This window comes from Aliiroseovarius sp. YM-037 (genome assembly GCF_048060095.1).
Taxonomy (GTDB): domain Bacteria; phylum Pseudomonadota; class Alphaproteobacteria; order Rhodobacterales; family Rhodobacteraceae; genus JBLUOA01.
The window spans coordinates 674,345-1,413,844 of the sequence record NZ_JBLUOA010000001.1 but is presented as its reverse complement, the minus strand read 5'-3'; the positions used below and the strand labels follow the sequence as shown (position 1 = coordinate 1,413,844).

At 59.8% G+C, this 739,500-nt stretch carries 746 protein-coding genes, 7 tRNA genes, 1 other RNA gene, 2 pseudogenes and 1 riboswitch (1 of these 757 running past the window's edge); of the genes and pseudogenes, 313 read left to right on the top strand and 443 right to left on the bottom strand.

The annotated features are described in order from the left end of the window. Positions 1 to 2: 2 nt before the first annotated feature. From ACEWPJ_RS07000 to ACEWPJ_RS06990, 3 genes are all read right to left on the bottom strand, one after another. Positions 3 to 79 (bottom strand) — tRNA-Asp (locus tag ACEWPJ_RS07000). Positions 80 to 113: 34 nt separating this feature from the next. Next, positions 114 to 190, bottom strand: a tRNA-Asp gene (locus tag ACEWPJ_RS06995). A gap of 282 nt (positions 191 to 472) precedes the next feature. Then, positions 473 to 548 (bottom strand) — tRNA-Val (locus ACEWPJ_RS06990). 163 nt (positions 549 to 711) lie between these two features. Between ACEWPJ_RS06990 and ACEWPJ_RS06985 the strand changes: the two genes are divergently transcribed. Then, complete coding sequence (locus tag ACEWPJ_RS06985; protein WP_416511970.1) at positions 712 to 1,974, top strand: DUF2254 domain-containing protein; 1,263 nt, start codon at positions 712 to 714, stop codon at positions 1,972 to 1,974. Here ACEWPJ_RS06985 and ACEWPJ_RS06980 read toward each other — a convergent pair. The 4 genes from ACEWPJ_RS06980 to ACEWPJ_RS06965 all read right to left on the bottom strand — a co-directional run bounded on the left by ACEWPJ_RS06980 (position 1,971) and on the right by ACEWPJ_RS06965 (position 7,153). Then, complete coding sequence (locus tag ACEWPJ_RS06980; RefSeq protein WP_416511968.1) at positions 1,971 to 2,552, bottom strand: histidine phosphatase family protein; 582 nt, start codon at positions 2,550 to 2,552, stop codon at positions 1,971 to 1,973. The genes ACEWPJ_RS06985 and ACEWPJ_RS06980 overlap by 4 nt on opposite strands. A gap of 6 nt (positions 2,553 to 2,558) precedes the next feature. Then, positions 2,559 to 2,921 (bottom strand): HU family DNA-binding protein, encoded by a 363-nt coding sequence (locus ACEWPJ_RS06975; protein ID WP_416511967.1) that lies wholly within the window; start codon positions 2,919 to 2,921, stop codon positions 2,559 to 2,561. Between the two features lie 1,038 nt (positions 2,922 to 3,959). Further along, a complete protein-coding gene (gene lon / locus ACEWPJ_RS06970; protein WP_416511965.1) occupies positions 3,960 to 6,371 on the bottom strand; it encodes an endopeptidase La in 2,412 nt (803 codons plus the stop codon). 197 nt (positions 6,372 to 6,568) lie between these two features. Next, positions 6,569 to 7,153 carry a hypothetical protein gene (locus tag ACEWPJ_RS06965; protein WP_416511963.1) on the bottom strand — a complete coding sequence of 195 codons (585 nt, stop codon included), beginning with the start codon at positions 7,151 to 7,153 and terminating at the stop codon, positions 6,569 to 6,571. 216 nt (positions 7,154 to 7,369) lie between these two features. Between ACEWPJ_RS06965 and ACEWPJ_RS06960 the strand changes: the two genes are divergently transcribed. Further along, the gene (locus ACEWPJ_RS06960; protein ID WP_416511962.1) at positions 7,370 to 7,645 is read left to right on the top strand and encodes a hypothetical protein; all 276 of its coding nucleotides are present in this window, start codon (positions 7,370 to 7,372) and stop codon (positions 7,643 to 7,645) included. 2 nt (positions 7,646 to 7,647) lie between these two features. Here ACEWPJ_RS06960 and tgt read toward each other — a convergent pair whose 3' ends face one another. Then, the gene (tgt, locus tag ACEWPJ_RS06955) at positions 7,648 to 8,775 is read right to left on the bottom strand and encodes a tRNA guanosine(34) transglycosylase Tgt (protein ID WP_416511960.1); all 1,128 of its coding nucleotides are present in this window, start codon (positions 8,773 to 8,775) and stop codon (positions 7,648 to 7,650) included. A gap of 305 nt (positions 8,776 to 9,080) precedes the next feature. Between tgt and ACEWPJ_RS06950 the strand changes: the two genes are divergently transcribed. From ACEWPJ_RS06950 to tpiA, 4 genes are all read left to right on the top strand, one after another. Next, complete coding sequence (locus tag ACEWPJ_RS06950) at positions 9,081 to 9,446, top strand: SUF system Fe-S cluster assembly protein (RefSeq protein ID WP_416511959.1); 366 nt, start codon at positions 9,081 to 9,083, stop codon at positions 9,444 to 9,446. Between the two features lie 113 nt (positions 9,447 to 9,559). Beyond that, positions 9,560 to 9,925: a HesB/IscA family protein gene (locus ACEWPJ_RS06945; RefSeq protein WP_416511957.1), complete on the top strand. Its 366-nt coding sequence runs from the start codon at positions 9,560 to 9,562 to the stop codon at positions 9,923 to 9,925. Next, a complete protein-coding gene (locus ACEWPJ_RS06940) occupies positions 9,922 to 10,251 on the top strand; it encodes a TfoX/Sxy family protein (RefSeq protein ID WP_416511956.1) in 330 nt (109 codons plus the stop codon). The genes ACEWPJ_RS06945 and ACEWPJ_RS06940 overlap by 4 nt, the downstream gene beginning before the upstream one ends. A gap of 14 nt (positions 10,252 to 10,265) precedes the next feature. Further along, positions 10,266 to 11,024, top strand: coding sequence for a triose-phosphate isomerase (tpiA, locus tag ACEWPJ_RS06935; protein WP_416511955.1), 759 nt, complete (start codon positions 10,266 to 10,268; stop codon positions 11,022 to 11,024). A gap of 17 nt (positions 11,025 to 11,041) precedes the next feature. Here tpiA and ACEWPJ_RS06930 read toward each other — a convergent pair whose 3' ends face one another. The 5 genes from ACEWPJ_RS06930 to ACEWPJ_RS06910 form a co-directional block, all read right to left on the bottom strand. Then, positions 11,042 to 12,436, bottom strand: coding sequence for a TRAP transporter large permease (locus ACEWPJ_RS06930; protein WP_416511953.1), 1,395 nt, complete (start codon positions 12,434 to 12,436; stop codon positions 11,042 to 11,044). Beyond that, positions 12,436 to 13,113: a TRAP transporter small permease gene (locus ACEWPJ_RS06925; RefSeq protein ID WP_416511951.1), complete on the bottom strand. Its 678-nt coding sequence runs from the start codon at positions 13,111 to 13,113 to the stop codon at positions 12,436 to 12,438. Before ACEWPJ_RS06925 ends, ACEWPJ_RS06930 begins: the two co-directional genes overlap by 1 nt. A 74-nt stretch (positions 13,114 to 13,187) precedes the next feature. Beyond that, positions 13,188 to 14,189, bottom strand: coding sequence for a DctP family TRAP transporter solute-binding subunit (locus tag ACEWPJ_RS06920; protein ID WP_416511949.1), 1,002 nt, complete (start codon positions 14,187 to 14,189; stop codon positions 13,188 to 13,190). A gap of 239 nt (positions 14,190 to 14,428) precedes the next feature. Then, positions 14,429 to 15,658 (bottom strand): sigma-54-dependent transcriptional regulator, encoded by a 1,230-nt coding sequence (locus ACEWPJ_RS06915; protein WP_416511948.1) that lies wholly within the window; start codon positions 15,656 to 15,658, stop codon positions 14,429 to 14,431. Beyond that, the gene (locus ACEWPJ_RS06910; RefSeq protein ID WP_416511947.1) at positions 15,655 to 17,394 is read right to left on the bottom strand and encodes an ATP-binding protein; all 1,740 of its coding nucleotides are present in this window, start codon (positions 17,392 to 17,394) and stop codon (positions 15,655 to 15,657) included. The genes ACEWPJ_RS06915 and ACEWPJ_RS06910 overlap by 4 nt, the downstream gene beginning before the upstream one ends. Before the next feature lie 102 nt (positions 17,395 to 17,496). Here ACEWPJ_RS06910 and ACEWPJ_RS06905 point away from each other — a divergent pair, with 102 nt between their 5' ends. Both ACEWPJ_RS06905 and ACEWPJ_RS06900 read left to right on the top strand, forming a co-directional pair. Beyond that, on the top strand, positions 17,497 to 18,678 hold the full coding sequence (locus ACEWPJ_RS06905; RefSeq protein WP_416511945.1) for a cytochrome P450: 1,182 nt from the start codon (positions 17,497 to 17,499) through the stop codon (positions 18,676 to 18,678). A 90-nt stretch (positions 18,679 to 18,768) separates the two neighbouring features. Continuing rightward, the gene (locus ACEWPJ_RS06900) at positions 18,769 to 19,128 is read left to right on the top strand and encodes a VOC family protein (protein ID WP_416511944.1); all 360 of its coding nucleotides are present in this window, start codon (positions 18,769 to 18,771) and stop codon (positions 19,126 to 19,128) included. Positions 19,129 to 19,159: 31 nt separating this feature from the next. Here the strand turns inward: ACEWPJ_RS06900 and ACEWPJ_RS06895 are convergent, their stop codons facing one another. Next, on the bottom strand, positions 19,160 to 19,621 hold the full coding sequence (locus tag ACEWPJ_RS06895) for an Lrp/AsnC family transcriptional regulator (protein WP_416511942.1): 462 nt from the start codon (positions 19,619 to 19,621) through the stop codon (positions 19,160 to 19,162). A 144-nt stretch (positions 19,622 to 19,765) separates the two neighbouring features. Between ACEWPJ_RS06895 and cysG the strand changes: the two genes are divergently transcribed. From cysG to ACEWPJ_RS06865, 6 genes are all read left to right on the top strand, one after another. Further along, positions 19,766 to 21,184, top strand: coding sequence for a siroheme synthase CysG (gene cysG / locus ACEWPJ_RS06890; RefSeq protein WP_416511940.1), 1,419 nt, complete (start codon positions 19,766 to 19,768; stop codon positions 21,182 to 21,184). After that, the gene (locus ACEWPJ_RS06885) at positions 21,184 to 21,492 is read left to right on the top strand and encodes a DUF2849 domain-containing protein (RefSeq protein ID WP_416511938.1); all 309 of its coding nucleotides are present in this window, start codon (positions 21,184 to 21,186) and stop codon (positions 21,490 to 21,492) included. Before cysG ends, ACEWPJ_RS06885 begins: the two co-directional genes overlap by 1 nt. Next, on the top strand, positions 21,485 to 23,155 hold the full coding sequence (locus ACEWPJ_RS06880; protein WP_416511937.1) for a nitrite/sulfite reductase: 1,671 nt from the start codon (positions 21,485 to 21,487) through the stop codon (positions 23,153 to 23,155). The genes ACEWPJ_RS06885 and ACEWPJ_RS06880 overlap by 8 nt, the downstream gene beginning before the upstream one ends. Continuing rightward, positions 23,145 to 23,900 carry a phosphoadenylyl-sulfate reductase gene (locus ACEWPJ_RS06875; protein WP_416511936.1) on the top strand — a complete coding sequence of 252 codons (756 nt, stop codon included), beginning with the start codon at positions 23,145 to 23,147 and terminating at the stop codon, positions 23,898 to 23,900. The genes ACEWPJ_RS06880 and ACEWPJ_RS06875 overlap by 11 nt, the downstream gene beginning before the upstream one ends. After that, positions 23,897 to 24,313: a DUF934 domain-containing protein gene (locus tag ACEWPJ_RS06870; RefSeq protein WP_416511935.1), complete on the top strand. Its 417-nt coding sequence runs from the start codon at positions 23,897 to 23,899 to the stop codon at positions 24,311 to 24,313. The genes ACEWPJ_RS06875 and ACEWPJ_RS06870 overlap by 4 nt, the downstream gene beginning before the upstream one ends. A 65-nt stretch (positions 24,314 to 24,378) precedes the next feature. Then, on the top strand, positions 24,379 to 25,212 hold the full coding sequence (locus ACEWPJ_RS06865) for a ferredoxin--NADP reductase (protein ID WP_416511934.1): 834 nt from the start codon (positions 24,379 to 24,381) through the stop codon (positions 25,210 to 25,212). 63 nt (positions 25,213 to 25,275) lie between these two features. Here the strand turns inward: ACEWPJ_RS06865 and petA are convergent, their stop codons facing one another. Both petA and ACEWPJ_RS06855 read right to left on the bottom strand, forming a co-directional pair. After that, on the bottom strand, positions 25,276 to 25,899 hold the full coding sequence (petA, locus tag ACEWPJ_RS06860) for a ubiquinol-cytochrome c reductase iron-sulfur subunit (RefSeq protein ID WP_416511932.1): 624 nt from the start codon (positions 25,897 to 25,899) through the stop codon (positions 25,276 to 25,278). Between the two features lie 153 nt (positions 25,900 to 26,052). Then, on the bottom strand, positions 26,053 to 26,781 hold the full coding sequence (locus tag ACEWPJ_RS06855; protein WP_416511931.1) for a hypothetical protein: 729 nt from the start codon (positions 26,779 to 26,781) through the stop codon (positions 26,053 to 26,055). A gap of 230 nt (positions 26,782 to 27,011) precedes the next feature. Between ACEWPJ_RS06855 and infC the strand changes: the two genes are divergently transcribed. Next, positions 27,012 to 27,557: a translation initiation factor IF-3 gene (infC, locus tag ACEWPJ_RS06850; RefSeq protein ID WP_416513016.1), complete on the top strand. Its 546-nt coding sequence runs from the start codon at positions 27,012 to 27,014 to the stop codon at positions 27,555 to 27,557. Between the two features lie 68 nt (positions 27,558 to 27,625). On the opposite strand, the gene ACEWPJ_RS06845 is transcribed toward infC, so the two are convergent. Further along, positions 27,626 to 28,213 carry a DUF1203 domain-containing protein gene (locus ACEWPJ_RS06845; RefSeq protein WP_416511928.1) on the bottom strand — a complete coding sequence of 196 codons (588 nt, stop codon included), beginning with the start codon at positions 28,211 to 28,213 and terminating at the stop codon, positions 27,626 to 27,628. Here ACEWPJ_RS06845 and ACEWPJ_RS06840 point away from each other — a divergent pair. From ACEWPJ_RS06840 to ACEWPJ_RS06830, 3 genes are all read left to right on the top strand, one after another. Next, complete coding sequence (locus ACEWPJ_RS06840; RefSeq protein ID WP_416511926.1) at positions 28,212 to 28,835, top strand: LysE family translocator; 624 nt, start codon at positions 28,212 to 28,214, stop codon at positions 28,833 to 28,835. The genes ACEWPJ_RS06845 and ACEWPJ_RS06840 overlap by 2 nt on opposite strands. 3 nt (positions 28,836 to 28,838) lie before the next feature. Next, the gene (locus tag ACEWPJ_RS06835) at positions 28,839 to 29,525 is read left to right on the top strand and encodes an FkbM family methyltransferase (protein WP_416511924.1); all 687 of its coding nucleotides are present in this window, start codon (positions 28,839 to 28,841) and stop codon (positions 29,523 to 29,525) included. A 151-nt stretch (positions 29,526 to 29,676) separates the two neighbouring features. Then, complete coding sequence (locus tag ACEWPJ_RS06830; RefSeq protein ID WP_416511923.1) at positions 29,677 to 30,639, top strand: phosphoadenosine phosphosulfate reductase; 963 nt, start codon at positions 29,677 to 29,679, stop codon at positions 30,637 to 30,639. A gap of 7 nt (positions 30,640 to 30,646) precedes the next feature. Here the strand turns inward: ACEWPJ_RS06830 and ACEWPJ_RS06825 are convergent, their stop codons facing one another. Next, positions 30,647 to 30,868, bottom strand: a complete 222-nt coding sequence (locus tag ACEWPJ_RS06825; RefSeq protein WP_416511921.1) for a DUF1127 domain-containing protein — start codon at positions 30,866 to 30,868, stop codon at positions 30,647 to 30,649. Between the two features lie 160 nt (positions 30,869 to 31,028). On the opposite strand from ACEWPJ_RS06825, the gene pyrC reads away from it, so the two are divergent. The 16 genes from pyrC to ACEWPJ_RS06745 all read left to right on the top strand — a co-directional run bounded on the left by pyrC (position 31,029) and on the right by ACEWPJ_RS06745 (position 47,068). Continuing rightward, entirely contained in the window at positions 31,029 to 32,066 is a 1,038-nt protein-coding gene (pyrC, locus tag ACEWPJ_RS06820; protein ID WP_416511919.1) for a dihydroorotase, read from the top strand. Positions 32,067 to 32,137: 71 nt separating this feature from the next. Beyond that, positions 32,138 to 32,812: an orotate phosphoribosyltransferase gene (locus tag ACEWPJ_RS06815; protein WP_416511918.1), complete on the top strand. Its 675-nt coding sequence runs from the start codon at positions 32,138 to 32,140 to the stop codon at positions 32,810 to 32,812. Positions 32,813 to 33,002: 190 nt separating this feature from the next. Beyond that, positions 33,003 to 34,496 (top strand): replicative DNA helicase, encoded by a 1,494-nt coding sequence (locus ACEWPJ_RS06810; RefSeq protein ID WP_416511916.1) that lies wholly within the window; start codon positions 33,003 to 33,005, stop codon positions 34,494 to 34,496. 101 nt (positions 34,497 to 34,597) lie between these two features. After that, positions 34,598 to 35,647: an alanine racemase gene (gene alr / locus ACEWPJ_RS06805; protein WP_416511915.1), complete on the top strand. Its 1,050-nt coding sequence runs from the start codon at positions 34,598 to 34,600 to the stop codon at positions 35,645 to 35,647. 38 nt (positions 35,648 to 35,685) lie between these two features. Next, positions 35,686 to 36,426, top strand: a complete 741-nt coding sequence (locus tag ACEWPJ_RS06800; RefSeq protein WP_416513015.1) for an MlaE family ABC transporter permease — start codon at positions 35,686 to 35,688, stop codon at positions 36,424 to 36,426. Further along, on the top strand, positions 36,423 to 37,169 hold the full coding sequence (locus ACEWPJ_RS06795) for an ABC transporter ATP-binding protein (RefSeq protein ID WP_416511914.1): 747 nt from the start codon (positions 36,423 to 36,425) through the stop codon (positions 37,167 to 37,169). The genes ACEWPJ_RS06800 and ACEWPJ_RS06795 overlap by 4 nt, the downstream gene beginning before the upstream one ends. Positions 37,170 to 37,739: 570 nt before the next feature. Further along, positions 37,740 to 38,168, top strand: a complete 429-nt coding sequence (locus ACEWPJ_RS06790) for a paraquat-inducible protein A (RefSeq protein ID WP_416511912.1) — start codon at positions 37,740 to 37,742, stop codon at positions 38,166 to 38,168. Between the two features lie 16 nt (positions 38,169 to 38,184). Further along, a complete protein-coding gene (gene radA / locus ACEWPJ_RS06785; RefSeq protein ID WP_416511910.1) occupies positions 38,185 to 39,549 on the top strand; it encodes a DNA repair protein RadA in 1,365 nt (454 codons plus the stop codon). Between the two features lie 22 nt (positions 39,550 to 39,571). After that, a complete protein-coding gene (locus ACEWPJ_RS06780) occupies positions 39,572 to 40,159 on the top strand; it encodes a CvpA family protein (protein WP_416511909.1) in 588 nt (195 codons plus the stop codon). Positions 40,160 to 40,259: 100 nt separating this feature from the next. Beyond that, a complete protein-coding gene (gene purF / locus ACEWPJ_RS06775) occupies positions 40,260 to 41,711 on the top strand; it encodes an amidophosphoribosyltransferase (protein ID WP_416511907.1) in 1,452 nt (483 codons plus the stop codon). 54 nt (positions 41,712 to 41,765) lie between these two features. Beyond that, the gene (locus ACEWPJ_RS06770) at positions 41,766 to 42,419 is read left to right on the top strand and encodes an SDR family NAD(P)-dependent oxidoreductase (protein ID WP_416511905.1); all 654 of its coding nucleotides are present in this window, start codon (positions 41,766 to 41,768) and stop codon (positions 42,417 to 42,419) included. Between the two features lie 66 nt (positions 42,420 to 42,485). Beyond that, positions 42,486 to 43,133 (top strand): class I SAM-dependent DNA methyltransferase, encoded by a 648-nt coding sequence (locus ACEWPJ_RS06765; RefSeq protein WP_416511904.1) that lies wholly within the window; start codon positions 42,486 to 42,488, stop codon positions 43,131 to 43,133. Positions 43,134 to 43,216: 83 nt separating this feature from the next. Continuing rightward, the gene (gene surE / locus ACEWPJ_RS06760; RefSeq protein ID WP_416511903.1) at positions 43,217 to 44,005 is read left to right on the top strand and encodes a 5'/3'-nucleotidase SurE; all 789 of its coding nucleotides are present in this window, start codon (positions 43,217 to 43,219) and stop codon (positions 44,003 to 44,005) included. Further along, entirely contained in the window at positions 44,002 to 44,640 is a 639-nt protein-coding gene (locus ACEWPJ_RS06755; protein ID WP_416511902.1) for a protein-L-isoaspartate(D-aspartate) O-methyltransferase, read from the top strand. The genes surE and ACEWPJ_RS06755 overlap by 4 nt, the downstream gene beginning before the upstream one ends. A gap of 50 nt (positions 44,641 to 44,690) precedes the next feature. Then, entirely contained in the window at positions 44,691 to 45,902 is a 1,212-nt protein-coding gene (locus ACEWPJ_RS06750) for a LysM peptidoglycan-binding domain-containing protein (protein WP_416511900.1), read from the top strand. Positions 45,903 to 46,012: 110 nt separating this feature from the next. Beyond that, a complete protein-coding gene (locus ACEWPJ_RS06745) occupies positions 46,013 to 47,068 on the top strand; it encodes a Hint domain-containing protein (RefSeq protein WP_416511898.1) in 1,056 nt (351 codons plus the stop codon). 12 nt (positions 47,069 to 47,080) lie between these two features. On the opposite strand, the gene ACEWPJ_RS06740 is transcribed toward ACEWPJ_RS06745, so the two are convergent. The 6 genes from ACEWPJ_RS06740 to ACEWPJ_RS06715 form a co-directional block, all read right to left on the bottom strand. After that, positions 47,081 to 47,920 (bottom strand): ATP-binding protein, encoded by an 840-nt coding sequence (locus ACEWPJ_RS06740; RefSeq protein ID WP_416511896.1) that lies wholly within the window; start codon positions 47,918 to 47,920, stop codon positions 47,081 to 47,083. After that, entirely contained in the window at positions 47,917 to 48,753 is an 837-nt protein-coding gene (gene tatC / locus ACEWPJ_RS06735) for a twin-arginine translocase subunit TatC (protein ID WP_416511895.1), read from the bottom strand. The genes ACEWPJ_RS06740 and tatC overlap by 4 nt, the downstream gene beginning before the upstream one ends. After that, positions 48,750 to 49,397: a Sec-independent protein translocase protein TatB gene (gene tatB, locus ACEWPJ_RS06730; RefSeq protein WP_416511893.1), complete on the bottom strand. Its 648-nt coding sequence runs from the start codon at positions 49,395 to 49,397 to the stop codon at positions 48,750 to 48,752. The genes tatC and tatB overlap by 4 nt, the downstream gene beginning before the upstream one ends. A 29-nt stretch (positions 49,398 to 49,426) precedes the next feature. Beyond that, positions 49,427 to 49,642 (bottom strand): twin-arginine translocase TatA/TatE family subunit, encoded by a 216-nt coding sequence (locus ACEWPJ_RS06725; RefSeq protein ID WP_416511891.1) that lies wholly within the window; start codon positions 49,640 to 49,642, stop codon positions 49,427 to 49,429. Positions 49,643 to 49,784: 142 nt separating this feature from the next. Further along, complete coding sequence (locus ACEWPJ_RS06720) at positions 49,785 to 50,840, bottom strand: ABC transporter ATP-binding protein (RefSeq protein ID WP_416511889.1); 1,056 nt, start codon at positions 50,838 to 50,840, stop codon at positions 49,785 to 49,787. Between the two features lie 149 nt (positions 50,841 to 50,989). Further along, positions 50,990 to 51,769 (bottom strand): SDR family oxidoreductase, encoded by a 780-nt coding sequence (locus tag ACEWPJ_RS06715; RefSeq protein WP_416511888.1) that lies wholly within the window; start codon positions 51,767 to 51,769, stop codon positions 50,990 to 50,992. Positions 51,770 to 51,911: 142 nt separating this feature from the next. Between ACEWPJ_RS06715 and ACEWPJ_RS06710 the strand changes: the two genes are divergently transcribed. Continuing rightward, positions 51,912 to 53,519: a peptide chain release factor 3 gene (locus tag ACEWPJ_RS06710; RefSeq protein WP_416511886.1), complete on the top strand. Its 1,608-nt coding sequence runs from the start codon at positions 51,912 to 51,914 to the stop codon at positions 53,517 to 53,519. A 155-nt stretch (positions 53,520 to 53,674) separates the two neighbouring features. Continuing rightward, complete coding sequence (locus ACEWPJ_RS06705; protein WP_416511884.1) at positions 53,675 to 55,150, top strand: DEAD/DEAH box helicase; 1,476 nt, start codon at positions 53,675 to 53,677, stop codon at positions 55,148 to 55,150. Here the strand turns inward: ACEWPJ_RS06705 and ACEWPJ_RS06700 are convergent. The 40 genes from ACEWPJ_RS06700 to ACEWPJ_RS06505 all read right to left on the bottom strand — a co-directional run bounded on the left by ACEWPJ_RS06700 (position 55,147) and on the right by ACEWPJ_RS06505 (position 90,202). Further along, the gene (locus tag ACEWPJ_RS06700; RefSeq protein WP_416511882.1) at positions 55,147 to 55,677 is read right to left on the bottom strand and encodes a DUF4166 domain-containing protein; all 531 of its coding nucleotides are present in this window, start codon (positions 55,675 to 55,677) and stop codon (positions 55,147 to 55,149) included. The genes ACEWPJ_RS06705 and ACEWPJ_RS06700 overlap by 4 nt on opposite strands. 27 nt (positions 55,678 to 55,704) lie before the next feature. Further along, positions 55,705 to 57,372 (bottom strand): ribonuclease J, encoded by a 1,668-nt coding sequence (locus ACEWPJ_RS06695; protein ID WP_416511881.1) that lies wholly within the window; start codon positions 57,370 to 57,372, stop codon positions 55,705 to 55,707. Continuing rightward, complete coding sequence (locus tag ACEWPJ_RS06690) at positions 57,369 to 58,148, bottom strand: type III pantothenate kinase (RefSeq protein WP_416511880.1); 780 nt, start codon at positions 58,146 to 58,148, stop codon at positions 57,369 to 57,371. The genes ACEWPJ_RS06695 and ACEWPJ_RS06690 overlap by 4 nt, the downstream gene beginning before the upstream one ends. A 15-nt stretch (positions 58,149 to 58,163) precedes the next feature. After that, entirely contained in the window at positions 58,164 to 58,916 is a 753-nt protein-coding gene (locus tag ACEWPJ_RS06685) for a biotin--[acetyl-CoA-carboxylase] ligase (protein WP_416511879.1), read from the bottom strand. Next, positions 58,906 to 60,345 (bottom strand): NADH-quinone oxidoreductase subunit NuoN, encoded by a 1,440-nt coding sequence (gene nuoN, locus ACEWPJ_RS06680; RefSeq protein ID WP_416511878.1) that lies wholly within the window; start codon positions 60,343 to 60,345, stop codon positions 58,906 to 58,908. Before nuoN ends, ACEWPJ_RS06685 begins: the two co-directional genes overlap by 11 nt. Before the next feature lie 10 nt (positions 60,346 to 60,355). After that, positions 60,356 to 61,897: an NADH-quinone oxidoreductase subunit M gene (locus ACEWPJ_RS06675; protein WP_416511876.1), complete on the bottom strand. Its 1,542-nt coding sequence runs from the start codon at positions 61,895 to 61,897 to the stop codon at positions 60,356 to 60,358. Between the two features lie 2 nt (positions 61,898 to 61,899). Next, entirely contained in the window at positions 61,900 to 64,131 is a 2,232-nt protein-coding gene (nuoL, locus tag ACEWPJ_RS06670; protein WP_416511874.1) for an NADH-quinone oxidoreductase subunit L, read from the bottom strand. Positions 64,132 to 64,137: 6 nt separating this feature from the next. Then, a complete protein-coding gene (gene nuoK, locus ACEWPJ_RS06665; protein WP_416511873.1) occupies positions 64,138 to 64,443 on the bottom strand; it encodes an NADH-quinone oxidoreductase subunit NuoK in 306 nt (101 codons plus the stop codon). 124 nt (positions 64,444 to 64,567) lie between these two features. Further along, entirely contained in the window at positions 64,568 to 65,182 is a 615-nt protein-coding gene (locus ACEWPJ_RS06660; RefSeq protein ID WP_416511872.1) for an NADH-quinone oxidoreductase subunit J, read from the bottom strand. Next, positions 65,179 to 65,586, bottom strand: a complete 408-nt coding sequence (locus tag ACEWPJ_RS06655; protein ID WP_416511871.1) for a carboxymuconolactone decarboxylase family protein — start codon at positions 65,584 to 65,586, stop codon at positions 65,179 to 65,181. Before ACEWPJ_RS06655 ends, ACEWPJ_RS06660 begins: the two co-directional genes overlap by 4 nt. Then, positions 65,583 to 66,095: an NADH-quinone oxidoreductase subunit NuoI gene (gene nuoI / locus ACEWPJ_RS06650; protein WP_416511870.1), complete on the bottom strand. Its 513-nt coding sequence runs from the start codon at positions 66,093 to 66,095 to the stop codon at positions 65,583 to 65,585. Before nuoI ends, ACEWPJ_RS06655 begins: the two co-directional genes overlap by 4 nt. Then, on the bottom strand, positions 66,070 to 67,107 hold the full coding sequence (nuoH, locus tag ACEWPJ_RS06645; RefSeq protein WP_416511868.1) for an NADH-quinone oxidoreductase subunit NuoH: 1,038 nt from the start codon (positions 67,105 to 67,107) through the stop codon (positions 66,070 to 66,072). Before nuoH ends, nuoI begins: the two co-directional genes overlap by 26 nt. After that, the gene (locus ACEWPJ_RS06640) at positions 67,100 to 67,324 is read right to left on the bottom strand and encodes a hypothetical protein (protein WP_416511867.1); all 225 of its coding nucleotides are present in this window, start codon (positions 67,322 to 67,324) and stop codon (positions 67,100 to 67,102) included. Before ACEWPJ_RS06640 ends, nuoH begins: the two co-directional genes overlap by 8 nt. Positions 67,325 to 67,330: 6 nt before the next feature. Beyond that, positions 67,331 to 69,349: an NADH-quinone oxidoreductase subunit NuoG gene (gene nuoG, locus ACEWPJ_RS06635; protein WP_416511866.1), complete on the bottom strand. Its 2,019-nt coding sequence runs from the start codon at positions 69,347 to 69,349 to the stop codon at positions 67,331 to 67,333. A 3-nt stretch (positions 69,350 to 69,352) separates the two neighbouring features. Further along, positions 69,353 to 69,760: a DUF5333 domain-containing protein gene (locus ACEWPJ_RS06630; RefSeq protein ID WP_416511865.1), complete on the bottom strand. Its 408-nt coding sequence runs from the start codon at positions 69,758 to 69,760 to the stop codon at positions 69,353 to 69,355. A gap of 135 nt (positions 69,761 to 69,895) precedes the next feature. After that, positions 69,896 to 70,417, bottom strand: coding sequence for a DUF3291 domain-containing protein (locus tag ACEWPJ_RS06625; protein WP_416511863.1), 522 nt, complete (start codon positions 70,415 to 70,417; stop codon positions 69,896 to 69,898). Continuing rightward, a complete protein-coding gene (locus ACEWPJ_RS06620; RefSeq protein WP_416511861.1) occupies positions 70,402 to 70,734 on the bottom strand; it encodes a hypothetical protein in 333 nt (110 codons plus the stop codon). Before ACEWPJ_RS06620 ends, ACEWPJ_RS06625 begins: the two co-directional genes overlap by 16 nt. Then, positions 70,731 to 70,943 carry a hypothetical protein gene (locus ACEWPJ_RS06615; RefSeq protein WP_416511860.1) on the bottom strand — a complete coding sequence of 71 codons (213 nt, stop codon included), beginning with the start codon at positions 70,941 to 70,943 and terminating at the stop codon, positions 70,731 to 70,733. The genes ACEWPJ_RS06620 and ACEWPJ_RS06615 overlap by 4 nt, the downstream gene beginning before the upstream one ends. Before the next feature lie 24 nt (positions 70,944 to 70,967). Further along, entirely contained in the window at positions 70,968 to 72,263 is a 1,296-nt protein-coding gene (nuoF, locus tag ACEWPJ_RS06610) for an NADH-quinone oxidoreductase subunit NuoF (protein WP_416511859.1), read from the bottom strand. 64 nt (positions 72,264 to 72,327) lie between these two features. Continuing rightward, complete coding sequence (locus ACEWPJ_RS06605; RefSeq protein ID WP_416511857.1) at positions 72,328 to 72,558, bottom strand: DUF5337 domain-containing protein; 231 nt, start codon at positions 72,556 to 72,558, stop codon at positions 72,328 to 72,330. A gap of 2 nt (positions 72,559 to 72,560) precedes the next feature. Next, a complete protein-coding gene (locus tag ACEWPJ_RS06600; RefSeq protein WP_416511855.1) occupies positions 72,561 to 73,202 on the bottom strand; it encodes a hypothetical protein in 642 nt (213 codons plus the stop codon). A 119-nt stretch (positions 73,203 to 73,321) separates the two neighbouring features. Further along, positions 73,322 to 74,467, bottom strand: a complete 1,146-nt coding sequence (locus tag ACEWPJ_RS06595; RefSeq protein ID WP_416511854.1) for an NADH-quinone oxidoreductase subunit E — start codon at positions 74,465 to 74,467, stop codon at positions 73,322 to 73,324. Then, the gene (locus ACEWPJ_RS06590; protein WP_416511853.1) at positions 74,467 to 74,808 is read right to left on the bottom strand and encodes a hypothetical protein; all 342 of its coding nucleotides are present in this window, start codon (positions 74,806 to 74,808) and stop codon (positions 74,467 to 74,469) included. Before ACEWPJ_RS06590 ends, ACEWPJ_RS06595 begins: the two co-directional genes overlap by 1 nt. A 61-nt stretch (positions 74,809 to 74,869) precedes the next feature. Next, positions 74,870 to 75,175: a hypothetical protein gene (locus ACEWPJ_RS06585; protein WP_416511851.1), complete on the bottom strand. Its 306-nt coding sequence runs from the start codon at positions 75,173 to 75,175 to the stop codon at positions 74,870 to 74,872. Beyond that, a complete protein-coding gene (locus tag ACEWPJ_RS06580; protein WP_416511849.1) occupies positions 75,172 to 76,383 on the bottom strand; it encodes an NADH-quinone oxidoreductase subunit D in 1,212 nt (403 codons plus the stop codon). The genes ACEWPJ_RS06585 and ACEWPJ_RS06580 overlap by 4 nt, the downstream gene beginning before the upstream one ends. A gap of 4 nt (positions 76,384 to 76,387) precedes the next feature. Further along, on the bottom strand, positions 76,388 to 77,266 hold the full coding sequence (locus ACEWPJ_RS06575) for a sulfotransferase (RefSeq protein WP_416511848.1): 879 nt from the start codon (positions 77,264 to 77,266) through the stop codon (positions 76,388 to 76,390). Between the two features lie 3 nt (positions 77,267 to 77,269). Then, positions 77,270 to 77,896 (bottom strand): NADH-quinone oxidoreductase subunit C, encoded by a 627-nt coding sequence (locus ACEWPJ_RS06570; RefSeq protein WP_416511846.1) that lies wholly within the window; start codon positions 77,894 to 77,896, stop codon positions 77,270 to 77,272. A gap of 3 nt (positions 77,897 to 77,899) precedes the next feature. After that, the gene (locus tag ACEWPJ_RS06565; protein ID WP_416511844.1) at positions 77,900 to 78,433 is read right to left on the bottom strand and encodes a NuoB/complex I 20 kDa subunit family protein; all 534 of its coding nucleotides are present in this window, start codon (positions 78,431 to 78,433) and stop codon (positions 77,900 to 77,902) included. After that, positions 78,424 to 78,789, bottom strand: coding sequence for an NADH-quinone oxidoreductase subunit A (locus ACEWPJ_RS06560; protein WP_416511843.1), 366 nt, complete (start codon positions 78,787 to 78,789; stop codon positions 78,424 to 78,426). The genes ACEWPJ_RS06565 and ACEWPJ_RS06560 overlap by 10 nt, the downstream gene beginning before the upstream one ends. A gap of 160 nt (positions 78,790 to 78,949) precedes the next feature. After that, complete coding sequence (locus tag ACEWPJ_RS06555; RefSeq protein ID WP_416511842.1) at positions 78,950 to 80,158, bottom strand: MFS transporter; 1,209 nt, start codon at positions 80,156 to 80,158, stop codon at positions 78,950 to 78,952. A 106-nt stretch (positions 80,159 to 80,264) separates the two neighbouring features. Further along, on the bottom strand, positions 80,265 to 80,525 hold the full coding sequence (locus ACEWPJ_RS06550) for a glycine zipper 2TM domain-containing protein (RefSeq protein WP_416511840.1): 261 nt from the start codon (positions 80,523 to 80,525) through the stop codon (positions 80,265 to 80,267). 71 nt (positions 80,526 to 80,596) lie between these two features. Next, a complete protein-coding gene (locus ACEWPJ_RS06545; protein ID WP_416511839.1) occupies positions 80,597 to 81,379 on the bottom strand; it encodes a crotonase/enoyl-CoA hydratase family protein in 783 nt (260 codons plus the stop codon). A gap of 16 nt (positions 81,380 to 81,395) precedes the next feature. Beyond that, positions 81,396 to 82,247 (bottom strand): hydroxymethylglutaryl-CoA lyase, encoded by an 852-nt coding sequence (locus tag ACEWPJ_RS06540; protein WP_416511838.1) that lies wholly within the window; start codon positions 82,245 to 82,247, stop codon positions 81,396 to 81,398. Further along, positions 82,240 to 82,902 (bottom strand): glutathione S-transferase family protein, encoded by a 663-nt coding sequence (locus tag ACEWPJ_RS06535; protein ID WP_416511837.1) that lies wholly within the window; start codon positions 82,900 to 82,902, stop codon positions 82,240 to 82,242. The genes ACEWPJ_RS06540 and ACEWPJ_RS06535 overlap by 8 nt, the downstream gene beginning before the upstream one ends. Beyond that, on the bottom strand, positions 82,899 to 84,851 hold the full coding sequence (locus tag ACEWPJ_RS06530; protein WP_416511835.1) for a biotin carboxylase N-terminal domain-containing protein: 1,953 nt from the start codon (positions 84,849 to 84,851) through the stop codon (positions 82,899 to 82,901). The genes ACEWPJ_RS06535 and ACEWPJ_RS06530 overlap by 4 nt, the downstream gene beginning before the upstream one ends. A 138-nt stretch (positions 84,852 to 84,989) precedes the next feature. Next, positions 84,990 to 86,594: a carboxyl transferase domain-containing protein gene (locus ACEWPJ_RS06525; protein ID WP_416511834.1), complete on the bottom strand. Its 1,605-nt coding sequence runs from the start codon at positions 86,592 to 86,594 to the stop codon at positions 84,990 to 84,992. Positions 86,595 to 86,605: 11 nt separating this feature from the next. Next, the gene (locus ACEWPJ_RS06520; protein ID WP_416511833.1) at positions 86,606 to 87,046 is read right to left on the bottom strand and encodes a hypothetical protein; all 441 of its coding nucleotides are present in this window, start codon (positions 87,044 to 87,046) and stop codon (positions 86,606 to 86,608) included. Further along, entirely contained in the window at positions 87,043 to 88,206 is a 1,164-nt protein-coding gene (locus ACEWPJ_RS06515; protein WP_416511832.1) for an isovaleryl-CoA dehydrogenase, read from the bottom strand. The genes ACEWPJ_RS06520 and ACEWPJ_RS06515 overlap by 4 nt, the downstream gene beginning before the upstream one ends. Before the next feature lie 94 nt (positions 88,207 to 88,300). Then, positions 88,301 to 89,500, bottom strand: a complete 1,200-nt coding sequence (locus ACEWPJ_RS06510; protein ID WP_416511831.1) for a DegT/DnrJ/EryC1/StrS family aminotransferase — start codon at positions 89,498 to 89,500, stop codon at positions 88,301 to 88,303. A gap of 36 nt (positions 89,501 to 89,536) precedes the next feature. Next, complete coding sequence (locus ACEWPJ_RS06505) at positions 89,537 to 90,202, bottom strand: HAD-IA family hydrolase (RefSeq protein ID WP_416511830.1); 666 nt, start codon at positions 90,200 to 90,202, stop codon at positions 89,537 to 89,539. Positions 90,203 to 90,327: 125 nt separating this feature from the next. Between ACEWPJ_RS06505 and glmU the strand changes: the two genes are divergently transcribed. Genes glmU through ACEWPJ_RS06490 form a run of 3 tightly spaced genes read left to right on the top strand, consistent with a single transcriptional unit; the run spans position 90,328 to position 94,180 of the window. After that, positions 90,328 to 91,683, top strand: coding sequence for a bifunctional UDP-N-acetylglucosamine diphosphorylase/glucosamine-1-phosphate N-acetyltransferase GlmU (gene glmU / locus ACEWPJ_RS06500; protein WP_416511829.1), 1,356 nt, complete (start codon positions 90,328 to 90,330; stop codon positions 91,681 to 91,683). Next, positions 91,683 to 93,506, top strand: a complete 1,824-nt coding sequence (gene glmS / locus ACEWPJ_RS06495) for a glutamine--fructose-6-phosphate transaminase (isomerizing) (RefSeq protein ID WP_416511828.1) — start codon at positions 91,683 to 91,685, stop codon at positions 93,504 to 93,506. Before glmU ends, glmS begins: the two co-directional genes overlap by 1 nt. Then, positions 93,503 to 94,180 (top strand): DNA alkylation repair protein, encoded by a 678-nt coding sequence (locus ACEWPJ_RS06490; RefSeq protein WP_416511826.1) that lies wholly within the window; start codon positions 93,503 to 93,505, stop codon positions 94,178 to 94,180. Before glmS ends, ACEWPJ_RS06490 begins: the two co-directional genes overlap by 4 nt. A 50-nt stretch (positions 94,181 to 94,230) precedes the next feature. Here ACEWPJ_RS06490 and ACEWPJ_RS06485 read toward each other — a convergent pair whose 3' ends face one another. After that, on the bottom strand, positions 94,231 to 95,847 hold the full coding sequence (locus ACEWPJ_RS06485; RefSeq protein WP_416511825.1) for an AMP-binding protein: 1,617 nt from the start codon (positions 95,845 to 95,847) through the stop codon (positions 94,231 to 94,233). A 9-nt stretch (positions 95,848 to 95,856) separates the two neighbouring features. Then, a complete protein-coding gene (locus ACEWPJ_RS06480) occupies positions 95,857 to 96,276 on the bottom strand; it encodes a hypothetical protein (RefSeq protein WP_416511823.1) in 420 nt (139 codons plus the stop codon). Positions 96,277 to 96,418: 142 nt separating this feature from the next. On the opposite strand from ACEWPJ_RS06480, the gene moaA reads away from it, so the two are divergent. Then, a complete protein-coding gene (moaA, locus tag ACEWPJ_RS06475) occupies positions 96,419 to 97,426 on the top strand; it encodes a GTP 3',8-cyclase MoaA (protein ID WP_416511821.1) in 1,008 nt (335 codons plus the stop codon). On the opposite strand, the gene ACEWPJ_RS06470 is transcribed toward moaA, so the two are convergent. After that, positions 97,423 to 98,112, bottom strand: coding sequence for an anti-sigma factor domain-containing protein (locus tag ACEWPJ_RS06470; RefSeq protein WP_416511820.1), 690 nt, complete (start codon positions 98,110 to 98,112; stop codon positions 97,423 to 97,425). The two genes, moaA and ACEWPJ_RS06470, sit on opposite strands and share 4 nt — an antisense overlap. Further along, complete coding sequence (locus ACEWPJ_RS06465) at positions 98,109 to 98,651, bottom strand: sigma-70 family RNA polymerase sigma factor (protein WP_416513014.1); 543 nt, start codon at positions 98,649 to 98,651, stop codon at positions 98,109 to 98,111. Before ACEWPJ_RS06465 ends, ACEWPJ_RS06470 begins: the two co-directional genes overlap by 4 nt. Positions 98,652 to 98,813: 162 nt before the next feature. Between ACEWPJ_RS06465 and cobS the strand changes: the two genes are divergently transcribed. From cobS to ACEWPJ_RS06440, 5 genes are all read left to right on the top strand, one after another. Then, entirely contained in the window at positions 98,814 to 99,800 is a 987-nt protein-coding gene (gene cobS, locus ACEWPJ_RS06460) for a cobaltochelatase subunit CobS (protein WP_416511819.1), read from the top strand. After that, a complete protein-coding gene (locus tag ACEWPJ_RS06455) occupies positions 99,800 to 100,201 on the top strand; it encodes a hypothetical protein (protein WP_416511817.1) in 402 nt (133 codons plus the stop codon). Before cobS ends, ACEWPJ_RS06455 begins: the two co-directional genes overlap by 1 nt. Next, positions 100,198 to 102,072, top strand: a complete 1,875-nt coding sequence (gene cobT, locus ACEWPJ_RS06450; RefSeq protein ID WP_416511815.1) for a cobaltochelatase subunit CobT — start codon at positions 100,198 to 100,200, stop codon at positions 102,070 to 102,072. Before ACEWPJ_RS06455 ends, cobT begins: the two co-directional genes overlap by 4 nt. A 64-nt stretch (positions 102,073 to 102,136) precedes the next feature. After that, a complete protein-coding gene (locus ACEWPJ_RS06445) occupies positions 102,137 to 103,942 on the top strand; it encodes an aminopeptidase P family protein (RefSeq protein ID WP_416511813.1) in 1,806 nt (601 codons plus the stop codon). A gap of 63 nt (positions 103,943 to 104,005) precedes the next feature. Further along, positions 104,006 to 104,347: a DUF427 domain-containing protein gene (locus tag ACEWPJ_RS06440; protein ID WP_416511811.1), complete on the top strand. Its 342-nt coding sequence runs from the start codon at positions 104,006 to 104,008 to the stop codon at positions 104,345 to 104,347. A 10-nt stretch (positions 104,348 to 104,357) separates the two neighbouring features. On the opposite strand, the gene ACEWPJ_RS06435 is transcribed toward ACEWPJ_RS06440, so the two are convergent. The 3 genes from ACEWPJ_RS06435 to dusA form a co-directional block, all read right to left on the bottom strand. Beyond that, positions 104,358 to 105,089 (bottom strand): hypothetical protein, encoded by a 732-nt coding sequence (locus ACEWPJ_RS06435; protein ID WP_416511809.1) that lies wholly within the window; start codon positions 105,087 to 105,089, stop codon positions 104,358 to 104,360. 47 nt (positions 105,090 to 105,136) lie between these two features. Then, positions 105,137 to 105,955, bottom strand: coding sequence for a sulfite exporter TauE/SafE family protein (locus ACEWPJ_RS06430; protein ID WP_416511808.1), 819 nt, complete (start codon positions 105,953 to 105,955; stop codon positions 105,137 to 105,139). A gap of 69 nt (positions 105,956 to 106,024) precedes the next feature. Beyond that, entirely contained in the window at positions 106,025 to 107,029 is a 1,005-nt protein-coding gene (dusA, locus tag ACEWPJ_RS06425; protein WP_416511807.1) for a tRNA dihydrouridine(20/20a) synthase DusA, read from the bottom strand. Between the two features lie 696 nt (positions 107,030 to 107,725). Between dusA and ACEWPJ_RS06420 the strand changes: the two genes are divergently transcribed. Genes ACEWPJ_RS06420 through ACEWPJ_RS06395 form a run of 6 tightly spaced genes read left to right on the top strand, consistent with a single transcriptional unit; the run spans position 107,726 to position 115,593 of the window. Continuing rightward, on the top strand, positions 107,726 to 109,828 hold the full coding sequence (locus ACEWPJ_RS06420; protein ID WP_416511806.1) for a hydantoinase/oxoprolinase family protein: 2,103 nt from the start codon (positions 107,726 to 107,728) through the stop codon (positions 109,826 to 109,828). Then, positions 109,821 to 111,470: a hydantoinase B/oxoprolinase family protein gene (locus ACEWPJ_RS06415; RefSeq protein ID WP_416511804.1), complete on the top strand. Its 1,650-nt coding sequence runs from the start codon at positions 109,821 to 109,823 to the stop codon at positions 111,468 to 111,470. Before ACEWPJ_RS06420 ends, ACEWPJ_RS06415 begins: the two co-directional genes overlap by 8 nt. After that, positions 111,467 to 112,549, top strand: coding sequence for a pyridoxal phosphate-dependent aminotransferase (locus ACEWPJ_RS06410; RefSeq protein WP_416511802.1), 1,083 nt, complete (start codon positions 111,467 to 111,469; stop codon positions 112,547 to 112,549). The genes ACEWPJ_RS06415 and ACEWPJ_RS06410 overlap by 4 nt, the downstream gene beginning before the upstream one ends. Next, positions 112,546 to 113,289, top strand: coding sequence for an Asp/Glu racemase (locus tag ACEWPJ_RS06405; RefSeq protein ID WP_416511800.1), 744 nt, complete (start codon positions 112,546 to 112,548; stop codon positions 113,287 to 113,289). The genes ACEWPJ_RS06410 and ACEWPJ_RS06405 overlap by 4 nt, the downstream gene beginning before the upstream one ends. After that, positions 113,286 to 114,632: an MmgE/PrpD family protein gene (locus tag ACEWPJ_RS06400; RefSeq protein ID WP_416511799.1), complete on the top strand. Its 1,347-nt coding sequence runs from the start codon at positions 113,286 to 113,288 to the stop codon at positions 114,630 to 114,632. Before ACEWPJ_RS06405 ends, ACEWPJ_RS06400 begins: the two co-directional genes overlap by 4 nt. After that, entirely contained in the window at positions 114,625 to 115,593 is a 969-nt protein-coding gene (locus tag ACEWPJ_RS06395; RefSeq protein WP_416511797.1) for a D-2-hydroxyacid dehydrogenase, read from the top strand. The genes ACEWPJ_RS06400 and ACEWPJ_RS06395 overlap by 8 nt, the downstream gene beginning before the upstream one ends. A 224-nt stretch (positions 115,594 to 115,817) precedes the next feature. Here ACEWPJ_RS06395 and ACEWPJ_RS06390 read toward each other — a convergent pair whose 3' ends face one another. The 3 genes from ACEWPJ_RS06390 to ACEWPJ_RS06380 all read right to left on the bottom strand — a co-directional run bounded on the left by ACEWPJ_RS06390 (position 115,818) and on the right by ACEWPJ_RS06380 (position 120,490). Further along, complete coding sequence (locus ACEWPJ_RS06390; RefSeq protein ID WP_416511795.1) at positions 115,818 to 116,801, bottom strand: alpha/beta hydrolase family protein; 984 nt, start codon at positions 116,799 to 116,801, stop codon at positions 115,818 to 115,820. Positions 116,802 to 117,288: 487 nt separating this feature from the next. Further along, the gene (locus ACEWPJ_RS06385; RefSeq protein WP_416511793.1) at positions 117,289 to 118,542 is read right to left on the bottom strand and encodes an alpha/beta hydrolase family protein; all 1,254 of its coding nucleotides are present in this window, start codon (positions 118,540 to 118,542) and stop codon (positions 117,289 to 117,291) included. Between the two features lie 877 nt (positions 118,543 to 119,419). Next, positions 119,420 to 120,490 carry an agmatine deiminase family protein gene (locus tag ACEWPJ_RS06380; protein WP_416513013.1) on the bottom strand — a complete coding sequence of 357 codons (1,071 nt, stop codon included), beginning with the start codon at positions 120,488 to 120,490 and terminating at the stop codon, positions 119,420 to 119,422. Between the two features lie 260 nt (positions 120,491 to 120,750). Here ACEWPJ_RS06380 and ACEWPJ_RS06375 point away from each other — a divergent pair, with 260 nt between their 5' ends. The 6 genes from ACEWPJ_RS06375 (at position 120,751) to ACEWPJ_RS06350 (ending at position 126,058) form a co-directional block, all read left to right on the top strand. Then, positions 120,751 to 121,209: a DUF2267 domain-containing protein gene (locus ACEWPJ_RS06375; RefSeq protein ID WP_416511791.1), complete on the top strand. Its 459-nt coding sequence runs from the start codon at positions 120,751 to 120,753 to the stop codon at positions 121,207 to 121,209. Positions 121,210 to 121,600: 391 nt separating this feature from the next. Further along, entirely contained in the window at positions 121,601 to 122,701 is a 1,101-nt protein-coding gene (locus tag ACEWPJ_RS06370; protein ID WP_416511789.1) for an Acg family FMN-binding oxidoreductase, read from the top strand. Next, positions 122,698 to 123,180, top strand: coding sequence for a MarR family winged helix-turn-helix transcriptional regulator (locus ACEWPJ_RS06365; protein WP_416511788.1), 483 nt, complete (start codon positions 122,698 to 122,700; stop codon positions 123,178 to 123,180). The genes ACEWPJ_RS06370 and ACEWPJ_RS06365 overlap by 4 nt, the downstream gene beginning before the upstream one ends. A 706-nt stretch (positions 123,181 to 123,886) precedes the next feature. Further along, complete coding sequence (yghX, locus tag ACEWPJ_RS06360; RefSeq protein WP_416511786.1) at positions 123,887 to 124,801, top strand: YghX family hydrolase; 915 nt, start codon at positions 123,887 to 123,889, stop codon at positions 124,799 to 124,801. A gap of 175 nt (positions 124,802 to 124,976) precedes the next feature. Continuing rightward, on the top strand, positions 124,977 to 125,477 hold the full coding sequence (locus ACEWPJ_RS06355) for a twin-arginine translocation pathway signal (RefSeq protein WP_416511785.1): 501 nt from the start codon (positions 124,977 to 124,979) through the stop codon (positions 125,475 to 125,477). Between the two features lie 38 nt (positions 125,478 to 125,515). Continuing rightward, a complete protein-coding gene (locus ACEWPJ_RS06350) occupies positions 125,516 to 126,058 on the top strand; it encodes a ferric reductase-like transmembrane domain-containing protein (RefSeq protein ID WP_416511784.1) in 543 nt (180 codons plus the stop codon). Positions 126,059 to 126,707: 649 nt separating this feature from the next. On the opposite strand, the gene ACEWPJ_RS06345 is transcribed toward ACEWPJ_RS06350, so the two are convergent. Continuing rightward, positions 126,708 to 127,586, bottom strand: coding sequence for a LysR substrate-binding domain-containing protein (locus tag ACEWPJ_RS06345; RefSeq protein ID WP_416511782.1), 879 nt, complete (start codon positions 127,584 to 127,586; stop codon positions 126,708 to 126,710). A gap of 97 nt (positions 127,587 to 127,683) precedes the next feature. Between ACEWPJ_RS06345 and ACEWPJ_RS06340 the strand changes: the two genes are divergently transcribed. From ACEWPJ_RS06340 to ACEWPJ_RS06320, 5 genes are all read left to right on the top strand, one after another. Beyond that, positions 127,684 to 128,388: an SDR family oxidoreductase gene (locus ACEWPJ_RS06340; RefSeq protein WP_416511781.1), complete on the top strand. Its 705-nt coding sequence runs from the start codon at positions 127,684 to 127,686 to the stop codon at positions 128,386 to 128,388. A 469-nt stretch (positions 128,389 to 128,857) separates the two neighbouring features. Continuing rightward, positions 128,858 to 129,400, top strand: coding sequence for a tetratricopeptide repeat protein (locus ACEWPJ_RS06335; protein ID WP_416511779.1), 543 nt, complete (start codon positions 128,858 to 128,860; stop codon positions 129,398 to 129,400). A gap of 109 nt (positions 129,401 to 129,509) precedes the next feature. Next, entirely contained in the window at positions 129,510 to 130,046 is a 537-nt protein-coding gene (locus ACEWPJ_RS06330) for an RNA polymerase sigma factor (RefSeq protein ID WP_416511777.1), read from the top strand. After that, complete coding sequence (locus ACEWPJ_RS06325; protein ID WP_416511776.1) at positions 130,043 to 130,852, top strand: zf-HC2 domain-containing protein; 810 nt, start codon at positions 130,043 to 130,045, stop codon at positions 130,850 to 130,852. Before ACEWPJ_RS06330 ends, ACEWPJ_RS06325 begins: the two co-directional genes overlap by 4 nt. Beyond that, positions 130,849 to 131,139, top strand: coding sequence for a hypothetical protein (locus tag ACEWPJ_RS06320; protein WP_416511774.1), 291 nt, complete (start codon positions 130,849 to 130,851; stop codon positions 131,137 to 131,139). Before ACEWPJ_RS06325 ends, ACEWPJ_RS06320 begins: the two co-directional genes overlap by 4 nt. A gap of 258 nt (positions 131,140 to 131,397) precedes the next feature. Here ACEWPJ_RS06320 and ACEWPJ_RS06315 read toward each other — a convergent pair whose 3' ends face one another. Next, positions 131,398 to 132,018 (bottom strand): HD domain-containing protein, encoded by a 621-nt coding sequence (locus ACEWPJ_RS06315; protein ID WP_416511773.1) that lies wholly within the window; start codon positions 132,016 to 132,018, stop codon positions 131,398 to 131,400. Between the two features lie 119 nt (positions 132,019 to 132,137). Here ACEWPJ_RS06315 and ACEWPJ_RS06310 point away from each other — a divergent pair, with 119 nt between their 5' ends. After that, positions 132,138 to 132,275, top strand: coding sequence for a hypothetical protein (locus ACEWPJ_RS06310; protein WP_416511772.1), 138 nt, complete (start codon positions 132,138 to 132,140; stop codon positions 132,273 to 132,275). Between the two features lie 195 nt (positions 132,276 to 132,470). On the opposite strand, the gene ACEWPJ_RS06305 is transcribed toward ACEWPJ_RS06310, so the two are convergent. The 3 genes and pseudogenes from ACEWPJ_RS06305 to ACEWPJ_RS06295 all read right to left on the bottom strand — a co-directional run. Next, positions 132,471 to 132,833, bottom strand: coding sequence for a DUF6768 family protein (locus tag ACEWPJ_RS06305; protein ID WP_416511771.1), 363 nt, complete (start codon positions 132,831 to 132,833; stop codon positions 132,471 to 132,473). Further along, positions 132,820 to 133,377: an RNA polymerase sigma factor gene (locus tag ACEWPJ_RS06300; RefSeq protein WP_416511769.1), complete on the bottom strand. Its 558-nt coding sequence runs from the start codon at positions 133,375 to 133,377 to the stop codon at positions 132,820 to 132,822. Before ACEWPJ_RS06300 ends, ACEWPJ_RS06305 begins: the two co-directional genes overlap by 14 nt. Positions 133,378 to 133,750: 373 nt before the next feature. Beyond that, positions 133,751 to 133,945: pseudogene (locus ACEWPJ_RS06295) on the bottom strand (thioredoxin family protein); the annotation flags it as partial. Positions 133,946 to 134,291: 346 nt separating this feature from the next. On the opposite strand from ACEWPJ_RS06295, the gene ACEWPJ_RS06290 reads away from it, so the two are divergent. The 3 genes from ACEWPJ_RS06290 to ACEWPJ_RS06280 all read left to right on the top strand — a co-directional run bounded on the left by ACEWPJ_RS06290 (position 134,292) and on the right by ACEWPJ_RS06280 (position 139,758). Continuing rightward, positions 134,292 to 137,540 carry a hypothetical protein gene (locus ACEWPJ_RS06290; RefSeq protein WP_416511767.1) on the top strand — a complete coding sequence of 1,083 codons (3,249 nt, stop codon included), beginning with the start codon at positions 134,292 to 134,294 and terminating at the stop codon, positions 137,538 to 137,540. Between the two features lie 86 nt (positions 137,541 to 137,626). Continuing rightward, positions 137,627 to 138,775: a hypothetical protein gene (locus ACEWPJ_RS06285; protein WP_416511766.1), complete on the top strand. Its 1,149-nt coding sequence runs from the start codon at positions 137,627 to 137,629 to the stop codon at positions 138,773 to 138,775. After that, positions 138,772 to 139,758, top strand: a complete 987-nt coding sequence (locus tag ACEWPJ_RS06280) for a hypothetical protein (protein ID WP_416511765.1) — start codon at positions 138,772 to 138,774, stop codon at positions 139,756 to 139,758. Before ACEWPJ_RS06285 ends, ACEWPJ_RS06280 begins: the two co-directional genes overlap by 4 nt. Before the next feature lie 162 nt (positions 139,759 to 139,920). On the opposite strand, the gene ACEWPJ_RS06275 is transcribed toward ACEWPJ_RS06280, so the two are convergent. The 13 genes from ACEWPJ_RS06275 to xdhA form a co-directional block, all read right to left on the bottom strand. Continuing rightward, the gene (locus ACEWPJ_RS06275; protein ID WP_416511763.1) at positions 139,921 to 141,069 is read right to left on the bottom strand and encodes an ester cyclase; all 1,149 of its coding nucleotides are present in this window, start codon (positions 141,067 to 141,069) and stop codon (positions 139,921 to 139,923) included. A 267-nt stretch (positions 141,070 to 141,336) separates the two neighbouring features. Next, positions 141,337 to 141,891 carry an IS6 family transposase gene (locus ACEWPJ_RS06270; protein WP_416511761.1) on the bottom strand — a complete coding sequence of 185 codons (555 nt, stop codon included), beginning with the start codon at positions 141,889 to 141,891 and terminating at the stop codon, positions 141,337 to 141,339. Beyond that, the gene (locus ACEWPJ_RS06265; protein WP_416513012.1) at positions 141,851 to 141,949 is read right to left on the bottom strand and encodes a hypothetical protein; all 99 of its coding nucleotides are present in this window, start codon (positions 141,947 to 141,949) and stop codon (positions 141,851 to 141,853) included. The genes ACEWPJ_RS06270 and ACEWPJ_RS06265 overlap by 41 nt, the downstream gene beginning before the upstream one ends. A gap of 86 nt (positions 141,950 to 142,035) precedes the next feature. Further along, complete coding sequence (locus ACEWPJ_RS06260) at positions 142,036 to 142,329, bottom strand: GNAT family N-acetyltransferase (RefSeq protein WP_416513011.1); 294 nt, start codon at positions 142,327 to 142,329, stop codon at positions 142,036 to 142,038. A gap of 346 nt (positions 142,330 to 142,675) precedes the next feature. Then, positions 142,676 to 143,509, bottom strand: coding sequence for a class I SAM-dependent methyltransferase (locus tag ACEWPJ_RS06255; protein WP_416511759.1), 834 nt, complete (start codon positions 143,507 to 143,509; stop codon positions 142,676 to 142,678). Positions 143,510 to 143,828: 319 nt separating this feature from the next. Then, positions 143,829 to 144,881, bottom strand: coding sequence for a permease (locus ACEWPJ_RS06250; RefSeq protein ID WP_416511758.1), 1,053 nt, complete (start codon positions 144,879 to 144,881; stop codon positions 143,829 to 143,831). A gap of 56 nt (positions 144,882 to 144,937) precedes the next feature. After that, positions 144,938 to 145,252: an ArsR/SmtB family transcription factor gene (locus ACEWPJ_RS06245; protein WP_416511756.1), complete on the bottom strand. Its 315-nt coding sequence runs from the start codon at positions 145,250 to 145,252 to the stop codon at positions 144,938 to 144,940. Between the two features lie 246 nt (positions 145,253 to 145,498). Beyond that, positions 145,499 to 145,921, bottom strand: a complete 423-nt coding sequence (locus ACEWPJ_RS06240; protein WP_416511754.1) for a GlcG/HbpS family heme-binding protein — start codon at positions 145,919 to 145,921, stop codon at positions 145,499 to 145,501. Then, positions 145,918 to 147,219, bottom strand: a complete 1,302-nt coding sequence (gene guaD, locus ACEWPJ_RS06235) for a guanine deaminase (protein ID WP_416511753.1) — start codon at positions 147,217 to 147,219, stop codon at positions 145,918 to 145,920. Before guaD (ACEWPJ_RS06235) ends, ACEWPJ_RS06240 begins: the two co-directional genes overlap by 4 nt. A gap of 59 nt (positions 147,220 to 147,278) precedes the next feature. Continuing rightward, positions 147,279 to 148,880, bottom strand: a complete 1,602-nt coding sequence (locus ACEWPJ_RS06230; protein ID WP_416511751.1) for a xanthine/uracil/vitamin C permease — start codon at positions 148,878 to 148,880, stop codon at positions 147,279 to 147,281. A 70-nt stretch (positions 148,881 to 148,950) separates the two neighbouring features. Then, positions 148,951 to 149,775, bottom strand: coding sequence for a xanthine dehydrogenase accessory protein XdhC (gene xdhC, locus ACEWPJ_RS06225; protein ID WP_416511750.1), 825 nt, complete (start codon positions 149,773 to 149,775; stop codon positions 148,951 to 148,953). A gap of 2 nt (positions 149,776 to 149,777) precedes the next feature. Next, complete coding sequence (gene xdhB / locus ACEWPJ_RS06220) at positions 149,778 to 152,108, bottom strand: xanthine dehydrogenase molybdopterin binding subunit (RefSeq protein ID WP_416511748.1); 2,331 nt, start codon at positions 152,106 to 152,108, stop codon at positions 149,778 to 149,780. A gap of 15 nt (positions 152,109 to 152,123) precedes the next feature. Then, entirely contained in the window at positions 152,124 to 153,578 is a 1,455-nt protein-coding gene (gene xdhA / locus ACEWPJ_RS06215) for a xanthine dehydrogenase small subunit (RefSeq protein ID WP_416511746.1), read from the bottom strand. A 124-nt stretch (positions 153,579 to 153,702) separates the two neighbouring features. Between xdhA and ACEWPJ_RS06210 the strand changes: the two genes are divergently transcribed. Then, entirely contained in the window at positions 153,703 to 154,650 is a 948-nt protein-coding gene (locus ACEWPJ_RS06210; protein ID WP_416511744.1) for a LysR family transcriptional regulator, read from the top strand. Positions 154,651 to 155,151: 501 nt separating this feature from the next. On the opposite strand, the gene ACEWPJ_RS06205 is transcribed toward ACEWPJ_RS06210, so the two are convergent. Genes ACEWPJ_RS06205 through ACEWPJ_RS06195 form a run of 3 tightly spaced genes read right to left on the bottom strand, consistent with a single transcriptional unit; the run spans position 155,152 to position 157,766 of the window. Further along, complete coding sequence (locus tag ACEWPJ_RS06205) at positions 155,152 to 156,507, bottom strand: ATP-binding protein (protein WP_416511742.1); 1,356 nt, start codon at positions 156,505 to 156,507, stop codon at positions 155,152 to 155,154. Beyond that, the gene (locus tag ACEWPJ_RS06200; protein ID WP_416511741.1) at positions 156,504 to 157,163 is read right to left on the bottom strand and encodes a response regulator; all 660 of its coding nucleotides are present in this window, start codon (positions 157,161 to 157,163) and stop codon (positions 156,504 to 156,506) included. Before ACEWPJ_RS06200 ends, ACEWPJ_RS06205 begins: the two co-directional genes overlap by 4 nt. Positions 157,164 to 157,205: 42 nt before the next feature. After that, positions 157,206 to 157,766: a PepSY domain-containing protein gene (locus ACEWPJ_RS06195; protein ID WP_416511739.1), complete on the bottom strand. Its 561-nt coding sequence runs from the start codon at positions 157,764 to 157,766 to the stop codon at positions 157,206 to 157,208. Between the two features lie 172 nt (positions 157,767 to 157,938). Here ACEWPJ_RS06195 and ACEWPJ_RS06190 point away from each other — a divergent pair, with 172 nt between their 5' ends. From ACEWPJ_RS06190 to ACEWPJ_RS06180, 3 genes are all read left to right on the top strand, one after another. Next, on the top strand, positions 157,939 to 158,955 hold the full coding sequence (locus tag ACEWPJ_RS06190) for a hypothetical protein (protein WP_416511737.1): 1,017 nt from the start codon (positions 157,939 to 157,941) through the stop codon (positions 158,953 to 158,955). A gap of 76 nt (positions 158,956 to 159,031) precedes the next feature. Then, positions 159,032 to 159,196, top strand: coding sequence for a hypothetical protein (locus ACEWPJ_RS06185; protein ID WP_416511735.1), 165 nt, complete (start codon positions 159,032 to 159,034; stop codon positions 159,194 to 159,196). 378 nt (positions 159,197 to 159,574) lie between these two features. After that, the gene (locus ACEWPJ_RS06180; protein ID WP_416511734.1) at positions 159,575 to 160,486 is read left to right on the top strand and encodes a homocysteine S-methyltransferase family protein; all 912 of its coding nucleotides are present in this window, start codon (positions 159,575 to 159,577) and stop codon (positions 160,484 to 160,486) included. A gap of 233 nt (positions 160,487 to 160,719) precedes the next feature. On the opposite strand, the gene ACEWPJ_RS06175 is transcribed toward ACEWPJ_RS06180, so the two are convergent. Beyond that, a complete protein-coding gene (locus ACEWPJ_RS06175) occupies positions 160,720 to 161,250 on the bottom strand; it encodes a hypothetical protein (protein WP_416511732.1) in 531 nt (176 codons plus the stop codon). 65 nt (positions 161,251 to 161,315) lie between these two features. Here ACEWPJ_RS06175 and ACEWPJ_RS06170 point away from each other — a divergent pair, with 65 nt between their 5' ends. After that, entirely contained in the window at positions 161,316 to 161,900 is a 585-nt protein-coding gene (locus tag ACEWPJ_RS06170; RefSeq protein ID WP_416511729.1) for a Crp/Fnr family transcriptional regulator, read from the top strand. Here the strand turns inward: ACEWPJ_RS06170 and ACEWPJ_RS06165 are convergent. From ACEWPJ_RS06165 to ACEWPJ_RS06140, 6 genes are all read right to left on the bottom strand, one after another. Continuing rightward, positions 161,874 to 162,290 (bottom strand): hypothetical protein, encoded by a 417-nt coding sequence (locus tag ACEWPJ_RS06165; RefSeq protein ID WP_416511728.1) that lies wholly within the window; start codon positions 162,288 to 162,290, stop codon positions 161,874 to 161,876. The genes ACEWPJ_RS06170 and ACEWPJ_RS06165 overlap by 27 nt on opposite strands. Then, positions 162,283 to 162,711: a c-type cytochrome gene (locus ACEWPJ_RS06160; protein WP_416511726.1), complete on the bottom strand. Its 429-nt coding sequence runs from the start codon at positions 162,709 to 162,711 to the stop codon at positions 162,283 to 162,285. Before ACEWPJ_RS06160 ends, ACEWPJ_RS06165 begins: the two co-directional genes overlap by 8 nt. A 118-nt stretch (positions 162,712 to 162,829) precedes the next feature. Next, entirely contained in the window at positions 162,830 to 163,678 is an 849-nt protein-coding gene (locus ACEWPJ_RS06155; RefSeq protein ID WP_416511724.1) for a copper resistance D family protein, read from the bottom strand. A 2-nt stretch (positions 163,679 to 163,680) separates the two neighbouring features. Further along, positions 163,681 to 164,022 (bottom strand): copper resistance CopC family protein, encoded by a 342-nt coding sequence (locus tag ACEWPJ_RS06150; protein WP_416511723.1) that lies wholly within the window; start codon positions 164,020 to 164,022, stop codon positions 163,681 to 163,683. A gap of 20 nt (positions 164,023 to 164,042) precedes the next feature. Next, positions 164,043 to 164,477: a c-type cytochrome gene (locus ACEWPJ_RS06145; RefSeq protein WP_416511722.1), complete on the bottom strand. Its 435-nt coding sequence runs from the start codon at positions 164,475 to 164,477 to the stop codon at positions 164,043 to 164,045. A 72-nt stretch (positions 164,478 to 164,549) separates the two neighbouring features. Further along, positions 164,550 to 165,011 (bottom strand): MauE/DoxX family redox-associated membrane protein, encoded by a 462-nt coding sequence (locus ACEWPJ_RS06140; RefSeq protein WP_416511720.1) that lies wholly within the window; start codon positions 165,009 to 165,011, stop codon positions 164,550 to 164,552. Positions 165,012 to 165,516: 505 nt separating this feature from the next. Here ACEWPJ_RS06140 and ACEWPJ_RS06135 point away from each other — a divergent pair. Beyond that, entirely contained in the window at positions 165,517 to 165,933 is a 417-nt protein-coding gene (locus tag ACEWPJ_RS06135) for a hypothetical protein (protein ID WP_416511719.1), read from the top strand. Positions 165,934 to 166,017: 84 nt separating this feature from the next. Further along, a complete protein-coding gene (locus ACEWPJ_RS06130; RefSeq protein WP_416511718.1) occupies positions 166,018 to 166,647 on the top strand; it encodes a TIGR02466 family protein in 630 nt (209 codons plus the stop codon). A 57-nt stretch (positions 166,648 to 166,704) separates the two neighbouring features. Here ACEWPJ_RS06130 and ACEWPJ_RS06125 read toward each other — a convergent pair whose 3' ends face one another. From ACEWPJ_RS06125 to ACEWPJ_RS06115, 3 genes are all read right to left on the bottom strand, one after another. Next, the gene (locus tag ACEWPJ_RS06125; protein ID WP_416511716.1) at positions 166,705 to 167,349 is read right to left on the bottom strand and encodes a response regulator; all 645 of its coding nucleotides are present in this window, start codon (positions 167,347 to 167,349) and stop codon (positions 166,705 to 166,707) included. Beyond that, positions 167,346 to 168,659, bottom strand: coding sequence for a sensor histidine kinase (locus ACEWPJ_RS06120; protein WP_416511714.1), 1,314 nt, complete (start codon positions 168,657 to 168,659; stop codon positions 167,346 to 167,348). Before ACEWPJ_RS06120 ends, ACEWPJ_RS06125 begins: the two co-directional genes overlap by 4 nt. Positions 168,660 to 169,067: 408 nt before the next feature. Next, positions 169,068 to 169,583, bottom strand: a complete 516-nt coding sequence (locus ACEWPJ_RS06115) for a MarR family winged helix-turn-helix transcriptional regulator (protein ID WP_416511712.1) — start codon at positions 169,581 to 169,583, stop codon at positions 169,068 to 169,070. A gap of 58 nt (positions 169,584 to 169,641) precedes the next feature. Between ACEWPJ_RS06115 and ACEWPJ_RS06110 the strand changes: the two genes are divergently transcribed. The 4 genes from ACEWPJ_RS06110 to ACEWPJ_RS06095 all read left to right on the top strand — a co-directional run bounded on the left by ACEWPJ_RS06110 (position 169,642) and on the right by ACEWPJ_RS06095 (position 171,906). Continuing rightward, entirely contained in the window at positions 169,642 to 169,857 is a 216-nt protein-coding gene (locus ACEWPJ_RS06110) for a DUF1127 domain-containing protein (protein ID WP_416511711.1), read from the top strand. Positions 169,858 to 169,877: 20 nt separating this feature from the next. Continuing rightward, positions 169,878 to 170,768 (top strand): EamA family transporter, encoded by an 891-nt coding sequence (locus tag ACEWPJ_RS06105; protein ID WP_416511709.1) that lies wholly within the window; start codon positions 169,878 to 169,880, stop codon positions 170,766 to 170,768. A gap of 25 nt (positions 170,769 to 170,793) precedes the next feature. Continuing rightward, the gene (locus tag ACEWPJ_RS06100) at positions 170,794 to 171,351 is read left to right on the top strand and encodes an NADPH-dependent FMN reductase (RefSeq protein WP_416511708.1); all 558 of its coding nucleotides are present in this window, start codon (positions 170,794 to 170,796) and stop codon (positions 171,349 to 171,351) included. Between the two features lie 183 nt (positions 171,352 to 171,534). Beyond that, positions 171,535 to 171,906: a hypothetical protein gene (locus tag ACEWPJ_RS06095; RefSeq protein ID WP_416511706.1), complete on the top strand. Its 372-nt coding sequence runs from the start codon at positions 171,535 to 171,537 to the stop codon at positions 171,904 to 171,906. Positions 171,907 to 172,241: 335 nt separating this feature from the next. Here ACEWPJ_RS06095 and ACEWPJ_RS06090 read toward each other — a convergent pair whose 3' ends face one another. Beyond that, positions 172,242 to 173,147 carry a DUF4261 domain-containing protein gene (locus ACEWPJ_RS06090; RefSeq protein ID WP_416511704.1) on the bottom strand — a complete coding sequence of 302 codons (906 nt, stop codon included), beginning with the start codon at positions 173,145 to 173,147 and terminating at the stop codon, positions 172,242 to 172,244. Further along, the gene (locus tag ACEWPJ_RS06085) at positions 173,144 to 173,602 is read right to left on the bottom strand and encodes a tellurite resistance TerB family protein (RefSeq protein ID WP_416511702.1); all 459 of its coding nucleotides are present in this window, start codon (positions 173,600 to 173,602) and stop codon (positions 173,144 to 173,146) included. The genes ACEWPJ_RS06090 and ACEWPJ_RS06085 overlap by 4 nt, the downstream gene beginning before the upstream one ends. A 316-nt stretch (positions 173,603 to 173,918) precedes the next feature. Here ACEWPJ_RS06085 and ACEWPJ_RS06080 point away from each other — a divergent pair, with 316 nt between their 5' ends. Continuing rightward, the gene (locus ACEWPJ_RS06080; RefSeq protein WP_416511701.1) at positions 173,919 to 174,575 is read left to right on the top strand and encodes a ClpP family protease; all 657 of its coding nucleotides are present in this window, start codon (positions 173,919 to 173,921) and stop codon (positions 174,573 to 174,575) included. Positions 174,576 to 174,717: 142 nt separating this feature from the next. Here the strand turns inward: ACEWPJ_RS06080 and ACEWPJ_RS06075 are convergent, their stop codons facing one another. Together ACEWPJ_RS06075 and ACEWPJ_RS06070 are read right to left on the bottom strand one after the other, a co-directional pair. Continuing rightward, positions 174,718 to 175,407: an MOSC domain-containing protein gene (locus ACEWPJ_RS06075; RefSeq protein ID WP_416511699.1), complete on the bottom strand. Its 690-nt coding sequence runs from the start codon at positions 175,405 to 175,407 to the stop codon at positions 174,718 to 174,720. Next, positions 175,404 to 175,946: a MarR family winged helix-turn-helix transcriptional regulator gene (locus tag ACEWPJ_RS06070; RefSeq protein WP_416511698.1), complete on the bottom strand. Its 543-nt coding sequence runs from the start codon at positions 175,944 to 175,946 to the stop codon at positions 175,404 to 175,406. Before ACEWPJ_RS06070 ends, ACEWPJ_RS06075 begins: the two co-directional genes overlap by 4 nt. A gap of 91 nt (positions 175,947 to 176,037) precedes the next feature. On the opposite strand from ACEWPJ_RS06070, the gene ACEWPJ_RS06065 reads away from it, so the two are divergent. Both ACEWPJ_RS06065 and ACEWPJ_RS06060 read left to right on the top strand, forming a co-directional pair. Next, the gene (locus tag ACEWPJ_RS06065; protein WP_416511697.1) at positions 176,038 to 176,796 is read left to right on the top strand and encodes a hypothetical protein; all 759 of its coding nucleotides are present in this window, start codon (positions 176,038 to 176,040) and stop codon (positions 176,794 to 176,796) included. A gap of 235 nt (positions 176,797 to 177,031) precedes the next feature. Continuing rightward, positions 177,032 to 178,027, top strand: coding sequence for a GlxA family transcriptional regulator (locus ACEWPJ_RS06060; protein ID WP_416511696.1), 996 nt, complete (start codon positions 177,032 to 177,034; stop codon positions 178,025 to 178,027). Between the two features lie 97 nt (positions 178,028 to 178,124). Here ACEWPJ_RS06060 and ACEWPJ_RS06055 read toward each other — a convergent pair whose 3' ends face one another. Then, on the bottom strand, positions 178,125 to 178,697 hold the full coding sequence (locus ACEWPJ_RS06055; RefSeq protein WP_416511695.1) for a YceI family protein: 573 nt from the start codon (positions 178,695 to 178,697) through the stop codon (positions 178,125 to 178,127). Between the two features lie 165 nt (positions 178,698 to 178,862). Continuing rightward, complete coding sequence (locus ACEWPJ_RS06050) at positions 178,863 to 179,501, bottom strand: hypothetical protein (protein WP_416511694.1); 639 nt, start codon at positions 179,499 to 179,501, stop codon at positions 178,863 to 178,865. Between the two features lie 246 nt (positions 179,502 to 179,747). On the opposite strand from ACEWPJ_RS06050, the gene rpsF reads away from it, so the two are divergent. The 3 genes from rpsF to rplI are packed head-to-tail and all read left to right on the top strand — an operon-like array spanning position 179,748 to position 181,024. Next, a complete protein-coding gene (gene rpsF / locus ACEWPJ_RS06045) occupies positions 179,748 to 180,101 on the top strand; it encodes a 30S ribosomal protein S6 (protein ID WP_416511692.1) in 354 nt (117 codons plus the stop codon). Positions 180,102 to 180,127: 26 nt separating this feature from the next. Beyond that, positions 180,128 to 180,355 (top strand): 30S ribosomal protein S18, encoded by a 228-nt coding sequence (gene rpsR, locus ACEWPJ_RS06040; RefSeq protein WP_039018159.1) that lies wholly within the window; start codon positions 180,128 to 180,130, stop codon positions 180,353 to 180,355. Positions 180,356 to 180,367: 12 nt separating this feature from the next. Continuing rightward, positions 180,368 to 181,024, top strand: coding sequence for a 50S ribosomal protein L9 (gene rplI, locus ACEWPJ_RS06035; RefSeq protein ID WP_416511690.1), 657 nt, complete (start codon positions 180,368 to 180,370; stop codon positions 181,022 to 181,024). 77 nt (positions 181,025 to 181,101) lie between these two features. On the opposite strand, the gene ACEWPJ_RS06030 is transcribed toward rplI, so the two are convergent. The 3 genes from ACEWPJ_RS06030 to ACEWPJ_RS06020 all read right to left on the bottom strand — a co-directional run bounded on the left by ACEWPJ_RS06030 (position 181,102) and on the right by ACEWPJ_RS06020 (position 183,213). After that, a complete protein-coding gene (locus ACEWPJ_RS06030; RefSeq protein ID WP_416511689.1) occupies positions 181,102 to 181,476 on the bottom strand; it encodes a GFA family protein in 375 nt (124 codons plus the stop codon). 142 nt (positions 181,477 to 181,618) lie between these two features. After that, positions 181,619 to 182,950: a trigger factor gene (gene tig, locus ACEWPJ_RS06025; RefSeq protein WP_416511687.1), complete on the bottom strand. Its 1,332-nt coding sequence runs from the start codon at positions 182,948 to 182,950 to the stop codon at positions 181,619 to 181,621. A 178-nt stretch (positions 182,951 to 183,128) separates the two neighbouring features. Beyond that, positions 183,129 to 183,213: transfer RNA gene (locus ACEWPJ_RS06020), tRNA-Leu, on the bottom strand. Positions 183,214 to 183,365: 152 nt separating this feature from the next. On the opposite strand from ACEWPJ_RS06020, the gene ACEWPJ_RS06015 reads away from it, so the two are divergent. Next, a complete protein-coding gene (locus tag ACEWPJ_RS06015; protein ID WP_416511685.1) occupies positions 183,366 to 183,854 on the top strand; it encodes a Hint domain-containing protein in 489 nt (162 codons plus the stop codon). Positions 183,855 to 183,862: 8 nt separating this feature from the next. Here the strand turns inward: ACEWPJ_RS06015 and ACEWPJ_RS06010 are convergent, their stop codons facing one another. Then, complete coding sequence (locus tag ACEWPJ_RS06010; protein WP_416511683.1) at positions 183,863 to 185,566, bottom strand: NAD(P)H-hydrate dehydratase; 1,704 nt, start codon at positions 185,564 to 185,566, stop codon at positions 183,863 to 183,865. Between the two features lie 170 nt (positions 185,567 to 185,736). Between ACEWPJ_RS06010 and ACEWPJ_RS06005 the strand changes: the two genes are divergently transcribed. From ACEWPJ_RS06005 to ACEWPJ_RS05995, 3 genes are all read left to right on the top strand, one after another. Next, on the top strand, positions 185,737 to 186,075 hold the full coding sequence (locus tag ACEWPJ_RS06005) for a P-II family nitrogen regulator (RefSeq protein ID WP_416511681.1): 339 nt from the start codon (positions 185,737 to 185,739) through the stop codon (positions 186,073 to 186,075). A 57-nt stretch (positions 186,076 to 186,132) separates the two neighbouring features. Continuing rightward, the gene (glnA, locus tag ACEWPJ_RS06000) at positions 186,133 to 187,539 is read left to right on the top strand and encodes a type I glutamate--ammonia ligase (protein ID WP_416511680.1); all 1,407 of its coding nucleotides are present in this window, start codon (positions 186,133 to 186,135) and stop codon (positions 187,537 to 187,539) included. A 118-nt stretch (positions 187,540 to 187,657) separates the two neighbouring features. After that, complete coding sequence (locus ACEWPJ_RS05995; RefSeq protein WP_416511679.1) at positions 187,658 to 188,701, top strand: hypothetical protein; 1,044 nt, start codon at positions 187,658 to 187,660, stop codon at positions 188,699 to 188,701. Positions 188,702 to 188,704: 3 nt separating this feature from the next. Here ACEWPJ_RS05995 and ACEWPJ_RS05990 read toward each other — a convergent pair whose 3' ends face one another. Next, positions 188,705 to 189,925, bottom strand: a complete 1,221-nt coding sequence (locus ACEWPJ_RS05990; RefSeq protein WP_416511677.1) for a class I SAM-dependent methyltransferase — start codon at positions 189,923 to 189,925, stop codon at positions 188,705 to 188,707. A gap of 149 nt (positions 189,926 to 190,074) precedes the next feature. Between ACEWPJ_RS05990 and dddP the strand changes: the two genes are divergently transcribed. The 6 genes from dddP (at position 190,075) to ACEWPJ_RS05960 (ending at position 196,601) form a co-directional block, all read left to right on the top strand. Further along, entirely contained in the window at positions 190,075 to 191,403 is a 1,329-nt protein-coding gene (gene dddP, locus ACEWPJ_RS05985; protein ID WP_416511676.1) for a dimethylsulfonioproprionate lyase DddP, read from the top strand. 190 nt (positions 191,404 to 191,593) lie between these two features. Continuing rightward, positions 191,594 to 192,823 (top strand): alpha/beta fold hydrolase, encoded by a 1,230-nt coding sequence (locus ACEWPJ_RS05980; RefSeq protein WP_416511674.1) that lies wholly within the window; start codon positions 191,594 to 191,596, stop codon positions 192,821 to 192,823. Between the two features lie 88 nt (positions 192,824 to 192,911). Further along, on the top strand, positions 192,912 to 194,219 hold the full coding sequence (purB, locus tag ACEWPJ_RS05975) for an adenylosuccinate lyase (protein WP_416511672.1): 1,308 nt from the start codon (positions 192,912 to 192,914) through the stop codon (positions 194,217 to 194,219). 71 nt (positions 194,220 to 194,290) lie between these two features. Next, the gene (locus ACEWPJ_RS05970) at positions 194,291 to 194,452 is read left to right on the top strand and encodes a hypothetical protein (RefSeq protein WP_416511670.1); all 162 of its coding nucleotides are present in this window, start codon (positions 194,291 to 194,293) and stop codon (positions 194,450 to 194,452) included. A gap of 77 nt (positions 194,453 to 194,529) precedes the next feature. Beyond that, the gene (locus ACEWPJ_RS05965; RefSeq protein WP_416511668.1) at positions 194,530 to 195,585 is read left to right on the top strand and encodes a flagellar motor switch protein FliG; all 1,056 of its coding nucleotides are present in this window, start codon (positions 194,530 to 194,532) and stop codon (positions 195,583 to 195,585) included. Positions 195,586 to 195,692: 107 nt separating this feature from the next. Continuing rightward, positions 195,693 to 196,601 carry a lysophospholipid acyltransferase family protein gene (locus tag ACEWPJ_RS05960; RefSeq protein ID WP_416511666.1) on the top strand — a complete coding sequence of 303 codons (909 nt, stop codon included), beginning with the start codon at positions 195,693 to 195,695 and terminating at the stop codon, positions 196,599 to 196,601. Here the strand turns inward: ACEWPJ_RS05960 and ACEWPJ_RS05955 are convergent. Continuing rightward, on the bottom strand, positions 196,565 to 197,266 hold the full coding sequence (locus tag ACEWPJ_RS05955; protein ID WP_416511664.1) for a DUF1223 domain-containing protein: 702 nt from the start codon (positions 197,264 to 197,266) through the stop codon (positions 196,565 to 196,567). The genes ACEWPJ_RS05960 and ACEWPJ_RS05955 overlap by 37 nt on opposite strands. Before the next feature lie 224 nt (positions 197,267 to 197,490). Here ACEWPJ_RS05955 and acnA point away from each other — a divergent pair, with 224 nt between their 5' ends. Then, positions 197,491 to 200,238 (top strand): aconitate hydratase AcnA, encoded by a 2,748-nt coding sequence (gene acnA / locus ACEWPJ_RS05950; RefSeq protein WP_416511662.1) that lies wholly within the window; start codon positions 197,491 to 197,493, stop codon positions 200,236 to 200,238. A 259-nt stretch (positions 200,239 to 200,497) separates the two neighbouring features. Here acnA and ACEWPJ_RS05945 read toward each other — a convergent pair whose 3' ends face one another. From ACEWPJ_RS05945 to yajC, 10 genes are read right to left on the bottom strand one after another with little or no spacing between them, the layout of a single operon-like run. Beyond that, positions 200,498 to 201,031 carry a DsbE family thiol:disulfide interchange protein gene (locus tag ACEWPJ_RS05945; RefSeq protein ID WP_416511660.1) on the bottom strand — a complete coding sequence of 178 codons (534 nt, stop codon included), beginning with the start codon at positions 201,029 to 201,031 and terminating at the stop codon, positions 200,498 to 200,500. Further along, positions 201,018 to 201,173, bottom strand: coding sequence for a heme exporter protein CcmD (gene ccmD, locus ACEWPJ_RS05940; protein WP_416511658.1), 156 nt, complete (start codon positions 201,171 to 201,173; stop codon positions 201,018 to 201,020). Before ccmD ends, ACEWPJ_RS05945 begins: the two co-directional genes overlap by 14 nt. Further along, positions 201,173 to 201,901 (bottom strand): heme ABC transporter permease, encoded by a 729-nt coding sequence (locus tag ACEWPJ_RS05935; protein ID WP_416511656.1) that lies wholly within the window; start codon positions 201,899 to 201,901, stop codon positions 201,173 to 201,175. Before ACEWPJ_RS05935 ends, ccmD begins: the two co-directional genes overlap by 1 nt. A 41-nt stretch (positions 201,902 to 201,942) precedes the next feature. Then, positions 201,943 to 202,599, bottom strand: coding sequence for a heme exporter protein CcmB (ccmB, locus tag ACEWPJ_RS05930; RefSeq protein ID WP_416511654.1), 657 nt, complete (start codon positions 202,597 to 202,599; stop codon positions 201,943 to 201,945). Continuing rightward, complete coding sequence (ccmA, locus tag ACEWPJ_RS05925) at positions 202,596 to 203,210, bottom strand: heme ABC exporter ATP-binding protein CcmA (RefSeq protein WP_416511652.1); 615 nt, start codon at positions 203,208 to 203,210, stop codon at positions 202,596 to 202,598. The genes ccmB and ccmA overlap by 4 nt, the downstream gene beginning before the upstream one ends. 48 nt (positions 203,211 to 203,258) lie before the next feature. Further along, positions 203,259 to 203,612: an Mth938-like domain-containing protein gene (locus ACEWPJ_RS05920; protein WP_416511651.1), complete on the bottom strand. Its 354-nt coding sequence runs from the start codon at positions 203,610 to 203,612 to the stop codon at positions 203,259 to 203,261. Between the two features lie 8 nt (positions 203,613 to 203,620). Beyond that, on the bottom strand, positions 203,621 to 204,373 hold the full coding sequence (locus ACEWPJ_RS05915; RefSeq protein WP_416511650.1) for a TSUP family transporter: 753 nt from the start codon (positions 204,371 to 204,373) through the stop codon (positions 203,621 to 203,623). Then, positions 204,366 to 205,334, bottom strand: coding sequence for a protein translocase subunit SecF (gene secF / locus ACEWPJ_RS05910; RefSeq protein WP_416511648.1), 969 nt, complete (start codon positions 205,332 to 205,334; stop codon positions 204,366 to 204,368). Before secF ends, ACEWPJ_RS05915 begins: the two co-directional genes overlap by 8 nt. Positions 205,335 to 205,337: 3 nt before the next feature. Then, positions 205,338 to 207,002: a protein translocase subunit SecD gene (gene secD / locus ACEWPJ_RS05905; protein WP_416511646.1), complete on the bottom strand. Its 1,665-nt coding sequence runs from the start codon at positions 207,000 to 207,002 to the stop codon at positions 205,338 to 205,340. A 26-nt stretch (positions 207,003 to 207,028) separates the two neighbouring features. Continuing rightward, entirely contained in the window at positions 207,029 to 207,310 is a 282-nt protein-coding gene (gene yajC, locus ACEWPJ_RS05900; RefSeq protein WP_416513010.1) for a preprotein translocase subunit YajC, read from the bottom strand. A 179-nt stretch (positions 207,311 to 207,489) separates the two neighbouring features. Here yajC and serS point away from each other — a divergent pair, with 179 nt between their 5' ends. Both serS and ACEWPJ_RS05890 read left to right on the top strand, forming a co-directional pair. Further along, positions 207,490 to 208,782: a serine--tRNA ligase gene (gene serS / locus ACEWPJ_RS05895; protein ID WP_416511645.1), complete on the top strand. Its 1,293-nt coding sequence runs from the start codon at positions 207,490 to 207,492 to the stop codon at positions 208,780 to 208,782. A 54-nt stretch (positions 208,783 to 208,836) separates the two neighbouring features. Further along, positions 208,837 to 209,559, top strand: a complete 723-nt coding sequence (locus ACEWPJ_RS05890; RefSeq protein WP_416511644.1) for a hypothetical protein — start codon at positions 208,837 to 208,839, stop codon at positions 209,557 to 209,559. Between the two features lie 7 nt (positions 209,560 to 209,566). Here the strand turns inward: ACEWPJ_RS05890 and der are convergent, their stop codons facing one another. From der to ACEWPJ_RS05875, 3 genes are all read right to left on the bottom strand, one after another. After that, a complete protein-coding gene (gene der, locus ACEWPJ_RS05885) occupies positions 209,567 to 211,033 on the bottom strand; it encodes a ribosome biogenesis GTPase Der (protein ID WP_416511643.1) in 1,467 nt (488 codons plus the stop codon). Between the two features lie 48 nt (positions 211,034 to 211,081). Further along, a complete protein-coding gene (locus ACEWPJ_RS05880; RefSeq protein WP_416511641.1) occupies positions 211,082 to 212,428 on the bottom strand; it encodes a PQQ-binding-like beta-propeller repeat protein in 1,347 nt (448 codons plus the stop codon). A gap of 73 nt (positions 212,429 to 212,501) precedes the next feature. Continuing rightward, on the bottom strand, positions 212,502 to 213,155 hold the full coding sequence (locus tag ACEWPJ_RS05875) for a hypothetical protein (protein WP_416511639.1): 654 nt from the start codon (positions 213,153 to 213,155) through the stop codon (positions 212,502 to 212,504). 222 nt (positions 213,156 to 213,377) lie between these two features. Between ACEWPJ_RS05875 and ACEWPJ_RS05870 the strand changes: the two genes are divergently transcribed. Together ACEWPJ_RS05870 and ACEWPJ_RS05865 are read left to right on the top strand one after the other, a co-directional pair. Next, positions 213,378 to 214,475 (top strand): efflux RND transporter periplasmic adaptor subunit, encoded by a 1,098-nt coding sequence (locus tag ACEWPJ_RS05870; RefSeq protein ID WP_416511637.1) that lies wholly within the window; start codon positions 213,378 to 213,380, stop codon positions 214,473 to 214,475. After that, positions 214,472 to 218,341 carry an efflux RND transporter permease subunit gene (locus ACEWPJ_RS05865; protein ID WP_416511635.1) on the top strand — a complete coding sequence of 1,290 codons (3,870 nt, stop codon included), beginning with the start codon at positions 214,472 to 214,474 and terminating at the stop codon, positions 218,339 to 218,341. The genes ACEWPJ_RS05870 and ACEWPJ_RS05865 overlap by 4 nt, the downstream gene beginning before the upstream one ends. Positions 218,342 to 218,344: 3 nt before the next feature. Here the strand turns inward: ACEWPJ_RS05865 and ACEWPJ_RS05860 are convergent, their stop codons facing one another. From ACEWPJ_RS05860 to ACEWPJ_RS05850, 3 genes are all read right to left on the bottom strand, one after another. After that, the gene (locus tag ACEWPJ_RS05860; RefSeq protein WP_416511633.1) at positions 218,345 to 220,183 is read right to left on the bottom strand and encodes an ABCB family ABC transporter ATP-binding protein/permease; all 1,839 of its coding nucleotides are present in this window, start codon (positions 220,181 to 220,183) and stop codon (positions 218,345 to 218,347) included. Positions 220,184 to 220,352: 169 nt separating this feature from the next. After that, a complete protein-coding gene (locus ACEWPJ_RS05855) occupies positions 220,353 to 220,556 on the bottom strand; it encodes a dodecin family protein (RefSeq protein WP_416511631.1) in 204 nt (67 codons plus the stop codon). Positions 220,557 to 220,649: 93 nt separating this feature from the next. Continuing rightward, positions 220,650 to 220,934, bottom strand: a complete 285-nt coding sequence (locus ACEWPJ_RS05850; protein WP_416511629.1) for a hypothetical protein — start codon at positions 220,932 to 220,934, stop codon at positions 220,650 to 220,652. Between the two features lie 171 nt (positions 220,935 to 221,105). Between ACEWPJ_RS05850 and ACEWPJ_RS05845 the strand changes: the two genes are divergently transcribed. Continuing rightward, positions 221,106 to 221,672, top strand: a complete 567-nt coding sequence (locus ACEWPJ_RS05845) for a gamma-glutamylcyclotransferase family protein (RefSeq protein ID WP_416511628.1) — start codon at positions 221,106 to 221,108, stop codon at positions 221,670 to 221,672. Position 221,673: 1 nt separating this feature from the next. Here ACEWPJ_RS05845 and gltX read toward each other — a convergent pair whose 3' ends face one another. The 3 genes from gltX to ACEWPJ_RS05830 form a co-directional block, all read right to left on the bottom strand. After that, positions 221,674 to 222,999, bottom strand: coding sequence for a glutamate--tRNA ligase (gene gltX / locus ACEWPJ_RS05840; protein ID WP_416511626.1), 1,326 nt, complete (start codon positions 222,997 to 222,999; stop codon positions 221,674 to 221,676). A 64-nt stretch (positions 223,000 to 223,063) separates the two neighbouring features. After that, entirely contained in the window at positions 223,064 to 223,492 is a 429-nt protein-coding gene (locus ACEWPJ_RS05835) for a DUF1801 domain-containing protein (RefSeq protein WP_416511624.1), read from the bottom strand. A gap of 59 nt (positions 223,493 to 223,551) precedes the next feature. Next, positions 223,552 to 223,935, bottom strand: coding sequence for a VOC family protein (locus ACEWPJ_RS05830; protein ID WP_416511623.1), 384 nt, complete (start codon positions 223,933 to 223,935; stop codon positions 223,552 to 223,554). Between the two features lie 89 nt (positions 223,936 to 224,024). Here ACEWPJ_RS05830 and soxR point away from each other — a divergent pair, with 89 nt between their 5' ends. After that, a complete protein-coding gene (gene soxR, locus ACEWPJ_RS05825; protein WP_416511621.1) occupies positions 224,025 to 224,492 on the top strand; it encodes a redox-sensitive transcriptional activator SoxR in 468 nt (155 codons plus the stop codon). Here the strand turns inward: soxR and ACEWPJ_RS05820 are convergent. After that, positions 224,489 to 226,150, bottom strand: coding sequence for an NAD+ synthase (locus tag ACEWPJ_RS05820; protein WP_416511619.1), 1,662 nt, complete (start codon positions 226,148 to 226,150; stop codon positions 224,489 to 224,491). The genes soxR and ACEWPJ_RS05820 overlap by 4 nt on opposite strands. A gap of 207 nt (positions 226,151 to 226,357) precedes the next feature. Between ACEWPJ_RS05820 and ACEWPJ_RS05815 the strand changes: the two genes are divergently transcribed. Then, positions 226,358 to 227,812 carry a 2-isopropylmalate synthase gene (locus tag ACEWPJ_RS05815; RefSeq protein WP_416513009.1) on the top strand — a complete coding sequence of 485 codons (1,455 nt, stop codon included), beginning with the start codon at positions 226,358 to 226,360 and terminating at the stop codon, positions 227,810 to 227,812. A 21-nt stretch (positions 227,813 to 227,833) separates the two neighbouring features. On the opposite strand, the gene ACEWPJ_RS05810 is transcribed toward ACEWPJ_RS05815, so the two are convergent. Continuing rightward, positions 227,834 to 228,499, bottom strand: a complete 666-nt coding sequence (locus ACEWPJ_RS05810) for an SDR family NAD(P)-dependent oxidoreductase (protein WP_416511618.1) — start codon at positions 228,497 to 228,499, stop codon at positions 227,834 to 227,836. Positions 228,500 to 228,793: 294 nt separating this feature from the next. Here ACEWPJ_RS05810 and ACEWPJ_RS05805 point away from each other — a divergent pair, with 294 nt between their 5' ends. From ACEWPJ_RS05805 to ACEWPJ_RS05775, 7 genes are all read left to right on the top strand, one after another. Then, positions 228,794 to 230,344, top strand: coding sequence for a 2-isopropylmalate synthase (locus tag ACEWPJ_RS05805; RefSeq protein WP_416511616.1), 1,551 nt, complete (start codon positions 228,794 to 228,796; stop codon positions 230,342 to 230,344). Between the two features lie 342 nt (positions 230,345 to 230,686). Then, positions 230,687 to 231,727 carry a rod shape-determining protein gene (locus tag ACEWPJ_RS05800; RefSeq protein WP_416511614.1) on the top strand — a complete coding sequence of 347 codons (1,041 nt, stop codon included), beginning with the start codon at positions 230,687 to 230,689 and terminating at the stop codon, positions 231,725 to 231,727. A 38-nt stretch (positions 231,728 to 231,765) separates the two neighbouring features. Further along, positions 231,766 to 232,701: a rod shape-determining protein MreC gene (gene mreC / locus ACEWPJ_RS05795; protein WP_416511612.1), complete on the top strand. Its 936-nt coding sequence runs from the start codon at positions 231,766 to 231,768 to the stop codon at positions 232,699 to 232,701. Then, positions 232,694 to 233,233: a rod shape-determining protein MreD gene (locus ACEWPJ_RS05790; RefSeq protein WP_416511610.1), complete on the top strand. Its 540-nt coding sequence runs from the start codon at positions 232,694 to 232,696 to the stop codon at positions 233,231 to 233,233. Before mreC ends, ACEWPJ_RS05790 begins: the two co-directional genes overlap by 8 nt. Then, the gene (mrdA, locus tag ACEWPJ_RS05785) at positions 233,230 to 235,149 is read left to right on the top strand and encodes a penicillin-binding protein 2 (protein ID WP_416511608.1); all 1,920 of its coding nucleotides are present in this window, start codon (positions 233,230 to 233,232) and stop codon (positions 235,147 to 235,149) included. Before ACEWPJ_RS05790 ends, mrdA begins: the two co-directional genes overlap by 4 nt. Then, positions 235,146 to 236,285, top strand: coding sequence for a rod shape-determining protein RodA (gene rodA, locus ACEWPJ_RS05780; protein ID WP_416511607.1), 1,140 nt, complete (start codon positions 235,146 to 235,148; stop codon positions 236,283 to 236,285). The genes mrdA and rodA overlap by 4 nt, the downstream gene beginning before the upstream one ends. Before the next feature lie 3 nt (positions 236,286 to 236,288). Further along, entirely contained in the window at positions 236,289 to 237,224 is a 936-nt protein-coding gene (locus ACEWPJ_RS05775; protein WP_416511605.1) for a 2-hydroxyacid dehydrogenase, read from the top strand. Between the two features lie 10 nt (positions 237,225 to 237,234). Here ACEWPJ_RS05775 and ACEWPJ_RS05770 read toward each other — a convergent pair whose 3' ends face one another. Together ACEWPJ_RS05770 and ACEWPJ_RS05765 are read right to left on the bottom strand one after the other, a co-directional pair. Beyond that, the gene (locus tag ACEWPJ_RS05770; protein WP_416511603.1) at positions 237,235 to 238,023 is read right to left on the bottom strand and encodes an SseB family protein; all 789 of its coding nucleotides are present in this window, start codon (positions 238,021 to 238,023) and stop codon (positions 237,235 to 237,237) included. Next, positions 238,016 to 238,621, bottom strand: coding sequence for a uracil-DNA glycosylase family protein (locus tag ACEWPJ_RS05765; protein WP_416511600.1), 606 nt, complete (start codon positions 238,619 to 238,621; stop codon positions 238,016 to 238,018). Before ACEWPJ_RS05765 ends, ACEWPJ_RS05770 begins: the two co-directional genes overlap by 8 nt. A 151-nt stretch (positions 238,622 to 238,772) precedes the next feature. Between ACEWPJ_RS05765 and ACEWPJ_RS05760 the strand changes: the two genes are divergently transcribed. The 7 genes from ACEWPJ_RS05760 to ACEWPJ_RS05730 all read left to right on the top strand — a co-directional run bounded on the left by ACEWPJ_RS05760 (position 238,773) and on the right by ACEWPJ_RS05730 (position 246,339). Further along, positions 238,773 to 240,053 (top strand): Na+/H+ antiporter NhaA, encoded by a 1,281-nt coding sequence (locus tag ACEWPJ_RS05760; RefSeq protein WP_416513008.1) that lies wholly within the window; start codon positions 238,773 to 238,775, stop codon positions 240,051 to 240,053. A gap of 196 nt (positions 240,054 to 240,249) precedes the next feature. Continuing rightward, positions 240,250 to 240,903, top strand: a complete 654-nt coding sequence (locus tag ACEWPJ_RS05755) for an ABC transporter ATP-binding protein (RefSeq protein ID WP_416511598.1) — start codon at positions 240,250 to 240,252, stop codon at positions 240,901 to 240,903. Continuing rightward, positions 240,893 to 242,476, top strand: coding sequence for a capsule biosynthesis protein (locus tag ACEWPJ_RS05750; protein ID WP_416511596.1), 1,584 nt, complete (start codon positions 240,893 to 240,895; stop codon positions 242,474 to 242,476). Before ACEWPJ_RS05755 ends, ACEWPJ_RS05750 begins: the two co-directional genes overlap by 11 nt. Next, positions 242,473 to 243,309 carry a 3-deoxy-8-phosphooctulonate synthase gene (gene kdsA, locus ACEWPJ_RS05745; RefSeq protein ID WP_416511594.1) on the top strand — a complete coding sequence of 279 codons (837 nt, stop codon included), beginning with the start codon at positions 242,473 to 242,475 and terminating at the stop codon, positions 243,307 to 243,309. The genes ACEWPJ_RS05750 and kdsA overlap by 4 nt, the downstream gene beginning before the upstream one ends. Positions 243,310 to 243,318: 9 nt before the next feature. Then, positions 243,319 to 244,818 (top strand): phosphomannomutase/phosphoglucomutase, encoded by a 1,500-nt coding sequence (locus tag ACEWPJ_RS05740; RefSeq protein WP_416511592.1) that lies wholly within the window; start codon positions 243,319 to 243,321, stop codon positions 244,816 to 244,818. A gap of 62 nt (positions 244,819 to 244,880) precedes the next feature. Further along, positions 244,881 to 246,200 (top strand): mechanosensitive ion channel domain-containing protein, encoded by a 1,320-nt coding sequence (locus ACEWPJ_RS05735; protein ID WP_416511591.1) that lies wholly within the window; start codon positions 244,881 to 244,883, stop codon positions 246,198 to 246,200. Between the two features lie 64 nt (positions 246,201 to 246,264). Further along, positions 246,265 to 246,339 (top strand) — tRNA-Gln (locus ACEWPJ_RS05730). A gap of 172 nt (positions 246,340 to 246,511) precedes the next feature. Here the strand turns inward: ACEWPJ_RS05730 and ACEWPJ_RS05725 are convergent. The 6 genes from ACEWPJ_RS05725 to ACEWPJ_RS05700 all read right to left on the bottom strand — a co-directional run bounded on the left by ACEWPJ_RS05725 (position 246,512) and on the right by ACEWPJ_RS05700 (position 251,587). Then, positions 246,512 to 248,152 (bottom strand): recombinase family protein, encoded by a 1,641-nt coding sequence (locus ACEWPJ_RS05725; protein WP_416511589.1) that lies wholly within the window; start codon positions 248,150 to 248,152, stop codon positions 246,512 to 246,514. Beyond that, positions 248,149 to 248,550, bottom strand: coding sequence for a DUF2924 domain-containing protein (locus ACEWPJ_RS05720; protein ID WP_416511587.1), 402 nt, complete (start codon positions 248,548 to 248,550; stop codon positions 248,149 to 248,151). Before ACEWPJ_RS05720 ends, ACEWPJ_RS05725 begins: the two co-directional genes overlap by 4 nt. Beyond that, a complete protein-coding gene (locus tag ACEWPJ_RS05715; RefSeq protein WP_416511586.1) occupies positions 248,540 to 248,827 on the bottom strand; it encodes a DUF3489 domain-containing protein in 288 nt (95 codons plus the stop codon). The genes ACEWPJ_RS05720 and ACEWPJ_RS05715 overlap by 11 nt, the downstream gene beginning before the upstream one ends. 266 nt (positions 248,828 to 249,093) lie before the next feature. Beyond that, the gene (locus tag ACEWPJ_RS05710) at positions 249,094 to 249,603 is read right to left on the bottom strand and encodes a DUF4411 family protein (RefSeq protein WP_416511584.1); all 510 of its coding nucleotides are present in this window, start codon (positions 249,601 to 249,603) and stop codon (positions 249,094 to 249,096) included. Positions 249,604 to 249,608: 5 nt separating this feature from the next. Continuing rightward, on the bottom strand, positions 249,609 to 250,811 hold the full coding sequence (locus ACEWPJ_RS05705; RefSeq protein ID WP_416511582.1) for an ImmA/IrrE family metallo-endopeptidase: 1,203 nt from the start codon (positions 250,809 to 250,811) through the stop codon (positions 249,609 to 249,611). Between the two features lie 143 nt (positions 250,812 to 250,954). Then, positions 250,955 to 251,587, bottom strand: coding sequence for a tyrosine-type recombinase/integrase (locus ACEWPJ_RS05700; protein ID WP_416511580.1), 633 nt, complete (start codon positions 251,585 to 251,587; stop codon positions 250,955 to 250,957). 226 nt (positions 251,588 to 251,813) lie between these two features. On the opposite strand from ACEWPJ_RS05700, the gene ACEWPJ_RS05695 reads away from it, so the two are divergent. Further along, complete coding sequence (locus ACEWPJ_RS05695; RefSeq protein ID WP_416511578.1) at positions 251,814 to 253,502, top strand: adenylate/guanylate cyclase domain-containing protein; 1,689 nt, start codon at positions 251,814 to 251,816, stop codon at positions 253,500 to 253,502. Positions 253,503 to 253,718: 216 nt separating this feature from the next. On the opposite strand, the gene ACEWPJ_RS05690 is transcribed toward ACEWPJ_RS05695, so the two are convergent. After that, the gene (locus ACEWPJ_RS05690) at positions 253,719 to 254,291 is read right to left on the bottom strand and encodes a tyrosine-type recombinase/integrase (protein ID WP_416513007.1); all 573 of its coding nucleotides are present in this window, start codon (positions 254,289 to 254,291) and stop codon (positions 253,719 to 253,721) included. 942 nt (positions 254,292 to 255,233) lie between these two features. Here ACEWPJ_RS05690 and ACEWPJ_RS05685 point away from each other — a divergent pair. Further along, a complete protein-coding gene (locus tag ACEWPJ_RS05685; protein ID WP_416511576.1) occupies positions 255,234 to 256,217 on the top strand; it encodes a response regulator in 984 nt (327 codons plus the stop codon). A gap of 12 nt (positions 256,218 to 256,229) precedes the next feature. Then, a complete protein-coding gene (locus ACEWPJ_RS05680; protein ID WP_416511574.1) occupies positions 256,230 to 256,610 on the top strand; it encodes a hypothetical protein in 381 nt (126 codons plus the stop codon). On the opposite strand, the gene ACEWPJ_RS05675 is transcribed toward ACEWPJ_RS05680, so the two are convergent. After that, positions 256,607 to 256,969, bottom strand: a complete 363-nt coding sequence (locus tag ACEWPJ_RS05675) for a response regulator (RefSeq protein ID WP_416511573.1) — start codon at positions 256,967 to 256,969, stop codon at positions 256,607 to 256,609. The genes ACEWPJ_RS05680 and ACEWPJ_RS05675 overlap by 4 nt on opposite strands. Positions 256,970 to 257,347: 378 nt before the next feature. Here ACEWPJ_RS05675 and ACEWPJ_RS05670 point away from each other — a divergent pair, with 378 nt between their 5' ends. From ACEWPJ_RS05670 to ACEWPJ_RS05640, 7 genes are all read left to right on the top strand, one after another. Then, positions 257,348 to 258,259 carry a response regulator gene (locus tag ACEWPJ_RS05670; RefSeq protein WP_416511571.1) on the top strand — a complete coding sequence of 304 codons (912 nt, stop codon included), beginning with the start codon at positions 257,348 to 257,350 and terminating at the stop codon, positions 258,257 to 258,259. 300 nt (positions 258,260 to 258,559) lie between these two features. Beyond that, complete coding sequence (locus tag ACEWPJ_RS05665; protein ID WP_416511570.1) at positions 258,560 to 259,855, top strand: sensor histidine kinase; 1,296 nt, start codon at positions 258,560 to 258,562, stop codon at positions 259,853 to 259,855. A 360-nt stretch (positions 259,856 to 260,215) separates the two neighbouring features. Continuing rightward, complete coding sequence (locus ACEWPJ_RS05660) at positions 260,216 to 261,532, top strand: tyrosine-type recombinase/integrase (RefSeq protein ID WP_416511568.1); 1,317 nt, start codon at positions 260,216 to 260,218, stop codon at positions 261,530 to 261,532. A 223-nt stretch (positions 261,533 to 261,755) separates the two neighbouring features. Further along, entirely contained in the window at positions 261,756 to 262,151 is a 396-nt protein-coding gene (locus ACEWPJ_RS05655) for a hypothetical protein (RefSeq protein ID WP_416511566.1), read from the top strand. Between the two features lie 37 nt (positions 262,152 to 262,188). After that, positions 262,189 to 262,851, top strand: a complete 663-nt coding sequence (locus ACEWPJ_RS05650) for a thermonuclease family protein (protein ID WP_416511565.1) — start codon at positions 262,189 to 262,191, stop codon at positions 262,849 to 262,851. Between the two features lie 126 nt (positions 262,852 to 262,977). Continuing rightward, complete coding sequence (locus ACEWPJ_RS05645) at positions 262,978 to 264,417, top strand: tyrosine-type recombinase/integrase (protein ID WP_416511564.1); 1,440 nt, start codon at positions 262,978 to 262,980, stop codon at positions 264,415 to 264,417. A 301-nt stretch (positions 264,418 to 264,718) separates the two neighbouring features. Next, complete coding sequence (locus ACEWPJ_RS05640; RefSeq protein ID WP_416511562.1) at positions 264,719 to 265,075, top strand: hypothetical protein; 357 nt, start codon at positions 264,719 to 264,721, stop codon at positions 265,073 to 265,075. Positions 265,076 to 265,317: 242 nt separating this feature from the next. On the opposite strand, the gene ACEWPJ_RS05635 is transcribed toward ACEWPJ_RS05640, so the two are convergent. The 7 genes from ACEWPJ_RS05635 to ACEWPJ_RS05605 all read right to left on the bottom strand — a co-directional run bounded on the left by ACEWPJ_RS05635 (position 265,318) and on the right by ACEWPJ_RS05605 (position 270,763). Continuing rightward, positions 265,318 to 265,800 carry a VOC family protein gene (locus ACEWPJ_RS05635; RefSeq protein WP_416511561.1) on the bottom strand — a complete coding sequence of 161 codons (483 nt, stop codon included), beginning with the start codon at positions 265,798 to 265,800 and terminating at the stop codon, positions 265,318 to 265,320. A gap of 65 nt (positions 265,801 to 265,865) precedes the next feature. Then, positions 265,866 to 266,516 (bottom strand): DUF4386 domain-containing protein, encoded by a 651-nt coding sequence (locus ACEWPJ_RS05630; RefSeq protein ID WP_416511560.1) that lies wholly within the window; start codon positions 266,514 to 266,516, stop codon positions 265,866 to 265,868. A gap of 77 nt (positions 266,517 to 266,593) precedes the next feature. Continuing rightward, positions 266,594 to 267,445 (bottom strand): alpha/beta fold hydrolase, encoded by an 852-nt coding sequence (locus ACEWPJ_RS05625; protein ID WP_416511558.1) that lies wholly within the window; start codon positions 267,443 to 267,445, stop codon positions 266,594 to 266,596. After that, complete coding sequence (locus ACEWPJ_RS05620; protein ID WP_416511556.1) at positions 267,442 to 268,320, bottom strand: EamA family transporter; 879 nt, start codon at positions 268,318 to 268,320, stop codon at positions 267,442 to 267,444. The genes ACEWPJ_RS05625 and ACEWPJ_RS05620 overlap by 4 nt, the downstream gene beginning before the upstream one ends. Positions 268,321 to 268,514: 194 nt before the next feature. Beyond that, a complete protein-coding gene (locus tag ACEWPJ_RS05615) occupies positions 268,515 to 269,165 on the bottom strand; it encodes a DsbA family oxidoreductase (protein ID WP_416511554.1) in 651 nt (216 codons plus the stop codon). After that, complete coding sequence (gene wrbA / locus ACEWPJ_RS05610) at positions 269,165 to 269,788, bottom strand: NAD(P)H:quinone oxidoreductase (RefSeq protein ID WP_090217304.1); 624 nt, start codon at positions 269,786 to 269,788, stop codon at positions 269,165 to 269,167. Before wrbA ends, ACEWPJ_RS05615 begins: the two co-directional genes overlap by 1 nt. Before the next feature lie 105 nt (positions 269,789 to 269,893). After that, complete coding sequence (locus ACEWPJ_RS05605; protein ID WP_416511553.1) at positions 269,894 to 270,763, bottom strand: LysR family transcriptional regulator; 870 nt, start codon at positions 270,761 to 270,763, stop codon at positions 269,894 to 269,896. A 570-nt stretch (positions 270,764 to 271,333) separates the two neighbouring features. Here ACEWPJ_RS05605 and ACEWPJ_RS05600 point away from each other — a divergent pair. Beyond that, positions 271,334 to 271,819, top strand: a complete 486-nt coding sequence (locus ACEWPJ_RS05600; protein WP_416511552.1) for a GNAT family N-acetyltransferase — start codon at positions 271,334 to 271,336, stop codon at positions 271,817 to 271,819. A 245-nt stretch (positions 271,820 to 272,064) separates the two neighbouring features. Here ACEWPJ_RS05600 and ACEWPJ_RS05595 read toward each other — a convergent pair whose 3' ends face one another. The 3 genes from ACEWPJ_RS05595 to ACEWPJ_RS05585 all read right to left on the bottom strand — a co-directional run bounded on the left by ACEWPJ_RS05595 (position 272,065) and on the right by ACEWPJ_RS05585 (position 274,431). Then, positions 272,065 to 272,895: a class I SAM-dependent methyltransferase gene (locus ACEWPJ_RS05595; protein WP_416511550.1), complete on the bottom strand. Its 831-nt coding sequence runs from the start codon at positions 272,893 to 272,895 to the stop codon at positions 272,065 to 272,067. Positions 272,896 to 273,045: 150 nt separating this feature from the next. After that, positions 273,046 to 273,312: a hypothetical protein gene (locus ACEWPJ_RS05590; RefSeq protein ID WP_416511548.1), complete on the bottom strand. Its 267-nt coding sequence runs from the start codon at positions 273,310 to 273,312 to the stop codon at positions 273,046 to 273,048. A gap of 234 nt (positions 273,313 to 273,546) precedes the next feature. Further along, the gene (locus ACEWPJ_RS05585; protein ID WP_416511546.1) at positions 273,547 to 274,431 is read right to left on the bottom strand and encodes an NAD-dependent epimerase/dehydratase family protein; all 885 of its coding nucleotides are present in this window, start codon (positions 274,429 to 274,431) and stop codon (positions 273,547 to 273,549) included. 458 nt (positions 274,432 to 274,889) lie between these two features. Between ACEWPJ_RS05585 and ACEWPJ_RS05580 the strand changes: the two genes are divergently transcribed. The 4 genes from ACEWPJ_RS05580 (at position 274,890) to ACEWPJ_RS05565 (ending at position 277,066) form a co-directional block, all read left to right on the top strand. Continuing rightward, positions 274,890 to 275,183: an antibiotic biosynthesis monooxygenase family protein gene (locus tag ACEWPJ_RS05580; protein ID WP_416511544.1), complete on the top strand. Its 294-nt coding sequence runs from the start codon at positions 274,890 to 274,892 to the stop codon at positions 275,181 to 275,183. 3 nt (positions 275,184 to 275,186) lie between these two features. Next, entirely contained in the window at positions 275,187 to 275,666 is a 480-nt protein-coding gene (locus ACEWPJ_RS05575; RefSeq protein WP_416511543.1) for a GFA family protein, read from the top strand. 279 nt (positions 275,667 to 275,945) lie between these two features. Beyond that, positions 275,946 to 276,437 (top strand): hypothetical protein, encoded by a 492-nt coding sequence (locus tag ACEWPJ_RS05570; RefSeq protein WP_416511541.1) that lies wholly within the window; start codon positions 275,946 to 275,948, stop codon positions 276,435 to 276,437. Next, complete coding sequence (locus tag ACEWPJ_RS05565) at positions 276,434 to 277,066, top strand: hypothetical protein (RefSeq protein ID WP_416511539.1); 633 nt, start codon at positions 276,434 to 276,436, stop codon at positions 277,064 to 277,066. The genes ACEWPJ_RS05570 and ACEWPJ_RS05565 overlap by 4 nt, the downstream gene beginning before the upstream one ends. A 277-nt stretch (positions 277,067 to 277,343) precedes the next feature. On the opposite strand, the gene ACEWPJ_RS05560 is transcribed toward ACEWPJ_RS05565, so the two are convergent. The 3 genes from ACEWPJ_RS05560 to ACEWPJ_RS05550 form a co-directional block, all read right to left on the bottom strand. Next, positions 277,344 to 278,447, bottom strand: coding sequence for a mandelate racemase/muconate lactonizing enzyme family protein (locus ACEWPJ_RS05560; protein WP_416511538.1), 1,104 nt, complete (start codon positions 278,445 to 278,447; stop codon positions 277,344 to 277,346). A gap of 298 nt (positions 278,448 to 278,745) precedes the next feature. After that, positions 278,746 to 279,453, bottom strand: a complete 708-nt coding sequence (locus ACEWPJ_RS05555) for a DUF5681 domain-containing protein (protein WP_416511536.1) — start codon at positions 279,451 to 279,453, stop codon at positions 278,746 to 278,748. Then, positions 279,450 to 280,517, bottom strand: a complete 1,068-nt coding sequence (locus ACEWPJ_RS05550) for a DNA modification methylase (protein WP_416511534.1) — start codon at positions 280,515 to 280,517, stop codon at positions 279,450 to 279,452. Before ACEWPJ_RS05550 ends, ACEWPJ_RS05555 begins: the two co-directional genes overlap by 4 nt. 420 nt (positions 280,518 to 280,937) lie before the next feature. Between ACEWPJ_RS05550 and ACEWPJ_RS05545 the strand changes: the two genes are divergently transcribed. Then, positions 280,938 to 281,795 (top strand): formate/nitrite transporter family protein, encoded by an 858-nt coding sequence (locus ACEWPJ_RS05545; protein ID WP_416511533.1) that lies wholly within the window; start codon positions 280,938 to 280,940, stop codon positions 281,793 to 281,795. Positions 281,796 to 281,868: 73 nt separating this feature from the next. Here ACEWPJ_RS05545 and ACEWPJ_RS05540 read toward each other — a convergent pair. The 3 genes and pseudogenes from ACEWPJ_RS05540 to ACEWPJ_RS05530 form a co-directional block, all read right to left on the bottom strand. Further along, a pseudogene (locus tag ACEWPJ_RS05540) lies at positions 281,869 to 282,057 on the bottom strand (mechanosensitive ion channel family protein); the annotation flags it as partial. Between the two features lie 163 nt (positions 282,058 to 282,220). Next, entirely contained in the window at positions 282,221 to 283,012 is a 792-nt protein-coding gene (locus ACEWPJ_RS05535; RefSeq protein ID WP_416511532.1) for an endonuclease/exonuclease/phosphatase family protein, read from the bottom strand. A 413-nt stretch (positions 283,013 to 283,425) separates the two neighbouring features. After that, the gene (locus ACEWPJ_RS05530; protein WP_416513006.1) at positions 283,426 to 284,622 is read right to left on the bottom strand and encodes an MFS transporter; all 1,197 of its coding nucleotides are present in this window, start codon (positions 284,620 to 284,622) and stop codon (positions 283,426 to 283,428) included. 191 nt (positions 284,623 to 284,813) lie between these two features. On the opposite strand from ACEWPJ_RS05530, the gene ACEWPJ_RS05525 reads away from it, so the two are divergent. Further along, on the top strand, positions 284,814 to 285,674 hold the full coding sequence (locus tag ACEWPJ_RS05525; protein ID WP_416511531.1) for a Rossmann-like and DUF2520 domain-containing protein: 861 nt from the start codon (positions 284,814 to 284,816) through the stop codon (positions 285,672 to 285,674). A gap of 14 nt (positions 285,675 to 285,688) precedes the next feature. On the opposite strand, the gene ACEWPJ_RS05520 is transcribed toward ACEWPJ_RS05525, so the two are convergent. Continuing rightward, entirely contained in the window at positions 285,689 to 286,027 is a 339-nt protein-coding gene (locus ACEWPJ_RS05520; RefSeq protein ID WP_416511529.1) for an EamA family transporter, read from the bottom strand. Continuing rightward, positions 286,024 to 286,197: a hypothetical protein gene (locus ACEWPJ_RS05515; RefSeq protein ID WP_416511527.1), complete on the bottom strand. Its 174-nt coding sequence runs from the start codon at positions 286,195 to 286,197 to the stop codon at positions 286,024 to 286,026. Before ACEWPJ_RS05515 ends, ACEWPJ_RS05520 begins: the two co-directional genes overlap by 4 nt. Positions 286,198 to 286,427: 230 nt before the next feature. On the opposite strand from ACEWPJ_RS05515, the gene ACEWPJ_RS05510 reads away from it, so the two are divergent. After that, complete coding sequence (locus ACEWPJ_RS05510; RefSeq protein ID WP_416511526.1) at positions 286,428 to 288,527, top strand: tetratricopeptide repeat protein; 2,100 nt, start codon at positions 286,428 to 286,430, stop codon at positions 288,525 to 288,527. Between the two features lie 42 nt (positions 288,528 to 288,569). On the opposite strand, the gene ACEWPJ_RS05505 is transcribed toward ACEWPJ_RS05510, so the two are convergent. Further along, positions 288,570 to 289,610, bottom strand: a complete 1,041-nt coding sequence (locus tag ACEWPJ_RS05505; protein WP_416511525.1) for a zinc-dependent alcohol dehydrogenase family protein — start codon at positions 289,608 to 289,610, stop codon at positions 288,570 to 288,572. 260 nt (positions 289,611 to 289,870) lie between these two features. Here ACEWPJ_RS05505 and ACEWPJ_RS05500 point away from each other — a divergent pair, with 260 nt between their 5' ends. Continuing rightward, complete coding sequence (locus ACEWPJ_RS05500; RefSeq protein ID WP_416511524.1) at positions 289,871 to 290,365, top strand: flavin reductase family protein; 495 nt, start codon at positions 289,871 to 289,873, stop codon at positions 290,363 to 290,365. 18 nt (positions 290,366 to 290,383) lie between these two features. On the opposite strand, the gene ACEWPJ_RS05495 is transcribed toward ACEWPJ_RS05500, so the two are convergent. The 3 genes from ACEWPJ_RS05495 to ACEWPJ_RS05485 all read right to left on the bottom strand — a co-directional run bounded on the left by ACEWPJ_RS05495 (position 290,384) and on the right by ACEWPJ_RS05485 (position 291,113). Next, on the bottom strand, positions 290,384 to 290,530 hold the full coding sequence (locus ACEWPJ_RS05495) for a hypothetical protein (protein WP_416511523.1): 147 nt from the start codon (positions 290,528 to 290,530) through the stop codon (positions 290,384 to 290,386). 149 nt (positions 290,531 to 290,679) lie between these two features. Then, positions 290,680 to 290,756: transfer RNA gene (locus ACEWPJ_RS05490), tRNA-Arg, on the bottom strand. Positions 290,757 to 290,801: 45 nt separating this feature from the next. Continuing rightward, on the bottom strand, positions 290,802 to 291,113 hold the full coding sequence (locus ACEWPJ_RS05485) for an ETC complex I subunit (RefSeq protein WP_416511522.1): 312 nt from the start codon (positions 291,111 to 291,113) through the stop codon (positions 290,802 to 290,804). Positions 291,114 to 291,461: 348 nt separating this feature from the next. On the opposite strand from ACEWPJ_RS05485, the gene uvrB reads away from it, so the two are divergent. The 3 genes from uvrB (at position 291,462) to ACEWPJ_RS05470 (ending at position 294,788) form a co-directional block, all read left to right on the top strand. After that, positions 291,462 to 293,639 (top strand): excinuclease ABC subunit UvrB, encoded by a 2,178-nt coding sequence (gene uvrB / locus ACEWPJ_RS05480; protein ID WP_416511521.1) that lies wholly within the window; start codon positions 291,462 to 291,464, stop codon positions 293,637 to 293,639. Positions 293,640 to 293,644: 5 nt separating this feature from the next. Further along, the gene (locus ACEWPJ_RS05475; protein WP_416511520.1) at positions 293,645 to 294,199 is read left to right on the top strand and encodes a hypothetical protein; all 555 of its coding nucleotides are present in this window, start codon (positions 293,645 to 293,647) and stop codon (positions 294,197 to 294,199) included. A 361-nt stretch (positions 294,200 to 294,560) separates the two neighbouring features. Further along, positions 294,561 to 294,788, top strand: a complete 228-nt coding sequence (locus ACEWPJ_RS05470) for a hypothetical protein (RefSeq protein ID WP_416511519.1) — start codon at positions 294,561 to 294,563, stop codon at positions 294,786 to 294,788. A 30-nt stretch (positions 294,789 to 294,818) separates the two neighbouring features. Here the strand turns inward: ACEWPJ_RS05470 and ACEWPJ_RS05465 are convergent, their stop codons facing one another. Then, complete coding sequence (locus ACEWPJ_RS05465) at positions 294,819 to 295,076, bottom strand: zf-TFIIB domain-containing protein (protein WP_416511518.1); 258 nt, start codon at positions 295,074 to 295,076, stop codon at positions 294,819 to 294,821. A 153-nt stretch (positions 295,077 to 295,229) separates the two neighbouring features. Next, positions 295,230 to 295,502 carry a hypothetical protein gene (locus ACEWPJ_RS05460; protein WP_416511516.1) on the bottom strand — a complete coding sequence of 91 codons (273 nt, stop codon included), beginning with the start codon at positions 295,500 to 295,502 and terminating at the stop codon, positions 295,230 to 295,232. 145 nt (positions 295,503 to 295,647) lie between these two features. On the opposite strand from ACEWPJ_RS05460, the gene ACEWPJ_RS05455 reads away from it, so the two are divergent. Further along, entirely contained in the window at positions 295,648 to 296,043 is a 396-nt protein-coding gene (locus tag ACEWPJ_RS05455; RefSeq protein ID WP_416511514.1) for a hypothetical protein, read from the top strand. Here the strand turns inward: ACEWPJ_RS05455 and ACEWPJ_RS05450 are convergent. From ACEWPJ_RS05450 to ACEWPJ_RS05420, 7 genes are all read right to left on the bottom strand, one after another. Continuing rightward, positions 296,040 to 296,447 carry a universal stress protein gene (locus ACEWPJ_RS05450; RefSeq protein ID WP_416511513.1) on the bottom strand — a complete coding sequence of 136 codons (408 nt, stop codon included), beginning with the start codon at positions 296,445 to 296,447 and terminating at the stop codon, positions 296,040 to 296,042. The two genes, ACEWPJ_RS05455 and ACEWPJ_RS05450, sit on opposite strands and share 4 nt — an antisense overlap. 78 nt (positions 296,448 to 296,525) lie before the next feature. Continuing rightward, a complete protein-coding gene (locus tag ACEWPJ_RS05445) occupies positions 296,526 to 296,846 on the bottom strand; it encodes an antibiotic biosynthesis monooxygenase family protein (RefSeq protein WP_416511511.1) in 321 nt (106 codons plus the stop codon). Positions 296,847 to 296,946: 100 nt separating this feature from the next. After that, a complete protein-coding gene (locus ACEWPJ_RS05440) occupies positions 296,947 to 297,534 on the bottom strand; it encodes an outer membrane protein (protein ID WP_416511510.1) in 588 nt (195 codons plus the stop codon). Positions 297,535 to 298,162: 628 nt separating this feature from the next. Then, positions 298,163 to 300,454 carry a glycosyl hydrolase family 28-related protein gene (locus ACEWPJ_RS05435; RefSeq protein WP_416511508.1) on the bottom strand — a complete coding sequence of 764 codons (2,292 nt, stop codon included), beginning with the start codon at positions 300,452 to 300,454 and terminating at the stop codon, positions 298,163 to 298,165. A gap of 180 nt (positions 300,455 to 300,634) precedes the next feature. Then, a complete protein-coding gene (locus ACEWPJ_RS05430) occupies positions 300,635 to 300,784 on the bottom strand; it encodes a hypothetical protein (RefSeq protein WP_416511506.1) in 150 nt (49 codons plus the stop codon). Positions 300,785 to 300,989: 205 nt separating this feature from the next. Continuing rightward, positions 300,990 to 301,403, bottom strand: a complete 414-nt coding sequence (locus ACEWPJ_RS05425) for a DUF4864 domain-containing protein (RefSeq protein WP_416511505.1) — start codon at positions 301,401 to 301,403, stop codon at positions 300,990 to 300,992. 54 nt (positions 301,404 to 301,457) lie between these two features. Then, a complete protein-coding gene (locus ACEWPJ_RS05420; protein WP_416511503.1) occupies positions 301,458 to 303,044 on the bottom strand; it encodes a lysine--tRNA ligase in 1,587 nt (528 codons plus the stop codon). A gap of 114 nt (positions 303,045 to 303,158) precedes the next feature. On the opposite strand from ACEWPJ_RS05420, the gene ACEWPJ_RS05415 reads away from it, so the two are divergent. Then, positions 303,159 to 303,590 carry a tellurite resistance TerB family protein gene (locus tag ACEWPJ_RS05415; protein WP_416511501.1) on the top strand — a complete coding sequence of 144 codons (432 nt, stop codon included), beginning with the start codon at positions 303,159 to 303,161 and terminating at the stop codon, positions 303,588 to 303,590. A 1-nt stretch (position 303,591) separates the two neighbouring features. On the opposite strand, the gene dacB is transcribed toward ACEWPJ_RS05415, so the two are convergent. From dacB to ACEWPJ_RS05395, 4 genes are all read right to left on the bottom strand, one after another. Further along, positions 303,592 to 305,085: a D-alanyl-D-alanine carboxypeptidase/D-alanyl-D-alanine-endopeptidase gene (gene dacB, locus ACEWPJ_RS05410; RefSeq protein ID WP_416511499.1), complete on the bottom strand. Its 1,494-nt coding sequence runs from the start codon at positions 305,083 to 305,085 to the stop codon at positions 303,592 to 303,594. 37 nt (positions 305,086 to 305,122) lie between these two features. Then, positions 305,123 to 305,725, bottom strand: coding sequence for a nicotinate-nucleotide adenylyltransferase (locus ACEWPJ_RS05405; RefSeq protein ID WP_416511498.1), 603 nt, complete (start codon positions 305,723 to 305,725; stop codon positions 305,123 to 305,125). A 108-nt stretch (positions 305,726 to 305,833) separates the two neighbouring features. Further along, complete coding sequence (locus ACEWPJ_RS05400) at positions 305,834 to 307,390, bottom strand: alanine/glycine:cation symporter family protein (RefSeq protein WP_416511497.1); 1,557 nt, start codon at positions 307,388 to 307,390, stop codon at positions 305,834 to 305,836. Between the two features lie 14 nt (positions 307,391 to 307,404). Continuing rightward, positions 307,405 to 307,845 (bottom strand): universal stress protein, encoded by a 441-nt coding sequence (locus ACEWPJ_RS05395; RefSeq protein ID WP_416511496.1) that lies wholly within the window; start codon positions 307,843 to 307,845, stop codon positions 307,405 to 307,407. A 293-nt stretch (positions 307,846 to 308,138) separates the two neighbouring features. Between ACEWPJ_RS05395 and ettA the strand changes: the two genes are divergently transcribed. From ettA to ACEWPJ_RS05380, 3 genes are all read left to right on the top strand, one after another. Next, positions 308,139 to 309,794, top strand: coding sequence for an energy-dependent translational throttle protein EttA (gene ettA, locus ACEWPJ_RS05390; protein WP_416511495.1), 1,656 nt, complete (start codon positions 308,139 to 308,141; stop codon positions 309,792 to 309,794). Between the two features lie 40 nt (positions 309,795 to 309,834). Further along, positions 309,835 to 310,779: a hypothetical protein gene (locus tag ACEWPJ_RS05385; RefSeq protein WP_416511493.1), complete on the top strand. Its 945-nt coding sequence runs from the start codon at positions 309,835 to 309,837 to the stop codon at positions 310,777 to 310,779. 268 nt (positions 310,780 to 311,047) lie between these two features. After that, the gene (locus tag ACEWPJ_RS05380) at positions 311,048 to 311,611 is read left to right on the top strand and encodes a hypothetical protein (protein WP_416511491.1); all 564 of its coding nucleotides are present in this window, start codon (positions 311,048 to 311,050) and stop codon (positions 311,609 to 311,611) included. Positions 311,612 to 311,616: 5 nt separating this feature from the next. Here the strand turns inward: ACEWPJ_RS05380 and ACEWPJ_RS05375 are convergent, their stop codons facing one another. Next, entirely contained in the window at positions 311,617 to 312,825 is a 1,209-nt protein-coding gene (locus ACEWPJ_RS05375; RefSeq protein ID WP_416511490.1) for a LysM peptidoglycan-binding domain-containing protein, read from the bottom strand. Between the two features lie 102 nt (positions 312,826 to 312,927). On the opposite strand from ACEWPJ_RS05375, the gene ACEWPJ_RS05370 reads away from it, so the two are divergent. Then, positions 312,928 to 313,479 (top strand): TIGR00730 family Rossman fold protein, encoded by a 552-nt coding sequence (locus tag ACEWPJ_RS05370; RefSeq protein WP_416511489.1) that lies wholly within the window; start codon positions 312,928 to 312,930, stop codon positions 313,477 to 313,479. On the opposite strand, the gene rarD is transcribed toward ACEWPJ_RS05370, so the two are convergent. The 6 genes from rarD to ACEWPJ_RS05340 form a co-directional block, all read right to left on the bottom strand. Continuing rightward, a complete protein-coding gene (gene rarD / locus ACEWPJ_RS05365) occupies positions 313,476 to 314,381 on the bottom strand; it encodes an EamA family transporter RarD (RefSeq protein ID WP_416511488.1) in 906 nt (301 codons plus the stop codon). The two genes, ACEWPJ_RS05370 and rarD, sit on opposite strands and share 4 nt — an antisense overlap. 141 nt (positions 314,382 to 314,522) lie before the next feature. Next, entirely contained in the window at positions 314,523 to 315,122 is a 600-nt protein-coding gene (locus ACEWPJ_RS05360) for a superoxide dismutase (protein ID WP_416511487.1), read from the bottom strand. Between the two features lie 177 nt (positions 315,123 to 315,299). Beyond that, positions 315,300 to 315,704, bottom strand: a complete 405-nt coding sequence (locus ACEWPJ_RS05355) for a hypothetical protein (protein WP_416511486.1) — start codon at positions 315,702 to 315,704, stop codon at positions 315,300 to 315,302. A 110-nt stretch (positions 315,705 to 315,814) separates the two neighbouring features. Beyond that, entirely contained in the window at positions 315,815 to 316,381 is a 567-nt protein-coding gene (locus tag ACEWPJ_RS05350) for a sarcosine oxidase subunit gamma (RefSeq protein WP_416511485.1), read from the bottom strand. Continuing rightward, entirely contained in the window at positions 316,374 to 319,385 is a 3,012-nt protein-coding gene (locus tag ACEWPJ_RS05345; protein WP_416511483.1) for a sarcosine oxidase subunit alpha family protein, read from the bottom strand. The genes ACEWPJ_RS05350 and ACEWPJ_RS05345 overlap by 8 nt, the downstream gene beginning before the upstream one ends. Further along, the gene (locus ACEWPJ_RS05340) at positions 319,382 to 319,705 is read right to left on the bottom strand and encodes a sarcosine oxidase subunit delta (protein ID WP_416511482.1); all 324 of its coding nucleotides are present in this window, start codon (positions 319,703 to 319,705) and stop codon (positions 319,382 to 319,384) included. Before ACEWPJ_RS05340 ends, ACEWPJ_RS05345 begins: the two co-directional genes overlap by 4 nt. A gap of 50 nt (positions 319,706 to 319,755) precedes the next feature. Between ACEWPJ_RS05340 and ACEWPJ_RS05335 the strand changes: the two genes are divergently transcribed. Continuing rightward, positions 319,756 to 319,926, top strand: a complete 171-nt coding sequence (locus tag ACEWPJ_RS05335) for a hypothetical protein (protein WP_416511480.1) — start codon at positions 319,756 to 319,758, stop codon at positions 319,924 to 319,926. A 2-nt stretch (positions 319,927 to 319,928) separates the two neighbouring features. Here ACEWPJ_RS05335 and ACEWPJ_RS05330 read toward each other — a convergent pair whose 3' ends face one another. Further along, entirely contained in the window at positions 319,929 to 321,173 is a 1,245-nt protein-coding gene (locus ACEWPJ_RS05330) for a sarcosine oxidase subunit beta family protein (RefSeq protein WP_416513005.1), read from the bottom strand. Between the two features lie 209 nt (positions 321,174 to 321,382). Between ACEWPJ_RS05330 and ccmI the strand changes: the two genes are divergently transcribed. From ccmI to ACEWPJ_RS05315, 3 genes are read left to right on the top strand one after another with little or no spacing between them, the layout of a single operon-like run. Next, a complete protein-coding gene (gene ccmI, locus ACEWPJ_RS05325) occupies positions 321,383 to 322,591 on the top strand; it encodes a c-type cytochrome biogenesis protein CcmI (RefSeq protein WP_416511479.1) in 1,209 nt (402 codons plus the stop codon). Further along, the gene (ruvX, locus tag ACEWPJ_RS05320) at positions 322,588 to 323,064 is read left to right on the top strand and encodes a Holliday junction resolvase RuvX (RefSeq protein WP_416511478.1); all 477 of its coding nucleotides are present in this window, start codon (positions 322,588 to 322,590) and stop codon (positions 323,062 to 323,064) included. The genes ccmI and ruvX overlap by 4 nt, the downstream gene beginning before the upstream one ends. Position 323,065: 1 nt before the next feature. Beyond that, entirely contained in the window at positions 323,066 to 323,296 is a 231-nt protein-coding gene (locus ACEWPJ_RS05315; RefSeq protein ID WP_416511477.1) for a DUF1289 domain-containing protein, read from the top strand. Positions 323,297 to 323,299: 3 nt separating this feature from the next. Here the strand turns inward: ACEWPJ_RS05315 and ACEWPJ_RS05310 are convergent, their stop codons facing one another. The 24 genes from ACEWPJ_RS05310 to ftsW form a co-directional block, all read right to left on the bottom strand. Beyond that, positions 323,300 to 324,994 carry a chloride channel protein gene (locus ACEWPJ_RS05310; RefSeq protein WP_416511475.1) on the bottom strand — a complete coding sequence of 565 codons (1,695 nt, stop codon included), beginning with the start codon at positions 324,992 to 324,994 and terminating at the stop codon, positions 323,300 to 323,302. Between the two features lie 157 nt (positions 324,995 to 325,151). After that, entirely contained in the window at positions 325,152 to 325,988 is an 837-nt protein-coding gene (locus ACEWPJ_RS05305; protein WP_416511474.1) for a TonB family protein, read from the bottom strand. Next, on the bottom strand, positions 325,985 to 326,365 hold the full coding sequence (locus ACEWPJ_RS05300; RefSeq protein WP_416511473.1) for an ExbD/TolR family protein: 381 nt from the start codon (positions 326,363 to 326,365) through the stop codon (positions 325,985 to 325,987). The genes ACEWPJ_RS05305 and ACEWPJ_RS05300 overlap by 4 nt, the downstream gene beginning before the upstream one ends. 4 nt (positions 326,366 to 326,369) lie before the next feature. Beyond that, the gene (locus tag ACEWPJ_RS05295) at positions 326,370 to 326,747 is read right to left on the bottom strand and encodes an ExbD/TolR family protein (protein WP_416511472.1); all 378 of its coding nucleotides are present in this window, start codon (positions 326,745 to 326,747) and stop codon (positions 326,370 to 326,372) included. Next, entirely contained in the window at positions 326,747 to 327,403 is a 657-nt protein-coding gene (locus tag ACEWPJ_RS05290; protein ID WP_416511471.1) for a MotA/TolQ/ExbB proton channel family protein, read from the bottom strand. The genes ACEWPJ_RS05295 and ACEWPJ_RS05290 overlap by 1 nt, the downstream gene beginning before the upstream one ends. A gap of 4 nt (positions 327,404 to 327,407) precedes the next feature. Further along, a complete protein-coding gene (locus ACEWPJ_RS05285) occupies positions 327,408 to 328,067 on the bottom strand; it encodes an adenosylcobinamide amidohydrolase (protein WP_416511469.1) in 660 nt (219 codons plus the stop codon). Further along, a complete protein-coding gene (locus ACEWPJ_RS05280; protein ID WP_416511467.1) occupies positions 328,064 to 328,822 on the bottom strand; it encodes an ABC transporter ATP-binding protein in 759 nt (252 codons plus the stop codon). The genes ACEWPJ_RS05285 and ACEWPJ_RS05280 overlap by 4 nt, the downstream gene beginning before the upstream one ends. Further along, positions 328,819 to 329,802: a FecCD family ABC transporter permease gene (locus tag ACEWPJ_RS05275; RefSeq protein ID WP_416511465.1), complete on the bottom strand. Its 984-nt coding sequence runs from the start codon at positions 329,800 to 329,802 to the stop codon at positions 328,819 to 328,821. The genes ACEWPJ_RS05280 and ACEWPJ_RS05275 overlap by 4 nt, the downstream gene beginning before the upstream one ends. Beyond that, complete coding sequence (locus ACEWPJ_RS05270; RefSeq protein WP_416511464.1) at positions 329,802 to 330,638, bottom strand: ABC transporter substrate-binding protein; 837 nt, start codon at positions 330,636 to 330,638, stop codon at positions 329,802 to 329,804. Before ACEWPJ_RS05270 ends, ACEWPJ_RS05275 begins: the two co-directional genes overlap by 1 nt. Beyond that, positions 330,625 to 332,421 (bottom strand): TonB-dependent receptor plug domain-containing protein, encoded by a 1,797-nt coding sequence (locus tag ACEWPJ_RS05265; RefSeq protein ID WP_416511462.1) that lies wholly within the window; start codon positions 332,419 to 332,421, stop codon positions 330,625 to 330,627. Before ACEWPJ_RS05265 ends, ACEWPJ_RS05270 begins: the two co-directional genes overlap by 14 nt. Before the next feature lie 132 nt (positions 332,422 to 332,553). Beyond that, a riboswitch (cobalamin riboswitch) is annotated at positions 332,554 to 332,759 on the bottom strand. A gap of 65 nt (positions 332,760 to 332,824) precedes the next feature. Continuing rightward, a complete protein-coding gene (recN, locus tag ACEWPJ_RS05260) occupies positions 332,825 to 334,477 on the bottom strand; it encodes a DNA repair protein RecN (RefSeq protein WP_416511461.1) in 1,653 nt (550 codons plus the stop codon). A 16-nt stretch (positions 334,478 to 334,493) separates the two neighbouring features. Next, complete coding sequence (locus ACEWPJ_RS05255; protein ID WP_416511459.1) at positions 334,494 to 335,333, bottom strand: outer membrane protein assembly factor BamD; 840 nt, start codon at positions 335,331 to 335,333, stop codon at positions 334,494 to 334,496. Between the two features lie 112 nt (positions 335,334 to 335,445). After that, the gene (lpxC, locus tag ACEWPJ_RS05250) at positions 335,446 to 336,366 is read right to left on the bottom strand and encodes a UDP-3-O-acyl-N-acetylglucosamine deacetylase (protein ID WP_416513004.1); all 921 of its coding nucleotides are present in this window, start codon (positions 336,364 to 336,366) and stop codon (positions 335,446 to 335,448) included. Between the two features lie 224 nt (positions 336,367 to 336,590). Further along, a complete protein-coding gene (gene ftsZ, locus ACEWPJ_RS05245; protein WP_416511457.1) occupies positions 336,591 to 338,234 on the bottom strand; it encodes a cell division protein FtsZ in 1,644 nt (547 codons plus the stop codon). Positions 338,235 to 338,414: 180 nt separating this feature from the next. Beyond that, entirely contained in the window at positions 338,415 to 339,749 is a 1,335-nt protein-coding gene (gene ftsA / locus ACEWPJ_RS05240) for a cell division protein FtsA (RefSeq protein ID WP_416511455.1), read from the bottom strand. Beyond that, positions 339,749 to 340,663 carry a cell division protein FtsQ/DivIB gene (locus ACEWPJ_RS05235; protein WP_416511453.1) on the bottom strand — a complete coding sequence of 305 codons (915 nt, stop codon included), beginning with the start codon at positions 340,661 to 340,663 and terminating at the stop codon, positions 339,749 to 339,751. Before ACEWPJ_RS05235 ends, ftsA begins: the two co-directional genes overlap by 1 nt. Beyond that, positions 340,651 to 341,592 (bottom strand): D-alanine--D-alanine ligase, encoded by a 942-nt coding sequence (locus ACEWPJ_RS05230; protein WP_416511452.1) that lies wholly within the window; start codon positions 341,590 to 341,592, stop codon positions 340,651 to 340,653. The genes ACEWPJ_RS05235 and ACEWPJ_RS05230 overlap by 13 nt, the downstream gene beginning before the upstream one ends. Positions 341,593 to 341,644: 52 nt before the next feature. Further along, entirely contained in the window at positions 341,645 to 342,577 is a 933-nt protein-coding gene (gene murB / locus ACEWPJ_RS05225) for a UDP-N-acetylmuramate dehydrogenase (protein ID WP_416511451.1), read from the bottom strand. Continuing rightward, positions 342,570 to 342,872, bottom strand: coding sequence for a hypothetical protein (locus ACEWPJ_RS05220; protein WP_416511449.1), 303 nt, complete (start codon positions 342,870 to 342,872; stop codon positions 342,570 to 342,572). The genes murB and ACEWPJ_RS05220 overlap by 8 nt, the downstream gene beginning before the upstream one ends. 31 nt (positions 342,873 to 342,903) lie before the next feature. Beyond that, a complete protein-coding gene (locus tag ACEWPJ_RS05215) occupies positions 342,904 to 343,164 on the bottom strand; it encodes a DUF2484 family protein (protein WP_416511448.1) in 261 nt (86 codons plus the stop codon). Next, complete coding sequence (locus tag ACEWPJ_RS05210; RefSeq protein ID WP_416511446.1) at positions 343,161 to 343,415, bottom strand: DUF2484 family protein; 255 nt, start codon at positions 343,413 to 343,415, stop codon at positions 343,161 to 343,163. The genes ACEWPJ_RS05215 and ACEWPJ_RS05210 overlap by 4 nt, the downstream gene beginning before the upstream one ends. Further along, positions 343,412 to 344,809 carry a UDP-N-acetylmuramate--L-alanine ligase gene (murC, locus tag ACEWPJ_RS05205; protein WP_416511444.1) on the bottom strand — a complete coding sequence of 466 codons (1,398 nt, stop codon included), beginning with the start codon at positions 344,807 to 344,809 and terminating at the stop codon, positions 343,412 to 343,414. Before murC ends, ACEWPJ_RS05210 begins: the two co-directional genes overlap by 4 nt. Next, complete coding sequence (gene murG / locus ACEWPJ_RS05200; RefSeq protein ID WP_416511442.1) at positions 344,806 to 345,906, bottom strand: undecaprenyldiphospho-muramoylpentapeptide beta-N-acetylglucosaminyltransferase; 1,101 nt, start codon at positions 345,904 to 345,906, stop codon at positions 344,806 to 344,808. The genes murC and murG overlap by 4 nt, the downstream gene beginning before the upstream one ends. Then, positions 345,906 to 347,072, bottom strand: coding sequence for a putative lipid II flippase FtsW (ftsW, locus tag ACEWPJ_RS05195; protein ID WP_416511440.1), 1,167 nt, complete (start codon positions 347,070 to 347,072; stop codon positions 345,906 to 345,908). Before ftsW ends, murG begins: the two co-directional genes overlap by 1 nt. A gap of 209 nt (positions 347,073 to 347,281) precedes the next feature. Here ftsW and ACEWPJ_RS05190 point away from each other — a divergent pair, with 209 nt between their 5' ends. Continuing rightward, complete coding sequence (locus tag ACEWPJ_RS05190; RefSeq protein WP_416511438.1) at positions 347,282 to 348,457, top strand: NAD(P)/FAD-dependent oxidoreductase; 1,176 nt, start codon at positions 347,282 to 347,284, stop codon at positions 348,455 to 348,457. A 3-nt stretch (positions 348,458 to 348,460) separates the two neighbouring features. On the opposite strand, the gene murD is transcribed toward ACEWPJ_RS05190, so the two are convergent. The 8 genes from murD to mraZ are packed head-to-tail and all read right to left on the bottom strand — an operon-like array spanning position 348,461 to position 357,559. Further along, a complete protein-coding gene (gene murD / locus ACEWPJ_RS05185) occupies positions 348,461 to 349,864 on the bottom strand; it encodes a UDP-N-acetylmuramoyl-L-alanine--D-glutamate ligase (protein ID WP_416511436.1) in 1,404 nt (467 codons plus the stop codon). Positions 349,865 to 349,877: 13 nt separating this feature from the next. Beyond that, complete coding sequence (mraY, locus tag ACEWPJ_RS05180; protein ID WP_416511435.1) at positions 349,878 to 350,963, bottom strand: phospho-N-acetylmuramoyl-pentapeptide-transferase; 1,086 nt, start codon at positions 350,961 to 350,963, stop codon at positions 349,878 to 349,880. Positions 350,964 to 350,967: 4 nt separating this feature from the next. Continuing rightward, positions 350,968 to 352,413 (bottom strand): UDP-N-acetylmuramoyl-tripeptide--D-alanyl-D-alanine ligase, encoded by a 1,446-nt coding sequence (locus ACEWPJ_RS05175; RefSeq protein WP_416511433.1) that lies wholly within the window; start codon positions 352,411 to 352,413, stop codon positions 350,968 to 350,970. Further along, positions 352,410 to 353,900, bottom strand: coding sequence for a UDP-N-acetylmuramoyl-L-alanyl-D-glutamate--2,6-diaminopimelate ligase (locus ACEWPJ_RS05170; RefSeq protein ID WP_416511431.1), 1,491 nt, complete (start codon positions 353,898 to 353,900; stop codon positions 352,410 to 352,412). The genes ACEWPJ_RS05175 and ACEWPJ_RS05170 overlap by 4 nt, the downstream gene beginning before the upstream one ends. 14 nt (positions 353,901 to 353,914) lie before the next feature. Then, positions 353,915 to 355,699 (bottom strand): peptidoglycan D,D-transpeptidase FtsI family protein, encoded by a 1,785-nt coding sequence (locus ACEWPJ_RS05165; RefSeq protein ID WP_416511429.1) that lies wholly within the window; start codon positions 355,697 to 355,699, stop codon positions 353,915 to 353,917. Continuing rightward, the gene (ftsL, locus tag ACEWPJ_RS05160) at positions 355,696 to 356,049 is read right to left on the bottom strand and encodes a cell division protein FtsL (protein ID WP_416511427.1); all 354 of its coding nucleotides are present in this window, start codon (positions 356,047 to 356,049) and stop codon (positions 355,696 to 355,698) included. The genes ACEWPJ_RS05165 and ftsL overlap by 4 nt, the downstream gene beginning before the upstream one ends. A gap of 1 nt (position 356,050) precedes the next feature. After that, positions 356,051 to 357,055, bottom strand: a complete 1,005-nt coding sequence (rsmH, locus tag ACEWPJ_RS05155; RefSeq protein ID WP_416511425.1) for a 16S rRNA (cytosine(1402)-N(4))-methyltransferase RsmH — start codon at positions 357,053 to 357,055, stop codon at positions 356,051 to 356,053. Positions 357,056 to 357,058: 3 nt separating this feature from the next. Beyond that, a complete protein-coding gene (gene mraZ, locus ACEWPJ_RS05150; RefSeq protein WP_416511424.1) occupies positions 357,059 to 357,559 on the bottom strand; it encodes a division/cell wall cluster transcriptional repressor MraZ in 501 nt (166 codons plus the stop codon). Positions 357,560 to 358,260: 701 nt separating this feature from the next. Between mraZ and ACEWPJ_RS05145 the strand changes: the two genes are divergently transcribed. Together ACEWPJ_RS05145 and ACEWPJ_RS05140 are read left to right on the top strand one after the other, a co-directional pair. Then, positions 358,261 to 359,532 carry a class I adenylate-forming enzyme family protein gene (locus tag ACEWPJ_RS05145; RefSeq protein WP_416511422.1) on the top strand — a complete coding sequence of 424 codons (1,272 nt, stop codon included), beginning with the start codon at positions 358,261 to 358,263 and terminating at the stop codon, positions 359,530 to 359,532. Then, on the top strand, positions 359,529 to 360,641 hold the full coding sequence (locus ACEWPJ_RS05140) for a thiolase family protein (protein WP_416511421.1): 1,113 nt from the start codon (positions 359,529 to 359,531) through the stop codon (positions 360,639 to 360,641). Before ACEWPJ_RS05145 ends, ACEWPJ_RS05140 begins: the two co-directional genes overlap by 4 nt. Before the next feature lies 1 nt (position 360,642). On the opposite strand, the gene ACEWPJ_RS05135 is transcribed toward ACEWPJ_RS05140, so the two are convergent. From ACEWPJ_RS05135 to ACEWPJ_RS05120, 4 genes are all read right to left on the bottom strand, one after another. Next, a complete protein-coding gene (locus ACEWPJ_RS05135) occupies positions 360,643 to 361,188 on the bottom strand; it encodes a biotin transporter BioY (protein WP_416511420.1) in 546 nt (181 codons plus the stop codon). 25 nt (positions 361,189 to 361,213) lie between these two features. Then, on the bottom strand, positions 361,214 to 361,813 hold the full coding sequence (locus tag ACEWPJ_RS05130) for an energy-coupling factor transporter transmembrane component T family protein (RefSeq protein ID WP_416511419.1): 600 nt from the start codon (positions 361,811 to 361,813) through the stop codon (positions 361,214 to 361,216). Continuing rightward, positions 361,788 to 362,474, bottom strand: coding sequence for an energy-coupling factor ABC transporter ATP-binding protein (locus ACEWPJ_RS05125; RefSeq protein WP_416513003.1), 687 nt, complete (start codon positions 362,472 to 362,474; stop codon positions 361,788 to 361,790). The genes ACEWPJ_RS05130 and ACEWPJ_RS05125 overlap by 26 nt, the downstream gene beginning before the upstream one ends. Before the next feature lie 135 nt (positions 362,475 to 362,609). Beyond that, positions 362,610 to 362,849 (bottom strand): Lrp/AsnC ligand binding domain-containing protein, encoded by a 240-nt coding sequence (locus ACEWPJ_RS05120; protein ID WP_416511418.1) that lies wholly within the window; start codon positions 362,847 to 362,849, stop codon positions 362,610 to 362,612. A gap of 127 nt (positions 362,850 to 362,976) precedes the next feature. On the opposite strand from ACEWPJ_RS05120, the gene hisB reads away from it, so the two are divergent. Continuing rightward, positions 362,977 to 363,564 (top strand): imidazoleglycerol-phosphate dehydratase HisB, encoded by a 588-nt coding sequence (gene hisB / locus ACEWPJ_RS05115; RefSeq protein WP_416511416.1) that lies wholly within the window; start codon positions 362,977 to 362,979, stop codon positions 363,562 to 363,564. 4 nt (positions 363,565 to 363,568) lie between these two features. Further along, positions 363,569 to 364,207 (top strand): imidazole glycerol phosphate synthase subunit HisH, encoded by a 639-nt coding sequence (gene hisH / locus ACEWPJ_RS05110; protein ID WP_416511414.1) that lies wholly within the window; start codon positions 363,569 to 363,571, stop codon positions 364,205 to 364,207. A gap of 1 nt (position 364,208) precedes the next feature. Here hisH and ACEWPJ_RS05105 read toward each other — a convergent pair whose 3' ends face one another. Beyond that, positions 364,209 to 364,598, bottom strand: coding sequence for a DUF2147 domain-containing protein (locus tag ACEWPJ_RS05105; protein WP_416511412.1), 390 nt, complete (start codon positions 364,596 to 364,598; stop codon positions 364,209 to 364,211). A gap of 153 nt (positions 364,599 to 364,751) precedes the next feature. Here ACEWPJ_RS05105 and hisA point away from each other — a divergent pair, with 153 nt between their 5' ends. Further along, entirely contained in the window at positions 364,752 to 365,483 is a 732-nt protein-coding gene (gene hisA / locus ACEWPJ_RS05100; RefSeq protein WP_416511411.1) for a 1-(5-phosphoribosyl)-5-[(5-phosphoribosylamino)methylideneamino]imidazole-4-carboxamide isomerase, read from the top strand. After that, a complete protein-coding gene (locus tag ACEWPJ_RS05095) occupies positions 365,480 to 365,752 on the top strand; it encodes a hypothetical protein (RefSeq protein ID WP_416511410.1) in 273 nt (90 codons plus the stop codon). Before hisA ends, ACEWPJ_RS05095 begins: the two co-directional genes overlap by 4 nt. Before the next feature lie 3 nt (positions 365,753 to 365,755). On the opposite strand, the gene ACEWPJ_RS05090 is transcribed toward ACEWPJ_RS05095, so the two are convergent. Further along, a complete protein-coding gene (locus ACEWPJ_RS05090; RefSeq protein ID WP_416511408.1) occupies positions 365,756 to 366,199 on the bottom strand; it encodes a DUF302 domain-containing protein in 444 nt (147 codons plus the stop codon). 114 nt (positions 366,200 to 366,313) lie between these two features. On the opposite strand from ACEWPJ_RS05090, the gene hisF reads away from it, so the two are divergent. The 5 genes from hisF to ACEWPJ_RS05065 all read left to right on the top strand — a co-directional run bounded on the left by hisF (position 366,314) and on the right by ACEWPJ_RS05065 (position 370,115). Further along, positions 366,314 to 367,075, top strand: coding sequence for an imidazole glycerol phosphate synthase subunit HisF (gene hisF / locus ACEWPJ_RS05085; protein WP_416511406.1), 762 nt, complete (start codon positions 366,314 to 366,316; stop codon positions 367,073 to 367,075). Continuing rightward, positions 367,072 to 367,383 (top strand): phosphoribosyl-ATP diphosphatase, encoded by a 312-nt coding sequence (locus tag ACEWPJ_RS05080; RefSeq protein WP_416511405.1) that lies wholly within the window; start codon positions 367,072 to 367,074, stop codon positions 367,381 to 367,383. The genes hisF and ACEWPJ_RS05080 overlap by 4 nt, the downstream gene beginning before the upstream one ends. Before the next feature lie 192 nt (positions 367,384 to 367,575). After that, entirely contained in the window at positions 367,576 to 368,031 is a 456-nt protein-coding gene (gene msrB, locus ACEWPJ_RS05075) for a peptide-methionine (R)-S-oxide reductase MsrB (protein ID WP_416511403.1), read from the top strand. Then, positions 368,028 to 368,531 (top strand): peptide-methionine (S)-S-oxide reductase MsrA, encoded by a 504-nt coding sequence (gene msrA, locus ACEWPJ_RS05070; RefSeq protein ID WP_416511401.1) that lies wholly within the window; start codon positions 368,028 to 368,030, stop codon positions 368,529 to 368,531. The genes msrB and msrA overlap by 4 nt, the downstream gene beginning before the upstream one ends. A gap of 60 nt (positions 368,532 to 368,591) precedes the next feature. Then, positions 368,592 to 370,115 carry a malonate--CoA ligase gene (locus ACEWPJ_RS05065; protein WP_416511400.1) on the top strand — a complete coding sequence of 508 codons (1,524 nt, stop codon included), beginning with the start codon at positions 368,592 to 368,594 and terminating at the stop codon, positions 370,113 to 370,115. A 4-nt stretch (positions 370,116 to 370,119) separates the two neighbouring features. On the opposite strand, the gene ACEWPJ_RS05060 is transcribed toward ACEWPJ_RS05065, so the two are convergent. The 15 genes from ACEWPJ_RS05060 to ACEWPJ_RS04990 form a co-directional block, all read right to left on the bottom strand. Beyond that, a complete protein-coding gene (locus tag ACEWPJ_RS05060; RefSeq protein WP_416511398.1) occupies positions 370,120 to 370,815 on the bottom strand; it encodes an RraA family protein in 696 nt (231 codons plus the stop codon). Continuing rightward, positions 370,815 to 371,507 (bottom strand): alpha/beta fold hydrolase, encoded by a 693-nt coding sequence (locus ACEWPJ_RS05055; RefSeq protein WP_416511396.1) that lies wholly within the window; start codon positions 371,505 to 371,507, stop codon positions 370,815 to 370,817. Before ACEWPJ_RS05055 ends, ACEWPJ_RS05060 begins: the two co-directional genes overlap by 1 nt. Then, positions 371,504 to 372,625, bottom strand: coding sequence for a cobalamin-independent methionine synthase II family protein (locus ACEWPJ_RS05050; RefSeq protein WP_416511395.1), 1,122 nt, complete (start codon positions 372,623 to 372,625; stop codon positions 371,504 to 371,506). The genes ACEWPJ_RS05055 and ACEWPJ_RS05050 overlap by 4 nt, the downstream gene beginning before the upstream one ends. A 100-nt stretch (positions 372,626 to 372,725) precedes the next feature. Beyond that, the gene (locus tag ACEWPJ_RS05045) at positions 372,726 to 373,376 is read right to left on the bottom strand and encodes a class I SAM-dependent DNA methyltransferase (RefSeq protein ID WP_416511393.1); all 651 of its coding nucleotides are present in this window, start codon (positions 373,374 to 373,376) and stop codon (positions 372,726 to 372,728) included. Further along, positions 373,364 to 374,329: a cupin domain-containing protein gene (locus tag ACEWPJ_RS05040; protein ID WP_416511391.1), complete on the bottom strand. Its 966-nt coding sequence runs from the start codon at positions 374,327 to 374,329 to the stop codon at positions 373,364 to 373,366. Before ACEWPJ_RS05040 ends, ACEWPJ_RS05045 begins: the two co-directional genes overlap by 13 nt. A gap of 102 nt (positions 374,330 to 374,431) precedes the next feature. Beyond that, positions 374,432 to 375,400: a nuclear transport factor 2 family protein gene (locus tag ACEWPJ_RS05035; protein ID WP_416511389.1), complete on the bottom strand. Its 969-nt coding sequence runs from the start codon at positions 375,398 to 375,400 to the stop codon at positions 374,432 to 374,434. Next, positions 375,397 to 376,416 carry a LacI family DNA-binding transcriptional regulator gene (locus tag ACEWPJ_RS05030; RefSeq protein ID WP_416511388.1) on the bottom strand — a complete coding sequence of 340 codons (1,020 nt, stop codon included), beginning with the start codon at positions 376,414 to 376,416 and terminating at the stop codon, positions 375,397 to 375,399. The genes ACEWPJ_RS05035 and ACEWPJ_RS05030 overlap by 4 nt, the downstream gene beginning before the upstream one ends. After that, the gene (locus ACEWPJ_RS05025; RefSeq protein WP_416511386.1) at positions 376,416 to 377,177 is read right to left on the bottom strand and encodes an SDR family NAD(P)-dependent oxidoreductase; all 762 of its coding nucleotides are present in this window, start codon (positions 377,175 to 377,177) and stop codon (positions 376,416 to 376,418) included. Before ACEWPJ_RS05025 ends, ACEWPJ_RS05030 begins: the two co-directional genes overlap by 1 nt. Then, complete coding sequence (locus ACEWPJ_RS05020) at positions 377,174 to 378,226, bottom strand: ester cyclase (protein WP_416511384.1); 1,053 nt, start codon at positions 378,224 to 378,226, stop codon at positions 377,174 to 377,176. The genes ACEWPJ_RS05025 and ACEWPJ_RS05020 overlap by 4 nt, the downstream gene beginning before the upstream one ends. A 68-nt stretch (positions 378,227 to 378,294) precedes the next feature. Next, the gene (gene hisD / locus ACEWPJ_RS05015; protein ID WP_416511382.1) at positions 378,295 to 379,623 is read right to left on the bottom strand and encodes a histidinol dehydrogenase; all 1,329 of its coding nucleotides are present in this window, start codon (positions 379,621 to 379,623) and stop codon (positions 378,295 to 378,297) included. Then, positions 379,620 to 380,162 (bottom strand): ester cyclase, encoded by a 543-nt coding sequence (locus ACEWPJ_RS05010; RefSeq protein ID WP_416511381.1) that lies wholly within the window; start codon positions 380,160 to 380,162, stop codon positions 379,620 to 379,622. The genes hisD and ACEWPJ_RS05010 overlap by 4 nt, the downstream gene beginning before the upstream one ends. Before the next feature lie 79 nt (positions 380,163 to 380,241). Next, a complete protein-coding gene (locus ACEWPJ_RS05005; RefSeq protein ID WP_416511380.1) occupies positions 380,242 to 381,399 on the bottom strand; it encodes a carbohydrate ABC transporter permease in 1,158 nt (385 codons plus the stop codon). Between the two features lies 1 nt (position 381,400). Next, complete coding sequence (locus ACEWPJ_RS05000) at positions 381,401 to 382,423, bottom strand: carbohydrate ABC transporter permease (protein ID WP_416511379.1); 1,023 nt, start codon at positions 382,421 to 382,423, stop codon at positions 381,401 to 381,403. A gap of 131 nt (positions 382,424 to 382,554) precedes the next feature. Beyond that, entirely contained in the window at positions 382,555 to 383,778 is a 1,224-nt protein-coding gene (locus ACEWPJ_RS04995) for an ABC transporter substrate-binding protein (protein WP_416511377.1), read from the bottom strand. A gap of 85 nt (positions 383,779 to 383,863) precedes the next feature. Further along, positions 383,864 to 384,916 carry an ABC transporter ATP-binding protein gene (locus ACEWPJ_RS04990; protein WP_416511376.1) on the bottom strand — a complete coding sequence of 351 codons (1,053 nt, stop codon included), beginning with the start codon at positions 384,914 to 384,916 and terminating at the stop codon, positions 383,864 to 383,866. Between the two features lie 175 nt (positions 384,917 to 385,091). Here ACEWPJ_RS04990 and ACEWPJ_RS04985 point away from each other — a divergent pair, with 175 nt between their 5' ends. Further along, a complete protein-coding gene (locus ACEWPJ_RS04985; RefSeq protein WP_416511375.1) occupies positions 385,092 to 386,102 on the top strand; it encodes an ester cyclase in 1,011 nt (336 codons plus the stop codon). Here ACEWPJ_RS04985 and ACEWPJ_RS04980 read toward each other — a convergent pair. The 6 genes from ACEWPJ_RS04980 to ACEWPJ_RS04955 form a co-directional block, all read right to left on the bottom strand. Then, positions 386,099 to 387,013, bottom strand: a complete 915-nt coding sequence (locus ACEWPJ_RS04980) for a hypothetical protein (protein ID WP_416511374.1) — start codon at positions 387,011 to 387,013, stop codon at positions 386,099 to 386,101. The genes ACEWPJ_RS04985 and ACEWPJ_RS04980 overlap by 4 nt on opposite strands. Next, entirely contained in the window at positions 387,010 to 388,326 is a 1,317-nt protein-coding gene (locus ACEWPJ_RS04975; RefSeq protein WP_416511373.1) for a TRAP transporter large permease, read from the bottom strand. Before ACEWPJ_RS04975 ends, ACEWPJ_RS04980 begins: the two co-directional genes overlap by 4 nt. A 5-nt stretch (positions 388,327 to 388,331) precedes the next feature. Further along, on the bottom strand, positions 388,332 to 388,850 hold the full coding sequence (locus tag ACEWPJ_RS04970; RefSeq protein ID WP_416511371.1) for a TRAP transporter small permease: 519 nt from the start codon (positions 388,848 to 388,850) through the stop codon (positions 388,332 to 388,334). Between the two features lie 63 nt (positions 388,851 to 388,913). Next, positions 388,914 to 389,888, bottom strand: coding sequence for a TRAP transporter substrate-binding protein (locus ACEWPJ_RS04965; protein WP_416511370.1), 975 nt, complete (start codon positions 389,886 to 389,888; stop codon positions 388,914 to 388,916). Positions 389,889 to 389,923: 35 nt separating this feature from the next. Then, complete coding sequence (locus tag ACEWPJ_RS04960) at positions 389,924 to 391,168, bottom strand: NAD(P)/FAD-dependent oxidoreductase (protein ID WP_416511369.1); 1,245 nt, start codon at positions 391,166 to 391,168, stop codon at positions 389,924 to 389,926. Positions 391,169 to 391,171: 3 nt separating this feature from the next. Continuing rightward, positions 391,172 to 392,866, bottom strand: coding sequence for a thiamine pyrophosphate-binding protein (locus ACEWPJ_RS04955; protein WP_416511368.1), 1,695 nt, complete (start codon positions 392,864 to 392,866; stop codon positions 391,172 to 391,174). 112 nt (positions 392,867 to 392,978) lie between these two features. Here ACEWPJ_RS04955 and ACEWPJ_RS04950 point away from each other — a divergent pair, with 112 nt between their 5' ends. Next, on the top strand, positions 392,979 to 393,698 hold the full coding sequence (locus ACEWPJ_RS04950) for a GntR family transcriptional regulator (RefSeq protein ID WP_416511366.1): 720 nt from the start codon (positions 392,979 to 392,981) through the stop codon (positions 393,696 to 393,698). A gap of 12 nt (positions 393,699 to 393,710) precedes the next feature. Further along, on the top strand, positions 393,711 to 394,460 hold the full coding sequence (locus tag ACEWPJ_RS04945) for an aspartate/glutamate racemase family protein (RefSeq protein WP_416511365.1): 750 nt from the start codon (positions 393,711 to 393,713) through the stop codon (positions 394,458 to 394,460). 3 nt (positions 394,461 to 394,463) lie between these two features. Here the strand turns inward: ACEWPJ_RS04945 and ACEWPJ_RS04940 are convergent, their stop codons facing one another. Further along, the gene (locus ACEWPJ_RS04940; RefSeq protein WP_416511363.1) at positions 394,464 to 395,096 is read right to left on the bottom strand and encodes a TetR/AcrR family transcriptional regulator; all 633 of its coding nucleotides are present in this window, start codon (positions 395,094 to 395,096) and stop codon (positions 394,464 to 394,466) included. A 117-nt stretch (positions 395,097 to 395,213) separates the two neighbouring features. Here ACEWPJ_RS04940 and ACEWPJ_RS04935 point away from each other — a divergent pair, with 117 nt between their 5' ends. From ACEWPJ_RS04935 to ACEWPJ_RS04915, 5 genes are all read left to right on the top strand, one after another. Beyond that, positions 395,214 to 397,250 carry an FAD-dependent oxidoreductase gene (locus ACEWPJ_RS04935; protein ID WP_416511361.1) on the top strand — a complete coding sequence of 679 codons (2,037 nt, stop codon included), beginning with the start codon at positions 395,214 to 395,216 and terminating at the stop codon, positions 397,248 to 397,250. Positions 397,251 to 397,431: 181 nt separating this feature from the next. After that, the gene (locus tag ACEWPJ_RS04930) at positions 397,432 to 399,021 is read left to right on the top strand and encodes a peptide ABC transporter substrate-binding protein (protein WP_416511359.1); all 1,590 of its coding nucleotides are present in this window, start codon (positions 397,432 to 397,434) and stop codon (positions 399,019 to 399,021) included. A 102-nt stretch (positions 399,022 to 399,123) separates the two neighbouring features. After that, a complete protein-coding gene (locus ACEWPJ_RS04925) occupies positions 399,124 to 400,041 on the top strand; it encodes an ABC transporter permease subunit (RefSeq protein ID WP_416511358.1) in 918 nt (305 codons plus the stop codon). After that, entirely contained in the window at positions 400,034 to 401,161 is a 1,128-nt protein-coding gene (locus ACEWPJ_RS04920; RefSeq protein WP_416511357.1) for an ABC transporter permease, read from the top strand. The genes ACEWPJ_RS04925 and ACEWPJ_RS04920 overlap by 8 nt, the downstream gene beginning before the upstream one ends. 1 nt (position 401,162) lies before the next feature. Continuing rightward, a complete protein-coding gene (locus ACEWPJ_RS04915) occupies positions 401,163 to 402,827 on the top strand; it encodes an ABC transporter ATP-binding protein (protein ID WP_416511356.1) in 1,665 nt (554 codons plus the stop codon). Positions 402,828 to 402,895: 68 nt separating this feature from the next. Here ACEWPJ_RS04915 and ACEWPJ_RS04910 read toward each other — a convergent pair whose 3' ends face one another. From ACEWPJ_RS04910 to ACEWPJ_RS04885, 6 genes are all read right to left on the bottom strand, one after another. After that, positions 402,896 to 403,885, bottom strand: a complete 990-nt coding sequence (locus ACEWPJ_RS04910) for an ABC transporter substrate-binding protein (protein WP_416511354.1) — start codon at positions 403,883 to 403,885, stop codon at positions 402,896 to 402,898. A 32-nt stretch (positions 403,886 to 403,917) separates the two neighbouring features. Then, a complete protein-coding gene (locus ACEWPJ_RS04905) occupies positions 403,918 to 404,763 on the bottom strand; it encodes an ABC transporter permease (protein ID WP_416511353.1) in 846 nt (281 codons plus the stop codon). A 94-nt stretch (positions 404,764 to 404,857) separates the two neighbouring features. Beyond that, positions 404,858 to 405,721, bottom strand: a complete 864-nt coding sequence (locus ACEWPJ_RS04900) for an ABC transporter permease (protein WP_416511352.1) — start codon at positions 405,719 to 405,721, stop codon at positions 404,858 to 404,860. Between the two features lie 101 nt (positions 405,722 to 405,822). Next, on the bottom strand, positions 405,823 to 406,608 hold the full coding sequence (locus ACEWPJ_RS04895) for an ABC transporter ATP-binding protein (RefSeq protein ID WP_416511350.1): 786 nt from the start codon (positions 406,606 to 406,608) through the stop codon (positions 405,823 to 405,825). Between the two features lie 74 nt (positions 406,609 to 406,682). Further along, entirely contained in the window at positions 406,683 to 408,146 is a 1,464-nt protein-coding gene (hydA, locus tag ACEWPJ_RS04890) for a dihydropyrimidinase (protein WP_416511348.1), read from the bottom strand. Positions 408,147 to 408,360: 214 nt separating this feature from the next. Next, positions 408,361 to 409,611, bottom strand: a complete 1,251-nt coding sequence (locus tag ACEWPJ_RS04885; RefSeq protein ID WP_416511347.1) for a Zn-dependent hydrolase — start codon at positions 409,609 to 409,611, stop codon at positions 408,361 to 408,363. Positions 409,612 to 409,759: 148 nt separating this feature from the next. Here ACEWPJ_RS04885 and ACEWPJ_RS04880 point away from each other — a divergent pair, with 148 nt between their 5' ends. Next, on the top strand, positions 409,760 to 410,374 hold the full coding sequence (locus ACEWPJ_RS04880) for a TetR family transcriptional regulator C-terminal domain-containing protein (RefSeq protein ID WP_416511345.1): 615 nt from the start codon (positions 409,760 to 409,762) through the stop codon (positions 410,372 to 410,374). Positions 410,375 to 410,426: 52 nt separating this feature from the next. Here ACEWPJ_RS04880 and preA read toward each other — a convergent pair whose 3' ends face one another. The 3 genes from preA to ACEWPJ_RS04865 are packed head-to-tail and all read right to left on the bottom strand — an operon-like array spanning position 410,427 to position 413,467. Continuing rightward, complete coding sequence (gene preA, locus ACEWPJ_RS04875; RefSeq protein WP_416511343.1) at positions 410,427 to 411,731, bottom strand: NAD-dependent dihydropyrimidine dehydrogenase subunit PreA; 1,305 nt, start codon at positions 411,729 to 411,731, stop codon at positions 410,427 to 410,429. Between the two features lie 13 nt (positions 411,732 to 411,744). Next, positions 411,745 to 412,122 carry a VOC family protein gene (locus ACEWPJ_RS04870; RefSeq protein WP_416511342.1) on the bottom strand — a complete coding sequence of 126 codons (378 nt, stop codon included), beginning with the start codon at positions 412,120 to 412,122 and terminating at the stop codon, positions 411,745 to 411,747. Positions 412,123 to 412,132: 10 nt separating this feature from the next. Beyond that, on the bottom strand, positions 412,133 to 413,467 hold the full coding sequence (locus ACEWPJ_RS04865; protein ID WP_416511340.1) for an NAD(P)-dependent oxidoreductase: 1,335 nt from the start codon (positions 413,465 to 413,467) through the stop codon (positions 412,133 to 412,135). A 226-nt stretch (positions 413,468 to 413,693) separates the two neighbouring features. Between ACEWPJ_RS04865 and accB the strand changes: the two genes are divergently transcribed. Genes accB through aat form a run of 3 tightly spaced genes read left to right on the top strand, consistent with a single transcriptional unit; the run spans position 413,694 to position 416,216 of the window. Next, positions 413,694 to 414,188 carry an acetyl-CoA carboxylase biotin carboxyl carrier protein gene (accB, locus tag ACEWPJ_RS04860; protein ID WP_416511338.1) on the top strand — a complete coding sequence of 165 codons (495 nt, stop codon included), beginning with the start codon at positions 413,694 to 413,696 and terminating at the stop codon, positions 414,186 to 414,188. Positions 414,189 to 414,200: 12 nt separating this feature from the next. Further along, positions 414,201 to 415,550, top strand: coding sequence for an acetyl-CoA carboxylase biotin carboxylase subunit (accC, locus tag ACEWPJ_RS04855; protein WP_416511335.1), 1,350 nt, complete (start codon positions 414,201 to 414,203; stop codon positions 415,548 to 415,550). A gap of 24 nt (positions 415,551 to 415,574) precedes the next feature. Continuing rightward, complete coding sequence (gene aat, locus ACEWPJ_RS04850; RefSeq protein WP_416511334.1) at positions 415,575 to 416,216, top strand: leucyl/phenylalanyl-tRNA--protein transferase; 642 nt, start codon at positions 415,575 to 415,577, stop codon at positions 416,214 to 416,216. Here the strand turns inward: aat and ACEWPJ_RS04845 are convergent. The 10 genes from ACEWPJ_RS04845 to ACEWPJ_RS04800 form a co-directional block, all read right to left on the bottom strand. Further along, the gene (locus ACEWPJ_RS04845; RefSeq protein WP_416511332.1) at positions 416,180 to 416,545 is read right to left on the bottom strand and encodes a DUF2155 domain-containing protein; all 366 of its coding nucleotides are present in this window, start codon (positions 416,543 to 416,545) and stop codon (positions 416,180 to 416,182) included. The genes aat and ACEWPJ_RS04845 overlap by 37 nt on opposite strands. Then, a complete protein-coding gene (gene mlaD, locus ACEWPJ_RS04840; protein ID WP_416511331.1) occupies positions 416,542 to 416,991 on the bottom strand; it encodes an outer membrane lipid asymmetry maintenance protein MlaD in 450 nt (149 codons plus the stop codon). The genes ACEWPJ_RS04845 and mlaD overlap by 4 nt, the downstream gene beginning before the upstream one ends. Positions 416,992 to 417,003: 12 nt before the next feature. Beyond that, positions 417,004 to 417,378: an NADH:ubiquinone oxidoreductase subunit NDUFA12 gene (locus ACEWPJ_RS04835; RefSeq protein WP_416511329.1), complete on the bottom strand. Its 375-nt coding sequence runs from the start codon at positions 417,376 to 417,378 to the stop codon at positions 417,004 to 417,006. Positions 417,379 to 417,564: 186 nt separating this feature from the next. Continuing rightward, positions 417,565 to 418,839 (bottom strand): ATP-dependent Clp protease ATP-binding subunit ClpX, encoded by a 1,275-nt coding sequence (gene clpX / locus ACEWPJ_RS04830; protein ID WP_416511327.1) that lies wholly within the window; start codon positions 418,837 to 418,839, stop codon positions 417,565 to 417,567. Positions 418,840 to 418,984: 145 nt separating this feature from the next. Then, positions 418,985 to 419,608 carry an ATP-dependent Clp protease proteolytic subunit gene (locus ACEWPJ_RS04825; protein ID WP_416511326.1) on the bottom strand — a complete coding sequence of 208 codons (624 nt, stop codon included), beginning with the start codon at positions 419,606 to 419,608 and terminating at the stop codon, positions 418,985 to 418,987. A 144-nt stretch (positions 419,609 to 419,752) separates the two neighbouring features. Beyond that, positions 419,753 to 420,766 (bottom strand): diguanylate cyclase domain-containing protein, encoded by a 1,014-nt coding sequence (locus tag ACEWPJ_RS04820; RefSeq protein ID WP_416511324.1) that lies wholly within the window; start codon positions 420,764 to 420,766, stop codon positions 419,753 to 419,755. Further along, positions 420,763 to 421,350: a heme NO-binding domain-containing protein gene (locus ACEWPJ_RS04815; RefSeq protein ID WP_416511322.1), complete on the bottom strand. Its 588-nt coding sequence runs from the start codon at positions 421,348 to 421,350 to the stop codon at positions 420,763 to 420,765. Before ACEWPJ_RS04815 ends, ACEWPJ_RS04820 begins: the two co-directional genes overlap by 4 nt. A gap of 61 nt (positions 421,351 to 421,411) precedes the next feature. Further along, positions 421,412 to 423,190 carry a DUF4153 domain-containing protein gene (locus tag ACEWPJ_RS04810; protein WP_416511320.1) on the bottom strand — a complete coding sequence of 593 codons (1,779 nt, stop codon included), beginning with the start codon at positions 423,188 to 423,190 and terminating at the stop codon, positions 421,412 to 421,414. A gap of 121 nt (positions 423,191 to 423,311) precedes the next feature. After that, a complete protein-coding gene (locus tag ACEWPJ_RS04805; protein ID WP_416511319.1) occupies positions 423,312 to 424,865 on the bottom strand; it encodes a trimethylamine methyltransferase family protein in 1,554 nt (517 codons plus the stop codon). Between the two features lie 124 nt (positions 424,866 to 424,989). Continuing rightward, positions 424,990 to 425,694 (bottom strand): HAD family hydrolase, encoded by a 705-nt coding sequence (locus ACEWPJ_RS04800; RefSeq protein ID WP_416511317.1) that lies wholly within the window; start codon positions 425,692 to 425,694, stop codon positions 424,990 to 424,992. A gap of 102 nt (positions 425,695 to 425,796) precedes the next feature. Here ACEWPJ_RS04800 and ACEWPJ_RS04795 point away from each other — a divergent pair, with 102 nt between their 5' ends. Together ACEWPJ_RS04795 and ACEWPJ_RS04790 are read left to right on the top strand one after the other, a co-directional pair. Continuing rightward, the gene (locus ACEWPJ_RS04795) at positions 425,797 to 426,252 is read left to right on the top strand and encodes a MarR family winged helix-turn-helix transcriptional regulator (protein WP_416511316.1); all 456 of its coding nucleotides are present in this window, start codon (positions 425,797 to 425,799) and stop codon (positions 426,250 to 426,252) included. A 25-nt stretch (positions 426,253 to 426,277) separates the two neighbouring features. Next, positions 426,278 to 429,469, top strand: a complete 3,192-nt coding sequence (locus tag ACEWPJ_RS04790) for a 2Fe-2S iron-sulfur cluster-binding protein (RefSeq protein WP_416511314.1) — start codon at positions 426,278 to 426,280, stop codon at positions 429,467 to 429,469. A 41-nt stretch (positions 429,470 to 429,510) separates the two neighbouring features. On the opposite strand, the gene ACEWPJ_RS04785 is transcribed toward ACEWPJ_RS04790, so the two are convergent. Beyond that, complete coding sequence (locus ACEWPJ_RS04785) at positions 429,511 to 429,789, bottom strand: DUF3572 domain-containing protein (protein WP_416513002.1); 279 nt, start codon at positions 429,787 to 429,789, stop codon at positions 429,511 to 429,513. A 95-nt stretch (positions 429,790 to 429,884) separates the two neighbouring features. Here ACEWPJ_RS04785 and ACEWPJ_RS04780 point away from each other — a divergent pair, with 95 nt between their 5' ends. Then, positions 429,885 to 431,267, top strand: coding sequence for a diguanylate cyclase (locus tag ACEWPJ_RS04780; protein WP_416511312.1), 1,383 nt, complete (start codon positions 429,885 to 429,887; stop codon positions 431,265 to 431,267). On the opposite strand, the gene ACEWPJ_RS04775 is transcribed toward ACEWPJ_RS04780, so the two are convergent. The 4 genes from ACEWPJ_RS04775 to ACEWPJ_RS04760 form a co-directional block, all read right to left on the bottom strand. Further along, positions 431,264 to 431,749 (bottom strand): hypothetical protein, encoded by a 486-nt coding sequence (locus tag ACEWPJ_RS04775; RefSeq protein ID WP_416511310.1) that lies wholly within the window; start codon positions 431,747 to 431,749, stop codon positions 431,264 to 431,266. The two genes, ACEWPJ_RS04780 and ACEWPJ_RS04775, sit on opposite strands and share 4 nt — an antisense overlap. 2 nt (positions 431,750 to 431,751) lie before the next feature. After that, positions 431,752 to 432,117, bottom strand: coding sequence for a hypothetical protein (locus ACEWPJ_RS04770; RefSeq protein WP_416511309.1), 366 nt, complete (start codon positions 432,115 to 432,117; stop codon positions 431,752 to 431,754). Beyond that, positions 432,110 to 432,694, bottom strand: a complete 585-nt coding sequence (locus ACEWPJ_RS04765; protein WP_416511307.1) for an RNA polymerase sigma factor — start codon at positions 432,692 to 432,694, stop codon at positions 432,110 to 432,112. Before ACEWPJ_RS04765 ends, ACEWPJ_RS04770 begins: the two co-directional genes overlap by 8 nt. Before the next feature lie 75 nt (positions 432,695 to 432,769). Next, the gene (locus ACEWPJ_RS04760; RefSeq protein ID WP_416511305.1) at positions 432,770 to 433,255 is read right to left on the bottom strand and encodes an EF-hand domain-containing protein; all 486 of its coding nucleotides are present in this window, start codon (positions 433,253 to 433,255) and stop codon (positions 432,770 to 432,772) included. Between the two features lie 217 nt (positions 433,256 to 433,472). Here ACEWPJ_RS04760 and ACEWPJ_RS04755 point away from each other — a divergent pair, with 217 nt between their 5' ends. Both ACEWPJ_RS04755 and ACEWPJ_RS04750 read left to right on the top strand, forming a co-directional pair. Then, complete coding sequence (locus ACEWPJ_RS04755) at positions 433,473 to 433,880, top strand: DUF983 domain-containing protein (RefSeq protein WP_416511303.1); 408 nt, start codon at positions 433,473 to 433,475, stop codon at positions 433,878 to 433,880. Between the two features lies 1 nt (position 433,881). After that, complete coding sequence (locus tag ACEWPJ_RS04750) at positions 433,882 to 434,610, top strand: NUDIX hydrolase (protein WP_416511302.1); 729 nt, start codon at positions 433,882 to 433,884, stop codon at positions 434,608 to 434,610. Here ACEWPJ_RS04750 and ACEWPJ_RS04745 read toward each other — a convergent pair. Together ACEWPJ_RS04745 and ACEWPJ_RS04740 are read right to left on the bottom strand one after the other, a co-directional pair. Then, positions 434,587 to 435,492, bottom strand: a complete 906-nt coding sequence (locus tag ACEWPJ_RS04745; protein WP_416511301.1) for an EamA/RhaT family transporter — start codon at positions 435,490 to 435,492, stop codon at positions 434,587 to 434,589. The genes ACEWPJ_RS04750 and ACEWPJ_RS04745 overlap by 24 nt on opposite strands. A 42-nt stretch (positions 435,493 to 435,534) precedes the next feature. Next, a complete protein-coding gene (locus tag ACEWPJ_RS04740) occupies positions 435,535 to 436,407 on the bottom strand; it encodes a fatty acid desaturase (protein ID WP_416511299.1) in 873 nt (290 codons plus the stop codon). Positions 436,408 to 436,599: 192 nt separating this feature from the next. Here ACEWPJ_RS04740 and ACEWPJ_RS04735 point away from each other — a divergent pair, with 192 nt between their 5' ends. Continuing rightward, positions 436,600 to 437,460: a helix-turn-helix domain-containing protein gene (locus tag ACEWPJ_RS04735; protein ID WP_416511297.1), complete on the top strand. Its 861-nt coding sequence runs from the start codon at positions 436,600 to 436,602 to the stop codon at positions 437,458 to 437,460. Here ACEWPJ_RS04735 and ACEWPJ_RS04730 read toward each other — a convergent pair. The 6 genes from ACEWPJ_RS04730 to ACEWPJ_RS04705 form a co-directional block, all read right to left on the bottom strand. Then, a complete protein-coding gene (locus tag ACEWPJ_RS04730) occupies positions 437,457 to 438,218 on the bottom strand; it encodes an SDR family oxidoreductase (RefSeq protein WP_416511296.1) in 762 nt (253 codons plus the stop codon). The two genes, ACEWPJ_RS04735 and ACEWPJ_RS04730, sit on opposite strands and share 4 nt — an antisense overlap. Further along, entirely contained in the window at positions 438,215 to 439,687 is a 1,473-nt protein-coding gene (locus tag ACEWPJ_RS04725) for a carnitine 3-dehydrogenase (protein ID WP_416511294.1), read from the bottom strand. The genes ACEWPJ_RS04730 and ACEWPJ_RS04725 overlap by 4 nt, the downstream gene beginning before the upstream one ends. Positions 439,688 to 439,699: 12 nt before the next feature. Further along, positions 439,700 to 440,035 (bottom strand): hypothetical protein, encoded by a 336-nt coding sequence (locus tag ACEWPJ_RS04720; RefSeq protein ID WP_416511292.1) that lies wholly within the window; start codon positions 440,033 to 440,035, stop codon positions 439,700 to 439,702. Next, positions 440,032 to 440,532, bottom strand: coding sequence for a lipocalin family protein (locus ACEWPJ_RS04715; protein ID WP_416511291.1), 501 nt, complete (start codon positions 440,530 to 440,532; stop codon positions 440,032 to 440,034). The genes ACEWPJ_RS04720 and ACEWPJ_RS04715 overlap by 4 nt, the downstream gene beginning before the upstream one ends. Further along, positions 440,529 to 441,440 carry a 3-keto-5-aminohexanoate cleavage protein gene (locus tag ACEWPJ_RS04710; RefSeq protein WP_416511289.1) on the bottom strand — a complete coding sequence of 304 codons (912 nt, stop codon included), beginning with the start codon at positions 441,438 to 441,440 and terminating at the stop codon, positions 440,529 to 440,531. The genes ACEWPJ_RS04715 and ACEWPJ_RS04710 overlap by 4 nt, the downstream gene beginning before the upstream one ends. A 114-nt stretch (positions 441,441 to 441,554) precedes the next feature. After that, complete coding sequence (locus ACEWPJ_RS04705; RefSeq protein ID WP_416511287.1) at positions 441,555 to 442,601, bottom strand: aldo/keto reductase; 1,047 nt, start codon at positions 442,599 to 442,601, stop codon at positions 441,555 to 441,557. Between the two features lie 164 nt (positions 442,602 to 442,765). Between ACEWPJ_RS04705 and ACEWPJ_RS04700 the strand changes: the two genes are divergently transcribed. The 5 genes from ACEWPJ_RS04700 (at position 442,766) to ACEWPJ_RS04680 (ending at position 447,771) form a co-directional block, all read left to right on the top strand. Next, a complete protein-coding gene (locus tag ACEWPJ_RS04700; protein WP_416511285.1) occupies positions 442,766 to 443,332 on the top strand; it encodes a YceI family protein in 567 nt (188 codons plus the stop codon). Positions 443,333 to 443,432: 100 nt separating this feature from the next. After that, the gene (locus tag ACEWPJ_RS04695) at positions 443,433 to 444,656 is read left to right on the top strand and encodes an MFS transporter (protein ID WP_416511284.1); all 1,224 of its coding nucleotides are present in this window, start codon (positions 443,433 to 443,435) and stop codon (positions 444,654 to 444,656) included. A 54-nt stretch (positions 444,657 to 444,710) separates the two neighbouring features. Beyond that, entirely contained in the window at positions 444,711 to 446,429 is a 1,719-nt protein-coding gene (gene metG / locus ACEWPJ_RS04690; RefSeq protein ID WP_416511283.1) for a methionine--tRNA ligase, read from the top strand. A 63-nt stretch (positions 446,430 to 446,492) separates the two neighbouring features. After that, positions 446,493 to 447,281, top strand: a complete 789-nt coding sequence (locus tag ACEWPJ_RS04685) for a lytic murein transglycosylase (protein WP_416511282.1) — start codon at positions 446,493 to 446,495, stop codon at positions 447,279 to 447,281. 37 nt (positions 447,282 to 447,318) lie between these two features. Further along, positions 447,319 to 447,771, top strand: coding sequence for a hypothetical protein (locus tag ACEWPJ_RS04680; protein ID WP_416511280.1), 453 nt, complete (start codon positions 447,319 to 447,321; stop codon positions 447,769 to 447,771). A gap of 14 nt (positions 447,772 to 447,785) precedes the next feature. On the opposite strand, the gene ACEWPJ_RS04675 is transcribed toward ACEWPJ_RS04680, so the two are convergent. From ACEWPJ_RS04675 to ACEWPJ_RS04665, 3 genes are all read right to left on the bottom strand, one after another. Further along, positions 447,786 to 447,873: transfer RNA gene (locus ACEWPJ_RS04675), tRNA-Leu, on the bottom strand. A gap of 74 nt (positions 447,874 to 447,947) precedes the next feature. Next, complete coding sequence (locus tag ACEWPJ_RS04670) at positions 447,948 to 448,493, bottom strand: tetratricopeptide repeat protein (protein ID WP_416511278.1); 546 nt, start codon at positions 448,491 to 448,493, stop codon at positions 447,948 to 447,950. A gap of 32 nt (positions 448,494 to 448,525) precedes the next feature. Beyond that, positions 448,526 to 448,996: an Lrp/AsnC family transcriptional regulator gene (locus tag ACEWPJ_RS04665; protein ID WP_416511276.1), complete on the bottom strand. Its 471-nt coding sequence runs from the start codon at positions 448,994 to 448,996 to the stop codon at positions 448,526 to 448,528. A gap of 110 nt (positions 448,997 to 449,106) precedes the next feature. Here ACEWPJ_RS04665 and putA point away from each other — a divergent pair, with 110 nt between their 5' ends. From putA to ACEWPJ_RS04650, 3 genes are read left to right on the top strand one after another with little or no spacing between them, the layout of a single operon-like run. Beyond that, positions 449,107 to 452,553 (top strand): bifunctional proline dehydrogenase/L-glutamate gamma-semialdehyde dehydrogenase PutA, encoded by a 3,447-nt coding sequence (gene putA / locus ACEWPJ_RS04660; RefSeq protein WP_416511274.1) that lies wholly within the window; start codon positions 449,107 to 449,109, stop codon positions 452,551 to 452,553. A gap of 35 nt (positions 452,554 to 452,588) precedes the next feature. Then, positions 452,589 to 453,335 (top strand): rhomboid family intramembrane serine protease, encoded by a 747-nt coding sequence (locus ACEWPJ_RS04655; RefSeq protein ID WP_416511273.1) that lies wholly within the window; start codon positions 452,589 to 452,591, stop codon positions 453,333 to 453,335. Continuing rightward, a complete protein-coding gene (locus ACEWPJ_RS04650; protein ID WP_416511271.1) occupies positions 453,332 to 453,694 on the top strand; it encodes a GFA family protein in 363 nt (120 codons plus the stop codon). The genes ACEWPJ_RS04655 and ACEWPJ_RS04650 overlap by 4 nt, the downstream gene beginning before the upstream one ends. Here ACEWPJ_RS04650 and ACEWPJ_RS04645 read toward each other — a convergent pair. Then, positions 453,691 to 454,479: an inositol monophosphatase family protein gene (locus ACEWPJ_RS04645; RefSeq protein WP_416511270.1), complete on the bottom strand. Its 789-nt coding sequence runs from the start codon at positions 454,477 to 454,479 to the stop codon at positions 453,691 to 453,693. The genes ACEWPJ_RS04650 and ACEWPJ_RS04645 overlap by 4 nt on opposite strands. Positions 454,480 to 454,806: 327 nt before the next feature. After that, entirely contained in the window at positions 454,807 to 455,727 is a 921-nt protein-coding gene (locus ACEWPJ_RS04640; protein WP_416511269.1) for a LysR family transcriptional regulator, read from the bottom strand. 98 nt (positions 455,728 to 455,825) lie between these two features. Here ACEWPJ_RS04640 and metF point away from each other — a divergent pair, with 98 nt between their 5' ends. After that, a complete protein-coding gene (gene metF / locus ACEWPJ_RS04635) occupies positions 455,826 to 456,692 on the top strand; it encodes a methylenetetrahydrofolate reductase [NAD(P)H] (RefSeq protein WP_416511267.1) in 867 nt (288 codons plus the stop codon). Here metF and ACEWPJ_RS04630 read toward each other — a convergent pair. Further along, entirely contained in the window at positions 456,689 to 457,774 is a 1,086-nt protein-coding gene (locus ACEWPJ_RS04630; protein ID WP_416511266.1) for a DUF2235 domain-containing protein, read from the bottom strand. The genes metF and ACEWPJ_RS04630 overlap by 4 nt on opposite strands. Before the next feature lie 278 nt (positions 457,775 to 458,052). Here ACEWPJ_RS04630 and ACEWPJ_RS04625 point away from each other — a divergent pair, with 278 nt between their 5' ends. After that, a complete protein-coding gene (locus tag ACEWPJ_RS04625; RefSeq protein WP_416511265.1) occupies positions 458,053 to 461,250 on the top strand; it encodes a valine--tRNA ligase in 3,198 nt (1,065 codons plus the stop codon). Between the two features lie 63 nt (positions 461,251 to 461,313). Here ACEWPJ_RS04625 and ACEWPJ_RS04620 read toward each other — a convergent pair whose 3' ends face one another. Beyond that, complete coding sequence (locus tag ACEWPJ_RS04620) at positions 461,314 to 462,891, bottom strand: bifunctional metallophosphatase/5'-nucleotidase (protein ID WP_416511263.1); 1,578 nt, start codon at positions 462,889 to 462,891, stop codon at positions 461,314 to 461,316. A 151-nt stretch (positions 462,892 to 463,042) separates the two neighbouring features. On the opposite strand from ACEWPJ_RS04620, the gene ACEWPJ_RS04615 reads away from it, so the two are divergent. From ACEWPJ_RS04615 to arsC, 3 genes are read left to right on the top strand one after another with little or no spacing between them, the layout of a single operon-like run. After that, positions 463,043 to 463,381 carry a DUF952 domain-containing protein gene (locus ACEWPJ_RS04615; protein WP_416511261.1) on the top strand — a complete coding sequence of 113 codons (339 nt, stop codon included), beginning with the start codon at positions 463,043 to 463,045 and terminating at the stop codon, positions 463,379 to 463,381. Further along, positions 463,378 to 464,436: a quinone-dependent dihydroorotate dehydrogenase gene (locus ACEWPJ_RS04610; RefSeq protein WP_416511259.1), complete on the top strand. Its 1,059-nt coding sequence runs from the start codon at positions 463,378 to 463,380 to the stop codon at positions 464,434 to 464,436. The genes ACEWPJ_RS04615 and ACEWPJ_RS04610 overlap by 4 nt, the downstream gene beginning before the upstream one ends. Continuing rightward, positions 464,433 to 464,774: an arsenate reductase (glutaredoxin) gene (arsC, locus tag ACEWPJ_RS04605; RefSeq protein WP_416511257.1), complete on the top strand. Its 342-nt coding sequence runs from the start codon at positions 464,433 to 464,435 to the stop codon at positions 464,772 to 464,774. Before ACEWPJ_RS04610 ends, arsC begins: the two co-directional genes overlap by 4 nt. Here the strand turns inward: arsC and ACEWPJ_RS04600 are convergent. From ACEWPJ_RS04600 to ACEWPJ_RS04590, 3 genes are read right to left on the bottom strand one after another with little or no spacing between them, the layout of a single operon-like run. Beyond that, on the bottom strand, positions 464,771 to 466,105 hold the full coding sequence (locus ACEWPJ_RS04600) for an MATE family efflux transporter (RefSeq protein WP_416511256.1): 1,335 nt from the start codon (positions 466,103 to 466,105) through the stop codon (positions 464,771 to 464,773). The genes arsC and ACEWPJ_RS04600 overlap by 4 nt on opposite strands. Continuing rightward, positions 466,098 to 466,604 carry a PaaI family thioesterase gene (locus tag ACEWPJ_RS04595; RefSeq protein WP_416511255.1) on the bottom strand — a complete coding sequence of 169 codons (507 nt, stop codon included), beginning with the start codon at positions 466,602 to 466,604 and terminating at the stop codon, positions 466,098 to 466,100. Before ACEWPJ_RS04595 ends, ACEWPJ_RS04600 begins: the two co-directional genes overlap by 8 nt. Then, a complete protein-coding gene (locus ACEWPJ_RS04590) occupies positions 466,601 to 467,047 on the bottom strand; it encodes a PaaI family thioesterase (protein WP_416511254.1) in 447 nt (148 codons plus the stop codon). The genes ACEWPJ_RS04595 and ACEWPJ_RS04590 overlap by 4 nt, the downstream gene beginning before the upstream one ends. Positions 467,048 to 467,180: 133 nt before the next feature. Here ACEWPJ_RS04590 and ACEWPJ_RS04585 point away from each other — a divergent pair, with 133 nt between their 5' ends. The 7 genes from ACEWPJ_RS04585 to ACEWPJ_RS04555 all read left to right on the top strand — a co-directional run bounded on the left by ACEWPJ_RS04585 (position 467,181) and on the right by ACEWPJ_RS04555 (position 474,892). Then, positions 467,181 to 467,585: a MerR family transcriptional regulator gene (locus ACEWPJ_RS04585; protein ID WP_416511252.1), complete on the top strand. Its 405-nt coding sequence runs from the start codon at positions 467,181 to 467,183 to the stop codon at positions 467,583 to 467,585. A 234-nt stretch (positions 467,586 to 467,819) separates the two neighbouring features. Next, entirely contained in the window at positions 467,820 to 468,224 is a 405-nt protein-coding gene (locus tag ACEWPJ_RS04580) for a MerR family transcriptional regulator (protein ID WP_416511251.1), read from the top strand. 13 nt (positions 468,225 to 468,237) lie between these two features. Continuing rightward, positions 468,238 to 470,280, top strand: a complete 2,043-nt coding sequence (locus tag ACEWPJ_RS04575) for an acyl-CoA dehydrogenase C-terminal domain-containing protein (RefSeq protein WP_416511249.1) — start codon at positions 468,238 to 468,240, stop codon at positions 470,278 to 470,280. Between the two features lie 76 nt (positions 470,281 to 470,356). Continuing rightward, positions 470,357 to 470,992: a glutathione S-transferase family protein gene (locus ACEWPJ_RS04570; protein ID WP_416511248.1), complete on the top strand. Its 636-nt coding sequence runs from the start codon at positions 470,357 to 470,359 to the stop codon at positions 470,990 to 470,992. Between the two features lie 14 nt (positions 470,993 to 471,006). After that, on the top strand, positions 471,007 to 472,221 hold the full coding sequence (locus ACEWPJ_RS04565) for an acetyl-CoA C-acetyltransferase (RefSeq protein WP_416511246.1): 1,215 nt from the start codon (positions 471,007 to 471,009) through the stop codon (positions 472,219 to 472,221). After that, a complete protein-coding gene (locus ACEWPJ_RS04560) occupies positions 472,221 to 472,694 on the top strand; it encodes a cupin domain-containing protein (protein ID WP_416511245.1) in 474 nt (157 codons plus the stop codon). Before ACEWPJ_RS04565 ends, ACEWPJ_RS04560 begins: the two co-directional genes overlap by 1 nt. Then, positions 472,691 to 474,892, top strand: coding sequence for a 3-hydroxyacyl-CoA dehydrogenase NAD-binding domain-containing protein (locus tag ACEWPJ_RS04555; RefSeq protein WP_416511243.1), 2,202 nt, complete (start codon positions 472,691 to 472,693; stop codon positions 474,890 to 474,892). The genes ACEWPJ_RS04560 and ACEWPJ_RS04555 overlap by 4 nt, the downstream gene beginning before the upstream one ends. A 34-nt stretch (positions 474,893 to 474,926) precedes the next feature. Here the strand turns inward: ACEWPJ_RS04555 and ACEWPJ_RS04550 are convergent, their stop codons facing one another. Both ACEWPJ_RS04550 and ACEWPJ_RS04545 read right to left on the bottom strand, forming a co-directional pair. Beyond that, entirely contained in the window at positions 474,927 to 475,574 is a 648-nt protein-coding gene (locus tag ACEWPJ_RS04550; RefSeq protein ID WP_416511242.1) for a sulfotransferase family 2 domain-containing protein, read from the bottom strand. Continuing rightward, positions 475,571 to 476,482, bottom strand: a complete 912-nt coding sequence (locus ACEWPJ_RS04545; protein WP_416511241.1) for a DMT family transporter — start codon at positions 476,480 to 476,482, stop codon at positions 475,571 to 475,573. Before ACEWPJ_RS04545 ends, ACEWPJ_RS04550 begins: the two co-directional genes overlap by 4 nt. Positions 476,483 to 476,628: 146 nt before the next feature. Here ACEWPJ_RS04545 and ACEWPJ_RS04540 point away from each other — a divergent pair, with 146 nt between their 5' ends. Together ACEWPJ_RS04540 and ACEWPJ_RS04535 are read left to right on the top strand one after the other, a co-directional pair. Then, positions 476,629 to 478,260, top strand: coding sequence for an AMP-binding protein (locus ACEWPJ_RS04540; protein ID WP_416511239.1), 1,632 nt, complete (start codon positions 476,629 to 476,631; stop codon positions 478,258 to 478,260). Between the two features lie 76 nt (positions 478,261 to 478,336). Further along, on the top strand, positions 478,337 to 479,353 hold the full coding sequence (locus ACEWPJ_RS04535; RefSeq protein ID WP_416511238.1) for a hypothetical protein: 1,017 nt from the start codon (positions 478,337 to 478,339) through the stop codon (positions 479,351 to 479,353). Here the strand turns inward: ACEWPJ_RS04535 and upp are convergent, their stop codons facing one another. From upp to ACEWPJ_RS04510, 5 genes are read right to left on the bottom strand one after another with little or no spacing between them, the layout of a single operon-like run. Beyond that, the gene (upp, locus tag ACEWPJ_RS04530) at positions 479,354 to 479,986 is read right to left on the bottom strand and encodes a uracil phosphoribosyltransferase (RefSeq protein ID WP_416511236.1); all 633 of its coding nucleotides are present in this window, start codon (positions 479,984 to 479,986) and stop codon (positions 479,354 to 479,356) included. Continuing rightward, the gene (locus ACEWPJ_RS04525) at positions 479,983 to 481,002 is read right to left on the bottom strand and encodes an adenosine deaminase (protein WP_416511234.1); all 1,020 of its coding nucleotides are present in this window, start codon (positions 481,000 to 481,002) and stop codon (positions 479,983 to 479,985) included. The genes upp and ACEWPJ_RS04525 overlap by 4 nt, the downstream gene beginning before the upstream one ends. After that, the gene (locus ACEWPJ_RS04520) at positions 480,999 to 482,210 is read right to left on the bottom strand and encodes a phosphopentomutase (RefSeq protein ID WP_416511233.1); all 1,212 of its coding nucleotides are present in this window, start codon (positions 482,208 to 482,210) and stop codon (positions 480,999 to 481,001) included. Before ACEWPJ_RS04520 ends, ACEWPJ_RS04525 begins: the two co-directional genes overlap by 4 nt. Beyond that, complete coding sequence (locus tag ACEWPJ_RS04515) at positions 482,207 to 483,511, bottom strand: thymidine phosphorylase (protein WP_416511232.1); 1,305 nt, start codon at positions 483,509 to 483,511, stop codon at positions 482,207 to 482,209. Before ACEWPJ_RS04515 ends, ACEWPJ_RS04520 begins: the two co-directional genes overlap by 4 nt. A 2-nt stretch (positions 483,512 to 483,513) precedes the next feature. Continuing rightward, on the bottom strand, positions 483,514 to 483,906 hold the full coding sequence (locus ACEWPJ_RS04510) for a cytidine deaminase (RefSeq protein ID WP_416511230.1): 393 nt from the start codon (positions 483,904 to 483,906) through the stop codon (positions 483,514 to 483,516). 200 nt (positions 483,907 to 484,106) lie between these two features. Here ACEWPJ_RS04510 and ACEWPJ_RS04505 point away from each other — a divergent pair, with 200 nt between their 5' ends. The 4 genes from ACEWPJ_RS04505 to ACEWPJ_RS04490 all read left to right on the top strand — a co-directional run bounded on the left by ACEWPJ_RS04505 (position 484,107) and on the right by ACEWPJ_RS04490 (position 491,460). Beyond that, positions 484,107 to 486,386: an NADP-dependent malic enzyme gene (locus ACEWPJ_RS04505; protein WP_416511229.1), complete on the top strand. Its 2,280-nt coding sequence runs from the start codon at positions 484,107 to 484,109 to the stop codon at positions 486,384 to 486,386. Positions 486,387 to 486,493: 107 nt separating this feature from the next. Continuing rightward, positions 486,494 to 488,389 (top strand): propionate-CoA ligase PrpE, encoded by a 1,896-nt coding sequence (prpE, locus tag ACEWPJ_RS04500; RefSeq protein ID WP_416511228.1) that lies wholly within the window; start codon positions 486,494 to 486,496, stop codon positions 488,387 to 488,389. Between the two features lie 163 nt (positions 488,390 to 488,552). Next, positions 488,553 to 490,067, top strand: coding sequence for an ATP-binding protein (locus ACEWPJ_RS04495; protein WP_416511226.1), 1,515 nt, complete (start codon positions 488,553 to 488,555; stop codon positions 490,065 to 490,067). After that, complete coding sequence (locus tag ACEWPJ_RS04490; RefSeq protein ID WP_416511224.1) at positions 490,057 to 491,460, top strand: sigma-54-dependent transcriptional regulator; 1,404 nt, start codon at positions 490,057 to 490,059, stop codon at positions 491,458 to 491,460. Before ACEWPJ_RS04495 ends, ACEWPJ_RS04490 begins: the two co-directional genes overlap by 11 nt. A 3-nt stretch (positions 491,461 to 491,463) precedes the next feature. Here the strand turns inward: ACEWPJ_RS04490 and ACEWPJ_RS04485 are convergent, their stop codons facing one another. After that, on the bottom strand, positions 491,464 to 492,219 hold the full coding sequence (locus ACEWPJ_RS04485) for an NAD kinase (protein WP_416511223.1): 756 nt from the start codon (positions 492,217 to 492,219) through the stop codon (positions 491,464 to 491,466). A 191-nt stretch (positions 492,220 to 492,410) separates the two neighbouring features. Between ACEWPJ_RS04485 and glyA the strand changes: the two genes are divergently transcribed. After that, a complete protein-coding gene (glyA, locus tag ACEWPJ_RS04480; RefSeq protein ID WP_416511221.1) occupies positions 492,411 to 493,694 on the top strand; it encodes a serine hydroxymethyltransferase in 1,284 nt (427 codons plus the stop codon). A 27-nt stretch (positions 493,695 to 493,721) separates the two neighbouring features. On the opposite strand, the gene ACEWPJ_RS04475 is transcribed toward glyA, so the two are convergent. Continuing rightward, positions 493,722 to 494,093: a hypothetical protein gene (locus ACEWPJ_RS04475; protein ID WP_416511220.1), complete on the bottom strand. Its 372-nt coding sequence runs from the start codon at positions 494,091 to 494,093 to the stop codon at positions 493,722 to 493,724. A 90-nt stretch (positions 494,094 to 494,183) separates the two neighbouring features. Between ACEWPJ_RS04475 and ACEWPJ_RS04470 the strand changes: the two genes are divergently transcribed. Beyond that, positions 494,184 to 494,948 carry an alpha/beta fold hydrolase gene (locus ACEWPJ_RS04470; protein WP_416511219.1) on the top strand — a complete coding sequence of 255 codons (765 nt, stop codon included), beginning with the start codon at positions 494,184 to 494,186 and terminating at the stop codon, positions 494,946 to 494,948. 20 nt (positions 494,949 to 494,968) lie between these two features. On the opposite strand, the gene ACEWPJ_RS04465 is transcribed toward ACEWPJ_RS04470, so the two are convergent. Further along, positions 494,969 to 495,154: a CTP synthetase gene (locus tag ACEWPJ_RS04465; RefSeq protein ID WP_416511217.1), complete on the bottom strand. Its 186-nt coding sequence runs from the start codon at positions 495,152 to 495,154 to the stop codon at positions 494,969 to 494,971. 148 nt (positions 495,155 to 495,302) lie between these two features. On the opposite strand from ACEWPJ_RS04465, the gene ACEWPJ_RS04460 reads away from it, so the two are divergent. Together ACEWPJ_RS04460 and ACEWPJ_RS04455 are read left to right on the top strand one after the other, a co-directional pair. Then, a complete protein-coding gene (locus ACEWPJ_RS04460; RefSeq protein WP_416511216.1) occupies positions 495,303 to 495,449 on the top strand; it encodes an entericidin A/B family lipoprotein in 147 nt (48 codons plus the stop codon). Positions 495,450 to 495,587: 138 nt separating this feature from the next. Further along, positions 495,588 to 495,731, top strand: coding sequence for a hypothetical protein (locus ACEWPJ_RS04455; RefSeq protein WP_416511214.1), 144 nt, complete (start codon positions 495,588 to 495,590; stop codon positions 495,729 to 495,731). A gap of 43 nt (positions 495,732 to 495,774) precedes the next feature. On the opposite strand, the gene ACEWPJ_RS04450 is transcribed toward ACEWPJ_RS04455, so the two are convergent. From ACEWPJ_RS04450 to ACEWPJ_RS04440, 3 genes are all read right to left on the bottom strand, one after another. Further along, the gene (locus ACEWPJ_RS04450; RefSeq protein WP_416511213.1) at positions 495,775 to 496,320 is read right to left on the bottom strand and encodes a hypothetical protein; all 546 of its coding nucleotides are present in this window, start codon (positions 496,318 to 496,320) and stop codon (positions 495,775 to 495,777) included. 82 nt (positions 496,321 to 496,402) lie between these two features. Next, the gene (lepA, locus tag ACEWPJ_RS04445; RefSeq protein WP_416511211.1) at positions 496,403 to 498,202 is read right to left on the bottom strand and encodes a translation elongation factor 4; all 1,800 of its coding nucleotides are present in this window, start codon (positions 498,200 to 498,202) and stop codon (positions 496,403 to 496,405) included. Positions 498,203 to 498,258: 56 nt separating this feature from the next. Beyond that, a complete protein-coding gene (locus ACEWPJ_RS04440) occupies positions 498,259 to 498,714 on the bottom strand; it encodes an Lrp/AsnC family transcriptional regulator (RefSeq protein WP_416511209.1) in 456 nt (151 codons plus the stop codon). Positions 498,715 to 498,840: 126 nt separating this feature from the next. Between ACEWPJ_RS04440 and ACEWPJ_RS04435 the strand changes: the two genes are divergently transcribed. Both ACEWPJ_RS04435 and ACEWPJ_RS04430 read left to right on the top strand, forming a co-directional pair. Beyond that, complete coding sequence (locus tag ACEWPJ_RS04435) at positions 498,841 to 499,890, top strand: Glu/Leu/Phe/Val family dehydrogenase (RefSeq protein WP_416511208.1); 1,050 nt, start codon at positions 498,841 to 498,843, stop codon at positions 499,888 to 499,890. Between the two features lie 116 nt (positions 499,891 to 500,006). Continuing rightward, complete coding sequence (locus ACEWPJ_RS04430; RefSeq protein ID WP_416511206.1) at positions 500,007 to 500,318, top strand: hypothetical protein; 312 nt, start codon at positions 500,007 to 500,009, stop codon at positions 500,316 to 500,318. Here the strand turns inward: ACEWPJ_RS04430 and ACEWPJ_RS04425 are convergent. After that, positions 500,303 to 500,758, bottom strand: a complete 456-nt coding sequence (locus ACEWPJ_RS04425; protein WP_416511205.1) for a low molecular weight protein-tyrosine-phosphatase — start codon at positions 500,756 to 500,758, stop codon at positions 500,303 to 500,305. The two genes, ACEWPJ_RS04430 and ACEWPJ_RS04425, sit on opposite strands and share 16 nt — an antisense overlap. A 47-nt stretch (positions 500,759 to 500,805) precedes the next feature. On the opposite strand from ACEWPJ_RS04425, the gene ACEWPJ_RS04420 reads away from it, so the two are divergent. Continuing rightward, positions 500,806 to 501,510: an NAD-dependent deacylase gene (locus tag ACEWPJ_RS04420; protein ID WP_416511203.1), complete on the top strand. Its 705-nt coding sequence runs from the start codon at positions 500,806 to 500,808 to the stop codon at positions 501,508 to 501,510. A gap of 46 nt (positions 501,511 to 501,556) precedes the next feature. Further along, on the top strand, positions 501,557 to 502,285 hold the full coding sequence (locus tag ACEWPJ_RS04415; RefSeq protein ID WP_416511201.1) for a PRC-barrel domain-containing protein: 729 nt from the start codon (positions 501,557 to 501,559) through the stop codon (positions 502,283 to 502,285). Positions 502,286 to 502,296: 11 nt separating this feature from the next. Here ACEWPJ_RS04415 and ACEWPJ_RS04410 read toward each other — a convergent pair whose 3' ends face one another. The 3 genes from ACEWPJ_RS04410 to ACEWPJ_RS04400 are packed head-to-tail and all read right to left on the bottom strand — an operon-like array spanning position 502,297 to position 503,844. After that, positions 502,297 to 503,196, bottom strand: a complete 900-nt coding sequence (locus tag ACEWPJ_RS04410; RefSeq protein ID WP_416511200.1) for a PhzF family phenazine biosynthesis protein — start codon at positions 503,194 to 503,196, stop codon at positions 502,297 to 502,299. Continuing rightward, positions 503,193 to 503,420: a DUF1150 family protein gene (locus ACEWPJ_RS04405; RefSeq protein WP_416511199.1), complete on the bottom strand. Its 228-nt coding sequence runs from the start codon at positions 503,418 to 503,420 to the stop codon at positions 503,193 to 503,195. Before ACEWPJ_RS04405 ends, ACEWPJ_RS04410 begins: the two co-directional genes overlap by 4 nt. A gap of 10 nt (positions 503,421 to 503,430) precedes the next feature. Continuing rightward, positions 503,431 to 503,844, bottom strand: a complete 414-nt coding sequence (locus ACEWPJ_RS04400; RefSeq protein ID WP_416511198.1) for an Hsp20 family protein — start codon at positions 503,842 to 503,844, stop codon at positions 503,431 to 503,433. 175 nt (positions 503,845 to 504,019) lie between these two features. On the opposite strand from ACEWPJ_RS04400, the gene ACEWPJ_RS04395 reads away from it, so the two are divergent. The 3 genes from ACEWPJ_RS04395 to ACEWPJ_RS04385 are packed head-to-tail and all read left to right on the top strand — an operon-like array spanning position 504,020 to position 505,835. After that, positions 504,020 to 504,238, top strand: a complete 219-nt coding sequence (locus ACEWPJ_RS04395; RefSeq protein ID WP_416511197.1) for a YdcH family protein — start codon at positions 504,020 to 504,022, stop codon at positions 504,236 to 504,238. 48 nt (positions 504,239 to 504,286) lie between these two features. After that, on the top strand, positions 504,287 to 504,775 hold the full coding sequence (purE, locus tag ACEWPJ_RS04390; RefSeq protein WP_416511195.1) for a 5-(carboxyamino)imidazole ribonucleotide mutase: 489 nt from the start codon (positions 504,287 to 504,289) through the stop codon (positions 504,773 to 504,775). Next, positions 504,768 to 505,835 carry a 5-(carboxyamino)imidazole ribonucleotide synthase gene (locus tag ACEWPJ_RS04385; RefSeq protein WP_416511193.1) on the top strand — a complete coding sequence of 356 codons (1,068 nt, stop codon included), beginning with the start codon at positions 504,768 to 504,770 and terminating at the stop codon, positions 505,833 to 505,835. Before purE ends, ACEWPJ_RS04385 begins: the two co-directional genes overlap by 8 nt. 81 nt (positions 505,836 to 505,916) lie before the next feature. Here the strand turns inward: ACEWPJ_RS04385 and ACEWPJ_RS04380 are convergent, their stop codons facing one another. Further along, positions 505,917 to 506,645: an esterase/lipase family protein gene (locus ACEWPJ_RS04380; protein ID WP_416511192.1), complete on the bottom strand. Its 729-nt coding sequence runs from the start codon at positions 506,643 to 506,645 to the stop codon at positions 505,917 to 505,919. Positions 506,646 to 506,724: 79 nt separating this feature from the next. Between ACEWPJ_RS04380 and ACEWPJ_RS04375 the strand changes: the two genes are divergently transcribed. Beyond that, on the top strand, positions 506,725 to 507,174 hold the full coding sequence (locus ACEWPJ_RS04375) for an NUDIX domain-containing protein (RefSeq protein ID WP_416511190.1): 450 nt from the start codon (positions 506,725 to 506,727) through the stop codon (positions 507,172 to 507,174). Positions 507,175 to 507,183: 9 nt separating this feature from the next. Further along, positions 507,184 to 507,684, top strand: a complete 501-nt coding sequence (locus tag ACEWPJ_RS04370; protein ID WP_416511188.1) for a GreA/GreB family elongation factor — start codon at positions 507,184 to 507,186, stop codon at positions 507,682 to 507,684. A 135-nt stretch (positions 507,685 to 507,819) separates the two neighbouring features. On the opposite strand, the gene groL is transcribed toward ACEWPJ_RS04370, so the two are convergent. Together groL and ACEWPJ_RS04360 are read right to left on the bottom strand one after the other, a co-directional pair. Further along, positions 507,820 to 509,460, bottom strand: coding sequence for a chaperonin GroEL (gene groL, locus ACEWPJ_RS04365; protein ID WP_416511186.1), 1,641 nt, complete (start codon positions 509,458 to 509,460; stop codon positions 507,820 to 507,822). 49 nt (positions 509,461 to 509,509) lie between these two features. Beyond that, positions 509,510 to 509,797: a co-chaperone GroES gene (locus ACEWPJ_RS04360; protein WP_416511184.1), complete on the bottom strand. Its 288-nt coding sequence runs from the start codon at positions 509,795 to 509,797 to the stop codon at positions 509,510 to 509,512. Positions 509,798 to 509,972: 175 nt separating this feature from the next. Here ACEWPJ_RS04360 and ACEWPJ_RS04355 point away from each other — a divergent pair, with 175 nt between their 5' ends. From ACEWPJ_RS04355 to ACEWPJ_RS04325, 7 genes are all read left to right on the top strand, one after another. Next, on the top strand, positions 509,973 to 510,956 hold the full coding sequence (locus tag ACEWPJ_RS04355; RefSeq protein WP_416511182.1) for a TraB/GumN family protein: 984 nt from the start codon (positions 509,973 to 509,975) through the stop codon (positions 510,954 to 510,956). A 91-nt stretch (positions 510,957 to 511,047) separates the two neighbouring features. Continuing rightward, entirely contained in the window at positions 511,048 to 511,968 is a 921-nt protein-coding gene (locus ACEWPJ_RS04350; protein ID WP_416511180.1) for a manganese-dependent inorganic pyrophosphatase, read from the top strand. A 53-nt stretch (positions 511,969 to 512,021) separates the two neighbouring features. Continuing rightward, positions 512,022 to 512,897 (top strand): TIGR01459 family HAD-type hydrolase, encoded by an 876-nt coding sequence (locus tag ACEWPJ_RS04345; protein WP_416511178.1) that lies wholly within the window; start codon positions 512,022 to 512,024, stop codon positions 512,895 to 512,897. 135 nt (positions 512,898 to 513,032) lie between these two features. Continuing rightward, the gene (locus ACEWPJ_RS04340; RefSeq protein WP_416511176.1) at positions 513,033 to 513,476 is read left to right on the top strand and encodes a MaoC family dehydratase; all 444 of its coding nucleotides are present in this window, start codon (positions 513,033 to 513,035) and stop codon (positions 513,474 to 513,476) included. Between the two features lie 39 nt (positions 513,477 to 513,515). Further along, positions 513,516 to 514,454: a bifunctional riboflavin kinase/FAD synthetase gene (locus ACEWPJ_RS04335; RefSeq protein WP_416511174.1), complete on the top strand. Its 939-nt coding sequence runs from the start codon at positions 513,516 to 513,518 to the stop codon at positions 514,452 to 514,454. Continuing rightward, the gene (locus ACEWPJ_RS04330) at positions 514,447 to 514,920 is read left to right on the top strand and encodes a YcgN family cysteine cluster protein (RefSeq protein ID WP_416511173.1); all 474 of its coding nucleotides are present in this window, start codon (positions 514,447 to 514,449) and stop codon (positions 514,918 to 514,920) included. Before ACEWPJ_RS04335 ends, ACEWPJ_RS04330 begins: the two co-directional genes overlap by 8 nt. Then, positions 514,920 to 515,972 carry a threonine aldolase family protein gene (locus ACEWPJ_RS04325; RefSeq protein WP_416511172.1) on the top strand — a complete coding sequence of 351 codons (1,053 nt, stop codon included), beginning with the start codon at positions 514,920 to 514,922 and terminating at the stop codon, positions 515,970 to 515,972. The genes ACEWPJ_RS04330 and ACEWPJ_RS04325 overlap by 1 nt, the downstream gene beginning before the upstream one ends. 4 nt (positions 515,973 to 515,976) lie before the next feature. On the opposite strand, the gene ACEWPJ_RS04320 is transcribed toward ACEWPJ_RS04325, so the two are convergent. Beyond that, the gene (locus tag ACEWPJ_RS04320; protein WP_416511170.1) at positions 515,977 to 516,576 is read right to left on the bottom strand and encodes a 2-hydroxychromene-2-carboxylate isomerase; all 600 of its coding nucleotides are present in this window, start codon (positions 516,574 to 516,576) and stop codon (positions 515,977 to 515,979) included. Positions 516,577 to 516,683: 107 nt separating this feature from the next. On the opposite strand from ACEWPJ_RS04320, the gene ACEWPJ_RS04315 reads away from it, so the two are divergent. From ACEWPJ_RS04315 to ACEWPJ_RS04305, 3 genes are all read left to right on the top strand, one after another. Further along, positions 516,684 to 517,700: a ribose-phosphate pyrophosphokinase gene (locus tag ACEWPJ_RS04315; RefSeq protein WP_416511168.1), complete on the top strand. Its 1,017-nt coding sequence runs from the start codon at positions 516,684 to 516,686 to the stop codon at positions 517,698 to 517,700. 72 nt (positions 517,701 to 517,772) lie between these two features. Beyond that, entirely contained in the window at positions 517,773 to 518,915 is a 1,143-nt protein-coding gene (locus ACEWPJ_RS04310) for a gamma-butyrobetaine dioxygenase (protein ID WP_416511166.1), read from the top strand. After that, positions 518,912 to 519,508, top strand: coding sequence for an HD domain-containing protein (locus tag ACEWPJ_RS04305; RefSeq protein ID WP_416511164.1), 597 nt, complete (start codon positions 518,912 to 518,914; stop codon positions 519,506 to 519,508). The genes ACEWPJ_RS04310 and ACEWPJ_RS04305 overlap by 4 nt, the downstream gene beginning before the upstream one ends. On the opposite strand, the gene ACEWPJ_RS04300 is transcribed toward ACEWPJ_RS04305, so the two are convergent. From ACEWPJ_RS04300 to ACEWPJ_RS04265, 8 genes are all read right to left on the bottom strand, one after another. Beyond that, entirely contained in the window at positions 519,509 to 519,862 is a 354-nt protein-coding gene (locus ACEWPJ_RS04300; RefSeq protein ID WP_416511163.1) for an H-type lectin domain-containing protein, read from the bottom strand. It abuts the gene before it with no gap. A 93-nt stretch (positions 519,863 to 519,955) separates the two neighbouring features. Beyond that, positions 519,956 to 520,393 (bottom strand): F0F1 ATP synthase subunit epsilon, encoded by a 438-nt coding sequence (locus ACEWPJ_RS04295; RefSeq protein WP_416511161.1) that lies wholly within the window; start codon positions 520,391 to 520,393, stop codon positions 519,956 to 519,958. A gap of 60 nt (positions 520,394 to 520,453) precedes the next feature. Then, positions 520,454 to 521,878 (bottom strand): F0F1 ATP synthase subunit beta, encoded by a 1,425-nt coding sequence (atpD, locus tag ACEWPJ_RS04290; protein ID WP_416511159.1) that lies wholly within the window; start codon positions 521,876 to 521,878, stop codon positions 520,454 to 520,456. A 21-nt stretch (positions 521,879 to 521,899) separates the two neighbouring features. Then, the gene (locus tag ACEWPJ_RS04285; protein ID WP_416511158.1) at positions 521,900 to 522,778 is read right to left on the bottom strand and encodes a F0F1 ATP synthase subunit gamma; all 879 of its coding nucleotides are present in this window, start codon (positions 522,776 to 522,778) and stop codon (positions 521,900 to 521,902) included. 12 nt (positions 522,779 to 522,790) lie between these two features. Continuing rightward, positions 522,791 to 524,329 carry a F0F1 ATP synthase subunit alpha gene (atpA, locus tag ACEWPJ_RS04280; protein ID WP_416511156.1) on the bottom strand — a complete coding sequence of 513 codons (1,539 nt, stop codon included), beginning with the start codon at positions 524,327 to 524,329 and terminating at the stop codon, positions 522,791 to 522,793. Next, complete coding sequence (locus tag ACEWPJ_RS04275; RefSeq protein WP_416513001.1) at positions 524,329 to 524,889, bottom strand: F0F1 ATP synthase subunit delta; 561 nt, start codon at positions 524,887 to 524,889, stop codon at positions 524,329 to 524,331. The genes atpA and ACEWPJ_RS04275 overlap by 1 nt, the downstream gene beginning before the upstream one ends. Before the next feature lie 291 nt (positions 524,890 to 525,180). Next, positions 525,181 to 525,927: a hypothetical protein gene (locus tag ACEWPJ_RS04270; protein ID WP_416511154.1), complete on the bottom strand. Its 747-nt coding sequence runs from the start codon at positions 525,925 to 525,927 to the stop codon at positions 525,181 to 525,183. 47 nt (positions 525,928 to 525,974) lie between these two features. Further along, positions 525,975 to 526,640: a DUF938 domain-containing protein gene (locus ACEWPJ_RS04265; RefSeq protein WP_416511152.1), complete on the bottom strand. Its 666-nt coding sequence runs from the start codon at positions 526,638 to 526,640 to the stop codon at positions 525,975 to 525,977. A 79-nt stretch (positions 526,641 to 526,719) separates the two neighbouring features. Between ACEWPJ_RS04265 and gloB the strand changes: the two genes are divergently transcribed. Both gloB and clpA read left to right on the top strand, forming a co-directional pair. Then, positions 526,720 to 527,487 (top strand): hydroxyacylglutathione hydrolase, encoded by a 768-nt coding sequence (gene gloB / locus ACEWPJ_RS04260; RefSeq protein WP_416511151.1) that lies wholly within the window; start codon positions 526,720 to 526,722, stop codon positions 527,485 to 527,487. Between the two features lie 175 nt (positions 527,488 to 527,662). Further along, positions 527,663 to 529,984: an ATP-dependent Clp protease ATP-binding subunit ClpA gene (gene clpA, locus ACEWPJ_RS04255; RefSeq protein WP_416511149.1), complete on the top strand. Its 2,322-nt coding sequence runs from the start codon at positions 527,663 to 527,665 to the stop codon at positions 529,982 to 529,984. A 74-nt stretch (positions 529,985 to 530,058) separates the two neighbouring features. Here clpA and ACEWPJ_RS04250 read toward each other — a convergent pair whose 3' ends face one another. The 3 genes from ACEWPJ_RS04250 to ACEWPJ_RS04240 all read right to left on the bottom strand — a co-directional run bounded on the left by ACEWPJ_RS04250 (position 530,059) and on the right by ACEWPJ_RS04240 (position 533,750). Then, a complete protein-coding gene (locus ACEWPJ_RS04250) occupies positions 530,059 to 531,900 on the bottom strand; it encodes a peptidoglycan -binding protein (protein ID WP_416511148.1) in 1,842 nt (613 codons plus the stop codon). 2 nt (positions 531,901 to 531,902) lie between these two features. After that, complete coding sequence (locus tag ACEWPJ_RS04245; RefSeq protein ID WP_416513000.1) at positions 531,903 to 533,087, bottom strand: biopolymer transporter ExbB; 1,185 nt, start codon at positions 533,085 to 533,087, stop codon at positions 531,903 to 531,905. 123 nt (positions 533,088 to 533,210) lie between these two features. After that, positions 533,211 to 533,750 (bottom strand): gamma-glutamylcyclotransferase, encoded by a 540-nt coding sequence (locus tag ACEWPJ_RS04240; protein ID WP_416511146.1) that lies wholly within the window; start codon positions 533,748 to 533,750, stop codon positions 533,211 to 533,213. 64 nt (positions 533,751 to 533,814) lie between these two features. Here ACEWPJ_RS04240 and ACEWPJ_RS04235 point away from each other — a divergent pair, with 64 nt between their 5' ends. Beyond that, positions 533,815 to 534,789 carry a DUF2125 domain-containing protein gene (locus ACEWPJ_RS04235; protein ID WP_416511144.1) on the top strand — a complete coding sequence of 325 codons (975 nt, stop codon included), beginning with the start codon at positions 533,815 to 533,817 and terminating at the stop codon, positions 534,787 to 534,789. Here the strand turns inward: ACEWPJ_RS04235 and ACEWPJ_RS04230 are convergent, their stop codons facing one another. The 6 genes from ACEWPJ_RS04230 to ACEWPJ_RS04205 form a co-directional block, all read right to left on the bottom strand. Beyond that, complete coding sequence (locus ACEWPJ_RS04230) at positions 534,790 to 535,620, bottom strand: extensin family protein (RefSeq protein WP_416511142.1); 831 nt, start codon at positions 535,618 to 535,620, stop codon at positions 534,790 to 534,792. It abuts the gene before it with no gap. 5 nt (positions 535,621 to 535,625) lie between these two features. Further along, a complete protein-coding gene (locus tag ACEWPJ_RS04225; RefSeq protein WP_416511141.1) occupies positions 535,626 to 536,546 on the bottom strand; it encodes a prephenate/arogenate dehydrogenase family protein in 921 nt (306 codons plus the stop codon). After that, positions 536,543 to 537,631, bottom strand: coding sequence for a histidinol-phosphate transaminase (hisC, locus tag ACEWPJ_RS04220; protein WP_416511140.1), 1,089 nt, complete (start codon positions 537,629 to 537,631; stop codon positions 536,543 to 536,545). The genes ACEWPJ_RS04225 and hisC overlap by 4 nt, the downstream gene beginning before the upstream one ends. 135 nt (positions 537,632 to 537,766) lie before the next feature. Next, positions 537,767 to 538,387 carry a 30S ribosomal protein S4 gene (rpsD, locus tag ACEWPJ_RS04215; protein ID WP_416511139.1) on the bottom strand — a complete coding sequence of 207 codons (621 nt, stop codon included), beginning with the start codon at positions 538,385 to 538,387 and terminating at the stop codon, positions 537,767 to 537,769. Positions 538,388 to 538,552: 165 nt separating this feature from the next. After that, entirely contained in the window at positions 538,553 to 539,635 is a 1,083-nt protein-coding gene (locus ACEWPJ_RS04210) for a Hint domain-containing protein (protein WP_416511137.1), read from the bottom strand. A gap of 180 nt (positions 539,636 to 539,815) precedes the next feature. Continuing rightward, positions 539,816 to 542,080: an adenosylcobalamin-dependent ribonucleoside-diphosphate reductase gene (locus ACEWPJ_RS04205; protein WP_416512999.1), complete on the bottom strand. Its 2,265-nt coding sequence runs from the start codon at positions 542,078 to 542,080 to the stop codon at positions 539,816 to 539,818. Between the two features lie 163 nt (positions 542,081 to 542,243). Here ACEWPJ_RS04205 and ACEWPJ_RS04200 point away from each other — a divergent pair, with 163 nt between their 5' ends. Beyond that, positions 542,244 to 542,684 (top strand): DUF1489 family protein, encoded by a 441-nt coding sequence (locus tag ACEWPJ_RS04200; RefSeq protein WP_416511135.1) that lies wholly within the window; start codon positions 542,244 to 542,246, stop codon positions 542,682 to 542,684. A gap of 3 nt (positions 542,685 to 542,687) precedes the next feature. Here ACEWPJ_RS04200 and hisG read toward each other — a convergent pair whose 3' ends face one another. Genes hisG through hisS form a run of 3 tightly spaced genes read right to left on the bottom strand, consistent with a single transcriptional unit; the run spans position 542,688 to position 546,145 of the window. Beyond that, positions 542,688 to 543,386, bottom strand: a complete 699-nt coding sequence (gene hisG, locus ACEWPJ_RS04195) for an ATP phosphoribosyltransferase (protein WP_416511133.1) — start codon at positions 543,384 to 543,386, stop codon at positions 542,688 to 542,690. Beyond that, the gene (locus ACEWPJ_RS04190; protein WP_416511132.1) at positions 543,383 to 544,489 is read right to left on the bottom strand and encodes an ATP phosphoribosyltransferase regulatory subunit; all 1,107 of its coding nucleotides are present in this window, start codon (positions 544,487 to 544,489) and stop codon (positions 543,383 to 543,385) included. Before ACEWPJ_RS04190 ends, hisG begins: the two co-directional genes overlap by 4 nt. Before the next feature lie 3 nt (positions 544,490 to 544,492). Continuing rightward, a complete protein-coding gene (gene hisS, locus ACEWPJ_RS04185) occupies positions 544,493 to 546,145 on the bottom strand; it encodes a histidine--tRNA ligase (RefSeq protein ID WP_416511131.1) in 1,653 nt (550 codons plus the stop codon). Between the two features lie 153 nt (positions 546,146 to 546,298). Between hisS and ACEWPJ_RS04180 the strand changes: the two genes are divergently transcribed. After that, positions 546,299 to 546,505: a SlyX family protein gene (locus ACEWPJ_RS04180; protein ID WP_416511129.1), complete on the top strand. Its 207-nt coding sequence runs from the start codon at positions 546,299 to 546,301 to the stop codon at positions 546,503 to 546,505. 12 nt (positions 546,506 to 546,517) lie between these two features. Here ACEWPJ_RS04180 and dnaE read toward each other — a convergent pair whose 3' ends face one another. Beyond that, a complete protein-coding gene (gene dnaE / locus ACEWPJ_RS04175) occupies positions 546,518 to 550,015 on the bottom strand; it encodes a DNA polymerase III subunit alpha (protein WP_416511128.1) in 3,498 nt (1,165 codons plus the stop codon). Positions 550,016 to 550,291: 276 nt separating this feature from the next. Between dnaE and ACEWPJ_RS04170 the strand changes: the two genes are divergently transcribed. The 11 genes from ACEWPJ_RS04170 (at position 550,292) to ACEWPJ_RS04120 (ending at position 565,564) form a co-directional block, all read left to right on the top strand. After that, entirely contained in the window at positions 550,292 to 551,656 is a 1,365-nt protein-coding gene (locus ACEWPJ_RS04170; protein ID WP_416511127.1) for a xanthine dehydrogenase small subunit, read from the top strand. Next, positions 551,653 to 553,962 carry a xanthine dehydrogenase molybdopterin binding subunit gene (gene xdhB / locus ACEWPJ_RS04165; RefSeq protein ID WP_416511125.1) on the top strand — a complete coding sequence of 770 codons (2,310 nt, stop codon included), beginning with the start codon at positions 551,653 to 551,655 and terminating at the stop codon, positions 553,960 to 553,962. The genes ACEWPJ_RS04170 and xdhB (ACEWPJ_RS04165) overlap by 4 nt, the downstream gene beginning before the upstream one ends. After that, entirely contained in the window at positions 553,959 to 554,903 is a 945-nt protein-coding gene (gene xdhC, locus ACEWPJ_RS04160; RefSeq protein ID WP_416511123.1) for a xanthine dehydrogenase accessory protein XdhC, read from the top strand. The genes xdhB (ACEWPJ_RS04165) and xdhC (ACEWPJ_RS04160) overlap by 4 nt, the downstream gene beginning before the upstream one ends. Continuing rightward, a complete protein-coding gene (locus ACEWPJ_RS04155; protein WP_416511121.1) occupies positions 554,900 to 556,423 on the top strand; it encodes an ABC transporter ATP-binding protein in 1,524 nt (507 codons plus the stop codon). Before xdhC (ACEWPJ_RS04160) ends, ACEWPJ_RS04155 begins: the two co-directional genes overlap by 4 nt. Beyond that, complete coding sequence (locus ACEWPJ_RS04150; RefSeq protein ID WP_416511120.1) at positions 556,420 to 557,502, top strand: ABC transporter permease; 1,083 nt, start codon at positions 556,420 to 556,422, stop codon at positions 557,500 to 557,502. The genes ACEWPJ_RS04155 and ACEWPJ_RS04150 overlap by 4 nt, the downstream gene beginning before the upstream one ends. Next, complete coding sequence (locus ACEWPJ_RS04145; RefSeq protein ID WP_416511119.1) at positions 557,502 to 558,434, top strand: ABC transporter permease; 933 nt, start codon at positions 557,502 to 557,504, stop codon at positions 558,432 to 558,434. The genes ACEWPJ_RS04150 and ACEWPJ_RS04145 overlap by 1 nt, the downstream gene beginning before the upstream one ends. 173 nt (positions 558,435 to 558,607) lie before the next feature. Further along, a complete protein-coding gene (locus tag ACEWPJ_RS04140) occupies positions 558,608 to 559,681 on the top strand; it encodes a BMP family ABC transporter substrate-binding protein (protein WP_416511118.1) in 1,074 nt (357 codons plus the stop codon). A 290-nt stretch (positions 559,682 to 559,971) separates the two neighbouring features. Continuing rightward, the gene (locus tag ACEWPJ_RS04135; protein WP_416511117.1) at positions 559,972 to 561,051 is read left to right on the top strand and encodes an AI-2E family transporter; all 1,080 of its coding nucleotides are present in this window, start codon (positions 559,972 to 559,974) and stop codon (positions 561,049 to 561,051) included. Positions 561,052 to 561,054: 3 nt separating this feature from the next. Further along, positions 561,055 to 561,738, top strand: coding sequence for an HdaA/DnaA family protein (locus ACEWPJ_RS04130; protein ID WP_416511115.1), 684 nt, complete (start codon positions 561,055 to 561,057; stop codon positions 561,736 to 561,738). A gap of 40 nt (positions 561,739 to 561,778) precedes the next feature. Next, positions 561,779 to 563,956, top strand: a complete 2,178-nt coding sequence (locus ACEWPJ_RS04125; RefSeq protein ID WP_416511113.1) for an RNA degradosome polyphosphate kinase — start codon at positions 561,779 to 561,781, stop codon at positions 563,954 to 563,956. 54 nt (positions 563,957 to 564,010) lie between these two features. Beyond that, positions 564,011 to 565,564 (top strand): Ppx/GppA family phosphatase, encoded by a 1,554-nt coding sequence (locus ACEWPJ_RS04120; RefSeq protein ID WP_416511112.1) that lies wholly within the window; start codon positions 564,011 to 564,013, stop codon positions 565,562 to 565,564. On the opposite strand, the gene ACEWPJ_RS04115 is transcribed toward ACEWPJ_RS04120, so the two are convergent. The 7 genes from ACEWPJ_RS04115 to scpA all read right to left on the bottom strand — a co-directional run bounded on the left by ACEWPJ_RS04115 (position 565,561) and on the right by scpA (position 571,468). Next, complete coding sequence (locus ACEWPJ_RS04115) at positions 565,561 to 565,905, bottom strand: hypothetical protein (RefSeq protein ID WP_416511111.1); 345 nt, start codon at positions 565,903 to 565,905, stop codon at positions 565,561 to 565,563. The genes ACEWPJ_RS04120 and ACEWPJ_RS04115 overlap by 4 nt on opposite strands. A 37-nt stretch (positions 565,906 to 565,942) precedes the next feature. After that, positions 565,943 to 566,968 carry an endonuclease/exonuclease/phosphatase family protein gene (locus tag ACEWPJ_RS04110; protein ID WP_416511109.1) on the bottom strand — a complete coding sequence of 342 codons (1,026 nt, stop codon included), beginning with the start codon at positions 566,966 to 566,968 and terminating at the stop codon, positions 565,943 to 565,945. Next, positions 566,949 to 567,638 (bottom strand): TerB family tellurite resistance protein, encoded by a 690-nt coding sequence (locus tag ACEWPJ_RS04105; RefSeq protein ID WP_416511107.1) that lies wholly within the window; start codon positions 567,636 to 567,638, stop codon positions 566,949 to 566,951. Before ACEWPJ_RS04105 ends, ACEWPJ_RS04110 begins: the two co-directional genes overlap by 20 nt. 40 nt (positions 567,639 to 567,678) lie before the next feature. After that, positions 567,679 to 568,167, bottom strand: coding sequence for a GNAT family N-acetyltransferase (locus tag ACEWPJ_RS04100; protein ID WP_416511104.1), 489 nt, complete (start codon positions 568,165 to 568,167; stop codon positions 567,679 to 567,681). Beyond that, a complete protein-coding gene (locus ACEWPJ_RS04095) occupies positions 568,164 to 568,778 on the bottom strand; it encodes a VOC family protein (RefSeq protein WP_416511103.1) in 615 nt (204 codons plus the stop codon). Before ACEWPJ_RS04095 ends, ACEWPJ_RS04100 begins: the two co-directional genes overlap by 4 nt. Positions 568,779 to 568,841: 63 nt before the next feature. After that, positions 568,842 to 569,342 (bottom strand): MAPEG family protein, encoded by a 501-nt coding sequence (locus tag ACEWPJ_RS04090; protein WP_416511102.1) that lies wholly within the window; start codon positions 569,340 to 569,342, stop codon positions 568,842 to 568,844. After that, positions 569,339 to 571,468: a methylmalonyl-CoA mutase gene (scpA, locus tag ACEWPJ_RS04085; protein WP_416511100.1), complete on the bottom strand. Its 2,130-nt coding sequence runs from the start codon at positions 571,466 to 571,468 to the stop codon at positions 569,339 to 569,341. Before scpA ends, ACEWPJ_RS04090 begins: the two co-directional genes overlap by 4 nt. 146 nt (positions 571,469 to 571,614) lie before the next feature. Between scpA and ACEWPJ_RS04080 the strand changes: the two genes are divergently transcribed. Continuing rightward, positions 571,615 to 572,052 carry a DUF4174 domain-containing protein gene (locus ACEWPJ_RS04080; RefSeq protein WP_416511099.1) on the top strand — a complete coding sequence of 146 codons (438 nt, stop codon included), beginning with the start codon at positions 571,615 to 571,617 and terminating at the stop codon, positions 572,050 to 572,052. A gap of 106 nt (positions 572,053 to 572,158) precedes the next feature. Here the strand turns inward: ACEWPJ_RS04080 and ACEWPJ_RS04075 are convergent, their stop codons facing one another. The 8 genes from ACEWPJ_RS04075 to ACEWPJ_RS04040 all read right to left on the bottom strand — a co-directional run bounded on the left by ACEWPJ_RS04075 (position 572,159) and on the right by ACEWPJ_RS04040 (position 580,008). After that, positions 572,159 to 572,791: a hypothetical protein gene (locus tag ACEWPJ_RS04075; protein ID WP_416511097.1), complete on the bottom strand. Its 633-nt coding sequence runs from the start codon at positions 572,789 to 572,791 to the stop codon at positions 572,159 to 572,161. A gap of 19 nt (positions 572,792 to 572,810) precedes the next feature. After that, positions 572,811 to 574,412, bottom strand: coding sequence for a hypothetical protein (locus ACEWPJ_RS04070; protein WP_416511095.1), 1,602 nt, complete (start codon positions 574,410 to 574,412; stop codon positions 572,811 to 572,813). A 6-nt stretch (positions 574,413 to 574,418) separates the two neighbouring features. Continuing rightward, positions 574,419 to 576,419, bottom strand: coding sequence for an acetyl-CoA carboxylase biotin carboxylase subunit (locus ACEWPJ_RS04065; protein WP_416511094.1), 2,001 nt, complete (start codon positions 576,417 to 576,419; stop codon positions 574,419 to 574,421). Positions 576,420 to 576,704: 285 nt separating this feature from the next. Further along, positions 576,705 to 576,905, bottom strand: coding sequence for a hypothetical protein (locus ACEWPJ_RS04060; RefSeq protein WP_416511092.1), 201 nt, complete (start codon positions 576,903 to 576,905; stop codon positions 576,705 to 576,707). A gap of 319 nt (positions 576,906 to 577,224) precedes the next feature. Next, the gene (locus ACEWPJ_RS04055) at positions 577,225 to 577,584 is read right to left on the bottom strand and encodes a hypothetical protein (protein WP_416511090.1); all 360 of its coding nucleotides are present in this window, start codon (positions 577,582 to 577,584) and stop codon (positions 577,225 to 577,227) included. A 123-nt stretch (positions 577,585 to 577,707) separates the two neighbouring features. After that, entirely contained in the window at positions 577,708 to 577,839 is a 132-nt protein-coding gene (locus ACEWPJ_RS04050) for a hypothetical protein (protein WP_416511088.1), read from the bottom strand. A gap of 196 nt (positions 577,840 to 578,035) precedes the next feature. Beyond that, positions 578,036 to 578,476, bottom strand: a complete 441-nt coding sequence (locus ACEWPJ_RS04045) for a DUF6497 family protein (RefSeq protein ID WP_416511086.1) — start codon at positions 578,474 to 578,476, stop codon at positions 578,036 to 578,038. Next, positions 578,476 to 580,008, bottom strand: coding sequence for an acyl-CoA carboxylase subunit beta (locus ACEWPJ_RS04040; RefSeq protein ID WP_416511084.1), 1,533 nt, complete (start codon positions 580,006 to 580,008; stop codon positions 578,476 to 578,478). Before ACEWPJ_RS04040 ends, ACEWPJ_RS04045 begins: the two co-directional genes overlap by 1 nt. Positions 580,009 to 580,215: 207 nt before the next feature. Between ACEWPJ_RS04040 and ACEWPJ_RS04035 the strand changes: the two genes are divergently transcribed. The 3 genes from ACEWPJ_RS04035 to ACEWPJ_RS04025 all read left to right on the top strand — a co-directional run bounded on the left by ACEWPJ_RS04035 (position 580,216) and on the right by ACEWPJ_RS04025 (position 583,727). After that, on the top strand, positions 580,216 to 581,448 hold the full coding sequence (locus tag ACEWPJ_RS04035) for a multidrug effflux MFS transporter (protein WP_416511082.1): 1,233 nt from the start codon (positions 580,216 to 580,218) through the stop codon (positions 581,446 to 581,448). 72 nt (positions 581,449 to 581,520) lie between these two features. Next, a complete protein-coding gene (locus tag ACEWPJ_RS04030) occupies positions 581,521 to 582,921 on the top strand; it encodes a helix-turn-helix domain-containing protein (protein ID WP_416511080.1) in 1,401 nt (466 codons plus the stop codon). A 2-nt stretch (positions 582,922 to 582,923) separates the two neighbouring features. After that, entirely contained in the window at positions 582,924 to 583,727 is an 804-nt protein-coding gene (locus tag ACEWPJ_RS04025) for an alpha/beta hydrolase (protein WP_416511078.1), read from the top strand. Here the strand turns inward: ACEWPJ_RS04025 and ACEWPJ_RS04020 are convergent. The 5 genes from ACEWPJ_RS04020 to betI form a co-directional block, all read right to left on the bottom strand. Further along, positions 583,724 to 583,966, bottom strand: a complete 243-nt coding sequence (locus tag ACEWPJ_RS04020) for a YdcH family protein (RefSeq protein ID WP_416511076.1) — start codon at positions 583,964 to 583,966, stop codon at positions 583,724 to 583,726. The two genes, ACEWPJ_RS04025 and ACEWPJ_RS04020, sit on opposite strands and share 4 nt — an antisense overlap. Positions 583,967 to 584,131: 165 nt before the next feature. Next, entirely contained in the window at positions 584,132 to 585,790 is a 1,659-nt protein-coding gene (betA, locus tag ACEWPJ_RS04015) for a choline dehydrogenase (RefSeq protein WP_416511074.1), read from the bottom strand. 31 nt (positions 585,791 to 585,821) lie between these two features. Then, positions 585,822 to 587,279 carry a betaine-aldehyde dehydrogenase gene (gene betB / locus ACEWPJ_RS04010; protein WP_416511072.1) on the bottom strand — a complete coding sequence of 486 codons (1,458 nt, stop codon included), beginning with the start codon at positions 587,277 to 587,279 and terminating at the stop codon, positions 585,822 to 585,824. A gap of 46 nt (positions 587,280 to 587,325) precedes the next feature. Beyond that, positions 587,326 to 588,834 carry a choline-sulfatase gene (gene betC / locus ACEWPJ_RS04005; protein ID WP_416511070.1) on the bottom strand — a complete coding sequence of 503 codons (1,509 nt, stop codon included), beginning with the start codon at positions 588,832 to 588,834 and terminating at the stop codon, positions 587,326 to 587,328. Next, positions 588,831 to 589,412 carry a choline-responsive transcriptional repressor BetI gene (gene betI, locus ACEWPJ_RS04000; protein WP_416511068.1) on the bottom strand — a complete coding sequence of 194 codons (582 nt, stop codon included), beginning with the start codon at positions 589,410 to 589,412 and terminating at the stop codon, positions 588,831 to 588,833. The genes betC and betI overlap by 4 nt, the downstream gene beginning before the upstream one ends. An 80-nt stretch (positions 589,413 to 589,492) precedes the next feature. On the opposite strand from betI, the gene ACEWPJ_RS03995 reads away from it, so the two are divergent. From ACEWPJ_RS03995 to choV, 4 genes are all read left to right on the top strand, one after another. Next, entirely contained in the window at positions 589,493 to 590,431 is a 939-nt protein-coding gene (locus ACEWPJ_RS03995; protein ID WP_416511066.1) for a choline ABC transporter substrate-binding protein, read from the top strand. Positions 590,432 to 590,509: 78 nt separating this feature from the next. After that, positions 590,510 to 591,574, top strand: a complete 1,065-nt coding sequence (locus ACEWPJ_RS03990) for a putative sugar O-methyltransferase (RefSeq protein ID WP_416511065.1) — start codon at positions 590,510 to 590,512, stop codon at positions 591,572 to 591,574. 13 nt (positions 591,575 to 591,587) lie between these two features. Further along, positions 591,588 to 592,424 carry a choline ABC transporter permease subunit gene (choW, locus tag ACEWPJ_RS03985; RefSeq protein WP_416511064.1) on the top strand — a complete coding sequence of 279 codons (837 nt, stop codon included), beginning with the start codon at positions 591,588 to 591,590 and terminating at the stop codon, positions 592,422 to 592,424. Then, positions 592,421 to 593,446 carry a choline ABC transporter ATP-binding protein gene (choV, locus tag ACEWPJ_RS03980; protein ID WP_416511062.1) on the top strand — a complete coding sequence of 342 codons (1,026 nt, stop codon included), beginning with the start codon at positions 592,421 to 592,423 and terminating at the stop codon, positions 593,444 to 593,446. Before choW ends, choV begins: the two co-directional genes overlap by 4 nt. 52 nt (positions 593,447 to 593,498) lie before the next feature. On the opposite strand, the gene ACEWPJ_RS03975 is transcribed toward choV, so the two are convergent. The 4 genes from ACEWPJ_RS03975 to ACEWPJ_RS03960 form a co-directional block, all read right to left on the bottom strand. Continuing rightward, positions 593,499 to 594,416: a DMT family transporter gene (locus tag ACEWPJ_RS03975; RefSeq protein ID WP_416511060.1), complete on the bottom strand. Its 918-nt coding sequence runs from the start codon at positions 594,414 to 594,416 to the stop codon at positions 593,499 to 593,501. 50 nt (positions 594,417 to 594,466) lie between these two features. Next, a complete protein-coding gene (locus ACEWPJ_RS03970) occupies positions 594,467 to 595,063 on the bottom strand; it encodes a LysE/ArgO family amino acid transporter (protein ID WP_416511058.1) in 597 nt (198 codons plus the stop codon). Positions 595,064 to 595,148: 85 nt separating this feature from the next. Beyond that, positions 595,149 to 595,889, bottom strand: coding sequence for a YebC/PmpR family DNA-binding transcriptional regulator (locus ACEWPJ_RS03965; RefSeq protein ID WP_416511057.1), 741 nt, complete (start codon positions 595,887 to 595,889; stop codon positions 595,149 to 595,151). A gap of 71 nt (positions 595,890 to 595,960) precedes the next feature. Then, positions 595,961 to 596,413 carry an Lrp/AsnC family transcriptional regulator gene (locus ACEWPJ_RS03960; RefSeq protein WP_416511056.1) on the bottom strand — a complete coding sequence of 151 codons (453 nt, stop codon included), beginning with the start codon at positions 596,411 to 596,413 and terminating at the stop codon, positions 595,961 to 595,963. A 72-nt stretch (positions 596,414 to 596,485) separates the two neighbouring features. Between ACEWPJ_RS03960 and ACEWPJ_RS03955 the strand changes: the two genes are divergently transcribed. Both ACEWPJ_RS03955 and ACEWPJ_RS03950 read left to right on the top strand, forming a co-directional pair. Next, on the top strand, positions 596,486 to 597,079 hold the full coding sequence (locus tag ACEWPJ_RS03955; RefSeq protein WP_416511054.1) for a LysE family translocator: 594 nt from the start codon (positions 596,486 to 596,488) through the stop codon (positions 597,077 to 597,079). A 33-nt stretch (positions 597,080 to 597,112) separates the two neighbouring features. Continuing rightward, positions 597,113 to 598,882 (top strand): SLC13 family permease, encoded by a 1,770-nt coding sequence (locus ACEWPJ_RS03950; RefSeq protein WP_416511052.1) that lies wholly within the window; start codon positions 597,113 to 597,115, stop codon positions 598,880 to 598,882. A gap of 6 nt (positions 598,883 to 598,888) precedes the next feature. Here the strand turns inward: ACEWPJ_RS03950 and ACEWPJ_RS03945 are convergent, their stop codons facing one another. The 6 genes from ACEWPJ_RS03945 to mgtE all read right to left on the bottom strand — a co-directional run bounded on the left by ACEWPJ_RS03945 (position 598,889) and on the right by mgtE (position 604,779). Further along, on the bottom strand, positions 598,889 to 599,218 hold the full coding sequence (locus ACEWPJ_RS03945) for a hypothetical protein (protein ID WP_416511050.1): 330 nt from the start codon (positions 599,216 to 599,218) through the stop codon (positions 598,889 to 598,891). Position 599,219: 1 nt separating this feature from the next. Beyond that, positions 599,220 to 601,001, bottom strand: coding sequence for an SLC13 family permease (locus ACEWPJ_RS03940; RefSeq protein ID WP_416511049.1), 1,782 nt, complete (start codon positions 600,999 to 601,001; stop codon positions 599,220 to 599,222). A gap of 9 nt (positions 601,002 to 601,010) precedes the next feature. Beyond that, the gene (locus tag ACEWPJ_RS03935; RefSeq protein ID WP_416511048.1) at positions 601,011 to 601,946 is read right to left on the bottom strand and encodes a DMT family transporter; all 936 of its coding nucleotides are present in this window, start codon (positions 601,944 to 601,946) and stop codon (positions 601,011 to 601,013) included. Then, positions 601,943 to 602,755: a TIGR00282 family metallophosphoesterase gene (locus tag ACEWPJ_RS03930; RefSeq protein ID WP_416511047.1), complete on the bottom strand. Its 813-nt coding sequence runs from the start codon at positions 602,753 to 602,755 to the stop codon at positions 601,943 to 601,945. The genes ACEWPJ_RS03935 and ACEWPJ_RS03930 overlap by 4 nt, the downstream gene beginning before the upstream one ends. Before the next feature lie 81 nt (positions 602,756 to 602,836). Further along, a complete protein-coding gene (locus ACEWPJ_RS03925; protein WP_416511046.1) occupies positions 602,837 to 603,397 on the bottom strand; it encodes a 5-formyltetrahydrofolate cyclo-ligase in 561 nt (186 codons plus the stop codon). Then, entirely contained in the window at positions 603,394 to 604,779 is a 1,386-nt protein-coding gene (mgtE, locus tag ACEWPJ_RS03920; RefSeq protein WP_416511044.1) for a magnesium transporter, read from the bottom strand. The genes ACEWPJ_RS03925 and mgtE overlap by 4 nt, the downstream gene beginning before the upstream one ends. A gap of 123 nt (positions 604,780 to 604,902) precedes the next feature. On the opposite strand from mgtE, the gene guaD (ACEWPJ_RS03915) reads away from it, so the two are divergent. Further along, entirely contained in the window at positions 604,903 to 606,192 is a 1,290-nt protein-coding gene (gene guaD / locus ACEWPJ_RS03915; RefSeq protein WP_416511043.1) for a guanine deaminase, read from the top strand. 35 nt (positions 606,193 to 606,227) lie between these two features. On the opposite strand, the gene ACEWPJ_RS03910 is transcribed toward guaD (ACEWPJ_RS03915), so the two are convergent. From ACEWPJ_RS03910 to ACEWPJ_RS03895, 4 genes are all read right to left on the bottom strand, one after another. Beyond that, the gene (locus tag ACEWPJ_RS03910) at positions 606,228 to 606,719 is read right to left on the bottom strand and encodes a CAP domain-containing protein (RefSeq protein WP_416511041.1); all 492 of its coding nucleotides are present in this window, start codon (positions 606,717 to 606,719) and stop codon (positions 606,228 to 606,230) included. A gap of 50 nt (positions 606,720 to 606,769) precedes the next feature. Further along, positions 606,770 to 608,104 carry an 8-oxoguanine deaminase gene (locus ACEWPJ_RS03905; RefSeq protein ID WP_416511039.1) on the bottom strand — a complete coding sequence of 445 codons (1,335 nt, stop codon included), beginning with the start codon at positions 608,102 to 608,104 and terminating at the stop codon, positions 606,770 to 606,772. A gap of 126 nt (positions 608,105 to 608,230) precedes the next feature. Next, complete coding sequence (locus tag ACEWPJ_RS03900; RefSeq protein WP_416511038.1) at positions 608,231 to 609,034, bottom strand: inositol monophosphatase family protein; 804 nt, start codon at positions 609,032 to 609,034, stop codon at positions 608,231 to 608,233. Between the two features lie 78 nt (positions 609,035 to 609,112). Next, complete coding sequence (locus tag ACEWPJ_RS03895) at positions 609,113 to 609,487, bottom strand: helix-turn-helix domain-containing protein (protein WP_416511037.1); 375 nt, start codon at positions 609,485 to 609,487, stop codon at positions 609,113 to 609,115. Positions 609,488 to 609,805: 318 nt separating this feature from the next. On the opposite strand from ACEWPJ_RS03895, the gene ACEWPJ_RS03890 reads away from it, so the two are divergent. Continuing rightward, positions 609,806 to 610,777 (top strand): NADPH:quinone oxidoreductase family protein, encoded by a 972-nt coding sequence (locus ACEWPJ_RS03890; protein ID WP_416511035.1) that lies wholly within the window; start codon positions 609,806 to 609,808, stop codon positions 610,775 to 610,777. Here the strand turns inward: ACEWPJ_RS03890 and ACEWPJ_RS03885 are convergent. Continuing rightward, positions 610,696 to 611,616: a LysR family transcriptional regulator gene (locus tag ACEWPJ_RS03885; protein WP_416511034.1), complete on the bottom strand. Its 921-nt coding sequence runs from the start codon at positions 611,614 to 611,616 to the stop codon at positions 610,696 to 610,698. The two genes, ACEWPJ_RS03890 and ACEWPJ_RS03885, sit on opposite strands and share 82 nt — an antisense overlap. Positions 611,617 to 611,736: 120 nt before the next feature. On the opposite strand from ACEWPJ_RS03885, the gene ACEWPJ_RS03880 reads away from it, so the two are divergent. The 3 genes from ACEWPJ_RS03880 to ACEWPJ_RS03870 all read left to right on the top strand — a co-directional run bounded on the left by ACEWPJ_RS03880 (position 611,737) and on the right by ACEWPJ_RS03870 (position 613,304). Further along, positions 611,737 to 611,964 (top strand): DUF1127 domain-containing protein, encoded by a 228-nt coding sequence (locus ACEWPJ_RS03880; RefSeq protein ID WP_416511032.1) that lies wholly within the window; start codon positions 611,737 to 611,739, stop codon positions 611,962 to 611,964. Between the two features lie 130 nt (positions 611,965 to 612,094). Beyond that, complete coding sequence (locus ACEWPJ_RS03875) at positions 612,095 to 612,832, top strand: Bax inhibitor-1 family protein (protein WP_416511030.1); 738 nt, start codon at positions 612,095 to 612,097, stop codon at positions 612,830 to 612,832. A 70-nt stretch (positions 612,833 to 612,902) separates the two neighbouring features. Beyond that, the gene (locus ACEWPJ_RS03870) at positions 612,903 to 613,304 is read left to right on the top strand and encodes an MAPEG family protein (RefSeq protein ID WP_416511028.1); all 402 of its coding nucleotides are present in this window, start codon (positions 612,903 to 612,905) and stop codon (positions 613,302 to 613,304) included. On the opposite strand, the gene ACEWPJ_RS03865 is transcribed toward ACEWPJ_RS03870, so the two are convergent. From ACEWPJ_RS03865 to gatC, 9 genes are all read right to left on the bottom strand, one after another. Further along, the gene (locus tag ACEWPJ_RS03865; protein WP_416511026.1) at positions 613,301 to 613,816 is read right to left on the bottom strand and encodes a GNAT family N-acetyltransferase; all 516 of its coding nucleotides are present in this window, start codon (positions 613,814 to 613,816) and stop codon (positions 613,301 to 613,303) included. The two genes, ACEWPJ_RS03870 and ACEWPJ_RS03865, sit on opposite strands and share 4 nt — an antisense overlap. 95 nt (positions 613,817 to 613,911) lie before the next feature. Next, on the bottom strand, positions 613,912 to 614,079 hold the full coding sequence (gene rpmG / locus ACEWPJ_RS03860) for a 50S ribosomal protein L33 (RefSeq protein WP_055082637.1): 168 nt from the start codon (positions 614,077 to 614,079) through the stop codon (positions 613,912 to 613,914). Between the two features lie 132 nt (positions 614,080 to 614,211). Beyond that, complete coding sequence (locus tag ACEWPJ_RS03855) at positions 614,212 to 615,057, bottom strand: EamA family transporter (RefSeq protein WP_416511024.1); 846 nt, start codon at positions 615,055 to 615,057, stop codon at positions 614,212 to 614,214. Between the two features lie 83 nt (positions 615,058 to 615,140). Next, positions 615,141 to 615,692 (bottom strand): GNAT family N-acetyltransferase, encoded by a 552-nt coding sequence (locus ACEWPJ_RS03850; protein ID WP_416511022.1) that lies wholly within the window; start codon positions 615,690 to 615,692, stop codon positions 615,141 to 615,143. Positions 615,693 to 615,787: 95 nt separating this feature from the next. Further along, positions 615,788 to 616,186, bottom strand: an RNA gene (rnpB, locus tag ACEWPJ_RS03845) — RNase P RNA component class A. Positions 616,187 to 616,198: 12 nt separating this feature from the next. Further along, complete coding sequence (locus tag ACEWPJ_RS03840) at positions 616,199 to 616,876, bottom strand: N-acetylmuramoyl-L-alanine amidase (RefSeq protein WP_416511021.1); 678 nt, start codon at positions 616,874 to 616,876, stop codon at positions 616,199 to 616,201. A 6-nt stretch (positions 616,877 to 616,882) separates the two neighbouring features. Further along, positions 616,883 to 617,557: a hypothetical protein gene (locus ACEWPJ_RS03835; protein WP_416511019.1), complete on the bottom strand. Its 675-nt coding sequence runs from the start codon at positions 617,555 to 617,557 to the stop codon at positions 616,883 to 616,885. A gap of 36 nt (positions 617,558 to 617,593) precedes the next feature. Continuing rightward, complete coding sequence (gene gatA / locus ACEWPJ_RS03830) at positions 617,594 to 619,081, bottom strand: Asp-tRNA(Asn)/Glu-tRNA(Gln) amidotransferase subunit GatA (protein WP_416511018.1); 1,488 nt, start codon at positions 619,079 to 619,081, stop codon at positions 617,594 to 617,596. Next, positions 619,081 to 619,368, bottom strand: a complete 288-nt coding sequence (gatC, locus tag ACEWPJ_RS03825) for an Asp-tRNA(Asn)/Glu-tRNA(Gln) amidotransferase subunit GatC (protein WP_416511016.1) — start codon at positions 619,366 to 619,368, stop codon at positions 619,081 to 619,083. Before gatC ends, gatA begins: the two co-directional genes overlap by 1 nt. A 126-nt stretch (positions 619,369 to 619,494) precedes the next feature. Between gatC and ACEWPJ_RS03820 the strand changes: the two genes are divergently transcribed. Further along, positions 619,495 to 620,187 (top strand): metal-dependent hydrolase, encoded by a 693-nt coding sequence (locus ACEWPJ_RS03820; protein ID WP_416511015.1) that lies wholly within the window; start codon positions 619,495 to 619,497, stop codon positions 620,185 to 620,187. Positions 620,188 to 620,256: 69 nt separating this feature from the next. Here ACEWPJ_RS03820 and ACEWPJ_RS03815 read toward each other — a convergent pair whose 3' ends face one another. Further along, positions 620,257 to 620,709: a nucleoside deaminase gene (locus ACEWPJ_RS03815; RefSeq protein ID WP_416511013.1), complete on the bottom strand. Its 453-nt coding sequence runs from the start codon at positions 620,707 to 620,709 to the stop codon at positions 620,257 to 620,259. A 76-nt stretch (positions 620,710 to 620,785) separates the two neighbouring features. Between ACEWPJ_RS03815 and ACEWPJ_RS03810 the strand changes: the two genes are divergently transcribed. The 11 genes from ACEWPJ_RS03810 to ACEWPJ_RS03760 all read left to right on the top strand — a co-directional run bounded on the left by ACEWPJ_RS03810 (position 620,786) and on the right by ACEWPJ_RS03760 (position 630,950). Beyond that, on the top strand, positions 620,786 to 621,592 hold the full coding sequence (locus tag ACEWPJ_RS03810; protein ID WP_416511012.1) for a pseudouridine synthase: 807 nt from the start codon (positions 620,786 to 620,788) through the stop codon (positions 621,590 to 621,592). Between the two features lie 67 nt (positions 621,593 to 621,659). Further along, positions 621,660 to 622,478 (top strand): TerC family protein, encoded by an 819-nt coding sequence (locus ACEWPJ_RS03805; RefSeq protein ID WP_416511011.1) that lies wholly within the window; start codon positions 621,660 to 621,662, stop codon positions 622,476 to 622,478. Between the two features lie 171 nt (positions 622,479 to 622,649). Continuing rightward, positions 622,650 to 623,537, top strand: coding sequence for a 5-bromo-4-chloroindolyl phosphate hydrolysis family protein (locus ACEWPJ_RS03800; RefSeq protein WP_416511009.1), 888 nt, complete (start codon positions 622,650 to 622,652; stop codon positions 623,535 to 623,537). Between the two features lie 14 nt (positions 623,538 to 623,551). Continuing rightward, positions 623,552 to 624,742, top strand: a complete 1,191-nt coding sequence (locus tag ACEWPJ_RS03795; protein ID WP_416511008.1) for a toxic anion resistance protein — start codon at positions 623,552 to 623,554, stop codon at positions 624,740 to 624,742. Between the two features lie 9 nt (positions 624,743 to 624,751). Next, entirely contained in the window at positions 624,752 to 625,699 is a 948-nt protein-coding gene (locus ACEWPJ_RS03790; protein ID WP_416511006.1) for a DUF2927 domain-containing protein, read from the top strand. 24 nt (positions 625,700 to 625,723) lie between these two features. Continuing rightward, the gene (locus ACEWPJ_RS03785; RefSeq protein WP_416511004.1) at positions 625,724 to 626,830 is read left to right on the top strand and encodes an SPFH domain-containing protein; all 1,107 of its coding nucleotides are present in this window, start codon (positions 625,724 to 625,726) and stop codon (positions 626,828 to 626,830) included. 48 nt (positions 626,831 to 626,878) lie between these two features. Beyond that, the gene (locus ACEWPJ_RS03780; protein WP_416511003.1) at positions 626,879 to 627,988 is read left to right on the top strand and encodes a primosomal protein N' (replication factor Y) - superfamily II helicase; all 1,110 of its coding nucleotides are present in this window, start codon (positions 626,879 to 626,881) and stop codon (positions 627,986 to 627,988) included. Positions 627,989 to 628,055: 67 nt separating this feature from the next. Then, entirely contained in the window at positions 628,056 to 628,973 is a 918-nt protein-coding gene (locus ACEWPJ_RS03775) for a carbohydrate kinase family protein (protein ID WP_416511001.1), read from the top strand. After that, positions 628,973 to 629,410, top strand: coding sequence for a D-aminoacyl-tRNA deacylase (gene dtd, locus ACEWPJ_RS03770; protein ID WP_416511000.1), 438 nt, complete (start codon positions 628,973 to 628,975; stop codon positions 629,408 to 629,410). Before ACEWPJ_RS03775 ends, dtd begins: the two co-directional genes overlap by 1 nt. A 73-nt stretch (positions 629,411 to 629,483) precedes the next feature. After that, positions 629,484 to 630,350, top strand: a complete 867-nt coding sequence (locus tag ACEWPJ_RS03765; RefSeq protein WP_416510999.1) for a DMT family transporter — start codon at positions 629,484 to 629,486, stop codon at positions 630,348 to 630,350. Between the two features lie 372 nt (positions 630,351 to 630,722). After that, entirely contained in the window at positions 630,723 to 630,950 is a 228-nt protein-coding gene (locus ACEWPJ_RS03760) for a hypothetical protein (protein WP_416510998.1), read from the top strand. Between the two features lie 44 nt (positions 630,951 to 630,994). On the opposite strand, the gene gcvP is transcribed toward ACEWPJ_RS03760, so the two are convergent. From gcvP to gcvT, 3 genes are all read right to left on the bottom strand, one after another. Continuing rightward, positions 630,995 to 633,847 carry an aminomethyl-transferring glycine dehydrogenase gene (gene gcvP, locus ACEWPJ_RS03755; RefSeq protein WP_416510996.1) on the bottom strand — a complete coding sequence of 951 codons (2,853 nt, stop codon included), beginning with the start codon at positions 633,845 to 633,847 and terminating at the stop codon, positions 630,995 to 630,997. 73 nt (positions 633,848 to 633,920) lie between these two features. Beyond that, positions 633,921 to 634,286 carry a glycine cleavage system protein GcvH gene (gene gcvH / locus ACEWPJ_RS03750; protein ID WP_416510995.1) on the bottom strand — a complete coding sequence of 122 codons (366 nt, stop codon included), beginning with the start codon at positions 634,284 to 634,286 and terminating at the stop codon, positions 633,921 to 633,923. 17 nt (positions 634,287 to 634,303) lie between these two features. Then, positions 634,304 to 635,401 carry a glycine cleavage system aminomethyltransferase GcvT gene (gene gcvT, locus ACEWPJ_RS03745; RefSeq protein WP_416510994.1) on the bottom strand — a complete coding sequence of 366 codons (1,098 nt, stop codon included), beginning with the start codon at positions 635,399 to 635,401 and terminating at the stop codon, positions 634,304 to 634,306. Positions 635,402 to 635,555: 154 nt separating this feature from the next. On the opposite strand from gcvT, the gene ACEWPJ_RS03740 reads away from it, so the two are divergent. After that, positions 635,556 to 636,164 (top strand): helix-turn-helix domain-containing protein, encoded by a 609-nt coding sequence (locus tag ACEWPJ_RS03740; RefSeq protein ID WP_416512998.1) that lies wholly within the window; start codon positions 635,556 to 635,558, stop codon positions 636,162 to 636,164. Positions 636,165 to 636,230: 66 nt separating this feature from the next. Then, a complete protein-coding gene (locus ACEWPJ_RS03735) occupies positions 636,231 to 637,556 on the top strand; it encodes a UDP-glucose dehydrogenase family protein (protein ID WP_416510992.1) in 1,326 nt (441 codons plus the stop codon). Between the two features lie 38 nt (positions 637,557 to 637,594). Here ACEWPJ_RS03735 and tal read toward each other — a convergent pair whose 3' ends face one another. From tal to ACEWPJ_RS03700, 7 genes are all read right to left on the bottom strand, one after another. Then, complete coding sequence (gene tal / locus ACEWPJ_RS03730; protein ID WP_416510991.1) at positions 637,595 to 638,551, bottom strand: transaldolase; 957 nt, start codon at positions 638,549 to 638,551, stop codon at positions 637,595 to 637,597. Positions 638,552 to 638,624: 73 nt separating this feature from the next. Then, positions 638,625 to 639,623 carry an ABC transporter ATP-binding protein gene (locus ACEWPJ_RS03725; protein ID WP_416510989.1) on the bottom strand — a complete coding sequence of 333 codons (999 nt, stop codon included), beginning with the start codon at positions 639,621 to 639,623 and terminating at the stop codon, positions 638,625 to 638,627. Then, positions 639,620 to 640,651 (bottom strand): Gfo/Idh/MocA family protein, encoded by a 1,032-nt coding sequence (locus ACEWPJ_RS03720; RefSeq protein WP_416510987.1) that lies wholly within the window; start codon positions 640,649 to 640,651, stop codon positions 639,620 to 639,622. The genes ACEWPJ_RS03725 and ACEWPJ_RS03720 overlap by 4 nt, the downstream gene beginning before the upstream one ends. After that, positions 640,648 to 641,487, bottom strand: a complete 840-nt coding sequence (locus ACEWPJ_RS03715) for a carbohydrate ABC transporter permease (RefSeq protein ID WP_416510985.1) — start codon at positions 641,485 to 641,487, stop codon at positions 640,648 to 640,650. Before ACEWPJ_RS03715 ends, ACEWPJ_RS03720 begins: the two co-directional genes overlap by 4 nt. A 10-nt stretch (positions 641,488 to 641,497) precedes the next feature. Continuing rightward, on the bottom strand, positions 641,498 to 642,424 hold the full coding sequence (locus tag ACEWPJ_RS03710) for a carbohydrate ABC transporter permease (protein WP_416510983.1): 927 nt from the start codon (positions 642,422 to 642,424) through the stop codon (positions 641,498 to 641,500). 75 nt (positions 642,425 to 642,499) lie between these two features. Further along, the gene (locus ACEWPJ_RS03705) at positions 642,500 to 643,756 is read right to left on the bottom strand and encodes an ABC transporter substrate-binding protein (protein WP_416510982.1); all 1,257 of its coding nucleotides are present in this window, start codon (positions 643,754 to 643,756) and stop codon (positions 642,500 to 642,502) included. A 33-nt stretch (positions 643,757 to 643,789) separates the two neighbouring features. Continuing rightward, on the bottom strand, positions 643,790 to 644,686 hold the full coding sequence (locus ACEWPJ_RS03700; RefSeq protein WP_416510980.1) for an N-acetylmuramic acid 6-phosphate etherase: 897 nt from the start codon (positions 644,684 to 644,686) through the stop codon (positions 643,790 to 643,792). Positions 644,687 to 644,823: 137 nt separating this feature from the next. On the opposite strand from ACEWPJ_RS03700, the gene ACEWPJ_RS03695 reads away from it, so the two are divergent. From ACEWPJ_RS03695 to ACEWPJ_RS03675, 5 genes are read left to right on the top strand one after another with little or no spacing between them, the layout of a single operon-like run. Further along, positions 644,824 to 645,705, top strand: coding sequence for a BadF/BadG/BcrA/BcrD ATPase family protein (locus tag ACEWPJ_RS03695; protein WP_416510979.1), 882 nt, complete (start codon positions 644,824 to 644,826; stop codon positions 645,703 to 645,705). Next, positions 645,705 to 646,463: a GntR family transcriptional regulator gene (locus tag ACEWPJ_RS03690; protein WP_416510977.1), complete on the top strand. Its 759-nt coding sequence runs from the start codon at positions 645,705 to 645,707 to the stop codon at positions 646,461 to 646,463. The genes ACEWPJ_RS03695 and ACEWPJ_RS03690 overlap by 1 nt, the downstream gene beginning before the upstream one ends. A gap of 8 nt (positions 646,464 to 646,471) precedes the next feature. Then, on the top strand, positions 646,472 to 647,503 hold the full coding sequence (locus tag ACEWPJ_RS03685) for an SIS domain-containing protein (protein ID WP_416510975.1): 1,032 nt from the start codon (positions 646,472 to 646,474) through the stop codon (positions 647,501 to 647,503). Beyond that, entirely contained in the window at positions 647,500 to 648,654 is a 1,155-nt protein-coding gene (gene nagA / locus ACEWPJ_RS03680) for an N-acetylglucosamine-6-phosphate deacetylase (protein WP_416510973.1), read from the top strand. Before ACEWPJ_RS03685 ends, nagA begins: the two co-directional genes overlap by 4 nt. Positions 648,655 to 648,675: 21 nt before the next feature. After that, on the top strand, positions 648,676 to 649,062 hold the full coding sequence (locus ACEWPJ_RS03675; protein WP_416510971.1) for a carboxymuconolactone decarboxylase family protein: 387 nt from the start codon (positions 648,676 to 648,678) through the stop codon (positions 649,060 to 649,062). On the opposite strand, the gene rpe is transcribed toward ACEWPJ_RS03675, so the two are convergent. Then, positions 649,059 to 649,739 (bottom strand): ribulose-phosphate 3-epimerase, encoded by a 681-nt coding sequence (gene rpe / locus ACEWPJ_RS03670; RefSeq protein ID WP_416510970.1) that lies wholly within the window; start codon positions 649,737 to 649,739, stop codon positions 649,059 to 649,061. The genes ACEWPJ_RS03675 and rpe overlap by 4 nt on opposite strands. A 151-nt stretch (positions 649,740 to 649,890) precedes the next feature. Here rpe and deoC point away from each other — a divergent pair, with 151 nt between their 5' ends. Both deoC and ACEWPJ_RS03660 read left to right on the top strand, forming a co-directional pair. Beyond that, positions 649,891 to 650,895 carry a deoxyribose-phosphate aldolase gene (gene deoC / locus ACEWPJ_RS03665; RefSeq protein WP_416510968.1) on the top strand — a complete coding sequence of 335 codons (1,005 nt, stop codon included), beginning with the start codon at positions 649,891 to 649,893 and terminating at the stop codon, positions 650,893 to 650,895. A 34-nt stretch (positions 650,896 to 650,929) separates the two neighbouring features. Then, positions 650,930 to 653,281: an aldehyde dehydrogenase family protein gene (locus ACEWPJ_RS03660; protein WP_416510967.1), complete on the top strand. Its 2,352-nt coding sequence runs from the start codon at positions 650,930 to 650,932 to the stop codon at positions 653,279 to 653,281. 210 nt (positions 653,282 to 653,491) lie between these two features. Here ACEWPJ_RS03660 and ACEWPJ_RS03655 read toward each other — a convergent pair whose 3' ends face one another. The 7 genes from ACEWPJ_RS03655 to ACEWPJ_RS03625 form a co-directional block, all read right to left on the bottom strand. After that, a complete protein-coding gene (locus ACEWPJ_RS03655) occupies positions 653,492 to 654,145 on the bottom strand; it encodes a DUF1523 family protein (protein ID WP_416510965.1) in 654 nt (217 codons plus the stop codon). 17 nt (positions 654,146 to 654,162) lie between these two features. After that, complete coding sequence (locus ACEWPJ_RS03650) at positions 654,163 to 654,441, bottom strand: hypothetical protein (protein ID WP_416510964.1); 279 nt, start codon at positions 654,439 to 654,441, stop codon at positions 654,163 to 654,165. Next, entirely contained in the window at positions 654,438 to 655,787 is a 1,350-nt protein-coding gene (locus ACEWPJ_RS03645; protein ID WP_416510963.1) for a DUF6638 family protein, read from the bottom strand. Before ACEWPJ_RS03645 ends, ACEWPJ_RS03650 begins: the two co-directional genes overlap by 4 nt. Before the next feature lie 133 nt (positions 655,788 to 655,920). Beyond that, entirely contained in the window at positions 655,921 to 656,706 is a 786-nt protein-coding gene (locus tag ACEWPJ_RS03640) for a hypothetical protein (RefSeq protein ID WP_416510961.1), read from the bottom strand. Further along, positions 656,703 to 658,637, bottom strand: a complete 1,935-nt coding sequence (locus ACEWPJ_RS03635) for an ATP-binding protein (RefSeq protein WP_416510960.1) — start codon at positions 658,635 to 658,637, stop codon at positions 656,703 to 656,705. Before ACEWPJ_RS03635 ends, ACEWPJ_RS03640 begins: the two co-directional genes overlap by 4 nt. A gap of 68 nt (positions 658,638 to 658,705) precedes the next feature. Further along, entirely contained in the window at positions 658,706 to 659,845 is a 1,140-nt protein-coding gene (locus ACEWPJ_RS03630) for a hypothetical protein (protein WP_416510958.1), read from the bottom strand. 228 nt (positions 659,846 to 660,073) lie between these two features. After that, a complete protein-coding gene (locus tag ACEWPJ_RS03625) occupies positions 660,074 to 661,150 on the bottom strand; it encodes a hypothetical protein (protein ID WP_416510956.1) in 1,077 nt (358 codons plus the stop codon). A gap of 176 nt (positions 661,151 to 661,326) precedes the next feature. Here ACEWPJ_RS03625 and ACEWPJ_RS03620 point away from each other — a divergent pair, with 176 nt between their 5' ends. Next, entirely contained in the window at positions 661,327 to 662,322 is a 996-nt protein-coding gene (locus ACEWPJ_RS03620) for a P1 family peptidase (protein ID WP_416510954.1), read from the top strand. On the opposite strand, the gene ACEWPJ_RS03615 is transcribed toward ACEWPJ_RS03620, so the two are convergent. After that, entirely contained in the window at positions 662,311 to 663,111 is an 801-nt protein-coding gene (locus ACEWPJ_RS03615; RefSeq protein ID WP_416510953.1) for an alpha/beta hydrolase, read from the bottom strand. The two genes, ACEWPJ_RS03620 and ACEWPJ_RS03615, sit on opposite strands and share 12 nt — an antisense overlap. An 86-nt stretch (positions 663,112 to 663,197) precedes the next feature. On the opposite strand from ACEWPJ_RS03615, the gene ACEWPJ_RS03610 reads away from it, so the two are divergent. From ACEWPJ_RS03610 to ACEWPJ_RS03600, 3 genes are all read left to right on the top strand, one after another. Further along, positions 663,198 to 664,676 carry an NAD-dependent succinate-semialdehyde dehydrogenase gene (locus ACEWPJ_RS03610; RefSeq protein ID WP_416510952.1) on the top strand — a complete coding sequence of 493 codons (1,479 nt, stop codon included), beginning with the start codon at positions 663,198 to 663,200 and terminating at the stop codon, positions 664,674 to 664,676. 142 nt (positions 664,677 to 664,818) lie between these two features. Next, positions 664,819 to 665,358 carry an RNA polymerase sigma factor gene (locus ACEWPJ_RS03605; RefSeq protein WP_416510951.1) on the top strand — a complete coding sequence of 180 codons (540 nt, stop codon included), beginning with the start codon at positions 664,819 to 664,821 and terminating at the stop codon, positions 665,356 to 665,358. A 188-nt stretch (positions 665,359 to 665,546) separates the two neighbouring features. Beyond that, positions 665,547 to 667,430 (top strand): vWA domain-containing protein, encoded by a 1,884-nt coding sequence (locus ACEWPJ_RS03600; RefSeq protein ID WP_416512997.1) that lies wholly within the window; start codon positions 665,547 to 665,549, stop codon positions 667,428 to 667,430. Positions 667,431 to 667,487: 57 nt separating this feature from the next. Here ACEWPJ_RS03600 and ACEWPJ_RS03595 read toward each other — a convergent pair whose 3' ends face one another. The 6 genes from ACEWPJ_RS03595 to ACEWPJ_RS03570 form a co-directional block, all read right to left on the bottom strand. After that, the gene (locus ACEWPJ_RS03595) at positions 667,488 to 668,243 is read right to left on the bottom strand and encodes a glutamine amidotransferase (protein WP_416510950.1); all 756 of its coding nucleotides are present in this window, start codon (positions 668,241 to 668,243) and stop codon (positions 667,488 to 667,490) included. A gap of 110 nt (positions 668,244 to 668,353) precedes the next feature. Next, complete coding sequence (locus ACEWPJ_RS03590; RefSeq protein WP_416510949.1) at positions 668,354 to 668,818, bottom strand: Hsp20 family protein; 465 nt, start codon at positions 668,816 to 668,818, stop codon at positions 668,354 to 668,356. A 140-nt stretch (positions 668,819 to 668,958) separates the two neighbouring features. Further along, on the bottom strand, positions 668,959 to 669,774 hold the full coding sequence (locus ACEWPJ_RS03585) for a trypsin-like serine peptidase (protein WP_416510947.1): 816 nt from the start codon (positions 669,772 to 669,774) through the stop codon (positions 668,959 to 668,961). A gap of 58 nt (positions 669,775 to 669,832) precedes the next feature. Continuing rightward, a complete protein-coding gene (glcF, locus tag ACEWPJ_RS03580; RefSeq protein ID WP_416510946.1) occupies positions 669,833 to 671,158 on the bottom strand; it encodes a glycolate oxidase subunit GlcF in 1,326 nt (441 codons plus the stop codon). A 54-nt stretch (positions 671,159 to 671,212) separates the two neighbouring features. Then, positions 671,213 to 672,361 carry an FAD-binding protein gene (locus ACEWPJ_RS03575; RefSeq protein WP_416510944.1) on the bottom strand — a complete coding sequence of 383 codons (1,149 nt, stop codon included), beginning with the start codon at positions 672,359 to 672,361 and terminating at the stop codon, positions 671,213 to 671,215. A gap of 93 nt (positions 672,362 to 672,454) precedes the next feature. Then, positions 672,455 to 673,888 carry an FAD-linked oxidase C-terminal domain-containing protein gene (locus ACEWPJ_RS03570; RefSeq protein ID WP_416510942.1) on the bottom strand — a complete coding sequence of 478 codons (1,434 nt, stop codon included), beginning with the start codon at positions 673,886 to 673,888 and terminating at the stop codon, positions 672,455 to 672,457. Between the two features lie 85 nt (positions 673,889 to 673,973). Between ACEWPJ_RS03570 and ACEWPJ_RS03565 the strand changes: the two genes are divergently transcribed. Further along, positions 673,974 to 674,684 (top strand): DUF599 domain-containing protein, encoded by a 711-nt coding sequence (locus tag ACEWPJ_RS03565; RefSeq protein WP_416510941.1) that lies wholly within the window; start codon positions 673,974 to 673,976, stop codon positions 674,682 to 674,684. Further along, positions 674,681 to 675,037 (top strand): hypothetical protein, encoded by a 357-nt coding sequence (locus ACEWPJ_RS03560; protein WP_416510939.1) that lies wholly within the window; start codon positions 674,681 to 674,683, stop codon positions 675,035 to 675,037. Before ACEWPJ_RS03565 ends, ACEWPJ_RS03560 begins: the two co-directional genes overlap by 4 nt. 3 nt (positions 675,038 to 675,040) lie before the next feature. Here the strand turns inward: ACEWPJ_RS03560 and ACEWPJ_RS03555 are convergent, their stop codons facing one another. Genes ACEWPJ_RS03555 through ACEWPJ_RS03540 form a run of 4 tightly spaced genes read right to left on the bottom strand, consistent with a single transcriptional unit; the run spans position 675,041 to position 681,780 of the window. Next, complete coding sequence (locus ACEWPJ_RS03555) at positions 675,041 to 677,116, bottom strand: hypothetical protein (protein WP_416510938.1); 2,076 nt, start codon at positions 677,114 to 677,116, stop codon at positions 675,041 to 675,043. A 1-nt stretch (position 677,117) separates the two neighbouring features. Continuing rightward, on the bottom strand, positions 677,118 to 679,889 hold the full coding sequence (locus ACEWPJ_RS03550) for a DUF4159 domain-containing protein (protein WP_416510937.1): 2,772 nt from the start codon (positions 679,887 to 679,889) through the stop codon (positions 677,118 to 677,120). Beyond that, the gene (locus ACEWPJ_RS03545; RefSeq protein WP_416510935.1) at positions 679,889 to 680,764 is read right to left on the bottom strand and encodes a DUF58 domain-containing protein; all 876 of its coding nucleotides are present in this window, start codon (positions 680,762 to 680,764) and stop codon (positions 679,889 to 679,891) included. Before ACEWPJ_RS03545 ends, ACEWPJ_RS03550 begins: the two co-directional genes overlap by 1 nt. Next, a complete protein-coding gene (locus ACEWPJ_RS03540; RefSeq protein WP_416510933.1) occupies positions 680,761 to 681,780 on the bottom strand; it encodes an AAA family ATPase in 1,020 nt (339 codons plus the stop codon). Before ACEWPJ_RS03540 ends, ACEWPJ_RS03545 begins: the two co-directional genes overlap by 4 nt. A gap of 71 nt (positions 681,781 to 681,851) precedes the next feature. Between ACEWPJ_RS03540 and ACEWPJ_RS03535 the strand changes: the two genes are divergently transcribed. Genes ACEWPJ_RS03535 through ACEWPJ_RS03520 form a run of 4 tightly spaced genes read left to right on the top strand, consistent with a single transcriptional unit; the run spans position 681,852 to position 684,318 of the window. Continuing rightward, the gene (locus ACEWPJ_RS03535; RefSeq protein ID WP_416510931.1) at positions 681,852 to 682,439 is read left to right on the top strand and encodes a DUF1285 domain-containing protein; all 588 of its coding nucleotides are present in this window, start codon (positions 681,852 to 681,854) and stop codon (positions 682,437 to 682,439) included. 2 nt (positions 682,440 to 682,441) lie between these two features. Then, positions 682,442 to 683,191 carry a hydroxypyruvate isomerase family protein gene (locus tag ACEWPJ_RS03530; RefSeq protein WP_416510929.1) on the top strand — a complete coding sequence of 250 codons (750 nt, stop codon included), beginning with the start codon at positions 682,442 to 682,444 and terminating at the stop codon, positions 683,189 to 683,191. Between the two features lie 60 nt (positions 683,192 to 683,251). Continuing rightward, entirely contained in the window at positions 683,252 to 683,632 is a 381-nt protein-coding gene (locus tag ACEWPJ_RS03525; RefSeq protein ID WP_416510928.1) for a VOC family protein, read from the top strand. A 2-nt stretch (positions 683,633 to 683,634) separates the two neighbouring features. Then, a complete protein-coding gene (locus ACEWPJ_RS03520) occupies positions 683,635 to 684,318 on the top strand; it encodes a helix-turn-helix transcriptional regulator (protein ID WP_416510927.1) in 684 nt (227 codons plus the stop codon). Between the two features lie 43 nt (positions 684,319 to 684,361). Here ACEWPJ_RS03520 and polA read toward each other — a convergent pair whose 3' ends face one another. Both polA and ACEWPJ_RS03510 read right to left on the bottom strand, forming a co-directional pair. Further along, complete coding sequence (gene polA / locus ACEWPJ_RS03515; protein ID WP_416510925.1) at positions 684,362 to 687,154, bottom strand: DNA polymerase I; 2,793 nt, start codon at positions 687,152 to 687,154, stop codon at positions 684,362 to 684,364. Positions 687,155 to 687,220: 66 nt separating this feature from the next. Then, positions 687,221 to 687,403 (bottom strand): zinc-finger domain-containing protein, encoded by a 183-nt coding sequence (locus ACEWPJ_RS03510; RefSeq protein ID WP_416510924.1) that lies wholly within the window; start codon positions 687,401 to 687,403, stop codon positions 687,221 to 687,223. 97 nt (positions 687,404 to 687,500) lie between these two features. Here ACEWPJ_RS03510 and ACEWPJ_RS03505 point away from each other — a divergent pair, with 97 nt between their 5' ends. Beyond that, positions 687,501 to 688,436 carry an ABC transporter ATP-binding protein gene (locus ACEWPJ_RS03505; RefSeq protein ID WP_416510923.1) on the top strand — a complete coding sequence of 312 codons (936 nt, stop codon included), beginning with the start codon at positions 687,501 to 687,503 and terminating at the stop codon, positions 688,434 to 688,436. 2 nt (positions 688,437 to 688,438) lie between these two features. On the opposite strand, the gene ACEWPJ_RS03500 is transcribed toward ACEWPJ_RS03505, so the two are convergent. After that, entirely contained in the window at positions 688,439 to 688,819 is a 381-nt protein-coding gene (locus ACEWPJ_RS03500; RefSeq protein WP_416510922.1) for an HIT domain-containing protein, read from the bottom strand. An 11-nt stretch (positions 688,820 to 688,830) separates the two neighbouring features. After that, positions 688,831 to 690,408: a DUF5928 domain-containing protein gene (locus tag ACEWPJ_RS03495; protein WP_416510921.1), complete on the bottom strand. Its 1,578-nt coding sequence runs from the start codon at positions 690,406 to 690,408 to the stop codon at positions 688,831 to 688,833. A 148-nt stretch (positions 690,409 to 690,556) separates the two neighbouring features. Here ACEWPJ_RS03495 and ACEWPJ_RS03490 point away from each other — a divergent pair, with 148 nt between their 5' ends. Next, positions 690,557 to 691,375, top strand: coding sequence for a sulfotransferase family protein (locus ACEWPJ_RS03490; RefSeq protein WP_416510919.1), 819 nt, complete (start codon positions 690,557 to 690,559; stop codon positions 691,373 to 691,375). A 7-nt stretch (positions 691,376 to 691,382) separates the two neighbouring features. Here the strand turns inward: ACEWPJ_RS03490 and ACEWPJ_RS03485 are convergent, their stop codons facing one another. Both ACEWPJ_RS03485 and nth read right to left on the bottom strand, forming a co-directional pair. Then, positions 691,383 to 692,375: an adenosine kinase gene (locus tag ACEWPJ_RS03485; RefSeq protein WP_416510918.1), complete on the bottom strand. Its 993-nt coding sequence runs from the start codon at positions 692,373 to 692,375 to the stop codon at positions 691,383 to 691,385. Beyond that, entirely contained in the window at positions 692,372 to 693,016 is a 645-nt protein-coding gene (nth, locus tag ACEWPJ_RS03480; protein WP_416510916.1) for an endonuclease III, read from the bottom strand. The genes ACEWPJ_RS03485 and nth overlap by 4 nt, the downstream gene beginning before the upstream one ends. Before the next feature lie 169 nt (positions 693,017 to 693,185). On the opposite strand from nth, the gene ACEWPJ_RS03475 reads away from it, so the two are divergent. The 3 genes from ACEWPJ_RS03475 (at position 693,186) to ACEWPJ_RS03465 (ending at position 695,670) form a co-directional block, all read left to right on the top strand. Then, positions 693,186 to 694,022, top strand: coding sequence for a methylated-DNA--[protein]-cysteine S-methyltransferase (locus ACEWPJ_RS03475; RefSeq protein ID WP_416510915.1), 837 nt, complete (start codon positions 693,186 to 693,188; stop codon positions 694,020 to 694,022). A 116-nt stretch (positions 694,023 to 694,138) separates the two neighbouring features. Further along, positions 694,139 to 694,795 carry an OmpA family protein gene (locus tag ACEWPJ_RS03470; protein ID WP_416510913.1) on the top strand — a complete coding sequence of 219 codons (657 nt, stop codon included), beginning with the start codon at positions 694,139 to 694,141 and terminating at the stop codon, positions 694,793 to 694,795. A 107-nt stretch (positions 694,796 to 694,902) separates the two neighbouring features. Further along, positions 694,903 to 695,670, top strand: coding sequence for a FadR/GntR family transcriptional regulator (locus tag ACEWPJ_RS03465; protein ID WP_416510911.1), 768 nt, complete (start codon positions 694,903 to 694,905; stop codon positions 695,668 to 695,670). A gap of 201 nt (positions 695,671 to 695,871) precedes the next feature. On the opposite strand, the gene ACEWPJ_RS03460 is transcribed toward ACEWPJ_RS03465, so the two are convergent. The 6 genes from ACEWPJ_RS03460 to ACEWPJ_RS03435 form a co-directional block, all read right to left on the bottom strand. Then, positions 695,872 to 696,426 (bottom strand): F0F1 ATP synthase subunit B, encoded by a 555-nt coding sequence (locus tag ACEWPJ_RS03460; protein WP_416510910.1) that lies wholly within the window; start codon positions 696,424 to 696,426, stop codon positions 695,872 to 695,874. A 4-nt stretch (positions 696,427 to 696,430) separates the two neighbouring features. Then, positions 696,431 to 696,979, bottom strand: coding sequence for a F0F1 ATP synthase subunit B' (locus ACEWPJ_RS03455; protein ID WP_416510909.1), 549 nt, complete (start codon positions 696,977 to 696,979; stop codon positions 696,431 to 696,433). A gap of 78 nt (positions 696,980 to 697,057) precedes the next feature. Continuing rightward, positions 697,058 to 697,294, bottom strand: a complete 237-nt coding sequence (locus ACEWPJ_RS03450; RefSeq protein WP_416510908.1) for a F0F1 ATP synthase subunit C — start codon at positions 697,292 to 697,294, stop codon at positions 697,058 to 697,060. Positions 697,295 to 697,350: 56 nt separating this feature from the next. Next, positions 697,351 to 698,061, bottom strand: coding sequence for a F0F1 ATP synthase subunit A (locus ACEWPJ_RS03445; RefSeq protein ID WP_416512996.1), 711 nt, complete (start codon positions 698,059 to 698,061; stop codon positions 697,351 to 697,353). Positions 698,062 to 698,105: 44 nt separating this feature from the next. Then, entirely contained in the window at positions 698,106 to 698,432 is a 327-nt protein-coding gene (locus ACEWPJ_RS03440; RefSeq protein WP_416510906.1) for an AtpZ/AtpI family protein, read from the bottom strand. A gap of 147 nt (positions 698,433 to 698,579) precedes the next feature. After that, the gene (locus tag ACEWPJ_RS03435; RefSeq protein WP_416510904.1) at positions 698,580 to 699,494 is read right to left on the bottom strand and encodes a LysR substrate-binding domain-containing protein; all 915 of its coding nucleotides are present in this window, start codon (positions 699,492 to 699,494) and stop codon (positions 698,580 to 698,582) included. Positions 699,495 to 699,601: 107 nt separating this feature from the next. Between ACEWPJ_RS03435 and ACEWPJ_RS03430 the strand changes: the two genes are divergently transcribed. Both ACEWPJ_RS03430 and ACEWPJ_RS03425 read left to right on the top strand, forming a co-directional pair. Beyond that, a complete protein-coding gene (locus ACEWPJ_RS03430) occupies positions 699,602 to 699,826 on the top strand; it encodes a hypothetical protein (RefSeq protein WP_416510903.1) in 225 nt (74 codons plus the stop codon). Positions 699,827 to 699,868: 42 nt separating this feature from the next. Further along, the gene (locus ACEWPJ_RS03425; RefSeq protein WP_416510901.1) at positions 699,869 to 700,216 is read left to right on the top strand and encodes an ArsR/SmtB family transcription factor; all 348 of its coding nucleotides are present in this window, start codon (positions 699,869 to 699,871) and stop codon (positions 700,214 to 700,216) included. Between the two features lie 196 nt (positions 700,217 to 700,412). On the opposite strand, the gene ACEWPJ_RS03420 is transcribed toward ACEWPJ_RS03425, so the two are convergent. The 3 genes from ACEWPJ_RS03420 to ACEWPJ_RS03410 form a co-directional block, all read right to left on the bottom strand. Further along, complete coding sequence (locus ACEWPJ_RS03420) at positions 700,413 to 700,826, bottom strand: universal stress protein (protein ID WP_416510899.1); 414 nt, start codon at positions 700,824 to 700,826, stop codon at positions 700,413 to 700,415. Between the two features lie 148 nt (positions 700,827 to 700,974). Beyond that, positions 700,975 to 701,856, bottom strand: a complete 882-nt coding sequence (locus tag ACEWPJ_RS03415) for a DMT family transporter (RefSeq protein ID WP_416510898.1) — start codon at positions 701,854 to 701,856, stop codon at positions 700,975 to 700,977. After that, positions 701,853 to 702,734, bottom strand: coding sequence for a LysR family transcriptional regulator (locus ACEWPJ_RS03410; RefSeq protein WP_416510896.1), 882 nt, complete (start codon positions 702,732 to 702,734; stop codon positions 701,853 to 701,855). Before ACEWPJ_RS03410 ends, ACEWPJ_RS03415 begins: the two co-directional genes overlap by 4 nt. Positions 702,735 to 702,890: 156 nt before the next feature. Between ACEWPJ_RS03410 and ACEWPJ_RS03405 the strand changes: the two genes are divergently transcribed. The 11 genes from ACEWPJ_RS03405 to ACEWPJ_RS03355 all read left to right on the top strand — a co-directional run bounded on the left by ACEWPJ_RS03405 (position 702,891) and on the right by ACEWPJ_RS03355 (position 709,784). Continuing rightward, positions 702,891 to 703,388 (top strand): hypothetical protein, encoded by a 498-nt coding sequence (locus ACEWPJ_RS03405; protein ID WP_416510894.1) that lies wholly within the window; start codon positions 702,891 to 702,893, stop codon positions 703,386 to 703,388. Positions 703,389 to 703,546: 158 nt separating this feature from the next. After that, a complete protein-coding gene (ffh, locus tag ACEWPJ_RS03400) occupies positions 703,547 to 705,055 on the top strand; it encodes a signal recognition particle protein (protein WP_416510892.1) in 1,509 nt (502 codons plus the stop codon). A 5-nt stretch (positions 705,056 to 705,060) separates the two neighbouring features. Next, positions 705,061 to 705,579, top strand: coding sequence for a GNAT family N-acetyltransferase (locus ACEWPJ_RS03395; protein ID WP_416510890.1), 519 nt, complete (start codon positions 705,061 to 705,063; stop codon positions 705,577 to 705,579). Positions 705,580 to 705,652: 73 nt separating this feature from the next. Beyond that, complete coding sequence (locus ACEWPJ_RS03390) at positions 705,653 to 705,949, top strand: chorismate mutase (protein ID WP_416510889.1); 297 nt, start codon at positions 705,653 to 705,655, stop codon at positions 705,947 to 705,949. Positions 705,950 to 705,996: 47 nt separating this feature from the next. Further along, the gene (rpsP, locus tag ACEWPJ_RS03385; protein ID WP_416510887.1) at positions 705,997 to 706,455 is read left to right on the top strand and encodes a 30S ribosomal protein S16; all 459 of its coding nucleotides are present in this window, start codon (positions 705,997 to 705,999) and stop codon (positions 706,453 to 706,455) included. Between the two features lie 153 nt (positions 706,456 to 706,608). Beyond that, complete coding sequence (locus ACEWPJ_RS03380; protein WP_416510886.1) at positions 706,609 to 706,758, top strand: hypothetical protein; 150 nt, start codon at positions 706,609 to 706,611, stop codon at positions 706,756 to 706,758. Further along, positions 706,755 to 707,267: a ribosome maturation factor RimM gene (rimM, locus tag ACEWPJ_RS03375; RefSeq protein ID WP_416510884.1), complete on the top strand. Its 513-nt coding sequence runs from the start codon at positions 706,755 to 706,757 to the stop codon at positions 707,265 to 707,267. Before ACEWPJ_RS03380 ends, rimM begins: the two co-directional genes overlap by 4 nt. After that, positions 707,260 to 708,090 carry a tRNA (guanosine(37)-N1)-methyltransferase TrmD gene (trmD, locus tag ACEWPJ_RS03370; protein WP_416510883.1) on the top strand — a complete coding sequence of 277 codons (831 nt, stop codon included), beginning with the start codon at positions 707,260 to 707,262 and terminating at the stop codon, positions 708,088 to 708,090. Before rimM ends, trmD begins: the two co-directional genes overlap by 8 nt. Before the next feature lie 51 nt (positions 708,091 to 708,141). Further along, positions 708,142 to 708,522, top strand: coding sequence for a 50S ribosomal protein L19 (gene rplS, locus ACEWPJ_RS03365; protein WP_416510881.1), 381 nt, complete (start codon positions 708,142 to 708,144; stop codon positions 708,520 to 708,522). 11 nt (positions 708,523 to 708,533) lie between these two features. Further along, positions 708,534 to 708,755 (top strand): 50S ribosomal protein L31, encoded by a 222-nt coding sequence (gene rpmE / locus ACEWPJ_RS03360; RefSeq protein WP_416510880.1) that lies wholly within the window; start codon positions 708,534 to 708,536, stop codon positions 708,753 to 708,755. Between the two features lie 219 nt (positions 708,756 to 708,974). After that, on the top strand, positions 708,975 to 709,784 hold the full coding sequence (locus tag ACEWPJ_RS03355; protein ID WP_416510878.1) for a division plane positioning ATPase MipZ: 810 nt from the start codon (positions 708,975 to 708,977) through the stop codon (positions 709,782 to 709,784). 71 nt (positions 709,785 to 709,855) lie between these two features. On the opposite strand, the gene ACEWPJ_RS03350 is transcribed toward ACEWPJ_RS03355, so the two are convergent. The 5 genes from ACEWPJ_RS03350 to ACEWPJ_RS03330 form a co-directional block, all read right to left on the bottom strand. Next, entirely contained in the window at positions 709,856 to 711,478 is a 1,623-nt protein-coding gene (locus ACEWPJ_RS03350; protein ID WP_416510877.1) for a DVUA0089 family protein, read from the bottom strand. Between the two features lie 117 nt (positions 711,479 to 711,595). Then, positions 711,596 to 712,429: a metal ABC transporter permease gene (locus ACEWPJ_RS03345; RefSeq protein WP_416510876.1), complete on the bottom strand. Its 834-nt coding sequence runs from the start codon at positions 712,427 to 712,429 to the stop codon at positions 711,596 to 711,598. Continuing rightward, positions 712,426 to 713,286 (bottom strand): metal ABC transporter permease, encoded by an 861-nt coding sequence (locus ACEWPJ_RS03340; protein ID WP_416510875.1) that lies wholly within the window; start codon positions 713,284 to 713,286, stop codon positions 712,426 to 712,428. The genes ACEWPJ_RS03345 and ACEWPJ_RS03340 overlap by 4 nt, the downstream gene beginning before the upstream one ends. Then, positions 713,283 to 714,140 (bottom strand): manganese/iron ABC transporter ATP-binding protein, encoded by an 858-nt coding sequence (locus ACEWPJ_RS03335; RefSeq protein ID WP_416510874.1) that lies wholly within the window; start codon positions 714,138 to 714,140, stop codon positions 713,283 to 713,285. The genes ACEWPJ_RS03340 and ACEWPJ_RS03335 overlap by 4 nt, the downstream gene beginning before the upstream one ends. A 4-nt stretch (positions 714,141 to 714,144) precedes the next feature. Then, a complete protein-coding gene (locus tag ACEWPJ_RS03330; RefSeq protein ID WP_416510872.1) occupies positions 714,145 to 715,041 on the bottom strand; it encodes a metal ABC transporter substrate-binding protein in 897 nt (298 codons plus the stop codon). A 159-nt stretch (positions 715,042 to 715,200) separates the two neighbouring features. On the opposite strand from ACEWPJ_RS03330, the gene ACEWPJ_RS03325 reads away from it, so the two are divergent. Further along, the gene (locus tag ACEWPJ_RS03325; RefSeq protein ID WP_416510870.1) at positions 715,201 to 716,739 is read left to right on the top strand and encodes an alkaline phosphatase family protein; all 1,539 of its coding nucleotides are present in this window, start codon (positions 715,201 to 715,203) and stop codon (positions 716,737 to 716,739) included. A gap of 15 nt (positions 716,740 to 716,754) precedes the next feature. On the opposite strand, the gene ACEWPJ_RS03320 is transcribed toward ACEWPJ_RS03325, so the two are convergent. The 11 genes from ACEWPJ_RS03320 to ACEWPJ_RS03270 form a co-directional block, all read right to left on the bottom strand. Then, positions 716,755 to 717,999: an ABC transporter permease gene (locus ACEWPJ_RS03320; RefSeq protein WP_416510869.1), complete on the bottom strand. Its 1,245-nt coding sequence runs from the start codon at positions 717,997 to 717,999 to the stop codon at positions 716,755 to 716,757. Next, on the bottom strand, positions 717,996 to 718,913 hold the full coding sequence (locus tag ACEWPJ_RS03315) for an ABC transporter permease (RefSeq protein ID WP_416510868.1): 918 nt from the start codon (positions 718,911 to 718,913) through the stop codon (positions 717,996 to 717,998). Before ACEWPJ_RS03315 ends, ACEWPJ_RS03320 begins: the two co-directional genes overlap by 4 nt. A gap of 9 nt (positions 718,914 to 718,922) precedes the next feature. Next, positions 718,923 to 720,035 (bottom strand): ABC transporter ATP-binding protein, encoded by a 1,113-nt coding sequence (locus ACEWPJ_RS03310; protein ID WP_416510867.1) that lies wholly within the window; start codon positions 720,033 to 720,035, stop codon positions 718,923 to 718,925. A gap of 128 nt (positions 720,036 to 720,163) precedes the next feature. Next, positions 720,164 to 721,291: an extracellular solute-binding protein gene (locus tag ACEWPJ_RS03305; RefSeq protein ID WP_416512995.1), complete on the bottom strand. Its 1,128-nt coding sequence runs from the start codon at positions 721,289 to 721,291 to the stop codon at positions 720,164 to 720,166. 302 nt (positions 721,292 to 721,593) lie between these two features. Further along, the gene (locus ACEWPJ_RS03300) at positions 721,594 to 722,739 is read right to left on the bottom strand and encodes an iron-containing alcohol dehydrogenase (RefSeq protein ID WP_416510865.1); all 1,146 of its coding nucleotides are present in this window, start codon (positions 722,737 to 722,739) and stop codon (positions 721,594 to 721,596) included. Then, positions 722,736 to 724,118 carry an aldehyde dehydrogenase family protein gene (locus ACEWPJ_RS03295; protein WP_416510863.1) on the bottom strand — a complete coding sequence of 461 codons (1,383 nt, stop codon included), beginning with the start codon at positions 724,116 to 724,118 and terminating at the stop codon, positions 722,736 to 722,738. Before ACEWPJ_RS03295 ends, ACEWPJ_RS03300 begins: the two co-directional genes overlap by 4 nt. A 12-nt stretch (positions 724,119 to 724,130) precedes the next feature. Next, positions 724,131 to 725,492, bottom strand: a complete 1,362-nt coding sequence (locus ACEWPJ_RS03290; RefSeq protein WP_416510861.1) for a glutamine synthetase family protein — start codon at positions 725,490 to 725,492, stop codon at positions 724,131 to 724,133. Between the two features lie 64 nt (positions 725,493 to 725,556). Continuing rightward, positions 725,557 to 726,591 (bottom strand): TRAP transporter substrate-binding protein DctP, encoded by a 1,035-nt coding sequence (gene dctP / locus ACEWPJ_RS03285; protein WP_416510859.1) that lies wholly within the window; start codon positions 726,589 to 726,591, stop codon positions 725,557 to 725,559. 50 nt (positions 726,592 to 726,641) lie between these two features. After that, positions 726,642 to 727,964: a TRAP transporter large permease gene (locus tag ACEWPJ_RS03280; protein ID WP_416510858.1), complete on the bottom strand. Its 1,323-nt coding sequence runs from the start codon at positions 727,962 to 727,964 to the stop codon at positions 726,642 to 726,644. After that, positions 727,964 to 728,560 carry a TRAP transporter small permease subunit gene (locus ACEWPJ_RS03275; protein WP_416510856.1) on the bottom strand — a complete coding sequence of 199 codons (597 nt, stop codon included), beginning with the start codon at positions 728,558 to 728,560 and terminating at the stop codon, positions 727,964 to 727,966. Before ACEWPJ_RS03275 ends, ACEWPJ_RS03280 begins: the two co-directional genes overlap by 1 nt. Next, positions 728,553 to 729,347 (bottom strand): N-formylglutamate amidohydrolase, encoded by a 795-nt coding sequence (locus ACEWPJ_RS03270; protein ID WP_416510855.1) that lies wholly within the window; start codon positions 729,345 to 729,347, stop codon positions 728,553 to 728,555. The genes ACEWPJ_RS03275 and ACEWPJ_RS03270 overlap by 8 nt, the downstream gene beginning before the upstream one ends. Positions 729,348 to 729,441: 94 nt before the next feature. Between ACEWPJ_RS03270 and ACEWPJ_RS03265 the strand changes: the two genes are divergently transcribed. From ACEWPJ_RS03265 to ACEWPJ_RS03250, 4 genes are all read left to right on the top strand, one after another. After that, positions 729,442 to 730,314: a MurR/RpiR family transcriptional regulator gene (locus ACEWPJ_RS03265; protein WP_416510853.1), complete on the top strand. Its 873-nt coding sequence runs from the start codon at positions 729,442 to 729,444 to the stop codon at positions 730,312 to 730,314. A 516-nt stretch (positions 730,315 to 730,830) separates the two neighbouring features. Next, a complete protein-coding gene (locus ACEWPJ_RS03260) occupies positions 730,831 to 731,832 on the top strand; it encodes an ABC transporter substrate-binding protein (RefSeq protein ID WP_416510851.1) in 1,002 nt (333 codons plus the stop codon). Between the two features lie 96 nt (positions 731,833 to 731,928). Continuing rightward, complete coding sequence (locus ACEWPJ_RS03255; RefSeq protein ID WP_416512994.1) at positions 731,929 to 732,705, top strand: ATP-binding cassette domain-containing protein; 777 nt, start codon at positions 731,929 to 731,931, stop codon at positions 732,703 to 732,705. Further along, positions 732,702 to 733,967, top strand: coding sequence for an ABC transporter permease (locus tag ACEWPJ_RS03250; protein ID WP_416510849.1), 1,266 nt, complete (start codon positions 732,702 to 732,704; stop codon positions 733,965 to 733,967). The genes ACEWPJ_RS03255 and ACEWPJ_RS03250 overlap by 4 nt, the downstream gene beginning before the upstream one ends. Before the next feature lie 276 nt (positions 733,968 to 734,243). On the opposite strand, the gene ACEWPJ_RS03245 is transcribed toward ACEWPJ_RS03250, so the two are convergent. The 3 genes from ACEWPJ_RS03245 to xylF all read right to left on the bottom strand — a co-directional run bounded on the left by ACEWPJ_RS03245 (position 734,244) and on the right by xylF (position 737,404). Further along, positions 734,244 to 734,993 carry an ATP-binding cassette domain-containing protein gene (locus ACEWPJ_RS03245; protein WP_416510848.1) on the bottom strand — a complete coding sequence of 250 codons (750 nt, stop codon included), beginning with the start codon at positions 734,991 to 734,993 and terminating at the stop codon, positions 734,244 to 734,246. Beyond that, positions 734,993 to 736,291 (bottom strand): sugar ABC transporter permease, encoded by a 1,299-nt coding sequence (locus tag ACEWPJ_RS03240; RefSeq protein ID WP_416510846.1) that lies wholly within the window; start codon positions 736,289 to 736,291, stop codon positions 734,993 to 734,995. Before ACEWPJ_RS03240 ends, ACEWPJ_RS03245 begins: the two co-directional genes overlap by 1 nt. Before the next feature lie 84 nt (positions 736,292 to 736,375). Further along, positions 736,376 to 737,404 (bottom strand): D-xylose ABC transporter substrate-binding protein, encoded by a 1,029-nt coding sequence (xylF, locus tag ACEWPJ_RS03235; protein WP_416510844.1) that lies wholly within the window; start codon positions 737,402 to 737,404, stop codon positions 736,376 to 736,378. A gap of 204 nt (positions 737,405 to 737,608) precedes the next feature. Between xylF and ACEWPJ_RS03230 the strand changes: the two genes are divergently transcribed. Continuing rightward, the gene (locus tag ACEWPJ_RS03230; RefSeq protein WP_416510842.1) at positions 737,609 to 738,814 is read left to right on the top strand and encodes an ROK family transcriptional regulator; all 1,206 of its coding nucleotides are present in this window, start codon (positions 737,609 to 737,611) and stop codon (positions 738,812 to 738,814) included. Continuing rightward, on the top strand, positions 738,804 to 739,500 hold the beginning of the coding sequence (locus ACEWPJ_RS03225) for a CRTAC1 family protein (RefSeq protein WP_416510841.1). 827 nt of this gene lie beyond the right edge of the window; 697 of the gene's 1,524 nt are visible here — the first part of the coding sequence; it begins with the start codon at positions 738,804 to 738,806; its stop codon lies beyond the right edge, outside the window. The genes ACEWPJ_RS03230 and ACEWPJ_RS03225 overlap by 11 nt, the downstream gene beginning before the upstream one ends.

Below are 739,500 nucleotides of genomic sequence, written 5' to 3'. Positions count from 1 at the left end.
ACTGGCGCGGTTGACGGGGCTCGAACCCGCGACCCCCGGCGTGACAGGCCGGTACTCTAACCAACTGAGCTACAACCGCGCATCGCGCTTCGGGTGTTCGGATCGGGCAGCGGTGGCGCGGTTGACGGGGCTCGAACCCGCGACCCCCGGCGTGACAGGCCGGTACTCTAACCAACTGAGCTACAACCGCTCACTGCCCGCCCGGAGCAAGCCCCAAGCGTGAGGTGCCTTCTAAGCCCGCCAGCCAGCCCCGTCAAGCGGCCTTCGCCGCAAATTACGCTAAAAGCTCCGACCGCTCAGAACGCTGCCGGCCACCGGCCACAGCGACCAGACAAAAGTGCCCTTCAGCCCCGCGTAACTACCATCCCTGATCGCCATCGTGCTAACGATCGCAACCCATTCCACAGAACCGCACGGCCAGCGGTCAAAACGCGCGTGGCGCAGGTTTGATCTTTGGTAACATTAAGGGGGGTGGTGGGTCGTGAGAGGCTCGAACTCCCGACATCTTCGGTGTAAACGAAGCGCTCTACCAACTGAGCTAACGACCCGTCGCGCGGACCAATAGCGCAGGTCGGCAGAGCGGTGCAAGCCCCTTTTGCGACGTTTTTGCGACCGTAATGAAACTCGGCCAAAATGACAGGTTTCCGGTGGTCAGGACCCATATGCTCCGTGCATAGTTGATCCATAGAACCAGCACGGGGATCAAGCGCGGTGAACATAAGACGGATCGACTTCTACCTAAGACGGTTGCGCGAACGGCTATGGGCCAAACCGGCATTGTTCTGTGCCGCTGCGGTTGTCTCGGTCTTTGCCGCGCGAACGGTCGATAGTTGGTGGGATTGGGATTTGCTGCCCGACATCTCTTTCGACATGATCGAAAAGCTGCTGACGATCATCTCAAGCTCCATGCTCGCAGTCGCGACCTTTGCGGTGGCAAGTATGCTGTCCGCCTACTCCGCCGCCGCGTCCTCTGCCACGCCCCGCGCCTTCAAGCTGGTCGTGGCTGACGACATGTCCCAGAACGCGCTGTCGAGCTTCATCGGCGCGTTCATCTTTTCGATCATCGCGATTATCGCCTTGAAATCAGGATATTACGGCGAAAACGGCCTGTTTTTCCTGTTTATCCTGACACTCTCCATCTTCGGTTGGGTCGTTCTGACCTTCGTGCGCTGGGTCGATAGCGTCGCGCGGCTGGGCGAACTCGGCTCGACCGTCGAAAAGGTCGAAAGCGCGACGAAAGACGCGCTCAGCCAGCGCCAGAAGATGACAACAACCGTGTCAGACGAAGTTCACGCCGAAATGATAAAAGACGCCGACGTCATCTACAGCCCCGATATCGGCTATGTGCAGCACATCGAAATCTCAGCCTTGCAAGAGGTCGCCAAAAAAGTCGATGGCAAGATCGTCGTCGAGGCGATGCCCGGCACTTTCGTCACTGGCAATGATCCGATCGCCTACCTCAACGCGCCCACTGCCATTGACGGCGATGCGCGAGAAGCGATTGCCGATGCCTACCTGATCGACCGCGACCGGACCTTTGACAATGATCCGCGGTTCGGCTTCACCACCCTCGCCGAAATCGCCGCCCGCGCGCTATCGCCCGGTGTGAACGACCCCGGCACCGCCGTGTCGATCCTCGGCCATTTCGTGCGGCTGTTCTATAACTGGGCCGCGCGGGTCGATGCCCCCAAGGCCAAGAACAAATATGACCGGGTGCTGACCCCTGGTCTGTCCGTCGATGGGCTGTTTGATGACGCGTTCGGCCCCGTCGCCCGTCACGGCGCCGGCGATTTCGCCGTCGCGCTCGCCTTTATGGACGCGATGCAGGAACTCGCGCGGACGGGGGATGAACGGTTGCGCAAGGCCGCGCGCAAGCAGGCGTCACTGATGATGAAACGCGCCGAAATCGCTCATACTTTGCCGGAAGATCTGGAACGCCTCCGCGCCCTCGCGAAAAAGGTGACGTTGGGCTAGATCAGCACTTCCTGCCCGCCGGATACCGCATAGATGCGCCCCTGCTCTCGGGGCAGATGCTCCATCTCATCAACGCTCAGGCGCAGCAAGATGCCCCGCAGAACCGACCCGGTGATGCCATGCGTCACAACAGCCGTCGGGCCGGAGAGTTCGGCAAGGAACACCGCGCAGCGATCGTAAAGGGCGTTGAAACTCTCCCCCTCCGGCGCGTTGGTGAACATCTCGAACTCACCCAGATCGGCGTTATTCAAACGGAGGCGCACCTCGTCGCGCGTCAGCCCTTCCCACGCCCCGGCAGAGACTTCCTGCAACCGCGCGTCAACCTCAAACGCCAGCCCCAGCCCGGCGGTCGCAATCTCTGCCGTTTGCCGCGCCCGGCCAAGCGGGCTGCAATAGATCTTTAGGTTTGGATGATCCGCCGCCACCTGCCTCAGCAACCCTCGCTGCTGTTCGGCCTGCGCGCGCCCCAACGCGGTCAGCGGAGAATCCCGCCGCCCTTGCAGGCGTCCGTCAAGGTTCCACTCCGTCTGCCCATGCCGCAGGACAAACAGCGGATGCGTCACGCGCACGTCCATCATGGGGGCTTAGTCTTCGGTCTTCGGGCCAGCGCCGCCGCCCGGTACACCCGTCGGCTGGCGCACCTTGCACACCATCACATCGGCGTTCGGCGCTTCCTTTCGGCGCGTCACCTTGACCTTGCCGAGCGGACGCAGATTCAACTCGTCCCCGCGATTGATCGCTTCGCCGAGCACCGCCAGCATCGCCTCAATCACCGGCTTCGCATCCTTCTTCTTGATGCCGGAACGTTCGACCACCTGATCGATCAGGTCTTTCTTCTTGATGACCGGAGCCGCCACAACAGGGGCCGCCCCCGCAATCGCCGTCGCGCCCGCCGCCTTCGCCGGAGCCTCCGTCGCCGTCGTCACTGTCTTGGTGGTCTTAGCCATTCTCTGCCTCACTCTGTCTACTCTTGCGCACCGTAGCGGGGATTGGGGAGCAAGGCTATCCACGCATTTGAGACTTTCGAGGTGAAGCAACCGCACCTCAAACCATGCCAATCGTCATTAGCGCGCAAACAAGTCGAGAAAATGAGAATTTGAGGATCAAATATTTCACAGGACAATCATTTTTTGATATTTTATTGCGCCGTCAAAATCTTGTCACATTTCGCCTCTACCTTCAGTTGTGGCTTGGGGGCATATTGCAATTCGAGAGGTAACGAGAAATGTTAGTGCGACCATGTTACAAACAAGCGTTGGCCATCTCCTTCTTGTGCGCGCTTGCGTTCAGTCAACCCGCTGAAGCGCTAGACTTAAACGTAGACGTTGGCGGAGCTTCCGCCGGGGCCAGTGTGGGCGGCGGCGGCGTTTCCGCCGGAGCGTCCGTAGGCGGCTCGCAAGTCGGCAGCGTATCGACTTCAGCAAACATCGGTTCAACACGCTCCACGACGACGCAAGGCGTCGGTGTAGGAGCCTGCGTGGGTATCAATAGAAACTGCACCGGAGCGGCAGCATCGCAAAATGCAGCGACGACCACCCGAAGCCGTCAGCGGACGGGAGGAGGCGGCAATACCCCGACGATGACAGCGGACGACTTGATCGGTCTGGTTGTCAGATCGTCGGACAACCGCGTTCTCGGCATTATTGAAAATGCCCGCGTCCGGCCGGATGGAACCTTTGCGGTTCAACTACAGGTCAGCAATACGCTTACGCCTACAGTTGATCGGATCAACTTTCGGATAAGACCGTCGAGGATCAGTGGCGGTCAGCTAAGCCTTGGAATGACAGCCAGGCAGTTTGTCGCCCAATTTACATAGGGCTTCGTCGCAAACTCGGTCGAGCGTTAATAGGACACTCATTTAACGCAAAAATTGCGCCTTCGGGAAACCGAGGGCGCATTTCTACGACTGTAAGTGTCGCGGGACTTCCCAAAAAAACGGCGCACCCTCCGGCGCGCCGCTCTCAATCTCACCTGACCCACAAACCCTAATGCGCGGTTGCGCCCGGGCCTTCGCCTTCTTTCTTCAACGCGGCTTTCGCGGCGGCGGCTTCTTCGGCGGCCTCGTCCCATTCGATGGGTTCAGGCACCCGCACCAGCGCGTGTTTCAGAACGTCGGACACGTGGGCGACGGGAATGATCTCAAGCCCGTTTTTCACGTTGTCGGGAATCTCAGGCAGATCCTTTGCGTTTTCGGCGGGGATCAGCACGGTTTTGATCCCGCCGCGCAGGGCCGCCAGCAGTTTTTCCTTCAAACCGCCGATCGGCAGCACGTTGCCGCGCAGGGTGACTTCGCCGGTCATCGCGATGTCTTTCTTGACCGGGATCTGCGTCAGGACCGACACGATTGATGTCACCATGCCGACACCGGCACTTGGCCCGTCCTTCGGGGTCGCACCTTCCGGCACGTGTACGTGGATATCGAGTTTATCGAACTGCGGCGGCTTCACCCCGATTTTCGGGCTGATCGACCGCACGAACGAACTTGCCGCGTCGATGCTTTCCTTCATCACATCGCCCAGCTTGCCGGTCGTCTTCATCCGGCCCTTGCCAGGCAGGCGCAGTGCTTCGATCGACAGCAACTCGCCGCCGACGCTGGTCCAGGCAAGGCCCGTGACGACGCCGATCTGATCCTCCTGTTCGGCCAGACCGTAGCGGAACTTTTTCACCCCAAGGAAATCGCCAAGGTTGTCAGGTGTGATGACAACTTTCTCGTCTTCCTTCTTGATGATCTTCGTCACCGCTTTCCGGGCCAGCTTTGCGATCTCACGTTCAAGGTTCCTGACGCCCGCCTCGCGGGTGTAGGTGCGGATCATTTCGATCAGCGCCTCGTCGGTGATCTCAAACTCACCCTTGCGCAGGCCGTGGTTCTTGATCTGCTTGGCGATCAGGTGCTGCTTGGCGATCTCGGATTTTTCGTCTTCGGTGTAGCCGGCCAGCGGAATGATCTCCATCCGGTCCAGAAGCGGCCCCGGCATGTTGTAGCTGTTCGCCGTGGTCAGGAACATCACGTTCGAAAGGTCATATTCGACCTCAAGGTAGTGATCGACGAAGGTTGAGTTCTGCTCCGGGTCCAGCACCTCAAGCATCGCGCTTGCGGGATCGCCGCGGAAATCCTGCCCCATCTTGTCGATCTCATCGAGCAGGATCAGCGGGTTCGTCGTCTTGGCCTTCTTCAGCGCCTGGATGATCTTGCCCGGCATCGAGCCGATATAGGTCCGACGGTGGCCACGGATCTCGGATTCGTCCCGCACGCCGCCAAGGCTGATACGGATGAACTCACGCCCGGTGGCCCGCGCTACGGATTTACCAAGCGAGGTCTTACCAACACCCGGAGGCCCGACGAGGCACATGATCGGCCCCTTCAGTTTCTTGCTGCGCTGCTGCACGGCAAGGTATTCGACGATGCGTTCCTTGACCTTCTCAAGCCCGTAATGGTCGTCGTCCAGAACCTTCTGCGCATTGGCAAGGTTCTTTTTGACGCGCGATTTCACGCCCCACGGGATCGACAGCATCCAGTCGAGGTAGTTGCGAACCACCGTCGCCTCTGCCGACATGGGCGACATGTTCTTCAGCTTCTTGATCTCGGCCTCGGCCTTTTCGCGGGCTTCCTTGGACAGCTTGGTTTCCGCAACCTTCGCTTCCAGTTCCGCAACCTCGTTGGCACCCTCTTCGCCGTCGCCCAGCTCTTTCTGAATGGCCTTCATCTGCTCATTCAGATAATATTCGCGCTGGGTCCGCTCCATCTGAGATTTCACGCGCGTCTTGATCTTTTTCTCGACCTTCAGAACGCTCATCTCGCCCTGCATGTGGCCAAAAACCTTTTCCAGCCGTTCCGCCACGTCCAGCGTTTCCAGAAGCTCCTGCTTCTGGTCGACCTCGATCCCCAGATGCCCGGCGACGAGGTCGGCCAGCTTGTCAGCCTCGCGGCTTTCGGCCACCGCAGACAGCGCCTCTTCGGGGATGTTCTTCTTGATCTTGGCGTAACGCTCAAACTCCTCGCCCACCGACCGGATCAGCGCCTCAACCGCGTCCGCATCACCCGGCGTTTCATGAAGCTGCACCGCACGCGCTTCAAAGAAATTGTCGTTTTCCAGATATTCCGTGATCTTCACCCGCGAACGGCCCTCGACCAGCACCTTCACGGTGCCATCGGGCAGTTTCAGCAGTTGAAGTACATTGGCCAGAACCCCAGCCTCGTAAATCCCGTCCGAGGTCGGCTCGTCAATCGACGGGTCGATCTGGCTCGACAGCAGGATTTGCTTGTCATCCGCCATCACTTCTTCAAGCGCGCGGACGGATTTTTCCCGGCCCACGAAAAGCGGCACGATCATGTGGGGGAACACCACAATATCGCGCAGCGGCAGGACGGGGTAAGATGAATTGAGTTGCTCGTGCATCATATTTCCTTGGCTAGCAAGAAGGCACCAGTCCCGCTGTGCGGCAACGCTCGGCCCTCTCCGGTCTCGGCTCATTGACGTGGGGCTTTTCTACCCTTCTTTCAAGCCGGGACTCGATTTGGTTCGGCGCAGTTTGCCCTCTCGTCCCAGTGGGGGCAAGGACCGCCCGCACCATTTTCTGGCATTCGCGCCGAAATTCAGAGTTTCGTCGCCTGCATGACCCGACGCGCCATCATATTCTGGCCTGGCACAGTGCCTTCAACCACGCCGTAGATGGTGAAATCGTTGACGACAAACATGCGGACCTTGAAATTCACCGGCCCGGCCTCGCTCATGTTCGTGCCTTCGACATATAACCGGACAAAGTCCTGATCGGACTCACACCCCTGTGCCAGCGCCATGTCTCCGCTCGACAGCGCGACCTCGTTTTCCGTGGGGTCGTCAGGGTCCGGGTCAATCGTCCAACCTTCTTCACCGGGATCAATAAACCGGATTGCAAACGGCCCCTGCCCGTCATCCATCGTGAAACTCAGTTCCCCGCCGATGATCGACATTGTTTCAGTCGTTTCGACAAGGGGCGGCAGCGCCACCCGTTGCCCGTTGCGCACCAGATACCCTTGAAGGTTACGCACCTGCCACGCGCCGACCAGACGTTCTGCCAACACGGTCGAATATATCTCAGGATCGACATTGCAAAAATCGATCTCCTCCTCGGTATCTTGCGCGGCGGCGGTCGCGGCGATGACGGCTGAGGTTGCAAAACCAATAACAATGGCGCGCATGGGGGCTCCTCCTACTCGGACACTTCCAGTTTACCACACCGCGCCACTCGGCCCAAAACACCGTCCTAAACCGTTGATCCCGCGTCATGTTAACGCCACCACAGCACCTTGGGACGACCACAGTTTTGCCCAAAACCGAAAATAGCCTGTTTCCGTTACACGCTGCTTGGGAAAGGGAAACAAATGGGTTTTGTGGTTGCCGCATTAGTCGTTTTGATGGCTCTGATCTTCGTCGCCCGACCAATCGTAAGGTTCGCGCAAGCACATCCGCGCATCCGCGCGCTGATGCTTGATTTGCTGGGCCTGATGCTGTTGCCCGTGCTGGCCGCCGCCGCGATCTTCCCACTCACCCCATACGGCAGCGGCGCAAGCGCCCAAGACTGGCAACTGCTGTTCTCGGTGCTGTATCTCGGGGTCAAGCCGCTGATGTGGGTCGCCGCAGGACTTCTGCCGCTGCTGCTATGCTACAAGCTGGTTTACCGCCGCGCCTAAGCCTAAATCGGCTCAATATCTCCATCTGCACGCAAGGCGTGAAAGTCTGCCTGAAACGCCTCAAACCGCCCGTCGGCAATTACGGCGCGCATTCCAGCCATAAGTTCCTGATAATAATGCAGGTTGTGCCAGGTCAACAGCATCCCTGAAATCATCTCCTGCGCCCGGAAAACGTGGTGCAAATAGGCGCGGGAGTAGTTCGAACAAGCCGGACAGCTACACTCCGCGTCCAGCGGCCTCGGATCGTCCTGATGCCTTGCATTCTTGATATTGACCGTGCCGCGCCGCGTAAACGCCTGCCCCGTCCGGCCCGAACGGCTGGGCAGCACGCAATCGAACATGTCAATGCCCCGCGCCACGCCGCCAACCAGATCGTCGGGCTTGCCCACCCCCATCAGATAGCGTGGCTTGTCCTCGGGCAGCATGTCCGGCGCATAGTCCAGCACGCCGAACATCGCCTCCTGCCCCTCACCCACGGCCAAACCGCCGACCGCATAACCATCAAACCCAATGGCGATCAGCGCCTCAGCCGACTCCGCGCGCAAATCCTGCTCCAACCCGCCCTGCTGGATGCCGAACAGCGCATGGCCCGGCCGGTCGCCAAAGGCGTCGCGCGACCGCTTTGCCCACCGCATCGACAGGCGCATCGACTCCGCGATCCGATCCCGACTTGCTGGCAGCGCCGGGCATTCATCAAAACACATCACGATGTCTGATCCCAGCAGCCGCTGAATCTCCATCGACCGTTCCGGCGTGATCTCATGCTTGGACCCGTCGATATGCGATTTGAAGGTCACGCCTTCTTCGGTCAGCTTTCGCAAATCCGCGAGACTCATCACCTGAAACCCGCCGCTGTCGGTCAGGATCGGCTTGTCCCAGTTCATGAACCGATGCAGCCCGCCCAGCCGATCAATCCGCTCCGCCGTCGGGCGCAGCATCAGATGGTAGGTGTTGCCCAGCAGAATATCCGCCCCGGTCGCCGCGACACTCTCAGGCATCATGGCCTTGACGGTCGCGGCAGTGCCGACCGGCATGAAGGCCGGCGTGCGGATGTCACCGCGCGGCGTATTGATCACTCCGGTCCGGGCCTTGCCATCGGTGGCGTTCAGGGAAAATGAAAAACGGCTCATGGCAGCCCCTTACGCCAGCTACGCGAAAATGCAAAGCCCCGCGCCCCCGTTTCATCTTGCCCAAAATACTCTCGCCGAAGGCACCCGCGACCCGCACCGCGTGCAACGGTCGCCTTTGTGCACGACCGCACCAAACACCGCCAACACGGCCCCTGACGTGCAGTTTTCGTGTATGCACAACCGGTGCACAGACTGTGCACGCCGGTCATACGCAGATCACACAGCGAATTTTCACACCCCCGCCCCTCTGGACGTTGACCGGCCCATTCCTTATATCTTTGGTCAACTATAGAAGTGAGGCCCCAATGACCGCTGAGTCACAGACACAACTGGAAGGCACCCCTCTGATCAAGCCCTCCAGCACCGATCACGACCTTTACGACGCGATTGTTGAGGCGTGCCGCTCCGTCTATGACCCGGAAATCCCGGTCAATATCTATGACCTCGGGCTGGTCTATACGATTGATATTTCTGACGAAAACGATGTCGATATCATCATGACCCTCACCGCACCCGGCTGCCCCGTCGCGGGCGAAATGCCCGGCTGGATTGCCGATGCGGTCGAACCCTTGGCCGGCGTCAAAACCGTCAACGTCCAACTGACGTGGGAACCACCCTGGGGCATGGACATGATGTCGGACGAAGCGCGGTTAGAACTTGGCTTCATGTAAAATTCGCGCTTTTACAGAAGGTTACACCCTTTTTGTGAAACGACGACTCGCGGCTTGAGATCGCACCCCTGAACCCCTAGATTGGAGTTGAACTACTCGGAAACGGACCCACCATGTTTGGAATTCCCGGCAAACAGGCGGTCACAATGACCCCCGCCGCCGCAAAGCAAATCACCAAGCTGATGACCAAGGACGGCCATCAGGGCTTGCGCATTGGCGTCAAGAAAGGCGGCTGTGCGGGCATGGAATACACCATGGATTACGTCTCCGAAATCGACCCCCATGATGAGGTCGTGGAACAGGACGGTGCCCGCGTGATGATCGCGCCAATGGCGCAAATGTTCTTGTTTGGCACAGAAATCGACTACGAAGTGTCGCTGCTTGAATCCGGCTTCAAGTTCCGCAATCCCAACGTGACCGAAGCCTGTGGCTGTGGTGAGTCGATCAAATTCGACGACACCCTCCCCGCCAAAGCGTGAGCGTTTCTGACGCCGACATCGCCTTTGCCCGCGACCTGTTCGCCCCCCTCGGTACGATCACCCATCGCAAGATGATGGGCGGCGCGACCTACTATTGCGACGGCAATATCTTCGCCATTACCAGCGCCGACGGTACGATTTACCTGAAGGCCGACGGCGCATTTGCCGAGGCGCTCGCCGCCGAAGGGTCGCAAAAATTCACGTTTACCCGCAAGAAAGACGGCGCCGAAGGATCGATGGGATACTGGACCCTGCCCGACGCCGCGCTTGACGACGCGGACGCCGCTTGCGATTGGGCTAGACAGGCATTGGAACACCAACAGTAAACCGGGGGACGGGTATGCGTCGGAAATTGGCTGCAGGAAACTGGAAGATGAATGGCCTCGCGCCCGCAATGAACGAAGCGGACGCCTTGCAGGCCGCCCATCGGAACACCGATATCGACATCCTGCTGTGCCCGCCCGCAACCCTACTGCATCGTTTGTCGGGGCGGCTTGCAGGCTCTCCCATCGCGACCGGCGGTCAGGATTGCCACCCGGCGGAGTCCGGCGCGCATACCGGCGATATCTCTGCCGCGATGCTTGTCGATGCGGGGGCAACCCACGTCATCCTCGGCCATTCGGAACGGCGCGAGGACCACGGCGAAAGCAGCGAAGACGTTCGCGCCAAGGCCCGCATCGCGATTGAAGCCGGGCTGACCGCCGTGATCTGCGTCGGTGAATCCGAAACCCAGCGCGACGCGGCCAATACGCTCGACATCATCGCGGGTCAGCTTGCCGGATCGATCCCCGATATCGCCAACGCCTCAAACCTCGTGATCGCGTATGAACCGATCTGGGCCATTGGCACCGGGAAAGTCCCGACGCTCGACCAGATTGGCGAAGTGCATGATTTCATCCGCGCCCGTCTGGAACGCCGCTTTGGCGAAGGCGTCGGCCTTTCGACGCGCATTCTTTATGGCGGATCAGTGAAGCCCGACAACGCCACCGACATCTTCGAAGTGTCCAATGTCGACGGCGCATTGGTCGGTGGTGCGTCGCTGAAGGCGGTGGATTTTTCGCTTATTATCAAGGCGTTGGAAGCGGCCGGGAAGCACTAGCCCCCCGGCCAACTGCCCTATTGTATGATCAGTTCCGGCCCCATCATCAGGGTCGGCAGGAACGTCGATATCCACGGGATATACGTTACCATAATCAGGAAGATAAACAGCACGCCAAGGAACGGCAGCGCTGCCTTTACAACACTCATCATCGGCATACCCGCGACGCCCGAGGTGACGAACAGGTTCAACCCAACAGGCGGTGTTATCATCCCGATTTCCATGTTCACGACCATGATGATCCCCAGATGGATCGGGTCGATCCCAAGCTGAATCGCAATCGGGAACACCAGCGGTGCCACGATGACCAGAAGGCCCGACGGCTCCATGAACTGACCACCGATCAGCAGGATCACGTTCACGACGACAAGGAACATGACCGGCCCGAACCCGGCGGACAGCATGGCGTTCGCCACTTGCTGCGGCACCTGTTCTTCGGTCAGCACATGCTTCAGGATCAGCGCGTTGGCGATCACGAACATCAGCGTGACGGTCAGTTTCCCCGCCTCAAACAACGTGCGCTGCGTGTCCTTGTGGAAGAACGCGGTCAGCACGGCGTAGGGCTTTCTGAGAAGGCTGATTTTTCCGCCATCTTCGCCCCGCGCCAGCGGCCCCATGTCGCGATAAATGAAGGTCGCGACAAAGAACGCGTAGACCGAAGCCACGGCGGCAGCCTCCGTCGGTGTGAAGATCGCGCCGGTGATGCCGGGGATTCCGTAGATCCCGACCATGATGATGACGATCAGCAACAGCCCCCAGCCCGCATCGCGGAACGAGGCCCAGACTTCGCCCCATCCGGCCCAGTTGCCCTTCGGCATGTTCCTGATCCGCGCCATGACATAGATCGCGATCATCAACATGACACCGGCCATGATGCCGGGAATGACACCGGCAAGGAACATCCGCCCGACGGACACCTCGACGGCGGCGGCATAGACGACCATCACGATGGACGGCGGGATCAGAATGCCAAGCGTGCCCGCGTTACAGATCACGCCCGCGGCGAATTCCTTGGTATAGCCCGCCTGCGTCATCGCCGCGATCACGATCGACCCGATTGCAACAACCGTGGCCGGGGACGATCCGGACAGCGCCGCGAACATCATGCAGGCGAACACGCCCGCGATGGCGAGGCCGCCCTGAAAATGTCCAACACAGGCGATGGAAAACCGAATGATCCGCTGCGCCACCCCACCCGTCGACATGAAGGTCGAGGCGAGGATGAAGAACGGGATCGCAAGCAAGGTAAAGTGCCCCTCGAACGCGCTGAACAAGGTTTGCGCGACCGATGCGAGTGAGCTGTCCGAGAACCACAGAAGGAACAGAACGGACGACATGCCAAGGCTGACCGAAATCGGAACCCCGATCAGCATCAGGCTGATCACCATCAGAAAAAGAAGTGCGACTTCCATTACGAATTCCCCCCGGCGCGTTCGCGCGCTTCTTCGATTTCGTCTTCAACCTCATGGCTCGCGACAATGCGGTCGATCTTGCCAGTCACAAGCGCCCAGCCCGCCTGAATAAAGCGGAACAACAAAAGCGCCATCGACAACGGCAACACGAGATACGGGATCAGGCGCGGCATCTTGTTGTAGGATTCGCCTTCGTTAAAGACGCCTTCCATCCAGCCAAGGATGCCGGGATGCGGAATATCCGTCACTTCGTACCAGCCGCGATACGAGGTCGGGCGCATCTCTTCAAACCCTGTCGGGAACCAGCGCCCCGTCGTTGCCGGCAGGTTCGCGAAGTTCGCCCAATAATCCCAAGCGCCCTTCAACAGCAGGAACGAAAAGATAATGCAGACCGAAATGGCCACCATGCCAAGCAGCCGCTGAACCGGCGGGGAGACGATGTTGATGATCGCATCCACCCCAAGGTGCGCGCCCTTTTTTACGGCATAGGACGTGCCAAGAAGAACAAGCCAACCAAACATGAACACAGTCGATTCCAGCGCCCACAGGATGTTCTTATTAAACCCGTATCGCGCGATCACGTTGGCGAAAGTAATCAGCGTCATCGCCCCAAGCAGGAACGCGATTATCGTTTCCTCGATCTTGTCGATGAAAGTCTCACCCGGCTTCGGATGCATGGCGATGCCCCCTTCTTCTGCCGTTCAGTTAGAAAAAGGGCGCGGACCCGCATTGGGCCCGCGCCGATTTCAGCTTACATGCTGGCGTTGATCGCCTGTGCTGCGTCGATATTGTCCTGTCCGACATCTTCTGAGAACTGCTCCCAGACCGGCTTCATCGCATCGACCCACGCCTGACGCTGTTCCGGCGTCAGTTCACGGATCTCGCCGCCTGCGTCGACGATCGACTGACGCGCCTGAAGGTCAACGGCTGTTGATTCAGCGTTCCGCGTCTCGGTCACTTCGCCGAGGATCGTCAGGAACTGGTCGCGCACGTCCGGTTCAAGCGTGTCGAGCCATTCGGTCGAGGTCACGACGAGGTAATCGAGAATGCCGTGGTTGGTTTCGGTCGTGCCGTCCTGAACTTCATAGAATTTCTGGCCGTAGATGTTGGACCAGGTGTTTTCCTGTCCATCCACAACGCCCTGTTGCAGTGCGCCGTAGACTTCGGAGAACGCCATTTTCTGCGGGTTTGCACCCATGGCTTCCATCTGCGCAACCAGCACGTCAGAGGGCTGAACCCGGAATTTCAGGCCATTTGCATCGGACGGCTCAAGCAGCGGCACGTTGGCCGACATCTGCTTCATCCCGTTGTGCCAGTAGGCCAGCCCCTGAAGGCCGCGGCGCTGCATACTGTCAAGCATCGCCTGCCCTGCCTCGGACTGCTGAAACGCGTTCACGGCTTCGATGTTTTCAAACATGAACGGTAGGTCATAGATCTGGAAAACGCCGGTGAAGGCTTCGAATTTCGACAAGGACGGCGCGGCAAGCTGCACGTCACCTTGCAGCATCGCTTCAAGCACCTTGTTGTCATCATAAAGCGTGGAGTTCGGGAAGACCTCCATGCACATGGAACCGTTCATCTCTTCGTTCACGCGCTCTTCAAGCAGCGACGCGGCGATCCCCTTGGGGTGGCGGTCGGTGTTGGTCACGTGCGCGAATTTGACGACGACTTCGCCCTCTTCACAGGACGCGCTGGCGGCTTGTGCGGTAAAGCTAAGGGCCACGGCGGCCGCGGCGGCGGTCAGGAATTTCATCTTGTCTCCTCCCAGAGCATTGAAGTTTGGGTCAGAGCACCCTTCCGGTGCACTACCGCGATAAAAACCCGCGCTGGGTCGTCATTCAAGAAATAGATTGGAATAAAAGTACCCGATCGTTTTCTGAAGCTTTATCAGAGTGATGCGGACACTATTTCATGTCAAACTTGAACGAGGCTTCCGCGCTGTGGCGAAATCTCGCACAGATCGGAATCGGGTGTGTGCGGTTTTTCGCACACTCAGTCACGGTAGCGATCCGCTCGAATCCCGTGGCGCATCAGCTTGTCGTAAAAGGTCTTTCGTGGCAGCTTTAGTGCCTTCGCCGCGTCCGTGGCATTGCCCGCCTGCCGCCGCAACGCTTCGATCAGAAGGGAGCGTTCGACCTTCGCAAGTTGCTCTGCCAACCCCAGTTCTGCGGCATCGTCCGCCTCTGACAACCCCATGGCAAAGCGCATCGCTGCGTTCATCAGCGACCGCGCGTTCCCCGGCCAGTCCTGCGCCATCAGGCGGTACAGCACATCGGGCGTGATTTCGGGCATGGGCAGGTCCGCCTGTTCGCAGGCGATGGTCACATAATGGCGAAACAGAACGGGAATGTCCTCCGCCCTCTCCCGTATTGCGGGGATACGAACGCTCATCACGTCGAGTCGGTAGTAAAGATCGGGATTGAACCGCCCGGCAAGCGCCTCGTCCTGCAAGTCGCGATAGGTGCCCGCGATCAGGCGCACCGGGGTCGGGTTTTCCAAGGCACCCAGCAGCGCGAACTGCGACGTGGCGGACAGGTCGGCGATTTCGTCGATGAACAGCGTGCCGCCATCCGCCGCGTTTTCAACCGCTTGCGCTATCGTGTCAGCCGTGAAGGACGCCGCCGCCACCTTGCGAAACGGGCGCATCGCCTCGGGCGACAGCAGGTGAATGACCTCTGCGACCTTCGCGACGCCTGTTCCCGGCTCTCCATGCACCAACACCTCTGCCCCTGCTTTCGCGACGCTGCGCACACGGGCGCGGAGTTGTTCGACAAGACGCGATTGCCCGAAAATCATGCGCGAGGCGGCATCTCCAGTCTCCAGCTGATACTTCAGGCGGCGGTTCTCCATCACCAGCCGCCGGGCTTTCTGCGCACGCTCAATAACGGCCAACAAATCATTGGGGTTGCATGGTTTTTCCAAGAACTCAAACGCTCCAGCAGAGATCCCTTTGACCGCCATCGGAATATCGCCTTCGCCGGTCAACAAGATCACCGGAAGGTCCGGGTCGACCCCGCGCGCATAATCCAGCAGCGCGAACCCATCCTTCCCCGGCATTCGAATGTCTGTCACGACGACACCGTCAAAATCGGGCTGGATGTGGTCTTTCGCCTCGATATAGCTGCCTGCGAGCGTCGCGTCGTAGTCGGCAAGTTCCAACGTCTGCCCAAGCGCATCGCGCACCGACCGATCATCGTCCACCAGAAGAACCCGCGCGGTCATGCGGCCACGTCCTTCTCCGCACCCTCAACCGCTGTCAATTCGACCGAGAACACGGCCCCGCCCTCCGGGTGGTCGCGCCCACGGATCGCGCCGCCAAAGCTTTGCACAAGCCCGTAGGAGATCGACAGGCCCAGCCCCATCCCATCGGGGTGACCGACCGATTTCGTGGTGTAGAACGGGTCGAATATCTTCTCGGGGTCATCAAGCCCCGGCCCGGTATCGCGCACCCGCAAACAGACCTTTCCATCCGCCGAAGACAGCGACAGTTCCAAGCGTTTCTCTGCCGCGCCTTCCATAGCGTCAATCGCATTTGACATGAGGTTCGTCACAACCTGCTGCAAGCGCACCTCCCCTCCGCGAACAAGGATTGGGTCGGCGGGCGGTTGCCACGCGACCGCAACCTCGGCGTTGCGAATGCGCGCCTCGGCCAGTTCCAGTGATGCTTCAATCACCGCAACGATATCGACATCCGAGAGTGGTTCGCTTTCCTGCCGCGCAAAGGCGCGCAGGTTCTTGATGATCCGTCCCATCCGGCGGGCGAGCTCCGAGATGCGCGACAGGTTCTGCGCGGCGACATCGGGTTTGCCGCGTTTCATGAACTCCTCGGCATTCTCGGAAAACGACTGGATCGCCATAAGCGGCTGGTTCAACTCGTGGCTGATCCCTGCGGACATCTGGCCAAGCGCCGACAGTTTGCCGGCCTGCACAAGATCCGCCTGCGCCTTCTTCAACTGCGCTTCGGCCTCTTCCCGCTCCGCGATCTCGTGACGCAGCGATTGGTTGACCGCAACCAATTCCGCCGTGCGGTCGGACACGCGGTGTTCAAGGTCCGCGTTGGCAATCGCCAGCGCCCGGCGTCGTTCGGTTGCAAGAAACAGAAACGCACCGAAGGCAAGACACAACGCCGCCGCCACCGCCGCTTGCAGAAAGGCGAGCCGTTCAGCCGGAGCCGTATCAATCAACGCCTCGCCCGTCATTCCGATCACCGGCAAGGGGCGTTCCAGATGGATCGCGCGTTTCGGCAGATAGCGCCCGGCGTCCAGCGACCAGATCGCAAGGCCATCAAGACGCCGCTCGCGATGCGACATGAATGGCCCCTGATCCGTGTCGCCCCGCGCACGCAGCAACAGTTCTGACCGGTTTGTGACAAAGATGATCCCATCCTGATCGGTAAAGAACACAACTTGCGGTGCGCTGCGCCAGTCGCTTTCCTCGATCGTTTCCATATCGACACGGACGAGCACCGCCCCGGCGGGGTCATCCCCCACAAAAACGGGCGCAGCAAAGGAAAACGCGCGGGTCTGGCCGCGGTTCAGGGTGGCATGATCGACACCAAGCGCCCCGTGCATCGCCCGTTCAAAATAGGGGGTTGAGGCCAGCGACACCCCCGCCGCCCCGCGCCGGGACGACGCAAGCACGACCCCACGCTGCGATAGGAATGTAATCTCCAACGATCCGCTTTGATCCGCCGTCCGCAGCATCAGCGCCTCAGCCGCGCGGATATTGCCCTCGCCCCGCGCTACGGCCACCATCACCGGATGATCGGCGAGTTGCACCGCCACCTGCCGGAACCGCTGTAGCTGGCCAACCAGCCGATCGCTGGCGGAGTTGAGGTTCGCCCGCCCCCGTTCGGCCACCTGTTCCAGCGCCGAAGTATAGCTGAACCACCAGACGCCGCCCGCAAACAGCGCGACGGCCAGCAGAAACCCGACAATGGCAAAGACCCGACGCGGCATGTTCCCCTTCCGGCGTGACGTCGGGAAAGCCTAATCAGGCGGGGTTGCAATGACCAGACTCTTTCAGGACAAGGATGGTGCAGCAAGAAAGGCCCGCATCCCGTGCAAACCCTGTCGCAATCCCCGACCGATCCGGCATTCGTTCAGAACCCCTATCCGTTCTACGCCCGCTGTCGCGACGCCGGTGACGTGATCTGGTGGAAAGACTACGGCATGGCCTGCGCCACAAGCTACGCCGCGGTGAACGCCCTGCTGCGGGATCGCCGCTTCGGCCGCGAAATCCCGGCGAACAAGCGCAGCCCGATCCCCGACCACCTCGCGCCCTTTTACGCTGTGGAAGCCCATTCGATGCTGGAACTCGAAACGCCCCGGCATCCCCGCCTGCGCGGGCTGGTGATGCGCGCCTTCACCTCCCGCCGAATCGCGGGGCTTGGGCCGGAAATCGAAACGCTCTGCCACGAGTTGATCGACGCGTTCCCGGCGGGCGACGTCGACCTTCTGCCCGCTTTCGCGCAGAAACTGCCGGTCATCGTCATCTGCCGTCTGCTTGGCGTGCCGGAGGATATGGCGGATACGCTCCTTCGTTGGTCAAACGCGATGGTCACGATGTATCAGGCCCGCCGCACCCGCGCGGATGAGGACGCCGCCGCTGCGGCAAGCGCCGCCTTCGCCGATTTCATGCGCAGTTACGTCGACGAACGCCGCGCGCGCCCGGCAGATGATCTTATCACCAGCCTGATCGCGGCCGAGGAAGACGGAGAGAAGCTGTCGACCGACGAGTTGATCTCGACCTGCATCCTGCTGCTGAACGCAGGGCATGAGGCGACAGTGCACACGCTTGGAAACGGTGTGAAGGCGTTGCTGGAGCGCGACCTTATCGATGCCGTTCAATCCGCTGACACAATTGAACAAATCACCGAAGAGGTTCTGCGCTACGACCCGCCACTTCATATGTTCACCCGCTGGGCCTATGAAGACGCGGAGGTCGCCGGTCACACTTTCCGCAAGGGCGACGAAGTCGGCCTCCTCCTCGGCTCCGCCAACCGCGACGCCGCGATCTGGCCCGATGCCGATAGGTTCGACATCACCCGCCCGATCCGCCCCAACACCGCCTTCGGCGCAGGCGTCCATTTCTGCGTCGGCGCCCCCCTCGCCCGGCTTGAACTGAACATCGCCCTGCCGATCCTGTTTCAACGCTGTCCGGGGATGAGGCTGGTGGAGCCGCCGACCTATGCGAACCTCTATCATTTTCACGGGCTGGAGGGGTTGCGGGTTACGTATTAGATGGCGGCAGTGCGGACAAACCTGCTGTTGGCGTTTTCAGCAGACTAACGCTAACTTTGTGCCGAGCTAAACTTGGAGGTCGCAAAGTCGATGCAGCTTGGCCGTATCATTATCTATACCAAGAAACTCGAAGAAGTCGCGGACTTCTATCGCACGCATTTCGGCTTTGAAGTTCTGCGTGTTGAGGATGATAGGATTGTTGAACTTGTCGCTCAAGGGTCTGGTAGCAATATACTTTTGCACCCAATGTCGGCCGGCAGACGAGAAGGTCAAACGCTTGTCAAGCTCGTGTTCGATGTAAAGGATGTCGAAAGGTTTTGCCGTGCCTCAGAGAAGCGCGGATTGAAATTTGGCTCTATCCATCGTGCCGATGGTTACTGCTTCGCCAATGCAAAGGACCCTGCCAAGAATTCTATTTCGGTCTCAAGCCGCGCGTTCGCTAGGCGGTAGGTTAGGCCTCCAACCGAACCCCCACCCCCCTTCACAACGGCAGCATCGTCGTTGATTTCAACTCTTCCATCGAAAGCAACGCGGTGACGTTGTAAATCCGAACCTCGGCGATCAGCGCTTGGTAGAACTCGTCATAGGCCCGCGCGTTCTTGACCCGCACTTTCAGGATATAGTCGATATCGCCCGCCAGCCGGTGCGCCTCCAGCACTTCGGAGCGATCCTGCAGGGCTTTCAGGAATTTCTGCTGCCAGTCGGCCTCATGCTCCGACGTGCGGATCAGGACGAAGAAACACGCCTCGAACCCCAGTGCTTCGGCGTCCAGCATCACGGTTTGCTGACCAACGATCCCGGCCTCTTTCAGCTTGCGAATCCGGTTCCAGACGGGCGTCTTGCTCGACCCGACTTTCTTCGCGATATCGTCGAGCGATTGGCTCGCGTCTTGCTGCAGTTCTTTCAGGATCTTTCGATCAATCTCATCCAGGCGAACGGGCATTCTGTTTCCTTCTCTCAAACGGAACGCGTGTTCCGATGTCGTCGCCAGTTGGAACAATTTTCCTTATTCGCCCCGGCTACTGGTGTCTAATCGGGAAAATATCCTAATATCAACCCCTGAAACCGCAGTATTTGGACGTATCCGATGAAACACTTCCCGATCTTCATGGCTGTTGAGGGCCGCGCAATCGTCGTTTCCGGCGGTGGAGAGGCCGCGCTGGCAAAGCTGCGGCTTTTGATGAAGACCGAGGCCCGGATCACCGTATTCGCGCCCAACCCCGCCCCCGAGATTCTGCAATGGGCTGCCGAGGGGCGCCTGACCATAACAGCCCGCGACTTTGCGGCGGGCGATGCGAAGGGCGCAGTCCTGTTCTACGCCGCGAATGAGGATGACGCTGAGGACGCTCGCGTTGCCGCGCTGGCCGAAGCAGACGGCGCGTTGGTCAACATCGTCGATAACCTTGGTGACAGCCAGTTCATTACCCCCGCAATCGTGGATCGCGACCCCGTCACGGTTGCAATCGGCACGGAAGGCGCTGCCCCGGTGCTTGCCCGTGCCATCAAGGCCGATCTGGAAGAGAGGCTGCCGTCCTCCCTCGGCCTTCTCTCCCGGATCGGCAAAGCATTTCGTGCGAAGGTCGAAAAACTGCCAATGGGCCGCAAACGTCGCGATTTCTGGGCGGATTACTATTTCAAATCCGGCCCTGCCGCGCTTGAGGCGCATGGCGAAACCGGAGTGCGCCCGGCGCTGGATGCTTTGCTTGACCACCATGCGAACGCAGAAACCCGCATTGGTCACGTTGACCTTGTCGGTGCTGGCCCCGGCGATCCTGAGCTTTTGACGCTGAAGGCGCGCAAACTGCTCGATGCTGCCGATGTCGTGATCTACGACCGGCTTGTATCGCCCGAAATCCTCGAACTCGCCCGGCGCGAGGCGGTGATGATCGACGTTGGGAAAGAGGGCTTCGGCCGCTCCACGACGCAGGACGACATCAACGCGTTGATGATCGAACACGCGCGCGAAGGTGCGCAGATCGTGCGACTCAAATCCGGTGATCCGACGGTGTTCGGGCGGCTTGACGAGGAAATCGACGCGCTTGACGAGGCCGGAGTAAGCTGGCGCATCGCGCCGGGGATCACTGCCGCCTCTGCCGCTGTGGCCGGGATCGGGCAAAGCCTGACGAAACGCAATCGCAACTCCTCCGTCCGGTTCATCACCGGGCATGACACCAAGGGATACGCCGAACACGATTGGCGTGCACTGGCGCGTGAAGGCGAGGTTGCCGCGATCTACATGGGCAAGAAAACCGCGCGGTTCATCCAAGGTCGCCTGCTGATGCACGGCGCGAACCCGGACACCCCGGTGACGGTGATCGAAAACGCCTCTCGCCCCGCGCAGCGCACGCTTGCGACGACGCTGGCCGAGCTTCCGGGCGCATTGGCCGAGGATGATATGTCCGGCCCTGCGCTGACCTTCTATGGCCTCGCACCACGCGCGGCGCTTGCCCGGCTTGAAACCGACGCGACCCCAACGGCACCCCGACAGCAGAAGGAGGCTCTCTAATGCCCCGCGCTTTCACACCGAAGATCGTCACCGCCAACGCACTTGTCGAAGGCGACGTGATCTACCTGACTTCCAAAGATGAGTGGTCGCGCCGCCACGGCGATGCCGAATTCATCACCGATGAGGTCCGCGCCAACACCCGCCTTGCCTTTGCCGAAGCGCAGCAGGGCTATGTGGTGGGTGCCTACCTCGCTGAGGCCGCGATGGGCGACAACGGCCCCGTGCCAACCCATTTCCGCGACGGGTTCCGCGCACGCGGCCCTTCAAACTATGACCACGGCAAGCAGACGGAGCTGTCAGATGTATAAATATACCGAGTTCGACGAAGCCTTCGTCCGCGAACGCAACGCGCAATTCCGCAGCCAGGTCGAACGCCGTGTCGATGGATCGCTGACCGAGGATGAATTCAAACCGCTGCGCCTGATGAACGGCCTCTACCTGCAACTGCACGCCTATATGCTGCGGGTGGCGATCCCTTACGGCACGCTCGACAGCACCAAGATGCGCCAGTTGGCGATGATCGCAGACCGCTGGGACAAGGGCTACGGCCACTTCACCACGCGTCAGAACATCCAGTTCAACTGGCCAAAGTTGTCGGACGTGCCGGATATGCTTGATGCGTTGGCTGATGTCGGGATGCACGCGATCCAGACATCCGGCAACACGATCCGCAACGTCACCGCCGATCACTTCGCCGGTGCCGCAGGGGACGAGGTCGAAGATCCCCGCCCCATCGCGGAACTTCTGCGCCAGTGGTCCACCGATCATCCGGAATTTCAGTTCCTGCCTCGCAAGTTCAAGATCGGCGTCACCGGCAGCCCGAATGACCGTGCGGTCATCAAATCGCATGACATCGGCCTTCAGGTCGTCCGCAACGACGCGGGCGAGGTCGGCTTCCGCGTCTTTGTCGGTGGCGGTCTGGGCCGCACGCCGATGGTCGCAAAGGAAATCAACAGCTTCCTGCCGAAGCACGACCTGTTGCCCTATGTCGAGGCGATCGTCCGCGTCTACAACACGCTTGGCCGCCGCGACAATAAATTCAAGGCCCGGATCAAGATCACCGTTCACGAAAACGGGCTCGATAAAATCCGAGAATTGGTCGAGGCACGCTTTGCCGAAATTCGCCCGCAATTCTCTGGCGTGGATCAGGAGCATCTTGCAGCGATTGAGGAATACTTTGCGCCGCCCGCCTTCCGCACCGCCCCGGTCGACGCCTACCTTGGTTCCCGCAACAGCGATCCGGTTTTCCGGTCGTGGAGCGATACGAACGTCACCGCCCACCGCAACCCGGATTACGCGATTGTTTCGATCTCTCTCAAAGCGCATGGCGCGACACCGGGTGATGCGACGGGCGACCAGATGCGCGTCATGGCCGACCTTGCCGAACGCTATGCCCATGATGAGCTACGGATTAGTCACGAACAGAACGTGATCCTGCCGCATGTCCACAAATCGGACCTGCCTGCGATCCATGCGGAGTTGAAAGCGGCAGGCCTTGCCACCGCGAATATCGGCCTGATCTCTGACATCATCGCCTGCCCCGGTATGGATTATTGCGCGCTAGCCACGGCGCGCTCGATCCCCGTCGCGCAGCAGATTGCGACCCGGTTTGATGAATTGAAGATGGAACACGACATCGGCCCGCTCAAGATCAAAATCTCCGGCTGCATCAACGCCTGCGGGCATCACCATGTCGGTCATATCGGGATACTCGGCCTCGACCGCGCGGGTGTGGAAAACTACCAGATCACTCTTGGCGGCGACGGCACGGAATCCACCACCGTCGGCGAACGGGCTGGCCCCGGTTTTGCCTACGATGAAATCGTGCCCGCCATCGAACGACTGGTGTTCGGCTACCTCGACCTGCGCGAAAGCCCGGAGGAAACCTTCCTTCAAGCCTACCGCCGCCTTGGCGCGGAACCGTTCAAGGCTATTCTCTACCCCGAGGCGCAGAAGAAGAATGCCGCTTGAAACCCCCATCCCTTCCGTCGCGGATCGTGCCGCGGAACTGAACCGACGCTACCGTCACCACGGCGCGACCTCGGTTCTGGAGCGTGCGCTGTCCGACCCCTTGGTCGGGCGGATCGCGCTGGTGTCGTCCTTTGGGGCGGAGTCGGTCGTGCTGTTGCACCTCGTGTCTGTCATGGATCGCACGACGCCGGTGATCTTCATCGACACGCAGATGCTGTTTGCCGAAACGCTGGTCTATCAGATGGAGCTTGCCGAACGCCTGGGCCTGACCGACGTGCGCCGGATCACGCCCGCGCCGCGCGACATCGCGATGACGGACCCGGACGGCACGCTGAACCAACGCAACAAGGACGCCTGCTGCGACCTGCGCAAAACCGTGCCGCTGCAACACGCGCTGCATGGCTTCGACGCGTGGATCACCGGGCGCAAGCGGTTCCAAAGCGGAACCCGCGCCGCGCTAGAATTTTTCGAACCCGAGGGCGACGCGCGGATCAAGATCAACCCGCTCGCCCATTGGGCACCGGAAGACGTGCGCGAATATATGACTGAAAACCGCCTGCCCCGGCACCCGCTGGTCGCCAAGGGCTATCCGTCGATTGGCTGTGCGCCCTGCACCTCGCCCGTCAAAGACGGCGAAGACCCCCGCGCCGGGCGTTGGCGCGGCGAAGAAAAAACCGAATGTGGCATCCACTTTGTCGATGGCAAAATGGTTCGCCAACCCGTGAGTGAAGGACAAACCCAATGACAACGATCGTGACCGACACAGGTTTTCAGCCCGAAGACTGGGCGCACGGCTTTTTCACCGCGGACGAACTGCCCGCAAACACCCCGCCCGCGCTGGCCATTGACCTGCCGTCAGATGCGCAGCCCGAAACGCTGACCGACCACCTTGAGCAGATCGACATGATCCGCGTCGATTTCCCCAGTTTTGCCGATGGCCGCGGCTTTACCATCGCCCGCCGCCTGCGCCTGATGGGTTTTCAGGGGCGGCTGCGCGCCAAGGGGCACGTGATTGCCGACCAATACACCATGGCCCGCCGTGCTGGTTTTGATGAGGTTGAGATCGCCGAAGACCTCGCCGCCCGCCAGCCCGAGGAACAGTGGCAGTTCCGCGCAAACTGGCGCGACCATGACTATCAGTCGCGGCTGCGCGCCTAGACCCCGGCCACCAAACCCAATATATCGACCAGGACAGAGGACGGGGCCCGCCCCCGGCAAACCCTATGAATGAGCAAGTAAAAGTGACCGATACCGCAACCGCGAAAGCCGTCCCCACCCTGCCCGACGCGCAGACCGTGACCGAGGTCAAACATTGGACCGACCGGCTGTTTTCCTTCCGCGTGACACGCCCGCAATCGCTGCGCTTCCGCTCTGGCGAATTCGTGATGATCGGTCTGATGGGCGACAATGGCCGCCCGCTGCTGCGCGCCTACTCCATCGCGTCGCCCAGTTGGGATGAGGAGCTTGAGTTTTACTCGATCAAGGTGCAGGACGGCCCTCTGACCTCTCGCCTTCAGCACATCCAGCCGGGGGATGAGATCATTCTGCGCCCGAAACCCGTCGGCACGCTGGTCCATGACGCCCTGCTGCCCGGCAAGCGCATCTGGTTCTTCGCGACAGGCACGGGCTTTGCGCCCTTCGCCTCGCTCCTACGCGATCCGCAAACTTATGAAGATTACGACGAAGTGATCGTCACCCACACCTGCCGCGACGTAGCGGAGCTGGAATATAGCCGCCAGTTGATTGAGAATATTCGTTCCGACGAATTGCTCGGCGAACTGATTGGCGAGGACAACCTGAAAAAGCTGCGCTATTACCCGACGACCACACGCGAGCAGAGCGCCAAGATGGGCCGCATCACCACACTGCTTAGCGACGGGACGTTATTCAAAGACCTTGGCATCGAGCGCATGGCGCCCGAAACGGATCGGGCCATGGTCTGCGGCTCGCTCGGGTTGAACAACGACCTGAAAGAAATCCTCGAAGGATTCGGGTTGCGTGAAGGAGCGAATTCGGACCCGGCAGAGTATGTCGTCGAGAAGGCGTTTGTGGGGTGAGGTTGGGGTTGGCTTGATCTAGTGCCTGGCGGCGCAACCGTGGTCCGGCATCTGCCAACCGCTTCACGCACCACCGCTTCCAAACAGTAAATCTAGATAGTGCTCTCGGCTTAGCTGACCCGGGACGGGCAAAATCGTAAGCGTGTTCTGTGAAACGGCGAATCTTGGAATATCCAAATTTCTGGGCGCGATACCTTTGCGACGTCGGCCAATGACATCGTAGTGCGTGCTACAGCACGCGCAAAACCAGCCACCGAAATCACCAAAATCGAACATCGTAACACAACTATTCCGCGTGCAAGTCCCAACGACTACAACGAACGTGCCGTCCGAAGTTGATATCGTCCGATTCACTACCGTTGCTTCAGCAAAGTCGTCCAGGTTCCGATTTTGCGCAAACCGGTCGTGTAAAGACGTGATATCCGTATCGGCGACCGCCGCCACTTGCTCCGCGGTCAATCGGCGAACAAAAACTGGTTTATTCACATGTAAATACACGTGCTGCTCGCCGGCTGGAACGATATCCAAATCGATCGTAAGAGTTTTTGTCGTCAAGACGGACGCATCGGGTGCGAGCGCTCGGCCTAGCCCCCAAATTCCAGCTCCAACCGCAGTCGCAACGAAGCCCGTAGTGGCATAACTCAGAAAATTTCTACGAGATGAAGAATGCGGCTCAGGATCAGGCATTCCAATCACGCTAGTGGGACGGAGTCTGCAATTCAACCCGCGCGCGGGCGATAAGGTGAACGGCCACCCCACCTCGATAAAAAAGCCCCGGAGAAAACTCCGGGGCTTCTTCATTTCTTCCAACCGACCTTTGGCCGATTGGCTTAACTCAGCTTACTGGCCCAGCGCGCCGCGCACCTGGGTCAGCACGTCGTCGATCAGCTCCGGGTTTTCGGCGGCTTGTTCAACCGCCGCGGTCAGAGCCGATTTCTGCAGATCGCCAAGATCCGAGTTCTGGATCATTTCGACGACTTGATCGGCGTTGAAGCCTTCTTCGGTCAGCGCCTCTTCGGCCATTGCGTCGCCAGCACCTTCTGCGGCTTCAGTCGCACCTTCGGCAGCTTCGGTGGCTTCCTCGGTTGCGCCTTCAACAGCTTCGGTTGCTTCGTCGGTTGCTCCTTCGGCAGCTTCCGTCGCCTCTTCTACAGCGCCTTCAGCGGCGTCGGCAGCCTCATCAGCGGCGCCTTCAACGGCTTCCGCTGCGCCTTCGGCTGCTTCGGTGGCTTCTTCAACAGCACCCTCAGCGGCTTCGGTCGTCGCATCGGCTGCGCCCTCGGCTGCCTCGGTTGCGTCGTCGGCCGCGCCTTCAACGGCGTCGGCGGCACCTTCTGCAGCTTCTGTCGCGTCGTCCGCAGCACCTTCAACGGCATCTGCAACACCTTCGGCAGACTCGCTTGCAGCGTCGCCGGCGGCTTCGGTCGCTTCTTCAAGCGCTTCCGGGGATTCCACAGACTCCGCAGCTTCTTCCATTGCCCCGTCCGCAGCCTCTTGGTTGCTGAAGTAGGCATACCCACCGACCGCAACAGCAGCGAGCAGGATGATGATGATCCAGGTTTTGTTCATTAGCTTTAGTCCTCTTCAGGTTCCGCAAATCATTAAACGCATTACGGCCCGCTCGGGTTCCGAACGGGCGGCTTGGCGGTTAAATGGCAGATGTGGACGAAAATGAAAAGCAGACAGCAATTAAGTGGCGACCTATTGCTCATTGAAGGGTAATAACCGGTTGAAACACCGGGGTGCGCCGTCTATTTTCCCGTAATCGCAGACGTTTTAACAATCGAAGGATCAATATCATAGCCCGTAGACCACACAACGCCCCGCCGGTGCGTGAAACAGGCCCCCGCGTCAACGACCGTATTCGGGCCTCCGAAATCCGGCTTATTGGCGCAGACGGCGAAAATGCCGGTGTCGTAACACCAGAACGCGCCATGGAAATGGCTGATGAAGCCGGGCTTGATCTTGTCGAGATTTCGCCGAACGCGAATCCACCGGTCTGCAAGATCATGGATTTCGGCAAGTACAAATACGAACAGCAAAAGCGCGAATCCGAAGCGCGCAAAAAGCAGAAGATCATCGAAGTCAAAGAGGTGAAGTTCAGACCGAACACCGATACCCATGACTACGATGTGAAAATGCGCAACGTGTTCAAGTTTCTTGAAAACGGCGACAAGGTTAAAATCTCGCTCCGGTTCCGGGGGCGTGAGATGGCGCACCAGGATCTGGGTCGTAATCTGTTGGAGCGTGTGGCCGAAGACACCAAAGAGGTCGGCAAGGTCGAAAACATGCCCAAGATGGAAGGCCGCCAGATGATCATGATGATCGGCCCACTCAGCAAATAAGATTGCGCCATCCCGTTGTATGAGTTTTCAGCACCCTCGCCCAGCGCGAGGGTGCTTTCGTTTCCGCCCTACCCGCGGGTGATCCGGGTCAGGAAGCAGTTGTTACTGGCCGACCGCAGGTCGATGAACGCAACCTCGGGCCGGGCGAATAGCGCTTCAAACGCGTCCGTGAGGTCTTCGGTCTTGGTGATCCGCCCGGTGCCTTCGACGATCCGTTCGTTGGCCGAGTAGGCCTTCAGCAGAAACTCGGCCCGCGCGGCGATAATCGGCGGTAGTCCCTCGCCCGCCCAAGCGTTGCAATCCTTGGCATGCAGGAACACGGGGCCGGTTTCGGCATAGGGATGCACACCCTCAAACGGGCGGGCGGAGCAGACCAGCATCGGCGCGCCCTTTTCCACATCGCTCAGGCAACACCGGCACGGATGGCCACCGCCATCGGACACGGCTTTTTCAGCCGGGCGGTCGTAGGCGTCCGGCCCGCCCGCACGGATCGCGGCGACCCAATCGGAGTCGTAGGGGTGAAATGTCGGTGTCATGTCGTATCCTTTCCTTTTGCCCGATCTTTCACCAAGGCCCGCCCCACCGCGACCCGGATGCTGCGCATTGACATGGCTGACCCCCTCAGGCTTTGTCGGATCAATTGCGGAGGGTTTCATGGCATTTGATATCTGGCTGGCGTTTGTCCTTGCCTCTTTCGTTCTGGTCATCATTCCGGGTCCGACCGTCATGCTGACCGTCAGCTATGCGCTAAGCCAGGGGCGGCGCATTGCGATTGCAACCGCAGCCGGGGTCGCGCTTGGCGATCTTCTGGCGATGAGCGCATCGCTCGCCGGCCTTGGCGCGTTGGTCCAGACCTCTGCCACCCTGTTCACTGTTCTAAAATGGGTTGGTGCGATCTATCTGATCTACCTCGGCATCCGTCTGCTGCGCAGTCCCGTCCGCCCCCTGACGCCAGAGGCGGAGACGCCGCCCACCGACGCCCGCGCGGTGTTCTGGCACGCGACTGCCGTGACCGCGCTCAACCCCAAAAGCATTGGCTTTTTCATCGCCTTTGTTCCGCAATTCCTGCGCCCCGACGCGCCACTGCTGCCGCAATTCGCTATCCTGATCGCGAGTTTCGTCGCTCTCGGCTTTGTGAATGCCCTGACCTACGCGCTGCTGGCCGACCGGATGCGGCGGCAGATCCGCCGCCCGTCGGTCTTGCATTGGATCAACCGGATCGGGGGCGGAGCGTTGATTGCCCTCGGCGCGTTTACAGTAACGCTGAAACGCGCGTGATCCGTGGCTGAGGATAGCGGCACATCAATGATCTGGTCGCGGGGCATGAAGTTCCCGAACGACAAGTCTATCCTGACCGCAAAGCGCCGCCAACTGCTGCGAGAGGGGCGGTATGAGAATAAGGAACACGACGCGCTGCTCCGCCTTGCCCGGCCAGAGGACCGCGTGTTGGAGCTTGGCGCGGGGATCGGTTTCATCTCGACCGCGCTGTCGCGCAAGGTGGGCGTTGCCGCGATAACCGTCTATGAGGCGAACCCGACGCTCATCCCCTATATCAAAACGGTCCACGAATTGAACGGCGTCACGGATGCGCGCGTTGAAAACGCGGTGCTGACCGACGGCCCAGAAACCACCGCCGATTTTTACGTTCGGCGCGATTTCGTGGCGTCATCGCTTGACTATACCTCAGGCGGGCGGATCGTTGAAACCGTCGCCGTACCCGCGCACAACGTCAACGATGTCTTGCAGACACTGAAACCTACGCTTCTGATCTGCGACATCGAAGGAGGCGAAGCATCGCTGCTCCCCGCGGCTGACCTCGGCAGTTTACGTGTCGCGATCATTGAACTTCACCCCAAGACCATCGGCCCAGCAGGAATCGGCGCGATCTTTGACGCGATGTCGCGCGCGGGCCTTATCTATGATCCCGACACATCGCGCGGTAAGGTCGTCGCTTTCGTGCGCCCCTAAATCCATCCCCAAATCCGGTTCGTTTTTCAGGCGAGTTCCGCGCCCCGAAAACAGCTTGCCCGACGGCCTGAAATTCCGCATTTAGGAATGAGGGCGAGCGCCAAAATGACTCGCCGAACGGAAGACTTCACCACGCCGACAAGGACCAAGAATGACCGAAACGCCCAGCGCCCCGCTGCCCGATCTGAAAAGCCTGACGACCGTTGAAGATTGGCTGGCCGCGCTTGAGGATTTCGGCGAGGAACAAGGCTATTTCGAACCCCTCGGCCCGAAACACTCCGCCGTTTTTCTGGATCGCGATCCGATCCTGCTGGTGACGTTTGAAACCGCCGACCAGATTCGCAGATCGTCGGAGCGAGCCCTGCCGCTCGGCCATGAGATCGTGCAGAATCACGGCTGGTCGCATCTATGCATTATTGCCCACGATCAAACGTGGTTCCGTGACCCGGCCATCTATGGATATTTCGACCGCTTGGTCGATGACGGGTTCTTTGAGGATTTCGATCAGGTCGTCTTTTACGGCGCCGATATGTGCGGCTATGCCGCCGCCGCGTTCTCTGTCGTCGCGCCCGGTTCGACCGTGCTGGCACTGTCGCCGCAAGCCTCTCTCGACCCGCGTGTGGCGGAGTGGGACACCCGCTTTGCCCGGATGCGGCGGGCGTCGTTCACCGACCGCTACGGCTTTGCCCCGGATATGATCGAAGCCGCGGACGCAGCTTATATTCTCTACGACCCGGATGAGGTGGAGGATGCGATGCACGCCGCCCTCTTCACCCGTCGCAACACCCGCAAGCTGCGGCTGCGCGGCACGGGCCGGGCTGTCGAAGCGGACCTGAAAGCGATGGGCCTGCTGCGCCCGCTGCTGGAAATGGCCTGCGAGGGCACGCTGACCCCGCTGGGCTTTCACACGCTTTACCGCAAACGGCGCAGCCATCTTCCCTATCTGGAAAAGCTGGTGCGCCGTCTGGATGATGATGGGCGTGAGGAATTCGCGTTCGCAGTTTGCAACAACGTCATCAACCGAATGCGCGCCCCGCGCCTTCAGGCGCGGATGGAACGGCTAAGTATGCAGGGCGTGTGCAACCCGGAACCGGAAACCGAACCGGCGGAATAGCCGCCGATCAGCAGTAAAACAGGTCGCCAAATACGTGACGCACGATGTCGTCACGCTTGATGCCGCGTTTCGCAAGTTCTTCATCCGACATATTTTGGTAGCGTTCAACCATCCGAACCCGCGAAGAATATTCACCGGAACGCACAAGCGCCGCGCCAACTGATTTGAAGAACGTGCGCAGGCGAGAGAATGCGGGGCGGGATGTGTCAGCGTGGGCAAGCGTTGCCATTGGTCTGGTTCCTTGAATGTCTGTATCCGTGTTGGCCTTGATGTGCGCCCCTCACTGGCGAAGGACAACCGACAACCCTGCAACCCCGCTTTTCGCCTGACGCATGACTACCCCAAGAAAGCAGTGGTCGCGCACAGACGGATTGTGTAATCGGGTCGGGATGACACAGACTGTAACGCTCAGACGTCCCGACGATTGGCACCTGCACCTGCGCGATGGCGCAATGCTGCGCGCTGTGCTGCCCGAAACCACCCGCCATTTCGCGCGGGCGATCATCATGCCGAACCTCGTGCCGCCGGTCGTGACCGGGGCGGATGCCGCCGCATACCGCGACCGCATTACTGCCGCCGTGCCGGAAGGTGCTGCGTTTGAACCGCTGATGACGCTTTACCTGACCGAAGCGACCGATGCGGATGATGTCGCCCGCGCCCATGCCGATGGATTGATCCACGCGGTCAAACTTTACCCTGCCGGGGCGACGACGAACTCCGCCTCTGGGGTGCGCGACTTTGACATAGTGCGCCCGGTGCTTGAGCGCATGGCCGAGATCGGCCTGCCCCTTTGCGTGCATGGCGAAGTCACCGATTCCGACATCGACATTTTCGATCGGGAGGCTGTGTTCATCGACCGCGTGCTCGACCCCCTGCGCCGCGACACGCCCGGTCTGAAGGTGGTGATGGAGCACATCACGACATCAAACGGCGTCGACTACGCGAAAAGCGCCGAGAATATAGGCGCGACGATCACGACGCATCATCTGGTTATCAACCGCAACCACATCCTCGTTGGGGGAATCAAGCCGCATTATTACTGCCTGCCTGTCGCCAAGCGCGAAGAACACCGCCGCGCCCTGCGCGCCGCCGCGACCTCGGGCGATGCAACGTTCTTTCTTGGGACGGACAGCGCGCCGCATACGGACGCCAACAAGGAAACCGCCTGCGGCTGCGCCGGGTGTTTCACCGCGACGAACACGATGCAGATATTGGCGCAGGTGTTTGATGAGGACGGCGCGCTTGATCGGCTAGAGGCGTTTACGTCGCTGAATGGTCCCGCTTTCTACGGGCTGCCCCTGAATGAAGACCGCATCACCCTGACCAAAGGCAACGCCGCGACGTGGCCCGACAAGATCGACACTGAAGACGGCCCCGTGACCGTTTTTGATCCCGGCCGCCCGATCCATTGGCACGTCAGCGACTGACACGAACCGTCGGGCGATAACTTTGATGCCTCCGGCGGGAGTATTTACGGCAAGATGAAGAGAGCAGAGACATGATCCCGACCTCCTACCCCGACGCGAAAACCATCGCAGAGCTGACCGCGAAGATGCTGCTGGATATCGAAGCTGTGCACTTCAATGCGGAGGAGCCCTTCACGCTCGCCTCTGGTCTGCCATCGCCGACCTATATCGACTGTCGTAAGCTGATCAGCTTTCCCCGCATCCGCGCGACCCTGATGGATTTCCTGACCTGCACCGTCATGCGCGACGCGGGACTTGAGGCGTATGACAACATCGCCGGCGGTGAAACCGCTGGTATCCCGTTCGCGGCGCTGGTGGCGGAACGCATGGCGCTGCCGATGACCTATGTGCGCAAGAAGCCGAAAGGCTACGGCCGCAACGCCCGAATCGAAGGCGCTATGAGTGAGGGGCAGCGCGTTCTGCTGGTCGAAGACCTGACGACCGACGGTGGATCGAAACTTTCCTTCGTTGACGCGATCCGCGACACCGGAGCGAGCTGTGATCGGACCGCCGTGATCTTCTACTACGGTATCTTCCCCGAAACTGAGAAAACCCTTTCAGATCACGGCGTCAGCCTGTCTTACCTCTGCACATGGTGGGACGTTCTTGCCGCCGCGCGCGCCTCTGACAGCTTTGACAAAGCGACTTTGGATGAGGTTGAGTCCTTTCTGAAAGCGCCCCGCGCGTGGCAAGAGGCCCGGCAATAACTCGCCACCTGACGTGGGGTCAAAGTAAAACACGTATAGCGATAGCAAACCGCAGTATGTTGACGCAGCGCCCAGTTGTGGGTCAATATGTGGTGGGCGCCAAGTTCTAAACACCCTATCCACAGACTTATACAATTTGCACAGTTCCGGGCCGATATGGCATGAGATGCGGCAGGGACAGAGGGGCAAGATGAACGAGATTGCAAGGATCGGCACAGGTCCGCAGAGCGACAATCTGCAAGAGACGATGCCGCACAATATCGAGGCCGAGCAGCAGCTGTTGGGCGCGATACTCACGAACAACGAAATCTATGATCGCGTTGCGTCGATCATTGGGGCGCAGCATTTCTTTGACCCGGTGCATGGCCGGATTTTTGAAACCGCCGAGGCGCGGATTCGCAAGAATGCCATCGCCTCTCCGGTGACGCTGAAGGCGTTTCTTGAGGACGATCCGGGCCTCGCGGAACTGGGCGGTCCGACTTACCTCGTGAACCTCGCCGGCGCGTCGATTTCATCCTTTGCCGCACGCGATTACGCGCAGTTGATCTATGACCTCGCCATCCGGCGCGAATTGATGGGCATTGGCCGCAACATCGCTGACAAAGCCGCCAGCATCGACGTGGCGAGCGAGCCGAAAGAGCAGATCGTCGAGGCCGAACAACAGCTTTATGCGCTTGGCGAACAGGGGCAATCCGACAGCGGGTTTCAATCCTTCCTGAAGGCCGTCACGGATGCCGTGAATGTCGCAAACGCGGCATACCAACGGGATGGCGGACTTGCCGGGGTTTCGACCGGCCTGAGTGACCTTGATAAGAAGCTCGGCGGCTTGCACCGATCGGACCTTCTGATCCTCGCGGGTCGTCCGTCGATGGGGAAAACATCGCTCGCCACCAACGTCGCGTTCAACATCGCGAAAGCCTACAAGAAGGGCAAAACCCCGGATGGGATCGAAGGGGCCGTCAATGGCGGTGTCGTCGGGTTCTACAGCCTTGAGATGAGCGCGGAGCAGCTTGCCGCGCGTATCCTGTCTGAGGCGTCCGAGGTTCCATCCGAACGCATCCGTCGCGGCGACATGACCGAGGAAGAGTTCCGCCGTTTCGTCAACGCCGCCAAGGAGTTGGAGGCCTGCCCGCTTTACATCGACGACACACCCGCCCTGCCGATCAGCCAACTTGCCGCCCGTGCACGGCGCCTGAAACGGACCCACGGGCTGGATGCGCTGTTCGTTGACTACCTGCAACTTGTCCGCCCCGCGACCGCCAAGGACAGCCGGGTGAATGAGGTGAGCGAGATCACCCAAGGCCTGAAAGCCATCGCGAAGGAACTCGACATCCCCGTCGTCGCCCTGTCGCAGCTTTCCCGTCAGGTCGAGAACCGCGAAGACAAGCGCCCGCAATTGTCCGACCTGCGTGAATCCGGCTCGATCGAGCAGGACGCCGACGTCGTGATGTTCGTGTTCCGCGAAGAATACTACAAGGAACGCGAAAAACCCGGCGATCACGAACTCGACAAGATGGCGACCTGGCAGCAGGAAATGGAAAACCTGCACGGCAAGGCCGAAGTCATCATCGGCAAGCAGCGTCACGGGCCAATCGGCTCTGTCGATCTCAGCTTCGAAGGGCAGTTCACCCGCTTCGGTAACCTTGCGAAAACCTGGCAAAGCTCTGGGGACACTGACTTTTAGGCAGCGCGGCGCAGAATAATTAGGCACCACTTTCCGACGACCATCGGTGCGCCGGGTATTTGGGCTTGCCTCTTTCACAAGCGAATTGCAAAACGCCACTCATGGGTACAGCGACTCTCACCATTGATCTGGACGCCGTGGCCGCCAACTGGCGGACGCTCGACAGTGAATCCGCCGCCGGCGTCGAAACTGGCGCGGTGGTGAAGGCCGATGGCTATGGCCTTGGTGCCGACCGGGTGGCGCGCGCGCTCGCCCGCGCCGGCGCGCGGCTGTTCTTCGTCGCGGTTGCGGAGGAAGGCGCGAAGGTGCGCCAGGCGCTTGGCCCCGCCGTCGATATCTGCGTGTTCAGCGGACATATGCGCGGCGACACGGACATGATCGCCGACCTTGGCCTGACGCCGATGCTGAATTCGCTGGAACAGGTCACGCGCCACCTAGAGGCCCTGCCCGGCCATCCGTTCGGCATCCAGCTTGATACCGGCATGAACCGTCTGGGGATGGAGCCGCCGGAATGGGCCGCGCTGCGCGACATCGTGCTAAGCCAATCCCCGCGGTTGGTGATGAGCCACCTCGCCTGCGCGGATGAGTCGGACAACCCGATGAACACGCGCCAACTCGCTGCGTTTCAAGAAATGGCCGAAGGGTTTGACGCGCCGCGGTCGCTCGCTGCGACGGGTGGTATCCTGCTGGGGCCGGAGTATCACTTTGAGGTGACGCGCCCCGGCGTTGGGCTATACGGCGGCCTGCCCCTGACCGACGCCCAGCCTGCCGCCTTTCTGGACCTGCCCGTCGTTCAAATCCGCGAGCTCGACCCCGGTGAAACGGTCGGCTACGGCACCACATGGACAGCCGAACAGCCCACGCGGATTGCGACCGTGTCGGGCGGTTATGGCGATGGCATCCATCGTGCGCTCAGCAATAGAGCGACTCTTTTCGCGGGCGATACCGCCTGCCCTGTTGTCGGGCGCGTGTCGATGGATCTGATTACCGTCGATGTGACGCATCTTGATGACACGCCGGATGCGCTGACCCTTCTCGGCACTCAGCAATCGGTTGATGATCTCGCCGACGCAGCCGACACGATCGGGTACGAGATTCTAACGAGCCTCGGCGCACGCTACGAACGCCGCTATATTCGGGGCCACAGGTGAACGTCCTCGCCCCCATCGCGGCGCTTGGGCGCTCTACCATGATGTTTTTGGCGGCCATCGGGCGGGTTGCGATCTTTGCCGGGCAAACAATCGGCCATATGTTTCGACCGCCGTTCTACTTCAAAGAATTCGGCCATGCCCTTTTAACAATTGGATATTTCAGCCTTCCGGTCGTTGGCCTCACGGCGTTTTTCACCGGGGGAGCGCTGGCTCTGCAAATCTACGCCGGCGGTGCCCGTTTCAACGCCGAAGCTGTCGTGCCCCAGATCGTCGCCATCGGCATGGTGCGCGAACTTGGTCCCGTGCTGGTCGGCCTGATGATTGCCGCCCGCGTCACATCCTCCATCGCCGCCGAAATCGCGACGATGAAGGTGACGGAACAGATCGACGCGCTCGTGACCCTCTCCACCCACCCGATGAAATACCTGACTGTGCCGCGTGTGCTTGCCGCGCTGGTCGCTGTCCCTATTCTGGTCGGGGTCGGGGACATCATCGGCGTCATGGGCGGCTTCATCGTCGGAACCGGGCGGCTGGGGTTCAACGCTGCCGTCTACTTGCAAAACACCGTGGATTTCATCGAAGCGCTCGATATCGTCTCAAGCCTCGCCAAGGGGGCGGCGTTCGGGTTCATCGCCGCGCTCATGGGCTGCTTTTACGGCATGAATTCCGGGCGGGGTGCGATGGGCGTGGGTCGGGCGACCAAGGCGTCGGTCGTCGCTGCGGCCGTCATGATCCTCGCCGCGAACTACCTACTGACGGAGCTGTTTTTCTCGGCATGATAGAGCTTTCGGACGTTCACAAGGCCTTCGGGTCGAACAGGGTTCTGAGGGGCGTCAACCTGACGATCCCCAAGGGCGAAAGCATGGTCATCATCGGCGGATCGGGCACCGGGAAATCCGTGCTGCTGAAAAGCGTTCTGGGCCTTGTCGTCCACGACAGCGGCACCATCACCCTTGACGGAGAGGACGTGACCACCGCCGAGCGTGACGCCTTCCTCGCCCGGTTCGGGATGCTGTTCCAGGGGGGCGCGCTGTTTGACTCCCTTCCGGTCTGGCAAAACGTCGCCTTCCGCCTGCTGCGCGGCTCGCTCGCCCGCCCGAAGGTCGAAGCCCGCGATATCGCCATCGAAAAACTCCGCCGGGTCGGACTGAAAGCCGAAACCGCGGACCTGTTCCCCGCCGAACTGTCCGGAGGGATGCAAAAACGCGTCGGCCTTGCCCGCGCCATCGCGGCAGAGCCCGAGATTATCTTTTTCGACGAGCCGACAACCGGGCTTGATCCGATAATGTCAGGCGTTATCAACGAATTGATCCGCGAAATTGTCGTGGAAATGGGCGCAACCGCCATGACCATCACGCACGACATGAGCAGCGTCCGCGCCATCGCCGACAAGGTCGCGATGCTGCACGACGGCGTGATCCAATGGACCGGACCCGTGGCGGATATGGATACGTCGGGTGATCCGTATCTGGAACAGTTTATTCAGGGGCGCGCCGAGGGGCCCATTGAGGCGGTGAGGTGATGCCGCGGTCCAAACAATGCGATCCACGCGAAAGTGACAGCCCGATATTGTTCGCAGAGATTAGCGAAAGCTATTATCGCGCATTCTCCGTCATTTGGAACAACGAGTTTGCAGACCAAAACGAATTTTACTGGGATAAGTTCTTGGTTTTTCATCCTCTGGCGCATCTACTTGGTGTCTCTCTTGAGACGGCGCTGAAGGGACTACACGTATGCAGAAGCGGCGAAGTTAAAAAACTCATGATCTTCGAGAGTTATTCGAAACGCTGAATGACGACCTTCTATGCGAGAAGGTGAATGCGTCACTAGCAGATCTGTCGCCGCCGACGCCTTTGTTCGAGCTAAATGATAAGCAACCAAGAGCTGACGTCGAGGCAATGTATAGGGGGTATCACATCCATTTCGATTTACTTAATCGGCTGTATGATCGTCCTTTTGCAACGCGCTATCCAGTTCTAGGCGGCCATTCGCTCCCTGACCCTGTTGCTATCTCCCGTATTATTGACGTTCTGCAATCTGTTCTGGATGATGAGAAACGGTCTTGGCGACCCGAAAAATCGGCAGCAAACCAATGACCCTCCGCCTCCTCAACCTCGCCCTCCTCATCGCCTTCCCGATCTCGTGGTTCGCGCCTCTGCTCCGCGCTGGCCTCCTCCCCCTCTTCGGTCTCTCAGAAATCTCCGTCATCACCGGCCTGCAAAGCCTGTGGGATTCCGACGTGATCCTCGCGCTTCTCGTCACGTTCCTCGCGATTTTCGCGCCGTATATGAAGACCATCGGCCTCGCGCTGATCCATTTCGGCTATCTCCGCCGCAAGGTGCTCCCGGTGCTGGAAATCCTTGGCAAGCTGGCGATGGCGGATGTGTTCCTGATCGCACTTTACATCGTCGTGGTGAAGGGTGTCGGCCTTGCGACGGTCGAAACCGCCTGGGGGCTTTACCTGTTCACCGGATGTATCCTTCTGTCGATCGCGATTAGCCATTTGACGGCCAAGCGGTAACGGGTCACAACACCTCATGGCGAAAGCGAAAATCTACTCCTGCAATGCCTGCGGGGCCGAGCACAAGAAATGGTCCGGGCGGTGCGATGCCTGCGGCGAATGGAACACGATTGTCGAGGACAAACCGCTCAGCACCGGCCCCGCGTCGAATTCGCTCGGCAGCGCGCGCGGCTCGGCCATGCCGCTGAGCGATCTTGCCACTGCCGAAGACCCGCCCCCGCGCACGACCTCCGGCATTGCAGAGCTTGACCGCGTGCTGGGCGGTGGGCTCGTCCCGTCGTCTGCCATCCTCGTCGGCGGCGATCCGGGGATCGGGAAATCGACGCTGCTGCTGCAAGCTGCTGCAAGTTTTGCCCGCAATGGACTGAAATCCATATATATTTCGGGTGAAGAGGCGAGCGCACAAGTCCGAATGCGTGCCCAACGCCTTGGCCTTGCGGACGCGCCCGTCAAACTCGGCACCGAAACCAACCTGCGCGACATTCTGACGACGCTAGAGGCCGAAAAGCCCGACATCGCGATCATCGATTCCATCCAGACGATGTGGGCGGACAATGTCGGCTCCGCCCCCGGTTCGGTCAGCCAGGTCCGCGCGGCGGCGCATGAATTGACCAGTTTCGCCAAACGGCGCGGCGTCGCGGTTGTTCTGGTCGGCCACGTGACGAAGGACGGCCAGATCGCCGGCCCCCGCGTGGTCGAACACATGGTCGACACGGTGCTTTATTTTGAAGGCGAACGCGGCCATCAGTTCCGTATCTTGCGGGCCGTGAAGAACCGCTTCGGCCCCGCCGACGAAATCGGCGTGTTTGAGATGACCGGCGCGGGTCTGTCCGAAGTCACCAACCCCTCCGCCCTGTTCCTGTCGGAACGTGGCCAAGCCAGCCCCGGATCGGTGGTTTTCGCCGGAATCGAAGGCACGCGCCCGGTTCTGGTGGAGTTGCAGGCACTCGTCGCGCCCTCCCCCCTCAGCCAGCCCCGTCGAACGGTCGTTGGCTGGGACGGCGGGCGGCTTGCGATGATTCTCGCCGTGCTCGAAGCGCGTTGTGGCATCCCCTTCGCGGGGCTTGATGTGTATCTAAATGTCGCCGGTGGCATGAAAATCTCGGAACCCGCCGCCGATCTGGCTGTGGCCGCTGCGCTACTCTCCGCCCGCGAAGATACCGCCGTGCCTCCGGATACTGTGGTTTTTGGCGAAATTAGCTTATCAGGAGCGTTGCGGCCCGTCGGACAGACCGAAAGCAGGTTGAAAGAAGCAAAAAAACTTGGTTTTTCAGGCGCTATTGCGCCGACGCGCAGCAAAATGGGAACGCAGACGGGGATGAAGGTCATACAAATGCCCGACTTGACTGCGTTTGTGGGGGATATCTTCGGGGCCGGATAGCCCCCTGAGCAGGAGTAAAGGCATGGAAGGCTTTACCATTATTGATGGCGTTGTTGCCGTCGTGATCATTCTATCGGCCCTTCTGGCCTATTCCCGCGGTTTCGTGCGCGAGGCGCTGTCGATCGGTGGCTGGATCGCTGCTGCGATCCTCGGCTACCTTTTTGCGGACCAGATTCGCCCGATCCTGAACACGGTTCCGATCCTTGGTGATTTCATCGGCGATCAGTGTGAACTATCGCTGCTGGCGTCTTTTGCTGTGGTGATGGTGATCGGGTTGATCGTCATGTCGATCTTTACGCCTTTGTTCGCGAGCCTTGTGCAACGCTCCGTCCTTGGCGGGATCGATCAGGGTATCGGCTTCTTGTTTGGCGTCGTGCGCGGCGTGCTGTTGGTTGTCGTAGCGCTGGTTGCTTATGATTTTGTCGTGACCGACGATACGATCCCGATGGTTGACGACAGCCGCACCGCAAAGGTCTTCGCAAGCTTCCAAAGCGACCTGGAAGAACAAGTGCCCGAAGATGTGCCCGGCTGGCTGCGCCAACGCTTCGACAGTTTTGTCAGCACATGCGACGCGCCGCAAATCCAGCAAGCGCCAAGCACAACCGAATAACACACCACCGTGAAACTCTGATGACATCCCCGGCCCCGTCCTCTATGACGGGGCCACACTCTGCGCTATGGGATTCGGAGCCGCTGCCAAGATGCGAGACATGCCCCCAAGTCACCCCTTCGACGACGACAAACTGAAGGAGGAGTGTGGCGTATTCGGCGTGATCGGGGTCACCGACGCTGCCAATTTCGTAGCCCTTGGCCTGCACGCCCTCCAGCATCGCGGACAGGAGGCAGGCGGCATCGTTTCTCACCACCCGGAACACGGTTTCAACTCTGCCCGTCGGTTCGGCTATGTCCGCGACAACTTCACCAAGCAAAGCCTGATGGACACCCTGCCCGGCCCGCTCGCCATCGGGCATGTGCGCTATTCGACCGCCGGGTCCAAAGGTGCTGTGATCCGCGACGTGCAGCCGTTCTTCGGTGAATTCTCGATGGGCGGCGCGGCGATTGCCCATAATGGCAACATCACCAATGCTGACTCCCTCAAACGCGAACTGATTGATCGCGGGTCGATCTTCCAAAGCTCGTCAGACAGCGAGTGCATCATTCACCTGATGGCACGCTCCCTGCAACGCAACATCCCCGAACGGATGAAAGACGCGCTCCGCCGCGTCGAGGGCGCGTTTTCCGTCGTCGCAATGACCCGCACCAAGCTGATCGGCGTGCGCGATGCACTTGGCGTGCGGCCGCTGGTGCTTGGTAAAATCGGTGACGGCTACGCGCTCAGCTCGGAAACTTGCGCGCTCGACATCATTGGGGCAGAGTATGTGCGCGAAATCGCACCCGGCGAAATGGTCGTCATCACCGAAGACGGCATCGAAAGCTATCAACCTTTCGACCCGAAAACCCCGCGGTTCTGCATCTTTGAACACGTCTATTTCTCGCGGCCCGACTCGATCATCGGCGGTCAATCCGTCTATGAAACCCGCCGCCAGATCGGTGTGGAACTCGCCCGCGAAACCCCGGTTGACGCCGATATCGTCTGCCCGGTGCCGGACAGCGGCACCCCCGCCGCGATTGGCTACAGCCAGGAAAGCGGTATCCCTTATGCGATGGGCATCATCCGCAACCAATACATGGGCCGGACATTCATTGAGCCGACCGAGCAAATCCGCAACATGGGCGTGCGCCTGAAACTGAACGTCAATCGCGCGCTCATCAAGGGCAAGCGGGTGATCCTCGTCGATGACAGCGTTGTGCGCGGCACCACCAGCCGCAAGATCAAGGAAATGATCCTCGACGCGGGCGCTGCCGAAGTCCACTTCCGCATCGCCTCCCCCCCAACCGCGTGGCCCTGCTTTTACGGGGTCGATACGCCCCAACGCGAAAAACTGCTCGCCGCCACGATGAGCGAGGAAGAAATGCGCACCCACCTCGGCGTCGACAGCCTGAAATTCATCTCGCTCGACGGCCTCTACCGCGCCGTGGGTGAGGCTGAGGGCCGCAAATCCGACTGCCCGCAATATTGCGATGCCTGTTTCTCCGGTGAATATCCGGTGCGCCCCGCCGACATGATCGAAAAGGGCTTTGAACTGAAGGCCGCAGAATAGCGCGACACCCCGTTTCATCTTGCCCGAAATACTCCCGCCGGAGGCACTAATCTTATGCCAGACCCATCCACGCAAACCGTCGCCCTGATCACTGGCGCTTCGCGCGGGCTTGGCGCGGCCTTGGCCGAGGCGCTTGCCCCGACGCACCACATCATCGCCGTGGCCCGCACCACTGGCGCGCTTGAGGAGCTTGACGACCGGATCAAAGCGCAGGGCGGTAGCGCGACGCTCGCCCCGCTCGACATCACCGATGACGGGGCGATGCAGCATCTTTGCAAGTCGACCCATGATCGCTGGGGCGGGGTCAGCCTTTGGCTTCACACCGCAATCCACGGGGCACCGCTTTCGCCGACCAGCCATTTGGACACCAAGGATTTCGACAAGAGCCTTGCGACGAACACCATCGCCGCACAGCGCTTGATTGCCTACGTCGAACCGCTGCTTGGGCGCGAGGGTCAGGCAGTGTTCTTCGACGATACCCGCGCGGGCGAAAAATTCTTCGGCAGCTACGGCGCAACCAAGACAGCGCAGATGGCGCTGGCCCGCAGTTGGCAAGCCGAAACCGTGAAGACGGGTCCGCGTGTCACGATCCTTGAACCGAAACCGATGCCGACCAGCCTACGTGCCCGCTTCTTCCCCGGCGAAGATCGCGCCCCCCTCGCCGATCCCCATGCAGAGGCCGCGCGCCTGCTATCTGCCCTTGCCTGAACCGCGCTTTCCTTGACGGTCCGCACCCCACGCCCTAGCGTCGGGTATCCCAAAGGACAGCAGGCCATGCGGCGTATCCTCCCCTCTTCCCGCGCGACGGGCAATGGCGCGATTGCAGCGCTCTATAACCGTGCGGCGAAGGGATGGCAGGCCGGCATCGACCGTCTTGGCTACGCAGAATCCTACCAGGCGTTGGCGGATCGGGCGCTTCAACACCACCCAATCACGACGACAGAACACGTGTTAGACGCCGGGACCGGCACCGGCGCCTTGGCACGTGCGTTCGCGGAACAGGCGGATGTGCCGCCGCGGTTCGATCTGCTGGACCTGTCCCCCGATATGCTGACCGAGGCCGCCCGGACCGTGCCCAACACCGAGCGCTGCCTCGAAGGCCCGCTCGGCACGCCAAAGGTCACGGCCCAATATGACCGGGTGCTTTGCGGCCACGTCATCGAACACACAGATGATCCCGTCGCCTCGCTTAGCTGGTTGTTCGACCGGCTGCGGCCCGGCGGCGGCCTGATCCTCGCGGTCAGCCAGCCGCATTGGTGCACTGCGCTGGTCCGTTGGCGCTGGGGCAACGCGGCCTATCGCCCGGACGAGGTCACTGCGATGCTGACCGACGCGGGGTTTGATCGGACCACCGTCTGCCCCCACGCAAGCGGCCCGCCGTCCCGCATTAGCTGCGGCTATCTTGCGACGCGCCCAGCATAGGTTTTCCGCCTTTGGACGCTCAATACTTGCCCCCGTCCCATCGCTCTACTATTGAACGATGAAGAGCGGTAAAAAGGCGAAACATGCGCATCCTCATCACCAATGACGACGGCATCAATGCAGCCGGTCTTGCCGTGCTTCAAACCATCGCGGAAGAGATCGCCGGCCCGGACGGCGAGGTGTGGACCGTCGCGCCCGCATTTGAACAATCCGGTGTCGGGCATTGCATCAGCTACACCCACCCGATGATGATCGCGAAGCTCGGCGAACGTCGCTTTGCCGCCGAAGGCTCCCCCGCCGATTGCGTGTTGGCAGGGCTTTACGATGTGATGACCGACGCAAAGCCCGACCTTGTTTTGTCGGGCGTCAATCGCGGCAATAACTCAGCCGAGAATACGCTTTATTCCGGCACGATCGGCGGCGCGATGGAGGCGGCGCTGCAGGGTCTTCCCGCCATCGCCCTGTCGCAATTCTACGGCCCCGGCAACGCCAAGCTAGACAACCCGTATGAGGCCGCTGCGCAGCATGGCGCTGGGGTCGTGCGCAAAATCCTCGCCTCGGGCCTTGAAAGCGACGAAGACTACCGCCTTTTTTACAACGTGAACTTCCCCCCGGTCGCCGGGGCAAACGTCAAGGGCAGCGCGATCGTGACGCAAGGCTACCGCCGTGATTGCTTTTTCACGGTTGAGCCGCATCATTCCCCTTCGGGCCGCAAGTTTTTGTGGATCAAAGGCGGCCCTCAGCACACGCCCACCGCTGAAGGTACCGACGCAGCAGCAAACCTTGACGGCTATATCTCCGTCACGCCGATGCGGGCAGACCTTACGGCGCATGACCAAATCCAGCCCCTCAAGGACGCCTTCGCGAAATGAGCGACGCTGAGCGGAAAATGCAGTTTCTATACCAGCTTCGCTCAAAAGGCGTGACCGATAAGCGGGTGCTGACCGCAATGGAAAAGATCGACCGCGGCGCCTTCGTGCGCGGCCTTTTCGCCGACCGCGCGTATGAGGACATGCCCCTGCCGATCAATTGCGGCCAGACGATCAGTCAGCCTTCGGTTGTTGGCCTAATGACGCAGGCGCTGAACGTGCAGCCCCGCGATAAGGTGCTGGAGGTCGGCACAGGCTCCGGCTATCAGGCCGCGATCCTCAGCGTTCTGGCCCGGCGTGTTTACACCGTCGAACGCCACCGCCGCCTTGTAAACGAGGTGCGCGAGGTTTTTGAATGCCAGAACCTGCCCAATATCACGGTCATCACCGGCGATGGCAGCCACGGCCTGCCCGATCAGGCGCCGTTTGACCGTATCCTTGTGACCGCCGCTGCCGAAGACCCGCCGGGGCCGCTGCTGGCTCAACTCAGGGTTGGCGGAATCATGGTGCTGCCGGTCGGTCAATCCGACGCCGTGCAAAGCCTGATAAAAGTGACCCGAACCGACGATGGTTTCGATTATGACGAACTTCGCCCCGTGCGCTTTGTCCCTTTACTAGAAGGATTGGGAAAAGAGTAGTATAGTAACACCCAAAGGGGCGCCAAAAGCCCTGGTATGAGGATCGAGCAATGGTAAAAACATCCCCAAAACTGGCCCGCGCACTCTTTGTTGGCACGGCTCTCGGCGGTCTCGCGGCGTGTGACGGCGGCTTTGACCTGGACATGCGCGACAATTTCAACGGCTTCGATACCAGCGGAGCTGTCAGACAGGTGACGGCCCCGCGCCCGACCCCAGACAACCGGGGCGTCATCTCCTACCCGAATTATCAGGTCGTCGTCGCCCAGCGGGATGAAACGATCCGCGGCGTCGCCAGCCGGATTGGCGTCAACGCCGAAGAGCTTGGCCGCTACAACGGGATTTCCCCGGATACGCCGCTGCGCTCTGGCGAGATCGTCGCGCTGCCAACCCGCGTGGCGGAGCCATCCCCGGCGACCGGAGCAATCGCCACCGGACCGATCCGCCCTGCCGATCAGATCGATGTCCAGACTCTTGCCGGGAATGCTATCGATCGCGGCCCCGATCCGTCGCAACCGCGCGTGATCGGCCAGACCCCACCGCAGACGAGAACTGCCGCGGCCTCTCCGAGCGTGCAAACGGGTGAAGAGCCGACACGCCACAAGGTCAAACGGGGCGAAACCGCTTATTCGATCTCTCGCCGTTACGGAGTTTCCGTGCAGTCGCTTGCCGAATGGAACGGCCTCGGCGCCGATCTGATGGTGCGCGAAGGGCAGTTCCTGCTGATTCCGGTCGCCTCGCAATCGGCCCCTGCCCCCACGCGCGAAACCACGTCCGCGCCGGGCCAAGGCAGCCCGACCCCGACACCACCAAGCGCGTCAGAACCGTTACCCGAGGATGACACAACCCCGGTGGCCGAGATCGAAGCGCCCGAAAGCCCGGATCTTGGCACCGAACGGACCGAAGCCTCTGGCGGCGGGGCGCTTCTATTCCCGGTCAGCGGCAACATCATCCGCCCCTACGCCGCCGGTCAAAACAGCGGCATCGACATCGCAGCGAGCGCGGGTAGCGCCGTGAAGGCCGCCGAGGCGGGCACTGTCGCCGCGATCACCCAAAACACCGACGAAGTGCCGGTTCTGGTGATCCGCCACGCCGACAACCTGCTGACTGTTTATGCGAATATTTCGGACATCACTGTGTCCAAAGGGGATTCTGTCAGTCGCGGTCAGCAGTTCGCAAAAGTGCGATCCGGCGATCCATCTTTCATGCGATTTGAGGTCAGACGCGGTCTTGACGCAGTTGACCCTATGCCACTCTTGAACTGACGTTCCAGACCAGTTAGGTCTTTCAAAACGGGTAGACGCGCCGCAGCTTTACGGCGCGTTTATCTTTTGAGAACAGTGCGTTAACGATTATGAACTACTAAGATTTCAAGATGCCTATATTTTTCGGTTACGACAACGCGATCTTTGGATCGCAAAGCACGGTGAACGGCAGCAGTGTAAATTACGCGTTCGGTCCGGCGACTGGTTCAACATGGCGTTGGACGGGCACGACGACCAATTTCGCGGTCAAGGAAGCGGACCACAACGCGGTCAACTTCAACGGCGACGCGAGCGACTCCAACGAACAGATAAGCCCCCAGTTGCAGATCGGCGCCGCTGGCGCGCAGACGGTCGAAATCGACGGCACCGATCGGCAGGTCATCTACGACTACGCCTTCGAGGTCTCGGGTGGCGGCAACACCTACGAAATTGCGGTGATTGACGTCGACCTCGACAACAGTGACGCCATCGGCGGAACAACGGAAAACGGATACTATCTTGTCTTCCTTGGAACTCCCCCGCCGCCCAACACCAACCTCACCGTTGACGGGATCGTCAAGAACTGGAGCTCCCGCTCGCACAACGACCTTGGTGGCACGGCCGTTTGTTTTGCCTCCGGCACATTGATCGAAACCGAACGTGGCCCGCAGCCGATCGAAAATCTTGCCGTCGGCGACAGGGTTCTGACCGCTGATGCGGGGCTGCAAGCAATCCGTTGGATCGGCAGCACAACGGTTCCGGCAATCGACAAGCTTGCGCCGGTCGTGATCTCAAAAGGCACGCTCGGCAACACCCGCGATCTTGTGGTGTCGCCACAGCATGGCGTTGTGATTTCTGATTGGCGGGCCGAACTGTTTTTTGCGCGGGAAGAGGTGCTTGTCCGCGCCATTGACCTCGTCGATGGCGACAGGATCTACCGCCGCCCGGGCGGGTATATCCAGTATTTCCACCTGCTGCTCGACCAGCATCGGATCATCTATTCCGAGGGAATTCCGACCGAGAGCTTGTTCCTCGGCGAAGTTACGTTAGGCGCCGTCGGCGACGCCGCCCGCGAAGAACTACTGACGCTATTCCCGGAAATCGCGGATGACCCCAGCCGGTTTGGCGCGAAAGCGATCCGCAGCCTGCGCGCGTTTGAGGCGCGATGCCTTCCGCCCCTTTCCTGAGGGGCGGTGCCGCTAAATCTGAACGCCGTTCCGTCCGGCAAGATCGGTGAAATACTGCCACGCGACCCGGCCTGACCGACTGCCGCGCGTCGCCTGCCACTCAATCGCTTCCTGCACCAGCGTGGCGTCGTCGATCTTGACGCCATAGGCCGCGCAGTAGCCGCGGATCATCGCAAGATATTCGTCCTGATCGCAGGGATGAAACCCGAGCCACAGGCCAAAGCGATCGGACAGCGATACTTTCTCCTCCGTCGCCTCGGACGGGCTGATCGCGGTGGAGCGTTCGTTTTCGATCATATCGCGCGGCATCAGGTGGCGGCGGTTGGAGGTCGCGTAGAACACGACGTTCTCGGGCCGCCCCTCGATCCCGCCATCCAGAACCGCCTTCAGCGATTTGTAATGCTGGTCGTCATGGCTGAACGACAGATCGTCGCAAAAAAGCAGGAACCGCGCGTCCGAAGCCCGCAACAGCGACAATAGCCGTCCGATGGACGGCAAATCCTCGCGCTGGACCTCAACGATTTTCAGGGCGTGGCCTTGCGCCAGAACCTCTGCATGGATCGCCTTCACCAGCGACGATTTTCCCATGCCACGCGCGCCCCAAAGCAGCGCGTTGTTGGCAGGCAGCCCTGATGCAAACCGTAGCGTGTTTTCCAGCAAAGTGTCACGGGCGCGGTTGATGCCGAGCAGCAGGTCGAGCGCGACGCGGTTAACCTCTTGAACCGGGGCAAGATGATCCGGCGCGACGTGCCAGATAAAGGCATCTGCGGCGTCAAAATCGGGGGCGGCGGCGGCGGGCGGGTTCATCCGCTCAAGCGCGTCGGCGATCCGTTTCAGCGCCGCATCGCTCATGCTTCGGCCTCGTCATCCTCTTCGTCAAGCAGACCTTCTTCACGCAGGCGATCGTTGCGCTGCTTTTCAACACGGCGCACGAGGAAAATCGACACTTCGTAAAGGCCATAGACCACCACAAATAGGATCACCTGCGTGATGACATCCGGGGGCGTCACCAATGCCGCGAGGACCAGAATACAGACGACCGCGTATTTGCGCATGTTGCCGAGGCCTTCAGAACTGACCAGCCCCGCCTTGCCCATCAGGGTCAGCAAGACCGGCAGTTGGAAACAGAGGCCGAAGGCGACGATGAACTTGATCGTCAGGCCCAGATATTCCTGCGCCGAGCCCATGAAGGAAATGGCGGAGCTTTCGGCCTGCCCCTCTCCGGTCAGGGAGCCGGGCTGCTGGAAGCCAAGGAAAAAGTCGAAGGCCAGCGGGGTGACCACATAAAACGCGAAAGCCGCGCCGAGGAAGAACATAAACGGCGATGCGATCAGGAACGGTAGGAACGCGCCCTGCTCTGACCGATAAAGGCCCGGCGCCACGAATCGCCAAAGCTGAAACGCGACATAGGGGAACGACAGCACCAAACCGCCCAGAAGCGAGATTGAGATCGCGACGAAGAACCCCTCTTGCAATTTGATCAGAACAAGTCCGCAGCTGTCCTGCCCCCGCTCTGCCAGTGCGCTGCATAGCGGTTGGGTCAGAAAATTAAACGCTGGATTCCAGAACGCGAAACAGATGATCATCCCGACGACGAACGCCAAAAGCGATCGGATCAGCCGCGTCCGAAGCTCTGCCAAATGCTCGATCAGAGGGGCGGAGCTGTCTTCAATCTCGTCGGTCATGCGGCGCCATCTTTAGGTTTTGCTTTGCTCGCCGGCTTTTTTGCCGCTGGCTTTTTTGCGGTGGTCGGCTTCTTGGCGGCCGCTTTGGCTGCGGGTTTCTTGGCCGCGGGCTTTTTCGCGGCGGGTTTCTTCGCCGCGGACTTCGCCGCTGTCTTGGTCGCTGTCTTTGCAGGTGCCTTCTTCGCCGCTGGCTTTTTTGCCGGTTTGGCCTTGGCCCCACCGTCGGATTTCGCCGCATCCTCTGCCGCTTTCCGCTCTGTCGCCTTCTTAGCCGTCGCTTCGCGAATCTTCGCGGCTGCTTCGGAGCGTTCGGCGGCCAACTTCGCAGTTTCCGGCCCAAGTTTCTTTTCCGCCGACTTTTCACCGGTCGGATCTTTGACCCAATCACCGGTCGTTGCGTCTTTCAACGCATCAAGCCCCATCGCTTTTGGATTGGTCGCACTGCGCAGCGTATCCTGCACGTCTTTGACGCCCGCCTCATCCGCGGCCTCATTCATCGCACGCTGGAAATCGCGCGCCATCGCCTTGGCCTTACCGGTAAACTGGCCCAGCGTGCGGAACATGCCGGGCAAATCCTTCGGGCCGACCACAATCAGCGCGACAATGCCGATGACCAATAATTCGGTCCAGCCGATGTCAAACATGAGGGCTTACCTGCAGCTTAGACAGGCAATCACGCCTTGTCTTTTTCCGACTCTGGCGTCACGTCGCGCGCGTCGTCGGAAGCCGCCTCTTCGATTTCCTTCTTGCTGTCGTCAACACCGCGTTTGAAGGCGGTGATACCCTTGCCTACTTCGCCCATCAGCGAAGAGATCTTGCCGCGCCCAAAAAGCACGAGCACAACAATGGCGATCAGCAGAAGGCCCGGAAGGCCAATATTGTTCAGCATAGTCTTAACTCCCTAAGCGGGCGGCTTGGCTGACGCCGCCCCGCGGTATTCCGCCAACATATGTATGAAGTTCGGTAACGGAATCATAGTGCCAATCCATCACAAATGCTGCCCTGCGGCGATCTTTCTTGAAATTTATCCGCTATTCCGCCGCGTCGCGCGCCGGATAGACAAAGCAGCGATCCCGTCGCACCGTCAGCCAAAGCGTTGTGCCGGGTTGCGGCAGAAACACAGATGGAACCGTGGCTTTCAGGATGGATCCGTCAAAGTCCATCCGAAACTCAACAAGGCTTTCATGCCCCATGAAACGGGCGCGCATAACCTCGGCCTTTGCGGGCACGCCATCGGTCGGCGTCGGGTTCGGGCCATGCCCGCCACGGTCAAAGTCGATCTTTACGTGCTGGGGCCGGAATACGATGTCGACCTCGGTGCCATCCGGCACGCCGGGGGCGAGGAACTGACCAAACGGCGTTTCCGTCAACGCGCCTTCGACCCGCCCGCGGATCACGTTCACATCGGAAAAGAACGCCGCCGCGCTGCGGTCGACGGGGGTGTTATAAAGGTTATAGGGCGCCCCCTGCTGCACAATCCGCCCGTCGCGCATCAGGGCAATTTCATCGGCCATGCGCATCGCCTCAGCCGGTTCGTGGGTGACAAGCAGCACCGCCGTCCCCTCTTCTTTCAACACGGCGAGCGTTTCGTCGCGGATGTCGTCACGCAATCGATCGTCAAGGCCTGAGAACGGTTCATCCATCAGCATAATCGACGGGCGCGGGGCCAGAGCGCGAACCAACGCAACGCGCTGTTGTTCGCCCCCCGAAAGCTGGTGCGGATGGCTGTCCGCGAAATGCGCCATCCCGACACGGCCCAAAAGGTCGCGCACTCGTTTATCCTTGTCACCGCCCTTTCCCTTCAGCCCAAACGCCACGTTCTGCGCAACTGTCAGGTGCGGAAACAGCGCGAAATCCTGAAACATCAGCCCGATGGATCGGTTTTCCGGTGCGACGCGATAGATGGTGTCGCAGATCAGCTTGCCGTCGACGTAAATCTCGCCGCTGTCTTGCATATCGACGCCCGCGATCAGGCGCAGAGTCGTTGATTTGCCGCAGCCCGACGGCCCAAGCAGGCACGTCACCTGCCCCGGCATCACCGAAAGCGAGACGTCGTTGACCACCGCGCGGCCATCATACACACGCATCAAATTGCGGGTTTCCAAGCGGGGCGTGACGGCGTTCACGGGGTTTTGGTCCTGCCTGAGTGAATTGCTCAACTATTAAGGGCCATATCAGCCCGCAGAAGCCCCCGCAACCCTTCGGGCCGCGTCGATCGGGCCGAGTTTGGCACCCCTCAAAGTGTCGTGTTCACCCCGCCGCCATCAAGCAGGATGTTCTGGCCAACGATGAATCCGGCGTGTTGGGAACACAGGAATGCGCAGGCTGCACCGAATTCCTCGGGCGTTCCATAGCGGCGCGCCGGGATCGTCGCTTCGCGCCGCGCTTTCGCCTCCTCCACCGAAATACCGTCGGCATCCGCTGCCCCGTTGTCGAGCGATACGGCCCGGTCCGTCGCATGAATCCCCGGCAGCAGGTTGTTGATGATGACCCCGTGTTCCGCCACTTGGCGTGAGGTTCCGGCGACGTAGCCCGTCAGCCCCGCACGGGCGGAATTCGACAGGCCCAGCACCGCGATCGGTGACTTGACCGAAACGCTGGTGATGTTCACGACCCGGCCCCAGCCCTGGTCGATCATTCCTGGCAACAGCGCCTTCATCAGCGCGATCGGCGTCAGCATGTTCGCATCCAGCGCCTTGACGAAATCGTCGCGATCCCAGTCGGTCCACATCCCCGGCGGCGGTCCACCCGCGTTGGTGACCAGGATATCGACATCCCCAGCGACCGATAGAACCTCTGCCCGCCCCTCCTCGGACGTGATGTCCGCCGCGACCGGCGTGACCGTGACCGCGTGTGCGTATCCGATTTCCTTCGCCGCCTCCTCCAGCGGGCCTTTAGTGCGGGCGTTCATCACCAGATCGACGCCTTCGGCGGCCAATGCCTCCGCGCATCCGCGGCCAAGCCCTTTGGACGACGCGCAAACCAGCGCCTTTTTCCCTCTGATGCCCATGTCCATAGTCGCGCCCTCCTGATCCGATCATCCGATATTCGGCGCCACTAAACGCGGCGACACGCGATTTGTCACCCCATAGATCGGCCATCCGGCTAAAATCGCTTGCATCTTGCCCTTCACGCCCCCCTCGCCTATACGCCCGCACATGCTGGACCGCGCCACGAATAAACCCGACCTGCCCGCCGAAATTGCCCGGCGGCGCACCTTTGCCATCATCTCTCACCCGGATGCGGGCAAGACGACGCTGACGGAGAAGTTCCTACTTTACGGCGGCGCGATTCAGATGGCCGGACAGGTGCGTGCCAAGGGCGAAGCGCGACGCACGCGGTCGGACTTCATGCAGATGGAAAAGGACCGGGGGATTTCCGTCTCCGCCTCTGCAATGTCGTTTGATTACAAGAACTTCCGGTTCAATCTTGTCGACACGCCGGGCCACTCCGACTTCTCCGAAGACACCTACCGCACGCTGACGGCAGTGGATGCCGCGGTCATGGTGATCGACGGCGCGAAGGGCGTTGAAAGCCAGACGCAAAAGCTGTTCGAGGTCTGCCGCCTGCGCGACCTGCCGATCCTGACCTTCTGTAACAAGATGGACCGGGAAAGCCGCGATACCTTCGACATCATTGACGAGATTCAGGAAAACCTTGCGATCGACGTGACGCCTGCAAGCTGGCCCATCGGCATGGGGGCGGAGTTTGTCGGCTGCTATGATCTGCTGCGCGACCGGTTGGAGATCATGGACCGCGCCGACAGAAACAAAATCGCGGAAAGCATTGAAATCAAAGGGCTTGATGACCCGAAACTTGCCGAGCACGTCCCCGACCATCTGCTTGAAAAGCTGAAGGAAGAGGTCGAAATGGCCCGCGAATTGCTGCCGCCGCTCGATGCGCAAGCGTTACTGGATGGCACGCTGACGCCGATCTGGTTCGGCTCTGCGATCAATTCGTTCGGTGTGAAGGAACTGATGGAAGGCATCGGCGCCTACGGGCCTGAGCCGCAGCCACAGCCCGCCTCGCCCAGACAGATTTCACCAGAGGAAACAAAGGTTTGCGGCTTTGTCTTCAAGGTTCAGGCAAACATGGACCCAAAGCACCGCGACCGCGTGGCCTTCGTTCGCATGGCATCCGGGCATTTCAAACGCGGCATGAAGCTGACCCATGTGCGCAGCAAGAAACCGATGGCGATCACCAATCCCGTCCTGTTCCTCGCCTCAGACCGCGAACTGGCCGAGGAGGCCTGGGCCGGCGACATCATCGGCATCCCCAACCATGGGCAGCTTCGCATCGGCGACACGCTGACCGAGGGCGAGGCGATCCGCGCAACAGGCATCCCCTCTTTCGCGCCGGAACTGCTGCAGTCGGTCCGCGCAGGCGATCCGATGAAGGCAAAGCATCTGGAAAAGGCCCTGATGCAATTCGCTGAGGAAGGCGCCGCCAAGGTCTTCAAACCCAATATCGGGTCCGGCTTTATCGTCGGCGTTGTCGGCGCCCTGCAGTTTGAGGTTCTGGGCAGCCGCATCGAACTTGAATACGGCCTGCCCGTCCGGTTCGAGGCGTCGCAATTCACGTCCGCCCGCTGGGTCCACGGCCCCAAATCGGCGGTCGAAAAATTCGTCGACGCCAACAAGCAGCACATCGCCCATGACCACGACGGCGACGTCGTTTACATGACCCGATTGCAGTGGGATATTGATCGGGTTGAGCGTGATTATCCCGACCTCACCCTATCCGCGACGAAGGAAATGATGGTCTAGGCGTTCACCCGCCACGATCTGCCGCCAAATTACTGAGAAACTTGACCTTCATCGACATCAGGCGTATGCCAGCCGGATAGTCGAATGCCCGATAATTTGGTCGGGCAGGCCGCGTCAATACAGCGGCCATTTAAGCCGCGTGTTGAAAGGGCTAAATGACGAAGTTTTCCGACCTGAAACTGGACCCGAAGGTCCTGAAGGCTGTTGAGGCAGCCGGATACGAAACCCCTACCCCGATCCAAGCCGGTGCGATTCCGCCCGCTCTGGAAGGCCGCGATGTTCTGGGAATCGCCCAGACCGGCACCGGGAAAACGGCGAGCTTCACGCTCCCCATGATTTCGATGCTGGCCCGAGGTCGCGCCCGCGCGCGCATGCCGCGGTCGCTGGTTCTGTGCCCGACGCGCGAACTCGCTGCGCAAGTAGCTGAAAACTTCGACATCTACGCGCAGAACGTGAAGCTGACCAAAGCGCTGCTGATCGGCGGCGTTAGTTTCAAGGAACAAGACGCGCTGATTGACAAGGGTGTTGACGTTCTGATCGCCACCCCCGGACGCCTGCTTGACCACTTTGAACGCGGCAAGCTACTGCTGACCGGCGTTCAAATCATGGTGGTGGACGAGGCCGACCGGATGCTCGACATGGGGTTCATCCCCGATATCGAACGCATCTTCTCGCTTACCCCGTTCACCCGCCAGACGCTGTTCTTCAGCGCCACGATGGCACCTGAGATTGAGCGGATCACGAATACATTCCTGTCCGGCCCCGCCAAGGTCGAGGTCGCGCGCGCGGCGACGGCGGGCGAGAACATTGAGCAGGGCGTAGTGATGTTCAAACCCGGTCGTCGTGACCGTGCGTCGTCCGAAAAACGCAATCTTTTGCGCGCACTGATCGAACAGGAAGGCGAAGGTTGCAAGAACGCAATCATCTTCTGCAACCGCAAGACCGAAGTCGACGTTGTCGCCAAGTCGCTGAAAAAGCACGGCTATAATGCCGAACCGATCCACGGCGATCTGGACCAATCCAAACGGATGCAGGTCCTGGCCGGATTCCGCGATGGCTCGATCCGGTTTCTTTGCGCGTCAGACGTGGCAGCCCGTGGGCTGGATATTCCGGACGTTTCGCATGTGATCAACTACGACGTGCCGGGCCATGCTGAGGATTACGTCCACCGGATTGGCCGGACAGGTCGCGCCGGGCGGACAGGTAAAACCCTGATGATCTGCGCGCCGTCTGACGAAAAGAACCTCGACGCGATCGAACGGCTGGTTCAGCAGCCCGTTCCGCGCATCGACAACCCGCTTGGATCCGGGAAAGCCGCAGAGACTCCGAAGCCCGAAGTGACGGCAGAGGAAGACGCTAAGCCAAAGCGTAGCCGGTCCCGGTCAAAGTCCAAACCGAAGGACGAGGCACCGACGCAAGAAGCGAAGGCAGACGTCGCGAAAGCTGACAACGCCGAAAAGCCTGCGGAAACCAAACCAGCCGCCGAAGAAAACCCCCGCGAAGAAAACAATCGCAATGAAAAGCGCGGCGGTCGGGGTCGTGGCGGTAACAATGGCAAGAAGGTTGTCGGCATGGGCGATCACATGCCCAGCTTTATCGCCAAGAGCTTTGAAGATCGGCGGACGGGCTAAGCAGCCCCCGCCCCTTCAGCGCTCACCGGTCGGATTGTGCCTTCGTAGTTGATCAGCGTGCCAATCAACGGAAAATCGGCGTGTGAGTAAAACGCATAAGCGCCGTCTTCGCTTTCGCTTTCATGCGTGACGATCTTGGGGCCAAGTGCCTTTGGCAGCGGGATTACCCACAGCGACCAGCCCGCAAAATCCCAATACAACCGCCGATCCGCGACCCTTAACCGGAAGGCGAAGCGAAATGGGCCAAAGCGTTCGTGAAGGCATCCGTCGGCGGTCCGTGCAAAGCTTGATTGAAAGCCCCGCCCGCCGAAGTTGCGTTTCCAATGTTCAGACATCCCACGCTGGCTAAGCCAGACATCGACCGTCAGTCGATCGCTAAGTGGCGGAAAGCCGAACAGGCGTCGCAACAGCCGCGCCGAAAGATGCGCGGCGCCGCCCGATGACGCAACGCCGTGATAGTGGGTCGCGGCGTGATCGTGAAATTGCTGCACGGCCGTCGGCAGGTCGTCATAGGCTGCGCCCAGCACAGACCGAAAGACGTTTTCGCGCAACGCTTAGGCCAGCCTGCTGATAACGACGGTCACTTCGGGCTTGCGACCGATTTCTTCACTGGCGGAGCGCCGAACCTCACGCCGCAGTGCTTCCTCGATCTTGTCGTCGTCGCCCAGCGTCTTGTCATTCATCCGGTTCAACAACTGGCCAAGATCCGCTTCCAGAACATCAACAAGCGGCGCGTTTGAGGTTCCGGTTTCCGGCAACCCCATCAGTTCCACCCACGGATCGCCGAGCGGTTCATCCTCTTCGTCGATAATGACCGTCGCTGTGACATGGCCGTTCAGCGCCATGCGGATGCGGTCGCGGACCACACCGTCAAACGCGCCAATCTTGACAGATCCGTCAAGGTAAAGCCGCCCGGTTTCGATGCAATCAACAACATCCGGCGCATCGCCAGTCAGGTCCAACATCGTGCCGTTCACCGCAACGACCGAGCGGCGCCCAGCAGCCATCGCAAGCTTTGCGTGTTCGCGCAGGTGCCGATGTTCGCCGTGCATCGGAATAACCATCTGCGGCTGCATAATCTCATGCACGCGCAGCAAGTCGGGCCGATTCGCGTGGCCGGAGACGTGGTATTTTCCGCTGCTGTCATCGACCACATCGACGCCCATTTCGGAATAGGCATTGATGATGCGGATCACGCCGCGTTCATTGCCCGGAATGGTTTTGGAACTGAAAAGGAACAGGTCGCCTTCGGCCATCGTAAGCCCCTGATACTTGCCGCGGGCCAGCTGCGCCGATGCGGCACGCCGTTCACCCTGGCTGCCAGTCACGATCAGCATCAGATCCTCACGAGACAGCTCTCGCGCGTCCTCGGGGCTGATCGTCGTCGGGAAGTCGGCCAGCACGCCAGTTGTGATCCCGGCCTCGATCATCCGGCGCATCGCGCGGCCCAGCAAACAGACAGAGCGACCGGCGGCCTTGCCCGCCTCTGCCAGCGTCTTAACCCGCGCGACGTTTGAGGCGAAGGTCGTAGCCACAACCATGCCCTTCGCAGATTTTACAAGCTCGGTGATTTCCGGGCCGACGGATGACTCTGATCGACCTTCATGCGGCGAAAACACGTTGGTTGAATCGCAGACGAGCGCCTTGACCCCTGGTTTTGCAACCTCTGCCCAAAGCTCGGGGTCAAACGGCTCACCGACCAGCGGCGTTTCATCCAGCTTGAAGTCGCCCGTATGCACAACGCGCCCCGCAGGTGTGTCGATCACAAGGGCAGAGCTTTCGGGGATCGAGTGGCTGAGCGGCATGAACGACACGGTGAAGGGGCCAGCCTTGATGACTTCGGGATAGGCGGAGGCTGTGATCACCTCTTCCTCCGGTGCGCCGTGTTCCTCCATCTTGCGTCGGGCGTGATGCGCGGTGAAGGCGCGGGCGTAGACGGGCGCTTTCAACCGGTTCCACAGATGCCCGACTGCGCCCACGTGATCCTCATGCGCGTGGGTTACGAAAATCGCATCAAGCCGATCCGCGTTTTCTTCCAGCCACGTGATATCGGGAAAGATCAGATCGACCCCCGGCGTCGTGTCCATATCGGGAAAGGTGACGCCCAGATCGACGAGGATCAGGCGTTCGCGCCCCTTCGGGCCATAGCCGTAGACATAGGCGTTCATGCCGATCTCCCCCGCGCCGCCGAGGGGGAGGTAGATCAATCTGTCCTTGCTCATATGTTGCCTTGGTCCTTGTTGTATTTGTGGATGACGGTCAGGCCGTGCATCGTAAGATCGTCTTCAAAGTGGTCGAACAGCGCGTATCCCTGCTGGAACAGCGGCGCAAGACCGCCGGTTGAAATCACCTTCATCTCGCGCCCGCGTTCTTCCTTGATCCGGGTCGTGATGCCGTTGATCAGGCCGACATAACCCCAGAACACACCGGATTGCATACAGGCGACCGTATTGGTGCCGATCACATGCTCCGGCTTCGTCACGTCGACATGCGGCAGCGCCGCCGCCGCTTCGTGAAGCGCTTGCAGGCTAAGGTTCACGCCCGGCGATATCACTCCGCCGATATACGCGCCGTCCTCCGCCACCACGTCAAATGTCGTCGCGGTGCCGAAATCGACGAGGATCAGATCACCGCCATAAAGATCGTGGCCCGCAACCGTGTTGACCAGACGATCAGGGCCAACCTGCGTTCCGGCATCGACGCGCACGTCAACAGGCAGCAGGCAGTCCGGCTTGCCCACCACAAGCGGGCGACAGCCGAAATAGCGATCCGCGAAGACGCGCAGGTTCCAGACTACGCGCGGCACGGTAGACGATACGATCACCTCATCAATATCGAATTCGATCTTGTGGTGGCGCAGCAGCGTCGACAGCCAGACGAAATATTGATCCGCCGTGCGCTGATGTTCGGTCGAGGTGCGTAGCGTGCACAAGAAACGCTCCCCGTCCCAGATCGAGAAGACCGTATTGGTATTGCCGCAGTCAATCGCCAGAAGCATAGCGTGCCCCTCTCGTCAGAAAAAAACCTCGGCGGCGGTGATGACACGCCGGCCGCTGGAGGTGTTGAGGATAAGGTTGCCGTTTTCGTCGACGGTTTCAAATGTCCCGACCGTCGCGTCGCGACCCGTGCGGGCGGTGATAACCTCGCCCAGCTTGGCGGCGCGGCTAAGCCATGCCTCACGGATCGGAGCAAAACCATAGGTCGCGAACTGCGCCTCCCATTTCGCGTAAGCGGGGGCGAGCAGGTCGAGAAACTCTTCCGGGCTGACCCGTGCGCCCGTTTCGGAGAGCAGGTTGACGGGTCGCAGGGCACCCTCCTCCACTTGATCCACGCTTGGAGAGGTGATGAGGTTCACCCCGATACCGATGCAGAAATGCGTGATCTGTCCGCCAGACCCGGCGCTTTCCAGCAGGATACCGGCAAGCTTGCCGCCATTCAGCAGAACGTCGTTCGGCCATTTCAGCGTAAACGGTTCTGCCCGGCCAGTGGCGGCGACGCACGCCTCCCACAAGGCGAGCGATGCAACGAAGGATCGTAACGCAACCCTGTCCGGGCTTTCCGCCGGGCGCATCACGAGCGTTGCGCTGAAATTACCTGCAGGATCGGCCCAGGGCTTGCCCCGCCGCCCCCTTCCATGCGTCTGGCGCAGGGCGAGTATCCATTCCGGTCCAGCAAGGTCCGGGGCAAGGCGCTGCGCCTCAAGGTTAGTGCTGTCGACTTCGTTCAGAATACGCCGACCGACACCATCGGGCCAATCAGTTGACAAGGGTCGCCGCCGCGGCCGCCGCAAAGTCTTCGATGCCGAACAGGTTGACGACGCCAAACACCATCATCGCCGCTGACGCCATCAGCGCGACCCACAATACGGGCGAGGTCGGCGTGTCTAGCGCCTCGCGTTCCTCGCCGAAATACATGTAGTAAACGATCCTGAGGTAGTAGAACGCGCCAATCACCGACGCGATAACGCCAGCGACCGCAAGCAAATACATCTCAGCCTGAACTGCGGCTTGCAGCACGTAGAACTTGCCGAAGAAGCCGACCATTGGTGGCACACCCGCAAGGCTGAACAGCAGAACCAACATCGCGAGCGCGCGGAGCGGTTCGCGTTTCGAATACTGGTTGAGTGCCGCGATATCGGTGACGGGCTTGCCGTCCTTCTCCATCGACAGGATGAACGCGAAGGTGCCGATATTCATCGTGACGTAGATCGCCATGTAGATCAGCATCGCCTGCACGCCGAACGCGGTGCCCGACGCAAGGCCGATCAGCGCGAAGCCCATATGGGCAATCGACGAATAGGCCATCAGCCGCTTGATATTGCGCTGCCCGATCCCGGCAACTGCGCCAAGGAACATCGACAGCACCGCCAGCAGCGCGATTATCTGGGTCCAGTCGGCGGTCGCCTGACCGAAGGCGTCATGCAGCACCCGTGCGAACAGGCCCATCGCGGCAACCTTCGGGGCTGTTGCAAAGAACGCCGTGACCGGCGTGGGGGAGCCTTCGTAGACATCCGGCGTCCACATATGGAACGGCACAGCCGACACCTTGAACGCAAGGCCGGTTGCGATGAACACGAGGCCGAACAGCAACCCGATGGACATATGCCCGTCTTCGACGGTCGTGATGATCCCGCCGAACAGTGTGGTCCCAGCAAAGCCGTAGGTCAGCGAAGCGCCGTAAAGCAGCAAGCCTGACGACAGTGCGCCAAGGACGAAATACTTCAACCCCGCCTCGGTCGAGATCGCGCTGTCGCGCCGCAGGGACGCAACGACATAAAGCGCAAGGGATTGAAGCTCTAACCCCATGTAAAGCGCCATCAGATCGCCCGCGCTGACCATCATCATCATGCCAACGACGGCGAGCGCTAGAAGGATCGGGTATTCAAACCGCAGCAAGTCACGCTTCGCCATGTAGTCTTGGCCGATTAGCAGAATGGCCGCCGCAGACAGCAGGATCGTGACCTTGGCGAACCGCGCAAACGCATCGTCGATGAACGCGCCGCCAAAAGCCATATGTGCCGCGTCGCCCGAAATCGCGATCCAGATGCCGAGCCCCGCGAACACGATCGCCGTTAGCCATATCAGCGTCGGGGCCAGCTTATCCTTGCCGGTATAAACCGCAAATATCAGCGCCGCCATCGCATAGACGGCAAGCACAATCTCGGGCAGGACAGTGGAAATATCAGCAGAGATCATCGAACCCACCTTAATGTTGTGCGACTTGCACGGCGCCGTCCGTTGCGGGCAGCGCAGCGTGATATTCAGTAATAAGCGCTTCGACCGACGGACCGATCAGGTCTGTGACCAGCGCCGGGTAAACGCCCAGCAGCAGCGTCATGAAGACGAGCGGGGCGAAGATCGCCCGTTCGCGCTTGGTCATGTCGGTGATTGACCGCAGGCTTTCCTTGATGAGATCGCCCATAACGACCCGACGATACAGCCACAGCGCATAACCGGCCGACAGGATCACGCCGGATGTTGCGACCAGCGCAACCCATGTGTTGACCTGGAAAATGCCCATGAGGGTCAAGAACTCTCCGACAAAGCCCGAGGTGCCGGGCAAGCCGACATTGGCCATCGTGAAGAACATGAAGATCAGCGCATAAGCCGGCATCCGGTTTACAAGGCCACCGTAAGCATCAATGTCGCGGGTATGCATCCGATCATAGATCACGCCGACGCAGAGGAAGAGAGCGCCCGAAATGAACCCATGGCTGAGCATCTGGAAGATCGCGCCGTCGATCCCTTGCTGGTTCGCGGCGAAAATCCCCATCGTGACGTAACCCATATGCGCAACCGAAGAATAGGCGATCAGCTTTTTCATATCCTCCTGCACCAGCGCCACCAGCGAGGTGTAGACAATCGCAATCGCCGACATCCAGAAGATCAGCGGCGCGAGCACATCAGACGCGACCGGGAACATCGGCAGGCTGAAGCGCAGGAAGCCGTAGCCACCCATCTTCAGCAGAATCGCCGCCAGCACGACCGACCCGGCGGTCGGTGCCTGAACGTGCGCGTCCGGCAGCCACGTATGGAACGGCCACATCGGCATTTTGACCGCGAAGGATGAGAAGAACGCGAACCATAGCAGCGTCTGCACCCCACCCGGCACGGTAATCCCGAGGACGGAGATCGTTTCTGAGTCAAATGAATGCGCCATCAGCGACGGAATGTCCGTGGTGCCGCCATAAGTATACATCGCGATCATCGCGACCAGCATCAGAACTGAGCCGATGAAAGTATAGAGGAAGAACTTGAACGCCGCGTAAATCCGGTTCTGCCCGCCCCAGATCCCGATAATCAGGAACATGGGGATCAGGCCCGCTTCGAAGAACAGGTAGAACAGCACAAGGTCCAGCGCGACGAACACGCCGATCATCAGCGTTTCAAGGACGAGGAAGGCGATCATGTAGTCCTTCACCCGGTCCGTCACATCCCAACAGGCGAGGATCACCAGCGGCATCAGGAAGGTCGTCAGCATCACGAACAGGACCGAAATTCCGTCGACACCCATCTTGTAGGTGAAGCCAAGGATCCACTCCCGTTCTTCAACGAACTGAAAGCCTGTGTCCGCCGCATCAAAGCCCGACAGGATAAACAGCGACACGATGAATGTCACCGAGCTCGCGATCAGGGCGAGCCATTTTGCGTTGCGCTGCGCGGCTGCATCGTCCCCGCGCAGGAAAAACGCAAGGATCGCCGCCGCGAGGAGCGGTATAAACGTGACGATGGAAAGCAGGTTTTCCATGGTTATTCAGCCCCTCCGCTGATCGTCATCCATGTGATCAGGACAACGATCCCGATAACCATGGCAAAGGCATAGGTGAAGATGTAGCCGGACTGCGCACGCCCCGCCAAACGCGTGAAGAACGGGATGATTCCCATGGCGAGGCCGTTCAGGAACCCGTCAATGGTTGACCCATCCCCGCGTCGCCACAGGAAGCGGCCAATCGCACGCGCCGGACGCACAAAGATCGCGTCGTAGATCTCATCGAAATACCACTTGTTCAGCAGGAACTGATACGCGTGCGGCTGGCTGTCGGCCAGACGGCGCGGCAGCGCCGGGTTCACGATGTAGAACAAGTAAGCCAGCGCGAGGCCAAGCACCATCGCGATGAACGGCGAAACCTTGACCCATTTGGGCGCGTGGTGGGCTTCATCCATCACGTGATTGTCGGGATGGGTAAAGACTGCGCCCTGCCCCGGTGCCCAACCAGCAGCGGCGTGGGTTTCGCCCGCGTCCTCTCCGTGGCCTGCATCGGCGGTTTCGGTCGCGCCATGATCACCCTCACCCGCAGGTTCGGTGACCGCTTCGGCAGCGCCTTCGGTGTCACCCTCGGCCAGTTCTTCGGTCGCGGCGACAACACCTTCGCCGTCGGCGGTGCTTTGGCCATGTCCGGCATCAGCGGTTTCAGTGCCATGGTCGCCTTCTGCCGCCTCGGCATGGGCCGGAACGCCGTAGAATTCGTTGACCTCATCATGATCGCCAAAGAATGACCCGAACCAGACCATACCGGCAAAGATCGCGCCAAGCGCCAGAACACCAAGCGGGATGATCATCGTCATCGGGCTTTCATGCGCGTGTTCATGCGTGTGCTTGTCGCCGCGCGCTTCGCCAAAGAACGTCAGGAACATCAGCCGCCAGCTGTAGAAGCTGGTCATGAACGCCGCCACAACCAGCAGCCAGAAGGCATAGTTGCCAACGGCGGTATGCGCGCCGAACGCGCTTTCAATGATCGCGTCTTTCGACAGGAATCCGGCGAACCCGATATGGGTCAGCGGAATGCCAACACCCGTAATTGCCAACGTGCCGATCAGCATCGCCCAATAGGTGTAGGGGATTTTCTTACGCAGCGCGCCGTAATTCCGCATGTCCTGTTCGTGATGCATCGCGTGGATCACCGATCCCGCGCCAAGGAACAACATCGCTTTGAAGAACGCGTGCGTGAACAGGTGAAACATCGCCGCAGAGTAAACACCGACACCGGCTGCTACGAACATATAACCAAGCTGCGAACAGGTGGAATACGCGATCACCCGCTTGATGTCGTTCTGCACAAGCCCCACGGTCGCAGCAAAGAACGCCGTGCTCGCGCCAATGATAACGACGAACATCTTGGCTTCGGGCGCGAATTCCATCAGCGGCGACATGCGGCAGACAAGGAATACGCCCGCCGTGACCATCGTCGCCGCGTGGATCAGGGCCGACACGGGCGTCGGGCCTTCCATCGCGTCCGGCAACCAGGTGTGCAGGAACAGCTGCGCCGACTTGCCCATTGCGCCGACGAAAAGAAGGAACGCCAACAGGTTGGCCGCGTTCCAGTCGGTCCACAGGAAGGTGATCGTCGTTTCCGCCAGCGTCGGCGCGGCGGTAAAGATGTCATCCAATGCAATGCTGTCGACCAGCAGGAACAGCCCGAAAATCCCGAGGAGGAAGCCGAAATCGCCGACACGGTTCACCACGAACGCCTTGATCGCGGCCGCGTTTGCCGACGGTTTGCGATAGTAGAATCCGATCAGCAAGTAGGACGCGACCCCCACACCTTCCCAGCCAAAGAACAGTTGAAGCAGGTTGTTCGCCGTCACCAGCATCAACATCGCGAAGGTGAAGAAAGACAGGTAAGCAAAAAAGCGTGGCTTGTAGCTTTCGCCCTCTTTCCACTGGGGGTCGTGATCCATGTAGCCCATGCTATAAAGGTGGACGAGGCTTGATACCGTCGTCACCACGATCAGCATGATCGCCGTCAGGCGGTCCAGCCGGATCGACCAGCTTGTGTCAAGGCTGCCGGACTGAATCCAGCGGAAAATCTCAATGTATCGGGTTTCACCTTCGAACCCGAAAAACACGATCCATGACAGCAGGGCGGCAAGAAACAGCAGCCCCGTCGTGACATACATCGCACCCTTTTCGCCGATGATCTTCCAGCCGAAGCCGGCGATGATCGCGCCCACAAGCGGGGCAAAGAGGATGATGGTTTCCATGTCCCTCTACCCTTTCATCACATTAACATCTTCAACCGCGATGGTGCCGCGGTTGCGGAAGAAACAGACAAGGATGGCAAGGCCGATTGCGGCCTCGGCCGCCGCAACCGTCAGCACGAACATGGTGAAGACCTGCCCGACGAGATCACCCAAGAAACTTGAGAAAGCGACGAGGTTGATGTTCACCGCAAGCAGCATCAGTTCGATCGACATCAGCAGGATGATGACGTTCTTCCGGTTGAGGAAAAGCCCGAAGATGCCAATGACGAACAAAGCCGCCGCGACGCCCAAGTAATGTTCAAGTCCGATCATCTGTCCCTCCGGGCCTTGCCCGTATTATCTTTCCGTCTTGCGCCCCGGACTTGATCCGGGGCCTCTTTCCTATCGTCCGCCCGGCTGGGCGAGGCCCCGGAGCGCGTCCGGGGCGGGTCAGCGGCTATAGTCCCTGCCCCGGCTTCACGTCTTTCAGTTCCATCGCTTTCGCGGGATCGCGGTGCATCTGGGCGATGACGTTCTGGCGTTTAACGTCCGGGCGGTGGCGCAGGGTCAGGACGATGGCCCCAATCATTGCAACCAGCAGGATCAGACCCGCCGCTTGGAACAGATAGATGTAATCGTCATAGATCAACCGACCCAGCGCTGCCGTGTTGTGCGTTTCGTTCAGGTCGGGGGTGATCGCACCGCGCAGCCCTTCGGCCTGATCCGCAAAGCTCCAGTTGCCGAGCACGATGCCAAGCTGCATCAGCAGAACGACCCCGATCAGCAGCGCGAGCGGCACATAGCGGGCCATTTCGGCCTTCAGCTCCGCAAAATCGACGTCGAGCATCATGACCACGAACAGGAACAACACCGCGACCGCGCCGACATAGACGATAACCAACAGCATCGCCACGAACTCCGCCCCCAGAAGCACGAACAACCCGGCAGAACTTAGGAACGCGAGGATCAGCCACAGCACCGAATGGACCGGGTTGCGCGACACGACGACGAACAGCCCGGCGGCCACCGTCGTGATCGCGAAAACGTAGAACGAAAAGACAGCTACAGTCATGCCTCGTCACCTTCTTTGTCTTTCATGACTTCCTGCGCCAGTTCCAGCGCGCGGGTCATTGCGGGGATACCGGCAAAAACCGACATCGTGCCGATCGTCTCGGCGATTTCCTGCGGTTTTGCGCCCGCTTCAAGCGCGTGGCGCACCGTAACGCGGATCGGGGAATCCGCCTGCGCGCCCTGCATCGTCAAACCAGCCAGCGTCAACAACAGCCGGGTTTTCGCATCCAGCCCGTCCTTGTTCACCGCATTGCCGAACACCATCTCCATGAAGTCTTTCGGCATGGTGGGCCACAGATTTTCAAACCCTCTCGGCGAAAACGACTCCATCGCAGGGTTGAAGGCTTTCGCCAACTCCTGCGCCTGTTTCATCATGTCATCGAAGGGGTTTTTCGGATCGGTCATCGGTACGGTGCATCCAGTTCAAGGTTGCGGGCGATTTCGGCTTCCCAACGCTCTCCGTTTTCAAGCAGCTTTTCTTTGTCGTAGAAAAGTTCCTCGCGGGTTTCGGTCGAGAACTCGAAATTCGGGCCTTCGACGATGGCATCGACCGGGCAGGCTTCCTGACAAAAGCCGCAGTAGATGCATTTTGTCATGTCGATGTCGTAACGCGTCGTGCGGCGGCTGCCATCATCGCGCGGCTCCGCATCAATGGTGATCGCTTGGGCGGGGCATACGGCCTCACACAATTTGCAGGCGATGCAGCGTTCTTCGCCGTTCGGATAGCGGCGCAGCGCGTGTTCACCCCGGAACCGCGGCGACAACGGGCCCTTTTCATGCGGATAGTTCAGCGTCGCCTTGGGCGAGAAGAAATACTTCAGCCCCAGCCCGAACCCCTTGATAAAGTCGGTCAGCAGGAAATATTTCGCAGCGCGGGTGTAGTCCATATTAGCCCCCCACGGCCCAGCGGGCATACGCTCCGCCAAAGGCCCCGAATTGTGCAAAGAACGCGACGATCACCACCCAGGCGAGCGATAGCGGCAGGAACACTTTCCAGCCGATCCGCATCAGCTGGTCGTAGCGATAGCGCGGTGTGATCGCCTTGACCATCGCGAAGATGAAGAAGAAGAACGCCATCTTGCCGACCATCCACAGCGCGCCATCCGGCAGGCCCGGAATGGGCGACAGCCAGCCGCCGAAGAACAACAGCGACGTCAGCGCGCACATCAGGAAGATCGCGATGTATTCGCCGGCCATGAACAGCAGGAACATCGTCGACGAATATTCCACCTGATACCCCGCGACCAGTTCGCTTTCCGCTTCCGGCAAGTCAAACGGCGGGCGGTTGGTTTCCGCAAGCGCCGAGATAAAGAACAGCGCGACCATCGGCAGGTGCGGCAACCAATACCAGCTAAAGAAGCCGTAGTCTCCGTCCTGCGCCCGCACGATGTCACCGAAGGACAGCGACCCGGTCGAGATCACGACGCCGATGATAATCAGGCCAATCGACACTTCGTATGAGATCATCTGCGCCGCCGACCGCAGGCTGCCAAGGAACGGGTATTTGGAGTTTGACGCCCAGCCCCCCATGATGACGCCGTAAACCTCAAGCGATGACACCGCGAAGACATAAAGGATCGCGACGTTCAGATCGGCGAGAACCCAGCCGTCGGCGAAGGGAATAACTGCCCACGCGATCATCGCCAGAACGAAGGACGCCATCGGCGCGAGGAAGAAAACGGGCTTGTCCGCACCGGCGGGAACGACGACCTCTTTCACCACGTATTTCAGCGCATCCGCCACCGATTGCAGCAGGCCAAAGGCACCAACGACGTTCGGCCCTTTGCGCATCTGGACGGCGGCCCAGATCTTCCGGTCGCCATAGACGAGGAACAAGAGCGAGATCATGACAAAACCGATCACCGCAAGGCATTGCGCGACGATAATCAGCAGTATTCCGAAAGGGGTGGAAAGAAATTCAGCCATTGGTCCTCACACCGTCGGTATTCCAGTTTCCACGCGATGCGCCATGCCCGACTTTGGCGTCGCTGATCGGCAAATCACGTGGCAGCGTCGGCGAGTTGGTGTAAACAGCATCCCCGCCCCGATTGCCACCCTGAATCAATAGGTTTCTGCGCAGATGTCGCGCAAATTCACCGCCGCGCATCGTCGCAGCGGTGGTGTTGATATGCGGGCGTGCCATCACGCCCTACTCCGCCGCCAGCTTGTCGCTGCCGCGCGCTTTGGCATTCGCCGAAAGCTCCGCCATCAGGGTCGAGGCGCGGGCGATGGGGTTGGTCAGGTAGAAATCCGCAACCGCATTGCGGAGATCGGCCTTACCCGGCGCGCGTTCGGCGATCGGTGTCCAGTCGTTTTCAGGCACATCGTCAATCGCGGCAAGGTGCGGAACCTCAGCCACCAAGGCCTGCCGCAACTGCGCAAGGCTGTCATAGGGCAAGGTCGTGCCAAGCTCCCCGGACAACGCCCGCAGGATCGCCCAGTTTTCCTTGGCCTCGCCCGGTGCGAACCCGGCCCGAAGCGCGAGTTGCGGGCGGCCTTCGGTGTTGACGAACAGCCCCTGTTCTTCGGTATAGGCGGCCCCCGGCAGGATCACATCCGCCCGGTGCGCACCCCGGTCGCCATGGCTGCCCTGATAGATCACGAACGGCCCTGCCGCGATGTCGACTTCATCCGCGCCAAGGTTATAGACCACATCCGCGCCATCCAGCGCCGTAGTCACGCCGCCATCGGTCACTGCACCAATATCCATCGCCCCAACGCGGGAGGCCGCGGTATGCAGCACCAGCAGTTTTGATTTAGTCGCCTCGGCCAGCTTCATCGCCTGGCTCAACACCGCTTCGCCATCCGCTTCTTGCAGCGCGCCTTGGCCAACGATAATCAGCGACGGAACGTCGAGCACTTTCTCGAACTTATGCTCAAGCAGCCCGGTCAGCGCAGCGCGATCCGTGCCGACGTGGTGGTAATCATAGGTCAGATCGACCGCCTCACCCACCAGACCAACCTCCGCCCCGGAGAGCCAAGCCTTACGGATGCGAGCGTTCAGCACAGGCGCCTCGGTCCGGGGGTTTGTGCCGATCAGTTGGATCATCTTGGCGCTATCGATGTCTTCGATGGTCGCCGTGCCGACATAGGCCGACCTATTGCCCGCGGGCAGCTTCGCACCATCCGTCCGGCATTCGACGCGGCCACCCTGCCCTTCGACAAGCTGTTTCAGCGCGAACGCGGCCTCGACCGGGGCCAGATCACCAACCAGCCCCGCGACGGTTTTGCCTTTCATCGCCTCTGCCGCCTTGCCAAGCGCCTCGCCCCACGTCGCGGGGCGTAGCTTGCCGCCGTCGCGGACATAGGGCTTGTCCAGCCGCTGCCGCCGCAGCCCGTCCCAGACAAAGCGCGTCTTGTCGGAGATCCACTCCTCATTCACGCCGTCATGGTTGCGGGGCAGGATGCGCATGACCTCACGCCCCTTGGTATCCACGCGGATGTTCGACCCGAGCGCATCCATCACGTCGATGGTTTCCGTCTTGGTCAACTCCCACGGACGAGCAGTGAAGGCATACGGCTTCGACGTCAGCGCGCCGACCGGACACAGGTCGATGATGTTGCCCTGCAGGTTGCTGTCGAGCGTTTCGTTCAAATAGCTGGTGATCTCGGCATCCTCACCGCGCCCCGTCTGGCCCATCTGGCTGATCCCGGCGACCTCGGTGGTGAAGCGCACGCAGCGGGTGCAGGAAATGCACCGGGTCATCGCCGTCCCGACAAGCGGGCCGAGGTTCAGTTCATCCACCGCCCGTTTCGGTTCGCGATAGCGGCTGAAGTCCACGCCGTAAGCCATTGCCTGATCTTGCAAATCACACTCACCTCCCTGATCGCAGATCGGGCAATCAAGCGGGTGGTTGATCAGCAGAAACTCCATCACGCCCTCGCGGGCCTTCTTCACCATGGGCGAATTCGTCTTGACCACCGGCGGCTGGCCTTCCGGCCCGGGGCGCAAGTCTTTCACCTGCATCGCGCAGGACGCGGCGGGTTTGGGCGGGCCGCCCACGACTTCGACCAAACACATCCGGCAGTTCCCGGCGATCGACAGGCGTTCATGGTAGCAAAAGCGGGGGATTTCGATCCCCGCCTGCTCGCACGCCTGAATGAGCGTCATCGCCGGGTCGACCTCAACCTCGGTGTCGTCGATGATGATTTTGCGTAGGTCACTCATGGTTCAGTCTGCCCTTAACAAAACGCCAATCTGGTTGCCGGCCGCGATCTGGGCCCGCCCAACGGCGCAATAGGTTTCTGGATTGCCCTCGACCGCACCCTTGTCGGCCAGCCAGGCATTGACCCGCGCACGCAGGCGGGCCTCTTCCTCTTCGTTATCGACATAGGCCTCGATCTCCTCTTCCGAGAAGCCCGCGTTCTTGGCCATCGTGTATAGCGACCTGAGATAGAAGATCCCGCGCAACTTACGCACGCTGATCGTCGGACAGGTCTCATAAATCGTTTCGGTGATCCCGGCGAGGATCAGACCGTTGTTCACCTCTGCATTGTCGCGCAGGCTGGCCGCGTGGGCCGTCGTTGCCGTGGCAAGGACTACCGCAGAAGTCGCTAGAGCTTTGAATGTATGTGTCATGTTTGGTTTCCTTTCATAAGAAAGGAAAGGAACCGCATGGGTGATATACAATATCGCCCCGCCCCAGCGGACCATTCGCAAGCGTTAACACCTTGCAAAAACGGGAATATTTGGGTTTGCCCACCAAACATGCCGCTACTCCGCCGCCAGTTCATTGCAGTTGCGGGTTTTCCACAAATGCGCATCTTTCAGGTAGGACCAGCCGAACGCATAATCGCTGTCACCCTCAGCTTTCAAGTGGTCGAGCCGTTCCAGCGCCTCTTCCAATGTCGGCTGATAGCCTTCGGGCACCCACCACATGACAAAATGCATTTCCCCCAGAACCTCGAACCACTCTTTCCGGCGGTCGTAGAACTGACGGTGGACGGTGTTCCAGACAAAGCTTTCAAGCGTTTCGACAGTTTCCCAGACGGTCAGGTTCGCGACATGCCGCGGATCGGTCCCGATGTTGTTTTCGGTGTTGCCGCGACCCGGTTCCCCCGATCCTTCCATCATCCAGACGAAACCGGGCATCCGCTTGCCCATGCCGTTGATCCGGTCGAGCGCTTCCATGAACTCAGCCACGCGCGGATCATCCGTCGGGGCGATCAGACGCCCGACGTTCAACTCCGCAAGGTGATGGTTCTTTGGTTGCACCTGCCCTACCTCTTCGTACACCGACCGTTAAAGATCAGCTTGTCGCCATTCTGAGCAAACGCCCAATCGCCCGTCGCAGAGTCCATTGCCCAATCAACCTCTGACCCGCCGAACGTCAGCAGGCAATATCGCGTCGCCGGGAAGCGCACGCTTTCGCGCACCTCATCCACGCCGCTGCCGTTGTGAACGACCGCGACCGAAAAGTCCCGCTCCTCCCCCTTGTCGAGCTTCGCGCGAAACGGCATCGACCGCGCCGCCTGTGCATCGACCGTCCGAAAAATCCCGCAGGAACTGACCGATCCGATCAGAGTAAGGGCAATGAGGGAACGGATAATCATTCGGCTGCCACCCTGCTTGCTGTTCTTTCATTCGGCCAAGTGGCGAACGCCAAGAAAACAAGAAGGACCATCGCAGCCCCCGGCACGAGAGACAGCAGCCCCCAAGCGCCGTTATATCCGGCCTTGTCGAATATCCGCCAGAAAACCAGCGGAACCAGAAGCATGCAGGCCACAAGAAGAAGACCCGGAAGACCGATATTGTTCAACATCTGCCTGTTACTCCCTACCAACAATCATTCAGCCGCCACCGCCGACACGCGGCCGGTTCGCTTGTGCTTGATGCGATCTTCAATTTCGTCCCGGAAATGGCGGATCAGACCCTGGATCGGCCAAGCCGCCGCGTCACCGAGGGCGCAGATCGTGTGGCCTTCGACCTGTTTCGTGACGTCGAGCAGCATGTCGATCTCTTCGACTTCCGCATCGCCCTTCACCAAACGATCCATGACGCGCATCATCCATCCGGTGCCTTCGCGGCAGGGCGTGCACTGGCCGCAGCTTTCGTGCTTGTAGAACTTCGCCAACCGCCAGATCGCCTTGATGACGTCCGTGCTCTGATCCATCACGATCACCGCCGCCGTGCCAAGGCCCGAGCGTTGTTCGCGCAGCCAATCGAAATCCATGATCGCCTCATCCGCGATGTCTTTCGGCAGCAGCGGCACGGACGATCCACCGGGGATCACCGCCTTGAGGTTGTCCCAGCCGCCCCGCACGCCGCCACAGTGACGGTCGAGCAGTTCTTTCAGCGGAATCGACATTTCTTCTTCGACGACACAGGGGTTGTTCACGTGGCCCGAGATGCCGAACAGCTTGGTTCCCGCGTTGTTGGGCCGCCCGAAAGACGAGAACCAATCCGGCCCGCGCCGCAGGATCGTCGGCACAACCGCAATGGATTCGACGTTGTTCACCGTCGTCGGGCAGCCATAAAGCCCTGCTCCCGCGGGGAAAGGCGGCTTCATACGCGGCATGCCCTTCTTGCCCTCAAGGCTTTCCAGCAGCGCTGTTTCCTCACCACAGATATAGGCGCCGGCGCCGTGATGCAGGTAAAGGTCAAAGTCCCAACCGGACTTCGCCGCGTTCTTGCCGAGCAGACCGTCTTCGTAGCACTCGTCGATCGCGGCTTGCAGGGCTTCGCGTTCGCGGATGAATTCGCCGCGGATGTAGATGTAGCAGGCATGCGCGCCCATCGCGAAACTCGCGATCAGCGCCCCTTCGATCAGCGTGTGGGGATCGTGGCGCATGATCTCCCGGTCCTTGCAGGTGCCGGGTTCGGATTCATCGGCGTTGATGACCAGATAGGCCGGGCGACCATCGCTTTCCTTCGGCATGAAGGACCATTTCAGCCCCGTCGGAAAGCCGGCGCCGCCGCGCCCGCGCAGACCAGACGCCTTGGCCTGATCGACAATCCAGTCGCGGCCATTCTTAATCAGCCCTGCGGTTCCGTCCCAATGGCCACGCGCCTTTGCACCCGCAAGGCTGCGGTCGTGCATACCGTAGAGATTGGTAAAGATCCGGTCCTGGTCCTTCAGCATCTCGTCATCCTTCATTCACCGGGCCGTGGCCCGCATCCTGCGCCGAGCATCCGCCCGGCTGTCATTATCCGTCCCGGCGTTTCCGCCAGATTTGCACCGCCACAACCAGCGCCCATACGAACGCTGCAATCGCGGCCAGGTCGAACAGGATGCGCGTCGATTGCGCCCATTCCAGTTTCGACCCCAGCCAATTCACCCCGATCCAGCACATCATCGCCGCCGCAATGACAAGGGAAACCACCCTCGCCTGCCGCGCCAGCGCTTTGTCCTGTTCCGGGGTCAATGCCATCGTCATTCCTAGCCCTTGGCCAAATCCAGATCACGCGCCTGCGCGATCCAGTTGTCCCGTTCGATCCGCCCCTTGAACGTCAACCGAGAATCAACCCAAGCCACCTGCGCAGGCGTCCACGCAGCGATCTGGTCGAAATGGTAGAAGCCCATCTCGTTCAAGGTCTTTTCAAGCTTCGGCCCAACGCCCGATATTTTCTTGAGGTCGTCCGCAGCACCGCCACGCGGACCCGCCAGGATTTCCGGCGCGTCCTCAGCCACATCGGCGCTGTCTGCGGCTGGCACCTCGGCCTCAGCCTTCAGCGGGGCTTCGGTCGCGGCCGCATTCTCAGGCCGCGGCGCGGGTTCGGCTACCATTGGCGGCGCAGTCTCGACCGGCTCAACCGCAGCGGCCTGCCCGGCAGAGGATTCTTCCTCCTCCAGAACCTTCTGGACTATCGGCGATCCTGTCTCTGCCTCAATCGTCTGGCAGAACATCTTTTGCAGCCACATCGCCAACCCGACCAGCACGACAATCGCGATCACAAGCGCGATCAGCCAGTGCATCCCGAACCGCCCCGAAAGCAGCATGAACACGGCGAGGCCGACAAGCGCCCCGATGATCCAACAAATGTTGGTGCAATTAAAAAAGCCGTCATTCTTGGCAGTCATCTTTAAATCCCCCCTGGGTTACATACGACGACCGCAATGGTGGCTGTCATGCAGCCCGTTTTGAATTTATGCGTTGCCGTCATCATTCTCATACGATGCCCCTGACCGGAGTTCCGGTATCAGTAGACGCCTCCTTTATCGACTTTCTTTGAAAACGCGGTGTCGCCGCCCTCGGCAAGCACGCGGGCCTGATCGACCCAGTTATCCCGGCTGACCCGGCCCTTGAACCCTTCAAGGTTCTGATCGACCCATTCCACTTCGTCAGCGCCCCATTCAGCGATCTGGTCAAAGTGGTAAAAGCCGAGCGCGTTCAGCATTTTTTCAAGTTTCGGCCCGACACCCTTGATCTTTTTCAAGTCATCCGCGCCCGCATCGCGCGGCGCGGCCATCGTCGCGGGCTTGGTGCCAGAGCCACCAGCGTTATCTGACTGCACCGGCTTCGCCTTGGTCTTCGCATCCGCCTCTTGCTTCGTCACACCGGTTTCGCTGACCGGTTTCGACTTCGCGGGTTTCGGCTCTTCGATCTTCTTTTCGGTGCGCTTGGGCGAAGCTTTGCCCTTGCCAAGCCAAGGTGTCACCAAGGGCACCTCGGTCCCGTCGATCCGCTTGATCGTATCGCCAAGATCAACCGCCAACTGCGCCGACGCGTTATACTGCGTGCGGCCGCTTTCGTGGTGGGTCAGTGAGGTCAGGCCCGACAGCGGCTCGGCAGCGTAGCGTCCGTTTTGCGGCCCCGGCACAGGCACTTTGCCAGCGGCGAGTTCGTCGATGATTTCCCCAAACCGTTCGGCGGTCAGGTCTTCGTAGTAGTCCTTGCCGATCTGCACCATCGGGGCGTTCGTGCAGGCCCCAAGGCACTCGACCTCTTCCCAGCTGAACTTGCCATCTTCGGACAGCTGATGCGGCTTCGGCGCGATCTTGTCCTGACAGACCGCCATCAAATCCTCAGCCCCGCAGATCATGCAGGATGTCGTGCCACAAATCTGGAAATGCGCAACCGAACCAACGGGTTGCAGTTGGAACATAAAGTAGAAAGACGCAACTTCCAGCGCCCGCATATAGGCCATACCGAGCATTTCCGCGACGTGTTCGATTGCGGGCCGGGTCAGCCATCCCTCCTGCTCCTGCGCGCGCCACAGCAGCGGGATGATGGCAGAGGCTTGCCGCCCCTCGGGGAACTTGGTCATCTGGGCCTCGGCCCACGCCTTGTTCTCAGGGGTGAAAGCAAATGTTTCGGGTTGGGTCTGGTGAAGACGGCGCAGCATCAGGCGCATCCTCCAAATTTGGAAATTGCGATTGTTTCGTCAGCTTCATCGGCGCACAGCCCGCCCGAAGCAAAGAGGGTTTCCATCACTGCAAAAACGCGGCGCTGGCCGATGAATTTCGTCACACCCGTATGCGGGTCCAGCTTTTCAGCCTCCGTTGGGATGATCCCGTCCGCGTGCATCCGGTCGACAAATGCGGAATACCGCATGGTGCAGTCGTTTTCGGCAAACACGCTGTCCACATAGGCACGCGCCACGGCGGGCGAGTCGATCCGAACCGACGCGAGCGCGAGCGTCGCGCTCGCAAGCAACAGCAGCACAGAGAGTGACAGCACGCTCATGCCGGCACCGGTGAGTTGGCCGGAATCCGATCAACTTGTTTTTTGCAGAAACCGCCCAACATCAGTTCGGCTCCACTCGTTGCAGCTTCCACGTCCGCGTCGAACCGGGAACTCCCACAGCGTTGACAGACTGCGAGCCGGTGTTGCCTGTTTGACCGTTCCGGCCTTCCGACGACAGCACGTAGTCAGTCCCCTCGCTACGCAAAATCAGTTGAATTTGGTCGTCATATCTTACAAATTCTTTCGTTCGATCGCTCCATATATAAATCAGCGCACTCGGAATCAGTGCTGCTAACCCGATTACCCAAGCAACATTCTTGAGTAGAGAGAAGAAATCATTATATTTTCGAATGATCTCGGTGTTCACCTGTCGATCTCCCCAAACACCACGTCCATCGTCCCGATGATCGCCGCGACGTCGGCCAGTTGGTGGCCAGTCGCAATATGGTCCATCGCCTGCAAATGCAGGAAGCCCGGCGCACGGATTTTGCTGCGGTAGGGTTTGTTGGTGCCGTCGGCCACTAGGTAAACGCCGAATTCGCCCTTCGGCGCTTCGACGGCGGCGTAAACCTCCCCCGCCGGAACGTGGAAGCCTTCGGTATAAAGTTTGAAGTGATGGATCAGCGCTTCCATCGAGGTTTTCATATCGCCCCGGCTTGGCGGCGTAATCTTGCCCCGCGCGAGGATCTCGCCCGGCTCGGCCCGCAGCTTTTCAATCGCCTGACGGATGATGCTGGTCGATTCCCGCATTTCCTGCATCCGGCACAGGTAACGGTCATAGCAGTCACCGTTCTTGCCGATGGGAATCTGGAACTCAAACTCATCGTAGCATTCGTAAGGCTGCGATCGCCGCAAATCCCACGCGAGGCCCGATCCGCGCACCATGACGCCGGAGAATCCCCAATCGAGGATTTCCTCTTCGGTCACGACGCCGATATCAGCATTACGCTGCTTGAAGATACGGTTTTCGGTCAGCAACCCGTCGATATCGTCCAGCACTTTGGGGAAATGGTCGGCCCATTCCTCAATATCGTCCAGAAGCTCCGGCGGCAGATCCTGATGCACCCCACCGGGGCGGAAATACGCGGCGTGAAGGCGGGCTCCGCAGGCGCGTTCGTAGAACACCATCAACTTTTCGCGTTCTTCAAAGCCCCAAAGCGGCGGGGTCAGCGCGCCAACGTCCATCGCCTGCGTCGTGACGTTCAACAGGTGGTTCAGCACCCGCCCGATTTCCGAATAAAGCACCCGGATCAGCGACGCGCGGCGCGGCACCTCTACCCCGGTCAGCTTTTCAATCGCCAGACACCAAGCATGTTCCTGGTTCATCGGCGCAACGTAATCCAGCCGATCGAAATAGGGCAGGTTTTGCAGATAGGTGCGCGACTCCATCAGCTTTTCGGTGCCACGGTGCAGCAGACCGATATGCGGGTCGCACCGTTCGACGATCTCGCCGTCAAGCTCCAGCACCAACCGCAACACCCCGTGCGCCGCAGGGTGCTGCGGGCCAAAGTTGATGTTGAAGTTGCGGATCTTCTGTTCGCCCGTTTGGGCATCGTCAAACTTGGTGCCGTCCATCATCTCACACCTTCATCATGTTCTGTTGCCATGCATCGGGAAGCGTGCCGAAGCGCGCCTCCATCGCGGCATATTGCGGGGCCAGCAGGCGCGAAAGCGCGCCACGCGCCTCATCCTCCAGCGTGACGGGCACGCCGCCATGCACCCTGTCTCCGTAGTCGCCGGGCCGTGGCGCGATGCCAAGGAAGCGGCACAGTTTTTCAATGCTCGCGTCGGAAAACAGCGTTTCGTAAAAGCCGACGAACAGCGACGCCGCCGGCACCGCGCGATCCAGCCGCGACAGCGCCCCGGCATAGTCTGACCGCGCCATCGCGTTCTTTTCCTCGCCCGCCAGCACCTTCTGCACCATTCGCGCGGCGATCCCGGCAACGTCGCCGGCGGCCTTGGCCTGCCGTTTCGCCACCATCCGAATGTTCGACCACAACCGCGCCACCGGGTCGCGCAGCAGGTAAACGAACCGCGTCACGGGGGCGAGCGTTGCCATCTGGCGCAACCGCGCCTCAGGCAGCATCGCATAGGCCGGGGTGATATCACCGACGAGTTTCGCATCCGCCGCATCGCGGTAAAGATAACCAAGGTAGCGTTCGGTATCGTCCTCACCCGAGGCAAGCACATCGCGCCATTCGGTCAGTGCGGCGATCTTCGCATCCAGCTTGTCGCCGTACGCGCCCTGAAACCGCGCGCGCTTTTCTTCTACCTTCGCGATCCGCTCCTCAATGGCGGCCACCTGCGACTTACTGCGCCCGGTTTCCAGCGTATCGAAGAAATGCAGCTCTTTCGGATCGGACATCGCACAGTCCGGATGCGCGTCCAGATAGCGGTAGAGCCAGCTTGTCCCCGCCTTCGTCGCGCCGATCCCGTACATGAGCGTTGCCTGGGCCATGGATTACGCCTTGGCCTCCTCATCCTTCTCGTCACCGGGAAGGATGTATTCCGCGCCCTCCCACGGGGACATGAAATCAAACTGGCGGTATTCCTGGACCAGCTTCACCGGCTCGTAGACCACGCGTTTCTGCGCCTCGTCATAGCGGACCTCGGTATAACCCGTCGTGGGGAAATCCTTGCGCAGCGGATGGCCACGGAACCCGTAATCCGTCAGGATACGGCGCAGGTCGGGATGCCCGGTGAAAAGGATGCCGAACATGTCGAACACTTCCCGTTCGAACCAATTGGCCGAGGGGTGAACATCTGTGATCGACGCGACCATGTCCTGTTCGCGGATCGACAGGCGCAGGCGGATGCGATGGTTCTGATACATCGACAGGAAGTGGTAGACGACGTCGTAACGCTTGTCCCGCGCCGGGTAGTCCACTGCCGTAATGTCAATCAGCGTCGAGAAGCGGCAGTTCCGGTCGGCTTTCAGGAATTCGACAAGCCCCACGATCGCGGACGGAACCACGTCGACGGTCAGTTCATCATGGGCAATCGAATAGCCCAGAACAGCGTCCGGTTGCTTCAACTCGATCTTGGCGCCAAGTTCGTTCAGCGCCTCTGTCTGCATGTCATCGGCCATGGCCTACCTCACGATGGTGCCGGTGCGGCGGATTTTGCGTTGCAGTTGCAGGATGCCGTATAGCAGCGCCTCGGCGGTCGGCGGACAGCCCGGCACGTAGATATCGACCGGCACGATCCGGTCACAGCCGCGCACCACGGAATAGCTGTAGTGGTAATAGCCGCCCCCGTTGGCGCAGGATCCCATTGAGATCACGTAGCGCGGCTCTGGCATCTGGTCGTAAACCTTGCGCAGCGCCGGGGCCATCTTGTTGGTCAACGTGCCCGCAACGATCATCAGGTCCGACTGGCGCGGGCTGGCGCGGGGCGCGGTGCCGTAGCGTTCAAGGTCATAGCGCGGCATCGACGTATGCATCATCTCAACCGCACAGCAGGCCAGCCCGAACGTCATCCAGTGCAAGCTGCCCGTGCGCGCCCAGTTAATGATGTCCTCGGTCGAGGTCAGCAGGAATCCCTTGTCCTGCAGTTCGCGGTTCAACTCCTGCGTGGCCACTTCACGGTCGGCACCCGCGGTGTTTGCAGATGTGCTCACTCCCATTCCAGTGCCCCTTTCTTCCATTCGTAGGCAAAGCCGATTGTCAGCACTGCAAGGAACACCATCATCGACCAGAACCCCACAAGGCCCACATCCTTGAAGGCCACCGCCCACGGGAACAGAAACGCGATTTCAAGGTCAAAGATGATGAACAGGATCGACACGAGGTAGAACCGCACGTCGAACTTCATCCGGGCATCGTCAAACGCGTTGAACCCGCATTCATAGGCCGACACCTTTTCCGGGTCCGGATTGCGGACCGCAAGGATCACCGCGGCGAGGATCAGAACAGCCCCGAGGGCAACTGCAAGCCCAAGGAAAATAAGGATGGGGAGGTACTCTCTCAGCAGGTCTTCCACTGTTGGCTCCTTCAGGTGGCGTCTTGGCGCGTGCCTTGGCTCATCCGGGTTTATCCCTGCACATGGGCGGGGTCAACCAAGGCCGGGGGCGAAAGGTGGTGTATTTACTGCAAAAGTTTCGGTGGAATTGTCGCTGTATACGACCAGCTGGCAACGCCGATCAGCCGTTTTCGCGGGACAGGGCGTAGGCGCGTGCGGCAATCAGTATCAGCAGGCCCCCACCGATCACAAAGGCGACTCCGACCGATGAGAAACTCGCGATCAAGGCACCAATGAACGGCGCGACCAGCAACGCGGTCGTGTTCGCAGCCTCGCTAAGCGCAGTGACGCTCGCGATCCGTTCCGGCAAGCATTCAGTCTGGATGATAGTGCGAACCGGCACGACAACCATCGCGGTGGAAAACCCGACGACGCCGAAAATGCCGATGAATACGCCAAGGGAAATATTCGCGCCGACGGCCTCAGCCGCCCCGCCAAACGCCACCGCGACACCTGAAATGAACGACCCCACCGCAATCCACAGAAACGGCCGGGCGCTTTCCTTGCCAAGACCCAGCCAGACAGAGCCCAAAACACCCCCTGCCCCGACTGCTGCTAGCGCAAGACCAAGCGCGGTTTCGTCAAACCCAAGGTCGCGGGTCAGCGGCGCGATCAGCGTGTCGTAAAAGAACATGGCGAAATACCCCGCCGCCATCAGTGACAGCGCCCCAGCCAGCACGCGATTGGACGACACCTGCCGCCACCCGGCTTTCAGCCCGCCGAACAGCGATTCCCTTCCGTTGGACTCGAGCGCGTCGCGCAGGATTGCGGGCAGCCCGACCAATAGCATCGCGGCGATCAATGATACGCAGGCGTTCAGCAGGAATACGGTGCCCGGCTCTATCACGATCAACAGTGCACCCCCGACGCCGGGCGCGACGATCTTTGACGCCTGATTGATCGCGTGGCTGATACCGTTCGCCGACATCCGACCCTCGGGCACTGTAAGCGCCTGAATTGCCGCCTGCTTTGCCGGGGTAAAGAACGCATCCACCGAACTGCGCAGCAGTATCAGCGGCAGCAACACCTGCCAACTTGGCGCAAAGGCAAGCGAAGCGGTCATCACCGCCCGGCCCAGATTGCTCGTTATCAGGACGGCCTTGATGCTGGTGCGGTCGACCAGAACTCCGGCGACCGGCCCGATCAGCACATAGGGCAGCCCCAGACACACGGCGAGCAGCGCAAAGACAATCGGCTCGGCACCCCACGTGAACGCGAGCAACGCGCCAATGGCGACGAAATCCAGCCAATCGGCAAAATCCGCAGGCAGTTGCGCCAGTAGAAGACGCCGCAGAGGTTGATTTTGAAAGGTGGAACGTAGCCCGGTCATCTGCCGCAGCTTAGCTCAGGAATAATCGGACAACCACGACCAAAACCGACCGTGACGCCAGACGAAAACCCCGGCCAGACCTTCGCCCAGCCGGGAAATCAATGTCTTATGGGCACTTCGCGACGTAGCGCTGGCCGCGAGAGTTTTCGTAGATACAGTCGCCGGGGCGGTTCGCCTGGTCGATCAGCGTGCCTGCGGCAACACCGGCCGCAGCACCGATCAGGGCGCCGCGGGTGCGGTCTTCACCGCTTGAGACTGCCGCGCCGAGTGCCGCGCCGCCTAGTCCGCTGGCGATTGCACTTTGTTCGGTGGTTTCACAACCGGCGGCAATCAGTACCAGCGGGAGTGCCAGAATCGTCTTTTTCATATGATCCTCCGTTCATTGAGATCACGAAGCAACGCACGGTCTGATGAAAGGTTCCAGAGGCGCGGCGGAACCTACGCTACCCAAGCAGGTTTTCGCTTATCAAAGAACGCGCTGATCCCTTCGGCAGACTCAGGGCTGCTCCACCGTCCGGCGAGCGCCCCGATGGTGTCATCTATAACCGCTTCCGAGATTTCGGGGCTAAGCGCGCGGACCAGCGCCTTGGCGTCACCCACCGCCCCCGGTGCGCAGTTCAGGTAAGGTGCGACTTCGGCCTCGACCGCTGCGTCCAGATCCTCCGGCGCGACGGCTTTCGCCAGCAATCCGAGCGTCACCGCCTCGACGCTGTCAAAAATCCGGGCGGACATAAAGACCCGCCGCGCCATCGCCTCCCCCATCCGGGCCACGACATAGGGGCCGATCGTCGCCGGGATCAGACCCAGCCGCGTTTCGGTCAGCCCGAACTTCGCGCCGGTCACGCCGATGGCTACATCACAAACAGACATCATCCCAATGCCACCGCCGAACGCCTGCCCCTGCACCCGCCCGATCAACGGCTTCCGCATGGTGTTCATCGCCTGCAACATCTCGGCCAGTTTGCGGGCCTTCAGCATCCGGGTCGTCGGGTCTGCCTCAACCTGTTCCTGCATCCAGCGCAGATCGCCGCCAGCGCAAAAGCTTTTGCCCGCTCCGGTCAGGATCACCACGCGAACGCTTGCGTCCGCCCCAAGCTTTCCCGCCGCGTCGGTCAATTCAACCAGCATCTCCTCAGACAGCGCGTTGTGCTTGTCTTCGCGCGATAGGGTCAGCGTCGCAACGCCCCGCGCGTCGGTGTCGATCTTCAGCGTGTTATACATCGGTCTGCCCTATCCATCAGGCCCGCAAGGCCCGCGCCATATCAGCCGCTTTGGCCAGCACATCGGCATCAAGCCGCGTTTCATATCCGAGAGTGTCCAGATGCGCGGCCACAGCCTCCGTCGCGACGTTCCCCGCCGCGCCGGGCGCGTAAGGACAGCCGCCAAGCCCCCCCACGGCCGCATCGAACACCCGCACCCCCAGCGACAGCGACGCGTCGATATTGTCGAGCGCCCTCCCCCCGGTGTCGTGGTAATGCCCCGAAATCCGGTGGATCGGCACGACCTCCCGCACCGCAAGCAGCATCCGCGCGATGCTGTCCGGGGTCGCCTTCCCGATCGTGTCGCCCAGCGATACCTCGTAGCAGCCCATCGCGAACAGGGCGCTGGCGACCTCTGCGACCTTCTCAGGCGGCGTCGGGCCGTCATAGGGGCAATCCGTCACGCACGACACGTAACCCCGCACCGGCAGGTCGATATGGCGCGCGGCTTCAACCACCGGGCGGAACCGTTCAAGGCTCTCCTCAATCGTCGCGTTGATGTTGGCCTTTGAAAATCCTTCCGAGGCGGAGCCGAATATCGCGATCTCGTCGACCTTGGCCGCCACGGCCGCCTCGTACCCCTTCATGTTGGGGGTAAGGGCCGCATAGTTCACGCCGCCTTCGCGCTTGATCCCGGCCAGCACCTCGGCGCTATCGGCCATCTGCGGCACCCATTTCGGCGACACGAACGACGCGACCTCGATCCGCTGGAACCCCGCGCGGCTCAGGCAGTCGATCAGCGCGATCTTGTCCTCTGTTTCAATCTCGCCCTCTTCGTTCTGCAACCCGTCGCGCGGGCCGACCTCGAAGATTTCGACATATTCAGCCATTCGGCACCTCATAAAATTCCTGGGCATAAAGCAATCGCGCACCGTCCGGCGGAAGCGCCTTGGCAAATGACGGACGGGCCGAGAAACTCTGCCAATAGGCGCGTGTCTTGGGCAGATCGTCAAGGCGAACAAAGTGCTGCCCAACATAAAGACCATAAGCGACCGCACAATCGACCGCCGAAAACCCGCCCGCCAGCAGCCAATCGCGCCCATCGGCAAGCTGCGCCTCGATCCGTTCGATCACCTTGGCCAACCGCTTCGCCTCTAGTTTCATCACGGTGGGCGAACGCATCCAGTCTTCGTAAAGCATGATGTGGGATTGGGTCAGGTTCGCGCAGTGCTGCCCCATCGTTTCGGCATAGTGCAACCAGTCGAGCCACTCTGCCCGCTCCGCATGGTCCGCCGCGCGGCCAAGCCCGGCCTCGGGAAACCGTTCGGCCAGCAGTTCCAGCATCGCGCCGCTTTCCAGCATCACCTGCCCGTCAATCTCAAGCGCGGGCACACGCCCCGCTGGGCTGACGGCTAAGAACGCCTCGGATCGCATTGATTTATCGAAGAAATCATGCACGACAAGATCATATTCGACGCCCAACTCCTCCAGCATCCAGATCACCCGCATCGACCGGGTCTGGTGCGCATGGTGCAGGCGGATCATGCTGCGGCGTCCTCGGCATCTTCCAGACGGATCAGCGCCGCGCCCGCCTCGACCTGCGATCCGGCCTCGGCCAGCACTTCGGCCACCGTGCCGTCCCGCGCGGCCAGCAGCGCGTGCTCCATCTTCATCGCTTCCAGCACAGCAAGCCTGTCACCCTTCGAAACCGTCGCCCCGGCCTTCACATAGACCGCCTTGACCAGCCCCGGCATCGGCGCTTCGATCAGGTTGCCATCACCGGACGCATGAGCATCGCGATCCAGCGGATCAATCCGTTCAAAATGATAGCCATTGCTCCAGAACACGCTGACCGCATCGCCCAGCTGCACGACGCGGGCCGGAACCTTGGCGTCATCGACACGCCAGCCGTCGCCGACCCGTTCGACCTGGTGTTCGGCCTCGTCGATCTCCACGCGGAACCTGGTCGGTGACAGCGTCGTCACCCGTGCCGCGATCTCATCTTCCCGGAACCGGAACTGGATCGTCTGCGCCACCGGCGACCACAGCGCGAACCCCGCAAGGTCGCCCTGCGCCCGGTCAAGCCCGGCAAACCCCAACGCCGCCACCGACCGCGCGCGGGAACACGGGACCGGATCAACCGCCAGCGTTTCTAGATTGCGGTCAATCAGGCCGGTATCAACCTCGCCCGCTTTGAACCCCTCGTGCCGCGTCAACGCCCTGAGAAAGCCAAGGTTCGTGACCGACCCCGCGACCTCCGTCGTGGCCAGCGCCTGCTCCATCTGCGCAAGCGCGATGGCGCGGGTCGGGCCGTGGGTGACGAGCTTCGCAATCATTGGATCGTAAAACGGCGAAATCGTATCCCCAGCCCGCACGCCACTATCGGCCCGCGCCCCTTCGGGAAACTTCAGATGAGTCAGCGTCCCCGTCGCGGGCAAAAACCCCTTTGGCACGTCCTCAGCATATAGTCGCGCCTCAAACGAATGGCCCTTGATCGTCAGATCGTCCTGCGCTTTCGGCAAAGCCTCCCCGCTCGCCACACGCAATTGCCATTCGACCAAATCGACGCCCGTGATCGCCTCCGTCACCGGATGTTCGACCTGAAGACGCGTGTTCATCTCCATGAACCAGAACCCGTCGGGGCGCAGCCCGTCCGAGCCATCGACGATGAACTCCACCGTCCCCGCGCCGGAATAGCCAATCGCTTCCGCCGCGCGAACGCCAGCGGCCCCCATCGCCTCGCGCATTTCGGCGGTCATACCGGGCGCGGGCGCCTCTTCGATCACCTTCTGGTGGCGGCGTTGCAGCGAACAATCCCGTTCAAACAAATGTACGGCTTTGGAGCCGTCGCCAAACACCTGAACCTCAATATGTCGGGGCGAGGTGATGTATTTCTCGATCAACACATCCGCATTGCCAAACGCGGTTTTCGCCTCGCCTTGCGCACTTTCCAGCGCGTCCAGAAAATCCCCGGCCTTTTCGACCAACCGCATCCCCTTGCCGCCGCCCCCGGCAACCGCCTTGATCAGAACCGGATAGCCGATCTTCTCCGCCTCGGCCTTCAGGTGATCGCTGCCCTGCTCCGCCCCGTGATAGCCGGGAACGACGGGCACGCCGGCCTCCTCCATCAGCTTTTTCGCGGCATCCTTCAGCCCCATCGCCCGGATCGCCTTCGCCGACGGTCCGATAAACACCAACCCGGCCTTCTCAACCGCATCGACGAAATCAGGGTTCTCCGACAAAAAGCCATAGCCCGGATGGATTGCCTGCGCTCCGGTCGCCTTGGCTGCCTCAATGATCCGGTCGCCCAAAAGGTAACTCTCCGCCGGGGCGGGCGGGCCGATATGCACGGCTTCGTCCGCCATCTCGACATGCTTCGCCGCCCGATCCGCGTCCGAATACACCGCGGCCGTTTTCACACCCAGCCGATGCGCCGTTTCCATCACCCGGCACGCAATCTCGCCCCGGTTCGCGATCAGGATTTTAGTGAACATTCCGCAGCCCCACCATTTTCCAAAAATATCCCCGCCGAAGGCGGAAAACTCTGTTCTTCATCGGCCAAAGCAAAGTGTATGCACATCATGTGCACACGTTGTGCATAGATTGCCGACATCGTCTGCACGCCGATTTCATCACATCCGAAACACGCCAAAGCGCGTCTCTTCAATCGGGGCGTTCAGCGCCGCAGACAGGCTCAGCGCCAGCACATCACGGCTTTTGCGCGGGTCGATCACCCCGTCATCCCACAACCTCGCAGAGGCATAGAGCGGGTGCGATTGCTCCTCGAACATTTCAATCGTCGGGCGCTTGAATTCGGCCTCGTCCTCAGCACTCCAGCTGCCTCCAGCCCGCTCAATCGCGTCGCGTTTTACGGTCGCGAGGACCCCTGCAGCCTGCTCTCCGCCCATCACCGAAATCCGGCTGTTCGGCCAAGACCACATGAAGCGTGGCTGGTAAGCCCTTCCCGCCATTCCATAATTCCCGGCCCCGAAACTGCCGCCGACAACCATCGTGATCTTCGGCACGCTGGTTGTGGCCACCGCAGTCACCATCTTCGCCCCATGCCGTGCTATACCTTCGTTCTCATACTTCCGGCCGACCATGAAGCCCGTGATGTTCTGCAGGAAGACAAGCGGGATCTTCCGTTGCGAACACAGTTCGATGAAATGCGCGCCCTTCTGCGCCGCTTCGGAAAACAGCACGCCGTTGTTGGCGATGATGCCCACCGGGCAACCCTTCAGATGCGCGAAGCCGGTAACCAAAGTCTCCCCGAACCGGGGTTTGAACTCATCGAACCGCGACCCGTCCACAAGCCGCGCGATCACCTCGCGAATGTCATAAGGCGTGCGCAGATCCACAGGCACGACGCCGAGGATTTCTTCGGGATCATAAGCCGGTTCCTCAGGGTTTCGCCAATCGACCGTCGTGGGTTTCGCGCGGTTCAGGCTCTCCACCGCCCGGCGGGCCAGCGCCAGCGCGTGGGTGTCATCCTCCGCCAGATAATCCGCAACGCCAGAGAGGCGCGTGTGCACATCTCCGCCGCCGAGGTCTTCGCTGGTCACAACCTCCCCCGTCGCGGCCTTGACCAACGGGGGGCCGGCAAGGAAGATAGTGCCTTGTTCTTTCACAATAATCGTCACATCCGACATCGCCGGAACATACGCCCCACCTGCCGTGCAAGACCCCATCACGACAGCGATCTGTGGGATACCCTTCGCGCTCATCCGCGCCTGGTTGTAGAAGATGCGGCCGAAATGGTCGCGGTCTGGAAACACCTCGTCCTGATTGGGCAGGTTCGCCCCGCCACTATCGACGAGGTAAATGCACGGCAGGTGGTTTTCCTCGGCAATCTCCTGCGCCCTTAGGTGTTTCTTAACGGTCATGGGGTAATAAGTGCCACCTTTCACCGTGGCGTCGTTGCAGACGACCATGACTTCTTGACCATGCACACGCCCGATCCCGGCGATCACACCAGCACAGGGGGCAGCGCCGCCATACATGCCATGCGCCGCCGTCGCGCCGACTTCCAGAAAGGGAGAGCCGGGGTCGAGCAGGTTCGCCACCCGTTCCCGCGGCAGCATCTTGCCCCGAGAAATATGGCGGTCTCGCGACTTCTCCCCGCCACCAGCGGCCGCGAGGGCCGCAGCTTCGGAGATGGCTTCAAGCGCCTCTAGATGCGTTTCACGACGGCGCTGGAAATCTGCGGAGTTGGTGAGGGTTTGGGATTGGAGTTTCATGCTGTTCTCTCTCATTCAACGCCGGTCTGTACCGCGAGGCCGCGGGCAAATTGATACTTCCAAGCAGCGGTGGCTGCATCGCATCCCGGATAGGAACCGTCCTCCTGCGCGCAAAGCGGCAGGCCTTCTCCGGTCATTGCGCTTTTGTAGCGCTCCGCGAACAAATCGCGCTCGATCTCGTTCGTCCCAAACTCACTCGGTATCGACGCAAGAAGGCGCGTCGTTTCGTCGTTCATCACCTGCACAACCGCCTCTGCGCAAGCTTGGGGAGAGTTCGCGTGTTCGCAGACATTATAGACGTTCTGGCTACAGTACGACGCCGCAAGCCTTGGACGCGCATCAGAATTGGCAGCTTCCATGCAATTCTCCAGCCAAGCTATTGCAAAAGGTTCAGCCACGCCGTGGCTGGGCATCGTTACACACAAAAGGCCAATCAGAACGAACTTCTTCACCCCATCGCCCCCATCATCTCCCGACCGATCAGCATCCGCCGGATCTCGCTCGTGCCCGCGCCGATCTCCATCAGTTTCGCGTCGCGGAAGATGCGGCTGACGGCGCTGTCGTTCATGAACCCGGCCCCGCCCATCGCCTGCACTGCCTGATGCGCCTGCACCATCGCCTGCTCAGACGCGTAGAGCACGCAGGCCGCCGCGTCCTGCCGCGTCACCTGCCCGCGGTCGCATGCCTTGGCGACCTCGTAAACATAGGCGCGGGCGGAGTTCATGGCGGTATACATATCCGCGATCTTGCCCTGCATCAGTTGGAAGTTCCCGATCGGCTGGCCGAACTGCTTGCGTTCGTTGAGGTAGGGCATGATTTCGTCGAGGCACGCCGCCATGATGCCCGTGCCGATGCCCGACAGCACCACCCGTTCAAAGTCGAGGCCCGACATCAGGACGCGCACGCCCTTGCCTTCCTCGCCCAGCACGTTTTCGAAGGGCACTTCGACGTCTTCAAACACCAATTCCGCCGTGTTCGATCCGCGCATCCCCAACTTGTCGAAATGCGGCGAGGTCGAAAATCCCTTCATCGATTTCTCGATCAGGAAGGCCGTCATACCCTTACTGCCAGCGTCGGGGTCGGTCTTGGCGTAAACCACCAGCGTTTCCGCGTCGGGGCCGTTGGTGATCCAGTATTTCGTGCCGTTAAGGGTGTAGTAGCCGTTCTTTTTCTCGGCCTTCAACTTCATCCCGACCACGTCGGAGCCGGCCCCCGCTTCGGACATGGCAAGCGCCCCGACATGTTCACCGGATACGAGCCCCGGCAGGTATTTCTGCTTCTGCTCCGCAGTGCCGTTCAACTTGATTTGGTTGACGCAAAGGTTCGAATGCGCCCCATAGGACAGAGAGACAGAGGCCGAGGCCCGCGCAATCTCCTCCACCGCGATGACATGCGCGAGGTAGCCCATATCGGCGCCGCCAAACTCCTCGGGCACGGTGATGCCAAGCAGGCCGAGTTCACCCATTTCCTGCCACAGTTCGGGGGGGAATTCGTTCTTCTCGTCAATTTCCGCCGCTATCGGTTTGACCCGTTCCTGCGCCCAACGGTGCACCATGTCGCGCAGTGCATTCACTTCTTCCCCAAGGTCGAACGTCATTGTGGCGTTGAACATCGCAGTTTCTCCGGTGGCAGGTTTATTGAACAGTTGTTCAGTTAATCGCAGAAGAAGTGAGTCGGGTCAAGAACCACAGGCAAAGTGGCGCGGCCTAGGCGGCCTGATAAACGGCGCTGACCTCTTCGCGGACGATCCGCGCGATCTGGGCGCAGTCGTCGAGCGAAAACGTCAAAGGCAGGCGCATGTCCACGATGCCCTTCAGGACGCGGTCGGTTGCGGGCATCCGTTCGGTCGGGGCATAGCGCCAACTGTCGTAGCGCGAGGTGAAGCCCGTCGGCTCCGCCCCGCCGAACCATTTGAGTTCGACGCCACGCGCCGCGCAGCGGTCGATCACGTCGCCGACAGCCGTGTCGGTCCAGTCTAGCAGCAGGAACTGGTAGGACGAGGCGACGAAAGCCTCGGCCTTTGGTCGCACGACAAGGGTCAGGCCGGGGGTGTTCCGCAAGCCGTCTTCGACCATCCTGTAGCGGTCGTTCCACGCGGCGCATTGGCTGTCGAGGCTGCGCAATTGCGGGCGCAGGATCGCGGCGCGCAGGTTGTCCATCCGCCCCGACACGTTCGGAGTGACATAGCGGATATCTTCGAATGCCTCGGGCGGCGGCGCGGCGCGGTGGCGGGCGTAGAGCATGTAGCTGCCCGACAGCACCACCGCCCGCGCCATGAGGTCCGCATCGTCGGAGATCAGCAATCCCCCCTCGCCCGAATTCATGTGCTTGTAGGTCTGGGTCGAATAACAGGCCATCACGCCGTGCCGCCCCGACAGCACCCCGTTCCAGCGCGCGCCCATCGTGTGGGCGCAATCCTCGACTACCTGAACGCCGGCTTCGTTACACAGCGCCATCAATGCGTCCATGTCGCAAAGGTGGCCGCGCATATGGCTCAGCATCAGGATACGCGCGCCCGTCACCGCGATTTTCGCCGCGAGGTCGTCAAGGTCGATCACCAACCCTTCGTTGACGCCAACAAAGACCGGCACCGCCCCAACGCTCGCGATCGCACCGGGCACGGGGGCGAGTGTGAAGGCGTTGGTCAGCACCTTTTCCCCCGGCGCGACGCCCAGCGCACGGAGCGACGTCGCCAACGCATAGCCGCCCGACGCGACCGCAAGGCAGTATTTCGCGCCCATATAGGCGGCGAATTCTTCTTCCAGCAGCGCGGTTTCCGCGACCTCGCCATCGGCCACGTTGTAGCGGTGCAACCGCCCATGACGCAGGACGTTCAACGCCGCTTCGATTCCATCGTCAGGGATCGGTTCCTGCTGGGTGAATGACCCTTGGAATACGTCAGACATGAACGCTCCTCTGCGGTTGGCGGTATCGGGCGCGCCTCATCCGATTAACCGGGCAACGACCTCTGGTAAGTCGTCATAGTGGGCAAGCAGCGCCTCGGGCTCAAGCGCAGATACGGCGTCGCCATCCGGGCCGAAGGTCACGAGCACTGACGCAACACCCGCCGCCCGAGCGGTTTCCCGGTCCGTGACAGTGTCGCCCACCAGCAGCGATTGTTCCGCGACGCCCCGCGCGCGGGTTACAGCCTCAAAATACGGGGCGGGGTCGGGTTTTCGCACCGGCAGCGTGTCGGCACCGACCAGAGATCCGAACAAACCACGCACCCCAAGGCGGGTCATCAGCAGTTCTGCCAGACGTTCCGGCTTGTTCGTGCAGATCGCGGTGCGATAGCCGTCTTCCAAAAGCTGTTCGATGGCCGACACCATTCCGGGGTAAAGCGTCGTGTGCGTGTCAATCGCGCCTGCGTAAGCCTCAAGTAAAATTGGGTATTGTGTGTCAATATCGCCCGTTTGCGCCGCGCCGTTCAGCCGTTCGAATCCCAGTTTCAGCATCGCCCGCCCGCCCTGAAAGGCGGTCGAACGATCCGTTACCGGATCAAGCACGTCGCCATGCCCCAGCCCTTGAAAACAGGCGTTTGCCGCCGCGATCAGGTCCGCGCCCGTATCCGCGAGCGTTCCGTCCAGATCGAAAACCACCGTTCGCATCGTGTCCCTTTCAGCAAATTCTCGCCGCGTGCCTGAAATGTTGCGTAAAGACATGTGAAGGTTCAGCACTTGCCAAGCCCCCAAGGACGGATAAAACGGGCGCGAACAGAATAAAAGGGGCTTCGATGCCAGTCAGCGTGATCATTCTCGCCGCCGGACAGGGAACGCGGATGAATTCCGACCTTCCCAAAGTGCTGCACCCGCTTGCGGGCGCACCACTATTGGCCCACGCAATGCAATCCGCACAGGCGCTGTCGCCTGAACGTATGGTCGTGGTCGCAGGACACGGGGCCGAGGCGGTCGAAAAAGCGGCACAGGCCCATGATCCGGCGGCTGTCATGGTCCGTCAGGACAAGCAACTCGGCACCGGACACGCGGTTTTGCAGGCGAAAGACGCCTTGGCCGATGTGGACGGTAACGCCATCGTGCTGTTTGGCGATACACCGTTTATCCAATCTGAAACTCTACAGGCGATGATGGACGCGCGCGCCAAGCACGATGTTGTCGTGTTGGGGTTCGAGCCTGCTGACGCAAAACGCTATGGTCGTCTGGTCATGTCCGGCGACACGCTGGAACGCATTGTCGAATTCAAAGACGCCTCCGACGAAGAACGCGCCATCACGCTCTGCAACGGCGGTGTCGTCGCAGCCGACAGCGCCACCCTGTTTGATCTGCTGTCCGCCGTGACCAATGACAACGCCTCGGGCGAATACTACCTGACCGACATCATCGGCATAGCCCGCGGTCATGGCCTCTCCGCCACCGCCGTGATCTGCGATGAGGCTGAAACCCAAGGCATCAACACCCGCGCCGAACTCGCGCAGGCTGAGGCGACCTTGCAAAGCCGCCTGCGCGCCGAAGCGCTCGATAACGGTGTCACCCTGACTGCGCCGGATACCGTGTTCTTTGCCCATGACACCGCGATTGGCCGGGACTCGGTAATTGAACCCAACGTCGTCTTCGGCCCCGGTGTGACCGTTGAATCCGGCGCGACGATCCGGGCGTTCAGCCATCTTGAAGGGTGCCATGTATCGCAAGGCGCAATCGTCGGCCCCTATGCCCGCCTGCGCCCCGGTGCGGAACTGTCCGAGGGATCACGGGTCGGCAACTTTGTCGAGATGAAAAACGCCACGCTTGGCGAAGGCGCAAAGGTCAATCACCTGTCCTATATCGGCGATGCGTCGGTAGGGACGGGCACGAATATTGGTGCGGGAACGATCACCTGCAACTACGATGGCGTGATGAAACATCAGACCACCATCGGCGAACGCGTCTTTATCGGGTCGAACACCATGCTTGTCGCGCCCGTCACGGTCGCGGACGAAGCGATGACGGCCAGCGGCTCCGTCATTACAAAGGATGTTGAGGAAGGCGCACTGGCCGTTGCCCGTGCCCGGCAAGAGGTCAAGCCCGGTCTTGCCCGCAAGCTTTTCAAAACGCTCAGGGCCGCCAAAGAAAAACGTCAGAAAGAGGTGAAGTAATGTGCGGCATCGTAGGGGTTCTCGGCCATCATGAGGCCGCGCCGATTATTGTTGAGGCGCTAAAACGGCTCGAATATCGCGGCTATGACAGCGCGGGGATCGCGACCGTATCCGACGGCACGCTTGATCGTCGCCGCGCGGTGGGCAAGCTGGTCAATCTGTCGGACCTTCTGGTCCACGATCCTCTGCCCGGCAAGGCCGGCATCGGCCACACCCGCTGGGCCACCCATGGCGCACCGTCCGTCGGCAATGCGCATCCACATCAGGCGGGCCCGGTTGCTGTGGTTCATAACGGCATCATCGAAAACTTCCGCACCCTGCGCGAAGAACTCGCCGGCCACGGCATCAACTTCGAAACCGAAACGGATACCGAAACCGTCGCCCTGCTGACGCAGCACCACATGGCGCAAGGTATGGCTCCGCGCGAGGCTGCAACAGCTACCATCGCCAAACTCGAAGGCGCGTTCGCCCTTTGCTTCCTGTTTCACGGCGAAGAAGATCTGCTGATTGCCGCGCGCAAAGGCTCTCCCCTTGCCATCGGGCACGGGGATGGCGAAATGTTCGTCGGCTCTGACGCCATCGCGCTTGCGCCGATGACCGACAGCATCACCTACCTCGAAGAAGGCGACCGCGCCGTCATCACCCGCGACTCGGTTGAGATTTTCGACGCCAAGGGCAATCGCGCGAACCGTCCGATGAAAACCATCCAGATAGACGCAACCCGCGTCGAAAAGGGCGGGCACAAACACTTCATGGCAAAGGAAATCGCGGAACAACCCACGGTTCTGGGCGATGCGATCTCGCGTTTCCTGTCGGAGGACGGGCGGGACATCACGTTGCCTATGGGCGACCTCGACCTGTCGAAATATGACCGCATCCTGATGGTCGCTTGCGGCACGGCCTATTACGCCTGCCTGACGGCGAAATACTGGTTCGAACAGCTTGCCCGCCTTCCCGTCGAAATCGACATCGCATCGGAATTCCGCTACCGCGAACCGCCGATCCCGGCCCGCACGCTCGCGATCTTTGTCAGCCAGTCGGGCGAAACCGCCGATACGCTCGCCGCCCTGCGCTACTGCACAGACAGGGCGGAAACCGTGCTATCCGTCGTAAACGTCCCCGAAAGCTCCATCGCGCGGGAAAGCGATCTGCATTTGCCAATCCTCGCTGGCGTCGAAATCGGCGTCGCCTCAACCAAGGCGTTCACCTGTCAGCTTAATGTCCTCGCCCTGCTTGCCCTCAAAGCGGCCAGCGATCGCGGAGAGATCGACGCAGATACCCGCGCGGGCCATTTGTCGGCCCTGCGCAACCTGCCCGGCCTGATGAACCACGCGCTCAGCCAAGCGGATGAGATGAAGGCAGCGGCCCGCAAGCTCGCCCAAGCGCAGGATGTGCTGTTCCTTGGCCGCGGCACGATGTTCCCGATGGCACTGGAAGGCGCATTGAAACTGAAAGAAATCAGCTACATACACGCCGAAGGTTACGCATCAGGCGAACTGAAACACGGCCCCATCGCCTTAATCGACAAAAAGGTGCCCGTCGTCGTCCTCGCGCCGTCCGACTCCCTGTTCGACAAGACCGTGTCGAACATGCAAGAGGTTCTGGCTCGCGGTGGCAAGGTCATCCTCGTGACAGACCGCAAAGGGGCGGAGGAAGCAGGCGGCGAAGCGTGGCAGACGATCATCCTGCCCGAAGTACCTGAATTGCTGGCCCCCATCCTCTACGCCATTCCGGCGCAACTGCTGGCCTACTACACCGCCGTCGCCAAGGGCACCGATGTTGACCAACCCCGGAACCTCGCCAAATCCGTCACCGTCGAATGACGCCGGAGGAGGCGATTGCCGAACTCACCGCCCATGCGCGGCCCGGAAAGGCGGCGGATGTGGCAGCCTATCACAAGGTCGACCGCCCCTATCTGGGCGTTGCCGTCCCCGACATCGACGCGGCGCAGAAGCGATGGCGCAAGGTCCTCGACGTGCCGCAGCGGGTCGAACTGGCCGACGCGCTGTGGAAAACAAATATCCATGAGGCCCGCGTCGCCGCCTCAAAACTGCTCACCCAAGCGCGGCTTCGCCCGGACGACGCAGCATGGGCGCTGATCCAAAGCTGGGTGCCAGACTTTGACGCCTGGGCCATTGCCGATCACGCCGTCAGTGCCGGACAGCGACGCGTCCAAGCCGATCTCTCACGGATCGACACTGTCGAAGGCTGGACGACGTCCGATCACCTCTGGACCCGCCGTGCCGCACTGGTCATCACCCTACCGTGGACGAAGCAGAACCACCCGAAACCCGAAGACCTCATGATCCGCGACCGGGTGCTCGGCTGGGCTGCGTCCTATGTCGATGATCGCCAGTGGTTCATCCAGAAAGCCATCGCATGGTGGCTGCGCGAACTTTCGAAACACGATCCCGACCGCACCCGCGCCTTTCTGGAACGCTACGGTGACCGCATGAAACCCTTTGCCCGGAAAGAGGCAGGCAAATACCTGCCCTAGCGCCCCGCGCTTCATCTTGCCCCAAATACTCCCGCCGGAGGCGCGTCCCATCAGGGACGCTCCCGCAGTTTCCGCCGCATGATTTTGCCGGTAGCGGTCATCGGCAGGTCCGCGACCCGTTCGATCACCTTCGGCGCGACATGCGGGCTGATCCGATCTTTCACGCGCTCAATCAAAGCTTCTTCAAGCCCCACCCAGTCGGCGCCCTCCTTCAAAACGACAAAGGCCTTCACGACCTCACCCCTGACCGCATCCGGCACGCCAATCGCCGCGGCCATAACGACGTCAGGATGGTTTGTCAGGCAATGCTCAATCTCGCTCGGCCCGATCCGGTATCCGGCAGAGCTAATCACATCGTCATCCCGGCTTGAAAACGTGAGATAGCCGTCCTTATCCATCGTCCCCAGATCTCCGGTCATCAACCAGTCACCCTTGAACTTCGCCGCCGTTTCTTCAGGCTTGTTCCAATACTCCAAAAACATCACCGGGTCGGGCGCCTGCACGGCGATTTCACCCAATTCCCCAGCCGCCGCGGGTGCTCCGCCCGCATCCAAAACCGCCACCCGATGCCCCGGCACCGCCCGCCCCATCGTGCCAGCGCTGTAAACACCCGCGCTTTGGCTGCTGGAGACCACGAGGTTGCACTCCGTCTGCCCGTAAAGCTCGTTGATCTCGGCCCCCAGCGCCTCTTTCCCCCAACGCAGCAGATCGTCGCCCAGACTTTCACCGCCCGAGGCGATTGTCCGCACATCGGCAGTGGCAGGCACAGGCGCGGCTTTTAGTAGCTTCAACGCGGTCGGCGGCAGAAACAACGTCCGCACCCCCTGCTCGCGGATCAGGCGATAGGCGGCTTCGGGATCGAACTTCCGCATCCGGTGGCTGACCAGTGGCACGCCGTAGTAAAGACAGGGCATGGCGAGGTCCATCAGCCCGCCGATCCAAGCCCAGTCCGCCGGCGTCCAGCCGCAATCGCCCGGTTGCGGAAAGAACGCATGGTGCATCTCGATCGACGGCAAATGCCCAAGCAGAAAGCGATGCGCGTGCAGCGCGCCCTTCGGCGCGCCCGTGGTTCCGGATGTATAGATCAAAACCGCGGGATCTTCGGCGCTCGTATCCGCAGTGGCGAAGTCCGGCGATGCGGACTCGATCTCGGCCCACAGATGGCGCGCAGGCGCGGGTGCAGGATCAGTGCAGTAGACATCCGAAAGCGCCGGAAGGTCGGGCCGGACCGCGATCAGCTTTTCCAGGTTGGCCCCGTCCGTCACCGCAACCTTCGCGCCGCTATCCGCAAGCCGATAGGACAGGGCATCCGGCCCGAACAAAGTGAACAACGGCAACGCAATCGCGCCGAGCTTGTAGGCCGCGAAATGGCCGATCAGCACCTCCGGCCCTTGCGACAACAATAACCCGACCCGGTCGCCCGCTCGCACGCCTCGGCTGCGAAACGCATTGGCAAGGCGGCTCGACGCCTCATCAAGCGCCGCATAGGTCCACTCCGTCACCCGCCAGTCTGAATCGAGATGGCGCAGCGCGACGCGGTCCGGTTCTGCCCGCGCCCAGCTGCTGCAACAGGCCTCGGCCATGTTGAACCGGTCAGGGATGCGCCATTGGAACGCCGCTTCGGTCGCTGCCCAATCGCCAAAATCAGTGAGCAGTCGACGCGTCATCCCGGCGGATCAGTTCGTGTAGACTGTAAGCTCTGGCAAGCCGGTCAGCGGCGCACCGATCAGGCGCATCGCTGCCAGCGAAAGGCGACTGCCAGCTGTGGCGGGGCCGTCGATAGGGCGAAGCTCTACCGTTGCGGATGCGCCAGTCGCCTCATAGACCACGCGGCCTTGCGTGACGACATCGACCAGCGGCGTTTCCAGCCAGAACCCCGGCTCTGCTGGCGCGCCGAGGCTGGCAATCGTTGTGCCAAGCGCCTCTCCGCCCGCCGAAACTGCCTGCGCGGCGGCACGCTCCCCGGCTGAGGTTGTATCGAAATCCTCGACCGTTCGGGCGTTTGCGGGCGCAGCAATTCCGCCGGGTCGCGGCGCGGGCCTTGCCGCATCGCTGCCGTTCTGCACGGCGACGGGTGGTTGTTTTGGGGCGAACAAACCCTCACATCCTGTTAAGAAGACGAGGGCACAAAGCGGGAGGGCATACCATTTCATACCTCAAAGCTATGCGCTCAGCCCCTGCCCTTCAATCGAAAGATCGCGCTTGCCGCCAACTCAGCAGAAGCTTACCGTCGCGCCCATGACCGCACCACTGATTGATCCCTTTGCCCGCGCCATCACATACCTTCGGGTATCCGTGACGGATCGGTGCGATTTCCGCTGTGTGTATTGCATGTCGGAAAACATGACCTTCCTGCCGAAGAAAGAACTTCTGACGCTGGAGGAGCTTGATCGTCTTTGCTCGACCTTCATCGGCCTCGGCGTTGAAAAGCTGCGTATCACAGGGGGGGAGCCCTTGGTCCGGCGCGGCATCATGACGTTCTTTGACGCGATGTCCCGCCATCTTGGCACGGGTGCGTTGAAAGAACTGACGCTGACGACGAACGGATCGCAACTATCCCGGTTCGCGCAGGATTTGGCCAATGCAGGCGTTCGGCGGGTCAACATATCGCTCGACACGCTGGACGAACAGAAATTCGCGGATATCACGCGCTGGGGCCGGCTGAAGCAGGTGATCGACGGCATTGATGCCGCACAAAAGGCGGGGCTTCGGGTCAAGATAAACACGGTTGCCCTGAAGGGCATTAATGATGCTGAGCTGTTCGATCTGACCGATTGGTGCGCCAGCCGCGACATGGACCTGACCTTTATCGAGGTTATGCCGATGGGCGATATCGGTAATGAGGATCGGCTTGACCAATACTGGTCGCTGAAAGACCTGCGCGGGCAACTTGAAACCCGATATACCGTCACCGATTTGGCGGAACGCAGCGGCGGCCCGGCCCGATATGTGCGGCTTGAAGAGACAGGCCAGAAGGTCGGCCTTATCACCCCGCTCAGCCATAATTTCTGCGAAAGCTGCAATCGTGTTCGGATCACCTGCACGGGCGAGATTTTTACCTGCCTTGGCCAAGAGGGTAAGGCGGACCTACGCAGTCCACTGCGGGATCATCCGGCAGACGATGCGCCGCTGACCAACGCCATCCGCGCGGCGATTGGGACAAAGCCCAAGGGCCACGATTTCGACTATTCCCGACAGGATGTTGCCGGGCAAATGTCCCGTCACATGAGTCACACCGGCGGCTAGATTGCTGCCACGACCCCCGACCCGAGGATATCGCCTGTCGGTGTCCCATCTGGTGCCCCGCCGGGCGGTTCCTCCGACACGGCCAAGACGGCGCCGTTCAGTTTTCCCCGTAATGCAGCGGGGATCACGATGTCGGACGGCGCGTCGTCGGCCAGCAATCCGAGCGATAGTGGCGCGTCCTCACCCGCGATCAGCCAGAGTTCCAGCACGCGACCCTCTGGCGCAACCCCAACGACCGGCGTGACGCGGAGGGTGTCTTCGCCCGGCACGAACGCCGCGGTCATGCGGAAACTTTGATCTTCTGCCGCAACCTCGGTCATCAGGATCGGCGCCTGCGGCGAGCCGACTGGGCCGCCGAAGAACAGCATGATCGCCAGCGCCGCGACCGCCGCCGTCGCCGCGCCCATCAGAACCTGCCAGACCCCCCAACCGGATTTGCGGGTCACTTCAGCCCCAAATAATCGCTGATCGACAGCCGTTTTCACGCTTGCGGGGGGCGCGAGGCCTTCGACCTCCTCCGCCAGCGGAACCAACCCCTCGCGCCATTCGGCCACCACGCGGGCCAAAGCCGGCTCCGCCCGCAGGCGCGCTTCGAACGCCTCCCGCTCGGCGCCTGACAGAAGGTCCATCGCATACTCTCCTGCGAGCGCGATGTCCTCCTCGTCGTATGTGGGGCCGTCTGTCATCGGCTCAGACATTCCTTCAGTTTAATCAGACTCCGGCGCAGCCACGTTCGCATTGTATTGACCGGAACGCCAAATTTCTCGGCAAGGTCGGCATAGGTTTCCCCTTCCAGATAAGCGCCGCGCACCGCTTGCGCGCGGTCCGCTTCTAGTTCGTCAAAGCAGGCGGTGATCCGGGCAAGCTCCCCGCCAGCTATCGCCGCCGCCTCTGGCCCCGGTGCGGGGTCGCGCATCTCTGCGACCACATCGGGCGTTTCAACCGGCACCCGGCGCGCCCGCAGCCGGTCGATCGCGCGGTTGCGGGCGATCGTGATCAGCCATGTCATCGGGCTTAACCCGTTCGCGGCATAGCGATCCGCCTTTTGCCATATGGTAACAAATATGTCCTGCAACACGTCTTCCGCTTCTGCCCTGTCCTTCAAGACACGCAGGCAGACGCCAAAAAGTTTCGCGCTGGTCAGTTCATACAGCCGATCAAAGGACGACCGATCCGCCAAAGCGACACGGGCGATCAGGTCTTCGATGTCATCCGTGGTTGCCATATTACCCCGTTCGCTCGGCCTCATCTAAACAACTCCGCTGCCTGTTGGCCAGATCGGATTTCACATCTGGCCTTGGCCTTCCCCTTGCACCGCCAGCGGATTTGTTGCACCACAGCCAAGTTGCGGGTTTCGCCCGGAACATCAGTTTTGTTGGACATACGAATGGCGGACGGCGCGATGGACATGACAGCCAAACCGACCGAGGAGATCTCGGTCCGGGATACCTTTGGGATCGACAGCGATATGGTCGTGAAAGGCTTTGCCGAGCGGAGCGACCGTGTCCCCGTGCTGGATTCGACCTACAAGTTCGACCCGGACACGACGCTCGCGATCCTCGCCGGGTTTTCGCACAACCGCCGCGTCATGATCCAGGGCTACCACGGGACGGGGAAATCGACCCATATCGAACAGGTCGCCAGCCGCCTGAACTGGCCCTGCGTGCGCGTGAACCTCGACAGCCACATCAGCCGGATCGACCTGATCGGCAAGGATGCGATCAAGCTGGTCGATGGCAAGCAAGTCACCCAGTTTCAGGAAGGCATCCTGCCGTGGGCGCTGCGCAATCCGACCGCGATTGTGTTTGACGAATACGACGCAGGCCGCGCTGACGTGATGTTCGTGATCCAACGGGTGCTTGAGGTTGACGGCAAGTTGACCCTTCTCGACCAGAACGAAGTGATTGAGCCGCACCCGTCCTTCCGCCTGTTCGCCACGGCGAACACCGTCGGCCTCGGCGATACAACGGGCCTTTATCATGGCACCCAGCAGATCAACCAGGGCCAGATGGATCGCTGGTCGCTGGTCGCGACGCTGAACTACCTTTCCCACGACGCCGAGACCAACATCGTGCTGTCGAAGAACCCGACCTACAACAACGAAAAGGGCCGCAAGACGATCAGCCAGATGGTGACCGTCGCGGACCTGACCCGCACCGCATTCATGGCGGGCGACCTTTCCACGGTGATGAGCCCCCGGACCGTGATCGCATGGGCGCAGAACACGCAGATCTTCCGCAACGTCGGCTACGCCTTCCGCCTGTCCTTCCTCAACAAATGCGATGAGCTTGAGCGCCAGACGGTCGCCGAGTTCTACCAGCGCTGTTTCGACGAGGAACTGCCGGAGAGCGCCGCGAGCATGAGTTTGGGGTGATGACGCCAATCGCAACAAAAATGGTGTTTGCCGCATTTGTTGCGACCGCCTCGGCGGCACAGTCCGAGGTTGAGTTTTTCTGTAGTCACCCCACCCCGAACGGAAATTTGGCTTCCGCAAAGTGGGACGCTTTGGACGGTGCGGTCGCGTCATGCTCCATATCTCCGGGACAGTCGGCTACGTTCCTCGCTTCCCCTGAGCCGGGAGCCTACGAACTCACATTTCTCGGCAGTTATGAAAGTGCATTCTATTTCTTGGCCGATGAAATTCGCATTGAAGAAGATGGATCGGTCTATTTCGGAACTCAGCTCGCGCGGGGCTCTGGCTGCGAACAGGTTGCGCGCGTATATATTCCAGCTGACGGAATTCATTGCGCTTTTCGGCAAAGAACGACCCCATGAACAAACCAAACGACAACCCGGCTGATCCGTTCAAGAAAGCACTCGCCGAAGCGACGAAGGTGCTGGCGGATGATGCTGAGCTGTCGGTGACCTATTCCGTCGATCCGCCGGGACAGACGAGCGACTCGGTCCGCCTTCCGCAAGTCACGCGGCGGATGACGCGGGAGGAGGTGCTGCTTGCCCGTGGCACGGCGGATGCGCTTGCGTTGCGCCACAAGCATCACGACGCGACGACCCATAATCGCTATCTGCCGCAGGGTCAGATGGCGCGCGATCTGTATGAGGCGATGGAAACCGCCCGGTGCGAGGCCGTTGGTGCCCGCGAAATGCCCGGTGCGTTGTCGAATATCGACGTGAAGATTCAGGAAGACGCCAGCCGCCGCGGTTATGACCAGATCACTGACCGGGCGGATGCCCCGCTTGCCACGGCTGCCGGCTATCTGGTGCGCCAGCTTGCGACGGGGCGGGAACTTCCGGCGGCGGCGAAAAATATCGCGGACCTCTGGGAAGGCTTCGTCGAAGAACAGGCCGGTGGAACGCTTGAAGGCTTGCAGGATACGCTCGCCGATCAGACCGCCTTCGCCAGATTCGCCCGCCAGATCATCGACGACCTCGGCTATGGCGATCAGCTTGGCGATGACCCCGACATGGAAGACGAGGACGCCGCCGACGATGCGGAAGACTCGCAGGAAGAGGAAGAGAACCCCGACAGCGAAGGGCAGGACGACGACGGCGATGAGGCCGAAGCCGCCCCCGAGCAATCGCAGGAAGATCAACAGGACAGCGCACAAGCGCAGGTGTCGGTCGATGAAATGGCCGATCAGGAACAGGGCGATGAGGCCGAAATGCCCGAGGGCGACGCCCCGATGGAGCCGCCACCCCCGCCCCCGATTTCCGACGCGGACCCGAACTATGCAGTGTTCGTAACCGAATTTGATGAGGAGATCCGCGCCGAAGACCTAGCCGAACCGGCAGAGCTTGAACGCCTGCGCGCCTATCTCGACCAGCAGCTTGAACCGCTGAAGGGGGCCGTCAGCCGACTTGCGAACAAGCTGCAACGCCGCCTTCAGGCGCAACAGAACCGCAGTTGGGAATTCGATCTTGAGGAAGGAATGCTCGACGCCGGGCGGCTGGCGCGGGTCGTGGCGAACCCGACGACCCCGCTCAGCTTCAAGATGGAGCGGGATACGGAGTTCAAGGATACGGTCGTAACGCTCCTGCTCGATAATTCGGGGTCAATGCGTGGGCGACCCATTTCGATTGCCGCGATCTGTGCCGATGTTCTGGCGCGCACGCTGGAACGCTGCCAGGTGAAGGTCGAAATCCTCGGCTTTACCACCCGCGCGTGGAAAGGCGGGCAAAGCCGCGAAAAATGGCTCGCTGAAGGGCGTGCGCAACAACCGGGGCGTTTGAACGATCTACGCCACATCATCTACAAATCCGCCGATGCGCCGTGGCGGCGGGCAAGGCCGAACCTTGGCCTGATGATGAAGGAAGGTTTGCTGAAGGAAAACATCGATGGGGAGGCGCTGGAATGGGCGCATCGCCGCATGGCGTTCCGGTCCGAGGCGCGGAAGATCCTGATGGTGATCTCTGACGGTGCGCCGGTTGATGATTCAACGCTGTCGGTTAACCCGGCGAACTACCTCGAAAAGCATCTGCGCGATGTGATTGAGATGGTGGAGCGGAAGAAGATCGTCGAACTGCTTGCCATCGGCATCGGCCATGACGTGACCCGCTACTATGACCGCGCGGTGACGATCACCGACGTCGAACAGCTTGCCGGGGCTATGACCGAACAGCTTGCCGCGCTGTTTGATAACGATCCCCGCGCCCGTGCCCGGATCATGGGCATCAAGAACGCAATTTAACATGTTGACGTTGAATGTAATTTCGACGACCTGACGGCCAACAAACCCGACATTCGGAGGAATCATGTTTCAAGATTTCGAAGTTCGCTCCCGCCCCGCTGATGGCCCGCCACGCCTTGCCGAGTTGCGCAAAGAACTCAGCAAAGATGGCTTCGCCGGGTTCATCATTCCGCGCGCAGACGTGCATCAAGGCGAAAACGTCGCCGCACGGGATGAAAGGCTAAGCTGGCTGACCGGGTTCACAGGCTCGGCCGGGTTTTGCATTGCCCTCGCGGATCGTGCGGGTGTGTTCATCGACGGGCGCTACCGCGTTCAGGTGAAATCGCAGATCGATCTGGAGCATTTCACGCCGGTCCCGTGGCCCGAAACAAAGCCCGGTGACTGGCTGATCGACACGCTGCCCGAGGGCGGCAAAATCGGCTTTGATCCGTGGCTGCACGGCTGGCAGGACATTGAAACCCTGAACAAGCGGCTCGACGGTAGCGGCGTGGCGCTTCAACCCATGCAGAACCTCATTGACCGTATCTGGGCCGACCAGCCCGCCCCGCCGATGGGCATGGTCGATATCTACCCGGAGGAGCTTGCGGGTGACTCCCACGCCACCAAGCGTGAACGGATCGCCAAGGACCTTTCTGACGCTGGCCAAACCGCTGCGGTCCTTACCCTGCCCGACAGCATCGCGTGGCTGCTGAACATCCGCGGCGCCGATATCGCCCGCACCCCCGTCGCCCACGCCTTTGCCATCCTGCATCAGGACGCGACGGTTGACCTGTTCATATCGCCACAGAAACTAACGGACGCAGTGAAAGATCACCTTGGTGCCGATGTCCGGCTGCATGATGTGAAGGGTTTTTCGGCGGAGCTTCAGGCGCTTACCGGAGATGTCCTGCTCGACAAACAGACGGTGCCGGTTGCGGTCGCAACGCTCATCAAGGACGCCGGGGCGAACTGCGTGTTTGACAGCGATCCCTGCATCCTGCCCAAGGCCCGCAAATCACCGGCAGAGATTGCGGCCACCAAGGTCGCCCAAAAACGCGACGGTGCGGCGATGGTCGAATTTCTCTGTTGGCTTGATGCCGAAGCGCCGAAGGGTAACCTGACCGAAATCGACGTCGTGAAAAAACTGGAAGAGTTCCGCCGCGCGACCAATGCCTTGCGCGATATCAGCTTTGAGACAATCTCCGCAACTGGGCCGCATGGCGCGATCTGCCACTACCGCGTCAGCGACGAAAGCAACCTTCGTGTTGAACCCGGTCAATTGCTGCTAGTCGATAGCGGCGCGCAATATCTCGACGGCACGACCGATATTACCCGCACCGTACCCGTCGGCGAAGTAGGAGAAGAAGAAAAAGCCTGCTTCACCCGCGTTCTGCAAGGCATGATCGCAATGTCCCGCGCGCGCTGGCCCGTTGGTCTTGCCGGGCGCGACCTTGACGCGATTGCGCGCTATCCCCTTTGGCTCGCCGGACAGGATTATGATCACGGCACAGGCCACGGCGTCGGCGCTTATCTTGGCGTGCATGAAGGCCCGGCACGGCTGTCTCGCGTATCCGACGTGGCGCTCGACCCCGGAATGATCCTGTCAAACGAACCGGGATACTACCGCGAGGATGCGTTCGGCATCCGTATCGAAAACCTGCTTGTCGTGGTGGAGGCCCCCGCCCTGCCCGGCGCGGACGCCCGCGAAATGCTGAGCTTTGAGACGCTTACATACGTGCCCATCGACCGGCGCTTGATCGTGCGCGACGATCTTAGCCGGGCGGAGCGGGATTGGCTTAACGCCTACCACGCAACGACCTTTGAGATGTTGGCCGACACGGTATCAGACACCGCCCGGACGTGGCTGAAGGACGCAACCGCACCGCTCTGACATTCCCATGTCATCATTCCCCTGTTATGGTCGCCCGACACGCGGACAGGAGGACGAAAACGCATGGCGGATCACATCCAGATCAAAAAGGCCGAAGGCACATGGGTTGTCCGCGCGGGCGGCGCGGTACTGGGCGAGTCGAGCAACGCGCTTGAGCTGTCCGAAGGCACTTACAAGCCGGTGATCTATATCCCGCGTGAAGATATGGCGATGGCCTTTCTGGATGACTCCGATACCGCGACGCATTGCCCGCACAAGGGCGACGCCAGCTATTATTCGATCCAAACGAAAAGCACTGTGATCCCCGATGCGGGCTGGTCCTACGAAGACCCGAAGGAGGGCGTTGCCGAGATCAAGGGCCACCTCGCCTTCTACCCCGATAAGGTGACGGTGGAGCGGGTCTAGCCCCCGACCATCAGGGCTTGCGCAGCCAATCGGCGCTGCCTTGCGGAAATTGCGGCCTGAAATACGCCACCAATCGCCCGTGGGGTGACGCGGTTTTGCCCGTCCACGGTGCGATGCCGTGTAACAGGTGGCGGTGAAGCAGAATTGCCTCTCCCCGCCCGGCCAAAATCTGAACACGCGCACAGGTTTCAAACACCTCGCGCCGGGCGGCTTTGTATATGTCGGTCAGATCAACCTCCGCCCAGTGATCCGGCGAACAATCCGCCAACGCGCGCTCAAACGCCGCGCGCATGATGTGATGGCTGCCCTCCCAGACGACCAGCGGCGACGTCTCTGCCGTGCAGGCGTCGATCGGCAGCCCCAGGACAAACGCGTGCGGCTCCTTCAACATGCGCCGCCGATCCTCCCCAACCGCCAGCAACCCATCCACATGCGCCGCATCGCGGCGCTGGCGATACCCGAACGCCGCTTCGCTTTCGCCTGCTCGCGGGCGTGGATACCCCGGATAAATCGCCGATAGCTGCGCTGGATGCAGCGGCGGCATCTTTGCCCCCAGAAGATCACGCAAAAACGCCATCGCGGCGCCCTCCAACGGGCCGGAGCCATTCACTGCGCCTGCCGCATCGTTCGCCAAGGCGTCAACACCGACGAACCACGTCCCGTCACACTCCCGATCCGTGACAGGCGCTGTATCCACAACAGCCCGCGCCGCAGGCTCCGCCGCTTCAAGCCAGCGCAACACATCCGGGTCGCGTGGAAAAGCGGCCCAACCCCTTTGCCAAAACGCCTCTACCACCCGACCGCCTTGCGCAGCATGTTCAGCGCCACGATCAGCAGGAACACCGCAAACACCCGCTTCAACGGCTTGGCATCCATACTATGGGCGAGCTTCACCCCGTAAGGCGCTGTTATCATTGTCATACAAACAACCAATACGAAGGCGGGAAGGTTCACCGAACCAATGGTAAGCGGAGGCCGCACCGCTGGCACGTTGAACAGAAATCCGATCACCGACGGCACCGCGATCAAAACGCCAAAACCCGCCGCCGTCGCCACCGCCCGATGTATCGGCCGCCCGTAGAGCGTCATAACAGGCACACCAAACGATCCGCCGCCAATCCCCATCAAAACCGATAAGAACCCCAACACCGGAGACAAGATCGCCCGTGTCACGCCCTTGGGCATATCCGGCGCAATCTGCCAACTCGCCCGCCCGAACCCGAGGTATAGTCCGACCACAATTCCCAGAACGCCAAATATCCCCTGCAAGACCGTTGACCGTAAGCTCGCCGCGACGAGCACGCCGACGATGGCGCCGATAACGATCCCCGGCGCCCAACTGCGCAGGATATCCCAATCAACCGCGCCTTTGCGATTGTGGCTCATCACCGACCGAAGCGACGTAACGATGATGGTGGCCAGCGACGTCGCCAGACAAATCTGCATAAGCTCGGAACTTGCATATCCAAGCGCCGAAAACGCGTAAAAGAACGCGGGCACCAGTATGATCCCGCCGCCGACACCCAGCAATCCTGCGATCACACCGGCAAACGCGCCGATTGCCAGCAAAAGCGCCGCCATCGGCAGCAGAATAGCGATGTCTGGCATGTGGTTAGACCCCTCTGACGCGATGCGTCCTCCCTACACCGTCCGAAAGGAAGCGTCCACGGGCCGGACTCAGGTGCTCTTGGCTTCTTCCACCGCGATCTCAGACAGCGCAGCCTCGACCACCTCAAACCCGGCATCGGGCCGATGCGCGCCCTCTGACAACGTGCGACGCCAGTGCCGCGCCCCCGGCTGCCCCGAAAACATCCCGAGCATATGCCGCGTCACCTGATGCAACCGCCCGCCTTCATCCAGATGCGCCTCGATATACGGGCGCATTTCCTCGACGACTTGAAGCGCCGTCTTGCCACCGCTTTCTTCAAATATCCATTGATCCGCCCGCAGCAGCACATCCGACGGCGTGTGATACGCGGCCCGACCGATCATCACACCATCAAGCCCCGCGTCCAGAAACCGCTTGGCCTGCTCCAGGCTCTCGATCCCGCCATTGACCGAGATATGAAGGGTCGGAAACCGATCCTTCATCCGCATCACAAGATCATAGTCAAGCGGCGGAACATCACGGTTTTCCTTAGGGCTCAGCCCCTGAAGCCACGCTTTGCGTGCGTGAATTTGCACCCGCTGCACCCCGGCATCCTGCATCCGAGACAGAAAATCTGGCAGCACATCCTCCGGATCTTGGTCATCCACCCCGATGCGAGATTTCACCGTCACCTCAACACTGGACGCATCAATCATCGCCCGGACGCATTTCGCGACCAGCGCGGGCTGTTCCATCAGGACCGCCCCGAAACACCCGGACTGGACCCGATCGGACGGGCAACCGATGTTCAGGTTGACCTCATCATACCCCGCATCACAACAAATCGCCGTTGCCTCTGCCAGCTCCGCCGGGTCAGAGCCGCCAAGCTGCACCGCCACAGGACGCTCCGCCGGATCAAAGCGAAGCAAATGCAACGCCCCCCCCCGCACCAACGCCGGAGCGGTCACCATCTCGGTATAAAGCAAGGTCCGACGGGTCATCAGTCGGTGAAGATACCGGCAATGGCGGTCAGTCCAATCCATCATGGGCGCAGTAGACAATCTCGCTGCCGCAGTGGCTGCGTTGTTGGGCATTCCTAGCTCTCCTATGGTCCGCGATCCGGTTTTCGCGTCCATGTTGCACACATAATGCACACGAATTGGGGCAGTCTAGCCCCTCAAGAGCAAAGACAGGCAGACGACGGCGATTGGGTGGGGCTGAGATCGTGAACCCTTACTCTACCGCTAGACCCAGACGGCAATGGATCTTCAAAAATCCCAGAAAAGACGCTGACTCTCGGGGGTAGTTTAAGTGCACACCAATCGCTGACTTTTTCATGCAATGTCCGTTTCGCTGCACTTCTCCATCACCAGACCTTCGTGGGCTGAGCTGGGAATGCCGACTCTGAGCACTTAGCGACAAATGCTGCGATTTGCATGAATGTCTAAGCCCTTTTTGAATCCAAACACCGGAAAGTGGCGGGTTACGTCGATTTCTGGCCATAGAGCAAAAGTCTTCCTCGACATATGATTGCCCGCCCAGCAGCACCGCGTTTGAGCAGAGCATCATTCATTTTTATTGACACCCATGCCTGCGCTCGTGCAGCGTTTCATATAGCGGAGTGATGGAGTGCAGCACATGCTGGGACGGTGCATCAGGATGGTTTTGGGGCGGCGCTCGACCGGCTGTGATCTCGTCGTCTGACGTGACCTGAGCATTTTGGCGCCTCGCCAGTTGGTGTTCGCGTATCACGGATGCCAACAGATTCCCCTCTCTTCCGGTAGCTTCTCATGCCTAAAACCAAAGGACTTCGCCTTGCCGTCGATATTGGCGGCACTTTCACAGATACCGTTTTGGTGAATGGTCAGGGTAATATTCTTGCCACCACCAAAACGTCGACGACGCCGGCGAACCCGACGCTTGGGGCGCTTGAAGGGGCGCAGCGGGTGCTTGCGCAAGCAGGTGGTGATTGGTCACAGATCCAAGGTTTCATTCACGGCACGACCCTGGCCACCAACGCTTTGATCGAAAGACGCGGGGCCGTTGTTGCGACGATTACGACTTGGGGGTTTCGCGATATCCTCGAGATAGCCTATGAGCGGCGTTACAGCCAATATGACATCAATCTGGTCAAACCTGACCTGCTCGTTCCGCGATCGCGCGCGTTCACCATTGCAGGGCGGATGACGGCGAGCGGACATGAGGTTCAGGCGTTCGACGACGAGGCCGTTGCAACGCTTGCAAGAGATTTGACAGGTAGCGGGGCCGACGCGGTGGCGATCTGCCTGATGCACGCCTATGCAAACCCTGCACATGAAATCCTGCTCCGCGAGATGTTGCACGATGTCGTGCCCGATCTGGTGATCTCTTTGTCCCATGAAGTCAGCCCGGAGGCGCGCGAGTTCGACCGGCTTTCTACGACCATTGCCAATGCCTATATCCAACCTCTGATAGCGCGCTATCTGGCCGACTTTCAGACCCGGTTTTCTCAGATCGGGCTCAGATGTCCGATCCTGATGATGACCGCTGGTGGCGGTATGACGACGATTGAAACAGCGGCGCGACTGCCAATTCGACTGGTTGAAAGTGGTCCGGCCGGGGGGGCAATTCTGGCGGCACGCATCGCTGCTGAAACCGCTGAAAGCGAAGTCTTGAGTTTTGACATGGGGGGAACGACGGCCAAACTTTGCCTGATCGATCAGTTTCGTCCCCAGAGCACACGCAGGTTCGAGATTGCCCGAGCTGAGAGGTTCGTCAAAGGGTCTGGCATGCCAGTTCGTATCCCTGTGATCGAGATGATCGAGATTGGCGCGGGGGGCGGTTCGATCGCGCGTGTGGATCGGCTTGGCCGAATACAGATCGGGCCTGAAAGCGCAGGCTCGGACCCCGGGCCGGCGGCCTTTGCCAAGGGTGGCACCGCCCCGACGGTGACAGATGCAGATGTGATGCAGGGGTTCATCGACCCTGATCTGTTTGCCGAGGGGGAGCTAAAGATTGATGTTCAGGCGGCAGAGACTGCGCTTGCTCAGAATATCGGTGGCCCAAAGGGTATCGATGCTACTGAAGCGGCTCATGGCATCAGCGAGATCGTTGATGAAAACATGGCTGCCGCAGGGCGAATGCACGCCGTTGAATCGGGTAAAGATCTGGCTGCGCGTTTGATGATCGCCTTTGGTGGCAACGGCCCATTGCACGCAACCCGAGTTGCCAGACGTGCGCAGGTCGAGCGCATCCTTGTACCGCGCGATCCGGGTGTCGGCTCCGCCGTCGGATTCCTTTACGCGCCAGTGTCTTTTGAGATTGTCCGATCCAGGTACGATACGCTGGACGCGCTAGATCTGGCCGGGCTCAACGCATTTTTCGAAGATATGCTTGCGGAAGCGCTGAGTGTGGTGCGGACCGGGGCTCCAAAGGGAAAGCTTATCGAGCGCCGCGTGGCTTTCATGCGATATCACGGGCAGGGTCACGAAATTGAGATACCACTGCCCAACCATACATTGGTGGCCAAAGATGTCCCGGGCCTGAAACGCGCTTTTGAAGCGGAATACAGCCGCCAGTTCAGCCGCTCCGTCCCCGGTATGACGATCGAAATACTAAACTGGGCGGTTGAGGTATCTTCTGAACCGCGTGCATTGCAATCCGCTCATGATGCCCCCGGCATGCAATGCGCAAAGTCCATGGGACGTCGAAGGATTCTCTGTGATGTCACCGGCGACTGGCGCGACGCAGAGATTTACGAGCGTGCCGCGCTTGACCCCGGTGACCATCTCATCGGGCCCGCTTTGATCGTCGAGCCGCAGACCACCACATTTGTTAGCGCCGACTTTTCGGCGCGCTTGGATGGTGTCGGCAACATTTGGCTTCATCGCCGAGAGGAGAGCGCTGATGAGTAAGACTGACACCCGTCTGCAAGTCATGTGGAACCGGCTTTTGGCCGTGGTCGAGGAACAAGGGCAAGCCCTGATCCGGGCAGCATTCAGCCCAATCGTTCGGGAATGCGGCGATATCTCAGCGGGTATTTTTGATATTCAGGGCCGGATGCTGGCACAGGCCGTCACCGGCACTCCGGGGCATATCAACACCATGGCCGAGGCCGTAAAGACCCTGCGCGGCCGTTTTGAACTTCAGAACATGAAGCCGGGTGACATCTACTTGACCAATGATCCCTGGATTGCCTCTGGCCATTTGAACGATTTTCTTCTGATGATGCCGGTATTCTACAATGCTCGCGTGGTTGGCTTTACCTCCTGCACCTCGCATCTTGTCGATCTGGGTGGCCTGGGCATGGGGCCTGAAGGGACAGACATCTATGACGAGGGCCTGTGCATCCCGCCGTGCAAGCTGATGGATCAGGGGGTGCTTAATGCGCTGTTGATGGAGATCGTGAAAGCCAACTCGCGTGAGCCCATCGCCAATGAAGGCGACGTTTACGCGCTGATCGCCTGCTGCGAAACCGGCGCCGCGCGCCTTGCCGGTATGATGGACGAATTTGGCATCGACCATCTGGATGATCTGGCCGACTACATCATCAATACGTCCTATCGCGGCACTGTCGATGCCATTGCCGAACTCCCAAAAGGCAGGTGGCGAAGTGTTCTCAAGGTCGATGGTTATGAAAAAGAGATAGACCTGCATGCGGCACTGACAATCGCAGACGACCATGTCTTGCTTGATTTCTCCGGCACATCAGGGTTGTCAAACAAAGGTATCAACGTACCGCTCAACTATGCCACCGCCTATTCCGTGTTTGCGCTGCGCTGCATTATCGGGCCGGACATACCCAACAACGCAGGCTCGCTCGCGCCGTTTCGGGTTACGGCTCCGAGCGATTGTATCCTCAACGCTCAGCCCCCTGCGCCGGTGGCCATGCGCCATACCCTGGGGCAAATGACGCCTGACCTTGTTTATGGCTGCCTGTCGCAGGCTGTGCCTGACAAGGTTCCAGCCGAGGGCGCATCCTGCATGTATGATCTGCCGCTGCGCCATGTGGCCGAGGCGGCGCTGAACGGGGGTGAGCAGTTTGCATTAGAGCTTGTCTTCAATGGTGGCACAGGCGCGCGGCCTGAATTGGATGGGCTGTCGGCGACGGCATTTCCTTCGGGCGTCTGGGGCTCTCAGATCGAAACCACAGAAGCCGTAGCGCCCGTTCTATTCACGCGACGCGAGTTAAGACAGGACAGCGGCGGCCCCGGTCGGTATCGCGGCGGGCTGGGTCAGCACATCGAATTGCGATCCGCCAACGATGAAGATCTCATGGTCTTCTTATCGGTCGAACGGGTGTTGAACCCGGCCAAAGGCCGTCACGGCGGCATGGCTGGCGCCGCCGGGCGCATCCGTATCGGCCATGACGGGGCCGACCTTCCAAGCAAGGGCGAAGTGCGGGTGAAAGCAGGCAAGACGCTGATTTTTGAGACGCCGGGGGGCGGTGGGTTCGGTCCCCCGCAAGAGCGCAACGATGAGGATATTCAGCGCGACCTTGACGAGGGTTTGATCAGCCAGACAGCCGCGCGTCGCATTTATGGAGCCAAGCCATGATCAAACCGGTCCGCCATATTGCCGCCATGTCCCCCTATGCGCTGGCCAATTTGAATGCGCCCAAAGGCAAACGCCTCATTTCGCTCTCGCAAAACGAAAGTCTGTTGCCGCCAAGCCCGCTTGCCGTCCGGGCTGCGACAGATGCCGTAGCGAACGCGCAGCTCTATCCTGATCCAGAGTGGCGTGAACTGCGCGACGCCTTGGCCAAACGTCATCGCATCCCTTCCGACGGGATTCTATGCGGCAATGGTTCGATGGAACTGATTGCCTGTCTGACGCAGGCATTCGCGGACCCGAAAAGTGCGGTTCTAGCGCCTGCCCATGCCTATCCGTTTTTCCGAACTGCGGCGCAGCTGGCGCAAGCCCGTTTCGATACCGCGCAGGAAGACAATGCGAGGGTGTCCGTTGACGCTCTCATCGCGGCCGTCCAGCCCGATACGCGCGTTGTGTTCATCGCCAATCCGGGCAATCCAACCGGCACCCGAATATCGCGCACCGAGCTTCTCCGGCTCCGCGATGGGTTGCGCCGCGGCATCCTGCTGGTGATTGACGAAGCTTATGGCGAATTTGCCGACCATCTGGGAGAGCCTATGTTCGATCTGGTCGGGCGTGGCGATACCGTGGTTCTGCGCAGCTTTTCCAAAGCCTATGGGCTTGCCGGGATGCGTGTCGGTTGGGGCCTGTTTCCTGAACAAATTGCCGAGGTGGTGCGCAAGGTGATGAACCCCAACAACATCTCGGTGGCCGGGCAAGCCGCGGCCTGCGCTGCGCTCAAGGATCACACCTATATGCAGGCGACTTGTCAGACCACAGCCAGACGGCGGGATCGGTTTATCGACCGGTTGCGCGACACCGGCTTCAATGTCGCAGAAAGCTTCACCAATTTTGCTCTCATCCACTTTGCCAGCGCTGTGGCCGCAGCCCGGGCGAATGCAGCCCTGCGCGCCGAGGGTGTTTTTCTGCGGGCGCAGGGCGGCGCGGGGCTGCCAACTTGCCTTCGGGTAACGATCGGCCCTGAAGAGGAAATGAACATCGCGGTGTCGCATCTGGAGCGTTGGGTAAGGGAGGAAAAGACATGAAAAGCTCACGCGGGCGTGCACGCTTTGGGATTTTGGTGCCCTTTACAAATACAAACCTTGAACCAGACATGGCGCTGTTGCGACCCGAAGGAGTTTCGTTCCATTTTGCGCGAATGGGTGGGTATGATCAGGACGAGATTCCAGATGCTGATCAGATGCACGGGCTGGGCGCGGTTGACCTGAGCGAACCGCTTCGCCTGTTGCAAGGCGTGAAACCTGATGTGATTTTTTATGGCTGCACCTCTGCCACGCTTACCCACGGCCCGTCGTTTGACCGCGCCCTTGCTAGGCAAATCAAACAGGACAGCGGCGCGGAAACGGTGACCGCCGCTGGCGCTTTGGTGCACGCGCTCCAGACTTTAGGCATCAAACGCATCGGTTTTGCGTCACCCTATGTGCCGACAATCAACGACATGGCCATCGCCTTTCTGTCCGAGGTTGGCGTGGACACGATAAAGCGCTCAGAAGTTGGCACGGCGCTCGACAATTACGGACAGGGAGAACTTGAGCCACAATCCGTCCATGATCTGGGGCTTGCCGCTGATCACACTGATGCCGAGGCCGTCGTTCTGTCGTGTACCGATATGCGCAGTGTCGAGATTGTTGACAGGCTCGAAGCCAAATTGGGCAAGCCGGTGATCACCTCAAATCAGGCCATGGTGTTTCAGGCCATGCAGCTTGCCGGTGTCGGCGAGCCTATACCAAGTTTTGGCCAGTTACTGAAAAGAGACCGCCTATGACCTTCGATCACATTGCAAACTTCATCCTTGCCCGCAGCGAAATGCCGCAAAGCGCGCTTGAAATGGCCGCCACACTGCTGATCGACACCGTCGGTGTGGCCGCTGGCGCAGCGGGCCTGGAGGCCGGGCAAATCGCGCGCGATCATGCTTTCGCCTTCCACGGTGCCGGATCGCCGGAACATTCGGCCCATTTGTTGTTTGATGGTCGACAAGCCTCGATCCCGGGCATGGCCTTTGCCGCCGCCACCCAGATTGACAATTTAGACGGCCATGACGGCCTGAACGCAACTAAGGGACATATCGGCTGCGCCGTCGTGCCTGCGCTTCTCGCCTTTGCCGAAAACCGGCCAGACCTCACGGGCCGTGAAGCCCTTGAAGCGCTCGTCATGTCCTATGAAGTGGCGGCAAGAGCCGCCTTCGCCCTGCACGGTTCGGTCAGTGATTATCACACGTCTGGGGCGTGGAACGCGTTGGGTGTTGCCGCGCTTGGGTGCCGGTTGCGGGACGCCAGCTCCGAGCATTTGCGCCAGGCTCTCGGGATTGCAGAATACCATGGGCCGCGCAGCCAGATGATGCGTGAAATTGCCAACCCGACCATGCTGCACGATGGATCGGGCATGGGGGCACTGGTGGGTTCCATGGCGGCGCTGATGGCGATTGACGGGTTTACAGGTGCCCCAGCGATTACTGTGGAGAGCAAAGAGGCATCGACCCATTGGGCTGATCTGGGAAAGGTCTGGACCATAGAGCAGAATTATATCAAACCATATCCGGTCTGCCGTTGGGCCCACGCAGCGATTGACGCCCTTTCTGCGCTGATGCGAGAATATGGATTTGCGCAGCGCGACGTTGCATCAATAGAAGTGAACACGTTTGCGGAAGCGGCAGCACTCTATCGACGAATGCCATCAACCACCTCTCAGGCGCAATATTCTCTGCCGTTTGCCCTATCGGTTATGCTGACACATGGAAGGATCGGCCCTGAGCATATTTCCGGCAAAGGGCTGAGCGACCCTGATGTCGCGAAGATCCTACCAATGATTTCCGTGCGGGAGGGCGCGCGGCATTCAAGGCGTTTCCCTGCAGCGCGGTGTTCTGACATCACCATCACACTGAGGGATGGCAGGCAACTTGCGTCCGGAGATGTGGATGCGCGCGGCGGGCCGGAAGACCCGATGGAAATGCAGGAGATTGAGCGGAAATTTCAATCGATGACGGCGACACTCGGCACCGAACGCGCTGCGGCGCTCTGGGGGATTCGAGAGCGTTTGCCGCAACCCGGCGTGAGTTTCAAAGAATTGGCAAGGCTAACGCGGGCACCCGCGGAGGGACACGATGTCTGAAACGCCACGTATCATTTTGCACAACGACGACACGACCGAACTGGCGAAACAATTACTTGCCGCCTTTCCCGAAGCCGAATTTCGCGAGTGCAACAGCTATGAGGCCCTGCCTTCGCTGATCGACAGCTACCACCCGGATATCGTCTATTCCGTGCGTTTTGCCGGCACTCCCGGCTTCCCGCGCGACGCGCTGTTCGGGCCGGGTGGGCCGACATGGATCGCCAACGGCGGGGCGGGGACTGACCACTACGGACAATGGGACGCGACCAAAACAACCGTGACCAACACCGCAGGTGTGGCCGCTGATATGATGGCCGAATATGTTTTTGGGGCGTTCCTGCATTTCACATTGGATGTGACCGGCCTGCAAAACGACAAGGTTGCGAAGGTATGGAACAGCCGATTTGTTGCACCACTTTCAGGCAAGACGCTTCTCATCGTCGGGCTGGGCCATACTGGTCGGGCAGTTGCATGTCGCGCCAAAGCTTTTGGCATGCGCGTTTTGGGAATCCGCGCAAATCCAAAGGCGATGGAACATGTCGACGAGGTCCATCCGGCGGGCGAATTAATAAACCTTTTGGCACGCGCAGACTTCATTGCAATCTCGACACCGCTCACCCCTGCTACACGCGGCCTCATCGGGACAGATGAGATCGCGGCGATGTGGCCTGGCGTGGTCCTTGCTGACGTCTCACGCGGCGGCGTCGTGGATCAATCCGCGCTTTGTGCCGCTCTCAAGGCCAAGCACGTGGCCGGCGCTGCATTGGATGTATTTGAAACGGAACCCCTGCCTGCGGACAGCCCGCTATGGGAATTGGACAACCTGATCATCTCTCCCCACTGCTCATCCGTTTTTGCCGGTTGGGAGGAAGCATCGTTCGATCTGTTTTTACGTAATCTTGTACGTTGGACGAAAGGTGAAGAACTGACCAATATCGTAGACCCGTCCCGCGGATACTAAACAAGTCGCCTGTGTCGTGGTCTGCATTGTCAACCTTTTCTGCCGCTTAGTCATGAAGGTGAACGGCAGGAACGTCCCGCGTCTTACCAGTTTAAGCGCCACGCAGCGAACGGCACACATTCAGACCAGACGTTTGTAGATCGTGCGGCAAAGGTGCCGGAAGGAGCCTAGAATCACTAATGCGCCGCATGGTGCTCCAACGGCCGCTATCATGTGCTGTTGCCCTAGCGGCTCAGACCCTCGATCCAGTCCACTATCGTGTCCAGCGCACCCGGAGAGAAGGCATGGCGGCCCTCCAGGACGAACCGCAGCCTGGCGACCTGCGACCAATCTTCCGTCAGTTGCCAATTGTAGGCGTTCGATTTCAACAGGCCATGTGTTGCGTCCGGCCAAATGATAATCCGGGTGCGGTCGCCCTGCCCGGCCAGCATCTCCCTGTAGATTACCGCATCACCCGCGGAGTCCACATTCAGGTCGTCTCCCCCCCAAATGGCCAGCAGCGGCATATCGAGTTGACCGAGCGCCTCACTCGCATCCGCACCGCGATTTTGCCGAATGAAACGCCAACGATCAGGCGACATACCTTCTGGGGCATCACTGGCCTGCGCATCTGATCCGAATGCGCGTTCGTCGAACCGGTCTTGGTCCGCAACGACATGCTCGATTGCATCCTGATCCATGCCGTCCCTGGCCAGCCTGACGCGCGTGTAGTAATCACTCTGATCCTGCCAGGAAACGGCGGCCCCGATGAGCACGAGGAAATCCGCGTCGTCCGGGGAGAGTCCCGGCAGAACCCATCCAGCTTGGGAAAATCCGACCGCGCCCAGGGCGATCCCGTCGAAGCGCTTTTCCAAGTGTTCGAGCGCCGCGCGGGTTTCACGGGTGCGGTCGGCCATGGATTGATGCAGCCAGTTCCCCTCGGACGATCCAACACCGGGTTTGTCCCACGCAGCGACGGCGATGCCGCGATCGAGAAATACATGAATGAGTGGCGCATACCCCCCCGCAGAGATTCGATCCTGTGCCCCGTCGCCGTGGACTAAGACGACGGCCGCCTGCGGCGCGCCATCGGGCAGCCAGAGGGTTCCGGTTATGGCATCGCCGTCGGAGGAAAAATCGAAGCGCTCGCTGTTGCGCCAACTGAGATCGTGGTCCGCCAGACGCCAGACCACGATGACCACCGCGAGCATTAGGGTGGCGACAACCAATAAGCGAAACTTTATTGAAACCACCTTGTAGCCTATCCATCTCCAATCCGAGATAGGGAGATGTCGCAATGAATACAAACCGATGATCGTTGTTTTTCGAATTGAACCCGACCTGCGGCCAGAACATCGTGAACGCGAAGCGCAGGTGCGTTGGTGCCCCATCTTGCGAACGCTTCGCTACCCGCTCGGCTTCGAGATATAGGCGGTTGCCTTCATTGAACGGGCCCTTGACCCAACCCATGCAATCAGCGCGGTGTCAGAGGATGGAGGGTTTTTGAGCGTTGCCGGCTGTAAGTCACCCCCGGAACCCTTCGGCGGTGGCGGGCTCAAAGACCTTGTCGCGATTTATGGATGGGTTAAAGCAGCGATACGTGGCTTTTCGTCGGGGTTCTGGCGCGGGACTGCTCTCCCGCACATTGCTTGTGAACGGATCTTTGTCGAACTCGATGCCCGCGGGCAAGATCACGACCCTGTGCGTGTACGCGGCTCAATCTTCCAAAGCCTTGAGAAACTCACCGACGACTTCTTCCCAGAGGTTGGGCATGGTTAATACCCAATGCCCGTTCCCGTAGCCGGGCAGTTTGATCACGTGGAGCTGGCTCTTCGTGCCGAGCGCCTCCATCTCCATCACGTTCGATCTGGAATGCTCGACGCTGTAGAACGGATCTTCTTCGCCGTAGATCGACAGGACCGGACCACGAAACGAGCCAATTCGCCTGAACAATGTCGGATTGATAGAAGCATCACCCCATCCTTCGCTCACCCATCCCCCAACGAAGTTGATCACACCTGCGAATTCCTCTGGGTTATGTCCTGCCTGCATGATGGCGACGACGCCCCCACGCGACATACCACTCAAAAGGACGCCGTCGGGTCCGACGTCTGGACGCTCCCGGAGGGCTGCCAATGCTGCGTTTGCATCCACCAGGGCACGGTGTGCGCCGGGGAGCGATAGATCGGCCTCCGGCGAATAACCCTGCGATCGATCTTCGGCAAACCCTTCGTCATACAAACCGCCCGAGCCACCCCGTCCCCGTCTCTGAGGAAAGGCGACGATCCAGCCGTGCTCGTTCAAGACGTCGGCGAGCCAATCGTTTTTCCAGACCTCATCGAAGGCGTACGGTCTCGTCCCGGTGCCGGTCGATCCATGATGGACAAGCGCGAGTGGAAACGGACCCTGTCCGCGAGGGCGATACATTACGACGACGAGATCGACCCGCTCGCCGTCTTCGATCAAACCGGTTTGCAGGGTCTCAAGATCGCCGATCAAGAACAAGTCGTCGGGTGAAGAAGACGACATCAGGGCCGAAATCTCCTGACGTTCCAAGATCGCGAAGCGCTCGTTCTCATTGAGAACGCCGCGCATGCGACCGGTGTCCGAAATCGAGTAGCGCACCCCGAAAACGTCATCGCCGAAAACGAGCGCGTCATCTTCAATGCGCGCCTTACCTCTGAACCAGTTGCCGCCACCGTTTTGGTCTCTGCCGACCGCATATACGACATCTGCGAACCCATCTTCGCCAATACCTTCCACGACGAGAATATGGTTCCGCCCATTGCTCCACCGGCCAACCCAAGCCCCTGCGAACGCCCACTCCTCGGGGGCCGAGATCATGATGTCTTCGGGCAGCGGAACGTCGCCGATGATGACGGCGTCCTGAGCGCGGGACCCTCCGGCAAAGAGGAGGACGACGATAATTACACTGAGCAAGGGAACCAACACCACCCGAGCATGCACCATATAATTTCTCCTATCTGGGGGCAGTTACCGCAATGAACAAACTAACCCGCCGAAGTCAGGTTTGAACCCGATGCTGTTACCGATCCAGTCGCGAGTCCGATAGCACCGTGCCACATCTCGTGGGAATAATCCCGCTTGAAAGGTATTCATTCTGCATAGCTGACGTTTGCCAATCCAGTCATTCGTTCGCCATGCGGCATCCGGTAAGATGGCCTCACAGCAAGTCTCGGAGGGGGCGCAGAATCTCGGCGCTTGATGGCTACCTTTGGCGCCGCACGCGACCCAAAGCCGCCGTTCGTCTCACAGTCGAAATTTTGCTTTGCAACCCGATAAACCCGCCGTTCGCTGCGGTTGCGCAACAACTGGACCGAAGAAATCACTGTCGCGGAGTTCGCCCGGCCGCAGCACGATTCACAGAAGATCCGAGACACGATAGCTTCCGTCTTATCTTTGACGGCCAGGGGCGCGCATTGAAACGGCACGACGGCTCCCGCACGACAGTAAGAGGAAGTACCTGGTTTATGCTGGAACCGGCAATGACTTCATGTTGGATGTATTCTTGATGATCCCACATGGATGGCGAATGCCGGCCGTGCTGCGCCGCTGGGCTATGATGCGGGACGGCTCGTTGATGTAAGCAAAGATGCTGTTAGTCTGATGGAGGAGGTGCGTCAGACAACCGGTCGCGATGATATTCTGGTCTCAGCTTGTATCGGCCCGCGCTATGACCCTTATCCAGACATTCCGCCAGTGTCTATCGAAGATGCGCTTCGATATCACAGCGCTCAATTGGTCCCCAATCAAGGCCGCGACCGCAACCGGGGCTGTTAAATTGGCCGCGCAGGCCTCCAAGTCGGGGGCGTTCCGAGAAACCAGCTCATAGGTCGGGCATTTGTTGCGTAGCACAATGAATCCCACCACCCATCTCGCCCAATGGATCCACATTCAGCGTGATGATCTCGCGCCCCGGATAGTGCCGCACCAGCGCCTCTCGCGCGATCTCATCGGTTTCCGTATCACCAAATTCCGCCGCAATAACCGCGCCATTACAAACGTAGTAGTTTGCGTAGGAGGCGACGAAATCAAAGCCCTTGACCCGTCTGACATGAGGCTCGGGAATAACCTCCACGTCCAGCCCCGCGTCCACCAGCTTTTCATGGGTTTCAATCGCGGCCGCGTGAAACGGGTCGCTCAGGTCAGGAGCATCGGGCAAGTTGATCAAGACACGCCCCGGCCCGGTGAAACGCGCAAGGCTGTCGATGTGATAGTCGGTGATGTCCTCACCCCAAACGCCATCGGTCCAGATCATGCGATTAGCACCATAGGCCTTGAGCAGCCGCCTTTCTATCTGCACACGCGTCATGCCGGGGTTGCGGTTGTCGTTTACCCAACTGCTTTCATGGGCAAGCAACAGCCCGTGCCCGTCCTGCTCAACGCCGCCCGCTTCGCCGTGCAAACCGGTTGGCAAAAGATCTAATTCCAAACGCGCCGCGACACGTTTCGCAATCTGGCTGTCGCGCCGGTTGACCTGCTTTTCACCCCAACCGTTGAACTGTATATGACTGACCGCAATTTTGCCCGCACCATCGACCACGAAGATCGGGCCTGCATCGCGGCACCACAAGTCTTCGGTCGGAATGTCCCAAAGCTCGACATTTGCTGACAGCTTGGCGCGCGCGTCACCGTGATCCTGCGCTGCTGCGAGCATTGTGACAGGTTCGAAATCCGCGATTGTATTGGCGATGTCTGCTATCGTCTGCTGCGCCATGTCTAAGAAAATGGGGTCAGGATGCACCTTCCGATTGACCGGCCACTGCATAAATGTGCGCTGATGCGGTCCTTCTTCTGGTGGAACGAATAACCCTGCTCCAGCAATCGCTTGTGATTTTCCCATAAGGCCTGCCCAGCAAAAAACCCCACCACCCAGCACGAGATCACGCCGCTTCATAACCGCTATTGTCGCCAAACTTGTTTCTTCCGAAGATGACTCTAGCGGAACCATTGAGTACATTGAAGCAGGCATTCGCAACACCGCAGCATCTTGGCTTCTATGGGTTCTCCTGTCACCTTCGTCGCGCTAGTCACTTGCGGCCGGTTCGGGAAACAGCGTCTTCCCTGCGCGGCACACCAGCAGGGAGGATGCGGAACTTTGCTGCCGTTCGAGAACTCGATAAGTTGGTGTAGAAACCACTGCGGAGACCTTCCACAATGCCGATGCCCTGGACATATAGACATGCCTCCAAGGAATGGCGGGCATTTCTTGATGATGTGAAAGAGCGCATGTCATTGGAATCTGACAACATGGCGTACACCGCTGTAGACGCGGTGCTTCAGGTTTTCCGACGCCGCTTGACTGCTCAGCAAGGATTGAATTTTGCAAGTGTGCTTCCAAGCGTTCTACGCGCAATTTTTGTTAATGGTTGGGATGTTACGGCTCCGCCGGTTCCATTTTCTGAACGCTCCGCCTTAATCGCTGAGGCGAAGCAAATTCGGGTGAACCATAATTTGACGCCCGACAATGCGATTGAAGCGACGGCTTGGGCGATACGTCGCTGTACAAACAAGACGGACTTTGAGCGCGCGTTGACGCAACTTCCCGATGAAGCAGTCGCCTTCTGGCACGTTGAAGTCGATGATCCCACAGAGCTTGAGCAACGGATCATTTAGCTGCTGCGCAGTATCCCCGAGGAAACGCAGAACCGTCACCGTGAAGGACGTTTCAATGCCGACATTCGTTGGTAGTTCAGAGTTCCAAGCAACCAATTTGATTTAATGCCGACGTCAAAATGACGGAGCAAGACACTTGTCGCCCTACTGTAGCTTGTCTCTAGAATTTCGACTGACGGAATGGTTTTTTGCGTATTCGGTTCGAGTCACGCTGAAAGTGCTTCAGAAGCAATCCAGTCATCCGAGACTCGTTGTCCGGCTGCAAAACGCAAACTATGCAGGAGCGTCGCCTAACCACTGCCCGAGGCTTTGATGTAGTGATTTCAGCTGTGTTGACAGTAATACGATATCGCACTATATAGTTCGATATCGTATTACAAGGAATGCCGACATGACCCTTTCGCGACGCAAAACTCTAGCCCTCATTGGCGGCGGAACCATTCTTGCCGCCGGAGCTGCTGCAGGCGGGTTTCTGGGAACACGCACTCCTCAGACTGCCCTCGCACCATGGGACGCTGCCGGGAACTACGACGATCCGCGCGAATGGGCGCTATCTTACGCAATCCTCGCCCCCAACGCTCACAACAGGCAGCCGTGGTTGGTCGGGTTGGAAGGCAACGATACTGTCACGCTCTGGCGCGACAAAACGAGGGAGCTACCCGAAACGGACCCGTTTCAAAGACAATTGGTCATCAGTCTAGGGTGCTTTATCGAACAGATGCGCATCGCGGCCACGCATAGGCAAATCGACGTCCGCCTCGACATCTACCCAGAGGGCGAAGATGGTCCGGCCGCCATTGCCACATTTGGCGGAACCGCGACGCCGGACCCATTGTTCGCTGCTGTACCGCACCGCCGGTCATGCAAACAACCGTTCGAGGACCGACCCGTTGATGCGAAGGCCGCGCAGGACCTCGGAGCATACGCAAACATCCTGACCGATCCGGATATGGTCGGCAAGCTGAAGCAGTTGACCTGGAACGCATGGCTGACCGAGGCGCATTACCCCCCGACCTGGACGGAAAGCGTCGATCTGATGCGGTTTGGCAAGGCCGAGATCAACGCCAATCCGGACGGCATCGACCTTGGGGGGGCGTTTCTAGAAAGCCTGATGCTTCTGGGTCTGCTTTCGCGCGACGATCAGGCGAAGATTGGCAGCGCGGGTTTCAAGCAAGGCGTCGCCATCTATCATGAGATGATGGACGCCACGCCCGCCTACGCTGTCGTCACGACCAGGGGTAACAGCCGGCAGGATCAGATTGAAGCGGGTCGCCGATGGCTCCGCCTGAATCTGGCAGCGACGGCACTCGGCGTGTCCCTTCATCCAGTTTCGCAGGCGCTTCAGGAGTATCCGCAGATGGCTGAACACTACGACGCGGCGCACCAGCTTATGGCCGAGCCGGGCGAAACGGTTCAAATGCTGGGGCGATTGGGCTACGGTCCGGCAATCGCGCCGACGCCACGTTGGCCCTTGGAGACCAGATTCATTTGACAGAGAATTCAGATCTCATAGAGTACTTTGCCCTCTTCACCGAAGTCGGCATTATCGAACAACTCAGCCGCAACCTTCTTGAGGCTGAACTACCGGATGGAATTATCGCGCCACATTTTGCGGTACTCAATCACCTGATCCGGGTCGCAGACGGTCAGACGCCTTTGAAGCTGGCGACAGCTTTTCAGGTGCCGAAGACTTCAATGACTCATACTCTGGCGGGTTTGCAAAGGCACCGGCTGGTTGAAATGCGCCCGAACCCGAACGATGCGCGCTCCAAGCAGGTGTGGCTGACAGATGAAGGGCGCCAGTTGCGAGACCGAACGATTGCCGACCTTGGTCCGATCCTAAGTCGTGTGGCGCAGACCACTACACCGCAGGAGGTCAGAACCGTGCTGCCGATCCTTCAGAAGCTCCGCGAGCATCTTGATGATGCCAGAGATCAGCACGACAACAGCAGCCCACTGACCAGCAGCTAGTTTCAGCTGCAGCAACCCACGAACGGCAACCATCTATTCAAACGCTGGCATTCTCTGTACGCAAAAAAACCCGATGACCTGCTCCCCTAAGAGTCTCTGTTCAGGTTTTGGTCCAATTGTGACCGGTTCTCATATTCCCTTGGGGTCATGCTGGCGGGGCTGGAATGCGGGAGGATGTGGTTATAGTCTTCGCGTCATCCCGCAATCAAGTGGCGGGTAACGGACGTACATCCGTCGCAGTCCACGGTGGATGACAGAGCAACAGTCTTGAAGAGCGGTTCAGACTCCGCTCGAATTGCCGGCTTGATTGATACCCGGCACACACGAGTCAGTTCGTCCGTCTTCACCTCCCGTTCTCGATCTTACAGCTACAGAACCGTCGTGGTGGTCCCTGAAGCGGGACTATAGTCTGTTGGAAGAAGCGAACATGCACGAAGTCGCAGCGAATGCCCGCTTCGCCCCGTCCATCTTGGATCATGCACCCGATTTCTTGGCTTGCGATGCTACATCCAAGTTAGGCTGAGAGTCTAAAGGGACGAATGTTGCGATAGTCACGAATGGCGCGTTTGCGCCGACCTTACTCGATTCGATAAAATACGGTATGGTTCCAGTCTCAACTGCAAGCGTTTCGATAATACCCGAACGCCCCATCTTGAAGAATGTGGGCGTCCAACATTTGGGCCTCAATCAATAGGGAGAACCTCCAATGAACCACCATACGTCCCAGCCCCGCCTAACAGCAGCCGATTTCGACCAAGAACTCCTAGACCTCTATGACTATTATGCTCATGGCAAGATTTCGAAACGTGAGTTTCTCGACCGCGCGGCGAAATGGGCTGTGGGCGGCCTAACGGCGGCAGCTATCCTTGGCACGCTTGCGCCCAACTACGCGCTGGCGCAGCAGGTGGCCGAGGATGATCCAGGCATTCAAGGCGAAGACATAACCTACCCCAGTCCGAACGGAACGGGCGAGATCACGGCTTACGTCGTGCGCCCCACGGAAATCGACGCGGACCGCCCGCCTGCGGCTGTTCTTGTCGTTCACGAAAACCGTGGGCTGAACCCCTACATCCGCGATGTCGTGCGGCGTCTTGCCAAGGCGGGTTTCGTCGCCATGGGCCCCGATGGCCTGTCGTCGCTCGGCGGTTATCCAGGCAATGATGATGAAGGGCGCGAGATGCAGCGCAGCCTTGATCGCGACGCGCTCCTAAATGATTTTTTCGCCGGATTCGAGTATCTTCAGGCGCTCGACGGCACAAACGGAAAAGTGGGCGCAACGGGCTTCTGCTATGGCGGAGGCGTCGTGAACAAGCTGGCGGTCGCCTATCCAGAGATGGCGGCTGGCGTTCCCTTTTACGGCGCAGCGCCAGACAGCGATCAAGTCGCCCGGATCGAGGCACCGCTGATGATCCAGCTCGCCGCACTTGATCAGCGTATCAACGCCATGTGGCCCGACTACCAGAAAGCGCTGGAAGAAAACGACAAGCGGTACGAGGCGCATATCTACCCCGGCGTGAACCACGGCTTTCACAACGATACTACGCCACGCTACGACGAGGAGGCCGCCCGCCTCGCCGAAGAGCGGATGGTGGCCTGGTTCCGCACGTATCTCGCCGGTTGAACCGTGGCTGCGCCCGGAAACGCTTAGGGCCCGGCGGTACTTCATGCCGCGTCGAGAACTTGTGATGTGACATGCGTTGCCGCCGCTTTGTATCATGGCGCTGTCGAAGCCGTGCGAGCGTAACCCGAAACGCGCGCGGCAGGCTTGTTTGAAACTGCCGACAGGAGAGACCGACATGGCGATATCGATCACGAACCGCCGAACCGTGATTTCCAACGCTGGCGCTGCGCTCCTCCTCGGCGCCGCGGGCCTGACCGTCCCCGCCCGCGCCCAGTCCCTTGCCCCTACACCGACAATGCGTGGCGGCGCGAACAATTACCGTCCCGGCGCGCCGGTCGTGGAGCGGATCGGCGGCGGCGGATTCTGGACCAGCGGGACCGTTCGACGCGCGGGCGACGGTGCCCCGCTCGCCGGGCGGCGCATCCAGGTCTGGGCCCACACGACCGAGGGTCACGAACGGGACGAGCGCTCTCATGGCGCAACGCTAACGGATGCGGACGGCGTGTTCCGCATTGAGATGCCACAGATCGTCCCGGCATTCGGTCAGCCGCACGGCCATCTGGCCTACGATGCCGACTACGATGATGGCGGCTTCGAAACGGTATTCCTGCGGCCCGTCATGGCGCGTGCATCGGACACGAACCTTCATGTCGAGTTCGTTCTGCGCCCCGTTTGATGAATCTGCGCGGCGCGCTTATTTGGACTGCGTTGGCCGTGGCCATCGTGGTCCCCTTGATCGCGGCAGCGCGTAGTCCGCTTCTGGAGTGGCGGGAGCCGATCTACATCGTTGCAGGATATACCGGTATCGTCGGTCTGGCGTTATTGCTGGTCCAGCCACTTTTGATTACCGGTATCCTTCCGGGCATCCCCGCGCGGCGGGTGCATGTGTGGACGGGCGCGGGACTGGTTCTCGCGGTGGTTGTTCATGTTGCGGGGCTGTGGATCACGAGCCCGCCTGACGTGGTGGACGTCTTGCTGTTCCGCTCGCCGACACCGTTTTCAGTTTGGGGCGCAATGGCGATGTGGGCCGTATTTGCTGCGGCTCTGCTTGCCGTTCTGAGAAAGAGGCTTCGCCTGCGCATCTGGCGCTTGGGACATAGCTTGGCGGTGGTCGTCATCGTCACGGGGACCGTCATTCACGCATGGCTGATCCAAGGGACGATGGAGAACCTGACGAAAGGCACCCTCTGCCTGATGGTTCTGGGAGCAGGGGTATGGGCCTTGCGACGACGTCGCGTATGGCGAATGCTGCGCTAACCACAGGGGTGTTCAATCTGGTGTAGCTTGCCAGTCGTCGAGGCGTCCCGGGAAAACGGATACAACCACCATCAAGACCAAAGATCGGCTTCCGCAGACCACGCCGCGGCAGCACAATTGGTCGCTGGAGGCTGCCAACGAGACTTAACCGGCTGCTTCACCCAGCATGTGGGGCTGATCAGCACACATGTCTGCGCGTGTAGTATTATGGCGACAGCGTTACTTCCATTGTCCACTAACCGCGCTGACAATCTGCCCCTGTGCAGAACTGATGGATATTGCTGTTCACCGCATCGAAATAGACCTGAGGCGCGATGATCTCGTCTGTGCCCCCCGGAGGCCGGATTGCGTCAGTAGTGGCTGTTCGATGGTTTCATAGGGACCGAAAGGACGGTCTGCGCAACCCGCAAAGATAGCTTTCCGACAGTTCGGAACCTCCGCCGTTCTGACGGCGACGTAGCCGCCATCTCGGGCCGTCGTGATGCCCAAAGCGGTCACCCGTCCACTTTGGTAGGTTTGGTGCGGTTGCAGCCCGTATTGCCGCCATTCGCCACGTTTGCGCGGTCTGGAGCTGGCTGCACTAGCAGTCTGCGGGACCTTGCCGTCATTCGTCTCGATGAACTGAATGACTGCTCTGATTTCAAGGCAGTCAGAGCGCAGCGGCGGAATGCGCCTTAATCCATGTCACGACCTCCACCACGGACTTATTAGTTTTTGCGGCGCGCGGCATGAGGATGTAGAAGTCTTTTCCACCAGCCTCCCAAACCTCACCAACCTCAGCCAAACGACCGGCTTCGAGATCATGAGCCACCAGAAAACGGCTTACCAAGGCGACACCTTGCCCGGCGATGGCTGCATCTACTGCAAGTGACGTCTGGCTCAGGCTTAGGCCACGAGGCGATTGGTCTTGCACGCCCAAATACGCAAGATAACTCGGCCAAAGGTCGTGAGAGTCATGGATCTTCGGCAGTTTGGACAGCGTTTTTGGTTCAAGCGGATAGGGTTCGTCGCTCGCAAGCGATGGTGTTGCGACAGCGATCAGCGTCTGCCTGAACAGCAGCGTTACTTCCAGTGATGCACCGAATGGCGGCGATCCTTGGCGCACTGCAAGGTCTATCCCGTCGCTATGGAAGCTGGAAACTTTCTCGGTGGCCATGATCCGTAAATCGATATTCGGATGTGCTGCAGTGAAGTCCGGTAGATTGGGGATCAGCCATTTCGCAGCAAAGGTCGGAGTGACACTGATAAGGACTTTATTCGGCTCTGGCTTCAGCTCGGCAGTTGCGGATCGAAGGTCCGCGAACACCTCAGCGATCCGGTTATGAAAGCTGCGCCCAACCGATGTGAACGTCAGACCCTTCGGCACCCGTTCAAACAAGGCCACACCAAGATGCGCTTCGAGCTGGCGCACCTGCTGCGCAACGGCCCCTTGCGTGACTCCCAATTCATCAGCGGCTGCGCGGAAACTGAGGCGGCGGCCTGCTGCATCAAAAGCACGCAAACTGTTGAGCGGGGGAAGCTCGATCATTCGGAAATAGTATATCTACTGCCAAGTAACATCAATTCTCAATCGAATTTCCTCATTGGAGTCGCGATATATGACTCAACATGAAAGGACACTAGAAATGACAGTAGAAAAAGTAGCTCTGATTACGGCAGGCGGCAGCGGCATGGGTGCGGATGCGGCCCGCAAGTTGGCGAAAGACGGGTTCAAAGTCGGCATCTTGTCCTCGTCCGGCAAGGGTGAGACGCTTGGCGGCGAACTCGGCGGCTTTGGTGTGACTGGCTCTAATCTTGATGGAGAAGCGCTGAACGCTTTGGTCGAGGGTGCGAAGGATCGTTGGGGCCGTGTTGATGTCTTGGTGAACTCTGCTGGTCACGGGCCAAAGGGACCGGTTCTCGAAATCAGCGACGACGACTGGCATCAAGGGATGGAAGTCTACCTGATGAACGTGATCCGTCCGACAAGGCTGATCACACCTGTGATGCAAGCCCAGGGCGGCGGGGCGATCATCAACATCTCGACCTTTGCGGCATTCGAACCCGACCCCCTTTTTCCAACGTCTGGCGTCTTCCGGGCCGGACTTGCCGCATTCACAAAGCTCTACTCGGATAAGTATGCGCCCGAGAACATCCGCATGAACAACGTCCTTCCAGGCTTCATAGACAGCCTGCCCGAGACCGAAGACCGCAAAGCGCGTATTCCCATGGGGCGCTACGGCGCCGCCTCAGAGGTTTCTTCTCTGATTTCATGGCTCGCCTCCGACGATGGTGGCTACATGACCGGCCAAAATCTACGCATTGATGGGGGCCTGACCCGTGCCGTCTGACACCATTGCCATTGGACCACCGTGTGAGCGCCTTGTCTTTGCGGTCAATGGGTCGCGCAATGCCGCTCTGTTGAATTTGTGTATTCGTTCGCAGAATTGATTGATCTCCCCTCAAGAACTGGCGACACACGTTGGGCTAATCACAGGCGCTTGAAGCCTTTGGCGCACCCCTATTGATGCTGGCCGGGATCGGCGTCGTCTTGGTCGTGATCGGAATTGCCGTTTACAAGCCTTCCCCGCCGCCAATGCCAGCATCGAATGACGTAGCCTGAGTTGAGGCGAGTTCGAATTGGTCTGACACCGCCGGCTGTTAACCCAAAGAAAAGAATGAATCGACAGCCCTCGAAGAAAATTTCGCTTCAGAGTGAATAATACCCGTGGCCCGTGCGTTTCCCCCATGACTGGCGATTGACGCATCTACCGCATTGAGCCGGTTTCGAACAATTGAATAGAATTAAGGAGACGATCAATGATCCCGACCAAAACCATTTTTTCAACGCTCGCGGCCGCAACGATTGCAACGATGAGCTTCGCCGCCGGCTCGGATTCGACAAGCCCGCCCGTCAGGACCCAGACGACCCAGGAATGCGAGAATGGCCAGATCTGGGATGAGAGAAAGGGCGCATGCGTCAACCCGCAAAGCGGCGCGCTGTCGGATGACGACCTCTACGATGCCGCACGCGAACTGGCCTATGACGGGCAGTATGACAATGCGTTGACGGTGCTCGACCTGGCCGAAAACCAGAACGATCCGCGCATCCTGAACTACCGGGGTTTCGCCAATCGCAAGGCGGGCCGGATCGAGGAAGGCATGACCTATTATCAGGCAGCGCTGAACATCGACCCCGATTACATCCTCGCGCGGTCCTATATGGGTCAGGCATTGATTTCGGATGGTGATATCGAGGGCGCCAAAGCCCAGCTTCGGGAGATTGAGATGCGCGGTGGCGAAGAAACATGGGCCTATGCCGCACTTGAGCAGGCGCTTGGCGGCGAATCGACCGACTGGTGATCTAGTGCCGACCTGTGTGCAATACGCGTTTCCGCCGACCCCTCTGGTCGGCGGTTGCGCATTGCCCGCTGATCGTGTTCAGTTTCGTCACCCTGACAAACTGATAATCATGCGCAACTGGGGATACGCCGCCGTGACGGATCATCCCGAATTCAGGACCGAGCTTGTAGCGTTGCTGCCCCGCCTGCGCCGCTTTTCCCTTACCCTTGCGCGTGATGCGGCCGATGGCGACGATCTGGTGCAAATGACCTGCGAACGCGCGATCCGTCACGCCGCACAATGGCGTCAAGGCAGCCGGCTCGACAGCTGGCTCTACACAATGATGCGCAATCTCTGGATTTCAGAAATCCGCAGCCGCCGGGTTAGAACCGGAAAGGGTCAAGTGGACGCGACCGTCGCACAAGAACTGTCGACCCCTGTCGGTCCGGCGGACCACGTCTATGGCAATCAGTTGATCGACATGGTGATGTCGCTGCCCGAAGGATTAAGCGCCACGTTGCTTCTGGTCTCCGTCGAGGGTCATTCTTATCAGGAAGCGGCGGATATCCTCGGCATTCCGATCGGAACCGTAATGAGCCGGATGTCCCGCGCGCGGCAAATCGTGAAGGAAGGGCTCGCCGAGGCGGGCGGGATGGCAATGACATGAGTGGCAATGTGACCTCCGACCTGGCAGACCAGTTGAGCGCTTATCTCGACGGCACGCTCTCAGATGCTGAGCGCGCCAAGATCGAAGCGCTGGTGGCCAGCGATGCCGACGCTGCCGATGAGCTTGCTGCGCTGCAACAGGCCGATGCGGCCATCGGATCAGCCTTCGCATCGATGCTTGAGACGCCTGTGCCCCGCGCCCTCATCAGCGCAATCGAGGAAACACCGGTGATCCCTTCCGCTGCAAACCTGCCCCGCCCTCCCCGCTGGGGTTTTGGCACGGTCGCCGCAGCGCTCGCCTTGCTCATGATAGGCGCCGGAGGCGGATCGGTTCTGACACGCCTCTATACGCCGTCGGTGGAAATTGCCGCCGCGCCCGGCTGGCTCGATCAGGTGGCGGAGTATCATCGGGTTTATGCCCGCGAAGGCCGGCACCTGGTAGAGGTTCCGGCAGCCGATGCTGCGCATCTTCAGACCTGGCTTTCCAATCGCACCGGCGTGGCATTCAGTATCCCCGACCTCACCGGACGGGGCCTTACCTTCGCGGGTGGACGATTGCTTGTGGCAGCAGGCAAGCCGGTTGGCCAGCTGATGTATACCGATGCGGACGGGCAGGTCGTGGCCCTGTGCTTCATTGCCAACGACGGTATGGCACCGATGGGCGGACAGCCTGACTTCACCAATCGAAGCTTTGCGGATGTCGACATGGTTGTCTGGATGGACCGCAATGCCTCTTATGTCGCGATCGGCCCGGCCATTGGCATTGACCTGGACCAGATCGCCAGAGACGCGGCGGTGGCACTTTGATCGACCGGCGCATCTCGCAAATCGAATATTCCCAGGATCAAACGATGAAGGCCTATTTGTCCGCCCACCTGCTCCTTGCGCCGTACTTGGTTTTTACGATTTTGGCTCCGATTGGATACCCGCTGATCGGGGCAGCACGGGTCGTCGCTGTTGGAATAATATTGGTTGTGTTGCTCTTGGTGCCTTCCTTCAAGGAAACGAACGCCTTGGCTATTGTTTTCGCGTTCCTAACCGGCGGTGCCGTAATTCGTATGATGCAAACAATCCGTGGACAGCCGAGCTTCTAGCGGCAGATGTTGGAGACTCTGTGAGCAATCCTGCGTTCATCAAGGCCGACGTGTCGTTCCTTGCCATGTGAGCAGTAATTTTTGCTTGGTTCGCTTCTGCCAATTGGCAAGAACTTGCGCCCATTTATCGCTGGATTCCAATGATTGCTGGCGGCGCCGTCTCGCACTGGCTACTGGTCGAAGCACCCGATCGAACGTGCCAGACGTCTGCATAGTGGAGCTTGTGGGTACTGGACTATCACAGCTACCCTCTGGATATCATGTCGCTCTTTGCCGAGCCAATTCAGCATTCTGAAGAGGTTCCCGTTCTCCCGCCCTAACCACCGCCGGATCATACGGCACGCGCGAGAAGACATCGCGCACCATGGGCGCGAAAAAATCGATGGGCAACGTGTCGTAGGCAGGATCAAAGCTCGCTTGATCCCACAGTTCACAGAAGTTTGCGCAGTCGTCGAAATACACGTGGCCCTTGTAGGCATCGCGCTTATGTTGGTTGCCGCCGACATGATGGCCATAATAGATCATTTGAAAATCACCGTGTTTTTCGACCACCCAGGTGCATTGTTCGCGCAGGAACGGTCGAAGAATAGTGGCGGCATATTCATCGTGGTTATAGGGCGCGTAGATGTCACCGATATCGTGCAAGAGCGCCGCGACGATCCAGTCGATATCCGCTCCGTCACGATAGGCCCGAGTGGCGGATTGAACGGAATGGCCGAGGCGGGTGATTTGATATCCTGAAAGGCCTTTGTCGAGATCAACCAACGCGGCCAACAGACGGTCAGCAGTGCCTTTGGTATATTCAACTTCATGGTCGGTCAGGAATTTATATTCCTCCCGTGTTCCGTCTTTCATCTGGGTGAATTTTACGCGATCCATGAGATCAATCCCTTGCCGTTGGCTGAGCCAGCCTGTTTGGCGTCGTGTATCACAAATTTGGGCTGAACGTAGCGTAGGGTAAAGAGTACTTTTCTTGCGGCTATCATATTGGCGATGCGGTGAAAGAACGCGCCGAAGTGCTGGACGGCCCGACCGCGCAGGCCATCGCGGATCTGGCGCGGGCCAACGGCCTTGCGATCCAATACGGGCTCGCCGAGCGCGCCCATTTTACACCTGGTCGCGGTTGCCCTATTTGATCGATCGTTCATCGATTGATTTGCACGGATAGTCGGCGGGCTATTAGCGTCCGGCCGCCGTCTCGACCGAGCCGATGCGCCGAACGCCAATAGCCACTTTGGGGAAGCTGCACCCCGGCATAGATGACTTAGGCCAAAGGCGGAAATAGGCCGCGCACATGAACCAAGATAGCGTCATACGCAATCGCCAGTGGTTTAGGTCCGCAGCCGGGACACGATCAACTCCAGTCTCTTCAGCTCGCGCAAGACCCGGTCTGCCTGCATCTGTGGCATAAGGCTCATTTTTAACGCGGTCGCCATCAGTATCAGCACGGCGCCCGACAACCCCCATTTGAGTGCAGGTAGCAGTTCACTGGCGTTGAAGAAGCGGATCGCGCACCAGAGGCCGATCAGGAACATTGTCGCCTGAACGATCATCACGACCCATGTCACCCAACCCAGCCGCCCGCGAAACTGGTTCAGCCCAAGGGCGAACCAGCCCTGTTCCGCTGTTGCCTCAAGAATGTCGCGGTCCTCGGCGCTCAGTGCTTCCTCAATCAACTCGTCAAGCTTGGTCATCTGCGTTTCCTTTCAATGCAAACTTCAGTTTTTCTCGTGCATGCATCAGCCGTGTCTTGACTGTGCCCACAGGAATATCCAACGCGACCGAAACCTCAGCCACGCTCATTTCTTCCAAGTAGAACAGCGCGATGGTAGCGCCCTGATCCGCGGGTAGGGCTGCAATGGCCCCGCGTATCGTCGCTGCGTCAACCGCGCGGCCTTCCTCGGGCGCTGAGGTCCGTTCCGCTGTCGCCCCGAAATCCCTTGCAAGAGCGCGGGTCCGAACCTTGACGCGGATCGCCCGCGCGCAACGTCGCGTTACGATCCGGGTCGCCCAAGCTGGAAAGGCGCGCGGATCGGTTAGCCGAGGCAGGCCGCGCACAATGTCGAGCCACGCCTCCTGTACCGCATCCCGCGCCTCTTCCCGGTCGCCCATGAGCCGCGTCGCATGGGCCAATAACCTCGGCCCCCGATGCGCGACAAGGCGCCCAAGCGCCCGGCGGTCTCCCAGCCGGGCCGATATCACGAGGTACTCCTCGACAATCCTGTCGCTTCTTCGCATCACTCGATTCCTACCTCGTTATTATAGAGGTGTCCCGCTGAGGCGATCCGGTTCAATGGAACGCGGTAATTCGGTCGGATATCGATGGTTTCTGGGTAATGCTGAAATGCATCCGACGGCGGCGAAGAGCGTACAAGCGGGTATATGACCGCTTGGACTTATGAAAGCTACGCTGCGGTGCGGCGCTGACTTTCGCCGCGATGCCTTCCCTAGCCATCACGTAGAGTGGAATACGCCCAGACCACGTCTTAACCACGACCTAGTTGCATCGGAAGCACTTGTGATAGCGCGGAACAGCGTTCAAATCGCCCTTACTACGCCCGTGATCTGAGCTGAGCGTCGTTATGCCGTCAGAGCCACTAAAAACCGTGGATTATGCCGCTTTCCACTTTATGGAACATCGCATCGACGCGACTTGCTCGGACGACCCGGAACCTGTTCGCGCCACTTCTTTCATCGCTTCGAACAAATCCCGGCGCATGTCTGACGACCCTGGTTTTATGCCAGACGCGTCAAGGCGGCCACGATATTGCAAACCGAGATCCCGATTGAAGCCGAAGAAATCCGGCGCGATCCAGTCGAAGTCGCATACAGGCGGCGCTGCGGCCATGTGGAATGTCCTTCCTCGCTTCAGGTTTCAGATCAAATCAAGCGTATCTCTGCGTATCCAAGTCTGTGATTGGATCCCAGCACCGGGCTTAATTCAAGTCTCGCCGTTGATTGGTCACTAGTTGCTCAAGTCCGACACCGATGCGCAGGTCCGACGAGAGGACCATTTTCGCCCGCTCAACAATGTCATCAATCTCGCACGCCTCCACACGTGCGAATATTTGATCACCCACTGCTGCCGTTGGGCCTGCGGACGAATGTGTTAGAGTTGTCTTGAAACACTCAATTGCAGTGATTGGATCGTCATGAAGACCAAGTATGGATTGCTGTTCTCCCTCACTTTAGTGGCGTCCGCAGCGACGGCTTCGGCGGATTCCGAAGCGGTAGACCTACTGCCGCTTGCGACCTTTGAAAGTGATCTCGCGACGACCGAGACCGAGAGCCAAAGCACGCTTCTTCGTGATGGCGACACGAAAACCATCGCTGAATTCGTCGTGTCAGAGAATACGCCAGTTGATCTAGTTTACGATTTTGCGGATGGCATCGTCGCCCCGCAGGAACTGATCGTAACATTGCCGGTCTCGGGCGAAGGGATTCCGCCCGCCCGAATTGATGTGCTTGTCTCGACGGTTTCGCCGACATCGGGATTCCGCTCACTCAGGACGGAGGTCTTGGATGGTTTGGCACAAAGCGCCGAGATCGAGTTCCGCGCGACCACTGCCCGCTGGGTGATGGTGCGGCTGTTCCCCGCGCAGAACGCCACAGAAGTCGCGCTTGCAGAACTGGCCTTGATAGGCGTGGAGGGTCCGCCTGAAACCGTCTATAGTTTTGGTACGGCACCAACGGATGCACTCACAGTTATCGAGAGCCTGTCTGGGTTGGCGATGGGGTCATTCGGCTTGGAAGATGACGAACGCAGACTTTTCGAAATCGCCGCTAGCGGTTCTTTTTCCACCGACGACTTTGAACATGCGGCTTTGCTTGCATCAGGCGTAAAAGACCCCGCCAAACGCGCAGCCTACCAGCGCCAGATTTCGGACCTTGAGGCGGCGGCACGGGCAACAATCAACTTCAACGCTTCGACGTCTGAAAGTGGGGCGGATCTTTTGGAGTGGTTACATGGTACCCTCTTGACCGGAGGATACGAGGAACGTCAGACAGAGCTCGACGTTGTTCTGGACGACGGGGTATTCAATTGCGTTTCATCAGCGGTCATCTACGTGGCGTTGGGGCAGCGCCTCGGTCTCGACATTCGTGCGATTGAAGTGCCGGACCATGCGTTCGCGATTGCCTACGATGGCACCAATCATATGGATGTTGAAACGACAACACCGCAAGGATTCAATCCTCACCGTGATCGGGTTGATGCGTTTGAGGCGCTGACTGGGTTCAACTACATTCCCCAATCCAACAAGGGCCAGCGCCGAGAGATCGGGATGGCCAGTTTGGCTGCGCTGATTTACTACAACCACGGCGTGACCGCGATCAGAGAAGAGCGGTACTATGATGCGCTTCTGGCCAATTTTCGCGCGATGAGCCTTGATCCGGAATTCGACTCTGCTGTGACAAATGCGTTGGCGGCGCTTGGGCGTTGGAGCGAAGACCTCGCCGACAAGGGAAAGTGGGAAGATGCGGTCAGAGTCGCTGCCGTAGGCGCCGATCTTGCACCCGATGATGCGGGACTGGCCGCCCGCGAAGTCGCAGTTTGGCAGCGGCGCGCTATCGGCGAAATTGATGCCCACCGCGCAGAACAAGCGCTTGAAGTTCTGCAACAAGCTTCGGTCGCGGTCCCGGATGGAGGCTTCGGTGCCATGCAGGCGCTGGTGTTGATCCGTCCAGCCGAACGTTTCATCGAAGCGGGCGAGTGGGAAGCCGCCTTCGCGGCGTCTGATCCTGACGCTCTGACGTTAGACCCCAATGCGCTGACTGAACTAGATGATTGGCGACGGGGATTTTTCCTTCGCTGGACCAACAGTGAGATTTCGGCAGCGCAATATATGCGGGCAGCAGACGTTCTGGAACGAGGATTGGCAATCTATCCCGACGATTCTCGGCTTTCGCAAACGGCGGCCTATCTGGGGCAAGAAGGGGCGCGTGCGGCAGCCACCTATAGTGATGGTCTGGCTTTTATGTCGTCGATGATGACCCGGTTTCCTACGATCGACCGGATTTCGGACATGGCCGAAAACTATGTTGAACGGACGGTCACTGACCGGACAATCGCGCCGACCTTAGAGGCTGGCATCGCTGTGGTTTCCGAAGCTAACCCGCTGTTTAAGGATGGCGAGATACGAAATCGTCTTGGTGCATTGGTTTATGAGGTACACGGCCACCCCCTGATTGACCAAGCCGATTGGGAGGGGGCGGCAATCATCTATTCGGCCGGACGCAAGGCGTTTCCCGACGATCGTCTTCTGACGACGAACGCGCGCTATCTTGCACAGAACTGGCAGAGGGCGGCGCTATCCGACGGCGGACCCGACGCGCTTGCCGTCGTCAACAATCGTCTCCGTGAGCTTTTCCCCGACTTCGCGGCGCAGGACGGTTTCGGCGAAGAGGAGATCAAGCGTCAAGTTGCCGAGCTTGCTACGGCTGAAAAATTCGATGAGGCGAATGCCGTTCTCGATCGTGCCCAACTTATTCTATCGACAGACAGCTATCTTGAGATGGCGACCTACGTGATTGGTCGCCGCGCTACTATTGCGATGAATGAAGAGAATTGGTCAGCGGCGGCTGAGATCTATGCCGCAGGTCTAGCCCGATTTCCCGGTAACAGGGACTTAACTCGCAATATCGCCTTTATCGCGCAGGAATGGACCCGTGCGGCCGAGACGGAAGGCAGCGTCGAGGGTGTGATCATGGCCATGCAATCGCTGAAAACGCTGTTCCCCGAAGATGAGGACGTTGCCGGTATGGGGCTTGCCACACTTCGCCGTGCAGTTGTGCGTGAAGTTGACGCTGATCAAGCTGCTGAGGCTCGCAGGCTCGTCGCGGCTGCAAAATCGCTTCTGCACAACGAGGACAGCCGGGCGCTGACGATCTCGTTTTTCGATGTCGTGGCGCAAAAGGATATGGAGGCAGGCAACTGGTCAAGCGCCTTGGAAACTTACTCCGAAGGACTTGCCATTCACCCTGACGCGAGAGAATTGTCGCGTAATATCGGATACATCGTTCAGGAATGGACGGCTGGGGCACTTACCAAGGACGGACCTCAAGGTTTTGTTGCCGCGGCAACCAAAGCGCAGTCGTTGCTTTCCGACGACACAGTAACTCACAACGTTCTCGAAAGCGTTATGGGCCATGCGGCGGAGGCGCGATTGGCTGACAATGATGCCGAAGGCGCGATCGACCTGATTGACGAAGTTTCACCTGTTCTGAGCTTGGATGCGTCCCAGAGCCTTAAGGTATTCGCATATGACCGTTGGGCCAAGTCCGTCGGCGAAGGTGGCGGTTGGGCGGATGCTGTCGCCATCTACGAACGCGGGATCGCTGACGTTGGCGATGATCGGCTTCTTACAAACAACAGAGATTGGGCGCGCAGCCAGATCCAGTGATGGTCGGGCAGTTTGTCCCCCCGCTTCCCTCGAATGTAAAAACTTGTTACATTGTGCCGATGGGCGACTTCCGGCGAGGGTCGATAATGGACAGGCGTAGCTTCAATCTCGGACTAGGAACGGCAATAGCAACTGCGGGTGCGCCGCTGTCGGCACGCGCGCGGCCTTACGACGGGCCGAACGTCATCCTCGTCCGGTTTGGCGGCGGCGTGCGTCGGGCGGAGACGATCGGTGAAGCCACGACCTACGCCCCGTATCTGCGGCATGTATTGGCGGGGCGAGGCGTCTTTATTCCGGATATGCGTATCGCCCAGTTGGACGGAGTGAACACGAGCCACGCCGAAGGCACGTTGAACCTGCTGACCGGACGGTATCTGGCCTATCGTGATGCCGGGTCAAAGTTCCTTCAGGACCGGCTGGAGCCGACAGAACCGACGCTGTTCGAATACTTGCGCGAAGCTTTCGACCTGCCTTCGCATCAAGCGCTGTTGATCAACGGTGAGGATCGACCGCAGGAGGAATTCTTCACCTATGGCGTCGCCGATCACTACGGCATCGCCTACCGTTCAGAAATGCTGAGCCTGCATCGCTTCAAGCTTTACAAGTTCGCCCAGATCATTGCGGACGGTACAGCTGAGGAGGCTGTGCTGGAAAACGCCCGCACGCAATATGCCGATCTGATGGCCACCGACCCACGCGCGATTACGCCGGATCAGTCGCCAGAAGTTACCGCGTTCTGGCAACGCTGGCGCGCGCATTACGGCGACGACGGATTTCGCAACCCGCGCGGCGACCGTTTGCTGACCGCACTTGCAACACGCGCCTTGCGAGAACTGAAACCGCGGCTGATGATGGTGAACTACCAAGACCCCGACTATGTGCATTGGGGGAACCCCAGCCACTACACCCGTGCAATACAGGTCATTGATGACGGCCTGCAACGGCTTGTAGAAACGGTCGAGGCCGATCCTTTTTATCGGGACAACACTGTGTTCGTGATCTCACCCGATTGCGGACGGGACGACAACCCGCTGATGGGCGTGCCGTTTCAGCATCATTTCAATTCCCGCATGGCGCATGAGACGTGGGCCATAATATTTGGCGCAGGTATCGAACGGGGCCGTGTGTTGGATAAGGTGGTCGACCAGTCCGCCGTCGCACCCACGATTGCGGCGCTGATGGGGTTTCGCGCGGGACAGGCTGAGGGTGACGCGCTCTCGGAAATCTTCATATGACTACGGCTGCTGCCCTTCCTGCGATTATCCGGCTGCCGATGTGGCTTATCGGCGTGCTGCGCGACTTGCTGGTCGGAACGGTTCTGTGCCTCTCACCGCTTACAGCGCTGCTGGCGCTGGGTTGGATGACCCGCCGGATGGGCGCGACCGTACGACGACGCTGGGGCAAGCCCAACGCCCGCCCCGGTTGGCTGATTGGGCCGCGTGACCGGGGGTGGATCGCTTATCTGTTTGGAGGGTTTGCGGCAAACATTCGCAACGGAGTGATCGCAGCGGCAGGTCTGGCGCTGCTTTGCCTGCCGTTCACCGTGCTATGGCTGGGCGCATGGTGGGCGGGCTGGGAAAACTCGTTCAACAAGGGTTATGAACAAGCCACTATCGGTCCGGCGGTCTGGTTCCTAGGGGCGCTGATCTCGGTGCCTCTTCTGACGCACTTGCCGCTCGCCTTGGCCCATGCGGCAGTCGAGGGCCGTTTCGCTGCTTTTTTCGAATGGAGGCGCATCCGCAGTCTTGCCGCGTCGTCCGGCTGGCGCATCGCTTGGATTGCTTTACTGTCTGTCGCCCTTAGTGTCCCGTTCTTCGGATTGCGCGCGATCCCCGTGTTTATCGAAGGCATTGTCCCGGAATTTGCAGACATGACCGCCGCAGAGCAGGCGCAGATCGCACAGTTGTTTGACCTTGCAGGCGCGGCGCTTGCCTTTGTGCTGATTGGTTTTTTGCGCCAACGAGCAGCGAACATCTATGCGATTGCTGTTCCCCGCGCGGCCAATGGCCGGTCCGCGCATCTTTGGACTGACCACCCGGCGCTAGGAGTCCCGATTATCGGTCGCGCCCCATCACGCGCAGCCGCCATCCTCTGGCTGGTCATCGCAGGCATGATCTGGTTTGGACTGCCGGTATTGATGGTGATCGGACAATTCATGAACTACGATCCCGTGCTTTGGCTAACCCATCCGGTATTCCTGCTGCCTTGGAGCGGGTGATTGAATACAACACGTCGATCCTGAGCGAAGCGTTTGGCGCCCGCATCATGATATGCGCAGGTCAACATCACCAAGGATCGCCCTATGCTGTTGAACTATCTCTATGCAAAGTTCTTTTGAGGAACGCGCGTTTGCGGACGTGTTGGAACCAATACCGAGGAGCTAAATACGCGCAGCGGCGATTTGCATCATCAGGTCAAGCTCGTTGAACAACTGCCATTCCTTTGTGACTTTGCCATCCCTGACTTCGCATTGGGTGATGCCCCAAAGTTGGCATGCTTTCCCGGTCGGATCGCGGTAAAGCGTTCCTGCGGTATGGGTGCCCTCCGCGCTCCAGCGCGTCGAGATAAGCCAGCCATCATCATCGTTTCCCATCCAATAGACCTCATCCACTTGCAGGCGGAGATCGGGAAAGGCATCACGCAATTCGCTGACATAGGCGTCATAGGCTGCATGCCCTTTGAAGGCTCTGTTAGTCGTTCCCTCAAACGCGACGTCGGGGGCATAGTTTTTGGCAAGGGCGGTGCGATCCCCGTTCCAGATGCTGTGATGCAGGTCGCGTGCCAGACGGTCGGGGTCCAAGCCGTCAACGGGCTCGGCCTCGGACAATGGGGCATGCGGAGATGCTGCCTTGCGCAGATCGTTCCATATCTGCTGATTGCGAGGCCACCCGGCGGGCGGGTCCTTGACAAGACGCTCGGCCTCTTGCCACAGATCAATTCCAAGCTGCTCTAGCATAGCCGAGGTGTTATAGAGCACGTGTTCCAAAAATATGTCGTTGCCCAAGGCGACGCAGTTGGCGATTACCAGCACACTGATCTCGGCATCTGTTGCGGGCCCGTAGCGGCTTTGGCCTGCGTTCTTGCCGATGATCCGGGTCAGGTGCGAGGTATGAAACCCGACCTTGTCGTCACCTGCCCAGATCACCTCTTCCGCGTCGAGAATAATACCTGGAAAGGCGCCAGTCGTGTGGTGCGTGTCGGTGGCGATTTTGGCGGCCCCGGTTTGCAAGCCGTAGTCGTCAAAAACCAGGCTGTCAGGGGCGTAGCATTCTGTGATGTAGTCAACGCCGTTGGCATCGGTTTCCCAGATGCGATGGGTGATGCGCACAATGTAGTCCACAATGTTGCGATAATCCGGGTCGAAATCGGCAAGCTTCTGCGCTGGCCCGAAATCATCCGGAATGCGCACCTTGCGGCCATTGGTATAATTCGCGAGCGAGATATCATACCCCGTCGGCATGTGACCGCGTGTCAAGGCAACCGCAGGATGGTGAGATTTACGCGTGCGTGTCTTTGCAAAATCGGTCACGTAAGGAGCCTTTCCGAGCGTTAACCAAAAGGTCGACTCTCGGCCACTTTGGAACGCAAGACCTGATCGACAGTTCAGATTGAAGGCGGCCATACTGCATTGTCAAGTGAATGGCAGGTCGATCCGCGATCTTGCCATCGCTGCGGAAAAACGCTGCGCCGACGATGTGAACTGCTTCCCAATAACCGGACCGTTCAAAGCTGGAGCGTTCAGTTTACAAGCCCGCTGCGGGAGGCGCTAAAAACCACAGGTGAAGGGACTGCTGCGTTAGTTTTGGTTGACCAGAGCGAGGCGGTTTGAGCCTTCTTCTTTATGTCGCGTCATTGAAGAGCACCTTGATGAATTCGATCTCCCCCCTACTCCCGGTTGCTTTTGATGGACATGGCCTTGTTTGATGGTTCGGATCGTCTCTATCCCGTTTAGTGTGACTTTCGCTGAGCGAAGGGATCGGAAGCTCTGACGATATCCGAGGAGCCGTTTCATGGCGGCGTGGTCGCTCTCGATCAGGTTATTTCGCCACTTGCGATCGATATGTCGGATACTGTCAAAATGCGGATCGTATCGGTGATCGATTTGACGAATGACGCGTTGATAAGACTGTGCTTTGTCCGTGCAGATCGTGACAGGCCGATGCAGTCGCACGTGTTCAATGGCTTTGTTAATCAACGCCTTTGCAGCTTTTGCATCTCGCCCCGCGGTTAAGCGGAAGTCCACCATTTGACCATTCGCGCCGATCGCGCGCCAAAGGTAGCGCCACGTGCCACCGACGCGGATGTAGGTTTCATCTATTACCCGGCATCCGTGCGCTGGCCTTACCTGCACCAATGACCAAAAGCCGCCCTTTCGGGCGATCAGGAAGATGTGACCTGACAACCCGCATAGGATCAGCGGTTTCAACTGCGATCTTGAACAGATCAGTGAGAAACTGGCGCGGATCGAACTTATAGGGCGGCAAAGCGGTAGATGTCATGGAATGAGACATTTCAAAAACCAGCGTTGATGGCCGGGCGGAGCCTGATCAGCTTGATTTCGCAAAGAGCCGAAAACCTCGAACCCCAGCGCTACGTAGAACTGCTTGGCATCCTTGTCGGATGTGTCAAGCCACGCGCTGTGACATCCCAGTTCCCTGGCGCGTCGGAAGGCATCGGCGACAAGGGCGCGGCCAAGACCCTGCCGTCGCATTTGGGGTGCGACCCACAGCACTTTGATCAGGAGCCATCCATACGCGGTTGAACCGCTGACCCATGCTGCGACCTGCACGAATGGCCGTTTCTTCACCTGCGCGGGCAGTACTGAATCGTTCGCTCATGCCGCATTTTTCGTGCTGCGAGCGCACGCAGCGAAAATGCACCACTTCAGCTATGGGCTCGCTGCCGCCATCGGATGCGCCGCGGCATTTCAGCGACGGCTACTTCGCCCGGCGCCCTGGACGGCCGTTGGCCGACATTCGGCGACGATGGAAATCACACAGTCATTTCCCTAAAGCGGACCTACAGGCACAGAGCAACACTGTCGAAAAAATATCGGTTGTGCCAACCAACATTTCCCTTCGCCCCAAAGATCTCAACGCCTGCGTTGAAGAAATCTCCACATCGTTCAGAAATATCTAGACCGCCACTGCTGCAGTTACCATCGCGGGGATCGGCACGGTCCATTCGGGCCCTGCCCCGTGCTTTTCCAATACCTTGGACACAACTGCCGCTCTGATCGCTGAGGCATTTTCGGAAGGCTGCGGGCGCAACAACGCGCCGCCTCTGGCCGTTCCCTCCAAAAAGAAATCATAAGGTGCTCCGGGGTCATTGACCTGCCACTCCGACGCGACCACGAATTGATGAAATTCAGCGAACCCAGCCTCGTCAAGCACAGGAAAGGCCAACGCGGGATCGGCATAATCATTCGCCCCCGGGCCCGGTGGCAAGGCGATGTCCGGCGCGCCGTATTGACCGATTGCACCAAAAACATATCCAAGTGCGGTATCTACCCCAGGACCACACCAAACCGAAAACGCAAGTCGACCGCCGGGACGCAGAACACGACGGGCTTCAGCGATTACTTTCGGGGGGTCGGGGACATGCGGGATGCCAAATCCGATTGTCACGGCGTCAAATGACTGGTCATCAAAGTCCAATGCCATCGCGTCGCCTTCAACGAACTGAGCTTCTGGCAAGGCTGCCCGCGCCATCTCCAGCATGGCTGGCGAGAAATCAAGCCCTGTCACTCTCGCACCGGCTTTGACAAGACCCGCTGCTACGTTGCCGTGACCGCAGCATAGATCGAGCGCTTCGGTTTCCGGGCCAGCGCCAACAGCCTCAACCAAGGACGGCACAACCATGTCCGCCGCCTTCGCAAAAACCTGCGCATAGGATTTTGCTAAACTGGCTTTGACCCATTCACGTTTTTCCAGCGCGGCAAAGGTGTCGGCTTCTCGAACATCTGGCATCTAAATCCCGTGCGATAATAGGCTTTCAGTGAACAGCCAGAGTCGGCGGCATGTCAATGGATCAGGGATCGGGTCCACAACGGTCGACTTTGCCGATGGCACACATGTTCGATTTTTAGTTCTGTCAGCGGACAAGACAAACTTTAATGCGCAGGCTGTCATTGTTGTTAGCGGTGCCGTCCCCTATGGCGATGAAACAACCCTTTTTGCTGCAGACGCTTTAGCAGCATTGCCGCTGACTTGGCACGGCATGACATGTTTCGGGAGGCATCTTCCCAGCACAGGATGTGCTGGGAGGGGCCGGTTTCAAGCACGACGCTCATGCCCCGATCCACACCTGAAACGCCAAACCCGACACGAACGACCCTGTCAGCGCGAACCCGACATAGAGGGCGAATACCGACCGTTTGGCGAGCGCCCAGACCGCGATAGCAGCCGGAAGCGAGGTCACGCCCCCTGCAACCAGAAAGGCCAGCCCGGCTCCGGGGGCCATACCCTGCTCCACGAGACCCGAAACGAGAGGCAGTGCGGCGTAGCCGTTGAGATAGGCAGGCACGCCTACGAGGGTCGCAACAAACACGGAGCCAATACCCTCGCCGCCCACTGCCGAGACCACCCATTCGGCGGGAACAAAAGCGACCATCAGCGATTCCAGCACGAATGCTAGGGTCAGCCACTTGGCAAGAAACAGGGTCGTCTTGATCGCTTCGCGCCTGAATTTTTCGCGACGAACATCATCGCGCCAAAAGGTCCAGACCGGTGGCTTGGGGTCGCACAGACTCGACGCGCTGCAACCGCCAGACCCCACACCCTCACGCAATGGCTCGGCAAATGCCCCCGCTCGCGCGAGCATCAGAGTGATGTAGCCACCCATCAGTCCGAGGCCTACGGCGGCGATTGTCTTTGCAACGGCGAACTCCAACCCCAATACGCCGACGGTGAGCGCGAACATCGACGGGTCGATAACTGGTGACGCCAGCCAGAATGCCATAACCGCCGAGAGCGGCACCCCCATGGCCAGAAGTGCTGCGATTAGCGGGATCACCCCGCAGGAGCAAAAAGGCGACAACCCACCGAACGCAGCTGCGACCGCGATCATCATGAACGGCGCTCCAGTGAACGCCCGCGCGATCAATCCGTCCGCACCGGTGGCCCCCGCATATGCCGCAAGACCGATGGACAGCAGAAGGTAGGGCGCGGTTTCGACAAGTGCGCTCGCGGCGAAGCCAATACTACCCACCGCTTGCGCAGGATCGAAGATAGTGACGATGACTAGGATCGCAGCAGTAGCGAACCATACGCGATGATCCAACCAGATGCGTCGGGCAAACGCGACAATGCGACCAGGAGGAGTATGGGCAGTGTCTGTCATAATGTTATATCCAGTTTTGTAGTTATTTTAGGGCGCAAAAAATGCTATGATGACCATCATGCTGCACCTTCCCGAACAAGAGCGACCCCTTGGCAGCATTCATCGGTCAGGAAGGATAGTGCAGCGTGCATCGCTGCAAAATCAGCCCGATTCACGACCTCACGCCCCCTACGCTCTTGTATGACCAGTCCGGCCGAGACGAGTATGCGGAGGTGATGCGCCAACGTTGAAAGCGGCAACTTCGTATGACTTGCGATATCGCCGACAATCAGCCCCTCTTCGCCAGCGCGCACTAGAAGGCGGTACACGTCGAGGCGGGCCTCGTGACCTAAAGCGGCAAGCGCGCGGGCCGTGATAATCGTATCGTTCATAGAAACTATATAACCGCATATATAGTTATTTGCAATAACGTTTATTGTCAAACAATACGGTCGGGATCGCCGGTTCGCCCTGCCCCATGCAAGGTCAATCACTCCCTAGGGACACATACCTCTGGCAAATCCTCTGCAGTTCCGGCAGATTTTTTGTTACTCATTAAGGAGTTGGCCAACCAAGCTGATCAAGCTTGCTTCTTACCAGGTGCCCGGCGGTCAAGCCTCGACTTCATGTGACGAAACTCAGACGCGACAGAGCAGCGCATCCATCCCTGCCTGTGCAACTGCGCGATCCTGATCAGGGGTGCCGGAACTGACGCCAATGCCGCCGACGACCTCACCGTCGACAATGACGGGCAGACCGCCACCTACCACCATCAGCCGCCCACCAATCGCCGAGGCTATGCCGTAGGCCGGTGCGCCCGGCTGGCTGGCGGTGCCGTAGTCGTGGGTCGCCTTCTTTGCGCCTGCCGCGGTAAACGCCTTGTCGATCGCGATGGTGGTCGACGTGACCTTGCCTCCATCCATGCGCCGAAACGCGATCAATTGGCCGCTTTCGTCAGTGATAGCGATGCACATCGGCACACCGATCTGATCTGCGTGGGTCTCTGCCCCCGCGATCAAGATGTCTGCGTCGGTGGCGTCAAGCCGGGTCAGGGTCATCATGTCGGTTGTCCTTTCTGGGGCACGCCCGCGATGTAGGTTTGTACGATGGCGCGATCGTCGCCCATAATCTGCAGGGCGAACAGTTCTTCCGCGAGGGTTTCGGCACGATCCATCCGAAGGGCCATCGCTGGCGTAGCTTTGGGGTCGAGTACAACGATATCCGCTTCGGTTCCCACATCCAGCGTTCCGATCTTATCGACGAGCCCCAACACCTCGGCGTTGCCACGGGTGATCCAGTGAAACGCGCGCATCGCGTGTAGGGATTGGCCCTGTAATTGCAGCACCTTGTAGCCCTCGTTCAACGTCTGAAGCATGGAATAGCTGGTACCCGCGCCAATATCCGTTGCGATGGCGTTCTGAACGCCTGCCGCCCGCATCCGCGCGTCGTCAAAACAACCGGAGCCGAGAAACAGATTCGATGTCGGGCAGAACACCGGATGCGCTCCGGTTTCAGCGAAGGACGCAACCTCTCGGTCGCTAAGGTGGATACAGTGGCCTAGCAGCATCTTGTCGGTCAAAAGGCCATAGCCTTCGTAGATATGAAGGTAATCCTTCGCGTCAGGATAAAGCGATGTTGCGAAAGCGATTTCGTCCAGGTTCTCGGACAGGTGGGTCTGGATGTGGCAGTCTGGATGCTCAGCAGCCAAAGCGCCCGCCATCTCCATCTGCGTGGGGGTCGAGGTGATGGCAAAACGGGGCGAGATGGCATATCCCGCGCGCCCAGCGCCGTGCCATTTTTCGATCAGTGCCTTGCTGTCGTCATAACCCGACTGCGGCGTATCGAGCACGTCATCCGGCGCGTTGCGATCCATCATCACCTTGCCGCCGATCATCCGCATGTTGCGTTGAGCAGCCTCAGCAAAATACGCCTCAGCAGAGGCGGAATGGACCGAACAATAGGCGACGGCAGTCGTCGTGCCGTGATCCGTCAGCACATCAAAAAAACGCGAGGCGATGGTCTTGGCATGAGAAAGATCGGCGAACCGCGCTTCTTCCGGGAAGACATAGTCGTTCAGCCAATCAAGAAGCTGTGCGCCCCAGCTTGCCACAACCTGCGCTTGGGGAAAGTGGATATGCGTGTCGATGAACCCCGCCATCATCAGGTGCGGGCGATGGTCGGTGACGGGCGCCTCAGGCGCTGTCGGCGCCACATCGCTAAAGGCACCGCTGGCCACGATCATCCCGTCGCGCAGCAGCAGCGCACCATCTTCGAGATAGGTATAGGCGTCGGTGTCTTCGCCATCTGCTGGTTCTCGGTGGAACGTCAAAAGACGCCCGCGCAACAACGTGTCGGTCATGATATGCCTCTTGGGTGGAAAGGGCTGGGGCGGCTTCTGGTGCCGCCCCAGCCGATAAATCAAGCCTGCTGTGCAGGTGTATCGTCGTCGATGAGGTCAGGCTCATCCGGAACGATAATCCGGTGCTTCAGATCCTCTTTCGGTGCGACCATCGGATAGAAATAGAGGAACGCGCCGATGATCAGATAGCCAATCGTAATCCCATCAAACTGCGGTGTTTGCAGAGTGAAGGAGTGGATGATCCCGAGTGAGGACATGATAGCCGCCGCAACGGAAAAGCCTGCTGCGGTGCGGAAACGGCCGTCAATGACGTCTGCCACAATTGCACCCCAGATCAGACCCGTGATGATGGCGCCTTGGCTTAGCGCCAGATGGCCTTCATAATGCGCACCTTCCTGCAACAAAGCTTGCGTCAGCGCGGGATCACCGAGCGATGGCAACCCCTCGACCCCGGCGCTGCGCAGCGCGTTCATCATGGACCCCCATTTGACCATCAGGAATTCCGAGATATGCGGTAAGATCGCAAACGCGACGGCGGCCATGTGCATTGGTTTCACGGCAAATGCGGTATTCGTGATTAGACTGACTGAGACGAACACAAGAACCGGTGCGGCGGCCGCAATCGGGATTAGTCCTGCAAGAAACGACAGAAATCCAAGAAAGGCCGCCGCCGCAATAACAACGGCAACGCCTACGATATACCCAGCATGGGCGTCGAGGCGTTTGTAGGCCGGGTGGCCGATGTAAACGGTTGTCGGAAATGGCGAGCCGAACAGCGCACCGATGATCGTGCCCGCTCCGTCCGTCACCTGACACAGACCGACCGGATAGTGGTCGCCCGCAGCCTCGGCAGACTCAACGTTATTCATGGTCTCAATGAAGTTGTAGATCTGCACTGGGATCAGAACCAAAAACAGCTCGGGATTGGCGAAGAGGTATTGGACCCCCGCGATCATGTCCCCGAAGTAAGGCACTGGCGGATAGAACCCAACGCCGGACATGTCGAACGTCGCTTCACCCAGTACGATGGCGATGATGGTACCAGCACCGATCGCAACCAGACCAGCGGGGATATTGCCTGGCAAGCGGAAGCGCCCGATCAGACCCCAAAGGATGAACAGCAGCGAGGTAAAGCCGATGATCGGATGTTCAAAAATCTCGGCCAACGGAACAGAACCGATGAAGACCAGCGCGATACCGCAGAGCGTGCCGAGCATCCCAGCCCGCGGTGTGATCCGCTTTAGGAAGGGCCCCACGATCGCACCGAGCGCCGCAACTATACCCCCCATAAAGCCCGCGCCGATGCCGACCTGCCACGCGAGCAACGCGTCTTGCGTTGACCAATAGATCGGCCCAATCACGCCGAACAGATAGACGAACATAACGGGCGTCGAGATACCGTATGGCAGAGCAGTCACATCCTTGCCCTGCTTATTGGCAGCCCACTTGGCCATCAACGTGTAAACCAGAACCCCGGCAAGGATTGCGATGGCCGCCCCCGGAACGATGCGACCAAAGACGATCTCGGCGGGCATCTGGAATACGAACTGGCAAACGCCCGACAGGATTAGAAGATTAACGAGGTTGTCGGTGAACAGAGCCCAGAAAGCGTTGAAATCGCTTCTGGTAAATAACTTATAGTTATAAGTCGTATCTGACATGGCGGGGTCCCTCCCATTTTTTGTCATATCCTGCGCTGCTCTCCTCAGGCTAGGCGCAGGGTTCTTGCCGCTAGTCTGCGGATTCAGTCGGTTGTGTTTCTTTTTCGGTTAGAACTTTCATCAACTCCGCAGCAACAAAGGCCGCGATCACGGCTGGTCGTTTGTCCTGACTTTCGGTCGCCCCGATTGGGCAGATCAGCCTGTCGATCGTCAGCCTGCCGCAGTGGTCGCGGCACCAGTTTCGGAATTTCGCCCGCTTGGTGGCCGATCCGATCATCCCGACATAGGCAGCATCGGCGCGCGCCAATGCCTCTGACGTCAGCAAGAAATCCAGCGCGTGATCGTGGGTAAGCACTACGAACGCGCTGTTCGGTGGGGCGGCGGTAATCTCGGCCTCTGGCAACGCGCTCAGGCGAAGTTCGACCTGGGCGGTGCAAAGCGCAAGTTCCTCAGCCCTGGGGTCCACAACCACACAACGCACCGGCAACTGCTCAAGAAATCCTGCCAGCGCCCGTCCAACGTGACCCGCACCAAAAATATACACATGCGGCAACGTAGCATTTTCCCGTTTTGCCAGATCGAGCGCGGCCTCGCGGTCACTCCAGCCCATGCGTTTGATTGCGACCTCGACCCGACCGCCGCAGCATTGCCCGATCTCGGGGCCAAGCGGCACATCCTTCACCGCGCGGTCCTCGCCTCGCGCCAGCATCATGCGGGCTTCGTCGATCATCATGTATTCAAGCTGTCCGCCGCCGATGGTGCCGAAGCATTCTCGCGCTGTCACAAACATCTCGACGCCCGCGTCGCGCGGTGATGAGCCGCGAACTCTGACTAGACGCACCGCTGCCACCGCATCGTTTCGGGCAAGGAAAGCGGCCAGTGTTCCGGGTGTCATCATCATTCCGACCCGCACTTAAGTCGCTCAACGGCCATCAAAACGCATTCCGGCGTCGCGGGCGCATCAAGGCGCGGACAGACCGAATAATCGGCGACGCTTGCGACTGCATGCGACAGCGCCTCGAACACTGAAATTCCTAGCATGAACGGCGGCTCACCCACGGCTTTCGACCGCTTGATCGTATTTTCGCGGTTTTCGGACCAATCGGCGAGATTGACGTTAAAGACGCGCGGACGATCGGAGGCGAGCGGGATTTTATAGGTCGACGGCGCGTGGGTGCGTAGTTGTCCGCGGTCGTCCCACCAAAGCTCCTCGGTCGTCAGCCAGCCCATGCCTTGAATGAAAGCGCCTTCGACCTGCCCCTTGTCGATGATCGGGTTCAGCGACCGGCCAACGTCGTGCAGAATATCGGTGCGTTCGATCTGGTATTCGCCGGTCAGCGTGTCGACCGATACCTCGGAACAGGCGGCGCCATAGGCGTAGTAGTAGAAAGGCCGGCCCTTGCCCGTCGCCCGGTCCCAGTGGATTTTCGGTGTCTTATAAAAGCCCGCCGCCGATAGATGGACACGAGCCATGTAGGCTTCGCGGATGAAGTCGTTGAAGGGGATAACCTCTTCCCCGACCTGCACCGCGTTTGCGTTGAACACCACCTTGTCGACCGTGGTCTGCCAGCGCTCTGCGGCGAATTCGATCAACCGCTCCTTGATCTGCAACGCCGCATCTAGCGCCGCCATCCCATTCAGGTCTGACCCGGACGAGGCCGCCGTCGCAGATGTGTTCGGCACTTTTTCGGTCGTCGTCTTTGTGATCTTGATCTTGTCGATGTCGACCTGCAGTTCATCAGCGACGACCTGTGCGACCTTCGTGTTCAGCCCCTGCCCCATCTCGGTACCACCATGATTCAGGTGCAGCGATCCGTCGGAATAGATATGGAGCAACGCGCCCGCCTGATTGTACCATGTGGCGGTGAACGAAATGCCGAATTTCACCGGGGTCAGCGCGATCCCCTTGCGGATGATCCCGCCCTTCGCGTTCCAATCAAGCACCGCCTGACGCCGCGCTTGGTAATCGGCGCTGTCTTCAAGGTCGGCCACGATCCGGGGGGCGATGTTGTCTTCGACAGTCTGGTGATAGGGCGTCACATCTCGCCCTGCGTCGCCGTAGAAGTTGCGCTTGCGAATTTCGAGGCTGTCCAGCCCGCGGTGATAGGCGATCTCCTCCATGATCCGTTCAGCGACGATAACGCCTTGCGGCCCGCCAAAGCCTCGAAAGGCGGTGTTCGACACCGTGTTCGTCTTCATCGGATGCGAATTGAGCAGCACGTTGGGGTAGCAATAAGCGTTATCCGCATGGAACAACGCGCGGTCTGTCACCGGTCCGGACAGATCCGAGGAGAAACCGCACCGCGCGGCAAATTCGCCGGTCACAGCCTCGATCCGGCCATCGTCATCAAAGCCGACCTCGTAGTCGATCACGAAGTCATGCCGCTTGCCGGTGGCACTCATGTCGTCGTCGCGGTCGGGGCGGATCTTGACCGGGCGGTTCCACTTCTTCGCCGCGACCGCCGCGACCGAGCAGAACAGGTTCATCTGGGTTTCCTTGCCGCCGAACCCGCCGCCCATGCGGCGCACGTTGACGGTGACCGCGTTCGACGGCACGCCCAGCACGTGGGCGACCATATGCTGTGCCTCGGATGGGTGCTGGGTTGAGGAATGGACGATCACATCGTCATCCTCGCCGGGGATCGCAAAGGCGATGTGCCCTTCTAGGTAAAGGTGATCCTGCCCACCGACCCGCAGCTTACCCCTGATCCGGTGCTTGACCTTTTCCATCACACTGGCCGCCTCGCCCCGCTTCAGCGTCAGCGGCGGTGTGACATAACCCGTGCCAGCCTCCTGCGCCGCTTCGGGATCAAGTGCGTGGGGTAAATCTTCGTAATCGACCTTGGCCAGCTTCGCCGCGCGCCGCGCCGCATCGCGGGTCTCAGCGATAACCGCAAACATCGACTGTCCCCAGAATTCGACTTTCTCGGTCGCGAAAATCGGCTCATCATTCAGGCCAGTCGGGCTGACATCGTTGACGCCGGGAATGTCTTCGGCGGTCAGCACGTCGACGACGCCGGGGGCGGCCCGCACGGCGCTCAGGTCAAGATTGCGGATCAGCGCATGAGCCCGGTTCGACAAGCCAAGATAGGCGTGAAGCGTTCCGGCGGGTTCGGCGATGTCATCGCAGTATTCAGCCTGTCCGGTGACATGCTTGATCGCGCTGTCGTGGCGCAGGTCAGTGTGGACGGCGCCCTTGATGGTCTCTTGGCTCGGCTTGATGTTCATCTCTTTCGCCTCCCTCTACGCGCTCAACCGCACAGGGGCGGTGTCCTGCTGTTCCAGCCAGAAGCGGTGGAACAGGTTTTTCGAGACCTGAAGCCGGTAGTCAGCGGACGCACGCCAGTCGGTCAGGGGGCTGAAATCGTCGCCCAGGCAGTCGGCGGCAGCGAACAGGGACGCCTCGCTCCACGCCGCACCGATCAGCGCGGCCTCGGCATGTGTGGCCCGTTTCGGGGTCGCCGCCATGCCGCCAAAGGCGATGCAGGCGTCGGTGATCCTGCCGTTTTCGACGGTCACGCTGAACGCCGCACAGACCGAGGAAATATCCTCGTCCCGGCGCTTGGAAATTTTGTAGGCGGCGTGAAGCGTGCCCGGCGTCGGGCGCGGCACGCTGATTGATTCCAGAAACTCACCCGCTGCAAGGTCCTGCTTGCCGTAGTCGATGAAGAACTCTTCAACCGGGATTGTGCGCCGCGTGTCGCCCCGGCGCAGCGTGATCGACGCCCCAAGCGCGATCAGAACCGGCGGCGTGTCCCCGATGGGCGATCCGTTGGCGACGTTGCCGCCAATCGTGCCCATATTGCGGATTTGCCACCCGGCGATCCTGTCCCAGAACGCGGCAAGGTGCGGGTAATCGGCGCTAAGAGCGGCGCGGCTGTCGGTATAGCTGACGCCGGCGCCAATCTCGATCGAGTCCGCACCAACGCTGAGCGCCCGAAGGTCGTCGAGGTGGCTAAGAAACACGACCGGCGATATATCACGCAGGAACTTCGTGACCCAAAGGCCGACATCCGTCGCACCGGCCACCATCGTCGCGTCCGGGGTTTCGACCAGCACCGCGGCCAGATCATCGACCGACGCGGGCAGGATGCAGCGGCTTTCGCCCTTCGACACCACGACCCGCCTGCCATCCCTCAGCGCGGTCAGACGCTCGACGATACGGTCGCGTTCGCGGGTCAGCGCGTCCTCTGCCGGGGAGCCGATTTTCGTCGCGGCCTTCGCGGCGCGAATGATCGGTTCATACCCTGTGCAACGGCAAAGGTTGCCTTGCAGCGCGGTCTCGATGTCAGTCTCCGAAGGGTCCGGGTTTTGCATCCACAGCGCATAGAGCGACATGACGAACCCTGGCGTGCAGAACCCGCATTGGCTGCCATGATGTTCGACCATCGCTTGTTGTACCGGGTGGAGCCGACCGTCGGGGCCGGACAAATACTCAATCGAAACCACGTGACAGCCGTCAAGTGACGCAAGCAACCGGATACATGCGTTCACCGGTTCATAGCGCATCGCGCCGTCGCTTAGCCGCCCGACCAAGATGGTGCAGGCGCCGCAGTCGCCTTCGGCGCAACCTTCCTTGGTGCCCATTAGGCGTCGGTCAAGCCGCAAGAAATCCAGCAACGTATCGCTGGCACTAACGCTGTCGAGCGTGACGGTTTGGTCATTCAGGATGAATCGAATTTCCGATCTATGTGTCATCTGTCCTCCCAGACTGCGGCGCATGAAACCCGCAGTGCATAGATTATGGCCCGCACTAATCTCCAAATATATGGAGGAGTGATGTAAGCTATTTCAACGAATCATTGATAATCGGAGCGCCCAGATGCCTTATCTTGATAGCTTGCGAGTCTTTGTTCGGGTCGTCGAGCTGGGCAGCATCACAGCAGGCGGGCGCGATCTTCGCTTAACACCGGCTGTCGCTAGCAACCGCATCAAAGAACTAGAAAGACGTCTCGACGTCCGCCTGTTCAACCGCACCACCCGCAAGCTATCCCCGACTGAAGTCGGTCATGCCTTTTACGATCACGCCAAGCAGGTCGTCCAAGCGCTTGAGGATGCCGAGGCGGCGATTTCAGACTATTCCGAGCAACCGCGCGGCGCGGTTCACGTGACAGCCCCGCTGGGTGTCGGCAAGCGGATCATAGCGCCGTTGATCCCGGAATTCGTCGATGCCTATCCAGAAGTGTCGGTGCGGCTGCGCCTATCCGACCGCAAGGTTGATATTCTGGAAGACGGCCTTGATGTCGCATTTTTCGTCGGTCGTCCGCCGGATTCCAACTTGAAGATGCGCAAGATCATCGATGCCCCCCGTGTGCTGTGCGCTGCGCCAGCTTATCTAGAGAACCGCGGCGCGCCGCTATCACCTGACGACCTGCGCCGACACAATTGCCTGCTGCTGCGTTATCCAAGGTCACCCGAATGGTTTTGGACGTTGAGAACCGCCGGAGGCCCACTAAAACTCGACGTGTCCGGCAGTTACGATTCCGATGATGGTGATGTTCTGACGAACTGGGCGCTCGAGGGGCGTGGCATCGTCAATAAGCCACGCTTCGATATCGCCGAGCATTTGGACTGCGGAGCGCTTGTTGAAGTCTTATCAAGCACTCCACCCCAGTCGTCGCTGCTGGGTTGCCTCTATCCGCATCGGCGGCTGCAGGACTCCAAAGTGCGGCTGTTCATCGACTTCGTTCTGGGCCGGTGCCGCGAAACATTGACCGGGAAAGTGGAAAAACGCGGACCCATCACAGCTCGCCCTCTAGGTCACATGTAGTGCTGCTGCAGAGAGGAAAGATTAGGTCAAACCACCGACCCTTGAGCACACTGCCAATACGGAACGCTCATGTTCCAACTGACCGACGATGCACATGCCATATTATGCCGCTTTTCAATTGCACATGAAAGCCCGAGAGCTGTCGATACCGTTTCAACAGACTATTAAGATTTGGTGAAGTGTTGGACGATGCTGCGTGCCACCCCGCTGGTTCGACTTACGGATAATCAGGGGGCCGCAGCAACCGGCCCACTGCCGACATTCGATCGGTATGGAATTCACCCAATCGACTTTCTCAAAAGCAGACATTCGGGCGTTCCGGCTGATGCAGGCGCGTAACGAGCATTCTTGATCTTATAGGCGTCCCCCCCCCGCTCAAGCCGGCGTGGCACTTGAATATCCAGAGATTTGCGGACATTGACCGATTTATGAGCCACCCCAAAAAATTCAATTCAAAGCTCGAAAGATCGCTCCTCGCCCCTTGGCCGCGACCTTCGCATCTCACTCGTGATGCAGAACCAAGCGTCCGCCGCTTGGAGGCGACACTTGCACCTTCAACCCTCCAAGGCGTTCGGAAGTGCTAAGAGAAACCGACCCGCCATATGCGTCAAGAAGGTCAGTCGCGATGGCAAGGCCAAGGCCGCTGCCAGGCTTTGACGTATCAAGGCGGCCACCGGTCCGCAGCGCCTCGCGCCGGGCGTCATCGGGAATACCAGGGCCATCGTCCTCGATCACGATATCGGTACTGTCGCCCGATGTGGTCGCGGTGATCGACACCCGGCCCTTTGCCCACTTAGTCGCGTTTTCAAGAAGGTTGCCCAACACCTCTTCCAGATCGTGTTGGTCCATCGCAACCATGGCAGAGTCCGCAACCTCCACCCTGAAATCGATATGCGCCGACGCGGGAACCGATTTGAACAGCCGCAGCAAACGATCCACCGATGTTCTGACCGCGGTGTGCTGCCCGCGTACGGGGTCATGGTTGCCGGCCCGAATCCGGGCAAGCGACCGGTTGATCTGTGCGTCGATCCGGTTAAGCGCATCAATCGCGGCGGGCGTTTCAAATCCCCTCCCGCAAGCGGATTCGATCTCGTTGCGCAGGATCGCCGACGGTGTTTTCAACGCATGGGCAAGATCGGCGGCTTGCCTGCGCGACCGGTCGATGATCTCGCGGTTGCGTTCAAGCAGCGTGTCGATATCGGTGACCAACGGCGCGACTTCGGCCGGATAGCTGTCTGGGTTAAGCTTTTCGGGGCTGTCCCACCGATGCGTCACGTCCTCCCGCAGTTTTCTCAGCGGTCGCAGCGCGGCAGAGGTCAGCAGGATCGCGCCCGCGATCCCGAGAACACCGACCAACCCAAACGTCGCAAGCAGGCTTTGCCGAATCCGACGACGCTCTGCCGTCAGCGCGGTCAGAGAGTCCGCGACGGTGACGACACGCTCGCGCCCATCGTCTAGCCGAACAAGTTGGTGAACGCCGCGAATAGCACCATTCGGGCCTTCGCCGGTCCAGATCGTCTGGGTGCTGGGCGGGTCGTCGGGAACGTCAAGAAGCGTGTCAAATAGCGACCGGGACGCGACCGCGCCCTGATCGCCGCCGGAAACCTGCCAATACCGCCCCGAATAGGGCCGCGCGTATGCCGGGTCCGTCAGTAGCGCGGCAAGCTGGTCCGGGTGCCCGTCCGAATTCGCAACCGCCACGACGACCTGCAAATGGCGGCTTAGCAGAGCGTTGTCAAAGCGGCGGTCCGCCTGTCGTTCAAGAAGGTAAAGCAGGGCCGCCGTGCCGATGACGACAATCAGTATCGCCCAGGCCGCGCCGCCCATAATTGCGCGCTGGCGTAACGATCTGCTCATGGATCGGAAATCGAATAGCCAAGACCCCGGACGGTCTGGATAAGGTCGGCACCCAGCTTTTTGCGCAGGCGGTTCACGAAAACCGCAATCGTGTTGGAATCGCGGTCATCGTCATATTGATATATGTGTTCGGACAGTTCGGTCCGCGACACGAGCCGCCCGGAACTGTGGATCAGGTAGGATAGAACCGCCGTTTCCTGCGCCGTCAGCTCAACCGGAAAGCCATCGACCGTCACCTGGTTGGTGCGGGTATCGAACGTGACCGAGCCGCTTTGGAACAACGGATTGGTGCGCCCGGTCTTTCGACGCAACATGGCCCGCACCCGCGCGGACAGTTCCGGCATGTGGAACGGCTTGGTCATGTAGTCGTCGGCGCCCGCATCAAGACCGTCGACGCGTTCAGACCATCCATCCCGTGCCGTCAGGATCAGAACGGGGATATCAACGCCCTCGCCCCGCCAGCCTTTCAGCACGGACAGGCCATCCTTGCTTGGCAAACCAAGGTCCAGAACAATCATGTCATAAGGTTCGGTCGCCCCCATGAAGGCGGCTTCCTCACCGTCCTGCACAACGTCGATGACGTAGCCCTCGGCAGAGAGCGTGCGCGCGATCTGATCGCAAAGCGCCTGTTCGTCTTCGGCTAGAAGAATTCGCATGTCAGTTTATCGCTCGAAATCGGCCTATCGGGTATCCATACCTCAATTCTTGCCGTTTCCGCCACCACCACCGTTTCCGCCGCCGTTTCCGCCACCACCACCGTTTCCGCCGCCGCCGTTGCCGCCACCATTGCCGTTTCCGCCGCCATTCCCATTACCGCCACCGTTGCCATTACCGCCACCGTTGCCATTGCCGCCACCGTTGCCATTGCCATTCCCGTTGGAATTGCCCTGACCGACCGCCCGGCCACGGCCGGTTGATCCGTTCGATCTTCGTGCGGCGGCGCGCACTTCGCGCGCGGTCGAGGAGTTGCGTGGAAGCAGGTTTCCGGTGCGGCCATCGACAACGACGCTGACGACTCGGCCGGAGGGCTGCATGATAACGACGCTATAAAAGACGCCCGATGCTTCATAGGCGCGGGCATCGACAAGCTGACCCTCGACCGAAGCGAGAACCTTGTTGCGCAACTGCGAAAACCGCATCGTGCGCCCGCTGTCGATCTGCAGACGAAGTTGCGATTGGTTCAGTTCGTTCGCGCCGAACGCCCCGCCCGGCAAGAGAAGGCTGATGGCCGCGATTGCAATGATGCCTGTGCGTTTCATGTGTAATCCATAGCAAATCCAACATGAACTGAAAGTGAATACGCTGTTCCACGTCCGTTAACGTCGAGAATGTTTTTGTGAATTTCGACGATTCGTCCGTTGGGGAACGGGCCTGAATCAGGGTTTCCGAAATTCGAGGAAACCTCACCAATAGATCGAACCGGAGGCTGCCATGAAAATCGATACCACCAAATTCCTGAAAGCTGCGTGCATGTCCATCGCGCTGGCAAGTTCAACCGCGATGGTCGTGACGGTCGCCATACCCGACGTTGCGTTCGCCAAGAATGGTGGCGGAAACGGCGGTGGCAATGGTGGTGGCAATGGCGGTGGCAACGGTGGCGGTAATGGCGGCGGTAATGGCGGCGGCAACGCGAACGGCGGCGGAAACGGTGCAGACCGGGATGGTGCCGAACGTGGTGGCGCGCGCAGCAATCGTGGCCGTATCCAGCGGGGCAATCGCGCGACAACGCAGACGCAGACGCAGACCCGAACACGAACGCGCCCGACCCGAACAATCGAAAAACCGGCCCGCACCGTGCGCCCACAGGCCGCGCCGACGCGCTCGGCCCGGCCGCAGCCCGCACCCGAAAGCCGCCTACGCGGCAATCGGATCGCCCGCGAACTTGGCGTCCATCCGTCCGAACTCGGTGCGCTGAACGCGGCGAACGCGTCTGAAAATGCGCTTAGAAACGCGGCACCGAATTCCCGCGTTGGCAGAATTGCCGCCTTCCGCGACGCCGTTCTTGACGGACAAGAGCTTGAGAACGAACGCGCCGCGGCGCTGCTCGCCCTCGATGATCTTGAGGTGCCGGAACGGTCCTCAGGCGAAATCGCGTCCGATCTGACAACCGCGGATCAGGATCGCACCGCAACCGAGACCCGGATCGACGATCTTGAACAGCAACTTGCCGATGCCGGCGGAACGGATGCCGAGATCGAAGCAGAGCTGGCGGCCGAGCGCGATCTTCTGAGCGGCCTAGAGGCCGAGATCGCGGATCTGTCCGGCGAACTCGACACGGCGATCACCTACGAGGATGAAGAACAGATCGTCGCCGATCTCGACGCGCAGCTTGCCGAACAACCCGCAGTCGAACGCGCTCTTCTGGAAGATGCCGCCAACAAACCGGTAACAGATGCGATCGAAGAAGCCGTGAAGGCCATGCTGGGGATAGAAGACACCCAACCCTGAGACAAGATCGAGCAGGATCTAGCCATACAGACAATGGTATCGGTCAGTTGACCGGTTTGGGAAAGGAAACGTTATCATGGCTCAATTCGCCTCACACGCAGGGAACCTGCTGTCGGTCCTGCTGCTGCTTTACACATCGCTCATGGCGTTCGGCTTTAATTTCCTACCGCGCAGGTTACAGTCGAAAGGGTCGCTTGGCATTATGTGCATCGTCGCGATTGCCATCATCATCAGCGGTTGATCAGGAAACGACTAAACACCTTTCCGCTCCAGCGCATGGCAGCAACTAAGAATGGTCATGATGCACATGTATACGCAAATCGGCAACTTGGGGGCTGTCCGATACGTGGACGATATGCCGGGAGCTTGAGCGGGCGAGTACAGAAGTTATCGAAATCTAAACTGCTGGGTCGATCAATGGCGACCCAAAGCGGTCACCCGATCTACCTCACCATGCTGCGGTGCGGCCCGTCGAATCTGCCATTCGCTGCGTGAGCGAAAGACCATACCAGACGAGATCATACTTACGGGACAATCCCGCTGCGGCAAAAAGGTTCACAGGAGACCAGGCACAAGATAGTTTCGTCTTGGACTTCTACGGCAACAGGCGCGCATCAAAATGGCACGACAGCTTCCGCACGAAGGTGAGAAGAAATACTTGGTTTATGCTGGCACCGGCACTGACCTCATTTTCAATCACGGACTCGAACTGCCCGGATTTGCGTCATTCCCATTGCTGGAAAGGCCCGAGACCCGGGCGATCCTGGCCGATCAGATGCAAGCTCTTGTCGACCTGGCCGACGAGATGGATGTCGGATGTATTCTTGATGCGCCCACTTGGATGGCGAATGCCGACCGCGCAGCGCCGCTGGGCTATACCGCTGGACAGCTCGTTGATGTGAACAAGGATGCGGTCAGTCTGATGGAGGACGTGCGCCGGGCTGCCGGCCGCGATGATATCTTGGTCTCGGCCTGTATAGGCCCGCGCTTTGACCCATATGCGGACATTCCGCCAATATCTGCCGAAGATGCGCGGCAATATCACGGCGACCAATTGCGCAGCCTGAAAGAGACGAGCGTCGATTTGGTCACCGCCTATACATTCAACCGCCCGAGCGAAGCTGCAGGTTGTATCCTCGCAGCCCGCGATGTTGAGCTGCCGATCATCATGTCTTTGGTTGTCGAGACAGACGGGTGTTTGGCGGACGGAACCAGCCTTGTGGATGCGATCAATCAGATCGACGCGGCAACTAATTCGGCTGCATTGTTCTTCATGGTCAACTGCGCCCACCCGACCCATTTCGCCGGAGCGCTCGGGAACCACCCACGGCTGAGGGGAATTGTCGCAAACGCGTCAAGTTGTTCGCACGCGGAACTGGATGAGGCCGACGAATTGGACGAAGGCGATCCCCACGAACTAGGTCAGCAAGTGGCCGCGAATGCGCGGCACAATCCAATGATTAAAGTATTTGGAGGGTGCTGCGGAACGGATATGCGCCACCTAAAGTCAATGGCTATCGAATTGGCCTAGTCGACTTGGTTCAACCTGCGACGTAACGCCGATTCCATCGACATCGACTCGCAGTTCCGACCGCCACGATCCGGCCCATTGCTGCCTTTCACCGTCCGATAATGTTGCTGCGGTCGCAGCCCGCATTGCTGCCATTCGCCGCGCTTGCAAAATCTGGGGATGATCGAACTCACAGTCTGCGGAACAAAACCGCCGTTTGGCTCTTCCAGTCGAAGGACTACTTTGGCCAGTTTTCAGTGAGGGTCGTCGCCCTTTGCAATCATCAAGTGATGTTGTTGATGGTGAGCACCGATAGTCATCACACCATAAAACCCGAGACCTAAGACTTGGTGGCGTTGTTCGTCATCGGACACTGTAATCGTCATCATGGCACCGTCCGCGACCAACGCTGACGCCACTGACCATCCTGTCTCTGCTGCCAACATCGGGGTGTGGGCGGTCACCATGTTCTGGATCGACTGTGCAACCTCAGCGTCGCCAGTGATGGTAAAGATCACGCTGGCATCTGCTTCTTCGACAGCCACCATTGAGCGTGTCGTTACGTTGTCCATGTCCACGAGATGATCCCGCAATGCTTGAATATCGACACGCGCCCAATCGGTCGAAGGATCATCACGAATAACGGTCACAATCTCCGCGATTGACGCAAACTGAGCTTGGCCTGTTTCGGTCACATCTGCGCTGCCATGATTGCCATGCGTATGTTGGGCCTGCGCAGGTGCCGCGATCAACAAGAGGAGCGCAAGTCTCGTAATGAATGTCATGGTTCTCTCCTTCAATGGGGAGAGGAGTAGATGATCACCACCACATCTGATATGATCTCGATCATATGAATGATGATCCGTTTTCCGATCTGCCAGATACAGCCGTTCGACTGATCCAGACTTCTACAGGCGATGTGCTTTTCCGTCAGGCAGAGCCTGTGAGGGGGCTGTACCGCGTTCAGCGCGGCTGCGTGACTCTGCGTAGGACCACCGTGGCAGGGGATACTCTGACCTTGCACCGTGCAACGACAGGTGACCTCTTCGCTGAGGCATCAGTATTCTCGGATCAGTATCATTGCGATGCCATTTGCGCGGAGGGTGGTGAGGTGCAGCACATCTCCAAGGCGGCGGTTTTGGACCAGTTGTCCAAGGACAAAGACTTTGCATTGGCGTTCACTGCATTGCTTGCGAGACAGGTACAAAGCTATCGGTTCCTATTGGAAATCACCGCGATCAAATCTGCTGAGGAACGTGTACTTGCGGCTGTTTCAGCAGGATACCTTGATGGGGCAGTCACCGAGTTTGCGACCCGCGTTCATTTGACCCATGAAGCCTGTTATCGGGCACTCCGCGCCCTTTGCAATAAAGGGCGCCTGACACAACTGGGTCGCGGCCAGTACCAGCTATTGAACCAACCAGATCGCCCATAACCCTAGCCCAAAGATCACATCTACGACCACACAGGCTGGCACGTACCACCTTGGCATTTTCACGTTGAAGATCGGGGGGTGATGTAAGAAATCCCAGACAGCATGACCAATGTAACCCAGTGGCAGCAGAATGGGGGCGTACAGCAAGGCCCAACATGCGAACGCCACAAAGCCGACGGCAACCGCGCTTTCGACCAAAATTCGGGACAGTCTGCCATCGTTGACCGCAAACCCGATGTAGGCGCCCGCGATCAACGTCAGCAATAAAGCCGCAAGTGTATGGGAGACATCAACGGGCAGAACCAAGTGAACGGATAATGATCCCAGCCCGATCACACTCCATGCGGGGATCGTATGCGTGGCCAACACGTGCGTATCGATATCACTCATGAGGTGGATTGCGGCTGGCTTGCGCCCCTTGAACGCGCTCTGGCCATGTTGATCGAATGTAGCCGAGGATATCCCAAATCTCTTCGTCTGTCAGGATACCCTCAAATGCAGGCATCCCACTGTTAAAGTCTGTCATTCCACGCGCGGCAAGTGCGCCGCGTCCACCCAACTTGGTGTATTCGAAGAGGAGAGCATTATTATGATGCCAAGTATGTCCTGACGCATCATGGGGCGGGGCTGGCAATACACCATCATCGTTTGGGGTTCGCCAGTTTTGCTGCCCCTCCAAATTTGCACCATGGCATGACGCACACTGCTGTTGGTAGAGACGTTCCCCCGCAACAATATCACGATCCAATAGCTCGTGATCCGCAAAAGCTGGTGACGCAACCACCAATGCCAGACTGACCAGCCGCCTCATGATAGGCTCACAGCTTCAGCTCGCAGCATTACTCCATCTTGCCCTGCCTGAACCTGCTTCGGAAGCAAGGCGAGCGCGGATGCAGAAGCTAGGAATTGTCTTTTGTTCATGGGAACCCTCACGATGGCAATGTCAGGACGGATGTCAGAACGGCTGTGGTCAGAAGGACCGCAACAATCACCAGCCATTCATATGATATGGACTTGGCCAGATGATCTGCTGCGGCGGGGTCACCACTGGTCATCTGTGGGATAAACCGCAGCTTGTTGGCGGCGGCGAGGGCAAGCAGCCCTGTGACGAACAGCACTTTGAGAAGTAGAGCTTGGCCATATCCGCCACCCAATAGAGCTGGCAACGATCCAACCAACTCGTAGCTCATGTAGCCACCGGCAAGGATCAGCAATGGTACGAACACCGCTGCGATCTTGCCAAAGCGGTGCCCGACATTGGCTGCGTCCGATACGCGGCTTGCATCCAATGACAATGAACGAAGTGGTGTCAGAACGCCGATCCAAACAGAGATGGCGACCAGGTGGAACATCAACACAATGTTCAGAGCCAGACTGCCACGATCTGGGATGTGCCCAATGGTTGCAAAGGACCACAGGGCAAGGCCGCCTCCGATCAGTGACAGTATTACTCCGACCCGTCCGATGAACAGCCCAACGATTAAAAGCCCGAGGCCAACTAATCGCAAGGCAACAGCGGTCCCGACGGGCGTTGACCAAAGCAAACTCAGCATCTCGCGGTCCGTCATGCCACTTGCATCACCAGTCAGCGTGGCACCAGCCAGCGAAAGGCCAAAAACCGTCGCTGCAATACCGAGCAGAGCAAATCCAATGGTGAAACGGCGGTAACGTGTCAGTTGGAACAGCATTGTGGCAAGAACCGTACCGACAGCAGTCAGCACACCAAGGTAGAGTGCGAATTTGGTCGCAATGGATGCCAATCCCCATAGGTCGGGCATCGTTATTCGACCGTGAAGCTGAAGGACCCGTTCAAGGCATGGCCGTCTACACCAAGACCACGCCATTCAATCAGGTAGACACCCGATCCCATGGATTGAAGAGGAATGGCATAGTCAGAGATGAACCCGTCAAAGCCCTCCAGATCAAGGTCAACGCTTGGGTGATCTGCATGTGTCATGCTGACCCGTGTCAGTCGGATGTGACCTTTGAAATCCATCGCAATCTCTGATGGCGCCTCCGCAATGATGGACTCGTTTGCAGGTATCGTGGCCTCAAGCGGTGAATGCGCAAATGCACCCGTCGCCCACAATCCCATCATCGCGGTGAGCATGGTCTGTTTCATTGTTTGTCCCTCCATGGCGATCAGTTGATCCCGTTGGCCCGTTGTAGTTCGCGGATGTAAGCGATGATCATAGCCGCATCGCCACGTGTGATCCCGTCCACGGGCGGCATATTTCCAAACGGCCAATGGTGTCCCTGTACACCCAAAGCCGCTGCGCGCTGAAAGCTCTCATCGCCATGGTGGCTTGGCTCATAGATTTTATGAACCAAAGGCGGTGCAACACCATCCTGCCCAACCGCATTGATACCATGGCAAGACGCACATTTTGCTTCATACGCCAACCGACCAATCCGTGCATTATCCGAAAATGTATCGGGGAGAATGACCTCAGCCAAGGCTGTGTCACCGCTGCTGGAAGTTGGGCCAGATTGAACGATCGGCTCGGTTGTTGGCCAGAATGCGTAGCCTACCGCACCAACTGCTAGTATCACTGCTATGGCGTAGATAAGTTTCATATCTTCTCTTGAGTCCCAGTGTTTCGTCAGGTGCTACACCTTCCAGCAGGTGGAGGGTCAAACGCTATCTCATCACAGCTTTGAGAGCACCCAAAGCGCCATGCCGATCAGATGCAGGTTCTCGGTCAGTGAAACGAAACCCAGTGGCACCTTACTATCGCCACCGACACAGGCACATTTGATTTCCCTTTTGTCGATGTAAACTGCTTTGAACACGCTTACAGCCCCGATCCCAGAGACAACCAATGCCGCAGGCGCAGAGAGCCAAGTCAGCACACCGGCCATCATCAACAGGCCAGCCCCTGTTTCCACGAATGGGTAAACGTAGCCGTACCGCACCCATCGCTGCGCCAGCAGGTCATAGTTCAGGAACATGGTGGCAAACCTTTCGACATCCTGCAGCTTCTGCAACCCCAGCAGGACCATGAATATCGAGATGAACCGCTCGATGGATCGCCCCGCAAAGACGGTGCCAAGCGTGACCGATGTCACGGCGATTGCCATCAGTGCTGCCGCCGTAAAAAGGGCAATCATTGGTGTGTAGGTCAGGCTATCCTTGGCTTTGGTGGGTTCGGCCGTGAACTGAATGTCGTCTGATCGACCCTCCGCAACATCTCGTCGCTGACGACAAGCGGCGAATATAGGCTGCGCGTCAGGTGCTCAAGACGGCTGGCAATGTTCGCAGTATCACCGATTACACCATCTTCTAGTCGTTGTCCTTTGCTTCCAAAATTATCAAGCAAAGCATCTAAAAATCTAGGGCACCTCAAACTGTCCAAGCAATATTGTGGGCAGTTCTGGAACGATCCCGGTATGGCCGCGTAACTGAGACGGACCAGCCTCTGGCGAACCCCGCATAGGTCGTTGAGCTGACATTGACAGGTCTGCAAATAGTCAGACTTTAGTACCACTGTCGATCAGACCTATTTGTTCTGGATTCCCGACCCTCATCCGATGAAGCATAGTTGTCTTCAGATTAGAACAGTCAGCATAGGGCGTGCCGTTAGAACTCGGCGGGCAACAAATCTGGAGAAATTACATGAAACTTTCACACCTGCTTCTAACCAGCTCGCTTTGTGCTGTTGCGTCCGCACCTGCATTTGGACAAAGCCGCTCCTTTTCGGACATCGATACCGACGGAAATGGCAATTTATCCCTTTCGGAGTTGATTGAGGTTTTCGGCGAGAACACAGCTGAAGATATAGTTCTTCGCGCTGATCGTGATGACGATGGCGAACTGACGCGCTTCGAAATCCGGGCGTCCTTTTCCGACGATGAGGAAGACGACGATGAGGAGGACGGTGACGAAGAGGACGGTGACGAAGAGGACGACAATGACGAAGGCGACGACGAGGATGATGACGAAGAGGACGACAATGACGAAGGCGACGACGAGGAGGACGATGACGAGGATGACGACAGCGAGTCTGATGATGCCGAGGATGCGGAGGATTGATGGCCCTCTGGCAACTAATATCTAGCCCAAGACGTGCCCTCGGAGGTTTTCTCCGAGGGTGCAACATAATGTTCGGGATCTCTCATGCTTTTGCAGTCAGAAAAGTACCAAAAAATCTTCGCGACGCCGTTTTTCAGATTCCATTTTCCAGAACATACAAAGTTGAACGCCGCGTTGTTGGAAGAAGGCCATTCACTCCGTTCGAAAAAAGACGGCGTTTCAAAATCCAACAAGGGCGGATGGCACTCGGAAGGAAATCTATTCAATAACCCGGCTGCATCTATCAAGGTGCTCAACACTTTGGCCGTCGATGCTGTGGTTGATGCGACATCAAAGATCGGCGCAAAGGTCGACCCGAAGACTCTGAAGTTGAAGCTCTTCGCGTGGATGAACATGAACCCTACAGGCGGGTTCAATGCCCCGCATACCCATCCGGGAGCGCATTGGTCCGGAGTCTATTACGTCGCGCAACCCCAGATCGAAAAGGGCGACTCGGGGATGATCGAATTTCTCGATCCGCGATCTGACCTGCCCAATTGGCGGCTACTGGACGCACCCCCTTTCAGAATTAAGAAAAAACTACGTCCGGTTCCCGGAGACCTCATCCTGTTCCCATCTTACCTTTTGCATTGGGTCTATCCCAACGAGGCCAATGGCGAACGGGTGACAGTTGCGTTTAATGCGACCTTCAAAAAGACCGGCAAGGCCGGATAAAGAGCTTTCCGAACGCGCAAGGCGCGGCAATGATCCAAGGCTTCCGGTGCCGCGGCCTTACCTGTCGCGACCCCATTGGTCGCGCGCCATCAATGCGGCTTCAACACGATTTCGGGCCTGCAACTTGCTCATGATTGTGGTCATGTGGTGCTTGACGGTTTTCTCCTGAATGTGAAGCTCTCGCGCAACCTCTTTGTTGCTCAGACTCTTCGAGACGAGCTGGAGTATCTCGACCTCCCTTTTGGTGAGATCATCGAAAGGTGAGGTTTCGGTGCTGGGTTTCGGTGATGTCATCAGGCTCAAGACTCTTGCGGCTAATCCGGGCGATACATAAGCCTCCCCAGCAACAACCCCATTTAGAATGCGCCTGAGTTCGGTCGCCGAAACGCCCTTGAGAATATAGGCCGAGGCACCCGATTGCAGTGCTTTGCCCACGTCATCGTCTTCTTCCGAGACAGTCAGCATCGCAACATGTTCCGCTGACTTTGCGGCCAGGATTTCGGCCAGCGCCGACAGGCCATTCCCTGGCATTGAAAGGTCAAGGAGCGCCAAATCCGGACTCCTGGCCTTTGCCATGGCGACGGCCTCATCTGCGGAAGATGCGGTTGCGACGACGCGGAACTCGCCTGTTTCTTCAAGGCTTTTGACTAAACCATCCCTGAATATCGGATGGTCATCCGCAACCAAAACCCGTGTCGTCATTGTATCGCCTCCGAGATTGGGAGTTCGAGGGAGACAGCCGTTCCGTTCCCTGGTGCTGCAACGACCTTTATACGCCCGCGAAGGGTTTCGGCGCGATCGCGCAGACCCATCAAGCCTTGACCGCCGTCTTGGCGAACCAACGCGTGATCGTCAGGATCGAATCCGGCGCCATCATCGGTTAAGGACAGGACAACATCCGTTCCTTGTCGTTCAGCGACCAATGTGACCGAGTCAGCGTTTGCGTGCTTGTGGGCGTTGTAGAGCGCTTCCTGAATGAAGCGATAGCAACAGAGTTTCGTCGCATGGGGCGCAGGCACGTTCAGGAGTTGGTCTATCTTTTGCTCAACCTCACCCCCGAACGCCCTTATGTGATCTTCTGCCGCTCGGTGGAGCGTTTCGCCAAGTGTCAGGCTTTCAATATCCGGCAGCGAAAGGCCGCGGGAAATGGCCCTTAGCTCTTGCATGGCGGCATCCAGTGAGGCGCGAACGGTCTGCGCGTCTTTGCTGTCTTTCGTTTCGGCCTCGATCAAGCGAAGCCCCGCCAGCGAGAGGTGCTGGGCAACACCGTCATGCAGCTCCTGCCCAATCCTTTGCATGACCCGGTCCGCCTGTGCGGTCGATCTTTGTGCGGCCAATCGCACACGACGCGATAGGTCCTCGTTTTGTTGCGACAATCGCTCAGCTTCTACAAGCCTGTTACTCAGTTCGGTCCGTTGGCTTTCAATTTGCCGACTGCCAGCCTCGACCACCCCGATCAGAAGAGCGGAACTGCCAACGAACACGGCGGCGACGATTAGCCAAGTGTTGAGGCGAGCGCTTCGAATATCCGTCGCCAGATCAGACGCGTCCTCGTAGAACTCTGCGACAGCGATGACTTCACCTGACCAAGGGTCAATAATCGGGCTGTAGATTTCCAATAACGGGATGCCCAGCGCCGACTCACCTGCGTCTTCGATATCGTTGAGGTCCTCGAACGAAGCGGCTATCGCGCCGTTCCACGCAGCCAGCTGATCGTCGGAGAGGTCGAAGACCTGCCCGACCAGTGCTGAATTGGACGCCTCAATAATTTCCCCGCCAACTCCCCAGATTTTGTAAGACACAACCCTTGCACCAAGCGCTGAATCCAGGAAGATGTCTCTCAATGCCGTGCGAGACGGATCTGTTAGGCCATCAGCATTAGTGAATTCGTGGCTGACAGGCGAGATGAAGCTCTCCATATAGAGGGCTGCAGAAGTTGCAAAATTCTCCACTACGCCGCGTTCGATACGAAAGGTGACCCAGCTGCCGAGTATTAACGCGGCAATCGCCATCACGAATCCGCCGACCAACACGAAGCGGCGGGTCAGGGGATATTGGAACCATCGATTCAGCATAGACCTTTTCTGCGTGAAGGGACCAGATTCTTCCAGAGACTAAAGTCTTAGCCCTGAAGGCGATGCTGAACGTTTCTGGAGCGCTAGTTTGGTAATGCGGTGTATACTCGTCTAATAATACTGCCGCCTGTCATGATCCCATACGCGACTGTCCCGTCAGTGGCCGCCAGCCGGTGGTGTCACCATGACGCGGACATTCTTTATACCACGAAGATTCGTGCGGCTGGAAGGTCTTGCGCTGCGGATCGTTATCATCTCGTCATAGGAAGTCCGCTATTGAGCCTCAACGGTCAAAACTCAACCCTTTGTGGCACCTGCGATATCGACCGTTTGCTGCGATCACCCTCAATCATTTTCGTGTTCCGCCGCCTGCATCAGCTTGCGCAAAGCCGAATCGAGTTGTTCGATCTCGCCCTCCGACAGGACTGACAACAGCAATTTCTGCCGCACGACGTGATCCGCGATTGCGGCTTCGATCAATTCGAATCCCTTGACGGTCAGTTCGACAACGGCCCGGCGGGCGTCCTTCGGATCGGTCGTGCGTTTGACCAACCCTGCCTTGGCTAGCTGCTCAATCCGGTTGGTCATGGTGCCGGAGGTGATCATCATCGAGGCCATCAAGTCACCGGGTGACAGAGCGTGTGGTGGGTCAGACCTGCGCAGTGTCGCCAGCACGTCGAACCCGGCGGCATTCAGTCCATATTTCCCGAAAGTCTCGCCCATGCGCCGTGCATTGTGGTGGAACACGCGCGACAGCCGCCCGACCGGCCCCATCGCCGTCACGTCTAGATCGGGCCGGGCCTGCTGCCATTGCACCAGGATTTTGTCCACAGCGTCCATGAAGACGAGGGTAACGGGCATATATCTTGACCTCAAGAGAAATAATATTATCTTGATGTCAAGATAAAGGAGAAAACAGATGTATGCACAACATACAACACATCAAACTACGTCCGCATCACAACGCAATTCACATCCCATGATAGGGAGCACGCTGCAGAAGATCCTGCACCGCTGGCTTCGTAATCATACGACCCGCCAGAACCTTGCCAGGCTTACATCCGAGGGCTTCGACGATATCGGCCTGACCCAGGCAGAGCGTGCCGAAGAAATCTCCAAGCCTTTCTCGCGTTAATGCAACGGAGAAAAACTGTCATGTCCCGCACCATCGACCTCATTCTGACGGCGCTCGCCCCGGCGATCTGGGGCAGCACCTATATCATCACGACCGAACTGCTGCCGGACGGCTACCCGTTGACGGCGGCGATGCTGCGGGCGCTGCCTGCGGGCCTCCTCCTGTTGCTTTTTACGCAAGTGCTGCCGCAGGGAAAATGGCTGATCCGATCGTTCGTTCTCGGGGCGCTGAACTTCTCGATTTTCTGGTGGCTACTTTTCGTCGCCGCCTACCAGTTGCCCGGCGGTGTTGCCGCCACGGTGGGGGCGATCCAACCCCTGATCGTGCTCTATCTCGCGAAACTGTTTCTGGACCAGAACATCCGACCGGCGGCAGTGATCGCCGGGGTCGGTGGTATCCTCGGCGTGGCACTGCTGGTCCTTACGCCGCGTGCCGCACTGGACTGGGTGGGCATTCTGGCCGCGCTTGGCGGCGCGATCTCGATGGCCTTCGGCACTGTGCTGACGCGGAAATGGCAACCGCCGGTCCCCGCCCTGACCTTCACGTCCTGGCAGTTGACGGCGGGCGGGCTGCTCTTGCTACCGGTCGCGCTCTGGGCAGAACCGACCCTGCCGCCGCTCGATACCGGCGCGGTGCTCGGTTTCACCTATCTCGGCCTCATCGGCGGCGCCTTGACCTACTTCTTCTGGTTCCGCGGCATCGCCCGGCTCGGGCCCTCGACGGTCGCTCCGCTCGGGCTTCTCAGCCCCGTCGCCGCGACACTGCTCGGTCTCGGCATCCTCGGTGAAACGCTCAGCCCGTTTCAGACCGCTGGCATGGCCCTCGTCCTCGTCAGCGTCTGGCTCGGCCAACACGCGCAACGGGGCGCACCTACCCCTGCCCCACAGGCCCCGGCAGCGCCCCAAGCCTGAACATCTGAATGGAAAGGAAGACGACATGACACAGATGAACCTTCTTCTCATATCGGGATCGCTGCGCGGCGGTTCCTACAACCGCAAACTCGTCATCGAGGCCGCGGGGTTCTTCGATGGTAACCCCGTCATGGCCGATCTCGACCTGCCGCTCTACAACGGCGATGTCGAAGACCGGACCGGCGTTCCAGCCAAGGTTCAACTGCTACGCGACCAGATCGCCGCTGCCGACGCGGTCGCGATCTCGACCCCGGAATACAACCAGTCGCTATCCGACGTTCTCAAGAACGCGCTCGACTGGGTGAGTCGGGTCGACGGAAACCCTTGGGCGGACAAGCCCGTCGCGATCATGTCAGCGGCTGCGGGTCGCTCCGGCGGCGCGAGGGCGCAATATGCGCTGCGTCTCTCGCTCAACCCGTTTCAGCCGAGGCTTCTGACCGGACCGGAGGTCATGATCGCAAGGCCGGACGGCGAGTTCGACGCCAAGGGCCAATTGACCGGCGAACTTTATCGCGATGCCCTGTCTGCCCTCATGGCAAAACTCAAGGCAGAGACCAGCTGTGTCGCACTGATGGCCGCCTGACCCTCTCGGCCCGGGACCTCCACTCAATCGAAAGAAGACACCAAATGACCCATCACAGCTTTACACTCCCCGAACGTGCAGGATCGGCACCCTCCATCGACGGCCCGAACCCGCACACTCAAATTTCGCAGAACGCGCCAGAGGGCTTGTAGGAAACCCTGTTCGACCGTGCCGCGGGGTTTCTTGCTCTCCGATGACCATGCGAACGGACCGGCCAAGGCGTTCCAGAAGGGCCCGGAGTTCGCACATATCCATCCTATCCATGACGGCAGTTTCCACATGACGCTGCCCGAACACGTCGCGCAGGAAGCTTATGCGAAAGGCTGGGGCGAGCCGCATCCGAAAAGCGGCACACCGCTGATCTTCGGTCCGCGCGACGATGCGGAACTTGATGTCGTCTGGACGCTGCTGCTTGAATCCTGGCGCTTCGCGACGGGATGGCAAGGCGACGATGACGGGACCGCACACGACCCGCTTTCGTATCCCGACATCGCGCGCACGGACCGGACCCAACTGGCGGACCTGCCCTTCGATCCGGCGCGGGTGCTGGCGTAGTTATATCAGGCGTCTGGCTGGCTGAACATCAGGGAGAAGGAAGGTCTCAAGACTACTTAAAATTTCAACAAGACATTCACGACACAGTTATGGGCCTCCGCTGGAGACAAAACGTTGAGTCCGAATTCAAATCCGGAACGTGCGTTCCCGTACGGTGAGAAGAATGCAAATCGCCTGAAGCGGTGATCGACGCTCATCTCGCTGACGCGGGGGGGACATCGGCAAGACAAAAGACCAGGTGCTGCGAAAATCAAGACGTTGGAGTTCTCTACGAGGCAGTATGAGGACATCGATGCCCCGAAGTTGCGTTGCGCTGGAGCGCTCACTCGACTCGCCTATGCCTGGTGATACCGAGCTTTGCTCGGACGCTTGCCGAATTTAGCTACTTCATCAACCGGGCTATCAGGATGCAGCAAGACAAATACGTCGCCAGGTGAATCATCGGGGTTACGCGGCTGACGTAAGACATATCTCACACCCTCCTCAACCCCGACGGTATTGCCGTCCTCGTAGACGCTACCGCCTTGCAACGGCATCCAAGCTGCTGCAGCCAACATTTGAATAACATCGGTTGGTTTTATAGGTGCCGCTTCGATCTGAAGTTCGTAGGGCAGGAATTGCTTTAGACCTGTCGTATAACCAACGGCAAATTGGCTCGACCGGTCTGGTCCCGCGTCCCATCCGGCCCGGTAGGACAGCCAAGTCGTAAGTGGCCAGTCGCCGGTCATCGCCTGCTCTGCTGCATTTTGCCAATGATCAGGCGATACCAAATGAGCGCCCCATTTTATGTAGATACCCAATGTGATCGGCAATTGCGCAAACACAGCAGTCACAGCGTTCAGCAACCGCGCCGCCCGGAACCGCGCGGCGAGAGAACCGTTAACTGCCTTCACCGAAACATTGAGATAGCTTTGGTGTTTAGCCAAAGCTTCTTTCCCAAACCCGCCGGAACGCCAGATCGTTTCCGTGTGGTCAGCGTTGCGGAATTCTTCATCCGGAAAGCCAATGCCGATCATTTGAATCATCTGGCCGTCATGCGCCTCTACGGGTTCCAACGCGGCAAGAATGGGATTGTCTGTTTTCAGAGAATTAGAAGGGTTTATTCCAACATCTTTGATCTGGCAGGTCGGGAAATCTTCGTTGACCGCGGCAACGATCTCATCCAACTCAAACTGCAACGGCTCACTGAATAATATGTCGACCGAAAAATTGAGATCTTGGTCTTTCCCGTCGGTCGTCATGCACTTACGCTTTCCGGAGCCCGCTGCAGCATCGAAATTACATCAAACATCACAAAGAATGTACTTTCCGGGATTTCAAATTGCTGGCCAAGAACGAGCAGCGCTTTGCGCTCACCTTCGTCGACGCGCCCGTCGGCAATCGCGATGCGCATCGCGAACAATACGGCGGTCTCGCGCATGGGCATGGTCAGCTGACCTTTTGTCCGATCGATCATGGCTTGTATGTCACTGGATTGCAGTTCTCCGAGGACATCTTTGATCATGGCCAAAACCGTATCCGGGGACTGCCTCGCAAAGATAGGGCTGAAGCTGCATAAGTTGGCGAGTTGCGCCAGTTCACTATCATCGACGCTTCCATCCGAAATCATGGTCATCACCGACGGAACCAATACGGCCTTGGCAAGAGTGTCATTGGCAGAAGGGGCAGATTTGCGAAGTTTGGAGAAGAGGCCCATGGTCGATTTCCTATGCTGGGTGTGGTGTCAAATTAAGCGCAACTCGTGCATGCTTAGTTGCCCGAGAATGTGTCAGGTTTCAGACATTGTTGTGGAAAGACGGGGGGCGAGGAACGCTATGGGTAGGCAGTCTATTTCTCCGTCCGACAAGATAATAGGTCGAACCGCAATATTGCCATATTCGCAGCTTAATTTCGGCAGCTTTTGCTAGTTAACTTGAGGCTTCAAAAAATCAGAACCCGAACCGAAATACTTGGCTTAACAGTGCTGTAGAATAGCGATTTTCGGGAATCTGTTCCTCTAGGTGGTGGAGTCGATGAAAAAATTTACAGTAGCCCTTGCTTTTATGCTTCTCGGCATAGTCACCATCAACTGGTTTGTCGGGGAAACGTCCACCGCGATGGCAGCCATGGAGCCGTCTGACGTTGAGGAGGAGGAGCAGGACAACCTCAAATGCACCGGGAAGCATAGGCGTTTCGTCCTCGACAGCGCGATCGAGTGGGGGCTCACCGGCGAAATCTTCAATACGGTTATCCCCTGCCTCGAAGGGGGTTATTCTCAGGAAATCGTCATCAACTCACCCGGCGGCAGCCCCACAACAGCCCATGGAATCTACGAGGCACTCCGGCTTGTGGACACTGAGAATAGATTGACCACCACAGTTTATGGCAGCGCCCATTCGGCGGCCATGTACGTATTTCTGGCTGGCGCGAACCGGAACATAAGCTGTAGCAGCACGATGCAGATTCATCCGGTCACGCTCAGGGTGATAACCAGTTCAAACGACCGGACCGAACTCGACAGCTTTCCCGAACGGTGGGAAAAGACCGAAGCACGCTCGGTCAGCATTCTGGCCCGCCGCACAAATCTGACCGAAGCCGACGTCCGCGAGCTTAAGCTCGGGCACCGCTTGCTCTCGGCCGAAGATGCTCTGGAACATGGCATCGCCACCGAGGTCATCGGCTGTGTGTAAGAGACCTACTTAGATAGGGGGTGTATCCCCTCAGCTTACGCCGTTCAAAAGCAGCATGGCAGGCAGCCAACCGATGAGAATTCCGGTGATCATCGTGGTTCACGCCAGCACTTGACCGGCGGCCGCCGCGGTTCACCGCAACTCAGAAACCGAGCCGTTTGCTAGTATCCTCATCAAGTGTGCCATCAGCCATCCGGGCGAATGCGGTTCGCCATCCGGTTGCAAGCTCTGGCATGTCTCCTAAGACAGCAGCGTCGGCAGGGCTAACTCGTTTGGTTAGCCGTAGGTGGGTCACCTCGGCGACTGACCATTTCGGCTGAGGCCGCTCAATCAGGGAGATTTGATCACCGACCGCAACCTTTCCTACTTCCAGAACCCGGTAGTACCAGCCCGTCCTGCGGGTCTTTTGGAACTGATAGGCCATGTTGTCGTGGCCGGTATGTGCGTTCAGTTTCCAGCATGGTTGCCGTCCCTGACTCACCTGAACCAGAGCTCTTCCCAAGCGGAATATGTCGCCTATGCAGACGTCTTCCTCCACAAGTCCGACTGTTGATATGTTTTCACCGAAGGCGGCGGGATGGGTGCCCGGCTTCATCAACCCTTCCGCCTGCCATGCGGCATAGTGGTCACCTGCGTAGTGATGAACCGCCTTCTCCGCCCCGCCATGCACCGCCAGATCAGCCTGCTGGTCGTTCTCAAACCCATGCAGCCCCAACGATTGCGGCGCGTCCACAGCCGACTTGTGAATGGCGGATGGTGGGCGTCCCGGCCATCGGGCCGTGGCCCGCCCCACGAACACCCCCTGCACCACGTATTCCGATGCCTTGGTCATTGCGGCACCTGTTCATGACAGATCTGGCTGATCTCGTGAGGGAGTAGCGCCACCTGCAATAGCTTGCAGTGGCCTCCCAAGTTTTGCGCCTGGAAATGTTGGCATGTCCTGCAAATCCCGAATGGCTTTGATCCGTTCTGCCTTGTAGCGGCCCCCAGAACGTTCTGCAGCGTTTCGGCAAGGCGGATCACCTCGCGATCCGGTAGCCCGTCAAGAGAGGACCGCAAAAGCGAGTGTTGAGAGGTGACCTCGCGCCCGGCATCGGTCAGTTCGTAGCTGATGGAGCGTTTGTCAGCCGTCGCAGGCTCTTCTGCCACATATCCCTTTCGTACCAACGCCTTGAGCGTCTGAGAGGTCGTGCCACGTGTCGATCCAAGGAAGTCGGCAACATGCGAGGGCGATCGGGAAAACCGATTTGCTTTGGCAAGATAGTCCAGCGCCGCCCGCTGCGCAGGGTTCAGATCGCCAGTCCAGCCATCGGCGGCTTCCAGTCGGGCAAGGCGGGTGATGAGCGCACGGGTCTGATCTGTTAGGTTCATGGAGGTACGATAGCGACTCGAAATTATTATTGCAATAATAGCGACTCGCTACTATAAAGAAACACCTCAATTCCATCGAAGGAGCCAACCCATGTTCAAGCCAACCCTCCCGATCCTCACCCTGCTGCTGATACCGCCAGCCGCGCTGGCCGATGACAGCCATGCAGACCATGCCATCAGCCAGGACGGCGCAGTCCTTTCGCCGGCTGACGAAGTGATCGTCGCGCCGTTCGACATTCTCGCCGCACACGCGCATCGCAGCGCCAATCAGGTGACGTTCCACATGACGACAAACGGCGTTGCTGGAGCCGAGACGCCCGACCCGACGGGCGCCGTGGGTGGTGCGCCGGTTCAATCTTACGTCTGGCCGACATCGCTTGACCCCTCCGCCGTCGGGTTTGAAGGCGAAACCGGCATTCTTGCGCTGGCCGCGACCAGCCATCCTGATTTTGACGACACCCCTCTTGTCGATGAGGATCGGGACGGCGACCCCTCCAACGATGGCTTGATCTGGCATAGCCACTGGGTTGTGCTGACCCCGACAGAAGCCTGCGGTGACGGCGCGTTGGCCGTGCGGGACATTCCGGAAGGTGAAACACCCCGTATGCCCGCCACTTGGCCGGGCCTGCCGATTTTCCTCGATAGCCCCGGATTCACACCGCTGTTCGACGGGCCAGAGATCAGCGTGACCGTCGGATTCTCCAGCAACGTAGCACTTGAGGGCGTTGGGTATGACGGCGTCACCGCCGCCTTGCGGGTCAACGCAAATATCCATGCGCCGCTTTTATGCGTCACAGATGTTTTTGATGTCGCATCGGGTGATCTGAGCCTGCCCGGCGTGCTACAGTAAATTGTGAAACGGTGCTGGGCGTAATAAAATGCGCCTGCCTAAACGTGCGGAAAAAACATGCGCCTAGACGAACTAACAGCGTAGGTGAGCTGGCGAGTTCTAATGCCTGACTGTTCGGTTAGGCTTTCGGTGAACGGCCCCCGACAAGCAGCCAATCGGCCGATGTGGAAGATGCCAACCGAACCGGCTAGAATAGCGGCAGCAACCTCTAACAACGGCGGATCAGACCACCACAATGACGCGCGAAAATGTACCGGTTGGCGCTGCCTTCTTCCCGGTTTCGACACCGGTTGAGACGCGGTCGTTCCAGTTCCTGTTGTTGCCGGAGTTCACGCTGTCGGCGTTTTCTTCTGCGGTCGACACGCTTCGGATCGCCAATCAACTTTCGCAACAACCTCTGTTCGCATGGACGGTCCTTTCGGAAAACGGACGTGCCGTCGCGGCGTCCTGCGGCGTAGAGGTCGCGGCGAGCGGATCGTTGGGGGATCGCAGCAAATCCGACTACATCATCATTTGTTCCGGCAACAACGGCGCAGCGGCCGCTTCGGACAAGACGATCACCGAAATCCGCAAACACGCACGGTTCGGTGGCAAATACGGAAGCGTTTGCACCGGCGCCACGACACTTGCGCGGGCCGGATTGTTGAACAACAGACGTTTTACCCTTCACTGGGAAAACCAACCTGCGTTTCGGGAAATGTTCCCCAACCTTGATCCCAGCCTGAACAATTTCGAAGTCGACGACGATCTGATAACCAGCGGCGGAGGGGCCGCGGCGGGCGATATGATGATCGACTTCATCGAAAAGTCGTTCGGCCAGTATTTCGCCCACATGGTCGCGGATATGAGCCTTCGAGGTGCCGGAAAACCCCAAGGGCAGCCACAGCGATCTTCCGTCGCACTATCGCTCAGCACCCGAAATCAACGCCTGATCGACATCGTCATGGCAATGCAGGAAAATATTGAAACGCCCTACTCCATCGACGACCTGGCGGAAATGACAGGATATTCCCGTCGGCAAATCGAACGGCAATTCCAAATCCACATGAATTCGACGCCCTATGCGTTCTACAAGAATCTCAGACTGGATCGGGCAAGAAGCCTGATGGTTGAGACGAATTTGTCGGTATCCGAGATCGCGGCGGCAACGGGGTTCGTGTCACCTTCGCACTTTTCGCAGTTGTTCAAGCAACGGTTCGGCAGTTCACCTGCGAAGCTGCGCCCCCGTTGAACCTGTGACGACCGATCCGCGGATCAACAACATCGCAAACACACAAAAAACCGCCCGAAGTTTCCCTCGGACGGCTGTTATCGGAAGTCCGGTCAACTCACTCGGCGGCGCCGGCTTCGATTGAGATCATGACTTCGACCTCGTCCGATACGAACGGCGCGAATTTGCCAAGTTCGTAGTCGCTGCGCAACAGGGTCGTCGTCGCGTCGAACCCGGCCCAGGCTTTGCCCGCTTGCGGGTGCTCTCCGGCCTGATTCAACTTTGCATCCAGCACGACCTCTTTCGTTACGCCGTTCAGCGTCAGATCGCCGGTGATCTCTGCGGTGTCTTCGCCAGTGACGTTGATGCCCGTGGAAGTGAAGGTTATGACCTCGTCCTCATCTGCACCGAAGAAATCTTCGGACATGAAGTGCTCGAACCGCTTTTCCCAGCCGGTGAACATGCTGCGCGCCGGCATCGTTACACTGACCGAGGAGTTTTCGGGCGCCTCCTGATCGAACATGACCTCACCCTCAAATCCTGAGAACATGCCGTAGGTCGTCGAAAAGCCGAGGTGGTTATAGGTAAACACGATCTGGCTATGGCTCGGGTCGAGGTTGTATTTCGCGGGCTCAGCTGCGGCGAAGGTTGCAACGGTCGCAAGACCGGCGGCAAGAAGCAGAGATTTCATATCGAAGGTTCCTTTGGGTTGTAGATCATCCCGACCAATCGACCAATCCGAGCCTCCAAAAGCAATTCCCCAATGATCAACACCTCGTGTTCGGCGATGAACAGCCCACCAACAAAATAGGCGGCCCGCTTTCGCGAGCCGCCTCACCCAGTCCGGTTGGTTTTGTCAGGCTGGTAGGCCTGCTCCATCCGGCGTAGTAATTCCTTCTGGCGTTTTGCGCGCTTGTCCTTCGCGGCGCATCACGTTGGCGATCGGTGCCAAATCCTTGGTCAGTCGGTCTTTCAGGGCGCGAAGCTCATCCTTCGATGCCCGCGCGGCGACAATCGCTTGTTCGCTTTCACCTATCCGCAGCATCAACGCGCTCATGCGGTCTTCGGTTCCATCATTTGTCACAAAAACTTCGCCGATGTCGCTGAACTCATGCCGGCGGTGCAGGCGCGACTGGCCTTTATTGTTGCGCAGCATCTCGCGCAGCTCATTTCGGCTGGTGTCGACGTGAAGCTCATACGTGCTGCCAGCAGACGCATACCACAGCAGGAAAACCCCGACACAAACGGCAATGACCGAAGCGACCATCTTGAACAACGCAACGTCGTCGGAAAAGAACGCGCCGGGCAATGCCCAGAACGCAACGGCGGCGCCGACAGCGGCAAGGCCAAGCAAACCAGAAACGGCTTGTTTGATTTGAGTGTGCAGACCCGGCCCGTTATCGGGGCGGATGATATAGCCCCAATAGGTCTCGTCGGTCTGCGCAGCCTCGTTGGGCTGATCCTTTGACATGGCGATGTCGCAATTCGCTGTCATGGTCGGGTTCTCCTCCGTGAACTTCCGCGCAGACTGCATCCGGATCGTGACAAGAATTAGGCACGGCTGCATCAAATTCGCGGCAGCAGCCAGCCCGCGAACAGCGCTTGCAACGTGTCCGGTTGAGGCATATAAGGCCGCGTTCCTTCCGCAGCTAACTTAGAACTGCGCAGCCTCTCGTGGGTGGGTCGCGGACAGGATTGACCCCCGCCCTTTGAAATGCGCTTGAACATGATCGGAGTTCGCATGCCCCTTTATGAGCATGTTATGATTTCGCGCCAGGATCTGTCCGGCGCTCAGGCCGAAGGCCTTATCGAACATTTTGGCACCGTCCTTACGGACAACGGCGGCAAGCTGGTTGACCAGGAATACTGGGGCGTCAAAACGATGGCCTACAAAATCAACAAAAACCGCAAGGGCCACTACGCCTTTCTGAAAACCGATGCTCCGGCACCGGCGATTCAGGAAATGGAACGCCTGATGCGGCTGCATGACGACGTGATGCGCGTCCTGACCATCAAGGTTGATGAGCACGGCGAAGGCCCGTCCGTCCAGATGCAGAAACGCGATGAACGCGACGGCCGTCGCGAACGTCGTTGATCGACTTGAAGAAAGGACAGTAAACCATGGCTTCAAAACCATTTTTTCGCCGTCGTAAGGTCTGCCCCTTCTCGGGCGATAACGCACCTGCGATTGACTATAAAGACACGCGCCTTCTGCAACGCTACATCTCTGAGCGTGGCAAGATCGTGCCGTCCCGTATCACCGCCGTATCAGCGAAAAAGCAGCGCGAACTGGCCCGTGCCATCAAACGCGCTCGCTTCCTCGCCCTGCTGCCCTACGCCGTGAAGTAAGGAGAGAGCATCATGCAAGTTATCCTTCTCGAACGTGTCGCAAAGCTTGGTCAGATGGGCGAAGTGGTGGATGTAAAGTCGGGCTACGCCCGCAACTACCTTCTGCCGCAGAAGAAAGCCCTGTCCGCGTCGAAAGCCAACATCGAGGCTTTTGAAGCGCAAAAAGCCCAGCTTGAGGCGAACAACCTCGAAACCAAGAAAGAGGCTGAATCGCTCGGCGCGAAACTTGACGGTCAGCGTTTTATCGTGATTCGCTCCGCATCGGACTCCGGCGCACTTTACGGCTCTGTCACCACCCGTGACGCAGCCGACTCTGCGACCGAAGCCGGGTTCACCGTGGATCGCAAGCAGGTCGCACTGGCCGCGCCGATCAAGGAACTGGGCATTCACCCCGTTACCGTCACGCTTCACCCCGAAGTTGACGTCACGATTGAGCTGAACGTCGCACGCTCCCCCGAAGAAGCTGAACTGCAAGCCTCCGGCAAATCCATCCAGGAACTCGCCGCTGAGGAAGAAGCAGAAGCTGAATTCGAAATTCAGGAGCTGTTTGACGATATCGGCGCCGCACAGCTTGACGATCTGGCTGAGGAAGCCCCGGCATCCGCCGAAGCGATTGAATCCGCAGAAGAAGCTGGCGAAGACGCATCTGAGGACGAAGACGACAAGTAATCGTCACCTCATCAAAGACCAGAATAGGCCGCGGCGCACCCTGCCCGCGGCCTTTTTCTTTGGTGGTGGGGCGGCGCCTAGCCTTCGTCCCAAGGCAGGCGAGCCTCCTCAAACGCCTTATACTGCGGCTGATAGATCGCCGGATCATCCAGCGACCCAACCATCACGAAAACCGTATCCGCCAACTTCGATGTCGTCTTCAACAGCGGCGATCCGCAATCCTTGCAGAACTTGAAAGCAAGGTCGTTTCCCGCGTCGGAGCGTGCGGTGTAGGTGCCGACAGGCCCAGAGATATTCAGGCCACCAGAGGAAACCGCAAGCTGCGGCAAATGCCCACCGCCCGACACCTTCCTGCAATCGCTGCAATAGCACTGAACGGCGAAGTCTGGCGGCCCAGCGACATCGTATCGGCACGCGCCACATAGGCACCCGCCTTTAAGGGTTTCGGACATCACCAGCCTCCTACCGTTGCTAGGATCAAGTCTAGGCAGAAAGCGCCGCCCGTTCAAATCAGGAGCAACTCCACAAACGAAAACGGGCCGCCCGTGATGGGCAGCCCGCAAACATTCAATCGCAGGGATCGCCGTCGAAGGATTACTCTTCGTCCAGCGCCTCAACAGCTTTTTGAAGGCCCTCTTTAGACACTTCCTTGTCTTTCACTTCGGCCAGTTCAAAGACATAGTCGATCACCTTGTCCTCAAAGATCGGCGCGCGCAGTTGCTGTTGCATCTGCTGGTTCTTCTGGACAAACTCGAAGAACTGACGCTCCTGCCCCGGATACTGCCGGGCCTGCGCCATGATCGCCTGCGTCATTTCCTGATCGCTGACTTCGACTTCGGCCTTCTGGCCCAGTTCGGCCAGCAGCAGCCCAAGACGCACGCGACGCTCGGCAAGCTTCTTATGCTCGTCGGTCGGCTCGATCTCCGGGTGGTCGTGGCCTTCCACATCCGGGTTTTCCTCGTGCCACAGCTGATGCGCGATCTGCCCGGCCTCGGCATCGACCAGCGACGGCGGCAGGTCGAACTTCACCTTCTTGTCGAGCACATCGAGAAGCTGACGCTTCATCACCGCACGGCTCGCCCCGGCATATTCCGCCTCAAGACGCTCCGCGATCTGCCCCTTCAGGGCTTTCAGATCATCGGCACCGTATTGCTTTGCCAGTTCATCGTCGATCTTGGCCGGCTTCGGCTCTTTCACGGCTTTCACCGTGCAATCGAACACAGCTTCCTTACCGGCAAGGTGTTCTGCGCCGTATTCCTCGGGGAAGGTCACGGTCACGGCAACTTCGTCACCTGCCTTCTGGCCGACCAGTTGTTCTTCAAACCCCGGAATGAAGGAATTGGAGCCGAGCACCAGCGGATAATCCTCTGCCGCGCCGCCTTCGAACAGTTCGCCGTCGACCTTGCCCGCAAAGTCGATCACGATCTGGTCGCCATCCTTGGCTTTGGAACCCTTCTTGCGGTCCTCAAAGTTCTGGGCGGTTTCTGCGAGGTTTTTCAGCGCGTCTTCGACATCATCATCACCGGCCTTCACGACCAGCTTTTCCAGCTTCACGCCTTTCATATCGAGTTCCGGGATCTCTGGCAGCGCCTCATAAGACATCTCGACATTTACGTCGTCGCCTTCTTTCCAGTCCTCGTTGGTCATCTTGACCTCGGGCTGAAGCGCTGGGCGATCACCGGATTCTTCGAAATGCGAGGACATCGCGCCGTCGACAACTTCCTGCATCGCTTCGCCAAGCAAACGCTGGCCGAATTGCTTTTTCAACAGCGCCATCGGCACCTTGCCTTTGCGAAAGCCCTTCATCTCGACTTCGGGCTGCGCCTCGACCAGTTTTTCGTTGACCTTCGCGTCCAGCTCGCTCGCTTCAATGGTGATCGCGTAGCCGCGCTTCAGACCTTCGTTCAGGGTCTCGGTGACCTGCATATTCGTCCTCATCTCTTGGCAATCGCCGCACGTGCGCGCAGCGGTGGAATAAATCATGCGCCCTTCTATTGACGCCCCTGCTGACTTGCAAGACGAAATCCCCCTGTCAAAGCTGGGGAAAACGACAATATCAGGGGATCGGGCGCCGGCGCTGAAACCGATTGTCCCAAGGAGCGGTTGGTGCGGGTGAAGGGACTTGAACCCCCACGCCTTGCGGCGCCAGAACCTAAATCTGGTGCGTCTACCAATTCCGCCACACCCGCATCGCCCCATCGGGCTGCGACCTCATAGCAAAGAGAAACGCGGGATGCGAGCAGAAAAACACCCCGAAATGGGCGGCAGGAAAACCCATTCTCGCCACAATCCGCGCCGATAAATTAACCCAATCAAAACTGGATTGGGCATGGAACCGCAAATGGAACCGAAACAGGATAAAATTGCAGGCAAGGCAACCGCAACCAAGGGGTCAAAGCGATCCGGCGTTGCGCGTCGCACTGAAATCCTGACGCTCGACGGCTGTATCCCGGTTGAGTTTCTGAACTCCGGCGACCGTGTAGTAACGCGCGATCATGGCATCTGCGTGCTGCGCGACATCTCAATCCACTTCGGCCTGACCGCCCCTTATAGAATCGGTGCGGGCACAATGGCGGGCAAACGCCCGACCCGTGATCTGATGGTGGCGTCGGGTCAGCATGTTCTGATCCGCGATTGGCGCGCGCGCATTCTGTTTGACAAACAACAAGCGCTGGTTCCGGTGTCTCGCCTATCCGATGGCACCTATATTTCGGCGGAACCGAGCGCCATTGGCGACCGCTTCTTCGGCCTACATTTCGACGTGAACTGCGTGATCTACGCAAACGGCGTTGAATTGGCGAGCGCGGCGCCGGTTCGGGTCAAAGCGTAACCGAGCCTTTACATCCCCAATTCTCGAAGAACCTCCGGCAACTGCTCTGGCAAATCCTCCGCGATCAAGCCGGGGCCGAAGGTCAGCGCACATTCGACGTGGAGCCATGCCGCCGCCTCAGCCGCTTGCATCGGGGTAAAGCCCCGCGCCAACAGCCCCGTGATAAACCCGGCGAGCACATCCCCCGACCCCGCCGTTGCAAGCCACGGCGCGGACCGATCATAATGGGCAGAATTGATTGAGCATCGTCCATCAGCGTCCGCGATAACCGTATCCGCCCCCTTGAACAGAACAACGCATCCGGCCCGCGCCGCCGCCTCTCTCGTCGCGTCGACCTTGGAATAAGCCGGCCCTTTGGTGGCCGGAGCGTTCAATTTCTCGGCGATGTCGGGGAACAGGCGCGCAAATTCACCCGCATGTGGGATGAGAACGCAGCCTTTGTGAAGCAGTTCGAAGAGAATATTCGGATCATCCGCAAAAGCCGAAAGCGCATCCGCGTCGAGAACGACCCTCCGCCCCGACTTCGCGACCGGGGCACCAAGCGCCACCGGAACCAACTCCCGCGCCCGGTCCATCCCCAAACCCGGCCCAAGGCACAACGCGTTGATCCGGTCGTCCGCCAAAACAGCCGAAAGCGCCGCCGTATCCCCAATCTGCCGAAGCATGATTGCGGTCAACTGGCTCGCGCATTCCGCCTGCGCATCGGGCGGACAACCAACCGTCACAAGCCCCGCACCGATACGAAGCGCGCCACGGGCGGTAAGGCGAGCGGCACCCGTGTGGCCAGGTGGGCCGGAAAGGATCAGGGCGTGGCCGTGGGAATATTTGTGAGACCCAAAACGCAGCTTTCCCAGCGTATCCCGTGAGATTGGATTCCAGCGATACCTTACATCAGACACAAGTGGCTCTTTGCCCACGAGAGTGCACATGGCCAACCGGGGCGGCCGTAATATTCCGCCACGCCGCATTGGTTTGTCCTCGCGTCCCCTAAGTGGCAGCGTGCATCTCCAGCCCATAAGACCGATGTCTTTTATCGCGACCTTTCCGCAAATCGACGGGCCAAGGCCGACAAGATGCCCGATCTTGGGGCTGTCGAAGGCGACTGTCAGAGCCGCCACCGCTGTTTGGCCCCTGAAGTCATACGAGTCCGAAAAGCCCAAAACAAAGCCGCTGTCCAGGCAAAGGCCCGAAGGAGCGTCAATGGCTACCGTGTAAGGCACGTAATTATCCCCATTTCGACCGCTCATGTGCGTGAGGACGTTCCGAGCTTCACCGTCGATCTGCCGCGTCAGTCCAGTACCGAACAACGCATCAACGTAAAGGTCTGCATAGGCGCTGCCGTAGTCGGGATGCTCGGCGCGAAACAAGCACTCGCAGAGAGGCTGCACCTCCCCCATCTCCGCCCAACGCCCATAATTCACCCTCGCATCCGGCGGCAGCTTCTCGGCGTCGCCATAGAGAAACACCTCCACCTCCCAGCCCCACTCCTTCAACAGCCGCGCCACCACGAAACCGTCACCGCCATTGTTCCCCGGCCCGCACAGCACCACCGCGCGGTGAGAGGTTTTGGCAAGCTCCGGCCATTCCTCAAACACTGCTTCGACGACTCCGCGCCCGGCGCGTTCCATCAGTTCCAGCCCTGTGACCTCGCCCGACTCAATCGCGGCCTGTTCGATGGCGCGCATTTGGGCGGCGGTCAGAAGTTCGGTCATGGTTTTGCCTCTCGGTTTTTCAAACTGCACAATTTGTAAGCGCATTGCCTAAAAATTAGGCAACCGCCCAAAAATTCATCGCACGGTCCCGCTCCCGCCACGCTAGCCGATTGTAGCCGCCAAGCGAAAGTGGTCTGACCCCAGTGAAACTTGATAGCAGGGCCTGCACCATGAAAAAGATCGAAGCCATCATCAAACCCTTCAAACTCGACGAAGTGAAAGAAGCGTTGCAGGACGTTGGCGTTCAGGGGCTTTCGGTTGTCGAGGTCAAGGGCTTCGGGCGGCAAAAGGGCCACACGGAACTCTATCGCGGCGCGGAATATGTCGTGGATTTCCTGCCCAAAGTGAAGATTGAAGTCGTCCTAGCCGACGATCAGGTCGATGGCGCGATCGAAGCGATCGTTGCCGCCGCCAAAACTGACAAAATCGGGGACGGCAAGATTTTCGTCGCCCCCGTCGAACAAGCGATCCGCATTCGGACCGGTGAGTCCGGCGAAGACGCATTGTAAACCACGCGCAGGCTGCTTGGCCTGACGATCTCCGGACATAAGCAAAAGGACAGCGAGATGAAGAACGCAGACGTTCTGAAGATGATTAAGGACGAGGACATTGAATATGTCGACGTCCGCTTCACCGACCCGCGGGGCAAGCTACAGCACGTGACTATTGTTGCCGATCTGGTGGACGAGGATTTCCTTGAGGAAGGGTTCATGTTCGACGGCTCCTCCATCGCTGGGTGGAAGTCGATTGAAGCGTCCGACATGAAGCTGATGCTCGACAACAAATCGGCTTATGTCGATCCTTTCTATGCGGAAAAAACGCTGGCTGTGCATTGTTCGGTCGTCGAACCCGACACTGGCGAAGCCTATGACCGCGACCCCCGCGGCACAGCCGAAAAGGCCGAAGCCTACCTCAAATCCTCCGGCATTGGTGACACCGCCTATTTCGGGCCAGAGGCTGAATTCTTCCTGTTTGACGACGTTCGCTTCTCTGTCGAGATGAACAAGGTCAGCTTTGAGGTTGATGCGCAGGATGCGTCTTGGAACACCGACACCGAATACGAGATGGGAAATATGGGCCACCGTCCCGGCATCAAGGGCGGCTATTTCCCGGTAAACCCGATTGATGACGCGCAGGACATCCGGTCGGAAATGCTGAGCACCATGAAGCGTCTGGGCATGAAGGTCGACAAGCACCACCACGAGGTTGCGTCTTGTCAGCATGAGCTGGGCCTGATCTTCGGCACGCTGACCCATCAGGCAGATGAGCTGCAGAAGTATAAATACGTCATCCACAACGTCGCCCACGCCTACGGTAAGACCGCAACCTTCATGCCCAAGCCGATTTCCGGCGACAACGGCACAGGGATGCACGTGAATATGTCGATCTGGAAGGACGGCAAGCCGCTGTTCTCCGGCGACAAATACGCGGATCTCAGCCAAGAGGCGCTATGGTTCATCGGCGGCATTCTGAAGCACGCGAAAACGCTTAACGCGTTTACCAACCCGTCGACCAATAGCTACAAACGCCTGATCCCGGGGTTTGAGGCACCGGTTCTGCGTGCCTATTCCGCGCGCAACCGGTCTGGCTGTGTGCGTATTCCGTGGACGGAAAGCCCGAAGGCAAAACGGGTTGAAGCGCGTTTCCCCGATCCGGCGGCGAACCCGTATCTTTGCTTCGCTGCCCTGCTGATGGCTGGCCTTGACGGCATCAAGAACAAGATCGACCCAGGCCCCGCATCGGACAAAGATCTTTACGATCTGCCGGCCGAAGAGCTGGCTGACATCCCGACCGTTTGTGCAAGCCTTCGCGAAGCGTTGGAAAGCCTTGAGGCCGATCACGACTTCCTTCTGGCGGGCGATGTGTTCACCAAGGATCAGATCGACGGCTACATGGCACTGAAGTGGGATGAGGTTTACGCCTACGAACACACGCCACACCCGATCGAATACAAGCTATACTACAGCTGCTAAGGCTTCTTGTAATTGCATCAGAAAAGGCGTCCTGCAGGGCGCCCTTTTTTTCTTGTCTGTCACTGCAATTCCCGTTTGCTGCCCAAATTCGGGCCAATTTCAACTGCAGGCTGCGTTCATGACATCGCAGAATGCATATCAAGCGGCGACTGATCGCCCACAGGCCACCGAAGCGGCGCTGTTGTTCCAAGCCATTGATATGGCGGAACTTCCGTATGCCCTGGCAAACGTGGCGGCGGCGCTAGGTGCGGATCGCGATGACTTAGGGGCGACGCACGCAAATTTTGACCTTCCGGCCCAAAATACTCGGGTTGAGGTCGTCGCGCTGCAAACGCCGATAGGGGCCGCGGAATTTCACGGGGTTCTGGACACATCGACTGAGCATACCAACATCGCTGAGGCCACCACATTCATCCGGGGCCATCGCCACCACATTCACGTCAGCGTTGTTTCAAAGGATGCGGGGGCAAGCTCCGCATCCGATGCCCAGTTGGACCTGTGCTGCAGCGTGCTTTGCACGTTGATCGACACGCTATCGCCGTCCGCCGTTCTTTGGGGCCAGTCAAGCAGGCTGCTCTCGACGGCGGAGTTCGTGAAACTGGCCAAGGCGGTTGATCCGCTGGCGCTTTATCTGCATCCGAAAGCAGGTAAAGACGGGGCGTTTCACATAAACGGGGCGGAGCGGTTCATCGGCAAGTCGATCACGGTCATGCCAGAGGGCGTGCCGCTGGACGACGCGATGGCGCAGGTTTGTGACCTTATCCGCGCGGGTCAGGACGATCCTGACCGCGTTAACCTTAATGATACCTTTGCGCTGGAAAGTGGTCACAAGATCCATATCCGGCACACTACCCCGACCCCACAACAGCCCCTAGGAGGACTAGAGTTGACTAACGTAGTAGCAGGCACGTCCACAAAGTTGCGCGCCCGACCCGAAGGGCGGACGGAGCGTCCGCAACTCCAACTCGTACCGACAAAAGCGGCCCCGGCCGAGGTGGTTGAAACACCCCCCGCGCCCCGGACCGAGGATGCCCTGCGTGACGTGTTCCGCGCGAACCAAAAACGCGCCAAGGCAACAGAACCGCAGAAACCTGAGGCCCGCAGCAGCAAGTTCAGCCTGTCGCTGCGCCTGCCCTTCCGCGCCAGCACGGCAGCCGGATAAGCCTTACAACAAGAGATTTGAGTAAAGCAGCAGACCATAGCCGGTCAGCTGCTTTGCCGTTTTCCCCCAGACCGCATTGAATCCAATTGGATCAAGCCCCGCCTTCGCTGCGATCGCGCCAAGCGGCGTCCGCCCGTTGACCTGCACAAGCAATGGCGCCGCCTGTTTCGGAATGTCGATGACCTGTTTGTCCGGCCCAAGCGATAGGCGAAGCTGACCTTTTGCCGCCACGGCCCGTGCCAGTGCTTGCGGATCGACGCCCTTTAGGTGAGGCACCAGCGTTTGATCGGCGTTCCCGGCCATCGCGCTTTTCGCTCGGCCCGCGTGGGTGGCGTAGCCGACATGCAGCTTGATCGTGCCGCGCAGTTTCTCCGCCACTTCCATCGCGTCGACCGGATCAGCGGGCGCCTCATCCCCACCAGGCAAAAGCGGCGCCGGATCGTAAAGCGCGGATTGGGTGAAGGACACAAGGCCAAGCCCTGCCCGATCCAGCGTCTCAACCAGATCGCGCGCGCCAAAGGGCCGATCCTGACTGTGAAGCAGCAGATCGTAGAACCCCGCGTCGCCCTGTTCGTGGTCCACCAGATGCGGGTTCAGCCTGAAAGGATGGCTCGCTGGGAGTGCCTTGTAGATTTGCTTGGCTTTGGCAAGACGTTCCTCCGGCGAAAGTCCCGCCAGCAACGTGGCGAACGCCTCCTGCAACGGATAGACTCCGGTCCGGCCATAAGGGGCATACACCATGAAGCCCAGCCCGCCCTCCGGGGCCAGCGCCGCGGCAAGCGCGTCAAACCCGGCTTGCGGCTCAGGCAGATGATGCAGCACGCCGCAGCAGTCGATATAGTCAAACGCCCCGTGATCGGCGGCATCTAACAGGCTGCCTGTCACGAAGGTGATACCGTGCAAGCCCCGCGCCTCGGCCCGCGCCTCCGCAATCTCTCGCGATGCTATCGAAAGGTCGAGATAGGTAATTTCATACGCCCGCTTCGCCGAGGTCAAGACCTGCGCCAGTTGGATCAGCGCATCACCCGTGCCCCCACCGGCAACCAAAATCCGGATAGACTTGGACCAATCCCGCTTGCCGCCAAAGACGAAGTGGTCAACTTCCAGCGGATGCGAGGGGGAGCCGGTGATCAGCCGCTTCGCCTCATCCTTCGGATCGCGTTCGGGATAGGGATACGCCTCATACTGGGCTTCAACGTCGCTCATCCCGCGTGCGTCGCCCATTTGCGTGTCATCGGATTCACGGCGATTTTCGGCATGTTTTCCCTCACAAGCTCCGGCTAACGGCCTGAAACCGACAGATTTTGGGTCGGTTTCAAACGGGACTCCCCCATGGCGGGGCTCCATGATTTTCATAGCAGGGAGACCACGTCATGAACACGCATTATCGAGACAGCCGCAAAATCGACCCGACCCGCGGCGCGACGCTGCCCGATGGCACCCCGAACGATAATGACCGGATGGAGATTGGACCGACCCAGTCCGCGTTTCGCGAATGGGAAGCGGCGGGGCTGGAACTGCCCAACCTTGCCAGGATGCGCGAATACCGTTGGAAGCGGCTGACCCAGCACATTGTCGACCGCGACTATGGCGGGCTGCTGATGTTCGATCCGCTCAACATCCGCTACGCGACCGACACAACGAACATGCAGCTATGGAACACCCACAACCCGTTCCGAGCCGTGCTGCTCTGCGCTGACGGCTACATGGTGATCTGGGACTATAAGAATTCGCCCTTCATGGCGGATTTCAATCCGCTGGTGCGCGAAAGCCTGTCGGGCGCGTCGATGTTCTATTTCTCGACCGGTGACAAAACCGAACAGAAGGCCGAGAGCTTTGCCGAGCAGGTTCAGCAATTGATGCGAGAGCACGCGGGCGACAACAGGCGGCTGGCCGTGGACAAGATTCAGATTGCCGGCCTCAAGGCGTTGGAGGCCATCGGGTTTCAGGTGATGGAGGGCGAGGAAGTCACCGAAAAGTCCCGCTCTGTCAAAGGCCCGGACGAAATCCTCGCGATGCGCTGCGCGTCGCTCGCCTGCGAAAACGCAGTGGCCGAGATGGAAACCGCCTGCCAGCCGGGACTGAGCGAGGACGAAATCTGGGCGGTTCTTCACGCCGAAAACATCAAGCGCGGGGGGGAGTGGATCGAAACACGGCTGCTGGCCTCTGGCCCGCGCACGAACCCTTGGTTTCAGGAATGCGGCCCCCGGATCGTTCAGAACAACGAAATCGTCGCCTTCGACACCGACCTGATCGGGTCATACGGCATCTGCGTCGATATCAGCCGGACATGGTGGGTCGGCGATGACGACCCCCGCCCCGATATGATCTATGCGATGCAGCACGCGCATGAACATATCATGACCAACATGGAAATGCTGAAACCCGGCGTCCGGATGGAGGATTTGACGGCGAACGGCCACACCCTCGACGATCAATTCCAGAAATTGAAATACGGCTGCATGATGCACGGGGTCGGTTTGTGTGATGAGTGGCCATCAATCGCCTACCCTGACCGGCTTGTGCCCGGCGCTTACGATTACGTGCTTGAGCCGGGAATGGTGCTGTGTGTTGAGGCGCTTGTCGGGGCTGAGGGCGGTGATTTCTCAATCAAGCTGGAGGATCAGGTTTTGATTACGGAAACCGGATATGAGAACCTGACGAAATACCCGTTTGATCAGCGTTTGATGGGGGTTGTGTAAAGGTGCCCTCCGGCGCGTGACGTGAACGTAAACTTTCAACTAATTATTTTTCAACAAAAACTTTTGCTTACCAAAGATCGCAGGCGATTGACACGCAGCCTCACCTTCCTGTGACGTTCCTGACAGATACCTTGCGCGTCGGCACGCGCGGGGTCACGTTGTGTTGAAAGGCAAGAAAGAGGTATCAGGCATGGCGACCGAGCGCGTCACATTTGAAGGGCATAGCGGCAAGGATCTTGCCGCGCGGCTGGACCTGCCCGAAGGCCCGCATCTGGGCACGGCGCTGTTTGCGCATTGCTTCACCTGCTCCAAGGACATCCCCGCCGCGCGTCGGATCGCCGGGCGGCTGGCGTCGATGGGAATCGCGGTTTTGCGGTTCGATTTCACCGGGCTTGGCCATTCTGAGGGGGAGTTCGAAAACACCTCTTTCACTTCGAATGTTGACGATCTGATCGCTGCTGCACGGTATCTCGCGGATCGGGATATGCCGGCGGGATTGCTGATTGGTCATTCGCTGGGCGGCGCGGCCGTCCTGCGGGCGGCGGGCCAGATCGACAGCGTGAAGGCCATCGTGACGCTTGGGGCACCGTTCGATCCCGAGCACGTCACCCACAATTTCGGCAACGCACTGTCCACGATCAAGGAAGACGGCGTGGCGGAGGTTAACCTTGGCGGCCGCCCCTTCCGCATCCGGCGGGAATTTGTCGAAGACGTCGCCGCCGAAAACCTTGGCCCCGCGATTGGCAACCTGAAACGGGCCTTGCTGGTGATGCACGCGCCGCGCGATGCTATCGTCGGGCTTGAAAACGCAACGCAGATTTTCACGGCGGCGAAGCACCCGAAAAGCTTTGTGACGCTCGACAACGCTGATCACCTGATCAGCGATGCGACAGATGCCGAATATGCCGCCGAGGTCATCGCAGCATGGTCCGCCCGCTATCTGGACTTGCGCCCGCCCGCCCCGCCCGTCGGCGCACCCGAAGGCGTCGTGCGTGTGTCTGAGGCCGACCCGGATGGCTTCCTGCAGGACGTAAACTCCGGCCCCATGCACCATACCGTCGCGGATGAGCCTGAGGCCTATGGCGGCACGAACCGCGGCATGTCGCCCTACGGCTTCCTTGCGGCCGGACTGGGTGCATGCACGTCCATGACGCTTCGCATGTATGCGCGGCGCAAGCAGATTCCGCTGACCCATGTCTCGGTCGATGTGACGCATGACAAGGTCCATGCGCAGGACGCGAATGACGGGACCGCGCCAAAGATCGACACGTTCAAGCGACAAATCCATCTTGAGGGCGACCTAACCGACGAACAGCGCCAGAAACTGCTGGAAATCGCGGATAAATGCCCCGTCCACAAAACACTGGAAAGCAGTTCGCATATCGAAACCTGCCTCGCCCCCGACGAAAGCTCTGACTAGGCGGACGCCCTGCCGCACCCCACTGGCTTGTTGTTCTGCGCGCCCCGGTTTATGAGAACGCGCGCAGTCCAACAAAAGGCCGTTTCATATGATCCCCCGCTATTCCCGCCCCGACATGGTTGCCATCTGGTCACCGGAGACGAAGTTCCGCATCTGGTACGAGATTGAGGCGCATGCCTGCGACGCAATGGCCGATCTGGGCGTGATCCCTCGCGAGAATGCGGAAGCGGTCTGGAAAGCCAAGGACGTAGAATTCGACGTTGCCCGGATCGACGAGATTGAGGCCGTCACCAAGCACGACGTCATCGCTTTTCTGACCCACCTCGCGGAACACGTCGGCAGCGACGAGGCGCGGTTCGTCCATCAGGGGATGACCAGCTCCGACGTGCTCGACACCTGTTTCAACGTCCAGCTTGTGCGAACGGCGGACATCCTGATCGACGACATGAAGAAACTGCTCGACGCGCTGAAACGGCGGGCGCTTGAACACAAGATGACGGTGCGCATCGGTCGCAGCCACGGCATCCACGCGGAACCGACAACGATGGGCCTGACCTTCGCGCGGTTTTACGCCGAAATGGATCGCAACCTGAACCGGCTTGAAAAGGCCCGGTATGAAATCGCGACCGGCGCAATTTCCGGCGCGGTCGGCACCTTTGCCAATATCGATCCGGCGGTCGAAGAACACGTTTGCGCCAAACTGGGGCTGGAGCCGGAACCGATTAGTACCCAAGTCATCCCGCGCGACCGTCACGCGGCGTTTTTTGCGGCATTGGGCGTCGTGGCGTCTTCCATAGAAAATATCGCCGTCGAAATCCGCCACATGCAGCGGACCGAGGTTCTGGAGGGGGCGGAGTTCTTCTCCATGGGACAAAAGGGCTCAAGCGCGATGCCGCACAAGAAGAACCCGGTGCTGACCGAGAACCTCACCGGCCTTGCCCGCATGGTGCGCAGCGCGGTGATCCCGGCGATGGAAAACGTGGCGCTCTGGCACGAGCGCGACATTTCGCATTCCTCGGTCGAGCGGATGATCGGCCCGGATGCCACGATCACACTTGATTTCGCGCTGGCGCGTCTGACGGGTGTGATCGACAAGATGCTGATCTTCCCCGAGACCATGCTAGAGAACATGAACAAGTTCCCCGGCCTCGTGATGAGCCAGCGGGTTCTCCTGGCCCTCACGCAAGCCGGCGTCAGCCGCGAGGACGCGTATACCTATGTGCAGCGCAACGCGCTGAAGGTGTGGGAGCATCGGACGGACTTCAAAGAGGAGTTGCTGGCCGATCCGGACGTGATGTCGGCGCTGAGTGCAGAGGAGATCGAAGAGAAATTCGATCTCGGCTATCACACGAAGCATGTCGATACGATTTTTCGGCGGGTTTTCGGCGAAAGCTAACGTCGGTCAGCCTGCTGATAGGCGGGCGCGTCGATTTATGCTATGCTCTCTCCACCAAAAGGAGAGACGCGATGAAATTTCTAGGTCTGATCCTGGCTGCTGCCTTTGCTGTTCTGCCGAGCCTCGCCTTTGCAGAAGGCTGTCATGGCAGCGAAAGCGCCCAAATCTCTTGCCCCGATGGGCAGGACTGGGACCGCGGGACCAGAAGCTGCGTGCCGTCAGTCAACACCTGACCCCGCCGCTGTAAGGACAGCATTAACCGCCTCAGGGCAGACTGCTCCGGAATCACTAGCCGGAGCCTTTGGTGCGCATGTCTGCCCCTGTTTCACTTTCTCAGCCTCAGAATCCCCCTGCCGCTCAGCGGCCGTCAGCTCGCCTAAGCCGAAAGCAGAAGGCGGCCATCGTCGTGCGGATATTGCTGGCAGAGGGGGCGAAGCTGTCGCTGGAAAACCTGCCCGACGCGCTGCAAGTCGAACTAACAGAGCAGATGGGCGCGCTGCGCTTAATTGATCGCGCGACGCTTCAGCAGGTCGTCGCGGAGTTCGTGGAGGAGTTGGAGACGGTCGGCCTCGCCTTTAGCGGCGGGATTGAGGAGGCGCTGTCGATCCTCGACGGCACGATCAGTCCGCAAACCGCCGGGCGGATGCGCAAAGACGTGGGGCTTGGTGCGATTTCCGATCCGTGGCAGCGGATCGCGGCGCTTGATAACGACAGCCTTCGCCCAATCCTTGAAGATGAGAGTGTTGAGGTCGCCGCTGTGATGCTGTCAAAACTCAACGTCTCCAAGTCTGCCGAACTGCTGGGGCAAATCCCCGGCCCCCGCGCCCGCCGGATCGCCTACGCTATGTCCCTGACCGAAGCGGTCACACCAGAGGCTGTTGACCGGATCGGCATAGCGCTTGCCAGTCAGATGGACGCCCAACCGATTAGCGCGTTTGACGTTGGGCCGGTCGAACGTGTCGGTGCGATCCTGAACTTCTCCCCCGCCACGACCCGCGATGACGTGCTTGAAGGGCTTGATGAAACCGACGCTGATTTCGCCAGCAAGGTGCGCAGGGCGATCTTCACGTTCGAAAACATCCCCGCACGGATTGAACCGCGCGACGTTCCGAAGATCATTCGGGGCGTTGAACAACCCGTGCTGCTGACCGCCCTTGCCGCGGCCCGCGCGGGCGCTGCTCCGGATGCCACCGCGTTCATTCTTGAAAACATGTCCAAACGTATGGCCGAGCAATTGGAAGAAGAACTGGGCGAGATCGGCAATATCAAGGAAAGCGAAGGAGAAGCCGCGATGACTGCCGTTATCGCAGAAATCCGGCGCTTGGAAGCAGACGGGGAAATTTCGCTGATCGCGGAGGAGGATTGAGCGCCGATTTCGCCGCTCAACACACCCAAGCCCCAGGTTTCTCCGACTTGTGATCCCGGAATGGTCGGCCTATGTCTGTCGCCGACGCAACAGGATAGCGAACGGGAATGCCAGTTAACGGCAAGGACATCAGCGACTTTCTAGCCAACATGGTCGCCCGTGGCGCCCTCAGGCTGGCTTTGGCGTTGCCCTATCGTTGGCGGATTCCCCTGTTCGGGCGGATCATGTCGGGGGTGATCGCCCCCATCGCGGGTTATCGGAAACGGGTCCGCAGCAACCTCGCCCATGTATTGCCAGACTTGCCGGAGGCGGAGGTTGAGCGGCTCTGCCGCGAGGTGCCGGATAATACCGGGCGCTCGCTGATCGAAATCTACTCCGGCGCGGAGTTCAAGCGCCGCGCGGCGGATATGGAAATCGTTGGTGACGGTCTGAAAGCATTGGAACAGGCACGTGAGGACGGGCGGCCCGTTGTGCTCGTCACCGGGCATTTCGGAAACTACGACGCGCCCCGCGCCGCACTGATCGCGCGGGGGTTCAACATCGGCGCGCTTTATCGCCCGATGAGCAATCGGTTCTTCAACGCCCATTATGTCCGATCCATTTCAAAGATCGGCACACCGGTCTTCGCGCAAGGTCGCCGCGGCATGGGCGAAATGGTGAAGTTTCTGAAATCCGGCGGGGTGCTTGGCTTTTTCATCGACAACCACGTGACGGGGGCTGAGCCGCTCGATTTCTTCGGCCAGCCTGCCCCGACCAGCCTTGCCGCCGCCGAGATGGCACTGAAATATGACGCGTTGCTGCTGTCGACCTACGGCATCCGGCAACCGGACGGGTTGAACTTCAAGATCGTCGTGAATGCGCCCGTCGAACACACCTCCCCGGTTGAGATGATGCAGGTTCTGAGTGATGAGTTGGAAGAACTCGTGACATCGCACATGTCACAATGGTTCTGGATTCATCGCCGTTGGAAGCCGGAGCGTCAGCGCACCCTTGCCGCAGCCAAGATCGGCCCGTGACCAGCGCGTTGGATAATCACGACCGCAGGCGCGTTCCCGGAAACGGGCGCTGACAGCGACAGCGCATTCCGGCCATTCCATTCCCGCAAGACCTGCCAGGACGTCACGATATTGGTGTAACGGATGTCGCGGCCTGCATTTTCGCCACGGCGGATAGAGACTGTTTGTTCAGGCACATAGCGCACAAGTTGCACAACCATATTGCCGGTGCCTTGGGGGGCCGGGCCAGCCTCAATGCGGACCCGCCCGTTGCTTTCCGCGACGTTCAGCGACACGGCGGGTGCCTGGCGGCTATGGGCTGCAAGGGTCGCGGACAGCTCTGCCGGTTCGTGGCCAACGATGTGATCGCTGCCGCCGATGATCATCTGCGGCGTATAGACCATGCGCTTGTTCGCGGCTCGGGCATAGGCCTTTTGGCGACGGGTGAAGGCCGGATCGGCAAAGGTATCTTCCCAGCCGATATAGTCCCAGTAATCAACATGCAGCGACAGCGGGATCACATCGTCACGCCCGGCAAGTGAGGAAAACAGGCGGTCCGCCGGTGGGCAGGAGGAACAGCCCTGCGAGGTGTAAAGCTCTACCACCACGGGGTTGGACTGCGCATGAAGTGCGCCGGCGCTTACGATCCAAAACGCCAGAATCATGCGGATCAGTTTTTGTGCCATAAGCTACTCTTGCCTTCTTGGGTTATCCTTACCTAGTCCAGCGGCGGCTCAAAAACCAATCAAGGTTTTGCGAGAATCCGTGCGTTCAACTGAAACATCCGGCGGAAAATTGCAAAACTGTGTGCAATGGTATACAAAAACGACCCTGCCCCCCTTGAACGTGGTTCGGGGATGGGGCAAAACCCGCATCAGCAACACCCCATGCCATTTTGAGGGAGGCCAGAATGCCCATCACCGTCGGACACGATAGTTCCAAAACCCGCAAAACCCTGACCGCCGGGTCAGAAAGCGTTGCCTATTATTCCATCTCCGCCGCCGAAGCTGCCGGGTTGGGGGATTTTTCGCGCCTGCCCGCCGCGCTGAAGGTCGTGCTGGAAAACATGCTGCGATTTGAGGATGGCAAGACGGTCGATGTCGACGACATCAAGGCGTTTGCCGAATGGGGCAAGAACGGCGGCAAAAATCCCCGAGAGATCGCCTACCGCCCTGCCCGCGTGCTGATGCAGGATTTCACCGGTGTTCCGGCTGTTGTTGACCTTGCCGCAATGCGCGACGGGATCGTGGCGCTGGGGGGGGATGCAGAAAAGATTAACCCGCTGAACCCGGTTGATCTTGTCATCGACCATTCGGTGATGATCGACGAATTCGGCAACCCGCGCGCGTTCCAAATGAACGTCGACCGCGAATACGAACGGAATATGGAGCGTTATACGTTCCTGAAATGGGGCCAGTCTGCCTTCAACAATTTCCGCGTTGTTCCGCCGGGAACGGGTATCTGCCACCAGGTAAACCTAGAATACCTCGCGCAAACCGTCTGGACCGACAAGGATCAGAACGGTGAAGAGGTAGCCTACCCCGATACGCTGGTCGGCACGGACAGCCACACCACGATGGTCAACGGCCTCGCCGTGCTCGGTTGGGGCGTCGGCGGGATCGAGGCTGAGGCCGCGATGCTGGGTCAGCCGATTTCGATGCTGATCCCCGAGGTTGTTGGCTTCAAACTGACGGGCGAGATGGTCGAAGGCACCACAGCGACCGACCTTGTGTTGAAGGTCGTCGAAATGCTCCGCGAAAAGGGCGTTGTCGGCAAGTTTGTTGAATTCTACGGTGACGGGCTTGATCGCCTGCCGCTGGCTGACCGGGCGACGATCGGCAACATGGCACCTGAATACGGCGCGACTTGCGGCTTCTTCCCGATTGACGACGAAACCCTGCGGTATCTTGAAATCACCGGCCGCGACAAAGATCGCATCGCGCTGGTCGAAGCCTACGCCAAGGAAAACGGCCTGTGGCGCGGACCGGACTACGATCCGATCTACACGGATACCCTATCGCTTGACATGGGCACGGTAGTTCCGGCGATTTCCGGGCCGAAGCGTCCGCAGGACCACACGCCGCTCGATAAAGCATCCAATGCCTTCATGAACGTCGTTTCCGACTACCGCGGCACCGACGCGACCACCGAGGCTGCTGAAATGGCTGCCGAAGGTCCGGCCCCGACCGCCCCCGCCGATCCGCGCAAATCGCAAAGTGTTGAGGGCGAGGATTATTCGCTACGCGACGGGTCCATCGTGATCGCGTCGATCACCTCCTGCACCAATACGTCGAACCCTTACGTGATGATCGGCGCCGGTCTTGTGGCCCGCAAAGCCCGCGCACTTGGCCTGAATCGCAAGCCGTGGGTCAAGACATCGCTCGCGCCCGGTTCGCAGGTCGTCAGCGCTTATCTTGAGGCGGCTGGCTTGCAAGAAGACCTCGACGCAATCGGGTTCAACCTTGTTGGCTACGGCTGCACGACCTGTATCGGCAACTCCGGCCCGATCCAGAAGGAACTGTCAGAGGCGATTGCCAAGGGCGACCTGATCGCAACCTCTGTACTTTCAGGGAACCGCAACTTCGAAGGGCGGATCAGCCCGGATGTGCGGGCGAACTACCTCGCCTCACCGCCGCTGGTCGTGGCCTACGCGCTGGCTGGCGATATGAATATCAACCTGACGACCGATCCGCTGGGTCAGGACGAGAACGGCAACGATGTTTACCTGAAAGACCTCTGGCCAACGACACAGGAAATCGCGGACCTCGTCGAAAAGACCGTGACCCGCGAGGCGTTCCAGTCGAAATACGCCGATGTCTTCAAAGGCGACGAAAAGTGGCAAGGTGTCGAGACTACCGACAGCCTGACTTACGATTGGCCGTCCACCTCGACCTACGTTCAAAATCCGCCCTATTTCCGCGATATGTCGAAGGACGCGGGCACGATTTCTGACGTGAAAGACGCGAAAGTTCTCGCAATCCTCGGCGATATGGTCACGACCGACCACATCAGCCCCGCCGGTTCGTTCAAAGAGTCGACCCCGGCAGGCGAATATCTGGTGGAGCGTCAGGTGCCGGTGCGGGAGTTCAATTCCTACGGGTCACGCCGTGGCAATCACGAAGTGATGATGCGCGGCACCTTCGCCAACATCCGCATCAAGAACGAGATGCTGGATGGGGTCGAGGGCGGATATACCCTTGGGCCGGATGGCAAGCAGACCTCGATTTTCGACGCCGCGATGGCCTATCAGGAAGAAGGCACGCCGCTCGTGATCTTCGCCGGTGAACAATACGGCGCCGGATCAAGCCGCGACTGGGCCGCGAAAGGCACGGCGCTGCTGGGCGTGAAAGCTGTGATCGCCGAGAACTTTGAACGTATCCACCGCTCAAACCTCGTCGGTATGGGGGTCATCCCGTTTGAGTTTACGGGCGGCGATACACGCAGCTCTCTTGGCCTCAAGGGGGACGAAACGGTTTCCATCACCGGGCTTGAGGGCGACTTGAAACCGCTGTCCGAAGTGCCCGCGACGATCAAATATGCGGACGGGTCGACCAAGGAAATCACGCTCAAATGCCGGATCGATACGGAAGTTGAGATTGAATATATCGAGAATGGCGGCGTGCTGCATTACGTGCTGCGCAACCTCGCCAAATCCTGATCCTTTTCGATAATCAAACAAAGGCCCGGCCACTGCGTCGGGCCTTTTCATTTTCCAACATGTCAACGCGCGTTTTTCCGCCGATTTTCGGCGCGAATTTACGCTTGGTATTTTGTTGTTAACCACGTCGGGTTAGCAAAGGGCATGATTGATTTGTCTATTCCACACGACCGTCCGAACCGTATCGCGCTTCCGATTATTTTTCTGGAAATCGCCCTGCTTTTGATGCTGGCGCTTGCGGGCTAAATCTTCAGGACAGCTACTCTGCTGATTCCAGAATGGGCCGAATCCGGCCTTTCAAAACGCGTTCGGTGATCGGGCCGGCAAAACGCAAGACGATCTTTCCATCGCTGTCGATCACGTATGTCTCCGGCACCCCGGCGACACCCCATTCCAGCGCCGTGCGGGCGCGCGGATCGGCCCCGACTGCGGCATAGGGGTTCCCCAACTCCTCAAGAAACGCGAGCGCTTTTTCGGGGTCGTCCTTGTAGTTGATGCCGTAGATCGGCAGCCCCTCCTCGGCCAGACGTTCAAGGTTCGGATGTTCAGCCCGGCAAGGCGCACACCAGCTCGCCCAAAAGTTCACGAGCTTGAGGCCCGGTGCGGTGAGGTCCTCTGCGTCGAATATCGGCTCCGCGCCCAAGGTTTCCATGATGAGCGCGGGTGCTGGCCCGCCCTCACGGCCCGTGGGTGGCGCACCATCATTGCCGCCCCGATTGCCCACATAGGCAAGGCCGACGAACCCCGCAAACAGCACGACCGGGGCCAGCATCAACGGATTAAACTTGGACATTGTGCCGTCCTTCAACCTCAGCCAACTGGCGTTTGATCCGACGATTACGGGCGACACTCAGCACCACCAGAGCAACGATCAGCACAATGCTCGCCGCGTAGGCGATCCCAACCTCCGCTGCGTATTTCCCAAGGTCGGGCATCATTGCGCCCTCTCCCGCGCGACGAGCGCTTTGATGCGGCGCGCGCGAATTTCGGTCTGTGTGCGCAGCAGAACAAGCGCCACAAATAGCAGGACAAACCCCGCGATGCAGATCAGAAGCGGCAGATAAAACGCGTTATCGATATTGGTTTCCGCATCAAGCGACAAGGTTGCGCCCTGATGCAACCCTTGGTTCCAAAAGTTGACAGCGTAGCGGCTGAGCAGCGCAAAGACTGACCCGACCAGGCACAGGACCGACGTAAGGTCGGCGGCGGTATCCGGGTCTTCGACCGCTTCCCACAGGGCGATGTAACCGAGGTAGAACAGGAACAGGATCAGGAAGGATGTCAGGCGCGGATCCCACGCCCACCATGTGCCCCACATCGGTTGGCCCCAGACGGCCCCGGTCACCAGTGCGATCAGGGTCATCGTCATCCCAATCGGGGCCGCGGCCCGCGCGGCGAGCGCCGACACATGGTGCCGCCGGATCAACCAGATCAGCGACGTAACCAGCATCATCAGCCACGCGTTAATCGCCATCAAGGCCGACGGCACATGAAGGAAGATGATCTTGACGGTCGAACCTTGTCGGTAATCGTCCGGCGTATGGAAAAAGCCCCAGTAAAGCCCAACGACCAGCGCGACCGCCGCCAGGCCAGCAATGATCGGCAGCAGCACCTGCGAGGTCTGCATGAACTTTCGTGGATTGGCATATTCCCAAAGCGACATGGCGGTTTACCTATTGTCCTTTTGGCCCATAGGCAATCGCATCACCGAAGATTGATGCGGATTGCCGCAGCCGCCGCGAACGGCAGCAGCGCGATGGACCCCGCGGTGATCCCGGCCAGCATCAATAGCGGCGTCGTGGCTGGCAACCCCTCTGCCCCGCGGCGTAGGGCTTCGGCCCCGAAAATTAGGGTCGGGACGTATAGCGGCAGCACCAGAAGCGACAGCAGCAAACCGCCCCGGCGCAGGCCAACGGTCAGCGCCGCCCCGAACGCGCCGATCATCGACAGCGCGGGCGTGCCAATTGCAAGCGTCAGCAGCAGCCAGCCATAACCTCCGGTCGGCAAGTTCAACAAGACCCCCAGCACCGGTGCTGCGAGCGTCAACGGCACGCCTGTCACCAGCCAATGCGTCAGCGCCTTTAGACCGACGACAGCCTCCATCGGGATTGGCGCCGTGGCGAGCAGGTCGAGCGATCCGTCCTCGTAATCCAGCGCGAAGATCCGATCGAGCGTCAATAGGCAAGACAGCAACGCGCCAACCCAAAGGACACCCGGCGCGATGATCGACAGAGTGCCGCTATCGGGGCCAACACCGAACGGCACCAAAACGACAACGATCAGGAAAAACGACAGGCCAAGGCCAAAGCCGCCGCCTGCGCGGGTCGCTTGTTTCAGGTCGCGGATGAGCAGCGCGATCACAGAAACGCCTCATCAAACGCGGGCGTGCCGGAGAAATCGGGCCTGAACTGGCTAAGGTCGAGGGTGTCCGCACCGATATTAAGGTCGATATGCGTCGCGATGACCGCGCTGCCGCCGTTGGCGCAGTGGCGTGCGACGGCCCCTTCAAACAGCCCGACGCTGGCACGATCAAGCGAAACGGTCGGTTCATCCAGCAGCCAGATCGGGCGGTGTGTCACCAAGAGCCGCGCGAGGCCGAGGCGCCGCTTCTGCCCCGCCGACAGGTTCTGCGCCTGCCGTGTGGCAAGGGCAGTCAGATCAAACGCAGCCAGCGCGTCGGCGACCCCGCCGCCGCCATAGATATCGGCCCAGAAGCTCAGGTTTTCGGTAACGGTCAGCGTGGGTTTCAACCCGTCCGCGTGGCCTGCATAGGCCATCTGATCGGTCGCAACAGATACCGAGCCCGCATGGGCAGGCTGCAACCCGGCAAGCGTGCGCAGCAGCGTCGTTTTCCCTATCCCGTTTGGCCCGCGCAGAAGCAGCACCTGTCCCGGCTCCAACGTGAAATCGACGCCCTCCAGAATGGAGACGCCGCCACGGGAACACGCCAAGGATTGCACGGTCAGGGTCATCGGACCCGGCTTAGCCTATCTTTCCAGCCGCGAAAAGCTGCAATGGTGTCAGACGGGTATCAGGGCAAGGCCCACCCTGCGCCCTTCGGACAGCAGGATATTGTAGGTGCGGCACGCGGCGGGACTGGCCATGATTTCGACGCCGATCCCCGCGTTTTCCAGCGCCTCACGGAATTCGGCGGGGATATGCGCGATCTCGGCCCCTGTTCCAATGAACAGCACGTCGGTGGCCTCGGCAGCAGCGATCAGGGTCGCCGTATCCTCATATCCGCCCCATCCGGTGATTCCGGTCGGAAGAACGGCGATAGGCCCCTCGTGAACCTCGCCCGCCACGCGGAAAAAGCCGGGGCCGTAACCATCGATTGGCAAGGCGTCGGTATAGGTAATCTCGTTCAAGCGCATGTGCCTAACTAGTCAAACAGCGGCAAGCCGGTCAAGACCGCGACCGCAATGACAGCATAGGCCGCCCAGCGGTAGGTCTTTTCATATCCAGGTCGAAACAGCGCTTGGCCGATCATCGTTGTCACGAAATACGGAACTGCCAAGATCGCCCCGATGACAATCGTGGTGAGGTCGGTCAGTTGGCTGCTGAACAACGTGACAATAATGCCAAGATCGAGGGCGGCAAGAAACAGGATCGTATTCGCGCGAATAATCTGCGCGGTGCGGTCGCTGGCCAGGTAGAACAAGATCACCACCGGCCCGGTCAGGCCCGTCATACCGCCGACCACACCCCCAGTTGCGCCGATTGCAGCCAATCCACTAGGTCGGATACCACCCCTATATCGCCACCCCGTCATCAACGCCGTGAGCGTGATGGCCGAAATGACACCGACGATCCACCGCACGGTCAGTTCGTCAAGATGCGTCATGGCCCAGATACCAAACGGCGCGAGAAGGATCGCGGCCCCGGCCAGCAGCGCAACCTCGCTCCGATGGGCTTGCCCCCATGCGCGAGGCACCAGCGCGCATGTGCTGGCGATACCGGTGGTTGAGATGACGAGGATAACTTCGGCTGGTGGTAGGAACTGTCCGGCGACGGGCACAAAAATCAGCGCGCTCCCGAACCCGGTAAACCCGCGCACAATGCCGGCGGTTGAAATCGCAAGTATCAGCCAGCCCAGCCCCGGAGTGGCCAGGGCCGCGCTGAGGAAATCAGGCATCTACGTTTGAGAATTGCGTGCCCGCGTTCCCGTCAGGCTTTGACCAATCCCGCTTCACGCCAAGGTAAAGCAACATCGCAGAGGCCACGAAGATCGACGAATACGTCCCGACGATCACACCCCAGATCATCGCGAAAACGAAACCGCGGATCACGTCGCCGCCCAGAACGAACAAGGAGATAAGCGCGAGCAGCGTCGTCACGGATGTCATCATCGTTCGGCTGAGCGTTTCGTTGATCGACAGGTTCAGGACCTCTTTCAGATCCTTCTTCTTATATTTGCGCAGATTCTCCCGCACCCGGTCAAAGACGACCACGGTGTCGTTCAGCGAATAGCCAACAATCGTCAGAAGCGCCGCGATGATGGCGAGGTCGAATTTGATCTGCACCTCGGAAAACACACCGATGGTCAGGATAACGTCATGGATCAACGCCGCAACTGCGCCAAGTGCGAACTGCCATTCAAACCGCAGCCAGATGTACACAAGCACCGCCCCAATGGCGAGCAGGACCGCGATAACCGCTGTTTGGATCAATTCGCCCGACACTTTCGGCCCAACAGATTCGACGGAGACGAACTCAACATCCGACGCGACGGCCTGAAGAGCCACACGGACGCTTTCAACAACCGCCGCCGTCACGCTTTCTTCGCCGTCCTGCGCCTGAATGCGGATCATCGCGACGTTCTGGTCAGCGCCGAAAGACGGATCGAACACCTCAGTGATCGAAACATCGCCTAATTCCAGCGGTTCGATGGCGGACCGGTAGGCTGCAACGTCGACCTCCTGCGCGCTTTGCGTGCGGATCGTGGTCCCGCCGCGAAAATCGATGCCGTAGTTCAGCCCTTGTAACAGGAACGATACAAACGCGACGACCATCAACACTGCCGAAATACCAAGCGTCAGCTTGGCACGGCCAAAGAAATCCCAATTGGTTTCGGAGGGGACGAGTTTAAGTCGCATCTATCACACCTCGATTGTCTTGGGACGTTTACGTTCAAACCAGATCACGATCATGATGCGGGTCACAAAGATCGCCGTGAACACCGATGTCAGGATGCCAAGCCCAAGCGTGATGGCAAAGCCGCGCACCGGGCCGGAGCCCATGGCAAACAGGATCACAGCGGTAATAAACGTCGTGATGTTGGCGTCAAGAATGGCGGACAGTGCCTTTTCATAGCCGAGCGAAATCGCTCGCGATGGGCCTTTCGCGGTTTTCAGTTCTTCGCGGATACGTTCAAAAATCAGCACGTTCGCATCGACCGCCATACCGATGGTCAGCACAATCCCCGCAATGCCCGGCAGGGTCAGCGTCGCGCCAATCGCGCTAAGCAATCCGAAGATCAGCCCGACATTGATCAGCAGCGCGATGTCCGCGAACAGCCCGAACAGGCCATAGCTCAGCACCATGAATACCAAAACGGCAGCAAAGGCGACGATACAGGCGAGCTTGCCCGCGTCGATACTGTCTTGCCCAAGCTCCGGCCCGATTGTGCGTTCTTCGAGAATGTCGAGGCCCGCAGGCAACGCCCCCGCCCTCAGCAACACGGCAAGCTCGGTTGATTCCTCAACCGAGAATTGCCCGGTGATGATGCCGGACCCGCCCGGAATATGGCTTTGGATCGTAGGGGCAGAGATAACTTCTTCATCAAGAACAATCGCAAATGGAGAGCCGATGTTCTCAGCCGTATAGTCGCCAAACTTGCGCGCACCGGATGGGTTGAAGCGGAAACTAACAGCCGGGCGGTTGTTCTGGTCAAAGGACGGCTGCGCGTCGGTCAACTCCTCACCCGTCACAACGGCGGCGCGTTCGACGATGTAGAAAAGCCCTTCATCCTCCACTGACGGTAGCAGTTCATTTCCGATCCCCGGCGACGCGTCTGCGTCCCGCGTCGGCGCACCGACAACGGGTTTGAACTCTAGTTTCGCCGGAACGTCGAGAATTGCCTTCAACTCTGCCGCAGAACCAAGACCCGGCACCTGAACCAGAATACGATCCGATCCTTGCCGCTGAATCGTCGGTTCGCGCGTGCCAACCTCGTCCACCCGACGGCGGATAATCTCAAGCGATTGCTGCATGGTGCGATCATCGGTTGCCGCGCGTTCCTGTTCGGACAGCCTGACGGTCAGAATGTCGCCCTGCCCCGTGACTTCGATATCGCTGGCACCGACGCCGGACAGGGTCACAACGGGTTGCGCCAAGCTGCGCACGACTTCCAGCGCGCGGGTCATCCCCTCGGGCTGCGAAATACGGATGCGAAGTTCGTCGTCCGGCCCGTCCTGCAAGCGGATGGTGCCCACGGTTGCCCGTTCTTCGCGCAGCAGGTCACGGATCGGTGCCCACATCCCTTCGATCCGGGTTTTGTAAACTTCCTCTACCCGCACTTCGGTCAGCAGATGCGCACCGCCGCGAAGGTCAAGCCCGAGGTTCACCAGAGAGGACGGCATCCAATCCGGCCACGCGCTTTGGTCGGCCAGAAGCTCCGGCGTTTCGCCCGAGATTTCAATAGCTTTCACGGCGTCGTTATGTAATTCGACACGGGGATAAAAGGCGTTGGGCAAAGCCATGAACAGGCCAAGCGCACAAAGCGCCCAGATCACGACCCGCTTCCAAAGGGGGATGTGCAGCATGTGTTCTGCCCGATCTAAAGTGTTTGTTAAGCCGCGGGCTCAGTCTTGTTCAGCACTTGCGCGACGGTCGATTGAATGACCCGCACTTTGACGCCGCTGGCGATTTCGACTTCGATCTCGTTATCGCCTTCCTTGACCTTAGTGACCTTGCCGATCAGCCCGCCTTGCGTGACCACTTGATCGCCTCGGCGCAGGGCCGCAACCATCGCCTGATGCTCTTTCACCTTTTTCTGCTGCGGACGGATCAACAGCAAATACATGATCGCGAAGATCAGTATGAGAGGAATAAACTGGCCCAAGGCTTCCATGGCGTCACTTTCATTCATGCTTCGGGGTCATGGCCCCGGCGTTTCCAGACTGGCGCGCACCCTATATGTGGCCCTTTTGCTTGGCAAGGCGACTAAGGGCACATTTCCCGGTTCAATTGCGCAACGTCTTGGGGCATATGGGGGCTGCAAAACAAACATCAATCCAAAGGATCGGACCTATGCACGACATCCGCGCAATCCGCGAAAACCCAGAGAGCTTTGACGCCGGTATGGCACGTCGCGGGCTTTCGGGCGTGTCTGCTGAGGTTCTGGCGATTGACGAAGCCCGGCGGGCCAAGATCACGGCCTCGGAAGCGGCGCAGGCGGAGCGGAACGCCGCCTCGAAAGAAGTCGGGGCCGCAAAGGCCAAGGGCGACGAGGCCGAATTCGAACGCCTTCGTGCACTTGTCGCTGAAAAAAAAGAAGAAATTGCCCGGCTGGAAGATGAAGCCAAGGCCGAGGACGCCCGGTTGCGCGATCTGCTGATGGCTCTGCCGAACATCCCATTTGATGACGTCCCGGACGGTGCAGACGAAGACGACAACGTCGAGATTCGCCGCTGGGGCACGCCGCGTGTGTTCAATTTTGACCCGAAAGAACATTACGAGCTTGCTGCCGTGCAAGACGGGCTAGACTTTGAGGTTGCCGCCAAACTCTCCGGCTCGCGATTTGTCGTGATGTCGGGGGCCGTTGCGCGGGTTCACCGGGCCTTGGCGCAGTTCATGCTGAACACGCATATCGAGGAACACGGGCTGACGGAAACCTGGACCCCGGTGCTGGTGCGCGAAGAAATGATGTATGGCACCGGCCAACTGCCGAAATTCGGCGAAGACAGCTACAAGACCACGGATGGTTGGTGGCTGATCCCGACGGCTGAGGTCACGCTGACCAACCTCGTGAACGGTGCGGTGGTTGAAGAAGGCTACCTGCCCCGCCGCTATGTCGCGCACACGCAGTGTTTCCGGTCCGAGGCTGGCAGCGCCGGGCGCGACACATCCGGTATGCTGCGCCAGCACCAGTTCGAAAAGGTCGAAATGGTCTCGATCGTCCACCCCGACCTGTCGGGTGAGGAACACGACCGCATGACCCGCTGCGCCGAAGCGATTCTCGAAAAGCTGGGCTTGCCCTACCGGACCGTCGTGCTCTGCACCGGCGATCTGGGCGCCGGGATGCGCAAGACCCATGACATTGAGGTTTGGCTGCCCGGTCAGAACACCTATCGTGAAATCAGCTCTGTCTCGACCGCTGGCGACTATCAGGCGCGGCGGATGAACGCGCGGTTCAAGCCTGCGGATGGCGGTAAGCCTGAGTTTTTGCACACGCTCAACGGCTCTGGCCTTGCGGTGGGTCGTGCCTTGATCGCGGTTCTGGAAAACGGTCAGCAAGAGGATGGCTCGGTCACTTTGCCTGAGGTTCTGCATCCTTATCTGGGTGGTAAAACGCATGTGGCAGCGGACGGAACTCTGGCCTGATTTTAGGTTACAACCGAAATTGAACCAAACGCTGTCATTGGACGTTCTACTGACATGACCCCACTCAAAGCCTTGCTGACCTTTGTCGCGGCGCTGGCCTTTGCGCTGGCGCCGGTATTCCTTTCCCCCGGCTTTGACGGATTCGACCCGCAACGCTATCCCGTCCCGCAAGTGAACCCGCCGATCCAACCGGCCGGATATGCGTTTGCGATCTGGGGGCCGATCTATCTTTGGCTGCTGTTGATGGCGGGGGTCGGACTTTTCTCTCGCACAAGAGATGGTCGATGGGACCAGACCCGTTTGCCTTTGATCGTCAGCCTTGGCGTTGGGGCGACGTGGCTGTCGGTCGCGAAGGTCAGCCCGGCCTGGGCGACGATCCTGATCTGGGTCATGTTGATCGCCGCACTGGATGCCCTGTTTCGCACGCCAAGGAAAGACCGCTGGGCCCTACAGGCCCCCATCGCGATTTACGCCGGGTGGCTGTCGGCGGCCAGTTTCGTTTCGCTTGCCTTGCTTGGCGCAGGTTACGGGGTCGGAACGGACATGGTTGGCTGGGCGTGGATCGGGTTGATCGCGGCGACGATATTCGCAAGCTTCATCCAGCTACGCCTGCGTCGCGCGCCGGAATACGGGGCGGCAGTGGTATGGGCGTTCGTTGCCGTAGCGGTCCAGAACGCGTCGGCGAATACGCCGATCGCAATCGGTGCGCTGGCGGCCGCGTCGTGGATCGCGACGCTTGTTTACAGCACGGCGCGCAATCGACAGATGGTCTATTAAGCCGCAGCTATTTCGACAGCGGTTTTTTCCCAGTGTGCTTGCGCAAACGCGACGGCGTCGACTTTTTCTTGTCCTTGTAAGGGTTCTTATCCGACTGGCTGCGCATCCACAGGCGGATCGGCGTGCCCGGCATGTCAAAGTCGTCGCGTAACCCGTTGACAAGGTAGCGAGAATAGCTTTCCGGCAGCTTTTCCGGCATGGAACACATCACGACAAAACCCGGCGGGCGGGTCTTGGCTTGGGTCATGTAACGCAGCTTGATCCTTCGGCCTGCGGGCGCGGGGGGGGGATGCGCCTCAACCATACCAGTCAACCAACGGTTCAGTTGGGCGGTCGACACCCGTCGGTTCCAAATGTCATGCGCCCGCAAGACGGCATCGCGAAGGCGATCCATGCCGCGTCCGGTCTTGGCGGAAATCGTAATGAGGGGTGCGCCGCGAAGCTGCGGCAGAAGCCGCGTGAAGGACTCCTTCAAATCACGCAGTTTTTCCTGCTTCTCGCCCTCAATGTCCCATTTGTTGACGGCAACGACGACGGCGCGCCCTTCCCGTTCGGCGAGGTCGGCAATACGCAGGTCTTGTTGTTCAAACGGAATGGCCGCATCGAGCAAAACGACAACCACTTCGGCAAACTTCACCGCCCGCAGCCCGTCAGAGACGGAGAGTTTTTCAAGCTTGTCCTGAACCTTCGCCTTTTTGCGCATTCCGGCGGTGTCGAACATGCGGACCGGCGTTCCGGCCCAGTCGAAGGTCAGAGAAATCGCATCACGGGTGATCCCGGCCTCGGGCCCGGTCAGCAGTCGCTCTTCGCCTATCAATTGGTTGATAAGTGTGGATTTTCCGGCATTCGGACGGCCGACAACTGCAATTTGCAGCGGCTTTCCATCATTAAAATCACGCGAGCGTCCGGAGAAGTCTTCCTCATCATCGGACACGTCGACATCGACCTCGGGCATCACCGCTTCGGCCCGTTCGGCAAAGCTGTCGGCGAGCGGCATCAGCATCGCATAAAGGTCTTCGAACCCCTCGCCATGTTCGCCGGACAAGCGGAGCGGTTCGCCAAGACCAAGCGAATAGGCTTCAAGAAACCCTTCCTCGCCAGTTTTACCTTCGGCCTTGTTCGCGGCGAGGATGACATGGGCGTTTTTCTTGCGCAGGATTTCGGCAAACATCTGATCAGTGGCCAGAACGCCCGCGCGGGCGTCGATCATGAACAGACAGACATCGGCCATTTCAACCGCGCGTTCGGTCAGTCGCCGCATTCTGCCTTGCAGGGAATCATCGGTCGCGTCCTCAAGTCCCGCCGTGTCGATCACGGTGAAACGCAGATCGCCCAGTCGCGCCTCACCCTCGCGCAGGTCGCGGGTGACGCCGGGTTGGTCATCAACCAACGCCAAGCGCTTCCCGACAAGGCGGTTAAACAGCGTGGATTTCCCCACATTCGGGCGGCCAACGATGGCCAGCGTAAAGCTCATGTCACGGCTCCAAAACGGATCAAGCCGCCCCGATACAGCAAATTTGGATCAGCGGAAAGCGTGGAGTTTTCCATTGGACGAAACGATATAAAGCGTTCCGTTCACAACCGCCGGGTTGGTGGTTGCCCCCCCCGAAATCGCGACCGACGACAGCAGGCTGCCATCCGTCGGGCTGTAAGAGCGGATTTGACCGTCACTCGATGCAACGATCAGACGCCCACCGGCAAGGATCGGACCGTAATGTGCAAAGACCCCTTTGCGGCGGCGCAGACGTTCCTTTTCGAAATAGGGCAGATCAACACCCCAGATCCGTTCTCCGGTTTCTGCGTCAAGCCGCAACAGCTCTGCCTGATCGGAGACAAGGAAAACAGACCCACCAGCGGGCCATACGGGGCTAAGCGCGCCTTCGGTCGCGGTCCAGATACGATCCCCGCTGCGGGTATTCAGGGCCGCAAGACGACCGGAGGAGCTGCCAGCATAGACGACATCCCCATCCACGACCGGATCGCCCGTTACGTCAGTCACCGCAGCATAGGCGCGGCCACGGCGCTGTCCGGCAAGGCTCGCCGCCCAAAGGCGCACACCGCCGCGCGGGAAGCTCGCCACCATATCGCCAGAGCCGAACGGGAAAATCGCGATCTTATCTGTGACGGCGGGGCCAGCCCCACCAACCATGACGGATTCGCTTGGGACGCCCGGCAGTTCCCACTGCACGCGACCCTCTTCGATATCGACGGCCCATGCGCGGCCATCGCGGGACACCACGTAGACCAGATCGCCAACGACGGTCGGCGCGCCCGTTGTCGGGGCATCAACCCGCTGGGTCCAGCGAATGCCCCCCGTCGCAACGTCAATCGCGCTCAGCGTGCCGAAACCGGTCGTCGCATAAAGGGTGTTGCCGGACACAGCCAAGCCACCGCCGGTCGCGTCTTCGTTCCGGTCAAAGCCGGGGGTCAGATCAGCGGTCCACAGTCGCGCGCCTTGGGTCGAGAAGGCAGAAACCTGCGATCGCGCATCCATCGCGAAGACACGGTTGTCCGAAATGACCGGATCAGCGGTGATGCGGTGCTTGCGCCCGTCACCAGCGCCGATGTCCGCAGACCAAACCGGGGTCAAATTCGCGCCAAGCGCGGGGTGAGTGATCCGGTGCGTCGGGTTGCCATAGCGATGTGTCCACGCGCCGTGGTTCACCTGACCGGGCAGATTGATCGCAACAGCGCGGTTTACCTCGCCCTCTTCCGCCGCCTCGGCGTTGGCGTCCAGCGGATCAGCGCCCGAAATAACGGCCGGATTCCGAAGGTCGAGCCGTTCGCCCGGCAAGATCACTTCTCTTTCGCCGCACGATGCCAGAACGGCGATCGCTGCCAGAAACCCTACGGATTGGATCAGCTTCACTGCGTTCGTCCCCTCGTTCTTATGTCACGGTGCCGATACTGCTGGCACCCGTCTTAAACAATTCACCCGGCGATCAACCCGCTTCGGGCTCGCCCCCAAGCGCCACAATCAACTGAGAAACACGGTTTCGCAAGCCTGCTGTCACCTCTGTATCGACAAGGATCGATTGAAGGCGGGTGATCGCCGCCTCTGCATCGCCGCCTTCAAGGTCCAATAGGGCGAGCTGTTCTTCGGCCAACAGGCGGAAAGGCGCACCCGGCGCGGCGATACCTTCAAGCGCTGCGCGGCGATCTTCGACCGACGCGCTATCTGCCTGAACGATCACGCGTTTCAGGACCGCGAGATCGCGATAAACCTGCGGCAGACCCGAGTCGGTGACGATTTGGTCAAGCGCAGCTACAGCGGCTGCCGGGTCGTCTGCGTTCTGGGCCTCCGCCGCTTGCACCAATCCCAGAACGGCGGATGCGTCGCCTTCGACCTCCAGTTCAGAGAGCGCTTCGGCGCGGGCTTCGCTTTCGTCCGCAGACAGCGCTGTAATCAGGCTGTCACCAACCGCCTGCGCGGCTGCAATATCACGCGCCTTCCGCCATTCATTATACGCAGCACCCCCGACCAGAAGCACCACAAGCAGAATTGCGATCCAGCCGTAACGGCGCATGAGACGGAACAAACGGTCGCGACGAACTTCTTCGCTGACCTCTTCGATAAAACTTTCAGTGTCGCTCACAAATGCCTCCGAAACGGGCGGAATAACCAATTACCGCCCTCTTACTCCGAGATGATGCAGTTTGCAAAGGGTCGCAAGCTCTTGATTGATTATGGGTGGAGCGCTTATCTTCTGATAAATCTAAACTGGATAGTTCAGCGTATCTATTGTATTGGACGCCCGGGTTTAATGGCCCCGTTTTTTCCAGACTGAGTCGAGCGCGCATAGGCGCCGAGAGGTTTAATGCGATTATTATCAATCCTGACCGCTGTGCTGGTCGCCGGTTTTTTGTATTTCCTCGTGCTTGAGCGCGACACTCTGCTTGGGTTTGCGTCGGGGGATGAAGATGTCGCCACCGAAGAAACAGCGCCCGAGGAAGCGCCGGAGGAGCCGCTGGTGTCGGTCGTGGCGCAGCGGTCGCTTGCCCAATCGGTCGATAGCGCCGTGATCCTGCGCGGCCAGACTGAAGCCGCGCGGCAGGTTGAGGTTAAGTCCGAAACGTCTGGCTTGGTCGTATCAGAACCGCTCCGCAAAGGGGCGGAGATTGAGGCGGGCGAGTTACTTTGCAAACTTGATCCCGGAACACGGCCCGCCGCCTTGGCCGAAGCGAAGGCCCGTTTGGCCGAGGCTGAAATCAATGCCCGCGCCGCCGAACGCCTGTCAGACGACGGATTCGCATCGGAAACCCGCGTCGTGTCCGCCCGCGCTGCGCTGCAAACCGCCCAAGCCGCGGTAGAAGCGGCTGAGAAAGAGATTGAGCGACTGGAAATCAGGGCGCCTTTCGCCGGTCTACTCGAATCCGACACGGCAGAGCTGGGATCGCTGATGCAGCCGGGATCGCCTTGCGCGACCGTCATTCAGCTTAATCCGATCAAGCTGGTCGGGTTCGTGCCGGAAACCGAAGTCGGGCGCATCACCCTCGGCGCGATGGCCCAGGCGCGGCTCGCGACGGGGCAGAATGTCGTCGGTCAAGTGACGTTCCTGTCCCGCTCCGCCGATCCGCTGACCCGCACATTCCGCCTTGAAATCGAAGTGGATAACGAGGCCGAGGCCATCCGTGACGGTCAAACCGTTGAAATCGTCGTGGCCGCCGAAGGTAACTCCGCCCACCTACTTCCACAATCGTCGATGACGCTGGACGATAACGGGCGCTTGGGCGTTCGGCTGGTGGGTGAGGAAGACAAGGCCGAATTCGCCCCCGTCACCCTGCTGCGCGACACGACCGAAGGCGTCTGGCTTGCCGGACTGCCGACCGAAGTTGCGGTAATTATCGCCGGTCAGGAATTCGTGACCGATGGGGTTAAGATGGACGTCACCTACAAAAACGAGGCGACCAAATGACAGGTCTCGTCGATTGGGCCGCCTCACGGGCGCGCATGGTGATCGCCTTTATCCTGCTGTCTTTGACGGCAGGTGCGCTGGCGTATTCCGTGCTCCCGAAAGAGGGCGAGCCTGATATCGAGATCCCGGCGCTGTTCATTTCCGTCCCCTTCCCAGGCATTTCGGCGGAGGATTCAGAAAAACTGCTGCTGAAACCGATGGAGACAGAGCTTTCAGACCTCGACGGCCTGAAATCCATGTCCGGCACCGCAGCCGAAAACTACGCGGGCATTGCGCTTGAGTTTGAGTTCGGCTGGGACAAGGGCCAGATCATCGCGGATGTGCGCGACAAGATGGGAACGGTCGAAGCGGAATTTCCTGATGGCGCGGAAACCTACTCGATCAACGAAATCAACTTCTCCGAATTTCCAATTGTCATCGTGAACCTGACCGGCGCCGTGCCCGAACGCACGCTTTTGCGCGTCGCCAAGGATTTGCAAGACCGTCTGGAGGGGCTGGAACCGGTGCTTGAGGCGACCCTTGCCGGCCACCGGGACGAAATGCTTGAAGTCGTGATCGACCCGCTGAGGCTGGAAGCCTACAACGTCACAGCGGCGGAATTGATCGGCGTTGTGCGCAACAACAACCAGCTTATCGCGGCGGGTGAAATTGAAACACCGACAGGTGCGTTCTCGGTCAAAATTCCGTCGTCGTTCGATGAGCCACAGGACGTGTTCAACTTGCCCGTCAAGACGAATGGCGACCGTGTCGTAACGCTTGGCGATCTGGCCGATATTCGGCTGACCTTTGAAGACCGATCGGGAACCGCGCGCTTTAACGGGGAAAACACCGTCGCGCTTCAGATCGTGAAGCGCAAGGGTTTCAACATCATCGACACCACGGCGCTGGTCCGGGAAGAGGTTGAGGCCGAACAGGCCACGTGGCCGTCGGATTTGCGCGAGGCGATTGCCGTTGGCACGTCGAACGACCAATCCGTGACCGTTGGCAGCATGGTCAGCCAGCTTGAAGGGTCGGTCCTGACTGCCATCGCGCTGGTGATGATCGTGGTTCTCGGCGCGCTTGGCGTACGCTCGGCCTTGCTGGTCGGTTTCGCGATTCCGACGTCGTTCCTGCTGTGTTTCGTGCTGCTCGCGCTTATGGGCATCACCGTGTCGAACATCGTTATGTTCGGGCTGATCCTTGCGGTCGGGATGCTTGTTGACGGCGCAATTGTTGTCGTCGAATACGCGGACAGGCGGATCAGCGAAGGCTCCGGCCCCATGCACGCCTATGTTGAGGCGGCGAAGCGGATGTTCTGGCCGATTGTGTCTTCGACCGCGACGACGTTGTGTGCTTTCCTTCCGATGCTGTTCTGGCCCGGTGTTCCCGGCCAGTTCATGGGCATGTTGCCCGTTACGCTGATCTTTGTTTTGTCGGCGTCGCTGGTCGTCGCGTTAATCTATCTGCCCGTCATGGGCGGTGTGTTTGGCCGAGTCTCCCGCCTGTTTGGCAACACCTCGGACAGCCTGAAAGGGCTGCCGTGGCTGGTGCGCGCCGCGATGGTGCCGCCGTCACTGTTCCTGATCTTCATCGGCATCATGCAGTTGCTGAACACTGGTTATCTGTTTGGCGGAACCTCCCCCCTGCCCCCCGGGGTCAGCCTGCTGCCGGGCGCGATCATCTTGCTGGCCGGTGCCGCGCTGTCATCAATCACGCTGGGTGCCGCGAAGGTTGAGAGGCGTTCGAACCGGATCAAGGCGGGCTACCGCCGCTCGCCCTTTGGAAAATTTATCCACTTCATCGCGGGCAATCCAATCATGCCGGTTGTCTCAATCGGGGCTGTCGTTTTATTCGTCGTCACAACATTCAACGTGTATTCCGCCAACAACCAAGGGGTCGATTTCTTCGTCGATAGTGAACCGGAGCAGGCAATCGTCTTTGTCCGCCAACGCGGCAACCTGTCGCTTGAGGAAATGGACGCCGCCGTGAAGGCTGTCGAAGACGTCGTGCTGTCAACCGAAGGCGTCGACAGCGCATTTGCCTTTGCGGGTGAAGGTGGGCTGAACGCCAATGACGGTGGCGCAGGATCACCGCGCGACACGATTGGGCGGGTGCAGATTGAACTTGTGCGTTGGGAAGAACGCTCTGACCAGCCCGAACTTGACGGCGACGTCGTGCTCGAAAACCTTGAGCGGCGGCTGGCTGAGTTGCCAGGAATTCAGACCGAAATCCTGAACCTCAGCCGTGGCCCGGCCTCTGGCAAGCCTGTGCATCTGCGCGTGAAGGGCGACGATTGGGATGCGTTGCAAGAAGCGACGGCGACGGTGCGCAACCAATTTAACAGCACGGCTGGCCTTGAGGATATCGAAGACACGCTGCCCCTGCCCGGCATCGACTGGCAGATCGACGTGGATGTTGAAAAAGCCGGACGCTACGGCGCGGATGTTGCGACGGTTGGCGGCATGGTCCAGCTTGTGACGCGGGGGCTTCTGCTCGACACCATGCGTGTCGACAGTTCGGATGAAGAAATCGAAATCCGCGTGCGCCTGCCCGAAGATGACCGCGTTCTCGCGACGCTCGACACGCTGAAGCTGCGGACAGCGGACGGTCTTGTGCCGCTATCGAACTTCATCTCCCGCAAGCCCGTGCGTGAACTGGCGCAGATCGACCGCGACGATCAGGAACGCTATTTTGACATAAAGGCGAACGTCCTTCCAGGGATCGAAATTCTTCAAATGATACCGCTGGATGACGATGGTGAACCGGTCGAGGATGGCAAGCTGGACGTCGGTTTCGGTTATGCGGTGTCCGACGAAGATGTGGCAAACGGCGATCCCTTCAATGTCACGTTGACCCAAGAACGCAACTTCTTGCTCTCGCTTTTCTTGGACCCGATTGTCTATCGCTACAATGTTCCTAACGTCGCACAATCAATCGAGCTCGACGTCGTTCAAGGTCAGATTGATAAAGGCAAGGCGACAGTAAATCTGGTTCCGATGAACGGAAATGAACGGATCGCCCAACTGACCAAATGGCTGGAAACCGAAGAACCCCTGCCCGCTGGCATCAGTTGGGAATGGACCGGGGATCAGGAAGATCAGGCCGAATCCGGTGCCTTCCTCATGCAGGCTTTTGCGGGTGCACTTGGTCTGATGTTCATCATCCTGCTGGCGCAGTTCAACAGCTTCTACAACTCCGTTCTGGTGCTGCTTGCAGTGGTTCTTTCTACCACCGGGGTGCTGATCGGGATGCTCGTCTGGAACCAACCGTTTTCGATCATCATGACCGGCACGGGGATCGTCGCCCTCGCCGGGATCGTCGTGAACAACAATATCGTGCTGATCGACACCTATCAGGAATACAGCCGCTACATGCCGCGGATTGAGGCGATAACCCGCACCGCGCAGGCGCGTATCCGGCCAGTTCTGTTGACGACGATCACAACGATGGCGGGCCTTGCGCCGATGATGTTCGGACTGTCGCTCGACTTTATCAACGGGGGTTACTCCATCGACAGCCCGACCGCGCTATGGTGGAAGCAGCTTGCGACCGCCGTTGTCTTTGGCCTTGGGATCGCGACGGTGCTGACTCTGATCTTCACGCCATCCATGCTGGCCTTGCGCGTCTGGGTCACGACCTACGCGCAGTGGATCGGGCAACTGCTGGCGAAACTATCGATGGGTCGCAGCAGCCAAGCGGCCCGCGATTGGGCGCTTCGGAAAGCCGCGTCGCGGATCAACACGCCAGAGCTTTTGTGGGATGTCGATGCGGTTGAACAGCGCCCGGTCGTCCGTGCCACGCAGCCTGACCCGAAAGACCAAGACCCCGAGGATCAAGGCGACGATCCCGCGGTCAAGGAAGCGGCACGGATCAAAGCGGCGGAGTAGACGTCAGGCGACCGCCGCGTCATCCTCTGCCTCTGCCTGTTGGCGATGCCACATCTTCGCGTAACGTCCGCCGCGATTGACCAGATCGTCATGACGCCCGGTTTCGGTGATGACGCCGTCTTCCAGAACGATGATCTGATCCGCGTCCGCAATCGTCGACAGCCGGTGGGCGATGGTGATAACCGTCCGCCCCTGCCCCATCTCGCGCAGGCTTTCCTGAATGTCGCGTTCCGTCTCGGTGTCAAGAGCACTCGTCGCTTCATCAAGCAGCAGGATCGGCGGATTCTTCAGCAGCGTTCGCGCGATGCCGACCCGCTGTTTTTCGCCGCCTGACAGCTTTAGTCCACGCTCACCCACTTGTGTCTCATAGCCTTCCGGCAGGCTGCGAATGAACCCGTCGATACGGGCGGCGATGGCGGCGGCCTCAACCTCTGCCCGGCTTGCATCAGGGCGACCATAGGCGATGTTGTAGTAGATGGAGTCATTGAACAGCACCGTGTCCTGCGGCACCACTCCGATCTGGGCGTGTAAGCTGTCTTGCGTCACGTCGCGCAAATCCTGCCCGTCGATCCGAAGCGCACCGTTGTTCACATCATAGAACCGGAACAGCAGACGCCCAATCGTGGATTTACCCGATCCCGACGGACCAACAATCGCCAAGGTGCCGCCGGGCGGCACGGTCAGCGACACCCCTTTCAGGATCGGGCGTTCGGGGTCGTAGCCAAAGACGATATCGTCGAACACGACCTCTCCGCCATTTACCTTGATCGGCTTCGCGTCTGGCTTGTCCTCAACCTCTGCAGGTTGTTCGAGAAGGTCGAACATCTCTCCCATATCGACAAGCGATTGCCGGATTTCACGATAGACCGTCCCAAGGAAGTTCAGCGGCATGGTGATCTGGATCATGTAAGCGTTCACCATCACGAAGTCCCCGACAGTCAGATCGCCCGACTGCACCCCAATCGCGGCCAGAACCATAACGCCGATCAGGCCCGCGGTGATCAACACCGATTGTCCGAAGTTCAGAAACCCGAGCGAATAAGACGTCTTCAGCGCCGCGCTTTCGTAACGCTCCATCGCGCCGTCGTAGCGGGTCGCCTCCCGCTCTTCCGCGCCGAAGTATTTGACCGTTTCAAAGTTCAGCAGGCTGTCGATGGCCTTCTGGTTTGCGTCAGTGTCCTGATCGTTCATCTCTCGTCGGATTTTCACCCGCCATTCGGTCACGGCAAAGGTAAACCAAATGTAAAAGCCAATCGTGACAACCACGATGGCCAAATACCAAACGTCGAATACGAAAAACAGGATCGCCGAAATCATCGCCAGTTCCAGAACCAGCGGCCCAACGCTGAACAACAGGAACCGCAGCAGGAAATCGACGCCCTTCACGCCCCGTTCGATGATCCGCGACAGTCCGCCGGTCTTGCGCGTGATGTGGTAGCGCATGGATAGGCGGTGAATATGCGTGAACGTCTCAAGCGCCAGTTTTCGGAGCGCCCGCTGCCCAACCCGCGCGAAAATCACATCGCGGAGCTGCTGGAAGCCGACCGTCATCGCGCGCGCCATTCCGTAAACGACGGTCAGGCCAACAGCGCCGAGACCCAGCATCCAGGCAGCGGGCAGCCCTTCGCCCGCCAGTTTGTCGACCGCGGCCTTGTAAAGAAACGGCGTGCCGACAGCCACGATTTTAGCAACCAGCAGCATGACCAACGCCAGCACGACGCGGCGTTTGACCCACGTTTGATCCTTCGGCCACAGATACGGGGCAACGCGCCGGATCGTGCGCCACCCGCTGCGGCGCTGCGCCATCTCTTCTGCCTTGGTGTCTAAGCTGGGTTTGCGCATTACGCCCTCTTGCCTGGCCTCAGCGGCCAAGACTAGTTGCGTGCGCACAGATAGACCAGAGCCGCCGAAGCCCTTTTTCGGGGCTAACGGCGGATGGTTTGCAGTTGGTTAACGTGATGAGGGCAACAGCGAAGCCAACAATCGTAGTCCGCACAGTCGCAACTGAGTATCAGTCGTCCAGAACGAACGTGACCTTCAGGTTAACTCTGTATTCGCTGATCTTGCCGCCTTTGACGGTGACCTTCTGATCCTGAACCCAAGCGTTCTGGACGTTCTTCAGGGTTTTAGAGGCGCGATCCACGCCTTCTTTGACGGCATCTTCAAAGCTTTTTTCGGATGAGGCGATGATTTCTGTAACGCGGGCAACTGACATATCGTTCTCCTTTGGACCAGTACGCTTGAAGCGTAGGCCATGCGGCGCGATCTGTCATTAAAACTTGAGGATGTCGGCCGTTGGCTGGCAGAATCAGCCCTGCGGCGTCGCCTCTAGCACCGTTTGCAAACCTGCCTGCAATGCCTTCAGGCGGCGCACATCGTCTTTGTCCGCTTTCAGGTTTCCTTGCGCGATCAACAGCAAGTCCCGTGCCAGCAGCAATGCGACCTGCGCCCTGTCCGCCTCGGGCAATTCGTCGAGCATTTCAACGGACCTCAGCACCGCGTAACGGATCGTCAACGCCTCAACCGTCATATCGCTGCGCCCATGCGCGGCGGACCTTTCTTCGGCTGAAGAACGCAGCTTTTCCGTGCTCATACACTATCCTGACATGGCTCAGACGGTTCAAAGTTGACGCTAGGTAACTTAGATTACTGATTGATGAACAAGGTGCAACGACAATCGCGCGGTAAGGACCATGTCCGACATCTATCACACCCCGCACGCAAGGGCTTGCGCAAAGGCAAAGAGAGGCGAATAACTGCTGACATGCGACGCCCATTTTTCTTCGGCTACGGGTCATTGGTGAACCGGGGCACCCATAGCTACCAAAACGCATCACCTGCCCGGATCAGCGGATGGCGGCGGGCGTGGCGGCATTCGCCTGTCAGGGCGGTGTCATTCCTGACAGCCGTCCCTTGCCCGGACACCGAAATCGACGGTTTGGTGGCTGAGGTGCCGGGCCATGACTGGTGCGCCCTCGACGCGCGCGAATACGCTTACGAACGGCTGTATGCGACGACCGCCGTCAGCCATGCGATACCAGACCCGGCCGATATTGCGATCTATGCCATCCCGGCGGGCAAACATCAGCGGCCCGGCCCGGATCATCCGGTGCTGCTAAGCTACCTCGACGTCGTGATACAAGGCTATCTGGCCGAGTTTGGCGAGGAAGGCGTCGCGCGGTTCTTTGCAACCACCGATGGCTGGGACGCCACGATCCTTGATGACCGCGCGGCACCGGTTTATTCGCGACACCGCGAAACGTCAGATGTAGAACGCCAGTTGGTTGATGACCACCTAGCGTCCGTTTCGGCAATTATCCGGCGCGCCTAGATTACTTGCGGGCGCGGACAACCTGCAACAACGGTAGCAGAGTCGACATATCCGGCCCATGTGCCTGCCCGGTCAGCGCCTTGCGCAGCGGCATGAACAGGCCGCGCCCCTTGCGGCCTGTTGCCTCTTTCACCGCCGCGGTCCAGTTCGCCCATGTGTCCTCGGAAAACGGGGCGTCGGGCAGTAGCTCCATCGCTTGCGCGACGAATTCGGCGTCTTCGTCATCAATCACCGGCTCTGCCCCATCGCGCATCATCGTCCACCACGGACCAAGATCGTCGAGGACAGAGATATTTTCGCGGGTCACAGCCCAAAACCGCTCGGCCTGATCGTCCGGCACGCCCAGCGCGGCGATACGGGGCGCGACCTCGGCGAACGGCAGCGCCTGATTGACCCGCGCCGTCAGCGGCAAAAGATCGTCGACATCGAATTTCGTCGGGGCGGAGCCGAAGGTGCTGATGTCAAAGCCCGCGATCAATTCTTCCATGGTCGAGCAGAGTTCGACAGGCTGCGACGATCCAAGCCGCGCCATCAGGCTCAGCAGTGCCATCGGTTGAATCCCACGGTCGCGCAAATCGCGCAGCGCCAGCGTGCCAAGCCGTTTCGACAGCGCTTCGCCCTGCGGTCCGGTCAGTAGGGAATGATGGGCGAATTCAGGGACTTTGCCGCCCAGCGCTTCGATAATTTGAATCTGTGTCGCGGTATTGGTGACGTGATCCGACCCCCGGACGACATGGGTGATGCCAAAGTCGATGTCGTCACAGACCGAGGCCAGCGTGTAAAGGAATTGCCCGTCGCCCCGGATCAGAACCGGGTCCGACACGCTCGCCGCGTCAATCGAAAGATCGCCCAGTATTCCATCTTTCCACTCGATCCGTTCCTGGTCGAGTTTGAAGCGCCAGTGCCCTGCCCCACGCTCCGCCCGCTGCGCGTCCTTTTCGGTGTCCGACAGATCAAGGGCTGAGCGGTCGTAGACCGGCGGTTTCCCCATGTTGAGCTGCTTCTTGCGCTTCAGATCAAGCTCGGTCGGAGTTTCAAAACACTCATAAAACCGGCCCTTGTCCCGCAGGTCTTGCGCGGCGGCCTCATATCGGTCGAGCCGCTCTGACTGCCGTTCCAGCCGATCCCAAGTCAGTCCCAACCATTCGAGATCTTCCTTGATCCCGTCGGCATATTCTTCCTTGGATCGCTCCGGGTCCGTGTCGTCGAGGCGAAGGATGAATTGCCCGCCAGCCTTGCGCGCGATCAGGTAGTTCATCAAAGCTGTGCGCAGATTGCCGACGTGGATGTAGCCAGTCGGCGATGGGGCGAAACGGGTGACGGTCATGGAAGTTCTCCTTTGCCCGTCCGTTTTCCACAGTGTCGCGGCTTTGTCCAGATTCCGCCGCCGATCAGGTCGGCTTCACCGGCCAACGCTGGTCCAGATCATCCAGCCCCGCCCGGATCAATTCGCCCAAAACATCCGCGTCGATATCGGCGAGCTTGTTGAAGTAGAAACACGACTTGCCGAGTTTGTGTTTCCCGATCCGCTCCAGAATGTCGCCGAAATCGGCGTATCCCGGCATGATGTAAGCCGCGAAGTTCGCCTTTCGCGGCGAAAACCCGGTGGCGAGGAAATCACCCTCCCGCCCGCTGGCGTAGCGGTAGTGGTATTGCCCATAGCCGATGATCGACGGCCCCCACATGACAGGGTTGAACCCCGTGACCCGCCGGAACAGTCGATCCAACGTTTCAGCATCCGCGCGTTTCTGCTCTGGCGTCACGGTGCGCAGGAACTCTTCGACCGATATGGATGTCGGTTGGGTTTTGTTCTGTGCCATGTGGCCCCCCTTTCTCGGCTTTCCCGATCCTAGCACGGACCGGGAAAACCCCAAGCGGGCTAGTTACCGTAGACCACGACCTCAATCTCTATCCCGTCGTGGCCATCGAAATAAAATCGCCGACCCGGTTCATAACTCCCGTGGGAGTGTGGCTTGAACCCGGCGTTGCGCACCCTCTCCTCCGTCGCGTCGAGGTCATCGACCACCACGCCGATGTGGTTCAACCCACCGGGTGTGTTGTAGCTGTTGGGGCGCTGCACATGGCCGCCTTTTGAATACACGGCCAGATAGCTGGTTTCGTTCCCGACATGATAGGTCGTGCCGTCGTCTTTCGCGTCGCCATGCCAACGGATGTGCCAATCGAACAGCGTGCACAGCATCTCTGCGGTTGCTTTCGGGTCACTGACGGTGACGTTGACGTGTTCCAGTGATGCGTTGGCCATAGGGCTCTCCTCAAGTGATTCACAATTGATTTTTCAACCGTAATTGCTCAACCTAACTTTAGGTCAAGCGGTAATTGAGGTCGAAACCCATGCACGCGAACGATATTCTTTCCATCGGACAATTGGCGGACCGAACCGGAGTCGCGGTATCAGCAATCCGCTTTTATGAAGCGCAAGGATTGATCCACCCGATCCGCAATTCCGGCGGTCAGCGGCGGTTCCGGCGCGCCGACATCCGACGACTGTCCTTCATCCGCATCGCGCAGCAGTTCGGTTTTACAATTAAGGAGATCAGCGAACAACTCTCCCGCCTACCCGACCGACGCGCGCCGACAAAGGCTGACTGGACGCGGATCAGCAAACATTTCCGCAAAACGCTCGATGAACGGATCGAGACGTTGATCAAGCTGCGCGATAATCTTGATGGCTGTATCGGCTGCGGATGCCTTTCACTGAAGAAATGCCAGCTATACAACCCGAAAGACTCCGCGCGACGCCACGGATCGGGGGCACGATACCTGATGGGCGACAGCCCGCCACCCATCGAAGACGCCTAGCCGTTGTCCCGCCAGCGGTTCACGATCGGATAGCGCCGGTCGAGCCAGAAGGAGCGCGGCGTCAACCGCGCGCCCGGTGCGGATTGGAACCGCTTGTGTTCCGAGATGTAAATCAGGTGTTCGACCTTTTTTACGGTATCCCGGTCGAACCCCTCTGCCACCAGACCAGCGACAGAACGTTCCTCGTCCACCAATCCCGTCAGGATCGCGTCGAGCACGTCGTAGGGCGGCAGGCTATCTTCATCCTTCTGATCCTCGCGCAACTCGGCGGAGGGGGGTTTGTCGATGATGCTGGTCGGGATCACCTCACCCCCCGGGCCCATCATCCAATCGGGCCGATGGTTGGCATTGCGCCAGCGGCAGGTTTCAAACACGCGGGTTTTGTAGAGATCCTTGATCGGATTATACCCGCCCGCCATGTCGCCATAGATCGTGGCATAGCCTACGGCGACCTCGGATTTATTCCCGGTGGTCAGCACCATTTCCCCGAACTTGTTGGACAGCGCCATCAGCAGCAACATGCGCAGGCGGGATTGGATGTTTTCTTCGGTCAGCCCCGGCTCCGTTCCCTCAAACAATGGGGCGAGCGTGTTTGTGACCGCCGCTCGCGCCTCGGAAATCGGGACAAAATCGTATCGGCAGCCAAGGTTTTCCGCGACCGCCTGAGCATCGTCCAAAGACGCCTGCGAGGTATATTCAGATGGCAACATCACACAGCGCACATTTTCCGGGCCAAGCGCGTCGACCGCGATGGTAGCAACAATCGCGCTATCGATCCCGCCGGACAGGCCCAGAAGCACCTTCTTGAATCCCGTTTTGCCCATGTAGTCGCGCAGGCTTTCGACCATGCAGCGGTAATCCTGTTCCCACGCGTTTGGCAAGTGGGCCATCTCGCCCTTCTCTGCCCGCCAACCGTCGGCGGTGCGGGTGAAATCGACATGAGAGATCACTTCGTCAAAGACCGGAAGCTGAACCGCCAACTCCCCGCCGGGGTTCAGAACAAAGCTGCCGCCGTCAAAGACCTGATCGTCCTGCCCGCCAACCATGTTGAGGTAAGCCAGCGGCAAACCCGTTTCCACGACCCGCGACACCATGATGTTCTGCCGCACCGCAATCTTGTCGCGGTAGTAGGGGGAGCCGTTGGGGACCAGAAGAAACTCGGCCCCCGTCTCCTCCAGCGTTTCCGCCACATCGGTGTGCCAGGCGTCTTCGCAGATCGGGCTTCCTACACGGGTGCCGGAAACGCTGTAAGGCCCGCCGAGGGGGCCGGCATCAAACAGGCGCACCTCATCAAAGACGGTTTCGTTCGGTAGGTGGTGCTTCAGCACCCGGCTGACGACCTTGCCGCCCTTCAGGATGAAATAGGCGTTATAAAGGGCTCCGTCCTCCGCCCACGGCCCACCGATGCCCAGCGCCGGGCCGTTCGCGCAATCAGCGGCCAGCGCATCGATATGGCGAAGCGCGTCCGCGACAAAGGCAGGCTTCATAATCAGATCTTGGGTGTTGTAGCCGGTGATGAACATCTCGGTCAGGGCAACCATGTCGGCGCCCGCGGCTTTGCCCTCGGCCCACGCGTTCCGCGCCTTGTCGGCATTGGCGGCCAGCGCCCCCACCGTCGGGTTAAGTTGTGCGAGCGTCAGGCGAAATCGGTCGGCCATGGTCTGTTCCCGTCTACTATACCCGCCTGTCTTAGCAGAGTTGCGCCGAAGGAAAAGCCAAACGCGCGTTTCCATGCGCTTGCGCCCGACCCGACCGGGAAAATCCGTTGTCAGTCCGCCACCACGCCGTTAGGGTCTGTGCCTGACAACAGGGACGAACCGGGACGGGATCACGAGGGAATGAGTGTGGACAGAGCGAAGACGGCGATGGTCAACCTGAGAGCTATTTCCTACGCAATTGCAATTTCGGCAGCGACCACCAGTGTCGCGCTGGCCCAGTCCGATGGCGAAACCCAGCGGATCGAAGACAGCAATGGCGGCGTCTACGAAGGCACGTTCCAAGACGGTAAGCAGCACGGGCGCGGCACCTACACGCTGCCCTCCGGCTATGAATACACCGGCGAATGGGTGAATGGAGAGATTGAGGGCCAGGGCGTTGCGCGATTCGCCAACGGGTCGATCTATGAAGGCGAGTTCAAGGCCGGGAAACCGCATGGCTTTGGCAAGATCACCTTCGCCGATGGCGGCACCTATGAAGGCGACTGGGACACTGGCGAGATCACCGGCAACGGCATCGCGATCTATGTGAACGGCGTGACCTATGAGGGCGGCTTTCGCAACGCGCTGCACCACGGCGTCGGCACCATGCGCAGCCCGAACGGCTATGTGTACGAGGGCGAGTGGAACAACGGCGTCAAGGAAGGTGCCGGAACGATCACCTACCCCGACGGCTCAAAATACGAAGGCGCGATGGCGCGCGGGGTCAGCCACGGCGACGGCACACTGACGACATCGGACGGGCTGACCTACACTGGCGGCTGGTCCGAAGGGCAGATGCATGGCACAGGCACGCTCACCCAGCCGAACGGCGATGTCTATGAAGGAGAGCTGTCCGAGGGTGCCCGCGAAGGCACGGGTGTCATGCGCTATGCCAACGGCGATGTCTACGAAGGCGGGTTTCTGAACGACGCGCGGCACGGCCAGGGCACGCTGACCGGCACCGACGGTTATCGCTATGTCGGCAACTGGGCGCAGGGCCGGATCGAAGGCACGGGCGAAGTCACGTATCCCGATGGCTCCGTCTATGTTGGCGATTTCAACGATGATCTCGTCGAAGGCACCGGCACCATCACCTACCCCGACGGATCGACCTATGAGGGCGAATGGAAGGCGGGCGTTATTGAGGGTAAAGGCGTTGCCCGCTACGCCAGCGGCCTGATCTATGAGGGGGAGTTCAAGAATGCCCGCAACCACGGGCAAGGCACGATGACCTATCCCGACGGCTTCAAATACGAAGGCGAATGGGTCGACGGACAGCGCGAAGGCATGGGCACCACGACCTATGCGGACGGCACCGTTTATACCGGCAACCACAAGGCCGGCAAGCCGCATGGGCAGGGCGAAATCCGCCTGCCGGACGGGTTCCACTATTCCGGCGAATGGGTCGACGGAGAGATTGAGGGCGAAGGCACCGTGACCTACGCAAATGGCGACGTTTACGAAGGCAACTTCGAAGGCGGCAAACGTCAGGGTGCGGGCGTCATGCGCTATGCGAGTGGCGAAGTCGCGGAAGGCATGTGGGAAAACGGCGCTCTGGTCGATGAAGAGGCTGAGGGCGAGAGCGAAGAAGCCCCCGCCGAGGAAGATACCACCGCGAACTAAGGTGGCGCTACGCTAGCCAGCCTACCAAACCACCGGATCACCACGCCAATCGAAGAACCCGCCCGACTGGGATATGTCGAGGTCGTCGATAACCGCCAACAGGTTCGCGGCAGACTCTTCCGGTGGCACAGCGGGATTATCGCCCACGTATTTCTTGGTCAACGCCGTCTGAACTGTCCCCGGATGCAGCACAGCGCAGATCGCTTGTTTATGCGTCCGCGCAACCTCAATCGCCGCAGTGTGGATCAGCTGGTTGAGGGCCGCCTTCGCGGCGCGATAGGAATACCAGCCCCCGAGCCTGTTATCACCGATTGAGCCGACACGCGCCGACAACGCCGCGAAAACCGTCCGTCGGTCGCGGGGCATCAGGCGCAGCGCGTGTTTCAGCACCAACATCGGCCCCAACGCGTTCGTCTCAAACTGCGCATGCAAGCGGTCGGCATCGACGTCGCGGATCGCCTTTTCCGGCCCCATACCGTCAATCTCCAACGCGCCTGTCACATTCAGGATCAGGTCGAATTGGCCAGAAAGTGGCTCCAGCGCCGCAGCAATGCTTGCCTCATCCCGGATATCGAGTCCGTCTTGGCTACGTGACAGCCCGACCACCTCCGCGCCCTGATTGCGCAGAGCACTGCCAAGCGCCTGCCCGATACCGCCTGAGGCTCCGATGATAAGTGCTCGTTTCAAACTCACCCTTGCTGTTATCCCGATTACGACCCAGAATACCGAGCGGATCAATCCCGCCACGGGTCGACGCCACACGAATTTTTCGCTTTCCATCCGAAACAAAGCGCTTATGATCCTGCCCCATGACGATTGACGCACATATGACGATTGCAGCACCCCGCCATGGCGGTGCATTGCGTCTGTGCGCCCTTCTTCTCCTAACCCGCCTCTGAGCGTGCCGGTTGGCGCGACCGCTCAGAGGATGTGCTTCGCGCCGGAACCAAGGGTTTAGGACAAAGATGAAAGACTTCAGACATGACTGATTCAAAAGCGCAAGACCACGTCTTGATCTTCGACACTACGTTGCGCGATGGCGAACAAAGCCCCGGCGCGACGATGACACATGAGGAAAAGCTGGAAATCGCGGCAATGCTCGACGAAATGGGCGTCGACATTATCGAAGCGGGCTTTCCCATCGCGTCCGAGGGCGACTTCAACGCCGTCAGCGAGATTGCAAAACGGGCGGAACATTCGGTGATCTGCGGGCTTGCCCGTGCAAACGCTGCCGACATTGATCGCTGTTGGGAGGCTGTGAAGCACGCCAAGCAGCCGCGCATCCACACGTTTATCGGCACGTCGCCGCTGCACCGGGACATCCCAAACCTCACCAAAGACGAGATGGCGGGTCGCATCCACGAAACGGTGACGCAGGCGCGGAACCTCTGCGACAACGTGCAGTGGTCGCCGATGGATGCCACCCGGACAGAGGAAGATTACCTCTGCCGCGTCATCGAAATTGCGATCAAAGCCGGGGCGACGACGATCAACATCCCCGACACGGTGGGCTATACCGCCCCCCGCGAAAGCGCCGATCTGATCCGTATGCTGATCGAAAAGGTGCCCGGCGCGGATGAGATCACCTTCGCGACCCACTGCCACAACGACCTTGGCATGGCGACGGCGAACTCGCTGGCCGCTGTCGAAGCGGGCGCGCGTCAGATCGAATGTACGATCAACGGGCTGGGCGAACGCGCGGGCAACACCGCGTTGGAAGAGGTCGTGATGGCCCTGAAGGTCCGCAACGACATCATGCCCTACCGCACCGGGATCGACACACAGAAGATCATGAACATCAGCCGCCGCGTCGCGACGGTGTCGGGCTTTCCCGTGCAATACAACAAAGCGATCGTCGGCAAGAACGCTTTTGCCCATGAAAGCGGTATCCATCAGGACGGCATGTTGAAGAACGCCGAGACGTTTGAGATCATGCGACCCGAGGATGTCGGCCTTGCGGAAACCAACCTCGTGCTGGGCAAGCATTCCGGTCGGGCCGCGCTGAAGGCGAAGCTGAGCGAGCTGGGCTACAACCTCGCCGACAATCAGTTGAAGGATGTGTTCGTCCGCTTCAAGGCGCTGGCTGACCGGAAGAAGGAAGTCTATGAGGACGACCTGCTGGCGTTGATGCGGGATTCGTCTTCTGATGCGGAGCATGACCGGATTCAGGTCAAATTCCTGCGGGTGATTTGCGGAACCGAGGCGCCGCAATCCGCCGATCTTACCCTGTCGATTGATGGCGTGGACCACCAGACAACCGCGCAAGGCGACGGCCCGGTTGACGCGACATTCAACGCGGTGAAGACGCTGTTTCCGCATGAGGTGAACCTGCAACTTTATCAGGTTCACGCCGTGACCGAAGGCACCGACGCGCAGGCCACCGTCAGCGTTCGGATGGAGGAAGACGGCAAGATCGCCACCGGCCAGTCGGCCGATACGGATACCGTCGTCGCATCGGCCAAGGCCTACGTAAACGCCCTGAACCGGCTTCTGGTTCGGCGCGAAAAGACCGCTCCGGCGGCGATTGCGTAACTGCTTCAGGGCGGGCTGATCGGCCTGCCCTGACCGTCAAGCAGCGTGTATCTGAATTAATTTTCGGGCGGATTCTACCGGAACGCGAAACCTCAGAAATTGTGATTTATAGATGTTTTTGCGATGTTGAAAGGCCAAGCAGCGAAGCAAAATAGCACTTTTTCAACATTTTCACCCAATTACACCGCCCCTACCCACCCAGATATCGGGGATTTCGGCAACAACATGCGCAAGAATCTAACCTCTCCCCTCTTTACTGAACACGGCCTTACACGCATAAACCTTTCGGCTTAGGGGGCGAGTCTCGTCCCCTCTTTGGTATCTGGAAGGTAATTGAAACTCATGCTCAGCGGACTCACCGGCGTATTTTCGTCCGATATGGCAATCGACCTCGGCACTGCGAACACGTTGGTTTACGTGAAGGGGCGCGGTGTCATCCTGTCTGAACCGTCCGTTGTGGCCTACCACATCAAGGACGGCGTGAAGAAGGTGCTAGCAGTTGGCGAAGACGCCAAGCTGATGCTTGGTCGGACCCCGGGCAGCATCCAGGCGATCCGTCCGATGCGCGAAGGCGTCATTGCCGACTTCGATACCGCGGAAGAGATGATCAAGCACTTCATCCGCAAGGTTCACAAACGCACGACGTTTTCGAAACCGAAGATCATCGTTTGCGTGCCCCACGGCGCGACCCCGGTTGAAAAACGCGCGATCCGGCAGTCGGTCCTTTCCGCAGGCGCACGCCGCGCCGGTCTGATCGCCGAGCCGATTGCAGCAGCTATCGGGGCCGGGATGCCGATCACCGACCCGACCGGCAACATGGTCGTCGACATCGGCGGCGGCACGACCGAGGTTGCTGTGCTGTCGCTTGGTGACATCGTCTACGCACAATCCGTGCGCGTCGGCGGCGACCGGATGGATGACGCGCTGGTCAGCTATCTGCGTCGTCAGCAGAATATCCTCGTCGGGGATTCAACGGCGGAGCGTATCAAGACGACCATCGGCACCGCCCGTATGCCTGATGACGGGCGCGGCGCATCCATGCAAATTCGTGGGCGCGATCTGCTGAACGGTGTGCCGAAAGAAACCGAGATCAATCAAGCGCAGGTTGCCGAAGCGCTGGCCGAAACCGTCCAGCAAATCTGCGAGGCCGTGATGACCGCGCTTGAAGCGACCCCACCCGACCTTGCTGCCGATATCGTTGATCGTGGCGTTATGCTGACCGGTGGCGGCGCGTTGCTGGGCGAACTGGACCTTGCGCTGCGCGAACAGACCGGTTTGGCCGTTTCCGTAGCGGATGAGAGCCTTAGCTGCGTGGCCCTTGGCACCGGCAAAGCGCTCGAATATGAAAAACAACTGCGTCATGTGATAGACTACGACAGTTGACCTGAGAGAGCCGGACAAGACGGCACGAAGGCAGGGCCGTGGCAAAAGACCGAAACAAAAGCGAAAACTTCACCCGACCGATCCGGCGTATCCTGATCGGCCTGTTGTTGTTTTTCCTGTTCGCGATTTTTCTGCTGTGGCGCATCGACAGCCCGCGGGTCGAACGGCTGCGGGCGCAGTTGATCGATCAGATCGTTCCGTCGTTTGAATGGGCGATGGTTCCGGTGACTGCCGTTGCCAACATGTTTTCTGACTTTGAAAGCTATCAGCGCATCTACGAACAGAACCAGGAACTGCGCCGCGAACTTCAGCAGATGAAGGCCTGGAAAGAGGCTGCTCTGCAGCTTGAACAGAAAAACGCCCGCCTGCTTGACCTCAACAACGTGCGCCTTGATCCGCTGCTGACATTCGTGACCGGCGTTGTGGTGGCCGATAGCGGCTCCCCCTTCCGGCAATCGGTGCTGGTGAATGTGGGCGAACGTGACGGGATCAAGGATGGCTGGGCCACAATGGATGGCATCGGCCTTGTCGGGCGGATTTCGGGCGTTGGGCGCAATACGGCGCGGGTGATTTTGCTGACTGACTCCAACAGCCGGATTCCGGTGACGATCCAACCATCGGGGCAACATGCGCTGCTCGCCGGGGATAACACCTCTGCCCCGCTGCTAGACCTGCTTGAGAACCCGGAATTGGTGCGACCGGGCGACCGGGTCGTGTCCTCTGGCGTTGGTGGGGTCTTCCCCTCTGGGCAACTCGTCGGTCAGGTGGCGGAAGGCCCGGACAAGCGCCTGCGGGTTCTGCTGGCCGCCGATTATGAGCGGCTTGAGTTTCTACGCGTGCTGCGCAGCCGCGAATATGATGAAATCACCGATCCCGGCGGCTTGCTCGCGCCAGAAACGCCGCCAGCGCCTGAATCGGATGAGGAGTCGCCGTTATCCGCGGACGGGGTGACCGGGACGCTCGACAATGGTTGATCCGGCCACAACGCGACGGTGGAGCAATCGGGCCCTGTTCATTGGACTGTCGGCCATCATCATCTTCCTCCACCTTCTACCGCTTCAAACACAGCCGAGCCGTTGGGCCGCGCCTGATCTTCTGGTCTGCCTCGCCGCCGCGTGGGTGTTGCGTCGGCCCGACTATGTACCCGCGCTGTCTATCGTGGCCGTGTTCTTTGTCGCTGACGTCTTTTTCATGCGGCCACTGGGGCTGATGACCGCGCTGATCGTCCTCGCGACGGAGTTTCTGCGCAGCCGCAGCCATTTGATGCAGGAATTTCCCTTCGCCCTAGAATGGGCCGTTGTGGCGACAGTCATCGCCTCGGTGATGATCGGTTATCGTCTGGTGCTGATGATCGCGGTGGTGGAGCCGCCCGCTTTCGGCCTGACAATGCTGCAGTTCGTGGCGACGACGCTCGCCTACCCCTTGGTGGTTCTGGTGTCGAAATTCGCATTCGGAATCGTAAGACTTGCACCCGGTGACCTTGATCGACAAAGGTTAAAGGTATGAAGCGATCCCCGAAGGATACCGAGGAAAGCGCCCGCAAGATCACCCGTCGCGGCTTACTGATGGGGGGCACGCAGCTGGCTTTTGTCGGCGTGCTTGGATTGCGGATGCGCTATCTTCAGGTCGAACAGGCCGATCAGTTTCGGCTGTTGGCCGAGGAAAACCGCATCAACCTTCGCCTGCTGCCGCCCGCCCGCGGTCTGATCTTTGACCGGAACGGCGCGCCGCTTGCCGCCAATGAACAGAACTACCGCATCGTCATGGTGCGCGAAGACGCGGGCGATGTCGAAGACGTGCTGGAACGACTGTCAAAGCTCGTGCCCCTCGCGGATGAGGATCGGGAACGCGCCCTGCGCGAGATGAACCGCCGCAGCCCCTTTGTTCCAGTCACGGTAGCGGATCGGCTAAGCTGGGATGATGTTTCCAAGGTCGCGGTGAACGCCCCCGCCCTGCCCGGCGTCACGACCGGCGTTGGCCTGTCGCGGATGTATCCGATGGGCCCGGATCTGGCGCATGTCGTCGGATATGTCGGACCGGTCAGCGACTATGATCTTGATAAACTCGACGATCCTGACCCACTGCTGCAAATCCCGAAATTCCAGATCGGCAAAACCGGGGTCGAGGCAAAGTTGGAAATGCAACTGCGCGGCAAGGCCGGTTCGCGGCGGATTGAGGTCAACGCGACCGGACGTGTGATGCGCGAACTTGATCGCGATGCGGGGGAGCCGGGCAACGACTTGCAATTGTCGATTGACGCGGCGCTGCAAAACTTCGCGCTGGCGCGTCTTGGGGCGGAAAGCGCCTCTGCCGTTGTGATCGATACGCAGACGGGGGACCTGCTGGCGGCTGCATCCTCTCCGTCTTTCGATCCCAACAAATTCGTGCGGGGCATTTCAGTCGCCGATTACACGTCGCTGACCGAAAACAAATACCGCCCGTTGGCGGGTAAGGCGGTTCAGGGCACCTATCCGCCAGGATCAACCTTCAAAATGATCACCGCGCTTGCCGCGATGGAAGCGGGTGTCGCGACGCCCGACGACACGGTCTATTGCCCCGGCCATACGACGGTCGGCGGGCGGCGGTTCCACTGCTGGAAGCGGGGCGGACATGGCTGGGTCAACCTGTTCGAAAGCATCCAGAAATCCTGCGACGTCTATTACTACGATCTGTCCCAGCGGGTCGGGATCGAAAAGATTACCGAGATGGCGCGACGTCTGGGCCTCGGGCAACGCCACGATATTCCGATGTCCGCGGTGGCCGAAGGACTTACCCCGACCAAGGCGTGGAAGCGCGCAAATCGCCAGGAGGGCTGGCAGATCGGCGATACGCTGAACTCCGCCATCGGCCAGGGTTTCGTGCTTGCCTCTCCGCTGCAACTCGCCGTGATGTGCGCGCGGCTCGCGACGGGGCGCGCGATTTCGCCGCGTCTGATTAAATCCATTGACGGTGTTGAAACGCCCGTGATCGGTGGGGAGCCGCTGGGCCTTAACGAGAACCTGCTGCGGCAGGTGCGGCAGGCGATGTATGCTGTGTCAAACCACCGGCGCGGCACGGCCTATCGGTCGCGCATCGTCGAAGATGCCTTCCGCCTCGCAGGTAAGACCGGCACCAGCCAGGTTCGCAATACCATCGTCCGCAATCAAGATGTTCCGTGGGAACAACGCGACCATGCGCTGTTTGTCGGGTTTGCACCGTTCGACAACCCGCGCTTTGCCGCGTCTGTTGTTGTCGAACACGGCGGCGGCGGATCGACCGCGGCCGCGCCCGTCGCTCGCGACCTTCTGCTATTCGCGCTCTACAACGGCTATCCACCACTTGAGGCGTATCCGTCCAGCGAGCGCGCCAAGGCGGAAGAGATGCAGCGCACCCTCGAACTGCGTGATCCAATGAACCCGACCGAGGTAAGTGATCGCGCATGAGTTATCTTGAGTATCAGGTCAAATACGTCCCATCGGGCCTGCGCAAGGTGCTGCACCTGAACTGGGCGGTGATCCTGTTGCTGACCGCCGTATCCTCAATCGGTTTCCTGATGCTGTTTTCCGTCGCGGGCGGGTCCATGACCCCGTGGGCAGAGCCGCAGATCAAACGCTTCGCGCTTGGTATGGTGCTGATGCTGTCAATCGCGATGGTGCCGATCTGGTTCTGGCGCAATATGGCGGGGGTCGCCTATCTCGGCTCACTCGCGCTGTTGCTGGCGGTGGAGTTCTTCGGGTCCGTCGGCATGGGCGCGCAGCGGTGGATCGACCTCGGATTCATGCGCCTGCAACCGTCTGAGCTTACCAAAGTCACCCTCGTAATGATCCTCGCGGCGTATTACGACTGGCTCGATGTGCGCAAGGTGTCCCGCCCGCTTTGGGTGATCGTGCCGCTTTTGCTGATCCTGATCCCAACGATGCTGGTGCTGAAACAGCCCGACCTTGGCACGGCGATCCTGCTTGTAACCGGCGGCGGCATCGTGATGTTTATCGCCGGGGTCAGTTGGTATTATTTTGCTGGCGTGATTGCCCTCGGTGTTGGGGCTGTGACCGCTGTTCTGAAGTTTCGCGGGACCGAGTGGCAGTTTTTGAAAGACTACCAATACCGCCGGATCGATACGTTCCTTGACCCGTCAAGCGACCCGCTTGGCGCCGGGTATCACATCACGCAATCGAAAATCGCACTGGGGTCCGGCGGCTGGACCGGGCGCGGGTTTATGCAGGGCACGCAATCGCGACTGAACTTCCTGCCGGAGAAGCACACTGACTTTATCTTCACGACCTTGGCCGAGGAGTTTGGATTTATCGGCGCGATCTCTCTCCTCACGCTTTATGCGATGATCGTCTTTTTCTGCGTGGTCTCCGCAATGAAAAACAAGGATCGGTTCGCCTCGCTTCTGACACTTGGCATTGCGGCGACGTTTTTTCTGTTCTTTGCGGTCAATATGTCGATGGTCATGGGGCTGGCCCCAGTCGTCGGTGTGCCGCTGCCGCTGGTGTCCTATGGCGGATCGGCGATGCTGGTGCTATTGGCGGCCTTCGGGCTGGTGCAAAGCGCCCATGTGCACAGGCCACGCTAGATCATGGCGGTGAATGTTCTGTTCGCAGCGCATGAAGATCGCTGGCGGGAATATCGCGATGTCTTGGCGGATGCGATCAAGGCGGTGGGCGTCGATGCGGTCCTGCAGACGGAGTTCGATGATCCGTCCGTGGTCGACTACGTGGTCTTCGCCCCAAACGGCCCGGCCGTCGATTTTTCGCCGTTCACGCGATTGAAAGCCGTCCTCAGCCTTTGGGCGGGGGTTGAGGGGATCGTTTCGAACACGACCATCCAAGTGCCTCTTGCCCGCATGGTTGACGCGGGATTGACCGCGGGCATGGTGGAATGGGTGACGGGCCATATCCTGCGCCATCATCTGGGCATGGATTTGCACATCAACGGCCAGGATGGTGTCTGGCGCGATTACGTGCCGCCGCTTGCACAGGATCGCTGCGTCGGCATCCTCGGGCTAGGTGCGCTTGGTCAAGCCTGCGCGACCACTTTGCACGGGCTGGGGTTCAATGTCTGCGGATGGAGCCGACGGGCGAAGTCGATTCCGGGGATCATCTGCGAAAGTGGGCAGGATGGTTTGAAAACCGTTCTTCAGTCCTCTGAAATTATTGTGCTTTTATTGCCGGACACACCCGATACCGAAAACACACTGAATGCGGTGCGGTTGTCTTGGATGCCGAACGGCGCGGTTATCATCAACCCCGGACGCGGTCCGCTGATTGACGACGACGCGCTGCTTGCCGCGCTTGATAGCGGTCATATCGGACATGCGACGCTGGATGTGTTCCGGCAAGAACCCTTACCGCCGGATCATCCCTATTGGGCCCACCCCAAGGTCACTGTGACGCCGCATATCGCGTCGGAAACGCGCCCCAAAACCGCGAGCGAAGTGATCGCGGAAAACATCCGCCGGGGCGAAGCGGGAGAGCCGTTCTTGCACCTCGTCGACCGCGACGCGGGATATTGAACGCAGACTCTTACCGCAAAATTGGCGGTTTGTCTGGGTTGCGACCGGGGGCGGCGGGGGTGTGATCGCTCGCCTCCAGTTCCGGAAGGTCGAACTGCAGCCCAACCCGCGCCAGCCGCGCGGCCATCGGATCGGATGCCTTGAAGAACGCAACGTCCAACGCACCCGCCTCAACCCCGCTAAAGGTCAACGCCTCCGCCACCGCACTGGCGAGCGCGTCTTCCGCCCCCGGCACCGCGTCGACAAAAGCCAGCAGATGCCCTTGGCCGCGATCCTTGAACTGAACGGAAACGAGATAGGCGGACAACGCCAACCCCGCCGCGAGCGCGAGCTTTGCGTCAAGCGCGGTCAATAGCGCCTCTGGCACGCCATGGGGCGCGCTGACCTCTTCAGGGGTTGCGTCCACCTGCTGAGGTTTGTTGGACAGCGTTTCAGCCAACCAATCCACCCCGTCAGCGGGGATCAGGAACGATGACGGAGCGACCGACAGGTTCAGGCCCAGCCCGACACCCTGCCCCGCCAGCATCTCGGAAATCACCCGGCCCGAAAGCACGGCGTAGGGTGCTGTTCCGCCGACGAAATCGGCAAGCCGCTCCTCCCGATCAAAGACAAGAACGAACTGGCCGGTCTCCACATCAAACATCTGCGGAGTCATTTGGTCGCCTTGCGGCTCCTCCTGAAGCAGCAGGAACAATTCACTCTCCGCCACGCGTTCGTAGAACCGCAGGCGGGCAGAGACATCTTCGGGGGCGGCCTCCATCGCCTGATGGGACTTGTCGATGGGCGTAATATCAGTCACTTAGCGCGTCCTTGATATGTTTGCGAAGCACGGGCAATAGCTCCGCCTCAAACCACGGGTTCTTTCTAAGCCACCCCGTATTGCGCCAGGACGGATGCGGCAAGGGAAAGGTTCGGGGCGCAAGGTCGCGCCAGTTGGCGACGGTCTGGGTCACACCCCCCTTCGCGGCAACGCCCAAGTGATATTTCTGCGCATAGCCCCCGACCAGAAGGGTCAGTTGAACATCCGGCAGGTGGTCAAGCACATCGCCCCGCCAAGTCTCTGCACAGATCTTTGGCGGCGGCAGATCAGAGCCGTTCGCGTCATACCCCGGAAAGCAAAACGCCATCGGCACGACCGCGACCCGTGAGGTGTCATAAAACGTCGCCTCATCCACCCCCATCCAGTCGCGCAGCCGGTCGCCGGAGCGATCGTCAAAGGGCTTGCCGGATTGATGAACCCGCATTCCGGGCGCCTGTCCGGCAACCAGAATACGGGCCGTCGGTTGAAACCACACGATAGGGCGCGGCGCGTGGGCGGTTTCGGTGGCTGCAAAACGCTCCGCACACAGGGTGCAATTCCTCAGATCTCGGGTGAAGGTATCAAATGACGCGCGCATGGGGCGGGTTTATCAGACGTGAAACGTCCCCTCAATCAGCGCGCAAGAGGCTGCATCAGTGCCACATGATTTTCGCCCGGTGACCGACGGTTGCCCCTATTTGCGGGATGCAGTATTTCGGGCAGGCAAAAAACAGGGGGGCCGCGCGGATATGTATCGTGTCTGGAATTTCGTCACAAACTACTCAATCCTGCTGATCCTTGGCGCGTTGATCGCGCTTATCTGGGCGAATACCAATCCGGGCAGCTATCACGACTTTGTTGAGTTTGTGCTGATCGATGATTTTATCATCGGACACCCGCACGCGGACGAGCATGGGCATATCCACCACACGCTGACACTGCACTACCTCGTCAATGATGTGCTGATGGCGTTTTTCTTTGCCATTGCGGCCAAGGAGGTCTGGGAGGCTGTGATCCTCAAGAACGGATCGCTCCGCGGAAAAAAGGCGGCGACACCTTTGATCGCGACGGCGGGCGGTATGTTCGGGCCGATTGCGGTCTACCTCGGACTCGCTGCGATTTTGGGGTCAGAGACCTATAACGCCGTGGCGAATGGCTGGGCGATTCCAACGGCCACCGACATCGCATTTTCCTATCTTGTCGGGCGCATGGTTTTTGGTGCCGGACACCCCGCCGTGCGCTTCCTGCTGCTGCTTGCGATCGCGGACGATGCTGCCGGGCTGATTATCCTCGCGGTCTTCTACCCGTCTGGGGAGCTTGCGCCGGAATGGTTGCTGCTATCGGTCGCCGCGGCGCTTGGCGCCTTCATCCTGTTCAACTGGCTGCCCCGTAAGTTGGATCGCGGTAACCAACTGCGCCCGAGGTCCACTTGGGTGCGGAACAAGCTATCGTTCTGGCCCTACCTGATCGCGGGTTGCCTAAGCTGGTATGGCTTTCAAGAGGCAGGCATCCACCCCGCCCTTGGCCTGCTGCCCGTCGTGCCCGCCCTGCCCCATGCCGACCGTGCTTTCGGTATCTTTTCAGAGGCCGAGCAATATCTGACCGACCTTCTGAACCACGCCGAACATTTGCTGAAGCACCCGGTTGAGATCATCCTGTTCTTCTTCGGCCTGCTGAACGCGGGCGTCGAGTTTTCCGCCATCGGATCACCGACATGGCTGGTGCTGGCGGGCTTGATCGTCGGCAAACCGCTGGGCGTCCTGCTGTTCGGCTGGATCGGTGCGGTCCTGTTCCGCCTCGGCCTGCCCGCCGGGATGAGGATTATCGACCTGTTCGTCATCGGTTGTGTCGCGGCCATCGGCTTTACTGTGTCGCTGTTCATCGCATCCGTCGCGTTTGACGGAACCGTGATGCTTGAGGGCGCATCGGTGCAAGCAGCCGCAAAAATGGGCGCTTTGTTCAGCTTTGGCGCTGCGGCGATATCCATCGTTGCGGGGAAACTCTGCCGGGTTGAAAAGCAGGCACTTTAGACAAAACCGTCAAAAACGTGGACGAAATCGGTGCAAACGCGCCGGTTTCGTCATATTTGCAGCCCTTTCGCGCATTCGCCCCTGTAATGGCACAGGCAGATCAGACATAATAATGCCCAAGAGGATATCTATATTGGCTGTTAAGAAACGTCCGATAAGGACTGGTATGCCGATATAGCGGGATCATGGCGGGTAGATGCTCGAATTTGTGAATGTCAGTAAGTCCTTCTGGACGGGGACGCAGCGGAAAGTGATCCTTGATCGCGCGTCTTTTCGTGTGGAACTTGGCAATTCGCTTGGTATCCTTGCCCCGAACGGAACCGGCAAGACGACGCTTATCAACATGATGGCTGGCCTTGAAAAACCGGATGAGGGCGAGATTCGGCGCGAGGCGAAGATTTCCTTCCCCCTCGGATTTATGGGCGGGGTCGTCGGCAAACACACGGCAATGGAAAATTCGCGGTATATCGCGCGGCTTTACGGCCTTGACCCGGATTATGTCGAAGCGTTCTGCCGTTGGCTGTGCGGGCTTGAAGAATACTTCGACATGCCAATCGGCACCTACAGCCAGGGGATGCGGGCGCGGTTTTCCTTTGCGCTGATGCTCGCGCTCGATTTTGACATTTACCTGATCGATGAAGGTATGCCGGCAACAACCGACGCCGAATTCAACAAGAAAGCAGGAAAATTGCTGCGGGAAAGGCTGTCGTCCACCACAATAATCATCGTGTCGCACCAAGCACAAACGCTGGAGAAGTTCTGCCGATCCGCTGCTGTGCTAAGGGATGGTCAATTGACCATGTTCGACACGCTTGAAGAGGCAAAGAGGCTCTATAACTATGAAGCCTAAGGCGAGGAAATTTCGCATCAAACGCACAGGCTCCGGCCGGGCGGAACAGGTTGCCGACAACGCAACATCGCCCGAGGACGAGGCAGACGCGCATCTGCGCGACATGCAGAACAACCCGACCCACGACGCGGTCGAAGAAAACGCGGACGCGCAAATCGCAGCCATCCGAAAGGAAGGGCTGACAGGCCGACAACTGCGGATGGCCCGCAGGCTGGCACAGCGCCACGGGCTTGTGGCGACGTCGGATTATGATGCGGTGCGGCTGCTGCGGGCGAATGGGATCGATCCATTCCGACGTGCCAACATGCTGGAACTCGTCGTAGAAGGTGGCGGGGCCAACGCTGATGGAATGCAGTTGCCGCAAACCGTTCCGCTCGGCGATCCGCAACTGCCCTCAACCGAGGTTGAGGCGCAAGATGCCCGCGCTGGTGCCATCCGTCGTATTCAGCGCGATATTGCCCGGCGGCGCAGACGCAAACTGCAAATGCTGTTCGTGCGGCTCGCGTTCTTCGTTGTGCTGCCAACCGTTGTCGCGGGCTATTATTACTACGTTCTGGCGACACCGCTTTACGCGACAAAGTCGGAATTCGTGATCCAGCAGGCGCAACCCGCGGGTGGCGCCGGGGGTGGCATCGGCGGCCTGCTATCCGGTACGCAATTCGCGACATCGCAGGATTCGATTACCGTCCAAAGCTACCTTCAATCCCGCGACGCGATGCTGCGACTGGATGAAGATCATGATTTCAAGGCGCATTTCAGCGATCCCGACCTTGACCCGATCCTTCGGCTCGCCCCCGATGCGTCAAACGAGGCCGCTTATCGCCTTTACGAACGGCTCGTGAAAATCGGATATGACCCGACCGAAGGCATCATTAAGATGGAAGTGTCGGCGACCGATCCCGAGGTTAGCGCGACATTCTCTCGCGAACTCATCACCTACGCTGAAGACATCGTCGACAACCTCAGCCAGCGCCTGCGCGAAGATCAGATGCAGGGCGCCCGCGAAAGCTATGAAAAGGCGGAAGAAAAAATGCGAGAGGCTCAACAGAGGGTCATAGAGCTTCAGGAAGATTTCGACGTTATCTCGACAGAGGTCGAGGTTACGCTGCTGACCTCCCGCATCTCGTCGCTTGAACAATTGCTCACCCAGGATCAGCTGTCGTTAGAGGAGCTTTTGTCGAACTCCCGCCCCAACCCGGCGCGGGTGGAACCCTTGCAGCGACGGATCGAGAACCTGCAAGAAACGATTGCCGATTTGCGGTCGCAGTTGACGCAAGGATCGTCTGATGACGTCTCTCTCGCCCGCGTCGGCAGCGAACTAGCGGTGGCGCAGGCCGATCTTGAAACGCGAAACCTGCTGCTGCAACAATCGCTGCAACAGCTTGAAACCGCCCGGATCGAAGCGAACCGGCAGACACGCTACCTTTCAACCGGCGTCACCCCGGTCGCGCCGGATGAACCGACCTATCCGCGCGCGTTCGAAAACACCGTGCTCGCCTTTCTCATATTCGCGGGAATATACCTCATGGCTTCCCTGACCGCTTCCATCCTGCGCGAACAGGTTTCATCATGACCAAAGTGGTTGAGGTTCAAAACCTCAAGATCGGAAACGCCAGCCCCCTTACGGTTATTGCCGGACCGTGCCAGCTGGAAACTATCGATCACGCGCTGATGATCGGGCGGGCGATGAAAGACGCCTGCGCCGCGGCTGGCGCGCAATATGTGTTCAAAGCGTCTTATGACAAAGCCAACCGAACCTCTGGCAGCGCCCGGCGCGGGCCCGGAAAAGCAGATGGCCTTGCCATGCTGGCCGAGGTGCAGAAAGAACTCGACGTGCCGGTCCTAACCGACGTCCATACGGCGGAGGATTGCGCTGAGGTTGCTGAGGCGGTCGATATCCTTCAAATCCCCGCGTTTTTGTGCCGCCAGACCGATATGCTGCTGGCGGCCGGTAAAACCGGAGCTGCGATCAACATCAAAAAGGGTCAATTCCTCGCCCCGTGGGACATGGCGAACGTCGTCGCCAAGATCGAAAGCACCGGGAACGATAGGCTTTTGCTGACGGAGCGTGGCGTTTCCTTCGGCTATAATACGCTGGTCGCGGATATGCGCGCCCTTCCTATCATGGCGCGCACAGGGTATCCGGTCGTCATGGATGCCACACACGCAGTTCAGTCGCCCGGCGGCGCCGGAACATCATCTGGCGGACAACGTGAATTCGCCCCGGTTCTGGCGCGGGCGGCAGTCTCCGTCGGGGTTGCGGCCGTTTTCATCGAAACGCACGAAGACCCAGACAACGCGCCCTCAGATGGCCCGAATATGATCCCGATTTCCGATATGCCCGATCTGGTCGAAACATTGATGGCTTTCGATCGTCTAGCAAAATCCAATCCACTTTCAGTTTAAGAGATTTCAATGACCAAAACACCCGCACCGACCGTGGCGCAGAACACCTGGGAATTCCTGCGCGACCCGATGATCACGCCGACCGGCTTTCGCGAATACGACGCGCGCTGGAAATACCCGGATGAGATTAACCTGCCCGGTGTCACCGCACTTGGCCTTGGGCTTGGGACGCAAATGCACGCACGCGGGATCGACCCAGTGATCGCAGTCGGGAACGACTACCGGGATTACTCATTGTCGATCAAGAACGCGCTGATGCTCGGGCTGATGCAGGCCGGGATTCATGTGAAAGACGTCGGCCCCGCCCTGTCGCCCATGGCCTATTTCAGCCAGTTCCATCTGGACGTTCCCGCCGTGGCAATGGTGACGGCCAGCCACAATCCGAACGGATGGACCGGGGTCAAAATGGGCTTTGATCGCCCGCTGACCCACGGCCCCGACGAAATGGATGAGCTGAAGGGCATCGTGCTGGAAGGCCGCGGGCAGCCCCGCGATGGCGGCAAATATGAGTTCGTTGATGGCGTGATGGAAGCGTATCTCGACGACCTCGTCGGTGATTTCCGGATGAGCCGAAAACTGAAAATCGTTTGCGCCACGGGCAACGGCACGGCAAGCGCCTTTGCCCCCGCCCTGTTTGAACGGATCGGGGTCGAAGTTGTTCCTTCTCATAACGGCCTCGACTACACGTTCCCGCACTACAACCCGAACCCCGAAGCGATGGAGATGCTCCATGATATGGCCGCATCGGTGAAAGCGTCCGGTGCCGACCTCGCGCTGGGGTTTGACGGCGACGGGGATCGGTGTGGCGTCGTCGACGATGAGGGCGAAGAAATCTTTGCCGACAAGGTGGGCGTCATCATGGCGCGTGACCTTAGCAAGCTTTACCCCGGATCGACCTTTGTGGCGGACGTGAAATCAACTGGGCTGTTCGCGTCGGACCCCGAGCTGCAAAAACTGGGTGCGAAGGCCGACTACTGGAAAACCGGCCACAGCCACATGAAGCGGCGGGTCAAGGAAATCGGCGCGCTCGCCGGATTTGAGAAATCGGGGCACTACTTCCTCGCTGAACCGGTCGGGCGTGGCTACGATTGCGGGATGCGCGTTGCGGTTGAGATTTGCAAATTGCTCGACCGGAACCCTGATAAGTCCATGTCGGACCTTCGCCGCGCCCTGCCCCACACCTATTCCTCCCCAACGATGTCGCCCTACTGCGCCGATACCGAAAAATACGACGTCCTCGCCCGGTTGGTCGAAAAGCTCGTGGCGCTACACGAAGGTGGCGGAACGCTGGGCGGGCGTAAGATCGAACAGGTCGTGACCGTCAACGGCGCGCGCGTGATCCTCGATAATGGCGGTTGGGGGCTGGTGCGGGCTTCGTCCAACACACCCAACCTTGTCGTGGTTTGCGAAAGCCCTGAAAGCGATGCGGAACTGCGCGCGATCTTCAACGATGTCGATGCGGTGATCCGCACCGAACCGTCTGTCGGAGAGTATGACCAGACGCTTTAACTGGACCGGCGATATCAACAGAGGCTAAGCTTGGCGGATATTGATACTTTTTCGGTATTTTCATGCGCTTTGTTCTTCCGCTTCTGCTTGCCATCGCCATCACGACGCCCGCCCCGGCGCAGGAGACAAGCTCGGATCAGCCAAGCGGTGCAATCGCCGTTGACGACAGCGCACAGCAGGATGCGGCGATTGCCGTCCGTATCCGCGACATCCTCGGGGAACTCGGCGGTTATGACGACGTGACCGTCACCGTGACGTCAGGCATCGTCACGTTGAAAGGCCAAACACTCGACAGCGCCGCCCTTGAGCAGTTGGGCGACATCGTGACCCGCGTCGAAGGCGTCGTTGCGATCCGTAACGAAGTCACCGAAACCACCGATGTCGTCGAACGCCTGAACCCCGCGATGGAACGGTTTCGCAAACGGGCAGAATCTGCCGTTGCATTTCTGCCCCTGCTGCTGGTTGCGGTCGCCGCCTTCATCCTGATCGTGCTTCTGGGATTCGCCATCGCCCGGATGCGCCAACCGTGGAGCAGGCTCGCCCCCAACGCGTTTATCGCGGACATTTACCGTCAGGTTCTGCGGATCGCGTTTGCCATCGCAGGTCTGGTCGTCGCGCTTGATATACTGGGCGCGACCGCCCTTCTGTCGACGATCCTTGGGGCTGCGGGGATCATCGGCCTCGCCATCGGATTTGCCGTGCGCGACACCGTCGAAAATTTCATCGCGTCGATCATGCTGTCCGTTCGCCAGCCCTTCCGGCCGAACGATGTTGTTGAGATTGAGGGCGACTGCGGAAATGTCATCCGCCTGACCTCTCGCGCGACGATCCTGTTGTCCTTTGATGGCAACCACATCCGCATTCCAAACGCGACAGTCTTCAAGTCGCGGATCATCAACTACACCCGTAATGCGGAGCGTCGGTTCGTCTTTGACCTTGGGATTGATCCGAACGCGAACCTCGCTCTGGCCCGCGATACCGCCGTCGAAACGCTGAAGGGCCTCGACTATGTCCTTGCAGAGCCTGCTGCGAACGCATGGATCGAAGATGTCGGCGACTCCACCGTCACGCTGCGCTGCGCCGGGTGGATCGATCAGGATTCAACCAGCCTCGCCGTCGCGCGGGGCGAGGCGATCCGCATCACGATGGCCGCCCTTACCGCTGCGGATATCGCAATGCCCGAACCGACATTCCGGGTGCGACAGGAAAGCGATCAGCCGACAGAACCGAAATCTGCCCCGGCTGAAAAAGCACCGCTCCCGTCCGATCCGGAACCGCCTGCTGACACAAGCCCGGAAACCGCGCTTGATCGCCTTATCGAAGAAGAACGAAACCAACCCGAAAACCCCGATCTGCTGCGCACCGACGCACTGGAGGAGTAAGCGCATTTTTCCGTTTTCAGGGCTTGAACCCGAAACCCGTCCGGAGTAATTAGCGCTCCACGGTTGGGGTGTAGCCAAGTGGTAAGGCAACGGTTTTTGGTATCGTGTACCGTAGGTTCGAATCCTACCACCCCAGCCAGACACTCTCTTAAATTCAGGCGATAGCAAGTGTGTGTTACTTAGTGGCGCATGTTCAGAGGCTTGCGCTCTGAGTGCAATCGCGCAGACCGGAACATGTCTGCAAACTAGGGCCCATTTACCCAAAAGTCTGGGGGCGGCATTTTCGCGATACGAGTTTGGGGGAGTCGGGGTCAGAGCGCTCCGATCAGTTGGCGCTGTTCAGACCAGTCCGATGGAATCTCGTGGCGCAGGCACCAGTCGGATGTGAAGCCGAGCGGTTGCTTGCCTTCAAGTGCATTGCGAACGATGTCGGGGGCGAGGAAGGCCAATTCGATCATCTGCTGGATGCGGCGCTTCGATGAGGCGTCGGTCGCCGCGATGTCTGAAAACGTTTCGCCCGCCCTGATCCGTTCGAACCAAACGTGGGCCTTCGCGATGTTGCGAATGAGGGTTTCGTCGATGCCGGTTGGCGCATCGGCGAGGATGATCTTCGTCTCGACCCCGCGCTTGCGGAGCTGGAACGGAACATCGCAGCTGAGCGCATCCTCGGCGATCTCGTCACTGCTGACTCCAGTAAGATCACTCAGGCTTTCAACGCCAATCCGAATGCTCATCTTGCCCGATGCGATTTCGATACAATCCACCAAGTCCAGCAGCTGTGATGCGACATCTCTATTGAGCAAAGCCGTGATCTTGTCGGCTACGTTCGAAATTTGCTCCGCTTGGCCATTGACCAAGAGTTTCGCTGCAAAACCAGACGCCGCGATCATCGCTTTCACACAGACCGCAACCCTTTGCTCCAACTCTTCAGCAGGCAGCCGCCATCCCCCTACATGCGCTTCACCGCTCTTCGCGATCAATCGGTGTGAGACGTAGTAACGTAAGCGGACACCCTTGCGGGTCTTGGTATGCGATGGGGTCAACCGATCCCCAGCCTCATCAAACAGCTTGCCGCAAAGGTGCGATCGCTGCTTCGCGGTCGTGCGGGCCCTGCCCTTCGCGGCGCCATTCTGAAGCTGAAGCTGAACGTTATCCCAACGCTCGGGATTGACTATCGCAGGGTGCTGCCCATCAAAGATCTTGTCCCTATGCCTTATCCGCCCCGCGTAGATTGGGTTGGACAGGATATGATGGATGTGGCCGCGATCGAACAGTTTGCCGCCAGCGATCGTGCCATCTGACGCCGTGCGCAGCCGACTTCGAAGCCCGAGCGCATCAGCATGCACCTTTACCTCCCGAACGGTGCCGTGGCGCTCATAGAGATCGTATAGCGTTCGGATTGTCGGTGCGTCTTGCACATTGATCACAAGCGTGCGCCCATCTGCATCGTATCCCAGTGGCACCAGCCCGCCCATCCACAGCCCCTTGCGCTTGGACGCTGCGATCTTGTCGCGGATGCGCTCTGCGGTCACCTCGCGCTCGAACTGCGCGAAGCTGAGCAACATGTTTAGAGTTAGCCGCCCCATACTCGTTGCGGTGTTGAAGCTTTGAGTGACCGACACAAAAGACGCTTCTGCTGCATCCACGATATCCACGATCTTCGAGAAGTCCGCGAGGGACCGCGTCAGCCGGTCGATCTTGTAGACCATGATCTGATCGACCGACCCGGCGGCGATGTCCTCCATCAATTTCTGAAGCGCTGGCCGCTCAAGCGATCCACCCGATAGCCCACCATCATCATAGCGCTCCGGCAGCAGCACCCAGCCTTCATGTTTCTGGCTAGCGACATAGGCTGCACAGGCCTCTCGCTGTGCATCAAGCGAGTTGAACTCCTGCTCTAAACCCTCCTCTGACGACTTGCGGGTGTAGATGGCGCAGCGCATCTTCTTCATGCCACCCCATCTTTCAGTCCGAAGAACCGAGGTCCTGACCAAGTGGCCCCCGTGATGTGCTTTGCGATCGCCGACAACGAAGACCATTCACGTCCATCCATCATGAACCCGTCAGCAGTCACCTTGACTTGGTAGCTGCGCCCGTTCCATTCGCGAACCAGATGTGCGCCGGGGCTCAGCTTGGCTGGCGTCGCCGAGCGAACGTCTTCTCCGCCTGCAATTTGGCTCAACGTCCTACGTGTAACCGCTGACAATCCGCCTTTCACTTTGCATTGGCGTTCATACCCGATTGCCTTTCGCATAAATCGTACAGACAGATAAGAAGGTGGCGGCGATCCGAAGACCGCCTCCCATTCTCTCAAGAGTTCAGGGCGCGCTGGGTGCGGCTTAGGCAGCATGGGCTGCCTCCACAGTCGGCATATCAATCAGCGGTTTCGGTGCCGATACAACGCGGTACTTAGACATCCCACCCTTCGCTGGCTTCTGCGCTGCGATCTCAAAACCGGCCTTGCGCAACCCGCTCAGCGCCGCCCGCGTCGTGTGTTGTTGCCAGCCAAGCTTCTCGCTCAGCGCTTTGATATCTAAGCCCGCCTTGCTGCCCAGCAACTTAATAAGCTGGTCCTTCTTGGTGATTCGCACTGCCGAATTTGTTTTTTTGTTAGCTTGCTTGGTCATATCCGTTTCCTCAGATGATCAGCGGAAACATCCGCTGCTACTGAGCAGTTCCCGGAGGGTCCGGGCAGCGGCGCCGAATGGGGTGCGGCGCATGGACAGTACCGCTCCGAATGACACAGTAGTCCAGTACAATTTATGCGCACGCGCCAGCAAGCTGTCTCGGCGCTTCGATCGACAAGAATGGGCGGGAAGCAGCCATTCGCTGCTGGCGCGAAATCCGATTTCCCGCCATTCGAAAGCGGACTTCTGAAAGTTAATGTTTTGCCCTAAATTTGGTCTCGCCAGTCAGTCCGGAAACCCATCTCACGGCCGAACGTGAAAGCGTTACACGGCCGAATGCCAAACTGGGCGCACACGTCTGGCACTTTTCGGTTCTTTCTCTGTGCTCGCGGCTTAGAACGTTCGGTTGTTACGATAACCCGATTTTCAGGGTCGGCGAGAGCATAGGCTATCAGGAATGGATCGCGGCCGATTTCTTCGATCTCGATGTCCGTCAGATCGACTGCATAGCCCTCTTCAGTCACACGCCTGACGAGGGCTATATCGACTTCCTCTGCGAATCTCAGCGCCGTCTCGGTTTCTTCTTGTTTTGCCCAGGCGGCGAGGGCGTCTGACCCCGCCCTGAGTTCCTCATAAATCTCCACCGGTATCTTAATGCGGCCCTGTTCTCCAAAATGGACTAACCACTCCCAGTATTCGTCAACCTGGCCAATGCCATAGTAGTCTCGATTGGCATCGATCAACGTGTTCGCATCGAGGAGGTAAAGGGCTGCCACTCGATTTATGCCGACAATCTCGGGCCACCGGCCTGCAATACGCTCTGAACATTTTTGGCGCTTACGCCCAGAACTTTTCCGGCCTTGGTCGTTGTCAGCGCACCTGCTCCGAGCATCCGATCAACCAGTTGAACAAGTGCCGGGCCGGCCCGATGGCGGCGAATAACCGGATACGTTGGACCAGATTCGGCTTCCCGAGCGAGTTCGCGATTCCGTCCACGCTGGCCGAGAAAGTTCTGTCGGAAGGTTCCTGCTATGCCTTGGTAAAACGCAAAGTTGAAGGCACCGCTCCTGTGCAGCTTGTACGCGACCATGGTGCCGCTGACTTTGCGGACCTGTGCAAACGCGCCAATCACTTGCACGGCATCTGCGATGCCATTGGCCTCACTGATATCCAATTGCTGGAGTTCCAAGCTTGGGAGAAGAAATTCTCCGGCGACATCATTACAGAATTTCTCGATATCACGTTCACCATCGCGTCCGCTTACGCCCGTGAGACCCAGCCACAGATGGGCCAGTTCATGAATCATGGTGAAGGATTGCGCACCTTTGGAATCATTTGCGTTTACAGCGACGAACGGCGCGACATCATCTGCCAAGGCAAACCCGCGAAAAACATCGACCGATATTTCGGTATGGTGGCTGCCGAGGTTGTCCACAAAGAGGACGAATATCCCCGCCGCTTCAATCTGGGCTCGCAGGTAGGCGACAGCATCACCAATTGTCCGGCAGCGTCTATAAGCGCCGAGGTCGAACTCGATCATTTCAGCGATCCGGCGCGCCAAAGCGCTCGGCTGCTCGGTTGAGCGTGCAGATCCGATGAAAGGCAGCGTCTCAGCTTCATCCTCTTCTTCAAGTGTCGCGCGCACCAAGGATTGTCTGGCGCGGATGTCACGGACGACGGCATCCACCAGAGCGTTGTCGGTCATTGCAAAAGCTGCCGGTAGCGTCCTGAAATCCTGCCCCCTGTCGCCTTGACGAGGTGGTGCGGAGAGATAAAAAGACAGCAAAGAACGCCGGTACTGCTTAGACATCTTGACAAGCATCGGACGCGTCGGAGCCACCTCACCCGCTTCCATCTGCTCCAGTCGGTCGACAGGTTCGACACCTCGTGCCGCGTTTATCCCAAGCTTCTGGACTGCCTCTTCGAGAGACAGCCCGGCAGTTTCACGTGCCCATCTGAGGATATCCGGATTAACGTTCGGCATGATCCAGTTCTACCAATCTTTCGCGCAAGTCACAGGACAAACTTTTGGGCCGTCCCTACTGCGGCAATACGATCTACCACGTGAAAATGCTGCGATCGATCCGATGATGGCAGAGGGCCGCCCTTGAAGGCGACCCGAAGTTGCTAGATTTCAATCGCCTCGGCTATCGCAAGCGCATCCTCCAGCTCGACGCCCAGGTATCTAACCGTGCTGTCCATCTTGGTGTGGCCCAGAAGAAGCTGAACAGCGCGAAGGTTTCCCGTTTTCTTATAAATCTGCGTAACCTTGGTGCGCCTCATTGAGTGCGTTCCGTATGCGCTGGCTTCTAGGCCAATTGATGTGACCCAGTCTCGGACAATGCGAGCGTACTGGCGCGTTGAGATGTGCGGGCGCTCATGAAAGCGGCCTGGCCAAAGGTACTCGGATCCGATCATCAGTTCGTCTTCCATCCACTTCTCAATGGAAGCGCGGGTGCCTTCTGATATCTCAAATCGCACGGGTTTCTGCGTTTTGCTTTGCAGGACGGAGGCGCGCTCCTTGATCTGACCTGATGCCATGACATCGACGACTTTCGTTTTCACGAGGTCACAGCCGCGCAACTTACTGTCGATGGCCATATTAAATAACGCAAGGTCACGATGGTTCTCGGCGAGCTCAAGTCGCACCCGGATCGCCCAGACATGCTTTGGTTTCAATGGTCGCTTCTGTCCGACGATGCGCCCTTTGTTCCACGCTGGGCGTAGGGCGCGAATGGCAGGTAAGTTTGGTGTTTCCATGACTGATCCTCCAATCCGCCATGCCCTCCCAAAGCGACAACCCGACGTTGACCGGAGCACTCTATCACAACATGCTGCGTAGCCTCCGAGATCAGCAAAGAGCCCACTATGCCAAATACTGCACTCTGTACGAACACCCGCATTCATGGTCAGTTGCTTTAGGTTACATGCTATGCACGCATTGGACTCGGATCGGACGTGTGACGGCAATTTTGGAAGGTTTCAGGTGAGTTCTTCAGAGCGAAAAACCGTCATTTTGGCGGCGGACATCGTTGGATATTCGCGGATGATGGATGAGGATCACAGTGTTGCGTTGGACGCCCTGAGAAACGTCCGCGACGATATCGTCGAGCCATGCATCACAGCGGGCCGCGGCGTGGTTGTGAAACGTCTTGGGGATGGGTGGCTGGCCGCGTTCGATGGATGCTCGGACGCGTGCGCATCGGCACTCAAGATACAAAATCTATTAGCCGATAAAGGTGCCCCAGCACTCCGCATAGGTATTCACCAAGGACCGGCTAGCTTTGTGGATGAAGATGTCTTTGGGACGGGCGTCAATATTGCGTCGCGGCTCGAGGCGCTCGCAAAACCGCGCGGCGTCGCCATTTCAGATGCTGTGTTCGCAAATCTATCCAAAGTTCTACAAGTATCGTTTGAGAATGCGGGAGCGCGGGTGCTTAAGAACATTGCAGAGCCGGTGAAGGTCTGGGCGTTTGGCGGCATTCCCCCGACCGAGCTGACATCTGAACCAATTTCTATCCAACTCGAGGATTTCGTCGAAAAGGCATCACTCGACACCCTTGCCCCGGAGATCGCGGAAGCAACCGCAATCGAGCTCGAGAAGTACCGCTGGCTGCATGTCCTTCGACCGGAAAACGAGGGCGGACCTTCGAAGTATGTCTTGAACGGTACACTGCGTCGGTCCGGGGATCGGATACGCCTCACAGTCCATCTTTCCGTTCGACATGATAGGCGGCGGCTTTGGAGTGAACGGTTTGATAGGGTCGTCATCAATGAGTTCGAACTAGCAGATGAGCTTAGTTTGGCGCTTGCTCTGCGGATCAGCGCAGAGATCGACGCGCACGAAAAAATGCAGATCCAGATGCGTCCGCCAGAACAGTTGAACGCGGCCGAGCTCAGTGCGCGCGCCAATGATCTGATGTCATCGGGCCAGTCTGACGCATTTGAGGAAGCGGACGCCATGCTCACGCGAGCGGTTGCGCTCGAACCAAGGAACACGTCGGCCCATATACAGAAGTCTTTTGTGGGCTACCGTAAGGCCATGAGCGGTGCTTGGCCGGTACACGCAACGCTCGCGGCGGCATTGCAACTTGCCACGGAAGTCGTTCGGATGGACCCCAAAATGCCAGGTGGCTATGTCATGTTGGCCAGTGTGAACGGCATGATGGGCAAAACCGAAGCCGCGCTTGAAGCGGCGGCACAAGTTGAACGCTTGAATCCAAATGCCTGGGGCGCACCGCATGGAAGATCCATTGCGCACACATTTGCGGCGCCAGGTTGGGCTCGGACGCACGATCCTGAAGCTTTGCACGCGGTCTCGAACGCGGAACGGACGTTGGAGCTGGCACAATCGTCGAAGTTTCGATCTGGACACCTTTTCTTCCTGGGTATTGGTCAACTGCTGCATGATACATCAGATGTCCAACCTGGCATTTCCACTTTGGAAAGGTCAGCGGGTGCTGCTGGTGCGAATTGGTGGCCAAGCCTGTTTCTCGCTTTAGCAGAACTGCGGCGAGGCAAGAGGCAGGTTGCGCAACAGCACATCGCAGCTGCACACACTTTGTTTCCAGCACTTTCAATGTCCGCCATCGCCGACATTTTCGATAGAAGCCGAGTGTGGCCAGTCTGGCAGATGGAACTGGAGCAATTGCCCGACCTCGGCTTGTCGACCTAGCCGATTGTTTCGCCCGTTGAGCGTAGGTCCAGATCGTTAAACAAGCAGCCGTTGGCGCAACTGCAGCGAAAGACCGCCTTGTCCGCAGACTGTGAGTTCACCTAACGCTGGGTTTTGCTTCCGCAGCGAATGGCAGCAATGCGGGCTGCGACCGCAGCATTGCGATACCTTCGTGGACGACGGCTTTGGGCCGCCCAGATCGAGCGACCCTGAAGCTTAGATTTCGATTGCTTCCGCTATCGCCAACGCATCCTCTAACTCTACGCCTAAGTATTGGACCGTACTGTCCATCTTCTTATGGCCCAATAGCAACTGGACAGCCCTCAGGTTGCCAGTTTTCTTATAAATTTGCGTCACTTTTGTGCGGCGCATGGAATGAGTGCCGTATGCTGTTGCATCGAGCCCGATGGATGTGACCCAGTCTCTGACAATGCGGGCGTATTGTCGCGTCGAGATATGAAGGCGTTCATGGAACCGGCCCGGCCACAAAGATTCAGATCCGATCATAAGTGGTTCTTCTAGCCAGCGTTCAAGCGAAGCACGAGTCCCTTCCATAATCTCGAAACGAACCGGCTTTTTTGTCTTGCTCTGCAGGACTGAGGCACGCTCTTTGATTTGGCCAGACGCCATGACATCGACGACCTTCATTCTAACGAGATCGCAGCCACGCAGCTTGCTGTCGATGGCCAGATTGAAGAGTGCGAGATCGCGATGGCTATTGGCAATTTCTAATCGAACGCGGATCGCCCAGACATGTTTGGGTTTGAGGGGACGCTTCTGACCAACGATGCGTCCCTTGTTCCATGCAGGGCGAAGTGCGAATGGCGGGTAGGTTTGGTGTTTCCATGACTGATCCTCCGATCCTCCTTGCCCGCCCAAACGACAACCCAACGTTGTCGACGGAGCATAGCACTAGAAATTCGAATAGTAGAAAACTGTCCGACCCGGGTAGTCGGAGCGAAGAATTCTATTTCGACTTTCGCCATCCCTCAACCAGCGGGTTTTATCACGATCAAAGCAAGCTTTGTGACTGACGGTCTCCCGTCAAAAGAGCATATCGCTGTTGATCAGCCTGACAGGTCAATTGTCACTCTCGATGAACTGGGATCGTTCCGCGAGATGTGTTCGGTTGCGCTCTTCAACAATATTCGTGATTGGTTTCAGTAGAACTGAGAGCAATGCAACCCATAGCGTGCCAACTACGCTGATAAATACGTAGATTACGAAGACAGTGAATAGTGATGATCCCAGGAACCACGCCACCAATGCTGCGACGAAACCAATAAAAGTTCCAAAAAACAAATAGCCTAGAAACATTGGAACGCTAGTGCCCTGACTGCAGCTGTATTCGAAACCTTCTATACACGCTATAGTAGTATTGCAACTATAGGGAGTGCGCTGTAGTTGCAATCAACACCCCACCCGGTAATCGAAAACGACGGGTGATTAGCAAATCGAAAGACTGACACAGATAAAGCGGCGCTCTAACAGATGGAAGCAATCAGTGTAGAGCTCAGTTCCGGCGTAGGCTTCGTTCCGAATCCAATCATCGCTTTCCACGCCTATGCGTTACGACCGAGTCATTTCAATCAGTAAAAAGCCAACCACCGCCAAATTGCCGCCCTATTTCTGACTACAACCACAGGTAGTGTGAATCGGAAGTCATCTGCTTCATACGACAAGCAATAATGCCAAGCCGAAAGATTGCCCGGCAAATAATGGAGAACGGACTTGAAGATACTTGCCGTTGACGACGACCAGTTCGTATTGGTGCTACTTGGTGCATGCTTAAGAGCTGGAGGTTATAGCGAATATAAACTCGTTGATTCCGGTTCTGCCGCCCTGACGGAGATCACAAGCGCAACTACGCCATACGAATGCATACTGTTAGATATTCAGATGCCCGAGATGGACGGAATAGAATTGTGCAGCGCTATCAGGTCACTACCAGACTACGGATCGTGTCCGATTATCATGATCACAGCGATGACTGAACGATCCTATATTGACGAAGCTTTTTCTGCCGGTGCAACTGATTATGTCAGCAAGCCGTTTGATCCGCTTGAGCTGGGCACCAGGATACGGCTAGCAGAAACGCTGGTCAGCGAACAACGAATTGCCTTAGACAAATCATCTGAGCTTCATTCCCTCAAGTCAAAACTCGACGAGGCATTTCGATTCTCAATTGATGATCCGATTGTGATCAATGAAGTCCCGGGGGTAATCGATAAACTGGTTATGGAAAACTATCTTCTGCAGTTGTCTCGTAGCAGGGTTTATAATTCAACGGGCATAGGGTTTGCGATCGCCGATTTTGAGGATTTCTGGATCGGCACAACGCTTGGCAATATTTACTACACGCTGATCGACGTCGCGGACGCAATAACTCTGAATCTAAAGAAAACCGGCTATCTTTTGGCATATTGCGGTCGCGGCCGCTTTGTTTGTGTTACGGAGCGCGGTGCAGTGATGGATATTGAGGAGCTAGAACAAAGTATACAAGACACGATCGACGATTTTGATGTTATGAGCGATAACCGAGTTAGAATTGTCGTTGGCGAACCCAGAACGACTTCTCTTTGGGGATCGCTCAACCCGCTCCAATTAATGGATGATGCGATCGCAGCGATAGACCCAAAATGCCGCAATGGTCAGTCCGCACCGGCGGATTCGAGGTCGAGCAAAAAGTTTGATCGGATTGTTGGCTTCGGGTAGAGATCATTGACGATGAGGACAATAAACCTCGGAGAATTCGATGACGCTATTGGAGTTATTCGGGGCCGATATCTGGCAAACCTTGCCTATCTGACTGACGTCTTCCTCAAGGAAATTGACCAAGTCAAGAAGGAACAGGATATCGCTAGTGCAATAGCCGCTATCCGTCAGCACTCTCACAAAATATGCGGCGTTGCACCAACACTTGGTCTGCTGCGACTTGGTGAGTTTGGAATGCAAGTTGAATTGTTGGCGACGGAACTACAAAATGGGATCATTGAAGCTGAGCCTCTTAGCGAATTGTTTATCGCAATCGAGGAGATGCTTGATCATATGCAGGAGTTGCGCAGGCAGTATGATCTCCAGGCGCCATTTCGACATAAAGGTGGCTAATCAGAATGAGTTTGTCTCAATGCATTCTTTAACAGCGTCGCCAATTCAACCGGATTAAACGGTTTTGTTATCACATCGAGAGCCCCTATCTGCATGAGTGAATCTGAAAAATCGTCTTGAGCCTTCGCAGTCATGAATATCGCTGGGACGTCTTCCAAGCCAGGCAATTGACTTAATTTCTCCCACGTTTCTTGCCCGCTCATCCCTGGCATCATGACATCGAGCAGAAAAAGGTCAGGCTGACAGTTCAAAGCCTCGGTAAGCGCTTCAATGCCTGAGCGACATGATACCACCTTCAACCCACCTACAGTTTCCAAGGCCAATCCAACGATCGCTCGGATGTCATCATCATCATCCACGTGTAGTACGGTTTCAAGCCTCTGCATCTGACTAACCTCTCAGCCAGCGGCGTAAGTTCAAAGAAGACTTGCGTGTTATGACAACGCCCAGTTTCGGTCGTGCAGTGATCGCAACTCTAACCGGTGACGTACCAGCATTTACTGCGGTGAGTGCTTCCCCTCTCCTATTATGCTCGGCCTTATGGGTCGACATGGTCATTGGTGAGAATTCTGACTTACTGGTAGGGTTGTCTCGAGTCGGCATTTCAATTTTCTCCAAACTATAACCTTGCCGTGTAGAAGATGCGTTGTATTCTGCCTTAACGAGAAGCGCAAAAGTAGATTTTCCTGCGCTTGTGCAGTGAACTTCTCTTGGGGCATGTGAAGGGGTTTAGAAGTTTGAAAATTTTGTCGGTCGACGACGATCAAGACATCATCTCACTTCTCGCTATCGCACTTCGAAGCCAGGGTTTCGATGATTTGGCATTCGCGGTTTCTGCGCGAGCCGCGATCGCCGAAATACAAACCGCCCAGACTCCATTCGATTGCTTTCTCTTGGATATTCAGATGCCGGAAATCGACGGAGTCGAGCTGTGTCAGCAGATACGCGAATTGCCAGGTTACGAAGAAACGCCAATTATCATGCTGACAGCAAAGACCGATGGAGACAGTACCGATAGCTCGTTCGCATCTGGCGCGACCGATTATATTACAAAGCCGATTGAGGTGAGTGAACTCAGCGAACGTATACTTAAAGCCGAAAGATTGAGCAGGAAGCTCGATGGATCAAGTGCAGAAACCGAAAACGGCCCGCCGTCGAATACTACTGGGGTCGACCTCCTGGCACCACTGCGTCTCTTAAATGTTCGCGGCCTTGTGAGCGAGCTGTCTTTACATAATTATCTGAGCCAACTGGCCCGAATTGACGATTATGAAGTGAGCGCGGTTTGCGTCAGGCTTGAGAACGCTTGCGAAGTTTCTCAACAGCTTCCAATCGGCGAATTCTACAATCTGCTTGCAGCAGTTGCTGATGGAATTATCAACAATATTGGAAACGATGCTCCCATACTCAGTTACCTGGCCGTGGGGAATTTCATATTGATGATGCGAGATCGGGAAGAAGTCGACACCACCAAGATAGTTAAAACGGTAGATTCAATATTGAGAGACTATTTACCCACCAACACACAACATGCTGTTTGCGTTGTTGGTGATCCAGTTGGATATCAACAACATTCTGAAGACACCTGCGGCGTCATTCGAGCTGCGATTCAGTCGGCCGCCACAAAGAATTCCCAGCCCATTGATTGAACCGATATATGCGTAAAGTAACTTCGGTCAGATGAATGGCATTCTTCTGCCATGCTAGTATCTCAATCGCTCGTGAATATGAACGCAATAGGAGAGCACCAATTGGCGCAACGAGACAGCTTAGCTAGTCCACGTCTTGGACATGATGCCAACAACGGCAAGCAGGCCGGAGTAAGCGCTCAGCCGAGCCGGGGCGTCCTCGGCCGACTAATGAAGCGTGTTTCGTTAGCGTGCTTCCAATTTCTCTTGAGGAGCCCTGACAGTAAGAACCACTTCCACCCGATCAGAGCGGAGCGTCGGTTGAAAGACTTTGTAGAGGGCGGGATGACGCTGTTTTGGCAGAGACAGGCAATGTTCGCAGGGGTCGCTCTGCTAACGGCCTATTACTTCGACTTGTTGCTCGCGGTGTTTTGCTATCTTCTTTGCTTGGTGGCTGAGGCGATCGATCTTTATCTTTCAAAGCAAGTTGTAAGATGGCCCGGCGGCAGTATTCGCGAAACCAAAAAATATCTTGCACTAATAACGTTGAGCCAGATTCTGAGCGCACTATCGATCGCTTTGTTTGCAATAGTGATCTCTTGGTTTGAGGGCCCCGCACTCCACTTCACTCCCCTGTTTCTGTTATTTGCCGCAGCGCTTTTTGCAGCCGTAAACAATCACCAGCTTCCACAACTCATTCTTATCAAGCTTCTGATTTATGGTGCTTCATTTATCTTTATTCCGTTGAGAGACTTGATCGTGGTTAGACCGGCATTCGATTCCTATCTTTGGCTTCAATTTATAACGGTCGTTTTCGTTCTTTACTTCGTCATCGATTGCTCCCGGATCTTTATGAAACTTTACAGAAAAAACCTTCTGCAGTTTGAGAACCTGAAGCTTGAGCGTGATCGTGCGATGCGAGCGTCCGAAGCAAAATCACAGTTTCTATCAACCGTCAGCCATGAACTCAGAACGCCGCTGACCTCGATTAAGGGTTCCATCGATCTTATTCACGGCGGAGCTGCTGGGAAAGTCACGCCCGAACTCGCTCCGCTCGTCGAGTTGGCACGACGAAATTCTGATCGGTTGCTGCTGCTGATAAGCGAACTTCTAGACCTTCAGAAAATGGAGGCTGGCGAGGTCAGCCTGAATTTTGCCGCGGTGAATGTAAGCCAACTGGTTCGGGAATCCATCAATGCGATATCGCATCACGCCCGCACGTCTCAAATTGAGGTGAGTCTCGAAATAAATGATGGCGAATTGGTTATTTGGGGGGACTATTCGCGCTTACTTCAGGTCATGGCGAATTTACTTTCAAATGCGATCAAGTTCTCCGCCGAAGGAGATAATGTCAAAGTGGTTGTAGAGAAGAGAGGAAATTCGGCATCTGTCGTCGTTGTTGATCAGGGGATTGGGATCCCCAACGATGCAGGAGAAATCCTATTCAAACCGTTTTCTCAGATTGACTCATCAGATACTCGGAAAGTTGGTGGAACTGGATTGGGCTTACACATTACCAAACGCATTCTCGATAAGCACAACGCAACCATCGACTTCAAGAGCGATGTCGGCAAAGGGACGGCCTTTACCCTAGGGTTTGAGCTGCTGTCTGACTAATTAACGAACAGACTCGGCGCTATATCTTCATGTTGCATGCAAACGGTTTTGTGCGTTGAGAACCACCGACCCATAGTCTCCAATAGTCTGGGCAGGGTGTCCATTGGCGTGGCCATCCAAAATTGTCGAGCCACCAACTGCTACTCTCTGTTCAAATAAATCAGTTGGAGAATGGAAATGGACTCTCAGAAACTTGGCCCAAGCATTCTAGACATCGCAAAATGGAGAACAGAGGATTGCCGGTTTTCACTTATCTCTCAGATAGAAGCACTGGAGCCCCGACGGACACCCTACTGGCATAGTTTATTAAAGTGCCGACATATCGGACTGCACAAGCCTGACGAAGACAGTTGTAGCTGGTTGGCTCGATATCTCACCAAGGAAAAGAAGTATCGTCAAAAGTGGATTGGCCATGCTTTGATATCTGGGCAGGTAAAGGTCAGATACGCCGACGCTGTTGATCGAACCCTCGAATGGTTTGACACTGGTTCGGTCAAAGCGCTAGCGCACGATGCCCGGCCCGTTGGACGGACGCAAACGGTAAATTTCTGTCCGACTGGCAACATCTACACGGTCGGACATGCGCTGAAGGACTATACCGAGTGGACACGCATCGCACGCTCGGCCGGTGGTCACTACAACAACCTGACCTTGATCAATTATCACCTAGTTCCCTATTTCAGTCATATTCCGCTGGAGAAATTCAACGCGCGGCATCTTCGAGAACTGGCGCTCAATGTCTTGGAGTCGCAGCCGAGACACGGTTTCGATCCATATCTGCCCAAGGTCGCGATGGACGATTTGGAGCCGGATCAGATTCGGCGTAGAAAGCGAACATTCAACTCACTGGTAACAATTCTAAGAATGGCATTCCGGCACGCTTGGAACAATGATCAGATCCAATCGGAACGACCCTGGCGCTGTTTGAATCGTGTTCCCGTTAATCATTCGCCGCGCACCATTTTTCTAAATCGCGAAGAATGCCGAAGACTGCTCGATCGCTGCACCTCCGCGCTTCGATTACTTGTTTTAGGTGCCCTCTACACAGGGTGCCGCGTCGGTGAACTTGGCGCTCTTCGTGTGGAAGATGTGGGCAAACAGGGATTTGGTGTGAGAATTGGCGCGTTCAAACGCAGTCCAGCCCGGTTCGTATTTCTACCTGATGAGGGAATGGCATTTTTTCTCGGTTGCTGCGACGGAAAGTCAGGACATGATCGTGTGTTCCGGTCGGACATGGGCAAGATCTGGAGGCGTCAGCACTGCAGTCTTTTCAAACGGGCGGTCGCCGAGGCTAGGTTGCCAAGTAAGTTCGTGTTTCATGGCCTTCGACATACCTATGCAAGTGACCTAGTGAGATCAGGAGTGCCCCTTGATGTTGTCGCAAAGCAACTCGGCCATGCGAACTCGATCACGGTAAGCAACACCTACGGCCACTTAGCGGAACATTACCGCGAACGACAAATTCGGACTCGGTTTTCGCCACTAAGCGATGAACAGCAGCAGGAGGTGAAGAATCGCGAGGAACAATTGAGCCAACTTTGGCAATCGGTCCAAACCGAAGATTGGCGCGACTACGCGCAACTCAAACGAGGAAATTCGCTTCCGATGAAGCATTTTGCGCAAACGAGTTCTGAAGTGTTGGACCTATTCGCCAGAGTCGATCGACCACCAGAATAAAGCGCTAAGATTCACCGCTCGATCGCCCTACCTGGAGGTATGTTTACCAGTTTTTAAGAATTCGAGTGTAGACCCGATATACGACGTAACCCGATCTTACCGGTCAGACTTGATCCCTCAGAGAGACGAGGCATCAATTTCGAACCCTGGAACGATCGGGGTCGATGCTTCACTAAAGGGAACACAGACTTCGATGGGAATGCGCGCAAATGAAAAGTGCAAGATGGAACTGGTCGAAGATCAGAATTTCCATTTGGGCACAATTTCATGGGACCCTCAATTTACCGTTCGCCGAGAACGATTGCACAAACGCGGCATCCGGCTGCAGATCGATTGGGGTAGACAACCCGTCGAACATCATAAGAGCATCCTAGTAGACTTCCTAGGTGCGACAGGTCAGGTCGACGACCGGATGACACTTGGAAACTTGGCGTCTCATGAAGACACAAACGAAGATGTCGTTCGGAAATTTGACACGGCCAGGCTTCTTTTCGCGGCGGTGCTAAAAGACTTGAACATCTCACCATATGATTATCGACTCATCCCTCGTTATGGAAAATACGACATGCAGATTGAAGTCGGTGAAACGCGGGTTTTTCCAACTGCGAAAGAGGAGTAGATTCCGCAACGCAAGGCGGAACTTTATTGGAGCTACAATGACGATTGAACAATTGGCGGCAGGGTTTGCCCTGACTTTGCTATGCAATTTGACACCCGTATCTGCGTTTGCCTCTAATGCCGACGCCGTGGACGGCGATACCATCGTGATTGGTGATGTCACATATCGCCTTAACGGGATTGACGCACCGGAATATGGTCAAACCTGCGGTGTAGGTGTTTCGGAATGGGGCTGCGGTCAGGAAGCAACCGCCGCAATGGCCGATCTCGTCTCAAGACAGAGTGTCCGATGCGTTGCGCATTCAGAGGACAGCTATGGTCGCGTAATTGCGACTTGCTACGCAGGCAATATCGATATTGGGCAGGAAATGGTAGGTCGTGGGCTTGCTTGGGCGTTTGTTCGCTATTCGGATATCTATGTCACTGCCGAGAGGGAGGCAAAGCGTAGAGGCTTGGGAATATGGAGTGGTCCTGCCATACCGCCGTGGGAATTTCGGGCGGAACGATGGGCTGCGGCCGAGGATGAATCGCCGGATGGATGCCCGATAAAGGGCAACATTTCACGCAATGGCCGCATCTACCACCCGCCTTGGTCGCCATGGTATTCGAGAACGCGGATCAATACCGATCGCGGCGAGCGTTGGTTCTGCGACGAAGCTGAGGCACGTGCCGCAGGTTGGCGAGCGCCTCGTTGGCGATAGTATGTCACTTGCGGAGCGGCGGCTGAAGGGCAATTTTATTGGCTAGGAACCCAGCCATCTTAGTGTTGGCGGCCCGCCTCGATGGCTCGATGGGTGCTTGAGATTCGGGCCAATAAGGACGCAGCAATGAACGCAAATTGGCGACCCGACTTAAGTGATCAAGATGTCGTATTGAGTTTATCCGCTCGAAAGTCGCCTTATTTCAACATATTGAGTTATTGTCGTCACGTTGGCCTTGAAGTAAAGCGCGACCGAGTGGGATATTGGGTCGCTCGCGTTCGCCGACGTGACGGAGGTTATAGTCAGCGGCGATTGTGCCAAGCATTCCGGGCTCGTAGACTGACTGCCGATTTCCATGAAGCGGTTAAGCTGGCGGAGATCTGGTTTTCAACGCGAGAAGTCGTTGCGGTCGCGGCTGAGCCCTATCAAGTCGGATCAAAGCGTGATCTCAGCATTTGTCCAATTTGTCGAGAATACACAGTCGGTCACGCACTAAAAGAGTACCTGGAATGGAAAGTTCTTGCGGCCAGTCGGTCCCACTTTGAAACGCTCGTAAGCCTGATAAACTACCATCTTGTTCCCCGCGTCTCCCATATTCCTATCGCTGAATTCGACGGCAATGCATTTCATAAACTGGCAGTGGATGTACTAGAAACACCACCCAAGCGGTCAAAGAATGTTGCAACCAGTCGATTGAACATTCGATCAATGTCTCAAGATCAACTGCGCAAACGAAAGAAGACGTTCAATGCTCTCGTCAGCATACTGCGTGGTGCATTTGAGTTAGCGTGGGAACGGCGGCACCTGGAAAACGATCACCCGATGCGATGCTTGAGGAGGCTGCCGAATGTGGATCGACCTCGGATCATTTTTCTGGATAGAGCCGAGTGTCACCTGCTTCTGGAAAAGTGCAATATTGATCTCCGTCAGTTAGTGACGGCCGCTCTCTACACGGGCTGTCGCGCAAATGAGCTCATCGCAATGTCTGCGAAAGATTTTTCCGAACACACCAGATCGCTATTTGTGGCGAGTCCTAAAGGCCGCAAAACTCGTCATGTACTCTTACCGTCGGAAGCCATCGAATTTTTCCGAGGATTGACGAAAGACAAGACCGGATCTGATCGAATGTTCCGTAAGAGTAATGGTCGCATTTGGGGAGGCGAATACAGATCATATTTCCAGCACGCTCGAACACTGGCCGGTTTGCCAAGAAACTTGACGTTTCATGGACTCAGGCACACTTACGCGAGTCAGCTATTGCAGGATGGAGCGTCATTGATGACCGTTGCAGATCAACTAGGACACGCGAATACTCAAACGGTAAGCTCGACCTACGGTCATTTGACCTCTTTCAGGAAAGCCGATGAGATCGAAAGATGTTTCTCGACGTTGCTGCAGACAACAGAGCGTCCCATTTCGACCTCAAAAAATACTGTAATTGACGATCCCGCATCACAATCATTGCCGGTCTTCCGGCATAGGTCCGATAGTTCATGGCCCCGCTCGAACCACTCGAGTTACTCCGGACCGTTGTTGGGTGCTTTGCGGCCCGAAACGCTGGATTGACTACGATTGCATCGTGGGATTTCGCGTGGATCTACGAGCAGCCGGATTTTTTTGTGGAAAAGACCCACTCGACCCCTTTGAACGGTTATTCGAAATATTCATACGACACTGGTTACCTGCCGTCTTGGAGCAACGCATCTAACTGTTTAGGATATTCGCCGGAGGCGCGACTATCGCTGGCCGGGGCGGAACGCGGTCTAGCAGATGCAAACGCTGCCTTGCGCGCGTTGAAGCAACGGCCTGATGTGAGTTCGGGACCAGTCCTTCTTACAGGTTTCTCACGCGGGACGTGGTTGCCCTCATGCAGGCTGGGGAGGATCCGGAAAAGGCTGCGGGCGTAATCAACTTCGTTGGAGGATGGGTGGCGGAGGGCTTTGGGGACCTCGAAATCAATCCGACACTCTTTCGGCGCATAGGGACTTTCGATGGACCGGTCTTATCCGTTTATGGCGAGAACGACGTATTCTACAGCATTGAGCATTCCCAAATGAACCTTGCGGCCTTGGAAGAGATGGGCGCTCAGAGTGAGGTCCATATCGTGATTGTTCCGGGCCACAATAAAGGCCACTGGTTGATGTTCCAGCCGTTTCATTGGGAAGAAAATCGTAAGCGACTAGATCCTGCGTACCGAAAGCCGACGTTGAAGCAAGTGCAGTGAATGACAACTTCGTCCCGCGATCTGTGAGTTCGAGTGATACAACATTTCCGCAGTGCGGCGAAAGCCCGGTTTGGTGAAGCTGCACCGCAGCGCTTGACTACATCGGCAATGTCCGGAATGGGCCGTCCTCGCCAGTTAGATGGAGACGCGAACCCGTTGATGCTGCGCCGCCTCTAAGGTCCGCTGCGAGCCCATACCCCCGACTTGCTGCTGCGCGGCCAACGTCCGCTTTGCAGAGTGGTTCAACGGGTAGTAAGTTCTGGTGATGGGCTTGAACACTCGCTCCACTGCGGATTCTTGGCGACAAGTTCGACGGTGTTGCCGTCGGGATCGAAGGTAAAGACACCGCGCCACCCGACCCAATCGAACGTTTCTATGGTGTAGTCCCGACCGAGTTTTTCGTACCATGCAACGACGGCATCTTGTTCCTCCCAGGGCAGGCTGAGCGCGATGTGATGCAGTGAAGACCCCGAACCCGTCACCGGCGGCACATCACCTGCCTCGGTGTGGCCAGCGCCTTCGATGTCGTGACGAAATAGCGCCAACACGGCGGTGTGGCCGCCAAACCCTTCGGCAATTCGGAAGAAAACGACGCGGCCGTTGTCCGGATCACCAAGCGGTTCGAGCCCGATCACGTCACGGTAGAACGCGACCATCGCGTCAAGGTGAATGCAGCGGATGGCGATTTCGCCAAGGGCGCGGATGGTGAAACCTCGTTCTGTCATCAAGCTTCTCCTGATCATTCATTAAACAACACAGTCGGATCCAGTGAAACCGTGAGCCGATTGGCTCAACCACGGTTTCGTGCGATTTTCCTTGCAGACAAGAGCCACAAACAAAACGCAGTTTCAGCAATCATGGTCAGCCCATAGGCCGGAGCAAACATTGCCGAAAGCTCTGGCGCGAAAAACCGCAAGGCGCTGCCGATCAGATAGACCATGCCAGCCAACGCGACGCCTACGCCAAAGGCTTTGTGAATAAAGCCCGCGCGCCAGATCAGGGCACCTGTCATCAGGCTGTTGATGCCAAAGAACACCAGCCCGAGATCGTAGCCATGACCATGCAGGTTGAGAAACAGCAGGCTCATGGCGTCGACCTGATCAGAGGCCAGCGCGGCGGTTTCCTGACTGCCAGTCAACAAAAGCACCGCGGCTTGCAGGTTCATCAAATTGGCGCCGATGATCACCGACTGAACCAGCCGGAAGACCATCGCCGCCAGTGCAAGCGCGGGAGCAACGGGGCGGAACAGCACGAAGAGCAGGACGGCAAGTCCGGCATCGGCCAGCGCCATGATCAGATCAAAGGCAATGGAAAGCCGGAAGCGCCCCAGCGACGCAAGAATTGCCTCTGCGGTGTCGCTGGCGTCCATCAGGTCAATCACTGGACCGCGCAGCATGATTTCGGCGCTGATCCCGCACACAATGATGATGAGGTAAAGCAACCCGGCACTGCGCGCGGTGGAAATTTCAGTTTGGGTTAGCCGTATATGCATGGGTCCATTCCTTTCGATGGGGGCTGTCAGTCTTTCAGAAAGGCCGAAACGGTTTGTGTGAAAAGTGGAGCGAGCGGTGCCGAAAGATGATCCGCATCAGGGATCATGACAAACGAGAAGTCGGGAATTGCGTCACCTAAGCGGGCAACATTTTTGCGCTCTTCATCTGTTTCCCCCGCGATGCCCAGTACCGGAACGTCGATTGCGGAAAGCGTTGCGGATGAAAGCCCGATTACCTCGTGCATCGCGCCAGCGGTCGCGGCCAGCGGCGCGGCGTCCTGATCCGGAGAGATGCCATGCGCGCTCAACATTGCGATTCCGGTTCGCATGTCCTCTTCGCTTGTAGCGTTTCCGTCCGGGGCCATGGCGACCATGAAGTCGCCAAACGTCGCGACACCGCCAAGGGCATCGGCGATGAATCCGTAAGTCTGCGCCTCGGCTTCACCCGACCAGCCAGAGCCGGCAACGACCAGTGACAACACGCGGTCCGGATATGTCGTGGCGAGTTTCAACGCGGTTTCGGCCCCCATCGAGTAGCCGACGATGTGCGCGGTTTCGACGCCGCGATCGTCCATGATCCGGATCACGTCATCTACCATTTGCGTGCCATAGGCATCGGCCTCGGTGGGCTTGCAGCTCTCTCCGTGGCCACGGGCATCAAAACTGATCACGCGAAACCCGTCGAGCGGCATGAGTCCGTTGCTCGCCCAAAGAACCGACGATCCGGCGAACGCGTGCAACATCACGACAGCGGACCCAGTGCCTTGGTCGGTGTAGTGAAGCGGCACGCCGTCGGAGACAAAGGTGCCTTCGTCTGCCTGTGCAGCAAAGGGCAGAGCAAAAAGCGCCGCAGATGTTAGGGTAATCATGCGTTTCATAGGGTGACCTTTCTGTTTGTGAAACGTTGGGGAAGATTGGCGATCTGGCCGAGCCAGACCGAGGCGAGCAGGATTGCTGCGCCGATGGATTGCTGGAGCGTCAGGGACTGGTCGAGCCAGAGCCATCCCAGCAGAACTGCAGTGAGCGGGCTCATCAGGCCAAGCATTGATACGGCACCGGGTTCAATTCGGGCGACGCCGCGAAACCAGAGCCAATACGTCACCGCCGCACCGATCAGGCCGAGCCAGACAAGCCCCGCCAGATTGGTTGGTGTGAGTGGCGGCAGGGTCGGTTCGAAAACGAGTGCCACAGGCAAGAGCAGCAAGCCCCCCGCCGTCAGCTGCCAAGCAGTGAACGTTAGGGCGGGCACAGGTGGTTGCCATTTGCGGGACAAAACCGTGCCCAAGGCCATCGACGCGGCCCCGCCCAATCCGGCGGCTATCCCGACAGGATCAAGGGTTGCTTGCGGATTGAGAACAAGTAGCGCGACCCCCCCGATGCCCGCAAATGCGGCAAACACCGAAGCCGGACGAATGCCCGTGCCGAGCAAAGGACGCGACAGGCCAAGCACCATTAACGTTTGCGTCGCGCCCAGTGTGGCCGCTACGCCGCCCGGAAGACGATAGGCGGCAATGAATAGCAGCGACCAGAAGATCGCGAAATTGAACGCACCAAGTAGGAATACCCGCCCGATCCAGACCTGCGACGGCAGGTTTCGGGTGACCACCAATAGGAGAAGCCCGGCAGGCAATGCCCTGAGCACCGCGAGTGTCAGCGGAACATCGGCAGGCAGTGACTGCGTCGTGACAAGGTAGGTACTGCCCCAGACTGCCGGGGCGAGCGCGGTGAGAATGGTATCCTTCATGCGGGACATAGCGGGGCTCCTTTTTGGGCCGATGGCAGCGCGGACGGCTACCAAAGGCGGGGGATCGTGACGGACCGGTCGGGCCATGGTTCAAGACCGATATCGCGCATCAAGCGCGGTGAAAGATCGCGTGGAACGCCGCGCCGGTGACGGCGCGCTTCAGAGCGGGGTGAAGGTTTGCGAAACATCGAATGTGCCTTTCTTCAGTTGGGATTGAGGTGAATTGCGGCGCGGATTTGCGCGCGCAGGTCGTCAAGTGGGCCGTTCACAAGGCGGGTACCCGTTTCGCGAACCACAAGGGCTGGGATTGCACGCACCTGCAAAGCGCGGGCGTGTTGGCGGTCGGCCTCGACGTCGCGCGCTATCGCCGGATCGGTCATCGCCAATGCGAACTGATCGGGATCAAGCCCGACATCCTGAGCAAGTTGCGTGAGTTCCGCAGGGTCGGCGATATTGCGGGCCTCGGACAGGTGCGCAAGCTGGATCCGGTCGAACAGCGTCCAGTGTAGTTCCTGTCCACCTAAAACCTCTGCCGCCTTGCAGGCCAGCGCGGCGGTGTATCCATGCGGATAGTCAAAGTCTGCTTGGCGCATGGCATCGACATCAATCAACTCTGGCTGATCGCTTACGGCGCGGCAGGTGTCCCAGTGGCCAAGGATGGTTTGACTCGCTTCGTCGGGACTTCCCCAACGCACGCGCATTTCGGCAGGACTTGCTTGCAGCACGAAGGTGCGGTGCCGGATGTCGAGATCGAACTCGGAGGTCAACCTGCGCATCCGCGACGAGATATTGAAGCACCAGCAGCAGACGACGTCGTGAAAGAAATCGAGGGTAAGATCGGGTCGGCTGGACATCACGCAACCTCTGCCAAGGACCGCGCCGAACTCAGCGCAACGGCGAGCCGGGCGACATGTGCGCCCTGAAATCGGGCACCGGCAAGATCGGTTTCCGTTGGCTGCAACGCACCATCCGCCCCGGCAATCGTTCCGGCGCCATAAGGCGCGCCACCGATGATGCCGTCGCGGGTGGTCTGACCGGCAAAAGTGTAAGGCATGCCGGCAATCACCATACCGAAATGCAAAAGCGGGATATGCGAGGACAGCATCGTCGCCTCGTGACCACCATGCTGCGATCCGGTCGAGGCAAACACCGCGCCGACCTTGCCGATCAAAGCATTCTGCGCCCAAAGGCCACCAGCCATATCGAGGAATTGTTTCATTTGGCTTGCCATCATGCCGAACCGTGTCGGCGTGCCAAAAATGATTGCGTCATAGTTTGCCATATCGGCGGGGGCAGCCTCGGGCGTATCATCTTCGATAAAGCCGGAGGACTTGCGGATGTGAGCCGGAACGGTTTCGGGCACTCGGCGAATATCGACGATTGCGCCTGTCACTGTTCGCGCACCTTCGGCCTCGGCCTCGGCGAGCGTGCGGACATGGCCGTAGCTGGAGTAGTAAAGAACGAGTATGCGGGTCATGTGATCCTCTTGAGCTGTTTATTTCGTTGCTCAGAGGATGCGCATTTGGCGGCGCTGGATTAACCGGGCTTTGCGCAAATCATATTTTACCGGGCGTTAAGAATGTCAGGGCGCGAGGGTGGCGCGTAGTTGATCGAGAAAGGCCGTGACCTTGGCGTCAGACCCCAGCCGCGAGGCGGTCACGGCGAAAACGTAGCGTGGCGGCAGCTCGTAGTCTGGCAAGACCCGCACAAGTCGCCCATCCGCCTCCGGGATGTCAGATATGAAATCCGGTAGAGCACCGATCCCGAACCCTGCGATCAGCAGATCCCGCAAGACCAAACTTGACCCGACCCTGAGCCGTGGCGCCAGGGTGATCACCTCAGTTCTATCCCGTCCTGTCAGCGTCCAGTGCAGTGCATCGTCAGCGAGCATGTAGGCTGCGGTCGCATGGTCACGTAGCGCCGTCGGCGTCTTTGGTGTGCCGGCCTGCGCAAGATAGTCCGGGCTGGCAAACAGGCGCTGGCGGACAGTGGAAAGCCTGCGCGCAACCAACGCTGAATCCGGTAACTCGGCGCGAATGCGGATCGACAGATCGAACCCACCTTCGATCATGTCGATAACTCGATCATCCAGCGACAGCGTCACTTCAAGATCGGGATGTTGGGTCAGAAATTCAGGTATCAGCGGCGACAGCACAATCTGCCCATAGGAGTTCGGCGCATTGATCCTGAGATTTCCGCGCACCTCGCCTGAATGCCGCCGTATCCGGTCTTCAACCTGTCCGACCGCGTCCAATATCGCCTGAGCCTGATCATAGTAGTGACGTCCATGGTCGGTCAGCGACATGGTGCGTGTGGTCCGAGTGAGAAGCACGCAGCAGAGGCTCTCTTCGAGCAGCTTCACCTCGCGGCTGAGCAGTGCCGATGACACGCCAAGATCCTCGGCTGCGCGAGCGAAATTGCCGCGATCGACGATCCGGCAGAATGCGTTCATGACCGAAAGTTTGTCCATTGCTCAGTATTCTTAGGTCCCGGTTGGGACGGCGTTCCTCTTTTAGTTCCCCAGCATCACTATGCCAGAAGCCGGTCCTGGAATGAACAGTTGCATAGTAACCGTTACAGTCCTCTTGAACGGTGAGACAGAAAGCACCCATATAAACGACCGATTTGGATGGCCAAGCATTCGCGATTTGATGCGAGGCCAGGATCATCGGTTGATCACCCCTCGAAAACCATGCAATGCAGCGCTGGCAGCCAAGGGCCGCTATGGATCAAAAGCATCACTATGAGTAGTGAGGCCGAACGGTGCGTTTGTCCCGCGATCTGTGAGTTCGAGTGATACAACATTTCCGCAGTGCGGCGAAAGCCCGGTTTGGTGAAGCTGCACCGCAGCGCTTGACTACATCGGCAATGTCCGGAATGGGCCGTCCTCGTCGTAGACAATCGGGTCCACCATTCTGATGCGCGCTTGCTCCTATGGTCGCAACGAGCCCTCAGTAACCAATGCTGCGATGAGTACGAACGGCGGTTTTGCAACTCGATCTATCCCGAATAGTATAGGCACATGAGTGAATTTCGAAACGCCAAACCTTCCGACGCAACTCGCTGCTTTGAAATAGAGATTGATGCCTACGAAGGCGATGAGGCAGCAACGCTCGAAAAGATTTCCAAAAGGATTGAGATCTATCCCGATGGCTTCCTAGTTTTTTTGGTTGAAGGCGAGATAGTTGGCTTTGTGAATTGCGGATGTGCTCATGAAGTCGAAATGTCTGACGAAGAGTTCAAAGAGCTTGTTGGCCATGACCCCGACGCCCCAAATGTCGTAATAATGTCTTTTGTTGTTGATCCCGCGCATCAGGGTAAGGGTCTATCACGGGCATTGATGGTCGAATTCGTGGGGCGCATGAAAAGGATGAGTAAATCCACAATCCATCTCATGTGCAAAGAGCATCACGTCCCACTCTACGAGAGATTTGGATACAGCTATTTGCAGCCATCGATTTCTGAACATGGAGGAATGACTTGGCACGAGATGTCTATGAAACTTTGAGCTGCTCGATTTGCTCAGCCGTGCAGAGCGGACAGCGACCTGATCTCCAAGCCGCGACAGCGGCGGCCCGTGGGATGGCGTTTCTTACCTCCGGGCTAGTGCGCTTAATAGCTGCCAAGACACATCTTCCGCCAAGGCTTAGCGGAGTCGGCAACCAAGGCGGCTGCCCTTGTCTCGCCCCAACAAGTCGCACCCATTGTCCGTATGGAGCCTATGCCTTCGGTTGCAATGCATTGCAGTGAACGTCAGCTTTCTTTGAGGCCCACCGACAACGATGCTGGTACCGGGATTAGATAGTCTTCGCCCATCGCTAACTCGCAAACTTCAGCACGCACGACCTCCCTGATTTTCTCGCGGACTTTTTCAGGTTGACACTTCAGCATGGCAGTTGCGCGAACTGCACCCTCGTTAAAGGCGTCAAACACCTCGTCGGGACGAGTGTGCCGCCAAACCTGAGGCGTAATCGCGGTTGAAATGTCATTGAAACCTGCCGGTTCCAGCACTGCCTTGACTTCGTTTGGGTCTGCGAACCGAAAGTAAGGCGGTGCCGCAGGCAGCCTTGCATTCGGGACGCCGTGACTTTCGATGGCAGACAACACAATCCCAAATCCTTCACCAGCAACCGGAGCGGCCCACACGGAGAAGGCGAAGGCACCACCCGGTTTCAAAACCCGCCACGCTTCTTGGGCAGCTTTCTCCGGTTCTGGCAGATGGTTCATTCCAAAGCCCATTACGACCACATCAAATTTTTGATCATTGAAAGGCAGGTCTTGTGCGTTACCTTCAAGGAACTCGATGTCTGGGTTTGTTTTCCGAGCTAATTCGACTTGAGCGCTTGAGAAGTCCAACCCGATGGGATTGGCCCCCATACCCTTTGCCGCCGCCGCGATGTAACCAGCGCCAGTTGCCACATCAAGAACATCTGCGCCCTGTTTTAGCCCGGCCAATTGGAGCATTGGGATCGCTGATTGCGCCGACAATGCACCCCAATGATCATGGTATGCTTCTGCGGCTTTCTCCCAGCCATTCTTTTCAAACGCGGTAAATGGTTCGATGTCTTTGGTTGAAAATTTCATTCGCGGACGCCCTATAGGTGCTCTTTGGCAGACTATGAGCAGACATTGGACAAGGTCAAATTTACGGCAACTGAGCCCGCTTAGCAGACCTTGTCACTATTCTCCGCTCGAATTTATCTGACCGCAACATCCACATGTCGGCTCTGTGCCTTATTCGCCGTTTTCCCGCCGTCGCGCTTCTCGAGCCAAAATGGCCAATAAAAGCAGAAGCACGACAAAAACCGCGCCGCCCACGATTCCTAATAGGGGCGTATTTAACAGTAAGAACAGAGAACCGAGCATCGCAGCCATTGCAGAAATAAATACTACAACCATACTGAAAACCAAACGTGGCAACGTCTTAGTTGCAGCGTTCCACGTGTGAGATTTCTTCAAGCTATCGGCTAGCTGATTGAGGCTTTGCGAGATTTGTTTCATGGGCAATGGAAGCATCGCGCCTTGCGTCGAAAATGCAAGGTCGGAATAGAAGTGGGTGGCAGCTTTGGTCCGCGATTTGTGAGTTCGGCTACTATCAAATTTCGCACCTGCAGCGACTGGCAACTATGACGACAGCACTGCAGCATCTTGAACTTGAGTTGAAGGTCAGGAATGGGCCGCCCGTGTCGAGACGCTCATGGCTCCTTAAATTGAGCAAATGTTAAGCCTGCACGATCATTCCAAGACATCCCGCCAGGAGTGCTTCGGCTGAAACCCAACCATCTTCCTCGCCTTTTTGTTGGAATAGAACGTCTCGTCTGCGCCCATCTCACCGCGAATCTCGACACCCTGATAGAACTGTTCAATCACCTGTTTCGAGGTAATATCGACTGACATGTCGTCGTTGGATACGTTGAACACCTCATAGCCCAGACCATCCGTGTTCAAACAGCAGTCCACCATATGCCCCAAATCGCGGGCATCAATATAGGCAAAGATGTTGCGGCGGCGTAGGGCTGGATTTTCTATGAATGCCGGGAACTTCTCAGCATATTCGTCGGGCTCGATAACGTTATTGATCCGCAATCCGTAAATGTCGGCGCCCGTTCGAGCCTGAAAGGACCGGGCGGTCATCTCGTTGCAGACCTTCGAAATGGCGTAGCTGTCATGGGGCACTGTTGGATGGGTTTCGTCAATCGGTACGAAATCCGGTTTCAACTCTCCGTCGGCAAAGCACACAGCATAGGTTGTCTCCGAGCTTGCAAAGACGACTTTCTGAACTCCAAGCTTCACGGCCGCCTCGATCACGTTGTAGGTGGTCAAAGTGTTCTGCCGAAAGCACTCACCATCAGTGCCGATCATGACGCGGGGGATCGCCGCGAAATGCACGACCGCATCATAAGTTGGAATGCCGGTGCCCAAGTCCAACTCAGCGCTTTCAATGAACTGCGACATGGCACCAATGACTTGGCCCGCATCGCAAAGGTCAGCCAACAACTCGGGACAATCCAGCCCCGAGGGTGTTTTGTCCACATTCACCACGTGGTGCCCTTGCGCCTGCAAATACCGGACCGCCCATTTGCCCGCCTTGCCGCTACCGCCTGTAAAGAAAACCCGCATCTCGCCCTCCAGCTATCAGCACCTGGGTGCCACTCAGATTTTGGCCTAATGATGAACCACCGAAGCAGCGAAGAGCAAGGCATTGGCGAGCAAGGATCAGCAACTGCCTCGGTTGCATGTCTCGCAGAGCATTGGAGACGTTAGGGCCCGCGCGTAACAGGTGATGACTAAACAACTCGAACATTCTGGCCATGTGTCGTGTGAACCGGTCGGTTCTTCAGTAGATTGGTCGCGACGATATTCAACGTCTGCAATAGGAAAGCTGCTTTGCGGCGTTGCCTGACCCGATGAATGGCTGGTATGGGCCGACTTCGAAGATCAATCTCAGCTCAGAACTTCAGAGGCCGCGCTTGCTCCGATGGCAACTTCGAGCCCAAACGCGACAATCACTGGTCTTTGTGCTAAAAGAACATCTGAGGTGCTCATGCAGGTGAAACCCGCTCATAGGGGGACATAGCATGATAATGCGCATTTTTCAGGTACTTGTTCGCGAAGGTAAGGAGAAAGAATTCAGCGAGTTCTTTCACAATACGGCAATCCCTTTGATGAAGGGAACCGACGGTATTGTCCAAGTCCTGCCCGGTGCGCCGCGAACGGATAGTCCGAGAGAGTTCAGTTTTGTGATGGTCTGGCGCGACGTGGCATCGCTTAAGGCATTCGTTGGCGATGACTATCGATCGCCGCACATTGATCCCGCTGAGGCTGAGCTTGTCGAAGCCCGGATCATCAAACACTACAATCTGGTGGAGTAAGTTATGGAACCCGAAGAAACAGTTCTCCTCACCGGCGCATGTGGATGCGGAAAAGTGACGTATCGGATGAGCTCTGAGCCGATGTTTGTGCATTGCTGTCATTGCAAAGAATGTCAGAAACAAACAGGCTCTGCGTACGTCTTAAATGCCATCATCGAGGCGGACCGTGTTTCCGCAAGCGGCAAAACGACGGAACACAAGCTCGACACACCCAGTGGTAAGGGGCAAGTCATCACCCGCTGCGCTTCCTGCGGCACCGCCGTGTTCAGCAGCTATCTCGTTCGACTGGGAAAACTGACGTACGTCCGCGTTGGCACACTGGACCACCCCTATCTCTGTCCGCCAGACGCGCAGATATTTACAGCCAGTAAGCAGACATGGGTTCCGCTAAATCCAGACATTCCGATTTTCGAGAACTTTTATGAGTTCAAGGATGTGTGGCCGGAGAACGCATATCAGCGTCTAACTGCCATCTTTGGATAGTCTGGCTTTGATCTAGACGTCAGCTTTGTCCGCGCCTTTCCCATTCGCGAACCTCGAGATTTCGCTATCGCAGCGAATGGCTGCTAAGCGGGCTGCGACTGCAGCATTCCATCCGCGTGTCCAAGGTCGGGAATGGGCCGATCTCAACGATGGCCAGGATGAAATAGCGTGAGATGCTGCACAGCACCCGATGGCCGCGAAAAGCCCGAAGCGGACATAAATGCATGCCATTGCTTGCAGTCGAATTGCCGCATAGTCTGTCATTTTAAGGTTTGGTGAATGATTGTCGGACGCATACTCTCTGCTTTGGCATTGGGCTTCGTGCTCTCTTTTTCTGTAGCGACCACAGGGAACGCGGAAGGTATCCTAGACGGCCGCGTCTTCACAGGCATGATCGGCCCTGCCGAAAACCCAGATCTCAGTGACAGTCTATATTTTGACAATGGTCATTTCTGGTCTGACATCTGCACGCGGTGCGGCTTTGTTCCCGGCACTTATGAAGCTGAAGCAACGACGGATGGCGTACGCTTCAAAGGGATACTCGAAAGCGAAAGCCGTGGTCAGTTCGGCTATGACGGCCTTGTAAAAAGCGACGGTACAATTCGGGTTTCAATAACTTGGGAACGCCGCCGTTGGTACTGGACGACAAATCGCGAAATCGTTTTTATTGGACAAATTTCAACCGCCCCTGAAAGCGCTTCATTGACCGAGACACGTCAAACCATGCTGTCGAGTGAACCAGACAAAAACCCTATGTGCGCTCGGTTTTGAAACGTCTTTGGGCCAACCGAAGGGCTATAGCTTTCTACACCTTACTCTTGCTGGGTGGCTGGCTTCTAAGTGATGTGTTGAAAGACCTGACTGTGCCCGAATTGCGCCCTATGAACGAGCCTATGATCCATCGAATTGTCATGACAGCCTTTGTTGCGTTTGTGGTCTTGGCGGCCATTCCTTTCGTTCCGGGTGCCGAGATTGGTTTCGCGTTGCTGTTGCTCTTTGGCGGACAGATTGCGCCCCTCGTTTATTTGGGGATGCTAGGAGCTTTGATGCTTTCATTCTTCATTGCGAGACTTATGCCTGCGACCGCCCTAGCCCACGCGCTCGATTGGCTTGGCTTAAACAAGGCCGCAACATTCGTTGCTGATCTAGGCAACGCTGCTCCGAAAGACCTCTTGGACAAACTTTTATTGATTGTCCCATCAAAGCTGGGTCAGAGACTACATCGTCACCGACATATTTTGCTTGCAGCCGCGCTCAATATTCCGGGAAACTCTCTCGTAGGTGGTGGCGGGGGGCTTGCATTTATCGCCGGGGCGTCACGGCTCTATTCGGCTTGGGCATTTCTAGCAGTCATCATTTGCGCAGTGGCACCCGTGCCGCTGTTCTTTTACTTCGCGTGATTGGCAGCTTCGTCCCGCAGACTGTGAGTTGGACCGTCTGCGCACTTTGCATTAGCAGCGAATGTCGGCTGTCCGGGCTGCGACCGCAGCATCGTGACGGTAGGGTGAAGGTCCGGAATGGGCCGTCCTTGTTGGTGGCAGGCAACTAGTTCCGCAAACATGCTGCAATCGATCTAATGGCAGCTAGGAGCCCAAATTACCGTTTTTCTGCATCGCAGCCAATGACCGCATCAGGGTTCATCTGGACGCAAGTATTCGGCAATTGTCATTGCTCGCATCACTCATAGACAGCTACGGGATCAGCTAGACTTTCGAAATCAGGCTCGACACCAAGTCCCGGTGTGCCGTGGCAATACAATCGACCGTCAGAAGTTGGTGGCGCTGGTGAACCGGTCGATTCCGTATTGTAGGCATGTAGGTCCGTCGTATTGAACAAAAGGTTCGCGGGCGTGGACGCCGCAAAATGCGATACCGCCGCTGATATTATCTCACCACCCATCATGCATTCGGTGACGACCTTTGTGCCTTTTTCGACGAAAATATCGCGTATTCTGCGGGCCTTTGTTAGCCCACCAATGCGCGCCATCTTCACGCAGGCAACGTCAGCAGCCTTGTCACGAATTATCCGCTTAGCAATGAACTGATCCGTCACCAACTCATCAAGTTTCATCGACTGGTTCGTGTTCCTACGCAGGTGAAGGCAGTCTTCATAGGTCAGGCAGGGTTGTTCGATCATTACGTCTATGTCTTCAATTGCCTGTGCGACTTGCATCGCTTCCGGAAGCGTCCAACGGCAATTTGCGTCCGCGTAAACAACTTCACCAGGTTCAGCGATTTCAGCTGCAAAACGGATCAGTTCTATATCTTCTTCTGGATGGATGCCGACCCTAAGTTTGAGGTATTTGTAGCCAGCGGCCCGGTACTGCTCAATCTCAGCTCGTATCTTGTCGTGTTTTTGCTCCATGACACAACGATACAGAGGTGCGCCGTCGGTCAGCTTGCCCCCCAACAGGTCGTAGACAGGAACGTCTTTGCTTTTCCCAAGGATGTCCCAGCACGCAATATCAATCGCGCTTTTTGCATAGGTGTGCCCTTCGATTGCGGCATCCATATTCAGTTCGATCTCGTGGAGTTGACGCGGATCTATGCCCAATAGCGCGTTAGCGAGGATCGGGAGAGCGCGCATCGTGCCCGGGTCAGTTGGACCCCAAGGGCAAGATTCACCGCAACCACTAAGCCCGGCATCGGTTTCCACGACCACAACAGTGCTGTTGAACGTATCAAATGTTCTTGTGCGCTCCTCGCTCAAATCACCTACGGCAAGCCCGCCACCGCCGTAAGGCAGGCCCTTCTGGAAGACGCTGATTTTGGAGATTTTCATCGCCCAGTACCTTTGAGGTGTGTTTGATCCAGATAACCTTGGTCGAGCAAAGGATGTTTCGCAATGATAATCAAAGCGGACACTCAGCTGCTTCACACCAAGGTCCGGTTTGTCCCGCGACCCAGTCATTGGTCCACCGCGAATGCCGCGCGAAGCACGAACGGCAGTAATGCGAACGCTGCATCACAGCGCAGAACTGCTTGCCAATGACCGGAGTGGGGTCTTTGCTAACCTTGCCCTTGGGAAATGCAACGCGGAGCATAAATGGCAGCAAAGAGAAAGCAACACCGCTCCGTTTTCAATCCGGGATTGCCTCTGTGATCTCAGCAAGCATCTTTTCTCCTATTCTGATGTGTTTTTCGATATCCGCACGCTCGTCCGCGTCGATCTCGTGTTCAAGGTTCTCCTTCAGCGCCTTGACAGCCTCCTTGATCTGCGGCTTGCGTAGTTCCCACCGATCAAGCAGAGCCTTGTCCTCCTTTGTCATCGGGCCGGTCATATGGATTGTACCCTCGCGCATGTCGATCCTGATCTGATCGGGATGCGGAAGGGGATCGGGCAGATGCGTGATATTGAGCTGGTTCCGCCGTTCAAGTTCCTTCTCCCATTCCAGCTTATAAGTCACAGCATTCTCAAAATATTCATCATGAAGAAGCTTCCTCGAGCTCTCAACCGAGGCCAAGAGTTCGGCGAAGAGACGTTGCGCCCGGTGTTGGCCTTTTGCGGCATTGACTGCCAACGCTCGAATAACAGCCTGTGCCATAGGAATCGTGACGTTGCGAACGCCGTCGCGCACTGTGATGTCGCGATAGGCCTCGTCGAGGACGATTTCCTTCATCCGCTCTTCGTGTAGACCGGGGCGCTTGTTCTTCGCGCCCTTTGGCCGGCCCTTGGGATTGCCAGATCGCCCGGGCTTGAATTGTGTGGCTTTCGGCGGTTTGCCATAGCCGACTTCATAGTTGGCCCCCGGTTTTTGTACCGGCAGGTTGACGCGACGTTCTTTCATTCCGCCGCCTCCAGCTTGCCGACCGGTGCCTGCCAGCCACAGACCAGTCGTTCGGCTTCGTCGTTTGCATATGCTTCCCATCGGGAAAGGATCCGGTCGCAATAGATCGGGTCGAGCTCGCAAAGATAGCCACGCCGACCAGTTTTTTCTGCTGCAATCAGCGTTGATCCCGAGCCTCCGAAAATATCAAGCACGATCTCGCCACGTCCGGAGACATCCCGGATTGCGTCGGCAATCATCTGCACGGGCTTCACAGTCGGATGGAGCGCCAGTTCCTCCATTCGGGTTGCATGGCGACTGTTTGCCCCACGATACTCCCAAACATTGGTGCGATAACGTCCGTGCTGACCCAACTCGAACGTGTTGATGTGAGGTTCTGTCCCCTTCTTGAAGACAAAGATCAACTCGTGGCGCGAACGGTAGAACGTGCCCATACCGCCATTGTCTTTGGCCCAGACAATGAGATTTTTTATTTCGTCATAGACCCCCTGCCCCGCCGCCAGCATCTCAGACATGTGTCGCCAGTCCATGCATAGAAAGTGGATCGATCCGTCCACGCTGTAACGGACGAGGTTGCGGAAGGCCCGTTCTAGAAAGCCTACGAACTCGGTCTGGCTCATTTCCCCGGAGGCCATGGCGAACTCGCGGTGCTGGACTTTTCCCGAATTGCCAACGTGACCATCAATCGGCACGTTGTAGGGCGGATCACTAAACACCATGCGAGCCACGTCTCCATCCATCAGCGCACCAACAACGATCGGGTCGAGAGCATTGCCGCAGATCAGTCGATGTCGACCCAGTTGCCAGACATCCCCAGGTCGCACCCGTTGAGGTGCATCTACAGGCTGGACATCGTCGTCTGGATCGCCGGGTTCCTCCGGAGTAATTGCCGCGAGAGCCCCGTCGATCTCGGGAATTGAAAATCCTGTGATCGAGACATCGAAGTCGAAATCGGCCGACATTAAGGCGTCCAGCTCGGCGGCCAGCAGATCCTCGTCCCAGCCAGCATTCAACGCGAGCTTGTTGTCGGCCAGCACATACGCGCGTTTCTCGTCCTCGCTCATGTGATCGAGCCTGAGACAGGAAACCTCGATCAGCGCGAGCAACTTTGCCGCGGCAAACCTCTGAATTCACGCCCATTAACCGGAAAGAAACTGTCCAAAAAACACCCTTCTCACAGTGCAAGTGCAGTTCTTCCCTGTACTCCAGTGCAGTCGTTGATCGTGTCGAGCGGTATGACCCGTCCGGTGTCGATATGTTCCGGTGCGCTAAATCACGCGCCCAATTCATCGCTCCGGTCGCCATCGTTTCGGCTCGTGGGGCCAACTCAATGCCAATGCGCAACCGACGAGATGGAACAGCACGGCCACTAATTGTGTTGAACCGCTACGGTGTGGTTCGACAGTCGCCCGGATGGATACTCATCTCGGGCGCAGCTATCTGCGATCTCCCGTCAAAATAAGCGATGAATTTTCAGAGGACAGATGACCGAACCCAATTCTGACACGAAGAACGACGACGCTTTCGATCCACGAGAACTGGAAGCGATCAAGGACAAGGTGCCGATCAGCGCGCCGGCGATCTTTGAATCCATCCGCCGCAAGGGGATTGAGGAACTGAACCGCCCCATCTCAGCGCTGGTTCTGTCGGCGCTCGTCGCCGGGTTGGCATTAGGGTTTTCGGTTTTGGCCGAAGCGTTGTTCCGTCACCACCTTCCAGATGCGGAATGGCGCCCACTGGTTGAGAATTTCGGCTATTCCGTCGGCTTCCTGATCGTGATTTTGGGGCAGATGCAATTGTTCACGGAAAACACCATCACCGCCGTCTGCCCCGTTCTCGATACCCCAAGCGGTTCCTCTTTGTTCAAGCTGTGTCGGCTATGGTCGCTGGTTCTGATTTTCAACTTGATCGGGGCGTCTATCTTCGGCTACGTGCTCTACGCAACCCGCGGCTTCCAGCCAGAGATTTGGTTCGCGATACTTGACCTGTCGCGACACGCAACATCGTTTCCTTGGGGCGAAACCATGCTGCGTGGGATCGGCGCGGGGTGGCTAATTGCGGCATTGGTTTGGATCATGCCGAATGCCGAAGACTCCCGCCCGATCCTTATTATCCTCATCACCTATCTGATTGCGCTGGCCGACTTTTCCCACGTGATCGCAGGGACCACCGAAGCGGCAGCACTGGTATTCTCCGGCGATATCAGTCTGGGCGCCGCAGCCTTTAGCTTTGTCGCGCCTGCGTTTTTCGGCAACATCCTAGGGGGAACGGTGTTTTTCACCGTCCTGACGTGGGTGCAAATCCGAACAGAACTGGCGGAGAAAGAACGGACAGCCCGATAGGTTGGAGAGAGTCTGTCATCGGCTTCGTATTTCCTCCCCGATCTATTGCGGGTCGAACAGGTCACGCGCCCGCTCATTTCTCCGCCTCGCTATCTCCGGCCAAAGTCAGCGGTTCCTTGAACGTCAATGTGCGGGAGGGGAACGGAATTTCGACACCCGCATCGTCCAACGCACGCTTAACTTTCGCAACAACCTGATCGCGTGACGTGCGAACCTCGACCGGTTTTGATCCGGTCCACCACGTCACCTCTAAGGTGATCGAGTAATATCTTGACCGGTTCCAGCTTTTTTCTCCCTTGTTCGGGGGAAAAAACGTGCAACACGCGGATTTGGTTCATTTGACGGGGGTGGGGGTTGGTGCGGTAACCGCAGATCGCGCCATCATGGCGGCGTTCAGTTGGATCTTTCTGAGGCAACAGTAGCGATCACAACTCCAGCACCAGCGGGCAGTGGTCCGAGACCTCAGGCACGTGAACCACATCGAAACGCTTCACGGCCTCTTCGTTGTTGATGAGCATGTAATCCGCAAACCGACCCGGTTTCTTGTAGTGCGAGGTCCGGGTGCTTTCAAAACCGCGACCCGTCACAAGCTCGGTCAGACCGGCATCGGCGAGAACCGCAAGCGTTTCACTGCCGGGTTCGATGTTGAAGTCGCCGCAAATCACCACCACGTCCTCCGGGCCTGAAACCTGCCGAGATAGGTCGAGCAGTCTTTGCGCCTGTTCTCCGCGCTCGGGCGTGTCCATCTTGCCGTTCAGATCGCGTAGCCCGTGCATATGCGTGACGCTGACCGACCGATTGGCTTCGTGGTCATAGACGCGAATGCCATGGGCGCCGCGGGATCGCGGGTGATCGCCGTATCCGTCCGACGAATAGTCTTTGTGAACAAAGCCCTGCACCTGACCGATTACCGGCAGCGACTTGTGGATAAATGTCGCCAGCCCCCATTGCGACAGGATGGGACGGTCCCCATCCCAGAGCGCACCTTGCGCCGCAGGACAGAACACCGCGACGTGATCTGGCAAGGCACTTGAAACATCGCGGAAGAAGTTGGCGCGTTGCGGCAAAGTGAAATCCCCGTCACGGTAGGTCAGCCAGTCCTTTTCGGTACCGGGGCTTTGAAGGACCTCTTGAAGACAAAGAATGTCGGGGGCCTCTTTTTCGATATAGGCCAGAAGCTCTCCGAACAGCTTCCCGCCCCAGCCGTTCAAGCACATGATCCGCAATTAGTGACCTCAACCGTTGATCGGGCGAACATCTATCGGAAACAGGCGGCGAAACGCCTCTTCCCGGCGGCGTGAAAACATAACGATCCGCGTTCTCTGATCGCGCTTGGCCCGAACTTCTCGCGAGGTGCGATCTACGCTCACTCCTGTCGGAGATCAAGAGAACCATGAAAGAAACGATCAAGCTGACGTGTATCATCCGCTACCGCATCGCCCCAACGAAGAAAGCCAAGTTCGAGGAATACACGCGCAATTGGGGTCGGGCGATCCCGCGCAGGCGGCGCCGATCTGATCGGCGGCGACGTTGGATACGAGCGGCGTAACGGCAATGGTCTCAGGCCGCATGATGTGGGAATTGCCGTGCGCGATTGCCGGCTCCACCCCTCGAACGCGACGGGTGGCGCTTAACCACCCCTCAGACGCAGGATCAGCGGCACGATCGCCACGATCAGAACCGCGGCGATAAGGAACGGCGCGCCGGGTAGATAGATTCCTTCGCCGCTCACGAACCGTTCAAAAACTCCGGTCATGGCGAGCGGAGCAGCGACAGCCGCCACAGACGACAACGACGCGATCACGCCCTGCACCAGGCCTTGCTGGTCTTCGCCGACCCGATTGGCGGCGAAGGCGGTCATCAACGGCGGCGCCATGTCTGAGAAGGCCGCAATGGGCAGAAAGACAACCACGGCCCAGATCGCGCCCGCGACGCCAAAACCCACCATCCCGATCACCGCCGCGAGGGTCGCGATAACCAACGTGTTGAAGTCACCCATGCGCTTGGTCATCAGCGGCAATATCCCGGCCTGCACCGCCGCGATCAGAATACCGTAGGCCGACAGGGTCAGCCCGATGGTGAAGCCATCCCAGCCGAACACTTCGCGGCCCCAGAAGGCCCAGAGCGTCGGGTAAACCATATTGGCGAATTCAAAAACGAAGATGCAGATAAGCGGGATAGCGAGGCCCGGGATCAAAAAAGCCCGCGCAATCGTTCCGAAGGGGTTCAGGTCCCTTTTACCAAAGGGGCGGCGGTTATGGTCTTTCAGTGACTCCGGCAAGATGAACACGCCGAAAGCCACGTTAAGCGCGGACAGGCCCGCAGCAATCCAAAACGGGGCCGTGATGTGCCAGCCCGACGCAACTCCGCCAAGCGCGGGGCCGAGGACAAAGCCGATGCCGAAGGCTGCACCGATCATTCCAAAGCTCGCGCCGCGCTCTTCTGGCTTGGCGATGTCGGAAATGTAGGCCGTCGCCGTGATATACGTCGCCCCCGCCATCCCTGCGACGACCCGACCGATGAGAAGCAGCCAATAGACTTCGGCCATCGCCATGATCACATAGTCGATCGTCAGCGTCACCAGCGCCGCGATCAGTATCGGCCTGCGCCCGTAGGCATCCGAAAGGCTCCCCACGATGGGGCCGAACAGAAACATTGCCGCAGCGTAGGCCGCCATCATGATCCCACCCCAAAGCGCGCCCTCAGCCGTGCTGCCCGCGCCGACACGGTCCATCAGGTCGGGCATGATCGGAAACACGATCCCCACACCGATGGCGTCGATCATCAGGGTCGCCAGAATGAACAGAAAAGGACCGGTCAGTTTCATGCCGCCAACCGACACCTGAAACGCGCGGGCTACAAGCAGTAAATCGCGAAAATCATGCGTTGCGGTCGATAAATCTTCGCAGCGCGACAGGGCTGACGTCCTCGTCAGGTGAGTAGATATCCAGACGGTGCAGATGATATACCGCACTGACAACGCCGTTTGGTCGGTGCGGTATGAAACCCGGGGGTAAAATGTCCAAACTCAAAATCAACCTTATCGGTCCGGGGCGTGTTGGGCAGACCATGCTCGGCCTTCTGCGGGATGTGCCGGAATGCTTGGTCCAGGATGTTCTGGGGCCGCGGCCTGCGTCGGCAAAGCAAGCTGTCGAAGCCGCCGGGGCGGGTCGGGCTGTCGAAACATACGCCGATCTACGGCCTGCCGACCTGTGGGCTTTGACAGTCCCGGATTCCCAGATTTCCACTGTGGCGGGCGAGGTTGCCAAGGTGTTCAAAGGTCGCGAAGCACCCGCGCCGACCGCCTTCCATTGCAGCGGCTATTTTCCGGCGGATCAGATGGCACCGCTTGGCGATTTGGGGTGGCATTTGGCGAGCGTTCACCCCGTCCTCACGTTTAGCGACGCGGCATCGGCGATCCGCCAGTTCGACGGAACCTATTGCGGGGTTGAGGGCGACCGGCCAGCCTTGGACCTGATTGAGCCCCTGTTGGAAAAACTCGGCGCGTATCCGTTTGAGATCAAGTCCGAGAACAAGAGCCTCTATCACGCGGCGGCTGTCATCTCGAACAACTTCACGGTCGTGCTGCAAGCAATCGCACGAGAGGCTTGGTCCGTCGCTGGCGTGCCGGACGAGATTGCGCAAGACCTGAACGCCACGTTGCTGCGCGCGACCTATGAAAACGTGACCGCGCGCGGTCCGGCAGAGGCATTGACCGGGCCAGCTGCACGGGGCGACGAAGCTGTCGTGACAGAACAAGGGAAAGACGTCGCCCGCTGGCATCCGGCGGCGGGCGTTCTATACAAACAACTGAGCACCCTGGCCCGCAACGTCAAAACCCGTGGCACGACGCGGCCGGACCACGGGTCGGACACTTAGCGGATGGCGTGCGGTCAGCTAAATCGGAACATCAAAACCATCGCCAGTAAGGCGCAGGCAATTCCGGCGTATTCGCGAAAATAGAGCTTTTCGCCAAACGCCATCGCACCGATTGCACAAAGCGCAAGAAGCGTCAGCATCGAATAGACTACGCCAGCTTGGGCAAGGGTCACGTGCTTCAGCGCCATGAACCAGAAGATCGCAGAGATTCCGTATAAAACAAGGCCAAGCGCCACCTGGCGAGACCACATCGTTTGGTTTCCATCGGCGGCCACCTTCAACCAATAATCCCCGATGATCACAACAAGCGCGGTAAGCAAAGAAAGGGCCAGTCCGGCCAATACATGTGTCATCGTTCTAGTTCCGCGAATAAGGGCCGCGATGCGCGGGCCAGCGGCGTCCGTTCCCGACGGTGCGACCTCGGTTTGACCCGATACACGTTCGTTCGGAAATACTTGTTGCCGCCATAGCTGACGTAATTGTCCCTGATATCCACAAGGCTGCTAAGCGTTAAAACTGACATTGATTGTCCTTCCAGATATAAATTTATTAAACAAATCTGCCCGCTTGGCCGCTGCGCCCATCACGCCGGTGCGCTTGAAAACACCGCAAACACAAGCGGGCAATTTCTTGTATAGGTTGCATGGCGTCCGTTTGTCGTGCTCAGGCGTCACTCACGATGCTGGACAAAAGAGGTGTTTTACTGATCAATTATGAGAGGAATTGATCAGTGCTGGTTCAAGGGGCAATCTGATGCCGACTGAAAAGACCGCCGCTGTCCGCGTGCGGGGGGAGGAGCTTAGGTTTCTGCGCAAGCGCCGCTTTCCCTCGGCGGAGGCGTTTGCGGCGGCGTGCGGCAGTGTTTCTGTCCCAACAGTTTACAGAGCGGAACGCGGCGGGCCGATCCTGAAATCCTACCTCAGCCGGATGGCTGGGGAGCTTGACGTGAACGTCGACCGCCTTATCGCGTCCGACAGTGACGTCGACCGGATTTCAAGCGACCTCGTCCTGACTGGCGACTGGTGCGGCTTGCACGTCGCGACGGACCGCTATGGCCAGCCCTACATCATCACCGAAGAGGCGAAACTGGTGCAAAACGGGACGGCCGTTCAAGGCGTTTCGGTCTTTGAAACCAGCGAAGGAAAAATGCAGGACGCCTTTGTCGATTGCACGTTTAAGGACAACGTCTTTTGCGGGCAAACGCGGTCAGAGGAATGGCCGTTCCCGCTGGATTGCGCTGTTTTTGTCCTGTCGGGAACGCGCAACTTCACGTGGCTGGACGGATACCTAAGCTGGTTCGATCTGGACACCGAGCGGCCCGAGTTTTCTAAATACGTGCTGATCCGGCGGGACTCTCCAAGGGCAGAGGCAGAGATCAAAGCCGCCCGCGACATGCTGGACGATGAAATCAAATTGATGCGGACACGCCGGTTGCTTGAGGCGGGCTATAGCTTTGAACGCTCCGTCAGCCTGACAGCCGCAGCGAGGGAACTTGACGATGCGCCGATGGCGGGCATCGAAGCACCTGCAGAGACAGGCGCGACGCCGCCAAACGATGCCCGCACGGTTGTCGCGATCTCCCCCCTCACCGTATTGGACGAAGATCCGACCCAGACGTTTTTCGCTGATGGCTTGATCGACGACATCGCGACCGACCTCGCCCGCGCGCCTGGATTGGATGTGGTGCCGCGCGGCAGCTTTCCAGCCGACCAACCCGTGACGACCGAAATCGCACTCGCCCGTGGGGCGAGCCATGTGCTGAGCGGTAGTATGCGTCGGGCAGAGAAACGCCTGCGGCTGAACGCGCAGCTTGTCGAAACCCCGACCGGAAAGATCGTTTGGGCGGAGCGCTACGATCATCCCGTCGACGAAGTATTCGCCACCCATGACTCGATTTCCAGCGACATCGTAAAAACGCTATGTCGACAGCTGGCGTCAGATGCACCCACCAAGACCGACGGCCCCGATCCCCGCGCCTATGAATTGTTCCTCAAGGGGCGCTCTCTCTACCTGCGAGGCATCAACACACACTCGCTGCGCGCCGCCGAAGCGTTGTTGGCCCGCGCGGTGGACATTGATCCGAACTTCGCCCGTGCCTACGCGCAGATGTCGATTTGCAAATCCTACCTTCTGCTCAGCATCACGCAGGCAAGCGGCGTCGAACCACCGCAAGATGATCTGTCTGATTGCCAACGGGCGCTCGACATTGACCCGAACGCGCCGCTCGCCCATGCGGCGCTTGGCCTTGCGCATTATGCGACAGGTGATTACCCCGCCGCCGAAACGGCCCTACGCACCGCGATCAAGCTTGATCCGCACCTGTTTGAGGCCCAGTTTTTTCTGGCCCGTGGCCTCCGGCTCCAAGGGGATCGGGCCGGTGCGGCGGAGTGTTTTGCGAAGGCCGCACAACTGCGCCCCGAAGATTTCAGGGCAAACGGTCTGCTGGCCGAGGAACTTCAGGCGCTTGGCAGGGCCGAAGAAGCAACCATCCAGCTTCGCGCGACGCTTGAACTGGTCGAGGCGGAGCTTGACACACATCCCGATAACGCTGGCGCCCTCGCCTTTGGGGCGGCTGTTTTGGCCGACCTCGACAAACACGAACGGGCGACGATCTGGTCGGAATGGGCGCTTGCCATCGCGCCGGACGATTGCCTCGTGCAATACAACATCGCCCGCGCACAGGCGATCAGGGGGGACCAAGCCGCCGCCCTCGCCCATCTTGCCCGAGCGTTCGCGGTTCCGCCCGTTGTCCGGCGGCGTCTGGCGCTTTGGATGCGGTTTGATGAAGACTTTGATGCTTTGAAGGACGACCGGCAGTTTCAAGACCTGCTCCGCGCCGCATCGGAATACTAGCGCCCGCCCCGCCTGGGCGTAGTCTGCCCCACCCTCTTCGGCCTAAAACTCCGTAACAACCGTAACGCCCGCGCCTTGGAACGTGTCCATCGCCATCAGGGTCTCTATCGACTGCTCGAGCGTGATTTCCTGCCCGACAAGTTGATCCGGCCGGAGTTTGCCGGATTGGATCATCGCAAGCATCGCGCCGTAGCGGTGGGCCTGCATCCCGTGGCTGCCAACAATCTCAAGCTCATTCGCGATGACCGCGGCCATCGGAATGGGCGGTGCACCGTTTTCGGCCATCAATAGGCCAACCTGCACATGCCTGCCGCGCTTTCGCAGATTGCTGACAGAGTTGAAACACGTCGTTGGGTGGCCCAGAGCATCAATAGAAACATGCGCACCACCGCCGGTCAGATCGATCACAGCCTCAACCACATTGGCTTGCCCGCTCGCATTGATCGCGGCGACCGCGCCTAACTGCCGCGCAAGGTCCAGCGCGTCGTCAGATATATCGACTGCGACGACGCGCGCGCCCATCGCGGTCGCGATCATGACGGCGGACAGACCCACCCCGCCACATCCATGCACCGCGACCCATTCCCCTGGCCCGGTCTTCCCCTGATCGATCACCGCGCGAAACGACGTTGCAAAGCGGCACCCAAGGCTGGCGGCCGTTGCGAAATCGAGCGTATCCGGCAAACCGACAAGATTGATGTCGGCGTTATGGATTGACACGAACTCCGCGAAAGATCCCCAATGGGTGAACCCCGGCTGAAACTGATTGTCACACACCTGATGATGCCCCGCGTGACATTCCGGGCATGATCCGCAGCCACCTACAAAGGGAACGGTGACTCTGTCGCCAACCTTCCAATTCGCGACATCCTTCCCGACCGCCTGAACGACTCCGGCAAGCTCATGGCCCGGAACATGCGGAAGTTCGATGGCCGGGTCGTGCCCAACCCAACCGTGCCAATCGCTCCGACAAACGCCGGTGGCCTTCACCTCAACCACAACGCCGTCCGGCACGGGGCTGGGATCGGGAACCGTCGCGAGTTTTGGCGGTTGCGAGAACGCTTCGAACAGAACGGCTTTCATTCGCGCTCTCCCTCTGTGGAACGTGCCCGGTTTGGACAATTTATTTGATCCAGAATGTTCGGGATGCGCAATAGCTCTTGTTCGTTCGGGCAAGCACGCGGCCGCTGCAACGATTGGCGCCGTCGCACCCAATTCCTTTTCCAAACCCTCGCAAAGCTGCAACAGCGCGGCATTCTTCGGGGCGCCCTCGGTGTTTTCGTCAAATCTTGGTTTCGGAGATCACCGCTTTCGTCATAATACTCCGGTAGAAGGAGATGCGGATGACCAATTTTGACCCCGGCAATGATAACAGCCGCGCGTTTCGCACAGCGCTTGGGGCCTATACGACCGGGGTGACAATCGTGACGGCGATGGGTCCGCGCGGGCCACTGGGCATGACGGCGAACAGCTTTGCCTCTGTATCGCTCGATCCGCCGATGGTGCTTTGGTCACCCGCCCGCAAATCGCTGCGGTTTCCGGTGTTTTCCCAAGCGTCGCATTTCGCAGTTCATGTTCTGGGGGCGGAACAACGCGATCTTTGTGCCCTGTTCGCGGGCAAAGGACATGATTTTGAAGGCCTACCCATGCGCGAGAATCCGGAGGGCGTTCCGGTTATCGATGGGTGTTTGACCGTAATGGAATGTGAAACCGTTGCGCGGCACGACGGGGGCGATCACATGATCGTTGTCGCTCAGGTGCTGCGCGCGAATACCCGCGACGGGGCGCCGCTGGTATTCTCAAGAGGTCATTATGGTGAGTTTGAACCCCACCACTGACCCGAAAGCGTTTGTAAGTTAGGCTTCTTCGCCAGTATCGATGAACCAGCCACCTGGACCGGCAACGTCGTCGGGCAGGAAGAAAATCATCGCTTCGCGGATTGCACAGCAGGCCAGGAAGCTTACGCAGATTGCATCAAAAGAGAGTGTAAAAATTCCGTCCATCTGACTATCTTTCCTCTTCAATTCGTTGGATTGGTTTTGCCAACCAAAAATGGCGAAAGAGTGGCTGAATGTGGCCAGGGTTAAGTTTCTTAGAGGTTGTATTGTGACGGATACAATTCGCGCTAAAAGCGGTGCATTGTTTCTGGCGCTGGCGATCCCGGAAGGACTCGAACCCTCAACCTGCTGATTAGAAGTCAGCTGCTCTATCCAGTTGAGCTACGGGACCGCTTGGCGCCCCGTTTAGCGAACAGATTGTGGGAATGGCAAGCGCTTAGTGGGTCCACGCGCCCCGGCGGTTCGTTGCGAAGTTTTCGCCGTAGCCCATTGGCCGGATGTTCGGCTTGCGCGGCTTTGGTTCCTGAACGATTGCGTCAATGCCGTGATGCTCAACGTATTCAAGCGCGGCTTCTTTGGTATCGAAGCGCATCCGGACCTGACTTTGGGTGTCGTCAGAACTCGTCCAGCCCATCAGTGGATCAACCTCGCGCCGGGACTCAGGCGCGTATTCCAACACCCATGATTTCGTCCTTGCAGTGCCGGACTGCATGGCATTGCGGGCAGGTTTGTAGATACGGGCACGCATCGCGCTCTCCTTCTGACGTAGGCAAGTTATCGGGAATTCAGCGCCAAACCGCAAGAGCCGTTTGTCGGGAAACACAGCACAACTTGTGTGGGAGGGTCGTTGCCAGTCCGGGCGGGGAGTGAGGGGTGGGTGGGTGGTGCGCCCGGACCGACAACTGTTTGTTGCTTGCCGGATCAGAATACGGATTCTGTATTTCTCGCGCAAGCGTAAAATTACTTTAAGTTGTATTTTGTTCGATAAAATTCCCCCTAAACGAGTAACACTCTCTTAACCATTGAGACCGGGTTTCGGTCACCCCTTGAATGAGAACAAAAAGTGACCAACTGTGGGGCCGGAAGGAATCGCCCCATGTCCCACGTCCCTGTCCTGCAAAGCCCGCTAGACGCCCCTGCCCGCCCCAAGCTGGAGGGTGGCAAAAGGCTCGTCATGCACACCGACTATGATCCTGCCGGCGATCAGCCGACGGCGATCACGGAACTGGTGCAGGGCGTCGGCGAAGGCGAGCGGGATCAGGTTCTGCTGGGCGCGACGGGCACGGGCAAGACGTTCACGATGGCCAAGGTGATCGAGGAAACGCAGCGACCGGCGATCATCCTTGCGCCGAACAAGACGCTGGCGGCGCAGCTTTACGGTGAATTCAAAGGGTACTTCCCCGAAAACGCCGTCGAATACTTCGTTAGCTTCTACGACTACTACCAGCCCGAGGCATATGTTCCACGATCTGACACGTTCATCGAAAAGGAATCCCAGATCAACGAACAGATCGACCGGATGCGCCACTCCGCCACGCGGGCGCTGCTGGAACGGGATGACGTTATCATCGTCGCGTCCGTGTCCTGCATCTATGGCATCGGCTCGCCCGAAACCTACACCGCGATGACGCAAGACCTCGTCACAGGCGAGGAGTACAACCAGCGCGACATCATGCAAGGTCTCGTCACGCAGCAATACCGCCGCAACGACAACGCGTTTTCGCGCGGCAGCTTCCGCGTCCGGGGCGACTCCCTCGAAATCTGGCCAAGCCATCTGGAGGATCGCGGCTGGCGGTTGAGCTTCTTCGGCGATGAACTTGAAAGCATTACAGAATTCGACACCCTGACCGGCGCAAAGACCGACCAGCTTGAAAAGGTCCGGGTCTACGCGAACTCTCACTACGTGACGCCCAAGCCAACTCTGGTTCAGGCAATCAAGGGCATCAAGGAGGAGCTGGCAGTCCGCCTGAAACAACTGGAAGACGACGGTAAACTGCTCGAAGCGCAACGCCTTGAACAGCGCACCAAGTTCGACCTTGAGATGCTTGAGGCGTCCGGCTTCTGCAACGGGATCGAGAACTACTCCCGCTACCTGACCGGCCGCGCGCCGGGCGAACCGCCCCCCACCCTGTTTGAATACATCCCCGACAACGCGATTGTCTTTGCCGATGAATCCCATGTCTCCGTCCCGCAAATCGGCGGGATGTATAAGGGTGACCACCGGCGAAAGTTTACGCTTGCTGAACATGGCTTCCGGCTGCCGTCCTGCATGGACAACCGCCCCCTGAAGTTCGAGGAATGGGACGCGATGCGCCCGCAATCGGTCTTTGTCAGCGCGACTCCAGCGGCTTGGGAGCTTGAGCAGACCGGCGGTATCTTTGTCGAGCAGGTGATCCGTCCGACCGGGCTTGTCGATCCGCAGGTGGAAATCCGGCCCGTCGAAATGCAGGTCGATGATCTTCTGGATGAAGTGCGGCGCGTGACCTATGCAGGCTACCGCACGCTCGTCACCACCCTGACAAAGCGTATGGCCGAAGACCTTACCGAATACCTCCACGAACAGGGCATCAAGGTGCGCTACATGCACAGTGATATCGACACCCTTGAAAGGATTGAGATTTTACGCGACCTGCGCCTTGGCGCATTTGACGTTCTGGTCGGCATCAACCTGCTACGCGAGGGGCTGGATATCCCCGAATGTGGCCTCGTCGCGATCCTCGACGCGGACAAGGAAGGGTTCCTCCGCTCCGAAACCTCGCTGATCCAGACAATCGGCCGCGCGGCCCGGAATGCGGACGGCCGCGTCATCATGTATGCCGACCGCATTACCGGCAGCATGGAACGGGCCTTGCGCGAAACCGACCGTCGCCGCGCCCGTCAGGTCGCCTATAACGAAGAACACAGTATCACTCCGGCGACCATCAAGAAGAACGTCGACGATGTGCTGAGTGGCCTTTACGACGGCGATGTCGACATGAACCGCGTGACGGCCAAGGTCGACAAGCCGCTTGTCGGCGCGAACCTGCAAGCGCATCTGGACGGTCTGCGGGCCGAAATGCGCAAAGCCGCCGAAAACCTCGAATTCGAAGAAGCCGCCCGCCTGAGAGACGAAGTCAAGCGGCTGGAGGCGGTCGATCTGGTCGTGTCCGACGATCCATTGGCCCGACAAAGCGCCGTCGAGGCGGCGAGCGATGCCGCGGTGAAGGGTAAGGGGAGATCGACGGCGGGGAGGCCGGGGCAGAGAGGTGGGAATGTGCGGCGGCGGGGGCGGTGAACTAGTTGAGCGATTTGTGGGACAGGATCGATAGCGACTTAGAATATCGGCATTTTCTGGAGAATGCGCCCCTTATTGCGTTCTCATCCTATACCTTCCAACAGGCTGAAGCGCTTTGTCGGGCTGGTGAGAAGTTGAACGAAATATCAAATTCTTGGCAATCCACCGACCAAGGACGAGTTATCCATAATTTTACAGAATATGCTGATATGTTTTGGTTTTGGGTACTGGGCGCATACGAGGTTACAAGAACAATGAAGCAACATGCAGATATATGTTTCTCCGCTAAGATCGCGTCCGAAATACGTAGACTGAACAAGCTTTTGTCCATCCTCAGGGTGCCTTTCGCAAAGCAAGAGCTGCGCGGCAACAAGGGAACAATCAGTAATGAGTTATCTGCCTACAAATTCAACAAAGGAGCGGTTTTTGAAGTGGGTGGCCAAGAACTGGACTCGTACGAGTTAATTGAAGAAGTCTGTGATTTTTTGAAGGGCATTAGATTAGAGCATATTAAAGAACCCATGCCACGACAATGTCCTTATCAATGCTCACGAACATAGGCCACGCCCGACTTTGTTGTGCACGATTGGTAGAACTGCTCTGCGGCCGTCACCGCAGCTGAAAAAACCGATACAGCATCCCGATAAAAAAACTCAACCCTACAGCCGCACACCCCGTAGGCCGGGCTTCAGCCCGGCACCCCCGTCCAAAAGGGCGTTATTGGCGGGCTGAAGCCCGCCCTACTTCACCGCAAGCCCAGGGTGGGTTTCCAACCCTCCATCCCGCCGCGCCCTCACCTCGACCGGCGAGACAAACCCCACCCTACAATTTCGCGCGTCCGAAGATTGCCGCAAACTTGACGCTCTTTTGAACCACCTCGGCGTTAACCATTATTAATATTTGGTTAACGTGGCAGGTCAGATGCGCGCATTTCTACTTATTACGATCTTCGCAATTTCGCCGTCGGCATCATTCGCCCAAGGCTGCGACCCCAATTACACCGGCGCGTGTGTTCCAATTGCGTCCGACGTTGATTGTGCCAATGGCTCTGGCAATGGCCCGGCCTATGTCGTCGGTCCTGTCTATGTTGTCGGAACTGACATCTACGGACTCGACCGCGACAAGGACGGGATCGGTTGCGACCGCTAAGCACCACGACTAGCGGCCGCCCCTCACCCATCAAAAATCAAACAACTCCCCCAGGAAGCTCTCTTTCTTCTTCCTCGGCCTGCGCTGATAATCGTCGTCATCTCGCCGTCCGCCGGCCTCGTAAACGCGTGCCTGCGGTGGTGGCGGAGGGGTTTGTGTGCTGCGTTCGACGATCTTGTCGAGCTCACCCCGATCAAGCCAGACGCCACGACATTGGGGGCAGTAGTCGATTTCGACTCCGTTGCGGTCTGTCATCACCAAAGTGGTTCCGTCAATCGGGCATTGCATAGATAATCCTCCTTCTTTTCATGCCGTTACGCATGTGGGAGGCGGAGGCACTCACAACAAGATACCTGCGACACTCTGCGCCGCGCTCGGCAGAAAAGCGCCACGGCACGCGGGGGTGAGCGACTGCCCAACGCGCCGTGGCGCCGCGGGCGCTCAACCGCCCCAGCGACGAATCCAGCTGCGGCGTTCGTGGCGATTGATCCGGCCGGGCGTTGGCAGGCCCGCGCGGTCACGGCGATCTTCCCAACGGTCGACGACATCTTCGATCCGGTCGCGACGCCCGTGGGTTACGCGTTCATCAATCCGGTTTTCGCGCCGGTCAATGCGGTCTTCGATGCGATCCCAGCGGCCTCCGGTTTCAGCGACGGCGACGCTCGCCGTTGAAACCGTGCCGGCAAGGGCTGCGATGATAAGCAAACGGGTCATTTCAAGTCTCCTTCCTATGTTGTCAGTGGGGTTGATACGCGGCTGGGCCATGTTTCCGTCGCTGCAACACTTTCGGTGCAATCCGCACGCGGGCGCTTGCGCGGTGCCGAATCCTCTGCAAATCTTTCGCAAGGTGGAGGGTGAGATGACGTTTAACGACGCTTTGGCGACACAGCCGGAGATGATTCAGCTATGGGTGATGTGGCTGGCGCTGGTGATGGTTGCCGTGCCGCTGCTTCTGATGATTTTCAAGCCGTCGCGGATGACCGGGCTGATCCTGCTGATCGTCAATATCCTGACCGGAGTTGCCATGAACGCAGTCTATGGTCAGGTCGGGCTGACCCGGATATTGGGTGCGGTTCACATCGTCTTTTGGGTGCCGTTGCTGATCTGGCTGATCCCGCGCGACAGGGTGGATTGGCCCACCCTGCCCGTCGCGGCGCTCTGGATCTTGATCGCGACGCTTGGCGTATCGCTTGCCTTCGATGTGGTTGACGTGATCCGCTATGTCTTTGGCGACAGGGCATCACTGATACCCTAGCGCAGAACGTGGACCGCGCATTGCGCGTGACGGACGACCCGCCCGGCGGTGGACCCAAGGAAGTAATCCTGCAAGCCGGGACTGTGCGACGCGATCACGATCAAATCGACGTCATGCTCCTGCGCAAAATCAACAATGGTGCGACCGGCGTGGCCGGTAACGACAATTGTGCTGACGTCACCCGCCGATCCCACATCTTCAGATAGCGCATCGACCGTTTCCCGGTGGGTCTTTTCAAGCTGTCCGGCGGGCAAATACTGCGCGACATAGTCGGGGATTTTGTCAACCACGGACAACGCGGTGATCTTCGCGCCCTCGCCCGACAGCTTGCGGGCGATGGCAAGTGCTTCTTCGGTGGGGTGGCTGTGATCCGGCGCGACGGGAACAAGGATATTGGTATACATGGCGGTGCCTCCTGCTTTCCGCCAAGTATCGCATAAAACACGTGATACCCGCCTTGACGCAGGTCATGCCTGCCGAAATCAGTCGAAGGCGTCGACCACGTCATAAAGCACCGGCTCAAAGCTCTTGCACATCTCGTTGATCTTGCGATTACGCTCGCGCATTTCCGGGGTGCGCAGCATCGCCTGAAAATCCTCGCGCCGTTCCCATTGGGAATAATTCGCGATCCGGGTCTGGGCGTCGTTGATGTGAAGGCCCGCGCCGATAAAACCGGGCTGTTTTGAAATGCAGTTTTCGTAGGCGTCCGACAGCGCCTCCATCAAATCCTGTGCGGTGGCCGGAGTCATTTCAAAGGTGGTGATGACGGTTTGGAGCTGGGCGGATTTGGCGATCTTCGGCATGGAAACCTCCTTTACCTCCAGCCTAACACAGCCAGCGATAGCCCCAAGCAAAAAGGGGCGCCGCAATGGACGCCCCTTAGTGGTTTCTAACCTACCGCGATTAGAAGCGGAAGTTTACACGAGCCTGTGCAGTCGTGGCTTCAACATCAACGCCGCCACCACCGAAGTTGTCGAACTCGTGATAAAGAACTTCACCACCGACAGAAATGTTGTTGGTGACAAGATGTTCATAGCCAACGCCGGCGAACCAGCCGTTGTCATCACCCAGCGCGCTTGTGTAAGCCCGCGCAGCACCGGCAGAGGCGTAAGCCAGACCGTTGCCCAGCTTGTAACCACCGCGCAGTTTCAGGCGCAGAACGTTGTCGAGGTCAGTTGCCCCGCCCACGTCAATGTTCGCGAAATCATAGTCAGCGCCGGCACCGACAACCCAGTTGCCAAGGTCCCAGTCGTAACCAGCGGTCAAACCACCGATTGCACCGTCACCGCTCAGGCCACCGGTTGCAGACACGTCACCATAACCGAGCTGAGCACCGGCAGAGAAGCCAGTCCAATCAGGTGTGGTGGGTGCCGGCGGTGCGGCCATGATGACCGGCTCGACCGGTGCGGGTTCAGGCGAACCTGCAACTGCCGGAGTGATCGCCATCGCGGCGACGGCGGCAACTGCTGCGGTCTTGAAACCTGTATTCATCAAATTCTCCAATTCTTGTTTCCGTACGGCTTATTCGGTCACAGCCCGGTCCGTTTCGAACCAAGCTGTAGTCCCTACGCGCGACATCGGTGTTTGGTTTCATAAAAACAACCACCTCACGCGGCTGTGATCTGAAGGCGACCGAATTTTCGGCAACTCGCCGCGTAGTTGGGCGAAGAGCGTGCAAAAATTTGCCGGGTTTTGGGTCCGCGTTCACAATTTCGGTAATAATGAAATGGATCGTGTGCGGGTTGATCGGCGGCCCGGGCGACTATTGCCGCCCGGGCCGAATAGGTTAGGTCGGGTTGTCGACTCGGGCCGTCAGCCAGACGGTGCCCTTGCACGGTTCGGCCCATACACGGCTTATTCGGTCACAGCCCGGTCCGTTTCGAACCAAGCTGTAGTCCCTACGCGCGACATCGGTGTTTGGTTTCATAAAAACAACCACCTCACGCGGCTGTGATCTGAAGGCGACCGAATTTTCGGCAACTCGCCGCGTAGTTGGGCGAAGAGCGTGCAAAAATTTGCCGGGTTTTGGGTCCGCGTTCACAATTTCGGTAATAATGAAATGGATCGTGTGCGGGTTGATCGGCGGCCCGGGCGACTATTGCCGCCCGGGCCGAATAGGTTAGGTCGGGTTGTCGACTCGGGCCGTCAGCCAGACGGTGCCCTTGCACGGTTCGGCCCATACAATGTCGACCGCGCTGCTCTGCGGCCCCTTGCTGGTTTCGACGTAAGGCATATCGACGACCTGCGTATTCGCATCTTTCGTAATCCGGCCCTCCGCGACGACGCTTTCAACCCGCCGCGCCCGGCCCTGAAACGGCAGATAGTCCGCAAGATCGACTTGCCAGGTTTTTGAATCTGACGCTTCGGTATGGCTCACAACGACAGGGTTCGTGGTTTTCTTCACGATGGAAGCATAGGCATTGCCCTCCCACGTGATATTCCGCATCCGGTTGTAGTCGAGCCCCGCGAAGGAGTTATCGACATAGTCCACCTGATCGACAACGCCATTGATCGATTTGAACGTGTTGTCCGTCACGCTCAGCCCATTGATGAAATGGCCCGTTCCGTACGGCTTGACGACGATCCAGTTGAACCAGTTCGCAACATCATTTGCCGTGAAAATATTGCCCGTGACGCTCAACCCTCCAAAGGACAACTCACTGGCAAAGTCAGGCTCCGCATCATGCTCATTGCTCCACTCGATAAAGCTGTTGTCGATGTAGTTGCCGATCACCGTTGATTTCGCGTTGGAGGCTGTGAACACGACCCCGGCCTGTCGGATACCGTTCGCCTCATTATCCCCCTGAAACCAGTGGTTGCCGATCAGCATGTGACCCGATCCGTTCAGCACCGCGAAATGGCCGAATTTCACGACCCTGTTGTCGCGAATTTTCGCGTCATTCGCATTCACGTTCAGCGCAATCGTGGACCGGTCCTGCGCCCGCGCCGGTTGTTCGTTTGAAATGAATTGGCACCGATCAACCAACAGCCCTTGGCACCCTGACCCAATCGACGTGATCCCGCGATCCTTTGGCCGTGTAAAAAAGCAATCGCGGATGTGAAAGATCAAACCATCCGGCGGCAGCATGATCCCGCTGGCAAAGCCGTTGCACTTGATATCGATGTCATTCAGAACGATCCGCGACACGCGGCTGAACCCGCTGAAATCAAGGACGTACTTGAACCGGGTGAAGGTAAATTCCTGCGTGCCGGCTGCGTCGAACAGGGGTTGGCTCAGCGTCAGTTTCTGCGCCCCGACATTCACCGCGCGCACATACACTTCGCGCCCGACGCCTGATCCAGTCACAAGCGAGCCGGCCTGAATATTGGCGATATTCGCAACGTTGGTCAGTTCAAGACTGTTTGAAGGCGAGTAAGTCGCCTGAGAGGTCACGACCTCATCCGCCCAGGCCGGGCCATCGACAACATCAAACTGACCGTTTCGGATGACCCGGCGGATGTTGTAGGTATCCTTGTTCGCAACGGTCGCGTGCATGTCGATCGGCGCTTCGACACTGATCTGCCGACCGCCGAGATCCAACCCGTCATGGTCAGAGAAGTTGAACAACGCCTGAATTGCCTTGCGCAGCGCCAGCAACTCACTGCCGAACGCGTCGATATAGGTTGGCAGGTCAAAATTCTTGGTCAGTTGCAGCCGCTTGTCTTCAGGCAGCGTCACAGTTCCGACAAAACGCACCGGGTTTTCAAAGGTAACGTGATCCGCAAGGTGGTAAGTCCCCTCCGGCACCAGAACCGTTCGGCCGTTTGCGGCGGCGTCCGCTGCTTCAAAGGCAGGCTGGTCGTCAGTCGTTCCGTCGCCAATGGCACCGTAATCCCGAACGTCGACCCAATCCATCAGGTCACGCAAGAAGGCTGAGGTGACATCCTCAATTACAATGTCATCGACGCGGACGACACCGCCATTCGCGCCGGTCAGGTCGAGGCCGAAATGCCCATAAAGCGGCGCCCTGCCCCACGCCATATCAACCCCGAACCGTGCGCCCGTGCCAACAATCGCTGAGACTTCGACGATCTCTCCATAGCGCTCAACCGTTCGGGCTGGCCCAACCTCCACCAACCCGCCGATATGCGCCCCGCCAGCGCCACCGGCCCAGCCCGCGATACGGACGTCCGGCAGGTTCCCGCTTAGCGCCTTAACGCGGACCTGAACCCGCAAATAACAACCAGGCAGGATCGGCGTTTCACCCATCCAGCGCAGCTTTTGCGTGGGCTGGGTTTTGACAAGCTCAAGACACCCGCCAAAGTCCTGATCCGCCGGAACGAACGCCGCATTCGCCGCGCCGTCATAGGTATCCGACCCTGGCGTTCCGTCGCCGGACGACCAGACATCAAGCCCGGCCTCAAATTTCGGCGGCGTCAGAACCAGACCCTCAGTAATCGCTTTGTTCATGTGAACCCCTTTTCAAACCGTTTCGGACACACCCAAGCCCGCTTCCGGCAACAGCCAAGCTTATTGCCGAACGCCTTTCCGTCGAAGCGGAGAGAAGCTGAGTGATCCAGACGGGTTTCGAGGTATCAACGAAGCCTTAACGAGGCCTTGGACGACCGGGCGTTGCCGCCCGCCCGTATCTTAACGCGGTGTGGAGCGTGCGACGTTGCCGTGCCAATCCTCAATAGCCGTCACCGGCTGTGGATTCTGCCCCTGTCGCGCCCCATCGCGCTGCACCGGGGCAAGCGCGATCAACACCGCCGCAACGACCAGCGCCAGCAGAATTATCATAGGGGCCGCAGGTCCACCGCCTAACTTCGAACGGTTTGTTCTGCGATTCCGGGCGCGAAAATCGCCCGATCTGTGATGAAGTGTCATATCGTTTCTCCGAACAGGGATGTCTGAAGCGTTCAGACCTGTTCAAGAAACTAGGCACCGCCCTCTAATAATGAAAACGAATGTTTGACAAAATAAATATCAAATATTTTGATGTAACCTAGACCCCAATTCCCGGCGCGCGTAAAACTTGGACGCCGTTGATCTGCCAACCGCCGTCATCCGTCGGGATCATTTGGTAATCCAAGATATGAACTGTTCCCGCCTGATCCCGGATCTGCACCTTTTGCCAGCGAACGCCGTTGATCTCTCTCAACTCAAGAAATCGGGTTTCGGCGGGGCGATAGACCATCGGGTATCCGTTGCGCACCATCGCGCCGAACCGCTCTGCCGTGCCAAAATAGCCTTTTATCGTGGGGGATGCGTAGGTGAAGGCTTGCGCGAAATCATCGGCTTGAAATGCCTCGATCTGGCTTTCGATAACGCCTTCAATACCGGGTTCCCGGGGTAGATCGGCGTTGGCCGCACTGGACAATCCAATCGCCAGAACAGCCGCCAAAATCATCCTTAACATGAGACACCTCCCATTTCATGCACCTTAAGTATACACGAAATGGAAGGGTTCAGATCACTCGGCGAGCTTTCCCGCCAGGCCGTCTTCGATCAACTCGATGGTTTCCTCGATGCCGTAAAGCGCGATGAACCCGCCGAAACGCGGCCCTTGCGAGGCGCCCAAAAGCACTTCGTAAAGCGCCTTGAACCAGTCGCGCAGCGGGTCGAACCGATCCCGCCCGACCGCGAAAACAGCATTTTGCAGCGCCTCTGGGTCTGCCGGGCCGTCCCAGTCTTTCAGAACGCCCAACAACTCCTCCATCGCTTCGCGTTCGGCATCCGTGGGCAGGCGATAGACCTTCGCGGGTTTTACGAAGTCATTGTAATACCGCACCGCAAACCCCGCCGCCGCATCAAGGCCGGGGTGAGTTTCCGGCGACGCGTCAGGCGCATAGCGCTGCATGAACCCCCAAAGCTGATCCTTTTCCTCAGCCGCCGAAACCGAAGCGAGGTTCAGCAACATCGCAAACGGCACGACCATATCCGACGCCGGCACATCGCCGCCGTGGATGTGGTAGACCGGATTGGCTAGCTGGCCCTTCAGATCTTGGTCGGGGAACGCCCGTAGCTGCTGGTGATATTCGTCGACCGCCTTCGGGATCACGTCGAAATACAACCGCTTCGCAGTCTTGGGCTTTGCATACATGAAATAGTTCAGGCTTTCCGGTGCGGCGTAGCTCAGCCACTCCTCCATCGACAGACCGTTGCCTTTCGATTTGGAGATTTTCTGCCCCTGCTCGTCATTGAACAGCTCGTAGTTGAACAGTTCCGGCTGGGGCGTGCCAAGCGCGCGGCAGATCTTGGCGGACAGCTCGGCAGATGGGATCAGGTCTTTGCCATACATCTCATAGTCGACGCCAAGCGCGGCCCAGCGCATCCCCCAGTCGGGTTTCCATTGCAGCTTCACGTGCCCGCCCGTGACGGGGAGTTCAATCTTCTCGCCATCCGGTTCCTGATAAACGATCGTACCCTTTTCGACATTCCGCTCAAGCGTCGGAACCTGTAGCACATGGCCGGTTTTCGGGCTGATTGGCAGAAACGGCGAATAGGTATTGACCCGATCCGCATCGACGCCACCCAAGGACGGGATCATGATCTCCATAATCTTGTCGAACCGCGCGAGGACATTCAGCAGCGCCTCATCAAACTTGCCACTCGCGTAATACTCGGTGGAGGAGGCGAATTCATACTCAAATCCGAAACTGTCCAGAAACGCGCAAAGCCGCGCGTTGTTGTGCTCTCCAAAGGACGGATGGGTGCCAAACGGATCGCGCACCTTGGTCAGCGGCAGGTTCAGGTCTTCGGTCATCTGCTCTTGATTTGGCACGTTGGTCGGCACCTTGCGCAAACCGTCCATATCATCCGAAAAGCACAGCAACTTGGTCGGGATGTCCGAGATCATCTCAAACGCCCGGCGCACCATCGTCGTGCGCGCGACCTCACCAAATGTCCCGATATGCGGCAGACCAGAGGGGCCATAGCCGGTTTCGAACACCACATACCCCTTCTCTGGCGGCGCTTTCTGGTAGCGTTTGAGCACCCGGCGCGCTTCTTCAAACGGCCAGGCTTTCGAACTCAGTGCGGCATCGCGAAGATCAGACATGGTGTATCTTTCATGCAGTCGCGGGGCCCCATGCCCCGACAAGGCATCTCCCTATTGCTCCTACCCGCTGTCGTCAATATTCTGCACTGCAACATTATGGATGGAGAATGGCCGATGGGCGCTGACGAAACGAACCTGACTTCCCTGACCCCACAGGATGCGCTCGTCGCGATCATGATCGCTGAATCGGCGTCAGATGAGAATATGCGCACGTCCGAACTGGTCACGATTGAACGTATCGTCAATCACCTGCCGATCTTCGCGAACTACGATGCAGACCGGATGAAGCTGATCAGCACGCTGGTGCTGGACCTGTTCGAGGAAGAAGACGGGCTGGATGCCCTGTTCGGCCTTGTTAAAGACGGGTTGCCCGAAAAGCTCCACGAAACTGCCTATGCGCTCGCTTGCGATGTCGCGGCTGCGGACGGTCGCCTTCAGGAAAGCGAACTGCGGATGCTCGCGGAAATTCGGTATGTCTTTAACATCGACCGTCTGCATGGCGCAGCCATCGAACGCGGCGCACGGGCCCGGCATATGACGCTTTAGCTTAGGCGTTGTGGACAGCCGTCCACCGTTCAATCAACCGCTGCTGAAGCGTCCGCGCACGGCGTGCCCAGGCACGCCCGCCCTCGGGCCTTTCCCGCATCGCGCGCGAAATTTGCGCCCGACGCGACGTGTCCGCGCAGAAAATCGCGAACACCATCTCTCGCCCGCCTGCCCGGCGCGTATACCCGGCAAGTGTTGAGACAAAGTTCAGCGTCCCGGTCTTGGCTTTGATCTCAATCGGTTGATCGCGCATCGGGCTGCCTTCGCTCGTCCGCATGCGGAAGTCTTTAAGCAGCGGTTTCAACGGACCATTCGGACCAACGGTTTGCAACGCCCGCACCATTTCCGACGCCGAAATCCGCGATCCGTCACCGAGACCGGAATGATCGACAAAAGCAGCGTGCCGCAGGCCATACTGATCGCCAAGCCAGCCGCTCATCTGAACCGCCGATGGTATCAGCCCGTCGGGAATGCGTCCGTCGGACGCAGACGCTGTCAACCCGACAACCTCCGCCGTCAGGTTCGTCGAATATTTCAGCATGCCGCGCACTATATTTTGCAGCGACCCGCTGTTGTGTTCCATTAAAAGGGTTCCGGCCGGTGTCGAACTCACAAAACTCGGCGTGGGCAATGTGATACCATGCGACCGCGCTAGCGTCTGAAAGACCTCGGCCGCGTAAAGATCGGGACGACGCACGGGCAACCAGCGACTACCGCCATTGCCAAGCGCACCCTTCGCGACCGTCCAGTTGTCGCGCCCCTCATCCTCGGAATACGTATAAACCGGCGTGCTCCGGTTTACGATCAGCATGCGCGCCATTGCAACACGGGGGCGGAACCGTTCCGCTCGCGCGTCCATCATCACGTCATACCCCCCCGCCTGTCGCTTCCATTCAAAGTGGACCCGGTTGAAGTTGAGGTTGAGGCCAGAGATCGCTGGGTTATACCCAAGATGATCCGGCTGCCCCCCATCGATCTGCCGCAGATAGGGCAAAGCCGACGCCTGCACATTGAACGCGCCCTTCACCTCGCGAATGCCAAGCGCCTTCAGCTCTTTCGCCATGTCGCCCAAAACATCGGTATTCAGCGTCGGATCACCGCCGCCAACCAGCGTCAGATCACCCTCCAACACGCCGTTCCGAAGGTCGCCCGACATCATCAGCTTGGTCGGAAAGGTATAAGTCGGCCCCAGCCGATCCAGCGCATAAAGCGATGTCAGCGCCTTCGTCACGCTCGCGGGGGGAAGCGGCAGCAGCGGGTTCGCGGCCTCAAGAACCTCTCCGGTGCGCGCGTCCGCCACGACATAGCCGACCTTGCCATTGCCAAGCTGCGCCGCATCTATCAGCCGCTGCGCTTCGGGGGCAGCGCGGCGCGCACTGTCCTCCGGCCGCGCCAATGGGCGGAGCGACGTTTGCGGTGCATTGGCAAATGCTGCGGTCGATGCCGTGCCCAACAGTCCTGAAATAAAGACACGGCGGGAAAATGACTTGGTCATGCCCTAAAATACCGCAATAGCCGGGTCTGCTGCAAGATTATCTGTTCCATTGTCCTGCCGCCCGAATCCGCGTCGATGAAATATCCAGCATCGGCGCGTTGATGAAGCACCACGCCGGCGCCTCTGCCCGCGCCAGCGTTACCGAATGGCGGCCCTTTATACGATACCGGTCAAACCGCTTTGCTGCCGGGGACAGCCGCGCCCGTATCCGGTCGCCGGGCCGGGCGATCACGCCGACAGGAATATTCTCCATAATCCACTCCCACCGATCCCAGCGATGAAACTGCGCAAGGTTATCGGCCCCCATCAGCCAGACAAACCGTTGGCGGGGGTAGCGATGGAACAGCGCCTCAAGCGTTGCGGCGGTGTAGCGGGTGCCGACATGCACCTCAAAATCCGTAACATCTATCCGCGGGTGGGTCACAAGCGCCCGACACGCGGCCATCCGCTGCGAAAGCGGCGCCGGACCTTCGGCTTTCAACGGATTGCCGGGGCTGACCAGCCACCAGACGCGCCCCAAACCAAACCGCTTCATCGCTTCACGCGAAATATGCTGATGGCCTGCATGGGGCGGATCGAACGACCCGCCAAGCAGACCAACCACCTGACCGGGCGCGGCTTTGGGAAACTCTGCGTTCAAGGGGGTTCTCTCCGGGCTGGTTCTTCCAATCTTCTGGGTGGAACGCTGCGCCCTGTCAATCGGATGCTGCCCGGCCCCCACACAAACGGCAGGGGCCGGGCTATGTCTTTAGTGCTTGTGCTTGGCGATCTCACCGGATTTGATCCGGGCGAAATAGCTCTGCATCTCGCGCTTCACGATCGGCATCAGGAAGTAGAGCGCGGTGATGTTCACCACGGCCATCGCAAAGATCGCAGCGTCTGAGAAGTCGATGACCGGACCAAGGCTCGCCGCCGCTCCGATCACGACGAAGACGCAGAAGATGATCTTGAAGACCAGTTCCTTCGTCTCACCCTCACCGAACAGATAGGTCCACGCCTTGAGGCCGTAGTAGGACCAGCTGATCATGGTCGAGAACGCGAAAAGCACAACCGCGAGCGCCAGAACATAGGGGAACCAGCTAAAGCCTGTGGCAAATGCCGCAGAGGTCAGGCCAACACCGGACAACCCGCCTTCGGTCGCGATAGAGCTACCGTCGACCACATAGTTACCCGTCGCCGGATCAATGATCAGAACGCCAGAGATCGTGATGACAAGCGCTGTCATCGTACAGATCACGACGGTGTCGATGAACGGCTCAAGCAGGGAAACGACGCCCTCTGTCACAGGCTCTTTCGTGCGAACGGCAGAGTGCGCAATCGCAGCAGAACCAACGCCCGCTTCGTTCGAGAATGCGGCCCGCTTGAACCCTTGGATCAACGCGCCGACAAAGCCGCCCGCAACACCAAGCCCGGTAAAGGCACCGGTCCAGATCTGACCAAAGGCCCACCCGATCTGATCGAAGTTCACCAGAAGGATGATCAGCGCCGTGATGACGTAGAGGATGCCCATGAACGGAACGATCTTTTCAGTCACCCGCGCGATTGACTTGATCCCGCCGACGATCACCGCAAAGACCACCGCGGCGAAGACGACGCCAGTGATCCAACCCGGGAAATCGCCAACGATATTGGAAATCTGCGCGTGCGCCTGATTGGCTTGGAACATATTGCCCCCGCCCAGTGCACCAAGGATACAGAAGATTGAGAACAGGACGGCAAGAACCTTGCCACCCGGTACGCCCCGCTCTGCAAAGCCCTTGGACATATAGTACATCGGGCCACCGGAAACGTGCCCATCCGGGTATTCGTTCCGATATTTAACGCCGAGTGTACATTCGGTGAACTTCGACGCCATGCCCAGAAGACCCGCGAAGATCATCCAGAACGTGGCCCCCGGCCCGCCAATGCCCACGGCCACCGCGACGCCTGCGATGTTCCCAAGGCCGACAGTGCCAGAAAGCGCGGTTGCAAGCGCCTGAAAGTGGCTGACCTCCCCCGCATCATTCGGGTCCGACCAATCACCTTTGACAAGGCTGATTGCGTGCCCGAAAGCGCGGAACTGGATAAAGCCGAAGTAGAGCGTGAAGATCGTCGCGCCAATCACCAGCCACATCACGATCCAAGGAAAGGATACGCCCGCGACCTCGAACGGCAGCGGCGCAAAGATCGCGCTGACAAACCATCCGGTTGATGAGGCAAACATATCGTTCACCTTTTGGTCGAAGCTCACGGCCTCCTGCGCAGCCGCCATTGTCGGCAACATTAGCGAAGCAGCCAACGCTGCTGATTTTATTGAATGTTTCATGCTCGTGCCTTTCTTCAAGGAATGATCGTCACTGGAACGGTAGATGTCGCGACCAGCCGTCCGCTGACCCCGCCAAATAGCCGTTCACGCAACCCGCGCGCACCGACGCGGCCAATGATGATCTGTGCCGCCTTTTTCTCGACCGCGACAGCCTCAAGTATCTCAGAGACATCGCCGTGCTTGATATGGCCATCAACGTCGAACCCTTCGTTCTTCGCGCTCTTGATGGCAGGGTCAAGCACCCGCTCATGCGCGATGGCCAGCTCCTCTTCGCGGCGCTGATGACGCTGCTCGTTTTCCTCTGGTGTCTGGAAGGCGAAAGGCGACCATTCGATCACGTAACATAGGGTGATCGCGCAATCGCCGATCAGCTTGGCCTGTTTCTTTGCGAAATCAAGCGCTCGATGCCCCGGATCGGAGCCGTCGATCCCTACCACGATATGTGTTTTGGTCATTCATTGTCCCCGTTTTGTAGTTTGTCTTCTTCGTCATTCAGGCCCGGTATTGTTGATAAAAAGAGGCATAATCAACGCGATACACCACCTTTTGCACCGATCCTGCGACAAACCGTAGCATCAATCTTGACGATTGGCGAGCAACCACAGCAAACACGCGCCCGATGTCCGGAAGTTGTCTGTAGCCCCGCACAGTCAACCCTGCCCGCGTGTTTCCACCCGCTCAGCGATTGTCCAACCCCGCTTGGATGGATATAGGGGAACAAACCCCAAGATTTCCGAAGGATCGACCTATGGCTTCCTATCAATATGTCTATCACATGGACGGCGTCTCCAAGACCTACCCCGGCGGCAAGAAATGCTTTGAAAACATTCGCCTAAGCTTTCTACCCGGCGTAAAAATCGGTGTGGTCGGCGTGAACGGCGCCGGTAAATCGACGCTGATGAAGATCATGGCCGGGATCGACACCGACTACACCGGCGAAGCGTGGGCCGCTGAAGGGGCCAAGGTCGGCTATCTGCCGCAGGAACCAAAGCTCGATGAATCCCTTAACGTGCGGGATAACGTGATGCTTGGGGTCGCGGCGAAAAAGGCCAAGCTAGACCGCTACAACGAACTGGCGATGAACTACTCCGACGAAACCGCCGATGAGATGGCAAAGTTGCAGGATGAAATCGACGCCGAAAACCTCTGGGATCTCGACTCCCAGATCGACGTCGCGATGGAAGCGCTCCGCTGCCCCCCCGACGACGCCGACGTAACAACACTCTCCGGCGGTGAAAAACGCCGTGTCGCACTCTGCAAGCTGCTGCTCGAAGCCCCTGACATGCTGCTGCTCGACGAACCCACCAACCACCTTGACGCCGAAACCATCGCCTGGCTGCAACAGCACCTGATGGACTACAAGGGCACCATCCTGATCGTCACCCATGACCGCTATTTCCTTGACGATATCACCAGCTGGATTCTCGAACTCGACCGCGGCCGTGGCGTGCCGTGGGAAGGCAACTATTCCTCCTGGCTGGAACAGAAAGCCAAGCGGCTGGAACAGGAAGCGCGAGAGGATAAATCCAAGCAGAAAACGCTGGAACGCGAACTTGAGTGGATGCGCCAATCCCCCCGCGCCCGTCAGGCCAAGCAAAAAGCCCGGATCAACGCCTATAACGACCTCGCCAACCAGTCCGAACGGGAAAAACTCGCCCGTGCACAGATCGTCATCCCGAACGGCCCGCGCCTCGGCTCGAAAGTGATCGAGGTCGAGAACCTCAAGAAACACATGGGCGACAAGCTGTTGATTGAGGATCTCAGCTTCTCGCTGCCCCCCGGCGGTATCGTCGGCGTGATCGGTCCCAACGGCGCCGGGAAAACGACGCTGTTCAAGATGTTGACCGGGCAGGAAAAACCCGACGAGGGCACCGTCACCTATGGCGATACAGTCGACCTGTCCTACGTCGATCAGTCCCGCGACGATCTGGAGCCAAACGCCACCGTCTGGGAAGCCATCGCCGACGGGCAAGACATCATCAAACTCGGAGACGCCGAAGTGAACGCCCGCGCCTATTGCTCAAGCTTCAACTTCAAGGGCGGCGATCAGCAAAAGAAAGTCTCGCTGCTTTCGGGCGGTGAACGCAACCGGGTCCACATGGCGCGGCTGCTCCGCGAAGGCGGCAACGTGCTGCTGCTTGACGAGCCGACCAACGACCTCGACGTCGAAACCCTCCGCGCCCTCGAAGACGCCCTCGTAGATTTCGCCGGCTGCGCCGTCGTCATCTCTCACGACCGCTTTTTCCTCGACCGTATCTGCACCCACATGCTGGCCTTCGAAGGCAACGCCCATGTCGAATGGTTCGAAGGCAACTTCGAGGATTACGAAGAGGACAAGAAGCGACGGCTGGGAGCGGATGCGCTGGAGCCGAAGCGGTTGAAGCATAAGAAGTTTGTGAGGTAGGGTCCAGCAGCCGTATAGTTAAAGCGAATGGACGATTGAAATGAAAAAAAACGTCGCATTGGGAATGAAGCACTACCTCCCGCTGGCAATTCTGTTCATCGGCGTCGCCTACTTGGGCCTTCGAATCGCTCTAGGCTATGCCCCCACACAAGGAGAGACTTTTCTCGTCACAGTCATCTTAACTGCAGCGTCATGGTTCGTCTCAGCCTCGCTTGCGGAAAGTAGTGCTCAAAAGGCGGCTGAATCGACTGCTAACGACAAGATCGACGATATCGCGTGGCTATCTAGCAAAAAACTGGCCGATCAATCGACGAACTTTTTCGAACTAGAGACATATCTTGAGCAAACTCTCCTTGCGAAGAATCATCAGACAAAACTGTCGGAAACCGATATCACTGCAATAATTAGAGATTTAAGACAGCTAAGACGTGCCAACACCGGTTTGATGCAAGACTGGAATAGGGTCGCTAGCGAAGACCTTTCAAGCGAGATCAACGTTTGGATCGAACAGCAGCTGGAGTTATTTGGCGAGCTGGATTATTCTTACGGACAATTAGAAGGATCTACAGATTCATCGAATCGTCGACAATATCACTTACCGCTATCAGCGCGGCCGACACATAGTTCGCCGTTGGTAACTAAAGTTGACCAAGAAATATATGATGGCGCCTCACCCAAACAAAATAAAGGGAAATTACACGTAAACATAGCGAGGCCATCTTACAACTTTACGGCCGGCGGAAAGATTAGTCCACTATTCGACTCGCCGCCAAAGACTATTGAGGTTCAGTTGGTCAAAAGTCCTGACGGCACGCCCGAGAATGTTGGGGCCGCCGCAGGCGCCGGTACAAATTTCGATTTCTCCGTTCATCTCAAGTCATACGACTTTGGAGTCATGCTACCAGCCGGCACATATGAATTCGAGTATTCATTGTCCGGCGTGGAACCGACAGGCAATACTAGCACCAAGGTTGCCGGAGACTAGCAATTGGAGTGCAACCAACCTGAATCTGGTCTCGTTGCGCTTTCCAAAAATTTTTCTCAATTATCAACCAGTTCCTCGAGAATTTTATCGCCCGCCCTGACGGCCTTCAAAAATACTTGCAGAAACGATTTCCTTGGCTCCACCCGACCGCCCCAAACCGCCCACCCCCTTCCGCTTCACCGACTGGGCGATGCTCTGACCTCGCCTATGGTGCTGCGCCCGCGTTTTGGCTAATGCTTGCGAAACGCCCTAACCCGTGACGCGCGCAATGACCTTCAAGACCCGCATTCTTCTGTTCCTCGTCCACACGGTCGCCCGGATTCAGGGCGTGTTTCTCGGCGTCAAACGCCTCATCAAACGCGCTTCGGGGAACGATACGAAACCCGCCGGGCCGGAGCGTTACCTGATCCTCAACGACGGCGATCCGATCATCGAATTCATGCATGTCGCGATCTTTTCGGACCGGATCATCGAGCAATACGGCATCGTCGGCCACCAAGCCCCCCGCGAAACCCATCCGATCAGCCTGCGCGACAACATCATGGACCGGGTGGAGGAGTTGATGGAGGAGGGCTACATCCCGGTCGCCGACTTCCCCCGCACGGCGCGCCTGACGCTCTCCGGTCCGATTACCGACGACGCGGAGCATGATATTGTGCGAGAGCTTGGCGATTATCTGGCGGATCGTGGCCTTGGCCTGGTTACGGAAACCGCCGCGTCCGGCGGTACGTTGACCCTGACGCTTGACGTAACGCAAGCGGACCTGGCCCGCCCGCTGATCGGTGAATTCCTGAAACGCGACGCCTACGCCGATTATGCCCTGGCAGGTTAGCCGCCCTACTCCGGCACCGCGAACACCTGCCCCGGATAGATCAGATCGGGGTCGCGGATACGGTCCTTGTTGGCGTTGTAGACGCGGACGTAAAGGATCCCCTCGCCGTAGCGTTCCTGCGCGATTCCCCAGAGGGTAAAGCCGGGCTGGACCGTCACGACCTTGATCTCCGTGCCACTTGTTTCGCCGCTGTCGCCGGATTCCGACCGGGCCGCCGCGATATCCTCCGGCTCTTCCCGCTTGAACGGAGTTTCGACCCGGCTGGTGACCGTGCCGTCGGCATCCACTTGATCGATCCTCAACGTGTAGACGCCGGTGTCGATTTCGGGCAGTTCCGTGTGCCAGCTTCCATCGGCCTCGATCTGGGTTGTGCGGATCGGATCGTTGTTAAGGTAAACCCGGACAAAGCCTTCGTCCGCGCCCCGCCCGCTAAGCGAGACATCCCCCGCATCGTCATAGGCGATGGTGTCGATCACGATGTCTTCCAACACCTCAGGCTCCGCCCCGCTGGGTTGCAAGACGCGGACGCCCTCTTCGTCAGCCAGCAGAATGGTCGGGGCGGCGGGGGCGTCAGCGGGGGCCTCAATCGTCGCTTCGGGGGCTTCCGCGACCTCTGCTGGGGCTGTGGTCGTATCGCCGTCCTGGTCAGACGGAGCGTCCGTCGACACCTCCGGCTCCGCTTCGGCGACTGTCACAGGTTCGTCCTGCGCGGGCGTCGGGACGAGGATAACGCTATCCGCAGACGCCACTGTCTCACCCTCCGCCCCATTTTCCTGTAATGTCACGACGCGCGGTGCCTCGCTCGGTTCGACCGAGAAGAGGGCCGCGAATTTGCCCTGGCTATCGGCCTCGACCTCCGCGGCCTGCGCATCGTCGATCATGATGGTGACGGTGCTGCCCGGCGCGGCTTGGCCCGCGACCAGCGCGTTGCCTTCGCCATCCACGCGCACGACATCGAAGGTCGGGGCGGACGTTTCAGGTTCGGGATCAGCACTCGCGGCTGTCTCGGCCGCTGGTGCCTCTGTCTGCGGTGCCTCGGCAGTTTCCTCGGCGGCGGTGTCCTCCGTCCCCGCCTCAGGCACCATCGCAGCGGGTTCCGCCAGCGGTTCACCCTGCCACAGCCGCACCCCAGCGTAGAGAGCCACACCCAGAGCGATCACCAATGCCCCGCCCGCGACAAACCCGGTCAGACCGGAAAATTTGCTGGCTTCCATGCGTATTCCCCATGACGCGACGAACCCCACCGGCTCATGCTTGTTAGACAGTATCAACACCGCTATCACGGGTCAAAACAACCCCCGTCAAAGGATCGTGCGATGCCTTCTTTGTCTGTCTGTGTCTATTGTGGTTCACGCGATGGCGCGAACCCCGCCTACCGCGCCGCGGCAGAGGCGTTTGGAACCGCGCTTGCCGAACGGGGCTGGCGGCTGGTTTACGGCGCGGGCGACATTGGACTGATGGGCGCGGTTGCGCGGTCCGCTCAGGCGGCGGGGGGCGATACGTTTGGGGTGATCCCGACGCATCTTGTTGATCGGGAAGTCGGAAAGCGCGACCTAGGCCGTTTCATCATCACCGAGAACATGCACGAGCGGAAGAAGGTGATGTATATGAACTCCGATGCGATTGTGGTCCTACCGGGCGGGGCCGGATCGCTGGATGAGTTTTTTGAGGTGCTGACCTGGCGGCAGCTCGGGCTTCATGCGAAACCTATATTTCTTTTGAATACAGATGGGTACTGGACACCCCTGATGTCACTGATCGATCACGTCATCGTCGAAGGTTTCGCTGGCGAAACGCTGAAGAGTTTTGTCCAAGCCGTCGACACCCCGGCTGATTTGGCCAACCGCATCGCGGCAACCGCAGCCTAAGTTGCAATCGGCTTTGGCCGCCTGAGAACGTCACTTGAATAAAGCGCGAGCCCGGTCCAAATCAGCCCGAACGCGATGATGTGCCAGAGGGTGAACAGCTCTCCAAACACCATCACCGCGACAAGCCCCTGTAGCGTCGGGTTGAGGTATTGCACCAGCCCCACCGTCGCATAGGGCGCGCGCTTCGTTGCATAAGAAAACAGCATCAGCGGAATGGCGGTCATCGGCCCCGCGAGGATCAGGAGCATGCTATCCAACCATCCGCCCCCAAACGCGCCAACATTGCGGCCAACAAGGCCACCCCAGCTTTGCGAATGGACACCCCAAAGCCACGCGATAGCGAGCGGTAAAAGCAGCATCACCTCCGCCGTCACAGAAAGAACAGGGCCGGAGGAAACCTTTTTCTTTACAACGCCATAGAACCCGAAGCTAAACGCCAGCGCCAGTGACAACCACGGTGTGACACCCAGCCCCCAAGTCAGCACAGCAACCGCTATCGCTGCCAAGGCGACGGCTGACCATTGCGTCTTGCTAAGCCGTTCCCGAAACACGACCGCGCCCAAGACAACCGCAACCAAAGGGAAGATATAGTAGCCCAACGATGCCTCGACCGCCCGTCCGACTTGCACGGAATAGATGAAGACAAACCAGTTGGTTGAAATCAGCACAGCCCCAAGCCCGATCAGCATCAGCAACTTGGGGTGGCGAAACAGGTCAGAAAGGTCGGACAAGCGCCCTTGGACAGCGATCAGCACCACGAAGAATACGAACGACCAAATGGTGCGGTGAGACAAGACCTCAAGCGGCGGAACATGCGCCAGCGCCTTGTAAAACATGGCCGACAGCCCCCAGATGGAGCAGGCCAAAACCATCGCTAAAATACCCTTGCGCGCCTCGCTCATCCTCAGCTTCCTCAATCAGCAGACGGCGCACGCTTTCATAGGCGGCGGGGAGTGTCCAGAACACCCGACCCCAAAACCCTCGACAAAAAACGCGGCCCGAATGAGGCCGCGTTTTTTGTCACTAATCCTGACAAGCAGGTCTTACATCCGCGATGCGACGTTTTCCCAGTTGACCAGGTTGTCGAGGAAGTTCGTCAGATAGGCCGGGCGCTTGTTCCGGAAATCGATGTAGTAGGAATGCTCCCACACATCACAGCCAAGAAGCGCGGTCTGGCCGAAGCATACCGGGTTCACGCCGTTTTCGGTCTTCGTGACCTTCAGACTTCCATCCGTATCCTTCACAAGCCATGCCCAGCCTGAACCGAACTGGCCTGCACCTGCCGCAGAGAATTCCTCTTTAAACTTGTCAACCGACCCGAATGCGTCTTTCAGGGCGCTTTCCAGTTCGCTTGGCATATTGCTGTCGCCGGGGCCCATCATCTCCCAGAATTGGTTGTGGTTCCAAAGCTGGCTGATGTTGTTGAAAATACCGGACTGCGCCACGGAATTGGGATCGTAGGTGCCCTTGATGATCTCTTCCAGCGACTTGCCTTCCCATTCGGTGCCGGAAATCGCCTTGTTGCCGTTGTCCACATAAGCCTTGTGGTGAAGATCGTGGTGATACTCCAGCGTCTCTTTCGACATGCCGTTATCCGCAAGCGCATCGTGCGCATAGGGAAGATCAGGAAGTTCAAAAGCCATTGGTCAGCCCCCTTATATGTTCGTGCGTTAAAGTTCCCCGCTAGATGGAGGCACCACGACCCAAAGGTCAAGGGCCGCGCGCCCTGTTTCGCGAGTTCTATCTGGTCAACGCGGCCCGGCGTGATCTGGTTTCATCGGGCCGCGATCAAGATTCGACTTCTACGTCTCGGGCTGATGTTACGACACTTTCCGGCAATTACCGCGGCCCGACAAATTGGCGCGGTAGTCTGCCGGGTCTGCGCGGATGTATATCGCCAGCGACGAACTGTCGATTTCTGCGCGATATCTCATCCGTGCCCGCTGCGCTGTCACATCCTGCGTGTTGATTGCCCAATTTACCCGGATCTTCCCACCACGGGTTTGCGAGTACCGGGTCTGAACGGGCGCTTCGGTAAAGTGGTAACTAACCGGGTCGGCCACAACGGCGCTGCCATCACCATTCAACAAGAAGTGGATTTCTGTCGGAACCCATCCCCCTGAGTTTCCATCGCGGAGTTCGCACTCATATTTCCCAGTAATATCCGCAACCGCCGGACTGCAGACAAGGCAACCAAATGCAACAAAATAGCCGAGTAGTTTCACAGATTGTGCTCCAATTATTAAACGATATCAAAGCACAGGTTGCACAATCTTAACGGAACGACAATCGGATAGTTTCAACGCAGACGTGGCTATGTGTCTCGGCCACATGTCTATAGATAATTGACCTCAGATCCCGGGCTTGCGGCGGTCGACAGCACGTCAAAAACATAGGTCGCGACGGACCGGAATGCGACAAGTGTGAATTCATCCTCGCCCGACATCCAGAACGCGGCGGGCACTTGGGCAAGGCGGGTGCGGCGGATTTCACCAGCCCCGAAATTCTCCGTGGACAGATCGACTGGACAGACCTTCGCCAGCACTTCCCGCGCGCCCGGCCCTGCTATTCGGATCGCGACGCGTGCATCGGATACGTTTGCTGCCAACGCGTGCTTACCCTTCAGAGTCTTCTCCATCGCGCCTAGCGATTTGTTCACATCGTCGTAAGGCACAATGACCAACAGTTCGTCCGGCGACATCCACGCGATGCCTTTTTCGTCGGCCCAGGAAATCTCTCGCTGTCCTGGCATATCGACCCCGGTTACACCGGTCGCCGCTTTCTTGACCGCCGCAGAAGCCAGATCACCGCGCAGCGTTATCATGCCGCGCAGGCCAAGCTCTTCCACCGTCGCGAACCCTTGATAGGATTGATGGTTCAGTGCGCTGACTACATTAGACATTCTGCTTCTCCCCATCTTTGTCATAGACGACTGGATCAACGATCTTCGCTTTGACTGTGGTCTTGTCGATTAACCCAAACTCAACGGTCTCGCCCATGCGGTCCGGGCCGTGCTTGACCAAGCCCATTGCGATCCCACGTCCCAAGGTCGGGGAGTAATAGGTCGATGTCACGCGCCCGATCATATTGCGCTGCCCGTTTTCGTTTTCGCCCTCGGCCAAAGCATATGCGCCGTCGGGCAATACAGATCCGTCAAGCGTTTCCAACCCCACAAGCTGCCAGCGATCCGGATCGGCCATATGCGTCCGCTGCTGCGCGCGCTTGCCAAGGAAATCTTCTTTCTTCTTGGAGATCGCCCAGTGCAGGCCAAGGTCTTGCGGGATCACCGTGCCGTCGGTTTCGTCACCGATCATGATGAACCCTTTTTCGGCGCGCATGATGTGTAGGCACTCGGTGCCGTAAGGTTGAACGCCAAACTCCTGCCCCGCATCAAGTAACGCCTGCCAGAACGCGCGGCCCTGCCCGGCCGGAACGGCAATTTCGTATGACAGCTCGCCAGAGAACGAAATGCGGAAGACCCGAGCGTCAAACTCCCCGATCTTGCCGTCCTTCCATTCCATGAAGGCCAGCGCCTCTTTCGACACGTTCATGCCGCCGAGTTTTTCCAGAACCTTGCGGGCGTTCGGGCCGACGACCGCGATCTGGGCGAATTGCTCTGTCACGTTGGCGACGTAGGCTTTCCAATCCCACCATTCCGTCTGGAGCCATTCTTCCATCCACGCATGGATGCGGTCGGCCCCACCGGATGTCGTGTGGCAGAGGAATGTATCTTCATCCAGCCGCGCAACGACCCCGTCATCGCTGAGAAACCCGTTTTCGGTGCACATCAGGCCATAACGGCATTTACCGACCTTCAGCGTTGACATCATGTTCGTATACATCATGTCCATGAAGCGCCCGGCATCCGGCCCTTTCACGATGAGCTTGCCAAGCGTCGAGGCGTCCAGCAGGCCGAGTTTTTGGCGGGTGTTGGTGACTTCCCGGTTCACCGCGTCCTCGATGCTTTCCCCGGGTTTCTGGTAGCAGTAGGGTCTGCGCCAGTGGCCGACGGGTTCCCAATACGCGCCGTTCGCATCGTGCCAATCGTGCATCGGCGTCCGGCGCAGCGGCTGGAATATCTCGCCCCGCGCCTCGCCCGCGATCGCACCCATTGAGATCGGCGTGTAGGGCGGGCGGAAGGTCGTCGTGCCGGTTGTCGGAATTTCTTGATTCAAGGCATCGGACAGCACGGCCAAGCCATTGATGTTGGAAAGCTTTCCCTGATCCGTCGCCATGCCAAGCGTCGTGTAGCGCTTGGTGTGTTCGACGCTTTCGTATCCTTCGCGGGCGGCCAGTTGAACGTCACTGACCTTCACGTCGTTCTGGTAGTCGAGCCACATTTTAATCCTGAGCGCATCGCCCGCCCCCTGCGGCATGATCCAGACGGGCAGCATCGGCTGCTCCTCCACATCGTTTGCCTTGGGTGCGGCGGTGCGTTTTGTCTTGTGGCCAAGCGCCTTCGCGGCCGCTTTTCCTGCGGCATGAGCATCCGACAGCACATCACCGGTCGCGAAGGCTCCGTTGGCTGCACCCGCCGGCACAACGAAGGTTTCGCCGTCAGCACCGGTCGGCCCGCGATCCGGATCGGGGCGGAACATCGCGTTCGTCGCGTCCCAAGTCAGCTTGCCGCCACAATGCGACCAAAGATGCACGACCGGGGACCATCCGCCCGACATTGCGACCGCGTCACATGCGATATCCTCAAGCGCGCCGCCTTCGCCCGCCTGAAGGCAGAGCGATACGCCCTCGACCCGTTTGCCACCTTTAACCTTGCCAATCGCCTTGCCGGGCTCGACCCGAATGCCAAGCTCCCGCGCGCGGTTCGGCAACGCTCCGTTCGCTTCGGGGCGGGCATCAATGATGACGGGAACATCCATCCCGGCCTCTTTCAGCGCGATAGCGGTGCGATACGCATCGTCGTTATTCGTGGCGATGACCGTGCGATCGCCAATCGAAACACCCCAGTTCACAAGATAATCCCGAACGGCAGAGGCGAGCATGACACCCGGAACGTCGTTCCCCGCAAAGCTGAGCGGGCGTTCAATCGCGCCCGTCGCGGTCACAACCTGCCCGGCGCGAATACGCCACAACCGATGGCGCGGGCGATCATCGCCCGGCGTGTGATCGGCGATACGTTCATAGGCGAGGACGTAGCCGTGATCGTAAACCCCGGCCCCCATCGTGCGGGTGCGGATATGCACGTTTTCCATCGCGTCGAGCGCTTCGACGGTTTCGTTGACCCAATCATCCGCGGGTTTTCCGGCGATCTCAGCGCCATCCACGGGTGCGCGCCCGCCCCAATCGGCAGTCTGTTCGATCAGCAGGACTTTCGCACCGGACTCGCCCGCCGCTTTCGCGGCCTGAAGCCCGGCGATACCACCGCCGATCACTACGACATCAACGAAGGCGTAGAAATGTTCGTACCTGTCCGCATCCCGATCCTTTGGCGCTTTGCCAAGGCCGGCGGACTGCCGGATGATCGGTTCAAACACATGCTTCCAAGCGGCGCGAGGGTGGATGAAAGTCTTGTAGTAGAACCCCGCCGGAAGGAACCGCGCGGCAAGCGTGTTGAGCGCGCCAACGTCGAATTCAAGGCTTGGCCAGTGGTTTTGGCTGGCCGCTTTCAAACCCTCGAACAACTCGGTGGTCGTCGCCCTTTGGTTCGGCTCAAACCGACCGCCCTCGCCCATATTGACCAGCGCGTTCGGCTCTTCCGCGCCACTCGCGACGATCCCGCGCGGACGGTGGTACTTGAAGGATCGGCCCACCAGCATCTGATCGTTTGCCAACAGGGCTGAGGCCAGTGTGTCACCCTCATACCCCTTCAAACGCTTGCCGTTAAAGGTGAACTCAACCGGTTTCATCCGATTGACGAGGCGGCCATGCTGTTCCAAACGGGTGCTCATGGCTGGCCCTCCCACTTCGGTCGTTTCTTCTTGATCGCGTTGATCAGCGCCTTGGGCGGCTCTGTCGTTTGGGCCGAATAGGTGCCGAACACCTCAAGGGTCATGGTGCAGCGTGCGGCGTGAAACCACTTGCCACAGCCATTCACATGCCGCCAGCGTTCGAAATTCACGCCTTTCGGGTTCTGCCGGGTGAAAAGGTAGGATTCGAACTCATCATCCGACGATCCGGGGCCGAAGCGTTTCAGATGGGCTTCGCCGCCGGGGTGGAGTTCGGTTTCCTCGGCTTTGACACCGCAATAGGGGCATTCAAGGATCAGCATGGTGCAGTTCCTTCTGGAATTACGCGATACCGGACCCCATATTTTGCTGTATGGACACCGATAACTTGTGGAATTTCATTAGCATTGCGCCGTTGGCGCTGATTGTGATCGTCGCAATCGTGATCGTTTTTCGCGGCCTTGGAAATGACGGCGACACGACCAACAACCGCGCCAAGGGCGGAAGTCTTGGTAACTGGGACCAGTGGACAGGCGGCAGATAGCATCAATGCGCCACCCCCGCTGCGACGCTTTCGTCGATGAACCGGCCTTCCTTGAACCGCTCCAGACCAAACGCCTCCGTTAGCGGTGAATGGCCCTTCGCCATCAGTTCCGCAAAACCCCAGCCAGAGCCGGGAATGGCCTTGAACCCGCCGGTGCCCCAACCGCCATTTATAAAGCAGCCCCCAAGCGGCGTTTTCGTCAGGATCGGAGAGCGGTCGCCCGTCACATCAACGATCCCGCCCCACTGCCGCAGCATCTTGAGGCGAGAGATCATCGGAAATGTCTCAACCAACGCACGCACGGTTTCCTCGATATGGTGGAAGCTGCCGCGCTGGGTGTAGTTGTTGAACCCGTCCGTGCCGCCCCCGATGACCATTTCGCCCTTGTCGGACTGGCTCATGTAACCGTGAACGGTGTTCGCCATCACGACGACATCCATACAGGGCTTGATCGGTTCGCTCACCAACGCCTGCAACGCAACCGATTCAATCGGAAGCCGGAACCCGGCCATCTCGGCCAAGTGGCCTGAATGACCTGCGACGACGATCCCAAGCTTGTCACAGTCAATCGCGCCAAGAGTCGTATCAACGCCCGTGACCTGACCGTTTGCCTGCCGAATGCCGGTGACTTCGCATTTCTGAATCACGTCCATGCCCATCGCAGAACAGGCGCGGGCATAGCCCCACGCGACCGCATCATGGCGTGCTGTGCCGCCCCTCGGCTGCCACAAGGCACCAAGCACGGGGTAGCGGGGGCCATCGATATTCATGATCGGGCACAGTTCTTTCACCCGATCAGGCCTGATAAATTCGGTTTCAACGCCCTGATAGGCGTTGGCGTGCGCCGTCCGCTCATACCCGCGGATTTCATGCTGGGTTTGGGCCAGCATCATCACGCCGCGGGGCGAGAACATGACGTTGTAGTTCAAATCCTGGCTTAGCGTTTCGTAAAGGCTGCGGGCCTTTTCGTAGATCGCCGCTGACGGGTCTTGCAGATAGTTCGACCGGATGATCGTCGTGTTCCGCCCGGTGTTGCCACCGCCAAGCCAGCCTTTTTCGACAATCGCGACGTTAGTGATCCCGAAATTCTTGCCAAGGTAGTAGGCCGTGGCCAAACCATGCCCACCCGCGCCGACGATCACCACGTCATACTTTTTCTTCGGCTTGGGCGAAGCCCAGGCCCGTTCCCAGCCCTGGTGATATCGGGCGGCTTCTCTGGCGATAGCGAAGGCGGAATAACGTCTCATGGGCATACGAATCCGGTGTTTCCGAAGGGGGCAGTCTGCCACTTAATGCAGCAGCTTGCGCATCCCCCCGTTTCTGTCAGCGGCATTGTTTGCAGAAATCCCGACATCATCCAAGGGGCGGGGCGCTGACATGCGGTAAAATGCGTCACTTGCCCTTTCGTCGGCCAGGCATCACTTGTAGACCAGCGGCACTTGAACAGGAGAGGTCGATGGGCTTTTGGATTGCGGCACTGGTTTTGGGTGCGCTGGTATCGCTGCTATTGGCGATGTCACTGCTGCGCCGTCCGCAGGGGTCGCAAAATGCGGCGCAATCCGACGTTCTGATTTACAAGGATCAACTGGCCGATCTTGACCGCGACAAGGTGCGCGGACTGATCGCGCCTGAAGAGGCGGAGCGCGCGCGGCTCGAAATCTCTCGTCGTATTCTTGAGGCGGACAAGGCGGCGCAGGCGGCCGGCGCATCCTCGACCCCGCATGGTGGTATATCGCGGGTATTTGCGATCGCGATTGCCCTTGTCATTCTGGGGGGCGGCTCGGCTCTCTACATCTATCTCGGTGCGCCGGGCTATCCCGATCTGCCGCTCAGCTCCAGAATCGCGGCGGCGGCGGAAATGCGGGCCGAACGCCCCGATCAAGCCACCGCCGAAACGGGTGTCGAGCGGCGCGAGGTTGAGGCAAACCCTGACCACGTCGCGCTGATCGAACGGTTACGGACAGAGCTTGAGCGCCGCCCCGATGATCTTCAGGGCCACACCCTGCTTGTCGATAACGAAGCGCGGCTTGGCAACCTGATCGCGGCCCACCGCGCACAGGCAAACGTGCTGCGCATCAAGGGCGACTCCGCCACCGCCGACGACTACGCGAAATACGCGGATTTGCTGATCCTCGCCGCCGGGGGCTATGTCTCGCCCGAGGCCGAGCAGGCGCTGACCCGTGCGCTTAACCTTGACCCGACGAACGGCACGGCGCGGTATTACTCCGGCCTGCTTTTCGCCCAGACGGGCCGCCCGGACCTTGCGTTCCGGTTCTGGTCGGCCCTGCTGGACGACAGCCCGCCAGACGCCCCGTGGGTTCCGGCGATTGAGGCGCGGATTGCCGACACCGCGATGCGGGCGGGCGTGAATTATTCGCCCCCAACCCCCGGCCCCGACGCGGGCGCGGTGGCCGCGGCAGAGGATATGAACCCAGAAGAACGGGCCGAAATGATCCGCGGAATGGTCGAAACCCTCGCGGATCGGCTTGCCACCGACGGCGGCACGCCCGACGAATGGGCGCAGCTGATCGGGGCGCTGTCCGTGTTGGGCGAAACCGACCGCGCAGCCGCGATTCTTGAGGAGGCGCGAACGGTCTTTGCAGATAACCCCGACGCGCTGGCGCGGATTGAAGCATCGGCAAACCAGGCGGGTATCGCGGAATGATCTGTGAAACGATTGAGGACTTTGCTGACGCCCTGCCCCCCATGCGCGCCCTCGCCGGGCTCGATTTCGGGGAAAAGACCATCGGCGTCGCGGTGTCCGACAGCTTTCTGTCCGTCGCCACCCCGCTTGAAACCATCCGTCGCAAGAAATTCGGAATCGACGCGGCCCGGATACTGGACATCGCGAATGACAGGGCGCTTGGCGGGCTGATCCTTGGCCTGCCACGCAACATGGATGGTTCCGAAGGCCCGCGCTGCCAATCAACCCGCGCGTTCGCCCGCAATTTGACCAAACTGACCGACTTGCCCATCAGCTTTTGGGATGAGCGTCTTTCCACCGTCGCCGCCGAACGTGCCTTGCTGGAGGCGGATACGACCCGAAAACGTCGCGCCGAGGTGATCGACCACGTCGCAGCCGGGTATATCCTTCAAGGTGTGCTCGACCGGCTTGGGCATATGCGGCAAGGGCTTTGACATGAATGATGACGTCTGGAAGCGGGAAGAGGTTGAAAGCCCCTGCATCAAGGTGTGCGTGGTCCATCCCGAAGCGCGTATTTGCATTGGATGCCACCGAACGCTCGACGAAATCAGGGATTGGAGCAGGATGACCGCCGACGCACGGCGGGAGGTGATGGACGACCTACCCGACCGCGCCTCAAAACTAACAAAGCGGCGCGGGGGCCGCGCGGCGCGATTGAAACGCTGACGGCTAGGAATGCTCCTCCGCCGCGGTTTCGGCCAGTGCGCGGTTATAGGCTTTGAGCGCGTCGACCTGGAACAAGGCACCCCACAGCTCTGGCGGTTCATCCTCTCCGGTCAGCGTCACGACGGGGATGAAGTTGCTACCCGCCCCGTCGAACGCGGGCAAGGCAGCCTCTAACGTCGCGTTTCCGTCGATGTAGATGCCCTTTTCGATCAATTCCCAGCACGCCTCGTCAGAGGCGGCGCGCGGTGTCCCTTGCGGACGCATCAGCTTGGCGACCGAAAAGGTCGATAGCAGATAGGCCTGCGGCCCGGCGGCGAGGTGAATGTTGCGCCGCTCCAACTGCGTCAGGAAATAGCTCCGGTCGACCAAACGGCTCGCCAGCGCGGTGGACAAGGAAACCGACACCATCACCGCAAGCCCCGTCTGCCAGTCGCCCGTCAGTTCGAAGACGATCAACGTCGTCGAAATGGGCGCCCCCAGAACGGCGGCGGAAACGGCGCCCATCCCGGCGAGCGCGTAAAGCGACTCCGACCCTGAAACGTCCGGGAAAATCTGCGTGGCGATCAGGCCGAACGCCAGCCCGGTCAACGCGCCAAGCATCAGAGAGGGCGAGAATATCCCGCCACCCATCCGCCCCGACAGCGTGATGACGACAGCGACCGCCTTCAACATGGCGAACACGACCGCTTCGTGAAACACGAGCTTGCCAGTCAGCGCGGCAGATGTCGTCTCATACCCGACGCCGATGATGTGGGGGAACCCAATCGCCAAGCCGCCCAGCATGGCCCCGGCGGCGGCCGGCCGTAGCCAGCGCGGGATGCCAAAGCGGCTTTGGACATGGGCGGCGATATCTTCCCCCCAAAAAACCGCCTGCATCAGCAGAACCGCGACAAGACCAGCCAGCAGACCAAGCAGCAGAAAGGCCGGAAGTTCCGCGTAAAACGCAAGCTGGCTGTATTCCGGCAGGGTGAATTCCGTCACATTACCGAACTCGAGCCTGTTGATGACCGTCCCCGCAACGCTCGCGATCACAATTGGCGCGAAGGCATGGACGGCGAAGTGACGCAGCACGACCTCCAGCGCGAACAAAGCACCTGCGATAGGTGCATTGAACGACGCAGATACCGCCGCTGCGACGGCGCATCCCATCAGATCGCGACCCGTGATCCCGTCTGCATTGATCCGCGTCGACACCCAGCTTGAGATGACGGCGGCCATGTGCACGACCGGCCCTTCCCGCCCGCTCGACCCACCAGACGACAGGGTGATAAGCGATGACAGGATCGACGCTGCACCTGCCTTATGCTCCATCCGTCCTTCATGCAGCGCGGCGCCTTCGATCACTTCGGACACCGTGCGGCATCGGCCATCCGGCGTGAAGTAGTGCAGGATTAAGCCAACCGCGAGGCCACCGGCAATCGGAATGACCAAGATCCAATACCACGGCAAAGTCTCCGCGAAGGTGTGCAGCATCCGCACGTCGTCTGTGCCGTAAAGCGACCTTTGCAACACGTCGATGCATTTACGAAAAATCAGCGCGGCAAAGCCGGCGGCGATCCCGATCACCAGCGCGATAAACCAGAACTGGACCTGACTCGGCCCGCGCGACCGAAGCACATACCACGCACGCGCCAGCGCCCCGCCTGCGGCTTTGATCTGGGACTTTATCAGTTTCCGGCTGCTGTTGTCGTCGACCATATGCCCGCCCCTGTTGCGGGCCGGTTAAGAGGTCGGGGTATCCCGAAATCCAACCGATCCGCTGCGGCGGCACGGTGTTGGCTAACAGCCGAGCACGCCACGCTTTATTCTGTTTTAGGCGATACGCGGTATCGGTCCAAGTCCGATCTTTGGCGCGTCACTGAAAGCGGACCGGAAGATCAAAGGTATAGCGCACGTCGGTCAGTTGCCGCGGGGCGGGCGGGAAACGCCCTGCACGCTGGACCGCGCGGATAGCGGCGCGGTCAAGTCCACCGTCGCCAGAGGATTGCGCCAGCCCGACACCCTGCACACGTCCATCGCGCCCAACGACGATCCGAACCATTGCCGTGCCACGGCCCGACACGCGCGGCTTTCGCCGTTCAATCCGCGCCCGGATCGTCGCGCCCCAGTTGGCCAGCAACGCCCGACGCTGGCCAGAGGATAGCGTCGCAACCTCTGCCTGCGCGTTTTGCCCTCTCGCCGTGCCGTTGCCCTGCCCCTCTGCCCGCTCAGCGGATTGGGGGGTGGAGTTCGCCGGACCGAACGCCGCCTGTCGCGGTTGTTCTGCGGGCGCTTCGGGGCGGGGTTGCGGGCGGGCGGTTGTGGTATCTGGCCGTTTCGCTTCCACGGTCGGACGCGTCGCTGGCGTCGTGGTAATCGCGGGTGGAGCGGTGTTCTCTGCAGTCGGCAGCGCAACCGACGGGGCATTCGTGCGCGGGGCCGTTACCTCGGCTGGCGGGCGATCCGGTTGCGCGATTGCATCAAGGGGCTCAGGCGCGCTTACCGTTTGCGAAACGGCTTCGGACACCTCCGGCACCTCCTCCCACGACGCAACCATCGCCGCCATGGCGGCATCTGCCGCTTCCAGCGATAACGCCGCGTCGCCGCCTGCCCCGGACCCTTCGGCGACGCCAACCGGCGCGTGAAACCACGCACCAACGTGGAGGCCAACCGCCAAGGTCAGAAACAAAAGGGCTTCGGCGATCCGTGTCATCGCGCCACCGTCACAAGCGTTACGTTTTTCACGCCAGCCCCGGTGAGCTTCGCCAACAGCTTGGCAAGCTCAGCCCCTGCCAAGGCCGCATCCGCATAAATTTCGAGCGTTTCGGCCACGTCACCCGATGCGGCAGCGGCAATCGCGGCCTCTCCGACCCGACCGTCAAAGGATACGTCACCATCCGCCGACACGTAAAACCGCCCATCCCCATCGGCGACGTCCCCTACCTCGGCAGCGGGCGGAGAGACCTCAAACGGATCAGGCGCTGCGATCTGCGCGGTCATCAGAAAAAAGATCAGCAGCAGAAACACCACATTGATCATCGGCACGATGGATTCCGCTGGGGGTTTGCGACGGGATATGCCGAAATTCACCACGTCACTCCACCAGCACAACTTGCGTGTAGCCGCCGCGCGACAGAAGCTCCACCATGTCAACGACGCGCTGCACATCTGCGCCATCACCCGCCCGCAAGACAATCGTGTCATCGGTCGTGGTCGTCAGCGCGTCGATCTGCGCCAGCAACGCATCCTGATCCACCCGTTCGCCGTTCAACTGCTGCCCATCCGGCAGCACCTCAATCAGACGTGGTGGGCCGGAATAATCCTGCCCCTGCCCCGCCGTCGCAATCGGGATCGCCCTGTCCTGCCCGAACCGGGCTGCGAGCATGAAAAAGACGAGCAGCAGGAACACCACGTCGATCATCGGCGTCAGGCTGGGCCGTCTTGATTGTCGGTGTCGGGCAAAAGCGAACATCACGCGGCGTCCCGAAGCGCGGGTCCGCGCGTGAAGATCCGGGTTGCAAAATCCTCCATATCCGCCTGCACGCGATCGACGATGCTTTCAAACCACGTCAATGCCATTGAAGCCGGGATCGCCACCGCCATGCCCGCCGCAGTGGTCAACAGCGCTTCCCAAATACCCCCGGCGAGCACGGCGGGATCGGCGCGGCTTCCGGTCGTCTGCAAGGCCTGAAATGCCTCGATCATGCCCAGAACGGTGCCGAGCAGGCCCAGCAACGGCGCGATTGTTGCGATCAGTTCAAGCGCCCGCAGGCCGACGCGGGCGCGGGACAGTTCGGCCTTGGCGACGCGGGTGGTTTCCTCCCGCGCTGCGCTGTCGGTCAGGGTTGCGTCTTGGCGTGCCGCCATTGCCGCCCGGACCAAACGCGCGCGAAGGCTGCTGCGACCTGCAACCGCCCGGTCGGCACCGTTGGCATCACCAGCACACCAAGCCTCAACCGCCGCGCGGGATGCTGCCCCGGACCATGCGCCCATAAGGACCAAACGCCAGATTTTCCAAAGGATCAGCGCAAGCGTGACGACAGAAAGCGCCGCGATCAACCAAAGCGCGGGGCCGCCCCGGATCAGGAAGCCCGCCAAGCTGTCGATGGTTGTTGAAAAACTGCTCATCATCCTACTCCGCTGAAATCCGTTGCCCGACCGTCGCCGTCCACTCTGCCGCCGCTTGTCCAACCGCTTGTTTCACAGCCTGCCCGACCGCATGACCCACCGCCGTGTGTAGCCCGGCGAAGCGCAGCGACCCCGGCAAGGCGGCGACCGCGATACAGTCCGTCCCCGTGCCGGTGGCAATGCCGGTCGAAACCTCCCACCCCGCGCCTATCACCGCTGCGGTTCGCGCCTCTGCCGCGATGCTCATCGCTTCCAGAAGCGCCGCGTCGGTCAATGCGGCGTCGATGCGGACCGCGATGTTGATCGTTCCCCAGTCTTGCGAGGGCTGTGCGATCCGTGTGCCGACGCTTTCGGCGTTGGATAAACCGAGCGTTGCGACGCACTCTGCCGTAACACCATCAATCAGCGCGGTTGCATGAATGTGCGTGCCGATATCGCGGGACGTAATCATCGCGACCGCATCAAGCCGACCGGCCTGCCGAAGTTCTGCATCAAACCATTCAACCACATCCAGATCGCGGGGCAGATCGGCGTTTCGCACCTCTCTCCAGACGATCTGTTGGGCGGATACGTAGCCGGGGCGGTTCAACGCCCAGCTCAGCACGCGCATCTCGCGGCCCAAATCAACGGTCAGCCAGGGATGAGTGATAGAGACAGCGATCATTCCAGCGTCTCCAGCGGTTGAAATACGATCCCCTGATCGGTGCGCCGGAAAAACGCCGACACACCGAAGACCGCGCTGATATTTTCCGGCTTCAGAACTTCATCCGGCGGGCCATCGGCGACCAACTGCCCCTTGTTCAGCAGCAACAGACGCGTGCAATGGCGGGCCGCGAGGCCTAGATCGTGCAGCGACGCGACGACCGTTCGCCCACCCTCGGCAAGTTCGGCAAACAAGCGCATCGTCGTGATCTGGTTCGCAGGGTCCAACCCGGCAATCGGTTCATCCGCGATCAGCAGCGGAGTCTCCTGCGCCAGCATCCGCGCGATCAGCACGCGGGCTTGTTCGCCCCCCGACAGTCGTGTCGCAACGCGGTGGCGATAGGTGTCCAGCCCCATCTGTGCCAGCGCCGCATCAATCGCGGCCCGGTCGGTATCCCTTATCCGCGCACCACGCGGTAGATGTGGGATGCGGCCAAGCGCGACGAGCGTTTCGACATCGACCGGCCACGCGATTTCGCGGGCTTGCGGCATCCATGCAGCGTGGTGCGCACGGGCGCTCGCAGTCATGTCGGAAAGGCTGCTGTGCCCCTCATGCCGCAGCAGGCCAAGCGCGGCACGCATCAGCGTCGTCTTCCCCGCGCCGTTGGGGCCAATCAGGCCAACAAACTCGCCTTCGGTGATGGTGCAACTCACTTGATCCACGACCGGGCAGGATTTGCGGAGAACCGTCAGGTTATCGAGATGCAGGAGGGTCACGAAATCTCCCTCCGCGTCTTGTAGATCAGGTGCAGGAATAGCGGAGCGCCAAGGATCGCCATGACCACACCCAGTTTCAGGTCGCGGTCCGGCAGGATCAAGCGCACCGCGATGTCCGCCGCCAGCACCATGGCCGCCCCGCCAAGCGCCGAAGCCCAGAGCAGCGTTGATGGCCGCGCGCCGACCAGACGGCGCAGCAGGTGCGGCGCGACCAGTCCGACAAAACCGATGGTTCCGGCAACCGCCGTCGCGGCCCCCACGGCAGAGGCGACCCCAAGGATCAGCACCAAACGCAACCGGGACAGGTTGATCCCGGCGGCCTGCGCGGCGTCTTCACCCAATGTCAGCGCGTCCAGCCCGCGGCCAAGTGTCAGCAACATCGCCCAGCCGACCGCCATGAATGGCAGCGCGATTGCGACGTGGATCATTGACCGGTCGGTGAGCGATCCGAGCATCCAAAAGATGATCTCATTCGCGGCAAAGGGGTTTGGCGACAGGTTCAGGACCAGCGACGTGAACGCGCCCGCCAGCGCACTGATTGCGATCCCGGCAAGGATCAACGTCATCGACGACCCGCGCGGCCCAGCAAGGAATAGGATCAGGAACACGGCGATCAACGCCCCAGCCAAGGCCGATAGCGGCAGGCCAAGTGCGAATTGCGCGGCGAGCCCGGTTTGCAATGCAAGCACCGCGCCAAGGGCCGCTGATGAGGAAACACCAATCAACCCCGGCTCTGCCAGCGGGTTGCGCAAGTATCCCTGCATCGCCGCGCCTGATAGCCCAAGGCTGCCGCCGACCATCACGGCCAGCAACGCGCGGGGAAGCCGGATTTCGCGCATAACAAGGGTTAAGGGGCCGCCATCCCCGGCGAAAAGCGCGGAGAGGCTATCGCCCACACCGACGCTTGCCGGACCGATCACCAGCGACAGGATAAACAGGCACACCGTCGCGGTGATGAGTATGATCGCCAGCCCCCGCATCACTCAGCCGCGTCCAACTGCTCTCGCGCCATGACCATCGCTGCGACCGCGTTCAAGACATGGGGTGTTCCGCACACCCACTCCCGGCTGGTGAGGAGCGTGTCGGCCTCTGTAGTCCCTGCCTCTGCAAGAACCGGGTGGGACATGACGGCATCAGCCTCCGAATACCCTTCATAGGGCCGTCCGGTGATCACGACGTCGGGGGCGGACAGAACAAGCAGTTCAAGCGGAAGGGTGCCACCGCTCGACAGGCCATATTCATCCGCGATGTTCAGAAACCCGGAGGTTGCCAGTATCTGACCGGCAAGTGTCTTGTCACCTGCGGTATAGCTTTGCGAATAATACAGTGCCGCCCGAGGGCCATCCGCATTTGATGTCTGCAAATCCGCGAGCTGCTCGGAAAACCGCTGCGCCGCGTCGTCCGCCGCGTCACGCCGCCCCAAGACGTCGCCCATCTGGTGCAGCAGGTCGGGTATCTCCTCCAACGCATTCGCGGGACTGAAGGTGACGACCGGAATACCCAACCGTTCCAGCATGTTAAGCGTTGGGCCGGCATTATACGTGCCTGCGACAACCAGATCCGGGTTGAGCAGAAACACATCTTCGGCGACGCCGGTATTCGCCCGATACTGCGCCGCCTCAGCCGCCATCGCCGAACTGCGCGGGTCTTGCGCAAGCTTCGTGACCGAAATCAACTGGCCGGGTGCCGCGAGCAGCATGGCCAGTTGATCCGTGCACAGATTCATGGAAACGACGCGCTTCGGCGCGTCCGCAACCGCCGCACCCGCCATCAGGCAGAGGGCGGCGGCGAGGGATATGACGCTAGAAGCGCGCACGAAGCCCCACGTAAAAGGCGCGATCCGATGTGCCGTAACCGGCCGAGGTCTGGTATTCCTCATCCAACAGGTTTTCGATCCGCAGGTAGGCTTCGGCATTATCGGAAATGTCGTAGGTTACGCTGGCGTTGACGAGGCTGTAATCCCCCATCGCCATGCCGCCATCGTCCGCCCGCCCAGCGACGTGATTAAAGCTGACCTGTCCGCTCCAATTGCCGCCAAGCTCGGCTTCAAGCCCCAACACGAGGTCATGTTCCGGCACGCGGACAAGCTGGTTTCCAGCCTGGTCCTCGGCATTCGTGTAGGTGTAGCTGCCGAAGAAATCAGCCCGGTCGCTGATCGGAAGCGCCGCGGCAAGTTCGATGCCCCGCGTCACGCTGGTCCCCGGCACCTGCGCATAAGTGCCGCCCGCAAACCCGATCAAATCGTCAATTTCCGTGTGGAATACCGTCGCCCGCACCGAACCGCCTGCGATCTTCTGCTCAACGCCCAACTCAAAGCTCAGGCTGGTTTCGGGTTGCAGGGTTGGGTCACCGAACGGGCCGAAAAGCTCATAAAGCGACGGCGCGCGGAACCCTGTCGCGGCGGAGGCACGAACGACGGTATCCGGCGTCGCCCGCCACGCCAGCGCAAGCCGCCCCGTGGTGTTTGAGCCATATTCAGAATGTTCATCGTGGCGAAGGGACAGCGAGATATCGACCGCGTCATTCACCGCATACTGCGCCTCACCAAACAACGACGCGATATCATAGCTGCCGGACACGGCATCGACGGAGAATTCTTCCTTGGTGTAGGACGTTCCGAAGGCCAGCTTCACATCATTGAACGTCGTGCTGCCCTGATAGGTGGCCTCTGTCCGGTCCCCCTGGAAGTTCTGGCTGAACCCAACCGGGAAAAACCGATCGGTGCGGGAATGGGACAGGCTGAAACTGTGGTTGACAACATCGCCATCAATCTCCGCGTAAACCCGGCCAGCTTTGCGTGTGACGAACGCCTGACCCGCCGTATCAGCAACCGGGAAGCCGCCATCCTGCTCCGTCTCAGAATCCTGATAAAGCAGCGTAAAGCCCAACTTTAGCGTATCGGTCGCCTGATATGCGCCGGAGAACGTCAGCGCTGTCGACTCGTGGCCGTCCGCCTCGGTGTTGCCTGCGTTTTCGTCTGCCGCGGAAAAGCCGTTGGTGTTGATATGGGACAGGTTGAAGGCAAGCTCCGCCCGCTCCCCTTTGCTGGTCACGCCCAACTCGGCCCGCACGGTGTCGTAGCTGCCCGCTTCAATCCCAGCGGAGTAGTGTATCCCCTCTTCCGTCGCGCGCGTGGTTGTGATGTTGATGACGCCGCCGATTGCCTCTGAACCATACAACGCCGATTGCGACCCGGTCAGCACCTCGATCCGCGAGATGCCGGAAGTTGTGAGGTCGCCCCAGTTAAACGCTGTTTGGGTTGAGGACGGATCGGTCACGTCGATCCCGTCGATATAGACCGGAACATAGCGCCCCGGCAGCCCGCGCAGGCGGAGCGTTGCCCGCGATCCGACCCCGCCATTGCCGCTGGCCGACACGCCGGGCAGCCGGTCGAGGTATTCGATCACACGGGTCTCGCCGCTTTCTTGCAGCTCTTCCTGCGTCACGACGGTCACGGTTGCGCCGGTCCGGCTCCGCTCTGTTTCTTCCAATGACGCGGATACAACGATCTCATCCAGCACGAAGACCTCGTCAGTCTGCGCGTGCAGTGGCGCGACCCCCGACAATAGAATCCCAACGGTGGCGATATTTTTCTTCATAGTCCAATTCCCTTCCGGCGCGTCGCGCGCAACATGGTTTAATGTCTTTGGAAAGGACGGACGTCCCCCGCAGACGGTGCGTGAACGTCACCACTACGGAAGATACCGTTGCCCATGATGCGCCCCGCACCCGGACAGGGTGATCACCTCGGCAGGTCTCCTGACTTACGGATCAAAGCTTGGCTGGGCCTTCCCAGGGTTGGTCCCCAGTGGCGTAGTCCAGCCGCGCTCACCGCTTACAGTTGCGGGGGCAGTCGCGGAATTGGCACAAAATTGCGCCGCACCGTGTTCCCTTTTACCGGACGTTTACCGCCCGGACCGAAGCACCTGCGCTGATAACGCAAGTGATCCGCGACTCGCAAGGAAACATTAATGGGTTTGGCAAACTTTCTTTGGCGGGCGTTCAGCCCGCGAGCAGCGCTTTGGCAGCGGCGCGCGCCTCTTCAGTGACGGTATCACCGGCGAGCATTCGACCAATCTCTTCAACCCGGTCTTTGGGCGCGAGCGATGTGACGGACGATAGTGTTTGCCCACCCGTAACCCGTTTTTCAACGCGCCAGTGGTGTCCACCCAATGCGGCCACCTGCGGAGAGTGTGTGACGACAAGAACCTGCGCGTCTTGGGCAAGCGCCGCCAGACGCCGGCCGACCGCGTCGGCTGTTGCACCACCGACCCCCCGGTCGATCTCATCAAAAATCAGCGTGAGGCCTGCGACGCCAGAGGTTAGGCACACCTTCAGCGCCAACAGAAAACGGCTAAGTTCACCGCCCGATGCGATCTTGTTGAGCGGCCCCGCAGATGCGCCGGGGTTGGTTGCCACGGTGAAGGCAACCGCGTCGTGCCCCTCCGGCCCCGGATCTGCCTGAGTAATCTCTGTCGAAAAAACCGCGCGCTCCATCTTGAGCGGCGCAAGCTCCGCCGACATCGCGGCGTCGAGTTTTTTCGCTGCTTTCGATCTGGCCTTGCTCAGCTTACCTGCGATGCCCTCATATTTCGCCTCGGCATCTTGAACGGCCTGTTCCAGCCCGCCGATCTCAGTCGCGCTATTGTCGAGGGCAGAGAGCTTTTGCCGCAGCCCGTCTGCAAAACTTCCTAATTCATCCGGGGTCACGTCATGCTTGCGAGCAAGGCCACGGATCGCGAATAGCCGCTCCTCCGCCGCTTCAAGGTCGGACGGGTTGAAGTCGAGCGCCGACAGGCAATCCTCCACCCCTTGCTGCGCCTCGCCAAGTTCGTTCATCGCGCGACCCAGCGCGGCAATCGCGCCCTCAAGCTGTCCGTCGGCGTTTTCCGCTGCGTCTTCCAGCCACCGAAGCGCGTCGCCCATGCGTCCCTCAGCACCTTCATTGCCCAGGGCGGCGTAAGCCTTTGCGATATCGTCGCGAATCCGCTCTGCGCCCTGCATCCGGCGGCGGCGTGTGTAGAGCTCGGCCTCCTCCCCCTCTTGCGGGTTCAGGGTATCGAGTTCTGAAACAGCGTGGCGCAGAAACTCCTCCTCTGCCCGCGCCTCGGCCAGCCGCTCTTGCGCCGCGTCCAACGCCTTCCGCGCCGCCGCAACCTCTCGCCAAGCCGTTCGGGTCTGATCGACAAGCGGTGCGGCCCCAGCAAACTCATCCAGCAGCAGCCGATGCCCGCGGGGGTTCAGCAGTCCGCGATCATCATGTTGGCCGTGAAGTTCGACCAGCGTTTCCGACAGTTGCCGCAACACGTCGCCCGAGCACCGCCGATCATTAACCCATGCAGTTTTCCGGCCATCGGCGCTGTTGACCCGGCGCAGGATCAGCTCAGCGCCCTCATCGGGCAGCCCGGCCTCGGCCAGCACGTTATGGGCCGGATGATCGAGTGTCAGGTCAAAGATCGCCGTAACCTCGCCCTGGCTTGCGCCTGCGCGCACCAGTTCCGCCCGGCCACGCCACCCCAGAACAAAACCAAGGGAATCCAGCAGGATAGACTTTCCAGCACCGGTTTCCCCGGTCAGCACATTAAGACCCGGCTGAAACTCAAGCTCCAGCCGGTCAATGATAAGCATGTCCCGGATATCGAGCGCCCTGAGCATGCGAGTCTCCGCTAGGTCAGAGCCATTCGCCCCGGACGGTTTGTCGATAAATCGCCGCCAGCCAGCCGGTGCCACGCACCCGCGGCTCCAGACCGCGGCCGGTCAACAGCGCATAGCTGTCTTCGTAAAACTCCGACGATTGGAAGTTATGCCCCAAAATCGCGGCTGCGGTCTGCGCCTCTTGCTCCAGCCCAAGCGACAGGTAGGATTCGACCAGCCTGTGCAGCGCCTCGGCGGTATGGGTCGTCGTCTGGAACTGCTCAACCACCACGCGGAATCGATTGATCGCCGCGGTGTAGTGGCCGCGTTTCAGGTAATAACGCCCAATCTCCATCTCTTTCGCGGCGAGGTGGTCGAAGGCGAGGTCGAATTTCAGGATCGACGACCGCGCGTATTCGCTATCGGGATACCGCTCAATCACCGTCCGCAACGATTGGAGCGCTTGGAACGTCAGACCCTGATCGCGCCCGATTTCATCAATCTGATCGTAATAGCTGAGCGCGAGAAGGTATTGCGCGTAAGCTGCATCCTCATCCGCCGGATAGAAGTCGATGTAACGCTGCGCGGCGGCGCGGCTGTTTTCGTAGTCGCGATCCTTGTGGTAGGCGAAGGCCTGCATTATTAGCGCGCGTTTCGCGTATTCCGAATAGGGATACAGACGCTCAACCTCACCGAACAGGCGCGCGGCTTCCTCGCCCTTGCGGCGGTTCTCAAGCTCAAACTCAGCGCGTTGGTAGATTTCTTCGGCGGAGAATTCCTCTAGCGGACGTTCCTGCCGCCCGCCACCGCAGGCCGCCACTATCGCTAGTGCCGAAATCAATCCGACAATTCTGGACCGAGACCTGCCGCGTGCCATTACCCGCCTACCCCATATTATTCCGCAAAGAGCCTTGCGACTTCTTCCCTGTGCCTTGTCCTAGCACAGAAAAATCCGGTGCAAAACGTCTTTGCACCGGATTTTGACAGGGTCAAGCCAGAACAGGAATATCGACGTTGCGAACGCCGACGCCCGGCAAGCGGGCTGCGGTCGCTGTATCGCATACGACCATCCGATATGCGTCTGGACGGGCGAAAAGCGCCCGAAGCAATTTGTTGGTCAGCGCGTGCCCTGCGCGGTGGCCCGAATAACGGGCAAGCAAAGGCGCACCGGCCAGCGCCAGATCGCCAAGCGCGTCGAGCATTTTATGGCGCACGGCCTCATCATCGTGGCGCAAACCACCCGGCGAAAGCACATCGGCCCCGTCAAACACGACCGCGTTTTCCAGCGTGCCGCCAAGGGCGAGGCCATTGTCGCGCATCGCTGTTACGTCATCCTGACGGCAGAACGTGCGACTGTCGCACAGTTCGCGGACAAAGCTGCCATTCGCCATATTCAGGGTTTTGTCCTGACGGCCAATCGCGGCATCGTCGAATTCAATGTGGAAATCGATGTAAAGCGTGTCGGACGGATCGAGCCGCGCCACCGCATCGCCTTCGCGCACCTCGATCGGTTCAAGAACCTCAATCGCGCGGACGGGCGCATTCAGTCGGCGCAAGCCAACAGCGATGATCCCTTCGACGAACGGCTGAGAGCTGCCATCGAGGATCGGAACCTCAGGCCCATCAATTTCGATCAATGCGTTATGAACACCACAACCGGCCAGCGCTGCCATGATGTGTTCGACGGTCGAAACCATCACACCCGCAGAATTCACGAGCTTGGTGCAAAGACGCGCACCCGGAACGGCGGAGTCCCAGCGGGCGGCGATCATCGCATTGCTTTCGATGTCCGTGCGGCGGAACCAGATACCGTATTCCGCAGACGCCGGATGAACCGTCATCCTGACGGGCGCACCGGAGTGGAGACCCACACCGGAAAAGCGAACTGGCGATTTCAATGTTGTCTGCAAAACATGCCTCAACTGCAGCGCCGGACTATTTCCGTTATCCGGCATGGTTGAGGTAGAGGTTGGGGCATGTGAACTCAACTCAATCTTTATAACGGCCTGAAACATCCGATTCAGGCATGCGCGAAACTTCGCCGATACAGAGAGTCAAGCGTTACAGCTGTCTGCTTTCAAACGAAAAAGGGCGGCATGCGCCGCCCCTTCACCCAGTCAAATATGTTAGCGAATTAATTCGCCTGACGACGCAGGAAGGCCGGAATTTCGATACGTTCCTGTTCTGGATCGGCCTCGACTTCCTCTTCGTGTGCGTGCATCGGGGGTTGTTGACGCGCTGTCTGCTGCTGTGCGGGACGGTCATGCCCCTCTGCCGCGTGACCTGTCATCCGGTTGATAAGGGAGTTAATCCCAAACCGCGGGCGCTGATCGTCTTCAACTTGCTGTTGCCGTGTTGCTGCCGGAGCAGAGGCCGCTGGGGCGCTTTGCTGCTGCGGGCGACCGCCAGCGGGTGCCTTCTGAACAGCGGCCTGCAAACGCGCCAGTGCTTCGGGCGACGGCGTGCCGGGGGCCGGCGCTTTCGGTGCGACGAACTCTGCCGCTTCGGGCTGGGCTTCAATCTCATCCCGGCGCGGTTGGAACTCCGCAACGCGCGGCTGATACGCCGGTGCCGGAAGATCGTTTTCTTCCGCGACTTCCGGTTCCCGTGCCGGTTCGCGCACGGGTGCGGGTTCTTCCATGTCGTTGAACAGGGTCGGTTCCGGCTCACGCTGCTCTTGCGCGGCGGCGACCGGGGTCGGCTCCGGCTCTGCCGCGACAGGTTCGGGCGTGTGCGCCTTGACCTCTTCCGGGCTTTGCAGCGGCTCGCTCATCGACCGACGTGGGCGTGCCGGAACGTCGGCAGACGACATGCTCGCGTCGATGCCCGTTGCCACGACCGAGACGCGCATCGCCCCTTCCATTTCGGTGTCGAGTGTCGAACCCACGATGATATTGGCGTCTGCGTCGACTTCTTCGCGAATGCGGTTCGCCGCTTCGTCGAGTTCGAACAGCGTCAGATCGTAGCTGCCGGTGATGTTGATAAGAACGCCCTTCGCGCCTTTCAGGCTGATCTCGTCCAGCAGCGGGTTGGCAATCGCCTTCTCTGCCGCCTGAACAGCGCGATCTTCGCCCTCGGACTCGCCGGTACCCATCATCGCCTTGCCCATCTCGTCCATCACGGCGCGAACATCCGCAAAGTCGAGGTTGATAAGACCCGGACGAACCATCAGGTCGGTCACGCCCTTAACACCTTGATAAAGCACGTCATCCGCCATGCTGAACGCTTCGGTGAAGGTGGTCTTTTCATTCGCCAGGCGGAACAGGTTCTGGTTCGGAATGATGATCAGCGTATCGACAACCTTCTGGAGCGATTCGACGCCCTCCTCGGCCTGACGCATCCGCTTGGCACCTTCAAACTGAAAGGGCTTGGTCACGACGCCAACGGTCAGCACACCAAGTTCACGCGCGGCTTGCGCGATGATCGGCGCAGCGCCCGTTCCGGTGCCGCCGCCCATGCCCGCGGTGATGAAGCACATATGCGCACCGGCCAGATGATCGACAATCGATTCGATGGTTTCTTCGGCGGCTGCTGCACCGACCGATGGCCGCGCCCCGGCACCCAGACCCTCGGTGACTTTGACGCCCATCTGGATCTTGGCAGAAGACCGGCTGGACTGAAGCGCTTGTGCATCGGTGTTTGCAACAACGAATTCAACGCCCTCAAGCTGCTTTTCAATCATGTTGTTAACAGCGTTACCGCCCGCGCCGCCAACACCGAACACGGTGATACGGGGCTTCAGTTCGTCCTGTTCGGGCATCTTGAGGTTCAATGTCATAGATCTGTCCGCCTGTCTGTTTGCACTATCGGCCTCTGGGGGCCGTTTTTCCCTAATCCAGTCCAATCCTACCGTGACAAAGCCGCAACGTCACCTAAAAAACGCATATTTACCACAAAATATGGTAAGGTCTCGCCATGCCTTCGGCGGTATTTCGCCAGATCGGCAAGATGTAGCGGTTTACCAGTTGTCCTTGAACCATTTTACCGCCCGACGCAGCGATCTGGCGGGGTAGCGTTCGGCTGGCATTTCGAAATCCCACCACTCGTCCTGCGGGTGTGCCGCGAAAAGGCACAGCCCGACAGCCGACGCAAACGCCGCACCGGTCGCGGCCTGCGGCAAACCCTGAACCCGAAGCGGCCGACCCAGCCGCACTTGTTGCCCCAGCATCCGCGAGGCCATGCCATCAAGACCCGGAATCTGACTGCCGCCGCCGGTCAGGACGATCTGCTGGCTTGGCAAGTGGTCGAACCCGGCGGCGTCCAACCGGACGCGCACTTCTTCTAGTATCTCTTCAACACGCGGGCGCATGATGCCGATCAGCTCTGCCCGGCTGACGGTGCGGCGGTCGTGTTCCCAATCGCCGGTTTCGCCGCCGATCTCGATCATCTCGCGATCATCCATCCCGGTCGCGACAACGCCACCGTAGAACGTCTTGATCCGCTCCGCCGTGGCAAGCGACACCTGCAAACCTTTTGAGATGTCGGATGTCACATGATCCCCGCCCAAGCGAACAGAGTCCGAATAGATCATGTGTTTCTTAATGAAGACCGAGATCCCGGTGGCTCCGCCGCCAAGGTCGACACAGGCCGCGCCAAGCTCCTGCTCATCCTCCACCAGCGAGGAGATGCCCGACACATAAGCCGAACTCGCCAGCCCCGCCAATTCGAGATCGCAACGCTTGATACAATATAGAATGTTCTGAATGGCGCCCGCGTCGACGGTCATCAGGTGCATATCCGTCGCCAGCCGGTTGCCAATCTGCCCGCGCGGATCGTTGAGGCCAGAGCGGTGATCGATCGCGAAATTCACGGGTTGGGCGTGCAGCACCTCGCGGCCCTCTCCGAAATTCGGCACGTCGCAGGATGACAGAACCCGCGCGACGTCTTGTTCGCTGACGGTGCTGTCGTGCAGTTCGATTTCCCCCGCAAGCCCGTAGGACCGGGGCCGCGCACCCGAAAAACAAGCGATAACGTGATCGACCCGCAGGTTGGCCATCTTCTGCGCCGCCTGAACGGCGGTTCTGATCGCACGTTCGGTTTCCTGCATCGCGTCGACTTCGCCGAACTTGACCCCGCGCGACCGCGTCGTTGCTGCACCGATCACGCGAAAGCTCGACTGACCGGCCATCGACCCGATGCCCTCACTCTCAGAAAACGCATCCGGCCCATCGAACCGCAGAACGAGGCAGGCGATCTTGGACGTGCCGACATCCAGAACCGCGATCACGCCCCGCTGCATCGCGGCCTTGCGCATGTTCCGCATCGCACGCTGCGTTTGGTAGAGGTCAGTCATCATTGGCCGGGGTCTCCTTCTGCCAGTCCTTTAATTCGGCGCAGTTCTGTGACTGCCTGCTCTGCCAGCCGAATGGTTGGACGGTTCTCATTTCTCATGTCGATCGCGACCAGATCGCGACCAAGCAAATCCTGCGCCTGATCGAGCGCGATCACGCGTTCAAGCGCCGCGACCGCACCGTGTTCAGGCAGTAGAATGCGCTGTTTCCGGTCAAGCACGACGTCCCAGCGCCGCTCGCCCGTGCGGACAAGTCCGCGCATCCGGTCAAGGATCGGCCCCGCGACGTCAAAAATCGCGAGCGCTTCGGGAACCGCGTTTTCCGCGCCCTCCCCTGTCAGCAGCGGCAGATCCGGTCGTTCGGCCCGTGCGATCAGGGCGCTGACGCGGTGCCCTTCCGCATCCAAAAGCTCAACCCCCTGCGGGCCGCGCCAGACGACGGCGGGCACACGTTCCGTCACGTCGATCTGAAGCACACCGCCTGCACGAATACGCAGATCCGCATCGGCGACCGCGTCCAGCGACAGGACGGAGTTGCGCATCTCCTCAAGATCAAGGTCAAAGGAACTGACCGGAAAATCGACCGGCAGGACTTCGCGGATATCCTCACCGATTTCAGAACTCGCCCCGTCGACCGCCATCAGCTTGACCATGAACTCAGGCCGTTCTTCGATCGAGCGCCGGATTTCGGTGATCGTCAGCCCGATGCGATCGCGGACATCTTGATCGGACAAAACCATCGTTCCGACGCCGGCAGCGGCAGCCATCGGCAGGCCGATCCGCAAGAAGCCACGGAACAACGGTGTCAGCAGCAAACGCTGAATACGGTAGGAAATGCGGCTGGGTGCCGGGTCGCGGCGCGGTGGCGTTGGCCGGGTCAGCGGCGGTTCAGCGCGGAAGGTGTTCACCTGTCGCATGACGCATCCTCCACCAACCAAGCGCAAAGCGCGCCAAAACCCATACCCGAATGCTGGGCCTGTTCCGGCGTGAGCGATGTCGGGGTCATCCCCGGCTGCGTATTGGTTTCAAGCAGGATCAACCCATCAAGCCCGCGTGCTTCGTCCCACCGGAAATCCGTGCGGCTGACGCCCCTACACCCAAGCGCGACATGGGCACGCTCTGCATACTCCATGCAGGCGTCAAAAATCTCAGTCGGGATATCCGCGGGCACAACATGGCGCGATCCGCCGACCTCATACTTGGCGGCGTAGTCATACCAACCGTCCGTCAGGATATCCGTCACGGTCAACGCACGATCCCCAACAACCGTGGTCGTCAGTTCCCGACCAGGTGCATAGGTTTCAACCATCACGACATCGGGCATGTCATCCGACAATTGCGGCGGGCCGTTCGCGGCCTCGTGTACGATATAGATGCCGACAGACGATCCTTCGTTGTTCGGTTTGACCACATAAGGCGGGTCCATCACATGCTTTGCGCGAACGTCATCGGCGGCAGCAAGAACACTTTCGACGATCGGCAATCCAACAGCGCGATAAGCCGTCTTCGTCCGCTCCTTATCAAGCGCAAGCGCCGAGGCCAGCACGCCGGAATGAGTGTAGGGAACGCGCAACCATTCAAGCATCCCTTGAACGCACCCATCCTCACCCCACCGGCCATGCAGGGCGTTGAACGCAACATCGGGATTGATTTCAGACAGGCGTTGGGCGAGGTCTGGACCTGCGTCCACCTCAACCACATCATAACCTTCACCCCTTAGTGCGGCGGCGCATTCGCGCCCGGATGACAAAGAAACCTCACGCTCAGCCGAGGGTCCGCCCATCAACACTGCCACTTTCGGGGTTGTCCTGCTCGACATACCCGCCTCATCTACCGCGCGACCCATTTTTTGGGTCTTTATTGCCTCGAAAAGCTGCTGTTACAGCCCTTGATATTATTTATTTTTTTGCCGCGTGTTGCCCCACGCGCCTGATTTCCCACTCTAACGATATTCCACTGTTCTTGAAAACCTTTTTTCGCACCTCTTCGCCCAATTCTTCCAGCTCTGCGGCGGTTGCGTCACCGGTATTGGTCAGAAAGTTCGGGTGCATCTCATTCATTTGCGCGCCGCCAAGGCGGGCGCCGCGCATTCCAGCGTCGTCAATCACCTTCCACGCCTTCAATTCGTGGGAGTCATCGTCGCGCCCGGTTGAGCTGAAACCGGCCGGGTTGCGGAAGGTCGATCCCGCTGTCCGGTCCTTCGTCGGCTGGGTCGCGTCACGCTTGGCAAGCTGTTCCTCCATCCGCGCGGTCAGCGCGTCGGGGTCGCCCAACGGCGCTTCAAACGTCGCTTCGATAATCACCCAACCGTCAGGCAGATCGCTATCGCGATAACGAAAGTTAAGGTCATCGGCGGAGAGCGTCACACGCTCCCCGCCCCGCGTAATCGCCTGCGCCGACACGAACACATCCGCAACGTAGGTGCCGTAGCAGCCCGCGTTCATCCGAACCGCCCCGCCAATCGCGCCGGGGATCGTGCGCAGAAAGGTCAGATCAACCCCCGCCGCCGCCGCCTTGCGCGCGACATGCGCATCCAGCGCGGCGACGCCAGCCGTAACGCGCGCGCCGTCGATTTCGATGTGGTTGAACCCACGCCCCATGCGGATCACCACCGCGCGAATACCACCGTCGCGTACGATAAGGTTGGACCCGACGCCCATCGGAAAAACCGGAACATCGGGCGACAACTCTCTGAGAAAACTGGCAAGATCGTCGACATCCGCCGGTTGAAACAGCACATCTGCCGGTCCGCCGACGCGAAGCCATGTCAGATCGGAAAGCGAACGGTTCGGCGTTAGCGCACCGCGGGTTTTCGGAAGATCATCAATCATCTTGCGCCTGGATCGTCTTCTCACCGTGGCGGGATAGCCCCAGCCACCCGCCAATGATTGCGAATATCACAGTCGGCATTGACACAAAGAACAGGATCAGCAGCCGACGATGCGCCCCGTGCGGCCCGGCGGACTGATCGGCGAGCATGTAGGCTCCGATACCGACAACCACCGCAAACGCCCAGAACAGAAAGACCTGTCGGCCGTAGCGACGCCCCACGAAATACGCGACAGCACCAAAAAGGAGGGGCAGCACAAGCGGAACGAAAAACTGCACGGACTCGGCGGCGTTCATCGGCCTCCCCTCGTTCTGCTGCGCGTGACGGTCATTCCTGCGATGAAACGAACCACTGACGACGCATCCAACGGCCAAGGTAGATCAGCGGCCAGCGCAGCATAGAGGCGCCTGCGGCCAAAACAAGCAGACCGACCCAAGGCCCATTCTGCAAGGTCACGTAGCCCAGCAGCGGAACCCCGACAGCGATCAGAGCGTAGGCGCGAGTCCAGTGGTTATCGCGGCTTGGCAGCATTGCCAGAACATTTGCCAGAACGACCCAGACAAGGGCGAGGATCAGGGACAGGGTCATCTTGGTATCTCCGGACGGTCGCCGCGCACGCGACGATAGAGGTAAATCAACGGGTTACGGAACATTGACACGAAGGCGAACAAGCCAAAAAGCCCGGCCCAGACGCCGTGCTGAAGGCCAATGAACAGGATCACGAACGGCGCCAGCAACAACAGCAGCAGTCCCGGCGCGTATTGATGGCGCATCGGCAGAAGGGCGACGCCCGTCGCCAGAACCACCCAAATCGCGCCAAGGATCAATGAAAGGGTCATGCCTGCAGCCTCTTCGGCAAGTCATGTGCCCAGGTCGAAATCGTGCCGGCCCCAAGGCAGACAACCATATCGCCTTCTTTCGCCTCGTTCCGGACCAGCGCAGCAAGCGCGTCTTCGTCGTTGACTGCAATCGCGTGGCGGTGTCCGTGGCGGACCAGCCCGGCGACGAGATCATCGCGGCTCGCGCCTTCAATCGGGTCTTCGCCAGCGCCGTAGACTTCGGCAATGCCAACGATGTCGGCGTCGTTGAAACAACCGCAGAACTCTTCAAATAGCGAACTAAGTCGGGTGTAGCGGTGGGGCTGATGAACGGCGATCACGCGCCCCTCGCTCGCCTGACGCGCGGCGCGTAGGACGGCGGCAATCTCAACCGGGTGATGGCCGTAGTCGTCGATGATGGTGATGCCATCGACCACGTCGACCTTCGTGAAGCGCCGATTCACCCCTTCGAAATTCGCGAGCGCATCGCGGATTTCGTCGATCTTCATGCCGAGGTGCCGGGCAACGGCAACTGCCGACAACGCGTTCGATACGTTGTGATCGCCGGGCATCGGCAGGGTGCAACCGTCGATCCGCTTACCCTCTCCGTTCAGTTCAATGTCGAAATGCGCAACCCCGGCCTTGTAGGTCAGATTGACCGCGCGAACGTCAGCTTGGGCGTTGAAACCGAACGTCACAACCCGACGATCCGTCAGGCGACCGACAAGCGATTGCACCTCGGGGTGGTCGGTGCAGCAGACAGCCAACCCGTAGAACGGGATGTTTGAGACGAAATCGTGAAAGCCCTGCCGCAGCGCGTCAAAATCACCCCAATGCTCCATATGCTCCGGGTCGATATTCGTCACGATCGCAATTGTCGCCGGAAGGCGGTTGAAGGTGCCGTCGCTTTCGTCGGCCTCAACCACCATCCATTCACCCTGCCCCATTCGGGCGTTTGAGCCGTAGGCGTGGATGACGCCGCCGTTGATGACCGTCGGATCGATCCCGCCCTTGACCAGCAATTCTGCAACCAGCGTCGTCGTCGTCGTCTTCCCGTGCGTGCCAGCCACTGCGATGTTCGATTTCAGCCGCATCAGTTCCGCCAGCATCTCGGCCCGCCGCACGACCGGAAGGCCGCGCCGCCGCGCCTCGTCAAGCTCAGCATTGCCCGGCTTGATAGCGGAGGAGATGACGACGACCTCAGCATTCTCTAGGTTCTCGCCGTTCTGCCCGACGAAGATCGTTGCGCCGAGGTCTTTCAAACGCTCGGTGATCTTTGACTCTTTCAGGTCCGATCCCTGCACCGTGTAGCCGTGGTTCAGCAGCACCTCAGCGATGCCGGACATGCCAATGCCCCCGATCCCGACAAAGTGGATCGGCCCCATTTCGGTGGGGAGCTTGGTCGCTGCGTTCATGCCGTCTGCCCTTTGGCTAATTCTTCTACGAGCGCGACAAGGTTTTCCGTCGCATCTGTTCTGCCACAGCCAAGCGCCGCGAGCGCCATTTGCAAGGCACCGTCCGGCTGACTCAGCACGGCGCCTATTTGCTCCGCCAGCGCGGCGGGTGCAAGGGTCGATTCCGGCATCAAGATCGCGCCGCCCGCCTGAACCAATCCGCGGGCGTTTGCGCGCTGGTGATCGGCGGTCGCGGCGGCGTATGGAATAAGGATAGCGGGCCGCCCAATCGCTGCGATATCGGCGACTGAGGAGGCTCCGGCGCGGCTGATGACCAACTGCGCCTCACTCATCCGGCTGGGGATGTCGGTGAAGAAGGTCTGGACGTCAGCATCAATGCCGTTTTTTGCGTAAAACTCCGCAACGCGCATCTGATCTTCGTCCCGCGCCTGATGCGACACGCGCAGATTTTGCAGCACCTCATCGGGCAGCATGGCAATCGCCTCGGGCACCACATCCGACAGGATTCGCGCGCCCTGACTCCCGCCCATGACGAGGATCGACATCGGGTAATCCCCCGGCACGATATAAGGCGCACCCGCCCGCGCATGAATTGCGCCGCGCACCGGGTTGCCAGTATGCACACCCTCGACCCCATCGGGAAGCGAAGTTGGCCACATGCCACAGGCAACGCGGTCGACCCGTTTGGCAAAGACCTGATTGACCCGGCCAAGCACGCCATTCTGTTCGTGGATCATTCGCGGCTTTCGCAGCAGCCAAGCCGCCCCAAGCGCAGGGATCGACGGATAGCCACCGAAGCCCACGACGACTGCAGGCTTGTCCCGCAACATCTTCATCGCCGCCGAGATCGCCCCGCCCAAAATCCGAAACGGAACCATCGCTTTGGCCAGCACCCCGCCCCGCGCGAACGTGGCGGAGGAGATCACGTCGACATCGACAACATGTGGAAAGCCCCCTGCATATCGCGCACCGCGAGCGTCCGTTGACAGTTTGACCCGCCATCCCTTGCGCAACATCGCCTCAGCAAGCGCTTGGGCGGGAAACATATGCCCGCCCGTTCCGCCCGCCGCAATGACCAAGAGAGGCCCGTCCGTCATCAGCGCCCCCTTGACCGGAAGTGGTCAGCGATTTCGCCTTGCGGCCGGCTTCGCGTGAAGGCCAGAAGCATACCGACGGCGATCCCGCCCGCAATCAACGACGACCCGCCATAGCTGACGAACGGCAACGTCATGCCCTTCGCGGGCAACAGCCGAACCGCCACGCCCATATTGATGAACGCCTGCACACCAAAGATGCAGGCGATGCCGGTTCCGGCCAGCCGGATGAACGGGTCGCGTTCCCGCATCAGCCGCAGAAGCGACCGCACGGTGACGACCGCGTAAAGCAAGATGATGAACAGGACGAGGATCAGCCCGTATTCCTCAGCCGCGACGGCGATGATGAAATCGGTATGCGCGTCCGGCAGCCACCATTTGACCTGCCCCTCGCCCACGCCGACACCAAAAAACCCACCCTCGCGGATCGCGTTCGTTGCGTATCCCATCTGGGTCGTCGGATCGACATCTGGCGACAGGAACCCGTCGATCCGCCGCGCGAAATGTTCAGAGCTGTGATAGGCCATCGTTCCGCCCAGCACGACGATGCCCGCGATAATCAGCAGCAGGATGAACGGCGCCCCGGCGACGAAATACATGACGCCCCAACCGAACAGCATCAGGCACGCCTGCCCGAAATCCGGCTGCAACGCCAGAAAGCCGACTATCACGACGGTCAGAACAAGTGACATGGTTTTGCCCGGCGGGCCGTTGATTTCCTGGCTGGCGGCCATCAGCCACGCCATCATTATGACAAAACCGGGCTTCAAGAACTCTGACGGTTGCAGCGACGCAAACCCCAGCGAATACCAGCGCGTCGCGCCCTTGCCAAAATCCGTACCGAAGACCGGCAGCAGCACCAGCGCCACGAACGCTATCACGAACCCCAGCACGCCAAGGCGGCGCACAAGGTTCGGTGACATCATCGACGTCAGGAACATAACGACCAGCGCCATCGATCCGAAAACCGCTTGTCTTTCAACGTAGTGGAAAGGTTGGAAGCCGTTTTTCGCCGCAAGCGGTGGCGACGCGGCGAGCCCCAGCAAAATACCGACCCCGAACAGGATCAGGATGGACGAAAGCGTCCACTTATCAATCGTGCGCCACCAACGTGGCAGGATGGGTTCACCACCCTGTACGGGAACCGCGCCATAGACCATTTCCGTCATGGGATACCGCCTGAAACTGCCTCTGCCTTCGCCCGTTTTCCGGGTCTGGTTGGAAGTGTAGCGCAGAAGTCGCGCCAAGGCCAGTGAAAGCAGGCCCCAACCGGCAGTTTTTGACGTAGCGGAAGAAGCCTGAGAACTGGGTGAATCCCGCCCCTCTTGTGTCTTTCCCCGGTTCGTGTTCAGCAGACCGCCAAAGGAGTTTGCGGGTTTTGGAATTCGACACGGTCATTGTTGGCGCCGGGGCGGCTGGCCTGATGTGCGGCGCTCATGCGGGCGGGCGTGTGTTGATCGTTGACCACGCCAAGGCACCGGGCGAGAAAATCCGCATTTCCGGCGGCGGGCGCTGCAACTTCACCAATCTTTACTGTCAGCCCGGCAACTTCCTGTCACAGAACCCGCATTTCGCAAAATCCGCACTGTCCCGCTACACCCAATGGGATTTCATCGACCTCGTGAACCGGCACGGGATTCCGTGGCATGAAAAGACACTGGGGCAGTTGTTTTGCGACACCTCGGCCAAGGACATCATCGCGATGCTGCTGAAGGAGACTGGCGAAGCGAAGCTTTGGCTGGAGACAAGCGTTGAGGGCGTGGAGCAGACTCCGACGGGTTTTGTCATAACGCTGGCTCCGCAAGGGCGCGTGACCTGTCGCAACCTCGTGATCGCGTGCGGCGGAAAGTCGATCCCGAAGATGGGGGCGTCCAGCCTCGGCTACCAAATCGCGAGCCAGTTCGGGCTGTCTGTCACGGAAACGCGCCCGGCCCTCGTCCCGGTTACGTTCGGCGACAACGTGATGGCAGACCTCAAACCGCTCGCCGGGATCGCAGTTGACTGCACCGCACAATGCGGCACCGGCGCGTTTGAAGAGGCTGCGTTGTTCACACATCGCGGCCTGTCCGGCCCCGCGATTCTGCAAGCGTCATCCTACTGGCGCGAGACTGAGCCAGTGACGCTGTCGCTGTTGCCTACCGTGGACTTATTCGCAGCCCTCCGGGATCAGCGACAGGCACGCGGCAGGATCAGTATTGCGAACGCGCTTTCCGATCACCTGCCGAAACGGCTGGCGGCGTATCTGTGCGACAAGACCGGCGCCTCTGGCAACCTCGCGGATATGAGTGACGCGGCGCTGCGAGACTTCACCGACGGATTGAAGAACTGGCGGCTTTATCCGTCTGGCACCGAAGGCTACCGTACTGCCGAAGTCACCTTGGGCGGTGTCAACACCGACGGCCTGTCATCCAAGACGATGGAATCCAAAGCTCATCCCGGCCTTTATTTCATTGGCGAAGTCGTGGATGTGACCGGCTGGCTGGGCGGCTACAACTTCCAATGGGCGTGGTCGTCGGGCTGGGCCGCGGGCAAGGCGATTTCTGAGGCGGGCTAACCGCTATTTCTTCAGAACGCGGGCGACTTCGGCCATGAAATCCTCTCCACGCTTCTCAAAATTCGGGTATTGATCGAAACTTGCCGCAGCGGGGGCGAGCAATACCGTTTCGCCTTCCTGCGCGTCCTCAGCCGCGCGGGCAACGGCAACAGCCATCGTTTCGCAAACCTCATGCGGAGTCTCGCCCAGTTCCAGCGCAAAGTCGCGGGCGGAGTGACCGATCAGATAGGCTTTCTCCACCACCGAAAGATGCGGAAGCAACCCGCCCAAGCCGCCGTCCTTGCCAAGCCCCCCGGCAATCCAGCGGATGCGATCGAACGCTTGCAGCGCCTTCGCGGCGCTGTCCACATTGGTCGCCTTGCTGTCGTTAACGTAGGTCACACCATCCGCCTCGGCGACGATCTGGCTGCGGTGGGGTAGTCCCTCAAAACTCTCAAGACCCTGCGCAATCACCTTCGGCGCGAGGCCCAACGTGCGCAGCGCAGCATAGGCGCAGCACGCATTCTGGTGGTTGTGACTGCCCGGCAGCCCCCGGATCGCACGCAGATCGACGGAGCCGACCTGCCGACCTTTGCGATATTCGGACAGGAACCCCTTGCGGGCGAATACGGCCCATCCAGGCCCCGTCAGCTTGCGATCAACTGAAACACGGATCACGCGGTCATCCGACGCGCCCTCGGACATTTGCCCGGCAAGGAACTGACCCTCCGCCTCATCCACACCGATCACGGCGCGATCCGGGCCACCTTCGGCGAACAAGCGGCGCTTCGCGGCGAAGTATCCGCCCATGCCGCCGTGCCGATCAAGGTGATCGGGCGACAGGTTGGTAAAAACGGCGATGTCAGGCGTCAGGGCGCGGGCAAGGTCAGTCTGATAGCTCGACAGTTCCAGCACCACGACCTCTCCGTCGTGGGCGGGATCAATGTCGAGCACTCCGCGTCCGATATTCCCGGCAAGCTGCGCCGGGCGACCGACGCTTTGCAAAATGTGGTGGATCAGGGCCGCCGTGGTTGATTTGCCGTTCGACCCCGTCACCGCGATCACCCTTGGGGCTGTGTCGAAATTGTTCCACTCCTGCGTCGCGAAGGATCGGAAGAACAGCCCTATGTCGTTGTCGACAGGCACCCCGGCCTCCCAGGCGGCGGCGATGACCTTGTTGGGTTGTGGGTATAGGTGCGGAATGCCGGGCGACACGATCAGGGCGGCAACATCATCCCACGCGCCGGATTTCGTCAGGTCGTGGCAGGTGAACCCCTGCCCTTCCGCGTTCTCGCGGGCCTCTGGGCTGTCGTCCCACAGCAAGGGTTCGGCCCCGCCCGCCTCAAGCGCAGATGCGGTCGCAAGCCCGGATCGACCGAGGCCGAGAACCGCGACGCGACGCCCTTCATATCCACGCACAGGGATCATGACCGCGCGCCCCTCACCGGAGTTTCAGTGTGGCAAGCCCGACCAGCGCGAGGATCAGGGCGATAATCCAGAACCGGATCACGATCTGCGGCTCGGCCCAACCTTTTTTTTCGAAATGGTGGTGGATCGGCGCCATCAGAAACACACGCTTTCCCGTGCGTTTAAAGTAGAGCACTTGGATAATGACCGACAGCGCCTCAACCACGAACAGCCCACCGATGATTGCCAGAACCAGCTCGTGCTTGGTTGCCACCGCAATCGCCCCAAGCGCCCCACCAAGGGCGAGCGATCCGGTGTCCCCCATGAACACAGCCGCAGGCGGCGCGTTATACCAAAGGAAGCCCAGCCCGCCGCCGATCAACCCAGCGGTAAAGATCAAAATTTCCCCCGTTCCGGGCACGTAATGCACGTCAAGGTATTCGGTAAAGTCGACCCGGCCAACGGCGTAGGCGATAACGCCAAGCGTCCCGGCCGCGATCATCACAGGCATGATAGCAAGGCCGTCCAAACCATCCGTCAGGTTCACAGCATTGGCGGACCCGACGATGACGACCATCGCAAAGGGCACGAACAGGAACCCAAGATTAATAAGCGTATCCTTGAACACCGGCAGCGCCAGTTGATTGGTCAGCTCGGGCGGATGAAACTGCGTGGCCATAACGCTTGCCGCCGCCGCGATGGCAAAACCAATCGCCAGCCGTGTTTTGCCGGAAATCCCCTTCGCGCTGCTTTGCGTGACCTTTTGGTAGTCATCGACAAAGCCGATAAGCCCGAAACCCGCCGTGACAAACAGCGTGATCCAGACGTACGGGTTATCGAGCCGTGCCCAAAGCAGCGTCGAAACCAGCAATGCCCCAAGGATCAGCACACCACCCATTGTTGGCGTTCCCGCCTTTGTCACCAGATGGCTTTCCGGCCCGTCTTCGCGGATCGGCTGACCATTGGCCTGACGCTTGCGCAGCAGGTTGATCAGCGGCAGCCCGAAAATGAACCCGAAAATCAGCGCGGTAAAGAACGCCGCGCCCGCCCGAAATGTGATGTAGCGAAAGAGGTTGAAGAAGTCCCCTCCGTCCGAAAATTCTGTCAACCAATAGAGCATTCGCTCAGGACCCCTCGTTATCGTTGGGCACCGGATGGCCCAGTTTTCGGATTGCGTCAACCACAAGCGATACGTACGACCCCTTTGATCCCTTGACCAAAACGACATCTCCGGCGTCAACAATGTGATGCGCACGGGCCGCGAGCTTGTCCGCCGCGTCGTGCCATTCACCACGTTTATGTTCAGGCAAAGCATCCCAAAGCGCCCGCATCCTGGGGCCAGCGCAGTGGACGATATCGATCTGCTCCATGAAGGGCGATCTGGCGATCACCTCATGCTCTGCAGCCTCGTCGGCGCCAAGTTCAAGCATGTCGCCCAAGACCGCGATCCGCCGCCCCTTTCGCACCCGTCCGATGCCATCAATCGGCTTGCTTGACGCCAAAACCTCAAGCGCGGCGGCCATGGATGTGGGGTTTGCGTTAAACGCGTCGTCGATCAATTCAATCGTCATTTCCGATTCAACCGCATCAAGCGCCAGGGTTGTGCGACTGCCCCGCCCGGCGGGCGGTGTCCACTGCATCATGTCCCGCGCGGCGAGTGCGACGTCCGCCCCAAGCGCATCCACAACCGCCAGCACACCAAGCGCGTTGGTTGCAAAGTGCCGCCCTGCCGAATTGACCCGAAACAGAACCGTATCGTCCGGTAGCTGGGCCTTGACGCTGGTGGTGTTACCGCTGATCAGGACGTCTTCAAGGCGATAGGTGTTCGTCGCCGCCTCGCCAAACATCCGCGACGCGACGCCGACTTCCTTGGCTTTCGCGGTCAGGATATGGCGCGTCGGGATGTCACCGTTCAGAACGGCGATGCCGCCCGGTTCCAGCCCATCCATGATGGCGGCCTTTTCGTGGGCGATCCCCTCAATATTCTCGAAAGCTTCCAGATGCGCCGCCGCGACCGTCGTGACCATTGCGACATGCGGTCTGGCGAGTTTCGCCAGCGGAGCAATCTCCCCCGGATGGTTCATTCCGATTTCGATAATCGCGAAATCCGCGTTAATCGGCATCCGCGCCAGCGTGATCGGCACGCCCCAGTGATTGTTGAAGCTCGCCACAGCCGCATGGACCTGACCCTGCCGCGCCAAAACCGCGCGCAGCATGTCTTTGGTCGATGTTTTGCCAACGGATCCGGTTACGGCCGCGACCTTGCCGGTGAACCGCGCGCGACCTGCCCGGCCAAGCGCCTGGAGCGCGTCGAGAACATCGTCGACGATCAAAAGCGGGGCATCCGCCGGCACATCGTCCGGCACGCGAGACACCATTGCGGCCCCGGCACCCTTCGCGAGCGCATCTGCAACAAAATCGTGACCGTCCCGCTGATCGGTTAGGGCAACGAACAAGTCATCCGGCTCAATCGTTCTGGTGTCGATGGAAATGCCGGAAACGTCCCAATCCGAAGTCGCCTTGCCACCTGTTGCTTTCGCCGCGTCCTGCGCCGTCCAAAGCACGCTCACGCAAGCCGTCCTTCAAGTGCTGCGACGGCGACGCTCGCCTGTTCCGCATCGTCAAACGGCAGAACATTGTCGCCAACGGTCTGGCCCGTTTCATGCCCCTTGCCCGCGATCAACAGCGCGTCACCGGGGCCGAGCGCATCGACGCCGCGCAAAATCGCCTCGGCCCGATCACCGACATTCGTGGCCTCGGGGCATCCTTCCATCACCATTTCACGGATGCTCGCCGGATCTTCGCTGCGGGGGTTGTCATCCGTGACGATAACCAGATCGGCGTGTTCCGCCGCGGCGTTGCCCATCAAGGGCCGTTTGCCACGGTCGCGATCCCCTCCCGCGCCGAGAACGACGATGATCCGGCCCATCACATGCGGGCGCAATGCCTGCAACGCGGTCGCAACAGCGTCGGGCGTATGGGCGTAGTCGACAAAAATGGGCGCGCCATTGTTGCGTGTCGCCGCGAGTTGCATCCGCCCGCGAACCGTCGTCAGTTCATGCAAGGTGTCGAATACATCCTGCGGATCGACCCCGGTTCCGATGACCAACCCTGCAGCGACCAGCACGTTTTCCGCCTGAAACCCGCCGATCAGATCAAGACGAACATGCCGGGGTTCGCCTTGCCACGCAAAGCGAAGCTCTTGCCCCGTCGGGTCAAACCGCTGTTGAAGGATTTGCAGATCGGCGCTTTCCGGGTGCCCGACGGTCAGCACCCGCTGCCCGCGCCGTTTGGCGATATCAACCATGTCCGCGCCGTGGGCATCGTCGATGTTGATAACGGCAGTGCCCTCATCGCTCAGAACCCGATCAAAAAGCCCGGCCTTGGCGTCGAAATATTCATCAAAGGTCTCGTGATAGTCGAGGTGATCTTGCGAAAAGTTCGTGAACCCCGCGGCCATCAGGCGCACTCCGTCCAGCCGACTTTGGGCGAGGCCATGGCTCGACGCTTCCATTGCGGCGTGGGTCACGCCCGCCCCGGCCATTTCGGCAAGCAGACGATGAAGCGTCACAGGCTCCGGCGTTGTGTGCGAAAGCGGCGCGGTGAACGCCCCTTCGACACCGGTGGTGCCGAGGTTCGCCGCGCTGATCCCCATCGCGTCCCAAATCTGCCGGGTGAAAGTCGCAACAGAGGTTTTGCCGTTCGTCCCGGTTGCGGCGACCATCACCTCGGGCTGTGCGCCGAACCACAGGGCGGCAGCATAGGCGAGCGTCTGACGCGGGTCTTCTGCGATAATCAGCGGAACGCCGGCCTCGGCGATTTCAGCTTTCGCGATCTGCGCACCTTCAGCGTCGGTCAGGACCGCCCCTGCCCCCATCCGAAGCGCGTATGAAATAAACTCTCCCCCGTGCATATTGGTGCCGGGCAAGGCGGCGAACAGATGCCCGTCTTTCACGGTGCGGCTGTCAACCGACAGGCCCGTGACCTCAGCATTCTGCTGGCCAAGCGCAGTCAGCCCCAATTGCGACAGCGATTTTACTTTGTCTTCCACTGGCATCGACCACCCTCAACCTAGTTACTGGTGAGTGTTACCCCAGTTGGCGCCACAGGTTCAATCTGTGGTCTGAGGCCAAGCAAAGGTGCGACCCGCCGGATCATCTCGGCCGCGACGGGGACGGCCGTCCAGCCAGCCGTGCGGCGCATTTCGTCGAGCGAGTGGATTTCCGGTTCGTCCAGCGTCACGACCAGCACGTATTTCGGATCGCTCGCCGGAAAGACCGAGGCGAAGGTCGCGATGACCTTGTCGTCATAATACCCGCCACCGTTTTCGCGCGGCTTGTCGGCAGTGCCGGTTTTGCCACCGACCTCGTATCCCGGAACCTCACCAAAGCTGGCCGTGCCGCGCACCACGACCTGCCGCAGCATATCCCGGGCAATGGCGGAGGTTTGAGCGGAGATCACACGTTCACCCATTTGCGGGGCGGTCTGCCGGATCAGCGTCGGCTGAACCCGCGTGCCGCCGTTCAGGATCGACGCATAAGCTGCCGCAAGGTGCATCGGCGTGGCTGACAAACCGTGACCGTAGGAGATCGTCATCGTAGAAATCTCGGACCAGTTCGGCGGCAGCAGAGGCTTGCCGCCGGTCGCTTCGATCATCTCAACCGGGGTTGGTTCGGTAAAGCCGAGCGAGGTCAGGAAATCGCGCTGACGATCGCCGCCGATCATCTGGGCGATCCGCGCGGTGCCGATGTTGGACGACCGCACGATCACATCCGTCACCGACAATTCGTTCCCGTAGTCGTGGAAATCCCTGATCCGGTGACGGCCCCAGCGCAGCGGACCGCGCGTATCGACCATCGTGGACGGGTTGACCAACCGTTCCTCAATCGCTTGCGCGGCGGCGAACAGTTTGAAGGTGGAGCCGAGTTCATAAACGCCCTGCACCGCCCGGTTAAACAGCGGGCTGTCCGACGCATTGCCTTCGGCCAAGGGACGCGGACGGTCGTTCGGATCGAAATCCGGTAAGGAGACGAGCGAGATAATCTCACCGGTATTCACGTCCATCAGCACAGCCGCGGCCCCTTCGGCGTTCATCAGGCGCATACCGCCGTAAAGCACACGCTCCGCCGCGGCCTGGATCGTCATATCAATCGACAGCGAAAGCGGTGCGCCGCCATTGCCGGGGTCGCGCAGATATTCGTCAAAGGTCTTTTCGACGCCAGCGGTGCCGATCACCTCAGCCGACTGCACACCCTCACGGCCGAAGGATGCACCGCCAAGGATGTGGGACGCCAGCCGTCCGTTCGGATAAAGCCGCATTTCACGGGGGCCGAACTGCAACCCCGGCTCTCCAATATCGTGCACGGCCTGCATCTGTTCCGGCGACAGCTTGCGTTTGATCCATATAAAAGTGCGCGCACCGGAAAAGCGGCGTAGCAGGCGTTCTTCGTCAAGATCGGGGAAAATCTTAACCAATTCGCGCGCGGCGCGGGCCTTGTCGACCATGTTGCGGGGTTGCGCATATAGCGAATGGGTTGAGATGTTCGTCGCCAGAATACGCCCGTTCCTGTCGGTAATATCCGCCCGCTGGGCCACAATCGTCGCACCCGACGACGCGTTGCGCGGTTCTTCGGCGGAACTGCCGGAGAGGTGCCCCATCCGCAGGCCAACCACAAGAAACGCGCAGAAAAAGAATATCCCGAGGACAAGCAACCGCCCCTCCGCCCGAACCCGCGCGCGGTCGCGCATGTCTTCGTGGCGCAGGCGGATATTCTCACGCTCAATCGCATCGGGGTTTTCGCCTTTCTGACGCGCCTCAAGAATCCGGGCCAATGGGCGAAGCGGGGTGCGAGTCATTGTGGCTCCTCCAGATCGCCGGAGACTTCGACGGAATCGATGAAGCCGCTCAGCTCGGGTTCCGGCACGGGAAACGCAACCTGATCGACGCGACCGAACTGGTCGGGCATCAGCGGCAACAGCCCCAAGCGGTCAAAGTTGATGTCTGCCAGTTCGCGCAACCGATCCGGGCGGTTGAGGTAGGCCCACTCCGCATTCAGGACGGCCAACGCCTCTCTCTCTCGGGCGATCTGGCTTTGCAACTGCCGGACCTCCTTCGCAACCTTCTGGGTGCGGTAGTTTTCTTGATACGCCCAAAACGCCAGCGCCATGACTGCAAGCGCGGAAATCACATAAAACAAGCTGCGCATGTTACCGGTGTCCCCCTACTAATACTGGTTTCGGCAAACCCAGCCCCGTCCGATCAACCGATCCTGCCGGTGCGTCTGTTCGGATCGCCACGCGAAGTTTCGCGGACCGCGCTCGTGGGTTTTCTGCCAATTCCTGATCGTCCGGGCCGATAGCCTTGCGGATCTTCTGGACGAAACGCGGCTGGTCCTGCTCGGCCTCGGGCGCATAGCGGTTTGGCCGTCCGCCGCCACCGCTACGGGTCTGCAAAAACCGCTTCACCACACGATCTTCCAGCGAATGAAAGCTGACAACGGCCAATTGCCCATCGGGGGCAAGCGCACGTTCTGCGGCCTCTAGCCCAGCGATCAGCTCTCCAAACTCATCGTTAACCGCGATGCGGATGGCCTGAAAGCTGCGCGTGGCCGGATGGCTTTGCCCCGGTTTCTGGTGCGGCAGGCATCCTGCAATGATTTCAGCAAGTTGCAGGGTCGTCTCGACCCGCCCCTCGGTACGCGCCGCAATAATCGCCCGCGCTATTCTGCGCGACGCGCGTTCCTCGCCATAGTGGTAAAGGATGTCGGCAAGCTCCGCCTCGTCCATCTCGTTAACGAGGTCCGCGGCGGTCGGTCCATCCGCCCCCATCCGCATATCAAGCGGACCGTCCTTCATGAAGGAAAACCCCCGCGATGCCTGATCAAGCTGCATCGACGATACCCCAAGGTCGAGAACGACCCCGTCAAGCGGCGCATCCGCATGGTTATCAAGGTCGCTGAACGTGCCCTCAACCAGACGCAGTCGGTCGCCATACGGATCGGCCCACTCTTTCGCCATCGCGAAAACCGTCGGATCGCGGTCCACCCCGATAACCAGCGATGCGCCCGCCTCAAGCAGGCCACGCGCATAGCCGCCGGCGCCGAACGTGCCATCAAGCCAGCGCCCGGTGACAGGCGCGACTGCTTTCAACAAAGGGCGTAGAAGAACCGGAATGTGGGGGGCGGTGTCAGAGGGCAGCTGAGCGGAAGCCATTTGCTACCCCTCTTCTTCGCCGTCCAGATAGATCGATGGGTCGGCCTCCGGGTCGAACTCATCATCGCCTTCCAGATCGGCGTCCATTTCGGTTTCGTAGGTTTCGGGCTTCCAGATCTCGAACGTATCGCCGTTCCCAGCAAAGAACGCCATGTTGTCGAGGTCGATCTTTTCCCGCAGCTTTTGCGGCAGAACAAGGCGGCCAGTGTCATCCACCGAAGTCGGCAAAGATTGCGTGTTATAAAGACGTTGCAGGGCTTTACGTTTCTTGGACCCGCGCGGCATCTTTTCGATCCGGCGTTCGACATCAGCGATTGCGTCCATCGTGAAGCACTCAAGCTGTTTGCGCCGTTCGTCGCCGTAAACAATAACAAGTTCGGGGTTGAGGCCATCTGTCCAGTTCGGGTCGCCAGCTTCCAGAACACGACGAAACGAGGCCGGGATAGACACCCTGCCCTTCGCGTCCACCTTGTGGTGGCTTTCGCCTCTGAACCTGCGAACCACTGCCTGCGGCTCCTCTCTAAACCGTCCCCTAGATGAGGAAACGGCGGGTTGAGCCGCTGCCACTGCTCAACCCGCCGCCCTCGTCCCGTTTCCGGGGTGTCCGACTGCGCGCGCCACCTGGGGGGATGTCTGCTCGCTCGCGCGCCGGATCTCTTCGTTTCGATGAAGCGGGTGCCTGTATGAAACCTGACTTGGGAGATTTTCGGGGTTCTTTTGTTTTGCCCCGTTTTCCCGTCTTCATCTTGGATAAAGGGATGACATGGGAATTCATGGAAATCAACAACTATTTTCGGGAATTATCCACCATATCTGGTTTTTGAGGTGCTTGAAAAACAAGGTATTGTGTCAAAATTCGCTCGATTAGAACCATGAGTGGATATTTGATATAAGTCATGCGCTACATATAGTGGCAGCTTTATTGCCCTAAAAAAGTTCCATGAAATCCCAATCTTTTCTAATATTCACGCTTTCATACCGCTTTTCGCCTAAAAGAAACCCCTGAAAGATATCGCCTGCCCCCGTGAATCGCGACCTGTGACCATGATTCACCACCCGATCGACCACGTGTCCCACGAAATCCCACTGCCGATGATTTGTGCACGGGCAAAGCTCACATCCGCGCAATGAAGGTTGGCAGCGACACCCCGCACACGATATGTGCACCCCATGCAGATGATCGAACAGGCGCAGCGCAGCGAATGATGGACGGGGATACAACCAGATTCCGGTGGCATCGCGCCGCGCACGTGTTCGATGCGCAAGGGGCGGAGGTTCGCGCGCCCGAGCGCACCCAGCCCGGTCGCGGCGTCATCAACATTCCTGAAACGCCGCAGACCGAGGCCTTGCGCAGCCTCTTTCAGGGCGACCAAGCGCTTGACGAGTTCTGCATCACCCGGATGGCGGAGCCTGATACGCAGCACACGCCTCCACCCATCGGGCCTGCCCTGCAATGCCTCAGCTCTGGCACAACCGGCGCGCCGCGTCGGATTCGGCGGACGCAAAGCTCTTGGATCGAGACGTTTGAGGCGAACGGGCAGATGTGGGGCCTGGGGCCTGACGACACGACCGCCCTGCTCGGAGCGCTGTCGCATTCGCTGACGCTCTATGCCGCACTCGAAGCGCTTTGGCTGGGCGCGGACCTGCACCTGCTTTCGGCATTGCGTCCGGATCGGCAGCTCGCGCGGCTCTCCGATGCGGAGGTGACGGCATTTTACGCAACGCCGTCACAGCTTGCCCTGTTTACGACAGTAAAAATCCACCCGGGCGAACCGCGCCTTCAATCCGTGCGCCTTATCTTCGTCGGTGGCGCGCGACTGGAACCATCGCTTCGCGCCGAGGTTCAGGCGCTTTTCCCGATGGCCGAGATTGTCGAATTCTACGGCGCGTCTGAAACCAGCTTCGTGACGGTTGCCGACAAAGCCACCTCGACCGGCTCCGTCGGCCAACCCTACCCCGGCGTTGATCTTGACGTGCGCGATGTTGACGGCAATCCAGTGCCACCCGGCGAAAACGGAGAGCTTTGGGTGCGCAGCCCCTACCTCTTCTCGGACTACATCGGCAGTGATGCGGCCGACACGCGGTGGCAGGATGGGTTCTTGAGCGTCGGAGAGATTGGTTCGATCGATGGAAACGGAAACCTGTTCCTCGCCGGTCGCAAGACCCGGATGGTGACGGTGGCGGATCAGAACGTCTTTCCCGAACAGATCGAAAGCCACCTGATGAACATTCAAGGAATCACACGGGCCGCCGTTTTGCCGCTTCCCGACAAGCTGCGCGGAAACGCCCTGACGGCCTTCGTTCACCTTGAGGATGGCGCGCCGACCCCTGCGGAGATCATATCGAAAGTTCGCGCAGATCTCGGCCCACTCGCGACCCCTCGCTCCATACGCGTGCTTGATGACTGGCCCTGCCTACCGTCGGGCAAAACGGATCTGCAAGCCCTGACCGCGTTGCTGCGGGAGCCTGCCCGATGACCGCCTATGTCGCCGCTGCCCGCCGAACGCCGGTCGCCCCAAGGGACGGCGCGTTCAAAGCGGTTGAACCGCACGACCTCGGCGCTGCGGCGGTGATAGCTTGCCTTGCCGATGCCGGGATTGCCGTTGATGAGGTCGACGAATTGATCGCAGGCAACGCAATCGGTCCCGGCGGTAATCCAGCGCGGGTGACGGCGCTGGCCGCTGGATTGCCGCATCGGGTGGCGGGGCTAAGCGTCGATCGGCAATGCGCCGGGGGGCTTGATGCGCTTCGGATCGCGGCGGCGATGATTGATGCCGGACAGGCTGACATCGTGATCGCAGGGGGCGCCGAAAGCTATTCGCGCAGGCCGATCCGGCACCGCACGTTCGACGACGGGCGCGCGCCTGTCGCATACGACCAGCCGCCCTTCGCACCGGACGCCAATCAAGATCCTGACATGGCCGAGGCTGCGGCGAGACTGGCGGAGCGTCTTGGCATTTCGCGGGCGGATCAGGATGATTGGGCGGTGCGAAGCCATGAAAAGGCGCTCGCCGCACGTGAACAGATGCGCCGGGAAATTGCGCAGGTGCCGAATACCGACCTCGATCACGATCCCTTCACGCGGCGGCTGACCCACCGCGTTGCGGAGCGGGCAGCGCAGATCGTCGGTCCGATCACCAACGCGAATACCGCGGTTGCGGCGGACGGGGCCGCGTTTTGTGCTGTGGTTTCTGAGGGCGTCGCCAAGCGCGTCAATCGCCCCACGTTGCGGATCGTCAGCGGCGCGACGGTGGGCGCGGACCCGGCCTTGCCCGGCCTTGCGCCCGTTGCTGCGATCAAGTCAGCGCTTAGTCAGGCCAAACTGAACCCCACCGACCTGACTGCTGCGGAAATTATGGAAGCCTACGCCGCACAAGCCATCGCTTGCGTGAACGAAACCGGCCTATCGGCAGAAGTTACGAACCTCGGTGGCGGTGCCCTCGCCCGCGGGCACCCTATCGGGGCGTCGGGCGCGGTTCTTGCTGTGCGGCTTTATCACGAGCTGACGAAGCGGGGCGGCAGCGGGCTTGCCGCAATTGCGGCGGCCGGGGGGATTGGGTCTGCATTGGTCATGCAGACCCCCTAGGTCAGGATCGGGACAAAACGCTGTCCGGTCGCGCTTGGGCCAGTGCGGATGTGATCAGACCGGCAATGACCGCCTTGACGATGTCGCCGGGGATGAAGATCGCGACAAGCTTCGCCGCCTCCACGATTGTCTTATCAAGAACGACCGACAATCCGATGATCCCCGGAATGTAAAGCGCGACCACCCCGCCAAGCAGCGCCCCAACTATGGCCACCCACAACAAAGCACCGCCGCGCCATGTTTCGACGATCCAGCCTGCGACAAAGGCCGCAATCGGGAATCCGATGACGAAGCCGACGGTCGGAGATTGAAAAACTCCAAGCCCACCGCGCCCGCCGGACAACAGGGGCAGCCCAAGCGCGACCAAAAGAACGAACAGACCAACGGCCAGCGCCCCGCGTTTTGCACCCAAAACGGTTCCGCACAGCATGACACCAAGACTTTGCGCCGTAATCGGCACGCCAAAGGCCAGTGTAATTTGCGGAATCAGCCCGAGCGCCGCGATCAGCGCAGCGAAAAGCGCAATCAGCACGAGGTTCTTTTCCATGGTCCTAGTTTCTCCTATTCAGATTTCAGCGCACACCACCACGGGCACGCAAGGCGTCCGCGACGTGGTCGGCATCATCTATCGCGAGCAAGGCCAATGGTGCAACCACGCGCCAGCCCGGACGGCGCGGCGACCGGCTGCGCCATGCCTCGACCAGAAGGCCGCCCTTTCGCGCCAGTTCCGGCGTAAAGCGGACGACCAGCGCGATGGCGAGTTCGACGGCTTGGGTCTTTATTCCAAGGCGTCTGAGAGGGGTCAGCACCCAGCGCAGCACGGCGATGATATCCTGAAGGCGCGTCGTCATCGTGACGAGATTGGCAAATCCGAATGCGGCAGTCAGCCGCAGCGCGATCTGTGCTCCTGCCTCAGGCGTGCCAGTCACGAAATGCCAAACAGCGATGATTAGCATAAACGGCCAAAGGGGGCGCAGATAGCGCAACCCGGCCACCGCGAAATCCAGCCCACCAGCAAGATACAGCGCGACGACAAGGCCCAGCGCCCCAAGATGCGCCCCAATGCTTTCCATCTGAAAGATAACGACCGTAAACACGCACAGCGCGATCAGTTTCAATCCCGCCGGCACGCGGTGAAATATAGTCTCAATCGGTGAGGTCAGAGAGATCATCAATCGCCTCCATCCGTTGCGTGAACGCGGGCAGGACCGTTTCGGCGGGGCCGTCCATCTGGATCAGCCCGCCCTCAAGCCACAGCACCCGGTCATAGTCCGCCAACGTGTCCGGATCGTGGGTGATGTGGACGATCTGCTGGTCCAGGCCCGCCAGATACCGGTTCAGTGCCGCGGTTGTTGGAATGTCCAGCCCCGCGAAGGGTTCATCCAGCACGATCATCTTTGGTGACATGACCAAAACGGCCATAAGGCAGACAAGATGGCGCTGCCCTTGCGACAAGGTGTGAATCGCGCGGTCTTCCCAATGACGCTTCCCGAACCGTTCTAACACCGACTGCGCGCCGGTCCGCGCGTCGGCTTTGCGGTGGCCAAGTTGGGCGAGGCCAAAGCCGATTTCTTCGGCCACGGTCGGGAAAATAATCTGGTGATCGGGGTTCTGAAACAGGATGCCGATTTCCGTAATCGCGCGTTTGCGGTCGCGGATCATATCGGTGCCACCGACATGCACCGTGCCGGAGTCGGGCGCGATCAGGCCGCAGAGGACGCGGGCGAACGTCGATTTACCGGAACCGTTGCGCCCGACGACACCGATCCGATGCTCCGCCAGTTTCAAATGGCTGATCGACAGGATGTCGCGCGACTCCCGCACGACGCGCACATCGGACAAGACGGCGCCCGTGGTGGGTATTTCTGTCTGCGGTTTTGGCACCATTAGCTGCACGTCGCGCTCCGGTTGATACGATTGTTTGCGCGTTCTTACGTTGGTGCGGGCCGAAGGAAAAGGGGTGTGCCCTCAGAATGCCTTGAAGGTCAGCGTGGTCAATGACCGGTCGATCCCGTCGATATCCAGTAGGCAGTCATTGATGTATTTGCCGACATCCTTCCCTTCGGGGATGTAAATCTTGAGGATCAGATCGAAATCACCGCTTGTCGAATAAAGCTCCGAATGGATTTCGCGCAGAATTATCTCATCCGCGACTTTGTAGGTGTGTCCGGGACGGCAGCGCAGTTGCACGAATACGAGGGTGGTCATGGGGCTCTCCGATCATCTGACTTGCTAGGATTGGCACAGATGCCGCACCTGCGACAACCGTGAACTGCGCCGCTTGGCATCGCAGACGGCGCGGCCTATACCACGAGGCGACAATACGGAGATGGCCATGCGAACGGCAACGATCACGCGCAAAACGGCAGAGACCGACATTTCCGTCGAGCTTTCGCTTGATGGAACAGGCAGCTACGACAACCAGACCGGCGTCGGGTTTTTTGACCATATGCTGGACCAGTTGGCGCGCCATTCGCTGATCGACATGACGATCAAGGCCGAGGGTGATCTGCACATCGACGATCACCACACCGTCGAAGACGTCGGGATAGCCATCGGTCAGGCTCTGACAGAGGCGCTTGGCGATAAACGCGGGATTCGGCGTTACGGCGCTTGCCACTTGCCGATGGATGACGCGCAGGTTCGCGCGGCACTTGACCTTAGCGGGCGGCCCTTCCTTGTCTGGAACGTCGATATGCCGACGGCCAAGATAGGAACCTTCGACACCGAACTGGTGCGGGAGTTCTTTCAGGCGCTCGCAACGCATGGCGGGATTACCCTGCATGTCGACCGCCTGCACGGCTTCAACAGTCACCACATTGCCGAGGCCGCGTTCAAGGCCGTCGCCCGCGCCCTGCGCGACGCGGTAGAGGTCGACCCCCGCAAGGGCGATGCGATCCCATCGACCAAAGGGGCGCTTTAGGCCCGTGCTGACCGCGATCATTGACTACGGATCGGGTAACCTCCACTCCGCCGAAAAAGCCTTTCAACGCATGTCGCGGGAGGTTGAGGCGGGCGACGTGGTTGTCACATCAGACCCCGAGGTTATCGCCTCTGCCGACCGGCTTGTCCTGCCGGGCGACGGGGCGTTCCCGGCCTGCCGGAAAGAATTGTTCGACAGCACCGGAATCTTTCATGCGATGGAAGATGCGGTCGTCACCAATGGCCGCCCGTTCCTTGGTATCTGCGTCGGGATGCAGCTTATGGCAAGCTGGGGGCGGGAGTATGAGGATACCCCCGGCCTTGATTGGATCAAAGGTGAGGTAGTTGAGATTACGCCAAATGATCCCGCGCTGAAGGTGCCGCATATGGGCTGGAACGATCTGGTGTTTGACGGCTCCCATCAGGTTTTGGAGGGCGTCGCGTCAGGGCAGCACGCCTATTTCGTTCACAGCTATCACTTCAAGGTCGAGCAGTCCGCCGACCTGTTGGCCCATGTCGACTATGGCGGCGACATCACCGCGATCATCGCCCGCGCCAACATGATCGGGATGCAGTTCCATCCTGAGAAAAGCCAGGACACCGGCCTGCGCCTGATCGCGAACTTCCTACGATGGACGCCCTAACTTAGTTCGCGCGGGTCCACGTTCCGCCGTCGCGACAAATCCCGATCACACAACCGGACACAGACAGCCGGTCCCCATTTAGTTGCAAGCGCGAGTTATACGTCTTGTCCCGATCCGGCGAATAGACCTTGCCGCGGTACAGCCCGTTACCGCGTGGCGTCGTTGCCGAAATGATCTGGCGTCCAATATTCGGCGTCTGAATCTCGGCACCGCTGCTGTCGAACGCTTTGACGAGCGTGCCGCAGAGCGCACCGCCACAGGGCGCAACTTCGATCAATCCCGAATGCCCGTTGTCATCCGCTGCGGTGCGCCACATCCCTTCTAGTGGGTCGGCCAGCGCGGGCGATGCAAAGCCGATGGCAAGCGCCGCGATCATCGCAAGTCGTTTCATTTGGTATCCTCCCTAGGTTAACGAGCATTGTGAAAGCCTCGCCCCCGGTCTGGCAAGTGTGACGTTGGGTCGGGCGCTGCCCCGGTGCGGGGCTTTGCATTCGCGGTTTCTTGGTGCAAAAGGGCGCCGACACTCAGCATAGGAACCCCTGCGATGATCCTCTACCCCGCCATTGACCTGAAAGACGGCAACTGCGTGCGCCTTTACAAAGGCGAAATGGATCAGGCCACCGTGTTCAACGACAACCCAGCGGCACAAGCCCGCGCGTTTCAGGATGCAGGCTGCGAATGGCTACACCTCGTCGATCTTAACGGCGCCTTCGCGGGGGAACCTGTGAACGGCGCGGCGGTTGAGGCGATCTTGGCCCAAACCAACGTCCCCGCGCAGCTTGGCGGCGGTATCCGCGACATGAAAACCATCGAAACCTGGCTGAACAGGGGGCTTGCCCGCGTGATCCTTGGCACGGTCGCCGTCGAAGAACCCGATCTGGTCCGAACTGCGGCAAAGGCATTCCCCGGTCAGGTCGCCGTCGGCCTTGACGCCCGCAACGGCCTTGTCGCCACGCGCGGCTGGGCAGAGGAAACCGATATCCACGTCACCGACCTCGCCCGGAGCTTTGAGGACGCGGGCGTTGCCGCGATCATCTATACCGACATCGACCGGGATGGCGCGATGCAGGGGCCAAACGTCGCCGCCACCGCCGCGCTTGCAAATGCAGTTTCGATCCCGGTGATCGCGTCGGGAGGAGTCTCGTCCCTAGACGATCTGCGCGCCCTCAAATCCTGCGGTGCGCCGCTCGATGGGGCGATCTCGGGCCGCGCGCTTTATGACGGGGCGATTGACCTTGGCGAAGCGCTTGCGCTGTTGAAGGCACCGGCCGCGTGACACAGGGCACGCTCCTCTGGCTCGCCGCGTTGCTGATTGCGATTGGGGCGCTACCCTTCCTGTCGGTCGGCATCGCCAGCGTGATACTTTGGGCCAACGGCTGTATGGGGCCAGACGGCTTGGTTCCATGCGCGCTTTACGATGACGACAGCAGCGGCGTGCTCGCCAACATGCTGCTGGCCGGATGGTATGCGATTATCTCGATCCCGATCGGTCTGATCGGGATCGTCCTTCTGATCTTTGCTGTGGCCAAACGACCCGCAGATTAGCCGCTACTGCGCTTTCGTCACAAAGTTGTTGAGCGCCCCGGCCATCTTGCCCAAATACTCCGCATCACCCGAAATCCCATCAAGGTCATCAAGCGTCTCTTCCGGCGTTTCATAGGCCATCCAGACCTGCCCATCCGTGTCTTCGTAGACAAGGATTTTCAGCGGCAGGTGAAGCCCGGCCAGCCGGTTGTCCATGATCGCAGGCGTCCCAATCGCCGGATTGCCAAAGATCAGCAGCTCGGACGCGCCGACATCGCTCCCGATACTCTCCGCCCCTGCGCCGTGGTTCACGCGGGCAAACACCGTGGCACCGGCGCCGGTGATCGTTTCGACAAGCGCATCGGTCGCCTCGGCCACGGTCTTCTCGGTCTCCGTCCGAACGATATCGTCGGCCAGCGCGGGTGTTGCGATCAGCAGGGCCGCAAGGGGGGCTATCAGGTTTTTCATCGGTTTTCCTCTCTCGGTGGGTTGCCGTTATGTGGGCAGTAGACCACGGACCCTCTGGCCTTGACAGCCAATCCGACCTAAAACCCGCTCAAACTTTGTTGAAGAGGCGAAGACTTGCTCAAAACCCGGATCATTCCCTGCCTCGACGTGGCCGATGGACGCGTAGTGAAAGGTGTGAACTTTGTCGATCTGCGCGATGCGGGCGACCCGGTCGATGCCGCCCGCGCCTATGACGCCGCCGGCGCGGATGAGCTTTGCTTTCTCGACATCCACGCGACCCACGAAAACCGCGGCACGATGTTCGATGTCGTCACCCGTACGGCCGAGGAATGCTTCATCCCCCTGACCGTTGGCGGCGGTGTGCGAACGGCCGCTGACGTGCGCGATCTGCTACTTGCCGGGGCCGACAAGGTCAGCTTCAACTCCGCCGCCGTCGCCGACCCCGATGTCGTGACCCGCGCCGCAGACCAATTTGGCAGCCAGTGCATCGTGGTCGCCATCGACGCCAAGACGGTCAGCCCTGGCAAATGGGAAATCTTCACCCACGGCGGGCGCAAGTCAACGGGCATCGACGCGGTCGACTTCGCCCGCACAGTCGCGGCCAAGGGGGCCGGAGAAATCCTGCTGACCTCAATGGATCGCGACGGCACCCGCGCCGGGTTCAACCTGCCCCTGACGCGCGCCATCGCTGAAGCGGTGTCGGTGCCGGTGATTGCATCAGGCGGCGTCGGCACACTCGACCATCTGGTCGAAGGCGTCACCAAGGGCGGCGCGTCCGCTGTGCTCGCCGCGTCGATCTTCCATTTCGGTGAATTCACCATCCGCGAGGCCAAGGATCACATGGCCGCCGCCGGCATCCCGATGAGGTTCGCATGACAACGCTCGAAACGCTCGCCGCCACCATCGCAGCCCGAAAGGGCGCCGACCCTGATACATCCTGGACCGCAAAACTGCTGTCCAGCGGCCCGGAAAAATGCGCCGAGAAATTCGGTGAAGAGGCGGTTGAAGCGATCATCGCCGCCGTCAAGGGCGACCGCGACAACCTGACCGCTGAGGCCGCCGATGTGCTCTACCACCTGCTTGTCATGCTGACGGCCTGTGACGTATCGCTTGACGATGTCCTGGCGGAACTCGCCCGCCGCGAAGGCACATCCGGCATCGCGGAAAAGGCCGCGCGCCCCTGACCGTTTCATCTTGCCAAAAATACTCATGCACCCCGACAGACGCCAATCCCCGCCCGTCGGCGGAGGCATTAAACACCCCTGATTCTCACGACAAATTGTGCCAAGGTAACAAACGTGGAAAACGCCACGCGCGCACCCCACATACCTGCTGGCCCAATGACTCTCGGGCACCTGAAACGGAGGATCACCTGAATGACGCGATACAAAAAAAGCCCCGACGCCATCGCCCGCCTGACCCCCGAACAGTTCCGCGTGACCCAGCAAAACGGCACCGAACGCCCGTTCTCCGGCGATTTCGATGGCCATAAAGAGGTTGGGCTGTATGTCGATATCGTCTCGGGCGAACCGCTGTTCACCTCGATGGATAAATTCGACAGCGGCTGCGGCTGGCCGAGCTTCACAAAGCCCGTCCAAGATGACCACGTTAACGAACTCAGCGACCAGACCCACGGGATGATCCGGACCGAGGTGCGCTCAGCCCACGGGGACAGCCATCTTGGGCATGTGTTTCCTGACGGGCCCGCCGATCGGGGCGGGCTGCGGTATTGCATCAACTCTGCCTCGCTCCGCTTTGTCCCCGTCGACGAGTTGGAGGCTGAGGGATACGGCGACTACGCCCATTTGTTTCAAACGGAGGAAAGCCAATGACCACTGAACGCGCTGTTCTTGCCGGGGGCTGTTTCTGGGGAATGCAGGACTTGATCCGCAAGATGCCGGGCGTGATCGACACGCGCGTCGGCTATACCGGCGGCGACATCCCCAACGCGACCTATCGCAACCACGGCACCCACGCCGAGGGGATTGAGATTACCTTTGACCCAAACACGATCAGCTATCGCAAGCTGCTGGAATTCTTCTTTCAGATCCACGATCCGACTACCAAAGATCGGCAGGGAAATGATCGCGGCATGTCCTACCGTTCAGCGATTTACTACGTGGACGAGGACCAGAAAGCGGTGGCCGAAGATACGATTGCCGACGTCAACGCGTCTGGCCTCTGGCCCGGTCCGGTTGTGACCGAACTCGAACCCGTTGGCGATTTCTGGGAGGCGGAGCCAGAGCATCAGGATTATCTGGAGCGTGTTCCTAACGGCTATACCTGCCATTTCGTGCGACCCGATTGGGTGCTGCAAAAACGCGCAGGATAGCGGATTGACCTTGCCCTTCGCGCTGGCTACGCCTTCCGGCAAACCAGTGCGGAGGGCGTTATGTATCAGGCGAACCATCTGGCCGAACGGCTGTGCGCGGCGAGCATCGGGCGCGACGATGCGCTGTTCCTGACCCACGCCACGACAGGCAAAACCACCAGCTACGGCGCCTTCTTCGGCAACGCCGAACGGATGGCCGCCGCCCTGTCGCGGGCCGGTGTCCAGCCCGGCGACCGCGTTGCCGTGCAAGCCCCAAAAACCGTGGAAATGTTGGAGCTTTACGTCGGCTGCGTCCTGTCCGGTGCGGTGTTTCTGCCGCTGAACCCGGCCTATACCCCCGCCGAGATCAGCTATTTCCTTGGCAACGCATCCCCCACCCTGTTCGTCTGCGATCCGGCAAATTTCGATGCACTGACCCCGATCGCGAATGATTGCGCGGTCGCGCATATCTGGACCCTCGGCCCCGACGGAACAGGGAGCTTGGCCGATGCACGCGACGCCGAAGCGCCAGGATTTCAGGCGGTCGCGCGGGCGGAAGATGACCTTGCCGCTATCCTTTACACTTCAGGCACCACGGGGCGGTCCAAGGGTGCAATGCTGACGCACCGGGCGCTTGCCTCGAACTCTGAAACTCTGCGGGATGTGTGGCGGTTCACCGCAGATGACACCTTGATCCACGCCCTGCCGATCTTTCACACCCATGGGCTGTTCGTCGCGACCAACATCACCCTGATGGCCGGGGCTGCGATGATTTTCATGCCGCAATTTGACGCCGATCAGGTTCGTGACGCAATGCCAAGCGCGACCGCGCTGATGGGCGTGCCGACGTTCTATACACGGCTGCTGCAAACCGATGGGCTGGCCGAGGCGGCCCGCAATATGCGGCTGTTCGTGTCCGGCTCTGCCCCTCTTCTCGCGGAAACCCACGACCAATGGCGCGCGGTCACGGGCCACGCGATCCTCGAACGCTACGGCATGACCGAAACCAATATGAACACGTCGAACCCTTATGACGGCGACCGCCGCGCCGGAACGGTTGGCTTTCCGCTGCCGGGGGTGGAGCTGAAAATCTGCGATCCCGACACCGGCGCAGACCTTCCCCGCGGGGATATCGGCGTGCTTGAGGTGCGCGGGCCGAACGTCTTTGCGGGCTATTGGCAGATGCCGGAAAAAACGGCGGAGGAGTTGCGGGAGGACGGATTCTTCATCACCGGTGATCTGGGTCGGATTGATGCCGATGGCTATGTCCACATCGTTGGGCGGGCGAAAGACTTGATCATAAGCGGCGGCCTGAACGTCTATCCGAAAGAGGTCGAGGCGCTGATCGATCAGGTGCCCGGCGTGGTGGAAACGGCGGTGATCGGCGTGCCGCACCCCGATTTCGGAGAAGCCGTGGTTGCCGTCGTCGTGCCTGACGGGGCAGCACCCGTCGATGAGGGCGCGATCAATGCGGCCTGTGAACGCGACCTTGCAAATTTCAAGCGACCGAAGGCGGTGCAGCTTGTCGATACCCTGCCCCGAAATACGATGGGCAAAGTGCAAAAGGCTGGTCTTAGAAAGACTTACGCAGATTTGTTCACCTGATCTGTCAGGTGCGGGCCTTTTCAAACGCGGCCCAGGCCGCCTCAAACGCGGCGAAGTCGAAGCCATCTTCTCGCGCAGGGTCCAGCACCAGTTTTTCGGTTTCAAGCAGCTTGGTGATCGCGCCGCCTAACACGCCAATCACATCCTCCGGCACCACTACAGCGCCGTGGCGATCCGCGTGCACAAGGTCGCCGGGGCGCACGGTCATGCCAAGGATGTTGACCGGGGTATTCAGTTCCCTCACATGGACGAACCCGTGGCTGGGGCCGACGGAGCCTGCGATGACGGGGAAGCCTTCCGGCAGGTCGCCAAGGTCGCGCATCACGCCATTGGTGAGCGCGCCGGACATGCCGAAGCCCTTATGAACGGTCGTATTGATCTCGCCCCAATAGGCGCCGATGCAGTCGGGGTAGTCCACGTCTTCGATCACGGCGACCGACGGTTGCGGTGCCTCGGCCATCTGGCCATAGTAGGCCATGCGCCGTTCGCGGATCACCTCGGGGGCTTCGTCCGGCGGGGCGAGCGCCGCGATCTTGGCGGTGGTGGCATAGCCGACAACGGCGGGTTCGGACGGGGCGCTGCACAGCATGGTGCCGCGGGTGAAGGCATCAAACCCGCGCTTGCCCTGTGCGACCTCGATCGCGTTGCAGACGGTCGGTGTATCGACGGAGCGGAGCAGTTCAAGCAGGGCGGTATCCATTAAGCCTCCAGCCAGCGGATCAGGGCCGCATTTGTGATTTCGGGTTGTTCGAGTGTCGGAAGATGTCCTGCCCCATCAATGACTTCTAGGGTGGAGTTCGGCAAAAGATCGTGCATCAATTCATGACGATGCACCGGGCACAAAGCGTCATCCTTGCCACACAGAACCAGCGCCGGGCCGGTGAAGGCGCGCAGGGTATCCTGCTGGTCAGGCCGGCTTTGCAGGGCGCGGGACTGACGGACGAAAACCTCCGGGCCCAGCGCCTCTGCCATCGCCATGCAAAGGTCGAGAATCGCGCCGCGATTGGGACCGTCGCTGAGGTAGTTCGGCTTCATCTCATCGCGCATGATGGTGCGAAGCTCCCCGCCCTCCACCCGCGCGATCTGGGGTTCGCGGCGGACCTTGATTTCATCGGCCTCGGCCTTGGGGTTCGTGTCGAGAAGCGCCAACCGTTCAACGCGGTCGGGGGCTTGGCGCAGCACCTCCATCGCGACGATGCCGCCCATGCTAAGCCCGCCAAGGGCGAAGCGGTCGGGCGCCCATCGCAAAACATCCTCGGCCAGCGCATCGACCGTGTCGTGGTCGTTAATCGGCGCGTGAAGGATCGGCCAGCGATGCGATAAGCCGTTGATTTGCGGCCCGAAAAGCCGGGCATCGCACATCATGCCAGGGATCAGGACAAGCGGTGTCATTTGACCAGCGCAGCCCCTTCGGCCAGTGCGCCGAGCTTGGCGAACGCGATTTCGGGATCGACCGCGCCAAAGCCCGCGAAGGTGCCAAAGCCGCAGTCAGACCCGGCGATCACGCGATCCACTCCCGCGATTTCCACAAATCTTTCAATGCGTTGCGCGACGAGGTTCGGGTGTTCTACAAAATTCGTAGTGGTATCCACCACACCCGGCACCAGCACCTTGTCGTCGGGAATATCGGCCTTTCGGTCGCGGAACACGGTCCATTCGTGGCCGTGGCGCGGGTTGGAGGTTTCGAACAGCACGTAGCGTGCATCGGTCGACATCAGCGTATCGAACATCTTCGACATCGGAATGTCGCAGACATGCGGGCCTTCGTAGTTGCCCCAGCAGATATGAACGCGCACGCGATCCTTCGGCACGTCGGATAGCGCGTGATTCAACGCCTCAACATGGGATTGTGCGACTTCGACAAACTCATCATCGCTGAGATCGGTAAACAACATATGACGCGACAGCGCCAGGTCGGGGCAGTCGAGTTGCAGATCAAGGCCAGAGGCGACGATGGTTTCGTATTCCGTCTTCATCGCGTCGGCCAAAGCGGCGAGGTATGCTTCGCGCGTTTTGTAGTGATCATTCTGCAAAAACAAAGAGATAACGCCCGGACTTGCAGCGTTCATAAAGCCGCGTTCAGCCCCGTGTTCGGCCATTGCCGCCTTGAGGTTGGCGATGTCCTTTTCAAGTTCGCCCTGACCCTTCGATTTCACCTCGCCCACGCACATGGGGCGGGCGTATTGGGGGGTGCCGCCATCGTCGGCCAAGCGTTTGAGAAAGCTCGGGAATTGCTTGAGGTCGGCGGGAGCGTTGCGGGGGCTGTCGCCGTCGAACCCGGTGTAGCGATCCTTGACGTAGGTCGCGTAGCTGATCTTGGAGGTTTCGCCGTCCGAAACGATATCCACCCCCGCATCCACTTGTTTTTTTACGGTTTCCGACACCGCACGGGTCATTGCGGCGTCAAAGGCGGCGGGGTCGTAAGGCTCCTCCCGCTCCCTTGCAAAGATGAAATCCACGACTTCTTGCGTGCGTGGGAGGGAGCCGACATGGGTGGTCAGAATGGACATCAAGGTCTCCTGATTTGGTATGCACGGGACGTGCACAGGGTGTGCATACAACGTGCATACGGCGTGCATACACTCGGCGCCGCCGGTGTCCGGCGACCTCTCATCCGGCGACCCCCGTCGCGGCGGCCGCATCGTCATCCTTCCGGGCCATCAGGACGGAGTGATCGCCGCAGGTCGGATCTTCGGCGACGAAGGCGGTCAGGCGCATTCCGATGGCTTCGAGTATCGTCGCGTATTCGGCGACCGAAAGGCTCGCGTGGTAGACGCTTTCGCCTTCGACGGTTCCCGTGACCTCTCCGGCCTGGGGGCCGACGGTGACCATCAACACACCGCCGGGGTTCAGGTGCCGGGCGAGGCGCGGCAGGCAGTCGCGCTGTTCGTCCGGCGTCAGGTGGAAAAAGCTGTTCCAGCCGACGATCCCGTCGAACCGATCCGGCAGATCAAACCCGCGCATGTCGGCCAGCCGCCAGTCGCCATCGGGCCAGCGCGACCGCGCCAGCGCCAGCAGCTTTTCGGAGAAGTCGGCACCGGTCAGGCGGAATTTCTCTCCGATCAGCCAACCCGCGATGGGCAGCCCGCCGCCGCACCCGACATCAAGCACCCTGCCCCCTTCGGGCAGCGCCGCGGCGAAGTGGCGAAGCCACCGCGCCTCGTGCAGGGCGCGCGACCGCTTGGCGTCATAGCTTTCGGCGTGACGCTCATAGACCGCGCGGGTGTCTTCGGACCGGGCCGGAGGGTTTACGGTTTCCATGTCGCCCCTGCTGCCTCACCCGTGGCCACGACGTGATACATCGCCGCCTCGCCCGTCATCGAAGGCACGGCGGAGTGGGTGAGGTTTTCCGGCACGCTCATCGTGTCGCCGGGGGCGAGGGTAGCGCTTCCGCCGTCCCATTCGACCCGCCAGTGACCCTTGACGGGCATCAGGACGCTGGGCTTGTCGTGGGCGTGTTTTTCTTCGCTGGCGGAAGCGCGGGTGATGAAATCAACCTCAAACCCCGGCTTGTCGCGGATCACGCCTTTTTCGCCGATCACCTTGGCGGGTTTCTTGTCGGAAATCGCCATCAGGTCGTTGTAGCGGCGCACGTAGCCACCGATCACCTGCATCGACGACGGCTCATCCACCTTCGCAAGCTCGTCTTCGGTCAGGACCGGCATCGGCTTCACCCCGCCAGGCAGATTCTGGCCCTTCTTGGTGTCGTAAAGCTTGCCGTTGTCGCCAAGGATCAAGCCGTGATCCTTCGCATCCTCGATCACCTGCGGCGCCCAGATCACGCCGCCCCCGGCATCGTCGCCGCCGAGGATCGCCATGATCATACCGTAATCGGTGCCGATGTTTTCGAACCCCCGGAAGATGTTGGTGGGGATGTTGAAGATGTCGCCTTCCTCCAGCACGACCTCGCCCGCGTCACCCCAACGACCCCAGAAAAACCGCCAGCGGCCCTTGAGGACATAAAACACCTCGGCCGTGCGATGGTTGTGGAGAGAGTTGCGGCAGTTCGGAGGCTGCCCCGCCGCCCCGATATTAAAGCCGTGCGGGATCGAGATATGGACGTGCTGGTCAGGCGATTCACTGACCCCGCCGCCAATGATCGTGAAGTTTTCCTTTTGATCGCTGCCCGGCGTGTGGGCGTCGATAAAGGCGGTTTTGCAGGGTTGCAGGTCGCCGTAGCGGACGATGCGGGCTTCCATTTCTGCGGGGGTCATGTCGGTCTCTCTTTCTCGTTGTCGCCCCGGGCTTGCCCCGGGGCCTTTGCGGTCATTCTTTGGACGGCCCCGGAGCGGGTCCGGGGCGGGCTGATCGGGGGGTCAGCCCGTCTGCAAGATAATCTGCTTCCAGATCGCGGTTTCGTCGTAGAGCGCGTATTCGCGGCGCAGGCCCCAGGGGCCGAACTCTGCGTGGCTCATCCCCATGATGTGCACGCGTTTGCCTGTGGGGGTGCCGAAGCTGCCCCAGCCGTCGTGCTTGCCGTCGAGCGACCAGCGGAGCGCGGCGCGGGGTGGCATCATCGGGTCGTCGCGGCCGATCACGTGGTGGATCTTGAACTCGGCCGAGGGGAAGGACGCGCGCAGGCCCATCCAGAATTCGTCGACCTGCCCATGTGACAGCGCGGTGACTCCGCCCGCGTATTCGCCGGTGACAGCGCGGTCGTATTCACTCGGGATCACGGTGAAATCGGCCCGCATGATCCGGGTCAGGATGTCGGCATATTCCGCGCCCCATTCGTTGTCATTGCCCGTGCCGGTATAGGGGCCGGGCACATCGTTTTCGGGCAGGTAGGGTTGCACACAGTTTTTCGGCCCGCCCTCGCGTTCGATCAGGTCGCGGGCATAGTCTTTCGGCTCCCACCCCAGCTGGCGCACGATGGCGCCCTGGTCGCGGATCAGCCATTCGTCGGTGATCTGGTTCGCCTTGGCATAGCAATCCGCGATAATCCGGTAGTGGAGCTTCTTCCCCGTCGGTTCGCCATAGACGCCCGGCTTGGCATGGGTCGCGGTCGAATGCAGCCGGTGAGAGCTGAGCAAGCCGTCATCGTTGCCCTCGCACCAGATGACGTCTTCGCCGAACAGCGTTCGATCGGGAAATTCGGCAAGCGTCGCCATAGTCGCCGCGATGACGCCCTTGTTGCCCACGACGATGGAGGACGGGGTGCGGACCGGGATTTCATCTCCGTAGTAATGGTCGAGCGTGGCGATGCCGCGATCTTCCCAGATTTCCTTGGTGATACCGATGATGTAGTCGGGAAAATCCCGCCACTTCGGATCAAAGCCTTTCATGTCGTTGGTCCTTCAGGTTTTCGGGCCGAACCGCGGGCGATCAGCGGGCCGTCAATGGCCACACGCCGAGGTTTGGCTTCGGGGTTATTGATGCGTGTCATCAGAATGTCGAGGGTTTCGGCGGCCATCCGGTTCGCAGGCTGGCGCACGGTTGTCAGGTCGTAGCTGGGCCAGGCGGCAAGCGTCACGTCGTCATATCCGACGACCGAGACATCCTCGGGCACACGAAGGCCGAGTTCGAACCGCAGCACGTCCATCACCGCAAAGGCCATGTGGTCATTGGCGACAAACACCGCATCGGGGCGGTCGGGGCCGGAGAACATGGTGCGCGCCGCTTCCTTCGCGGTTTCATAATTGAAATTGCCGACAGCGCGGGCGGCCAAGGTCTGCGCCCCGGCGGCAAGGCCCATCAGGAACCCGGTTTCCCGGTCGCGCTGGGTCGAGGCGCCCTCCCACCCCGCGATGTGGCCAATCCGCTGATGCCCGCCGCGCAGCAGATATTCGGCGAGCTTGCGGCCCCCCGCGACGTTATCGGACCCGACACCGGACAGCCGGTCATCATCCTGCTGGCGGTTGAACAGGACGATGGGGATGCCCGCCGCCTCGCACCGGGTCGTCAGGTCGTTCGACATGCCGACAGACGCCGCGATGATCCCGTCGACCTGATAGTCGAGCAATTCGTCGATCACTTTCTGCGTCGCTTCGCTGTCGTTCGAGGCCATGAAAACCAGCGCGTGATAGCCTTCGGCCTGAAGCGCGTTTGACAGTTTTTCGATGGCTTCCGGGTAGAATTGATTTTCAAGATAGGCGACGACCAGCCCGATGATCCGGCTTTTCCCGGTAATCAGCGACCGGGCAAGCACGTTGGGGCGATAGCCAAGCTCTGCCGCGACCTTGCGCACCTTGTCGGCGGTCTTTTTCGATACCGACGCACCCGGCGTAAACACCCGGCTGACCGCGGATTGGCTGACGCCTGCGCGTTCGGCAACCTGAAGGGATGTGACCTTGTCCGCCATCAGTCTGCCGTCCACCCCCCGTCGATCAAAAGCGATGTGCCCGTCACCAGCGCCGACGCATCCGAGGCAAGATAGGCGACCGCGCCCATGATATCCTCAACCTCGCCGACGCGGCCCAACTTGATCTTTTCGGCAATCCACGCAGCCCGTTCGGGGTTGTCAAAGGTCGACGCGGTCAGCGGAGTCTTGATGAAGGTCGGGCAGATCGTGTTGATCCGGATCTGGTCTGCCCCCCATTCGATCGCCATGGATTTCACCATCCCCTCCAACCCGTGTTTCGACGCGCAATAGACCGCGCGGTCAATACCGCCGACATGGCCCATCTGGCTGCTGATATGGATGATCGACCCGCCCTGCCCCTTGGCCTTCATGCCATGCGCCGCGCCGACCGACAGGAAGTAAGCCGCGCGCAGGTTCAGATTCATGACCGCATCGTAATCTTCCGGCGTCGTGTCCAGCGCCGCGCTATGCCGTGCCAACCCGGCAGAGTTCACGACGACATCGAAGCTTTGCCCCTTTAGCGCCGCCGTCAGCGCATCAAGGTCCGCCATATCCAGCGCCAGCGCCTCGGCGGACCAGCCCTCTGCCGCCATTGCATCGACGGTGGCTTGCAGTTTCTCGACACCCCGCGCCGCACAAACCACATGCGCCCCCGCCTCGGCCAGTGCCACGGCGCAGCCCTGCCCGATGCCCGAAGATGCGCCGGTGACAAGCGCGCGTTTGCCGTCAAGGCGAAGGGTCGGTGTGCGGGGAAGTGTCATGCGCTTAGTCCATCCGGTATGTCGATCGGCCCCATGTTCCGGGCCTTGTTGAATTCACGCAGCCGGGCAAAGACATCGACGCCAAGCTGCCAATAGGCGTCCAGAAGATCGACCAGAACCCAGTTTTCCCGGATCCGCCCCTCCTCCAGCCGCCAAAAGTCGAGCGACCGCATGGTGATCTTTTTCCCGGCGGGCGCAATCCCCATCCAGCCATCATGGGTTACGGTCTGGATCATATCGGGCCAACCGGTCACGGCGGCATAATCGCCATCGCCGAAAAAGTGATACTCGATCTCATCCACATATTGCCCACGATCCGGCATCGCGTTCAGAAACGGTATCTGGTGCCAGTTGCGAAAGCCCGAAATGCCGCGCCCGGTGCCGATCCCGGCGGGACCATACCAGTTCATGCGCGGGTGCCAGAAATGCTCCATCTCCATCACCTCGGGGCCGCCCTGCGAGGGGTGACGCTTGAGGCGTTCGAGCATGTCGATGATGTGCTGCATTGTCGCCACGCTCTGCTGCCCGTCATGCGGCCCCGGCACGATGCCATCGTTTGACGCTGGCCCCGGAACGCACCACTCGCGCCCAAGGCTCGGCGCCATTGGCCAGGCGCGGGCTTGCATCATCACCTCGGGGATGTCCCAAAGCGCCTGAAACTCCACGAGTTTGCCGTTCTCGAAGCGATAAAACTCGTGATACCTCATGTGAAGCAGATGCCCGGTCGGCGGAATGTCAAGCCACGGCGCGACGAATGTGCCGGTGTAAAACCCACCGCACCCAACCCAATCGGCACCTTCGGGCGTCGGGCCGGCCATCACGATCCAATCCCGCCGCTCCAGATCCGGTACGGCGGCCACAAGCGGCGCATAGGCGGCATCGTAGAACGCCCCCGGCCCGGCCAGATCGCCGAACGGGTGGCAATGGTGAAACACCGCATCCGGCGCGCATAGGGCATCAAGCGCCGTCCGCACGCTCGTCTCCGAAAAATCATAGAGCGCCGCACGAAGCGGCGCGATCAGGGTCTTGTGGGTGGTGTGGGCGTCCATTCTTAGGTCAGCTTCATCTTGCTAGAAATACTCTGGGGGAGGCGCGGCAGCGCCGGGGGCAAAGCCCCCTATTCCGCCGCCTCCCGATAGGGTGCACCTTCGCCGTAAGGCACATTAATCCCGCCATAACGGCGCACCCGGACATTGCATTGTTCGGCGTGGCCGACAAAACCTTCGAGCATACACAGGCGCGATCCGTATTCGCCAACGAGCGTCGCAGCCTCATCGGTCAGCACTTTCTGGTAGCTGTGGGTCTTCAGATACTTCCCGACCCAAAGCCCGCCGGTATAGCGCCCGGCCTTCTTCGTCGGCAGGGTGTGGTTCGTCCCGATCACCTTGTCGCCATTCGCGACATTGGTGCGCGGACCAAGGAACAGCGCGCCGTAGCAGGTCATGTTGTCGAGGAACCAGTCGTCCCGGTCGGTCATCACCTGCACATGTTCGGACGCGATGTCATCGGCAACGGCCAGCATTTCGTCGTAGGTTTCGCAGAGGATGACTTCGCCATAATCCTCCCAGCTCACCTTCGCGGTGCCGGCGGTCGGCAGGATTTTCAGGATGCGGTCGATTTCGGACAAAGTCTCCTCGGCCAGCTTGCGAGAGTTGGTCACGAGCACGGCCGGGGAGTTGTAACCGTGCTCCGCTTGGCCGAGGAGATCCGTGGCGCAGAGTTCCGCATCCACGGTGTCGTCCGCGATTACCATCGTTTCGGTCGGACCTGCAAAAAGGTCGATCCCGACGCGTCCGAACAACTGGCGCTTGGCCTCGGCGACGAAAGCGTTGCCTGGGCCGACAAGCAGGTGCACGGGGTCGATCGTTTCCGTCCCGATCGCCATCGCGCCGATCGCCTGGATTCCGCCCATCACGTAGATTTCGTGCGCACCGCCAAGGTGCATCGCGGCAATCACCGCGGGGTTCGGCTCTCCGTTGAAGGGGGGCGTTGCGGCGATGATGCGCGGCACACCAGCGACCGACGCCGTGGCGACGGACATATGCGCCGACGCCACCATCGGGAACTTGCCGCCCGGCACGTAGCAGCCGACGGATTGCACCGGGATATTCTTATGGCCAAGGATCACGCCCGGCAGCGTTTCCACCTCGATATCCAGCATCGAGTCCCGCTGCGCCTGCGCAAAATTCCGCACCTGTTCCTGCGCGAACTTGATGTCGGCCATTTCGCGGTCTGAGACTTTGGCCATCAGCGCTTCGATCTCGGACTCGCTGAGGCGGAAGGATTTGGGGGAGTAGTTGTCGAACTTCTCCGAAAGGTCCCTCACCGCAGCATCGCCACGGGTTTCGATGTCCTTCAGCGTCGCCTCGACCACCGCGCGGGTCTTTGCGTCATCCTCGGCGCGGGCGTCTTCGGCTTTGCCACGTTTCAAGTATTCAATCGTCATACCATTTCCTCGGTTTTCGGGCGGGGCGGTGTTTTCTCGCCCCGGTCAAAGGTTTCCCAGCCGTGGCCGTTGAACACATCAACGCCAAGCTGTGCCAGAACATGCGGAAAATCGACCATCACCCAGTTGTCGGTGATCTTGCCGTCTTCGACTTTCCAGAAATCCATGTAGCGGATATCGACCCGCTTACCGGTCGCGGCGACACCCATAAAGTCGCCGCTATGGGTCGCTTCCTGCCGACCAAAGGCGGCGGCCCATTCGCCCATGTAAAGCCGCGCTTCGTCCACGCAGACCTTATCGGAAAATGCCGCCTGAAACGGGCGTTGCCAGTTGTTCTGAAATTCGCGCAGGCCGGTTTTGGTGCCGCAGCCCTGATTGCCCATCCAGCGAAAGGTTTCCGAAAAGAAATCGCCGATATCCGCGATCCGGTGGTCGTTCAGCCCGTCCACCATGTTTTCGATCACCGCGCGGGTTTCCGCGGTCTTGCTCATGTCCGTGTCGCGGCTAAGAACCGCTTGTTCGGGGCGGGAGCCTTTCATGTGGTCATAGTCCTTGTTGAACCCGCCGGAGCCTCCGGCGGGGATATTTTCAGAAAGATGAAGTTGGCAGTGGGCATCGTCAGCCTTTCACCGCTCCGGCGGTCAGGCCGCTTACGATCTGGCGCTGGAACACCATCACCAGCAAGAACAGCGGCGCGGTAATCGACACGGCGGCGGCGATCGCTTCGACCTGATCGGTAGTGGTGGTTTCGCGGTTGAAGTAGCCCGCGATGGCCGGAACCATCGTCTGGTTCTGCGCGTCAAGCAGCAGCGAGGTCACGAGGAAGTCGTTATAGCCCAGAAGGAAGCTGAACAGACCCGTCGTGATGACCCCCGGCCACATGACCGGCATGATGACCCGGCGGAACGCCTGGAAGTGTGAACAGCCATCGACGCGGGCGGCTTCGTCCAGTTCGGTCGGGATATTGTGGAAGAAGCTGCGCAGCATCCAGATCGTGAAAGGCTGGTTGATCGCGACAAGCACGGCGATGACGGCATAGGGCTGCCCGTATAGGGTCGGGGCCGAGTCGCCAAAGATCGGGCGCAGGATTTCGGCGGAGTTGATGAACACCGGCAGATAGCCCGCGACCAGCACCGAATGCGGCAGCGCCCGGAAGATCAGCGCGAGTATCAGCAGCCAGAACGCGAGGTTCGAGCCAGACCGCGCAAGGCCATACCCGGCCAGCGTGCCAACTGTCAGCGACACCGTCACAACACCCGCCGTCACCAACAGGGAGTTCAGGAAGTTGCGGTAGAATTCGTTATCGACCCAAACGCTTTGATAGTGCTGCGTCGTCAGGCCAAGGATCGGTTGCCCCAGCGGCCCGGTGATCGCGTTCAGCCCGGAAAGGACCGCTGGCAGGATCACGAAGAACACAACGATGAAGGCGACGGCGAAACCGATGACCGCAATGATCCACCCAAGGATCACGGTCCCCGGCTGGGTAAAGCGTGACACCATCTGCGGCAGGCGGCCCATCGCGAATTTGAACGACCACCACAGGACCAGCAGGCCGACGATGATGTCGATGATCGACAGGCCGTTGCCGTCGGCCCGTGTCGCCGGGCCAAAGACCACGTCAAGCGGGTTCGACGCGAAGGCATCGACCGGGGACTTGAAGCTCATCACTGCGATCCAGAAGATCGGGAAGGCGGCAAGCAAACACCAGAAGATCAGGAAACCGGCAGAGCCGAGGCGAAGCGCGAGCGATTGGCGCATTGACTTGGGCGTCGACATATCAGTGGCTCCCTTTGTGGTCGCGCCAGGTGCGCTTGAGAAGTGGGATCAGCAGGAAGACAATCCCGATCATGGTGAGCATGGCGCTTGCAGACGCCCGACTGATTGCGCGGTTGCCCGCATCGTCCGGTGTCAGGAAGTCATAGGTCAGCCATTGCAGAGAGATCACATGCGCCTGGCTGCGGAAGCCCACGATTTCTTCGAACACGCGGTAGCAGTCCATCAGGTGGATCAGCGCGATGAAGATGATGAGCGGCATCAGGTGTGGCACGATCACATAGCGCAGGCGTTCCCAGCGGCTTGCCCCGTCGATGATCGCGGATTCGAGCGTGTCCTGGTTTACCGTCTGAAGGCCCGCGTAGAAGATCACGAAGGCAAAGGGCGCCACGTGCCAGACGCGGTAGAACAGCATCAGCAGTTCGATCGTCCACGCCTGCGCAAACATCGCGATGTCCTGCCCCGTCCAGCGTTCAAGCGTAGCGGTCAGGATGCCGTCCCCGACGAACAACCAATAAATCGACAGCGCGCCGATCACCGGCGTGATGATAAAGGGCAAGAGCGATATAAAGATCACCGGCCCCCTCAGTGATTTCGCCGCATTATTGACGGCAAGCGCAATGGCTAGCCCGACAACGATCACCAGAGGCAGCGTGAGAAGCGTAAAGGTCAACGTGAACCTCAGCGCCTTCCAGAAGTCGATATTCATCAACTGGCCCCAGCTTCCGTTGGCCAGCGCCTCTTTCACGCGGCCAAGTTCGAGGACGTTGCGGTAACTTTGCAGCCCGACGAAGCTGGTTTCCGTTTTGATCTTGCCGTCCTCGCCCATGACGGGGCGGCTTTTGACCTCGGTCACGCAGGTCGCGGTCGGGAAGCCGGGGGTGCAGGTTTCAACCTCCACCTGCTCAAAAACGGGTTGGGTATTGTAAAAGCTTTGCGAGAACACGCTGATCAGCGGTAGCGCGATAAAGACCAGCATCATGAAGAGCGACGGTCCGACAAAGGCAGCGAATGTCTTGAATTTCATGGGCGTGGCCCTTCCGTAGATCAGGTCGGTTCAAGTCTGGACTTAGCGCGGGGCACTTTGCGTCTGCCCCCGGCAAAACCCGGACCGTTGCGAGGGTGAGAGGGCAGCGCACCGCCCTCTCACGTCTGTCGTTAGTCGGCGATCAGGCCGGCCTCTTTCGCGGAGGTGAGGTATGCGTCCTCAATCCCGGCAAGCGTGGTCGCGGCATCTGTCGCGCCTGTCAGGAAGTCGCTGACGCCGTTGCCGACTGCGGTGTGCATCAGGCCCATTGCCGATGTGGACGGGTAAGCCGCAGCACCCGGCTGTGCCTGAAGGGTCGCGATTGCGCCTTCGGCCAGACGGTTCGGCTCATACCCCGGGATCAGCCAGATGGCCGCGCCGTTATTCGCCTGCACCATTTCGGTGTCGAGCCCTTCGAGGATCAGCTTGAACGCGGCCTCAGCCTCTTCGTCCGTGATGTTGGCGGCGATTACAACGCCATCCCACCAGATCGTCGTGGCGGGCGGACCACCTTCCATCGCGGTCGGTGCAGCGGCGGTGTTCACCTTGCCAACGACCTGGCTTTCGCCTTCGAGGTCCATCGCAGATGCGCGGCTGGCCCAGAGGTTCGCCATCGCAATTTTTTCCTGCTGGAACTGCTGCTGAACGTAGGTGGAGTCAGACACAAGGAATTCCGGGTCGGCGTATTCCGTCATCCGCTTCATGGTTTCCAGCGCATTCACGCCAGCCTCATTGTTCAGCGTCGGCATGTTCGCGTCGTCCACGAACTGACCGCCGTAGCCGAGGAATATGTTGTTGAAATCCTGCGCGAGGTTCCAGCCGGATTTCATCGTGACGCCAAGGGCATGATCAACAAGACCGGCCTCTTCGATCTTATCGGCAGCGGCAAAAACTTCGTCCCACGAGGTCGGAACCTCAAGGCCGAGGTCTTCAAAGATGTCGGCGCGATACATCAGGTGCTGCGTATTCACCATCATCGCAATCGCCATGATCTTGCCGTCAATCGTGATCAGCTGGTTCGGCGACAGATCTTGGCCGAATTCAGCAACAAGATCGTCGAGCGGACGGATCAGCCCTTCGTTCAGCAGCGGGGTGATTGTGCCGTTCGACACGCCGCCGATGTGATAAAGCGACGGGTTCGTCGCAAAGGCGGATGGCTGCTTGGTGCGGAATTCCTGATCAAGCTCGGCTTCGAAATTGCCACACTCTGCCATGGCGTCAGCCACGGCTTTCCATGCCTCGAAACCGGCCGACAGCATGCTGATCGGTGTCTGGTTTTCGTAGGAACAGGCCGCATACGCCCCCGTCCCCATAAGCGAGATCGCCCCCGCCATCACTAGTTTCTTCAAGTACATTATGCAGTCTCCCTGTGCATGTGCTGGGTGCAGCTTCGAAGCCTGCACCACTTCGTTACCGGCAAAACGCCGGGTTATTCAGGGGCTAGGACGCCCCTATTCTTGTCCCTGTCTCCCTATCAAACAGGTGACAAATCGTGGTCGGGACAGAGAATGAGACGTTATCGCCAATCTCGGCCCGATAATCCTTGTGCGCTTTGACAGAGACCATCTGCCCGCCCGCGCGGACGGTCAGCATGGTCGCGTCGCCAAGCAGTTCGATGGTGTATAAGGGCCCGTTGACCTGCCCGGTGGTTTCGGACACTTCGGCGTCTTCCGCACGGAAGCCCAGCGTAATGGGGCCATCTGGCGCGGACAGGCCGCTGATTTCGACGTTCTTGCCGGTGAAGGTGCCGCCCTGCATCTCGCCATCCATCAGGTTCATCGCGGGAGAGCCGATAAAGCTCGCCACAAAGGTATTCACGGGGTTGTCATAGATGTCGGTCGGAGTGCCCACCTGCTGCACGACGCCGGCTTTCATCACCACGACGCGGTCGGCGAGCGTCATCGCCTCAATCTGGTCGTGAGTCACGTAGACGGTCGTGACTTTCAGTTCATGGGACAGGTTCTTGATCTGCGCGCGGGTCGAAACCCGCAGTTTGGCGTCGAGGTTCGACAGCGGTTCGTCCATCAGGAACACCGAGGGTTTGCGAACGATGGCGCGGGCAAGGGCCACGCGCTGCCGCTGGCCACCGGACAGTTCGGCAGGCTTGCGGTGCAGGAAGTCGGTGAGTTCGACCATCTCAGCCGCCCGCATCACCCGTTCGTCATGGGTGGCGGGATCGGCCTTACGCACCTTCAGCGGAAAGCGGATGTTTTCGTAGACGTTGATATGCGGATACAGCCCGTAGGACTGGAACACCATCGCCACGTCGCGGTCTTTCGGGTCAAGGTCGTTGACCACACGGTCGCCGATCCGGATCTCGCCCTCGGTTGCGTCTTCAAGCCCTGCGATCATGCGCATGGTTGTCGTCTTGCCGCAGCCGGACGGGCCGAGCAAAACAAGAAATTCTTGGTCCGCGATGGTCAGGTCAAAGTTATCGACACCGACGAAAGCGCCCCATCGCTTGGACAGGTTTTTAAGTTGAATCTCGGCCATGAGCCCCCCTGGACAGATGCTGGCGTGTGAACGTGACGCACATTTTTGCATACGTTTGCGATAAGGCTAGACTCTCCTGCGACATTTTGGCAAGCTATTTTTGCAAACGTATGCAAAAACCATGTGGCGTTACATGAACTCAGCATCCTAGCGTGTTGAAAAGGTATAAAAAATAATGCGCGACTTTCAGGCAGAAAAACAACTCATCCGCGACTATTACGATGCGCTCGACACTGCGGACGACGCAGACATCGCCGCTGAAATCGGCAGAATCACAGGCCCGGAATACCGCTGGCGCGGCTATCATCCGTTTGGGGAACTGACCGGTGCCGAAGCTGTGGCGGAACAGTTCTGGCGCCCGCTTCGCAGCGCCCTTCGCCGCCTGCAACGGCGGCAGGATGTGTTTTTCGCAGGACAGAACGAAATGGACGCAGGCGGCGTCTGGGTTGTGTCGATGGGCAACCTCATGGGCCTGTTCGACGCGCCGTGGTTGGGGATCGCGCCGACGGGCAAAATGACCATTCTACCCTATTGCGAATTCAACCGTATCGAAGGTGGGCAGATCACCGAAACCGCAATGTATTTCGACATCCCGCATCTGATGGTTCAGGCGGGCCTGTCGCCCTTCCCGCCCCAAACCGGCGCGCATGTGATGCAGCCGAGCCCTGCCCCGCATGACGGGTTACTATTCGGCCCCCACGACCCGGCGGAGGCGGAGCAGACGCTCGCCACGATGAACCGGATGATCAACGATATAGGGCGCTGGAACTCTGGCCTGCCGCTGACCGAAGAACTCGCCCGAAGCTGGCACGACGATATGATCTGGTGGGGGCCGTGCGGCATCGGCGCCACCTACACGATCGAGCGCTATGCGGCGCAACATTCGGGCCCCTTCCGCGCAGGGTTCACGGATCGAACAAAGACAAAGCACGTCTGCCGTCTGGCCGAAGGGCATTATGGCGGCTTCTTCGGCTGGCCGAACTTCACCGCGCGGCCGACCGGTGGTTTCATGGGGATGCCCGCGACCGACAAGGCAGGCGAATTCCGTGTGATCGACATCTATCGGCGCGACGGCGACAAGCTGGCCGAGAATTGGGTGTTCATCGACCTGCTGCATTTCTGGATGCAGCAGGGGGTCGACATCCTTGGACGGACAACCGGAATTGCCGCAGGTGCTAAGCCCTAACGCCGCCCGAACACCAGCGGCGTCGCATACATCGGAAACTGATAAAGCGCGACGAACAACGCGAAGACCGGGTCGAATGGCAACGCCGCAAGGTAAAGCGCGACCGTGCGGTTACCCCACATCAGCCCCAGCGCCCCCGCCGTCGCGCCGCCAAGTGCCGGGCGCGACATAGCGGCCACGACGATATTCGCGCCGAAGTTCAGCAGCACCGCAAACGCCAGCACCGCCAGCGCCAGTCCGGGCCGCGCGAAAACCAGCGGCCCGACCCCATCAAACAAAGGGATCACGAAAAGCACCATGCCAATCGCGGAAATGCCATCAAATTCCGTCTTGCGGGCGGCTATTGCGGCCCCGCCCAGTGCCAGACGGATCGCAATGCCAATGGCCAACCCGCCAAGGATCATCCGGCTGAGGCTGAACATCAGATCAATCGCAGGCGGCGCATCCGTGCCGGGCAGAAGCGCCGCGATCATCACCGGGCCGATCAGGGGTGTCAGAACGGTGGCGACCAAAGTCACCTCTAACGCGCGACGGGCATCGAACCCGAGGATAAAGCACAACCCGGCGGCAGACGATATCGGCGGCGCCAGCGCAAACAAGATCGCGGCGGCGGTGAAACTGTCGGGCATCCCGACCAAAGGCAGCACCACCGCCAGCAGCCCCGCCGTCACCGGCATCAGCAGCGCCGTCAGGATGACAAGCAACATGACAAGCCGAGGCGATGCAAAGCCGCGCATGAATGCCCGAAGCTCCATCCGGGCAACGGAAAGGCCCAACACCAGCGCGATCAGGGCGGGTAAAAGCGGGCGCAGAAGCGCGGACAGCGCCGGCAGAAAGACCGCAACCAGGCAGCCGATCAGCAGAACCCAGCGCGCCCTCTCCCCTATCCAGCCAAGGGGTCCGGCGATCATCCGGCGCCTCGCACCTCTCGCATATTCTCGGGCAGGTAGGTTGCAAGTTCCGGCATGAAGATCAGCACGAACACCATCAGCACCATGATCCCGAACAGCGGAAGGGCCGTGCGGGCGATATAGCCCATCTCGTGATGGGTCATGCCTTGCATCACGAACAGGTTGAACCCGATGGGCGGTGTGATCTGCGCCATCTCGACGACCACGACGATGAAGATGCCGAACCAGATCAGGTCGATCCCGGCGGTTTCCACCATCGGCTGCACGATTGCCATCGTCAGAACGACGGATGAAATACCGTCAAGGAACATGCCAAGCACGATGTAGAACAGCATCAGCGCGATCAGCAGGGCGAAGCGCGACAGCTCCAGCGCCTCGATCCATTGGGCAAGTGCGCGCGGCAGGCCGGTAAAGCCCATCGCGAGCGTCAGCGCCGCCGCCCCCAACAGGATCAGCGCGATCATCGCCGAAGTCCGCGTCGCACCAAGCAGGCTGTCAATAAACGTGTGAACCGTCAGTGACCCCTGCGCCGCCGCAAGGATGAGAGAGCCGATAACGCCGATCGCCGCCGCCTCGGTCGCGGTGGCATAGCCGCCATACATCGACCCGATCACCGCGAGGATCAGCAGGATGATCGGGATCAGAAACCGCGATTCCTTCAGTTTTTCACCAAAGCTCATCCCCTTGCCAATATCCGGCACTTCGGATCGGCGCAGGACCGACCAGCCAGCGACATATGCCATGAACATCCCGGCCAGCAAAAGCCCCGGCAGGATGCCCGCCATGAACAGTTTTGAAATCGAAACCTCAACCGACACGCCATAGACGATCAGCGTCAGGGAGGGCGGGATCATCAGCCCCAGCGTCGCCGCCCCGGTCAGGGTGCCGATAATCATGTATTCCGGGTAGCCGCGCTTGCGCAGTTCCGGGATCGACATCTTGCCAACGGTCGTCAGCGTCGCGGCCGAAGAACCCGAGACCGCTGCGAAGATCGTGCAGCCGACGATATTCGTATGCACCAGCCCACCCGGTAGCCGTGCCATCCATGGGGCGAGGCCGCGGAACATATCCTGCGACAATCGACTTCGATAAAGGATCTCGCCCATCCAGATGAACAGCGGCAGGGCTGTCAGGGTCCAGCTTGAACTTGACGACCAGATTTTCGTCAGCATCGCATCGCCTGCGGGGCGGGTCGTAAACATCTCCAGCCCCAGATAGGCAACGCCAAACAGCGCAAGGCCGACCCAGACACCTGTGCCAAGCAGCAGGAACAGCGCGAAAAGAAATAGGAGAACGAGATAGACTTCCTGCATCTCAGCTACTCCATATGCGCATCAATCGCGTCTTGCGAGATGCCGTGTTTGCCGGTGAACAGCAGTTGAACAAGGTGGTCGATAAAGGCGATTGCCAGAACGACGGTGCCCAGACACATCGCCAACTGCGGAATCCACAGGGGCGTTGCGTCCTGCCCTTGGCTGATGTCTTTGAACTTGTAGGACCAATAGGTCATCTTGATCGCGTAGTAGGCGAAAAAGACCGACAGGAAGGTGCCGATGGAAAAGCACCAGATTTCCCCCCATTTGCGGTATTTGCCCATTATGCCCAGCAGCAGGCTGACCCGGATATGGCTGCCCGCGTTCAGGGCGTAGGCGAAGGCCAGGAAGGATGCCGCGGCCATGCAATAGCCTGCGTAGTCGGGCGCACCGGAAAAAACCTCTCCGGTCCAGCGGGCGACCATCTGCACCACGATCAGTATCAGGATGCCGATCAAGCAAAGTGCCGCAAGTATTCCGCAAGACAGATATAACCCGTCCAGCGTGCGTCGGATCATGCGCATCGTCCCCTCCCGCTTTGTTGGTGGGCCGCCCCCGGATCACACCGGGGGCCGCCGGATCATGTTTTATTCTGCGTTGAACGCATCAACGATGGCCTGACCGGCTTCGCCAGCTTGCTCCAGCCACTCAGCGGTCATCGTTTCGCCAAAGCCGCGAAGCTCTGCCTTCAGTTCTTCGCCAGCCGGGCCAACGGTCATCCCGTTTGCGGCAAGCTCGCTCATCGTGAAGTCGGTGTATTGGATCGACCGCCACAAACCCGCGTAGGCCGCAAGCGATGCGCACCCGTTGATGACGTTCTGCGTCGGCTCATCCAGACCGTTCCACGCGTCCATGTTCACGAAAACGTAGTTACGCGGCAGCCAGGCGTCGACTTCGTAGAAATGCGACAGGCTTTCCCACACTTTCCGGTCATACCCGGTTGAGCCGGAAGAGATCATCGACTCTGCAACGCCAGTTGCAAAGGCTTGGCTGATCTCGGCCGCTTCGATCGTCACCGGCAGCATGCCCGCCAGCTCGGCAATCCGGGCGGTCGCGTTGTTGTATGAACGGAACTTCAGCCCCTCCATATCCGCGACGGAGTTCACTTCCTTGTTGAAGTAAAGCCCCTGCGGCGGCCATGGCACGGAATAAAGCAGGTGCAAGTTCTGGCTCGCCAGAAGCTCTGTCAGCGGGCCTTCGGCGGCCTGCCACAGCTTGTCGGAATCCTCGAACGATGTGGCGAGGAAGGGGATGGAGTCAAAGCCGAACAGCGCATCTTCGTTCTGGTGGCCCGACAACAGCCGTTCCCCGATCAGCGCCTGACCGGTCTGCACCGCACGCTTGATTTCAGCACCCGCAAACAGCGATCCACCCGGATGGGTCACAAGCTCCAGCGCACCGCCGGTTCCTTCGGTCACGCAGGTCGCAAACTCCGCGCCAGTGGCCGAATGGAAGTTCGTGGCCGAATAGGCCATCGGCATGTCCCATGTCTCGGCAAAGCTGGCCGTGGCCGACAGGGCCATACTGGCGGTCACGCCAAGCGCCAGAGTTTTGGTTGTCATGTTTCTTGTCATTTTCTTCTCCCGTTGGTTGGTTATTATGCGAACCGTGCCGGATCAAAGGCTGACAGGTCCAGATTGGTCCCCTTATTGCTCATCAGGTCCGCGATCAGCCGACCCGTTTTTGGCCCACCCGTCAACCCTATGTGTTGATGGCCAAATCCTGAAAATACTCCGGTGCCGTTGATTTCCCCGATCAGGGGCAGGCTGTCTGTCGTGGCGGGGCGATGGCCCAGCCACTCTTCCTCGTCTTCCCACGTCATGTCGGGGAAGGTCTGTTTTATCATCCGCCGCAGAAACGCGAGCGGCGCTTTGGAGGCCGGGGCATCCAGCCCGCCAAACTCCACCACGCCAGCGCAGCGCATGCCATCTTCCATCGGAGTCGCCACAAACTTCCCCGCCGCGATCATCGCAGGCGACCGAAGCATCTTTGACGGTGATTTCAATACGATATGGTAGCCGCGTTCTGATTCCAGCGGCACCTTCAGCCCCAGTTTTTTTGCGAGCGGCTTTGACCAGACCCCGGTGGCCAGCACCGCACCATCGCAGGCTATCCGGCCCTGATCGGTCACGACGGCGACGATGCGCCCATCTTTCAGGTCAACATCTTCCAGCGTCGCCTGACGAACGGTGCCGCCTTCGGCCCTCAGCACATCGGCAAGCGCCATGACGTATTTGCCGGGTGACCGGATATGGCCGTGGTTTTTCATCACGGCGAGCAGGCCCGTCTCCGGCCCGAACGCGGGATCATACTCCTGCACTGCACCGCCTTGGATCATCTCCGGCACAAACCCGGCCTCTCGCCGCAGACCCCATGTGTAGGAATCCGCATCAAACGCCGCCTGATCGCGATAGGCAAAGACATAATCGCTTTCGGTCACCCAACGCTCCGCACTGGTGCCTTTGACCAGCGCTTTGTGTTGCTCGACTGAATCACCGACGATCAGTTCAAGTCCCTTGGAAATCCGGCGCGTGTCGGCGTCATTCGCATGGGCGAGGTATTTGATCAGCCAAGGCGCAAGGCGCGGCAGATAGGACCAGCGCAGGAACAGAGGAAAGTTCGGGTCAAACAGCAGCTTTGGCCCCTTCACCGCAAGACCCGGCGTCGTCACCGGAACGACCGCCGCTGACGCGAGCACACCACCGTTGCCGAAGGACGTGCCCTGCCCCGGCTCCCCGCGATCAATGACCGTGACATCCTTCCCGGCACGCCGCAGCCAGATCGCCGTCGACATACCGACAATGCCAGCACCGATCACGACGATTTGCTGCCCGTCCGCCATCCCTTACCCCATCCAGCGCCGCACAGGCGCGTTGGTTTCTTCAAGCGGTTGGCAGATCACATCAACCAGTGTCGGCCCGTCATGCGCCACCGCCTCTCGCAGAGTTTTCACAAGGTCGCCGGGGTTTTCAACACGCCACGACTTCACGCCATAGGCAGCCGCGACTGCCGCCTGATCGACCCGGTTGAAATCGACGTTGTAATAGCGCTTGTCGGTGTCGGCCATCTGGCTGGCCTTGATCCATCCGAAATTCGCGTTGGAGAAGACAACGTATGTGATCGGCGCGCGGCAGCGCGTGATGGTCTCCAATTCTCCCGCCGTGAAACCGAATGACCCGTCGCCCATCAGCGCCACGATCTTGCTGTCGGGCCGCCCGAACCACGCGCCAAGCGCCGCGGACAACGAATAGCCCAGCGCGCCATGCGCCCGGTTGGTGATGAAATACCGCCCCGGTTTAGGCAGTTGGTAATAGGCCGAGAAATAGGGGCAACTTGTGCCGGGGTCCGACAGAACCGTTGCATCCTCAGGCAGCACCTCCATTAGCGCCGCGATCACCCGTTCGGGCCGCATCGGGGTTTCGTCCGACGCCGCGAACCTATCGAAGATCTCAAACTTCCGCCGCTTGATATCCTCCACCGCCTCCGCGCCGCCGAAAGTCGCCGCACCCTGCCCGCGTTTGTCGAGCACGGCGTTGACCTCCGCCAGCGCCAACCGCAGATCGGCGACCACGCCGACCTCCGTTGGGTAATTCGCGCCGATCACCATCGGGTCGCTGTCGAAATGCACGATCCGCGCGCCGGGCTTCGGTGCTTCCCAGCGGGACGTCGTCGTCGATCCCGCGCGGCAGCCCATGAAGATCACAAGGTCCGCCGCCTCCATCGCTTCCCATGTCTGATCCGTACCGCCGTTCGACCCGACAACGCCCAGCGCCTGTGCGTGCGTTTCGGCGAGCGATCCCTGCCCCGAAATCGACGTGGCGACGGGAATGTCCAGCCGGGTCGCAAGGCGCGACAACTCCTCCTCCGCGCCCGCAATAACAACCCCACCACCGCAAACAATCAGCGGAGATTTCGCCGACAGGATCGCATCGACCGCCGCCTCTGCCGCGCCGGGTTCGGGGGCGGCGGGATAGGCCGGGAAGGTCGCATGTTTCGGATCGGCCCAGATATCGGACGCATCGACCGGGTCGTATTGAATGTCATAGGGCAGCCCCAAATGCGCCGCCCCCGGACGCCCCGTCGTCATCGCCCGGAACGCGGTGCGCACCATGCGCGGGATATGCGCGGCCTGCTTGATAACCGTGTTCCACTTGGTCAGGGGGCGCATCAGCGCATCCTGATCGACCTCGGTCAGCGGGTATTTCCCGTATGAGCCAACCGATATATCCGTGGTGATCCCCAGCACGGCATAAGAACTCTCACTCGCTTCGATCAGTCCCGGCAGGATATAGGTCGCACCACCACCCGATGGCCCCTCGCACACGCCAACGCGGCCCGTCACGCGGGCATAGGCGTCAGCCATGTAAGTGGCGGATCGTTCATCGCGGGTCAGCACATGGGTGATCCCGTGATCCAGCCGGTGCATCGCGTCATAGAACGGCAGGGTCGTGTCCCCGCATAAGCCAAAGATGTGCCGGACGCCCTGCGCCTCCAACATACGGACCATTGCCTCTGCCCCGTTCAGACTATTTGACGCCATGATCCCCCGCCAGCTTTGCCCATAAGAGTCTGTGATTCTACGCTGATCCCAAAATTGTATACAGATAAATATTCATCTGTGAAGACAAATTCCTTGCGAGGCGTGGAAAGCTATGCAAACTGAACCCAGCCGAACAGGAATCGTCATGGCGAAATCGGAAAGCAGCGTTGACCGGATCTACGACCATCTGCGCAAGATGGCGGTGAACTTCGAATTCAAACCCGAAGAACGGATCAACGAAAGCGCCCTCTCCGCCGATCTGGGCGCATCCCGCACGCCGCTGCGCGAGGCGTTGAACCGTCTGGTCGCCGAAGGCTTCCTGACCTTCAAGAACGGGCGCGGGTTCTTCTGCCGCGCCCTCAGCCCCACCCGGATCATGGAGCTTTACGAGGCCCGCATCGCCATCGAATGCGAAGCGCTGCGCCGCGCCATCGAACGCGCGACCGACGAACAGCTCGCCGGGCTCAGCGACTACCTCGACCGGGTTGAGGAAACCTACAAATCCTGCCGCGACCTCACCAAATTAATCGAGATGGATGAGGAGTTTCATTTCCGCATCGCGGAACTGTCGAACAATTCAGAATTCCTGCGACTGATGGAAAACATCAACGACCGCATCCGCTATGTGCGGATCATCAACCTCGACATGCTGATCCGAAGCGAGGGCGAGGCAGGCGCGCTGTCCTCCCACCGCGTATTGCTGAATGCCGTGCTGTCGCGCGACGCGGACGAGGCGGTGAAGGTCATGCGCGGCCATATCGAACGCAGGCGCGAACAGGTGACGGAAACCGTCCGCCGCGCCTATTCCCAACTTTATGTTCCGGTGAACTGAAAGGATAGCGCCATGTCAGTCGAATATGGTGGAAAGACAGTCTTTGGCGCGACGGTCGGCGTGATGATGCTGGAAACGCAGTTTCCCCGCATCTACGGCGACATCGCCAACGCGAATACATGGCCCTTCCCGGTGCAATACCGGATCGTCCCCGGCGCGACGCCCGACAAGGTCGTGCGGCAAGACCCCCGACTGCTGGTCGATGGCTTCATCACCGCCGCCCATGACCTCGTGAAACATGGCTGCGACGGGCTTACGACGAATTGCGGTTTCCTTGCGCTGATCCAGGACCAGATCGCCGAAGCGGTGCCGGTCCCGGTCGTGACCTCATCCCTGATGCAGATTTCGATGGTCGACAAGACGCTTCCCAAAGGCAAGCGCACCGGGGTCATCACGATTTCAAAGGAGTCGCTGACCGAAGCGCATCTTGAGGCTGCCGGTGCCCCGCTCGACACGCCCATCGTCGGCACCGACAACGGGCGGGCCTTCACCCACGGCATCCTCGACGATCAGCCCAGCATGGATTTCGCGGCCTGTCGGCTCGATCTGCTCGACGCCGCGAAAGAGCTTGTGACGACCCACAACAATATCGGGGCCATCGTGCTGGAATGCACGAACATCACACCCTATGCCAACGACATCCGCAAGCTGACCGGCCTGCCGGTCTATTCGATCTACACGCTGGTCAGGTGGTTCCATCAGGCGCTGGTGCCGGATCGCTTTGACGTTCGGCTGGACGATCCGACGCTGAACCTCGCCTGATGTTTACGCGGGCAAGCCATGCCGCGCCCGGAACACCGCAATCTCTTCGGCATCCGGCGCGACGCCTGTGAAAACCTCGACATAGGCGGGCATCCGGTCGATCCGCTTCGCAACCGGCTCGCTCACCATCATCGAGATATAGCCGACCTGCGTGTAAAGCACCGTCCACGCCCGCGTCGTCGCCTGATCCGGCGCATAGCCGAACCGTTCAAACATCGCCTTGACCGCTGCAAAACGCCGCCCGTCTGCCGCATCCACCCGGACCCGGACGCTCGCATCATTCTGCGCCCAATTGCGGATCGCGTGGTCGAGGCGTGAATCGAACTTCTCCGCATCAATCCAACAATCAAACAGGTTGAACATCGCCGCGTTGATACCGTCCGCCGCAACTTCGGTCTTGGCGATCAGGTTGCCGGTGTTCTTGTCTTCCCACAGCGCCACGATCGCCGCCAGCAGCGCATCGCGATCCTCAAAATGCCAGTAAAAGCTGGTTCGCGACAGGCCCAGCGCCTTCGCAATCGGCATGACCCGCACCGCATCGACCCCGCCATCGACAAGCGCCTGATACGCCGCCGACACCCACAGATCCGCCGACCCGCGCCAGCCGCTTTGCTTTTCGGGCTTCAATTGCTCCATCCCTTGGGCCTACCGGGAACCGCGCGTGCGCACAAGAAAACTTGACACATATGTCTTTTTCTCAGGACAGTTCCCGCACGCGACCCGACTCGCCCGGCCCCCGGTTAGGAACCCACAATGTCGAATGATCCCCTGCTTCAGCCCTACACGCTCAAGCATCTGACGCTGAAGAACCGGATCATGACGACGGCGCATGAACCGGCCTACCCCGAAGACGGGATGCCCACCGAACGCTACCGCGCCTATCACGAGGAACGCGCCAAGGGCGGCGTCGGCCTGACCATGACCGCCGGGTCTGCCGTGGTGTCGCGCGACAGCCCGCCTGCGTTCAACAATATCCTCGCCTATAAGGATGAGGTCGTGCCGTGGATGAAGGCGTTGACCGACGCTTGCCACGAACACGGCACGGCGGTGATGATCCAGCTGACCCATCTCGGGCGGCGGTCACACTGGGCGAATGGCGACTGGCTGCCGGTCCTGACGGCCAGCCATATCCGCGAACCCGCGCACCGCGCCTTTCCGAAAAAGATCGAAGACTGGGATATGGAGCGGATCATCGAAGACTACGCCGATGCCGCCGAACGTATGCAGGCCGCGGGCCTTGATGGGATCGAGCTTGAGGCATACGGCCACCTGCTCGATCAATTCTGGTCCCCCGCGACGAACACGCTTGAGGGCGACCATAACGGCGCGCTTGAAAACCGGATGCGCTTTTCGCTCGACGTGCTGTCAGCGATCCGCAAGCGCGTCGGGGCCGAGTTCATCGTCGGTTTCCGCTATACGGCGGATGAGTCGATGCCCGGCGGGATAGACGAAGAGGAAGGCATGGAAATCTCTCGCCGCCTGCGCGACACTGGGCAGGTCGATTTCCTGAACGTGATCCGTGGCCATATCGAAACCGATGCAGCGCTGACCGGCGTCATCCCGATCCAGGGCATGAAAAGCGCACCGCATCTCGACTTTGCCGGGCGGGTCCGGGCCGAGATCGGGATGCCCACTTTCCACGCCGCCCGCATCCCCGACGTGGCCACCGCCCGCCACGCGGTCAGCGCCGGGCTGCTGGACCTTGTCGGCATGACCCGCGCCCACATGACCGACCCCCATATCGTGCGCAAAATCACCGAGGGGCGAGAGGACGACATCCGCCCCTGCGTCGGCGCGAATTACTGCCTCGACCGGATTTATCAGGCGGGCGATGCGTTCTGCATTCACAACGCCGCCACGGGCCGCGAACTTTCGATGCCGCATGAGATCCCAAAGGCCGCGACCCGCAAGAAGGTGGTGATTGTCGGCGCTGGCCCCGGCGGTCTGGAAGCCGCGCGCGTCGCCGCCGAACGCGGCCATGACGTCACGGTGTTTGAGGCCGCCGCCGATCCCGGCGGACAGGTCCGGCTGACCGCGCAGAACCAGCGGCGGCGCGAGATGATCTCGATCATCGACTGGCGCATGGCCCAATGCGCGGCCCGCGACGTGGAGTTTCGCTTCAACACCTGGGCCGAAGCCGGCGACGTGATCGCCGAAAATCCCGATGTCGTAGTTATCGCCACCGGCGGCCTGCCCGATACGGAGGTGCTGGAAACCGGCAACGATCTTGTCGTCTCTAGCTGGGACATCATTTCGGGCGATGTAAAACCGGGGCAAAACGTCCTGATCTATGACGACGCGGGCGACCACCCTGCCCTGCAAGCGGCCGAAACCATCGCCGCATCAGGCGCGCATGTCGAAATCATGACGCCGGATCGCAGCTTTTCCCCCGACGTGATGACGATGAACCTGACGCCCTACATGCGTGCGTTGCAGGACAAGGACACGACCTTCACCGTCACCTACCGCCTGAAGGCGGTCGAACGTGACGGCAACCGATTGCGGGCGGTTATCGGCACCGATTATTCCGACCACCGCGAAAGCCGAACCTTCGATCAGATCGTCGTCAACCACGGCACGATTCCCTTGGATGAACTTTACTTCGACCTCAAACCCCAGTCCGCGAATCTCGGCGCGGTCGATCACGACGCGCTTCTGTCGGGGCGGCCACAAACGCTCCAGCGAAATGACAACGGCACGTTCCAGTTGTTTCGGATCGGTGATGCCGTGTCTGCGCGAAACACCCATGCGGCCATTTACGACGCGCTAAGACTGGTTAAGGAAATCTGAATTATTTATTCAGGAAAACCGACAATTCTGCATATCTGAACCGCGGGCAACTGCGACTTCGCCCGTCCGCCACTGGCACCGCGCCGATTTTACGTGGCGGAAACAATCCCGGCGATCTGCTTGCATTTTCCGAAAGAGCGGCGTGTAATCCGCAAATCAAGCCATAAAAATGGAGAGTAAGATGAAACAGGGATTTCTGGTAAGCACGGCATTGGCCGCCGCGCTTGTCTTTGGATCCGCCACACTATCGGACGCCGCAACCTATCTGCGCGGCAACGATGGCAACCCGGAAACTCTGGACCAGCACAAGACCTCGACCGTCGCAGAAGCCAATATTCTGCGTGAATTGTATGAAGGTCTGGTGGTCTACACCGCAAATGCCGAGATCATGCCCGGCGTCGCGGAAAGCTGGGAAGTGTCCGACGACGGCACGGTCTACACGTTCAAGTTGCGCGACAATGCGATGTGGTCGAACGGCGATCCGGTGACCGCGGGCGATTTCGTCTATTCGCTTCAGCGAATCATGACGCCCGAAACCGGCGCGAAATACGCCAACATCCTTTACCCGGTGATGAACGCCGAAGGTGTGAACACGGGCGATATCGATCCGTCCGAACTTGGTGTGAAGGCGCTTGACGACAAGACGCTTGAAATCACGCTGCACCAGCCGACGCCGTTCTTCCTTGAACTGCTGACCCACCAAACGGGCTTGCCGGTTCACCCGGCTTCGGTTGAAGAACACGGCGCTGATTTCGTTCAGCCCGGCAAGATGGTGTCAAACGGCGCTTACATGCTGGAATCAAACACCCTGAACGACAAAATCGTTCTGGTGAAGAACCCGAACTTCCACGATGCGGATAATGTCGCGATCGACACGATCCACTTCCTGCCGTTCGAAGACCGCGCGACCTGCGTGCGGGCTTGGGAAGCTGCCGAAGTTCACTCCTGCTCTGACCTGCCGGCCGAAGACATTGCGCGCCTGAAGGAAGAGCATGGCGAAGCCGTGCGCGTCGCGCCTTATCTCGGCACATACTACTACGCCGTGAACCACGACGACGAAGTGCTGGGCAACCCCGAAGTGCGCCAAGCGCTGTCGATGGCGATTGACCGCGAATTCCTCGCGGAAGAAATCTTCCAGGGCACCATGCTTCCGGCCTCAAGCTTCGTTCCGCCGGGCATCGGTAACTACGAAGCAGGCTCGCCCGAGGTTGATTACTTCGGCATGTCGATGCTGGACCGGGAAGACAAGGCTGCGGAACTTCTCGCCGCTGCCGGGATCACCCCGGATTCGCCAGTCACGATTGAGCTGATGTATAACACCTCGGAAAACCACCGGAACGCGGCGACCGCGATTGCCGATATGTGGTCGAACCTTGGCGTGAACGTTGAATTCAACGTGCGCGACGCATCCGCTCACTACGCCCACCTGCGCGACAAGGGCGACTTTGACGTCGCACGCGCCGGCTGGATCGGTGACTACTCCGACCCGCAGAACTTCCTGTTCATGGTGGAATCGGACAATGACGGGTTCAACTACGCGAACTACAACAACCCGGAGTATGACAGCCTGATGGATCAGGCCGCTGCCGAAACCGATCTGGCAAAGCGGGCTGAGCTGTTGCAACAGGCTGAAGGTCTCTTCATGCGGGATCTGCCGTTCCTGCCGCTGCTCTACTACTCCTCGCGTTCGATTGTCTCGCCCAAGCTGCAAGGCTGGGAAGACAACATCCAGAACGTCCACCCGACCCGCTTCCTGAGCCTGTCGGAATAACGATCTGACGATGTGGCGCGGATACTCTCCGCGCCACATCGCATTCGTCCCGTTCTAAGTTAGAATTTGACCCCATAGGGTCAGGACCGGAGACAACAACGCATGCTGTCATATGCCCTGCGCCGTCTGCTAAGCGCGATCCCAACGATTTTCATCATCATCACCGCTGCGTTCTTCATGATGCGCATCGCCCCCGGCGGGCCGTTCGATCAGGAACGCACGCTCGAAGCCACGGTGATGGAGAACCTGAACCGCACCTTCGGACTCGATAAACCGCTTTACGAACAATACGCCATGTATCTTGGCAACCTGTTTCGGGGCGATATGGGGCCGTCCTTTATCTACCGCGATAAACGGGTGCACGAAATTCTGGCCGAAGGCTTGCCGATCTCGATGCAACTGGGGCTGACCGCGCTTGTCATCGCACTGCTCTTCGGCTCGATCCTCGGCTCCATCGCAGCACTCAGGCAAAACACCAAGGCTGACTACGCCGTGATCGCCACCGCGACCTTCGGGATCACCGTTCCGAACTTCGTCGTGGCACCAGTGCTGTCGCTGGTCTTTGCCGTGATGCTTGGCTGGCTGCCCGCCCAGGGCTGGGGCCGATGGGATCAGATGATCCTGCCGGTGATCGCCCTGTCGCTGCCGCAAATCGCCGTCGTCGCCCGCCTTGTGCGCGGCGCGATGATCGAAGCGCTCAGGTCCGACCACGTCCGAACCGCCCGCGCCTATGGACTGCCCGCCCGGATGGTGGTCATCAAACACGCGCTCAGGGCCGCGATCCTGCCCGCGATCAGTTACCTCGGCCCCGCTGCGGCGGCGCTGCTGACCGGCTCCATCGTCGTCGAACAGGTGTTCAACCTGCCCGGCATCGGGCGCTACTTCGTCGCCGGGGCGCTTAACCGCGATTACACGCTCGTCATGGGGACGGTCGTGATCGTCGCGGTCTTCGTCGTGGTCTTCAATCTGATCGTTGACCTGCTTTATGCACTTCTCGACCCGAGGGTTCGCTATGACTGATCTCGCAACAAACTCCCCCGAAGTCGTGACCGACAGCCGCTCGCTCTGGGCGACGGCGATGCTCCGGCTGCGCCGCAACGTGGCCGCGATGGTATCGCTGGTCGTGCTTGTGATCCTTGTGATCGCCGGGGCCATCGGCCCCGAGGTCGCGCCACACAGCTATTCCGAAGTCTACCCGGAATTCGTCAAGGTGCGGCCCAGCCTGTCGCCCTACCCGCAGGAAGAACAGATCATCCCCTCCGCCGAAAGCGCCCTGCGCCGCGCGCGGGTTGAGGTTCAGTCGATCGAGCGGGTAGATGGCAAGGTTCGGGTGAACGTCACGTCCGAACGCGAAATCGACCCCCGCATCACGCGCTATCTGGATCGCTCCGACGTGTTTTCAGGCTCTGAAATGGTCGATGTCGGCACGGATGGCAAATCCGGTGTGATCGAATCCGACGTGCAACAGCTTTACTTCCTGATGGGGACCGATGCGAACGGGCGCGACCTGTTCTCGCGCATCCTGATCTCCCTCAGGATCTCGCTGATGATCGGCGCGCTGGCGACCGGGGTCGCCTTGCTGATCGGGGTGCTTTACGGCGCGACCGCAGGCTTTATCGGCGGGGCCGTCGACAACATCATGATGCGGATCGTCGATATCCTGTATTCACTGCCTTTCGTGTTCTTCGTGATCCTGCTGGTGGTGTTCTTCGGGCGAAACCTCGTCTTGATGTTCCTTGCGGTGGGGGCTGTCGAATGGCTCGACATGGCGCGGATCACGCGGGGGCAGACGCTTAGCCTCAGGCGCCGGGAATTCGTGCAGGCGGCTGAATCGCTCGGCGTGTCCGGCGGCGCGATTGTCCGGCGGCACATCATTCCGAACACCCTTGGAACGGTCATCATCTACATGACCCTGCTGATCCCCAAGGTAATCCTGCTTGAATCCTTCCTGTCGTTCCTCGGCCTTGGCGTTCAGGAACCGCTGACATCGCTCGGCGTTCTGATCTCCGAAGGGGCCAAGAACATGCGGAACGCCCCGTTCATGCTGTTCTACCCCGCCGCGACAATGACCGTGCTGCTGTTCGCCCTGAACTTCCTCGGCGACGGGCTGCGCGACGCACTAGACCCGAAGGACCGCTGATATGACGGACGCAAAACCAAACGAAAAGGTGTTCGAGGTTGACGATATCCACATCACCTTCGACACGCCCGACGGCGACGTTCAGGCGGTGCGCGGCGTGTCGATGCACGTCAAGGCCGGCGAAACCGTCGCCGTCGTTGGCGAAAGCGGCTCTGGCAAAAGTCAGGTGATGATGGCGGCGATGGGGCTTCTGGCCTCGAACGGCCACGCCACCGGCTCGGTCAAGTATCGGGGGCAGGAAATTCTGAACCTGCCGCCGAACAAGATCAATAAGCTGCGCGGTGCCAAGATCACCATGATCTTTCAGGAGCCGATGACCTCGCTTGATCCGCTGTTCACGATTGAGGATCAGCTGTCCGAACCGCTCCGCGTGCATGGCGGCATGTCGCGGAAAAAAGCCTCCGCCCGCGTGCTGGAACTGCTGAAACTCGTGCAGATTCCGAACCCGGAAAAGCGGCTGAAGGCCTATCCCCACGAAATGTCCGGCGGCCAGCGTCAGCGCGTGATGATCGCGATGGCGCTTGCCAATGACCCGGACCTGCTGATCGCGGACGAACCGACGACCGCGCTTGATGTGACCATTCAGGCCGAAATCCTGCAGCTTCTGGCGGAACTTCAAACCCGCCTTGGCATGTCGATCCTGTTCATCACCCACGACCTTGGCATCGTCGAAGCCTTCGCGGATCGCGTCTATGTCATGGCCAAGGGTCAGGTCGAAGAGGAAGGCCCGACCGAACGGGTCTTCAACGCGCCCGAAACCGACTACACAAAAATGCTGCTTGCGGCAGAGCCTGAGGGCAGCAAACCCCCTGTTTCAAGCGACGCGCCGATCCTGCTGGAAGGCGAAAACGTCGAAGTCACCTTCGGCCACCCTGCCGGTTTCCTGCGCAAAGACACACAGCTTCGCGCGGTCGACGGGATCAGCATCGCGCTGCGCAAGGGCCAGACCATCGGTGTGGTTGGTGAAAGCGGCTCCGGCAAGTCGACGCTGGGTCGTGCGCTGCTGCAAATGCTGCCGAACGAGGGCCGCGTGGTCTATATGGGCAAGGAAATCTCCGGCCTCGACCGCGCCGGGATGCGCCCCTTCCGCGATGGCCTTCAGATGGTGTTCCAAGACCCCTACGGCTCTCTCTCGCCGCGGATGACGGTCGGGGAAATCATTACCGAGGGGCTACTTGTCCACGAACCCGGTCTTGGGTCAAAGGAACGCGCCCGCCGCGCCGCCGAGGCGCTTAGCGACGTGGGCCTCGACCCCGCCGTGCGCAACCGCTTCCCGCACGAATTTTCGGGCGGTCAGCGCCAGCGGATCGCCATCGCCCGCGCCGTGATCCTGCGCCCCCGCATCATCGTGCTGGATGAGCCGACCTCCGCCCTCGACCGTTCAGTGCAAAAGCAGGTGATCGAACTGCTGCGCAAATTGCAGATCGAACATGAGCTGTCGTATATTTTCATCTCGCACGACCTTGCCGTTGTCCGGGCGCTATCGGACTACGTGATGGTGATGAAAAACGGCGCGGTGGTCGAAGAGGGCATCACCGATCAGCTTTTTGACAACCCCAGCACCGAATACACCCGCGAATTGATGCGCGCGGCCTTCGACCTGCGCGCGTTGCTGAAACGCGCGGCGGAAGAAGCCGCAAAGAAAGCCGCCCAAGCCACGGGTTAGCCCGACACCCAAACACAAAAAAAGGCCGCCCAATCCGGGCGGCCTTTTCCATTTCTGAAACCAAACGCTTAGTTCAGCGCGGCATCCGTGATGTCATGCGTCCACGCGCCTTCCGGCTCTGCGGTGATGACGGGATCAGAGCCACCGGCCAACAAGCTGTCCACCGTCCGCTGATACGCCGCCTCATCCAACGCGCCGTTCGATCCAGCGGTCAGCTTGGCAATCTCGCCCATCATCCGGCGCTGGTGGTTTTCGGTCTGGGCACCGGTTTCGTCGTATTCCAGCACGATATCCGCCGCCGCATCCGGGTTTTCCTCGGCCCATTTCCAGCCACGCATACTCGCCCGCACGAACCGCACAAGCTGATCCTTGAACGCCTCGTCGGCAAGACGATCCTCAAGCACGTAAAGCCCGTCTTCCAGCGTCGCGACGCCCTGATCCTCATACTTGAACGTCACGAGGTCTTCGGGCGTCAGCCCGGCGTCGATCACCTGCCAGTATTCGTTATAGGTCATCGTCGACACGCAATCCGCCTGCCCTTGCAGCAGCGGATCGACGTTGAAGCCCTGCTTCAGAACCGTCACGCCATCCTCGCCGCCCTCGGTCGACACGCCAAGCTGGCTCATCCAGCTCAGGAACGGGAATTCGTTGCCAAAGAACCAAACGCCAAGCGTCCGACCCGGAAAATCGTCCGGGCTGGTCACGCCACTATCCGCGCGGCAGGTCAGCATCATTCCGGAACTCGCAAACGGCTGCGCGATATTGACCAGCGGCAGCCCCTTTTCGCGCGCGGCCAGTGCTGCGGGCATCCATTCGACCACAACATCGGCACCGCCCCCGGCGATCACTTGGGTCGGCGCAATGTCCGGCCCACCCGGCTTGATCGTGACGTTCAGGTCTTCTTCCTCGTAAAACCCGTTCTCCAACGCCACGTAATACCCGGCGAACTGCGCTTGCGTGACCCATTTCAACTGCAGCGTCAGGTCGTCAGCGGCCTGCGCCACCCCCGCACCCAAGGCCATCGCGCCCGCAACGGCGCTTGCAAATAGTTTCTTCATTCTTTCTCTCCCATGTTGGTTGTCATTTTTGCTCAACCTCGTTGTGAAGGGTGCCAGAAGGTGACCCCTTTTTCTATCATAGCAACGATCCCATAGAACGCCGACCCGGCCAGCGCCGCAACCGCAATCTCGGCCCAGACCATATCAAGACCCAGCCGCCCGACCTCCGTTGAAATCCGAAACCCCATCCCCTTGATGGGCGACCCGAAAAACTCCGCCACAATCGCCCCAATCAGGGCGAGCGTTGTCGAAATCTTCAACCCGTTAAAGATAAACGGCATCGCCGCCGGCAGCCGCAGCTTGAGCAGCGCCTGCCAATAGCTGGCCGCATAAGTCGTCATCAAATCGCGCTGCATCGCCTCAGAGCTTTTCAGCCCCTGCACCGTGTTCACCAGCATCGGGAAAAATACCATGACGACAACAACCGCCGCCTTTGACTGCCAATCAAAGCCAAACCACATCACAAGGATCGGCGCGGTCCCGATAATCGGCAGCGCCGCGATGAAATTCCCAACCGGCAACAACCCCCGCTGCAAGAACGGCGAACGATCAATCAGGATCGCCACAATCACCGCCGCACCACAGCCGATCAGATACCCGGTCAGCGCCCCTTTCATAAAGGTCTGCACGAAATCGACCCACAGAATATCAAGCGATCCGGCAATCCGCGCCCCAATCGCGCTTGGCGGCGGCAGGATCACCCCCGGCACGTTCAGCCCGCGCACCAGCAACTCCCAAACGACCAATATCGTCACGCCGAAAATCGCAGGCACCAACAATTTGACGCTGCGCGTCCCTGCCCACGGGCTTTTCGACAGCCAGACATTCAGCAGCATTGCCGCGATCCAGACAACGACGGCCAGCACAATCAATCCCATGCCGCCCCCCGCTTCATCTTTCCAGAAATATCCCGGGGGGAAAGCGGGCCGCAGGCCCGATGGGGGGCAGCGCCCCCGAACTGATGACGCCCGATCATTCCGCCATCCCCATCCGCTTCAGCGTGATCCGCTGGATCAGCCCGACAATCCCGACCAGCGACGCCGCCAGAACCGCCGCCGCGATCAGCGCCGACCAGATTTGCACCGTCTGCCCGTAGTAAGATCCCGACAGCAGCCGCGCGCCCAGCCCGCGCACCGCCCCCGTCGGCAACTCCCCCACAATCGCCCCAACCAGCGATGCGGCAATCCCGACCTTCAGCGAGGTAAACAGATACGGCATCGAACTCGGCAACCGCAGCTTCCAGAAGGTCGCGGTATTCCCTGCGTTGTAGGTTTTCAGCAGGTCAAGCTGCATCGCCCCCGGCGACCGCAACCCCTTCACCATCCCGACCACGACCGGGAAGAACGACAGATAGGCCGAGATAATCGCCTTCGGCACCAGCCCCTGAATCCCCATCGAATTCATCACCACGATAATCATCGGCGCAATCGCAAGGATCGGGATCGTCTGGCTGGCAATCGCCCAAGGCATCACGCTCATGTCCATCGCCCGGTTATGGACGATCCCAACCGCCAGCAATATCCCCAGCCCGGTGCCGATCACGAACCCAAGCAGGGTCGCCGACAGGGTGATCCAGCCGTGAAAGATCAGGCTGCGTTTTGAGGTGATCTTTTTCATCGCCGTGGTCTCCCACAGCTCCGCCGCGACCTGATGCGGCGCGGGCAGCACGGGTCGCTCCTGCGACCAGGTGTCCGCGACCAACTCGGAAAAGCTCACTTCCTCCCCCGCGCGGCCCGCCTGATCGAGCGTCCATTTTGAATTCAGCCAGACCGCGGCCCCATACCAGATCACGAACAACGCGACCACGACGGTGAGGATCGGCACAACACTACGCATGGCGATCCCCCTTTTCGGCGCGTATGCCAATCGTATGCACACTGTGTGCACAGCTTGTGCACGCGAAGCCGACGCGCCGTGTATGCCGATTCCGCTGCATTTTAAGCCTCATCCCCGTGGCCTGCCCGCAGCCCTTCGCGAACCCGGTGTGCCACGTCAATGAACTGCTGCGTGTCCCTGATATCCAGCGGCCTTTCCTTCGGCAGCGGGCTGTCGATCACATCGGCGATCCGCCCCGGCCTCGGGCTCATCACGACGATCTTGGTCGACAGGTAAACCGCCTCGGGGATGGAGTGCGTAACAAACCCGATCGTCTTCTCCGTCCGCGCCCAAAGCTCCAGCAATTGTTCGTTCAAATGGTCGCGCACGATCTCATCCAGCGCGCCGAAAGGCTCATCCATCAGCAGGATATCCGCGTCAAACGCCAGCGCCCGCGCAATGCTTGCCCGCTGCTGCATCCCGCCCGATAGCTGCCATGGGAACTTCTTGCCAAACCCCTTCAAATCAACGAGTTCCAAGACATTCTCAACCCGCCGATCTTGCTCTGCCTTGTCAAAGCCCATGATCTCCAACGGCAGTTTGATGTTGCCCGCAATCGTGCGCCACGGATAAAGCCCGGCGGCCTGAAAAACATAGCCATAGGCCCGCTTTTGCCGTGCTTCGTCCGGGGTCATCCCGTTGACGGTCAGGGTGCCGCCGGTCGGCTCCTCAAGCGCGGCAATGGTGCGCAGGAACGTCGTCTTGCCGCAGCCAGACGGCCCGATAAAGCTGACGAAATCGCCCTTGTTGATCTCAAGGCTCACATCTTTCAGCGCATGGACCGGACCATCGTTCGTCTGAAAGGTCAGATCCAGATTTTTCGCTTCGATTACCGTGTCTTGGCCCAAGTTTTATCCCCGTTGGCTGCCCCGGTTCGCCGGGGTTCTGGCTGCTGTGGCGCCCCTGTCGGGACGCCTGAATTTTATACCCCCGCCGGGATATTCATTGGATCGCGGTCGATCTTGCGCGGGCTGTTCAGCGCCTTCCATTTGCTGAGCGCCTCATGTGCCGAGGGGAAGGCCGGACGCGGCACGAACCGGCCCCGACCGGGCTGCGGTTGGCTGTTCTTGCCCCAGGCCCAAATCACCTCACCCCGGCTAAGGGTGTAGCGGCTTTGCGCCTTGACCTCAAAGCCCTCAAACACGTTGTAATCGAGGATCGAGTGATGGTTCGACTGGCTGATCGTCTTGCTGATCTTCGGGTCCCAGACCACGATATCGGCATCCGCGCCTTCGACGATTGCACCCTTTTTCGGGTAGATATTCAATATCTTGGCGACGTTACTTGATGTCGCGGCGACGAATTCGTTAGGCGTCAGGCGGCCCGTTTCCACCCCCTCGGTCCAAAGCACGGCGAGCCGTTCTTCCAGCCCGTTTGACCCATTCGGGATGATCCGAAAATCGTCACGCCCCGCACGTTTCTGTTCCGTGTTGAACGCCGCGTGGTCAGTTGCGACGACCTGCAATGACCCGGCCTGCAACCCGGCCCACAGACTTGCCTGATGATCCTTGTTGCGGAATGGCGGCGACATCACGCGGCGGGCGGCGTGGTCCCAATCCTTGTTGAAATACTCGCTTTCGTCGAGCGTCAGGAACTGGATCAACGGTTCACCATATACCCGCATCCCCTTCTGCCGCGCTCGCCGGATCGCCTCATGCGCCTGCTCACAGGACACATGCACGATGTAAAGCGGCACGCCGGCGCAGTCGGCGATGGTGATCGCGCGGTTGGCGGCCTCGCCCTCAAATTCGGGCGGGCGGGAATAGGCGTGACCTTCCGGCCCGGTGATCCCCTGATCGAAATATTTCTGCTGCATCTCGGCAACCAGATCGCCGTTTTCCGCGTGCACCATCGGCAGCGCGCCAAGCTCCTTGCAGCGCTTGAAGGATGCGAACATCTCGTCATCCTCGATCATCAGCGCGCCCTTGTAGGCCATGAAATGCTTGAAGGAGTTGACGCCCATCTTAACGGCGTCCTCCATCTCATTGAAAACATTCTCATCCCACCCGGTGATCGCCATGTGGTAGCCGATGTCGGAACAAATCTGCGGAGCGGACTTGCGGTGCCACTCGTTGATCGCATTCTTGATCGAGCCATCCTCGCCCGGCAGACAGAAATCGACGAGCATCGTCGTCCCGCCCGCTGCGGCGGCCCACGTGCCTGTCTCAAACGTTTCGGCGGCCGTCGTGCCCATGAAGGGCATTTCCAGATGCGTATGCGGATCAATCCCGCCGGGGATCACATAGGCACCCTCGGCGTCGATATATTCATCGCCCGAAAGGTCCTCACCGATCTGCTTGATGACCTCGCCCTCGATCAGGACATCGGCCTTCCACGTCCGATCTGCGGTGCAGACGGTTCCGTTCTTGATGACTTTGGTGGTCATTGGTTTTCTCCCTATTTCGCAAATATGTTGCGAACGAACGTCACTATCCCAAACAGAAATGCTCCACCGACCGCTCCGCCGATCCCCAAACCGATCAAATTTGCGATCGTCCTGCCAGCGCCTCCTCCCAGCAATTCTGTGGCAACTGTGTAACCTAGTCCGCAGACGGCACCCGTTGCGAGTGCCTTATACACGTTCCATTGAACAGGCTGACTCACCCCTCGACCCCCGCTGTCTCCACCACGGCGTGCATCAGCACATCCGCGCCTGCGGTGGCCCATTCCTTCGAAATCTCCTCCGCCTCGTTGTGGCTTAGCCCATCGACACAGGGGCACATCACCATCGCCGTGGGCGCAACCCGGTTGATCCAGCAGGCATCATGCCCCGCGCCGGAAATCAGGTTCATGTGGCTATAGCCCAGCCGTTCGGCGGCGTTGCGCACGGCGGTCACGCAGCCTTCGTCGAAGGTCACGGGATCGAAGCCGCCGACCTTTTCGAATTCGATCCCAAGGCCCATTTCGTCGCATATTTTCTTGGCCCCGTCGTGCAACTGCGCCTCCATATCCTCAATCACCGACAGGTCAGGCGAGCGGAAGTCAACCGTGAACACCACCTTGCCGGGGATCACATTGCGGGAGTTCGGATAGACGTCGATATGTCCTGCGGCCCCAACCGCGTGGGGTTTGTGGGACCACGCGATCTGATCGACCAGTTCGAGCACATGCGCCATGCCTAGCCCGGCGTTCTTGCGCATCGGCATCGGGGTTGATCCGGTGTGCGAATCCTTCCCGGTGATCGTCACCTGCGTCCAGCTTAGCCCCTGGCCGTGGGTGACGACGCCGATGTCTTTGCCTTCCGCTTCCAAAATCGGACCTTGTTCGATGTGAAGTTCAAAGAACGCGTGCATCTTGCGGTCGCCGACTTTCTCGTCGCCCTTCCAGCCGATGCGGGCCAGTTCCTCTCCGAATTTCTTGCCTTCGGCATCTTCCCGGTCGTAGGCCCAATCTTCTTCATGCACCCCTGCGAACACGCCCGACGCAAGCATCGCCGGGGCGAAGCGCGTGCCTTCCTCATTCGTCCAGTTGGTCACAACGATCGGGTGTTTCGTCTTGATATCAAGGTCATTCAGGGTGCGGATGATTTCCAGCCCGCCCAGAACCCCAAGCACCCCGTCGTATTTCCCGCCCGTCGGCTGGGTGTCGAGGTGTGACCCCACATAGACCGGCAGCGCGTCGGGGTCCGTTCCTTCGCGCCGCGCGAACATGTTGCCCATCGTGTCGAGGCCCATCGAGCATCCGGCATCTTCGCACCAGTTCTTGAACAACTCGCGCCCTTCGCCATCCTCATCCGTGACCGTCTGGCGGTTGTTGCCCCCAGCCACGCCGGGGCCGATCTTGGCCATTTCCATCAGGCTGTCCCACAGGCGGTCGCCGTTAACTTTGAGGTTCTCTCCGGGGGATGGCATCGGGCTCTCCTATCTGTTGGGCGGCGTCCGTCTTGGCGCGGGCTTTGCTTGAGGTTTGACCAATTGGTCAGGAACACGCTATCAGAGCATAGGGGGCAGTCAAGGATTTCAGCGCTGTTCCGCGCCCAAAGCCGTTAAAGGACGACGTATGCCCAAGGATCGCCCGCAAACCCGTATCCAACAACGCAATACCGGCGCCATTCTTGATGCCGCGCTAGAGGTGTTTTCGCAATACGGTTATCGCGGATCGACCCTTGATCAGATCGCGCAGGCGTCGGGACTGTCGAAACCCAACCTGCTATACTACTTCCCGTCCAAGGAAGCGATTCATGTTGAGCTTTTGTCGGGCCTCATGGATGTCTGGCTGGACCCGCTGCGCGATCTTGATGCGTCGGGCAATCCGCGCGACGAAATCCTGTCCTACGCCCGCCGCAAATTGCAGATGAGCCGCGATTTACCCCGCGAAAGCCGCCTGTTTGCGAATGAGATCCTGCAAGGCGCACCACGGATCATGGGTTCGATTGAGGGTGAGCTGAAAGACCTCGTCGATCAAAAGGCCGCCGTGATCCGGGGCTGGATCACAGAAGGCAAAATCGCCGATGTGAACCCCTATCATCTGCTGTTCTCGATCTGGTCGCTCACCCAGCACTACGCCGATTTTGATGTGCAGGTGCGTGCGGTTCTTCGGGATCAGGAAAGCGATCCTTTCCCCGAGGCGGAGCATCACTTGGAAACCCTTCTTTCCCGATTGCTGGCCCCATGAAAAAGCCCCGGCGCGATGGCCGGGGCAGGTTCAGGGAGGATCAGCGCAAGCCTTATTCGGCAGCTTGTGCTGAGGGGTTGTTCGGGTGGGTCGTCCAGTTGGCATAATCCGGGCTGACCTTGGTTTTGGTGCGCGGATCGGTGGCGCCAGCGCCCATTTCGACCATCGTGATGCAGCCTTCAACCGGGCAGACGTTGACGCAGAGGTTGCAGGCAACGCATTCGTCGTCTTTCACGCTGAACGTGCGATCTTCGGACATTGCGATGGCCTGATGGCTCGTATCCTCGCAGGCCGCATAGCAGCGACCGCATTTGATGCAGGCGTCTTGGTCGATGACCGCCTTGGACACGTAGTTGAGGTTCAGATACTGCCAGTCGGTGACATTCGGCACCGCCATGCCCCGGAAATCTTCGACAGAGCTGTATTGCTTTTCGTCCATCCATGCCGACAGGCCAGATGCCATTTCCTGCACAATCTTAAAGCCATAGGTCATCGCCGCAGTGCAGACCTGCACATTGCCGCAGCCAAGCGCGATATATTCCGCCGCGTCGCGCCACGTTGTCACGCCGCCGATGCCTGAAATCGGCAGGTCTGCGGTTTCGGGGTCGCGCGCAATCTCGGCCACCATGTTCAGCGCGATGGGTTTCACCGCCGGGCCGCAATAGCCGCCGTGGGTGCCTTTGCCGTCGATCATCGGCTCCGGGCTCATCGCGTCGAGGTTTACGGCGGTGATCGAGTTGATCGTGTTGATCAGGCTGACGGCATCCGCCCCGCCCTTTTTCGCAGCTGCGGCAGGCTTGCGAACGTCGGTAATGTTCGGCGTCAGCTTCACGATCACCGGCATCCGGGTGTTTTGCTTGCACCAGCGCGTAACCATTTCGATGTATTCCGGCACCTGCCCAACGGCAGAGCCCATGCCCCGTTCCGCCATCCCGTGCGGGCAGCCGAAGTTAAGCTCGATCCCATCCGCGCCAGTATCCTCAACAACCGGCAGGATGGCTTTCCAAGCCTCCTCCTCGCACGGGACCATCAGGGACACGACCATCGCGCGATCTGGGTAGTCGCGCTTTACCGCTTTGATTTCCTTGAGGTTCTGCTGAAGCGGGCGGTCGGTAATCAATTCGATGTTGTTCAACCCCAGCAAACGGCGATCCGCGCCCCAGATCGCGCCGTAGCGGGGTCCGTTCACGTTGACCACCGGTGGCCCTTCGGCGCCGAGCGTCTTCCAGACGACACCGCCCCATCCCGCTTCAAACGCGCGGCGGACGTTGTATTCCTTGTCCGTCGGCGGGGCCGAGGCCAGCCAGAACGGGTTTGGGGATTTGATCCCAACGAAAGTCGAAGTCAGGTCGGCCATGGTCGTGCCTCCTCTAGGATTTAAACGATTCCAGCAGGACGAGATTGCCCTCGCTGTCTTTGATCATCAGCCAGCGCACACCGGGTGCCCAAGGCGCGTCGTCGGGGCCGTCGGTGATATGCACGCCAGCGTCGCGCAGCTTTGCAGCTTCGTCGTCGACACTATCACAGACGAGGCACAGGGCGGGTTTGCCATGAACCTCCATGTCTGACCGCGCGGCGAATTGCAGGCGGGTTTCGGCCCCCGGAAGTTCCAGGAATATCCAACGCCACCCATCGCTATATGGCGCGTCGGTGTGCACCTTGAAGCCGAGGTTTTCGGTGTAGAACGCAATCGCGCGGTCCTGATCATCGACCGGGATCGACTGAAAATTTATCCGCGTAATTGCCATTTGCCGTCCCTCAGCCCATCAGGCTTTTGTGGATGTCTTCGGCGGCGTCGCGCCCCTCGGCCACCGCCGTGACGGTCAGGTCATCGCCGCCGGTTGCGCAGTCTCCGCCGGCCCAAACGTCCGGCAGGCTGGTGCTGCCCGCCTCATTCACCGCGATTTTGCCACTGTCGAGCTTCAATCCATCCGGTGCGCCCTCAAGCGTTTGGCCGATTGCCTTAAGCAACTGATCGGCGGGGATGCGAACGGTTTCGCCCGTGCCTTTCAGGCCGTTTCCGGTGTCTTCGGTGTATTCGAACTCAACCTCCTGAACCGTGCCGTTTCCGATCACGCGGACCGGTTGCAGGTTTTCAGCGATCCGAACGCCTTTTGACGCCGCCAGATCCTGTTCAAACTTCGACGCGCCCATCCGGTCACGGCCCCGGCGATAGGCAATCGTCACGTTTTCCGCGCCCAGCAATTTTGACTGCACAGCCGCGTCAACCGCGGTCATGCCACCACCAACGACAACGACGTTGCGCCCAACGGGTAGGCTGGACAGATCATCGGCTTGCCGCAGGTCCGCGATGAAATCGACGGCGTCGGACACGCCTTTCTTATCCTCGCCATCGGCCCGCAGGGCATTCACCCCGGCCAAGCCGATGCCCAAGAACACCGCGTCATACCCATCGCGCAGAGTGGCGAGGTCGATGCCCTCGCCCAATGCCTTGCCGTGGTGCAGCGTGATGCCGCCAATCTTCAGCAGCCAATCAACTTCTTTCTCGGCAAAGCCCTCGACCGCTTTGTAAGCCGCGATGCCGAATTCGTTCAGCCCGCCGGGTTTTGGCCGCGCATCGTAAACGTCGACGTCATGCCCCTTCATAGCCAGCCGATGCGCACAGCTAAGCCCGGCAGGACCGGCACCAACAACGGCAATGCGCTTGCCGGTGGATTTCGCGCGTTCAAACGGATGGACATCGGCGGCCATCAGCGTATCGGTCGCATAGCGTTGCAGGCGACCAATTTCGACCGGTTTGCCTTCGGCGGTTTCGCGCACGCACGCCTCTTCACACAGCGTTTCGGTCGGGCAGACCCGCGCGCACATCCCGCCGAGGATGTTCTGTTCAAAGATCGTTTTCGCGGCTTCTTCCGGCGTGTCGGTCTGAATTTGCCGAATGAACAGCGGAATATCGATATCCGTCGGGCAGGCCGCTATGCAGGGCGCGTCGTAGCAGAAGTAACAGCGATCCGCCGCGACTGCCGCCTCATGCGGTTCTAGCGGCGGGTGCAGGTCGGAAAAATTCGCGTCGTAAGTGTCTTTTGACAGGCGTCCGGATTGGATTCCGGGTGTCGTCTGGCTCACTGGCATCACGGGCCTCCCTAGCTGGCTTGCCATATAGCGTTGTGAAAAGACTGCCACAGGTTCATTTTTTTATCAATTGGTAAATTTTTGCCGCCGAAATCCACACCAAAATTCGCTCAGCACCCTGACGCGCCACCGCAACAATCGCTTTTCACCCCGGTCGCCGTGCCGTATAAGCAAGCAAATTTGGAAAAGTCCGCCACAGACGGGCTGCGAACCAAGCGAGGACGGCATGACCAAGAACAAACACGACTCGGACGTAGCATTCATCCAATCGCTGGCTGAGTTGCTCAGCGCGAACGATTTGACAGAGCTTCAGGTCAAGCGTGAATACGGCGACAATGACAGTTTGAATGTGCGCGTCAGTCGCGCAACGAACGTCGTGGCATCCGTGGCCGCACCAGCGCACGCCACCCCGGTACCCGCTGCCGCGCCGTCTGCGCCAAGCGCCGCGCCCGCAGCAGCACCGGCGACCGAAGACCCGGCAGATCACCCCGGCGTCGTGCCCTCTCCGATGGTCGGCACCGCCTACCTGTCCCCCGAACCGGGGGCGAGCGCGTTTGTCTCGGTCGGCAGCACGGTCAGCGAAGGCGACACATTGATGATCGTCGAAGCCATGAAAACGATGAACCACATTCCCGCCCCTCGCGCTGGCACGGTCAAGCGCATCATGGTGACGGATGGCGACCCGGTCGAATTTGGTGCGCCACTGATGATACTCGAATAAGCGGGGACCGGGATGTTTGAAAAAATCCTGATCGCCAACCGGGGCGAAATCGCCCTTCGCGTGATCCGCGCCGCCCGGGAGATGGGCATCAAATCCGTCGCCGTGCATTCGACCGCTGACGCCGATGCGATGCACGTTCGCATGGCGGACGAAGCGATCTGTATCGGCCCGCCCTCAAGCACCGACAGCTATCTGAACGTCGCATCGGTTATTGCCGCGTGCGAAGTAACCGGCGCGCAGGCAATCCATCCGGGCTATGGCTTTCTGTCCGAAAACGCGAATTTCGTCCAGGCGCTGGAAGATCACGACATCACGTTTATCGGCCCGACCGCTGAACACATCCGCATCATGGGCGACAAGATCACCGCCAAGGAAACGATGAAAAAGCTGGGCGTGCCTTGCGTGCCCGGTTCCGACGGCGGCGTGCCGGACTATGAAACCGCGCAGAAGGTCGCGGCGGATATCGGATACCCCGTCATCATCAAGGCCACCGCCGGTGGCGGTGGACGTGGCATGAAACTTGCCAAATCCGCGAAGGAGCTTGAGAACGCATTCCGCACCGCGCGGGCCGAAGGCAAATCCGCCTTTGGCAATGATGAGGTTTATATCGAAAAATACCTCGGCAAACCGCGCCATATTGAGGTTCAGGTTTTTGGCGACGGCAAAGGCAACGCGGTTCATCTGGCCGAGCGTGATTGTTCGCTGCAACGCCGCCACCAAAAAGTGTTCGAAGAAGCCCCCGGCCCCGCGATTGACGCCGAAACCCGTGCACGGATAGGCAAAATCTGCGCCGATGCGGTCGCCAACATCAACTATATCGGTGCTGGCACGATTGAATTTCTGTTCGAGGACGGAGAGTTCTTTTTCATCGAAATGAACACCCGCCTACAGGTCGAACACCCAGTGACCGAAGGCATCTTTGGCGTCGACCTCGTTCGTGAACAAATCCGCGTGGCCGAAGGCAATCCGATGTCCTTCACGCAGGACGATCTGCAAATTCATGGCCACGCCATCGAAGTGCGGATCAATGCGGAAAAACTACCGAACTTCTCACCCTGCCCCGGCAAGATCACGGCGTTTCACGCGCCGGGCGGTCTTGGTGTGCGGATGGATTCGGCGCTTTATACCGGCTATTCGATCCCGCCCTATTACGACAGCTTGATCGGCAAGCTGATCGTGCATGGCCGCGACCGGGAAGAAGCACTCGCCCGCCTTAAGCGCGCCTTGGGAGAGTTGATCGTCGATGGCATCGACACCACCCTGCCGCTGTTCCATGCGCTACTGGACGAACCTGCGGTGCAGACCGGCAACTATGACATCCACTGGCTTGAAAAGTGGCTCGAAACCAACCTCGGGGGATAGGGCAATTCTGCCGATCGCGGTTAGATGAGCGATAGCATCACGCCCGATCTGCTGCTTCACGCCTACGCCTCCGGCGTTTTTCCGATGGCTGAATCACGGGACGATCCAGAGATTTTCTGGGTCGATCCTCAACGTCGCGGAATCATGCCACTGGATGGATTCCATATCTCTCGCAGTCTGGCCCGCAAGATTCGGCAAGAGCCGTTTCAAATCCGCGCAAACACGGATTTTCGCGGCGTCGTCGCGGGCTGCGCGGACCGGAAAGACACGTGGATCAACGACCAGATCACCGAACTATACGCAGCGCTTCACGAAAACGGCCACGCGCATTCGATTGAGGCTTGGGACGGCACCAAGCTGATCGGCGGAGTTTACGGCGTCACGCTCGGCGGCGCGTTCTTTGGGGAAAGCATGTTTTCGCGCGCGCGGGACGCCTCAAAGATCGCGCTGGCCTATCTGGTCGACCGCCTGCGTGCCTGTGGTTTTACGTTGTTCGACACACAGTTCATCACGCTGCATCTTGCAAGCCTCGGTGCCATGGAAATCCGACGCGAGACGTATCACCAAGCCTTGGAAAACGCGCTTTTGGTTGATGCGGACTTTGACCGTCAGCCGGAAGTCCCGTCAGGTCACGACGTCGTGCAGCGCAACACCCAGACATCATAGCGCGGATGGTCGAGCGCGTTCAGCGCGGGCGATGACGCCACCATCCAACCCTTGAAAAGCGGCGCGTCCGCTTCTTTTTCGCTGACAACGATGTTTGCGAACGCGTCACCCGCAGGGTTGTCTGTCGGGAAACGGCAAGCCACCAGTTCGACATCCAGCCGCCCCAGATCGACGTGATCGCCGACCTGCATTTCGTAATCGGTCAGGTTGCCATTCACCTTATCAAGCCCACGCAGAACCGCGCCCGCCGCGTCGGTCGCGTTGACCGGTTCCTGCGCCACTGCTCCGGTCGCAAGGAACACAAGGGCGATCGCCAGCGCACGCCTCATTCGTCGTTGTTCCCTGAGACGAATTTGCTGAGAAGCGTGATGAGGCTGACCGCGCTTTGTGTATCCTCGATCTCGCCGCCCGGCTCAACCAGAATGGGGGAGCCTCCGGGCACGATCTCAACATAGTTGCCGCCCAGCAAACCTTCGGATGAGATGGCGATTGAACTGTCATCCGGCACTTCGATCCCGTCTTGGACCGTAAACGTCGTGTCAGCCCGGAACGTCTGCGGGTTCAGATCAAGCCCGACAACGGTGCCGACCTTGACGCCGGCCATACGAACGTCGGTGCCCACGGAGACACCCTCGACCGATCGAAAGCTCGCCGTCAGCTCATAGCCGCCCGCATCGCGGGAATAGCCCGTCGCCTGCCCGGCATAGACCAGGAAACCCACGGCCACCGCAAGAACGGCCCCGCCGACGAAGACTTCTGTAACATTCTCAGACATGATTTCGCGCGCCTATTCGGGTGTCCACGCTTCGTAGTCGCGGCGATCCGCCGGAACGGGGCGTCGGATTGACCCGGCCGGTGCGTAGGCAAGCGCTGTTCCGGTCAGGTTTTCCTGATGCTCCTTTTCCCAAGGCTTGTGCTGCAGCGGCGCCTCGGTCGGCGGCTTGTCCCATGTGAAATGCAACCAACCGTGCCAGTCGGGCGACACGCGGCTTGCCTCAGGCTCTCCGTTATAGCTAACCCAGCGGCGTTTTCCGTCGCGGGTTTCGTAGAATACGTTGCCCTGCGCATCTTCGCCAACCTTGACGCCCTTGCGCCAAGTGAACAGGCGCGTTCCCAGCGTTTCGCCGTGCCACCACGTCAACAATGAAAGAATGAAGCGCATGAAACCCTCCGCAATCGCGTTTCTTTCATATGGACCATCAGCGGGCGAAGGTCCAGTGCCAAGCCATTGATCCGTGGGCATTGGCGGAGTAGACGGCTGACCGTCGCCCAGCAGGCCAAGCCCACAGCCCAATCAACCGCCTTAATCCAAGATTTTCTGGTGAAAGCTAAACCGCAACGCCAAGCCTTACCCGGCGCTGACAGGTTCTTCTTTCGATTTTCCGTGATCGCCATGAACCAGCAGCGGAGTCGCATCGGACATCACCGCCTCTTCGTTCACCACAACCTCGTCCACGCTATCCATTCCGGGTAGTTCGAACATCGTGTCGAGCAGAATATCCTCAAGAATGGACCGTAGCCCCCGAGCACCGGTCTTCCGCTCAATCGCCCGTTTCGCGATGGCCTTAAGCGCGTCTTCGGTGAACGTCAGTTCGGTTTCTTCGATTTCAAACAGACGTTGGTATTGCTTGACCAACGCGTTCTTCGGTTGCGTCAGGATTGTGACAAGCGCGTCTTCATCCAGATCCTGCAGGGTCGCGATCACCGGCAAGCGGCCCACGAATTCTGGGATCAGGCCGAATTTCAGCAAATCTTCCGGCTCAAGCTCCGTAAACATCTCACCCACGCCGCGCGTGTCGTTTTCCTTCACATCCGCGCCAAAGCCCATCGCAGAGCCCTTGCCGCGTTGCGCGATGATCTTTTCAAGCCCCGCAAACGCCCCACCGCAGACAAACAGAATATTCGTCGTATCAACTTGCAGAAACTCCTGCTGCGGATGCTTGCGCCCGCCTTGCGGCGGCACAGAGGCAACAGTGCCTTCCATGATCTTCAAAAGCGCCTGCTGCACACCCTCGCCCGATACATCACGCGTGATTGACGGGTTGTCGGATTTCCGCGTGATCTTATCGACCTCATCGATATAAACGATACCGCGTTGCGCCCGTTCCACGTTATATTCGGAGGCTTGAAGCAATTTCAGGATGATATTTTCGACATCTTCCCCGACATAGCCAGCCTCGGTCAGCGTGGTCGCGTCGGCCATCGTGAACGGCACATCCAGAATACGCGCCAACGTCTGCGCCAGCAGCGTTTTACCGCACCCGGTCGGGCCGATCAAAAGGATGTTCGATTTCGCGAGTTCGATTTCGCCCGACTTGCTCGCGTGATTAAGCCGTTTGTAGTGATTGTGAACCGCAACGGACAACACCCGTTTCGCGTGGGCCTGACCGATCACATAGTCGTCCAGAACTTCGCAGATTTCCACCGGTGTCGGGACACCTTCGGAGGATTTTAGCCCTGCTGATTTCGTCTCTTCACGGATAATATCCATGCAGAGTTCAACGCATTCATCACAGATAAAAACCGTCGGCCCTGCGATTAGCTTTCTGACCTCATGCTGGCTCTTCCCGCAGAAAGAGCAGTAGAGGGTGTTTTTGCCATCGCTGCCAGAACTATTCGCCATCACTTTACCTTCAAGGCCAATGCCTTTTTGCTCTGCTCAGCCCGCGCCAGCGGGCATTCTGCCGCCCCTAAGCCACAGCTTAGGGCAGGCTATTTCCATCTACAACGTCAAAATCGCGCGCAAAGACACGGCGCGTCAGGCACGCTTAGTCGTCACCTTTTGCACGATTTTCGACGATCTCATCAATCAGGCCCCAGTCTTTCGCTTCTTCCGGGGACATGAAATTATCACGCTCAAGCGCGTCCACGACGGCCTTCATCTTTTGGCCGGTGTGCTTGACGTAAATCTGGTTCAACCGATCCTTCAGCTTCTGCGTCTCTTGCGCATGGATCATGATGTCGGTCGCCTGCCCCTGATACCCGCCGGACGGCTGGTGCACCATGATCCGGCTGTTCGGTAGGGAAAACCGCATTCCGGGCTCGCCTGCCGCAAGCAATAGTGAGCCCATTGAGGCGGCTTGCCCCACGACCAGCGTCGACACTTTCGGTTTGATGTATTGCATCGTGTCGTAGATCGACAACCCAGAGGTCACGACCCCGCCCGGAGAGTTGATATACATCGAGATTTCTTTCGACGGATTCTCCGCCTCCAGATGCAGCAATTGCGCGACGATCAGGCTCGACATGCCATCATGGACTGGACCGGTGATGAAAATGATCCGCTCCTTCAAAAGGCGCGAGAAGATGTCATACGCGCGTTCCCCGCGAGAGGTCTGTTCGACCACCATGGGAACGAGATTGTTCATGTAATGCTCATAAGGATCGTTCATTTGTCCGCCTGCCTGCTGCTGTCGCGTGTTCACTACCGCGAGAATACTTCCAGAGTCTTATTAGCGCGCCGAAGCACCTGCAAGGGGCGTTGCCGAATTCGTGTTCAACCGCGCGATGCGCCAATCTGGGCTGGGGTCGGGAATTCAACCGCTTGCTGTCCGATCCTTGGCCCGTCCGCCGCGCGGCCCCGCTGAAAAGAACGTGACCCGCGCACGTCCGGCATTTTTCGATTCATAAAGTGCGGCATCGGCATCCTTTAACATCTGTTCGGGTTCAACGGATTGGTAATTTTCCGACACCGTCGTTCCGATACTGGCGGAGATACGACATTCCAGACCATTGAACAGAATGGGCTTTTGTAGCTTCTCGATAATCCGAACCGCAATGTTATTGAGCCGTTCGCGAGAGGTAAGGCCGGGGAAAACAATCACAAACTCATCCCCGCCTGCCCTGACCACGGTATCATCCGCCCGCGTTTCGGCGGTCAGCACGCCAGCGACCTGCCGCAACACGAAATCACCCGCCGCATGTCCGAGGGAATCGTTCACGTCTTTGAAGTAGTCGAGGTCGATGTGCATCAGGCCAAACCGCTCTGCCCGCGCGGCGTAGAGCGCGAGAATATGATCCATCGCCCGGCGGTTTTTCAGGCCGGTGAGTGTATCCGTGAACGCTTGCGCCTCGGCTTTGGTCTTTGCGCCTTGCAGTCTTTCGTTCAGCTTCTTCAACTCCTCCATCACTGCCGTTTTGGCTTCGACGAGGTAGAGCATTTCCACCGTTAGGTCCGTTGGTGCAAAATTCCGGCCCGTCAGGTGATGCTGACGCACTGCGTCGGCGACCCTGATTCCGAAGGAGAGGTTGATTAGGAAACCACCACCATGTTCGACAGCCAGCCCCTTAAATGATCTATCGCTGGCCGCCCTCATCCGCAGGTGCAGCTTTTGCCCGGCGAGGTTCCGCAGGTCGCCCATCGTCGATACGGGAGCGGGACGGCGGATCTCGAACACCTCTGTCAGCCGTTTGCCGATCAACGGGGTCGCCACGAAAATCCGCGAAAGCGTTGGCGCGGTATGGGTAATATGGCCGGTTCCGTTCACCACAAGATGAAGTGGCATCAGAAGGTTCAGCGCGTCGGCTGAGAGTTTTGTTGTCTCCGTCATCGGCCCCCGCTCGCCAGCGAAAAGGGGCTGCCGGTCGCATGGCTTATGTCTAGCAGTTGGATGGAGATGACCTCCTCCCCCGGACGGGCGGACTGAAACTCAAGCACGACCAACGCGCCGTAGTCATCCGCCATCCCGCGAAGCAGGCCGACAACAACATGGCCGAACCCCTCGTAGGGCCATCGACATGAGAGGCTGAACACGCCCGGCGCGTGATCGCGCAGTTCAAGCCGGGGAAAATCCAGTTCCGGCATCGCCAGTTTCACCCGATCATGAAGGTCGTCGAGCGAGTGGAGGAATTCTTCGTAGGTTTCGCCACCAAACCGCAGCAACCGACGCGCGGCATCGGTCGTGGGATGCGATACGAGGTAGGTTCCTAGGTCTTCCAGAACATCAGATCGCGGTTTTGACAACCGCTCCACCGCTGCGCCCAGCACCGCGTCGGTCAGTGCGTCGTCGTAGATCATCATCGCTTCGAAGCTGTCAAAGTCGAGCTTCGCGCCTTCGGACACGTCCAGCCAAACTCCGCGCCCGTAGGTGTCGCAGATAAAGCTCTGAATTGATCGGTTTATCAAACCGTGCATGCGTATGCCTCCTCAACTTCGGAAAGCCTAGGAAGCAGGCGTTAAGAATGCGCTTATGGGCCTATGGGTAGATAAAAATCTCTCTATCCCCGAACTTGAGGGCGTTCAGTCCCGCCGGCGCTACCCGGAAGTTCCCTTCCGACAAAGCGTCGATATCCTGCGGGCCGAGCGACGGGAGCGTGCCGCCATTTGCAAGGTCAATCGGCCCAAACTCAACCCGATAGCTACCGGCCCGCGTCCTCAGCGCCACCGTTCGCACGGCCTCGGCGGACGTCATGTAGAATACGAAATACTCACGGCCATCGGTTCCGGGCAAAAGATTCGCTTCGACGATCAAACAACCCGGATTTCCCGCCGGGGTGGTCATGTCACACGCCTTTTCCAGATCGTTGAAGAAAGACGGCGAAGCCTGCCCGAACGCCCCATCTGACAGCACAGCCCCGTCCGGTCGTATTGGCAGCCGATCCTTCAATTCGGCGATCCGATCTTGGTTTTCTTCGGCCCGCCGCTCCATATCGAACTGATACCGGTTGGTGGCGTCGTTCAACCTCTCTAGCCGCGCGGCCAGTTCATCACTTTCGGGGTGGTCGGTCATCGCCGCCAAACGCTCGATCCCTGCTGTTCCTGCACGCCCCCAATTCCGCGCCATCGGCCAAAGGTCGAGCGTCGAAAGGTCCGTTTTCCCCGCCTCAAACCGTGCGAGCTGGCTGTTGGTTGAAATCCGCTGCGGGTTAAGCACCGGCGACAGCCAAAGCGCGGCCACGACGATAACGGCAAGGGCGAGCCATATGTTGACCGTCCTGATCCGCTCCATCCAGGCAGAGCGCAGCACGACCGCGACTGCGTATGATGCGGCGTAAGCGACAACAAACCCGACGATCAGCGCGGCCAGAATTCGGTCCGGCGTCCAGCCGTATTGCTGAACCCGTAGGAAAACCGCGTAGGCAGCCAGCACTGCCAGCACCGGAGTCATCAGCGCAAGCGCGCGGACCGCGAAGATCATAAAGGGGCTGTCGATCGCATCATCCTGCCGCTTATCGATCGCCGTCGTCACCAGCGTCACGCCGCCAATGACGATTCCCATTAAGGTCGCCGCCGCCGACAGCCCGCCGAACAGCCCGGACAAGCCGCGGAATGGCAGGGCGACGATGAAAACGGCCATAACGACGACCAGCACGGGCAATAGCAGACGCAGCAATTGCAGGATCAGGTAGGGCGAAACATAGTCCGAAAGCTCGTTCACCACGGCAATCGCCAGCCCAAGCACAAGGCCGGTCAGAACGAACGGCACGCCGTCGATATCAAGCAGATCGCTGATGATCTCCAAACCGACGATGCGGAATAGTGCATCCGACAGGAAAACGACGCCCCAAACCACGCCGACGAACAGCCACGCCGCCGCGTAACGGACGACGATATTCCAGCTATGGTCAAACAGGGCGGCGTAGGTGTTCCAACGCTCCCCCTCCCGCTGGCGTGCGATTAGAAACGGTAATGGAATGCTGATCAGCAAGGCGAAGGCCAGCAGCGGATGGCCGGTCTGGAAGAAATCGTCGGACGTCTCAAACCGTAGACTGGCCGATGTCAGCAACGCGGCAGAGGGGATGGATACCAGCGCCGCCGTTATCGCGGCTTGGCGCAAGTTCAGCGGCCCCGCCAACGCAAGAAGCCCGGCGAAAAACGCGAGCGTTCCGGCGGCGACGAATATGAACAATTGCGGATTGCTGATGATGTCATCAAGCACATCCACCAACAGCCAGAATGACAACCCTGCCAGCGCCCCGATTGTTGCCAATGCCAGCCTGTTCGCGATCTTCGCCCGCTCTGTTTCCGGTGCCATGCTGCCCTCGCCCGTTATTTTTGCCTCGTTTCGTGTGGGCAAGATAGGCAGACGTGGCGGAAGTGACCAGTCAGGCTTTCCCTAATCTGATTTCAGGATTCGCGGCCTTTGGACGCGGAGGTCAGAAATCCGTCGGCGCACCGCCTTCGCTTTTCCGTCGGGCGACAAAATCGGCCAGCTCTTCGCGGATTGCTTCGTCGAGCGGCGGGGCTTCGAATTCATTGATGATCGACTTAAAGACACCATTCGCCCGCTCGGCCGTCCAGACGCCGCCGGCAAGCTCCCACCCCTCGTAGTTTCGCCAATCGGAAAGGAACGGCTGATAGAACGCGGTTTCGTACCGGTCCTGCGTATGCTGGATGCCGAAGAAATGGCCTTCGTTGCCGACATCCCGAATGGCATCGACCGCGATGTCATCGGGAGTTGTCGCGGTAAGCATTGGGTTGAAATACCGTTGAATTTGCTGCAAAATCTCGCAATCCATGATGAACTTTTCCGGGCTGGCGATCAGCCCGCCCTCAAGCCATCCGGCGGCGTGATAGACCATGTTTGACCGCGACTGAACTGCCGCCCACAGGCTGTTCGACGTCTCCCACATCGCCTGCCCGTCGGGCACGTTCGCGGCGCACACGCCGGACGAGCGCATCGGCAAACCGTAGAACCGCGCGAGCTGCCCGGTCATCTGCGTCGCCCGCATATACTCCGGTGTGCCGAAGGCCGGTGCGCCCGACTTCATATCGACGTTCGACGTGAACGTCCCGATCACGCACGGCGCACCCGGTTTGATGTATTGGGCGAGAACAATCGCGATCAGCCCTTCGGCGAGCGATTGCCCGACCGCCCCTGCCATCGTCACCGGCGCCATCGCCCCCGCCAGTGTGAACGGAGTCACCACAACCGCCTGTCCCCGCCGCACCAGCCGCATGAAGCCGTCTAGCATCGGATGGTCGTGTTTCAGCGGTGAGGTAGAGTTGATGTTCGTATACATGCGCGGCTTTGCTTCGAACTCAGCATCCGTCAGCCCACCCGCGATCCGCACCATCTCCATCACGTCTTCGACGCGCTCACGCCCAAGGCTGTAGGCGTGGGCGACTTTGTCGGTCAGTGTCAGCTTGTCATAAAGCACATCAAGGTGACGGACGGAAGCATGAACATCCACAGGTTCGACCGGATAACCACCCGCGACGTGTATGCAGTTGAAATACTGCGTTAATTTCAGCAAGTCCGCACATTGCGCCCGCGTGCCGGGCATCTTGCGGCCAAGCTCCAGATCCCAGTAGTTCGGCGGTGATGAGACGTTGACGAACACCATATTGTTGCCGCCAATCGGCAGTTCCCGCGCCAGGTTACGGGGGGTGATCGTGAATTCCGAGGGCGCCTTCGCAACCATCTCCATCACGAAATCACGGTCCATCCTGACGTTGGTGCCCGACACGGTGCAGCCCATTTCCTTGAACAGCGAAACCGCTTCGTCATTCAGAATTTCAATGCCGATTTCTTCGAGAATACGCATCGCGCCGTCGTGGACAGCCAGCACGCCCGTTTCGTCCAGCGGTTCCGTCGGCCTGTCCGTGACGACCGGTATCTGCCACGGCATCTGATCGATGGCCGCACCCCCAAGACGCGCATTTCCGGAATGTCCGCCCGAGCGGCGACGGCGCTTTCGTTCTGCCATGACCCGTTTCCTTTCGCTTAAAGCGTAGGAAACGCGATGAGGCGCAAAGCGTCTTGTCGAAAACGACCGATCATGTCGTTTTTGCCGCCCGACTGGTCGGGAATTCTCGTTTGGATTTGCTCTATTACGCCGGGGTTCGGTCGCCAAGCCACGCAGGAAGGTGCCCGATATCCGGCAACACCACATCAGCGAGCCCCTGAAGATCGTCGCGGCTGGACACGCCGGTCAGCACCCCTACCGTCGCCATCCCGGCCGCGCGCCCCGCAACAAGGTCGTGGGCGCTGTCACCGACCATCAGAACTGTCTCCGGCAACAGATCGACTGCTTCCGCAAAAGCCAGCAGCATATCTGGGGCCGGTTTGCCCGCGAAGCCTGAATCATACCCCGCGATGAAATCAAAATGGCCCGTCACGCCGACCCGATCAAGATTGGACCGCGCAGGGGCTTCACCGTCGTTCGTCGCAACGCCTAGCGCGAAGCCGGATTGCCGCAGACCCGACAGAAACGGCGCAAGCGGCGTCGCCTCAACAACCTCCACCCCTTGGGCGGCGGCGACCATCCTCGCCTCAACCTCCATCGGGCTTTGATCCGGCAGGTCGGGTGCAAGAGCGGCAGCAATGACATCAGGCGTGTCAGAGACAATCGGACTCCACCCCTCAAACCGTCCTGCGTCAAGGTCATAGCCAACCCGCGCTCCAAGTCGACGGGCCAGCGTCAGATCACCACCCGCAAGCTCCGTCAAGATGCGGGCGGACCAGGGCACCCACGTCGCGTTGAAATCGAACAGCGTGCCGTCTTTATCAAACAATATACCGCGATAACCGGTCATGCGTTTCCCCTTGTCCGTTTCTTTGCCCTACGCTGTTTTGGCAGACCTGACCAGCACCCACGCGGCTTGACCCGTTCTGCTTTTTAATTGACACTGTCAATTATGAAGCCTCAAACCCCCTATCGCCTTCACGAAGCGCTTGGATATCAGCTATCGATCACCGCCCGCATACAAGAGCGTCGGTTCGAAGATCGCCTGAAACAGCACGGCCTCACCCGAATTACGTGGTGCGTGCTGCTTGCGGTCAATGCTGAAAATCTCACACAACCCTCTGACATCGCGCGATTTATCGGGATCGACCGAACCGCGACGTCCCGCGCCCTGCGGCAGATGGAGTCGGACGGGATCATCGCGCGGCGATCCGGCAAGGATGACAAGCGGACGACCCATGTTGCCACAACGGAAAAAGGCAAAGCACTGGTTGCCGCGGTGTCCCCGCTGGCCCGCGAGAACGCGGCCTATTTCCGCAACAAGCTGTCGGACAACGAAAACGCGGAACTGATCCGCCTGCTCGCCAAGCTGCGCGAAGGCGAAAGCACTGAGTTGAAGCAGCTTTGAAACGCGCAAAGCCCAAGGGGCCAGCATGAGCAAACTGTTCTCATACCGCAATCGCCCGGTTCACCTTGGTCCTTACCCGCTTGAGAAGTTGAAGCGCATCGACGCGGTCGCGTGCGAAAGCATCGCCCCGCACGATCCGCCGTCGTTCCGCAGGCCCGACGACCCCCTCTCCATCATCAACGCGATGCAGGAATATCAGGCGATGCTGGACGCGACCCGCGACGGCCTCGTGAAACGCGAAATGGCGGAGATACCGGGCGATCTGAAAGAGCGCGCGAACCACTTGAAGGCTTTTGGGTATTACTGCGACGCGGCGATGGTCGGCATCTGTGAGATACCCACCCACGCGTGGCTCGACACACCGATTGACAACCCTGATGTCAAACGACTTGCGAAGAAGATCGAGACGCTTCAGCCAAAAACCCTCGCCGCTGGCATCGACGTGATTATGGCGGGGCTAAAGGATTCCCTGCGTGCGCCGCCGCAGGATTGCCGCCACCACACACACGCGCTGATGTTTCTCTACGACCACCAGCGCGATCCAACGCCGGATGAGGACGGCGCGGACTGGATACAGGATGCCCAACCTCAACGCGCCTGCCTTCGCGGCGCCGAAACCGCCGTGGTGCTGGCGAACTACATCCGCTCTCTCGGCCGTGACGCCCGCGCACACAGTGAGGCGGCGACGGACATCCATCTTCGGAGACTCGCTGTCCACGCGGGCCTTGCAGCCTGCGAAGATGGCGAGGCCGTCAATCCGTTCGTCGGCACCCGGTTCGGCCTCGCCGTAGTGACGACGACCCTCGCCATGACGCCCGACCGCCCGATCGCACCGGGCCAATCCGGTGGCCTCGCTTGGCGCACAGGCCACGCCGGCCAAGCAAAAACCGCACGAAACCGCGACCCCTATCAGCGCCGCCCCTACCGACGCGGCCCGCACCCGTTTGAGACCCTGAAACGGGTGGACGGGCCGACGACCTATATCGACACCGCAAATGTCGCCCGTGTTCCCAAACGCGCCAACATGTTCGCGCGCGGACTGTTCGGCGACCTCGGCCCGCATGTGCAGGAGGCGACGAAGAACGGCAACTACGTCCGCAAATCCGCCGCCGCTTTCGCATTCCGCCCGACGCTCGGTGCGTTGGTGCTGCTGCAGGATGGTGACGCGGCAGAGGTTCACCCCTCAACCCTCGACCCGGCCCGCAACGCCGCCAACATCAAGGCCGCACTCTATTGGTTGGGCGTCGATGCGGCGGGCCTATCCGCCTGCCCCGACTGGACCTATTACAGCCACGACGCGGCGGGCCAGCCGATCAGGCCTTACCATGCGAACGCCATCTCAATGATCATCGACCAAGGCCACGAAACGATGGAAGGCGCGAGCGGTGACGACTGGATCGCCTGCGCCCAATCGATGCGGGCCTATCTGCGATTCTCGCTACTCGGCGGCGTTCTGGCCGAACATATCCGCAAGCTCGGCTACACCGCCCGCGTCCATTCGGTGATGGATGACGAAGTATTGCACCCGCCCCTTTTGCTGCTGGCGGGCCTCGGCGAAGTCTCCCGCATTGGCGAAGTTATCCTGAACCCGTTTCTCGGCCCGCGCCTGAAATCCGGCGTGGTGACAACAAACATGCCAATTGTTCACGACAGACCGATCGACTTCGGACTGCAACGGTTTTGTGAAGCGTGCAACAAATGCGCCCGCGAATGCCCCTCAGGCGCGATTACCGCGGGGCCGAAGCTGATGTTCAACGGCTATGAAATCTGGAAATCCGACAGCCAGAAATGCACGACCTACCGCGTTGCGCAAAAGAATGGCGCGATGTGTGGGCGCTGCATGAAGACCTGCCCCTGGAACCTTGAAGGGCTGTTCGCCGAAGCACCCTTCCGAAAGCTCGCGATGACGGCGCCGGGGGCTGCGAAAGCGCTGGCGAAGCTGGATGATCTGGTCGGCAACGGTGAAATCAACCCGGCCAAGAAATGGTGGTGGGATCTGGAGATGGTGGACGACGGCGCCTATCGCCCCTCTGACCACCCGGTAAACGCGCGGCCGCTACAAAAAAACCTCGACCTGAAATACGAAGATCAGACGCTCGCGGTCTATCCCGCCCCGCTCGCCCCGCCGCCCTATCCGTGGCCGTTCCCAATGGATCGCGAAGCGGGGATCGCAGCCTATCAGGGCATGATCCCTGCGACCGAACACAAACACCGCCGGGCAGACGGCAAACCGCCAGAACACACCTACACCGGCGACCAATCTGATGCGCCCGTCATGCAGGTCGTCCTGTCGAAAGCGGAGCATATGACCGACAGCGTTACGAAGTATGAATTCGCCATGCCCGACGGATCAGACATGCCTCCTGTCACCGCTGGCGCACATATCGACGTTGTCGTCGCACCGGAGTTCTTCCGGCAATATTCACTGTCCGGCGACCCGGCTGATCGCAGCAAATACCAGATCGCCGTGCTACGTGAGGATACAGGCCGCGGCGGCTCCCGCCTTCTGCACCGGATTTTCGAAGAGGGGCGCAGGGTCTTTATCTCCAAACCGATCAACCACTTTCCACTGGATGAAACCGCGTCTTTCACCTTTTTGATGGGCGGCGGCATTGGCATCACCCCGATGATCGCAATGGCACACCGCCTGCATGCGATCGGTGCAGAGTTTGCCCTCCATTATTCCTGCTCCAAACGCGCCAATGCGGGCTTCCTCGACGACCTGGCCGCAATGCCGTGGGCAGACCGCGTTCACCTGCACTTCTCCGACGAAGGCGCCCGCGCCGATCTTAGTCAGATCCTAACCTACCGAGATAACGCCCACGTCTACACTTGCGGGCCGGAGGCTTACATGGCCAGCGTCATGGAGGCGACCGAGGCAAACGGCTTTCCCGAAGACGCCCGCCACCTCGAATATTTCACCGTTCCCGAAACGCCGGACTACGAAAACCACGACTTCACGTTAAGGCTCGCCAAATCGGACAAGGACATCCAAGTAAAGGCCGATGAGGCCGCCACCGATGCCCTTCTCGCCGCAGGAATCCATGTAGACGTAAAATGCTCCGATGGCCTGTGTGGCGTCTGCAAATGCGGGCTGGTTGCGGGCAATGTCGAACACCGCGATTTCGTGCTGTCGAACAAAGATCGGGCCTCTCACTTGATCCTCTGCCAATCCCGCGCCGCCGATCCGGGCGGCGTTATCGAAATCGACCTTTAGCCGGTTTCATCTTGCCCCAAATACTCCCGCCGGAGGCTCCCTTACGTCCAATGCACCTGCCCACCGCCCGGCAGGCACTGCCGCGCGATCATCGGCATGTCGTAAGGCTGCCCGACGGTATCGCAAAACGCCGTTACCCAAGCGTCGTCCATCGTGATGAAATCCAGAACTGACCCCAGAAACTCCGGCTCCGTTGCCTGCACCTTCACGTCCGCTTCGGACGCGCCGGTCGCCCCAAGAAAGACCGGCAGCAGGTCTTCGTTTCCGACCAGCCAGGCCAACGCCTGAAGTGCCAGCGTCTCGGCGGATTCTTGCGATATCAATTCCCTGCATCCTCACCCGGAAAGAGTTTCTTAACCATTGTGGCCGAATAGTTCGAATACGCCACAAATTAGCGAGAAATTGAGAGGACACAATGGCAGGCCGGATCCTGATCGTCGATGACGTCGCGACGAACCGAATTGTCCTGAAGGTCAAGCTCGTATCGGCCTGCTATGACGTCCTGCAAGCGCAGGATGGGCACGACGCGCTGAAAATTGCAGAGCGTGAGCAACCCGACCTCATTCTTCTCGATGTGATGATGCCCGGGCTTGACGGAATAGGCACCTGCAAGATGCTGCGGGATAATCCCGCCACCACCAACATTCCGATCATCATGGTCACCGCTTTGGACGACAGCGAATCCCGTATTCAGGCGCTCGAAGCCGGGGCCGATGATTTCATGTCGAAGCCCATCGACGAACTGACTCTTCTGGCCCGTGTCCGCAGCCTTCTGCGCGCCCGCGAAACGGATGAGGAGTTGAAACTACGCGAAGGCACCTGCCGCGCGCTTGGTTTTGCCGAACCTGTGGCGGAGTTCACCATGCCCTCTCGCGTCGCGTTGATTGCCGATTGCCAAGGCACTGCGATCAAATGGAAATCCGACCTGTCGACCCATCTGGGCGGCGTGATTGACATCATCGGACGGGACGCCGCGCTGAACTGGTCAGATGACCGAACGCCACCGGATGTATTCGTGATCTCCGGCAATCTGTCGCGGCCCGACGAAGGCCTGCGGTTGCTGTCTGAGCTGCGCTCGCGTCCCCTGACCAGATATGCTTCTGTCGTTATGGTGCTTGACCGGGCGGCGCGGCAGCAGGCGATCATCGCGCTTGATCTGGGTGCGAACGATCTGATCGTCGAGGACTTCTCCCCCCGCGAATTTGCCCTGCGGATCAAGACGCAGGCAAAGCGCAAACAGCAAGCGGATCGACTTAGGAACGTGGTGCGGGACAGCTTGCGCCTTGCCGCTATCGACTCGCTGACCGGCCTTTACAATCGTCGCTACGCCCTTTCCCACCTCAACCATATCGCGAAGCGCACGGTCGGCACGGACCGGACCTTTGCGGTGATGATGCTCGACATCGATCGGTTCAAGGCAGTGAACGACAGCTACGGGCACCCGGTCGGGGACAGCGTTCTGGCCGAAGTCGCAACCCGCCTTCAGGCCAATCTTCGCGGCGTCGATCTCGTGGCCCGCCATGGGGGGGAAGAATTCCTCGTCGCAATGCCAGACACCGACCTTGCCGAAGCACGGATTGCGGCCGAACGGCTGCGGCGCATCGTGAAGGAAACCCCGATCCAGACGGCGGATGGGCGGCAGGTTTCCGTCACAATTTCAATCGGTGTTGCGATGGGTGCGGGAAGCGGGCCGGACGCTTGCACCGATATCGACACGCTGATCCACAAAGCCGATGCCGCGCTTTATAGTTCGAAAAATGAAGGCCGAAACCTCGTGACCTTCACGCCAGCGGCCTAGCGGCGTCTGCGCCCCTCTAGCCTCTTTTCCAGCCGGTCGGCATATGCCGCCCGATCCGCATCACTCATTTCCCCGATCCGGTCCAGTAGCACACGCTGCCCGACGCGGTGCCGAACCTCCTGCCGCGCACCGTGTTTTTCAAACAGCGCTTCAACCGCCTCGCGGTCAAACGGCGTTTGCCGCAATGCTTCAACCAAGGTCGGCCCGCCAGCATCCGGCACGGAGGGTTCGGCGGCCAACCCCCGTTCAATCTCTGCCCGGATGCCACGGCGATCCTCGCGGGGCAGCGCCAGGAACAGCGGTAAGACTCCGACATCCCGCCCCTCAGCCCGATCCGGCGCGCGGCCCTGACGCCAGACGGCACCTGCCAAAGCCCCGACGATCAATAGGTTCAGCGACAAGGAAATCGCCAAGACAACCTTCCACCACTGCGACGGGCGCGGTGTGGGCGGTTCAGGGGTGTTTTTCGGGTCTGTGGTCATGATTACCCCTCGCTCAACGCCTGGGTCAGATCGGGATAAAGCTCGCCAAAATAGGCATCGCTTTGATCTGACAGAAAGTCGACGCCAAGCGCGCTCACCGAGGCTGGTGGATCAATCCCAATCCAAACCCCGGCCAAGGTCGCCGCGGCCATCCCGGCGGCGGCAGGCCAGCCCCCGAACGCCGCGAAAATACCGGCAAATCGACGCCTCGGCGCTGGGACAGGCCGGGCCCGTCCCGCAAGCACCCAATCAGCATCCATCTGAACGCGGGCCAATAATCCTGCATCCGCCTCGGGCTTTTCCGCCCGCGCCAGATCAAACAGCGCGTCAAGATCGCCATCCGATTTTGGTTTCGATGTGTCAGTCATCCTCAAACCCCAGTTCTGCCTTTCGTCCCGCAAGATGCGCCGTCAAGGCCCGCTTGCCGCGCGCCGTCAGGCTTTCGACCGCTTCGCTGCTGACGCCCAGAACAGCCGCAATTTCGGGGTTCGACAACCCCTCAATATGGCGCAGCACGACCGCTTGGCGCTGGCGTTCCGGCAATTCGGAAAGCGCTGCATCAAGCGCTTTCAGCCGGGCGCCGTGCTGCAACTGCTGCGCCGCGCTTGCCGAACCATCAATCGGCTCCGCTATCTCATCCAGCGCGACGGGGCGCCGTTTGCGCAAGCGGTCCGTGCACAGGTTGGCCACCACGCGATACAGCCACGTCGTGACCTGCGCCTCGCCCGCGCGCCAATCCTCCGCGATCCGCCAAAGGCGCAGCATTGCTTCTTGCGCGACGTCCTCAGCCTCTGCCCGGTCGCCAAGCACCCGCGTCGCATAGCCCAGCATACGCGGAGTCAGCCGACGCGTCAGGTGCTGCGCGGCCATGCGATCTCCGCCGCCGTAAAGCAGCAGCAACGCCTCATCCGACAGGTCGCTTTCCGCGTCATGTGCCATGTCCATCAAATATCGTGCCTAAAGCAACCATGTGTGTCCGGCAATTGGGCGGGCCTGCGATCAGCCCGCCCAACCGCGTTCTCATTCTGTGGTCGACTCGGCGGGCCGTCCGTGGCCCCGATGTCGCCCGCGCCGTTTTTCGGTGGCTGTTTCAAACTCCTCTTTCGAAATCGCGCCGTCTTCATCCGCGTCCATGCGGTTGAACATGCGGCCTTCCCGACCTTCGGGTGGCGAGAGTTCCTCGGCGCTCAGAAACCCATCATTGTCGGTGTCGCGCCGCTCAATCATCCGGGCGGTCCGTTCCCGCAGCCGGTCCTGCGCGCGGGCGTTCAGCTCTTGCGCGCTCAGCAGCCCGTCGCCATCGGTATCGGCGCTTTCAAACCGCGAGGCGCGATGCGCCAGCACTTCCTGCATGGTGATCGACCCATCGTCATTCGTGTCGAGCGTTTCAAACGTCGGCATTCTGCCGCGATGGCCGTCGCGGGCCTCTGCAAGCGTGGTCAGTGCAACCGTCACTCCGACCGCCAATAGCATGGTGATCCCGGTTCGCACGAAAAGTCTGTTCATCTGGTATTCTCCGTTCAGTCATGTGTCGCGGCGCCCGCTGTGTTTCCGGTGCCTGATACTTCAAACGGAGCTGCGTCGATTTTCCGTCGCACCCACCGCAATTTATTTTGCAATCGGCACGCTTACGCGACATGAGGCCGCGCCCGTAGGGCCAAGGTTTCATCCGTGACTGCAAACCGCTACATAGATGCGATAGAATGCGAACAGAGAGACTCCGATGGCCCACACCGCACTGGATCAAACCCCGATGCCTGCAACCGAAGATCGTCCGCTGAAGCCCGCGATGTGGCGCGGCTGGCGGCGCTGTTGTCCGAACTGCGGCTCTGGCCCGCTGCTGCGGGGGTATCTGAAGGTCAACAACACCTGCACCGTTTGCGATCAGGAGCTATTTCACCACCGCGCAGATGACGGCCCCGCCTACCTGACGATCCTTGTCGTGGGGCATTTGATGGCGCCGTTCATCCACATCGTCTATTCGAAGTTCCGCCCGGAACCGCTTGTTATGGCGATCATGTTTTCAATCGGGTGCGTGGCGCTGTCGCTTTATCTGTTGCCCCGGATCAAGGGGGCATTGATCGGCTTCCAATGGGCCAAGCGAATGCACGGCTTCGGGGGAAAAGCCTGACATGCTATCGTCGGCGGCTGGTCCGATAGACAAGACTGCGATCCGCCACGCCGCGACGGTGATCCTTCTGCGCGATGCGGCAACGCGGCCTTGCGTGTTGATGGGGCAGCGCGGCGCAAAAGCCGCTTTTATGCCCAACAAATTCGTCTTTCCCGGCGGTGCAGTCGATGACGGCGACGGGGCGATCCCGCTTGCCAACGGGCTGAACCCGGCCTGTACCGCGAAACTGGCCGACCACGCTGACGCCGCACTGATCCCTGCCCTGCAAGCCGCTGCGATCCGTGAGGTTTGGGAGGAAACGGGCCTGATCCTCGGCCAGCCCGGCCAATGGACAACACCCCCGCCGCCGGATTGGGAAACGTTCGCCGCGACGGATCATGTCCCCAGCGCCGAAGGGTTTACCTTCGTGTTCCGCGCCATCACGCCACCGGGCCGCCCCCGCCGATTTGACGCGCGGTTCTTCATGGTCGATGCGGGCGCGATTCAGGGCGATCCCGACGATTTTTCCCACGCCTCTGACGAGCTGTCACAGCTTCAGTGGATTCCGATTGATGAGGTCCGGCAGTTCGATCTGCCTTTCATCACCGAAGTCGTCCTTGCCGAAGTCGCTGGTATCGCCAAATCCGGCCAGCCGCCCGAAACGGTTCCGTTCTTCAACAACAGCGATGAAGAAAGCCTGTTCCTGCGCCTCGCCGGGCGTCGTCCGCTAGATCACAAGGATCAGGATTAGAATACTCAGCACGATCAGTCCCATCGCCATGAATTCGCGCGGGCTGGTCTTTTCCTTGAACACGAAGACCCCGGCGGCGAAGCTGAACAGCAGTTCAATCTGACCAAGCGCTTTGACATAGGCCGCGTTCTGTAACGTGAATGCGGTGAACCAGCAGAAACTGCCGATCATGCTGGTGATCCCGACCAGCCCCGCAACGCGCCAGTTTTGAAACACGCGCAACATCTCTCCGCGTTCGCGCAGGGCGAGCCAGACGCTCATCGTCAGGGTTTGGAATGCGGTGACGATGGCGAGCGTGACCCCCGCGCTCATCACCACGTCAGTCAGGCCTAGGGACAGCGACGCGCCCCGGTATCCGATGGCTGAGATTGCAAACAACACACCTGACAGCAGCCCAAGCCCCGCCGCCGGATTGATGATCCGACGATACCACTGCCCCGACGCGCCAGCGGGTGGGTCGGATAGCAGCACAACGCCTAAAAAGCCGACCACAATGGCCAGCACACCCCACGGCGATACCGCTTCGCCCAGCACGATCAGCCCGACGATGGCAGTTTGGACGACTTCAGTTTTCTTGAAGGTGATGCCCACCGCAAAATTCCGGCGCGAAAACAGCGCGACCACACACATGGTCGCGAGGATCTGCGCCAGCCCGCCCGTCAGCGCGTAACCCCAGAATACCGACGGAATCTCCGGCACCGCCTGCCCCGTCGCGCGGATGTAGAGGATCATCAACACCGCCACCAACGGCGCCGAATAGACGAACCGCGCGAATGTCGCCCCGGCGGTCGAAAGCTTCAATCCCTTCAGATGCTTTTGCAGCATGAACCGCAGGTTCTGCGAAAACGCAGCCGCGATGGTGACGGGGATCCAAAGTTCCATGAAGCCTTCTGACACCCACCGCGGCCAGTGTCGAGCGCTTGCTTACATCTCGCGATCCACAGGCGCAGACGACCACAACGGATGCGCAACGCCGTCTTTCGCGCGGAACAGGTAGCGGCGGAAAACCTCTCCGTAAGAACGATAGCGATAGCCATCGTTCCGGTTCAGATATCGGTCGCGATTGGCCTGATAAAGTGCAGGTAGGCGATACCACGGAACCGCCGGGTGCATGTGATGCACGACATGATAGTTGTTGTTCAGGAACAGCGCGGCAAGCGGGCCGCGATCCTCGATCACAACTGTCCGGCCCCGCGCTTTTTCATGCGCCTGATGTTCTAGGAACGTACGGATTTTCAGCAGCGACAGCCCGCCATAGGCGGCCAGCAAATAGGCCCAAAACGGCATCGCTCCGACGGTGATTAGCCACGTCAGAACCAGCGCGATACCCGGCACATGCCAAAGCCACCCGGCCAACGCCGCGCGATCTCCACCCTTGATCTTGCGCAGATCGGATTTCACGAAGACCCATTGCGACACAATCGGCCCGATCAGCATACGCCCCATCAGCGTATTGTTGAAGGACAACGCAAATCGCTTCCAGCCCGGCAGCGTCTGCCAAACGACAGGATCGAGGTAGTTGCTTTCCGGGTCATCATAGGGATCGGTCAGGATAGAGTCGCGGTGATGTGCAAGATGCGTATCGCGAAACCGCATGTAAGGGATGGCAAGGCCAATTGCGGGGAACACCATCGCCTCACTCAGACGGCGGCTGCGGAACGGATGGCCGTGCAGCACTTCGTGTTGGAGCGAGGAATGCAGCGCGATCGCCACGCAGGTTGCAACCCACCCAAGCGGCAGGAAAACGGCGGCGAGCCATGTCGTGCCCAGCATCCAGAGCGCATAGCAGCCGATCATCAATCCAAATGTTGGCCATTCGACAAATGGCAGCGCAGCCGTGCGCGAACCGGGCCCCCGACCGGTGCTTTGTTGAAGTCTCATATTACCCTTCGATCTTCTTTTTATGGGGTAATTCTATGCCAACTTCACAAACCCGTGAATTCGGCGTATACACAACATAAATTCAACAGTGATGAAAATATTCACCATATGCAGAAAAAAACCGACAAAAGAGACCGCGCAATCCTGTTTCGGGAGCGTTTGGATCAAGCGCTCGGCTTGTCCGACCTCAACCGAAGCACGCTCGCGCGGCAGGTCGGGGTGGACCGTTCCACCATATCGCAACTGCTGTCCGATGCCGGCCCACGCCTGCCAAACGCCCATGTGGTCGGTGAATGCGCCGCGGCCCTTGGCGTGTCTGCCGACTGGCTACTCGGGTTGACTGACAGACCAGAACGGGTTGCCGAACTCCTCGCGGCCTCCGTCACGATGACAGCCGCCCCCCGCGCTCTTGTCGATGAACAGATTTTCGCGTGGCACCGGGAGGCGGCGGGTTACAAAATCCGCCACGTCCCGGCAACTCTGCCCGACATGCTGAAGACCCACGCAATGCTGCGTTGGGAATATCTGCCCCATCTTGGGCGCACGACGGATCAGGCCATTGGCGCGTCCGAAGACCGCCTTCAACTCATGCGGTCCGCGCAATCGGACTACGAAATTGCCATGCCGCTCAGCGAGCTTCAAAGCTTCGCACGGGCCGATGGATACTACGCCGGGCTGCCCGCCGACGTGCGGATGGGTCAGATCGATTGGCTGCTGACACTGCATCAGCAACTTTACCCCCGGTTGCGGGTGTATTTGTTCGACGCGCGCAGGCTTTATTCAGCCCCGATTACGGTGTTTGGCCCATTGCTCGCCGTGCTTTACCTTGGCAGCAACTACCTCGCCTTCCGTGACAAGGAGCGGATCGACGCCATCACCGCGCATTTCGATGGGTTGGTGCGGGAGGCGCGCGTCTCCTCCCGCGATCTGCCGGAAACCCTGCAAACTCTGAGGGCCGAGATCAGCTAGGGCTTCGGGTCCGGGTTTTCCGTGTGGCCGTCGACCGCAATGACCTGCCCCGACACCAGCCGCGCAGAATCGCTGGCCAGAAACACGGCCATGTTGGCGATGTCCGACGCCTCAACAAATCGGCGCATCGACGTGCCGCTCGCGTAACCTGCGTAGACCTGATCGCGGGTCATGCCCTTGGCGGTCGCTTCACGTTCCAACACACCGTCCATGCGCGGCCCCTCGACAGCTCCGGGGCAAATCGCATTGGTGCGGATGCCGAACGGCCCAAGCTCCATCGCCAGAGTTTTCATCAATCCAATCACACCCCATTTCGCCGCAGCATAGGGTGCGCGGTTAGGGTAGCCATGGATGCCCGCCGTCGATGAAGTCAGGATAATCGCTCCCGACCCTGCCGTTTTCATCATCGGTGCAGCGTATTTCGTGGAAAGGAACGCGCCGTCCAGCGTGACCGACAGGCAGGCCCGCCAATCGTCTAGTGTCACATCCTCGACCAATGCCGTCGGCCCTGCGACGCCGGCATTGGCGCAGACCGCGTCCAGGCTGCCCCACTCCTGCGCGACCTCAGCGAACAACGCCGCCATTGCGCTGTCGTCGCTGACATCCGCGACCGTCCTGCGCCAATCTTCCGGCGCCTGATCCAGCGCGGCGCTGTCGACATCCGTCACCCAAACGCGCCAGCCAGCAGCGGCGAACGCATCCCCCATCGCCCGCCCGATCCCCGACGCGCCCGCGGTGATCAGAACGCCTTGGCTCACTTGCCCGCCCCAATCGCGCGGCCAATCCCATCAGGGCGCGGCAAGTCTGCATGGGCGGCGGCAATCGCGCCAAGCTTTTCCGCAACCGCATCCCCCGGCACCGACGCGCGACGAATCTCGAGGCTCACGTGGATCAGCATATGCTCCCCGGTGGCCAGCTGCCGGTCCCCCTCAAACATCTGGTGGAACAGGTGCATCTTCTTGCCCTCGCCCAGCAGACAGGTCGTTTCAACCCGGATACGAGCGCCCGCATGAACCTCATCAATATGCCGAATATGGGTTTCGGCGGTGAAGTAGCTGCCCCCCGACGCGATGTAATCCGCATCGCAGCCGACAATCTCCATAAACCGATCCGTCGCGTCGCCGAACGCCTGCAAATACCGTGCTTCGTTCATGTGACCGTTATAGTCCGTCCAGTCGAGCGGCACCGCCCGCGCCACGGTGACAAGTGGCTTGTCGTGTGGCCCTTCGCCCATCCGCATCCGCGCATCCTGCTGGTTCAGCAGCGCCCCGGCACCCCAATCCTGCGCCTTCAACGCTCGCATCATCCCGACGAGGTTGTTGTCGCGGATACGCTCAAGTTCTCGGATCGAATAGGCACCGGACTGCGCATCGGACTGCGAGGCAATTACATCGACCAGCTCCTCCGTCAGCTCCGGCACATCCATCAGCTTGGTCCACGGCCATTTCAAACAAGGCCCGAACTGCGCAATGAAATGCTTCATCCCCGCCTCACCCCCGGCAACGCGGTAGGTTTCAAACAACCCCATCTGCCCCCAACGCAGGCCAAAGCCATAGCGGATCGCGTTGTCGATCTCCTCCGTCGTGGCGATACCATCCTTGATTAACCACAACGCCTCGCGCCAGACGGCTTCCAGAAACCGATCAGCGATATGGGCGTCAATTTCCTTGCGCACATGCAGAGGATACATGCCTATCCCGGTTAGCACCTCTTTCGCGGCTTCGACAAAGTTCGGATGCGTCGCCTCTCCCGGCACCAGCTCGACCAGCGGCAGCAGGTAAACCGGGTTGAACGGATGCGCGACCATGATCGCCTCGGGATCGCGCGCACCCTCTTGCAACTCCGACGGTTTAAAGCCGGATGTCGAGGATGCGATAATCACCGACCCGGCCTCATGGTCCTGAATTTGCCGATAGACCTTGTGCTTCAACTCCAACCGTTCCGGCACGCTTTCCTGAACCCAATCGACGCTGTTGACGGCATCTTCCAGAGTCTCGCAGAACCACAGGCTGCCCTCGGCGGGCATCGCGACATCACTCAGCCCCGGCAAGGACCGCCGTGCATTGCCCAGCACTTCGCGCACCTTGCGTTCCGCCTCCGGGTCGGGATCGAATACCCGCACGTCCCAGCCCATCAGCAGGAACCGAGCGGCCCATCCGCCGCCGATGACGCCACCACCGATGATTGCTGCGCAGCAGTTGCTTCGCTTTTTCTTGCGTTTGAACATTAGGGGTCCTCCTCAGTCCACGCAAATCGTGACAACTTCGCCACCGGCCAATAGATTGGGGGTGCATCCGAAAACGGGGTTGGTTCGCGAACATTGGCCGCCGGTCCCATCCAGAAGCGCCAGACACACACCTTCGCAGTCGGACTCGCTATGACAGGCCTTCCCAGCATCCTGAGTGGTCTGCTGGCAGTTGTCGATGCTTTGGTCCCTGAACACCACGTTACCGCTGTCATCGAAACAACCGGGACTTTCGTCCGTGACGACCTCGTCGGTCCTGACGGGGGCCGGTTTCGACACCCACGCACCCGGGAACGCAATCACCGCGACCATCACCACGGTTCGGATCATCGCACGCTCTCCTCCAGCTGCGCCATGTCATAGCCGGACCACTCCAACACCTCGCGCGCCGCGGCGATCCTGTCCGCCCCACCGGTCGGGCTGCGATCCATGATCCAGCCAAACGCGCCGGAGGGCGTGCCAACAACCGCCGTGCGGAACCCTTCATCGACCCACAGCACCCACAGCGGATCTTTGAAATACCCGCCCCGCGCCTCCATCCGGGCCAGCCCGACAATATCAAGCCGCACCGATGGCGGCGCGGTCCGATCATCGAACGCAAACCCCTCAAGCGCCATGAGGTAGGCGTTTTCCTGATCCAGCGTCAGCGAAATTCGCCCGGCGCTTGGGCCAAACGACTCTCGCACGAACCACTCCCCGGCAAACCGCGCCGCATCAAACCGGCTGGTCGATCCGACCCGCACCGAAGTGTCGCGATACCCCGGCCCCCGCGTCGCTGTGCAGGCGGTCAGCAGCAGCAGGGCCGCGAGGCACAGAAGCCTCTTCATCCGATGGCCGCCTGCTTTTTCAATCCAAGCTTCGCCCGCACCGCGTCAGGCCCGATCACGGTCGCGCCCAGCCCCTCGACAATCCCGACCGCATGGTCGACAAGCTGCGCGTTGGTGGCGAGGTTTCCCTTGCCCAGCATCAGGTTATCCTCCAACCCGACCCGCACATTGCCCCCGGCCAATACCGAAGCCGCAACATAAGGCATCTGGTTGCGCCCCAGCCCAAACGCCGAAAACGTCCAATCGTCGGGCACGTTATTCACCATCGCCATAAAGGTGTTGAGGTCATCCGGCGCGCCCCACGGCACACCCATGCAAAGCTGCACAAGTGCCGGGCTGTCCAGCACACCGTCTTTGACAAGCTGCTTGGCATACCACAGGTGCCCGGTATCGAACGCCTCAATCTCGGGCTTTACACCCAGATCGGTCATCATCCGCCCCATCGCCTGCAACATGCCGGGCGTGTTGGTCATCACGTAATCCGCCTCGGCGAAGTTCATCGTACCGCAGTCGAGCGTGCAGATCTCCGGCAGGCACTCCGCCACATGCGCGACCCGCTCTTCCGCGCCGACCATGTCGGTGCCGTCAACCGTCGGCAGCGGGCTATCAACCCCGCCAAAAACAATATCGCCCCCCATCCCTGCCGTCAGGTTCAGCACCACATCAACGTCTGCGTCGCGGATGCGGTCCGTGACCTCGCGGTAATATTCGATCTTGCGGGACGGAACGCCGGTTTCCGGGTCGCGCACATGACAATGCACAATCGCCGCCCCGGCCTTCGCGGCGTCAATCGCGCTTTCGGCGATCTGCTGCGGGCTGCGCGGTACATGCGGGCTGCGATCTTGGGTGCTGCCTGATCCAGTTACGGCACAGGTGATAAAAACCTCTCGGTTCATACTCAGCGGCATTGGTATCCCTCCCTAACCCCGGCGCTATGGCCGGTTTCATCTTGCTCCAAATACTCCTGCCCCATGCCCGACAGGCGGGTTTCCCGCCGAGAGGGGAGGTATAGTAATCTCGTCCTAATACGGCATCGGATGCTGCCGGTGCGCCGCGCTGATTTCCTGCAAGACCTCGTCCGACACCTCAACGTCAGCAGCGCCGAGGGCCACGTCCAACTGCTCAAGCGTTGTCGCTCCGAAAATCGCCGACACTTTGAAAGGCCGCGTCCGGCACCACGCCAGCGCCATCTGCGGCAGGCTCAGCCCATGCTTCTCGGCAATCGCGGCGTAGGCATCAATCGCGGGCCACACCCGGCCCGATTTCAGTCGGCCGCCCATATCCGGCACCAGGGATCGGCGAGATCCGTCGGGTGTCACGTCCGGCGCGTATTTCCCGGTCAACAGCCCCGCCGCGAGCGGTGAAAACGCGAGCAACGTCACGTCTTCATTCACGCTCATCTCAGCCATGTCGGTATCGTAGTGGCGGCAGAGCAGCGAATATTCGTTCTGCACCGACTGAACCCTCGGCCAGCCGCGATCCTCAGCCACCCGCACCCATTGCGACGTGCCCCAGGCGCTTTCATTCGACAATCCGAAATGCCGCAATTTTCCCTGATCGACCAGCTTTTGTAGCGCTTCCAGCGTATCTTCGATATGGCCGATCGTCTCGGCGCGGTTCTGGCCTGACGGATCATAATCCCAGTTCTTGCGGAACATATATGACCCCCGGTTGGGCCAGTGAAACTGATAGAGGTCGATGACATCGGTTTGCAGCCGCTTCAGCGATCCTTCGATGGTTTCGGGGATCGTCGCGGACGATATCGGCGCACCATCGCGAACGTAGCCCAGACCCTCACCGGAATGTTTCGTCGCAAGGATGACATCGTCGCGCCGCCCGGTTTTGGCGACCCACTTGCCAATGATCTCCTCCGACCGGCCGACGGTTTCGCGGCTGATCGGGTTGACGGGATACATCTCTGCGGTGTCGATGCAGTTGATCCCCCGATCCAGCGCCATATCGATCTGGGCGTGTGCCTCATCGACCGTGTTCTGCGTGCCCCATGTCATGGAGCCAAGCATCAATTCGGACAATTGCAGACCCGTTCGGCCAAGGGGGACAGTGCGCATCAGAATTCCTTTCCTGTTCGCGCGGAGCCTACCAACCGACACGCCGGGGACAAGGCAGAAGTTTCGCGCGGTCCATCGACAGGCAATGCACCGATTTACGTTGTCACCGCAAAGTGATGGCCGGACGTGAGCCAAAGCCGCTATGCTCGACGTCGGAGGGCGCGATGAAACTCCTGACCATTCTTTGGCTGATCCTGCTATCCGCAACAGCGCAGGCTGCACCCGTGCAGTATAACCTCGACCGGGAGCGGTCGAGCGTTGGGTTCACCTATTCACTCAGCGGCACGGCGAACCAAGGCACCATGCCGGTGGCCGATGCGACGCTGATGCTCGACCTCGACAGCCTGCCGCAATCCAGCGTGCGGGTCGTCCTGAATGCACAGCGCGCGCGCGCCGGGATCGTCTTTGCAACCGAAGCCATGCGCGGCCCAAGCGTGCTCGATACGCGGCGCAATCCGTTCGTGACGTTTGAAAGCACAAGGATTACCGGCGATCTGAACCGGGCGCAGGTCGACGGGATGCTGACGCTTGCAGGCACGACGCGGCCGATCACCCTGACCGCCGGGCTGTATCGACAGACCGGAACCGTGGCAGGTGACCGATCACGGCTGTCCGTTCTGCTGACCGGTCAGGTGTCACGCAGAGCGTTCGGCGCAGGCGGGTATCCTGACCTCGTCGACGACCGGATCGACCTTAGGATCATCGTCCGCATCGACCGTGCGACGCCCTAGCCACCCCGAACCGGCAAAAGCGACACATATCTGTCGATAACCGGAAAGCCCGCGCGAAGGCGCCTTGCGACTTTGGCCGTGAAACAATACCGGCTGTCTTATGCGCCTCGTCATTTCCTTTGCCGCCCTATTCCTGTCTGTTGTGCTGTTGCAGCTTTCATCGGGCGGAGTCGGGCCGCTCGACGCGCTGTCGGGATTGCAGCTTGGGTTCACGACACAGCAGGTCGGGATCTTGGGGTCCGCCCATTTCCTTGGCTTCTTTGTCGGCTGTTGGTGGGCGCCGCGCCTTATGGGGTCGGTTGGCCATTCGCGGGCGTTTGCGGCCTTCACCGCCTCTGGCACCATCGGGCTGCTTGCACATATGCTGGTGCTGGACCCCTACGCCTGGGCCCTGATGCGTATCGCGACGGGGCTATGCGTCGCGGGTTGCTATACGGTTCTCGAAGCGTGGCTGAACGCCAAGGTCACGAACGAAACCCGCGGCCGCGCGATGGGCACCTACCGGATCGCGGATATGGGCGCGTCGCTTGCGGCGCAGTTGCTGATCGCGGTGCTGGAACCGGCGCACTACGTGTCCTACAACCTGCTCGCGCTGTTTTGCTGCGCCGCGCTGCTACCGCTGACACTGACCAAGGCGCAGCAGCCCGAAACCCCGTCGGCACCCCGGCTGAGGCCCGCCCTCGCGTGGGCCTGCTCTCCGCTTGCCGCGGCGGGTGTCATCACCGCCGGGCTGACATCGGCGTCCTTCCGTATGGTCGGCCCGATCTACGGGCAAGAGGTTGGGCTGCGCACCGATCAGATCGCGTATTTCCTTGCCGCTTTCGTGCTTGGCGGCGCGCTTGCGCAGTATCCCGTCGGCTGGCTTGCCGATAAATACGACCGACGCTGGGTGCTGATCTGGCTGTCTATCGCGGCGGTTCTTTCCTGCGCGATCACCGTGTTCACAAGCAGCAGCGGCACCGTCGCGGTGATGCTGTCCGCCGGGCTGTTCGGGTTGACGACATTCCCGATCTTTTCGGTCTCTGCCGCACACGCGAATGACTTTGCGACCTCTGAACAACGGGTGGAGCTAGCCGCCGCGCTGATGTTCTTCTACGCGCTCGGCGCCATCGCGAGTCCCTATGCGACCTCTGCCCTGATCGCAGCATTCGGCCCGTCCGCGCTGTTTGTGTTCCTGTCGCTTGGCCATATCGCACTGGTCGCGTTCAGCCTGATCCGGATGCGCGCACGCCGAACCGCTGACGACCGCACACCATACATCTACACCCCCAGATCATCCTTCACGATTGGCAGGCTTCTCAGAAAGCAACGCAACGGGGACTAGAGCCGCCGGTGCGCTTGCGTTAAGAGGGGCCAAATCTGATCCAAAGGCGCTTTCATGGCACGTATCCTCATCACCTCGGCGATTCCCTACATCAACGGGATCAAGCATCTGGGCAACCTCGTCGGCAGCCAACTGCCCGCCGACCTTTACGCCCGATACATGCGTGATCGCGGGCATGAGGTGATGTTCCTCTGCGCCACCGACGAACACGGCACCCCGGCAGAGCTTGCGGCAGCGAAGGCCGGTCAGCCCGTCGATGAATTCTGCCGCGAAATGCACGCGGTTCAGTCAAAGATCGGCGACGGGTTTCGCCTGTCTTTCGATCACTTCGGGCGCTCCTCCTCTCCTGAAAACCACGCGCTGACCCAGCATTTTGCCGGGCGGCTGGCCGATAACGGGTTGATCGAGGAAGTTTCGGAAAGCCAGGTTTATTCGCACGCCGACAAACGCTTTCTGCCGGATCGCTATATCGAAGGTACCTGCCCCAACTGCGGCTACGACAAAGCCCGTGGCGACCAATGCGAAAACTGCACGAAGCAGCTTGACCCGACCGACCTGATCGAACCCCGCAGCGCGATTTCCGGGTCGACCGATCTTGAGGTGCGCGAAACCAAGCACCTCTACCTGCGCCAATCGAAACTGCGCGACACGCTGGATAAGTGGATCGATTCAAAGACCGATTGGCCGATCCTGACAACCTCCATCGCGAAGAAGTGGTTGCATGACGGCGACGGGCTGCAAGACCGCGGCATCACCCGCGATCTTGACTGGGGCGTTCCGGTCAAGCGCGGGGCGGACAATTGGCCGGGGATGGAGGGCAAAGTCTTCTACGTCTGGTTCGACGCACCCATCGAATACATCGCCTGCGGCGCGGAATGGGCCAAGGCAAACGGCAAGACCGACGCCGACTGGGAACGCTGGTGGCGCACCGACAAGGGTGCCGACGACGTGCGTTACGTGCAGTTCATGGGCAAGGACAACGTACCGTTCCACACCCTGTCCTTCCCCGCGACGATCATGGGGTCCGAAGAGCCGTGGAAGCTCGTCGATTACATCAAATCGTTCAATTACCTGAATTACGACGGCGGCCAGTTTTCGACCAGCCAAGGGCGCGGCGTGTTTCAGGATCAGGCGCTCGACATCCTGCCAGCCGATTACTGGCGCTGGTGGCTGCTGTCCCATGCGCCCGAAAGCTCTGACAGCGAATTCACGTGGGAGAATTTCCAGACTTCCGTGAACAAGGATCTGGCGGACGTGCTGGGCAACTTCGTCAGCCGCGTCACGAAATTCTGCCGTTCGAAGTTCGGCGAAGAGGTGCCCGCAGGTGGCTCGAACGGCCCTGCTGAAGAAAAGTTGATCGCAGAACTCACCAAACGCATCCGGGCCTATGAAACCCACATGGACGCGATGGAGGTGCGTAAATCCGCCGCCGAACTGCGCGCGATCTGGGTCGCGGGCAACGAATACCTGCAATCCGCCGCCCCGTGGGCGCTGTTCAAGACCGACCCCGAAGGCGCCGCCGCCGTTGTGCGCCTGTCGCTGAACCTGATCCGGCTATACGCGGCGCTGTCCGAACCCTTCATCCCCGACGCCTCGGCCGCGATGCTGGCGGCGATGAAAACGGGCGATAACAGCTGGCCCGATAACGTGGCCGAGGCGCTGACCGCCCTGCCCGCCAGCCACGCGTTCGAGGTGCCGGACGTTCTGTTCCGCAAGATCACCGATGAAGAACGCGAAAGCTGGCAGGAAAGGTTCTCCGGCACCCGCGACTAAGCCGCTTGGCCGGGCGGAAACCCTTATGCTAGGCTCCCCCGGATAACGATTTAGGAGATTTTCATGCGCCTTTTGCTTGCCGCCGGCTTCGCCCTTCTGACCTCCCCCGCCCTCGCCGCGCAATGCGGTAACGACAGTTCGGGGTTTGACCGCTGGAAACAGGCCTTCGCCGCCGAGGCGCAGGCACAAGGCGTCGGCCAGCGTGGCCTTCAGGCGCTTGCTGCCGCGCGTTATTCGCAATCGACGATCAACGCCGACCGCAACCAGCGCAGCTTCAACTACTCGCTCGAAAAGTTCATGCAGGTGCGCGGCGCGAACACGATCGTCGCGCAGGGCCGCCGCGCCCTTCAGGGCAACCGCGCGTTTTACGATAGCCTTGAACGCGCCTACGGCGTGCCCGCTGGCGTCCTGATCGCCATTCACGGCATGGAAACCGCCTTTGGCCGGGGTATGGGTGACACAAATGTTGTCAGTTCCATCGCCACCGTTGCCTATGATTGCCGCCGCACCGATTTCTTCACCCCGCACGCGCTGGCCGCGCTTATCATGGTGGATCGCGGCATGCTCTCCCCCGGCCAGCTTGGCGCGAAACACGGAGAGATGGGGCACACCCAGTTCCTGCCCGGCAACGCGCTGCGCTACGGGGTTGATGCCAACGGCGACGGGCGCGTTGACCTTTACAATATGACGGACGCGTTGGCCTCCACCGCGAATTTCCTGCGCGCGAAAGGCTGGCAACCCGGTCAGGGCTACCAGCAGGGGCAACCCAATTTCCACGTGTTGAACGAATGGAACGCGGCGAGTGTTTATCAGAAAGCCATCGCCATCATGGCGGGCCAGATCGAAGGTTAGTCATTATTTGGTCAGAATTTCCGGCTAACCTGCCGGAATGACGGATCAAAGCCAGAAACCACCGCAAAGCCACGACGCCAGCATGGTGAAGTTCATGCTGCTGTCGGCATTCGTGCTGTTTCTGCCAATCGCCATTGTCATTTTCGCCGTGTTTGTCGCGGGTTACGGCGGTCGGTCGTTTGAATCGAACCGCGATTTCGTCGCGCTGATGATCTGGATTCCGGTGCTTTTGTCACTCGGCTGGGCTTCAAACCGCCGGATATTGCACCGGATGACCGGCCTGTCGCCGGAACGGCTTGAATCCGGGCTGACCATCGCCTCTTTCGCCGCAATCTTTGCGGTCACAGGCGTTGAATCAGGGATGGCATTTGGCGAAGCGCTGGTCGCGTGGCTCAAACTGTTCGTCATCCTCGCCGCCGCATTTACCGTCGCGAATTTGGCCATTGCAGGGGCCGCCACCCTTTGGCGGCGCTGGCGCGAAGCGTCCTGACAGAACAGCCCGTTTGGTACCCGCGGCCGGACTCGAACCGGCACGGCCTGTTACGGCCTAGGGATTTTAAGTCCCCTGTGTCTACCATTCCACCACGCGGGCGGGCGGCGCGACAATAGCGGTTGTATGGGGGGTGTAAAGGCGGTGTTCGGCCAATTTTCGGGCCGCCCCTCGGGTCAGATATCGTCGCCCGCAGGTTCAACCAGCATATTGCGTTCCGGCAGCCATGGGTTCAGTTCAAGCGCCGCGCGCAACTGGTCCTGCCCGTCATCCATCTGGCCCATGCCCATCAAGGTCAGCGCCCGCCCCGACAGCGCCGCGATATGGACCGGATCACGTTCAAGCGCGAGGTCGAGGTCATCCAGCGCCAGCGCATATTCTCCACGGATAAAATTGACGAAGGCGCGTTGATTGTAGCCCTCGGCATAATCGGGGCAGTACTCGACCAACGCATCAAACGCGATGATCGCGCCATCGAAATCGAACCCGGCGCGGCGCTGCATTCCTTCATCCAGCAGCGCTTGGGCGCGAGTGTCTGGGGCGTTCGCCCAAATCTCCCACAGTTCATTGCTGATTTGCCGCGCGGCGTTTTCATTCGGCGCGGTGCGCACGCCCTTCATCAACGCGTCATACCGGGCGCCCCGTTCAGGCACGTCAGGGCAAGTGTCGGCAAACGCAACGGCGGGGGCGGCAAGGGCCAGGGCAATGATCATCAGTCGCATGGCGAAATCGTCCTGCATCAACCGCCCGCCCGTCAACTCACATCTGAGAGACCGATTTCCTTGACCGCCTGCATCGCCACAAAGGTCGAGGTGCCGGACACATACGGCAGTGAGGATATTTTCTCAGCCAATACAGCGCGATAGCTGCGCATGTCGCGGGCGCGAACCTTCAGCAGATAGTCGAAATTCGCGGCGAGCATGTGACATTCCTCAATCTCAGGCACCTGCACGACGGCCTTGTTGAACGCGGCAAGCGCGGCTTCGCGGGTGTCGGACAGGCGCACTTCGACAAAAGCCACGTGGTCCAGACCCAGCCGGATCGGGTCCAGCATGGCGCGGTATCCCTTGATGACGCCCAACTCTTCCAGCCGTCTGACCCGCGCCTGCGTGGGCGATTTCGTCAGCCCGATGCGGCGCGCAAGTTCGGTCATGCTAACCCGCCCGTCGCCCGCAAGCTGGTTCAGAATCGCATTGTCGAACCGGTCGAGCGTCAGATCGTCCATTTCGCCGCTCCATAGCCATAAATTCAGTCGTATCGCCTGCCATTTGCACATCTTCAGGCGAAACGGAAACTCTCTAGCTGGTATCATAGTCTATCGTAAGGAGGACCACCATGCTGCCAGATATCTACGCGCGGCTCGAAGCCAACACATATGCAGACGAACACGACAAACTGGTCGAACTGATCGACCGCGCGAACCTGTCGGCAGAGGATCGCGCCCGGATCGCGGCAAAAGCGGCAGAGCTTGTGCGCAGCATTCGCCAATCTGCAAAGCCCGGCTTGATGGAGGTCTTCCTTGCCGAATACGGCCTGTCGACCGACGAAGGCATCGCGCTGATGTGCCTTGCCGAAGCGCTGCTGCGTGTTCCCGATGCCGACACCATCGACGCGCTGATCGAAGACAAGATCGCGCCGTCCGATTGGGGCAAGCACCTTGGGCATTCCTCCTCCTCGCTCGTCAATGCCTCCACCTGGGCGCTGATGCTGACGGGTAAGGTGCTGGACGACGAAAACCCCGGCGTCGCACGCCATCTGCACGGGGCGGTAAAGCGGCTGGGCGAACCTGTGATCCGCGCCGCGGTGTCCCGCGCGATGCGCGAGATGGGGCGCCAATTCGTGCTGGGTGAAACCATCCAGTCCGCGATGAAGCGCGCCGAGGGGATGGAGGCGAAGGGTTACACCTATTCCTACGACATGCTTGGCGAAGCCGCCCGCACCGATGCCGACGCGCGCCGCTACCACCTGTCCTATTCCCGCGCGATTTCCGCGATTGCGGCGGCGTGCAATTCGTCCGACATCCGCGAAAATCCGGGGATTTCGGTCAAGCTGTCCGCCCTGCATCCACGTTACGAGGTTGCCCAGAAAGATCGCGTGATGGACGAACTCGTCCCCCGCGTTCGGTCGCTCGCCCAACTCGCGAAATCCGCCGGCATGGGCTTCAACATCGACGCGGAAGAGGCTGACAGGCTTGCCCTTTCCCTTGACGTCATCGAAGCCGTGCTGTCCGACAGCGCGCTGAAAGGCTGGGACGGGTTCGGCATCGTCGTGCAGGCCTTCGGCCCCCGCACCGGCGACGCGATCGACTGGATTTACGCGCTGGCCGAGAAGCTTGATCGCCGCTTCATGGTGCGTCTGGTGAAAGGCGCCTACTGGGACACAGAAATCAAGCTCGCGCAGGTCGAGGGGATGGAAGGTTTCCCGGTCTTCACGCGCAAAGCGTCAACCGATGTCAGCTACATCGCGAACGCCCGCAAGCTGCTTGGCATGACCGACCGCATTTATCCGCAATTCGCCACGCACAACGCCCATACGGTCGCCGCCGTTCTCGACATGGCCGACGATCCGCGCGCCTACGAATTCCAGCGCCTGCACGGGATGGGGGAACGGCTGCATGACATCGTGATGGCCGAAAACCAGACCCGCTGCCGCATCTACGCGCCCGTTGGCGAACACCGCGATCTGCTCGCCTACCTCGTCCGTCGCCTGCTCGAAAACGGCGCGAACAGCAGTTTCGTGAACCAGATCGTTGACGAAGACGTGCCGCCAGAAGTCGTCGCCGCCGACCCCTTCGTCGAGGTCGAAGGCTACCTCGACGCCCCCGCGAACCCCGTGGTGCGCAAGGGACCGGACCTGTTTGACGGGCGCAAGAATTCCCAGGGCTGGGATCTGTCTCACGGCCCGGATATCGACGCGATAGACGCCGCACGGAACCCCCACAAGACGGCGCAGTTCACCGCCGAACCGCTGATCGCGGGCAAGGCGGACAAGGGCAAATCCGAGCCCATCCTGAACCCCGCCAACCCGACAGATCAGGTCGGAACGGTGCGCTGGGCAACCTCTGCGGACGTCGAAACGGCCTTGTCCGCCGCAACCCAATGGAACGCGGACGCCAAAACCCGCGGCGACATCCTGCGCCGCGCCGCCGACCTATACGAAGCGCATTTCGGAGAGCTTTTCGCAATCCTCAGCCGCGAGGCCGGGAAGATCCAGATTGACTGCGTGGGCGAACTGCGCGAAGCGGTCGATTTCCTGCGCTACTACGCGAATGAGGCCGAAGGGCTGACAAACCCGCCCGCTGGCCTCTTCACCTGTATTTCCCCGTGGAACTTCCCGCTGGCCATCTTTTCCGGCCAGGTCGCGGCGGCCCTTGCCGCTGGCAACGGCGTTCTTGCGAAACCGGCAGAACAAACTCCGCTGATCGCCACCTTCGCTGTCAAGCTGCTGCACGAGGCCGGCGTCCCGCGCGAGGTTCTGCAACTGCTGCCGGGCGATGGCCCGACCGTCGGGGCCGCGCTGACCTCTGACCCACGGATCAAGGGTGTCGCCTTCACCGGCTCCACCGAAACCGCGCAGATCATTCGCCGGGCGATGGCCGACAACCTCGACCCCGCCGCGCCGCTGATCGCGGAAACCGGCGGCCTGAACGCGATGATCGTGGATTCGACCGCCCTGCCCGAACAGGCCGTGCAAAGCATTATCGAAAGCGCCTTCCAGTCGGCTGGCCAGCGCTGCTCCGCCCTCCGTTGCCTTTACGTTCAGGAAGACATCGCCGACAGCTTCAAGACGATGCTGTTCGGCGCGATGGACGAACTGAAGCTTGGCCAGCCGTGGGAATACGCCACCGACGTTGGTCCCGTCATCGACGCAGAGGCGAAAGCCGATATTGACGATTACATCGCCAAGGCCCGCGCCGATGGCCGTGTCCTCAAGGAAATCGCGGTGCCGGGGGCCGGTCATTTCGTGCCGCCCGTCGCGATCCGCGTAAGCTCCATCGCAGAGATGGAACGTGAAATCTTCGGCCCCGTCCTTCACATCGCGACCTTCAAATCGCAAGAGATCGACAAGGTCATCGAAACCATCAATGCCACCGGTTACGGCCTGACCTTCGGCCTGCACACCCGCATCGACGACCGTGTGCAGCACATCGTCGAACGGCTCCACGCGGGCAATATCTACGTCAATCGCAACCAGATCGGTGCGATTGTCGGCTCTCAACCCTTTGGGGGCGAAGGACTTTCCGGCACCGGACCAAAGGCGGGTGGCCCGCACTACCTGCCCCGTTTTACCCGCAGCGAACCGCCGGCTTCAGGCGGCGAGAGAACCAGCAAGGCCGATGCCGCCCGTGTCCAAAAACTGCTGGACGCCGCCCAGATCAGCGACCAGCCCTTGCGCAAGATCACCCTGCCGGGACCAACGGGTGAATCGAACCAGCTTGGCCTGTCGCCCCGCGCGCCCGTCCTGTGCCTCGGCCCCGGTCAGGAAGCGGCGCGCTTGCAGGCTGAAACCGTCCGCAGCCTCGGCGGTTACGCGGTTGAGGCGGATGGCCTAGCCCCCGACGCCCTCAGCACTCTCGCCGGGTTTTCCGGCGCGGCGTTCTGGGGCGACGACGCGACCGCCCGCGCCTATGCCCAAGCGCTCGCCCAGCGCGACGGCGCGATCCTGCCCCTGATCTGCGGAGAGATCGACATCGCCCGCGTTCTGCTTGAACGGCACGTCTGCGTCGACACCACGGCGGCGGGCGGGAACGCCGCGCTGCTGGCCGAAGTGGGCGATAGCTGACTTGACCTTGGCGGGAACATGGGCAAGCTGCGCCCATGTTCCCGATCCGCGATCATAACCCGTCGAACCGGACGCCCTATGTCACCTGGGCGATCATGGCACTCAATATCGGGATTTTCATCAGCTATTGGGGCCTGATGGACCAGCCGATGAAGCTGGCGTGGTTCTACCACGACTGGGCGATGACCCCCGGCCTGATCACCACCGGCGAAAAGCCCGTGACGCTGATTACCTCGATGTTCCTGCATGGCGGCGTCCTGCACCTTGGCGGCAACATGCTGTTCCTGTGGATTTTCGGCGACAATATGGAGGATGAGCTTGGCCATTTCGGCTTCGCCGCCTTCTACCTCGCCGCCGGTATCGCGGCGAGCCTTGCGCAGGTGATGGCCGATCCCGCGTCGCTCGTCCCCGTGGTCGGCGCATCCGGAGCGATTGCAGGCGTGATGGGCGGCTATCTTCTGCTGTTTCCAAAGGCGAAGGTCGATATCCTGTTCATCTTCATCGTATTCTTCAAAATCATCCCGGTCCCGGCGTGGATCATGCTTGGCCTGTGGTTCGCCTTCCAGCTTGTCAGTGGCGTCACGTCAGACGTCGCAGGCTCAGGCGTCGCCTATTGGGCACACGCGGGCGGCTTCCTGATCGGTTTTGCACTGATGTTGCCCGCTTGGAAAAAACGCGGCGGGACAGAGTTCTGGGACCGCACCGAAGGCCACCCGCCCCACCCCGAAGCGGAATACACCGTCACAAAATCCGGAATTCCCAAAGTAAAGAGACGTCGATGAAACTGACCTGCCACTGCGGTGCCGTCGAACTTGACGTGACACCGAACGAACCATTGACCGAAGCCGGGCGCTGCGATTGTTCCTTTTGTCGCCGCCGGGGTGCCGCCGCCGTGACCGTCGATCTGGACGATCTGCGCATTGTGAAGGGCGAAGACAACCTGACCCGTTACACATGGGGCACCGGCACGGCGAAGCACTATTTCTGTAAGACCTGCGGTATCTATACCCACCACCAGCGGCGGTCGAACCCAAACGAATACGGAGTGAATGTCGCGGCGATTGAAGGTGTGAACCCGCGCGATTTGGGCGATATACCGTGGTCAGACGGGGTCAATCACCCCTCAGACGCCAAGGATTAGGCGCTGCGCACCGCTTTGCTGAACTGATCGAAAATCGCTTCGTTCGCGCAGAGGATTTCGCCGTCCTCAAGGATATGCTTGCCAACGCGCAACGGCTCTGCCAAGCCGCCCGCCTCGCGCACGATCAACAGCCCGGCGGCCAGATCCCAGGCGTTCAGACGGCGTTCCCAGTATCCATCATACCGCCCCGCCGCGACATAGGCGAGGTCAAGCGCCGCCGACCCCCAGCGCCGCACACCGGCGCAGGCTGGCATCAGCTTCGCAAGCTCTTTCAATGTCTCGGGCAAGTCAGACCGCCCGCCAAACGGCAGGCCTGTCGCAAAGATCGATTCGATCATCTTGTTGCGCCCGGACACCCGAAGGCGGCTTTCGTTCATCCACGCGCCCGCGCCCTTCTCGGCAAAGAACATCTCGTCCTTCGCCGGGTCAAAGACGACGCCGGCGACGATCTCGCCCTTATGCTCAAGCGCGATGGACACCGCCCAATGGGGCAGCCCGTGCAAGAAGTTCGTGGTGCCATCCAGCGGATCGACGATCCAGCGCCGGGTCGGGTCCTTGCCCTCGGCCTCGCCCCCCTCCTCGGCAAGCCAGCCATAGGTCGGGCGCGCTTCCATCAGCTCTTCGCGAATGATCTTTTCCGCGGCGATATCCGCCCGGCTGACGAAATCGCCCGCCCCCTTCATCGACACCTGAAGGTTCTCGACCTCGCGGAAGTCTTTGGTCAGCGACCGCCCCGCTTTTCGCGCGGCCTTGATCATCACGTTTAGATTGGCACTGCCTTGCATACCGGGGGCTCCTTTGTCAGCCCGCGCGTATACGCCCACGATCAGGGATTGCCAAGAGGGGCAGCGAAAGTCGCCAAAGAGTTTTGTGCCTGCGGCGCGAGTATTTGGGGCAAGATGAAACAAACGCCGCATCTTGCCCCGATGACACACCAGAGAACTAGAGTTTCACCTTGCGCGGCCATCGGCTCTCCAGCCTGTTCCGCACATGCACCTTGGGACAGTAACCTTAATTGTTGGTTGCCAAACGACCGCCCGTTTCATCTTGCCAAAAATACTCATGCCTGAGCCGCATCGCGGCGAGGATAAATCGTGGGGCGCAGCCCCTCATCATGCGTCGATCTGTTCACCGCGTTGCAGCTTCACGGGAATCGACCGCGCCAACCGGATGAGGTGGGACATGAACGGCAGCGCCGCGTCCTCGCTTCGCGTCGCGGCGTAGAGTCGTCGTGTCAGCCCGCCCTTGGTGATCGGCCGCGTGACGTAGTCCGAACTATAACGCACCTCGCGCACCACCCAGTCGGGCAGCACCGACACCCCCCGGTTCGATGCGACAAGCAGCAAGATCACCGCGGTCAGTTCGACTTGGCGGATCGCATCGGGTTCGACCTTCGCGGGGGTCAGAAGCTGCGTGAACACGTCTAGGCGGGATCGGTCCACCGGATAGGTAATCAGCGTTTCGCCACGGAAATCCCCGGCCTCTATGAACGTTTTTTGCGCCAGCGGGTGCTGGGAGGACGCGACAAACACAGGCTCATAGTCAAACAGCGGCGCGAATTCAACTCCGGCGAGCTTTTCCGGGTCGGAAGAGACGACCAGATCGACCTCCTCCCGCTGAAGCGCGGGCAGCGCGCCGAAGGCGAGGCCGGGGCGGATGTCGACATCCACATCGGGCCACGCCTTGCGAAATTCCTCAAGCACCGGGAACAGCCATTCAAAACAGGCGTGGCATTCGATGGCGATATGCAGCCGCCCGGATTTACCGGACAGAAGCCCGCGAAATTCCTCTTCAGTGGCTTCGATCTCTGGCAGGATTTTCTCGGCCAGCCGCAGCAAACGCAGCCCCGCCGCCGACAGTTTCAGCGGTTTTGAACGTCGGGCGAACAGCTCCACCCCCGCCTGATCCTCCAAGCCTTTGATCTGATGGCTCAGCGCCGATTGCGTGATGTGCAGGATATCCGCGGCCCGCCCCAGACCGCCTGCGTCATGGATCGCCTTGATCGCGCGCAGGTGGCGAAACTCCAAGTGCATTTGTGAACCAGCCTCATATTGATGTTGAGAATTATGAATTTGCTTCATCTTTACGCGCGTGGGACATCTGCTGCAAGCCGCCAGCATAGGATTAGATGATGAACACGCCCAATATCTCTTTCGAGTTCTTCCCCCCCAAATCCCTCGAAGGGTCGTTTCGCCTTTGGGATACGGTGCATGCGCTCTCCCCGCTTGCGCCGAAATTCGTGTCCGTCACCTATGGTGCTGGTGGCACAACCCGTGATCTGACCCATGATGCGGTCACGACGATCGGCGCGCATACCGGGCTGAACGTCGCGGCGCACCTGACCTGTGTGGATGCGTCCCGCGCCGAAACGCTCGACATTGCGCGGCGCTATGCGAAGGCAGGCGTGAAAGACATCGTGGCCCTGCGCGGCGACGCCCCGAACGGCGCGGATAGTTTTACCCCCCACCCCGACGGGTTCGCCAATAGCTGCGAACTGATCGAAGCACTGGCCGAGGCCGGAGATTTCAACATCCGCGTCGGTGCCTATCCCGAACCCCACCCCGAGGCGCTGACCCGCACCCAGGATATCGACTGGCTGAAGCGCAAGATCGACGCCGGGGCATCCTCGGCCATCACGCAGTTCTTTTTTGAGGCGGATACGTTCTTTCGCTTCCGCGACGCCTGCGAAAAGGCCGGGATCGACGCGCCGATCATTCCGGGCATCCTGCCGATCCACAGCTGGGCGGGCACCAAGAAGTTCGCCGACGCCTGCGGTGCCTACATCCCCGATTGGGCGCATCATGCCTTTGAAAAAGCCGAGCGCGACGATCGGTCGGACCTGCTGGCGATTGCGCTGTGCACAGAGCTTTGTTCGAAACTGCTCGATGGCGGGGTCGAGGATTTGCACTTCTACACCCTGAACCGCCCCGGCCTGACCCGCGATGTGTGCCATGCGCTTGGCATTCAGCCCGAGGTGACGCTGGAGAAGGTCGCCTAGTAGCCTTCGGGCAATTCCTGCCACGGAAACAGGTTGCTGCGCGCGAGCCGTGCACCCGTGCGGTGGCCGTGGGCGCTTTCGTGGATCGCTTCGGATCGATCCTGACCGATCATCCGTTTGCGGCGCGCCAAAAACAGCTTGCCCCATCCCTTCGTTGTCCCGACCGAGGGCGCGTTGACATCCATCGGGAACCGCGCGCGCCAGTCTTCAGGCAGGGTCAGGTCGCAGCCCTCGGCCTTTTCCAGTATCCAGACCAGCGGAATATTGGCGAGCGGTCGGCTCGCCTCATGCCCGCCAAGTTGCCCGCCGATGTCGCCGTGACAGCCCCGGAACCACATCTGCTGCACCTCGCCGTCCCAGTCCGGCGGGCAATTCCACAGCACAGGCTCATAGGCCACGCGCGTCTCATCAATGGCCAGCGCGTGATAGCCATGCCGGATCGACTGGCCAAGCTGGTGGTTGTGGAACGCATGCGAGCGTTCAAAGAACTTCCAGATCAGCGGCGCACGAAACCCGAGCGCCTTGACGGAATCCCAGATGCCGACCATCTCAATCTCAACATTCGGGTGGCAATAGAGTTTCCTGAACTCCGCTGCCGCTTCCGTGTCGGGCGCACAGCGGTAGTGGCGGTAGGCGGTGGTGATATTGCGCTCCGTCGCCTGATCGGCGCGCAGCAGGCCGACCCGGTCGATCACCCCGGCGAGCGAACGGACGGCATAGGCCCCCCGCGAATAGCCGAACAGGAAGATGCGGTCGCCGGGGCGGTAGCGCGATGCGATGAAGCCATAGGCGCGGCGGATCTGGCGGTTGATCCCGGCGCCCTGGATCACGTCGAGCGTATTGCGCCATTGCCGCCATTGGATGCCCGCCTCATACCGCAGCGACAGGTGTTGCGCCGGGGCGACTTCGGACAGCAGCTTGTAGGTCAGCCCGACATTGGTTTCGCACCCCGGCGTCAGCGAAGACATGGTGCCATCCAGCAGAACCACGTGATCGACCCGGCCGCGGCGCGGTTGCGGCGGCGACTGGCTCGCGCCGGGGGACAGGCCCAGCCACGCCCCGATCCGCTTAAGAAACCGCATGATGGCCCCGCTGTCGTTTCGCCCGTGTCATACCCGCATATTCAACCTTCACTCCGGACGCGTCCACGCAACTTGCCGTGACAACCACGCGAGCGGCCGCACCACCGGAACCCCGGCTTCACCCGCTATCATACTGTATCGGGCCTGACCGCGTGTCCATGCCCGGGGATCGAGTATTTTTGGCAAGATGAAACCGGCCGCGCGCGATCTGTTGCCCTTCCGGCGCGGTTTCGCTAAGGCAGTGCCGAACCTCACTCCGACAGCAGGACGCGATCCAGATGGCGATGGAAAAGACCTTTGATGCAGCCGAGGCCGAACCGCGGCTCTACGCGAAATGGGAGGACTCCGGCGCCTTCAGGGCGGGCGCGAACGCCTCGCGCGAGGAGACCTTCTGCATCATGATCCCGCCCCCGAACGTGACCGGCAGCCTGCATATGGGTCACGCCTTCAACAACACGCTGCAGGATATCCTCGTGCGCTGGCACCGGATGCGCGGCTTTGACACGCTGTGGCAGCCGGGGCAGGACCACGCGGGGATCGCGACCCAGATGGTTGTCGAGCGGGAACTCGCGAAATCCAACCGCCGCCGCACCGACATGAGCCGCGAGGAATTCACCGGTCTCGTCTGGAAGCAGAAGGAGAAATCCGGCGGCACGATCATCGAACAGCTGAAGCGCCTCGGCGCGACCTGCGACTGGTCGCGCAACGCCTTCACCATGGCGGGCGCCCCCGGCGACACCCATGTCGGCCATGAAAACAGCCCCGATTTCCACGATGCCGTCATCAAGGTTTTCGTGGACATGTATCACAAGGGGATCATCTATCGCGGCAAGCGGCTGGTGAACTGGGACCCGCATTTCGAAACCGCGATTTCCGACCTCGAAGTCGAGAATATCGAGGTCGACGGCCACATGTGGCACTTCAAATACCCGCTTCAGAACGGCGAAACCTACACCTATGTCGAGAAGGACGAGAACGGGAACGTCGTGCTTGAGGAGGAGCGCGACTATATCTCAATCGCCACGACCCGGCCTGAAACCATGCTGGGGGATGGCGCGGTTGCGGTGCATCCCTCGGATGAACGGTATGCGCCAATCGTCGGAAAACTCTGCGAAATTCCGGTCGGCCCAAAGGAACACCGCCGGATGATCCCGATCATCACCGATGAATACCCCGACCCGGATTTCGGCTCGGGCGCGGTGAAGATCACCGGCGCGCATGACTTCAACGACTACGAGGTCGCAAAGCGCGGCAACATCCCGATGTATCGCCTGATGGACACCAAGGGCGCAATGCGCGACGACGGCGCGGATTACGCGACATGCGCCGCCCGCGCGCAGGAAATCGCGAACGGTGCCGGCTTCACCGCGGGCGAGATCGACACGCTGAACCTCGTCCCCGACGACCTGCGCGGCCTCGACCGGTTCGAGGCGCGCAAGAAGGTTGTCGCGCAGATCACCGGCGAAGGTCTTGCGGTGATGGTCGAGGCCCCGGAGCAAGTCCGGGGCGGGGATGAGGGTGGCGCGGCCAACGCCCCGGCCTCCGCCAACGCCCCGGCCCCCGAGCCGGGGCCACACCTGATCCCCCTTGTCGAGAACAAGAAGATCATGGCCCCCTACGGCGACCGGTCGAAGGTCATCATCGAACCGATGCTGACCGACCAGTGGTTCGTCGACGCCGAAAAGATCGTCGGCCCGGCGATCGAGGCCGTGAAGAAGGGCAAGGCGAATGGCGGCACCGACGTGCTGCCGGACTCCGACCGCAAGGTCTATTTCCACTGGCTTGAGAATATCGAGCCGTGGTGCATTTCCCGCCAGCTTTGGTGGGGGCACCAGGTGCCGGTCTGGTATGGGTTGGACCTTGGAACCGACCGCGAGGTCGACAGCGACGGCGACCTGGACGAGATCGAGATCCTCGGCCTGCTGCTGGACGGCGGGATGCTGCACGAGGGCGAAGTCATGCATTGCGCCCCCGATTTCGAAAGCGTCAAGGATGCCTTCGTCGGCGACAATCAGGACATTCCCGACCCGATTAGCCACGCAACGGTGATCGAGGTCGCCGACAAGCACGAGGCGATTCACCAGTTCGCCGCCGGGCTGGCCGAATACAACGTCACGCAAGACCCGACCAAGCTGGTCTTCCCGGTCTGGCGCGATCCCGACGTGCTCGACACCTGGTTTTCGTCCGGCCTGTGGCCCATCGGCACACTCGGCTGGCCGGAGCAGACGCCCGAGCTGCAGAAATACTTCCCCACCTCCGTCCTGATTACGGGGTTCGACATCATCTTCTTCTGGGTCGCCCGGATGATGATGATGCAATATGCGGTCGTAGATCAGAAACCTTTCGATACGGTTTACGTCCACGCGCTCGTCCGCGACGAGAAGGGCAAGAAGATGTCGAAATCGCTCGGCAACGTGCTCGACCCCCTGGAACTGATCGACGAATACGGGGCGGACGCGGTGCGCTTCACCCTGACCGCGATGGCGGCGATGGGGCGCGACCTGAAACTGTCGACCCAGCGCATCGCGGGCTACCGGAACTTCGGCACGAAGCTGTGGAACGCCGCCCGGTTTGCGGAAATGAACGGCGCCTATGACGGCAAAAACGTATGCACATCGTATGCACAGCCTGTGCACGCAAAGCAGACGGTAAACAGATGGATCATCGGCGAGACCGCGAAGGTCCGCGAAGAGGTCGACGCCGCGCTTGATAACTTCCGCTTCAATGACGCGGCGAACGCGCTTTACGTTTTCACCTGGGGCAAGGTCTGCGACTGGTATGTCGAATTCTCAAAGCCGCTACTGAACAGCGAAGATGCTGATATCGTTGCAGAAACCCGCGAAACAATGGCGTGGGTGATCGACCAGTGCCTGATCCTTCTGCACCCGATCATGCCCTATATCACCGAAGAATTGTGGGGCGGGCTGGCGGAGCGGTCCAAGATGCTGATCCACGCCGACTGGCCGACCTACCAAACCGCTGATCTTGTTGACGAAAATGCGGATCGAGAGATGAACTGGGTGATCAGCTTGATCGAGGGAATCCGCTCTGCCCGCGCGCAGGTGCATGTTCCGGCGGGGTTGAAAATTCCGATGGTTTGTCAGGAGCTTAGCGCCGATGGCCAAGCCGCGCTTGACCGCAACGAGGCGCTGATTTTCAAGCTGGCACGGATCGACACCTTGACCCACGCGAGCGAGCTTCCGAAAGGGTCGATCACCGTCGCAGTCGAAGGCGGCACCTTTGCCCTACCACTTGCTGATGTCATTGATATTGATGAAGAAAAAACACGGTTGGAGAAGAGCTTGCAGAAGCTCAACAAGGAACTCGGCGGGTTGCGCGGGCGTCTGAACAACCCGAAATTCGCCGAAAGCGCGCCGCCCGAAGTGGTTGAGGAAACCCGCGAAAACCTCGCCGCGCGTGAGGAGGAAGAGGCGAAACTGAAATCCGCCCTGGCGCGGCTTGCAGAGCTGGGATAGCGGCAACGATCACCGCCTGAAATGAGGGAAGGGGCGCACCGGTCAGCGCGCCCCTTCGCCCTTTTATTGCTGGCTGATACGGCCGTCCGTATAGGGCGTGTAAGCCCCCTGCTCGGCCAGATATTCCGCCGTGACATCGGCCAGATCGGGGCCGAAATCATAGGCGTTCATGCCGTCGGTCTCGAACATATCATAGCCGTCCCCGCCGTTGCGAACGTAGTTGTTCGTCACAACCGCATAGGTCGCTTCAGGATCAATCGGCACCCAGTTTTCGCCGTCCTGCACCATGACTTCGGTCACGCGGCCTTCGTTCGGCGCAACGGACGGATCCCATGTGAACTTGAGGCCAGCAACCTGCGGGAAACGCCCCTTGACCTCTTCCACCTGGCTCACCCCGTTTTCGAGTGCGTCGATCACGGTTTGGCCCTTTGCTTCAAAGGTCGAAAGCGTGTTCTGGAACGGAAGCACCGTCAGCACCTCGCCCATCGTCACCTCGCCCGCGTCGATTGAGGCACGCAGGCCGCCGGAGTTCGCAATCGCAATCGATACGCCCTGATCCTTGACCCGGTCAAGCATCGCATCCGCGACGAGGTTGCCCATCTGACATTCCTGCACGCGGCACACATCGCGGTTGCCTTCGACAGCCTCTGCCGTTTCGGCGACGACCTTGTTGCGGATTTCTTCAAGCGGTTCGGCCAGTTCAGCGATACGCGCTTTGACGCCGTCGTTTTCAGCGACATTGCCATCGAGGATAAGCGGCTCCCCCACGGCTTCGGTGATGACACCTTCGTCGTCGAACGTGACGTTCAGCTCACCCAGAAACTTGCCGTAGGCATAGGCCTGAACGATTGCGGTGTCGCCGACCATTGTCGGATACGGGCCCGACGCACCCTCATTCTCATTCGATAGTAGCGTGTTGGAATGACCCCCGACGATCACGTCAACGCCGGTCGTTTCCGCAGCCACCCGCTGATCGACGTCATAGCCCGAATGCGACAGGACGATGATCTTGTTCACACCCTCTTCGGTCAGGCGGTCCACCTCTTGCTGGACAGCGCCAACGGGGTCGGTGAACACCACGTTCGGGCCGGGCGAGGCAAGCTCATCCGTGTCTTGCGGTGTCAGGCCGATCAGGCCCAGCTTTTCGCCACCGCGCTCGATCACCACCGATTTCTGGATGGCATCGGCGATCAGCGGCTCAGCCGAATAATCCGCGTTCGACATCAGGATCGGAAAGTCGACGGAGTCAACAAAACCGCGCAGAACCTCGGGGCCGTCGTCGAATTCGTGGTTGCCCACGGTCATCGCGTCATAGGCCATCTGGTTCATCATTTCGGCCGCCGCGGCGCCCTTGTAGTAGGTGTAGAACAACGTGCCTTGGAACTGATCGCCGCCATCGACGAGGATCGCGTTGTTCGTGCGGCCGCGCGCCTCTTCGATCGCGGTAACAAGCCGGGCGGAGCCGCCAAAGCATTCGCCGGCGTCGTTATCCTCGGCAGAGCAGCCCGAATCGTATTTCGATATCGGCTCAAACCGGGCGTGGAAGTCGTTGGTGTGCAGGATTGTCAGTGAATAGTCGGCAGATGCAGCACCCGCAGTCAGTGCAAGCGCCCCCGCCGTTGAAAGGAATCTTTTAAGCATCGAAGCCCCCTGTTATTGGACCAGACCAGATTGACGACATGCGTGCGCAGAGTCAAAGCCCACGCGCCAAGGCTGACCTAACGTCGGCTTGTGACATCCCGGTGAACGATGTGCGCTTGACCGGGCGGGCGGCAAAAGGCATTCCAGCGACATGCTGATTTACAAGATATTCCGAGACGCCGAATGGGCCGCCTTTGACAGCGCGGGTCAGACGGACGGGGCACCGATCGATGTGCAGGATGGCTTCATCCACTTTTCAACGGCGGAACAGGCGGCGGAGACTGCGGCAAAGCACTTTGCGGGTGAGGCTGACCTAACCCTTGTCGCGGTCGATCCAGAGGCCGCAGGCGATGCGCTGAAGTGGGAGCCGTCGCGCGGTGGCGCGTTGTTCCCGCACCTATACCGCCCACTGGAACGCGCCGATATTGTCTGGGTAAAGCCCCTTCCCCGCGGGGAAAATGGCCACGACTTCCCGCCGGAGATGACATGAGCCTGCGCGAACGCGCGGGCCTCGCCGCGCTGCACCTTTTGGACCCGGAGCGGGCGCATGGCCTGTCGATCAAAGCGCTGAAGGCGGGGCTGGTTCCGCTGCCGGGGCTCATAACCTCTCCGCGCCTGAAAACAAATCTGGCTGGGCTTGATCTGCCCAATCCGCTGGGCCTTGCCGCGGGATACGACAAAAACGCCGATGTGGTCGGGCCGCTGACCCAAGCGGGTTTCGGCTTTGTCGAAGTGGGCGCAGCCACCCCGCGCCCACAGCCCGGCAACCCGCGCCCGCGTCTGTTTCGGCTGCGCGAGGATCGGGCGGTTATCAACCGGTTCGGTTTCAATAATGACGGGATGGAAGCGATCGGCGCACGTCTATCGCGCCGCGACAGCTCCGGCATCGTCGGGCTGAACCTTGGCGCGAACAAGGATAGCGACAATCGGGCAGAAGATTTCGCCCGCGTCCTCGCCCATTGTGGGGCGTCGCTGGATTTTGCGACGGTCAACGTCTCCTCCCCCAACACCGAACGCCTGCGCGATTTGCAAGGAGCGGAAGCGCTGCACGCGCTGTTGTCGCGCGTCATCGCGGTGAGGGCGGAGTTGCCGACGCCGATCCCCGTCTTTCTGAAGATCGCGCCGGATTTGGATGGGTCCGAGTTGTCCGAAATCGCAGAGGTCGCGACGAAATCCGGGATCAATGGGATCATCGCGACCAACACCACGCTATCACGCGATGGGTTGAAATCCCCGGCGGCGGATGAGGCTGGCGGCCTGTCCGGTGCCCCGCTGTTTGAGAAATCGACCCGCCTCGTCGCGCAGCTTAGCGATCTTACGGAGGGCGAGATACCACTGATCGGGGTCGGCGGGGTCGACTCAGCCGAACAGGCCTATGCCAAGGTGAAGGCGGGGGCGAGCGCGGTGCAGCTTTATTCCGCAATGGTGTATGAGGGGCTTTCGCTGGTCGAACGCATCGTCAAAGGACTGGACGAACGGCTTGCCGCCGACGGTTTCGCGACCGTAGCGGACGCTGTCGGAACAGAACGAAAGGACTGGTTGTGATCGAAATTTGGCATAACCCTAGATGCTCAAAATCGCGGCAAACGCTCGCGCTACTTGAGGAGAGCGGCGTCACGCCAACAGTCAAGCTCTACCAGACCGATCCGCCGACCGCCGACGAAATCCGCGCCGTGCTCGCCCTGCTTGGCGTCTCGCCCGCGAAGATCATGCGCGTCAAGGACGGCTTGTTCCGTGATCTTGGGCTGTCCGTCGATGACGACGATACCCGACTGATCGACGCGATGGTCGCACATCCCGCGCTGATCGAACGGCCAATTGTTCTTGCGAATGGCAAGGCTGCGCTGGGGCGTCCGCCGGAGGCGGTGCTCGACATCCTCTAGGGGCGCACGCCGACTTTCGCCTCAAGCCCCGGATACTGAACGCCGAGCGTGAGCCCGCGCGCGAGGTTGAACACGATCAACGCGCCCCATAGCCCATGATTGCCCCACACCGGCAGCATCACCGCCAGCGCGATGACATAGACGATCACCGAAATGATCATCGACCAGCGCATTTCCCGCGTCCACGTCGCGCCGAAATAGATGCCGTCGAGCATCCAGCTTGCGATGCCTAGGCTTGGGGCGATTGCGACCCAGATCAGGTATTCGCGCGCGGCCTCGCGGACCTCGGGCGCGGTGGCCATCACGTCGATCAACACGCCGCCCGACAGGTAGAACGCCACGCCAAGGATGACCGCGCCGCCTACACCCCATTGCGAGGTCAGGATCGCCGCGCGCCGCACGTCATCGCGCCGCCCTGCCCCCACCGCGCCGCCGACCAACGCCTCGGCCGAGAACGCGAAACCATCGAGCGCGAAGGCCGTGATCTCAAGAAACTGCACCAGCACTTGATTGGCGGCGAGCGTCACGTCACCAAGGTCAGCGGCCAGAAACAGGAACGTCGTGAAGGACAGCGTTAGCAGGACGGACCGCACCATGATGTCGGCGTTGACCGCCAGCATCCGTTTCAGCCGGACCGGATCGAACACGCGCGGCCAGTCGCGCCATTGATTGCCGGCGAACGCGACGCGGCACAGCCAAAGCCCTACCAGCAGCCCGCTCCATTCCGCCATGAGCGTCGCAACTGCGACCCCTTCGACGCCCCAGCCGAACCCGAGCACGAACAACAGGTCCAACCCGATATTCAGGCCATTCATCCAAAGCTGAAGCACCAGAACCCCGCGCGTCCGCTCCATCGCGATCAGCCAGCCGGTCAGGGCGTAAAGCGCAATGGCCGCAGGTGCGCCCCAGATACGGATCGCCATATATTGCCGGGCGAGGGTTTCGACCTCTGCACTGGCGGGGGAGATTGCGAAAGCCCCGGCGAAGATCGCGACTTGCGCCGTGATGAACAACACACCGCCAAGCGCGCCGAGCATCAGGCCGCGCATCAACAACGCGCCGGTTTCCGCGCTCTCACCCGCGCCGCGCGCCTGCGCGACAAGGCCGGTCGTCCCCATCCGCAGGAAGCCGAAGATCCAGTAAAGCGTCGACAGGATGACCGCGCCGATGCCGACCGCGCCGATGGGGGCCGCTTCGCCCAATTGCCCGACGACGCCAGTATCGACGGCCCCCAGAATGGGCACGGTTGCGTTTGACAAGACGATAGGCAGCGCGATCTGAAGAACGCGCCTGTGGGTCAGCGATGCAGTCGGTGTTGCGGCCTCAATCATCCCTTTGCGGCATCAGGAAATGCCCGGTGGCCTGCGCAAACAGGCGGGAACGATTGTCCTGCCATGCCTCAACGTGGACGCTGGCATAGCGCCGCCCGGACCGATTGACACGAGCGCGGGCATAGGCATCCCGCGGCAAGCCGGAGCGAAGATAGTCCACCGTGAAGTCGATGGTCTTCGGCAGCAGCGGCAGAGGGTCCGACTCCGCCTCGGCTGCCTGAAGTTCGCCGGTTTCGATCTGGTCCCAGAGCATCGACCAGCTCAGTTCGATCACCGCAGTCGACTCAAGGAACGCAGCCGTCACGCCGCCGTGGATCGCGGGCAGCATCGGGTTCCCGATCAGCTTTTCATCGAACGGCAGAACCGCCGTCAACTCATCGCCCCGCCGGTCGAAGTGAATGCCGAGATAGCCGAGATATGGAACACCGGCGACAAGTGACCTCAGCGCGCTGTCGCGGCGGTTCTTGACGACGGTGACGGGATCGGGCCGCTGTTTCATGCCTTTTCCCCCTTCGGTTTCTGCGCGCGCTCAATCGTGAACGCTCCGGTGGCAGACGCGACAGGCCGGTCGCTATCGTCATCCACCGCCGTTGCACGCACAAAGACGACGCTCCGAGTGACGTGGTAGCATTCCGCCCGCGCCACGATCCGTTGGCCGGGCGTCGCGGGCCGCATATAGTCGATGCGCAGGTCGAGCGTGGCGGTCGCGGATGGTTTTGACGGATGGCTCATCACCGCGGCACCGCCGCAGGTGTCCATCAACGCGGAAACAGCGCCGCCGTGGATCACACCGGTGCGGGGATCGCCGACGAACCGTTCGTCATATTCCATCGCGATCACGGCAACGCCGTCCCCGATCTCTTCCAGCTTCATGCCGAGCGCCTTGGAATGGGGCAGCGCCTGAATAAAGCTTTTCGCGAGTTCCAGCGTCTTATCGGCCATCGTGGTCCTTTCCTCTGCCCGGATTTATTGGCCCTCCTCCACCCGCCCGCAAGCACTAACTTTGCGCCAAGGGTTTTCGGCGCACGGTAAAGTTGTGCGGAATTGCAACTTCATCGCAAAGCTTTTAGGTTGAATGAAAATCCTGGATCGACGAAGCATGTCCAAGACATCCGACGACACACGAATTAATTTCAAAGAGATGTGCGCACGTTTCGATGTGACGCCCCGCACGCTGCGGTATTACGAATACATTGAACTGCTATCGCCCGAAAAAGAAGGCCGCAGCCGATTTTATGGCCCGCGAGAGCTTGCGCGGATGGTTCTGATCCTGCGTGGCCGCCGGTTCGGGTTCAGTCTGGAAGAAATCCGCCAGTGGCTTGAGATTTACGAAACCGAAGGCACGCAAGTGCAGCTGAAAGCGTGGATGAAGCTGGCCGATCGGCAACTGGAAGCGCTGAAAAGCCAGCAGGAAGAACTCTCCGAAAGCATCCGGGAGTTGCAGGAACTGCGCGACAATACAGCGGATTTGATCGACTAGGCCGGTTTTCGCAAAGGCGGGCAAGCTGTGCAAAAGCAGACGATTTCGGCGATCTGAGGCTGAGATATTCGGCGTTTAGTCAGAAGGTTACGCCCTTGCTGTCGCCAACACCCCCGATCCCGACCCGGCGCGGAACTGGCGAACAAACAAAGTGACGTGACGTTTCGTTTACGTCAACGTCAACGAGCACCTATGTCTCAGGAAATGATTTGATTCGGGACACAAGGACGACCCATGCCGAATGACGTGCTGACCATACGGGAGATGTGCGACGCGTTTGATGTAACTGCGCGCACGCTCCGCTTTTACGAAGCGAAAGAGCTTCTTTCGCCGGTCCGCGAGGGCCAGCGCCGCCTGTTCACACGCCGCGACCGCGCGCGCCTGAAACTGATCCTACAAGGCAAGCGCTTTGGCTTCAGCCTGGAGGAAATTCGCCAGCTTCTTGACCTTTACGACCTTGGCGACAAGCGGCAAACACAGATCGCCCGCGCGTATGAACTTGCGCAGAAGCATCTAGCCGACATGATCAGCCAGCGCGATGAGCTGAACAGTGCGATCAAAGAGCTTCAAGAACAACTGAAATGGGGTGAGGAAATGCTCGCCTCAATGAAAGCCGGAAAGATCGCCGCACAATCATAAGGGAGGAACATCAATGACAACCTATACAGCCCCGAACAAGGACCTTCAGTTCCTGCTTCATGATGTTCTGAACGTATCGGGGTCCGATGTTCCCGGATATGATGAACTTGAGGCCGATTTCACCTCTGCCGTGCTGGAGGAGGCAGGCAAGATCGCGACCGACGTTCTTGAACCACTGAACGCAACCGGCGATCAGGAAGGCTGCCGGCTTGAGAACGGCGTGGTCTACACGCCCAAGGGCTTCAAGGAAGCCTTCCAGCAGATGAAGGACGGTGGCTGGACCGCGCTCGACTGCGATCCCGACTACGGCGGGCAAGGCATGCCCTACATTCTGAACACCGCAGTGGGTGAGATTTTCGTTTCGGCCAACATGGCGTTCAACATGTATCAGGGCCTGACGCACGGCGCCTACTCCGCGATCCACGCCCACGGCACGGACGAGCAAAAGCAAACCTACCTGCCGAAGATGGTCAGCTGCGAATGGACCGGCACCATGAACCTGACGGAGCCGCATTGCGGCACCGATCTGGGCCTGATGCGGACCAAGGCCGAACCGCAGGGCGACGGCAGCTACAAGATTTCTGGGCAGAAAATCTTTATCTCTGCCGGCGAACACGATTTGGCGGACAACATCATTCATCTCGTGCTGGCAAAAATTCCCGGCGGGCCGGACGGCATCAAGGGCGTCAGCCTGTTCATCGTGCCAAAGTTCATCGTGAAGGACGACGGCAGCCTTGGCGAACGGAACGGTGTTTCCGTCGGCAACATCGAACACAAGATGGGCATCCACGGCAATGCGACCTGCGTGATGAACTATGACGAGGCGACCGGCTACCTGCTAGGTGAAGAGCACAAAGGCATGCGCGCGATGTTCACGATGATGAACGAAGCGCGGCTGGGTGTCGGCCTTCAGGGTTATGCTCAGGCCGTTGCCGCCTATCAGAATGCCGTCGTCTACGCGAATGAACGACTGCAGGGCCGCGACGTGACCGGTGCGAAGAACCCGGATGGCCCCGCCGACCCGCTGATCGTCCACCCCGACATCCGCCGCAACCTGATGGACCAGAAAAGTTTCATCGAAGGTGCACGGGCCTTCGTGCTTTGGGGCGCGAACCTGATCGACCGCGGGCACAAGCTGGACGACAAGGATGCGGAAGGGCTGGTTTCCCTGATGACCCCGGTTATCAAGGGCTTCCTGACCGACATGGGCTTTGACATGACCGTTCAGGCGCAACAGGTCTACGGCGGTCACGGCTACATCGAAGAACACGGGATGAGCCAATATGTCCGCGACGCCCGCATCGCGATGATCTACGAAGGCGCGAACGGCGTTCAGGCGCTGGACCTTGTCGGGCGGAAACTAGCGCAGGATGGCGGCAAGCACGTCATGGCCTTCTTTGACATGGTGAAGACGTTCATCAAGGAAAACGAAGGCGATGAGGCGCTGAAGGCCGATTTCCTCGAACCGCTGAAATCGGCGTCGAAAGACCTACAGGCGGCAGGGATGTTCTTCATGCAGAACGGCATGAAAGACCCAAACGCGGCACTGTCCGGCTCTAACGACTTCATGCACATGTTCGGCCATGTCTGCCTAGGGCTGATGTGGGCGCGGATCGGCAAGGCGGCGCAGGCCGCGCTGAACGATGGCGCGTCTGATACGGCGTTTTACGAGTCAAAACTGGCGACCGGGCGCTACTACATGGCCCGTCATCTGCCCGCGACCAAGATGCACCTCGCGCGGATTGAATCCGGGGCCGAGACAGTCATGGCCCTACCCGCCGAAGCGTTCCAAGCTTGCGTTGTCCGGGCGCAGGTCCGGGCGACGCTTTCAGAGGAGAACGAGATGCCAAAACGCCTTCGCCTGACCCGCCGTTTCCCGGTCGCCATGACCGAAGACGGCTACCGCAACTTGCGCCGCTTCGCTGCCGAAGCCGGGTTGGATGAGGGCGAAGCGCTGTCGTTCCTGTTCGAGAATTTCAATTCCGTGACGGATCACGACAACCTTACGCATCGGCTACGCCTGTTCAACTCAGAGCTTGAGGCGCGAAAGAAATGACAGACGGCTCCTTAGGAGACCCAAGAATACCATCCGCACCCAATCGCGGTAATAGAACCAACAGGAGCACGTCGTCATGACCATCAAACTTCACTGTTTCGGAGAAAGCGGCAACGCCTACAAAGCCGCCCTGACCCTTGAGCTTGCCGACGCGGAGTGGGAGCCGGTCTTTGTCGACTTTTTCAACGGCGAAACCCGCACGCCGGAGTTTCGCGCGCTGAACGTCATGGGCGAAGTGCCGGTGATGGTCGATGGCGATGTCACGCTGTCCCAGTCCGGGGTCATCCAGGATTATGTCAGTTCCAAAACCGGCAAGCTTGGGGGCACGTCCGCCAATGAACGCCGCGAAATTCTGCGCTGGGTGTTTTTCGACAACCACAAGAATTCAGGCATGGCCGGACCGCTGCGGTTCAACATGAACTTCCTGCCCGAAGCGAAACGCAACCCGGATGTGATCGGCTTTATGTCGATGCGCCTCGCCTCCGCATTGAAGGTGCTGGATATGGGGCTTGAAGGCCGCGATTGGCTGGTCGGTGAAAACGTCACCATCGCTGATCTCGCCAACTGCGGATACCTGTTCTACCCCGAGCATTTCACCTTCAACCGTACCGATTACCCCAACATAGACGCCTGGCTTGACCGCATCGCGGCTCTACCCGGCTGGAAACCGCCCTATGATCTGATGCCCGGCAGCCCCGCTGACCGCGCATGACGAAAGGACCAACGATGACCGAAGACGCTTATATCTATGACGCCGTGCGTTCCCCTCGGGGCAAGGGCCGCAAGGATGGTGCCTTGCACGAAGTAACCTCTGTCCGGCTGTCGGCGCAGATCCTGAACGCGGTGAAAGAGCGGAACAACCTCGACACGAAGGCGGTCGAGGATGTGATCTGGGGCAACGTCACGCAGGTCAAGGAACAGGGCGGATGTCTTGCACGTTCTGCCGTTCTGGCGTCGGACTTCGATGAACAGGTGCCGGGCCTCGCCATCAATCGGTTCTGCGCATCGGGGATGGAGGCGGTCAACCTCGCCGCGAACCAGGTCCGTGGCGGGGCTGGCAACGCCTATGTCGCCGGCGGGGTTGAGATGATGGGCCGCGTGCCGATGGGCAGCGATGGTGCCGCGATTGCGGTCGATCCGACGCTGGCGATGGAGACTTATTTCGTTCCGCAGGGGATTTCTGCCGACATTATCGCGACGGAATACGGATTTTCGCGCGACGACGCGGATTCCTTCGCGGTCGAAAGCCAGAAGCGGGCAAAGGCCGCGTGGGACGACAACCGCTTTGACAAATCCATCGTGACGGTGCGCGATCAGAACGGCCTGCCGATCCTCGACCACGATGAATACATGCGCCCCGGAACCGATATGCAGTCGCTCGGCGCGCTCAAGGCATCGTTCAAGGATATGGGCGAGGTGATGCCCGGTTTCGATAACGTCGCGCTTTTGAAATACCCGCATCTTGAGCGGATCAGCCACATCCACCACGCCGGCAACTCCTCGGGTATCGTCGATGGGGCCGCCGCCGTTCTGATCGGCAACAAGGAATTCGGTGAGGCACACGGTTTGAAACCCCGCGCCCGCATCCGTGCGACGGCAAAAATCGGAACGGACCCGACGATCATGCTGACCGGGCCGGTGCCCGTGACCGAAAAGATCCTGGCCGATCACGGCATGTCGATTGACGACATTGATCTGTTTGAGGTGAACGAAGCCTTCGCGTCAGTCGTGCTGCGGTTCATGCAGGCGTTTGGCGTGGATCACGACAAGGTCAACGTGAATGGCGGGTCCATCGCGATGGGGCACCCCCTTGGCGCGACCGGTGCAATCATCATCGGCACGCTGCTGGATGAGCTTGAGCGGGCAGACAAAGAAGTCGGCCTCGCCACGCTTTGCATCGCCTCCGGCATGGGCGCCGCCACCATTATTGAGAGGGTCTGATGGGCGTCATCGACCAAACCGAGGTGCCGATCAAGACCGGGTCGATCTACCCGGAACCCTATGCCAGCGAAATGGCGGGGCGCAGTTCGCTGAGGCTTGGCGACGCGGGCGGGCTAACGCAGTTCGGCGCAAATCTGGTCATTCTGGAACCCGGCGCAAAATCTTCGCTGCGCCATTGGCACCACAACGAAGACGAATTCGTCATGGTGACCGAGGGTGAATGCACGCTGGTTCAGGATGAAGGCGAAACCCGGATGCTGCCGGGCGACTGCGCGGCATTCCCGGCGGGCGACCAGAACGGCCATCACTTCATCAACAAAACCAACGCAGCGGCGCGGTTCCTTGTCATCGGAACCCGCAAACCGCACGAAAAAGCAACCTATTCCGATGTCGATCTGGAAGTGGAACTGAAGGACGGCACCGCCACCTTCATCCACAAGGACGGCACCCCCTACACGGGAGAAAAAGCATGAGCGACTTTTCGATGAAAACAGATGCCGACGGCGTTGCCACGATCACGTGGGACACCGAAGGCAAATCCATGAATGTGATGAGCCAGCAGGGTTTTCTGGACCTCGACGCGCTGATCGACAAGGCGCTGGCGGACGACAAGATCAAGGGCGTGGTCATCACCTCTGGCAAAGACGGCAGCTTTGCCGGCGGGATGGATCTCAACATCATCGCGAAGATGAAGGAAAGCGCGGGCGACAACCCCGCCAAGGGTCTGTTCGAGGGAATCATGGCGACCCATGCGATCCTGCGAAAGATCGAACGCGCCGGGATGGACGACAAGAACAAGGGCGGCAAGCCCATCGTCGCGGCGCTGTCGGGCACGGCGCTTGGGATCGGGCTGGAAATCCCCCTCGCCTGTCACCGGATCATCGCGGCGGAGAACCCGAAGGCGAAGATCGGCCTGCCCGAAATCATGGTCGGCATTTTTCCCGGCATGGGCGGCACCACGCGCCTCGTGCGCAAGATGGGCGCGATGGCGGCGTCGCCGCTGCTGCTGGAAGGCAAGCTGAACGACCCGAAGAAAGCGAAATCCGCAGGTGTGGTGGATGAGGTCGTTCCAGCGGAAGAGTTGCTCTCGCGCGCGAAGGAATGGGTGCTGAACGCAACCGACGCGGACATCGTGAAGCCGTGGGACGCCAAGGGCTACAAGATGCCGGGGGGCGAACCTTACCACCCCGCCGGGTTCATGACCTTCGTTGGCGCCTCTGCGATGGTCACCGGCAAGACTAAAGGCGTCTACCCCGCCGCGAAAGCCCTGCTGAGTGCGGTTTATGAAGGCGCGATGGTGCCGTTTGACACGGCCCTCAAGATCGAGGCGCGTTGGTTCACCAATGTGCTGATGAACCCGTCCTCTTCGGCCATGATTCGCAGCCTGTTCATCAACAAAGAAGCACTTGAAAAAGGCGCCAACCGGCCAGAAGCGCCGGACCAGACCGTCAAGAAACTTGGCGTTCTCGGGGCCGGAATGATGGGAGCTGGCATCGCGCTGGTTTCGGCCCAGGCAGGGATCGAGATCGTGCTGATCGACGCGAAGCAAGAGGCGGCTGATAAGGGCAAATCCTACACCGCCGACTATATGGACAAGGGCATCAAGCGCGGCAAAGCAACGGAAGAGAAGAAGCAACAAATCCTCGACCGGATCACCGCGACGACCGATTACGACGCGCTGAGAGGCTGCGATCTGATTATCGAGGCGGTGTTCGAAGACCCCGGCGTGAAGGCTGAAGTCACCCAGAAAGTCGAGGCGGTCATCGGTGATGATTGCATCTTTGCGACGAACACCTCGACCCTGCCCATCTCTGAACTTGCGAAAGCGTCGAAGCGGGCAGAGCAATTCATTGGCATCCACTTCTTTTCGCCCGTTGAAAAGATGCTGCTGGTTGAGATCATCAAGGGCAAGGAGACCGGCAATACGGCGGTCGCCAAAGCGCTCGACTACGTCCGACAAATCCGCAAAACGCCAATCGTCGTCAACGACGCGCGGTTCTTCTACGCGAACCGGTGCATCATTCCCTATATCAACGAAGGTGTCCGGATGGTGCGCGAAGGGGTGGAACCCGCCCTGATCGAAAATGCGGCCAAGATGGTCGGCATGCCGCTTGGGCCGCTGCAGCTGACGGACGAAACGTCAATCGACCTCGGCGTGAAAATCGCCAAGGCGACCAAGGCCGCGATGGGCAGCGACTATGACAATGATGATGTAGACGAGGTTCTGTTCTGGCTGGCTGACGAAGGGCGACTGGGCCGGAAGGCGAATGCCGGGTTCTACAGCTATGACGACAAAGGCAAGCGTCAGGGTCTGTGGGGCGATCTGCGCGCCAAATACACCCCCTATGCCGATCAGCCTGACGTGACCGAAGTGCAGCATCGTCTACTGTTCGCGCAGGTGCTCGAAGCCGTGCGCGCGCTGGAAGAAGGCGTGCTGGAAGATATCCGCGAAGGCGACGTCGGCGCGATCCTCGGCTGGGGCTTTGCCCCGTGGTCTGGCGGGCCGTTCAGCTGGCTCGACATGATGGGCGCTGCGAAAGCGGTCGAACATTGCGATGAGTTGACAACAACCCACGGCGCACGTTTTGAGACGCCAGCGCTTCTGCGCGAAACGGCTGAGAAGGGCCAGACCTTCTACGGGCGCTTCGGCACCGACGCCAAGGCTGCATGATTATGCGGGGTTGGCCGTTACGAACTGCCAACCCCTATTCGAACCGATAGCCGAAACGTTCGACCTCATCAGTAAACAGATCGGCCACTAGCGCGATATCGGCATCATCATATGCCGCGCGATAATCCTGCGTCCGCTCGGACGAATTGACATGCGGGATGTCGAGCGTGAAGCCCAGATGCTTCTGAAGCGGGGCAATGTCCTCGGTCAAATACTCCAACCTGATGAAGTGATCGCACCGCTCCGCTCCGTTTCGGTCGCGAATATAGCTGTTGAGACCGGAGCTTCGGAATGCCTCCACCGTTTCGGGCGCATTCAGGAATGGCGAAAACCCGACCTGCTTCGACAATTCCACGGCCGGGTGATCGAAGGATTGGTCCCGCAGCCAATGATAATAGCTCACCATCCGGTCCCACGGATTGCGAACGAGAGTGAAGACAAAAAAGCTCTCAATTTCCTCCTGCGACACCAGCCCATAGATGTCTGTCAGGCGCGAGTGTTTCCAAAGCCGCCCGGAGGTCGCCATTCCCCGCACCCGCCTCCGCCGCCGAACAGCCTTCGGCGTATCGCCAAGCATGATGTCATCCTTCATCGCCCGCGCTTCGAGGGCGAGCGCGAGCGATGTGCCGCCGGTCTTTGGAATATGCACGAAGATATACCGCCGCCCGCGCGAGACAATCATACCGCCGCCTCATCCGCGCGCCCACGCAAAGCAAGAACCGCGCCGGATGCAATAATCACGGCGATGCCGACCGCACCCTGCAAATCGACCCCCTGCCCCCAGAGGATAAAGGACCAACCCGCCGCAAAAATCAGGAAGGAGTATTCGAACACGGTCACGAACGACGCCTCCCCCTGCTGATATCCTCGCGCCAATAGATCGACGGCAATCACCGACCCCACTGCCTGCACCGCGCACCAGAACAGAAAGCGCGGCGTGAGCGGTTGCCATCCTCTTAGAAGGAACCCCGGATCGCCCTCCCCCACGGGCCAGAGGGTGAATACAGTTACGCCGATAACTCCCGCCCCGCCGAGCACCAGAAAGCTGACCAGTGTCAGGGTCAGCGAATTTTCCGCCTCGCACCACGCGCGGGTTGTCAGCATCCCAAGCCCCCAGAACGCCCCGGCAAAGATTGGTGCGATGGTCAGGAAGGACAGCGCCGAGGGGTCCGGCCGCAGGATCAGCAGAACACCAACGAACCCTGCGATCATCGCAAGAAACCGCCACAACCCGACTCGGACACCGAAGAACAGTATTGAAAAGATCAGCACCCAAATTGGCGACGTGAACAGGCCCGCCGCGACTTGGGCAATCGGCAAAAGGCCGAGGCAGCCAAAATAGATCAGCATCCCAATCCCCAGGATCACGCTGCGCCCCAAGACCGGCAAAAACCGCGTCGGCCTAAGCGACACGCCCTTGATCCGCGCATAGACCACGAAAACCAAAATCGACATCGTCGTTCGGACGGCATGGAACTGCCAAAGCCCGCCATCTTCGGAAATCGGACCAAAGAAGTTGTCGATGAACCCAAGAATGCCCATCGCCATCAGGATGAACATACCGCCCTTCAATGTGTTGTTTCCGTCCATCCGGTGCCCGTATTGCGCTATCCATTCCGGCTATCGGAAACCACGAAGTGTCGCCAGCCTGCTCTTACCATGCGGATTTTTATTGCTATCGCGCGCGGGCGTGTCCTTAGATGGTCCGCACCGATGTGATATGAGGGAGGTCAATCATGGGTTGGCTCAGGGATGAAACCGGGCTGGAGAAATGTGAGGCGAACCATGTTCCGCTGACACCTCTGTCGCATCTGCGCCGCGCTGCGCAAATCTGGCCAGAGCGGGAGGCCGTGCTTTATGGCGACCACCGCGCCACATATCAGGACTATTACGACCGGGTCAGCAGGCTGGCATCGGGTTTGACCAAGCTGGGTGTCGAACCGGGCGATGTGGTCGCCACGCTGCTGCCCAATTTACCCGCGCAGGCCGAGGCGCATTTTGGCGTGCCAGCTGCCGGTGCCGTTCTCAACACCATCAACACGAGGCTTGAGGCGGATACGGTTGCTTACATCTTTGACCACGGCGAGGCCAAAGTGCTGCTTGTCGATCCGCAGTTCCTGCCGCTTGCCGAAGCCGCAATTGCGATCATGGAAGGTCCAGCACCCACGGTGATCGAGGTTGGCGATGCCCAGGCTGGCCATCCCGCCACCGGCAACTACACCGAATACGAGGATTTGCTGGCCACAGGCGATCCAGCGTTTGACTGGATCATGCCGACGGACGAATGGGAAAGCCTCGCGCTCAACTACACGTCGGGCACGACCGGGCGACCGAAGGGGGTCGTCTACCATCACCGGGGGGCTTATCTGATGACGATGGGAACGGTCGTCAGTTGGGGGCTGACGCTTTACCCGCGCTACCTGACCATCGTGCCGCTGTTCCATTGCAACGGCTGGAACCATACGTGGATGATGCCGCTGCTTGGCGGGACCATCATCTGTTGTCGCGATATCACGGCTGCGGCGGTCTATGACGCGATTGCCGATCACGGCGCGACGCATTTCGGGGGCGCACCGATTGTTCTGAACATGCTGGTCAACGCCGACGACGCGGACCGCCGCGATTTCGATCACACGGTCGAGGTTTTCACCGCAGGCGCCCCGCCCCCCGCCGCGACCCTGAAAGCGGTTGAACCGCTCGGCTTCAACGTCACGCAAGTTTATGGGCTGACCGAAACGTACGGCCACGTCACCGAATGCCTGTGGCACAGCGACCGCTGGAACGATCTGCCCGAAGACGACCGCGCCGCGATCAAGGCCCGGACCGGAATCCCCATGCCGATGATGGAGGATATTACGGTGCGCGATTCCGAAACGCTGGCGCCCGCACCGAAAGACGCGGCGACACAGGGCGAAATCATGATCCGTGGCAATTCGGTGATGAAAGGGTATCTGAAGAACCCCGACGCCACCGCCGAGGCGTTTCGCGGCGGCTACTTCCGATCCGGCGACATCGCCTATCAGTTCGAGGACGGATACATCAAAATCGCCGACCGCGCGAAGGACATCATCATTTCGGGCGGAGAGAATATTTCCTCGGTCGAGGTCGAAGGCATCCTCGCCCACCATCCCGCCGTGTCCCTCTGCGCGGTCGTTGCGAAGCCCGACGAAAAATGGGGCGAAGTGCCGTGCGCCTTCGTTGAATTGAAAGACGGCGCCGAGGCGAGCGAGGAAGAACTGATCGCCTTCGCCCGCGGAAAACTCGCCGGGTTCAAGACGCCGAAAAAGGTTGTGTTCTGCGAACTGCCAAAAACGTCGACCGGTAAGATCCAGAAATTCGAACTTCGCACGCTGGCCAAGTCGCTCTGATCATTGCCGGAGTCCGACGGCTGCTGTAACCTTCCGCACGAAGGCAGCAAAAAACAGGCAGGGCGCGTCCGGCAGCATGACGGCGCTAAAGAAATATCAACGGCTGGAATCGACCGGCCTTTGGCGGGCGTCCCCGGACAGCCAGCGGCGGGATGTTATTGTCTCATTCGGGGATGCGACGGTGGTGCTGACAGACAAGAATGATCAGGCGCTCGCGCATTGGTCCCTGCCCGCGATCACCCGGCTGAACCCCGGCACGCGTCCGGCGCTGTTTTCCCCCGATCCCGACGGCACCGAGACATTGGAACTGGAAGACGACACGATGATCCGTGCTATCGACAAGGTGCTTGCCGCCGTTGCGCGGCGCGTTCCCCGGCCCGGTCGGCTGCGCCTTTTCGCGTTCGTCGGCAGTATCGCGGCGGTGCTGGCGCTGGTGATGTTCTGGCTGCCGGGCGCGTTGGTGCAGCATACCGCGTCCGTTGTGCCGGACGTTACGAAAGCCGATATCGGCGGACGATTGCTCGACAATATCCGCAGGCTGTCGGGCGATAGTTGCAGCACGGCGAATGGCGACCGGGCGCTAAACCGATTGCGGATGCGGATCACGCCGGAAACTCGCGAACTGGTGGTCCTAAGGGCCGGTGTCGCTGAATCCGAACACCTGCCGGGCGGCTATATCCTGCTGAACCGCGGGTTGGTCGAAGATCACGAAGACCCTGCCGTCGTCGCCGGTTTTGTGCTGTCCGAAGCCGCCCGCGCCGCGCTTCGCGATCCGTTTGAACGAATGCTCTCGGCGCTGGGGCCGTACGCGACGTTCCGGTTGTTGACGACCGGCGAAATCTCGGACGAAACGCTGGCCGAATATGCAGAAAGGTTGCTTGTTACGCCGCAGATGACAGTGGCCGATGATCGGCTGCTGCTTAGCTTTGCCGACGCCGGCGTTCCATCGTCGCCCTACGCCTACGCGGTTGATATTTCGGGCGAAACCACGCTGCCGCTGATTGAGGCCGACCCCCTTAGCGGGCAGGCGGCCCCAAAACCGATTCTATCAGATGGCGATTGGATCGGCCTTCAGAACATCTGCGGCGGATAGTTACTTCGTTCCGAACATCCGGTCGCCCGCGTCGCCAAGACCCGGCACGATATAGCCGTTTTCGTTCAGTTTCTCGTCAATTGCGGCGGTGACGATCGGCACATCCGGGTGCGCCTCTTTCATCCGGGCAACCCCTTCGGGCGCGGCAAGCAGGCACATGAAAATGATATCTTTCGCGCCCGCCCCTTTCAGCAAATCAATAGCCGCGACTGAGGAGTTGCCGGTCGCAAGCATCGGGTCGACTGCGATCACCAAGCGATCTTCCATCGCCTCGGGAACCTTGAAGTAATACTGCACCGGTTGCAGCGTCTCTTCGTCCCGATACAGCCCGACAAAGCCGACACGGGCCGACGGGATCAATTCCAGAACGCCATCCAGCAGCCCATTCCCCGCCCGCAAGATCGAAATCAGCGCGAGCTTCTTGCCGTCAAGCGTCGGTGCGTCCATCGGCTCCATCGGCGTTTCGATCCGCTTTGTCGTCATCGCCAGATCGCGCGTCACCTCATAAGCGAGCAGTTGGCTGATCTCCCGCAGAAGCTGGCGGAACCCCGCCGTGGGCGTCCCTTTCTGCCGCATCAGGGTCAGCTTGTGCTGCACCAACGGATGATCGACGACTTTAACATGCTCGCTCATGAGGTTTTCTCCAGTCTCTTCAATATTTTGGCGCGGGTTTCATCGTTGCAGAACGCGGCGTTGGCGGCGGTTTCGTTCAGCGACGCGAATACGCTTTCATCCCAGCCAAAGATGTCCGCCAGGCGGTCATATTCATAGCTCATCGTGGTGTGGAAGAACGGCGGATCGTCGGTCGAAACGGTAACTTTCACGCCCCGGTCGCGCAGTTTTTCAATCGGGTGCGCATCCCAACGAGGATAGACGCCCAGCACAACGTTCGACCCCGGACAAACCTCAAGCACGATTCCGTCTTCGGCCAGTTGATCGACAAGGGCGTCGTCCTCAATCGCCCGGACGCCATGCCCGACCCGTTCGATGCCCAGTGACAGCGCATCCTTCACCGATTGGGGCCCGCCCCATTCACCCGCGTGCGCGGTGAGGCGCAGCCCGGCCTCCTTCGCCATATCAAAGGAATAGGCGAAATCCTGCGGCTTCCCGGCGTTTTCATCCCCGGCCAACCCGAACCCGACCAGCCAGTCGCCCGCCGTTTCTGCGGCGCAACGCGCGGCGGCGCGGCCTTTCTCGGGCCCGAAATGGCGGACCGCCGTAACGATGCCGCGCAAGACGATACCATCTGCACGCTCCGCCTCATCCGCGGCTTCCTGAATGGCGGCGAGGTATTCGCGCCACGCCCCGACATCACCGCCACCGCAAAAATCGGGGGACAGGAATGTTTCAGAGTAAATCACGCCATGCGCCGCGCTTTCCGCGAGCACGGCACGCGTCAGGCGGTGATAATCCTCGGGCGCTTTCAAGGTTTCGGTCGCGGCCTCATAAACCCGCAGAAAGTGAACGAAATCCGTATAGGCGTAGCCCCCGACCTCATCGAACACACCGCTCAGGTTCATCCCCTTTTCCTGTGCGAGCCCGCGGATGAAATCCGGCGGCGCGGCGCCCTCAAGGTGAAGGTGCAGTTCGACCTTCGGCATGGCGCGGACGGCGCTGTGCGAAAGGATGTTGTTGTCCTGATCGGTCATAGAAAGCTCCGTCCCGGCCCTTGCGGCGTCACGCCCAGATGAGTGGCTACGCTTGCCCCGACATCCGCAAAAGCGCAATGGCCGATTTCGCCTGAGCCTGCGCCGTGGATCAAAACCGGCACCCGTTCGCGAGTGTGGTCGGTGCCGGTCCACGTCGGATCATTGCCGTGGTCGGCTGTCAGAACCAGCAGATCACCCTGCCGTAGATTGGCGATCACCTTGCTGATCTCAGCATCGAACCATTCCAGTGCCTTTGCGTAGCCTGAAACATCGCGGCGATGCCCAAACAGGCTGTCGAACTCGACGAAATTCGCAAATGTCAGGCTGCCCTCTTCGGCGTCGCGGACGAGGTCCGTCAGATGCGACATCAAGGCCCGATCGTCGCCCTTGCGGACCTCATCAATTCCGCGTTTGGAAAAGATATCGCCAATCTTTCCAATCGCATAGACTCGCCGCCCCGAATCTTGCACCCAGTCACAAAGGGTCGGCTTGGGCGGCGCGATAGCAAAGTCGCGGCGGTTGGTCGTGCGGGTAAACCCGTCGGCTTCGGACCCGACAAACGGCCTCGCGATCACGCGACCCACTTTCATGCCGTGCAGCGTCGGGGCCATCGCTTCGCAAAGCTGTAACAGTCGATCCAGCCCGAACGTCTCTTCATGGGCGGCGATCTGGAAAACGCTGTCGGCGGAGGTGTAGCAGATCGGCCAGCCGGTTCTCATGTGCTCGGCCCCTTCCGCTTCGATAATGGCGGTGCCGGGGGCATGGCGGTTGCCGAGGATACCGTTGACATTGGCCTTGCGGCACACTTCGTCGACCAGATCGGCGGGGAAGCAGGGGGTTTCGTCAGGGAAAAAATGCCACTCCCACGGAACCGGAACGCCGGCCAGTTCCCAGTGGCCTGACGGCGTGTCCTTGCCCTTGGAGATTTCGGTCGCAGCGCCCCAACGCCCGGTCGGCGGCGCGTCGAGCCCCGGCGTCGTGTCGCCAGACGCGAGCCGCACCGACGCCCCAAGGCCAAGCGCGTCCAGTGTCGGAATGTGCAGCGGCCCACTACGCCCATCCTCCGCGCGTCCTTCGGCGCAGGCTTGGGCGATATGCGCGACCGTGTTCGCCCCGGTATCCGGTGTCTTGCCATTAAAGAACTGGTCCGCATCCGGCGCGCCGCCGCAACCGACTGAATCCAGAACAACCAAAAAAGCGCGGGTCATGCAGAAACCCTTTTGTAGATGAGTGGCGGGATCTCGGGATCATCAGCGAACGAAAACGCCGCCGAAACCGCCTTCGCGGCCGCGTTCGCCTGATCGTCGTTTGCGGCGTAGATTTGCGCAAGTGGCACGCCCTCATCAACTTGCGCGCCGATCCGGGCGATGTTCGACAGCCCGACAGACGGGTCAATCACGTCGCCGCCTTTCAATCGCCCGCCGCCGAGGTGCACGACGGCAAGGCCGAGGGCTTTGGTATCAATCGCAGCGATCTGCCCGCCGGATTGCGCGGGGACATCGACGGTCACGGCGGCCTTCGGCAACACATCTTGCCAGACTTCTGAAATCGCTGTCGGCCCGCCCAACGCGGCGATCATCTGGTCAAACCGCTCCATCGCGCGACCATCGGTCAAGGTGGCCCGTATCGCGCCGCCGCCCGCCTCCGCATCGGTCGCCAACCGACCCGCCGCCAAAAGCTCCCCACCCAAGGCGCACGTCAATTCCGCCAGCGGTGTGTCGACGTCGCCTGACAGGGCTTTCATGCAGTCGGCCACCTCTACCGCGTTTCCGGCTGAGGGGGCCAATGGTTGGCTCATATCCGTCACCAAGGCGGTCGTCGGACACCCAGCCCCGTTTGCGGTCGTAACCAGCGCTTGCGCCAGTTTTTCGGCAGCCTCCAACGACTCCATAAACGCGCCGGAGCCGGTCTTCACGTCAAGCACCAAGCCCTCAAGTCCCGCGGCGAGCTTCTTTGACAGGATCGACGCCGTGATCAGATCGATACTCTCGACCGTGCCTGTAATATCGCGGATGGCGTAAAGCCGTTTGTCGGCGGGCGCGACATCAGCGCTCGCGCTGACGATTGCGCAGCCAACATCCGCGACGATCTGACGAAAGCGATCTTCGGAAACTTCGGTTTGAACGCCCGGTATCGCCTCAAGCTTATCAAGTGTCCCGCCCGTGTGCCCCAACCCACGACCGGAGATCATTGGAACATAGGCCCCGCAGGCCGCTAGTGCCGGGGCGAGGATCAGCGAGGTGCAATCGCCAACCCCGCCCGTCGAGTGTTTGTCGATGACCGGGCCGGGCAAGTCCCACGACAAAACGTCGCCGCTGTCTCGCATCGCTTCGGTCAGCGCGACGCGGCCATCATTTCCGATACCGTTCAGCAAAACCGCCATCGCGAAGGCGCCCGCTTGGGCGTCCGTCACTTCGCCCGAGGCAAGCCCCCGTGCGACCCACGTGAGTTCGTCGGCAGACAACGACCCGCCGTCCCGCAATTGCGCAATGATCGCGCGCGCATCCATCGTCAGCCGTTCCCCATGTGGTCTGCGGCAAAGCGCCCCGGTAGCAATTCGGCCACTGTCAGGGTTGCACTTTGGCCCGCAGTCGTTGCCATCGTCACAACCACGTCGCCATCTGCGAATTCGGCCAACTTTTGACGACACCCGCCGCAAGGCGGCACTGGCGACGGGCTGTCGGCAATCACCGCGACCTCGGCAATCCGCGTCTCGCCCGCAGCCACCATTGCTGCAATCGCACCCGCCTCGGCACAGGTTCCTTCGGGATAGGCAACGTTTTCGACGTTACAGCCGGAAAAGACCGCGCCCGTTGTCGTGCGCAGCGCCGCCCCGACCTTGAACCGGGAATACGGGGCATGGGCGTTTTCGCGCACCGCGCGGGCGGCATCCAACAATGGCATAGACGGCTCCTTTGATATCTCGCCAAATTTGCGCGTCGCGGCGGTGTGATGCAAGGCGTCAGTTGGCATAGCAGATCCCCTGCGCCAATTTCGGTCATTTTCAGCCTGACTTTATTGTGCTTAATAAACGGGCGGCGCACCGCACAGCCGGACCACCGCTGGTCACGCTGCGACGAAAACAACAAACTGGGGGACATAATATGGCGGATGAGGAACAGAGCAGCTTGCGGCAGGCCGCGCTTGATTACCACGAGTTTCCCAAGCCCGGTAAGCTTGAAATCCGCGCGACCAAGCCGATGGCGAACGGGCGTGACCTGGCCCGGGCCTATTCCCCCGGCGTCGCCGAAGCCTGCCTTGAGATCAAATCCGAGCCCGACACCGCCAGCCGCTATACCGCGCGCGGTAATCTTGTGGGCGTCGTGTCGAACGGCACGGCTGTTCTTGGCCTCGGCAATATCGGCGGGCTGGCGTCGAAACCGGTGATGGAGGGCAAGGCCGTCCTGTTCAAGAAATTCGCCAGTATCGACTGCTTTGACATCGAGTTGCAGGAATCCGACCCCGAACGCGTGGCCGAAATCGTCTGCGCGATGGAGCCGACCTTCGGCGCGATCAACCTTGAAGACATCAAGGCGCCGGATTGCTTTATCGTCGAAAAAATCTGCCGGGAACGGATGAATATCCCCGTGTTTCACGACGATCAGCACGGCACGGCGATTGTCGTCGGTGCCGCCGCGACCAACGCGCTTGAAGTGGCGGGCAAGAAATTCTCGGACATCAAGGTCGTCTCAACCGGCGGCGGGGCGGCGGGGATTGCCTGCCTGAACATGCTGCTGAAGCTCGGCGTCAAGCGCGAGAACGTCTGGCTCTGCGATATTGCGGGCCTGGTCTATGATGGCCGGACAGAGGAGATGACCGACCAAAAGGCCGACTTCGCCCAGAAATCCGATCTACGGACGCTGGATGACGTGATCGAAGGGGCCGATCTGTTCCTTGGGCTGTCCGGCCCCGGCGTGCTGAAGTCCGACATGGTCGCCAAGATGGCCGACCGCCCGATCGTCTTTGCGCTTGCCAACCCGACGCCGGAGATCATGCCGGATGAGGTCCGCGCAATCGCGCCGGACGCGATAATCGCGACGGGGCGATCAGACTATCCCAATCAGGTCAATAACGTCCTGTGTTTCCCGTTCATTTTCCGCGGCGCACTGGATGTCGGTGCGACGGAAATCAACGATGACATGCAGATCGCCTGCGTCGACGGGATCGCGGCACTCGCCCGCGCGACGACCAGTGCGGAGGCTGCGGCGGCCTATAAAGGAGAGCGTATGTCGTTCGGCGCCGACTATCTGATCCCCAAACCATTCGATCCCCGTCTGATGGGCGTCGTCGCAAGTTCGGTTGCAGAGGCGGCGATCAAATCCGGTGTGGCCAAGCGCCCGGTTGAGGATTTAGCGGCTTACAAAGCAAAGCTCGACAGTTCGGTCTTCCGCTCTGCCCTAATCATGCGCCCGGTGTTTGAAGCGGCGGCGACAGCATCCCGCCAGATCGTGTTTACCGAGGGTGAGGATGAACGCGTCCTGCGCGCGGCCAACGCAATGCTGGAAGAAACCATCGACAAGCCGATCCTGATCGGTCGGCCAGAGGTCATCGACCGCCGCTGCGAGCGCGCGGGGCTGAAAATCCGACCCTCGAAGGATTTTGAAATCGTAAACCCCGAAAACGATCCGCGCTATCGGGATTACTGGGGCACCTATCATGAGGTGATGGAGCGGCGCGGCGTGACACCCGACCTCGCCAAAGCCATCATGCGGACGAACACGACCGCGATTGGCGCGGTCATGGTCTACCGCGAAGAGGTGCACAGTATGATCTGCGGGACGTTCGGCCAATATCTTTGGCACCTCAACTACATCAGCGAAGTCCTTGGCACTGATGAACTGCACCCGGTCGGCGCACTTAGCCTGATGGTGCTTGAGGACGGCCCACTTTTCGTCGCCGACACCCATGTTCACGCCGACCCGTCGCCGGAACAGCTTGCCGAAACCGTCTGTTCAACCGCCCGCCATGTCCGCCGCTTTGGGGTGGAGCCGAAAGTCGCGCTTTGCTCAAACTCTCAGTTCGGGAACCTCGACAGTAAATCGGGCGCGGTGATGCGCGACGCGCTGACTATCCTGAACAACAAGGGTGTGGATTTTGAATATGAAGGCGAGATGCACACCGATGCCGCGCTTGACGCCGAACTACGCGCGCGGATTTTCCCATCGTCCCGCCTGACGGGCACCGCGAACACACTCATTTTCGCAAATACCGACGCCGCCAGCGCGACGCGCAACATCCTCAAGATGAAAGCGAACGGGCTGGAAGTCGGACCGATTTTGATGGGCATGGGTAATCGCGCGCATATCGTAACGCCGTCGATTACGGCCCGCGGTTTGCTGAATATGTCTGCGGTCGCGGGGACTCCGGTTTCTCATTACGGCTGAAAATAGTGCCGAGGCTAGCGCCAGCCGCGACGGAGCGGCGCAGTCCGGGGGTTTGTCGCGCTGTGCACACGCTTAGAGAATAACGAAATACCGTGGGAGGAATTTCGATGACATATGATGATCTTTACACCTCGTGGAAGCAGGACCCGGATGCGTTCTGGATGGACGCTGCCCAGACAATCGACTGGGACACGCCGCCGACGAAGGCGCTGTTTGACGACAACGCCCCGCTATACGAGTGGTTCTCTGACGCGAAGGTCAACACCTGCTACAACGCCGTGGATCGCCACGTCGAGGCAGGCCATGGCGACCGGACTGCGATCATCTATGACAGCCCCGTCACCAGCACCCGTCACGCGATCAGCTATGCGGAGCTGCAGTTGCGCGTCGCCTCGCTCGCCGGGGCGTTGCGCGCCAAAGGTGTCGAAAAGGGCGACCGCGTCATCATCTACATGCCAATGGTTCCCCAAGCGCTTGAGGCAATGCTGGCCTGCGCGCGGCTAGGCGCGATCCATTCGGTCGTTTTCGGCGGCTTCGCGGCAAGCGAACTGGCCGTTCGGATCGACGACGCAAAACCAAAGGCGATCATCGCCGCCTCCTGCGGGATCGAACCGGGCCGGGTTGTGCATTATAAGCCGCTGCTTGATGGGGCGATTGAAGAAGCGACCCACAAGCCGGATTTCTGCGTCATCTTCCAGCGCGAACAGGAAGTCGCGAAGCTGGAGGAAGGCCGCGACTTTGACTGGCACTCTTTCCAATATGGTGTGGAATCCGCCGAGTGCGTCCCGGTTGAGGGCAATCATCCCGCCTATATCCTTTATACCTCCGGCACGACGGGCGCGCCGAAAGGTGTGATCCGCCACACCGCCGGGCAGTTGGTCGCGCTCAACTGGACGATGAAATATATCTACAATGTCGAGCCCGGCGACGTGTTCTGGGCCGCGTCCGACGTCGGCTGGGTCGTCGGGCACAGCTACATCTGCTACGGCCCCCTGATTAACGGCAACACAACCATCGTGTTTGAAGGTAAGCCGGTCGGCACCCCGGACGCTGGAACCTTTTGGCGCGTCATTCAGGAACATGGCGTCAAAAGCCTGTTCACCGCGCCGACCGCCTTCCGGGCGATCAAGCGCGAAGACCCGACGGGTGAGTTCCTGAAGAAATACGACCTATCGAGCCTCGAGTCCCTGTTCCTTGCAGGGGAGCGCGCAGACCCCGACACGATCGAATGGGCGCAGGATCAACTCGGCGTTCCGGTGATCGACCACTGGTGGCAGACGGAAACAGGCTGGGCCATCGCCGCGAACCCGCTGGGGGTCGAGGCGCTGCCGGTCAAGGTCGGCTCCCCCTCCGTCGCGATGCCGGGTTATGACGTTCAGATTCTTGACGAAGGCGGCCATCCGATGCCCGCTGGCGAACTCGGCGCTATCGCGATCAAGCTGCCGCTACCGCCGGGCACGCTGCCGAACCTCTGGAACGCCGAAGACCGCTATCGCAAAAGTTACCTGGAACATTTTCCCGGTTATTACGAAACCGGCGATGCGGGCTATATTGACGAAGACGGATACCTCTACATCATGGCGCGGACGGACGACGTGATTAACGTCGCCGGACACCGCCTGTCGACCGGTGCGATGGAAGAAGTGCTCGCCGGGCACCCGGATGTCGCGGAATGCGCCGTGATCGGCGTCTCCGATCCGCTGAAGGGGCAGCTGCCGATGGGATTCCTATGCCTCAACACCGGGGCGGATCGGGCGAAGGACGATGTTATCAACGATTGCGTCACCCGCGTGCGGGAGAAGATCGGGCCAGTTGCCGCGTTCAAGCTGGCAGTGGTCGTTGATCGCCTGCCCAAAACACGATCCGGCAAGATCCTGCGGGCAACGATGGTCAAGATCGCGGACGGCGAAGATTACAAAATGCCAGCAACAATCGACGAACCCGCAGTGCTTGACGAAATCAAGGGCTCGTTGGCCCAGGTGGGCTACCCCAAAGCGGGATAGGCCGCCGCGTCACTTCCGCGAAGCGGGTGCGTGACACTTGATTTATTGGCCGCAATGAAGGCACTGTGGCCAAAATCTTGTTTCGACGTATTTATTTGATGACACCCGCTATGGCCGCACACCCCTTTCGAACGGATGGCCGCCCTTATGCGAGGGCGGCAACGTGACCGAGTTCAGCGGTCGTGATGTTGAACCGGTGTCCGAAGACGCCAAGCGGCTAAACTTGCTGACCCACGATATTCGATCCGCGGTGTTCGACGTGATCGGCGGCTTGCGGCAGGTCGATTACACCAAGGTCGACGCCGAAACCCAGTTGCAATTGGAGCGTATCCGCACGTCGGGCGAAGTTCTCGCGCGCCTCGTCGAAGACGCGCTCAACATCGTGACGGATGGCCTGCCGGGGTCGGAGTCCGTCTTTGCGAACCTGCACCTGCATCGGCTACTGAAAGACGTGGAACTTCGCTGGGCCGGCCGCGCGCAGGAGCTTGGACTGACCTTCGGGCTGGATTTGGCAGAGGATGTTCCCGCCGTCATCTCAACCGACCGGCTGGGGCTGGAACGTATCCTGTCAAACCTCCTCAGCAACGCGCTGAAATACACCGAAGCGGGCAAAGTCTGGATGAGCGCGAGCCGCGTTGACGGCGACAAGCTGTGTTTCACCGTGACCGACAACGGCCCCGGCTTTTCAGAAGAAGCGATTTCGCAACTTTACGAATTTCAGGGCCGCCCGGAAAACACCGGCAAACCCGGCACCGGGTTGGGCCTGCATATCGCGAAAGACATCGCCGACAGGATGGGCGGCACGATCTCGGTCGAGAATAACGATCAGGGGGCGACGGTGACGCTGACGCTTCCGGCGAAGGCGTGGAACTTTGCGGCGTCGGTTGAGGGCAATCAATCCATTCCCGACCTGTCCGACATCCGCGTTCTGGTGGCGGAAGACAACGAGACCAATCAGTTGATCGTCGCGCAGATGTTGCAGGTGATGGGCGCGGAATACGAAATTGCCGCCGATGGCGTCGACGCACTGAACTGGCTTGAGCGGGAGAATTTCGACGTCGCCCTGATCGACATCGACATGCCCTTGTTGTCCGGGCTTGAGGTGATGCGCCACATCCGCGCCCAACGCCCGCCTTTGCGCGATCTGCCGATCCTTGCGGTTACGGCGTTTGTCCTGCGGTCCAACCGGGACGCGATCTTTGACGCGGGGGCGGACCGAATACTCGCCAAGCCGATCCTTAGCATTGATGCGTTCGGGCAATCCATCGCGGCGCTTTTGTTTGCGGCTGGTAAGGCTCCGCCACCGCTGCGGACCGCGCCCGAGAATGTTGAACTTGATGAAGATCGCTTTCGCCGCCTTCTGGACATCGCCGGACCTGCCGGGGCCAAAGAACTTTTGACCCGTCTGCACAACGACCTTGGCAATGTCAGCGCCCACATGGCCCGCGCGATCAAGGAACTTGACCAGGTGGAACTGCGCGGCCAGACTCATGTCCTGATCTCATTGTCGGGTGCGGTTGGGGCGGATCGTCTGCAACGGCAGGCTGAGGCGCTGAACGCCGCCGCACACCGATTGGACGAAAGCGCCGTGCTGACATTGGGTCAGGAGGCAGACAAATGTCTGCGTCAACTGATTGACCGTATCGCGTCAGAGCTGGAGGGAACCGATGGCGGGTGAGGCAACCCAGCCCCTGCTGTTGATTGAGGACACGCCGTCCCTGCAAATGGTCTATGAGACTGTTCTGAAAAACGCAGGCTACACCGTTGTGACCGAAGGCGACGCGGCGGGCGGGTTGAACCGCTTTCTGGAACTGCGCCCGCATGTCGTTCTGCTTGATCTGATGCTACCGGATCGCGACGGGCTGGACCTGATGAAAGACTGCCTTGCCGCCCACCCCGAGGCCCGGATTATCGTGATTACCGCGAATGGATCAATCAATCGCGCGGTTGAGGCGATGCGCGCGGGCGCACATGAATTCCTGCTTAAACCCTTCAATGAACAGCATTTTCTGAACGCGATCGAAAACGCGCGCTTTGACGCGGCGCGCCGGTCGGAGAATGCAGGCGCCATGACCAACGGCGGTGATCTGATCAAGGGCTTTATCGGCTCATCAGGCACGATGAAGCAGGTCTACGGCAATATCCGCACCGTCGCGCCATCGATGGCGACCGTGTTCATCACCGGCGAAAGCGGCACAGGTAAAGAGATTTGCGCGCAGGCCGTTCACGATCTTTCCGACCGGGTGCGCGGGCCGTTCGTGCCGCTGAACTGTGGGGCCATCCCGTCGGACCTGTTGGAGTCCGAAGTCTTCGGCCACCTGCGCGGATCGTTCACCGGTGCCATTGCCGACAAACCCGGCGCAGCGGCAGCGGCAGATGGCGGGACGCTGTTCCTCGATGAAATATGCGAGATGGACCTGAACCTGCAAACCAAACTGCTACGGTTCCTTCAGACATCCATGATCAACCCGGTCGGGTCAGTACGACCGCGCAAGGTCAACGTCCGTATCGTCTGCGCCACGAACCGCGATCCGCTGGAACAGGTGCGCCGCGGCGCTTTTCGCGAAGACCTCTATTACCGCCTGCACGTGGTTCCGATCCACCTGCCCCCGCTTCGGGATCGCGGCGATGATATCATCGAACTCGCCGAAAGTGCGCTCAGGCAATATTCGCATGAGGAGGGGCGCGACTTCACCGCCCTGTCACCGGATGTTAAGGAGCTGTTCCGCCGCCTCAGCTGGCCCGGCAATGTTCGCCAATTGATGAACGTGATCCGCAATGTCGTTGTCCTGAACAACGGGCAAGTGCTGACCCGGTCCATGCTGCCCACGGATATTCTTGAGGCTGGCGGCGGCGTCGCGCATAGCGAACCTGCGGCGGCGCAGCCGAGCGGGACCCCGGCAACAGTCGATGAACTTGTCGGCAAAACCCTGCACGAAATCGAACAATTGGTGATCGAGGAAACCATCGCGCGATACGGCGGCAGCGTGCCAAAGGCCGCGCGTGTGCTGGATGTTTCGCCCTCGACTCTCTACCGTAAGCGCGCAAGCTGGTCGCGGAATCGGACCTGAGCGCTAGACGAACTGTTCTCGGATCAGGCGTTCTTCCAACCCATGTCCCGGATCGAACAGAATGCGGTGGGCAATTGTCGGCTCACTTTGAATTTCGACAAGCACCACATTACGCACCGAACGACTGTCCGCGTCGGCCATCACCGGGCGTTTTTCAGGCTCCAACACCTCAATCTTCACTTGGGCGGTTTTCGGCAACAGCGCCCCGCGCCAGCGTCGGGGCCGGAAGGCGGCCATCGCCGTCAGGGCGAGCACATCCGCCCCAATCGGCAGGATAGGTCCGTGCGCGGAGTAGTTATAGGCCGTCGATCCCGCGGGCGTGCAAAGAAGCGCACCGTCACACACGAGTTCGGGCATCCGCAGTCGCCCATCAACGCTGATCTTTAGCTTGGCCGCCTGTGGACCAGCCCGCAGCAAGGACACTTCGTTGATCGCGAGGGCGGAGTGTTCCGTTCCATCCTTGACAACCGCGCGCATCCGAAGGGGGTTTACGACCTCCTCCTCCGCCTGCTCAAGCCGATCCAGCAACGCATCTTCGGCATATTCGTTCATCAGGAACCCGACGGTGCCACGGTTCATCCCGTAAACGGGCGTCGTCAGATGCTGCGTGTCGTGAAGCGTCTGAAGCATGAAGCCATCGCCACCCAACGCGACAATCACATCCGCATTTTCGGGCGCATGATCGCCAAACCGCGCCTTGAGGGTCGCGACACTGTCCTGCGCCATTTCGACGGGACTGGCGGCAAAGGAAATTTTCATCGGGATGGTCGTGATCCTGCAACTCCTGTCGCTAAACACTCGCCTGCACAGAACAGAAACACAAGGGGGCGATAATTCGCGGATCGTGACGCCTGATCCACGCGCTATGTCGTTTTATACGCTTTAGTCCCGGCCCCTTTCCGGCTACACACTGGCGCAACGTCAACCCGGCTCACGGAGATATCCAACGAATGTCCACGCAAGGTTTTTTCACCGCTTCTTTGTCCACTCGCGATCCTGAGGTTTTTGGCTCTATCCGGGATGAACTGGGTCGTCAGCGGGACGAGATCGAATTGATTGCATCCGAGAACATCGTCTCTGCCGCGGTGATGGAGGCGCAAGGCTCTGTCATGACAAACAAATATGCCGAAGGCTATCCGGGCCGCCGCTATTATGGCGGGTGCCAGTATGTCGATGTCGCCGAAAACCTCGCCATTGATCGCGCCAGGCAACTGTTTGGGTGTGATTTTGCGAATGTGCAGCCGAACTCCGGTTCTCAGGCGAACCAAGGGGTGATGCAGGCGCTGATCCAGCCGGGCGATACGATCCTCGGGATGAACCTCGCCTCTGGCGGTCACCTGACCCATGGCGCGGCACCGAACCAGTCGGGCAAGTGGTTCAACGCGGTGCAATACGGCGTGCGTAAGCAAGACAATCTGATCGACTATGACGAGATTGAAGCGCTTGCAAAAGAACATCAACCGAAACTGATTATCGCTGGCGGCTCTGCCATTCCGCGCGTCATCGACTTTGCCCGGTTCCGCGAAATCGCGGATATGGTCGGCGCGTATCTGCATGTGGACATGGCGCATTTCGCGGGCCTCGTGGCCGCTGGCGAACATCCGTCGCCCTTCCCGCACGCGCATGTGGCAACGACGACCACCCACAAAACCCTGCGCGGCCCGCGCGGCGGTATGATCCTGACCAATGACGAAACCATCGCGAAGAAAGTGAACTCCGCTATCTTCCCCGGCATTCAGGGCGGCCCCTTGATGCACGTCATCGCCGCAAAAGCCGTCGCGTTTGGTGAGGCGTTGCTGCCAGAGTTCAAGACCTACCAACAGCAGGTCAAAGCCAACGCGGTGGCGCTTGCCGATCAGCTTATGAAAGGCGGCCTCGACATCGTGACGGGCGGCACGGACACCCACGTCATGCTTGTCGACCTGCGACCGAAAGGTGTGAAAGGCAACGCGACCGAAAAGGCACTTGGGCGGGCGAATATCACCTGCAACAAGAACGGCATCCCGTTTGACCCGGAAAAACCGATGGTGACATCAGGCATCCGGCTTGGCACGCCCGCCGGGACCACCCGTGGGTTTGGTGAGGCCGAGTTCCGCTCGATTGCCGACATGATCGTTGAGGTGGTTGATGGCCTTGCCGCCAATGGCGAAGAGGGTAACGGCGCCGTCGAAGACGCGGTAAAAGCAAAGGTCAAAACCCTTTGCGATCAGTTCCCGCTATACCCTGATCAGTAATAGGGCCACCAAAGCGACACGGCGCGGTCAGAGAAGACCGCGCCACACAAGAACGCTCAGCGTCAGCCCACCAACGGCAAAAACCGCAAAGCTGATTCCCCCCGCGACGCTTAGAAACATATCCTTGCGGCGTTCGGTCGGGTCGACGGTTTTCAGGTGAGTCATACAGGCGCGATAGGCCGCTTCGTATCTGGCTGGATCAATCATTCGGACAAGCTTTGGGTTCTCGGCAAGATCCGCGGCGTTCGCCATATATAGGGCATCCCGTCGGATACGCCGGGGCAGTAGCCGCCCTGCCTTACGCGTCCGGGCCGACAAATCCTGACCGCCCACGGACAAGCGTTCGCCCATAGCAGCATAGACCTCATCGGCCTTGGCGTGGATGACCCCAATATCCATACACCGTTCCCTTCTACCCCCAACATACCGGAATCGCGGCACATTCTCAACTCCTCTGGAAGCTGCGGGGGGGAGTGTGTATGAAGCCGTATGTTGAACGTGATGACCAGCGGATCGCCGACTGACCAGCCGCCTTTGTTGATCGTGCACGGGCTTTATGGCTCTGCCCGAAACTGGGGGGTGATCGCCCGCCGGATGGCCGACCGGGGGGAGGTTTTGCCGGTCGATATGCGCAACCACGGGAACAGCCCTTGGTTTGATACGCACAGCTATCCGGATATGGCAGGCGACCTTGCGGAAGTCATTGAAGCGCATGGGAAAAGCGTGGATGTCGTCGGCCATTCGATGGGCGGCAAAGCGGCGATGGTGCTGGCGCTATCGCGGCCCGACCTCGTCCGTCGGCTGATCGTCGCGGACATCGCGCCGGTCGCCTATTCGCACAGTCAGGTGCAGTTCATCGACGCGATGAAGGCGCTTGATCTAAAGGGGCTTTCGTCGCGCGGCGAGGCGGACAAACGGTTCGCGGAGCATGTAGAGGATGCGGGGATCAGGGCGTTCCTGTTGCAGTCGCTCGACCTGAAATCCGATCCGGTGAAGTGGCGACTGAACCTCGACACCCTTGAAGCGGAAATGCCGAAGATCGTTGGGTTCCCCGAGGTGACAGGCACGTTCGCTGGCCCGACGTTTTTTCTCTCCGGCAAAGACAGCGACTATGTCCTGCCCGAACATCGCAGCACCATCAAACGACACTTCCCAAAAGCGAAATTCGCGCGGATTCCGGGCGCGGGGCACTGGCTCCACGCCGATAAGCCGCGAGAGTTCGAGGCCGCGATGCGCGCGTTCCTCGACGCCTAACCAATGTGGGGAGCGCGACCTTAGCGCAGGGCCGCGATCTTCTTCGCCACGATCCACGTCACCGGAATTGCCACGACAAAACCGACCGCCGCCCCGATCAGGATCGGCACCAGCGTGTCATGCCCAAGGGTCAGCACGACGATCACGCCGATCCCGGCAAGGGACGTTGCGATCATGGAGAATAGTGTGAGGGCAAGGCGGATCATCGGAGCCTCCGAAAAGAGAATTTAGCGCGTTTCGCCCCGACCGTATTGCGGCGGCCCGCCCGCGTCTTTGACCTAGGTCAGACCGTTGGAACCGGATCCCGCGTCGGGCGTTGGTTGGGAAATGAACTCAAGACGAAAGGAACCTTTCATGCCCCGCACCATACCCCGCCTTCTTCCCGTTCTGTTCGCACTCGGCCTTGCCGCCTGTGAAACCGTCGAAGGCGCCGGCCAGGACCTGTCCGCCGGCGGTCAGGCCGTATCCGAAGCCGCACGGGAAACCCAGGCCGAGATGTAGCCAGCGGAAAAGGCGCCCCCGCATGATTGCAAGACCCGTCCGGAGAAATCGGGCGGGCCTGTCGTGAGGCAATCGGCTGGCGCAACAGGGCTGGCGCCCCACGTCGCAGTCGCTATTCTAACCCGAGGAGGAAACATTATGCGGATATTTGGACTTATTCTGGCGATGGCGACAACAACCGCCATGCTTGCAGGTTGCGCGCCGTTGATTGTCGGAGCGGGTGGAGCGGTGATTGCGGATGAGATTGCAGAAGATGAACGCGGGGGTGATGGGCTGTTTTAGGGGGTGGACTGCAACGAATTCTATACGCGCAACCAATACGCTATTAGTCGATAGGCTCGTCTAAAACCTCGGGAATTCCCATTCGTATCTTTGCGACAATCTGGTCAAGTAGCTTCCAAGCTTGGGAAGCTATCTCATTCGCCGTTTTACTTTCATTTCTTAACCGTCGATATTCGTCGTCGGACACCAAGTTGAAAGGCTTGTAGCCAGTTCGAAATTCGCCCCCTATTAGCTTTGGAACAGTATCCTGGGCAATCTTCATATCTAGCGTATTGAGCCGATCAATTAGCTCAGAAAGGTCTCTGTTGAGTGTTCTGTTGTGAAAGAAAAAAGTCCCGCGCTCCCAGCGATCACATATACGTCCCAAGCGATGATAGATCTCGCTTGGGACGAATGACCAAAGATCGGTATCATTCAGCAGATATCTAAAATCCCCTGCATGGAGTTCCACAAGTTCGCGAGCTACACGAATGTCGTTTTGAGACGTATTCTGTGTACCTAACTCCTCGCTTTGTTTGAATTCGGTAAAATGCCAAACAATCAATGCAGTTAGCAGTGTTAACCATGCTCCGGGGTTATCAACGAACATTAAATCATTTGGCCACAATAGCCAGATCAACGATCCGAAGACAGAGTAGGCCGCTCCGATTCGAGCAAGTGTTTGGGTGAATCTAATCATCCATCTTCAACGCCGAGATAAACGCCTGCTGGGGGATTTCCACTTTCCCGAACTGGCGCATCTTCTTCTTCCCGGCTTTCTGCTTGTCGAGCAGCTTTTTCTTGCGGCTGACGTCTCCGCCGTAGCATTTCGCGGTCACGTCCTTGCGCAGCGCGGCGAGGGTTTCGCGGGCGATGACCTTGCCGCCGATGGCCGCCTGGATCGGGATCTTGAACATGTGGCGGGGGATCAGGTCTTTCAGCTTTTCGCACATGGCGCGGCCGCGGGCTTCGGCGCGGTCGCGGTGGACCATCGTGGATAGCGCGTCGACCGGTTCTTCGTTCACGAGGATCTGCATTTTGACAAGGTTGTCTTCGCGGTAGCCCTCAAGCTGGTAGTCGAAACTCGCATACCCTTTGGTAACGCTTTTCAGCCTGTCGTAGAAATCAAAGACAACTTCATTAAGCGGAAGGTCATAGACAACCATCGCGCGCGACCCGGCATATGTCAGATCAAGCTGGATGCCGCGTCGATCCTGGCAGAGTTTCAGCACATCGCCGAGGTAGTCGTCGGGCACGAGGATGGTCGCCTTGATCCGCGGCTCCTCCAAGTGATCGACATGGGTGAGGTCCGGCATGTCGGCGGGGTTGTGAAGCTCTGTCACGGACCCGTCGCGCATGTGGATTTTGTAGATCACCGACGGCGCCGTAGTGATCAGTTCGATATCATATTCACGCTCAATCCGGTCGCGGATGACTTCGAGGTGAAGCAGACCAAGGAAGCCGCAGCGGAACCCAAAGCCAAGCGCAGCAGAAGTTTCCATTTCGTAAGAGAACGACGCATCGTTCAGCGCGAGCTTTTCGATCGCGTCGCGCAGGTCTTCGAATTCGGCGGAATCGACGGGGAACAGGCCGCAGAACACGACAGGCTGCGACGGCTTGAAGCCCGGAAGAGCCTTGTTCGCCCCTTTCTTTTCATGGGTGATGGTGTCGCCCACGCGGGTGTCGCGCACCTGCTTGATCGACGCGGTGAGGAAGCCGATTTCCCCCGGCCCCAGTTCATCCACGACCTGCATCGCCGGACGAAACACACCGATCCGGTCAACATGATGGACAGAGCCGTTCTGCATCATCGTGATCCGGTCGCCCTTTTTCAGAACGCCATCCATGATGCGAACGAGGACGATGACGCCAAGGTAGGCGTCATACCAGCTATCGACCAGCATCGCCTTTAGCGGTGCATCGCGCTCGCCCGTCGGCGCGGGAAGGTGTTCGACGATGGCCTCAAGCACTTCATGAATGCCCTGCCCCGTTTTCGCGGACACCGGGATCGCGCCCGAGGCGTCGATGCCGATCACATCCTCCACCTGCTCCGCCACGCGGTCGATGTCGGAGGCTGGCAGGTCGATCTTGTTAAAGACCGGCACGATTTCGTGGTCCGCGTCGATGGCCTGATAGACGTTGGCGAGGGTCTGCGCCTCAACCCCTTGGGTGGAGTCGACGACCAGCAGCGAACCTTCAACCGCGCGCATGGAGCGGGACACTTCATAAGCGAAATCGACGTGGCCGGGGGTGTCGATCAGGTTCAGCACGTAGTGCTGCCCATCATCGGCGTTGTATTCGATACGGACGGTGTTCGCCTTGATCGTGATGCCACGCTCGCGTTCGATATCCATCGCGTCGAGCAATTGTTCCTTCATATCCCGCAGCTCCACCGTGCCAGTTTCCTGGATCAGGCGGTCGGCCAGCGTGGATTTCCCGTGGTCTATATGCGCCACGATGGAGAAATTGCGGATTCTTGAAAGCTCTGTCATGGAAGGGGATATGCGGGGGAAATCGGGGCTGGTCAAGCGGGGTTGAGCATGGCCGGCTACCCGACCGGCAAAACCCGACGCTCAATCATCGTGCGAAGGGTGAAGCTTGACTGCATCGACCGGATGCCCGGCACCCGCATCAGGCGGTTTTCAAGGAAATGGTCGAATGCAGTCAGGTCTTCGGCCACGACGCGCAGAAGGATGTCACGCGATCCGGTCATGAGGTGGCATTCCATGACTTCTTCAAAGCGGCGCACGGCGGCTTCGAACACTTCTATCGCGTCTGAGGATTGGCGATCGAGTTCGACAGAAATGAAGATCGTCACCGGCAGGCCCAGCCTCGCCTGATCGACTCGCGCGGCGTAGCCGGTGATGACGCCGTCCCTCTCCAACGCGGCGACGCGGCGGGCGCAGGGGGTCGGCGACAGGCCAACCCGTTCGGAAAGTTCGGCGAGCTTTAACCGCCCATTTTTCTGCAACGCCGCGACGATCTTCTGATCTGTTTGATCCATTGGTTTTTCCTAATATCTGCGCATTAATTAGCAAAAACCTCTAATATAGGCCACCATTACACGGTAAATTTGGCAAAAATTGTTACTCACACGTGATATTCTATACAGAAAGGGAGACTCCATCATATGAAAATCACCGCCGTTCCATCCGACAGCCACGAAGAAATCTATCGCGTCAGCGATGCGGATACCGGATTGCTTGGGTTCATTGCACTGCATTCAACGCAGCTTGGCCCGGCGGCGGGCGGGTTGCGGATGCGACTTTATGCAAATGAGGACGCAGCGCTGACCGATGTAAAGCGGCTTTCCAAAGGCATGACATACAAGAACGCCGCAGCCGATCTGCCGCTCGGCGGGGGCAAGGCGGTAATCGTTGGCGATCCGGCGAAGGATAAGACTCCGGCGCTATTGCGCGCTTTCGGCCGCGCGATTGAGAACCTTGAGGGGCGGTATTACACCGCCGAAGACATGGGGATGAGCCCGGCGGACATGGCGACGCTGGCCGAAGAAACCAGCTATGTCGCGGGCCTTGCAGACGGGGCGTTTGCGAGCGGTGATCCCTCACCCATTACCGCGCGGGGGATTTTTAACGCGATCCGCGTGACTTGCCGGCACCGCTTTGGCGGCGATGATCTGAACGGGCGGCACGTCGCAATCCAAGGGCTTGGCAATGTTGGTTGGAACCTCGCGCTGCTGCTAAAGGATGCGGGGGCCGATCTGACGGTGACGGATGTGGATCAGGATCGCATTAACCGCGCCGTGACAGAAATTGGCGCGACGCCCGTGGCGCTTGATGAAATCTACGCGGTAAAGGCCGATGTTTTCGCCCCGTGCGCCATAGGCGGCATCCTGAACGCCGATACCATCCCGGCCTTGCGTGTTTCCATCGTTGCAGGCGGCGCGAACAACCAGCTTGCGACGCCCGAGGATGGTGCAGCGCTGAACGACCGCGGGATCCTCTACGCGCCCGACTTTGTGGCCAATGGTGGCGGGATCATCAACGTGGCAACCGAAATCCTGAAAATCGCGGATCGTCCGGCCTATGTCGCACAGAAGCTGTCAGCGCTTGAGGCGACGATGGACACGATCCTGACCAAAGCTCACAAAAACAACGTGAGCCCCGACGCCGTAGCCGTTGCAACTGTTGCACAAAAGATGGATCGGGCGGCGGCCTGACGCCCCCGTAATCGGAATTGAAAAATCTGCCGTTCTGGGGCATAGTGCGCCGCAGAGGATTTTGAAGGTACGGAGGTGGGACAAACCCGCCCCGGCAATTGGAACGAGGCAGACTAATGAAAAAACTTATGATTGTGGCGGTTTTGGCCACCGGTATGACCCCCGTGTTTTCGCCCGCCGCAGAGGCTGGTGCGATTGAACGCGCCTGCAACCAGTCGGACAGACGCCCGGCGCGGGCGCTGTGCGGGTGTATTCAGGACGTGGCGAACACCACGCTCACCAATTCGGAGCAACGCACAGCGGCGGGGTTCTTCCGCGACCCGCATCAGGCACAGGTTGTCCGGCAGTCCGACCGCGCGAGTGATGAGCGGTTCTGGTTGCGCTACAAGAATTTCTACGCCACAGCCGAAGCCTACTGCGCAAGGTAAGCGACAAGCCCGTTTGACGCAGACTCGACCAAGGTCAGGGTGGTGTCAAAATCGCGGGTATAATACGGGTCCGGCACCGCATCGGTGCCGGTGTCCGGCGCAAAATCCATAAATGATTTCAACGGTGTCTTGTTCCCCACGGGGCGCAGGGCAGCCATGTCCGCGATGTTCTTGTCATCCATCCCGATGATAAGATCAAAGCGGTCGAAGTCATCAGACGTGAACGCCCTCGCCCTTAGGGTCGACAAGTCATAACCCCGCACCATGGCGGCTGCCTGCATCGGTCCGTAAGGTGGCTCGCCAATGTGCCAACCACTTGTGCCGGCGCTGTCGAGTGTGACGGCTAGACCTGCCGTCTTGGCCTTCACACGCATCACAGCCTCCGCCGTGGGGGAGCGGCAGATATTTCCAAGACAGACGAACAGAATACGGGTGGTCACGGGGTAATCCTTTCCGGCATCATGGGTTCATACCCAATGGGGGCAGCATGGAAAAGCACATCGTTATCCTGACCGGGGCAGGCATTTCAGCGGAGAGCGGGCTGGGCACATTTCGGGACGTTGGCGGGCTTTGGGATCAGTATGATCTTGAGGAGGTTGCGACACCCGACGGCTTGGCCCGGAACCCGGCGCTTGTCCACGATTTCTACAACGCACGGCGGGCGAACTGCCTTGGGGCGGCGCCGAACGCCGCGCATGTCGCGCTCTCACGGCTTCAGGCCGAATGGTCGGGCAACGTCACGCTGATTACCCAGAATGTCGATGATCTGCACGAACGCGGCGGGTTTGACGATGCGATTCACATGCACGGGCAGCTGATGCGTGCGAAATGTGCAAGTTGCGATGGGCGCTGGGACGCGCCGAAGGTGATGCAGCACGACGCGCCCTGCCCCCATTGTGGTGCCAAGACGACCCGGCCCGACATCGTCTGGTTCGGTGAGATGCCGTATCACATGGATGCAATCTGGGCCGCGTTGGACGAGGCTGATATATTCGCGTCGATCGGCACATCGGGGCAGGTTTATCCGGCGGCAGCCTTCGCGCAGCAGGCCGCGGCGGCGGGCGCCGCAACGATTGAACTTAATCTGGAGCCATCAGACACCGCACGGCATTTCCAGCAGGCACGCTACGGCCCGGCAACGGAAATCGTGCCGAATTGGGTGGCAGAATTGCTGGAGCAGACGCCGGGATAATGGAACTTTTCCAAAGGCTTCGTGTTAATTCTAAAAGGAGTCCGCAATGTTGTTATCAGCCGCCGAAACCATGACGTTTTCCGCCAATAACGGGGATAGCCGCTTTCCCGTGACGGATTTTCTGTTCGATGCTGGCCGCGGAAATGTGAAATACGCAGCCCTCGATATAGGCGGGTGGTTTGATCAGACGCAGGTCTTGATCTCAGCCAACCGCCTTGGGGAACCGGATACGGCGAAGCGTGAATTCGTCATCAATCTGGCGAGTGATGAGGTCGAGAACGCCCCAAAGTGGGAGCCGGATGGCGATTCGTTCCCGTTTGACATGGCACATCTACCGCCGCTGGTCGTCGGGCCGTTCGGATCGACCTATGCGCCGTTAATGATGGCCGCGCAGATGAACGAGGCGCAGGCGAATGACGACGCGGATGAAAGCGCGGACCTGCCGCCAGGGGCCGACAGGCTCGACCGGTTTTCGATTTGGCTGGGGACAGAGGTGTTCGGCTCGGACGGCGAGCTCGGGCGGCTTGGGGATATCCTGCTTGACCCGGCCAAGATGGAACTGACGCATTTCGTCGTCGAAACCGGCGGTATTCTCAGCACACAGGAACACGTTTTGCCCTATCAGACGCTACGACATATGGCGAAGGGTGACACGCATCTGGTGCTGTCGACATCCAAGGCCGCAGTCGAAAAATCACCGAAGCCGAAGGATATCAAGGCGCTCGACCAAGGATCGATTGACGCACTGCGCCTGCACTATGGATTGCCGATGTAGCGCGTCCTGCGTCAGAGGTGGAGTTCATCTGACATCAACACAAATCCCTGCCCGCCGACCTTTACGCCAGTGATCGCGTCGGGTTTGCCAAGCACTTCGACGCTTGCTTGGCCAGGGCGACCCATCCAGTGCCCCTGCTCTGCGGTGAACCGGGGTGACTGAATTAACCCGTGATGCCAAAGATACGCCGCCATACAGCCTGTGGCAGAGCCGGTAAACGGATCTTCCGGCAGGCTTGGCGGGGCGAGAAGCAGCCGAGAGAACGTGTCCCCTGCGGCCGTTTCGCCGCCGAGGGTGACAAGGAACGGCTCCATCAACTCCGCGCGGGTTGAACCATCTTCGATCCGGAACGCTTCGAGCGCGTCGACATCCATCGTGGCGCGGCGCAGCGCGTCTTTGTCGGTCAGCACGGTGATGCAAAACGGCGTGCCAGTCGATACGACCTGCGGCGGGTGGGCGATGTCGTCTGCCAATAGGCCGTAGATCGCAGCAATCCGGCCTGCGTCGTGCGTTTTACCGAAGGTCGGCGCGGCTTGGGTCATCGTGATGATCGGCCTGTCCGCGTCGTTCAGCGCGACCTCAACCGACATGACGCCCGCACCGACCTCAAGCGTGAAGGACGCCGCGCCGCCCGACATATCCACCAAACCGCGATGGATCAGCGATGCGACAGTCGCGACGGTCGGATGCCCGGCCATCGGGATTTCCTTGTCGGCAAGGTAATAGCGCGCACCAAAATCCGCGGCATCCGACGGCACGACGTAAGAACATTCGGCAAGCGACGTTTCCTTAACAAGCGAAAGGCGCTGATCGAGTGTCAGCGCCTTTGCATCATGAACAACAACACAGCCGTTGCCGGAAAAGGGTGCGTCGGTGAACGCATCGACCCAGTCGAAGCTATACCCGCTCAATGCACGGAAACCGGCGCAAAGTCGTTCTGGCGGGCCAGAATGAACGCGAGGTTTCGGCTGCTGACCAGCGCCAGCTGCTCGCCATCCTCAGTGCAAACGGCATAAAGCTCCTCTGCGCCCTGGGCTTCGGCCCGAATGTCTTCGGGCAGATCGGCGACGTCGACGGACCGCACATAAACAAGCCTTTCGCCGAGATGCGGGCCAAAATTGAATTTCGTATCCATGCTCGCCTCCTTACGCTTTGTTGATCTTGATCGTCTGAACGATCTTTTGTGGTTCGGCCCGACGCAGATCAACATGCAAAAGACCGTTTTCCATACTGGCAGAGCCAACTTCGACCCCATCCGCGAGAATAAAGGCCCGCTGGAACTGCCGGGCCGCGATTCCGCGATGAAGGAACACGCGCCCCTCATCATCATCGCTTTGCTGCCCTCGCACGACCAGTTGCCGATCCTCGACAGTGATCGCGATATCGTCCTCAGCGAATCCTGCCACAGCCAGCGTTATGCGAAAGTTATTTTCACCCGATTGTTCGATATTGAACGGCGGATAGCCATCATTTCCGGATTTCGCGGTCCGTTCCACGAGGCGTTCAAGCTGGTCAAACCCCAGCAGAAATGGGTGAGAACCCAAAGTCAGTTTTGTCATCGACACGTCCTGTTTTCAGCGACCTGTGTGGGTGGGCCCCATATTGGCGACCCTTTGTGTCAAATATGGGTCCGAATATACCGCTCTACAAGGGATTGAGGGGCAGAGAACCCTTCCCGCAGCGTCACAAAGGCGCTATTTTGAGCCCAAGAATAAAGAATTGGGCACCCGGCAGATGACCACTCCGACAGAGATGAGCCACGAAGACGTGCTGCGTGTGCGGCTGGATGTGCTGAAACGCGAACACCGTGATCTTGACGATGCGATTCACGCGTTGCAGGACCGTGGGACAGCGGATGCCCTGACCCTCAAACGGTTGAAAAAGCAGAAATTGGCGCTGAAGGACCGTATCCAGCGGATCGAAGACGAGCTGCTGCCCGATATCATTGCCTAAGCGGACGGGATCAGTATAGTGCCGCTTCCTTTGACGACGGGGGGCCGCATGGCTGAAATCAACGTGGGCATCATCATGGGCAGTCAATCGGACTGGTCTACGATGAAAGGCGCGGCGGACGTTCTGGAAGAACTGGGCGTCGCCTATGAGGCGCGGATCGTATCGGCGCATCGCACCCCGGATCGGTTGTGGGATTACGGAACCAAGGCGGTGGACCGCGGGCTGAAGGTGATCATCGCCGGGGCCGGTGGGGCAGCGCATCTGCCGGGTATGATGGCGTCAAAGACCCGCGTGCCGGTGATCGGCGTTCCGGTGCAGACCAAAGCGCTGTCGGGGGTCGATAGCCTATATTCCATCGTTCAGATGCCGAAAGGCTACCCCGTCGCAACAATGGCAATCGGCGCAGCCGGGGCCGCCAATGCGGGGTTGATGGCGGCAGGTATCCTCGCACTTCAGGACGAATCACTGGCCGAACGGCTGAACGCATGGCGCGCGGCGCTGTCGGATTCGATCCCGGAGACCCCGTCGGATGACTGAGGCGCTGGCACCCGGAGCGGTGATCGGAATCCTCGGCGGCGGGCAGCTTGGCCGGATGCTGTCTGTAGCGGCGTCGAGGCTGGGCTTCAGGACCCACATCTTTGAACCGGGTGCAGAACCCCCTGCGGGCCACGTTGCGGATCGCGTGACAACGGCGGGGTATGATGACGAGGATGCGCTCGCTGCTTTCGCCGCCGCCGTCGATGTCATCACCTTTGAGTTTGAGAATGTGCCAACCGCCGCGCTTGATCTGCTTGAGGCGCATCGCCCGATCCGTCCGAACCGCAAGGCGCTTGCGGTATCGCAAGATCGGCTGGCCGAAAAGACATTTCTGAGCGAGTTGGGGCTGACGACCGCACCGTTTGCAGCCGTCGATACGCCAGATGATCTGCGCGAGGCGCTTGGACGTATCGGCACCCCCGCGATCCTGAAAACCCGTCGGTTTGGTTATGACGGCAAGGGACAGGCGCGGATCATGACGCCGGGGGATGCCGACAAGGCGCTGGTCGACATGGCCGGAGCGCCTGCGGTTCTTGAAGGTTTCGTCGATTTCACCTGCGAGATTTCGGTGATCGGCGCGCGGAGCGTTTCAGGTCAGGTGACATGCTTCGACCCCGGCCAGAACGTCCATCGCGACGGAATTTTACACACGACGACGGTTCCGGCGCAGGTGCCTGCGACGCTGATCCTTGATGCGGTCTTGCGCACCGGGGACATCCTGAACGCGCTTGAGTATGTCGGCGTGATGGGGGTGGAGCTGTTCGTAACATCAGACGGATTTGTCGTGAACGAAATCGCGCCACGGGTGCATAACTCCGGCCACTGGACCCAGAACGGCTGTGTTGTGGATCAGTTTGAACAACACATCCGCGCCATCGCGGGCTGGCCGCTTGGCGACGGGGCGCGGCATTCGGACGTCGAGATGCTGAACCTGATTGGCGACGATGTCGCGCGCATTCCCGAAATCGCGACCGATCCGACCAATGCGATCCATCTATACGGCAAGGCGGACGTGAAACCGGGCCGCAAGATGGGGCATGTGAACCAGATCATTCGATAATCAGTTGAGTTGGTTTGCGTCCGACTGGAGTGCAATAGATTTCTTGCCTCCGGCGGGAGTATTTTCGGCAAGATGAAGCAGCTATTCCCCGACCATCGCCGAGACGGCTTCGGAATAGCTCATGTCAGGGCGGAAACGCCCGTTTTCAAGAAACTCTAGCGTTTGGCCGATGACGAACGGGCTGTTCATCATGAAAGTGTGCGTGACGGGCAGGACGATATGGTCGTTCATACCGGGGACGCGGGTCGAGGACACCGCGACCTTGCCGTCGTCCGCTCCGCTGATGACGGCAGAATAGATTGGGTTCAGTGAGCGATTTCCGGCGATCACGCCAAGTTCAAATTTCGGGAGTTTCTGTTGGTTCGGCGTGCTGCGAGGGCCAGTGCCAAGCTCCATCCCCGCGGGGCCGTTCAGCCATTGGAATGGACCGAGATCGCCAAACGCATCGACGAGTTCGGAGCCATGGTTCGGTGGGGCCAACATCACCACGCGGCCCATATTTTTCGGGCGATTTTCGCCCAGCCAACCCCGGACCAGAATGCCGCCCATTGAATGGGTGACGAAATGGGTTCGGTCATCGCCGCATTCGGCAACCGCGCCGGGAAGGGCCGCATCGATAAGCTCCGCGATTGGCGCTTTGGTGGAGGGGTAGCCACGATTTACCGTGCGGTAACCAGACGCCTCAAGCGCTTCGGAAATCATCACCATTGAGGTCGCGCTGCGCGCCAGACCGTGAAGCAGCACAACGCAATCCGCCGCTACGGCGGGCAGCGGGGCAAGGATCAGGGCCGTGGCGAGTAAAATGCGCATAGATGAAATATAGCGCCCCGACGGTCGCGTTTCGAGTGCCTGCTTGCAGGACGCTACGTCGCGGGGCAGTCTGATTGCCATGAAACGTCACCCTCGCCTTGCGGTTCGCGCCTTAATTCTCTCGGACGCGCGCCTGTTGCTGGTCAACGCTTATCCGGGTGTTGAAAGCGATCTGTGGTGTGCGCCGGGTGGTGGGGTGGAACCGGGGCAATCCCTGCCCGAAAACCTGATCCGCGAGGTACATGAGGAGTGTGGGTTATCGATCCGCGTGGGCGCGCCGGCCTTGGTTAATGAGTTCCATGATCCGGGCGGAACGTTTCATCAGGTGGACGTTTATTTTCGATGCGAGGTTATCGGTGGCACGTTGGATGAAACCTGGCGCGATCCAGAAGGCATCGTATCCCGGCGGCGGTTCGTCACGCAGCAGGAAATTGAGGACTTGCGCGTGAAGCCCGATAGCCTTGCGGCAGTCGTGTGGAATGATCCCGGTCATATCGTTTACGATCCGCTGGAAGTCATCGTGCGATAGGGGGATAACTTGAGCAAAGCGTTCACAAAAGAAGATGATGGCGGCGTTCCAAAGATTCCCGATCGGCCAGTCAGCGATCATCCGAACCATGTCACGACTGCTGGTTACGCGCGGCTTGAGGCGCAGCGCGATCAACTGGCCGCAGAGCTTGCGGATCTGCGGGCGCGGAAGGATACGCTTGACGATCTGCTGCCCATCGCCGTTGCGGAGCGAGACCTTCGCTATACCGAGGCAAGGTTGCGCAGCGCCATCGTGGTTGATCTATCCCAACAGCCGAAGAACCGGGTGAGCTTTGGTGCCGAAGTCATCACCGTTGATGAGGATGGCCGCGAAGCCACCTACCGGATCGTGAGTGAAGACGATGCCGCCCCGCGCACGGGCGCAATTGCACCGTTCTCACCGCTCGCCCAAGCCTTGATGGAACAGGGCGTTGGCGATGTGGTGGAATGGCCGAAGCCGACCGGAACGATCGAATTGGAGATTGTCGGGATCAGCTACCCGGACGGTTAGCGTAGGGGATGAAAAAAGGGCCCCTTGGGAGCGGCCCTTTTCCGATAGTCTCTGAGCGTCTTAGGCGCTCAGCACTTGGCCCTTACGGGCCAACTGCCTGCCGCCTGACGGTTGTCTCTGCAAACAGAGGCAACCTTACATCATGCCGCCCATGCCGCCCATGTCGGGCATACCGCCGCCTGCCGGTGCGCCTTTCGGCTCCGGTTTATCAGCGACCATGGCTTCGGTGGTGATCAGAAGGCCAGCGATCGAAGCCGCATCTTCCAGAGCGGTCCGGGTCACTTTGGCCGGGTCGATCACGCCGAATTTGAACATGTCGCCATATTCTTCGGTCTGGGCGTTGAAACCAAAGGTCAGGTCAGAGCTTTCGCGGACCTTGCCAGCAACAACGGCGCCGTCAACACCAGCGTTTTCAGCGATCTGACGCAGCGGTGCTTCAAGCGCGCGGCGCACGATAGCGATACCGGCTTGCTGATCGGAGTTTTCGCCTTTGACCTTTTCAAGCGACTTCGCCGCTTGGACCAGAGCGACACCACCACCAACGATGACGCCTTCCTGAACCGCAGCGCGGGTCGCGTTCAGTGCGTCATCGACGCGGTCCTTACGCTCTTTCACTTCGGTTTCAGTCATGCCGCCAACACGGATCACAGCAACGCCGCCTGCGAGTTTCGCAACGCGTTCTTGCAGTTTCTCACGGTCGTAGTCAGAGGTCGTTTCTTCGATCTGCTGACGGATCTGGCTGACCCGTGCTTCGATCTCGGCTTTTTCACCTGCGCCGTCAACGATGGTCGTCTCATCTTTGGTGATGGCGACTTTCTTGGCGGAACCAAGCATGTCCATCGTGACGTTTTCAAGCTTCATGCCGAGGTCTTCGGAAATCACCTGACCACCGGTCAGAATTGCGATGTCTTGCAACATGGCTTTGCGGCGGTCGCCGAAGCCCGGTGCTTTGACAGCAGCAATTTTCAGACCGCCGCGCAGTTTGTTGACGACGAGCGTGGCCAGAGCCTCGCCTTCGACGTCTTCTGCGATGATCAGCAGCGGCTTTTGCGACTGGATCACGGATTCAAGCAGCGGAACCATCGGCTGAAGCGAAGACAGTTTCTTTTCGTGCAGCAGGATCATGCAGTCTTCGAGATCTGCAATCATCTTGTCTGCGTTGGTCACGAAGTAGGGGCTTAGGTAGCCACGGTCGAACTGCATCCCTTCGACAACATCGGTTTCTGTTTCCAGACCTTTGTTTTCTTCAACGGTGATGACACCTTCGTTGCCGACTTTCTGCATCGCGTCTGCAATTTGACGGCCGATTTCAGCTTCGCCATTGGCAGAGATCGTGCCGACCTGTGCGACTTCGTCGGAGTCTTTGACTTCGCGAGCGGCGGCTTTGATCGCGTCAACAACTTTGGTGGTTGCAAGGTCGATGCCGCGCTTCAGGTCCATCGGGTTCATGCCAGCGGCAACCGATTTCATGCCTTCTTTGACGATGGCTTGGGCCAGAACAGTCGCGGTCGTGGTGCCGTCGCCTGCCTCGTCATTGGTGCGAGAGGCAACCTCTTTCACCATCTGGGCGCCCATGTTTTCGAACTTGTCTTCCAGTTCGATTTCCTTGGCAACCGTCACACCATCTTTGGTGATCCGGGGCGAGCCGAAGGATTTGTCGAGAACAACGTTGCGGCCTTTCGGGCCGAGGGTCACTTTGACCGCATCTGCAAGGACGTTTACGCCCTTCAGCATACGATTACGGGCATCGGTATCAAATTTGACGTCTTTCGCCATTTTGAATGCTCCTTGAATTTCGTGTTTCGTTCAGAAGGTGACGATCAGATCAGGCGATAATGCCCATGATGTCGCTTTCCTTCATGATCAGCAGTTCTTCACCATCGAGGGTGATTTCGGTGCCGGACCATTTGCCAAACAGGATTTTGTCGCCTGCCTTGACGTCCAGTTCGATGCGATCGCCATCATCGTCTCGAGCGCCCGCGCCAACAGCGACGATTTCGCCTTCGGCCGGTTTTTCTTTTGCGCTGTCGGGGATGATCAGACCGCCCTTGGTTTTTTCGTCGCTTTCAACGCGACGGACGAGCACACGGTCATGCAGCGGAGTAAATGCCATCTCGGAACTCTCCCTAGTTCGAGGTTACAGAAGTATTATCACTCACATGGTGCGAGTGATAACGAAATGGATTTAGGCAAGCCGCGCCGCGCTGTCAACAACTCCGTGACAAAATTCCGTTGTATCCTCCGGGTGGGGCGATACCCTTTGTGCAAATAGGATGGAAGTATTGAATATGAGAGCCGTTGCTTTGTGTCTTTTGGCGATTGTTTTTGCCCACCCTGCCCTGTCCGAATGCGTCGGCAGCAATCTGATCGACGCGCTCTCTGCCGAGGATCGCGCGGCGCTACGCGAGCGTGTCGCGCAGCACCCCTACCCAGAAGGCAACTTTTGGCGCGCTACAAAAGGCGCAAGCACGTTGCACGTCGTCGGCACTATGCATCTTGCGGACCCGCGCTTTGTGCCGATGGTGAATACCGTCCGACCCTATGTCGTCGATGCCGATACCGTGTTTCTGGAAGCGACCGAGGCCGACATGAAGGCGCTTGAGGCGCGGATGCTCAGCGATCCGTCGATGATGTTCATCCAGACCGGCCCGACCCTGCCCGACTTGCTGAGCGAGGGCGACTGGGCGCGTCTGACCCAGCGGATGGAACAACGAGGCATCCCCGGATTCTTCGCCGCCAAAATGCAGCCCTGGTATGCGGCGATGATGATGGGTGTTCCGGCTTGTGCAATGGATTTGATGACGGAACGGAACGGGCTGGACAAAAGGCTTTCGGTAATAGCGGAGGGGGCCGGTGTCGAAACCCGCGCACTTGAGGATGGCGAGGCGTTGCTGCGCGCCTTTGCCGAAGAGCCGATGGATGAGCAGATCGATATGCTGTCAACCTTCCTCGCCACCGACGCGGATGAGGCGGCAGGGTTTGCCACGATGGTCGATGCGTATTTCGCCGGGAAACATCGAGAACTCTGGGAGTTCACGATTCTGCACGGCAAATCACAGCCGGGCCGCACACCTGAGCAGTGGGAAGAGTTATTCGCGGAGGCGGAGCAAGCCCTGCTGATCGACCGTAATATCGCGTGGATGGACGTTTTGCTGCCAGCGGTCAGCGAAGGCAACCACGTCGTTGCGGTTGGTGCCGCGCATCTGTCGGGCGAGGATGGCGTGCTGAACCTGTTGGCCGAGGCGGGATATACGCTGGAACGGCTTGACTGACAAAGGTTGCGGCATCGTGTCCGGGGCCGGGTGACATCCCTGCGGAACCCTCCTATAAGTCCCGCAAAATTCACCTTCCATGGATAGACGCATGACAATCAAAGTTTTCGGCCACAAGGCCCCCGATACCGATTCAACCGGCTCCGCGCTGATCTGGGCGTGGTATCTGAACGAGGTCAAGAACACCAAGGCAGAGGCAAAACTGCTGGGTGAGCCGAACACCGAAGCCGCCTTTGTTATCGAACGGTGGGGCTTTGATAAGCCAGAAATCATCTCGGATGTCTCCGCCGACGACAAGGTCATCATCGTTGACACCAACAACCCCGCAGAGTTGCCGGACTCGATCAACGATGCCGATGTTCTTGAGGTGATCGACCACCACCTATTGGCCGGCGGCCTGACGACGCGCTCCCCAATCACCTTCACGATCCGCCCGCTCGCCTGCGTTGCGACGGTTATGTATGACCTGATGGGCGACGACGCCGTGCAGATGCCCGATCCAATCAAGGGGCTGATGCTAAGCTGCATCCTGTCCGACACGCTTGAATTCCGTTCCCCGACCACGACGGCACATGACAAGGCCGTTGCCGAAACGCTCGCCTCGGCCCTCGGCCTCGATATCCCAAGCTACGCGGCAGAGATGTTTGAGGCGAAATCAGACGTATCGGCGTTTTCGGATGCGGAACTGCTGCGGATGGACTCGAAGGAATACGAAGTTGCGGGCACGAAATTCCGGGTGTCGGTGCTTGAAACAACCTCCCCCGCCACGGTTCTTGACCGCAAAGCCAGCCTGATCGAAAGCATGGCAGCCGTCGCGCAGGAAGACGGCGTGGATCAGGTGTTGCTCTTCGTCGTGGACATCCTGAACGAAGAAGCCACGCTGCTCGTCCCGAACGATCTAGTGAAATCGCTGGCGGAAAAGTCGTTCTCTGCCGACGTATCGGGCGACTCTGTCGTATTGCCGGGTGTTGTCAGTCGGAAGAAGCAGATCATTCCGAACCTTGCGCTTTAAGCGTCAGCAAGGGGCGCAGGCCGCGCCCCTTTTCCGCCCCGAGAGAGAATCGCATGACCCAGATCATCAACACGCTCGCCGAGGTTTCCGACCGGTATGATGCGCTATTCGTTGACCTTTGGGGATGCGTCCACAACGGGGTGGAGCCGTTTGCCGACGCGGTCAGCGCGCTTCAGGACTATCGCGCAAAGGGCGGCAAGGTCGTCCTGCTCACCAACTCGCCCCGACCGCGCGAAGGGGTGACGGCGCAACTTGACCAGATCGGTGTTGCCCGCGACAGCTGGGACACGATCGCCACATCCGGCGACAGTGCGCGCGCGGCGATGTTTCAGGGCGTCGTCGGCGAAAAGGTCTATTTCATCGGCACTGAGGTCGAGGACGAAACCTTCTTCAAGCCGCTGAAGATCATGGACGACCCCGTCGATATCCAAAAAGCCCCGCTGGATGAGGCTGAGGGCATCGTCTGCACCGGCCCGTTTGATTCAATGGCCGATCCTGACGTCAACCGGCCGGCGTTCCTGTATGCGAAGCAAAAAAGGCTAAAGCTGCTCTGCGCGAATCCCGATATCGTCGTTGATCGCGGTGAGCGGCGTGAATGGTGCGCGGGCGCATTGGCGAGGCTTTATACCGAAATGGGGGGCGAAAGCCTTTATTTCGGCAAACCGCACCCGCCGATCTATGACCTCGCGCGGCGTCGGCTGCTATCACTTGGCGCCGACGTTCCTGATGGTCGCATCCTTTGTATTGGGGATGGGTTGCCGACCGATATCCTTGGCGCATCGGGCGAAGCCCTTGATTCCATTTTTATTTCTGGTGGCTTGGCGGCTAAGGAAACGAAGACAGATAAGCAGCCGGACCCCGACGCCCTTGATCAGGTTCTCGCAGATGCACAGCTATCCCCGACCTACACCATCGGATATCTGCGCTGATCCGAGGACAAAAATCCGCCTCGCAACAAAATTTCCTAAATCGGTAGACAATCGGACGATTATTACTTTCTGGTTTGCTTCAGGCGTATTTTTCCCCTATGCTGCACCGCAACATAATCGCGACGGAGCGACGGGATGCTTGATAATATGCCACGCGGAACGATCTGCATTGAAGATATTGAGATCGGCATGCGTCGCCATCTTCGCAAAGAGGTGACAGATCGCGATATTGAGATGTTTGCCGAAGTCTCCACCGACCGCAATCCTGTGCATCTGGACGATGACTATGCACAGGACACGATCTTTGCTGGCCGCATCGCACATGGGATGCTGACGGCAGGTCTGATCTCTGCAGTGATCGGGGAACAACTGCCGGGTCACGGCACGGTCTATCTTGGCCAGACGCTGAAATTCATGGCCCCGGTTCGCCCCGGTGATGTGGTCTATGCCGAAGTTGAAGTGACCGACATCGACTTTGCCAAGCGCCGTGTAAAAATGGATTGCCACTGCGCGGTCGACAAGACGGTGGTTCTGAAGGGCGAGGCCGTCGTGCTGGCCCCAAGCCGGAAATTCGACTGACATCTTGCGCGTTCCCCCCGTCCCCGCTAGGTCAACGACATGCGGATCATTCGGGACACCCACTATATGGAAGATGCGGATCGCGGCGCGAGCGTTGCGATTGGTAATTTTGACGGTGTCCATCGCGGCCATCAGGCTGTCATCAACATCGCCCGCGAAGAAGCCCGCAAGCTGAACTGCCCGCTGGGGATCATGACGTTTGAACCTCATCCGCGACAGTATTTTGCCCCCGACGCCCCGCCCTTCCGCCTGATGAACGCAGAGGCCCGCGCGAACCGGTTGGAAAAGATCGGGGTTGAGCGGCTGTATGAACTGAACTTCGGCGCGGCCCTCGCGGACCATTCCGCACGAGAGTTTGCGCATGACGTGATCCACAAGGAGCTTGGCCTGCGCCACGTCGTTGTCGGCGCGGATTTCTGCTTTGGCAAGGGGCGGACAGGCACCGCCGCGGACCTTGTCGCATTTGGGGAAGAGTTCGGATTTGGCGTCACCATCGCCCCGCTCGTCGCGGACGCGAAGGGGCAGTTTTCGTCGACCAACATCCGCAACGCGCTTAGCGACGGGCGCCCTGCTGATGCGGCGCATATGCTGGGTCACTGGCACCGGATCGAAGGCGAAGTCATCCGTGGCGATCAGCGCGGACGGGAGCTTGGCTATCCGACAGCAAACATGTCGATTGCCGATCTGCACCCGCCGAAATTCGGTGTCTATGCCGTGAAGGTCGATGTCATGTCCGGCCCGCATCAGGGCACCTATGACGGCGCGGCAAGCCTTGGCGTGCGCCCGATGTTTGGCGAAAACGTTCCAAACATCGAAAGCTACCTGTTTGATTTCCAAGGCGATCTTTACAGCACCCACCTGTCCGTCGCTCTGGTCGAATACCTTCGGCCTGAGGCGACGTTTGACACTATCGACGCCCTCATAACGCAAATGGATGCAGATTGTGACCGTGCCCGCAAGATCCTTGCCGATGTCTGACGATCCGATTGACCGGAACGGGCTGCGCCCCAAGTTCTGGGAAAAGGTTCCGCTGAAGAAGCTGAGCCAGAAAGAATGGGAAGCGCTGTGCGACGGCTGCGGCAAATGCTGCCTTAACAAATTGGAAGACGAAGAAACCGGAGAGATCGCCTTCACCCGCGTCGCTTGTCGCCTGCTGGACGACACGACCTGCCGCTGCGCCCAATACGACATCCGCAAGCAATTCGTGCCCGAGTGTATCGTGCTGACGCCAACAACGCTGCCCGACGTTGCCTATTTCATGCCCGCAACCTGCGCCTATCGCCTGCTGCAAGAAGGCAAGCCGCTTTACGATTGGCACCCGCTGATTTCAGGCTCTGCCGACAGCGTTCATGCCGCCGGGCAATCCGTTCAGGGCTGGACCGTGCCGGAATTTGAAGTTCCCGAAGAAGAATGGGAAGATCACGTGATTGAGGAGCCTTGCTGATGCATTTCGCGTCTGACAATTCGGGACCGGTCCACCCCAAGGTCATGGACGCGCTCGCCCGCGCGAACGAAGGCTACGCAATGGCATACGGGGCCGACAAGTTGATGGACCGCGTGCGCGATCAGGTGCGTGAATTGTTCGAGGCGCCGGATGCGGCCGTCTATCTGACGGCGACAGGGACGGCGGCGAATTCGCTGATCCTTGCCACGCTTGGGCAGCCTTGGCAGACGGTATTCTGTTCCAAATACGCGCATATCCACGAAGACGAATGCAACGCGCCGGAGTTCTACACGGGCGGAGCGAAATTGACGCTTCTGCCCGGCGAGGATGCGAAATTTTCACCCGACGCGCTGCGGACTGCAATCGAGGGTGAAGAAACCCGCGGCGTGCACGGCCCGCAGCGCGGCCCGGTTTCGATTACGCAGGTAACCGAGCGTGGCACGCTTTATTCTCTTGCCGAAATCAAGGCGTTGACGGCGATTGCGAAATCTTACGACCTGCCCGTTCACATGGACGGCGCGCGGTTTGCGAATGCGGTCGTGGCGCTGGGCTGTTCCCCGGCTGAGATGTCTTGGCGGGCCGGTATCGACGCGCTTAGCTTCGGCGGCACCAAGAACGGGTTGATGGGTGTTGAGGCGGTGATCTTCTTCGACCCCCGCCACGCGTGGGAGTTTGAGCTGCGTCGTAAGCGGGGTGCGCATCTGTTTTCAAAGCATCGCTATCTGTCAGCACAATTCTCGGCCTACCTTGAAGACGGGCTGTGGCTCGACATGGCGAAGGATGCGAACCGCGCGGGCGGCCAATTGGCACGCGGCCTGAAGCAGACGGATAGCTTTAGCTTTCTGCACGAACCGGAGGCGAACATGCTGTTCCCCCGCTTTGCCCGCCAAATCCACCAACGCCTACATGACCAAGGCGCCTGCTATCATATGTGGAGCGGTAGCCTGACAGGCGATGACCCCGAAGAACTGCTGGCCGCGCGGCTGGTCTGCGACTGGTCGATGACCGACGACACGGTAGAGTCGTTCCTATCCGCCGTGCGCGCCGCCTGACCGGTCAGAGCTTTCCCGACAACGTCAGATCAAGGTCTTCCAGCCGATCCTGTCCCCAGAACCGGTCGTCTTGATCCGTGATATAGAACGGCGCACCAAAGACACCCGCGTTTACCGCGTCCTCCAAATTCGTTGCGTAGGTCTCCGCGCCGCTCAGCAGACCGCTATTGGCAAGCTCCGGGTCAAAGCCCGCGCCATCCAGACAGGCGCGGATCACGTCGTCTTGTGCGATGTCTTTTTCGTCTGCCCAACAGGCCGTCGTGATTGAATGAACAAGCTTGCCAAGGTCGCCGCCACCCGCCGACTGCGCCGCGATGATCGCGTAGGAGGACGGGGCCGGATTGGTCGGCCAGTGCGACGGTTGTGGATTCAAGGGCAGGCCCACCTTGGCGGCCTGGCGTTTCAAATCCATCAAACGGTATTCCTGCCGAGATGGGTGCCGATCCTTTGGCGGCACACCCCCGGTGCGCCCAAATAACGTGACGATATCGAACGGCTTATAGGTGATCGTCGCGCCATGCTTCTCCGCAATCTCTTCCAGCCGCTGTCCGGCAAGGTAGGTGTAGGGCGAAATTGTCGCAAAATAGTAATCTATGTGGGCCATCTGGCATCCTCCCTGCGCACGATACTTTGCAAGACCGTAGCTGGGTGGTAAGCGGTGTCAACGTCACGATTCCGTCACACGCGAGCTGCCACTCAGGAACCCTGCCAATGCCCCAGAGCCAAGAACCGAAGCTGATCTCCGGTAATGCGAACCAGACACTCGCCCGCGCTGTTGCACGCCGAATGTCGATGCATCGGGGAACGAATATCGGTCTGGTCGATGCGCGGGTTGAACGGTTCAACGACCAAGAAATCTTTGTCGAAGTGTTCGAGAATGTCCGCGGCGAGGACATGTTTATCATCCAGCCGACATCGAACCCGGCCAACGATAACTTGATGGAATTGCTGATTATCTCCGATGCACTGCGCCGGTCTTCGGCATCGCGCATCACAGCGGTGATCCCCTATTTTGGCTACGCCCGGCAGGATCGCCGGACCAAGGCGCGCACGCCGATTTCGGCCAAATTGGTGGCCAACCTAGTTGCCGAGGCCGGGATCGAGCGGGTTCTGACGATGGACCTGCACGCCGCGCAGATCCAAGGGTTCTTCGACCTGCCGGTGGATAACCTCTACGCCTCACCGATCTTCGCCTTGGATATCAAGCACCACTTCAAGGATGTGTCCGATGTGATGGTGGTTTCCCCCGACGTTGGCGGCGTTGCCCGCGCACGCGAACTGGCGCAGCGGATCGGCTGCCCCCTGTCGATCGTCGACAAGCGTCGCGAAAAGGCCGGCGAAGTCGCCGAGATGACGGTGATCGGCGATGTCAGCGGTAAGAAATGCATCATCGTGGACGACATCTGCGATACCGCCGGAACGCTTTGCAAAGCTGCCGAAGTCCTGATGGAAAGCGGCGCGAAAGAAGTTCACAGCTACATCACGCACGGCGTTCTGTCCGGCCCGGCGGTTGAGCGGATTACGAACTCCGTCATGAAATCGCTCGTCATCACGGATTCGATTGAACCGACCGATGCTGTGAAAGGCGCAAAGAATATCCGCATCGTTCCGACAGCCCCGATGTTTGCACAGGCGATCCTGAACATCTGGCACGGAACGTCGGTGTCTTCGCTGTTCGATCACGAAACGCTCGTGCCGATCTATGACGGTATGTATACGCTCGACTGATATCTTCCGGCTTGCCAATTTCTGCGAATCCTCTGACCCTTCGACAACTAAGGTCAGTGAGGAGGATCAGCCATGTTCACCGCCGAGATCATCGAAGACGGCCGCACCATTGCGCTGCGGCCGGCGGACCAACCCCCGATACGGTTTCATACGATCTGGCTGCGCGACAACGCCTGGGACACGGAAACCCGTGATCCGGGGAACGGGCAGCGGCTGATCTCTCTTTCCGACATACCGGCGGAGACACGGATTGAAGCAGCACAGGTCGACGGGAAAACGCTCCGCCTGCGGTTCATGCCAGAAGACCGCGAGATTTCGTATGACATCCAATGGCTTCAACGCCACACCTACGACCACCCCCACCACCGGATTGCGTTTGGCTGGACGAATGCGAAGGTCGAAACGTGGGACGCTGATTTGAACGACCACGTGCCAAGCGCAGGATTTGACGGGATCAAGACCAACCCGGAAACCCGCCGCGATTGGCTGGCGGCGATCCGGCGTTTCGGCTTCGCCAAGCTGACCGGTGGCCCTACTGAAAGCGGCGCGCTGCTCGATGTCGCGGCGACCTTCGGGTATGTCCGCGAAACCAACTACGGCAAGTTCTTCGAGGTGCGGACCGAGGTGAACCCGACAAACCTCGCCTATACCGGGCTTGGCCTTCAGGCCCATACGGACAATCCCTATCGCGATCCGGTTCCGACGCTTCAGATCCTCTACTGCCTCGAAAATTCCGCCGAGGGTGGTGACAACATGGTTGTCGATGGATTCCGTGTCGCGGAACGGCTGCGTGAAGAAGACCCGCACGGATTTTCCCTCTTGTCTGGCCACTGCGCCCGGTTCGAATATGCTGGCAGCCAAGGTGTGCGCCTGCGATCGCGTCGCCCGTTGATCGAACTCGCGCCGGATGGGGAACTGGTCGGTATCCGGTTCAACAACCGCTCTGCAGCTGCGATCACTGATGTGCCTTATGAGGATATGGAAAGCTACTACGCCGCGTATCGTCGGTTTGGTGAACTGGTCGATGATCAGGGGATGGAGGTCAGCTTCAAGCTCTCGCCCGGTGACAGCTTCATCGTCGATAACACGCGGGTACTGCACGCGCGCAAGGGATACTCCGGCGAAGGATCGCGCTGGCTGCAAGGGTGCTACGCAGACAAGGACGGGCTGCTTTCGACCCTCGCCGCGCTTGAAACCGAAGGGGCAGCCGCATGAACAAACCGGATTTCAACACCCTTACCGCCGATAATATCGTGGCGTTCATTGGCGACATCTTTGAACGACGAGGGGCGGACAGTTACGTCGGCGAAGACGTCACGATGTCCCAGCACATGTTGCAAGGCGCCCAGCTTGCCGAACAGGCGGGCGCCGGGGATGATCTGATCGCCGCGGCTCTTCTGCACGATATCGGGCACTACACTAACGAATTCCCGGATGACGCGCTGGAGCAGGGCATCGACAACCACCATGACGAGGCTGGCGCGGCGGTTCTCGACCGTTTCTTCCCCAGCGCCGTGACCGATTGCGTGCGCCACCACGTCGCCGCGAAACGCTACCTTTGCGCCACCGACCCGGACTATTTCGACAGACTGTCGGACGCCTCCGTCCATACGCTCGGCCTGCAAGGCGGTCCGATGAGCGCTGAGGAAGTCGCAGAGTTCGCCAAGAACCCAAACATCGACGCGATTGTTCAGGTCAGATATTGGGACGATGAAGGCAAAGACCCGACCGTGACGACGCCCGATTTCTGGCACTACGCCCCGGTATTGGAACGGATCGTGTCACGGCAAGCGGCAGGCGCGGCCTAACTAGTACAGCTTCCAGCTTTCGTCTTCGTGGTCCAGCTCTCCGATGGCGAGCCAGCTTGCGCGGATGCGGGCAACCCGGCTGTCGCCCCATGTACGAAAGACGATAGTAAACCCGGTTTCTGTGATGTCGTCGGCCTGAATGTCGGCCCGCATGTTGGTCAGGCGGTCGGTGTCCCACATCGTCATCCCAATTTGAACAGTGGGCGGTGAGGCGAAGGGCTTGGAAAACGCCACAGCTTTGCGGGACGCGCGGGGGCCTTTGCCTGTCCACATCTCGCCGCCATCCTCAAAATCGGAGAACAGGACGTGTTCGCCCTGATCGATCCCAATCAGATGATTTTGCAGGAATTTCATCGCGTTACCCTACCTACGGCAGAAAAATAAATCGGCGCCTTAAACGAAAAAGCCCCGCCAAGGCGGGACTTTTTGATCGTAAATGCCAACGGATCAGAGCGAGGCTTGCTTGCTCGACAATCCGATTTCGTCACCCATCGCCACCATGTCGGAAAGCAGCTTCGCCGCATCGTCGACCGGACCCGGTTCGTTTTGGAACACTTCTTTCGCCTTCGCGTGCGCCTGCCGGAACTCTTCGACGATTGTGTCGAAATGTTCCTGCGTCATGTCACCTTTGGCAACCGCACGTTCGGCCAGAACCGTCACACCTTCGGCGCTGATTTCGGCAAAGCCGCCGGTGACGACATATTCGTTTTCACCCTCACCGCCTTCGATCCGAATAACACCGGGGCGCAGCGTGGTGATCAGCGGCGCGTGATCCGGCATCGCCGTCAGATTGCCTTCGGCACCCGGCAGCTGAACCTGACGGATTTCGCCCGACATCAGCTTTTTCTCGGGGGAGACCAGATCAAATTGCATCGTATCGGCCATCAGGCCCTCCTTTCGGGCGGATTGGGGCGGATGATACTCCGCCCCTCCGCGCGATATTCATCAGGCTGCTTCGGCGGCCATCTTCTCGGCTTTGGCGACGACGTCTTCGATGCCGCCAACCATGTAGAACGCGCCTTCCGGCAGGTGGTCGTACTCGCCGGCCACAACCGCCTTGAACGATTTGATGGTTTCTTCCAGCGGCACCTGAACACCGTCAGAACCGGTAAAGACCTTCGCCACGTCAAACGGCTGGCTGAGGAAACGCTGGATTTTCCGGGCGCGGGCCACGGTCAGCTTGTCCTCTTCCGACAGTTCGTCCATCCCGAGAATGGCGATAATGTCCTGAAGCGACTTGTAGCGCTGAAGCGTTTCCTGAACGGCACTGGCGACTTCGTAGTGTTCGTCACCAACGATCGAGCGGTCCATCAAACGCGACGTGGAGTCGAGCGGGTCAACAGCCGGATAGATGCCGAGTTCGGAAATCGCACGCGACAGAACGGTCGTCGCATCAAGGTGCGCAAACGATGTTGCCGGTGCAGGGTCGGTAAGGTCATCCGCAGGCACGTAGATCGCCTGAACCGATGTGATGGACCCGGCCTTGGTTGACGTAATACGTTCTTGCAGCGCACCCATGTCGGTTGCCAGCGTCGGTTGGTAGCCCACAGCAGAAGGAATACGACCCAGAAGTGCGGACACCTCGGAACCCGCCTGCGTAAAGCGGAAAATGTTGTCGACAAAGAACAGAACGTCGGTCCCGGACTGGTCGCGGAACTGCTCGGCCAGTGTCAGACCGGACAGAGCCACACGCATCCGCGCTCCAGGAGGTTCGTTCATCTGGCCGTAGACCAGCGCAACTTTGGAGTCGGCGAGGTTATCCGGAACGATAACGCCGGATTCGATCATCTCGTGGTAAAGGTCGTTGCCTTCCCGCGTCCGTTCGCCCACGCCCGCAAACACCGAGAAACCGGAGTGCACTTTGGCGATGTTGTTGATCAGTTCCATGATGAGAACTGTCTTACCAACACCCGCACCCCCGAAGAGGCCGATTTTTCCGCCCTTAGCGTAAGGCGCAAGAAGGTCAACAACCTTGATGCCGGTTACGAGCACTTCGGATTCCGTCGCCTGTTCAGCGAAGTCCGGTGCGGGCTGGTGGATCGGGCGATGCTCATCCGCCTTCACGTCGCCCTTTTCGTCGATCGGCTCACCGATGACGTTCAAAATGCGACCGAGCGTAGAGTTGCCCACAGGCACAGAGATCGGCGCACCGGTGTCAACCACTTCGACGCCGCGGACGAGGCCCTCTGTCGCGTCCATGGCGATGGTCCGAACAGTGTTTTCACCAAGGTGCTGGGCGACTTCCAGAACCAGTTTCTTGCCATTGTTATCGGTGGTCAAAGCGTTCAGAATCTCAGGCAGGTGATCCTCAAACTGCACGTCCACAACGGCGCCGATGACCTGGGTCACTTTGCCTTTAGCGTTTGCCATGTCGTTTTCTCCGGTTCTTTCTTAGAGCGCTTCCGCGCCCGAAATGATCTCAATAAGCTCGTTGGTGATGACAGCCTGACGGGAGCGGTTGAATTCGATCGTCAGCTTGTCGATCATCTCGCCCGCGTTGCGTGTCGCGTTGTCCATCGCGGACATCCGCGCGCCCTGCTCAGACGCGCCGTTTTCAAGCAGCGCCGCAAAGATTTGCGTTGCCACACCACGCGGAAGCAGATCGGCAAGGATGCCTTCTTCGCTGGGTTCGTAGTCGTAGATCGTGCTGGCCGCCTGATCTTCCTCGGGTGCATCAAAGCTTGCCGGGATGACCTGCTGGGCGGTCGGGATCTGGCTGACGACGTTTTCAAACCGCGAATAGAAGATCGTCGCAACGTCGAACTCGCCATCGTCAAAACGGGACAGAACGTCCTTTGCGATTCCGCTGGCGTCTTCATAGCTGACACGCTTCACTTCGGTCAGATCAACGTGGCCGATGAAATACTCACCATAGTCACGCTTCATGGAGTCGCGACCTTTCTTGCCAACGGTCAGGATTTTGACGGTCTTGCCGTCAGCAAGCAGATCATCCGCCCGCTGCTTCGCAAGCTTTGCAATGTTCGCGTTGAAGCCGCCACACAGACCGCGTTCTGCCGTCATAACCACCAATAGATGGGTCTGGTCAGAGCCGGTCCCCGACAAAAGCCGCGGCGCGCTATCAGAATCCCCGACAGACGCGGCCAGACCGCCAAGAACAGCGCTCATCCGTTCGGCGTAGGGCCGACCGGCTTCGGCAGCGTCTTGGGCACGGCGGAGCTTTGCCGCCGCGACCATCTGCATCGCCTTTGTGATCTTCCGCGTTGATTTAACGCTTTCGATCCTGTTTTTCAGGTCCTTCAGACTTGGCATTGCCTCGTCCCCTTAAGCGAAATCAGCGGCGAATTCGTCGATAGCAGACTTGATCTTGTCTTCCAGATCACCTTTGACCTTGCGGTCGTTCTTGGTGATGTCATCCAGAAGATCACGGTGTTTCTGGCGCAGGTGATTCAACAAGCCTTCTTCGAAGTGGCCTACCTGTTTGACATCGACACCATCAAGGTAGCCATGCGTCCCCGCGTAGATCACGCAAACAATCTCTGCGTTGGTCAGCGGCGAATACTGCGGCTGCTTCATCAGTTCCGTCAAGCGCGCACCGCGGTTCAGCAGCTTTTGCGTCGCCGCATCAAGGTCAGAGCCAAACTGCGCAAACGCCGCCATCTCACGATACTGCGCAAGCTCAAGCTTGACCGGGCCTGCGACTGATTTCATCGCATCCGTTTGTGCGGAGGAGCCAACCCGCGACACCGACAGACCGGTGTTCACAGCAGGACGGATACCTTGGTAGAACAATTCCGTTTCTAGGAAGATCTGGCCGTCGGTGATCGAAATCACGTTGGTCGGAATAAACGCTGAAACGTCACCACCTTGGGTTTCAATGATCGGCAGCGCGGTAAGCGACCCTGCGCCGTGATCTTCGTTCAGCTTCGCGGAACGCTCAAGCAGGCGGGAGTGGAGGTAGAAGACGTCGCCCGGATAGGCTTCACGCCCCGGCGGACGGCGCAGCAGCAGCGACATCTGACGATACGACACAGCCTGTTTGGACAGGTCATCGTATACGATCAGCGCGTGGCGGCCGTTGTCACGGAAATGTTCCGCCATCGAAGTCGCAGCATAAGGTGCAAGGAACTGCATAGGCGCCGGATCGGACGCGGTTGCGGCGACGATGATCGAGTAATCAATCGCTCCGGTTTCTTCCAGCTTCTTCACAAGCTGCGCAACGGTCGAACGCTTTTGACCAACTGCGACGTAGACGCAGTAGAGTTTCTTGCTTTCGTCGTCGCCAGCAGCGTCGTTGTAGACCTTCTGGTTCAGGATTGTGTCGAGCGCCACGGCCGTCTTGCCGGTCTGGCGGTCGCCAATGATAAGTTCACGCTGCCCACGACCAATCGGGATCATGGCGTCGACGGATTTCAGACCGGTTGCCATCGGTTCATGCACCGATTTACGCGGGATGATGCCCGGTGCCTTCACATCCGCAACCGAACGCTTCGTCGTCTTGATCGGGCCTTTGCCATCAATCGGGTTGCCAAGGCCGTCAACAACGCGGCCCAGCAGTTCGTCACCAACAGGAACGTCCACAATGGCGTTCGTCCGCTTGACGGTGTCGCCTTCCTTGATGTCCCGGTCAGAGCCGAAGATCACGATACCGACGTTGTCGCTTTCAAGGTTCAGCGCCATGCCCCGGATGCCACCGGGGAATTCGACCATCTCGCCCGCTTGGACGTTGTCGAGGCCATAGACCCGCGCAATACCGTCACCGACGCTCAGCACGCGGCCGACTTCTGCGACCTCCGCTTCCTGACCGAAGTTCTTGATCTGCTCTTTAAGGATCGCAGAGATTTCGGCTGCCTGGATTCCCATTATCCGACCTCTTTCATTGAATTCTGAAGGGAGTTGAGCTTGGAGCGGATCGAGGTATCGATCATCTTCGAGCCAACTTTAACGACAAGACCGCCGATGAGCTTTTCATCAACGGTCGAATTAATTTTCACGTCTTTGCCGACAGTCGCCTTGAGCGTCTTGGCAAGCGCATCGGACTGCGCCTTGGTCAGCGCCTTTGCTGCGGTCACGTCTGCGGTGATTTCGCCTTTTTCGTCGGCAATCAGGTCACGCAGTTCGTTCAGCAGTTGCGGCAGCACGAACAGGCGCCGCTTGGACGCCATCAGGCCAAGCGCATTGCCCAGCATGTCCGACACGTCCATTTTTTTGGCAATCGCGGCAACGGCTGTGCCTTGTTCATCGCGGGAGTAGATCGGCGACAAAATCAGCGACGAGAAATCCTCGCTGCCCTCAAGGGCAGACGAAAGCGCATCGATATCGCTCTCCAGCATTTTCAGATTCTTGTTTTCTTTGGCCAGATCAAAAATGGCCGTGGCATAGCGCGATGCAATGCCGGATGAGGTCGAAGCTGATTCAGACACGTCCACCCTTCCGATGTCTCTTGCTCTGCACCAAGCGCGTCGTATGACGGCTGGCTGAGCGGCTTGGCAGCGCTTACGGTTGATAAGCACCAAAATCGGCGTGGGTGTAACAGACGCTTTCCCGCCTATCAACTGCATTTGGTTCGATTAATGATGTGGCAGAGCACCTAATTTATAAGGGCTTAGCCTAGGTGCGACGTATTGCGCCAGAAATTTCTGCCGGAAAACATCAGGAATCCCTGCGGTTGCGGCGATTCTTGTGGAAATCGGATAGCGCTGTTCCAGGCTGTATCAGATCGGTTTGACCTCTGGTTGGGTCATCCCTTCGAGAACCCGCAGTGGGCGGCGCACCCGTTCAGGCAGGCCGGGACGGGTCGGTGCGAAGACCTGCTTTGACACCTCAACCAACAGAACGCCGCCCGCCAGATGGCCCGACACCTTGCGCCCGGTCTTTTCCCAAAACTGGCTCGTCCGAAGCCAGAACCGCCGCTGCGATGGCGGCGCAAACAGCGCGGCAACGTGGCGTTCAGGCACGAACCCATGTGCCTTTAGCTGGCTTTCCAACTGCGACAAGGAATAGGGACGGCCATAGCCGAACGGAGTCTTGTCCCCCCTCGCCCACAAACCCGCGCGGTTCGGCACAATGAACATCGCCCGACCACCGGGCCCCATGACCCGCCAGCATTCTTCCAAAAGCGCACTTTGCTGGTCGCTGGTTTCGAGACCGTGCAGCAGGATCAACTTATCGACCGACCCCGTCGCAATGGGCCACAGCGTTTCTTCGCACAGCGTCGTGATATTCGGCATCCCGGCAGGCCACGGCATCACGCCCTGCGCGCCCGGCATCAACCCGATGACGCGGCGCGCGTCGGTCAGATACGGCCTGAGCAGCGGTATCGCGAACCCGAAACCCGCAACGGTCTGCCCCTTCGCTTCGGGCCACAGCGCCGTCATCTGATCACGGACGGCTTTTTGCGCCGCACGGCCCAGCGTGCTGCGATAGTAAAACGTCCTCAGATCCAGCACATCAAGGTGCATTCATCGCCCCTCAGCTTTCGGCGTTCGCTTATATCTAAGCCCAAACATCAGGATTGCGACAACCGCTTTGCGACAAGGACAAGGTTATTTGCCGGCATCTCGTGTTGCGCGACAAAACCCAGACCAATTTCGGCGAGGCAGTCGCGCATCCAGCCAACATCCTTGTAGCCAATCGACGGGTCTTGCCCCTGCAAGGTGGCGTCAAACGCCTCATCGCCAGTGCTTTGATAGTGGCCGTGGCGCTTGAATGGCCCATAGATGAAGGCCTGCCCCTCAGGTTTCAGCGCGTTATGCATATTCGTCAGAATCGCCCGCGCGTCGGCTTCACTGATAAGATGGAACAGGTTGACGACGTAAATCAGGGCAACATTCTCGGGTCCGTCCGCCCACGGCTTCTTCGCATCCAGAAGGATTGGCGGCAAAAGGTTCTTCGCCCCGGCCTCCGCCCGCCACGCAGCGATGCTTTGCAATCGATCCTCGTCGATATCGCTTGGCTGCCACGTCAACTGCGGAAACGCGCGCGCCAAGGCCGCAATGTGCTGCCCCGTTCCGCTCGCAATCTCAAGCGCCAGCCCGCTATCGGGCACATACTCCGCCAGACAATCGCGGATCGGCGCAAAGTTCCGCTCTGCCGAGGGGGCGCTAAGACGGCCGTCCGCAGCGCCTTCGGAAAGGAATGCACTGTCAGGCAGGCTGAGTTTTCGTCCGGTCATGGCCTCTCCGTTCGGGGCAATGTTGCACCTGCCCAAGGTTTCAGCAAGACTTGGTTAGCAGCAGGAAAGGACGCCGCATATGTCTTTCACGATAGAAACAATCCCATGCCTTTCAGACAACTATGCCTTCCTCATCCACAATGATGTGTCAGGGCAGACTGCGCTGGTCGATGCACCCGAAGCCGGGCCGATCATGCGGGCGCTTCAGGATAAAGGCTGGACGTTGGACCTGATTCTATTGACCCACCACCACGCCGATCACATCGATGGAGTGGCAGCGCTGCAGGATGCATTCGACGCGACGGTCATAGGTGCGGCTGCGGATGCGCACCGCTTACCGTCGCTCGACAAAGAAGTGTCCGAAGGCGACGTGATCGAATTCGCTGGCGCAGATATTCATGTGCTGGATGTCTCCGGCCATACGGTCGGGCATATCGCGTTCCATATGCCAGATGCCAACGCCGCCTTTACAGCCGACAGCCTGATGGCGCTGGGATGCGGGCGGCTGTTTGAAGGCACGCCAGCGCAGATGTGGAGCAGCCTGTCAAAGCTTTCCACGCTGCCCGCCGACACGCTGATCTGCTCAGGCCATGAATACACGCAAGCCAACGCCCGCTTTGCCCTGACTATTGAACCGGACAACGCGGACCTTATATCAAGGGCAGCGCAGATTGACGCTGACCGCGCCGCCGGGATAGCGACCGTTCCATCAACCTTAGTCACCGAAACCGCAACCAACCCGTTCCTGCGCGCGCATTTGCCGGAGGTTAAATCCGCCATCGGCATGGCCAATGCGTCTGACGTCGAGGTTTTCGCGGAAATCAGAAAGCGGAAGGACAACTTTTGACCCCTGTCCAAATAGCTATGTCAAGTCGGAAAATCGGCGTCACTCGGAAGAAATGTGACCCGATTTGAACAGAAAAGTCTTGAAGCGGACAGGAACACAACCGAACTTTAATACTAAGAGGCCACGGTCGATAGGGGTACACCCCCACCCGGCCAAATGAGAGGAGCACATAACCGTGCCTTCATTTTCAAATACGCTCGAGCAGGCAATCCATTCCGCATTGGCGCTGGCCAATGCCCGAAGACATGAGCTTGCGACACTTGAACACCTTCTTCTGGCGCTGATCGACGAACCGGACGCCGCGCGGGTCATGCAGGCCTGTGACGTCAATCTGGAAGAGTTACGCAAGACGCTGCAGGATTTCGTCGATGACGATCTGTCTACGCTGATTACCGATGTCGAAGGCTCCGAAGCGGTTCCGACCGCCGCCTTCCAACGCGTGATCCAGCGGGCCGCGATCCACGTGCAATCCTCTGGCCGGACCGAAGTTACTGGTGCAAACGTGCTGGTCGCGATCTTTGCCGAACGGGAATCGAACGCCGCCTACTTCCTGCAAGAACAGGACATGACCCGCTACGACGCAGTCAACTTCATAGCGCATGGCGTGGCGAAAGATCCGACCTTTGGCGAGGCCCGCCCAGTTTCCGGTGCGCCGGAGTTTGATGAAAACGCCCAAGTCGCTGATGAGGAAGACGGCAAGGAAAGCGCGCTGTCCAAATATTGCGTCGACCTCAACGCGAAAGCCGTGAAAGGCGAGGTCGATCCGCTGATCGGGCGAGAGCATGAGGTTGAGCGTTGCGTTCAAGTGCTCTGCCGTCGTCGCAAGAATAACCCGCTGCTGGTGGGCGATCCGGGCGTTGGTAAAACCGCCATCGCCGAAGGCTTGGCTCGCAAGATCGTGCAGGGCGAAACGCCTGACGTTCTGGCCGGCGCGACGATCTACTCGCTCGATATGGGTGCGCTGTTGGCCGGCACACGCTATCGCGGTGATTTCGAAGAGCGCCTGAAAGCCGTCATGGCCGAGCTTGAAGATCACGATGACGCCGTCTTGTTCATCGACGAAATTCACACCGTGATCGGTGCCGGGGCGACCTCCGGCGGTGCGATGGATGCCAGCAACCTGCTGAAACCGGCGCTTCAGGGCGGAAAACTGCGCTGCATGGGCTCCACGACGTATAAAGAGTTCCGCCAGCATTTTGAAAAGGACCGGGCGCTGTCGCGGCGTTTCCAGAAGATCGACGTGAACGAACCGTCAGTCGAGGACACGATCAAGATCCTGAAAGGGCTGAAGCCATATTTCGAGGAACATCACGACATTCGCTATACCTCTGACGCGATTAAAACGGCGGTGGAGCTATCGGCACGCTACATCACGGATCGGAAACTGCCCGACAAGGCGATTGATGTGATCGACGAAGCGGGCGCCGCTCAGCACCTAATCATCGAAAGCAAACGCCGCAAAACCATCGGCACGAAGGAGATTGAGGCCGTCGTCGCCAAGATCGCCCGCATCCCACCGAAGAATGTCTCCAAGGACGATGCCGAAGTGCTACGCGACCTTGAACAGACGCTGAAACGGGTCGTGTTCGGTCAGGACAGCGCAATCGAGAACCTATCCTCTGCCATCAAACTGGCGCGGGCCGGGTTGCGCGAACCTGAAAAACCCATCGGCAACTACCTGTTCGCGGGACCAACTGGCGTCGGCAAGACCGAGGTGGCAAAACAGCTCGCCGACACGCTTGGCGTCGAACTGCTGCGCTTCGACATGTCGGAATATATGGAGAAGCACGCGGTTTCCCGTCTGATTGGTGCGCCTCCGGGCTATGTCGGTTTTGACCAAGGCGGCATGCTGACCGATAGCGTTGACCAGCACCCGCATTGCGTTTTGCTGCTGGATGAAATCGAAAAGGCGCATCCGGATGTCTACAACATCCTGCTGCAAGTCATGGACCACGGCCAACTAACCGACCACAACGGTCGCACGGTCGATTTCCGCAACGTGATCCTGATCATGACATCGAACGCAGGCGCGATGGAGCAAGCGAAAGAGGCGATCGGCTTTGGCCGCGACCGTCGCGAGGGTGAAGACACGGCCGCAATCGAACGGACATTCACGCCGGAGTTCCGTAACCGTCTTGATGCGGTCGTCAGCTTCGCACCCCTTGGGTTGGAGGTGATCCTACAGGTCGTTGAGAAGTTCGTGCTGCAACTTGAAGCGCAGCTGCTGGATCGCGGCGTGACCATCGAACTGACCCGTCCGGCCGCCGAATGGCTGGCAGAAAAGGGTTACGACGACAAGATGGGCGCCCGCCCGTTGGGCCGCGTTATTCAGGAACACATCAAGAAACCGCTGGCCGAGGAATTGCTGTTCGGCAAGCTCGCCAAAGGTGGTCTGGTCAAGGTCGGCGTCAAGAACAACGCGCTTGAGCTGACGATTGAGGAGCCTGAGAAGCGTCGGCTGTCCGGTAAGTCTCCGCGCTTGTTGACGGCTGACTAAATCGCGGTTCTGCAAAACAACAAAGGCCCGTGACGGAGACGTCGCGGGCCTTTTTCGTTGGGTCACCGTGATCTCTATTTCTCTGTGAACTTCAACTCAATTCGCCGGTTCTGCGCCCGCGCCTCTGACGTATTGGCGGTATTGACCGGCTGATATTCCCCGAACCCGGTTGGCGCCAACCTCTCCGGCGGCAAGCCCAGTTCGTCGATCATATAACGAACCACCGATAGCGCGCGGCCCTGGCTCAGCTCCCAATTATCGCGGAACCGCCCGGTGCCAGATAGAGGGACGTCATCCGTGTGACCATCGACACGGATCACCCAATCAATCTCGGGCGGAATACGGTCTGCCACGCTTTGGATGATCCGGGCGACCTTGGCGATTTCTTCCTGCCCGGCAGGGGTCAATTGCACCGCTGCCGATTCAAACAGAACCTCGGAGGAAAAGACGAACCGATCCCCCTCAATCCGCACGCCTTCCTGTCCGCCCAGAACATCGCGAAGCTGGCCGAAGAACTCTGACCGATAGCGTTCCAAATCCTGCGCCTGCGCCTCAAGCCGCTTGCGCTCCGCCTCCTCAAGTTCCCGGCGTCGGCGCTCTTCAGACGCGGCACGAGCCAGCGCCGCGTTCAAATCGGTGCCAAGCGATTCAATCTGCACGTTCGTCGCCGCATCCCGCGCCTCCGCATCATCAAGCAACGCCTGCAATTGCCCGAGCTGAGAGCGAAGTTGCGTGACCTGCTGATTGAGCAACGCAACCTGTCGCTGACTCTCGGCGGATTGCGCCTCCTCCTCCAACAGCGCGGTATTGGCCGCGGCCAGCAGTGCCTCGCGGGTTTCGGCCTCGCTCAACGCGACTTCGGCGGTTTGCTCCGCCGCCAGTTTCGCAGCCAACGCAGCGGCCAAGCGGGATTCTATCTCTGATGCATCCGCGCCAGCAGCCTCAAGCGAGTCGACCTCCGCGACCGCTTCGGCAAGGGCCGCTTCCGCTGCCTCCAGCCCCTGCTCCGCTTCGGTTTGCGCCAGCAAAGCGGCGGCGAGCTTCGCATCCAACCCTTCCCGCGCGCTTTCCGCCGCGGCGAGCATCGTCAGCGTGTCCTCTGCTCGCTTCCGCTCCTCCTCAAGCGCAAGCGTCATCGCGGTTAGCTCCGCATCCGCATTCTCCAACCGCTCGCGCAGCGCTTCCGCGGCGGCGGCTTCGGCAAGGCGTGCGGCTTCTTCTTCCGACAGCGCCTCCTCCAACTCCGTCACCTGAGTGCTAAGCGCGGCGGACTCCTCGGAGTTTTCCGCCGTGGTCCGCCGTAAATCCGCAATCAGCGCTTCCAGCGCATCCCGCCGCGCTGCGGCCAGCCGGGCCGTTTCTGCTTCGGCGTCGACCTCTTCTCGTGCTTGGGCAAGCGCGAGTTGCAGGGCATCGCGCTCCGACAACAACTCCGTCCGCGCGGCTTCAAGCTCCTCCACACTCGCGCGCAGGGTTTCGCCTTCGCCAAGGGCGGCATTCCGTTCGGCAAGTAGCGTCGCGACCTGCTCTTCAAAACTCGCGATCCGCGCGCGTTCTTCGGATAGCGCATCCGCTTGGGCGGCGGTTTGGGACCGCAGGGTCGCAATCAACTCCGCCTGCGCGGCGGCGCGATCCTCGGCAGCTTCCAGCGATGTGCCAAGCGCCGACACCTCCGCCTCCAGATCCCCTGCGCGGGTGCGTTCCAACCCCAGCGCATCGGCGAGGCTTTGGACCTGCTCGGACAGTTGATCAAGCTCAGTCTCTTGGCCAGAGATCGTTTCCCGCAACACGAACTGAACGATCATAAAGATCGTCAACACGAACATCAGCACCAGCAACAGCGCGGTCATCGCGTCGACAAAACCGGGCCAGATCGATCCTTGAAACCGCTGTCCTGTCCGCCGGGAAAGAGCCATGCTTAGCCCTCTTCCTGCCCGTTCAGCGACTGAATCGCGCGGGTCAATTGGCTAAGCTCGGCCCGCAGGTCCGCGATGCTTTCCTGCCGACCGCTCGAAATCTCTTCCAGAATCCGCAGCAACTGAACGTCGATGGACCTAAGGCGCATCCGGCTTTCTGCATCGACATGCGGTCCACCGTCTTCGCGTTCGGCGTTTAGCAGACCAATCAGCTGTTCCTGTCCGTCTGCCACCCGCCCCAGCGTGTCGCGGGTTGCCGTGTCGCCCGCGACATCTGGTGCAACAGCGTTACGCTCTGCGAGCGTATCGGTCAGCGCTGCTATCTTTTCATCGAGCGCCACGCGGCTTTGTTCGCTGGTCGCAAACATCGTCTGCATGCTCGCGACCTGCTCTGACATGTGGTCGAGGATCATCACAATCTGGCCCTGCTCTCCGCCCGCATCACCATCGCTGACAGAGAACCCGACGCGGGTGATGGTGGACAGCCACTCCTCCAACTCCCGATAAAATCGGTTCTGGCCGTGGCTTGCGAACAGTTCCAGAAGGCCGACGATCAGCGACCCGGCGAGGCCCAGCAAAGACGACCCAAACGCCGTGCCCATCCCGCCAAGCTGCTTTTCAAGGCCGTTCATCAACCGCCCAAAGACTTCGATCCCGCCTTCACTCTCGCTTGGCGCCAATGATCGGATTGTTTCAACCACCGCCGGAACGGTGATGGCGAGGCCATAGAACGTTCCCAAAAGACCAAGGAAAATCAGCAGGTTGACGATATATCGCGTGATATCGCGTGCTTCGTCAACACGGGTTGCGACGGAATCCAAGATAGACGCCGCCGATGATGCGCCAATCTGCATACGCGCACCGCGCGCGCGCAGCAAAGCGGCAAGCGGAGCCAACAGACGCGGCGCCTTGGTCATTTCGTGGCCGAGCCTGTTAGCGGCAAAGCCCTCGATCCAACTGACCGACGACACAAGCTGGATCACCTGAAAGAAACAGGCGAAGACGCCAATCACGAAGACAAAGATAATAAAACCGTTCAGCCACGGGTTCGCCAAAAAGATCGGCGACACCTTCGGGTAGGCAAGGTAGACCCCGCAGCCGACCAGCCCCAGCACAACCAGCATCGTTGCGATCTGGCGCACAGGTTGGGAAAAAAACGGCTCCGCCTCGCGATCTGGCTGGTCCATCATCGGACGTGTCCTGACGCACTTGTTTTTGTTTCCGGCAGGATAGGGGTTTGGTGCGCGTTCGCCAACAACAATTCGTCAAATCTACAAAATCTGGTGCGGTGGCGAAAATCCAGCCAAGGTTTAGGCCGAAAGCGCCCGCACCCGATCGGTCAACCACGCCAAATCCGCGTCCCGCACGCCGAGTTCTTCAAGGTGCGATGCGGTGTTGTAAAGGTATTCGGTATTCGGCCCCCGCCCGCCTACCGCCTTGGCGATAATCTGGGCCTGCTCCTCTAACGGCAGGTTCCCGCAATATTGCACGTGATCCGGGTCGATGATGTATGTGACCGCCTGCACGTTTTGCCCGGTATCAAGCGAAATCGGCAGCTCCGCCTCGAGATAGGCCGAGGAGATCAGTTCGCGTTCGCGCAGGACACGCAGCGTTTCGGTGACGTGCTCATCCTCGACATAAAACGCCAAACCGTGGCACCGCGCCCCTTCGGCAAGATCAAGCGCGAGGACGAGGCCCGGTTCCTCTTCTGTCCCACGATGGTGGATTGATCGCATACAGAAACTGCGGTGAAATCCGCTTAGCGTGGCGATGCGGCGTTCCTTGTAAACGAAGCCGGGATTCCACATCAAAGAGCCGTATCCGAAGACCCACAAACCTGTGTTCGCCATGCGTCTGGTCCTTTCGCGTTTCTGCCTGTAAACACCATCTCGCTAGGTCATGGAAGGGGCGATCATGCGGCGACTGACTGGCCTTTTGATCGGGTTGGCAGTTCTTTGGGGCGGCTACTGGTTCATTGGATCCACGGCCGTTGAAAAGGGCATGACCACATGGTTTTCGGAAAGCACGTTCGATGGGCTGGATGTGACCTATTCAGAGCTTGAGACCCGCGGCTTTCCCAATCGGTTCGACACGACGATCACCGACATCGACCTGACCCATCGCCAAAGCGGCACGCACTGGACCGCGCCGTTCTTTCAGCTTTTCGCGCTGAGTTATAAGCCGAACCACCTGATCGCGGTCTGGCCAAACGAACAAACGCTGGATGTCGCGGGCCAGGTTTTTGACATCACGTCGGACGACCTGCGGGGCAGCCTCGTGCTTGAACCGAACACCAGCCTGACCCTTGACCGCACAGCGTTGGAGGCTGAAAACCTCACCGTCACACCCGTGGGAACGGCGCCTTGGAACGTCACCCGCGCCTTCATCGCGACGCGACAGACGCCGGAGGCCGAAGCCTCTCACGATCTGTCCGTAGCGTTGGAGGAGTTGACGCTACCACCCTATTTGACCGCGGTGCTTGATCCCGAAGGCACCCTGCCCCCCGCGATCAGTGGGCTGACCGTCGACGCCACGCTCGACCTGACCGCCCCTATTAACCGAGAATCCCTCGACGTCGATCTGACCCGCGTAACCTTCCGCGACGCGACGATCCGGTGGGGAGACCTGTCGCTTGGTGTGTCCGGGGAGCTTGAGGCAGACGCGTTGGGGTTTGCCGAAGGCAGCCTGACCCTTAACGCCGATAACTGGCGCGAGGTGTTTCGCATCCTCGCCACCGCCAATCTGGTTGACCCAATTTGGGAAGGTGCGATTGCGCCGCTTGCGGAAACGGATGGCAACCCGGATACCCTGACAACATCGCTGACGTTCGATCGGGGGGTTCTTTACTTTGGCCCGCTGGCGCTTGGCGACGCGCCGCGCCTTAACTGACTAGCGGCAGTAAGGTCCGCTGCGATAATCCGCGACATCCAGATGAAAGTGATCCCGGTGATAGCCGTCTGATCCAGGGCCAAGGACTGTGCCGAACGGCCCGCAAGCGGATCGGTGCATCTGACGCAACACATCGCGCTGTGATGGATCATTCCAGCCCTGCAGAACGGTCAGAGAGCTGCCGTCCTGCAAATTGACAGCAGCGATGTCAACGGCGCGGCCACGCCCGTGTTCCGAAATCCGCGCACCGCGTCGATTGTTCCGGGTCCGGCAAGCGTAATGGGCAATCACCCGCAGGCTGGCAACTCCACCGCCACGCCGCCCAACAGCCGGGCGCACGCCTTCGTTGATCCAGCGTTTCAAGGCGCGGACCGTGTCGCATTCGACCGTTATCCCTTGAGTCAGGCGCACGCCGTCCACCTCGGTCACGCGCACAGCGTCGTCTACACCGCAACCGTTGATACGGCCCCGGATACGGGGAATATTCTCGCCCCGGATCGCGCTATCGCCGCAGACCGATCCGGCACGAGGCCGCGTGCGGCGGGTCGAAAAACTGCCACCCATCGCGGGTTCGGCGCGGCGCACGATATCCGCCATATCGCCAGGCCGCCGCAGCGGAACGAGCGACACCGCGACACCGGGAACGAACGTCGGAATAAACCGCCGAACCGGCAGTGATGACGACGACGCGCTGGCCAGGACAATCGCAGGTGCTTCGGTTGTGCCCGTGTCAGGCCGCGCGATTGGGCGCAGCGATTGTTCAGGGGCTTCGGCCGACAGGCCGGTCGCAAGGGACAAGGCAACCAATGCACATGCGAAGTATCTAACCAAACCGCCTACTCCTTCTTCGTCACGCGTCCGAAATTCGGGGCGTCAGTGTCCTGCCCCGCTTCGATAATACCGCGACGGATCGCCCGTGTGCGGGTGAAATAGTCATGCAAATGCTCACCATCGCCAGTGCGGATTGCCCTTTGTAGCGCAAAAAGCTCTTCTGTGAAGCGGCCAAGTATTTCCAGCGTCGCTTCCTTGTTGCTGAGGAACACGTCGCGCCACATCACAGGGTCAGACGCCGCGATGCGGGTGAAGTCGCGGAACCCGGCGGCGGAATACTTGATAACTTCGCTATCTGTCACCCGGCGAAGGTCATCCGCCACACCGACCATCGTGTAAGCGATCAGATGCGGCGCGTGACTTGTGACCGCAAGAACAAGGTCGTGATGTTCGAAATCCATCTGTTCGGTGTTGGACCCCATCGCTTCCAGCAAAGTCCGCAAACGGTTCAGCGCATCGACATCCGTTCCGTCCTGCGGAACCAGCAGCCACCAGCGATTGTCAAACAGCTCGGCAAAGCCCGAGCGCGGGCCGGAATGCTCCGTCCCCGCGAGGGGGTGACTCGGGATGAAATGAACGCCCTCGGGGATGTGCGGCGCGACCGCCTCGATCACCGCCTGTTTGACGGAACCGACGTCGGTGACGGTTGCACCGGGCGCGAGGTGGGGTGCGATCTCCTCCGCTACGGCGCCCATGACGCCGACCGGCACGCAAAGCACGACAAGGTCCGCGCCCTCAACGGCTTCCGCCGTGGTATCCACGATCCGGTCACACAGCCCGATGTCGCGGGCGATCTTGCGCGTATCCTCGGACCGCGCGGTGCCGACGACTTCGCCCGCAAGTCCGCCGCGTTTCATCGCCCAGAACATTGACGACGCGATCAAACCCAATCCGATCAGGGCAACACGATCATATATCGGGGTCATGTCGCCCTCCCCTTGAATTCGGCGACCGCGTCGGCCACACGACGGCACGCGGCTTCATCGCCAATTGTGATCCGCAGACAATGTGGCAGGTTGTATCCGGCGACGCGCCGTACGATCAACCCACGGGATTTAAGGTGCGCATCACAGGCCCCGGCCTCATCCGCATCGGCAAAACGCGCGAGGATGAAATTCGCGCAGGATGTATCAGACGGCACGCCAAGTTCGGCCAGAGACTCCGCCAGCCACGCCCGAAGACGCGCATTTTCCGCACGACATTTTTCGGCATAATCCCGATCACGCATGGCGGCCTCAGCCGCGTCCAACTGCGCACAAGACAGATTGAATGGCCCACGAATGCGGTTCAGCACATCAATGACAGGCTTCGGCCCATAGCCCCAGCCAATCCGCAACCCGCCAAGCCCGTAGAGCTTTGAGAACGTGCGCGTCATCACAACGTTGTCGCGCGCATCGACCAACCCGACCCCGCCATCAAAGCCATCGACATATTCGGCATAAGCGCCATCCAGCACCAGCAACGTCTGAGGCGGCAGACCGGCGGCCAGTCGCGCAACCTCATTCCCGCCGATCATCGTGCCGGTCGGGTTGTTGGGATTCGCGATGAACACGAGTTTTGTTCTGTCAGTGCAGGCGGCAAGGATCGCCTCAACATCTGTCACACGCTCTCGTTCTTTCACCTCGACCGGAGTCGCCCCGGCGGCGAGCGTCGATATCCGATACATCGCAAAGCCATGTTCTGTATGGATAACCTCGTCCCCCTCGCCCGCGTAGGCTTGGCAGAGGAACGCGATGATTTCGTCAGACCCGACTCCGCAGATCACGCGATCCGGGTCCAGCCCGTGAACCTCGGCAATCGCGCATCGGAGTGAGGCATGATCGGTCGGCGGATAGCGGTGGAGTTGCTGCGCGGCATTACGAAACGCATCTATCGCGGCAGCCGATGGGCCAAACGGGTTTTCATTCGACGACAGCTTGACGACATCGCTGACGCCATCGACCGTTGCCTGCCCGCCCTCATAAAGCGCGATCTCCATGACTCCCGGTTGCGGCCTGATCTCTGCACTCATGCGCTCAACTCCCCGTTGGGATGGTTCTAACGACGCCCCCGGGACAAAACCAGCCGGAAAGCGCAGCCCTTAGATGTGAAAAAGCCGCGGCGGGTCTCCCCGTCGCGGCTTTTCGAATTTGCTGTGCGCGAACGCTTAGTTCTGCGCGTAGTATTCGATGACGAGGTTCGGTTCCATCAGAACCGGATAAGGCACGTCGCTCAGACCCGGAGTGCGGACGAAAGTTGCGGTCAACTTCGAATGGTCGGCATCGATGTAATCAGGCACATCACGTTCGGCCAGTTGAATGGCCTCAAGAACCGCGACGTTCTGTTTGGAACGATCACGCACTTCGATCACGTCACCCTCTTTCACGCGGTAGGAGGGGATGTTGACCTTTTTGCCGTTCACCCGGACGTGGCCGTGGTTCACGAACTGACGAGCCGCAAAAACGGTCGGCACGAATTTCGCGCGGTAAACGACGGCGTCAAGACGGCTTTCCAGCAGGCCGATCAGGATTTCACCGGTGTCGCCGCGACGGCGTTCGGCTTCGGCAAAGATGCGGCGGAATTGTTTTTCGGTCAGGTCGCCGTAGTAGCCTTTCAGCTTTTGCTTTGCGCGCAGCTGAATACCAAAGTCGGACAGCTTGCCCTTGCGGCGCTGACCGTGCTGGCCGGGGCCATATTCACGACGGTTAACCGGGGATTTCGGACGACCCCAGATGTTTTCGCCCATCCGGCGATCGAGTTTGTGCTTGGCAGACGTGCGTTTCGTCACGGCTGATCTCCTTCTATATGGCATCGCTTTTGGGCGACTATGAAGGGCGTTGTCCTACCTCTTGCGAGGGACAGGCATCCCCTTGCGGGGGCCACCAACACCAATGAAGAACCCGGCCTGTTACAGCCGGGAACGTGGGGCTTCTAAGCGCCGATCAGACCGGAGTCAATGGCGAATAGCACCTTCGTGGCACAGGATCGCCGCCTCTGGCGCCGACAGACTCCGCCGCGCGAAATCACCGTAACTGTGCGGGTCTTCTGCGACCTCGGGGAAAATCTCAAGCAATCGGCTGCGCTGTTCATCGGCCAGCACGTTCAGCTCTGCCCCGGCTGGGTGGAAGCTTTCGGTTTCAACGCCGTTCGCCCAAACCACCTGATGCTGGTCAAGCGCGATGTGGATATAAGTCACTTCGCGCATTCCGAATGCAGTCGTAATGCTGTGATCGTTGACCAGATCCTTGGCTGCGACCAAAACCTCTGGCGTATTGAAAAGCGCTTGCGCCTGCGCGCCGCGCACCAGAACTCGATGATCGGGCGATACGAGCAGGTCGCCGTCCGGCTCCTCATCCCCAATCGCGCCGGCCCGAATACGGATCGGGCACAGGTCTGGCATCGCATGAAGGCTCGCGCCCGTCATCCTGCGCATCCCGATCCAACGGATTTCCTGTTCGCCGCTGTCCCGCGTGTGAACCAGATCGCCTTCACGCAACTGTTCGACCATCTTCGGGCCAGAGGCGGTCAGCAACCGCGTGCCGGGCGTAAAGCAAATCACGCCATTCGCCGTCAAAGGTGGCCGCGTCGTTCTGCGCTTGGCCATCTTGGCCCGCACGACCCACAGGTTCGTATCGGTCGGCGGCAGATCATCCAACGTGACCAGTAGCGGAGCGCTTTCGTCATCCTGATCAATCGCGGTGATCGTATAGGTCCGCGCCCCGTCCGTGACGACAAATCCGGTTTCCAGCAACCACTCCTCCCAGTCAGAGGAGTCGGCGTCCACCCGCGTTTTCACAAGCGCGTCGATGTTGCCCGTCAGACGCCGTGCGGCGCGTGATGCTCTGTGGTGGAGGTCTGCCGATCCCAAGGCCGTCCCGAGGGACAGGACATCTGCCGGACCATCGACCCGCGTTGCCTTACCGCTCCAGCGCCAGATTGATCCGGTGCGGAGCGTGCTGACCGACGCGGCCGGTTTGCCGTCGACTGCCGTTTGATGCCAAGAGATGACAAACGTGCCTTTATAGCCCGTCTTCATGCCTGATTACCGCCTGTATTCTTTTTTATTGGTAAAAACTTAACAGCGCCGATTCATTCTGAAAAGAAGAAACCAACGATTTCACCGCTGCAGGCTCTGGCAAAGTTGCACAGAGCCCACATGGCGGTGTTGTTTTACTGGGGTTTGTCGGTAGGAAATTTCACAAACCCGACGATAGCCCTATCCGCACTTACTATGCCCACAGCTTGCACAGGTCATACATCCCTCAACCATACGCATATCGAACTGACCGCAGCTTGGGCAGGATTTGCCCCGAGGTGCTGCGCCGATCTGAACGACTTGCGCGGTCGGGTCGGTCTTCAGGCCCATCCCCTCGCCCGCGATGAAACCCGTCGCGATCATGTGACGCTCGATCACCCCACCAATCGCGGCGAGGATTGACGGGATGTATTTCCCTTCCATCCACGCGCCGCCGCGCGGGTCGAACACGGCTTTCAGCTCTTCCACCACGAAAGACACGTCGCCGCCACGCCGGAACACCGCCGAGATCATCCGCGTCAGTGCCACCGTCCAGGCAAAATGTTCCATGTTTTTGGAGTTGATGAACACCTCAAACGGTCGCCGTGATCCGTTGATGACCACGTCGTTCACCGTGATATAAATCGCGTGTTCGCTGTCGGGCCATTTCAGCTTGTAGGTATTACCCTCAAGCTCTGCCGGGCGGTCGAGCGGTTCCGAGATATAGACAACATCCGCCCCCTCATCGACTTCCGGCGCGGCTTCGGACTTTTCGCTGACCGACAGCACGCTTCCCGTCACCTCATTCGGGCGATAGGTCGTGCAGCCCTTACAGCCGCTGTCCCATGCCTGCATGTAGACGTCCTTGAACGCCTCAAACGAAATATCCTCGGGGCAGTTGATCGTTTTGGAGATGCTGGAATCGATCCACACCTGCGCCGCCGCCTGCATCCGCACATGGTCAAGCGGGGCGAGGGTTTGGGCGTTCACGAAATAGTCGGGCAACTCACGGTCACCGAATTTCTCGCGCCATAGTCGGACGGCGTAGTCGACAACTTCTTCCTCGGTCCGGCTGCCATCTTTTTGCAAAACCTTGCGGGTGTATGCATAGGCGAACACCGGCTCGATTCCGCTAGACACGTTCCCGGCGTAAAGGCTGATTGTCCCTGTCGGCGCAATCGACGTCAGCAGCGCGTTGCGGATACCGTGTTCACGGATCGCGTCGCGCACGTCGTCGTCCATGTGCTGCAATGCACCAGAGGCGAGGTATTTTTCCGCATCGAACAACGGAAACGCGCCCTTTTCCTTGGCCAGATCGACGCTCGCCAAATAAGCCGCCCGCGCGATTGCGTGCATCCATTCCTCGGTCTGCGCCGCGGCCTCTTCCGAGCCATAGCGCAACCCGACCATCAGTAGCGCGTCGGCAAGGCCCGTGACGCCCAGCCCGATCCGCCGTTTGTCCTGCGCTTCGGCCTCTTGCTCTGGCAGCGGGAATTTCGACACGTCGACCACGTTGTCCATCATCCGAACGGCGGTCGCGACGAGTTTGCCAAGCGCCTCTTGATCCAGATGGGCGGCATCCTCGAAAGGTTCGGCGACCAGCTTGGCAAGGTTCACCGACCCCAGCAGGCACGCGCCGTAGGGCGGCAGGGGCTGTTCGCCGCATGGGTTCGTCGCGGCGATGGTTTCGCAATAGGCGAGGTTGTTCATCGCGTTGATACGATCGATGAAGATCACACCCGGTTCGGCCTGATCGTAGGTCGATTGCATGATCCGGTTCCACAGATCGCGCGCCTCAACCGTGTGATAGACCTTGCCGTTAAATTTGAGATCCCACGGTCCGTCATTCTTGACCGCTTCCATGAAGGCATCGGTCACGAGGACCGAGACGTTGAACATACGCAACCGGGCCGGGTCTTTCTTTGCAGTAATGAAATCCTCGATGTCCGGGTGATCGCAGCGCATCGTCGCCATCATCGCACCGCGCCGTGATCCGGCCGACATGATCGTGCGGCACATAGCGTCCCACACATCCATGAATGACAGCGGGCCAGAGGCATCTGCAGCGACGCCCAGCACATCCGCGCCCTTGGGTCGGATGGTGGAAAAGTCATACCCGATCCCCCCGCCCTGCTGCATCGTCAGCGCGGCCTCTTTCAACATATCGAAAATGCCGCCCATGCTGTCGGGGATCGTTCCCATGACAAAGCAGTTGAACAGCGTGACAGACCGCGCCGTGCCCGCCCCCGCCGTTATCCGGCCAGCGGGCAGGTATTTGAAATCCTCAAGCGCCTCGTAAAACTTGTTTTCCCAGGATTCGGGCTGATCCTCGACCTCGGCCAGTGATCGGGCGATCCGCCGCCACGTATCCTCAACCGTCTGGTCAATCGGCGCGCCATCCGATTCCTTCAGGCGATACTTCATATCCCAGATTTGCTCAGCGATCGGGGCGGAAAATCGGCTCATCGGCAGTATCCCAAGTGGCGGTTGCAGGCCCACGAAACTACGGGCGGTCAGGCTGTCCGTCAAACCGAAATGAGGGCGTCAGATGCACAATCGTGCAGGCTGTGGCATTTAGTCTTCGGAATGTGGCAGAATCAGCGAAGGATCGGTATCCTACCACATATTGATGGAACATACGAAGAACATAATACATCTGGTAAAGCTAAGCGTCGGCTCCGAAAGTGTGGATTCCCTTGAGGAATGGCAGGAAGCCCGCCGCAAGGACCTGCCCGATAAGCTTCCGCGCCATGTCACCCGGATGTGGCCAAAGCGCGAGGATGAAATCCTGAACGGCGGCTCCATCTATTGGGTCATTCAGGGTGCGATCCGGTGTCGGCAAAAGATCATCCGGCTGGACGAAGTGATCGGCAATGACGGCATTCGCCGCTGCGGGATCGTGCTTGATTCCCAGATTATTCGCACATCGCAGGCCCTCAAGCGCCCGTTTCAGGGATGGCGCTACCTGAACCCTGCCGATGCGCCGGCCGATCTCACCCAAGCGCGCCAGTCTGAGGATACTTTGCCCGACGACCTGTCTGCGGCGCTTTCGGATATCGGCGTGCGCTAGGCGCTAGCCGCCGATCCCAAGTTGGCCAAGTAATACGGTCAGCACATCCCGCTCCGCCGCGCCCCATTCCGCCTGCCGCGACTTCAGCAGCGTCGCCTGCGATTTATGGACGACGCCCTCCTCCAGCAGTTTCAGATGGTTCGCGCGCAGCGTTTCCCCGGTCGACGTAATGTCGGCCACCGCTTCCGCCGTTTCGTTCTTCACCGTGCCTTCGGTCGCGCCTTGGCTGTCGACAAGCTGGTAATCAGCAACGCCGTGGGTCTGCAGGAATTCCCTGACCAGCCGGTGATACTTTGTCGCGATCCGCAGGCGGAACCCATGCGTCCGCCGGAACTGCGCCGCGGCGGCGTCGAGATCATCGAGCGTTTCGACATCCACCCAAACCTTTGGCACTGCGATCACCAGATCGGCATGGCCAAACCCCATCGGGGCGAGTTCTTTCACCCGGCTATCCCACGCGGCCAGTTTTTCGCGCACCAGATCCGTGCCCGTGACCCCCAGATGAATGCGCCCGGCGGCCAGTTCACGCGGGATTTCCCCGGCGCTGAGCAACACCAGTTCCAGCCCCGGCGCGCCTTCGACGGCGGCAGCGTATTCGCGTTCCGACCCGGTGCGGCTTAGGATCACGCCGCGTGCGCCGAACCAGTCAAAGGTCTTTTCCATCAGCCGCCCTTTGGACGGCACACCCAGCTTCACGGTCATTCCGACGCCTCCAGCACCCGACGCAGCAGTTCCGGCCGGATCACACCGCCCACCGCAGGGATCGACCGCCCCTGCCCCAGCACCCGCGTCAGCGCGTCATAGCGCCCGCCCGTCGCAATCGGCGGCAGGTCGGGGCGCATCGGGGCGGAGAATCCGAACACGAATCCGTCGTAATACTCCAGCGTCGTGCGCCCGTGGTTGCCCTCAAACTCCAGCGCGTCGACGTCGATGCCGCGCGCGTCCAGCGCCTCCAGCCGTTTCGCCATCGTGCGCACGGCGGGCTGCACCTCTGGCAGATCGACCGCGATATCGCGCAAGTGTTGCAACGCGTTCGGCGCGGTTTCCCGCAAGCTCATGATTGTGTCGAGCAATTCGACCTCGCCCGCGCTGATCGGGGGTTCCTGCGCGTCGGCCTTGATGACCCGCAAGCGCGTCGCGATCTCATCCGCGCCCCGCAGCCCGATCTGGGCGCCGGCATCGCTGACCAGCAAATCGACGGAGTTCGTTTCCAGCAGTTTCAATAGTTTCTGGCGCGGCTTCGACGCCGCCACCCGCCCGCCAAATCGATCGAGCAGCGCCCGAAACCGCCGGGGTCGCCACAGGTGCCGCAGCAGGGCTTCCTTGCGTCGTTCCGTCGTCGACAACCCGCGGACGGCGGCCATCAAAATCCCGATATCGCCCGTCGCGGCCCGCAAACCGTGCGGCGCAAGCACCTCGTTGAACAGTGCGAACACCTCTGCGTCCGCCGCCGCCGGGTTTTCGCGGTCAAACACCTCATAGCCGACTTGCAGATATTCGCTCGCGCGGTCGGAGTAGTCCTCCTGCTTGCGGAAGACCTCCCCGGCATAGGTATACCGCGCAGGCTCCGCCCCATCCGCCATATGCATCTGCACCACCGGCACCGTGAAATCCGGCCGCAGCATCTGCTCGCCCCGCAGCGGGTCCGACGTCACATAAGCCCGCGCGCGAATATCCTCCCCGTAAAGGTCCAGCAATATTTCCGCAGGCTGCAGGATATCCGCCTCAACCGGCACGGCCCCCGCCGCCTCGAAAAAAGCCATCAGTCGCCCGGCTTCGGCCCGCAAATCAGTCTTCGGCGTCATCACTCAACCCTCGGACGCGGAGAGGATTTTTCGCACCTCATCGACCAGATCACCGCGCGGCACTTCGCGCTGCGCGGGCTGGGCTTTCCATTCGTCATGGGTCGCGCTTTCGGCAATCTTCGCTCCAAGGATCAGGTCTTTGATCTGAACTACATCACGCTCCGCCTCGTCACCCCCCTGAATGATCGCCACCGGAGAGCCGCGTTTATCCGCGTATTTCAACTGATTGCCAAAATTCTTCGGATTGCCGAGGTAGACTTCGGCGCGAATACCCGCATTCCGCAACTCCGCCACCATCGCTTGATAATCGGCCATCCGGTCCCGGTCCATCACGGTGACAACGACCGGCCCATGCACCTGCCGGGACATCCGCCCCTTCATCTGCAACGCGGCGAGCAATCGGTCCACTCCAATCGAAATCCCCGTCGCAGGCACCGCCTGCCCGGTAAACCGCTTCACGAGGTCGTCATACCGACCACCCCCAGCGACCGACCCAAACTGCCGCACGCGTCCCTTGTCATCAGTGATGTCAAAGGTCAGTTCGGCCTCGTAGACGGGACCGGTGTAGTAGCCGAGACCCCGGACGACAGATGGGTCGATGACGATGCGGTCGGGACCGTAGCCTTGGGCAGCGAGGAGGTCAGCGATTTGTTCGAGTTCGTTGACGCCTTGCAATCCAACCTCGCTCTCGTCGACCAAATTTCTGAGCGCTGCGCAGATGTGTCGATTGTAGGCTCGACCAGTTTCTTCGTCGGTTCGGCCACCAGACGCGTACACGCCTACTCGTCCTAGCTCGTTTGACCACTCCGCCGGAGTCTTTCCTTCGTGTCCTTCGAGTGTAAAGAACGAAGAACTGACCACGTTATCTTTGGCGCCAACAAACGCTAGAATTCGATTTGCTTGCTCGATTGACAGACCTGCGCCTTCAGTAAAGTCACCACTCTCGTCCTTACGCCCTGCTCTCAAAAGGGAAAGGACACCTTCAAAACCAAGCCTGTCCAACTTGTCGATTGCTCGAAGAACGATACCTCGCTCGCTCTCTTTGCCCTCACCGGAAAGGCCTGCCGCCTCCAAAACCCCATTCAACACCTTCCGGTTATTCACCCGGATGATGTAATCCCCGCGCGGTATCCCAACCTCCTCCAGCGTATCCGCCAGCATCGCGCAAATCTCGGCATCCGCCGCCATGCTATTCGTGCCGACCGTATCCGCGTCGCATTGGTAGAATTGCCGGAACCGCCCCGGCCCCGGCTTTTCGTTCCGCCACACCGGTCCCATCGCGTAGCGGCGATAGGGGGTCGGCAAACTCTCATCCAAGCCAGGAAGCGGCTTGTCCTTATATTGAGCATAAACACGGGCGAGCGGCGCAGTCAGGTCATAGCGCAGCGCCAGCCAGTCGCCGGGCTTTTCGTCCTCGGCATCCTCCTGCCACGCGAAAACGCCTTCGTTCGGGCGGTCCACGTCGGGCAGGAACTTGCCAAGCGCCTCGACCGTTTCAACGGCGGAACTTTCCAGCGCATCGAACCCGTAGCGATGGTAAACCCCTGCGATCGCGTCGAGCATCTCTCGCCGCGTTTCGACCTCTGCACCGAAATAGTCGCGAAAGCCCTTCGGCGTTTCGGCCTTGGGGCGGGGCTGTTTCTTTTGTTTGGCCATCGGTCCAATCCTTCGGGTCCGTCTCGCGGCGGGGTGTAGCCCGTGGGTCGCGCGGGGGCAAGCTATGGGGGCGTGTCCTGGGCGGGAAATATCGCGCGATTAACCGGTGGCGAGACCCTTGCCGCGCCCGTGCCCCCGCGCTATGCCGCTTTCATGTCCGAAGATCGCACCCATCTGGAAGAGCAAATCGCCCACCTGTCCCGCACCGTGGATGACCTGTCAGGTGTCATCGCGCGGCAGGAAAAAGACCTGTCAAAGCTCACGAAACAGGTCGATATGCTGATGCGGAGAGAGGCCGAGCGGGAATATGACTCCGGCGGCTCTGTCCCGCTTGCGGATCAGAAACCGCCGCATTGGTAGGGTCGGCGCAGGTTAGACTTCCTGCACATCCATAACGCCGTCCAAGCTTTTGATCGCGCTTTTTATTTGCATGTTAAGGGGGTAGTCGCGCTTTAGCTGAATTTCGACCTCTCCGGGCAGCCCCTGACCCATCAGGCACAGGCTGACCGGCCCCTTTGTCCGCGCCTCAGCCCGGCCCAGAACCGATGCAACCGCAGGCACCGCGTCCGCATTGTCGATGAATATCTTAAGACCCATCGACCCGGCATCCGCCGTCACCGTATCCACCGGCTGCACCGCGCGGGCCAGCAGTTTCAACTGCTCGGATTCCATCGTCGCCTCGACCGTCACAACCACGTTCGAGCCAGTTTCCAGATAATCCCGCGCCGCTTCGAGCGTGTCGGAGAATATCGTGACCTCATACCCCCCCGTCGGATCGGAAAGTTGAGCGAAAGCAAATCGGTTGCCCCGCGCGGATTTCCTTTCCTGCCGCCCGGCGACCGTGCCGCATAGCTTCGCCACCAGCGCCCCGCTCATGGCTTTTTCCTCAAGCTCCGACAGGGTCATCACCTTCTTGCGCCGCAGCGCTGGCAGGTAATCGTCAAGCGGATGGCCGGACAGATAGAACCCGATGGCCTTGAACTCCTCCGCCAGCCGTTCAGCGGGCAGCCAGTCGTCCGCCGGGCTTAGGCGCGGTTCGGGCAGGTCATCGCCCGCCTCACCAAACAGGGACACCTGGTTTGACGCCCGCTGTTCATGCACCGCGGCGGAGTAATTCACCAACGAATCAAGGCTGTCGAACACCCTGCGGCGGTTCTTGTCCAGTTCATCAAACGCCCCGGCGCGGGCGAGCATCTCCATCGGGCGCTTGCCGACACGCTTCAAATCGACCCGGCGGGCGAAATCGTAAAGGTTCACGAACGGCTTGTCGCCGCGCCCGTCGACGATCAGTTTCATCGCCTCAACACCGACGTTTTTCAGCGCACCGAGCGCATAGACGAGCGCACCGTTTTCAACCGCAAACATCGCCTGAGAGCGGTTGACCGACGGCGCGACATACGGCAACTCCAGCCGCTTCTTCACTTCTTCAAAGTAAACCGCGAGTTTGTCCGTCAGGTGGATATCGCAGTTCATCACGCCGGCCATGAATTCAACCGGATGGTTCGCCTTCAGCCAAGCGGTTTGATAGCTGACCACCGCATAGGCCGCCGCGTGCGATTTATTGAAGCCGTAGTTTGCGAATTTCTCAAGCAGATCGAAGACTTCCTGCGCCTTCTTCTTGTCGACGCCGTTCGCCTCAGCGCCCTTGACGAATTTCGGGCGCTCCTTCGCCATTTCGGCCGCGATTTTCTTACCCATCGCCCGGCGCAGAAGGTCAGCGCCGCCAAGTGAGTATCCCGCCATCACCTGTGCGATTTCCATCACCTGTTCCTGATAGACAATGATGCCTTGGGTTTCTTCAAGGATATGGTCGATCAGCGGGTGGATCGATTCCAATTCTTTTTGCCCGTTCTTCACCTCGCAATAGGTCGGGATATTCTCCATCGGGCCGGGCCGATACAGCGCCACCAGCGCAACGATATCCTCAATGCAGGTTGGCCGCATCCGCTTCAGCGCGTCCATCATGCCAGAGCTTTCAACCTGAAACACTGCCACCGTTTTGGCCGAAGCGTAAAGCCGATAGCTCGCTTCATCATCCAAGGGGATCGCGCCGATGTCGTTTTCAACACCTTCAGGCGGCTCATACAGCACGCGGCCATCTGCAGCCTCGTTCAGATTGCGGCCAGTGCCAAGGATCAGATCAACCGCGTTCTGGATCACCGTTAGCGTCTTCAGGCCAAGGAAGTCGAACTTCACCAGCCCCGCCTGCTCCACCCATTTCATGTTGAACTGGGTGGCGGGCATGTCGGATCGCGGGTCTTGATATAGCGGCACCAGCGCGTCAAGCGGTTGGTCCCCGATCACCACCCCCGCGGCGTGGGTTGAGGCATTCCGCAGCAACCCCTCTACCTGTTGGCCATAGGTCAACAGCCGGTCCACGACCTCTTCGTTTTTCGCCTCTTCCCGCAATCGCGGCTCATCGGCGAGCGCTTTTTCGATGGACACAGGCTTCACGCCTTCGACCGGGATCATTTTTGACAGGCGATCCACCTGCCCGTACGGCATCTGCAAAACCCGGCCAATGTCGCGCACGGCGGCCTTGGACAATAGTGCGCCGAAGGTGATGATCTGGCCGACCTTATCGCGGCCATACTTCTCCTGCACATAGCGGATGACTTCTTCCCGGCGATCCATGCAGAAATCGATGTCAAAGTCCGGCATCGACACCCGTTCGGGGTTCAGGAAGCGTTCGAACAGCAGCGAATAGCGCAGCGGGTCAAGGTCGGTGATCGTCAGCGCATACGCGACGAGCGAGCCCGCGCCCGACCCACGGCCGGGGCCAACCGGGATGTCGTTATCCTTGGCCCATTTGATGAAATCCGCAACGATCAAGAAGTAGCCGGGGAAGCCCATGCCTTGGATAATGTCGAGTTCAAACTCCAGCCGGGCTTCGTATTCCTCGACCGGTGCGGCGTGCGGGATCACCTTTAGGCGTTCAACCAAGCCAGCCTTGGCTTGGCGGCGGAGTTCATCCACCTCATCATCCGCGAATTTTGGCAAGATCGGGTCGCGACGGTAGGCTTTGAAGGCGCAGCGGCGGGCGATTTCTACGGTATTTTCCAGCGCCTCTGGCAAGTCCGCAAACAGCGTCGCCATTTCCTGCGGTGACTTAAAGTAATGCTGCGGTGTCAGACGGCGGCGCGGTTGTTGTTGATCCACATACGCCCCGTCCGCGATGCAGATCAGCGCATCATGCGCCTCATACATCTCGGGTTTCGGGAAATAGACGTCATTCGTGGCAACCAGCGGCAGGTTCATTGCATAGGCCATTTCGACGAATCCGCGTTCCGTCGCGCGTTCGGCTTCGGTCGTCTGTCCGCCCTCGCCGGGGTGGCGTTGCAGTTCGACATAAAGGCGATCTGGGTAGAAGGACGCAAGGCGGGTCATCAATGCCTCTGCCGCGTCGCGGTTTCCGGCGCGGAGCAGTTTGCCGACCGGCCCGTCGGGGCCACCCGTCAGGCAAATCAAACCGTCCGAATGCGCGCCAAGTTCATCCACCGTCACCTGCGCCCGCTGCCCTTCGGCATCAAGATAAAGGCAACTCGACAGTTTCATCAGGTTCTCGTAGCCGGTCTCGTTCTGCGCCAGCAGAACAACCGGTCGCGGGTCAGGCAGGACGTTTCGACCGGGCGCGGCCTCGGTCTGGGTTTCGAGATCCACCTGACAGCCGACGATGGGTTGAATGCCTGCATCCGCTAAAGTGACGGAGAATTCGAGCGCCGCAAACATGTTGTTGGTGTCGGTCAGCGCAACGGCGGGCATCCTCGCCCGCTCGCATAGCCCCGCCATTTTCTTGACCGGTACGGCCCCTTCCAGCAGGGAATATTCGGAATGGACGCGCAGGTGAATGAATCGGGGATCAGTGCTCATGCCCCGCACAGTAGCGACGCGATCCAGAACGGGAAATAGCGGATGCGAGGATATCCACAGGGATTTGCCCCCGTCCGGAATCCCGCACGCGAAACCACTCGCCTTTCGGAAAATCTTGAAAGTCCTTCAACCGAACTCGTAATATCTTTTCTTGCCAGATGGACGAATTGCCGCTTTCCTAAGTGAAACGGGGATCGCGCGAACTGCTTTACGTCGCATCGGGCACGCGCAAACGGGAGAAACCTCCCACAAACAGAAAGCGACACTGGACATCACATGAACCGGATCACGTTTCTATTGAACGGAGACTCCGTCTGTCTGACCGACGTATCACCGACGACCACGCTGCTTGATTGGCTCCGCGAAGTGCGGGGGCTAACCGGCACGAAAGAAGGCTGCAACGAAGGCGATTGCGGCGCCTGCACCGTGATGGTGACGGACGACAAAGGCGCGCGGGCCTTGAACGCCTGCATCCTGTTCTTGCCACAGCTTGACGGGAAAGCCGTGCGAACCGTCGAAGGCATCGGCGGGCCGGACGGCACGCTTCACCCGGTACAGCAGGCGATGATCGACCACCACGGATCGCAATGCGGGTTCTGCACGCCGGGCTTTGTCGTGTCGATGGCAACCTCACACCGGAACGGCCGCACGGACCATGATGACGAACTGGCCGGGAACCTATGCCGTTGCACTGGCTATACGCCGATCATCCGGGCCGCCAAAGCGGCGGAGCCTGCCCCGGTGCCGAAATGGGTCAAGGACAAAGCCCCCGGCAGCGATGGGGGGGAGCCGACGCTGCTCCAAAGCAGTGATGAGCTTGCCGCGTGGTATGAGGCGCACCCGGACGCCACCCTGATCGGCGGGGCCACTGATGTGGGGCTTTGGGTGACAAAGCAGCTGCGCGATCTTGATGAGGTCGCGTTCCTTCACGGCGTCAAAGACCTCGCCCAGATTGAGGTAACGGATGACACGATCCGCATCGGCGCGGGCGTCACGCTGACAGATTTGCTGCCCGTGATGGCGGAGCACCATCCATCGTTTGCAGAGATGATCCGCCGCTACGGGTCTGTGCAGGTGCGCAATGCCGCGACCATTGGCGGGAACATCGCCAACGGCTCGCCCATTGGCGACAGCCCACCCGCGCTGATCGCGCTGGGCGCAACGCTTCATCTGCGCAAAGGGGACACGCGGCGCACCATGCCGCTTGAGGATTTCTTTATCGACTACGGCAAACAAGACCGCACACCCGGCGAATTTGTTGAGGCGGTCACGATCCCGCGTCAGCCTGACAATCTGCAATGCTATAAACTGTCCAAGCGCTTCGATCAGGACATTTCCGCCGTGTGCGGGTGTTTCAACGTCACTGTTGAAGACGGCACAGTCACCGCCGCCCGGATCGCGTTTGGCGGCATGGCCGGAACACCAAAACAGGCCGACGCGGTTGAGGCCGCGCTGATCGGCCAGCCGTGGACCGATGCGACGATTGCCGAAGCAACCAAGGCCTTCGCCAAGGACTACACCCCGATGAGCGATATGCGCGCCTCCGCTGACTACCGCCTCGCCGCCGCAAAAAACATGCTGGCGCGGTATTTCCGAGCGACGCAAGGCGGTGCGACCACCGTGCTGGAGGTCGCACCATGAGCGTTACGACCCCCCTGCCCCATGATGCGGCAAAGCTGCACGTCACCGGCCAAGCCCGCTATATTGACGACATCCCGACGCCCGCCAACGCGCTCCACCTCGCCTTCGGCCTGTCAGAGATCGCGCATGGCCGGATCACAGCGATTGATCTGTCCGATGTGGCTGCGTCGGATGGCGTGGTTGCGGTGATGACGGCAGACGATCTGCCCGCCGAAAACGATGTCTCACCGTCGATCCACGATGAACCGCTGCTGGCGGATGACATCGTGCATTACGTGGGCCAGCCGATCTTTCTGGTCGTCGCGACAAGCCATCTCGCGGCACGTCACGCCGCTCGGCGGGCAAAGATCACCTATGACGAACAGCCCGCCCTTCTGTCGATCGACGCCGCGATGGAGGCGAACAGCCGCTTTGAAGGCGGCCCGCGCATCTACGAAAAGGGCGATGCGGCCAAGGCGATCAAAGAATCCGACCACCAGATAGACGGCGTGATCGAAATCGGCGGGCAGGAACATTTCTATCTGGAAGGGCAAGCCGCGCTCGTCTTTCCGCAGGAAGGCGGCGATATGCTCGTCCATTCCTCAACCCAGCACCCGACCGAGATTCAGCACAAGGTAGCAGAGTCGCTCGGCCTGCCAATGCACGCGGTCCGGGTTGAGACTCGGCGCATGGGCGGCGGCTTTGGTGGCAAGGAAAGCCAAGGCAACGCGCTGGCCGTGGCCTGCGCCGTGGCGGCCCACAAGACCGGCAAGCCGTGCAAAATGCGCTATGACCGCGACGATGACATGGTGATCACCGGCAAGCGGCATGATTTTCGGATCAGCTACCGGGTCGGCTTTGACGATGACGGGCGTGTCCAGGGCATCGACTTTCTTCAACTGACCCGCTGCGGCTGGGCGCTTGACCTTAGCTTGCCGGTCGCCGACCGTGCGATGCTGCACGCGGACAACGCCTATCACCTGCCGAATGCCCGGATCGAAAGCCATCGCCTGCGGACTAATACGCAATCCGCCACCGCCTTTCGCGGGTTTGGCGGGCCGCAGGGGATGCTTGGCATCGAACGGGTGATGGATCATATCGCGGCGCATCTGGGCCGCGATCCGCTGGACGTGCGGCAGGCGAATTTCTATGCCGATGCGCCGGAAGAAACTGCCGTGTGTTCGCTCCGGACGACTCCGTATCATCAGGAAGTCGATGATTGCGCGATCAATGCGATGGTGGATCGGCTGGTTGAAACGTCCGACTATCGCACCCGCCGCGCGGCGGTCGAACAATGGAACGATGACCACGCAACGCTGAAACGTGGGATCGCCCTCACCCCGGTCAAATTCGGAATCAGCTTTACGCTGACCCATCTGAACCAAGCGGGCGCGTTGGTGCATGTGTATCAGGACGGCTCCGTCCACCTGAACCACGGCGGAACGGAAATGGGGCAAGGCCTGTTCCAGAAAGTCGCGCAGGTCGCGGCAAGCGGGTTTGGCGTTCCGCTTGAGATGATCAAGATCACCGCGACCGACACGGCGAAGGTGCCGAACACGTCGGCCACCGCGGCCTCGTCCGGGTCTGACCTGAACGGCATGGCAGTCAAAAACGCTTGCGACATGATCCGGCGACGGCTTGCCGATCACGTCGCAGAACGGCACCAGATCGCCCCGCAAGAAGTTCGGTTTGCCGATGGCAACGTCATCGCGGGCGGCGAAAGCTACACCTTCGCCGAGGTCGCGAAATCCGCATATGAAAACCGGATCAGCCTGTCGGCAGCGGGGTTCTACAAGACGCCCGATATCAAATGGGATCGGATCAAGGGTGAAGGGCGGCCATTCTACTACTTCGCCTACGGCGCGTCGGTGTCCGAGGTCGTCGTCGACACCCTGACCGGCGAATATCGCATCCTCAGAACCGACATCCTGCACGATGCCGGGCGATCGCTGAACCCATCGCTTGACATCGGTCAGATCGAAGGCGGGTTCGTGCAAGGCGCAGGCTGGCTGACCACCGAAGAACTCGTGTGGGACGACAAGGGCCGCCTCCGCACTCACGCGCCATCCACCTACAAGATCCCGGCCTGTTCAGATCGACCGGATGTTTTCAATGTCACGCTTTGGGACTCGCCGAACCGGGAAAACACGATCTATCGGTCCAAGGCTGTCGGCGAACCTCCGTTGATGCATGGCAATTCGGTGTTCCTTGCGCTGTCGGACGCGATTGCGGCCTGCGGCGACGGATCGACCTACGTCGCGCTCGACGCGCCGGCCACGGCAGAGCGTGTGCTTGCCGCAATCACCCGCCAGAAGGGCGCATCATGAGCTTTGACATCGCCCAGCTAAGGCGTGAGGTCGCGCAACATGGGCGAGTCTGCCGGATCGTGATTATTGACGCCAAGGGCTCCGTCCCCCGTGACACTGGCGTTGAAATGCGCGTTTGGGCCAATGGACAATCCGGCACAATCGGCGGCGGCGTGCTTGAGTATGAGGCGACGCAGGATGCCCGCGCCCTATTGACTGCAGAACAATCGCGCACGCTGCGCAAACAACCGCTCGGCCCCGCGCTGGGGCAATGCTGCGGCGGGGCCGTAACCGTGCTTTGGGAGGTGTTTGATGCGCAAACGCTCCCTGATTTTGCGGCATCGGACACGGCCTACATGCGCAAGGTCGCGGCGGACGCGGCCAGTGCACCGCCGACCGCTATGATCAACGCAGTCAATCGCGGGCTTCACCACACAATCTGGGCCGACGGCTGGCTCGCCGAACCGCTGACGCCTGCGCCAGTACCAGTGTGGATATACGGGGCCGGGCATGTCGGACGGGCCGTCGCGGCGACCCTTTCGCCCCTGCCCGATATCGCGGTGACGCTGATCGACACGCAGGCCGACCGCTTCCCCGATCCGCTGCCGGTCGGGGTGACGCCCGCGATCAGCGCCCGGCCTGCGGACATTGCCCACCACGCGCCGCAAACGGCGCACCACCTTATCATGACCTATAGCCATACATTCGACCTGGAACTCTGCCACGCCCTGCTGGGGCATCATTTTGCCAGCGTCGGTCTGATCGGCTCCGCAACCAAATGGGCGCGTTTTCAAAGTCGCCTGCGCGGGTTTGGCCACACCAAAGACCAGATCAACCGGATCACCTGCCCGATCGGCGAACCCAACCTTGGCAAGCATCCACAGGAAATCGCCATCGGAGTCGCCCGTGCGCTGCTGCTTGACCGGGCCGACATGACAGCCAGAAGTGAGATCGCATCGTGACCGAAAACGCCCCTGCCTTGCTGACTGTCGAAGGGCTTCGAAAGGCCTATCCGGGCGTCGTCGCCAATGACGATGTGTCCTTCACCGTCGCGGAGGGCGAGGTGCACGCGCTGCTCGGCGAAAACGGCGCGGGGAAATCGACGCTCGTCAAAATGATCTACGGATTGGTGCGCCCGGATGCAGGGCGCATGACGCTTCGCGGTGCGCCTTATGAACCGCAGGAACCCCGCGCGGCCCGAGCCTCTGGCGTTGCGATGGTGTTTCAGCATTTTTCGCTGTTCGACGCGTTGAACGTGGCGGAGAATATCGCGCTTGGCATGGAAAACCCACCGGTTTTGCGCGAACTCGCGCAGCGTATCCGCGATGTGAGCGAGGCGTATGGCCTCCCCCTTGACCCCGACCGGATGGTCGGCAACCTATCCGCCGGGGAACGGCAGCGGGTGGAGATTATTCGCTGTCTTTTGCAAGACCCGAAACTGCTAATCATGGACGAACCGACCAGTGTTCTGACCCCGCAAGAGGTTGAAATTCTGTTCAAAACCCTGCGCAAACTCAGCGCCGAAGGCACGGCGATCCTCTATATCTCGCACAAGCTTGAGGAAATTCGCACGCTGTGCGACAGCGCGACGATTTTGCGCCTGGGGAAGGTTATCGAATCCTGCAACCCCCGCGAGAAATCGGCCCGTGAGCTGGCAGAGATGATGGTCGGCCAAACGCTGCACGTTCCCGAACGGGCGGCGCGCGAATTCGGCGACGTGGTGCTTGAAGTCAGCGGCCTGTCGATGACCCCGGCGACGCCGTTCGGGACGGTCCTGAAGGACATCAGCTTTTCAGTCCGCTCCGGCGAGGTGCTGGGGATCGGCGGCGTCGCCGGCAATGGTCAGGACGAACTGCTTTCGGCCCTGTCCGGCGAAACACGCGGGTCGGGAACCGAAGTTCGGGTGAACGGCACCCCGGTCGGCGCGCTCGGCCCCAATGAACGCCGCCGCCTTGCGATCCTCGCCGCGCCCGAAGAACGGCTTGGCCACGCGGCGGCCCCTGACATGAGCCTGACCGAAAACGCCCTGCTGACCGGGGCGATCCGCGAAAACCTGACGAACCGTGGGTTCCTCGACTGGAAAGCCGTGCGCGGATTTGCCGAGCGTGTGATTGAGGCATTCGACGTCCGCACCCCCGGCCCCGGCAATGCGGCGCGGGCGCTTTCGGGTGGCAACCTTCAAAAATTCGTCGTCGGGCGCGAGGTGCTACAACGCCCCGATGTTCTGATCGTGAACCAGCCGACTTGGGGCGTCGACGCCTCTGCCGCCGCAGCGATCCGGCAATCGCTGCTTGATCTGACGACCGAGGGCGCGGCCGTCATCGTCATCAGTCAGGATCTCGACGAACTCATGGAAATTTCGGACCAGTTCGCGGTGCTGAACGAAGGACGGCTCAGCGCCCCACGTCCCGCACAAGGGCTGACGGTCGAAGAAATCGGCCTGATGATGGGCGGCGCGCATGACATGGAGGTGGTCGCATGATCCGGCTGGAAAAACGACCACAGCCCTCGCAATTCTGGACTTACCTGACCCCGATCCTAGCCGTTATCCTGACGATGATCGCGGGCGGGCTGCTGTTTGCCCTGCTTGGCAAACCGCCGTTTGAGGCGATCCGAACGATTTTCTGGGATCCGCTGTTCAGCGAATTCGCGTGGTATTATCGTCCTCAGCTACTTGTGAAGGCAGCCCCGCTGGTGCTGATCGGCATCGGCCTAAGCCTCGGCTTTCGCGCGGGCATCTGGAACATCGGGGCGGAGGGGCAATATATCCTTGGCGCGATCTTTGGCGCGGGGGTTGGCCTTGCGTTTTACCCCAATGATTATTGGTTTATCTTCCCGTTGATGGTTCTTGCGGGGGCGTTCGGGGGGTTCCTTTGGGCGATGATCCCAGCAGTTCTGAAAACGAAATTCGGAACGAATGAAATCCTCGTGTCGCTGATGCTCGTCTACGTGGCTGAGCATATTTTGTCGTCAGTATCCTTCGGATTGCTGCGAAACCCCGAGGGGCGCGGCTTTCCGGGGTCGCGGAACCTGCAACAATATGAACCAGCATCGAACCCCGAACTGATCGCCGGAAGCGGCGTGCATTGGGGGGTTATAGCCGCGCTGATCGCCGTCGTCGCTGCTTACATCCTGCTGAACCGACACATCCTCGGCTACCAGATCAGGCTAACCGGACAGGCGCCCCGCGCCGCACGGTTTGCAGGCGTTCGCCCTAACCTGCTGGTACTGGTCTGCATGGGCATTTCCGGCGGGCTGGCCGGGGTCGCTGGTTTATTTGAGGTGGCAGGGCCGATGGGTCAGATCAGCGTCGATTTCAATCAGGGGCTTGGCTTCACCGCGATTATCGTTGCGTTTCTCGGGCGGCTGCACCCCGTTGGCATCCTGTTCGCCGGGTTGTTGCTGGCGCTTACGTCGGTCGGCGGTGAGATCGCACAATCAAATCTTGGCCTTCCCGCTGCGTCGATCAAGGCGTTTCAGGGGATGTTGCTGTTCTCAATCCTCGCGATGGACGTGTTGTCAAACTTCCGCGTCCGCATCGGCAAGACGGAGGCCGCGTAATGGACCTGTCAGCAATCAATCCGGTCGTCCTTGTCGCATCGCTCATGGTGGCGTCGACCCCAATCCTGCTTGCCGCGATTGGCGAGCTTGTGGTCGAAAAATCCGGCGTTCTGAACCTGGGCGTCGAAGGGATGATGATCGTCGGCGCGATCTGCGGCTTTGCCATCGCCGTTGAAACGCAAAGTCCCTTCGTTGGCTTTATCGCGGCAGCGTTGGGCGGGGCGTTGTTATCGCTATTGTTTGGTATTTTGACCCAAGTGCTGCTGGCAAACCAAGTGGCGACGGGACTTGCGTTGACGCTGTTCGGCTTGGGGCTGTCAGCGATGCTCGGCCAAAGTTACAGCGGGTTGAAGCCACCCGCGACGCTCAGGATCGACTTACCGGTTTTGTCGGATATCCCGGTTCTCGGCCAGATCCTCTTCCGCCATGATCCGATGGTCTATGTATCGCTCATGCTGATCGTTCTCGTCTGGGCGGGCTTGAAATACACTCGCATCGGATTGGTGGTTCGGGCCGTCGGGGAAAACCACGAAGCCGCCCACGCGCTTGGCTACAAGGTCGTCCGTATCCGGTTGCTCGCCATCATGTTCGGCGGTGCCTGCGCCGGGCTTGGCGGGGCATATCTGTCGCTGATCCGGGTACCGCAGTGGACCGAGGGGATGACCGCCGGTGCGGGCTGGATCGCGCTTGCCATCGTCGTCTTTGCCAGTTGGAAACCGTGGCGCGTGCTGCTTGGCGCCTATCTGTTCGGCGGCGTTTCGGTCCTGCAATTGAACCTGCAAGCGGCAGGTGTCGATATCCCGATCGAGTATCTGTCGATGTCGCCCTACGTCATCACGATTGTCGTTCTTGTCATCATGTCCGCCGACCGGCGAAAGGCCGCACTGAACGCGCCTGCGTCGCTTGGCAAAGTCTTTCACGCGACAAGTTAGGGAGGAGACAAACAACACCCGCGCATATCAAAAACAATCCGTGCTATTTCTTGTGCCGGGAATCGGCGGCTTGGCGGCTGTCACTGGAATTACAGCCTTGCCGGACTTGAAGACCACGATAAAACCACGAAAGAAAAACAGAAACTGAAACTCGTCAAATGGGGAAATTTGGAATGAAACCTTTGAAATCACTACTCGCCGGGGCGGCGCTCGCGCTTGGGCTGGCCAGCGGCGCATCTGCGCAAGACCCAGTGAAAGTCGGCTTTGTCTATGTCGGCCCTATCGGGGACGGCGGCTGGACCTATCACCACGATCAAGGACGCCTTGCTGTCGAAGAGCATTTCGGCGACGCCGTGGAAACCACATTCGTTGAAAGTGTGCCCGAAGGTGCCGATGCGGAGCGTGTGCTGACCCAAATGGCGCTGTCCGGCCACGATCTGATCTTTACGACGTCCTTCGGTTATATGGACCCGACAATCAACGTGGCGGCCAAGTTCCCGGACGTCATGTTCGAACATGCGACAGGCTACAAATCTGCGCCGAATGTCTCGACCTACTCCGCCCGCTTCTACGAAGGCCGCGCGGTGATGGGCCACCTTGCCGGCAATATGACCGAAAGCAACAAGATAGGATATATCGCATCCTTCCCGATCCCCGAGGTTATCCGCGGCATCAACTCCTCTTTCCTGCACGCGCGCAAGGTGAACCCTGATGTCGAAATGAAGGTGATCTGGGTTTACACGTGGTTTGACCCGGCGAAAGAGGCTGACGCGGCGACCGCACTGATCGAACAAGGTGTGGACGTCATCTTCGCGCATACGGACTCCACTGCGCCGCTGGCGAAACTGGAAGAGGTTGGCGGATACGGCTTCGGTCAGGCCGCGGACATGGAGCAATACGCACCGAAACCGCGGCTGAGTTCGATCATCGACGACTGGGCACCCTACTATATCGAGCGCGTTCAGGCGATCGTTGATGGCAACTGGGAAAGCGTGAATACGTGGGACGGCATCGGCCCCGGCATGGTTGCTATCGGTGAGTTCAGCGAAGAGATCCCGGAAGAGGTCCGCGCCGAAGCACAGGCGATGGTCGACGCGATTGCAGCGGGTGAATACCACCCGTTCACCGGGCCAATCAACAAGCAGGACGGCTCCGTCTGGCTTGCAGAGGGCGAAGTGGCCGACGACGGCACGCTTGCCGGAATGGATTTCTACATCGAGGGGATCGAGGGCGACATTCCCAACTGATCCTACGATTTCGTTGCAAAAAAAAGGCCCCCGGAGCAATCCGGGGGTCTTCGTCGTCTTGGGGGGATGGCTTTCATTATCTGTTTCTATTCAGATGTCATTTTATCTTTGCAGGAAGCTCTCATTCGCCTCGGATGAGTTGGAATTGGGAGCGAGGTTGCTTCGCAAAAATGCACAGGTGAGCGATTTATTCCTCAATTTAGTGCGCTGGGGTGTGCAAGCCTATTTCTTCGACTTGCAACACCGCCGTTCATGGGCGAAGACAGGGGACAACAGCGAAGGATGTGCCAATGGGCCTGCCCGTTCGGGATCAATTGAAATACTGGGGATTGGCCGCCGCTGTCTTCTTTGTGCTGCTCTGGTTTCTGGGCGACGTGATCCTGCCTTTCCTGCTGGGCGGGGCGATTGCCTATTTCCTCGACCCCGTCGCCGATCGGCTGGAAGAGATGGGCGCCTCGCGCGTCGCGGCGACGCTGATCATTACGGTTGCCGCCATTCTGATCTTTGTTTTGATGGCCCTGCTGATCGTGCCGACATTGGTCCGGCAAACAATCGACCTGGTCGATTCCGCCCCCCAGCTGTTCCAAAATCTCCAGTCTTTCTTGAACGAGCGCATACCATCGCTAATGGACGAGGATTCGACGATCCGCCAAACGCTGTCGTCCTTGGGTGAAACCATCCAGTCGAAAGGCGGAGAGTTTCTGAACACCGCGCTAACCTCAGCGATGAGCCTGATCAACGTATTGGTCCTGCTGGTGATCGTGCCGGTCGTCGCCTTCTATCTGCTGATGGATTGGGACCGGATGATCACCAAGATTGATGAGCTTCTGCCTCGCGATCATGCACCGGTGATCCGACAGTTAGCGACCGACATCGACAAGACGCTTGCATCCTTTATCCGTGGTCAGGGCACGGTCTGTCTGATCCTCGGCACGTTCTACGCTGTTGCGCTTATCCTCATCGGGCTGAACTACGGCTTGGTTGCGGGCTTCGTAGCTGGCCTGCTGACTTTCATCCCGTACGTGGGCGCGATTGTGGGCGGGGCGCTCGCCATCGGGCTTGCTCTGTTCCAGTTCTGGGGTGAGTGGTGGCAGATCGGCGTTGTGGCCGGAATCTTCGCATTTGGGCAGGTGATGGAGGGCAACGTGCTGACCCCCAAACTGGTCGGGTCGTCCGTCGGGCTGCATCCAGTCTGGCTGATTTTTGCGCTGTCGGCGTTTGGCACGTTGTTCGGATTTGTCGGTATGCTCGTCGCTGTTCCGGTCGCGGCATCCCTGGGCGTGATCATGCGGTTCATAACTGCGCGATACGAGAACAGCCTATTGTATCACGGTCTGACCCGGACCAGCGCGGACGAAACAGAAGACTGACCCATGCCGCAACAACTGACCTTTGATCTACCGGCCAAACCCGCGCTGGGGCAGGAGGATTTCTTTGTCTCAAGCGCCAACGCTATCGCAGTCTCAACGCTTGAGGCGTGGCAGGACTGGCCCAGCCGCAAAATGGTACTGACCGGTGCCGCAGGGTCGGGCAAAACCCACCTCGCGCATGTTTGGGCGATTGAGGCCAACGCGCGCGTCGTCGACGCCCAGTCCCTGCCGACAGAGGATATCAGCGCATTCGCCGCGCAATCCGTCGCCGTCGAAGATATCGACCGGGTAGCAGGAAACGCGGCGGCAGAGGAAGCGCTGTTTCACCTTCACAATCTGACGATTGCCAACGGCCACAGCCTGCTGCTGACCACGCGGGTCGCGCCGACAGCCTTGCAGATCACCCTGCCGGACCTCGCAAGCCGAATGCAGGGAACAGCCGTTGTCGCGCTCGACGCGCCGGACGATGCGCTGCTGACCGCCGTGATGCTTAAATTGTTCTCGGATCGACAATTGCAAATCAATCCGGCGGTGATCGACTTTCTGATCAAGCGGATTGAACGCAGCTTTGTGGCCCTGCAAACGGTTGTCGAGCAACTTGACAAGGCCGCGCTGTCCAAGCGGCAGGCCATTACCGTCCCACTCGCCACCCGTGTTCTGGACAATTTGGACGGTGACAGCGCATAACTGTCATTCAAGTTTCACATTCGGAACCGATAAGCCGCCCATGACCGCCGCCAACTTCCTTAAAGCGCCCTTCGTCGATCCAGTTGAGATCGCCGACCTCGACACGACCGGGCCGGGCCGGTTCTTTAACCGAGAGCTGAGCTGGCTCGCGTTCAACTGGCGTGTGCTGGAAGAGGCGCAGAACCCCCGCGTGCCGTTGCTTGAACGGGTGCGGTTCCTTTCGATCTCTGCCACCAACCTGGATGAGTTCTACACGGTCCGCGTCGCGGGCCTGCGGGAACTGGCGCTTGCCGGCAACACGACACCGGCTGCCGATGGCCTGACCCCGGTTGAGCAGTTGGCCCTCATCAACAAGGATGCCCGCGCCCTGATGGAGCGGCAGCAGGACACCTGGGACGAACTGCACAAGGAACTGCTGTCCGAAGGGATCCAGATAGAAGACCGATCGAGCCTTGGTGAAGAAGACAAGACCTACCTGGCGGATCTGTTCCTGTCGCAGGTCTTTCCGGTCCTGTCCCCGCTTGCCATCGATCCGGCGCACCCGTTCCCCTTCATCCCGAACACCGGCTTCGCGCTCGCCCTTCAGCTTGAGCGCAAGAGCGACAAGCGGCCGCTGCAGGCGCTGCTGCCGATCCCGCATCAGATTGACCGGTTCGTGTCGCTCCCCTCGGTCGATGGCCGCGAACGTTTCCTGCCGCTTGAGGAATTGCTGCTTCTGCACCTCGAACAGCTTTTCCCCGGCTACAAGACCAAGGGCAGTTGTTCCTTCCGTGTCCTGCGCGACAGCGACCTGGAGGTCGAGGATGAGGCCGAAGACCTCGTTCGCGAATTCGAGGTCGCGCTGAAACGGCGGCGGCGGGGACAGGTCATACGATTGAAGATTTCGGCCGGCGCGCCTGAACGGTTGCGGTCGCTGATTATGGAACAACTTCCGGCGACCGAAGAAGAAGTGATCGAGATCGAAGGCATGATCGGCGTTGCGGACCTCGCCGAATTGGTGCTCGACCACCGCCCCGATCTGCTCTGGCCGTCCTTCACGCCACGGGTGCCCGAGCGGGTGCAGGACCATGACGGCGATATGTTCGCCGCGATCCGCCAGAAAGATATGCTGCTGCATCACCCTTATGAGACCTTCGATATGGTCGTCCGGTTTCTGCAGCAGGCCGCGCGCGATCCGAATGTCGTCGCGATCAAGCAAACACTTTACCGCACCAGCCGCGACAGCCCGATTGTCGAAGCGCTGTGCGAAGCCGCCGAGGCCGGGAAGTCCGTCACCGCACTTGTTGAGCTAAAGGCACGCTTTGACGAGGCTGCCAACATCCGCCAGTCGCGCCACCTTGAACGGGCCGGGGCGCATGTCGTTTATGGCTTCATCAACTACAAGACTCACGCCAAAATCTCGACCGTTGTGCGGCGCGAGGGCGACCAGCTTGTCACCTATACCCACTATGGCACGGGCAACTACCACCCGATCACCGCTCGGATTTACACGGACCTTAGCCTGTTCACATGCGATCCGGCACTGGGCCGGGACGCGACCAAGGTGTTCAACTATCTTTCGGGCTACGCCCAGCCCGAGGTGTTGGAGAACCTGTCGATCTCACCGTTGACGCTGAAATCGACCCTGCTCAACATGATCGACGCCGAGGCGGAGCACGCCAGAAACGGGCGCCCGGCGGAAATCTGGTGCAAGATGAACGCCATCATCGAATCCGACGTGATCGACGCGCTATATGCAGCGAGCCAGGCGGGGGTAAAAATCAACCTCGTCGTGCGCGGTATCTGCGGGCTTCGGCCGGGTATCAAGGGGCTTAGCGAAAACATCCGGGTCAAGTCCATCGTCGGGCGGTTTCTGGAACACTCTCGGATTGTTTGTTTCGGCAACGGGCACGGCCTGCCGGCAAAGAAGGCACGGGTCTACATCTCGTCCGCCGACTGGATGGGCCGCAACTTGAACCGGCGTGTCGAAACGCTGGTCGAAATCACGAACCCGACCGTCAAGGCGCAGATCGTCAGTCAGATCATGGCGGCCAACCTCGCAGACGAAGCGCAGACATGGGTGATGGCCCCCGACGGCAGCTTTACCCGGCCCGAGATCGCAGAGGACGCGCGCCCGTTCAACTGCCACCGGTTCTTCATGGAAAACCCGTCACTGTCGGGTCGTGGATCGGCGGGCGCGTCGGACGTGCCGCAACTGACGCATTCTTATGACGATTGACCCACACACCGCCTGCGCTACAAGGTGACGCGAAACCAAGGCCGAGGGGATACCATGGACGGACAAGAAGACCCTGCCCGCGACGACTGGGGATTTTTTGGACGGGCAATCTTCGAAGACCCCTCTGCCCGCGCACTGTCCCGCGTCGGCGTCGTCGACATCGGGTCGAACTCCGTCCGGTTGGTCGTCTTTGACGGCGCGGCAAGAAGCCCGGCCTATTTCTTCAACGAAAAGATCATGTGTGCGCTTGGTGCCGGCTTGTCCGACACCGGACACCTGAACCCTGAAGGGCGGGTCCGGGCGCTGTCCGCGATCCGGCGTTTTCAGGCGCTCGCTGACGGTATGGGCCTGGCCCCGCTGACCGCCGTCGCCACCGCGGCCGTCCGTGAGGCCAGCGACGGGCGCGATTTTTGCGACGAGGTTGAGCGCGAAACCGGCCTTAGGATCTACGTGATCGACGGCCGGGAAGAAGCGCGACTGTCTGCGCAGGGCGTCCTGCTGGGCTGGCCAACAGCGCGGGGGCTGGTCTGCGACATCGGCGGATCGTCAATGGAGTTGGCGCAGGTAGGCGACGGAGACGTCGGCCAGCGCATCACGTCACAGCTCGGCCCGCTGAAGCTGAAGGATGTGAAAGGCGGCAAAAAAGGACTGAAGGCCTACATCGACGCGGAGCTTGACGCGCTGCACGATGCCATCCCGTTTGACGGCAGCCGCCTTTTTCTTGTTGGGGGGTCGTGGCGGGCGATTGCGCGGCTCGACATGCTTCGGCGCGGCTATCCGCTGACCGTTCTTCACGAATACCGCATGACGCCGAAATCGGTGATGCAGACGGTGAAATGGATCGCGGAAAACGATCTTGATGAATTGCGTGGGCGCACTGGCACGTCCTCTGCGCGGATGTCGCTGGTGCCCGAAGCCAGCCTTGTGCTGAAACAGCTCGTCCGTCGGTTCAAGCCGCGCGACATTGCGGTGTCATCCTACGGCATCCGCGAAGGGATGCTGTATGAGCAGATGCCAAGCCGCCTGCGCCGCCGCGATCCGCTGATCGAAGCGTGCCGGTTTGCCGAAGCTAAAGACGCGCGTTTGCCGGGTTGCGGCAAGGCGTTGTTCAACTTTATCCTGCCGCTTTACAAGTCCGCCAAGCCCGAGCGGTTGAGGCTGATAAAGGCGGCGTGCCTGCTACATGACGTGACATGGCGCGCGCATCCCGACTACCGGGCCGAGGTGTGCTTTGACAATGCGACCCGCGCCAATCTGGGCGGTCTACGGCACCGGGAACGGGTATTCCTTGGGCTGGCGCTGCTGCATCGCTATAAGAACAACCGCTCCGACACGCGGTTTGAGCCTTTGTTCGCGTTGCTGTCCGACAAAGAAATCGCGGATGCCGAAGTGCTGGGCAAAGCCATGCGCTTTGGCGCAATGCTGTCGATTGGCGATCCGGATGAGATGGCCGAGATGCGCTATTTTCCGAAAAAACAGAAGCTCGACCTGATCTTGCGCCGCCGTGCGCAAGCGTTGTTCGGCGAAGTCGCGCAAGCGCGGCTCGAGTCGCTGGCGCAGGCGTTGGGGGCTGAGGCCGATGTGCGCGTGAAGCGCGTGAAGGACTAGAGCTCGATTTCACCTTCGCCGGGGGCATCGTTTTCCAGCGGTGTTTTGCGACGAATGATGATGTCCCCGTTCGGCAGACGTTCGGGCATGTGATAATCGGTCATATCCCCGATCATCCCCTGCAATTCACGCATCGCGGGGCCCATGTTTTCGGCGAAACCCTGCAAATCCTCCATCGCCGGCTCCATCTCTTCCATCAGACCGCGCAGCAGGATTTTCGCGCCCTCTTCCAGCAGACTGAAGCCTTCTTGCATGTCTTCTTTGCCGTCACTAGCCGTCTCAGCGGACACCGGAACAGCAAGCAGCACAGCGCTTAGCGATATGGCAGCGAATGTCTTCATAGAGCTAATATACGCCTCGAAACCCCCATTTCAAAGGTCACAGGTCAATATCTATCGTCACCGGGAAGTGGTCAGAGGCGATCAGCAACGCCTCGCGCAGTTCTGGCGTTTGGTAGCAGGCGAGGTCTTCGAACGGGTGCCAGATGCGCCATTTCGGGTTTAGCGCGTTCAAATCGGACGACACCATGATGTAGTCAAGCAAGGCCGAGAGGTAGCGTTTTTCCGTGTGGATATAGAACCGCGACGTGACCGGCATCGCGCCAACGCGGCGGGTCAGCGCCATGCGCGCGTGTGGGTCGTGCAACCGCTCTGCCGTGCCTTCGCCCAGCACGACCTCAACCCCGGACCGGCCGAACAGGTTTTCGTATTCGTCAAGGCCGGGGCCATCGTTGAAATCGCCGACGACCATCACGGATTCCCCAGCCGCCAAGTGCCCCTCAACCCGTTTTCTGATCCACACGCACTGAGCCAATTGCTTGCGGCGGTTTTCAATCGAAATCCGCATCGCTTCATCCTTGCCGCGCGCGCCGTGCGGCGCCTTGGATTTCGCGTGGACCCCGATCAGGCGCAGCTTGTTGCCGCTGGCCGTCGTCACGTCCAACTCCAACGGGGGTTTTGAAAAGACGACCCGGTCCGCCATCGCGTCAATGTCGAGGTCGACGTTGAAAACGCCGTCAAACCGGGGGGCGTCGCGCGCGCCTTTCTTGCCAGTTTCTTCCCCTTGCGGATCATGCACCGCGGTCAGTTTTTCGGGATCATAGAGCAACGCAATTTCCTGCTGCGTGTCGTTGGCAAAACCGATTACTGCACGATTGGTCCGCAGATCGTAACGCCGCGCAAAATTTTCCAGTGCCCGCACTGTCGATCGCTTGCCGTTGTCGTCCGGCGCTTCGATTATCATGACTGCGTCGGCGTCCATCGCGGTAAAAACGATGCCAAGCGCCTCAAGCTGTTCGCGCCGTTTCACGTCATAGCGCGACGACCACTCCAGATCCTCCAGCGGATGGCCTGCGTCATCGAACAACGCGTTGAACCATTCGACATTATACGTCGCGATCCGCATTCTGGCTGATCTCCTCCCACGCCCGGTTAATCGCCACCATACGGCTTTCGGCGATTTTTACAGCCTCTTCCGGCAGACCACGGGCCATCATTCGATCAGGATGGGTTTCGCGCACCAGATCGCGCCAGACGCGGCGGATGTCTTCCATGCTCATGTCCGGGGTGACGCCCAGCACATCATAGGGGTTCGGCGCTGCATCGGCCACGAACCGGGCGCGCAGGCTGCGAAACTGGTTCTTTTCGATGCCAAAAATCTCGGCCACACGGGCGAGGAAGTCGTTTTCGTTCGGGTGGTATTCCCCGTCGGCAATCGCGATGTGAAACAGCCCTTCGATCAGGAAGGTGAGGGAGTCATCGCCCGCCGCGAACATCTGGCTGATGCGGGTTGCGTATTCTTCAAAACCCGCGACGTCCTGACGGGCCATGTTGAACACCCGCGCGGCTTGCGCTTCGTCCTCGGGCCGGATCAGGAACACTTCACGAAAAGCAGTGACCTCATCGCGCGTCACCTGCCCGTCCGCCTTCGCCATCTTAGCGCCAAGCGCAATGACGGCGATGGTAAAGCCGACCGACCGTTCCGGCGCGGTGCGTAGACGGTCGAACACCTCGGTCAGGCTTTCACCCGCCGTCAGTGCAGAAAGCGCATCCGCTATGCGTGTCCAGATCGACATAACATACCCTTTTTACACAGCATCTTGCGGTCGACGAGGGTCAAAGATGCTTTTGCAGCAGCACAAGGTCAAGCCAACGGCCAAATTTCCACCCGACCTCGGACAGCCGCGCGACGACGATGTAGCCGACGCTTTCGTGAAATGCGACCCCCGCCGGATTGTCCGCCGAAACCCCTGCAAAAATCGTGTGTGCGCCGATGGAGCGCGCGTGATCCTCAATCTCTGTCATCAGCGCACGCCCGATGCCGCGCCCCTTCGCCTCAGGCGCAAGGTAGACGGAATGCTCCATGCACCGCGCATAGCCCGCACCACCGCGAAACTGGCTGTAATAGGCGAACCCGACAACCGCGCCCGACACCTCTGCAACCAGAAAGGCAAAGCCCGCATCCGCCTTTTCGATCAGCATCGCCCGCACATCGGCCTCTGACTTTTCAACGCTGTTGAACGTCGTAGCCGAGTTCCGGATTTCCGGGTTCCAGATCGCGAGGATCGTCGGGATGTCGTCTTCGGTTGCGCGGCGAATTTTCATCGAAGACTCCGGGGGCCGTTAGGTGTGTCAAATTCTGCCCATATTGAAGGTTCACCTTCAACGATCCGCAACCGGTCATCTTGCAATAGCGGGTTTAGCGCGTCTTTCAGCGCATTTGCGTTCGGATGCGCGACCTCAAACCGTTTCAGCGTGCAGCCTGACTGGGTCAGGCGTTCCGCCGGATGGGCGGCGCCCTCCCACTCAATCAAGGCCGGGTAGAAGCCGTCGAACGGCAATTTCCCATCCTCCGGCACGGCCATCTGCCACCGCAGATCACCGCGTGTCAGGGCGATGGGAACGCCGGTGCCGTCAGGCGACGCCGCAACCGCCGCCGTCAGGTCATCCGTCCGCGCGATCCAATTGGTCAGGCGCGGGCGGCCCTCGAAGCTATTCAGCCCAAACCACCGGGCACGATCGGGCTTCGGCGCGTCGGGGTCAATCGCGATGACTTCCAGATAAAGCCCATTCGCCAGCCCCAGCAGCCGGTTATGCGTGCCCATCAGGGGATGATTACCGCCATCTTGCAACCGCACGCCAAGCGCTTCTTCGACATAGGTCGTACCCGCGTCAAGCGTTTCGGCGGAAACCGCGAAGTGATCCAGTGACAGCATATTTTACCCTCGGTCAGACTGATCGCACTATCTAACCGACTCCGCCGAATTGCCAGTAGAAGATCAGACCACCAACACCCAAAGCGTGCATAGCGCGGCCAGCACCGTCGGGTAGAACCCCGCCGCAAAGCCGAAGCCCCTGAGCGGCGGGGAGATGTGGTAGCCGATCCAGAACAGCAGTCGGGTGATTGCGAAACCGAATCCCAGAAGCGAAATCAGGTCGATGCCGAGCGTCCCCGCAGCAATCGGCCAGATGCAAAGCGCCAGCACCACTTGCTCAACCGTGTTGATCAGAACGCGCTGGTCGATGTCCGCGCCCGATCCGGAGGCGAACGGTTCGCCATCAATGATCGCGTCGTCGAAGAACCGTCGCTGCGCCAGCCGCCCGATCAGGGCAAGCAGGATCAGACCGGCGGGGAAAAAGGCAAACACGGTCGCTTCGGCCAGCGGATTCAAATCTTTCGGGGTGGTAACACCGGACGATCTGGTGCCAAGCCACAAAATCCCGACCGCCCAGACCATCCCAGCGGCCATCCCGATCAGGATTTTGGGGCGCTTGTTCATCCCCGCGCTTCCCGGATCAGACGCAGGATGTCTTGGGCCGCGACTGGGATATTGGTGCCGGGTCCAAAAATAGCCTTCACGCCGCTTTTATAAAGAAAATCATAATCTTGTTGCGGAATGACGCCACCACAGATCACGATAATATCCTCGGCCCCCGCGTCTTTCAGCGCCTGCACCAGCTTCGGGGCGAGGGTTTTGTGCCCCGCCGCCTGCGACGAAATCCCGATCACGTGGACGTCGTTATCAACGGCATCCTGCGCGGCCTCTTCCGGCGTCTGGAACAATGGGCCGACATCGACGTCAAACCCGATATCCGCAAACGCCGTCGCGATTACTTTCGCGCCCCGGTCGTGCCCGTCCTGCCCCATCTTGACGACAAGCATCCGCGGGCGGCGCCCTTCATCCTCCGCGAAGGCTTCTACCGATTTCTGGATCGCGGCAAAGCCTTCGTCGCCCTCATAGGCCGCGCCGTAGACTCCGGCGAGCGTTTTTACCTCGGCCCGGTGGCGGCCAAATTCATCTTCCATAGCCATGCTGATTTCCCCTACGCTTGCCCGTGCCCGCGCGGCTTCGACCGCCGCTTCTAGCAGATTGCCGCCTTCTTTCGCCCGCCGCCGCAGTTCGGCAAGGGCCGCATCGCAGGCCGCCTGATCGCGGCTTCCGCGCATCTTTTCCAGCCGCGCAATCTGGCTTTTGCGGACCTTCGCATTGTCGATGTCGAGAATGTCGAGGTCGTCTTCCTTCTCAAGCCGATACTTGTTGACGCCGACGATCACCTCTTCCTTGCGGTCGATCATCGCCTGCCGCCGCGCGGCGCTTTCCTCGATCCGCAGCTTTGGCATGCCAGATTCGACGGCCTTGGTCATGCCGCCCAGTTCCTCGACCTCCTCCATCAACGCCCAGGCTTTTTCGGCCAGTTCAGCGGTAAGGCTTTCAACGTAGTAACTGCCCGCCAGCGGATCGACGACATTGGTGATGCCGGTTTCTTCCTGAAGGATAAGCTGCGTATTCCTCGCGATCCGGGCGGAAAATTCCGTTGGCAGGGCAATCGCCTCGTCCAGCGCGTTGGTGTGCAGCGACTGCGTGCCGCCGAGTGCGGCTGCCATTGCCTCATAAGCGGTGCGCACCACGTTGTTGTAGGGGTCTTGTTCGGCGAGGCTGACGCCGGATGTCTGGCAGTGGGTGCGCAGCATCATGGAACGGGGGTTCTTCGGCTCAAACTCCTCCATCACGCGATGCCAGAGCAAGCGTGCGGCCCGCAGCTTGGCCGCCTCCATGAAGAAGTTCATGCCAATCGCAAAGAAGAAGCTGAGCCGCCCGGCGAATTTGTCCACATCCATGCCCCGCGCGATAGCCGCCCGCACGTATTCGCGACCATCGGCGAGTGTGTAGGCCAGCTCTTGCACGAGGTTCGCGCCCGCCTCCTGCATGTGATAGCCGGAGATTGAGATTGAATTGAACTTCGGCATCTCGTTCGACGTATATTCGATGATATCCGCGATAATCCGCATCGACGGTTCGGGCGGATAAACATAGGTATTCCGCACCATAAACTCCTTCAGAATGTCGTTCTGGATCGTGCCGGAAAGGACGGCGCGGTCATGGCCCTGCTCCTCCCCCGTCACGATGAAATTCGCGAGGATCGGGATCACGGCGCCGTTCATCGTCATGGAAACTGACACTTTATCCAGCGGGATGCCGTCGAACAGGATTTTCATATCCTCAACGCTATCGATCGCGACGCCAGCCTTGCCCACGTCCCCTTCGACGCGCGGGTGATCGCTGTCATACCCCCGGTGCGTCGCAAGGTCGAAGGCAACGGAAACCCCTTGCTGGCCGGCGGCAAGTGCCTTGCGGTAGAAGGCGTTGCTTTCCTCGGCGGTCGAAAACCCGGCATATTGGCGGATCGTCCACGGACGCCCGGCATACATCGTCGCCTTGACGCCCCGCGTGAATGGCCCCTGCCCCGGAATCGTGCCGAGGTGATCCAGTTCCTTCGTATCCTCCGCCGTATAAAGCGGCTTGACGTCAATGCCTTCCAAAGTGTGCCATGTCAGATCATCGAGCGTCCGGTTGCGCAGCTCCTTTTCCGCCAAGTCCGCCCACGCTTTTCTTGCATCCGTCATCGTCTAGTCCTCTTTCTTGTCATCCTGCGGCGCGACATCAAACGCGCCCTTCTGAACGTGCCAATTGCCACGCAGATTTTTCTTTTTCAGCCAAAGTCTTAGAAACGCCGGGAAAAGCGATTATATTCATCAGGACAGGAGATCCGATGAAGCCACTATTTCCCATATTTACATGTATTTTTTTGGGCCTCAGCGCCCAAGCGCAGACGGCACCGGCCCTTGATGCAAAGGACGCGTCCGAAGTGACGCTGTCCGATCTCCAATGGATCGCGCGGCCCGTTGTGGTGTTCGCGGACACCCCAGCCGACCCACGGTTCCAGCAGCAGTTGGGCCTTCTGACCGACCGGCCAGAAGAGCTGGCGGAGCGCGATGTCGTCGTGATTGTCGATACCGACCCCAGCGCCATGTCAGAACTGCGGACAGAGCTTCGCCCCCGTGGTTTTATGCTGGTTTTGATCGGCAAGGACGGTAACGTGTATCTGCGCAAACCATTCCCGTGGGACGTGCGCGAATTGACGCGGAGCATAGACAAAATGCCGCTGCGACAGCAGGAAATAAGGGATCGCCGCGCCCTGCGCGAATGACCTGATGGCTTGTTTCGCGCGACCCTATACCCTATATTAAGGGCAAGGCAGGTACAGTTTACCTGCTTCGATATGGAGACGATCATGTCCAAAGACACATATACTCCTATTCCTGTGACCGGCCGGACAGGTCCGCGCCCCGGTTACTGAAACCTGCACGTTTCGTCTGTGCGGCCTCTTGGGCCGTCTTTTTCCCTTTTTTCGCAAAGACATCGATCATGAACAGCGCGTGATTGCCGAAGGCAAACGCCTGTTTTTTCATCTCGATGTAATCTGAATAGACAGCCGTGCGCCGCGCAGGCGACAGACCCTTGAACGCCTCGCCCCGCATGTCGTTCACGATGGCCGAAATCGCGCCCAACTGGCTGTAATAGGCAACGACCGGATCAATACTGGTTCGGGGCAGAATATGTATGTCTTCGATAATCGCCTGATAGACCCGATCATTGCTTTCATGCGGGATGAACGGAACGAAACGCGGATCGCTTTCCATCCGTTCGACAAAGGCCAGTTTGTGCGCTTCCAGCGTTTCTTCATCGCCGAGGTTTGCGAGGTGCGCGCCGATTTCTGCAAACAGCGCACGATGCACGTCGCGCAGACGTTCGCGGCGCAGTTTGGCGGCGCGATGCCGGTTTCCGATCCCATTCACGATCCAACCTACAGCAACGAACGCCCCGGCGACAAACGCCTGATGGACCCGTGGGTCAAGGCTCGCGAACCATGTTATCACTCCGCTCATATCCTGACCCCGCCTGTTCTCATTCACAAACTCCGGGCAGCCCCGACAATTGCGCTTCTGGCCCTTCCACGATGTCCGCGCCTTCGCCGGCGAAGACCGCACCCGGCGGCAATGTCGCGGCGAAACCCGCGATATCGGTGCAAAGCTGTTCTGACACTTCCGGGCCGGTGGAATAAAAGGCAACGTCCCGACGCGCGACAAACCCAAGATCGCCCTCGACCGACAGCGTGCCGAGCCGTTTCCAATCTTTGCCGATCGCATTGCCAAGCCATCGGTCATAGATCATCGCGACGCCAACGCCTTTGCGTTTAACGAGTTCGTCGGCCCATCCAGCTTGCGCCTTGCCCAAGCGACGCTCGAGGGCCTCGGCTGAGGCGAGCCCCCAAAGGTCCAAAACATAGTGATCGTTGGCATGCGCAACTTTCCCAAGGTCGTTGACGGCCACCGGTGCTTTCAGGAAGTCATCGACAAACCGCTCCATCTGACCCTGCTGCAACGCGATGGCGCGTGGGCTGATGATGCTTTTGGTCAGGGCAATATTGGTATAGTAGGCCCCGGAAATCACCAGACAGCACAACGCGGCAACCGCAGGCCACCGCCACTGATTTTGCGATGTCAGCCCGACGGCGACGATGATCCCGCCCAAAAGGAAGGTGAGGATATAAATCTCATACCGGTTCATCCAGCCAATTTGACCAAGCAGCAGATGCCCCGCCCCGACGAATACCACCGCAAACATCAAGACACCCACCGGTTTCGCGCCCGCCCCGCGCCACGACAATAGCGCCATCATCATCGCCAGATACACTGTGAAGACCAGCAGTAGCCCCGGAATACTCCGCAGTTTCTTGACGAGGTTGGTGATGAGCGTTCCGACCGAAAACCCGGACTGCAATTCATGCCCGCCGAGCTTTGCGTTCACCGAATTCGGCAAGGGATCAAGCCCCGACTGTATCAGCAGCACGCAGAACAGCGCGACAGGCAGGATGGCGATCAGACCAGCCGTCAACGCCGCCTTCGGCCGGGACGTCGCCAGCAAGACGATCACCGCCGCACAGGACACCGCCAACCCTTCGAACCGGAACAGCGGGCCAAAAAAGATGCCCGCGAACAGCCAGCCATTCAGCCGGCCCGTCGCAAGGTATCTTTGCAACCCGTAAAGCACGCTGAGCGTCGTCAGAAGGTGCAGTTCATGCTCCATCCCCGTAAAGGCCAGCCCGGCGAAGTTCAGGCCCAGCGGGCCAAGCACCGCAAAGACCAGCGCGAGCGGGCGACGAGGGAAGGCCTCGGCCACGATAGCACCCCAAAGCGCCGCTGCCCCAACCAGTGCGAGGATATTCCACGCCATCGGCAGCCAAATCTGCGCCTCACTGCCTGCGAAAGGCATCAGCAGAACCGGAAAGAGCGGGGAGGAGGACGCCGACGCGACCTCCCCCACATTCACGCCATACCCGCCACGCGCCATTTCTTCGGCCATGGCGAGGTGGATGTAGACATCGTCCAGCGGATACTCCACCACGCCCGCCAGACCGAACGCGGCGATCTGAAGGGAGGCGTAGAGCAACCCGGTGCTCAGAACCGCGAGAAGTATGGACGCGGTTTTGTAGCTACGCAGACTCATTCAAGATCACTCAAATTCCATAATTACATCGTCAACCGCGAGGCTATCGCCCGCCGCCGCGTTGATCTTTGACACGATGCCTTGCCGCTCGGCGCGCAGGATATTCTCCATCTTCATCGCCTCAACAGTGCAAAGCGCTTGGCCTTCCTGAACCTCGTCGCCGACGTCGACATCAAGCTTCACGATCAGGCCCGGCATCGGACACAGCAGCAGTTTTGAGGTGTCCGCCTCTTCCTTCTCCGGCATCAGCGCGGCAAGTTCGGCATGGCGGGGTGTTCGGATGTGGACGTTCAGATCTGCTCCGCGGCTGCGGATGCGGAATCCACCAGTGATCTTACCCGCCTTCAGAACAAGCGGCGTGCCGTCGACCATCAGCACGGCGAGCGTTTGCCCCGGCGTCCAGTCGGAGGTCACACGATGCGTCCGCCCGTCATCGAAATAGACGGTGGAGCCATCGCGATCGGCCTCAATCGTGACGTGGAAATCCTCGTCCTGAAGGCTCACGACCCATTCGGCACCGACCTTGCGTTCATGGTTGTCCATGCGGCCCGACACGCGGGTGCGCCGGATTTCCGCGACCCGGTGCATCGCAGCGGCAGACGCCGCGATCCGTTGCAGCGAGTCGCGGTCAAGCGTCACGCCGTTGAACCCGTCGGGGTATTCCTCTTCAATGAATGCGGTTGTGATTTCGCCCGAAACGAACTTCGGATGATCCATCACCGCGGACAGGAACGGCAGATTGTGCCCGATCCCCTCAACCTCGAACCCGTCGAGCGCATTGCGCATCGCCTCAATCGCCTCGCCCCGGCTGGGCGCCCAGGTGCACAGTTTCGCAATCATCGGGTCGTAGAACATGCTGATCTCACCGCCCTCATAGACGCCGGTGTCGTTGCGCACGATGGCAGATTCGGTCGTTGCCTCCTCTGGCGGGCGATAACGTGTCAGACGGCCAATCGACGGCAGGAAGCTCCGATAAGGGTCTTCCGCGTAAAGGCGGCTTTCGATCGCCCAGCCGTTCAGCTTTACATCGTCCTGCGAGATCGACAGTTCCTCACCCGCTGCAACGCGGATCATCTGTTCCACTAGGTCGACGCCGGTAATCAGCTCCGTCACCGGGTGTTCGACCTGAAGCCGGGTGTTCATTTCGAGGAAGTAGAAATTCTTGTCGCCATCGACGATGAATTCGACCGTCCCCGCGCTGGTATATCCAACGGCTTCGGCAAGGCTGACCGCCTGTTCGCCCATCGCGGTGCGGGTGGCTTCGTCAAGAAACGGGCTTGGCGCTTCTTCGATGACTTTCTGATTCCGCCGCTGGATCGAACATTCCCGCTCGCCCAGATAGATCGCATTGCCGTGGCTGTCGGCCAGAACCTGAATCTCGATATGGCGCGGCTGGGTCACGAATTTTTCGATGAATATCCTGTCATCCCCAAAGCTGCTCGCCGCTTCGTTCTTGGAGCTTTGGAAACCCTCGCGGGCCTCATCGTCATTCCACGCGATCCGCATCCCCTTGCCGCCGCCCCCGGCGCTGGCCTTAATCATCACGGGGTAGCCGACTTCGTTCGAAATCTTCACCGCATCTTCGGCATCTTCGATCAGGCCCATGTAGCCCGGCACGGTGGAAACATCCGCTTCCTGCGCGATTTTCTTCGAGGTGATCTTGTCGCCCATTGCCTGAATCGCGCCGACAGGCGGGCCGATGAAGGCGACGCCTTCGGCGGCCAGCGCCTCGGCGAATTTCGGGTTTTCGGACAGGAAGCCGTAGCCGGGATGCACAGCCTCGGCCCCGGTTTCACGAATGGCCTCCATCACCTTGTCGATGACGATATAGGACTGGTTCGCAGGCGGCGGCCCTATGTGCACGGCTTCGTCCGCCATCTGCACATGCATCGCCTGCCGGTCGGCATCCGAATAGATCGCGACCGTTTTGATCCCCATCTTGCGGGCGGTCTTGATGACGCGACAGGCGATTTCGCCCCGGTTCGCTATCAGGATTTTCTTGAACATATCAGTCCCTTGTCGATTGAGTTTCCAGATTGCGCGTAACCTACGCGAAGGTTAGCAGGCATCCCGTGGGTGCCGCGCAGTGCAGCAACCACATGCGCATTGGGCGCGCGGTCAGGTTTATATCGGGATGCGAGGTAGGGCGCCGGACGCGCCGGCGGAGCGAACCGGGCAGCGGATCGACCGCCAGCAATCGCCCGAGGGCGTCGGTTCAGTTCGTATCGTGAGGATAGCTGTCTAACCGGGCGAGTTGGTGCCCGCCCGGTCAGGGTCGTGAAATCTGGTCTGTTACCGGCAAACGCCCACGTCGTCGCAGAAGACGCCGCCTGCACCACCGATAAGCGCGCCGGTAAGGGCGCTGCCGCCCGTTGCGTCGGCGATAACTGCGCCGCCCGCTGCGCCCGCAAGGCCGCGTTCGGCATCCGTGTCCAGACACCCAGCAAGCGGCACGATAAGGGCCACGGCAAGAACGATACGTTTGATTTGCATTTTATACTGCCTCCAGAGGATATTATTATCCAACGACTATATAGGGTCGTTCTTTGGCGGCAGGAAGGGCAATCGCGTTCAAAGCCTTTTTCGGCAAGGCTTTGCGCATCGCATAAAAAGGCCTCCGACCCGGCCTTGGGGAGGCCGAGCCGGAGAGAAGGGGAAGGGTAACGGTTTAGACTAACACCGGCAGATTCCAAACGAGGGTCATCTGCCTTAAGGAGAGCATGGACCGACATCTTCGCATTCTCAAAGCGCATCTCGCACACACGCTTAAATTGAGCCGAAACCCGCCGGATTGATTTTGCGATGGGCAGATTCACGCCGATCCTCCAAATTCAAAGACCTCAGGAAAGCTCGCACGGGCACGGTTTTCGTCAATTTTTAAAAGGGATTCATAGCTTTGCACATCAAACGGGTCTTCGGCCGGAACAACCTCCCGGCCAAACAACCAAGAGAGTCTTCCGGCGTCGAGATTGCCCCGTTCAAACGGCTCCGCACCGAAATGATCCCAAAGCGCCGCAAGAAACGCAGAATCAGCCCGCTTGTCTGCCGGACGTCGATCCGCGAAGCGTTCCCGCGGCTTTAGTGGCACGACCCCTTTGGTATTGGGGCGGCGAATGGTGAACTGGAAATCAGTGCCGGCCAGACGCCCCGGAAATCCGCGATGTTTCAGCATGACGCACCCTCCCGAAACCGGGTGGCGAACGCGAAACAGGTGATTGTAGGGAATACTGGCGCGCTCAAGCCGGAAGGCGAGCGGGGTAGCTGCGGGGCGGGCGGAACCCGCCCCGAAACTGACTTAGTACTTGTTGAGCACGGGCTCGGCTTGCACCGGTTCTTCCACGTAAACGACTTCTTCTTCCTGCTGTGCACAGGCTGCTGCAAGTGCGACAAGGCCAACGGCCAGCACTGCTTTGATGCTCTTCGACATCCGATTCTCCTACTGCTATCAGAGAGGACTACGTCCCCTCGTCCCGTGTTAACGGTCGTCTTGTTACGACCTGATCCGACGTTATCGCACTTATTCGGGGATTGACATACGCTTCGCACGGGATTGGCAGGTTGTGGCACGAATGCGCCAATGACCGGTGCAAGTGAGTGGCGCCCTGCAACATATTGTGGACTCATCAGAATCCCTCCCAGATGCAGGTTTCGCCCTCGATGCTGTAGGCTTCGAAATATTGTGTTGCATCGGGGTCAGTCGCGCCAAATTCAACATCGCGGTCGGCAAGCGAGACTACGATCTGCGACGGCAGCGGCCCTGAGGACGCGACTCGCGGCAGCGCATAAGTTTCGCAAAGATGCTGCATGTCCTCGGCGGCCTCCTCAAAGCCTATGGTTCCGGTGTCGCGCGCAATCTCTGGCGCGATGAAGCGATAGCGAAAGGTCAGACCGCTGGGGCCGCGTTCGTTCGAAATCAGTTCCTTGAACCCGATCGGCTGACCCGACGGAACAGAGATGGCCGCGCCTTGCACCGCTGGTGCCGGGCGCATCACATAGGCCGCCAGAAGCACAGCCAGTACGACAGTCCCGATTAACAGCGTTCTGATCTGACGGCTGCGCCCCATCAAAGCGGGATGTTATCGTGCTTTTTCCACGGGTTTTTCAGTGATTTCCCCCGCAGCGAAGCAAACGCCCGCGCCACACGCTTGCGCGTGGAATGGGGCACGATAACCTCGTCGATAAAGCCTTTCTCGGCAGCAACGAACGGATTGGCGAAGCGCGTTTCATAGTCCTTTGTTCGCTCGGCAATCTTGTCCGGATCGCCCAGTTCAGAGCGATACAGAATCTCCGTCGCACCCTTGGCACCCATGACCGCAATCTCGGCCGTCGGCCACGCGTAGTTGAAATCGCCGCGCAGATGCTTTGACGCCATAACGTCATAGGCGCCGCCATAAGCTTTGCGGGTAATCACCGTGACCTTCGGCACAGTCGCCTCACCATAAGCAAACAGCAGCTTCGCACCGTGCTTGATGACGCCGCCGTATTCCTGGCTGGTCCCCGGCAAAAAGCCCGGCACATCGACAAAGGTCAGGATCGGAATTTCAAATGCATCACAGAACCGAACGAACCGCGCGGCCTTGCGGCTGCTGTCAATGTCCAGACACCCGGCCAGCACCATCGGCTGGTTGGCCACGACGCCCACGGTCTGCCCTTCAAGCCGGATAAAGCCGGTGATGATGTTCTTGGCGAAGTCTTCCTGTATCTCGTAAAAATCGCCCTCGTCCGCGACCTTCAGGATCAGCTCCTTCATGTCATAGGGCGCGTTCGCGTTGTCCGGCACCAGCGTATCGAGGCTGTGATCCAACCGGCCAGGATGGTCAAAGAACGGGCGGACGGGCGGTTTTTCGCGGTTGTTCAGCGGTAGAAGATCAACCAGGCGGCGAATCTCCGACAGCGCCTCAATGTCATTTTCAAACGCGCCATCTGCAACCGAGGATTTTTTGGTGTGGGTCGACGCGCCACCCAGCTCCTCGGCCGTTACGACTTCATTCGTGACGGTCTTCACGACGTCAGGCCCGGTGACGAACATGTAAGATGTGTCCTTCACCATAAAGATGAAGTCGGTCATCGCGGGCGAATACACCGCACCACCCGCGCACGGCCCCATGATGACGCTGATCTGCGGCACCACGCCAGAGGCCATGATGTTACGCTGGAACACCTCTGCATATCCGGCGAGCGAGGCGACGCCTTCCTGAATCCGCGCACCGCCAGAGTCGTTGATACCAATCACGGGCGCTCCGTTTTGCACCGCCATATCCATGATTTTGCATATCTTTTGCGCGTGCGTTTCGGAAAGTGAACCCCCGAAAACCGTGAAATCCTGACTGAACACATAGACCATGCGACCGTTGATCGTGCCCCATCCGGTGACGACACCATCGCCGGCGGGGCGGTCTTGCTCCATCCCGAAATCGGTGCAGCGATGGGCGACGAACATATCGAATTCTTCAAAGCTGCCATCGTCCAGCAAAACCTCGATCCGCTCTCGTGCGGTTAGCTTGCCTTTGCCGTGTTGCGCGTCAATCCGACGCTCCCCTCCGCCCATGCGGGCAGTTTCGCGGCGACGTTCTAGCTCTTGCAGAATTTCTGTCATGTGTCCTCTTCCCTGATGCCTGACCTGAGTCCGGATATTCGGCGCAATATACCTATAACTTGCCTATCCTAAAAGCAGAGTCTGGCAGATTTGCAAACCTCTAGAAGAGGTAAACAAGCAAACTGCAAAATTGCATATTTTCGACGGGTGCCACGACCCAAACCTGCGCCTATGGACTTTCCCTGTGATCGCCCATAATGATTGACTATGTCAACCAAACCGACGGCCCGGTTCCTTGACCGAACCACGCCACCCCACATTCTGACGCTCATCCTGCTGGTCGGTCTTTACGCCCTGTCGATGAATATCTTTCTGCCGTCGCTGCCCAACATGACGGAGTATTTTCAGACCGATTATCGCCTGATGCAACTCTCCGTCGCGCTTTACCTCGTGGTTAACGCAGCGTTGCAACTGGTGATCGGACCGCTCGCTGACCGCTATGGCCGCCGTCCAATTGTGCTTGGCGGCAATATCCTGTTCCTTCTGATGACCGTGGGCTGCCTGCTGGCCCCCACCGCCGAGATATTCTTAGCCTTCCGCATGGGTCAGGCAGTGATCGTGTCCGGCATGGTTCTAAGCCGTGCCATCGTACGGGATATGGTTCCGGGGAACGAAGCCGCATCAATGATCGGTTACGTCACGATGTTCATGGCCGTCGTGCCGATGATAAGCCCCGCAATCGGCGGGTTCCTTGATGGGCTGTTTGGGTGGAAGGCGAATTTCTGGCTGCTTCTGATCCTCGGCGCGGCGATGACATGGCTGTGCTGGCGCGACCTTGGCGAAACCGCCACCCAGCGCTCTGGCGGTTTCGCCCGCCAGTTCCGCGAATACCCGGAGCTTTTGACCTCCCCCCGGTTCTGGGGATACTCCGCCGCCGCGGCCTTCGCGTCGGGCGCGTTCTTCGCCTATCTTGGCGGAGCGCCCTTCGTCGGCGACCAACTGTTCCAGATGTCGCCGCAACGCCTCGGCGTCTTCTTCGGTGCGCCTGCGGTTGGCTATATCTTCGGCAACTTCCTGTCGGGGCGGTATTCCTCGCGCATCGGGCTGAACACGATGGCGCTGGCCGGGTCGCTGATCTGCACGATCGGCCCAGCCTCGTCACTTACCCTGTCGCTGCTCGGCGTCCATTCGCCCTTTGTCTTCTTCGGCTTCATGGTGTTCGTCGGTATTGGCAACGGCCTTGTCATGCCAAACGCCGCCGCTGGGGCTCTGTCGGTTCGTCCGCACCTTGCAGGGACGGCATCGGGGTTGTCGGGCGCGATCATGATCGGGGGCGGCGCCGCGCTTTCGGCTATCGCAGGCGCATTGTTGACCGTCGAAACAGGGGAATATCCGCTGCTGTGGATCATGGTTCTGACTTCGGTCGCGGGGATCATCACCATGCTGATGGTGATCCGCCGGGAACGCCGCCTGATCCGATCGGGATTGATCGAGGAATAGCGCCGCCCCACCTTGCGCCGCCCGGTTTGCAAACGCTAAACTCAACCCAGCAAATCTGCAAAGGTGCGGTATATGGCGACCCAGAAACTCTACGCCGGGGCGAAACTGCGTGAAACCCGAACGCGGCTTGGACTGACGCAAAAAGCGTTTGCCGAAAAGCTCGGCGTATCGCTGCCCTATCTCAATCAGATGGAAAACAACAATCGCCCGGTGTCGACGGGCGTTGTCCTCGCACTGGCGCAGGAATTCGGCTTTGACGTGGCCGAGCTTTCGACCGGCGACGCGGAACGCATGGTGTCTGACATGCGCGAAGCCTTGGCCGATCCGGTTTTCGCCGACGCCTCCCCCCCGCTTGCCGATCTGCGCCTTGCCGCATCGAACGCCCCTGCCCTCGCCCGCGCGTTCCTCGACCTGCATCGCGCTTATCGACAAAGCCACGAACGCCTCGCCTCCCTGGACGAAGCGCTTGGCCGTGAAGACAGCCGTGCTGCTGCCAGCCCGTGGGAGGAGGTGCGCGATTTCTTTCACTATTGCGACAATTACATTGATGCCGTTGATCGCGCGGCTGAACGGTTTGCCCGCAGCGAAATGGCCCAGGCGGATATCGAACAGGCCGCCATTGAAACCCTGTCAGACCAAGGGATTGAGACGCGCTTTTCAGACGAACCTGACCTGCGCGGCTTTGAACCGGCCGCCAACATTCTTACCCTTTCTACCCGCACAAGCCGCCCGACCCGGCGGTTCCAGATCCTGCATCAACTTGCACTCATCACACAAAACGATCTACTTGAGGCGACGCTTGACTTTGCCCGCTTCCAGACCGACAGCGCCCGCGCGATTGCGAAGCTGGGCCTTGCCAATTACTTCGCTGGGGCGGCGCTGATGCCCTACTCCGCGTTTCTCGACGCCGCCGGACAAATGCGCCACGACCTTGAACAGCTGTCGGACCGCTTCGGCGCATCAATCGAACAGGTTGCGCACCGGCTTTCGAGCCTCCAAAGGCCCGGAGCGAAAGGTGTGCCCTTTTTCTTTGTCCGCGTCGATCAGGCGGGCACGATTACCAAGCGCCACTCCGCGACCCGCCTGCAATTCGCCCGCTTTGGCGGCGCTTGCCCGCTTTGGAACGTCCACCGCGCCTTTGAAACGCCGGGGCGGTTTCTGCGCCAATTGGCCGAAACCCCGGACGGGGTCCGCTATTTCTGCCTTGCCCGCGACGTGTCAAAGTCCGGTGGGTCGTTCAAGGCGCCGGTCCGTCGCTACGCCATCGGCTTGGGGTGCGAGGTGAAGCACGCCGACGCGCTGGTTTATGCAGATGACCTCGACACATCCAATCGGGCGGAGTTTGAACCGATCGGCATTTCCTGCCGCATCTGCGAGCGCCCAGATTGCCACCAACGCTCCGTCCCGCCGCTCGAACGGCAATTGGTGATCGACCCGAACCATCGCGGCACCCTGCCCTACAAGGTCCGATAGCGATGCGCCGCCTGTTGATCACGCTGGTTCTGCTGGTCGTCGCAGGCGTTGCCGTTGCCGGAACGGCAGAACGCTGGCTGCTCTACCCGCTCGACCCGCGCCATTTGACGCCTGCGGATGCGGGGGTTGCCAATCTGACCGAGCATCGGATTGAGACGCCGGACGGTGAAACCCTGATCGTCTGGGCCGCAGACCCGCGCCCAAGCAAGCCAGTGATCCTGTATTTTCAAGGCAACGCTGGCAACCTCGCCATCCGCGCTGCCCGCTTCCGCGCGTTCACAGATGCCGGATATGGTGTTGTCGCCCCCGCCTATCGCGGCTCCTCCGGCAGCACGGGGACGCCTGCGCAAGACGCGCTGGAACGCGATGCGGTGCTGGTGTTTGGACGATTAAAGGAGTGGGTCGACGCCGACACGTCGCTAATTTTCTACGGTGAAAGCCTTGGCACGGCGGTTTCGACCTACCTCGCCACAAAAGCCGATCCACCACCGGCCGCATTGGTGCTTGAAGCTCCGTTCACCTCAATCCCCGCGCTTGTCCGGCACCACTATCCACAGTTCAGCGCCGCGTCCCTAGTCATGTCAGACAAATGGCCGACCCGCGCCCGCATCCGGCAAAGCACTGCCCCGCTACTGATCCTTCATGGCGCTGAAGATGAGCTAATTCCGACGGAGATGGGCCGCACGTTGCTGCGGCTGTCAGGATCAGACGACAAGAAAATGATTATCGTAAACGGCGCGGGCCACAACAACGTCTGGCAGCCCAGCGCCAAGCAGGCATTGTTCGACTTCCTGGCCCGGTTTTAGGCGGTTGCGGACAGCATCCGCGCGATCTCATCCTTTAGCGCCATGCGTTCCTTGCGCATCTCAACCTCATGCAGTTCCTCTGTCGGCTCCACATTGGTTTCGGCGCGGTGAATGGCGCGATTCAACTCATGATACTTATCGACAAGCGTCGCGAAATGCGCATCAGACTGCTTCAGTGCGCTGATATCCTCAACCCGATCCGGGAATTCTTCGGCCAGCTCGTGCGGGGTGTGGGTCATGCGGTTTCCTTCCTTTTGGTGGTGTTCGAAGGAACCCTATTTGATCCGGCGAGCGGCATCTTTGACCGGGATCAAACCGCGCGCGGTTTGACTGTGAAAAACGGTGCAATCGCAACTCCCGGCCAAATCGGGATTAATGATCGCCAGCGTGTTAAATGCGTTTCTCTACCGCTGCGCGTTCTGCCAATCCGGGTGTATCCACGGCTGGTCATTCGCGGGCGGCAGCGGCGTTTTTCCAAGGATGTGGTCCGCCGCTTTTTCCCCCACCATGATCGACGGCGCATTGAGGTTTCCGTTGGTGATTTGTGGAAAAATCGAACTATCCGCCAGCCGCAGCCCATCAACCCCGATCACCCTTGTTTCGCTATCGACAACCGCCATCGGATCGTCCCGACGCCCCATCTTGGCAGTGCCACAGGGGTGATAGGCGCTCTCCACCTCTTCGCGGATGAAGTCGTCGAGTTCATCGTCGCTTTGCACCACCTCGCCGGGCTGAATCTCGTGTCTCACGAAGGGCTTGAACGCCTCCTGCGCAAAGATTTCACGGGTCAGCCGGATGCAGGTCCGAAAATCCTGCCAGTCTTTTTCGTGGCTCATATAGTTAAACAGGATTTTAGGTGCGTCCTTGGGATCGTTCGACGCCAGCGTCACCGTGCCCCGTGACGGGCTTCGCATCGGCCCGACATGGGCCTGAAATCCGTGCCCCTCGGCCGCTGCCTGCCCATCGTAGCGCACCGCCATCGGCAAGAAATGGTATTGAATGTCAGGGTATTCGACCCCGGCCTGTGACCGGACAAAGGCGCAGCTTTCAAACTGGTTCGACGCGCCCAGCCCGGTCTTGGTGAACAACCACTGCGCCCCGATCAGCGCCTTGGAAATAAGGTTCCAATGCTTGTAGAGCGTTATTGGCTGACTCGCCGCCATCTGCAGATAAAGCTCCAGATGATCTTGCAGGTTTTGCCCCACACCGGACCGGTCCGCGACCACATCGATGCCGTGTTCCGCCAGATGTGCGGCAGGGCCGATTCCCGACAACATCAGCAGCTTGGGCGAGTTGATCGAGGACGCCGCAAGGATGACTTCCCGCCGCGCATGGATCACTTCGATCTTGCCGCCGCGTTCAATCTCAACCCCTGTAGCGCGGCCTTCGGCCAAGACGACCTTGCGGGCAAATCCCCGGATAAGATCGCAGTTTTCGCGCCGCAAAGCGGGCCGCAGATAGGCGTTCGCCGCCGACCAGCGACGACCGTTCCAGACGGTTTGCTCAAAGGGGCCAAACCCTTCCTGCTTCTCGCCGTTATAGTCGTCGGTTAGTTCATAACCCGCCTGCGCTCCGGCATCGACAAACGCCTGATACAGCGGGTTGGCCCGCGGCCCCCGCGCAACGTGTAACGGCCCGTCCGATCCGCGCCAGTCAGCATCGCCGCCATGCCCGTTCGAATGCCAGTTTTCCAGACGCTTGTAGTAAGGCAGAACGTCAGCGTAAGCCCAGCCGTCCGCCCCCATCTCGGCCCATGTATCAAAGTCCCGCGCGTGCCCGCGCACGTAGACCATGCCGTTGATCGAGGATGATCCACCGATCACCTTACCGCGTGGGGTCGCCAATCTGCGCCCGCCCAGATGCGGCTCCGGTTCAGTTTTGTAACCCCAGTCATAAAGCTTCATGTTCATGGGGTAGCTAAGCGCCGCAGGCATCTGGATGAACGGCCCCGCATCCGTTCCGCCGTGTTCGATCACCAGAACAGACGACCCCGCCTCGGCCAGCCGATAGGCGATTGCGCACCCAGCTGATCCTGCGCCGACGATGACAAAATCTGCTTCCATTACCTTCGCCCGTTCCCCGCAAAGCCACCCATCAATAGGGCGCCTCCAGATCATTCATCGACACATAGACGGTGCGCGCCTGTGAATAGTGGTTGATTGCGTCCCTGGAATTTTCGCGCCCGACGCCCGACATCTTCACCCCGCCGAAAGGCGCCTCGACCGGCGCGTTGTTGTAGGTGTTGATGTAGCAGGTGCCCGCCTCAAACCTTCGCGCCACGCGATGCGCGCGTGTCAGGTCGGCGGTGAACACACCTGCGGCGAGTCCGAATTCCGTGGCATTGGCGCGGATCATCGCTTCTGCTTCAACGTCAAAATCAAGAACGCTCATCACCGGGCCGAAAATCTCTTCCTGCGCGATGGTCATGTCGTCAGTGACGTCGGCAAAGACCGTCGGCTCTAGGTAGAAACCGTTGCGATTCAGACGGCTACCGCCATAGACCAGCCGCGCCCCTTCGGCTTGCCCCTGCTTGATGTAGCCAAGCGCGATGTTCATCTGTGCCTCGGACACCATCGGACCAAAGCTTGTCGCCTCATCCATTGGATCACCAATTACGGCGTTTGAGAGTCGTTCGGACAGCCGCGCCAGAAACGCCTCTTTGATGCCCTTCTGCACGAACACCCGCGTTCCGTTGGAGCAGACCTGACCGGAACTATAGAAGTTCCCGAGGATCGCCCCGCTGACCGCGTTTTCAAGATCGGCGTCGTCAAAGATAATGATGGGGGACTTGCCGCCAAGCTCCATCGTGACATGCTTCATGCCATCCGCTGCGGCGGCATAGACCTTGCGCCCTGTCGGAACCGATCCGGTCAGCGAAACCTTGGCGACGCGTGGGTCGGTGATGAGGGACGCGCCGACCGCGCCCATGCCCTGAACGACATTGAAGACACCTTTGGGCGCGCCCGCTTCGATCAGAATCTCGGCCACTTTCAACGCGGAAAGCGGTGTTGTTTCAGAGGATTTGAACACCATCGTGTTGCCGCAGGCGAGCGCGGGCGCAGCCTTCCAGCACGCGATTTGGGTCGGGTAGTTCCACGCACCGATACCGACGCAAACGCCCAAGGGTTCGCGCACGGTATAGACGAAATCGCCACCGGGTTGCGGGATGTATTCGCCCGTGACGGACCCAGCGAGGCCGCCGAAATATTCAAGCGCATCGGCGCCGGAAGTTGCGTCCGCGACCAGCGTTTCCTGCAACGGTTTCCCGGTGTCGAGCGTTTCCAGAACGCTGAGGTCGCGGTTGCGGTCCCGCATGATGTCAGCCGCGCGGCGCAGCACACGGCCCCGTTCCGTTCCGGTCATCGCAGCCCAATCCGCCTGCGCCGCTTTCGCCGCGAACAACGCCCGTTCGACAATGGCAGGGGTTGCGGAGTGGACGGTCGCGATCACTTCGCCGGTTGCGGGGTATATCACGTCAATCACGTCGCCAGCGGTCTCTTCGACGTATGCGCCATTGATGAAATGGCTCGCGGTGGGTTGGGCGTTCTGCATTAGATTCTATGCCTTCGGCGAGAGTATTTTTGGCAAGATGAAACGGTTATTCACCGCGCGGGAACCGTTGGTTTTCTTCGACGGTGTTAAGGTCCATGTGATTACGCATGTAGCGCTCGGACGCCTTTTGAAGCGGCTGGTAATCCCAGGGGTAGTAGTCGCCGTTGCGCAGGGCTTCGTAGACGATCCAGCGGCGGGCCTGGCTTTCGCGCACCTCGCCGTCGAAGCGTTCGAGATCCCAGCGCTTCGCGGCCTCGACCCGGAACAGTTCCAGCGTTTCGGCATGGGCCGGGTCGTCGGCAAGGTTGATGAGTTCATGCGGGTCTGTGTCGACATTGAACAACTGCTCAGGGTCGAGCGCGCAGTTCGTGTATTTCCACGGGCCGGTGCGCAGGGCGACGAGAGGCGAATAGCTTGCCTCTGCTGCGTATTCGATCACGACGGGGCTGGTGCGTGGAGTGCCTTTGGCCAGCGGCAGCAGGGTTTCGCCCTCGGTCCACGGCAGGATTTCATCGATGGCAACCCCGGCGAGGTCGCAGAGCGTCGGCGTAACGTCAAGGGTTGAGACAGGCGTGTCGATCCGTTGGGGCGAAAGGTCCGGTGCTGCGATCATCAGCGGCACGCGGGCGGAGCCTTCGTAGAAACACATTTTGAACCACAGACCCCGTTCACCCAGCATGTCGCCGTGATCTGATACGAAGAGGATCACAGCCTCTTGCCGGGTCGCTTCCAGCGCCTCCATCACCTCGCCTATTTTGTCGTCTAGGTAAGAGATATTGGCGAAATAAGCGCGGCGGGATCGGCGAATATCATCTTCGGTGATGTCGAAGCTGCGCCAGTCATTCGCGTCGAAAATACGCTGCGCGTGTGGGTCATGGTCGTCGTATGCCATCGCCGGAACATCGGGCAGCAGGTGTTCGCAATCCTCGTAGAGATCCCAGTATTTCTTACGTGCAACATAAGGATCATGCGGGTGGGTGAAGCTGACGGTCAGGCACCACGGGCGGTCGTCGTGGCCGCGGGCGAGGTCATAGACCTTGCGCGTGGCGTGATACGCAACCTCATCGTCATATTCCATCTGGTTGGAGATCTCGGCGACGCCCGCTCCGGTGACGGAGCCCATATTGTGATACCACCAGTCAATTCGTTCGCCCGGCTTGCGATAATCCGGCGTCCAGCCGAAATCGGCGGGGTAGATGTCGGTCGTCAGGCGTTCCTCAAACCCGTGCATCTGGTCGGGGCCGACGAAATGCATCTTGCCGGACAGGCAGGTCTGATAACCCGCACGCCGAAGGTGGTGGGCGTAAGTGGGGATGGAGGACACAAACTCCGCCGCATTGTCGTATACGCCATTGCGCGAGGGCAGTTGGCCCGACATGAACGCGGCCCGACCCGGGGCGCAAAGCGGGCTGGCGGTATAGCTGTTGCGGAACCGGACGGATCGTTCGGCGAGCTTCTTGAGGTTCGGCGCATGCAGCCAATCAGCGGGGCCGTCCGGGAACAGCGTTCCGTTCAACTGGTCGACCATGAAAATCAGGATGTTCGGCTTGGTCATGTCGTTCGCTCCAGCACAAAATCGAGATAGGCGATCACCATATCAGAGGCACCCTGACCGTCAGGTTGCGCATCTTTCAGCGCGTGGCGGATGTAGTGGCCGTCAATCATCGCGGCGATCCCCAACGCGGCAGCGTCGGCGCGATCGGCAATCAGAGGGCGCAGGCCCGCAAGCAGATTGGAATGAAGGCGCCGCTGATAGATTCGTAGCAACCGGCGGGCCGCGTCCGACGTCTGCGCCTGCACGTAGAAGTTCAGCCATGCGCTGATGACTTCGGGGCGGAAATTCCCGGCCTCGAAACTCGCCCGGATGATGCCTTCGACGCGATCCCGCGGCGTTTTGGCCAGCAGGAGCGCGCCCCGCACCTGCGCCGAGTAGACCGTTAGAATATGGCGCATCGCGGCGAGGAATATCTGCTCCTTCCCGCCAAAGTAGTGATGCGCCAGCGCGCTGGATACGCCTGCCCGCTTGGCGATCTGGCTGACAGTCACATCAAGCGAACCCGCGCGCCCGATCTCTGTGATCGTCGCTTTCACGAGCGCCTCGCGCCTGATAGGTTCCATCCCAAGCTTGGGCATCCAATTCTCCTGAAGGGTTGCTTTATCAAGCTTGTTGGATTTTAATTGACTCGTCAATCAAGAAAAAACGGGGAGACACCATGAAACTGAAAACCACTCTGTCCGCGATCGCGCTCGCGGCAATCGCAAGCCAGGCTGCGGCCGGATCGCACGCGGATTGCGGAACGGTCACGTTCTCGGATGTTGGCTGGACGGATATTACCGCGACAACCGCCGCAACTTCGGTCGTGCTTGATGCATTGGGTTACGAAACCGATGTGAAGGTGCTTTCGGTGCCGGTCACTTACATCTCTCTCGCCGAAGGGGATGTTGACGTATTCCTCGGCAACTGGATGCCGACGATGGAGGGCGACATCGCCGCCTATCGCGAAGCGGGCACCGTCGACACCGTGCGCGCAAACCTCGAAGGCGCGAAATACACGCTCGCCGTCAACAAGGCCGCGATGGATCTGGGGATCGCTGATTTCGCGGATATCGCCGCGCATAAAGACGCGCTGGAAGGTAACATCTACGGGATTGAGCCGGGCAACGACGGCAACCGCCTGATCCAGTCGATGATCGACGAAAACGCCTTTGGGCTGGAAGGGTTCGAGGTCGTCGAAAGCTCCGAACAAGGGATGCTGGCGCAGGTTGACCGCGCAACCCGTAAGGAAGAGCCGATCGTATTCCTGGGCTGGGAACCGCACCCGATGAATGCGAACTTTGACATGGGTTACCTTACCGGCGGCGACGACTATTTCGGCCCGGATCTGGGCGGCGCGACCGTATACACGAATACCCGTGCCGGTTATGTCGAAGACTGCCCGAACGTCGGCAAGCTGCTGCAAAACCTCGAATTCTCGCTGGCGATGGAGAACGAGATTATGGGCGCGATCCTTGACGAAGGCCAAGACGGCGAAGACGCCGCATCCGACTGGCTGAAAGCGAACATGGACGTGCTTGGCCCATGGCTTGACGGCGTGACGACCAAAGATGGCGGCGATGCCATGGAAGCGGTTAAGTCGGCGTTGGACGGGTAACGACTGACGCAAAACCCGTGCCGCGATCCGGCGCGGGTTTCATTTTCCATATAAAACAGCACTGATCGGCAGGCCCAAATGGCGGATGACGGACAAACGCTAATGGAAGTCATGTTGTCGGACATGGACTCTGCACCTGTTGAGTTTCGTCCGACAAATTTCTGGGAAGGCGGGGTCGCCGTTCTGGTCGACGAGCTGCGAGAGCATGGGTTCGAGAAGTTTCGCACACTCAACTCTTCGCTCGGATATTTCGTCCCGAACTACGGCGACAAGTTCTACCGCCGTTGGAAAAAACAGATCGACGGCTTTCTCAACCGCTTGTCCGACCGAAAACGCAAATCGTACAGCAAGGCGGTCACCGGGCTGGAGCGCGGGCGCACCGACTACCGCCTGTTCAGCGCAACGACGACCGGCAGCGCCCTGGGTCTGCAAGACGTCAGTGAAAGCGACGTTGGCGGCGGCGAGCGGTTTGAGTTTGGATCGAACAGTTACAGCAAATCCATGCTCAGCTACCTACGCGCCATGACGCTGATGGAGCGCAACGTCGATACGAATGGGATCAAGAGTTGGCTAGAAATCGGTGGCGGCTACGGCAGCTTGGGTGAGATCGTCCTCAAAGGTCGGTCGGATGCGTTCTATGTGAATGTGGATATTCCCCCGGTTGCCGCCGTGTCGACTTGGTATCTTCAACAGGTGTTTGGTGCGGAAAACGTGCTCGACTACGCGCAAAGCCGCACGATGGAGACACTTGATCTGGAGGAGTTGCGGAAGACTTACCGCGCTGTGATCCTCTGCCCTTGGCAGTTGCCGAAGGTGACTGGCACTGTCGATGTGTTCGCCAACTTCATCTCCTTTCAGGAAATGGAACCGTCGGTCGTGGCCAACTACGTCCGCCTTGTTCAGCCGTTAACCGAAAAACACGTGCTGATGCGGAACAGCCGTTACGGCAAAGCCCTCGCCACCAAGGCAGGCGAAGCGGGAACATTCGAAAAGGTCACGACGGACGGTGTGATTGACGGCTTTGACGCGTTTGAAATGACGGCGCGCGACAGTCTGGTTCACGGCGATGAAACCCCGGACAGAAGCTTCCGTTCGGAAGTGTCCCTACTCACCCGCAAGACTCCACTCAAAAAATCGGACTGAAAGGCTAGGCAACTTGGATTGGCTGACTGAAAACAAGATACCCGTAGGACGCGTTGCGAAGGACGTGTTCGAGTGGTTGCGCGACAATGGGCGGGTGATTTTCGAGGGGATCGAGGACGGGCTCGACGCGATGATCGATACGGTGCTTGCGGTGCTGCAGTATCCCAATCCGTTGGTGGTCATCGCGCTGTTTGTCGCTTTGACATGGGCGCTTCAGCGCAGTTGGAAACCATGCCTGCTGGTCCTTGTCGGTTTTCTGTTCATCCTGAACCAAGGGTATTGGGAAGAAACGTTGGAGAGCCTGACGCTTGTTCTGTTTGCCTGTATTTTCTGTATGGCGCTTGGGGTGCCAATCGGAATTGCTGCGGCGCACCGACCTAATCTTTACAAGGGGATGAGGCCGGTTCTGGACCTTATGCAGACCCTGCCGACCTTCGTTTACCTTATCCCGATGATCGTTTTCTTCGGCATCGGCATGGTGCCGGGGCTGGTCGCGACAGTGATCTTCGTGCTGCCCGCACCGATCCGCCTGACCCATCTTGGGGTGAGTTCTACCCCGACCCCGCTGCTTGAAGCGTCACGGGCGTTTGGGGCCACGCCGCGGCAGACGCTTTGGAAGGTCGAACTACCTTACGCTTTGCCGCAGATCATGACCGGGCTGAACCAGACAATCATGCTGTCACTGTCGATGGTCGTGATCGCCGGGTTGGTCGGGGCCGATGGGCTTGGCGTGCCGGTGGTGCGTGCGCTTAATCAGGTCAATCCGGCGCTTGGGTTTGAATCTGGATTCATCATCGTCGTCGTGGCCATCATGCTCGACCGGATGCTGCGGGTGGAGCGGAAATCATGAGCACAGCCGTAGAATTCGACAAAGTCTCAATCGTTTTTGGGGACAAGCCGCAATCTGCTCTGCCGCTGATGGATGCCGGCGGGCAGCGGGGCGAGATTCAGGAACAGACTGGGCAAGTTCTGGGGGTGCATGACTGTTCGCTGACCGTGGCGGAGGGCGAAATTCTGGTTCTGATGGGGTTGTCGGGATCGGGCAAATCCACGTTGCTGCGAGCCGTCAACGGGTTGAATCCGGTCGCGCGGGGGGCGGTTCATGTGAACAACGGCGATCAGATGGTCGATGTCACGAATGCCGACGCCGGAACGCTGCGCCGTATCCGGCAAAGCCGGGTCGCGATGGTATTTCAGCAGTTCGGCCTTCTGCCGTGGCGGAGTGTGCGCGAGAATGTAGGTCTGGGGCTGGAGCTGAGCGGGATGGCGAAAGCCGAGCGCACAAAGCAGGTCGACAAGCAACTGTCGCTGGTGGGCCTATCTGAATGGGCCGAGCGGAAAGTTGGCGAACTTTCCGGCGGGATGCAGCAGCGCGTGGGCCTCGCCCGTGCCTTTGCGACGGACGCGCCGATCCTATTGATGGATGAGCCGTTTTCGGCGCTCGACCCGCTGATCCGCACGCGGTTGCAGGATGAGCTTTTGGACCTTCAACGCGATTTGAAGCGCACCATTATCTTTGTCAGCCACGACTTGGACGAAGCATTCAAAATCGGCGACCGCATCGCGATCATGGAAGGCGGGCGGATCGTTCAGTGCGGTACGCCACAGGATATCTTCTCTGACCCTGCCAATGAATATGTTGCCGACTTTGTCGCGAACATGAATCCGCTTGGTGTGCTCTGCGCGCGGGATGTGTCAGAGCCCGCGACAGGAACGCCGAAGATAACCGTGGCCCCGGACACCGACATTCGTGAGGTGATGGAGAAGGTTGGCGACACGGGCCAGCCTGTCGGCATCATCGAGGATGGAAAGATCATCGGTCAGGTGACCAAGGATCGGGTGCTCGCCAAACTGCTCGACCCGCGCAGTTAGAGGGCAGATGCCTTCGGCGAGAGTATTTTTGGCAAGATGAAGCGGCTGGAGCTTAGACTTTTGTGGCGGTGTGCGGCGGTGTGATGGAGCGGCGTTTCAGCGTCGCCTCGCGCCAGCTGATGAAGCTGATCGCGGCGATGATGATGCCGCCGCCCAGCATGACCCAGGTGTCCAAAGGCTCCGCAAAGATTGCCGCGCCGAGCAGCGACGCCCAGACGAGCTGTAGGAATGTCGCCGGTTGCGTCACGGAAACGGGCGCGGCGCGAAACGCCAATGTCATGGTGTAGTGACCCGCCGTCGCGAAGAACGCGACCAGCGTCAGCCAGCCGAGCGACACCCAACTGACGGGCACCCAGACGGCCCACGCGAATGGGGCGAGGCCGATTGTTACGGTGACGGAGAGCATTCCGACCACAACTGCCGGGCTGACAGTGTCCGCCATGCGTTTTGCGATCAGGTAGCCTACGGCGAAGAACATCGGCGTGAACAGCATCGCGACGTGACCAGAAGACAGCTCCCGCACACCGGGGCGCAGGATCAGCAGCGCGCCGATCAAGGCGGCGACGACCGCAAGCATCCGGCGGGCGGCGAAGGTTTCGCCCAGCACGAGTGCCGCGCCGATGGTGACATAGACGGGCGACATATAATTCATGGCTGTCACCTCGGCGATTGAAATCTTGGTCATTGCGTAGAACCACAGCATCACGCCAAAGGTCTGCATTGCACCGCGAAGTGAAAACAGCGCGATGTCCCTGCCACCAAGCCGCGCCCGCAGCATCGGCCCGATCATCGGCAAGACGAAGACGAGGCCGATGACATAGCGTAGAAAGGCGGCTTGGGCGGCGGGAACATCGCCGCCAAGGTGCTTGACGATGGCCGTGACGGCGACAAAGCAAAGACCCGTCACGATCATCCAGAACGCCCCCCACAGGGGGCCGCGCCCTCGCGCATCTTTTCCCGTTTCAGCCATAAGGCGGAGAGGACAGGAGCAGCCCCGGATTGGCAAGCCGATTTTGGCGATTATTCCAGCAGCAGCCCCGCAGCAATCGCCCACATCGTCAGCGCGACGACAAGGTCGAGCACGCGCCACGCGAACGGACGGGCAAAAAACGGTGCCAGCAGGCGCGCGCCGTAGCCAAGCCCGAAGAAAAATACGAAAGACGCGACAACCGCCCCTGCCCCGAATTGGAGGGGCGCGTTGTATTTTGTCGAAACCGACCCGAGCAGCACGACCGTATCAAGATACACATGCGGGTTCAGCCATGTAAGGGCAAGGCAGGTCAGAAGCGCGCGGCGCAGGGATCGCGCACCGGTATCCGCGGCCTCCAGCGCTTCTCCGCCGCGCCATGCGGACCAGGCGCTGCGCAGGCCGTAGAGGATCAGGAAAGCCGCACCGCCATAGCGCATCGCGGGGGCAAGCCAAGGAACTTGTTCGACGATCCAGCCAAAACCGGCGACCCCGGCCGCGATCAGCACCGCATCGGACAGTGCGCAGGTGAGGCTCACGGCAAAGACGTGTTCCTGCCGGATACCTTGCCGCAGAACGAACGCGTTTTGCGCCCCGATTGCCAAAATCAGCGAGAAGCCGAGCGCAAACCCCGCGATCACTGCGTCCATGCTAATGCCTCCCTGCCAGAACGGCCACTGTCCGGCAAATGTGGCGTCGCTTCAAGCGGTGATATCTTGCGGGTGGATTGCCCCGTCAAAGCTGGTCGAGAACCTCGTCCGACGCTTCGAAGTTGGCGGTGACACGTTGCACGTCGTCGTCATCTTCAAGCGCGTCGATCAGCTTCATCAGCTTTTCCATGCCCTCAAGGTCCATCTCAGTCGTGGTGACGGGTTTCCAGATCAGCTTGGTGGAGTCTGACTCTCCAAGCTCAGCCTCAAGCGCGTTGGAGACGTCGTTAAGGTCGGTATCTGCACACCAGATGATGTGCCCGTCGTCGGAGCTTTCGACATCCTCAGCACCAGCCTCAATCGCGGCCATCATTACGGTGTCGGCATCGCCAACGTCAGCCGGATAGGTCACTTCGCCCTTGCGTTCGAACATGAAAGAGACAGAGCCGGTTTCGCCAAGGTTACCACCGTTCTTGCTGAAGGTGGAGCGCACCGTCGACGCTGTGCGGTTCCGGTTGTCGGTCATCGCCTCGACGATCACGGCGACACCGTTCGGGCCGTAGCCTTCATAGCGAATTTCGTCGTAAGTCTCAGCATCGCCACCGACAGCCTTTTTTATGGCGCGGTCGATCACGTCCTTCGGAACAGAGTTCGATTTCGCCTCTTTCACGGCAAGGCGCAGACGCGGGTTTTTCTCGGGATCTGGGTCGCCCATTTTTGCGGCGACCGTGATCTCTTTCGAGAGCTTTGAAAACAGCTTGGAGCGCGCGGCGTCCTGCCGCCCTTTACGGTGCTGAATGTTTGCCCATTTGGAATGGCCGGCCATGACCCTCTCCTTACCCCGAAAATTCGTGTTGCGCCTCTATACGGCAGGCGCGGGGCGGGCTGCAACCCGCGTCAGGCGCGCTCATCCTTGGGGGATCCCATGACGACATGCGTGGTGATCTGGCGGACCTGCGGCACCATGCCAAGCTTGTCAGTGTGGAACAGTTTGTAATCGGACAGATCGCGCGCCTCGACCCGCAGCAGATATTCGACTGTGCCGGTGATATTGTGACACTCCCTCACCTCGGGAAACAGGCGGACATCGCGTTCAAACCGTTCCTGCGCGGCCTTGCTGTGATCGGCGAGGCCGACCGTCACGTAAGCGATGAAGCCCGCGCCAAGCGCCGCGCCGTCCAGAACCGCGCGATAACCCTTAATAATGCCCGACCGCTCCATCTCTTGCACCCGGCGCAGGCAGGCCGAGGGCGACAGGCCCGCACGTTCGGCGAGATCTATGTTACTGATCCGGCCGTCACGGCGAAGCTCTTGCAATATCGTTTCGTTGATTTCGTCTATCTTGCCCATCCGTTGCGCAATTTAGCGCAATTTGCGAGTCTTTGCAATTTCATGGCGCAAGTTATGCGCAATAATTGCGACATGACATATGAACTCCTCATCGCGTTGGTCGCCTTTGCCTTTGTCTCGTCTATGACGCCGGGGCCGAACAACCTGATGTTGATGGCATCGGGGGCGAATTTCGGGTTTCGGCGGAGCGTTCCGCATATGCTTGGCGTTGGCATCGGCTTTTCCGTCATGGTTCTTCTGGTCGGAGTTGGGCTTGTGCAGGTCTTTGACGCCTACCCGGTCAGCTACACGATCCTGAAAACGGTGAGCGTGCTTTACCTCGGCTGGCTCGCGTGGAAAATCGCCAATGCGGCCCCGCCTGACGCAACCAAAGCCCCTGGCCACCCGATGACGTTCCTTCAAGCCGCGCTGTTTCAATGGGTCAATCCAAAGGCATGGGCGATGGCGCTGACCTCCATCGCCGCCTACGCGCCTGCCAAGACCGTTCCGGCGATCCTGCTGGTCGCGCTGGTTTTCGCAATGACAAGCATCACATCGACAAGTTCATGGACGCTGATCGGCCAGCAAATGCGACGGTTGCTGACGAACCCGATGCGGTTGAGGGTTTTCAACTGGACGATGGCGATCCTACTGGTTGCATCGCTAAAGCCCGTGATCTTTCCGTGACGCCGCCGATCAGGGGCGTTACACACGGAGGTTATGACGACCGATCAAATCATCCTGTTCGTGCTGTTTGGCGCAGTGTTTGGCCTGCTTCTTTGGGGGCGGTTTCGCTATGATCTGGTGGCGTTTTCTGCCCTTATGGCGGGTGTCGTGCTGGGCGTTGTCCCATCAAAAGACGCGTTTTCCGGCTTTGGGCATCCGGCGACCCTGATCGTCGCGCTGGTGCTGGTCGTTTCGGCCGGGCTGGTGCGGTCGGGGGCGGTCTATTTGATCACCCGCACGCTTGTTGACAGTTCGCGTCGCTTGGGCGGCCACATCACGCTGATGGGCGGGATTGGCGGCGTTTTGTCGGCGTTTATGAACAACGTCGCCGCGCTTGCCCTTTTGATGCCAGTTGATATCCAGACCGCGCGCAAGGCGGGCCGTGCGCCGGGGCTTAGCCTGATGCCGCTGTCTTTCGCAACGATCCTCGGCGGGATGGCGACGCTGATCGGGACGCCACCGAACATCATCATCGCATCGATCCGAAATGACACGCTGGGCGAACCGTTCAAGATGTTCGACTTTGCCCCGGTTGGCGGTATCACGGCGATTGCGGGTCTAATTTTCGTTGCACTGATCGGCTGGCGGCTGATCCCGCAGCGCGAAGACCCGACCTCCGTGTCCGAAGTGCAGCAATACATCGCCGAGCTGACGATTCCTACGGACTCAAAGCACATCGGTAAACGGGTCGGAGAGCTTTACGAAACCGCCGATAAAAGCGATGTCGCCATCCTCGGCCTGATCCGCGACGGAGAGCGGCGCTATGGCACCGCGAAAAACGTCGAACTGAAAGAAGGCGACGCGCTGGTTCTTGAAGCGACGCCGGACGCGCTTGACGAATTCCGCTCGGCCCTGTCACTCGCCTTTTCGGATGAGCGGCGGGAGGAGCTGCTGCACGCCGAAGGCAACGGCCTTAACCTTGTCGAAGTCGTGGTGCCGGTCGGTTCCCGCGTCGCGGGCAAAACGGTTCAATCTGTCGGTCTGGCATGGCGCAGGCGCACCGTTCTGATGGGCATATCGCGCCAAGGCCGCCGGATCACCAAACAGATGCGCAAGACCGTCATCAAGCCGGGCGACATTCTGCTGCTGCTCGCGCCGAAAGATACAGCGAATGAGGTTGTGGAGTGGCTGGGTTGCTTGCCGCTCGCCGATCGGGGGCTTGCTGTCACGGAAAACACAAAGACGTGGACCGCTATTGGTTTGTTCGCCGGGGCGGTCGGCGCGGCCAGCTTTGGCTTGATCTACCTGCCTATCGCGCTGGGGATCGTCGTGGTCGCCTATGTCCTGACCCGGATCGTGCCGATCTCGGAACTCTATACCCATATCGAATGGCCCGTCGTCGTCCTGCTTGGGTCAATGATCCCGCTTGGCGCAGCGCTGGAAACCTCCGGCGGGACTGAGCTAATCGCCGGCGCACTGGTTGATCTGACCCAAGGGATGCCAGCGTGGGCTATTCTGACGATCTTGATGATCGTGACGATGACGCTGTCCGATGTGTTGAACAACACGGCGACCACGATTGTCGCCGCCCCGATCGGCATCCAGATGGCGCGTAGCCTTGAGGTTAATCCCGATCCATTCCTGATGGCGGTCGCGGTGGCCGCATCATCCGCCTTCCTGACGCCCATTGGCCACAAGAACAACACGCTGATCCTTGGTCCCGGCGGGTATCACTTCGGTGATTACTGGCGGATTGGGCTGCCTTTGGAGATCCTTGTCGTCGCCGTATCCATCCCGGCGATCCTTGTGTTCTGGCCGCTGTAGGCCGGATCACCGCCCGAACGTCAAAACCCCGGTTTCCGTCGTTATCTGCACGCTAATCGTGCCCTGAACGCCCTCGCTCAGAACCACGCGCGGCGCTGGTTTGCCAGCACGGGCCACGGTGAACGGCAACGGATAGGGGCAACCGCCGAGAACGCCGCGCCACCCCGACAGCGCGCCATTCCGCACGCCCGTGCAGAGGCGTCCATCGCTCATCTCAACAGTCAGGTTGTCGCGGTAAAGGATCACCTCCTCCACCGTTGCGGGGCCGGAACGCGGTCCGGTTCCGGTGGCCGTGCAGGCGGCGAGCAGGCCGCATAAGATGAGGACTCGCCGCATCCTACAACGGCCAGATAAACGGGATCAGGGCCGAAGCGAGCAGCCCGACAGACAGGTTCAGCGGTATCCCGATCTTCATGAAATCGGTGAACCGATAGCCCCCCGGCCCGTAGACCAGCATGTTCGTCTGATAGCCGATGGGCGTTGCGAAACTTGCCGATGCGGCAACCATCACCGCAACGACCAGCGGGCGCGGATCGATCCCGAGCGCGGTTGCCAGCCCGATCGCGATGGGCGTCACGACGACGGCCACGGCATTGTTCGACACAAGCTCTGTCAGGACGCTTGTCAGCAGGTAGATCGCCCAGACGATCAGGAAGGGCGGCAGGCCACCCAACGCGGGCGCGACCGCATCGACAATCAGCTTTACCGCGCCCGAAGCCTCCAGCGCGGCCCCAATCGCGAGCATTGCAAAGATCAGGGCGAGCAATCTGCCGTCGACAAAGGAAAACGCCTCCTCTGCATCAATGCAGCGGGTCAGCAGCACTAGGGCGACCGCGAGGACGGACAGAAGGAAGATCGGCGCGACCCCGACAGCCGCAAGCGCGACAATGCCAAGCATCGCTGCGATGGCCAGCGGCGCGTGGCGGCGGCGGTAGGCCCGCGCTGAAGGCTGCGAAATATCGACGAGGCCCATATCCGCCGCCAGCCGCTGAATGTCGCCCGGTGCGCCCTCAAGCAGCAGGGTATCGCCAACCCGAACAACCAGATCATCCAGCTTGCGCCCGATGTTCTGGTTCCGGCGATGAACCGCGAGCGGGTAAACACCATACCGACGCCGCAGTCTGAGCGAGCCGAGCGACCGCCCGACCATCTGACATCCTGGCGAAATCAGCACCTCAACGGTTGAGGTCTGGACCGAGGACAGTTTGTCCACCATCCGCACCTCTTTTGATTGCTGAAGGCCCAGAAGCTCTGCCATTTCGGTGCGCAGAACAACGCGGTCGCCCGGCTCCAATTCGACCCCGCGCAGGTCACGACGCAAAGACGCGTCACCGCGCAGAACGTCGACCAGCCGCACACCCTCGCGTTTGAAGAGGTCTATGGTAACAACCTCCTGCCCGATCAGTTCGCTGTCTTCGGGGATCGCGACTTCGGTAAAGAACTTCATCTTTGACTTGTCAGACAGCAGGTTCGCCATGCTGTCCCGATCCGGCAACAGGCGCGGACCGATGACCCTCAGATACAGCATCCCCCACGCAACTAGGATGATGGCGAGCGGCGTGACTTCGAAAATCGAAAATGCCTTGAGCCCATTCGCCCGCGCGACACCATCGACCAGCAGGTTCGTCGATGTCCCGATCAGGGTCAGCGTTCCCCCAAGGATCGCGGCGTAGCTGAGCGGGATCAACAGCTTTGATGCCGACACCTTCAGTTTGCGGGCGAGTTGGACAAAGACCGGGATCATCACAACAACGACCGGCGTGTTCGACACGATTGCCGAAGCCATGATGACAAACCCCATAAGCGCCGCGACGGACAGAACGGGGCGCGCTTCGGCGTTCCGTTCCGCCACCTGCGTGAACCAGTCGAGCGCCCCGGTGCGCACCAATGCCCCCATGACGATAAACATCGTGGCAATCGTCCACGGCGCGGGATTCGACAACACGGTCAGCGCGTCCTTGTAAGGCAGGACTCCGGTCGCGAGCATGACGGCGGCGCCCGCGATGGCGACCACCTCGGTCGGGTAAATTTCCTTAATAAACAGCAGAAACATGACCCCAACCACGCAAAGGGCCAATATCGCCTCCCCCATCGGGGACAGGAAGGAAAACAGGTCCATCAGGTCACGTCAGACTTGGTCATCTGGGCTATCATTACCGAGCGAGGGCGCAGGCACAAGCGCGCTGTTTTCCCGCGGTTGAACAAGGAAGATCCCGATCAGCATTAGCCCCATCGCGACCCAGACAAAGCCGGAATATGCCTCGCCCAGCAGCGCCATCGCCCATAGAACGCCGAACCCCGTAACGAGATAGGACACCTGAACGGCAAAGCTGGGACCGGCCCGACCGACGAGCCAAACATAGCTGGAATAAACACCTGCATGTATGACCGAAGACGCCAGCAAAGCCCCATCCGCCGCGCCCCAAGGCGGCAAGGGCGATATCCACTGCCCACTAAAGACGGCAAGTGGAAGCGAGATGATCATACCGATGATCGATCCGCCGCAAAGGGTCTGGATCGGGTCGAGACCTTCCGTTCCCCAACGGGCGACGTAATTCCCCTCACACGCGTAGCACACCGGGGCAAGCAGCGCGATGAGCACCCAGATGGCAAGGTCCGGCTCAGGCAAACTCGCGTCTGGCACGGTCAGAAGCAGGACTCCGACGAGGCCAGTCAGCAACCCGAGCAACCGAAACCAACTGAACCGGTCGTTGCCGAGCATCAACGCAACGGGAAACGCGATCATCGGAACGAGCGAGAGCAGGATCGAAACTACCCCTGACGGCAAATGAAAGATCGCACGATAGGATGCAGCGCCCGGCAGCACCGTGCCGATCAAGGCGATGATGGTGTAGAGTTTTATATGCCGTGCCGTCATCGGCAACGCCCGCCCGCGCAGTAGAACGATCACGCCCAGCACCACCGCGACGATGACCATCTGCCAGAAAATCAGGCCGAGCGGTTGATACCCGCCTGACACCGCGATTTTCGCAAGAGGTTGCGTGATCCCCCAACCCGCGCCCAGAACGATCAGGATCAGGACGAGCCCGGGCGTACCCCTCATGGAGTGGCCGCCTCTAGCCGTCCGCCGACGCGGATCATCTTGGTTTTCGTGGTGAGCCCGGTTCGGTCGTCCGTTTCAACGTAGAGGCCGGACAGCGTCGCCTCTCCGGTCGCCGGGGTGAAACGGCCCTTGCCCATGCCTGTCACGAAGCGGCGCATCGGTTCGGCCTTCTCCATCCCGATAACCGAATTATAGTCGCCGCACATGCCTGCATCCGATTGAAACGCGGTGCCGCCCGACAAAATCTGGGCATCCGCCGTTGGAATATGCGTGTGCGTTCCGACAACGGCGCTGGCGCGGCCGTCGCACCAGTGGCCCATGCCCATCTTTTCGGACGTTGCCTCGCAATGCATGTCGACCAGAATGGCATGCGCGACGCCGCCGAGCGGGTGTTTCTTCAGCTCCGCCTCGACGGCCGAAAACGGATCGGCGAACGCGCGTTTCATGAAGACTTGGCCGAGCACCTGCACGACCAACAATTTGCGGCCCCGTCCGGCATCGATCAGCCGCGCACCCTTGCCCGGCGCGCCCTTGGCAAAGTTGAGCGGACGAATAATGCGCGGTTCCTGCTCAATAAAGCTGAGCATGTCGCGCTGATCGAACGCATGATCGCCAAGGGTCAGCACATCCGCCCCAGCATCGAGCAGAGTTTTTGCGTGCGCCGGTGACAACCCCGCGCCCGAGGTCGCGTTTTCAGCGTTGACAACAACGACATCAAGCCGCCAATCCTCTCGCAAGGACTTCAGACGCTCTACAATCGCGCTGCGGCCTGCGCGACCAACGACATCACCAAGGAACAGTATTTTCATGGCAAAAGGGGTAGGCCCGATACCGCCCGCGCGCAATGAGATTTCTTGCCTGCGGCGCGAGTATTTTTGGCAGGATGAAGCTCAGAAGCTAAGCGTGCCTTGTTCCGTCACGATGTAGTCGAGCTTTTGATCGGTCGGCTCGGTCGGCAAATCGTCAACCTCCTGAGCGCTGTAGGCAAAGCCGATTGCGATGGTTCGGCGGATCGCACGCAGGCGTTCAAGGGTTCGATCATAAAACCCGCCGCCATAGCCGAGACGGTTGCCCGCCCGGTCGAAGGCAAGGAGCGGCACAATAAGCACTTCGGGTTCGTAGTAGTCTGCCACGGCGGGGATGCGGGCACCAAAGGGGCCATCAACCATCTCGCTTTCTGGCGTCCAGCGGCTGAAGCGAAGCGGTTGGCCCTCGCCCTCAATCACCGGAACGGTGACGAAGCCCGTTTCCGCCATCTGCGCCATCACCGGGCGCGGGTCGATCTCGGTGCGGATCGGCATGTAACCAGAAAGCGTGCGACCGGCGTAAGGCTCTAACAGTTCAAGCAGTCGTGCGGCGCCCAGGGCATCGTGACCCGCCTCATGTGCCGTTTTTCGGCGGGCGAACGCAGCTTTGCGCGCCTCGGCTTTCACTTCGTTCAGATCAATCAAAACAGCATCCATCCTGCAAGGCCGAGAAACGCGAAGAAGCCGACAACGTCGGTCACGGTCGTCACGAATGCGCCGGACGCCAAGGCGGGGTCGATTTTGAGCCGTTCAAGCGTTACTGGAATCAAGATCCCGGCAAGCCCGGCGATGACCAGGTTGATGACCATCGCTGCCGCGATCACACCGCCCAGCACCGCGCTGCCGAACCAGAGGTATCCGACCGCCCCCATCACCACGGCGAAGATCAACCCGTTGACGAGTCCGACCATGCACTCCCGCCGGATCACCCGCCAGACGTTAGAGCCCGTAAGGTCTTTGGTCGCAATCGCACGCACCGCAACGGTCAGCGCCTGCGTGCCCGCGTTGCCGCCCATGGACGCCACAATCGGCATCAAAACGGCGAGTGCGACGAACTGGGAAATCGTGTCTTCGAACTGTGCGATAACCATCGACGCGAGGATGGCGGTGATCAGGTTTACGAAAAGCCACGGGAACCGGCGTTTCGTGGTTTCGATAACCCGGTCGGACAGGCTGCTTTCCTCGCCGACACCGGCGAGGCGCAGGATGTCTTCTTCGTTCTCCTCATCCAGAACGATCATCGCGTCGTCGATGGTGATGACGCCGACCAGCCTGTCATCCTCATCGACCACCGGCGCGGAAATCAGGTGGTATTGGTTGAAGGCATAGGCGACATCTTCTTCCGGTTGGGTGACGCGGAAGATGCGAAAGCTGTCTTCGGTGATCGTATTGAGCGGCGTCATCCGTGGCGCGCCGAGCAGCTTGCCAAGCGTCACATAGCCAACTGGCTTCAGGCGCGGGTCGGTCAGGATCACGTGATAGAACTGTTCCGGCAGGTCGTCTTGCGAGCGGAGGTAGTCGATGGTTTCGCCAACGGTCCAGTGCTCCGGCGCCATCACGATCTCGCGCTGCATCAAGCGGCCGGCGGACTCCTCGGGGTAGGACAGCGCCTGTTCGACGGCGACCCGGTCGGCACTTTCAAGCGCGCCAAGAATCGTCTCCATCTGGTCGTCTTCGAGGTCTTCGACCAGATCGACGACATCATCGGTTTCAAGATCCCGGACCGCGTCCGACAAGATTTCGGGCGGCAGGAACTCAATCACCTCTTCGCGCAGGGAGTCGTCGAGTTCGGACAGCACGTCGCCATCAAACAGGCCCGCGCCAAGCAGCAGCATCTCGCGCCGGTCGCCGCTATCGACCTGTTCCAGAAGGTCGGCGATGTCAGCGGCGTGGAGCGGTTCAAGGATTTCGGTCAGACGGGCGCTGTCACCAGACGCCAAGGCCAATCGGACGGCCGGGACCAAACCTCGATCAAGCGAAAAATCTTCGTCTTCGCGCTCTTCGATATCGAGGTCTTCGTCGCTCATGCCCGCCCCTTTCCCGTTGGCCAAACCTTAGCCAAAGGAATGGCGAAGCAACAGGGCCAATTCAGGGAATTTACGCCCGCCGCGCTACACCGTATCGTGGCCGCTGGAAGGAGCGACTTGCCAATGACATCAACGACGGTTTTGCTGGGGCAAACCCTGCGGTTCGCCGATGACCCGTTCCACGCTCCGATTGAGGATGCCGCCATCTGGGAACGGCGCGGGGCGGTCGTGATCGCGGATGGTATCATTCAAGACGTGGGTGGGGCCGATACGCTTGGCGCTGCCTATCCCGACGCGGATGTCGTCGATCACGGCAATGCGCTGATCACCGCGGGTTTCGTTGACGCGCACGCCCACTATCCCCAGACGGGCATCATCGCAAGCTGGGGAAAGCGACTGATCGACTGGCTAAACACCTATACGTTCCCGGAAGAGACCCGCTTTGGCGACGCGGATTACGCGAAAGACGTGGCTGCGCGATACCTTGATCTGACCCGCGCGAACGGCACGACGACGATGGCGAGCTTTTGCACCATCCATCCCGAAAGCGTCGATGCGCTGTTTGAGGCGGCGGAAGGGCGCAATCAACGCGTCGTCGCTGGCAAGACCTGTATGGACCGCAACGCGCCGGACGGTCTTCGCGACACGGCGCAAGGCGCCTATGACGACAGCAAGCGTCTGCTTGAAAAGTGGCATGGGCGAGGGCGGGGTGTTTACGCCATTACGCCGCGGTTTTCGCCAACCTCGACACCCGACCAGCTTGCGGCGCTTGGTACGCTTTGGGGCGAGCATCCCGATTGCCTGATGCAAACGCATCTGAGCGAGCAGACCGATGAAATCGCGTGGGTGGCAGAGCTTTATCCCGATGCGCGCGACTACCTCGACACGTATGAGGCGCACGGCCTGCTCGGCCCCGGCGGGATGTATGGCCACGCGATCCACTTGACTGCCCGAGAGCGCGCGCGATTGCGAGAGGTTGATGCGGCCCTTGTCCACTGCCCGACCTCGAACACCTTCATCGGGTCCGGTCTGTTCGACATGGCGGGCTTGATGGGTGAAGGACAGCGGATCGGGCTAGCGACCGATACCGGTGGCGGGTCGTCCTTTTCGATGCTGCGGACGATGGCGGCGGCTTATGAGATCGCGCAGCTTCGCGGGACCGCCTTGCATCCGGCGCAGCTATATTGGCTGGCGACCGTTGGGTCGGCCCGCGCACTTCGGCTGGACGACAAGATCGGCAATCTCGCGAAAGGGATGGAGGCGGATATCGTCGTGCTTGATCTGTCGTCGACCGCTGTGATTGCGCAGCGGGCGGATCGGGCCGAGACGGAATGGGAGGCGTTGTTCCCAACGCTTATGATGGGCGATGACCGCGCGGTTGTTGAGACGCGCATCGCAGGGGCCGCGGGCTAGCGCGGCCCCGGATCGCCTAATTCAGACGTTCGATTTCAGCAGCCCGGGCGGGCAAAGACCAGAACCCAGTAGCGGCCATCACCGCTATAGCCGACGCCATATTCCCGCACGCGGTGGTGCAGGTTGTTGCGGCGGTGTCCGGCGGAATTCATCCACGCCTGCATCACTTCCTGCGGGCTACGCTGGCCCTTGGCGATGTTTTCGGCGGACAGGCACGGGCGGTAGCCGCGACGCTTGATCCGGCGGCTGATGGTCGAACCATCGGCGCCCGTGTGCGAAAAGTAGTTGCGCCGCGCCATGTCATTCGCGTGCGCCTGCGCAACCGCGCTTAGCGTGTTGCTGTGTGAAATGGCGGGCAAGTTGCGCGCCTGACGTTCGCGGTTCAGCAGCGAACCGACGTTGTGCGCAATCGTGCCAGACGGTGCGGCACGAACCGCAACCCGCTGCACCTGAGCGGAGTTGTCCACAGCGTGAACGGGACCTGCAATCATCAGCAGGACAATCGGAAGAAGAAAGAATCTGTACATTGCAACCTCGATAACTAGGGCAAGTTGACCGAGGCAGCACTAACGGGAGGTTAATCCATTAGCTTGTCGGCCAGTTCTTGCTGACGTTCGGCAGTTTTGTGCAGGTCTATGGTTACAATATGACCGTCTTGGACGACTTTGCGGCCTTCTACGTACAGATTTTTGACCTTCATCGGCCCCGCAAGCAGCAGTGCGGCCTTGTCCCAGTTGCCGGCCGCCTCGGCCCCGCGCATGTCCCACATCGCGATGTCAGCGCGCTTGCCAACAGCGATTTGCCCGCAGTCGTCGCGGCCCAGAACCTCTGCCCCGCCGCGGGTCGCGATCTCAAGCGCCTCGCGGCCGCTCATCGCGTCAGCGCCGTTTTGCACACGTTGAAGCAGCATAGTCATCCGCGCCTCAGCCACCAAATTACCCGTGTCGTTTGACGCCGATCCATCGACACCCAGCGCAACCTTCACCCCCGCATCCCGCATCGCCCGCACCGGCGCGATGCCAGAGCCAAGCCGACAGTTCGAACACGGGCAATGCGCGACCCCGGTCTTGCTCCGGGCGAACAGATCAATCTCCTGCCCATCAAGTTTCACGCAATGGGCGTGCCAGACGTCGTCGCCAGTCCAGCCCAGATCCTCGGCGTATTGTCCCGGTCGACAGCCGAAATTTTCAAGACTATAGGCGATGTCTTCGTCATTCTCGGCCAGATGGGTGTGCAGCATGACTCCCTTATCGCGGGCCAGCAGCGCGGCGTCGCGCATCAGGTCACGACTGACAGAAAACGGCGAACAGGGCGCGATACCGACGCGGACCATCGCGCCTTCGCTTGGATCGTGAAACGCATCAACGACGCGGATGCAGTCGTTCAGAATATCCTCGTCCCTCTCAACCACGCTGTCGGGGGGCAGACCACCCGCGCTTTCACCAATCGACATCGCGCCCCGCGTTGGGTGGAAACGCAGCCCAACCTCGGTCGCCGCATCTATGGTGTCATCAAGGCGGGAGCCGTTGGGGTAGAGGTAAAGATGATCTGACGTCATCGAACACCCCGATAACGCCAATTCCGCGAGGCCAACCTTAGCCGAAACCCGCATCTCCTCCGGCCCGAAGCGCGCCCAGATCGGGTAGAGCGTTTTCAGCCAACCAAACAGCAACGCGTCTTGTGCGCCCGGAACGGCTTTGGTCAGGCTTTGATAGAGGTGGTGATGCGTGTTCACGAGGCCCGGAGTCACAAGGCACCCTGCCCCGTCCACAACCTCACCCGTCGTCGACAGCCCCGTGCCGATCTCGGCGATCACACCGTCTTTCAGCAGGATGTCGTGGTCCGCTAGTTCCCGGCGTTTGTCGTCCATCGTCAGAACAACGTCAGCATTTTTGATGAGAGTTTCCGTCATAGTCAGTCCTTTCCACACAATTGCGCCCCTTTCGGCGCCGCGCTGGCGCATGTGTGGCTCTGCCGACAGAAAGGGGAGGAAGGACTCGGCAGACTTAAGCGTTATAGCCGACCAATTCGCCGCACGCTAGAAATTCGACAGGATCTTCAGCGCCGCTTCGTGTTGCGCCACCCCTGCGGCGGCAAGCGCGCGCCCACCCTGATGGGCCGGTCCACCTTTCCAGTCGGTGACGATACCGCCTGCGGCTTCAATCACGGCAATGGGCGCCTGAATGTCATAGGAGTTCAGGCCAGCCTCCACCACAAGATCAATTTGCCCGGCGGCGAGCAACGCGTAGGCATAGCAATCCATCCCGTAGCGGGTCAGCTTGACCTCTGCCGTCACAGCCTCAAACCCCGCGCGGTCGTCGGGTGTTCCGACTTCGGGAAAGGTCGTGAACAGTGTCGCATCGGCCAGCGGGCGCGAGCCAAGCGTGGCAAGAGCCGACGTGCCGTGCGGGCCGACAACCTCGGCCTCACCCAGACCACCGATAAAGCGCTCACCAATATAGGGCTGGTCGACCACGCCCAAAATCGGGCCATCGGCGTCGCCAACAGCGATCAGAACACCCCAAGTCGGCGTTCCGCTGATATACCCGCGCGTGCCGTCGATCGGGTCCAACACCCAGGTCAGACCGCTTGTGCCGGGGGTCGCGCCGAATTCCTCACCCAGAATACCGTCATCGGGGCGATGTTCGGCCAAGGCAGCCCGCATCGCATGTTCCGCATCCCGATCCGCGATTGTGACGGGGTCAAACCCATCGGCAAGCTTGTTGTCAGAACTTAGATCATGCGTCCGAAAATGGCGCAGCGTGACGGCGCGTGCGGCATCCGCCAGCACATGCGCCGTCGCGATCAACGATTGTGAATCGTGTTGAAGTTGTCTGTTCATTCCTGCTTCCTGCGGGCGGGCGCATCTCGCTGCCGTAGCGCGCAGGGTGTCAGGGCGTCAAGGGCTCTCGCCGTTCTTTCAGGCAGCGTCACTTAGGACGCGAGCAAGTTCGAACAGACGTTTGCGCTGGTTTTCCGGGATCGCATAGTAGGACCGGATCAGTTCAAGCGCTTCCTTATCGGCCAGCAGATCGTCGGGCATCCCTGTCGTGCTTTGCGCAGGCGCCTTGTCATCATCAGCCAGACCTTCAAAGAAATAGGCGACCGGAACTTCCAGCGCTTCGGAGATATCCCAAAGTCGCGAAGCGCTGATGCGGTTCATGCCCGTTTCGTATTTTTGAATCTGCTGAAACTTGATGCCGACCTGCTCGGCCAACTGCTGCTGGGTCATCCCCACCATCCAACGCCTGTGGCGCACGCGTTTTCCGACGTGCACGTCTACTGGATGCTTCATCTCATACCTCCGATTTAATCATACTACCTGCATATAAAAGCAATAATCGTGCCAACTGAATGGAATTTGTGAAAATATACGGTTTCGTCAAAAAAGAGAGCGAATTGCGCCGAACGACACCTGCGGGCGAAGGCATACCACCCCTACCCCATCAGAGGAAGGACATACCTGACGCTCCCCCGATACGTGTTTTGCATATTGCATCGCATTTTGCAAAAGTTAACCTCTCAAGATTGTCGCATTTTGCAAATTGCAGCCGGAAAGCTGAGCGCGTAGGGCTTTTCCAACGCTCACAAAGCAACGCGAAGGCCGCTACGAATGCACGCATATCAAGTCACGAAAGCAGACCATCCCGCCGAACTGGTTGAGATTGACCGCCCAGAACCGGGCGCCGGTGAGGTTCTGATCCGCATCGCGGCCTGTGGGCTGAATTTTGCCGACCTTCTGATGATAAAAGGCAGCTATCAGGAAACGCCCACCCCTCCATTCACGCTTGGCATGGAACTCGCGGGCGTGGTCGAGGCTGTCGGGGCAGATGTCGATCCGGCAAAAATCGGCACCCGCGTCGCAGTTTTTTCCGGCGGTGGGGGCCTCGCGGAATACGGTGTCTTTCGCGCCGATCAATGTGTGCCCCTCCCCGATGCGATGTCGTTTGAGGATGCCGCCGCGTTCCAGATCGCCTACGGCACCTCGCATCTTGCGCTTGCGCGGCGGGCGCAGTTGCAGGCGGGTGAAACGCTGCTTGTCCTTGGCGCGGCGGGCGGCGTCGGCCTGACCGCCGTTGAAATCGGCAAGCAGATGGGCGCGACGGTGATCGCTGTGGCGCGGGGTAAGGACAAGCTGGCCGTTGCGAAATCTGCTGGTGCAGATCACCTGATTGATAGCGAAACGGATGACCTACGCGAAGCGGTGCGTGCCTTGGGTGGCGCGGATGTCGTCTATGATCCGGTCGGCGGGCCGCTTTTCACCGAAGCGTTCCGGGCCTGCAAGCCCGAGGCGCGGATGCTCGTCATCGGATTTGCCAGCGGTGACATACCGTCAATCCCGGCCAATCATTTGCTGGTCAAGAACGTTTCCCTCTTCGGGTTTTATTGGGGGGGCTACCTCAAGTTCAATCCGGGTGCCCTGACCGACAGCCTTGCCACGCTGTTTGGCTGGTATGCCAATGGCGCGCTCAAGCCGCATGTCAGCCACGTTCTGCCGCTGGATCAGGCCAGCGCCGCGCTTGAGCTTTTGCGCAGCCGCCGTTCGACCGGGAAAGTCGTCGTGACACCCCGCAAGCAGCAATAGCCATCGCGGATGAACCCGACCAGATCCTGTGCTGCCTGCCCCATTGCCAGATCTGACACGTAGATATTGACCTGTTTACTGGTCAAATCCGGCAAGGTGCAGCCATGCGGGATCTCTTCAAGATAGGGTGCGGCGACCCCCTCCAGCACTGTCGTCACGGCGAGGTCGGCGCTGACGCTGGCTTCGATCGTGCGGCTGTTTTCGGATTCGACGGCCATTTCCCACGGGATACCGGCCTTGTCCAACGCCTCCTGAACGCCCACGCGAAAAATACAGTTCTGTTCGTAGGCGAGCCTTAAGGGTCGTGATTTCCACGCCGACCCACCCGGCGCGCCGATCCACACGAGCGGCAGTTCGATAAGCGTTTCGCCCCCGGCGTCGCAGTGATCTTCTGTCGTCACAATGATGTCGCAACGCCCCTGCCCGAACAGCTCGCGCAGTTTGCGCGTGTAGGAAGATAAAAGCTGCACCTTCACGCGCGGATACTGCGCGTTGAACCGCTTCAGCACGTCGGGGATCGCCGGATAGACGATATCATGCGGCACGCCCAGCACAATCTCGCCCTCAAACGCGTCGTTGGTCAGGCGTCCGAAGACTTCATCGTTCAACTCAAGCATCCGACGGGCGTAGCCAAGCAACTGCTCCCCCGCTGCGGTCAGCGAAATCTGGCGGGACGAGCGATCCAGCAGCTTGGTGTCCAGCGACTCCTCCAACCGCTTCAACTGCATCGAAACGGCGGATTGCGTCAGATGCAGGAAGCCCGCCGCCTTTGTCACCCCACCCGAATCCGCAACCGCCACAAACGAGCGGAGCGCCGTCATATCCAGATTTCTCGCCACATCACATTCCTTGATGGTTAATCGAATTATCATTCATTTCTAATATGCACGAAAATCGCCTATCTATCAACCATCGTGATTAAACGGCGACCTTACATCAGGAATACGAAAGGATACACCATGTCACATCATGCCCAAACCCAAGCGGTCGGTTGTATCGCTTCGTGCCAACCCCGCCGCCTTGGCCTGCTCGCCCGGATCGGCCACGCATTCGCCCTACGTCGCCAGCGATTGCACCTTGATCGGCTTGACGATGCAGCACTTCGCGATATCGGATTGACCCGTCGCGACGTTGATCGGGAGGTTTCCCGACCGATGTGGGACGCACCGGACCATTGGTTGCGCTAGCCCCGCGGAAATAAAATATACCGATTTTGTCGGAAAACCTTGAAAACAAGGCCGCGTTTGCCGATATTCACTGGTGAAGGCGGCCATTTTCTTGGCGGCCTACCAGACGAACCAATTTGGAGGCCCAAACATGGCAGAATTCCACCAAGTCGACGCACGGGTCGGAACCCGTACCGCCGCAATAGATGAAGGGCTACGCGCCCATATGAACAAGGTGTATAGCACCATGTCCGTTGGCATGTTGCTGACCTTTGCGGTCGCGTGGGCTGTTGGCAGCAACCCTGCCCTGCTCGGAATCTTCCGTGACCCCGCGACCCTTCAGCCGAACATACTCGGCTGGATCGTGATGTTTGCCCCGCTGATCATGGTTTTCGCATTCGGTGCCATGATCAACAAACTGTCCGCCGCTGGCGCGCAGCTATTCTTCTACGCCTTCGCGGCTGTGATGGGTTTGTCGCTCAGCTGGATTTTCGTGGCCTTTACGGGCATGTCGATCGCGCAGGTGTTCCTTGTGACATCCATCGCCTTCGCCGGTCTTAGCCTTTGGGGCTACACCACGAAAAAGGATATCTCCGCTTGGGGATCGTTCCTTATCATGGGTGTGATCGGCCTAATCGTAGCGATGATCGTCAACCTGTTCCTGCAATCGCCAATGATCATGTACGTGATTTCGATCCTTGGTGTGCTGATCTTCGCGGGTCTGACCGCCTATGACACGCAGAAGATCAAGACGACCTACATCCAGCACGCCGCACATGGCGATCAGGAGTGGTTGGGCAAAGCGGCCATCATGGGTGCGCTGAACCTCTACCTCGACTTCATCAACATGTTCATGTTCCTGCTGCAACTGTTCGGCAGCCGCGAATAAAGAACGCGACGAAGAAACACGGAAGGGCCGGTCGTCAATGACCGGCCCTTTTTTTGTGAAAGGACATCGAATGCCCGACGACGCGATCCTGCCGATCACCGCCTGCACTGCGCTACTCGCTGGCGTGCTTTACGTCGCCCTGACATTCTCCGTCATTCTGAAGCGACGCGGTGATGGCGTCGTTCTTGGCGATGGGGGCGACAGGGCGATGCAAAAACGCATCCGGGGCCACGCGAACGCCGCCGAACAGATACCCCTGTTCCTGATCATTCTCGGCCTGGCCGAGATGAACGCCGCGCCCACCATCATGCTGATCGGGCTCGCGCTGACCTTCGGCCTCGGCCGCCTGATGCACGCGTCGTATTTTGGCATTCACGGGCTGCACTGGCGGCTTCGATTCTACGGTATGCTACTGACGATGCTTGCCCAGATCGGCGCGTTACTTGCGCTGGCGCTGGCCCTGCTGACCTAAAGGCGCCGCTCCATCTGAACCGCCGGAAACCGGATACCCGGAGCGAGGCTAAGTTCAACCGCACCAATCGTCTGAAACCCCATCGCGCCATAGAACGGCACCGCCGTCAGCGTGCTGAGACAATCGAGCGTTTCGACCCCCGCCGCGCGGGCGCTGCCAAGAACATGCTCCATCAACGCCCGCCCGATCCCCTGCCGAGTGGCGCGGTGATCGGTCACGACATGCCGGATATGGCCAACACTTGGCCGCCCGCCCCGGCCACCCGGCCCGGTGCGCGTCCAGCCACCTGCGGCCAGAACTTGGCCCGCCTCATCCTCCGCCAGGAAATACGTGCCACACCGCAACAGTCGGGATTGCGCTTTTGAGATCATGGGAAGCGCTGTGACCATCACAGATGGCTTATAATCCGCCTTCAGCAGCACCGGATAGCTGCGGGCCAGCAGCGCGTCGACGGCGCCGAAATCGGCCATCGTCGTCGGGCGGATCGTGAGGGTCTTGCTGTCGGGGCACATGGTCGGCTCCTCTGCGGTTGGGACGCGCAGCGGAGAAAAAGAAAAAGCCGCGCGGGGGTCCGTGCGGCTTGCTCTGTCGGGAATGTCAGGCGATCTTACTTGATCTTGCCTTCCTTATATTCGACATGCTTGCGCACAACGGGGTCGTATTTCTTCACGACCATTTTCTCGGTCATGGTACGAGCGTTCTTTTTGGTCACGTAAAAGTGGCCCGTGCCCGCAGACGAGTTCAGGCGGATCTTGATTGTGGTCGGCTTCGCCATTGGTCTCTCCAGTCGACGGGGCGGCGCAAAACTGCGTTTGACGGCCACCCGTGAAATCCTTGAAGCCCGCCTTTTACGCGCTTGCCGCCCCGAGTCAACCAGAATTCTGGCAGAACGGCGGGTCGTGATGCCTTATCTAGCATAGCGCAGCAGGCCCGCGCCGATCAGCGTCAGAAAGGTCGATGCCACCTTGGCAAGGTCAAGCCGTTCACGCAGGAAAAACACGCCGATCAGCAGGGCGAACACGATGCTGGTTTCACGCAAAGCCGTCACGAGCGCAATCGGCGCTTGGGTGAACGCCCACGTCACGAAGGCATAGGCAAGGAACGACGCCGATCCGCCGATAACGAAAACCCGCCGCCCCTCTGTCGGAACCCGCGCCAGGGTGCCGGGGCTGATCCGCGTGATAAGCGCCGCAAATGCCACCGCATTTCCTAGTGCGAGCCATGCGTAGAACCCAGTCGCTGTGCCCGCCAGCCGCGCGCCCGTCCCATCGACAAGCGAATAGGCCGCGATGAATCCCCCGGTCGCGAGCGCGAACATCGCTGCCCGGCCGTTACGTAGCCCATCACTGCGCTGCACAAGGCCAAGGCTGATGATCCCCGCACCGATCGTCACGATGGCGAGCAGTTCGGTCCCATTGAGATGGACACCCAGAAACACCACCGAAATCGCCGCGACCAGCAGCGGCGCAGACCCCCGCGCGATTGGATACACCTGCGTCAGATCGCCAAGCCGGTAGGCATAGAGTAGAAACAGCTGATACCCGACATGCAGCGCGATCCCGGCGATGAGGTAAGGCAGGCTTTCGAAGGCCGGAAGCGGCATGAAGACCGCAGCAACAACCGCAATCGGCACGTGTCCCAAAACCACCGCCGTCATCGCCAGATGTTTATCCGCCCCGCCCTTTACCAACGCGTTCCACGTCGCGTGAAGCATCGCGGCAAAGATCACGGCGAGGAATACGGTCAGGGACATGGTTCACCTGTTGCTGTGTTGGAATTAGCATAGCGTTAAGCGGCGAAGCGGAAAGGACGCTATGAGGGGAAATCAACCATCATTCATCCGGCCGCGACGGTCTTGGAAAAGATATCCGTGTCGCCCGTCGACAGTTCCGGCTGCAATGCAAAGCCCAGTTTCCGCAAGATGTGCGCCGACGCGCCATTCTCTTTTGTGACGCCGCCTACAAAACATAACGGCGCAGCGTCGCTAGCGGCCTGCAAAACGCCCTCGATCACTTCGGTCGCATACCCGTTTCCCCACGCCTGTTCTGCGAACAGATAACCCATATGAATCGTCGGGACGGCGGCAGATTCGAGTTCTTTGACGAGGATCAGAAGCCCACACAGGTCACCCTTTGGCGTGACACTTACCACGTAAACGTCACTTTCCTCTGCGCGCGCATCGACCCACTCCGATACCGCGGTCGGAGTGTCATCAACCTGCATCGACGGTGGCAGTTCTTTGAGAATTTTGGGGGTAAGCATATTCTCCAATGCCGCAAGAAGGTCGCGCCGTTTCACGTCGTCCTTGAGGCTGGAGGACCAATGGCGCACCGACAGCCTCTCTGTCTCAAAGTCGTTGATCGGCATGCCGCCTGAACTGGGAGCCATTCTAGCCGCCTTTCGGTTGCTGCGATGGCATTGATGATATGAGGTAGCCGCCGAGAGTGCGAGCGGCAACTCCACCCAACATCTGCCAAATTAAAACGCGCGGATGGCCTGTAAGCCGGATTCTGTCCCCGGCGGGTTGCCCCGCCAATGGATGACCATTCCTCTGCGCACGCCGTTGCCGACGTGCTTTAGCTGCCAACCCGGACCTGCTGGGGCAAAGCGGCCCTGCGAGGTTGCCCCCGCGCGCGGTCCCTATTCGGCATTGCTCCCGGTGGGGCTTGCCATGCCCCGACTGTTACCAGCCAGGCGGTGGGCTCTTACCCCACCGTTTCACCCTTGCTGCCGGCGGTTTCGGTTGCCCGACCTGAACGACAGCGGTCTGTTCTCTGTGGCGCTTTCCCTCGGGTTGCCCCGGCCGGGCGTTACCCGGCACCGTTGCTTTATGGAGTCCGGACTTTCCTCACCCCGAAAGGTGCGGCCATCCAGCCATCCGCGCGAAACGGGACTTAGGCGCTTGTCGCCGCCCGGTCAACGGGGAAGCGGCGGGCAAGGTCTGCGATCAGGCGGGTATCCTCGGCCTGAAGCGGGCCGTCGGCCTGTGGCCGGAACCGCAACCGGAAAGCGGCGAGCAGGTCTTCGTCATTGGCTGAGTCCGGGTAGCCGAACGTCGTAGCGCATTGGCGAAACGATGAAGTCGCCGCCGCTGGTTCAGCTTCCGGCCAAACAGAAAGCCCCTTCGCTGCAAGCCGCTGCCAGTCGAACAACGGCCCCGGATCGCGCTTGCGCCCCGGCGCCATGTCGGAATGGCCGATGATACGCTGAGGTGGAATGGACCAACGGGCCACGATGTCGGAGAGCAGCCCCTCCAACACCCGCATCTGCGCGTCTGGAAAGGGATCGGCCCCGGTATTGGCAAGCTCTATCCCGATAGAGCGGGAGTTCACGTCCGTCACGTCCCCCCATGCCCCCGCCCCGGCGTGCCAGGCGCGCATTTCTTCGTCGACCAGCTGAAAAACCTCACCATCCTCGGCGATCAGATAGTGGGCGGAGACTTCGCAGTCAGGATCACACAAACGATCACACGCCGCCGCGCAGCTTTCCATCGCAGTGTAGTGAAGAACGATCAGATCGGGCAGCGCCCCATCGCGCCGAGACCCGAAATTGGGGGACGGGCGCCAGATCACTGTCGATCAGTTGCGCGCGCGACGCGCGGCACGGAACGGCGCCGGATCCCAGTAACAGGCGAACCCGTCGCCATCGGGGTCAAGCCCCTTGCGGTCCCGCTGCGGCCCGCCAGAACGCAAGAAATCCTCCTGCGCCAGATCGGACGATCCGTATTTCGCACAGTTGCGGTTGAAACGAGATTCGGCCAACAGCATCGACCGGCTATATTGCGACTGCCCGACAGTGTTCGTCGTGGACAGCGCATATTCAACGATGTTCGGCCCACCCGACCCTGTGCGCTGTGGCAGCGCCGTCGGCTGGATCACCTGATATTGCTGGCGGTTTTGTTCGATCCGCTGACGGTCGCTCGCGATGGTTTCGCGGTTCGATACGGCATCAAAGTTCTGTTCATCCGAGATTCCGGCATTATTGACCGGCGCCGCTGGCGTCGCGGGCGCACCCGTCGGTGCTGCACCTGCGTCGGCACCCAGTATCTGCTGGCGTTCTTGCGGTGTCAGGACAGGGTCCTGCGTTTGCGCCGCACCGGGCTGGGCCTGACCACGCAACGCAGCATCCCGCGCGGCTTGCTGGCGCAAATACTCCGGGTAGCTTTGGAAACCAACGCCGGATCCGCTGTCGGGCGCCTCTTGGGTGCACGCGACAAGCGCAAGCGCCGATATCATCGGGACAAGAAACCGCATCAAACCATACCTGCCTTTTTCATTTTGACGGGGGTTTTACCACCATTTACCGGGTTTGGAAACAAAACCTGCCGCCTGCTCCAACACATAGGCGGAGTTGAGCAATTCACCCTCTTCCCACGGCTTGCCAATCAATTGCAGCCCCAATGGCAACCCCTGCTTGTCGAGTCCCGCCGGAACCGCGATGCCCGGAAGCCCCGCGAGGTTCACCGTCACGGTAAAGACGTCGTTCAGATACATCTGGACCGGATCGGCATCCGCCATTTCGCCAAGACCAAAGGCCGAAGACGGGGTCGCAGGTGTCAGGATCGCATCGATTCCTTGGGCGAACACATCCTCAAAGTCCTTCTTGATAAGCGTCCGCACCTTCCGCGCGCGGTTGTAATAGGCATCATAGAACCCGGCGGACAGCACGTAAGTGCCAACCATCACACGGCGCTGCACCTCGGGTCCAAACCCTTCGGCACGGGTCTTTTCATACATGTCGTTGATGCCGTCGCCCTGGCTTAGCTTCGCGCGGTGACCGTAACGCACACCGTCATACCGGGCGAGGTTGCTCGACGCCTCAGCCGGTGCGATCACGTAGTAGGCGGGCAGCGCGTATTTGGTATGCGGCAGCGTGATATCGACGATTTCGGCCCCCGCATCTTTCAGCATCGCAGTGCCGTCGGACCATAGCTTTTCAATCTCGTCCGGCATTCCGTCCATCCGGTATTCCTTGGGAATGCCGATTTTCTTGCCTCGAATGTCGCCGGTTAGCGCCGCTTCAAAATTCGGCACGGCAAGTTCCGCGCTGGTCGAATCCTTCGGGTCGTGGCCACACATCGTTTCGAGCATGATCGCCGCATCGCGTACGGATTTCGTCATCGGCCCCGCCTGATCCAGAGAGCTTGCGAACGCGATCACGCCCCAACGGGAACAGCGCCCATAGGTCGGCTTGATTCCGGTGATCCCCGCAAACGCGGCAGGCTGGCGGATCGACCCGCCCGTATCCGTTCCTGTCGCACCAAGGCACAGGTCCGCGGCCACGGCGCTCGCCGATCCACCGGACGAGCCACCAGGAGTCAATTCCGCATCGTCATTGCCGCGCCGCCATGGGTTCACCGCGTTGCCATAGGTTGAGGTCTCGTTCGACGACCCCATCGCAAACTCATCCATGTTGAGCTTGCCGAGCATCACGCTCCCCGCGTCCCAAAGCTGCTGGGTGATGGTCGACTCATATTCCGGCTTGAACCCGTCCAAAATCGCCGACCCAGCTTGCGAGGCGACGCCCTTGGTGCAGAACAAGTCTTTGATACCCAGCGGGATACCGCACATCGCTGGCGCGTCGCCTTTGGCGATCCGCGCATCCGCCGTTTTCGCCTGTTCGCGGGCGATCTCCGGCGTGTTGTGGACAAAGGCGTTCAGAATGCCCGCGCCTTCAATCTCGGTCAGGCACGCTTCGGTCAGTTCAGCCGAAGTGACATCCCCCGCTCGCAAGCTATCCCGTGCTTCGGCAATCGTCAGTGTGTTCAACTCGCCCATTATTCCACCACCTTCGGAACCGCAAAGAACCCTTCACGCGCGTCCGGCGCGTTTGACAGAACCTTGTCCTGCTGGTTGCCATCCGTCACCTCATCCGTGCGCCGTTTCAGGCGCATCGGTGTAACCGAGGTCATCGGCTCAACCCCCTCGACGTCGACTTCGTTCAACTGCTCGATAAACCCGAGGATCGCGTTGAATTCGCCTGCCAGCGCGGGCAACGCGTCCTCTTCCACCCAGATACGGGCCAGATGCGCCACCCGGCGCGCTGTGTCCTTGTCGATCGACATGGGGCTCTCCGTTTCTATGTTGCCTGTCGTTTAGCGCCCCTGCCCCGCGCTCGCAAGGCCACCCACGGCGCTTTGACGCCGTGAAACGAAACGCTAGGCTGTGCGAAACTGATAGAGGAGGACGTTATGAAAATCATCTGGCTTGGACATGGCAGCTTTCGGTTTGAAATCGGCGGGCAGGTTCTGCTGCTCGACCCGTGGCTGACTGGCAACCCGATGCTTCCCGAAGATCAGCATGACGCCGCTGTGATGGGCGCCACCCACATCCTGCTGACGCACGGCCATTTCGACCACGTGATCGACGTTCTTCCCCTTGCCAGGAAACTGAAAATCCCGGTCCTCGGTCAATACGACCTGATGAGCTATTGGGAAGAGCACGAGAAAATCGAAACCGTCGGCTTCAACAAGGGCGGCACGATCGACGTCAACGGCATCAAAATCACTATGGTCAACGCCATCCACAGCTCTACCTTCGCGACCGATAGCGGCCCCCGCATCGCCGGCACCGAATGCGGCTACATGATCGAAGGCGACGGTCACACGATCTACAAATCCGGCGATACCGACGTGATGTCCGACATGAAAATCTTTAATGACCTGCACAAACCCGATATCGGCATACTCTCCGCCGGTGGCCATTTCACGATGGATATGAAACGCGCCGCCTATGCCGCCAAGAGCTTCTTCGACTTCAAGACGGTCATCCCCTGCCACTACAAGACGTTCCCGATCCTCGAACAATCGGCAGACACGCTTTCCGCCGCCCTTCCCGGCGTCAACGTCATCGAACCGGAGGTGATGCAGCCCATAGACCTCTAGGTTTTCATCTTTCTCTAAATATCCATATTCCTTGCCCCCGCAGACGGATCTGCCGTCGGGGGCAAGCTCCTACCGGCGCGACGCGAAAAACGCCTTCAGCAATTGTTCCGAGGCCCCAGCATCAATCCCGTCATAAACCTCGGGAACATGATGCGCTTGCGGATGATCAAAGATACGCGGCCCCTGCGCCACACCGCCGGATTTGGGGTCGGCCGCCCCGTAATACAGCCGCGCAATCCGGGCGGCGGAGAGGGCCATTGCGCACATCGGGCAAGGTTCAAGCGTCACGTAAAGGCTGTGACCCGGCAATCGATCCGACCCGGCAGCGCGGCACGCCTCGCGGATCACCAGAATTTCCGCGTGCGCCGTCGGGTCCGCCAACTCCCGTGTCCGGTTCCCCGCCGTTGCAACGACCGCGCCCGCCTCGTTCACCAGAACGGCACCCACCGGCACTTCGCCACGCTCAGCGGCGGCGCGCGCCTGATCTAATGCCAAGGCCATATGAGAATTGAACGGGCTCATCCCCCTTCTCTGCCCTGCCCGTGCGTCCTTGCCAAGCCGCTTTCCCTTTTCGGTCAGACACGCTAAGGCCACTCCCATGACCGACACGCCGAAAAAAGAGACGCCGAAAGGCGACCGGATTGCCAAAGTGCTTGCCCGAGCGGGCATCGCTTCCCGCCGCGAGGCTGAGCGGATAATCGAAGCGGGCCGCGTCACCGTGAATGGTAAGAAAATCGAAAGCCCAGCGCTGAATGTCACGCCGTCTGACAAGATAACCGTTGACGGGAAAGAGGTGGGCGAACCCGATCCCCCGCGCCTGTGGCTTTACCACAAGCCTGCGGGCCTTGTGACGACCAACCGCGATGAAAAGGGCCGGGATACGGTGTTTGACGCCCTGCCCGATGACATGCCGCGTGTCATGTCCGTCGGGCGTCTTGACCTCAATTCCGAAGGGCTGCTGCTGCTCACCAATGACGGAGAGATCAAGCGCCGCCTTGAACTTCCCTCGACCGGGTGGCTGCGCCGCTACCGTGTCCGCGTCAAAGGTCGCCCTACGGACGATATGTTCGACCCGCTCCGCAAAGGGGCAACCATCGACGGGGAGAAGTTTCAGCCGATGACAGTGACGCTCGACCGTCAGCAGGGCGCAAATGCGTGGCTGACCGTGGCGCTGCGCGAGGGGAAAAACCGTGAAATCCGCCGCGCGATGGAGCATGTCGGCCTAGACGTGAACCGCCTGATCAGGGTCAGCTACGGCCCCTTCCAGCTTGGCCAGCTTAAAGCGGGCGAGGTCGAAGAGTTGAAACAGCGCGTCGTGCGCGACCAGCTTGGCCTTGGTGAAGCCCCGAAACCCAAGCCCCAACGCACCCGCCGCCCGTCCCGGAACACCCCCCGCAAACGCTAGGGCGTTTTCAACCGCGCCGCCCCGCGCTATGAGGGAAACAAGTGTGTTTCATTATTAGGGGCGGATCATGGCCGAACTTCTGACCTTCGAAAACCTGGGCAACCTTCTGATGCTGTGCTTTTTGCAAGCGGTGCTGGGGTTCGACAACCTTCTGTATATCTCAATCGAAAGCCAGCGCGCGCCTGTCGCGCACCAGAAAGCCGTGCGGTTCTGGGGCATTATCGTTGCCGTCGCGCTGCGTGTCATTCTGCTGTTCGTCATGATCCGGCTGATTGATGCCTTGGCCGAACCGTTCTTTATCATGAACTGGCCCGGCATACTCGAAGGCGGCGTGAACTTCGCCACCGTTGTCTTTGTTTTCGGGGGTATATTCATCATTTACACCGCCGTGAAAGAGATCGGGCATATGCTGTCGATCGAACATCTCGGCACCGACGTCAATCAGAAGCCGGGCAAGTCGGCCACGCAGGTCGTGCTGCTGATCGTTCTGATGAACCTGATCTTCAGCTTTGACTCGATCCTGTCGGCGCTTGCGATCACCGATGTGTTCCCGATCCTCGCGACGGCGATCCTTCTGTCGGGTGCCGCGATGCTGCTGCTTGCAGATGGCGTGACCAGTTTTCTTGAAAAGAACCGGATGTATGAGGTGCTGGGTCTGTTTATCCTTCTGATCGTCGGTGTCGTCCTGCTGGGCGAGGCCGGACCGGCGGCCGCCCACGCGATGCACGACGATGCGTTGCAAATCAAGGTGTTCGGCTACGACATTATTCCCATGTCGAAATCCACCTTCTACTTTGCGGTTATCGTGCTGTTTGCGGTGGAAATCATCCAATCCGGCTATTCCCGCAAGCTGAACGCGGAAAGGCGTGCTGCCGCCCATCAATAATTCCCCCTAACCCACAGGGTAGATTGCGTCGGGCGCTTCGCCTATATCTAGGCGGGTGCTCGAATTTTCGGGCTGTGGAGGGATCTGAATGAGCGAAACCGGCCTGCAAAAACTGGCCTTTGTCATTCTTGTTGCATTGATCCTCTATGTCTCTGTCACAGGGGGCGTATGATGGCAGAGCGTTTCGGCGGAAAATATAGTCCCGACGGGGCAAGAAGCGACCTTGATACCCCCTATCGGGGCAAGCGCCGCACCCGTGTTGGTGGCCGTGCCAATCTGCTGTTTTTCGCACCACTTCCACTTGCAATCCGGGCGTTCTGGCAGGAACCGACGGGCCTTGTGATGATGCTGGCCGCGTTCGGCGTGCTGATCCTTGCTGCGTGGCTGACCCGCGAAGGGCTGATCGCGCAAGAGGCGTATGAGGCCCGCAAGGTAGCCCGACGCCCGGCGTTTCCGCGCAAGATTATCGGCTCTCTCCTGACCGGGGCGGGCCTGTTCCTCGCGTCCTTCGCGACAGGTGGGGGGCTTGTCGCGCCGATCCTGCTTGGCGGGCTTGGCACGGGGTTGCACTTTTTCGCGTTCGGCCCGGACCCGCTTAGCAACAAGGGGATGGAGGGTGTCGATACCTTCCAGACAGACCGCGTCGCCCGAATCGTGGATGAAGCGGAAAAACACCTGACCGCTATGTCCGACGCGATCAAACGCGCAGGCGACCGACGGCTTGAGGGGCGGGTTGAGCGTTTTCAGACCACCGCCCGCGATATGTTCCGCACCGTAGAAAACGACCCGCGCGACCTGACCGCCGCCCGCAAATACATGGGTGTCTATCTAATGGGCGCGCGCGATGCGACAGTGAAATTCGCCGACCTTTACGCCCGCACCCGCGACGCGAAGGCCCGCGACGACTACGAAGCGCTGCTGACCGACCTCGAAGACAACTTCACCGCGCGAACCCGCACGCTGATGCTGGACGATCGCAGCGATCTTGATGTCGAAATCAAAGTGCTGCGCGAACGACTGCAACGCGATGGAATCCAAATACAACGAATGAACGATTAACGAGGGAGAACTCCATGTCCGAAACAACGCGCGAAAAGGCGCAGGCAACTCTGGCCGAAGTCGAACAGGTCAGCGCCGTCATCCTGCCCGAACCGTCCACCGAACTTGTACCGCTGGCACAGGCCGAAAAACCCGTCGCCGCCGAAATCAAAAAACGGATGGGCGAAATCGACATGGAGGATACCAATTCTATCGTCTCCTTCGGCTCCTCCGCGCAGGCAGAGTTGCAACAGATCAGTCAGGCCATGCTGCAAGACGTCCGCAACAAGGATGTCGGCCCTGCCGGCGATAGCCTGCGATCCATCGTAACGACGATCCGCGGCTTTTCGGTCAGCGAACTCGACGTGCGCCGCAAGCTTAGCTGGTGGGAACGCCTGCTGGGCCGCACCGCGCCGTTCGCAAAGTTCATCGCGAAGTTTGAAACCGTGCAGGCCCAAATCGACAAGATCACGGATAACCTGCTGAAGCACGAACATACGCTGCTGAAAGACATCAAATCGCTCGATCAGCTTTATGAGAAGACGCTTAGCTTTTACGACGAGCTTGCGCTTTACATCTCTGCTGGCGAAGAGAAACTGCGCGAGCTTGATGAAAAAACCATCCCCGCGAAGGAAAAACAGGTCGAAAAGGCGGCCGAGAAAAATCAGGTGATGAAAGCGCAGGAACTGCGCGATCTGCGCGCCGCCCGCGACGATCTTGAACGCCGGGTGCACGACCTGAAACTGACCCGGCAGGTGACGATGCAGTCGCTTCCGTCGATCCGTCTGGTGCAGGAAAATGACAAATCGCTTGTCACCAAGATCAACTCCACCCTCGTCAACACCGTGCCGCTTTGGGAAACTCAGCTGGCACAGGCCGTGACGATCCAACGCTCTGCCGAAGCGGCAGGTGCTGTGCGTGAGGCGAATGACCTGACGAACGAATTGCTCACCTCAAACGCCAAGAACCTGCGCGAAGCCAACACGGTTATCCGCGAGGAAATGGAGCGCGGCGTCTTTGACATTGAATCCGTCAAGGCCGCAAACGCCGACCTGATCGCCACGATCGAAGAATCCCTTCAGATCGCGGATGAGGGCAAAGCGAAACGTGCTGCCGCCGAGGAAGAGCTCAAAAAGATGGAGCGTGAACTCAAGGACACGCTTGCGTCAGCAAAGGCCCGTGGTGATAGTGTCGGCGACACCTCCGGCACTGCGGTGCCCGGCTAAAGGACCCGCATGACTAAACGTCCACTCTTCGCAGCCTTGCTGACCGCGCTTGTCGTCGGTCTAGCTGGCTGTGAAGAGGTGATCGTCGCCTCATCCCCCGTGCCGACGCCTCGCCCGCCGAGCCTTGGCCCGAATGTCGCCCCGCAATCTGCTGAAAGCGTCGCGATGGAGCGATATCTTACCAGCGTGCAGAACGATCTGGTCACGCAAGGGCTGCTGCGACGCGACGGCGGCGGCCCTGACGCGCCGTTTGACACCAAGGATGTCGTTGAGAATTTCATCCGCATCGCACTGTTTGACGAATACCAGTTTCGGGGCGGGCGCCTTGTCGCCCGCGAAACGGAAAGCAATCTGCGCCGTTGGGAAAGCGCGGTTCGCTTCGGGGTCACCTTCGGCCCCAGCGTGCCTCTTGCCCAACGCAAGACGGATCGCGACAACATCGCCCGCTACGCGCGGCGCTTGTCGAACGCGACGCGCCACCCGATCAGCGTGACCAACACCAACGCGAATTTCCACGTGCTGATCCTGAACGAAAACGAACGCCGCGGCTTTGCATCTGCGCTGCGCCAGCTTGTGCCCGACCTTAACGAAAGCACGGCGCGGTCGATCCTCACTATGCCGCGTTCGACGCTGTGCCATGTCTATGCGTTCTCCGCCGGTTCCGGCAGCTACGCCTATACCAAGGCCGTCGCCGTGATCCGCGCAGAACACCCGGACCTAACCCGCCTGTCCTGTGTCCACGAAGAGCTGGCGCAGGGGCTTGGCCTTGCCAATGACAGCCGCGACGCCCGCCCTTCCATCTTCAACGATGATGAGGAATTCGGCCTGCTGACAAAACACGACGAATTGCTGCTGCGCATCCTCTACGACCGGCGCCTTGCCCCCGGCATGGGCCCGGAGCAGGCCCGCCCGATCGTGCGCACCATCGCGGCAGATCTGATGGGCGGCTCCACCTGATTAATGAGACGAAAGGCGTGACTTATGGGTATTCTTGATTTTCTGACCGGTGAATTCATCGACGTCATCGAATGGACGGACGACACGCGCGACACGATGGTCTGGCGGTTCGAACGCGAAGGCCATGAAATCAAGTATGGCGCCAAGCTGACCGTGCGCGAAGGCCAGGCCGCTGTCTTCGTGCATGAAGGGCAATTGGCCGATGTGTTCACGCCCGGTCTCTACATGCTTGAAACCAACAACATGCCGATCCTGACAACGCTCCAGCACTGGGATCACGGGTTCAAATCGCCGTTCAAATCAGAAATCTATTTCGTCAACACGACGCGGTTCAACGATCTGAAATGGGGCACGAAGAACCCGGTGATCCTACGCGATCCTGAATTCGGCGCGGTCCGCATCCGCGCCTACGGCACCTACACCGTGAAGGTGTCTGAACCCGGTCGGTTCCTGACCGAGATCGTCGGGACCGATGGTGAATTCACGATGGATGAAATCAGCTACCAAATCCGCAACATCATCACGCAGGAGTTCTCTCGCGTGGTCGCGAGTTCGCGGATTCCCGTGCTCGACATGGCGGCGAATACGTCCGACATGGGCAAGCTTGTCGCCGCGCAAATCTCTGAAACCGTATCGGCTTACGGGCTGAACATGCCTGAGCTGTATATCGAAAATATCTCGCTCCCGCCTGCGGTCGAACAGGCGCTCGACAAACGCACGTCGATGGGCATGATCGGGGATCTCAATGCCTTCACCCAATACTCCGCCGCCGACGCGATGAGCGAGGCCGCCGCCAACCCAGCAGGCGGTGGCATGGGCGCTGGCCTTGGAATGGGCATGGGCATGGCGATGGCCAACCAGATGGCGCAGGCCGGCCCGTGGGGCGTTGTGAAGGGTGCCGCAACCCCGCCCCCGCCGCCGCCAGTCGAAAAGGTCTGGCATATCGCCGATGGCGGTGAAACGAAGGGGCCGTATTCCCGCGCCGCGATTGGCCGGATGACATCCGACGGCACGGTCACACGCGACACCTACCTTTGGACTGCAGGACAGGACGGCTGGCAAAGGGCCGAGGATATCGACGAACTCGCTCAGCTTTTCACCGTTCTTCCGCCACCACCACCCGGTAGCTGATCCCGTTTCATCTTGCCCGAAATACTCCCGCCGGAGGCATGAAATCTCATGGCGCCCACGCCACCCCCAGCGCCCACCCAAGCCGAACACCGCTTTCCCTGCAACACATGTGGGTCGGACCTGAGGTTCGACCCCGTCGCGGGGCAACTGACCTGCGACCACTGCGGCAATACGCAACCGCTTGAAGGGCATGGCCCGCAACCCCAAACCATCCGAGAGCTTGATTTCCGCGACGCCCTGAACGCGAACCTTCCGGACGTTGAAATCGAAGAAACCCGCGTTCTGTCCTGCCCGAATTGCGGCGCGCAGGTCGAACTCGGCGGCCCGGATCACGCAACAGAATGCCCGTTCTGCGCAACGCCTGTCGTTACGGATACCGGCACGCACCGCCACATCAAACCCCGCGCCCTACTGCCTTTCGCGATTGAGGAGCGCTCTGCCCGCAAGGCGATGACCGATTGGCTGGGCCGCCTGTGGTTTGCCCCGACCGGGCTGCAGGACTACGCGCGAAAGGGCCGTAAGATGCAAGGCGTCTATGTCCCCTACTGGACTTTCGATGCCGATACGAAAAGCCGCTATCGTGGCGAACAGGGCACTGTTTACTACGAAACCCGCACAGTGATGCGGGATGGCAAACGGGTTCAGCAGCGCGTGCAAAAGGTGCGCTGGCGTCCGGCCGCGGGCCGCGTGGCGCGGTTTTTTGACGATGTGCTTGTTCTCGCGTCTCGCAGCCTGCCGAAACGCTATACTGATGGGTTAGAGCCTTGGGATCTGTCGGCGCTTGAACCTTACCGCCCCGAATACCTCGCCGGGTTTCGCGCCGAAGGGTATACGGTGGAACTGGACGAAGGCTTTGGCGAAGCCCGCGTTTACATGGATCGCATCATCCAGCGCGACGTGAAATTCGACATCGGCGGCGACCGCCAGCGCATCCACGACATCAATACTTCAATCGGGGATGTCACGTTCAAACACGTGCTGCTTCCGGTCTGGCTCGCCGCATATAAATACCGCGGCAAGACTTATCGCTTTGTCGTCAATGGCCGCACTGGGCGGGTGCAGGGCGAACGACCGTGGTCTGCGTGGAAGATCGCGATTGCCGTTATCCTTGGCGCGATGGTTGCCGGGATCGCCGGATACCTCATCGCGCAACAGTAATTCCCGGCCTTGAATTTCAGCGAAACCAAGGGCATTGAGAGCGCTAACAAACAAGAACGGAGCCGCCATGATCCTCTGCTGCGGAGAATCCCTGATCGACATGCTGCCGCGCGACTTGACCGACGGCGGTGCGGGCTTTGCACCACATGTAGGTGGCGCGGTGTTCAACACGGCGATAGCGCTCGGCCGTCTGGGCGCGCCAGTCGGGCTGTTCAGCGGTGTGTCGCGCGATCTGTTTGGCGCTATGCTCGCCGATGCGCTGACAGCGTCCAAGGTTGAAACGGCGGCCCTCGCCCGCTCTGACCGCCCGACAACGCTGGCCTTTGTCACGCTCACCGACGGCCAAGCCCGCTATGCGTTTTATGATGAGGGCACGGCAGGTCGGATGCTGACAGAGGGCGACTTGCCCCAAACCGCCGCAGACGCCTATTTCTTCGGCGGCATCTCCCTCGTCTCAGAACCCTGCGGCAGTGTTTATGAGGCGTTGATGGCACGCGAAGCGCCCCGCGCCGTGACGATGATCGATCCGAATATCCGCCCCTCCTTCATCGCGGATGAGCCTGCCTACCGCGCCCGGATCGACCGTATGCTGGCGCTGGCAGATATCGTGAAACTGTCCGACGAAGACCTGCACTGGCTGATGGGTGACGGCACGACCGAGGCGCACGCGAACACACTGCTGTCGCGCGGACCAAAGCTGGTTTGCATCACCGAAGGTGCGGATGGCGTCACGGGCTATAGCGGCGCGCACCGCATCCACGTCCCTGCGCCGTCCGTCACCGTCGCCGACACCGTTGGCGCAGGCGATACGTTCAACGCGGGCCTTCTCGCCGCGCTTCACGATGTGGGCGCGTTGACGAAATCCCGCATCGCGGCGCTAAGCGAATCTGACATTACCAATGCCCTGGCCCTCGGCGCGCAAACGGCAGCAATCACCGTGTCCCGCGCCGGTGCCAACCCGCCTTGGCGCACGGAACTGACCTGATGCGCGCCCTGATCCAGCGGGTCGCGAACGCCTCCGTCACCGTTGACGGCGAAATGGTCGGTGAAATCGGTCCCGGTTTGCTGATACTCGTCTGCGCGATGGAGGGTGACACCGACACGCAAGCCGACCAGCTTGCCGCAAAAATCGCCAAGCTGCGGATTTTCAAAGACGATGCAGGCAAGATGAACCTGTCCTTACGCGATACGGGCGGCGCGGCGCTGGTCGTCAGCCAGTTTACCCTCGCAGCTGATACGACGCGCGGCAATCGTCCCGGCTTCTCTGCCGCGGCACCTCCGGCTGAAGGCGAACGCCTATACGCTTACTTCGCCGACCGGATGCGCGCAGAGGGGATCGACACCGCCCAAGGCCGCTTTGGCGCGGACATGGCGGTTGCGCTGACCAACGATGGTCCGGTGACGATCTGGATGGATATCTAGCGCCCGATTTTGCCACTTGCACCCCCCGACAAGACGCCCTAACCCGGCAGAAAAGCGGTGAGAGGGCGCGCGCGTGAACGACAACCTGAAGGGCAGCGTATTGATGGTCGCGTCAATGGCCGGATTCGCCCTTGAAGATATGTTCATCAAGTCCGCAACAGCAGTCGTTCCTGTTGGACAAGCTCTTATTATCTTTGGGTTAATCGGGATGCTGGTGTTCTGCGCGATGACCGCGCGGCGCGGCGAACGTCTGCTGCACCCGGCGATCCTGACACCGCCGCTTGCGATCCGTTCTGCCTGCGAAGTCGCGGCGCGTCTGTTCTACACGCTCGCCATCGCCCTGACGCTGTTGTCGAGCGCATCTGCCATCCTCCAAGCGACGCCGCTGGTCGTCGCGATGGGGGCGGTTTTGTTCTTTCACGAAACGGTCGGCTGGCGGCGGTGGTCCGCGATTGCCATCGGCTTTGTCGGAGTCCTCATCATCCTGCGGCCCGGCCTCGCGGGGTTTGAATTCGCGTCGATCTTTGCGGTGCTCGGCACGCTTGGGTTTGCTGGTCGTGATCTGGCAACCCGCGCGGCCCCACCCACCATGTCAAACCGCCAGCTTGGCATCTATGGCTTCGCGATGCTGATCGTCGCGGGAACGATCCTGCTGTCGATCACCGGCGGCGCAATCTGGCCGGACGTTTGGACGTGGATCAACCTATGCGCGGCGACACTCTTCGGCGTTGCGGGGTATTACGCGATCACGGCAGCGATGCGGATCGGAGAGATTTCTTTCGTGACGCCATTCCGCTACACGCGGCTGGTTTTCGCAATGGTGCTGGGCATTCTGGTGTTTGCCGAACGGCCCGACGCGCTAACGATCATCGGTAGCCTCGTGATCGTCGGCAGCGGCCTTTACACCGTGTTTCGCAGTCGCAAAGTCGACGGCCCCTGACCACCTGCGGCGGCGCGCGTGTTGCGCGGAAATCCCACAACCCGACGGTCGCAAAAGTTTTAGGCTTGGCGCGAATCGAAAACCGTGTATGTTCACGCTCCATCCAAAACGCAAACAAAAGGGGCGTTAACATGACTGATATCGTTTTTGCCACGCCCTTGTGTATTGGGATGATCGGCGACCATACATCGCTAAACGACCGAGCATTCAGGTCGTAGGCGCCGCCAACCGGCGCCACCCATAGGCGCCTTTTTCCAAGCCCAAACTCAATCGTGATGTCCGTGACTTCGGCTGCCGCCGTTTGTCGTTCGGGCGTCTTCACAACACATTTGCGACAGGAGTCGGCACGCGTAATGCGGCCGGTCAAACAAAATGGCACATATTCAGAAGACAGCGGGTTTCGCAGACCTGCGCATACCCATCAACGCCCTGATTGAACAGCACGGGGCATGGCGCGTTCTGGTCGCGGCGGTCATGGCACCGCTTCGGGGCCACGGAGGCAAGAAGGTCATAGCGACGCGCGATCTGAATGATCATCTACGCCGCGATGTCGGCCTGCCACCCGCAGGTGCAACGCGCAATCACTGGGATTACCTTTGATCCCTGCAAGTACCGGACGGCTGACGCGCAGCCGTCCGGTCAGATCACTCAGCCGCTTCGGCGTAAGCCTCCATCGGTGGGCAGGTGCAAACCAGATTCCGGTCGCCATAGGCGTTGTCCACCCGGTTGACGGGCGACCAGTATTTGTCGACCCGGAACGCGCCCGGCGGGTAGCAGGCGACTTGGCGGCTGTAGGGGCGATCCCACTCCCCGACGAGGTCGGCAACCGTGTGTGGTGCGTTCTTCAGCGGGTTGTTTTCCTTGTCGATCTTGCCCTCTTCGATCTCGCGCGCTTCTTCGCGGATCGACAGCATCGCCTCGCAGAAGCGGTCGATTTCGGCCTTCGGTTCGGATTCCGTCGGCTCCACCATCAGGGTTCCGGCGACCGGCCAGCTCATCGTCGGCGCGTGAAAACCGTTGTCGATCAGGCGCTTGGCAATGTCGTCCACGGTGACGCCGGCACTTTCATCCAGCGGCCGTGTATCAAGGATACATTCATGCGCGACACGACCTTTCTTTGACGAATAAAGGATATCGTATGATCCCTTCAGCCGCGCCGCGATATAGTTCGCGTTGAGGATCGCGACCTTCGTGGCCTGCGTCAGACCGGCCCCGCCCATCAGCAGGCAATAGGCCCAGCTGACCGGCAGTATGGAGGGGGAGCCGAACGGCGCCGCACTGACCGGCCCAACGCTGTCGCCGAATTCCGGATGACCCGGCAGGTAATCGGCCAGATGCGCCTTGACGCCAATCGGACCCATACCGGGGCCACCGCCGCCATGCGGGATGCAGAACGTCTTGTGCAGGTTCAGGTGGCTCACATCACCGCCAATGTCACCGGGGCGGGACACCCCGACCATCGCGTTCATGTTGGCCCCGTCGATATAAACCTGACCGCCGTACTTGTGCGTGAGGTCGCAAACTTCGCCAACGGTTTCCTCAAACACACCATGGGTCGAAGGATAGGTAATCATGCACCCGGCAAGGTTATCTGCGTGCTCTTCCGCCTTGGCGCGGAAATCGTCAAGGTCGATATTGCCGTGCTGATCCGCTTTCACAGGAACGACCTTCCAGCCGACCATCTGGGCCGACGCGGGGTTTGTTCCGTGTGCGGAGGTCGGGATCAGGCAGATGTTGCGATGCCCTTCCCCTTGCGCTTCGTGGTAACCACGGATTGTCAGAAGCCCGGCATATTCACCCTGCGCGCCGGAATTCGGCTGCTGGCTGATCGCGTCATAGCCGGTGATCTGGCACAGCTTGTCGTTCAGGTCCTCGATCATCTGCGTGTATCCGGCGGCCTGATCGGCAGGTACGAAGGGGTGGATATTCGCAAATTCCGGCCATGTGACCGGAATCATCTCAATCGTCGCGTTCAGCTTCATCGTGCACGACCCAAGCGGGATCATCGCGCGGTCAAGCGCCAGATCGCGGTCAGCCAAGCGACGCATATAGCGCGTGATTTCCGCCTCGGACCGATTCAGGTGGAAGATCGGGTGAGTCATGTATTCGCTGTCGCGCAGGTTGGCTTCGGGCAGGCGATATTCGCGGTTCTTTTCGCTGTCGTCTTTCATATCGCCACCAAAGGCCGCCCAGACAGCTTCGATGGTTTCGGGGCGGGTCTGTTCATCAAGGCTGATGCCCACGCGATCGTTTCCGATCTTTCGCAGGTTCACCCCCTGATCGACGGCGGCGTTCATCACGACGCCCTGCATCGCTCCGACATTAACCGTGATCGTGTCAAAGAACACTTCGGGTTCGACCTTGAAGCCCAACGATTCGAGACCTTTCGCAAGGCGCGCGGTCTTGCGGTGCACGGATTGCGCGATGGCCTTGATCCCGTCGGGACCGTGATAAACGCCATACATCGACGCCATGACGGCCAGCAATGCCTGCGCCGTGCAGACGTTCGAATTCGCCTTTTCGCGCCGGATATGCTGTTCGCGGGTTTGCAGGGACAGGCGGTACGCCTTGTTCCCACGGCTGTCGACCGACACACCAATGATCCGCCCCGGCATCGCACGCTTATAGGCATCGCGCGTCGCCATATAGGCCGCGTGCGGGCCGCCATAGCCCATCGGAACGCCAAAACGCTGGGTCGAACCGATTGCGATATCCGCCCCCATCTCGCCCGGTGATTTCAGCAGGGCGAGCGCCAGCGGGTCCGCCGCAACGATGGCAAGCGCCTTATGTTCATGGAGTTTCGCGATGATGTCGGTAAAGTCGCGCACGATCCCATAGGTGCCGGGATACTGGAAAATCGCACCGAACACCTTGTCGGCCTCGAAATCCAGCGGATCGCCAACGATGACGTCGATCCCCAGCGGCTCAGCCCGTGTTTTGATAACGGCGATGTTCTGCGGGTGGCAGTTTTCATCGACAAAGAACGCCTCGGCCTTCGACTTTCCGGCGCGTTGGGCCATCGTCATCGCCTCAGCCGCCGCGGTCGATTCATCCAGCAGCGACGCGTTTGCGATGTCTAGCCCGGTCAGGTCGGACACCATCGTCTGGAAGTTCAGCAGCGCCTCAAGTCGGCCTTGTGAGATTTCGGGCTGGTAGGGGGTGTAAGCCGTATACCACGCCGGGTTTTCCAGGATGTTGCGCAGGATCACCGGTGGGGTCGTCGTGCCGTAATACCCCTGCCCGATCAGCGAGGTCAGAACCTTGTTCTTATTCGCCACCTTGCGCATGTGATAGAGCGCGTCCCGTTCGGTCATTGCCGGACCCCAATCAAGCGGTTCAGCCTGACGGATCGCTTCGGGAACCGTGTCATCAATCAGTTGATCAAGCGTCTTGTAACCGATGACCTTGAGCATGTCCGCCATTTCCTTAGGGCTTGGCCCGATGTGGCGACGGTTGGCAAAATCGTAGGCTTCGTAGTCGGTAAGCTTGAACGTCATTGGGGGGTTCCCTTCAGAAACGCTGATCGCGCGGTCGGGCGCGATCAGATTGGGTGTCGCAGGTGTTTCGGGATCAGCCGATAAAGGCCTTGTAGGCGTCTTCGTCCATCAGATCTTCAAGCTGCTTGGCATCGTTGATCTTGACCTTGTAGATCCAGGCGTCGCCCTCGGGGCTTTCGTTTAGATTGCCGGGTGCGCCTTCCAGCGAGTCGTTCGCTTCGATGATTTCACAATCGACCGGAGCATAGATTTCAGACGCCGCTTTGACGGATTCGATAACGCCGATTTCGTCGCCCTTCTCGTATTCGTCGTCAGCCTCTTTCAACTCAACAAAGACAACATCGCCAAGCTGCTCAGCAGCGTGTGCGGTAATACCGATGGTGGCTGTATCGCCCTCGACCAAGATCCATTCGTGATCTTCGGAATAGTAGATGGCCATGTGGTTAGCTCCCGGAGTTAGCGTTTATAATTTTGCTGCACGAACGGCAGGGCAGCGACCGTTGCGGGTTGTGCCTTGCCGCGCACGATCAGGTTGAGTTTCGTGCCGACCTCAGCGTGGTCAGCACTGACATATCCCATAGCGACCGGTCCTTGAACCGTTGGGCCGAACCCGCCAGAGGTGATGCTTCCGACACTATTGCCCTCTGCGTCCTGAATTTCAACGCCTGCACGGGCCGGGGCGCGGCCATCGGGCAAAATTCCAACCAGCTTGCGGGATGGACCGTCGGCAAGCTGCTTCAAAATCCGCTCCGCCCCCGGAAACCCACCCTCTTCCCGGCGACGTTTCTGGATCGCCCAGTTGAGGTTCGCCTCAATAGGCGTGGTGTCCTGGTCGATATCGTTTCCATAAAGGCAAAGCCCGGCCTCCAGCCGCAGGCTGTCGCGCGCACCAAGGCCGGCCGGTTCGCAATCCTCATGCGCAAGGAAAGCGCGGGCGATCTCTTCCGCATGGGCTTCGGGGATTGAGATTTCGTATCCGTCCTCACCCGTATAGCCAAGCCGCGACACACGGCACTTCGCGCCCTTAATGTCCGCCGCGACGGTCTCCATGAATTTCAAATTCGCCGCTTCAGGGCAAAGCGCGGCAACCACTGCTTCGGCTTTTGGCCCTTGCACGGCGATCAGCGCGCGATCCGTGACCTCGATCACCTCGTGATCCGGCAGGCCGGCGCGCATATGCGGAATGTCCTGATCGCGCATGGAGGCGTTGACGACGATGAACACGTAGCCGCCCGCGTTGCTGACGATCAGATCGTCCATGATCCCGCCGTTTTCATTGGTAAAGAACGTGTAACGCGCCTTGCCTTCCGGCAGCGTTGACAGGGCCGCGGGAACCAGCGACTCCAACGCCTCAAGCGCGCCATCACCTTTCACCAACACCTGCGCCATGTGCGACACGTCAAACAGCGCGGCCTTTTCACGGCACTGCGTATGTTCGCCCATGATCCCCATTGGATATTGCACCGGCATTTCCCAACCGGCGAAATCAACCATCTTGCCGCCAAGTTCGACGTGCAGATCATAAAGCGGAGTGCGGCGGGGTGTACTTGACATATCGGCGTCCTTTTCAGGGTTTCCCGCGAGATTTTCGGCCCGTTCGCCAAAATTCCCCTATAGGAAACAAGTTTCCTTCTGTGTCATTTTGCCCTTCATATGCCTATACTAAAGATCGTTCAACTGATTCCTTTGAGGATACACGATGGCCGAGATGGAAGACCTGCAGCCCGTCGCATCGGACAACCTGCCCCCGAATGCCGAGGACGGCTCTTCCCTCGCGCGGATGATCCGCGAGGCGCGGCGCAAAAAAGGCTGGACGCTGGAAGAAACCGCGCGTCGTGCCGGGATTGGGCGGTCGACCCTATCAAAGATCGAAAACGATCAGACCCGCGCCGGTTTCGACATCATCCGCCGCCTGACCAAAGAGCTTGAGCTGCAAACTCCGCAGCTGTTCCTGCAATCCCGCAATCAGGGCGTATCCGGGCGCCGTGATTACACACGGCAAGGACAGGGCGAAGCGCGGTCAACCCGAACGTATGAACACGAACTGCTCTGCACCGAATTATCCAGCAAAGCCATGCTGCCCTATATCTCTCGCATCAAGGCGCGGGATATTTCCGATTACGACGACTGGATTCGCCATAGCGGAGAGGAATTCATGTTCGTCCTTGAGGGCGAGGTTGAGCTTCACACAGAACACTACCGCCCGCTGCGCCTGTCCGCCGGGGACAGCGTCTATTACGACAGCGGCATGGGCCACTGTTGTGTGTCGGTCAGCAACGACGATGCGCGCGTGCTTTGGGTATCGCTGGAACTATAGCGCCGTTGACACCCCCGTCACCATGCCGCATGTCGATCTGGCAGGACGAAAGACGAGGGGCACCAGATGAAAATCGCGATGATTGGAACCGGATATGTGGGGCTGGTGTCTGGCGTCTGTTTTTCGGATTTCGGGCACGAGGTTATTTGCGTCGACAAAGACCCGTCAAAGATAGACCGCCTGACCCGTGGCGAGGTGCCGATCTATGAACCCGGCCTTGAAGACCTGATCCAGAAGAACACCGGCGCCGGCCGCCTGACCTTCACCGAAGACCTCGCCGGGGCCGTCGCAAGCGCCGATGCGGTCTTTATCGCCGTCGGCACCCCGACCCGGCGCGGCGACGGACACGCGGACCTCACCTATGTCTATGCCGCCGCCGAGGAAATCGCGAACGCGATTGACGGATATACCGTCATCGTCACCAAATCGACCGTCCCCGTTGGCACCAATCGGCAGGTAAAACAGATCATCCGCAAAGCCTGCCCCGATGCGGAATTCGACGTCGCCTCCAACCCTGAATTCTTGCGCGAAGGGGCGGCGATTGACGATTTCATGCGCCCGGATCGGGTGATCGTCGGTGTCCAGAACGACCGCGCGGCCGAGGTGATGGAAGATGTCTACCGCCCGCTTTTCCTGCGCGACTTCCCAATCGTCACCACCGATCTCGAATCCGCCGAGATGATCAAATACGCCGCCAACGCCTTCCTTGCGACGAAGATCACCTTCATCAACGAAATCGCAGCCCTCTGCGAGCGGGTCGGCGCGGACGTGAAAGAAGTTTCGCGCGGCATCGGTTTGGATGGCCGGATCGGCAACAAGTTCCTGCATGCCGGCCCCGGCTATGGCGGGTCTTGCTTTCCGAAGGACACCAAAGCGCTCGCTCGGATCGGGCAGGAAAACGCTGTGCCGATGCAGATCACGGAAACGGTGATCAAGGTCAACGACGAAACAAAACGCCGGATGTTCGACAAGGTGATGGATATCTGCGGCGACAGCGTGAACGGCAAAACCATCGCAGTGCTCGGCGTGACGTTCAAACCCAACACCGACGACATGCGCGACGCGCCATCGCTTACCATCGTTCCGGCCCTTGTCGGCCGCGGGGCCAAGGTGCGCGTTGTCGATCCCCAAGGCCGACGCGAGGGTGAAGCGCTGCTGCCCGGCGTCCATTGGTCCAACGATGCCTACAAGGCCGCGCGCAACGCGGATGCGGTGGTAATCCTGACCGAGTGGAACGAGTTTCGCGCGCTTGACCTGAAAAAACTGGCGAAGAAAATGGCGCACCCGGTCATGGCCGACCTGCGTAACGTCTATTCGGAAAAGGATGCAAAACAGGCGGGCTTTGTCGGCTATGTCAGCATTGGACGGTCAGGCTTCCTTCCCGAAGCCTGATACCATTTTCCAAAAATATCCCTGCCCGCGGCCCGCCGTCAAAGCATGTCGGCGATGATTTTCTCAAGTTTCTCGGAATCCGCCGCAAACCCGCGAATACCCTCGGCAAGCTTTTCGGTCGCCATCGCGTCCGCGGCCATTTCCCAGCGGAAGGTCTTTTCGTCCAGCTTCGCACCCGGCGTTTTGGTCGCGCCCTTGTCTTCCAACTGACGCGGCAGATCGCTGTTGTCTTCGGCCATTTCATCCAGCAGCGCGGGGCTGATGGTCAGCCGGTCACAGCCGGCCAACGCTTTGATCTCACCGGTGTTGCGGAAGCTTGCGCCCATCACGACCGTCTTGAAGCCGTTGTCCTTAAAATACTGGTAAATCTCAGTCACCGACAGGACGCCGGGATCGTTTTCGGCGGTGTAGGTCGTGTCGGGATTGGTCTTTTTGTACCAATCAAGGATACGCCCAACGAACGGCGAGATCAGGAAAACACCGGCTTCCGCACTGGCGCGGGCTTGCGCGAAGTTGAAGATCAGCGTGATATTGCAATTGATCCCCTCGCCTTCCAAAACCTCGGCGGCGCGAATGCCTTCCCACGTCGCGGCGACCTTGATCAGCAGGCGGTCCCTGCCAACACCCATACCGTCGAACAGCCCGACAAGTTTGCGCGCCTTTTCGATCATCGCATCAGTGTCGAAGGACAGGCGCGCGTCAACCTCAATTGACACACGGCCGGGGATGATTTTCAGGATTTCGCTGCCAACGCCGACACCGATCTGATCTATCGCATCCTCGATAATCTCGTCCTGCGATTTGCCCGACCGATCGACCCGGCCAAGCGCGGCGTCGATCAGATCCGCGTATTCCGGCATCTGCGCAGCTTTCAGGATCAGCGATGGGTTGGTCGTCGCGTCAATCGGCTCCAACCGTTTAATCGCGGCGATGTCGCCGGTATCGGCAACAACGGTCGTCATTTCGCGCAACTGGTCGAGAACGGAGCTGGTCATCGGGCAATTCCTGCAATTTTCTGTGGATTTCGCCCGTTATTACCCCGCCCAAATCGGAATGTATAGGCGTGGATCAGGCGACCATCGCCTGATCCTCCGCATCGAAGAAGAACGCGTCGGCTTCGTCGAACTGCAAGGCGATGGCGGCGTCAACGGCGACGTCGCGCTGACCGAACAGGCGGGCGGTGATCGTTTCTCCGTCGTTCAGCTTGACCAGCAGGTTGGTGTCGCCACCCAAGCGTTCAACATGGGTGACGGTGCCTTTCAACTGGCCTTCGCCAAGGTTCAGATGTTCGGGGCGGATACCGAGCGTTTTCGCGCCCGGTTTCCCGATCAATTTCGCATCGACAAAGTTCATCGACGGTGCCCCAAGAAACCCGGCGACGAACTTGTTTGCGGGCTTGTTGTAAAGCTCCATCGGGGCGCCGATTTGTTCGACCCGGCCGTCGCGCAGAACGACGATCTTGTCGGCCAGAGTCATCGCCTCGGTCTGGTCATGGGTCACGTAAACCATTGACGTATCAAGGGTTCTGTGAAGGCTCGCGATCTCAATCCGGGTATTCATGCGAAGGGCGGCGTCGAGGTTCGATAGTGGTTCGTCAAAGAGGAACAGCTTCGGATGCCGCACCACGGCCCGGCCGATTGCAACCCGCTGGCGTTGCCCGCCGGAAAGCTCGGCGGGGCGACGGTCGAGGTAGTCGCCAAGCGACAGCATCCGCGCGGCTTCGGTCACGCGCTCCTCAATCACCGTTTTCGGTTCCTTCGCCTGCTTCAGCGCGAGCGCCATGTTATCCTTGACCGATAGGTGCGGATAAAGCGCGTAGCTTTGGAACACCATCGCAATGCCACGCTTTGCGGGGGGCGTTGTGTTCACCACATTCCCGGCGATTTCGACGGTGCCGGAGGTCGCATCCTCAAGCCCCGCGATCACCCGCAAAAGGGTCGATTTCCCGCAGCCGGACGGGCCGACGAAAACGACGAACTCGCCCTCCTCCACAGTCAGGTTTATGTCGTGTAAAACCTCGACTTCTCCGAAGGATTTGCAGACGTTCTCAAGGTGAAGGGCGGTCATGATTTATCCCCTAATTCTATAGCGTTACCGGAGCGGATGCTTTCATCTGCGGCAAGGCAGATCGCCAGCGATTGCACCGCGTCATTCATGTGTCGGGTGAGGTCGATATTTTCGGTGATGGCGCGGACGACATAGGCCTGTTCCGCGTCGCATAATTCCTGGTGTCCGGGCTCATTCGGCATGTCGATTTGGGTGTCGCCAGTGGGGCGGTGAATCAGCAATCCACCGACTTTGGTGTGGCCGTCGATATCGTCGGAATTTCCCTTATTTCCATCGGTGATCGACACCGCGCCGTTGGGGCTGATGATGTCTTTCACGAAGAACGCGGTTTCCGAGATCATGGGGCCCCAGCCGGCCTCATACCAGCCGACGGAGCCGTCATCGAACACCACCTGAAACTGCCCGTAATTATACATGTCGGGCGCGATTTCGTCGGTCAGGCGCAGGCCCATTCCGTGCACGCGGACGGGCCGCGCATCGGTGATCTGGCACATCACATCGACATAGTGAACACCGCAGTCAACAATCGGAGAAGTGTTTTGCATCAATGCCTTATGCGTTTCCCACGTGTCACCCGACGACTGCTGGTTGAGGTTCAGGCGGAAGACGTAGGGGCCACCGAGGGCGCGGGCTTCTTCGATCAGGCGGACCCATGAGGGGTGGTGACGCAGGATGTAGCCGACGACCAGTTTGCGGCCGGTTTCAACGGCCTTTGCGACGACCCGTTTCGCGTCTTCGGCCGTTGTGGCCAAGGGCTTTTCGACGAAGACATGGGCGCCCGACTCCATCGCCCGAACCGCCAGATCGGCGTGGCTGTCGGAGTAGGTTGCGATCACCACCAGATCGGGTTTTTCGGCGTACACATCGCGTATGACTCCCGTATGACAATCGTATGACTCAAGTGCTGACGGAAGCGTCACGGGCGATCGGTTGTAGAGGCCGACGATCTCGACCTCGGGATGGTGATGGAGCGCCAGCGCGTGGCTGATCCCCATGTTCCCCAATCCAAGGACAACGGCGCGGATCATTTGACGGCCCCCGATGTGATGCCCCGGATCAGTTGGCGCGAGAAGATGACGTAGATCACAAGCGCCGGAAGGATCGCCATCGACAGCGCGGACAGGACCGCGTTCCAGTCGGTGACGAACTGGCCGATGAACACCTGCGACCCCAGCGTCAGCGTCTTGGTCGATTCACCGGGCGCGAGGATCAGCGGGAACCACAGGTCGTTCCAGATCGGGATCATGTTGAACACCGCGACCGTCGCCATCGCCGGGCGCACCAGCGGCAGGACCAGCCGGAAGAAGATCGTATATTCCGACAGGCCGTCGATGCGGCCCGCGTTCTTCAGGTCATCGCTGACCTGCTTCATGAATTCGGACAGGATGAACACGGCCAGCGGCAAGCCTTGCGCGGTATAGACGAGGATCAGCGCGGTGAGCGTGTTCACAAGGCCGCTTGCCACCATCATTTCAAGAATGGCGACGGTGCCGATGCGGATCGGGATCATGATGCCGAGCGCGAGGTAAAGCCCCATCCACAGGTTGCCCTTGAACCGGTATTCCGCCAGCGCAAAGGCGGCCATCGCGCCGAACAGCAGGATGAAGAACAGCGAGGCAATCGTGACGATCAGCGAGTTCTGGAAGTAGAGGAAGAAATCCCCCTGCTTCATGACCGTTTCATAGCCGATGGTGCTGAAGGTTTCGTTGTTCGGCAGGCCCAGCGGTTCCTTGAAGATCGCGCGACGGTTCTTGAAGCTGTTGATCAGGATCACAAAGACCGGGAACAGCGCGATCACGACCCATGTCAGCAGCACAGCATGTGCGCCGATGGTGGTGCGGATATTTTGGCGTGCAGCGTTCATTGTCATCCCCTCAGAACTGGTAGCGGCGCAGGCGGGTCTGGATGCCCCAGAGGTATATGCAGACCCCGATAAGGATGATCACGAACATCGCCGTCGCAATCGCGGACCCCATATGCGGATCGCCCAGTTGAAGTTGGAACCCGAAGAAGGTGCGATACATGAAGGTGCCGAGGATATCGGTTGAGTAATTCGGCCCCGCCAGCGCACCTTGCGCGGAATAGATCAGGTCGAAGGCGTTGAAATTGCCCACGAATGTCAGGATTGAGATGATCCCGATAGACGGCAGGATCAGCGGCAGCTTGATCTTCCAGAAGGCACCCCATCCGGTGATGCCGTCAATCTCTCCGGCTTCAAGCATTTCTTCGGGGATCGACAGGAGGGCGGCGTAGATCAGCATCATCGGGATGCCGACGAACTGCCAGACGGAGATCAGGGCGAGTGTGGTGAGCGCGTATTCTTCCTTGCCAAGCCACGGTTCGAACAGGGACTTGAGGCCGATCGCATCAAGCATATTGGGCGCGATGCCCCAGATCGGCGACAGGATCAGTTTCCACGCAAACCCCACGATCACGAAGCTAAGGATCGTCGGAATGAAAATCGCGGTGCGGTAGAGATGCGCGAACCGCAAGCGCGGGTGGCTGAGAAGTGCGGCCAGCAGGATGCCAATCGGGTTCTGCACGATCATATGGATGAAGAAGAACCAGAAGTTGTTGCCGAGCGCGTTCCAGAAGCTTTCGGACCAGCGCGGATCGCCGAACAGGGTGCGGAAGTTGTCGAGGCCAACGAACTCGCGGGCCTGTCCGACCTCGGTGTAAAGCGCAAGGCGCAGGGTGTTGAACAGCGGGAAGATCATGACCGCCGTGTAAACAAGCACCGCAGGCGCAAGAAACACGAGGATATGCCAACGGAAGCGGCGGGTGCCGGTTGTATCAGACATGGTGATTTTCCCTTGTTTGTGCCCGTTTTGGGCAGTGGCGGGCCGCGCAGTGCAGCCCACCACCCCGTGAGTGGCTTATTGTTGGGGTTCGTACCAGCTTGCCAGCCCCTCCTGCAGACGCGCGGCGGCGTCTTCTGGGGTCTCTTCGCCCTTGATCACGTTGACCGAGGCGTTCCAGGTTTCGTTTTCGAGGTTCGGCGTGCCCCGCGACAGGATCTGGTAGGTGGAGCGGATGGTGGAATTACACTCCCCCCGCCAGCTGACGAATTCCTGCGCCAGCGGATCTTCCATCGCAACGTCGTGGTTCGACAGAGAGAAGAACCCCGGAAGCGCATTCGCGTAGAGGGACGCGAATTCTTCGGACCCGACCCAGTTCAGGAAGGTCTGTGCCGCTTCGGCGTTCGGGCTGGCCGCGTTCAGGCCAATCGCGATGTCGGTGTGGTCTGAGATGTAGCATTCATCGCCCGCAGCCTGAACCGGCGGATAGAACGCGCCCATTTCAAAATCGACAAGGCTGTTGAAGCCCGAAATCTCCCACGAACCGGCCGGATAGATTGCGGCGCGGCCGAGCGTGAACAGGTTCTGACTGTCGGGATAGGTCTGCGCCTCATACCCATCGCCGAGGTAGTCGCCCCATTTGGCAAGCTGGCGGAAGGGGGCGACCCAAGCCTCATCCGTCAGGGATTGTTCGCCGGCGATCAGGGCGTTGCGGCCCTCTTCGCCCTTCCAGTAGTTCGGGCCGATGTTGTTGTAGCCCATGGTGGCGGCTTCCCACTGGTCGTTGGTGCCCATCGCCATCGGGATATAGCTGCCGTCTTCCTTGATGGTGTCGAGGGCGGCGAAGAATTCCTCTTCGGTCGTCGGGACTTCGATGCCAAGCTCGGCGAAGGCGTCCTTGTTGTAGATGAAGCCGTGGATCACCGACGCCATCGGCATACAGAACGTGGCGGCGCCATCATCGGTCGTCCACGCGGATTTCGCAACGTCGGAAAAGCTCGACATGCCTTCAAGCCCCGAGAGGTCCGTCAGGTGGCCCGCTTCATAAAGCGCGAGCGATGCATCGAAGGGACGGCAGGTAATGAGGTCGCCCGCGCTGCCCGCGTCGAGTTTGGAGTTGAGCACCGCGTTATATTCCGCCGGGGCGGAGGGCGTGAACTGCACTTTGATGCCGGGGTTCGCGGCCTCAAACGCCGGGATGATCTGGTCCTGCCACAACGTCAAATCGTCGTTGCGCCAGCTTTCAATCGTCAGGGTCACATCCTGCGCCATTGCAGCCGTGCCCCCCAGTAGTGTCGAGGCGAGCAATACGCCCCCGAGTTTCAGATGTGTCATGATTTTCCTCCCTAATACATCCTTTGTGCCCGGTCAGACCGGGGTTTTCAGTCGTGTCATCGCCGAACGCAGGTTGCCCCCCGTCCGGTATAGTATGTCGTCCGCCTGCGCGGGTGTATCAGCCCCAAGCGCGAGCAGTGTCGCCTGCTTGACATGGCCATTGGCCGCTTTCAGGCAGCCTTCGGCGGTGTCGGTCGAACACCCCGCAATCGCCGCCACCATCCCGGCGGCGCGTTTGCGCAATTTTGCGTTGTCGGCCTTCAGGTTCACCATGAAGCCGTCGTGGACATGGCCAAGGCGCACGCCCATCAGCGTCGACATCAGGTTCAGCGTCGCCTTTTGCGCCGTCGCCGCGCCCATCCGGGTCGATCCCGCGATGACTTCGGGCGGGGTCGGCAGGCAGATCGCAACATCCGCGCCTTGGAAAATCTGCGCGCCGGGATTGTTTGCGATGGCGATGACCTTCGCGCCGCGCTTGCGGGCGATGGCGGCGACTTCGCAGGTGTAAGGCGTGCTGCCCGAGGCCGTGACCCCGATGACGACATCACCCCTGTCAATGGCCCGGGCGGCGGTCGCGGCCTCAGCCGCGTCGTCTTCGGTGTTGCCGGGCATCCGCGCGTCTGTCGGAATGCCGCCCGCCATGAAGATTTTGATCTGGCCCGGGTCGATGCCAAAGGTGCCCTGAAGCTCCGTCGCGTCGGACAGGGCGGCGAGGGCCGATGATCCGGCGGCGGCGTAGATGATGGTGTGGCCGGATTGGATCGCCTCAACCATCAGGGCGGATGCGGCGGCGATAGAGTCCGTCGCCCCCGAAACAGCCGCGAGCGCCTCCGCCTGCCCCTGAAGCAGATGCGCCAGCACGTCAGCATCGGGCTGGGCATCCAGCGCCGCTGCAGCGGTGTGCATCATTTCAGTTTGCGGCAAAGCCATGCGAATCCCCCTCGGCTTCGAATACAATACCTATTTAATACCTTTTGTCCAATATTTTTTCCAAACACCTAATTTTTATTGAAAACAACTCAATATTGGTCTTTCAAATTCTGAATAGGTATTATAAAGGTATCTACATGACATCGACTCACGAAACCTTCTTTCTTGGCGCGGATGGTGGTGGCAGCGGCTGCCGCATTGCCCTTGCGCGGGTCGCAGGGTCCGGCGGGTTTGAGGTGTTGGCAGACGCGCGCGGTGCCTCTGCCAATGTGACCAGCGATTTTGACGGCGCGATTGCGGCGCTGGGTGGCACGATCCTTGATGCGGCCCGCTCCGCAGGGGTCGATATCGCCACTGTCCGCGCGCATTGCGGGCTGGCCGGGGTGCTTGATACCGGCATCGCGGCGCGGGTGGCTGATGCTTTGCCGATCCGCAATGTCACAGTGTCTGACGATCGGGAGACATCGGTCGTTGGTGCGCTTGGCGGCGAAAACGGCACAGTCATTTCGATTGGCACCGGCAGCTTTATTGGGCGTTCGGTTGATGGGGTGCAGACCTTTATCGGTGGCTGGGGCTTTCGGTTGGGCGATCAGGCGTCGGGTGCGTGGCTGAGCCGGGCGCTGTTGATCGACGCGCTGCTGTGTCACGACAAGATGTTGCCGCCAAGCGGCCTGCTGACCGACGTGCTGACAGAATTTTCAAACCGCCCGCAAGACGTGGTCGCGTTCGGGCAAACCGCGCGGCCCGGCGACATCGCCGCCTATGCCCCGCGTATCGTCGATGCGGCCAAGGCGGGGGATGCGGCGGCGCAGAATCTGATGCAGCGCGGTGCGGGTTACGTGACCCGCGCGTTAGGCGCGCTGGGAACCGGCGGGGCGGAGCCGATCTGCGTTGTCGGCGGGCTTGGCCCCGCCTTTGCGCCCTATCTGCCCGCCGAGCGGGCGGCGCAGATCACCGACGCCAAGGGCAACGCGCTTGACGGTGCGCTGCGTCTGGCCGCCGCCGGAGGAAAAGTGTGATGAGCGTTGCAGATTTCCTGAACCCCGATGGCTGGTTTTCGCAGGATAACGGCCCGCGCTACGTGCAATTGCGCCGCCGGATTGAGGACGGCATCGCGGCGGGTGTGCTGAAACCCGAAAGCCCCCTGCCCCCGGAACGCGAAATCGCAACGCTGACCGAAATGTCCCGCGTCACCGTCCGCAAGGCGATTGAGGCGTTGGTTGAGGCGGGAACGATTGTCCAGAAACAAGGCTCGGGCTCATTCATCGCGCCGGAAACGCGGCGGGTGGAACAATCGCTAAGCCGACTGACTTCGTTTTCCGAGGATATGCAGCGGCGCGGCATGAAGACCGAGGCCGTGTTTCTGGAACGCGGCGTGTTCATGCCCTCCCCGGAAGAGGTCGTGGCGCTGGCGCTGGCGCCCGACGCATCGGTGTCGCGGATCAAGCGGCTGCGGACGGCGGATGGGCAACCGATGGCGATTGAACGCGCCTCGCTGCCCGTCGATCTGCTGCCCGACCCGGTCGCGGTTGAAAAATCGCTTTACGACTACCTCGGCGAACGAGGCACCCGCCCGGTGCGCGCGATCCAGAAGATCTCTGCCATCAACCTTGGCCCGGAGGAGGCCACCCACCTGAACCTGCCCGAAGGCGCGGCAGGGCTGAACATTCAACGGATTTCCTATCTTGCCTCGGGCCGGGTCGTGGAATTCACGACATCCATCTATCGCGGCGACGCCTATGACTTCGTGGCTGAACTTCGGTTGACCGACACTTAGGATACGACATGACACATGACATGACCCAAATGCGCCGCGAGGTGCTTGAAATACCCGATGCCGTCGACCGGCTGTTGACGGACGGCGCCGGGGCGATTGAGGTTGCGGCAAAGGCGCTGCGCGCCCGCGATCCGCTGTTCCTTGCGACGGTGGCGCGGGGGTCGTCGGACCACGTGGCGACCTATCTGAAATACGCGTCGGAACTGATGTTGGGCGTACCAGTCGCGTCGGTCGGGCCATCCGTCGCGTCGATCTACAAAGCGCCGCTAAAGCTGGGAAGGGCGGCCTGTATCGGGGTGTCACAATCCGGCAAAAGCCCCGATATCGTTGAACTTTCCCGCTCCGCACGGGCAGATGGGGCGTTCACGATTGCGGTGACGAATGAACCGAACTCTCCGCTGGCTGAGACATGCGACCATTGCCTGCCGATCCACGCCGGGCCGGAGCTGAGCGTGGCGGCGACGAAAACCTTCGTGAACTCCGCCGTTGCCGGGCTGCTGATGCTTGCCCGGTGGAAGGATGATGCGGAGATCACGCAGTCGATCCATGCGCTGCCGGAGCAGTTGGCACAGGCCGCGCAAATCGACTGGCCTGAGATGTGCGCGGCGATTGGTGGGCGGAAAAGCCTGTTCACGCTGGGCCGCGGCCCGGTCATCGCGATGTCGCATGAGGCGGCGCTGAAGTTCAAGGAAACCTGCCAATTGCACGCGGAAAGCTATTCCTCAGCCGAAGTGCTGCACGGCCCAGTGTCGATTGTGGAACAGAACTTTCCCGTCCTCGCGATGACCGCGGCGGACGCGGCGGAGGGGCCGCTGATCGATGTGGCGGATGAAATCGCATCAAAGGGCGCGTCGGTTTTTGCAACGTCGGACAAGGCGCGGGTTGCCAAGCGGCTGGAGTTCGTGCGCACGAACCACGCGCTGACCGATCCGATTGCGCTGATCGTGTCGTTCTATGCGATGGTGGAAAAAGTCGCGGCAGAACGCGGGATCAACCCGGACGCGCCGCGCCATCTGAAGAAAGTGACCGAAACGATATGACGACCCACGCCTATATCGGGGCCGATATTTTTGACGGCGAACGGCGGCATCGCGGCATGGCGCTGCTGGTCGAGAGTGCGCGGGTTGTCGGTATCGTGGCAGAAACTGATGTGCCGGACGAGGCGGAGGCCACGGACATCGGCGGAGGAACGCTCGCGCCCGGGTTTGTCGATCTGCAAGTGAATGGTGGCGCGGGGGTGATGTTCAATGACGCACCGACCGCGCAGACGCTCGGGCTGATCGCGGGGGCCCATGCGGGGCTGGGAACGACATCATTGCTGCCGACGCTGATAACCGACACGCCGGAACATAGCCGCGCGGCGGTGGAGGCGGCGCAAAAGGCGGTGGAACGCGGCACGCCGGGCATTGCCGGGCTGCACCTGGAAGGGCCGCACCTGTCGGTTGCCCGCAAGGGCGCGCACGGGGCCAGCTTTATCCGCCCGATCAACGACGCGGACATGGCGCTTTACGTCGAAGCCGCGAAAGACCTACCCGCGCTGATGCTGACCATCGCGCCGGAAACCGTGCCGCCGGAGCAGATCGCAACTCTGACCGATGCAGGCGTGATCGTGTCACTGGGCCATACGGATGCGGATTTCGAGACCTGCGTGACAGCAGCCAAGGCGGGCGCGATTTGTTCGACCCACCTGTTCAACGCGATGAGCGGGCTTGGCAACCGGGAACCCGGCTGCGTCGGCGCGACGCTTGCCACCGGGCGGCTGTCTGCCGGCCTGATCGCGGATGGCATCCACGTTCACCCGGCGGCGATTAGTGCGGCGCTGCGGGCAAAGCTGGGACCGGGCGAGATTTTCCTCGTCAGCGACGCGATGTCTCCGGCTGGAACAGAGCAGCGCGAATTTACGCTGAACGGCCGACGTATCCTGCGGGAAAACGGGCGGTTGACGCTTGAAGACGGAACGCTTGCCGGGGCGGACCTCGATATGGCGCAGGCGATCAGGACGATGGTGAATGTCGTGGGCTGCGAGGTTGATGTCGCGCTTCGCATGGCGACGCTGGCCCCGGCCAACCTGCTGCCAAAGGCGAATGGCATCGGGCAGTTGACAGAGGGCGGCCCGGCGGATTTTGTCTGGCTGGACGATGATCTGAGATTGCGTGGAACGTGGCAGGCGGGCGAACAGGTGCGCGCCTAACCCAAAGGAGCGGAGCGGGTGATGGACAATATGTTCGACAAAGGGCTGGAAAAGCGCAAGGCGACGCTGGGGGCCGAATATGTGGATCGGAACCTCGACTCCGCCGACGATTTCAACCGCCCGTTTCAGGAAGCGATGACCGCATGGTGCTGGGGCTTCGGATGGGGCGACGAGGCGATAGACGCCAAGACCCGGTCGATGATGAACCTCGCCATGATCGGCGGCCTCGGCAAGATGCACGAATGGGAAATCCACTGCAACGGCGCGATCAACAATGGCGTGACGCGGGACGAGATCCGCGCGATTGTCCACGTCGTCGCGATTTACTGCGGCGTGCCGCAGGGGATGGAGTGTTTTCGCGTCGCCCGTAAGGTTCTGGAAGAACGCGGGCTGATCGACGCGACTTAGCCCGCCGCCGCCCGGATCGCGCGAATATTTTCGCCGTAGGGCACGGGGTTGCTGACCGACCCGCCCTTGAACACGGCTGACCCGGCGACCAGCACATCCGCCCCTGCCGCAACGACCAGCGGCGCGGTTTCGGGCGTCACGCCGCCGTCGATTTCGATATGGATCGGGCGATCACCGATCATCCGGCGCAGTTTTGTGACCTTTTCGACCTGCGAGTGGATGAACTTCTGCCCGCCAAAGCCGGGGTTCACCGTCATCACGCAGATCAGATCGACCATATCAAGCAGGTGTTCGACATGTTCCGCCGGGGTGCCGGGGTTCAGGGCAACGCCAGCCTTAGCCCCTGCCCCGCGGATCGCCTGAACGGTGAGGTGAATATGCGGGCCAGCCTCAACATGCGCGGTGATGATGTCGGCCCCGGCCTCCGCAAAGGCGTCAATATAGGGATCGACGGGTGCGATCATCAGGTGAACGTCCATCACGCCCTTGATATGGGGCCGGATCGCCTTGCAGGTCGACGGGCCGAAGGTGATGTTCGGCACGAAATGCCCATCCATCACGTCGACATGCACCCAATCCGCGCCTTCAGCCTCAATCGCTTCGCATTCGGCACCGAAATTGGCGAAATCGGCGGACAGGATCGAGGGGGCAATCTTGACGGAACGGTTAAAGGACATGGCAAGCTCCTTGGGGGTTTGGGTTGTCCTAACGCGGATCATCAGGCTTGAAAAGCCATCCGCGCCGCAACGGCGCACTTGACCGTTTGGTCAAACTTGCAATAGCTGAAAGCACATGACACCCTTCGGTGTTCCCGAACGGAGCCGCCCCATGAAGATCAAACAGCAAACAAAAGCCTCGCAGACCACGACGGCGCAACTGCCGCAGGTGCACGAACCGCGCAATCCCGGGATGGCGCTGGACCTTGATTGGGTCGCGGCGGTGCAGGTGAATACGTCGGCGGTTGAACGGCGCGCCAAGACGCTGCCCGGGCGGCGGTCGGTCAAGAAAGAGTATCAGGCCGCGTGGCTGCTGAAGGCGATCACGATGATCGACCTGACGACGCTATCGGGCGACGATACCGAAGGCCGCGTGCGACGGCTGTGCGCAAAAGCGCGGCAGCCAGTCAGCGCGGACTTGCTTGACGCGCTCGGGATGCCGCCGATTACGACCGGGGCGGTCTGCGTCTATCACGATATGATCGAAACAGCGGTCGATGCGCTGAACGGGTCGGGCATTCCGGTTGCCGCCGTGTCGACGGGCTTTCCCGCTGGCCTGTCGCCCTTCCAGCTGCGTGTGGCTGAGATCGAAGAAAGCGTGAAGGCGGGCGCTGCGGAGATCGACATCGTGATCTCTCGTCGTCACGTTCTGACCGGAAACTGGGAAGCGCTTTACGACGAAATGAAGGAATTCCGCCGCGCATGTGGCGACGCACATGTGAAAGCGATCCTTGCGACCGGAGAGCTTGGAACCCTGCGCAACGTCGCGCGCGCGTCACTGGTCTGCATGATGGCGGGCGCGGATTTCATCAAGACATCGACAGGCAAGGAAAGCGTCAACGCGACGCTGCCCGTCAGCCTCGTGATGATCCGGGCGATCCGGGAGTATTTCGACCGCACGGGATACCGCGTCGGATACAAACCCGCGGGGGGCATATCGAAAGCGAAGGATGCGGTGACATACCTCGCCCTGATGAAAGACGAGCTTGGCGACCGCTGGCTGCAGCCGGACATGTTCCGGTTCGGAGCGTCGTCACTGCTGAACGACATTGAGCGGCAGTTGGAACACCACGCGACCGGCAGCTACTCCGCCGGATACCGGCACGCGATGGCGTGACCGTCGGATTGGATATTTTTGGAAAGATGAAGCGATGAACGTCAAGGAAATATTCGACAGCATGGAGTATGGCCCGGCGCCGGAAGGAGCCAAAGAAGCGCTGGCCTGGATCGCGGACCGGGGTGGCATCGCGGGGCCGTATATTGGCGGTAAATGGGGCGCTTTGAGGGATGATTTCGCGTCGACCAACCCCGCGACGGGAGAGAAGCTGGCGGGCGTGACGAAAGCCACTGCGGAGGAGATTGACGCTGCGGTCAAAGCCGCGCGGAAGGCACAACCGGCTTGGGCCAAATCAGGCCATGAACGCGCCCGCGTTCTTTATGCAATCGCCCGACTGATGCAAAAGCACAGCCGCCTGCTGGCGGTAATGGAAACGCTCGACAACGGAAAGCCGATCCGCGAATCCCGCGATATTGACGTGCCGCTGGCGCAGCGGCATTTCTACTACCACGCGGGAATGGCACAGTTGATGGACGCGGAACTGCCCGATGCAGAGCCGCTTGGCGTGTGCGGGCAGATCATCCCATGGAACTTTCCGCTGCTGATGCTCGCATGGAAGATCGCGCCAGCGCTTGCGATGGGCAACACGGTGGTCTTGAAGCCTGCGGAATACACCTCGCTTTCCGCGATGGTATTTGCTGAGATATGCTCCGAGGCGGGCGTGCCGCCGGGCGTCGTCAATATCGTGACCGGCGACGGCGAGGTGGGCGAGATGATCGTGAACCACCCGGATATCGACAAGATCGCCTTTACCGGCTCAACCTCTGTCGGGCGGCGTATTCGCGAGGCGACCGCCGGGTCCGGCAAATCCCTGACGTTGGAACTGGGCGGCAAGTCGCCCTATATCGTCTTTGACGACGCCGATGTGGATTCCGCGATTGAAGGGCTGGTCGATGCGATCTGGTTCAACGGCGGGCAAGTCTGCTGCGCCGGGTCGCGCCTGTTGGTGCAGGAAGGCATTGCAGAGAAGTTTTATACAAAGCTCAAAACACGCATGGATGGGTTGCGGCTGGGCGATCCTTTGGACAAGTGCATCGACGTCGGCGCGATCGTCGATCAGACGCAGCTTGATACGATCACCCAACTTGTCAAGGACGGCGGCGCGGAGGGCGAGGTTTACCACGCCGCCTGCGCGCTGCCCGAAAACGGGTGTTTCTATCGCCCAACGCTCATCACCGGGCTGACCCCGTCAGCACGTTTGATGCAGGAAGAAATCTTCGGCCCCGTCCTTGTCGGCACGACATTTCGCACGCCGGACGAAGCGGTGGAGCTTGCAAACAACACGCGCTATGGGCTGGCGGCGTCTGTGTGGACGGAGAACGTGAACCTCGCGCTCGATATCGCGCCGAAACTGGTGGCGGGCGTCGTTTGGGTCAACGCGACCAACCTGTTTGACGCGGCTGCGGGCTTTGGCGGCAAGCGCGAAAGCGGATTTGGCCGCGAAGGTGGCTGGGAAGGGTTGACCGCCTACACAAAACCGAAGGGCGCGACCAAGGCGCTGGCAGAGATTGCCCCGGTCGCCGCGCCAAAATCGGCAGAACCGGCGGCAGCGCTTGACCGGACGGCAAAGATGTTCGTCGGCGGCAAGCAGGCGCGCCCCGACGGCGGCTACAGCCAGGCGATCTGGTCGCCGCGCGGCAAGCTGTTGGGGCATGTCGGGACGGGCAACCGGAAAGACATCCGCAACGCAGTTGAGGCCGCGCATGGCGCGAAAAGCTGGGCCAAGACGACCGGTCACACCCGCGCGCAGATCCTTTATTATATAGCCGAAAACCTCTCTGCCCGATCCGAAGAGTTCGCTGCGCGGATTGATGCAATGATCGGTGGGCGCAGTGGCGCGAAGGAGGTCGACGCTTCGATCCGCCGCCTGTTCACTTACGCGGCCTGGGCCGACAAATACGACGGTCAGGCACATGGCGTGCCGATCCGCGGCATTGCGCTTGCGATGCACGAACCCATTGGTGTGATCGGGGCGCTTTGCCCGGACGACGCGCCGCTGCTGGGCCTCGTCAGCGTGATGGCCCCGGCGATGGCGATGGGGAACACGACGGTTCTGATCCCGTCACACCCCTACCCTCTGGCCGCGACGGATTTTTACCAAGTGCTCGAAACCTCTGATGTGCCGGGTGGTGTCGTCAATATCGTGACCGGAGATCATAGTGAGCTTGCCAAAACCCTCGCCGATCATCTGGATGTCGATGCGGTCTGGAGTTTTTCATCCTCCGACTTGTCGGGCGAGATTGAGCGCCGCTCTGCCGGGAACCTCAAACGCAGTTGGGTCAATAACGGCAAAGCACGGGATTGGTCGGGGTCGGCGGGCGAAGGCCGCGCCTTCCTGCGCCACGCAACGGATGTAAAGAACATCTGGGTGCCATACGGCGAATAAAGAGACACCCTGCCTGATGTTCGTCAGACAGGGTGCGGTCTTCACCTTTCGCGGTCATCGGCGTCCCCGCCTGTACCGCCCTTTAAACTCACATCAATTTGGTTTCATCTTTCTTAAAATATCCTCGCCGAAGGCATAAATTTGTTTTGGCGCTCCAGAAGAGTTTTGTGCCTTCGGCGAGGATACTTGTGGAAAGATGAGGGCGGCGGCCTAGCGCTTCGGTTTGCCGCGCCATGTGCCCAGCCACCGGGTGAAGCGCCCCCAAAGGCCCGAGGCGCGATCTTCGACGCCATCCCAGCTTTCAGCCGCATCATCAAGCACCGGATCAATCGATCTTTCGCGGAACTGACGCCACATCTTGCGGATCATGAACAGGATGAACAGCAGCGTCGTCAGGATGATGATGTTGACCCACGGGATGATCGTCACGTCCGGGCCGGCGACGGGTTTGATCCCGACCGCATTGGGAAAGGCCGAAAGCCATTCGTTCCGCCAGCCGTAATGCGTGACCGAATACCATTCCGGCGTCGCGCGGTTTGAGATTGCGTCGGCGGCTTCGGTTTGCAGGTTGGCGGTGTCGAACTTGAAGTAGGGCGGCCAGCTCCAGCCCGTATCCTCATTCCGGTAGACCATCGGCTTGCCGTTTGCCTTGATCGTCTGGATGAACAAGACGTCGCGGTTGATCAACCCGCCTGACTGATCGTCTGGGCTTGACCAGAAAACCCGTGTCCAATCGTTAAGGTCCTGCCGCTCCTCATAGGTGTTCACGACCCGCACGACGTCGTGCTGTGGTAGCGTGTAGTGCAGGAATCCGAACACGATGAGCGCCAGAAACGCCAGGAAGGTCCACTTTACGTACTTCATTCTCATTTCGCTCGGCCTCAGTAAAAGTTGATGAAATAGATGAGGGCGATGATCGCAACCGTTGGGATCACATAGACCAGCCAGATCAGTTTTTTGCGCAAGCCGTTTTCATACTCTTTCATCCCCGCCTCGATATAGGCATCGCGGGCGGCTTTATCATCCCTGCCGGAATTTTCTTCGTCCCAGGTGTCTTCGAGTTTTTCGCGCCGGACGGATCGTGAATAGATCGACACCGCGAAATAAACCACGGTCATCGCAATGAAGCCAAAAATGGCGAGACGGATCAGTGCAATCATCTATTTTCCCTCATCACCGCGCCCCACGGCCCGACCAGATGCACCAGATCGACTTCGGGCGCGGCGCCCTCCCTCAGCGGCGCGTCGGCGCCAAACAGAGCGGCGCGGGTGCCTGCCTTGTCCACTTGATACTCCGTTTCAAGAAATTCCGCGACGTAGGATTTCTTGCTTTCGCTCCAACCCTGGTAGTCGCGGTAAAACCGTTCCTTGTGGCAGATGAAAAGCTGGCGGATGTCTTTCGGTGTCATATCGGCAAGCAGCATGTTCACAAGATCGCGGTCTTCATGCGCTTTGGCCCGTAGCGTGTAGAAATAGGCCGGATGGTCGGATGTCAGGCGCGGCCACGGCGCATCGCCATCGGCCCAGCGTTTCAGCGCATTGAGGCCGTGGAATTCATCCGGCAGATTGCGCGCGTGACGACGGGCAAGTTGGCGGATGTCGCGGCGGGTTGCGCCGGACAGGTCGACACCTTCGCCCGCGACAAGGTCGACAACGATGAAATCCATCTTTTGCTGAAGGATCGCCGCCGCGTCGACGCCCCGCGCCTTTACAATAGGCTCAACCAGATCGTTGTAGTCGAGGAATTTTGCAATCTGGTTCCGGTCGCCGAAATCGAACGTGTATTTGATCGGCAGATTGCCAAGCTCCCTCCGGTCCGCAGCTGAAATCGCCGCCGGGTGCTGCATTCCGCGAAAAATGTAGAGCCCGCCGAAATGCGCCGTCCAGAAATTTTCTTGCGTGAAGGTTTGGTTTTTGAGATCGACAGGGTTCCGGGTCACGTCGCCGGTGGTTTTGGCAAGGCCGATCATGTCAGCGATCAGCACGTCGTCCCACCAGGCATCTTCCTCTTCCCGGAAACGGTCAATTAGGGCGGTCAGCTTTGCCGCCTCGCGGACATGCGATCCGGTCGTGTCGGCCTCAATCGTGATCTTGCGGATATCGAACAGTCGGGTCGGGTCGGACACGTCGTAGACCGAATTCAAAAGCTCTCCCGCGACCGCATCGCGGGTTGTCAGGGCAAAAAGTTGCGGTTCGTTTTCCTCAATGAACTGGCGAAGAATTCCGCGCGACATCGAAAAGCGCGTATTGAGCAGGGGGGAGGATTTCTGTTCGGTCGTCAGCAGGATGAACTGCCGGTTGCACCCCCCTTGGTTGAGGTAGAGGTGATCGCCCAGCTCATCACCCACCTCGGGCGAATAGCCCGATATGTCGATGTGAAAATCCGGCAGTTGCGTGCGCTTGCCCGTCAGCTTTTCCAGCGCGCGATTGTAGCGTTCGACCAAGGCGGGCGAGGACACTTCGACGAGGTTCCCGAACATGAGGCCGCGGGTGATGAGACGTTTCATTGGATTTCCCCAATCGCACAACAGTAGCGACGCGCTCGGCCCGAGGATGGTTGCGGAAGGCACCCGCCTTGGGTGGCGGGTCGGGCGCGTCGCGGCTGCGCCGCCAGAGAAATCTTGGAAGATGAGCGTAACATCACGAGTGCCCCTCCAGATCTCGGAGGTAAACGGGAGTTAGGCGTTCCTTAGGGTTGCCAACCATTTCTGGCGGGACCCAGTATTTCTCCTTGCGAGCTACCGCTCCGCCGAGTGGCTCGAACAGTAGCTGGTTGCAAAATATGCCGTGACACTCTTCGAGCCATCGATTTGCCGCAAGGTTCCAGTCAAGCCATTCTCGAAAAAGCCGATCCCGTCCGTCCTTTGATGGCACGTTCTTCCAACGCCTATTCAACCGTGCATGAAACATCACCGCTTCGCCCAACGGGTAGAAACAATTGCCTGACGCCTCGGGAATATACATTGCGCAATCCATATTGCTCGGAACATGCGGTATGTTCTTTTTCGCAGCTATAAATCCGTAATGGTTAGTGGCCTCATTTCGGATATCACGGGCAACGTAATATCCGTCGCCGTTTTTGATTTCATCAAACTTCCTGAGTGCTTCTCCGGCAAGTTCGATCAGCAGATTATCTTCAGTTTCCGGTTTCTTCCCCCCGATGCTGTCAAAGAAATCTTTGGCCTCAAATAGCCGGGAACTCCAAGTTCTGATAATCAAGAACCGATGGATATTGGTCGCACTATCGACCGCCTTTTCGCCCGTGTATTCGTGCGCTTGACACAAGTAGATGCGCGATAGCGCGTTAGCTTCACTCACTGCGTAACTGAGAACCGAAAGAGCCGCGAGATGGTCTTCTGGAATAGCGTTCATCTGGTCCCAGGTGTAGTCGATTTGGGTGAGATGCATTAAAGCTTTGTTTGTCACCCCTTCCCCTCCAAATACCTCTTCTTCGCCTCTTCCTGCCGTCCGAACTCCCGCACCATATTCTCAATCGCCACCTCATCCGACTTGTCGGCGTAGCGGAACTCCGAATCCGCGTAGCGGTTGATTTCCTGAATCACCATGTCGACTGTGATCGGCTGGCGCAGTTCTTCGATCATGTCGCGCTTGGTGTCGTAGTCTTTCAGCAGGAACAGGTCGGGCTGTTCCATCCATTCGTCCGGCAGTTCGAAATCCATCGCCCGCACCTTCACGGCATCGGTGATGTTCTTGATCGCACGGCCGGTAAAGCGGTCGTCGGCCTCTTGAATACCTTTCAGATAGGTGCCGAGCTTTGCGATGGTGTCGAGCTTGCCGATGTCCTTCGACACACGCTCAAACACACGCTCCAGCCCGTCTTCATGGGGGCGGGCGTGGCTGTCAAAGCTGGCCGCGACGGCCTTCTTGATCTCCTGCGCCGCGAATACTTCGTGCTCGCCCAGCGGGATGTCATGGTTCTTGCCCATCAGCAGGTAGAGAATGTCGATATAGTCGTCCCGCGTGATCGGCCCATCGACAAGGAACCGCGCCCCGGCCCGCTGGCGCAGGGCGTCGTCGACGTTTTCGGGGTAGTTTGAGAACATGCCGAAGGTGCAGTTGCCGCGGACGACGGTATTCGCACCGGCGAAGCTTTCCATCAGCACTGCGGTAATCTCCAACTGCCCGGCGGAGGATTGGCGATCCCCCCGCTTGCCGGCAAGCTGGTCGATATCGTCGATGGTGCCGAAGCCGATCACGTTGGGGTCGAGCACGTTGTTGATGAAGGCCTTGGCGTTCTGTGCTGATTTGCCTTGATAGGAGTCAATACTCTCCGTGCTGAGGTTCTGATAGCGGAACGGATAGCCCGCGTTTTGGCAGTAGTCGTTAATCATCCCCGCCATCATCTGGATCAGGGTGGTCTTGCCCGTCCCCGGCTTGCCATCGCCCATGAAGGTGAAGATAAATCCGCCAAGTTCCGCAAATGGGTTCAGCTTGCGGTCGAAATCATAGGCCATCAACATTTTCGACAGCTTCATCGCCTGATATTTCGCGATGTGGTTGCCGACGACCTCGTTGGGTTTCTTGAAGGTCATCGTCAGCGGCGTGCCCTTGGCGCGGTGGGCGGGGGTGAAGCCCTGAATGGTGAATTCGTCCGCCTCCACCCGATAAGACACGCTGGTGAACGGGTCGAGCCGCCCGGCGGTGCGGGCGCGCAAGCTGACCTTTTCCATCAGCTGTTCCGCATAGGCCATCACCGTCGGAACAAGCTTATCGCCGTTTGCGAACACCGCAATTTTCTGGTCAAGCTCCCACAACGCGCCATGCAGCGCCAGTTGGCCATTGTCGGTCAGCACCTCTTCGGCCTCGCCCACCTCAACCGCCGTTTCACTCGCGTGGGACGACAGCAGGAACGCGGTTGCATTGGCAAAAACGGAAAGCGAAATCAATGCTTCCGCGACCAATAGCTCGCCAAACTCAGCCTTGCGGTCGGTGCCAAGGCTGCCTTCGAGGTTATCGCGTTTCTGCGCGGCAAGCCCGGTCTGCTCGCCGTAAATCTCCGCCACGGCCTGCGCGATTGCAACCGCCCGACGCAGCGCATGCAGAACGGACGCCTGCAGTGGCGACATCAGCGGATCATCCCCGTCCGCGCCCTCAATCCGATCAATCAGACGCACACCTTCGGGCCGCGCGGTCGAACGTGTCACCAGCCCCGGCGTCGTATTGCGGAACCGCCGCCGCGTGCCGATGCCGGACGATCGTTCCTGTGGGGCATCGGCAACCTTCGCCGTCGCGATCCGCGGCGTGTGGTCGAACCCTTCCAGCATCGCCGTCGCCGCGGCGTAGTGCTCGGTAATGTCGTCTTCACGCAGTTCCATCTGATCGGACGGTAGGCTCATCTGGTGTCTTCCCTATTCATCTTGCCCCAAAATACTCTCGCCGAAGGTATGGCCGCGCATGCGGGCATTCATCGGTAACTCACCACGCGTCCCTGCGGGCTGACGACGAACTTGCGGACGTTGCGAAACCCCGGCGGCGATAGTTCGGCGAGCGCTTGGAAGGGCCGCTCCGGCAGGATCAGCGCGCGTTCGGTAGCGGTCACACCGGTTTCCGCCCCGCGTCCTGAAAACGGATCAAGCGCGTAAACTTCACGCTCTACCGTGCTGAACCAGCCGCTTTTTTCCGTCTGCACGCTTTCGCTTTCCAGTGTCTCGACGGTCCAAGCAAGCGCCCAATCCTCGCCCTGTGGCGCGCGGGCCTGCTCCAGCACCTCGCGGATCGGGCCGGATTGTTTGGTGTAGGCCGAAGAATACATCGGGCCGAGGTAGATGCGCCGCAACCGTTTGGGGTGCAGATCGTCGAAATCGGTGTCAAACCCCTTGGCGATGGTCAGCAGCTTCAGCCCGCCGACGCTTTGCGCCATCAGCCGCGCCTGCGCTTCGGGCCAGCGGCTAGTGTCCTTTGGCAAGGCGGTGCGGCCGGTATCTTCCACATCCATCAGGTAGACGACGGGCAGATTTGCCTCGCTGTCATAAACCGCCCAGTGGACAAGGAACGTGCGCCGTCCGGCCTCGGTATCGGTGCCCTGCCAGATCGCCTCCGGATCATTGCGAACCCAGAACAGCGCCCGGTCACGCAGGTGTTCGTAGTAAAGCCGCTGGGACAGCGCGTATTGCAGCGTTGTCGGAATCTCCAGATTGCCGACGATCTTGCGCACCATCTCGTCTTTCAGCTCGTCAACGTTTGGCATACCACGCAGGTGGCGTTCCGCCTGCTGCGCATCACTCGCCATGTTGAGGATTTCGTGGAAGACCGGAAACCCGCTTTCGGTCTGGTCAATGGACAAAGCACCGAACACCTGATCAGTGTCGCGCCCGGTCATCAGATACTTGTTGCCCAGCGCCCGAAACGTCGCCGCGATGCCCTGAAGATAGGCGGCGAGGATCTGGACGTCGGTTTTCGACAGGCTGCGTTCAGCCTCCATCACCGCCGCGACCCGCGCCAGATGTTCGGTGATCGTGTCGAACTTGGCGAAGTATCGACGGGCCGCGAAGGTATCCGTCAGGCCGACGTGATCTTGGGTGAGGTCGAGTTCATCTGAAGTCACGACCGCCGTCCCTTCCTCGACGTTTGTCGTCTGGCAACGTAGCGATCGTCCGAGCTTTGAGGTGCGCCCAAACAAACCCCAGACCGCCCGCAATCGCGATACAGAATAAGCCACGGTTTCCCGATTGAGTGGCCACATACACCGCAGTTACCGCCGCGCCACCGCTCGCACCCATCACACCAACCAATAGCCAGAATTTGATTGCGCTGCCCGTGCCACGCCTTTGCATCAAGCCCCATACAGGTTCTTGTCGTGCTTCTCGACGATCTCCTGAAAGCGTCGTGCGAAGCGTTCGTCAGACTTCGCCTTCTGCTCCAGCACTTTGCGGGCAAAAACCATGTGATCCTCGTGCGCTTCCATCATTTCGGCCATCCGGGTGTTGGTGGCTGATCCGATGGCGGCCATCGCGGTTTGCGCTTCCTGATCGGTCTGCACGCCGATTTCATTGATCCGGTGGGCCACGTCCTGCTGCTGCGCCGTTTTCAGCGATTTGGTCAGCGCGTCGTAAAGGACCACGCGCTGTTTCGTGTCCGTTTGCAGCTTGTTAATCAGAACCATCTGCGTCGCCGCCTGGTTTTGTAGCGAATCCACCCAGGTCTTGCCCTTTTCGATGTAGCGTTCGAGCGTTTGCGATTTGGCGAGCTTCACCTGTTCCTGCTGCACCATATCGTTGTATTTGGTGTTGAGCGCGGCAAGTTCGGTTTCCAGCTTGGTGCGGGCGGCGGCGTCTTGTTCGACGCTGATCTTGTTCTCAAGCTCGATGATCTTCGGGTCCATCCCAGCGATCTCGGCCTTGAGGGATTCAAGCTCCCCCACCGTCATTTCGCGTTCATCCAGCGTCTCGGTCAGGTTCGCTTCGACCTTGCCCTTCTGTTCGTTCAGCAGCGCAAGCTGCCCTTCAAGCAGTTGCACGATAATGTCGGATTTGCTGATCAGATCCTGCAGCTTGTCATCGACCGAAGCAGAGCGCATCCGTTCCTGCCGCATGGATTCGGATTTGGCCTTGGAGAAGATGCCGATAAAGCTCTCCATCCCGGTTTTATTGCGCATTTCATCGAAATCGCGCGAAAACCCGGCGGTTACGTCATCAAGCCCCATAATCAATTCGGCAATGTTCGCGTTCATCGCCTCCGAATGGGCGTGAACGTCTTCGAGAGAGGCATTTTCGATGTCGATCGCAATGTCATCGCCAGATTTCATCTTCGCCCGCGCGGTTTCGATCCTGCTGGTCAGTTCGGAAATCTTCTGCTGAGCCTCCGCAACCTGCGTCTGAGATTCCTTAATTTGCGCGTCAAAATCTGCCATCGTAATCCTGTCCCTTTTTGCATGGAATAACCCATATATGGGCTTTCATAGCGGGTTTTGGAAGGATTTGTCAGCCAAAACACGCGCCAATGCGCGTTTTTCGCAAACCCATCAGGTTGCGCCCGATGGACAGAAAAACCCCTGTCTGCAAAGGTATTTCCAGCGATGGAGGCGGCATGAAACCCGGCAAACAGAATTTGATAACTGACGTTACGGGAATTTTCGTCGGAAACGCGTCTGATACGCAGATAAAGACGGGTGTGACAGTGCTGACGGCCGATGCGCCCTTTGTGGCGGGTGTTCACATCATGGGTGGTGCCCCCGGAACGCGGGAAACGCAGCTTTTGGCGCCTGATAAATTGGTGCAAGAAGTGGACGCTCTTGTGCTGTCCGGTGGGTCCGCCTTTGGGCTGGACGCGGCATCGGGTGTGGCCGATGCGTTAAGGGGCGCGGGGCGCGGATACGATGTCGGCGGTCAAAACGTGCCAATCGTGCCGGGTGCGATCCTGTTTGATCTGCTGAATGGCGGCGATAAGGGCTGGGCTGACAATCCCTATAAAGCGCTCGGCCAAAGCGCACTGTCGGATGCGGGGGCAACGTTCGGCCTCGGCTCTGTCGGGGCTGGAACGGGCGCGACCTGCGGGCGGTTGAAAGGCGGGCTTGGCTCCGCTTCGGTGGTATTAGACAGCGGGATCACCGTTGGCGCATTGGTGGCCGTGAATGCCTTGGGCGACGTCACCGTCGATGATAGGCCGAATTTCTGGGCCGCCCCGTGGGAGGCTGGCGAAGAGTTCGGCGGCCTCGGCCCCGCCACCAGCTTTGACCCGATGGCCGAACCCCGCCCCGAAGCCCGGCTGGGCGAGGCGACGACCATCGCCATCATCGCGACCGACGCCGCCCTGACCCAAGCGCAGGCGACGCGCCTCGCCACGGCGGCGCATGACGGCATGGCGAGGGCTATCGTGCCGTCCCATACGCCGCTGGATGGCGACCTTGTGTTCGCGGCGGCAACAGGCGCGATCCCCCTGCCCGATCCGGTGTTCGACGCGCTGCGCCTTGGCCATGCGGCATCCATCTGCCTCGCCCGCGCCATCGCGCGCGGCGTCTATCATGCAACCCCGACGGCGAACGATGTCTTGCCCTGTTGGAGCAGCCTTTCCTCAGGCCAGTAGCGCATTGGTCAGCGGGCTGTCCGGCTCCTCCAACCCGTCGATCACATTGAAATGGTGCAAGCCGTCCGCGATGTGCAGCTCCGCACGAGGCCAGGCCTCTGCCAACCATCGCGCCTGATCCAGAAACACCGGCCGTTCGTCCCCACCGACCCAAACGGTGACTGGAATATCGCGCGGAGTCTTTTCCAGCATCGGGCTTTCGGCCTCCGCCTCTGCCGTATCCATCTGGAAATCCTCGTTCATCGTGGTGTTCAGAAGCGGCCGCAAGTCGCAGAGAGGAGAGATCGGGACAACCCGCTGCAAGCGGTCCTCGACATCCTTCGACAACGCGACATCGCGGCACAGCATCCGCGCAACAAGATGCCCACCGGCAGAATGCCCCGCCAAAACAATCGGGCCTTCGACCAATGTCGCCGCCTTTTCGGCAGCCTGCCGAACCTCTTGCGTGATCTCGGAAATCCGCGCTTCAGGGGCGAGCGTGTAGCACGGCATCGCCACGGCCCAGCCCCGCGCCGTCGCCCCCGCCGCCAGATGCGACCAGCTTTTGTTATCAAACGCCCGCCAATAACCACCATGAACAAATACGACCAAACCCGTAGGCCGCCCGGCTGGAAGGAACAGGTCGAGCCGATTGCGCGCACCCTCCCCATAGGACAAGTTCAGCCGCGCCCGTCCAATCGCATGTTCAACCGACCGCCAATCCGCAGCCCGCTCTGCCCAGCGCGGCGGGAAGTCATCAGCACCCGCGATATATGCCCCGTTCGCATAGGCATCATCCCAATCGGTCATGCGGCCAATCCTTCATTTGTGGTATGGACAACCCTTAGGTCACATGCTTTGACAGTTCAATATGATCAAATCCCCCGGAGGCTCCGATGCTCGACCAGACGACAAACCTTTCCGATCTTTTGAAAGACACCGAATTGCTGGCGACCAAGGCCTATAAGGGTGGCGAATGGTGCGACGCGGCGGATGGCGGCACCTTTGACGTAACAAACCCGGCGCGAGGCGACGTGATTGCCAAGGTCGCAGACCTCAGCCGCGATGAATGCGCCGAAGCGATCGAAACCGCCCGCGTCGCGCAAAAGGAATGGGCCGCCAAGACCGCCAAGGAACGCGCAGGAATTTTGCGCAAGTGGTATGAGCTGATGGTCGAACACGCCGACGACCTCGGCACGATCCTGACCGCCGAAATGGGCAAACCTCATGCGGAGGCGAAGGGCGAGATCGTATATGGCGCATCCTTCGTCGAATGGTTCGCAGAAGAGGCCAAGCGCGTCTATGGCGAGACCATCCCAGGGCATCAGCCCGACAAGCGGATCACAGTCATTAAACAGCCGATTGGCGTCGTCGGATCAATCACGCCGTGGAACTTCCCGAATGCGATGATCACCCGCAAGGCCGCGCCTGCACTTGCCGCTGGCTGCGCTTTCGTTGCGCGCCCTGCTGCGGAAACGCCGCTCTCGGCCCTCGCGCTTGGCGTTCTGGCGGATCGGGCGGGCATCCCGAAGGGCGTGTTCTCCGTCATCCCATCCTCTCGTTCATCCGAGATCGGGAAAGAGTTTTGCGAAAACCCGACCGTGCGCAAACTGACCTTCACCGGTTCGACCGAGGTGGGGCGCATCCTGCTGCGTCAAGCTGCCGATCAAGTGATGAAATGTTCGATGGAACTTGGCGGCAACGCACCGTTCATCGTCTTTGACGACGCCGACCTTGATGCCGCCGTCGAAGGCGCGATGATCTGCAAGTTCCGCAACAACGGCCAAACCTGCGTTTGCGCCAACCGCATCTATGTGCAGGCGGGCGTCCACGATGCCTTCGCGGAGAAACTCGAAGCGGCGGTCAAGAAACTGAATGTCGGCGATGGTCTCAACGAAGGTGTGACGACCGGCCCCCTGATCACCGAAGACGCGGTTGAGAAGGTCGAAGAACATCTGAAAGACGCCACCTCCAAAGGTGCCAAGGTCAAAACAGGCGGCAGCCGCCACGACCTCGGCGGCACGTTCTATGAACCGACCATCGTTACCGGCGTGACCCAAGACATGCTGGTCGCCAATGATGAAACCTTCGGCCCGCTCGCCCCTCTCTTCAAGTTTGAAGATGAGGACGAGGTGATCGAAATGGCCAATGACACGATCTTTGGTCTGGCGAGCTATTTCTACGCCAAGGATCTGTCCCGCGTCTATAAAGTCGCCGAAGCGCTCGAATATGGCATGGTCGGCATCAACACTGGCATCATCTCAACCGAAGTCGCCCCGTTCGGTGGCGTCAAGCAATCCGGCCTCGGGCGGGAAGGTTCCAAGCACGGGATCGAAGAGTATCTTGAGATGAAATACCTCTGCATGTCGCTGTAAGCTTTTCATCTTGCTGTAAATACTCATTCTGAAGGCATCAATTTTTATGCCTCCGGCGGGGATATTTCGGGAAAAATGAAACGGAGGGTCTTTTTTTTCCAAGGATTGACCTTTCGCACGCGTCATACCCAATGTGATGCGCATGACCGTAAGTGACGAGAATCTGGCGGAAGCGGCGGCGGGCGGTGATCCCGAGGCGTTTTCCGTTCTGATTCTTCGCCACTATGACAGGTTGTTCGGCCTCGCCTTTCGCCTGACCGGCGCGCGGGCGGAGGCCGAAGACCTCACACAAGACATATGCGCCGCCCTACCCGCCAAGCTCGGCAGTTATCGCGGTCAGGCGCGGTTCACCACATGGCTTTACCGCGTGACCGTGAACGCCGCGCATGACAGGCGGCGGCGGCGCGCGACCCACGTGAAGGCCGCCGAAGGTTGGGGCGACTGGGAACAGAACCGCCGCGCCGCGAACGCCGAAACCGAAGCCGCCGTCGACTGGCTGACCGAGGCGATGCGCGCCCTGCCTGCCGATTTGCGTGACACCGTCGCGCTGATCCTTGGCGAAGAACTGACGCAGAAAGACGCCGCCGAGGTGTTGGGCGTGTCCGAAGGCACCGTCGCCTGGCGCATGTCCGAAGTGAAGAAACACCTGCGCGCGATACATGAAAAGGAGGCTGAGGTATGACCGACAAAGACCTCGACGCCCTCAAAGCAGCGCTGAAATCAGCGACGCCCGCGCCCGACGCGGATTTGAAAGCGCAGCACCTTGCCCGCGCCGAAGAAATCTTTGCGCGCCACCAAGAAAGCCGCGATGCCGCGCGTCTTACCTCTGATCGCCCCGAAAACACGGGGTTTATTGGAGGAGTAAGAAAGATGCTGAAATCCATGTCCACCAAAGGTGCCCTGACCGCCACGACGAGCGTTGCGGCGCTCGGCCTCGTTGCGCTTGTCATCCTGCCGAAAGGCGGAGACGTGTTTGATCTGCCTAAATCGGGGCCGGATTCGGTTGAGGAAACGACCGTTGCGGAGCCGCAGCGCACCGAAACACTCGACGATCGCAGTCAGCTGGAAGGGGATGCGACCGCTTCGCAGAATTTTGGCCTTGGCACAAACCAAGACACGGATGCCGCTGCCGGATTGCGCGGACAGGTAGCCAGCGAAAATGCCCCTGTTCCGACCGAATCTCTGGCCGAACCCGTTATGGAGCCAGCGATCACCGCCACGGACTCTGCCACTGTCGGACAACTCAGCGAACAACGTTCGCCCCAAGCGCTCACCCGTCAACGTGTCGATCAGGAAATCGTCCAGTCGGAGAGCTTTGTCCCGTCTCCCTCCCGTGACATCGTTGCCCCGACAGAGCCGAATACCGAAGCCTTCTCCAACGAAGCGCCGAATCCACTCAAGATCGCATCCGAAGAGCCCGTTTCGACCTTCTCTATCGACGTTGACACGGCGTCATACTCGGTCCTGCGGTCCTCTCTGACCAACGGCTACCTGCCCGACCCCAATTCCGTCCGGGTTGAGGAGATGGTGAACTACTTTCCCTACGCTTACCCCGCGCCCGACGGTGACCATCCGTTCAGCCAGACCGTCACCGTGACGCCGACGCCTTGGAACGATGGCACGCAGCTTGTCCATATCGGCATCCAAGGCGAACTGCCCGCGATTGACGACCGCCCGCCGCTGAACCTCGTGTTTCTGATCGACACGTCAGGCTCCATGGGGCAGCCGGACAAGCTGCCGCTGCTGATCCAGAGCTTCCGCCTGATGGTGTCCGAACTGCGGCCCGAAGATCAGGTGGCGATCGTCACCTATGCGGGCAGCGCCGGGCTGGTGCTGGAACCAACGCCCGCCAGCGAACGCGACACAATCCTTGGTGCGCTGTCGCGCCTGTCGGCTGGCGGGTCCACCGCTGGACAAGCCGGGTTGCAGCAAGCCTACTCCGTTGCCGAAAACATGGCAGAGGACGGAGAGGTCAACCGGGTCATCCTCGCGACCGACGGCGATTTCAACGTCGGCATCAGCGATCCCGAGCAGTTAAAAACCTATATCGAAAATAAGCGCGAAAGCGGCACCTACCTGTCCGTCCTGGGTTTTGGTCGTGGCAATCTCGACGATGCGACAATGCAAACGCTGGCCCAGAACGGCAACGGCACGGCGGCCTATATCGATACACTAAGCGAAGCGCAGAAGGTGCTGGTCGATCAACTCTCCGGCGCGCTGTTTCCCATTGCCAACGACGTCAAGATCCAGGTCGAATTCAACCCGGCCCAGATCGCCGAATACCGCCTGATAGGCTACGAAACCCGTGCTCTGCGGCGGGAAGACTTCAATAACGACAAGGTCGACGCGGGCGAGATCGGCGCGGGCCACAGCGTCACCGCGATCTACGAAATCACCCCTGTCGGTTCTGACGCCGTTCTGACCGATACGTTGCGCTACGCCGAGGCTCCCGCGAGCGATGGGTCCGACGAACTCGGCTTCCTCAAGCTGCGCTACAAAACGCCGGGCGAGGATACGAGCCAGTTGATCGAAACGCCGATCATCGCCGGGATGGGCCAAGCGAACGAAGATACGCGCTTTGCCACTGCGATAGCCGGGTTTGGTCAATTGCTACGCGGCACCGACTACCTTGGCGACTGGTCCTACCAAGACGCGATCACCCTCGCCAACAGTGCGAAAGGCGATGACCCTTATGGTTACCGGGCCGAGGCCGTGACTCTCATGCGGCTGGCGGACTCTCTCTCGGACAACTAAGCCCGCTTCATCTTTCTGACAATATCCCCGCCGGAGGCTCCCTTCCGGCGGGCTTTCCTATCCGCCCGAATACCGCGCGACGAAGTTCGCCAAGATCTGCTCCGGCACATCGACCGTCACGCTTCGACACATCTCAATCAAACGATCCGCGTCCTCGGGCGGGAAATAGCCCTTGTCCTTGTAGATGCGAATCCGAACCTCAAACCCTGCTGCGTCGGCCTCAGGGTGGAACTGCGTTGCATAGACGTTCTGGCCATGGCGGATCATCTGATAGGGGCAGGTCGGCGACGCGATCAGGTGGTCCACCCCCTCCGGCAGATCTTGCACCGCTTCCTTGTGACCGACGAATGCCTTGAACTGCTCTGGCAAACCCGCAAGCAGTGGATCAACCCGCCCGGCGTCGGTTAGGGCGCAGTCAGCGGTTCCGACGGGTTCGCTATACCGTTCTTTCGTGACGGGAGCGCCAAGATGGTGACCAAGAATACCGATCCCGTAGCAACAGCCCATAAATGGCAGATCGCGGGCGGTGATCTCTGGCATCAGCCCCATAACACCTTGTTCAATCTGACGATCCAGATTGCTTTTCGCACTGTCGGAGTCACTCACACAGCCGGGGCCGCCTCCGACAATCACACCGGCGTAGTCCAACAGATCAAGGTCATCCGTCACCGGTTCCTGATCCAGCCTTATGCGGTGAGTCTGCTCCGCGCTCAGGCCACCTTTTCGCAGGATGGCCGCATATTCATCGTCAGACGCTTCGGTTTCCGGGCGCAACTGCAGGATCAGAAAGGGTTTCGTCACTGGGCCAACCATTGATTAAATCCGCGCGACAGTGCCGCAAAACCCAACAGGGCGTCAATTGCGTGGCACATAAAAAAGGCGCACCGAAGCGCGCCTTTCATCTTCTTATAATCGATCCAGCCTTAGCTGTTCGATTCAATCGCCTTGGCTTCGACGGGTTCGCTTTTCGCGATCTCGATCCGGCGCGGCTTCAGCGCTTCGGGCACTTCGCGCACGAGGTCGATATGCAGCATACCGTCGGCATGGCTTGCACCCGTTACGCGCACGTGGTCGGCAAGGTGGAAGCGTCGTTCAAACGCGCGGGTCGCGATGCCACGGTGCAGGTAAGTGCGATCTTCGGCGTCGGTGTCTTCCTTGCGGGCGGACACGATCAATGCGCTATCACGAACTTCGACCGACAGATCATCGTCAGAGAAACCAGCCACCGCAATCGATATGCGGTAAGCGTCGTCAGCGGTTTTCTCAATGTTATAAGGGGGGTAGGTCGTCTGGCTGACATCGTTCGTCAACACACGATCCATCAGGTCTGCCATTTGGTCGAAACCGACAGATGCACGGTAAAGCGGTGCGAAATCAAAAGCTCTCATGGGTCATCCTCCTTTGAGCGACAACAGGTTTGCCTTCCATCATGGACAGGCGTTTCTTGCAGAACCGGACCCATATCTGGCATCCGGATACAAAAAAGATAGGAGGGGATTTCAGGCTTTCAAGGCCAATTTTTATACGTTCAAGGGCGCAGGAATTTGGCCCCTGTGCCGCTTCGCGTAGTGCCGTGGCTTAGGCGTTGAACAACGGGCGCACGGGCCTGTGGCATCGTCGGCAACGCGGCGAGTTCCTGCATCAAAACTTCTAGCGGGCCTTCAAGCGCCGTGCCCAGCGCAACCCGGCGTTCGCCCAACTCTGCTTTGGCCGAAACGATGGACACGATCCGCGCGACACCATCTTCGACGACAAAAACCGGCGCGCCGGACGATCCAAAATCAACGTCGCAGGACAGAACCAATGTTCCGATCTGCCGCGCCAGCACATGGCAGGTTTCCTGCAAGGCTGGCGTGTTCGACCGATCGTGCGCATAGCTGACAACGCCAACTTCGGCGCCCTTCGCGGGCCGCGTATCGGTTTCAAATGGCTGAATCGATCCGTTTTGAATCGGCTGTTCCAGCCGCAGCAACGCAAGGTCATTGCGCACCTGCGGGCGGCCTTCCGGCTCAAACACATAGGCCGGATGGGCAACCGCGTTGCGTACCCAGCGATAGGCAGAGGCACGGCCATTGCGCAAACCGGCGAGAAATTCGATTTTTGTCGGATCAACAAGCTGCCGCGTGTCCTTGTCATAAAGGCAATGCGCCGCCGTCAGAACCAGATCAGGCGCGATCAGCGCCCCGGTGCACATGCCGCGCCCAGCGATATTCAAGCGGCCCACGGCCTCCCACCCTCGGCTATCATCACCGGTGACAAGTTGACGAAGCGGGGTCATCTCATCCGCCGCAGACGGCAAAGCAAGCCCCAGCGACAGAATAATAAATAAGGCAATCGCGCGCATGAATCCTCCGAAACCTTTTCTATCGGTAGCCGAGAGATGCGGCAAGATTAAGGCTAACTTAACGTAGGATCGGTACCTCTGGTGGCCTGTCTGCACCGGTTTGTGACAGCGCTGGCGGTTTTGGCCCGCCCGTCGCCCAATCCAGCAATTCGACCGTATGCACAATCGGTACTCCGGTCCCCGACCCGATCTGCATCATGCACCCGATATTGCCCGCCGCGATGATGTCGGGCGATTTCGCCTCCAACATCTTGATTTTACGAGCTTTCAACTTTTGCGAAATCTCAGGTTGCATCAGGTTGTAGGTGCCGGCCGAGCCGCAGCACAGATGGCTGTCAGCAGGCTCCACCACCTCATATCCGGCCCGCTTTAGCAGCGTCTTCGGGTGCGATTTGATCTGCTGGCCATGTTGCAGCGAACAGGCGGCGTGATAGGCGACGCGCGCGCCCTGATCCGCGCTCTCCGGCAGATCAAGCTCCATCAACAATTCGGACACATCCATCGCCAATTCCGACACCACCGCCGCATCCGCCGCGAGCGGGTCATTGCGGAACATATGGCCGTAATCCTTTACCGTCGTGCCGCAACCGCTCGTGTTGATGACAATCGCATCCAGCCCGTCGCTCCGCTTTTCGGCCATCCACGCATGGATGTTCTTGGCCGCCGCTGCGTGGCTTTCGCTTTCCTTGCCCATGTGGTGAACCAGTGCGCCGCAACACCCCATGCCTTTGGCAATCACAACCTCGCAGCCAAACCGCCGCAGCAGTCGGATCGTCGCGTCGTTAATATCCGTATTCAGCGCCTTCTGCGCACACCCCGTCATCAGTGCGACACGCTTCTTGCGCGCGCCCTCCGCCGGAAACACCTGCGGATCGTCGTTGCGACTAACGGGTGGGATTTTCTTCGGCGCCATCTCAAGCATCGCGCGCAGGCGGGCATCTGGCATCAGTCGCGCAAACGGTCGGCCAATCTTCGCCCCGACCAGCGCCAACCGAAATCTCATCGGATAGGGCAATATTCGCGCCAGCACCCACCGCAGCGCCCGGTCGCTGAAAGGCCGCTTATACGTCCGCTCAATATATGCGCGCGCCTCGTCTACCAGATGCATGTAGTGCACACCCGACGGACAGGTCGTCATGCAGGCAAGGCAGCTAAGACAGCGGTCAATGTGCTTGACCGTTTTCGCATCTGCCGGGCGGCCCTTCTCCAGCATATCCTTAATCAGATAAATGCGCCCGCGCGGGGAGTCGAGTTCATCCCCCAGCACCTGATAAGTCGGGCAGGTCGCGGTGCAAAACCCACAATGAACGCAGCTCCGCAGAATTTCGTTTGCGCGGTTCAGGCCGGGGTCTTTCAACTGCTCTTCGGTGAAGTGAGTTTGCATGTCAGCGCCCCAGATTGTTTTCTATGGGGCCTGTCGGTGCCCGGTCAAAACCACTCATGCCGAAACCCCTTCGACCGGGGCCATCAGGCCGGGGTTCAGTATCCCCCGCGGGTCGAACTTCGCCCGCAGGCCCGCGCTGATCTTCGCAAGCGGTGCGGCCTCCGGCTGAAATGCGCCAAGCTTTGTTCGCATCTCATCATCCGCCCGGATCAAAGTCGCGTGACCCGGAACCCCGCGAAGCTTTGCGCGAATGTCGGTTCCTGCCGCAACCTCCGCCCATATCAGCCCGCCGCCCCAATCCATCACGATTCCGGCGTCGGGCAGGCGCGACACAACCTCCGACCCGTCCGAGGGTTTCACCGATATGCGCCAAACATCGCCCTGCCCCAAGTGAAACGCCTCAACATCACCAACCCAGCGCCAAAGCGCCTCAACCCGCCCTGTATCGAGGTCAAGCTCGGTATCGCCAAACCCCGTCAGCGATTCCCGCAGCTTACCACCACGATAAGCAACCGAATCCGCAAACCCCTCAAGCCGGATCAGCGTCACCGCCTCCCCATCAGGCCCGGCGGGGGCATGGGCCGCGCCCGACACCTCATAGGGTGAGCCGAGCGCCCGCGACAGCGCGGCAACCGCCTCCGCCACGGTCAATCCGGCCAGTTTCAGACATCCCGCAACCTCGACCTTCGGCAACACCTTGAACGACACCTCGCTCAACGCGCCGAGCGTGCCGTATGAACCGCAAAGCAGCTTCACCAGATCGTAGCCCGTGACGTTCTTCATCACCCGGCCACCGTTCTTGATGACCGTGCCGCTACCATCGACAAACCGCACCCCCAACAAGAAGTCCCGGCACGCGCCGACCTGCACCCGGCGCGGCCCCGATATATTCGCGGCGACGACACCGCCAATCGTCGGCTCACCGGTAGTCCCGAGCAATCCACGATGGTCCATCGGCTCAAACGCCAGCCGTTGGCCTTCCGCCGCCAACGCCGCCTGAACCTCAGCAAGCGACGTGCCCGCCTGCGCCACCATCGTCAGTGCACCCGGCTCATAAAGCGTGATGCCGGACAACCCGGACAACTCCAAAACCTCCCCCGAAACCGGGTTTCCGATCGGGCGCGTGCCGCCACCCTGCAAGCGCAGGGGGCCATTCGCACTCCGCACAGCTTCGGCCAGTTCCGTTTCACTCTCCGGTCGCATATGACCCTCGTTTCATCTTTCTGAAAATATCCTCGGGGGTGAATTGCCGCCTGTGGCAAGAGGGGGCAGAAGGCCCCCTGACCCACTCCGCCTTCACGCGACCCGCCGTCCTTCTGATGCCTTCAACGGAAACACCTTTGCCGGGTTCAGCAACCAGCCCGGATCGAAAACGTCTTTCACCTTGAGTTGCAACTCAATGTCATCCGCGCTGAACTGGTCATACATCAGATCGCGCTTTTCGACGCCGACGCCGTGTTCTCCGGTCAGACAGCCCCCCGCCTCGACGCACAAACGCAGAATGTCCGCGCCCATCGACTCACAGGTTTCCAGATCGCCGGGTTTGTTGGCATCATAAAGGATCAGCGGGTGCATGTTGCCGTCGCCCGCGTGGAACACGTTTCCAACCCGCAGACCGTATTGCTTGGAAAGCTCTCCGATCCGGCGCAAGACGTAAGGCAGGTTCGACACCGGGATCGTCCCGTCGAGGCACATATAATCCGACACCCGCCCAATCGCGCTGAATGCGGCCTTGCGACCGGCCCAGATGCGGGCAGCCTCGTCCGGGCTTTCGGCTTCGCGCAGTTCTACCGGGTTGTGGCGTTTTGCGATTGCCTTGATCTTTTCCAGTTGAAAATCAATCTCTTCCGGGCTGCCTTCGACCTCGACGATCAGCAGCGCCTCGCAATCCGGGTATCCGGCCCCGGCGAACTCCTCGCACACGCCAATCAGCATCCGGTCCATGAATTCGATGGCGACCGGCAGAACACCGGCCTTAATGATGTCGCTAACGCAGGCGCCCGCAACTTCGTTGCTGTCAAAGCCCATCAGAACGGGCCGCGCGCCTTCGGGTTTGGACAGGATGCGCAGCGTCGCCTCTGTCACGACGCCAAGCTGCCCTTCAGAGCCACAGATCAGGCCAAGTATATCAAGCCCGCCGGCGTCCAGATGCCCGCCGCCAATCTCAACCACTTCACCATCCATCATCACCATCGTGACACCCAGCAGGTTGTTGGTCGTCACGCCGTATTTCAGACAATGCGCACCGCCGGAGTTCATTGCGATATTCCCGGCAATCGCGCAGGCAAGCTGGCTTGACGGATCGGGGGCGTAGAAGAACCCGTCCTCCTCCACCGCGCCGGTGACGCTAAGGTTCGTGCGCCCGCTTTGCACCCGGATGATCCGGTTTGGATAGTCGGTTTCCAGAACCTCGTTCAGCCGCGCAACGCCAAGGATCACACAATCCTCGGTCGGCAGCGCCCCACCGGCAAGCGATGTGCCAGACCCGCGCGGCACGACCGGCACGCCTTCTTGCGAACACAGTTTCAGAACGGCGGAGACTTCTTCAGTATCCGCAGGCAGAACGGCACAAAGCGGCGGGCATTTATAGGCGGTCAGGGCATCGCATTCGTAAACGCGCACCTCTTCTTCCGCATCGATCACCGCGTCAGCAGGCAGAACAGAGCGCAACTTCGCCACGATCTGCGCCTTGCGGGACAGGATCGATTGGTCGGGGGCTGGCATCTCCATCGGCGCTCTCCTGTTATAATTGGTAAACTAATATAACCAATTTTTCCATCTGGCAAGTAAAATCCCAACTGGATAAGGTCGCCGCATGGAAATCCTCGACCGATTACAGCATTTCGGCTTCACCGACGCAGCGGCGCTTGCGATCCTTGTCGTGGGCTGGGCCGTGATCGGCTGGATCATCGAAAATCCGAGCGCGCACAAACCCTCTGTCACCGCGCTGATGGCCCGTTATCGGCGGGAGTGGTTTGTGCAGTTCGTCACCCGCGATCCCCGCATTTTTGACAGCAATATCCTTGCTACGATGCGCGAAGGCACAACCTTTTTCGCCTCGGCCTGCATGATCTCAATCGGTGGTGGTCTGGCGCTGCTGGGCAATACCGAACGCCTGCTGGGGGTCGCGCGCGATCTGACGTTAGAAACCGGCCCGGCGGTTGTTTGGGAAATCAAGCTGATCGTCATACTGCTGTTCGTCGCAAACGCCTTCCTCAAATTCGTCTGGGCGCACCGGTTGTTCGGCTATTGCGCTGTGGTTATGGCCTCTGTTCCCAACGATGTCGCCCATCCCGGCGCGCAATCCCGTGCCCAGCAAGCGGCAGAGTTGAACATCACCGCCTCCCGCAGCTTCACGCGCGGAATGCGGTCGATCTACTTCGCCCTCGCCGCACTCGCATGGCTTCTGGGGGCCGCGCCGCTTGTTGGGGCGGTATTGCTGACCCTCGTCGTTATCTGGCGGCGGGAATTTGCGTCGCAATCCCGCACCGTCCTGCTCACCCCGTCACAGGAGCCTTTGACATGATCACCCGTCTTTCTGCCGTTTTCACGGTGCTCGCCACCACGACCCTTGCCGACGCCCCGGTTGTTGAACGGGTTGAGGCCAACCGCTCCGGCGACGAATGGCGGTTCAACGTGACCCTCAGCCATGCCGATACCGGATGGGACGACTACGCCGATGGCTGGCGGGTTGAGGCGGAAGACGGCACAGATCTTGGCACCCGCGTCCTTCATCATCCGCACGTTGAGGAACAACCCTTCACCCGCTCACTCAGTGGTGTCACGATCCCCGAGGGCACCGAAACCGTCTATATCCGCGCCCGGACCAAACCCGAGGGTTGGGCAGAGGATCGAACGGAGTTTACTCTGCCCGAATAGCTGTCAGCTTCGCCCTTCGCGCAGCCACGCAAGGACGGACAGGCCCGCGGCCAGCAGCACGTAGACCCACGCAGGCAGGAAGGGGCGGATCGACACATCGGTCGTCACATATGCCTGCCGGGGCAATAGTCCGATCCAGCCGCGCCCGGCGGCAGGGCGTCCGGCGCGCACGTCGCGCAGGTTAGGCACGCCGTCTTCGATGGGCACCACGCCACCGCGCCCGGCTTCGACTGCGGGGCCGATAAGATTGCCTGTGGCAATGGTGTTGATAAACTCTCGGGGTGATGAGGGGCCGAGCGCGACGACCGCTTCTTCCGCCCCATCGCTAAGGCGATATAGCCCGATATCCGGCCCGGCGAGCGTCGCCTCATACCGGCCCGGCGCGACCTGCTCCATCGGCACGGTCAGCACCTCGCCGCTGGGCGTCGTCACTTCGACATCCGCGACCTCTTCGCCAAGGGTGCGGCGGATGATCGTCATCGTCTGGCCACGCGCTTCGGCCCACAGCGCTTCTTCCTCAAGCTCCGGTTCTTTCATCATCCAGTGCGCGAGCCGCCGCAGCAATTCAAGCTGCGGCCCGCCCCCTTCAAACCCCCTCGTCCAAAGCCAGCTGTGGTCAGAGCCAAGCAGCGCGATCCGCCCCTCGCCGACCCGATCCAGCACAAGCAGCGGCAGATCGTCGATGCCCGTCATCACGACCTGCCCACGTTCTGCTGCGCGCAGCTCTGCCATGCGGAACCAGCGGCCCCAGCCGGGCGCGCCGTCTTCCTCCTCGGCCACAGGCGCGAATTCCTCGAGCCCTTCTGTTACCGGATGCCGATTGCCGACCTCGGACAGCCGCGGCTTGAACGGGCTTTCGATCACCCGCGCCGTGGGTCGCGCGGGCAAAATCTCGGCCAATGCCGAGTGGGCGAGGCTGTCGGCAGAGGCGAAATCCGGCCCCGTCGCCAGCAAGACTGCACCACCCCCGTCAACGTAATCGCGCACGTTTTCAAGGTAGATGCCCGGCAGAAGGCCGCGCAGCTTGTAGCGGTCAAAGATAATCAGATCGAATTCATCGATCTTGTCCAAGAACAGCTCTCGCGTCGGGAAGGCGATCAGGGACAATTCGTTGACCGGCACACCATCGTTCTTTTCCGGCGGGCGCAGGATGGTGAAATGCACAAGGTCAACCGCGCTGTCGGATTTCAGCAGATTGCGCCACGTGCGTTCACCGGGATGCGGCTCCCCTGACACGAGCAGCACGCGCAGCCGGTCGCGGACGCCGTTGATTTGCACCACGGCGGCATTGTTGCGGTCGGTCAGCTCTCCGTCCATCTCGGCGGTCGTGAACTGCAGCGTGTTCATCCCGCCATGCGGCAGGGTCAGGGGCAATTCCATCGGCTGCCCGACCGGCACATTCACCGTCTGCGGCGGTGCCCCGTCGACAGAGATTTGCATCGCCGCAACTGCGTTATCCTCGGGCGCAGCGCCCAGATCGTCGATCCGAACCGTCAGTGTCACGGGTTCCCCGATAATTGCGAAGGCGGGGGCATTTTCGACCACCAGCCGACGATCCCAGTCCTGCGCCCGTCCGGTCAGCAGGGTATGCAACGGCGCGGGCAGGTTCGGCGCGAATTCCGCGTCGTGGATCTGTCCGTCACTCAGGACAATGACACCCGCCAACCGATCCCGCGGAATATCCGCAAGCGCGGCGGATAGCGCGCCCATCAGTAGCGTGCCGCGATCATCCGCAGCATCGCGCACCGTCACGACACGCGCCTCGGTATTCGATCGCGCGTCGATATTGGCCTGCATCGCGGCCAGCGCCTCTTCGGTCTGCACTTCGCGTCCACCGATCTGCTGGCTCGCGGTTTCATCGACGACAAGCAGCACGATATCGGTGAGGGGGTCGCGCTCTTCCTGCTGGATCGACGGGTTGAACAACGCACCGAGCAGGACAACCGCCGCCGCACCCCTGATCCACCAGCCGGTCAACCCGCGCCACGCGCCGTAGCAGACGATGGCGAGCGCTAGGGCGCACAGCACATACAGCACGGACAGCGGCAGAAGCGGGTCAAGTAGGACTTGGCTTGCCATGCTATTGCCCCAACCGATCAAGCAGGGCCGGCACATGCACCTGATCAGATTTGTAATTGCCCGTCAGCACGTGCATCAAAAGGTTCACGCCGAAGCGCAGCGAAATTTCGCGCTGCCGTTCCCCGGCATAGCCGCGCCCGACGGGGAACATACGGCTTCCGTTGGCATCAATCGCCCAAGCCGACGCCCAGTCATTGCCGCCAATCACCACAGGCGTCACCCCGTCATTGAGGTTGCGGAACGGCATCCCCTCGACCTGCTCCGCGTTGGGTGGGGCGGCTTCGACCCAGACATCGCGGCTTTTGTAGCGGCCGGGAAAATCCTGAAGCAGATAGAAGGTGCGGGTCAGGACGTGGTCTGACGGCACCCGCTCAAGCGGCGGAATATCAAGAGGGCGCGCCAGCCGTTGCAGCACCTCACCATTCGATGCGGCAGAGCCGAGCCCCGCGTCGCGGGTATCAAACAGGATCATCCCACCGTTGCGCAGGAACCGGTTGAGCTTTGCGTATGCCTCATCGCTTGGCAGGGGCTGATCGCGGGTGATCGGCCAGTAAAGCAGCGGAAAGAACGAAAGCTCATCGGTTTCCAGATCAATCGGCATCGGTTCTGCCGGTTCTATCGAGGTGCGCTGGATCAGGGTTTGGCCCAGCCCCCGCAGGCCAGCATTGGCGATGCGGTCAACTTCCGGGTCGCCGGTGATGACATGGCCCAAAACAACCTCAGACGTGGCCGCGATGGCGAATTCATCGTCGGTCTGCGCATCGGCCCCCTGCGGCATGGCGAACATCAGGGCAATCACGACGCTTGCCGCTGTTGCCGTCCGTGGCCCGGTAAAGCGCCCCGTCAACCAAAGCGAGGCGAAGACGTCAATCAACAGGAACCCCAAAGCCGCCAACAGGAACGCCCCCTTCAGCGGCGTTTCCCGCGCCATCGTCAGCCCCTCGACGCGCAACCGCGCGGGCCAACTTGCGGCGCTTAGCGCGGTATCCGCATCGATGACGTTGACCGCGATGCTTTGCTCCCCCCCGGCGTAGAGGCCCGGCGGCATCCCCGGCCCCGGCACGCCTGCGGCCAGTCGTTCGCCGGCCACCCCGGCAAGCCCGCCGACCTCTGCCAGCTCACCAAACGCGTCGATCACCCGCGTCGGCACCCATGTCGTGCCCTCCATGTCTTCGGGTGACAGCGCGGTTTGGCGGGTAGAGACTGCGAGCCGCTCCAACATCTCAACAAACAAGCCAGAGATCGGCAGCGTCGACCAATCCGCATTCGCCGTGACGTGGAACAGAACGACCTGCCCGTCCCCCAACCGCTTGCGCGTGACAAGCGGCGTGCCATCGGCCAACGCGGCGATTGACCGGTTCGCCAGTTCGGGGTCGGGCTGTGCGACGACCTGGCTCGACACGACAACCTCATCCGGCACGGTCAAGCCATAGAAGGGGGAATCCTCGGCGAAGGGCAGCAATTCCTTCGGCTCGCCCCAGCTCATCGCACCGCCGACGCTACGCCCACCACGACGCAGGCGCACGGGCATCAGTATATCTTCCACATCGCGACTGACATCGCTTGCGGCCAGTTGCGGCCCGGCAAAGCGCAGCAGCATCCCGCCATTCGCCACCCACTCGGCAATATCGCGGGTTTCCGTGTCGGTCATCGTCGCGACATCAGCCAGCACGATCACGTCTGGATTGGCGAGCAATATGTCGGCAAGCGCCCCGTCGATCAGGTCTGCCGTCGGCTCCAGCGCTTTTTCAAGGAAGTGGAGCGGCGACAGAAGCTCAAGCCCCTCTCGTTGCCCGCGCCCGGCGATCAGCGCGATTTCCCGCCGCCGCAAGCCATCATCCGTGAGGCTTACCGCCCCCGCAGAGGCTTGCCCGACCAGCGCAAAGCGGTTGACGCGGTTGCGCAGTTCCGGCGGCATGTTCAGCGGTAACTCGGCTTCGGTCCGCCCCGGCCCGAACGAAAGCGTGCCACGGGCAAGTTGCCGTTCCTGCCCCGCCGGGTCCAGCCCGATGGCCGACACGCCGACATCTGCCGCAGTCGTGGCCCCGATGCGCGTCGCCTCGATCCGCACCAGCCCATCTGAGAACCGCGCCGGGCGGATGCCGTAGATCGGTCGCCCGCTTTCAACAATCGTGACCGAACCGCGCTGTTCCAGCGCATCCAGCACCACATCGCGGCTGTCGCGATCCAACCCATCCGACAGCCAGAGCGTATCGAACTCAGCGTCGCCCAGTGTGTCGATCCATTGTCCCACAACCTCGGCGTCCGGTTCATGCGGCGCAGGCTGCAACCCGGCCAACCGCCCGACCCAGACATCCGCCGACTGAAACGCGGGCCCGCCCGCATCGGGTGAAGTCAGGACAGTCACCGCCGCCGTGCGCCCTGCGCGGCTCGCCTCGGACAGCACACCGTCGACGCGGTCGATCCGCGCCTCCCAATCCGCGGCATCGGCCCATGTGCCGTCCAGCACCACCATCAGCGGGCCGGAGCCTTCGGTTTCGTCCTGCGGGTTCAAAACCGGGCCAGCAAAGCCGACAATCACCGCAGCAATCGCCAGCATCCGCAGCAGCAGCAGCCACCACGGGGTCTTGTCGCTTTGGCTGTCGTCATCGGTCAGACCAAGCAGCAGGATCACTCCCGGAAACAGCCGCCTGATCGGCGCGGGCGGCACGGCCCGCAACAGCAACCACAGGATCGGCAAGATCACCAGCGCCCATAAAAGCAACGGAGTCACAAACCCCACAGGGCCGAGGAAGGGAACCGTCCACGTCATCAGCGGCCACGCTCCAACGCTGTGTAAAGCCACAGCAGCGCCGCCGATCCCGGCTGATCGGTATGGTGCACATGATATTGCCACCCGGTCGCGCGGGCGAGCGTCGACAGCGCATCCTTCCGCGCCGCCAGACGGTCAAGGTATCGGTCCCGCAAATCGCCCGCTTTCAAAGTTTCATGCTTCAAAGCACCGGACATGCTTTCAAAAATGGTGCGGCCGTTGAACGGAAAGGCCTCCTCTACAGGGTCGAGGATTTGCAGCAACGCGCCGCGCACTCCGCGATCCGCCGCTTTGGTCAACGCGGCCTCAATCGGGGCGATGTCGCCCATGAAATCCGACAGGAACACGGCCCGCACGTTGGGCCGCAGCCCGGTCAGTTGCGGTGCCCCGTAGTCGCCATCGACCACTTCCGTCGTCAGTTCCTGCGCCATACGCAACAATTGCGGCTCCCCCGACCGAGGCGGGGTAACGCTATTGGCCATGCCGACGCGTTCGCCGGCCCGCACCAGAAGGATCGACAGGGCGAGCGTCAGGATATTCGCCCGCGCGCCCTTCGCCGGGATTTCCTTGTCCGAGGTGAACCCCATCGATGCCGCCCGGTCCGCCCAGATCAGCACGCTTTGCGCTGCCTGCCATTCGCGTTGGCGGATGAAATGAACATCGGATTTCGCGGACCTGCGCCAGTCGATCAACCGCGCCTCATCCCCTTCAACGGCGGGGCGATACTGCCAGAACTCATCCCCCATGCCGGATCGGCGGCGGCCATGTTCGCCCATCAGGACGGTGGCCGCCAAACGCTCCGCCTCCGCCAGCAGCGGCGGGAAGGGCGCGGCGAGTTCCGCCGCACCGCGTCTGAGGTGCCGGGCTGTTGTCACGCGGCGTCCTCAATCCGCGTCACCTGTTCCGTGATGCGGTCGATCAGCGCGCCAAGCTCCTCGCCCCGTGCCCGCGCAGCAAAGCTTAGCGCCATGCGGTGCGACAGAACCGGGCGGGCCATCGCGATGACATCCTCGACCGAAGGCGCAAGCCGTCCTTCAAGCAGCGCCGCCGCCCGCACAGTCAGCATCAACGCCTGCGCCGCCCTTGGTCCCGGCCCCCACGCGACCGACGCTTTCACGGCGTCCGGCGCACTCTCCTCCTCAGGCCGGAAGGCGCGGACGAGGTCAAGGATCATCTCAACCACACGTTCACCCACCGGCATTCGCCGCAGCAGGGTCTGGGCGGCCAGCAATTCCTTATCGGTGAACACCTGCATCGACGCCCCGGTTTCAACCCCGGTGGTCGCCAGCAGGATGTCATGCTCTACCTCACGCGTTGGGTAATCCACGTCGATCTGCACAAGGAACCGATCTAGCTGCGCTTCGGGCAACGGATAGGTGCCTTCCTGCTCAATCGGGTTTTGCGTGGCGAGCACGTGGAACGGTTCGCCAAGCGGACGGTGTTCGCCCGCTATGGTGACTTCCTTCTCCTGCATCGCCTGCAACAGCGCCGATTGCGTCCGGGGCGACGCCCGGTTGATCTCATCCGCCATCAAAAGTTGGCAGAATACCGGCCCTTCGATAAAGCGGAACGCCCGCTCCCCCCCCGGCTTCTTATCAAGCACTTCCGACCCCAGAATATCCGCTGGCATAAGGTCCGGCGTGAACTGGATGCGGTTGCCCTTGAGGCCCATCACCGTCGCCAGCGTATCTACCAGCAGCGTTTTACCCAAGCCCGGCAGGCCGATCAGCAACCCGTGCCCGCCGCACAGCAGCGCTGACAGGGCAAGATCAACGACCCGCTCCTGCCCGATAAACCGCCCGGTGATACTGGCCTTGGCCGCGGCCAGTTTCTCCTCCAACGCCTCAATATCGGCGACGAGGTTTTCCGGGGCATTTTCAGTCTCGGGCATGGCAAGATTCCCTTTGCATGATTATGCTTGCATTAAAGGACGAATGGCCGCGAAGAACAAATGACAAAACCATGAGTAATCAAAAACCTGACAGCCCATCGGCGGATACGCTCGCATCTGCTGCGAAACAGGCCGGCAAAAAAGGGCCGCCCCCGGTGCATTTGTGGAATCCGCCCTTTTGCGGCGACCTTGATATGCGGATCGCACGGGACGGGACGTGGTGGTATCTTGGCACCCCAATGGGGCGGAAGGAGCTAGTAAAGCTGTTCTCCTCCATCCTGCGCAAGGACGGCGACGACTATTTCCTCGTCACTCCGGTCGAAAAGGTCGGCATCACCGTCGATGACGCCCCCTTTGTCGCGGTGGATTTTGAGGTGTCCGGCGAAGGTCGCGATCAAACCCTGACCTTCACGACCCATGTGGACGACACAGCGACCGCTGGCCCCGACCACCCGATCCGCGTCGTGCGCGACCCCGAAACGGGCGAGCCATCCCCCTACATCCTGATCCGCGCCAACCTTGAAGCGTTGATTGACCGCAAAAGCTTCTACCGCCTCGTCGATATAGGCAGTCATGAGGATCACGACGGCGAATGCTGGTTCGGCCTTTGGTCCTCCGGCACGTTCTTTCCGATCATCCCCTCGGCGGAATTGCCGTAAGGATGCCCCGTTTCTGCGCGAACCTGACTCTACTGTTCACAGAATACCCGTTGGTCGACCGGATCGCCGCCGCCCGCGACGCGGGGTTTGATGCGGTTGAAATCCTCTGGCCGGATCTTGACGAAGCTGCCACGCTCCGCCGCACCCTCGACGCGGCTGGCATCCCGCTGGCCCTCATCAACACCCCTGCGGGCGATACATGGGGCAGTGCGGCCCGGTCGCGAACCGAGTTTCACCGCGACTTCTCACAAACGCTCGCCATCGCAGATGTCCTGCGCCCGCGCTTCGTTCACATCATGGCGGGGCTGGCGTCCGACCCCGAAGCTCGCAAGATTTTCACCGACAACCTGCGCCATGCGTGCGATCACGCGCCGGATCAGCAATTTGCGATTGAACCGATCAGCCCACAGACCGTGGCGGGCTATTTCCTCGACGACTTTGACCTTGCTGCAGAAATCATCTCTGACGTCAATCGTCCGAATCTGTCACTCCAGCTCGATATGTTCCATGCCCACAATATGACCGGCGACGCCCCTGCCCTCTGGCAACGGATGAAGCCCCACACCGCCCACATCCAGATCGCCGGGGTGCCGGATCGGCACGAACCGATTGGCGGCGACCTCGACTACCCTACACTCTTCGCCCAACTCGACGCTGACGGCTACGGCGGCTTTGTCAGTGCTGAGTATCACCCGAAAGGGCGCACCGAAGACGGCCTGACATGGCTTCCGAAAATTCCTGAACTCTCCTGACACAATGCTGTCAGGAGCACTGTGCGATAGCTGTTCCATCAACAACAAAGGAACACGCCGATGACCTTCAAACCGCAACACGCCCTTGTCTGGGCCGAAATCCCCGTTTCGGACCTGAACAAAGCCATGAAATTCTACGGCACGGTCTTTCAATACGACCTCAGCATCGACGACACCGGCCCCAATCCGATTGCAATGCTGCCAACAGCCGACTTTGCGACCGGTATCGGCGGCCACCTTTATCCGGGCAAGCCCGCACCCAGCGGAACCGGCCCGACCGTGCACCTAGCGGTCCCGGATACGCTCGAGGCGACCGTCGCGCGCTTTCGCGACGCCGGAGGCGATGTAACGGCCGACGACCCCGTAAAGATTCCCTTCGGCCGATTTACCTACGGCACCGATCCCGACGGCAATTCCATCGGAATGTTCGAGGCCGCCTGACCATGCGCAGGGCCGACCGCCTTTTCCAGATCGTTCAACTGCTGAGGGGCGGTCGGTTGACGACGGCGAAAACGCTTTCGGACAAGCTTGAAGTGTCCGAGCGCACGATCTACCGCGATATTGCAGACCTAATCGGCTCCGGCGTCCCGATAGATGGAGAGGCCGGGGTCGGCTACCTGATGCGCGCGGGCTATGACCTGCCGCCGCTGATGTTTACGACGGCCGAAATCACGGCGCTGGTCGCCGGCGCACGCTTGATCCGTGCGTGGGGCGGTGCCGCGATGGCCGAAGCCGCGCAAGAGGCCTTGGTCAAGATCGACGCCGTCCTGCCGGAAGAGGCCCGCGACCGTGCCGCCGCCGTGCCCGTTCACGCCATGTCGATGCCCGAAATGAACGACGAACTTCGCTGGCGCATCGACGCGCTTGATGCGGCGACCGAGGCACATAATCGCCTGCGCCTGTCCTACGCCGATGCCGATGGCACCCCGACCGAACGCAACGTGCGCCCGTTGGGTCTATGGTTCTGGGGTAAGGTCTGGACGCTGGTTGGATGGTGCGAATTACGCAATGATTTCCGTATGTTCCGCATTGATCGGATCAAACGGATGGAAACCCTCACCCGCTTCCGACCGGAACGTGGAAAGCTTCTGTCGGATTTCTACGCGCAGGAAAAGCACCGGCACTAGGCGGCTGATGGATCGACGTGATAGCGGTGATCGTGCGGCATTCCTAGTGCGCCTCAGCCCAGTTCGCCCCCTGCCCCGCGTCGACGACCAGCGGCACGTCGATCTTGACGGCGGGCATCGCGGCCCCTTCCATGATGTCCCGCGCCCGTTCGATCGTTTGATCGACGGCGCCTTCCTCAACCTCAAAGATCAACTCATCATGAACCTGAAGCAGCATTTTCGCGGGCAGATCGGCAATCGCGTCGTCCATTCGGATCATCGCCCGCCGGATCACATCCGCTGCGGTCCCTTGGATCGGCGCATTGATCGCCGCCCGCTTTGAGAAGCCCGCATGTGGCCCCTTCGCATTAATCTCAGGCGTATTGATCTTGCGCCCGAACAGCGTCTGGACATATCCGTTTTCCTTGGCGAATTTCACCGTGTCGTCCATATAGGCGCGGATGCCGGGGAACCGTTCAAAATACCGGTCGATGAAGTCCTGCGCGTCTTTTCTCGGTATCCGCAAATTCCGCGCAAGGCCAAAGCCCGAGATGCCGTAGATCACCCCGAAATTGATCGCTTTCGCCTGCCGTCGGATTTCCGGCGTCATGTCCTCCATCGGAACGTCAAACATCTCGGACGCGGTCATGGCGTGGATGTCCTGCCCGTCCTTGAATGCCTGCTTCAGCGCGTCGATCCCGGCGATATGGGCAAGGATGCGCAGTTCGATCTGACTGTAGTCGAGACTGACAAGCACCTTGCCATCTTCAGCGACGAACGCCTCTCTTATCCGCCGGCCCTCTTCGGTTCTGACCGGAATATTCTGCAAGTTCGGATCGGTTGAGGCCAGCCGCCCCGTGCTCGCCCCCGCGATGGAGTATGAGGTATGCACCCGTCCGGTATCCGGGTGGATATGCTCCTGCAAGGCATCCGTATAGGTCGATTTCAGCTTGCTCAACTGCCGCCAATCAAGCACGCGCGCGGGCAGTTCGTGTTCGGTCGCAAGGTCTTCCAAAACATCCGCACCGGTCGAGTAAGCCCCTGTTTTCCCTTTCTTTCCACCTTCAATCCCCATCTTGTCATAAAGGATTTCACCAAGCTGCTTGGGAGAGCCGACATTGAACGTCTCTCCGGCGAGTTCATGAATCTCCGCCTCCAGCCCCGCCATCTTTTGCGAAAACGCGTTTGACATGCGCGATAGCGTATCGCGGTCGACCTTGATTCCCGCCATCTCCATCCGCGCCAGCACCGGCACCAGCGGGCGTTCCAGCGTTTCGTAGACCGTCGTGACCTGCTTTTGATGCATTTGCGGTTTCAGCGTTTGCCACAGGCGCAGCGTGATGTCGGCATCTTCGGCGGCGTATTTCACCGCGTCATCGACTTTGACCTTATCGAAGGTGATCGCGGACTTGCCGCTGCCCAGCAGGGGTTTGATCGGGATCGGCGTGTGTTCCAGATACCGCTCGCTCAGCAAATCCATGCCGTGATTATGCAGCCCGGCATGCATCGCGTAGGACATCAGCATCGTGTCATCAATTGGTGCGACGGTGATGCCGTGGCGTGCGAAAATCTTGGCGTCGTATTTCATGTTCTGGCCGATTTTCAGGATCGACGCATCTTCCAGCATCGGCTTCAGCGCGGCCAGCGCTTCGTCGAAATCCATCTGCCCGTCAGCCAGTTTATCCGAGGCGAACAGGTCATCCCCCGCCTCTGCCAGATGGGTCAGGGGGATGTAGCAGGCTTCGCCCGGTTCAACCGACAGGGAAATCCCGACAAGGCCAGCGCGCATTTCGTTCAGCCCGGTCGTTTCAGTATCAACCGCGACGTAGCCGCGCGCGTAAATACGGTCGATCCACGCGTCGAGCGCGGCGCGGTCCTTGACCCATTCATAGGCATCCGCGTCGAACGGCACGGCGTCCGGCATCGCCACATCGGCGGCGGCGGGCGCGTCAGAGATCGTCGGCGCCTCAACCCCCATCTGGTCGGCGACGCGCTTGGACAGCGTGCGAAGCTCCATCTCTGCCAGGAAACCCAGCAGCGTGTCCGCCTCAGCCTCTCGCGCCTCCAGATCGTCGAGGGTGAAGTCAAGCTCCATACCCTGATCCAGCTTAACCAATTGTTTTGAAATGCGAATAAGATCGGCATTGTCGATTAGGGCTTGTCGGCGCTTCGGTTGTTTGATCTCTTCCGCCCGCTCCAATAGCGTTTCAAGATCGCCGTATTCGTTTATCAGCAGCGCCGCCGTCTTGATCCCGATCCCCGGCGCGCCCGGCACGTTATCGACGCTATCGCCAGCAAGCGCCTGCACATCAACCACGCGTTCTGGCCCGACGCCGAACTTCTCCTCAACACCCTCGGAGTCAATTCTTTTCACCTTCATCGGGTCGATCATTTCGACCCCGCCGCCGACCAGTTGCATCAGGTCTTTGTCAGAACTGATGATCGACACACGCCCGCCGGCCTCCCGCGCCTGCCGGGCGAGGGTTGCGATGATGTCGTCAGCCTCAAAGTTCTCAATCTCGATGCAGGGGATATTGAACGCGCGGGTCGCGTCGCGGGTCAGCGGGAACTGTGGTTTCAGGTCTTCGGGCGCCGGGGGGCGGTTCGCCTTGTATTTATCATAAAGATCGTTGCGGAAGGTCTTGCCCGAATGGTCAAAGATCACTGCGACATGGGTCGGCGCGTCATCGCCCTTCGCGTCCTCAACGAACTTGAACAGCATGTTGCAAAATCCCGCAACCGCGCCAATCGGCAAGCCATCGGATTTGCGCGTCAGCGGCGGCAGCGCGTGGTATGCCCTGAAAATAAAGGCCGACCCGTCGATCAGGTGCAGATGGCACCCTTTTCCGAATTGCATAGTAATCCCCCCGTCATCCATCAGGCGCGCCTGCGCCCGATCGCGCCGGGGCGCATTGCGCAGCGCTTATGTTGCGGCGTCCGCGTGGTCCTTGTGAACGAACCGTTTGTCGCAATAGCCACATTCGACCCAGCCCTTGTCCAGCGGGATCATCAACCAGACGCGGGGATGCCCCAGCGCTTCGCCGCTGCCGTCACAGGCCACACGGTAGGTATCGACAATCTCGGTTTCGGGGGCGTCTGGTGTCATGGGGCGTCCGATCTGGTTGTCCTGCGCAGTCGCGCGTCGTAAATCGGGGGCATGATAGCAGCCCGCGCAGCACGGGCAAGCCGGAAGGGGCACCTGAATGACCGCAAATGCGATCGAGATCGAAGGCTTGGTGAAAACCTACGCCGCCAGCGGCAACCAGCCGCCGAAACAGGCGCTGAAGGGGGTCGATCTGGCGATTCCGGAGGGGTCGATCTTCGGGTTGCTGGGGCCGAATGGTGCAGGTAAATCGACGCTGATCAACATCCTTGCCGGGTTGGTGCTGAAAACCTCGGGCGCGGTGCGGATCTGGGGCTTTGACCAAGACGTGAATCCCCGCCAATCCCGCGCTGCCATCGGGGTGATGCCGCAGGAACTGAACATGGACCCGTTCTTTTCGCCTCGCGCCGCGCTTGAAGTGCAGGCGGGCCTCTATGGCGTGCCGAAATCCCAGCGCAAAAGCGACGAAATCCTCGCCCTCGTCGGCTTGACCGATCAGGCCGAAGCCTATGCCCGCAACCTGTCCGGCGGGATGCGACGCCGGTTGTTGCTGGGCAAGGCTTTGGTGCATCATCCGCAAGTTCTGGTGCTGGATGAACCGACCGCAGGCGTCGATATCGAACTGCGCCAGATGCTGTGGCAGAACGTGCGCAAACTGAACGATCAGGGCATGACTATCATCCTGACAACGCATTATCTGGAAGAGGCGGAGGAGATGTGCGACGAAATCGCCATCATCAACCATGGCGAAGTCGTGGTGCAGGATAAGACCTCTGCCCTCGTTGGCCGGATGGATCAGAAAACCCTGCTGATTACGCCGGAAAACCCGAAGGCCAAGGTTAGCCTGCCGGATGGTGTCACGATGGAGCCTCGCGCCGGGGGAATGCTTGCCTTCAGCTATCGCACGTCAGAGATGACAGCAGATACCGTACTTCAGGCCGCAAGCGCCGCGGGCCTTGGCATTCGGGACATCCGCACCGAGGAACCGGACCTTGAGGACGCATTCCTCGCCCTCACCTCATCCCGCAGCGCCTAACGCTACGCCCGCATCAGCATTGGCCCAAGCGGACGTCCCGACAGGATATGGACATGTAGATGCGGCACATCCTGAACGCCCGCAGTGCCCGCGTTTGAAATCAGGCGGTAACCCATGCCGTCGCCACCCAGATCGACGCCCAACTGCTTGCAGATCGCACCAATGGTGCGGGTGTAATCCGCGATCTCGGCATCGCTCGCCTCGCTTGCGAAATGGTCATAGCTGACATAGGCGCCCTTTGGGATCACCAGCACATGCTCTGGTGCTTGCGGCGCAATGTCCCGAAACGCGAGCGTGTGGTCGGTTTCCATAACCGTGTCGTTCGGAATCTCTCCGCGCAGGATTTTCGCAAAGATGTTCTGATCGTCGTAGGTATAGGCCATGTCTGTCTTCCTTAGTCAGCGAATAGATGATCCGTCGCGGCAACGTCGCGGGCTTTGTCGGGCGGCAGGTCCAGAAACTTCGCCAGCGGAGCAGCGTTTTCATCGACCGACGCCCATTCCCGGATGCGATGGTAATCCGGGAAATTCGCGTCACGCAATCGCTCACTCTCAAACAGCACGTCATAGCGGATTGTCGGCAAAAGTCGGTTGATCGTTTCATCAGGCGTGCGTTCCGCTGCCAGCCCGACCCGCTTTGCGTGGCCAATCAGGTAATCGTCGGTGAAGTCGCATTCAATCTCAAGCAGCCGGGTCGTGCTTCGGTCCGCGTAGAAATCGTGCATCAGGTCGATATTACTGGGGTCAAGGCAGATCAGCAGGCGGTTCGTGTCGTAATAGTCAAACAGCATCCGCATCAGGGCACGCCGGTGCCGTGTGCGTTTGCCCAGCGTCGTCTGGATGCCGCCAAGGTCGGGCAGCGGCGTGTCCTCCTCATCAAACAGATAGTCGATGGAGGGCAGATTGGTCACTTGCCGCACCTTTTCGACCAGCCGCTTGGCGACGTGCCATTTCTTGCAGGCAACGACCAGCAATTCGCGTTCCCGGCCCAGCGAGCTTTCGGTTTCCCAGAACCGCGGTGCGAACCGGCGACCATAGCGCCCCCGCCCGGTCAGGAACTTGTAGAGACTGCGCCCCTCGTTCGAGATTTCGAACGTCACGCCCTCCTGTGCATAAAGCGCGCCCAGCCGCGCCTTCAACTCGTGCGCCTCGGGGCTGATCTTGCGGGCAAACAGGAAATCCTGGCTTAGCAGCAGGTCGTAGTGATCGTTGTAGAACGTGACCGGCATCCCGTAGTCCGAGAACATCAGGAACGTCAGCGTGCGGGTGCGAATCTCCTCCTCGGGCACGAGGTGGCGCACGGCGGTTTGAAAGAACGTCTCGTCCGGTATCCACGTCGTGCGGAAAAACCGCATGACATCGGGGCGGGATTTCGTGAACTCCAGCACCCATTCAATCGTGCGCCGGCGCAGACACCACCATTGACTGCCGATCATGACCTGAATGTCATCCGGGATCGGGCGCTCCCAACCGAGTTTCTTTTGTAGATTATAGGCGCCATAAAACAGCGCCTTATGCTTCCGTTCGTTGAAGAAGTGACGATAGATCAGCCGGTCGCCCTTCATCCCGGTCTTGATCCAGTTGCTTTTGAAGAAATCGAAGCATTCGATGTAATCGACATCGTCGGCATCCAGCAGATCGTGGGCGTATTCCGCCGATTTGATCGCCATGCAATCGCCCGACAGCATGTAGAAATGCGTCGCGCGGGGAAACCCCTCGACCGCTGCTTCAACCGCGCGCAAGGTCGCCTCGACCAGCGACCATTCCCCCCAGCCGCATTTCACACGTTTTTTCGCAAAAACCACGTTGGGATTGTCGCCAAGTGCCGCCTGAATACGCGCGTAATCCTTGGGGTTGGCGTTGGCATCAAAATGGATCGCCATGCAGTCGCCAGCGGCCGTCAAACTCTCCGCCTGTTTGATGATCGCGTCGGGGTCTTTGTGGCACAGCAGAATGAATGCAATTTTTGCCATTAGGGACCAAAACTTCCGGTAGCCAGCGAACTGCTACATAGATAACGTGAAGAGTGATTGAATAAACAGGGTTTGTTTGCTTTTTTGAAAGACATTGCCCGGCAACAACAGATTTGCAGGTTTGGGACAGTGCGGAGGCGAGTTTACGATGGGGTTTCCCGGCACCTGGATGACGCAAAGCGAAAGCGTAGTGTATCGCGTCGTCCCCAAATGCGCGTGTTCGACGATCGGTCAGGTCATGTATTACTCCGACCATGGGGAGTTTTTTGACGGCGACATTCACGACGCCCAGAAGGGTCTGCACAAATGGGCGCTGGAACACAGCCAACCGATCATCGAACAGAATGTGAAAGCCCACAAATCCTATTCGTTCACCTGCGTGCGCAATCCTTATACCCGCATCCTCAGTTCGTTTTTCGACAAGATTTGCGGCATTCAGCGCAACGGCAAACGCTATCGCGGCAACCTTGTGCCGCTTCTCGTCCAGAAATATGGGATTGAGGTTGGCGACCCCGAAACCGGCTTTGAGTTTGACCAGATCAAATCCTTCCGCCGCTTCCTGCTCTTCGCGCGCGACACAATCCGGTTCCGCCGCCCGATGGACCCGGATATTCACTGGTCCGCCATGTCGGGCCACGTCGCGACCTTCATCGCCAATGGTGGCCGCTACGACAACATTTTCTACACTGAGAAGTTCAACGACGGTATGCAATCCGTGCTTGACGCGATTGAAACGCCGAACGCAATCGACCTGACGAGCATCCCGCGTTTCAATGAATCCGAAGGCCACGGCCCCAAACGCGCCCACCCGGTCGAAGACTATTTCGACGACCTGTCACGGCACCTCGTCTATGAAATCTACAAGCGCGATTTCAACCTGTTCAAATACGACTTCCACGATCCATCGAACAAAATGCCGACCGGGGAAATCGACCTTGACGAAATCCACGCAAAGCTTGGGAACTAGCCGGCGCTTAGATCAAGCCGTCATTCTGAAACAACTGCTTGATATCCGCCTTGGGCCGCGCGCCCATGTGGCGAATAACCTCTGACGCCGCGATACAGCCCATGCGCCCGCATGTTTCAAGCGCCTGCCCCGTCGCCAGCCCATACAGGAACCCGGCGGCAAACTGATCGCCCGCGCCCGTCGCATCGACCGGAGTCACCTTCGTCACCGGCACCTCGACCCGCTCCTCACTCCGGATCAGAACGACAGGGTCGCCTGACCGCGTGCAAACCACCGTGTTGCAATCCGCATGGGCGTGGTCCAGCGCGTCTTCCAGCGTTTCGGTCTGGTAAAGCGACATCCACTCTTCCTGATTGCCGATGACATAATCCATCTCGCCGGCGACCAGCGTGCGGAAATCATCGCGGTGCCGATCAACGCAGAACGGATCGGACAACGCGATCCCCGCGACGCCCCCGGCGGCCCGACAGGCGCGCGCGGCGGCGGTGAATGCCTCTTTCCCTTTGGGTTTGTCGTAAAGATACCCCTCAAGGAACAGGATCTCCCCCTCAGCCGCCACATCGTCCGAAACGTCATCCGGCCCCAGCTCTGCGGAGATACCGAGGTATGTGTTCATCGACCGCTCCCCATCCGGGGACACGAAGATCATCGAACGAGATGTCGGAAGCTCGCCCCCCGCAACCGGCGGGTTCACGAAATCGGTCCCGTCCTCATCCATCGACTTTGCATAAAACCGCCCCAGCGCATCGTCATGCACCCGCCCGATGAACGCCGTCTTCAGCCCCAGCGTGCCAAGCCCCGCCAGCGTGTTCGCGACCGACCCACCCGGCACCTGCGCACGGCCTTCCATGGCACCATATAGCGTTTCGGCCCGCTCTCGCTCCACAAGCTGCATGATGCCCTTCTGGATGCCCATATGCTCCAGAAAGCTGTCGTCGGATTGCGTCAGCACATCGACAATCGCGTTGCCGATCCCGACAACCTTGTAGCGCTTCGTCATATCGTCTTGTCCTCATAAGGGCAGAGATCGCGGATCAGGCAATTTCCGCAGGCCGGTTTGCGGGCCTTACAAACATAGCGCCCGTGCAGGATCAACCAGTGATGCGCGTGCTGCTGAAATTCCGCCGGAATGTTGTCCTCAATGGCGCGCTCAACCGCATCCACATCTTTGCCCGGCGCAATGCCAGTGCGGTTCCCGACCCGAAAGATATGCGTATCGACCGCTTGCGTCGGTTGCTTGAACCACATGTTCAGAACCACATTCGCCGTCTTGCGCCCGACCCCCGGCAGTGACACCAGCGCCGCGCGGGATGACGGAACCTCTCCGCCATAGTCATCGACCAAAATCCGGCTCAGCTTCATGACGTTCTTCGCCTTCTGGCGAAACAGCCCGATCGTCTTGATATGCTCAAGCAGCCCCTCTTCGCCCAGCGCCAGCATCTTTTCCGGCGTATCGGCCACCTGAAACAACGCCCGCGTCGCCTTGTTCACCCCGGCATCCGTCGCCTGCGCCGACAGCGCAACTGCCACGACCAGAGTATAGACGTTGACGTGCTCAAGCTCCCCCTTCGGCTCCGGCTCCGCCTCGCGGAAACGGCTGAAGATTTCATGTATCTTGTGATAATCAAGTTGCTTTGCCATGCCGACCGATATGCACCGCGAACCGCGCCATCGTCCAGCAATTTGACGCTAACACCTGTTTCATCTTGCCATAAATACTCGCACCGACGCCCAAACCAGATGCGCAGCTTTCGGGTCGCACACCCCCCTCCGCTCGCCTATCTTTCCATGACAGCCCTCGGAGACCGCCATGCAAACCGATGAAACATATCACTACGCCCTGATCCGCCGCGCGCTCGATGAAATCGACGCCGCCGAAGGCCCCCTGTCGCTCGACGACCTCGCGGAGCGCATGTCGATGAGCCCCGCGCATTTTCAGCGCACCTTCAGCCGTTGGGTCGGCGTGTCGCCCAAGCGGTATCAGCAATACCTGACTCTCGGCCACGCGAAATCCCTGCTCCGCAACCGGTTCAGTGTGCTCGACACGGCCCATTCGACGGGCCTTTCAGGCGGCGGCCGCCTGCACGACCTGTTCATAAAGTGGGAAGCGATGAGCCCCGGAGTCTACGCGGCAAAAGGCGAGGGCCTCACGATCAACTGGGGCTGGTTCGACACCCCCTTCGGCGAAACCCTCGCGATGGGAACCGAAAAGGGGTTGTGCGGCCTTGCCTTCACGTCGGAATGCGGGCGCGACGCAGCGATGGAAGACCTGTGCAGCCGTTGGCCAAACGCCACCTTCGTCGAAGGCCCGCAAATGCTGCAACGCTGGATCGACGGCGCAATCGGCGGCACCCAAACCCAGGTCGTGATGATCGGCGCACCGCTGCAAATCAAGGTGTGGGAGGCGTTGCTGCAAATCCCCTCCGGCCATGTCACGACCTATTCCGAACTCGCCCGCGCCGTTGGCGCCCCCCGCGCCGTCCGCGCCGTCGGAACCGCCGTTGGTCGTAACCCGGTCAGTTGGCTGATCCCCTGTCACCGCGCCCTGCGCAAGTCCGGCGCACTCGGCGGCTACCACTGGGGACTGCCGGTAAAACGCGCGTTGCTCGCCTGGGAAAGCGCCCGTGCAGAAGGCAAAGCAGGCTGAAAAACAGGCGGTTAACCGCCAAGGAACATTTGCCCATCCCGCATGTTATTCGATAACAGCGGCAAATGTTCTATGTCACAGCCATCGTAAATGACGCGAGATCAAGTGAGGATAATATGATTCGAGCGAAACTTCTTCTTCTGACGACCACCGGCGCACTGGCGCTCGCGGGTTGTACCGACCCGGGCTACCAAACCGGCCCGCAGAACCGCACCCGCGACGGGGCGCTGATCGGCGCGGCCGCAGGGGCCCTGCTTGGCGGCACCCGCGAAAGCGGCAGCGACCGTCTGCGCAACGCTGCCGTTGGCGCAGCCATCGGCGCTGGCGCTGGTGCCATTATCGGCAACCAGCTTGACAAACAAGCCGCAGATTTGCGCCGTGACATCGGCAACGATGATGTGCAGATCGTCAACACCGGGAACGAGCTGATCGTAACCATGCCGCAGGACATCCTGTTCGCCACCGACAGCGCCTCTGTCCGCGGCGACTTGCAGCGTGACCTCGGCGCGCTTGCGAACAACCTGCGCAGCTACCCGGACACTACAGTCGACGTGATCGGCCACACCGACAACACCGGCTCCGCCAGCTACAACCAGAACCTGTCGACGCAACGCGCAAACGCCGTTGCCCAGGTTCTGCTGGCAAACGGTGTCTCCAGCGGCCGCGTCCGCGCTTACGGTCGTGGTGAAAACGAACCGGTGGCCTCGAACCTCACCGCCGAGGGCCGCGCGCAAAACCGCCGCGTAGAAATCGTGATCCGGCCGAACGCCTAAGATCGCGTCCAGACCGTACAGATTGGCCGGGCCACAGCGCCCGGCCTTTTTTGTTGTGAACCGCTGATCTTGGTCATATCATTTGACCAATTCACGCAGGACGCGCCATGCCCTTTGAAAAGATCCAGTCCGAAAAACTCTCCGGTGCCGTCGTGCGCCAGATCGAACTTTTGATCCTGCGCGGCATCCTGCGCCCCGGCGAACGTCTCCCGGCGGAGCGGGAGCTATCGGAACGTCTCGGCGTATCGCGCCCCAGCCTGCGCGAAGCGGTCGCGGACCTGCAAGATCGCGGCCTTCTGACCAGCAAGGCGGGGGCCGGGATCTATGTGGCCAACGTGCTCGGCTCCGCCTTCTCGCCCGCGCTCGTCAAACTCTTCGCGGATCACGACGAAGCAGTGTTCGACTACATCGACTTCCGACGAGACATGGAAGGTCTTGCTGCCGAACGCGCCGCGAGGCTCGGTTCTGACACCGACCTCAAGGTCGTCGACACAATCCTGCAAAAAATGGAAGCCGCACACACCAAGCGCAATCCGGCGGACGAAGCGCAGCTTGATGCCGAATTCCACCTGTCGATCATCGAGGCCGGACACAACGTCGTCATGCTGCACATGATGCGGTCCATGTTCGACCTGCTGCGCGAGGGCGTGTTCTATAATCGCCAGATGATGTTCAAACAACGCGCCACCCGCGACACGCTGCTCGACCAACACCGCGCGATCAACACGGCGCTGCAATCCCGCAATCCGGTCGCCGCACGAAAGGCGGTTGAGGCACACCTGTCCTATGTCGAACAATGCCTCACCGATCTGAAAAAGACCGAACAGCACGAAGAAATCGCCCGCCAGCGCCTCGCCCACGAAAAAGAAAGATAAATGCGCTCCGCGCGGGGATATTTTTAGAAAGCGGTGAGGCCGAACGCCCCGCCCACCATTTTCCCTAAATATCCATATCGGAGCGTCCATCGGACGCGACCCGTCGACTCGACGCGGAACGCGTCCCGGCTTGCCTACCCAAAAGAAAAACCCGACCGCATCGGGCCGGGTTCATCAATCACTTGGACGCGTGCGCCTTAGCTAGTGCAGCTTTGCCTCAACGTCCTTGATCGCAGCGTCGATCAACTGGTTGCTGTCCGCCGCCGTCATGTTTTTCGCGATCACGTCGCCAGCCGCGGCAACCGCGACGGACACCGCACGGTCGCGCACTTCCTTGACGGCGGCGGCTTCGGCGGATGCGATCTGGTCTTCGGCGGCTTGAAGGCGTCGCGCGATGGAGGATTTCAGGTCTTCCTTCGCTTGCGCGGCTGCGTTTTCAGCCTCGGCTTTCGCGTGTTCGACGATACGCTCAGCCTGTTCCTTCACTTCTTCCTGCTTGCGCTCGTAAGAGGCAAGGATCGTCTGCGCCTCTTCCCGCAGCGCGCGGGCTTCTTCCAGTTCGGAACTGATGCCGTCCGCACGTTTGTCGAGCATCTCCCCGACTTTGCCGGGCACCTTGAAGTAGACCAGAACCGCAAGGAACAGCAGGAACGCGATCAGAACCACGAAATCCGTGTTGCCGAGCGAAAAGAACGGGCCGGACGCTGCAAACGCGGGGCTTGCCGTCAGGGCGAGGAGCAATGCAAGTCTTTTCATCGGTCTACCCTTTCAGCCGTGCTGTGACAGCGCTGGTGATCGTCTTCGCATCGGCAGACGCACCGAGCGCGGTCACGATCTCTTTCGCGGTGTCCTTGGCGACGGCCTTGACGTTTTCCATCGCGGTCGCCCGGATTTCCGAGATCGCCTTTTCAGACTCTGCGGATTTGGCCGCAATTTCGGCGTCTGCCTTTGCAATCGCCTTGTCGAGGTCGGCCTGAATATCGTCCTTCGCCTCGGCCACGATGCGGCCAGCTTCGGCACGGGCATCGGCCAGCGCCTTGTTGTAAGCCTCTTCGGCTTCAACCGCTTTCAGCTTCAGCTCTTCCGCTTGGGCGAGGTCGTTTGTGATGGTCCCCTGACGCTCGGCCAGAACCGCGGCAATCCGCGGCAGCGCAACGCGCGACAGGACGAAATAGATCACGACAAGCGTGACCAGCAGCCAGAAAATCTGGTTGGGGAAGGTCGAAAACTCCAGCTGCGGCATACCGGCAGCTTCGGTTGAATGACCAGCCGCGCCGTTGGCGGCTTCTGTTGCGGCGTTCTCTGCCATCGCGTCCTCCTCGGAACCTCTGTTACACCGGGTGGGTCGCTACGCGACCCACCCGACCGTAAGGATGGTTCGTCAGACTTAGACGGCGAACATCAGCAGCAGAGCGACGAGGAACGAGAAGATCCCGAGCGCTTCTGCAAATGCGATACCGATGAAGAGGGTCGCCGTCTGTGCACCGGCAGCCGACGGGTTGCGAAGCGCACCCGACAGGAAGTTGCCAGCCACGTGGCCCACACCGATAGCGGCTGCGCCGGACCCGATAGCGGCCAGACCTGCACCGATGAATTGACCCATTTGAGCGATATTGCCTTCCATCTCGATTTCTCCTTACGTTGGAATTGGCGAATGATTTGAACCGACCCTATGCCCCGTCAGTGCGACGGATGCAGCGCGTCTTTCAGATAGACGCAGGTCAGGATGGTGAACACGTAGGCCTGGATGAATGCGACCAGCACCTCCAGGGCGTAAACCGCGGTGATCGCGAGGATCGGGATGAACGAAAACAGCCCGAGCGCCCCCGCGAAGCCCGCGAAAACCTTGATGACCGCGTGACCGGCCATGATGTTGCCGCCAAGCCGGATCGAATGGCTGACCGGCCGCACGAAATACGAAATCAGCTCGATGATGGCGAGGACCGGGCGCAGCACCAGCGGCGCGGACGACACCCAGAACAGGCCAAGGAATTTCGTGCCGTTCTTGACGAAGCCGACGACGGTGACCGTCACGAAGACCAGCCCGGCCAGCACCGCAGTGACGGCGATATGCGATGTTGTCGCAAAGCTCATCGGCAGCAGGCCGAGGAAGTTGGCGAAAACAACGAAGATAAACAGCGTCATGATGTAGGGGAAAAACTTCAGTCCGTCCTTGCCCGCGACATCTTCGACCATCTTGTAGACAAAGCCATAAGCCATCTCGGCAATTGACTGGGTGCGGTTCGGCACGATTGCGCGACGACGGGTGCCCATGACCAGCAACAGAATGGTCGCGATGACCGCCAGCGCCATCCACAGCGTCACATTGGTCGGAGTGAAAAGGCCAATCGGCCCGTCCCCGAACAAGGGCTTTACGATGAACTGGTCCATCGGGTGGATTTCAATGCCGCCGCCTGCTTCTTCTGCCGCCACGTCTAGTCCCTCTCGTCCTGCGCGGCTTTCGCCGCCTGATCCGCCTGAATTTCGCCCGCTGTCCGCATCATCGTCTTGATGCCCGCGAGGAACCCCAGAAGTATGAACAGCACCATCAAGAAGGGGGATGTGCCAAACAGCCAATCCAGCCCGTATCCGATGCCAAAGCCGATCCCCAGACCGGCCACAAGCTCTATCACCATCCGCCAGGCCATGTTGGCCATCGAATAATGTTCGTCTCCCCTCGGGCCCGGCTTCTGCGATTTGCGCAGCGCTCCGATCTTGTCGTCCAGCTTTTTCAGCCGGTCGGGATCTTCTGCATCAGCCATGAAACGGTCCCAAACTTGGTTGGCGCGAACCTAGAAATACCGGGCGGCAGAGTCAATGCGCCATTTCCTGCCGCAAACCATTGAAACATAACAATATTCCTATCGCGCACGCTTTCCGAAACCTCCCGGAACGCCTGGAAAGCAAATTCAACTCTTCGGTTGAATGTCCTCGCCCCGCCCTACCGGCCCCCGCAACTCCGCCGCCTGATCCAGCAGCCAGTCCGCGAACAGGCGCACTGCCTTGCGGCGCCGCGCGCCTTCGCTGAACACCAGCCCGTATGTCCCCGCCGACAGCCCCATATCGACGCAACGCACCAGCCGCCCGTCCGCGACCTCCTGCTCTACGATCTCGGGGTTGGTCAGCATCACACCCCGCCCGGCAATCGCCGCGGCCAGCGACAGCACCGCGTCCCACTGACGGCGCACCTTGGGGATCTCATGCTCCGCCAACCCCGCCTTGCGGAACCAACGCGCCCACGGATCGCCCTCCCGATCCACCAGCAGATTCATCGGCAAAAGGTCACGCACGCCCAGCCCCTCCCGCCACAGCTTGGGCGAAGCGTAGGGGTAGACCGGCGAACTGCTCAAAAGCTCCGTCCGATCGCCCCAGACGCCCTGCAAGAAGAACCGGACGGCCATGTCCGCCTCATGCTGTTCCAGATTGGCGAGCCTATCGCTTGTCACCAGTCGCAAATCGATCTTCGGATGCGCATCCTGAAACGCACCAATCCGGGGGATCAGCCAGCGTTCCGCCAACATCGGGTCGCTGTTGATCGTGACCTTGCCCTCGGTTTCCGCCTGAAACACCTCGGTCGCCGCGGCGATGTCGTCAAACGCAGGCGTCAGCGCCCCAAGATAGCGCGCGCCGTCCTCGGTCAGCTCAACGCCGCGCGATTGGGTGCGAAACAGCTGCACCCCCAGCCGTTTTTCCAAGCCCCGCACATGACGGCTGATCGCGGAATGGCTGACGTTCAGTTCATCCGCCGCGCCGGTGAAGCTGCCATGCCGACCGGCGGCCTCAAAGGCGCGTAGGGCATTTAACGGGGGCAAGGTTCTGGCCATGCATAACTTGTGACTTTTTCGCACAGGTCATGTCAAGCAAAGGCTTTTGTGAACCCCCGCCAGACGCCTTAAATTAAAGACAGAAACACAAACACAGGTGTCCCGAAATGACCTATATGCCGCTTGAAACCGCGCGTTTGCGCGACCGCTCCCCTGCTGCCGACCGCATCCGGCAGTTCATCAAAACCCTGCGCCGGATTGCGCCGAATTTCCAGCGCCCACCGTTCCACCTGACGCACCACATGGCCCGCGATATCGGGCTTGAGGATAGCGCCTATCCGACCCGCTCCGATCCGGCGAAAACCGAACCGCCGCGTCACCCGATGCTCTGAACGCTTTTTATTGCCGCGCGGCGCTGCTATCGTCGCGCGGCAATGACAGACCCGACACAACTCGACACGACCTTTGCCGCGCTGGCCGATCCCACGCGCCGCGCCATCCTGTCGATGTTGTTGGAAGACGACATGGCCGTCACCGATGTGGCCGAACCGTTCGACATGTCGCTCGCCGCGATCTCAAAGCACCTAACGATTCTGACCCGCGCGGGCCTGATTTCTCAGGAAAAGCGCGGGCGTGTGAAATGGTGCAAGCTTGAACCCGACGCGATGCGCGATGCCTCCGTCTGGATGCAAAGCTTCGGTCAGTTTGAGGCGGTGAACCTCGACGCATTTGAGCGGTTTCTGGATACCGAACTCAGCCCCGACAAGCCGTCATCGGCCTAATCAGGCGCGCCGTAACCTGTTGGCCCTAGCCGAACCCGATAAATGACAGAATCGCCAGAACGATGACGACAAGCCCGACAAGGTAGATGATGCGGTTCATGAGCGTAGCCTTTCTAAAACACGTCTCTTATACCCCAGCATAACCCGTTGGGCGGCGTCTGGTTCCGCTTCATCGCCTCATCTGACGCTTCGGCAACTACCGGACGACGAACACAGACACCTTCGCGTGCTGCGCCATATGCCCGGCGTGAGAGCTAAAGATATACTCCATCCAACCCGGCTGGTGCGATCCCATAACGACCAGATCGCAGCCGGTATCCTTCACCGCTTTCAGCAACGCGCCATCCACCTCAGCCGCTGGATCGGTCGAGGCAATTGCGTGGCTTTCGGTCTTGATGTTGTAATCCTCTGCCATATGCCGCGCGTGGCTTTGCAGACGGGCGCCCAGTTCCTCGGAACTATGCCCCAGTTTGCTCGGCAACTCTCCGGTCACGCTGACCAGATGCAGCTTCGCGCCGTGCTCTTTTGCAAGCCGCCCGGCCACTTCCATCGCTTTGTCGAGCGTGTCTGCATGGGCGAGGTCTACGGGGATCATGATATTCTTGAACATAGTGCCTCCTGTCTTTGCGCCCCAACGCATAGCAGTTCGGCCCCATTCCCCGCCTTGTTCTGGATCAAACAGGGCGCAGTTCTGCCCCGCCGCTCCGTTTCATCTTGCCAAAAATACTCAAAAAATCCCGCCGCCGCGCCGCCGCGCCTCAGACCTCTTCCCGCAACAGCATCACCAGCGCAACCACCGTCAGCGCGACACCGATCAGGATCATCCCGCTTGGCACGCCGTTCCCCATCGTGACCTCCCACAGCATCACCCAGCTTGGGACGAGGTAGGTATAGGCCATCACCTTCGCCCCCGGCAGCCGCAGTGACGCGTATTGCACCAGCACGAATGTGACCGCCGTCGCAAACACCGTGATGTAGCCAAGCGTGACCCAAACCACCATCGGCAGCGCGGCCCACTCCGTCGCCTGCAACGCGGGCCATCCATAGGCGATCAGCAGGACTGATCCCCCGATCAGCGTGCCAAAGGCAAAGGCAAGCGGGCTTTCCCCGCGGTTCAGCATCCGAACCAACGGCACATAGACCGCGTGCGACGCGCAGCCGATCAGATAGATCAACTCCCCGATCCCGATCTTGAAGGCGAGCAGTGCCGCAAGGTCCGCGCGAAAGATCACCCAAAGCGCCCCCGCCGCCCCAATCGCCAGCGCAAACGCCATCCGGCCCGAGGTAACTTGCCTAAGCAGCAGCCACCCGAAAAACGCGGTCATGATCGGGGTCATGGTGAACACCGCCGCCGCCGACACCGGCGGGGCGGTTTTCAGCCCCTCAAACATCAGCACGAAATAAAGCGCAAAGAACCCGCCCAGCACCAGATACCGCCAAGGCGACTCCCACGCCGCCCGCGTTGCCGCGCCGCTTGCAAACACCGCAACACCCAGTACACAGGCCGCGAGCACGAACCGCACCGCATTCAGGGCGGTTGGCGCGATTTCATTCGCCGCCAGCGCCCCAAGGCTGAACGACCCCGCCACCAGCGCCGAAAAGATGAGCATCGCAAGATGCCCACGGGCTGCGTCGCTCATTCGTCTTCCAGCGCTTTGATTTCGGCTTTGAGATAGCTCAGGAACGTCTGAACCTTCAGCGTCCGGTGCAGATCGACATGGGTGACCAGCCACAGGGCGGTCGACCATTCCTCCCGCGGCGGAAGCACCTGCACCAGCCCCTCGTGGCCCCGCGCCACGAACTCCGACAGGAAGCCCAGCCCGGCGCCGGCCGCGATCGCGTGCTCGACGCTCTGGAAATCCCCGGCGCGGAAGACGACGTTTTCCTCGGGGATGTTCTTGTCCATCCAGCGATAATAGGGCGCCCGTTTCGTTGCCGGATCACCGCCGACAAACCTGTGCTTGACCAAATCCTCCTCGCCCTTCGGGGTGCCGAACCGTTCAAGGTAATTCTCCGCGCCATATAGCCCGATCGAAAGCTGCATCAACGGCTGCACCACGTTATCCAACTGCTCCGGCGCCTGCCCCGCCCGGATCGCCACATGCGCTTCGCCGTATTCCAGACGGAACACCCGGTCGCCGGTCATATAATGCACCTTCACATCCGGGTGCGCGTTTTGAAACCCGACAAGGATCGGAGCCAACTGCGGCGACAGACTGGCAAGCGATGTGACAACCAGATCACCGCTGACCGTTTCCCCCTGCCCACGCAAGCGCCCGGCAAGCTGGCTTAGCTGGTCGCTCGTCGTTTGGGCGACCTGCATCAGATCGGCCCCCGCCTCGGTCGGCGTATACCCCCGCGCGTGGCGCTGGAACAACTTGGTGCCCAGCCGTTCTTCCAGCGCGTCGACATGACGGATGACGGTCGCATGGTGCACGCCCAGAACCTCCGCCGCGCCGCTGACCGTCCCCATCCGCGCCACCTGGTAGGCGGTCCTGATCTCGTCCCAGTTGTCCAATGCGGCCCCCTGTGCGCCAATCAACACTTCGGCTGCAATCTAAGCGCATAAGTTCGTAGATGCAAAGACCGGAAGCGCTCTGACGATAGACTCGGGATCGCTTCAAAGGATGGATGTCTCATTGACAAATACAGGGCTGCATAGCAGTTCTTCGGTATGAAAGTCGTCCAGAACACACCCGACAAGCTCGTTGTCCGAAACAACGAATTGGGTTGGGCGCTTATCCCTCTTCCGTTGACTATCCTAGCGGCCGTACTTGTGGTCGAGAGCGTGCTGAACGGCGGCTTCAGTTATGTTAATGCGTTTGGTTTGGCCATTGGATTGACTGTTTCCTATGTGTTTCTTCGAGTTTCCGCCAACAGGCGGATTGAGTTCGACAGGACCCGAAGTCTCATAACTATTTCAAAGACTTCAATTGCAGGCCGCCAGGTAATCACGAGAGATTTGGAGGAACTCGACCGAGCCATTCTCGAGGACTATGAAGGTGACTCAACGATGGCGCGCACGTTGCTGGTCTTCAATAAAGCGCCGGAGAAACTGCCTCTCTCGATGACATCCGATCACGGCCCATGGCAAAAGAAGACCGTCGAAATTATCAATTCCTGGCTGACCCTCTCCTCACCCACGCTTGACTCCACCCCCACCACCGCCTAAACGCCCCCCATATCCGGAAGTCACGATTGCTTCCGGTCCCTTGGACACAGGTCCGGGATCGCCCTCCGTCAGCGCGTTGCGCCCACGGGGGCATTTGGGCTTTGAGGCGTCGGGTCTTATATCCGACTGGTGAAACAACTGGCAAAAGGGCCGAAGGTATGTTTGAAAATCTGTCCGAACGCCTCTCCGGCGTCTTCGACCGGCTGACCAAACAGGGCGCGCTGAGCGACTCCGATGTCTCCACCGCCCTGCGCGAGGTCCGCGTCGCGCTGCTCGAAGCCGACGTGTCCCTGCCCGTCGCCCGCGACTTCGTGAAGGCAGTGCAGGAAAAGGCCACCGGGCAGGCCGTCACCAAATCCGTGACCCCCGGCCAGCAGGTCGTGAAGATCGTGCATGATGAACTCGTGCACGTGCTTGCGGGGGACGAGGGCGAAACCGGCACGCTCAAGGTCGACAACCCCCCGGCCCCGATCCTGATGGTCGGGCTGCAAGGCTCCGGTAAAACCACGACGACCGCCAAGCTCGCCAAGCGCCTGAAGGAAAAGCAGGGCAAGCGCGTGCTGATGGCCTCGCTCGACGTGAACCGTCCGGCGGCGCAGGAACAGCTTGCGATCCTCGGCACGCAGATCGGTGTCGACACCCTGCCCATCGTCAAGGGCCAGTCCGCCACCGACATCGCCAAGCGCGCAAAGCAGCAGGCGACGATGGGTGGCTATGACGTCTACATGCTCGACACTGCGGGCCGTCTGCACATCGACGAAGCGCTGATTGCCGAAGCCGCCGCCGTCCGCGACATCGCCACCCCCCGCGAAACGCTGCTGGTGGTCGATGGCCTGACCGGGCAAGACGCGGTGAACGTCGCGACCGAATTTGACGACAAGATCGGCGTTTCGGGCGTTGTCCTGACCCGGATGGACGGCGACGGGCGCGGCGGTGCCGCGCTTTCGATGCGGGCCGTCACCGGCAAGCCGATCAAGTTCGTCGGCCTCGGCGAAAAGATGGACGCGATCGAGGAATTCCACGCCGAACGCATCGCGGGCCGCATCCTTGGCATGGGCGACATCGTCAGCCTCGTCGAAAAGGCGCAGGAAACCATCGAGGCCGAACAGGCCGAACGGATGATGAAGCGCTTCACCAAGGGTCAGTTCAACATGAACGACCTGAAGATGCAGCTTGAACAGATGATCAAGATGGGCGGCATGGAAGGCCTGATGGGCATGATGCCCGGCATGAAGAAGATGGCCAAGCAGGTCGAAGACTCCGGCATGGACGACAAGGTGCTCAAGCGCCAGATCGCCCTGATCCAGTCGATGACCAAGAAAGAACGCGCCAACCCGCAGATCCTGCAAGCCAGCCGCAAGAAGCGCATCGCCGCAGGGTCCGGCATGGAAGTCAGTGAGCTGAACAAGCTGCTGAAAATGCACCGTCAGATGTCCGACATGATGAAGAAAATGGGCAAAAACAAAGGCGGCATGATGAAACAGGCCATGCGCGGGATGTTCGGCAAGGGCGGCGGAATGCCCCCCGGCATGGACCCCTCGCAGATGGACCCCAAGGCGCTTGAGGCCGCGGCGAAACAGATGGGCGGCAAGCTGCCCGGCGGCCTGCCCGGCCTTGGCGGCGGCAACCTGCCCCCCGGCCTGTCCGGTTTAGGTAAGAAGAAATGACAGGCATGGGTGTAAATATCCCAACGCTTGAAACGGAGCGTCTGGTTCTGCGCGCACCCATGCGTGCAGATTTCGAACCTTTCGCAGAAGTGCTTACGTCGGACCGGTCACGCTACATGGGCGGCCCCTATGACCGACGCGGCGCATGGTCTGTCTTTGCCAGTGGGGCCGCGTCATGGATATTCGACGGCTTCGGCGCTTGGAGCATCACCGACAGCAAGACCGGCGATTACTTTGGTGAAATCGCGATCACGCATCCAGCCAACTTTCCCGAGACTGAGCTTGGATGGACCCTCACGCCCAAGGCTGAGGGGCGCGGCATCGCGTTCGAGGCTGCGGGCGCTGCCCGCGACTGGGCCTTCCGGGTGCAGTCTCTGACAACGCTCGTCAGCTACGTCAGCCCCGGCAACACCCGCTCTGCCGCGCTGGCCGAACGGCTCGGCGCGGTGCGCGATGATGATGCGGATCGCCCGAACACTGACGACCTCGTTTATCGTCACCGTCTGCCGGAGGCCGTGCAATGACCTGTGCAACAATCGTATGCACGTCCTGTGCACACTGTGTGCACACCCGGTGCACGCCGATCAGGAGCGTCAAATGACCGATATTTCCGCCCGCGCCGCCGAGCTTCTGAAAGAGCATCGGGAGAGCATCGACCGCCTCGACGCGGTGCTTGTCTACACCCTTGCGGAGCGTTTCAAGCGCACCCAATCGGTTGGCAAACTGAAGGCTGAACACACGCTCCCGCCCTCCGATCCGGAGCGGGAAGCGCAACAGATCGACCGGCTTCGCGCGATGGCGCTCGAAGCTGATTTAGACCCCGAATTCGCTGCGAAATTCCTGAATTTCATCATCAGCGAAGTTATCCAACACCATAAGAAACATCAGGAATGACAGGGGCTTAGCCCCGTCAAATAGCTAAGTTACAGGAGATACTAATCATGGCTATGAAAATTCGTCTCGCCCGCGGTGGTTCCAAAAAACGCCCGCATTATTCGATCGTCGCTGCCGACTCGCGCATGCCCCGCGATGGCCGTTTCATCGAGAAGCTGGGCACCTACAACCCGCTGCTTCCGAAGGATTCCGAAGACCGCGTAAAAATGGACGTCGAGAAGGTTCAAGCATGGCTCGACAAGGGCGCACAGCCCTCCGACCGCGTGTCCCGCTTCCTCGAAGCCGCTGGAGTCGTTGAGAAAAAAGAACGCAACAACCCCAAGAAGGCAGAGCCCGGTCAGAAGGCCAAAGACCGCGCCGAAGAGAAAGCCGCGAAGGCTGCAGCCCCTGCTGAGGAAGCTCCGGTTGCTGAAGAAGCACCTGCTGTCGAAGAGGCACCCGCTGAGGAAGCACCTGCTGAAGAACCAGTGACAGAAGACGCCCCGGCAGAAGACGCTGAAAAGTAAACCGAAAACGCGTTGTCGCGTTCACAATAACGGTGGTGGCGCATCCCGCGCCGCCTCCACACCCGCTTTTCTCTATTCGGTAAAGTCAGGAGGTCTAATGCCCGTCACCGATCGGATCAACATTGGCCTTCCCCGCGGGGAAGGGGTCGCCCTGTGATCCGTCTGGCAATCACCTTCGTCCTCTGCGCCGTGGCGTTTTGGGCCGGTATGTCGGCGGAACGCTTCGTGCTGACCGACCGATGCCTTGACGCAGGCGGCGCGGTTCGCGGCGATGGTGTCTGTTACGGGGTTGAGGGCGAATGACGGATCGGGTGTGTGTCGGCGCAATCGCCGGATCTTATGGCGTGAAGGGCGAAGTGCGGCTGAAAAGCTTTTGCGCCGACGCCGAAGCCATCGCTGACTACGCCCCGCTTTATACCGAAGATGGCAGCCTATCCTTCACGCTGACCCTGACCCGTGCGGTGAAAAACGGTTTCTCCGCACGGCTTGACGGGGTGAAGACTAAGGAGCAGGCCGACGCGCTTCGCGGCACACGGCTGTTCGCCGACCGCACCCGACTGCCTGCCCTGCCTGACGACGAGTTCTACCACGCCGACCTGATCGGCCTCGTCGTGCTCGACACAGGCGGCACACCCCTTGGCACGGTGAAAGCCGTGCAAAACCACGGGGCGGGCGACCTGCTTGAAGTCGAACTGCCAGGCCAAAGCGCGACGGTGCTGGTCCCCTTCACCCGCGATGCGGTGCCGACCGTCGATCTGACAGCAGGCCGGATCATCGCGGACCCGCCGGACGGCCTGTTCCCGGATGACTAAACCGACGAAATCCCACGGGCGCTTGTCGATCTCGGCCACCGCACAACCCCGCGAGTTGATGCAGGACCGCCCCCATCTGAAAGACGCGTGGACGGCAAAAATCATCACGCTGTTCCCCGAAGCCTTCCCCGGTGTCCTTGGGGCATCGCTGACCGGCAAGGCATTGCAGGACGGGCTATGGCGGCTTGAAACCATCGATCTGCGCCCCTTTGGCGAGGGAAAGCACCGCAACGTGGACGACACCCCGGCGGGCGGCGGCGCGGGAATGGTGCTGCGGCCTGACGTGGTTTCGAAAGCGCTTGATAGGGCTGCCGACGGCACGCCCAAAGACGCGGCGCGCTGGCCGGTGCTTTACCTTTCGCCACGCGGCAAACCGCTAACGCAAGCGATGGCCGACCGCTATTCAAAGACCGATGGCATGACCCTGCTGTGCGGCCGTTTCGAGGGCGTCGATGATCGCGTGATCGAACATTACGGCATCGAAGAAGTCAGCCTTGGCGACTTCATCCTTACCGGAGGAGAGATTGCGGCACAGGCCTTGATTGATGCAACGGTTCGCCTTATACCGCGCGTGCTTGGGAATCACGCATCGACGGAGGAGGAATCCTTCTCGGACGGTCTGCTTGAACACCCACACTATACAAAACCTGCCGTCTGGAATGGGCGCGCGATACCGGAAGTGCTTCTATCCGGCCATCACGCGAAGATCTCTGACTGGCGACAGGAAATGGCCGAACGGCTGACAAAGGAACGACGACCTGATCTCTGGCGGGCTTGGTGTGAACACCACGGCAAGAACCCGAATGAGGACCAAGAGCTCTGAGGACGCAGGAAACTTCACGGGTCAACCGTGAGCAACATAGGAGTGTGTCAGATGGACCTGATCGCACAGCTGGAAGCCGAGCAAGCCGCCGAGCTTGGCAAAGATATTCCAGATTTCAAAGCGGGTGATACCATCCGTGTCGGCTATAAAGTGACTGAAGGCACCCGCACCCGTGTGCAGAACTACGAAGGTGTGTGCATCAGCCGCAAGAACGGCGCTGGCATTGCCGGGTCGTTCACCGTTCGCAAGATTTCCTTTGGCGAAGGCGTGGAACGTGTTTTTCCGCTTTATTCGACCAATATCGACAGCATCACCGTGGTTCGCCGTGGTCGCGTGCGTCGCGCAAAACTCTACTACCTGCGCTCCCGTCGTGGTAAATCCGCACGGATCGCAGAAGACACCACATACAAGCCCAAGTCGGCCGAAGCATAAGGACGGATACCATGAAAAAAGACATCCATCCCGACTACCATTTCATCGATGTCAAAATGACCAATGGCGACATCGTGCAGATGCGTTCGACATGGGGCAAGGAAGGCGAGCAATTGTCGCTGGATATCGACCCTTCCGCGCACCCGGCCTGGACTGGCGGGTCTTCCCGCCTGATGGACACCGGCGGACGCGTGTCGAAGTTCAAAAAGAAATACGAAGGTCTGGGCTTCTAAGCAGCCATTTCCTTTCGGAATTCAGAACGCCGCCCCATCCGGGCGGCGTTTTTCATTGTGAACACGCGGCGCGCCTGCCATCCGGTGCGCACAGGGCACAAACCGCGTAAAACGCTGCGAAACGCGCACCACCGCGCTTTCAAATTGCACAAACCCAACATATAGTCCCGACAACCAAAAATTGCGGGTCAAACCGCGCGAAATACCGGGATTACGGCAGTGGCACATATTATCGTCGTCGGAAATGAAAAGGGCGGGTCTGGGAAATCCACGACCTCTATGCACGTGGCGACAGCGCTGGTTCGGATGGGCCATTCCGTCGGGGCGCTTGACCTTGACCTCAGGCAAAAGACCTTTGGCCAGTATGTCGAAAACCGCAATGCGTTCGCCAAGAACCATGACCTTGAACTGGCTATGCCGGATTATCACGATCTGCCTGAGATCGATAAATCGACCCTCGGCCCGGGCGAAAACATCTATGACCATCGCCTGTCCGCCGCAGTTGCAACGCTTGAGCCTGATAGCGATTTTATCCTGATCGACTGCCCCGGTTCGCACACGCGGCTAAGTCAGGTCGCGCATTCGCTGGCGGATACGTTGATTACACCGCTGAACGATTCATTCATCGACTTCGACCTGCTGGCGAAGGTCGATGCCGAAACGAACCGGATCATTGGCCCCTCGGTTTATTCCGAAATGGTGTGGAACGCGCGGCAATTGCGGGCGCAGGCCGGGTTGCCGCCGATTGATTGGATCGTTGTGCGCAACAGGCTTGCTGCGCAGCAAATGCACAACAAGAAGAAGGTTGGCGAAGCGCTTGAGAACCTATCAAAGCGGATCGGCTTCCGCGTCGCGCCGGGCTTTGGCGAACGTGTGATTTTCCGAGAGCTTTTCCCGCGCGGCCTGACTCTGCTCGACCTAAAAGATGTCGGCGTGACGCAGTTGAACATTTCAAACGTCGCCGCGCGGCAAGAGGTGCGCGACCTGATGAAGGCGCTGAACCTGCCGGGGGTGTCGGTCGACTTCTGATCGCAAACGACGTTGAACGAAGAATGGGCGGGCCGTTTGACGGGTCCGCCCTTCTTGTTTCGGGTCAGCGTTTATTGCGCGCGCGGCGGACGCACATAACGCTGAAGCGACAGCGCGGAGGCCTCACGCGTTTCATCGCCGCCGTCGCGCACCACAGCCAGCGCGTAGATGCCGGAGCCGACCTTCTTAACAAGTCGCGTCGTCAGTCCTTCGGGGGCGCCGACGGCCTCCGCGATTTTCTGGCCGGTGCCTTCGTAGTCGAACAAAACAACCTTCGCCGGCGCACCAAGGGAGGCCGTGTCAGCAACGATCAGGCTTTCTTCGGCCACCTCAAACAAATACCATTGTGCGCGGCCATCTGCTGCCCCGTCGCTGCGCACAGAGCGTTCAAGCAGGCCAAGGTCGGTGAAGTCCACACCGCTATTGGAGGAGGGCAGAATTTCGCCAGTGGAGTAGGCTTCGGCGAGCAAGGCTTCCTCGGTCATCTCGATCAGGTTGAAACGGAACGACCCGCTGCCCTCACCCGAATAGGGGCTGACGGCGGCGCAATATGTGCCAGCAGGCAGCGCTGCGCCGGGTTGGATGCGGCTGTTGGTGCCCAGCCCTTCGCCATCGTCGTTGTTACCAACCTCATTCCCGTCGGAATCATACAGCCCCATGATGGTATCGAAATCGCCGGAGGTCGCGGTCAGCCGAAGCTCAAGCGGTTCGGTCGTTTCGAACTGAAAGAACTGATGCGTGCTGGTGAGGGTCTGCGAGAAATTCTCTGCCGCAAAGCCAGAGGCCAGTGGCGCAGCCAGTGTCGTCGTTGCAGACGGATCACCGCAGGGGTCAGCCGGTGCGCCGCTGCCTCCACCGCGGGACGCGGCCGCTTCGGACCATTCTTCAAGCGTCAGCGTGAAATCCCCGCCCGCCGCGTCATAGCTTGCGACTGAAACGCAGTATTCCCCGGCCGGCAGCGGGGAGTCCATGCCGAGGTAGCTGTTGGTGCCGCCGCCGCCATCGTCATCCGATCCAAGCTGCGCGCCAAAGCTGTCTTCCAGCGTCAGAATCGTATCGAACGCGGCGCTGCGCGCACCGACGCTGATCGCCATAGGTTCTGCCAGTGTGAAGGAAAACGCGCTGGAGGATGGCGACTGACCAGACAGCGATTGCGGCTCCCCGCCCGGCGTCAGGGGTGTGTCGATCGCCACGAGCCCCGGTTGGGTCCGGCAGCCACCAGCACCCGGCGCGATGCCAGTGCTCAGGCGGACAGGAATCGCACCTTCATAGCCCGGCGGAAGGATGCCCGTCGCGGGTGGCACATCGGTCAGCGTGCGGATCTGGGCGCAATAGTCACCCGGTTCCAACTGCGCGCCGAGGCGGGCGTTCAGCGTGCCTGATCCATCATCATCGCTGCGCACCATCTGGCCGTTTGAATCAAAAAGGATGACGAGCGGGTCAAAGTCGTTTGAAAATGTCTCAATCGTCACGCCAGTCGCGGCCCCGACGTTGAATTCCAGATAGACAGGCTCCCCCCGTGCGACGTTGATGGTCGCGTCAATCGGTGTCGCGTTTTCGTCGGCGATGGAGAACGTGCCTTGGGTCATAACCTCTGGCTGGCCGCAAAAGCCGACCTCTTGCGCGGCAGCGGCCCCGCCGATCGTTGCGAACGCGCAGGCGGCGGCGGAGGTTAAATATCTGGATTTCAACATGATTGGCTCACTTTTTTGGGCTGTTCTGGGCTGGCAAAGGGATACGCGTGCCAGCCGGATGATCCAATCCAAAGAACCGCGCAGGCGGCGCTTTGTCAAATGTTCATCTTGGGGCGATCAGGTCGCGGAGGTTCGTCGCGCGCTTCTGACGCTTTGCATAACAAAGCAGATGATGAATATCGCCGTCAGGATCAGGATGATCGTCGGCGCTGGGGCGGAATCGAGGAAGAACGATAGATATACCCCAAAGAACGACGCCAAAACCGTGACGGCAACGGCAATCGGCAGCATCCGTTCGAAACGCTTCGTCACGAGATATGCAATCGCGCCGGGGGCGATCAGCAGGCCGATGGCAAGGATGATGCCGACGGCCTTCAGCGTCGCAACGATGGTCAGCGACAGGATGGCGAGCAATCCGTAATGCAGCAGGCGCACCGGCAGCCCCACCGCTTTTGCCTGCGCGGCGTCAAACGCGTGCAGCAGAAAATCGCGCCGTTTGACGACGATCAGGCCGCTGACACCGAGCGAAATCAGACCCGTCGTCCACAGATCGGCCGCCCCAACGCCCAGCATGTTGCCGAACAGGATGTGGTCCAAATGCACGTTAGTTTCGATCTTTGTGTAGATCACCAAGCCAAAGCCGAACATGCCGGAAAACACGACCCCCATCACCGTATCCTGCTTGACCCGACTGTTTTCGTTCAAAAACCCGGTCAGCAAGGCGCAGATCATCCCGGCTACGAACGCCCCGATCACCAGCGGGATATTGATGAGGTATGCAACCACGACCCCCGGCAAAACCGCGTGGCTGATCGCGTCCCCCATCAGGGACCAGCCTTTCAACACCAAAAAGCAGGACAGCAACGCCGTCGGCACGGCGATAAGCACCGAGATCAGGAAAGCGTTGACCATGAACGGGAATTGGAACGGCAATAGCAGCGTTTCGGTCATACCCCGCCCTCCAGTGCTTTCGCGGCGCGGCGGCGGGCGGCGAAATAGCCGTGTTTGGGGGCAAGGAAGAACACCACGAGGAAGATCAGCGTTTGCAGGCTGATGATGATCCCGCCCGTCGCGCCATCAAGGAAAAAGCTGAGGTATGCTCCGGTAAAACTGGTTCCTGCGCCAATCGCCACGCTTAGCATCAGTAGCCGCGGAAACCGGTCGGTCAGCAGATAGGCGGTCGCCCCCGGCGTCACGACCATCGCAATGACAAGGAACGCGCCGACCGTTTGCAGCGCCGCGACCGTGGATGCCGACAGCAAGACGAAAAAGATGAACCGCAGCCGGTCCGGGTTCAGACCAATCGACCGCGCGTGGTTTTCGTCGAAGAACGCGACCATCAGGTCTTTCCATTTCAACAGCAGCACGCCAAGCGAAACAAACCCGATAATCGCCAGTTGCAGCGTATCCGCAGGCGTGATCGCAAGGATATTGCCCAGCGTGATCGTCTGAATATCGACGGAGGTGGGCGAAACCGAAACCATGAACAGCCCTAGCCCGAAGAAGCTGGTGAAGATCAGCCCGATGATCGCGTCTTCCTTCAGACCCGTGCGCTGGTTCAGAAACAGCATCGCCCCCGCCGCCAACCCACCGGCTGCGAAAGCTCCCAACGCAAAGGGCAGGCCGAGCATGTAGGCGCCCGCGACGCCGGGCACGATGGAATGGGACAGCGCGTCACCGATCAGCGACCAGCCCTTTAGCATGAGGTAGGCCGACAGAAACGCACAGACCCCACCAACCAATGCGCTGACCCACATCGCGTTGGTCATGTAGCCGTAGGCGAACGGGGAAAGCAGGGTTTCGATCACTCCTTCTCCACCTCCGGGCGGTCGTCGTAGACCACGAAGGGGCGCTCATCGTCGGAAATAACCGTGACCTGCCGTTTGTCGTCGTCGTCGTGCAGATCGGTGCCGCCAAGAACGAAGTGGCGCAGCACGCCGCCAAACGCCGCCTCAAGGTTGCTTTGGGTAAAAACCTCTTGCGTTGTGCCGTAGCCGAGGACGGTGCCCTTGACCAAAATCGTCCGGTCGCAGAATTCCGGGACAGAGCCGAGGTTGTGGGTCGATACCAACATCACCCGCCCCTCGGCCCGCATGTCGCGCAATAGGGCGATAATCGCGTCCTCGGTCTGGACGTCAACGCCGGTAAAGGGCTCATCCAGTAGAATAACCTTGCCATCCTGCGCCAGCGCCCGCGCCAGAAACACGCGTTTGCGCTGGCCGCCGGACAGTTCCCCGATCTGGCGATGGCGATAGGCGGCCATGCCGACCCGTTCCAGCGCATCGTTGACAGCGGCGCGGTCGGCGGGTTTCGGGCGGCGCAACATACCCATATGCCCGTAGCGCCCCATCATCACAACGTCTTCGACAAGGACAGGGAAGGTCCAGTCGACCTCTTCCGCCTGCGGAACATAGGCGACGATGTTTTGCTTCAACGCCTCGCGCACCGGCATCCCGAGGATGGAGATTTCGCCCTTCGCCGCCGGAACAAACCCCATCAGCGCCTTAAACAACGTCGATTTCCCGGCCCCGTTCACCCCCACTAACGCGGTAATCGTGTGGGTCGGGATTTCAAACGTCGCATCCCATAGCGCCGTCAGCCCGTTGCGATAGGTGACGGTCAGGTCGCGCGTCGTCAGGCCCGTGTCGTTGGACTTCAGCATGGCGTCATTCCTGTTCGGTCAAACCCGCAACGATGGTTTCGGACGTGACCCTAAGAAGGTCGAGGTATGTCGGCACCGGCCCGTCCACCTCAGACAGTGAATCCACGTATAGCACACCGCCAAACGCCGCTCCGGTCTCGCGCGCGACCTGCTCAGCCGGATCGCTGGATACCGTGCTTTCGCAAAAGACGGCGCGGATGTTGTTGTCACGCACGCCATCTATCACCTTGCGCACTTGCTGCGGCGTTCCGGTCTGGTCGGCGTTCATCGGCCAAAGGTAAAGCTCTTTCATCCCGAAATCACGGATCAGGTAGCTGAACGCACCCTCGCATGTGACGAGCCAGCGTTCCTCCTCCGGCACGGCTTGTATCGCGTCGCGGAGCGGGGCAATCGTCTCGGTTACTTGCTGCTTATACGCTTCGGCATTCGCGCGGTAAGTGTCGGCGTTATTCGGGTCGTGCTCGATGAATGCGTCACGAATATTGTCAATGTAGATCAGCGCATTATCCAATGACATCCACGCGTGGGGGTTCGGTTTTCCGTTATACGCGCCCTCGGTGATGCTGATCGGGTCGACGCCTTCGGTCAGCGTCGCGCTTGGCACGTCCCGCAGGTTGCGGAAGAATTGTTCGAACCACAGTTCAAGGTTCATGCCGTTCCACAGGATCAGATCGGCGTCCTGTGCGCGAAGGATGTCGCGCGGGGTCGGCTGGTAGCCGTGGATTTCCGCGCCGGGCTTGGTAATGGATTCCACGACAGCGGCGTCGCCTGCAACATTCGCGGCGATGTCCGCAAGAACGGTAAAGGTCGTGACCGCTTTGAACTTATCCTCAGCGTGAACCGGCAGGGCCGTCAGCAGCGCAAGAAACAGACTGCCAAGGTAAATCCGGGTATTTTTCATCGGGCGTTTCCTTCCTGATGTCTTCCTTCCGCAAATATGAGAATGGTTCGCAACTGTCAACTGGAATGAGAATGATTTGCAACAACGCGCGTGTATTCGCTGTTGATACGGTGCGCCACCCGTGGTCCTCTCTTGCACAAATCACACCGGATCGACGCAATGCCACAGCCGAATAACGTCTTGTTCATTATTATCGACCAATTGCGCGCCGATTGCCTGTTCGGCAGGCTTGCCGATCACGTGGACACACCGAACCTCGATGCGTTGATGCAAGATGCGGTGACGTTCCGGCGGCACTATTCCGTGACCAACCCATGCGGGCCGTCTAGGGCGAGCATCCTGACCGGGCAATATGCGATGAACCATCGCTCCGTTCGTAATGGCACGCCCCTGCGCCACACTATTCCGACGCTTCCGGCGGAACTGCGAAAGGCGGGTCATCTGCCCCTGCTCTACGGCTATACGGATACCTCACAAGATCCCGCCGCCTATCCGCCCGGTGATCCGGCGCTGCAAAGCTATGAACAGCCAATGGTCGGGTTTGAAGAGATCGTTGAGATGCGGATGGAAACCTCCTACCCGTGGCGCGCCGATCTTCTTGCGAAGGGCTACAGGTTCGACAATTACTTCGAGGTGTTCTGCCATCAGGCCGCGGACGGTCAGAAACCGCAATTGAACGATCCCGCATTTTATCGGGCGGAGGATAGCGATACCGCGTTTCTGACCAACGCCTGCCTGAACGACCTTCGCGGTCGCGTGGGCGAAAGTTGGTTCGCCCACCTCACCTACCTGCGCCCGCACCCGCCGCTCGTCGCGCCGGCGCCTTACAATACGATGTATGACCCCGGCACACTCCCCCTGCCCGAGCGTCAGAAAACGCCGGAGGATGAGGCCGCGCTGCATCCGTTCTTTGACCCGGCGGTCAAAACGCAAACCGCAGGCACGATGGCGCTGGGGTTTTCCAGCATGGAGGCGACGGATGACGCGGTGCAGCAGCTTCGCGCGACCTATATGGGCCTCGCGACCGAGGTCGATCATCACGTCGGGCGCGTCATCGCGTTCCTGAAAGACACCGGGCAATACGACAACACGCTGATTGTCGTCACCTCAGACCACGGCGAAATGCTGGGGGATCACCACAGCTGGGGGAAGATGAACCTGCACGACGCGGCCTACCACACGCCGCTGATTATCCGCGCACCCGGCTACGAGACGGCGCGCGGTGCGGTCGTCGATGCCCCGACGGAGTCCGTCGACGTTGCCCCCACGATCCTGCACGTGCTGGGGTTGGATGTCCCACCGTCGATGGATGGCTACAGCCTGTTGCCGCTGCTCAATGGCGAAACGCCCGATGATTGGCGCACCTACAGCTATTCAGAGCTTGATTTCGCTGACGCCGTGAACCCGACGCCGTGGCAGGACATGCTCGGCACGACCCTGACCGACAGCGCCCTCGCCATTTTGCGAGAGGACCGGTTCACGCTGATTCAGTTCAGCGCAGAAAGCCTGCCGCCGATCTTGTTCGACCACGCGGCAGACAGAGCCATGAAAAACGTCGCGAACGACCCAGCCCATCAGGGCGATCTTCTGCGGCTCACGCAAAAGCTACTCCGCCATCGGATGAAGCACGCCGATCAGACGCTTGCGACCACCCAGATCACCGACAAAGGCCCGATAAAGGCCCCGCGCCATAGCTGACGCGGGGTCGCACGTTTAGTTGTTGGTCGACAGGTTCCCCGGATCGAAAACGCCACCAAAGCCGGAGTCGTTGCTGTCACTCTCCGTCTCTGTGTCCGCATCGGATTCTCCGCCACCAGACAGGCTGCCGGGGTCGAACACACCACCGAAGCCGCTGTTGTTCGATCCGCCGGTTCGGGGCGTCGTGGTCGTGGCGTCACTAGCCGCGCCGCCTTGCGACTCCCTCCGGCTGCGCAGTTCTTCGATCCGGCGCTGGGTTTCCAGACGCTTCTCCTCCAACACATTCGCTTTGCATTGCGCCGGGCTGTAGGCGGTTGCGGTGCCAATGGTTGTGATCGTCACGATCGACAGAAGCACAAGTGCAATCGCGGCCGGATTGCCGCTTAGGAACCTCGGGAGCTTAAAGCCCTTCGATACCGCTCCAACAGTCTTTTGATCGGCCATACCCAACGCTTTCCGGCGCGAGTTCGCCTCGTGCATCAAAGCGGCAAAGACGGTCAGAACAACGATGATAAAGGCCAGCGCCGAAATCGCAGGCGTGATGCCGTAGCGCACCTTCTGCGAAAGCTCAATTGTCAGGGTCGGATATTCGCCAAAGGTGAATGTCGTCGTGTTGTAATTCTCAAAACTCGCGAGGAACGCCAGCACCGCCGCCGACGCAATCGCGGGTCGCATGAACGGCAACAGGATTTTGCGAAACGCTTGCGTGTGCGTCGCACCAAGGTCAAGCGCGGCCTCGGTCAGCGCGAGGTCATATCGCTGAAGCCGCGCGACGAGGACCAACATGCAATAGGACGCGATAAAGGTCGATTGACCGATGATGGTCAGGAACAGCCCATTCGACAGAAAGCTATCCGGCCCGAGGCCTAAAAACCGGTTTACCCGGTCCCAGAACACCAGCGTTGAAATGCCAAGCACAACGCCCGGAATCAGGATCGGCGCGATGACGAGCGTGTAGTAACTCGCCCGCAATTTCGGCCAGATCTGCGTCAGGATCAGCGCCCCGGCCAAGCCCATCGCGACTGACAGAACAACGGTGCCAAGGCCGATGATGATGCTGTTCTTGATACCGTTCAGGATACGCGCATCGTTGAACAACGCCGTGAACCACTCAAACGTCAAACACTCCCACGGCGCGGCCCGCGGAAAGGCGGAGGAGTTGAAGGCTGTTACGCTCATGATCACAAGCGGTCCAAGCAGGTAGGCGAAGAAGATCAGCAGATAGACCCAAAGGCTGATGCGGAGGATGGAATTGCTCATTTCCCGATATCCCCCATGTTGACCTTGAACAGTCGCATGAAGGCCAGCACGATCAGGATACAGGACACCAGCAGGACCATCGCATAGGCCGCGCCCTGCGCCCAGTTGCCTCCGGAGTTGAACCAGTCATAGATGATTTGCGTGAACCACAGACTCGACGGGCCGCCAAGGATTTGCGGCGCGGCCAGCGCGCCTGCCGACAGCATGAAGACCATCGTGCAGCCTGACGAGATGCCCGGTTTCGCATAGGGAATGACGACCCGCCAGTGTATCCGCCACCAAGGAGAGCCAAGGTCGCGCGCCGCTTCGATCTGATTATGGTCGAGGCTTTCGATCACGTTATAGATCGGGAAGATCATCAGCAGGATATAGGCATACCCAAGCCCGGCGTAGAGCGCGATATCCGCCCGCACAAAATCATAGGGCTGATCGTAAAGGCCAATGGCCATCAGCACCGTATTGATGACTCCGCTATCGCCGAAAATGATCCGAAGGGCGAAAGCGCGCAAAATCTCATTGATCCAGTAGGGGATAATCAAAAGCAGCGCGAGGTATCGGATATGCCCCATCCCCTTTGACTGCCCAAGGTAATAGGCAAGGGGGTAGCAAATGATGAGGTTGAAGATCGTGACCAGCATCGCCGCGATGATCGTTCGGGCAAAAACCGCAAGGTCGACGCGGTTGTAGGAATCCCCCGACCCTTCGGCGCCGTAAATCAAATGCTTGTAATTGCTGATCGTGTATTCGCCGACCTCACCCGATGGCAGATAGTCGCGGAACGAGTAATCCAGCATCGATAGCTGCGGCAGGATAATCAGGCCGACCGTCCAGAAGACGACGAGCACAAGCAGGATCGTCCCCATGACAGGCCCGTTGCGAAGATAATATTCTTTAAGGAACTTGGGGCGTTTCATGGCGGCCCCCTATTCCGTTGCCAGATCGCCGAAGGGCATCGCCACGGCGTTCTGTGCATCATATTCCAGCGTCAGTTTCGATCCGACCGAGGATCGTCTGGACTGGCCAAGGTTGGGGATGGAGACCTTGATCTGTTTGCCGCCGTCACCTTCCATGAAGATGTTGTAGACGTTGCCCTCAAATTCTTCGTTCAGGACATTGCCGGTGACGAAGTGGTCGCCCTCGGCACCGGCGTCGGCAATCGAAAGCGCTTCGGGCCGGATGAACAACATCGCGTTGTCGCCGACGTTCAGCTTGCCTTGCTGCGCTGTTGCGATGCGCGACAAGAGGTTGCCGGACCGGTTCGTTGCGATCATCGCCATGTCGCCGTTCACCGCGCTGACTGTGCCCCGGAACACGTTGTTTTCCCCGACGAAAGAGGCTGCGAATGGCGTCGCAGGATCGTTGTAGATCGTCTTGCCATCCGCGATCTGGTCGATCACCCCCGCCTTCATCACGGCGACGCTGTCGGACATCGTCAGCGCCTCTCCCTGATCGTGGGTGATGTAGATGAAGGTAATTCCAACACGCTTCTGGATTTCGCGAAGCTCCGTCCGCATGTGCTGGCGCAGTTTGAGGTCGAGCGCCGAAAGCGGCTCATCCAGCAGCAGCACGTCGGGTTCGGCACACAAGGCTCGCGCGATCGCGACGCGCTGTTTCTGCCCGCCTGACAGTTCCGACGGCAGCTTGTCCCCCTGCTCCGGCAGCGCGATCATATCCAACAGCTCATCCGCGCGTTTGCGGCGCTCGGCGGCACTGGCGCCCTTGATCTCCATCGAAAAGGTGATGTTTTCCCAAACCTTCATTAGCGGAAACAGCGCGAGATTCTGAAAAATCAGCGCGGTTGGGCGCTTGTTTGGGCCGATGCCCTTCATATTATTGCCGCCGATCAGGACATTGCCCTCGCTCGGCTCAAGAAACCCTGACACGGCGCGCAAGATCGTCGTCTTACCGCAGCCGGACGGCCCCAGGAACGAAAAGAAATCGCCGCCCTTGATGTTCACATTCGCGTCCTGGACGGCAACAAAATCGCCAAACCGTATCCACAGGTTTTCCAGATCGACCCCAACGCCTGCGCTCATTCCGTCTTCTCCCCGGCTTTATTTTGATGCGCTTTATTTTGTGCATGATCTGTCCCCGTCAGCCATGCACGTCGCAAATGTCCGACCCCGTTCTCAGGGGTCGGATCGCTGTTTCAAAAAACGCGCTATCAGGCGCTCTTGAACTTGTTGACGAACTCAGTTCGCGTCGCCGCATACCACGGTGCCTCAGCCGGCCACGGGTTGAGGTTGGCGAGAGAGTCGCCCGGATACGCTTCGGCAAAGTTGGTCTTGTAGACATCGCCAGAGAACGTATCGGCCCCGAGCACAGGCGAGTTATAGCCGTGGCTGTCAATCGCAACGCCAGCCGGTTCCGCCTGATACGCGAATTCGATGAACGCATAGATCTGATCGATATTCGCGGCACCAACGGGCATCGATATACCGTCAACCCAGGCCATCGACCCTTCGACCGGGGCTTGGTAGGTCACAGGTTCGCCTTGTGCTTTCAGCGCAAGCGGCGGACCGTCCCATGTCTGGCCGACGATCACACCGTCGTTCAGCAGGCCGTTCTTCTGCGTATCGGCATCGTTCCAAAGCAGTTTGATGCGATCCTTGCGGGCGATACACCAGTCGGTGATCTGGCCCCACACTTCGCGCATCTTCTCTTCGCTTTCATACGCCGCCCAGACGGAGCCCGGGTCCATCTCGCCCGACGCTTCCATGTAAAGGCCCGCGCCCAGCATCATGGAGTGCGGACGCCCCATCGTCTTGCCAGCATTTTCTTCGGACCAGACGTCGCCATAGCTTGGCGCGTCCCCGGCTGGTGCCCATTGGTCCACGCGCCAACCGATGCCTTCGGTGCCCCAGATATGCGGCAGCCAGTGCGATCCCTTGTTGTCGAAGTTCCAAGCATCCGTGCCGATACGCGACATTGCCGGGTTCACCTTGTCGATTGGCACTTTCGCCATATCGAACGGTTGCAGCAGTTCAAGCGGCCCCCACTGAAGCGAACGGTTGTTGGTGGGCGACACGATGTCGAAACCCTGACCGTTATTCGCCTTCATCTTGTTGATGATTTCTTCGTTGGAGCCGATACCGGTATAATTCACCGTGATCCCAGACGCGGCCTCAAAGTCCGAGATGAACTTTTCCGGCAGGTAGTCGGACCACATCAGAATGTTGATCTCACCCGATGAGGCAAGCGCGTTTTGCACCAGCGCCGGTGTGGCAAGCGCCGCCGCCCCCGTCACCGCGCCGCTTTTCAGCAGAGCACGGCGGGACAGGCCGCCTTTCATCCCGTTTTGTTTCTTTGTCATTTATAGTTCTCCCTTGGTTGGCTTCAGTCTCCTCCCGATCACAGATGTGCCGGGTCGTTCTTATCTTTGTCGGACAGGCGCAACGCCGACCTCCCCGTCGGCCTGAGTCGCAAGCGCCCGCCTATCAGGAACCGGAGAAGTGTAACCCCCTCAGCCCCCGACCTCAGAATCTTTTTTTTCCGCCAATTCAAATTCATGCGGTCCGTTCGCGCATATAGCCAAATTGAAAAGGCCATATGACAGTTTGCCAATTAGCGGCTTTCGACTGCTTCGGCCCCACATCAAATACAGGCCTCATACAGTGCTTTGACGTTGTCTTTGGTCAACGTCACCGGGTTGCCGCCGCAACTGGGGTCTTCCAGCGCCATGTCGGCCAACTCCTCGATCCTGTCCGATCCCGCGCCCAGTTCCGACAGCTTGCGTGGGATGCCGAGCGCATCGTTGAAGCTTTGAACGAAGGCGCAGAATCCGTCGAAACCGCCGTCGATACCCAGATAAGCCGCGGCATGATCGAACCGATCCCGGATGGCGTCCGCGTTAAAGGCCAGCACCGCGGGCATACAAACCGCGTTCGTTGTCCCGTGGTGGGTGTTGTAAATCGCGCCGATCGGGTGGCTCATCGCGTGGATCGCACCTAGACCCTTTTGGAACGCAGTCGCGCCCATTGCCGCCGCGCTCATCATCTGGGCGCGGGCTTCGATATCGGTTCCGTCGTCATAGGCGCGGGGCAGATAGTCCTTCACCAACCGCATCCCTTCCAGCGCGATCCCTTGGCTCATCGGGTGGAAATGCGGGCTGCTATAGGCTTCGACACAATGGGCGAAGGCATCGAGGCCCGTGCCCGCCGTGATGAATTTCGGCATCCCGACGGTCAGCGCCGGATCGCAGATCACCACGGTCGGCAGCACTTTCGGATGAAAGATAATCTTTTTCACATGCGTTTCAGAATTGGTGATGACCGAGGCACGCCCAACCTCTGACCCTGTTCCGGCCGTCGTTGGCACGGCGACGATGGGCGCGATGGCGTCGGCATCCGCGCGGGTCCACCAATCACCGACATCCTCGAAATCCCAAACCGGGCGGGTCTGGCCCGCCATGAACGCAACCATCTTGCCAAGGTCGAGGCCGGAGCCTCCGCCGAACGCGATCACCCCGTCATGCCGTCCCTGATTGAAGGCCACGACGCCCGCGCCGAGGTTGCGTTCGTTCGGGTTTGGGTCAACATCGGCAAACAGCGCGCGGCCCAATCCCGCACCTTCCAACACGTCCAGCGCCTGCTGGGTGATCGGCAGGTTGGCAAGCCCCTTGTCGGTTACCAGCAGCGGTTTCTTGATCCCGGCCTGTGCGCACGCCTCGGCCAGTTCCTTGATCCGGCCCGCGCCAAATTTGATTGCCGTGGGATATGACCAGTTTCCAACGAGTGTCATTTCGTAACCTTCTTTAGATGATAGGATTTGGGGCGCGTCAGATTGTGATACCCGATTGTGCTAAGCGCGCCGCCGCGCCCGGTGTTCTTGCACCCTGTCCAGCACAGCGCAGGGTCCAGATAATCTGCGCGATTCATGAAAACCGTGCCGGTTTCGAGGATTGAACCGAGCATCTCTGCCCGCTCGACATCCTGCGTCCAGATTGACGCGGTCAGGCCAAATTCGCTGTCATTCATCAACTCCAGCGCTTCGGAATCGTCCGCGACCTTCATGATCCCGACAACGGGGCCAAAGCTCTCGTCCCGCATGACGCGCATGTTGTGGTTCACGTTCGTCAGGATTTGCGGGGTCAGGTAGGCGCCGCCATCATCTTCGGCGAAGGTTGGAATATGCGCCTTCGCGCCCATCGCGACCGCCTCGGCAATCTGGGCGCGGACCTCTTCGGCGAACCGCATATTCGCCATCGGCCCGAGCGTTGTTTCCGGGTCCAGCGGGTTGCCGAGCTTGTAGCCTTTCACAACCTCAACTGCCTTTTCGACGAAGGCATCATAGACGCATTCATGCACGTAAATCCGTTCAATCCCACAACAACATTGGCCCGAATTGAACATCGCGCCGTCGATCAGCGTGTCGACGGCGGCGTCAATGTCCGCATCCTCACAGACATAGCCGGGGTCTTTGCCGCCAAGCTCCAGCCCGACGCCTGTGAAGGTGCCCGCCGCGGCTTGTTCCATCGCTTTGCCGCCACCGACGGAACCAGTGAAATTCACGAAGTCAAAGTTGTTGTCGGCGATCAGGGCGGATGTAGTGCTGTGATCCAGAAAGATGTTTTGGAACACGAGCTCCGGCACGCCAGCCTCAATAAACGCGGCAACCATGCGTTCACCGACCAGCAGGGTTTGTGTTGCGTGTTTCAGGATCACCGAATTCCCGGCGATCAGCGCCGGGGCGACGGTGTTGATCGCGGTCATGTAGGGGTAATTCCACGGCGCAACGACCAACACGACGCCATGCGGTTCGCGTTTGATGACGCGGCGGAACTGGTCGCTGTCTTCCAGAACGGTGTCGGCCAGCGCGCCTCTCGCAATCTCTGCCATATAACTCGCGCGTTCGTTGACGCCGCCGAACTCTCCGCCATAGCGCACCGGTCGGCCCATCATATGCGCAAGTTCCGGCACGATTTCGTCGTTCAACTCTCCCAGACGGCGGACGCCATCCATCACCAGCCGGATACGGTCTTCTAGCGGGGTCAGCCGCCAGCCTGCGTTGGCCGCGAGCGCCTGCGCCACGTTGAATTTGGCGTATTTGAATTCTTCCGTTTCGCGTTCGGCGTAAACCGAACCGTCGATCGGAGAGATACATTTAAGTGTCGTGGTCATCGTCAATTCCCGTCAGGCACGCTCAAACCCGCGCGCTATTTCGTAGTCGGTGACAACGCGGGCGAAGTCTTCCAGTTCAACCTCGGCAGCGCGGGTGTAGTGGTCGACTACATCTTCCCCCAGCGCTGCACGCAGCATCTTCGACCCGTGAAGCGCATCACGCGCGTCGCGCAGGTTCGTGGGGATGCCGCCGTCGTTCTTTTCGTAGGCGTCACCCTTCAGGGGTGGTGCGAGTTTCAGCTTGTCCTCAACGCCTTTCAGGCCCGCCGCAATCTGCGCTGCCATCGCAAGGTAGGGGTTCAGATCCGATCCACCGATCCGGCATTCGACGCGAACTGCTTTCGTCCCGTCGCCGCACAAGCGGAACCCGGCGGTGCGGTTGTCGACCGACCAAACGCTGCCCGTCGGCGCGAAGGAACCAACCTGAAAACGTTTGTAGCTGTTGACGTAGGGGGCGAGGAAATAAGTCATGTCAGGCGCGTATTTGATCAGGCCAGCCATGTAGTGACGCATCAGGTCGGACATGCCGAGATCGTCCGATTTGTCATAAAACGCGGGCGTTTTCCCCTTCCACAGCGATTGATGCACATGCGAGGAGCTGCCGACGCGATCATGATGCCACTTAGGCATGAACGTCGCCGCATGGCCCTTCTGCCACGCGATTTCCTTCACGGCGTGTTTTGCGATCGTGTGATGATCGGCACAGTCGAGCGCTTCGCCGTAGCGGATGTTCAGCTCCTCCTGCCCCGCTTCGGCCTCACCCTTGGTATTTTCAACCGGGATACCCGCCGCGCATAGATGATTGCGGATCGGGCGCATCACGTGTTCTTCCTTCGTCGTCTGAAGGATATGATAATCTTCGTTGTAGCCGCTGATCGGGGCGAGGTCGCGGAAGCCCTCCTTGCGGATCTCATCAAAGCTCTTCTCGAACAGAAAGAACTCCAGCTCCGTCGCCATCATCGGGGTCAGGCCCATCGCCGTTAGCCGCGCGATTTGCTTTTTCAGCACCGCGCGGGGCGAATGCGGCACGTCTTCGTGCGTATGGTGGTCAAGCACGTCACACAGCACCATCGCGGTGCCTTCCAGCCACGGAACCGGACGCAGCGTCGACAGGTCGGGCTTCATCACGTAATCCCCATAGCCCTGCCGCCAGCTGGTCGAGGCGTAGCCGTCGGGCGTCGCCATCTCAAGATCGGTCGCCAGCAGGTAGTTGCAGCAATGGGTTTCCTCCCATGCGCTGTCCACGAAGTGTTGGGCGACGAAACGCTTTCCCATCAGGCGGCCCTGCATATCGACGAGACAGGCCAGAACGGTATCAATCTCGCCGTTCTTGGTTTTCATTTTGAGGTCATCAAAGGTCAGATTGCCGGGCATGGGGATGTCCTGAACAGAATGTTGTATGGAAGCCCCGGCGGACCGACCGCCGGGGCTGTTTTCATTAACCGTAGCGGTAGGGCCGTCCGGCCTTCACCATGTCGGCATTGTATTGCTTGAAGATTTCAACGACCTTCGCCTTGGTTTCGGATTCTGCCGCGATTTCATCCCAGAACTTGACGGCAGCGTCTTCGACAGTCTGCCATTCATCGTCCGGGATTGTCGTCAGCTCCATCTTGTCGCCGTTAACGCGCAGGCTGGCTTCGCCGCCCCAATACCACCACTGGCGGTAATAGTGGCTTTGATCCATGCACACCTTCAGCAGTTCCTGCAGATGTTCCGGCAGTTCGTTCCAGCGATCCATATTGGCGAAGAACGACCCGGCCCAAGCGCCCGAGATGTTGTTGGTCAGGAAGTAGTTGGTCACATCGGCCCAGCCGACGGTGTAATCCTCAGTAATGCCGGACCACGCGATCCCGTCGAGTTCGCCGGTTTGCACGGCAACCTCGATATCCTCCCACGGCAGGGTCACGGGAACCACGCCGAACTGCGCAAGGAACCGACCCGCTGTCGGGAAGGTGAAAACCCGCTTTCCTTCGAGATCGGCAAGGCTGTTGATGGGGTCTTTCGTCGCGAAATGGCAGGGATCCCATGCGCCGGCGCTGATGTGCTTGACGCCGACCGCGGAATACTCCGCGTCCCAAATCTCGTTCAGGCCATATTGGTTGAACAGCACCGGCACGTCGAGCGAGTAGCGCGAGGCGAACGGGAAATACCCGCCGAACACGGTGACATCGGTTGGCGACGCCATGGAGTCATCGTCCGACTGCACCGCGTCGATCGTGCCGCGCTGCATGGCGCGGAACAACTCTCCGGTCGGGACAAGCTGATCCGCGAAGAACAGCTCGATCTGCATCTCGTCGCCAGCGATCTTGTTAAAGCTGTCGATGGCGGGCTTGATGACATGCTCTGCCAGCGCGGGGCCTGCATATGTTTGCAGACGCCACGTGATCGTGCTCTGCGCAATGGCCGGGGCGGCAAGGCTTGCGCCCACGGCGCCTACGCCGGCTGAGGTTAAAAACTTACGTCTTGTTGTCATTCTCTCTCTCCTATCGGTTTCAGTTTGCCCCGCGGTTCGGGGTCTTCGGGTTATTTTCCGTAAACGTAATTCGGTAGCCAAAGTGCGATGTCGGGGAAGATCATCACCAGCGACAGGGCAAGCACCATCACCAGCGCGAAGGGAATGATCGACCGGTAGATGTCGCGGATGCCGATCTCTGGCGGCGCCATCGCGCGCATCAGGAACAGGTTATAGCCAAAGGGCGGCGTCATATAGGCGATCTGCGTGGTGATCGTGTAAAGCACGCCATACCAGATCAGATCAAAGCCCATCGCCCCGACCAGTGGCACATAAAGCGGCGCGACAATGACCAGCATCGCGGTGTCGTCCAGAAACGTACCCATCACGATGAACGAAAGCTGCATCAGGATCAGAATGGTCCAAGGCGACAGGCCAAGCTGGTCAGTGAACAGGTTTTCAATCGCCTTGACCGCCCCAAGCCCGTCAAACACCGCGCCAAAGCCAAGCGCAGCGAGGATGATCCACATGAACATGCAGGATATTGCGAGCGTTTGGCGGACGGAAGTTTCAAAGACATCCCTCGTCATCCGCCCCTTGACCACCGCCGCCATGAACGCTGTCATCGCCCCGATGGCAGAGCTTTCGACAAGCGATGTATAGCCCTTCACGAAGGGCACCATCATCGTGCCGAAAATCACCAGCGGCAGAATGCCCGCCCGCAACAGCCGCAGTTTTTCGGACATCGGCACGTTGCGTTCATCCTCCGGCAAGACCGGGCCAAGGTCAGGCTGCACCTTGCAGCGCACATAGATGTAGAGGATGAACAGCGCCGCCATCATCAGACCCGGCAGGACACCGGCAAGCCACAACTGCCCAACCGGCTGCCGGGCGATCATCGCGTAAAGCACCAGCACGACCGAGGGCGGCACGAGGATGCCAAGGCTCGACCCCGCCTGAATGACCCCCGTCACCATGATCTTGTCGTAACCACGCCGCAGCAGTTCCGGCAGCGCAATCGTCGCACCGATCGCCATGCCCGCGACCGAAAGCCCGTTCATCGCGGAAATCAGCACCATCAGGCCGATTGTCCCGATGGCAAGCCCGCCCCGGACCGGCCCCATCCAGACGTGGAACATCCGGTAAAGATCGTCCGCAATGCGGCTTTCGCTAAGGACGTAACCCATGAAGATGAACATCGGCAGGGTCAGCAGCGGATACCACTTCATCAGCTTCATCGCGGCGGTAAAGGGGATTTCGACGCCCCCGACCCAGCCCAGCAGCAGCGCCGCTGCGGCGCCGACAAAACCGATGGCCCCAAACACGCGCTGCCCGGTCAGAAGCATCAGCATCATGGTCGAGAACATGAGAATTGCGATCATCTCGTGCGACATCAGATCTCCTCACCCCGGATACGGGCGATGTCTTTCACCAGTTCCACAAGCGCTTGCAGGATCATCAGGATCAGACCGATGCAGATCACCGCCTTGATCGGCCACAGGTAAGGACGCCACGCGGTCGGGCTGCGTTCCAGACGGCCCAAAACCTCCTCCGCGCCGGTCATGCCGCCGGTGACGAAACCAACGAACAGGTCTTTGAAGAAGGCGAACGGCTCTGTCCCATAATGGCCGAGCGAATAGGCGGTTGAACTGACCCCGCCGATGAACATTGTGACGAGGAAGAACATCAGGAACAGTACGGTAAAGGCGTCAAACCACGCCTTTTGCCGATCCGACCAGCCGCCGTAGAACAAATCCATCCGCACGTTCGACCCGAGTTGGATCGAATACGGCCCGCCGATGATGTAGTAGGCGACCATTGTGAACTGCGCCATTTCCAGCGTCCAAAGCGATGGGACAAAGACGGCTTTTGAGATTGAGGACCACAGCAATATCCCGATCAGGACAAAGATTAGATACATTGCGATCCGTCCGACAAAGCGGTTGAAGCCTTCAACGATCCGGACAAAGACGCGTAGCGGTCTAGGCATGATGCACCCTCCCGCTTTGGGTCAGCCCGATGTCGCTAAGGGCTGGCACAAGCATCGCGAGGATCTCCTGCGCGATGTCTGCGGTCCCTTCCGGCGTGCTCAGCAAGTCGTTCCGCGCCTCGATCATGACATTGGGCAAGGTGTTCGCCAGCCCGTAAATCCGAAGCGAATGGGTGACGCCATCCTCTGGCCCGTAGGGAGTGTTGCGCCGCACATCGCGGGGCGCAACGGTGCCCGCCCGCGCCAGCATTGCGTCTGCAAGCGTTCGGTCATCATCATGCAGAATGCCGATTTCAACGGCGCGGGGTTTGCCGAAATAGACCGGCGTGAAACTGTGGATCGTAACGACAGCCGTCGGGCGCCCGGCGGTTTTTCTGGCTGACAGAACCTGCTGAACCGCATCGCAGAACGGCTCGTAAACACTGGCGATCCGATTGACGCGATCTGCTGGCGACATGCCTAGATTGCCCGGAATGTTGGTGGCTTCCGACGTTTCCGGCATTGCGCTAGAGGCGTCGGGCGGGCGGTTGCAGTCGTAAACCAGCCGCGACACGCACCCGCAGACCAGCGGCGCATCCAGCGCTTCGGACAGCATGATCGACAGCTCCCGCGCGCCGGGATCCCATGCGATGTGGCTGGCCCGCGCGTCCTCGTCCAGGCCAAGCCCGTCGAGTTCCGCAGGAATCGCGTTCGACGCATGTTCACAGATCAGCACGACAGGCCCGGCCCCGTTTGGGTTCACAAGCTCTGCCACGTCGCCAAAATCTGACCTGATCTTGTCAGCCAATTTCCACCCCCTCTGACAAGAAGAAATATTTTCTATCTTTTTCGCGTCTGTCAATATATTTTCAGTCGCAGAGACCGAAACGCAGGATGCGCCCGTGCCAACTCCGACCCAGACAGTTCGTGACCTGATCCGCGACCATTATGACACGCTGACACAGACCGAACGAAAGCTGGCGAACGCATTGCTTGAAAATTACCCGGCGGCCGGGCTGGCCTCGATCACGATCGTCGCGGAAAACTCCGGCGTATCGACACCAACGGTCGCGCGGATGGTGCAAAAGCTCGGCTTCAAGGGATTTCCGCAGTTTCACCAAACCTTGCGAGAGGAGTTGGAGGCGAAGATCTCCGGCCCCGTCCAAAAACGCGAGGTCTGGGCCGCCGAAGCGCCGGAATCCCACATGCTGAACCGGTTTGCGGATGCGGTGATGCAGAATATCCGGCAATCGCTGTCACATGTGGATACCGACAAGTTCGACCGCGCGGTTGAACGATTGGCCGATAAGGACACCCACCTGTTCGTGGTCGGCGGGCGGGTCACCCGCGCGCTGGCCGAATACGCATCCACCCACCTTCAGGCCGTGCGCCCGCATGTGACGCACATGACGTCCTCTGCGGCGACGTGGCCGCATTACGTGCTTGATATGACCGAAGGCGACGTGCTGCTGATGTTCGATATCCGGCGATATGAAAACAACCTCCAACGCCTTGCGGAACTTGCGGTGGAGCGCGGCGTGCAGGTGATCCTGATCACTGATCCGTGGACCTCCCCGGTCGCGAAGATCGCCGATCCGGTGTTCAATTGCTGGGGCGAAATCCCCTCGGCGTGGGACAGCAACATCTCAACCCTAATGCTGCTCGAAGCGCTGATCGCAGCGGTGCAGGAGAAATCCTGGCCCGACACTAAAGAACGTTTTGAGAAGCTGGACGAGATTTTCGATGTCACCCGGCTTTATCGGAAGTTTAGCTGACGGTGCAGGCACCAAGGTGCGCGAAACGGTCGGAGCTTCGTGAATATCCGCCGAAAATGAGACTTCAGCGCTGCCAGATATGTGCGATCCGCCAGACTTTTTCCAATTTGTCAATAAGTGCTATTGCTGATTTTTACATTTATCCATCAACCACTTAAACCAATTCTATTACACTGGAACACCAACACCTAAACCCCTCCACAAGCCCTCCCCAAACTGGCGATACGACTACAGCGAATCTGGCAATATGTTCGGGCTTCAAAATGATAACAATTGACGGACGCTGATACGTGTAGTTACGTCGTTCAGCGGGGGCGATTTTTTCGATGACTTGGGAATTCGAGATCGCCGACCACGACGGCCGAGGGGAGGCTTCGGGCCAACACAGTGTCGGATACGGATCATCTGATCTGCGACACATCTACCCGACATCAAGATCGGGAACATATCAAAGGCGGGTTGGCCGCCACACGAAAAATCAAAGCCACATGAGTGTGCAATACCAGGGAGACTACTATGAAAATCAAATCGAAACTGATGGGTGCCGTCGCCGGCGTCGCAATGCTGACGGGTGCACAGGCGGCGTTTGCTGCTGACGAGATCACCGTCGCCTATTTCCTCGAATGGCCGATGCCGTTCCAATACGCCAAGGTGAACGGTCTTTACGACGAGGCGCTTGGTGTGAAGGTCAACTGGGTTGCCTTCGAAACCGGCACCGCGATGAGCGCGGCGATGGCTTCCGGTGATGTTGATATTTCGGTCAGCCAAGGCGTTCCGCCCTTCGTGGTTGCTGCTTCGGCCGGGCAGGACATTCAGGTCGTTGACGTCGCTGTGTCCTATTCCGACAACGACAACTGCGTCGTGGCGTCCAGCCTTGAGATCGACAAGGACACCGCGGGCGAACTTGCGGGCAAGAAGGTTGCCGTGCCGCTCGGCACCGCTGCTCACTACGGCTTCCTCAGCCAGATGAACCACTTTGGCGTCGATCTGGCCTCGCTTGAGGTTGTGGACATGGCCCCTGCTGAAAGCGCCGCTGCGCTGGCACAAGGTTCCATCGACATGGCCTGTGGTTGGGGCGGTGCGCTGCGCCGTATGCTGGAAAACGGCAACGTGCTTCTGACCGGTGCCGAGAAGGAAGAGCTGGGCATTCTCGTCTTCGATGTAACCTCCGCACCGGCCAGCTTCGTTTCGGAAGAAGCCGAATTGCTCGCCAAGTTCCTTGCTGTAACCGCCGACATGAACGCGCAGTGGAACGCCGGCGAAAACACGGAGGAAATGCTGGCAGCGATCGCGCAAGACGCTGGTATGGATCTGGAATCGACACGGGCGACCATTGATACGTTCGTCTTCCCAAGCGTCGAAGACCAGTTGAGCGATAAGTGGCTCGGCGGCGGCAGCCAGACGTTCATGAAGGGCGTCGCAGACGTCTTTGTTGAAGCTGGCTCAATCGACTCCGCGCTGGAGTCTTATGAGCCGACGGTCAACACCGGGCCGCTACAGGCGGCATCCTCAATGTAAACGCTTAGGGCGGCGCACAACGCGCCGCCCTTTTTCTTTCGCTCAGGGATAGCAAGGGAACGTGGTGTGACCGACCTTCAAATAGATAATATCTCCATGCGGTTCGATCTGCCGAATGGAACCTCCATTCAGGCGCTGAAAGACGTATCGCTCGACATCAATACAGGGGAGTTGATGTCCGTGCTTGGTCCGTCGGGCTGTGGCAAAACTACGCTATTGAATATCATCGCAGGCTTTCTTGCCCCGACCGAGGGGCAGATTGTCCTCAACGGTCACAAGGTGACCGGCCCCGACGCTGAACGCGGCATGGTGTTTCAGCAAGGCGCATTGTTCGAATGGATGAGCGTCAAGGAAAACGTCGAATTCGGCCCGCGTATGAAGGGCCAATCGAAGGCAGAGCGCAACCAAACGGTCGATCATCTTCTGGAAATCGTCGGCCTTCAGGAATTCCACGAAAAAGCGGTTTACGAATTGTCCGGCGGGATGCAGCAGCGCGTCGCGCTTGCGCGGTGCCTTGCCAACGATCCGGACGTGATCCTGATGGACGAACCGCTTGGCGCGCTCGACGCGCTGACGCGGGAAAAGATGCAGGGTCTCGTGCTCAAGCTCTGGAAGGAGACCGGCAAGACGATCATCCTCATCACCCACTCCGTGGAAGAGGCGATTCTGTTGGGCGAACGACTGCTTGTCCTCGCGCCACGACCGGGACGGATTCACAAGGAATACCGCCTGCCCTACGCTGAAATGGGGGTAAATGCCGACCTTCGCGAAGTGAAAAAGGCGGATGGCTACACCGAAACCCGCGAGGAAATCCTGTCGATGATCTGGGAGATGGAAGAAGAAATCATGGGCCGGACGGAGGGCGCAGCATGAGCATCCTGATAATATATGTTGCGATTTTCGTCGGCGCATTCCTCATCGTCCGCACCATCACCAACATGATGACGGCGAAGTCCGATTTCACCAGCCTGAAGACAGTGACCTTTGGCGATGAAAGCGCAGTCAGGCCGAACCGCATCGCTTCTGTGATCTCGGTCGTTGCGATTTTCATGATCTGGGGCGCCTTCACCGGCTCCAAACTCACACCGATCCATGCGCCGGGTCCATATGTCGGCGACGCGACTTTTACCTACACTGCGACCAACGCGGCAGGCGAAGCCGATGACGCGACAGTGACGGTCGTTGTGCGCAAATCCGACGACAGCGCGGAAGAACCTGAGGTTGATCCCGGCGATGGGTTCGCGCTGAACGATGTGGCCACTGTTGACGCTTGGCGCAGCGGGCTGATCCAAACCAAGGGCAACGATGAAGGCAGCGGCGAAGATGGCTTTGCCATTACCGCGATCAACGGCACACCGATTGAACCCGGTGGTGAAGTCGCGATCGACTCCGGCCGTGTTAGCCTGACCGGCAAGGGCACGATCAACTTTGAACCATCCAAGGGCTGGCAGATGGAGCCTATCTGGCTTCCCGCTCCTGAAGCGGTCTGGTCGCGACTGGTCGAAATCTCCAGCTCTGGCTACCAGAACTTTACGCTGCTCGAACACCTGGGGTCGTCGCTGATGCGCGTCATCGCGGGCTTTGTGGCGGGGTCGCTTGTCGGTATCCCGCTGGGTTACGCGATGGGCCTGTCGGGCTGGTTTCGCGGCTGGTTCGATCCAATCGTCGAGTTTATGCGCCCGGTTCCACCCCTTGCGCTGATCCCGCTGGTCATCATCTGGTTCGGCATCTGGGAAACCGGGAAAATCGTCCTGCTCTTCCTCGCGGCGCTTTGGATCATGACGATTGCGGCGCGGGCCGGGGTGTCTGGTGTCAACATAACCAAGATCCACGCGGCCTATTCGCTTGGCGCGTCAAAGCGGCAGATCATGCGACACGTCATCCTGCCGAACTCCCTGCCGGAAATCTTTACCGGCGCGCGGGTTGCGATGGGGGTTTGTTGGGGCACAGTTGTTGCGGCCGAACTTGTCGCCGCGCAAAAGGGTGCGGGCATGATGATCATCGCCGCGTCGAAGTTCCAGCTTACCGATATCGTCATTATGGGGATCATCCTGATTGGCATTATCGGCTACGGCATCGACATCCTGATGCGGAAAGCGGAAGACTACCTCGTGCCCTGGAAAGGCCGCAGCTGAGGTCAGTATAAGAGGTTTCCCGACCCAATTCTGGTCGGGAAATCAAAAACTTACGTGTTTCCACAAAGAAAATTCACAAAAATCGAAAAAACTTTGGAACCGAATTACGCCGGGCACGTTGGGAATCAGAAGCGACGGATGAGTCACCCTCCTCCCTGTCCCCTCGGCTCACTCACGGGTGACTCCGACTGTCTGCTTTAACCCGTCCATCCCGCGGGTATATAACTCCCCCGCCCATCGTGGCGGGGGTTTTTCTTTGTGGGTGATCCGGTCCGACTAGGCCGCTTCGCTGGGGTTCTTCCCAAGGATGATCATGCTGAGCAGATCGTCATCCGTGACGTCGTCGATATTGACCGTTCCGACAAGCTGACCGTTCTTCATGACGCTTGCCCGGTCGCACAGATTCATCACCTGATGCACGTCATGGTCGATCAGGAAGATACCGATGCCTTCGGCCTTTAGCTGTTCGATCAGTTCCGCCACCATCTGCGTCTCATGCGGGCCAAGGGCCGCTGTCGGTTCGTCCATAATCAGGATGCGCGCGTTGAAGTAGACGGCCCGCGCAATGGCGACCGACTGACGCTGCCCGCCTGACAAGGCGCTGACCGGGTCGGAGAACTTTTTAAAGTTCGGGTTCAACCGCCCCATGATCTTGCGCGTTTCAGCTTCCATAGCAGAGTCATCGACAAGGCCGGTCGCTGTCACAAGCTCCCGCCCCAGAAACAGGTTCGACGCGGCATCGAGGTTATCCGCCAGCGCGAGCGTCTGGTAGATCGTTTCGATGTTATAGCGCCGGGCGTCGCGGGGGTTGCGGATGTCAGCCTTCTGGCCTTCGATATAAATCTCTCCGCTATCGGCCTGATAGGCACCGGACAGCATCTTGATGAGAGTCGATTTGCCGGCTCCGTTATGGCCCAGCAGCCCGACAACTTCGCCCGGATGCAGATCGACAGAGACATGATCGACCGCGTGGACACCGCCAAAGGCGATGCACATATCGCGCATTTCTACGAGAGGTGTGGACATTACTTCGCCCCCGTTTTTCTGCGGTAGATGATGTCGATCAGGACAGCAGCGACCAGCACCGTGCCGACCACGATGTTCTGGAACGGCGCATCCACACCGACCATCGCCATGCCGGATTGCAGCGATTGCATGATAAGCGCGCCAAGGATCGCACCATGGATGGTGCCAAGGCCGCCGGACAGCGCTGTGCCGCCGATGACCGCAGCCGCGATGACGCGCAGTTCGTCGAGCGTGCCAATATCATTCGTGTGGTTCGCAAGCCGCGCCGAAGCGATCACCGCCGACAGCGCACACAGTGCACCCATCATGGCGAACACCTTGACGGTCAGAAGGCGGGTGTTGATGCCTGAAAGCTCTGCCGCGTCGGGGTTGCCGCCGGTCGCGAAGATGTAACGCCCCAGCCGCGTGCGGCGGGCAAGGATCGTCATTGCAATCGCAAGGCCAATCAGGATCAGAACCGAAATCGGCAGTCCGTAGCCTTGGGTGAACCCTTCGGGCATGACCTCTCCGTTCGCTTCGAACATGCGGCGCAGGCGGGCGGCGGGCACGTTGTAGCTGTTCAGCGTCCAGATGAACCCTAGGATCAGCACGGCAGCGATCCCGGCGAGCAAGCCCTCGGCCCACATCGGTTTGACCGGAAAGCCGTGCCGCGCCTTGTTGCGGCGGGCGTTGAATATCCCGGCGACAGCAAGAACCACGGCGACGATGCCGATGATCCAGCTCATCCCTGTTCCGAGGGTGCCGTTGATGCCGCCGAATTTCATGAAGGTTCCGTCAAGCGGGCCGATCGTCTGGCCGCTCGTCATATACCAGGCAACGTTACGCCAGACGAGCAAGCCGCCCAACGTCACTATAAACGCGGGGATCATCAGATATCCGACCAGCCAGCCGTGGAACGCCCCGATCACCGTGCCGGTAATGAGGCCGACAAGGATCGTAATGGCCCATGTCGCCGGGTGGTTCAGGCCAAGGCCCAGCATGTCAGGCAAGATTTGCGTCTGGGTCATTGCCATGACGGCGGAACAGGTGGCCAGCAGCGATCCGACGCTCAGGTCGATATGGCGGGTGACGATCACAAAGACCATGCCCGTTGCCATGATCGCCACGCTAACCGTCTGGATCGTCAGGTTGAAAATGTTGCGCGGCGTCAGGAAACGCCCTTCGGTTATCAGGTCGAACCCGACGCAAAGAACGATAAACGCCCCGATCATGCCCAGAAGCCGCGTGTCCAGTTCAAGTAGCTGAAAGATGTTGCGGCGGGATTGGGCGGAGACGGGCACTGAGTTTGTGTCGGTCATTCCGATATCCTAGCGTTGTGGAGTGGCCTTTTGGCGTCCGCCCCGGACGTGCTCCGGGGCGGCGCAGTCATTTGTTACCTAGGCTTAGTTACAAGGCGCCGGGCCACCGGAAACACCTTGGCAAAGCGCGTCTTGCTCAATCCAGCCGGCGTCAACAACGGTCGACAGGTTGTCTTGCGTGATTGGCTGCGGGGCGAGGAACTTTGCCGACAGCGTTGTACCACCGGGCGAGGTCCATTCAGACGCACCCTCAATATCGCTCATCGCGGTGCCACCGGCGAGGGCGACAGCGATTTCGCCAGCTGCACGACCCAAATCGCGGGCATCCTTCCAGACACTGACGGTCTGCGTGCCGCTTGCGACGCGGTTCAGCGCAGCGTGGTCGCCATCCTGACCGGACACTGGAATACCTTCCATGCCCTGCGCGGTCAGAGCGGCAACAACACCTCCAGCCGTGCCGTCATTCGACGCTACAACAGCATCAACATTGTTGTCCTGCGCGGTCAGGATTTGTTCCATGTTCCGCTGCGCATTGGCCGGAAGCCACTGGTCGGTGTATGCCTCAGCAACAATAGTGATGTCGCCTGCATCAATCGCGGCTTGCAGCACTTCCTGCTGGCCTTCGCGAAGGAAATCGGCGTTAGGATCAGTGGGTGAACCTTTGATCATCACGTAGTTGCCGGAGGGCTGCGCCTCAAGCACGGCGCGGGCCTGCATCCGACCGACTTCGATATTGTCGAAGGTCAGATAAAATGCGCGGGGGTCTTCGATCAGACGGTCATAGCCGACGACCGGAATACCCTCATCCGCTGCCGCTTGAACTGCGGGGCCAATCGCCTCGGAATCCTGCGCGAGAATGATCAGGGCGTCGACGCCCTGCGCAATCAGCGATTCAATGTCCGAAAGCTGCTTTGACGAAGACGATTGCGCGTCTGCAGAGACATAAGCCGCTCCGGCTTCGTCCAGCGCCGCTTTGATTGCCGCTTCGTCGGTTTTCCAACGTTCTTCCTGAAAGTTCGACCAGCTTACGCCGACCGTCAGATCTTGGGCCATCGCCGCCGTCGAAACAGCCATACCCAGCACAGCCGTAGCTGCTACTACAAATTTTCTCATGTTTTCCTCCCATGGGTCACAGGCACATCGTCCGGGTTCGCCCCGGAATCAATGAACATCTTCGACCATACGCCTTTAAATTCGGAAGTCAAATTAAATAATGCGAAGGCTTGGCTGCCTGACCCTACTCGCCATAACTTGTCCAAATTCTAGGTTTGATTTGAGTCGCGAATTAATGTTAGCGTCCAGCTTAGGGAGAATTTCATGTTAAGCGATCAGAGGACACAGGGACGCCACCTGATCTTGTCGACCATCCGCAGGCAGGGTCGGATCGCGCGTATCGATCTGGCCAAGCAGACGAATATCAGTCAGGCGACCGTTACGGCGATCACAGCGGAAATGCTGCGCGACGGGCTGATCGAAGAAGTCACACCGGAGAACTCCAACAAGGACAGCCGCCGGGGTCGCCCCCGCGTCGATCTAAAGCTGCGCGGCGCGGCGCATCTGGTTGCGGGGCTGAAAATCGCGAACCGCTCAATCTCGGTCGCGCTGATGGATTTTGAAGGTGCGCTTGTCGCCGAATCCGACACCAAACTGGAGCGGGTCAAGCTAAGCGCCGGCGACTTCGCTGCGGTTGTGCGACAAGCGCTGACCGATGCGACCGCGACCATTGGGCTGACGATGTCAGACCTGTCCGGCGTCGGGATAGGAATTGCTGGCTTCATCGACGCGATCCGTGGGTTTGTTCACTGGTCCCCGTCCCTAACGGACCGCAACATCGACCTGCGAGATGTCCTCGCGCAAAAGCTCGGCGTGCCGGTGTTTATCGATAACGACGCAAACCTTGTCGCGATGGCCGAGCAATACTTCGGACGCGGCCAGGACGTGGCCAATTTCCTTGTCGTCACCATCGAAAGCGGCGTTGGCCTTGGTATCGTCGTCGGGGGTGAAATCTATCGCGGCACACGCGGGTGCGGGGCGGAACTGGGGCACACCAAGGTCCAGCTTGACGGCGCTCTGTGTCGCTGCGGGCAGCGGGGTTGTCTGGAAGCCTACGTCGCCGACTACGCGTTGTTGCGAGAGGCTGCAGTCGGTGGCGGGCTTAACCCGGACGAAGGGCCGGACCAGCAGGTTCAATCCGTTCTTCAGGCCGCCCGCGATGGCGACACGCTCGCCCAAAGTATCGTCGCCCGTGCGGGACGGATGTTCGCAATGGGCCTCGCCAATCTGGTCAACATCTTCGACCCACAGCTTATCATTCTATCGGGCGAGCGGATGCAGTCTGACCATCTATATGCCGAGGAGGTAATCGACAGCATCCGACGCTCCATCGTGCAGATCGACATGCCCCCGCCAGAGATCGTGATCCACAAATGGGGCGATCTGATGTGGGCCAAGGGCGCGGCGGCCTATGCGCTTGACGGCGTCGCGACGGCAGCCCTGCGCGGGATGGGTGAGAATGCGGCCTAGCCGATTAGCGGCGTGGCTCGGCTGCGTCATGACTCTTGGCGGGGTGGCCTTTGCAGAGCCCAGGTTTGATCCCGTAGCTGTCCCCGAACACATCTATTCCGGCGGGTGGGAGTATTTCGTCGGCGGTGGTATTGCCGCATTCGACTGCGACGGGGACTCCTTGCCGGAACTATTCGCGGCGGGGGGTGAAATCCCTGCCGTTTTGTTGCGCAATCAATCCGAAACGGGCGGAACAGTCGCATTTGCCGCAAACACACCCGATGCACTCGTCCTGACCGGAGTCATCGGCGCCTACCCCCTTGATATCGACAACGACGGCCTGCTCGACCTCGCCATCCTAAGGGTTGGGCCGAACCTGCTGATGAAGGGCGGCACCGACTGTTCCTTCGCCCCCTTCCCAAACCTTGCCCTACCGACGGATGACGACTGGACAACCGCCTTTTCCGCGACGTGGGAGGCGGGCCAGACCCTGCCCACCCTCGCCTTCGGGAACTATGTGGATCGCGCAAACCCCGATGGCCCGTTCGAAGCCTGCGACGATAGCCTGCTGTTTCGCCCCAACGGGGCCAACTACCCTGCCCCGATCACCCTGAAACCCGGTTTTTGCACCTTGTCCATGCTGTTCAGCGATTGGGGTCGCCAAGGCCGCGCCGACCTGCGTGTGTCGAATGATCGGCACTACTACG

Bases quoted from the DNA above. Each gene is read 5' to 3' on its own strand.
- ACEWPJ_RS06980 (WP_416511968.1), bottom strand. From the start codon at position 2,552: ATGATGGACGTGCGCGTGACGCATCCGCTGTTTGTCCTGCGGCATGGG.
- ACEWPJ_RS06975 (WP_416511967.1), bottom strand. From the start codon at position 2,921: ATGGCTAAGACCACCAAGACAGTGACGACGGCGACGGAGGCTCCGGCG.
- lon (WP_416511965.1), bottom strand. From the start codon at position 6,371: ATGCACGAGCAACTCAATTCATCTTACCCCGTCCTGCCGCTGCGCGAT.
- ACEWPJ_RS06965 (WP_416511963.1), bottom strand. From the start codon at position 7,153: ATGCGCGCCATTGTTATTGGTTTTGCAACCTCAGCCGTCATCGCCGCG.
- ACEWPJ_RS06960 (WP_416511962.1), top strand. From the start codon at position 7,370: ATGGCTCTGATCTTCGTCGCCCGACCAATCGTAAGGTTCGCGCAAGCA.
- tgt (WP_416511960.1), bottom strand. From the start codon at position 8,775: ATGAGCCGTTTTTCATTTTCCCTGAACGCCACCGATGGCAAGGCCCGG.
- ACEWPJ_RS06950 (WP_416511959.1), top strand. From the start codon at position 9,081: ATGACCGCTGAGTCACAGACACAACTGGAAGGCACCCCTCTGATCAAG.
- ACEWPJ_RS06945 (WP_416511957.1), top strand. From the start codon at position 9,560: ATGTTTGGAATTCCCGGCAAACAGGCGGTCACAATGACCCCCGCCGCC.
- tpiA (WP_416511955.1), top strand. From the start codon at position 10,266: ATGCGTCGGAAATTGGCTGCAGGAAACTGGAAGATGAATGGCCTCGCG.
- ACEWPJ_RS06930 (WP_416511953.1), bottom strand. From the start codon at position 12,436: ATGGAAGTCGCACTTCTTTTTCTGATGGTGATCAGCCTGATGCTGATC.
- ACEWPJ_RS06925 (WP_416511951.1), bottom strand. From the start codon at position 13,113: ATGCATCCGAAGCCGGGTGAGACTTTCATCGACAAGATCGAGGAAACG.
- ACEWPJ_RS06920 (WP_416511949.1), bottom strand. From the start codon at position 14,189: ATGAAATTCCTGACCGCCGCCGCGGCCGCCGTGGCCCTTAGCTTTACC.
- ACEWPJ_RS06915 (WP_416511948.1), bottom strand. From the start codon at position 15,658: ATGACCGCGCGGGTTCTTCTGGTGGACGATGATCGGTCGGTGCGCGAT.
- ACEWPJ_RS06910 (WP_416511947.1), bottom strand. From the start codon at position 17,394: ATGCCGCGTCGGGTCTTTGCCATTGTCGGGTTTCTGCTGGCCGTCGCG.
- ACEWPJ_RS06900 (WP_416511944.1), top strand. From the start codon at position 18,769: ATGCAGCTTGGCCGTATCATTATCTATACCAAGAAACTCGAAGAAGTC.
- ACEWPJ_RS06895 (WP_416511942.1), bottom strand. From the start codon at position 19,621: ATGCCCGTTCGCCTGGATGAGATTGATCGAAAGATCCTGAAAGAACTG.
- cysG (WP_416511940.1), top strand. From the start codon at position 19,766: ATGAAACACTTCCCGATCTTCATGGCTGTTGAGGGCCGCGCAATCGTC.
- ACEWPJ_RS06885 (WP_416511938.1), top strand. From the start codon at position 21,184: ATGCCCCGCGCTTTCACACCGAAGATCGTCACCGCCAACGCACTTGTC.
- ACEWPJ_RS06880 (WP_416511937.1), top strand. From the start codon at position 21,485: ATGTATAAATATACCGAGTTCGACGAAGCCTTCGTCCGCGAACGCAAC.
- ACEWPJ_RS06875 (WP_416511936.1), top strand. From the start codon at position 23,145: ATGCCGCTTGAAACCCCCATCCCTTCCGTCGCGGATCGTGCCGCGGAA.
- ACEWPJ_RS06870 (WP_416511935.1), top strand. From the start codon at position 23,897: ATGACAACGATCGTGACCGACACAGGTTTTCAGCCCGAAGACTGGGCG.
- ACEWPJ_RS06865 (WP_416511934.1), top strand. From the start codon at position 24,379: ATGAATGAGCAAGTAAAAGTGACCGATACCGCAACCGCGAAAGCCGTC.
- petA (WP_416511932.1), bottom strand. From the start codon at position 25,899: ATGCCTGATCCTGAGCCGCATTCTTCATCTCGTAGAAATTTTCTGAGT.
- ACEWPJ_RS06855 (WP_416511931.1), bottom strand. From the start codon at position 26,781: ATGAACAAAACCTGGATCATCATCATCCTGCTCGCTGCTGTTGCGGTC.
- ACEWPJ_RS06840 (WP_416511926.1), top strand. From the start codon at position 28,212: ATGGCATTTGATATCTGGCTGGCGTTTGTCCTTGCCTCTTTCGTTCTG.
- ACEWPJ_RS06845 (WP_416511928.1), bottom strand. From the start codon at position 28,213: ATGAAACCCTCCGCAATTGATCCGACAAAGCCTGAGGGGGTCAGCCAT.
- ACEWPJ_RS06830 (WP_416511923.1), top strand. From the start codon at position 29,677: ATGACCGAAACGCCCAGCGCCCCGCTGCCCGATCTGAAAAGCCTGACG.
- ACEWPJ_RS06825 (WP_416511921.1), bottom strand. From the start codon at position 30,868: ATGGCAACGCTTGCCCACGCTGACACATCCCGCCCCGCATTCTCTCGC.
- pyrC (WP_416511919.1), top strand. From the start codon at position 31,029: ATGACACAGACTGTAACGCTCAGACGTCCCGACGATTGGCACCTGCAC.
- ACEWPJ_RS06815 (WP_416511918.1), top strand. From the start codon at position 32,138: ATGATCCCGACCTCCTACCCCGACGCGAAAACCATCGCAGAGCTGACC.
- ACEWPJ_RS06810 (WP_416511916.1), top strand. From the start codon at position 33,003: ATGAACGAGATTGCAAGGATCGGCACAGGTCCGCAGAGCGACAATCTG.
- alr (WP_416511915.1), top strand. From the start codon at position 34,598: ATGGGTACAGCGACTCTCACCATTGATCTGGACGCCGTGGCCGCCAAC.
- ACEWPJ_RS06800 (WP_416513015.1), top strand. From the start codon at position 35,686: ATGATGTTTTTGGCGGCCATCGGGCGGGTTGCGATCTTTGCCGGGCAA.
- ACEWPJ_RS06795 (WP_416511914.1), top strand. From the start codon at position 36,423: ATGATAGAGCTTTCGGACGTTCACAAGGCCTTCGGGTCGAACAGGGTT.
- ACEWPJ_RS06790 (WP_416511912.1), top strand. From the start codon at position 37,740: ATGACCCTCCGCCTCCTCAACCTCGCCCTCCTCATCGCCTTCCCGATC.
- radA (WP_416511910.1), top strand. From the start codon at position 38,185: ATGGCGAAAGCGAAAATCTACTCCTGCAATGCCTGCGGGGCCGAGCAC.
- ACEWPJ_RS06780 (WP_416511909.1), top strand. From the start codon at position 39,572: ATGGAAGGCTTTACCATTATTGATGGCGTTGTTGCCGTCGTGATCATT.
- purF (WP_416511907.1), top strand. From the start codon at position 40,260: ATGCCCCCAAGTCACCCCTTCGACGACGACAAACTGAAGGAGGAGTGT.
- ACEWPJ_RS06770 (WP_416511905.1), top strand. From the start codon at position 41,766: ATGCCAGACCCATCCACGCAAACCGTCGCCCTGATCACTGGCGCTTCG.
- ACEWPJ_RS06765 (WP_416511904.1), top strand. From the start codon at position 42,486: ATGCGGCGTATCCTCCCCTCTTCCCGCGCGACGGGCAATGGCGCGATT.
- surE (WP_416511903.1), top strand. From the start codon at position 43,217: ATGCGCATCCTCATCACCAATGACGACGGCATCAATGCAGCCGGTCTT.
- ACEWPJ_RS06755 (WP_416511902.1), top strand. From the start codon at position 44,002: ATGAGCGACGCTGAGCGGAAAATGCAGTTTCTATACCAGCTTCGCTCA.
- ACEWPJ_RS06750 (WP_416511900.1), top strand. From the start codon at position 44,691: ATGGTAAAAACATCCCCAAAACTGGCCCGCGCACTCTTTGTTGGCACG.
- ACEWPJ_RS06745 (WP_416511898.1), top strand. From the start codon at position 46,013: ATGCCTATATTTTTCGGTTACGACAACGCGATCTTTGGATCGCAAAGC.
- ACEWPJ_RS06740 (WP_416511896.1), bottom strand. From the start codon at position 47,920: ATGAGCGATGCGGCGCTGAAACGGATCGCCGACGCGCTTGAGCGGATG.
- tatC (WP_416511895.1), bottom strand. From the start codon at position 48,753: ATGACCGACGAGATTGAAGACAGCTCCGCCCCTCTGATCGAGCATTTG.
- tatB (WP_416511893.1), bottom strand. From the start codon at position 49,397: ATGTTTGACATCGGCTGGACCGAATTATTGGTCATCGGCATTGTCGCG.
- ACEWPJ_RS06725 (WP_416511891.1), bottom strand. From the start codon at position 49,642: ATGCTGAACAATATTGGCCTTCCGGGCCTTCTGCTGATCGCCATTGTT.
- ACEWPJ_RS06720 (WP_416511889.1), bottom strand. From the start codon at position 50,840: ATGCGTGTGTATGATGGCCGCGCGGTGGTCAACGACGTCTCGCTTTCG.
- ACEWPJ_RS06715 (WP_416511888.1), bottom strand. From the start codon at position 51,769: ATGGACATGGGCATCAGAGGGAAAAAGGCGCTGGTTTGCGCGTCGTCC.
- ACEWPJ_RS06710 (WP_416511886.1), top strand. From the start codon at position 51,912: ATGCTGGACCGCGCCACGAATAAACCCGACCTGCCCGCCGAAATTGCC.
- ACEWPJ_RS06705 (WP_416511884.1), top strand. From the start codon at position 53,675: ATGACGAAGTTTTCCGACCTGAAACTGGACCCGAAGGTCCTGAAGGCT.
- ACEWPJ_RS06695 (WP_416511881.1), bottom strand. From the start codon at position 57,372: ATGAGCAAGGACAGATTGATCTACCTCCCCCTCGGCGGCGCGGGGGAG.
- ACEWPJ_RS06690 (WP_416511880.1), bottom strand. From the start codon at position 58,148: ATGCTTCTGGCGATTGACTGCGGCAATACCAATACGGTCTTCTCGATC.
- nuoN (WP_416511878.1), bottom strand. From the start codon at position 60,345: ATGATCTCTGCTGATATTTCCACTGTCCTGCCCGAGATTGTGCTTGCC.
- ACEWPJ_RS06675 (WP_416511876.1), bottom strand. From the start codon at position 61,897: ATGGAAAACCTGCTTTCCATCGTCACGTTTATACCGCTCCTCGCGGCG.
- nuoL (WP_416511874.1), bottom strand. From the start codon at position 64,131: ATGGAAACCATCATCCTCTTTGCCCCGCTTGTGGGCGCGATCATCGCC.
- nuoK (WP_416511873.1), bottom strand. From the start codon at position 64,443: ATGATCGGACTTGAACATTACTTGGGCGTCGCGGCGGCTTTGTTCGTC.
- ACEWPJ_RS06660 (WP_416511872.1), bottom strand. From the start codon at position 65,182: ATGACTGTAGCTGTCTTTTCGTTCTACGTTTTCGCGATCACGACGGTG.
- ACEWPJ_RS06655 (WP_416511871.1), bottom strand. From the start codon at position 65,586: ATGACCGATCCGAAAAACCCCTTCGATGACATGATGAAACAGGCGCAG.
- nuoI (WP_416511870.1), bottom strand. From the start codon at position 66,095: ATGCCCGCTGGGCCGTGGGGGGCTAATATGGACTACACCCGCGCTGCG.
- nuoH (WP_416511868.1), bottom strand. From the start codon at position 67,107: ATGGCTGAATTTCTTTCCACCCCTTTCGGAATACTGCTGATTATCGTC.
- ACEWPJ_RS06640 (WP_416511867.1), bottom strand. From the start codon at position 67,324: ATGGCACGCCCGCATATCAACACCACCGCTGCGACGATGCGCGGCGGT.
- nuoG (WP_416511866.1), bottom strand. From the start codon at position 69,349: ATGAGTGACCTACGCAAAATCATCATCGACGACACCGAGGTTGAGGTC.
- ACEWPJ_RS06630 (WP_416511865.1), bottom strand. From the start codon at position 69,760: ATGACACATACATTCAAAGCTCTAGCGACTTCTGCGGTAGTCCTTGCC.
- ACEWPJ_RS06620 (WP_416511861.1), bottom strand. From the start codon at position 70,734: ATGATTATCCGTTCCCTCATTGCCCTTACTCTGATCGGATCGGTCAGT.
- ACEWPJ_RS06615 (WP_416511860.1), bottom strand. From the start codon at position 70,943: ATGTTGAACAATATCGGTCTTCCGGGTCTTCTTCTTGTGGCCTGCATG.
- nuoF (WP_416511859.1), bottom strand. From the start codon at position 72,263: ATGCTGAAGGACCAGGACCGGATCTTTACCAATCTCTACGGTATGCAC.
- ACEWPJ_RS06605 (WP_416511857.1), bottom strand. From the start codon at position 72,558: ATGACGATGGCATTGACCCCGGAACAGGACAAAGCGCTGGCGCGGCAG.
- ACEWPJ_RS06600 (WP_416511855.1), bottom strand. From the start codon at position 73,202: ATGACTGCCAAGAATGACGGCTTTTTTAATTGCACCAACATTTGTTGG.
- ACEWPJ_RS06595 (WP_416511854.1), bottom strand. From the start codon at position 74,467: ATGCTGCGCCGTCTTCACCAGACCCAACCCGAAACATTTGCTTTCACC.
- ACEWPJ_RS06590 (WP_416511853.1), bottom strand. From the start codon at position 74,808: ATGAGCGTGCTGTCACTCTCTGTGCTGCTGTTGCTTGCGAGCGCGACG.
- ACEWPJ_RS06580 (WP_416511849.1), bottom strand. From the start codon at position 76,383: ATGGACGGCACCAAGTTTGACGATGCCCAAACGGGCGAACAGAAGATC.
- ACEWPJ_RS06575 (WP_416511848.1), bottom strand. From the start codon at position 77,266: ATGGCCCAGGCAACGCTCATGTACGGGATCGGCGCGACGAAGGCGGGG.
- ACEWPJ_RS06570 (WP_416511846.1), bottom strand. From the start codon at position 77,896: ATGGCCGATGACATGCAGACAGAGGCGCTGAACGAACTTGGCGCCAAG.
- ACEWPJ_RS06565 (WP_416511844.1), bottom strand. From the start codon at position 78,433: ATGGGAGTGAGCACATCTGCAAACACCGCGGGTGCCGACCGTGAAGTG.
- ACEWPJ_RS06555 (WP_416511842.1), bottom strand. From the start codon at position 80,158: ATGACCGGGCTACGTTCCACCTTTCAAAATCAACCTCTGCGGCGTCTT.
- ACEWPJ_RS06550 (WP_416511840.1), bottom strand. From the start codon at position 80,525: ATGAAAAAGACGATTCTGGCACTCCCGCTGGTACTGATTGCCGCCGGT.
- ACEWPJ_RS06545 (WP_416511839.1), bottom strand. From the start codon at position 81,379: ATGTATAACACGCTGAAGATCGACACCGACGCGCGGGGCGTTGCGACG.
- ACEWPJ_RS06540 (WP_416511838.1), bottom strand. From the start codon at position 82,247: ATGGCTGAATATGTCGAAATCTTCGAGGTCGGCCCGCGCGACGGGTTG.
- ACEWPJ_RS06535 (WP_416511837.1), bottom strand. From the start codon at position 82,902: ATGATCCGCCTGCACCATGCGCACCAGACCCGGTCGATGCGGGTGATC.
- ACEWPJ_RS06530 (WP_416511835.1), bottom strand. From the start codon at position 84,851: ATGTTCACTAAAATCCTGATCGCGAACCGGGGCGAGATTGCGTGCCGG.
- ACEWPJ_RS06525 (WP_416511834.1), bottom strand. From the start codon at position 86,594: ATGAAACTCCAATCCCAAACCCTCACCAACTCCGCAGATTTCCAGCGC.
- ACEWPJ_RS06515 (WP_416511832.1), bottom strand. From the start codon at position 88,206: ATGTTCAACGCCACAATGACGTTCGACCTTGGGGAAGAAGTGAATGCA.
- ACEWPJ_RS06510 (WP_416511831.1), bottom strand. From the start codon at position 89,500: ATGTCTGACGTATTCCAAGGGTCATTCACCCAGCAGGAACCGATCCCT.
- ACEWPJ_RS06505 (WP_416511830.1), bottom strand. From the start codon at position 90,202: ATGCGAACGGTGGTTTTCGATCTGGACGGAACGCTCGCGGATACGGGC.
- glmU (WP_416511829.1), top strand. From the start codon at position 90,328: ATGCCAGTCAGCGTGATCATTCTCGCCGCCGGACAGGGAACGCGGATG.
- glmS (WP_416511828.1), top strand. From the start codon at position 91,683: ATGTGCGGCATCGTAGGGGTTCTCGGCCATCATGAGGCCGCGCCGATT.
- ACEWPJ_RS06490 (WP_416511826.1), top strand. From the start codon at position 93,503: ATGACGCCGGAGGAGGCGATTGCCGAACTCACCGCCCATGCGCGGCCC.
- ACEWPJ_RS06485 (WP_416511825.1), bottom strand. From the start codon at position 95,847: ATGACGCGTCGACTGCTCACTGATTTTGGCGATTGGGCAGCGACCGAA.
- moaA (WP_416511821.1), top strand. From the start codon at position 96,419: ATGACCGCACCACTGATTGATCCCTTTGCCCGCGCCATCACATACCTT.
- ACEWPJ_RS06470 (WP_416511820.1), bottom strand. From the start codon at position 98,112: ATGACAGACGGCCCCACATACGACGAGGAGGACATCGCGCTCGCAGGA.
- ACEWPJ_RS06465 (WP_416513014.1), bottom strand. From the start codon at position 98,651: ATGGCAACCACGGATGACATCGAAGACCTGATCGCCCGTGTCGCTTTG.
- cobS (WP_416511819.1), top strand. From the start codon at position 98,814: ATGGCGGACGGCGCGATGGACATGACAGCCAAACCGACCGAGGAGATC.
- ACEWPJ_RS06455 (WP_416511817.1), top strand. From the start codon at position 99,800: ATGACGCCAATCGCAACAAAAATGGTGTTTGCCGCATTTGTTGCGACC.
- cobT (WP_416511815.1), top strand. From the start codon at position 100,198: ATGAACAAACCAAACGACAACCCGGCTGATCCGTTCAAGAAAGCACTC.
- ACEWPJ_RS06445 (WP_416511813.1), top strand. From the start codon at position 102,137: ATGTTTCAAGATTTCGAAGTTCGCTCCCGCCCCGCTGATGGCCCGCCA.
- ACEWPJ_RS06440 (WP_416511811.1), top strand. From the start codon at position 104,006: ATGGCGGATCACATCCAGATCAAAAAGGCCGAAGGCACATGGGTTGTC.
- ACEWPJ_RS06430 (WP_416511808.1), bottom strand. From the start codon at position 105,955: ATGCCAGACATCGCTATTCTGCTGCCGATGGCGGCGCTTTTGCTGGCA.
- dusA (WP_416511807.1), bottom strand. From the start codon at position 107,029: ATGCCCAACAACGCAGCCACTGCGGCAGCGAGATTGTCTACTGCGCCC.
- ACEWPJ_RS06420 (WP_416511806.1), top strand. From the start codon at position 107,726: ATGCCTAAAACCAAAGGACTTCGCCTTGCCGTCGATATTGGCGGCACT.
- ACEWPJ_RS06415 (WP_416511804.1), top strand. From the start codon at position 109,821: ATGAGTAAGACTGACACCCGTCTGCAAGTCATGTGGAACCGGCTTTTG.
- ACEWPJ_RS06410 (WP_416511802.1), top strand. From the start codon at position 111,467: ATGATCAAACCGGTCCGCCATATTGCCGCCATGTCCCCCTATGCGCTG.
- ACEWPJ_RS06405 (WP_416511800.1), top strand. From the start codon at position 112,546: ATGAAAAGCTCACGCGGGCGTGCACGCTTTGGGATTTTGGTGCCCTTT.
- ACEWPJ_RS06400 (WP_416511799.1), top strand. From the start codon at position 113,286: ATGACCTTCGATCACATTGCAAACTTCATCCTTGCCCGCAGCGAAATG.
- ACEWPJ_RS06395 (WP_416511797.1), top strand. From the start codon at position 114,625: ATGTCTGAAACGCCACGTATCATTTTGCACAACGACGACACGACCGAA.
- ACEWPJ_RS06385 (WP_416511793.1), bottom strand. From the start codon at position 118,542: ATGGTGCATGCTCGGGTGGTGTTGGTTCCCTTGCTCAGTGTAATTATC.
- ACEWPJ_RS06380 (WP_416513013.1), bottom strand. From the start codon at position 120,490: ATGAAGCGGCGTGATCTCGTGCTGGGTGGTGGGGTTTTTTGCTGGGCA.
- ACEWPJ_RS06375 (WP_416511791.1), top strand. From the start codon at position 120,751: ATGCCGATGCCCTGGACATATAGACATGCCTCCAAGGAATGGCGGGCA.
- ACEWPJ_RS06370 (WP_416511789.1), top strand. From the start codon at position 121,601: ATGACCCTTTCGCGACGCAAAACTCTAGCCCTCATTGGCGGCGGAACC.
- yghX (WP_416511786.1), top strand. From the start codon at position 123,887: ATGAACCACCATACGTCCCAGCCCCGCCTAACAGCAGCCGATTTCGAC.
- ACEWPJ_RS06355 (WP_416511785.1), top strand. From the start codon at position 124,977: ATGGCGATATCGATCACGAACCGCCGAACCGTGATTTCCAACGCTGGC.
- ACEWPJ_RS06345 (WP_416511782.1), bottom strand. From the start codon at position 127,586: ATGATCGAGCTTCCCCCGCTCAACAGTTTGCGTGCTTTTGATGCAGCA.
- ACEWPJ_RS06340 (WP_416511781.1), top strand. From the start codon at position 127,684: ATGACAGTAGAAAAAGTAGCTCTGATTACGGCAGGCGGCAGCGGCATG.
- ACEWPJ_RS06335 (WP_416511779.1), top strand. From the start codon at position 128,858: ATGATCCCGACCAAAACCATTTTTTCAACGCTCGCGGCCGCAACGATT.
- ACEWPJ_RS06330 (WP_416511777.1), top strand. From the start codon at position 129,510: ATGCGCAACTGGGGATACGCCGCCGTGACGGATCATCCCGAATTCAGG.
- ACEWPJ_RS06325 (WP_416511776.1), top strand. From the start codon at position 130,043: ATGAGTGGCAATGTGACCTCCGACCTGGCAGACCAGTTGAGCGCTTAT.
- ACEWPJ_RS06315 (WP_416511773.1), bottom strand. From the start codon at position 132,018: ATGGATCGCGTAAAATTCACCCAGATGAAAGACGGAACACGGGAGGAA.
- ACEWPJ_RS06305 (WP_416511771.1), bottom strand. From the start codon at position 132,833: ATGACCAAGCTTGACGAGTTGATTGAGGAAGCACTGAGCGCCGAGGAC.
- ACEWPJ_RS06300 (WP_416511769.1), bottom strand. From the start codon at position 133,377: ATGCGAAGAAGCGACAGGATTGTCGAGGAGTACCTCGTGATATCGGCC.
- ACEWPJ_RS06290 (WP_416511767.1), top strand. From the start codon at position 134,292: ATGAAGACCAAGTATGGATTGCTGTTCTCCCTCACTTTAGTGGCGTCC.
- ACEWPJ_RS06285 (WP_416511766.1), top strand. From the start codon at position 137,627: ATGGACAGGCGTAGCTTCAATCTCGGACTAGGAACGGCAATAGCAACT.
- ACEWPJ_RS06280 (WP_416511765.1), top strand. From the start codon at position 138,772: ATGACTACGGCTGCTGCCCTTCCTGCGATTATCCGGCTGCCGATGTGG.
- ACEWPJ_RS06265 (WP_416513012.1), bottom strand. From the start codon at position 141,949: ATGCGGGTTGTCAGGTCACATCTTCCTGATCGCCCGAAAGGGCGGCTT.
- ACEWPJ_RS06255 (WP_416511759.1), bottom strand. From the start codon at position 143,509: ATGCCAGATGTTCGAGAAGCCGACACCTTTGCCGCGCTGGAAAAACGT.
- ACEWPJ_RS06250 (WP_416511758.1), bottom strand. From the start codon at position 144,881: ATGACAGACACTGCCCATACTCCTCCTGGTCGCATTGTCGCGTTTGCC.
- ACEWPJ_RS06245 (WP_416511756.1), bottom strand. From the start codon at position 145,252: ATGAACGATACGATTATCACGGCCCGCGCGCTTGCCGCTTTAGGTCAC.
- ACEWPJ_RS06240 (WP_416511754.1), bottom strand. From the start codon at position 145,921: ATGATGACCCTGACCCGGCTTGACGCCACCGACGCAGACATCTTGATC.
- guaD (WP_416511753.1), bottom strand. From the start codon at position 147,219: ATGACCGACACGTTGTTGCGCGGGCGTCTTTTGACGTTCCACCGAGAA.
- ACEWPJ_RS06230 (WP_416511751.1), bottom strand. From the start codon at position 148,880: ATGTCAGATACGACTTATAACTATAAGTTATTTACCAGAAGCGATTTC.
- xdhC (WP_416511750.1), bottom strand. From the start codon at position 149,775: ATGACACCCGGAACACTGGCCGCTTTCCTTGCCCGAAACGATGCGGTG.
- xdhB (WP_416511748.1), bottom strand. From the start codon at position 152,108: ATGAACATCAAGCCGAGCCAAGAGACCATCAAGGGCGCCGTCCACACT.
- xdhA (WP_416511746.1), bottom strand. From the start codon at position 153,578: ATGACACATAGATCGGAAATTCGATTCATCCTGAATGACCAAACCGTC.
- ACEWPJ_RS06210 (WP_416511744.1), top strand. From the start codon at position 153,703: ATGCCTTATCTTGATAGCTTGCGAGTCTTTGTTCGGGTCGTCGAGCTG.
- ACEWPJ_RS06205 (WP_416511742.1), bottom strand. From the start codon at position 156,507: ATGAGCAGATCGTTACGCCAGCGCGCAATTATGGGCGGCGCGGCCTGG.
- ACEWPJ_RS06200 (WP_416511741.1), bottom strand. From the start codon at position 157,163: ATGCGAATTCTTCTAGCCGAAGACGAACAGGCGCTTTGCGATCAGATC.
- ACEWPJ_RS06195 (WP_416511739.1), bottom strand. From the start codon at position 157,766: ATGAAACGCACAGGCATCATTGCAATCGCGGCCATCAGCCTTCTCTTG.
- ACEWPJ_RS06190 (WP_416511737.1), top strand. From the start codon at position 157,939: ATGAAAATCGATACCACCAAATTCCTGAAAGCTGCGTGCATGTCCATC.
- ACEWPJ_RS06185 (WP_416511735.1), top strand. From the start codon at position 159,032: ATGGCTCAATTCGCCTCACACGCAGGGAACCTGCTGTCGGTCCTGCTG.
- ACEWPJ_RS06180 (WP_416511734.1), top strand. From the start codon at position 159,575: ATGGCACGACAGCTTCCGCACGAAGGTGAGAAGAAATACTTGGTTTAT.
- ACEWPJ_RS06175 (WP_416511732.1), bottom strand. From the start codon at position 161,250: ATGACATTCATTACGAGACTTGCGCTCCTCTTGTTGATCGCGGCACCT.
- ACEWPJ_RS06170 (WP_416511729.1), top strand. From the start codon at position 161,316: ATGAATGATGATCCGTTTTCCGATCTGCCAGATACAGCCGTTCGACTG.
- ACEWPJ_RS06165 (WP_416511728.1), bottom strand. From the start codon at position 162,290: ATGAGTGATATCGATACGCACGTGTTGGCCACGCATACGATCCCCGCA.
- ACEWPJ_RS06160 (WP_416511726.1), bottom strand. From the start codon at position 162,711: ATGAGGCGGCTGGTCAGTCTGGCATTGGTGGTTGCGTCACCAGCTTTT.
- ACEWPJ_RS06155 (WP_416511724.1), bottom strand. From the start codon at position 163,678: ATGCCCGACCTATGGGGATTGGCATCCATTGCGACCAAATTCGCACTC.
- ACEWPJ_RS06150 (WP_416511723.1), bottom strand. From the start codon at position 164,022: ATGAAACAGACCATGCTCACCGCGATGATGGGATTGTGGGCGACGGGT.
- ACEWPJ_RS06145 (WP_416511722.1), bottom strand. From the start codon at position 164,477: ATGAAACTTATCTACGCCATAGCAGTGATACTAGCAGTTGGTGCGGTA.
- ACEWPJ_RS06140 (WP_416511720.1), bottom strand. From the start codon at position 165,011: ATGATTGCCCTTTTTACGGCGGCAGCACTGATGGCAATCGCCGTGACA.
- ACEWPJ_RS06135 (WP_416511719.1), top strand. From the start codon at position 165,517: ATGAAACTTTCACACCTGCTTCTAACCAGCTCGCTTTGTGCTGTTGCG.
- ACEWPJ_RS06130 (WP_416511718.1), top strand. From the start codon at position 166,018: ATGCTTTTGCAGTCAGAAAAGTACCAAAAAATCTTCGCGACGCCGTTT.
- ACEWPJ_RS06125 (WP_416511716.1), bottom strand. From the start codon at position 167,349: ATGACGACACGGGTTTTGGTTGCGGATGACCATCCGATATTCAGGGAT.
- ACEWPJ_RS06120 (WP_416511714.1), bottom strand. From the start codon at position 168,659: ATGGCGATTGCCGCGTTAATACTCGGCAGCTGGGTCACCTTTCGTATC.
- ACEWPJ_RS06115 (WP_416511712.1), bottom strand. From the start codon at position 169,583: ATGCCCGTTACCCTCGTCTTCATGGACGCTGTGGACAAAATCCTGGTG.
- ACEWPJ_RS06110 (WP_416511711.1), top strand. From the start codon at position 169,642: ATGTATGCACAACATACAACACATCAAACTACGTCCGCATCACAACGC.
- ACEWPJ_RS06105 (WP_416511709.1), top strand. From the start codon at position 169,878: ATGTCCCGCACCATCGACCTCATTCTGACGGCGCTCGCCCCGGCGATC.
- ACEWPJ_RS06100 (WP_416511708.1), top strand. From the start codon at position 170,794: ATGACACAGATGAACCTTCTTCTCATATCGGGATCGCTGCGCGGCGGT.
- ACEWPJ_RS06090 (WP_416511704.1), bottom strand. From the start codon at position 173,147: ATGACGACCGACGGGAAAGACCAAGATCTCAATTTTTCGGTCGACATA.
- ACEWPJ_RS06085 (WP_416511702.1), bottom strand. From the start codon at position 173,602: ATGGGCCTCTTCTCCAAACTTCGCAAATCTGCCCCTTCTGCCAATGAC.
- ACEWPJ_RS06080 (WP_416511701.1), top strand. From the start codon at position 173,919: ATGAAAAAATTTACAGTAGCCCTTGCTTTTATGCTTCTCGGCATAGTC.
- ACEWPJ_RS06075 (WP_416511699.1), bottom strand. From the start codon at position 175,407: ATGACCAAGGCATCGGAATACGTGGTGCAGGGGGTGTTCGTGGGGCGG.
- ACEWPJ_RS06070 (WP_416511698.1), bottom strand. From the start codon at position 175,946: ATGAACCTAACAGATCAGACCCGTGCGCTCATCACCCGCCTTGCCCGA.
- ACEWPJ_RS06065 (WP_416511697.1), top strand. From the start codon at position 176,038: ATGTTCAAGCCAACCCTCCCGATCCTCACCCTGCTGCTGATACCGCCA.
- ACEWPJ_RS06060 (WP_416511696.1), top strand. From the start codon at position 177,032: ATGACGCGCGAAAATGTACCGGTTGGCGCTGCCTTCTTCCCGGTTTCG.
- ACEWPJ_RS06055 (WP_416511695.1), bottom strand. From the start codon at position 178,697: ATGAAATCTCTGCTTCTTGCCGCCGGTCTTGCGACCGTTGCAACCTTC.
- ACEWPJ_RS06050 (WP_416511694.1), bottom strand. From the start codon at position 179,501: ATGACAGCGAATTGCGACATCGCCATGTCAAAGGATCAGCCCAACGAG.
- rpsF (WP_416511692.1), top strand. From the start codon at position 179,748: ATGCCCCTTTATGAGCATGTTATGATTTCGCGCCAGGATCTGTCCGGC.
- rpsR (WP_039018159.1), top strand. From the start codon at position 180,128: ATGGCTTCAAAACCATTTTTTCGCCGTCGTAAGGTCTGCCCCTTCTCG.
- rplI (WP_416511690.1), top strand. From the start codon at position 180,368: ATGCAAGTTATCCTTCTCGAACGTGTCGCAAAGCTTGGTCAGATGGGC.
- ACEWPJ_RS06030 (WP_416511689.1), bottom strand. From the start codon at position 181,476: ATGTCCGAAACCCTTAAAGGCGGGTGCCTATGTGGCGCGTGCCGATAC.
- tig (WP_416511687.1), bottom strand. From the start codon at position 182,950: ATGCAGGTCACCGAGACCCTGAACGAAGGTCTGAAGCGCGGCTACGCG.
- ACEWPJ_RS06015 (WP_416511685.1), top strand. From the start codon at position 183,366: ATGGAACCGAAACAGGATAAAATTGCAGGCAAGGCAACCGCAACCAAG.
- ACEWPJ_RS06010 (WP_416511683.1), bottom strand. From the start codon at position 185,566: ATGACCGAACTTCTGACCGCCGCCCAAATGCGCGCCATCGAACAGGCC.
- ACEWPJ_RS06005 (WP_416511681.1), top strand. From the start codon at position 185,737: ATGAAAAAGATCGAAGCCATCATCAAACCCTTCAAACTCGACGAAGTG.
- glnA (WP_416511680.1), top strand. From the start codon at position 186,133: ATGAAGAACGCAGACGTTCTGAAGATGATTAAGGACGAGGACATTGAA.
- ACEWPJ_RS05995 (WP_416511679.1), top strand. From the start codon at position 187,658: ATGACATCGCAGAATGCATATCAAGCGGCGACTGATCGCCCACAGGCC.
- ACEWPJ_RS05990 (WP_416511677.1), bottom strand. From the start codon at position 189,925: ATGGGCGACGCACGCGGGATGAGCGACGTTGAAGCCCAGTATGAGGCG.
- dddP (WP_416511676.1), top strand. From the start codon at position 190,075: ATGAACACGCATTATCGAGACAGCCGCAAAATCGACCCGACCCGCGGC.
- ACEWPJ_RS05980 (WP_416511674.1), top strand. From the start codon at position 191,594: ATGGCGACCGAGCGCGTCACATTTGAAGGGCATAGCGGCAAGGATCTT.
- purB (WP_416511672.1), top strand. From the start codon at position 192,912: ATGATCCCCCGCTATTCCCGCCCCGACATGGTTGCCATCTGGTCACCG.
- ACEWPJ_RS05970 (WP_416511670.1), top strand. From the start codon at position 194,291: ATGAAATTTCTAGGTCTGATCCTGGCTGCTGCCTTTGCTGTTCTGCCG.
- ACEWPJ_RS05965 (WP_416511668.1), top strand. From the start codon at position 194,530: ATGTCTGCCCCTGTTTCACTTTCTCAGCCTCAGAATCCCCCTGCCGCT.
- ACEWPJ_RS05960 (WP_416511666.1), top strand. From the start codon at position 195,693: ATGCCAGTTAACGGCAAGGACATCAGCGACTTTCTAGCCAACATGGTC.
- ACEWPJ_RS05955 (WP_416511664.1), bottom strand. From the start codon at position 197,266: ATGGCACAAAAACTGATCCGCATGATTCTGGCGTTTTGGATCGTAAGC.
- acnA (WP_416511662.1), top strand. From the start codon at position 197,491: ATGCCCATCACCGTCGGACACGATAGTTCCAAAACCCGCAAAACCCTG.
- ACEWPJ_RS05945 (WP_416511660.1), bottom strand. From the start codon at position 201,031: ATGTCCAAGTTTAATCCGTTGATGCTGGCCCCGGTCGTGCTGTTTGCG.
- ccmD (WP_416511658.1), bottom strand. From the start codon at position 201,173: ATGCCCGACCTTGGGAAATACGCAGCGGAGGTTGGGATCGCCTACGCG.
- ACEWPJ_RS05935 (WP_416511656.1), bottom strand. From the start codon at position 201,901: ATGTCGCTTTGGGAATATGCCAATCCACGAAAGTTCATGCAGACCTCG.
- ccmA (WP_416511652.1), bottom strand. From the start codon at position 203,210: ATGACCCTGACCGTGCAATCCTTGGCGTGTTCCCGTGGCGGCGTCTCC.
- ACEWPJ_RS05920 (WP_416511651.1), bottom strand. From the start codon at position 203,612: ATGCGCTTGAACGAGATTACCTATACCGACGCCTTGCCAATCGATGGT.
- ACEWPJ_RS05915 (WP_416511650.1), bottom strand. From the start codon at position 204,373: ATGCCTGATTTCCTCAGCGCGGCCCTGGCCACTCCGGGGCTGGGCTGG.
- secF (WP_416511648.1), bottom strand. From the start codon at position 205,334: ATGCGACTTAAACTCGTCCCCTCCGAAACCAATTGGGATTTCTTTGGC.
- secD (WP_416511646.1), bottom strand. From the start codon at position 207,002: ATGCTGCACATCCCCCTTTGGAAGCGGGTCGTGATCTGGGCGCTTTGT.
- yajC (WP_416513010.1), bottom strand. From the start codon at position 207,310: ATGGAAGCCTTGGGCCAGTTTATTCCTCTCATACTGATCTTCGCGATC.
- serS (WP_416511645.1), top strand. From the start codon at position 207,490: ATGCACGACATCCGCGCAATCCGCGAAAACCCAGAGAGCTTTGACGCC.
- ACEWPJ_RS05890 (WP_416511644.1), top strand. From the start codon at position 208,837: ATGACCCCACTCAAAGCCTTGCTGACCTTTGTCGCGGCGCTGGCCTTT.
- der (WP_416511643.1), bottom strand. From the start codon at position 211,033: ATGAGCTTTACGCTGGCCATCGTTGGCCGCCCGAATGTGGGGAAATCC.
- ACEWPJ_RS05870 (WP_416511637.1), top strand. From the start codon at position 213,378: ATGCGATTATTATCAATCCTGACCGCTGTGCTGGTCGCCGGTTTTTTG.
- ACEWPJ_RS05865 (WP_416511635.1), top strand. From the start codon at position 214,472: ATGACAGGTCTCGTCGATTGGGCCGCCTCACGGGCGCGCATGGTGATC.
- ACEWPJ_RS05860 (WP_416511633.1), bottom strand. From the start codon at position 220,183: ATGCGCAAACCCAGCTTAGACACCAAGGCAGAAGAGATGGCGCAGCGC.
- ACEWPJ_RS05855 (WP_416511631.1), bottom strand. From the start codon at position 220,556: ATGTCAGTTGCCCGCGTTACAGAAATCATCGCCTCATCCGAAAAAAGC.
- ACEWPJ_RS05850 (WP_416511629.1), bottom strand. From the start codon at position 220,934: ATGAGCACGGAAAAGCTGCGTTCTTCAGCCGAAGAAAGGTCCGCCGCG.
- ACEWPJ_RS05845 (WP_416511628.1), top strand. From the start codon at position 221,106: ATGCGACGCCCATTTTTCTTCGGCTACGGGTCATTGGTGAACCGGGGC.
- gltX (WP_416511626.1), bottom strand. From the start codon at position 222,999: ATGACCGTCACCCGTTTCGCCCCATCGCCGACTGGCTACATCCACGTC.
- ACEWPJ_RS05835 (WP_416511624.1), bottom strand. From the start codon at position 223,492: ATGGCACAGAACAAAACCCAACCGACATCCATATCGGTCGAAGAGTTC.
- ACEWPJ_RS05830 (WP_416511623.1), bottom strand. From the start codon at position 223,935: ATGGCCAACGCATCACTGGAACACGTCAACGTCACCGTCAGTGACCCG.
- soxR (WP_416511621.1), top strand. From the start codon at position 224,025: ATGCACGCGAACGATATTCTTTCCATCGGACAATTGGCGGACCGAACC.
- ACEWPJ_RS05820 (WP_416511619.1), bottom strand. From the start codon at position 226,150: ATGGCCGACCGATTTCGCCTGACGCTCGCACAACTTAACCCGACGGTG.
- ACEWPJ_RS05815 (WP_416513009.1), top strand. From the start codon at position 226,358: ATGGTCAACCTGAGAGCTATTTCCTACGCAATTGCAATTTCGGCAGCG.
- ACEWPJ_RS05805 (WP_416511616.1), top strand. From the start codon at position 228,794: ATGACTGATTCAAAAGCGCAAGACCACGTCTTGATCTTCGACACTACG.
- ACEWPJ_RS05800 (WP_416511614.1), top strand. From the start codon at position 230,687: ATGCTCAGCGGACTCACCGGCGTATTTTCGTCCGATATGGCAATCGAC.
- ACEWPJ_RS05790 (WP_416511610.1), top strand. From the start codon at position 232,694: ATGGTTGATCCGGCCACAACGCGACGGTGGAGCAATCGGGCCCTGTTC.
- mrdA (WP_416511608.1), top strand. From the start codon at position 233,230: ATGAAGCGATCCCCGAAGGATACCGAGGAAAGCGCCCGCAAGATCACC.
- rodA (WP_416511607.1), top strand. From the start codon at position 235,146: ATGAGTTATCTTGAGTATCAGGTCAAATACGTCCCATCGGGCCTGCGC.
- ACEWPJ_RS05775 (WP_416511605.1), top strand. From the start codon at position 236,289: ATGGCGGTGAATGTTCTGTTCGCAGCGCATGAAGATCGCTGGCGGGAA.
- ACEWPJ_RS05765 (WP_416511600.1), bottom strand. From the start codon at position 238,621: ATGCGCGCGTCATTTGATACCTTCACCCGAGATCTGAGGAATTGCACC.
- ACEWPJ_RS05760 (WP_416513008.1), top strand. From the start codon at position 238,773: ATGTATCGTGTCTGGAATTTCGTCACAAACTACTCAATCCTGCTGATC.
- ACEWPJ_RS05755 (WP_416511598.1), top strand. From the start codon at position 240,250: ATGCTCGAATTTGTGAATGTCAGTAAGTCCTTCTGGACGGGGACGCAG.
- ACEWPJ_RS05750 (WP_416511596.1), top strand. From the start codon at position 240,893: ATGAAGCCTAAGGCGAGGAAATTTCGCATCAAACGCACAGGCTCCGGC.
- kdsA (WP_416511594.1), top strand. From the start codon at position 242,473: ATGACCAAAGTGGTTGAGGTTCAAAACCTCAAGATCGGAAACGCCAGC.
- ACEWPJ_RS05740 (WP_416511592.1), top strand. From the start codon at position 243,319: ATGACCAAAACACCCGCACCGACCGTGGCGCAGAACACCTGGGAATTC.
- ACEWPJ_RS05735 (WP_416511591.1), top strand. From the start codon at position 244,881: ATGCGCTTTGTTCTTCCGCTTCTGCTTGCCATCGCCATCACGACGCCC.
- ACEWPJ_RS05725 (WP_416511589.1), bottom strand. From the start codon at position 248,152: ATGAAGAAGATGCGCTGCGCCATCTACACCCGCAAGTCGTCAGAGGAG.
- ACEWPJ_RS05720 (WP_416511587.1), bottom strand. From the start codon at position 248,550: ATGCTGCCTAAGCCGCACCCAGCGCGCCCTGAACTCTTGAGAGAATGG.
- ACEWPJ_RS05715 (WP_416511586.1), bottom strand. From the start codon at position 248,827: ATGACCAAGCAAGCTAACAAAAAAACAAATTCGGCAGTGCGAATCACC.
- ACEWPJ_RS05705 (WP_416511582.1), bottom strand. From the start codon at position 250,811: ATGCCGAACGTTAATCCGGATATCCTCAGATGGGCACGTGAAACTGCC.
- ACEWPJ_RS05700 (WP_416511580.1), bottom strand. From the start codon at position 251,587: ATGGAAACACCAAACTTACCTGCCATTCGCGCCCTACGCCCAGCGTGG.
- ACEWPJ_RS05680 (WP_416511574.1), top strand. From the start codon at position 256,230: ATGAGGACAATAAACCTCGGAGAATTCGATGACGCTATTGGAGTTATT.
- ACEWPJ_RS05655 (WP_416511566.1), top strand. From the start codon at position 261,756: ATGGAACTGGTCGAAGATCAGAATTTCCATTTGGGCACAATTTCATGG.
- ACEWPJ_RS05650 (WP_416511565.1), top strand. From the start codon at position 262,189: ATGACGATTGAACAATTGGCGGCAGGGTTTGCCCTGACTTTGCTATGC.
- ACEWPJ_RS05645 (WP_416511564.1), top strand. From the start codon at position 262,978: ATGAACGCAAATTGGCGACCCGACTTAAGTGATCAAGATGTCGTATTG.
- ACEWPJ_RS05640 (WP_416511562.1), top strand. From the start codon at position 264,719: ATGCAGGCTGGGGAGGATCCGGAAAAGGCTGCGGGCGTAATCAACTTC.
- ACEWPJ_RS05635 (WP_416511561.1), bottom strand. From the start codon at position 265,800: ATGACAGAACGAGGTTTCACCATCCGCGCCCTTGGCGAAATCGCCATC.
- ACEWPJ_RS05625 (WP_416511558.1), bottom strand. From the start codon at position 267,445: ATGAAACGCATGATTACCCTAACATCTGCGGCGCTTTTTGCTCTGCCC.
- ACEWPJ_RS05620 (WP_416511556.1), bottom strand. From the start codon at position 268,320: ATGTCCCGCATGAAGGATACCATTCTCACCGCGCTCGCCCCGGCAGTC.
- ACEWPJ_RS05615 (WP_416511554.1), bottom strand. From the start codon at position 269,165: ATGTCCAGCCGACCCGATCTTACCCTCGATTTCTTTCACGACGTCGTC.
- wrbA (WP_090217304.1), bottom strand. From the start codon at position 269,788: ATGACCCGCATACTCGTTCTTTACTACTCCAGCTACGGCCATGTCCGC.
- ACEWPJ_RS05605 (WP_416511553.1), bottom strand. From the start codon at position 270,763: ATGAACGCATTCTGCCGGATCGTCGATCGCGGCAATTTCGCTCGCGCA.
- ACEWPJ_RS05600 (WP_416511552.1), top strand. From the start codon at position 271,334: ATGAGTGAATTTCGAAACGCCAAACCTTCCGACGCAACTCGCTGCTTT.
- ACEWPJ_RS05595 (WP_416511550.1), bottom strand. From the start codon at position 272,895: ATGAAATTTTCAACCAAAGACATCGAACCATTTACCGCGTTTGAAAAG.
- ACEWPJ_RS05590 (WP_416511548.1), bottom strand. From the start codon at position 273,312: ATGAAACAAATCTCGCAAAGCCTCAATCAGCTAGCCGATAGCTTGAAG.
- ACEWPJ_RS05585 (WP_416511546.1), bottom strand. From the start codon at position 274,431: ATGCGGGTTTTCTTTACAGGCGGTAGCGGCAAGGCGGGCAAATGGGCG.
- ACEWPJ_RS05580 (WP_416511544.1), top strand. From the start codon at position 274,890: ATGATAATGCGCATTTTTCAGGTACTTGTTCGCGAAGGTAAGGAGAAA.
- ACEWPJ_RS05575 (WP_416511543.1), top strand. From the start codon at position 275,187: ATGGAACCCGAAGAAACAGTTCTCCTCACCGGCGCATGTGGATGCGGA.
- ACEWPJ_RS05570 (WP_416511541.1), top strand. From the start codon at position 275,946: ATGATTGTCGGACGCATACTCTCTGCTTTGGCATTGGGCTTCGTGCTC.
- ACEWPJ_RS05560 (WP_416511538.1), bottom strand. From the start codon at position 278,447: ATGAAAATCTCCAAAATCAGCGTCTTCCAGAAGGGCCTGCCTTACGGC.
- ACEWPJ_RS05555 (WP_416511536.1), bottom strand. From the start codon at position 279,453: ATGAAAGAACGTCGCGTCAACCTGCCGGTACAAAAACCGGGGGCCAAC.
- ACEWPJ_RS05550 (WP_416511534.1), bottom strand. From the start codon at position 280,517: ATGAGCGAGGACGAGAAACGCGCGTATGTGCTGGCCGACAACAAGCTC.
- ACEWPJ_RS05545 (WP_416511533.1), top strand. From the start codon at position 280,938: ATGACCGAACCCAATTCTGACACGAAGAACGACGACGCTTTCGATCCA.
- ACEWPJ_RS05535 (WP_416511532.1), bottom strand. From the start codon at position 283,012: ATGTGCTTGAACGGCTGGGGCGGGAAGCTGTTCGGAGAGCTTCTGGCC.
- ACEWPJ_RS05530 (WP_416513006.1), bottom strand. From the start codon at position 284,622: ATGAAACTGACCGGTCCTTTTCTGTTCATTCTGGCGACCCTGATGATC.
- ACEWPJ_RS05525 (WP_416511531.1), top strand. From the start codon at position 284,814: ATGTCCAAACTCAAAATCAACCTTATCGGTCCGGGGCGTGTTGGGCAG.
- ACEWPJ_RS05520 (WP_416511529.1), bottom strand. From the start codon at position 286,027: ATGACACATGTATTGGCCGGACTGGCCCTTTCTTTGCTTACCGCGCTT.
- ACEWPJ_RS05515 (WP_416511527.1), bottom strand. From the start codon at position 286,197: ATGTCAGTTTTAACGCTTAGCAGCCTTGTGGATATCAGGGACAATTAC.
- ACEWPJ_RS05510 (WP_416511526.1), top strand. From the start codon at position 286,428: ATGCCGACTGAAAAGACCGCCGCTGTCCGCGTGCGGGGGGAGGAGCTT.
- ACEWPJ_RS05505 (WP_416511525.1), bottom strand. From the start codon at position 289,610: ATGAAAGCCGTTCTGTTCGAAGCGTTCTCGCAACCGCCAAAACTCGCG.
- ACEWPJ_RS05500 (WP_416511524.1), top strand. From the start codon at position 289,871: ATGACCAATTTTGACCCCGGCAATGATAACAGCCGCGCGTTTCGCACA.
- ACEWPJ_RS05495 (WP_416511523.1), bottom strand. From the start codon at position 290,530: ATGGACGGAATTTTTACACTCTCTTTTGATGCAATCTGCGTAAGCTTC.
- ACEWPJ_RS05485 (WP_416511522.1), bottom strand. From the start codon at position 291,113: ATGCGTGCCCGTATCTACAAACCTGCCCGCAATGCCATGCAGTCCGGC.
- uvrB (WP_416511521.1), top strand. From the start codon at position 291,462: ATGTCCCACGTCCCTGTCCTGCAAAGCCCGCTAGACGCCCCTGCCCGC.
- ACEWPJ_RS05470 (WP_416511519.1), top strand. From the start codon at position 294,561: ATGCGCGCATTTCTACTTATTACGATCTTCGCAATTTCGCCGTCGGCA.
- ACEWPJ_RS05465 (WP_416511518.1), bottom strand. From the start codon at position 295,076: ATGCAATGCCCGATTGACGGAACCACTTTGGTGATGACAGACCGCAAC.
- ACEWPJ_RS05460 (WP_416511516.1), bottom strand. From the start codon at position 295,502: ATGACCCGTTTGCTTATCATCGCAGCCCTTGCCGGCACGGTTTCAACG.
- ACEWPJ_RS05455 (WP_416511514.1), top strand. From the start codon at position 295,648: ATGACGTTTAACGACGCTTTGGCGACACAGCCGGAGATGATTCAGCTA.
- ACEWPJ_RS05450 (WP_416511513.1), bottom strand. From the start codon at position 296,447: ATGTATACCAATATCCTTGTTCCCGTCGCGCCGGATCACAGCCACCCC.
- ACEWPJ_RS05445 (WP_416511511.1), bottom strand. From the start codon at position 296,846: ATGCCGAAGATCGCCAAATCCGCCCAGCTCCAAACCGTCATCACCACC.
- ACEWPJ_RS05440 (WP_416511510.1), bottom strand. From the start codon at position 297,534: ATGAATACAGGTTTCAAGACCGCAGCAGTTGCCGCCGTCGCCGCGATG.
- ACEWPJ_RS05435 (WP_416511508.1), bottom strand. From the start codon at position 300,454: ATGAACAAAGCGATTACTGAGGGTCTGGTTCTGACGCCGCCGAAATTT.
- ACEWPJ_RS05430 (WP_416511506.1), bottom strand. From the start codon at position 300,784: ATGATAATTCTGCTGGCGCTGGTCGTTGCGGCGGTGTTGATCGCGCTT.
- ACEWPJ_RS05425 (WP_416511505.1), bottom strand. From the start codon at position 301,403: ATGTTAAGGATGATTTTGGCGGCTGTTCTGGCGATTGGATTGTCCAGT.
- ACEWPJ_RS05420 (WP_416511503.1), bottom strand. From the start codon at position 303,044: ATGTCTGATCTTCGCGATGCCGCACTGAGTTCGAAAGCCTGGCCGTTT.
- ACEWPJ_RS05415 (WP_416511501.1), top strand. From the start codon at position 303,159: ATGGGCGCTGACGAAACGAACCTGACTTCCCTGACCCCACAGGATGCG.
- dacB (WP_416511499.1), bottom strand. From the start codon at position 305,085: ATGACCAAGTCATTTTCCCGCCGTGTCTTTATTTCAGGACTGTTGGGC.
- ACEWPJ_RS05400 (WP_416511497.1), bottom strand. From the start codon at position 307,390: ATGAAACATTCAATAAAATCAGCAGCGTTGGCTGCTTCGCTAATGTTG.
- ACEWPJ_RS05395 (WP_416511496.1), bottom strand. From the start codon at position 307,845: ATGACCAAAACACATATCGTGGTAGGGATCGACGGCTCCGATCCGGGG.
- ettA (WP_416511495.1), top strand. From the start codon at position 308,139: ATGGCTTCCTATCAATATGTCTATCACATGGACGGCGTCTCCAAGACC.
- ACEWPJ_RS05385 (WP_416511493.1), top strand. From the start codon at position 309,835: ATGAAAAAAAACGTCGCATTGGGAATGAAGCACTACCTCCCGCTGGCA.
- ACEWPJ_RS05380 (WP_416511491.1), top strand. From the start codon at position 311,048: ATGACCTTCAAGACCCGCATTCTTCTGTTCCTCGTCCACACGGTCGCC.
- ACEWPJ_RS05375 (WP_416511490.1), bottom strand. From the start codon at position 312,825: ATGGAAGCCAGCAAATTTTCCGGTCTGACCGGGTTTGTCGCGGGCGGG.
- ACEWPJ_RS05370 (WP_416511489.1), top strand. From the start codon at position 312,928: ATGCCTTCTTTGTCTGTCTGTGTCTATTGTGGTTCACGCGATGGCGCG.
- rarD (WP_416511488.1), bottom strand. From the start codon at position 314,381: ATGAGCGAGGCGCGCAAGGGTATTTTAGCGATGGTTTTGGCCTGCTCC.
- ACEWPJ_RS05360 (WP_416511487.1), bottom strand. From the start codon at position 315,122: ATGGCTTTTGAACTTCCTGATCTTCCCTATGCGCACGATGCGCTTGCG.
- ACEWPJ_RS05350 (WP_416511485.1), bottom strand. From the start codon at position 316,381: ATGTCTAATGTAGTCAGCGCACTGAACCATCAATCCTATCAAGGGTTC.
- ACEWPJ_RS05345 (WP_416511483.1), bottom strand. From the start codon at position 319,385: ATGAGCACCCGTTTGGAACAGCATGGCCGCCTCGTCAATCGGATGAAA.
- ACEWPJ_RS05340 (WP_416511482.1), bottom strand. From the start codon at position 319,705: ATGCTGATCCTTGAATGCCCCTATTGCGGTGTCAAAGCCGAGGAAACC.
- ACEWPJ_RS05335 (WP_416511480.1), top strand. From the start codon at position 319,756: ATGGACACCGATAACTTGTGGAATTTCATTAGCATTGCGCCGTTGGCG.
- ACEWPJ_RS05330 (WP_416513005.1), bottom strand. From the start codon at position 321,173: ATGAGACGTTATTCCGCCTTCGCTATCGCCAGAGAAGCCGCCCGATAT.
- ccmI (WP_416511479.1), top strand. From the start codon at position 321,383: ATGGGCTTTTGGATTGCGGCACTGGTTTTGGGTGCGCTGGTATCGCTG.
- ruvX (WP_416511478.1), top strand. From the start codon at position 322,588: ATGATCTGTGAAACGATTGAGGACTTTGCTGACGCCCTGCCCCCCATG.
- ACEWPJ_RS05315 (WP_416511477.1), top strand. From the start codon at position 323,066: ATGAATGATGACGTCTGGAAGCGGGAAGAGGTTGAAAGCCCCTGCATC.
- ACEWPJ_RS05310 (WP_416511475.1), bottom strand. From the start codon at position 324,994: ATGGTCGACGACAACAGCAGCCGGAAACTGATAAAGTCCCAGATCAAA.
- ACEWPJ_RS05305 (WP_416511474.1), bottom strand. From the start codon at position 325,988: ATGACACGGATCGCCGAAGCCCTTTTGTTTCTGACCTTGGCGGTTGGC.
- ACEWPJ_RS05295 (WP_416511472.1), bottom strand. From the start codon at position 326,747: ATGTTCGCTTTTGCCCGACACCGACAATCAAGACGGCCCAGCCTGACG.
- ACEWPJ_RS05290 (WP_416511471.1), bottom strand. From the start codon at position 327,403: ATGAGCAGTTTTTCAACAACCATCGACAGCTTGGCGGGCTTCCTGATC.
- ACEWPJ_RS05285 (WP_416511469.1), bottom strand. From the start codon at position 328,067: ATGATCGCTGTCTCTATCACTCATCCCTGGCTGACCGTTGATTTGGGC.
- ACEWPJ_RS05275 (WP_416511465.1), bottom strand. From the start codon at position 329,802: ATGCGGGGGCTGGCGATCATACTCATCACCGCGACGGTGTGCCTGTTT.
- ACEWPJ_RS05265 (WP_416511462.1), bottom strand. From the start codon at position 332,421: ATGAAGAAAAATATCGCCACCGTTGGGATTCTATTGTCGGGGGTCGCG.
- recN (WP_416511461.1), bottom strand. From the start codon at position 334,477: ATGCTCAGGGCGCTCGATATCCGGGACATGCTTATCATTGACCGGCTG.
- ACEWPJ_RS05255 (WP_416511459.1), bottom strand. From the start codon at position 335,333: ATGGCACGCGGCAGGTCTCGGTCCAGAATTGTCGGATTGATTTCGGCA.
- ftsZ (WP_416511457.1), bottom strand. From the start codon at position 338,234: ATGACATTGAACCTCAAGATGCCCGAACAGGACGAACTGAAGCCCCGT.
- ftsA (WP_416511455.1), bottom strand. From the start codon at position 339,749: ATGACTGACCTCTACCAAACGCAGCGTGCGATGCGGAACATGCGCAAG.
- ACEWPJ_RS05235 (WP_416511453.1), bottom strand. From the start codon at position 340,663: ATGCGACAGGTGAACACCTTCCGCGCTGAACCGCCGCTGACCCGGCCA.
- ACEWPJ_RS05230 (WP_416511452.1), bottom strand. From the start codon at position 341,592: ATGGGTCGCGCGGTAGATGAGGCGGGTATGTCGAGCAGGACAACCCCG.
- murB (WP_416511451.1), bottom strand. From the start codon at position 342,577: ATGATTGATGATCTTCCGAAAACCCGCGGTGCGCTAACGCCGAACCGT.
- ACEWPJ_RS05220 (WP_416511449.1), bottom strand. From the start codon at position 342,872: ATGAACGCCGCCGAGTCCGTGCAGTTTTTCGTTCCGCTTGTGCTGCCC.
- ACEWPJ_RS05215 (WP_416511448.1), bottom strand. From the start codon at position 343,164: ATGACCCTGTCCCTGATCCTCGCCCTTGTCTGGGTCGTTCTGGCAAAT.
- ACEWPJ_RS05210 (WP_416511446.1), bottom strand. From the start codon at position 343,415: ATGACCCTTTCATTGATCCTTGGCGCGATTTGGGTGGTTCTGGCGACG.
- murC (WP_416511444.1), bottom strand. From the start codon at position 344,809: ATGAACGCAGCGACCAAGCTCCCCACCGAAATGGGGCCGATCCACTTT.
- murG (WP_416511442.1), bottom strand. From the start codon at position 345,906: ATGACGGACGGGCCTCTCTTGGTCATTGCGGCGGGCGGAACGGGCGGG.
- ftsW (WP_416511440.1), bottom strand. From the start codon at position 347,072: ATGACGGAAATGGTCTATGGCGCGGTTCCCGTACAGGGTGGTGAACCC.
- murD (WP_416511436.1), bottom strand. From the start codon at position 349,864: ATGATCCCTGTGCGTGGATATGAAGGGCGTCGCGTCGCGGTTCTCGGC.
- mraY (WP_416511435.1), bottom strand. From the start codon at position 350,963: ATGCTCTATTGGTTGACAGAATTTTCGGACGGAGGGGACTTCTTCAAC.
- ACEWPJ_RS05170 (WP_416511431.1), bottom strand. From the start codon at position 353,900: ATGCCAGTGGAAGACAAAGTAAAATCGCTGTCGCAATTGGGGCTGACT.
- ACEWPJ_RS05165 (WP_416511429.1), bottom strand. From the start codon at position 355,699: ATGACTCGCACCCCGCTTCGCCCATTGGCCCGGATTCTTGAGGCGCGT.
- ftsL (WP_416511427.1), bottom strand. From the start codon at position 356,049: ATGCGCAGCTTGTTTTATGTGATTTCCGCGCTTGCAGTCATGGCGCTG.
- rsmH (WP_416511425.1), bottom strand. From the start codon at position 357,055: ATGGCTTCCGCTCAGCTGCCCTCTGACACCGCCCCCCACATTCCGGTT.
- ACEWPJ_RS05145 (WP_416511422.1), top strand. From the start codon at position 358,261: ATGGACGGGGATACAACCAGATTCCGGTGGCATCGCGCCGCGCACGTG.
- ACEWPJ_RS05140 (WP_416511421.1), top strand. From the start codon at position 359,529: ATGACCGCCTATGTCGCCGCTGCCCGCCGAACGCCGGTCGCCCCAAGG.
- ACEWPJ_RS05135 (WP_416511420.1), bottom strand. From the start codon at position 361,188: ATGGAAAAGAACCTCGTGCTGATTGCGCTTTTCGCTGCGCTGATCGCG.
- ACEWPJ_RS05130 (WP_416511419.1), bottom strand. From the start codon at position 361,813: ATGATCTCTCTGACCTCACCGATTGAGACTATATTTCACCGCGTGCCG.
- ACEWPJ_RS05120 (WP_416511418.1), bottom strand. From the start codon at position 362,849: ATGACCACCCTCGTATTCGTGCAACTGCGCTGCCGTCCCGGACACACC.
- hisB (WP_416511416.1), top strand. From the start codon at position 362,977: ATGCGAACGGCAACGATCACGCGCAAAACGGCAGAGACCGACATTTCC.
- ACEWPJ_RS05105 (WP_416511412.1), bottom strand. From the start codon at position 364,598: ATGAAACGACTTGCGATGATCGCGGCGCTTGCCATCGGCTTTGCATCG.
- hisA (WP_416511411.1), top strand. From the start codon at position 364,752: ATGATCCTCTACCCCGCCATTGACCTGAAAGACGGCAACTGCGTGCGC.
- ACEWPJ_RS05090 (WP_416511408.1), bottom strand. From the start codon at position 366,199: ATGAAAAACCTGATAGCCCCCCTTGCGGCCCTGCTGATCGCAACACCC.
- ACEWPJ_RS05080 (WP_416511405.1), top strand. From the start codon at position 367,072: ATGACAACGCTCGAAACGCTCGCCGCCACCATCGCAGCCCGAAAGGGC.
- msrB (WP_416511403.1), top strand. From the start codon at position 367,576: ATGACGCGATACAAAAAAAGCCCCGACGCCATCGCCCGCCTGACCCCC.
- msrA (WP_416511401.1), top strand. From the start codon at position 368,028: ATGACCACTGAACGCGCTGTTCTTGCCGGGGGCTGTTTCTGGGGAATG.
- ACEWPJ_RS05065 (WP_416511400.1), top strand. From the start codon at position 368,592: ATGTATCAGGCGAACCATCTGGCCGAACGGCTGTGCGCGGCGAGCATC.
- ACEWPJ_RS05060 (WP_416511398.1), bottom strand. From the start codon at position 370,815: ATGGATACCGCCCTGCTTGAACTGCTCCGCTCCGTCGATACACCGACC.
- ACEWPJ_RS05055 (WP_416511396.1), bottom strand. From the start codon at position 371,507: ATGACACCGCTTGTCCTGATCCCTGGCATGATGTGCGATGCCCGGCTT.
- ACEWPJ_RS05050 (WP_416511395.1), bottom strand. From the start codon at position 372,625: ATGTCCATTCTGACCACCCATGTCGGCTCCCTCCCACGCACGCAAGAA.
- ACEWPJ_RS05045 (WP_416511393.1), bottom strand. From the start codon at position 373,376: ATGGAAACCGTAAACCCTCCGGCCCGGTCCGAAGACACCCGCGCGGTC.
- ACEWPJ_RS05040 (WP_416511391.1), bottom strand. From the start codon at position 374,329: ATGACCCCCGCAGAAATGGAAGCCCGCATCGTCCGCTACGGCGACCTG.
- ACEWPJ_RS05035 (WP_416511389.1), bottom strand. From the start codon at position 375,400: ATGAAAGGCTTTGATCCGAAGTGGCGGGATTTTCCCGACTACATCATC.
- ACEWPJ_RS05030 (WP_416511388.1), bottom strand. From the start codon at position 376,416: ATGGCGGACAAGGTCACATCCCTTCAGGTTGCCGAACGCGCAGGCGTC.
- ACEWPJ_RS05025 (WP_416511386.1), bottom strand. From the start codon at position 377,177: ATGACACTTCCCCGCACACCGACCCTTCGCCTTGACGGCAAACGCGCG.
- ACEWPJ_RS05020 (WP_416511384.1), bottom strand. From the start codon at position 378,226: ATGGACGCCCACACCACCCACAAGACCCTGATCGCGCCGCTTCGTGCG.
- hisD (WP_416511382.1), bottom strand. From the start codon at position 379,623: ATGACGATTGAATACTTGAAACGTGGCAAAGCCGAAGACGCCCGCGCC.
- ACEWPJ_RS05010 (WP_416511381.1), bottom strand. From the start codon at position 380,162: ATGAAAGGCTCCCGCCCCGAACAAGCGGTTCTTAGCCGCGACACGGAC.
- ACEWPJ_RS05005 (WP_416511380.1), bottom strand. From the start codon at position 381,399: ATGTCGACGCCCAAGTCAATGCGCCAATCGCTCGCGCTTCGCCTCGGC.
- ACEWPJ_RS05000 (WP_416511379.1), bottom strand. From the start codon at position 382,423: ATGAAATTCAAGACATTCGCTGCCTTTGTCGGACCGTCGCTCTTCATG.
- ACEWPJ_RS04995 (WP_416511377.1), bottom strand. From the start codon at position 383,778: ATGTACTTGAAGAAACTAGTGATGGCGGGGGCGATCTCGCTTATGGGG.
- ACEWPJ_RS04990 (WP_416511376.1), bottom strand. From the start codon at position 384,916: ATGGCCGAGATTCAACTTAAAAACCTGTCCAAGCGATGGGGCGCTTTC.
- ACEWPJ_RS04985 (WP_416511375.1), top strand. From the start codon at position 385,092: ATGCGCGACTTTCAGGCAGAAAAACAACTCATCCGCGACTATTACGAT.
- ACEWPJ_RS04980 (WP_416511374.1), bottom strand. From the start codon at position 387,013: ATGATCGCCGGACCCCTTGGCTGGATAGGGGAGAGGGCGCGCTGGGTT.
- ACEWPJ_RS04975 (WP_416511373.1), bottom strand. From the start codon at position 388,326: ATGCAGGAAGTCTATCTCGTTCTCCTATTTCTTTTCGCGCTGTTCCTG.
- ACEWPJ_RS04970 (WP_416511371.1), bottom strand. From the start codon at position 388,850: ATGCGCATGATCCGACGCACGCTGGACGGGTTATATCTGTCTTGCGGA.
- ACEWPJ_RS04965 (WP_416511370.1), bottom strand. From the start codon at position 389,888: ATGACAACCAAAACTCTGGCGCTTGGCGTGACCGCCAGTATGGCCCTG.
- ACEWPJ_RS04960 (WP_416511369.1), bottom strand. From the start codon at position 391,168: ATGGCGGACGGGCAGCAAATCGTCGTGATCGGTGCTGGCATTGTCGGT.
- ACEWPJ_RS04955 (WP_416511368.1), bottom strand. From the start codon at position 392,866: ATGGCGTCAAATAGTCTGAACGGGGCAGAGGCAATGGTCCGTATGTTG.
- ACEWPJ_RS04950 (WP_416511366.1), top strand. From the start codon at position 392,979: ATGCAAACTGAACCCAGCCGAACAGGAATCGTCATGGCGAAATCGGAA.
- ACEWPJ_RS04945 (WP_416511365.1), top strand. From the start codon at position 393,711: ATGTCAGTCGAATATGGTGGAAAGACAGTCTTTGGCGCGACGGTCGGC.
- ACEWPJ_RS04940 (WP_416511363.1), bottom strand. From the start codon at position 395,096: ATGGAGCAATTGAAGCCCGAAAAGCAAAGCGGCTGGCGCGGGTCGGCG.
- ACEWPJ_RS04935 (WP_416511361.1), top strand. From the start codon at position 395,214: ATGTCGAATGATCCCCTGCTTCAGCCCTACACGCTCAAGCATCTGACG.
- ACEWPJ_RS04930 (WP_416511359.1), top strand. From the start codon at position 397,432: ATGAAACAGGGATTTCTGGTAAGCACGGCATTGGCCGCCGCGCTTGTC.
- ACEWPJ_RS04925 (WP_416511358.1), top strand. From the start codon at position 399,124: ATGCTGTCATATGCCCTGCGCCGTCTGCTAAGCGCGATCCCAACGATT.
- ACEWPJ_RS04920 (WP_416511357.1), top strand. From the start codon at position 400,034: ATGACTGATCTCGCAACAAACTCCCCCGAAGTCGTGACCGACAGCCGC.
- ACEWPJ_RS04915 (WP_416511356.1), top strand. From the start codon at position 401,163: ATGACGGACGCAAAACCAAACGAAAAGGTGTTCGAGGTTGACGATATC.
- ACEWPJ_RS04910 (WP_416511354.1), bottom strand. From the start codon at position 403,885: ATGAAGAAACTATTTGCAAGCGCCGTTGCGGGCGCGATGGCCTTGGGT.
- ACEWPJ_RS04905 (WP_416511353.1), bottom strand. From the start codon at position 404,763: ATGGGATTGATTGTGCTGGCCGTCGTTGTCTGGATCGCGGCAATGCTG.
- ACEWPJ_RS04900 (WP_416511352.1), bottom strand. From the start codon at position 405,721: ATGCGTAGTGTTGTGCCGATCCTCACCGTCGTGGTCGCGTTGTTCGTG.
- hydA (WP_416511348.1), bottom strand. From the start codon at position 408,146: ATGACCACCAAAGTCATCAAGAACGGAACCGTCTGCACCGCAGATCGG.
- ACEWPJ_RS04885 (WP_416511347.1), bottom strand. From the start codon at position 409,611: ATGCCATCCCCCGGAGAGAACCTCAAAGTTAACGGCGACCGCCTGTGG.
- ACEWPJ_RS04880 (WP_416511345.1), top strand. From the start codon at position 409,760: ATGCCCAAGGATCGCCCGCAAACCCGTATCCAACAACGCAATACCGGC.
- preA (WP_416511343.1), bottom strand. From the start codon at position 411,731: ATGGCCGACCTGACTTCGACTTTCGTTGGGATCAAATCCCCAAACCCG.
- ACEWPJ_RS04870 (WP_416511342.1), bottom strand. From the start codon at position 412,122: ATGGCAATTACGCGGATAAATTTTCAGTCGATCCCGGTCGATGATCAG.
- ACEWPJ_RS04865 (WP_416511340.1), bottom strand. From the start codon at position 413,467: ATGCCAGTGAGCCAGACGACACCCGGAATCCAATCCGGACGCCTGTCA.
- accB (WP_416511338.1), top strand. From the start codon at position 413,694: ATGACCAAGAACAAACACGACTCGGACGTAGCATTCATCCAATCGCTG.
- accC (WP_416511335.1), top strand. From the start codon at position 414,201: ATGTTTGAAAAAATCCTGATCGCCAACCGGGGCGAAATCGCCCTTCGC.
- aat (WP_416511334.1), top strand. From the start codon at position 415,575: ATGAGCGATAGCATCACGCCCGATCTGCTGCTTCACGCCTACGCCTCC.
- ACEWPJ_RS04845 (WP_416511332.1), bottom strand. From the start codon at position 416,545: ATGAGGCGTGCGCTGGCGATCGCCCTTGTGTTCCTTGCGACCGGAGCA.
- mlaD (WP_416511331.1), bottom strand. From the start codon at position 416,991: ATGTCTGAGAATGTTACAGAAGTCTTCGTCGGCGGGGCCGTTCTTGCG.
- ACEWPJ_RS04835 (WP_416511329.1), bottom strand. From the start codon at position 417,378: ATGCGCTTCATTCTTTCATTGTTGACGTGGTGGCACGGCGAAACGCTG.
- clpX (WP_416511327.1), bottom strand. From the start codon at position 418,839: ATGGCGAATAGTTCTGGCAGCGATGGCAAAAACACCCTCTACTGCTCT.
- ACEWPJ_RS04825 (WP_416511326.1), bottom strand. From the start codon at position 419,608: ATGAACGATCCTTATGAGCATTACATGAACAATCTCGTTCCCATGGTG.
- ACEWPJ_RS04820 (WP_416511324.1), bottom strand. From the start codon at position 420,766: ATGACGGAGACAACAAAACTCTCAGCCGACGCGCTGAACCTTCTGATG.
- ACEWPJ_RS04815 (WP_416511322.1), bottom strand. From the start codon at position 421,350: ATGCACGGTTTGATAAACCGATCAATTCAGAGCTTTATCTGCGACACC.
- ACEWPJ_RS04810 (WP_416511320.1), bottom strand. From the start codon at position 423,190: ATGGCACCGGAAACAGAGCGGGCGAAGATCGCGAACAGGCTGGCATTG.
- ACEWPJ_RS04805 (WP_416511319.1), bottom strand. From the start codon at position 424,865: ATGGCAGAACGAAAGCGCCGTCGCCGCTCGGGCGGACATTCCGGAAAT.
- ACEWPJ_RS04800 (WP_416511317.1), bottom strand. From the start codon at position 425,694: ATGACCGGTTATCGCGGTATATTGTTTGATAAAGACGGCACGCTGTTC.
- ACEWPJ_RS04795 (WP_416511316.1), top strand. From the start codon at position 425,797: ATGAAGCCTCAAACCCCCTATCGCCTTCACGAAGCGCTTGGATATCAG.
- ACEWPJ_RS04790 (WP_416511314.1), top strand. From the start codon at position 426,278: ATGAGCAAACTGTTCTCATACCGCAATCGCCCGGTTCACCTTGGTCCT.
- ACEWPJ_RS04780 (WP_416511312.1), top strand. From the start codon at position 429,885: ATGGCAGGCCGGATCCTGATCGTCGATGACGTCGCGACGAACCGAATT.
- ACEWPJ_RS04775 (WP_416511310.1), bottom strand. From the start codon at position 431,749: ATGACCACAGACCCGAAAAACACCCCTGAACCGCCCACACCGCGCCCG.
- ACEWPJ_RS04770 (WP_416511309.1), bottom strand. From the start codon at position 432,117: ATGACTGACACATCGAAACCAAAATCGGATGGCGATCTTGACGCGCTG.
- ACEWPJ_RS04765 (WP_416511307.1), bottom strand. From the start codon at position 432,694: ATGGACATGGCACATGACGCGGAAAGCGACCTGTCGGATGAGGCGTTG.
- ACEWPJ_RS04760 (WP_416511305.1), bottom strand. From the start codon at position 433,255: ATGAACAGACTTTTCGTGCGAACCGGGATCACCATGCTATTGGCGGTC.
- ACEWPJ_RS04755 (WP_416511303.1), top strand. From the start codon at position 433,473: ATGGCCCACACCGCACTGGATCAAACCCCGATGCCTGCAACCGAAGAT.
- ACEWPJ_RS04750 (WP_416511302.1), top strand. From the start codon at position 433,882: ATGCTATCGTCGGCGGCTGGTCCGATAGACAAGACTGCGATCCGCCAC.
- ACEWPJ_RS04745 (WP_416511301.1), bottom strand. From the start codon at position 435,492: ATGGAACTTTGGATCCCCGTCACCATCGCGGCTGCGTTTTCGCAGAAC.
- ACEWPJ_RS04740 (WP_416511299.1), bottom strand. From the start codon at position 436,407: ATGATCGGCTGCTATGCGCTCTGGATGCTGGGCACGACATGGCTCGCC.
- ACEWPJ_RS04735 (WP_416511297.1), top strand. From the start codon at position 436,600: ATGCAGAAAAAAACCGACAAAAGAGACCGCGCAATCCTGTTTCGGGAG.
- ACEWPJ_RS04725 (WP_416511294.1), bottom strand. From the start codon at position 439,687: ATGTTCAAACGCAAGAAAAAGCGAAGCAACTGCTGCGCAGCAATCATC.
- ACEWPJ_RS04720 (WP_416511292.1), bottom strand. From the start codon at position 440,035: ATGATCCGAACCGTGGTGATGGTCGCGGTGATTGCGTTCCCGGGTGCG.
- ACEWPJ_RS04715 (WP_416511291.1), bottom strand. From the start codon at position 440,532: ATGAAGAGGCTTCTGTGCCTCGCGGCCCTGCTGCTGCTGACCGCCTGC.
- ACEWPJ_RS04710 (WP_416511289.1), bottom strand. From the start codon at position 441,440: ATGCCGCTGAGTATGAACCGAGAGGTTTTTATCACCTGTGCCGTAACT.
- ACEWPJ_RS04705 (WP_416511287.1), bottom strand. From the start codon at position 442,601: ATGCGCACTGTCCCCCTTGGCCGAACGGGTCTGCAATTGTCCGAATTG.
- ACEWPJ_RS04700 (WP_416511285.1), top strand. From the start codon at position 442,766: ATGAAACTCCTGACCATTCTTTGGCTGATCCTGCTATCCGCAACAGCG.
- ACEWPJ_RS04695 (WP_416511284.1), top strand. From the start codon at position 443,433: ATGCGCCTCGTCATTTCCTTTGCCGCCCTATTCCTGTCTGTTGTGCTG.
- metG (WP_416511283.1), top strand. From the start codon at position 444,711: ATGGCACGTATCCTCATCACCTCGGCGATTCCCTACATCAACGGGATC.
- ACEWPJ_RS04685 (WP_416511282.1), top strand. From the start codon at position 446,493: ATGCGCCTTTTGCTTGCCGCCGGCTTCGCCCTTCTGACCTCCCCCGCC.
- ACEWPJ_RS04680 (WP_416511280.1), top strand. From the start codon at position 447,319: ATGACGGATCAAAGCCAGAAACCACCGCAAAGCCACGACGCCAGCATG.
- ACEWPJ_RS04670 (WP_416511278.1), bottom strand. From the start codon at position 448,493: ATGCGACTGATGATCATTGCCCTGGCCCTTGCCGCCCCCGCCGTTGCG.
- ACEWPJ_RS04665 (WP_416511276.1), bottom strand. From the start codon at position 448,996: ATGGACGATCTGACGCTCGACCGGTTCGACAATGCGATTCTGAACCAG.
- putA (WP_416511274.1), top strand. From the start codon at position 449,107: ATGCTGCCAGATATCTACGCGCGGCTCGAAGCCAACACATATGCAGAC.
- ACEWPJ_RS04655 (WP_416511273.1), top strand. From the start codon at position 452,589: ATGTTCCCGATCCGCGATCATAACCCGTCGAACCGGACGCCCTATGTC.
- ACEWPJ_RS04650 (WP_416511271.1), top strand. From the start codon at position 453,332: ATGAAACTGACCTGCCACTGCGGTGCCGTCGAACTTGACGTGACACCG.
- ACEWPJ_RS04645 (WP_416511270.1), bottom strand. From the start codon at position 454,479: ATGCAAGGCAGTGCCAATCTAAACGTGATGATCAAGGCCGCGCGAAAA.
- ACEWPJ_RS04640 (WP_416511269.1), bottom strand. From the start codon at position 455,727: ATGCACTTGGAGTTTCGCCACCTGCGCGCGATCAAGGCGATCCATGAC.
- metF (WP_416511267.1), top strand. From the start codon at position 455,826: ATGAACACGCCCAATATCTCTTTCGAGTTCTTCCCCCCCAAATCCCTC.
- ACEWPJ_RS04630 (WP_416511266.1), bottom strand. From the start codon at position 457,774: ATGCGGTTTCTTAAGCGGATCGGGGCGTGGCTGGGCCTGTCCCCCGGC.
- ACEWPJ_RS04625 (WP_416511265.1), top strand. From the start codon at position 458,053: ATGGCGATGGAAAAGACCTTTGATGCAGCCGAGGCCGAACCGCGGCTC.
- ACEWPJ_RS04620 (WP_416511263.1), bottom strand. From the start codon at position 462,891: ATGCTTAAAAGATTCCTTTCAACGGCGGGGGCGCTTGCACTGACTGCG.
- ACEWPJ_RS04615 (WP_416511261.1), top strand. From the start codon at position 463,043: ATGCTGATTTACAAGATATTCCGAGACGCCGAATGGGCCGCCTTTGAC.
- ACEWPJ_RS04610 (WP_416511259.1), top strand. From the start codon at position 463,378: ATGAGCCTGCGCGAACGCGCGGGCCTCGCCGCGCTGCACCTTTTGGAC.
- ACEWPJ_RS04600 (WP_416511256.1), bottom strand. From the start codon at position 466,105: ATGATTGAGGCCGCAACACCGACTGCATCGCTGACCCACAGGCGCGTT.
- ACEWPJ_RS04595 (WP_416511255.1), bottom strand. From the start codon at position 466,604: ATGAAACAGCGGCCCGATCCCGTCACCGTCGTCAAGAACCGCCGCGAC.
- ACEWPJ_RS04590 (WP_416511254.1), bottom strand. From the start codon at position 467,047: ATGGCCGATAAGACGCTGGAACTCGCGAAAAGCTTTATTCAGGCGCTG.
- ACEWPJ_RS04585 (WP_416511252.1), top strand. From the start codon at position 467,181: ATGAAAATCCTGGATCGACGAAGCATGTCCAAGACATCCGACGACACA.
- ACEWPJ_RS04580 (WP_416511251.1), top strand. From the start codon at position 467,820: ATGCCGAATGACGTGCTGACCATACGGGAGATGTGCGACGCGTTTGAT.
- ACEWPJ_RS04575 (WP_416511249.1), top strand. From the start codon at position 468,238: ATGACAACCTATACAGCCCCGAACAAGGACCTTCAGTTCCTGCTTCAT.
- ACEWPJ_RS04570 (WP_416511248.1), top strand. From the start codon at position 470,357: ATGACCATCAAACTTCACTGTTTCGGAGAAAGCGGCAACGCCTACAAA.
- ACEWPJ_RS04565 (WP_416511246.1), top strand. From the start codon at position 471,007: ATGACCGAAGACGCTTATATCTATGACGCCGTGCGTTCCCCTCGGGGC.
- ACEWPJ_RS04560 (WP_416511245.1), top strand. From the start codon at position 472,221: ATGGGCGTCATCGACCAAACCGAGGTGCCGATCAAGACCGGGTCGATC.
- ACEWPJ_RS04555 (WP_416511243.1), top strand. From the start codon at position 472,691: ATGAGCGACTTTTCGATGAAAACAGATGCCGACGGCGTTGCCACGATC.
- ACEWPJ_RS04550 (WP_416511242.1), bottom strand. From the start codon at position 475,574: ATGATTGTCTCGCGCGGGCGGCGGTATATCTTCGTGCATATTCCAAAG.
- ACEWPJ_RS04545 (WP_416511241.1), bottom strand. From the start codon at position 476,482: ATGGACGGAAACAACACATTGAAGGGCGGTATGTTCATCCTGATGGCG.
- ACEWPJ_RS04540 (WP_416511239.1), top strand. From the start codon at position 476,629: ATGGGTTGGCTCAGGGATGAAACCGGGCTGGAGAAATGTGAGGCGAAC.
- ACEWPJ_RS04535 (WP_416511238.1), top strand. From the start codon at position 478,337: ATGACGGCGCTAAAGAAATATCAACGGCTGGAATCGACCGGCCTTTGG.
- upp (WP_416511236.1), bottom strand. From the start codon at position 479,986: ATGAGCGAGCATGTTAAAGTCGTCGATCATCCGTTGGTGCAGCACAAG.
- ACEWPJ_RS04525 (WP_416511234.1), bottom strand. From the start codon at position 481,002: ATGACCGATCAGGACAACAACATCCTTTCGCACAGCGCCGTCCGCGCC.
- ACEWPJ_RS04520 (WP_416511233.1), bottom strand. From the start codon at position 482,210: ATGACCCGCGCTTTTTTGGTTGTTCTGGATTCAGTCGGTTGCGGCGGC.
- ACEWPJ_RS04515 (WP_416511232.1), bottom strand. From the start codon at position 483,511: ATGGATGCGCGCGCGATCATTGCGCAATTGCGGGACGGCGGGTCGTTG.
- ACEWPJ_RS04510 (WP_416511230.1), bottom strand. From the start codon at position 483,906: ATGCCATTGTTGGATGCCGCCCGCGCGGTGCGCGAAAACGCCCATGCC.
- ACEWPJ_RS04505 (WP_416511229.1), top strand. From the start codon at position 484,107: ATGGCGGATGAGGAACAGAGCAGCTTGCGGCAGGCCGCGCTTGATTAC.
- prpE (WP_416511228.1), top strand. From the start codon at position 486,494: ATGACATATGATGATCTTTACACCTCGTGGAAGCAGGACCCGGATGCG.
- ACEWPJ_RS04490 (WP_416511224.1), top strand. From the start codon at position 490,057: ATGGCGGGTGAGGCAACCCAGCCCCTGCTGTTGATTGAGGACACGCCG.
- ACEWPJ_RS04485 (WP_416511223.1), bottom strand. From the start codon at position 492,219: ATGAAAATTTCCTTTGCCGCCAGTCCCGTCGAAATGGCGCAGGACAGT.
- glyA (WP_416511221.1), top strand. From the start codon at position 492,411: ATGTCCACGCAAGGTTTTTTCACCGCTTCTTTGTCCACTCGCGATCCT.
- ACEWPJ_RS04475 (WP_416511220.1), bottom strand. From the start codon at position 494,093: ATGGATATTGGGGTCATCCACGCCAAGGCCGATGAGGTCTATGCTGCT.
- ACEWPJ_RS04470 (WP_416511219.1), top strand. From the start codon at position 494,184: ATGTTGAACGTGATGACCAGCGGATCGCCGACTGACCAGCCGCCTTTG.
- ACEWPJ_RS04465 (WP_416511217.1), bottom strand. From the start codon at position 495,154: ATGATCCGCCTTGCCCTCACACTATTCTCCATGATCGCAACGTCCCTT.
- ACEWPJ_RS04460 (WP_416511216.1), top strand. From the start codon at position 495,303: ATGCCCCGCACCATACCCCGCCTTCTTCCCGTTCTGTTCGCACTCGGC.
- ACEWPJ_RS04455 (WP_416511214.1), top strand. From the start codon at position 495,588: ATGCGGATATTTGGACTTATTCTGGCGATGGCGACAACAACCGCCATG.
- ACEWPJ_RS04450 (WP_416511213.1), bottom strand. From the start codon at position 496,320: ATGTTCGTTGATAACCCCGGAGCATGGTTAACACTGCTAACTGCATTG.
- lepA (WP_416511211.1), bottom strand. From the start codon at position 498,202: ATGACAGAGCTTTCAAGAATCCGCAATTTCTCCATCGTGGCGCATATA.
- ACEWPJ_RS04440 (WP_416511209.1), bottom strand. From the start codon at position 498,714: ATGGATCAAACAGATCAGAAGATCGTCGCGGCGTTGCAGAAAAATGGG.
- ACEWPJ_RS04435 (WP_416511208.1), top strand. From the start codon at position 498,841: ATGAAAATCACCGCCGTTCCATCCGACAGCCACGAAGAAATCTATCGC.
- ACEWPJ_RS04430 (WP_416511206.1), top strand. From the start codon at position 500,007: ATGAAAAAACTTATGATTGTGGCGGTTTTGGCCACCGGTATGACCCCC.
- ACEWPJ_RS04420 (WP_416511203.1), top strand. From the start codon at position 500,806: ATGGAAAAGCACATCGTTATCCTGACCGGGGCAGGCATTTCAGCGGAG.
- ACEWPJ_RS04415 (WP_416511201.1), top strand. From the start codon at position 501,557: ATGTTGTTATCAGCCGCCGAAACCATGACGTTTTCCGCCAATAACGGG.
- ACEWPJ_RS04405 (WP_416511199.1), bottom strand. From the start codon at position 503,420: ATGGATACGAAATTCAATTTTGGCCCGCATCTCGGCGAAAGGCTTGTT.
- ACEWPJ_RS04400 (WP_416511198.1), bottom strand. From the start codon at position 503,844: ATGACAAAACTGACTTTGGGTTCTCACCCATTTCTGCTGGGGTTTGAC.
- ACEWPJ_RS04395 (WP_416511197.1), top strand. From the start codon at position 504,020: ATGACCACTCCGACAGAGATGAGCCACGAAGACGTGCTGCGTGTGCGG.
- purE (WP_416511195.1), top strand. From the start codon at position 504,287: ATGGCTGAAATCAACGTGGGCATCATCATGGGCAGTCAATCGGACTGG.
- ACEWPJ_RS04385 (WP_416511193.1), top strand. From the start codon at position 504,768: ATGACTGAGGCGCTGGCACCCGGAGCGGTGATCGGAATCCTCGGCGGC.
- ACEWPJ_RS04380 (WP_416511192.1), bottom strand. From the start codon at position 506,645: ATGCGCATTTTACTCGCCACGGCCCTGATCCTTGCCCCGCTGCCCGCC.
- ACEWPJ_RS04375 (WP_416511190.1), top strand. From the start codon at position 506,725: ATGAAACGTCACCCTCGCCTTGCGGTTCGCGCCTTAATTCTCTCGGAC.
- groL (WP_416511186.1), bottom strand. From the start codon at position 509,460: ATGGCGAAAGACGTCAAATTTGATACCGATGCCCGTAATCGTATGCTG.
- ACEWPJ_RS04360 (WP_416511184.1), bottom strand. From the start codon at position 509,797: ATGGCATTTACTCCGCTGCATGACCGTGTGCTCGTCCGTCGCGTTGAA.
- ACEWPJ_RS04355 (WP_416511182.1), top strand. From the start codon at position 509,973: ATGAGAGCCGTTGCTTTGTGTCTTTTGGCGATTGTTTTTGCCCACCCT.
- ACEWPJ_RS04350 (WP_416511180.1), top strand. From the start codon at position 511,048: ATGACAATCAAAGTTTTCGGCCACAAGGCCCCCGATACCGATTCAACC.
- ACEWPJ_RS04345 (WP_416511178.1), top strand. From the start codon at position 512,022: ATGACCCAGATCATCAACACGCTCGCCGAGGTTTCCGACCGGTATGAT.
- ACEWPJ_RS04340 (WP_416511176.1), top strand. From the start codon at position 513,033: ATGCTTGATAATATGCCACGCGGAACGATCTGCATTGAAGATATTGAG.
- ACEWPJ_RS04335 (WP_416511174.1), top strand. From the start codon at position 513,516: ATGCGGATCATTCGGGACACCCACTATATGGAAGATGCGGATCGCGGC.
- ACEWPJ_RS04330 (WP_416511173.1), top strand. From the start codon at position 514,447: ATGTCTGACGATCCGATTGACCGGAACGGGCTGCGCCCCAAGTTCTGG.
- ACEWPJ_RS04325 (WP_416511172.1), top strand. From the start codon at position 514,920: ATGCATTTCGCGTCTGACAATTCGGGACCGGTCCACCCCAAGGTCATG.
- ACEWPJ_RS04320 (WP_416511170.1), bottom strand. From the start codon at position 516,576: ATGGCCCACATAGATTACTATTTTGCGACAATTTCGCCCTACACCTAC.
- ACEWPJ_RS04315 (WP_416511168.1), top strand. From the start codon at position 516,684: ATGCCCCAGAGCCAAGAACCGAAGCTGATCTCCGGTAATGCGAACCAG.
- ACEWPJ_RS04310 (WP_416511166.1), top strand. From the start codon at position 517,773: ATGTTCACCGCCGAGATCATCGAAGACGGCCGCACCATTGCGCTGCGG.
- ACEWPJ_RS04305 (WP_416511164.1), top strand. From the start codon at position 518,912: ATGAACAAACCGGATTTCAACACCCTTACCGCCGATAATATCGTGGCG.
- ACEWPJ_RS04300 (WP_416511163.1), bottom strand. From the start codon at position 519,862: ATGAAATTCCTGCAAAATCATCTGATTGGGATCGATCAGGGCGAACAC.
- ACEWPJ_RS04295 (WP_416511161.1), bottom strand. From the start codon at position 520,393: ATGGCCGATACGATGCAATTTGATCTGGTCTCCCCCGAGAAAAAGCTG.
- atpD (WP_416511159.1), bottom strand. From the start codon at position 521,878: ATGGCAAACGCTAAAGGCAAAGTGACCCAGGTCATCGGCGCCGTTGTG.
- ACEWPJ_RS04285 (WP_416511158.1), bottom strand. From the start codon at position 522,778: ATGCCAAGTCTGAAGGACCTGAAAAACAGGATCGAAAGCGTTAAATCA.
- atpA (WP_416511156.1), bottom strand. From the start codon at position 524,329: ATGGGAATCCAGGCAGCCGAAATCTCTGCGATCCTTAAAGAGCAGATC.
- ACEWPJ_RS04270 (WP_416511154.1), bottom strand. From the start codon at position 525,927: ATGCACCTTGATGTGCTGGATCTGAGGACGTTTTACTATCGCAGCACG.
- ACEWPJ_RS04265 (WP_416511152.1), bottom strand. From the start codon at position 526,640: ATGACCGGACGAAAACTCAGCCTGCCTGACAGTGCATTCCTTTCCGAA.
- gloB (WP_416511151.1), top strand. From the start codon at position 526,720: ATGTCTTTCACGATAGAAACAATCCCATGCCTTTCAGACAACTATGCC.
- ACEWPJ_RS04250 (WP_416511148.1), bottom strand. From the start codon at position 531,900: ATGGCTCTTTCCCGGCGGACAGGACAGCGGTTTCAAGGATCGATCTGG.
- ACEWPJ_RS04245 (WP_416513000.1), bottom strand. From the start codon at position 533,087: ATGGACCAGCCAGATCGCGAGGCGGAGCCGTTTTTTTCCCAACCTGTG.
- ACEWPJ_RS04240 (WP_416511146.1), bottom strand. From the start codon at position 533,750: ATGGCGAACACAGGTTTGTGGGTCTTCGGATACGGCTCTTTGATGTGG.
- ACEWPJ_RS04235 (WP_416511144.1), top strand. From the start codon at position 533,815: ATGCGGCGACTGACTGGCCTTTTGATCGGGTTGGCAGTTCTTTGGGGC.
- ACEWPJ_RS04225 (WP_416511141.1), bottom strand. From the start codon at position 536,546: ATGACCCCGATATATGATCGTGTTGCCCTGATCGGATTGGGTTTGATC.
- hisC (WP_416511140.1), bottom strand. From the start codon at position 537,631: ATGAGTGCAGAGATCAGGCCGCAACCGGGAGTCATGGAGATCGCGCTT.
- ACEWPJ_RS04210 (WP_416511137.1), bottom strand. From the start codon at position 539,635: ATGAAGACGGGCTATAAAGGCACGTTTGTCATCTCTTGGCATCAAACG.
- ACEWPJ_RS04205 (WP_416512999.1), bottom strand. From the start codon at position 542,080: ATGAGCCGATTTTCCGCCCCGATCGCTGAGCAAATCTGGGATATGAAG.
- ACEWPJ_RS04200 (WP_416511135.1), top strand. From the start codon at position 542,244: ATGGAACATACGAAGAACATAATACATCTGGTAAAGCTAAGCGTCGGC.
- hisG (WP_416511133.1), bottom strand. From the start codon at position 543,386: ATGACCGTGAAGCTGGGTGTGCCGTCCAAAGGGCGGCTGATGGAAAAG.
- ACEWPJ_RS04190 (WP_416511132.1), bottom strand. From the start codon at position 544,489: ATGACGCCGAAGACTGATTTGCGGGCCGAAGCCGGGCGACTGATGGCT.
- hisS (WP_416511131.1), bottom strand. From the start codon at position 546,145: ATGGCCAAACAAAAGAAACAGCCCCGCCCCAAGGCCGAAACGCCGAAG.
- ACEWPJ_RS04180 (WP_416511129.1), top strand. From the start codon at position 546,299: ATGTCCGAAGATCGCACCCATCTGGAAGAGCAAATCGCCCACCTGTCC.
- dnaE (WP_416511128.1), bottom strand. From the start codon at position 550,015: ATGAGCACTGATCCCCGATTCATTCACCTGCGCGTCCATTCCGAATAT.
- ACEWPJ_RS04170 (WP_416511127.1), top strand. From the start codon at position 550,292: ATGAACCGGATCACGTTTCTATTGAACGGAGACTCCGTCTGTCTGACC.
- xdhB (WP_416511125.1), top strand. From the start codon at position 551,653: ATGAGCGTTACGACCCCCCTGCCCCATGATGCGGCAAAGCTGCACGTC.
- xdhC (WP_416511123.1), top strand. From the start codon at position 553,959: ATGAGCTTTGACATCGCCCAGCTAAGGCGTGAGGTCGCGCAACATGGG.
- ACEWPJ_RS04150 (WP_416511120.1), top strand. From the start codon at position 556,420: ATGATCCGGCTGGAAAAACGACCACAGCCCTCGCAATTCTGGACTTAC.
- ACEWPJ_RS04145 (WP_416511119.1), top strand. From the start codon at position 557,502: ATGGACCTGTCAGCAATCAATCCGGTCGTCCTTGTCGCATCGCTCATG.
- ACEWPJ_RS04140 (WP_416511118.1), top strand. From the start codon at position 558,608: ATGAAACCTTTGAAATCACTACTCGCCGGGGCGGCGCTCGCGCTTGGG.
- ACEWPJ_RS04135 (WP_416511117.1), top strand. From the start codon at position 559,972: ATGGGCCTGCCCGTTCGGGATCAATTGAAATACTGGGGATTGGCCGCC.
- ACEWPJ_RS04130 (WP_416511115.1), top strand. From the start codon at position 561,055: ATGCCGCAACAACTGACCTTTGATCTACCGGCCAAACCCGCGCTGGGG.
- ACEWPJ_RS04125 (WP_416511113.1), top strand. From the start codon at position 561,779: ATGACCGCCGCCAACTTCCTTAAAGCGCCCTTCGTCGATCCAGTTGAG.
- ACEWPJ_RS04120 (WP_416511112.1), top strand. From the start codon at position 564,011: ATGGACGGACAAGAAGACCCTGCCCGCGACGACTGGGGATTTTTTGGA.
- ACEWPJ_RS04115 (WP_416511111.1), bottom strand. From the start codon at position 565,905: ATGAAGACATTCGCTGCCATATCGCTAAGCGCTGTGCTGCTTGCTGTT.
- ACEWPJ_RS04110 (WP_416511109.1), bottom strand. From the start codon at position 566,968: ATGCGGATCGCGACGTATAATGTCGAATGGTTCAACGCGTTGTTCGAT.
- ACEWPJ_RS04105 (WP_416511107.1), bottom strand. From the start codon at position 567,638: ATGTCGATCTGGACACGCATAGCGGATGCGCTTTCTGCACTGACGGCG.
- ACEWPJ_RS04100 (WP_416511104.1), bottom strand. From the start codon at position 568,167: ATGAAAATTCGCCGCGCAACCGAAGACGACATCCCGACGATCCTCGCG.
- ACEWPJ_RS04095 (WP_416511103.1), bottom strand. From the start codon at position 568,778: ATGCTGTCACTGGATCACTTCGCGGTTTCCGCCGAAACGCTTGACGCG.
- ACEWPJ_RS04090 (WP_416511102.1), bottom strand. From the start codon at position 569,342: ATGAACAAGCGCCCCAAAATCCTGATCGGGATGGCCGCTGGGATGGTC.
- scpA (WP_416511100.1), bottom strand. From the start codon at position 571,468: ATGACGGATGCAAGAAAAGCGTGGGCGGACTTGGCGGAAAAGGAGCTG.
- ACEWPJ_RS04080 (WP_416511099.1), top strand. From the start codon at position 571,615: ATGAAGCCACTATTTCCCATATTTACATGTATTTTTTTGGGCCTCAGC.
- ACEWPJ_RS04075 (WP_416511097.1), bottom strand. From the start codon at position 572,791: ATGAGCGGAGTGATAACATGGTTCGCGAGCCTTGACCCACGGGTCCAT.
- ACEWPJ_RS04070 (WP_416511095.1), bottom strand. From the start codon at position 574,412: ATGAGTCTGCGTAGCTACAAAACCGCGTCCATACTTCTCGCGGTTCTG.
- ACEWPJ_RS04065 (WP_416511094.1), bottom strand. From the start codon at position 576,419: ATGTTCAAGAAAATCCTGATAGCGAACCGGGGCGAAATCGCCTGTCGC.
- ACEWPJ_RS04060 (WP_416511092.1), bottom strand. From the start codon at position 576,905: ATGCAAATCAAACGTATCGTTCTTGCCGTGGCCCTTATCGTGCCGCTT.
- ACEWPJ_RS04055 (WP_416511090.1), bottom strand. From the start codon at position 577,584: ATGCTGAAACATCGCGGATTTCCGGGGCGTCTGGCCGGCACTGATTTC.
- ACEWPJ_RS04050 (WP_416511088.1), bottom strand. From the start codon at position 577,839: ATGTCGAAGAGCATCAAAGCAGTGCTGGCCGTTGGCCTTGTCGCACTT.
- ACEWPJ_RS04045 (WP_416511086.1), bottom strand. From the start codon at position 578,476: ATGGGGCGCAGCCGTCAGATCAGAACGCTGTTAATCGGGACTGTCGTA.
- ACEWPJ_RS04040 (WP_416511084.1), bottom strand. From the start codon at position 580,008: ATGACAGAAATTCTGCAAGAGCTAGAACGTCGCCGCGAAACTGCCCGC.
- ACEWPJ_RS04035 (WP_416511082.1), top strand. From the start codon at position 580,216: ATGTCAACCAAACCGACGGCCCGGTTCCTTGACCGAACCACGCCACCC.
- ACEWPJ_RS04030 (WP_416511080.1), top strand. From the start codon at position 581,521: ATGGCGACCCAGAAACTCTACGCCGGGGCGAAACTGCGTGAAACCCGA.
- ACEWPJ_RS04025 (WP_416511078.1), top strand. From the start codon at position 582,924: ATGCGCCGCCTGTTGATCACGCTGGTTCTGCTGGTCGTCGCAGGCGTT.
- ACEWPJ_RS04020 (WP_416511076.1), bottom strand. From the start codon at position 583,966: ATGACCCACACCCCGCACGAGCTGGCCGAAGAATTCCCGGATCGGGTT.
- betA (WP_416511074.1), bottom strand. From the start codon at position 585,790: ATGGAAGCAGATTTTGTCATCGTCGGCGCAGGATCAGCTGGGTGCGCA.
- betB (WP_416511072.1), bottom strand. From the start codon at position 587,279: ATGCAGAACGCCCAACCCACCGCGAGCCATTTCATCAATGGCGCATAC.
- betC (WP_416511070.1), bottom strand. From the start codon at position 588,834: ATGACCAAGCCGAACATCCTGATTTTCATGGTCGACCAGTTGAACGGA.
- betI (WP_416511068.1), bottom strand. From the start codon at position 589,412: ATGCCCAAGCTTGGGATGGAACCTATCAGGCGCGAGGCGCTCGTGAAA.
- ACEWPJ_RS03995 (WP_416511066.1), top strand. From the start codon at position 589,493: ATGAAACTGAAAACCACTCTGTCCGCGATCGCGCTCGCGGCAATCGCA.
- ACEWPJ_RS03990 (WP_416511065.1), top strand. From the start codon at position 590,510: ATGGCGGATGACGGACAAACGCTAATGGAAGTCATGTTGTCGGACATG.
- choV (WP_416511062.1), top strand. From the start codon at position 592,421: ATGAGCACAGCCGTAGAATTCGACAAAGTCTCAATCGTTTTTGGGGAC.
- ACEWPJ_RS03975 (WP_416511060.1), bottom strand. From the start codon at position 594,416: ATGGCTGAAACGGGAAAAGATGCGCGAGGGCGCGGCCCCCTGTGGGGG.
- ACEWPJ_RS03970 (WP_416511058.1), bottom strand. From the start codon at position 595,063: ATGGACGCAGTGATCGCGGGGTTTGCGCTCGGCTTCTCGCTGATTTTG.
- ACEWPJ_RS03965 (WP_416511057.1), bottom strand. From the start codon at position 595,889: ATGGCCGGCCATTCCAAATGGGCAAACATTCAGCACCGTAAAGGGCGG.
- ACEWPJ_RS03960 (WP_416511056.1), bottom strand. From the start codon at position 596,413: ATGGGCAAGATAGACGAAATCAACGAAACGATATTGCAAGAGCTTCGC.
- ACEWPJ_RS03955 (WP_416511054.1), top strand. From the start codon at position 596,486: ATGACATATGAACTCCTCATCGCGTTGGTCGCCTTTGCCTTTGTCTCG.
- ACEWPJ_RS03950 (WP_416511052.1), top strand. From the start codon at position 597,113: ATGACGACCGATCAAATCATCCTGTTCGTGCTGTTTGGCGCAGTGTTT.
- ACEWPJ_RS03945 (WP_416511050.1), bottom strand. From the start codon at position 599,218: ATGCGGCGAGTCCTCATCTTATGCGGCCTGCTCGCCGCCTGCACGGCC.
- ACEWPJ_RS03940 (WP_416511049.1), bottom strand. From the start codon at position 601,001: ATGGACCTGTTTTCCTTCCTGTCCCCGATGGGGGAGGCGATATTGGCC.
- ACEWPJ_RS03935 (WP_416511048.1), bottom strand. From the start codon at position 601,946: ATGAGGGGTACGCCCGGGCTCGTCCTGATCCTGATCGTTCTGGGCGCG.
- ACEWPJ_RS03930 (WP_416511047.1), bottom strand. From the start codon at position 602,755: ATGAAAATACTGTTCCTTGGTGATGTCGTTGGTCGCGCAGGCCGCAGC.
- mgtE (WP_416511044.1), bottom strand. From the start codon at position 604,779: ATGAGCGACGAAGACCTCGATATCGAAGAGCGCGAAGACGAAGATTTT.
- guaD (WP_416511043.1), top strand. From the start codon at position 604,903: ATGACATCAACGACGGTTTTGCTGGGGCAAACCCTGCGGTTCGCCGAT.
- ACEWPJ_RS03910 (WP_416511041.1), bottom strand. From the start codon at position 606,719: ATGTACAGATTCTTTCTTCTTCCGATTGTCCTGCTGATGATTGCAGGT.
- ACEWPJ_RS03905 (WP_416511039.1), bottom strand. From the start codon at position 608,104: ATGACGGAAACTCTCATCAAAAATGCTGACGTTGTTCTGACGATGGAC.
- ACEWPJ_RS03900 (WP_416511038.1), bottom strand. From the start codon at position 609,034: ATGAACAGACAACTTCAACACGATTCACAATCGTTGATCGCGACGGCG.
- ACEWPJ_RS03895 (WP_416511037.1), bottom strand. From the start codon at position 609,487: ATGAAGCATCCAGTAGACGTGCACGTCGGAAAACGCGTGCGCCACAGG.
- ACEWPJ_RS03890 (WP_416511035.1), top strand. From the start codon at position 609,806: ATGCACGCATATCAAGTCACGAAAGCAGACCATCCCGCCGAACTGGTT.
- ACEWPJ_RS03880 (WP_416511032.1), top strand. From the start codon at position 611,737: ATGTCACATCATGCCCAAACCCAAGCGGTCGGTTGTATCGCTTCGTGC.
- ACEWPJ_RS03875 (WP_416511030.1), top strand. From the start codon at position 612,095: ATGGCAGAATTCCACCAAGTCGACGCACGGGTCGGAACCCGTACCGCC.
- ACEWPJ_RS03870 (WP_416511028.1), top strand. From the start codon at position 612,903: ATGCCCGACGACGCGATCCTGCCGATCACCGCCTGCACTGCGCTACTC.
- ACEWPJ_RS03865 (WP_416511026.1), bottom strand. From the start codon at position 613,816: ATGTGCCCCGACAGCAAGACCCTCACGATCCGCCCGACGACGATGGCC.
- rpmG (WP_055082637.1), bottom strand. From the start codon at position 614,079: ATGGCGAAGCCGACCACAATCAAGATCCGCCTGAACTCGTCTGCGGGC.
- ACEWPJ_RS03855 (WP_416511024.1), bottom strand. From the start codon at position 615,057: ATGTCCCTGACCGTATTCCTCGCCGTGATCTTTGCCGCGATGCTTCAC.
- ACEWPJ_RS03850 (WP_416511022.1), bottom strand. From the start codon at position 615,692: ATGGCTCCCAGTTCAGGCGGCATGCCGATCAACGACTTTGAGACAGAG.
- ACEWPJ_RS03835 (WP_416511019.1), bottom strand. From the start codon at position 617,557: ATGCGGTTTCTTGTCCCGATGATATCGGCGCTTGCGCTTGTCGCGTGC.
- gatA (WP_416511018.1), bottom strand. From the start codon at position 619,081: ATGGGCGAGTTGAACACACTGACGATTGCCGAAGCACGGGATAGCTTG.
- gatC (WP_416511016.1), bottom strand. From the start codon at position 619,368: ATGTCGATCGACAAGGACACAGCGCGCCGGGTGGCGCATCTGGCCCGT.
- ACEWPJ_RS03820 (WP_416511015.1), top strand. From the start codon at position 619,495: ATGAAAATCATCTGGCTTGGACATGGCAGCTTTCGGTTTGAAATCGGC.
- ACEWPJ_RS03815 (WP_416511013.1), bottom strand. From the start codon at position 620,709: ATGAGCCCGTTCAATTCTCATATGGCCTTGGCATTAGATCAGGCGCGC.
- ACEWPJ_RS03810 (WP_416511012.1), top strand. From the start codon at position 620,786: ATGACCGACACGCCGAAAAAAGAGACGCCGAAAGGCGACCGGATTGCC.
- ACEWPJ_RS03805 (WP_416511011.1), top strand. From the start codon at position 621,660: ATGGCCGAACTTCTGACCTTCGAAAACCTGGGCAACCTTCTGATGCTG.
- ACEWPJ_RS03800 (WP_416511009.1), top strand. From the start codon at position 622,650: ATGGCAGAGCGTTTCGGCGGAAAATATAGTCCCGACGGGGCAAGAAGC.
- ACEWPJ_RS03795 (WP_416511008.1), top strand. From the start codon at position 623,552: ATGTCCGAAACAACGCGCGAAAAGGCGCAGGCAACTCTGGCCGAAGTC.
- ACEWPJ_RS03790 (WP_416511006.1), top strand. From the start codon at position 624,752: ATGACTAAACGTCCACTCTTCGCAGCCTTGCTGACCGCGCTTGTCGTC.
- ACEWPJ_RS03785 (WP_416511004.1), top strand. From the start codon at position 625,724: ATGGGTATTCTTGATTTTCTGACCGGTGAATTCATCGACGTCATCGAA.
- ACEWPJ_RS03780 (WP_416511003.1), top strand. From the start codon at position 626,879: ATGGCGCCCACGCCACCCCCAGCGCCCACCCAAGCCGAACACCGCTTT.
- ACEWPJ_RS03775 (WP_416511001.1), top strand. From the start codon at position 628,056: ATGATCCTCTGCTGCGGAGAATCCCTGATCGACATGCTGCCGCGCGAC.
- dtd (WP_416511000.1), top strand. From the start codon at position 628,973: ATGCGCGCCCTGATCCAGCGGGTCGCGAACGCCTCCGTCACCGTTGAC.
- ACEWPJ_RS03760 (WP_416510998.1), top strand. From the start codon at position 630,723: ATGGCACATATTCAGAAGACAGCGGGTTTCGCAGACCTGCGCATACCC.
- gcvP (WP_416510996.1), bottom strand. From the start codon at position 633,847: ATGACGTTCAAGCTTACCGACTACGAAGCCTACGATTTTGCCAACCGT.
- gcvH (WP_416510995.1), bottom strand. From the start codon at position 634,286: ATGGCCATCTACTATTCCGAAGATCACGAATGGATCTTGGTCGAGGGC.
- gcvT (WP_416510994.1), bottom strand. From the start codon at position 635,401: ATGTCAAGTACACCCCGCCGCACTCCGCTTTATGATCTGCACGTCGAA.
- ACEWPJ_RS03740 (WP_416512998.1), top strand. From the start codon at position 635,556: ATGGAAGACCTGCAGCCCGTCGCATCGGACAACCTGCCCCCGAATGCC.
- ACEWPJ_RS03735 (WP_416510992.1), top strand. From the start codon at position 636,231: ATGAAAATCGCGATGATTGGAACCGGATATGTGGGGCTGGTGTCTGGC.
- tal (WP_416510991.1), bottom strand. From the start codon at position 638,551: ATGACCAGCTCCGTTCTCGACCAGTTGCGCGAAATGACGACCGTTGTT.
- ACEWPJ_RS03725 (WP_416510989.1), bottom strand. From the start codon at position 639,623: ATGACCGCCCTTCACCTTGAGAACGTCTGCAAATCCTTCGGAGAAGTC.
- ACEWPJ_RS03720 (WP_416510987.1), bottom strand. From the start codon at position 640,651: ATGATCCGCGCCGTTGTCCTTGGATTGGGGAACATGGGGATCAGCCAC.
- ACEWPJ_RS03715 (WP_416510985.1), bottom strand. From the start codon at position 641,487: ATGAACGCTGCACGCCAAAATATCCGCACCACCATCGGCGCACATGCT.
- ACEWPJ_RS03710 (WP_416510983.1), bottom strand. From the start codon at position 642,424: ATGTCTGATACAACCGGCACCCGCCGCTTCCGTTGGCATATCCTCGTG.
- ACEWPJ_RS03705 (WP_416510982.1), bottom strand. From the start codon at position 643,756: ATGACACATCTGAAACTCGGGGGCGTATTGCTCGCCTCGACACTACTG.
- ACEWPJ_RS03700 (WP_416510980.1), bottom strand. From the start codon at position 644,686: ATGGCTTTGCCGCAAACTGAAATGATGCACACCGCTGCAGCGGCGCTG.
- ACEWPJ_RS03695 (WP_416510979.1), top strand. From the start codon at position 644,824: ATGACATCGACTCACGAAACCTTCTTTCTTGGCGCGGATGGTGGTGGC.
- ACEWPJ_RS03690 (WP_416510977.1), top strand. From the start codon at position 645,705: ATGAGCGTTGCAGATTTCCTGAACCCCGATGGCTGGTTTTCGCAGGAT.
- ACEWPJ_RS03685 (WP_416510975.1), top strand. From the start codon at position 646,472: ATGACACATGACATGACCCAAATGCGCCGCGAGGTGCTTGAAATACCC.
- nagA (WP_416510973.1), top strand. From the start codon at position 647,500: ATGACGACCCACGCCTATATCGGGGCCGATATTTTTGACGGCGAACGG.
- ACEWPJ_RS03675 (WP_416510971.1), top strand. From the start codon at position 648,676: ATGGACAATATGTTCGACAAAGGGCTGGAAAAGCGCAAGGCGACGCTG.
- rpe (WP_416510970.1), bottom strand. From the start codon at position 649,739: ATGTCCTTTAACCGTTCCGTCAAGATTGCCCCCTCGATCCTGTCCGCC.
- deoC (WP_416510968.1), top strand. From the start codon at position 649,891: ATGAAGATCAAACAGCAAACAAAAGCCTCGCAGACCACGACGGCGCAA.
- ACEWPJ_RS03660 (WP_416510967.1), top strand. From the start codon at position 650,930: ATGAACGTCAAGGAAATATTCGACAGCATGGAGTATGGCCCGGCGCCG.
- ACEWPJ_RS03655 (WP_416510965.1), bottom strand. From the start codon at position 654,145: ATGAAGTACGTAAAGTGGACCTTCCTGGCGTTTCTGGCGCTCATCGTG.
- ACEWPJ_RS03650 (WP_416510964.1), bottom strand. From the start codon at position 654,441: ATGATTGCACTGATCCGTCTCGCCATTTTTGGCTTCATTGCGATGACC.
- ACEWPJ_RS03645 (WP_416510963.1), bottom strand. From the start codon at position 655,787: ATGAAACGTCTCATCACCCGCGGCCTCATGTTCGGGAACCTCGTCGAA.
- ACEWPJ_RS03635 (WP_416510960.1), bottom strand. From the start codon at position 658,637: ATGAGCCTACCGTCCGATCAGATGGAACTGCGTGAAGACGACATTACC.
- ACEWPJ_RS03625 (WP_416510956.1), bottom strand. From the start codon at position 661,150: ATGGCAGATTTTGACGCGCAAATTAAGGAATCTCAGACGCAGGTTGCG.
- ACEWPJ_RS03620 (WP_416510954.1), top strand. From the start codon at position 661,327: ATGAAACCCGGCAAACAGAATTTGATAACTGACGTTACGGGAATTTTC.
- ACEWPJ_RS03615 (WP_416510953.1), bottom strand. From the start codon at position 663,111: ATGACCGATTGGGATGATGCCTATGCGAACGGGGCATATATCGCGGGT.
- ACEWPJ_RS03610 (WP_416510952.1), top strand. From the start codon at position 663,198: ATGCTCGACCAGACGACAAACCTTTCCGATCTTTTGAAAGACACCGAA.
- ACEWPJ_RS03605 (WP_416510951.1), top strand. From the start codon at position 664,819: ATGACCGTAAGTGACGAGAATCTGGCGGAAGCGGCGGCGGGCGGTGAT.
- ACEWPJ_RS03600 (WP_416512997.1), top strand. From the start codon at position 665,547: ATGCTGAAATCCATGTCCACCAAAGGTGCCCTGACCGCCACGACGAGC.
- ACEWPJ_RS03595 (WP_416510950.1), bottom strand. From the start codon at position 668,243: ATGGTTGGCCCAGTGACGAAACCCTTTCTGATCCTGCAGTTGCGCCCG.
- ACEWPJ_RS03590 (WP_416510949.1), bottom strand. From the start codon at position 668,818: ATGAGAGCTTTTGATTTCGCACCGCTTTACCGTGCATCTGTCGGTTTC.
- ACEWPJ_RS03585 (WP_416510947.1), bottom strand. From the start codon at position 669,774: ATGCGCGCGATTGCCTTATTTATTATTCTGTCGCTGGGGCTTGCTTTG.
- glcF (WP_416510946.1), bottom strand. From the start codon at position 671,158: ATGCAAACTCACTTCACCGAAGAGCAGTTGAAAGACCCCGGCCTGAAC.
- ACEWPJ_RS03575 (WP_416510944.1), bottom strand. From the start codon at position 672,361: ATGCGACCGGAGAGTGAAACGGAACTGGCCGAAGCTGTGCGGAGTGCG.
- ACEWPJ_RS03570 (WP_416510942.1), bottom strand. From the start codon at position 673,888: ATGGAGATGCCAGCCCCCGACCAATCGATCCTGTCCCGCAAGGCGCAG.
- ACEWPJ_RS03565 (WP_416510941.1), top strand. From the start codon at position 673,974: ATGGAAATCCTCGACCGATTACAGCATTTCGGCTTCACCGACGCAGCG.
- ACEWPJ_RS03560 (WP_416510939.1), top strand. From the start codon at position 674,681: ATGATCACCCGTCTTTCTGCCGTTTTCACGGTGCTCGCCACCACGACC.
- ACEWPJ_RS03555 (WP_416510938.1), bottom strand. From the start codon at position 677,116: ATGGCAAGCCAAGTCCTACTTGACCCGCTTCTGCCGCTGTCCGTGCTG.
- ACEWPJ_RS03550 (WP_416510937.1), bottom strand. From the start codon at position 679,889: ATGACGTGGACGGTTCCCTTCCTCGGCCCTGTGGGGTTTGTGACTCCG.
- ACEWPJ_RS03540 (WP_416510933.1), bottom strand. From the start codon at position 681,780: ATGCCCGAGACTGAAAATGCCCCGGAAAACCTCGTCGCCGATATTGAG.
- ACEWPJ_RS03535 (WP_416510931.1), top strand. From the start codon at position 681,852: ATGAGTAATCAAAAACCTGACAGCCCATCGGCGGATACGCTCGCATCT.
- ACEWPJ_RS03530 (WP_416510929.1), top strand. From the start codon at position 682,442: ATGCCCCGTTTCTGCGCGAACCTGACTCTACTGTTCACAGAATACCCG.
- ACEWPJ_RS03525 (WP_416510928.1), top strand. From the start codon at position 683,252: ATGACCTTCAAACCGCAACACGCCCTTGTCTGGGCCGAAATCCCCGTT.
- ACEWPJ_RS03520 (WP_416510927.1), top strand. From the start codon at position 683,635: ATGCGCAGGGCCGACCGCCTTTTCCAGATCGTTCAACTGCTGAGGGGC.
- polA (WP_416510925.1), bottom strand. From the start codon at position 687,154: ATGCAATTCGGAAAAGGGTGCCATCTGCACCTGATCGACGGGTCGGCC.
- ACEWPJ_RS03510 (WP_416510924.1), bottom strand. From the start codon at position 687,403: ATGACACCAGACGCCCCCGAAACCGAGATTGTCGATACCTACCGTGTG.
- ACEWPJ_RS03505 (WP_416510923.1), top strand. From the start codon at position 687,501: ATGACCGCAAATGCGATCGAGATCGAAGGCTTGGTGAAAACCTACGCC.
- ACEWPJ_RS03500 (WP_416510922.1), bottom strand. From the start codon at position 688,819: ATGGCCTATACCTACGACGATCAGAACATCTTTGCGAAAATCCTGCGC.
- ACEWPJ_RS03495 (WP_416510921.1), bottom strand. From the start codon at position 690,408: ATGGCAAAAATTGCATTCATTCTGCTGTGCCACAAAGACCCCGACGCG.
- ACEWPJ_RS03490 (WP_416510919.1), top strand. From the start codon at position 690,557: ATGGGGTTTCCCGGCACCTGGATGACGCAAAGCGAAAGCGTAGTGTAT.
- ACEWPJ_RS03485 (WP_416510918.1), bottom strand. From the start codon at position 692,375: ATGACGAAGCGCTACAAGGTTGTCGGGATCGGCAACGCGATTGTCGAT.
- nth (WP_416510916.1), bottom strand. From the start codon at position 693,016: ATGGCAAAGCAACTTGATTATCACAAGATACATGAAATCTTCAGCCGT.
- ACEWPJ_RS03475 (WP_416510915.1), top strand. From the start codon at position 693,186: ATGCAAACCGATGAAACATATCACTACGCCCTGATCCGCCGCGCGCTC.
- ACEWPJ_RS03470 (WP_416510913.1), top strand. From the start codon at position 694,139: ATGATTCGAGCGAAACTTCTTCTTCTGACGACCACCGGCGCACTGGCG.
- ACEWPJ_RS03465 (WP_416510911.1), top strand. From the start codon at position 694,903: ATGCCCTTTGAAAAGATCCAGTCCGAAAAACTCTCCGGTGCCGTCGTG.
- ACEWPJ_RS03460 (WP_416510910.1), bottom strand. From the start codon at position 696,426: ATGAAAAGACTTGCATTGCTCCTCGCCCTGACGGCAAGCCCCGCGTTT.
- ACEWPJ_RS03455 (WP_416510909.1), bottom strand. From the start codon at position 696,979: ATGGCAGAGAACGCCGCAACAGAAGCCGCCAACGGCGCGGCTGGTCAT.
- ACEWPJ_RS03450 (WP_416510908.1), bottom strand. From the start codon at position 697,294: ATGGAAGGCAATATCGCTCAAATGGGTCAATTCATCGGTGCAGGTCTG.
- ACEWPJ_RS03445 (WP_416512996.1), bottom strand. From the start codon at position 698,061: ATGGACCAGTTCATCGTAAAGCCCTTGTTCGGGGACGGGCCGATTGGC.
- ACEWPJ_RS03440 (WP_416510906.1), bottom strand. From the start codon at position 698,432: ATGGCTGATGCAGAAGATCCCGACCGGCTGAAAAAGCTGGACGACAAG.
- ACEWPJ_RS03435 (WP_416510904.1), bottom strand. From the start codon at position 699,494: ATGGCCAGAACCTTGCCCCCGTTAAATGCCCTACGCGCCTTTGAGGCC.
- ACEWPJ_RS03430 (WP_416510903.1), top strand. From the start codon at position 699,602: ATGACCTATATGCCGCTTGAAACCGCGCGTTTGCGCGACCGCTCCCCT.
- ACEWPJ_RS03425 (WP_416510901.1), top strand. From the start codon at position 699,869: ATGACAGACCCGACACAACTCGACACGACCTTTGCCGCGCTGGCCGAT.
- ACEWPJ_RS03420 (WP_416510899.1), bottom strand. From the start codon at position 700,826: ATGTTCAAGAATATCATGATCCCCGTAGACCTCGCCCATGCAGACACG.
- ACEWPJ_RS03415 (WP_416510898.1), bottom strand. From the start codon at position 701,856: ATGAGCGACGCAGCCCGTGGGCATCTTGCGATGCTCATCTTTTCGGCG.
- ACEWPJ_RS03405 (WP_416510894.1), top strand. From the start codon at position 702,891: ATGAAAGTCGTCCAGAACACACCCGACAAGCTCGTTGTCCGAAACAAC.
- ffh (WP_416510892.1), top strand. From the start codon at position 703,547: ATGTTTGAAAATCTGTCCGAACGCCTCTCCGGCGTCTTCGACCGGCTG.
- ACEWPJ_RS03395 (WP_416510890.1), top strand. From the start codon at position 705,061: ATGGGTGTAAATATCCCAACGCTTGAAACGGAGCGTCTGGTTCTGCGC.
- ACEWPJ_RS03390 (WP_416510889.1), top strand. From the start codon at position 705,653: ATGACCGATATTTCCGCCCGCGCCGCCGAGCTTCTGAAAGAGCATCGG.
- rpsP (WP_416510887.1), top strand. From the start codon at position 705,997: ATGGCTATGAAAATTCGTCTCGCCCGCGGTGGTTCCAAAAAACGCCCG.
- rimM (WP_416510884.1), top strand. From the start codon at position 706,755: ATGACGGATCGGGTGTGTGTCGGCGCAATCGCCGGATCTTATGGCGTG.
- trmD (WP_416510883.1), top strand. From the start codon at position 707,260: ATGACTAAACCGACGAAATCCCACGGGCGCTTGTCGATCTCGGCCACC.
- rplS (WP_416510881.1), top strand. From the start codon at position 708,142: ATGGACCTGATCGCACAGCTGGAAGCCGAGCAAGCCGCCGAGCTTGGC.
- rpmE (WP_416510880.1), top strand. From the start codon at position 708,534: ATGAAAAAAGACATCCATCCCGACTACCATTTCATCGATGTCAAAATG.
- ACEWPJ_RS03350 (WP_416510877.1), bottom strand. From the start codon at position 711,478: ATGTTGAAATCCAGATATTTAACCTCCGCCGCCGCCTGCGCGTTCGCA.
- ACEWPJ_RS03345 (WP_416510876.1), bottom strand. From the start codon at position 712,429: ATGACCGAAACGCTGCTATTGCCGTTCCAATTCCCGTTCATGGTCAAC.
- ACEWPJ_RS03335 (WP_416510874.1), bottom strand. From the start codon at position 714,140: ATGCTGAAGTCCAACGACACGGGCCTGACGACGCGCGACCTGACCGTC.
- ACEWPJ_RS03330 (WP_416510872.1), bottom strand. From the start codon at position 715,041: ATGAAAAATACCCGGATTTACCTTGGCAGTCTGTTTCTTGCGCTGCTG.
- ACEWPJ_RS03325 (WP_416510870.1), top strand. From the start codon at position 715,201: ATGCCACAGCCGAATAACGTCTTGTTCATTATTATCGACCAATTGCGC.
- ACEWPJ_RS03320 (WP_416510869.1), bottom strand. From the start codon at position 717,999: ATGAGCAATTCCATCCTCCGCATCAGCCTTTGGGTCTATCTGCTGATC.
- ACEWPJ_RS03315 (WP_416510868.1), bottom strand. From the start codon at position 718,913: ATGAAACGCCCCAAGTTCCTTAAAGAATATTATCTTCGCAACGGGCCT.
- ACEWPJ_RS03310 (WP_416510867.1), bottom strand. From the start codon at position 720,035: ATGAGCGCAGGCGTTGGGGTCGATCTGGAAAACCTGTGGATACGGTTT.
- ACEWPJ_RS03305 (WP_416512995.1), bottom strand. From the start codon at position 721,291: ATGAAAGGCGGCCTGTCCCGCCGTGCTCTGCTGAAAAGCGGCGCGGTG.
- ACEWPJ_RS03300 (WP_416510865.1), bottom strand. From the start codon at position 722,739: ATGACACTCGTTGGAAACTGGTCATATCCCACGGCAATCAAATTTGGC.
- ACEWPJ_RS03295 (WP_416510863.1), bottom strand. From the start codon at position 724,118: ATGACCACGACACTTAAATGTATCTCTCCGATCGACGGTTCGGTTTAC.
- ACEWPJ_RS03290 (WP_416510861.1), bottom strand. From the start codon at position 725,492: ATGCCCGGCAATCTGACCTTTGATGACCTCAAAATGAAAACCAAGAAC.
- dctP (WP_416510859.1), bottom strand. From the start codon at position 726,591: ATGACAACAAGACGTAAGTTTTTAACCTCAGCCGGCGTAGGCGCCGTG.
- ACEWPJ_RS03280 (WP_416510858.1), bottom strand. From the start codon at position 727,964: ATGTCGCACGAGATGATCGCAATTCTCATGTTCTCGACCATGATGCTG.
- ACEWPJ_RS03275 (WP_416510856.1), bottom strand. From the start codon at position 728,560: ATGCCTAGACCGCTACGCGTCTTTGTCCGGATCGTTGAAGGCTTCAAC.
- ACEWPJ_RS03260 (WP_416510851.1), top strand. From the start codon at position 730,831: ATGAAAATCAAATCGAAACTGATGGGTGCCGTCGCCGGCGTCGCAATG.
- ACEWPJ_RS03255 (WP_416512994.1), top strand. From the start codon at position 731,929: ATGCGGTTCGATCTGCCGAATGGAACCTCCATTCAGGCGCTGAAAGAC.
- ACEWPJ_RS03250 (WP_416510849.1), top strand. From the start codon at position 732,702: ATGAGCATCCTGATAATATATGTTGCGATTTTCGTCGGCGCATTCCTC.
- ACEWPJ_RS03245 (WP_416510848.1), bottom strand. From the start codon at position 734,993: ATGTCCACACCTCTCGTAGAAATGCGCGATATGTGCATCGCCTTTGGC.
- ACEWPJ_RS03240 (WP_416510846.1), bottom strand. From the start codon at position 736,291: ATGACCGACACAAACTCAGTGCCCGTCTCCGCCCAATCCCGCCGCAAC.
- xylF (WP_416510844.1), bottom strand. From the start codon at position 737,404: ATGAGAAAATTTGTAGTAGCAGCTACGGCTGTGCTGGGTATGGCTGTT.
- ACEWPJ_RS03230 (WP_416510842.1), top strand. From the start codon at position 737,609: ATGTTAAGCGATCAGAGGACACAGGGACGCCACCTGATCTTGTCGACC.